Source organism: Collinsella intestinalis, assembly GCF_902364775.2.
In the GTDB taxonomy this organism is placed as follows: Bacteria; Actinomycetota; Coriobacteriia; order Coriobacteriales; family Coriobacteriaceae; genus Collinsella.
This window is the reverse complement of record NZ_CABJEU020000001.1, coordinates 361,747-1,248,764: the sequence shown is the minus strand read 5'-3', so window position 1 is coordinate 1,248,764 and position 887,018 is coordinate 361,747. Positions and strand designations below refer to the sequence as shown.

Sequence of the window (887,018 nt, the reverse complement as noted above, 5' to 3'; positions counted from 1 at the left end):
GCTCGCGACGTTGCCGTCGCGAGCCACGATGCGTTTGAGACGTGCGGGCAAGCCACTGTTCGACCGGGCACGGAGGTCGAGCGTGAAAATGCGGGCACCCGCGAAGGAGATGCGAGCGCCCGCCGTAGGGAGACGCTATGTCGCGCGGTCTTTACGCCACGTCGATGGAGACGTTGACCTCTTGGACAGGGACGTCGTAGAACGGATCCTCGCGACGGCCCAGGAAGTCGCGTGCCTGCTCGGGGAACAGGGCGTAGGACAGCACGTCCTCATCTGAGCGGGCGTACTGCGAGATCTCCTCGCGCAGGCGCGGCATCGCGGGTTCGATCAGGTCGGCCGGACGGCAGGTGATGACCTCATCATCGCCGATGATCTGGCGGCGGATTTTCTCTGAGATGGTCACGGGCGGACGGCCGTATTGACCGCGCACGTAGTCCTTGATTTCGGCGGGGACGACTTTGTAGCGCTCGCCGGAGATGACGTTCATGAGGGCCTGGGAGCCCACCATCTGCGACAGCGGGGTCACGAGCGGCGGGTAGCCCAGGTCGGCGCGGACGCGCGGGACCTCGGCGAGCACCTCGGCGTACTTGTCCTCCACATGCATGTCCTTCAGGTTGGCGAGCAGGTTGGAGAGCATGCCACCGGGGACCTTGTACAGCAGTGCCTTGGGCTCGACTGCCATGACCTTGGGGTTCAGCCCGCCCTCGTCCAAGAAGCGGTTGCGGATGGGCAGGAAGTGCGCGGCCACGGCCTCGAGCTTCTCGATGTCCAGGCCGGTCTTGTAGCCGAGGGCCTCAAGGGCGATCGCCATGGACTCGGTGGCGGGTTGGCTCGTGCCCTCCGCGAAGGGGGAGGAGCAGGTGTCGATGATGTCGGCACCGGCCTCGACGGCCTTGAGGTAGGTCATTTGGGCGATGCCGGCGGTGCCGTGCGTGTGCACCTGCAGGGGCAGGTCGCACGATGCCTTGATCTCGCTCACGAGCTCGAAGGCGACGTCGGGGGTGAGGACGCCGGCCATGTCCTTGATGCAGATCGAGTCGGCGCCGGCGCGGGCCATCTCGTTGGCCAGGCTCACGAAGTAGCGCACGGTATGCACGTCGCTGGTGGTGTAGGAAATGGCGGCCTGGACCTCGCCGCCCGCCTCCTTGGCGGCGCGGATGGAGGTCTGGAGGTTGCGGGTGTCGTTCAGCGCATCGAAGATGCGGATGACGTCGATGCCGTTTTCCACGGACTTCTTCACCAGGGCCTCGACCACGTCGTCGGCGTAGTTGCGGTAGCCGAGCAGGTTCTGGCCGCGCAGCAGCATCTGCAGCTTGGTGTTCTTGACGTGGGCGCGAATGGTGCGCAGGCGCTCCCACGGGTCCTCGTTGAGGTAGCGCAGGCAGCTGTCGAACGTGGCGCCGCCCCAGACCTCGAGGGATTCGAAGCCGCACTGGTCGAGCGTCTCGAGGATGGGGAGCATGTCCTCGATGGGCATGCGCGTGGCGATCTGGCTTTGCTGGCCGTCGCGCAGGACGGTCTCCATGAAGCGAATCTTGCGAGTCATGGCTTTACGCCTCCTTCGACGGCGGGAAGAGTCGGGCGAGGGCGAGCGAGATCACGTAGATGACGAACATGACGATGAAGATGCCGCCCCAACCCAAGATGAGGATCTGGATGGCGAGGGACAAGTCGGCGGAAAGTCCGAGCGATGCGATGAGATCGGTCATTGCCAGCACCCCTTTCTAGAGCAGAAGGCCGAGGACGAGACCGCCGGCGACGACCGAGGCGATCTGACCGGCCACGTTGGCGGCAGCGGCCTGCATGAGGATGAAGTTGCCGGGATCCTCCTCGGTGGCGAGCTTTTGCACCACGCGGGAGGCCATGGGGAAGGCGGAGATGCCCGCGGCGCCCACCATGGGGTTGATCTTCTCCTTGCGGAAGAGGTTCAGGAGCTTGGCGAACATGACGCCGCCCACGGAGTCCATGATGAAGCCGATGAGGCCGAGGCCCATGATGATGAGCGTGTCGAACTGCAAAAACTCGCTGTACTCCATCTTCACGGAGACACACAGGCCCAAAAGGATGGAGATGAGGTTCACGAGTTCGTTTTGGGCGGAGGCGGAAAGCGAGTTGAGCACGCCGCACTCGCGCAGGAGGTTGCCGAACATGAGGAAGCCCACGAGCGGCAGGGACACCGGGGCGATGAGGCCGGCGACCACGCAGATGGTGACGGGGAAGAGGATCTTGGCCGTCTGCGAGACCTGGCCAGGGCGGTAGGTCATGCGGATGGCGCGCTCCTTCTTGGTGGTGCAGGCCTTGATGGCGATGGGCTGGATGATGGGGACGAGCGCCATGTAGGAGTACGCCGCGACCATGATCGCGCCCATGTACTTCGAACCGAGCGAGTTGGCCACGAAGATCGAGGTGGGGCCGTCCGCGGCGGCGATGATGCCCGCGGAGGCGGCGTCGGCGATGTCGAAGCCGAACACGCCCGTGGCCACGATGGTCACGAAGAAGATGCCGAACTGCGCAGCCGCGCCGAACAACAGCAGGAACGGGTTGGCGAGCAGCGGGCCGAAGTCGATCATGGCGCCGATGCCGATGAACAGCAGCAGCGGGAACAGTTCGGTCTCGATGCCGGCGTCGAACAGGATCTGGAACGGTCCGGGCTCGGTGCCGGTCATGAGGACGCCGGATGCGGGGATGTTCACCAGGATGGTGCCGAGTCCCATGGGCACGAGAAGCGTGGGCTCGTACTCCTTCTTGATGCCCAGGTACATGAGGACGCAGCCGATGAGGATCATCGCGATGCGCCCCGGCTCGGCGATTAGCGCCTGCACGCCGTCGAGTAGGATTTCCATAGTGCCTCGTTTCTGGATAAAAGCGCCGCCTCATCGGCGGCGCGTCGGAGTGGGTGCGCTTAGGCGAGGGTGAAGAGCGTGTCGCCCGGGTTCACCATGGCGCCCTTCTCGACGTTGATGGAAGCGATGGTGCCCGCCTGCTCGGCGACGACCTCGTTCTCCATCTTCATGGCCTCGAGGATCATGACGGGCTGATTGGCGGTGACGACGTCGCCGACTTTCACGTGGATATCGAGGATGGTGCCGGGCATGGGCGCGGTCTGGGCATGGGAGCCCGCCGCCACGGGAGCCGGGGCGGCGGCAGGTGCCGGGGCGGGCTCGGGTGCGGGAGCCGGGGCGGCAGCCGGCGCCGGGGTGGGCGCAGGTGCGGCGCTTGCGGCGGGGGCGGCGTCTGCCGGGGTCGGGGTGGGGGCGCCGACCTCCTCCATCTCGACCAAGTACTGGGTTCCGTCGACGGAGATCTTGAATTTACGCAGCATGGCTGCCCTCCTCTTTCATCTTGTAGATGTTCTTGACCGTAAATGAGCTCTTCTCGAGCGCGCCGGCGGCGAGTGCCGTGGCGATGACCGAGACCGTGCGGTACTCGGGATTTGCGACGAGCACGCGCTTCACGCGAAACTCGCTGCTGGGGTGATCCCCCGCGGCGATAGCCGACGCGATGACGCACACGTGCTGATGCTCGCGCGGGTCGACGGGGAGAAATGCCGGAAGCGGTTCCCAGGCGTCTCCGTCGCGATCGGCGGCGTTGGCGGCGTCCGTCGTCGCGGCGGTGACGGCGATCGGGGCTTCAGCTGAAGGCTTCTGTTCCCCATGACCCGTGTGGCGTTTGATCCAAGAGCGTAGTCCCATGGCCCTTCCTTTCCCGTGCGATGCGCGTTCGATCGGAGTCGGCGCACAACCTCACGAAGGCCCATGCTAGCGAGATTTGTAGGAATTGTGGCGCTTGCAAGCGCCATCTTCGGTGACTGGTAGGAATTGGCCGGGGCGGTGGTGTTTCGTTTTAGCACTGGCAAAACACCTTGCGTTGTGTTCGCGCCGTTTTGCCGTCTCGGCCGTGCCGCGCACGCCGTATTGGGTACAACATGGAAACGAGTGTCGACGTTTGGGGGCGAACATGGAACGCATAGCCGCGATCGCTGAGAGTGAGCTGTTCACCCGCTGTCTGGCGGGGATCGAAGCCGCGGAGGTCGATCGGGTTTTTTGCCGCCATGGGTTGCCCCATCTGCTCGATGTCGCCCGCATCGCCTGGATTCTCAATCTCGAGAGGGGCTGCGGCCTGCGTCGGGATGTGGTCTATGCCGCGGCGCTGCTGCACGATATCGGGCGTGCCGCTCAGTATCAGACGGGAGAGCCCCATGATGAGGCGGGAACGCGCATCGCGGCCGAGGTCTTGGACGCTCTGCCCGAGCCCTTGCGTTTCGATGGGACCGACCGCGCGGCGATCTTGCACGCGGTGGGGGGCCATCGCGGGGCCCTTGCGGGACGGGAGGGGGATGCGCATGAGGGGCCTGCCACGGCCGATGTCCTCGCGCGTCTCATCAAGGAGGCCGACGGCCGTTCGCGCGCCTGTTTTTCCTGTGCGGCTCGTGACGCCTGCTATTGGTCGGAAGAGCGCAAGAACCTGTCCATAGATATATAAGCGCGCGTCCCGCTGGGGACGCGTATCGTCAAAGGAGCACATCATGAATACGAAGCATCTGCCTGAGAACATCGTGGACGACCGCGGCACGCTTGCTTGTCGCGATGCCGGCCTTCCCGCCACGCGCCGGCAGCTCGCGCATGTGGAACCCGAGCACCTTCGGGCTCTCGACCGCATTTCGATTGAGGGCCTTGAGGTGTTCGCCAATCACGGCGTGTTCCCGGAGGAGAATGCGCTGGGTCAGAAGTTCGTGGTGAGCGTGACGTTCTACACCGACACGCGCCGAGCCGGTGAGACCGACGACTTGTCGGCCTCGATTCATTACGGTGAGGCGGCTCATGCCATCGACGAGTTCATGCGCGCGCATACGTTCAAGCTCATCGAGGCGGCCGCCGAGGGCGTGGCCGATATGCTGCTCGGGCGCTATCCGAGTGCGTACGGCGTGCGCGTCAAGCTTGAGAAGCCCTGGGCGCCCGTGGGACTGCCGCTGGGCTCGGTCTCCGTCGAGATCGAGCGCACGCGCGCGTAGCTCGCCGGCCGCATGAGGACGATGGACGAGGAGGTCCCCATGGACAACACGACGACTGGCTCCCGCGTGTGGGGCACATGTAAATGGCTGCTCGCGATGGCGGGGGTTTTCGGCGCGTACTTGCTGATCCAGGTCGTGGTGGCGGGTTTTGGCGGAACCGTGATCGGCGTTATCGCCGCGATGGCGTCGGGCTCCGAATCGTTCATGGAGGGCACGGCGCTTGATAACGCTATTCTGATGCTCGGCGTCGCGGTCCAGCTTGTTGTTATCGCCGTGTTTCTGCCATGGTGGCGGCGCATGCGTCCCGCCTCGTTCGTCGCCCGGCGCGAAGCGGTTGCGACCAGTGGCGTCTCGTTTGCCAAATCGCTCGCCTTGCTACTGGTGATAGGTGTCTCGGCGCAGTTTTTCGTGGGTGGCATTCTGGAGATCGTCGAATTGCTGTTCCCTGAGGCCATGGCAGAGTACTCCGAGCTCATGGAGGATACGAGTGTCGGGGTCTTCGCCATCGTCTCTGCGCTGTCGATTGCGGTGCTCGCGCCCATCAACGAGGAGATCGTATGCCGCGGCGTCATGCTCGAGTACGCCATGCGCGCGATGAGCCCCGGCTGGAATGCGACCGACGGCGCACGTTACCGTGCCGTTTCAGCACGGGCGTTTTGGATCGCCAACACGCTGCAGGCGCTCGTGTTCGGCGTGCTGCACATGAATCTCATCCAGGGGAGCTACGCCTTTGTGCTCGGGGCCGTCCTGGGCTGGGTGTTTTGGCGCACGGGCAAGCTTCGCTACCCGATCATCCTGCACTTCGCGCTGAACATCTCGTCGTATTTGGTCGAGCCTCTGTACCCCTTGCTAAGCGTCGTGCCGACGGGGCTCGTCATCGTGCTCGCCGCCGTGATGTGCGCAGCGGGAATAAGGGAGTTCGGACGGCTCTGGAGCTCGTCCGATGCACTGGATGCCATTGAGAGGCCGCAGGATGTGGCGGCGGTACAGGGCATTTTGCCCGTGGAGGGGGGGGGGGGGGGGGGGCGGGGCCCCCCCCCCCCCCCCCCGACGGATATCTTGGTTAGCGCCCCCGTGTCGCCGCGCCGTTAATGCCGGTTTGCGCCCTGGCGCCCCTGCGCGGCACGGTTGCGGGCGTGGGGGTTTGTGCCCGCGGCGCTCTTGCCGGTGGCGCGTCCGCCTGGCTTGCCGGGGCTGGGGCGCCCGTTCTGCTTGGTGCCCGTCCGCCCGTTCGGCATGGCCGAGCCCTTCTTTCCGGAGCGTGCTGCGGCGCGGCGCTCGGCGCGATTTTGGGGCTGCGTGGCGGCTTTACCGTCCTCGTGCCTACTTGTCGCTTTTTTGGGCTTGCCGTTGGCGGGCTTGCCCGTTCCTGCTCCGACCTGCTTCTTTCCGCCGCCCGCGCCCGGCTTGGGCGGCACGGGGCGGATGAGGCACTTCGTCCCGTAGCCGATGAGGTCCTCGCGCCCGGCCTTTCGCAGCGCCTCCTTCACCAGCTTGTAATTCTCCGGCTTGCGATACTGGATGAGCGCGCGCTGCATTGCCTTTTCGTGCGGGTCGCGCGGGATGTAGACCGGCTTCATGGTGCGCGGGTCCACGCCCGTGTAGAACATGCAGGTGCTCATGGTCGAGGGCGTGGGATAGAAATCCTGCACCTGCTCGGGCATGTAGCCCATGTCGCGCACGGCCTCCGCCAGCTCCACGGCCTCTTTCATGGTCGAACCCGGATGGCTCGAGATGAGGTAGGGCACCACGTACTGCTTGAGACCGTACTCCGCGGAGAGGCGCTCGAAGCGCTCGACGAACGCGTCGTAGACCTCGCGGCGCGGCTTGCCCATCACCGAGAGTACTGCGTCGCTCACGTGCTCGGGCGCCAGACGCAGCTGCCCGCTCACATGGTGCTGTAGAAGTTCGACCAGGAACTTGTCGCTCGCATCGGCCATGGTGTAGTCGAAGCGGATGCCGCTGCGCACGAAGACCTTCTTCACGCCGGGAATCTGGCGCAGGTCGCGCAGCAGGTCGGCGTAGGCGTCCTCATTGGTGTCCATGTTGCGGCAGACGTCCGGCCACAGGCAGCGGCGGTTCTTGCACACGCCGTGGGTGAGCTGCTTTTTGCACGCCGGCTTGAAGAAGTTCGCCGTGGGGCCGCCCACGTCGTTGATATATCCCTTGAACTCGGGGTCGTGCGTGAGCTCCTCGGCCTCGCGCATGACGCTCTCGCGGCTGCGCACCTGCACCATGCGGCCCTGATGGAAGGCGAGCGCGCAGAAGGAGCACTCGCCAAAGCACCCGCGGTTGCTGGAGATGGAGAAGCGGATCTCGTCGAAGGCCGGAATGCCTCCGGCCGCATCGTAGTCGGGGTGCCAGTGGCGCGCGTAGGGCAGCTCGGCCACTTCGTCCATCTCGCGCTCGGTGAGGGGCGCCGAGGGTGGGTTCTGCACCACGTAGACGCCGTTGGGATAGGGCTCTACCAGTCGTCCGCCCGTGATGGGGTCCATGTTCTGCTGCTGGATGTTGAAGGAGCGCGCGTAAGTGAGGCGGTCGCGCTCGAGCTCGTCCCAGGAGGGGAGCAGTTCGTAGTCGAAGACGTTGTCCAGCGCCCCCGCGCCGCTCGTGCGGTAGACCGAGCCGTTCACGAAGGTGATCTGGTCCACGGGCAGTCCGCCGTCGAGCGCGTCCGCCACCTCGACGATCGAGTGCTCGCCCATGCCGTAGAGCAGGATGTCGGCGCCGGAGTCGAGCAGGACGGAGCGCTTGAGCTTGTCCTGCCAGTAGTCGTAGTGCGCGAGGCGGCGCAGGCTCGCCTCGATGCCGCCGATGATGATGGGCTTGTCCTTGAAGGTGCGGCGGATGAGGTTGCCGTAGACCGTGACGGCGCGGTTGGGACGTGCGCCCGCGCGTCCGCCGGGGGTGTAGGCGTCCTCATGGCGCGGCTTCTTGTTGACGGTGTAGTGGTTCACCATCGAGTCCATGTTGCCGGCCGAGATGAGAAAGCCCAGGCGCGGCTCGCCGAGCGCGGCGATGCTCGCCGGATCGGTCCAGTCGGGCTGGCAGATGATGCCTACGCGGTAGCCCGCATGCTCGAGCACGCGGGAGATGATCGCCATGCCGAAACTCGGGTGGTCGACATAGGCGTCGCCGCAGATATAGACGAAATCGCATTGGTCCCAGCCCCGTGCCTCCATATCGGCGCGCGAGACGGGAAGGAAGGCCTCGCGGCCGGGGCGCCCCTTGGTTCCCGGGCAACGGGTGGGGGTGGAGGTGTGCTTGGGTTTGGGGCCCTTCGGGGCTGCGTGATTCTTGGGCGGATGCTTGGGCATGCTGCTCGCTTTCATAGTGGTTGATCGCGTCCAAGCATACGCCATGTTCGCCATTGGTCGCGGTCGTGCGGCATGCACCAATCTATAAACCAGAACCACGCGCGGCGCGGGCGGGACGCCGGTTGATTTCGCCTCGAGCGCGGTTCTAGACGTTGGGCGTCGTGAGACGATCGAGCGCCGCCGGGAGTTCGTGGAGGGTGGTCAGCACTTCTGCGCACAGGGCGCGTATCTCGGGCGTGGGCTCGTTGTAGTCGGGGACCATGATCGTGCGCATGCCGGCGGCGGCGCCCGATCGCACGCCATTGAAGGAGTCCTCCACGGCGACGCACCGCGCGGGTTCGATGCCCAGGTGGTCGGCGGCGACGAGGTAAACATCGGGGGCGGGTTTGTGATGCTCGATGTCCTCGTCGAAGACGGCGGCGTCGAACAACTCCATGAGACCGAGGCGCTCCATGCTCGTGATGGCTCGGTCGCGCACGCTCGAGGTGGCGAGCGCCACGGCGAGTCCTCGCTCGCGCACCGCGGCGACCGCCTCGGCGGCTCCGGGCTTGAGTTCGAGCTCGTCTTCCCAGGTCGCGTCGAAGATCTCGTGACGGCGATTGAAGAGGCGCTCGGTGAATGCGGGATCGCCGAATTCGTCGTCGATCATATTCATGGCGTTGGGGATGCTGCATCCCACAAACGCGTGCAAGATGCGCTCGGGGATCTCGATACGGAAATCCTGCGCGGCTCGCCGCCATGCGGCTTGGCTCACGCGCTCCGTGTCGATAAGGGTGCCGTCCATGTCGAAGATGACTGCCTGCATATGTGGGTCCTTTCGGGAAATTGTCTGGGCAGCATGGTATCAGGACGGGGTGCGGTCCACGTTTGGCGCGAATGCGCGGTTTCTGAGCGTTTCCGCAAGGGAGTCTTCCTACAACAGCTCGCCGTGGGCGCGGACGTAGAGCGCCTTGGCGATGCTCGTGAGCAGCAGATAGCCGATCATCATCACGGCGAGGACGCCGAAGAACGCACCCGGCAGCGGCACCAGGTCGAGAGCCGCGTTCACACCCGGAACGTAGGGCATGGCGGTCACCAGGCCCACGCCCAAAACCGTGAGGGCGGTGAGGGACGCGGCGGGCTTGCTCTGCACAAAGGGCAGGCGCTCGGTGCGCAGCAGGTGGATCACGAGTGTCTGCGTCCACATGGACTCGACGAACCAGCCGGTCTGGAAGACGAGCGCGAACAGGGCGCGCTGGGCGGGATCGGTGAGGGCGTCCCAGGGCGCGCCCACCACGAGCGGGCACACGACCCAGAACATCGCCGCGAAGGTCAGGATGTCGAAGATGGAGCTCACGGGGCCGATCTTGAGCATGAAGCTCACGATGCCGCGTGCGTCCCAGGTGCGCGGGCGGGCGAGGAACGACTCGTCGACGCGGTCCCAGGGCAGCGCGGCGCAGCTTACCGTGTAGGCCATGCCGAGCAGGAGCAGCTGCAGCGCGCTCATGGGCAAAAACGGCAGGAACGCGGCGGCGACGAGCACGGAGAGCACATTGCCGAAGTTGGAGCTCGCGGTGGTCTTGATGTATTTGATGGTGTTGCCGTAGGTGCGGCGCCCCTCGACGATGCCGTGGGCAAGGACGGTGAGATCCTTCTTGAGCAAGATGATGTCGGCGCTCTCCTTGGCGACGTCGACGGCGGTATCGACGGAGATGCCGCAGTCGCTGGCGCGCATGGCGGCTGCGTCGTTGATGCCGTCGCCCATGAAGCCCACGGTGTGCTTGCCGTGCGTGCGCAGGACTTCGACGATGCGGGCCTTCTGCAGCGGGGAGAGCTTGGCAAAGAGTCCCGTGCGCTCGGCGCGCTCGGCGAGCTCGTCGTCGCTGAGCAGGTCGATGTCGGCTCCGGTGAGCATGTTGCGGGCGTCGATGCCGACCTGCTCGCAGACGGTCGCGGCCACGGCGGCGTTGTCGCCGGTGAGCACCTTCACGGCCACACCCAAATCGCCGAGCTCCTTCACGGCCGCCTTGGCGCTTGCCTTGGGCGGATCGAGGAAGGCGAGATAACCGATGAGCGTCATGCCATGCTCGTCGTCGGCGGTGAGGTCGCGGGCCGGCACGTCGTTTCGCTGGGCCACGCCGACCACGCGCATGCCGCGCTCGTTGAGGCCGCGGACGCGGTCGAGAATCTGATCGGCCTGCTCAGCGGTGAGCGGCAGGACCTCGGTCCCGACCTCGACCGTGCTGCATACGTCGATCATCTCCTCGACGGCTCCCTTGGTGATGAGCTGGCGCTTGCCGGCGGCGTCTTCGACCACCACGCTCATGCGGCGACGGTCGAAGTCGAAGGGAATCTCGTCCACCAGGCGCCAATGGTCGCGCGCGCCGGCAATCGCCGCGGCCTCGGGGGAGGTCCGCACGCCGGCCTCGCCCGCTCGGGCGTCCATGCTTCGGCCGCCGGCGGCAAGGCCTTCGGCTCGCTCGATGATGGCCTCGTCCATGAGGTTGCGCAGGCCGGTCTGGAAGACGCTGTTGAGATAGGCGTGGCGGAGCACGCGGTCGCTGGGCGCGCCCAGCACGTCGAGATGGCGCTCGAGCACGATCTTGTCGCGCGTGAGGGTCCCGGTCTTATCGCAGCACAGGACGTCCATGGCGCCCAGGTTCTGGATGGAGGAGATCTCCTTGACCACGACGTCCTTCGCGCGCATGGCCTCTGCGCCGCGCGCGAGGCAGGTCGTCACGATGACCGGCAGCATCTGCGGTGTGATGCCCACGGCGACGGAGATGGAGAATAGCAGCGCGTCGAGCCAATCGCCTTTGGTGAGGCCGCACAGGACGAACACGATGGGGCACATGACGAGCATGAACCCGACGAGCACGCGAGAGACCGACGCCACGCCGGCGTCGAAGCTCGTGGCGGTCGGGCGGGAGTCGAGCGCGCTTGCGATGCCGCCCAGGTAGGTGCGCGCACCGGTGGTCACGACGACGCCCGTGCCCGAACCGCTCTGCACGGTGGTACCCGCGAAGGCGAAGTTCGCGCAATCGTCGATGAGCAGCGCCCGTCCGACGGGGTCCTCGATGGCGGCGGGGGTCTTCTCGACGGGGTCGGATTCGCCGGTGAGGGCGGCCTGGGTGAGGAACAGGTCCTTGGCCGAGACGATGCGCAGGTCGGCGGGGATGATGTCGCCCGCGGCGAGTTCGATCAGGTCGCCGGGGACCACGTCCGCCAGCGGGATCTCTGCAGCTCCGGTGTCCTCACGCACGCAGCGGCAGGTGATGGAGACGAGGCCCTTCAGGGCGTCAGCCGCGGCGGCTCCGCGGGTGTCCTGCCAAAACGAGATGCCTCCGGAGATGAGGACCATGACGCCGATGATGATGGCGGTGGAGGGGTCGGCCTCTCCGGGTGCGGCGAGGTAGACGTTGGTGTACAGCGAGATCGCGGCGAGTGCGAGCAGGATGAGGGTGAACGGCGTGAGGAACGCACGGGAGAGGCGGGCGGAGAGCGGGTCGTGATGCTCGGGAGCGATGATGTTGGCTCCGTGCACCGAGCGGATGCGATGGGCCTGCTGTTCAGTGAGGCCGTGCTCGCCGGTGCCGAGCAGGTCCATGACCTCAGCGGCATCCAAGCATCCGATGCGCGCGATCTCGGGGTCGAGCCCCGAGGTTCGCTTTGCCGCTGCAGCCGTGCTCACGTTGTGGCGAACATGCGAGCTCACGCTGCCGATGACGCGGTGGATACCGCGACGCACGCGGCTTCCGGCCATGTGAAGGCCTGTTCCGATTCCGGTGGTCTCGATACGGTCGATGTGCTTCATCCAGGTCATGAGGCACCTCCTTGACGTTGTCCCGACGTTGCCGGGCGTGTGGTCGAATAAGGGGAGATGCGCCCATGCAGGCATGGGTCGATCGCGGCGATTGCCGCGAGGACATCGATTCGGTTGCGTCGCGATGGCGGATGACGTCCGTGCGTCCGTTATGCCTGAGGACTTATCGTCCAGTCAGAAGGCGTGAAAGCGGTCCGCGGGCGCCGTCATGGCGCAATCGGGGTTTGCTAGCCTGCTGGGCACAGCTACTGACAGGGTGGTCCATGACGCACCTCCTTTTCGGTCGCGGCCGGGGCCTTCTTCGAGATTCTCACGCTAGTGTAGACCGCCCGTTGGAGCTGTCAAGCGCGATCTCAGTCTAATTCACAAATTGGGTAGGTTTGTAAAGAAGGCGTTAAGTGCCTCAATTTGGGGACGGTCTCCAAATTGAGGTTCGGCATGGCATATGCTGTACAAGATCTCCGTTGGGCCGATGTGAGGGGAGGGGCACATGGAGCGCGCGAAGCAAGTATCCGAGTCGATCGAGCTCGGCGTCATCCTGGCGTTGGTCGGCGGCTTCATGGACGTGTATTCCTACGTCGGTCGCGGCGGCGTGTTCGCCAACGCGCAAACGGGCAACATCTTGCTCGTGGGTGTGCACCTTTCCGAGGGCAACATCCCCCTCGCCATGCATTTCCTCTTGCCGGTCCTGTGCTTTTCCGTCGGCATCATGATGAGCGACTTGGTGCACGAACGGTTTGCCAGCGTCTTGCATTGGCGCCAGCTCACCGTCTTGGCCGAGGCCCTCATCTTGCTCGGTGTCGGCCTGCTGCCCCCTGAGCACAACATGCTCGCCAACGGTCTCACCTCGCTCGCTTGCGGCATGCAGGTCGAGAGTTTTCGCAAGATCCGCGGGCGCGGCATTGCCACCACCATGTGCATCGGCAACTTGCGCAGCGCCCTGCAAAATGTCGACGACTACATCATCACGCATGAGCGCGGCTTCCTGGTCAACGGGCTTTTGTACTTCGGTGTGATCGCCGTGTTCGTATGTGGTGCCGTGCTCGGCAACTGGTGCCTCGAGCGATTCGGGCTCTCGGCCATCGGCATCTGCTCGCTGCTGTTGCTCGCGGCGTTCTTCATGATGTTTTCCGACCGCGAGGCTGCGGGGGAGTGCGAAGCGGCGGAGGAGTAGCGTTCGCTCGCCCGGTGCACGGGCTACTTGATCGCCCTCACCACGGTGCCGCCGCCCAAGACGATATCGCCTGCGTACGCGACAACCGCCTGGCCCGGAGCGATGCCGCGCTCGGGCGAGTCGAAGATGAGCTCGAACGCGTTCGCTCCCGTCGGCGATCCGGTCGTGCCGCATGTCGCCCTGCGCAGGCGCGCGGGCTGTGCGGGGTGACGGTAGCGGATCTTGGCGCTCACGGGTAGGCCCATCTCGCCCACCTCGTCCAATAGCTCTTCCATGACGTTTGCCGGCGCACTCCAAATCCAGTCGTCGGCCACGAGGCCGCCCGCCATGAGGTCGGTGACCTCTCCCAGGGTGACCGTGTTCGCCACGGCGTCGATGCCCGTCACGTAGACGGGATGCGCGCAGGCCACGCCCAGCCCTTTACGCTGGCCCACGGTGTAGCGAATCGCCCCGTGATGGCGTCCCAGCACGTGACCGCTCGTGTTCACGATATCGCCCTCCGGCAACGGCGCTCCGTTGCGTTTCTCGATGTAGGTGGCGAAGTCGTTGTCCGGGACGAAGCAGATGCCCTGGCTGTCGCGCTTGCCTGCATTCTCAAAGCCCTGCTCGCGGGCGATTCGACGCACGTCGCGCTCTTTGAACAGCCCGCCGAGGGGTAGTAGGGTGCGCGCAAGGCGTTCCTGCGTGAGCGAATACAGCACGTAGCTCTGGTCTTTTGAGGGGTCGAGCGCGCAGTTGAGGGTGTGGACGGCGTTTGATGCGCCCGTCCGCGAGGCGATTTGATCGACGAGCTTCTGCTCTTCGCCGCGCCGAGCCGCGCCTCCTCCGTCCCCGGCGAGCGTGTCGATGCGCCCGTAATGGCCCGTGGCTATGAAATCGCAATCGTGCTCACGGGCGTAGGTGAGCAGCGCGTCGAATTTGAGGTGGCGGTTGCAGTCGATGCAGGGATTGGGGGTGCGCCCCGCCTCATAGGTCCGGACGAATTTCTTCACCACATGGCGCTCGAAGGTCGCGCGCATGTCGATGACCTCGTGGGAAAAGCCCAGGCGTGCGGAGATCGCGGCGGCGTCGTCGGCGTCCGACCCGCTGCCACAGGCGCCGGGCGCGGCATCGCCGTGCAGCAACATGGTGGCGCCGAGGCAGTCGTACCCCTGCTGGGCGAGCAGGTAGGCGGTGACGCTCGAATCGACGCCGCCGCTCATGGCAACGAGTACGCGCTTGCGGGTCATGGGTCTCCTTTGCGTGGTGCGTGCGACTAGGCGAAGAGGGCGGTGGAGAGGTAGCGCTCACCGGTATCGGGGAGCAGGGCAACGATGGTTTTTCCGGCGTTTTCGGGGCGCTTCGCCAGCTCGAGGGCTGCCCAGGTGGCGGCTCCCGATGAGATGCCGGCCAAAACACCCGCCTGCCGTGCGAGGGCGCGACCGCAGGCGAGTGCATCCTCGTTCTCCACGGGGATGATCTCATCGTACACGTCGGTGTCGAGCACCTCGGGCACAAAGCCCGCGCCGATTCCCTGGATGGCGTGGGGCGCGGCCGAACCGCCTGAGAGCACGGGCGAGCTGGCGGGCTCGACGGCGACCACGCGGATATCCTCGTTCATCTGCTTGAGATAGCGCCCCGCTCCGGTGATGGTACCGCCCGTTCCGACGCCCGCCACGAAGATGTCGACGTCTCCTTCGGTGTCGCGCCAGATCTCGGGGCCGGTGGTCGCCATATGGGCCGCGGGGTTCGATGGGTTGGTGAACTGGCCGGCGACCCAGCTCTTAGGGGTGCTTGCCGCGAGCTCCTCGGCTCGGGCGATCGCGCCCTTCATGCCCTCGGTGCCCGGGGTGAGCACGAGTTCGGCGCCATAGGCGGCGAGAAGGGCTCTCCGTTCGGCGCTCATCGTCTCCGGCATGGTTATCACGAGTCGGTATCCGCGCGCCGCCGCCAGGGCTGCCAGGCCGACGCCGGTGTTTCCGCTCGTCGGCTCGATGATGGTGTAGCCGGCGTCCGGCGCGATGGTGCCGGCGGCCTCCGCCTCGTTCAGCATGTTGAGGGCGACGCGGTCTTTGACCGAGCCGGCGGGGTTTTGGCGCTCGAGTTTCACGAGCACGCGCGCCTTGAGGTCGAGTTGGCGCTCGAATCGGACGAGTTCGAGCAAGGGCGTATTGCCCACGAGCTCGTCGAGGGAGGTGTGGATGCGGGTCATATCTGCTCCTTTGCACGGTGTCGGTAATTGTAAGCCGTCGCTGTCGATTTGTTCGTGTACATAAAATCATACCAAAAACATAGGAATTATGTTGGCTGGTGGGGCTCGAGTTGAAATTCCGCAGCTCCCGTTCACCCGTTTACGGGAAATAACCCATATGCCGCAGGGGGTTGTCTGCTATGCTTTGGCCAGTTGGAACAGACGAGACGGAGGTGCGGATATCATGCTGGTGTCGACAAAAGGACGCTATGCGTTGCGCGTGATGATCGACCTCGCGGAGCATCGATCCGATGGGCGCACGCCCCTCAGGAAGATCGCCGCCCGCCAGGGGATCTCCGAGAAATACCTCGAGAACATCCTCACGACGTTGGTGCGCCATGGGCTTCTGTCCGGGCTGCGCGGCAAGGGGGGCGGTTATTGTCTCACGCGCGAGCCCGAGGATTTCACCATCGGCGAGGTCTTGCGTTTGACGGAAGGCTCGCTGTGCCCGGTCGCCTGTTTGGAGCACGGCCATGATGGCTGCGACCGCGCGGACCACTGCCGGACCATCTGTGTGTGGCGCGAGCTCGATTCCCTGATCGAGAATTACCTGAACGGCGTGACGTTGGCGGACCTGGTGCGCGACGAATCGCTCGAGGAGCCGTCGGGCCCCTGCATATCCTAGGACTCTCGGCCTCTAGTCGTTGGTGGCGACCCCGAGTATCGTGCATACGATGCTCACGATGATGCTGCCGAGCAGGGCGGCGCCAAAGCCGCTGATGGAGATACCGGAACCAAGAAGGTTCACGGACAGCCAACTGGCGAGTTCGAGCATGAAGCTGTTCACCACGAGTTGGAACAGGCCCACGGTGAGGCAGGTGAGCGGCAGGGAGATGACCGTGATGAGCGGCTTCACCAGGGAGTTGACGAGCCCGAGGAACAGGCCCACGAAGGCGAAGCTGAGCCAGGGGTCCGCGGCCCCGAAGGGCTGGATGCCGGGGACGATGAACGCGGCGACGGCGATGGCGATGGACGTCAAGAGCCAATTGAGGAAAAAGCGCATGGGAGGCCTTTCGGGTAGGGCCGGTGCTGCGAGGCGCGGATCGTCCGTCGACTCGGCGCGCCGGGCGGGGGTATGATGGGCGAATCGGCGCCTGCGCCGGCTCGGCCACCTTATTCATTCTACCCATACCACGCATGGGCCATCAGGCGTGAGGAGCGACATGCAACGCTATGAATACGGCGACGCCCGGGAGGCCGTCGCGGAGCGCGGGGACGATGCCTCGCGCGTCATCTCGTTTTTCATCTTCAACACCGAGGTTCATTTCCATGCCTATGCGTCCGATGGGCAATCCGCCTCGGACCCGGCTGTGAGCCGGCGGCTCGACGTCGCCCTCGCCGCATGCAGGGACCGCTGTCTGTATTTCGAGCACCGTCTGTCGCGCACGAGGCCCGAGTCCGACATCAGTCGCGCCCATTCCTGCGCGCCCGCAGAAGTCGGCATCGCGCCCGAGACGGCCGACCTCATCCGCCGATCTCTGGGGTACTGCGACCGCAGCCGCGGGACCTTCGACGTCACGATGGGGACGGTGACGCGCCTGTGGGATTTCCACGAGGGCGTGGTCCCCAGCCCGTTGGCCCTGTCACGCGCGCTGCCGCACCTGGGGTGTTCCCACATCCACCTCGGCGGTACCGCCGCCGCGCCGACGTTGTCGATAGACGACCCCGAGACGGTGCTCGACCTAGGGGGTGTGGCAAAGGGCTATATCGCCGATGACCTGGCTGGCATTCTCCTGGATCACGACGTCGAGCGTTTTGTCATCAACCTGGGTGGCAATGTGCTCGTTCGAGGCGGAAGGCCCCGAGACGACGCGGCCCGCCCGCCCGTGCATGCCGGCGCCCCTTGGAAGATCGGCATCGTCAACCCGCGCGACCCGGCTCATTACCGCGCCATCGTCGATGTCTCGGACGGGTCGGTCGTGACGAGCGGCCTGCATGAGCGACGTTTCACGCGGGGAGGGCGGACGTACCACCATATCTTGAGTCCCAAGGACGGCATGCCCGCGCGCACCGACGTGGCGAGTGCGACCATCATCGCGCCCACGTCGATCGACTGCGACGGCTATTCGACTGCGGCGCTAATGTTGGGCATGGACGAGGGTCCGGCGTTCGTCGAGGGGATCGACGGCGTCGAGGGCGTGTTCATCGGCGATGCGGACGAGGTGCGTTGGACGTCGGGCATTGCCGACAGGCTCTCTTTGGTGCCCACGCTCCCGCGTTGGTAGGGTCCGACGCGCCCTTCGCCGACGGCGCGCCCCCGTCCGCCCGCATGGAGTGCTTTAGCGCGCTACTGTGATAAACTGTGCCAAGGTGGCGTGCGCGCTGCCATTTTTACGTTATGGATGCCCTCGGCGCATCGCCAGGGCGGTTGTGTGCCCAATGCGGCAAGGTTGGTGGTTCCGTTGAATATCGAGAAGATGTTCGAGCGTCCCGATGTGGACCAGCTCGTCGAGGCGTTTCAGCTCGTTGAGGGTCCCGATGAGATTCGCGCGTTCCTGACCGATCTGTGCACCCCGCGTGAGATCTGCGATTTCGCTCAGCGTCTGCAGGTCGCCCGGTATCTGGATGAGGGCGAGCCCTATGTCGAGGTCCAGGCCCGTACCGGCGCCTCCTCAACCACGGTGAGCCGCGTCTCCAAGTCGCTCAACGGCGAGTATGGCGGCTACCGCAAGGTGCTTGTCAAGTTTGGCGATCAGTAGCGCGGGCCAGCACGGTCAGACGATTCCGCCCCTCGCGGCCATAAGGTTGCGGGGGGCGGTTTCTCTTGCGTGTCGGGAGGGCGCCCGCACCTTGGCGCGATTGTGCGGAAGCGTGCCCTTCGGAGCGCGATGGTGTCCGCGCGGGCGTGTAGGATAGGGCTATGCAACTTCTACCGAGGATGGGGAGCATGGGGCTGAAAGTCTATACGACGCAATCCGTGACGGCACTCACGGGTGCCGAGATATCGCTGCTCGAGGATGCCGCACGCGCGTGCGGCCGCGCCACGCTGTTGGTGCCCTCGTTCGCCGAGCGCGACGTGTGCCGTCGCGCCTTGGCGGACGCGCGCGTCGGCACGGGCGTCGACGTGACAACGCCCGGGGCTTGGATCGAGGGGTTGTGGGAGCTCTTCGGCGATGGCCGTCGCGTGGTGTCTCCGCTCGAGCGCCGCATGCTCGTCTCGGCTCTCATGGGCCGGCGAGATGCCGGCCAGATCGCCCCGCTGCGTGATAACCCGGGAACGACGCGCCTCATCTCCCAGATCGCCGAGGCCCTGCTGCCCGAGATCGCCGCCTCCTCCGTGCTGGGGAGGGGGGAGGTCGAGCCCGGCGGCGAATCTGAGCGGGTGGTGTTTTGCCTGGTGCGCGCTTATGCCGATATGCTTGCCGCGCGCGGCCTCGTCGAGGCTTCGGAGGCTGCGTCCATCTTGGCGGGCCTTGTCGGGGATAGTGCCCCTGCGTGCGCGCGCTTCGTCGCCGTGCGCGATGTTCCCCGTCTGCCCGGCTACGTGATGCGCCTTTTGAGGGCCGTCGCCGGTGCGGGCGAGGTCGCCTTGCTCCTCAATCCCGACCAGCGTTCGCTCGCATCGGAGCTCGACGCCTCCGTCGAGACGGTCGGGCTCGATGACGGCCGCCCCACGTCGCGCTTCCAGGGGGACCCCGAGTTCCTCGAGGTCGCAGGCCCGCATGCCCGCGGCGCCGCCTATGCGCGCGCCCTTGCCGATCTCGTGGGGGATGGGCGCGATGTGGTGGTGGCCGCCGCCCGCCCCTCCGAGGTGTTCGAGGAGGTCTCGCCCCGCCTGGCGGCTCGCGGAATCAGCTCGGAGTGCGCGTTGGTCGCCCGGTTCGGCCAGACCGCGGTCGGCCGTCAGTTCGCTGCCCTGTCCGATGTGGTCGCGCGCATGAAGGAGGCGGGGGAGGACCCCGAGCGCGCGGCGACGTGGTGGCCTGCGCCGGAGCTCGCCGATTGGCTTTACTCGCCGCTTTCCGGCATGGATTCCAATTCCGCCCGGATGTTCGACAAGAAGATCCGATCCAACCGATCCCTGACGCCCGAGGCGGTCCTGCGCACGTTGCAGAGTTATCAGAGCCAAACGACGACCAAGCGTCAGCGCTCCGACCAGTCCAAGCCCTATGCGCAGGTACCCGCTGTGTGCGCGAGCGTCGTCTCTTATTTGTGGCAGGAGCGTCCGGTCTCGGCCCTCAAGGCCATGTGCGCCGTCGCCACCGCCCTGCCCCCCAGCGCATTCGGTTGGAGGGACGGCTCGGTCCGCGCCGGAGTCGAGGTGTCCATGGCCGCCAAGGCCATCGAGACCCTGGCCGATGTCGCTCGCGAGTTGGACGTCCCGCAATCCGCCGCCGTCACGGTGTTGGATGGCCTGACCGTCTCCGCCCGCCGCCGCGCGGAGTCGACTGACTTTGCGCACACGGGCTACGAGGGCGATGCGGATATGCCCTGCGTGCGGTTCATGACGCTCGCCGAAGCGGCCTTGCTGCCCGCCGGTTCCGTGGACGCTGTCTTCGTCGCCGACGTGGATGTCGACAACTTCCCGCTTTCGCATGAGGAGGGCGCACTTGCGACCCTCGCCGCCAAGCTCGGAGCCGCGCCTATGGAGCTCGAGCCCGCCGCCCGCCTGCGCGACCTGTTCGACCGCGCGCTGGCGGCCGCACGTAGCCATGCAGTTCTGGCCCGTGTGACGCACGACCGTCAGGCCAAGGACCGCTACCCCGCAGCGATGTGGACGGAGCTCACCGCTGCCGTCCGCGCGGCGGGACGTGCCGTGACCGTGACCTCGGTGGGCGAGGGCGATATCGTGGCCGATCTCGACACCGCCGCCGGCATGGGCCTGAAGCGTCGGCGCGTGGCGTGCCTTCCCCCGCAGGAGCTGGGCGAGGACGCCATCCGCCACCTGGTGCTCTACCAGCGTGACCCAAACGACCCGTCGCGCCTCGTGCCGCGTCAGCTGTCTGCCTCCCAGATCGAGGGGTACGTGACCTGCCCTCTGTGCTGGTTCATGTCCTCACGAGTTCGCCCGCAGTCGCTTGATGCGGGATTCGGCAATATGGAGAAGGGCAATTTCGTCCACGACGTCATGCATCGCCTGCACACCGAGCTTACCGAGGAGGGTGTCCCCCGCGTCACGCCTGAGAATCTCGAGGCGTGCCTGGAAAAGCTCCGGGATGTGTTCGATTGTGTCTGTGCGGAGCACGCGCGCAACAAGACCTCGAGCTCCGCTGCGCTCGTCGCGCACTCGGCTCTCGAGCATGTGCAGGTGGACGAGATCTTGCCGCAGCTCGAGGCGGTGGTCCGTTACGAGGCGGGGGCGTTGGCGCCCTTCGCGCCCGCATACCTCGAGTACTCCTTCAACGGCCTCGGGGTCGAGTACGCCGGGCGTCCGCTCGGTGGGCGCATCGACCGCGTGGACGTCGACGCGGAGGGCCGCGCGATGGTCATCGACTATAAGCACCGCATGGATGTCAACGCCTTCAGGCTGGCGGACCCAACGGTCGCCAAGCGTGACGGCACCGTCCCCGCCGATGACCCCGACTGGCTGCCCGAGCACACGCAGTCGCTCATCTATGCCCAAGCGTTGCGCCATTCCGAGCTCGCGCTCGATGCCCGCGGTGCCCTCTATTTCTCGACCAAGGGCGGCGCTCCCGCCATGCGCGGCGCCGTTTCGGAGGAGTTCGTCGAGGTCGAGTCTGGTGACGGGCGCGTGCCGGGCTTGCGGACGGGCTTCCCCGACGCCGAGCACGGAGGCACCATGGGCTTCGACGAGTTGCTCGATCGAGTCGAGCAGACCATCGCGCGCAAGTTGGACGCCCTCGAGGCGGGCGACGTCTCGGCGGCGGAGAAGCCGGGTGCGCGGTGCGCATTCAACCATGATCTTGGATTCGAGCGGAGGGACGCATAACCAATGGACCTTTCCACCCTCATGCCGCAGCAGCGCGATATTGTGACGACTCTCGACCGACCGCTTTTCGTCTCGGCGGGTGCCGGTTCCGGCAAGACCTTCACCCTGACGCGCAGGATCTTGTGGGCGCTCTCGCCCGAGTCCGGCCCCTTCATCCACAACCTCGACCAGGTGCTGGCCATCACGTTCACCAAAGACGCCGCCGCCGAGATTCGCGAGCGCGTCCGCGGGGCCCTCATCGAGGAGGGCATGGGCGACATCGCCCTGCAGGTCGACGACGCGTGGATCTCGACGATCCACGGTATGTGCTCGCGCATCCTGCGCGCCCATGCGCTCGAGCTCGGCATCGACCCCGAATTCACCGTTTTGGACGAGTCCGTCTCCGGCCCGCTTATGGACCGGGCGGTCGATGCCGTGATTGCGCGGGAGCGCGGCGGCTTGCGCGAGCTGCAGGAGTGGTACGCGCTGTCCGGTGAGTTGGACCCGAGCGGCTTCGAGGCGGGTACGAGCGCCAAGCGCCTGGTGCGCACCCTGCTCGAGCGCGCGAGCGCCTCGCGTCACGGCTTCGACGACATACACCTCATCCGCGGTTCGGTGGATTTCTCGGGCCTCATGGACGCCTACCGCCAATGTCTCGGCGCGAGCGCCAAGGCAGCCGAGACCGCGCGCATCGCGTTGGATGCCCTCGAAGCCTATGGAAGCGGTCCGCAGACGCGCGGGGACCTCGCGGCGTGCATGCTCGCCTGCGGCATGCCCCGTCCGAGCAAGGCGTTTCCCAAGGAGCAGGTGGCTCTGCTCAAGGCAGAGGCCGCCGACGCCTTCATCAACGCCTATCTGGCTCTCGGAGGCTCCGCCCTCGACGAGTTGCTCGGCCTTGCCCGCGCCGTCGGCGACGAGTACGCCGCGCTCAAGGCGGAACGCTCGGCGCTCGATAACAACGACCTGCTCCGCCTCACCTATGAGGCATTGCGCGATCACCCCCGCATCCGCGATGCGTATGCGGGCAAATTCGCGATGGTCATGATCGACGAGTTCCAAGACACCGACCAGCAACAGGTCGACCTCATCAACTTCCTGACGGGCGAGGGCGGTCGCGCGCTGTGCACCGTGGGCGATGCCCAGCAGTCTATCTATCGCTTCCGCGGCGCCGAAGTCGAGGTGTTCCGCCGCGCCCAGCGTCGCATCGAGCAGGGGGCCGCTGCGGGTTCCAAGGGGTCCGTGGTCAAGCTCGTCAAGAACTTCCGCAGCCACGCAGAGGTGCTCGAGTACGTCGCCCGCGTCTTCGACGACGCGCAGGGCGGTATCATGCCCGGCTTCCTCAACCTGCTCCCGCACGATGGGCGCGCAGACGGCCTGCGGGTCGCGGGCGCCTCGCGTCGTCAGGCCCTGCTTGTTGCGGGTGGCACCACCGAGGAGCGCACGGCGGCCAAGGCCGAGGCCATCGCCAAGCGGTTTCGCGCCCTCGCCGATGCCGGTCAACCCGCAGGCGGCATGGTCCTGCTGCTGGGCGGCATGACCCGCGCAGGCGTCTATGCGGACGCCATCCGCGCACAGGGCCTCGACTGCGTGATCAGCGGCGGTTCGGTGTTCGCTTCCACGGAGGAGGCCAAGACCGTCCGCGCGCTCGTGCACATGCTCGGCAACCTCGCCGACACCGCCCAGGGCCTGGCCCCCGTGCTCGCCTCTCCGCTGTTCGCCCTGGGTGTCCAGGAATTCCTTGCGCTGGCAACGGCATGGGATGCGCAGACCGGCGAGACTCGCCGTCGCAATATCGAGCTCGGCATCCTGTTCGATGACGACGCCCCGGGCTTCGGCGATCTTCCGCTGCTCGTCCGCGCCCGCACGGTCCTGCGCCGCGCCCTCTCGCGTCTGGGGAAGGATCCGCTCGCTTCGATCGTGCGCGACGTGGTCAACGAGTCCGGCTGGATGGTCCGTCTCGCCGAGCGCGGGGCGGAGGGTCGCGCACAGGCGGCGAACGTCCTCAAGGCCATCGACGCGGTCGCGGAGGCCGAGGCGGAGCTGGGCAATGCACCGCGTCAGGTGGCGCTCGCCTACGACCGCTTCCTGACGGGCAAGCAGGCGCCGGGAGCCCTCAACGAGGAGGGCGGCAATGCGGTCCGTATCATGACGGTGCATGCGTCCAAGGGCCTCGAGTTCCCCGTGGTCGCGGTGTCCGAGTGCTTTGGCATCCGCTCCAATTCCGCGCGCATGCAGTCGGTGCGCCGCGACGACGGCACGCTCGACCTCGTCGCGCTGCCTGGCCGTTTCCCGAGCTGTCGCGACTCGCATGGGTCGCTGATAGAGGGCGCCGAGGTTGAGAAGCAGTTCAAGAAGTACCTGAGCGGCTCGGGTGCCACGGGTCCCTGGCTCGACGCGAGCCTGGTCGATGACGTGTGCGCGACCGGGTCGGCCGCCGAGGCATGGTTGTCCATGCGCGACGAGGAGGACCGCCTCGCACTCGAGGAGCGCGCTCGCCTCCTGTACGTCGCCATGACGCGCGCCCGCGAGGTCTGCCTGCTCGCGATGGACGCCCCTGTCGGCCGCGGTAAGGGGTCGGCCCTCACGCTCAAGCCCGAGCTGGACCTCACGCCCACCGTGCTCGAACGCATCCTGCCCGACGCCGGCGCCTCCCTCGCGTGCGATCGCCTCGTGTTCGACAACGCCCAAGCGGGCGATTTCGAGCTGATCGCCCTTAGGGACTTCTCGTATGGCGGCGCCGCATATGAGGCGAATACCGAGCTCACCGACGCGGATGCCCCGGTTGCGGATGCCCCGGCTGCGGATGCCCCGGCTGCGGATGTCCCCGTGCCCGAACCGATGGACTCCTTCACGCTCGTGGAGCCCGCGAACGTGTACATGCGCGTCGTGCCCGCCGAACGCGGCCTTCGCGATTCCTACAGCTACTCGTCGGTCTCGGCGGAGCTGCACGAGGAGGCCGAGGACCATCCCGAGCCTGCGGAGGTCCCTATTGCGGAGGCGGCGGGGGAGGCCGCGGTGTCGGATGGGGTCGAGGCGCCGCGCGATGAGCGGGCCGTTCCGTCGCACGGGGGAGACCCGACGGCGCTCGGCAGCGCCTTCCATGCCGCTTGCCAGTGGCTGATCGAGCTCGACCGTGCCGATTTGCCCGTCGAGCGTGCCGACGCCCTATGTCGCTACTGGGGCTGCACGGCCGCCCAGCGCGAGCGTTTCGATGAGGCGGTTGCGCGTTGGCTTTCCAGCGACGTGCGCGCCGAGGCCCTGGCCTGGCCGTGCGTCCGCGCCGAGGTGCCGTTCTACTCCCTCGGCATGGATGGACTTGTGGAGCGCTTCGGGCCTTATGCCGAGGGCGCCATCGACTTGCTGTGCACCGATCCCGCCCGTCCCGGTCGTGCCCTGCTGATCGACTACAAGACCGGTGGGAGCCCGCTCGAGACGCCCGAGCAGCTGCAGGAGAAGCACGCCCTTCAGGCGAGCGTCTACGCCGACGTCTTGCACAAGGCCGGGTACGAGCGGGTGACGCTCAAGTTCGTCCGCGTCGAAGTCCCCGACCCCGCCGATCCCGTGCAGCCCCAGGTCGTCACGTACGAGCTGTAGCCGGCTTCATGCGGTCGCTCGTGGCTGGGCGCAATTCCCTTGGGCGCGGCTCTGCACAACCGAACACACTGTGTGCCTTCGACGAGCCGGGGGCGCACATGCGTTCTGTCCGCGCACTCGGTTAGAATCGATACCGTTCGAAAGGACCCCGTCCCGACGTACATCTCAAACCTCAATTTAGGGACTGTCCCCAAATTGAGGTTTGAGCCGGCACGGGATTGCGTATTCTCAGCACATCAGTTAGGAGCCATAGCGGATGGCATTCGTTCACCTACACAACCACACCGTCTACTCCATGTTGGACGGCGCGACGCGCATCAAGGACATGGTGTCGCGCGCCGTCGAGCTGGGCATGCCGGCCGTGGCCATCACCGACCACGGCTACATGTACGGCGTTCCCGAGCTCGGCCTGGCCTGCGACGCCGTGAACCATGGCACGCCCGAGTACAAGGTCTGGAGCCACGACAAGTCCTTCTTGGAGAAGGGCCGCCGCGATGAGCTCGAGTGCCCCGATCAAGAGTCCGATCCGCGCGGTTACGAGCAGCACATGAAGGACCTCGCGATGTGGGACGAGAAGGGCAACATCGACGAGCTCAAGCCGCCGCTGGTCATCAAGCCCATCTTCGGCTGCGAGGTGTATTTCACCCCCGATGAGACCCTCGCGCGCGACCGCAAGCCCGAGCTCTACCACATGGTGCTCTTCGCCCAAAACGAGAAGGGCTACGTCAACCTCATGCAGACGGTCTCCGAGGCCGCCGTGCAGGGCTTTTACTACAAGCCGCGCGTGACGCTGGACAACTTGCGCCGTCATCGCGAGGGCCTCATCGCCAGCTCCGCGTGTATCGCCGGCATCATCCCCAAGTGCATCGACCGCGGTGAGATGGCGACCGCCATCGAGTGGGCTGAGACCTTCCGCGACACGTTCGAGCCGGGCAACTTCTACATCGAGATCCAGGAGCACGGCATCACGACCGACTCCGGCATCACCGACGAGGAGCTTTCCCGTACCCTCATTCAAATTGCCGAGCAGGTGGGTGTCAAGGTCATCGCAACCAACGACTTCCACTACCTCACGCGCGAGGACGCGCCGGTCCAGGACGTCGTCATGTGCATCGGCACGAACTCGAAGATCGACGACCCGAACCGCATTCGCATGGAGGGTTCGGAGTTCTACATGAAGACCGAGGAGGAGATGCGGGCCCTGTTCCCGTATTGCCCCGAGGCCTGCGACAACACCCTCGAGATCGCCGAGAAGTGCAACGTCGAGCTCGACTGGGACAGCATCATCCTGCCGAACTACCCCCTGCTCGACCCGGGCGAGACCCATGAGAGCCAGTTCCGTCGCGAGTGCGAGGAGGGCCTCGCCAAGCGCTACGGCGACGATTGGGACGGGCGCGAGATCGGCGGCGTCGACATCCGCGAGCGCTTCGAGTTCGAGTACAAGGTCATCTGCGACAAGGGCTTCGCCGCGTACTTCCTCATCGTCGCCGAGTACGTCCGCTGGGCCAAGCAAAACGGCATCGGCGTCGGTCCGGGCCGTGGTTCGGCTGCGGGCGCCCTGGTCGCCTACGCCATGGACATCACCACCTTCGACCCGCTATCGAACGGCCTCATGTTCGAGAGGTTCCTCTCTCCCGAACGTACCGAGATGCCCGATATCGATATGGACTTCGACGATGAGCGGCGCCTCGAGGTCATCGAGCATGTTCGACAGCTCTATGGCCCCGAGAAGGTCACCCACGTCATCACCTACTCCACCATCAAGGCCAAGCAGGCCATCAACGACGCTGCCCGCGTGTTGGACTATCCCGTCTACATGGGCCAGCGCCTGTCCAAGATGGTCTCCGCCGACCCGGGCGTGAAGCTCAAGCAGGTGCTCGAGAAGCAGCCGGGCAAGGAGGACCTGTACAACCCCGATTTCGTCGAGGCATATCAAAAGGACGAGGATGCCCGCCGCATCATCGACACGGCGCTGTCCATCGAGGGCCTCACGCGTGGCGAGGGCGTGCACGCCTGCGCCGTTCTGATCTGCCGCGATGCGGTCAACGAACATGTGCCCACCAAGCTCGATACCAAGGGCGGCGTCGAGATCACCCAGTACGAAGGCCACACGGTCGCCGACATGGGCCTGCTCAAGATGGACTTCCTGGGCCTGCGCACCCTCACGGTCATCTCCAAGGCCAAGGCCAACATCAAGAAGAGCTTCGGCATCGATATCGACGTCGATGCCATCCCCTTCGACGACCCCAAGATCTTCGAGCTCATGAGCTCCGGCCGTACCGCCGGCGTGTTCCAGGTCGAGTCCGCCGGCATGACGGCCACGATCAAGAACATGAAGCCCACCGAGTACAAGCACGTCGTCGCTCTGATCGCTCTCTACCGCCCGGGCCCCTTGGGCGCCGGCATGGTCACGAGCTACATCAACCGCATGAATGGCAAGGAGCCCGCGGTCTCCTACGACCCGCGCCTCGACGGCATCCTGGGCGAGACCTACGGCACCATGGTCTACCAGGAGCAGGTTATGCTCATCTCGGTCGAGATGTGCGGCTTCTCCAAGGGCGAGTCGGACTCGCGCATCCGCAAGCCCGTGGCCAAGAAGAAGATCAAGATGCTCACCGACCAGGTCTTCAAGTGGTCTGACGGCGAGGATGAGACGATCTACGACCACTGGATGAACGGAGCGGAGAAGAACGGCTATAAGCGCTCGGTCGCCCAGAAGATCTGGGACGACGTTCTCGAGTTCGCATCCTACGCGTTCAACAAGTCCCACTCCGCCGGCTATGCGATCCTGGTCATGCAGACCGCCTGGCTCAAGGCCCATTATCCCAACGAGTACATGGCGGCCGTGCTTACCTCCTACACGGGCAAGACCGACAAGATCGTGCACTACGTCTCCGCTTGCCGTCACGACGGCATCGCCGTCCTGCCCCCGGATATCAACGAGTCCGGCACCGAGTTCACGGCGACCCCGGAGGGCGTGCGTTTCGGCCTGGCCGGCATCCGCGGCGTGGGCGAGGGCGTTACCCAGGCGATCATCGAGGAGCGCGAGAAGGGCGGCCCGTTCAAGAACCTGCACGACTTCGTCGAGCGTGTGGATTCGAGCCAGGCCAACCGTCGCGTCATCGAGGCGCTCATCAAGGGCGGGGCCTTCGACTCGACGGGTTATCCGCGTCGTCAGCTTATGCACTTCGTCGATCGCGACAATCCCGAGAACATCATCGATGCCGCGGTGAAGCGCCAAAAGGACCGCGCCGCCGGCCAGACGTCGCTCTTCGACGTGTTCGGCGATGTCGAGGGCTCCGGTTTCGAGGTCATCGTCCCCGAGCCCGACGGGCAGGAGTGGGATCGACATATGAAGCTCTCCTTCGAGAAGGAGGTGCTGGGCATCTACGTCTCCGATCACCCCCTGCGCCCGTATGAGTACGCACTCGCCAAGGCCCGTGAGTTCACGCTGTCCCAGATCGACACCGGCTTCGAGACCATGGGTCCCACCGGTAACGCGGTGAACCAGGAGATTCCCGAGGGCAAGCCCTATTGGTGGGCCGGCATGGTTTCGGGCGTCGGCAAGCGCGTCACCAAGAACGGCGACCCCATGGCCATCGTGCAGCTCGAGGACATGGAAGGCGAGGCGACGGTCGTCGTGTTCCCCAAGACGTACAAGCAGTGCGAGGGCTACCTGTACGGCGAGGTCGACCCCGAGACGGGCGCGCAGCTCTCCGATGCCTTCATCCGTGTCAAGGGCAAGCTCGAGCGTTCCGACCGCGGCGACCAGATCATCGCCCAGGAAATCGAGCCGCTCGTGCTGAGCGAGGAGAGCAATCGCCCCAAGGTCTTCGAGATTATGGTCCCGAGCTCGCGCTTCTCTCAGTCCAACATGGCGCGTTTGGCGACGGTCCTGAACACCAACCCCGGTGGTGACCGCGTGGAGCTGTTCATCGAGCAGGCGGATGGTCAGACCATGCGTGCCGAGATCCCCACACGCGTCAACGCCCGCTCGATTCCATTGATCGCCGAGGTCAAGGGCATTGTGGGCAATAAGGGTCGCGTGACGGTGATCTAGCCTCGCCGGCCCGAGGTCGGGGAATGTGCGCCGTGGGCGCGCGTCTCGTGCAAGACGCGCGTCCATTCGGGCATACTAGGAAATAGTTGCATCTGCAGCGAAGTCTGAAAGGATTGATACATATGGCTACGTTTTTCAAGAATGACGAGACGGGCAAGTTCCTCGCCGCTGTCGACGCCGACATGTTCGCCCCGGCCGGCTACACCGAGGTTGCCGCCAACTCCGTCGACGCCGCCGTCGAGAAGCACGTTCCCGTCGTCGAGCTCCAGCGCGAGGGCCACGTCCTGAACGTTACCGTGGGCGAGGTCGAGCATCCCATGGAGGACGCGCACTACATCGAGTGGATCGCCCTCGAGGCCGCCGGCCGCCTGGAGATCCATTACCTTAAGCCCGGCCAGGCCCCGACCACGTTCTTCGCGGGCGGCGTCAAGACCGGCATCGTCTACGCCTACTGCAACCTCCATGGCCTGTGGAAGGCGGAGTTCTAAGATTCCGCCAAGGGCCGTGTGGCCCGTGCCTTGTGGTGCGAACGTATCTACGCGGGTGGCGAGGGGCGTAACGGCTCCTCGCCACCCGTTATTTGCATCATCTCCCGACGTGACGGCTGTCGCATGGTGCAATGTGAGCAAGAAAGGTTGACCCCACCGATGAGAATCGCCCTGGCCCAGATCGGCGCCCGCCTTGGAGATTTCGACGGCATCTGCTCTCGAGTCGAGCAGCAGGTGTACCTGGCACAAGATGCCGGGGCCGACCTTTTGTGCGTACCCGCGCCCCTGATGTGCGGTGTCACGCCGGGGGCACTGGTCGACTACCCGAACTATGAACATGACCTGCTGAGGGCCCTCGATCGGCTCGCGGCGGTCTGCGATGCGGCCGGTGTGGCGTGCATCGTCCCCGCCGTGCTCTCCTTGGAGGTTGGCCAGCTGTTCGAGGCGTTTTTGCTGCGTCGCGGACGTGTGGTGCCGCTGCGTCTGACCATGATCCGGCATCAGGAGGGCGTTCCCGTCTCACCGTGGTCACCGCCGGTGTTCGACATCGCGGGCACACGCATCGCGGTGACGTTCGACGCCCAACGCGATCTTGCGTCCCTTCCCGGTGGTTGCGACCTGCTGCTGCATTTCCCCGTCAACGGTCTGGATGTGACGGATTGCGATTCTGCGGCGGCCGCCTCGCTTCCTGCGGGTCAGATGACGGAGCGGGTCGCGCGTGCCGGGATTTGGATGGCGTGCATGGCCCCCATCGGCGGTTATGACGATGCAGTCTATACGGGTGGTTCCTATGTGCTGGACGACGGGGGACGTGTCGTGGCCCTTGCACCGTGTTTCGAGGAGTCCCTGCTGGTACAGGATGTGGTGCGCGGGGTGCCCTGCGAGGCGGTTGAGGATCGCAAGATCCCGCGCTTCGATCGCGGCACCTGGATGTGGAACGGCCTGCGCTTGCATCTGCGGGATTCGGTCGCAGCGCAGTGCGCCGGGCGCGTGCTCGTCGCCTTGGACGGTGGCCTGGCGAGTAGCCTGCTTGCATGTCTGGCCGTCGATGCCCTGGGGTCTCGGTCCGTCATCGCGCTACATGTCGAGCATGATGGGGCACCCGATGGTACCGCCCAGGAGTTCCATGCCTTGCGCTCCCGCCTTGCGAGGGAGGTGGCCTCTCATCTTCATATTCGCATGGTCGAGCGCGTCGCCCCCGATATTCGCCCGTTGTTGGATGGCGATGAGCCCGGCAACCCCGGCATCTCCGTCCCAAGCTCACAGGCGCGCGTCGACGCTCTGATGATGGAGGATGTCGCCCAAATCGAGCATGCGATGCCACTCAGCGCCCTCACCAAGACCGATTACGCGTTGCGCCCGCGGGTCGGCGCGCGCGCGAATGTGGCGACGCTCGCGCCCTTCGGCGATGTGTACCTGACGTCGTTGGAGTGGCTTGCCCGCGCGCGGAATCGCACTTCAGCGGTCCTTCCCGAGGAGCTGCTCGGTCTCAACGCCGTCGCTGGCGATATGGCCACCGTCCTGCGGGATGCGGTGTGTCAGCTTGGCGCCGACGGCGATATCGCCGATCGAGCGCTGTCTTCGCTGCTCACGCTCGACCCCTCTCAGATCGACGGTGCGCTCGAGGCGCATGTCGACCGCAATGCCGTTCTGGACGATCTGCCGCTGTTCGCAAGCGATCCGGAGTCGGCGGCCCTCATCCTGATGATCGTCCGGTCGGGAGAGGCGTCGCGGCGCCTTCTGCCGTCGTGCCCGATCGTGTCGTCCCGCTCATTTGTGGAGCGCGCCTGGCCGTCGATGCTCGGCTGGTCGGACATGGGCAGGCATGGGCAGGAGCGGCTTCGTGCGGCAGATTTGGCGGATGCGGAGTTCCATCGCCTCGAGAAGCGCGGTGCCGCTCGCGCCGAACGTGCCCGGGGCGAGATCATGGACATGCTGGCCGACCTGCTCGGCATCACGCCGGAACAACGACGCGAGCTCATGGGCGAGGAAGGGCTCGAGCGCATGGGCGAGCAGCTCAAGGATGCCGAGCAGTCCGTCCGGGAGGCGCTGGGGCGGATGGCCTCCGAGGGGCTTGGGCCCGAGGCGTTCGGGCTTGGGTCGCAAGACGGTGACGCCGGCGCTTACGGGCGCGCGGGCTTCTTCTCCCTGAACTAAAATCGCTTCTCCTCCTTTCCGTATGCATGGTATAGTAGAACAAACGTTCGAGATATCAAGGAGACGGATTGGTCATATTGGGGATCGACCCGGGTTTGGCAAACACCGGGTGGGGCATCGTTGAGGAGCGTCGCGGCGAGGTGCGCTGCCGGGCATACGGTTGCATCGAGACCTCGTCCGGTTCTGACTTGGCGGCGCGCTTGCGGCGCATCGCCGATGAGCTCACCGCCGTGGTCGATCGCTATCGCCCGCAGGAGGCGGCTGTGGAGGGCATCTATTTCGGCGCGAATGTTCGTTCCGCCATACCCACCGCCCATGCCCGCGGCGCTGCTCTCGTCGCGTGCTCCCTATGCGGGGTCGAGGTGGGGGAGTACACCCCCATGCAGATCAAGCAGGCCGTTGTTGGCACGGGCGCCGCTGATAAGACGCAGGTCACCTATATGGTTCGCACGTTGCTCCATCTCGATCACGACCCAAAGCCCGACCATGCCGCGGATGCACTGGCGTGCGCGGTGTGCCATGCGCACCTGCATCGGACGCGGGAATTGAGCGGTGGTGCCTACACGCAAGAGAAGGGAAACCCCTACGCATGATCTCGATATTGAATGGCACGCTCATCGAGGCGACCGCGGGAACGGCCGTCATCGATGTGAACGGCATAGGCTTCGAACTCGGCATCTCTGCAACCACCGCCTCGAGCCTCGCGCAGGTCGGCTCGCCCACTCGCCTGTACACGCGCATGGTTGTGCGTGAGGATTCGTGCACCCTGTTCGGGTTCGCCACAAAGGACGAGCGCACGATGTTCGACAAGCTGGTCTCGGTAAGCGGCGTGGGCGCCAAGCTCGCCCTCGCGATTCTGTCCTCATTTACGGTGCCCGAGCTGTATACGCTGGTGATGATGGAGGACGACAAGGGAATGGCGACCGTGCCGGGCGTGGGCAAAAAGACCGCGCAGCGTCTGATTCTCGAGCTCAAGGGTGTTTTCGAGAAGGACCGTTCGCTCGCCGGTTCGGCTGCCCCCACCGCGCCGCTGCCGTTTGCCCCCGCCGCGCCCGCGGCTCCTTCGGCGATTGAGGATGCCACGGCAGCCCTGCTCTCCATGGGCTTCACCGCTGCGGAGGTCACGCTGGCACTCGATGGGTATGATGGCAAGGATATGCGCGTCGAGGAGCTATTGGCTTCGGCGCTCAGGCGGCTGGGAATGGAATCGTGATGTGGGAAGTAGACGAGTCGACTGACCTGTGGGGCGATGCGCCGTCCCGCCATGCGGCGGGAGGCGAGACGGAGCGGTTCGTGACGGGGGAGCTCACCTCCGACGATCTCGACGTCGAGCGCGGCCTGCGTCCGCAGCGCCTTGAGGACTATTGCGGACAGGAGCACATCAAGCAAAGCCTGCGCATCCTCATCGAGGCCGCACAGAGCCGAGGCGAGAGCCTCGATCATGTGATCTTCTCGGGTCCTCCGGGCTTGGGCAAGACCACGCTGGCCGCGGTCGTCGCAAATGAGATGGGCGCTCAGATCAAGACCACCTCGGGGCCCGCCATCGCCCGCACGGGAGACCTTGCGGCGATTCTCACCAATTTGCAGCCGGGCGACGTCCTGTTCATCGATGAGATCCATCGTCTCAACCGTCAGGTCGAGGAGATCCTGTACCCGGCGATGGAGGACTTCTCCCTCGATATCGTGATCGGCAAGGGGCCCGCCGCCCGATCGATTCGCCTGGATATCCCTCGCTTCACGCTTGTGGGCGCCACCACGCGCTCCGGTATGCTCACGGGTCCGCTGCGCGATCGTTTCGGCATCTCGTATCGTTTGGATTACTACGGCATCGAGGACCTGGCCGATATCGTCTGCCGCTCTTCGAGCATCCTCGGCGTGTCGATCGACCGAGAGTCCGCAAAGGAGATCGCCTCGCGTTCCCGCGGTACGCCTCGCCTCGCGAATCGCCTACTCAAGCGCGTGCGTGATTATGCCCAGGTTCGCGGTGGGGGGTCCATCGAGCTCGGTATCGCTCAAGAGGCGATGCGCTTCTTCGAAATCGATGAGCTCGGCTTGGATTGGATGGATATCCGCATCCTCGAGACGCTGTGCAAGACGTTCCGCGGTCGCGCCGTCGGTCTGTCGACCCTTGCGAGCGCAACGGGTGAGGACGCCAACACGCTCGAGGATGTTTACGAGCCCTATCTGCTGCAATGCGGCCTGATCGTCCGCACTCCGCAGGGCCGTATGGCAACGCCTGCGGCGTTTGAGCATCTGGGAGTCGAGGCCCCCGGATTGTAAAGCCCGTGGTGCATGATTGGCCGTGCTATCCTGAACGCGTTACATGACTGAAGAGAAGGGACCCTTCATGCCGACTGATATCGAAATCGCCCACTCTGTTGCGCCGTTGCCGATTCAGCAGGTCGCTGAGGCAGCCGGTGTCGATCCCAAGCATCTGATCCCTTACGGTTTCGACAAGGCCAAGGTGGATTACTCGCTGCTCAACGAGCCGAGCGACCACGAGGCCAAGCTCGTCCTCGTCACTGCCATCAACCCCACGCCCGCGGGTGAGGGCAAGACCACGACGACCATCGGTCTGGCCGACGCTCTGCGTCGCCGTGGCGTCAAGAGCGCCGTCGCGCTGCGCGAGCCCTCGCTCGGCCCGGTCTTCGGTGTCAAGGGCGGTGCCGCCGGCGGCGGATACGCCCAGGTCATCCCCATGGAGGATATCAACCTCCACTTCACTGGCGACTTCCATGCCATCGGTGCTGCCAACAACCTGCTCGCCGCCATGCTGGACAACCACATCCAGCAGGGAAACGCGCTCGGCATCGACGTCAAGCGCATCACTTGGAAGCGCGTCGTCGACATGAACGACCGTCAGCTCCGCCATGTCATCGACGGCATCGGCGGCAAGGCCCAGGGCGTCCCGCGCGAGGATGGATTCGACATCACCGTCGCTTCTGAGGTCATGGCGATCCTGTGCCTGTCGACCTCCATCTCCGATCTCAAGCAGCGCCTCGGGGAGATCGTGGTCGGCTACACCTACGACGGCGAGCCCGTTCGCGCCAGCCAGCTCAAGGCCCAGGGCGCCATGGCGGCCCTGCTGAAGGACGCGCTCAAGCCCAATCTCGTGCAGACGCTCGAGCACACGCCGGCGTTCGTGCACGGCGGTCCGTTCGCCAACATCGCGCATGGCTGCAACTCCGTCATGGCCACGAGGATGGCCATGCGCTTCGGCGATGTCGCCATTACCGAGGCAGGCTTCGGCGCCGATCTCGGAGCCGAGAAGTTCCTCGACATCAAGTGCCGTATGACCGGGATCCGGCCGAGCGCCGTCGTGGTGGTCGCTACCGCCCGCGCCCTGAAGTACAACGGCGGTGTGGCCAAGGCCGATCTCAATACCGAGAATCTCGAGGCCCTCAAGGCCGGTATGCCCAACCTGCTCCGTCATGTCGAGAACATCCAAAACGTCTTCGGTCTGCCCTGTGTCGTCGCGATCAACCGATTCCCGACCGACACCGAGGCTGAGCTCGACCTCATCGCATCCGAGTGCGAGAAGGTTGGCGTGAACGTTCGTCTCTCCGAGGTCTGGGCTAAGGGTGGCGAGGGCGCACTCGAGCTGGCCGATGAGGTCATGCGCCTTATCGAGGAGCCCCACGAGTTCAAGTTCGCCTATGAGGACGGTACGGATGTGGCAGATGCCCTCGAGGCGATTGCCACCAAGGTTTATCATGCCGACGGCGTCGACTTCGCGCCTGCGGCCAAGCGCCAGCTCGCGGAGCTGCGCGCCAACGGCTTCGGCAACCTGCCGGTGTGCGTCGCCAAGACCCAGTACTCCTTCTCCGATCAGGCGAGCGCGCTTGGTGCCCCCGAGAATTTCCGCATCACCGTACGCGAGCTCAAGGTGAGCGCCGGCGCCCACTTCGTCGTCGCTCTCACGGGCAACGTGCTCACGATGCCGGGCCTTCCCAAGGTTCCCGCGGCCGAGAACATCGACGTCGATGACAACGGCGTCATCACCGGTCTGTTCTAAGGACCGGTATGGCTACGATTATCGACGGCAAGAAACTCGCTGCCGAGGTTCGCGGTCGCGCTGCCGAGCGCGCCGCGAACTTGATGACGCAGGGTGTCCCGTGTGGTCTGGCGGTTGTGCTGGTCGGCGACGATCAGGGTTCCGCCACGTATGTTCGCGCCAAGTTGCGCGACTGTGAGGAGTGCGGCATCCCGTCCCAGGATTTCAAGCTCTCCGAGGATACGACGCAAGGTGAACTCATGTCGCTCATCGAGCGGCTGAACGCCGATCCATCCATCGCGGGCATCCTTGTGCAGATGCCGCTGCCGGCCCATCTCGATGCCGAGCAGGTTGTCGCCGCGATCGATCCCAAGAAAGACGTCGACGGCTTTCACCCGGAGAATCTGGGCAAGCTCGTCCGAGGTCTTCCGGGGCTTCGCCCTTGCACGCCCGCCGGCATCATGGAGATGCTCGACGTTTATGGTATCGACCCGGCAGGTAAGAACGCGGTGATCGTGGGGCGCTCGTCCATCGTGGGCAAGCCCATGTCGCTCATGTTGCTTGCGCGCAATGCCACGATTTCTGTCGCGCATTCCCATACCGACCCGTGCGAGCTCGCTCGGATCTGCCAGAGCGCCGATATCCTCGTGGTCGCGTGCGGCATCCCAAAGATGGTCAAGGGCCCCTGGATCAAGCCGGGCGCCGCTGTCATCGACGTCGGCATGGACCGCGACGAGGCCGGTAAACTCTGCGGCGATGTCGACTTTGCATCTGCCGAGCTGGTTGCGGGTTCAATCACGCCGGTACCGGGTGGCGTGGGCCCCATGACGCGCGCCATGCTGATGAGCAACGTGTGCCTGGCGGCCGAGCTTCAGCACCCCGAAGCTGCCAAGCTCGCATAGCGTCTGCTCCCGCGCTTTTCTCTGCAGCGTGCCCGTGGCACGTTCCCGTTTTCTATGTTGAGCCCCCATCGCGTTCGATGCCCCGGCACCGTTCATGGTGGGGGCTTTGCCGTGCCGCTCGTCAGTTCATCGGCGTAGCCTTGCGTTGCCATGGGTACACTGTGGCCAGTGACCGCACAGACCCCAAGGAGGATTCATGGCATGCACCACGATCTTGGTCGGTAAGCACGCGAGCTACGACGGGTCGACCATCGTCGCCCGCAATGAGGATTCGCCCAACGGTAAGTTCGAGCCCCAGAAGATGATGGTGGTCCATCCCGAGGACCAGCCGCGCACCTATACGAGCGTGCTCTCTCACCTGAGCTTCGAGCTTCCGGACAACCCCATGCGCTACTCCAGCGTTCCCGATGTCATTCAGGGTCATGGTGTTTGGGCCGCCGCCGGTTTCAATGAGGCGAACGTCGGCATGAGCGCCACTGAGACCATCACGTCAAACGAGCGCGTGCTCGGTGCCGACCCGCTCGTCGAGTATGTTCCCGCCCATGGTGAGCCCGGCGATCCCGACTATACGCCCGAGGTGCCTGGCGGTCTCTCCGAGGAGGATTTCGTCACCGTCGTTCTGCCTTATATCCACTCCGCCCGCGAGGGCGTTCAGCGCCTGGGTTCGCTTCTCGAGCAATACGGAACCTACGAGATGAACGGCATCGCATTTTCCGATGCCGATGAGATCTGGTGGCTCGAGACGATCGGCGGCCATCATTGGATCGCCAAGCGCGTTCCCGACGACGCCTATGTGACCATGCCCAACCAGCTTGGTATCGACTACTTTGATCTGCTGGATGCCGAGGGCGAGCAGGTCGAGCACATGGCTAGCCCCGACCTGCGCGAGTGGATGGCCGAGAACCACCTCAACCTCACCAATACGAATCGCCTCGAGCCCGAGGACATCTTGGACGAGGAGTACTTCACGGACGACCTCGACGATCTTGAGGGCGAGGAGGCCGATGCGTATGAGGAGTATCTCGCCGACCTCATGGATCTGATTGCGGATGTCCGTGAGGGCATGCGCTCGGGTGAGATTTTCAACCCGCGTGAGGCCTTTGGCTCTCATTCCGATTCCGACCATGTCTACAACACCCCGCGCGCTTGGTATATGCAGCGTTGCCTGAACCCGCACGACGGCTGGGACGGCCCGGATGCCGCGTTCACGCCCGAATCGGACGACATCCCCTGGAGCCGCGTGCCCGAGCGCAAGGTGACCATCGAGGATGTGAAGTACGTCCTGTCCTCCCACTACCAGGGAACCGAGTACGATTGCTACGGCAACAAGGGCACGCATGCCACGCGCAACGCGTATCGCCCCATCGGCATCAACCGCAACAGCCAGCTCGCCGTTCTGCAGATCCGCCCGTATGTTCCCGAGCCCCTTCAGTGCATCCAGTGGATGGCCTTTGGCTCGAATGCGTTCAACTCCCTGGTCGCGCTTTACGCGAACGTCGATGGGATGCCCTCGTACCTGTCCGACACCACCGAGCGCGTGACGACCGAGAGCTTCTACTGGGCAAATCGCGTCATCGCCGCACTTGCCGACGCCCGTTTCAACGAGACTTCCGCGAAGATCGAGTCCTACCAGGAGAAGATCGGCTCGCTTGGTCACAAGATGCTGCGTGAAACGGATAGGGCCGCTGCCGATCTTGCCGACGAGCAGATTCCCGCCCTGCTTGCAAAGGCCAACGATGCGCTGTGCGCCGATCTCAAGGTCGCAACGGACAAGCTGCTCGGGCAGGTGCTCTACATCACGAGCTGCGCGATGAAGAACGGCTTCGCGATGTCAGACAGCGAGCGCTAAGCTCCGGCTACCCCGATATTCATCGCGACGGCGGCGAGGTTGCAAAACCGTTCGCCGCCGTCGGCTTTTCAGGCGCGGCGATGGGTACAAGTGTTTCTACGGGAGCGCGCGCAACGGGCGCGCGGTGAATGTCTAGGAGGCTTCTATGGCCACGAAATTCGAAGAGCTCGTCAACGGTATGGTCAACGTCGGCTTCGGTGCCGCGGCGGTGACCGCGGAGAAGGGCAAGGAGCTCCTTGATGGGCTGAACGCGCGCGGCGAGGAGGTCCTGCGCGATCTTAACGACCGCGGGGAGCAGGCACGTCACGACAGCCGTTCGTCCGATTTCACGCGCTCCATGTCCGATATCTTCATGGACGCCGGAGGTACGTTCTCCGAGGTGACCGAGCGTCTGAGCGAGCATGGGGCAACCGCCGCCGAGCGCATTCTCGACGAGCTCATCCTCGCCCGTGTGCGTTTGCTGACCAAGTCCGAGCGCGTCGCGTTCATGGCCCATGTGCGCGACCTGGTCGATTCGGTCGACGACGGCACAGTGACCGTCGAGGTCGAAGAGACTGTGGTCGTCGACGCCGAGCCCGCCTCCCCTGTGGACGCCGAGCCCGTCGAGGACGGTCAGGCGGTCGAGTAACCGCTCATGACCATCGACGCAGAGGACAAGCGCGCTGCGACACCGAGCGCGCACGATGGGGCGAATGTCGCCCGCAAACCGCTGAGCCCCGAGGACACGGTCAACCTCGAGGGGGTTGAGGAGGCGCTCCGCTCATCATGGCGTATGCCGCGCGCCGTCGATGTCTTCCCGGAGGAGCCGGAGGCCATGGCTCCCTCCGAGGAGGTCAAGCTCACTTCGCGCGGCCGTCGTCAGCGCATCGCTGAGATCCTGTCGATCGTGCGCAAGTACGAGGCATGGCACAATCTCACGCCGCGTCGACTGCGGTGCATGCTTGAGGATTTGGGTCCCATGTTCGTCAAGATGGGGCAGATCCTCGCCAACCGTTCCGAGATTTTGCCGCAAGAGTATTGCGATGAGCTGCGTCGTCTTCGCTCGAACGTGGAGCCCGTCCCGTTCGCCGTGGTGAACGATTGCCTCGTCGCCGAATACGGCAGGCCGCTCGGCGAGATATTCTCGCATATCGACCGCAAGCCCCTGGGAAGCGCGTCGCTCGCGCAAGTGCATCGAGCCACGCTGCTCACGGGTGAGGATGTGGCCATCAAGGTGCAGCGCCCCGGCGCCCAGCAGGTCATGGCGCAAGACATCGACATCATGCGCTCAATCGTGGCCCAGGCGTCCCATTTTGTGAAAACCGACCAGTTCATCGATCTCAAGGGCGTGGTCGAGGAGCTGTGGCAGTCGTTTCGCGAGGAGACGAACTTCCTCATGGAGGCTCGCAACCTCGATGAGTTCCATCGGCTGCACGAGGATGACGGGGCGATCTCCTGCCCGCGCTCGTATTTGGCGTATTGCACCGAGCATATCGTTGTCATGGACTACGTCGACGGCATCTCCATCGCCGATCCAGAGCGTCTGGTCGAGGCGGGGTACGATCTTGAGAAGGTTGGGTCGTCCATTGTCGACGACTACGCGACCCAGGTGCTTCAGGATGGCTTCTTCCACGCCGACCCGCATGCGGGTAACATCATCGTGCGAGACGGCATCGTCTATTTTATTGATATGGGTATGGTGGGACGTATGTCCAGCCATGACCGCGGCATCGTCAAAGATATGATCTACGCGGTCGCGACGGGTGATGTTCCCAAGCTCAAGGACTCGCTCATGCGCTTCGCCGTGACGAGGGGAGACTCCGCCGAGCTCGACCATTCCACGTTCCTTACAGACCTCGACTTCATCATCGCCGATTTTGCCGGGCTGGATTTGAAGGATCTCGACATCGGCGAGTTCCTGACCTCCCTCATCAGCCTGGCGCGCAAGAACGATGTCGAATTGCCCAGCGTGGTGACGATGTTCGCCCGCGGCATGGTGACGCTCGAGGGTCTGCTCACCGAGTATATGCCCGACGTCAACATGATCGAGATCATCACCGAGCATATCAAGCATGAGAAAAGCTCGTATCGCCGTGCCCGCGAGGCCGCCGATGAGCTGACGCACGCGTCGTACCGCGCCCTCAAGGGCCATCTGGAGATGGCCGAGCAGCTCGGCTTGGCTTCCAGGATGCTCACGCGCGGTCAGCTCAAGATGAACATGCAGGTGCTCGGCAGCGAGCAGGTGCTCCGACATTTCGGCGGAATCGTGGACCGCTTGTCGATGGCGATCGTCATCGCGGGCCTTTTCATCGGCTCATCCGTCGTGTACTACGCCAAGATCGAGCCGGTCATCTTCGGCATTCCCGTTATCGGCTTTTTGGGTTATGCGAGCGCCTTGTTCCTGGCTCTTGGCCTGGGACGAGAGATTTGGCGCAACAGTCACGGTGGAAAGTGAACTGAGCGCAGATGATCTCGGCGTCGACGGTGATGTGCGTCAGAGAGTCGAGATCGAGGGCGTGCTCCTCGATGCTGAAGGCCACTGGACTCATGCGCACCAGGTCGAGTGCGTCTTCCGGCTGTACGGGAGATGTTTGGGTCACGCGGGTTCGACTCACGACGTTCATGTGGCGCATCAGGTGCTCGGAGACGCCGTGGTCGACGAAATCGGTTTCGGATAGCTGCTCACCTGCAAGTTCGCGCAGCTCGTGCATATGCCGCGGGGCGGGGATGACCTTGACGAGCATTCCACCCGGTTTGAGGACGCGTTTGAATTCATCGTAGTTGGCGGGTGTGAACACGTTGAGGATCGCGTCGACCGTGGAATCGGAGAGCGGGATGTTCGCAAGGTCGGCGACGAGCCAGCGCACCGGACCGCCACCTCGAGCGGCGACGCGAATCGCGTCCTTTGCGATGTCGAGGCCCAAGACGGTCGAATGGGGGAGCGCGCGGGCCGCGTCCTTGGCGTACGATCCTTCGCCGCACCCGGCATCGATGACGGTCGCCGTGTTTGCGAGCTCGTTCAGAGAGGCGGCGACGGCCTGGTGTACTTCGCGATAGTAACCATGCTCCATGATGCGCTGGCGGCTCGCGAAGAACGTTTCGTCGTAGCCCTTGAGGGGTTTCTGATGCGGAATGAGGTTCAAAAAGCCCTTCGCCGAGATGGCGAAATCGTGGCCGCGTTCGCAGGCGACTGAGGATTGCCGCGCATGCATATTCGCTCCGCATAAAGGACAGCGAAGGAGCTCGGCGATGTCGAGGTGCTTTTGAACGCCCGGGCGCGCCATAGGTTAGAGGACCTTTTCGAATGCGATGCGCAAGGGATCGACTTCGCCGGGATAGGGAAGCGTGATGGTGCCGCAGTGGGTGTAGCCGAGCTTGCTTACGAGTCCCTGCACGGGGATGTTGCGCTCGTGGGTGTCGACGCGGATGCTCTGAGATCCGTGTTCGCGCGCGATGCGCTCGCCCTCCTCGAACATGAGCGTCATGATGCCGCGGCGGGCGGCGGCGGCGCTGACAGCGCAGCGATGGATGACGGCATAGCGGGGTTCGTGCGAATCCGATTCGGTCAGCCAGGCCCCGTCGATCTGGTCGTAGGTCTCCTCACCCGAGAGGGAAAGCGCCATCACGGCGAGCACGGTGCCGTCCTCGTCGACCGCCACATATGAGGCATCTTCGGCCATGTCGGCTTCGATATCGAGATGGTTGGGGTAGTCGCCCAGCCACTGGGGAACGCCCAGCGCCGCCAGGGCCGCCTTGCCGTTCACGAGGCAGGCTTCGGCGGCGGGGATATCAGCTTCGGTGGTGGGTCGAATAATCAGTTCCATGCGTCCCCCTTTTGACTGCGCCGCGCCTGTTGTCTACGCGTATACTGTATCGCAGTATGCGAGGTGTGCCCATCGCCCTCATCCAAATGGAAGGGGGTGGTCGCCATGTCCGATGCGATTTTCCTTCTGGCTGTCGTCACCATTCTGGTGATCGTCGCTAAGGTATAAGTTCGCTCGCACAAAACGACTCCGGGCCGCCCTGCCAGACGACCCGGAGTCTGAGTGCGAGACGCTTAGCGTTCCCACCAACTCAAGTTGCTAGCGATAAAGAGGGTGAGCCTCGCATGCTACCTCATATCCTAGCACACAGCATGCGTCATCTGCTGGCTGTAGCATGGCTTTTTGCATCGCTTGACATGTTGATTTGTGGGTTCGACGAGACCGAGGGTCGTTGAGATTGAAAAATTGTCTGTCTTCCCATTTAGCTGCCTGCGCGCAGGTTAGGCGCAACAATGACTCACTGCATCCTGCTGGTCCCCGCAGTCTTGATATGTCCCCCGCAGTGTCCTATGACCACTTTGCGGTTCTTCTCATCTAGGTAGAAATGGATACGGAATTTGTCAGACACTCTGCTGGCATTTCGGGCGCCGTTGCCCTTAATGTGCGGGGTGATATCGATTTCCCTGCCATCATAGTTCCGTTTTCGAAGGCGCCTGCACTCCGCATCGGCGTTTGTTGTCCCCGATTCTCGTAGTGTAAGGGTGATTCCTGTTTCAGCACGGTATTCTTGTTCCATGTTTGAGCAACCTTGGGTTCCGAACGCGATTCTCCAGAGGCAGTTTGGTAGCGAAGACAGCATTTTCCAAGACTCGTCCATGTCGTACTGCTTGAATTCCCTTGCGGAACGGTATGCCTCGTCAAGTACTACGACCTTGTTTTTCCAGAGATTCGCCGCGAGCTGTAGAAGGTCTTCGAGGGTGGTTGGGACATGATCCATAGAGTTGACGGCATCGAGTTCCCTTTGCAATGACTTTGCCTCGTTAGCGTTTTCCTCGGCGCGGAGTTTCTCCTGTTCGAGGTGATAGCGCATCGCCTGGTTGCCCCGAGCCTCTTCTTCCAGTTCCATATTTCTATATTCAAGGTTTTCAATCTGCAAAAGCAGCTCCGCCTGTCCCTTCTCGTAAACGGCAAGGAGCTCTTTCAGGTATTCGCCGTTTTCGCGCTCCCTTTCGAGTTGCATTCTGATTTTTTCGGTATCAACTATATTTTCATCTGGTTGTTCGAGGATGTATGATGCGTTGTCTCTTGAGGAAGACTGATCGAGCTTTTTCTTGAGTTCTTCGATTTTTCTTTTATTTTCTTCTACGGCAATTCTTCCCTCGCGCAACGCGATGTCGTTAAGGTCGAGGATGTCATCCTCGGTTCTGATGTAGCTTCTGCCGAAGCTGCGGTTGAGCATATCCGCGAATTGTTTTTCGCTGTGATAGCGCTCGTGAATTATGTCAGGTGTAAAGAAGCGGTGATTTGGGGATTCGGATGAGTTGCTTAAATCGATTTTTGGCAGGTAGATTCTGAGATTGCCGCAGGAGCAGCGGTAGCTGTACGCTGATGAGTTGCGGTCGAACAGGTCGAGCAACTGGTTACGGAGTTCCCAGTCCCTCCAGTCAAGACCATACACATTGGCCATGCCGAGGAAGAATGAGGCGAATTTGCTCAGATTGCTTATGGGATATATGCCGTTGTAATCGCTCGTTACAAGGATAAGAGGGAGCTCTCGCTCTTCGCTCAAAAGATTATCAGCGAATTCTGATTGAAAATTATTTGGCGTTAGTTGTATGTAATCAGGTTCTGCAATCGTCTCTCCCACGCAGTATTGGTACTCATCGAGGGAAATGAGGTCCTTAATAAAGTTGGGGATATTTGCACCGGGGTCTCGCATCGGGGCGCCAAAGTAATTGGGCAACAGGTAGTAGGATACCTTGGCGTTTACGATGCAAGTGCCATCCGCCGTCGTGGAGAGGCCTATTCTCGTGTGCCAGTGCCTGAATGAGTTGCTGCCGTCGGGCTCGTCGTACTCCAAAGCCCAGCATACGGGCGAAGTGTTGCCGGGTCTCTTTAGGGCGCGGGTTGCAAGTGCGACTTGATCGCAGTTGTTGAGTCCGCCAGAGTAGCCATTTGGGTATTGGAATGAGTTGACCAGGAAGTCGACCTTTCCTTGCTGTGATTGCAAGAGGTCGAGTAGCGGCCCTTTTCTTTTCAGTTCCTTGCCGAGAATCCATCTGAAAATGCAGCGCAGTGCCGGTACGAGCGCCTGTTGAGTCGTGGAGTATGGACACAGCTCAAATCGAGTTCGGTAGTGAATCTGTTCATTCTCGATGCGCATGGGGACTCCTAATGGATGACGCTCCGGAGGGGGGTTAGCCTCTACTTCAGAAACTTACGCCGTGGCATCTGTTCAGTCAATTGCTTCCAGTGGGAACTCTATTATAAAGGTTGCTGGGAGCCGATCTCTGCCCTCACTTTTTGCTTGGGGTAATTGACGTTTTTATGTGGGGTCACAGACAAAAGATGGGCACTTTTGGGGGAGATTGGACTGGGGCATGCATATGAGGCAAAACGTGGATGAGATGTTTCGGCTTGCCCTGGAGGAAGACGCGATAATCGATTCACCCCTCTTCCGACGGGTGTCAGTCGCGCGAGGGGGTTGATTGGAATAAGTTGATTGCCCGTCTTACTAGAAGATCAATTTGATTTCGTGCTGTTGTTGCACAGTTATACATGCTTCAGGGTGGCGAAGGCAGTCCATTAAGGAAATTAAGGTTGGTTAACAGAACGAATCCGGGCCGTCCTTGTAGACGACCCGGATTCTGGCCTCTATGCACTTTGCGTTCGCATACCTTTCTTCCCTGTTAAAGAGGTTGGTTCGCCCTCCGGCCCTGCTCCGGGTCCTTCCGGATGGTCCGTTAGAACTGCGACGGGTGCTTCACGAAGAAATCGAAGCGCGGCGGCAGCACCTTGATGGCATGGGTGCCGGGCTGCTCGCCCAGTTCGGCCGTGAGCTCGTCGTTCGTCTTGAAGAGGTTGTCCCAGGAGAAGAAGGCGACGGGATCGATGGCGAAGTGCTCGCAGATCAGCTCGCAGCCCATGGGCACGATGCCGTGCATGAGGACGGTCGCCACGCGCAGCTCGTGGAACGCGTCGACGAGCGCCTGGTTCATGGCGGCGTCGTCCCCGCTGTTCTTCGCGGCCTTGGATGCGTCGCTCCAACGCTTGTTCGCGGCGCGCAGGAACTCGTCGCAGACGCCGAGGGCGTGGTGCAGCTCGAAGGTGTGCATGGCTTGCTCGAACGCGATCGCGGCCTGTTCGGCTGCGTTGCGCGCGGCTTCGGAAGGCTCGCCCGCGGGGATGCACCCGGTGCGGTAGGCGGCCTCATCGCCCTCCTTGACGGCCACGCCGTAGAACGCCGAGCGGGCCAGGCGGTTGAAAACACCGGTGAGCAGCGCGCCCTCCTTGAGGGCGGGGTCGATCATGCGCTTGTCATCGCGGGCGAGGATGGGGTTGCCTTGGCTGTCCTTGCCGGTCTCGCGCAGGTCGAAGGCCTTCGGGGAGAAGCTCACCGGCTTTTCGCCCAGGCCGAGCGACAGCCAGTGTGCGCGCAGCTGCTCGGGGGTGTAGTGCTCGAGCATCTCATGCGCCAGCGGCGGGGGAGTCTGGGAGCTGGAGCTCGCCTTCTTGCCCATGTACAAGATGTGGTAGTTGGCGGCGACGCAGGACTGCCGCATGTTCCAGTCGAGCGCCTCCCACATGCCGGACTGCGCGATGCAGTAGAAGTAAATGTTGTCTTGGCCGATGAATTGGTAGGCGCGGGCATCCTCACTGGCCCACCAGTCGCGCCAGTCAAGGCTGGCGTGCGTGTAGGCGGGTTCGTCCATGATCATGGCAGGGGCATCGTCCACGAGCTGGGCGTCGGCGACGGCGCGCTCGGCAAGTTCGGCGGCGTCGACGCCCTCGGCCTCGAGCTTGGCGGCATCGCGTGCGAGGACGGCGCGGGTGAAGCTGATGGGCGCCCACAGGCTCTCGGGCCAGACCCAGGCCGTGAGGTCGCGGCAACCCTCGACCTCGGGCAGGGGCACGCCCCACTCGACGTTGCCCGAGATGCGGAACGGCACGAGCGCCTTGCCGGAGCGGAAGCGCACGCCGGCTCGGTTGAGGACCTCGTGGGCCTCGTCGCGCTCGCGCCAGGTGGGGAAGACCACCGTGAAGGAACCCTTGTTGCCCTCGGCCTCGATGACCTCGTGCGCGGGCAGCTCGCCGCGGACGGCCTCGAATTCATCGCGGAACTTCACCTGGATGAACAGGCGCGGGGCGTCGAGCCACTCCTGCATGGTCTTGGACACCACGGAGCGTACGGTGGGATCGGCGGCCAGGCGCTCGGTGTGCTCCCGCATGTACTCGGTGTAGGAGGGCAGGTCGAAATACAGGTTGTCCACCGGCACGAGCTCGGGCGTCTCGCCGGTGAGCGCGCTCTTGGGGGCGATGAGCTCCTCGGGCTCGAACTGGTGGCCGAGGTCGCACTCGTCGGCGTAGGCCTTCTCGGACTTGCAGCCCTGGATGGGGCAGCGGCCGAGGACCTGGCGGCCGTTCAGGAACTGCCCGGCGGCCGGGTCAAAGAACTGCTTGGTGCTCATCTTGGTGAGCTTGCCCCGCTCGTGCAGGCGCTCGACGATCTCGGCGGTCATGCGCTCGTGGATGTGCACGGCGGGCTCGAGCGCGCTGCCGGCGTACAGGTCGCAGGACACGCCGAAGCTGGCCAGATCGGCTTCCTGGCTGTCGTGGTTCTCGCGCACGTAATCGGAGATGTGCTTGGCGTAGCCGCCCGCCTCGCGGCGCTTGCGGAAGCCCTCCATGATGGGGGAGCCGTAGCAGTCGGTGCCGGAGACGAAGATCACGTTCTCGCGGCCGAGGCGGTCGCGCAGGAAGCGCGCATAGAAGTCGGCGGGGACGAAGACGCCGCCCACATGGCCGAAGTGCAGGCCCTTGTTGCCGTAGGGCATGCCGGCGGTGACGACGGCGCGACGCGGCCAGGAGGGGCGGTCGGCGGGAGTGAGGTGTGCGGTCATATGCGTCCTTCTTCCGAGTTTCGTGGCGAATAAGACGGTGCGAGGCGATGCGGCGCCGCGTCCGGGCGCGGCGTTGCGTCATCTCGATCATTATCCGAAGTAATCCCACATTATCGCACAGGTGTCGGCACGACGCGCTACACTTGGTCGCATGAGGAAAATAGCTGACATACACCTATGCGAAGACGAGGCGTTCCTGGCCCGCATGCGGGCCGATTCCGTCGCGGTGCTGTTCACGGGGGTCGCCGTCGCCATGGCATGGGGAATCGCCATGACGGTGCTGCGCGAGGTTTTCGCCGCGCCCGTGGCCCCCTTCGAGCTCGGGGCGGTCATGGGGTCCCCCGGCGATCGGCTGATGGGCGTCGAGGTACCCGAGCACGGGGTCGATCTGCGTTGGTGGGTATCCCTGCTCATCGCCATCCCCGCGACGTTCGCCGTCCACGAGGTCGTTCACGCGTTGTTCTTCAGGCGCTACGCCCCGCCCGGCGCTCAGGTCAAATTCGGCGCCAATCTCAACATGGGCATGATCTATGCGAGCGCCGAGGGCGTGGTGTATCCCCGCGCCGCCTATCTCGTCATCGCCCTCGCGCCCTCGGTCGTCGTCACCCTCCTGGTCGCCGTTCTCGGCATCGGCATCAAATGGCCGTTGTGGGCGATCGTCATCGCGACGATCCATCTCTCCGGGTGCACTGGCGATTGGGGTTACGTGAGGGCGATCCGCGCCGACCCCGCCATTGCCTATTGCGAGGACACCGCATGGGGCGTCGTGTTCTACGGGGCGGACGAGCGCCGCCGCCCCCGCGCGCCCCGTTCCCCGTCCGCCTCACGCCCGGCAAGGTCCAGGGGCGAAGCGAGCGGTTTCAGTGTCGTCGACGGAGGGAGGCGCCCATGACGCGGCTGCTGCTGCACGCATGTTGCGCGCCATGTTCTCTCGAGCCGGTGCGCCTGCTCGTCGAGGAGGGGTTCGAGCCCACGATCTGCTGGGCCAATCCCAACATCCAGCCCATGGCGGAGCATGACAAGAGGCTCGATGAGTTGCGCGTCTGGACTGCGGACAACGATATCCCGCTCATCGAGGCGGCGGATGACTGCGAGCGTTGGGACGCATCGGTCGCTTTGCTGGGTGCGGATCGCCCGCGCCGGTGCCGAGCGTGCTATGCCCTGCGCCTATCCGAGGCCTGCCGTGTCGCCGAGCGCGAGGGGTTCACCCATATCGGTACGACGCTCGCCGTGTCCCCGTATCAGCTGTTCGAGACCTGCAACGACGTTTTGGAGAAGCTCGCCCGACGGCATGGGTTGTCCCCGGTCATACGGGATTTCCGCCCGTGGTACCCGCAGGCGACTGCCCGGTCGCGAGAGCTGGGCATGTACCGGCAGAATTACTGCGGGTGCCGCTTCTCCGCCGCCGAAGCCGCAATCGATCGCGCCCGCCTGCGCGATGAGCGAAAAGCGCAGAAGGCGCGTCGGTCCGCATCCAACGGGTAGGGGCGGCTGAGCTGCGCTATCATGGACGGCTGTTCGATAATCAGGGTATTCGACCCCTCGCATGAAAGGCGGCGCCATGCGCACCGATGATTTCGATTACGACCTTCCCGACGAGCTGATCGCCCAGGCCCCCGCCGAGCCGCGCGATTCCTGCCGCCTGCTGGTGCTCAACCGCGAACTCGAAGGGGGAGTGCCCCGTGCCGGGGACGCCGTGGCGCTCGAGCACGGCGGTTCCGTCGAGCATCGCCACTTCTATGACATCGTCGACTACCTGGAACCCGGCGACTTGCTGGTCGCCAACCAGACGCGCGTCATGCCCGCCCGCTTGATCGGCAGGAAGCCCACGGGCGGCGTGGCCGAGACGCTGCTGCTCCGCCGTCGCGAGGACGTCGATCCGCTCGGCCATGTGTGGGAGTGCCTGGTGAACCCCGGCAAGCGCCTCAAGCCGGGCAACGTGGTGGAATATCGCGCCGGAGGGCTGCTCGCGCCGGAGGGCTCGCCCGTCGTGCTCACCGCCGAGATCGTCGACTTCGTGGATGATTCCAAGGGAGGGCGCCTGGTGCGCTTCGAGCCCGTGGGTGAGGGCGCGGGCGGTGCGCCGCGCACGCTCGACGAGGCCATCCACGCGGCCGGGCACGTTCCGCTGCCGCCCTATATCACGAGCTACGAGGGCGACCCTGAGAAGTACCAGACCGTCTACGCCATGAGCGAGGAGCACTCCGCGGCCGCCCCCACCGCGGGCCTGCATTTCACTCCCGAGCTCATCCAGCGCATCAAGGACAAGGGATGCGGCTGGGCCGCCGTGGAGCTCGAGGTGGGCATCGACACGTTCCGTCTGGTGGAGGAGGACGATCCCACCGAGCACGTCATGCACACCGAGCGCTATCATGTGCCCGCCGAGGTCGTCGAGGCCGTGCACGCCACCAAGGCCGCCGGTCACCGCGTGATCGCCGTGGGCACCACCGCCGTGCGCTCGCTCGAGAGCGCGTGGGACGCCGAGGCGCCCGTGAGCGCCCCCGCCGTCACGGCGCGTGGATTCGAGGGCCGCGCGGATGGCGCGGACGTCTCCGGCAAGGGTGACATCACGGTGCGCGAGGACGCCACCACCAACCTCTACCTCATGCCGGGGTCGACCTTCCATGTGGTCGACGCGCTCATCACGAATTTCCACGTGCCGCGCTCGACGCTGATGATGCTCGTCTCAGCGCTCGCCACGCGCGACCAGGTCATCGACGCCTATGAGGAGGCGGTGCGCGAGAAGTACCGATTCTTCAGCTTCGGCGATGCGATGCTCATCGAGTAATCCGCATCTTACTGGCGATTTATGTGCATGTGCACCGCTTGCGGAGGAAAATATACCGTTTGCGGTCGAGTGGCGTCAGATATGAAATACCAGCGCATTTCAGGGCATAAGCGGGATGTACTAAAAGAGTCGCAACGTTACCGCGACCGAGACGGGAGGTGTGTCCGATGGGTTTTGAAGATATAGCAGCTTTCGGGCCCGCCGCTTGCGACACCGAGATCGGTTAGATGCGAAAAGCGAGCGCTCGTGCCGCTCTTTGGTTCCACCGGTTGGTTGGTAGGACGATCTGAGAGGGAACGCACCGGCGGGCTCGATTAATTGGATAGCCCCATTCCAGCGGTAAGAGAAAGTGGGCGAGTCCACCGTAGGATTTGAAAAGGCGGCGGCATCGCGAGGAGCGGTGCCGCCGCCTTTGTTCGCGTCAAAGGGTCCGTGCCTCTACGTGAGCAGCATCCACGCGAGCAGCAGCGCGATGACGAGCAACGCGGCTGCGATCACGGTGATGAACCTGAGGCGAGGCGCGCGCGTCTTCTCGCGGATCGAGTGTTCCTCCGCGGCAAGGGCGTTTACCTCTTCCCGGCGATCTTCGAGCTCGGCTCGATCGGCCTCAAGGGCGCGGTGGATCGCCTCCGTCACCTCGGGGTGGGCATGGATGTCCTCCGCCTCGTCGATGAGGGCCTGCGCATCCGCCGCCTCATTCATCTTCATCTCGCGTTCGCGATCTTGCTCCTTCGCGGCCTTGGTCTCATCGGCGATTCGCCCGCGCAGCTCTTTCTGGCGTTTCTCGGCGTCCTCCCTCGCCGCCGCATGTGCCTCGCGCGCGCGATCGGCCGCCGCCGCGACTTCCTCGAATGACGCCTTCGCGACGGGGATGGGCTTTTGCGCATCGTCTATCGCACGCAGGGCCTCGTCGATTTCGCGCTGCGTCTCGCGATCGATGACGGGGAGGTTTTCACGCGCATCGCGCAGCGCCGCCGCGGCATCTGAAATCTCAAGCTCGAGTTCTCGAGATCTGACGGAATAGCCCGCGGAATTTGCCGAAGGGTTGCGCTGCAGATCGGCATATTCGGCATTCAGCGCATCGAGGTGGGCCTGGGCGCTTGAAATCGCCTGTTCGGCTGCGAGCAGGCTCGCGCGCCGTTCCTCCTCGAGGCGTTCGAGGTCGCTTTTTGCGTCATCGAGCCTGTTTTGCAGGCGGCGTCCGGATTCCCGGGCGGACCGTTCCTTATCCGCGGCGGCGTCCAGGGCCGTCTTCAGGCGTTTCTCCGTCGTGGCATCCTCGTCGCTCATCTGCTTGAGCTCTCGTTTGAGTTCATCTGCCCGCGCCGTCATGTCTTCCCTGCGCGTCTCCGCCTCGCGCGCCGCCTGTTCGGCGGCGGCTTTCCTGGAGCTCTGCTCTTCGAGGATGTCGGCGTATCGATGCGCCACATCGCGGCGATGCTCGAGCTCCCGTTCGCGGTCATCGATGGTGTTCTCGAGCTTATTGAGCTCTTCTCGTGCCTCGGCGTGCGCGCGCCGTGCGGCGCTCATCGCCTTGACGCTGGCGATGCCATCGGAGAAGAACGACCCGATGTTTGCGGCTGCATTCGAGATGGCGTTTTCGTCGCCCCGATCGGATTCTTCGGCGGTTTGGGAGGGCTCTCCCGTGGGAACGCATCCCGAGGGGGTGTCGGTGCCGACGCTATCCATCGCATCGGATTCGATGTCGGCGCGCTTTCGCGCATGATGTTCCAGGAAAGACGGGAGCTTGCCCGCCTGCTCATCTGCCGGGGCGTCTTCGGGGCGGTCGATGTGCGTGCCGTCGAAATCGCGCGTCTGATCCTCTTCGTTCATGGCCCCTCCTTGTCGCGGATATGTTCATCGACGTCTATGATACGGCTTTGACGGGACTTCGCGGGGCCCGCTGGCCCCATCTGCCGAGCGCCTGCGCCCGTTTGCGGACCTTTCCCCTCGAATGCGCCTCGCCCTCGTCGCGTTGCGCTAGCGTTTCATGGTGGCATATGACACGCGAATCGCGCGTGCGCCCGCGGCGCTTTGCGCCGTGTTTTCGAGAGGAGAGTACTATGGGACTTTTCACCGGTAAGACCGTCATCGTGACCGGCGGCGGTAAGGCCACCCTCCAGGATGGCTCTGCGGGCTCGATCGGCTACGGCATCGACATCGCATTCGCCAAGGAGGGGGCGAACCTCGTCATCACCGGTCGCAACGTGGCCAAGCTCGAGGCCGCCAAGGAGTCGCTCGAGGCTGAGTACGGCATCGAGGTCCTTCCGGTCCAGGCCGATGTCTCCGCAGGCCAGGACAACGAGGCGGTCGTGCAGCATGTCGTCGACGAGGCCATCGCGAAGTTCGGCCGCATCGACGCGCTCGTGAACAACGCCCAAGCGTCCGCCTCCGGCGTCACCATTGCCGACCACACCATGGAGCAGTTCGACCTCGCATTGTACTCCGGTCTGTACGCCACCTTCCTGTACATGCAGAAATGCTACCCCCATCTCAAGGAGACCAAGGGGTCCGTGGTGAACTTCGCCTCCGGCGCCGGCCTGTTCGGCAATTACGGCCAATGCTCCTACGCCGCCGCCAAGGAGGGAATCCGCGGCCTGACCCGCGTCGCCGCGAACGAATGGGGCAAGGACGGCGTCAACGTCAACATCGTCTGCCCGCTCGCCTGGACCGCCCAGCTGGAGAACTTCCAGAACGCGTATCCCGAGGCCTTCGAGGCCAACGTCCACATGCCGCCGGCGGGCCACTACGGTGATGTCGAGACCGAGATCGGGCGCGTCGTCGTCCAGCTCTGCGGTCCCGACTTCAAGTACATGAACGGCGAGACCCTCACGCTCGAGGGCGGTATGGGCCAGCGCCCGTAAGGTCGCGGCAACGACGGTTCGGTGTCGCCGACGCGGCTGCTTTCGGCGGACGGGCGGTGCCAAGGGCATCCACCCGTGGTTGGGCGGAGCTAGAGCGTTGCCCCCGTTTTCATCGGCGCGCTCGATGCGCCATCGGCTTGAGGCGATTGGTTCGGCGTGCGATCAGGTCGAGTGGGTTCACGTTTGGCCTCCCATTCCCGGCAAGAGGCGAAAGCCCGGGAATGGGAGGCTTCTGCATGGCTTAGGACGAAGGTGCGAGTCGTTTTCTCATGGCTGAAACGGCTTTGGCGCCGTCAATCGATCGTCTTGTTGAGCTTTTTCGTATCGAAATCCAGTTTCATGAAGTAGGGGCGCCCTCTGATTCCGAATCTCCGCAGGTCGTTCACTTGGAATGATGTCCTCTACTTCCAATCTCCTCGATTACGATACGAAAAACCTCAACTTGCTTCGTTTCCCGTCCATTCCGGATGCTCTCGGCTGGCGGGCGCGCCCGGCGCCGGTCGGCCGATCCGCCAGTGCGCGCGAAGTTGCCATCCACTGCTTTCCATCGGCTTATTTGGAAGCTCCAGCAGGTTCGCAGCGGGTAGAATTGAGCGACCGACCCGGAAAGGAAGACAATGGAGCGTCAGGAAATCGAGATCGACGAGGCGCTTGCCGCGGTCGAGGACGCATTGGGCTGCCTCGACGCCGCGGCGCGCGACCTGAAGAGCGCCGGCAATTGGGGGTGGTTCGACATCTTCGGCGGCGGTTCTCTCACGTCGCTGCTCAAGCACGACAAGATGCAAGCCGCACAGCACCATCTCGCTGCAGCCCAAACGGCGTTGGCGCGCCTGGCGGACGAGCTGAACGACGTCCGGGGCTTCGCCGGGCTCGGCCCCGATGTCGGAGACTTTCTCCTCGCCGCCGACTGGCTGTTCGACAACGCCTTCATGGACGCCATGGTTCAGCAGCGCATCATTGAATCCCAAGATCGCGTGGCGCAGGCGATCGCCCAGTGCGAGCAAGTGCGCGATCAACTCCTCGCGCTCAGGCGCCCCCATCGCGGACCGGGCAACGGCCTGCCTGGCGCGGAATAGGAAAAACGCCAGATGTAAAAGGGTTTGGACAGACAAATCCCGTGTGTGCCGCTAACGTGGAGGCAACGGAAGCGCCGTCAGAGGAGGAGCCATGACAGCGGGCAACACGGGTATTGGCGCCGGCATCCGCGAGCAGCGCGAGCGGCTCGGCATGTCGCAAGAGGCGCTGGCGCGGGCGTGCATGGTTTCGCGGCAGACCATCTCGAATTGGGAGACGGGCAAGACCCTGCCCGACATCCAGAGCCTGATCTACCTCGCTGAAACGTTTGGCATCTCGGTGGACGGCCTTGTCGGTGGCGCCGGGCACGAGATCGTGCGGAGCGTTTCTGCTGATCGGCGGGAACTCGTCCTGCTGAATTATGCGCTGATATTCCTCTTGCTCATCTCCGGTGCATTTCGCATGGTGATGGACGAGGTCGAGAGACCCGTTCCAGATGTGCCGGCCGTCATTTCGTATCTCATCATTTTGGCTGGCCTGGTCGCGGTCGTCGTTCGGATGGGCATCATTTACCGCAAGCATCAATTGAGTACCAACCAGCAGATCGCCGACTATCTGATGGGGGATATCGAGTGCGGGGCGAAACCACGGAGCGTGATTCAAAGCCATCGGACCGAGCTCACCGTGCTGTTCGTCGCCATCGCCTGCCTTATGGTCGGCGTGCTATTCGAGCTTGTTTCGGGATAGGCGGTTCTTTCTTTTTGTGCTGCTCAGGCGGGAGTGCGCGGAAAGGGCGTGCCCGATAGTACAATAAGCGGCTGATATCGCGCGGTGCCGCCGGCGCGCGGATGCGAGGTCCCCTTCGCGGGAGCGCCTCGCACGGAAGGGCGATCGCCCTGTGTGCGCCCGGCACCGAATGACCGAGGAGCCGCTTCATGGATCAATCCCTGTTCAAATACGAGATCGTCGCCGAGGACCCCAAGACGCATGCGCGCGCCGGCATCCTGCACACACCGCACGGCGACATCGAGACCCCGATCTTCATGCCCGTGGGCACCAAGGCGAACGTCAAGGGCATTCCCACCGAGACGGTCAAGGACCTCGGCGCCCAGATTGTGCTCGCCAACACCTATCACCTCGCCATGCGCCCCGGCGCGGACACCGTGGCGGAGCTCGGGGGCCTGCACGACTTCATGAATTGGCACGGCCCCATCCTCACGGACTCGGGCGGCTTCCAGATCTTCTCCCATTCCGATGCAGTCAAGCTCACCGACGAGGGCGTGCGCTTCATCGCCACCGATTACGACGGCTCCCATGTTTTTTGGACACCCGAGGACAACATGGAGATCGCCATGAAGCTCGGCAGCGACATCTGCATGCAGCTCGACCAGTGCCCCGGGTACCCCGCCACACGCAAGTTCGTCGAGCGCGCCGTCGAGCTCTCCAGCATGTGGGCCGAGCGCTGCTACAAGGCCCACACCCGCGACGACCAGGCCCTGTTCGGCATCGTCCAGGGTGGCATGCACCTCGACCTGCGCCTGCGCTCCCTCAAGCACCTCGAGGAGATCGGCGACTTTCCCGGCTACGGCATCGGCGGCTACTCCGTGGGCGAGCCCCACGAGGTAATGTTCGAGACGCTCGAACCGCTCGTGTCCGAGCACATGCCGCGCCGCAAGCCCCGTTACCTCATGGGCGTGGGCAATCCCACCACGCTCGTGCGCGGCGTGGGCTGCGGCATCGACATGTTCGACTGCGTCCTGCCCACCCGCACCGGGCGCATGGGCACGGCGTTCTCCAGCACCGGCCGCATGAATCTCAAGAACGCCAAGTTCGCGAAGGACCCGCGTCCCATCGACGAGAAGTGCACCTGCCCGGTGTGCACCGGCGGCTACTCCCGCGCGCTCATTCGCCACATGGTCACGCAGAAGGAGATGCTCGGCGGCATCCTGCTGTCGCAGCACAACATCTATTTCCTGCTCGACCTCATGCGCCGCGCGCGCCAGGCCATCATCGACGGCCGCTACGCCGAGTTCCAGGCCGAGTGGATGGCCGGCGAGGGGGCCGTGGACTTCTAAAGCCGCACGTATCGCATCTGTGCGAAGGCGCCCCGACTTGGAAAGTCGGGGCGTTCTTTTTGGGTACAAGGTCCCACATGTGCACATAGCATCTGAAAGGATTCCCATGCCCTATTACGGCTACTATGGCTATGGATACGACCCGCTCTACCTGATTATCGTGCTGGTCACGACGGTGGTCGGACTGATGGCGCAGGGTTATATCAACTCCACGTACCGTCGGTGGTCGAAGGTTCCCTCGGACGGGGAGACCGGTAAGCAGGTCGCCCGCCGGATGCTCGACGCATCCGGTTGCGGCCGCGTGGGCATCCTCGGGACCCCCGGCCATCTGAGCGACCATTACGACCCGCGCGACAACAACCTCTACCTCTCGCGCGAGAACCTCTCCGGCGGCTCGGTCGCCAGCGTGGCGGTCGCCTGCCACGAAGCGGGCCATGCGGCCCAGCGCGAGAGCGGCTACTTCATGATGAAGGTCCGCCATGCCCTCGTGCCCGTCGTCAATTTCACCCAGAACGTCTGGACGATCGTGTTCCTGCTCGGATTCATGATGGATATGGCGGGCCTCACGTGGCTTGCCATCGCCATGTTCGCGTTCTCCGTGTTGTTCCAGCTGGTGACGCTGCCCGTCGAGATCGACGCGAGCCGCCGTGCCGTGGCCTATATCGAGGGTTCGGGGATGAGTGAGGTGAATGTGCGCGGCGCTCGCAAGGTGCTGACCGCCGCGGCGCTCACCTACGTGGCGGCGGCGCTCTCCAGCGTGCTCCAGCTGATGTACCTCCTCGCCCGTACGCATCGCGACGACGACAACTAACGTTGTCCGCACGGCGCGGTAAGGTGTTGACGGAAGGACGAGAAGAGGAGGTGTTCGCATGAGTGGCTGGAATTTGACGGGGGCCGCGCCCAGTCGGTCGGTTGCGGCCGAGATGGGCGAGTCCGATTCGGAAGCCCTGTCGGTTTCGCAGGCCGCCGAGCTTGCCGCCGGCGCACTGCACGGTGTCCCCAAGATCACGGTCTTGGGCGAGGTCACCGGGTTTCGCGGCCCGAACGCCCGCAGCGGTCACTGCTATTTTCAGATCAAGGACGAGTCGGCCGCACTCGAGTGCATCGTGTGGAAGGGCACCTACGACAAGCGCGCGTTCGATCTGCGCGACGGCCTGCAGGTGCTGTTTACCGGCACGTTCGACCTGTACAAGCCCACGGGCAAGATGAGCTTCAAAGCGAGCTCCTTCACCCTGGCGGGGGAGGGGCTGCTGCGTCAGCAAGTCGCCCAGCTCGCGGAGAAGCTTCGCCGCGAGGGGCTCATGGAACCCGAGCGCAAGCGCCGTATCCCCGTGTTCTGCACCCGCGTCGCCGTGGTGACCTCGCTTTCCGGTGCGGTCATCAACGATGTGAAGCGCACGCTTCGCCGCCGGAACCCCATGGTCGAGGTCGTGTGCGTGGGGGCCAAGGTTCAGGGCGAGGGCGCGCCCGCGGAGCTCGTCGAGGGCCTGCGCCGCGCCGCCGCGATCGCACCCGCGCCCGACTGCATCCTGCTCGTGCGCGGAGGAGGCTCCTTCGAGGACCTCATGACCTTCAACGACGAGGACCTGGCCCGCGCGGTTGCCGCATGTCCCGTGCCGGTGGTCACGGGCATCGGACATGAACCGGATAACTCGATCTGCGACATGGTGGGCGATCGCCGCTGCTCTACGCCCACCGCGGCGGCGGAGTCCGTCGCTCCGGAGTTTTCCGAGCTGGTGGGCGCCCTCGACGGACGAGAGCAGCGCTTGCAGCGCGTGCTCGAGGGCAAGATCGCCCACGTCGGCTCCGCTTGCGACGGGCTGGGCGGCAGGCTCGGTCGGGCCATGGAGGTCCGGCTCGAGCGTGAGCGCCGGTCGCTGGACGCCTTCGCGACGCGCCCCTGCCTCACCAGTCCCGCAAATATCGTGGACCGTCGAGAGGCGGAACTCGCGCAGACCGTCGACCGATTCTGCATCGCTTGCGAGCGATCGCAGGGTCGTTTCACCGTGGAGCTCGACCGCATGGCTCCTCGCTTGCGCTCGAGCGCGGCGCACATGGATCGTATGGGTCACGGCCTCGAGCTCGCGGCATCGCGCCTCAGGTCTAAGGGTGCCCAGTTGTTGAGCGCCCCTTTGGCGGAACTCGGCCGTTCAGCGGCCGCGCTTGACGCGCTTTCGCCGCTCAAGGTCCTGGGCCGAGGCTACTCGATCGCCTATGACGGCGATGGCTCGGTCGCCACGCGCGTCGATGCGTTCCATACGGGCGACGCCTTGCGCCTGCGCATGGTCGACGGTGACGTGCTGGCGACGGTCGATGCCGTCGAGCGGGCCGAGGCGCCACGCGGCTAGCATGCTTCGGGGTATTTTCATCATGAGGTCCTGCCGCCCGTGCGCGGCGACGAGAAAGGATAAGGAACATGGCCGAGTACAAGAACGTCGAGGATCTCTCGTACAAGGAGGCCTCCACCGAGCTGGAGCTCATCATCCGCAGTCTCGAGTCGGGTGAAATGGAGCTCGAGGAGTCGCTCGAGAGCTACACGCGCGGCGTGGAGCTGCTCAAGAGCCTGCGCTCCCGCCTCGCCGGTGCCGAGCAGAAGGTCTCGGTGCTGCTCAAGGACATCGACGGCAACGACGAGCTCGTGCCGGGCGCCCCTGCCGACGACTCCGACGCCCTCAACCTGTAAATTAGCTACGATGTGTAAAGGGGGACGGGTGCGTTTTACACATCCGAGGCGCCCTTGCGCTCACTGCATACAGTTTGTCGTGTGCAGATGTGTAAAACGCACCCGTCCCCCTTTACACATCAAGACGATTGGAGCCCTCCTATGTCCGATTGCATTTTCTGCAAAATCGCCTCTAATGAGATTCCCTCCACGGTCGTATACGAGGACGACCTCGTCATCGCCTTCGACGATCTGAACCCCCAGGCTCCCGTGCATACGCTCGTGATCCCCAAGGCGCATCATGAGAACATCATCGACGGCGTTCCGGCCGAGACGCTCGCCGCCATGACCCACGCCGTCGCCGAGGTCGCGCGCATCAAGGGCCTCGACGAGGGTTTCCGCGTCATCTCCAACAAGGGTGAGGCCGCCGGGCAGACCGTCATGCACTTCCACCTGCACGTGCTGGGCGGCAAACCGCTGGGTGAGGGTCTCATCTAGGACGGTCTTCCGCGGAAGCATCGGCGAGCGGTGATGAGTGCCGCCCAATTGCGCGTCGTTCACGCTATGATAGAAGCATACGTGTAAAACCGCCCGGATCCACCGGGCATGTGAACCACCAAGGAGTGCCATGAACGTCCTCGTTCTCAACGCGGGTAGCTCGAGCCTCAAGTTCCAGCTCATGAACACGAAGACCCGCGAGGTCTTCACCAAGGGCAATTGCGAGAAGATCGGTCTTGAAGACGGTATCTTCGGTCACAGCGAGGGTGGCGAGAAGGTCAAGGAGACCGTCGACTTCCCCGACCATGGCGCCGCGGTCCGCAAGGTCATCGATCTCATCAACGAGCACGGCTTCGAGATGGACGCCATCGGCCATCGCATCGTCCAGGGCGGCTGGCACTTCACCGACTCCGCGCTCGTCGACGACGAGGTCCTCGCCAAGATCTACGAGGTCGCCCCGCTCGCCCCGCTCCACAACTATGCCGAGGCCGGCGTGATCGAGTTCTGCCGCGAGGCCTACCCGAGCATCCCCAACGTCGCCGTGTTCGATACCTCCTTCCACATGGGCATGCCCGAGATGTCCTACACCTACCCGCTGCCCAAGGACGTGCGCGAGAAGTATCACGTCCGCAAGTACGGCGCCCACGGCACGAGCCATCGCTATGAGTGGAAGACCGCCAAGGAGATGCTCGGCGACCGCTGCCACCGCCTGCTGTCCTGCCACCTGGGCAACGGCAGCTCCCTGTGCGCCATCGAGGACGGCGTCTGCCGAGACACCACCATGGGCCTCACCCCGCTTGACGGCCTCATGATGGGCACCCGCTGCGGCTCTATCGACCCGGCGACCGTGTGCTACCTCCAGCGCGTGGGCGGCTACACCGTCGATGAGGTCGACACCATGATGAACAAGCAGTCCGGCCTGCTCGCCATGTACGAGAAGACCAGCGACGCGCGCGACATCCGCGAGGCCGCGCTCAAGGGCGACGAGAAGGCCCTGTTCGCACTCGATATGTTCGCCTACCGTGCGATGCTGCACTCGGGTTCCATGATCTTCTCCATGGCCGGCGTCGACACCATCACCTTCGCCGGCGGCATCGGCGAGAACGACTGGCCCACGCGCCAGGCGTTCTGCGAGTTCCTGGAGTGGCTCGGCGTCCGCGTCGACCGCGAGAAGAACAAGCAGTGCGTGGGCGGCATCGGCGGCGTCATCTCCGCCGCCGGCTCCAGCGTGACCGTCGCGGTCATCCCCACGGATGAGGAGTACATGATCTCCTTGGATGTCGAGCGCCTGGTCAAGTAGGTGCACTCGGCATAGCCAAGTACCGGTCGAACGCGAAGCGGCCCCTCAGGCGAGGGGCCGCTTTTTTCATCGGGCGAGGTTCGGGGTGCTGCGGATCGCTTGCGCGCGACGCGCCTTCACCTGGAGCGCCGGACGCTACTTGACGGTTAGCACGGGAATCTCCGAGGAGCGCAGGACGCCGTAGCTCACGCTGCCGAGCATGCCGCGCAGCGCTCCGAGGCCGCGCCGCCCCATGATGATGAGGTCGCAGCGGTGGTCCGCCGCGTAGCACGTGATCCCGTCGACGGGGGAGGGCGCCAGGCGGGTGTCGATGACGAGCTTCGCCTTGACGGCGTCGATGTCCTTTCCCAGTATGGCTGCCACATTGTCGTGCAACTCACGGTCGGAGCGCTCCGCGATCGACGTCAGGAGCGTCTCGTAGCTCGCGTAGTCGATGGGCGCCTCGCCGAACGCGCCGGTGGCGGTGAGCATCGAGGGCGGCATGATGTCGTTCGAGGCGACCGTGACGATGTGGATGGTCGCCCCCGGGTCACTCCCCACGAGGTCGATGGCCAGGTGCAGCGCGGCGTGCGCGTGCTCGGAGTCATCGAAGGGAACCAAAATGTTGCTGAATACCATGGGTGCCCCTTTCTCTCGTCTCGGCATCCGTTATAGACCCTGTACCCTTTGTGCGGCGAAGTAGTCCGCGAGAGCGTCGCGGCGGACGGTCTTAAGCGGCGGCGCCGGAATCTTAAGGAAAGGCCCCGCGGCCCCGGGTGTGTTCAGCCGGGGCCGCGGGGCCTCGTGCGCGGTGTCGGGGCGTGGGGCGCGCCGTGGGACGGCGGTGCTACTCGGCCATCTGCGCCTGGACGGCGGTGATGGCCACGACGCCCACGATGTCGTCGGCGGAGCAGCCGCGGGACAGGTCGTTCACCGGCTTGGCGATGCCCTGCAGGATCGGGCCGTAGGCCTCGGCGCCGCCGAAGCGCTGGACCAGCTTGTAGCCGATGTTGCCGGTCTCGAGGTTGGGGAAGACCAGGACGTTGGCGTGGCCGGCGACCTTGGACTCGGGGGCCTTCAGCTCAGCGACGGACGGCACGATGGCGGCGTCGAGCTGCAGGTCGCCGTCGATGGCGAGCTCGGGGGCCTTCTCCTTGGCGAATGCGGTGGCCTCCTGGACCTTCTTGGCGGTGTCGCCGCCGGCGGAGCCCATGGTGGAGTAGGAGAGCATGGCGACCTTGGGCTCGACATCACCCATGAAGGTCTTGAAGGAGTTGGCCGACGCGATGGCGATCTCGGAGAGCTCGTCGGAGGTGGGGGCGATGTTCAGGCCGCAGTCGGCGAACACGAGCGTGCCGTCGGCGCCAAACTGCTCGGTCTGAGTGCACATGATCATGAAGGCGGAGACCAGCTTGGTGCCGGGGGCAGTCTTCAGGATCTGCAGTGCCGGGCGCAGGGTGTCGGCGGTGGAGTGGCAGGCGCCGGAGACCAGGCCGTCGGCGTCGCCCATCTTGACCATCATGGTGCCGAAGTAGGTGGCGTCCATGACCTGGGCGCGGGCCTGCTCGATGGTTACGCCCTTCTTAGCGCGGAGCTCGGCGAACTTGCTCGCGTACTCCTCGTGCTTCTCGGCGTTGCGGGGGTCGATGACGGTGGCGCCGGGGACGTCGATCTCGTCGGGGTTGCCCAGGATCACGAGGTTGGCAAGGTCCTCCTCGACGATCTTCTTGGCCGCTTCGATGGTGCGCGGGTCCTCGCCCTCGGGCAGGACGATGGTCTTCTTGTCGGCCTTGGCGGCGACCTTCATGCGGCTCAGGAAATCACTCATGCAAACGCTCCTCGTCATGCGCGCCCATCTTCGTCCATATCTGATGATGAGCTTTATTGGTGTGACAGGGGTAATTATATGCCCCGACCGTTATAATCGGTTGGATGAAAACGCGATGCGCGGCTCATGACGGCCCCGCGCGCCGCGAGAGGGAACATTTGCCGTCGCCACCTGCAAGGAGCTGTCATGCAGATCAATTCAGGTCTCCCTGAGGATTTCAACCCGAGCGCCTACGACATGATCGTCGTCGGTGCGGGCTATGCGGGTGCGGTGTGCGCCCGTCGCCTCGCTGAGACCGTCGGCTTCCGCGTCGCCGTCCTCGAGCGCCGCAACCACATTGCCGGCAACGCCTACGACTACCTGGATGAGGCCGGTGTGCTCGTTCACATGTACGGCCCGCACATCTACCACACCTTCAGCGAGCGCGTGCACACGTTCCTGTCCCGCTTCACCGAGTGGACCGATTACCAGCACAAGGTGCTCGCCAACGTCCACGGCACGCTCATGCCGGTTCCCTTCAACCACAAGAGCCTGCTGCTTGCGTTCGGCGAGGAGCGCGGCGAGGAGCTGTACGCCAAGCTCGTGGAGACGTTCGGCAAGGACGTGAAAGTCCCCATCCTGCAGCTGCGCGAGAAGAACGACCCCGACCTGGCCGAGATCGCCGACTACGTGTATGAGAACGTGTTCCTCCACTACACGATGAAGCAGTGGGGTCAGACGCCCGACGAGATCGACCCCTCCGTCACCGCCCGCGTGCCGATCTTCGTCGGCGATGACGACCGCTACTTTCCGCAGGCTCCCTACCAGGGCATGCCCGCGGAGGGTTACACCGCCCTGTTCGAGAACATGCTCGATCACGATTGCATCGACGTTTTCTGCGACGTGGACGCCCGTGACATCTTCGAGCTCACCGACACCACGGTGAAGGTCTGCGGCAACGTCTACGGCGGCGAGGTGATCTACACCGGCCCGCTCGACGAGCTGTTCGACCTCGATCTGGGCGCCCTGCCGTATCGTACGCTCGACATGAAGTTCGAGACCCTCGACATGGATCAGTTCCAGCCCGTGGGCACCGTGAACTACACCGTTTCCGAGGACTTCACTCGCATCACCGAGTTCAAGAACATGACCGGCCAGGAGGTCCCCGGTAAGACGACCATCATGAAGGAGTACAGCCACGCCTATGAGCCGGGCAGCGGCCAGACCCCGTACTACGCGATTCTGGACCCCGACAACCGCAAGCTGTACGAGAGCTATCTCGAGCGCGTCTCTCACATTACGAACTTCCATCCGGTCGGTCGCCTGGCTGAGTACCGTTATTACGATATGGACGCCGTGACCGCCTCTGCCCTCAACCTTTCGGACGAAATCATCGCCTGCCATGCCTAATGTCGACTATTCCGCACTCGCCGCTTCCTATGATGTGGAGGCGGCTCGAGCCGCATTTCCCATCAAGACGCTGTCTGTGACCCCGGCGGGGGAGGGCCACAAGGTCCTCTCCTTCGGCATTCCGAGCTACAACGCCGCCAAGGACATGGACCATTGCATCTCATCGATTCTCGAGGGCTCCAAGTGCGCCTCCGATATCGAGATCATCATCGTGAACGATGGCTCCAAGGACGAGACCGGCGCCAAGGCCGACGAGTGGGAGGCCCGCTATCCGGGCATCGTCCGCGTGGTGCATCAGGAGAACGGCGGTCACGGTATGGCCGTCCGTGCCGGCCTGCGCGAGGCGCGCGGCACGTACTACAAGGTCGTCGACTCCGATGACTGGCTCGACGCGGATGCGCTCGCCACGATGCTGCAGCTTCTGCGCGGCTTTGAGGAGCGCGACCTGCGCGTGGACCTGTTCATCTCCAACTACGTGTACGAGAAGGTCCATGAGGGTACGCACACCACCATCAGCTACCGCATGGCCCTGCCGCGCAAGAAGGTCTTCACGTGGGGCGATATCGGCCGCTTCCGTCCGGATCAGAACCTGCTGATGCACTCGCTGTGCTATCGCACGGACGTCCTGCGCGCGCATGACCTGCCCATGCCGCCTCACACCTTCTACGTGGACAACATCTACGCTTACGTGCCGCTGCCCAACTGCGAGACGCTGTACTACGCCGACATCGATCTCTATCGCTACTTTATCGGCCGTGAGGGTCAGAGCGTGAACGAGGAAATCATGGTCGGCCGCCTTGACCAGCAGTTCCGCATCACGCGCATCATGATGCAGGCGTATCACCTGTATGAGGACGTGCCTCAGGAGAGGCTGCGTTCCTACATGATGGGCTACTTCACCATGATGATGGCCATTTGCTCGGTGTTCACCAAGCTGTCGGACAAGCCCGGCATCGAGGACGAGCTCGCGGACCTGTGGGCGGAGCTCAAGGCTTACGACGAGAAGATGTACCGCAAGGCGCGTCACGGTGTGATCGGTATCGGGACGAACCTTCCCGGCAAGCTGGGCGAGAAGACCACCATCGGCATGTATCACCTGGCGAGCAAGATCTTCAAGTTCAACTAGTTTCACGCCTTGCCGTGTAATTGGGGACGGGTGCAAATTGCACATCGAGCTTGATGTGCAATTTGCACCCGTCCCCTTTTGCACACCCGCGGCAAGAGGTCCATGCGGTGGGGTAGACTGGTTTCGTTAAACGACGAAATGAGGTTATCCCCATGACCGATAGCACTTCCGCCCGCGAGCGCCGCGTCATCGCCGTGATTGACGGCAACTCGCTCATGCACCGCGCTTTCCATGCCGTGCCACCCACCATGAACGCGCCCGACGGCCGTCCCACGAACGCGGTCTTTGGCTTTCTCAATATGTTCCTCAAAATGGTCGACGAGTTCGCGCCCGATGGCGTGGTCTGCGCCTTCGACAAGGGCCGTCCGAAGGTCCGCATGGAGATGCTGCCGCAGTATAAGGCGCAGCGCCCGCCCATGGATCCCAGCCTGCGAGCTCAGTTCCCCATGATCAAGGAGCTGCTCGCGAGTCTGTCCATTCCCGTTGTGGAGCTCGAGGGCTGGGAGGGCGACGACATCCTGGGAACGCTTGCCCGCCGCGGTGAGGCCGCCGGGTGCGACATGTATCTCGTCACCGGTGACCGCGATATGTATCAGCTCGTGACCGACCACGTGCACGTGGTGTCCACCCGCAAGGGCCTGTCCGACATCGCCATCATGACGCCCGAGAGCGTCGATGACCTGTACCACGGCATCACGCCCGAGCTTGTGCCCGACTTTTACGGCCTCAAGGGCGACTCGTCCGACAACATCCCCGGCGTGCCCGGCATCGGCCCCAAGAAGGCGAGTGCCCTCATCGCGCAGTACGGCAACCTCGACGAGGTCATCGCCCATGCCGACGAGGTCAAGGGCAAGATGGGCGAGAACCTGCGCGCCCACATCGACGATGCGCTCATCTCCCGTAAGATCGCGACGATCATGACGGACGCGCCCATCGAGTGCGACCTGACCGAGGTGGCGTTCCCCGCCTTCGACGCGGCTGCCGTTTCCGCCGCTTTGGGCGGAATCGGCATCATGGCCATGCAGAACCGTTTCCTCGCCCTGTTGGGCGAGGGCGCTGCAGCGGCTCCCGCCGTGGCGAGCCTCGAGATGCCCGAGGTCCTGCGGGTGGCCCTCGATGCGTCATCGGCGTTTGATGAGGCCAAGTGCGATCGCGAGTATGGGGAGATGGACGCGTGTTTCGAGGAGCTGTCCCGCGCGCTTGAGGCGGGCGAGTGGCTCGGTATGTCCATGGAGGACGACAAGGAGGCCGACGCGCTCTTCGGCTTGACGCGTCGCCTGTGGGTCGCCACCGATCGCGCCCTGCTGTCGTTCGAGGAGCCCCTCGGCCCCCGTGCGATCTTCACGACCGATTTCGATCTTTCCGCAGGCGTTATCCCGGGCGTGCTCAAGCTCGTCTTGACCGAGGGGCACGTTGCTTCCTCCGATATCAAGGCGCTGCTCCACGAGCTGTCGCCGGTCGATTCGAGTGAAGCCGAGCTGCTGGACCCCCTGTCGGTCGACGCCGACCTCCTGTTCGATACCGTGGTCGCCGCATATCTGCTCGATTCGGTGCGCTCTGACTTCACCGACGCCTACCTGGCCGAGACCTACTTGCATGCGTCCCTGCCGTCTGCGGCGGGGGAGGACGGTGCCCCTGCGGATGCCGTGAGCATCGCCGCGCGTGGGGCCTGGCTCGCCCGCGCCCTGCGCGAGCCGCTCGCCGCGGCGCTCGAAGCTCAGGGGGTGGATGCGATCTTCACCAAGATCGAGATGCCGCTCGTACGCGTCCTCGCCTCTATGGAGCGCGCGGGCATGTACGTCGACCCCGCCCGCCTCGCCGCGCAGTCCGATGAGCTCGTCGGTCAGATCCAGGCGCTCGAGGCGCGTATTCGCGAGCTCGCCGGCGGCGAGGAGTTCAACCTTTCGAGTCCCATGCAGCTCTCGCGCATCCTGTTCGACAAGCTCGGCCTGCCCACGGCCGGCCTCAAGAGGACGCAGCGCGGCTACTACTCCACGAACGCCAAGGTCCTCGAGGATTTGGCGAAGGACCACGAGATCGTCCGCCTTATCCTCGAGTTCCGCGAGAAGACCAAGATCAAGTCCACCTATCTCGACACGCTGGGCGGCCAGCGCCGCCATGACGGGCGCGTGCATACCACGTACAACCAGACCATCACCGCGACGGGGCGCCTCTCGAGCTCAAACCCCAACCTGCAGAACATCCCCACCCGCTCCGAGCTGGGCCATGCGGTCAAGCGCGCCTTCTCGGTCGAGGAGGGGTCGGTGTTCGTGGCGATTGACTACTCGCAGATCGAGCTCAGGCTGCTGGCGCACCTTTCCGGCGACGAGCATCTGGTGAGCGCCTTCAACGAGGGCGAGGACTTCCACGCCGAGACGGCGGCGCGCGTCTTCGGCGTTCCCGTGGACGAGGTCACACCGCAGCTGCGCAGTCGAGCTAAGGCGGTGAACTTCGGCATCGTGTACGGCCAGCAGGCATACGGTCTGTCCCAGACGCTCGACATCCCCATGGCCGAGGCGCGCGAGATGATTGACGCGTATTTCCGCGCGTACCCCGGCGTTCGCACGTATCTGGACGAAACGGTCGCCTTTGCCAAGCAGACGGGCTATGCCGAGACCATGTACGGACGCCGTCGTCCCATCCCCGAGCTGCGCATCCCCGCGCAGCGCATGTTCGGCGAGCGCACGGCGATGAATCACCCCATGCAGGGCTCTGCAGCCGATATCATCAAGATCGCCATGGTGCGCGTGGCCGAGCGCCTGCGCGCGGAGGGCTTTGAGGCGAAGATGATCCTGCAGGTTCACGACGAACTCGACTTCGAATGTCCCGTCAGCGAGGTCGATCGACTCATCGCCATGGTTCGCGAGGAGATGGAGGGCGTCGCCGAGCTTCGCGTGCCCCTCATCGCCGACGCCAGCACCGGTGAGACTTGGGCAGAGGCGAAGTAGTCCGCAACGGCCCACGTTCTTTATCCGATTTGGGGGCGATGAGAGAAAGGCCCCATCGCCCCCTTATGAACATCGACCCCGGCGTGCGCTTTGGCGGGTGCCGGGGTCGATGGCGCTTGTGCGACGCTCTCTTATTTCGCAGCTTCGACGATGCGGTCGATGACGGTGAGTACGCCCGCATCGTTGTTGCTCGGCGCGAGGAACGTGCCGTGCGCGTGCATGTGTTCGGCGGCGTTTGCCATCACGTAGCTGTGGCCGACGATGTCCAACATGGGGATGTCGTTATACGTGTCGCCGAAGGCGGCCACGTCTGCGAGGTCGATGCCTAGGTGCTCGACGAGATGGCGAATGCCCGACCCCTTGTCGATGCCGATGTTCATGAAATCCAGCCATTCGTTGCCGGCGCACGTCAGATACAGGCGGGTGCCGAACGCGGGGGCATATACCTCATCGAGGTTCTTCTTGCTGTCCCAACCGGGGAAGTAGATCGATATCTTGTTGGAGTCGACGTCCAGGTCGTCGAAGGAGTCGACGTAGGTGATGGAGCGGTAGTAGATGCTGAGGACGTCCTCGTGGTCGCGGTCGCGTTCGAGCACGTAGGCGTCGTCGAAGGCGCAGAGCACCGGCACGCCTCCGGGGGTGCCGGTCGCCAAGGAGAGCACCTCGTGATAGAGGTCGCGGTCGATGAGGTCACGGTAGATGAGTTCGTCGCGCAGGTACACGGACGCCCCGTTGTCGGCGACGATAGCCATATCGGCGTGATGGTCGGGAAAGGACTCACGCAAGGCGAGACCGGGTCTGCCGCTCGCCGCGCAAAAGACGACACCGCGCTCGGTGAGGGCATCGATGCGCTCGTCGACGCCTTCGGGCATCGATTTGTCGTCGGCCAGCAGGGTGAGATCCATGTCGGTCGCGACGAGCTTGATGGATGACAGGTCGGTGTCGGTGAGGTAGGACGGAAGCATGGGTTCCTTTCCGGATCGTTGGGCATGCCCGTGGGGTTTCGAGCATATTGTAGGTCGCCCGTGGCGATGCAATCGGCACGGGCCGCATTTTTAACGTATGGGATCGTTTGCGATCTCCCAGGGCTTCTCAGCATGGAGAGCTAACTATATGCAAAACAACGTATAGATTATGTAATCAATGTATTTCTTGGCATACCTCCACCATGCGCTCCACTGAAGCGGAGTATCCTGCCTTGCAGCACGCGGAACTTTCACGCATTAAGTTGCAAGGGAGAGGGGGATGGGCCCCCTCTGGTTGCGTCGTGCGGAAGGGGTCTCAGACAAAAACCGGAGGTATCATCATGACTAACGAGACTGTCTCTGTATCTGTACATCCTGTCATGCGTTCACGCAGGGAGTTCTTGAAGCTCTCGGGCATGGCGGCATTGAGCGTGGGAGGCATGATGTTCCTCGCGGGCTGCGGACCCGCCCCTCAGGGCAGCGGCGACGCCGCCGATGGCAGCGCTTCTGCGTCCGGCATCCTACTCGGCGACGGCAAGACCTTGCGCGTCGGCATGGAGGCCGCCTATGCTCCGTACAACTGGCAGGTCTCCGAGGAGTCCGAGTTCACCATCCCCATCGAGAACGTTCCCGGCGCTTACGCCGATGGCTACGACGTGCAGGTCGCGAAGATCATCGCCGATGGTCTTGGCATGGAGCCCGTGGCGGTCAAGCTCGAGTTCGGCTCGCTCATCGACGCGCTCAACAACGGTCAGGTCGACATCGTGTGCGCCGGCATGTCCGTCACGCCAGAACGTGCGGCTGCCGCGGCGTTTTCCGATTCGTATGTCGACGATGACATCGTCATGATCTGCAGGGCCGATTCCGCCTATGCCGGCGCCACCACGTTCGACGAGCTTGCGGATGCCTCCATTCTGGGCCAGGCTGCAACCATGTACGACGACGTCATCGCCCAAATCGAGGGCGCCAACCACATGACGCCCGCTGAGACCCAGCCCATGGTCGTTGAGAACCTGCGCAACGGCACGTGTGACATCATCACGTATTCCATGCTCTCCGCACCCAAGCTGCTCGAGGTCTATCCCGATTTGGTGGTACTCGACATGGAGGACGCCTTCGAGGGCTCGCTCATGCCCGATAACGCGGGCGTTGCCAAGGGAAACGACGCCGCGCTCGACAAGGTCAACGAGATCATCGCCTCCATCGACGATGAGGAGCGCCAGGATATGTGGTCTGCCTGCATGGATCGCCAGCCGGCGTAACGCATCCCGACCGCCTGAGCGCGGACATAATCTCTTCGGGCGTGGTTCGCTTCGCTTCACAAAACGCCCTTCGAGAATATGTTCGAGCTCAGGCTATGTGCATGTTGCCGTGCCGCCGATTCATGCTCGGCGGCCATATCACGTTACTCAATTAAAGGAGTCGATCTATGACCACCGTATCGGCGGGCGAGAGTCCGCTTGGCCGCTTGATCTCGTTTATCCGCAGCGATCATCGCTACGTGCTGTTGGGCACGAGCGCCATCGCCGCCGCGGGCATGGCGTTGTCCGCCTCGCCCCGTCCCTCTCTGAGCTTCATGGCCCATGCATATGCGCTTGAGGTCGCCATGTACTACCTGCTCGCCGCCTGGCTCGTGACCGCCGCCATTGCCTTGGTGTTCAAGCTCACGCGGTGGAAGACCTACGCGAGCGCCTCGCCGTTCACGCGTCCCGGCGTCGTTCGCGCCCTGCGCTACGGCTCCTATGCGGTCGCCGCCATGACCGCCGTGCTCGCCGTCGACCGCGTGGGCTGCGGCCTCGCCTCCGCCTGGGCGGTCGCGACCACGGCGACGACGCGCCCCTCCGCCACGCTCGAGAGCATGCTCTACATGCTCTACAACGGCCGCGACATCTTTGCCGCGGGCCTCAAGACCACGGTCGTCCTCGCGGTGTTCGGCACTGTGATCGCGTTCTTCCTGGCACTGCTTCTCGTGTTTTTGCGCATTCAGGTCATCGACCGTTCCGACAACGATTTCGTGCGCTTTTGGAAGGTCGTGGGCAGCGGGTTCGCCCGCGCGTACAGCACCGTGGTGCGCGGCACGCCCATGATGGTCCAGGCCATGATTATTTTCTTCGGTGTTTTCTCCCTGTTCAGGATGACCGACCTCACCACAACGCAGATCAACGCGATCTGGAGCACGTTCACCGCCGGTCTCGTGACCATCGTGCTCAACTCCACGGCCTACATGATGGAGGTGCTACGCGGCGGCATCGAGTCGGTCGACGCCGGCCAGATGGAGGCGGCCCGCTCGCTCGGCCTCTCGCAATGGGAGGCGATGCGCAAGGTCGTCTTCCCGCAGGGCGTCAAATTCGCCATCCCAGGTCTTTCCAACGAGCTCGTCATCAACATCAAGGACTCGTCGGTACTCTCGGTCATCGGTACGTTCGACCTCATGTTCGCCACCACCACCGTGGGCGGCATCTACTATGCCAAGTTCGAGGCCGCGCTCGTGACGAGCGTGATGTACCTGTGCCTCACCATGTTCGCCTCGTGGCTGCTAGGGCGCCTCGCAAACCGACTCGATGTCAAGTCCGTGAAGCTCGGCAGCACATCTGATCAGCCCGTCAACGTTGAGGAGCGCTGAACCATGCATACGAGTGACATCATCGCAACGGCGCCCGCCGGCGAATACCTGGTGCGCATCGAAGGGTTGCGCAAGTCCTTCGGGGACCTGGAGGTCCTGCGCGACGTCAATCTGGACGTCGCTCCCGGCGAGGTCGTGACCATCATCGGCGCCTCCGGTTCGGGCAAGTCGACCTTGCTGAGGTGCATCAATCTGTTGGAGACGCCCGACGCGGGCCACGTGTGGTTCCAGGGGAGCGACCTGACCGCCGATCATGTGGATGTGAACGCCCTGCGCGAGGACATTGGCATGGTGTTCCAGGGGTTCAACCTGTTCAACAACATGGATGTGCTCGCCAACTGCACGCTGGCGCCCATCACCCGCAAGAAGATGTCGAAGGCCGAGGCCGAGGAGGTGGCGCTTGGGCACTTGTGCTCGGTGGGGCTCGAGGCCTTCGCCCATGCGGCGCCCTCCACGCTCTCGGGCGGGCAGAAGCAGCGCGTCGCTATCGCGCGCGCCTTGTGCATGCGCCCGAAGATCATGTTGTTCGACGAGCCCACCAGCGCGCTCGACCCGCAGATCGTGGGCGAGGTGCTCGAGGTCATGCGCGCCCTTGCGCGCGACGGCATGACGATGGTGGTCGTCACGCACGAGATGGAGTTCGCGCGCACCGTATCGGATCGCGTGGTCTTCATGGACCGCGGCGTCATCGCCGAGCAGGGCGCGCCCGAGCGGATATTCACTGCGCCCGAGAGCCCCCGCACTCGGGAATTCCTATCCAGATATCTCGCGGATTAACGCGATTGTATTCATGCGGCCCTGTTTCTTATGCATATGGGAAACAGGGCCGAAATATTCGAAAAATTTGAGCGTTCAGGAGAGCACTTTAGGCTACTATAGCGAACCAATGATTGGCGCTGCCTGATTTAGAGGGGACGAGCAACCGTGGCACAGCTTCTGGCTACATACGAGGGGAAGGCGATTGTCGCCGTCATGCCCCGCCAGAACGCCGCCGACGCTGCCGTCCGACGCCAGCGCGCAATCTCCCGACGACGATAGTTCGTTGTCTCTGTTCGCATGGAGGCCCGGCCTCCACGCAGAGTCCAACCGATATCGTCAAGGGAGCATCCGCCGAGAGGCGGATTTTTCATATGCGCGCATCGCATGCGACTCGTGACGCGCGCAGACACAGGTGCGACCGCGGGCACCTCCATATCGGTTGGGCTCAACCCATTTCCACTGCATCAAGGCATCGTGAAAGGATGAGTCCATGAACAGCCGGCAATCCAAGGAAAAGGTCGTGCTCGCGTACTCCGGAGGCCTGGATACCTCCGTGTGCATCAAATGGCTGCAACATGAGATGGGCCTCGACGTCATCGCCATGTTGGGCAATGTGGGCCAGGAGCACGACGGTCTCGAGAAGGTCGCGGAAAAAGCGCGGATGCTCGGGTGCGTCGCCGTCGAGGTGGTCGATATGACGGAGGAGTTCGCCTCCGACTACATCACCTGCGCCATTGCCGCCAACGCCATGTATGAGAACAAGTACCCCCTGCTCTCCGCGCTCTCCCGTCCGTTGATCTCGAAGCACCTCGTCGAGACGGCTCATAAGTACGGCGCCACCTGCGTCGCCCACGGTTGCACGGGCAAGGGTAACGATCAGGTGCGCTTCGAGACTTCCATTATGGCGCTCGACCCCTCTCTCAGGGTCATCGCCCCCGTGCGCGAATGGGATCTTGGCATGCGTCCCGACGAGATCGCGTATGCGGAGAAGCACGGCGTACCGGTCTCCCAGAGCATCGAGAAGCCTTATTCCATCGACGACAACCTGTGGGGTCGCGCCATCGAGGCCGGCGCGCTCGAGGACCCGTGGGCGGAGCCCCCGGCGGACATCTGGACGATCACCGTCGACCCGGCCGACGCCCCCGATATTCCGACGTACGTCGAGATCGGGTTCAGCGAGGGCGTGCCCGTGAGTCTCGACGGCGAGGGGCTGCCGCTGTCCGAGCTCATCGCCAAGCTCAACGGCATCGCCGGTTCGTGCGGGTACGGCCGCATCGACATGATCGAGAACCGTTATGTCGGGCTGAAATCCCGCGAGTGCTATGAGGTCCCCGCCGGTCTTGCGCTCATCCAGGCGCACAAGGCGCTTGAGGATCTGTGCTTGGAGCGCGACGTGCTCCATCACAAGCTCGCGCTCGAGCAGCTTTGGGCGGACCAGGTTTACAACGGGCGCTGGTTCAGCCCCTTCAAGCAGGCGCTCGACGCATTTATGGCCGCTACGCAACACGACGTGACCGGCACGGTGAGACTCAAGCTCTACAAGGGCGGATGCGTGGTCGCGGGCAGCAAGAGCGCCTGCGCCCTGTACGATCCGGCGCTCGCTACCTACGAGAACGACGAGGCATTCGACCAGAAGGCGGCGAAGGGCTTCATCGATATCCAGGGGCTTTCGATCAAGACCTGGGCGATGAAGGGGGCCGCGCACATGGAGGGGGCCACGCCTGCGCCCACGTCTTTCGATGTCTTGGATGGTACGGCCGGTTCCCACACCGCGAGCCGCGCGGTGAACTTCTGATGCCCGTACGGGACGTGTGAGGGGATGGACCGCGTGGGGGATGGTTTTCCGCGCGGCGGATGCGGCCGAGACGGGTTGCCGCGGAAAGGATGGATGAGGATGGCGCTTTGGGGTGGACGGTTCAAGGAGGACGTCGCTGCCGCCACGCAGGAGTTCGGCGCGTCGCTGCCGGTCGACAAACACCTGTACAAGCAGGATATCGCGGGTTCGAAGGCGCATGCTCGCATGCTCGCCAAGCAGCACATCATCTCCCAGGGGGACTGCGATGCCATAGTGGGGTGCCTTACCGATATCGAGGGGGAGATCGATGCCGGGTCGTTTTCCTTCCATATCGAGGACGAGGACATCCACATGGCGATCGAGGGGGAGCTCACGCGCCGCATCGGTGAGGCGGGTAAGCGCCTGCATACCGGGCGTTCCCGCAACGACCAGGTCGCCACCGACACGCGGCTTGCCGCGAAGGCGCTCGCTCACGACCTCATGCAAGCAAATTTGCATATGCGCGAGGCCCTGATCGGGGCCGCACGCGACAACGAGGGCGTGGTCTTGCCGGGCATGACGCATCTCCAGCACGCGCAGCCCGTTCTCCTCTCGCACCATCTACTCGCGTACTACTGGATGTTCGAGCGCGATTTCCATCGGCTGACCGCGGCCTTCGAAGCAGCCGATGCATCCCCGCTTGGGGCGGCGGCGCTCGCCGGGACCACGTATCCGATCGATCGCGTCGCGGCCTCGTACGAGATGGGGTTCGCTCGCGTCATCTGCAACTCGCTTGATGCGGTCTCTGACCGAGATTTCATTTTGGACCTGCATTTCGCATGCTCGACCATGGCCATGCACCTCTCCCGCCTCGCCGAGGAGATCGTGCTGTGGAGCAGTTCGGAGTTCGGCTATATCACCCTTTCCGACGCATATTCCACGGGGTCCTCGATCATGCCCCAAAAGAAGAATCCCGATTTCGCGGAGCTTATCAGGGGAAAGACGGGTCGCGTCTACGGCAATCTCCTGCAGCTGCTGGTGACGTGCAAGGGGTTGCCGCTGGCATACAACAAGGACTTGCAAGAGGACAAGGGCGGCATGCTCGATTCCGCCCGCACGCTCTCCCAGAGCCTCGCCGTCATGGCGGGGATGATCTCCACCTGCACGTTCAACGCCGATGTCATGCGCGCGGCCTGCGAGGTTGGGCATCTCGCGGCGACGGATGTCGCCGACTACCTCGCCAAGAAGGGCATGCCGTTCCGCGAGGCGCATGAGATTGTCGGGCACCTGGTGCTCGTATGCGAGGAGCGCGGATGTCGGCTCGACGACCTGCCCCTTGCCGTATTCCAGGAAGCGAGCCCCCTGTTTGGCCCCGATATCGTCTCGTCTCTCGATATCGACGCCATCGTCGGTGCTCGTACGACGATGGGCGGCACGTCTCCCTCCGCCGTGAGAGAGCAGATGCGCCTGGTTCGGGCAACGCTCGTCGCGGATGAAGCGTATCTCGAGGGGATTTCGTCTCTCGTCCCCATGGGGGAGGGTGTCTGATCGGACGGCTCGATGATGGTGGTTTCGTGGGCGAGCGGTGCATGTTCGCGTGAGGAAACGTTTCAGTTGGGCCCTTTGTCGAAATGTGGTTTTCCGCCCTTGCGCTTTGGGTACCATGACGTAGCGAACATACGGCGCGCAAGGCGCGTTTCCAGCCCTCCCATCGAAAGGGGAACCCGTGGCAGATATCGAGAAGACCTTCATCATGATCAAGCCCGATGCCGTCCGTGACCGCAAGACGGGCCTCATCATCGACCGCATCGAGCGTTGCGGTCTCACTATTGAGAAGATGGAGAAGTGCGAGCTTGACGAGGACCTCGTCAAGGTGCATTACGCTCATCTGGCCGACAAGCCGTTCTTCGGCGACATCGTCGATTTCATGACGAGCGGCCCCGTGGTGAAGATGGTCGTGTCCGGCCTCTCCGCCGTCTCCAAGATGCGCACCCTCATGGGCGCCACCAACCCGCTCGACGCGGCTCCCGGCACGATTCGCGGTGACTTTGCCAACGACGTGAACGCGAACATCATCCACGGCTCCGATTCCCTGGAAAACGCGGCCATCGAGATCGAGCGCTTCTTCGGCTAGGCGCGACGACCGTCCAATATGCCCCCCCTACAACGCGGTTCGGCCTTTGCGGGTCGAGCCGCGTTTCCGTGAGAAGGGCAGATGGGGCTGCTACACTTGGAGGCAGTTGAATGACACATCGAAAGGGGACCGCCGTGGATGTCAAGAACGTGACCGACATGTCGCCCGAGCAGCGCGACCGCGCGCTGTGCGACCTGTTGAATTCCGAGCTAATCTGCGCGCTGGGCTGCACTGAGCCCATCGCCGTCGCCTATGCCGCGGCGCTTGCCCGGCTCGTGCTGGGATGCGAGCCCGAATCGCTCGAGGTGGGTTGCTCCGGCAACATCATCAAGAACGTCAAGAGCGTCACCGTCCCCAATTCCGGTGGTATGCGCGGCGTCGAGGCCGCGGCGGTCCTCGGCGCGCTCGGCGGCGACGCCTCGGCGGCCCTCGAGGCCCTTGAGGGCGTGGGCGAGGCGGACATAGCGCGCACGCTCGACCTGCTTGCCCAGGAGGGCTACTGCGAGGTGACGCTGATCGAGGGCGTGCCGAACCTCTACATCGAGATCAAAGCGCACGCACTGGGCCATGTGGCCGAGGTCGCCATTTCCGAGCACCACACGAACGTGGTTCGCTGCACGCGCGACGGCGTGCCTGCCAATCAGTTGTGCCCCGCCGCCCGCGGCGGTGACGTGGAGGATTCCTGCTCCGGCACCTGTGCGCTCATGAGCGCCGTGCAGTCCGCCGGCGATTCCGAGGCGCCTGCCGCCAAGCCCCTCGAGGGCCTCACGCTCGACATCATCCTGGACTTCGTGGAGGGCGGCGATATCTCCGGTGCTCGCGAGTCCCTCGAGCGCCAGCTCACGCTCAACTCGGCCATCTCGGAGGAGGGCCTTGTCAACGAGTGGGGCGCCGAGGTGGGCCGCACGCTGCTCGCCACGCGCGGTGACGATGTGGCCTGCCGCGCCCGCGCCCGTGCTGCGGCCGGTTCCGATGCCCGCATGAGCGGCTGCGCCCTGCCCGTTGCGATTGTGTGCGGGTCGGGCAACCAGGGCATCACGTGCGCCATGCCCGTGGCGACCTACGCCGAGGAGCTCGGCATCGAGGGCGATCGCCTGTTGCGCGCGCTCGCCCTGTCCGATCTGGTGGCGATTCATGTGAAGAGCTACATCGGTGCGCTTTCGGCGTTTTGCGGCGTGGTGTGCGCAGGATGCGGCGCGGGCGCTGCCATCGAGTGGATGCGCGGCGGGTCGCGTGAGCAGGTTGGCGCCACCATCGTCAACACACTCGGCAACGTGGGCGGTATCGTGTGCGACGGCGCCAAGGCGAGCTGCGCCGCCAAAATCTCGGCAGCCGTTGACGCTGCGATCCTCGGTGCCGATATGGCCCAGGCCGGTCGCGGTTTCCGCGCGGGCGAGGGTATCGTGATGGGCACGGTGGAGGAGACCATCGCGAGCATGGGCTACGTCGGCCGCGTGGGCATGAAGGACACCGATGTCGAGATCTTGAAGCTCATGACAGGCGAGACCCGGCTGTAAGAAGTTTGAACCTCGCGAGGGCCTATTCGCCGTCGCAGAACCGTTCTTCGATACGGTCGAAGTCCTTGGCGAAATCGGCCATGCTGCCGTTCCACAACGCATGAGGTTGGTAGCCGGCGCCCACGTAGGCCGTTTTGAGGCCGATCGAGGGGGAGGGGAAGTCGCGCTTAGGGTCGTTTCCCACCATGAGGGTCTCCTCGGGGGCGAGGCCGAGCTTGTCGAGCGAGTCGCGGTAGTAATCGGCGCTGGGCTTGACGCGCGTTGAGTTCTCCCACGTAGTCACAAGTTCGAAGGGCATGTCGAGCATGTCGCCCCAGCCCATACGGCATTCGATGCAGGAGCGCGAGAAGCTCGGGTTGGTGAGCAGCGCGATGCGCATGCCATGGTCGAGCACGGTCTGCACCGCCTCGTGGGCTCCCTCGCGCGGGCGGGCGGAGATGGTCCGGTCGTTCTTCTTGGGCAGGACCTCCCGCTCGTAGAAGTCGAGCATGTCGGCGATGGCGGGCTCGAGAATGGGGATGCCGCAGCGGCGCTCGAGTTCATCGGCGAAGAACTGGCGGTTGGTGCGGGTGTCCCCCTGTGCGCGATCGCCGTTGTTGAGGGCGAGCATGGCCGAGCCGACGGGGGAGAAGAGCGACACGATGGGTTTGCGGGCGACCTGCGCGAGCAAGTTCGCCTCGTCGAGCGCGAACACGCCGATGAAGGCGCTGAGATTGATGCTGAGCAGCGTGTCGTCCATGTCGAAGACGACGGCTTTGAGAGTCGCCATGGGCGCCGTTTCCCTCCTGGTCATGTCGGCATGTCTAACGATTATGCCCAAATCGAGGCAATCAAGCCGCACGAATAGACAAAGGCCGTCGGCGAGCTTCGTCGTCGTGTGAGTCGATCAAGGGGGAGGGGTTCGACCATCCCCGCCGCTCCCCGGGCGGTTTGCCGCCGTGGACGAAAAAATCGCACTTTATGCTTGAAATAGATGGGGATTCAACGTACTCTAATGAACCGTGAATGTTTATAGTTCACGTCAGTATCTGTCGGCCCCCGAGATTGTTCCAAACGGTGCGCGCGCGCTGGCGGCTCGTCCGCTCTTTGCAAGCAACCATCTGCAGGTCAGGTAATCGGGGCCCCGTAGTTCGAAAGGGGTCCACCTTTGAGTGAGATTCAGAACTCGTCCATCTTCTCCCTCGACGACGTCGATACCGAGGAGATGAACAACCTCATCGACAACTCCATCACCGATTTCGATGAGGGCGACCTGGTTAACGGCACCGTTGTGAAGATCGAGCGCGACGAGGTCCTCGTCGACATCGGCTTCAAGTCCGAGGGCGTCATTCCCGTCCGCGAGCTCTCCATCCGCAAGGATGCCAACCCCGCCGACCTCGTGGCGCTGGGCGACTCCATCGAGGCGCTCGTGCTTCAGAAGGAGGACAAGGACGGTCGTCTGGTTCTCTCCAAGAAGCGCGCCGAGTACGAGCGTGCCTGGAACCGCATCGAGGAGAAGTTCAACGCCGGCGAGAACGTCGAGGGCGAGGTTATCGAGGTCGTCAAGGGCGGTCTTATCCTCGACATCGGCCTGCGCGGCTTCCTGCCCGCCTCCCTCGTCGACCTTCGCCGCGTGAAGGACCTCACCTCCTACCTCGGCACCCGCATCGAGGCCCGCGTCATCGAGATGGATCGCAACCGCAACAACGTCGTGCTCTCCCGCCGCGTTGTCCTCGAGGAGTCCCGCAAGGCCGAGCGCTCCGAGATCCTCTCCAAGCTCAAGAGCGGCATGCGCCTCAAGGGCACCGTTTCCTCCATCGTGGACTTCGGCGCCTTCGTGGATCTGGGCGGCATCGACGGCCTCATCCACATCTCCGAGCTCTCTTGGAACCACGTCAACCACCCCTCCGAGGTCGTCAAGGTCGGCCAGGAGGTCGAGGTCGAGGTGCTCGACGTCGATCTGAACCGCGAGCGTATCTCCCTCGGTCTCAAGCAGACCACCGAGGATCCGTGGCGTGCCCTGGTCAAGAAGTATCCCGTGGGCGCCATCGTCGAGGGCACCGTTACCAAGCTCGTGCCCTTCGGCGCGTTCGTCGACCTCGGTGACGGCATCGAGGGTCTCGTGCACATCTCCGAGATGGCCAACAAGCACGTGGACCAGCCTGCCCAGGTCACCACTGTGGGCTCCAAGGTCCAGGTCAAGGTCATGGAGATCGACCTCGACCGTCGTCGTATCTCCCTGTCCATGAAGTCCGCTGCCGAGACCCTCGGCATCGAGATCGAGGTCACCCCGCTCGAGGGTGAGGAGAAGGCCGAGGATGCCGAGTAAATCTCCGGCATATCGCCTTTGAACCTTAGGTTCGCTGCAGGCCCCGACGTATGTGCGTCGGGGCCTTTTTCAAGGAGTGTGAAATGAACAACGATCTCGTCTCTCGCGTCGACGCGTATGTGGAGGATGTTTGGGAGGATGTCGTCGCCGATATCTCCTCTCTCGTGTCCCATCCCTCGATTGCGGACGCTTCGCTCGCCAAGGATGGGGCCCCGTTTGGCCCTGAGGTGCGCGCCGCGCTTGATTGCGCCTTGACCATCGCTCAGCGCCTGGGCTATCAGGCGAGTGACGATGCGGGGTATGTGGGCATCGCGGACATTCCGGGCGAGCGTGAGGAGCACATCGCCACCATCGCGCACGTCGACGTGGTCCCCGCCGGCCCCGGTTGGTGCACGGACCCGTTTTCCATGGAGCGTCGTGAGGGCTGGCTGCTCGGCCGCGGTGTGATCGACGACAAGGGCCCCGCTGTCCTGTCGCTCTATGCCGGTGCGTTCTTCCTGCGTGAGGGCATCACCCCGCGCTACACGTTCCATGCGCTGCTCGGCTGCGACGAGGAGGTGGGCATGACCGACGTCAAGCACTACCTGGCCGGTCATGAGCAGCCACTGTTCCTCTTTACCCCCGATGCCGAGTTCCCCGTGTGCAACGCCGAGAAGGGCTGCTTTGGCGGCACGTTCAAGAGCGCGAAGATCGAGAATGGTGTTATTCGCTCTTGGAGCGGGGCCGAGGCGACCAATGCCATCCCCAGCCAGTCCGAGTGCATCGTCGCCGTGCCCCTGTCCGAGCTTCCCGCTCCGCAGGCCAATGCGGATCGTATCACGCTCGAGGATGCCGGCGAGGGTTGCACGCGCATCTTCGCCCAGGGTATCGGCGGGCACGCCTCTCTTCCTGAGGGCACGATCAACGCCATCGCGCTCGTGGTGGGTTACTTGCACGAGGTCATGGACGTGAAGTCCAACCTGCTCGATTCCGCGGAGCGCTCCTATCTTGATCTGCTCTCCGTGGTGCATGAGGGCACGGCGGGGGAGGGTCTTGGCATCGCTGCCGAGAGCGATGCCTTTGGCGCTCTCACCTGCAACGCTGGCACGATCGAGGTGGCGGACGGACATATCCTCCAGACCATCGACGTCCGCTATCCCGACTCCACCACCTCCGATGAGATGGCCATGATCTGCGGAGCCCATGCATCGCGCTTTGGTGCGGAGTTCATCTCGGGTCGCGCCAAGGAGCCCTTCAGCGTTTCCGCGGATAGCCCGGCGGTTCGTGCGCTGCTCAACACGTACCGCGAGGTCACGGGCAAGCCCGCGGAGCCCTTCTCCATGGGCGGCGGTACCTATGCGCGCAACTTCAAGAGCGCCGTTTCGTTCGGCCCAGAGGACAATAGCCTGGAGCTTCCCGCGTGGGCGGGCAGCATGCATGGCCCGAACGAGGCCGCCAACGAGCAGCTCCTGCGAGACGCTCTCAAGATGTACATCATCGCGCTCGTACGCTTGAACGAATTGGAGTTCTAGCATGGAGGCCCCGAATATCTGGGAGCAGCTCTTCTATATCGCGATCATCGCGGTGTCGATGGTGTTCGGCGGGTATCTCTACCGCAAACGCCATGATGTCTCGAGTGCCAAGAAGGCGAACCAGCCCACCAAGAAGAAGCGCCCGAAAAAGAAGCACTAGGTCGTTGAGCGGTTGGAATGTGAGCTGCCAGGAAGAAGCATCATATTCCGCTGAAGGCGGTGTCACGGTCGAACGCGACACCGCCTTTTCATATGTAAGCCGCTTGTAAGGCAGGTCAAAGCACGTGGTAATGCTCGGTCAGAGTGCCGTAAGAGACGGCGAACGAGGTCAGATGGGCGGCGAGCGCGCGGTATCGTGCTTGCCGTACGACGGATGGGGCCCGAACACGCCTCATGGGGATGAAGATGGACCCCAGTTTTTCCGTCCGGCGCGAAATCACGCCGATATTGCTCTCGAAGGGAGAACCATGTTCGATTATTCCTGCTCTCGTCGCTCCTTCCTCGGCCTTGCCGGCGGTGTCGCCGCCGTGGCCGGTCTCGGCTTGGCTGGTTGCGGTGGCTCTGAGGCCCCTGCCGCCGGTTCAGCCGACGCCGCCGCGGGCGTCGTGGGCGAGGTCACCTACGACGGCGCCTCCTCCTTCCAGGCCCTTGTCGAGGCTGCGGCCGAGCAGTTCATGAACGAGAACCCCGACTGCGTGATCTCCGGCTCCGGTAACGGCTCCGGCGCCGGCCTCACCGCCGTGTCCTCCGGCACCGTGACCATCGGCAACTCCGATGTCTTTGCCGAGACTAAGCTCGACGCCGACGCCGCCGCCAAGCTCGTCGACCACGAGGTCGCCGTCGTGGGCATGGGCCCGATCGTCTCCAAGAACGTCACCGTCGACGATCTGACCCTCGAGCAGCTTAAACGCATCTTCGGCGGCACCATCACCAACTGGAGCGAGGTCGGTGGCGAGGACGCCGAAATCGTCGTCGTCAACCGCAAGGAGGGCTCCGGCACCCGCGCCACCTTCGAGGCCGCCGTCTTCGGTGACGAGAAGAACACCTACAAGCCCGCCCAGCCCGAGCAGGACAAGTCCGGCGACGTCCAGACCCTGATGGGCTCCACCGACAACGCCATCTCCTACATCGACTTCTCCCACTTCGATGACTCCAAGTTCACCGCCATCAAGGTTGGCGGCGTGGAGCCCGCGAGCGAGAACGTCCTCGACAACTCCTTCCCGATCTGGGCCACCGAGCACATGTACTGCGCCAAGGACGCCGATGACGCTACCAAGGCATTCCTCGAGTACATGCTCTCCGATGACGTCCAGGGCGAGCTTGTTGCCGAGCAGGGCTTCATCCCGGTCTCCAAGATGGCCGTGGTGAAGGACGCGAACGGCGTCGTCACCGAGAAGTAAGACCCTCTTCACATATCCTCTCGAAAGGTGCGTCATGGCAAAACAGATGCCCAAGCGCAACCTTGAGAAGGTCGGTTTTGGTGTCACGGGCGCGTGCGTCGCGCTCGTGACATTGCTGGTCCTCGCGCTTATCGTCATGGTCGCGCAAAAGGGCCTCTCCACCTTCTTCAAGGACGGCGTGGACCTCGTCGGCTTCTTCACCGGGACCGATTGGAGCCTTGCCAACATAGATCCCGAGACCGGTCTGCCGCAGACCGGGGCGTTGCCGCTTATCGTCACGTCGTTCGCGGTCACGCTGCTGTCGACCGCCATCGCGCTGCCCATCGCCATCGGGTCGGCGATCTTCGCGGTCGAGATTCGCCCGGACTTCGGAAAGAAGATCTTCCAGCCGCTCGTCGAGCTGCTCGTGGGTATTCCCTCCGTCGTGTTCGGCCTCATCGGCTTCCACGTGGTCGTCGCCGCCTGCAAGGCCATCTTCGGCACGCAGACCGGCATGGGCATCCTGCCCGGCGCCATCGTGCTGGCCATCATGATCTTGCCGACGGTGACCACGCTTTCCATGGACGCCCTGCGCGCCGTGCCCGATGGTTATCGTCAGGGTTCGCTCGCCCTCGGATACACGCGCTGGCAGACCATTCGCCACGTCGTGATCAAGTCCGCGATGCCCTCCCTCATGACCGCAGTCATCCTCGGCATGACGCGTGCCTTTGGTGAGACGCTGGCCGTGCGCATGGTTATCGGCGGTGCCGAGGTCATGCCACTGTCTCTGCTATCCCCGGCCTCGACCATCACCACGACCCTCACCACCAGCATGGCGATCTACGCCGACGGGTCGGTGCAGAAGGACGTCCTGTGGTCGCTCGGCCTGCTGCTGATGGGCATGTCGCTCATCTTCATCTTGATCATCCACATGATCGGCAAGAAGGGGGCGAAGTCCCGTGACTGATGAGCGCACTACCACCCAGGCGCCTGCTTCCGGCGCACCCCGCCCGCTCGCCATCGACGAGGGCCACATCCTGCGCGCCCAGCACGGCGACCGCATCGCCACCGCCGTTTTGACCGGCATCGCGTGCTTTGTCATGCTCATCGTCGTGTCGATGGTGGCCTATATCCTCTACGAGGGCCTCTCCACCCTGCTGACCCCGGGCTTCCTCACGCAGCCGAGCCGTTCCAACGGCGCGGCCGGCGGTGTTGTCTATCAGCTGTTCGACTCCTTCTACCTGCTTGTCATCACGCTGCTGATCTCGGTGCCGGTGAGCCTTGGGGCGGCGGTGTTCCTCACCGAGTACGCTCCGGACGGCCCCATCACCGCAATTGCGAGCACGGCCATCGAGACCCTGTCCTCGCTGCCGTCCATCGTCGTTGGTATGTTCGGCTTCCTCGTGTTCTCCGTGAACTTCGGTTGGAAGTACTCGATCATCTCCGGCGCCGTGGCGCTCACCATGTTCAATATCCCGATTCTGGTGCGCGTTATCCAGCAGGCGCTCGAGGACGTGCCTCAGCACCAGCGCGACGCGTGCCTGGCCATGGGCCTTACGCGCTGGGAGGCCACGGTTCATGTGCTCATCCCGGCCGCCATGCCCGCCATCGTCACGGGCGTCGTGCTCTCCGCCGGCCGCGTGTTCGGTGAGGCGGCGGCCCTGCTGTTCACCTCCGGCATGTCGAGCCCGGTGCGCCTGAACTTCCTCACGCTCAACTTCTCCAGCCCCACGTGCGCCTGGAACATCTTCCGTCCCGGCGAGTCGCTCGCGGTGCATATCTACAAGATCTACGGCGAGGGCAGTCCCGAGGCCCAGCACATCGTGTGGGGTACCGCCGCCTTGCTGATGATCTGCGTGCTTCTGTTCAACGTGCTCTCCCGCCTCGCGGGCAAGGCCCTGGCAAAAAGGATGACCGCCGAATGAGTGAAGTGATTACGGGCGAGACCGCCGTGGACCAGGTGGTCATCGGCACCGCCGCCGCCGAGATGGCCCCCACCTCCGAGGTCGTGCTCGAGACGCATGGCGTCAACGTCTATTACGGCTCGAACCACGCGCTGCACGATACCTCGCTGGCGTTTCACAAGGGCGAGATCACCGCGTTGATCGGCCCGTCCGGCTGCGGCAAGTCCACGTTCCTGCGTAGCTTGAACCTCATGAATCGCGAGATCCGTGGCTGTCGCGTCGAGGGCGAGATCATCTACGACGGGCGCAACATCAACAGACGCGAGGAGAATCTCTACGAGCTGCGCCGTTCGATCGGCATGGTGTTCCAGCAGCCGAACCCGTTTCATAAGACGATCTACGAGAACATCGTGTTCGCACCTAAGCGCCACGGCCTGCGCGGCAAGGAGAATCTCGATGCCCTGGTCGAGGAGTCCCTGCGCGGCGCCGCCCTGTGGGATGAGGTTAAGGACAAGTTGAACCAGAGCGCATTTTCGCTTTCCGGTGGTCAGCAGCAACGTCTGTGCATCGCCCGTACGCTCGCCATGCATCCGGACGTCATCCTGTTCGACGAACCCTGCTCGGCCCTCGACCCGATTTCGACTCTGGCGATCGAGGAGCTCATGCAGAGCGTGGTCAAAGAGCGCGCCATCGTGATTGTGACGCACAACATGGAGCAGGCGAGCCGCGTGTCCAACCGCACCGCTTTCTTCTACATGGGCGACATGGTCGAGTGCGGCCAGACCGATCAGATCTTCCAGCGCCCCAAGGATAAGCGCCTGAACGATTACCTTACGGGCATGTTCTCGTAGGGGGGGCAATCAGCCCGTCCGCTCGAGGCGGCGGGCATAATTCCTCCAGGCGTGGTTCGCCTTCGGCATCACAAAAACGCCTTGCGGAAATATGCCCCCGCCTCGAGCTACGTTCATTTGATTTCAAAGTCGCAGCCAGGTAAAGGTCCGGTTGTGCGTTCGGGGTGGGATACGAGCCTACCTTCGAACGCGCGCCCAAAGCTCAACTCAACCGAATGCCGGCTCGGGCGGGGTCATACAAGGTCCGTCGCGAGTTCCGCACGAACAGAAGGCCCCAGTGGGGCCTTCGTCGTGAGCAGGACTGTCTGAGCAGCGGACCTTGTATGGGTTCGCCCGAGCCGCTCTCGTTACGCTTCGTCGCCGTACATGTACACCGTGAACCCGTCGCCCGTATCCTGGCTGTGGTCCTCCGCGATGCGAGTCATGCCGATATGGTCGTAGAAATGCCAATCGGACTCGCTGTCGGTCATGAGGAAGAACTTGGTGCAACCGGCTTCCCGAATCGCGGTGCGGGCGCGTCGCAGCAGCTCTCCTCCCAGGCCCTTGCCCTGGAATTCGGGACGGATGATGAGCAGGTTGATCTGCGCCTGCGCGAACTCGTTGCCCGTGGCGGCAAAACGGTCGGCCGTGGCCTTCTCACGCGTGTCGCCGAACAGGCAGCCGGCCAGGCGCTCGTCGCCGCCTTGCTCGAGGCGCGCGGTCGCCTGTGCCAACAGGTCCTCGTAGCGCTCGTGCCAATACTCGTTCACGCGCGGCTTGCCATCGTCGAACACGCCGACGCAGCACAGGGCGATCGGCTTGCCGCCCGCTTCCGCGACGATCGTGATGGGGGAGCGGTTGAACTGCATGGAGATGTTGTACCGCCCGGCCAACATGGCGTCTTCAAAGTCGCCGCGGTTGCGGAGGCTGTTGGTCCACAGCGTGCAGTACAGGTCGGCGAATTCGTCCAGGTCCTCGTGGCATGCGGCGCGGAACGTGAACTCGCCGGGGTTGATGGTCATGGGATCCTCCTATCGATGACAACGCTATAGCTTCTACCCATACGCGCTGCTCGGTAGTATGGACGGCTGGTAAGATGAAGGGCTGTGCAAAGATAAGCGAGGAGCGTTGATATGGCCATTCTGCTCGGCTGCGACGGCGTGCATCTGGAGTTTCCTACCAAGTTGATCGCCCAGGACGTGACCCTGGGCGTCAATGAGGGCGACCGTATCGGCATCGTCGGCAAGAACGGCGACGGCAAGTCGAGCTTGCTCGGCGTGCTTTCCGGGGCGGTTCCGCCGGACGCGGGGCGCGTGACGCGCCGCCGCGATGTGACGGTCGGCGTGCTCGGGCAGCGCGATGCGCTCGACAGCGCCTCCACGGTGCATAGGGCCGTGGTGGGCGATCTTCCCGAGTACGAGTGGGCCGCGAGCCCGCGCGTCCGTCAGATCCTGGACGGCCTCATCGCGGATGTGCCCTGGGAGGGCCTGGTGGGGGAGCTGTCCGGTGGCCAGCGCCGCCGTGTGGACCTGGCGCGCCTGCTCATCGGGGACTATGACGTCCTGATGTTGGACGAGCCCACCAATCATCTGGACATGCGCACCATCAACTGGCTCGCCGAACATCTCAAGTCCCGTTGGCAGCGCGGCAATGGCGCCATGCTCGTCGTCACGCACGACCGCTGGTTCCTCGACGAGGTCTGCACCTCCATGTGGGAGGTGCACGACGGCTGCGTCGATCCGTTCGAGGGCGGTTACTCCGCCTATATCCTGCAGCGCGTCGAGCGCGACCGCATGGCGCAGGTGACCGAGGAGCGTCGTCGCAACATGGCGCGCAAGGAGCTCGCGTGGCTCTCGCGTGGTGCGCAAGCGCGAAGTACCAAGCCGAAATTCCGCGTCGAGGCGGCTCGTGAGCTCATCGCCGACGTTCCTCCCGTGCGCAACGAACTCGAGCTGAAGCGCCTCGCGGTGAGCCGCTTGGGCAAGCAGGTCATCGACGTGATCGACGTGGACGCGGGGTATGAGAACGGTGCGGGGGAGGACGGATCGGGCGATGCGGCGCCTTCGCGCCCCGTACTCTCTGACGTGATCTGGCTCATCGGCGCCGGCGACCGGTACGGTCTGCTGGGCGAGAACGGCGCGGGCAAGACCACGCTGCTCAACGTCATCCAGGGCAAGCTCAGCCCTCGCCGCGGTCGCGTGAAGATCGGGTCCACGGTGCGCTTCGGCGTCCTCTCCCAGCAGCTCGATGAGCTGAAGCCCGTCGAGGACGATACGATTCGAGAGGTGCTCGCCCGTGGCAAGCGCTATGTGATGGTGGAGGGCAAGGAAACGAGCCCCGAGAAGCTCCTTGAGCGCCTCGGCTTCACGCAGCAACAGATGTGGAGCCGCATCAAGGATCTTTCCGGTGGTCAGAAGCGCCGCTTGTCGCTGCTGCTCACTATTTTGGAGGAGCCCAACGTGCTCATCCTGGACGAGCCCGGCAACGACTTGGATACGGACATGCTCGCACTCGTGGAGGACCTGCTGGACAGTTGGCCCGGCACGCTCATCCTGGTCACGCACGACCGCTTCCTCATGGAGCGCGTGACCGACCAGCAGTGGGCGCTCATCGGCGGCACCCTGCGACATGTGCCGGGTGGCGTGGATGAGTATCTCCGGTTGACGGAGGGTTTGGGCGCGGGCGGCTCCGCGCGTCCTCAGGCCCCCGGATTCAACGGCGGTCAGGGGTGTGACCCCAATCCTTCGAACGCCCCACAGACGGGCGCTCAGGGTCCTCGGAACGGGCTCTCGAATGCGGAGCGTCAGCGCCTCAAAAAGGAGGTCGCCTCCCTCGAGCGCAAGATGGAGACGCGTCGCGCCAAGGTCGAGGAGCTGGAGCGGGGGATGTTCGACATCGATCCCACCGACTTTGCCGCGCTCACCGCCCAGCAGGATGCCGTCGCCGCCGCTCGCGACGAGCTCGACGAGCTCGAGATGGCATGGCTCGAGGCGAGCGAGCGCCTAGAGACCTCAATGTAGGGACAGTCCCTTTTTTGAGGTTGAAAATGAGCGCGCCGAGGGGTGAATCCTCGGCGCGCACTTGTCTGGATGTGTAAAACGCACCCGTCCCCAATTACACATTGGGGTTCCTCAGGAGAGCATCTCCTTGAAGCCGCTCACAATCATGCGCCAGCCGCGCTTGAAGCGGCCCTCGGCGGGCTGGGGTGCCGGCACGATGGCGGTCGCCTCGGCCTGGACGATCTCTCCCTTGGCGGGGGAGGTTCCGCATGCGCGCGTGCTGGGCAGGGGCTGGGCGGACTCCAAAAGCTCGGCGCGTGCGCGGCGCTCCTTCTCGGCCGCAGCCTGGGCGCGTTTCTCCTCGGCGGCCCTGGCGCGCTCGATGGCCTGCGCCATGAGGTGCTCCTGCGCGTTGAAGGGCGCCTCGCCCTCCGCGCGGGCAACGGGGACCCAGCGTCCGCGTGCGTCGAGCTCGCGGGCCTTCACGTTGTCGCGCAGCTGGTCGGCCATGTAGTCACGCACCATGGCGCGGCAGGTGGGGTCGAGGACGGGATAGGCGATCTCGACGCGGTGCTCGGTGTTGCGCGTCATCATGTCGGCGCTGGACAGGTACACCGTGTCCGCCTCCTCTCCGAACGAGTAGACGCGCGCGTGCTCCAGGAAGCGCCCGACGATCGAGCGGATGTGCACGTTGCCGGTGCTGCCCTCGATACCCGGCAGCATGCATGAGATGCCACGGATGATCAAGTCGACGCGCACGCCCACACGGCTCGCCTCGGCGATCTTGTCGATAACCTCGCGGTCGGTCAGAGAGTTCATTTTGAAGAAGGCGTGCGCGGGCATGCCGGCGCGTGCACGGGCGATCTCGCGGTCGAGGCCATCCATGACGAGCGGTTTGAGTCCTGCGGGCGCGACACCGAGATAACGGTATTCGCCGTGCAGGTTGCCCAGCGTCAGGTTGCGGAAGAACGCATTGGCGTCCTCGCCGATGCCTTCATGCGCCGTCATGAGCATGAAGTCGGAGTACAGGCGCGCCGTCTTTTCGTTGAAGTTGCCCGTGCCCAGGAGCGTGATGCGCTCGATGCGCCCCTGGTCATGATAGGTGAGCTGACAGATCTTGGAATGGCATTTGAAGCCCTCGGCGCCGTAGATGACCGTGCACCCCGCCTCCTCGAGTCGCTCCGCCCAGGCGATGTTGTTCTCCTCGTCGAAGCGGGCGCGCAGCTCCATGAGGACCGTGACCTCTTTGCCCCGTTCGGCGGCGGAGATGAGCGACTCGCACAGGCGCGACTGGCGGGCCACACGGTAGAGGGTGATGCGCAGTGAGATGCAGGCGTCGTCGTGCGCCGCCTCGTTGATGAGGTCGAGCAGCGTGTTCATGGACTCATATGGATAGAAGAGCAGTTTGTCGCCGGCGAGCACCTGCTCGCGCATGGGTTCGCCCGGGCAGAACATGGGGCTCGGCTGCGGTGCGAACGGGGGGAACAGGAGCTTCTCGCGCGCCGCTGCGGGGAGCTTGCCCTCAAGGGAGAAGATGAAGCCGAGGTCGAGGGGCATATTCACGGAAAGCACCGCCTGTTGTGTCAGGTGCAGCGCCTTGCGGATGGATTTGACGGCATCTCTGCCCAGATCGCCGTGAATGGCGAGCAGCACGGGCTGCAGCCTCAGACGCTTCTTGAGCACCTTCTTCATGTGCTGGCGGTAGTCCTCGTCCTCCTCGACTCCCTCGCCGTCCGGATCGAGGTCGGCGTTGCGGGTGACGCGGATCACGGCGCTGTCCTGCGGGGCGTAGGCGCCGAAGCATGAATCGAGACATGCCAGGATGATGTCTTCGAGCAAGATGTAGCGCAGGTGGCCGTTCTCGTTGGAGACCTCGATCACACGCGGAAGGGAGGTCGGCACCTCGATGATGCCGAGCAGGCCCTGCTCATCCTCGGATGCGGATGCGAGCGTGCAGACCACGTAGAGGGCCCCGTTGCGGAGGTTGGGGAACGGGTGGCGCGGGTCGATGATGAGCGGGGAGAAGATGGGCTGCACGTTGCGGTTGAAATAGCTCCGCACCGTGTCGCGCTCGGTCCCAATGAGCTCCGCGGGCGTGATGCGCTCGACGCCCTTGGCGCGCAAGAGGGATTCGATGGCGTCGAAGGATGCGGAGGCCTTGGAGAACAGCCCCGGCAGTTCGGAGAACACGGCGGCGACCTGCTCGGAGGGGGTCATGCCGCTCTTGTTGTCGCGCGGTTGCCGTTTGAGGGTTGCCAGGCTCGAGAGCCCGCCCATGCGGACCATGAGGAACTCGCGCATGTTGCTCTCGAAGATGGCGATGAATTTCAGGCGCTCGAACAGCGGCACGGATTCATCCATCGATTCGGCGAGCACGCGCTCGTCGAAGCGGAGCCAGGAGAGCTCTCGGTTCTGGGTGTAGGTCATGTCGCGCTTCTTGTCGTGCCCGTCGTTGCCCATGATGGCCCCCTCGTGTGTTGCGGCGATACCTGGAAGTGATGATGCCTGCGAAGTCGCATGAATGTCTCAAGGTTATCGCCGTGTCCGGACTGAACCCGAGTGTAGCGCGCAGTCATGATGAGCTCTTTACACGCTGCTTTCGAACGTGTTAAAGACTCGCGTGAATGTAAGCGATGGGCGCGGACGGGCCGCGTGAGGCGCCGTTGGGCGTACACTGATGAACGTGTGAGAAGACCTCGGATGCCGTCCCATCGGCGGGCGCGCACCATGAATGTGAGGGGTACCTATGGTTCGAATTGGCCTTTTGACCAGCGGCGGCGACTGCCAGGCGCTCAACGCGACGATGCGCGGCATCGTCAAGACTCTCGACCATCGCTCGGGAGAGCCGGTCGAGATCTTTGGTTTCGAAGATGGCTATCAGGGCCTCATCTACAAACGATTCCGCAAGATGACCCCCGCCGACTTCAGCGGCATCCTCACGCGCGGCGGCACGATTTTGGGCACGAGCCGCACACCCTTCAAGCGTCTCGATATTCCCGAGGCCGACGGCGTGGACAAGGTCGCCGCCATGAAGGGGACCTATCGCGAACTCGGCCTCGACTGCCTGTTCATGCTGGGCGGCAACGGCTCCACCAAGACTGCCAACCGCTTGGCGCAGGAGGGCCTGAACGTGATCGCGCTGCCCAAGACCATCGACAATGACACATGGGGGACCGACATCACCTTCGGTTTCACGAGTGCGGTCGAGATCGCGACCAAGTGCATCGACGACATCCACACCACCGCGAGCAGCCACGGCCGCGTCTTTGTGATCGAGATCATGGGGCACAAGGTCGGTTGGATTCCCCTGTATTCCGCCGTCGCCGGTGGCGCGGATGTGTGCTTGATCCCCGAGATCCCCTACGAGATGGATAACGTGATCGCCGCGATCGACCGCCGTATGCAGTCGGGTGCGCGCTTCACCATCATCGTGGTCGCGGAAGGCGCCATCTCCCGTGAGGAGGCGGCACTGCCCAAGAAGGAGTACAAGAAGCTCGTGGCGGCGCGCACGTCGCCGTCGATCGCCTACGACATCGCCCGCGAGATCGAGGCGCGCTGCGGGCGCGAGACCCGCGTGGCGGTGCCCGGGCACACCCAGCGCGGCGGTCAACCCGATGCGCAGGACCGCGTATTCGCCACGCAGTGCGGCGTCGAGGCGGCGTTGGGCTGCTTGGAGGGGGAGTACGGCTTTATGGTGGCTCAGTGCGACGGCGAGATGCGCCGCGTGCCGCTGGCGGAGGTCGCCGGCAAGCTCAAGCGCGTCGACCCTGCCAGCGACCTGGTGCGTGAGGCCCGCGCCCTGGGTATCTCCTTCGGCGACGAGGCTTAGCGGGGCTCGAGGCGCTGCATGCGGTAGCCCACCCCGACGTGCGTCTGGATCATCGTGGGATGCGATGGATCGGCCTCGATCTTCTTGCGCAGGGTTCGCATGAACACGCGCAGGCTCGCGATGTCGCTGTCCCAGCTCGTCCCCCAGATCTCGTGCGTGATGAAGGTGTGTGTGAGCACCTTGTCGACGTTTTTCGCCAAAAGCACGAGGAGCTTGTACTCGGTGGGTGTGAGCGAGAGGCGCTCGCCGTCGAGCTCGGCATATCCCGCGGCGTAATCGATGTGCAGGCCTCCGTTGTCGAAGGTGCTCGCCTCGATGGATTCGGCGGTGATCATGGTCGAGCGCCGCAGGTTGGCGCGGACGCGGGCGAGCATTTCCTCAACCGAAAACGGCTTCGTCAGGTAGTCGTCGGCGCCGGCGTCGAGCGCGCCGATCTTATCCGAGTCCTCGACGCGCGCCGAGATGACGATGATGGGAACGGCCGACCAGCTGCGGATCTTGTTGATGACTTCGACGCCATCGATGTCCGGCAGGCCGAGGTCGAGCATGATCAGGTCGGGGTTGCGCGATGCCGCGTCCATGATGGCGGTCTCGCCGTCCGTCGCCTTCTCGACGCTGTAGCCGTGCAGGTCGAGAGCGGTCGTCACGAGGTTGCGGACCGCCGGGTCGTCTTCGACCACGAGGATGCTTGGGTGCGCGGCGTCATTCATGTATCTCGATCTCCTCGGCGGGAAGGGTGAAGCGGAAGACCGCTCCATGGGGCTTGTTGTCGGCGACTTCGATGATACCCCCGTGCGCCTCGATGATGGAGCGGCACAACGACAGACCGAGGCCGAAGCTTCGATGGGAGTCGACGGGGCGAGGGCCCTCGGCGATGAAGAAGCGGTCGAAGACGCGGGGCTTGTCGCGATCGGAGACGCCCGGGCCGTCATCGGCGACCTCTACGACGACGGATGAACCCTCCCGTCGCGCGCCGATCGTCACGGTCGAGCCCTTCGGCGTGTATTTGAACGCGTTCGTGATGAGGTTCGTGAGTACCTGCATGATGAGGTGGACATCGATTTTCACCAAAAGGATCTCGTCCGTGTGCGTGATGGTCACGCGGTGCCCGTGCGATTCGCGGGCGACATGGCTGAGTGCGGCGGCGATGACCTCGTCCATGAGCTCCGACGTGAGGTTGAGTTGCATGTCGCCATCTTCGATGCGGGTGATGGCGAGGAGGTTCTCGACGGTGTCGATCAGCCAGAGCGAGTCGTTATAAATGGCGTCCGCGAGCTCGAGCCGTTTCGCGTCCTCGAGTTTCTCCCCACCATCGCGCAGCACCGCGGCCGACCCCGAGATCGCGGTGAGGGGCGTCCTCAGGTCATGGCCGATGGATCTAAGCAGGTTGGCGCGCAGTTGCTCATTTTTGGCGAGCACGGCGGCCTCCTCCCGCTCTCGCGCCGCCTTGTCGCTCTCGAGGGCGAGCGCGCACTCGCCGACGATCGACAGGACGATGGAGTGCTCGAACGCCTCGAGCACGCGTCCCTTCAGATCGATGCCCACGACGCCGAACACCTCGTTGCCCGCGCGCACCGCAAGGTAGAGGCACTGCGCCTCGGGCAGGGTGTGAGTGCTCGCCCCGGCGTGCTTGTTGTTGTTGAAAGTCCACGTTGCTACGGCGCGTTCGTATTCGGTGAACAGGGACGTGCGGTGGTCTTCGGCCCCGGCGCTCTCATACAGCGGCTCCCCGAGCAGGTCGCCGTCTGCGGGGTAGAAGACGACGTCGAGTCTGAGGAGCTTCACGAGCTGGCTCATGGCGACGCGCGCTCGTGCCTGGGGTCCCTGGGCCCGTTGCAGGAGCTGGTTGGTTTCGAGGAGCACACGGGTCCTGAAGGCGTTTTTCGCCGAGGCGCGCGCGTTGTCGGTGAGGCGCGCGGTGAGTTCGGCGGCCACCATCGCGGTCGCGAACATGATGGCGAAGGTCACGAGGTAGCTTCGGTCGTAGCTGTCGAATGAGAACAGCGGTGTCACGAAGCAGAAGTTGTAGAGCACCACCGAGAGGATGCTCGACACGATGGTGCAGACGCGCCCCGCGGTCGTGACGGCCGTGAGCAGGGCCGTGAGGATGTAGAGGGAGATGATGCTCGAGTCGGCGAACCCGAGTCCGCGGAATGCGGTGCCAACTGCCGTGGCGATGGCGGATAGACCCAGTGTGAGCAGCATATCCCGCCTGCTCGGCAGATGGGGTCCCGAGGCCGCTTGCCGGTCGTGGCCCCGCCTGGCCGGCGCCGGCTGATCGGGGATGATGTAGATGTCGAGGTTCGGCGCGATGGCGATCAGCCTTTCCACGAGCGACTTGCGTCCGAAGAGCGCGTGATGCAGGCCGTGCGCCTCGCCGGTGCGCCCCATGACGATCTTCGAGATGCCGGACAGTCGCGCGAATTCGGCGATCTGAAAGGCGATGTCGTCCCCATACACCGTTTCCACCTGCGCGCCGAGCTGTTCGGCGAGAGCGCTGTTCGAGGAGAGGCGCGCACGTTCGTCCTCGTCCATGGTCTGGGTTCGCGGACTCTCGACGAACAGGGCGACGAGTTCGCCATGGAAGGCCTTCGACAGCCGCGCGGCCGCCCGCACGATGCGCGGGTTCGTGGGGGCGGGGGAGAGGCAGACCAGGATGCGCTCGCTGGTGTAGTAGTCGCGGTTGCCGAGCACGCGCGCGGCGTCGGCGAGGCGTCCCGTGCGGTCGGCGCAGCGGCGCAGGGCGATCTCGCGCAATGCCGTGAGGTTCTCGATGCTGAAGAAATTGCGCTGTGCGCGGTCGGCCTGCGCCGCGCGGTACACAAGTCCGGCCTTGAGGCGCTCGAGCAGGTCCTCGGGCTCGATATCCACGAGCTCGACCTGGTCGGCGTCATCGAAGACGCGGTCGGGGATGCGCTCGCGCACGACGACGCCCGTGATGGAGGCCACCATGTCGTTCAGGCTCTCGATGTGCTGGACGTTGACCGTGGTGTAGACGTCTATGCCGGCGCGCAGAAGCTCCTCGACATCTTGATAGCGCTTTTCATGGCGGCACCCCGGTGCATTGGTGTGTGCGAGTTCGTCGACGAGGATTAGCCGCGGCGCCCGGGCCAGGGCGGCGTCGAGGTCGAATTCCGCGAGTTCGATGCCGTTGTGCTCGATGGACATATGCGGGATGCACTCGATGCCCCGCGACAGGCGCGCCGTCTCGGGGCGCTCATGAGGTTCGATATAGCCGGCGACGACGTCCACGCCGCGCCTCTTGGCGGCGTGCGCGGCCTGAAGCATGGCGTAGGTTTTGCCCACGCCCGCGGCGTACCCGAAGAAGATCTTGAGGTGCCCTCGGCGTTCGCGGTACTCCTGTGTGTGGGCGTCCTGTTCGAGCGCTCTGAGCAGGAGGTCGGGGTTCGCCCGTACGTCGGATGCAGCGCGTGACATTGCGAGGCCTTTCTCGCCGGTGTGGATCGATTGCGGCGGCGGGATGGACCGCCTCGAGCATGCGATGAGTATAGGGCTCCGTTCGGGGCGCCGCATCCGCTCAGCTGCATCTTTACGGCATCTTAAGGCCGGAGGGCATCACCCTAACACCGTTTTAATCCGCTTCGCCGTTTACTGTTCCCAGGCACTCGGGGAAGGGTGCCACCCGTGATTCTCGGAAGGAGCAGTTACATGAACGTCCTGATCCCGATCATAGGCATCACGTGCATCGGCCTGTTGATCTACTACATCTACATTCTGATGAGGAGTGATTCTTAAATCATGAGCGCTGCAATTCAGTACATCCTGTACTTCGCTGTGCTCGTCGTTTTGGCCATCCCACTCGGTCGGTTCATGGCCCGTGTCATGGACGGCGAGCATACGTTTCTCTCTCCCGTGCTCGGTCCGGTCGAGCGCGGTATCTACCGCCTGCTGCGCATCGATGATGCCGAGCAGATGGGCTGGAAGCACTACCTGGTGAGCGTCCTTGTCTTCTCTGGTATCGGGCTCGTGGTGCTTGTCGCGCTCCAGATGCTCCAGGCCATCTTGCCGGGCAACCCGCAGCACCTGCCCAGCGTGCCCTGGGACCTGTCGTTCAACACGGCGGCCTCCTTCATCACCAATACCAACTGGCAGTCCTATTCCGGCGAGACCACCCTGTCCTACCTCGTGCAGTTCATGGGTCTCACCGTGCAGAACTTCGTTTCCGCCGGCACCGGTATCGCGGTCATGTTCGCACTGATCCGCGGCTTCCGTCAGGTCAAGGAGCAGGGTCTGGGTTCCTTCTGGGTCGACCTCACCCGCACCGTCCTGTATGTGCTCATCCCGCTGAACCTCGTGTTGGGCGTCTGCCTGGCTGCCGGTGGCGTCATCTCCAACTTCCAGCCGGCTCAGAAGGCTGAGCTCGTAGAGCCCGTCGCTGTCCAGCCTAATGCAGACGGCGGCTGGAGCGTCATCGACGGCGCCCAGATCGAGGGCGACGCGGTCAAGGTCGATGGCAAGGTCGTCGAGGGCGCACGCGTGGTCACCGAGCAGTTCCTGCCCCAGGGCCCCGCGGCTCCTCAGGTCGCCATCAAGCAGTCCGGCACCAACGGCGGCGGCTTCTTCGGCGTGAACTCCGCCCATCCGTATGAGAACCCCAGTGCCTTCACCAACATCATCGAGATGACCAGCCTGCTGCTGATCCCAGCCGCCTGCTGCTTCACCTTCGGTATCGGCGTCAAGAACACCAAGCAGGGCAAGGCCATCTTTGCCGCCATGTTCATCTTGCTGGTGATCTTCACCGGCATCATCGCCGTCAACGAGCATGCGGGCACCCCGCAGCTGGCCGATGACGGGGCGGTCAATATCGAGATGACCGACGGCCAGGCCGGCGGCAACATGGAGGGCAAGGAGAGCCGCTTCGGTATCGCCGCTTCCTCTACGTGGTCGGCATGCACCACCGCCGCTTCCAACGGCTCGGTTAACTCCATGCACGACTCCTATACCCCGCTGGGCGGTTTTGTCCAGATGCTCCAGATGGCTCTGGGCGAGGTCGTCTTTGGCGGCGTGGGCTGCGGTCTGTACGGCATGATCGGCTTCGCCATCCTCACGGTGTTCATCGCCGGCCTCATGGTCGGACGCACGCCTGAGTTCCTGGGCAAGAAGATCGAGCCGGGTGAGATGCGCTGGGCAGTTGTCCTGTGCCTGGCAACTCCGTTTGCCATTCTGGTGTGCTCGGCCATCGCCTGCATGGTGCCCGGTCTTGTCGACCAGCTCAACAATGGTGGCGCGCACGGCTTCTCCGAGGTGCTGTATGCCTTCACCTCATGCGGCGGTAACAACGGCTCGGCGTTTGCAGGCATGAACTGCAACATTCCCTGGATCAACGTCATGCTCGGCCTCGAGATGCTGTTCGCCCGCTTCATGCCCATCATCGGCACGCTGGCTATCGCCGGCTCGCTGGCCAAGAAGGGTAAGGTCGCCGAGAGCGCCGGCACCCTGTCTACCACCAACGGCATGTTCGTATTCCTGCTCGTGTTCATCGTTCTGCTGATCGGTGCCCTGAGCTTCTTCCCGGCCCTGGCGCTTGGCCCCGTTGCCGAGTTCTTCCAGATGATTGCGTAAAGGAGGGCGCAGATTTATGGCTATGCAAAAAGACATGATGGGCCGCGCGGTCCGCGACTCGTTTGCCAAGCTGGATCCTCGCGTCCAGATTCAAAATCCGGTCATGTTCCTGGTGTGGCTTTCCGCCGTCATGACCTCCGTCCTGGCTGTCGCTTCCATCTTCGGTGTGCAGGACGCGGGTGTGCCCACCTACTATGTGGTCGCCATCGCGGTCATCCTGTGGCTCACCGACCTGTTCTCGAACTTCGCCGAGGCGCTTGCCGAGGGCCGCGGTAAGGCTCAGGCCGATTCCCTGCGTGCGGCCAAAAAGGATGTCGAGGCCCATCGCATCGAGTCCGTTGAGGACAAGGAGCACTTCACCGTCGTTCCCGGCACCGAGCTCGCGCGCGGCGACCTGGTGATCGTACGCGCCGGCGAGCAGATCCCCGGCGACGGCGACGTCATCGAGGGCGCTGCCTCCGTTGACGAGTCCGCCATCACCGGCGAGTCCGCCCCCGTGGTCCGCGAGGCCGGCGGCGACCGCTCTGCCGTTACCGGCGGTACCACGGTGCTGTCCGACTGGATCATCGTCAAGATCTCCAGCGAGCCCGGCCAGAGCTTCCTGGACAAGATGATCGCGATGGTCGAGGGTGCCGCGCGCAAGAAGACCCCTAACGAGATCGCTCTGGAGATCTTCCTGGTGGCCCTCTCCATCGTCTTTATCCTGGTCACGCTGGCCCTGTATTGCTACTCCTGCTTCTCGGCCGGTCTCAACGACATGGTCAACCCCACGGCCGTGACCACGCTCGTGGCGCTGCTCGTGTGCCTGGCCCCCACTACCATCGGCGCGTTGCTGCCCGCCATCGGCATCGCCGGCATGAGCCGTCTGAACGAGGCCAACGTGCTGGCCATGTCCGGCCGCGCCATCGAGGCCGCCGGCGACGTCGACATCCTCATGCTCGACAAGACCGGCACCATCACCCTGGGTAACCGCCAGGCCGCCGAGTTCATCCCGGTCGACGGCGTCGATCCCGCGGAGCTGGCCGATGCCGCCCAGCTTTCCTCGCTGGCCGACGAGACCCCCGAGGGCCGTTCCATCGTCGTGCTCGCCAAGGAGCAGTTCGGTCTGCGCGGCCGCACGCTCGAGGACAAGGGTATAGAGTTCATCCCGTTCACCGCGGCAACGCGTATGTCCGGTGTGAACTACGAGGGCAACGAGATCCGCAAGGGCGCTGCCGATTCCGTGCGCACCTATGTGGAGGCAGCCGGCGGCGTGTTCTCCCAGGAGTGCGACGAGGTTGTCGAGCGCATCGCCAAGGCCGGCGGCACCCCGCTGGTCGTGACCAAGAACTGCCGCGTGCTGGGCGTTGTGTACCTCAAGGACATCATCAAGTCCGGCGTTAAGGAGAAGTTCGCCGACCTGCGCCGCATGGGCATCAAGACCATCATGGTGACGGGCGACAACCCGCTCACCGCCGCGGCAATCGCCGCCGAGGCCGGCGTTGACGACTTCCTGGCCGAGGCCACCCCTGAGGGCAAGCTCGAGAAGATCCGCGAGTTCCAGCGTGAGGGCCACCTGGTCGCCATGACCGGCGACGGCACCAACGATGCGCCCGCTCTGGCCCAGGCCGACGTTGCCGTGGCCATGAACACGGGTACCCAGGCTGCCAAGGAGGCCGGCAACATGGTCGACCTCGACTCCAGCCCCACCAAGCTCATCGAGGTCGTGCGTATTGGCAAGCAGCTGCTCATGACCCGCGGTTCGCTCACGACCTTCTCGGTGGCCAACGACGTGGCGAAGTACTTCGCTATCATCCCGGCCCTGTTCTCGCCGATCTACCCGGGCCTTGGCGCGCTCAACATCCTCGGTCTGGCAAGCCCGCTGTCCGCGGTTCTTTCGGCCATCATCTATAACGCGCTCGTTATCGTCGCGCTGATCCCCGCCGCGCTGAAGGGCGTTAAGTACCGCGAGGTCCCGTCCGGACAGCTGCTGACCCACAACCTGCTCGTGTGGGGTCTGGGCGGCATCGTTGCCCCGTTCGTATTTATCAAGCTCATCGACATGCTGCTCGCGTTCTGCGGCATTATGTAAGTGGAGGTTTGTATGTTCAAAGGTGTTGCATCGCGTGCACTGGGTGTGTTCGCGCTGTTTACCGTTGTCTGCGGCCTGGGCTATACGCTCGTCGTGACCGGCATCGCCCAGGTTGCGTTCCCGTATCAGGCGAACGGTTCGCTCATCAAGGTTGACGACAAGATCGTGGGCTCCGAGCTCATCGGCCAGAGCTTCGAGGATGAGGACCACATGTGGGGCCGTATCCAGAACGTGACTATCGTCGAGGGGGAGGACGGCGGGCTCATGGCCTACGGCGCTCCGTCCAACCTCTCCCCGGCGAGCGAAGAGTACCGGCAGCTTGTGGACGAGCGCGTCGAGAAGATTCGCGCCGCCAATCCCGACGCCGACATGGATGCCGTGCCCGTCGACCTGGTGACGTGTTCCGGCTCAGGGCTCGACCCCGAGATCTCCCCCGATGCCGCCGAGTACCAGGTACCGCGCCTGGCAAAGGCTACCGGCAAGAGCGAAGGCGAGGTGCGTGACATCATCGCCCAGTGCACCAAGGGCCGATTCCTGGGCGTCTTCGGCGAGCCCACGGTCAACGTGCTCAAGGTGAACCTCATGTTGGATGGTGTGCTGTAGGCGGCGTTTTCGACTAGAGATGCTTGCATGCCCCCGGTGCGACCGCGCCGGGGGCATGATTGTTTTAACCAGCGGTTAGATTTCCTGCCGAAAACATGAGGGCGCGTCGATTGTGCTGACGGTCGCTAGCTGATGAAATGGATGCTAAGCAGCTGCGGTATATCGTCCTTAGGCGAAAGGAAAGACATGCACATCTCAGAGATAATTCGCTCTCGCCGTCGTGAGCTCGGTATGACTCAGGAGCAAGTGGCGCAGCGTCTCGGTGTTTCGGCTCCGGCGGTCAACAAATGGGAGCGCGGGATATGCTATCCGGATATCACGCTCATCCCTTCGCTTGCCCGCCTGTTCGAAACGGATGCAAACACGCTGTTGTCGTTCGAGCCGGAGTTGGGAGAGGAAGAGAGCCTGGCAATACAGCGCGAGGTCGATCGACTGGTGCGTGAAGAGGGATACGAGGCGGGCTTCGATTACGCGCAGGAGAAGATGCGCCTATATCCGACGAGCGATGGGCTGGCCATCGTTCTTACGCAGTATCTCGACGGCTCGCTCATGCTTCGGCAAATACCGGGTGCCGAGGGGTATCGGCCAGTGCTTGACGATGCGTATGCGCGTTTGGCGAAGAGCGTTGTGCCGGCAGTGAGGGATCAGGCGTCCGCAATGCTCATCGCGAAAGCCATGCAGGAAGAGCGGTATGAGGATGCCCAGCGTATCCTTGACGGCATCCCCGACCGCACGGTGGATAAGGAGGAGCGCCAGGCGATCTTGTATGCGCGCGAAGGAAAGGACGAGGACGCCGCACGCGTTTGGGAGGCCCGCGTGATCCGCATCGCCGCCGATTTGATGGGGGCGATTGTCGGGTTGATCGAAATTGCGTTGAGGGATGGCCGCAAAGATGATGCGCTCGAGTGCGCGCACCGCGCTCAGCTGGCATTCGAGGCACTTGGTCAGCCTGCATGGATGAGTCTGATGCCGCGGCTGGCGGCCGTGACGGCATCGGGCGATTCTGGTGAGGCGATTGAGCTTCTCGACGCCGTCATGACCTCGTTGCATGGGGGCGACTCCGCGGCACTCCAGGGTCCGCTTTACCGCTATTCGGACCTGAATGACTTGACCGACTTGACGTCCAGGATGGGTGCGCTGCTGCTTTCGGAAGTCGAGAATGAAGACGAGTATGCTTTTGTGCGTGCAGTCCCTGCCTACCGTTCGTTCGTGGAGAAATGGAAGGCCGTGGGTTCGGTGTAGGGAGCTAGGCCCGGTCATCCAAAGTGCTGGTGTTTTCGGTCGTGAACGGAGCGGTTATCTTTACTTTGGTTCGTTTCGAGGATGAGAGCCTTACATTTTCGTATGCCGCGCGTAAGCCGAATCGATGGCACGGGAGGGACGAGTTCACGAGAATGGGTGCGGTAATAACCCTTGGAAGGACTCGCCATGCAGCTATATCTCAAGCTCGCCCTCGGCAACGTTCGTCGCGGCGCACGTGTCTACTCGGTGTATTTCGCGACGCTCGGGTTCGCGGCATGCCTGCTGTACTCGTTCGTCGCCTCGACCGACCACCTGCGCGCCATGGGGCTCTCGCCCGAGCAGCTGGGCGTGCTGGGGAGCGCGGGCGATATCCTGCAGGCGTTCTCCGTCTTCACGGTGCTCGTGTTCCTCTTCCTGGTACGGTATGCCAATCGGTTCCTGCTCCGCCGGCGCAAGCGCGAGTTCGCCCTCTACGAGCTGTGCGGCATGGGGCGCAGCGCGGTATCGGTCGTGCTCGTGGCCGAGACGGCACTCGTGGGCGCCGGCGCGCTGGCGTGCGGTTTGGCGGCGGGCGCGGCACTGTCGCCCGCGTTCGGCGCGGTCGCGGCCTTCGTGTTCGACGCTCCCTGGCGGCTCGCGTTCTCCTTCTCGCTCGACTCCGCGGCATGGACCGCCGGATGCTTTGCCGTGGTGTTCGCGGTGAACGCTGTGGACGGCGCCCGCGATATCGCGCGGCGCCCGCTGATCGAGCTCATGTCCGCCGAGCGCGCGCCGGAGCGCATGCGCCTCGGCGGCCAGGTCGCTCGGGGCGGTCAGGCGGTGCTCGCCGCGGTCCTGCTTGCGGTCGTATGGGGCTCGTGCGTGTTCCAACCGGTGTACTTCATCGCGTTCATCATCCCCATGGGCTTCGCCGCATGCTTTGCCACGTCGCTCGTCGCGCGCCTGGGCGTGGCCGCATGGGGTGAGCGGGCGCGCGGGCGCTCCGAGCGGTACTGGGACGGTCTCACCGCCTTCACGGTGCGGCAGGTCGAGGCGCGCGTGTCCAGTACCTCGATGGCGCTCGCCTGCGTATGCGTGCTCGTCGCCGTCGCCGTGTGCATGATGGTCGCAGGATTCGTCTTCAGCATCGGGCTGCGCACGCCCGAGATGGTCTCGGCCGGCATCGCGGCGTCGATGGCGCCGATCGGCTACATCGGCATCTTCTACGGGGCGGTGTTCCTGCTGAGCGCCGTCGCGGTGCTCGCGCTCCAGCAGCTTTCGGGCGCGGTCGATGCACGGCGCGCGTACGGCGTGCTGGGGCAGCTCGGGTGCGACCGCGCCCTTATGCGCGCGTCCGTGCGCCGGCAGCTCGCGCTCTACTTCGCCGCGCCGCTCGCCGGGGCTCTCGTCCACGATGTATTCGGGTTGTTCCTCGTCGCGTTCCTCGCGTTCGCGCTCGGTGCCGAGGGCCTGTTCGCGATCGTTGCGGGTGTGCTCGCCTTCACGGTCGGCCTCATGGCGGCGTACGGGGCGATCACCGCCCACGCCGTCGAGCGGGTGGTGCTGCCGCTTTGATTCGGGAGAGCGTTGGGTCGAGGTGCTGGTGCGCGTGCCCCTCTGTTTCCCGAGACATGCGGCCTAACGATCTGACAGGACGGGGTGGATTACACATCGGCACCTTCGTGCGGTGCGGGTAACTTCGGTGTACTTCGAAAACTTCGGTGCACCTGGAGAACTTCGGAGCGCCTGTCGACCATATTCAAGTGCGAAAATGGTCGACAGGTGCACCGATCTTTAAAAAGTGCACCGAAGCTTCCAAGGCACACTGAAGATTGCTAGGGCGCACCGAAGTTCCCTACGCCGCGGGGCTGGCGTGCGGTCGAGGCCCTCGCCCACCGGGGCGCTCGACCCCATGTGAACGCCTTGTCTCCAAGTCGGGAAATGCCTGCCCGGTCTCCAAGATTGCCGCAAGTGAAAGTTTGTCCGCACGGGGCCCTACGATGTTGTCATCGTAGGGCCCCGTTGAGAAGGATGAGACAAATGAGTGGCAAGGCACCGGTTTCGCGTGCGGCATGTTGGGGATGTGGTACGCAGGTTCCGTTGAGGTATGGAGGTGGCGTTTGCCCGTCATGTGGTGCTCGCTTGCGGACGATCGATTATGATGCCGCGGCGGTCGATATCGTCTCCGCGCGCGTTGAAAAGGAGAGGCGGCTCAACGCTCTGGTCCAGGCTCGTTTGGAAGCCGAGGAGAAGAACGCGCGCTGGGGCGTGCTACGTGGGCTCCCGATCCTGCCATCGCGTCGTCGCCTCAAGGCCATCGAGGGTGAGAGGGTGGCTGTTCTCGCCGAGGTCCAGGGGCTGGCCAATCATGCGCGCGAATTGGCCTCCGCACGCTATTACATGGGGGAATGGTACCGAACGACGGGAATGCACCTGCGCTGCGATGCGCCCGGGAGAGATGGGTTCGACAGGAACCCCCTCGAGGCGGCATATTACGACAATGAGGGGGTCTTTCATGTCAAAACACGGCTCAAGACGAAGGTCCTGCGTGGCGTCTTCGGCGAGTACGCTGTGTTCGAGAGGCTCGCTGCCGCGCTCGAGCGGGGAGACCTCCCGTTCGGTCGCGTATTGCGAGCTCTCTACATTCCTGATTTCAGCTCGTGCGAACGCGACCCGTATGGCATGAATTTCACGGAGGAGATCGACATGCTGTTGGTCACCTCTCGGGCGCTCTATGTCATCGAGGTCAAGAACCTGCGGGGGTCTATCACCGTGCGGCGGCAGAAGTTCCTCGACCGCTACGAGGTCGAGGTGGCGCCGCCTGCCGGCTCGGGTTCCACCTCCCACTCAGGCGTGCATCTCGATCGGGGGCCCTCGCAGAACCACCGGCATGTCTGCGCCCTGCGCCATGCGATCCGGGGGCTGGTTCCGCAAGAGGCGATCGTGAATCTCGTGGTCTATGTCGGCAATGGCGGCGGGTTTATCATGGATGCCCCTCAGGGAATAGGCGGTGCGTACATCGCCACGACGGACGTCGGCGAACAAGGAGTGCTTGATGTCATTCGCGCGATTGAAAGCAGCATGCCGTCTCGTTGGAGCGAAGAGGAGCTATCCGATCTCGCGGCGTTTCTCGATGCCGCGTACTCGGATGTGGATGGCTCAAAGGCGGAGGCCCATCGGCGTGCGCGAGAAATGCACGCCCGTGCGCCTCGGCCTTCTGGTTCATCCGGGCGGTCTTATCGAGCGAGCGCGAAGCATGGGAAAGGCCGTGGCTTCGGGCGGGGATCATCGCGCTGTGCGCGCGATGACGAGCTGGAGCGTATGATCAGGGCGTTGAGATAGGGGTTCCTCCATGATCTGGTTCACATCGGACACGCACTTCGGCCATGCCAACGTGCTGCATTTCACCGATCGCCCGTTTGGCGATATCGCGCATATGAATCGCGCGCTCATCAACGCGATCAACGAGCGTGTGGCGCCCACCGACGACCTGTACATCCTCGGTGATTTCTCGTATCAGATGACCGCGGTCGAGGCGGCGGCGCTGCGCTCGAAGATCAATTGCCGCAAGGTGCACATCGTGCCGGGCAATCACGACAAGGACTGGACGCACAAGGACGTGGCGGGGACGTTCATCGTCGAGCCGCCCATCGTGCGCATCAATATCCATGGGCAGAAGATCGTGCTGTCGCACTATCCGCTCATGGAGTGGCAGTCCATGTCGCGCGGGTCCTGGCATCTGCATGGGCATATCCACAGCGCGGGTAGCGTGTATAACGAGCTCAACCGCAAGCAGGGCCTCATGCGCTATGACGTGGGCGTGGATGCGAACGACCTGGCGCCGGTGAGCCTGGACGAGATTCGCGCCTGGTTCGAGGGCGTGGAGTTCTACGGCCGTGCCCGCTGGTGGGAGTGGGTGAACGGAACGGGTGATCCTGCGGTGGCAGAGGATTGCGAGACGGTTCGTGAGCTCATGGTTGAGACGGATCGCGACCATGCGACCGCGCAGGAGTCTGCGGAGGCGTCGCGGCGTTGTGCCGCGGCGGTGCGGGAGCTCGGCCTCGGACGCTAGCACCACGCGGAGCACCGGCCTTCACCTCGGCCTTCGCTTCGAATGCATGGGACTTCAACCTCAAATGAGGGACAGTCCCTCATTTGAGGTTGAGAGGGGCAATCGTTTCCAGTGCGTGAATTCGCCATGCTCCCCATCGTCATGGTAGGCGGGTAGTACACTGAAATCCCGTGGAAGCGCCGGACTCCGGTGCAGATTTCGACGGGAAGTGCAGGTAAACACCATGACAAAGCATATATTCGTGACCGGCGGCGTGGTCAGCTCGCTGGGCAAGGGCATCACCGCGGCATCGCTGGGGCGTCTGCTCAAGTCGCGCGGCTACCGGGTGACCATGCAGAAGGCCGATCCGTATCTCAACGTGGACCCGGGTACCATGAGCCCGTTCCAGCACGGCGAGGTGTTCGTCACCGAGGACGGCTATGAAAGCGATCTCGACCTCGGCCATTACGAGCGCTTCATCGACGAGAACCTCACGCGCGACTCCAACTTCACCACGGGCGCCATCTACCAGGACCTCATCGCGCGCGAGCGCCATGGCGACTTCCTCGGCGGCACGGTGCAGGTCATCCCGCACGTGACGAACGCCATCAAGGCCAAGTTCCGCGGCGTCGAGGAGCAGACGGACGCCGACGTGGTCATCACCGAGCTCGGCGGCACGATCGGCGACATCGAGGGCCAGCCGTTCGTCGAGGCCATCCGTCAGTACAAGAAGGATGCCGGCACCGAGAACGTCTGCTACATCCACGTCTCGCTCGTGCCCTATATCGCGGCGGCCCACGAGGTGAAGACCAAGCCGACGCAGCACTCCGTCAAGGAGCTGCGGAGCTTCGGCATCCAGCCCGACATCATCGTGCTGCGCAGCGACCATCATATCGACGACGACGTGCGCGCCAAGATCGCCTCGTTCACCGACGTGGACGTGGATTGCGTGTTCACCTGCGAGGACGCCCCGTCCATCTACGATGTGCCGCGCATGATGGCCGAGCAGGATTTCGACCTGCGCGTCTGCGAGCGCCTGGGGCTCGATCCGCACGAGCGCGACATGGCGGATTGGGAGGGGTTCCTCGCTGCGAAGGACCATGCGGAAAACGAGGGCGACCCCGTGAAGATCGCACTCGTCGGCAAGTACACCCAGCTGCCCGACGCGTACCTCTCCGTCATCGAGGCGCTGCACCACGCGGGCACGCACCTGGGCAAGCACGTGGAGGTTGAACTCGTCGATGGCGAGGCGCTCTCCGATGACAACGTCGAGCAGGTGCTGGGCGACGCGTCGGGCATCCTCGTGCCGGGCGGCTTCGGCAAGCGCGCCTTCGACGGCAAGATCACCGCTGCCCGCTACGCGCGCGAGCACCAGGTGCCGTATCTGGGCATCTGCCTGGGTATGCAGGTCGCCGTGTGCGAGTTCGCGCGCGACGTGCTGGGCTATGCGGACGCGAGCTCGTCCGAGTTCGACCCGCAGTGCGCGCACGCCGTGATCGACCTGCTCGATGAGCAGGAGGGCGTGACCGAGAAGGGCGGCACCATGCGCCTTGGCGCGTATCCGTGCGCGCTCGTCGCAGGCACGCTCGCTGCGGAGGCATACGGCGAGGCGCTCGTGCAGGAGCGCCATCGCCATCGTTACGAGTTCAACAGCGCGTACCGCGAGGAGCTGGAGGCGGCCGGATTGGTCGTGTCCGGCACGAGCCCGGATGGCGAACTGGTCGAGATGGTCGAGCTGCGCCGCGACCTGCACCCGTGGTTCGTCGCCACGCAGGCGCACCCCGAGTTCAAGAGCCGCCCCACGCGCCCGCATCCGCTGTTCCGTGAATTCGTCCGCGCCGCCGCGGAGTAGGCGTGCCACGTTCTCCACGAGGGGACAGGCGCTCATTCCGTGAGTTTCATCGCCTATGAGACGCCGCGCGTCGAGCGCGCTCATGCATCGCTACTGCCTTTTTGATGCGCGTCGCATCGCTTTGAGAACGCCGCCTCAATTAAGGGACTGTCCCTTAATTGAGGCGGCGTGTCATGTGCCATCGTTGCCGATGGGTCTTTAGTTAGGCCCCCCAGACCTCCTCGGCGATGCTGCGCACGAGCGCGATCTTGGCCCACTGCTCGTCCTCGGTGAGCTTGTTGCCGATCTCGCAGCTGGCAAAGCCGCACTGCGGGGAGAGGCAGAGGTCCTCGAGCGGGATGAAGCGCGCGGCCTCGTGGATGCGCGCGATCACGGCGTCGCGGTCCTCAAGCTTGGGGCGCTTGGTGGTCACCAGGCCGAGGACGACCTTCTTGCCCGGCGCCACGTGCGCGAGCGGCTCGAAACCGCCGGAGCGCTCGTCGTCGAACTCCAGGTAGAAGGCGTCGACGTTCTCGCGCGCGAACAGGATGGGGGCCACCAGGTCGTACGGGCCGCTCGATGCATAGGCGGAGTGATAGTTGCCGCGGCACACGTGCGTGGTGATGGCCATGTCGGCGGGGCGACCTTCGAGCGCAAGGTTGTTCACGCGCAGGTACTTCTCGGCCTCGGCCTCGGGCGTGGAGCCGGTGGCGCGGATGCCTGCCTGGAAGCCCTTGTCCACGAGCGCGCCCCAGGTGCAGTCGTCGAGCTGCAGGTTGCGGCAGCCCGCGGCGTAAAGTTCGGCGATCACGGTGCGGTACACGGCGCCGATATCCTCGAGAAGCTCGTCCTCGTTCGGGTAGAAGCTGTGCGTGCGCTCAGCCGCCGCCTCGTCACGGTAGAGCTCGAGCACCAGCTGCGCGGGCGCGGGGATGGTCTGCTTGGCCGTGTACCCCGGCTCCTCGAGCGCCTGCACGAACTTGAAGTGCTCGACGAAGGGGTGGTTCTCGCCGGAGATCTTGCCGGTGAGGACGGCCGAGCCGTGCGTGGTCTCCTCGCCCACGAAGAAATAGCCGTGGTCGAGCTCCACGTGCTCAATCCCGCCGAGTCCCCACATGAAGTCGAGGTGCCAGTAGGAGCGGCGGAACTCTCCGTCGGTGAGCAGCGGCAGACCGGTGGCCTTCTGCTTGGCGACGAGCTCGGCGATGCAGGCGTCCTCGACGGCGATGAGACCTGCGTCGTCAAGTTTGCCGGCGGCGTGTGCGGCTCGGGCCTCCTTGAGAGCCTCCGGGCGCAGGAAGCTACCGACGACGTCGAATCGGGTGGGTGCGATGGCGGCCATGATGGGTTCCTTTCGGTAGATGCGATATCTGATGAAAGGAGTATGCGGGACGCGCATCCGATTGGGAAATACTTAAAACAATCCAATATCGATAGGAAAAACCTATGGAAATAGGAGGGCAACGAAGGCTTTCGATCCCATGGGCGTCACGGGATATGCGTGCGTATGGCCTCGATGAACGCCTTCCCATAGCGGGAGAGGTGGGTGTCGCGCCGCGTGACGATGCCGACTTCCATGCGGTCGTCGACCTCGAGTGGGACGGCGATGATGTCCTCGCCGTTGAGCTCGTGCGAGATCACGCCCGAGCACACCGTGTAACCATCGAGGCCTATGAGCAGGTTGAACAGGGTCGCGCGGTCGCGCACGCGAATGTTCTTGGAGCGGCCGAGCGTGGACAACGGTTCCTCGGAGAAGTAGAACGAGTTGAAATCCCCCTGCTCGTAAGAGAGGTACGGATAGTCTGCGAGATCCTCGAGCGTGACCGAGGCACGTTCCGACAGGGGATGGGTCGAGGAGAGGAACACGTGCGCGGCGCATGAGAACAAGGGCTTAAATTCGAGCTCCTCGGCACGCAGCATGCGGCTGATCACGTCGCGATTGGCATCGGACAGGTAGATCACGCCGAGCTCGCTCTTCATATGGGCGACGTCCTCGATGATCTCGTGCGTCTGCTCCTCGCGCAGGGTGAACTCGTAGCGCGCGGCGTCGTATGCGCGAATCACGTCGACGAAGGCATTCACGGCGAACGAGTAGTGCTGGCACGAGACGGCGAAGCGGGGCACGGGCTCGGTGTCGCGTTTGTAACGCTCCTCGAGCAGGTCCGCCTGTTCGAGGACCTGGCGGGCGTAGCCGAGGAACGTCTGGCCCTCGGTGGTGGTCACCATGCCCTTGCTCGTCCGGTCGAACACGGTGATCCCCATCTCGCGCTCCAGGTCGCGCACGGCGGCTGTCACGCTCGGCTGCGACACGAACAGGCGCCGTGCCGCCTCGGTGACGCTGCCACACGAGGCCACCTCGACGATGTATCTGAGTTGTTGGAGTTTCACCGGGCTCCCTTCCGTTTGCAACTGCCCGTGCCGTACATCTCGTAACGGTTTCGACATATTACGACACTCCGACCCTGCCGCTATCCGAGGCGCGAAGCCATCTGTTAGCATGTCAACACTTTACTGAAAGAAAGCGCAACGCGAAAAGACGGAGGACGCGCATATGGCGACTGACGGCAACAGGGCAACGACGGCGCGGGCGCTTAAGGTCCCACGCCTTCCGGGCGACATCATGATCTACCCCATGATCGTGGGCCTGCTCATTAACACCTTCTGCCCCAAGGTCCTGGAGATAGGCGGCTTCTTCACGGCGGCTACGCGCGGGGGCGCCAACGCGGTGGTCGCCGCGATTCTGCTGTTCGTTGGCGCGGGCATCTCGTTCAAGGCCACGCCGGGCGCCGTGAAGACGGGCGTCGTCGTGCTCATCCCCAAGATTTTGCTCGCCGCGGCGATGGGCCTCGCCCTCGCTTGGTTCTTCAACGACGACCTCTTCGGCCTGTCGTCCGTCTCTGTCATCGGCGGCATCTCGTTTTGCAACATCTCAGCTAGAGGGCAGCGGCCTGTAGGATGGCGAACGCCGCGACTCCCGTCACGATGCACCAGACGAGCGACTTGGTTTTGATCCCGACTGCCGCAACGATGCCAACGGCGGGGCGAAGCTGGGTTCGAAGCTGCGAGTATTCGCCCTGCATCCTCACCGCAACGGGCGGTGGCGGAATTGTCGCGATGTGTTGCTACAATTGTCGCTGCTAGATGGTGGAGCGCAACGGCGGTTGCGAGGATAGTCTTGCGCTGAAGCCCGGCGGCCAGTGGGGTGAAAGCATCCCATGACAGCTTCCGTCGGGCCCCGGAATATCAGCGCTACAAGGAGACTTTCATTATGGATGACGCAACGACGCAGCTCGCCGACCGTCTACTCGGCCTTCGCCGCAAGGCCGGCTATTCGCAGGAGCAGCTGGCGGACCTACTGGGGGTTTCCCGTCAAGCCATTTCGAAGTGGGAGGGCGCCCAGGGCCGCCCCGAAGTCGACAACGTGGTTGAGTTCTGCTCTTGTTCGTGCGTGGTCCGCGTTGCTTCGACCTATGCCGGAGCTGTACCTCGACGCGTGCTGCGAGCTCATCAAGGTCGAATGGCTTGGTGAGGTAGTCGTCTGCACCGAGCTTGAGCAGCTCCACCCGGTCGGCGGTCGAGGTCCTCGCCGAGATGACGATCACGGGCAGCGCGGTATCGGCCCCCCGCGCGCTGTCGATGATTTGCTCGCCCGTGACCCCGGGGAGCATGAGGTCGCATATGACGAGGTCGTAGGGGAGCGGGCCGCCGCCTGCGTCGAGGCGCATGAGCGCCTCGGTCCCGGAGAACGCTTGCGTGCAGGTGTGCCCTTGCCGCGAGAGCTGGGTGGAGATGATCTCGTTGATGTCGGCGTCGTCTTCGACGACCAGGATGTTCGCGGCCATGTTGGTCTCCTCATCCGCAGTTTGTCCCAGGCGCGTTCATTATCGTCCACAAATGTAACAATCCCCTCGAAAGCAGATTCCTTTCGAGGGGATTGCATACGGTTGGTTCGCTTACGGCGTAGAATCGCCCTCCGGTTTCTCCTTTGCGTCGCGCGAGCGCCCTTCCTTCTTTGGCAGCCTTCCCGTGCGCTTGAGGGCGTCGCGCAAGATCCACTCTACCTGGCCGTTGGCGCTGCGCATCTCATCGTCCGCCCAGCGTTGGACGGCCTCCCATATGGCGGGGTCTATGCGAAGGGGGTATTGCTTGCGTGCCATGTTTCTATCGTCTCTATCCCAGCACCTTTCCCAGGCACCGCATCTTGGGGTTCAATCGTCGGGCGCCGCACGCCAGGCGTGTGCCCTCCTCTTTCGCCCCAATCTGCAGCACCTGGAAAAGGCGTACATGCGAGTAGATATTAGTACAGAGAACCTGCGTTGAGCACCGGGTGCGCCTCGGATTCACCGCAGAGCACCACCATGAGGTTGCTGGCCATCTGCGCCTTGCGCTCGTCGTCCAGCTCGATGGTGCCACCCGCGGCCATCTCCTTAACGGCCATGTCGACCATGGAGACGGCGCCCTCGACGATCTTCTTGCGCGCGGCGATGACGGCCTCGGCCTGCTGGCGGCGCAGCATCGCCTGGGCGATCTCGGGGGAGTAGGCGAGGTGCGTGAGGCGTGCGTCGTCGACCTCGACGCCGGCGGGCGCCAGGCGCATCGTCAGCTCGCGGCGCAGGGCCTCGGAGACCTCCTCGACGTTGGCGCGCAGGGTGATGACGCCGGCGGCGTCGGATTCGTCTTCCAAGTGGTCGTAGGCGTACACGCTCGCCACATGGCGGAGCGCCGTCTCGGCCTGCATGGCCACGTAGCTCTGGTAGTCGTCCACGTCGAACAGGGCCTTGGCGGTGTCGGCCACGTGCCACACCACGACGGTGGCGATTTCGATGGGGTTGCCCATCTTGTCGTTGACCTTCAGGCGCTCGCCGTTCAGGGTGCGCACGCGGGTGGAGATGGTGGTGGACAGGCCCTTGGCGGCGTTGCCCGCCGCTTTGACGCTCTCGCTCAGGGAAAGACTTGCCTTTGCGGCGGCTGCGGCCATGGCGTCCTCGGAGGCGCCGCTCACGCCCATGCTCTTGCTAAAGAACGGATTTGCCCAGAAAAAGCCCTCGTCACGCACGGTACCCACGTACTTGCCAAAGAGGATGCACACGCGCGCCTGACCGGGCTGCAGTGAGAAGAAGCCGTTCAGCGGCAGGAACCAAAAACAAAAGGATACGATGCTGAGCCCTAGACCCCAGCCGTAGGCGGCCGGCGCGTCGACGCCGTCCGGCGTTCCGGCTAGCCCCGCGACGCTCCAGATGAAGAGGCCGACGATGGCGAGCAGCGCCGCGATGACGGCGGCGAGCATGCCATAGCCCGACGTGGCCTTGAGTTGCTTTTCCACGCTCATTGTGAGTTCCTTTCACGACTGCGCTGGCGTTTGCGTGACGGCCCCGGGGCCGCCTCCAGATTGCGATGGGGAGGAGACGAATCCCCGAGCAGTCCGTGCGACTACTGATTGCATTGTGATATCATACTGAGACCAAGTCAAGAAGAATCGGATGCCGTCTCTCATGGCATAAGTGGTTCGGGGCGCCCGGCATCTACGCTCCGTAGAGGTCTTCCTGTTGCATCTCGGCTCGCAAGTCCCTACAATAGTCCCCACTCACGGCTGAAGGTTTACCTCGAGATTTGGAAAGGGGAGCTGCACCATGCTTGCTTCCATGAGGATTTGGCTCTAGCCACGGTCGCGTGAGCGACCGGTACTTCGCTGCATACCACCGATCGCATCAAAGGATTATTCCATGACACAACCGAATCCCTGCGCTTCTTGGAAGCGCTCGCTCGCCATCGTCTGGATCGGCGAGTTCTTCTCCGTGCTCACGAGCTCCATTCTGCAGATGGGTCTCATCTGGCACGTCACCCTCACCACCGGCTCCGCGAGCGCCCTGTCGTTCGTGAGCCTCGCGGCCTTCTTGCCCATGGCGCTCCTCGGCGCCTTCGCGGGCACCATCGTGGACCGCACGTCCATCAAGCGTCTCATGATCGGCGCCGATCTCTTCATCGCGGCCGTGAGCCTCACGCTTGTCTTCGGCTCGCTTCGGGGCGACCTCTCTGTCGCCGTTGTGGCGGCGGTGCTGTTCGTCCGTGCGCTGGGTAGCACGCTCCATACGCCCGCCTTCAACGCGCTCACACCGCTCATCGCCCCGCCCGAGGTGCTCGGCAAGCTGGCGGGCATGCTGCAGTTCATGCAGTCGGGTAGCTATATCATCGGCAACGCCATCGCCGCGGTGGTCTACCCGGCGTTTGGTCTGACCTTCATGATCGCGCTCGATGTCGCCGGCGCGGTGCTCGCGAGCATCGCGGTGGCGACCTCCGGCATCAAGACGCCGGCGCCCGAGCGCCATGCGCCCGAGGAGAACGCCGAGGCGTCGCACCACGCGGTGCGTGCCTTCCTATTGGAGACGGCCAACGGGTACCGCGAGCTCAAACGCCATCACGGTCTGTTCGCCATGCTCTGGATCGGCTTCGCCTTCTCGGTCCTGTTCTCGCCCATATCCGCGCTGTTCCCGCTCATGGTGTTCGACCATTTTGGGGGCACCACTACGCAGTCGGCTATCGCGGAGATCGCGTTCTCGGTCGGCATGATCGCGGCGAGCGGCTGGATCGGGGCGACGGGTGGCCTTAAGAACCGCGCGCTTTCGTGCACGCTGGCCATCGGCCTCTTCGGAGCGGGCACGCTCGCGGGCGGCCTCGTGCCCCCTTCCGCGCTCGTTGTGTTTCTGGGGCTTACGTTCGCGATGGGGGTCTCGAGTCCGCTGTACAGCGCGCCGCAGATGGCGCTCATGCAGGAGCGCGTCGATCCCGAGTGCATGGGCCGCGTCTTCGGCCTGTACGGAGCGGTCTGCAGCTGGGCCATGCCCGTGGGGCTCGTCGCATCGACCTTGTTCGCGGACGCCATCGGCGTAAGCGCGTGCTTCGTGCTCATCGGTGCTGCAATGGTGATCCTAGCAGGCATCACCTGGGCGATCCCGAGCATCCGCAAGATTGGGTAGCGCTCTGGCGGAGTGCGTTTCGTTTCGGACGGCTCGTAGGGTCGCTGCGACGTGAAGGGTGGTCGACGGTGCGCCTGCGAGGGCGCCGTCGACCACCCTTTTGTTTAATTCGTCTGGCCCGGCGCCGATCATCATCTGTTCGCCGGGCGATTGCGATGCCGCCGCTTGCCGATACGCGGCTCCTTACGTTGTGCGCATCCCATCGTTCTGGTAGCGTTTCCTGCAGTTAATCTCCAGAGCCCGAGGCGGTGGCCCCTATGAGTAATCTGCTCGAATCCATTCTGCGCGTGGGCATGACCGTGTTCATCGTCGGGCCCCTCATCGCATGGATCGCCCGCCGCGGCGCGCGGGAGCGCCGCGAGGCGACGGACAGCCTCGAGCGCTTTACGGTGCGCATGCCCGCAGCCATCCGCACGATCATCGCCTGCTGAGCCGTCGCGTTCGAACTGCTCATGCTGGGTGTCTACGTCTGACAGGGCGTCTCGCTGGGCGAGTGGGACCACGAACTTGTGTGGTTCGGTCATGCCATGGCGCTCGCGGGTATGGCTATCTGGGCCTTGCTGAGCATCCCGTGTATCGACGTGGACGGTGGGCGCATTCTCTCGCGTAACGCCTTCGGCATCCGCAAGGAGACGACGTTTGGCAACATCACCCGTGCAACGCTTCACGCGCAGATGATGAGGATCGACCTGTTCGAGGGCGACCGGAAGTTCTGCTCGATAAGCCTCGAGGGGGTGTGCTCGCTCAACCTCCTCGCCCGTCTGGAGGAAGAGGGCATCGAAGTCTCGGACGCCGTCGACGGTCCCATGACCAAGGCGCGCCTGTGTTGGACGGCCATCAAGCCGTTGACGATTGTTTTCAACGGCATGGCGCTCGTCTTCTCGCTCGTGATCGCCTTCATGGCTGTTTTCACCGAAGATGGAGCCCGCTTGCTCTTGCTCGTCCCGTTCCTCTTCCTGTTCATAGGGGGGGGTTCCTGCCCCTGCTCATGCTCGGCATGCCCGCCCGCGGTATCCTCGAGATCGGCAGGCAGGAGTGCGAACTCGGTTTCTCCTTCTCCGAGGAGATGGCAAGCCGAGGTGCCACGGGTACTTCGCTTGTCGATGACGATTGGTTCATCGAGATCAGCAAAGCCCGCGTCGTGGCGTTTCGCCGCGATTACCTCAAGAAGATCACGGCGCACGAGAACAGCGAGAGCGGCGACCGCTGCACGATGACCACGAGGGGTGGTCGCAAAATCAAGGTGTATGCAGCGGGCAGCACGCTCGAGGACCTGCGCACGTGGTTCAAACAGGCTGCCAAGGTCAGAAGCACACTCGACCGCGCGGGGGACGCACTCGAGGCGACCGTTTGATTGGGTTGCCTGCCAAGGATCCAAAACGGGAAGGGGCGCTGTCGGCGCCCCTTGTCATACCAGGCCTGCGGGCCAGCGAGAGGCCTGCAGGTCGACATGCCCATTGGCGAGGAAGGCAACGCCTTCATCCTCGAGCAATGCGCGCTGCACCTCGGGTCCGCCGAAGGCGAAACCCTCCGCCAGGCGCCCGTCGGCGAATACGATGCGGTGACAAGGTATGTCCCCGGGTTCCGGATTGACGTGCAGGGCGTATCCCACGTATCGGGCTCGACGGGGCTCACCAACGAGCTTGGCGATCTGACCATACGTGGCAACCATGCCGCAGGGTACCTGGCGCACCATGTCGTATACGCGGTTGAAGAATCCGTCGGTGTCCCGGTCTGCCATGCCATCCTCACTTCCAATCGATATCGCCATTGTAGTCAAGAAAGGCGCCCCACATGTGCGGGGCGCCTTTCCAAAGAGGTGTTGCGCGAGGGGAGGGAAGGCGCAACGTTCGTGTCGAAGGTCTTTAATTCTCCTGTGCCTTCGTTGAGTTAACTATAGCTAATTCTATGAGACCCAAGTCGTAGACCGACGAGCACATAGCCTCTCCACAAGTTAACCAAGGGTTACAAATAGAAAGACGCGGCGTCATGCGGGCGTTAGGGCTCGAGGAATCGCTCGACGAGCTCGGAGAACGCGCCGTCGGTCCCGGCCGTTTCAAGAACGACATCGCAATACGGCCGCACGTCGTCGGTGACATTCGCCACGCCGACTCCCAGCCCCGCCGCCTTGATCATGGAGAGGTCGTTTGCGGAATCACCAACGGCGATGACCTCGGACATCGGGATTCCCAGCATATCGGCAAGACGCGCGAGCCCTGTCCCTTTGTCAACGCCTGCGGGCATGAGCTCGAGGTAGCGCTTGGAGGAGAAGGTGATGTCAACGCCAAGTCGCTTGGCCATGGCCGCGAACTCGCGACCCAATTCCTGCAGCGCATCGAAGTCCCAGTCGACGTACAGGATCTTCACGATGCCACGACCTTCGAGGAATGAGAGATCGGGATGGTCAGATCCGCGAAAATGAGTGACCCCGGTGATCGATTCCAGATAGTCGCGCTCCCGTGCGGGCGCGTCATTCACGAACACGTGGCCGTCGGCGACGTTGACGTGCATGCAGAGTCCGAGTTCGAGCCCCTTTGCATAGATCGCGTTCGCGCATTCGTTGGAAAGGCCGCAGGTGGTGAGCGGGGTGGGGTCTCCCACGCGGTTGATGAAGCCGCCGTTGTAGGAGAGCACGTAGCCGTTTTCGATCAGCTCGCGGGCCTCCCCCGAGAAGTTGTCCATGATCGAGGAATACCATCGCCCGCTCGAAGGGACGAACAGCACGCCGAGCTCCCTCATGCGTTTGAGTGCTCGGAGATTGGACGCCGGGATGGCGTGGTCGGCATCGAGAAACGTCTCATCCATATCGCTGGCAACAAGTCGGTACATGCAATCCCCCATACAAGGTAAAAAAACGAGGCGGGCTTATTATCGCCCACCTCGTAAGACCTTGGCTATGTCGAAAGTGCGGGCACGTGAAGATGGCCCATTCGCGTGTCGCCGCGCGTTTCCGCGAGCCGGATGGCTTAGTACACCATTCCCATGGCTTCGCGTACCTCGGCGAGCGTCGCCTCGGCGACCTCGTTGGCACGGCGATTGCCCTCGCGTAGGACGTCCTTGACGTAGTCCATATCCTGGACCAGTTCCTCGCGGCGGGCGCGGATGGGGGCGAAGTACTCGTTCACGCTCTCGGTGACGTACTTCTTGAGCTGGCCGGAGCCACCCATGCCGATCTCTTCGGCGATCTCGACCTCGGAGCGGCCGGTGCAGATCGCGGCGGTGGAGAGCAGACCGGATACGCCAGGACGTGCCTCGGGGTCGAACGTGATCATGCGCTCGCCGTCGGTCTGGCTCTTCTTGATGCGCTTGGCGGTCTCCTCGGCCGTCATCGAGATGTTGATGGCGTTGCCGTAAGACTTGCTCATCTTGCGGCCGTCGAGGCCGGGGAGCAGCGGAGTATCGGACAGCAAAGCGTCGACCTCGGGGAAGACGTTGCCGTAGCGGTTGTTGAACTTGCGGGCGATGGTGCGGGTGAGCTCGATGTGAGGCAGCTGATCACGACCGACGGGCACGACGTTGCCCTTGCAGAACAGGATGTCGCAGGCCTGGTGCACGGGGTAGGTGAGGAGCAGGCCGGTGAGCTCGTGTCCGCTGGCCTCCATCTCCGCCTTGACCGTGGGATTGCGCTGCAGCAGCGCCTCGGAGACGAGGGAGAGGAACGGCAGCATGAGCTGGTTGCAAGCGGGAACCGCGGAGTGGGTGTAAATCATGGTCTTATCGGGATCCAGGCCGCATGCCAGGTAGTCGATGACCATGTTGTAGACGTTGTCCTGAATGTTATCCGTGCTGTCGCGGTCGGTGATGACCTGGTAGTCGGCGATGAGCACATTGGTGTGGACGCCCAGCTCCTGCAGCTCGACGCGGCTCTTGAGCGTGCCAAAGTAGTGGCCCAGGTGCAGGCGGCCGGTGGGGCGGTCGCCGGTGAGCATGGTGTATTTCTCGGGGTGCTGCGGCAGGTCGGCGCGGATCTGGTTGCTGCGTTCGAGGCTGACCTCGTAGCTGAGCTCGTTGGGCATGACTTCTCCTTTGCTGGTCGTGCGTGCCACGAGGCATGTGCGCTCGGGCGATGCCGTTCGTCTACTTGTGGGAATCGGTGCTCTTGGGGGTTTTTCCGGGGATGAGGTGCTCAAGGTGCTCGAGGCGCTCTTCTCGCACCTCGGCTGCGGCTCGCTCCTCGGCTGCGAAGGCCGGGTCGTCGGGGGTCACGATCTCGTCCTGCTGCGTCTTGGGGTTGTAGTGGTGGCGCAGGACGGGTTCGAACAGGTGGAGTCTGGTGGCGAACAGTGCGGAGCAGGCGAGCAGGACCAGGAAGATGGCGACGCGCCAGCCCACGCTCACCTGGTTGATCACGACGGCGCCGAGCGACAGGAGCAGGCACCATGCGTAGATGAGCAACACCGCCTGACGCTGGTCGTAGCCCTCATGTATGAGACGGTGGTGGATATGGCCCGTGTCCGCCTGGCCGATGCTCACATGGGCGCGCTTGCGGCGGACGATCGCCGAGAGCGTGTCGAGGATGGGCACGCCGGCCACGATGAGCGGGATGATGAGGGAGGTGAGCGCGGCGGTGCGGCTCACGTTGAGAAGCGAGATGGTCCCCAGCCCGAATCCGAGCAGCAGCGAGCCGGAGTCGCCCATGAAGATGGACGCTGGATAGAAGTTGTAGCGCAAAAAGGCAACGCAGGCGCCGAACAGCGCGATGGACAGCGCGGCTGCATCGAGGCGGCCGGAGAGCACGGCGAACGAGAACATGGAAAGCGACGCGATGCCCGAGATGCCGGCAGCCAGGCCGTCCAGACCGTCGATGAGGTTGATGATGTTCGTGAAGGCCACGAGGTAGATGACGGTGATGGGGTAGGCGATGAGGCCGAGCTCGATATAGGTGCCCGGGGCGAACGGATTGACCACGCGGCCGATGAGCAGACCGCCGGCGGCCGCGATGCAGGCGGAGAGGATCTGTCCGAGGAGTTTGCTACGCGGGCTGAGCGAATGCACGTCGTCGACGGCGCCCGTGATCACGATCACGAGGAAGGACAGGCCCAGGATCGGGTAGCTGATGCTCATGCTGGGGTGGGGGATGAGGATGGGGGGCCAACCCAAGATTTTGATGCCCGCTATCTCGACGATGAGTGCGACGCAGAGTCCTGCGAACATGGCGAGTCCGCCCAGACGGGGGATGGGCTTGGTGTTGATGCGGCGCTTAGAGGGGTAGTCGATTGCGCCGAGTCGGTGCGCCAGCCGCTTGGTGAGCGGCACGCACAGGTACGTGGCGATGAAGGCCGCGGCAGCCACATATATGTATGGCATCGCTTGCTCCATGAGTAGGGCACCACCGTTGCAGACGAATCGAACACAGGGACGCTTTGAGCGTCAATCTCACCCATGATAGCGGAAGCGGGGATTCTTCTGGCGTGCAAAGGTCGTGCAACGCATCAAGCACATGCCGTTCAGGTCGATTTTGGGCATTATGCCCTTCATCGGGGCCACAGGATGTCTCATGTCCGTTGCATGCGCGGCCGTCGCGATCGTCAGGCCGATGACACGCGGGTGGGGCAGACGGTAGGATTCGGCGGCTAAACGGTCCCTATGGGAAGAATTCTGAATAAATCTTTTCAGGCGCTGCATATTGATTACCAGTGCAAAATCCCAGGTCAGCTTCTTTTCAATATGCAGAACAAGTACGAAAATATGCAATCTTGAGTATGTTCCTATTCATTTATCCCTCATGGTGAACCCCGCCAGGAACGATATTTACGCACGTCAAACGCTTTATTAGATAAAAGCAGCCAACTGGGAGATTAATCGATATATACCGTTCACTCCCCAATATCGTCCGTTTGGCGTTCTCGTGTATCCCTCTCTGAAAATTGGATATAACGGTAACTGTTGAACGGAGCCCCGCGAGGGGCTTGAACCGGAATCGCACATGCGGTTCCAGAAAAGAAAGGTAGGAGGCAATGACGAAAGGCTTGCATGTCCCGAGCGAAATCGGGCAGCTCAAAAAGGTCTGCCTGCACAGGCCCGGTGAGGAGCTTCTGAATCTGCCGCCGTTCGAGCTGGAGCGCCTGCTCTTTGACGACGTTCCCTTCCTCGAGGTCGCTCAGGAGGAGCACGACACGTTTGCTCAGATTCTCCGCGATCAGGGCGTCGAGGTCCTGTACCTCGAGAAGCTCGTCGCTGAGGTCTTCGACCTTAATCCCGATGCCCGCCAGGAGTTCCTGGATCAGTACATCGCCGAGGCCGGTATCAAGGGCAAGGATATGCCCAAGGTCGTCCGCGAGAAGCTCGATTCCATCACCGACAACCTCGAGTTCGTCCAGAAGACGATGGCCGGTCTCACCAAGGCCGAGATCGAGATGCCGCTGGTGAGCTCCTCCACGCTCGACTCCATGGTCAACACCGAGTCCGAGTCCGACCTCATCATCGACCCGATGCCCAACCTCTATTTCACCCGTGACCCGTTCGCGGTCGTCGGCAACGGCGTCTGCCTGAACCGCATGTACTCCGTCACTCGTAACCGCGAGACCCTGTACGGCAAGTACATCTTCAAGTATCACCCGGATTACAAGGACGTCTCCCTGTACTTCCGTCGTGACGCCGCTTACCACACCGAGGGTGGCGACGTGCTCAACATCAACGAGCACACCCTGGCCGTCGGCATCTCCCAGCGCACCCAGGCTGCCGCCATCGACGTCATGGCCCAGAACATCTTCTGGAACAGCGATTCCAAGGTCGACCGCATCCTCGCCTTCGACATCCCGAACAACCGCGCCATGATGCACCTCGACACCGTCTTCACCCAGATCGACGTGGATAAGTTCACCATCCACCCGGCGATCATGGGCACCCTCAAGGTGTACGAGCTGACCCCGGGCAAGAACCCCGGCGAGGTCAACATCAAGGAAATGGTCGACACGCTCGAGCATGTTCTCGAGGACGCCACCGGCGTCGATCAGATCAAGCTGATCCCGTGCGGCGGCGGCGATCCCATCGCTGCTGCTCGCGAGCAGTGGAACGACGGCTCCAACACGCTGGCTGTTGCCCCCGGCAAGATCTGCGTGTACGCCCGTAACACCGTCACCAACGACGTGCTCTACAAGGAGGGCCTGGATCTTCTGGTCTGCCCGTCCGCTGAGCTGTCCCGTGGCCGTGGTGGCCCGCGCTGCATGAGCATGCCTTTCTGGCGCGAGGATCTCTAAGCATCTTCTACGACGGCGCATCGGCTCCGGTGCGCCGTCGTACTTCGATGCGGGTGCATTGGGCATCCGCATGACCTATTTATATATGAAAGGAGCCCACATGGGCGTTAACCTCTCCGGCCGCAGCTTCCTGCGCCTTCTCGACTTCACCACCGAGGAGATCGAGTACATGCTGAAGCTCTCCAAGAACTTCAAGGACCTCAAGCGCACGGGCACCCCGCACCGTTACCTCGAGGGCAAGAACATCGTCCTGCTGTTCCAGAAGACCTCCACGCGCACCCGCTGCGCCTTCGAGGTTGGCGCCATGGACCTCGGCATGGGCGTCACCTACCTCGATCCCGGTTCGTCCCAGATGGGCAAGAAGGAGTCCATCGAGGACACCGCCCGCGTTCTCGGCCGCATGTATGACGGCATCGAGTTCCGTGGCTTCGATCAGGAGGACGTCGAGGAGCTCGCCGCCAAGTCCGGCGTTCCCGTGTGGAACGGCCTGACCGACCTGTGGCACCCCACCCAGATGCTCGCCGACATCCTGACCGTTCAGGAGAACTTCAACTACGACATCAAGGGCAAGACCCTCGTCTTCATGGGCGACTGCAAGAACAACGTCGCTCGTTCCCTCATGGTCGTTTGCGCCAAGCTCGGCATGAACTTCGTGGCCTGCGGCCCGCAGGAGTGCATGCCCGCTGACGACGTCATCGAGGCCTGCAAGCCCATCGCCAAGGAGAACGGCTGCACCATCAAGCTGACCTCCGACGTGAAGGACGCCTGCACCGGTGCCCACGTCATCTACACCGACGTTTGGGTCTCCATGGGCGAGCCCGACGAGGTCTGGACCGAGCGCATCAACCAGCTCCAGGACTACCGCGTCACCACCGAGCTCATGGCCATGGCTGATCCTTCCGCGATCTTCCTGCACTGCCTGCCGGCCTTCCACGACACCAACACCACCATCGGCAAGGACATCGCCGAGAAGTTCGGTGTCACCGAGATGGAGGTCGAGGACGCCGTCTTCGAGTCCAAGCAGTCCAAGGTCTTCGATGAGGCCGAGAACCGCATGCACACCATCAAGGCGATCATGTACGCCACGCTCAAGTAAGAGCGATTTGTCGGTCCGCTCGGAGCGCATCGCTGCGCGCTCCAAGCGGTTCTTCGGTAATAATCTTGCCTATGCGGTACGCACGGCACGGAAAGGCCGCATAAGCAAGATCAATGACACTTGTTAAAGAAGGGGGGATGAGAACAATGACTGAGACCGCTAAGAAAAAGCGCGGCATGCCTTCATCGTTCACCATTCTTCTGCTCCTGTTGGCTATCGTTGCGGTTATTACCGTCGTCATTTCCGGTACTTCCGGCGGCGCCGTTACCGCTGCTCGTCTGAGCGACTTCTTCACCGCCCCGGTGAAGGGCTTCGCAGACGCTCTGCCCGTCTGCCTGTTCGTTATGATCCTCGGCGGCTTCCTCGGCATGATGACCGAGACCGGCGCCCTGGATAACGGCATCGCCGTTCTGGTCAAGAAGCTCAAGGGCAACGAGATCATGCTCGTTCCCGTGCTGATGCTGATCTTCTCCCTCGGTGGTACTACCTATGGTATGTGCGAGGAGACCGTGCCCTTCTACGCCCTGCTCGCTGCCACCATGATGGCCGCCGGCTTCGACCCGATGGTCGGCGCCGCCACCGTCCTGCTCGGCGCTGGCTGCGGCTGCCTGGGTTCCACGGTCAACCCGTTCGCCGTCGGTGCCGCCGTCGACGCCCTCACCGGTGTCGGCATCGAGGTCAACCAGACCATCATCATCGGCCTCGGCGCCGTCCTGTGGCTCGTCACCACCGCCATCTCCATCGCCTTCGTGATGAGCTACGCCAAGAAGGTCAAGGCCGACAAGGGTTCCACCATCCTGTCCATGCAGGAGCTCGAGGCCGCTGAGGAGGCTCACGGCAAGGCCGCTTCCGAGGTCACCAAGGACGTCAAGCTTACCGGTCGTCAGAAGGGCGTGCTCATCGCCTTCGCCTTCACCTTCGTCGTCATGATCGTCGGCTTCATTCCGCTTGCCGACCTCAACGAGGGCGTCGCCAACTTCTTCGACGCCGGCGCCGTGTACGACGCTGACGGCAACGCCATCACCCAGGGCTGGTCCGCCATCATCACTGGCCTGCCCATCGGCCAGTGGTACTTCGACGAGGCTTCCACCTGGTTCTTCATCATGGCCATCGTCATCGGTGTGATCGGCGGCCTCTCCGAGAAGAAGATCGTCGACACCTTCATCACCGGCGCCGCCGACATGATGTCCGTCGTCCTGATCATCGCCCTCGCCCGCGGTATCTCCGTCCTCATGGCCTCCACTGGCCTGGACGTCTACGTCCTCGACGCCGCCGCCAACGCGCTGGCCGGCCTCTCCGGCGTGATCTTCGCTCCCATGAGCTTCCTGGTCTACTTCGGCCTGTCCTTCCTTATTCCCTCGACCTCCGGTATGGCCACCGTGTCCATGCCCATCATGGGGCCCCTGGCCGCTGAGCTCGGCTTCGCCCCTGAGGTCATGGTCATGATCTTCTCCGCCGCCATCGGTGTCGTGAACCTGTTCACCCCGACTTCCGGCGCCATCATGGGCGGTCTCGCCCTGGCCAAGATCGAGTGGACGACCTGGGTCAAGTTCGCCCTCAAGCTCATCGTGGTGCTGTCCATCGTCTGCGCGGTCATCCTGACCATCGCCTGCGTCATGATCTAAGCGCCTTCCAGGCGTAACGCGGTCCGGGCGTCTATCGGTATTTTCGAAATGACGCTCCGCTGCTTTTGAGTCGTCCAGCCGGCTCGGCATAAGGCGTCCCGGTTGCGACCTACCTTTCAGCCCCCTTCCGTATCCGTGCGCGGAGGGGGGCACTTCTTTACGGATCTAAAAATCGGCTACACATGTCCTTATAAGTTGCGGGAACACCCCCGCTGTGTCTAATAATTGGGGTACTTATGTCTCATGACACGCATGTCGACAATCCGAACGGTGTCGGCTATTTTGGCCTGATCGGCCTCGTCGTCTCGTCCTGCATCGGTTCGGGCGTTTTTGCCCTGACCGGCCAGCTCGCCAACGTCGCCTCGCCCGGTGCGGCGCTGCTCGCTTGGCTCATTTGCGGCGCCGGCTTCCTGTTCCTGGCGCTGTCCATTTCCAATGTGGGCGCCAAGCGTCCCGACCTTGACGGTATCTGCGCGTACGCCGAGGAGGGCTTCGGCCCGTTCCACGGATTCATCTCCGGTTGGGGCTACTGGCTGTCCGCTTGGCTCGGCAATGTCGGCTTCGGCACGATGGTCGCGCAAGTGCTCGGCAGCGATTACTGCCTGGGCGGCCTTATGCCCGGCGTCTTCTCCGATCCCGTGACCGGCAATCCCGCCGTCGGCGGCGTCATCATCGTCTCGCTCGTTTTGTGGGCCATCACGTTCCTGGTCATCCGCGGTGTTGAGAGCGCTGCGTTCCTCAACGCCGTCGTGATGGTCGTGAAGATCGCGTCCATTCTCGTGTTCATCGCCTTTGCCATCTTCAGCTTCAACGCGGGCCTGTTCACCGCTGATTTCTGGGGTACCGTCGAGCGCAATGCCACCGTGCTTGCCGCCAATGGCACCGGCCTCGGCAGCGTTGCCAACCAGATCGTCCAGTGTGTCCTGATCCTCATGTGGGCGTTTATCGGCATCGAGGGTGCTTCCGTCATGTCCGGTCGCGCTCGTCGTCGCAGCGAGGTCGGCAGCGCCACCGTTCTCGGCCTTGGCGTTCTGCTCGCCCTCTACATCGGCGCCTCCATCATTCCCTACGGTGTCATGGATTACGCCGACCTCATCGCGGCCCCTAAGCCCGCCACCATCTCCGTCTTCGAGTACATGGCTCCCGGTTGGGGCGGTGCCTTCATTTCCTGGGCCATCATTATCTCCGTTTGCGGCTCCTGGCTTTCCTTCACCATGCTTCCCGCCGAGACTTCCTCGATGATGAGCGAGCATCACCTGCTGCCCGCGTCTTGGAACAAGATGAATGCGAAGGGGGCGCCGCAGATGGCCCTGCTCATCGTCGGCATCCTCACCGAGGTCTTCATCATCGTGGCGACGTTCGCCGCCGATGCGTACACCTTCGCCATCTCCATGTGCACGGTGACCATCGCCATTACGTGGGCCTATGCCGCGGCGTACCAGATCAAGCTTTCCCGCGAGCGCAACGAGCCCATGCAAATGGCATTTGGCGTCATCGCACTTGCCTTCCAGATCGTGGGCGTTCTCATGACTGGTTGGGGCTTCCTCCTGCTCGCATGCCTTGGCTACCTTCCCGGCTTCTTCTTCTATAAGAAGGCCCGTCAGGAGGCGGGGGAGAGCCTGACCAAGCCCGATTGGATTTTCATCGCCGTGTTTGCCGTGCTCGCCGTCGTGTCGATCCCGCTGACGGCCGCCGGCATCATTCCCGTTTTCTAGCGGACCCTTGCAGGTCGGGGCGGATGCACTCTTGCGTCGACGCCCCGACTGCGCCGTCGACGGCGGCGGTACGGGCCCGTATGGGTGCATAGGTTCATGAGTTGAGAAAAAAGGAGCCTGCTATGGACATTCCGGTTATCGGAGTCGAGGATTGGCTGAACGTCCACGAGATGGATGCGACTTGGGATATCGCCCAGTCGACCATCTCGTCGCTCACCATGGGAGAGCTGCGCGCGCTCGACGGTCAGGAGGGTGCCTCGTTTTACGAGATGCTCGATGCGCAGAAGATGAATTACGGTTGGATCGAGGGCTCGCCCGAGTTCAAGGACGAGGTCGCCAAGCTCTATGACCGCAAGGTCGATCATCGGAACATCCTTCAGACGAACGGATGCACCGGTGCGAACTTGAACGCGCTCATGGCGGTGGTGCGTCCCGGCGACCATGTGATCGCCGAATGGCCCACCTACGCCCCGCTTTACGAGATCCCGCGTACGCTTGGCGCCGAGGTCGAGTATTGGCAGATTCACGAAGAGCTCGGCTGGATGCCCGACATCGACGAGCTGCACGGGCTGGTCCGCCCCAACACGCGTCTCATCTGCATCAACAACGCCTCCAATCCGGTGGGCGCGGTGCTCGACGCCAAGATGCTCGAGCAGATTGCGGAAATCGCCGACAGCGTGGGTGCCTACGTCCTGTGCGACGAGGTGTATCTGCCGCTCGAGAACACCGAGGGATTCAAGTCGATGACCGATGTGTACGATCGCGCGATCGTCACCAATTCCGTGTCCAAGACCTATTCGGTGCCCGCCGCCCGCTGCGGCTGGGTGATCGCCGATGACGAGGTTTCGGACGCCATTCGCACCTATCGCGATTACACCATGATTTGCGGAGGCGTGTTCAACGACGCGCTCGCGACCTACGTGCTGCGCCATCGTGACAAGATCCTCGAGCGCAACCGTGAGATCGTGTTCGGCAATCGCGAGATCGCTCAGGCGTGGATCGATTCCCAGCCCCGTGTGAGCTGGGTCGCCCCCAAGGGCGTGTCGACATCGTTCATCCGATTGGATATCCCCGAGGACGATGAGACGTTCTGCTTGCGTCTGCTCGAGGAACGCGGCGTCTTGCTTGTTCCTGGCAGCCGCTTTGAGCTGCCTTGTGGTGCCCGTTTGGGGTACTGCGCCCAGCCGGACGTGCTCAAAACGGGTCTCGACCTGTTGGGCGAGGCCCTCGCGGAGTTCGATCGATAGGGAGGGTGCCGTCCCTGCGGGTGCCTCGCGCGCCGCTCCCCATATGAGTGCTCGGCCCCGGCCGCGTGTGTATGAGACCGCGCGGCCGGGGCCGTTTGCGTGAAGAAACCCTGACCGCCCCCGCATGCGCGCGAATCTCGGCTAGACTGTTTCGGTACCGCCATGACAAAAAGGGAGCCGCCGCATGCGCCAGGGTTTCGATAACGATACGTACATCGCCAGCCAGGCCGAGCACATCAAGGAACGCATCGCCCAGTTCGGCGGCAAGCTCTACCTCGAGTTCGGCGGCAAGCTGTTCGACGATTTCCATGCAAGCCGCGTGCTGCCCGGCTTCGAGCCCGACAGCAAGTTCCGCATGCTCAAGAGCCTTGCGGACGACGTCGAGATCATCATCACCATCAACGCGAACCATATCGAGAAGAACAAGGCCCGCGGCGACCTCGGCATCACCTACGACGAGGATGTCCTGCGCCTGGCCGACATCTTCCGGTCCAGCGGTTTCCTTGTGGGCGCAGTCGTGCTGACCCAGTACTCGGGCCAGCCTGCGGCCGACCAGTTCCGCCGTCGTCTCAACATGCTGGGCATCACCTGCAAGCTGCACTACCCGATCGAGGGGTACCCGCACGATATCGACCTCATCGTGAGCGAGGAGGGGTACGGCAAGAACGAATTTGTGGAGACCACGCGCCCGCTCGTCGTGGTGACCGCCCCCGGCCCCGGTTCCGGCAAACTCGCCACCTGCCTGTCCCAGCTCTACCACGAGCACAAGCGCGGCGTTGCCGCCGGTTATGCCAAGTTCGAGACCTTCCCCGTGTGGAACCTCTCGCTCAACCATCCCGTCAACATCGCCTACGAGGCCGCCACGGTCGATTTGGACGACGCGAACATCATCGATCCGTTCCACCTCGAGGCGCATGGCGTCACCACGGTCAACTACAATCGCGATGTCGAGGCGTTCCCCGTGGTCAAGGCCCTGATGGAGAAGATTTTGGGCGAGAGTCCGTATCAGAGCCCCACCGACATGGGCGTCAACATGGTCGGTTACGCCATTTGCGACGACGAGGCCTGCCGCGAGGCCGCACGCATGGAGATCGTGCGTCGTTATTTCGCAGCCGCATCCGATGTCAAGCGCACCGGCTGCGGTCAGGAGCAGGTAGACAAGCTCAAGGCCATCATGCAGAAGGTGGGCGTGACCAAGGACCAGTCCCCGGCCCGTTCCGCCGCGCTGCTCAAGGAGCAGACCACCGGCGCGCCCGCCGGCGCCATGGTCCTGCCCGACGGTTCCGTGGTCACGGGCAAGACCTCCACGCGTCTGGGGGCGGCGAGCTCACTCATGATGAACGCGCTCAAAGCCGTGACCGGCGTTGACATGGAGCTCGAGGTCATCTCCAACGATGCTATCGAGCCCATCAGCCGCCTCAAGACCAGCCAGCTCGGCAGTGCCAACCCCCGCCTGCACCCCGAGGAGACGCTGATCGCCCTGTCCATCACCTCCGCGTCCAGCGAGATCGCCGAGCGCGTGCTCGCCGGCCTGCCCAAGCTGCGCGGTTGCGATGCCTTCTTCTCGGTGATCATCTCCAGCTCCGATGAGGCGCTTTTCAAAAAGCTCGGCATCAACGTGTGCTGCGAGCCCAAGTTCGAGCGCAGTGGGTATTACCATCGGTAGGCCCGTTCGTATACATGTGTCTTGACCGCCCGCCGGTCCGCGACTCCGAGTAGGGTGTCGAGGACCGGCGGGCGTTTTACAATGGTCGAGTCGAAAGGAGGCGGGGAGGCGTGACCGAGCTTGAGCGCTGTCGAGGCGAATATTTGAATCACCTGGCGGTCGAGCGCAATTTGGCCGCCAATACCATTGCGGCGTACGAGCGCGACCTCAGAGCCTATCTTGCCTTTCTTGGAGAGCGCGGAACGCGCCGCCCGGATGATGTGATGTGCCGCGATGTGGAGGATTTCGTGGCCGCCAAGCGCGCCGACCACGCCGCGGATGCATCGGTGAACCGAGCGCTTTCCGCCGTCAAGGGGTTTCACCGGTTCATGGTTCGCGAAGGTCTCTCTTCGGTCAATCCCACGGCCACGCTGCGCGTTCCCAAAATGGGCGACCATCTGCCCGATGTGATTTCAATCGAGGCTGCCGAGCGCTTGCTCGACCAGGTTTTTCCCGCAACGGCCGCCGGCATGAGGGACCGTGCGGTGCTCGAGGTGCTGTATGGATGCGGCCTGCGCGCCAGCGAGCTGTGCGGCCTGGATGTGAACGAGGTCTACCTGGATGAGGGATTCGTGCGCGTGATGGGCAAGGGCTCCAAGGAACGCTTGGTCCCGCTTGTGGGTACGGCACGGCGGGTTCTCGGCACCTATCTCGCCGAGGCGCGCTCTGAGCTGTTCTCCCATGCGCGATCGGCTTCGGCGTCGGCCGCGGTGTTCTTGAATATGCGGGGCACGCGCCTTTCGCGTCAAAGCGTCCATGCGATTTGCGAGCGTTACGGCCGTGTGGTCGGGATCGAGGGGCTGCATCCGCACACCCTTCGCCACTCCTTCGCAACGCATATGCTCGCGGGCGGGGCGGACCTGCGTGCCCTGCAGGAGATCTTGGGGCATGCGGATATCGCCACGACGCAGATTTACACCCATGTCGACCGCACGCAGCTGCGTGAGGTCTATCTGGCGGCGCATCCGCGCGCCTAGGATCGGGAGGCGTCTCGCACCTTCGCCGCCGAGGGCTCGGTGGGAAGCTGCGACCACAAGTCGGGCACAACTTAAAAATCGCTTCAACCTCAACTAGAAGGTTTAACCTGGGGAAACGGCATCGAGTAGTGGTGCCGCATTTCAGTCAAAACACAATATCTTGTGTTCGGGGCAACACCTGTTCGCTGCCTCGTTTGGGGTCTGTGGGGGATAGTGGGGGAGTGTGGGGGAGAAAGTGGGAAAAAGTGTTGCGAAAGGGGAGTAGGCCCCATAGAATTGAAAGCGTCGACGGCGGGGTGGCTCCCGCATATGCCCATGAGTAAGCCTAAGGGGGTGCGCGCCAGTGTATTTCAACGGTACCTACGATCGAAATCTCGATGCGAAGGGACGTTTGTCACTGCCGCCCGCCTTTAAAAAGCAGCTTGAGGAGCATGTGCGCGTCCTTCCTGCCCCTGAAAAGGAAGTCGACGCCCTGTACGTGTTCACTGAGGACACGTTCAAGGTTTGGCTTGACTCCGTGTTTGAGGCGAAGGGCGGGTTCGATCCCACCAACCGCTCTCATCGCATGGTCAAGGAGGCTCTGTACGGTGCGGCAATCACACTCGAAATAGACTCCGCCGCCCGCATCAGCCTTCCCGAAGCCGCCCGTAAGAAGGCGCACCTCGATCGCGAGGTCACGGTCGTCGGCAGCGATGACCGTCTGGTGATCTGGGATCGCGAGACCTACGCGGCACGTCAGGCCGAGACCGAGGACATCCTCGCGGACTTCTTCGACTAAAGGAGACGCCCCCACATGGACGCGAACAAGGCAGCAGGTACGTTGACACCTGAATATCGGCATGAACCCGTCATGCTCCAAGAAGTGCTCGAGCAGCTTCAGCTCAAGCCCGGCTCGGTCGTGTGCGATTGCACGCTCGGCGGCGCCGGCCATTCCGTCAGGATGGCCGAGCGCGTGGGCTCGGAAGGTCTGCTGCTCGGTGTCGATCAGGATGACATGGCGCTCGCGGCAGCGGGGAAGCGGCTTGACACTGAAGCCCCTGATACGCCGCACAAGCTCCTGAAGGGCAACTTTGGGGACTTGGATGAGCTCCTGTGCTCGGCGCAGGTACCGGGCGTCGATGGATTCCTCTTCGACCTGGGCGTCTCGAGCCCGCAACTCGATATCCCTGGTAGGGGTTTCTCGTACAACGAGGACGCCCCGCTCGACATGCGTATGGATCCGGGAACCAACACCCTAAACGCAGCTGAGGTCTTGAACACCTATACCGAAGCCGACCTCGCCCGGATTCTCCGCATCTATGGAGAGGAGAAGTTCGCCCGCCAGATCGCGCGCGAGGTTGTGCGCCGCAGGCAGGAGAGCCCGCTCGTCTCCACGGGAGATTTCGTCGATGCCATCAAGGCCGGTATCCCGGCGGCTGCCCGCAGGCACGGAGGCCATCCGGCAAAGCGCAGCTTCCAGGCAATCCGCATCGAGGTCAACCATGAGCTCGATGTCCTCGAGCGTGGCCTCGAGGCCGCGATCCGCTGGCTGAACCCCGGTGGCCGCGTCTGCGTCATCTCCTACCATTCGCTGGAGGACCGCATCGTGAAGCGCCTGTTCCAGGAGCTTTCGAAGGGTTGCACCTGCCCGCCGGACATCCCGGTGTGCGTGTGCGGAAACGTGCCGATAGTCAAGGTCACCACCCGCAAACCCCTGGTTGCCACGGCCGAAGAGGTCGAGCGCAACCCCCGCGCCAGATCGGCCAAGATCCGCTGCGCCGAGCGTTTGTAGCTCGACCGCGCTTCACGGCCCCGGCGCATGTCATTTGTTATCTTCGCCTTAAGGAGGGCCGCATATCATGGGTTACCACACCTCAAACGCAGCATATGCCTATGATATGCGGTCCGAGGCGTACTCGGCGCCCGTCGCGCCCTCCCGTCCGAGCCTCGACGTCGTCCATGGCGCTGGCCGCCAGGCGAGCCAGGACGTCAGCCCCCAGTTCACCCACTGCGTGAAGGTGTTCGCCGTGCTCATGACGGTTTTCGTCGTCCTCGGCCTGTTCCGCGTCACCGTGGCGGGTTTCACCGCCGCTTCGCTCAACAGCGCCGCGACCCTTTCGAACAATCTCACCACCGCGCAGGAGGAGAGCTCCGATCTCGAGGTCATGCGCTCCGTGTACGGCTCCTCCACGCGCATCCGCGATCTTGCGGAGGGGTACGGCATGGTTGCGGCAGAGGGTGGCGTTACCCTCGATTTCACCGAGTACGTAGACGCGGCGGCACAGTAGTAGGCGAGAGCACCCATGCCCCAAGATAGATACAACGGACGCGGCTCCGGCCGCACGGGCCGCCCTGCCAGGGGCGGTTCATCGCGTGATGCGCGTAGGTCCCCGCAGGGCGGCCGGACGCGCCGTGCCACCTCGAGTCGCGCCTCCGAGCGCCGCGGTGCCGACGCGCCTTCCAGCAGGCTCTCAACAGAGCTCGTCTCCCGCCATGGCTTGCTGGCCGGCGGCTTCCTCGCCGCCTCGGCGATCGTTCTCGCACGTCTCTCCGAGATACAGGTCCTCAACACCGATTGGTATCGCGAGCAGGCAAATGCTCGTCGCGTTTCAAGCCAGACCCTCTACGCGAAGCGCGGCACGATCTACGACCGCAACGGTACGGTGTTGGTGTCGAGCATCGAATGCAAGAACGTGTATGTGAACCCGTCGCTCATCAAGAAGAAGCAGCGCCGCCGCGCGATCGACGCCCTCGTCGACGTGTTGGGCATGGATGAGGACGTGGTCGAGGACCTCGTCGATCGCGAGGGCACCTTCGTGTACGTTAAGCGCCAGGTCGATGAGGAGGATGCGGAGCTCCTTGCCAAGAAGGGCATCGCGGGTATCGAATTCGAGCCGGCGATCAAGCGCGTGTATCCCAACGGCAGTCTCGCCTCCCAGGTGCTCGGCGTCGTGAACGTCGACAACGAGGGCATCACGGGCCTCGAGAAGCAGTACAACGAAGTGTTGACGGGTGTGAACGGCTCGCTCATGCGCGAGCGCGCCCGCGACGGCTCGTTTATCGCCGGTGGTGCGTACGAGAAGGTCCCGGCCCAAGACGGCATGGACATCGTGCTCGGCATCGACGCAAACGTGCAGCGAGTCGCCGAGGACGCCATCGCAGAGACGGTCGAGCGCGTGGGAGCCGCGTACGGGTCGGTCATTGTGACGGACCCCACGACTGGCGAGATCATCGCCGCGTGCTCCTATCCGACCTACGACCCTACGGATCTGGCGTCCGCTTCCAACGCTTCTATGAACCTGCGCGTCGTGACCGACGTCTACGAGCCCGGATCGGTCTTCAAGACCTTTGTCTCCGCCGCGGCCATCGAGCACAAGGGGCTGACGCCCAACACGACGTTCGATGTCCCCGCCGAGGTCCTTGTCGGTAGCGATATCGTTCGCGATGTCGATAAACGCGGCGCGGCTATGACGATGAGCCTGCGCGAGATCCTGCGCCGCTCATCCAACACCGGTATGGTCCTGGTGGGCGAGAAGCTCGGCGCCGATGCGTTTTCGGAGCATGTCATCGACGGGTTCCAATTCGGCAAGTCCACGGGCATCGATTTCCCGGGCGAATCGCTCGGCATCATCAAGAAGCGCTCGGAATACGACGGCGCGTCGCTGGGTTCCATGTCGTTTGGCCAGTCGCTGGCCGTCGAACCCGTTCAGATGGTCCGTGCGATGAGCGCGATCGCCAACAAGGGCGTTATGACGACACCGCATTTCCTCAAGACCCGTGCGGGCGAGGAGGTCGACTGGACCGACGGCGAGCACCGCGTCCTCTCCGAAGAAACGGCCGCCAGCGTCGCAGACATGATGCTGACCGTCGTGGACGAGGGCACGGGCGTGGATGCCCAGATGCCCGGTTATGAGGTATCAGGCAAGACCGGTACCGCCGAGCGCGCCGGCAAGGACGGTGGATACGAGGAGGGCAACAACATGGCTTCGTTCATGGGATTTGTCTCGACCAAGGATCCGCGCGTCCTGTGCTACGTGACTCTCGACGGCACGGCGGCCATGTCCTATGCGGCCACGCCGGTGTTCCGCAAGGTCATGGAGGAGGCCCTGCCCGCCCTTGGAATCAAGCCGACCCGATAGGTTCACACGCCCTGCACCACCTGGCGCGGACGGCGCGGTACCATACCAGGTTGCACGGTAAGCGCTTCAGAAAGGTTGCCACCCATGGTGGAGATTGCAGTCAAGTACCTTCAAAGCACCACGGGTGCCCGTTTTGTGGCGGGCGATCCGGATCGGGTTTGCCGCGGTGTCGAGATCGATTCGCGCGCGGTTACCCCCGACGCCGTGTTCGTCGCGTTCCCCGGTGAGCGCGTCGACGGCAACGCGTTCGCACCTGCGGCCATCGAGGCCGGTGCGGGCGCGGTCGTCATGACGTGCGAGCCCACGCGTGAGCTCGTCGACCTTGCGCTCGAGCACGGTTCTTCCATCCTCGTCGCCGACGATCCGACCGAGTTCCTCCTGCGCTTGGCCCAGGGTTATCGTGCGCGCCTGCGCTGCACGGTCATCGGTATCACGGGCTCGATCGGCAAGACAACGACCAAGGACGTGCTCGCCGCATGCCTCGCCAAGCGCTATCGCGTGCATGCCACGGCCGGCAATTTCAACAGCCTCATCGGACTGCCCCTTACCATCCTGTCCGCTCCCGCGGACACGCAGATGCTCGTGCTCGAGATGGGCATGAGTGATTTTGGCGAGATCGAGCGCCTGTCTCGATGCGCCCAACCCACCTTCGGCATCATCACCAAGGTCGGCACTTCCCACATCGGCATGCTCGGCAGCCGCGAGGGCATAGCGCGCGCCAAGGCCGAGATCGTGTCCGGCATGCCCGCCAGCGCCGAGAACTTCGAGGGCAACCACTCCGCCCTCGTCCTGCATGGTGAGGACGACTTCACGCCGTTCATCATCGAGAACTTCGCCCGTCCCGCCGGCCTCGACGTGGTGCTTGCCGGCACTTCGACTGACGATGATGTCTGCGCGACGCACATCGAGCTGGACGAGGACGGTTGCCCCGTTTTCGACCTCACGTTCGAGGACGGCTCGTGTTTCAAGACGCGTCTTTCCGTTCCCGGTGCGCAGTCCGTTCCCAACGCGCTGTTCGCCGCTGCGGTCGCCCATCGTCTCGGTGTGCCCGGCTTTGAGATCGACGAGGCTTTTGGCGAGCTCCAGATGACCGGTCGCCGCACCCAGGTGCGTCATGCGGCGTGCGGTGCTCGCGTGATCGACGACTCGTACAACGCCAGCCCCGAGTCCATGGCCGCCGGCCTCAACCTGTTCTCGACGCTGCCCTGCACGGGTTCGCGTATCGCCGTTCTCGGCGAGATGGGGGAGTTGGGCGATGACGCCGAGCGCCTCCACGCGCTCGTCGGCGCCTATGCCGCGGCCAAGCGTCCGTCGATGCTGATCTGCGTGGGCGGCGAAAACGCCCGGGTGATGGCGGACGCGGCGCGTCTCATGGGGCTCGATGAAGGTGATGTCCAGGTCGTTCCCTCCTGCGATGCGCTGATCAGGCGTTATGCGGGCGTCATTGGCGAACGCGATCTCGTATTGGTGAAGGGCTCGCGCTTCGTCGGGCTCGATCGTTTCGTGGAAGAGGTGTGTGCCGATGCTCGGTAACCCTGCCTATCCCACCTATCAGGTGTTCCTTGCCATTCTCGTCTCCGCGCTCATCGCGGGGCTCGTCATGCCCCTGTGGATTCGCCTGCTCAAGATCGACGGCATCGGCCAGCAAATCCGTGCCGACGGTCCGCAGTCGCATCTCGTGAAGGCCGGCACCCCCACCATGGGCGGTGTCATCATCCTCTTGGCCGTGTGCCTGACCTGCCTGATCATGGCCAAGCCCACGACCGAGCTTTTGCTGGCCATCGGCGCGATGCTCGCCACCGGCGCCCTGGGCCTGTTCGACGACGTGACCAAGGTCGTGCAGAAGCGTTCGCTCGGCCTGACGCCCACGGGCAAGATGATCGGCCTTACCGCCATCGTGCTCGTGTTCTTCGTCATCGCGGTCAACTTCTGCGATGTCGACGCGGCGATTCGCTTCCCCGGCGGCTTTGCCATCGACTTGGGCGTGCTCACCTCGACGTTCACCTTCGGCGATATGGTCATTCAGATTCCGTGGCTCTATCTCATCTTTGTGTTCTTGCTGCTTGCCGGCATGTCCAATGCCGTCAACCTCACGGACGGCCTCGACGGTCTCGCCGGCGGCACGGTCATGATGGCCATGCTCGTCATGGCCGCCATCGGATTCCTGCGCGGTGATGTCAATCTCGCCATCTTCTGCGCGGCCTGCGCCGGCGGCTGCATCGGCTTTCTGTGGTACAACGCCTACCCCGCCCAGATCTTCATGGGCGACACCGGCTCCCTTGCCCTGGGCGGTGCCCTGGCCGCCGTCGCCGTGCTTACGAATACCGAGGTCGTCTCGCTCGTCGTGGGCGCCCTGTTCATCGCCGAGACCCTCTCCGTGATGATTCAGGTCATCAGCTTCAAGGCCACGGGCAAGCGCGTCTTCCTCATGGCCCCCATCCATCATCACTTCGAGAAGAAGGGTTGGGCGGAGACGAAGGTCGTCATCCGCTTCTGGATCGTGTCCGCTGCGTGCGGCGCCCTCGGCCTCGCGCTCTTCTTCCAGCTTGGTTAGGAACACCTATGCCCCTGCCGCAACAATTCACGCTGCTCGTTCTCGGACAGGGCGGCACGGGTCTCGAGCTCGCCTCGTGGGCTGCGTCTCATCTTGGTGAGCGTGTGACGTCCGTCACCGTGTATGGCGGGGTTTCTTCGGCCCCCACCGAGCGCACGGCCGCTCTCGAGGCGGCCGGCGTCGCTTTCGTCTACGGCACCGAGGAGGTTGCCGGCACGTTCGATATCTGCGTCGCGAGCCCGGGGATATCCGAGTTCGGTGAGTTTTTCCGCAGTGCGCGTGCCGCCAGCTCCCAGATCATGGGCGAGCCCGAGTTCGCATGGCTGCTGTCGCCCGAACGCTGGTGCGCGATCACCGGCACCAACGGTAAGACGACGGTCACGAGTTTGACTAACGATCTGCTGCGCGCCTCGGGGCTCGACAGCGTCGCGGTCGGCAACATCGGCAACGCTCCCATCCACGAGGTTGATCGGCGCGAGGAGGGAGAGTGGTTCGTCGCCGAGCTCTCCAGCTATCAGCTCGCCACGACCGAGGCGTTCCATCCGCGTGCCGCCGTGCTTTTGAATCTCTCGCCCGATCATCTCGCCTGGCACCGTTCGCATGAGAACTACGCCCTGGCGAAAATCCGCATGTTCAAAAACATGGATGACGGCGATATCGCCATCGTCAACGTCGAGGACGAGGGTCTTGCACCGTATCTCGACCGTATCTACGATGCCGGGCGTCGTGTTTTGCATCTCGGGTTGGCCGACGACGGCGCCGCAGACGCCGCGTTCGTGCGCGACGGCGTGCTCACGGTTCGCATGGCGGGCGAGGAGCATGCGCTTGTGCGCGTTGACGAGCTGCGTATTGTGGGCGCCCATAACGTCCTCAACGCGTTGGCGGCGTCCTCCGCGGCGCTTGCGTGTGGCGCCTCCGTTGCGGGCGTTTGCTCCGGTCTTAGGGAGTTCAAGCCCCTTCCGCATCGACTTGAGCCCGTCGACACGGTCGACGGCGTGCGATATGTGAACGATTCCAAAGCCACGAACACCGACGCGGTCCTCACCGCCCTCGCCGCCTTTGACGGCGAGCGCATCGTCCTGCTTCTGGGCGGCTCCGATAAGGGGACGCCGCTTGAGGAGTTCATGGCAGAGGTCGCCTCCCGGACCGCCTGCGTGGTCTGCTTTGGCGAGGCGCGCGAGCGTCTGCGCACGGCCCTCATGGATGCCCCCGGCGCGGCGGACATCGATATCGCCGAGGCCGAGGACCTGCGCGATGCTGTCGATGTGGCTCGCTCGCTCGCGCAGCGCGGCGACACGGTCCTGCTTTCGCCCGCCTGCGCGTCGTTTGACGAGTTCTCCGGCTTTGAGGAGCGCGGCGAGGCATTTCGTTCGTATGTGGCCGATCTGGCCGCCCTGTCCGAGGCGGAGGCCTAGGAATCGTGTGGTTCTCTAAAACAAAGGAAAACGCAGCCGAGTCCGAGGCCCCGTCTGCCGGCGCGCGTTCGGCAGCTCGCCCCAAGGCCCGCCGCCGTGCCACGGCGACGAGCCATTCCGACTGGGGCGAGAAGTACATCGCGGGTGTTCCCGCCCGCATCATGCGCCCCCGCTTGGTCTTCCTGTCCTGCCTCATCGCCATTTGCATGTTCGGCTTGCTCATGATCTACTCGGCATCTTCCGTCGAGTCCCTGCAGGAGAACGGCAGCTCGTGGTTCTTCCTGTACCGCCAGGCGATCTTCATGTTCATCGGCTTCGTGCTGTTTGCCATGATCGGCAGTAGGTTGCTGCCGTGGCCGCTCTTTCGATCTAAGCTCGTCTGGGGTGTGTGGTTCGGAGTGCTCGTGCTGCTCATCGCGGTGCTTTTCGTCGGCCAGGGCGCCGAGGAGTGGGGCGCTTCGCGCTGGATCGACCTCGGATTCTTCAACCTGCAGCCCGCCGAGGTCGCCAAACCGGTGATCATCGTCTTGACTGCCAAGATCTTTGCCGATTACTTCGAGGACGGCACCATCGACACCCGTGCGTTCCTCATCCAGATGCTCATCATGCTCCCGTTCCCGCTGTTCTTGATCTTCAAGGAGCCCGATCTGGGTACCACGATCATCATCGCTCTGACGGTGTTCGCCATCGCGATCCTGTGCGGGCTTCCCTGGCGCGTGGTCGCATTCGTCACCGTCGCTGCATTCGTGCTCGGCGCCGCCGCCATCGTCACCTCGCCGTATCGTGCCAAGCGCTTCCTCGCCTTCTTGGACCCGTGGAGCGACCCGTACGACACCGGCTATCAGGCGACGCTGGCTATCATGGCCTTCGCCTCGGGCGGCCTGTTCGGCCGTGGCATCGGCAACTCGACGATGAAGTACCACTACCTGCCCGAGGCCCACAACGACTACATCCTCGCCATCATCGGTGAGGAGCTCGGTTTTGTGGGGACCGCCATCTTCGTCTTGGTGTTTGTCTCCATGATCATCGCCGCGTTCTACATCTGCCGCGAGGCGCCGACGCTTCACGCGCAGCTGCTGGCGAGCGGCTGCACGATCATCCTCGCCGTGCAGTTCCTCATCAACGTCTTCGGTATCTTGGGCGTCATGCCCATGACCGGCAAGCCGCTGCCGTTCGTGAGCTACGGCGGCTCGTCAATCATCGCTTCCCTCGTGCTCGCTGCACTGATATTCCGCGTTTCGGTCGAGAGCAACGTCGAGACCGCGGCCGATCGTCGCCGTTCCGGCATGGCCGTGATGGGGGAGCGTCCCGCCCGAGCATCTGCGCGCCGTTCCGCGGGCTGCGGTGACGATGTGTCGGGCCATATCGGTCGCAGTACCGCCGGCGAGGCCCGCGCCCGCTCGACCCGCCGCGACGGGTCGGCTCCTCGTGTGGACCGCGCCGCTTCGAGTCGATCGGCGCTGAGCGTCTACGACGGCGGCCGGCAGGGCCGCGGTGAGGCGTCGCCGACCCGCCGGGAGTCGCGCGGTACCGCGGGCGGTTACGGCCGTATCGACCTTGGGTCGGATGCCGGGGAGCGCCTTCGTCCCCGCCAGGATCGCCCGCGAGTCGATTATCGCGGTGTCACGGGCGGAAATGCCCCGCGCCGCTCGGGTGACGAGCGCCCGCCCAGGGGGATGAACGATCGGGAAAGGGGTCGTTATGACCGATAAACGTCAACTCACCGTCGCCATTGCCGCGGGCGGTACCGCGGGCCACGTCAATCCGGCATTGGCCCTTGCCGACGAGCTCCGCGACCGGGGGCATGAGGTCCATTTCTTCGGAGAGAGCCGCCGCTTGGAGGGCACGCTCGTGCCCAAGGAGGGCTTCCCGTTCCATCCCGTCCACGTCACCGGCTTCGACCGTCGCCGTCCCTGGACGCTCGTGACCGCGCTCGTGCATTTGTCACATGAGGAGCACCGCTTGATCGAGGAGTTCGGCTCGGGCGAGCTTCCCATGCCCGATGTCGCCATCGGATTCGGTGCTTACCTCGAGCTTCCCCTTATGCGCGCCGCCGCGAAGCTGGGGATTCCGATTGCCTTGCACGAGCAGAACTCCGTGCCGGGTCTCGCGAACAAGCGCACGGCCAAGTCCGCGCGCCTCATAGCGCTGGGGCAGCCCGCGGCCGAGGACGTCATGCGCTCCTGCGCCGGACGTTCCTCCGAAGTGGTCTTTACCGGCAATCCCGTCCGCTCGAGCGTGCTCGAGGGCGACCGATCTCGCGGCCGCGTCGCGCTCGGCATCCCGCAAGACGCCACGGTTCTGCTGGTATTCGGCGGTTCCCTCGGCGCGCGCCACGTCAACGAGCGCCTGGCTTCCCTTAAGCGCGAGCTGCTCGCCATCGAGGGGTTGCATGTGGTCCACTCCACCGGGAAGAATGGCTACGACGAGACGCTTCAGGCTCTCGACCTCACCGACGCCGAGGCCTCTCGGTGGCGCGTGATGCCCTACATCGACGATATGGGCGACACCCTCGCCGCCGCCGACCTCGTGGTCTCGCGCGCCGGCGCGTCGTCGGTGGCCGAGATCGCCGCGCTCGCGGTTCCGTCCATTCTGGTCCCGTATCCGCTTGCGACGGCTGATCATCAGACCACCAACGCCCGCTTGCTGACCGATGCCGGCGCCGCGGTCAAGTTCTCCGACGATGATATCGACGGCGACGCCTTTCGCGACGAGCTGCTCGGGTTGCTGGGGGATGCGCCGCACCGTGCCTCCATGCGCGAGGCCGCACGCGGGTTGGCGCAGGATAAGGCGGCCGCCACGCTTGCCGACCTCCTCGAGGGGATCGCGTAGGCGCGACAATCGCGCTTTACTTCATCTGGATTCACCCGCGAAGGGATTGTGACCGTGCGCATCCGTCTACGGGTGCGCCGGCGATGGCGTATACTTAATGAGTTTATGTGTACGAAACGACGAGGAGCTGCCATGCCGTCCATCGCTGTCCCTGAGGCGACCACCGCCCCGACCTTCAAGAGCGCCCACTTCATCGGCGTCGGCGGAGCCGGCATGAGCGGCATCGCCCTCGTTTTGCATGAGCGCGGCTGCACGGTGACCGGTTCCGACCTTAAGACCTCCCGCTACATCCGCCAGCTCACCCGCGCGGGTGTTCCGATCCATGTCGGTCACGCCGCCTCGACCATCGATGAGTTCCAGCCCGACGTCGTGGTCGTCTCGACCGCGATCCCCGAGACCAACCCCGAGCTCATGCGCGCCCGTGAGCTCGGCATTCCCGTGTGGCACCGCGCCAAGATGCTCTCCGCGCTCGGCTACGGCCGCACGACCGTCGCCTGCGCCGGCACCCACGGCAAGACGACCACGTCCTCCATGGTCGCCACCATGCTCGACCGCATGGAGCTCGATCCGAGCTTTTTGATCGGCGGTGTCGTGGAGGGTTACGGCACCAACGGCAAGAACGGCGACGGCGAGTATTTCGTCGTCGAGGCCGATGAGTCCGACAGCTCCTTCCTCTACCTCGACCCGCACGTGGTCATCGTGACCAACATCGAGGCCGACCATATGGATCACTATGACTCCTTGGAGCAGATCGAGGAGACGTTCTGCACGTTCATGGGCCTCGTGGGCGAGGATGGCACGGTCATCGTCTGCGGTGAGGACCCGCGCCTCGTCGAGCTGGCCCGCTCCTGCGGGCGCACTGTGCTCACCTACGGCGAGGGCGACGGCATGGACGTGCGCCTCAACCCGGCGGCCACGCGCCATGCCTTCGGCTCCGACTTCACCGTCACCCTTCCCGACGGATCGGAGCGTGAGGTCTCAATTAAGAACAACCCCGGTCGTCATAACATGCTGAATGCTACTGCGGCCCTCACCGCCGCTTACGTGCTCGGCCTCGACACCGAGCGTGCCGCCGAGGCCCTCTCCACGTTCGAGGGCGCCCGTCGTCGCTTCACCCAGGTGGGCGAGGTGCGCGGTGTCACCCTCGTCGACGATTACGGTCATCACCCGACCGAGGTCCGCGCCACGCTCGCCGCGGCCAAGTCCCTCGACTTCCAGCACGTCGATGTGGTTTTCCAGCCGCATCGCTACTCGCGTCTCCAGGCGCTGTGCGACGACTTCGTGGACGCCTTCGCCGATGCCGACACGGTCATCCTCGTCGATGTCTTCCCCGCGGGCGAAATGCCCATCCCCGGTGTCACCAGCAAGATGCTGGCGGATAAGATTCGCGCCGCCCATCCCGGCAAGTCCGTGTACTACGTGTCCGATCATGCGGCGCTCATGGCTCGCATCGACGACGTCGCCCAGGCCGGCGATCTGCTCATTACGATGGGCGCCGGTGACATCACTACCGTCGGTCCCGAGTACCTCGAGCACGTCGCGAACGAGGCAGAGTAGCCCATGGGTGCGTTCAACGCGATGATGGCCCTCTCGGGCATGATTGACACGGATGTCATCGAGAACGAGAAGCTCGCACGTCACACCAGCTATCGCATCGGCGGTAAGGCCGACCTCTTCGTGACCTGCCACAGCTACCATTCGCTGCGCCGCACGATCGAGGTGCTGGCCCGCGAGCGCGTCCCGTGGGTCATCATCGGCAAGGGCTCGAACCTGCTTGTCGCGGATGCCGGATATCGCGGTGCCGTGATTACACTCGGCAGCGAGTTCTCCCGCTTCGTGGTCGGGGAAGACGGTTGCACCATCACCGTCGGCGCCGGTGCGATTCTGGCCCGCCTGGTGAACGAGGCGCTCTCGCGCGAGTTGACGGGCCTCGAGTTTGCCGTGGGCATCCCGGGCACGGTCGGAGGCGCCATCTCCATGAACGCCGGTTCGCGCACCGAGTGGATCGGTTCGCTCGTCCGTGACGTGGTCACGTACAAGCCGGGCGAGGGCATCCGCCATTATCCCGGCGAGCAGATCGCGTGGGGGTATCGCCACTGCGGCCTTCCCCACGACGAGATCGTGCTCGAGGTCACGCTCGAGCTCGGGCAGGCGACCAAGGACGATATCCGAGCCCGGATGGAGCGCGCCCTCACGCGCCGCCGCCGTACGCAGCCGCTGGGGGTTCCCTCGTGCGGGTCGGTCTTCAAGAACCCGCCCGATCGCGCTGTCGGCGCCATGATCGAGGAATGCGGATTAAAGGGTTTTTGCCAGGGCGGGGCGGAGGTCTCGTCGGTTCACGCTAACTTTATCGTGAACAAGGGCGCCGCCACGGCGGCAGACGTTGAGGCGGTCATCCGCCATGTGCATGCGAAGGTAAGGGAGACGTATGGGGTCGAGCTTCAGCCGGAAGTCAAGTTCCTCGGCTTCTAAGACGCCGAAGCCCACGTATCGTCGCGCATCCGCGGCGGGCAAGGGCCAGGCCTCGGCCCGTTCCGCCTCGTCCGCATCGCCAAAGACCCCGCGCCCGCGGACCGCGCCCGCAAAGGTCGCATCTCGCCCCGCCGCCAAGCCGCGCGCGATGGCCAAGGCGGCGCCTGCGGCCAAGGCCGCTCCTGGGGTCAAGGCCGCGCCAAAACCGCTGAAGCCCGTCGGGGAGAAGGCCGTCGCCGGCATCAAGGGCGCGGGCAAGGTCGTGGCCAAGCCCATCGCCAAATCCTCGCTCAAGCAAGCTGCCCCCGCGGTCAAGATTCCCGCCTCCAAACTTCCCAAGACTGCGAGCCCCAAAACGGGTGTCGTCGCAGGTCCAAAAAAGGCCGTGTCGGCCGCCATGGCTTCCGCGGCGTCCGCTGTGGGTGGCGTTGCCGGCCGCATCCCGCGGCCCAAGATCAATCCCGGCAAGGCCCTCATCGTCATCGGCGTCGTGTTCGCGCTCTTCCTCGCCGGCTTCATCCTCGCCAATTCACCGTTGTTTGCCGCGACGGACATCCAGGTCAAGGGTTCCGACCATGTCGAGGTCGAGACAGCGCGTGCTCTCATCGAGGTCCCGGAGGGTACCACGATGTTCAACGTCGACGAGAAGGCGATATATGACTCGCTCAAGGCGATTCCCTGGGTCAAGGGAGTCGATGTCAAGCGCGAATGGCCGCACACCCTCGTCGTGACCCCCGTCGAGCGCAAGATGCGCGCCATCGCCTTCATAACCGCCGACGAGGTGGCATGGGCGATCGGCGAGGACGGCACCTGGATCGCGCCGTTGAGCCTGGTCGTTGCCGTGGACGCCGAGGGCAACGAGGTCGCGCTGAACGACGACGGATCGGTGCCCGAGGGCGCAGCGCAACTGCCCGCGTTCGAGGCCGCGCTGCGCATCGCGCAGGACTCCGGCAGCCTGCTGCTCACCGACGTCCCGAGCGACATCTCGCCCAAGGGGGGAGAGCCGGTCAACGCCAAGGTCGTCCTCGCCGGTCTTGATTACGCAAATGGCTTCTCCGACGAGTTCGTCGCGCAGATCAAGGACATCTCCGTCGCCTCGGTCGAGGCCATCTCGGCCAATCTCGTATCCGGTGTGGAGGTCTCACTGGGCAAGCCGCAAAACATCGTGGAGAAGGAACGCGTGGTGACCAAGCTCCTCGCCGAGCATCAGGGAGTCACATACATCAATGTGCGCGAGCCCGGCGCCTACACGTTCCGCAGCACGCCGCTGTAGGACGCGCAGTCCGCATTCGCGCAGCTACCGCTTGCGCTCGGTGAACGGTCTCGGCCTATACCTGCGGAAATGGCAAACGTTCCACATTCTGACCCGCGCGGTTTGACTTGCATCCGTGTTTTGTGCAAACATAACACGGTTTATCTCGACTTTTAATCTCTACTTGAGGGTTAACGTCGTGACGATCGCCTGTAGACAGGCTTGCCAATAGTAGTGTTCGGAGGACCGCACATGCACGAGAACGAGATCAACAACTACCTTGCTGTCATCAAGGTCGTCGGCGTGGGCGGCGGCGGCACGAACGCCGTGAACCGCATGATCGAGGAGGGTATCCGCGGCGTCGAGTTCGTCGCCATCAACACGGACGCCCAGGCCCTCGCCATTTCCGACGCGGACATCAAGGTCCACATCGGCACCGACATCACCCGCGGTCTCGGCGCTGGCGCCAACCCCGAGGTCGGTCGCAAGGCCGCCGAGGAGAGCCGTGACGATATCGCCGAGGCGCTCGCTGGCGCCGACATGGTGTTCATCACCTGCGGCGAGGGTGGTGGCACCGGTACGGGCGCCGCTCCCATCGTTGCCGACATCGCGATGAACGACGTGGGCGCGCTGACCGTCGCCGTCGTCACCAAGCCGTTCACCTTCGAGGGCCGCAAGCGTAAGAACTCCGCCGAGGAGGGCATCAAGACGCTCGCCGAGTCCGTCGACACCATGATCGTCATCCCGAATGACCGCCTGCTCGACATCGCCGAGAAGAAGACCACCATGCTCGAGGCCTTCACCACGGCCGACGGCGTTCTGTCCCAGGGCACCCAGGGCATCACCGACCTGATCACCGTCCCCGGCGTCATCAACCTCGACTTCGCCGACGTCAAGACGATCATGAAGCAGGCCGGCACCGCCATGATGGGCATCGGCGTCGCTTCCGGCGACACCCGTGCCGTCGATGCCGCTCAGCAGGCCATTTCCAGCCCGTTGCTCGAGAGCTCCGTGGACGGCGCCACGCGCGTTCTGCTCTCCATCGCCGGCTCCAAGGACCTCGGCATCCAGGAGATCAATGACGCCGCCGACCTCGTGGCCAACGCGGTCGACCCCGACGCCAACATCATCTTCGGTACTGTCGTGGACGAGTCCCTCGGCGACCAGGTACGCATCACCGTCATCGCCACCGGCTTCTCCGATTCCAACGTGAACCGTCAGGACGAGCTGTTCGCCGCTTCCAAGGCTCCGCGTTCCGATCGCGGTTCCGAGCCCACGGCCGCTCCCGCCGCCACGCGCAACATCGGCGGCACTGAGCTCCCGAACTTCGGCAACGACCAGTTCGAGCTGCCCGACTTCCTCAAGCGCGGTAACTTCTAAGGCAAGCGGGCTTTCCAGCGACATTCGTCAAGCTTGTGTCATGGGGTGAGCGGTGTATCCGCCCACCCCATTTTCATGCCCCGCTTCGATTGGTTGGAACCGTCCCGCTTCATTTGGTTGGAGCCGCCTCGGGCGATGTCTCGCACGCGTCGACGCTTTGCCGGGCCGTCTGAAAATGGTCGCGATGCGCTGCGCTGTTGCAAAGTGGCATATCACGACCAAAAACACCCCTATTTACAGCAAGAAATGGTCGAAAAATGCCACGCTGCGACAACGTGGCAATTCTCGACCATTTTTCCCGTCAGCCCTGGTCGGCCCCTTTCAGCCCCATCGGTTCCGGTCGGCCCAGGTCTGCCTTTGCTGGCCCGTCAGCCCCGGTTAGCCCCGTCAGCCCCGGTCGGCTCCCGTCAGCCCCTGTTCAATTGTGGGGCGCGGTGTTCGAATCACGGATTGTGGGGACTGGGGGGTAGAATCTTCAACATCATTTGCAGAGGAGGAAGGCGTCTTATGGGACAGTTCAATCGCAACGACTACGACGGCCTTGTGCTCAACGAGGTGCGCGACGGAACTGTTGCCGCGGCGTTTACCGAACGCACGGGCGGCATTTCCGAGTCGCCGTATGCCTCTTTGAACCTCGGTTCCCATGTGGGGGACGACATGGCTGCCGTGATGGAGAACCGCCGCCGCGTGCTCGCGGCGCTCGGGTGCGCCGACGATTTCGAGCGGCTGCTCGTTCCCAATCAAGTGCACGGCGATTGCGTCGCCGTCCTTCGGGAGGGTTCGGATGATGAGCTCGTCCGCGTGCGCGAGCAAATAGCCGAGGGCGCCGACGCCATTGTGTGCGCCGCCGCGCATGTCCCGGTGATGCTGTGCTTCGCCGACTGCGTGCCGGTTGTGCTCACCTGCCCAGGCGGGTTCGCGGTCATTCACTCGGGATGGAAGGGGGCGATCGCCCGCATCTCGGCCAAAGCTGCGAACATCCTGTGCGAGACCGCAGCATGCCCTGCAAGCTCCGTTCGGGCATATATCGGTCCGCATATCCTCGGTGACGAATATGAGGTCTCCCAAGAGCTCATGGAGCGTTTTTGCGCGGAGTTCGGTTGGGTCGACACGGGGGATTCCCGCATGCTCGATCTCGGCCGTGCGATCAGGCAGGCCCTCGTCGAGACAGGGGTGCCTGAGGATGCCATCTGCGACCTCGGTCTCTCGACCGTTCGATGCAACGACCGATTTTTCTCTTATCGCGCGGAGAAGGGGACGTGCGGGCGCCATGCGGCGGTCGCGGTCATGGTGTAGCTCCGAGAAATCGCGTTCGTGGCGTACGGTAAGGTCATCGTGCCCAACATCCTCGCGGCACACCGTCGCCCCGTCGCGCGCCGTCACCCAGCCGCGCCCCGCCGTGCACCGCCGCACCGCCGCGCGCCGCGGTCCCATCGCGCACCGCAACTCCGCACGGCATCGCACCCAGTCGAACTTTTCATTCTCTTGACATTGCGTTTACGCGCCCGAGGGTTGCGCGCGGCTAGACTCAGCTGCGTGTGTGATACGCCCGTCGAAAAGGATCGCTATGCGCAAGCTCTTCTCACGTCAGCTCATCGAGGCCCGCCACGAGATGCTCTCCATCTTCGAGGCCATCGACCTCACCCTGCACGATGCCGTCAACGCCTTTGTGGCCGACGATAAGGAGCTGGCCCGCCGCGCCCAGCAGGCGACGCTGGCGATCGACGCCCGCAGCGCGAATCTCGAGGCCGTGTGCTACAACCTCATTGCCACGCAGAGTCCGGTCGCGTCCGACTTCCGCCTGCTCCAGACGATCATTTACGTCAATTTCAACCTCCAGCGCATGAGCGACAAGGTGCGCCGCATCGCCCGCGCCGCCAAGCGCAAGGTCAACAACGATATCGAGCTGCCGGCCGAGCTGGTCGATCTCATTCAGCGCGAGTCCGAGTGCGTGTACCGTGTCCTGGGCGCCTCCGCTTCCACTCTGGTCAACAACGACCTTGCCGCCATGGCGGACCTCGCGCAGCGTGACGATGAGGTGCACGAGGTGTACGAGCGCTTCTTCCGCACGTACAACCGCATGGACGCCGAGGAGCTCGCCGACGACGCCTCCCTGGACGACCTGCGCCGCGTCATCATGGTCTCCCGCTATCTGGACCGCATCGCCGCCATCTCAATCGACGCCGCTTTCCGCATCGCCTTCCTGCTGACCGGTCAGCGTTGGAGCGTGGCGGACCTTATCGAGGCCGATGAGGACGAGCTTGAGAGCATGCGCATCCCCTCCGGCGAGGGCGTGACGCTCGACCCTGCCCGCGATGCCCGAGCCGTGGCGTCCCTGGCCCCCGACGAGGTGGGCGGCAAGCTCGCCTCTCTCATCCGCGAGATCGAGTCCGAGGATGGTGGCGAATAGGGGCGAGACCTACTGGAAATCCCAGCGCTGGGCGGTTGCGCGCGTAAAATTTGATACCATGAATCGAACATTGCGCGGGCGCATGGGCGTCCGCGCGTTTGCGTCTATCGCTCGAAGAGATCGGAGTCCCTCCGTGCGACGTTCACGTCATGCCTGTCCGGGCGCGGCGCCCCATCCCTTGGGTGCGCATCGCTGCTCGGGAGGGGCGCACCGCGCCCTGCCGTTCAGGGCGTCTCGGCTGTTCATCACGGCCGCCCTGTCCCTTTCCACCATGCTCGCCCTGACGTCGTGCAGCTCGGGAACGTCGACGGAGTCGATCACCGTCGCGGGCTCGACGACCTGCCTGCCGATCGCAGAACAGGCGGCCGAGCTGTTCAAGGAGGAGACCGGAACCGGCGTCCTCGTGAGCGGCCTGGGCTCTTCCGCCGGCATCGAGGCCGTCTCCACCGGCACCGCCGAGATCGCGACGTCCTCTCGCGGCCTGAACGCCGAGGAGCAAAAGCTCGGCCTCACCACGCTCCCTGTCGCCCATGACGGCATCGCCGTGATCGTGAACACCGCCAACCCCGTTCAGAACCTCTCCATCGAACAGCTGCGCGGCATCTACTCAGGCAAGATCTCCAACTGGAGCGAGGTGGGGGGAGAGGACCTGCCCATCCAGCTCGTGAATCGCGACGAGGCCTCCGGCACGCGCGAGGCCTTCAAGTCCATCGTCATGGATGGCGAGCCCTTCGACCGTCGCGCCGCCGTTCTCTCCGGCACCGGCCAGGTGCGCGACGTCGTCAGCCGCTCCCGCGGCGCTATCGGCTACATCTCCATGGGCTTTGTGGAGTCCGCCTATGCCGAGACCGAGGTCCGCGCCCTCAACGTGAACCACGTCGAGCCCCAGGAGAAGACCATCGCCTCCGGTGGCTATCCCATTTCCCGCGACCTGTACTTCTTCACCAAGGGCGAGCCCACGGGCGCAGCCGCTGAGTACATCGCCTACGTCCTGTCCGATGAGATGGACGATCAGATTCGCGAGGCCGGCTTCATCCCGGTCTCGGGCAACGCGGAGGGGGAGTGAGATGACCGACGCCAAGAGTCCTGAGACGACGCCCGCCGAGAACACCGGCGCCCGTAAGCGCGACCTCGCGCTCGTCTCGCGTAGCACCTATCTCAAGGAGAAGGGGCTGCAGTACCTGTTCTTCGCCTGCGCCTTCCTGGCCGTGGTCACCGTCCTGCTCATCTTCGCGTTCACGATGATGCAGGCCGCCCCGGTGTTCACCGACATCGGCCTGGCCAATTTCTTCAGCTTCACCTGGGCTCCCACCGAGGGCCACTACGGCATCATGTCGCTCGCCGCCGGCACCGCCCTGGTGACGGTCGGCGCCCTCGTGATCGGCGTTCCGCTCGGTGTGGGCACCGCCGTCTATCTGACCGAGATCGCCTCCGCTCGCGTTCGCGCGCTTATCAGCCCCGCCGTGGACCTGCTCGCGGGCATCCCCTCGATCATCTACGGCTTTTTCGGCATGGTGATCATCCGTCCGTTCGTGGCCGACCTCACCGGCGGGCTGGGATTCGGAGCCCTCACCGCGTGGTTCGTGCTGGCCATCATGATCGTCCCGACCATCACCACCCTTACCATCGACGCGCTCAACTCCATCCCCATGGGCATCCGTGAGGCGAGCTTCGCCATGGGCGCCACCAAGTGGCAGACCATCTACAAGGTCGTGCTGCCCGCCGCAAAGTTCGGCATCGTCGACGCCGTCGTGCTCGGCATGGGCCGCGCCATCGGCGAGACCATGGCCGTCCTCATGGTCGTTGGCAACGCGCCCGTGATCCCCGAGTCCATCTCGAGTCCGGTTTCCACGCTCACGAGCCAGATCGCGCTCGACATGAGCTATTCCTCCGGCCTGCACCGCACCGCCCTGTTCGGCATGGGCGTGGTGCTGTTCATCGTGTCCGCGTCCCTGGTGGGCTTTGTGCGCCTGCTGTCGAAGATGAGGAAGGGGTAGGCCATGGCAGACAACATCGATATGCATGAGGCCGCTAAAGCCGACGCCTCGGCTCTGACCTCGGCCCAGCGCATCAAGCGCGCGCTTGCGAACGGCAAGAAGGAGCGCATCTCCAAGAACGCCTCCAACAAGATCATGCTCGGCGTGTTCCGCGTGGCCGCCGCCATCACGACCCTCGTCCTCGTCGCCATCATCGCCTACGTGGTGATCAACGGCCTGCCGCATGTGAGCCCCGCGTTCATCTTCACCTGGCCCCATGGCGTCAACGCCGAGGGCGGCATCTGGCCCACCATCGTGTCCACCGTGTACGTCACGGCGCTCGCCATGCTCATCTGCACGCCCATCGCCGTGCTTGCCGCCGTGTACCTGGCCGAGTACGCCAAGCAGGGCCGCCTGGTGAACATCATCCGCTATGCGGCCGACACGCTGGCCTCCGTGCCCTCCATCGTCATGGGTCTGTTCGGATACGCCCTGTTCGTCGAGGCGATGGGTCTGGGCCTCTCCATGATCTCGGCCGCCCTCGCCCTCGCCCTGCTCATGCTGCCCATCATCATGCGCACCACCGAGGAGGCCATCCGCGCCGTGCCTCGCTACATCCGCTGGGGTGCCTACGGCCTGGGTGCCACCAAGTGGCAGGTCGTGAGCAAGATCGTCTTGCCCTCCGCCTTCGGTCGCATCGCGACGGGCATCGTGCTCGGCATCGGCCGCGCCATCGGCGAGACGGCCGTGGTGCTCTACACCATGGGCCAGGCCATCAACATGCCCTTCACGCCGCTCGATTCGGGCCGTCCCATGACCGTCCACCTGTACCTGCTGGCCAACGACGGCATCAACATGAATGCGGCATATGGCACCGCCCTGCTGCTCATGGCCATCATCCTGGCCTTCAACCTGTTCGCCCGCTGGCTTTCCCGCAAAAGCAAGTAAGGAGCACCCGTGACCGTTTACCGTAACGCGCCCGAGGCCGCGCAGAGCGCCATCACCGTTTCCGACTTCAACTTCTGGTACGGCGACTTCCACGCCCTCACCGACGTGAACCTCAACATCGCCAAGAACAAGATCACCGCCTTCATCGGCCCGTCCGGCTGCGGCAAGTCCACCTTCCTGCGCTGCATGAACCGCATGAACGACCTTATCGAGGGCACGCATATCGAGGGCACCATGCAGCTCGACGGTTCCGACATCTACGCCGAGGGCGTTGACCCGGTCGATCTGCGCCGTCGCGTGGGCATGATCTTTCAGCAGCCCAACCCGTTCCCCAAGTCCATCTACGAGAACGTCGCGTTCGGTCCACGTCTGCAAGGCGTGACCAGCAAGAGCGACTTGGACGACATCGTCGAGGAGTCCCTCAAGCGCGCCAATCTTTGGAAAGAGGTTTCAAACCAGCTCTCCAAGGACGGACTCGCCCTCTCCGGCGGCCAGCAGCAGCGCCTGTGCATCGCGCGCGTGCTTGCCGTTCAGCCCGACGTTCTGCTCATGGACGAGCCCTGTTCTGCCATCGACCCCACCTCCGTGCAGAAGGTCGAGGACCTCATGGTGGAGCTCGCGCCCGAGATGACGATCATCATCGTCACCCACAACATGCAGCAGGCCGCCCGTATCTCCGACCACACCGCATTCTTCCTGCAGGAGGTCGCCGGCGAGCCCGCCACGCTCATCGAGTACGGCCAGACCAACGACATCTTCACCACGCCCATGGACAAGCGCACCGAGGACTACATCACCGGTCGCTTCGGTTAATGTGTAGAAACGGGCGGCGCGCCATATGCGCCGCCCGCACGCGTATCTGTTAAGGAGGCGCATATGCGCAAACTCTTCTCCAGCCAGCTCATCGAGGCGCGCCACGAGATGCTGTCCATCTTCGAGGCCATCGACCTGACCCTCCACGACGCCGTCGAGGCCTTTGTGAATGACGACCGCGATCTCGCGCGTCGCGCCCAGAACAAGACCCTCAAGATCGACGCCCGCTGCGCCAACCTCGAGGCCGTGTGCTACAACCTGATCGCCACCCAGAGCCCGGTCGCATCCGACTTCCGCCTGCTCCAGACGATCATCTACATCGACTTCAACCTTCAGCGCATGAGTGACAAGGTTCGTCGCATCGCCCGTGCGGCCAAGCGCAAGGTCAACAACGACATCGAGTTTCCTCCGCAGATGGTTGCCCTTATCGAGGAGGAGGCTGCCAGTGTCTATCGCGTGCTGGGCGCCACCGCCTCCGCGCTCGTGAACAACGATCTCGCCACGGTCCTGACCCTGTCCGAAGAGGACGAGGCGGTCCACGGCGCGTATCAGGAGTTCTTCCGCGTCTTCAATCGCACTGAGACCATGGAGGTCGCCGATGATGCGCAGATGGACGATTTCCGTCGCACGGTCATGGTGTCTCGCTATCTGGACCGCGTCGCGAGCATTTCCATGGAGTGCGCGTACCGCCTCGTGTTCCTACTGACCGGCCAGCGCTGGAGCGCCGACGATATCGCCGAGGCCGACGAGGATGAGCTCGAGAGCCTGCGCATCCCCTCCGGCGAGGGCGTGACGCTCGACCCTGAGTCCGATGCGCGCTTCGTGTCCCACCTCGCGCTCGATGAGGTCGGTCACGATCTGGCAGCGCTCATCTCGGAGCTTGCGGAGTAGGTCAAGTGGACCGTTTCGCGCAGCTTGCTTGATGATTCGGGGCAGGGATGCGGCGTCCGTCATGGCCGCCGCATCCCTGCGTTACTATGGCGTATGGTCGCGCGCCAGCAGCGCTGCGGCCATGGCACGTGGATGCGAAAGGATGTGCGATGGAAGAGGATTACGGCGCCTTCATCGAGGACCGGCGCGCGGAGATTTTGCAGCGCGTCGACGCGTCCCTCGCCGTGAGCGGCCGCGCCCGTGATGAGGCGGAGCTCGTCGCCGTTTCCAAGACCGTGGGCCTTATGCAGGTGCTTGCCGCCATCGATGCCGGATATCGTGTATTTGGCGAGAACCGTCCCCAGGAGCTGCATCGCAAGCTCGAGGGTCTCGACCTCGTCCAGGAGGCGCGCCCCGTGCGCTTCGACATGATCGGCAACTTGCAGACGAACAAGATCAACGCCGTGCTCGGCCGTGTCGAGCTCATCCACTCGATCGGCACCATGCATTTGGCCGAGGCCGTGAGCAGCCGTGCGTCGCGTCGCTTGGACGCCGGTGAGCTTGCTGCCCCGCAGAGGGTGCTCATCGAGGTCAATGTCAGCGGCGAGGAGACCAAGGGCGGTTTTTCGCCCGACGAGCTGCGTCGCTCGATGGACGAGCTGCAGAGCCTTTGTGGAATTCGCATCGAGGGGCTTATGACCATGGCTCCTCGTGGGGATAAATCCAGGGCACGTGCGTGCTTTGCCGGCCTGCGCGAGCTGCGCGATGAGCTTCGTGTCTCGAGTGGGTTGGAGCTCCACGAGCTGTCCTGCGGCATGAGCGAGGATTACGAGATCGCGCTCGAGGAGGGGTCCACCATCGTTCGCCTGGGGCGTGTGGTATTTGACCCATCCTTTGAAGTACTATAGGCAGGTACGCCCGCACACGGCGCAAAGAGAGGTATAACCGTGGGATTTCTAGATGACATCAAGAGCCGCCTCGGCATGGCCCAGCCCGCCGCCGAGCCGTACGGCGACGAGCCCTATGACGATTACTATGACGAGGGTGTAGACGGCGGCTACGAGGATTACCCCGAGGGTTACGGCCAGCCGGCCCAGGACTCCTATCGCGGCTACGAGCCCCAGGAGCCCGGTAACGGTATGCTCGGCCAGACGCGCCGTGGCGAGGCCGAGTCCGTCGCCGTGTACACACGCTCCGGCCAGCTGGTGGGGGATGCCGATCGCCATGCGACGACCTACGCTCCTTCCGCCGAGCCCGCCTATCGTCCCGGTGCCTACGACACGCCCTCAAGCTACGCCCAGGCTCAGAGCCAGCGCGCGGCCCTGTCCTCCGTTCCCACCACGGCCCCGGTGAGCAGCACCGAGGCTCGTGTGAACGCCGTTTTGGAGGGCACGCCCCAGCTTCCTGCGTACGTCCTGCGCCCCGAGAGCTATGATGACGTCGAGACCGTCGTGCGCCGCGTGCGCACCCGTCAGCCCGTCGCCCTGGTGTTCGCCGGTGTCCGCACCGAGGTCGCCAAGCGCGTGCTCGATTTCAGCTATGGGTTCGCCTGCGGCTCCGGCGCCTCCGTGCGCGAGCTCGGCGACCGCGTGTTCATCGTCTTGCCAGTGGGTTGCGAGGTCAAGGAGACCGACCTTGCTAAGCTGCGCAAAGACGGCTATCTCAAGCAGTAGGAGCTGCCATCTCGTGAATGCCATCACCATCGCCCGTCTCGTTCGAACCTTGTTCGAGTTCTACAACTATCTGATTCTCGGGTACGTCTTGCTGTCGTGGTTTCCGATTCGCCCGGGTAGCCTCATGGACGATATCGGAGCCGTTTTGCAAAGCCTTGTCGGCCCGTATCTCAACTTCTTCCGCCGCTTCATCCCCCCGTTGGGAATGATCGACTGGTCGCCGGTTGTTGCGATACTTGTGTTGAGTCTGCTTGAGAACTTCATTATCAGGCTAATATTGTAGGAACTGACGCAGAGCGGTCCTCGCCCCAAACCGGAGCGTCCCTCGCGTATGAAAGGATAAGTATCATGGCCATCACCCCCGCTGACATCCAGGCGCAGACCTTCTCCGAGGCCAAGCGCGGTTACGACCCCGCTGAGGTCGACGTCTTCCTCGAGCAGCTCGCCTCCGAGGTCGACGCCATGCTCAACAAGATCGTGGACCTCAAGACCCGCCTGACCGCCACCGAGCAGGAGCTCGCCGCCGCCCAGGCTCAGGCCCAGGTCGCCGTTGCCGCCCCCGCTCCGGCTCCCGCCCCCGTGGCCAGCCCCGAGTACACCGCCACCGCCAGCCAGATCTCTGCCGCCCTTATCGCGGCCCAGCAGTCTGCCGACAACATCGTCGCCGAGGCTCGCGAGAATGCCGACCGCATCCGCAACGAGGCCGACGCCAAGGCCCGCGAGGTCATCCGTCAGGCGCTCAACGAGAAGCAGAATGAGCTCGCCGAGATCGACCGCCTGAAGGCCTCTCGTGAGGAGTTCAAGGCCGAGTACCTCAAGCTCATTCAGCACTTCATGGACGAGGCCCAGAACGAGTTCCCGGCCGATCTGCTGGTCAGCGCTCCCACCGGCTCCGAGCCCGTGGCTGCTCCGGCTCCTGCGCCCGCTCCCGAGCCGATGCCCGTGGCCGATCCGTTCGCCCCGCTCCCGAACTTCGGTGCCGACGACCTCGACTAGGCATTGAATCTCTATTGGGCTCCTATTGAGGTGCGACTTCGACTTTGATTGGGAGTCGACCCGATAAAACCCTGCTTTGTATGCCATTGAAGACGAACCCGTGTCAATCGACGCGGGCTCGTCGCTTTCAAGGTTTATCGCGCGTTTCCAAGCCGCATCGGATGGCAAGCGTCGCGGTCAGATGGACAATCGGCCGTGCCCCCGTCCTCCATTCGCGCCTCGTTGAGCTTTTTCGTATCGATATTGGGAAAGCCGATGTATGGCAGGAGCCCGCAAAGTCTCTACCTGGGGATTTGAAATGCGCTGAGTCGTCTCTATCTGGCATATCTCAATTTGAATACGAAAAAGCTCAAGCTCCCACGGCCGTACGCTTGGACGTGAGAGCTCGAGCTGTTTTACGAAGAGCGGAGATGGGCGGATGTTCGCTTAGCTGTTCTTCATCACGATGGACTCGACCGTGTCGGCGACGAACTCGCAGGAGTCGGCGCAGTACTCGAGGAAGGTGTAGACGTCACGCCAGGAGATGACGGTCAGCGGGTCGAAATCGCCGGTGTGCAGCTCGCGCATGGCGGCGATGTAGATGTCGTCGCACTCGCTCTCGATGGTGTTCACGGTGATGACGTGCTCGCGAAGGCTCTTGGAGCGCTTGAACTGAGGGAGCTCGAGCACGAGATCGTGCATCTGCTCCGTAGCGCGCATGACCTTGGCCGACATCTCGAGCGCGTCGGGGCGCATCTCCTGGACGTTGGTGAAGTAGATGCGGTGCAGGACGCCCTCGATGCGGTCGATGACGACGTCGATGCTGTTGCTCAGCGTGGCGATGTCCTCACGCTCGATAGGGGTGATGAAGGCGCTGATGAGGGCGTCGTTCACGCGATGGACGATCTCGTCGGCCTCCTGCTCGATGGCGTGCATCTCGGCCACGGCCTCTTCGATCTTGGCCGGGTCGAAGTTGTGCATGGTCTCGTCGAGCTTCTGGGCGGCCTTGCAGGCGAGTTCGGCGGCGGAGGCGAAGCTGTCGAAGTAGAACGCGTCGTTTTTCTTAGCCATGGTGGGGTCCTTTCAGGATGGTTCGAGAGAGTGTGACGGGATTCGAACTAGATGAACAGCAGGAAGAGCTTGGCCATGCAGAAGCTGATGAGGCCGCAGCCCGGGAAGGTGAAGATCCAGGTCAGGAGCATGTCCTTGACCACGCCGAAGTTGATGGCGGAGATGCGCTTGACGGCACCCACGCCCATGATGGCCGTGGTCTTGACGTGCGTGGTGGAAACCGGGATGCCGGTGAGGGTCGCCAGCAGCAGGCACAGGGAGCTGGAGAGGTCGGCGGAGAAACCCTGGTACTTCTCAAGCTTCACCATGTCCATGCCCACGGACTTGATGATCTTCTCGCCGCCCACGGACGTGCCGACGCCCATGACGACGGAGCACAGCAGCATGAGCCACACGGGGATGATCATGTTCTCGACGGAGGATTGGCCGTTGCAGAAGGCCACGCCCAGGAACAGGACGCCGATAAACTTCTGGCCGTCCTGCGCGCCGTGCATGAAGCTCATGCCAGCGGCGCCGGCGATCTGCGCCCAACGGAAAAACGTGTTGGATTTACGTCTGTCGGTGTTGGCGAATAGGAGGGTGACGATCTTGCACACGCCCCAGCCGGCGGCGAAGCCCAGGCCGAGGGAGAGGACAAGTCCGTAGAGGACCTTGACCCACTCGTTCATGTTGACGCCATCGGCACCGCCCAGGGCGATGGCCGCGCCGGTGAGGCCGGCGATGAGGCTGTGGCTCTCACTCGTGGGGATGCCGAAGACGCTTGCTCCCACGGAGTACACGACGATCGAGAAGAGCGCAGCACACAGGGCGATGAGGGCGATCTGCGTGTTCGAGCCAAAATCGACCATGTTGGAGATGGTCGAGGCGACGCTCGCGTTGATGTGCGTCATGATGAAGACGCCCAGGAAGTTGAAGATCGCGCTCATGATGATGGCGGCCTTGGGCGGCAGACAGCGCGTGGTCACGCACGTGGCGATCGCGTTTGGCGCGTCGGTCCAGCCGTTGACGAAGATGACGCCCAGCGTGAGCAAGACGGTCATGGCAAGTATTGGATTGGAAAAGACTTGCGCAATGAAATAGGAGAAGGATACGTCCACTGATACCACATTCCCATACCGGCGCATGACAGCGCCTATTTACACAGCCCTCCTATTGTATACCTTACGCAATGCTTACCAGGGCTTAACGTCGGAATGCTTTGTAATGGTCGTGTAAGGTTTGACAAGAGGGAGACGGGTGTCCGGTCCGTGTGCGTCTATTGCATTGTTGGATGATCAAAAGGCGAAGCGGGCCGATAAGCCGGGTTCTGTCGTGGACGATCATTTATCTCGCCTGCACGTCACCGTGCAGTTCTTCGCACGCTACCCGAGCGCGGGCCGGGCCGACCCATGGCGCTCCTATTCGCGCTTGCTCCGGAAGGGGCTTGCCAAGCCGCCGTGTTGCCACGACGCTGGTGGTCTCTTACACCACCGTTTCAGCTTTTCTCTCACCCGTCATAAGACGAGCAGCGGGAGTCTTCTTTTCTGCGGCGCTAATCCGTCGGGTTGCCCCGCCTGGCCGTTAGCCAGCTTCTTGCCCTATGGAGCCCGGACTTTCCTCACGCCTGCCACGGGGGCTGGTCGCGCGATCGTCTGGCCCGCTTCGCGAGGAGGTATTGTACCATGTGGCCGGAGGTCTTGCGAGCTGACGGGGCTTCACCCGTGCTCAAACAGTCCTGGGCTCGCGCGAAGGCCCCACTGGGGCCTTCGGCTCGTGCGGAAGCTGCGCGCGGGTGAAGCCCCGTCCGCTCGCAAGACCAAACGGTCTCGGTGCAATATCGGGACTGCATTATGTAGCTGGCACGTGGCCCTTGCCGATTCGGGCCCGGTTGTGAGGGGTTATGGCAGATTCGTATTTCACGGTTCGTTCCGGCGCCGAGGTGTCGGGGGAGTTCGAGGACCGCAAGAGCCGGTTCATCGCCCAGCTCGTGCATGTCGAGTCGGTGGATGAGGCCCAGGCGCATCAGGCGGCCATGCGGGCGAGGCACTACGACGCTCGGCACAATGTGCCCGCGTTCATCTTGGTAGACGGCACCGAGCGTGCAAGCGATGACGGGGAGCCGCAGCGTACGAGCGGGATGCCAACGCTCGAGGTGCTGCGTGGCGCCGGGCTCAAGGATGTGTGCTGTGTGACCACGCGCTATTTCGGCGGGACGCTGCTCGGGCCGGGCGGTCTCGTGCGCGCGTATACCGCGGCGGCGCAGGCGGCCGTCGAGGCAGCGCGCGCGGCTGGCGATATCGTCGAGATGACGAGCGTGGTGAATGTGGACGTCCCAGTGGCGTATCCACTCTACGAGCAGGTGGTCCGCATGATCGCCGATACCGGGGGTAAGATTGCCGGCACCGATTACACCGATCAGGTGCTGATTCACGCAATCTATCGCGAAGGGGAGCACAAGGCCCTGCGCCCGCTGCTCACCGAGCTCATGGCCGGCAAGGAGGTCGTCGAGGTCGGGAAGGCGCATTTCGACGAGTTCTAGACGCCTGGGTCGCCCCGGTGTGTGATTGCAACGGAATCGGGCCCGGACCGAGGCGAGCGTCTCGGTCCGGGCCCGCTTTGCATGCGGTTTTGCATGCGGTGATGGCGCCGTTTTAAGCCTCGAGGGCGTCGACGAGCAGGTCGATGGCGTCGTCGATGCAGCCGGCGCAGCTACGCAGCGCCCCGGTGTCCGAACCCACGCCCTTGAGCTCGCGGCAGACGGTGGAGCCGTTCTTTTCGCGGAATGCGTCGCAGTACGCGCGCGCCATGCGATAGGTGGCGCCCTTGCTGCCGGGTGCGTCGAAACCCGAGCTTCTCACCTGTCCGAGCGCCATGATGCCGCCCGCAATGGCACCGCAGGTCTCGGTCATGCCGCCCATGCCCGCTCCAAAGCCCTCGGCGAGCGCGAAGGCGGTGTGGTCATCGAGCCCGAGTTTCGGCGCCATCGCGCAGATCACGGATTGCGCGCAGTTGAACCCCTGGGCGTGATAGTCGGCTGCCGCCGCCTTGAGCGCTTCGCGGTCGAGCGAGATTTCATCTTTGTTGATTGCCATAGTTCTTCCTTTTCGATTGCGCTGAACGGTATACCATTTTACCTATCTGAACGCAGGGGAGGGCCCGAGCGGCCGAACCCGTATGAACGAAGGAGAGCCCATGGCCGAGCATATCGGAACCACGTGCGTGCAGGGCGGCTACCGCCCCGGTGACGCGGAGCCCCGTCAGGTGCCCATCTATCAGTCCACCACCTGGAAGTACGACACCTCCGAGCACATGGGCAAGCTGTTCGATCTCGAGGAATCGGGTTACTTCTACACCCGCCTTCAGAATCCCACCAACGACGCCGTCGCGGCCAAGATCTGCGAGCTCGAGGGCGGCACCGCCGCCATGCTGACGAGCTCCGGTCAGGCCGCGAACTTCTTCGCCGTCTTCAACATCGCCGGGGCGGGCGATCATGTGGTGGCGAGCTCGGCCATCTACGGGGGAAGCTACAACCTGCTCGCCCACACCATGCGCCGCATGGGCCTGGAGTGCACCTTCGTCGCCCCCAACGCGACCGATGAGGAGCTCGAGGCGGCCTTCCGCCCCAACACCAAGTGCGTCTTCGGTGAGACCATCGCCAATCCGGCGCTCGCCGTGCTCGACATCGAGCGCTTCGCCGCCGCCGCGCATGCCCATGGCGTGCCGCTGATCGTGGACAACACGTTCCCCACGCCCGTCAACTGCCGTCCCATCGAGTGGGGCGCCGATATCGTGACGCACTCCACCACCAAGTACATGGACGGCCACGGCGCGGCCGTGGGCGGTGCCATCGTGGACTCCGGTCGCTTCGACTGGACCGCGCACGCCGATAAGTTCCCCGGTCTCACCACCCCCGATGAGTCTTACCACGGCGTCGTCTACACCGAGCGCTTTGGTCTCGAGGGCGCCTTCATCACCAAGGCGACCGCCCAGCTCATGCGCGACTTCGGCTCCATTCAGAGCCCGCAGAACGCCTACCTGCTGAACCTCGGCCTGGAGAGCCTGCATGTGCGCATGCCGCAGCACTGCAAGAACGGTCAGACCATGGCCGAGTTCCTCGCCGGGCACCCCGCCGTGCGCTTCGTGCGCTACCCCGGTCTTCCCGGTGATGAGTATTACGAGCTCGCGCAGAAGTACCTGCCGAACGGCTCCTGCGGCGTGGTGAGCTTCGGTTTCAACGGCGGTCGTGAGGCTGCCGAGCAGTTCATGAAGAGCCTCAAGATCGCGCAGATCGCCACGCACGTGGCCGATGCCCGCACCTGCTGCCTGCATCCGGCCAACGCCACGCACCGTCAGATGAACGACGCCGAGCTCGAGGCCTGCGGCATCGCCCCCGATATGGTGCGCCTGTCGTGCGGTATCGAGAGCACCGAGGATCTGATCGCGGACGTCGAGCAGGCGCTCGCCGGTCTGTAAGGAGACGAGAATGGCAGATCGCAAGCCCAATCCCAAGAAGCAGGCGCGTGCGGAGAAGGCGCTGCGCCATACCGAGCAGATGGCTGCCCGCTTTGGCAAGGAGGTCGAGCGCAGCATCGCCGGCGTCCAGCGTCTCGAGGCCCCCGTCACGTCCGAGGTCGAGGGACGCGTGCCCGAGGTTCGCGTCATGGCCGCCGACGCCGTGGCGGCGATTCTCGAGAACGGCCGCGGCCGTGCCGAGTTCTGCGACCTGGCGGTCCTCGACTTTGCCTCGTTCACCAGCCCTGGCGGCGGCTACATCCGCGGCTCTTGGGCGCAGGAGGAGGCCCTGTGCGCCGAGTCGTTCCTGTACAACGTGCTCGAGAAGCAGGGCGACTGGTACGGCGAGAATCGCCGTCGCAATATCAACTGCGATCTCTACCGCAATCGCGCGCTCGTCGTTCCCAAGGTGCGCTTCTCCCGTGAGAAGATCCACGCCTACGCCGATGTGCTCGTGGTGGCCGCGCCCAATGCCCGCCGCGCTCGCGAGGAGTACAAGGTCGACGAGGCCGCCCTCGTGCGCGCCATGCGCGACCGCATTCGCTTCGCCCTCGACATCGTCGATGCGCTGGGTCACAAGCAGGTCGTACTGGGCGCTTGGGGCTGCGGGGTCTTTGGCTGGGAGGCCGAGCTCGTGGCAGAGCTGTTCCGCGAGGAGCTCGCCGCCGGCACCCATGGCATCGAGCTCGCGATCTTCGCCGTCCCGCGCGATCGCTTCAACGAAAACCTCGCGTGCTTCGAGCATGCGCTCTCGACCTTCCCCGAGAGGAACCAGGTGAGCTTCGCCGACGCCCTCGCCGAGCGCCGTGCCGCCGAGCAGGTCGCCGCTGCCGCTGAAGAGGACGATGAGGAAGAGGACGACTGGCGCAAGTACCTGTAGCGCCGACCATTGAAGGAGAGACGCATGTCTTTTGCAGAACTGACCCGTTCCCGGTATTCATGCCGCAGCTATGAGGAGCGCGCGATCGAGCCCGAGAAGCTCTCTGCGATCCTGGAGGCCGGTCGCATCGCCCCGTCCGCCTGCAACAAGCACCCGAGTCGCGTGCTCGTGTGCGACACGGACGCCCTGCGCGAGAAGGCGGCTAAGGCAGCTAAGCACTTCGCCAAAGACGGCAGCGTGTTCGGTGCGCCGGTCGTCCTGATGGTGTGCGAGAAGGTCGACACGGCTTGGGTGCGCAAGTACGACCAGATGGGCTCGGGCGACATCGACACGAGCATCGTGGTCGATCAGATGATGATGCAGGCCGAGGACCTCGGGCTTTCCACCTGCTGGGTCTGCCACTTCGACCCGCGTGTGGCCATCGATGAGTTCGGGTTGCCCGCCGACCTGTACCCGGTGCATATGCTCACCGTGGGTTATGCCGCCGACGAAATCGCGAGCGAGTGTGTTCGCGAGGCCCGCACCATCCCGATGTCCGATTTCCGCATCGTCCTCTAACCGGCTCATCCGACCGCTCGTCGGCCTCCGCGCCCGTTCACCTCGTCCGTCGACCCTCCCTTTCATTTTGGGTACAAGGAGCGAGATGCGCGCACGCGCCATGAGACCATACCCCGACCCGGAGAGCACGCGATGAAGACCACGACCATCACCTATGCCAGCCGCGACAACACCTCTACGGTGCGCGCCCTCATGTGGGAGCCCGACGAGGTCGCCTCTGGGGGCGAGGCGCCTCGTGGGCTTGTCCAGATCGTGCATGGCATGTCCGAGCACGTGGAGCGCTACGAGGGCTTTGCCGCCTTCCTCTGCGAGCAGGGTTTCGCCGTTTGCGCGAACGATCATATCGGTCATGGCAAGAGCGTCTCGAGCGCCGAGGACTTGGGTCACATGCCGCTCGAGGTCGGCGAGGACGTGCTCGTCGCCGATGTGCAGACGCTGCGCGAGCTCGCCCTCGAGCGCCTGTCTCAGCGCTGCGACATGCGGGTGAGCGGCATCCCATACGTGATCTTCGGTCACTCCATGGGAAGCTTCATCACCCGCGTGTTCCTGACCCGCCATGCCTTTGGCGTGCGTGCCGCCGTCCTGTGCGGCACCGGCCATCAGCCCCGTCCCCTTTCGGCGGCGGGCAAGGCCCTTACGAGTTCATTGGCCAAAAAGCACGGCGAGCGCTACGTGAGTGAGCTCGTCGACGGAATGGGTGCCGGCGGTTACGGCAGGGCCATCAAGGACGCGGAGACTGATCTGGACTGGCTCGCCACCGACCCCGAGGTCGTTGCCGAATACCAGCGCGACCCCCTGTGCGGTCAGAAGTTCACCGTCGGCGCATATCACGTGTTGACGAGCTTGGTGTCCGACGCCACGGATCTGCGTTTGGCGCGCAGGGTACCGCATGCGCTGCCGCTGCTGTTCGTGTCCGGCGATCAGGACCCGGTGGGCGAGTGCGGCGCCGGCGTCCACCGTGCGGCGGAGATGTATCGCAAGGCGGGCGTTGAGAGCGTGACCGAGAAGCTTTACCCTGGCATGCGCCATGAGATCTTGAACGAGCCCGTCAAGGGCGAGGTTCATCGCGACGTGCTCGCTTGGCTGGAGCACCAGGGGCTCTAGGCCGCCCGGATCGATTCCGCAAGGCGCCGCGTCGCTGGGGCGGCCCAGGCCCGAAGGCTCGCCGATAAGCGTCATCGGGCACGGATCAAGGCAGCGCGCAGGCGCTATGACGGGAGTGAGTGATCGAGGTGGCGGCTACCTCGGCCAGAGTACGCTGAGCGTCGAGGGGAGTACCTCGATTGACATCTCGGCTGCACCCACCTGCTCGCCGTCGAGTTGGATGGGGTAGGTCGGGCTCGGAAATACGAGGTCGACGCGTTTTGCACGCTGCAGATGCACATGCGGGTTGTGCGTGTGCCCGCCGTTTTTAGCCGAGAGAAAGACGGGCAATGCCACCGCGCGCGGCACCGGGCCGGTGGCGTAGCACACGTCGAGCAATCCATCGCAGGGGTCCGCCTGCGGGCAGATGCGAAAGCCGGAGCCGTAGGTCGGGCCGTTTTGAATCGCGAATATGATCGCGCGGACGCGCTTCTCGGCGCCGCCGTCGAAGCGGACATGGGCGGGGAAGTCGCGGTAGTCGCGCCCGAATGCCTTGAGGCCGCTTGCCAGATAGAGCGGGGCGCCGGTCAGGCCCGTGATTTTGCGCATGGCATGCGTGTCGATGGCGATGGCGGCGTCGAGGCCGAACGAGATGGTCTGCACTGCGTATTCCGTCCATGTGCGGGTCGTTCCGCCGGTATGGGAACGGCAGGTGATTTCGAGTACGTCGATGGGCGCCGCCGAGCTCGTCAAAAGCGGGGAGAAATCCGTGCCCGAGACATCCGTGACATCGGTGAGGCCGAGCGTCCGTGCGAAATCGTTGCCCGAGCCCACGGGAATCACGCCGAGGGTGGGGCGCCTGCCCTTCTCGATGCGCATGAGACCGCAGGCGACCTCGTGCACCACGCCGTCGCCGCCGAGCGCTATGACGGTGTCGTATCCCGCCGCACCGGCCGCGATCTCGGTCGCATGGCGCGGGCGCTCGGTCTGCGCGATGTCGAAGGCCTCGCGATGGCAGTACATGGTGAGGAATCGCTTGAGGCGCTCGGCCGCTCCCGCCGCGGCACCGCTTTGCGCCGCGGGATTCACCACGATCAGCACTCGCCCGAGGGCGTCCATGCGGTTCATGTTCATTCGTCCATCAGCTCCTCGAGTTCGCGGCGATGGCGCTCGAGGGCGCCTTCGACGGTAAGGGTGGCGTCGTCCTTGAGTCCCCTTCGCTTGGGGGTCACGATGCGCTGTGCCGGATACACGGCCGCGTGCCCGGCCACGAGATAGCTCACAAAGCCGACGATGACAAAATACCCAGCGGCCTGGGCGCCAAACATATCGATTCCGAGCATGATGGTGGTGATGGGCACGTTGAGAGCCGCGCCGAACACACCGACCATCCCGAGTGCCGCCACGAGGCTCGGGTCGCCCATGGTGACCTGGCCGATCCATCCGCCCAGGGATGCGCCGATGCCGAACAGCGGCGTGACCTCGCCTCCCTGCAGGCCCGCGCCAACGGTGAGCGCGGTCATGGCGAGCTTGGCGACCGGGTCGGCGAGGGTGGTCTCGCCTCGGAAGGCCGCCCCGACCATCCATTCGGACAGGCCGGCGTAGGGGGCCATGCCGAGGCACAAGAACAGCACGGCGAGCACGATGCCGCCGGTCGCGGCGGCCGCCAGGTAGTTGGTGAAGATGCGCGCGTACAGGCGCTTGACCGTGCGGATGCAGAGGGTGAACAGTCGGGCCGCCAGACCGAACACCACGGCGGCGGCGATGACGATGGCGAGGGTGCGCGCGTCCATCGCCGGAACGCGTGCGATGGATTGGAAGACGAAGTGGCTCCCCATCGCGCGGCTCACGGCGTTGCCGACGAACGATCCGGTCAGGCAGTAGAGCGCGGCACTGTAGTCGATCTTGCCCACGAAGCACATCTCCATGCCGAAGAACGCGCCGGCAAGCGGGGTGCCGAACGCCGCGCCGAACGCCGCTGAGATGCCGGCCATCATGAGGTCGCGTCGATCGTGGCCCTCTACGTGGAACAGGCTCGCCACATTGCTCGCGATGGTGCCGCCCATCTGCACCGCGGCCCCCTCGCGTCCGGCCGAGCCGCCGGCCAGATGCGTTGCGGTGGAGCACAGGAAGGTGAGCGGGGCCATGCGCACGTGGATGGGCGTTCCGGTGATGGTGCTGTCGATGACGAGGTTGTTGCCGCGCTGCGCGCGCAGGCCGTGGTTGCGGTAGAGCCAGGCGGTCGCGACGTTTACGAACGGGAGGAGGGCGAACAGCCATACGTGGGCTTCGCGCGTCGTGGTGGCCATGTCGAGGGCGGCGAGGAACGCCCAGCCTGCGACGCCCATGAGGGCTGAGGCAAGGATGCTGAGCATCAGCACGCGCGCGCTCGCACAGGCGTTGCCCGCGCCCCGACGCGCCTGCTCGCCAGCGCCGCGGGCACCGCGCTTGAGCTCTTTCTGAGCCGTTTCGAGCATGCGCTTGGGCATGGTGCCTCCCTTGGATCTCGTTTCCGTCAAATGCGTTCAGTATACGCCCCTTGGCCGTCGGGGCTTTGCGTGGGCGAGCGTCTTGTCCATAGGCAAACGGCGGTCCGTACACTATTCTCTATTGAGAATATACGGGCGCGCATATCACGTCGGATGAATGACGGTGGATGGCGCGTCAAAACGAGGGAAGGGGCGAGGTATGGCGCACGGCAAGAACCCGGACGCGAACATGATTCCCGTCGAGGAGGCGCGCCGCATCGTGCTCGGATGCATGCGCTCCACCGAGGTGCGCGAGGTGCCGGCGTGGCAGGCCGCGGGGCTGCCGCTGGCGGCCGACATCAAGACCGACATCGATTTGGCGCCCTTCGCCAACAGCGCCATGGACGGCTATGCCCTGCATGCCGCCGACCTCGCCGCCGCCACGGCCGACGGCCCCGTCGTGCTCGACGTCGTGGGCCACGAGGCGGCCGGTTATGTCTTCGAGGGCGAGGTCGGCCACGGCCAGACCGTGCGCATCATGACGGGCGCGCCGGTGCCAGAGGGCCTGGATGCCGTGGTGAAGTACGAGGTCGTCGAGGTGCTCGAGGGCGACGGCAACGAGGGCTCGCGCGTGTCGTTCGCCGCGCCGGCGAAGCCCGGTGAGAATATCCGCGCCGCAGGTCTCGAGGCCCGTGCGGGCGATGTGGTCATGGCCGCCGGCGAGGTCGTGACGCCGGCGGGCGCGGGCCTACTTGCCAATGCCGGCCATGCGTTCGTGCCGGTGCATCGCGCCCCGCGCATGGGCATCATCTCGCTCGGCACCGAGCTCGTGGATGCCGGTGCGGTTCCCGCGCGCGGCCAGATCCGAGATGTCAACGGGCCCGCGCTCATGGCGTCGGCCCGCGAGGCGGGCGCAGAGCCCGTGTTCTACGGCATCGCGCCCGACGACGAGGAGCGTATCTGCGAGCTCGTCCGTCGCGCGGCGTCTGAGTGCGATGTTGTGGTGACGTCCGGCGGCGCGTCCGCCGGCGATTACGACTATGTGACGGCGCTCATCGAGCGCGAGGGTGAGGTCCTCTTCGACCGCGTCTCCATCAAGCCGGGTAAGGCCGTGACTTTCGGTTTGCTGGGGGAGACGCCGTTTTTCGGCCTTTCGGGCAACCCCGCCGGCGCGTTCGTGGGCTTTGAGCTGTTCGTGCGCCCGGCGCTGCGCAAGATGATGGGGCATACGGAGCTCGCGCGTCCCGTTCAGGAGGCTCGCGCCACCCATGGCATCAAGAAGCGCCCGGGCCGCGCTGCGTACAACCGTGCGCGCGTGGAGCGAGCCGGTGCCGATGACGAGCTCGAGGTGATGCAGGCGCCCACGCAAAACTCCGCCTTGCTCGTGGACTTGCACCGGGGCAACTGCCTGGTCATACTCGATGAGGATGCCGGCCGCGTTGAGGCGGGGGATACCGTTGCGGTCTTGCGCTACGACGTGTCCGAGGGCACGGTCCTGTAGTCCGTCTGCCTTGTGCGGACGGGGCAGGCTCCGTTCTTCGAAAAGGGCGACGCCTGCCTGTTCCTCGTGTTCCAAACGGCGCGCCAGGCGGCGACGTCGGCGCCGAAGGGGGTTTCCATGGATATTAAGTTCGCGATCGTTACCTGCTCCGATACGCGCACCATCGAGCAGGATGAGGCCGGCTCCGCGCTTGTCGGGCTCATCGAGGGCGCGGGCTGGCGCGTCGTCTCTCATGTGGTGGTTTGCGATGACGCGCGCGCCATCTCGGACGCCATCCGCGCGGCGACCGACGAGCTCGATGCGGATATCGTCCTGACCTGCGGCGGTACGGGCCTGTCTGCCCGCGATGTGACGCCCGAGGCCACGGCCGTGGTTTGCGAGCGCGACGTGCCCGGCATCGCCGAGGCGATCCGCGCGTATTCGCTTGCGAAGACCCGTCGTGCCATGCTCTCGCGCGCTCGTTGCATGCAGCGCCTGGTGCGCGGCTCGGATGGATCGTTTACCGGCCGCCTGGCGCTCGTCATCAATTTCCCCGGCTCCACCAAGGCCGCGCGGGAATGTTGGGAGGCCGTGTCCGATCAACTCGAGCACGCCATGAAGATGTCAGCCGGTGGTGGGCATTAAAACATTATTCTCAGTAGAGAATTATTCTTGAATGAATATAATATGATCGACTCGAAGGGGGCCGGCCCGGCTGCGCCCCCTCTTTCATGCCGGGGCCCGATCAGGGTTGCGCTCACGTGGATATCCCATTTGTTTCATTTAGGGACAGGTACAAATTGAGACGGTTGTAGGAGGACCGCAAAGATGGAAAAGACGCTCAACACGCCCGCCCGCGTCGTGTCGCGCCGCGCGCTCGTCGCATTTTGCCTCACTGCCCTGCTCGCCGGCCCGCTCGCCGGCTGCGGCGCCAAGCCCGCCGATGGCGCTGGGTCCGCCGAGGGGCCCGCTTCCGCCGAGACCGTCGAGCTGCAGATCTTCGCAGCCAATTCCCTCGAGAAGGCCATGCCCGAGGTCCAGGCCCTCTACACCGAGAAGACCGGCGTGGCCTTCGCCGACACCCAGTTCAAGGCATCCGGCGATCTCATCGAGCAGATGCGTGCCGGCGCCCGGGTCGACGCCCTGATTACCGCCTCCAAGGGCACCATGGATGACGCCGTCGCGGGTGAGCTCGTCGACGAGGCCACGTGTCTCGACATGTTCGTGAATGATCTGGTGGTCGTGAAGGCGGAGGGTTCCGACGTCAAGGTCGCTTCGCTTGAGGATGTGAAGAACATCGTGGGCAAGGTCGCCATCGGCGATGCCGTGACCGTTCCGGCCGGCAAGTACGCCAATCAGGCCCTGAACACCATCGGCCTGTATACCGGCGGCGCCGGTGACGACGGCGAGTACGCGCCCGAGTTCGCCGACCGCGTCGCCCTGGCCGACAAGGTGGGCACCGCCGCCAAGTACGTTTCCACCGGCGACGCGACCATCGGCTTTGTCTACAGCTCCGACATCTTCCGCTATGACGGGATCGAGCAGGCTTTCGTCTGTCCTGAGGACACCCATAAACCCATCGTCTACCCCGGTGCCGTTTCCGCCTCGAGCGAGCATGCCGAAGCCGCGGCCGACTTCCTCGACTTCTGCATGAACGATGCCGAGGCTCAGAAGGTTTGGGCCAAGTACGGCTTCGAGCTGTTTGCATAAGTGCTTCCCCGCGCGCCTCTGGCATACTGATGCCGGGGGCGCGTGTTATGCGTAGGTTCGAGGGCGGTCCCGGTGACCGCCCTTTTTCGTGTCGAGGGTAGGAGCGTGTCATATGGGCATGGGCCGAGATAGTTGGGATCTTTGCGGGAGCTGCACAGGCGGCATCGTGCGACGGGCCGGCGCGGTTCGGCGATTCGTCGGCGGCCGCGCGGCTCGTCGATGGGTCCCGGCCCTTGTCACGATCGTATTGTGCGTGCTGATGATCGCTGCCGCTGCGATACCTGGCTCTGCCATGGCGGCCTCGACGGTGCTCGAGGCACCCGAACGGCGGACTGTGGAGATCACCGCAGATGGTTCCGCTCGAGTGGATGGCGCCTCGTTTGGCATCATCGGGTTTGAGCGCCTCGCCAAAGGCACGGCCCGCGCGTCCGAGGGTGCGCCGGAGGGCTATCGACTTCCGATCTCGGATTCTGCCGGCTTGGTGGTTGTCCGCGCGCCCGGCGAGGTGCTCCTGCACGTCGATCGCGAGGTCGCGGCAACGTTCGATCTCGAGGACCCGAGCGGCGCGGACCTATCCGCCCTGTGGTCGATGGTCTGCGCGCTCGACGAGGCCGGCAGCATGGGCGGCGCGCTGCTCTCGGAGGGAGAGGCGCCCCTCAGACTCGTGACGGATTCCGAGTGCGTGTCCGGTGCCTTTCGGTATCGCTTCGATGCGCGTGGCGATGACGGTGCGCGCTATGTGACTGTGACGTTGGCGAATGCCGAGGAGGGCGAGGCCGGTCTGGATGCGGCGCGTGCCGCCGGTGTCGACCTGGGCGACGGCGTGTTGTGGTGCGATTTCGCCCAGATTGTCGATGCGGGAAACGTGGTCGCCAAAGACGATCTGGGCGTTGGCGGAGAGGCCCTCGCCTTCTTCTCGTCCATCGATTACCGCCCATTTTGGGTATCGCTCAAGACCAGCGGTCTGGCGCTGGCCATCTCCTTTGCGTTGGGGCTGTTCGCCGCATGGCGCGTTATGGGCACGTCGAGTCGCCTCAAGGGCGTCCTCGATTCGGTGTTCACCATTCCCATGGTGTTGCCCCCCACGGTCTGCGGCTTCTTGCTGCTCATGCTGTTCGGGCAATCCACGGCCGTGGGCCGCTGGCTCATAGCACACGGCATCTCGATCGTCTTCACGTGGGAGGCGGCGGTCATCTCGGCCATCGTGGTGAGCTTCCCGCTCGTGTACCGCACGGCTCTCGGCGCATTCGAGTCGCTCGACGGGCGCATGATCGACGCCGCCCGCACGCTTGGCTGGTCTGAAGTGCGAATCTTTGGCAGACTCATGATGCCGCTCGCCTGGCCCTCCATCGCGGCCGGAACCGTGCTCGCCTTCGCCCGGGCTATGGGCGAGTTCGGCTGCACGCTGTTTTTCGCCGGCAACTATGCGGGCGTCACGCAGACGATTCCCATCGCGATTTACTTCGAATGGATGGGTGGCAACACCGCCGTTGCCCTGTTTTGGGTGATGGTCGTGATCGCGTTCAGCTTCCTGGTGGTTTGGGGCATCAACGCGTATACCGCGCGCCATCAGGGGTACCGCGACGGTGCGTATGTCGGGGCCGCCGCGCGCGGGGGAGTGCGAGGGAAGACGCGCCCTCGCCCCCTCGCTCGTTCGTTGGCGGGCGCTGCGGAAAATGCCGGCGGGTCCCTCGCGGCGACTGTCACGAGTTTCGATGCGGACATGGTCGTCGACGATTTGGAATCGACGGGCGGAGATGCGGCTGCCATCGACCTGTCCGCCCTGCGCGAGCTGTTTGAGGACGGTGCGGCATGAGCCTGAGCATGACGATCAAGAAGCGGTACCCGGGTTTTACGCTCGATGTCGCCCTCGAGGCTGGGGAGGAGCGTGTGGCCCTGCTCGGGGCATCCGGGTGCGGCAAGAGTCTCACGCTGCGGTGCATCGCCGGCGTGGAGACCCCGGACGAAGGCCGCATCGTGGTGAACGGCGTGACCTTCTTCGATTCCGAGGCGGGGGTGAACCTCTCACCGCAGGAGCGCAAGACGGCCCTGCTGTTCCAGAATTACCAGCTGTTTCCGCATATGACGGTGCTTGAGAACGTTTGCGCCGGTATGGCGGGGCCGCGGCGCGGACGGGGCGGCCGCATGGACGGTGAGGCTGTGAGACGCGAGTCTCAGGCACTGCGGTTCCTCGAGATCTTCGGCGTCTCCGCCTTTGCGGGCCGTTTCCCCATGCAGCTCTCCGGCGGTCAGCAGCAGCGCGTCGCGCTTGCCCGCATGCTCGCCGCTCGTCCGGGGATCCTCATGTTCGACGAGCCGTTCTCGGCGTTGGACTCATATCTCAAGAGCGCGCTCGAGCAGAACCTGCTCGACGTGTTCTCCGTGGTGGACCGTACGGTGCTTTATGTGAGTCACGATATCGACGAGGCGTGCCGCTTGTGCAATCGCATCTGCGTGATGCATAACGGCCGTGTGGAGGAGAGCGGGACGGCGGGGGAGTTGATGGCGCACCCGCAAACGCTGGCGGGCATGAGGCTTACAGGGTGTAAGAACACTTCGCGGGCCCGCAAGGTGTCTGACACGGTGGTCGAGGCAATCGATTGGGGTATGACGTTCGACATGGGCCGCGAGGTCCCCGATGACGTGGCCTACCTCGGCGTCCGTGCCCGGCATGTCCACCGCGACCGTATTCGTGCGGCAGGCGAGATCGGGCGCAACAGCTTCGATCTGCACGTGGCGCGCGTGAGCGATGCGCGATTCGAGCGACTGGTGCTTCTTGAGCCGCCGCTCGTGGGGTCGCGGTCCCGCATCCAATGGAAGGTCGATATCCTCGATGCGCCTACGGGCTCCCTGCCCGAGGCGGGCGAGACGCTGCGCCTGCATTTCGATGCGAGCAGGCTGCTCTTGGTGAACCGATGACGCATTCGGCGTCCTTTCGCGTTTTCAAATTGTATAACACCCCATATGAACTGCGCTAAGCTACACCTGTAGCCGTTTATCGGCGGGCTGGCGGCGTTTGCCTAAAACAAATGCCAACTTAACGACTATGAAAATAAGTTAATGACGTTGTGTCGACCGAGGGTTTCGCGGCCGAAGGGCCGCGGCTTGGAGGATTGCATGGTCAAGGAACGTCGAATCGCCCTTGCGGCTTTGACCGCGGGGACGGCGCTCGCGCTGTCGTGGACGCCGGCACTGGCGATCGCAGCCGAGGTGGATGGACCCGTGGTGGCTGCCGAGCGGGTGGGTTCAACCGCGAACCTGCCCAAGACGAATGAGTTTCACAAGGTGACGAACGGAATCGAATCGGGTCGGACGTACGCGCTCGTCTCCTCCGATGCCCCCGCCGGCCAAAAGCAGCGCATCTTGCACCTGACCGCCGGCAATCCAAAACTCGATCGCTGTCAGGTCGGGAGTGCGGCCGACAAGCTGGCGCCGGTCGACTGCACGATTGACGGGCATGCGGGCAAGCACGAGCATGAGTGGACGGCCTCGGCGGTTGAGGGCGGCTATACGATCAAGTCGAATGCCGAGGACGTCTACCTCAACCTGACCGAGCGCGGGGGAGAGGCACGTGCGACTCCCCAGGTGCTTTCCATCGTGCCCGGCGAGCATGGCGGATACGTCGTGAGCGCGAAGGTCGAGGGTGCGACTCGGTACCTCATGCATGACGACCGCGGTTGGACCTCTGCAGATAAGCCGTATGAAGTGCTGTTCTATCAGCACGTCGAGGTGCTGCCAGAGGTTGTGCCGAACCGCAAGCTGACCACGGGAGTCACCCAAGATCGCCCCTTCGCCCCCAATACGGGCGGAAGCAAGAACTTCCGCATTCCGTCCCTCATCACGCACAAGGACGGCAGCCTGCTCGCCGCCATCGACGCTCGCTGGAACCATGTGGGCGATGCCGCCGGTTTGGACACCATCTTCAGCCGCTCGACGGACGGCGGAAAGACCTGGTCCTTCAACTTCCCCAACTATTTCCCCGACTCCGTTGACGCCTTTAGCAACGAGGCGACCGCGTTCATCGACCCGGTGATGGCCCAGAAGGGCGATACGACCTACATGATGGTCGACCTATGGCCCGGCGGCGTCGCGCTCAACACGGCAAAGCATCAAGACCCCGTCAACGGCAGCGGATACGTTCAGGTCGACGGGCGCCAGCGCCTCGTGCTCTTTGCTTCGCCGGTGCCGAGCGAGCAGCGCGAAGTGGGTGCCGAGCAGGGCGAGGGCTACACGCACTACGTGGGCGATTTCGCCGCCGACGGTCTCGCACCCGTCTATCGGAAGGACGGGGGCACGGTCGAGCGGTATGTCGACCGGCACTACTACCTCTATGATCAGAATAAAGATCCGCTCTACTGCCAGCAGCTTGGCAGCTCCGCCTTTGTGCAGCAGAACGTGTTTTTCTACAAGGCGGAGCTCCACGTGATGGCGACGTCGTACCTGTGGCTCATCAGTTCGAACGATGCCGGGGCGACGTGGTCTGATCCGCTCATGCTCAATGAGCAGGTTCGTACCAATCTGCCCGGCGGTAACGCGGCGTTTTACGGCGTGGGGCCGGGTCGCGGCCTGGTGACGTCGGGTGGTCGCATCGTGCTCCCGTGCTATACCTTCATCCGTGAAAACGGTCATGGTCGTGATGGCAATGCCAGCGTGATCTACTCCGACGACGGCGTTACCTGGAAGCGCAGCACCTCCCTGCAGCACCAGACATCGAAGTCGACGGCGTCCTCTATCTGTTCGCACGCCACGGCTGGTATGCGGTTTCGCGCGACGGCGGTGCCACGTGGGAAGAGGAGAAGAGTCTGCGCGATTCCGGCATAGACGTCTACACCGGCTGCCAGATCAGCGCGCTCAAGTATTCCAAGCTCATCGACGGCAAGCCGGCGATCCTGCTCTCGTGTCCCACGGGGAGCGGCCGCGCGAACGGCAAGATATACGTCGGCCTTGTCGGGGAAGACGGCGGCATCGAGTGGAAATACAGCCATGAGGTGCCGGGCGCTCAGGGGCGGTTCGCCTACTCCTGTCTGACCGAGCGGACGGACGGTTCCGTCGACCTGCTCTGGGAAGGCGAGGGCGACGCCTCGATCTTCACGCACTTCGAGATGGCCCAAATCGCTCCGGGTGCGGAGGTCTCCAACAAACGCGCGGTCTCAGTCCCGCTGTACGGGTCGGTCAAGATGAAGGTCGCCGCTTCGTTCTCCGGCTTTGGAGGCGTTGACGGTTCCATCGCCAAGATCAAGCTCGACAAAAACGATGACGGTACGGCGACGTTGACGATCGAAGGCCTCAAAGAGGGGGTAGTCGCCTTCACCGATGCGGCTTCGGGCACGAGTACGTGGTCACGGTCGCCCCCTCGGCGCTGGAGGAAGTGGAGGTCGAGCAGGGAGAGGAGGTGTTCATCCCTGTTTCCGCCGGTGCGATCGAGCGCAAGCCCGACGCCTCGGTGGCGCGAGTCGAGATGACGGAGGCTCCCTTTGTCGAGGTTTGGGGCGAGTCCGCGGCGGCTCTGGGCTCGGATCCCTCCTTTGCCGAGGGCGTGGCGCGCCTGAGCTCGGCGCTTTACACGTTCGAGAAGACGGATGATGCATGGGCCATCTCCGGGAAGACGGCTGCCGGTGAGCGGGTGTACCTGAACCTGTCCGGCGGCAAGATGCTGAGCCCCAACAAGGCTCAATCTCATCCCATCGAGCTCAAATCGAATGATGACGGTACGTTCAGGCTATACGACCGCGGTCAGCTCGACGACAAGGTGAGTGGAGCTCATCTGCATTTTTGGCGCGACGGAAAGGCGAAGTTCGACCGCTGCCGCAACTCCTGTGGTGCCGGTGATGCATTTGAGCTGTGGAAGCGCGCCTGGGAAGCGCGAGGTGCGTCCGAAATCCCCGGGTACGAGCGCGTCGCTTCCGCTTCGGAGCTTGAGGATGGAGGAAGCTATCTGATCGTCGCGAAGGTGGGGGACGCTCGCTACGTTTTGAATCCCGCGCGTGAGGGGGCGGGTGAGTACGCCCATGTTGCCAAAGTCGACCCCGAACGCGTCCAGTACCGCCTCAAGGTCACGGCCGTGGGTCCCGGAACGACGGATGTCCTGGTGGGCGGTACTGTCCATCGCATCACGGTCCCCGGTGACCCTACCCCCGAATTCCCTGAGGGCCCGGGCCAGGGAAATGAGCAGGGTAATGGGCAATTGGGTCCGCAGGACCAGGAGCAGGGCTCCGGCCAGGGTCAGGTTGGCGGTCAGGGTCAGGGCCAAGGGCAGGGTTCCGGCCAGGGTCATGATGGCGGGCAGCCTGGAGGGTCCCACAGCGCCTCCGCAAAGCCCGGCTCCGGGCTTCCCCAGACGGGCGACCCCGCGGTTATGGCCGCCGGCGTGTCCACCCTTGGCGCGCTGATATGGGGCGCCGGCATGTGGCCGGCGCCCTTTTGCGCATATTGCGGCCTATCAGTCTTCCAAGCTGGTGGGCCGGGTTCGACAACGGTGCCATTTGATGGAAAAGGGCCCGGCACCACAACGGTGCCGGGCCCATAACGTTTCCTGGAGCGGGCGACGGGAGTCGAACCCGCCTCATCAGCTTGGAAGAGTAGAGACATTAAGTCGCAGCTCGTCTACCAGCGATTATATAGACGCGCTACCTTGGATTATGAAGACACTTGCGCCTGAAATACAGTCGTTGTACTATCCAGCCAAGGTAATTTTTCCCATCAGTTTCCCATTGATATTTCCCATCTACCTTGGTCCTTGCGATTCTCAACACCGTTACCAAGCTCTCAGGGGTTGCTCCATTTCGTCCTATCACGTCTTCTTTCTTTGTTTTCCAGTTGGCGGTACGACGTCTGCTATTCCTAAATCTTTCCCAAACTCTTTTCCCAAATGTTTCCCATCAAATTGGAACTACTAGAGAAAGGCTGAGACATGCAGGGCGATAAGTACTCAACGTTCTCTTTGGAGCAGTACGAGACGGCTACCAAAGCGGGCGCTGTCTCCTACAAGTGGCGGGCCGTTTTCCCATATAAGGAAAACGGCAAGTGGCGCAAGAAGAGTGTCACGCTCAAGACCGTGGGGCGTGACAAGGGGCGTTCGAAGCAGATTGCCAAGGCTGTAGAGGCGGAGGCCGAAGAGATACGCCAGAGGCTCAACGTTGAGGCGCTTGAAACTCTCCAGATCCATGAGACCGTGGCCGAGTACTTCGAGAAGTACGTGGAGGGCCGCGCCCTCAGCATCGAGCGTTCATCGGCCAACGAGCTTCGCCGCATCCTCAAGACCCATATAGTGCCGACCATCGGCAAGATTGAGCTTGATAAGCTCACGCCCGACGATGTGCAAACGTGGGTTACGGAACTCTCCAAGGATTACGCGCCCTCAACCGTCAAGAAGTGCCTTACCAACCTGCGCTCGGCTATGCGCGAGGCGGTGGACCGCGACCGCCTCGTGAAGGACCCCACCCGAGGCGTTAGAAACCCGAAGCTGCCAACCCCCAAGCCAAACGCGCTGGACGAGCGTGGCAGGGCGAAGGCTGCTCGATTCATCGCGCTGGACGCATCCAAGCCCCTCAATATCGGCTTTGCGCTCGCTCTGTACATGGGATTGAGGGAAAGCGAGATATGCGGCCTTAAATGGCGCTACGTTGACTTGGACGCGCAAACGCTTGAGGTGCGCGAGACCTTGGGGCGCGATGGCTCCAAGTGGTACGTCAAGGAACCCAAGACGGGCGGCAGCATCCGCTCTCTGTATATCCCCGACGTGGTAGCGGACGCGCTTAGGGCGCGTCTCGCCGAGGTCAACGAAGAGCGTATGCAAAGCGGTATGCCGCTCAATGATCTGTTCGTTGTTGGTGGCCCTGATGGCTCGTACATGCAGCCTCACTACCTTTCGACCCGTTGGCGTATTGCGGCTGACGCGCTTGAGCTAATCGGCACGGAGGGCAACCGCCCGACATTCCACGACCTGCGCCATACGTTCGCCACCGCCGCCATTCGGCATGGCGTGGACGTCAAGACCGTTGCAAGCATGATGGGCCACGCCAATGCGGCAATGACCATGAACACATATGCGAGCGCAGACCCAGACGCCAAGAAGCGAGGCGCTGAGACCGTGGCAAAGGCAATGAGCTACGAGGCTGCAAAGCACGCGAACGACGGGCAGGTATTGGAGCTGGGAAAGACCGGCACCGAGGAATAGGAGGCAAACATGCTGAACATCACCGTTGACTATGACGAGACCGCAGAAAAAATGAAAAACGCGAGGGCGATAGCGCAGCTAATCTCGCTATCTGACATTAACGGAATGTCGGGCGAAACCCTTTGGCGCTCTGCCTACATGGTCGAAAAGCTGATTGACGAGGCGGTATCTTCCTTCGAGTCCGCGTGCTTGGAGCCTCCGACACACGAAGCGGCGAAAGTGGCCTAGGAGGAAACCATGGAAGACGAATTCGACTACGACCTCGTTAACGATAAGCTGAACGCCGCAAGGTCAATCGCCATAGTGCTTGCGGATGCCGAGGACAGTTCCCACGGCGGTCTGCCCGGGGGCGTGGCAAGCAACACGCTGGACGTTATAGCGAGCTTGATAGAAGACGCCCAGAGGGCCATTGATGAGGCTTGCAGGACTTCGCCGAAGCCCGCCAAGGTATCCTAGACGCAAGAAAGGGCCGCGCTTTTGGGCGCGGCCCCATTCATCCAAGGAGGGGAATGTGGACGCGAGGCAGGAGAAAGAAGCACTTGAGAAGGCTGAAAGGCTGAACGCAGCCTATAAGACGCTGCTAAAGGCCGCTGGGATTGATACGGCGAGGAAGCTTGCGGATGTGCTAGGGCTTTCAAGGACGAACAATGACGCGTCAACGTTCCTGAACAACCCTGTAAAGATGAAGAACAAGCATCTTCTTGCCCTGTTTGAGTACGTGGTGAAGTTGAACCCGCAAGGAGAGCAAGCCGAGGATATTGAAGCCGCTTTTGAGGCAATTGACATCGTGGAGGAAGGCAAGGACTCCGAGCAGGTTCTTACCGAGACGAAGCGGGCGCTTGATCGCGCCAACAATAGAAAAAGAGTGTTGCGTGCTGTCGCGTCACTGGATGAAGGCGGGCTTGACACCCTATGCAAGGTTGCAATGGCCTTGCTTGCGGAGAGGGGCAACCCAAATCCAGATGCGCAAGAGGCGCAAAGAGTGGCGCGCGAGGCTCAATTCATAGCCGAAATGGCTAAAAGCAAATAATCTGAGGTATTTTTTCTGAATTGAGGCACGTCTGCCTTCTCTCGATTCAGAGCTGGAGAGCGCTGTTCTGCAAGTATGCCCAATCGTTTCTGAATTACAGGGCTCTTCGCTTAAAAAAATCAGAAAATACCAGGTAGACGGTATCGTAGACACTCAAGACACCGCCATATATCTTGATGGTCGTAACGTTACAAGCTAGTTACCTGGCAAGCGCTTGCCGCCCGATTCCCGCAAGGGAAGGAAGGCGGTGCAACATGACCGCGAACACCAATGCAAACTCTCTCCCCGTCCTCGTGAGGCCGAAGGTTGCCGCCCAAATCCTCGATTGCCATGAGCGCACCGTCACCCGCATGTGCGAGGCGGGCAAGCTCAAGGCTTGCCGCGCTGGTAACAGCTGGCGTGTCAACCGCGACTCCCTCCTTGAGTACGCGGGCCTGTCCACTCAGGCCGCTGGGGAGGTGGAGTAGATGGCTCGAAAGCTCTACATGCCGCCGTTCGAGGTGGGTGCAATCCCCGACGTTTGCAACGTTTCGCTTATCGACGCCATGAGCAGGCTACTCGATATGAGGGCGCGTCTCAACGAGATCGACGCCACCAAGCGCCCGCGCGCCATGGAGACGATTGAGGGCTACATGGAACCCATCAACGCCGAACTGCGCAAACGCGAGGTCAGGGGTGGTATCCGTGGCTAACCTCTACGAGCACAATTGGCGCGACCCCGAGGAAACCGCCGTGTATCTTCCTGGTATCGACGCCGAGGACCTGCCGCACATCCCGCGCGGCGAGCTTGAGCACACGTTGGCGATGCTCAAGGTCCAGCGGGACAGCCTGCCGTTGGCCTTCATGCCCGAGGGCGTGGCCTGCGACTACCGCCACGCCTGCTCAATCATCGGGGCTATGGAGCATGAGCTTAACGCCCGCTCAGAGGCGGTGTAGCGTGGCACGAGAGGGCGGGGCCTACCGCCCCGCCTCCCTCTCGGGCACCTATTCGAGAGTGCCGCACGAAGTGATCGCGGAGGCCCACAGGCTGGGGATGCCGAACGTCTGGGCCGTCCTGCTGATGCTCCTATCCTACACGGGCGAGGACTCGGGCGGGGTCTGGGCGAGTTGCCCGCGCTCCACGGTGTGCGACGTTCTGGGGCTGACCCAGAATCAAGTCCACGATGCGGTAAAGGCGCTCCGTCGCAAGGGCCTGATAGAAACGCTCAGGCGCGGCGGCAATGGCCGCGCATCGGTCTACCGTCTCGGAGTTGGTGGGGGTCCAGAACCCACCCCAACTGACACCGCGTTCGAAACCTCGGGAGTTGGTGGGGGTCTAGAAGCCACCCCAACTAGCCCGCACGTTGCCGCTGAAAGTTGGTGGGGGTCCAGAACCCACCCCAAAAACGGAGTTGGTGGGGGTCCAGAACACACCCCTCAAAGAACTTCTAAAGAAGTTCTTATAGAGACTTCTTCTGATGGTCCCCGTACGCGCGGCTCTGAGGGCCGCGCTCCCGTGGACTACCCGCCGCTGCCCGTCGTGCTACCGAGCGAGGCGGCGATGGAGGCTGTTAGGAGCGGCGTATGGTAGACAAGGTTTGGAACGGGTACCGAGACTCGTTCGGCGGACTCGGGGACTACTTCAGATCCCACTACCTCACAGTCGTCCCGCCGATGCCGTCCAATATCGCCCCGCTCGATGCCCTGCTGTGCGGAGGTTTCCGCCCGGGTCTCCACGTGGTGGGCGGCGAGCCTGCGGCGGGCAAGTCCGCCTTCGGGCTGTTCCTGTCGATGATGGCGGCGCTCTCTGGCGGGCGGGTGCTTTACGTCTCGCTTGAGATGAGCAGGGGCCAGTGCATCGAGAGGTGCGCGTCGTTCGCCTCGCTCTCCACGGGTCAGCCGTTCAGGTGGGGAGACGTCTGGCGTCTGGCGCTCGGTGCGCGGGAGCGGGCCGAGGCTGGCGAGCGCATCGAGCAGTGCGTCAGCCATGACCCCGTGGCGCTTGCCCTCAAGGCCCTCGAAGAACGGTTCTCGGGCCTTGCCATAGCGGACGGCTCAACCATCGCGGACATGTCCGACATAGAGCGCATAGCCGAGGATGGCAGGAAGTCGGGCCTCGGTCTGCTGGTGGTCGATTACCTCCAATACGTGAGCGTGGACGGCATAGCGGACGAGTACACGCGGGTTTCGGAGGCCTCGAAGCGCCTCAACATGCTCGGGGTTCGCCTGGGCCTCTCAGTGATCGCCCTTGCGAGTTGCAGCAGGGCGGGCAACGCCAAGGGAAAGCCTCCAGACATGCATTCGTTCAAGGGGTCGGGAGACATCGAGTACCACGCGCTGAGCGCTTCGGTTATCGAGCGGTCTGTCGATGATCCAGACGCAAGGCGGCTGCACGTGGTCAAGAACCGATTCGGAGGGGTCACGGACCCAGACTCTCCGATACGGCTCCTTTTCGACGGCGCTCACAACTCATTCTCTCTAGAGCAGTAGGGCGGGGCTTTAAGGCCCCGCCCCTCCTTTGCCGCCGTGGGGCGCTGTAATCGTTTCTGCGGCCCTTTGGGCGACCGTCCGCTATCGGTACTGGGCGAGCTTCTTAGCGGCTTCGTAATCGGCTTTCGCCCTCTGTTCCGCCGCCCTCTCGCGCATGGCGTCGGCTTTGCGTCTCTCCCAGCATACCTGGCACATGCCCTGTTTCGCCGCTGCCGTGCCCTCCCTGACGATGTGCTCCCCGCACATGGGGCACGTCTCACCGTGCCTGATTCTCAGAGAGACTCCCAGCCTGTGGGCCTGCTGCTGGACGGCTCCCGTTGTGCGGCCAAGCACGTGGGCTATGAGGTCGGACCCGTCCGCGCGGTGGCGCTGGAGGTACCGCACCTCGTCGCTGGTCCAGCTGCACCCGCTCTTACCTGCTGCTGTAAAATCCTGCTTACGCCGTTTTTCAACTGCCACGCAACCCCCATCACGCTTAACTCCCTATCTATATGGTAGGTATTAGCGGAGGTGTGCAGGTCGTGAAACTGAATCCGCGCGGGCGCACCGTAACGGGTTCCGTAACGCTCGGCCCGATAATTTCGTGCGCGTAAATAAAACAGGGTGGGCCGCTGGGTACGGGTGGCGCGGTTTCGTGATTTCACCCCCTATGGGGTATCGCTCGGCTTTCTATCGTCCTCGCTTCGCCTTTTAAACGTTTGTTTACGGAGCGGCCAAACTCCGCTGCGGCGGAGGTCGTCCGCCTTCGATGGTGGCACAGAACACTTGCGATAGATCGGGATTGCCCTTACCGCGTCAGTATCGCTGGGACTTTTTCCCATAGATTTCCCATCAGCATTTCCCATCAGGTGGAAAAATAAAAGCAGGTCAGAGTTTTAACCACTCTGACCTGCGTCTTTTTCCTGGAGCGGGCGACGGGAGTCGAACCCGCCTCATCAGCTTGGAAGGCTGAGGTTCTACCGATGAACTACGCCCGCATGTATGGTCGGGACGACAGGATTTGAACCTGCGACATCCTGCTCCCAAAGCAGGCGCGCTACCAAACTGCGCCACGTCCCGAAGGTGCTGAGCAGCTGGGGTACCAAGACCCTGCTTATCCCAAGGCGTTAGCGATTATAGAGTACCCGCGCGACTTCGGCAACGGTTGCCGACAATTGCGCACATGACGCTTCGAAACCACTACGAAACCTAGAGCCCTTCTCCATAATCGCTTTATTCCACCGTAGTACCATATGCAGCGCAAGAGAATTCCCACTTCTGAGGAGCACTATCATGACCTATACCGATAGGGTCATCGCCGAGCTGCACGAGCGCTACGCCGATCAGCCCGAGTTCATCCAGGCCGCCGACGAGGTCCTGACCTCGATCGCCCCGGCTGTCAATGACAATCCCGCCTATGAGGCGGCCGGTCTGCTCGAGCGTCTCGTGGAGCCCGAGCGCGTGATCATGTTCCGCGTCCCCTGGATCGACGACGAGGGCAAGTGCCAGGTCAACCGCGGTTTCCGCGTGGAGTATAACTCCGCCATCGGCCCGTACAAGGGCGGTCTGCGCTTCAACCCCACTGTCACCCTCGGCATGCTCAAATTCCTCGGTTTCGAGCAGATCTTCAAGAACGCACTCACCACGCTGCCTATGGGCGGCGGCAAGGGCGGCTCGGACTTCGATCCCAAGGGTAAGTCCAACAACGAGATCATGCGCTTCTGCCAGTCCTTCATGACCGAGCTCTACCGCCACATCGGTCCCAACACAGATGTCCCGGCAGGCGACCTGGGCGTGGGCGGCCGTGAGGTCGCGTACATGTTCGGTCAGTACAAGCGCCTCAAGAACGAGTGGACCGGCGTGCTCACCGGCAAGGGCCTCTCCTTTGGCGGTTCGCTCGCCCGCACCGAGGCGACCGGCTACGGCCTCGTCTATTTCGTGGATGAGTATCTCAAGTGCCACAACGACTCCTTCGAGGGCAAGACCGTCGTGGTGCACGGCTCCGGTAACGTGGCGATCTATGCCGTCCAGAAGGCGACCCAGCTCGGCGGCAAGGTCATCGCCGCTTCCGACACCAAGGGCTGGATTGAGGACCCCGAGGGCATCGATTACAAGGTCCTTGAGGACATCTACAACAAGAAGCGCTCCGGCAACGACCGCGGCGTGAGCCTCGCCCTGTATGTCGACGCCCGTCCCAATGCCGTGTGGCATGCCGGGGACGGCCGCGGTGTCTGGCAGCTTCCCTGCGATATCGCACTGCCCTGCGCGCGTGAGAACACCCTTCTGCTCGAGGACGCCCAGGCGCTCGTGGCGAACGGCTGCAAGGTGGTGGGAGAGGGCGCCAACATGCCCACGACCACCGAAGCCACCAACTACCTCATCGAGAACGGCGTCGCGTTCATGCCCGGTAAGGCGGCCAACGCCGGCGGCGTGGCGACCTCCGGACTGGAGATGAGCCAGAACGCCGAACACCTGTCTTGGAGCTTCGAAGAGGTCGACGCCAAGCTCGAGGGCATCATGCGCGGCATCTATCATGCCTGCGACGATGCGGCCACCGAGTACGGCTATGAGGGCAACTACATGGTCGGCGCCAACATCGCCGGCTTTAAAAAGGTCGCCGACGCCATGATGGCCCAGGGCATCGTGTAACCTTTTTTAGTTGATTTGACCTTTTGGTTCTCCCGCCGATGGAGCGTTTGTCTCATCGGCGGGAGTTTGCGTGAAATGTCGGTTTCTGTGGGTGGCCGGGGCTCGCACGCCTTTGCCCCCTTGGTCGCTTGAATGCGCGCCCGCGGACCTGGTTCGTACTGTCAAATTCGACAGATGTGTGACCGATGCCCGGCGAAGGGCGCTGCTTGCCATCTTCTTGCCGCCAATTTAGAAGATATTCTGGGTATTGGTGCGCCAAAGTTGGACGTCAGGGCTTCGAACGTTCAAATTATCGACTTGGCGGCTCTAAACTCAACATCCGATGGTTACACTTTGGTCGAATTTGGCAATCGGGGCCTCTAACCGCGGTCTTTTTGGCGCAGATTTAATTCAGGCCAAAGGCTTTTCTAAGCCCGTTGAGTAATTGCAGGTGTTTTTGTTGATAGCACTTTGCCCTAGGCCTGAAAAATCTTCCCGACCTTCGGTAGATCATACGCGCAATAGCCTCGAGCGCGTTCGGGTCTCTCAGCTGGTCGCTGTTGAGCCGGTAGACGTCGATGCCCATCGACATAAGTCCGAGTGTCCGGGCTTCGTCACGGCGCCTGATCGTTGCGTCGTCGTGGTATGAGCCGTTGTATTCTAAGATCGTATTGAACCGGGGCAGATACGCATCCGCGATAACGTAGGGCAGGCCCGAGAGCGCGTGCGCCGTTTCGTCCATTGCGATCTTTCGATTGGTTTCGACGGGCCTGCAGTTGAGTCCGCCGTATTCATGTGGGAGCGCGAAGACGCAGTTCATAATTGCTTCCATTGGCGAGCGGCTTCCCCCGACCGCGTATTTCACTGCCGTTTCTGCCGCCTTTCGGCCGCGCATACGCGTGGCTGCTGCATGAAAAGACCGGAGCTCTTCGAGATTGAGGACGGGAGCGCTCTCGTAGTAGCCGCACGGCTTATCAATGAAATCAAGACTGTCTTCTAGCTCGTTGGTTCCGAGGGGCCGTTCAGGTAACGACCAATTGCCGGAGAGCTCTTCCATCAGGGCGAGAAGTCCTTCGAACGATGAGTCGCGGGCGAGGTCGAGCGTAAGTGCGGCAGGAGATAACGCATACAGCTCTTTGGCTATGCGCATCAACCCGCCCTCTCCAAGGTTTCCGATGCAATGGGCAATTACGGGAGGGGCTGCCGTGCGCTTTGCGATGCGTCCGACGGCAAGGTCGATCTGCTCGTTTTCAACAAGGATGCCGAGGCGCTCAAGATCTTCGAGATCGATGAGGCTGGACAGGCATGTTGCGCGCCTCATGGCATCGATTTGCTCGTTCGGCTCGACCGGGCCCCACGTGATCTCACTTGAAATACGCCTTTCGTGCCTCAGGGCGCGCAGGGCTGTAGCCCCCGACAACACGACGGTGTGCTTCGTTTGCTCCATAACAATCTCTCCCCGCGCGACGGGCCTTCCGAGTGCCTTGCGACGGAGGGCAGAAGGAGCAAGGCGACAACAAGTTTGTTGATTTCATACTGTACCCATGCGGGAGCCGTTGCATGCGATGGATGTGCAGGGTCGGTGCGGCAATGTGTCCACTTTTATGCTCACGTACACGAAAACGGCCTTTTTGCTATTATGTTCGCCTGTGTGACCATCTGCGGGCGTGGCGGAATTGGTAGACGCGCTGGATTTAGGTTCCAGTGGGCTTTCCCGTGAAGGTTCGAGTCCTTTCGCCCGCACCAGTCGCGCGCACACAAGGTATCAAGGGATCGGCACCCAAATCCTTGCCGAGTGTATTAGAGGAGGAACGTTGAACATCACTTCTGACGTGAAGGACGCCAAGCTCACCGCTACGGTCACCATCCCGGCCGCCGACGTCGACGCCATCATCAAGAAGGCCTACAAGGCTGCCGCCAAGCAGTACCGCTTCCCCGGCTTCCGCGCCGGCAAGGCCCCCCGTCCCGTGATCGACTCCGCCCTGGGCAAGGACGCCGTGCTCGCGCAGGCCACCAACGAGCTGATCGGCTCCAACGAGGGCAACGTCCTCAACGAGCTCGACATCGTCCCCGTCAAGGAGGGCGATTACCAGGAGATCGACCTGTGCGCCGATGGCACCGACTACACCTACACCGTCGAGTTCACCCTGCGTCCGTCCGCTGAGCTCTCCTCCTACGACGCCGTCGAGATCGAGATGCCCCCCGCGGAGGTCACCGAGGCCGAGATCGACCAGCAGGTCGACATGCTCATGGGTTACCACGCCACCTTCGAGGACGTCGAGCGCGCCGTCGAGGGTTCCGACTACGTGACCGTCGACATCAAGAACGTCGCGAACGCCGAGGCGCTCGCCGGCGAGGGCCGCGTCATCGCCATGGGCGCCGGTCACCTGCCCAAGGAGTTCGACGAGGGCCTGCTGGGCATGAACGTCGACGAGACCAAGACCATCTCCTGGACCCCCGAGGTCGAGGGCGCCGAGGAGGCTTCCGTCGAGGTCACCGTCAAGGGCGTCAAGGAGCGCAAGCTCCCCGAGCTCAACGACGAGTTCGCAAAGACCAACTTCGGCTTCGACGGTGTGGACGCCATGCGCGACGCCGTGAAGCTCGAGATCGAGTCCGACAAGTCCTCCCAGCTTCCCCAGCTCAAGGAGAACCGCTGCGTCGCCAAGCTCGCCGAGCGTCTCCAGCTCGACGAGATGGACGAGGATTACGAGCAGTCCGTCTTCCAGGAGCTCGGCCAGAACTTCCTGCAGAGCCTTTCCGCCCGCGGCATGAGCCTCGACGGCTGGCTGCAGGCCAACCGCATCAGCTCCGAGGACTTCATCGCCGACCTGCATCGTCAGGCCAACGACGTCGCCCGTGAGTCCCTCGCGCTGGACGCCCTCGCCCGTGAGCTCAAGGTCGAGGTCTCCGCTGAGGACGTCGACGGCGAGTTCGAGCGCGCCGGCATCGAGGACGTCGAGGCCTCCAAGGCCCAGTTCGTCGCCGATGGCCGCATGCCCGCCGTCCGCGACTCCATCCGTCGCTCCAAGGCCGTCGACTGGCTGGTCGAGAACGCGAAGGTGACCGAGGTCGACGAGGCCGCCCGCGCCGCCGAGGCCAAGGCCGAGTAGCCCTTAGGTCTCTCCGTCACGTGATGCGGCGCATGCAAGTTTGTGTCCGCGAAAACGTGTATCATACACAGCTGAACGGCTGAAGTCCTTACGGTGCCCCACCGCGCGAAGTCGAGGTAGGGCACCGTATGTTTCTATCTCGCGGACGCGCGCCGTCCGCACATGCCGAACTTGCCTCGCGTCGCATATGCGGCGCACAACCCGAAAGGAGCCATATGATCAATCGCATCGACTCCGCGCTCGTGCCCTACGTCATCGAGCAGACCCCTCGCGGTGAGCGCAGCTATGACATCTACTCCCGTCTCCTGAACGACCGCATCGTCTTTTTGGGCGAGGAGGTCAACTCGGTGACTGCCAACCTGGTCATCGCGCAGCTTCTGCACCTCGAGAGTCAGGATGCCGAGAAGGACATCTCCCTCTACATCAATTCGCCCGGTGGCGAGGTCTATTCCGGTCTGGCCATCTTGGACACGATGAACTACATCAAGCCCGACGTTTCCACCATCTGCGTCGGTATGGCCGCCTCCATGGCCGCCGTCCTCCTGGCCGCCGGCGCTCCCGGCAAGCGTTTCAGCTTGCCGCACTCTAAGATTATGATCCACCAGCCCAGCGGTGGCGCCCAGGGCCAGCAGACCGAGATCGAGATCGCCGCTCGTGAGATCCGCGAGACCCGCAATACCCTGAACCAGATTCTCGCCGATTGCACCGGCAAGCCGTTCGAGCAGGTCGAGCGCGACACTGAGCGCGACAACTACCTCCGTGCCGAGCAGGCCCTCGAGTACGGCCTCATCGACCGCATCGTCACGTCCCGCAACGACTCCGGGAGCGAGCGCTAATGGCGGGCGACGAGTTCGGCCGCACCGCCGGCATGGAGGGCGACGGCCAGGTTCGCTGCTCGTTCTGCGGTAAGACCCAGGAACAGGTTCGCAAGCTCGTCAAGGGCCAGGACGGCATGTTCATCTGCGATGAATGCGTCGAGGCATGTAACGAGATCCTCGAGCAGTCATTCGCGCAGGACGAGATGATGCGTGCCTTTGGCTCCTACGTGAATCACGCCGAGCCCATGGACGATTTCGATATGGACGAGGATGGGGCGCCGGCCCCCACCATGCGCGAGACCGCCGAGCGCATCATCACCCGCGTACCCACCCCGCACGAGATCTATGACGCGCTGTCCCAGTATGTCATGGGCCAGGAGGACGCCAAGCGCGCCATGTCCGTGGCTGTGTACAACCATTATCGTCGCGTTTTGATGGGCGATACCGTCGAGGGTTCCCTGGGAGCGCATGTCGTCGACGAGGATGTCGAGCTTGCCAAGAGCAACATCTTGCTCCTCGGCCCCACCGGCACGGGCAAGACGCTCCTTGCGCAGACGCTTGCCCGCGTGCTCGAGGTTCCCTTCGCCATCGCCGATGCCACGGCGCTCACCGAGGCCGGTTATGTGGGCGAGGACGTTGAGAACATCCTGCTCAAGCTCATCACCGCGGCAGACGGCGATATCGACCGCGCGCAGATCGGCATCATCTACGTGGATGAGATCGACAAGATCGCCCGCAAGGCTGAGAACCTCTCCATCACGCGCGATGTCTCCGGCGAAGGCGTGCAGCAGGCGCTCCTCAAGATTCTCGAGGGCACCGTCGCCAGTGTTCCGCCCACCGGCGGGCGCAAGCACCCGCAGCAGGAGCTGCTTCAGATCGACACGACCAACATCCTGTTCATCTGCGGCGGCGCGTTCGTGGGCTTGGACAAGATCATCTCCGATCGCGTTGGCAACCAGGGCATCGGCTTCAACTCCGAGATCGCCGGCCCCACGTCCAAGGACGAGAACGTCCTGCTCAAGCAGGTTCTGCCCGAGGACCTCAACAACTTCGGCATGATCCCCGAGTTCATTGGCCGTACGCCGGTCATCACGCAGACCCAGGCCCTTTCCGAGGACGATCTTGTGGGTATCCTCACCGAACCCAAGAACGCCGTGGTCAAGCAGTATCGCCGCATGTTCTCCCTCGAGGGCGTGGAGCTCGTCTTCGAGCCCGACGCGCTGCACGAGATCGCCAGGAAGGCACTCGCGCGCAAAACCGGTGCCCGCGGTCTGCGTTCGATTTGCGAGGAGCTGCTCCAGCAGACCATGTTCGACCTCCCGAGCGAGGAGGGCGTTCTCCGTGTCGTCGTTACCGCCGCGGCGGTTCGCGGCGAGGAGCAGCCGCGTCGCGTCTATGCCGGGTCTGATATCGACCTCGACTAGCATCTTCGACGCGCATGCATGCGTTGTGCACCTTTGAAACGGCTGGCCATGTGCCAGCCGTTTTTCTTTTGAAGCCTTGACGGGATTTGCCCGTGAGCAATGGCGCGCCAGCCTCCAAAGCGCATCTCCCACGTGCTATCCTGTTGAGCAATTACGCAAACTTCGACTCTTCGGGAGCATGGCTATGGCAGAAGAGATGCCCAAGAACTACGATCCGGCGGTCAACGAGCCGGCTATCCTGCAGAAGTGGCTCGACGGCGGCTACTACAAGCGTCGCGAGGGCGTGGGCGATTGCACCGTCACCATCCCGCCGCCCAACGTCACCGGCATCCTCCATATGGGTCACGCCACCGACGACTCCATCCAGGATGCCATCGTCCGCATGGCCCGCATGCGCGGTCGCTCCACCCGTTGGATCCTCGGCACCGACCACGCCGGTATCGCCACGCAGACCAAGGTGGATAAGAAGCTGAAGAGCGAGGGCGTTTCCCGCCTGGAGATCGGGCGTGAGAAGTTCCTCGATGCCTGCTGGGATTGGACGCACGAGTACGGCGGCACCATCGTCGAGCAGATCAAGCGCATGGGCTGCTCCGTCGACTTCGACGGCGAGCGCTTCACCATGGATGACGAGTACGCCGAGGCGGTCCGCAAGGTCTTTTGCGACTGGTACCACGACGGCCTGATCTACCGCGGCAAGCGCATCGTCAACTGGTGCCCCGACTGCACCACCGCCATCTCCGACGACGAGGCGGAGTACAAGGACGAGAAGGGCCACCTTTGGCACCTGCGCTATCCCCTGACTGAGCCGGTCAACGGCCAGGAGTACATCGTTGTCGCCACTACGCGTCCCGAGACCATGCTCGGCGACACCGGTATCGCTGTTTCGAGCAAGGACCCCGAGAAGGCGGCGTTCGTGGGCAAGACGGTGAAGCTCCCCATCGTCGACCGTGAGATCCCGATTTTCGACGATTGGCATGTCGACCCCGATTTCGGCTCCGGCTTTGTCAAGGTCACCCCGGCGCACGACCCCAACGACTATGCGATGGGCGAGGCCCACGGTCTCGAGAAGATCAACATCTTCGACGAGCATGCCGTCGTCGTGGAGGGCTATGGCGAGTTCACCGGCATGACGCGCGACGAGTGCCGCGAGGCCGTCCTGGCGTGGTTCGAGGAGCACGACCTGCTCGACCACGTGGATGAGCACGACCATTCCGTCATGCACTGCTACCGCTGCGATCAGACGCTCGAGCCCTGGCTCTCCGAGCAGTGGTTCGTCGCCGTGGACAAGCTCAAGGAACCCGCGCTCAAGGCCGTCCAGGATGGTCGCGTGACCTTCCATCCGGCCCGCTGGACCGAGACCTACACCACCTGGATGGAGAACCTGAAAGACTGGTGCATCTCCCGTCAGCTGTGGTGGGGTCACCGCATTCCCGTGTTCTACTGCGAGGAGTGCGGCTGGGAGGATGCCTGCATGGACGACGTGACGGTCTGCCCCAAGTGCGGCTGCACCCATGTCCATCAGGACGAGAACGTGCTGGACACCTGGTTCAGCTCCCAGCTGTGGACCTTCGCCACGCAGGGCTGGCCGCAGCATCCCGAACAGCTCGAGGGCCATCATCCCACCACGGCGCTCGTCACCGCGCGCGACATCATCGCGCTGTGGGTCGCCCGCATGATCATGAGCTCGCTGTACTTCCTCGACGAGGTCCCGTTCCATGACGTCGTGATCTACCCCACGATCCTCGCCAAGGACGGCAGCCGCATGTCCAAGTCCAAGGGCAACGGCGTGAATCCCATGGATCTCATCGACATGTACGGTGCCGATGCCATGCGCTATAACCTGCTCACGCTGTGCACCACCAACCAGGACGTCAAGTTCGACGCCGACATCGACAAGAAGACGAAGGCCCTCAAGGGCTCGGCCCGCACCGAGCAGGCCCGCTCCTTCGTCACCAAGATCTGGAACGCCAGCCGTTTCCTGCTCATGAACATGGATGGCTACACCCCGGGCGAACCCGTCGCCGAGACCGCGGCCGATGCCTGGATGTTCAGCCGCCTGGCCAAGGCCACGCGCATGGTGACGGAGGGTATTGAGAAGTACACCTTCGGCGAGATGGCGCGCGGCGTCCAGAACTTCTTCTGGAACGAGGTCTGCGACTGGTACGTCGAGGTCACCAAGACCCGCCTCAAGGACGACGCCGCCCGCCTGCAGGCTCAGCGCAACCTGATCTTCGTGCTCGATGCCAGCATGCGCCTCATGCACCCGCTCATGCCGTTCGTCACCGAGGCCATTTGGGATCAGATGCCCGCCAGCTGGCTGGATATGAACGAGGGCGGCGGTATCGAGCGCGCCGAGGCCCTCATGGTCGCCTCTTGGCCCGAGCCCGAGGCCTTCGAGCGCTTCATCGATGAGGAGGCCGAGCGTTCCTTCGAGCTCGCCCGTGCCGTCGTGTCCGACGCCCGCTCCACCCGCGCCCGCTATCGCCTGAGCCCCAAGGAGTCCCTGCCCGTGGTCGTCAAGGCCGCGAGCGCCGAGGTCGCCGAGGCCATCGAGGGCATGGCCGACTTCATCTGCGGCCTGGCCAACATCAGCGAGCTTTCCGTGTGCGCCTCCGAAGGCTTTGAGAAGCCCGCTGCCGCCATCGCACTTGCCGGCGCCGATTTTGATGCCTATGTCGTCGTGGGCGATTTGGTCGACTTCGACGCCGAGAAGGCCCGCCTGAACAAGGAGCTTGCCACGGCGGAGAAGGAGCTTGCCGCCGCCGAGCGCACCCTGGGCAACGAGGGCTTCATCGCCAAGGCCGCGCCCGAGGTCGTCGCTAAGAAGCGCGAGCGCGCCGCCGAGCTCACTGAGACCATCGCCGCGGTCAAGGCACAGCTCGCCGACTTCGAGTAATCGGTCCATACGTTGATTCGAACCCCGTCGCATCGGTTGCGGCGGGGTTTGTGTTGCATACGGGATAGGGGGATATGATGGCGGAAAACGAGACGGGCACGGTGATGCTGCCGCCGGCTAAGACTCAGGAGGCGTTCGTCCACATCGGGTTCGCCAAGGCCAAGCTTACGCGTGGGCGGGCGTTCGTGCTCGCGATCCTCGCGGGCGCCTTCGTCGCACTCGGCGCGTCCTTCATGCTGATGGTTCGAGCGGATTCCACGCTTTCGCCGTCGGTGTCGCTCATCCTGGGCGGCCTGGCGTTTTGCCTGGGCCTGTTTCTCGTGCTCGTCGCCGGTGCCGAGCTGTTCACGGGCAATTGCCTCATGCTCATCGGTGCGCTCGACGGTCGGTACCCGATGATGAAGATGGTCCGCAAGTGGGCCGTCGTGTACGCGGGCAACGCCGTGGGCGCGCTGCTCGCCGTCGCATTGCTTCTCGCCTCGGGATTCCTCTCCTTGCAGGAGGGTTCGGTGGGCGAGCTCGCCTATGCCGTCGCACTCTCCAAGGCCTCGCTCGACCCTGCGACCGCCTTTGCGCGCGGCGTCCTGTGCAACGTCCTCGTGTGCCTGGGCGTTTGGATGGGCAGTGCCGGCAAGACGGTGTGCGACAAGCTCGCCGCGACGATTCTGCCGGTCGTGTCCTTCGTGGTGCTGGGATTCGAGCACTCCGTTGCGAACATGTTCTTCCTTCCTTTGGGCGTTGCCGCGCAGTCCATGCTGGGCATCGGCGCGATCCCGCTTGCGGGCATGGTATCCAACCTCATGTTCGTCACGCTCGGCAACATTGTGGGAGGTGCGGCTGTGGCGGCCGCTTATTGGTTCGTCTACGGTCGCGATGTGCGCGAATAGGGGATTGATATGAAGCGCGAAGGTGCCTATGTCGTGCCGTTCGAGTTCGAGGGGCTTTCCTACGAGCGGGCGGTGTCAATCGCCGCCGACACCGGAAAGATCGTCGGCGAGGCGGGCCCGCTGCTTGAGACTGTCATCGACATGCTCGATGAGCTCGGCCGGCCCGACGAATACTTCGATTGCATTCAGGTTGCGGGAACCAACGGCAAGACGTCGACCACTCGGTTCACCGCGGCGATTTTGCGCGGAGAGGGACTGCGAACGGCGCTGTACACCTCCCCCCAGCTCGTGCGCTATGAGGAGCGCATGGAAGTCGATGGTGGTGTGGTGAGCCCCTCTGTATTCGCGCACGGCGTCTCCGCTGCCGCAGAGGCGGGCCGTCGCGTGAACGAACGCCGCGCAGCTTCGGGCGAGCCGACCTACACCATCACGCCGTTCGACCTCCTGACCGCAGCCGCCATGGTCGTGTTCGCCGAGGAGAGAGTCGATGTGGCCGTGCTCGAGGTGGGCCTGGGCGGTCGCTGGGACGCCACGAGCGCCACCGACCCCGTGGCCGTGGCCATCACGGGCATCGGGCTCGATCACACGCATATCCTGGGCGATACGCTCGAGGAGATCGCGAGCGAGAAGGCTGCCGTCATCAAGCCCGGTCGCACGGTCGTGCTCGGCGAGGGCACGCATGAGCCGAGCGTCGAGCGCGTGATGCGCGCACGTTGCGATGCCTGCGGTGTCGTGCCCTGGGTTGTGGGACATACGGTTGTCGAATTGCCCGTGGGCATCGACGGTGCGGTTTCGTTTTCGACCGAGACCGCTCGTGCCACGTACGAGGTCTCAATGCACAAACCCGCTTACCAGCCGCAGAACGCCGCCTGTGCCATAGCGCTGGCGGAGGGGTATCTAGGTCGCCCGCTCGATGCGTCCGCGCTCGCCGTCTCTCTCGAGTCCTGCCCCATACCGGGCCGTTTCGACGTGGTTCGCGTTGAGCCGTTCGTATTGGTCGATGCATGTCACAATCCGCAGAGCTGCGAGAATTTCATCAACGCGGTCCGCGAGGCCGAGCCTGAGCGCGAAGCGCGGCCCGTACTGCTCCTCGCTGCGCTCTCGGACAAGGACGTACGGGGCATCCTCGACGTGCTCGTGCCGGAGTTTTCCCGTATCGTGGTGAGCGCGACGGCGAGCGACCGCGCCCTGCCTGCAGGGGAGCTCGCCCAACTCGTCTACGGTGAGCTCGACGCGCTCAATCGTCCGCATACGGATGTCATCGCCGTCTACCCCTCGGTTTGCGAGGCGCTCGACGCCCTTACGGAGGCGGGGGAGCCTGTCATCGCGGCCGGCACCATCACGCTCGCAGGCGAGGTCGCGGGCCTGCTCAGGTAGGCGCGGTTCTCGCTACAGGAAGCGGTACTGGACGGTCGCCACGCCCACGCTCAGGAAGTTCAGGGCGCGGGCCACGGCGGGCTGCATGTCGATCACACGGCCGTGCACATAAGGGCCGCGGTCGTTCACATAGGCGATGACCGAACGTCCGCCATAGCGAATCTCGACGCGGGTGCCGAACGGGACGTTGAGCATCGCGATGCCCATAGAGGTCTCGGTGACCGTCTCGCCGTTGGCGGTCGTGCCGCCCATGAATCCGTCGCCGATGCCGTAGTAGGATGCCACGCCCGTCTTCCATGTGATGGCGGGCGGTGTCGGAGGCGTTGGCGGCACAGGGGGCGCCGGCGGCACAGGGGGCGCCGGCGGCGCGGGTGGCGTGGTGGTGTCTTCGGGCTTGGGCGCCGCGGGTGTATCGGGTGACTGCGGGGCCGTGGCGCCGGCGTCGTTCGAGCCCGTGCCGGGGGTCGGAGCGGTGGGCCTGTTCTGGTTCGCATTTTGCTGCGCCTGCAGCTGGGCCGCCTGCTCGGCGGCCTGACGCGCGATCTCGGCCTCCTCGGCGTCTTCGGCATTCGCCTTCGCTTGGATCTTGGCGGCTGCGGATTGCGCGGTATCGAGCGCGTCCTGCGCACGGGAGAGCTGAAGGTCGGCCTCGTCTTTCGCGGAGCTCAACTCCGCGAGCTTGCCGTTGAGCTCGTCTTCGAGTGCATGCAGCTCGTCGAGAGCGGTGATGTTGGCGCTCTGTACGGTGCCCAGGTACTTGGTCATGCTGAGGAAATCGGCGAAGGAACCGGCGTTGAGGAGCATGGCGAGGGCGCCGCCGTTGGACGCATGGCGTTTGTACAGTTCGCGCGCGGCCAGGGCGGCGCGGCTCTGCGCCTGCGGCATGAGCTCCTGCTCAATGCGAATGATATCGTCGGCGGCCGTTTGCACCTGCTCGTTGAGCTCGGCGGCGCGTGACGTGGCATCGGCGTAGGTGCCGGCGGCGCGGGCGACCTCTTTTTGCAGGGAGGCGAGCTCGCCGCGCGTCGCCGCCGTTGCGGCCAGCGCGGGCTCGGGTGCGCCCGTGAGCGCGGGTATGCCGGCGCCCAGGGCGAGCGCCGCCGTGAGCCCCGCGACGCATGCGATCCGCCCTCTGTGCGTACAAATCCCTCTCATGGTGGCACGTGCCATGTAACAACCGCCTTTTCTCGTTGACGGTATCAGTATAAGGCAACCCTCAAGCTGAGGTTGAGCCTAAGGGTTGCGTTCAAATTTTCTATGCGACTGTGTCGGCGTGCGGAAACCTATGCTGGTCCTACGTCCATACTCGCGACCAGGTCGACGCCCGTATCGAGCAGGTTGGCGGCGATGACGTCCCCCATGCGCACGGGGGCGGAAACGCGCAGCTCCCGTATGGTTTCCATGGCGTCCTTGTGCAGGGCGCGGGGAATGGGGGAGCAGGTGCGCACGGGGACGAGGTGCTCGTCTCCGCCTTCGACCACGACCGTCGTGGCAAGGATGCGCATCGGGCACACGACTTCCTGTTCGGCGAAGCGCTTGCCGCGCGGGCACCGGTTGCCCTGTACGTTGGTGACGTGGGCGACTCCGTCCCCGTCCCGCTCTACGCATACCGTGAGCAGGCATTCGGATGGGCAGGTCGTGCAGTGGAACGTCTCAGTGCTCGTCATGGGGCATCACGCTTCTTCCACGGGGTCGATGGATACGGTCAGGGTCTCGCCCGGTTCCACGGCGGCGAGCATCTTGGGCGTTATGGGGGCCGCCTCCATGATGCTCGGCTTGTAGTCGCGCGCCTTGCCGCGGAAGAGGACGGCGTCGCCCACACGGATCACGAGCTGGGCGTGCTCGAGGGGGCGACGCACGCGGAAGAACGCCTTCGTGGTTGCCGCTCGGTTGATACGTGCCGGCACGATGTAGCCGGCCATGCCGCCGGGCTCGAGGGTCACGGGTTCTGAGAGAACATCGGGATTCGCCGTGCCGAGGGCGTGGGCGGCCGCGGCCGCTCCCGCGCGCGTCGCCTCGGCGGTGACGTTGTCGGCGAGGTCGTGTACCTGCAAGACGTTTCCGCAGGAGAAGATGCCGTCGACGTTCGTTTGCAGGTCCTGATCCACGCGTGCGCCGCGTGTGCGCGGGTCGATCTCGACCCCGGCGTCGCGGGCGAGCTCGTTTTCGGGGATAAGGCCCACGGAGAGCAGAAGCGTGTCGCAGGGGATGATGCGCTCGGTCCCGGGAATGGGGGAGAGGTCCTCTCCCACGCTCGAGACCTCGACGGCCTCGACGCGGTCTCGGCCGATCACGCGCGTGACCGTGGTGGATAGGTGCAGTGGGATCCCAAAGTCCTCAAGGCAGTTCTTGACGTTGCGATGCAGACCGTTGGCATAGGGCATGAGCTCGTAGACGCCCTCGACTTCGAGGCCTTCCAGGGCGCATCGACGCGCCATGATGAGACCGATGTCGCCCGACCCCAAGATCACGACGCGGTGTCCGGGGCGCAGGTTCTCGATGTTGATGTAACGCTGGGCGAGGCCCGCGGTGTACACACCAGCGGGACGGCTACCCGGGATTTTGATCTCGGAGCGGGTGCGCTCGCGGCAGCCCATGGCGAGTACCACCGAGCGGCAGGTGAGGCGGACCATGCCGTCTTCGCTCATGACGGTGACGCTGTGCGCCGTGCCCTCTCGTCCGCCTTCGTCGATGCCGAGCGCCATGGACCCGAGCATGACATCGATGCCGGCCTCGCGCACGCGGTTGATGAAACGCTGGGCGTATTCGGGACCGGTGAGCTCTTCTTTGAAATGGGTGAGACCGAAGCCGGGATGGATGCACTGGCGCAGGATGCCGCCAAGATGCTCGTTGCGCTCGATGACTACGGTTGACGCGCCGGCTTCGTGCGCTGCGAGGGCTGCTCCCATGCCCGCGGGGCCGCCGCCGATGACGACGACATCGTAATCGCGTGTTTCGATCTGAGTCATGCTAGCAGTCCTCCTCGGCGATGGCACCCGTGTGGGCGTCCGGGTTCTTAAGCGGTCCGTCGACAATCCATGAGCCCGTGTCTTCCAGCGGGACTTCGGAGGGGGCAACGCCGAGTTCTCGGGCGAGGATCTCAACGACGCGGCTCTGGCAGAAGCCGCTTTGGCAACGGCCCATGCCGGCGCGGCAGCGGCGTTTGACGCCCTCGACCGAGATGGCGCCCGGCTTGCGGTGGATAGCGGCGACGATCTCGGCCTCCGGCACCGTCTCGCAACGACAAACGATGCGGCCCCATGCCGGGTCCGTCTCGATGAGCTCCTCCTTGCGCTCGAGGGGGGCGAGGTCGAAGTCGTCCGGCATGCGGCGGATGGGGTTCCAGTCGGCGCGTTCGACGAGCTCGATGCCCGCCTCGCTCAGGAGCTGCTCCATGCGCTCGGCAACTGCCGGTGCGCTGGCGACGCCAGGGGACTGGATTCCCGCGGCGTGGAACAGACCGGGCGTGGAGTCGGAGGCTTCGATGAGGAAGTCGTTTGTTTTCTCGAGTACGGCGCGGCCCCCTGCGAAGGTGCGGACGACGCGGCGCGTATCGAGGTCGGGAACGAGCTTGCGCGCGCCGGAGAGCAGGGCCTCCACATCGCCGGCGTACGTGTCCTTGTCTCCTTGCTCTCGCATCTCGGCGGTGGCGGTGATGACCGTGTTGTTGTGTACAGTTCCCGTGACGATGACGCCCTTGGATACCGGGGTCGGCACCGGGTAGAGCGGCGTGATGGCGCGGGGCTCCTTATCGAGTACGGCGATGTTGCCCTGGCGCCATACCATGCGCAGCCCGCGATCTCCTGCCATGCGCGAGATCTCGCCCGCGCCGCTGCCGGCGGCGTTGATCAAGATCTCGCATCGGACGTCTCCCTTGGGCGTGGAGAGGACGAACCCTCCCTCTTTCGGGCGGTCGATGGCCGTTACCGGGGCGCCGCGCATGAAGGCGGCTCCGTTAGCTACGGCGTTCTCGGCTGCAGCGATAGCGACTTCGAACGGATCGACATAGCCGGTTGAGGGGCACCATAGGGCGCAGGTGGCGTCCGGGTTGGCGCGCGGCTCCAATTCGGCGATGCGATCGGGGCCGACGATCTCGAGGTGGGGGACGCCGTTGGCCAGGCCGTTGTCGCGCAGGTGCTCGAGGGTGGCGAGGTCCTCGTCGGTAAAGCCTAGAACGAGGGAGCCCGTGCGGTGGAACAGGAAGCCGAGCTCCTCTGACCATCTGCCGTACAGCTCGCACCCGCGGGCGTTCATCCTCGCCTTCGTCGTCCCGGGGGCGGGGTCGTACCCGGCGTGGACCAGGCCGCCGTTGGCCTTCGATGCCCCGAGCGCGATGTCGTCGGCCGCCTCGATGAGGCATATCGTCTTGTCGTATCGCGCGAGCTGCCGCGCGATGGCGCAACCGGTGATGCCCGCGCCGACGATGGCGATGTCGTACCTAGCTTCCATGGTGCCGCTCCCGTCTGAGCACCGGGCGTGCGTCCGTGGGCCCGCGGCCGGTGCATTCTGTAGACAAAGTGTCAACAAACAATGCTACGCGTGTCGCTTATCTTCGCTAGGGCCAATCGGCCGAGCGGACGGCTTGGTCCGCAAACGGCCCCGGCGCCGCGCGATTGCGGTGGTCGATGGGCCCGCTGTGTCGTTAACGTGCGCGGATGTCGGTCGTTTCCGATGAGGGGGCGGGTGGTATACAATACGGTGCGATTATGAACAGCTTTGCAATCTCGCAACCGGCTGAAAGGTGAGGCTCATGTCCAAGTACATCGAGGAGCTCATGTCCCCGCAGTTGATGTTTGCCATGTATGGCTTCATCGCCTTCGTGGTCGCTCTCTACCTGCTCTCCGTCGTGTATGTCTTCATCGACGCGAAGCGTCGCGGCGTCCAGGCGTTTTGGGCCTGGGGCCTGCTCGCCCTCGTCCCGTTCGTCGGCCTTATGGCCTATATCGTGATGCGCCCGGCGTCCTACGTGGCGGACCGCGAGGAGCAGGAGCTCGACATGGCGCTGCGCGAGCGTCAGCTCGCCCAGTATGGCAGCTGCCCCAACTGCGGCACCACCATCGAGAAGGATTTCATTGTCTGCCCGGTGTGCAACACGCAGGTCCGCAACGTCTGCCCCACGTGCAAGCGTCCACTGGAGGCGCACTGGAAGGTCTGCCCCTTCTGCCGAACTCACATTCAATAGGCGCGAGCTTCCCCGTGCGCCGCACGGGGCCGATGAACCGCGCCGTAACGCACCCGTCACCCTCTGGATGGCGGGTGCGTTCCTATTCCGTGCTTCTCGGCGCTCTCCTGGATTGGAGGCCCAAATGCGCGGGCAAACGGGTACACTGGAAAAGTTACAGAGGTAATGCACCGAATCGGAAAGGTTTTAGATATGAAGGCACTGTACAACGACGGCTCTGTGGCCGAGGTTGAGGCCGACGAGGCCCAGCACGTCATCCGCCACTCCGCCGCCCACATCATGGCCCAGGCCATCAAGCGCCTCTACCCCGAGGCCGACTTCGCCTACGGCCCCGCGACTGACAACGGCTTCTATTACGACGTTGACCTCGGCGATAAGAAGATCTCCGAGGACGATCTGCCCGCCATCGAGGCCGAGATGAAGAAGATCGTCAAGGAGAACCTTAAGTTCCAGGTCTTCGAGCTGCCTCGCGAGGAGGCCATCGCCCTCATGGAGGAGCGTGGTGAGAAGTACAAGGTCGAGCACATCGGCGACCTGGCCGATGACGCCCGCATCACCTTCTACCAGCAGGGCGATTACATCGACATGTGCGTCGGCCCGCACCTCACCTACACCAAGGCCCTCAAGGCCTTCAAGCTCACCGGCGTGTCTGGCGCCTACTGGAAAAACGACGCCAACAACAAGATGCTCACGCGCATCAACGGCACGGCTTTCGCCACCAAGGATGAGCTGGAGGCGCACCTCACCTTCCTCGAGGAGGCCAAGAAGCGCGACCATCGCCGCATCGGCCGCGAGATGGACCTGTTCATGATGCGCGACGAGGCCCCTGGCTTCCCGTTCTTCCTGCCCAACGGCATGGTCCTCAAGAACACCCTGCTCGACTACTGGCGCGAGATCCATCACAAGGCCGGCTACGTCGAGATCTCCACGCCGCAGATCATGAACAAGAGTCTGTGGCTCACCTCCGGTCACTGGGACCACTACAAGGACAACATGTACTCCACGATGATCGACGACGAGGAGTACTGCATCAAGCCCATGAACTGCCCGGGCGGCGTGCTCGTGTACAGCTCCAAGCCCCATAGCTACCGCGAGCTGCCCATCCGCGCCGGCGAGATCGGCCTGGTGCACCGCCACGAGCTCAAGGGCGCCCTGCACGGCCTGTTCCGCGTCCGCTGCTTCAACCAGGACGACGCGCACCTGTTCGTCACGCCCGAGCAGCTGACCGACGAGATCGTGGGCGTCGTGCGCCTGATCGACTCCGTGTACCAGAAGTTCGGCTTCAAGTACCACGTCGAGCTCTCCACCCGCCCCGAGGACTCCATGGGCTCCGACGAGGACTGGGCTGCCGCCGAGGAGGGCCTCAAGGTCGCGCTCGGCCAGCTCGGGATGGACTACGTGGTCAACGAGGGCGACGGCGCCTTCTACGGTCCCAAGATCGACTTCCACCTGGAGGACTCCCTCGGCCGCACCTGGCAGTGCGGCACCGTGCAGCTCGACTTCCAGATGCCGCAGAACTTCGACCTCACCTACGTGGACGCCGACGGCGAGAAGAAGCGCCCGATCATGCTGCATCGCGTGTGCTTCGGCTCCATCGAGCGCTTCATCGGCATCCTGATCGAGCACTTCGCGGGCAAGTTCCCCGTGTGGCTCGCGCCCATGCAGGTTAAGGTCCTGCCCGTCTCCGAGAAGAGCCGCGACTACGCGCACCAGGTCACCGAGCAGCTCGAGGCCGCCGGCATCCGCGTGGTGTGCGATGATCGCGACGAGAAGATCGGTTACAAGATCCGCGAGGCCCGCGGCGTCGATCGCGTGCCCTACATGCTGATCCTGGGCGAGAAGGAGGTCGAGGCCGGCAACATCTCCGTCCGCGACCGTTCCAACGAGACCGTCCCGATGGCCGTCGATGAGTTTATCGCCAAGGTCGTTGAGGAGACCCGTACGCGCGCGTAGGACGCAGCCGGGTTCATCGCTATGATGCGCACGCCGCTTCGGGTCCCATGGGCTCGGCGCGGCGTGCGTCATGCTTTGCGCCCACTGTTCAGGAGGGGAAGGGCGGTTCCAACGTGATGGCTCAACAGGAGCTCGAGACCCGATATGCGCAGCTCGTCTGCGCCGAGATCGCCGTCTTCGTGTACGGCGATCGTGTCGACGAGGCGCTCGCGCGCCTTGGCGCCATGGCGGAGGAAGACCGTTTGGCCGATATGGTCGGCGGCGCGGGCCTTCGCGTGGCGGATGTCCGTGCCGAGTCCCATGAGGTTCATGCTCACGGCGGTCTTATGTGGGTGGATATCACCGTGCCGTCGCATTTTGGTTGCCATGCCTTCGAGCTCGGTGCCGACGTGCAGTGCGAGGCGCTCGACCGCGTTGCGGGCGGGTTGCTCGATCGCAAGGTGGTCGCGCTTTCCGCACGTGGTACCCGCGCCCTCGCCCGCGTGGGGGACCTGCCTTCTTGCGCGTTGGCTCAGGACGATCTCGAGGTTATCGCTCATGGTCTCGATAGCGTCTCGACGCGTATGCAACGCCATTTCGATCATGCCCGCGCCCTCGCCGAGTACCTTTCCTGTTGCGATGGTTTGGTCCGGGTCGATTACCCCGGTCTCGCCACGCATCCCGATCGCTCGCTGGCCGAGCGCGCGCTGCGCCACGGCTTCGGCCCCGCCGTCGATTTCGAGCTCCCCGGGGACTGGGGCGCCACGGCGGGGGATTTCATCGAGCGCTGCCGTTTCAACGGCCGAGATTGCCACGCCGGAGGACCCCGTACGCGTCTGCATGCGCGCGATGGGTGGCAGGGGAGCGCGGTCCGCATATTCGCCGGCCTCGACGACCCCCTCGCCATCGCCGATGATCTTGACCAGGCCATGCGCTGGTTCCGCAATCCTCCGCAGCCGTAGGAGGCCGTCTCACGACATTGTCGCCGCCGCCGTGCGATCGAAGCGGCTTCGCCCGCCGGGCCTCGTTTTCCGTCGTGCGTGTACCGGTGCGTTTTCCGTGGGCGCCTGATGGCAAGCCCGTCTCAAGCTATGAGTTTGGAGGGAACTCATGTCCGTTATCACCGCCGCAGCTCTTGCTGAAAGCACTGTGCTCGGAATCGCTCTGGCCATGGATGCCATGGCAGTCACCTTGTCGAACAGCCTGTGCGAACCCGACATGCCCCTGTCGAAGAAGTTCGGGATGCCCGTCGCGTTCGCCCTGTTTCAGATGATGATGCCTGTTTTCGGTTACCTGGGCGGAACGCTCATCGCGGAGTACATCGAGCGTTACGCGGGCATTGTCTCGCTCGTCATCCTCGCATTCGTGGGCGGGAAGATGATCGTCGAGGCGGTGCGCGAGCTTCGTGAGCCGGAGGCATGCCCCGCGGCGCGCCTTACCTGGGCGACGATTGGCATGGAGGCCGTCGCCACCGCCATCGACGCGTTCGTCGTGGGTGTGAGCTTTGCCGCCGAGTGCAAGGATGTCGTCCTCTATTGCGGGATGATCGGGGTGACCACGCTCGTCTGCTGCCTGCTCGTGCTGGCTCTTGGCCGCAAGCTCGGTGAGCGCTTCGGCGCGCGTGCCGAGGTCGTTGGCGGCATCGTGCTCATCCTGATCGGCGTCAAGGCGTTTTTGGGGTTGTAGTTGCCCTGTCCGAGCTTTTGCCAGGAGGGCGCTCGTGCCCGAGGTGGCTAAAACAGCTCGGTGAGGCGCTTCGCGATCATCGCGTCGAGCTCTGCCTGGAGGGTTCGATAGGCGTGGAGGGCATGTTCGCCCTCAGGGGTGAGTGCCGAGCCGCGCGCGCCGTCGCGGGCGAGCAGTTCGCAACCCAGATGCCCCTCGGCCTCGCGCACGATTCTCCACGCCTTGGAATACGCCATGCCCATGCGCTTCGCCGCGCGGTTGAGCGAGCCTTCTTCGGCGACGCCCTCCAACAGGGAAGCGCACCCGCCGCCGAAAGCACCGGGCAGGTCGCGGTCGTCGTCGGAGATGGTGAGTCGGGCGTGGGCGGAAAGCGACATATGGGCTCCAAGCTGGTGGTACGGTCGCGATGGCGCAGGGTCCGCGCCATCGCCGACAAATCCTTGCCTCTTTTTCGGCACGGCATCGAGGTGCCCCTACGCGAATCTGGGATGCGGACGGGCGTGTCGATCGGGCCGAAGGCGGCGTCGGAGAGACATTGAGATTGGGCAGACCATTTGAAGTCTGGTAACGAGAGCCATTGTAGCAGTGGCTCTGCGCTACAATACCCCCACTTGTATCGGGAGTGAATGGCACGGCGGCAAGGAGTCGCCGCCGCGTCGGCAGCAAAGAGTCGAAGGAGCGACATGGCAACGTTTTTCCCTGGTGAATCCCATACTTTCTCTGAGTATCTGCTCGTCCCTGGATACTCCTCCTCTGAGTGCGTTCCCACGAACGTCTCCCTCAAGACCCCGCTGACCCGCTTCAAGCGCGGCGAGGAGCCCGAGATCACGTTGAACATCCCCATGGTCTCCGCCATCATGCAGTCCGTTTCCGGTGTGGACATGGGCGTCGCCCTGGCCACCGAGGGCGGCATCTCCTTCATCTACGGTTCCCAGACCCCCGAGTCCGAGGCCGCCATGGTCAAGGCCGTCAAGGACCACAAGGCCGGTTTCGTGCAGTCCGACTCCACCCTTACGCCCGACATGACCATGGAGCAGGTCATGCAGCTCAAGGACCGCACCGGTCACTCCACCATGCCCGTCACCGATGACGGCACCCCCACCGGCAAGCTCCTCGGCATCGTCACCAGCCGCGACTACCGCCCCAGCCGCGATGATCACTCCAAGCTCGTCTCCGAGTTCATGACCCCTCGCGCCGAGCTCATCGTGGGCGACAAGGACATCACCTTGAAGGACGCCAACGACCTCATCTGGGACAAGAAACTCAACGCCCTGCCCGTCGTCGATGACAACGACCACCTGGTCGGCATCGTCTTCCGCAAGGATTACGACTCCCACAAGACCAACCCCAACGAGCTGCTCGACGCCAACAAGCGCTACATGGTCGGCGCGGGTATCAACACCCGCGACTACGCCGAGCGCGTGCCGCTGCTCGTCGAGGCCGGTGCCGACGTGCTGTGCATCGACTCCTCCGAGGGCTACTCCGAGTGGCAGAAGCGTACCATCGAGTGGATCCGCGAGAACTACGGCGATTCCGTCAAGGTCGGCGCGGGCAACGTCGTCGACGCCGACGGCTTCCGCTTCCTGGCCGATTGCGGTGCCGACTTCATCAAGGTCGGTATCGGCGGCGGCTCCATCTGCATCACCCGTGAGACCAAGGGCATCGGCCGTGGCCAGGCCACCGCGCTGATCGACGTCTGCCGTGCCCGCGATGAGTACTTCGAAGAGACCGGCGTTTACGTGCCCGTCTGCTCCGACGGCGGCATCGTCTACGACTACCACATGACCCTGGCGCTCGCCATGGGTGCCGACTTCCTCATGCTCGGCCGCTACTTCGCCCGCTTCGACGAGTCCCCGACGTCCCGCGTCAACGTCAACGGCCAGTACATGAAGGAGTACTGGGGCGAGGGTTCCGCGCGTGCCCGCAACTGGCAGCGCTACGACCTGGGCGGCGCCCAGAAGCTCTCCTTCGTCGAGGGCGTCGACTCCTACGTGCCCTACGCCGGCTCCCTCAAGGACGGCGTGAACGGCACCCTGTACAAGGTCAAGTCCACCATGTGCAACTGCGGCGCGCTCTCCATCCCCGAGCTGCAGGATAAGGCCCGTCTCACCCTCGTCTCCGCCACCTCCATCGTCGAGGGCGGCGCCCACGACGTCGTGGTCAAGGACTCCCAGCAGACGGTGAGCTACAACTAAGACGGACTTACGCCAAGACGCGCTCGTCGCTTTGGACGCGCCTTGGTCTGTTTGCCCTGTTGGTGATGGGACGGGGCGGTGCGTTATCGCATCGCCCCGTCCCAATTTTCTTGACTCGGGACGTCAAAGCTGAAGCGGCTGGAATTTCGGCGCGGTATCATGAGAGTTCGTTTCGAGTGCTTTGGGGGAGGTGCGGCCATGTCCGTGCGTGAGGATCGCGTCTTATCGCTTGATGGTCTTCGGGGTCTCGGCGCCCTGATGGTGTTTTTGCTGCATATCGATATCATGGTCCTGCCATTTGGCGAGGGGGGTCCAAGCCTCTTTCCCGGTAGCGCTTCTATGATCGTGTTTTTCATTCTGTCCGGCATCGTGCTGTCGCTTGTGCCCTTCAAGCACATGAAAGATGGCGGATACGATTGGCTTTCCTATTTTCCGAGAAGGGTCGTTCGCCTGTGCGTGCCGCTCTTTACAGCGATCGCGCTGGGCGTCGTTGCGGGTTTCGTGGCGTGGCGCATCGGCTCGACATCGCGCTCGGCGCTCGCCATCGTCTATGATGGCGGATGGCGGCGGGTCGTGCATGACATCCTCATGCAATTCGATGTGCTCTTTAATATCTCCGACGATGGTCAGAACCTGTTCGGTGCTCCTCTCATACGCGTCAATTCTCCGGTGTGGTCCATGAGCTGGGAACTCTGGTTCAGCCTGACGCTTCCCCTTGCCATTTGGTGCGTTTCTCGTATCCGCAGGACGGGCCTTGCGTTGGCTGCGATGTTCGTGGCGGTGTTCGTCTCCCACTGGTCGGGGTATTTCCCGCTTCGCCTTTGCCTCATGTTCTGGGTCGGCGTCATGATTGCCAGTCGGTTTGACGAGATCAGGTCCCTGAAGATCTCGATGCCCGTAGAGGTGGCGTCGATCTTCCTTTCGCTCGGCATCATCGAGCTTGCACTCGTGTGGCATCCCGGTGGTGTTGCCGAGGCTATGTTGGCAACGGTTATGAATGTTGCCTGTTTGGCAATCGTCGTGGTGTCGATTGCAGATGGATTTACGCGCCGTGCGCTGTCTACCGCGCCTATGCTCTTCTTGGGAAAGATCTCGTACAGCCTGTATCTCACACATGCGATTCTCATCGGTGGCCTCGCGGCGTTGATGCCTAAATTGGGCATGGCGTCGCCGCTCGGGATAGCCGGGGTCTCGCTGGCCGCCTGCATGGCTTTCGCGGTGTTGTTCTGGCGCGTCATCGAAGTTCCCAGCATCAAAATGTCCCGTTCGCTCGCCAATAAATAGTGCGTCCTACGGGTTCGGTCGGCATGATTTGCTAGAATCAACCACATTGAATCTATCAGGGGTTCGAATCACCATGGCTCGATGTCCACGCGCGGCACGCCCTTCGCAACAGGGTGTGCGTGAGTCGATCTTGAAGCGCCGGTCGGGTCGAACCTCTCCGTTTGAGCTGCAAGGAGAGCGTCATGTGTGACCACGCACACGAGATTCCTGCCTACGATGCGCAGGCCATCGAGGAGAAGTGGATGAAGTCCTGGGAGGAGCAGAATCTCTTCGCTGTGGACACCGATTCCACCAAGCCCAAGAAGTACGTCCTCGAGATGTTCCCGTACCCTTCGGGTGACCTGCACATGGGCCACGCGCGCAACTACACCATCGGCGACGCCATGGCGCGTCAGGCCCGTATGCGCGGGTATGACGTGCTGCACCCCATCGGGTTCGACGCCTTCGGCCTTCCCGCCGAGAACGCCGCCATCAAGCACAACACCCAGGCCGCCGCGTGGACCTACAAGAACATGGACCAGGCGCTCGCGACCATGAAGCGCATGGGCTTTTCCTACGATATGGATCGTCTGGTCAAGACTTGCAGCCCCGACTACTACCGTTGGGGCCAGTGGATCTTCGAGAAGCTGTGGGAGCGCGGCCTGGTCTATCGCAAGAAGAATCCGGTCAACTGGTGCCCCAAGTGCGAGACCGTGCTCGCCAACGAGCAGGTGACCGAGGGCCGCTGCTGGCGCTGCGACTCCGAGGTGGAGAAGCGCGACCTCGAGCAGTGGTACATCAAGATCACCGCCTATGCCCAGGAGCTCCTCGACGACCTGGAGAAGCTCCCCGGTTGGCCCGAGCGCGTCAAGCAGATGCAGGCCAACTGGATCGGCCGTTCCGAGGGCGCCGAAGTCGACTTCACTCTGTGTGACGTGGATGGCAACCCAATCGAGGGCGATGAGGGCAAGATTACCGTCTTCACCACCCGTGCCGACACGCTGTTCGGCAACACGTTCTTCCTGCTCGCCCCCGAGTACAAGGGCCTGATGGACCTGGTCGAGGGCACCGGGTATGAGGCCGGCGTGCGCGAGGTCGTCGAGGGTGCCAAGCACATCTCCGCCGTCGAGCGCGCCCAGGGTACGCTCGAGAAGCATGGCGCTTTCACGGGCCGTTACGTCATCAACCCCGTTTCGGGCGCCAAGGTTCCCGTGTGGGTGGCCGACTATGTCATTTCCGACTACGGCACCGGTGCTGTCATGGCCGTGCCCTGCGGCGACGCGCGCGATTTCGACTTCGCCAGGAAGTACGACCTTCCTATCGTTCCTATCATCCTCTCCGAGGACGATCCGCTGTATGAGGACCTCAAGGACGAGCAGGGCACGCGCGTGACTTCCGTCGACTGGGATGAGGCGCTCACCTGCGAGGGTAAGCTGGTCCAGTCCGGTAAGTACACCGGCATGACGGGCGGCAAGCACTCCGAGGGCGAGGCCGCCATCGTGGCCGACCTCGAGGCCGCCGGCACCGGTAAGCGCTCTGTCCAGTACCGCCTGCGTGACTGGCTCATCTCCCGTCAGCGCTACTGGGGCAACCCCATCCCGGCTATCCACTGCGAGCATTGCGGGATCGTCCCCGTGCCCGCCGATCAGCTTCCGGTTATGCTGCCCGAGAACCTCGACCTCACCGCGGGCGAGACGCTCGCCGAGTGCCGCGACTTCTACGAGACGACCTGCCCCGTGTGCGGTGCACCGGCCCGCCGCGAGACAGATACCATGGACACCTTCACGTGCTCCAGCTGGTACTACCTGCGCTACACCGATCCGCACAACACCGAGCTGCCGTTCTCGCGCGAGGCCGCGAACCGCTTCATGCCGGTCGACAATTACATCGGCGGCATTGAGCACGCGATCCTTCATCTGCTGTACAGCCGCTTCTTCACCAAGGCCCTGCGCGATATGGGGCTGCTCGACGTCGACGAGCCGTTCACCAATCTGCTGTGTCAGGGCATGGTGAAGGACGAGAACGGCGATACCATGTCCAAGTCCAGGGGCAACGTCGTGCCCCCGAGCTCGGTCATCGAGCCCTTTGGCGCCGACACCATGCGCCTGGCGATCCTGTTCATCGCCCCGCCCGAGAAGGACTTCGACTGGGATCCCAAAGCCGTCGAGGGCGCCAACCGCTTCATCAAGCGCGCCTGGCGCATCGTTTGGCAGCTGGCCGAGACCGCCGGCGACGCCGCCTCGCTCGATAAGGTCGCCCTGTCCAAGCCCGCGCTCGAGCTGTACCGCGAGCGCCATCGCACGCTGGCCAAGTGCACCGAGGACTTCGATCGCGGCCAGTTCAACACGGCCATCTCCGCGATGATGGAGCTCGTGAACGCCGCGAGCGCCTATATCAACGTCGTGCCCGCCGCGGAGCGCGACGCCGCCCTCACTGCGCTCGTCGCCTGCGACATCGTCTCCGTCCTGGCGCCCATCTGCCCGTTCGCCTGTGAGGAGCTGTGGCACGCCGCCCTCGGCCGCGAGGGGAGCGTCTACACCGCCCCGTGGCCGGAGTTCGACGCCGCCGAGGCCGCGGCCGACGAGGTCGAGATCGCCGTCCAGGTGCTCGGCAAGATGCGCGCACGCGTGATGGTGCCGGCGGGCGCCGATGCCGCTGTCATGCAGGCTGCCGCCGAGGCCGCCGTTGCCAAGCACATCGAGGGCAAGACGGTCGTCAAAGCTATCTGCGTCCCGGGCAAACTTGTAAATCTTGTGGTGAAGTAGGCTTCCAAATCGGGTCGATCCACGGCAAAATTGCCCCGTACGCTGGGAATGTGTTATAGTCCCGTTAAATGAAGTTGTCACGTGAAGGGAGTGCGGGTTCGCCCGCGCTCCCTTTTCATGAAAGTGAGGTGTCACATGGTCAAGAGCAAGGTGGAGCAGGACATCATCGATGCCCTGGAGGCCCGCGCCGCCGAGCACGGCATCGACATCGTCGACGTCGAGGTCGTCGGTGCCACCAAGGCCCCGTGCGTGCGCGTGCGCCTGGATAAGCTCGAGGGCGATCCCATCAACCTCGACGAGGTCACCGCCCAGACCGCCTGGGTGTCCGAGACCGTCGAGGCCCTGGATCCCATTTCGAGCGCCTACACGCTCGAGGTCAGCTCCCCGGGCATGAAGCGTCCGCTGCGCCGCCCGTCCGACTTCGCCCGTTTCGTGGGTGAGGACGTCGAGCTCACCACCACGGCCATGGAGGGGCGCCGTTCCTACAAGGGCGCCATCGCCGCCGCCACCGACGCGTGCGTGACCATTCAGCCCGAGGGCGAGGATGCGGTCACCATCGCATTTGACGACGTAAAGAAGTGCACCTTGAAGCCGGTCTTCGACTTCAAGGGCGTGAAGGAAGGGAACTAACCATGGCAGATGCCGATTTCACCATGATGGAAGCTCTCATGGAGCTGTGCCAGGAGAAGCACATCGACCAGCTCTACCTGCTCGATCGCCTTGAGGCCGCACTCGCCGAGACCTATGCTCGCGTTCTCAAGCTCGACTGGGGCGCGAAGGTCACCATCGACCGCACCACCGGCAAGATCTACGTGTACCGCCTCGAGCCCATCGACGATTCCATGGATGAGGAGGGCAACTTCACCGAATACGAGGAGATCGACGTCACGCCCAAGGACGTGAGCCGCCTCGCCGCCCAGACCGCCAAGGCCGAGATCAACGCCATCGTGCGAAACGCCGCTCGCGAGCAGATCTACGAGGAGTTCTCCGGTCGCGTGGGCGATCTCATCAACGGCACCGTGTTGCAGTCCACGCCCGACTTCACCATCGTGAAGATCCGCGAGGGCGTCGAGGCCGAGCTGCCTCACTTCGACCAGCGCCGCTACCCCGACGAGCGCAACGAGCGCCCTGCCGGCGAGCGCTATCTGCACAACCAGCACCTCAAGGCCGTCATCATCGACGTCCGCGACCCCAACTCCACGCTTCCCCCGGTGCGTGGCGAGCACTCCCGCCCGCCGATTGTCATCTCCCGTACCCACTCCGAGCTCATGCGTCGTCTGTTCGAGCAGGAGGTCCCGGAGGTCTACGAGGGCACCGTTGAGCTCAAGTCCATCGCCCGCGAGCCCGGCCAGCGCTCCAAGGTCGCCGTCCACTCCCTGGACGACCGCCTCGACCCGGTCGGCGCCTGCGTCGGCCCCAAGGGCAGCCGCGTGCGCGCCGTCGTGGGCGAGCTGCGCGGTGAGCGCGTCGACGTCATCCTGTGGGACGAGGATCCGGCCGTCTACGTCGCCAACGCCCTGTCCCCGGCCAAGGTGACCCGCGTGCTGATCGACCCCGAGAAGAACTACGCCGGCGTCATCGTCCCCGACGACCAGCTGTCGCTCGCCATCGGCAAGGAGGGTCAGAACGCCCGCCTGGCCGCCCGTCTCACCGGCTGGCACATCGATATCAAGAGCGAGACCCTCGCGGCCGACATCCTCAAGAACGTCCCGCTGGCACCTCAGCCCGTCGTCGAGGATCTGATCGACGATGAGCCCGCCGACCTCGAGCCCGAGCGCTGCGCGCACGTCGGCGAGGACGGCACCCGCTGCCGCAATCAGGCCCGCCCTGGCTCCCGCTTCTGCGGCGTGCACGACGGCGAGCTCGATGGCGCCGGCGACGACGCCCTGGCATGCGCCGAGGACCTCATCTAGGCCCGCGTTCCCACGCATTGATTCTTGTTGATTGAAGATGCGCGCCCGGTGCGCGTGAGAGGTAGGTGAAGGATATGGCGAAAGTCCGTATTTCCAGCCTGGCCAAAGAGTTCGGCATGACGTCCAAGGAACTCATGGGCCACCTTGAAGAGATGAAGATCCCGGCGAAGTCCGCGTCGTCCTCCCTCGAGGACGCCTTCGTCGCCATGGTCAAGAAGCAGCTCGCCCCCGTGATCGAGGCCCGTGCGGCCGAGGTCGAGGCCGCTAAGCGCGCCGAGGAGGAGGCCGAGCGCGCCGCCGAGGCCGAGGCCGCTGCCAAGGAGGAGGCCGAGCGCCTTGCCGCCGAGGCCCGTCGCGAGGAGGAGCGCCGTCTGTCTCAGGAGGCCCAGGCCGCCGCTGAGGCCGCCCGTGCCGCCAAGGAGGAGGCCGAGCGCCGCGCCAAGGAGGAGGCCGAGAAGGCCGCTCGCGAGGCCGAGCTCGAGGCCAAGCGCCGCGCCGTCCCCGCGTCCGACTCCGGCATGAGGTTCCGCTCCCTGCTCGACCAGATCGCCGAGCAGGAGGTCGTCCTCAAGGAGAAGAAGGCTGCCGAGGCCGCCAAGCCCGCGTCCGACTCCCGCTCCGACCGCGGTGGTCGTCGCGGCGGTCGCAACGCCGGCCAGAACGGCGCCGCCACCACGGACGCTCCGGCCCGCACCCGTCGCCGCAGCTCCGCTCCGGCCGCCAACATGCCCGACAACTTCCCGCCCTCGCCCGACAAGGCCGGCAAGGGCAAGAAGGGCCGCAAGGGCGCTTCCCATGAGAACCACGAGGGCGAGGATCGTTACGCCCGCATGGCCCGCGAGGCCGAGGAGTACAGCCGCGAGAAGGTTCTGGCCGACGCTCGCGCTGCCGTCGAGGAGGCCTCTCGCGAGTCCTCCGGCCGTCGTAAGAAGCGTAAGGAGAAGCGTGCAGCCGAGGCCGCCGCTGCAGCCGAGGAGCGCAAGATCGAGGAAGCGCTCGCACAGGGCATCAACCCCGAGGACCTCGACGCCGTCAAGGTCTCCGAGGGTGTGACCGTCGCCGAGCTCGCCGAGATTCTCGAGGTCTCCGCCAACGACATCATCAAGCGCCTGTTCCTGCTGGGCACCCCGCTCACCATGACGCAGACCATGAGCAACGACCTGGTCGAGCTCGTCGCCGACGACCTGGGCCGCCAGGTGCGCATCGTCACCGCCGAGGAGGAGAACTCCTTCAGCTTCTACGACGCACCCGAGGACCTCAAGTCCCGCCCGCCCGTGGTCACCGTCATGGGCCACGTCGACCACGGCAAGACCAGCCTGCTCGACGCCATCCGCCACACCAACGTCTGGAGCGGCGAGGCCGGCGGCATCACGCAGCACATCGGCGCTTCCGAGGTGCAGATCAACGGTCGCCAGATCACCTTCGTCGACACCCCGGGTCACGAGGCGTTCACCGCCATGCGTGCCCGTGGCGCCAAGATCACGGACGTCGTCGTCCTGGTCGTCGCCGCCGACGACGGAGTCATGCCGCAGACCATCGAGGCCATCAACCACTCCAAGGCCGCCGGCGTGCCGATCATCGTCGCCGTCAACAAGTGCGATAAGCCCGAGGCGAACCCCGACAAGGTGCGCCAGATGCTGACCGAGTACGGCATCATCCCCGAGGAGTGGGGCGGCCAGAACATGTTCGTCAACGTCTCGGCCAAGAAGGGCCAGGGCATCGACGACCTGCTCGAGACCATCCTGCTTCAGGCCGACGTCCTCGAGCTCAAGGCCAACCCGGACACCTTCGCCTCCGGCAACATCATCGAGGCGAAGCTCGACCGCGGCCGCGGCCCGGTCGCCACGCTGCTCGTCACCCGCGGCACCCTGCACGTGGGCGACACCATCGTGGCCGGTCAGAGCTACGGCTCCGTCCGTGCCATGCTCGACCAGCACGGCAACCACAAGGACGAGGCCCGCCCCTCCGACGCCGTTGAGATCTTGGGCCTCAACTCCGTCCCGGCCGCCGGTGACGAGTTCCGCGTCTTCGAGGACGCCCGCGACGCCCGCGACCTGGCCGAGCAGCGCGCCCTCAAGGCCCGCATCGAGGAGCAGAACAAGGTCAAGCACGTCACGCTCGAGACCCTGTTCGACGAGATGAGCCAGAATGAGCTCAAGGAGCTCAACCTGGTCGTCAAGGCCGACGCCCAGGGCACCATCGAGGCCCTCGCCGACTCCATCGGCAAGATGGACCAGTCCGAGGTCCGCATCAACATCATCCACTCCGCCGTCGGCGCCATCTCCGAGACCGACGTCACGCTGGCCATGGCCTCCAACGCCATCATCATCGGCTTCGGCGTCCGTCCGCAGCCCAAGGCCCGCGACGCCGCGGAGCGCGAGAACGTCCAGATCAAGACGTACTCCATCATCTACAAGGCGATCGAGGACATCGACGCCGCCCGTATCGGCATGCTCAAGCCCACGGAGGAGGAGGTCCAGACCGGTTCCGCCGAGGTCCGCGACACCTTCCGCGTGCCCAAGGCCGGCACCATCGCCGGTTGTATGGTCACTGAGGGCGAGATCAGCCGCGATGACAAGGTCCGCGTCGTGCGCGACGGCGTCGTGGTGTTCGACGGCTCCTTCGGCTCCATGCGCCGCTTCAAGGACGATGTCAACGTCGTCAAGAGGGGCTACGAGTGCGGCCTGGGCATCGAGAAGTTCCAGGACATCAAGGTCGGCGACATCCTCGAGGCCTACAAGATCGTCGAGGTTGCTCGTACCGAGTAACGACCGCTCATGCGGCTCGCGCCAAAAAGGCGCGGGCCGCTTTCGGCCCTCAGGGCCGCTCGCGCTGCATCTAAGGAGAGAGACATGAAGCAGACCCCGCTGACTCGCCGACTGGGAGAGCAGCTGCGCGAAAAGCTCGGCTACATCCTCCTGTTTGAGATCGCCGACCCGCGTCTCGACCTCGTCACGCTCACCGGCGTCGAGGTGGCGCAGGATCGTTCCTTCGCCCGTGTGTACGTGAGCTGCGACGGCGACCGCTACGAAGAGGTCCTCGAGGCGCTCAACGCCGCCAAGGGCCGCATTCGCAGCCTGCTCGCCCGCGCTCTCGATTGGCGCGTGACCCCCGAGCTCGCGTTCCAGATCGACCGCTCGACCGACGAGGCCGAGGCCATCTCGCGCGCACTCGAGAACGTCCCCACGACGCTTTCGGTCGAGAAGGACGAGTTCGGCTACCCCCTCGCTGATTCCGAGGGCGAGGATACGGATTCCGATGAGGAAGATGTCGATGAACAGTAGCACCTCGCCGTGCTCCGGTCGGTCCACCACTCCCGATATGTGGGAAGGCGTCATCGAGTACGTCGAGAACGCCCGGACCATCGCGATCTCCGGTCACACGAATCCCGACGGCGATGCGCTCGGGTCCCTGTTGGGGCTCGGCGCTTCGATTCGGGCCCAGTTCCCCGACAAGAAGGTCGACTTGCTGCTCGCCGATGACGGCGCGATCCCGCGCGTCTACCGCTTCCTTGCGGGGGCCGACGAGCTCGAGCCCGCCGTGCGTCACGACGAGCGTTACGACGTGTTCATCTCGGTCGATGTTCCCACCCTCGGACGACTGGCCGATTCCGCCGCGGTCGCCAAGCGCGCCCACGGTCGCGTGGTCATCGACCACCATCCCACGTGCGAGGAGTTCGGCGATGTGACGGTCCGCGTGACGTCGGCCGCCGCCACGGCGGTCCTCGTCGAGGAGCTGCTCAACGCCGCCGGTTGGCCGTGCACCCCCGATATCGCCACGTGCTTGCTCACCGGTGTCATGACCGACACCGGCAGGTTCCAGTACCAAAATGCGAACCCTTCCGCCTTCGCCTGCGCCTCCCGCTTGGTCGACGCCGGTGCACAGCCGGCGCGCATCGCGCTCGAGGTGTATCAGAGCCAGCGTTTGGAGTACCTGCACCTCGAGTCGATCGTCATGAGTCGCATCGAGGGTCGTGCCGGCGGTCGTGTGGCCTTCAGCTATGCGTATGAGGACGATCTGCGCTCGTGCGGGGTCAAGCCCGCGGAGTGCGATGGTCTGATCGATATCGTCCGCCAGGTCGGTGGCACCGAGCTGTGCCTGTTCCTGCGCGAGGATGAGCCGGGCTCCGTGCGCGGAAACCTGCGCTCGAAGGGCTCCATCGACATCTCCGGTATCGCCGTCGAGCTCGGCGGGGGAGGACATGCCGCGGCTGCGGGCTTCACCTTCAAGGGAACGGTGGAGCAGGCTGCGCAAGTCGTACTTCCCAAGCTCGAGGCGCTTTTGCAATAGACATTCACGGACAGGGGTACCCGTCCCGACCGGCCGTCCGGCGATTCGCCCGGCGGCCGGCGGAGGGCGCCCCTTCCCGCATACATACGAGAGGACAGCATGGGAAAGCGCAAGCCCAGCGAACTGAATCTTCTTCTCGCAATCGACAAGCCCGTGGGCATCACCTCGCATGACGTGGTGTCCAAGGTGCGTCGTGCGCTCAACGAGCGTCGCGTCGGCCATGCGGGCACGCTCGACCCGCTGGCGTCGGGCGTGATGATCGTCGGCGTCGGTCAGGCCACGCGCCTGCTCGGTCGGATCACGCTCGACCGAAAACGATATCTCTCGCGCATCATGTTCGGAGCCGAGACCACGACCGATGACGCCGAGGGCGAGGTGACCCGCACGGCCCCCATGAGCGACGACTTGCTGTCTCCGATGTTCGCCAAGCAGCTGCTCGCCGATTTTGTGGGCGAGCTCGACCAGGTCCCGCCGGCGTTTTCGGCTATCTCCGTCGACGGCGTGCGCTCCTACAAGCGTGCCCGTGCGGGCGAGGATGTCGAGCTGCCCGCCCGTACGATTGAGGTGTATTCGGCTGACCTGGTCTCCATCGACGAGGCCGACGGCCACGCCGTGTGGACCGCATCCTTCGATGTGAGCAAGGGCACCTACATCCGGGCATTGGCGCGCGATATCGGGCGCGCCGCCGGCAACGCGGCGCATATCGTCGACCTGCGAAGGACCGCCTCCGGTCCGGTGGGCATCGGGTCGTGCCTCCATGTCGAGGATCTTGACAAAGAACTCGCTCGTGCATCCGCCTTGGACCCTGCGAGCGTTTTGGGGTATCCCGCGCGCGAGCTGTCCGACGCGGAGCTCGCCGACGTGCTCAACGGTAAGGCCATCGCTTGCACCGCACGCGACGCGGCGGGCGGCATCGCGCTCGTTCATGGCGGCCAGTTGCGTGCTATCGGCCGTGTAGAAGACGGCCGCGTCCGCATGGAGACGGTCTTTCCCCAGGGTGTCGAGGGGGCACGGAGATGATGCCGTCTGACGGTCAGACCCGCCGCAGGGGCGTCATGCCCGCCGCGGAAGAGCTCGCAGCCGATTTCCTGTGCGCCGGGATGGGGGACGACGCTTCGGTGCTGAGCGTCGGTGGGGCGACCGATGCCCCCGTCGACGGACCGTTGCCGTGCGTCATCGCCATAGGCGCGTTCGATGGCGTACATCGCGGTCATGCCGACCTGCTCCGCCATGCCATCGACGATGCGCGGGAACGCGGCGTGGCGGCCGTCGCCGTCACGTTCGACCCGGATCCCGATGAGGTGGTGAGCGCACATCCCGCCCCCAAGCTGACCTCGATGGACGGGAGGCTGCGCGCATTGGCCTCGATCGGTGTGCGCGTGGCCGTGGTCCCGTTCACCCGTCAGCTCGCCGCCCTCGATCACGTGGCCTTCTTCGAGGGCGTGCTCGCCCCGTATCTCGACATTCGCGCCATTCACGTGGGGAGCGACTTCAGGCTCGGCGCCCGCGGGGCCTCAACCGTTCCCATCATCGCGGATTGGGGTGCGCACAAGGGCATCGCGGTGACGGGGCACGACCTCATCTTGGACGGCGACGCACCCATCACGGCGACGCGCATCCGCTCGCTCATATCTCGCGGCGACGTCGACTCCGCACGTCGCCTGCTCGGCCGTCGCCCCATGCTGCGGGGCCAGGTCGGTCCCGGCAGGGGGCAGGGGACGGGCATGGGGTTCCCCACGGCAAATGTCGAGGTCCCCGGATATGCGCAGATGCCCGCCGACGGTGTGTACGCCGGTCTTGCCGAGGTCGACGGCGCGGTATGGCCCGCTGCGATCAACGCCGGCGTGCCCCCGATGTTCGCCGACTCGGTCAAATCGGCCCGTCTGGAGGCGAACCTCATCGGGTTCTCGGGGGATCTGTATGGCAAGAAGGTCGCCATCGCCTTCGACCGCCTCCTGCGGCCCTCTCATTCTTTCGAATCGGTCGACGTGCTTATCGAGGCCGTCAACCGCGACATTGAAACGGTACGTGAACAGTTCGGCACATCGCCGGTAAGGATCGCGCGTGATTTCTGAGGATGATAAGAACAAGGTGCGGGACGCCACGGACCTCGTGGCCCTGGTGTCGGAGACCGTGGAGCTCAGGCCCCGCGGCAACACCGACCTGTGGGGATGCTGCCCGTTTCACGGGGAGAAAACCCCGTCCTTCCATGTGATACCCGCCACTCAGGTGTGGCACTGCTTCGGTTGCGGCGAGGGCGGCGACGCCTTTACCTACGTGATGAAGCGCGAGGGCCTGAGTTTTCCCGAGTCCATCCGCTACCTCGCCGACCGCGCCGGCATCGAACTTGAGGAGGATCATTCCTTCAAACGCTCCGGCACCAAACGGAACCGCCTGGTCGAGGTGTGCGAGGAGACCTGTTCCTTCTACCACACGCTGCTGATGCGTGGTAAGGACGCGCGCGGCCGCGACTATTGCAAGGAGCGCGAGCTCGATGCTGAGACCTGTCGCAAGTACCGCCTCGGTTTCGCTCCGGGCCACGGCATGCTTGTCCGCCATCTTGGATCCAAGGGGTTCACGCCTCAGGAAATGATCGACGCCAACGTCGCCTTCAGGAGCCGCGGCGGCGGTCTGGTCGACCGCTTCTTCGACCGCGTGATGTTCCCGATCTTCGACGAGCAGGGGCGTTGCATCGCGTTCGGTGGGCGCGCGCTCGACAAGGAAAAGACCAACGCCAAGTACCTCAACTCCTCCGAGACGCCGATTTTCCATAAGGGTAAGAACCTCTACGGCTTCAACTGGGCCAAGGACCATATCGTCAACAACAACGAGGCGATCGTCGTTGAGGGCTATATCAGCGCTATGAGCTGCTGGAAGGCCGGTATCGAGAACATCGTGGCGGTACTTGGCACCGCGCTGACCGAGAATCACGTGAAGACGCTCATGCGCTTCACGAAGAAGATCGTCTACATGTTCGACGGTGATGCCGCCGGGCAGAAGGCGGCGCGACGCGCGGTCCAGTTCATCGAGAAGGACGACCTCGACCTGCGCTGCGTGATCTTGCCCAACGGCCAGGACCCCGATGACTTCGTCCGCGCCAATGGGGGAGAGGCCCTACGCGAGCTGCTCGACAATTCCATTCCGCTCATGGATTTCGTCTTTGGCAAGCTCGAGGAGGAAAGCGATATCTCCACCCCGGGCGGCCGCGCCAAGGCGATGCGCTCGGCGCTCGAGCTCATCTATCCGTTGCGCGCGAGTTACATGATCGACAGTTATTACATGCAGATCGCCGACCGTCTCGGCTTGGACGTCGACACGATCCGCGCGAGCGCCGGCAAGGTGTTCCGAGAGGTGCAGCAGCGCGAGGAGACCGCGCGCCGCCGCGAGAAGCAGCGCGAGCGCGCCCAGTCGTCCCCCGATACCCAGCAGGCCGCAGGTGCTACCGCACCCGCCCCGTCCGGCTATGATGAGGTTCCCTACGAGGAGGTTCCTTACGACTACGAACCTGTGGAGGACCCGGCTCAGGGGGCGCCGGTCCCCACGGTGGCCGATGCCGGTCCCGATTCCGGTGGTGGGCTGCTTACCGATCTCGAACGCCGGCAGCTCGCCTGCGAACACGAGTTGCTCACGTTGCTGACTACGTATCCCGACAGCTTCCGCGCTTACGCGGAGCGCATCACCGAGGTCGAATGGGTCGACGCCCGCAGCGAGACCATCGCCTGGTCGATTCTGGCGACGCCCGAGGGGACCGCGCCCGCCGACGCGATGGCCGCCGCCCGCGCCGTCTGCCCCGAGGCCGCGCAGCTGGTCGGTTCCGGTCTGCTCTCCGCTACGAGCAAGCACCCGACGGAGACCAACATCGAGTTCCTCCTCGATACGCTCGAGCTATACACGACGCGCCGCCGCATGAAGACGGCCCAGGCGCGTCTGCGTTCGAACCGGTCCATGTCGTCCGATGAACGCAGGGAGCTCGCGATCCAGGCGACGCGAGACGCCGCGCGCATCCGTGAGCTCGAGCAGGCCGTCGAGGGCATCGCCGACCCGTTTAGGGAGTAGGGAGTTTGAGGGCATCATGATCGGGCGTCACGCTCGACGGCGGCGTCCCAAAACCGCGTTCATGCATAGAATCTGCTCGGATGCTGCAATTTCTTCTGGCAAACGGGTATAGAAGCGTGGTAAAGTGATGAATCCTATGTGCTAAGAAGGGAGCATCTGTGCCGAAAAAGTCTGCAAGCACCGGTTCCGCTCTGGACGCAACCATCGAGAAGCTGCTCGACCTGGGATCCAAGGCCGGTTCCGTCACCGAGGATGAGATTCAGATCGTCCTCAAGAACGTCGACGTCACTGATGCACAGCTGTCCTCCATTTACCAGTTCCTTCGCGACCGCGGCGTCGAGATCGTCTCGGCCACCGAGGATGACGACTCCGAGCTGATCGTGGATGACGATGACCGCGACGTGTCGCACGATGACGACGACCTCGACGGTGACGAGAGCGACGAGGACCATGACCTCAAGATGGCCCGCCAGGCCGATGCCGAGATGGCCTCGACCAAATCCAAGAAGAAGGCCCGCACCGTCCGCACCACGCGCAGCCGTTCCCGAGCCCGCGGCATCGACGCCTCCACGGTCATGCTCACCGGCGACCCCGTTCGCATGTACCTCAAGGAGATCGGCAAGGTCGACCTGCTGACCGCAGCCGAGGAGGTCGACCTCGCCATGAAGATCGAGGCCGGTCTCGACGCCGCCGATAAGCTGGAGAAGCAGGAGGCCGGCGAGATTGAGCTGACCCGCGCCGAGATGCGTCGTCTCATGCGCGTCGAGCAGGTCGGCCTCGATGCTAAGCAGGCCCTCATCTCCGCCAACCTGCGTCTCGTCGTTTCCATCGCCAAGCGCTACGTCGGTCGCGGCATGCTCTTCCTGGACCTCATCCAGGAGGGCAACCTCGGTCTCATCCGCGCGGTCGAGAAGTTCGACTACGAGAAGGGCTTCAAGTTCTCCACGTACGCCACGTGGTGGATCCGCCAGGCCATTACCCGCGCCATCGCCGACCAGGCCCGTACCATCCGTATCCCGGTCCACATGGTCGAGACCATCAACAAGCTCGTGCGCGTGCAGCGCCAGCTGCTCCAGGACCTCGGCCGCGACCCGACCCCGGAGGAGATCGGCGCCGAGATGGATATGAGCGCCGACCGCGTGCGCGAGATTCAGAAGATCTCCCAGGAGCCGGTGTCCCTCGAGACGCCCATCGGCGAGGAGGAGGACTCCCAGCTGGGCGACTTCATCGAGGACGCGCAGGCAGTCGCCCCCGCGGACGCCGCCAGCTTCTCGATGCTGCAGGAGCAGCTCACGCAGGTCCTCGACGGACTTGCGGAGCGCGAGCGCAAGGTCATCGAGCTGCGCTTCGGCCTTGAGGACGGTCATCCCCGTACGCTCGAGGAGGTTGGACGCGAGTTTGGCGTGACGCGCGAGCGCATCCGCCAGATCGAGTCCAAGACGCTGGCCAAGCTGCGTCATCCCAGCCGTTCGAGCAAGCTCAAGGATTATCTCGAGAACTGCTAAACGCCGCACACGGGTCGCGTGGGCGCTCGGGTTTGCGAGCGTTCGGGATCCGCGAGCGCCAGTTTATATAGCGAGCCTTTTTGGCCGCCGGCTTGTGTCGGCGGCCATTTTTTGTGGCTGGTTGGGACGTGCGGATTGCTGGGACGTGCGGCTCCTCGTGCCGTCCGGCCCGTCGGGACGTATGGCCGGGCACGCAAGCGATGACGCGAGTGCCCTTGCGGGACCGCGCAGGCTTGGAGGTTATGAACGATTGGAGCTTGTGAACGGTTAGCCAAAGTTTACATTTCTGAGCTTAACAAACCCGCAGGTAGATGCGTCGATGAAATGGAGGTTATGCACGAATCGTTCATGCCCTCCATTTGTGTACACCCAAATCGTGCACAAGTTCATGGCTCCCAATCGACGGGCCCTTAATGCGGCGCAGATGTCGCCTCAGAGCGGGCGGTCGCTCAGCGCTGTTGGTCATTCGATACGAGCGATGGCCATGTTCATGTATTGCCGTACCGCTGATCAATCGAGGGGAGGCTCAACCCCTGCATAGCAAAAGAAAGAGGGAGTGGGGTTCATTCCATGCATAACAAAAAGACCCGCCGAAGCGGGTCTGAAAGTTCTGGCTCCTCGAGTAGGACTCGAACCTACAACAACGCGGTTAACAGCCGCGGGCTCTACCATTGAGCTATCGAGGAATTGTCAAGTTGCTTTTGGCTGTCTGTTCGCAAGCAACGAAATTTATTATACGGATGGAGGGAAGCGTTGCAAGCCCCAATTTCAAAATTTTTTAGATTTTGCCCGCCGCCGGTTTTAGGATGATCAAACCTGCAGGTCAGATATACCGTTGCCCGAATAAATCGGGTCAAGAGACCTCAGACGACTATCATTGAGCGGGCTTGCCGATCGAAATGCCGCAAACGTACCCGAACGCCTCGAGGGTGAGACGGCTGCTGTATTGCTTTGCGGACGCGAGCTCCTCGCCGCCAAGAGCGGTCGGACGTTGCAGAAGGACATGAGGGAGAGGACCACCATGAGCCCTGATCATATGAGCACCGAGGAATCCGACGTTTCCAAAACCGCCGAATGCGCCGAGGCCGCCTCGTCTGCCAAGGAAGTTGGGAGCGTCAATTGCGCCAATGAAGCTGGAGGCAATACGCCTCGCTCGATAAGCGGCCGTCTGAAGGGGCGAGGCTTCTCCGTTCTGGGCGATTCAATCAGCACGCTCATGGGCTGGGTTCCCGAGGGCTGGCGGGTTCATTACGAGGGCGAGGTTCACGTCGATGGGGTCGAACGCCCCCAAGACACATGGTGGGGGAGAGTCATCGATCACTTCGACGGCCACCTGATCGCCAACTCCTCCTTTTCCGGTTCCGTCGTCGAGGGATACGGTTTTCCCGCGGGCAATAGCGAGAAGCGCATCGCTTCGCTGCTCGGCGCGCGGGGCGAATGCCCCGATGTCGTCCTCGTGTACATGGGCATTAACGACTACGGCTGGGGCGGTGGCCGCAACCAGGTGATGGGCGGGTCGCTTTCTGCGTCTGCGCGCCCCGAGGACCTTGCGGGCGAGCGCTCCGTCGAATGGGTTGTCGGCCCCGATGCGCTGGACCGGTTCGATGCCGCGTATCGCGATGTCCTCGCCGCGATCCGTCGCCTTGCGCCCTCGTCCGAGATTTGGTGCCTGACGCTGTGCCCCGCAACGTCTCCGAGCGAGGCGGAGCGCTGTTACAAGTATCAGATACGCGGCATTGAGCTGGATGCTTACAACCGCGCCATCGTTCGGGCGGCGCGAGAGGCGGGGGCGCATGTCGCCGATGTGCGGGCGTACGGCATCCAATACGACGCGGTGGACGGGTGTCATCCGTCGGCTCTCGGCATGCGTCAAATTGCAGACATGGTCATCGCGCGCATGGAGGGATCTTCTGAGATGCCCGCATCCATCGGGGATGCACCGCGCGCCGTTCGGACGTGCGGGCGCTCGCATTGCCACGGGTGCCCTATGGACGAGTCGACCGACTCCCGCTGGGCGATAGCCTGTCGCGGACCGAAGGACGGGCGTTAGCCAAAGATCATGCGCACCGCCCCATTGTGAAGATTGGGGCGGTGCGTGTTTTTTCATGCCCTCGCCACGGGGGGATGCGTGTACAATAGACGAGACCTTTAAACGTGGTACGAGATACCCGCAAGGAGAACATAGCCCGATTGCTTCGGGTCCTCGTGGGATGCTCGTGCCGTGTGTGAACGGTCGGGCATTATTTTTTGACGCGGCACTGAGCCGGCGTCGAAGAGGCAAGGAAGGAGTTTGATGGGCATGTCTTCACCGAAGGCGGTCATCATGGACGAGACCGCGATCAGCCGCGCGATCACCCGTATCGCTCACGAGATCGTCGAGAAGAACGAGGGCGTTGAGAACCTCGCGCTCGTCGGCATCGTGACCCGCGGCGATCTGCTCGCCAAGCAGCTCGTGGACGAGATCGAGCGGATCGAGGGGGTGCGCGTCGACCTAGGAAGCTTGGACATCAGCTTCTACCGCGACGATTACCTGACCAACTTCGCCCCGGCCGTCCACGCCACGAACGTCCCGTTCAACCTGGACAACAAGCGCATCGTGCTCGTCGACGACATCCTCTACACCGGTCGCACCATCCGCGCCGCTCTGGACGCCCTCATGGACCTCGGTCGCCCCAGCCGCGTCGAGCTGGCCGTCCTGGTCGACCGCGGCCATCGCGAGCTTCCGATCTGCCCCGACTTCGTGGGCAAGAACGTCCCCTCCTCCCATGAGGAGAATGTGCGCCTCTACCTCGAGGAGGTCGACGGCCGCACCACCGTTGAGATCACGAACGTCGAGCAGGGCGCCCGCGTGGGCTCCGCTCCGCTGGGAGGCGAGTAGGCAGTGTTCAACAACCACAAGCACCTCATCGATATCTCGGAGTACTCCGACTCCGAGCTCATGACGATCCTGCAGACCGCCAAGGCGTTCTCCGAGGTCAATGAGCGCGCCATCAAGAAGGTCCCCACCCTCAAGGGCAAGACCATCGTCAACATGTTCAACGAGCCCTCCACGCGCACCCGCAGCTCCTTCGAGCTGGCCGAGAAGCGCCTGTCGGCCGATACGCTGAACTTTGGCGGCTCCTCCACCTCCACGGTGAAGGGCGAGAGCCTCATCGACACCGTCATGACGCTCGACGCCTACAAGATCGACTGCATCGTCGTGCGCGACAAGCACGCCGGCGCGCCCTACATCGTGTCCCAGGCCAGCCCCGCCGTCGTCATCGACGCCGGCGACGGCAAGCACGGCCATCCCACCCAGGCCCTGCTCGACCTGTACTCCATTTGGGAGCGCAAGGGTAGCTTCGACGGCCTGAAGGTCGGCGTTGTGGGCGACATCGGCCACTCCCGTGTCTGCGGCTCCCTCATCCCCGCGCTCAAGATCATGGGCGCCGAGGTCACGGCCGTGGGCCCCAACACCCTCATGCCGCCCCGCCCCGACATCCTGGGCGCCGATTACGTGTCCAACAGCCTCGATGATGTGCTGCCGGACCTGGACGTCGTCTACATGCTGCGTATCCAGCGCGAGCGCCTCGAGGGCGCGCCGTTCCCGAGCGAGCGCGAGTACCACCAGCTCTACGGTCTCACCAAGGCCCGCGAGCGTCTTATGAGGCCCGACGCGATCGTGTGCCACCCCGGCCCGATCAACCGCGGTGTGGAGTTCGACTCCTACATGCCCGATCATCCGGAGCGCTCTGTCATCCTCGACCAGGTGTACGCCGGTATCTGCGTGCGCATGGCTGCCCTGTATCTGCTGCTTGGAGGTGCCGATAATGGCCTTGCTTCTTAAGAATGCCCACGTCGTCGACCCGTCTGTCGAGCTTGATGGACGTGTAGACGTCCTCGTCGAGGATGACAAGATCGCCGCCGTCGGCGAGAACCTCAGCGCTGAGGGCGCCGAGGTCGTCGACCTGTCCGGCAAGTACCTCGTTCCCGGCCTGGTGGACATGCACGTCCACCTGCGTGAGCCCGGCTTCGAGGCCAAGGGCGACATCGAGTCCGAGACCGCCGCTGCCGCCAAGGGCGGCTTCACCGGCGTGTGCTCCATGCCCAACACCAACCCTGTCACCGACAACGGCGTCGTGGTCGAGTACATCAAGTCCGTCGCCGCCGCCAAGGGCCACTGCCGCGTGTACCCCTCCGGCGCCATGACCCGTGGCCTCAAGGGCGAGATCATCTCCGAGATGGGCAACATGGTCGAGCACGGCTGCGTCGCCTTCACCGATGACGGTCACGGCATCCAGGGCGCCGGCATGCTTCGCCGCGCCATGGACTACGGCCAGATGTTCGGCAAGGTCTTCATGAGCCACTGCCAGGACAACGACCTGGTCGGCGACGGCCAGATCAACGAGGGCGCCGTTTCCACCCGCCTCGGCCTGCTCGGCTGGCCGGCGGAGGGCGAGGAGCTCCAGATCATGCGCGACATCATGATCGCCGAGCTCACCGGTGCCAAGCTGCACATCCAGCACATCTCCACCGCCAAGGGCCTGGAGATGGTCCGCGCCGCCAAGGCCAAGGGCCTGCCCGTGACCTGCGAGGCCACCCCGCATCACCTGTTCCTCACCGAGGACGCCATCGACGGCACCTACAACACCTGCTTCAAGGTGAACCCTCCGCTGCGCACCGCTGCGGACGCCGAGGCGCTCATCGCCGGCGTCATCGACGGCACCGTCGACACGATCGCCACCGACCACGCCCCGCACTCCGACTGGGAGAAGTCCCGTGAGTTCGAGCTCGCCCCGTTCGGTATGACCGGTCTCGAGACTGCACTCGGCCTCGTGATCACCAACCTGGTCAAGACCGGCAAGATCACCTTCGGTCGCATGGTCGAGCTCATGGCCATCGAGCCCCGTAAGATCCTGGGCCTCGACCAGGTCACGATTGCCGAGGGCTCCGTCGCCGACCTCACCGTCTTCGACGCCGATGCGGTCTGGACCGTCTCCGAGGATGACTTCGCCAGCCACGCCAAGAACTCCGGTTTCAAGGGCGTCGAGCTCACCGGCCGCGCCACCGACGTGTTCGTGGGCGGCAAGCGCACGCTCGCCAACGGCGTCGTTTGCTAACATAAGCTTCGAGCGCCGCACGGGCCGCGTCTTTGCGCGCTGCCCGTGCGGCATTGTCAATCAACCATGCCTCGCATGGGGAGGGGAGCATATATGCCGAATCCTTCGCCTGCGCGCATGCATGACTTCGAGGTCATTTCGAACGAGAAGATCGCCGACGGCATCTTCTCGCTCGTCATTTCGGCCCCGCGTCTCGCATCCGCGCTCAAGCCCGGTCAGTTCGTGAACATCCGCGTTCCGGGCGACCCGAGTGAGCTGCTGCGCGTGCCACTGAGCTACGTCGCCGCCGATCCGGAGCGCGGCACCGTCGAGATCTGGTACGCGGTCGTCGGCAAGGGCACGCAGCGCATGTCCGAGTGGGGCCGCGGCTTTACGAGCGACCTACTCGGCCCTGGCGGCCATGGCTGGCGCGTTCCCGAGGGCGCCCGTCGCGTGCTCGTGGTCGGCGGCGGCATCGGTGTTCCCCCGGTGCTGTGCCTGGCGCGTGAGCTCGCCGAGGCGGGTATCGCGGTCGATGCGTGCGTGGGCTCCGCCACTGTAGCCAAGCTCGTCGGCGTCGAGGACTTCGAGGCGCTGGGCGCCGGCGAGGTCCGCGTGGCGACCGATGACGGTACGGCCGGCCTGCACGGTTTTTGCACCGAGTCCGCCGCTGAGCTGCTCTCCTCCCACGAGTACGACTACGTGGCCACCTGCGGCCCCGGCGTCATGATGAGCAAGGTCGCCGCCTCTGCGGCCGAGGCGGGCGTGTACTGCGAGGCCTCCCTCGAGCGCATGATGAGCTGCGGCTTTGGTGCATGCAGCACCTGCAATGTCGAGACGACCGACGGCATGCAGGGCGCCTGCATGTGCGGACCGGTCTTTGATGCGACCAAGGTGGTGGTCTGGTGAGCCAGGTGAATATGGCCGTCGACTTCGGCGGCGTGAAGATGAAGAACCCCATCAACACCGCGTCCGGCACGTTCGGGTACGGCTGGCAGTTCAGCGAGCTCATGAACGTGAGTCAGCTCGGTGCCATCACCACGAAGGGCTGCGCGGCGGAGCCTTGGCCGGGCAACCCCGCGCCCCGCATGGCCGAGGTCCCCGGTGGCATGATGAACTCCGTGGGCCTGCAGAACCCCGGTGTGGCCGCCTTCGCTGAGCAGTCCGGCCCGTGGCTGTCCGACCTCACCGCCAAGGGCACGCAGGTCATCTGCCAGGTCGCCGGTCACTCCACCGAGGAGTACGTCCGCGCGCTCGAGATGTTCGTGGAGCTGTGCCCCTGGGCCGCCGGATACGAGATCAACGTGAGCTGCCCCAACATCGCTGCCGGCGGTGCCGCCTGCGGCTCCACGCCTCAGGGTGCTTCCGAGGTCATGCGCGCCTGCCGCAAGGTGACCGACAAGCCCCTCTTCGTCAAGATGGCTCCCGTGCGCATCCCCGAGATCGCGCGTGCCCTCGAGGCCGAGGGCGCCGACGGCCTGACTGTCATCAACTCCATCCCCGGCATGTCCATCGACGTGCACACGCGCCGCTCCAGGCTCTCCAAGCCCACGGGCGGCCTCTCCGGCCCGCTGTGCCATCCCATCGCCGTCCGCATGGTCTGGGAGGCCGCCAATGCGGTCGATATCCCGATCTGCGGCGTCGGCGGCGTCATGACGGGTGAGGACGCGGCTGAGTTCATCCTCGCGGGCGCCTGCTGCGTCTCCGTGGGCATGGCCAACTTCGTCGAGCCCGATGCGTCCGTGCGCATCCTGCACGAGCTCGAGGCCTGGGCCGAGAGCCAGGGAGTCAAGGACATCAACGAGTTGATCGGAGCCTTCGAATGCTAGAGACCGATGCCCGCGACCGTATCATCGTCGCGATCGATTGCGACCGTGACCGCGCCATCGAGCTTGCCGATGCGCTGTCCGGTCATGCCTCCTGGCTGAAGGTCGGCATGACGCTGTTCTACGCCGAGGGGCCCTCCATCGTCCGCGAGTTCAACGAGCGCGGTTTCAAGGTCTTCCTCGACCTGAAGTTCCACGACATCCCGCATCAGGTGCGCGGCGCTGCTCGCTCCGCAGCACTCGCCGGCGCCGACCTGCTCTCCGTGCACGGCTTGGGCTCCGGCGCCATGCTCGCGGCGTGCCGCGAGGGTGCCGAGGCGGCCGCGGAGGTGCGGGGCCGCCGCCCCAACCTCGTCGCCATCACCGTGCTCACGAGCATGAGCCAGGACTCGCTCACCGAGATCGGCGTCGAGTCCCCGGTTGCCGAGGAGGCCGCCCGCCTGGCGTCCCTCGCGCAGGCCAACGGCATCGACGGCATCGTGTGCTCCCCGATGGAGGCGCAAGGCATGCGCGAGCTGCTGGGCCCCGACGCGCTCATCGTCACGCCGGGCGTGCGTCCTGCGGGCGCCGAGCTCGGAGACCAGACGCGCGTCGCCACGCCGTCGCAGGCCATCGCCCGCGGCGCGAGCCACATCGTGGTCGGCCGTCCCATCACGGGAGCCGACGACCCGGTCGAGGCGTACGAGGCCATCGTCGCCGAGCTGTGCGAGAACGTGAAATAATGATGAAGCGCAGGTGTCTACCTGCGCTTCTTTTCTCTATAGGGCCTCTATGCAGGGGTTTTGACGCCGATTTTGGCTCGATATCTTGCAATTTGGCAGAGCATGGACTACCCTAGATTGCCGTTGAAGGTTCAAACATGCACGTAAAAGCACGTATTGCACCCCGAACGCAGTTAGAAGATGCCTAGTTTTATGGAGGTTCAAATGGCGCTTCCTCAGCTCACCGATGAGCAGCGCAAGGCCGCTCTCGAGAAGGCCGCTGCCGCCCGTCACGCTCGTGCCGAGCTCCGTGAGAAGATCAAGAAGGGCGAGGTGTCCCTGGACTCCGTCCTGAACTCCGACGACCCCATCGCTTCCCGTATGAAGGTCTCCACCCTCATCGAGTCCCTCCCTGGCTATGGCAAGGCCAAGGCCACCAAGATCATGGACGAGCTGGGCATCTCCGCCACCCGTCGCGTTCAGGGCCTCGGCGTCCGCCAGCGCGAGCAGCTCCTCGAGCAGCTCACCAAGTAAGTGGGCCAGAGCGAGTCAAAGCTCTTCGTGATTTCCGGGCCGTCAGGCGCAGGGAAGGGCACTCTTGTCGCGCGTGTGCGCGACCGGGTTCCCAACCTGGGCCTGACGGTTTCCGCTACCACGAGGAGCCCGCGCGCCGGCGAGGTGGACGGCGTGAATTACTACTTCCTGTCCGAAGATGAGTTCTCGGCCCGCATCGAGGCCGGCGACTTCATCGAGTGGGCACAGGTACACGACCATCGCTATGGCACCCTTGCCAGCGAGGTCGATCGCAACCTCTCCACCGGCCAGTCCCTCATTTTGGAGATCGACGTCCAGGGCGCCCTGGCCGTCAAGGAGCGCTTCCCCGAGGCCGTGCTCATCTTCATCGAGCCCCCGTCGCTCGATGTCCTGCGTGAGCGCCTCCTCGGCCGCGGCTCCGAGACCCCGGAGTCCCTCGAGCTCCGTCTCCACACCGCCGAAGGCGAGATGGCCCTGCGTGACCGCTACGACGAGATCCTCGTGAACGACGATCTCGAGCGTGCCACGGAGGAGCTCATCGCCGTACTGCACCGTCACGAAAGGAATTGATCCGAAGTGTCTGTTGTGAAGCCTGCCATTGATGACCTGCTGGAGAAGACCGACCACAATAGGTTCCTGCTCTCCTCGCTCGCGTCCCAGCGCGCCAGCGACATCAACAACATGCTGCGCGGCCAGCACAGCCGCGTCCTCGCCGTCCAGGACACCGATGACCTCACCGTCATGCTGTCCGGTAAGGACACCATCTCCATGGCCATGGAGGAGATCGTGGATGGCACCATCTCCTACGACCACGAGCGTTATGAGGCCGCCCTCGGCCACATCGACCCCCAGGAGGCCTAATTGGCAAGTCGCGTATGCCTGGTGCACTATCACGAGATAGGGCTCAAGGGCAAGAACCGCACGCGGTTCGAGCGCGTCCTCATGGATTCGTTGAAGGCGGCCTTGGCCGCCTTTTCCGTTTCGTGCGTGACGCGCATCTCCGGCCATATTCTCGTCACCTTCTCCACCAAGGGCGAGGCTGAGCGCGCCATGCCGCTCATCGCCCAGGTTCCGGGTGTCGCCCGCTGCTCGCTGGCGTTCCACACGAACCGCGAGCCCGATGAGTATTGCCGCGCCGCGATCGATGCGCTCGCCGAATTCGGACCGTTCGAGACCTTCAAGGTCGCCGCACGCCGCTCGAATACGGACTACGAGCTCACGAGCATGGACCTCAACCGTCAGGTCGGCGAGGCGCTCTGCCTTGCGTATCCCGAGAAGAAGGTCCAGATGCGCGAGCCCGATGCCTGTGTGCACGTGCTCGTCGTCCAGGGCAGCGTGTATGTATACGCTCGCAGCATGCGCGGCGTGGGCGGCCTGCCGCAGGGCAGTGCCGGCAAGGTCGTGACGCTGCTTTCCTCGGGTATCGATTCTCCGGTCGCAACCTGGCAGCTTGCTCGTCGCGGCGCCGTCGTGGTGCCAATCCATTTCTCCGGGCGTCCCCAGACGGCCGACACGAGCGAGTATCTGTGCCGCGACATCATCGAGCAGCTCGCGCCTGCGGTTCAGATCGGTCGCATGTACGTCGTCCCGTTCGGCGATTGCCAGCGCGAGATCTCGATGAAGACCCCGTCCGATTTGCGCGTGATCATGTATCGCCGCGTCATGTACTCGGTGGCGGAGCGCATCGCGCGCCTCGAGGGCGCCAAGGCCATCGTCACGGGCGAGTCGCTCGGCCAGGTCGCGTCGCAGACGCTCGAGAACATCATGGCCGTCAACGAGGTCGTGGATATCCCGGTGTTCAGGCCGCTCATCGGTTCGGACAAGCAGGAGATCATCGAGCGCGCCAAGCAGATCGGCACGTACGAGATCTCGTGCGAGACCGCGCCCGACTGCTGCACGCTGTTCATGCCGCGTCGTCCCGAGACCCATGCAAAGCTCGATGAGGTTCACGAGGCATGGGAGATGTTCGATCACGAGGCGATGATCGATTACCTGGTCTCCCATGTCGAGTACGTCGATTTTGAGGCGCCGGTGTACAAGCGCCCCCGTTGCATGCGCGAACGCCACAGCGAGATCGAGATTCGCCACCAGGCCGCTGAGTAATCCACAGGCCTGCCCATAATCTGGCTCTAAATCTGGCCGCAATCTGCCCGCGATGGACAGGTTGCGGCCAGATTGCCATACAGACCGACCGGCGCTGCTTCATATTGTCGGTGCCTCGCGCCTCCCGTCTTGCGATGCTTGAAGAGGGGAGGTGCGCATATGGCACAGGTGCAAGAGGAGAGAATGACATGGGCAAGACGTTGCAGGCTCTATGCGAGGCAGCGGCCGGCGGTGCTGGTGATCGGGGCGGTTGTCGCGACTCTCTTGATCATGGCCCTTGGAGCGGGAGTGACGGGGGCCCTCGGGGCGGCGGGTGCCGGTGACGGGGGAGTTCTGGTCACGCGTTCGGATGCTGGGAGTTCGGAGCGAGGTGCGGCAGAGGTCGAACATGACGACGCCGCTTCGGATGACGGCGTTTCGGGATCTAAGAGTAAGCCGGAGAAGCCAGAGGTCATCGTAGTTGATGTTGCCGGGGCCGTAGGCGCTCCTTCCCTTGTGACCCTGCAGGCCGATTCGCGAGTGGGGGATGCCATCGAAGCTGCCGGTGGGTTTGCCGCTGATGCCGATACGGCTCGCGTCAATCGAGCCGCAAGGCTGCAAGACGGGCAGCAGGTGTATGTCCCGCGTGTGGGGGAGGCGGGCGGTGGCGGTTCGGGAGCCGTGGCTCCCGATGTTGGGGCGTCTGCGCAGGGGGTTGCCACTGCCGACGGGCCCGTCAACATCAACTGTGCCTCGGAATCGGATCTCGACGCGTTGCCCGGGGTGGGGCCGTCGACCGCACGTGCCATCGTCGAGGATCGCGACGCGAACGGCCCGTTCTCGACCATCGAGGACCTCATGCGCGTGAGCGGCATCGGCGAGAAGAAGTTCGAAAAGCTCAAAAGCTCGATATGCGTGTGATGGGCATGGTTGGTAGCGGCAGAGATCTGCCGGTTCGGCCGTATGTTCCGCCCACGGCGTTTCTCGCAGCGGGCGTATGCGCATCGGCCCTGCTCATGCTCGAAGCGGGGTGGCGACTGCGAGACGGCGGCGATGTGGTGTCCTGGATCGGCGTGTGGGCGTTGAGCTTGGTGTCCGTCTTGGCGTTTACCCTCGCGCGCCGTTTGCGAGGGTCGGGTCGCTTCGACTCCGTCGCTCGCCCGATTGCGATGCTCGGTATGGGTGTCTTGATTGGGTGCGTCGCCGCAATCGGATGGTTGTTGAGATGGCAGGCGGGGAGTCGTGCGGTCCTCGGTGCGGGCGGCGGGGCGTGTGTCCTGCTCATCCGCGGCGATCCTTCTGCTGGTGAGCGGGGCTTCTCATCGACCGCTCTCATGGTCGACGTCGATACGGGAAAGCGCCTTGGGTCGGTTCGCGTCTCAAGTGACGAGGCTTTTGAGGATGGGACGACCCTGCGTGCCGTGTGTCGCGTGAAAGCGCTTGATGACTCCGACTATGCGCGAAGCCGCTTTGCAAAAGGGGAGGTCGCCTCAGCCCGTATCGTGTCGATCTTGGAGCATGGGACCGAGGCGCGCGGCGTTTCGATTGGGTCGCTTCGGGCCCGTGCGCTGCGCGTGCTCGACGCGGGAGGAAGCGATTATCGGGCGCTGGTTGCCGGGACGGTGTGCGGTAGGACGACGGAGCTCAATCAGTCGGAGGCTCAGGCCGATTTCTCCGCTTGCGGGCTCACGCACCTCGTGGCGGTTTCGGGAAGCCATTTCGCTTATATCGCGGCCATGCTTGAGCGAACGCTTCGCCACGTGGGGTTCTCAAAAGGAGCGCAGCAGCTGGTCATGCTTGTCGTCATGGCTACGTACATGGTGTTCACCGGTGGCGCCCCTTCTGCGATCCGTTCGGTTTGCATGGTGGCGATCGCATCCGCGGCGATCATGGGTCATCGCCGCGCGCATGCGCCTTCGGGACTTGCGATCGCGGTGGCCGCCCTGGTCGCCGTCGATCCCGGTGCCGTTTATGACCTTGGGTTTCAGCTTTCGGTTGCGAGCGTGCTGTTCATTATCCTGTTCGGCCCCTATGTTCGGCATCATCTATGTGCTCTGCATATCCCCGCTTCCGTTGCGGACGCCTTGTCCATCACGTTGGTAGCCCAATGGGCCACGTTACCGCTCACCTTGCCGGTGTTCGGCGAGGTGTCGCTCGTATCTCCGCTGGCGAACCTGCTCGCCGGCCCGGCCATGAGCGGCTTGCTCGTGACCGGTTTGCTTGGTACGGGGGTGGCAACTATATCTGACATGCTTGCCCAGGTTGCGGGTGTGTCCGGCGCAGCCGGGGCCATCGCCGAATTCGCCCTGGCGCCCGCCGACGGCCTTGCACGCTTATCCGTCTTTTTCGCGCAGGTGTGTACGGGCATTCCGTTTGCGCTCGTTTCGGTCGAGTCGTCGTGGGTAGTGGCGCCGATCGCTTACGGTGCGGCACTCCTGGTGTATGTTCGCTGGAGGCCCGTCATGCCGAAGCGTCTCGTTCTCGTGCTCGCCCTCGTATTCGCCTGTATCGTTGTGCATGTTTCCTATTGGACCCGCTTTGCTCCTCCCGAGGTCATCGTGCTCGATATCGGGCAGGGTGATGCGATCTTGATACGCGACGGGCCGTCGAAGCTGCTTGTTGATGCGGGGATAGGGGAGGCGACTCGGACGGCCCTGGCGCGCAATCATGTCTTTGGGCTCGACGGTGTTGTGGTCACGCATTGGGATAAGGACCATTGGGGCGGCCTTCCCGATGTTCTCGAGGGTGTGCGGGTCGATCGGTTGTACGTTGCGGATGGTGCGGCGGACCATATTCCGGCGGAATTGTCCGATGGGCCTGCCGTGAGCGAGCTGCGCGAGGGCGATGCGGTGCGGGTCGGCTCCTTTGTCTGTGAGCTTATTTGGCCGGATGCCAGGGTTCATGGCGACGAGAACGCGGACTCGGCGGTGCTGGATGTTTCCTATGAGGGGGCACGCGGGAGCCTTCACGTGTTATTGACCGGTGATACCGAGCGGGATGAACTCGAATCGTATATGGGGGAAGTGGGCGATATCGATGTCTTGAAGCTCGGGCATCACGGGTCACGCGTTTCGGTATCTGCCGAGGCGCTCGACTCGTTGCTGCCGGAGCTTTGCGTGGCGAGTGCCGGCGAGGGGAATCGCTATGGGCACCCCAATCCCACATGTGTGCGCATGGTCGAGGCGTCGGGATCGATGTTCTTGTGCACTAAGGACGTAGGCGATATTCATGTGACGCCGGGGCATCCGTATCCTCGGTTTCGAACGCAGCGCTGAGCGCTTCGCTATACTGAGACGTCAGTTGACCGGTGAGAGAGGGGCTGCACATATGGCGGAGTTGTTGCCGGGATACCTCGTCGTGGGCTCCGACGAGCTTAAGAGCTCGCACACGATCGAGAAGATGAAGGCGCGCTTGGACGCGTCCGGCATGGCTGCGTTCAACCTCGATGAGCGGGATATGGCCAAGGACCCGCAGATCGACGACATCATTGCCTCCCTCAACACCTTTCCCATGGGATCAGAGTTTCGTTTGGTCATTTTGAGGAACTGTGACAAGCTGCCCAAGGCGGTGAGCCAGCCGTTGGTGGAGTATTTTGCCAATCCCGCCCCCACGACGGTGTGTTTGGTTGTCGCCACAACGCTTGCGAAGAACACGAGGCTCTACAAGGCGATCGCAAAACTTGGGGCGAAGGCCGTCATTTCCTGTGCTCCCATGAAGGCGTATGAGCTTCCGCCCCGCGTGGCGAAGATGGCGCAGAAGCACGGGAAGGTGATGGGCATCCCCGCCGCCGAGGCCCTGGTTTCTCGCGCTGGCGAGAACATGCGCATGCTCGACAACGAACTCAAGAAGCTCGCCTCGATGATCGACGCCCCTGAGATCACGCTCGCCGACGTCGAACAACATGTCATGCGCACCGCCGAGGTCAAGCCGTGGGAGCTTCTCAATGCGGTGGCCGCCCGCGACCTTACCCGTTCGCTTGAACTGCTCAAGCTGCAGCCGGCCAAGAGCGAGGTCCGCATCTGGTCGTTGCTGGTGACGCGCCTGCGTGAGCTCATCATCGCGAAGTCCCTCGATGCCCGCGGACAGGCTGGGCAGCTGGCCTCTGCCCTGGGCGTCCAGGCCTGGCAGGTCAAGAACCATGCCTCATGGGCCCGTCGATGGAAGATGGACGAGCTGCTTGAGGCGCTGTCCTCGGCAGTCGATGTCGAGTTGGCGCTGAAAGGGTCGCGCGACGGCGAGCTGGCGCTCCAGATGTGGGTCATGGACATGTGCCGCCCTCAGCAGCGCCGGGGCAGGTAAATCCTCGGTCATTGTGGCGAGTTGGTGGGTGAACTTGTGAATAATCCCGCGCAACCTGCACATATTGCTTGATTGCTGTTGCGTGAGCTGGGTTGCGCGTGTAAAATACTCGCCCGTATGACCTCAACAACCGTGTCTCAGAGGCCGGATAGTAAGACCTTGTAAGTACCCGAAAGGAACCGAACCCGATGGCAAACATCAAGTCTCAGAAGAAGCGCATCCGCACCAGCGAGGTTGCTCGCGTCCGCAACAAGGCGATCCGCTCCGAGCTCAAGACCGTTATCAAGCACGTCAAGGCCGCCGTTGAGGCTGGTGACAAGGCCGCTGCCCAGGCTGCTGCCACCACCGCCTACCGCAAGCTGGACAAGGCTGTCGCCAAGGGCGTCATCCACAAGAACCAGGCTGCCAACCGCAAGTCCGGCATCCAGAAGCTCGTGAACACCCTCTAAGGTTTCGCGAACATAGCTTGTTCTTCAACGGGTCCCGCTTGCGGGGCCCGTTTTGCATAGGAGGTGCCATGAAAATCGCGGTAAGCGCCTGTCTGCTGGGCGAGAACTGCAAATACAGCGGCGGCAATAACCGCAGTGAGCGTTTGCTCTCGGAGCTGGCGAAGCATCCCGAGATCGAGGTTATTCAGGTGTGTCCCGAGGTGGCGGGCGGTCTTCCCACGCCTCGTCCTCCCGCGGAGATCGTTGACGGGGAGGTTGTGAACGACCTGGGCGTCAGCGTGGATGCCGAGTATCGCGCGGGCGTCGCCGCTGAGATGGCGCGGCTTGAATCGCATATCGAGTCGGGAGAGCTGGTCGCCGCCGTTTTGCAGTCTCGTAGTCCGAGCTGTGGCGTGCGTGAGGTGTACGATGGCACGTTCACCGGTCGCTTGATTCCCGGTCAAGGGCTGTTCGCGGAGGCCCTTGAGCGCGGGGGAGTGCGAATCGTGGACGTGGCCGACGTCTGAGTTCACCGAATGCCGGTATATTGGAGCAAAACGTTCCCCAAAACGTACACTTTGAAATCCGAATCCTGGGGTTTTGAAAAATAAGTGTACGTTTTGGGGAACGTTTTGCGCTGATTTGGCGTGGCGTTGTGGCGCAGGGCTTCATGATCGTTTGCTCGACGTGGTCGGGCTGTGAGTTTCGCCCTCTGTGCGGTCCGCCCGTGCTATCATGTCGACTCACAGGCGTTGATGGGGACGAGTAGGTCGGACCCGCACGGCGAAGAGAGCCCGGGAAGCTGCGATCCGGGTGCGTGCGGCCGCATCGAATATCACCCCGGAGCCGCGGCCCCAACGGCGCGTTCGCGCCCAGTAGGCGTCGCCGGGATGGTCGTCGTGACAGACCAGCCGAGTACGAGGGAAGCGCGATCGCGCGAACCTTTGAGCTGGGTGGTATAGCGAAACGCACGCGGGTCTGCTTCCCGCATTCATAGGCGCTTCGTCCCAGCTTGAGCTAGGACGGGCGCTTTTTTCATGCGCCCACAACAGAGAGGGGTATTCGTGGCAAACGAGTACAAGCAGACCATGAACCTGCCCAAGACCAAGTTTCCCATGAGGGCGGCCCTGGCGCAGCGCGAGCCGGAGCGTCTCAAGCGCTGGCAGCAGAATCACGTGTACGAGCTCATGCTCAAGAAGAACCAGGGCCACGAGAAGTTCGTCCTGCACGACGGTCCTCCCTATGCCAACGGTCCCATCCACCTGGGTCACGCGATGAACAAGATCGCCAAGGACATGATCAACCGCTACAAGGCCATGCAGGGTTATGAGACCCCGTACGTGCCCGGTTGGGACTGCCACGGCCAGCCTATCGAGCACAAGGTCGAGACCCAGATGGGCACCGAGAAGTTCAATCAGGCCTCCACGGCCGAGATCCGCGAGCTCTGCAACAAGTTCGCCGTCGAGAACATCGACCTGCAGCGCGAGGGCTTCAAGCGCCTGGGCGTTCTGGGCGATTGGGACAATCCCTACCTCACGCTCTACCATCAGCATGACGCCGCCGACATCGAGGCCTTCAAGGCCATGTTCGACCGCGGCATGGTGTATCGCGGCCACAAGCCGGTCCATTGGTGCAAGCACTGCCACACCGCGCTCGCCGAGGCCGAGATCGAGTACGCCGACGAGACGAGCCCGTCCATCTACGTCCGCTTCGAGCTGACGAGCAAACCCGCCGGCCTCGAGTCCTTCGATGGCCCGGTCGACTTCGTGATTTGGACCACCACGCCCTGGACCATCCCGTCCGACCAGGCGGTCTCTCTCAAGCCTGAGGCGATCTATACCGCCATCGAGCACGACGGCCGCGCCGAGATCATGCTCAAGGACCTCGCCGAGAAGGTCTGCGGCATCGCCGGCTGGGATGTCACCCCCGTGATGGTCGACGGTAAGCCTTACGAGGTGCCCGCCGAGGTGCTCGATCACCTGCATTACAAGCAGCCCGTCTTCGACGGTGTCGAGGGCGTCGCCCTGCTGGCCGACTACGTGGGCACCGAGGACGGTACCGGTATCGTTCACAACTCGCCCGGCCACGGTGTGGACGACTACTACGTCTGCATGAAGGAGGGCATGGACGTCTGCATGCCCGTCGACGACGGCGGTCGCTTCTACAACGGCGACGAGTTCGGTGCCGGCGGCCCGTTCTCCGGCATGGACACCGACGAGGCCAACCCGCGCATCATCCAGTTCCTGCGCGACCGCGGCATGCTCGTGGCAGAGGTCAAGATCACCCACAGTTACCCGCATTGCTGGCGCTGCAAGAACCCGGTGCTCTTCCGTGCCACCGATCAGTGGTTCGTCTCCATGGACAAGACCGGCCTGCGCGAGCAGGCGCTCGACCAGGTGCGCAACCACGTGTCCTGGTATCCCGAGCACGCCGTCAACCGCATCGGCGCCATGGTGGAGCAGCGTCCCGATTGGTGCATCTCCCGTCAGCGCAACTGGGGCGTGCCGATTCCGTCCTTCACCTGCGCCGACTGTGGCGAGAAGATCATGAACGACGACACGCTCGACGCGGTCATCGCTCTGTTCCATGAGAAGGGCTCCGACGCCTGGTTCACCGATGCTCCCGAGTCCTACCTCGGCGACGCCTGCGTGTGCCCCAAGTGCGGCGGCCATCACCTCAAGGCCGATCGTGACATCCTCGACGTGTGGTGGGACTCCGGCGTGTCCTGGAAGGCCGTGTGCGAGTACCGCCCCGAGCTCAAGTACCCGGCGGACGTCTACCTCGAGGGCTCCGACCAGCACCGCGGCTGGTTCCAGTCTTCGCTGCTGACCTCCGTGGGCACCAACGGCATCGCTCCGTACAAGGCCGTCATCTCCCAGGGCTTCACCCTGGACGGCCAGGGCCGCAAGATGTCCAAGTCGCTCGGTAACGTGATCGACCCCAACAAGATCTGCGACGAGATGGGTGCCGACATCATCCGTCTGTGGGTTGCCTCCGTGGACACCTCCACCGACGTCGCGTGCGACACCGAGATCCTCGCCCGCACGTCCGATGCGTACCGTCGTTTCCGCAACACCCTACGCTTCCTGCTGTCCGTGCTCGAGGGCCAGTTCGAGCCCACGACCGACGGCGTGGCCTTTGACGAGCTCATGCCGCTCGACAAGCTCATGCTCGCCCGCCTCACGCAGGTGCAGGCCGAGGTCGACGCCGCGTACGAGGGCTTCGAGTTCAACCGCGCCTACCGCACGCTGTACGACTTCGTGGTCACCGAGCTCTCCAACGTTTACCTTGACGCGCTGAAGGACCGCCTGTACTGCGAGAAGCCCGGCAGCCACGAGATGCGCAGCGCGCAGACCGTCGTGGCTGAGCTGCTCTCCATGCTCATGCGCGACCTGCAGCCGATTCTGTCCTACACGGTCGACGAGGCCATGGAGTTTGCTCCCGCCGGTTGCCGCGACAACCAGGAGTACGCGGCGCTGCTCGATTGGTACAAGAGCCCCATCACGCTCGAGCAGGCCAACGAGTTCGCCGGCGTCCTCGAGGCGTCGCTCGAGCTCCGCAGCGTTGTCACCAAGGCCATCGAGGCCGCGCGTGCCGAGGGCACCTTCACCAAGAGCCAGCAGGTTCGCGTGAAGGCGACCGCTCCGGCAGAGGCTTTCGCCCTGCTCACCGGTGACAAGGCCGTCGACCTTGCCGAGTTCTACATCGTCTCCGAGGTGGAGCTGGTCGAGGGAGAGGAGTTCACCGCCGAGATCGAGGCCGCGCATGGCGAGGCCTGCGACCGTTGCTGGAACTTCCGCGAGAGCACGGGCGTCCACGGCGAGCATGCCCACATCTGCGACCGCTGCGCCGCCGCACTGGCCTAAACTCCTGCTCGCGACGCGTACGAATTGAACATGCCGAGGCTCGGGTGGGGCGCTTGACCCCTCCCGAGCCTCTGATGAAAGGGGCCGACGTGGCAGACAAGAAGACGGAAGCGGCCTTCCAGCCGTCTCTATCGTGGCGTGCCTGCGTGGCGTTGATCGCCGCCGTCACGACGTTTGCTCTCGACTATGTCACGAAGGTGTTCGTGAAGAACACCCTCATGGTGACGGGGGAGAGCGTCTCCGTGATTCCGGGGATCTTGAGCTTCCGTTTTGTGGCGAACAAGGGCGCCGCCTTTAGCCTCGGTGAGGGCATGGGCCTGATCTTCGTCGCCTTTGCAGCCCTTGTGATCGTTGCCATCCTGCAGTACCTGACTCGTACCCGTCAGGTCTCCAAGCTTGAGACGCTCGGGTTGGGCCTCGTGGCCGGTGGAGCGCTCGGCAACGCGATCGACCGCCTGATCCTCGGCTATGTCGTCGATTTCATCGCCACCGACTTCATCGACTTCCCGGTTTTCAACGTCGCGGATATCGGCATTTGCGTGGGCGTCTTCTTCGCGTTCGTGGGCTTTATGTTCCTTTCGCCCGCGGCAAAGGTCGATGCGACGGCAGAGCTGAACGCCCGTGATGAGGCCGCGGCGGCGCGTCGCGAGAAGCGCCGCACCGAGCGTGTCCGTCGCGCACGCGCCGCTTCCGATGCGCACGGCGCAGATTCCGCGCGCCCGGAGGGCGAGGACGTCCCCGCCGACGGCGGTGATGCGTAATGGCGGCCGACGTGCATCTGCTCGTATCGTCCGAGTCGGCCGGTGAGCGCCTCGACGCCTATCTGGGGGCCCAGGATGCCTGCCCCTCACGCTCTGCCTGTGCGAAGCTGGTCGAGGCCGGTGCCGTTGCCGTCAACGGTGAGACATGTCTGTCCAAGAAGCAGGTCGTTTGCGAGGGTGACCGCATCTCCATCGAGCTTCCCGAGGTGCGCGAGCCGGGGGCGATCGTGCCTCAGGCCATTCCGCTCGACATCCGCTATGAGGACGACCATCTCCTTGTGCTGTCCAAGCAGCGCGGTCTGGTGTGTCACCCCGCTCATGGACATGAGGACGGCACCCTGGCCAACGCACTTGTCTACCATTGCGGGATCGAGCACCTTGGCACGGTCCAGGGCGAGGATCGCCCCGGCATCGTACACAGACTCGACCGCGACACGTCCGGCCTCATGTTAGCGGCCAAGGACGACGACACGCAGCGCGCCCTGCAGAATCTGATTCGCACGCGCACGCTCGACCGTCGCTACATCACGCTCGTCCACGGCGAGATCGTGATGGATGAGGGTACGATCAACACCGGCATCGCGCGGTCCACGCGCGACCGTGTGAAGATGGCCGTGTCCGACGATCCGTTCGCCCGTCAGGCTATCACCACCTTCCAGGTGCTCGAGCGCTTCGAGCCCGCGCGCGGAGATGAGGGGTACACGCTCGTCGAGTGCCACCTCTACACCGGGCGCACCCATCAGATCCGCGTGCACATGCGCCATATCCACCATCCGCTCGTGGGCGACCCGCTCTACGGCAAGGGCAACGGGCGCATGAACCTCGACCTCGATCGTCAGTTCCTGCATTCGTGGAGCGTCCAGTTCGAGCATCCCATCACCGGTGAGGTCGTGAGCTGTCGCGACGAGCTTCCCTGGGATCTCGCCGCCGCCCTCGAGGAGCTGCACGATCGCTCGCTCGGCCGCACGGCCGCGGGCGACGTCATCGTTCCGCAACTCGGCTTGCTCGAGGACTGAGTTTGAGGGTGTGCCCGCTGTTCATCGGCGTGGTGCACCCGCCTCAGTCATGTTCATATCCTGCCGGATGCCATAAGGCCCATCCAGTGGCGTACACTTGAACGGTCTGCACCCTTCGTCTCGGGAGATGCTTTGACTCCGATTGTCATCTTCAACACCATCGTCGGTCTGGTGTTCTCTGTCTGCTTCCTGTATCAGGTGGTTTTCTTCTTCATCGGTCTCATTCGCGGCCAGGTGAAGATCCCCCCGGCGAAGAAGCAACATACCTATGCGTTCTTCATCGCCGCCCATAACGAAGAGGCGGTCATCGCCAACCTGGTCAAATCGATCAAGGACCAGGATTATCCGTCCGAGTTGATCGACGTCTTCGTGGTGGCAGACGCCTGCACGGATAACACCGCCCAGGCCGCGCGCGAGGCGGGCGCCATCGTCTACGAGCGCAACGACCTCTCGCGCAAGGGCAAGAGTTGGGTCATGGATTACGGGTTCGACCGGATTCTTCGCGAGTACCCCGGCAAGCACGAGGCGTTCTTCATCTTCGACGCCGACAACCTGCTTTCCCGTGATTACGTCACCATCATGAACGACGCATTCGACCAGGGCTATCTCGCGCTCACGAGCTACCGCAACTCCAAGAACTTCGGCAGCAGCTGGATCTCCTCGGCTTATGCGACCTGGTTCATCCGCGAGGCCCGCTATCTCAACAACGCCCGCATGATCTGCCATACCTCCTGCGCCGTGTCGGGCTCGGGGTATCTGGTGAGCGCCAAGCTCATCGAGGGCATGAAAGGCTGGGATTTCCACACACTGACCGAGGATATCCAGTTCTCGACGTTCTGCGCCATCCACGGCGTTCGGATTGGGTACGCGCCAGCCGAGTTCTTCGATGAGCAGCCGGTTACGCTCAAGGCCTCGATTAAGCAGCGCATGCGCTGGACAAAAGGCTTCTACCAGGTTCTGTTCACCTACGGACGCCATATCTTCAAGTCCATCGGCAAGTTCCATCGGTTTGCGGCCTACGACATGCTCATGGTCGTCGGTCCGGCGATGCTGCTGACGCTCATGTGCCTGCTGGTCAACGTGACGTTCATCGCGGTAGGCAGCTTGAGTCATGGCTTCTTGGCCACGGATGCCGAGATAGAGATGGCCATCGGGTCGGTCATCATGATCTTCGCCTACATGTACGCCACGTTCTTCGTCATGGGGTTGTTCACCACCATCACCGAGTGGAAGCACATCCATTGCGCTCAGAAATGGCGCATCTTTACCAACCTGTTCACGTTCCCGCTGTTCATGTTCACCTACGTGCCGCTTACCGTGGCCGCACTGTTCCTCAAAGTCGACTGGGTGCCCACGCCGCACGATGTGAGCGTCACGCTCGACGAGGTGCTCGACGGCGCAAAGTAACAATGGACCCCGCGGCCCGATGATGGGCGGCGGGGTCTTTCGGTCTCAAGTGGGTGCGGATGGGCGCTACGCGTAGCGGTGACTGCTGTGGTACTCGTTCCACAGCTGGTCTTCGAATTCCTCGAGCTCGCTCGAATAGTCATCCCAAGAATCGGTGTGGGACTCCTCAATGTGGTCGTACATGTAGGGGGCGGTTACGGCAGACTGCATGACGCCGAAGGCCAACCACAGGAACGCGATGGTGAACACGGCGAGGCCGCCCAAGACGCATCCGGTGAGGATGTAGGCGAAGTTCGAATCGTTCGCCTGATTCGCGGTGGACGCGCTGGCGCTCTCGATCACCGGTTGGCGCGGGACGAGATCGGCGTCCTCGGAGGCGTTCGGTGCTATCTTGCTGTAATCAAAAGAGGGTGCTTCCATGGTGTCCTCGCATGCATTCGCGGTTTTTAACCCATTATACCGATGGTGAAGGAGGCGGTCATGCCCACGCAACTTTCGACCGTCCTCGACGTGCTCGTCCCGATCTTCCTTGCGGGCGAGATTGCAGCGGCCGCCTTTATCGATGCGCGTGAGCGACGGTTTCCGCATGCCCTTTCGGTCTTGTTGGCGGCCACGAGCGCCATCTTTGGGTTGATGCATGGTGGCATCCGCGGTTTTGCCTGGCATGCATTGGCGGCCGCTGCGGTGATGGCGTTGTTGCTTGCGACCGAGACCCTTTGGCGCCGCATGCACGGCGGAGCCGCAGGGCTCGGTGGGGGAGACGTCAAGTTCCTCGCCGCCCTCATGTTGGCCGACCCGCTCTATGCACTCGCTTCGTTTATCTTGGGATTGTGCTTGCTTGCCGTTTGCGGCTTGCTGGCGCGACGGGATGCCCTGCCGCTGCTGCCGTTCGTCGCCATTGGGTGTGCACTCGTCCCGCTCGCTGCTTTGCTTCCGTGAAGCTGGACCGTGTTTTGTCCGCTCGGTATGCGACTATAAGCGCATGAAATCGCGAGAGATTGGATGAGCGTATGAGCACGACCGAGAGCACCTTGTTCGACCGCCTGAATTCCATGCCCGACCAGCTGTCCTGCGGACTCGTCGAGCGTATGGAGGATAATCGCGCGCGGGGTTGGGTCAATCCCTACCGTGCGCTCGATGAGGACGTGATCCGCAGGGAGGACCGCCCGGCCGATCGCAACAGCATCTGGCGCCCCTCCTACGTGCGCGACACCGAGAAGATCTTGCACCTTCCCGCATACAACCGCTATAACGGCAAGACGCAGGTCTTCAGCTTCCGCAGCAACGATGACCTGTCCCGTCGCGGGCTGCACGTGCAGCTCGTTGCCCGCATCGCGCGCGACATCGGCCGCGCGCTCGGCCTCAATTGCGACCTCATCGAGGCGATCGGCCTCGGGCACGACCTCGGCCATACGCCCTTCGGGCATACGGGGGAGGCGTTGTTGAACGACATCAGCGAGGCTCGGACCGGCCGTTCGTTTTTCCACAACGTCCATTCCGTCCGCGTCCTGGACGGACTGTACGGCAGGAATCTCTCGCTGCAGACCCTCGATGGCGTTCTCTGCCACAACGGCGAATACGAGCAGCGCGTCTTCGAGCTGTCCGGCTTGAGTGGATTTGAGGAGTTCGACGCAACCGTCGATCGTTGCTATGCGAGCGATTTCGACTACGTGAAGACGCTTCGCCCCATGACGCTCGAGGCCTGCGTGGTCCGCATCTCCGACATCATCGCCTATGTCGGGCGCGACCGCCAAGACGCCATCGAGGCGGGTCTCGTGGATGAGGGCGCGTTTGCCGACGGCATGGGCGGCCGGTATAACTCGTGGATCCTCACGCGTGCGTCAATCGACATCGTCGAGCACAGTTACGGCAAGGACCGTATCGAGATGAGTGAGGAGCTCTTTGAGGAGATCCGTCGTGCCAAGCGCGAGAACTACGCGATGATCTACCATTCCGTTGCGATCGAGGAGGAGCGCAAGGACATGATGGCGCGGGCGTTCAGCCTCATGTACGAGCACTTCCTCGGCGACCTCAAGGCGCATGATGAACACAGCACCATCTTTAGGCACCACATCGCCAGGATCGACAAGTCGCTTGCGCATTATGGCCGCACGTACGATTGGTCGAGCGACTTTGACCAGACGGTGATCGACTATATTGCCAGCATGACGGACGGCTACTTTATCGAGCTCGCATGCACGCTGTTCCCCGAGCTCGATTTTCCGCAGCGTACCTACATCAACGAGTGAATACGAACAGGTGTTTGAATAGGGCTGACCGTTTGATACACTCTTGTTCGAATGAACGATCGTCGGAGAAGGCCCATGGACACGTTATTTTCCAGCAACGAGCGCGTAAAACAGCTCAAGAACGCACCGCTCGCGGTTCGCATGCGCCCGTCGACGCTCGATGATTACGTGGGTCAGAAGAAGGCCGTGGGCCCAGGCTCCTGGCTTCGATCCGCCATCGAGCACGACGTGCTTTCCAGTGTGATCCTGTACGGACCTGCAGGTACGGGCAAGACCACGCTGGCGCATATCATCGCCTCGCACACCAAGAGCGAGTTCGTCGAGGTTTCCGCCGTCACGGGCACCGTCAAGGACCTGCGCCGAGAGATCGATGAGGCAAAGCACCGCCTCATGATGTTCGATCGCCGCACCATCTTGTTCATCGACGAGATCCATCGCTTTTCCCGTTCCCAGCAAGATGCCCTGCTCCACGCGGTGGAGAACCGCACGGTGGTTATGATCGGCGCAACGACGGAGAACCCGTACTTCGAGGTGAACTCCGCGTTGCTGTCGCGCAGCCGCGTCGTTGAGCTCGAGCACCTGGCCGATGAGGACGTTGAGCGCCTGGTCCGCCGTGCCCTGAGCGCTCCGGAGGGGCTCGACGGGCGCTTCAGCGCCAGCGATGAGGTTGTTCGCGCGATCTGCACGCTCGCCGCCGGTGACGGGCGCAGTTCGCTCACCACGCTCGAGTTGGCGAGCGAGATCGCACTTACCAAGCCCGGTCGCGAGGGCGAAGGCTCGACCGATCCCGCATCTCCCATCCCGATCGAGCTCGAAGATGTGAAGCAGGCCAACCCGCGCCGCGGCCTGTCGTACGACAAGTCCGGCGACATGCATTACGACATCATCTCCGCTTTCATTAAATCCATGCGCGGCAGCGATCCAGACGCGGCGGTGTATTGGCTCGCCCGCATGATCGACGCGGGGGAGGACCCCAAGTTCATCGCCCGCCGCATCATGATCCAAGCGAGCGAGGACATCGGCAATGCCGACCCCACCGCGCTCCTCGTGGCCGAGGCCGCATTTAAGGCGGCCGAGGTGATCGGCTACCCCGAATGCCGCATCAACCTCGCCCAGGCCGCCATCTACAATGCCCTCGCGCCCAAGTCGAATGCCGCCGAGGCCGCTATCGACGCCGCCCTGGCCGACGTCCGCACAAGCGGGCAGCGCGAGGTGCCCAGCTACTTGCGTGACCGTCATCGCCCGGGTTCAGACGAATATGGCGACTACAAGTACCCGCACGATTACCCCCAGGGCTGGGTGGAGCAACGCTATTTGCCCGAGGGCCTCGAGCGCGGGGCGTTTTGGCAGCCCAGCGGCCGCGGTTGGGAGCAATGGCGGGCGGAGAACAGGCCACGCTAGGGTTTGGGCCTTGTTTGCGCCCTGCCCTTGTGGGGTATCATCAACCTTACGTGTGTCGCTCGTTTGCAATGGAGGCATCCATGGAACCTATGCAGATCGTCCTTGTCGTACTCGCCTTGGTTGGCGTTTGGGCCGTCGCGGAGCTCGCTCTCACCCTGCGCCGCACCCGCGACGTCGTGGCCTCGCTCGACAAGACGGTGGAGCAGGTCAACAGCACTATCGAGGAGGCTCGTCCTGTCGTAGCCAAGCTCGACGGTGTGGTCGATGAGCTCCAGCCCGCAGTTGCCCAGGTCGAGCCGCTGCTCAAGCAGGCAACCGTCGCCGTGGAGGCGCTGTCTGCCGATTTGATCGAGGTCAATGGCGTTCTGCGCGATGTTTCCGCCGTGAGCGGTGCCGCCAGCAGCGCCTCTAACGCCGTCACCGAGCTTGCCGACGCTGCGTCCGGCAAGGTCCAAAGGTTGCTCAACCGCGGTCATAAGGCCGCGGCGCCCAAGGCCGTCAAGCCCGCCCCCGTGCACGATGACGAGCCCGTTGCCGAGTCTTCGGCCCAGCCTGCCGAGGTGCCCGCGCCGGAGGCAGTGCCCCAGGCAGAGCCCCGCACCTACTTCACCTACAATCCTGGCGAGGAGACCATCGATGAATAACCCCACTGCCATCTCTCTCGTCGTTTCGTGCGACCCCGATCTGGCCCGTCTCGTCCGCATGACCGCGGCGAACGTCGCCACGCTCTCCTCCATGTCGGTCGAGTGCGTCGAAGATATCCGTATGGCAGCCGAGGAGGCCTTTATCTACGCGTGCGCCACTTCGCCCGACGAGACCCTCACCATCGATTTCGATGTCGACTCCACGCGCGTGGCTATGACGTTCACCCTCGAGGCGGATGCCTTTGCGGAGCCCTCTGCCGACGACCCCACCGCCGCGTACGCCGATTTGATCCTCGGCTCCGTCTGCGATGTCTATCAGAAGGTCGAGTCTCCCGCCCGTCTCGTGCTCGAAGTGAAGGCGGACGTCGATGACCTCTAAGACCTCGGGTAAGAGCGCTTGGGATAAGGAGAAAACCCGCGAGCTCTTCCGCCGATTCAAGGAGGAAGGGGACATGGATGCGCGCGAGAAGCTCGTCATGTCCCATCTGAATCTCGTGCGCTTCATCGCAAATAAATTCAAGAACAGGGGAGAGCCCATCGACGATCTGGTCCAGGTCGGGTACCTCGGTCTGCTCAAGGCGATCGATCGCTTCGACCCCAGCCGCGGGCTTGAGTTCACCACCTTCGCCACGCCCACCATCATGGGCGAGATCAAGCGCCATTTCCGCGATAAGGGCTGGTCGGTCCGCGTGCCGCGCCGCCTGCAGGAGCTCTCGGCCAAGGTCAATCAGGCCACGGACACGCTCACCTCGCAGCTGCAGCGCTCTCCGACCATCGCCGAGATCGCCGATTACCTCGATGCGACCGTTGACGAGGTCCTCGAGGCCATGGAGTCTTCCTCTGCGTACAGCTCGGTCTCGCTCGAGGCCCCGTCTGGCGCCGACGACGATGACACCCCATCGGTCATCGATCGCTATGCGACAGAGGATTCCGATCTCGCGTTCACGGACGACCGCATCATCATCGAGGAGGCGCTCGCGAGCTTCTCCCCGAGGGAGCGCGACGTCATCGAGATGCGCTTCCTCAAGGGTATGACGCAGATCGAGATCGCCGAGAAGCTCGGCATCTCGCAGGTCCAGGTTAGCCGTCTGCTGCGCCGGACGCTCAAGAAGATCCAGGATAAGATCGACCCAGAAGGGGTCATGACCGGTTAAACCCGGCCGCCGCGCCATCTCCGGCGATGCGCCGGATGCATAAGGGGAATCATGAAGCACGACACCGCCCGCGCCGAGCGCCTCATGCGCACGACGTTTTTGAACATTTGGATCGTCATCGGAGTGATCATCATCTGCGCGGTGGTGTTTCAGCTCATCGGGTCCCTGTCCAACGTCTTGCTTTTCCTCTCGGTTGGCGCGATCTCGGCTTTCATGGCCTCTCCGATTGTGAACTTCCTCGAGCGGCGCGGTCTGCCGCGCGGTGGTGGCGCCCTCATCGGCCTGCTCATCGTCATCGTGGGCTTTGTCTTGCTCTTCGCCCTGGTGATTCCTATGGTTACCGGCCAGTTGATCGACCTTTTGCGTGACGCTCCCGCCAAGCTCGCCGCCCTGAGTTCCTGGGCCATGCGCATGGAGAACGAGTTCGCCATCGTCGAGCACCTGAACGATGTGGTGAACATTGAGTCGCTGTTCGCCTCCGCGCAGGACATGATCAATCAGGCGCTCTCGGGCCTGCTCGCCGCGGTTCGCGACGGCATCGTGCCCATGGTGAACAACATCGCCTCCATGGTGTTCATCGTCTTTCTTGGATTCGTGTTGGCATTCTGGCTCGCGTGCGACTATCCGCGCATCAATGAGGAGATCTGCCGCATCCTGCCCGAGGATAAGGCCGACGATTATCGTCTCATGGTCGCGGTGCTCAGCCGTTCCGTGGGCGGCTACCTGCGCTCGACCCTGATCAACTCCGTGATCCAGGGATTCCTGGCGTTCGTCGGATTCATGATCGTGGGTCACCCGTATGCCATCACGATGGGCATCCTCTCGGGCATCCTGAACATCATCCCGGTGGTCGGTCCTTCGATCTCGGCTATCATCGCGACGCTGATCGCCCTGGTGTACAGCCCGATCATGGCCATCTGGACCATGGTCATGGCCATGCTCTCGCAAAACATCACCGACAACGTGATCGCCCCCAAGATCAATCAGTCCACCATGCAGGTCCATCCCGTGCTTTCGCTCACGGCTCTCGTGGTCGGTTCCACCTTTGGCGGGGCGATCGGCATGATCGTCGCGTTGCCGCTCGTGGCGGTCATCAAGTCGCTGTTCATCTTCTATTTCGAGACCCGTACCGGCGAGCAGATCGTCTCGTATGAGGGTGCGCTGTTCCGCGGCGCCCCGTTCCGAGACGCGCAGGGACGCCCCGTCCCCGCGTTCGACGCACTGGGCGACGACACCTTCGTCGCCGACTCGCAGATTCTTGCGAGCGATTCGGTGCCTGAGGCCGAGGCGCTGCCCAAGCCCGAGCTCGAGAATCCCTGGGCGAAGCTCATCGATTTTGAGATGCCCTTCTCCGCGCACGAGCGGGCGGAGGACGCCAAGAAACCCGAGGAAACCGACACAACTGACGACGTGCGTTAACGTATAATAACTGGGTTTGGAAACTGTTCCCCCTAGGTGGGGACGCGAATTGAACCCAGGGAGTTTACGCATGGCCGCTGACTATCCCACCATGTCTACCGCCGAGATTCGCTCGGCCTATCTCAACTTCTTCGAGGAGCGCGGCAACAAGCTGTATGCCAGCTCGTCCCTCGTCCCCGACGACCCCTCGCTGCTTCTCGCCAACGCCGGTATGAACCAGTTCAAGGAGTACTACCAGGGCAAGAAGGTCATGAAGGAGATCGGTGCCTGCTCGTGCCAGAAGTGCGTGCGTACCAACGACATCGACATCATCGGCTCCGACGGCCGTCACGCCTCGTTCTTCGAGATGCTCGGCAACTTCGCCTTTGGCGGCGTGACCAAGGAGCAGGCATGCACCTGGGCCTACGAGCTGATCACCGAGGTCTTCAAGCTTCCAAAGGAGCGTCTGCATTTCACCGTCTTCACTGACGACGACGAGACGCATGACGTCTGGCGCGCCCTCGGCGTTCCCGAGGACCACATCACCCGCCTCGGCGAGGACGACAACTTCTGGGCTGCCGGCCCCACCGGTCCCTGCGGCCCCTGCTCCGAGATTTACTTCGACCTCGGCGAGGAGGTCGGCTGTGGCTGCCCCGACTGCGCCCCCGGCTGCGATTGCGATCGCTTCCTGGAGTTCTGGAACCTCGTGTTCACGCAGTTCGATCGCCAGGAGGACGGCTCCATGCCCGAGCTGCCCCACCGCAACCTCGATACCGGCATGGGCCTCGAGCGCATGGCCGCCATCATGCAGCACAAGAGCTCCTTCTTCGACGGCGACGTCATGCAGAGCCTCATCAAGCTGGGCGAGGAGATCTCCGGTAAGACCTACGTCGATAACGAGTACACCGGCGCCTCCCGCTCCCTGCGCATCATCGCTGACCACGCCCGTTCCGTCGACTTCCTCATCTCCGACGGCGTCCTGCCCGGCAACGAGGGTCGCGGTTACGTCCTGCGCCGCCTGCTGCGTCGTGCCGTGTTCCACGGCCGTCTTCTTGGCATCGAGGACGCGTTCCTCGGCCGCTTCATCGACGCGGTGAACGACGTCATGGGCGAGGCCTATCCCAACCTCGTCGAGAACGCCGGCCTGGTCAAGGGCATCGTGAACGCCGAGGAGGAGCGCTTCTCCACCACGCTCAACAACGGTCGCGTCTACCTCGACGAGCAACTCGGCGCCCTGGACGAGGGCGAGCAGCTCTCCGGCAAGGCCGCCTTCATGCTGCACGACACCTTCGGTTTCCCGATTGACCTCACCGTCGAGATCGCCGAGTCCGCCGGCCATGCCGTCGACATCGAGGGCTTCGACGCCGAGATGGCCGAGCAGAAGGCCCGCGCCCGCGCCGCCGCCAAGGGCGACGCCTGGGGCTCCTTCAACGATGTCTGGACCGAGCTCGCCGACCAGCTCCCGGCCACCGAGTTCGCCGGTTACGAGGAGGAGAGCATCGAGGGCGCTCATGTTCTCGCCATCGTCGTGAACGGCGAGCGCGTGGCGTCCGCCGAGAACGCCGTCGAGGCCTCCGTCGTGCTCGATCGCACCCCGCTGTACGCCGAGATGGGCGGTCAGCTGGGCGACCACGGCCTCATCGACACCGCCGACGCCCAGTTCTTCGTCTCCAATACCGTTTCCAAGGGCGGCCTGTACGTCCACGAGGGCAAGCTCATCGGCAAGCTCTCCGAGGGCGACACCGTCTTCGCCGGCTACGACCTCAACCGCCGTGGCCTGCTCGCGCGCAACCACACCGCGACCCACCTGCTCGACGCCGCCCTCAAGGAGGTCCTGGGCGAGCACGTGAACCAGGCCGGCTCGCTCGTCTCTCCGGAGGCCCTGCGTTTCGACTTCACCCACTTCGAGGCCATGACCTCCGAGCAGATCCGCGCCGTCGAGGACCTCGTGAACGAGCAGATCCTCGCCGCCAAGCCCGTGGTCACCCGCGTGATGGGCATCGAGGAGGCCAAGGCCTCCGGCGCCGTCGCCCTGTTCGGCGAGAAGTACGGCGACACCGTCCGCGTCGTCTCCGTCGGCGCCGAGGACGAGCCGTTCTCCCGTGAGCTGTGCGGTGGCACCCACGCGGCAAACACCGCTGAGCTCGGTCTGTTCAAGATCGTCTCCGAGTCTTCCACCGGCTCCAATGTCCGCCGCATCGAGGCTGTGACCTCTACCGGCGCCATCGCTTACCTCGAGCAGCGCGCCGCGCTCGCCGAGTCGGCCGCTTCGCAGCTCAAGTGCCGTATCGAGGAGGTTCCCGCGCGCATCTCCTCCCTGCAGGCCGAGCTTCGCGAGTCCAACCAGAAGCTCAAGAAGGCGCTTACCGGCGGCGGCTCCGACGCCATTTCCTCCGCCATCGAGAACGCCCAGGACATGGGCAGTTACAAGCTCGTTGTGGCTGAGCTCGCCGGCCTGGAGGCCTCCGACCTCCGCAACGTCTGGGATACCATCCGCCAGAAGGTTTCCGGCGCCTGCGCCTGCGTCCTCGCCACGGTGACCGAGAAGGGCACGCCCGCCCTCATCGCCGCCGCCACCGACGACGCGGCTTCCGCAGGCTTCCATGCTGGCAATGTCATCAAGCAGATCGCCCCGCTGGTCGATGGCCGCGGCGGCGGCAAGCCCACTATGGCCCAGGCCGGCGGCAAGGACGCCCAGGGTGTCGCGGCGGCTCTCGAGGCTGCTCGCACCGCGCTCGGCGCGTAACAAACGGCAGGAAGGCAGCACGTGGTAGCTCTCGCCCTCGATATCGGCGGTACACGCACCGGCATCGCGGTCTCTGACCGCACCGGTCGCGTGGCCATGCCGCTCAAGGTCCTGCCTGCGTGCGAGGTGGAGGGCATGGCCCGTTCCTTCCGCATGATCTTGGAAGACCATGAGCCCGATATCTTGGTCTGCGGCCTGCCGCAGACCATGTCGGGCGAGGAGGGCCCCCAAGCCGAGCATATTCGGGAGGTCGCTGGCCGTATCGCGGCCGCGACCGGTCTCCCGCTCGAATTCATCGACGAGCGCCTCACGTCCACCGAGGCAAAGCGCATCCTGCGCGAACAGGGTTTGAACGAGAAACAGATGCGCGGTAAGGTCGATATGATTTCCGCTTCCCTGTTCTTGCAGGCTTGGCTCGACTCTCATGGACGAAAGGACGATCGTGGCTAACGACTACGGCTCGCATCGCGATCAGCGGGATCAGCGTCCCGCCGGCAAGCGATTCCGCACGAACGCCCCAGCCCCGGCCCCACGCCCCGCAGCGAACGCCCCCCGTCCTCGTGCGGCTGCCACGCGACCCGCCCGTGGAGCGGCGCCGCGCCCGCAGCGCGTTCAGGCGCCGTCACAAGCTCGCGCGCGCGGGCGCTCCGGTGGCGTGCATCCCGCCTATGCGCAGGCTGCAGCCAAGCGCTCCAAGCTTCCCGTCATTTTCGGCGTGCTCATTGCCATCGCCGTGGTTACCGTGGCGGCCGTTTTCGTGTTCCCGCGCGTATTCGGCGGTTCGGGTGAGGCCATCGAGGCCGGACAGCCCGTGAACGTCGTCATCCCCGAGGGCGCGACGGGCGATGTCATCGCGCAGACCCTGGCCGAGAACCACGTCGTTGAGGACGCTGGCGAGTATTACGCCGCCGTCAAGAAGCTCGGCGCCGAGATGCAGCTCAAGCCCGGTGAGTACCGCTTCGAGACCTTGCAGGACCCCATCTCCGTGGTTAAGCAGCTCGTGGCCGGCCCCAACGTCGAGGGCGTCAAGCTCACGGTCCCCGAGGGCAAGACCGTCGCCCAGACCGCCCGCATCGTCGAGGAGGTTTACGGCATCCCCGCCGACGACTTCACCGCGCAGGCCAAGGCCTCCAACTACGTTGCCGATTTCGCGTTCCTCTCCGAGGCCGCCGACGACTCCCTCGAGGGCTTCCTGTTCCCCAAGACCTACACGTTCCAGGGCACGCCGACCGCCGAACAGATCATCCGCGCCATGCTCGGCCAGTTCCAGGTCGATGTCCTCGACGCGTTGGATTTCAATGCCGGCCTGGCTTCCATCAAGTCGAGGTTCGGCGTCGAGCTCACTGCCTATCAGCTGCTCGATCTCGCCTCCATCGTCGAGCGCGAGGGTCTTCACGCGGAGCAGCGATCGCACGTCGCTTCGGTGTTCCTGAATCGCCTTGCCGGTAAGGGTGACTTTGCCGGGCGTCCGTACCTGCAAAGCGATGCCACGCTCATGTACGTGACGGGTGGCGAGGTCACGGCCAACGACATCCAGACGATCGACAGCCCGTACAACTCGTACAAGAACGCCGGTCTTCCCCCAACGCCGATCTGCTCTCCGTCTGCCGAGGCCATCAGCGCCACGTTGAATCCCACCGATTCCAACGACCTGTATTTCTTCATCACGCAGGACGAGGAGTTCTTCTCCGAGACCTACGACGATCATCAAAAGTCCTGGGAGTAGCGCCTATGAGCATCTTTTCCCCCAGCCGTTACATCACGTGCGTCGAGCACATCGACCTCGATGCCCTGTGGGCGTCGGGTAAGCGCGCGATCCTACTCGATCGCGACAACACCCTCGTGCCGCGCGACCGTACCTGCGCGCCCGATTCCGTGGCAGCCTGGCTCGATCGCGCCCGTGAGCTCGGCTTCGAGCTCATCATGGTCTCCAACAACTGGCATGTGAGCCACGTCTCGCGCTCCGCGGGCGAGCTCGGCATGGACTACATCTCCTTTGCCTGCAAGCCGCTTCCGTTCGCCATCACGGCGGGCATGAAGCGCCTGGGCGCTCGCAAGGAGGAGGCCGTCATGGTCGGCGACCAGCTTTACACCGATGTGTGGGGCGGCAAGCTCGCCGGCGTGACCACCATCCTCGTCAAGCCGCAGTCCACCGCCGATCTGTGGTACACGCAGATCTTCCGCATCTTCGAGCGCATGGCGCTGCGCGGCGTTCCCTGCGAGGAGTAACGCTGCCATGACCTCTACCGTGAAGCGCGGATGCGACCATATCTTCTTCGTCGGATTCTTGGGGGCGGGCAAGTCCACGCTCGCCCGCAACCTCGGGCGTATGTTCCATCGGCGTTTCGTCGACACCGATCGCCTCGTCGAGCGCAAGTGCGGCCAGACGGTCTCGCAAATCTTCGAGGCCGAGGGCGAGCAGCGTTTCCGCACGCTCGAGACTGAGGCCCTCGAGAGCCTCGCCTCCGAGCGCAGCCTGCTCGTCTCGTGCGGCGGGGGAGTGGTCGAGACCCCTCGCAACATCGAGCTCATTCATGAAATGGGCTTCTGCGTCTACCTCGAGGGCGATATCGACGATTCGCTGCGTCAGATCCGCCGCTCCGACACCCGACCCGATTTTCGCAGCGCCGAGCATGCCGCCCGGTTGCTCGAGCACAGGCGCCCGCTGTACGAAAGCGCCGCCGACCTCACCGTGGATATCCGCGGCACCTCGTTCACCGAGGTTTCCTATACCGTTGCCGAGCTTCTCTTGGAGCGTGGTCTCATATGACGATTCGTCGCAAGCTGCTTTCCTTCGGTTCGAGGAGCACCGATGTCCGCCTTGGCTTCGGGGCCCTCGATGAGCTTCCCAAGTTCCTCTCCGGCGCGGTTGGCAAGCCCTCTCGCGCCTATGTGCTGAGCTCCGATGACATCGATGCCGTCCATGTCGAGACCGTGCGCCGCGCTCTCGTCGACGGAGGGTTCAACGCTGTCGTTCGATGCGTCGCTGCCTCCGATGCGCTCGAGGCCGAGTCGGCCCTTGCGCAATATGCCGAGCTTTCCGCGGCCGGTATCACCGCCGAGGACCTGATTGTGGGCGTGGGCGGCGAGGCGGCGTGCTCCCTGGCGAGCTACATTTCCCGCACGTGGTGCGGCGGCGTGTCGTGCGCGCTCGTTCCCACCACGCTCGATGCCATGATCCGCTGCTCCACGCAGATGACGCCCCTCGCCGTTTCAGGGGGTTCCCTCGTCAGCCTCGAGCCCGAGGTTTCGCTCGCCGTGTGCGACCTCGCGTTGGTTGGCGATCGGCCGGTCGAGGAGAATGGCCTGGGCTACGCGCTCATGTGCGGTGCGTATCTCTCCGAGAGCCGAGCCTGCTGGGATAGCCTTGGTGCTGCTGTCCAGGGCATTGCGGAAAAGAACGAGACGTCGCTGTCCGATGCGCTTTCCACCACGCTCACTGCGCGCTTGAACATCGCCAAGTCCGTGAGCCCCTCTGCGCGCCGCGCCCTGCTGTTCGGCCATACCACCGCCCGCGCCCTGTCCGCGTGCCTGGGCGAGGGCGCGCACCCGTATTACCTGCTCCTCGCCGAGGGTATGCGCTTCGAGGCGCGTCTCGCCATCGATGCCTGCGACTTCGCGGTCGATGAGGTCTTTGCACTCGACGATCACCTCGAGGACCTCGGCATCGGCGAGCTGTCGTTTGACATCGATCCCGCTGCGTTCATCGAGGCCCTTCGCGCCGAGCGCTTCCGCGTCGCCAACCGCTTCCAGCTCGCGCTGCCCAAGTACCCCGGCGTCATCCGCCTTTCGTCCATCGACGACGAGGCCCTTGAGCGCCATGCGCGCGCGTTCATCGCCTCACGCAAACCCGAGTAGGCCTGTTTACACATCTTTCGCGAGAAAGGAACCGATATGTCCGAAATCCTCAACGGTCCCGCTGGGCGCATCGCCCGCCTGCGCACCCTCATGGCTGAGCGTGGCTACGATGCCGTGGTCGTGCGCGACGAGGCCAACCTGCGTTGGCTCACCGGCGCCATGCGCGTCTTCGACTACACCGGCGAGTACCCGCACGTGGCGTTTGTCACGGCCGACGAGTGCTTCCTGCACACCGACTCGCGCTACTTCAACTCCTTCGAGGAGAACATGCCGGCCGGTAGCCCCTGGAAGCTCGATATGGACGAGATCGACATGCCCCGCTGGGTTGCCGAGCACGCCCGCTCCACCAAGAGCCGCGTCGTCGCCGTCGAGGACGACATGCACATCAAGTTCTACCGCGGTATCGAGCGCGGCCTCGAGGACTGTTCCATCTGCGCGAGCCTTCCGCTCATGCACGGCGACCTTCAACTCATGCGCGCCATCAAGGACGCCGAGGAGATCGAGCTCATGCGCCACGCGCAGTCCATCACCGACGCCGCGTTCGCCCATATGTGCACGAAGATCCGTCCCGGCCTCACCGAGAAGCAGCTCCGTACCGAGCTCGAGACCTTCATGTTCGATCACGGCGCAGACGACCTGGCCTTCGGTTCCATCGTCGCATCCGGTCCCAACACCGCCAACCCGCACGCCATCCCCAGCGACCGCGTGGTGGAGAAGGGCGACTTCGTCCTCATGGACTACGGTGCGGGCTACCGCGATTACAAGTCCGACATGACCCGTACGGTTTGCGTGGGCGAGCCGAGCGAGAAGCAGCGCGAGATCTACGACATCGTCCGCCGCACGCACGAGGAGTGCGTCGCCGCGATCCACGCCGGCGTGGACGGCCACGACATCCACCTGCTCTCCCAGAAGATCATCGGCGACGCGGGCTACGGCGAGTACTACGGCCACGGCCTCGGCCACGGCGTGGGCATCGACATCCACGAACTGCCGGTCTTCGGCCGCAAGAGCAACATCGTGGAGGAAGGCGCGGTCATCACCGTGGAGCCCGGCATCTACCTGCCCGGTGTGGGCGGCGTGCGCTTGGAGGACTACGGCGTCGTCACCGCCTCCGGCTACGAGCCCTTCACGACCTCTACGCACGAGCTGGTCGTCATCGACTGCTAGGGCGTTTTGCGAGTATAATTCCTAAGTTCGATTCTTCTACAGAAAGGCAAGCCATGGCTTCCATCACCACCGCCGACTTCCGCAACGGCATGGGTCTCAAGATCAAGGACAAGTACTACACCATCGTCGAGTTCCAGCACGTCAAGCCCGGCAAGGGCGGCGCCTTCGTCCGCTACAAGACTAAGGACCTCAAGACCGGTCGCGTGGTCGAGAACACCTGCAACGCCGGCTCCAAGTTCGAGAGCGTGCAGCTCATCACCAACGAGATGCAGTATCTCTACAACGACGGCGACAACTACTACTTCATGGACATGACCTCCTACGAGCAGATCGCCGTCCCGGCCGACTTCATCGGCGACAACTCCAAGTGGCTGCGCGAGAACGACAACGCCCAGCTGCTCTACGCCGACACCGAGCTGCTCGGCGTGAACCCGCCCATGTTCATCGAGGCCGAGGTCGTCGAGACCGTCCCGGGCGCCAAGGGCAACACCGTCCAGGGTGCCACCAAGCCGGCCACCATCGACACCGGCGCGGTCGTCCAGGTCCCCATGTACCTCAACGAGGGCGAGCGCATCAAGGTCGACACCCGCACCGGCGAGTTCGTCCAGCGCCTCTAATCGCTCTCATCCAGTGCACGTCCGTCGCGCGGCCCGCATGAGGCCGCGCGCTTACCACGTAAAGGAGTGGGCATGTCGCAAGAGATCACCATCGCCGGCATCGGCATCGCACCCGAGGTGCTGACCGCCATCGTTTCCCGCGCCGTCGAGGAGGTCGAGGGTATCGCGTCCGTGGGCGTGAAGGACCTCGCCACCAACCTCGTCTCCATGTTCTCCACCAAGTCCGTGCCCATGGGCGAGGACGTCGAGGCCGAGGTCGTCGACGACAAGCTTCGCCTGACCGTGCACCTCACGGTCTTCTTCGGCTATCCGTTCAAGCCCCTGGCCGAGGCCGTGCGCGTCGCCGTCGCCAACGCCATCGACGCCCAGGTCGGCGTTGAGGTCGAGTGCGTGAACATCTGCATCGACAGCCTCGTCTTCCCCAAGGAGTAGCGCGTGGCAAGTCTTAAAGTCAATCGCGGGCGCACGCTCGCCCGCAGTCAGGCGCTGCAGATCCTGTTCCAGTCCGAGATGCGAAAAGTCTCCGTCGAGGACGTCCTGGCAGGGGATTACACCCTGTCTAAGGGTCCGCTGGCACCATACGCCATCGAGATCGCGCGCGGCGTTTCCGCCAACCGTGATCGTATCGACTCCGCGCTTCGCGCCGTCTCCGCGAACTGGACCCTCGAGCGCATGCCCGGTGCCGACCGCAACCTGCTTCGCGCCGCCGTCTACGAGCTGTACTTCCAGGTCGCCGACACGCTCGATGCCGCCGTCGTCATCAACGAGGCCGTCGAGATCGCCAAGGCCTACGGCACCGATGAGTCCGCCGGCTTTGTGAACGGCGTGCTCGGTCGCATCGTGCGCGATCGTCATCTGCCGAGTCTGCAGCACGTCGCCTGCACCATCACCGCCGAGGATGCCGAGGCCGCCTGCCTGGCCGCTCTGTGGTTCGAGATCGACCCCAAGCGCCTGGCAGCCGAGGAGGAGGCAGCCCGCGCCGCCGAGGAGGCCCGTGCGCGTTTCGAGGCCGACGACTACGGCTTTGCCGAGGACGACCTCGACCACATCTTCAACGATCCCTTCGACGCCGAGGCCGGCGAGTAGCGCATGGCCGAGGGCAACTTCGACGAGATCACCGAGCGCCTGGACGAGATCATCGCCCAGGTCCGCTCCAAGGACACGTCCCTCGAGCGCAGCCTCGACCTGTTCGACGAGGCGATCGAGCTCGGCTCCCGTGCCGTGGACATGGTCGATTCGTTCGAGCTGTCTCCGCGCGAGGCCGATATGCTCGATGCCGAGCTTGCGACCGAGGCCCAATCTGAGCAGCCTGCCGAGCAGGCCGAGACCGACCGCAAATTGAGCGGGGCATAAGGAAGGCGCCACGTGGCACGCGTTCGTTTGGATGATGAATTGATTTCCCAGGGCATCTGCGAGAATCGCGCAGATGCCCTGCGCACGTTGATGGCCGGTTTGGTTTCGTCCGGCGGCGAGCGCCTGAGCTCGCCCGGCATGATGGTCAAGCCCGGCATCGAGTTGCACGTGAAGGGCCGCATTCCCTATGTGGGGCGCGGCGGGCTCAAGCTCGCCGGCGCCCTCGATGCGTTTCGGGTGGACCCTTCCGGCCTCAACTGCCTGGATGTTGGATGCTCCACCGGCGGCTTTACCGATTGCCTGCTCAAACGCGGTGCGGCCCATGTCCTGTCCGTGGACGTGGGGCGCGCGCAGTTCGACTGGTCGTTGCGCCAGGATGAGCGGGTGACCCTGCTCGAGCGCACGAACATTGTGGACGTTCCCGAGCTCGGCCATCGTTCGAGCGCCGACTTGGCCGTGTGCGACGTGTCGTTCACGAGCATCGCCACGATCTTGCCTGCGGTGCTCGAGCTCCTCACGCCCAACGGCGCCTTCCTGACCCTCGTCAAGCCTCAGTTCGAGGCGCCGCAAGGCGAAGTGGGGGAGGGCGGTATCGTGCGCGATCCGGATGTGCACGCGCGGGTCCTCGCCGATGCGGTCGAGCTCTTCCGCGAAAATGGGCTTTCCCCGCTGGGGCTGTGCACCTCGCCCATCACGGGCGCCAAGGGCAACCGCGAGTTCTTCCTGCTGGGTGCGCGCGGTGCATCCGCCGCATCTCGTGAGGAGATGGACGCATCTGCCGTTTCAGCGCGCATCGACGCGCTGGTGTATTCGGAGGTTGATCGATGAAGGTCCTGCTCGTCCCCAATTACTACAAGCAGGAGGCCGTCGAGAGCGGTCTCACCCTCGAACTGTGGCTCACGCGCCAGGGCTTTGAGGTCGAATGGGCCGCCGACCAGCGCTCCGGCATCGAGTCCACCCCCGAACTCGTGGACTGCGGCCTCGTCATCTCGCTCGGTGGCGACGGCACGCTCCTGCGCGCCGCGCGCATCGTGGGGTATCGCGAGATTCCGATTCTCGGCCTGTCCTATGGTCACCTCGGGTTTCTCACCGCGGCGAGCCCCGAGGACAAGAACATCCTCTCGGTTGTGGCCGACGCGCTCGCCGGCGAGCTGCATGTGAGTCGCCGCGCCACGCTCGCGTGCGAGATCGTGAGCGTGAATGAACGCGGTGAGGAGGAGATCTGCACCGGCTTTGCCCTGAACGACCTCGCGCTCGCCCGCGGCCCGCTCTCCGACATGGTCGAGTTCGACATCACCGTTTCCGGCCACCACATCGACCGCCTGCGCGGGGACGGCGTGGTGGTTTCCACGGCCACCGGATCCACGGGGTACGCCCTGTCCGCCGGCGGGCCCATCGTGAGCCCGGAGTACACCGGCATGGTCTGCGTGCCCATCGCGCCCCACACCATCCAGGCGCGCGCCTTCCTCACGTCCCCGTCCGACGTCGTGGAGATTTCCGTGTCCAAAGATCGCCCGTCGGTTCCCGCCATCGCGCTCGACGGCCAGTTCATCACGCCGTCCGGCGAGGTCGACCGCGCCATCGTGCGTCGCGGCGATGCCGACATCCTGCTGCTCGATTACGGCCCGGAGAGCTTCTACACGTCCGTGAGCCGCGTCTTTTACGGGGTGCGCAATGATCGATGAGATCCATGTCGAGAACATCGCGCTGATCAAATGCGCCGATCTGGTGCCCGGTCCCGGCCTCACGGTCCTCACCGGCGAGACGGGCGCGGGCAAGACCGCCCTGCTTTCCGCCCTCAAGCTGCTGATGGGCGAGCGTGCGGATTCCGCGACGGTTCGCGAGGGGAGCGACGGCGCACTGGTCGAGGGGCGTCTGTTCAGCGGGGCCCGCGACGAGGAGGGCTTCGTCATCCAGCGTCGCCTGGGTTCCGACGGGCGTTCCCGCGTGCGTGTGGACGGCTCGCTTGCAAGCGTGCGCGAGCTGTCCGAGCGCGTGAGTCCCCTGATTGACCTTTGCGGCCAGCATGAGCACCAGCGGCTGCTCGACCCCGCCTCCCATGTTGGGATGGTCGATGCCTGGGCCGGCGCGGGTGTTGCCGAGGCGCTCGCCGCGTATCGCGACGCGCTTGCGCGCGCCAACGAGGCCGCGCGCGAGCTCGAGCGCGTCGAGCAGGCGAGCCGCACGCAGGGCAGTCGACTTGAAGAGGCGCGGTTTGCCCTCGAGCGCATTTCCGATGTCGATCCCAAGCCCGGCGAGCTCGAGGAGCTTGAGGAGCGCCTGCCCCGCGTCGAGCACGCGGAGAGCCTCGCATGCTGCGCCAACGATGCCGCCGAGGCCCTGACCTGCGAAGGCGGTGCGCTCGATGCGCTCAATACCGCCATTGCGGAGCTGTCCCGCATGGCCCGCGTCGACGTCAAGCTCTCCGAGTTCGCCGACCAGCTTTCCGGCGCTGCCATCACGGTCGAAGATGCGGCTGCGGAGCTGCGTAGGTACCGCGATTCAGTCGATTTTGACCCGGCCGAGCTGGCCGCCGCACAGGAGCGCTATTCGGCGTTCAAGGGCTTGCTGCGACAGTGGGGCCCGCATATGGAGGACGTCTTTGCCCGCCGCGATGAGGCGGCCGAGCTGCTCTCGCTCGTCGATGACGCCGAGGTCCGCGTGAGGCGCGCCCGCGATGCCCGCGATGCCGCCGAGGCCGAGCTTGTCGAGGCCGCCAGGACGTTGATTAAGCGCAGGAACTCCGCTGCGCCGCGTTTTTGCCGTGAGGTGGGCAAGCAGATGGCGCGTCTCGAGATGGGTCGTGCCGAGCTTGTGTGGGACAGCAAGCCGCTTCCGCGCGAGCGCTGGACTGCTCAGGGTCCAACCGCTTGCGAGCTGCTGTACCGCAGCGGTGCCGGCATGACGCCTCGTCCGCTGCGCCGCATCGCCAGCGGCGGCGAGCTCTCGCGCGTGATGCTCGCCTCCAAGGTGGTCCTCGGCGAGGCGGACGCCGTCGACACGCTCGTGTTCGACGAGGTCGACGCCGGCGTTGGCGGCTCCACGGCCCGCTCCCTTGCGCAGGTGCTCGCGGACCTGGCGCGCACTCATCAGGTGATCGTGGTCACGCATCTGGCCCAGGTGGCCGTGCAGGGCTCCGTCCATTACGTGGTGTGTCGCGACGATGCTGCCGACATCCCCGAGACGAACCTCGTCCGCGTCGAGGGCGCCGATCGTATCGCCGAGATCGCCCGCCTCCTCTCCGGAGACGCCACCGAAGAGTCCCTCGCCCACGCCAAGCAACTCCTCGCCGAAGCAGGAAGGCTCTGATTTCTCCCTTCGTGATTGCTTGACCGTCTTGCCTGACGTCTCGCTGGGGTGTGTCGCCTGTGAATTTGCCGTAGATTCCGCACGAGCAGAAGGCCCCAGTGGGGCCTTCGTCGCGAGCAGGACCTGACCGAGCGGCAAATTCACAGGCGGCACACCTCAATGAGGCGTCCTTTCAGGTAAGATGGTCAGCATGAATACTTTTGATACCTCCCACATCCGCAACTTCTCAATCGTTGCGCACATCGACCACGGCAAGTCGACGATTTCCGACCGCATCCTCGAGCTCACCCGCACCGTCGAGGAGCGCGATATGGAGTCGCAGCTGCTCGACACCATGGACATCGAGCGCGAGCGCGGCATCACCATCAAGTCCAACGCCGTCCGCGTCATGTACGACGCCGACGACGGTGAGACCTACCAGTTCAACCTCATCGACACGCCTGGTCACGTCGACTTCACCTACGAGGTCTCCCGCTCGCTCGCCGCGTGCGAGGGCGCGGTCCTCGTGGTCGACGCCACGCAGGGCGTCGAGGCGCAGACGGTTTCCAACGCGAGCCTCGCGATGAACGCCGACCTGGACATCGTACCGGCCATCAACAAGATCGACCTGCCCTCCGCGCATCCCGAGGAGGTCAAGGTCGAGATTGAGGATGAGCTCGCCATCCCCGCCGACGACGCCGTGTGCGTGTCCGGCAAGACGGGCGAGGGCATCCACGACCTGCTCGAGGCCATCGTGTTTCTGGTGAGCCCGCCCAAGGGCGACGCCAACAAGCCGCTCAAGGCCCTTATCCTCGATTCCTATTTCGATGAGTACCGCGGCGTCGTTGCCACGGTCCGCATCTTCGACGGCCAGGTCAAGAAGGGTGACCACCTGCGCATGATGCAGGGCGGCGAGGAGTTCCTCGTCGACGGCGTCGGCGTGCGTCGTCCCGCCGAGTTCGCGCTCGACACCCTCGGCGTGGGCGAGGTCGGCTTTGTGGTCACGGGCCTGAAGGACCCCGAGGCCGTGCACGTGGGCGATACCCTCACCCTCGCGGGCAATCCCTGCGACGCGCCCCTGGAGGGCTATCGCGAGGCCAAGCCCATGGTCTACACGGGCCTGTTCCCGATCGACAACAAGGACTACGAGAACCTGCGCGACGCGCTCGAGAAGCTCCACGTCAACGACCCGTCGCTCGTCTGGGAGCCCGAGACCTCTGCGGCGCTCGGCTTTGGCTTCCGCGTTGGCTTCCTCGGCCTGCTGCACATGGAGGTCATCAAGGAGCGCCTGGAGCGCGAGTTCGACCTGGCGCTCATCGCGACGAGCCCCAGCGTGGATTACCACGTCTACAAGACCGATGGCGAGATGATCGAGGTCCGCAGCCCGCAGGACCTGCCCGACGTCACGCGCATCGACCACATTGAGGAGCCCTACCTCAAGGCCAAGATCATCACCCCGCCCGAGTACACCGGCGCGGTCATGCAGCTTGCCATCGAGCACCGCGGTATCACCACCGACATGATCCACTTGTCGCAGAAGTCCGTGGAGATGCACTTCGACATCCCGCTCGCCGAGCTCATCCTCGACTTCTTTGATCAGCTCAAGAGCCGTACCAAGGGCTACGCGTCCCTGGATTACGAGTTCTCCGACTATCGCATGAGCGAGCTCGTCAAACTCGACATCCTGCTGTCCGGCGACGAGGTCGACGCCCTGTCGTTCATCGTCCACAAGGACAAGGCCTACGGCCTGGCCCGCGGACTGTGCGACAAGCTCAAGGAGATCATCCCTCGCCAGCTGTTCGAGGTACCCATCCAGGGCGCCATCGGCAACAAGATCATCGCCCGCTCCACCGTCAAAGCGCGTCGCAAGGACGTTCTGGCCAAGTGCTACGGCGGCGACATCTCGCGTAAGCGCAAGCTGCTCGAGAAGCAGAAAGAGGGCAAGAAGCGCATGAAGGCCATCGGCTCCGTCGAGGTGCCGCAGGAGGCGTTCCTCGCCATTTTGAAGGTCGAAGATTGATCGACCTGCGCGAACAATTCAAGCGTCAGCCGTTTCTGATGGCGCCCATGGCGGGCGTCACGGATGCGGCGTACCGCATCATGTGCCGCCGTCGCGGTGCCGAGATGGCCTATACCGAGATGGTGAGCGTGGCCGGCCTCTCCTATAAGAGCGCCAAAACCTGGGTGCTCGTGGAGCCGGAGCCCGAGGAGCCGCAGATCTGCGTGCAGCTGTTCGGCACCAAACCCGAGCAATTCGCGTTCGCGGTGAACGCCGTGCAGGAGCGCGTGGGGGACAAGCTCACGCTCATCGACATTAACATGGCGTGCCCCGCGCGCAAGGTCATCACCAAGGGCGAGGGATCCGCACTCATGAAGGAACCCGAGCTTGCCGCGTCGCTGGTGGAGGCATGCGTGCGCGAGGCGCGCGTACCCGTCACAGTCAAGATCCGCCGCGGTTTTGCGGCGGGGGAGAATACGGCCGCCGAGTTCGCCGCCCGCATGGAGCAGGCCGGCGGCGCCGCCGTTGCCGTGCACGGCCGTACCGCCAACCAGCTGTACACCGGCGAGGCCGACTGGTCCACCATCGATGAGGTCGCCGCGCGAGTGAGCGTGCCCGTCATCGGATCGGGCGACGTGTTCTCCGCGGAGGACGCCGTGCGCATGCTCGCCGAGACGGCCGCCGATGCCGTGTTCATCGCCCGCGGTACGTATGGCAATCCCTGGGTGTTCGGTGATGCACGTGCGCTTGCCCTCGACGGTGTGCCCGTGCCCGAGCGCGGCGCCCTCGAGCGCATCGAGGCCCTGCGTGAACATCTCACGCTGCTGCACGAGACGCAGCCCTTCATGGCGCGCGGTCGCGCGTTCTCGAGCTGGTACCTCAAGGGCCTGCCGCATGCCGCTGCGTGGCGTGGCCGCGTGGTGCAGTGCACAACCTACGACGAATTCATGGCCCTGCTCGACGAGGCCGAGGCCGAGTTGGCGGTGGGGCCTGACGCGGACGGCCGATGACGTCTGCTTGCCGGAGTTTTGGAGCCCAGTTTTTGATGCGGCGTTGCCCTGGTTTGCCTCGCGGACCCGCATGTACGCCGCGGGAGCCGCAAGCCGCCGTTTCGTGCGGGGCATGTTTCTTTGGATATCTGGCATAGTTCGAAACTAATTGCCAAAAGTCGACGATTTTTTTCCGAATCCTGGGGAAATGCAAAATAAACTTCGGGTTTTGGTAACTAGGGTTGAGTATCCGCAATCGGTACCTTGGAGTTGGGGGTCGCTATTCGTGAAGCCGCGCGCTCTGTACCTGCATATTCCGTTTTGCAAGGCAAAATGCCTGTACTGCGATTTTGACTCGCGCGCCTTGGGCGGTTGTGAGCTCGACGCCGCGATGGACCGCTACTGCACCGCCCTCGCATCCCAGATCGACACATACGGTGCTGCGGGTGAGCTCGACGAGGTGGAGACGGTCTACATCGGCGGGGGAACGCCGAGCCTCTTGGGCGCGCGCCTTGTTTCGCTGGTGGAGCGCGTGCGTGGGTATTGCGACCCCGTCGAGTTCACCTGCGAGGCAAATCCCGAGTCGTTCACGCTCGAGCTCGCGCAGGCCCTGCGCGAGGCCGGTGTCACACGCATCTCCCTCGGCGTTCAGACACTCGATGCGGGCGAGCTAAAGGCCATCGGTCGCATTCATTCCGCCGAGCAGGCCATGCTCGCCATTGCTCAGGTCAAGGCAGTTGGTTTTTCCACCTCATGCGATGTCATGTGCGGGCTGCCCGGGCAGACGCTCGAATCGTTCGGCCGCACGCTCGAGACTCTCATGACGCTGCGGCTCGATCATATTTCGGTGTACCCCTTGCAGCTCGAGGAGGGCACGCCGCTTGCGCGTTTGGAGGAGCAAGGTCGCATCGCGGTTCCCGATGAGGATTTTCAGGCCGCATGTATGGACCTTGCTGTCGAGATGCTAACAGGCGCGGGCTTTGAGCGCTACGAGGTCGCGAGCTACGCCCAGCCTGGTCAGCGCTGCCGCCACAACATCGCGTATTGGACCGGTAAGCCTTATCTGGGCCTCGGTCGCTCCGCCGCCGGCATGTTCGACATCCCCTCCGCTGCCGAGATGTGTAATTTGGGGACGTACCCCTTTTACACATCGGGCGCGAACCCCTCAAGCGCCCTGCACGAGGGGCGTGTGCGCTACCGCCAGCTTGACGATGAGGGCGTGCAGTTCGATACCGAGCACCTCACGCCCCGCGAGGCCATGGCCGAGGACCTCATGCTCGCATGCCGTATGACCGACGGCATTGGGATCGACCTGCTCAAGCGTGCCGCCGCCCTCATTCCCGAGCTCGAGCTGCGGGCCGCCTGCGAGGCGGCGGTGAGGTCCGGCCTCGCCACGTGGGACGGCCGGGCCCTCGTGCCCTCGCACCTGGGCTGGCTGGAGGGCAACGAGCTCTTCGGCCTCCTCTGGGCTCTTGCGTGCTGATAGGTGCTATACTGTCTACACGTATACAGGAAGGAGCGCCATGGCAAGTTGCGTCATTTCCGGTCGTGTGGACGAGTCTGTTCGCGATAAGGTCTCGCCCATCCTCAAGCGCGCGGGCATGAGCGCGGGCGACCTTGTCAAGTCGCTATGGGAGCATGTGGCCCTTACCAGGGAGATTCCGTCTTTCGAGGCTGAAAAGGCTGTGTGCGATGCGCACTCGCCCTATGACGATTTCATCTCGTATTGCGACACACTGCCTCCCTCTGACGCGTGGTTCAACGGGATGGACCGCGAGGGGATGCGCGATGTTCTGGCGGGCGAGCATGCGTAACGTTAACGGGCCGCGCTTGTTGCTCGACACGAATATACTTCTCGATGCGGTCTCGCTTGGCCGGCCTCAGAGTGCAGAAGCGCGGGAGGTCCTGCGGCGCTGCAACGGGTTCGGTGAGCTGGCGCTGGTCGCGCCCACATCCCTCAACGACGCGTTTTACGTCCTGCGCAAGCAGTACGGCTTGGAGCGCGCCCGCATCCTCCTCAACAATATGATGGAGCTTGTCTGCATCGTTCCCATAAGCGCTGAGGAGTGCCTCATGTCGGTCGCGTCAGATGAGCCCGACTTCGAGGACGGGATGATCCGTGCGTGCGCGGAGCTCAACGATGTCGACTTCATACTTACCCGAGACGCCGCGGCGTATCGGCGATCGACGGTCCGTTCCATGACATGCGCGGAGTATCTTGAGGTATTTCCACTCAATCCCCTTGCGTAGCGTCGGCGGTTGCGCCATGCTGTGCAAAACCGTTTGAGAGGAGGGCGCCATGCCCGGTAAACGCGAAGATGTGATCAGCTGGGACGAGTTCTTCATGCGCGCCGCCGTTGCGGCATCCCTGCGCAGCAAGGATCCCAACACGCAGGTGGGCGCTTGCATTGCCGATACGAACAACCGCATCCTCTCGGTGGGGTACAACGGCACGCCGTCAGCGCTGAACGACGATGATTTCCCCTGGGGCACCGCGGACGACCCGCTGCATGACAAGCACAACTACGTGATTCATGCCGAGGCCAACGCGATCCTCAACTACCGTGGTTCTCTCAAGGACATGGCGGGTGCGACTGTTTACGTCACCCTGTTCCCGTGCCACGAATGCGCCAAGACCCTCGTGCAGGCGGGCATCGGCGAGGTCGTGTACCTGGACGACAAGTACTGCGGCACCGAGGACAACCTTATCTCCAAGAACATCCTCGATCGCTGTGGCATCACGTATCGCCAGGTCCAGCTCGGGGATTAACGTCTCAATTGGGGACAGGCACGAATTGATCCGGCGCGTGCTCGCGCGTGTAAAAGGGGACGGGTGCAAATTGCACATTGTGCGGTTTGCACCCGCCCCCCCTTACACATTGGGGGCATTTGGTGCCCGATGACGCTCCGTGGGTGTGCCGGGTGTTCATCGGGATATAATGTCTCCCACTGAATACAGCCGTAGCAGGGAGTTTTTTGCCACATGGCAGGAATGAACGATAAAGACTACTACGCCATCCTTGGCGTGGATAAGGACGCCTCGGCCAAGGACATCCAGAAGGCGTTCCAGCAGAAGGCCCGCAAGCTGCATCCCGATGTGAACAAGGAACCGGATGCCGAGGAGCGCTTCAAGGAGGTCTCCGAGGCCTACGCCGTCCTCTCCGACGAGCAGAAGCGCGCCCGGTACGACGCCATGCGCTCGGGCAACCCGTTTGCCGCCGCAGGCGGTCCCGCACCCGCCTCGGGCGGGTACTCCGGAGGCTACACCGGCTTTGGGGGCTTTGGTTTCCCGTTCGGCGGCATGGGCGGCTTTTCCACGCAGCGCCGCCGCGGCGCCTCCGCATACAACCCCTCGATCGGCGCGGACGTGGTCGTCGAGGTCAAGCTCTCCCGCGAGCAGGCGCGCGACGGTGCGCGCGTTGCGGTCAAGTACCCGCGCTACGAATCCTGCGATAACTGCCACGGTTCCGGCTCGGTGGCCTCCGAGCATCATCGCGCGTGCCCCACGTGCGGCGGTACCGGCTCCATCGCCGTCGACCTGGGCATGTTCGGCATGGGTCAGGCCCGCATGGTGTGCCCTGAATGCGGCGGCTCCGGCAAGGTCGTTGCCGATCCGTGCCCGGTGTGCGGCGGCGAGGGCCGCACGCGCGTCCAGGGCGAGGCCGTGGTCGAGTTCCCAGCAGGCACGCACGACGGCGATCTGGTCCGTATGAAGGGCCGCGGTAACGCCGGCACCAACGGCGGCGAGACAGGCGACCTGGTCGGCCGCGCCCATGTGAGTGCTGAGCGCCTCGAGGGCCGTGCCCGCTCGGGCTTCTACACGCTCGGCTTGGTAACGCCCTTCCTGGTGCTCTCCTCGTTCTCGGGCACGTTCTCCATGTTCTTGCTGCTGTGCGCGATCCCGCTCGTCATGGGCCTGGTCATGGTCCTTACCGACGACGTGTTCCATCGCAGCGGCCTGTGGTGGAAGCGCGGCTTGCAGGTGTTTGCCAGCGGCGTTTCAAACGGTCTGCTCTTCGCCTTGATCTCCGTGTGGTTCTCCAGCTGCACGCAGGCCATGTTCTTGGGGCCGTATCGGTATATGTAGCGTGCGCCCAATTCGCCCGAGTCATTTTGAGCGTGTGAGGCTGCCGCGCTTTGGGTAGAACGAAAAGCGTCGGTGCGCTGCCCGTGGCCTTATGCGGTCCTGGAGGCGGCGCCGGCGTGCCGCATCCGTCGGGGGTGCGGCGCGACCCGCAGGGCGTTCGCGTCCCGCGCGGCCGCATGAGTTAAGGAAAACCTTGGGGGAGGGTCCACACAGTGGCGGACAAGAGGGATTACTACGAGGTGCTCGGCGTCGATCGCGATGCCACGCCCGATCAGATCAAGCGCGCATTCAGGAAGAAGGCGGTCAAGCTTCATCCCGATCATAACGATGCGCCCGATGCGAACGAGCAGTTCGCCGAGCTGAACGAGGCCTACTCGGTCCTGTCCGACGAACAGAAGCGCTCCATGTACGACCGCTACGGTACCGTCGACGGCATGCCCGGCGGCTCCGGTTTCGTTGATTTCTCGGATATCTTCGGTGGCATGGGTGTCGACGACATTTTCTCCTCGATCTTTGGCGGCTCCGGCGGCGGCACGCGCGACCGCGCCCGCGACCGGGCCCGTCGCCGCGCCGGCCGCGATATGGCCATCTCGCTCTCCATCACCCTTGAGGAGGCGGCTCAGGGCTGCAAGAAGACCATCACGTTCGACCGTCTCGGCCCGTGCGAGGACTGCAACGGCTCCGGCAGCGAGGCCGGCGGCCAGGAGCAGCCGTGCCCGCATTGCAACGGCACGGGCTATGTGACCACGGTCCAGCAATCCATCTTCGGCGCCATGCAATCCAGCTCCCCGTGCCCCGATTGCAAGGGCGAGGGCACCGTCATCGACAAGCCCTGCTCGCACTGCCACGGCGACGGTCGCGTCCGCACCCATGAGCGCCTGGACGTCGAGGTTCCGGCGGGCGTGGGTACCGGTCGCCAGCTGCGTCTGCGCGGTTACGGCGAGGCGGGCTTCCGCGGCGCTGGTGCCGGCGACCTCATCGTGACCATCCAGGTCGAGGCCGACGAGCGCTTCGAGCGCCACGGGGATGACCTGCTGAGCGAGGTGCACATCGGCATCGCCGAGGCGGCGCTGGGCTGCACGGTCGATGTTGAGGGCATCCTGCCCGATGAGCATTTCGAGCTCGAGGTCCCCGCCGGCACGCAGTACGGCGAGGCCCTTGTGGTGGACGGCTACGGCATGCCCCGCCTGGGCACCGGCAGCCGCGGCAGGTTCGTCGCCCGCATCGTGGTCGACGTCCCCACCAAGCTCTCCGATGACGCCCGCGAGGCGCTTGAGCGCTTTGCCGAGGCGGCGGGCGAGAACGCGTCCGGCTCCAAGAAGCATCGCACCATGGGCGACCGCATCCGCGACGCCATCGACGAGATCCTCGATTAGGACGGTAGCCATATGACGCGTCCCTTCGCATGCGTGGTCAACCTGGGTTGCCGGGTCAACCGCGTCGAATCCGACCGCATCACCTCCGACCTCGTGGGCGCCGGCTTTTCGCTGGTCGATCAGGACGAGGCCGACATCATCGTCATCAACACCTGCGCCGTCACGGGCGAGGCGGAGTCCAAGACGCGCAAGGCCGTCCGCCATGCGCTGGGGCTCCCGCGCGAGCCGATCGTGGTGGTGACGGGCTGCGTGGTCAACCTGCATCCCAACGAGCTCACCGACCTGTCGCCGAGGGTCATCGCCCAGCCCTCCAAGATCGACGTCGCCCGCACCGCCGCCGACGCGGCGGGCCTGCCCGCGCGCACGGTCAACCTCGACGAGGGACACGACCTTGCCGACCTGCTCGGCCGCTCGCGCCTGGGCGTCAAGGTGCAGGACGGCTGCAACAACCGCTGCTCGTACTGCATCGTGTGGAAGGCGCGCGGACCTGAGCGTTCCGTGCCGGTTGCCTCCGTGCTCGAACAGGTGCGTCGCGCCGAGCGCGCGGGCATCCCAGAGGTCGTCCTCACCGGCGTGAACCTCGGTGCCTACGACGGCATCGATGCGTCCGACTCGCACGTCGAGATCGACGAACTGCTTGACATCATTCTCGAGCAGACGGACATCCCTCAGGTGAGGCTGTCCTCGCTTGAGCCCATGGACGTCCACGACCGCCTCATCGACGCCATGGTCGCGGGTGGGGAGCGCGTTGCCCCGTTCCTGCACCTCCCGTTGCAGTCCGGCTGCACGGCCACGCTCGAGCGCATGAATCGCCCCTACACGGACGAGCAATACGAGGCCATGGTCGACCGCATCCGCACCAAGCTCCCGAACGCCGCCATCTCCTGCGACATCATCGCCGGCTTCCCCGGCGAGACGGATGAGGAGTTCGCCGAGAGCCGCGCCCTGTGCGAGCGCGTGGGCTTTTCCCGCATGCACGTGTTCCGCTACAGCGCCCGCCCCGGTACTCCCGCTGCCACCGCTCCCGGCCAGGTGGCGCCTGAGGTCATGGCCGCCCGCTCGAGCGAGCTTCGCCATGTGGCCGAGAACACCTCGCAGGCCGACGCGCGTGCGCGCATCGGTTCGTGCGAGACGGCCGTGCTCGAGTTTGGCAACCGCGGCACGCTCGGCAGCTTCCATCGCGTGATCGTGGACGATGCCGGCACCGACCGCACGGGTCAGCTCGTCCGCGTGAAGATCACGGGCATGGACGACCGTGGTCTGCTGCATGCGAGCATGGGGGAGAGCGACCTATGAGCGCCGGGACCGCGCGTGTGCGCCTGAGCATCCCCGAGGGCGTCGACCCCGGTGCCGTTACCGGGGCGTCTGACGAGTTGCTCCGCGCGATTGAGGCACTGAGCGATGCGGGCGTCACGCTGCGTGGCGACACCGTCTCGATCGCGGGCGATCCCGCGGAGGTCGAGCTTCTCACGCGCGTGTTCCAGCAGCTGTTCGCGGCCGCCCGCGAGGGTGATTGCCTCCGCGCCGACGACGTCGAGCGCCTCATCGGTGCCCTTCGCCGCGAGGATGCGCGGGCACTGCGCTCGCACAACGACGTCCTGCTCACGTATCACGGCAAAGACATCCGCGCCAAGACCCCCGGTCAGCGCCGGTATGTCGAGGGTATCCGCAACAACACCGTGACGTTTTGCCTTGGGCCCGCGGGCACCGGCAAGACCTATCTGGCCATGGCCATGGCCGTGTGCGCCCTGCAGCGGCGCGACATCGGCCGTATCGTCCTGACGCGCCCGGCCGTTGAGGCAGGCGAGAACCTGGGCTTCCTGCCCGGCACGCTCGAGGAGAAGGTGGACCCCTACGTCCGCCCGCTCTACGACGCCCTGTTCGACATGATGGACGACGAGCGCGTCCACGAGCTCGTCGAGCGCGGGGTCATCGAGATCGCGCCACTGGCCTACATGCGCGGCCGCACCCTGAACGACGCGTTCGTCATCCTGGACGAGGCGCAAAACACCACGCCCGAGCAGATGAAGATGTTCCTCACGCGTCTCGGCTTCAATTCCAAGTTCGTGATCACCGGCGATGCCACGCAGCGCGACCTGCCCGGCAAGCGCGGCGGCCTGACCGACGTGGCGAACATCCTCTCGGGCGTCGAGGACATCGCGTTCGTCGAACTCGAGCGCACCGACGTCGTCCGCCACAGCCTGGTTGGTAAAATCGTGGAAGCCTACGAGGCCTTCGACGCCCAACCCCATGGTCTCAATGGGGGACAGGTACAAATTGATACGTCCGGTGCCGGTGGCAAGGCCGCGGGGAAGGCCCGTCACAAGGGAAAGGATGATGGACATGTCCGTGCTCATCAGTAACGACGCGAACCTCGACACGCTGCTGTCCGAGGACGAGGTCTGCGCGATCGCCGCGCACGTGCTCGCCGCCGAGGGCGTGGAGCGTGATGTCGAGATCTCGCTCTCCTATGTGGACGAGGACGAGATGCACGACCTCAACCGCCAGTGGCGCGACATCGACCGCACCACCGACGTGCTCTCGTTTGAGTGCGATTCCGCCTTTGACGAGGATATCCCGGTGGACGAGGTTCTTGAGCTCGGTGATATCATCCTCGCCCCCGAGGTCATCGCGCGGCAGGCGCCTGGTTTTGGCAACGACCCCGCCGATGAGTGCCGCCTCATGTTCGTCCACGGGCTGCTGCACTTGCTCGGCTACGACCATATCGAGGACGACGAGGCCGAGGAGATGGAGGCACGCGAGGATGCGCTGCTGCGTGAGCTGGCCGTCCAACGCGGCGACGACCCTTCCAAGGTTGAGGTCGGCCCCATCACCAACCACGCACACGACTAGGAGCTGCCATGATCCCGGGTTCCAATAAGGACCATCCGTCCTTCATCCGTTCGTTCGGCTATGCGATCGAGGGCTTTGTCACCGCGGTCAAGACCGAGCGCAACATCAAGGTCATGCTGGTTGCCGGCGTGTTGACGGTGATCGTGGGCTTTGTGGCCAAGCTTCAGCTCATCAGCTGGGCGCTCATCGCCATCTGCATCGGCCTGGTGATCTTTGCCGAGCTGTGCAATACCGCCATGGAGGCCATTGTCGACCTGGCCACGCAGGAGCTGCACCCGCTTGCCAAGCGCGCCAAGGACATCGCCGCCGCCAGCGTGTACGTGCTGTCCATCACCGCCGCGATCGTGGGCATCCTGGTGTTCGCCCACGACTTCGGCCTGATCGGCTCCTGGCACTAGCGCCAAGATTCCGCCCGTGGTGTGCAATAGGGGACGGGTGCGTTTTACACATCCGGCACACCGCGTTGCATAATGTGCAAAACGCACCCGTCCCAATTGCACGCCTTTAGTTCCAACGTATCTGTTGAGGAGTACCTATGTCCGATACCATGACCGATTTCGACCCGTTCGCCGACCTTTCCGACGATGAGCTCGATGCCATGATCGAGGCGGGGGAGTTCCCCGGTGCCATGGACGCGCCCGCCCTGTGCGCCGATGTCCCCGAGGGTTTCCGCTCTGGCTTTGTCGCGTTGGTCGGCCGCCCCAACGCAGGCAAATCCACGCTGCTCAACGCCTGCTACGGCGAGAAGGTCGCCATCACCTCGCCGGTCGCTCAGACCACCCGCCGCCGCCTGCGCGCCGTGGTCAACCGCGAGGACTGCCAGCTGGTCATCGTAGACACCCCCGGCATCCACAAGCCCAAGGACGGCCTGGGCAGCGAGCTCAACAAGAGCGCCTTGGGTGAGCTCTCGGACGTGGATGTTATCGCCTTTGTGATCGACGCGAGCGCGCCCATCGGCCGTGGTGACGCCTGGGTTGCCGAGCGCGTGGCCGCCGCCAAGGCGCCCAAGGTCCTGGTGCTCACCAAGGCCGACCTTGCGAGCCCTGAGGAGATGCTCAAGCAGCTCGAGGCGGCCCGCGCCCTTGTTGAGTTCGATGACGAGATTGTCGTTTCTTCCACCGAGGGCTTCAACGTCGAGGCGTTCGTCGACGTGGTTGCCGCCTACCTGCCGCAAGGTCCGCGCTGGTTCCCCGAGGGCATGGGCACCGACGAGGCCGATGAGGTTATGGTCGCCGAGTTTGTGCGCGAGAAGGTGCTGCGCCATACGCGCGAGGAGATCCCGCATGCCGTGGGCGTTATGTGCGACGAGTTTGAGCGTCCCAAGCGCGACTTGCTGCGTCTGCATGCCACCGTGTATGTTGAGCGCGAGGGCCAGAAGGGCATCATCGTGGGCAAGGGCGGCGAGATGATCAAGCGCATCGGCGTCGAGGCGCGCCGCGACCTGGAGCGCATGTTCGGGTGCCGCGTGTTCCTGGGGCTCGACGTGAAGGTCAAGCCGCATTGGCGCGAGGATGCCCGCGAGATTCGCCGTTTTGGCTACGCGGCGGACGATGAGTAGCACCCATCCCCGGGCGTCTCGACCTATACATCGCCTGCTCGGACAGTCCTGCTCGCTCGAAGGCCCCACCGGGGCCTTCGGCTCGTGCGGAACTCGCATTCGACGTATAGTCCGTGACGTGGGAACGGTCCATCTGGTTGCGAGCGGCCATGGCCGGTAGCAGGACGTATCGCACAAAGGCCATCGTGCTGGACAAAACAAAGCTCAAAGAGACCGACCTCATCCTGACGCTCGTCGACCAGACTGGTCGGCAGGTCCGCGCGGTTGCCAAGGGCGCACGCAAGCCGGGCAGCCGTCTGGCCGCCCGGTGCGAACTGTGCTGCGAGGTCGATCTGCTGTTGGCGCATGGGCGCAGCCTGGACATCGTATCCCAGGCGGAACTCGTTGCGGCGCCGCTGGGGTCGCAGCCCAGCTATGAACTACTCATGTCCGCGAGCGCGGTGGCCGAGGTGGCCCGCCATTGCACCTACGAGGACGCCGAGGACCCATTTGTGTTCGCGATCACGCGCGCGGTTCTCGCGCAGCTCGCCTCGCTCGACGCGCCGCATCTCGACCTCATCGTTGCCGCGTACGTGTTCAAGCTGCTCTCGCACATTGGGTACCTGCCCGATTGCTCCTCCTGCGTGGCGTGTGAGGACGAGGCGCCAACGTATTTCTCCGCGCATGCGGGCGGTCTGCTCTGCGCGAGCTGCGCCTCGAGTGTGGCCGGTAGCGAGGCACTCGAGCTCGGCGAACCCGCTTGGCTGGCGAGTCTTATCTCCATGAGGTTCGATGAACTCGCCGCAACACCCATCGATCCATATACGGCCGCGCGTCTGCTTGGCTTCTCCCACGTGTGGGCCGCGACCCACTTGGATTGCCGCCTGCGGGCGCTCGAGTTTTTGCTGGGGCGTTAGCCCACTTCCTGGCCCAATTGCCGGCTAAATCTGCCCAATATCTGTAAATATGTAGCTGGGCAAATGAATGTAAGTAATTTATGGTCATTTTGCTACAATTGCAACTCGATAAAGTCTGTTTGCACAACGGGAAATGGAGAGGTTAGTTAATGACACTTCTCGAATTGCTCGACTTGATGAAGAAACGCATCAAGCTCGTCATTGGTCTGCCGATCGTGTGCGCTCTGCTCATCGGCGTGTATTCCTTCATGTTCATGCCGGATACGTACACCGCAACAACTAGCATGTACGTGCTCACCAACCAGGAGCAGTCTGCCGGCAACCTGTCCACGGACCTTTCTGCGTCCCAGATGGTGGCAAATGACGTCACCACGTTGCTCAAGTCCAATCGTGTGCGCAAGGCGACTGCGGATGACCTGGGTCTCAAGAGCCTCAAGGACTTCGAAATCGAAGTCACCAGCGCTACGACTTCCCGTGTGATTGAGCTTTCTGTAACCGGTACCGAGCCCGAGCTGGTTGCCAAGGTCGCCAACTCCATTGCGGAGAACGTTGCCGCCATCTCCCAGGACGTTATGAAGGTCGAAGCGGTCAACATCATTGACGCAGCCCTTGCTCCCGTTGCGCCGAGCGGTCCTTCGCGCCCGCTGTACGTTGCGGTTGCGTTTATGGGTGGTTTGTTCATGGCGGTTGCTATCATCGTTGTCGCAGACATGTTGAACACCAAGGTTCGTACCGCCGATGAGGCTGAGGAGATCCTTGGTATCCCGGTGATTGGTCGTATTCCGGTTGTGAAGGGCGGTCGCTAATATGGCGAAGAAGCAGAAGAAAGTCGGAATCGATCAGATCCATATGCAGAATGCGATCAAAACGCTTGCCGCTAATATCCGTTTCGCATCCGTCGACGATCCGATTCGCTCCATCGTCGTGACCTCCTCGGTCCCCAACGAGGGTAAGACCACGGTTGCCATTTCTCTGGCTGAGGCGATTGCGAGTTCTGGTAGCAGTGTGCTGCTGCTGGAGTGTGATATGCGTCGCAGGTCTATCGCCAACAGCCTGGGCATTCATGCTCGCTCCGGCGTTTACTCTGTGCTCTGCGGCCAGACGGCACTTGCTGATGCCATGGTCGCAACCGGTACGAGGGGCATGTACTTCCTGGACAGCGAGCCGCATATTCCCAACCCGGATGTGCTGCTGAGCTCAAAGCGATTCCGCAAGATGGTCGATGCGGCCCTCGACAGCTTCGATTACGTCATTTTCGACACGCCGCCCCTGTCTGCCTTCGTGGATGCTGCTGTACTTTCCACGGTGGCTGATGGCACGTTGCTCGTGGTTGGCCAGAATGTTGTTCGTCGTGACGAGCTGGCGTCTTCGCATGCGCAGCTTGAAAAGGCGGGCGCCAATCTGATTGGCGCGGTTATGAACCTCTGCAAGAGTGAGAAGAGCGAGTACTATACCGAGTACTACTCTCGTGGCGGAGACGACTCTAATGCCCCCGCTGCTCCGGTCAACGCGCCCACGACTCAGGCCGTTTCTAAGCCATCCTCGCTTCGCCCCGTTGCCCGCAAGGCGCCCCGAGCCGCTGGTGCCTCCCGTCAGTCAGCTCCCGCTGCACAGAATCCTGTTGCGGCACAGGGACTTAAGCCAATTCCGCAGACGGGCGCCAAGATTGCTCCGGATACTACCGCTCAGTTCATTGCGAGCATTCAGCCGGGGTCTAAGAAGTAGCAATAGATCGATTTGTCTTCCGCCGCATCTTATGTGCGGCGGAAGTCTTTTAGCTGATGGGATGTACCTTGAGGGATATTCATTGCCATATTCTACCCGGTGTCGACGACGGCGCTCCAGATCTTGCCAGCAGCCTAAAGATGCTCGAGGCTGCTAAGGCGGCGGGGGTGACGAGCATTGTCTGTACGCCACATTGCCGTGATCCGTATTTTGACCATAATGCGATGTGGAATGCTTTTTATGAATTGCAGGAACATGCCGATGGGTTTCCCCTGCAAATGGGCTTTGAGGTGGCGCACCCCAAGCTCGTCGAGCTGGGTGTCGAAGAATGGGCGCCTTATCTGTGCTTCGATGGGAGCAATGAGTTTTTGCTCGAACTCGATCCGCATGCAGGGGAGCGGGACTTCGAAGACTACGAACGCACGATTTACGAACTCCAGGGGTTGGGTTATTCGGTGATCATTGCCCATCCTGAAAGGTATCGTGCCATTCAGCGCGATCCAGACATTGCTGAACGGTTGGTCCGGATGGGGTGTCATTTGCAGGCGTCTGCAGATTTTATGGGCGGAGGGCGATTTGGCAAGGAAAAAAAGCCTGCCAAGAAGCTCTTTGATCGCAATTTGTACAGGTATATCGCCAGTGACGCGCATAAGCCCGAGCATTACAAATACCTTATCCGGGCGATTGATAAATTCCCACGCCGCGGAGCACATTTTGCGGTATAAAATAATAGATTAAAAAGTAGCATTTTATGAATCTATTTGATTGATTCTACGATCATCGGATTCGTAGCATGCTGCATTCGTCCACATATCTTCCTCCACTGGGGATCGTGCCACGTGCAGAGCCCGGCGGTGTTAAGAGAGCGAATACGACTTTCTGTGAGACGCAGGTCTATGGCGAAGCCTTGGCGTTGTTGCCTCAATGTTAATGGGCCGTTCAGCGTAATGTCGATTGAGGGGACTGTATGTCAAAGGGCTCTTGGTATGTAATTCAGGTCACGACGGGATCTGAACGAAGGTTCTGTTCTCTTATAGAGCTCCTCTCGCCTCCGGGTGCCGTTGAAGAGTGTTTTTCTCCTCGATATGCAACGCAAATTAAGAAGGCGGGGGAGTGGATTGATGTCCAAAAACCATTGCTGCCTGGATACGTGATTGTGGTGAGCGATCGGCTTGATTTGGTGATTCGCACACTGCGAGAAATCCCCGAATTCACGCGCTTGCTCAAGATGGGAGAGTCGTTCGTTCCCTTAGCCGCTGAAGAACGCGCTCGTATTGAAGCCTTGAGCAATAACCACACTCGTTGCATTGATATGAGCATGGGGGTTATCGAGCACGGAAGAGTCGTTGTTCAATCTGGCCCTCTGTGTGGGCGAGAGGCAATGATAGTGAGTGTGAACCGACATAAGAACGTTGCTTTTGTCGAGTTTGAGATATGTGGACGCATGGTTAAGACGAAGGTTGGTTTGGGAATTGTCAATCGATGAGATGGGAAGTCGACGGCAAGAAGATCGAATCTTGCACGTTGATCAAGATGTCCTGGGGGGGGGCAGCTCCCAATGGAGATAATAGATAGCTGTAACCGTAGGGACAAAGATTCCTACGGTGAAAGCATCGACGATTCGCCTATCGTAAAGGCTCCCACTTCAATACCAGTTGCAGGAACAAGAGAATCGGCCAAGCTTGAGGAGCTCTCGGTGCGTCGGCTCTCCCTTATGCGTAATGCTCAAGCTTATGATTGCGAGCGGTTGGGGTATCGTTTTGTGAAGCGATGCTTCGATATCGTATTTTCCGCTGCTGTTATTACGGTTGCTTTTGTTCCGTCGTTGGTCCTCTGCGCCGCGATTGCCATCGAGAGCCCGGGGTGCCCGCTGTACCGCCAAAAGCGCGTGGGGCGTATCGGTGCTGACGGCAAGCCTCGCGAGTTCACCATGTGGAAGTTTCGGAGTATGGTGAAAGGCGCCGATAAGATGAAGGACGCCCTTCTGGCCGAGAACGAGGTCGAGGGCCCCATGTTCAAGATGAAGGACGACCCGCGCGTCACGCGCATCGGTCGCTTCATCCGCAGACACTCCATCGACGAGTTCCCGCAGTTCCTCAACGTTCTTATGGGCGACATGTCCGTTGTGGGCCCGCGCCCACCGCTGCCGCGCGAGGTCGCGCAGTACGACGAGTGGGCCATGCAGCGCCTGGCCGTGAAGCCGGGCCTCACCGGCCCCTGGCAGGTGGGCGGCCGCTCAGACGTGGACTTCGACGACATGGTGCGGCTGGACCTAGGTTACATCGCGCGCCGCGGTGTGATGACGGATTTGAAGTTGATCTTGCAGACCGTTGCCGTGGTCTTCACCGGAAAGGGGGCGGCGTAGATGGGCCGTCCCGATGTGAGGCTGGGGAGCTCCGCTCCGGACACAGGTCGTTCGCCAGCCGTAAGGAAGATGCGAATTAAGGGGAATGGCATGAAGATCGCTGTCGCCGGGACCGGTTACGTTGGCTTATCGCTTGCGGTTTTACTCTCACAGCACAACGAGGTCCACGCCTTGGACATCGTGCCCGAGAAGGTCGAGAAGATCAACGCGTTCATGTCGCCCATCCAGGACGACGAGATTGAGCGATTCCTCGCCGAGGCGAAAGCGGGGGAGCGCAAACTCGACCTGCACGCTACCGTCGACGCGGCCGAGGCATATGCCGGTGCCGACTACGTTGTCATCGCCACGCCCACGAACTACGACAGCCAGAGGAACTTCTTCGACACCTCGTCGGTGGAGGCCGCTATCGCCGCCGTGCGGTCGGTGAACCCGGGCGCCTGGATCGTTATCAAGTCGACGATCCCGGTCGGTTACACCGTGGGTCTGCGCGAGAGACTGGGCGACAGGAAGATTTTCTTCTCTCCGGAGTTCCTGCGCGAGAGCAAGGCACTCTACGACAACCTGCACCCCAGCCGCATCGTGGTGGGTGCACCCAAGGACGACGCTGAGGCCGTCGAGGCTGCCAAGGAGTTTGCCCGCTTGCTCGCACAGGGCGCCGACCCATCGGAACTCGAGCGTGTCAACGTCGATGGTTCGGCGGGCATCCCCGAGCTCGCGCTTGGCGCCACCGAGGCCGAGGCCGTGAAGCTGTTCGCCAACACCTACCTGGCGCTCCGTGTGGCCTACTTCAACGAGCTCGATACCTACTGCGAGGCACGAGGGCTCGACGCCCGCGACGTGATCGATGGGGTGTGCCTGGAACCGCGCATCGGGTCCCACTACAACAACCCCAGCTTCGGATACGGCGGCTACTGCCTGCCTAAGGACACAAAGCAGCTGCTCGCCAACTACAGGGACGTGCCGCAAAACCTCATCGAGGCCATCGTGGAGGCCAACCGAACCCGAAAGGACTTCGTGGCTAACGAGGTGCTCCAGATGGTCTGGAATCGCGTGTACGAGGGGAAGGAGAAGCCGATCGTGGGTGTGTATCGCCTCACCATGAAGAGCAACTCCGATAACTTTCGGGCGAGCTCTATCCAGGGCGTCATGAAGCGCGTGAAGGCCAAGGGTGTGCCCGTGGTTGTCTACGAACCTGCGCTGGACGCGCCAGAGTTCTACGGCTCGGAGGTGACTCACGACCTCGAGAGGTTCAAGGCTGAGTGCGACGTGATCATCGCCAACCGTTGGAACGATGATCTGATTGATGTCGCGGACAAAGTCTACACTCGCGACCTGTTCAAAAGGGACTAGTTGTATGGGAAAAAGCCCCAAGGAGATCAAGGTGTGCTTTGCCGCCTCGTCTGGAGGCCATCTTGAGCAACTATTGGCGCTCAGGCCTTTAATGGAACGTTACGACAGCTTTATCCTTACCGAGAGGACGGCCTACGATGTCAAGCTGCCTGTCCGCTCATGTTACGTGCGTCAGGTTAATCGGCACGAGGTGACGTTCCTGCCGCACATGATCGCCAACACCATGGCGTCTTTTAGATATTGGCTTGCCGAGCGCCCAGATGTGATCGTGTGTACGGGTGTGCTAGCGACCGTCCCGTTCTGCCTAATCGGACACGCGCTGGGCGCCAAGCTTGTGTACATCGAGTCGTTCGCAAAGACCGATTCGCCGACTATGACGGGCAAGCTCTTGGGCAAGTTCGCTGACCGCTTCTACGTTCAGTGGAAGTCGATGCTCTCGGTGTACTCGGGTGCCCGCTTCGTCGGCGGTGTTTACTAGGGAGGTGTGGCTGTGATCTTTGTAACGGTCGGCTCGCAGAAGTTCCAGTTCGACAGGTTGCTCAGGGCTGTAGATGATCTAGTGTCGGGCGGCTGCGTCGATGGCGGGGCCTTCGCCCAGACGGGGGCGTGCACCTATGTACCCACTCACATGCGCCACGAGGCCTTCTTGGGCCGTGAGTCGTTTCGAGCGCATATGGGCGCGTGCGACGTCGTGGTGACCCACGGAGGGACGGGCGCTATCATCGGCGCCGTCAAGAGCGGCAAGAAGGTGATTGCCGTTCCCCGCTTGTCCAAGTACGGCGAGCACGTCGACGATCATCAGGTGGAGATCGTGTGCCAGTTCGGGGCGATGGGGCTCATCGAGCCCTGCATGGAACCCGCTGACCTTTCGAACGCTTACGCACGTGTTATTGTCAACGATTACCTTCCTTATCAAAGTAACACTGAGCGTTTTTGCGCAGACCTGTCCGAATATATTGATGAGATTGGAGGCGTGCGATGAACACCATGATGAAAAATGTGCTTCTGACACCATTTAACGCGCTGTACCTTATTTCTCCCGAGCTGTGCCTTAGGGTTCTATTTCGCATCAAGCAAGGCTATTCTTTGGATCTCGATAACCCTAAGACGTTTAGCGAAAAAATCCAGTGGATAAAACTATACGATCACAATCCCCTTATGCCGCGTTGCGCCGACAAGTACGAAGTAAGGAACTATGTCGAGGAATGCGGCTATGGGAAGTATCTTAATGATCTTTTGTGGCATGGCAGCGACCCTAACGCGATCCCTTTTGACTCGCTTCCGGAAAAGTACGTTGTGAAGGTGACTCACGGGTCCACCTTTAACATCATCATTGACGGCAATAGTCTTGCCGATAGGAATGAGATTGTCCGCAAGTGCCGTAAGTGGCTTGGAGCAAAGTTTTTACCTTGTTACGGTGAATGGTTCTATGGGCGCAGTGGTGGAATAGAGCCAAAAGTTGTTGTCGAGAAGTACATTGAGTCCGATAGTGATTGCGGGCTGGATGATTACAAAGTTTTCGTAATGAACGGGAAGGCTTTATTAACGCTCGTGTGTACGGGACGTACTTCCAACGAACACTGTGAGGATTGCTACGACATGGACTGGAACTTAATAGAGGGCTGCGACATGGGTGAAAAGCGTTCTAAAAAAAAGATTCAAAAGCCAGGTTGTTTTGAAGAGATGATTACGGTGGCCGAGGCTCTTGCGGCCCCGTTTAATCATGCTCGCGTTGATTTCTATATTGCGAAGGGGGGGGTGCTCCGAGACTGGTTTTCGGGGAAATCACCTTTACGTCGGGATCGGGCTTCGACCGGTTCCACCCGTACGCGTTCGACGAGTGGATGGGCGAGAAGTTGGTGCTGCAAAAACGGAATGCGTAGTCGGCGGTCTGGCGGCGTAAGGAGCGTTCTTATATGAGTATGGACAACCTCAAGAAGAACGCGATTCTAACGCCGTTCAACCTCTTGTACCGCGTGAGTCCCGAGTTGACACTTAAGATTCTATTTAGACTGAAGGTCGGATATCCTTTGAACCTGAAACACCCGAGGACATACAATGAGAAACTGCAGTGGATAAAGCTGTACGATCGCAATCCACTGATGGCAAAGTGCTGTGACAAGTACGCCGTGCGCTCATACGTGAAATCGAAGGGCTGTGGTACGTACCTGAACGACCTCCTCTGGCAGGGCTTCGACCCTGCCGACATCCCCTTCGATGACCTACCCGAGCGCTATGTCGTGAAGGTGACCCATGGGTCGACGTTCAACATCATCGTGGACGGAGCTGAGCCTGTCGATCGCCGCGAGGTCGTCCGCAAGTGCCGCAAGTGGCTGCGCGCGAAGTTCCTGCCCTGTTACGGCGAATGGTTCTACGGGGTCGAGAGGCCGCGCGTCATCGTCGAAAAATACTTGGAGGGCGACGGCGGAGAGGCGCTGTTCGACTACAAGATCTTTTGCTTTAACGGTGAGCCCAAGATGATCTATGTGGATACATGGCGCGATGGCGAGCACCACATTAATGCGTACGACACGGAGCTCAACCTGTTCGGGGGAGTCAAGCTTGGCTACCCCAATGACGAGTCTTGCGACGTTGAAAGGCCTGAAGTGCTTGGAGAGATGCTTGAGGTGGCAAGGGCGTTGTCTCAGGATTTCCACCACGTACGCGTTGATTTGTACTACACCCATGGAAAGATTGTCTTCGGTGAGCTCACGTTCACCAAGGGGGCCGGCTTCGGCAAGATTGAGCCGATTTCTTTCGACGAGAAGATGGGCGATTGGCTGAAGCTTCCCTGCGACGAGGTGGCCTAGTGAATGTCTGCATGGTTGTATACAACCTCGTTAACAACGGCATTGGTAAAGTCGTTCTCACCTATTCTGCTGAGCTGATCCGGCACGGTCATGCGGTTACCGTGATTGTTGGCGGGCCTTGTGAGCAGGAAAAAGTCGACGAGGCTGTGGCTTGCGGTATCGTGGTCAAGCAGCTTCCAAACAAGAAGTCCAACACTCTTGCTTATTTCAAATCGCTGGGTAAGGCTCTCGACGAAGGACGATTCGATGTCTGTCATGTCCACGGCAACAGCGGTATGGTTTTTCCAGAGTTGGTTATAGCGAAGCGTTCCCGTGCTGTGGCAGTGGCTTGCCACTGCCACAACACGGGATGCGAACATCCCGTGCTCCATAGAGTGCTGAGACCTTTAGTGCCTCGACTTTGCGACTGCATGCTTGCCTGCAGCGATGAGGCTGGCAAATGGCTTTTTGGAGATGCAGGCTTTTCCGTCATCCCAAACTCCTTCGAGCTTGACAAGTTCAGGTTCGACCCTCAAGCGCGCCTCGAGCTGCGCGGAGCCTACGGTATCGGCGAGGACGTCTATATTCTTGGCAACGTGGCGAGGTTGAACCCTGAGAAAAACCATGTGTTCCTCATCAAGATTTTCGAGGAATTTCATGCTGAGCACCCTGAATCGGTTCTGCTGATTGCGGGCGGGGGCCCTGGAGAGAAGGATGTTAGGGCCGTGGTTGAGGCATCGCCCGCCAGTGATTCGATTATGCTGCTTGGCAATGTTAAGGACCCAGCCAAGCTCTATTCGGCGATGGATTGCTTCGTGTTCCCCTCGATTCACGAGGGACTCGGTATCGTCCTCGTGGAGGCGCAACTTGCCGGCCTCGAATGCTTTGTTTCTTCCGATGTGCCACTGGGTGCCTGCGTGAGCGACAGGTTTCACGCGATCCCCCTTACAGAAACCGCTGCAAGATGGGCGGGCGAGATAGCTGCGATGGCTTTACGTTCACATGATAGGGGCAAAGACTCCTTTCATGTGGGGAGCCTGGAGCCTTTCGATATTCGCTCGAGCTACCGCCTTCTTGAGGGCGCATATGAGGTCGCATTGGACCGTAAAGGAGGTCGGGAATGAACATTAACGCCGACTTTGTCGTAGCCGCCGGGGGAAAGGGCTTCCCGCGTTCGCTCGGGACGCTTCTTTTGAACCCCTGCTTTCACGCAGTGGCTCTTTTCCGCCTGTCCGCCCTGCTCTACCGCGGCCATCTTGAGCCGCTAGCGAAGATCGTTTGGTGCTTGAACAGGATGCTTTACCACGTCGATTTGGACTACAAGGCTAAGTTGGCACCGGGGTTTCGCCTCGTCCACGGCCTTGGCGTTGTCATAGGCGCCGGAGTTGTCAGCGAGGGGCCGCTCACAGTGTATCAGGGCGTGACCATCGGCGGCTCCCATGGACGTCATCGCGAAGATGGTCGGGGGGGGGTCTTCTGGCAGCCCCATTTTGGGAGCGACGTTACCCTGTACACGAACTCCTGCGTTTTCGGGCCGGTATACGTTGGGGACGGTGCGATTGTGAAGGCGGCTCGGATAGTTACCGAAGACGTCGAACCTGGCAGAAAGATATAGTTGGAGGTTGTTTGTGCCGCTTGTTAGCGTAATTATCCCGGTCTATAAAGTTGAGAATGAGTTGAGGCGCTGCGTGAACAGCGTGCTGAGCCAGACCTTGACTGACATAGAGATAATACTCGTTGATGATGGCAGCCCAGATGGGTGCCCTCAAATCTGCGATGACTATGCTGATCGAGATTCCAGGGTAAAGGTCATCCACAAGGTTAATGGTGGGCTTTCGGACGCCCGTAACTACGGACTGAATAAAGCTGCTGGCGACTATGTCATGTTTGTTGATTCCGATGACTATATCGAGGTGGATAGTTGTGAGAGATTGTATCTCACGGCTGTCGCTTCTGATGCCGATATGGTTCTTGGGGACTGGCGTATTAGTCCTGGGCAGGACAATCCGGATCATTATGCGCTGTTGGAGGAAGGTAGAGTATATTCCGCATCTGATTTCATCCTGACTGCCTTGAAAGCAGGAGAATGGTATCCGTGTGCTTGCTTCATGTTTTGTAAGCTCTCGCTCTTCAACGACAATAACCTGAGGTTTGCTGTGGGTTTGTTGCATGAGGACATGGAAATGCAGCCGAGGGTTTTTCTGGCCGCTCGGAGTATCGTCTGTGTGAAGTACAAGTTCTACAACTATATAATGCGTCCCGGTTCAATTATGAAGTCATCGAACTGTCAGAAGCGTGCTGTTTCGATGCAGGAAATCCTTGGACGCTGGAAAAGGCAGTTTGACAATATAGAAAACTCTGAGCTTCGCGATGCTCTGTATGGGTATCTTGCGAAGTGCTATCTACACACTTGCCGTGATCTTGGACTTCGGCGCGGGCTTAGCGTACCCGGTATAGATAAGAGGTTCCTTTTCGAGCATGGAGCCAGCCAAAAAGAAAAGGCAAAGGCGTTACTGTTCGCCGCTTCTCCTCGGTTTTATAGCTATTTGTAGGCGGAACACCATGCAAAATTTTCAACAGGTTAGAAATCGGGATTCGTTCCTGAATCGGAGGATTTGCTTCGACTGGCTCACTCTGTCCCTCGTCGCGATTTATTTCGCGGTTTTCAAACTCGTTTGCATACCAAAAGTGCTCCAGCAAGGTCTCAAGGTGTGTTGCGTGTTTTTTGTAGTCCTTTTTCTGGTTACCAACCTTAAGGGTAGAGACTGGAAACATCCGTCAATCCCGTTCTGCCTTGTGGTGGTGGTTTCAAGCGTTGCGGGGTACCTAGCTGGATACGTCGACTCTACAAACTGCATCGACGCGCTGTTCTATTCGATTTGTCTTTACGCTCTTGCTCTTCTGATTTCAACCTGCGGCAGGTGGGGCAGAATCGATACGTTTATCAATGTCTTCTTTTGGATGACGGTTGTATATTGCATCCTGTCAATCGCATTCATAGCAAAAGTCGGTGTTGCAGATGGACCCCTGCTCTATTACTTTGCTGGAAATAAGTTCTCGACGAGCTATTATTTTATTCTGTTGGCTTGTCTCACGTATGTAAGGCTTCACCGTGCTGGTGTAAGCGGCAAGACGGTTACCGCTGTTGCCGCCGGTTTGGGGCTGCTGGCGCTCGTCGTTGCCCGTGCCGTGTATTGTTCAACAGCCGTTGCCATGTCTGCGCTTGTGGTAGTCCTCGTTTTTCTTCCTCGTGAAGCTCAACGTCTGCTCGAAAAACCTACAGTTATTATCGCTGCCATGATAATGACAGGCGTAATTCTTGTATTTCTGTCGTCTCTTCTGCAGACTCCACTTGTAAAGCACTTCGTTGTCGACATCCTTGGAGAGAATCTGACGCTAACGGGCAGAGATTTGATATATAGCGGTCTTCAAACCGTGATTAGTGGTTCACCCGTATTCGGCTATGGTTACGGAAACGCTGCAGTCGCGATGCATGTTGGCTACGGTAACGCTCAAAATTCAATCATGGAGACGCTCGTGAATTACGGTGTCGTCGGACTTATGGCCATACTCTATATGGTTTGGACATGCTCGAAAAGAAGTAAACGACAGTGGAGTTGGGGTATGTTCATTCTGCTGTACGCGATGATTGCTGGCTCCGTTGTGGAAATCACCTACAACTACTTCTTCTTCATTGCGCTAATGGCCATTCTCGTTTCATCGGATCGAAGGGCTACTGAAGAGCGTTTTGAACAGGAAAAGCAGGGCACTGATTGCGGAAAAAGGCCGCTTGTTGGGAGGTAATAATGTGCGTCGGAATTATGTCGATGCAAAGGATCGTGAATCACGGCTCTTTCATGCAGGCATATGGATTGAAGACGATGATCGAGTCTTTGGGCCACGATGTCAAGTTTGTCGATTACAGGCCGGCACCGTGTGTCCCTGGGCTAAGAAGTAGAAGTGAGCAGATTAAGGATTTGCTTGGCAGGGTCAAGGCGAATGTGAGGTTTACCAAGACGGGGAGGTCCGTTCTCGTTGCCATGGGTATTTATAATCCGACTCCGATGGACATCGAATACGAACGTTGCCTGGAGCTTTTGGGTGTGAACCCTTGTAAGAGAAACATCGGCGACTACGTTGACACCTTGGTCATCGGCAGCGATGAAGTTTTTAATTGTACGCAGGCGGGGCCGAACGTTGGATTTTGCCGACAGCTCCTTGGCGAGGGCAATAATTGCGGATCCGTGATTAGCTATGCCGGTTCGTTTGGGCACACGACTCTTTCGGATTTGGCAAAATTCGGTGTGTCCGCTGATGTCAGGGAGTGCTTTGACTGCTTCGACGCTATATCCGTAAGGGACGAGAATTCACGAGTAACACTTGAAGCGTTGGGGATTTCCGACATCCAGATTCATCTTGATCCTGTTCTTGTCTCGGGTGTAGAAGAAATGGGCTGGAGGTCCGTTTCTGCTTCTAGTCCTTATGCGCTCGTTTATGGATATGGGAATCGTTTTACTAAGGTCGAGGGCGAAGCAATTCGAGAGGTGGCGAGAAAAAGGGGCGTTGAGCTTTTTGCCGTTTACGGGCATCAAGACTTTTGCGATAGGAACATCGATTGTGGACCAGATGAAATACTGAGTTACTTCAAAGAAGCCGACTTCGTTGTTACTGATACGTTTCATGGAGCCATCTTCTCGGTTATTACCCATACGCCTTTCGCCGTTATCAAGCGTGGACAAAATTCGAACAAGCTCACGGATCTTCTCGACAGGTTGTCCCTTAATGACAGGCTTGCAGCGGCTCATGAGGATATTTCATGCATTCTCGGGTGCGATCTTGATTTTGATAAGACCGATGCGATTAGAGCGGCGGCACGTGAAAGCTCACTTTCCTATTTAAGGGACAACATTTCCGTTTGCAGAAAGGTTCGCTAGGCATGTCGCCAAGGGCAATAGGGGACAAAAAGAAATTTGTGTTAAATTTTGTCGCGCAATTTTCGGTTCTAGGATCGCAATTCATCATCAGTTTCGTACTCACGCCGATCGTGCTTCAGAAGCTCGGTGACGAGGCTTATGGCTTCGTGGGGCTGGTCAACAACTTCGTCAGCTATGTGGCAATTGTCACTGCTGCCCTTAACGCTATGGCGAGTCGATTCATTACGGTTTCCTATCACGAGGGGAAAACCGATGATGCCGAGGAGTATTTTTCGTCAGTCTTTTTCTCGAACTGTATCATGGCGGCTGCGGTTCTTGTTGGATCTGTATTACTTGCGGCGAATATTGACAGACTTGTCAGCGTGGCTCCTGAGTTCGTTTGCGACTTGCGCATCACTGTTCTCCTTGGGTTTCTGAACGCAGGAGTAAGTCTGCTTACAGTTGTGTTCGGCGTGGCGGCTTTTATAAAGAACGAACTGTTCTTGAATTCTATCGGGCAGCTCCTTGGATCTGTCCTGCGTGTCATCTTTCTAGCTGTCCTCTTTTGGGTCGCCTCGCCCCATATGTGGTACTTCAGCGTTGCCGGGCTTGCCGCGACGATTGCCACTGGTGTTGTTCAGATAATCCTGACACGCAGGTTGCTTCCCGAGCTCAGGCTGTCGCCCTCGAGGTTCAACCTTCAAAAAGTTTTGGAGCTCCTTAGGGTTGGAGTATGGAATAGTCTCCAGAACATTAACAATCTCATTCAGACTGGTCTTGACTTGCTGATCGCCAATATTTTTGCGGGCGGTGCTGCAATGGGGCTACTGTCCGTTGCGAAAACGGTGCCCCAGGCTTTGACGAGCCTGTCGGGCAGCATCGCCAATCTGTTCTATCCAAAGATGGCTGAGGCGTATGCGCAGGGCAACAAGGTCGAGTTGGTGAATCGATTCGATTTTGCAATGAGGTTTACTGCATCGTTTCTTATTGTGCCGCTCGCTGGCTTTATTGGCTTCGGACCGTCATTTTATTCCCTCTGGCTTCCTGGTAGGACTGTTGCTGAACTGTCGGAGATTCAGCTCCTGTCAGTACTTACCGTTGTAACGCTCATTGCCAGTGCGCTCGTCGAGCCTCTCTATTATGCAAACACGTTAACAACCAAAGTCAAAGGGTCCGTATTAATCGCTTTCGGTTTTAGCTTGCTGACACTTGTCATCGAGTTTCCCCTCATACTGTTCACTTCTCATGATAGGTTGGTTGTCATCGCGGGGGTGAGCTCGATTCTTATGTTTGTGCGCCACTCACTCGTGCAGCCGATTTATTGCGCTGTTGTTATAGGCGTACGTAAGAGGACTTTCTTTAAACCTCTAATTCGTGAGATTGTCGTTCTTGTGGTTCTTTGGCTTGTGTACGCGTTTGTCGACCAAATCGGTATCTGCACCACTTGGGCCTCACTCGTTGGTATCGCGCTTCTCGCCGCTATTCTTGGTTACACATTTGAGATGTATGCCTTGTTTGGCAAAGATGAGAGGTTGGTCATCTCTGCCCTTCTACGACGCAAGTTTGGTTTAAGGAGGATCAATGCAGGATAATTATGTATGCGGCAGATTGACATGCACGGGATGTGGCGCTTGCATTGACGCTTGTCCGTTCCAGGCGCTTAAGATGGTGGAGACTGGTCCTTGCGGTGACCCAGCCCCTATCGTCGATGCTGTGAAATGCAAGGATTGCGGTCTCTGTCATACTGTCTGCCCTGCATGCGCGCCTGTCGAACTTAGGATGCCTTTCAAAACGTACGCGGCTTGGAGTAATGATCCGAGCGATGTCAGGCTTTCTTCATCTGGTGGGCTTGCTACCGCCCTTGCCAGGAGAACGATAATCGATGGCGGAGTCGTCTTTGGATCGGCGTCCGTTGATGGAGAAGCTCGCTGCATCGCGGTTGAGGAGGAAAGCGGATTGGAGGGTTTGCGTGGATCGAAATATGTCTACAGTAGTCCTGCCGGTGCTTATAGGAGCGTCAAAAATTTCCTCGCAAGGGGTAGAAAGGTACTTTTTATCTCCACTCCATGTCAAGTTGCCGCCCTGCGGTCCATTGTGGGGGATTCCAGTGACGGGCTGCTATGCGTCGACCTGATCTGTCATGGGACTCCACCCGCCGCACTTCTTCGTGAGCATTTGGACAGTCAGGTCAAAGGTCGTTGGGACGCATTTTCGTTTCGTGGGACAAATGATTTCCATATGTGCGCTTATCGCGATGGCGAGCTTGTCTTCGACAAGCCCTGCTTCGAAGACGGGTTCTTTTCCGTCTTCGTAGCAGGCATCATTCATCGCGATGCCTGCTACGAGTGTCCTTATGCGCGCAATCGCCGTGCTGGAGACATTACACTTGGGGACTTTTGGGGATTGGATAAGTCAACTCTTGAAGCGGTGCCGCCAGGTAAGGTGTCTGTCGTCCTTTGCAACACGAAGGCCGGTGCCGATGCTATTGCGAAGCTCCCAGCGAGCGTATATCTAGAGGAGCGAAACTTCAGTGAAGCCGACAATGAAGAGCAAACCAATCTCCATGAGCCGTCGAGACGAACTAGGGATAGACAGCGGTTTCTTAAGGCATACGGTAGGGTCGGGTTTGACTCTGCAGTTCATAGGACTTGGACATGGAAGCGATTTTGGTTGCGCACAAAGAAACATCGGCTGTTGGCATTATTAGGTAGATAGCGGTTAATTGACGCGCATGATATCGCTGCCGAAATGAAGGGAAGGGGGCCAAGCAATGAATTCCGGATTCAGGCGACTCATGAGGAAGGGTCTAAGCAAGAGAGAGAAGGCTCGGCTAACCAATTTCACTCCTACAGTCTTTGCGAGCAACTGCAATGGTGGGGTGATGACTCATGATTTGGGCTTGCAGTTCAGGAGTCCTACCGTCAATCTGTTTATACGGCCCGGGGAATTCGTAAGGCTGCTTGGCAACCTTCACCACTACCTGTATGAAGCTCATTTTGTTGCAGGGGGGGGGTGCCGACTATCCCGTGGGTATCCTCGATGACATCAGAGTTGACTTCGTGCACTACCAGAGTTTTGATGAGGCTGTGGCAAAGTGGAACATGCGGTTGAAAAGGGTAGACCTCGATAATGCCTTTTTCGTCATGACGGAGCGAGATGGGTGTACGTATGACGACCTTATCGCTTTTGACAATCTGCCCTATCAAAATAAGGTTGTTTTTGTATCGAAGCCAATGCCAGAGATTTCCTCCGCATTTTATGATCCTTCATTCCCGATTGAGGCTGGCGAGGTTGGGGTGCTCTCGGATTACACCTCAAAACTGAGCGGGCGAAGGTATCTCGACGCTTTTGATTACGTTGGGTTCCTTAATGGTGATGGAACGAGAGCCCGGTCTCTAAGTTGATTGCGGGCTTTGTCTACGAGCCTTTCAATTGGAGTTGCCCCTAGTTCTACGATGGGCTTTTCGCTCCAGATGCACTACGAGTTGACGAGCTTCTTGACTCGGGTTGGCTTGTAACGAGATCAATTGCTTGATGGCATTCACCGGATGGATTAAGGCTGAGCACGTCTTCGCGTCTGAGCGGGGAGCACGGTTGGATTCGGGGACATTGTTGACGCATCGCCAGATCATTGCAAGGCGTGTAAGCGCCCCTACTGAACTCTCGGAATAACTTGGAATTTCAACGGGCTACGTTTTCTTTCGATTCAGCTCGACATGGTATTTCTATGATGGCTTCGACCTGCCATCGCTCTAATAAGGAGGATCGGTCGCTTTCGGGGGTGCGCCCCTGAACCTGGAGATATAGTTCTCTAGGAGGAAGATATGCCGTATCCGCAAGAGCTTGTCAACGAGGTGCTCGAATATCTGGATTCGGGCCATTCCGTCCGCGAGGCCGAGCGACGCTTCGGCGTCGGCTGCGAGAGCGCTGCCAGATGGAGGCGCCTCCGCGACGGCATCCTCAGGGCCAGCAGGCCGCACCCTGTAAAATACCCCCAGGATACGGTGAGGCTCGCGTTGGGGCTTGCCTATGGCGGCCATGGGTTCGGGCTGGACGAGGTTGCCGTGATGGTGGGCGTCTCCGCGCCCACGATATCCAATTGGAAGAGCTGGTACGTCGAAGGCGGCCACATGGACATCCCGGAGATCGATCCCGGCGAGACCAAGCACCTGAGCCCCGACGGGAGGGCCCGCATGACCGACGAGGAGCTCGAGGAGTACATCCACAAGCTGGAGCTCAAGGCCGCTGTGCTCGAGGGCACGGTGAAGGTTTTAAAAGCAGAGGGCATCGACGATCTGAGCAATGACGAGAAGGCCGCGATCGTCTATGCCCTGCCCGCCAGCTTCGCCGTGACGGAGGCCTTGCCGGAGGTCGGGCTCTCGTCGTCGAGCTACTACTACTGCAAGGCGAAGCCGGGGCGGCCCGATCGCCACGGGCGCGCGCGTGCCGCCATCAGGGAGGAGTTCGCGCTGGCCAGGGGCAAGAGGGGCTACCGCTACATCCGGCAGCGCCTGCGCGAGCGGGAGGACCCGATAGTCGTGTCGGGCAAGACCGTGCGGCGCCTCATGGCCGAAGAGGGCCGCCGCGTGAGCTACGCGAAGAAGAGGCGCTCCTACAGCTATTATGCGGGAGGGATAAGCGCGGCCCCCGACAACCTCGTCGCGCGCGACTTCCGCGCCGAGGCCCCGAACGAGAAGTGGCTCACCGACGTCACGCGGTTCTCCATCCCCGCCGGCAAGGTGTACCTGAGTCCCGTGATCGACTGCTTCGACGGGATGCCCGTCGCGTGGAGCATCGGGGAGAGCCCGAACGCGGAGCTGGCGAACTCCATGCTGGAAGAGGCCTGCGGGCAGCTGGCGGACGGGGAGCATCCCGTATGCCACAGCGACTGAGGCTGCCACTACCGATGGCCCGGATGGATCGGCATCTGCGCAGAGCGCGGCATCGTCCGGTCGATGTCCAGGAAGGGGTGCTCGCCCGACAACTCCGCTTGCGAGGGATTCTTCGGAAGGCTGAATAACGAGTTCTTCTACGACCGCGACTGGGAGGGGGTGACGACGGGGGACTTCATCGGCCAGCTGGAGCAATACATGAGATACCATCGCGACGAGCGCATCAAGGAGTCATTGGGCTGGATGAGTCCGATGCAGTACAGGAAATCGCTTGGCTTAGCGGCCTAGCGTCTCCAGAGTTTGGGGCGCACCCCCGTCTTTGGGGAATGAGTCAACCATTTGGGACATAATCCTGTACGATCCCTATCGAGAAAGTAGGTCGAGATGGCGCGACATCGATTGCCGGATGCACGTAGACTTGCTTGGCGTTTGACCCGTATGACGAGAACACTGGGACGGGAATCATCACGATTTTCGGCCATTCTCTCGCTGCGGCCGACTATTCATATTTCCAGTCGATATTCGACACGCTCGACCTGTATGGCAGCGATACTCGTCTTATTGTTTATTATCGGATTTACGAACAGAAGAAGGGAAGGGGGAAATACGGGAAGAGGCATGCCTGGCCGTATCGCGTTTGCTGTTCGCTTATGGCCGGACTTTGGATAATATCGACCATGGTCGAAGCCTCATGACGCGATTTATGCTTGAGGGCAGGTTGGTAGTTAAGGAACTCGTTGCATGATGACGGCCTATGGTTTGTGGCGGTGTTGCCGACTGTAAGGGGGATTGGATGGCTTTTGGCAACTTCGAGCCCAAGCGCATCGTCGTCACCGGCGGCTGCGGCTTCATCGGCTCCAACTTCGTCCACCACGTCGTGCGCGAGCACCCGGGCGTCCCCGTCACCGTGCTCGACAAGCTGACCTACGCCGGCAACCCCGAGAACATCGCCGGGCTCCCCGCCGACCGCGTCGAGCTCGTCGTGGGCGACATCTGCGACGCCGCGCTGGTCGACCGCCTCGTGTCGGAGACCGACGCCGTGGTCCACTACGCCGCCGAGTCCCACAACGACAACTCCATCGCCGACCCGGGCCCGTTCCTCAAGACCAACGTCGAGGGCAGCTACGCGCTGATCGAGGCCTGCAGGAAGCACGGCGTGCGCTACCACCACGTCTCCACCGACGAGGTCTACGGCGACCTGGCGCTGGACGACCCGGCCCGCTTCACCGAGGGGACTCCCTACCGCCCGAGCTCCCCGTACAGCTCCACCAAGGCGTCCTCGGACCTGCTGGTGCGCGCATGGGCCCGCACCTTCGGCCTGTGAGCCACCATCTCCAACTGCTCCAACAACTACGGCCCCTACCAGCACGTGGAGAAGTTCATCCCGCGCCAGGTCACGAACCTCATCGACGGCGTGCGCCCCAAGCTCTACGGCGACGGCAGGAACGTCCGCGACTGGATCCACACCGAGGACCACAGCTCCGCCGTGTGGTGCATCCTCCCCCGCGGCCGCATCGGCGAGACCTACCTGATCGGCGCCGACGGCGAGCTGGACAACATCACCGTCCTGCGCGAGATCCTCAAGGCCTTCGGCCGCGACGGGGACGACTGCGACTGGGTGCGCGACCGCCCCGGCCACGACCGCCGCTACGCGATCGACGCCACCAAGCTCCGCCGCGAGCTCGGCTGGGAGCCCTCGCGCACCGACTTCGCCGCCGGCCTCGCGGAGACCATCGCGTGGTACCGCGACAACGAGGCCTGGTGGCGCCCGGCCAAGGAGGCCACCGAGGCGAGGTACGCCGCCCAGGGGTAGTAGCGAAGCCGAGCCCCGAGGCGGCCCCCTCCAACCTCTACATCGTGGGCCGCTACCTGCTGAGCCCGCTCGTGATGGAGCTCCTCGCCAGCCAGCAGCCCGGCAAGGGCAACGAGATCCAGCTGACCGACGCCATGGCGCGCAGCCTGGACCGCGAGGCCATGTACGCCGTCGTGATCGACCCGCTGTCCGGCTACGACACCGGCACCCCCTCCGGCTGGATCGCCACCAACGCCCTCATGGCCGCGAGCGACCCCCGCTTCGCCGGCGAGTTCTGGGTGGCCGTCGACGAGCGCGGTGGCTTGGAGCGATAGGCTCAGTTATTGCATCCTCCCTTTGAATGCGAGCCCGCTGATGCGGCTCGCTTTTTTCTTATGGGGACGTGTTGAAGCACTTAATTGGTATCGAGTCTGAGCCGCTATGGCCCATTTGTCCTCAATGGTCCTTAGAATAAAGATATGCAAATCAATTAAGAGGATGATGCGGGAGTGGCATATGGCGGACTATCAGTTCAAGATCAATAGCCTTTCTTTCAAGTGTTCGGATCAGCCAATCGTTCCTAAGAAAATCAACGTCATTATTGGTCCGAACAATTCAGGCAAGAGTCGCGCGCTGAAAGAGATCAGGTCTGAAATACTTGGGCACCCAGAGCGTCATTTCAGCGGTTCTGGCCAAATCGATAGCGTTGTATTCGACCATATTGATCTGAATATGCCTGCCAGTTCGGATGATTTGATCTCATCGTATTCACTGGGGAGTCGGGTTGTCAGGCATGAAGGTGGCTGGCGTGTTCGTGATTACTGCAATATCGGTAAACGACTGTCTCCCGATGGGAGCTATTCGTCCTATTCAAGTCAAGCGAATTTTTACTCTGCTTCCTCCTGGATTGATGGTCTCGATTCAGTTTTGAGTGATCACGAAGCTCATGGTGGTGAGCGTGAGGCAAGATATGAGTCGTTGGAGTTTTTTGGTCCTTGCATGGTTGATTATGTCGGCACGGAGGATAGACTCTTGCTCTCTGTTGGGGAGCGGGCTTTTGGTCATCGAGACAATGACTACAACATCCTTTCATCGGTTCTTGATTACGATCCGGATTGTGTAGCCATTTCAGCCGATATTTATAGTCTGTTCGAAAGGGATGTCGTTCTTGATGCCGTCTCGAGTAGGCAGCTAGTTGTTCCCGTCGTAAGCGATTCTTTCGGAGAGTATCGAGCTACGTCTGACACTCCAAAGAAACTCGAGATTTTAGAGAAGGCTTCGCGCTTGAGTGATGAGGGGGATGGATTCAGGAGTTTCGTATCGGTCTTGTTGAGTGTGATCGGGCGTAATAAACCGATATTCCTGCTCGATGAGCCCGAGGCCTTTCTCCATCCTCCCTATGCTCGACGCATGGGTGAACTGCTCATGAACCACCTATCTAATAATGAGCAATTGGAGAGCGCCTTCATTTCCACCCATAGCTCATACTTGCTTCAGGGGTTGCTTTTAGGGGATTGCGGGGACGTACAGATTATTAGACTTGAGCGGACGCCAGGGGGGACAACCGCAAAAGTGATCGGGACAGAAGAGTTGCAGGAGCTTATAAACCGTAAGAACTATTCGCCAAAGTATCTAGATGGCCTGTTTTCCTCTGAGGTGAATCTTGTGGAGGGTCCTTGGGACGAATCGGTGTATTCAAGAATCATTATGAAAGCCGACGAAGCTTATGATGGCTTGTTTATCCCGACGAACGGAAAAGATGCATTTCCTATATTTAAGAAGTTCTATTCGAATGCGGGGATCAAGTGCCGAGTAATTTCTGATTTTGACCTTTTAAACAACAAAGACCTTTTTAATAACGTGATGACATGCTTTCTTGATAAATCTGATGCCAAGCTTAAGCAGAGCTTCTTACAACTTAGGCAGGATCTTGAGGCAGAGTATAGGAACCTTGTAGGTGCGCCGCCGGCTGGTTCTGGCAAGCTACCGGCTGCCGTGTCCGATTGTTATAAAAACGATGTTGAAGCCGGCGTGGACGCAGCTCTCATGATTAGAGTCAAAGATATGATTCGTTTCCTCGGGGAGAGAGGCTTGGTCATACTGAAAACGGGGGAACTTGAGTCGATGTTTGTTGCTGATGGGATTGAGTACGGTCATCAGGCCAATTCATGGTTTCAAGCGGCAATGGAGTATATCGCGGGTGCAAAGATTGAGGACCTGAGGTCGAATTCGGCAGTTGAAGGCATATTGCATGGTTTCGGCTGCTAGCTCGAATGGCTGGTATTTCGGGTTTGTCCGCATTGGCGTTGCCGACGGCTGTGGTTTCACCGGCTCCGGCTTTGTTGCTGCGCAGTGCGCTAGCGCCTTTGCGTCCAAGTTGGCGTGCACATAAGTTGTTCTAAGCATCCCCACCAAGGTTCGGATGGGGGTCCACCTGATCGGCGTCGACGGCGAGCTGGTCGGCATCACCGTGCTCCGCGAGATCCTGAAGTGCTTTGGCCGCCCAGAGGACGACTTTGACTGGGAGCGCTATCGCCCCGGCCACGACCGCAGTTACGCGATCGACACGATCAACCTCAGGACCGAGCTCGGCTGGGAGCTGGCTTACACCGATTTCGCCGCGGGCCTCATAGAGATTATAGTCTGGTATCGCGACAATGGGCCCGGTGACTCCCGGCAAAGGAAGTCACTGAGGCCGGGCGCGCCGTCCAGGGGCGGTAGAAAGCTATGTCGAGCTTGTATTGAATTGGAGTTTTGTTCCATTGCGAGCCCCCCCCATTTGCTATGAGGCTGGACCGTGCGTCTCACGCGAGAGCTGTTAAAGCGGAAGCCTCAAAGGCGTGAAATCGCGCTTCTGATTCACGGTGCATTGTGAAAGGTTATGCGGTGTAAGATTGACTGGAAGACGCTTGCAATCTCTGGGCGTATATTTCCTGCTGACTACTTATGTGGGGGAACTAAAGTGAAAATTCAACTGCTGGTTTCAAATAAGCCCTCTTGCCCCATCGAGGCGGTTGATGACTTAATCGTCAATGAGTTTAAAAATGCTGCCGCATTCGATGCGTTTGAGCTGACCATTATCAGCTTGCAAGATAAGGAGCTGTGGAAGAACAGGGATAACAATCGTTCCTGGTTGAATGATCGCGCAAATATAATTTCGCTTCGTCAGATGATGGATTTATCAGCTCAATCAAAATGCCTGATTCTCCTTCCCTGTAATTATTCATTCCTGTATGACTATGGCTATGACCCGGGCTTTCATACTCAAAGATACCGTACCCTTATTCCGTTAAAGGATTTCATTACAGATTTTGCAAAGTCTCCGATTGGAGATCTGTTTTCTTCCTCTCTTCCCGTTTGTTTTGGCGCCTCGAAGACGAAGCTGCCTGACAGGGAGTTACCCTCGGCATTTTCGTTCATCAAGACGTCCTTAAATTCTCTTAAACAGTTGTTGCGATCGGATGCTTCCACAACTACGGCGGTGATGATTTCAGAAACTCTTGCGGCGACGACCTTGCAAATAAGCTGTATCGATGATTTGCTGGCGTTGGTTGAAGCCATTTTTCCGCCTTTGAATCACGCGAAGAGCCTTCCGGCCTGGCTGGATGAGATTGATTTTTATGATGAGGAGGAACAGAGGTCTAAGAAGGAGAGCATCGACGGGGAGCTGATTCGGTTAAGTGGGGAAAAGGCGAGAATCGAAGAGGTTCTCTCCGACTACCAGAATATTAAGGCCATTCTTTGCTATAAAGACTTTGAACTTGAGGACAGAGTGCGTCATATCATCGCGAAGATTTCTGAAGTTGACGACACGTTTATTGACACTAAAGAAGAGGATTTTAGATTCTGTTTCGGAGATACGACTTTCCTGATTGAAGTCAAGGGAAGCGTTGGGGGATTAAAGAGACAGCACGTTTCAAGAGCGTATGACCATGTTCAGATTGAGATGGACGCTAAGGATTCCATCGGAGACGCAAGCGCGGTAAAAGGAATTCTTATATTTGCATCTCAAATTGAGATGAAGCCCGAAGAACGCGATAGCTTCCCGGAGAGCCAGCTGACTATCGCATCGAGAAACGATATCGCTGTTCTTTCAACCGAAGTATTGCTTCGTTGCTATGAGGCCTATCTAGAGGGACGCCTTACTTCAGATGGCTTTAAAGAGACGTTGCGGACCTCGTCTGGTTTCGTCGGATTGGAAGAGTTTGGCTTGAATAGGTGATTTGTTGCGGAAGCGTGTCTGACAAATCAAGCCGCGACTGCTGGTCTCTTCTCTTCTCGCGTTCGGCGTCCGGAAGATAGGCTGCAGTGTATTGATGGGACATAAGACGATTCCTCGCCCGTCGACTGGTTCGCCTGCAGTTGTTTCGAGTGGGCAGTTCGGCGTGTTATCGACTGTCTCATCTTGACCAGCTAACGCAGATTGGAACCGAGGCTTTCCTCTTTCGATGTCATGATGGGTTCGGGCAAAGCCTGCCTTCAATATGCTTCTCGTCTCGACAACTTGAATCCACATTGGGACAGGCCGTGCCCTCCCTTCCACTGTGACGCTATCTTGGTGTCAAAGCACGCGATGAATTGCATGTTACCTAACAACATCACATGGAATGAATGTCGTAAAGCCCAGTTATTCTGTTAGTATTAAACACGGTTATTTGAATAAAAAGTTCAAATAACCGTGTTTGACATGACTGAAGTCTTGCAAGGAGGGTGGAGCCATGCTTGTAGAGTTTAGCGTGGAGAACTACGGCTCCATTAGGGATGAGCAGACTGTTTCGTTTGTAGCGAGCAGGTATTTTAAAGAAGCGGACGAGTGGACGGTTGCGTGCGGCGCGCCGGGATTGAAATCAGAGTCGATACTCAAGGCGGCCTCGTTCTTTGGCGCGAACGCATCTGGTAAAACCACTGTTGTCGATGCCCTTAATCATCTGCAGTGGCTCGTGCGGTTTTCTGCGGGCCTTATGCCGGATATGATGCTCCCCTTTAATCCGTTCAAGCTTGATTCCGCCCATCGTTCGGCCCCCTCAGCATTCAAGATCATTTTTACCGTTGACGATGTCCGGTACGATTATGAGGTGTCCCATCGCTCCGATCGGGTAATGAATGAGAAATTGGAGAAATACGAAACAGGCCGTTCTCAACTAATGTTTCATCGCTATATGGATGACAGTGGTAGCATGCAGCTCAAGCTAACGTCCAAGATGTCGGCTCTCAAGAAGATCCAGCAGTTTTTGGAGAACAAACCCACGTCCCTCGTCCTGTCTCGTGCGGCACAGGAGGGTTTCGAGCCTTTGATGGCTCCGTACAATTGGATAGCGAAGCAGTTGAGATTTTCTGAGCCGGACGAGAAGGACGCTTCTTCGTTTGGACCCATTCTCGATGGAGCGGAGGGCGACGACATCCGGTCCGACCTGATTAAGATTATCTCTCATGCCGACCTTGGAATTGTTGGTATAAAGTCCAAGAGCGAGCCATTTTTGGAGAGGATGAGCGGGATTGAGCAGATGCTCAGTCAGGAAGCTCTGGAACGCCTTAAGGACATGCCGTTCAAGACAGCGATTTTCACGCATGCTGCCGAAGACGGCTCCGTGGATTTTGAGAGCAGCGGCGAGTCGGTTGGCACGCTTGCTTTTCTGGGTGTTGCGGCAGATGCGCTTATCGCTTTGCGTGACGGTGCCGTGCTGTGCGTCGATGAGATTGATAGATCTCTTCATCCTGCGCTTGTTCGCGAGATTATTCGTATGTTCGCCGATGAATGGATTAATAAAAAGCACGCTCAGCTGCTCTTCACAGCGCATACTCCTCAGCTGATGGACGAGCTGAGGAGAGATCAGGTCTGGCTCACTACCAAGTGGGGTAACGGCGCCACGACGGTCGAGTCTTTATCTGATTACTCGGTAAGAAAGAGCGAACGCAAGAGCGTGGGCTACGAACTGGGTAGATATGGCGCGGTCCCCTATGTTGACGGCATATATTCAAGCTTGGTGGGGGCGTGATGTCCGTGGCTAAAAATCTAAAGCGTGGAAAGCCGAAGAAGAGCGCGGGCGACGTCTTGTTTGTTGCGGTTGAGGGCAAGACGGAGGAGGATTATATTTCCGCGCTGCGGAGAAAGTATCGCATTCCAGGTCAACGGCTCATGATCCACAATGTTGGGAACGGACCCGCTTCTGAGGTCGGCAGGTTTCTAAAGGAATTGTCCGGCAACAAGCGGTATCAAGGCGTCTGCTCGTCCATCGATTATAAGTGGTGCGTTGCGGACACCGAGTGGGAACATGGATGGAAGGATTGCGCTGCCAGGCCCGACGAAATTCCTTCAAGAGGGAGCTCCAAAACTTTATGGGCGCTTAGTTCGGCGAGTTTTGAGCGCTGGTTGCTTCTTCATTATGTTCCTTCGCCGCCCAAGGTGAACGCGAAACGGTTGGCCGCTGAGCTGTCAAAGTATTTGCCTGGATATAGCCCTCAGCATAAGGGGCTAACGGATCAACAGGCGAGCGAGCTTATGGAGCGACTCCCCGTTGCTCTCAAGCATGCAGAGCGCATCCGCGAGAGCGGATGCGACAACGATGATGCTTTTACTGATGTTGATCTGCTGGTGAGGCAGATTGTGGCCATGAATAGCGGCCCGTTATTGCAATAACGGGCTGCTTCGGCGTGGAACCCGCGCGTTCTTTGATGTATCGTTCGCTATGCCACGAAAGCCCACAACAGCTCTCCATGGCCGGGTCCCTCGCTGCCACCCGAGCCCCGAGGCACATCCTCCAGCTTTCACATCGTGGGTCGCCGTCTGTTGAGTCCGATTGTCACGGAGCTCCCTGCCATTCGCAGTCGCTTTGCGGGCGTGTGCTGGGTGTCGTTGACGAGCGCGGCTGTCTGGAGCGCTCGACCCGTAGATTTCTATTTTCAGTTGGCCCTTACGTGAGTAATGGCCTTCGGCCCGAATCGACTGTTAGGTTGATTCGGGTCGTTTGCGTTTGGGGCCTATAGTCTTCGGCTGCGGCCCTCCGGACTTCGAGTGAGTATCATTGCTTTAGCAGGTCTCCAATATGCGAGTTGCGGGTCTTTTATTTCGACATTTAAGGTTGCTTATCTTTGCTTGTTATCGTGGCTGAAGGCACCGGCGGCTATTTCTTTTTTTCGGGGGATGTTATGCGTGAATCGTGTTTAGATGCATTCAATTCATATGTCGCTCGTTACGACGCCTCGGATGAGCGGATCGCGCTCAAGGTCGAACACACCTATGAGGCTGCCGGGTTGTGCGACGAGATCGCGCGAGGGGAGGGCCTGCCCTCGGCCGACGTCGACCTCGCGTGGCTGTGCGGCCTGCTGCACGACATCGGGCGATTCGAACAGTTGTGCCAATGGGGGACTTTCAGCGACGCGGACTCATGCAGCCATGCAGCGCTCGGGATCCAGGTACTCAAAGACGAGATGGGAAGCTTCACCAACGATCCGGAATGGGTGCACATCATCGAGAGCGCCGTTGCCCTGCACAGCGACTTCAGACTCCCGCCGGGATTGAGCGCTCGCGAGCGCCTTTTCTGCACCATCACGCGGGACGCCGACAAGGTGGATATTCTACGTGTGTTCAACCAATCGAGCTGCGAGGCGGTGCTGGGTATCGATCCCGGCGAGTTCTCGCGTGGGGGGGATCTCGGATGTGGCGTTCGAGGCGTTCGGCGAGCGCCGGCGCCTCTCGCGCGATGAGCGCCCCGGGTCGCTCGACGGCCTTGTGGGCGCCGTCTGCCTCGCCTTCGAGCTCGAGTTGCCCGCGTCCTGCAAGGCCCTGGGGGATAGGGGATACCTGCAGGCGCTCCTGCGCGAGCCCTTCGGCCTGAGCCCGCATTTCGAGTCTGAGCTTACCCAGTACCGCTGGGACGCCATCTGCGATGTGATGCAGGGGCTTGCGTTTGATTTCCGCCCTGGCATCGAAAGCGAGGATCCCCATAAGCGCCTCATGAATCGCTTGGATTGTTCTGAGGCTGAACTTAATTCTGAGGCATATGTCGACGGTGGAATTTTTCTTGATTCGCTACTTGAGCGTTACGATGCCTAGCCCGTAATCTCAAGCATTCATTGCTGTTGATAAGCGGTCGTGATCGACAGCCAGTTTTGCAATAAGATGCGGAGGGATACTCCCTCCGCATCATGCGTTCAAGTCCTATTCTCCGACCAGTTGCATTGGGTCAATAGCTGGCAGAGAAAGCGTTCCGATGTTTGATTGCGAGGACAGCTGCTCAACTATGGTGCGCAGCTTTGCCCATATGTAAGAAAGCGTGTTGGCGGCCAATGTGGCTTCGGTCGAAGCGCGGTCGCTCAGTCCGAGGGGGCAAGTCGCAACGGCCCCCATTGCGCCTTCAGCGGATGCGACGATGGGGGAGTTTTCATCCCCGGGGAGTCGTATGTCCATTTTGAAGCGGAGAGATCCCATGCAGCTAAGCGTTCCGTCAGATTCAGAGTATTCAAGGTTTCGATCAACGCTAAGGGTGAAATGCTTTTCCCCGTAGTCAGGGCCGTCCTCGTTGGAATATAGCGCCGACGACCCCTCTTGGCGCGTGTCATCAAAAGCGATGTATAGAAGCTTAGAGTCTTTAAATTGTATAGGCGAAAGAGTCAGCGCCATGATGCTCCAATCAGGCAGCAATTTGGAGTGTCAATATTTTGTTGGATGCAGGAGAGCTGCAGTCAACGTGACACTGGGATTCGTTATCTAGATAATTATGGTATGGATTTCCCATAGCCGTCGGATGCGACAGCACTCCTTCTACCGTCTGATTGTCGGTGCTCTGGTCGCACGAGGTGAATTCAAAGCAGATGCCAAGCGCCAGTTCAAATTGAGCAATTGATTTTAAGGTCATGTTCGGCTGAGTGTTAAGCATCGTCGAAAGCCGGGCGGGGGATATGCCCATTTTTCCAGCGAGCATTTTCTGATTGAGCCCTTGGCGTTCCATCTCTTCAACAATTTGATAGCTGATGTCGAGCGCGTGCTTATATGCTCGCGTTTCGGCCGTTTCGTTTTCTTCCACAAATTGTGACAAATCGATTGTGCTCATGTTGCCTCCACTTCAAATTAATCGCCATCGTGAACTGATTCTGCTTGCATGATTTGCGCTAAGAGTTCTTTGGCGGCTCTTGCAATGGGTCGAGCTTTCTTTATCTCAAAGTGTATATTTCCGCTTCCCTGATGCCCCTTGAATAAGACCGCAAGTATAGGACTATGTCCAACGCTACTTTTTGAGAATTAACATATACATTAACTTCTGTCTCGCGGGTAAATCACGCTGCATAACGTGGGCAAGTTGTGCGATTGCGGCGTTGTGCTGCTGGTCTGTGGTAACATACCGACCTGTTGGTACCCTCCACTTGGATATCCGCTCCACCGGCGGCTTCCCAGTTGAGGGCGAATCGAGGCCATGGGGAGCGCATCCTGCGGCCGCTACAAGAAAGGTGAAATCATGACGATTTCCAAGGAGCGCAAGGCGGAGCTCACCGCCAAGTTCGGCAAGAACGCCCAGGACACCGGCAACTCCAAGGTTCAGGTCGCCATCCTGTCCGAGCGCATCAAGGAGCTGACCGAGCACATGAAGTCCCACCAGAAGGACTTCCACACCCGTCGTGGTCTGCTCATGCTGGTTGGTAAGCGTCGTCGTCTCCTCTCCTACATCAAGAAGAACGACATCAATGAGTACCGTGAGCTCATCAAGGAGCTCGGCATTCGCGACAACATCCAGTAGGGATTTGTGCATGCAGGGGCGTCCGCTGGGCGCCCCTTTTCATGTTGGGCCGCTATCCCGGCGATAGGGGTCCAGGCCGGCGCCGATGTGCCGTCCAAAAGGGGAGTGGTGCCTCATGTGTCCGCCCCGCAACCGATCGGTGGGAGGGTCCCGCCGATCCTGAGAAGCCCGCGCGCAAGGGGCGCGTGGGGATAGGAGTATTCATGACACTCGTAAGCAAGACCTTCGACCTGTTCGGTAAGACCTACGTCTTCGAGGTCGGCGAGCTCGCCAAGCAGGCCACCGGCGCCGCGCTCGTCAAGCAGGGCGACTCCACCGTGCTCACCACGGTCGTCGTTTCCAAGGAGCGCAAGAACTACGACTTCTTCCCGCTGACCGTCGACTTCAACGAGAAGATGTACGCTGCCGGTCGCATCCCGGGCGGCTACCTCAAGCGTGAGGGCCGTCCCTCCGAGAAGGCCACCCTCACCGCCCGTATGATCGACCGTCCGATCCGCCCGTCCTTCCCCGACGGCTTCCGCAACGAGGTCCAGGTCGTCGCCACCTCCCTCGTGGCCGATCAGAAGAACCCCGTCGACGTGATCTGCGTCATGGGTGCCTCTCTCGCCATGACCATCGGCGGCGTGCCGTTCGAGGGTCCGCTGGCCTGCGTGCGCATCGGCCGCGACAAGGAGACCGGCGAGTTCATCGTCAACCCCACCTATGAGGAGCGCGAGAACTCCGATCTCGACCTCGAGCTCGCGGGTACCCGCGACTTCATCTCCATGGTCGAGGCCGGCGCCGAGGAGGTCTCCGAGGAGGACATGCTCGCTGCCATGCAGTTCGGCCAGGAGGCCATCGGCGCCTTCTGCGACGCTCAGCTCGAGTTCGTCGAGGAGTGGGAGCGCGTCAACGGCCCGATCGTTAAGCGCGAGTACCCGCTCGACCAGCCGGTTGAGGAGGTCCACGACCGCATCTTCGCCCACTACGACGAGATGGCCGCCGCCCTGCGCGACGCCGACAAGCTGTCCCGTCAGGACAAGGTCGCCGAGCTCATGGAGGCCATTAAGGCCGAGTTCACCGAGGAGGAGCAGCTCGTTTGGGAGCGCGAGATCCCGGTGAACCTCAAGAAGCTCGAGAAGACCGCCATGCGTCGCATGGTTGTCGAGACCGGTGAGCGCGTCGACGGCCGCTCCGCCGCCGAGATTCGCCCCATCATGGTCAAGGGCGACTACCTGCCCCTGGTTCATGGCTCCGGCCTGTTCCAGCGCGGCCAGACCCAGGTGCTCTCCGTGCTCTCGCTCGGCATGCTCAACGAGGGTCAGCGCCTCGACACCATTGAGCCCGTCGATGGCAAGCGCTACATGCACCACTACAACTTCCCGCCCTACTGCACCGGCGAGACCGGCCGCATGGGCACGCCCAAGCGCCGCGAGATCGGCCATGGCAACCTTGCCGAGCGCGCCCTGATCCCAGTCCTGCCCGATGAGAACGAGTTCCCCTACGCCATCCGCGTGGTGTCCGAGGTCATGGAGTCCAACGGCTCCTCTTCGATGGCTTCCACCTGCGGCAGCTGCCTTGCCCTCATGGACGGTGGCGTGCCGATCAAGCGCCCCGTGTCCGGTATCGCCATGGGCCTCATCCAGGAGGAGGGCAAGACCGTCGTCCTGTCCGACATCCAGGGTCTCGAGGACTTCCTCGGCGACATGGACTTCAAGGTCACCGGTACCGAGAAGGGCATCACCGCGCTGCAGATGGACAACAAGGCCACCGGCCTGACGTTCGACATCCTGCGCACCGCCCTTGAGCAGGCCAAGGAGGGTCGCGCCTACATCCTCGACAAGATGCTCGAGGTCGTGCCCGGCCCGCGTGAGGAGACCCGCGCTACCGCGCCCAAGATCCAGTGCATCACCATCCCGACCGAGAACATCCGCGATGTCATCGGCAAGGGTGGCGAGACCATCCGCGGCATCCAGGACGAGACCGGCGCCTCCATCGATATCCACGAGGACGGCACCGTGTACGTCGGTGGCGTGGGCGAGTCCGTTGTCGCTGCCATCGAGCGCATCGAGCTCATCGTCAAGGTCCCCGAGGTGGGCGAGGAGTACACCGGCCGTGTTGTTTCCATCCAGCCGTTCGGCGCGTTTGTGAACCTGCTGCCCGGTAAGGACGGCCTGCTGCACATCTCCCGCGTTGCCCAGGGCCGCGTTAAGAAGGTCGAGGATGTCCTGAATGTTGGCGACGAGGTCAAGGTCAAGGTCATCGAGATCGACGACCGCGGCAAGATCTCCCTTGATCGCCTCGAGAAGCCCGAGGCCCCGGCTGGTGCCGGCCGCGGTGAGGGCGAGGGTCGCGGCGAGCGTCGCGAGCGCGGCGATCGTCCGGGCCGTGGTGCCCGCGACACTGGTGCCCGCGGTTTCGACCGTCCCGCCCGTCGCGAGCGCGGTGATCGTCCCCGTCGTCCCGGCGACAACGGCGGCCGTGCCCCGCGTCGTCATCACGAGGCCGAGTAACTAGCACGCTTGCTTTCGCTTGCGGCTTTGAAGTTTTAGAGGGATCGAGCTTGTCTCGATCCCTCTATTTCTGTCGATTGAAGGAGTGGCGGACCTTCTACTGTCATTTTTTACTCTTGTGTGACCGAGAGCAAATGACAAGGGTCAAATCACCGTAGTTCGTTAGTCCTGTTTCCTCAATTGCTCCGACAGGATTTCGAGCGCATGGGCATAGCCTGCCAGGCCCTCGCCGGATACACGTGCAAAGCAGGCCATCCCCGCGTACGAGACCTGTCTGAACGCCTCGCGCTCCTCAACTGCCGAGATGTGGACCTCGACCGCCGGGATGCCAACCGCCTTGAGCGCGTCGAGGATCGCGATGCTCGTATGGGTGTAGGCCGCCGGGTTGATAACGATGCCGTCCACCGTGCCATAAGCTTCTTGGATCCGGTCGACGATCGTGCCCTCGTGGTTGGACTGGAACACCTCGATGCCGTCGAACCCGAGCTCGTCAGCGCTATCCTGGCAGATCGACACAAGCGTCTCGTACGAGTCCGTTCCGTAGATTCCGGGCTCCCGAATGCCGAGCATGTTGAGGTTCGGTCCGTTGATGACCAGAGCTTTCATGGTGACTCCTTGAGGTCTGTTCGGCGATTCTCGCTACGGGAGCATGGGCGGCAGCGCGTCGCGGACGGCTTTGGCCGTGTTCTCGGCACAGTCGCGTGAGGCCACGATGAGATCGGCCCATTCGCGATAGATCGGCATGCGATGCTGCGCGAGCGCCTCGATACCGTCGCGCGCGGTGATGGGGCGGTTCTTCTTGGAAAGCTCGTTGACGGGGCGGTCGAGCATGGCGATGATGCCGTTCTGGTGTATGAGCGGATAGTTCTCTGCGCGCGTTACCACGCCTCCTCCGCAAGAAATGACGAGCCCCGAGCGAGCGACCATGCGGCGCAGGGCTTCGGTCTCGCGCTCCCTGAACGCCGCCTCGCCATGTTTGTAGATGTATTCGGCGCAGGTTGTTTGCAGCTCGTCTTCAAGCACGTGGTCGATATCGATATGCTCGCGTCCCAAGAGGGCTGCAAGGCGTTCTCCTACTCGGGTCTTACCGCACCCGGGCATGCCAATGAGGACGATGTTCTGTTCCGTCGCGGAGAGGCGGGCGGTGACATCGAGGATGCGGTCCATGCCAATGACCTCGCCGGTGTAGCGCTCTACGGCTTGCGCCGCCTGTGCGACGAGCATGAGCAAACCGCCGGCGCACGGGATACCGCGTGCCTCAGCCTGCATCATCAGGGCGGTGCGTGCGGGATTGTACACAATGTCCACGAGGCCCTCGAGCTGCGGGAGTACATCGAGTGAGCACGGGGCCGCCGGGCACTTGGGGAACATGCCGACGGGTGTGCAGTTGACGGCGAGCGCCGCATCTGCATGACGGTCGAGGTTTTCGTACGTGTTCTCGCCCGCGCGGCCGATCGAGACCGCCTCCATGCCCAGGTCGGCGAGGACCATCATCGCGGTCGAGCCTGCACCGCCCGCGCCTCCGAACACGACCGCCTTCTTGCCGGCGAGCTCCAGTCCGAGGGACTCCACAAGTACCTTGAAGCCGTAATAATCCGTGTTGTCGCCGCGCAGGCGGCCGTCGGGCAGGCGCGTGATGGTGTTGATGTTGCCCATGCGCTGGGCAACATCGGACAGCTCGTCCATATAGGGTACGAGATCGCGCTTGTACGGGATGGTGACGTTCACGCCCTCCCACTCATCCGAACGGATGAACGCCTCGAGCTCATCGGGTTCACGCTCGAACTTGCGGTAATCGAGCCCGGCGAGCTCCCGATAGATGACCGGCGTGTAGCTGTGACCCAAGACGCGTCCAAGCACGCCGTAGGGACGCGGGGAGTTTTGGGCCATGACGTGCTCCTGAGAGCGTTTGCTGAGGTCCATGAGCAGGCGGAAAAGCTCATCTGCCTCATCTTCGAGCCCGTGGGGCGCGCGTCGACGCACGTCATCGATTTTGCGCTGCTCGCGCTCGGGGTCGAATATCGCGCGCCCCGTTTGGGACTTCACGCGGGCAACGTCCTTGGCCAGTGCCATCCTCATGCCGAACAGGTCGAGAATCTTGCCATCGACCTGATCGATCTGGCTTCGCAGTTCATCGAGGTCCATTGATATCTCCCTAGAGTATCCGTTGAGTGCCGGTTGAGGTGAGCATGGCGTCGAGAATTGCGCACGCGCAGGCGGCCTCAGCAACGGGGACGGCGCGCGGGGCGATGCACGGGTCGTGCCGTCCTCGGACGGTGAGTTTTGTGTCGCGATGTGCGTCGAGGTCGACGCTGTGCTGCGGCTTGCCGATCGACGGCGTTGGCTTGACCGCCATACGCCAGATTAGAGGCGTTCCGCAGGTGATGCCGCCGAGGATGCCACCGGCGTGATTGATGGCCATGTGCGGACGCCCGTCTTGCATGCAAAACGGGTCGTTATGCTCGCTCCCGCGCATGAGGGTCGCTCCAAATCCCTCGCCGAATTCGACCCCCTTCACGCCGGGGATGCCGAACGCGATGCGGGCGATGCGGCTTTCCATCCCGTCGAACATGGGGTCGCCAAGGCCTGCGGGGACGTTGTATGCCACACATTCAATCACGGCACCCAGGCTGTCGAGCTCGGATTTTGCCTGGAGAATGGTCTCGTGCATGCGCTGTGCGGTCGAGGCGTCGATGCAGGGCAGCGGGTTTGCGGCTATGGCGTCAAGCTGCGCCTCGTCGAGCTCCACGGGGTTGAGGGGTTCGTCGGTAATGGGCTCGGGGCCGAGTTGCGCGATGTGCGCGGCGATTTTAATCCCCCTTGCCTCGAGGGCCTGAAGGGCGATCCCGCCCGCGATGCACAGTGGTGCGGTGAGGCGGCCCGAGAAGTGGCCTCCGCCGGCTACGTCCCGATGCTCGCCGTACTTGATGGCGGCGGTCCAATCGGCATGGCCCGGGCGGGGGAGGCGGCGGAGCTCGCTGTAGTCGGAGCTTCGCATGTCGCGGTTGCGGATGATGGCGGCGATGGGCGCGCCGTTCGTGTGGCCCTCCGTGATGCCGGCGATGAATTCGACCGCGTCTGCCTCTCGACGGGTGGTCGAGGTGTCCGAGCTGCCGGGTGCTCGCCTGTTGAGGAACGCCTGGAGGCGGTCAAGGTCGATGGGGATGCCCGCGGGCAGGCCGTCGATCGAGCAGCCGATGGCGGGCGAGTGCGATTGCCCAAAGATGGAGATGCGTAAACTGTCGCCGCACATGGAGGCCATTGTCGCCCCTTACTTGTCGATGAGCTCGACGTCGCCGCCGAGCAGGCGGTAGTGCTCGAAGAACAGCGGGTAGCTCTTGTTCACGGCCTCGGCCCCTTCGATCTCGACGGGGGAGGCGCAGCGCACGGCGGCGATGGCTGCCATCATGGCGATGCGATGGTCGTTGCGGCTGTTCACGCGTCCGCCGTCGAGCTGGTCGCGGCCCTCGATCACGAGGGCGTCGCCGTCGACACGCACGTTGGCGCCGAGCTTGCCGAGCTCCGTTGCAATCGCCTCGAGACGGTCACATTCCTTGATGCGCAGTCGGGAGCATCCGGTGAAGCGCGTGGTCCCCTCGGCGCATGCCGCCACCGCAGCGAGTGCGGGGACGAGGTCGGGGATGTCGCGTACGTCGAGCTCGATACCGTGGATATTGTCCGGGCGAACCGTCGCGGCTCGGGCGTTGCGCTGCCCCTTGGCGCCGAACAGCATGAGCGCGGCGCTGATGGCGCGATCGCCCTGGATTGAGGAGGGGGTCACGCCGCGGACGGTCACGGAGTGGCGGCCCAACGCGCCGGCGCTCAGCCAAAACGCTGCGTTGGACCAATCACCCTCGACGGCGATGGCGCCGGGGGTGCGAAACCCCTGGCGCTCGATGGTAAAGACGGTGAGCGGCAGCCCGCCCGGCGTTGCGCCCTCCTCGATGCCGACCTTCACGCCGAACGCGTTGAGGACGGCCAGCGTGAGGCCGATGTACGGGCGGCTTTCGATCTCACCGGTCACGGCGATCTGGGTGTCCCCGTCGAGCAGGGGCGCGGCGAGCAACAGACCCGAGATGTACTGCGAGCTCACGTTTCCGGGCAGCTCGAAGCGCCCGGCACGCATGCGCCCGGAAGTACGCAAGGGGAGTCCCGCGGCTCCCTGGAACGTGCAGCCCGCGGCCATGAGCTCATCGGTGAGCGGGGCGATGGGGCGCTCGCCGAGCCGCGGCGAGCCGACGAAGGTCGCATCCGCGCCGAGGGCGCAGGCGACCGGGAGCATGAAGCGAAGCGTCGAGCCAGATTCGCCACAGTCGAGGGTCGCGCCTGCCAGAGCGCGCAAGATACCGTGCTCGAGGCTCTTGAGCACGGGGTGGATCTCAAAGCCGCCATCGATGGGGTCGATCTTGGCGCCAATCGCGGTAAGGCAGCGGATCGTCGCGTCGATATCGGCGCACGTTGTGTCACAGGCGACGCGGGTCACGCCGTTGGCGAGGGCCGCCGCGATGATAATGCGATGCGCCATCGATTTGGACGAGATGGCCGGGACGGTGCCGGAGAGGGGCTTGGGGCTGATCTTGGCTAGCATGCATCCTCCTCGCCGTCGATCTCGGCGGACAGCGCCTGGGTGCAGGCAAGGCCCACCTCGAGGATGCGCCTGAACTCGTCGAGCGGGGTGGGTGCGAGGGACGCCGCCCCAATGCCGCGCGGGACGACGAGGTCGATGGTCGAGCCGGAGCGTTTCTTGTCGTGCAGCGCCTCGTCGAAGATCTTGTCGGGCGCCGCGTCAAAGGCGAGGGAGAGCTCATGCGCCTTGATGAGGCGGGCGAGGCGCTCGGGCAGTTCCTCGGGGCAGAGCTCGGCGGTGACACTCGCGCTCGCAATGGCGACCATGCCGATGGCGACGCAGGTGCCGTGGCCGAGACGGTAGCCCTCGGCCGCCTCGACGGCGTGGCCGATGCTGTGACCGAAGTTCAGCAGCTTGCGGATGCCCGCCTCGCGCTCGTCCTGAACAACGACGGCACGCTTGATATCGACGTTGCGCGCGATGAGCCAGCAAACGCGTGCGAGGTCCTGCTTGAGCAGGTCGAGGGTGAGGGGCGTCTTCTCAAGCTCGGCGAACAGCTCGGCGTCTGCGATGAGGGCGTGCTTGATCACCTCGGCACAGCCATCGGCGAACTGCTCGTCGGAAAGGGTGCCCAGGCAACCGGCGTCTGCAATGACGGCGAGCGGCTGCCAGAAGGCGCCCGCGAGGTTCTTGCCGGCGAAAAGGTCGATGGCGGTTTTGCCGCCCACGGAGGAGTCGACCATCGCCAGCAAGGTGGTGGGCACCTGGATGTAGCCGATGCCGCGCATGTACGTCGCCGCGACAAAACCCGCAAGGTCGCCAACAACGCCGCCGCCCAGCGCGATGATCACGTCGTCGCGCGTGAGCTGCTCTTCGGCCGCGCGCTCGAGAAGCTCGGCGTAGGTTGTTGGGTTCTTGCTCTGCTCACCGGCCTCAAAGGTCGCAGCGCCCACGGTCAGCCCGGCCTCTTTCAGCCCCTGCTCGACGGGCGCCAGGAACAGCGGGCCGACGTTCGAGTCGGTGATGATGAGTGCGCGCTGGGCCTGAGGGGCGACCGACTGCGTGATGGCGCCGACCTGCTCCAGGAGAAAGGTGCCGATGTGCATCTGATAGGGGTGTGCCGTATCGATGTCGAGCGTGTATGCCGAGGTTGCCATGATGTCGTCCTTTGCCGAGTGGTGGGTGTGTGTTGTTCGCGCGGCTATTCGCCGCGTGGGCTTGAGATTGCCGAGCGGATCGCGCGGATCTGCTCCATCGTTGTGTCGAATTCGTCGCACGTGAGGGCCTGCGGGCCGTCGGACCAGGCGTTCGCCGGGTCGTCGTGCACCTCGATCTCGAGTGCGTCGGCTCCCGCCGCGCAGGCTGCGAGTGCCATTGGTCCCACGTAGCGGGCGCAACCGGTCGCATGGGAGGGGTCCGCCGCGACCGGGAGATGGGTGAGGTGATGCAGCGCCGGGATGGCGTTGAGGTCAAAGGTGTTGCGCGTGGCCGTCTCGAACGTGCGGATGCCGCGCTCGCACAGGATGACTCGCTCGTTGCCCTCGCTCATGATGTATTCGGCGGCCATGAGCAGCTCTTCGAGCGTGCTTGCCATGCCGCGCTTGAGTAGGACCGGGGTCTTTGTGCGGCCGACTTCCTTGAGCAGCGCGAAGTTCTGTGCGTTCCGCGCCCCGATCTGCATGACGTCGATGCCGCGATTCACGAACAGCTCCACGTCGCGTGTGTCCATGACCTCGCTCACGATCGGCATGCCCGTTTGGTCGCGTGCCTCGAGCAAGAGGTCGAGCCCTCGCTCGCCCATGCCCTGATGGTCGTAGGGAGAGGTGCGTGGCTTGTACGCGCCGCCTCGCAGGAGCGTGGCGCCCGCCGCCTTGCAGCGCGCGGCAATGGTGAGCAGGTTGTCGCCCTCCACAGAGCAGGGGCCCGCGATGACCTGGAAGTGTCCACCGCCGATCATAACGCCGCCGCCGAGGTCGATGATCGTGTCCTCGGGGTGCGAGGCGCGGTCGACCTTTCGCTGCGGCTTTGCCGCACGTGCGTGCGAGATCGCGATCATGGAGCCCCTTTCGTTTACGTTGCAAGTTGCGCCCGGCAGAGCCGGACTGACTGACCCCATCGAGTGTACCCCACCGTCCCGACGGGGTTTGCGGCTCGCGTGTATTAGAGTAGAGACTACAGAACGGCGGTACCGAGCCCGGGGTTGCGTTTTTGAAAGATTGGCAAAGAGCATCAGTCCGTCCCCTCACTTGGGTATAATGCAATCCGTCGCGCGCCATTAGCTCAGTGGATTAGAGCGTCTGCCTCCGGAGCAGAAGGCCGTAGGTTCGAACCCTATATGGCGCACCATTAAACATCCTCGGGCTTCGAGCCCGAATTCTTATGGGTCGCGGGCGGTTTCGCACGTGGCCTTTCTTGTAACCAGGCAGCGTGCGCTGCGGAACGGATCGGTTATGGGTATTGGAAGCAAGGGCGCGTCCCCGGACGAGCGCGCCGCTGTCGAGTTCGGCACGCGCGGCTTGACGTCATCCGAGGTCGCCGAGCGCGTCGCGCAGGGCAAGGTCAACGTCAACACCGAGCTCAAGACCAAGTCGGTCAAGGAACTCGTCATCGAGAACACCTGCACCCTGTTCAACCTAATCAATATCATCCTGGCCGTGCTCGTCATCTTGACTGGCGCCTGGAAGAACCTGACCTTCCTTGGGGTCGTGCTCCTCAATACGGGCATCGGTATCGTGCAGGCCCTGCGCTCCAAGCGCATGGTGGACAAGCTCACACTGCTCGCCTCAAAGTGCGCCGTCGCGGTTCGCGACGATCGGGAGGTCGAGCTCCAGCTCGATGAGCTCGTGCTCGACGACCTGATCCGCCTGGGCAGGGGAGACCAGATTCCGGCCGACGCGGTCGTTGTCTCGGGCGAGTGCCACGTAAACGAGAGCCTGCTCACCGGCGAGAGCGACGCGATTCACAAGCGTCCCGGCGATGAGCTCATGAGCGGCAGCTTCATCGACGCGGGCCTCGTGTACGCACGCGTGATCCATGTCGGCGCCGACAACTACGTCGCCCGCATCAACAACGAGGCGAAGTACGTCAAGAAGGTCAACTCCGAGATCATGAACGCGCTGAACGCCATCGTGCGGTTTGCCAGCTTTCTCATGGTGCCCATCGGTCTTGCGCTGTTCTATTCGAGTGTCCACAACTCCTATCAGTCCTGGTGCGCGCTCGATCCCAATTCTTCCTCCACGCTCGCCTCGTGGGTCGCATCGGGCGATTCGTGGGGTGCCATCTCGTCGGCCATCCTCTCCACGGTGGGTGCCCTACTCGGCATGATCCCACAGGGGCTGGTGCTCCTTACCTCCTCCGTGCTCGCCATCGCGACCATTCGCCTCGCGCGCCGCAAGGTGCTCGCGCAGCAGCTCTATTGCATCGAGACGCTCGCCCGCGTGGACGTGCTCTGCCTGGACAAGACCGGCACAATCACCTCGGGTCATATGGAGGTCGAGGGCGTGTATGTGGCCGACGACCTCGGCGGGGCCGCGCCTGCCGAGGACTTCGACGCCGGTCTCATCGATCCCGCTTCACAGCGGATGCACGCCGCGCTCGCTGGCATCGCCCGCGCCACGTCGGACGATGCGAACGAGACCTGCACGGCGGTCCTTGCGCACTATCGCGACCTCGCCCGTGCACCCGAGGCCCAGCGCGTCATCGCCTTCTCCTCCGCCAAGAAGTGGAGCGGCGCGCAGCTCACGGGCGGTGCGTTCGGCTCGGATTCGGTCGCGTGCGTTATGGGCGCCTCGCAGTTCGTGCTCACGCCGGATGTCTTTGCCCGTTTCGAGGGTCGCGTCGCCGAGCTTGCGTCGCTGTGCCGTGTGCTGGTGGTTGCCGAGGTCGACGGATTCACCGATGAGGGCGATATCATCGGCGAACCCCGTCCCTTGGGCTTTGTGACCATCCGCGATGAGATTCGTTCGTCCGCGGCGGACACCATCCGCTATTTTTGCGAGCAGGGCGTCACCCTCAATGTCATTTCCGGTGACGACCCGCGTACGGTCTCGACGATCGCGCGCACGGTCGGCATTCCTGGGGCCGATAGGTATGTGGACGCAACCACGCTCGATACGCCCGGTAAGGTGGACGCCGCGGTCGATCGCTATCACGTCTTTGGCCGTGTGACCCCGCAGCAGAAGCGCGAGCTCGTCAACGCGTTGCAGCGCCGCGGCCATACGGTCGCCATGACGGGCGACGGCGTGAACGACGTGCTCGCCCTCAAGGAGGCCGATTGCTCTGTGGCCATGGCCGCGGGTTCTGACGCTGCGCGCAACGTCGCCGAGATCGTGCTCGTCGATAACGATTTCGCGGCCATGCCCGAGGTCGTTGCCGAGGGGCGTCGCTCCATCAACAACCTGCAGCGCTCGGCCGCGCTGTTCCTCACCAAGACCCTGTTCTCGATGGGCCTGGCCGCGCTGTGCATCTTCCTGCCGCCCTATCCCTTCCAGCCCATCACGATGACGCTCATCAATTTCTATTGCATCGGGTTCCCGAGCTTTGTCTTGGCGCTCGAGCCCAACACGGCGCGTGTTCGCGGCAACTTCCTGGCGAACGTCCTTAAGCGCGCCCTCCCCGCGAGCGCGGGCGTGTTGGCCGGTTCGATCCTGTGCATGGGGGCCGCCGCGCTCTTTGGGTATTCCGAGGCGATGCTCTCCACGATGTGCCTCATCACCGCGTGTGCCGCGGGCGTCTACCTCATCTGGCGCATCTCGGTGCCCTTCACGCCGCTGCGCCGCGCCGTGTTCGTGTTCGTCATCGCGGGTCTTGCGGTCGGTGTTGTCGGGTTCCCCGGATTCTTCTCGATTGCCCGCCTCAAGCTCATTCCCGCCGTGCTTGGTGCGCTGTTCGCCGCTGTGGGATGTTTGTTGTTCGCCTGGCTCACCGATATGCTCGAGCGCTCGCCCGAGAAGACGAGCAGGCTTGCCACCGGATTCGGTCGCGGTGTGCGGGTGAGCGTGCGCGGGCGCTCCGGCGGGCGCAAGGTCACCTCCACGGGCTCGAGCGCCCGTCGCGCCTTCGACCGCGCTCGCGAGCGGTTCGCGCGCCGCAAGGCCGACGCCTCCGCCCGCGCCGCCGCCGAGGCGGATTCGCCCGAGGTCGCGACTTCCGACACCCGTCGGGAGAGCGTGAAGACCGCGGTCGGAGCTTCGTCCGGGCGCAAAAAACGCTATCGTGTTGAGCAGGCCAACGGCGGCATCCGCGTGCGGATGCCCAAGACCAAGCGGAAGAAGGACCATTGATCTGCCCCATCTGCAACGCTTCCATTTCCGATGATTCGAGCACGTGCCCCGCGTGCGGCGCCGACCTGTCGCCGCGCCCCGCTTCTGCGCGAGCCGATTTCATTTTTTGCGAGGGCTGCGGTGCGCGCCTGGGCGACCAGGACCGCACGTGCCCCAAATGCGGCCGGCCCGCTCCGGGCATCCTCTCTGAGCAGTCCGCCGCTTCCGACCTCGCGGCCGGTCGCACCGCGAGCTTCCCGCGCCTGACCGCCGAGATGATCGCCGGCGCGGTGCCGGCCCCGAGTGCCTCCACGAGCTCCGTCGCTCCTCGCGACGAGCAGGCGACGAGCGTCCTGGATGGCGACGAGCTCTCCGCCGCGCAGGCGCCCTCGGCTTCGCGTTCCGCAGCGCCGCGTCCGCGGCCCGTCGTGAGCGATGACGACCTCGCGCGCGGGGACGATGCCTACGCCAAGGCGCGCCGCCCCCGTTGGGTTGCTCCGCTTGTCGCGGTGCTCCTCCTTGGGGCCGTTGGCGTGTTCGTCGCAACCGATCCGCTGGGAGTGATGCCCGGTATCGTTGAGTCCTTCGATCGAGCCGCGAGCGAGATGTACCCGAGCCGCCAGGTGGCCGAGAAGGGCTCCGCCGACGATTCCGCCCCCGAGACGGGGGAGACGGGGACCGGGGAGGCCGACGGCGCCCATGTGCTCTCCGAACCCGAGGCCTTCCAGCTGCTCTCCGCTGTGTATGCCGAGATCACGTCGTATCAGGACGCCCTGGGGCCGGTGATCGAGACCTTCAACGGGCAATACCTCATCAAGGACTTCGATCAGCGCTCGCAGGCTTCCCAGGGTGCCTATGACCTGCGCTCCACCATCCAGCAGACCCTGGATGAGCTTGACTCCCTGCGGCTTGCCGAGAACACGGCATATGCCGAGGACGTCGAGCACCTCAAGCAGCTTGCCACGTGGATGTACAACCGCGTCGACGTGCTGTGCAAATCGTGGGACGTCTCGCTCGCGGTTCCGCAGGGAGAGCGTCCGGCCGACCATCAGGACGAGATCCTCGCACCCCTGCGCGAGGTGTCCATGGTCGATGGCCGCGCCGTCGACGTCATCGAGTACGAGAAGAACGTCGCCGCGTGGAAACCCGTCGAAAAGTAAGGTTCGTGCCCCCGCCCGCCGCGTGCGGGCGGGCCGCGTTAGGCGTGGTAAGATAAGTTCTATATGCACGTACGTTAGGGGGAGACTCATGTTCTTCAAGAAGACCCGCACGCCCGAGTACCAGCTCGCCGGCGACGAGAGCGCCATCATCGAGACCTCGCAGGGCACCATCCGCGTCAAGCTCGATTGCGCGGGCGCCCCGATCCATGTCGCGAACTTCTGCGAGCTGTCCGTCATGGGGTTCTATGACGGCCTTAAGTTCCATCGCTACGTCCCCGGTTTCGTGATCCAGGGCGGTTGCCCCAACACGCGCGACATGACCCCCGAGCAGGTCGCCGCGGGCCAGATGGGTCCCGACGGCCAGCCCGGTACCGGCGGTCCCGGCTGGAACATCCAGGAGGAGTTCTCCACCAACCCGAACAACAGCCACGAGGACGGCGCCCTTGCGATGGCCCGTTCCATGGATCCCAATTCCGCTGGCTCCCAGTTCTACTTCTGCCTGGGTCCGCAGCACAACCTCGATTCGGGTTACACCGTCTTCGGCTCCACGGTCGAGGGCCTCGACGTCATCGGTCGTCTGCGCGCCGGCGACGAGATCCGTCGTATCGAGATCGTCCACGAGGCTTAAAACCCGCCTCGCGAAATGTAAACGACCCTTACGCGTCTAAGGAGTACATGTGAACGCTCAAGTTTTGGAACAGGCCCGCAGCGCTTACCGCACCGGCGACTTTGCCGCCGCGGCCCAGCTGTTCTCCGCTGCCAAGGAAGGCGACCAGCCCTGGGGCGAGGCCGACCATCTCCGCGGCAACTCGCTCATGCGCCTCGGTCGTTACGCCGAGGCGGCGGCCGCCTATGCCGTCGCGTTGAAGGACGACGCCTACGGCAAGAAGGGTGCGCTGCTCACCAATCAGGGTAAGGCCCTCGTCGCCGCCGGCGATCTGGCCTCCGCCGTTTCCTCCTTCTCCGCTGCCACCCAGGATGCCAGCTACGCCACCCCTTACAAGGCTTACCTCGGTCTCGGCAGTGCGCTGGAGAAGCTCGGCAACCTCACGGAGGCCGGCGTGGCCTACCGCCAGGCTGCCATCGACGGGACCAACCCCGCCCCGGCTGGCGCCCTGGCGAGCCTCGGCGATTGCTTCGTCGCCCTGCAGCGTCCCGAGGATGCCATTGAGTCGTACCGCACCGCGCTCGATTTTGCCGGCCCGCGCGATGACGTGAGCGCTATCAACGCCGGTCTGGGCTGCGCGTACGCCGCCGCCAACCGCTTCAGCGATGCGCTCGATGCCTTCACCGCCGCAACCGCCGACGGCGTGTACCAGCTCACGGCCGACCAGGCCGCTGCTCGCGATCGCGCGCATGATGCACTGTCCGCCTCCGCGGCCATGATGCCGGCGGCCGACGCCTTCGATACCGCGGTCGACCCGCTCGACCCGCTCGGACAGTCCGGCAACTTCATGCCCGATCCGTCGGACACCGGTTTCTTCACGCTTTCCGAGCATGAGATGGTCCAGCAGGACCGCGCCGAGGCCAAGGTTCGCCGCAAGCACCGTCACCTCGGTCTCAAGATCTTCATCACGATCCTCCTCATCCTGGTTGTCGCAGGCGGCGGCCTTGCCTTCGCCTACACCCGCGGATTCGGCTTCCCCACGCAGCAGGACACGCTCACCAAGCTGTTCGAGGCTGCCTCCTCCGATGCCGCGACCGATGAGTTCTTGGCCTCCGGCCTCGACGATAGCCAGCGTGCGGTCATCGTGGCCTCCATCCCCAAGGACGCCACCGCGACCATCGAGGGCATGGACGCCGGCATGAGCGAGACCAAGGCGACGGTCAAGGTCACGCTCAAGCAGGGCGGCGAGATGACCTATGAGGTCGACTTCGTCCGCGAGGGTCTCGGTTGGGTCGTTTGCGCGATCGCCTCCGACTTCAACGTTTCCGGTGACGTCGACGCTTCCGCAGGTACCGATGAGCCCGCTGCCGAGTCCACCGATGCCGACGCCGCCGCGGACGAGGCTCCCACCGAGGACGCCTCTGCCGCCGATGCGCCCGTCGCGGAGGACCCGACCGCCGAGCCCGCCGGCGAGGCTGCCGCACAGTAGTTGTTTCAGTGGACGGGTGATGCGTTTTCCGCGCACGTTGTCTTTGACGTGCTGGCGGACGCTACACTTGTCCCAGTGAACCCCGTGTGTTTGACGTAGGAGCAGACTTGTTTTCTCTGATGGATATGTTTTTCGGCCAGTACGATGGCGATCTGGCGATCGACCTCGGTACGGCCAACACCCTCGTCTCCGTGCGCGGCAAGGGCATCGTCATCCGCGAGCCCTCCGTCGTCGCAATCGATAAGAACGACGAGCGCATCCTGGCTGTCGGTATCGAGGCCAAGCGCATGCTCGGCCGCACGCCCGGCAACATCGTCGCCGTCCGCCCGCTCAAGGACGGCGTCATCGCCGACTTCGATGTGACCGAGGCCATGCTGCGCTACTTCATCGACAAGGCGAGTGAGAAGCGCTATCCCTGGACCCCGCGCCCTCGCGTCGTTGTGTGCGTGCCCTCTGGCGTCACCTCCGTCGAGAAGCGCGCCGTGTTCGAGGCCACCATCCAGGCCGGTGCCCGCCAGGCTTACCTCATCGAGGAGCCCATGGCCGCCGCCATCGGCGCCGACCTGCCCGTCGAGGAGCCCACGGGCTCCATGGTCATCGACATCGGTGGCGGTACCACCGAGGTCGCGGTTATCGCCATGGGCGGCATCGTCGTCTCCCAATCCATCCGCATCGCCGGCGATGAGTTCGACCAGGCGATCCTCCAGCATGTTCGCGATGCCTACAACCTCGCCATCGGCGAGCGCACCGCCGAGGACATCAAGATCAAGGTCGGTTCGGCCGTCCCGCTCAAGGACGAGCTCGACGTCGAGGTCAACGGCCGCGACGTGATCACGGGCCTGCCCAAGACTGTTCGCATCGAGAGCGAGGAGATTCGCCGCGCCCTCAACAAGCCGCTGGATGAGATGACCAAGGCCGTCAAGGACGCCCTCGATGCGACCCCGCCGGATCTTGCCTCCGACCTCATGTACTACGGCATCCTGCTCACGGGCGGCGGCGCCATGCTCCGCGGTCTTGACGTTCGTCTGCGCGATGAGACGGGCGTTGCGGTCAACGTGAGTCCCACCGCGCTCGACAACGTCGTGAACGGCTGCGCGCGCGTCCTGGAGGCAAACGCCTTCGACGGCGGTTTCGTCCAGAGCAACGCGTAGCGGAAAGGTCGGCCTGTGCCGGGTAAGCCCAAGTATTCCTCCAATCTGCATAGCTCAAGACAATCAACGGGTGGTCGCCCGTTGATTGTTTTATGCCTCGTGTCGCTGCTGCTTCTCACGTTTTACCTGCGTGAAGGTGATGCCGGCATGATTCACTCCCTGCGCGGCGCGGCGATGACGGTCACGTCTCCCGTCCGCATGCTGGGCGGTGCCGTTGCGGCCCCGTTCAACGCCATCGGCAACGCGATCGGCAACGCCGGCGCCTCGTCCGAGACGTTGTCGGAGCTCAAGAAGGAGAACGAGCGCCTGACCGCCAAGGTCGCCGAGCTTTCCGAGGCTCAGGAAACGGCTGCTCGTCTTGAGAAGCTCGTCGGCCTCCAGTCCACGTACAGTCTGAAGTCGACCGCCGCCCGCATCATCGGTTCCACGGGCGATGCCTGGTCCAACGCCGTCATCATTGATAAGGGCACCAACGCCGGCTTCGAGGTCGGCATGCCCGTATGCAGCTCGGGTGGCGTCATCGGTCAGATCATCGAGGTCTCTGCCACCACTTCCACCGTGCGTCTCGTGAGCGACGAGCAGTCCGGCATTTCGGCCATGGTTCAGGGTTCGCGTGCCCAGGGCATGCTCCGCGGCCAAGCCGATGGCACGCTGCGCCTAGAGTACGTCGTCTCCGATGCTGAGGTGTCCGCCGGCGACATCATCATCACGTCTGGTATCGGCGGCTCGTTCCCCAAGGGGCTGCCGCTCGGTACCGTCGCCTCAATCAACCGTGACGCGAACGCGGTGTATTACACGATCGTCGTGCGGCCTGCTTCCACGGCTGAGAACAACGAGGAGGTCCTTGTCATTACTTCTCTCGAGGATGACCAGGTCGCCTCCGATGAGGAAGTCGCCGCAGCCAACAACACGCCGCAGGGCGGCGCGGCCAAGCAGCAAGACGATGCATCTGATTCAGACGGCGCCGCAGACGCGGACGCCACGGCCGGCGCATAGGAGGTAGTCCATGGCATTCGAACTCAACAGCTCAGGCCCCTCCCGCGGCCGTCTCTCGGGCATTGCCGTGGCGTGCATCCTGCTGCACCTGGCCCTCGCGCCGCAGATCCACCTTTTCGGCGGAGCGTTCAATTTCATGCTCGTGCTGACGGTGTCTCTGGCCATTTCCCTCGATTCCCGCACCATGGTGTACATCGGCTTCTTCTCCGGCCTTCTGTATGACCTCACCACGACGGGTCCTGTCGGGCTTATGTCACTGTTGCTCGCCCTGGTGGGGTACGGTGTGGCCCTTGTGTCGCGCGGACTGGCCTCCGGCGTTGGCATGGAGACGCTGCGCGTCGTGATCGCGGCCATCCTCGGCGTCAATCTCATCTACTCGATTGCGATGCTCGGCCTTGGTGTTGAGTCGAGTGTGCTCGTCGCCATCGGGGTTCATGGCCTCGCTTCGACGGTGCTCGACGTGCTTTCGAGCATCCCGTTCCTGCTCATGGCGGGTTCTTCCACGGCGCGGCGCGGATTTTCCTCGCGCGGTTTTGGCTACGGGCGCGGTTCGCGCTTCAAGGGCTTGAAGTAGGTCGCACCCATGGATGCCCAGCTCATCGTTATCATAGCCGGCGTCATTCTGCTCGTCGCCATCATCGGCTCGCTGCTGTTCCTCAAGGGGTACTCGGGTAAGTTCACCTTCGATACCCAGAATGGCACGCGCCCGCGCGCCTCGGAGGGGGAGGGCTCCACCCAGGGCGTCAAGTCCAACGGGCGCTTCAAGCTCCTCACCGCCGGCGTCGGAGCGGTGTTCGCCGCCATCATCGCCAAGCTGTGGAGCATGCAGATGGTCTCGTCGGACCATTACGATGCGCTCGCAGAGAAGAATCAGACGCGTACGGTGACCACTCCCGCGCCGCGCGGCCGCATCCTCGACCGCAACGGCGTGGCCATCGTCGATAACCGCCCCTCGCTCGCCATCACGGCCTACCGCGACCTTGCAGATGATCCGGTCACGGTTCGGCATCTCGCCAACGTGCTCGGCATGCCCTACATGGCCGTCTTGCGCAACATCCAGAACAACACCGAGGGCCCGCAGAGTCCGCATACCGTTGCCACCGACGTGAGGCGCTCCACCGTCGCCTACATCCAGGAGCACATCGACCTGTTTCCCGGCGTTTACATCGCCGAGCGCACCGAGCGCGCGTATCCGTACGGCACGCTCGCATGCCACGTCGTTGGATATACCGGCACGGTCACCCAGGAGCAGCTCGACGCCCAAAAGGACGAGAAGGCCAATTCCGGCTCGATCGTCTACCAGCATGGTGACATCGTGGGCCAGGCAGGCGTCGAATACTACTACGAGAACCTCCTACAGGGCATCCGTGGCGAGCAGACCGTCAAGGTCGACGCGAACGGCAACGTGACGGCTCAGGCGGGAGCCGTGCCCGCCGAGCCCGGCAGTGACATCAAGCTCACGATTGACGTGAAGATCCAGCAGGCGTGCGAGGAGGGTCTTAAGATCAGCCAGGAGATCGCCGAGCGCACCGGATACCCGGGAGGTGCGGGTGCCTGCGTTTGCCTCGACTGCACCAATGGCGATGTCCTCGGCATGGCGAGCTTCCCGTCCTTCGACCCGTCCGTGTTCGTCGGCGGCATCTCCTCCGATATCTGGTCCGAGCTCAACGATGACAAGGGCGGGCGTCCGCTGGTCAACCGCGTTGTTGGTGGCCAGTACATGTCCGCATCCACCATCAAGCCCCTGAGCTCCTTCGCCGGCATGGAATACGGCGTATACACTGCCGAGACTCGATCCGATTGCAGGGGTTGGTGGACCGGCCTGGGCGAGGGAAGCGGCAAGTGGTGCTGGTTGCACAAGGGCCACGGCGTCCGTGGCCTGCAAGACGGCATCAGGGACTCTTGCGACGCGGTCTTCTACGATCTGGGCAAGAACTTCTTCTACGCTGACCACGACACCGAGGGTCTGCAGGAGATGTTCCGTCGTTGGGGCCTGGGCTCCAAGACGGGCGTCGATCTGCCTGCCGAGGGTGTGGGTCGCGTTCCGGATGCCGAATGGAAAGAGAGCTACTTCAAGGATTGGTCGGCCGAGGAGCGTGCATGGAATGCCGGCGATATGACCAACATCGCCATCGGCCAGGGCGACATCCTCGTGACGCCCATCCAGATGGCAACGGCATATGCCGGTATCGCCATGAACGGCGTCGAGTACACGCCTCACGTCCTGCATTCGGTCGTGGCCCGCGACGGCCAGGGCGATGCCTATACCTTCGAGCCGAAGAAACGTCTGACGGTCGAGCTCAAGAACCAAGACTCCCAGATGGGCGTCGTCCATGCGGGACTCCACTCGATGATCTACGAGGAGTCTCCCGCTCTCGCCGAGCACTTCAAAAACCTGCCCGTCCAGGTGGCCGGCAAGTCCGGTACGGGCGAGAAGGTGGGGGAGGAGCTGTACGGCTGGTTCATCGCTTATGCCCCCTATGACGACCCTAAATACGTGGTGGCCACGTTGCTTGAGCAGGGCGGTTTTGGCGGAACGTGCTCCATGCCGGCGGTTCGCCACGTCCTCGGCGCCATTTACGATTGTCCCGACTCGCTTGAGTACGTCGGCGGAGATACCTCGAGGTAGGTGAGGAACATGGCTCAAGATACGCTTTCGCGCGTGAACAAGAAGATGGGCGCCAACAGGGCGGGCTTGCGGCAGAAGGTCAGCGTGCCCGTGCTCATCGCCTGGGTGCTCCTGCTCGCCTACGGCGCCTTTGTGATTTGGACCGCGTCGCTCACCATCGCCGAGGCCTCGTTCACCCGCCAGCTCGTCGGCATCGGCCTCGGACTGTTCTTGGCGTTCCTGTGCTGGAGGTCCGATTTCTCAGGCCTGGCCGGCATGACGACCGTCCTGCTCGTCATCGATTTGATCGTTCTGTTCAGCCCCTATATCCCCGGCCTCTCTTACAACGCCAAAGGCATGACCGGATGGATCAAGATCCCGCTCATCGGACTCACCTTCCAGCCGGTCGAACTTGCCAAGCTCATCACGATCTTCTTTGTGGCCTCGCTCGGTGCGCAGTACAACGGTCGCATCGATTCGGTGAGGGAGTACGTCAAGTTCTGTGCGATGCTCATGGTTCCCTTCGGTGCGGCCGTGGTCGCAGGCGACCTGGGCAGCGGCCTGGTGATCTTCTTTGCCGGTGCCGCCATCATCATGATGAGCGGGCCCCGGAAGGAATGGGTGCTGTGCACCGTGGCTCTCATCATCGGCCTCGTCTCGATCATGCTTGCCCTCGACTCGGTCCTCGACGGCATGCTGGGGCGCGATGTCCTGCTCAAGCAGTACCAGATGAACCGCCTGCTCGTCTTCATCGACCCCGAGTCCGATACCTCGGGTGCCGGCTATAACTTGCTGCAGTCCATGATCGCCGTGGGCTCGGGCGGCTTCTTCGGCAAGGGCGTGGGCAACGCATCGCAGGCCGGCGCTGGCTTTTTGCCCGAGGCCCATACCGACTTCGTGTTCGCCCTGCTGTCCGAGGAGTTCGGTTTCGTCGGCGCGCTCGTGCTGCTCGGCCTGTTCGCCTTCCTGATCTTTTCCACCATTCGCGTGGCGCATCGATCCGACTCCCTGTTCTTGCAGCTCGCATGCGTTGGCATCGTGGGTATGTGGACCTTCCAGCTGCTCGAGGAGGTCGGCATGTGCATCGGTCTCATGCCCATCACTGGCATTCCGCTGCCTTTCATCAGCTTCGGTTCATCGTCGATGCTCATGCAGTGCGCGGCAGTCGGTATCGTCCAGTCGATCTGGCGAGTGGGTAACAAGTCCGTATAGACCCGTCTGGGTCGTATGGATACGTCCGTATTGGTCTGAGCGTTTCGAGGAGTGACATGAGGATTCCCGTTGATTCTGTCGTTGACGCCGTCAAGATGGGTGCGAGCGTCCAAGGCGATGTCGATGCGCCGGTGCGCGTGGCGGTCTACCTTGACGCCGGCGCGCCCTCCCATATCGTTTCGTGCCTGCGCGACGCCCTGGTGCCGCAGACGACCTCGGGGCTCGTACGAGTCGCGCGTCTCGATGCGCCCGTGTTTTCCGTCAAGGCCGATACCGACGTTGCCCTGGTGGTGAGCTCGGGCAGCCCGCTGCTGCAAGATCGCGTTCAGCAGATCGCGATCGCGGGGGTCCCGACCGTTATTCTTTGCGAATCCAGCGTCGAGGTTCCCTTTATCCAGCAGGATACGGCGATGCTCGGGCTTATCGCCGCGAGCGATGCAACGCACCTGCTTTCCTCGCTTGCGAGCTGGATCTTGGATCGGACCGACAAAGACACCGCCTTTGCCGCGAACTTTGCCTTCATGCGCATCGCGGCCGCCATGCGGGTGGTGCGGTCGGCGACCATGGCCAACCTTGCTACCGGTGCGCTGTTCTTCATGCCGGGCGCCGATTTTCCCGTTATGACCATGACGCAGCTCGGGATGATGCTCAAGCTCGCGGGCGTGTTCGGCAAGCCCATGCGGGCCGAGCGCGCGTACGAGGCCGCCATGGTGCTCGCGGGTGCGCTCGCTCTGCGCACCGGGGCGCGTGCGGTGGCACGTCGTATCGGGCGACCGGGTGTGGTCTTCAAGACCCTTGTCGCGGGCGCCGGTACGTTCGGCATGGGGTGCTGCCTCAGCGCCTATTACGAGCGCGATATCGACTACGGTCCTTTGAACGACTTCTTCCGCGGGGTGTATTCTCGCGCGAAGACCCTGCTCGCCCCTGAGCCGCAGGCGGTCGCGTAGGCCGGCTTGTCGCGCTTTTGGTTTGCCGTTGCCGCCCGTGCGGAGTGCTTTCGTTCGCCCGTGTCGCGACGATGCGCTATCATTCCCGACACCCATGACTTTTGCTTTCGTTAAGCCCCCGATAAGGAGGATTCATGCGAGTTCCCTATGAGAACCGCTTCCATGAGCTTGAACCGTTGCTCGCCCGCGTCGAAAAGCCCACGCGCTACATCGACCATGAGTGGGGAGCGCTGTACAAGCCCGAGGCCGAGCACCGCTGCGTGCTGATCTACCCCGACGTGTATGAGGTGGGTCTGCCCAACCAGGGCATCGCCATTCTGTACCGCAATCTCAACGAGGCACCCGGTCTTTCCTGCGAGCGCGGTTACATCCCGTGGGTCGACATGGCCGATGAGATGCGCGCCGCCGGAATCCCGCTGCTCTCGCTTGAGGGTGCGGCTCCCATCGCGTCCTTCGACGTTGTGGGCTTCCACGTGCCGCATGAGATGGCGTGCACCAACTACCTCGAGGGCCTCGACCTCGCCGGCATCCCGCTTCATGCGGCAGATCGCGGTGAGGACGATCCCATCGTCATCTGCGGCGGTCCTTCCGTCTACAATCCCGAGCCCCTGGCTCCGTTCTTCGACTGCATGATGATCGGCGAGGGCGAGGAGCAGATCGTCGAGTTCTGTCAGCGCCATCGCGAGCTGCGTGATGCCGGCGTGCCCCGTGCCGAGATGCTTCGCGAGCTTTCGAAGGTCGGCGGCGTTTACGTGCCGTCCCTCTATGAGGTGCGCCATGACGAGCCCTGCTCGCCGCACGGCTACACGGTTCCGCGCGAGGGCGAGGAGGTCGCGCCGGTCGTGTACAAGCGCGTGGTGAAGGACTTTGGCGCCACCAACCCGGTTCCGCAGGCCGTCGTTCCCTACATGCAGATCGTCCAGGACCGTCTCTGCGTCGAGGTGCTGCGCGGTTGCGCCCGCGGTTGCCGCTTCTGCCAGGCTGGCATGACGTACCGCCCGGTGCGCGAGCGCTCCGCTGACCAGGTTGTCTCCGCCGTCACAGGCGGTCTGGCCCACATGGGTTACGACGAGGTCTCGCTCAACTCGCTCTCCACCACCGATCACTCCAAATGCGCAGAGATGCTCAATCGTCTCAACAAGCGCCTGGGCGACACCGGTATCTCCATCTCCGTTCCGTCTCAGCGCCTCGACTCCTTTGGCGTGGACATGGCCGCGGCCGTTGCGGGGGAGAAGAAGGGCGGCCTCACCTTCGCTCCCGAGGCCGGCAGCCAGCGCATGCGCGACATCATCAACAAGAACGTGACCGAGGAGGATCTCGAGCGCGCCACGCGCGCCGCGTTCGAGGCCGGTTGGCGTCGCGTCAAGCTGTACTTCATGATGGGTCTGCCGGGGGAGACCGATGAGGACATCGTCGCCATCGCCGAGCTCGCCGACCATACGCTCGAGATTGCGCGCGAGGTCGTTCCCAAGGAGCAGCGCGGCGGTATCTCCGTCTCCATCTCGGTGTCGGTGTTCATCCCCAAGGCCCACACCCCGTTCCAGTGGTGCCCGCAGCTCGACGACGCCGAGGTCAAGCGTCGCCAGCAGCTGCTCTTCCATTCGGTGAAGAATCGCGCCGTTCGCATCCACTGCCACGACGCCGCCACTTCGCTCGTCGAGGCGGTCATGAGTCGCGGCGGCCGCGACATCGCGCCTCTCATCGAGGGTGCCTGGAGGCGCGGCCAGCGCTTCGACGCCTGGACCGAGCAGTTCGAGCTCAGTCGCTGGGAAGAGGCCGCCGCCGAGCTCGGCATGGACCTGAGGGCGCTCGCCCAGGAGTCCTTCGAGCTCGATTGGCGTCTGCCCTGGGAACATGTGAGCCCGGGCGTGTCCCGCGGGTTCCTCCTGCGCGAGTACCGTCGATCCCTCGAGGGCGTCACCACGCCCGACTGCACGCGCGAGTCCTGCACGGGCTGCGGCGTGTGCCCGACCCTGAAAGCCGACAACGTCTTGGTAGGTGAGCGCGCATGACGAACGCATCCGAACCCACGCTCTTCCGCCTCCGCGTGGCCTATCCCAAGTTGGGGCGCCTCAAGTATCTGGGCCACCTCGAGCTGATTCACACGGTCGAGCAGGTTGTGCGCCGTGCGAAGTTGCCCTATGCGGTCACGCAGGGCTTCTCTCCGCATATGCGTATCGCCTACACCTCGGCACTTCCAGTGGGGACGTCTTCCACGGCGGAGTATTTCGACGTGTATCTGACGGAGCTCATCCCTGCCGAGGACGCGCTTGCGCGGCTGCAGGCCGCCGCTCCCGTGGACCTGCGTCCTATCGACGCTGCCTACGTTGAGCTCCGTCGCCCGGCGCTCACCGCCGAGATTACGCTTGTCGACTATCTGATCGAGCTCTCGTTCTCGCAGGGATCAGGTGCCTCGGTCGAGAAGCTTTCCGACGTGTTCTCATCTTGGTGGTTTTCCAACGATGACCTGCAGATCCCCTATAGGCGTGGTAAGAAATCCAAGTCCTTGGACCTGAAGCGCGTCTTGTCTCAGGCCAATTTCCTGCCCTCACCCGAGGGTCGGGCCTGGGTTGAGCTCAAGACACGGTGCGACAACGACGGCTCTTTGCGGCCTGAAATCCTCATCGACGCATTCGACCAGGGCTTGCGCGGCCTTGCTCCCGGTGTTGACGAGGAGATCATCTCGACGGGAGTCCAGCAGCTCGGCACCATCGAGAGCTATCGCGTAGAGCGTTCTGGGCAGCGCATCTCCCTGGAAAACGGAGGAGAGGCGGAGCCACTCGGACGAATGCTCGAGGTGCCATCTGGCAGCCTCTTGAGGGAGCGCTCGGCGTGGGCTTTGTCGAACCTGTGAATATGCAGGGAAAACGTTGAATATATCCGTTGACGCGCCATAATCCACCTGATACCATATCCGACTGTTGCACAACTGATGCATGAAGGGCAAGAACATGTACGCAATCGTTTCCACGGGCGGCAAGCAGTATAAAGTCGCCACCGATGACGTCATCACCGTTGAGAAGATCGAGGGCGAGGCCGGTTCCAAGGTCGAGCTCGAGGTTATCTTCCTGAACGACGGCAAGAAGATCGTCACGGATCCTGCCAAGCTCGCCAAGGCTAAGGTCACTGCTGAGATCCTGGAGCAGTTCAAGGGCGAGAAGCAGCTCGTCTACAAGTTCCACAAGCGTAAGCGCTACCACCGCCTCAAGGGCCACCGTCAGCAGCTCACCAAGCTGAAGATCACCAAGGTCCAGGCCACTTCCCGCGCCAAGAAGACCACCAAGGTCGAGGAGCCCGAGGCTCCCGTCGCCGAGTAGTCGACCATTTGTAGTTAGTTAGAGAGCAGGTACCTGACATGGCACACAAAAAAGGTCTCGGTTCCTCCCGCAATGGTCGCGACTCCCGCGGCCAGCGTCTGGGCACCAAGCGTTTTGACGGTCAGACCGTGAAGGCCGGCGAGGTTCTCGTCCGCCAGAACGGCACCCACATCCACCCCGGCGAGAACGTCGGCCGTGGCAAGGACGACACCCTCTTCGCGCTCGTCGAGGGTAAGGTCAAGTTCACCAAGGGCCTCAAGCACCGCGTGAACGTGTACCCCGTCGAGGCGTAGTCCTCACCCTTTTTGCATTTGCATCTTTTGGGAGACCCTCTGAGCGTTTCGCCCGGAGGGTCTCCTTGTGTGTAAAAGGGGTCGGGTGCAAACGACACATCGCATTTTGCCCTGGGGCATTTGGTAAGCTAGTTGCATGTTTGCTGCGAATGCGCATCGCGCGCATCGCCGTGAATGTACAATTTGCACCCGTCCCTTTTTACACATAGGGCTTGTCAACATACAAGGAGGGGTTGTGTCCCAGTTCACCGATATTTGCCGCATCAACGTTAAGGGCGGCGACGGCGGCGCCGGCTGCATGTCGTTCCGCCGTGAGGCCTTCGTTCCCAAGGGCGGCCCCGACGGCGGCGACGGCGGTCATGGCGGCGATGTCGTCATTCAGGCCGACGCCCAACTTTCGTCGCTTATCGATTATCGATTCAAACACCATTTCCGCGCCGAGGCCGGCACGCACGGCAAGGGCTCGCGCAAAGACGGCGCCGACGGCAAGGATCTTATCCTCAAGGTGCCCATGGGCACCGTCATCCGCGAGCTCGATCCCACGACGATGGAGCCCGCCTACGACCTGGCCGACCTCACGCACGACGGGGAGCGCGTCGTGGTGGCTCCCGGTGGCACCGGCGGTTTGGGCAACCCGCACTTCGTGACTTCCACGCGCCGTGCTCCGGCGTTCGCTCAAAAGGGCGAGCCCGCCATCGAGCACTGGATCGAGCTCGAGATGAAGCTTATGGCCGATGCGGCCCTCGTGGGTTTCCCGAGCGTCGGTAAGTCCTCGCTCATCGCCCGCATGAGCGCCGCCCGCCCCAAGATCGCCGACTACCCGTTCACCACGCTCGTGCCCAATCTCGGCATGGTGCGCGCCGGCGAGTATTCTTATGTCGTTGCCGACGTCCCGGGTCTCATCGAGGGCGCGGCCGAGGGCAAGGGCCTGGGTCATCAGTTCCTGCGTCATGTCGAGCGCACGGCTCTGATCTTGCACGTGGTTGACATCACGGGCAGCTATGAGGGCCGCGATCCCCTCGAGGATTACCGCATCATCAACGATGAGCTCTGCCGCTATGCATCCGACCTGGCCGATCGTCCGCAGATCGTCGTCGCCAACAAGTGCGATGCCTCCGGCGTGGCCGATCGCGTCCAGGCGCTCAAGATGGCTGCCCTCGAGGACGGTCACGAGTTCTTCGCCGTTTCCGCGCTTACGGGCGCCGGACTTCAGACGCTCATGCTCGCCTGCGGTGAGCGCGTGAGCGAGCTGCGTCGCGCCATCGCCGAGGAGCAGGCAGCCGCCCCCGCCTTCGACGAGGAGAAGTGGGAGCGCGCCCGCAAGGCTCGCGACAAGCGCTTCCGTGTACTCCAGGAGGAGCCGGGCGCTTGGCGCGTCACCGGCACCAACCTCGAGCGCATGGTCGTCCAGACTGACTGGGAGAACGAAGAGGCCATCATCTACCTGCAGCACCGCATGGCCCGCATGGGCGTGGACGATGCCCTCATCAAGGCCGGCTGCAAGAATGGCGATGAAGTTCGCATTCTCGGCTACGCCTTCGATTTCGAGGGCATCGACGATGATGAGGATTATGAGGACGATGTCGAGTTCATCGAGTTCGATGTCGACGATGAAGAGCTCGCCACCGAGGATTCTCAGCCCGAGGTCGGTGAGGAGGACACCGATGTCCTCGCGTGATCGACTGCTGCCCCCGCTCGGCGACGACCCTGAGCGCACGTACCGCCTGGGCATCATGGGCGGAACGTTCGACCCGATTCACTACGGTCACTTGGTCACCGCCGAGCAGGCACGCGAGGCGCTCGATCTTGATTTGGTGCTGTTCATGCCCGCCGGTTCGCCCGCGTTCAAGCAGGACAAGCACGTGAGCGACCCCGAGGATCGCTACGCCATGACGGTGCTGGCCACTGCCGCGAACGCGGCGTTCTACGCCAGCCGCTTCGAGATCGATCGCCCCGGCGTCACCTATACGGTCGACACCCTCGGTGAGTTGCGCTCGCGCTATCCCGATAACGTCGAGCTCTACTTCATCACGGGAGCAGACGCGATCATGGATATCCTTGCCTGGCATGACGCCGAGCGCCTCGCATCGCTTGCGACTCTGATCGCCGCGACCCGCCCCGGGTACGATATCGAGACGGCCAAGGCCCGCATTGCCGCCTCTGGCATCGATTTTGATGTTCGCTATATCGAGATTCCGGCTCTGGCCATCAGCTCGTCCAACATTCGCGAGCTCGTGCGCGACGGCAAGAGCGCGCGCTATCTCACGAGTGAGTCGGTGATGGGTTATATCCAGAAGAACGACTTGTACGTCACGGGAGAATGAGCACATGACGCTTTCAGATGAACAGATCGCCGAGCTCGAGGCCGTTCGCGCCAAGCTCGAGGTGCGCATGGTCGAGAAACCCCGCCGCTACCAGCACTCCGTGGGCGTTGCCAAGACGGCTTACGAGATCGCCCGCGCGTACGACGTGGACTGCTTTTCGGCTGCCCTTGCGGGGCTTTTGCACGATTGGGACAAGGTTTTGGACGATCACGAGCTGCTCGTGAGGGCCGCTCAGTATGGGGTACGCGTTGCCGGTTCCCCCTCCGCCGCCGTGGGGTTGCTGCACGGTCCTGTCGCCTCTTATGAGCTGCTGCATATCTTCGAGGGCATCGATGCTTCCGTGTGCCAGGCGGTCGCAAGGCATACGGTCGGAGCGGTCGACATGACGCCGCTCGACATGGTCGTGTTCGTCGCCGATGCGATCGAGCCCGGCCGCCACGGCGACTATGCCGAGCGTCTGCGCGCCATGGTGGGGGAGTCTTCCCTGGAAGAGCTGTTCTTCCAAACGTTCGCGCAGGGTCTCGTTTATGTGATTTCGGGTGGACGCTATCTGTACCCGACCGCCATCGACATCTATAATGCGTACGCAGCAAAGCGAACGCGCTAACCGATCACAGGAAAGGTTTTCCATGACTGACATGACCGACGATCAGCTTCTCGACTACGCCTCCGGCCTGGGCGCTCATGCCGCCGAGGGCAACGCCTCCGTCGAGCGCAGCGCCGCTTCCCCCTCCACGTCCGGCGTTCCCGCCATCGAGGTGGCCCGTGCCGCCGCCGACGCGGCCTCGTTCAAGGGCGCCGAGGACATTTGCATCATCGACCTCACCGAGCTCTCCGATGTCTGCGACTACTTTGTGCTTGCTACCGGCAACAACACGCGCATGGTCGACGCCATCGTCGACGAGGTCGAGGAGAAGGTTGCGAAGGCGTTCGGCGAGCATCCGTTCTCGATCGAGGGTCGCGAGGAGCGCAATTGGATCCTCATGGACTACGGTTCGGTCGTCGTCCACTCCTTCACCCCCGAGGCTCGCGAGTACTACCGCCTCGAGAAGCTCTGGGGCGACGCTCCCGTCATCGAGCTCTAATTTCGGCGTATCGCCACACATGGGTTTACGCAAAGGGCAGGCCATAGTGCCTGCCCTTTCTCATATCCGCAGTGTATTCTGCTCTTCGCTCGCTATATCCGACGGGCGAGCGTGGCGTAGTGTTTGTATAGCGCTGCGAATTGGCCACGGTACTTCGGTGCCCACGGTTTATCTCGGCCACAGAAGTGTAGGATCGCCGTGTTGTTTATAACCCAATCGAGCGTTGCCTCGCCGCCGGTGCGGATGATGTTGTCGGGGTACTTCCGCGCGTCAAAATTCCACACCTGATCGGGGACGGGCAAAGTGCATTCGCTATACAGGGCGTTGAAGATGTCCTGGTCGGGGAAGAGCAGCTTTCGCTCGTGCTCCATGGCGAAAGCGAAGATCTCGTCAGGGTCGATGAGTGCTTTGGCACGCGGCATGTCCATGAGAATAACGCCGGTGTTGAAGTAGAGCTCGCTCGTGTTGAGGCGCACGTTGTTGAGGGCCGTTGCCGGATGGATCGCATCGGTATGGGATGCGGCGGCGAAGATGCGATCGCCCAGTTCGATGTCGAAGAGCGGCGTGAGCGGGTTGATGATGAGGATGTCGGGGTCGAGATACAGGGCTCGGTCTATGTCGGCGTCGATGACATGCGGCGCTAGCATGCGGTAGTACATCTCCTGCGGGTATCGCTCGCTTGAACGTGCATGCGCGAAGAGCGCCTGGTCCACCATGCGGGGTGCCAGCTCGATCTCGATACGCCCGCAAAATAATGCAAGAGATTCGAGCGCCGCCTGCGGGATACCGCGGTGAAGGAGCCAGACACGGATGCTTACAGCTCGGTTATTTGCACGCAGCGACAGCAGCATGGTGCGGAGCGGGCCGAGATACCCCTCGTCACAGGTAACGACGATTTCGAGGGTGTGCTGCGTCATGGGTCTCCTTAACGGGGTCGATGCATGTTGGGACCGCAAGCCACTTGCGAGCCACGTTCTCTCTTGTACCCGCAGCTCGATGCGTAATCGGGTGCAGGTGCAAATTGTTCGTCACGTTGGACGTGCGTCCTTGTGGCGTGCGAGCTCGCCGATGTGTAATTTGCACCCGTCCCCAATTACACATCTTCCCAATTACACATCTTCGGGTGCGTGTTGCGTGAGGAACTTCGCGGGGTCGACGAGGTCGCCGCCAAAACGGGTGCTTCGCCCAAAGGACACGGCATCGTTGCCAAAGCGCTCGCGCAAGGCGTCGAGCGTGACGGCAAGGTCGCGCTTGTCGCTCGCCATGGCGCCCCGTTCATCGATGGCGCAAAAGAGGTCAGTCTGAATCCCATGGGGGTCCGGCCCAAAATCGCTCACGCCCACGCCGGCGAGGCGGATATGCATGCCCTCGGTCCAAATCGAGGCCAGCAGATCGCACGCGACCGCTCCGAATACGTTCTCATCGTCGGTCGCGTGTGCGAGCTTTCGCTGGATCGTTCTGCCTTCGCCAAAGGAGTACTTAAGCTTGAGCGTGACGGTGCGCCCCGCCAGTCCACGCCGGCGGAGCCTGGCGCCCACTGATTCGGAGAGCAGCTGTATCGCCGCCTTGACGTCGTTGGGGTCGGTGAGGTCGTGCGCGAAGGTCCGCTCGTTGCTGATTGACTTGACGTCGTCGGGCGCATCGATGGCCCGAACTTCGCTGACCTCGAGTCCCGCCGCCCTTCGACGCACGAGTTCGGTGTTGATGCCGAAGATGGGGGAGAGGAGGCCGTCGGACGCTTCTGCAAGCTGCCCGAGCGTCCGTATCCCCACGCGCGTAAGCGCGCTTTCGGCAGCGGCTCCGATGCCGCTCATGGCGCGGACGGGGAGCGGCGCGAGAAATCCGTGCTCGGTCCCTGGCGTCACGATGGTGAGCCCACGGGGCTTGTCCCGCTCGCTGGCGATCTTTGCGACGGTCTTGTTGCAGCCCAGCCCGATCGAGCAAGTGACGCCCAAGCTGGACACGCGTTGCGAGATGCGCTGCGCTATCTGGATTGGATGTTCGTCGCAAAACCTGCCGGGACTGATGTCGAAGAACGCCTCGTCGATGGACACGCGATCGACGAATGGGGTCTCATCTGCGAGAATGGCCATGACGCGCGCACTCATCTCGCGATAGCGATCGAAATGGCCGGGCGTCCAGATGGCCTCGGGGCACAGGCGTTTGGCCTGGGCGGACGACATGGCCGAGCGAACACCGTAGACTCGCGCCTCATATGAGCACGTGGAGACGACGCCGCGTTTTTCGGGCGAACCGCCCACGATCACGGGCTTTCCGCGCCATTCTGGATGATCGAGCTGCTCGACGCTCGCAAAGAACGCATCGAGGTCCATCAGCCCGATTGCGGGGCCGTTCCACGAGCCGAAGAGCTCTGGGGCGAGACCGTATGTATGTTCGCTTGTGTTCATGCTGTCAGTATATCGACAATTGCCGATGTACGCTGCATGAACATGCTTGCAATCGCGCAAATCTCAGATAAGATATGGATTTGCTTGCGACTTTCCAAATGAAGCCGGTCTCAAACGCTTCCCGTCGAGTCGTTTGGCACGGTAATTGTCCTGGTTAGGAATGCAGCAATCGCTGCGCAAAAGAAGGAGTTAGCATGGCTGTCAAGATTCGCCTCGCTCGTCATGGTTCCAAGAAGCGTCCGTACTACCGCGTCGTCGTCGCCGATTCCCGCACCCGTCGCGATGGTCGCCCCATCGAGGAGGTCGGTCGTTACAACCCGATGACCACCCCCAAGACCATCTCCCTCGACCTCGAGAAGATCGCCGACTGGCAGTCCAAGGGCGCTCAGCTCACCGACGCCGTCGCCGCTCTGGTGAAGGCCGCCAACGAGGGCGAGAAGGCCGCCGCTGCCCCCAAGAAGTCCAAGAAGCAGCTCGCCAAGGAGGCCGAGGAGGCCGCCCGTAAGGCCGAGGAAGAGGCCGCTGCCGCTGCCGAGGCTTCCGAGGAGTAAATCGTGTCTGAGGAGCTGCTCTTGGAATCCCTCGTTGATGAGGCCATCGACGCCACCGAGGCGGAGGAGCTCGTCTCCGACCGTATCGCCGATCTCGTTGAGTATCTCGTCTGCAGCATCGTCGACGATGCCGACGGCGTTTCGCTCGAGGTGATCGACGGTGCCGACTCGTCGACCATCGAGGTCACCGTCGCCGGGGGCGACGTGGCCAAGGTTATCGGTCGCCACGGTCGCACCATCAAGGCCATCCGTACGCTCGCCCGTGCCCTCGCTGCTCGTCTCGACACTTCCGTCGAGGTCGAGGTCCTGGGTTAGGCCCGTGCGCGCCGCCTATAAGAACATCGCCCGTGTGGTTCGCCCGCACGGCACCAAAGGGGAGGTTCTCGTGGCTCCGCTGCGAGGCCTTCCCCTTTTGCTTACCGAGTCGATGCGGGTGCATCTGACTCCGCCCGCCCTCAAGCGGGAGCGCACCTCGACCGTCGAGTCCCTCTCCGTCACGCCCGAGGGCGCCCGCGTGCGCTTCTCCTGCGCTCATAATCTCGATGACGCCGAGAGCTTGACGGGTTGCTATGTCCTCGCATCCTGCGATGACTTCGAGCTCGGTCGTCTCGATTCGGCCGTTGGTGACCTGCTGGGCCGCTCTGTTGTCGACGAGCGTTTTGGTGATTTGGGCTCTATCGTCGAAGTCATGGAGACCCCTGCGAACGATGTCTGGGTGCTGGACGGTTCCTCGCACGGGGAGGTCTTGGTACCCGTTATCGACGAGGTCATCGTCGAGCTGCCCGAAGAGGGGGCCATCACCGTCCGCATCATGGACGGCCTGCTCGATCTCTAAACGCTGAGAGGAGTGCTCATGCTCATCGAGACCCTCTCGGTCTTTCCCGAGCTTTTCGAACCCTATATGTCCACGTCGATCATGGGTCGCGCTCGCGCGCGCGGCTTGTTCGATTTTGCCGCGCACGACTTGCGCGATTGGACGCACGATCGCCATCGCACCGTGGACGACGCGCCCTTTGGTGGCGGCGCCGGCATGCTCATGAAGGTCGAGCCCCTTCATGAGGCGATTTGCGACATCTCGTCGAGGGGGGAGTGCCCGCCCCGCGTCGTCTTTTTCACCCCGTGCGGTGAGCCCTTCACGCAAGAGGTCGCCGAACGACTCTCTACATGCGAGCGCATCCTGTTCGTCTGCGGACGTTACGAGGGCATGGATGAGCGCGCCTATGACCTCGCGGACGAGCGCCTTTCGATTGGCGATTACGTTCTGACCGGCGGCGAGCTTCCCGCCCTCGTGGTCTCTGACGCCATCATCCGCTTGATCCCCGGCGCGCTCGGCAACGACATGGGCAGCGTCGACGAGTCGTTCTCGACTTCCGATGACGGCGGGTTGCTCGAATACGCCCAGTACACGAGGCCCGCTGATTTCAACGGATCTACCGTTCCGGACGTCCTGCTCTCGGGCGACCATGCCAAAGTCGCGGCTTGGCGTCGCTCGAACGCCATCGAACGCACCTGCCGTTGGCGCCCCGACCTCATCGACTCCGCGCGTCTGACCGATGGCGAGCGCCGTCGTGCTATCGAGCTGATCGAGCAGTTCCATCCCGGCGATGATCAGGCCGTATCTGATGGGGAGGCTATCGATGAGTGACACCCCCGAGACCCTTGACGGCGCTGCTGCTCAATCTGCGCCTTCGAATGAATCCGAGCGCTTGGATGGACCCGATCGCGAGTCCAAGTGGAAGGGGCTTCTCGAGTGGCTCGGCGTCTTTGTTGTCGCCTTCGCTGTCTTCGCCCTGATTCGCGTGTTCGTCGTTTCGCCGTTCGTTGTTCCGAGCGGCTCTATGGAGCCGACCATTCTTGTCGGCGATCAGGTTTTCGCCCAGCGCGTCAGCGCGCATCTCGGCGATACGCCCGAAGTCGGCGATATCGTCGTGTTCAAGAATCCCGTCTCCGATTCAAGCCACGAGATCTTGGTGAAGCGCGTCGTGGCCCGAGCCGGCCAGACGGTCGATATGATCGACGGGCAGGTATATGTCGACGGGGTCGCCTTGAAGGAGCCCTATGTCGTTGGCGAGAGCTACCCGCTGCCCATGCAGGCTCCGGGGGTTTCGATCGACTACCCGTATGTCGTTCCAGAAGGTTCGCTGTGGATGATGGGGGACAACCGTGAGAACTCCTCCGATTCCAGGTACTTCGGGGCCGTTCCCACGGACAACGTCGTGGGCACCGTCTTTTTCCGATATTGGCCGTTCTCGAGGATCGGCTCGATGTAACGCTAGAATATAAGATTGTTTGACCGTACGAATGAGGGGGAGCGCCGCAGGATGAATCCGAACGCATTGACCTTCCAAGAGATGATTCTCAAGCTCGAGGAGTATTGGGCCGGCCATGGCTGCACCGTCATGCAGCCCTACGATTCCGAGGTGGGTGCCGGTACGTTCCACACCGCCACGCTGCTTCGCAGCCTCGGCAAGAAGCCGTGGCGCGCGTGCTACCCGCAGCCCTGCCGCCGTCCCGCCGACGGTCGCTACGGCGAGAATCCCAACCGCATGCAGCATTATTACCAGTTCCAGGTGCTCATCAAGCCGAGCCCCGAGAACTCCCAGGAGTTGTACCTGGATTCTCTGACCGCCATCGGCCTCGATCCTGCCGAGCACGACGTCCGCTTTGTCGAGGACGACTGGGAGAGCCCGACGCTCGGCGCCTGGGGCCTCGGTTGGGAGGTTTGGCTGGATGGCATGGAGGTCACCCAGTTCACCTACTTCCAGCAGGTCGGTGGCATCGAGTGCGATCCGGTTCCCGTCGAGATCACCTATGGGCTCGAGCGCATCGCCATGTACGCTCAGGGCGTCACGAGCGTCTACGACCTGGTCTGGAGCTACCTGCCCGACGGCACGCCCATGACCTACGGTGAGGTCTTCCTCGAGAACGAGCGCGAGTTCTCCGCTTACAACTTCGAGGTCGCCAACGTCGATATGATGCGCCAGAAGTTCGATGATTTCGAGGCTGAGTGCCATGCATGCCTCGAGGCCAAGCTCCCGCTGCCCGCCTATGACTGCGTCATGAAGTGCAGCCACAGCTTCAATATCCTGGATGCCCGCGGCGCCATTTCCGCCACTGAGCGCGCGGCGTACATCCTGCGCGTCCGCACGCTCGCCAAGGCGTGCTGCGAATCCTATCTGGCCGAGGTAGCCGGTGATGTGGCCGCGTCCGACAGCGTTGAGAAGGGGGAGGTGGCCTAAGTGGCGAACACCCGTGATTTTCTGTTCGAGCTCGGTGTCGAGGAGATGCCCTCCGCCCCGCTCAACAATGCCGTCAAGCAGCTTGAATCCCTGATGGGCAAGGGTCTCGACGAGGCCGGGCTCGCCCATGGCGCGATTCGCGTCATCTCCTCGCCGCGCCGCCTGGCCGTGCTCGTGAGCGATGTCGCCGAGGCGACGGAGGAGATCCACTCCGTCCTGCGCGGTCCCTCCGCCAAGATCGCCTTCGACGCCGAGGGCAATCCCACCAAGGCCGCTGAGGGTTTTGCCCGTAAGAACGGTCTCGTCGCCAGCGAGTTGGTCCGTCGCGAGGATGCCGATGGCACCGAGTACGTCTTTGCTGAGCAGAACACCCCTTCCGAGCCCGCGCTTCCCATCTTGACGCGCGTGTGCGAAGGCCTCATCCCGTCCATCCAGTGGCCTAACTACCGTAGCCAGCGTTGGGGCAGCGAGCATGCCACCTTCGTGCGTCCGGTGCGTTGGATCTGCTGCCTCTTCGGTGAGGAGGTCGTCCCGGTCTCCTTTGCCGACGTTGTGAGCGGCAACACCACGCGCGGTCATCGCGTGCTTTCCCCCGGTGAGCACCTCGTCGCCAGCACGGATGCCTACGAGGATGTTCTCGAGTCCGCCCATGTCCTGTCCGCCGAGCGTCGCGAGCAGGTCATCCGCGAGGGAATCGCCAAGGTCGAATCCGAGCTCGGCGTGCGCGTCGATACGCCAGCCAAGGTGTTCGACGAGGTCGTCAACCTCTGTGAGTGGCCGACGGTCCTCGTGGGCCACTTCGACGAGGAGTTCCTGAACGTTCCGTCCGAGATCATTTGCGAGTCCATGCTGTCCAACCAGCGTTACTTCCCGACGTACGACGCCCAGGGCAATCTGACCCGTGCGTTCGTCGTTGTCTCCAACGGCGACCCCAAGGCCAGCGCCACCGTGATCGACGGCAATGAGCGCGTTGTCCGCGCGCGCCTGTACGACGCCAAGTTCTTCTACGATGAGGACCTCAAGGTCGACCTCGAGGTGTTCCGTGAGCGTCTGGCCTCCGTCGGCTTCCAGCAGAAGCTCGGCACTGTGCTCCAGAAGTCCGACCGCATGGAGGACCTGGCCCTCGCCATCGCTCGCGAGGCCCATCTCGGTGCCCATGCGGCGTCCAGCGCTCAGCGTGCCGCCCACCTGGCCAAGGCCGACCTCGTGTCGTCCGCGGTCGTCGAGTTCACCAGCCAGCAGGGCGTGATGGGTGGCTACTATGCCACCGCAGCGGGCGAGGAGCCCGAGGTCGCCGCCGCCATTCGCGATCATTATCGCCCCCGCTTTGCCGGCGACGATCTGCCCGAGGGCATCGCCGGCTGCATCGTTGCCGTCGCCGACAAGCTCGATACCATCGCGGGCATGTTTGCTATCGACGAGCCCCCTACCGGCTCCAAGGATCCCTTCGCGCTGCGTCGTTCCGCCATCGGCGTCCTCAACATCCTGCGCACGCGTCTTAAGTGCGGGTATGAGGCGATCGTCGATGCTGCGCTCGAGGGCTACCTGGAGCAGGGCCTTGAGTTCGACAAGGCTGCCGTGGCTGCATCCGTCTGCGCGTTCATCAAGGGCCGCATGGCCCAGATGGCCCGCGATGAGAAGGTTTCCGCCGACACCGTGGCCGCCGTTTCCGACGGTGACGTCACCGTTCCCGTGCACTTCTTCGAGCTCGCGCATGCTCTCGAGGAGGCCCGCGCCAACGACCGCGAGGCCTTCACCAACCTCGCCACCGCTTATGCGCGTGCCGCTCACCTCGCCGACGCGGAACTCGGTATCGAGGTCGATCGCAATCTCATGGGCGACGCCGAACTTGCCCTGCTGGATGCGACCGATGCCGCGCGCGATGAGGTTGCCTCGGCGCTTGACGCTCGCGATTTCAAGGCCGTCATCGCCGCCCTTGCGGCCCTGCGCGGTCCCATCGACGCGTTCTTCGACGACGTCATGGTCATGGACGAGGACATGGCCGTTCGCGAGAACAGGCTCCGCTTGCTCAACCGCTTCGAGAGCGTGTTTGCCGGCATTGCCAACATCGGCGAGATGGCGCGCAAGTAGTGCCTGCTTCGCAGTGTTCATAGCTTGATAGGAGGGTCCGCGAGGGCCCTCTTTTCATATGGGAGCGGCTCAGCCATGCGGATTGTTCGCGGCCGCCGCTCATCCAAATGGATGGTCTTTTCGGCGCCCGACGTTGGGGCTGTACGTTATAGTCGCCTTGATGTGAAGACCCGTCTGAAGGGTGGCTCCATGACCAAGCGTTTAGCACGCCATGTCGTCCTCGTCGTTTCCGATTCGCTGGGTGCGACGGGTTATGAAGTCGCCCGTGCTGCGTGCGGTCAGTTCGACGGAGTCGAGATCGCCGTCGAGCGTCTGACCAAGGTGAAGGACGCCAAGGTAGTTGAGGGGGCTGTCCAACAGCTCTTGGGCGAGGGGAGGGCGCTCAGCGTTCTGTACACCATCGCCGACGGTGCCTTGCGCGCCGAGGTCGGTGAGCGGCTTTTTGCAATGGGCATCAACGGTGTCGACGTGCTCGGTCCGGCGGTCCAGGCATTGAGTGAGAGCTCGGGAGTCGCGCCGAGTGGTATTGCAGGGTCCATCCATCGTACGGACGAGGAGTATTTCAAGCGCATCGAGGCTATGGAGTATTTCGTCGAGCATGACGATGGCCGCGGTGCCGATGACTTGGATGACGCCGACATCGTCCTTATCGGTATCTCGCGCACCGGCAAAACACCGCTGTCCATGTACCTCGCCCATCTTGGGTATCGCGTTGCGAACATTCCTCTCGTTCCGGGCGTGGAGCCGCCGTCGTCCCTGTTCTCCGTCGATCCTGGAAAGGTCTTCGGACTCATCTCCACAACCGAAGTCGTTTCAACGATCCGCGATCGGCGCCTCGGCGACGATATGAGTCGCGCCGTCGCTTCCGACTATGCCGATCCCGAGCGCGTCCGTTCGGAGATGGATGAGGCCCGGGCGCTCATCAAAAAGCTCGGATGCATCACCGTTCGCACGGATGGCAAGGCTATCGAGGAGTCCGCTGCCGAGATCCTCGAGCGCATGAGGCAGGTGCGCATCGGTCGCGAGCGCCGTCTAGAGCGCCTGGATGCGCAATCGATTTAGCATATTCTAGCTGCGGTGGTATCTTCATGAGGTAACCACATGCGCGACCGTCTGCCGTACACATGGCACCGCTCGGCCCCATATCCCCGCATCTTCACAGGTATTTCCAATCGCCCCCGTAGAGTTCCCTTAACGCGCAGAAGCGCGGTATGGCAAACGATATGGCCCGGCTTCGGGTCGATAGGGGGTCAGTGTGACTACGATGCAGCGCGTGTACAAATTCGGTGGCGGCGTGGCCTCGCCCGACGTGACCGAGGGCGACGCCTCGATGAATTACATCCTCGGCGGCAAGGGCGCTAACCTCGCCGAGATGTGCCGTATCGGCCTCCCCGTGCCTCCGGGCTTCACCATCACGTGCCAGACCTGCGTCGAGTATGACGAGGCGGGGAACAGCTGGCCCGATGGCGCCCTCGACGAGATCGAGGCGGCGACGTGCGATCTCGAGGCTCGCATGGGAAAGCGCCTGGGAGATGCCGAGGATCCGCTGCTCGTCTCGGTCCGCTCTGGAGCTCCGTTCTCCATGCCGGGCATGATGGACACCGTGTTGAACCTCGGCCTCAACGATGAATCCGTGATGGGCCTCATCGCCCAGACCGACAACCCTCATTTCGCATGGGATTCGTACCGCAGGTTCATCCAGATGTTCTCCAACGTGGTTCTGGGTATCGATGCCGATCTGTTCGAGAATGCCATCGCCCAGCGGCGCCTGATCGCCGGGGTCCGCACCGATGCCGAGCTCTCCGATGAAGATCTCCGCGATCTTGTCGACGAGTTCAAGGCGATCTTCGCCCGAGAGGTCGATGCCTCCGCGTATCCCGAGCTCGTCGTGGACGGAACTGTTACCTTCCCCGCAGATCCCCGCCTTCAGCTTCGTTTGGCCATACAGGCCGTGTTCGGCAGCTGGATGAATGAGCGCGCTTGCATCTACCGTCAGCGCAACCGCATCCCCGACGATCTCGGCACTGCCGTCAACGTCCAGGTCATGGTATTCGGCAACAAGGGGGAGACCTCTGCGACCGGCGTTGCGTTCACGCGCGACCCCGCCTGCGGTGCGCGGGGAACCTATGGAGACTTCCTCGTGAACGCACAGGGCGAGGACGTCGTCGCCGGCATCCGCAACACCGAGCCCATCTCCGATCTCGCGAACGTCCCCGGCCTGGAGGAGGCCGCGGCCGAGCTTGACCGCGTTTTCGGCATCCTTGAGGGTCATTATCGCGATATGTGCGATATCGAGTTCACCATCGAGCAGGGCAAGCTGTGGATGCTGCAGACGCGTGCGGGCAAGCGTACGGCTGCGGCGGCCTTGCGCATCGCGATCGACATGGTCGAGGAGGGGCTCATCTCCCGCGATGAGGCGCTTATGCGCATCGACCCCTCGCAGCTCGACCAGCTCTTGCATCCTCAGTTCGACACCTCCGCCGCCGTCGACGTGCTTGCACGCGGCCTCAACGCGAGCCCCGGAGCCGCCGTGGGTGAGATTGTCTTTTCCTCCGACGACGCCGTCGCCGTCCATGAGGCCGGGCGCCCCGCAATCCTTGTGCGCTGGGAGACGAACCCCGATGACCTCAAGGGCATGGTCGCCGCTGAGGGCATCTTGACGAGTCATGGTGGAAAGACTAGCCACGCTGCCGTTATCGCGCGCGGGATGGGCACGCCGTGTGTATGCGGTGTCGAGAGCTTCCGCATCGATGCCGTCGCGAAAGAGGTTCACGTTCTGGGAACCGATATCGTGCTGCACGAAGGCGACGTCATCTCCATCGACGGCGGTCAGGGCATCGTTGTCGCCGGTGCGGTGCCGCTTGTCAAGCCCGAGCTGACCGGAGACCTTGACACCGTTCTCGGCTGGGCGGACGAGGTGCGCCTCGATGAGTCCGCCGGACGCGGTTATCACGTGCGCGTCAACGCCGATAACCCCGAAGATGCCGAACTCGCCCTTGAATTCGGCGCCGAGGCCATCGGCCTGTGCCGCACGGAGCATATGTTCCTCGGCGATCGCAAGCAGATCATCCAGTCCTTCATCCTCTCCGACGATGCGGATGTACGCGCCAAGGCGCTCGAGGACCTGCTGGCCGTCCAAACTGAGGACTTCGTCGCCATGCTGCGTACCATGACCGGACGCGCCATGGTCATCCGACTCATCGATCCGCCGCTTCATGAGTTCCTCGACGATCCTCGCGAGCTTGCCGGTGAGATCGCGCGTAAAGAGGCCCTGGGCCAGGACGTTTCCGATGCTCGTGAGCGCCTGCGCCTCATCGACGGGATGATGGAATCCAACCCCATGCTCGGCCTTCGCGGCGTGCGACTTTCCATCGTCTATGCCGACCTTCCGTTGATGCAGGTGCGCGCCGTCGCATCCGCCGCCGCCCGCCTCAAGCTCGAGGGCTTCGATCCGCGCCCCGAAATCATGATTCCGCTCGTGTCCATCACCGAGGAGCATGTCCAGACCCGTGCGGTCGCCGAGCGCGTCATCGCCGAGGTCGAGGCGGAGTACGGCGTGAAGCTCGACATTCCCATTGGAACCATGATCGAGCTGCCGCGTGCTTGTCTGGTCGCCGATGAGATCGCAGCCCATGCCGACTTCTTCTGCTTCGGTACGAACGATCTCACGCAGACGACCTTCGGCTTCTCGCGAGACGACGCCGAGGCCAAATTCCTTCCCGCCTACCTGCATGAGAAGGTGCTGGCTGCAAATCCCTTCGAGACCGTCGATCCCGCCGTTCTCCAGCTGGTGAAGATGGCCGTCGACAAGGGCCGTGCCGTCACGTCCGAAATGCATTTCGGCGTCTGCGGAGAGCACGGCGGCGACCCGACATCGATCGTCGACTTCTTCAACACGGCAGGCGTGGACTATGTGAGCTGCTCTCCGTATCGCGTCCCGCTCGCCCGACTCGCGGCTGCACGCGCCAAGCTCATCTCCGAACGCTAACGGTGCGAACCGACAATCGACCCCCTTTATTCGCGGTGGCCGCATTCGTGCGGCCACCGTACTTTTGGTGTACTTTCGTTCACATGCAATCGAATGGATACAATAATTTCCGTATGCGTGTACCCACCTCGACGCATATGACTTTGAATTGCGCGGCGGCATCGACCGTCGTTTTCGTTATCGTGCAATCGAAAGGAGCCACATCAGTCTATGGCAACCAACAACAAGAAATCTAACGTGACGCTCAAGGTCATCCCCCTGGGCGGCCTTGACGGCATCGGCAAGAACATGACCGCCTTCGAGTGCGGCGATGACATGGTGCTCGTCGACGCCGGCCTCATGTTCCCTGACGACAACCAGCCCGGTATCGACCTCGTCCTGCCGGACTACACTTACGTTCTCGAGAACGAGCACAAGCTTCGCGGCATCATCATCACCCATGGCCATGAGGACCATACGGGTGCGCTGCCCTATCTCTTGCAGGACCTCAACAACAAGGTGCCGATTTTCTCCAGCAAGCTCACCCTCGGCTTCATCGAGGGCAAGCTTTCCGAGTTCCGCATCCGTGCGCCCAAGTTCCGCGAGGTCAAGGGCGGCAGCCACGTCAATCTTGGCTGCTTCTCCATCGAGTTCTTCTCCACGACGCACTCCATCCCCGGCGCGCTCGGCGTGTTCCTGAAGACCCCGGCCGGCACCGTCGTCCACACGGGCGACTTCAAGCTCGACCAGACCCCGATCGACGGCGTCACCCCCGACTATGGTGCGCTTGCAAAGTTCGGCAAGCAGGGCGTCGACCTGCTCATGTCCGACTCCACCAACGCCACCGTCCCGGGCTTCACCAAGTCCGAGGCTGAGGTCGGCCCTTCGATCCTCCACGCGATCAAGAACGCCAAGGGTCGCGTCTTCGTCGCCTCCTTCTCCAGCCACATCCACCGCTTGCAGCAGATCTGCGATGCGGCCAAGAAGTGCAATCGCAAGATCGTCGTCACCGGCCGCTCGATGCTCACCAACACGCGAGTTGCCCGCGAGCTCGGCTACCTGAAGGTCGACGAGAACGACCTGCTCGATGCCTTCGAGATCAACGGCATCCCCGAGGACAAGCTCGTCGTCATGTGCACCGGTTCGCAGGGTGAGCCGCTCTCCGCTCTTTCCCGTATGGCCAACGGCGAGCACAAGACGCTGTCCATCCACGAGGGTGATACGGTCATCATCTCCGCAACCCCGGTTCCGGGTAACGAGAAGGCCGTCCAGCAGGTCGTGAACAGCCTGGCCAAGCTCGGCTGCGACGTGTACGACAAGAGCCGTGCCCTGGTCCACGTCTCCGGCCACGCCAGCCAGGAGGAGCTCAAGCTCATGCTCGCCCTCACCAAGCCGAGCTACTTCATGCCCGTCCACGGCGAGGCCGTGCATCTGCGCGCGCACGCCGCGCTCGGCCAGAAGATGGGCGTCCCCGCCAAGAACATCTTCGTGATCGACAACGGCGATTCTCTTGAGATGCGCGACGGCATCGTCAAGCGCGGCCGCTCCGTCGAGTCCGGCGTCGTATACGTTGATGGCCTGCGCATCGGCGATACCGACCCGATCGTCCTGCGCGACCGTCAGAAGCTCGCGAGCGACGGCATGGTGACGGTCGTTGCCATGCTCGACATGAAGCGCAAGAAGATCGGTGATCTCGAGTTTTCCGGTCGTGGCGTCTCGTTCCCCATCGACGACCAGTTCTCCGCTGATGCCTCCGCCGCCATTCAGCGCGCCATCGAGAAGGGCAAGTTCAACTTCTCGAGCTCCGGTACGGATGCCATCCGCAAGGCCGTGCGCGATGCCCTCTCGAATTACATTTGGAACAACAACCGCACGCGACCGATGATCATCCCGGTCGTCATGGAGGTGTAGATTGGCCCGCTCAGCCAATTCATCTGCAAAGAAATCTCCGGCACGTAAGAACAAGCAAGGGGCGGCCTCCTCGGCCGCCCCGCGCGGTCTGCGGGCCAACGAGGGCCGTGCTCCCGTTTCCGAGCGCGCCTTCGACTCGCTCATGGACGATACCGCCGGCCGCGACATCGCCGGTATCGCGATCGCCGTGGTCGCCGTGGTCTCGTTCATCGCCGTGGTCTCGCCTACGAGTGCGCCCGTCTCCAACGCCATCGCCGGGTTTTACCACCTGGGCTTCGGCCTGGGCGCCTATGTGCTGCCGTTTGCCCTGCTCATATTCGCCGCCGGCCTCTTCCTGCGCGACCGCGCACCCCTCAACGCCCGCACGCTTTTAGGCGGCTCTCTCATCCTGCTGGGCGTGCTGGCCATCCTGTCGCTCATGGTTCCGGGCACCGAATTCGCCACCTCAGCCATGTTCGAGGCCGAGGCCCTCTCCACCTCCGGCGGATATGTCGGCGCGTTCATCGCGAGCGCCCTTCAGCAGGCCCTCGGTAAAACCATCTCTCTCGTGGTGCTCATCGGCCTCATCATCGTCGGGTTCGTTGTGATCGGATTTTCGGTCAGCTCTTTTATGCGCGCGGCCGCCGATCGCGCCCGTGAGCTCGCGGAGCGTCGACGCGTCAACGTGAACGATGCCCCCTGGGGCGATGAGGGCGCACTTCAGCCCGCACAGGGGCGCTCAGCGTTCGGTGGGGCCGCCGTCCAGGGCAACCTGTTCGACGATGCCGGTGCCGCAGAGACGACTTTCCTGGGTAACCGCGAGACCACGGTGCTGGATTCCGCTTCCGGGGCGTCTGCCCCTGCAATCGAAGATGACCCAGATCGCGATGAGGACCCCTTTGTCGATCTGAGCAGCCAGCTCGCGGCTGAGCGCGCTGAGACCACGCTCATTCCCGTGCCCGACCGTTTTGACCACGTCGATGCGCCGACCAAAGCCGATGGGGGAGAGGCACCTTCCACTACGGCCGATTCCCTCGTTGATGACGAAGAGATTCCTCCCTTCGATGTGGATGGTGCGGCGCCCTCTGTCGTAAAGACCGCCGACGGACCGCGTGAGATCCCGTCCTTCCTCAAGAGCCATGCTCCCGCCTCCGGCTCCGACGGCGCTGCCAAGGAGGTTCGCCCTTCAAAAACGAGCGCCCCTGCCGCGGCCGATTCGGAAGAGCCCGAGGACGGCCAGCTTCAGCTGCCTCCGCTCAGCATGCTTCGTCACAATCCGCATTCCGCTGTCGCCGCCTCCTCGGATAAGGAGCTCGAGCAGACCGCAAACTCCCTGCAATCCACGTTGAACGAGTTTGGGCTCCACTCCCGCGTCGTCGGATGGATCTCCGGTCCCACCGTGACCACGTTCAAGGTTCAGCCGGGTGAGGGTGAGCGCGTCAGCCGCATCTCCAATCTCGAGGACGACATCGCGTTGTCTCTTGCCGCGCAGTCGGTCCGCATCTTCGCGCCGATTCCCGGCACCTCGCTCGTGGGCATCGAGATTCCCAACGCCAAGCGCCAAAACGTCAACCTCGGTGATGTTTTGCCCTATGTTCAGGGCGGACCGCTCGAGCTTGCCATCGGCCGCGACGCGGAGGGTCAGCCCATCGTTGCCGACCTCGCGAAGATGCCCCATCTTCTCATCGCCGGCACCACCGGCTCCGGTAAGTCCGTCATGATCAACTCCATCATCATGGCGCTGCTCATGAGGAGCCTTCCCGAGGACGTTCGCCTCATCATGGTCGACCCCAAGCGCGTCGAGCTTTCCGGCTATAACGGCTTGCCTCATCTGTACGTCCCGGTTGTCACCGAGCCCAAGCAGGCGGCGAGCGCCCTGCAGTGGGCGGTGTCCGAGATGGAGCGCCGCCTCAAGGTCTTCGAGCGCATCGGCGTCCGCAAGATCTCGACCTTCAACGAGAAGCAGGCTGCCGGCGAGTTCGATCATTACGACAATCCGCCCGCCAAGATGCCCTACCTCGTCATCATCATCGACGAGCTCTCCGACCTCATGATGGTCGCCGGGAAGGATGTCGAGGCGAGCATCGTTCGCATCGCACAGCTCGGCCGTGCGGCGGGCATCCATCTCATCGTGGCCACCCAGCGCCCGAGCTCCAATGTCGTGACCGGCCTCATCAAGGCGAACATCACCAACCGCATCGCCTTCAACGTCGCCACCGGCATCGACAGCCGCGTCATCATCGACCAGATGGGCGCCGAGAAGCTCACTGGCTACGGAGACATGCTGTTCTCCAAGGTCGACTGGGGCAAGCCCAAGCGCATCCAGGGATGCTTCGTGTCCGATGACGAGATCAACGGTGTCGTCGATTTCGTCAAGGAGCAGGGCGCGCCCGATTACCACGAGGAGATCCTGTCTGCCGTGGCGCCCGCAACCATGTCCGGCGGGGGAGGGGGCGGCTTCTACAACGAGGCTCCCACCGAGGAGGACCCGCTATTGTGGGATGCGGCGAAGATCGTGGTCGAGTCGCAACTCGGCTCCACCTCCGGTCTGCAACGCCGCCTCAAGGTCGGCTATGCGCGCGCCGGTCGCATCATGGACATGCTCGAGGAAAAGGGCATCGTCGGTCCGCCGGATGGCTCTAAGCCGCGCGAAGTGCTCTACGATGAGGAGGGGCTTGCGGCGTTGCGTGCCGTAGAGGAGCCTCTGTCTGAGGAAGAGATTTTTGGAGGGATGTAGATGACCCATCATTTCGGTGAGATGCTGCTCGAGCGCCGTCGTCAGATGGGCGCCTCGATTCAGCAGGTCGCCAACGTCATCAAAATCCGGCCGCAGATCATCGAGTACTTCGAGACAGAGAACTTCGCCGCCATGCCCCCACGCGGGTATTCCCAGGGAATCATCGCCAGTTACGCGCGATTCCTCGGCCTGAACCCGCGCGAGGTGGTCGATGCCTATTTCGATGCCCTGCATGAGTACGAGCGCAACGGTTCCGGTGGCCGCGTCGGCCGTTTCCAGGATGCCGCCGCCGATGCCAATCCCCGCAGCTCCAATGCGGCGGGTCGATACATGATGGTCAATTCCGTTCCTGCATCACGCTATGGTCAGCGCCCGCCTCAGGCCGGATACGTGTCCGAATCTTCATCCGCGCATGAACCCGTTTCCGCTTCGCGACTTCGCCCGGTCAACACCACCGACTCCCGACGTCGTCCCTCGCAGGGCGGGTACGATCCCACGTTGCGTTCGCGCACCCGTCGTCCCGACGGCTACCCGGCCTCAGGCCAGCGCGATCCTCGCGCCCGCGCTCCTCGTTCGCAGGACGGGCGTCCCTATCGCGACCCTCGCGGACCGCGTGGCACCTATTCCGATCAGCGGCCCGTTCGCCGCGCGTCCGGCGGACAGCCCCCGCGCGGAGGCGCCGGACGAGGACAGGCTCCTCGCGGTGGATCTCGTCCGCCCCAACAGGGACCCGATATGAAATTCCTTGCCATTATGGCCCTCGGCATCTTGATCCTTATCGCGTTGGTCGTGGTGTTGCTGCGCGGTTGTGCACCCAAGCCCGAGCCAGCCGGCAGCGCATCTTCGACACCCTCTGCCCAGAAGGCGGATTCTAAGGACACCTCCGAGGATTCAACCGATGTCGACGAGGGGACTGATTCGTCTACGGACGAGGGTGACGATGCGGACGAGCCGTCCTCATCCAAAGACAAGGCCGACAAGTCCTCCAAGGACGAAGAGCCCAAGGAGACCATCGTCAAGGTCAAGCTCAAGGAGAAGGGCGCAGTTGCCTGGATCGAGGTCAAGCTCGACGGCAAGATTGTCTTGGGCAAGCAAGTCGTCGGTCCCTTCGAGGAGGAATTCAAGGTCGAGACCCAAATCGATATCACCACCAACACGCCGAGCGCCGTCGCCATCTATAAAAACGGCGACAAGGTCCGCTACGATACGAAGGTCTCAGGCGTTGGCAAGGTCTCGATTCTCGCGCCCAAGAAGGAGGAGCCCGAGAAGGCCGTCGACAGCGATGGCGACGGCACGCCCGATATGACCATCGACGAGGCGAAGAAAGCGGGTGTCACCATCCCAGAAGACGTCCTTGCCGCCGCCGAGAAGACCGACGAGCCAACGACCGAACAGTAATCGACCGGTCCGCGTGGACCGAATTGAAAGGAGCCTACTATGGCAAAAGACTCGAGCTTCGACGTTGTGTCCGAAGTCAACATGCAGGAGGTCGACAACGCTTATCAGCAGACGGCCCGTGAGCTTTCCCAGCGCTATGACCTGAAGGACTCCGGTGCCACGATCGAGCTGTCCAAGGCGGACAAGCTCTTCACCATCAACGCTCCGGCCGACTTCGTCTCCCGCCAGATCATCGACGTCCTTTCGTCTAAGCTCATCAAGCGCAGTGTCGACATCAAGACCGTCAAGTGGGACGATCCGCAGGCTGCGAGCGGCGGCACCGTTCGCGTGCTCGGCCATATCGTCGAAGGTATCGACCAGGCGACCGCCAAGAAGATCAACAAGGACATCAAGGATCAGAAGCTCAAGGTCAAGGTGACCATCGAGGCTGACAAGCTGCGCGTCACCAGCGCATCTAAGGACGCCCTGCAGCAGGTCATCGCTTTCCTGCGCGATCAGGATTACGGCCAGCCCCTCCAGTTCACGAACTACCGTTAAGGAGCGCTCATGGCTCACGGATCCATTCTCTACATCACGCTCGGCTGCGCTAAAAACGAAGTCGATACCGACCGCATGCGCGCCCTTCTCAACGGAGCTGGTTACGACGAAGTCTTTTCAGCCGAGGACGCTGATGCGGTGATTATCAACACGTGTTCGTTCCTCGCCTCCGCGACGTCCGAGAGCATCGAGACCACGCTTACGCTCGCCGAGGAGATCTCCGAGGGCGTTCGCGGGACTCGCATCGTCATGTGCGGCTGCGTGCCCTCTCGATACGGTTCCGAGCTCCCGGATGAGCTCCCCGAAGTCGCCGCATTCGTTCGCACCGACGAGGAGGACGGCATCGTCTCCGTCATGGACGAGGTGCTCGGCGTCGAGCGCGTCGACCCTCCGTTCATTCCGAGTGTCAAGCGCACGGTTGAGAGCGCCGTCGCCTATGTCAAGATTTCCGATGGTTGCGACCGCTACTGCAGCTTCTGCGCGATTCCCTACATCCGCGGTCGCTATCATTCCCGCTCCGCCGAGAGCATCCTCTCCGAAGTTCGCGATTTGGTCGCCGGCGGTGTTCGCGAGATCGTTCTCATCGGTCAGGACACGGGCATCTGGGGCACTGATTTCAAGGACGAGGTCGACGGTCCCACCAACTTGGCGCAGCTCATGATCGCCGTCGCTGAGGCGGTCCGTCCCGAGCATGTCTGGATCCGCGTCCTCTACCTGCAGCCCGAAGGCATGACCGACGAGCTCATCGCCGCCATCCGCGACACGCCCGAGGTCCTGCCCTATATCGACATCCCCGTGCAGCACTGCAACGCGCGCGTCCTGAAGGCGATGCACCGTTCCGGCTCCGCTGAGCAGCTTTCCGACCTCTTCGCGAAGCTTCGCGCCGAGATCCCCGCGATGGTTATCCGCACCACCAGTCTCGTCGGCTTCCCCGGTGAGACCGATGACGAAGCGGCCGAGATGCTCGCGTTCATGGATCGCGAGGGCTTCGATTACACGAGCGTGTTCCCGTATTCTCAGGAGGAGGGGACGTTCGCCGCGAAGATGGACGGTCAGGTCGACGAGGACGTGAAGCTCGAGCGCACTCAGGCCGCCATGGACTTGGCAGAGGCTCTCGGCTTTGCCGCCACTGCCGCCCATGTTGGCGAGGTGGCCGAGGTCATCGTCGACGGTATCGAGGAGACCGACGAGGGCCCCGAGCTCATCGGTCACGCTTGGTTCCAGGCCCCCGATTCCGATGGTGCCGTTCACCTCGAGGTGACCGACGCCGCCGTGGGCGACATCTTGCAGGTCAAATTTACCGACAGCTTCTGCTATGAGCTCGTCGGAGAGGTCGTAGAGGAGTAGGCATGGCCGTCAACGCCAAGGGCGAGGAGATCACGAGTATCTGGACACCCGCCAACATCGTCACGTGCGTTCGCATTCTGTTCATTCCGCTGTTCATGATTGCGAGTGAGTTCGCGTTCAGCGGTTTTGCCGCCGGCGGCAACCACTTCGGCATCACCGCAGGCGCCTGGGCAGTCGCCGCCTTCGTTCTGTACTTCGTGCTCAGCGCCACCGACAAGATCGACGGCGATCTTGCCCGCAAGCGCGGCGAGGTGACTGACTTCGGCAAGTTCCTCGATCCGATCGCCGACAAGCTGCTTGTCTTCTCGGCGCTTCTCATCTTACTCGAGCACGGTCTGGTCAACGTCTGGTTCGTGTTCATCATCTTGTTCCGCGAGTTCCTCGTAAGCGCCCTTCGTATGGTGGCGAGCGCTAACGGTGAGGTCATCGCTGCCGACAACCTCGGCAAGGCCAAGACCGCCGTCACCATGGTGTCGCTGTGTGCGTACCTGCTCGGTATCGCGCTCGAGTTCCTCGCGCTTCCCGGCATGGTTCAGGCCACCTCCATCGTGCTCACGGTCGCATGGGCGACGATGGTCGCCGCGGTCGTGCTCACGGTCGTCTCGGGTGCACAGTACTTCTGGAATGCTCGCCACGTCATTTTCCGCGTGTAGCGCTCTTTCTCATCGACCCCCGCAAGCGTGCTGGTTTCCACGTGCGTTTGCGGGGGTTGCTTGGTTTTACTTGGGGGTTTTGCATGAATGAGATGAATGAGGCGACCCTGAACGCCGCCTGCGTACGCGCCGCTGAGGGGCTCGTGCGCCTGGCGACCGAACGTGATATGCGCGTAAGCACCGCTGAGTCCTGCACTGCTGGCATGGTCTCGTCCTACATCGCCGGCGTGCCGGGGGCCAGTGCCGTCCTGCTCGGCGGAGCCGTCACGTATTGCGACGATATCAAGAATCACGTGCTCGACGTGCCCGCAAAAACACTTGAGAGACATACGGCCGTGAGCGGGGAGACCGCGTGCGCTATGGCAGACGGCAGCCGTAAGCTTTTTGGCTCTGACGTTGCGGTGAGCATCACCGGGTATGCGGGCCCTGGCGGAGGCAGCTCCGCCAACCCGGTTGGAACCGTCTATATCGGAGTGGCGACCCAGCGAGGCACTCGGTATGAGCGTCATCTGTTCGAGGGCGATCGCATGTCCGTTCGACTGCAATCCGCGCTTGCCGCGCTTAAGCTTCTCGCCGATGGCGTCGTCGATGATGGGGCTTCTGCGTAACTGGCGCACAGCGCTCTCATGATGGGATTTCCGTGCCGTTATCGCGTATGGCTCCATGTTTCTCCGCCTGTGATACCTACGCTTCCTCGTGAAATCAGATGTCTTACGATCTGCGTCCAGATTCCGGTCACATGCATTCCGACATATGGGGAATAACGCGGAGTAGCATTTCTCACAGGTCGCTTGACCACGAACACCCGTTCGGATACTATCGACTTGTCAAAATCAAGGAGGAGCAATGGCCAAGAATTCCGGCCCCGCGCGCATCATTCACGAGCGCACCACGGGCGAAGAGCGCGAGAAGATGATTGAAGTCACCAAGGCCGATATCATCAAGAAATTCGGCGACGGCGCGATCATGCGCTATGGAGATGGTGGTCCCGAGCTCGAGGTAGAGGCTATTCCAACTGGAGCCATCGCCCTGGATGCCGCATTGGGCATCGGCGGTGTCCCGCGCGGCCGCATCATCGAGATCTACGGACCCGAGTCTTCCGGCAAGACCACGCTTTCGCTGGAAATCGTCGCGGAGGCACAGGCCATGGGTGGCGTCGCGGCGTTCATCGACGCCGAGCACGCCCTTGATCCCACGTATGCCGCTCGCATCGGTGTCGATATCGACGAGGTGCTCATCTCACAGCCCGATACCGGTGAGCAGGCGCTCGAGATCTGTGACATGCTCGTTCGCTCCGGAGCCATCGACGTCGTCGTTATCGACTCCGTCGCCGCCCTGGTGCCCCGTGCCGAAATCGAGGGCGAGATCGGCGAAACGACGGTGGGTCTCCAGGCCCGCTTGATGAGCCAGGCCCTGCGCAAGCTTGCCGGCTCCCTCGCAAAATCAAACACGACCTGCATCTTCATTAACCAGCTTCGCGAGAAGATCGGCGTCATGTTCGGCAACCCCGAGACGACGACCGGTGGTCGCGCTCTTAAGTTCTTCTCTTCCGTCCGCATCGACATCCGCCGAATCGAGAGTATCAAGGTCAAGGATGAGATCGTGGGTAACCGCGTGCGCGCCAAGGTCGTGAAGAACAAGGTCGCCGCTCCGTTCAGGACTGCGGAGTTCGACATCATGTACGGTACGGGCATCTCCAAGGAGGGCTCGGTGCTAGACATGGCCGTCCAGTACAATTTCGTCACCAAGGCAGGTGCCTGGTTCACGTATGACGGCGAGCGGCTCGGTCAGGGTCGCGAGGCCGCAAAAGAGAAGCTGCGCAAGACCCCCGAGCTCTTGGCCGAGCTCGAGCATAAGGTCCGTGTCGCATGCGGCCTTGAGTTCGAAGATGAGCCCGTGGGCACCATCGTCGATGATGTCGAATTCGACAGCTCGTCCGAGGCCTAGCCAGCACGCATGCTATGACGCTGCACATGACTGAGCTCGAGGTGCGCCTTCCGGATCGAAGGAGCGCCTCGAGCTTTTCCACCTCAAAAAAGCCCATGGCAGAAGTTTCCTGCATCATGGATAACGGTCGAACAAGGGAGATCGTCGTCCCCGTTCGCGTGGGACGCTTGCTCATGGCCGATGCCGTAGCTTTACCGCTTCCTGAAGAGGAGGCGTTCGATGCCATTCACGCGCTTGAGGGCAAGATTTGTTTTGCCCAGCTGACTGAGATGCTATCGAGACGCGACTATGCCGTCCTCGAGGCGCGAGAACGACTGCTCAATTACGGATATCGTGAGATCGAAATCGATGCGGCCCTATCCAAGGCAATCGATGCCAGGTTCCTCGATGACAGAAGGTTTGCGACGTATTTCATCTCCGAACGCATTCGGCGCGGTTGGGGACGGCGGAAAATCGAAATCGAATTAAAGCGCAAAGGCGTCGATGCCGGCGACCTGCCGGGCTACCCTGAGGAATTCTTCTCTGACGATGACGAGCTCGATCGCGCGATCGAGCTGCTATCTCGTAAGTCGATTCCAGCTGTGAGGCCCCAGGAGAAGCTCATTCGCCATCTCATGACTAAGGGGTTTTCATATTCCGTGTCAGCCGCGGCCGCTCGGCACCGTTTGTCGTCCGATACCTTATGAAACTTTGACAAATCCCCTGTCACCTCGTAGGATGGACTTGTCATTTGTTTGTTATGCGCTCATCCTCGCAGATGAGATTGACGATATTTTCTATCGGAACGATTTCATAGGCCCTTCGGTGGACCATACCCGGCAAATGTCCTGCGCCTTCCTTATCGGTGGGTGCAGTTTTCTTGCATCTTTAATCACTAAAAGGAGTCCATCATGCCAATGGAGCTTGTTCTCGTCGGCATCGTGTGCCTGGCAATCGGTGCTTTTGCCGCCGTCTTCGCCATGCGCAACGCCAAGTCCGGAAGCATTCGCGAGGCCGAATCGAAGGTCACCGCCGCCCATTCTGAAGCCGAGCAGGTGATGGCCGATGCCAAGCGCGCGGCCGAGACGCTTAAGAAGGAGGCCCTCCTCGAGGCCAAGGAGGAGATCATCCAGAACAAGCAGGCCGCCGAGGCTGAGGAGGCCCAGCGCAAGAAGGAGATTCGCGCCCTCGAGAACCGCGTGATGCAGCGCGAGGAGTCCCTTGATCGCCGCAATGAGGCCCTTGATAAGCGCGAGCACCAGCTTTCCAGCCAGCAGGGTCAGATCGACAAGCGCTCTCGCGAGCTTGAGGAGCTCTATGCTCGTCAGACCGACGAGCTCGAGCGCATCTCTGAGCTTACCCGCGAGGACGCCCACACCGAGCTTCTCGACAAGGTTCGCGGCGAGGTGACCCACGAGGCCGCCACGATCATTCGCGAGTCTGAGCAGAAGGTCAAGGCTGAGTGCCATAAGACCGCTCAGGAGATCATCTCCCTCGCCATCCAGCGTTGCGCTTCCGATCATACCGCTGAGGTCACCGTTACGTCCGTTCACATCCCCTCTGACGACCTCAAGGGCCGTATCATCGGTCGCGAAGGCCGTAACATCCGCACGTTCGAGCAGGTTTCCGGCGTCAACCTCGTCATCGACGACACGCCCGAGACCGTCGTCCTGTCCAGCTTTGATCCGGTTCGTCGCGAGACCGCTCGTGTCGCCCTTGAGAACCTGATCGCCGATGGCCGCATTCACCCCGCCCGCATCGAGGAGATGTACCAGAAGGCCTCCGACCTTGTGCAGCAGCGCGTCCGCGAGGCCGGCGAGCAGGCGGCATTCGATATGGGCATCCACGACCTGCACCCCGAGATCGTCAAGACCCTCGGCGCCCTTCGCTATCGCACCTCCTTTGGCCAGAACGTTCTCCGTCACTCCCTCGAGGTGGCCGACCTTTGCGCCATCATGGCCGCTGAGCTCGGCATCGATGTCGTGACCGCGAAGCGTGCCGGCCTCCTGCACGATCTTGGCAAGGCCATCGACCATGAGGTCGAGGGTCCGCATGCCGTCATCGGCGCCGAACTCGCCCGCCGTTATGGCGAGAAGCCCGCAATCGTTCACGCGATCGAGGCGCATCATGGCGATACCGATCCCAACACCGTTCTGGACGTACTCGTTCAGGCTGGCGATGCCATTTCGGCCTCCCGTCCCGGCGCTCGCCGCGAGTCCGCTGAGAACTACATCAAGCGTCTCGAGAAGCTCGAGGAGATCGCGAACTCTCACGAGGGCGTTGAGCGCACCTATGCCATGCAGGCCGGCCGTGAGGTCCACGTCATGGTTCAGCCCGACAAGGTCTCCGACGCCGAGTCCACGGTCCTGGCGCACGATATCGCCCAGCAGATCGAGGAAGAGATGGAGTATCCCGGCCAGGTTCGCGTCGTGGTCATTCGCGAGAGCCGCGCCGTCGATATTGCAAAGTAGTGTGAACCATGTCTGACGGCAACGATCTCATTTCGTTCATCGCTTCCATGTCCGGCGAGGGAAACCTTCGCGTCGAGGAGAACCTCGGCGACGGCTTCGTTCGCTTGCGCGTTTCCGAGGCGGAGCGCCGTCAGGCCAAACACGATATCCAACATGTCGAGGACATCGTCGTCGAAATGCTGCGAAACGCACGCGACGCGGGTGCTCGCAATATCTACCTCGCCACGAGTAAGGAGGAGGGTGTTCGCACCCTCCTTTTCCTCGATGATGGTTCGGGCGTACCAGAGGATATGTGTGATCGCATCTTCGATGCGCGCGTCACATCCAAGCTCGAGAGCATGCGTATGGACAAATGGGGTGTCCATGGACGCGGTATGGCCCTCTTCTCAATTCGCCAGAACACGCAAACGGCCGAGGTCGTCACCTCAGCCCAAGGTGGCGGCTCGTCATTCCGCGTCGTGGTCGATACCGCTGCTCTCGGCGAGCGTGCCGACCAATCGACCTGGCCGACCGCCTCAAAAGACGAGGATGGCATTCTTTCCTGCGTGAAAGGCCCTCACAACATCAATCGTGCTGTTTGCGAATTCGCATGTGAAGAGCTGCATGGTTGTGACGTATATCTTGGCACCCCCACCGAAATCGCCGCCACGCTATACGCTCATGCAGCATCCCGCGTCGATACCACGCGTTTGCTATTCTTGGATTCTGAACAATCGTTGCCGGTCGTCGATCGCCTGACCTGTGCGGCGGACGCCGGCGACTTCATTCGAATCGCATCCGATATGGGCATAGAGATTTCCGAGCGCACAGCCCATCGCATTCTCGGGGGTTCCATTACGCCGCTCAAGAGCATCGCCTCTCGCCTTCTGCGCGAGAAGGAACCTTCGATGGGGGAGCCAGCTCAAATCGATCTGACGCGCGATCGACGCGGCCTCAAGATCTCGAAGGAAGATATCGCTTCTTTTTCTCGCACGATGGAACGGGATTTTGCCGATTTGGCATCTCGTTATTTCCTGACGCTGTCGCGTGAGCCGAAAGTCCGCGTCACAAAAGACCGCATCACCGTCACCTTTGAGATCGACAAGGAAGACACCTAGGCCCATGTACTTGCCCATGTGTAGTCCATGGGGTATCTTTACACCAACTAAAACACACCAAAATATGCACTTTATTCGCTGGAGAAATGTACATGGAGTTCCTCAAGGTCTCGAGTAAATCATCGCCCGCCTCGGTGGCGGGCGCTATAGCCGGCATGGTCAAAGATGGCGTCCCCGTCAACATGCAGTGCGTCGGCGCCGGCGCCGTCAACCAGGCCATCAAGGCGATGGCGATCGCCCGCGGGTTTCTGATTCCCACCGGATTCGATATCTCCTGCGCCCCGGTTTTCTCGGACATCCTTATTAATGGTGAATCACGTACGGCCATACGCCTGTCCGTGTATGTGCACCATATCTCGTACAACTCCGCCGATATCCCCGATTTTCCCGACGATTTTAAGCAGGTTTGCTAACATGTCCAACCTTTCTATCCTTTCCGGAAAGACCTATTTCATCCGCACGTTCGGATGTCAGATGAATTTGCACGATTCCGAACGCGTAAGCGGCTTGTTGGATTCTTGCGGCTGCCTGGTTGCTTCCAGTCCCGCTGATGCTGATATCGTCATCTTCATGACATGCTGTGTGCGCGAGGCCGCAGATACCCGCCTGTACGGTCAGTGCTCCTCCTGCAAAAGCCTTCCTGCATCGCCTTCTGGCAAACGCGTCATCGCCGTAGGCGGCTGCATCGCCCAGCGCGATGGTGAGGGCCTGCTCACCAATCTCGATAACGTCGATGTTATTTTCGGAACTCACTCAATCGCCCATGTCGCCGAACTCCTGGCCGATGCCTTCGCAGACGGCGATCATCATGTCCGCGTCGAGGAGATCGACACCGGCGCTGCCACCGATATGCCCTGGCATCGTGAGACCGCTTATCACGCATGGGTCCCGATCATGACCGGCTGCAATAATTTCTGCAGCTATTGCATCGTTCCATACGTTCGCGGACGCGAGAAGAGCCGTCCCATGGACGAGATCGTCGATGAGGTGACCGGGCTTGTCCGCCAAGGCGTTCGATCCATCACGCTTCTTGGCCAGAACGTCAACTCCTATGGGCGCGACCACGATCACGACCCACGTTTTGCCGAGCTGCTCCGCCGCGTGGGCGACACCGGAATCGAGCGCATCTACTTTACCTCGTCCCATCCGAAGGACCTCCTTCCCGAGACGATCGATGCCATGGCAGAGGTTCCCGCTGTCATGCCGCAGCTGCACCTTGCCGTTCAGTCTGGCTCTTCGCGCATCTTGAAGCTCATGAATCGCAAGTACACGCGCGAACAATATCTTGACCTGGTGCAGCGAGTCCGTGATCGCATTCCCAACATCGCCCTCACCACGGATATCATCGTCGGTTTCCCCGGTGAGACTGAAGAGGATTTTGAGCAGACCGTCTCCCTCGTTGATGAGGCGAAATTCGCTCAGGCGTTCACGTTCATCTACTCCAAGCGTGAGGGAACGCCTGCTGCGAAAATCGTCGATCCCACTCCTCGTGCGGTTATTCAAGAGCGCTTCGATCGCCTCGTAAAGCATGTCGAGCAGACCGCTTTCGATTTCAACCAAGGTTCGCTGGACACCACCGTCCCCATGCTCATCGAAGGCACGTCCAAGAAGGACCCCAACGTTTTGCAGGGTAAGAGCCCTTGGAACCAAACCGTGCACTGCCCCGTGCCCGCGGGCGTGGATCCTGTGACGCTCATCGGAAAGGTCATCGACGTCCACGTCGATACGGCACGCACGTGGTATTTGGCGGGCGCGTCCGTGGGCGATGCTCGATGACGCCAATCGTCGCGATAACAGGACCCACTGCCGTTGGAAAGAGCTCCCTCGCCGATATGCTTGCCATGCGATGGGGGAGCGAGGTGCTTTCCGCCGATGCCATGCAGGTTTATCGCGGTATGGATATCGGAACGGCTAAAACGCCCGTTGACGAGCGCCCTGTTCCGCTGCGTCTCGTCGATTTAGTGGACGTGTTTCAACCGTATTCCGCCGCGCAGTTCCAGGTTGACGCTCGCGGCGAGGTCGAGCGGTTGCGAAGCGAAGGCAAAACGCCAATATTTTGCGGCGGCACCGGGTTGTATTTGCGCGCTGCGCTCGATGACATGCACTTCCCCAAGGGGGAGGTCGACGACGAGCGTCGTGAGCGCTACAACAAGCTCGCTGAGGAGCTCGGTCCCCTCGGAATTCACGCCATGCTCGAAAAGCGCGATCCCCGAAGCGCGGAGATTATTCATCCCAATAACGTTAAACGTGTCGTTCGCGCGCTTGAAATGTGCGACGAGGGTGTTTCCTACGCCGACCAGGCAGCTGGCTTTTCGCAGCACAATCCGTTTTACGAGCACGTAACCTTTGCGCTCGCTATGGACCGCGCCCGTTTGTATGAGCGGATCGACCGACGCGTTGACGTCATGATGGGTGAGGGCCTCCTTGAAGAGGTCAAGGGACTGCTCGATTACGGAGCACGTGACGCACTCACGTCCATGCAGGCGATCGGATACAAAGAGCTCATCTCATACCTCGATGGCGAATGCACTCTTTCCGATGCGGTCGACCTGATCAAGCAGCGTTCACGTCGATATGCAAAACGTCAGATCAGCTGGTGCAAGCGAGACGACCGAACACGTTGGATCGATCTCGATAGAATGGGAGTTGAAGACGCCCTCGATCTTATAGAGCGCGAGGTGCTGGAAGGATGAGTCGTTTCGAGCTCATGGACACTGCTCCGACTCCAGAGCGCGCTATCCTCGTCGGCGTCGACTGGAGAAGCGACGGTTGGCCCATCGAGCGCTCGCTCGACGAACTCGAACGGCTCGCAGATACGGCGGGCGCTGGCACCGTAGCCCGGCTGACGCAACAACTCGATAGGCCCGTGCCGAAATCCTATATCGGGTCGGGTAAAGTTGAAGAACTCAAAGGCTTCGTGCAAAGGCTCGATGCCGATGTGGTCATTTTCGATGATGACCTGAGCCCCTCTCAGCAGTCCTATCTTGAACGTGCACTCGGTGAACCGACGAAGGTCATCGACCGAACTGCCCTTATTCTCGATATCTTTGGCCTACACGCTCGAACACGCGAAGGCCGCCTGCAAGTCCAGCTCGCACAACTGCAATATCTTTTGCCAAGACTGCGGGGTATGTGGAGCCACCTTGCTAAAGAGCAGACGCGCGGCGGCATTGGCAGCAGGTTCGGACAGGGTGAAAGCCAGCTGGAAATCGACCGACGCATGATTCGCAATCGAATCGCCCAACTGAGGCATGAACTGCGCGAGGTCGAGAAACGTCGTGACGTCCAGTCGAAGAAGCGCAATGACTCGCAAACGTTTCGCATCGCGCTCGCAGGCTATACGAATGCCGGGAAGTCCTCGCTACTCAATCAGCTCTGCGGCCCCTCTGTGCTTGCGCAGGATAAGCTTTTCGCCACGCTCGATCCGACGACCCGCTCACTCAGCCTTCCCGGTGGCAGGAACGTCACCATTACCGACACCGTCGGTTTCATCCAGAAGCTACCGCACGGCTTGGTCGAGGCTTTCAAATCAACGTTATCGGAAGTCAGGGATGCCGATCTCATCTTGCGCGTGGTCGATATCTCCGATGCTGATTATCCTCGGCATGTCGATGCCGTAGAGCACGTTCTCGATGAAGTTGGGGCGGCCGAGCAGCCAGCCGTCACTGTTTACAACAAGATCGATCGTCTGGATCCTTCTGAGGTTGAATCGCTGAGGCGCCGAGAGCCCGAGGCCGTTTTCTTTTCCGCCGTTAGCGGAGAGGGGAAAGAGGAGCTGCTTAATCGGATAATCCATGAAGCGTCGGCATGCGATGCACCGATATCTTGCGAGATTCCCTATCGGGAAGGCCTGCTGCTCTCATCCATAAGGACTCAGGGCAACATTCTTACCGAGGAGTACCTCGAGGATCGGATCAGGCTCGTTTGCAAGGTACCGCGCCATATTGCCGCGCGCGTCAAGCCATATGTGACGGAGTGAGCCCCTCGGCTCACTCCGATTCCGATTTTTCGACCAAATAGTTAGAAGCGGCGCATCAGGGCGACAACCTTGCCGAGTATCGTCGGGTTGTCGGCGTAGATGGGTTCCATGGCGTCATTCTCGGGTTGGAGTCGAACGCGGCCGCGCTCCTTATAGAACGTTTTGACTGTTGCCGACCCATCGATCATGGCGACGACAATCTCACCGTTCATGGCGCTTTTCTGCTCGCGCACGATGATGTAATCGCCGTTGAAGATGCCGGCATTGATCATGGAATCCCCGTGCACCTCCAGGACAAATGAGCTTGAATCCGTTGCGATCTCTGTGGGCACGGTGAAGGAATCCTCGATATTCTGCTCTGCAAGAATGGGCATGCCAGCCGCGACGCGACCGACCAGGGGCAATTTGACCGTGCCGCGGGCAGATGAAGCAGTTGATTCTTCCGGCTTGTACGACGATCCGTCGGAATTGAACACCTCAAGCGCACGCGGCTTCGTCGCGTCACGGCGAATCAAGCCGTGCTCTTCGAGCGCGCTAAGGTGAGCATGGACAGTGGATGGGGAAGAGAGCCCGACTGCGGCCGCCATCTCACGAACGCTCGGGGGATAGCCCTTTTCCTTTTGATAGGAGCGGATGAAATCGTAAATCTGTTGCTGGCGCTTGGTGATTTTACGGCTCACGGCAGATCCCTTCTCATCAAACACTTGTTCGAATATTTCTTGACAGGAACAACTGTTCGAAGATAATAATACACGAACACCCGTTCTAAGAGAACGAGTTTTGTCCGAACGGCCATATATATCTATATGCAGAGAACAGAGCCGAAAGGAGCACGCCATGAAGAGTCAGATCCGCGTTGTTGGAAATCTCGCCCTCGCCCCCGTCGAGGAGCATCGTTTCACCGTTATCGACGGGTCTGCTGCTCGAAAGGCTGTCGCACCTTCGCGCCCGCAGCTATTTGCCCCTATTGCATATCCCAGCCGCACGGTGCTCGAGGGCGCCAAGCTGAAAGACAAGCTTGTATTCGCCCTCGCCGCTCTTGCGGTATCTATCTGCGCTGCGGGCATCATGTTCATGGGATCTGCCACCTCAAATTCCAGGCTTAACGCGCTTCTGAACGCCCCCGCCAATGTCGTTGAAGTCACTGCCGGCGACACGCTGTGGAACATCGCCGAAAAGAACCCTATCGACGGCCTTTCCATTGCTGAGACAGTCGACGCCATCAAGATGGTCAACGACCTCGATTCGGGCCTGCTGGTTCCCGGTATGGAGCTTTCCGTTCCCACTGCTGCAAGGTAATAGGTTTCCAGCGGAACTAATTTGTGCTACACCCCCCATCGCATGGTATTCTAAATAGGTTGTCTCAATGGGAGGGGGATAGCGATATGCGTTGTCCAAGCTGTGGACATGATGACACGCGCGTCATTGATTCTCGAGCGCAGGATACAACCAATGCCATCAAGCGCCGGCGTGAGTGCCGTTCTTGCGGATATCGTTTCACCACGTTCGAGCGATGCGAGGACCCTATCGAAGTCATTAAAAGCGACGGTTCCGTCCAGCCCTTTGACCGCAATAAGTTGCTCGTCGGACTGATGCGCGCCACCTCGAAGCGAGACATCGACCTATCCGAACTCAACGCGCTCATCGATGATATCGAGCGCGAGCTTCGAGGCGGAACGTTGACTGCCATCCGATCGCACGACATCGGCGACATGGTCTTAAAGAGGCTTGAGCGCATCGATAAGGTCGCCTACATCCGCTTCGCATCCGTCTATCGCGATTTCCGTGATGTCGATGAGTTTATTTCCGAGCTTGATAAGTTGAGGTAACCATGTCTGAGCTTTTCGTTTCCATCAAGCGTCTCGATCCGAGCGTCGAGCTCCCCTCATATGCTTACGAGGGGGATGCAGGCCTCGACCTGCGCGCCAATGCGGATGTCGTCATCGAACCCTATCAGCGCGTCCTCATCCCTACGGGTCTTGCGATAGCGATTCCCGATGGCTATGCGGGCTTTGTGCAGCCGCGCAGCGGCATGGCCCTGAAGCAGGGACTCTCCATCGCCAACACACCCGGTCTCATCGACGCCCACTATCGTGGCGAGCTTAAGGTAATCGCGGTGAATCTCGACTCCGAAAACGCCATCCACATCGAGCGTGGCGAGCGTATCGCCCAGCTCGTCATCCAGAAGGTGCCCGTTGTGCACCTCGTAGAAGTCGACGAACTCGACGAGACTGACCGCGGTTGCGGCGGTTTCGGTTCGAGTGGCTCGAAATAAGTCAGTCGGTCCTTGAGCATAGGGGGATTACCACATGGACCAGTTCTTCAAGTTGGGGGAGCGCAACTCGAACATCGCGACCGAGCTTCGCGCCGGCCTGACGACGTTCCTGGCGATGGCTTACATCATCGTCGTCAACCCGCTCATCCTGTCTGCAGGCGGCGTTCCCATGACTGCTGCGGTCACTGCCACCTGCATTGGCGCCGGCATTATGACGATCGCTATGGGCTTCATCTCGAATCGTCCTCTGGCCTGCGCTTCCGGTATGGGCATCAACTCCATCGTCGCCTACACGCTTTGCGGTGCGATGGGACTTGGCTGGCAGACCGCCATGGCCATCATCTTTGTTGAGGGCATCGCCATTCTCCTGCTCGTTCTTTGCGGCCTTCGCGAGGCCATCATGGACGCCATTCCCGTGTCGCTGCGTCATGGCATCTCCATCGGTCTCGGCCTTTTCATCGCTATGATCGGCCTCAAGGACGGCGGCATTATCGTCGCAAACGAAGCCACTATGGTTTCCCTGGGTAGCGTTACCGACCCCGTCTTCCTCGTCGGCCTCATCTCCATTGTGGCCACGGTCATCCTTTCCTCGATGAACGTCAAGGGTGCGCTGCTCTGGGGCATCGTCATCGCTTCTGTTCTGGGCATTCCGCTGGGTGTTACCGCGACTCCGTCCAGCATCGTTGCTCCGCTCGACTTCTCCACGTTCGGCGCGCCGTTCATGGCTGACGCTGATGGCGTCATGGGCGTCGTCAAGGCCCTCACCACTCCCGCCCTCCTGCTCTTCGCCTTCTCTCTCATGATGAGCGACTTCTTCGACACCATGGGCACCGCGATGGCCGTCGCCAAGCAGGGCGACTTCCTTACCGACGAGGGCAAGGTCGAGGACATCAAGCCGATCCTCATCGTTGACTCTGTCGCCGCCGCAGCCGGTGGCGTGTTCGGTGCGTCTTCGATCACCACGTTCGTTGAGTCCGCCTCCGGTGCTGCCGACGGTGGCCGTTCCGGTCTCACTTCCATCACTGCAGGCGTCCTGTTCCTGCTTGCCGCCTTCTTCTCCCCGCTGATCAGCTGCATCAGCTCTGCGGCGACCTGCGGCGCTCTGGTGTACGTTGGCTTCCTCATGATGAGCGAGGTCACCGAGATCGACTGGTCCGACATCCTTGAGGGATTCCCGACCTTCATGATCATCATCGGCATCCCGTTCACGTACTCCATTTCCAACGGTATCGGCCTCGGCTTCATCGCCTATGTGATTGTTGCCTCCGTCACCGGCAACATCAAGAAGGTCCGCCCGCTCATGTGGGTTGCCGACGCTGCGTTCCTGGCTTACTTCTTGCTTCTCTAATTTCACGCTTCGGCATGCAATCTGAGATGCCAAGACGAGGCGCCCCCGACGAGTTAATGCTCGTCGGGGGCGCCTCTTTTACATGGAAATCAATTTCGCCAGACCAACGCCGCACATTCAAACAGACCCAGCGGCGTAACACAAAGAAAAAAGCAAGCGCCTATCGCGCGTGGGCGGGTTTCCCGCCCCAGTAAAATTCGGCGAAATGCCTCTCACGCTCACAGGGAACGCCGACGAGGCGCATGGTCGCACGGACGATGTCGGCAGCGGCATCAGGTCGCCTCAGCGCACTGGCATTGACCAGAAGCCCATGGAGAGCCTCCTTGTTGTCGTGTAGATGCGTAAGCTGCATCACAAGCTCACGCGAAGTCGTAGCATGCATGCTGGCACCAAACGATGTAAGCATGACGGTATTTGACTTCTCTTGGCCATAGGCCTTGCCCAACAGCAGCATCGGCAGCTCCGCGCACAGACATTCGGTCACCGTAAGACCACCAGATTTAAGAATGGCCAGGTCGCAGGCATGCATGAGAGCTGCCATATCGTCGACGTAGTCCATGACCGTCGCATTTGGAAGTTTCATTCCCGAAAAAATCGACCGTAGATGATCGGCGTAGGATTTATCCTTGCCCGGCAAGAAGATGAAGTGCATGTCCTCGAATCTTCGAAGATAGGGGAGGGTCTCCTCAATTGCCGCCCTAAAACGAACGTAAGGCTGGGGGAGAGCGGCGCCCGCCATAACAAGCACTAACGTTTTATCCGCAGGAAGGCCAAAACGCTCGCGAACCATATCGCGACTAACGGAATCGCCGAAGCCAGACCGGACCGGAATACCCGTAACTTCGATGGCGCTCTCGGAAACCTTTCTTGGACGTAGGGTCTCAGCCATGAACTCCGTCGCCACGCAGAAGAGATCGGCCTCCTTATGTGGCCAAAATCCCTCGATTTCATAATCAGTGGGAACGCAGACAACGGGATATTCGATCTTGGTGCGCATGCGGGCGCCCACCGCCACGTTTGCGGCGGTGATATGGGTGCAGATGATGGCAAGGGGTTGCGCTTTCTGAACGTACTCATCGAAAGAGTCGAACATTAAAGTCGACCATGCGGAACCGCCACCCCACAGAAGTCGCCCCGTCAGTGTGAAGCGCCAGGTGACGTCATAGAGCGGCCTTGTTGCCCCAGTGAACGCAGCGGCGGTCTTATTGCCGTCGAATTTGATTTTTCCGAAATCAAGAATATCGAGGACGTCGACCTGAACGTCCTGCGGAACACCATCAAGACCGCGAAGGTGCTCAATGGCCTGGGCGATCGCATTTGCCGCTGCACGATGACCGGATCCGACGGATGCATGCACAACCGCGATGGTCGGCCTATGCATCGATTCGCCGTCCGAAGGAATGGACGCAGGCATAGCCGCAACGGTCTCGCACGGACAATCTGTACGATCTTGCATCAGGCACCCCCCAAAGACGATAAGGGTATTGTACGACCCCGTGTGTAACAGATCCCCGCTATCGGGTAAGAGCAGAGAAACGACGTATGGAGGTTCTTATGTCCACGCCAAATCAACGCGATCTTGTGATCATCGGCGGAGGCCCCGCCGGTTACTCCGCTGCTTTGTACGCCGCCCGTGCCAGTCTTGATACGCTTGTCATCGAGCAGGGCATGCCCGGTGGCCAAATTGCCACATCCGATATGATTGACAACTATCCTGGAATCGAACAATGCTCGGGTGCCGAACTCGGACAGAAAATGAAGGCCCACGCGGAATCCGCAGGCGCACAATCGACCTACGGCTCAGTTCAATCCCTTATACGCCATGAAAGCGGATTCACCATCACAACCGACATGGATTCCATTGAGGCCAAAAGCGTTATCGTCGCCACGGGAGCAACGCCTCGTCCCGGCAACTTCTCGGGTGAAGAGACGTACAGAGGTCGAGGCGTATCGTATTGCGCCACGTGTGACGGCATGTTTTATCGTGGCAAGCACGTGTTCATCATCGGTGGCGGCAACTCCGCTGTTGAGGAAGCGCTCTATCTATCGAATCTTGCCGATCAAGTAGAGATCATCGTCCGTCGCGATGTGTTCCGCGCACCTCGAGGAATGGTCGATCGACTCTCCGCTAAGCCCAACATTTCCATTAGGTACCAAACGAGTATTATCGAAGTTGCAGGCTCAACGTTTATCAACACCATCACATTTCGAGACAATGCCACAGGTAAAACGCACGTCGAATCGTACGACGAGGGATCCGTCGGCGTCTTTGTTGCAGTTGGTCACGATCCCGCCACGAATCTCGTTGCAGGTTTGGCCGAACTCGGCCCCGATGGCGGCGTACTGACCGACGAGCATATGGGCACCACGACGCCGGGTTTGTATTGCGCAGGCGACATGAGGTCCAAGTCGCTACGACAAGTTGTCACAGCGGCTGCTGACGGTGCCATTGCGGCAACAGCTGCATATCATTACATCGAGTCTCTAACTGCCTGATGATGCAGACGCCCTCTGAAATAGCCTAATCTCAGAGGGCGTCTTTCGCAGTATATGAGACTGTCACTAACGGATTAGCATCAATCAGGAATTACTTATTCCTGATAATATATATTATGTAAAGTATGAATTGGGAAAGATAACCGGTCTGCGAGCACCCATCATTTTGCGCGCGCAGGCCGGTTGATTACTTAACTCAGGCCGTTCCACTCATACCCGATGATCAAACCAGTCTCTTCAGCATAATAGGAACAGAGGCCTCGACAAGGAAGGATCTCGACTTCGGCCTGAGGCCATTCGGATGCAATCGCGCGGCCCAGCTCCTCGGCGCCCTCGGCATTGTCGACATGATCGATATACGCCATGCCGCCACGATATCCGTCCGACCTCATGACATCGAGGATTTTCTTAATCGTCTTCTTATCGCCGCGCGTCGGGGCAATCACCTTGATAGTGCCCTGCTCGCTTGCCGTTCCAAGCATGCGAATGGAAAGGCCGCTTGCGAGCGCGCCGACGAGCTTGGGCATGCGCCCATTCTTGACAAGGTTGTCGAAGCTCCTCAGCGAGAACTGCACCTGGCTGTTCGACTCGAGTCTCTTCGCATACGAAACGACCTCGTCGAACATCGTATCGGGATGCATCGTAAGGTACCGATCGATAAGGCGGACCATGATCTCAAGTTTTGCACCCGCGGCTCGAGAATCAAGGATGTAGATGTTTTTGCCCATAATTTGACCGCCGTGCTCGCGAGCATATTCATCCATAACGAGATTGCGGCCCATTTGAGCAGAGTCGTAGCTCCCCGAAAGATTGGAGGAAAGCGTCACGACGATGACGTTGTCGGCCAGGCGGAACAGATCCGCCCATTCGCCAGCGCTCGGGCATGCCGAGCTCGATGCTGTTGCCTCCGAATGGACACGCTCGTTAAGCTTGCTCACATTCAAGTCGGCGTCATCGGGGTACTCCTCCCCTCCCACGTGAAGCGTGAGCGGCGCGAACGCATAGATGCAATTGGGGGCAGCAGGCGTATAGTCACGCAGGTTGCAACTAGAGTCAGCGATGATGGCCCAAGTCATGAGGGTTCCTTTCGCTCGATTTATCGCGACCAGAGTATATACCTACCGAAATACCCATTTAAGGATGAAAGGGTAGAAACCCAGTGCATATGAAAATGGGGAGGAAAGGCTCTTCCCTTTCCTCCCCACAACTGTCGGAAGTGTGCGTTAACCGACCTTGACCAGGCTGAACAGCTCCTGATCACCCGAAGTCGCAAGCACGTCGCGCGGATTCAGGAACGTGAGCTCGAGGATGCAAGCGTAGCCGACCAGCTCGCCCCCAACCTCCTGGATGAGCTTGCCGGTTGCTGCGGCAGTACCACCCGTGGCGATAAGGTCGTCGACGATCAGGATACGGTCACCGGACTCGATCGCATCGCGATGAATCTCGAGCGTATCGGAGCCATACTCGAGTTCGTAGCTGACGAAGTAGGTTTCACGGGGCAGCTTGCCGGGCTTGCGAGCGGGAATGAAGCCAGCTCCGAGCTCCATGGCAACGGGCACGCCGATCATAAAGCCACGAGCCTCGGGGCCGACAACCTTGGTGATGCCCGCATCACGGAAGTGGTCAGCGATCGCGAGAACGGTCTGACGCATTGCGTTGGCATCGGCGAACAAGGGCGTGATGTCCTTAAAGACAACACCGGGCTCGGGATAATCGGGAATGTCGGTGATGAAGGACTCGAAGTCAAAATCGGACATGTCAGCGCATCTTTCTACTCGTTTTGGCTTTGATTGTCACAACGTACGGCGCTATGAGGCGTCGACGGGAAGGACGCGAATCGGTTGGGCTGCGAGCTCGCTCGCATCCAAAGCGCTCACGGCCTGCTCATTCCCAGTCGCGTAAGACTGCTGGCTCGCATGGTTCTGAGCGGCCTGCTGCGCACGGGTGATCTCGTCATCGATTGCATCGACGTCGGCATCTTCAACGACCGCGTTAAGCGATTCGAATACACGGTTGCGTAGAAGGGCGGTGCGGACGCCATCGGTGAGGTCGTGCAACGTTTTAAAAGCACGGTCGAGCTTAGCTTCACGGTCATCATCGGAGTCATCGGAACCGAGCATGCCGATGAGAACCTGCTCGAAGAGCGCGGACTCGCGATTGGCGGCAATCACATACTGACGCAGATTGCGCGGCTCGATATGAAAGCGCGAAAGCTCGGCACAGTGGCGGATGATCTCGAAGTCACGGCCGTCGATAAGCTCGCGGTTCTGCGGGCTGCGTATGATGCGGATGAGATCGTTGTCGGAAAGCTGGCGCAGAAACGCGATATCGACACCGAGGATGTCGGGAACGTCCTCAATGGGATGCAGTTTCTGGCGAGTCTCCTTAGAGGCAACCTTCATGGGGGCATCTGCCAGGAGACCGACCTCGAACGCGAGCGCGGACAGGTCCGAGGCGCTATCGAGCTTTTGCTTGATAGCGGAAAGGGGCATGTACCGCGTCTTTTGAAGATGCAGAATGACCTCGAGGCGGTCAACGTCGGCCTTGGAGTACTGACGATAGCCCTTAGGGGTACGATGGGGCGTAATAAGCCCCTCGTCCTCAAGGAAGCGTATTTTTGAGTTGGAGAGATCGGGGTACGTTCCGCGCAGGAGGTTGACCACCTGCCCGATGCTGAGGTAGCTGCGCTCAGCCAAGCTACTCACCGGTTTCGATGCGCTCCACGGTGCTCTCGTGGTACATCAGCGTGAACGTGCCGATCTGCACGGACGATCCGTCGTGCAGAGGCGCGGAGTTGACGATGGCGCCATCAACCCAGGTGCCATTGAGGGAGCCGAGATCCTCGATGAGAACGCCGGCGGCGTTGCGCAGAATCTTGGCATGGCTGCGGGAGACGGTCATGTCGTTGAGGAAGATCGTGTTGGAGGGATCGCGACCGATGGTGACCTCGGGCTGATCCAGCTCAAAAACATTGCCGGTCTGCGGCCCCTTGATGATGGAAAGGACCGGGACGATGAGGGGTGCGCTCTTCATGAGGTCTGGCGCGGTGGCATCGCTGCTCGGCATGCGAAAAACGCGCGTTGTCTCATTCTGCTCGACATTGGCCATGGTAACCCCCTAGCGGCAAAACGGGATAAACCCGGAAAGTACAATCAATAATTTATTCTAACCCAAATAGTTCGCATATCGGTGTCGTTATGCGTTCTCAACGACCTCGGCATCATCGGAATCATCGATCTCGGGGTTGAGAAAATCATCGTCCTCATCCTCGGGATGCGCAATCGCGGCGCGAATGGCGGCGATACCCTTGACGGTATAGACGCCACCCGTTGCTAGCGAGCAGAAAACTCCTGCATACACGAAGTAAATGCCCAGCGGGGCGGCCACGTCGTTAATGCCGGGCAGCCAGGAAACAGAGGCCGGGACAAGGCCCAGGCCATCGAGCATCGGCATCCCGAGGAGCATCAAGGTAAAACCGCTCATCAGCAGTGCGGTGGCGAGCTTGCCGATGAAAACGACATCGATGGGCCTGCGATGGAAATGACGAACCACAAAATTGCCAAGGAACAGATACACATCGCGACCGACGATGGCGAGGCAGATCCACAGCGGCAGCTCACCGCGAGCAACCAGGCCGACGACACCGGTGAAGAGCAAGGCGCGGTCCACAATGGGATCGAGCATCTTTCCCAACCAACTCACGGTCTTGGTCATACGTGCGATCTGCCCGTCGAGCCAATCGGTAGAAGCCGCGATCGCGTATATGGCGAGAGCGACGTAGCGGTTTTGGTCGGTCACGAACAGGTACAGAAAAACGCCCGTGAGAATCAAGCGCGTGAAGGTGATGAAGTTTGAGATGGTGAAGATCTTATTGGAAGGATAATCGGAGGTACCGATGAGCTCCTTCTTGATCTTCTTCCTGATCTTGCCTGCGGCCACGCCTTACTCCCCTAGAACATGAAACACTGGAGGCATGATACCCGCTTACGAAACGCGTAAGCCGACAACCTTAAAATGGAAAAGGGCGACCAAATGGCCGCCCTTAATGCTCCGTGGTCGGGACGACTGGATTTGAACCAGCGACCCCTTGCGCCCCATGCAAGTGCGCTACCAAGCTGCGCTACGTCCCGAAGCAAGGAATTACTTTACCCAAAGGTTCCAACAGATGCAAGAACTTTTTTCATCTGTTTTAAGATTTTAGTTCTTTGGCGCGTTTCAGCAGCTCATAGGCAAGGTCCTGCTTGTCCATGCAGGGGATCTCCTCAGCCCCCTCCCCTGTCACCCAAAGAACCGCATCCGTGTCTGAGCCGAAGGCGGACTCCGAACGCGACACATCGTTGGCGACGATGGCATCGCAGCCCTTGCGGGCGAGCTTGTCGACGGCGCGGCGAGAGAGGTCGTTCGTCTCGGCGGCAAAGCCGATCACGATGCGATCGCCCTTCTTGGACGACATGTCCGCGAGGATATCGCGCGTCTTGACGAGCGGAACCGACGTCAGTTCGCCATCGGCCTTGCTGAGCTTTTCGGAGGCGACGGTGGCGGGGGTATAATCCGCGACCGCAGCGGCGCAAACGAGCATGGTGGCCTCTTCGAAAGCGCGCTCGACCTCAGCATGCATCTCCGCAGCCGACTCGACGGGAACGACGTGCACACCTTGAGGCGCCCGAAGGGCCGTCGGGGCGCTCACCAAAGTGACGCTGGCCCCCATGTCCCGTGCGGCGCGCGCAAGCGCGTAACCCATCTTCCCGGAAGAGCGATTGCCGATATAGCGTACGGGGTCGATGGCCTCACGCGTACCGCCGGCGGTGACGAGCATATGCTCGCCCGCAAGGATGTCGGATCGCCCGAGCACCGCAAGCGTACGGTCCACAATCGCCTCGACTTCGGCGAGCTTGCCCTGTCCGGTGTCACCGCAGGCAAGGTAACCGGTAGCGGGATAGACGATCTCACAGCCCCTGGCAGCGAGGGTCGCGACATTCTCCTGAGTGGCGGCCGCCGTCCACATCCCCACATTCATCGCGGGGGCCACGACGATGGGGGCATCCGTCGCAAGCAGCGTCGTGCTCATCAGGTCATCGGCAAGGCCGTGGGCCATTTTGGCGATGACGTTGGCCGTGGCTGGGGCCACGAGCACGGCGTCGGGCTCTTTGGCAAGCGAGATATGGTGAATCGGGTCGGAGGGGTTGTCGAACAGGTCGATCGCAACCTCCTCGTGCGTGAGCGCTCGAAAGGTGGTGGGGCCCACGAACGCGGTCGCGTGCTCGGTCATGCACACCTTGACGCGCACGCCGGCCTTCTGGAGAAGACGGACGATCTCACACGACTTATACGCGGCGATGCATCCCGTAACGCAAACGAGAACGGTCTTTGGCATGACTACTCCTGCTCGTTGACCACGATGATGCGGTGGCAATACGGGCACTCGGCATAATCGGTCGCATGACGCAACGCATCCATAGACGCGGGCTGGAGGGCGGTGCGGCAGACCGTCGGGACGTTGCCCTGAATACGCTCGACGCACAGGCCCTTGAAGCGCTTAGAGGAGCGCTCATACAGCCCCTGAACGTCCTCGGGCAGGCGGCCGAACAGATGGCTACGACGAAGGGAGAGTTCGTCGATCTCGGTCTGAATGGCAGAGGCCTGATCACGGGCGGCACGCGTATCCTCGACGATGGCGGCTTCGAAGCGCTTGATGTAGTCGACAAGCTTGCGCTCGCGCTCCTCAGCAGCGGCCAGTGCCTCACGTGCCTCGGGACGGTCAAACTCGATGCGCTCGAGGCGCTTGGCAAGATTGGAGAGCTCCTCCTCAAGATCTCGCATCGCACGGTAGTCACTCGGATCGACGGGACGGGCCTGAGCGGCGGCGACGGCCTCATGACAGGCGCGCTCGCCCTCATCGAGGTCATCGACGGCGATCTGCGCGTCCTTGCGAACGGCGAGCAGACGCGTGGCCTCGGCGCGGAGCTTGGTGAGAGCCGCGCGCTTCTTGGCAAGCTCGTCGATGATGGGCAGCGAGCCGAGCTGCTTTCCCAGCTTTGCAAGCTCGAGGTCGGTCTCCTGCAGCTTGATCAGATCGGAACCAAGACTCATGCGAAATCTCCTTGCGTCGGCACCCACCATTGCGTGGGCAGCGGATTGACATATACGTGTTCGGCCGGGACGCCGATTGAGGCGCAGGCGTCGGCCAAAATCGAGCAGAACGGCTGCTCGGAACGATCGTGGCCCAAAGCCACGACCCCCATTCCCCTGAGAGAGAGGTCCTGGGCGCGATGATAACCCACCTCTCCGGTCACCACGACATCGGCGCCCGCGCGCACGGCGAGCTCACCGAAATCACCGAGGCTACCGCCGAGAAACGCCGGTCGAGAGACCGTCATCCCGGAATCACCCCAAACGGTCGGCACCGTCTCAAACGAATACCGCAGGCGAACGGCAAGATCGCCGAGCGTGATGGGGTCACAAGTACACAGGCTTCCCAAACCAGTCGCATCCGGGTCGCTTGGGTGCTCGAGGGAAGATCGCGCCTCCATACCGAGAAGCCCAGGAAGTGAGGCCCTCGCCTCGTGGGAGCGATCAAGGTTGGTGTGAAGCGAGATGACACTCACACCGAGCCGGGCGGCCTCGTACACGACGGCAGAACTCGAAGGGCGCTCTGCTGAGGAAGGGCAGAAGCTATCGGGAGCCGAGATGTAAACCGGGTGATGCGTCAACAGCACGTTGCAACCCAAGGAGCACGCCGCGCGCAGCGAGTCCAGGGTGGCATCCAAAGAGCACATCACCCCGCGTACTTCGGCATCGGGATCGCCCACGGAGAGACCCACATGGTCCCAGGCCTCAGCATCACCACGTGGGAAACGTGCGAGCAGGGAAGATTCAAGGTCACGGACGAGCATCGTGCACCACCTCGAAAAAGGCCTCGACAAATCGGTCGAGGGCCGCAGGGTCGACGCGATCGTCGAAGGAAATGCGCAGGGAGCCGAGCGCATCCTCACGAGGGATCCTCATAGCTCGCAGCACATGGCTGGCATCCATGCTCCCACTCGAGCAGGCGCTCGCCGCAGAAACGGCGAACCCAAGGCCGTCGAGCTTCAAGATGAGCTCCTCGGAGTCAATGCCCTCGACGTAAATGCTCACGATGCCGGGGAGGCGATCGGAATCGGCCCAATCCCCCATCGTGGCATGAACGCTGGAATTCGAGCAGAGTCGATCATACAGGTTATCGGCCAGAGGCCTGAGCTCAGAAACGTGCTCAGCCACATGCGGCAAAAGGGCGTCGACGGCAGCGGCGAGTCCGACTATGGCGCGCAGATCTTGGGTGCCGGGCCTGAGACCGCGCTCCTGCCCACCTCCGAGGCTACGTGGGCGAATCGGGGTTCGACCCTTGAGATACAAGGCACCGATGCCAACCGGCCCGCCGACCTTATGCCCGGCGATGGAGAGGGCGTCGACACCGAGATCCGCAACGTCAAAGGGCACATGCAGCCAACCTTGGACGGCGTCGGCGTGGTAGACGGCCCCATGGGCATGGGCCACGTCGGAAAGCGCTCGGACGGGCTGGATGACGCCGGTCTCGTTGTTGGCGAACATGATCGACACAAGCGCGACATCGGGACCCATGAGCGCTTCGAGCTCGGAAGGTTCGACATATCCTCGACGGTTGGGCTTGACCGTATCGACCGTGAACCCGAGAGCGCGAAGCTGCGGGAGATTGTCGAGGATCGAATCATGCTCGATCGCAGAAACGAGAACACGGTCGCGCCTGCGATCGGCCGCACGAGCCGCCTCGGCAAGACCGATGAGCGCCAAGACGTTGGCCTCGGTTCCGCCACCGCAAAAGATCACCTCAGAGGCGCGCACGCGCGAACCGAAGCTGCGAGCGACAACCCTACGACAAGATTCGAGCACCTGCGCAGCCTTACGGCCGAGGGAGTGCAGGGAGTTGGGATTTGCCCCGGCGATTTCCGAAGCATCGTAATCAAGCTGAGCGCGAATTGCCTCGGGCCTCATGGGCGTCGAGGCTGCGTAGTCGAGATTGGTATACGTGTCAGACATCTCGCCTACGCTTCCTTGGAAGCTCGACCGCGCGTACCGGCCTGGCGGATGTCCTCGACCGCCTGAGCCGGATCCTCAGCCCCGAAGACGGCCGAACCGGCCACGAGAACCGTCGCACCTGCGGCACCGAGCTCCCCGGCGTTGCCGGCGCCCACACCGCCATCGATTTCGATGAGCGGATCGACGCCGTGCTCAACGCACATGGCGCGCAGGCGGCGGAGCTTATCGAGCGTACGCGGGATGAACTTCTGTCCGCCAAAGCCAGGGTTCACGCTCATGAGCAGGACCATATCGAGCTCATCGAGGATGTCCTCGAGCACATCCACGGGAGTGGCGGGATTGAGCACCACACCGGCCTTGCAACCGCGGGACTTGATGTGGGAGACCGTGCGATGCAGATGCGTGGAGGCCTCATAGTGGACGGTGACGAGGTCGGCGCCGGCGTCGATGTACCAATCGACCGTATCGTCGGGATTGGAAACCATGAGGTGGACGTCGAGCGGAATGTCCGTGGCGCTCTTGCATGCCTTTACGATGGCCGTGCCATAGCTCAGATTCGGCACGAAGTGACCATCCATGACGTCGACATGGATCAGGTCCGCATTCGAGATGCGCGTCAGGTCGCGCGCGAGGTTCGCCATATCGGCCGAGAGGATGGAAGGGGAAATCTGGATTGAAGCTGACATGGCGTTCCTTTCGAACGGATTGATATGCGGTTATACGGAGGCTGAAGATGCGAAACGGCTACTCGTCGAGACCGTAGAACTCCTCACCCGGCATTCGGCTGGTAAGCTGGTCGAGCGCCTCCTCGAGCGTCATGCTGCCGTAGAGGAGCTGCTCAAGCGCGAAGGTAAATGGCACGTCGACGCCCTTGGAGCGCGCGAGTTCGCTGACGCTCTTTGCGGCCGCTGCTCCCTCGACGACCATCCGACGCCGCGCCTGGTACTCCTCAAGCGTCTCACCACGGGCGAACGCCTCACCGAAGGAGCGGTTACGCGAATGGCGCGAGGTGCACGTTACGATCAGGTCGCCCATGCCGGCCAGGCCCATGCAGGTCATGGCCTCTCCGCCGCATGCATGGACCAGACGGCTCATCTCAGCCAGTCCACGGGTCATGATGAGCGCAAGGGCGTTGTCGCCCATGCCCGACCCGGCGGCGATGCCGCAGATGATGGCCATGACGTTCTTCATCGCACCGCAAAGCTCAACACCAACCAGATCGGTCGAGAGGTAGATGCGGAAGTTCGGGCCGAAGGTGACGCCCTTGAAGAACTCGCCGATCTCCATGCTCTCACAAGCGATGGTCGAGGCAGAAAGTGCCCCATGGCAGATCTCCTCGGCGTGATTGGGGCCTGAAAGCGCCGCGATGCGCTCGGGATGACCGATTTCGCTGGCGATGACGTCGCTCATCAGCAGCCCGGTGCCGAGCTCGATTCCCTTTGCCAGGCAAAGCACCGGCAAACCATCCGGGATGTAGGGCGCGCAATCGCGGGCAACACCCCTCAAGAACGACGAGGGCACGGCGAAAATCACAGCATCTGCGCCGGCCAGCGCCTCCTCATGCGAGCAGGTCGCGCTTACGTTTTGGGGCAGCGTGTAGTCTGAGAGATAGCAGCTGTTGGTATGCAGCTCGTTGATCTCGTGCGCCGGGGCCGGGTCGTAGGACCACATAACAACGGTGTGCCCGTGAGAGGCCACGAGGCCGGCCATGGCCGTGCCCCACGAACCGGTACCGATCAGTGCGATGCGCATGTTACTCATCCATCTTATCGACGCGTTTAGAAAAAGAGAGTTTAGACTCCGTGCCATTCAGGAGCTTCCTGACGTTGGAGCGGTGAGCCCAAACGATCAACAGCCCGAGAAGGGACAAAATCACCTTGAAGCTCAGGCTATCGCCCGCAAAATACAAGGGAACCGTGATGGGCAAGGCCAGGACGGTGATGATCGAACCGAGCGACACGAGACGCGTGAACGCCACCACCACGATGAAAATCCCGAGATGCAGTAAGGCGAAGGGCCAGGAAAGCCCAAACAGCACGCCAACGCCCGTCGCAATACCTTTACCTCCCTTGAAGTGCAGATAGGGCGAAAAGATATGGCCACACAGGCAGACAAGCCCCGCGATCGCCAGGAGGGTGTCGCCGATGCCGGCGCCACCGTTGAGGGCGAGCACGTCAACGGGCTCGATGCGGGCCATGTTCGCGACGGCGAGACGGACGATATTGACGCCGAAAACGCCCTTGAGCACATCGCACAGAAGCGTCGGGATGGCCACTTTGGGACCGCCCGCACGCAAGGCGTTAGTGGTCCCAATGTTGCCCGAACCGACCTTTTGCAGGTCGATCTTTCCAAAAAACCGAGCGAAAATCTTGCCGAATGGAATACCGCAAACAAGGAATGTGAGAATGTACGTGAGAATCAGCGGCCACCAAGAGGCTCCGAACATCCCCGGGCCTGCAAGGGCGAGGAAGCGATCCATCCCGTCCATCCTCTACTCCTTGTCCTTGTCGCTCTTCTTGGCGCGGAAGCGCAGGCGGATCGGCGTACCCTTGAAATCGAAGGTAGCGCGCATGCGGTTCTCGATGTAACGCTTGTAGTTGTCGGTCACCAAGTCGGTGTGGTTGACGAAGAACGTGAACGCCGGGGGCTTCTCGCCTGTCTGCGTGACGTAGTGCATCTTGAGGCGGCGCTTGCCATCGGAGACGGTGTGGCCAAACTCACGCATATCAGTGAGGAGCTTGTTCAGCTGAGAAGTGGTGATATGGCTCGCACGACGCTCGGCCGCGGCATCGACCATGTCCCAGATCTTGTGGACGCTGCGGCCGGTCATGGCGGAAATGCGCAGATACTCGGCCCAGGGCGCCATGGTCAGGCGGCGATCGACCGTCTCCATGACGGCCTCGCGCTCGTAATCGTCCTTGAGAAGATCCCACTTGTTGAGGAGAACCACTAGGGCGCAGCCACGCTCGATGGCGAGATTGGCGACCTTCTGGTCCTGCTCGGTCACGCCCGTGGAGGCGTCGACAACGAGCAGCGCGACGTCCGCGCGATCGATGGCGCGGAGCCCTCGGACCATGGAGTAGTACTCGATGTTCTCATAGACCGTGCTCTTTTTACGGATGCCCGCGGTATCGACCATGCGATAGCGCTTGCCATCGCGCTCGACAACCGTGTCGATGGCGTCGCGCGTGGTGCCCGCGATATTGCTCACGATGGAGCGGTCATTGCCGATCATCTTGTTGAAGAGCGAGGACTTGCCGGCGTTCGGTCGGCCGATGATGGCGACGCGCAGCGTATCGGGCTCATCGTCCTCATCGCCCTCGTCCTCGGGCAGCAGGGAGACGACCTCATCGAGCAGGTCGCCGGTGCCGTGGCCGTGCAGGGCGGAGACGGCGACGGGGTCGCCCACGCCCAGGGAGTAGAACTCCCACAGGCTGTCGTTCTCGCGGGCGGGGTTATCGAGCTTGTTGACGAGCAGGAAAGTCGGTTTCTTGAGCTTGCGCACCATGCGGGCGACGCTCTCATCCTCCTCGGTGACACCGACAGAGCCGTCGACCACAAACAGGATGACCGCGGCTTCCTCGGCGGCAGCCAAGGCCTGGTCGCGGATGGACGTGGCGAAGACATCGTCGCTCTTCATGGGCTCGATACCACCCGTGTCCACGAGCATGAACTCGCGGCCGTTCCAGTCGGCGACATGGTAGCTGCGGTCGCGCGTGACGCCGCGGCTCTGATGAACGATGGCATCGGACGTCTGCGCGATGCGATTGACGAGCGTCGACTTGCCAACGTTGGGGCGGCCGACGATCGCGACGATAGGACGAGACATAGGTTCTCCTTGGATAGTCACAGTTGGTGAAATTCTAGCATGCCGCACGCACCCTCTGCTCCCTGTCGCGCACGGGCATAATTCCTTCAGGCGTGGTTCGCTTCGCTCACAAAAACGCCTTACGGAAATATGCCCGTGCGCGACAGGGAGCCCTGGGCTCAACGCTGATCTAACGCCGATGGTGTCCGAGGGGTGGACATATTCTCGTAGGGTGTTTTTGTGAGCGAAGCGAACCACACCCGAAGAGATTATGTCCGCCCCTCGGACACCAAGCAGTTAGGCCAACGCGTCGAGTAGATAGTTCGGTGCGGGAGTGGCGTAATGCACGATCGCACCGCGCTGCTCGAGTTCGGCTGTGACCTCATCACGGGCGAGGCCGTCGAGGGTAAGACCGTCGTAGTTGAACATCACATCCGGAATGAGCAGCTCGATGCCCGTCAAATCAGCTGGCAGCTGGCCGAGTAGATCGCAAGCGCAGATGAGGCCCGTGACGTTCACGTTACCGCCGAAGTACTTGTTCTTGATAGTGAAGACGTCGATAACGTCCGCATCGAACATGCTGCAAAACGCACCGAAGGTGCCCTGCGCCGCCTCTCCGGAAATGATGAGGACCCGACGACTCGATTCGCCAAGCCGCTCGGAAACGCGAGCGACCTCCGAACTCCTGGCAGCCCTCACGGACTCGACTTCGTCCAGGAAGCTGCGAAGCATGCCGATGCCGTCGTAAAACTGCGGAAAGCCATCATAGGTCTCTGCGGGAGGAACCGGCAGATGGGCGTCGATGTAAAACTCGTCCGCGAGCTGGAACACCGTGCAACCGCGCTCCTCACGGGCCCGCTGCTGGAACGGCTCGAGCATCTTGACTACGGCCCGCGACGCCTCGACATCATCGGAGTACGAGGTGGTGAAGCGCTTTTGATGCTTGGTAAAGCCAAGCGGGACGATGGCGAGGCTCGTGATGCCGGGATGGGCCTCGACGTACTCGAGAGTTGCGAGCAGTTCATCCCCGTCATTGATCCCGGGGCAAAGCACGATCTGCGCATGGATCTCGATACCGGCCTCGAGGAAGCGCTCGAGCACCTCGATGCCGCGCGGCGCGTTGCGCCCGATGAGCTTGCGTCGGCACTCAGGCGTGATGGCATGAAGCGACACGTTCATGGGTGAGAGCATCTTGTCGATGGCGTCTTCGACCTCAGGGTCCTTCATATTCGTAAGGGTCACGAAATTGCCCTGCAAAAAGCTCAGGCGATAATCGTCGTCCCGAATGGTGAGCGTGGATCGGCTCTCCTTGGGGAGCATGTTCATGAAGCAGAAGATGCAGGCGTTCACGCAGGTGCGCATCCCGTCGAACACGACGCCGTCGAAATCGACGCCCCATTCCTCGCCCGGGAAACGCTCGATCACAGCAGATGCGACCGTGTTGTCACGCGGGTCGAATACCTCGATCTCGGCCTCGACGTCCTCGGTCTCCCACAGCCACACAATCATATCGGTGAGCGGCTTGCCATTCACCGTGAGAACGCGCATACCGGGCTCGAGCCCTATGTCATATGCAGGCGAATCGGGGGTCACCGACAAAACGGTGGCGCCGTCTGAGGAGGGATCCTTAGATAGAGCATATGGCGCAACGGTGCCCGCATACGTGGGCACCGAGGGCATGTTCGAATCTCGTTCGGCCATCAGGACTCCAGAAGGCTCCGCATGCGGACAAGAGCGCGCTCGATATGCGAGGCGGGCGTCGAAGCACCTGCGGTCACGCCGATATGAGAGACACCGTCAAACCATGCCGGCTCAATCTCGGAGGCGTCCTCGATGTGATGCGTTTTGGGGCAGGCCGCCGTGCAAATCTCGGCAAGACGACGTGTGTTGCCGGAGTTCTTGCCGCCGACGACGATCATCGCGTCGACGCGATGGGCAAGTTCAGCCGCGCTATCCTGACGTTCCTGAGTCGCGGAGCAGATGGTGTTGATGACGCGCAAATCCATGGTCCGCTTGGAAAGTTCGGCAACAACATCGGCCAGCGCTCCGGGCGTCTGGGTAGTCTGCACGACCACGCCGACCTTACGCGAAAGATCGATGGCGTCGAGATCCCCGGGAACGGAGACCACGTGAGCGTCATCCCCTGCGTGTCCCATGATGCCCTCGACCTCGGGGTGACCACTCTCCCCTACCACGATGAGCTGATACCCCTCGCGCACGAGGCGCTCGGCGGCGTTATGGACCTTCTTGACATAGGGGCACGTTGCATCCAAGACATCGAGGCCGCGAGTGCGGGCATCCTCGACGACACTCGGCACGACGCCGTGGGCGCGAATGATAAGCGTGCCCTCCTCGACCTCGGAAACGCTCGAGGCAGTGCCCACGCCGATGCTTTCGAGATCGTTGACGACCAGCGGATTGTGAATGAGGGGGCCGAGCGTATTGACGGGCTTGCGGGCCTCGACAGCGGCCTTTTCGGCCATGCCAAGCGCGCGCTCGACGCCATAGCACACCCCGGCGTAGCGAGCGACCTCGATCTCGATGTGAGACATCTAGAACCTCCCAGGATGCTCAGCGCGCAGCGCGTCGCGAATCGCGTACATACGTCGAATGGACTCATCCTCAACCCACTGCGTGCGTTCGCGACGTTTCATACCCTCGGGAGCATCTCCGAGAAGGACGGAATCGCCCGCTCGCATCCAGCACTTCTTGGGGCGCATGAGTTTTTTCCCGGCAGGTGTGATATCGCGAAAACCGCAAACGGCCATCGGGGAAACGGGCGCCTTTCCCATCTGCGCTATAAGCGCAAAGCCTCCGTGAACCTCGACCGGCTGGTCATCGGTGCGAATACGAGTACCCTCAGGGAAAATCAGCACGTCCTCGCCGCGCTGCAAGGCATGCTGGGCTGCGCGCAGGGCCGCCATATCAGCCTCGCCGCGATCGACGGGGATGCCGCCCGCGAGGGCGAAAGCCCAGCGGACGATGCCGGTCTTGTTGAATTCCGACTTGAAAATCGGACGGACGCGGCGACCGGCCGCCCACTCACTCGTGACGATGGGCAGAACCTCGGCCATCGAAGTGTGATTGCAGATGATGACGACACCGTCGGCGCAGCGGGCGTGCACCTTCTCGGCGTCCTCGAGGCGCCAACGCCACATGACTTTGGAAAATGCCCAGAGAACAGCCATGACGATGGCATAGATCACGCGCTCATGCAGCGGGAACGCGGACATGGGACAGTTGTAATGCGAAGCCGCATCACGCGGAGTCGAGATCTCCTCGGCCATGCTACCTCCTCTCAGCGATGAGGTGCTCGATCATGGAGACGATCTCATCGATGGTGTGGCTCGTCGAGTCAATCCGCACGGCATCGTCGGCACAGGTGAGCGGAGCAGTTTCACGCTTGGAATCAAGCGCGTCACGACGCTCGATATCGGCGAGCGTCTGCTCAATCTCGGCCTCGATCACGGATGCGTCGACCTCGGAGCCTTCATGGCGCTGCATGACACGGCGACGGGCGCGTTCACGCGGATCGGCGGTCAAAAACACCTTGAGCTCCGCCTCAGGAAAGACGACGGTGCCGATATCGCGGCCCTCGGCAACAACATCGTGACCCTCGGCGAAACGGCGCTGCGGGTCGAGCATGGCGGCGCGAACACCCGGATTCGCAGCCGCAGCGGAGACGTTGCGATCAACCTCGGGGGTGCGGATCGCATCGGAGACGTCGATCCCGTCCACGAAGACGGAGACGTTGCCGTGATTCTCGGTGCCAAACGTGATGCGGATGTCGCGCGCAAGCTGAGCGGTCGCCGAAGCATCCTCTAGCGAAATGCCGCGCTGCAGCGCACTCAGCGCGACAGAGCGATACATAGCGCCGGTATCGAGCTTGGAAAAGCCGAATCGCGTGGCTACCTCACGGGCGATGGTGGACTTGCCGGAACCGGCGGGCCCGTCAATGGCGATGATCATGTAATCCTCCTATAGATCTAGCCGCGGCGCGGATTTGAGTGACGCGACCTCTTCGTCGGTGAGTTCCCTCCAAGAGCCTTCAGCCAAGTCGCCGAGTCGCAATTCGCCGAACCGGCAGCGATGCAGGGCGATGACGGGATGACCGATCTTGGAGAGCATGCGCTTGACCTGGTTCTTTCGACCTTCTCGGATGATGACCTCGACAGCCGTCGTCCCCGGATCGAGCCGGTCGAAGCCGGGGATACGAGCATCTGCCGGCTCGAGCACTCGGCACCGTGCAGGCTGGCACGGGCCGTCGTCGAGGGTGAGACCCCGCCGCAAGGGCTCCAGGTCTTTATCCAAGCAGCGGCCGTCGACGATGGCGCGATACGTCTTCCACACATGGTGAGACGGATGAAGCAGGCGCTGGCCCAAATCACCATCGGTGGTAAACAAGAGCAGGCCGGTCGTGTCCATGTCTAAGCGGCCGACCGGAAAGAGCCCGGGAAACTTTTTGCTGGGCACGAGTTCAGCGACGGTGGGGCGCCCATGCGGGTCACTCATCGTGGTGAGGAACCCAGCGGGCTTGTTGAGCATGATGTAAGCGGGACCGGAGCCGAGCACGACGGGAACGCCGTCAACCGTGACCTCATCGCATCGCGGGTCGACCTTCGTACCGAGCTCGGTTTTGACCTCGCCGTTGACGCAAACGCGCCCGGCAGTCATGAGCCCTTCAGACCCGCGCCGGCTCGCAACACCCGCGCGCGCGAGAAAACGCTGCAAGCGCATGGGAACCAGCATCGAGTCGCCCTCATGGACGAGCGGCAAGCCCTCACTGGCGCTACGCATCGCGATCCTTGTCGAACGAATCACCATCGAACGTGGCGCCGACGTCGGCGTTGCCTTCATCCGTGGAGATGAGCTCGCGCTCCTCTTCCAAATCCTCGTCCACCGCATCGAGGGTCGACTGGATGGAGCGGCCGGAAAGACGCTCGCGAATGAACTGGCGAGCCTGTTCATCAGGGGCGAACTGCTCGAGATCGGGAAGATCGCGCGTGGAGCGCAAGCCGAACTTCTCGAGGAACGCGTTGGTGGTACCGTAGAGAATGGCCTGGCCGCGCTGGGGGTCCCGGCCCATCTCGCGAATGAGGCCCTTATCCACCAAAGAGGAGATGACGCCATCGGAGTTTACGCCGCGGATGCCCTTGACCATTTCGCGTGTGACCGGCTGATGATAGGCGATGACAGCGAGCGTCTCGAGGGCGGCCTGCGATAGGCGCTGAGTGTCCCATGACAGGACAAAGGACTCGACCTGGTCATGAAACGCGGGATGCGTGAATAGGCGCCAACCCCCTGCGACCTCGCGCAGCTGAAAACCGCGATTGGCCTCCTCGTACTCGACCTTGAGATCAGCCAAAAGGGAGGCGATCTCACCGGGGGTCGAACCGAGAACGCCCGAGAGCTGACTCGCGCTCACAGGATCGCTCGAAACCAGCAGCAGCGCCTCAAGGGCGCCTTTGATGGAGCCGGCTTCAAGCTCGCTCAGATGCTCCATTAGTCCTCCTCGTCAAAAAGCGAACCGTCCTCGGGGCGGTACTCGGGTGCGCCCACGACTCGGTCGATGCGGATGGTGCCGAAGTTCTCGTCTTGCTCGAGCGTGACGGAGCCGCGCTTTGACAATTCGAGAATGGCGAGAAACGTGGCGACGATCTGCTCAGTGGTCGCATCCCCATCCAGAAGATCGCGGAACGTGAGATGGGGCCGCGAGATCGTGACGCGGTCGACAGAGGCAACCGTGAGTTCGATGGGCACGCGACTGGGGGCGACATGCTCCGCCTCAAGCAGGAACGTCTCGCGCTTGCCATCCAAATCCGCGCAGATGACGGCAAGGCCGCGCAGCGTGATACCCGCAAGGTAATCGGGCATCAAGTTCAAGAACTCGGGGTCGGGGCCGGCAACGCGCGGATGCATGCGGCTCTCGGCCTCCATACGGGCCCCCAACGCGGCAGCCGCACCCTTGAACTGCTTGTAGGCTATGAGGCGCTGGATGAGGACCTCGCGCAAGGAATCGGCATCCAATCCCGAGAATTCGTCGTCCAGATCATCGTCTTCGGCGACGCTAGACGAATCTTCGGGGACGAGCGACGCAGCCTTTATATCGAGCAAAGTCGCGGCGACGAGCAGAAAATCGCTCGCGACATCGAGGTCAAGCGCCTCGAGACGCTCGACCTCGGCGAGGTACTGCTCGGCAACCTCGGAGATGGAGATCGAGCCAATGTCGACTTTTTGCCTACTCACAAGCTGAAGCAGAAGGTCAAATGGTCCGGAATAGACCTGCGTTGACACGCGGTACGACATGCGATCCCCCTCTCACTCTGAAAAACGTATACGCACTGAGTTTAGCGCACCGACGGGCATTAAAACCCCAAAGCAAAGCTGACGAGGTTGAGATACAAGGGGTCGACCGTGATGCTGAAATACAGGCCGATCAGATCGATGCGTAGCAAGCTCGGCAACACGTACAGAACGACGATCAGAATGGGCATGGAATAGCGCTGGATCTCATAATACGTCTGCAGGGTGCGGCCCTTGAGAAACGGGACAAGCAGCGAAGAACCGTCGAGCGGCGGCAGCGGGATCAAGTTGAAGAACGCGAGCGAGAGGTTGACGCTCATGAGCGTCAACGAGAAGCGAACCAAGTGCGGAGCGACCTGCGCAGCCAGGCCGTACTGCGCCAGACCGCCTGCGAACAGCGCGGGGTCGTTGGCCAGGCCACGCAAAAGAAGCGCGCCCAGGACGGCAAGGGCGATATTGCTCAAAGGACCCGCCAGAGAGACGATCACCTCGTCGCGCTTGGGATGCTTGAGATTGCCAAGATAGATGGGTACGGGCTTGGCAAATGCAAAGACGGGGCCGCCGGCCAAGATCATGATCAGGGGCAGCAATATGGTGCCGAAGGGATCGATGTGGCGAAGCGGATTGAGCGAGATGCGGCCCTGCGATCGAGCCGTGCGATCGCCCAAAAGGTAGGCGGAGAGCGCGTGGGCGCTCTCATGCACCACAATGCCGATGATCACGGCCGCTGCGCTTGCGAGCAAGCCGAACAGGTAGTCGAAATTCACCCTACGCCTCCTAGCGGATGGTTTGAGAAATACGGCCGAGCAGGTAATCCACAAAAAAGCACACCGCCGCCACGACTGCAAAGTCGAAGCGGAACACACCGCCAAAGGGCGTGGGAATCAAACCGTAGCCCGCGATGATATCCGGAAGCGCCCGAGTGAGGTCGACGACGAAATTCACGATGCCGAGCATCGTCGCGAATCCGTTGAAGCACAGAATGACCGTGAGCGCACAGAGGACGAGCGCGAACAATCTGAAAGCGAAACCCAGAAGCGACAGGGCGACGGCAAGCGCTCTACGCGAGTCCACGGGCAGTCTCTTCCTCGATCGTGGTGGATAGCTCGAGCCACTCGTCCTCGAGAGCCGGAAGCTCCTGCTTGAGCCCGTTGTACTCCACGAGCGCGGCATTGAACTTATCCTGGTCGGCATACAATTCCTCACTGGCCATGAGAGCCATGAGCTCGTCGTAGCGGGCTCGCTTCACATCAAGCTCGGCTTCGACCTTCTTGAGGCGGTCCTTCGTGCCCTTAAGGCGGCGATTAAGCTCAGCGCGAGCGGCGGCCTCGGCACGTTTCTGCTCCTTGGTCTTCTTGCCCTCGCGAGGCGCCGAAGCCTGAGGCTCGTCGGCACGTTGCTGGACCTGTTGCCTGGGCGCATTTGCAGGCTCAGCGGCCTCAGCCGCGGCACGAGCAGCCAGGTCCTCGCGCTTGAACAGGTAATAGTCGTAATCGCCGTCGTAAACGGTCATCTTTCCGTCACGGATATCAACCACGCGGTTCGCCACAGCGCGCACCAGGTGCTCGTCGTGGGAGATGAGGACGATGGTGCCCGGGAAGCTCTTGAGGGCGTTCTCAAGCATGTCGACGGAATCGATATCGAGATGGTTGGTGGGCTCGTCGAGGCAGAGCAGCGCCTCGGGGGCGACGAGCATCTTGGCCAGCGCGAGACGGGCGCGCTCACCGCCGGAAAGAACCCCCACGCGTTTGTCGACATCCTCACCGGCGAAGAGGAAGGCACCGAGCAGGCTGCGCTGCTGCGGGACAGTCCAGGTAGGGGCAACGGAGTCGATCTCCTGCAGGACGGTATTGCCCTCTTTAAGCCCCTCGAGCTGATGCTGAGCGTAGTACGCCACGCCGACGTTGGTGCCGAGCGAGCGAGTTCCCTCAGTCGGCGCCTCCTGGCCAATGAGCATCTTGAGGAGCGTGGACTTTCCGGCGCCATTGGGTCCGACGAGCGCGACGCGGTCACCGCGATACAGCGTCAGATCGGCGTGCTCGTAAAGGGTCTTACTGCCGAAGCGCTTGGCAAAATCCTCAAGTTTGATGACCATATCGCCCGAGCGCGGAGGGTCGGGGAACTTGAAATTGACGTGCTTGTGGCCCTCAGGCAAGATCACGAGTTCGCTCTTGATCTGCTCAATGCGGCGCATGCGCTCCTGGGCTTGGGCGGCCTTGGTCGGCTTGTAACGGAACTTATCGACGAACACCTGCATATGGGCAATCTCGCGCTCCTGGGCGGCGCGCTTGGCGCGCATCTGCTCGAGGTTGTCCTCGCGCTGCTTGAGATAGGAGCTGTAATTGCCCGTGTAGGTGGTGATGCGACGGTTCTCGAGGGCCGCTACGTGATCCACGCATGCGTCCATAAAGGCACGGTCGTGGCTGACGATCAGCACGGCGCCGTCGTAGGCGGAAATGAACCCGCGCAGCCACTGGACACTTTCAAGGTCGAGGTGGTTGGTGGGCTCGTCGAGCAACAGGACGTCAGGATGGCGGAGGAACAGCTTGGCCAGCGCGATACGCATCTGCCAGCCACCGGAGAACTCGGAACACGGTTGATCGAAATCCGAGGGCTTAAAACCCAGGCCGGCAAGAATCTGACGCGCGTTGCTCTCGAGTTCGTAGCCGCCCAAGCGCTCGAAGCGGTCCTGCACATGACCATACTCGTCAAGCATGGCCTGGGGAACCTCGCCGGACTCTCCAGCCTCGGCAATCTTGAGCTGAAGTTCCTCGGAGCGCTCCCCCATCGTCTTGATTTCGATCGCAGCGTCCATAACCTCCTGGATGATGGAGGTATCACCGGCAAGTTTGGTCTCCTGCTCGAGATAGCCGACATTGGCATCCTTGGCAAACGTAACGGACCCGGCATCGGCGCTGTCGATGCCCATGATAATCTTAAGCAGCGTCGTCTTGCCGGCACCGTTAGGACCGACAAGGGCGTACCGCTCGCCGGCATTCACCTGGAGCGTGGCACCCGTGAACAGAGTCCGGGCGCCGAAGGACTTCTCGATTTTGTCGACAAGGAGAATCATGTCACCCTCACAAGGTCGCTGAGTCTCTATAGCAAAAAGGCTCCAGTTACCTGGAGCCTTTAATGTGTGATGGTGGGCGATACAAGATTCGAACTTGTGACCCCATCCGTGTGAAGGATATGCTCTACCCCTGAGCCAATCGCCCGTGCTTTTCAGCGAGAAATATACTAACACGAATTTGGATGACAGTGCAATACAATTTTTAAAATCGCGATCCGAGTGAGGCAACTCTCGCCTCTGGCGAACGTTTCCGACTCATTCAGCCGGATTACCGTGCTCTGTGTTGCATATTGCGAGCGAAAAAGGAAAAGGCCAGACACGCGGTCTGACCTACTGTTTCAATGGTGGGCCCTCCGGGATTCGAACCCAGAACCCAGGGATTATGAGTCCCCTGCGCTAACCGTTGCGCCAAGAGCCCGTTAAGAATGTTGCATCACATGCGAAAATATAAAAGGCCTCCGGTTTCCCGGAGGCCTTAAATCTCATGGTGGAGACGAGGGGGATCGAACCCCTGACCTCTTGACTGCCAGTCAAGCGCTCTCCCAGCTGAGCTACGCCCCCATGAAGAGAAAGAAAGAAGCAAGTGGTGGAGACGAGGGGGATCGAACCCCTGACCTCTTGACTGCCAGTCAAGCGCTCTCCCAGCTGAGCTACGCCCCCTTGCAACGAAGAAGTACTATACGGGAACCTCAAAGGCTGTGCAAGCATTTTTTCAGACTTTTTTGAAAAGAAGTCTGAGATTGGAGGTATTCCCAGGTAGACACTGCACAAAAACATGGGCGCACGATGCTTTGTGCACGTGCGCCCACGAAGAACAGACTCTAACGGCGCTGCGAGATCACAAGATCGGCGACCTTGGAGGCAACCTCATCGATCGCAACGTCCTCACGCTCGCCCGTAGCGCGATCCTTAAGCTCGACCGTGCCGTTCTTGAGACCGCGCTTGCCCAGCACGATCTGGTACGGGAAGCCCATAAGGTCGTTGTCAGCGAACTTCACGCCAGGACGGATGTCACGATCATCGACGATGACCTCGATGCCCGCCTCGCACAGCTCCGCAGTCAGGCGGTCACAAACCTCGGCGCACTCCGGGATCGTCGGATCGAGCGGCATGATGGAAACCTCGTACGGGGCAATCGACACAGGCCAGATGATGCCGTTCTCGTCGTGATGCTGCTCGACGGAAGCGGCGAGAGTACGCGAAACACCTACACCGTAGCAACCCATCAGGAAAGGCTTCTCCTCGCCGTTCTCATCGGCGAAGGTCGCCCCCATTGCCTCGGAGTACTTGGGGCCGAGCTGGAAGACCTGGGACACCTCGATACCGCGGGCACCGGCGAGCGGGGCGCCGCAATGCGGGCACGGGTCGCCGGCAACGACCGTGATGAGGTCCTCCCAGGCATCGGGTTCGAAATCGCGACCGGGGCAGGCGCCGGTAAAGTGGTAATCGACCTCGTTGGCACCGCAGGCCCACTGTTTGGAATCGCGCAGGGTGACATCGCAGACAAGGCGAATGCCCTCGGGCAGGTTGACCGGCCCGATAAAGCCTTTGCAAAGGCCGTACTGCTCAAGCTCCTCATCAGTCATAAGGTGGAAGCCCTCGCCAAAGAGATGCTCGGCCTTGCAGTCGTTGAGCTCGTGATCGCCGGGCACGATGGCAACGACCGGGTTGCCCTCCACGTCGATGAGGGCGAGCGCCTTGCGCGTGCCGTTCTCGGGGAACTCGAAGAACTCCGCGACCTCCTTGATGGTCGTGAGTCCGGGGGTGTGAACCTTCTGCAGGGTGCCGTCGCCGGGACCCTCGGTAACGGCGACCTGGGTGGAAGCGGCCTCGTCGTCCGCAGCGTAACCGCAAGCGTCGCAGTACACGAGCGCGGCCTCACCAGCGTCGGCGAGAGCCATGAACTCGACGGAGGTGTCGCCACCGATCTGACCGGAATCGGCCACGACGGGCAGCGCCTTGAGACCGCAGCGCTCGCAGATGTTCGCATAAGCCTGCTTCATATCGTCGTAGGTTTCCTGCAGGGACTCCTGCGTGGCGTTGAAGGAATAGCCGTCCTTCATGATGAACTCGCGGCCGCGCATGAGGCCAAAGCGGGGGCGCATCTCGTCGCGGAACTTGTCCTGAATTTGGTACAGGTTCACGGGAAGCTGCTTGTAGCTCTTGAGCTCGTTCTTGATGAGGTCGGTGACGGTCTCCTCATGGGTGGGGCCGAGAACGAACTCGCGCTCATGACGGTCGGAGATACGCATAAGCTCGGGGCCGTACACGTTGTAGCGACCGGACTCGCGCCACACCTGGGCATCGACCATGATGGGCATGAGCAGCTCCTGGCCGCCGGCGGCGTCCATCTCATCGCGGACGATATCCTCGATCTTGCGCAAAGAACGCCACGCGAGGGGCAGGTAGCTGTAAAGACCCGCAGCCTGCTTGCGGATCATACCCGCACGCAGCATGAGGCGGTGGCTGGCGAGCTCGGCCTCCGCGGGGTCCTCCTTGAGCGTGGGGGCATACAAATTGGACATCTTCATCGCTCGGGTCTTAGACACAGCGACCTCCTTATATCAATTGCGTCAAACGCTTCGATAATACCAGCTAATGCGCCGAAATCTTGTCTGGCTGTAGAGTAATCACAGCTCCGGTCCAGACATATTTCCGCAAGGCGTTTTTGTGATGCCGAAGGCGAACCACGCCTGAAGGAATTATGTCTGGACCAGAGCGGTGGGATTGATCAAAGCCTGTCGATTTCCTCCATGAGCGCATCCACGATCTGGTCCTCGGGCACCTTGCGGATAACCTCGCCATGGCGAAACACCATGCCGACACCGCGCCCACAGGCAACGCCCACGTCGGCATCGCTCGCCTCTCCGGGTCCGTTGACCACGCAACCCATGACGGCGACGGAAATAGGCTTGGAGCAACCCTTCAACCGCTCCCCTACCTCTTCCGCCAGGCCGATGAGATCCACCTGAGTACGGCCGCACGTGGGGCAGCTCACGAGCTCCGGACCGCGGCGGCGCAGACCAAGCGATTGCAGGATCCCCCAGCACACCGGGGGTTCCTCGACGGGATCGGCCGTGAGGCTCACGCGCATCGTGTCACCGATGCCCTCGGCGAGTAGCACACCGAGACCCACGGCGCTCTTGATCGTACCTTGCTGCACGGTGCCCGCCTCAGTCACGCCGAGATGCAGCGGGACATGGGGCAGCTCGCGTGAAAGCGCGCGATACGTCTCGATCGTGGTGGGCACGCTATGCGCCTTAGCAGAAAGCACGATGTCGTCGAATCCACGCTTCTCGAAATGCTCTACAAACTCGAGCGACGAGGCGACGAGCTTCTCCGGCTGCGTCAGGCCGTCACGCTCAGCGATGCGCTTGTCGAGCGAACCGGCATTGACGCCGATGCGAATGGCCGCACCCGCCTCACCAGCCGCATCGATCACGGCGTCGACGCGCTCCCAGTCACCGATGTTGCCAGGGTTGATGCGCAACTTGGCCGCGCCGGCCCGAACAGCTCCGATCGCGAGGCGGTAATCGAAATGGATGTCAGCCACGATCGGCACGGGCGACTCATGACAAATGCGCTCGAAGGGCCCCAGCGCCTCCCGTGAGGGCACGGTGACCCGAACAAGATCGCATCCGGCGTCAACCAATGCATTGACCTGGGCAAGCGTTGCATCGGCATCGACAGTGGGGGTGCAGGTCATGGATTGCACCACGACCGGAGACCCGCCACCTAAGGGCACGGAACCTACCATCACACGACGCGTGCGCTCACGAGCGAGACCTTGCATGACGCTCCCCTTTCATTGCCACCGCTAAAAGAAGCGGAGAATATCCGAGCCCAACATATAGACGAACAGCAAGCCAAACAGTCCAATACCGATCATGGAAATAACCGTCTGAACCTTGACCGGAACTTTTCGACGCGTAACGGCCTGGATCGCCTCGATCAACAGTTTGCCTCCGTCGAGAGGCGGGACGGGCAGCAGGTTCATGAAGCCAAGAGAGAACGAGATAAGCGCCGCCAAGTTGAGGAACGTGGCAGGACCGGCCGCAGCCGCCTGAGCCGACATCACGGAAATGCCGACGACGGACGTTGAGTTGTCGAGCACCTCCATCGTGTGACGCGGATTCAGAAGGCTGGCGACAGACTGCGCCGTAGTGACGATGTTGTCGATGGCGATCTGGCAAGACTGCAATGGATTGAGGCGAATCACCTGTACAGGTGCGTTGATACCCAACATCCCGTCGGGGTCGAACGGCACCTCGACATTCATGAACGAGCCGTTCTCGCGAGCCCAGGCATCGGTACCCGAATTCGCGTCAAAGGGAAGATGCTCGAACGCATCGCGCTGGTCGTTGGGACGCCACAACTTAAGCTCGACAGGATCCTTCTTCCCAGTGGCGTTCAAAGCATCAGTCATTTCAATCCAAGAGGTGACCTGCTCCCCGTTGACGGCAAGCACGCGGTCGCCCTTCTGAAGGCCGGCTTCCTGAGCGGGAGAATCAACGACGATATCACCCAGGACGTTGAGATCCATGGGCGTTGAAACACCGAGCGCGGAATAGACCGCGACCACGAGCAGAAAACCGGTCAGGATGTTGACGGCGATACCCGCGATCAGCATGAAGGCGCGCTTCCAAAATCCCTTGCCAATATACGTATGCGAACGCTCAAGCTCGAAGAATTCGGCATCGGTCATGGGAGGGATCCAGGGGTCGCCCTCTCCAGTGGCATGCTCGCGATCGAACGCGCGACCGTCATAAACCGTATTACCGGACCGATCGCGAGAGACCGCGGCAAACGCCCGCGGAAAGTCGCCGGCGTGGGATTTCGCGACATCCTCGACCTCAACCTCAACGGGGATGATGGAGCCCCAGCCATAGAGCAGCGAGCAGGCATCCTGGACGTCATCCAACGACAGACCAAGCTCCTGGGCAACCATCTCGAGCTCGACCGTACCATGACGATGGATACAAGCGAGGACCTGCGGAGCGCAGGGGACCTCGGTCGGATCCATACCGCAAATCTCAGCGTACCCGCCGAGAAGAATCGGGGTCACACCGAACTTCGTGCCGATGCGCTTGGAAACGTGGTGGATGTTGAAACGGCAGGGCATACCGAGGAAAAACTCGAGTACGCGAACGCCGCACGCCCGTGCGGCGAGAAAATGTCCGCCCTCGTGAACGAACACGAGAACCGACAGAAGCAGAAGGCCCCAAAAGATGGGGCCGAGAATTCCGAATAGAGCGTCCATATAATCCAAACTCATCAGAAACGGGACGAGATGATACCTCGCGCCTGCTCACGAGCCCATGCGTCGACATCGGACAGCTGCTCGAAGGAAACGACCTTCTGGCAGTCGTGCTCGTCCATACACGCCTCCACGATATCGGCGATGCCGGTAAACGTGCAGGCGTCATGCAAAAACGCGTCGACGGCGATCTCGTTAGCGGCGTTAAGCACGCAGGGAAGCGTACCCCCTTGCTTGGCGGCAATTTCGGCGAGCTTGAGGCAACGGAAGGATTCCATATCCGGCGCACCGAACGTAAGCTGCGCGATTTCGCGGAAATCGACACGCGGTGCGGGAGTGGACCAGCGCTCGGGATACGAAAACGCATACTGGATGGGAATGCGCATGTCGGAGGCGCCGAGATGCGCCATGACCGAGCCATCCTCGAATTCGACCATGGAATGAATTTTAGACTCACGCTGGATGAGCACCTTGATGCGATCGATATCCATGCCAAACAGATGCATGGCCTCAATGCGCTCAAGACCCTTGTTCATGAGGGTGGCGGAGTCGACGGTGATCTTCGCGCCCATGTTCCACGTGGGATGGGCCAAGGCATCATGACGAGTAACATCGGCCAGCTCATCGAGACTGCGTCCGTAGAACGGACCGCCGGAACACGTAAGCCAGATGCAATGTGCCTCACGCGGATTCTCACCGAGCAGACATTGGAAAATGGCACAGTGCTCCGAATCAACGGGAAGCATCTGACCCGGCTGAACCATGGGCATCAGCAAATCGCCACCCACGACCAGGGACTCCTTGTTGGCAAGCGCCAGTCGCTTGCCGCTCTTGAGAACGGCATGACTGACAGAAAGGCCCGCGGCGCCCACGATTGCGACGAGGACCACGTCTACATCCTCGAGCTCGACGAGTTCCTCGGCACAACGAGAGCCGGTATGCAGTTCGCACGCGGAGGGTAGCTCCGAGAGGACCGCGTCGCCACGATGCGCCTCAGACGTGACCGCTACATGTCGCACAGCAAACTCGTGTGCAAAATGAACCAGATTCTCGGTGCGCGAATGCGCGCTCAGCGCGACGACCTCAAGCTTGTCGGAGTGCTGCTTGCAGACATCGAGCGCCTGCGTGCCGATAGAACCCGTACAGCCGAGGATGGCAACACGTGTGCGCGAAGGAGTGTCGACAACGACCATTACAGGACACCCCCAAGGTGAAGCATGAGATAGGCTGTGATGACTCCGACGATCAAAGAGTCGGACCGATCGAGCATACCGCCATGCCCGGGAATGAGATTGCCCGAATCCTTGACGCCGACACCTCGTTTGATACGACTCTCGAGCAGGTCACCGAACACGCCCATGATGGATACCACCACGCCGCAGAGAATGGAGAACCAGAGGTTGATCTCATACAGGCCCGTCCACCAGATAATGATCCATACGACGACGGAACCCAGAAGTCCGCCGAAGAAACCCTCCCAGCTTTTCTTGGGGGAGATTTTGGGAACCATCTTGTGCTTACCAAAGCGACTACCGACCATGTAGGCAAAGGAATCTGAGAGCCACAGGGAAGCACAGACGCCGATGGACAGCAGAGCGCCCTCCAAGCCGGGAATGGCTTCACGAAGCAAAACGATGGCGGATAGCATGTAGCCGGTGTAGATGGCGCCGAAAGCCGTCACCGCCACATCGGCGATGCGCGTGCGGGGGTTCTTCACATACCACAGGCCCAAGAGCAACACGAGCAGGAAATTGATGACCGTGAGCCACACGGGGTCGACCAGGACGGACAGCGGGAAAAGCACCGAGGCGACGAGTCCCACGAATTCATTGGGAACCTTACCGTCCAATCGCATTATGCGATAAAACTCATAGCAGCAAAGCACCGACATAACCGAGGCAAAAACGGCAGTGGGTACGACGCCGAACAACAAAGACCCGATGAAAAGCGCCGCATACACGATGCCGGCCCCGGCTCGCACCATAAACGAATGAAGGCGACCGCCGGATTTCTCGGTCGCCGCAGCTTTAGAGGTAGCTTCCTTAGAATCCAAGATGAACTCCTTGAGACTCCCCCGGCCTTAAGCCTGGGAAAGACCGCCGAATCGGCGGTCACGGCCCTGGAACGAGGCAATGGCGCGGACAAGCCCCCATCGATCGAAATCGGGCCAATACGTATCGGTGATATAAAACTCGGAATAGGCGATCTGCCACAACAGGTAGTTCGAGACGCGCAGCTCACCCGACGTGCGGATGACGAGCTCGGGATCAGGCAAACCCGCCGTATAGAGATGATCGGCAACGAGTGCGTCGTCGATCTGTTCGACGGCAATATCGCCTGCCGAAACGGCCTCAGCGATATGCCTGACGGCACGGGTGATCTCGGCCCGCCCGCCGTAATTGACGGCGAGGGCGAGCGTCATGCCCGTATGGTCGCGCGTCTCGGCAAGACCGCACTCAAAGACGTCGCGGGTCTTCTTGGGGAGCGCAGAGATGTCCCCGAGAAACTCGACGCGTACGTTCTCGCGTTTGAGCAAAGGCAGCTCATCGACGAGCGTCTTGGCGAAGAGGTACATGAGCAGATCGACCTCGGCCCGAGGGCGATTCCAATTCTCCGTGGAAAAGGCGTAAGCGGACAAAACGTCAACGCCCATACGAACGCAAGCGGTGATGACGTCTTGCAGCGCCACGATACCGGCCTTATGGCCCTCTCCCCTACCGAGACCACGGGAGGTCGCCCATCGGCCGTTGCCGTCCATGATGCAAGAGATATGGCGCGGAATACGCGCCATATCGATATCTGTGATCGAGATGTCATCGGGATGCTCGGCGAAGAACTCGTTGAGCTTTTCGATGTCATAGTTCATGACTAGATCTCCATGACCTCGGCCTCTTTGGCCTTCAGAAGCTCCTCGACGCGAGCGACATATTCATCGGTCGCCTTCTGGACCTTCGCCTGCTCGCGACGGACGTCGTCCTCGGTGAGCTCCTCATCGCGCTCGAGCTTGTTATTAGCGTCACGACGAATGTTGCGAATGGCGATCTTGGCGTGCTCAGCGAGCTCGCGGCACTCCTTGACGAGCTCGCGACGGCGCTCCTCCGTGGGGGCCGGGAAAGGCAGGCGAACGACAATGCCGTCGGAGTTCGGGGTGATGCCGAGATCGGAGGCGGTGACCGCCTTGACGATCGCGTTGACGAGGGCCTTGTCCCAGGGCTCGATGACGAGCATGTGGGCCTCGGGGACCTTGATAGCGGCGACTTGGGTGATCGGGGTGGCCACACCGTAGTAGTCGACCGTGATATCGGACAGCACGTTGGCGTTAGCGCGGCCGGTGCGGACCTTGGCAAAGTTGTGCTTCAGGCTATCGATGGCCTTGTCCATGTTCTCGCGGATGTCGGACATGACTTACTCCTCTTCCATGACGACGGTACCGACGGGCTCGCCCGCCAGTGCGCGCTTGATGTTGTCGTCCCCATCGATGTTGAGGACGATGATCGGCATGTGGTTGTCCTGGCACAGGGCAGTCGCGGTGGCGTCCATGACCTGAAGGCCGCGAACGAGCACCTCATGATAGCTGATGCTGTCGAAGCGAACGGCATCCTCGTTCTTGACGGGGTCCATATCATACACGCCGTCGACCTTGGTGGCCTTGAGCAGACAGTCCGCGCCGATCTCGCAGGCGCGCAGAGCGGCCGCAGTATCGGTGGTGAAATAGGGGTTACCCGAACCGGCGGCGAAGATGACGACGTCGCCCTTCTCAAGGCTGCGCATCGCGCGACGGCGGATGTAGGGCTCGCAGACCTCGTTCATCTGGATACCGCTCATGACACGGCAGGGGCAGTCGATGCGCTCGATGGCGTCCTGCAGGGCGAGAGCGTTCATGACCGTGGCGAGCATGCCCATGTAGTCGGCCTGGGCGCGCTCCATCCCCTTGGCGGAACCTGCGACACCACGGAAGATGTTGCCGCCGCCGACGACGACGGCGACCTCAATGCCCTCGTCATGCAGCTGCTTGACCTGGGCGGCCATGCGCTCGACGATAGCGGGATCGATGCCGTAATCGGCGCTGCCCATCAGCGCCTCGCCGGAAATCTTGAGAAGAACGCGTTTGTACTGGTAATCGGACAAGGATGCCTCCTTAGTACGGAATTGTTCCCATTCTAGCAGGGATGAAGAACACGCGTCGCCTTCGCTTGGCGGCACATGAAAAAGCAGGCCGCGGGAGTGCTCCCACGACCTGCATAAACTAGCTCATTGCGAAATTACTCGCCGCAAACCAGACGATCGAAGGCGACGACCTTGACGGTGTCACCGAGCTCCTTGGAGACCTTCTCGGCATAGGCCTTGATAGTGAGGCTGGAATCCTTGATGAACTCCTGCTCGTTCAGGACGATGCCCTTGAAGAACTTCTCGAGACGGCCAATGGCCATCTTCTCCTGGATAGCCTCGGGCTTGCCGGACTCGGCAGCCTGAGCCTTGTAGATCTCGACCTCGTGATCGATGACGTCCTGAGCCACGTCCTCCCGGACAGCGGCGATAGGAGCGGTAGCGGCGACCTGCATGGCCACATCATGAGCAAAGGACTTGAAGGCCTCAGCGGTAGCGGTCTCGGGCTTCTCAAAGGAGAACTCGACGAGAACGCCGATCTTGCCACCCATGTGGATGTAAGAGGCAACGCCACCAGCAGCGGGCTTGCGAACGGTGGTGCGGGAAACCTTCATGTTCTCACCGATGACGTGAATCATCTCGGTGAGGGCGGCCTCAACGGTCTCACCGTTCATCTCGCAGGCCATGAGGGCTTCGACATCAGCGGGCTCGTTGTCGCAAACGACCTTGGCGACCTCAGCGGCAAAGCCGGTGAACTTGGGGTTGGAAGCGACGAAGTCGGTCTCGCAAGCGATCTCGGCGAGAGCGCCCTTGGTGCCGTCCTCAGAGATGTAAGCGGCAACAGCGCCCTCGTTGGTGTCGCGACCGGCCTTCTTGGCGGCAGCGGCGAGGCCGTTCTTGCGGAGGATGTCGACAGCGGCGTCCATATCGCCCTCAGCCTGAACGAGAGCCTTCTTGCACTCCATCATCGGAGAGTCGGTCATCTCGCGGAGCTCCTTGACCATAGCGGCGGTGATCTGAGCCATGTTCGTTCCTTTCGAAGGAAGTTACCTAACGGGGTACGGTTGCCTACTCGGCAGCGGCCTCGGTGGCAGGAGCCTCAGCGGCCATCTCGGCCTCGGAGATCTGCTCCTTGCCGGAACCGGCGAGGCAAGCGTCGGCGAACAGCTCGCTCATGAGCTGGATCGCGGAGATGGCGTCGTCGTTGCAGGGGATGCCGTAGTCGACGACGTCGGGATCGGAGTTGGTGTCGATGAGGGCGACCACCGGGATACCAAGGCGCTTGGCCTCCTTGATGGCGTTCTCCTCGCGCTTGGTGTCGATGACGAAGAGAGCAGCCGGGGTACTCTTGAGCTCACGGGCGCCACCGAGGTTGGCCTGCAGCTTGGCGAGCTCCTTACCCAGGACAGCCTGCTCCTTCTTGCCGCGCAGGGCCATGGAACCGTCGGCAACCATGCCCTCGAGCTCCTCGAGGCGGTTGATACGGGAGCGGATGGTCACGAAGTTGGTGAGCATACCGCCGAGCCAGCGCTGGTTGATGTAAGGCATGTTGGCGCGCTCGGCAGCGGCCTTCACGGCCTCCTGAGCCTGCTTCTTGGTGCCGACGAAGAGGACCTTGCCACCCTTGGCAGCGGTCTCCTTCAGGAAGGTGTAAGCCTTGTCGGCCTCGACGATAGTCTGCTTGAGGTCGAGGATGTAGATGTTGTTGCGCTCACCGAAGATGAACGGCTTCATCTTGGGGTTCCAACGACGGGTCTGGTGACCGAAGTGGCAGCCAGCCTCGAGCAGGGTACGGATGTTAATCTTGGTAGCCATGTTTACCTCCCGGTTTTTCTTTCGCACGGTGTCGACCACTCCGACCACTCGAGCCTGTGCTACCTTAGCCCGAGCACCGCGGCCGGCGTGTAGCCGTGCGTGTGTGATGGAACGTTGCGTACTCGCAACCTGATGCATGGTAGCAGGTCCGACCGCCATTGCCAAGGGCCCACAAACTCTATCCACGAGGATGCGCCCGCGCGACGGCAGATTTAAGTCGATCCGGCGTCAAATGCGTGTAAATCTGGGTCGTAGAGAGACTTGCATGCCCGAGGAGCTCCTGCACGCTACGAAGGTCCGCTCCCCCGCCGAGCAATTCAGTCGCAAACGTATGGCGCATCGCATGGGGCGTTATGTCAGAGGAGATACCGGCCCTTCTTTTTAATACGTCAAAACGATATCGCAGCGCATCGCTGTTCATCGCCCTTCCCCGGTCGGAGACGAACACCGCACGGCACGCGTCGCCGCCGAACGCGGCCGGCCGCAGCAGATTGGGCCTTCCGTTTTCAAGATACCTCTCGTAAACCTCGATCGCCCTCGCATAGAGAGGGACGATACGCTCCTTGGAGCCTTTGCCCAGAAGGCGCACTTGCCTCTCAGCCACGCAGACATCGCCGACCTCGAGCCTAGAAAGCTCGGAGATGCGAGCGCCCGTGGCGATAAAAAGCTCGAGCATGGCGGCATCCCTCAAGCCGGCTGGACATGAAAGATCAGGGGCATCGAACAAAGCCGCCAGCTCCTCCGCGGTCAGCACATGAGGAAGCTCCCTACGCTGCTTGGGGGCAACCGTCGCAAGAGGGACCGCTCCCGCCCGATGTCCCGAATATTCCAACCAGCGAAAGAACGATCGGAGCGTGGAAAGGTGCGCGGCGACCGTAGTCGAAGCACGACCATCGCGACGAAATTCGGCAAGATAAGACCTCAAGCCCCGAGATGAAGGATCGAGTCCATCGACCGCGTGCGATTCGCACCAATCGGCGTACGCTTCCAAATGCTGGCCGTAGGCCCTGACCGTCTCGGGAGACAACCCTTCAACGCACGAGATGAAAACGATGAAATCATCAATCTGGGCAAGCAGCTCACTTTGAAGACTGGAGGGCGCCACCTAAGCCCGCCCGCGCTCGCCGAACAAATCCGGTCGAGTTGAGATGTAAGTGTCGAGATCGGCGAGTGCGCGAGCCGAATAAGCGGCATAGCGATCACGCTTGCTGCGGCGCTTGCCGTCCTCAAGCGGGGGAACCACACCGAAGTTGACGTGCATTGGCTGGTAGTCGACCGTATCCTTCGAGGTCGCGTACGCGACAAGTGAACCAAAGGCGCCCGTGAGCGGAAGCGACACGCGGTCGATGGAGCTCAAATCTGCAAACGTGTTGAGCGCGGCGAACAGGCCAGACGCAACCGCTTCGGTATAACCCTCAGTTCCGGTGATCTGACCGGCAAGACGAACCCGAGTTCCCGGAACGGCAAAAGACCCATCCAGCACGCGCGGTGCATCGACGAACGTGTTTCGGTGCATGACACCGTAACGGAAGAACTCGGCGTTCTCCAGGCCGGGAATCATGCGGAACACCCGCTTTTGCTCACCGAACGTGAGGTTCGTCTGGAACCCGACAAGATTGTATGCGGTGCCTTCCGCATTTTCAGAACGCAGCTGAACGGCGGCCCAAGGACGCCTGCCCGTACGCGGATCCGTCAAACCCACGGGCTTCATAGCGCCGAATCTGATGGCATCGTGGCCAGTTCGCGCAACTTCCTCGGCCGGCTGACAGGCCTGGAACAAATCGCGGCGCTCGAAATCTTTCAACACAATACGTTCGGCACCAACGAGCGCATCGATGAATGCGTCGTATTCATCCTTAGTGAAGGGGGCATTAAGATAATCCCCGCCCCCCTGCTCGTCGTAGCGAGACTGGGTGAACACGATCGACCTGTCGATCGTCGTCGCATCGACAATCGGCGCGGCGGCATCAAAGAATGACAGGGCATCCCCGCCCACGAGCTCGAGCACCTTGTCGGAAAGGGCGGGAGAGCACAACGGACCTGCAGCGATGACGCAGGGACCCTCAGGGATATCCACAACCTCCTCGCGAATGACCTCGATAAGGGGACGCCGAGCCACCTCTTCCTCAACAAGGGCGGAGAAGCGCTCGCGATCGACGGCGAGCGCCCCTCCAGCGGGGACCGCAGCGCGCTCAGCGCAATCGATGAGGACTGATCCCATCCTGCGGAGCTCCTCCTTGAGAAGCCCGGCGGCGGAGTCCACGCGAGTCGACTTGAACGAGTTAGAGCAAACGAGTTCAGCAAGCGAGCCGGTATGATGCGCAGGAGAAGAATGATCGGGCCGCATCTCATACAGGCGAACGGGTACGCCGCGATCGGCGAGCTGGCAGGCGCACTCGCTGCCCGATAGACCTCCGCCGATAACCGTCACGCGTTCAAAGCTCATATTCATCTCCCTTATGTCGAATGCATCTCAACCATTCTGCCCCAAGCGCGTGAGCGCGTGAAGCGCAATGCTGCTCAGCGCCAACCTTCCATCAACCAATCGTTCAACGACGCCATGAACCTCGAGGTCTCCAATAAGCTGCAAGCACGCAAGAGGATCGACCCGAAGGGCGGCCGCAAGATCATCGACTCGCATCGGATTGGCCAGAAGCATGTCCACCATGCGACGACCATTCGGATCCAAACCGTCCAATCCGCGTGCATCGGGACGGGAAAACCGCAGAGTCCCGTATATTCTCGAAATGGCGACCTCGAGGGCCTCCTCATCTGCAATGCAACATGCCCCGTTGGCTATGAGGTAATTCGCACCCCGAGACTCGGGGGAGAATATCGAACCTGGAGCGGCCAATAGCTCACGACCCAGCGCATTCGCCGCCTCGGCGGTGCTGAACGTACCCGAGGGCATGCCGGCCTCTGCAACGAACGTCGCCTCGGAAAGAGCCGCTATCACCTGGTTCCTTTTAGGGAACGCCCATTTCATGGGCTGCGTACCCCACGGCTCGAGCGACAGCACGCATCCTCCCTGAAGCAATGAATGATCAATCAATCGGCCGGCACTCGATGGATACACGACGTCTGCACCCGTCCCCAAAACCACGACATGCCGTCCCCCAGCATTCAGCGCACCCATCCCTCCAGCCTGATCGCATCCTCGAGCCCCGCCCGAAACCACAACGACCCCAGACTCCGCTGCGATCCGACCGGCCATCTCCGCAATTGCTCGACCATAAGGAGTTGATTTCCGTGCGCCGATGATCGAGAGAGACGGTGCATCCAAAATGCCGGGATCACCCCTCACGTAAAGGGTCTGTGGCGGATTCGCGAGCTCCGCGACAGTCTTTGGGTAGCGTTCATCCCCTCTATGAAGCTCGATACCATCAGCAGGCTTCCCCATCTCCCCTCCTTCCCTGCAGCAGCGATGCCTCCATAAGATGGGCAGGCTCGATGGTCTGCGACTCGGCCATGTCGGCAATGGTGCGAGCAACCCTTGCAAGTCGCACGATCCCCCGACCGGTCAGGTGCTTTCTCCTCGCGATTTCCAGAAGGGCGGTTTTCCCCTCGCCGCTAAGAGCCTGCGAGGCGATAGCCGCATCGATACTTGTCGGCCCATCGTGACCGTCGCCGTCCCTTTGACTGGCGACTCTCCACGAACGAAACTCTCGACCACGTATCACGTCTTCGAGCAACTCCGAGCTTGTTTTCCCCTCCGCTCCCCGGACAATCAGGTCGGGATCCGGTCGCGCAACGTCCACAATCAAGTCGATTCGATCGGCGAGCGGGCCTCCGAGCTTCGTCCGATATCGCTCGATGGCGGCATCCGAGCAACGACAAGCAATATCGCGATCGCCGAGGTATCCGCATGGACAAGGATTGCTCGCGGCTATGAGTTGAAACCGCGCGGGGAACGTGAAGGCGCCATCGACGCGTACAACGCGGATGCTTCCTTCCTCGATTGGCTGCCGCAACATCTGAAGCGAGGTCGAGGGAAACTCTCCGAGCTCATCCAGATACAGGACGCCGCCATGTGCCAAGCTGATCTCACCCGGATGCACGGGCCTGCCACCGCCAACCAAACCGGCAACGGAAACAGAGTGGTGTGGGCTCCTAAAAGGTCTCTCACCCCGGAGCAGGGAATCGACCGGCTCTCCCAATACCGAGTGGATACATAGCGCCTCCTGGCGCTCATCCTCATCAAGAGGCGGAAGGATTGTCGTCATCCTCTTCGCGAGCATTGTCTTACCCGATCCGGGAGAACCGATCATGAGCATTCCGAGGCCGCCAGCGGCCGCGACGGCAATCCCTCTTTTCGCGATCTCCTGCCCAACAACATCGCCGTAATCTAGCGGCGAAACCAAAGGATCGGCAGGGACCTCAGTCGAAGCGGGCATACCAAGCGCCGTTTCGATACCGAGTCTCAAATGGCCGATATGAGACAAGATGCCACAGGCCACACCTTGAACTGGAACATGCGTGCCGCCCTGTCCGCCGGCGAAGGAAAGGGCGTTGTCCCGCGCGAGCAGCTGATATGCGACTTCTCCACTGACGGCGTTGACCGAACCATCGAGCCCGAGCTCACCCGCGAAAAGATAGTCGTCGAGTCCGGAAACTGGGATTTGATTGGTTAGGGCGAGAATGGCCACCGCAATGGGAAGATCAAATCCCGAACCCGTCTTCCTAACGTCTCCAGGCGCCAAACTCACCGTTAACGCACACCGCGGAATCTCAAAATCGCTCGCGCGCAAGGCGCAGCGGATGCGAACCCGTGCCTCCTGTACGGCAGCGTCGGCCATGCCAACGATAGTCAGACCGGGAATCGTGCCCGATGCGGACACTTCCACTGTTACGGGGAACGCCTCCACGCCGTGAATGCATGCAGCGTGGACGGCGTATACCCTGCGAGACCCGGGCATCAGCGACCCGACCAATCAAACGCGCCGCATAGGTGCCTTATCTCACCGATGTTGGCGGGCCTGAGGGTCACCCCTATGACATCAAATCGGATGGATGGAACCGGGTAATGATCCGCCGCGTAACACAGGGCGATCCGACGATACCTACGCTGCTTCTCAGGGGTAACCGCTTCTTCGGGATACGCGCCGCCTCGCTCAGAACGCGAACGCCTCGTCTTAACCTCAACCAACACAACACCGTCGTCATCCTGATCATAGGCGACAAGATCGGCCTCCCCCTCAGGGCAACGATAATTCCGATCGATGATGTCGTAGCCTCTTTGCTCAAGATATCGCGCAGCGAGCTCTTCACCCACGGACCCCAAGAGCTTGTTCGACATGCCATCGGCATCCTGATGACCAAACACGATATCATCGCCCGAAAGCATACGGTCGACCAGTTCTCGCGCGAGATCCCTTTGCCTGTTCGTTCCCATAGCGCCTCCTCACATCGGGTGAGTCGAAGTATGGACCCGAGCATTTGAATGACCTCAGGGCAATACGAACGCGATTCCAAAGCACGTTGGAACCAATCTGCCCAAAAGAGAAAACGCGAGATACCGTGCGGTGGTTTAGTAGAGAAGGGCTGGAAAACGCTAAAAAAGACGAGCGGTCTCCAGGAAGTTACCGCAAAAACTCACGCGATGGACGGGAGAAAGGCCGTGATCCTTGATTGCCTGGATGTGTTCGGCCGAGGCATAGCCCTTCGATTGCGCAAGATGGTATTCGGGATATTCCGCATCTAGCTCAACCATGAGCTCGTCACGAGTCACCTTGGCGACGATGGAGGCGGCGGCAATGCAGGCGACCTTGGCGTCACCCTTCACAACATCGCGCTCATTGGGAACGGCACCCAACGGATTGCCGTCCATGAGCACGCAGTCGGGCTCCAGGCCCGTGTCGGCAACGGCACCTGCGACCGCCTCACGAAGGGCGCGGGCCATGCCGATCTCGTCGATGCGTGCGGGGGCGATATGGCAGATGCCAACAGCCGTTGCGACCTCCGCGATTCGAACGGCGAGTATCTCGCGCTTTGCGGGAGTCAACTGCTTGGAATCATTGATTCCCCAAATGCGCGGCTCGGAGGGAAGGCATACGGCGCAAACGGTCAGAGGGCCGGCAACAGACCCGCGCCCCACCTCATCGACACCGACGACGATCCCCTCACCGCCAAGCTGCGCCATGGTTTCGTACATCGCATCGACGCGCTCGCGCTCCGCACGCTCCTTAGAAAGCCGCTTCAAGGCGCGTTCGCACGCCTTTTGAACCTGCGCCCGCGGATCCTCCGAATACCGATCGACCAAAGCCTCGATCTGGTCGATGGACGCACTGCTCAGCTCGGCGGCGACCTGGGCTGCCGACGCGGAACTCGTCATATTGGCCATACCGGCTCTCCCTCTCAACGCTTGGGCGCACCTTCGATGTACACGAAAACGGGCCGCCCAAAGAGCGGCCCGTTTCCTGTTGCGGATCTGTACTCCGCGAAAAGCGACTTAGCGCTTCTCGGGGATGCGGGCAGCCTTGCCCACCTTGTCGCGCAGGTAGTAGAGCTTGGCGCGACGGACCTTACCGTGACGCACGACCTCGAGCTTAGCGATCTTCGGGGAGTGAACCGGGAAGGTACGCTCGACACCGACGCCATAGGAGACCTTGCGGACCGTGAAGGTCTCGCGAGAACCGGCACCCTGGAGACGGATGACGTCGCCCTGGAAGACCTGGACGCGCTCGCGGTCACCCTCCTTGATGCGGTAGTGCACCTTGACGTTGTCGCCGACCAGGATGCGAGGCATGTCCTCGCGGATCTGCTGACGCTCGATTGCGCGGATGTAATCCATGACAGATTCCTTACTCTTCTAGAGGTGCCGCACGCGTACGCCGGCACATAGGTTGAACAAACAGCTAGGTAGTATACACAAGATGCAGGTCGAACCCAAGGAAAACCTCAAGTCCTCCACGGGAATCCCCGCACCGAGAACCCCCGAGAACACCCATGCTCCCCCACCATGCCCTCACCGGGACGAAACGAAGACCGGCAGGCGTCACGCATCGCGTTGGCGAAGGTTGATCTGACGCTTTCCCTGCTCGCCCACCGGCTCATCGAACTCGTAGACACCCAAGGACTTCAAAAACGGGCGCAGGCGCTTATACCCGTAGTTGCGAACGTCGAAATCGGGAAGACGCTTCCCGAGCTGATCGCCAAGCAGTCCCAGGGAGATCCATCCATCTTCATCGCCAAAGGAATCGATGACGGCGTTGATGGCGCAGCGAATCGCACGCAAGTGGCGGCGCTTATCGGCTCGACTCATCTCGCCGAACGCCACCTCCCCCTCAAGCTCATCATCGACATCCTCACAGGCGCAATCGCAAGGCTCGGACGTATTGCCGCCGGCATCGCCAGGCCGACGGCGACGTCGACGGGAGGGCGACTTTCCCGACGATGCCACCGCATCAGTGTCGTCATGGGCATCCTGTGCGTCTTCAGATTCCTCGTCCTGTCGCTGGGCATAGAGCAGATCGAGGTATTTGAACTGGTTGCAGGCAGAGATGAACGGCTTGGGGGTCTTTTGCTCGCCCATGCCGATAACGATCATGCCGCTCTCGCGCAACCGGGCGACGAGTCGCGTGAAATCGGAATCGGAACTCACGATGGCAAATCCGTCAACCGTTCCCGAATACAAGATGTCCATCGCGTCGATGATCATCGCGGAGTCGGTGGCATTCTTGCCATACGTGTAACTGTACTGCTGCATGGGGATGATCGAATGGTCGAGCAGGCAACTCTTCCAACTCGCCAATCGCGGACTCGTCCAATCGCCATAGATGCGCTTGTACGTCGCGACGCCCGCGTTGGAAATCTCATCGAGGATGACCTTGATGTACTTCTCGCTGACGTTGTCGGCATCGATCAAGACGGCGAATCTCAGTTCGGAAGTCGTCTCAAACATCTTTTCCTTTCAGGCCATTCGCACACAGCGACCCCGCTCGCACATACGCGGGCGGGGTCGAATGTCAGCTGCGAGCGATAGCCACTCTTACTCCTGCGGGCTCTTGGGCATGAGCGGATTCTCGCGAGTGAGAAGGCTCATGAACTCATCACCCGTGATGGTCTCCTTCTTGTAGAGGTAATGAGCGAGCTCATGCAGCTTGAACTTGTTTTCCTTCAAAATCTGCATGGCGCGCTCATGCGCCTCGGTAATGAGCTTGAGGACGGCCGCATCAACGCGCTCCGCGGTGCCCGGGGCGCAGGTAAGCGACGTGTCCTGGTTGAGGTAGGCGTTCTGAACGGTGCCGAGCGCCATCATGCCGAACTCCTCGGACATGCCGAACCGTGTGATCATGTTGCGAGCGAGCTTGGTCGCCTGCTCGATATCGTTCGCGGCGCCGGTGGTCATCTCGCCGAAAATGAGCTCCTCGGCGGCACGGCCGCCGCAATAGACGGCGAGCTTGTCCAAGACCTCTTGCTTGGTGGTGAGGAAGCGCTCGTCCTCCTCCACCTGCATGGTGTAGCCGAGGGCGCCCGAGGTGCGGGGCACGATGGTGATCTTGGTGACCGGAGCCGAGCCCTTCTGGCGAGCCGCTACGATGGCGTGGCCGATCTCGTGGTACGCGACGACCTGCTTCTCGTGGTCGGACAAAACGGTGGACTTGCGCTGCTGGCCGGCGATGACCACCTCGACGCTCTCCTCGAAGTCCTCCTGGCTCGCACGCTTGCGACCGAGGCGGACGGCGCGAAGGGCGCCCTCGTTAATGATATTGGCCAAATCGGCGCCGGAGGCACCGGGCGTGGCACGGGCGATCGTGGTCAAGTCGATGCCGGGCTCGGTCTTCACATCCTTGGAGTGAAGCTCGAGGATGGCCTTACGACCGGCCAGGTCGGGCAGCTCGACGGGCACGCGGCGGTCGAAGCGACCAGGACGCAGCAATGCGGCGTCAAGCGAGTCTGGACGGTTGGTGGCCGCAAGGACGACGATGCCCTTCTGGTTGTCGAAGCCGTCCATCTCGGTGAGAAGCTGGTTGAGCGTCTGCTCGCGCTCGTCGTTTCCAGAGAATCCGCCACCGTCGCGCTTCTTGCCGATGGTATCGATCTCATCGATGAAGACGATGCAGGGGGCCTTTTCCTTGGCCTGCTTGAACAGGTCGCGGACCTTAGCGGCACCGCGGCCAACGAACATCTCGACGAACTCGGAACCCGAAATGGAGAAGAACGGAACACCGGCCTCGCCGGCGACAGCCTTGGCGAGCAGGGTCTTGCCCGTGCCGGGAGGACCCACGAGCAGGGCGCCACGCGGCAATTTGGCACCGATCTCCTCATACCGCTGCGGATTCTCGAGGAAGTCGACGACCTCCTTGAGGGATTCCTTGGCCTCCTCCTGACCAGCGACATCCTTGAAGGTCACGCCGACATCCTTGGATGCGACGATGCGCGCACCGGACTTGCCGAGGTTGCCGCCGCCCAGGCCGCCGAAGCCGCCACCGGAGAAATCCATGGAGGGGTTGTCGTCTCCCATGGCCTTCTTCATGCGACGGTTGAGCCACCAGCCGAGCAGGAAGAAGATGAGCATGGGCGCGAACACGGTCACCATCAGGTAGGTCCACATTCCGGAATCCTGCTTGGGGATGGTGACCTTGAGCTCGGCACCGGCTTCCTCGATGCGGTTCGTCAGATCGACATCGGTGGGCATGGTGGTGGTGCGATAGGCCTTGTCCTTCTCGCCCTTGCGCGTGTACATGGCCTGCGCGTCATCGGTTGTATAGCTGATCTCCTTGACCTTTTTATCCTTGAGGTCATCGAGCAGCTGGGAATACGTGACATCCTCGACCTGCATGCCGCCGTTTTGGAAGCTCGGGAACAGCACATTGCTGAGAACGAGGTACACCGCGAAGGCGATGAGCACGTAGAGGATCATGTTGCGTCTACGTTTGTGATCGTCCATTTCCATGGAAAGACTCCGTCCGTACGTTCAGTATCTGGTTCAGGATACCCCGCGGGCCGCAATCTAAACGGATGAGTGAGGCGCTAGATGGAGAGCTCGAGCTTATCCCGGCGGCGCTCGGCATGGCTGAGCCAATGACCGAAGTGATGATAGGCGACGAACAGGCAGGCCGTGAGAATCCATGTGACCGGATACACCATCAGCATGGTCTGAAGCGTATGGTGCATCGGCACCACGACGAGCAGCCAGATGACGCGGAACACCACGGTGCCCACGACCGTCAGCAACATGGGGCGCAGGCTCTCGCCGGAGCCGCGGATGGCGCCCGACGTGTTGTCGACGATCGAATAGAACAGATAGAACGGAGCGATGAAATGAATCATGGTCGAGGTGTAGCCCACCACTGCAGAGTCATCGATGAAGAATCGGGCCAACGGGTCGACGAACGTGATGAGGAACAGCGCCATCGAGCCGATGAGCGTCACCGTGATGACGAGCGAGGTGTGATAACCGCGGCGCATGCGATCGTAATTCCGCGCGCCGAAGTTCTGGGCGGAAAACGTGGTCATGGCGACGCCGAGCGCCTCGGTGACCATCCACACGATGCCGTCCAGGCGGGCGGCAAGGCCCCACCCGGTCACAGCGTCCGCGCCAAAGGAATTCACCGTGGACTGCACGATGATGTTCGAGATCGAATAGAGCGAGGCTTGGATCCCCAACGGCAGGCCGGTGGCGACCATACTCTTGCAGATGACGGGGTCGATGCGCAGTCGGGAGAGCTCGAGGCGCCACGGGCCATCGGCGCGAATGAGGCGCAAAAGCACCATAGAGGCGTTGATCGCAATAGTGAGAGCCGTCGCGATGCCGCAGCCCAGAGCCTCCATCTTGAACCAGGCGACGAAAATCAGGTCGAAGACCACGTTGAAAATGCAGCCGCTCGCGATGATGAGCGCGGGCGCACGCGTATCTCCCACGGCGCGCAGAAGAGCAGTGCCCATGTTGAGAACGAGCGAGAACACCATGGCGCCGAAATAGCAGCGCGAATAAGCCACGGCCTCCCACATGAGCTCGTCCGGCGTCCCCATAAGCGTGAGGACGCTCGGCAAGAAGATGACTCCGAACACCGATATGCAAGCACCGATGATGAGCGCGAGCGTCATGGCGGTGTGGACGGAACGAGAGAGGCGGTCGTCGTCGCGCTGGCCGAAGAACTGGCCGGTAATCACAGCGCAACCGGCACCAAGACCGACGCAAAATCCAATTGCAAGCTCCGAAAGAGAAAGCGTGGACTGAATACCGCCAAGTGCGATCTTGCCACCGAACTGCCCGACGATATACGTGTTGATGAGGGCATAGGCCTGCTGGAAGAAGGAACTGAAGAAAATGGGCACACATAGGGCAAGAAGCTGACGCCAAATGACACCCTGTGTGACGTCGATCGAACCATTCCCGGCACGTTTTGCCATATGCTCCCCCATCCCCGTTCAACTGCAGCCATACGAGCCTACGGCAACAACATGGGGACCGCAACCCTTCGCCGATTATCGGCAGGTCGCAGTCCCCAAACAACGCGGCGTTAAAGCACGAAATGAAAAAGGTGCGAAAGCAGGCTAGGCAAACATACCCGGACGGTAGTGATAGCCGTTATCGACATGGGGGCAGAGCTGCCAGAACGCCACGGCACTCGCCGCAGCTACATTGAGGGAGTCCACGCCATGTGCCATGGGGATGCGAATGGTCTTATCGCACCCCGCAATAGTCTTGGCTTGCAGTCCCGCACCTTCGGTGCCCATGAAGATGGCATGGCGTTCGATATCCAGAAGCGACGGATCGTCGAGCGAGACGGAATCATCGGAAAGAGCCATGGCTGAGCACGTGAACCCTGCACCCTTGAGGACCTCAAAGCCATCATGCGGCCATATGCGCGCCTCGCTGCCGATGCGCGTCCAAGGAACCTGGAACACCGTGCCCATGGACACGCGCGCGGAACGACGATACAGCGGATCGACGCACGTGGGGCTTACCAGGATGCCGTCGATATTGAGCGCGGCGGCGGAGCGAAAGATCGCACCGACATTCGAATGGTCGACAATGCCCTCGAGCACGCACACGCGCACCGGGCGACCACTGGCGCGCTCGACGAGACCGTCGAGAAAAGCGCCCGGATCGGCAAGCGGCGGTCGGCGAAACGCCGCAAGGGCTCCACGCGTGACGGAGAAGCCCGTGAGCTGCTCCAGCAGGTCCATCGCCCCCACAAAAACAGGGATCTCAAGCTCAGGATGCGCATCGGCGACCTTGTCGAGCAGCGGTGACAGCTGCTCGAGCCAACGCTCCCCCAACAGAAAGCTCACCGGCTCGAGTCCCGCCTCAACCGCGCGCTCGATGACTTTACCGCTCTCCGCGATGAAGATCCCCTTCTCAGGCTCCAACACAGATCGCAGCTGGCGCTCGGTGAGCTTGGTGTACGCCTCGAGACGCGGGTCGTCGAGCGTCTCGATACGGATGATCTGAACGCCCGCCATCAGCAGTCTCCGCGGCGATACGTGACGAACTCAAATGTGATCCCCTCATCACCCTGTCCGGGCTGGACCGTCTGGACATCGGATCGTTCCGCGACATACCAGGCAGGATCCAGCGAGAGATCGGGGAAATGTGTGTCAACCACATGCGTCACATGATTATGGGTGATCTCGGCCTCGCAACAATACGGCAGGAACTGCCCATAGACCGCTCCCCCGCCGATCACCCAGGCAACATCCTCATCCGCAACCGCAGCAAGCGCCTCGTCGACCGAATGAACGACCTCGATACCCTCGAGGGAGAACGCCTCGTCGCGCGTCAACACGATGTTGCGACGGTCCTTGAGCGGACGTGCGCCCGGAAAGCTCTCGAGCGTCTTACGGCCCATGATGACCGGATGCCCCTTCGTCTTATTGACGAAGTGCCTCATATCCGCACGATTGGACACGACCATGTCCCCATCGCGCCCAATCCCCCAGTCGTCGCATACCGCGACGATGGCCTTGAGTTCACATGCCATGATGCCCGCCTAGACCGCGATCGGAATGTTCTTGACCTGAGGACCATGGCTATAGTCCTCAACGATCAAGTCATCCGTCGTGAAATCATAGAAATTCGTGACCTCGGGGTTAAGCGAGACCTTGGGCGCCGGATACTGCGGACGCTCGATGAGCTCGCGCACGATGTCGACATGACGGTCGTAAATGTGTGCATCGACAATCACGTGCAGAAGCTCGCCCGCAATCATGTCGCAGTGACGCGCGACCATCATGAGCAGGATGGCGTACTGGCAAACGTTCCAGTTGTTTGCAGCGAGAATGTCCTGGCTGCGCTGCATGAGGACCATATTGAGCACAGGTTTATCGCAACCGGGCTCAGAGGTCACGTTGTACGTGACGCTGTAAGCGCACGGATACAGATGCATCTCCGAAAGATCGGAGAAGGTGTACATGTTCGTCATGATGCGGCGCGAGTACGGCGTGTGGGTGAGATCGTACAGGACGCGGTCCATCTGATCGAAGTCACCCTCCTTGTAGTGCGACTTCTGCGCGATCTGATACCCGTACGCCTTGCCGATCGACCCCGTTTCATCGGCCCACTGATCCCAGATATGGGAATTGAGGTCGTTGATGTTGTTGGACTTCTTCTGGTAGATCCACAAGATCTCGTCCATCGCGGACTTGAGCGCGGTGCGGCGCAGCGTCAGCGCAGGGAACTCCTCACGCAGGTCGTAGCGGTTGGTGACACCGAAGTTCTTGATGGTGTAGGCAGGGGTGCCGTCCTCCCAAACTGGGCGGACCTTCTCGCCCTCCGTGGTCGTACCGTGATCGAGGATGTCTCGGCACATGGACACGAATAGTTTGTCAGCCTTGCTCACAAGAACCTACTTCCGCTTGAACTGATCGTTCATCTGCATGAGCTTGTCCATATCGGACATGCCTCCGCCCATGCCGCCCATCTGATTCATGAGCTGGTTCATATTCACGCCGCCCATACCGGGGATACCGGGCATACGCATCTTCTTGCCCTTCTTCCCCTTCTTGCCCTTTTTGCCGGACATCTGCTGCTGGGTCATGGCGCGCATCTTACCCATCATCTTGTTCATCTCACCCCACTGCTTCATCAGGGCGTTCACGTCGGTCGGCGTGAGACCGCAGCCGCGGGCGATGCGGGCGCGGCGCTGACCGTTGATGATGGAGGGACGACGGCGCTCCTCGGCCGTCATGGACAGGATAATGGCCTCATTGCGATCGAAGATTTTCTCGTCGAGGTTGCCGCCCATCTGGTTGAGGGCGCGCTGGCCACCGGGAAGCATGCCGAGGATGCCCTTCATGCCGCCCATCTTCTTAACGACCTTCATCTGCTCGAGCATGTCGTCCATCGTGAAGCCATCGCGCAGCATGCGCTCGGCGGAGGCGAGCTGCTCGGCGGTCGCGGCCTCCTGGGCCTTCTCGATGATGCCGATGACATCGCCCATGCCGAGGATGCGCTTGGCCATGCGCTCGGGATTGAAGACCTCGAGGGAATCGGGCTTCTCGCCCATAGAGACGAACTTGATGGGCTTGCCCGTGACCTCGCGGACGGACAGCGCGCCGCCGCCGCGGGCGTCACCGTCGAGCTTGGAGATGATCACACCGTCGAAGTCGGTGCGCTCGGCGAAGGTGGACACTACATTGACGATATCCTGACCGGTCATCGCGTCGACGACCATGAGGACCTGATCGGGCTTGACCGCCTTCTTGATGTCGACGGCCTCCTGCATCATCTGCTCATCGATCTGCAAGCGACCGGCGGTGTCGACGATGACCACGTCGCGCATGTTGTCGACTGCCTCGCGGATAGATGCGCGGGCGATATCGACCGGATGCGCGCCATCGCCGCGGAACACTGGCACGCCGATCTCGCCGCCGAGGGTGGCGAGCTGATCGGCAGCGGCGGGACGATAGACGTCGCACGCGGCGAGAAGCGGGCTTCTGCCCTGCTTCTTGAGCATGTAGGCGAGCTTGACGGCCGCGGTGGTCTTACCGGAACCTTGCAGGCCCACGAGCATGATCACATTGGGGATGCGGCTTGAGAGGACGAGCTTGCTCTCGGTTCCGCCGAGCAGCTCGGTGAGCTCGTCGAGGACGATCTTGACGACGTTTTGCGCCGGAGTGAGGGACTCCATGACCTCGGAGGTGAGGCAGCGCTCCTTGGTGCGCGTAACGAAGTCCTTCACGACGCGGTAGTTGACGTCCGCCTCGAGCAGGGCCATGCGAATCTCGCGCATAGCGGCGTTGATGTCCGCCTCGGTGAGCTTGCCCTTGCCGCGCAGGCGGTCGAAGGTATCGTTCAGGCGATCGGAAAGCGAGCCGAAAGCTGCCATGGATTCTCCCAACAATCAATGCGTCTCAAATCGGGGCAGGCGCGAAACTGAGATCGGAACAGGACTGATGAAACCTCGACGTGAAACCTGCCTTCGGGCCGAGGTGTTTGACGATGCGAGCTAATTCAGACCGACGAGCGCGCGACAGAAAGACGAGGCGTCGAAACGCTGCAGGTCCTCGACCTGCTCACCGACACCGATACGGTAAATCGGCAATTTGAGCTGCTCGGCCACCGCCAACGCGATACCGCCCTTGGCCGTACCGTCGAGCTTGGTCATGATGATGCCGTCCAAGCCGAGGGCCTCGTTGAACTCCTGGGCCTGGGCCAGGCCGTTTTGACCGGTGGCGGAATCGATGACGAGCACGACGTGCACGGGCATGGGGCCCGCGGCGCACGACTCGGCGCGCTTGCGGGTGACCTTCACGACCTTGGCGAGCTCGCGCATGAGCTCGGGGCTCGAATGCAAACGACCCGCCGTGTCGATGAGGACGAGGTCGCTACCCAGCTTGTCTGCCTGGTCGAGCACGTCGTAGCAAACGCTCGCGGGATCGGAACCGCGATCGCGCTTGATGACGGGCACGCCCGCGCGCTCACCCCACACATCGAGCTGCTCGATGGCCGCGGCGCGGAACGTGTCGGCACTGCCGATCACGACGTTCTTGCCGGCGCCCGCCTCGGCGCTCGCGATCTTGCCGACCGTGGTGGTCTTGCCAGCGCCGTTGATACCCACGAACAGCACGCAGCTCGGCGTATCGTCGAAGATGTCGGACTCGGGTTCGACGAAGAACTCGCACAGGCGCTCGGCAAGGGCGACGCGCAGCTGATCGGCGGTCTTGAGGTTCTTGCGGGCCGCGGTCTCACGCAGGTCGTCGGTGACGCGCATGGCGATCTCGCCGCCCATGTCTCCCATGACGAGGGTGTCCTCCAGGTCCTCCCAGAAGCTCTCATCCACCTCACCACCGAAGTAGAAGACCTCGTTCAGGGCCTCGCGGCTGCGCTCCAGTCCGCGCTTGAGGGAATCGAACAGACCCATTAGGCATTCACGACCTTTCCGGTTTCACGATCGAGTTTCTGGCTGACCACGCGGCTGACTCCGTCGGCCTGCATGGATACGCCGTACAAAACGTCCGCATCCTCCATGGTGCGGCGCTGATGGGAGATGACGAGAAGCTGCGTCGACTGACGCAGATAATCAATGGCGCCGATGAGCTTGGACAGGTTCGAGTCGTCCAACGCGGCCTCGACCTCGTCGAGCACGTAGAAGGGCACCGTGCGCGTGCGATACACCGCGAACAGCAACGCGAGCGCCGTGAGGCTCTTCTCGCCACCGCTCATGAGCATCATCTTGGTGATGCGCTTGCCGCGCGGCTGCGCCACGACCTCGATGCCGGTGTCCGCCGGATGCTCGGGGTCGGTCATCTCGAGATGGGCCTGGCCGCCCGGGAACAGCATCTGGAACACCTCGCGAAAGTTCTCGTCGACCTTCTCAAAGGTGGTGAGGAAGCTCGCGCGCATCTTGCGGTCGATGGCGGCGGTGATTTTAGTGAGCGCCTTACGTGCGTTCTCGAGGTCGGCCAGCTGATCCGCGATATAGTCCGCGCGGTTCTTGAGCGTCTCGTACTCCTCCATGGCAACCTGGTTCACGGGGCCCAGGTTGTTGATCTGGCGGACGAGACTGTTGAGCTCACGCTCGGCGGCGGCGCGGTCGGTCGGCGCGGGGAGCCTGAGGGCGTCTTCGAGAACGGTCGTGCCGTCGGCGGTGATCGCCTTGACGGCGGCATCCACCTGAACCTCCAGCTTGCCGCGGGTGATCTTGTGCTCGTTGACCGACGACGAGGCCATATCCACCTCGACTTTGGCACGGGCGACCTCGGCCTTGGCATCCTCGATCGTGCGCTTGAGCGAAGCCGAGTCGGCCTCCTCGAGCGACGCGCGGTCCCTCAAGCGGGCAGCCCAATCAAGCGCACGCTCGGACAGTGCCTGATAGCGATCATGCAGCGGGTCCACGCGCAGGCGAAGAACCTCGAGGGAGCGGGCGGACTGCTCGGTGCCGCGAATGCGGCGGTCGATGCCGTCAAGGCGCTTCTCGAGCTCGGGAACGCGGGCGGAAAGGCTGCGCACGCGCTCGTTCGCGCGAGCGAGTCGGACCTTGGCGTCGGCGAGCTTGGAACCGGCCTCGGAATCATCGCGGCGAACGCGCTCGAGATCGTCCTGGGCGTCGGCCAGGTGACGGGTTGCCTCATCGACGACACCGCGGGCCTCATCGCGCTGGATCTCAAGCTCGTCCACACGCGGCTGGGCGGCCCGAACTGCCGCCGCGGCGTCCTCGCGGCGCCGAGCCAAGTTGGCGCGCTCCGCCAGCTTCGTGGAGAGAGAGTGCTCCATACGGCCGATTTCGGAAAGCAGGGACGTGCGCTCGCCCTCAAGGCGCGAGATCTCCCCCGCAATCTCACCATCACGACTTCGCGCATCCTCGATGGCCTCATTCGCCTCGGCCACACGGCGCTCGGCGGCGTCGAACACGGCGCACAAGTCGGGCTCGAGCCCTTCGAGTTCGCGAATGCGGCGTTTACGCTCGAGCGCGCCGGAAGCCGCGCCGGAAGAACGACCGACGCGCACGACGCCACCATCGCGAACGCGGGCGCCGTCGGACGTGACATACAAAACACCCGGGCAGACCGGCGCCTGAAGAGCCTCTTCGAGGGAATCCACGAGGTAGATGCCGCCAAGCAAGGCGCAAACAACGGGTGCGTACCCGTCACGCACCTGCAAGAGCTCAACCAAGCGACGGCCCACGGCTTCAGGCAGACCGGCGGCAGGGGCGATGTCGCGAGAGACCATCAGCGTTTCCCCAGAGGCGTCGTCCATGGAAAGCGCGAACTGCGCGGCGGACGCGAGCGCGGCGGAGTCCAAGCACACCAGGGCATCGATGTCCTCGGCCAAGAGCTGCTCGACGAGGCCCTCGAGCTCGCGTGGAGCCTCGATGAGATCGCCCAATCGGGCAGCGATCGCCTGAGGTCGATTGCTCACCACACGCGCGGCGAGCGGCGATGAGTCGGCGAGGCTTGCGTCGAGTTTACGCAGACCGGAAAGCTCGGAGCGGACGTCCGCCAGTTTGGTGCGGGCATTGCCCTCCTGCTCGCGGAGCTGGGCGAGTGCCGAGATCGCGACATCGAGCGCGTCTTTGGCTTCCTGGCGGCCCTTGCGGGCATCTTCCAGCTCCGCCTCGAGCTCGACAGAGCGATCGCGACGATGCTCGAGAGAGGCTCGAAGTTCATCGGTCTCGTCATCCACCTGCTCGAGGCGCTTGGCATACATGCCGTCCTCGATCTCGGCGTTGGAAAGGGTCTCCCGAACCTTCACGAGTTCGAGCGCGGCGTTGTCGGCATTGCGCTGGGCGTCGCGCACGGAACGCGTGAGCGTGGAGATGAGCTCATCGAGCTCGACGCGGCGAGCATGCAGCTCGTCGGCGGCGGGCTCGAGGGAAGAGACGTCGACCCCGGCAACCTCTGCCGCGGCGCGCTCCTCATCGAGCTGGCGGTTGATATCGGACAGTTCCTCAAGCGTGCGCTTGCGCTGATGCTCCGAGGCAGAAAGGGTGCCGCGCATCTCGGAAAGGCGCGCGACCATGTTGCGGCCCTTCTCCTCGAGCAGGCGCATATCGGAGCCGATGCGCCCGACAACGTCCTGCATATGGCGGCGCTGCTCACCCAGATCGCCTACGAACAGGCCCTTCTCCTCGAGCATGACCTGGAGCTTCTCAAGCTCTCGCTCCTTTTCGGAGAGACGGTAGCGCGCAAGCTCGAGTGCCGCCGCGCTCTCACGCGAGGCGGATTCGAGGTCGACCCACTGGGCCTGGAGCTGACGAAGCTCATCGACGGCGAGGATCTGGGTCAACTCGTTGGCGCGCGTGGACAGGTCCTTGTACTTGCGGGCACGATCGACCTGGCGCTCGAGGGGCTTGAGCTGACGAGAAATCTCGCGATTGATGTCACGGGCACGGGTAAGATGCTCGTCCATGCTCTTGATCTTGCGCAGCGCACGCTCCTTGCGGCGCTTATGCTTGGAGATGCCAGCGGCCTCCTCGATGAGGCTGCGACGCTCCTCGGGGCGGCTTTGAAGGATCGCATCGAGCTTGCCCTGGGAGATGATGGAGTGCGTGTCCTTGCCCAGGCCTGAATCATGCAGGATATCCTGGATGTCCATCAGGCGGCAGGGGCTCGAGTTGATGAGGTACTCGCTCTCACCCGAACGGTACATGCGACGCGTGATCGCGACCTCGTCGAAATCGACGGGCAGCATGTGATCGGAATTGTCGAGTACGAGCGTGACTTCCGCGACGCCGACCGGCTTACGCGCGGAAGAACCGGAGAAGATGACGTCCTCCATGGCCTGACCGCGCAGCTGCTTGGCGCTCTGCTCGCCCAAGACCCACAGGATGGCGTCGGAAACATTGGATTTACCCGAGCCGTTAGGTCCGACGATGACCGTCAGACCCGGCTCGAACGTCATGTGAGCGCGGTCCGCGAAGGATTTGAACCCCTTGAGGGTCAGCGACTTCAGATACACGCGACCCCCTGTTACCCGAGTTTCTTTTTCAAGATGACACCGTTGGTGGTGTAGCCCATGCGCTCGAGGGCATCAAGAGCGGCGGCCGCCTCGGCCTCCTTCTTGGAGGAACCGGTACCGCGTCCGCGACGGATGCCGTCCACGAGTGCGACGGCGGTGAAGGTCGGCTGATGCGCCGGGCCATCCTCGCCGATCACCTTGTAAGCAGGAGGGTCCATGCGGTCGGACTGGACGCACTCCTGCAGGTAGCTCTTGGGATTGGAGGGGTGCTCGGCACGTTCATCGGCCAGATGGGGCTTGAGCGTGCGCGTGATGAAGGCCTCGGCGACATCCCAACCGCCATCAAGATACAGGGCGCCGACCAGGGCCTCGTAGACGTTCTCGAGAGCGGAATGCATGCCGCGGGCACCAGTCCCCTGCTCGGAGGCGCCCAGGATGATGATCTTGTCGATCCCCAGCTCAAGTCCGACTTCGGAGAGCGTGGCGCCCGAGACAAGCGAGACCTTGAGACGGGTGAGTTTGCCCTCGTCGAACGCCCCATAGGTCTTGAAGAGCGAGAGCGCGACAATCGAACCGAGAATCGAGTCGCCCAAAAACTCAAGGCGCTCGTAAGAGGCCGAAACGGGCTCCCCCTCAACGGCCGAGGGGTGCGTGATGGCACTGCGAAGCAGTTGTACGTCAGTGAACTCGTGACCGCAGATCTCCTGCGCGAGCGCGAGCTTATCCGCGATGGACAAAACCTACTCCCCCAGGGTCTGCGCGATGGCGTCGATGGCCTCGGCCACGGAGTTGATGGACATCAGCTTGTCGTCGTCGATCTCGATGTCGAACTCATCCTCCATAGCGGTGACGAGCTGCAGGCGATCGAGGGAATTGGCATCGAGGTCATCGAAGGTGGTCGCCTCGGACAGCTCGTCCGCCTCAACGCCGAGGACATCGGACGCGATATCGCACACCTTGGCGAAAATATCATTACGATCGAGTGCCATGAATAGCTCCCTTCCGATTGGCCGGCGCAGCGCCGACCTTGCACATATGGTGCTCATTCTACCCCAAGCAGCGCCCTCGACCCGCGTACACGGAAAGCGTCGCAAGGTTCGCATTTCAAGGATGTATGCGCGGCCACAGGCGCAGCGTATGAAAAACCCCGGCCCTCAACAAGCGAAGAGCCGGGGAATGTACGTTAGCTGTGGGGACGCTACCTACGCCTCGAGTCCCATGGACTCCCGGACTCGTTCGACAAGTCCGCCGCGGACTGCCTCCGCGCAGGCAAGCGTACCGTTCTTTACCGCCTCGGCGCTTGTTGCGCCATGGCCGATCATGACCACGCCGCGCAGGCCCAGCAGGATCGCACCGCCCTTGGCATCACCGGAAAGCTTGTGCTTGAGGGCGCGCAGCATGTCCCTCATGAGCAAGGCCGCGACCTTGCCCTTGAGATTCGCGGTCATGCCGGCCTTGAGCTCGTCCATCATGAACTTGGCCGCACCCTCAATGGACTTGAGGGCGATATTGCCGTCGAAACCGTTGCATACGACAACGTCGACCGACCCACTGGTGATATCACCGCCCTCGCAGTTGCCGGCAAATCCGGGAACGTGCTCCGCCATGAGCGGATAACAGGACTGCGTGAAGACACTGCCCTTGTGCTCCTCCGTACCGTTGGAAAGCAAACCGACGCTCGGCTCATCGACGCCGAGGACACAGCTCGCATAGGCAGCGCCCATCTGGGCGAACCGAACCATATCCCACGGCTCGACATCCGGGTTGGCGCCCATGTCGCACATGACGGTCAAGCCGCCGCGGCGATTGGGCAGAGCGTTTGTGAGGCAGGGGCGAATAGCGGTCTTCTTGCCATCGCGATCGGCCTTGAACGGGGTGACGTAGGCGGTGCCCGCCGCGGTGACAGCGCCGGTGGACCCGGCGGAGAAGAAGCCGTCGGCCGCGCCCTTCTTGACCGCGCGACATCCCAGGACGATAGACGATTTACGCTTGGTCATGACCGCGTTGATAGGATCGTCCTCCATGGTGATCACATCGGGCGCGACGAGGGACTCGGCGCGTTCATGGGATTCGCAGAACGGAACAACGACATCCTCGGGACCCGCGACGAGCACCGTCAAAGACCGATCAGCCTCAAGGGCCGCCTCGATACCCGCGAGAACCACCTCTGCCGGCTCATCTCCGCCCATGGCGTCGACGCAGATGCGAACATCGCTCATACGTAGCCTCTCTAAACAGAAATGGCCGACTCAACGAGCCGGCCATTATGAAACTCAACGTAACCGCCAGTCGAGTTTACTCGACGACGATGACCTCGCGGTCCTTGTAGAAACCGCAGTTGCCGCACACGTGGTGCGGGAGCTTCACGGCACCGCAACGAGGGCAGGTGGACTGGGAAGCAGCGTTGATCTTCATGTTCGTCGAACGACGAGAGTGCGTCTTAGCGCGACCCTTTTTTTGCTTAGGTACTGGCATGTTGACCTTCCTTACAACTCATAACTGGCGGCGATTACGCGCAAGCATTGATAGTAGCAGAAATCACCGTTACACACAAAATATTAAAAACAATCCCTAGAAATTACGGTTACTCATCATTCGAGTCGTCGAACTTCAGGGCCTTGAGGGCCGCAAAGGGATTCTCATCGGAATCGACCCAGGCCTGCTCGGACTGCTTCGCGCACCCGCAGTCGCCGTCATTGAGGTTCGCACCGCACGTCGGGCACAGGCCCTCGCAATCGGGACGACACAGAACGACGAACGGCGTGTCCATCACAACGGCATCCGAGATGGCCTCGCCGAGATCGATCACGCGGTCGGGGCTCACGAGCTCGAACCCGTCCTCGTATTCCTCCGGATCCTCGGGCTCCTCGAAAAGGTAGTACTCCTCGATCTCACCGGAGACTTCAAACGCGGCGGTCTCGAGGCAGCGGTCGCACTCCCCGGTCACATCCACACGCACGATACCGGTGACGAGGATGCCATCGCCGGCATTGGTCAAAACGACATCATAGTTCGCACCGTGGGGCAGAGCGAGCTCCTTATCGCCCACCATATACGCATCGACATCGATGTGACCGGAAACCGGCAACGACTCACCGGGGTTTTCGAGCTTGTCAGACAGGTCGACCGTCACGGAACCCAGACAACTCATGGCTACCAGCCCTGGCCCTGGTTCTGGGAGGCGCTGTCGTTGAGCTGCTGACGGCAGCGGGAAACGGTGCCCGTCAAGCTCTTGAGGTTCTCCTCCAGATGCGTGAAGACCTGCTCCGCATAGTCCTCGGCAGCGTAACGGGTCTCGCGCTCATACTGGTTGGCGCGATCGCGGATATCGTCGGCCTGCTGCTGGGCCAGACGCACGATCTCCTGCTCAGAGGCGATGGTGAGCGCCTGTTGCTGGGCATCGGCGATGATGGAGTCCGCCTGGGCGGCAGCGCTTGCGAGCAGCTCCTCGCGCTCCTTGATGATGCGGCGGGACTTCTGCCACTCCTCCGGATAGCTCATGCGAATCTCATCGAGGATGTTGAAGAACACGTCTGTCTCGATGATCTTCTGCTGCGCGCCCTTGCCGAACGGCGGGCGTGCCTCCTCGATAATGCCCTCGAGCTCATCGACCAGGCTCTCGATGCGCTCACCCGGGAGGTTATCGACCGGCATGAGGGTCTCCTTTCTGCTGATTACTCTAACGATTCATGGTACCACATCTGTCTATATTTCAGATTGCGGCTGGTAGACCACAAAATCGCTCTTTGAGGGCCGCCGCCACGCAGGCCGGGACGAACGTGTCCACCTCTCCCCCAAACGAGGCGATCTGGCGGACCACCGAGCTGGACAGATACCCGTACTCAGGCGAACTCATGACGAAAATGGACTCGAGGCCGGCATCCAGTCGATAGTTAAGATCGGCCTGCTGCAGCTCGTACTCGAAGTCGGTCATGGCGCGCAAGCCCTTGACCACCGCGTCGGCTTGCACCTCCCGCGCAAAATCGACCAACAGCCCCGTAAACGGCATCACGTCGACGCCGTCCATGCCATCCAGGGCGCGGCGCGCAAGCTCAACGCGCTCATCGAGCGTGAACGTCGTGCCCACGCCGTTCTTCCCCAGGCTCTCGGCCACGGCGACCGTCACTCGCGGGCAAATGCGCAGGGCCCTGCGAACAACGTCCATGTGGCCGAAGGTGATCGGGTCGAAGGTGCCGGGCACCAACACGTGCGAAATCTTCTTGGTCATACCTTTTCCCTATTCCATGCGCAGCAGGTCGATGCATGTCTGCCCGTAGCGCTTCTCCTTGACCGCCTCGAACCCGTCGATCGATAGGGTCGGGGTCGAGGAAGTGCGCTCGAACATCACAACTGCCCCATCGGCGAGCAGGCCATGTTCACGCAAGGCCACGACAAGATCGATGGCCGGCTGCGAACCAAGTGCATACGGCGGGTCGATGAGAACCGCACCGAACGGCCCGCCCGGGACGCGTCCGCGGCGGGCAGATGCAATCACGTCGCCGCAAATTACCTGAAAGCGAGCGGGAGCACATGAGAGCTTGGCGAGGTTGCGCTTCACAAGAGCAGCGGCCGACCGATCGAGATCGAAAAAGACGGCATGCTCCGCACCGCGAGAAAGCACCTCAAGGCCGAGTGCACCCGAACCAGCGAACGCATCGAGCACATGGGAGCCCTCGATACCTTCGGGCAGCGCGCTCTCAAGCATCGAGGCGATGGCCTCGCGCACGCGATCGGTCGTGGGCCGGCTCACATCGCGCCCCTTGGGGCTATCGATAAGACGTCCGCGCCACTCCCCTCCAACGATCCTCATCCGCCGCTTACCTCCTTGAAAACATCTCCATAGCGCGCAATGACTTCATGGCGCATGGGCATGGTAGCGCAAGCAGTCAAATCGCGGGAGTATCGCAACAATTCCTCAGCGTCCTCATGGGCGGCCTCGATAAGGTCGACGTCGGCATCGAGATCGACGAAGCGCAACGTGACGCCGCCGTGCTGCCGCAGGCCGAGGATCTCGCCCTCGTGCCTGAGCCTGAGGTCCATCTCTGCGAGCTCGAACCCGTCATCGGTCTTTGCCAGCGCCTGGAGGCGCTCCCACGCAGGAGACTTAGATCCGCGCTTGGGCCTGACCTCGGTCAAGACATAGCAGGTACCGGGATTCGACCCTCGTCCCACGCGACCGCGTAGCTGATGCAAGGTGGCCAAACCAAAACGCTCGCCGTTCTCGATGAGCATGACGGTGGCGTTGGGCACGTCGACGCCGACCTCGACGACGGTCGTCGAGACGAGAATATCGATCTCGCCTTTTCCAAATCTGTCGATGACATCGTCCTTCGCCTTGGGTGCCATCTTGCCATGCAGCACCTCGACGCGTGCACCCGGTATGAGGCGGCGAATATCGGTCGCCTCTGTCTCGACATCGTGCAAGGTTGCGGCCTGTCGTGCGCGTCCATTCTCGTCGATGTCGAGCCCGGGAACGTCGTCGAGCTGCTCGAGCGCATCTTGCGGGGAGACCATCGGGCAGATGACATAGGCTTGCCGGCCCTGGGCCAGGGCATCTCGAACCGCCCCATACGCGATGTCACGGCTGCCGCTCTCGAGCGCGACCGTCGAAACGCCCGCACCTGGCACGGGACGATGGCGGATGATGCTCGTATCAAGGTCACCGTAAACCGACAACGCCAACGTACGCGGAATCGGCGTGGCCGTCATGACAAGAAGGTCAGCACCAGGCCCCTTACCTCGCAGGACGTTGCGTTGACCCACGCCAAAGCGATGTTGCTCGTCAATGACCACGAGCGATAGGCGCCTGAAGCGCAGATCGTCGTTGAGGACGGCATGGGTGCCGAACACCACGTCGAGCACACCAGATGCGACGCGCTCGAGTATGGACGAGCGTTCCGCCGCCGTCGTCGAACCGGTGAGCAGCGCCCACGAAATACCTGCGGCATCGAGGAGCGGACCGCTCTTGACGGCATATTGACGCGCGAGGACACCGGTGGGCGCCATAACGCACGCCTGATTGCCCGAATCCGCCGCGCAGGCAAGCGCCACGCAGGCAACAGCGGTCTTGCCCGTACCCACATCGCCGAGGAGCAGGCGGTTCATCACATGCCCGGCATCGCACATATCGCCGAGAATGTCGGCGACCGCGGCCTCCTGCTCATCCGAGAGCGCGAAAGGCAGCGCATCGCGCATGGCACGCACATGAGCGCCCACACTGTGCGCAAACGGCGCGACGTCGAGAAGGTCGCCGTCGTTTCGAAGGCGCAGCGCGAGCTGCAGGTACATGAGTTCGTCATATGCCAAACGACGGCGAGCGAGTTGCACCTCGCTCATCAGTCGCGGGAAATGAATGGTACGCAGGGCCCGCGAAAAGCTCATAAGCTGCCTGCGGGCGCGCAGTCGGGCGGGCACGGGATCACAGAACACACCAACCTGCTCCAGTGCAACCGAAGCTATACGACGCATCCAGGCCTGGGATATGCCGTCTGTCACCCGGTGAACCGGTTGAATTCCCGCACGCGCTCCCCCACCATCGAGCTTCTCGAAGTGAGGTGATGCCATTTGCTTGAATCCATAGGCAAACTCCACCTTGCCAATCAGCGCAAGACGGTCGCCGCGGGCAAACTCGCGAGCCAACCAGGGCTGCTTGAAAAAAGCGACTTTCAGAACACCTGATTCGTCGACGAGAAACACCTCGGTGAGCGTCATGCCGCGCTTCGAAGTCGGACGGTTTGAAACCTTATCGACCGTACCGACGATGGTGCAGACCTCTCCCAACGGCGCGTTCTCAATCGTATACGCCCGCGTGAAATCGAGATAGCGAAACGGTATATGGGAAAGGAGGTCCCCCACCCGCTCGATACCGAGCCGGCGGAGGGCCTCCTCACGTGTGCCTGAGACATATTTGAGCCGCGTTATATCCTCATGCAGCGCACAGGCCCGCGACAAGCGGGCAGAAGCGCGCGGGACGCTCAGGTCTGCGGCCATGCGATCGAAAGCCTATTCGATGGAGAAGATGACGGGATACAGGGGCTGCTCGCCACGATGGGCGTCGATCTCCAGATCGGGCTGGGCCTCCTCAATAGCCTCGATGAGCTTCTCAAAGTCCTCGTCGGACATATCCTGGCCAGCGAGAATGGTGAGGGCGTCACCCTCCTCCTCATCCATCATGCGATTGATGCAATCGAGTGTGACCTGATGCACGTCGGAGCCCACGATATCAATCGAATCGCAGATGATGCCCATGACGTCGCCGTCATGGATGGGAGTGCCATCGGAAGCCTGGGAGTCACGGACGGCGCGGGTGACCTCGCCGTCGCGGACGGAGGCCTTGGCCTCGGTCATCGCCTCGACGAGATCCTCGACGGGCATGTCGGGCATGACGGCGAAGAGCGCGGAGAACGCCTGCGGCACGGTCTTGGTTGGCACGACGTAGACGTGCTTGTCCTCACACGCGCTCGCAGCGGCCTCGGCCGCCATGCGGATATTGCCGTTGTTGGGCAGGATGATGACGGACTCGGCGTTCACACGGGAGACGGCCTCGAGAAGGTCGGCGGTGGAGGGGTTCATGGTCTGACCGCCGGAGACGACGACGTCGACCCCAAGGGACTCGAGGATCTCGGCCTCACCGGAACCGGCGGCAACGGCCACAAAGCCCAGCGGCTTGGCGGGCTCGGCGGAAGCCTCCTGATCGGCGTGAATCTTGGCGGTGCGCTCGGCGACCTCGAGATCCATGTTGTGGATGAACACCTCATAGACCTGGCCGAACTGAAGCATATGCTCGAGCACCAGGTTGGGGGTGTTGGAGTGAACGTGGACCTTGTAGTCGGGATACGCACCGACGAGCAGCTCGCAATCGCCCATGGAGCCGAGGAACTTCAGGGCCTCGTCCTCGTCGAAGGGCTTCTCGGCCTTGAAGAGGAACTCGTTGCAGTAACGGAACTCGGAGCCCTCCCAGTCGTCGTTCGCCTCGATCTTCACGCGGTCAAGCGCACCGGCCTTGGCTGAGTTGGTGTCGGCCTCGAAGGTGGCGGAGAAGTTCTCGACCTTGGAGGTGCGGCCGAGGGCGGCAGCCACGAAATTCTCGAGGAAGATGGCGAAGCCGAAGGCGCCCGAATCGACGACGCCGTTCTCCTTGAGGACGGGCAGCAGGTCGGGCGTGCGGGCGACGGACTGATATGCCTCGACCACAAGGGCGTCCAGCGTCTCCTCAACACTCATACGGCGCTTCTCGCACTCGTCGGCCTTGGTGGACACATCGCGCAGAACGGTCAGGATGGTGCCCTCGATGGGCTTGCGGACCGCCTGGAAGGCGACCTTGACGGCTCGACGGAACGCAGAGGCGATATCGGCGGAGGAGATGGGCTCCCCGGCCTCGCGCAGGCCCTCGGCCACACCGCGCAGAATCTGCGAGGTAATGACACCGGAGTTACCGCGGGCGCCCATAAGGGAACCGTGGGTGATGGCGCCGGCAATACCGTCCATGTCCGCGTCGACCGGAAGTGCGGCGAGCTCCTTCACGACGGACTGGAGCGTGAGGGACATATTGGTGCCGGTGTCTCCATCGGGAACCGGAAACACGTTGAGCTTGTTGATCTCCTCAGCCTTCTCGGCAACGGCCGCGACGGCGATGGGGAAACAGGTTCGAATGGTCTTTGCAATCATCTGTTCTGGCACTTTCGTCTCGTGAATGCAGGAGGGCGCTAAACGCCTAGAAGCGGGACTTCATCCCGTCGATGTGGATGGCGATCTTGAGGCTCGCGGGATCGATCTGGGCGATCTCGGAGAGCGTGAATGCCACGGAGCTGGAGAGGTTGTCGGACACGGAGCGCATGTTGACGCCCGCCTCGAGCACGACGTGCAGGTCGACAGTCAGGCCGGACTCGGTGGTGGTGACGAGCACGCCCTTGCGCAGGCGCTGCACGGGAAGCAGGCGGACGCTCTCAGCACCCTGCATCTGCTCGGCCATGCCGACGACGCCATAGCAAGACATGGCGGCGTAGCCGGCGATATCGGCGATGACCTCGTTCGAGACGCTCAGGGTCCCGGCGATCGGTTCAGTCATGAGGTTCTCCTTCCGCGCGAACGCGTCGGCGTATCGAGCATACATCCGAGTATTCTACAACTCCGCGCGCCTCGGCACAGACAAAACAGACGGCGCACACGAGGAACGCCTACTCATCCGCCCCCTCATCGAACTGGCTGTTATATAGCTCGGCGTAAAAACCACCCCTCGCGAGCAGCTCCTCATGCGAGCCGGATTCGACAATATCGCCGTCGCGCAGCACCAAGATTACGTCCGCCGAGCGGATGGTGGAAAGCCGGTGGGCGATGACGAAGCTCGTGCGGCCGGCCATGAGGATGTCCATGGCGCGCTGGATGCGCTCCTCGGTACGTGTGTCGACGTTGGAGGTCGCCTCGTCGAGAATAAGGATCGGGCGATCTGCAAGCAGGGCGCGTGCGATGGTGATCAGCTGGCGCTGTCCCTGGCTGACGTTGGAGGCGTCCTCGTTCAGCTCGAAGTCATACCCTCCGGGAAGGGTGCGGATGAAATGGTCTGCGAGCGCAGCGCGGGCCGCCGCCTCGACCATGGCGTCATCGGCCTCGATGTTGCCGTAGCGGATGTTCTCTCGGATGCTGCCCTTGAACAGCCACGTGTCCTGCAGGACCATCGCGAAATTCGACCGCAGGTCCTCGCGCGGCAGCGAACGGACATCGGCGCCGTTCACGCGAATCGAGCCGGAATTCACATCGTAGAAGCGCATGAGGAGCTTCATGAGCGTCGTCTTGCCGGCGCCCGTGGGGCCGACGATGGCGACCGTCTGTCCGGGCTCGACCGAGCAGTTGAAATCATGAATGACGGTCTTTTCCGGGACGTAGCCGAACCTTACATGATCGAACTCAACGGAACCCGTGGCGCGAAGGGGCTCGGAAAGGGGCGCGGGGTCGTCCTCCTCGTCCTCATCCAGGAACTCGAAGATGCGCTCAGCGGCGGCGGCCAGCATCTGCAGCATATTGGACACCTGGGAAAGCTGTGTGATGGGCTGCGTGAAATTACGGATGTACTGGAAGAACGCCTGTGCGTTGCCGACCGTGATGCGGCCGGAGATCATGAGGAAGGCGCTCATCATGACGACGGCGACATAGCCGAGGTTGCCGACGAGGCCCATGATCGGCTGCATGACGCCGGAGAGGAACTGTGCGCGCCAACCCGACTCGTACAGCTTTTCGTTCACCTCATCGAACTCCCCGAGAGCCCGCTCGGCCCTGTTGTAAGCCTGGATAAGGGTCTGACCCGCGAAGCTCTCCTCGATGATGCCATTCGCCGAACCGAGGAACGCCTGCTGACGGCGGAAATGGCGCTGCGACGCGCGCACGACCAGCACAACGCCGAGCAGCGACAACGGAATGGTCAGGAACGTGACGCCCGCCAAGGCGACGGAGATGGAGAGCATCTGAACACTCACGCCGATTAGCTGCGCCACCGAGGTAATCAGCTGCGTGACACTTTGGTTGAGCGACTGGCCGAGCGTATCGACGTCATTCGTCACGCGGCTCATCACATCACCCGTGCTGACCCGCTCGAAATAGGCCAGGGGCATGCGATCGATTTTCTCGATGATCTGGCGACGCAGGCGATAGCAAACGCGCTGCGTGACGCCCGTCATAAGCCAACCCTGCACCAAACTGAGGACGGAGGAAGTGATGTAGATGCACAGCACGGTGGCCAAGATGCGGCCGACAAGCGTGAAATCGACCCCGCCCGCACCGCCGACCTTCGCGGCGATGCCGCGGAACAGCTCCGTAGTCGCCTCACCGAGCACGCGCGGCCCCATGACATTGAACGCAACCGAGCCCACCGCGCACGCAATGGCGACGAACAACGCAAGCTTATCGTGTGCGATATAGCGCACGACCTTGATGACGGCGCCCTTAAAATCCTTGGCCTTTTCGGTCGCGGGACCGTGGCCGTGACGCATATGTCCGGGCATGCTAGCGCACCTCCCCTTCATCCAGGCCGAGCTCTTCTGAGGAAAGCTGGCTCATCGCGATCTCGCGATACGACTCGCATGCACGAAGCAGCTCCTCATGGGTTCCCTGTCCCACGACGCGGCCGTCATCGAGTACCAAGATCTGATCGGCGTGCATGATGGTCGCAATGCGCTGGGCGACGATCACGACAGAGGCGTCGTGCAGCTCATGGGACAGACCCGCGCGCAGGGCGGCATCGGTCTTGTAATCGAGCGCCGAGAAGCTGTCATCAAAGACGAGGATCTTCGGTTCGATCGCAAGCGCACGGGCAATCGACAGGCGCTGCCGTTGACCTCCGGAAACGTTTGAGCCGCCCTGAGCGATCGCGGAGCCATAGCCATCCGGCTTGGCATCGATGAACTCGGAGGCCTGGGCGATTCGCGCCGCACGCTCAACATCCGCATGGGCCATATCGGGGTCGCCGTAGGCGATGTTGCCCTCGATATCGCCCGAGAAGAGCATGCCCTTCTGCGGGACATAGCCGATGAGCGAGCGAAGTTCTTGCAGGGACATGCGGCGCACATCGACCCCGTCGACCGTGATGGACCCCGCGGTCGCATCGTACAAACGAGGGATCATCTGGACGAGCGTGGTCTTGCTCGACCCTGTTGAGCCGATGATGCCGAGCGTCTGTCCCGGTTTCACGGTGAAGCTGACATGCTCCAGCGTCGGAGCCTCGGCGTCCGGATAGGTGAACGAGACGTCATCGAAGCTCAGCACGCCGCTCCAATCGACGCGCTCGCCGTCGGCGGTTATATGCCCCTGCGGGCCCTCGAGCGTATGCGCGGGATCCACGATGCTCGATTCGGTTGAGAGCACTTCCATGATGCGTTCAGAGGCGATGTCGGCGCGCGGCAGCATGACGGCGACCATCGTGATGATCATGAAGGACATGATCACCTGCATCGTGTAATTCATATACGCCATGAGGTCGCCAACCTGCATACCGCCCGCGTCCACGGCGTGGCCGCCGAACCAGACGATGGCCACCGAGATGATGTTCATGAGCATCATCAGCACGGGCATCATGAAGGACATCGCTCGATTCGTGAATATATAAGTACCGGTGAGCTCGCGATTGGCCTCGTCGTAACGCTTGCGCTCGCTGTCACTCCGCCCAAAAGCCCGGATCGGCATGACGCCGGTGATAATCTCGCGCGCGATGAGGTTGTTGCGGTCCACAAGCTCTTGCATCCTGCGGAAACGCGGCATAGTGAGGCCCATGAGAACGCCGATGACCACCATGATGGCGGCAAGACCGACCAGGATGATCCACTGAAGCCCCGTGCTGCCGAACCCTATGACCTTCACGACCGCACCGACGCCCATGCAGGGGGCGAACAGCACCATGCGCATGCACATGACCAGCACCATCTGCACCTGCTGAATATCATTCGTGGCGCGCGTGATAAGCGAGGCCTCCGAAAAACGCCCCATCTCCGCCGGCGAGAAGGACAGGACGCGCTCGTACACATCGTGGCGCAGATCGCGAGCGATGCGAGCGGCGGTGCGCGATGCGTTATACGCGGCAGCGATTGCGCACAGCGCCGCGATGACCGCGTACGTCAGCATACGCGCACCCTCGCGAACGAGAAAATCGGTCTGAACACGGGCGAGGTCGACGCCGGCGCGTTCATAAGCGAATTTGACGAACTCGATGGCCTGGGAGGTGACAACGGCCCCGCCGTCCGCGCCGAGCGCGCGATGCAAGCCAGCGCGAATGGCGGACGGGTCGAACAACATGGAGTCAGGCGATCCATCTGCCTGTGCCCCAGCAAGCGCCCTAACCGTATCGATGGTCATGGTATCGCCCACCGTGGCCTTGAGCGCGGCCGCCTCGCGTGCATCTTCGACCACGGAGTCGACCGGCACACCGCGCTCGAGCATGAACGCGATCATCTCGGCCTCTCCCAAAAAGCCCTTGATCTCATCGCGGTCCTGACGATCCCCCTCGAATACGCGGACGTCATCGGCATCGGGGCTCGAATAGAGTGCCTCAACGCGATTGACCTCACCGGGCGTCAGCAAGAGTTCGACGTCGCCAAGGTCGTCGGAGGTGATGCGGTTGGGCACCACATCCTCGATGCCTCCCCGGCTGATGCCGGTGTCGACGATCTCGCTCATGACCGAGGGCAACGTGAGCTCGCAATACGCTTGCACCATAAGAAGCGCGAGCGCCAACGCGAGATTGGCTTTGTGATGTCTCAGGAACCTGAATATCTTCACCGGTGCCTCCCCCAAACGCACTTACAACTCAGACGGCGAAATTAACGAACGGTATTTTCTCCCCCTCATGCGCCCTGAAACCGCAAGGGCGCCATTCCATAAAAGCTCGATAATTTAGGTACCTCATAACTATCTGACTAAGCTCGAGGTCAAACCACTTGCGCACGCACGTGACGGCCGTATAATGTGGTCCGCGCGCTGCATCCCACGCCGCGGAGCGCACACTTCTCGTTCATTGTGGAGATTCCGCACATGAACGGGCTTCTATGGTATAGTTCATTGCTGTTTGTTCACGCGACCTCATTTTAGGTCGCCTAAGAAGGGTCACTGACATGTCCAAAGTTTGCGAAATCTGCGGTAAGCACCCCGTTGCTGGTCGCTCCATCAGCCACTCCCACCGCGTCTCCAACCGTAAGTTCCGTCCGAACATCCAGCGCGTGTACGTCGTCGTGAACGGCGTCCGTCGCAAGATGAACGTGTGCACCAGCTGCCTCAAGGCCCAGAAGGTGGCCCGCTCCTAAGCACTCCCCTCTTTGGACAAACGTTTGCTTGCATACGCAGCGCCCCGGCATCGCCGGGGCGTTTTTTGTATCAATTGGGGACAGGTACAAATTGAGACACGCAATCGAAGTTCGTCAACCGAACCAGGAGTATCAGTTGGGGACAGGTACAAATTGAGACATGCAATCGAAGTGCGTCAACCGGACCAGGAGAAAATCACTTCCACCCACAAGGGCGTTAGGGAGAACGCCGGGCAGGCACATGGTCGACCACGATCGCAATGCAGGCTAACTCCGACAAGCTACACGCGAAATCACCCTGCGTGGCACACCCGTGATGCGAGAAATCTCAGACGCATTCAATCCGCACTCGGAGAGGACCCGTATACAATCGTCTCGCTCCGACTTCGAACTCGCCCCAATTACAAGCGGGTCCCTGCCTCCCAGGGCAGTACGGGCGACCTCCAGAACTTCAACGCCATCAGAGTGCATCACGCGGGCCAAATCACGCCAGCTATCTTCAGAAGAGGAAAACTCAACGAACCTCACCGCGCCACCGATCAGCTCGTACACCAGACTGCGTGAAACAAAGCCCCTATCCTCGACATACCCGCGATAACTGCTCCATTTATAACACTCACGCCCTGAGATCCCCGCCTTGACGGGATTGTCGTGAACATACCGTACGACCGTAAGTAGGTGGCGCACGTCTTCAATTGCAGCACTCGAGTATCTTCCCTGGAACAGATGGCCAGATCGGTCGAGCCTCTCGTTGAAGTACCTTGCGTACACACAGCAGAGTCGCTGCATGAACACGCCGAGCACTCCTTCCGGATCGAACAGAACGATGTGAACGTGATTGTCCATAAGACAATACGCAATCACATCGACACGCTCTTGCGCAGAAAGCAGCTCCAAGCGATCAAGAAAGAAGTTTCTGTCCACCGCATCCTCAAAAATGATCTGACGGCCGCAACCGCGAATCGTCACATGGTATAGATCGGTTTCGCATCGAACTCTTCCCGTCCTCGCCATATGTCCACCGCTCCTGTCGAACTAAACCGCCTGGCGCCATCGATGACGACGGCAAGGTCAACTTCATTCTTGCTGACATAGGCTCGGTAGCGCTGAGAATTCAATTTCATGACCACCCATCTGTATATGCCTCTGATCCAAATCTGACCGACATGGCCAGAACAAACCAAGAAATAGATGAGATTGAAGGAAGCCCTGTGGAATACAAACATCAACGTCTCAATTTGTACCTGACCCCAATTGAGATCTGTCCCCAATTGAGATCTCCGATGATATGAGTGAAGCGTTTCAGTTTTTGGATATCGCCACGGTTTGAACACAAATTGCGAAGTTTCACGCTATTGAAGCGCTCCATTCGACCGTTTACGGCTGAAATTCTGCCATTCGGCCTAGTGAAGCGTTTCATTACTATAGAGTACGACTTGTTGGGAAAACCCGCTTCTCGCAAAGGAGAGCAGAATGGCGAAGAAACCTACCGTTGCCGCCGCCCCCGAAATCGTAGATTCGATCGAATCCCTTGAGGCCAAGCTCGCGCACATGCGTGAGGCCCAGGGGATTTTTGCTACCTACTCCCAGGAGCAGGTCGACAAGATCTTCTACGAGGCCGCCATGGCAGCCAACAAGGCCCGCATCCCCCTGGCCAAGATGGCCGTCGAGGAGACCGGCCGCGGCGTGCTCGAGGACAAGGTCATCAAGAACCACTATGCCGCCGAGTACATCTACAACGCGTATAAGGACACCAAGACCTGCGGCGTGATCGAGCGCGACGATGCCTACGGCATCACCAAGATCGCCGAGCCCATCGGCATCGTGGGCGCGGTCATCCCGACCACCAACCCCACCTCCACCGCGATCTTCAAGTGCCTCATCTCCCTGAAGACCCGCAACGCCATCATCATCTCCCCGCACCCGGCTGCCGCCAAGTGCACCATCGCCGCCGCCAAGCTCGTGCTCGACGCCGCCGTCAAGGCAGGCGCTCCCGAGGGCATCATCGGTTGGGTGGACGTCCCCTCCATCGACCTCACCAACAAGGTCATGGCCGACGTCGACATCATCCTGGCCACCGGTGGCCCCGGCATGGTCAAGGCCGCCTACTCCTCCGGTAAGCCCGCCCTGGGCGTCGGTGCCGGCAACACCCCCGTCATCATCGACGATACCGCCGACATCAAGCTCTCGGTCAACTCCATCATCCACTCCAAGACCTTCGACAACGGCATGATCTGCGCCTCCGAGCAGTCCGTGACCGTCCTCGAGTCCGTGTATGACGAGGTCAAGGCCGAGTTCGCCCGCCGCGGTTGCTACTTCGTGAAGAAGGGCGCCGAGATGGAGGCCCTGCGCTCCGCAATGTTCAAGAACGGCGCGCTCGACCACCGCATCCCCGGCATGCCCGCCGCCAAGATCGCCGAGCTCGCCGGCATTGAGGTCCCTGCCAAGACCAAGATCTTGATCGCCGAGGTCACTTCCGTCGATCTGGAGAAGGAGGAGTTCGCTCACGAGAAGCTCTCCCCCGTCCTGGCCATGTACAAGGCCCCCGATTTCCAGACCGCCGTCGACATGGCCGAGCACCTGGTGCTCGCCGGTGGCCCCGGTCACACCGCCTCCCTCTACGTGCACCCGGCCCAGGCCGAGAAGATCTCCCTCTTCGAGCACACCATGAAGGCCTGCCGTATCGTCATCAACACCCCCTCCTCTCAGGGCGGCATCGGTGACCTGTACAACTTCGGCATGAAGCCCTCCCTCACCCTGGGCTGCGGCTCCTGGGGTGGCAACTCCGTCTCCGAGAATGTTGGGGTGAAGCACTTGATCAACGTCAAGACCGTGGCCGAGCGCCGCGAGAACATGCTGTGGTTCCGCGCTCCCGAGAAGGTCTACTTCAAGAAGGGCTCCACGCCGGTCGCCCTCGACGAGCTCGGCACCGTGATGGGCAAGAAGCGCGCCTTCATCGTCACCGACCAGTTCCTCTTTAAGAACGGCAACACCCGCGCCATCGAGGCCAAGCTCGATTCCATGGGCATCGCGCACGACTGCTTCTACGACGTCGAGCCCGATCCGTCCCTGCAGTGCGCTCGCCGCGGTGCCGCCCAGATGGCCCTCTTCGAGCCTGACGTCATCATCGCCGTCGGCGGCGGCTCCGCCATGGACGCCGGCAAGATCATGTGGATGATGTACGAGCACCCGGAGTGCAACTTCGAGGATATGGCCATGGACTTCATGGACATCCGCAAGCGCATCTTCACCTTCCCTGAGATGGGCAAGAAGGCCTACTTCGTGGCCGTCCCCACCTCCTCCGGCACCGGCTCCGAGGTGACCCCGTTCGCGATCATCACCGACAAGGACACCGGCATCAAGTGGCCGCTCGCCGACTACGCGCTGCTGCCTAACATGGCCATCGTCGACGTCGACAACGCCATGACCGCCCCCAAGGGCCTCACCTCCGCCTCCGGCATCGACGTCATGACCCACGCCATCGAGTCCTACGTCTCCATCATGGCGTCCGACTACACCAAGGGCCTGTCCATGAAGGCCGCCAAGCTCGTCTTCGAGAACCTTCCCAGCTCCTACGAGAACGGCGCCAACGACCCGCACGCCCGTGAGGAGATGCACAACGCCTCCTGCATGGCCGGCATGGCCTTCGCCAACGCCTTCCTGGGCCTCAACCACTCCATGGCCCACAAGCTCGGCGCCTTCCATCACCTGCCCCACGGCATCGCCAACGCCGTCATCCTGACCCGCGTCATGCGCTACAACGCCGCCGAGGCCCCGGTCAAGATGGGCACCTTCTCCCAGTACCCCTACCCCAACGCGCTCGCCGCGTACGCCGAGATGGCCCGCTACTGCGGCGTCGAGGGCAAGGACGACCGTGAGGTCTTTGAGAACTTCTGCGCCAAGCTCGAGGAGCTCAAGGCCACCATCGGCATCAAGGAGACCATTGCCGACTACGGCGTGGACGAGGCCTACTTCCTCGAGACCCTCGACGAGATGGTCGAGCAGGCGTTCAACGACCAGTGCACCGGCGCCAACCCGCGCTACCCGCTGATGAGCGAGATCAAGGAGCTCTACCTCGACGCCTACTACGGCCGCGAGCCCCAGGACTACGCCGTCCTGTAAGCGCATCCGCTTCCCGCCCGTTTGCCGCCGCTCACCCAACTCATCGCGAGCGGCGGCGCGGGCGCCCTACGATGGTGTAGACCCATTCAGAAAGGAAGGCACACCATGAATCTTCCCGAGTCCAAGACCGTTATCGTCGAGCACTCCAACAAGAAGGTCTACGACCTGGGCGACAAGATCGCCAAGGTCTTCAACTCCAACAAGCCGGCTTCCGATGTCTTCAACGAGGCCCTGAACCTCGCCCGCATCTCCGAGTCCGGTATCCGCGCCCCGAAGGCCCTCGAGGTCTCCGAGGTCGCCGGTGAGGGTTGGGCCCTGCTCACCGAGAAGGTCCCGGGCGTGACGCTCGCCGACAAGATGGCAGCCGAGCCCGCCAAGTTCTACGAGTACCTCGAGCAGTTCGTCGACCTGCAGGTCGAGATTCACGCCGAGCGCTCCCCGCTGCTCAACCGTCAGCGTGACAAGTACGCCCGTATGATCAACGGCCTCCAGCACATCAACGCCACCACCCGCTACAACCTCATGGAGCGCCTGGACGGCATGAAGAAGGAGTTCCAGATCTGCCACGGCGACTTCAACCCGAGCAACGTCATCGTGGCCGAGGACGGTCAGCTCTACGTCTGCGACTGGGCCCACGCGACTCAGGGCTCCCCTGCCGCCGACGCAGCCATGACCTACCTGCTGTTTGCCCTTAACGACAAGCAGCAGGCCGATGCCTATCTCGAGCTGTACTGCGACCGCGCCGACGTCCCGATGCAGGTCGTACGCCAGTGGATGTCCATCGTCGCCGCCGCCGAGCTCTCCCGCAAGCGCACCGACGTCAACGACGAGTTCCTCATGAGCTGGATCGACGTCGTGGACTACATGGGCTAACAGCCTGACAATCCGCGCGAGAACGCGTTCATGCCAACGGCCCCGGAGCAGACGATCTCCGGGGCCGTTAGCTTTTCAAAACATCCTGCACACGTCAGCGAATGAGATACGCCGCAATGGCGCCTTCATGGCAAGTCACTTCGGCATCATCCGTGACGATATTCGAGATGCCCAAATCGCTCAACAGCTCGACGCGTTTGTGATCGAGCTCCCACTCCATCCCCCGCTCGGATACGACCCCGACGGGACTCAGGCATACGAACGAGAACGTCGAACCCTGAAAGCCCGTCATCTGCCATGACGCGCCCGCCCTGAGCAAGCGACCGGAAAAGCCCTGTTCCTCAAGGCAAACCGGGCCGTCCCATCTCAAGATGCAGCCAAGTGCTGCGAGGGCGTGATCGGGCCGTCCCCCCGTCAGGCACGTGCACACCAGCTCGACGCTCCCCCAACGCGAATCGATCGCGCGAAGGGCGAGCGAAAGGTCGGTAAAATCCTTATACGGGTCATAGCGTTCGACGGCCAAAACTTCAGAGGGCTCTCCCTCTTCGCAACGACGAACCGCCAACAGGCCGCGAGCGCCCACCGAGTCCGCGTCGCCGCAGAACAAGTCACATGGCAGTCCGGCATCCAGCACCGCATCGAGACCCCGATCCACTGCCACGACCAAATCGCAGTCGGCATACAGGTGCTTGAGAAACACGGCATCGCAGGTCTGCGGTGAGCCTCCGATAAGAAGGACGCGCAACGCATCCGCTTGGGTTTCGAGGACGCTGCCCATGCCATTCATATAAGACCACCTGACGCATAGCACAATAACGGACAATTTGCCATCTTACCCAATAGTTAGCACTCTTACGCGTGGCAGACGCGGCTCAAAACAGGCCCTTACAGTAGGTTGCTTATCAAACCCCTTGCTTACGGGGTATTTACCAAAAAGCCCAGTATGTCAAGCTAAAATGTGATTGTTTCACCCATGGGGCGATTTATACCGATTGCCGCATTCTTGTCCATTTTGTGATGGACGAGTGATACGGTAAGTATCGTCACTGGTTCCACATGCGTCGATGCGAGTGGAACGAACGCAGCACATCTGCGTCCCCTTCCGTCTAAGTACGCATGCCGAGCCCGAGACGTTTCGTTGGTTTACGGCAGAACGCCGCGCATACGATCGGAAGGTTGAGATGGCCATCACATCGAAGACCGCCAATAAGACAGAACGCAAGGCCCAAGGACTCGCCAAGGGGCCCGATGCCACTGCACAGCCCAACCTCATACTCACGGATGACGACATCCACCTGTTCGGAACCGGCATGTGGCAGCGCGCCTGGGAGAAGATGGGCGCCCACAAAGACGTTCAGGACAACTCTGAGGGCTGGCTCTTCCGCGTTTGGGCCCCTCAAGTCTCAAGCGTGCACGTCGTCGGCGATTTCAACGACTGGGACCCCAAGGCAACGCCGCTCACGCGTGCCGCAAATAGCGATATATGGGAGACCTTCGTTCCCGGCCTTGAGCAGGGCTCGCTTTACAAGTACGTGATCGAGACCGATGCGGGGGAGCTCCTCTGGAAGGCCGACCCGTTCGGTTTCTACGCTGAGACTTGCCCCGGAACAGCATCCAAGCTCTGGGACCTCGGTGGATACACCTGGAAAGATGCCACATGGCTGAATCGCCGTGCCGAGCGTGACATCATGAAGAGCCCCCTCAACATCTACGAGGTGCACCTGGGCTCCTGGAAGCGCCATGGCAACGAGCCGCAGGGCGAGCCGCGCGAAGACGGCACCTGGCCCGGCCCCGGCGACCCGTTCCCGGCGCAACGTGGAACGTATTACACCTACGACGACCTCTCCGATGAGCTCGTGGCTTACGTCAAGAAGATGGGCTACACCCATATCGAGGTCATGCCCCTCTCCGAGCACCCCTTCGACGGATCTTGGGGATATCAGGCCACGGGATACTTCGCCGCAACCTCTCGTTACGGCACCCCCCAGCAGCTCATGCACTTCGTCGATGCCTGCCACAAGGCTGGCATCGGAGTGATTCTGGACTGGGTCCCCGGCGGTTTCTGTGCCAATGCGGAGGGCCTGGCCACATTCAATGGCCACATGCTCTTCGAACGCGAGATTCATCCCAACTGGGGCACGCATAAGTTCGACTTCTCCCGCCCCGAGGTTCGCAGCTTCCTCGTGTCCAACGTCCTCTTCTGGATCGAGCAGTTCCATGTCGACGGCATCCGCATGGATGGCGTGTCGAGCATGCTCTATCTCAACTTCGGCGTGGACAACCCGGCGGATAAGAAGTTCAACAAGTATGGCACCGAGGAGGACCTCGACGCCTCCGCGTTCATCCGCCAGGTTAACTGCGCCGTGGGCAAGGAGTTCCCCGACGTCATGATGATCGCCGAGGAATCCACCGCATGGCCCCTGGTCACCTATCCCGCAGAGGACGGCGGCCTGGGATTCCACCTCAAATGGGATATGGGCTGGATGAACGACACCCTGCACTACATGCAGTGCGACTTCCCTTGGCGCCCGGGCAACCACAACCTGCTCACCTTCTCCATCATGTACGCCTTCTCGGAGAACTTCGTCCTGCCGCTGTCGCACGATGAGGTCGTGAACGGCAAGTGCTCCCTGATCGGACGCATGCCGGGCGACGACTGGCGCCGCTTCGCCGGCCTGCGCACGCTCGCCTTCTACCAGATGACCCACCCCGGCGCCAAGCTCTCCTTCATGGGCGACGAGATCGGCCAGCAGATCGAATGGCGCTACTACGAGTCCATCGAGTGGTTCCTCGCTAAGGACTTCGACGCCACCCACGGCGCTCAGCAGCGCTTCATCGAGGCACTCAACCACTTCTACGCCAAGCAGCGCGGACTGTGGCAAAACGCCTATACCGAGCAGGGCTTCGAATGGATCGATGCCGACAACTCCGAGCAGTCCATCGTGAGCTTCGTGCGCCACGGTGATAAGCCGGCCGACGACCTGCTCATCCTGATCAACTTCGACCCGGCATCCTACGAGACCTATCGCGTGGGCACCCCGCGCGAGGGCGATTGGGAGCTCGTCTTTAATACGGACGATCCGACCTTTGGCGGATCCGGCTTCCCTGTGGTCGATATGGCCTCCTCCAAACCCGAGCCCTGGAACATGCGCGACAACTCCATCGAAATCGCCGTTCCCGGCCTCGCCGGCCTGGTCTACCGCCGTCGCCGCACCTCCTCCTACAAGCCCCCCAAGGTGGCAAAGAAGCAGCAAACGTCGAATCACGCAGCCAAGGACGAGTCCGAACCCGTCGCAAAGGCAAAGGCCGCGCCCAAACCCAGGACATCCCGCGCGAAGTAAGCAACGACCTCGGAGCACCTCGCGCCCACGATGACGCAGCCGCACGCCGGGCCGAACGTGCGTGCTCGCGACTATCACCAACCCGGCCCCTTCTCGAAAGGAAACCATGGAAAAGATCTACGAGAACAAAGAGCAGTTCATCGAGCAGTACCGCCAGCACGTGCGCGCACTGTCCGGTAAGGAGTTCGAGGATACGAGCGATATCGACCGCTTCACCGCGCTGGCCAATATGGTCGCCGGCGATGCCCGCGTCATCGCTGCCAAGACCGACGAGCGCAACCGCACCGAGGGCAAGAAGCGCGTCTACTACTTCTCCATCGAGTTCCTCATCGGCCGTCTGCTCGACAACTACCTGCTGAACCTCGGCATTCGCGACCTCGTGGCCGACGCCATCGCCGACATGGGCGGCGATCTCGACGAGATCGAGCGCCAGGAGCCCGATCCGGCCCTGGGCAACGGCGGCCTCGGTCGCCTCGCCGCATGCTTCCTCGACTCGATGGCCCACGAGGGCATCGCGGGCTACGGCAACGGCATGCGCTATCGCTACGGCCTCTTCAAGCAGGAGATCGTCGATGGCCGCCAGGTCGAAGTGGCCGACGAATGGCTCTCCAAGGGCTATCCCTGGGAGGTCAAGCGCCCCGACAAGGCCGTTCGCATCGGCTTCGGCGGCCACGTCGTCTCACGCCAGGAGGGCGACCGCACCTTCTACTCCGTTGAGGGGACCGATGACGTCCTGGCCGTGCCTTACGACATCCCGATCGTCGGTTACGGTGGCGAGACGGTCAACAAGCTGCGCTGCTGGAGCGCCGAGCCCATCGACGACCACTTCGATCTCGATGCCTTCAATGCCGGCGACTACACCGGCGCCGACCGCGACCGAGCCAATGCCGAGGCCATCTCCGCCATCCTGTATCCCAACGACGCCGGCGAGCACGGCCGCCTGCTTCGTCTCAAGCAGGAATACCTGTTCGTCGCCGCGGGTATCCGCACCCTCCTCGACACCTTTGAGCGTGAGCACGGCAAGGCCTGGAACGAGCTGCCCCGCTATGTGGCCATCCACACCAACGATACGCACCCGGCGATGTGCGGACCCGAGCTCATGCGCATCCTCATGGACGAAGAAGGCCTGACCTGGGACGACGCCTGGGAGATCGTGACGAACACGGTGTCCTACACCAACCACACCATCCTGCCCGAGGCCCTCGAGAAGTGGCCCATCTCCACCTTCTCCACCCTGCTGCCCCGCGTGTACCAGATCATCGACGAGATCAACCGTCGCTGGCGCGAGAGCTTCGACATGAGCAAGCCCGAGAGCGCCGAGCGACTGCGCGCGACTGCCGTCCTGTGGGATGGCGAGGTCCGCATGGCCAACTTGTCCGTGATCTGCAGCCACTCCGTCAACGGCGTCGCAAAGATCCACTCCGACATTCTCAAGGCGAGCACGCTCAAGGACTTCGCGGCCATGCGCCCGGAGATGTTCAACAACAAGACCAACGGCATCAGCCATCGTCGCTTCTTCGCCGAGGCCAACCCCACCTACGCCAAGCTCGTGACCGAGGCCATCGGCGACGGCTGGCTCGACGACGCCCGCGAGCTCGAGAAGCTCACCGCCTTCGAGGGCGATCCGGCGTTCCTTGAGCGCGTCGGCGCCTCCAAGCTCGCCAACAAGCAGCGCCTGGCCGACTACGTCAAGCGCGAGTGCGGCCTCACCATCGATCCGAACACGGTCTTCGACGTCCAGGTCAAGCGCTTCCACGCCTATAAGCGCCAGCTTCTGAACATCATGAAGGTCATGGACCTGTACAACCGCCGCCTCGCCGACCCGAACTTCAAGATCCAGCCCACCACGTTCATCTTCTCCGGCAAGGCGGCCTCGAGCTACACCTTCGCCAAGGAGGTGATCCGCCTCATCAACGGCGTGGCGGAGGTCATCAACAACGACCCGCGCGTCAACGACGTCATCAAGGTGTGCTTCATCCCGAACTTCCGTGTCTCCAACGCGCAGCTCATCTATCCGGCTGCCGAGATCTCCGAGCAAATCTCCACGGCCGGCAAGGAGGCATCCGGCACCTCGAATATGAAGCTCATGATGAACGGCGCCCTCACGCTCGGCACGATGGACGGCGCGAACATCGAGATCGTCGACCTCGCAGGACGCGAGAACGAGGCGATCTTCGGCCTCACCACGCCCGAGGTCGACGCGCTGCGCGCCAGCGGCCAGTACTTCGCCTGGGACGTCGTCAATTCCGACCGCGCGCGCCTCGGCCGCATCATCGACCAGCTCCTCGACGGCACCTTCGCCGGCCTCTCCGGCAACTTCGAGAGCATCCATCACGAGCTCATGTTTAACAACGACTACGACCTCGTGCTCAAGGACTTCCATTCTTACGTGGATGCCTGGGAGAGTCTCACCGCGACCTATCCGGACGCACAAGACTGGAACCGCCGCGCGCTGCACAACACCGCGATGTCCGGCTGGTTCTCATCCGACCGCACCATCCGCGAATACCGCGACGAGATCTGGCACGCGTAAAGGAGGTGCGTCGCGCCGGTAAACGGCTGGCGCATCCGCAGGGCAACGGTGGGGCGATGACGGGGCGCCACCACCGGAGACGGTAGTCCCGGGAATTGATACGCAAGTCACCAACGGATCAAGGGAGAGATTGATGGCAAGCAAAGAATGCATCGCGATGCTCCTCGCGGGAGGTCAGGGCAGCAGATTGATGGCGCTCACCTCCAAGATCGCAAAGCCCGCCGTCAGCTTTGGCGGCAAGTTCCGCATCATCGACTTCTCGCTGTCGAACTGCGCGAACTCCGGCATCGACACCGTGGGCGTGTTGACGCAGTACCGCCCCTACCAGCTGCACGAGTACGTCGGATCCGGCCGCGCCTGGGATCTCGCCGAGCACGGCAGCGGCGTGTCCATCCTGCCGCCCTACGCCACGCAGGATGGCGGCGCATGGTATGCGGGTACCGCCGACGCCATCACGCAGAACCTCGACTACATCAAGAGCCATGATCCCGAGTACGTCCTCATCCTCTCGGGCGACCACCTCTACCGCATGGACTACCGCAAGATGCTCGAGAGCCACATCGAGCACGGCGCCGACCTCACCGTCTCCGTCATGCCGGTTCCCTGGGAGGAGGCGAGCCGCTTCGGCATCATCACCGCCAACCCCGACGACGGACGCATCGAGAAGTTCACCGAGAAGCCGGAGAAGCCCGATTCGAACCTCGCGTCCATGGGCATCTACATCTTCTCGACGGACGTGCTCGTGCGCGCGCTCGAGGAGGACGCCGTCGACCAGCGCTCTAGCCACGACTTCGGCAACGACATCATCCCCAAGCTGCTCGCAGAGGGCAAGCGCCTGTACACCTACGAGTTCCACGGCTTCTGGAAGGACGTCGGCACCATCGCGAGCTTCCACGAGACCTCGATGGACCTGCTGGGCGAGAACCCCGAGTTCGACCTGTTCGACAAGTCCTTCCCGGTGATGAGCAACGACTCCACCCGTCCTCCGCACTTCATCGGGCCGGACGGCCGCGTGGATGACTGCCTGGTCTCCAACGGCTGCCGCGTCTACGGCACCGCCCGCCACTCCATCCTCTCCACCGACTGCTACGTCGGCGAGCGCGCGATCGTCGAGGATTCCGTGCTTCTGCCCGGCGCCGTCGTGAAGGACGGGGCTCACGTGGTCCGCGCGATCCTGGGCGAGAACGCCGTCGTCGAGGAGGGCGTCAAGCTCGGCAGCGTTGATATGACTAAGGACACCGCCGTCGTCGGAAACGACGTCGTCATCGGAAGGGGGGAATGATCCGATGATCAACCGCAAGGCCATCGGCTACATCACTGCCAACTACACGAGCAAGGAGCACAGCGCCCTGCTCGAGAGCCGCCCGCTCGCATCCGTCCCGTTCATGGGCCGCTACCGCCTCATCGACTTCCCGCTCTCCAACATGATGAACGCGGGGATCCGCACCGTGGGCGTCGTGCTCCCGGGCAACTACCGCTCGCTCGTCGACCACCTCGGCAGCGGCCGCGAGTGGGAACTCGATCGCAAGAAGGGCGGCCTGTTCCTGCTCCAGGGCAGCGCATACGGCACCGCGAAGAAGGGCATCCGCTTCCTACTGCGCGATATCAACACCAACAAGATGCTGTTCCAGCGCGCCAGCGAGCCCTACGTAGTGATGAGCGCGACCAACATCGTGTTCAACATGGACCTCTCCGACGTCATCGACGCCCATGAGCGCAGTGGCTCCGGCGTGACGATGATCTACAAGAAGGCCGATCGCCAGCTCGACGACGTGACGAAGCTCGAGATCGACGATAACGGGCGCGTTACCAACCTCGGTTCCGGCTGCGCCTACGGCGAGAACGAGTTCCTCGACTGCTTCATCATCAACCGTGAGCTTCTGCTGCAGATCTGCGAGGAGTACGAGACGCTCGACTACCTCGACCTGTTCGACGCCATTCGCTCTGACTTCGGTCGCATCGACGTGTGCACCTACGAGTTCAAGGGCCTCGCCGTCGGCATGTTCAGCGAAGAGACCTACTACCGTCGCAGCATGGAGATGCTCAATCCCGATGTCATGCATCAGCTGTTCACCCACAGCCGTCCCATCATGACCAAGGCGCATGACACGCCCCCGGCGAAATACAGCTCCGGCTCCAACGCGACGAACTCCTTCATATCGGCGGGCTGCCGCATCGACGGCACCGTCCGCGGCTCCACCCTTTCCCGCGACGTCGTGGTTGAGAGCGGGGCATATGTCGCGAACTCGATCATCATGCAGGGCTGCGTCATCAAGCGCGGCGCGCGCGTCGAGAACGCCATTGTCGACAAGAACAACGTCATCGAGGCCGGCACCGTCGTCAGCGGCACGCCCGACAACGTGCTCGTGATCCCCAAGGTTCCGCTCTCGAATTAACCACCCCGCAAACGCACAGGGCGCAGCTGGCCCATAAGAGCGTTACCATGGATACGCCGCCTGTGAGGTTTGACCCCCGGGCGGCGTATCCGCACGGGCGACGAGCTTGCGCCCTTCGCACACATCAAGGAGATTGGTGACCCCATGTCCGATTCCACCCCATCCAAGCTGCATGTCGCTTTTGCGAGCGCCGAGGCGGCCCCCTTCGTCAAGACCGGCGGTCTGGGCGACGTCGCGGGATCCCTGCCCCAGGCCCTCAAGGCGGCGGGCGCCGAGGTCGTGGTGCTCGTGCCCAAGTACGACACCATCGCCCAAGAGTACAAGGACCGCATGGAGCACCTATGCGACTTCTACGTCCCGCTGGGCTGGCGCAACGAGTACTGCGGCATCGAGCGCCTGAACCATAAGGGCGTCGACTACCTGTTCCTCGACAACGAGCATTACTTCAGCCGCGGCTATCCGTACGGATTCTTCGACGATGGCGAGCGATTCGCCTTCTTCTCCAAGGCAGTTGTCGAGAGCCTGCAGTACCTCCCCTACGCCCTCGATGGCTTCACCTGCGATGTGCTCCACTGCAATGACTGGCACACCGCGATGGCGCCCGTCTTCCTGCGCGAGTTCTATCAGGCGGTCCCGCTCTACCAGAACATCAAGACCGTCTTCTCCATCCACAACATCGCCTTCCAGGGACAGTACAGCGCCAAGGTGCTGAACGACATCCTGGGCCTCGCGCACATCCCGGCCGCCGCGTTCCAGCTGACCTGCGGCCCCGATGCCGTGAACTACATGCAGGGCGCCCTCAACTACACCGACGCCATCACCACCGTCTCCCCCACCTACGCCGAAGAGATCAAGACGGCCGAGTTCGGCGAGGGGCTTGACGGCATCTTACGTCGCCGCGCCCCGATTCTGCAGGGCATCGTCAACGGCATCGACACCGAGGGCTTCGACCCCGCTACCGACCCGCGCATCCCCGCGACCTTCACCTCCGAGGACCGTTCCGGCAAGGCGGTCTGCAAGGCGCGCCTGCAGGAGGAGCTCGGCCTCGAGGTTCGCGATGACCGCCCGCTCATGGTCATGGTCACCCGACTCACCCGCCAGAAGGGCATGGACCTCGTCACGTACTCCCTGGACCGCATCCTCTCCGGCGGCGTCCAAGTTGCCGTGCTCGGCACCGGCGACGCCGAATACGAGAACGCCTTGAAGTACTTCGAGGGCAAGTATCCCGGGACGATGGCGGCCCGCATCCAGTTCAACCCCGCTCTGTCCCAGCGCATGTACGCCGGCGCGGACCTGTTCCTCATGCCGTCCCTGTTCGAGCCCTGCGGCCTGTCCCAGATGATCGCCATGCGCTACGGCACGCTTCCCATCGTGCGCGAGACCGGCGGCCTGAAGGACACCGTGGCACCTTACAACCAGTTCACCGGCGAGGGCACCGGATTCTCTTTCGCCAACTTCAACGGCGACGAGATGGGCGACGCCGTGTTCCGCGCGGCACGCCTGTTCTGGGACGATCGCGCCGCCTTCGACAAGCTCGTGGGCAACGCTATGGCGGCCGACTTCAGCTGGACCCGTTCCGCCGACGCCTACATGGCCATATATCACAACCTGCGCCCCGACATCCCTCTGCCGCAGCCGGAACAGCCCAAGGCCGAGCCCGTCGAGGAAGTCAAGGTCGACGAGCCCAAAGCCAACGAGCCTGATGCCGAAGCACCCAACGTCGAGACTCCCGCAGAGGAAAAACCCGCCGCGCCGGTGAAGAAGCCGGCCGCGCGCAAGACCGCTGCCCGCAAGACCGCGACGTCGAAGAAAACGAGCACTGCCGCCGCCAAGGCCGAATCTGCAAAAACCGACGAGGCCGCGGCTGCGAAAGCCGAGCCCGCCGCGAAGGCACCCGCCAAGAAGGCCGCCACGAAGACCGCCGCAACCAAAACAACGGTAAGGAAGTCCGCGGTGGCCGTCGCCAAGCCCGCGGCCACCGCAGCCAAGGCGGCGAGCGCTAAGCCCGCCACCCCCAAGGCGGCGACTGCCAAGCCCGCTGCAGCCAAGACGGCGAGCGCAAAGCCCGCCACCGCCAAGCCCGCAGCAGCCAAGTCGGCTGCCGCCAAGGCGTCCACCGCAACTGCCGCCAAGAGCACGACGGCCAAGGCAGCCGCAGCCAAGACCCCGGCAACTAAGACGGCCGCCGTCTCAAAGGCCGCTGGGGCCAAGGCAGCCGTCCCAAAGGCAACCGCTGCCAAAGCAGCAACCGCAACCAAGTCGGCCGCCGCGGCTAAAAAGCCCGCACCTGCCGCGGCTCCCGTGCAAACCGAGCTCGAACTCGACGCCGCACCCGTGACGCCGGCCAAGCCCGCCGCAAGTGCCGCCGTAGCCCACACCCCGGCTCACGCCAAGCCGAAGATGACTCCCGCAGCCGCACCTGCGACCAAGACGGTTCCCAAGGTCGCGCGCAAGGGCAAGCGCAAGTAACCGCCCCGCGCCCTTAACCACACCTCAATCGATCGGGCCGAAAGCGCAGAGCTTCCGGCCCGATTCGCATGTTCGGCTGAATCCGCCCATCGCAACGGCGCGTGTCGGGATGCGTTTCGCATCGGAATGACCCACTGCGACTTGTATAATGAACTGGCATTATCAATACGATCAGATAGTTTCCCATGAGGCTCATTCACAATTCCCGCCGGTCCGAGTACCGCGTTCCCTTCGGCGCCGTTGTCGCCGGGACCACCGTCCACCTCGCCCTCCGCGTTGAAGATGCGGATGCCGAATTCCTCAAGGGCGAAGTCCGTACCTGGGTCGACGGCCGCGGCGAGGAGCTCATCCCCATGTCCGTGGGCGAGAGCAACACGCTCGTCGCGGACATCCCCTGCACCGAGACCTGCATCCTGTGGTACAGCTTCCGCGTCACCTGCACGGACGGCTCTCAAATCCACGTCGGCGCTCGCGATGGCGCGACCGGCGGCGAGGCCGTCATCTACACCGACCGTTGCGATGTCCCGTCTTTCCAGATCACCGTATACAAACACCGCAAAACGCGTCCTGCGTGGTATGAGCGCGGCATCGTCTACCAGATCTTCCCGGACCGCTACCGCCGCGACGGAGCCTGGCTCGAGCGCTCCCAGCCCGTCGTGGACAAACCCCGCAAGGGCCCGGGCAAGCACCTCGTCATGGATTGGGACAAGCCCCCGGTCTACGACCGCAACGATGACAAATCCATTCGCAGCTGGGATTTTTACGGCGGCTCCCTCGAGGGCATCCGCGAGGACCTGCCCCGCCTCCACGCCATGGGAGTGACCGCCATCTACCTCAACCCCATCTTCGAAGCGCAGAGCAACCACCGTTATGACACGGCGGACTACCTCACCATCGACCCGATGCTCGGCACCGAAGAGGACTTCCGCAGGCTCGCCTCCGATGCCGACAGGCTCGGGATCTCCCTCATCCTCGATGGCGTATTCAACCACACGGGAGACGACTCAATCTATTTCAACCGCTTTGAGAACTACCCCGGCAAGGGCGCATGGCAGGGCGAGGAATCTCCCTGGCATGACGCGTATTGCTGGAACGAAGACGGGACATACAGCTCTTGGTGGGGCATCGAGAACATGCCCGACCTCAACGAGAAGTCCGATCGTGTGCGCGAGCTGCTGCTCGGTGAAAACGGCGTGGTCCGCACCTGGCTGCGCGCCGGTGCACGCGGCTGGCGTCTCGACGTTGCCGATGAGCTCTCTGACGAGCTTATCGAGGACATCAAAGCAGCGGTGCTTGAGGAGCGCCCCGACGGCCTGTTGCTCGGCGAGGTCTGGGAGGACGCATCCAACAAACTTGCCTACGGCAAGCTGCGCAAATACCTGCTGGGCAACGAGCTCGACTCTGCCATGAACTATCCACTGCGCGATGCCATCCTGGGCTTCCTCGTCTACGGCGAGAACGCCTACCAGTGCGCCGAGCGCATCGAAACGCTGCGTGAAAACTACCCGCCCGAGGCGCTGGCCTGCTGCCTCAACCTGCTCGGCAGCCACGATAAGCCGCGCATCGCCTCCGTACTCGGCGGCGGCCCCGACGAGTCCCAACTGCCCGAGGAGGAGCGCGGTCGCTTCCGCCTCGACGAGAATTCTATGGGCCTGGCCAAGGGGCGCTTCTGGCTCGCCACACTCATGCAGATGACGCTTCCCGGCGTTCCCTCCATCTATTACGGCGACGAATACGCCCTCGAGGGCCTCTCCGACCCCGGAAACCGCCGCACGCTGCCCACGCCCGACGCCGTGCACGACCGCGACATGCTCAACATGGTTCGCAACACCATCATGTTGCGCCGCGCCCTGCCCTTCCTCGTTGACGGGACGCTCGATGCGTTCGCGTACAACGACGATGTACTGTGCTACCGTCGGCGCGGATCGGATGGCCAGGTCGCAAGCGTCCTCATCAATCACAGCCTGTCCGATGCGCGCTCCGTGCGCGTTCCCATCGAGGGGGATTTCGCCCTCGATCTCATCTCGGGCACCGACCTCAAGCGAGGGGCCGATGGCTGCGCAGAGGTACGTCTATGGCCACTCGGATCGGCCGTAGTGTATTCCAGCAAGGAGCAGCGCCTGCAAAAGCCGCTCGAGCGCGGCGCCGGCGTCATCGCGCATATCACTTCACTGCCCAACGCGGGTCGTGCGGGCACCCTCGGCGCGCCCGCCCGCCGCTTTATCGATCATCTCGCCGCCACCGGCCTGCGCTATTGGCAGGTCTTGCCCGTCAATCCCACAGACTCCTTTGGATCCCCCTACGCCGGACCGTCCGCCTTCGCGGGCAACCCAAATCTGCTGGAGGAAACGACCGCCGAGCTCAAACGCGCCTTCGAGCGCTTCAAGGCGGAAGGCGGCTTTACCAGCCGAGAGTTCTTCGACTTCGCCCGTGAGAACGAAAGTTGGCTCGACCCGTACTGCGCGTTCATGGCCGTCAAGGACGCCATGAACGGCACCAGCCGTCATAGCTGGCCCGAGGAACTGCGTCGCTACCATGTCGACATCTTCGCCGATGCACGCTTCGCCGATCGCGCCCGCTACCATGCCTTTGTCCAGTTCCGCTTTGAGTGCGAATGGAGCGAGATGCTCGCGTACGCGCACGAGAAGGGCATTGAGATCGTCGGTGACATCCCGATGTACGTCTCGGACGACTCGGCCGACGCGTGGAGCGAACCCGAGATGTTCTCGCTCGGCAAGGACGGCATGCCCTACGAGATTGCGGGAGTCCCGCCGGATCGCTTCTCGGCCACCGGACAGGTTTGGGGCAATCCCACCTACAACTGGGATCACATGCGCAAAGACGGATACGTATGGTGGCTTGCCCGCCTGCGCCGCTCGTTCAAGCTGTACGACCGCGTGAGGCTCGATCACTTCCTGGGCTTCCATAACTATTTTGCGATTCCCGCAGGAGGCACCGGAGCCGATGGCACCTGGATGCCGGGACCGGGCATCGAGTTGTTCCAACGTGCATTCGAGGAATTCGGACCGCTGCCGCTTATCGCCGAGGACCTGGGCATTCTCACTCCCGGCGTGCGCGCCCTTCTTGCAAGCTGCGGATTTTCCGGAATGGACGTTCTGGAGTTCGCGGACTACGATATCCGCGAGCAAATCTGGCCGCACAATGAGAAGGTCCTCTACACCTCGACCCACGACACCTCGACGCTCGTCGGGTTCTGCCAGCGGTCGTTCTGCTCGGACAGCGACGAGCACCAGGCAAAGTACCTTGCGACCGAGATCATCCGCCAGGCGCTTGACAGCCCGGCGACGCTCGTCATGATGCAGCTGCAAGACCTGCTCTGCCTTGGTGACGAGGCCCGCATGAACGTGCCAGGCGTGGCCGAGGGCAACTGGAGCTGGCAGGCCGATGAGGACTTGATCTGCGATTACGAGCGCAAGATTGCAGGGGTGCTTTCCGAGACCGGACGCGCGAGAGCATAAACCCCTCACATCGCACGAGGCTCTTTTGGGTACAGTAACCATCGTGCGAACGAATACGCCCGTGCGCAAACGGGCGCCGCGTCTCCCCTATCGGACACAACACGCGGCGCCTGCTTAGCGACGGGGAGCAACAGCAAGGAAGGATGTCATCACCATGGCACGTTATGATTACCGCTGCACGTCATGCGGAAACGTCTTCGAGGTCGAGCACGGCATGACCGAGCGCCCCGAGATCTCCTGCCCCACCTGCGGAGGCTCCGCCGACAAGGTCTTCAGCGCCAGCGGGATCAAGTTCGAGGGCTCCGGCTTTTACAACACCGACCAGCGCGGCGGCGGCTCCTGCACGAGCGCGACCAACGGCAGCTGCAGCTGCTGCCAGGGCTAAACCGTCTCATTTGGGGACAGGTACAAATTGCATCATTCGCAATAGGCCAAAAGACAATCAGCCGGGGGCAATGCCTCCGGCTGTTTTGCATTGGGCATCGAGCTTGAAGCCTCAGCCCAAAAGGTCTCAATTTGTACCTGTCCCCATTTGAGACGTGGCGACTTAGACGCGGATGAAGCGGGCGCAGAAGTGGCCGTCGAAGCCGTCCTGGTGCGGGTAGCTCTGGAAGGTCCCGATCGGAATCTCGTGTGCGGCGATGTCCTCGGCCGCGCCCGAATATGCGGAACCAGCGGCGGCAAGGGCGTCGGACAGCGGCATGGGAGCAAAGCCCTCCCCTTCCGGCGACCCGAGGAACTGGGTGACCACATGGCTGTTCTCGGCACGCAGCACCGAACACGTCGCGTAGATGAGCTGCCCGCCTGCACCGACGCGGCACGCGGCCTCACGCAGCAACTCAAGCTGAAGCTCGGGCAAGTCGCGATCGCACTCCTGAGGCGTGAGACGCCAGGGAATCTCTCCGTGGCGGCGCATGGTGCCCGTACCCGAGCACGGCGCATCCACAAACACGGTGTCGAACAGCGCGGTTCGACCCAGCTGCTCGTCATACGCGGCAAGGCACGCGTCCAAGTCGGTGGCGTCACCCGCGGCCGTAAAGATCTCCCCCAAACCCGAGCACTCGATGCGCTGCGCATTCGCCTGGCATTTACCCTCGTACAAGTCGAGCGTAACATGCTCGTGATTAAGATTGCGGCGCTTCGCATGGGCAAGCATCATGAACGTCTTGGTGCCGCGACCGGCGCCAATCTCGAGGCAAGACCCTTCGCGCGCCACCGCGGCGGCAATGAGCTGCGCGTGATAATCGGAGGCGACGGCATCCGCATGTGCGAAGGCGCACGAACGCACGAGCTCGCTCACGCAGTCGACCGCATACGCGCCGGGAAGCTCCAGCGATCGAGCGCCATCGGCGGCAAGGGCATCTTCGACGGCTTCAAAGCGCAACGGATTGACCTGCACTGCGATGGGGGCAGGCTCGAGCTGACACGCAAACATAGCTTGCGCGCGCTCTTCCCCCAGCGAGTCGACAATCCTGCGCACGAGCCATGTGGGCAGGCCGGCGCGACGGGCGCACGACACCATCGCGCGATGCTGCTCGGAAACATCCTCGGCAGTGAGGAAGGCATTCGCCCCTTCCGCCACGCGGCGCAACACGGCATTGGCGAGGCCGGCGGCCCCATGAGCGCACATGCGCGCGAGTTCCACGCCCTGGCTCACCGCGACCTGCGGCGAGGTCCCCAGGTAGAGCAGCTCATACGCACCGATACGCAACGCATCGCGCACATCGGCCGCAAGCGAACGTGGGTCGTCGAGCACGCTGTTGAGAGCGTCGTCCAGGCAACCGCTGCAACCCGTGACACCCAGTGCGAGGCGGCGCGCAAAGGCGGCATCGCGCGAGTCGAGCGAAGCGGATGCGCACACATCGGCGGCGAGCTCGCGAGCATAGCGCCCCGTCTCGCGGGCGGCGATCAAAATGCGCAGGGCAACAAGGCGCCCCGGAGACAGTTTGGCCGTCTTACTCAAGGCAACCCCATGCCCCGTCATCCTCACGCTGGCCGGCGGCCCAGGACTTGGCATCCATCTCGCGCTTGCCATCCGGCTTGATCGAGATGAGCTCAAACGAGCCATCGGCGCAACCCATATAGACACGCCCGCCCTTCACGGTGAACGAGCCGGCTACCGCACTGGGCGAGACGGCATCAACGGCTGCGGCGCGCATCACGCGCACGGGCTTGCCGGCGATCACGCAGCGCGCGGGCGCCGCGTTGGAGGAGGCCATGACACGGCGGATGTTCTCCAGGGCCCCGGCGGCCGGATCGAGGCGCAGCTCCGCCTTGGCGATCTTAGCGGCATGCGTCACGAGTGACTCGTCCTGCTCGGTCCAGACGGCCGAACCGTCCGCGATGGCGGGCAGCGTGCTCACCAGCAAATCGCCACCGAGCTCGGCCAGCTCGACCGTCAGCTCGTCGGCGGACTTACCGGGGACCGCGCAACTCGCCTGGGCGCAATACGCACCCGTGTCCACGCCGTGGCCGATGCGCATGATGGACACGCCGGTCTCGGCGTCGCCCTCCAGGATGGAACGCTGGATGGGGGCCGCACCGCGCCAACGCGGAAGCAGCGACGCATGAACGTTCACGCAGCCCAGAGGCGCCATGGTGAGCACCTCATCGGGCAGGATGCAGCCGTAGGCGGCAACGCAAAAGATCTCGGGCTCGGCGGCGCGCAGGGTGTCGAGGACCTCGGGCGTCATGCGATTGGCCTCCATCACGGGCAGATCGAGCTCGAGTGCGGCCTCCTTCACCGGCGACGGCTCGAGCTTCTTGCCGCGCGAGCGCACGGCGTCCGGACGCGTGAGCACCAGGGCGATCTCGTGAGCCGCAGCGAGCTTGCGCAGGGACGGAACGGCGAAGGCGGGCGTACCCATAAAGACGACGCGCATGGCTACTCCGTCTCGCCGGGCCTGGCGCCGCGGGAGAGGGCGTCCTGGTACTGCCTCATGGCGTGCATGCGCTGCTGCGGAAGCAGGCGCTCGAACATCGTCTTGCCGTGCAGATGGTCGATCTCATGCTGCAGGCACACGCAGAACAGGTCACCGGCGGCCTCGTAGCGAATGCACTCGCCCTCGAGGTTGTAGGCCTCGACCACCACGCGGTCGGGGCGACGGATCTCGCAATTGATGCCCGGAATGGACAGGCAGCCCTCGTTGTAGGGCACGAGGTTGTCGGACTGCTCAACGATCACGGGGTTGATGAGGACGTAGGGGTCGTAATCTTTCTCGGAGGTGTACTCGGTGTCCACGATGGCGAGCTGGATGGTCTCGCCCACCTGCGGAGCGGCCAGGCCGCAGCCGCTGTTCTCGAACATCTGGACCTTCATGCGCTCCACCAGGGCGCGAAGGTCGGAATTGATCTCCTCGACCTCGGCGCACTCCTGGCGCAGACGTGGGTCCGGCGACAGAACGATACCGTTGATCTCCATGGTCTTCCTTTCATACGCGGGCGCAAACCCGCACGTATTCACCGTGTTCTATAGTACCCGCATTGCGCGGCGAGGTGATGGGCGATATGTGCGCGCGAAGCATCTCCACCGGCGCCGCTACATGAGGTCGTAGGCGTCGACGTCGACGGCGATGCTCACGCCGGGACGCGTGCCTGCGCGCGAGACCGCCGCGGAGAGAGCCCCGGATAGGTCACAGCCGAGCGGCGCCTTGACGATGATGTGGAATCGATACCGGTCCTTTGCCCGCTCGATCACACACGGCGTAGGGCCCAAGATCTGCGGGCGGCTCAGCAGCTCGCGAGACGAAAACTCAACGCCGGCACTCCCCGTCTCGACCACCGGGTGCAGCATGGGCGCCGCGTCCAAGCCAAACTCGACGCGCAGTTCCTCTGCGATGCGCATGACCAGACCTCGAGCCGCGCGCTCATCTTTGCCCCACACCAGCACGTTGGCGAGCCGCACATACGGCGGGTACAGGGCCTCACGGCGCATACCCAGGTCGTGCTCCGTGAACACAGAGCGGTCGTGCGTCTTGACCGCTCGGATGACCGGCTCATCGGGCAGGTACGTCTGGATGATCACGCGGCCCGGGTCCTCACCGCGACCGGCGCGGCCGGCGACCTGTTCGAGCAGGTCGAACGCGCGCTCCCCCGCGCGAAAATCGGGCATCTTGAGCGCGTAGTCGGCGTTGATCACGCCCACGAGCGTCACCTCGGGGAAATCTAGACCCTTGGCGATCATCTGCGTGCCGAGCAGCACCGCGCACTCGGCGGCGTCGAACTGCTCGAGCAGCTTTTGGTGGGCGCCCTTGGTGCGCGTCGAATCGGCGTCCATGCGAATCACCGCCACGTCCTCGGGCAACAGCGCTCGCAGGGCATCCTCGACCTGCTGGGTTCCCAGCCCCATTTTGGCGAGGTAGCGGCTCCCGCACTTGGGGCAGGCGCTGCCGTACTCGGGGTACGGCCGCACGCGATACGAGGAACCGCAGGTGTGGCACTCGAGCGTGTGAGTGCGCTCATGGTAGGTGAGCGCCGTGGAACAGTGCTTGCACGTGGGCACGCACCCGCACTCCCGGCACATGAGAAAACTCGCGAACCCTCGACGATTATGGAGCAGCACGGCCTTCTGGCGCCTCTCCACCACCTCGTCGAGCGCATCGAGCAGGGGCTTCGAGAAAATCGACCGGCTGCCGGAGGCGAACTCGCGCCTCAGGTCGGCCACGATGACCTCGGGCAGGCGCGCCGTGCCTGGACGCTCGGGCATCTCGACCCGGGTCCAACGGGCGCCGCCGTGCGAGCCGGCCTCACAGCGGGCGAGTGCCTCAGCCGACGGCGTGGCGGATCCCAGCACCAGGGCGCACCCATGGAGCTGCGCCAACTTGGCAGCCACCTCGCGAGCGTGGTAGCGCGGGCTGCTTCCTTGTTTGTAGCTCTGCTCATGCTCCTCGTCGATGACGATGAGGCCCAGGTCGGCAAGCGGGCAGAAGAGCGCCGAACGAGCGCCCACCACCACGCGGGCCGCACCCGAACGCACCATATCCCACTGGTCCAGACGCTCACCCGCGGAAAGGCGCGAGTGGAACACCGCCACCGCGTCGCCGAAACGCGAGCGGAATCGACCCACTGTCTGAGCCGTGAGCGAGATCTCGGGCACGAGCACGCAGGCCGAGCGACCACGTGCCAGAACGCGCTCGATGGCGGCCAGATACACCTCGGTCTTGCCGGAGCCGGTCACACCGTCCACCAGGACCACGTCACCGGACGCGGCCTCGGTCGCCCGCGCAATTGCGGAGAGGGCGTTTTGCTGTCCGGCAGTGAGCTCTTTGGGAGCAGATGCGTTCGCGGAGGAAAGCGTGGTGGAGCCCTCGCATCCGCGCCAACTACGGCGCTCCTCCACCGTCACCACGCCGCGCTTCTCGAGCGAGCGAATCGTGGCGGACAGGTCGCCGTTCATGAGATTGAGTTCGCGCGTGGTGACCGGTCCGCAGGAAAGCGCATCGATGAGCTGGCGCTGGCGCACCGCGCGCTCGGCGGGCTCGAACGAGCGGCCCTCCTCGGTGAGGCTCACCCAACGCACGGTAACGGACGTGACGGTCGGCGGTTCATACACATACGAGCCATCTTCCCGCCGCACGACCTTGCCGGCACCGCCCGGGGGCAGCAGCAGGCGCAGGCACTCGGAAAGCGGTGCCACATATTCGCGGCTCATCCAAAACGCGAGCTCGGCAGAGGCGGCAGAGAACGCCGGGGCGGCAACGACCTCGCGCACAGGCTTTGTGCGGGACGGTTCGAGACCCTCCGCACCCGGGAGCTTTCCCAGCGACTCGGAGCGCGCGACAACGTACCCCGCTTCGACGCGCCGACCAAACGGAACGAGAACCGTGGCGCCCACCTGGCAGGCCTCATTCAGGACGAGGGGCACCCCATACGCAAAGGGCTCGGACAGTGCCCGCGCCGGGATGTCGATCACCACGGAGACGTAGCCTAAAACGGGTCCGGACACTACCGGCGCCCCGCCTCCCTCGGGCGCGACGCCTCCCAGGGGGCAAAGGGCGCCCGCTTGCGCAGACGCCCCCTGATCAGCCGTATTCAGTTCGGGAAAGAGCGAATCTTGGCCCCTCATGCGAAATTGGCTACTCGGCCAGCCCGCAGGCGGCGCGGAGCTCTGCCACGCGGTCGGTGCGCTCCCAGGTAAAGTCGGCGTCCTCACGGCCAAAGTGACCGTAGGCAGCCGTCTTCTCATAGATGGGACGACGCAGGTCCAGATCGCGGATGATCGCGCCCGGGCGCAGGTCGAACACGCGCTTGACGGCCTCGGTGATCGTGGCCTCGTCGACCACGCCGGTGCCGAACGTATCGACCATGATGGACAGCGGGTAGCTCACGCCGATGGCGTAGGCGAGCTCGATCTCGCAGCGCTCGGCCAAGCCGGCGGCGACCACGTTCTTGGCGACCCAGCGGGCGGCATACGCGGCGGAACGGTCCACCTTGGTGCAGTCCTTGCCGGAGAAGGCGCCGCCGCCGTGGCGACCCATGCCGCCGTAGGTGTCGACGATGATCTTGCGGCCGGTGAGGCCGGTGTCGCCCATGGGGCCACCCACCACGAAGCGACCGGTGGGGTTCACGTAGAGGTCCGCGCCCTCCCACGGGATACCGGCGGCCTCCATGACGGGCGCGATCACATGCTCGCGCATGTCGGCCTCGATGATGGCCATGTCCTCGATCTCGGGCGAATGCTGCGTGGAGATGACGATGGTCTCGACGGCGACGGGCTTGCCACCCTCGTAGCGCACGGTGACCTGGGTCTTGCCGTCGGGGCGCAGGTACGGCAGCGTGCCGTCGTGGCGCACCGCGGCGAGGCGCTCGGCCAGGCGGCTGGACAGGTAATGCGGCATGGGCATGAGCGTGGGCGTCTCGTTGGACGCGTAGCCGAACATCATGCCCTGATCGCCCGCGCCGATAAGGTCGAGCGGGTCGGTGGTGCGGCCGGCCTGGGCGTCGAAGGACTCGTCCACACCCTGCGCGATGTCGGGGCTCTGCTCGTGGATGAGGTTGAGCACGCCGCAGGTGTCGCAGTCAAAGCCGAACTTGGCGCGGTCGTACCCGATGCGGCGGATGACCTCGCGTGCGATGTTCTGAACGTCGATGTAGGCCTCGGTGCGAATCTCGCCGGCAACGATCACAGTGCCGGTGGTGACAAAGGTCTCGCAGGCGCAGCGGACGTTCTCGAGCTTGGCGGGCTGTCCGTTGGGCGCCACGTAGCCCTTGGTCTCGAGCTCGGCCTCCTTAGCCAGGATGGCGTCGAGCACGGCGTCGGAGATCTGGTCCGCGATCTTGTCGGGATGGCCCTCGGTAACCGACTCGGAGGTGAAGACGAAGGAATCTGCGCCGAAGTCGGTGGCGCGAGCCGGTTCCGTGGTGGAACGATTCTCAGTTGGCATAGGTGCCCCTTTCATGATTGAACCCGGCGACCGTTACCATTCCGCCGGGCATGTAGCTGATAGATTGTACCGCGCATGCGCTTTTCGCGCGCATCGTCAAGCGAACAACATGCGAACGCTATAATGGCTCTGTTTGAACGTATGCCTTTTGCAATCACAAGGAGCATGAGTATGAGCGATTCCGTCCGCGTCCGCTTTGCGCCCTCGCCCACCGGCAAGCTGCACATCGGCGGCGCCCGCACCGCCATCTACAACTGGGCCTTCGCCCGTGCCAACGGCGGCACCTTCATCCTGCGCATCGACGACACCGACCCGACCCGCTCCACCGACGAGAACACCCAGATCATCCTGCGCGCCATGCGCTGGCTTGGCCTCGACTGGGACGAGGGCCCCGAGGTCGGCGGCGATTTTGGCCCCTACTCCCAGACCGAGCGCCTCGACCTCTACAAGCAGACCGCCGAGCGCCTGCTCGCCGAGGGCAAGGCCTACCCCTGCTTCTGCACGCCCGAGCAACTGGCCGCCGACCGCGAGGCCGCCCAGGCCCGCAAGGACCCGTTCCAGGGCTACCAGCGCCGTTGCCGCGACCTCACGCCGGAGGAGGCCCAGGCCCGCATCGACGCCGGCGAGCCCTACGTTTTGCGCATCAAGGTGCCCGAGAACCGCGGCAACGTTGTGATCAACGACGCCGTCCATGGTGAGGTCACCTTCGACGCCAAGGAGCTCGACGACTTCGTCATCTTCCGCTCCGACGGTACCCCCACCTACAACTTCGCCACCGTGGTGGACGACGCACTGATGGGCATCACCCACGTCATCCGCGGCGACGACCACCTCTCCAACACCCCTCGCCAGGTCATGGTCTACGAGGCCATGGGCGCGCCGGTGCCCACCTTCGCCCACATCTCCATGATCCTGGGCGCCGACGGCAAGAAGCTCTCCAAGCGCCACGGCGCCACCTCCGTGGAGGAGTATCGCGATGCCGGCTTCCTGTCCGACGCCTTTGTGAACTACCTGGCGCTGCTCGGCTGGTCGCTCGACGGTGAGACCACGGTCATCCCGCGCGACGTGCTCGCCAGCAAGTTCAGTCTGGACCGCATCTCCAAGAACCCGGCGACCTTCGACCCCAAGAAGCTCGACTGGATGAACGCCGAGTACATCAACGCGATGGATGACAAGACCTTTGCCGACGAGATCATGCTGCCCCAGCTCATCGAGGCCGGCCTGATCGACGAGGGATTCGAGGCTGATGAGGCCTGGGTCGACGCCCTGGCCGCCATCGTTCGCCCGCGCACCAAGATGCCCGCCGACGCCGCCGCCGTTGCAGCACCCGTCTTCAAGACCGCCGAGACGCTCGAGTACGACGAGAAGTCCGTGGCCAAGGGCCTTGCCAAAGAGGGTCTTGGCGCCGTGCTCGACGCCGCAAAGACCGCGCTCGAGGCCGTGACGGACTGGACGCCGGAGAACATCGACGCCGCCCTCGAGCCGCTGCCCGAGGCGCTCGACGTGAAGAAGCGCCTCGTCTTCGGCGCCGTGCGCGTTGCCGAGTGCGGCAACATGGTGAGCCCGCCGCTGGGCGAGACCATGGCGCTCATCGGCCGCGACGACTGCCTCGCCCGCATCGACCGTGCCCGTCCGATGGCGCTCTAGTCGACCTGACCGGGCCGGCTCCCACCCCCCCTCGCTCAGCTTCGCGCTGCCCAGAAATCGCTCAGGGGGAATGGGAGCCGGCCCAACGTTTATCTGACCCAAACCATCGGGCGGGCATGGACGCCGCGGTGTTGAACATGCGTTGAAATCCCGCCGGACTATCACCGAGATATAACCGAAGTCACGTTCCGAGGGCCCATTTGTGACTTTGGTTGCACCTCAGGGGACCATCGTGTGACTTTGGTTGCCTTTGGCGCGCCCGGCGTAAGATCGACGAGACTCTGGCAGCCAGGTGAACCCCCTCGTGATGGGCCCGCATGTGACACGAGTGGGTACCATGTAAACGAACAGCGCCTCTTTAAACGAATAGAGCCTCTTCGAACGGAGCCCAACATGCCCGCAAAGCCGCAATCGTTTGCCACCACCTCCGCGTTCGAGGTGCTCGGCCCCATCATGGTGGGACCCTCGTCCTCGCATACCGCCGGGGCCCTGCGCTGCGCACAGGTCGCCGCATCGCTGCTCGACGGGCGCATCGTGCGCGTCACCTTCACCCTGTGGAACAGCTTTGCCCACACCTACAAAGGGCATGGTACCAACCGCGCACTCGTTGCAGGCGTGCTCGGGCTCGATACGGACGACGAGCGCATCCGCGACGCGTTCACCCTGGCGGAGGAGCGCGGACTCGCCTATGAGTTCGTCATCGGCGGAGATGACGCGTCAATCCACCCCAACACCGTTGACATCCACCTCGAGAGCGAGACCGGCTCCATGGCGGACGTCCGCGGCGAGAGCCTCGGCGGCGGAAAGATGCGCATCAGCGCCATCAACGGCGTGCACGTCGAGATCTCGGGCCTCTACACCACGCTCTTCGTCGCGCACCGCGACGCCCCCGGAGCGCTCGCATCGCTTACCGGCGCGCTCGCCCAGGCGCAGATGAACATCGCCTTTTGCCGCACGTACCGCACCGAGGCGGGCGGCCAGGCGTATTCCGTCTTCGAGACCGATGGCGCCCCCCAGCGCGACGTGCTGCCCATCGTCCGCGCACTCGACCTGGTGAACTACGCCACCTTCATCGAGCTGCCCGGATCGGTGACCGCGCTCGGACCCGGAATCTCGGTCCCCGATCTCTTCGACGACGCCGAGCAGCTACTGGCCGCCTGCCATGAGCTTGACCTGAGTATTGGCGGGGTCATGCGCGTGCGCGAGGAGCGGATGGTCGGTGCCGAACGCGCCGCCGCGAATATGCGCCGCGTGATCGAGGTCATGCGTGACGAGACCACCGCCACACTCGCCCAGCCGCAACGCTCCCTCGGTGGCTTCCTCAATGGCGAGGCGCAGAGAGTGGACCACAATAGCGCGGCGTATGCACCGAGCCTTTTGGGCGACACGCTCACCGAGGCGGCGGCACGCGCCATGGCCGTCCTCGAGCGCTCCGCCACCATGGGCGTCATCGTCGCGGCACCTACCGCGGGCTCCGCCGGCGTCGTCCCCGGCTGCGTCCTCGCCGTGGCGCCCTTGCTCGCCCAGAACAGGGATGAGATCAATGAGATGATCGCCGAGGCGCTTTACTGCGCCGCTGCCGTGGGCCTCATCCTCTCCACAACCGCATGCGTCGCCGGCGCCGAGGGCGGTTGCCAAGCCGAGGTCGGCTCCGCCGCCGCCATGGCCGCAGCCGCGCTCGTGCAGATGCACGGCGGCACGCCCGAGCAGGCGCTCGACGCCGCCACCATAACCATCTCAAACATGCTCGGCCTGGTATGCGACCCGGTGGGCGGCCTTGTGGAGGTCCCCTGCCAGGCTCGCAACGCCCAAGGTGTTGCCGCGGCGTTCACGGGTGCCCAGCTCGCTTTGTCTGGAGTGCGGTCGCTCGTTCCCTTCGACGAGATGGCCGCCGTCATGTTGCAGGTAGGGCATGCGCTTCCCGCGACCCTGCGCGAAACGGCAAAGGGAGGCATCGCCACCGCCCCCAGCGCCCTATCCGCCTGCGCGCGTTGCGGCATGTGCTCCTAGCGTGCCTCAATCGAGGACACGCCTCAAATGGGGACAGGCACAAATTGAGACGCACCTTGAGGCCTGAGGCGTTTCGCCGAAAAGGCCTCAATTTGTGCCTGTCCCCCATTGAGACATGACACATCTGTCACGGGCGGCAGCGCGTCCGCACGGCGCGCTATAATGGCGAAACGCCGATTTACCTGTGAAAGAGCAGCATATGCCGGAGATGCCGAACGCGCCAACAAGTCAGTCGTATAACAACAGTGCACACGTCACCGCCCCCCTGCCCATCGGTGGTCGGACGGCGGGGACCAGCGGGGCAAAGCGCGGAGCGTCATCCCACGCCGCCCACAACGCTCCCAACCACGCCAAGGAGCCGGCAAAGAAGCATGGCGACAAGAGCCCCCGCAGTCACAAGGGCGCAGCGGCGCTCGGCGTCCTCTGCTGCCTGCTCGTTGCCATCTATGGCGGCGGCGTCTTCGTGTTCTCTCGTACGTGCTACCCAAACACCAAGGTCGCGGGGGCCGACCTCTCTTGGCTTGACCGGGACAGCTCGGTCGCCCGCGTGCGCGATGCCGCCGAGGACTACGCCCTCGAGGTTTCTGGCGACGGCTTTGCCTGGACCTACGAGGCCGAAAACGCAAATGAGGTGATCGACGCCGCCCGTGCGGTCGACAACGTCATGGCCCATAACGAGCCCGCACTATGGCCCGCGCGACTGGCTCGAGCCCTCATGGCCTCTCCCCAAAAACCCGCGAACGCGACATCGGCCAACGCGCAATCCGGCAAACTACCGGAGCTCGACAAGATCGAACTGCCCAAGACATTCGATCGCGATGCCTTCCTGGCCAGCCTCGACGCGGCGATCGATGAGTTCAACGCAACGCGCGTGGGAACCTTCGATGCGGCCGGCGCTTTCGATTCCGAGGCCGGTTCATTCACCCTCTCAAAGGCCCTCTCCAACCGTAAGCTGGATAAGGACGCCATCGATCGCGCGGCTCTTGTGGCCGTGTCGACCCTCGCCGCGCGCGTCGAACTGACCGAGCGCAGCTTCACTCCCCTTGCCGGCGGCGCCACGGAGCAGGAACTTCAAAATGCGATCGACCGTGCCAACGAACTCATTGGAACGAACGTCAACCTCAAGATGGGAGGCTCCGTCGTCTCCACGCTCGACGGCATGCAACTCGCCCAGTGGATCACCTTCGACGATGCGCTGAACCCAACACTCAGCACAGAACCCGTGGGTCAATGGGTGCGCGAGCTCGCCAAGACGCACATCGACACCGTGGGCAGCGAGAGGACCTACACCCGCCCCGACGGCAAAACCGTCACCGTGAGCGGCGGCACCTATGGCTGGATGAGCGATGAGGCGAAACTCGTGCAATTGCTCCAAGACGCCGTATCCAACAAGCAGGTCGGCGATATCGAGATTCCACTCAAGCGCTCCGCCGCGACCTGGAGCGGCATGGGCAAGCCCGATTGGGGCGCCTATTGCGACATCGACCTGACCGAGCAGCACGCGCGCTACTACGACGCAGCGGGCAACCTCGTTTGGGAGAGCGGCTGCATCACGGGCAACCCGAACACCGGAAATGCAACCCCAACGGGCGTCTTCAGCCTGAATACCAAGACGCGCAACTCGACCCTCATCGGCCTCGACGAAGACGAGGACGGCGAGCCCGACTACAAGACCCCGGTCGCCTACTGGATGCCGTTCGTGGGCAACGCCATCGGCATGCACGACGCCACCTGGCAGTCCGCCGCAAGCTTTTCGAATCCCAAGGCATACACCTGGACGGGAAGCCACGGCTGCGTCAACCTGCCCCCCGACCGCGCTGCAGCGCTATTCGACATCATCTCCAAGGGCGATTGCGTGATCGTCCACAACTAGCCGTGCACACCCCCGCACCCCCGCGCCGCACGCGCTGGCATGCAAGGCGAAACCCCATCTGGAGGCACATATGACCACCCGCATCCTGCTCGTCGAGGACGATCCGCTCATCGTCGACGCCCTCACCGAACTCCTCACGAGCTCGGGCTACAGCGTCGACACCGCCGACACCCAGGCGCGCGCCATCGAGCTCGCCACGGGCGCGGGATCCGCCGGCACTTATCAGCTCGTACTGCTCGACGTCACCCTGCGCGAGGGAAACGGCTTCGCGGTGTGCGCCGCCGTGAAGGAAACTTCGCCGGACACGCCGGTCATCTTCCTCACCGCCTCGGATGACGAATTCAACACCGTGACGGGCCTCACGATGGGTGCAGACGACTACGTTGCCAAGCCCTTCCGGCCGCGCGAGCTGCTCGCCCGCATCGCCGCGACCATCCGCCGCTCGCAGCCGAGCAGGCGCATCGTCAGCCTCGGCGATATCCGCATCGACACCGATCGCGCCTACGTCGAGCGCAAGGGCGTCGAGCTCACGCTCTCGGCGCTCGAGTACCGCTTGCTGCTGCTATTTGCCACGAATCCCGGCAAGCTCGTCTCGCGCGATATGATCCGCGACGCCCTGTGGGACAGCGCGGGCACCTACATCGAGGAGAACACGCTCTCCGTCTACATCAAGCGACTCCGCGACAAGATCGAGGACGACCCGAGCCGACCCGAGCTCATCCAAACCGTCCGCGGCCTTGGCTACAAGGCGAAGGGATAGTCCATGTTGAGGAATCGCGAGGTACGACGCGCACTTATCGCATGCCTGCTCGTCACAGCGCTCGGGACGGTCGCCACGTACCTGGTCACGCGCTCCATCATGCTCGACGCTCTCGGCGGCGCGCACATCGTCACCGCCTCCATCAACGAGGCGGCTTCGATGGTGGCATCGGAAGCCCCCGCCGCAAACGCCGCCCTGTTCGCCGCCATATGCACGCTCGTCACCGGGCTGATCGTCACCGTCATCTTCATGATCCTTACGAGCCGGCGCTACCGCGCCCTGGCAAAAATGGCAGCCAACCTCGACCGCGTGCTGGCGGGCGAGCGCGACATCCGCCTGCGCGACATGAGCGAAGGCGAGCTCGCCATCCTCTCGAGCGAAATCGACAAGGTCATCGCGCGGCTCAACCTCACCGTCGACGAACTGCAGGCGGAGAAGCTCGCGCTCTCAGACGCACTCGCCGACATCTCCCATCAGCTCAAGACGCCCCTCACCTCGATCGCCATTTCCACCGAGCTCATCCGCGACCGTCTTTCCGCGCGGGGCGATTCCGAAGATCTGGTCGACCGCCTGCGCCTCATCCAAACGCTGCAGGCCCGCGTTGAGGACCTGGTGGCCGCCCTGCTCAAACTCGCCCGCATCGACGCCGGCGTGATCAAGCTCGTTTGCGGAGCTGTCGACGCGCGTGAACTCGTGCGCAAGAGCTTCGAGCCGCTTGCCATCGCCTTCGATATCGCAGACGTGCGCTTCAGCGCCGACGTGCAGGATGGAGCCTCCTACGAGGGCGATCTCACGTGGAGCGTCGAGGCCCTCGAGAATATCTTGAAAAACTGCATGGAGCACACCCCGGCCGGAGGATGCGTGAGCGTGCATGTCACCGAAGACGTCCTGGCATGTCGAATCCGCATCGAGGACACCGGACCGGGCATTGCCGAATCCGACCTCCCGCACATCTTCGAGCGCTTCTACCGCGGTTCGCGCGATGCAAACGCCGCGCCGAGCGAAGTCAACCCCGCCGGAGTCGGTATCGGGCTCGCCCTCTCCAAGAGCCTCGTAACGGCGCAGGGAGGCACCCTCACCGCCGAGAACCTTCGCGACGAGAACGGCAGCGTCACCGGAGCGGCCTTCAACCTGGTGTTCTTCAAGGCCGTCGTGTAGCAGCAACGGTGGGCGGGGCTATATACACTCCGGGGCGTGGTTCCGCTTCGCTCCACAAAAACGCCCCTACGGTATATAGCCCCGCCCACCGCCCCTTCACTGCCATGAAATAATGGAACGGATGCAGACAACACATGCAATCCAGCCAGACATCCCATATGGACAATATGAAGCCCCTGTTCGACATGCCGATTAGCTCAAACATGGCCAAAGCTCCTTGTTACAACGAGCCGCCCGAGGGGCCGGCATATACCGTAGGGGCGTTTTTGTGAGCGAAGCGAACCACGCCCCGGAGCGTATATGCCGGCCCCTCGGGCGCACGGGAACCATGGAGCAGCCTTCATGACGTATCTGTCACATTGCGGTCATGGCAGGGCAAGGTCATTCGTCCAGTATCGTTGATAGGAATCTAGCTGGCGAAAGGACGGCCATGAATATCCTCAGCATCGAACATCTCACGCGCGTGTACGGCACGGGCGACACGGCGGTAACCGCGCTGAACGACGTGAGCTTCACCGTCGAGGCCGGCGAATTCATCGCCATCATCGGCAGCTCGGGATCGGGCAAATCGACCCTTATGCATCTCATGGGTGGTGTCGACCGCCCCACGTCGGGCACCGTCAAGCTGCAGGGGCAGGACATCTTCGCCCGCAACGACGAGCAGCTCGCCGTGTTCCGCCGCCGCGAGGTGGGCCTCATCTACCAGTTCTACAACCTCATCCCCGTCCTCGACGTGGTGGAGAACATGACCCTGCCGGTCCTGATGGACGGACGCTCCGTCAACGAGCAGCGCCTATCGGCTCTTGTGCGCGCCCTCGGCCTCACAGGCCGCGAGCACTGCCTGCCCAATCAGCTCTCCGGCGGCCAGCAGCAGCGCGTCGCCATCGGCCGCGCGCTCATGAACGCCCCCTCGGTCGTACTCGCCGACGAGCCCACCGGCAACCTCGACTCCAAGAACTCCGCGGAGATCATGAGCCTGCTGCGCACATCCAATAAGAAGTTCAAGCAGACCCTCATCGTCATCACACACGACGAGGACGTCGCCCTCATGGCCGACCGCGTGATCGCCATTGAGGACGGGCGCATCGTCCGCGACGAGCGGAGGGCATAAGATGGCCGAGGACACCCGCACCACCACGTCTGCAGGCGCAAACGCCGCACAGGGCGCCCTCCCCCGCAGGGGCGTGTTCTGGCGCTTTGCCGCACGCTCCCTCAAGCTCAATCGCTCGCGCACCATCGTGTCCATCATCGGCATCGCGCTCTCCTGCGCGCTCATCACCGCGATCTTCACGAGTGTGGCCACGCTCTACGAGGGCCTACTCAAGGCCGAGATCGTGACCGAGGGCGCATGGCAAGTCGAACTCGTGAACGTACCCGAGGATGAAATCGATGTCGTGCACGCCGATCCTCGCGTCACGCGCAGCTATGATCGCATCTCCTACGGCGATGCGATCATGCCGAAGAGCTTCGAGGGGTATTGGGGACGCTACCTCAGCGTCCAGGAATGGCCCACGGCCGACAAGGTGAAAGGCCTCAAGCCTCTCCCCCACATCGCCGAAGGGCGTGCCCCCCAGGCGCCCGACGAGATCGTGCTCACCCACAATCTCAAGGGCCTGACCGTCGAGAACGGCAGCTGGCTCTACGATAACCTTCCCACGACCGGCAGGGACGACGACGTCCCGCGCGCGGCATGGGACGGGGGCCTGGAAATCGGCAGCGTCATCGACCTCGCACTTGGCGAGCGAACCTTTGTCGACGCCGAGTCTGGCCAGGAGGCGCCCTGCCTGTACGACGAGTCCCTGTACACAACGGAAAGCGAAGCGGGCGATGTCATCAGCGAGTACCTCGCTAACCCCGGCGAGGTGAAATCCTACAAGGTAGTTGGCTTCTATGCCCCAGAGGGAATCAGGAAGGATGACGTGTGGGGACGAACGGGGCCCGGCTACCTCGGGTTTGTCTCTTCTCCCGATGTCCCTGTGCGCACCACGAGCATCTACCTCACCACGAACCTGAAGAGCCGCACCGAAATCGATGGGCTCATCGAAGACTATACCGGCAACCCCCACGCCATCTTCAACGGTGGCGGCAACCGAGACGACATCGAGAACATGGAGGGCCAGACCGGGGCATATTCGCATGATTCCCTCATGCGGTATCAGGGCATGACCGATGACCGCTCCATCTGGGGAACCCTTTACACACTCGCCTTCATTCTCTCTGCCGTCGTCATCGGCGCCTCCATATCCCTCATATACAACTCGTTCGCCATCGCCGTCTCCGAGCGCACCCGCCAATTCGGCTTGCTCTCCTCGCTCGGTGCCAGCAAGCGACAGTTGCGTCGCACCGTATACGCCGAGGCGAGCATGCTCGCAATCATCGGAATTCCCATCGGCCTCTTGGTTGGCCTTGCGGGGACCTTCGCCGTGTTCACCTTCGCCGGCGAGGGCATCGGGATGCTCATCGACCAGGAGGCGTTCGCGAAGACCGGCTTCAGCACGATCGCCATCAATCCCGCAGTGCTCGCCCTGTCGGCTTTGCTCGCCATCATCACCGTCTTCATCAGCGCTACGATCCCCGCCTGGCGCGCGAGCCGCATCTCGGCCGTGGACGCCATCCGCGGAAGCCGCGACGTGCGCATCTCTCGACGCGAGCGCCGGGAGATGCGGAAAAACCGCCGCGCGGGAGCCCGCGGCACGTCCTTCGGGCGCGTCTTTGACAACCTGCGCCTGCGCACTGCGGGTGTGCCCGGCCTCCTCGCCCACCGCAACCTCACGCGCGCTAGCGCGAAGGGACGTGTGGCCGTCGCCTCCCTGGCCGTATCGGTCGCGCTCATCATCATCTCGGGCGGCATCTCGCATTACCTGAACTATCTCACGCAGGTCGTCGACAACGGCGGCAGCGACATCGAGGTCTCGCTCAACAGGCGGCTGGAGCTCGACGAGACGACATCCGACGGGCTGAAGGAGATCGAAGACGCATATCGGGCGCTCGCGACAGTCGATGGGGCGACCGGAGAGGGGTACATGCTCCTCACGTCCCTCTGCGCGAGCTTCGAACCCGGCATGATCGATTACGGCGAGCTCTCAAGCCAAAGCGAGCACTACGATATGCCCGACCGAGGCATGACCGACGACGGCACCGTCTACGCCCCCGCCTCCGTCCTGTTCCTCGATGACGCATCGTGGAATCAGATCCTTGAGGAGAACGGCCTCGACCGCAAGCGCTTCGGGGACCCAAAGAACCCTGTCGCCGTGGCGCTCAACGGAACCCAGTCCAACGACGGGAAGCGCTATTCAGTACGCGACCTGTTCTCCTCCACGGGCACCGCGAACCTCCTCACCAACATCGCATCCGTCGACAACGCCATGTTCGTCGAGGCGGGCGTCGATGACGGGGAGCCCGTCGCCCGATATGAGGGATACGGAGAGGGGGACGAAGCCCGATTCGACGAGAACGGCGAGCCCATCTACGACAAGGTCGCGCGTCCGCTCGACGAGGTGCTCCTGGACTCGTACGAACTGCCCGTCGGGGCGATTGTGAAGACATTCCCCTCGCCCATCAAAGCATATGCATCCATCTGGCCGACGCTCGTCCTCCCCGTGAGCGCGCTGCCCACACTCGCCGCGAGCTCCGAGGGCATCATCGATGACAAGGATGTGAGCAGCCTCGCCACGCCATTCGCCTTCCACAGCGAGGAGGGCACATACGGCAACACGATGTACGCGTATCTATCCTTCGGCGCCGAAGACGCACGCGCCGCCGAAATCGGCATGAACGAGATCATCGCCGACAAGATCACCGGCAGCAAGTGGTACCGCACATATCTGTCGAACAACGCTGAGAACGCGCGCGCCGAGCGGCTCATAGGCGAGACCGTGCAGCTGTTCATCAACTGCTTCATCCTCATCACCGGTGCGATCGCCGTCGCAAACGTGTTCAACACGCTCACGAACTCGATCATCCTGCGCCGTCGCGAGTTCGCCATGCTCAAGAGCATCGGCATGGGACAGCGTGCGTTCTGGCGCATGATCGCGCTCGAGTGCTTCTCATACGCCTGGAGGGGGTTAGCCATCGGCCTGGCACTCGGCGCCGTCGTCACCTTCTTCATTTACCAGGCGATGATGATGAGCTTCGAGGGCCTCGGCTTCGTGGTGCCGTTCGGCTGGGTCATCGCCGCCGTCGGCGTGGTGATCGCCGTGCTCGCCGTCTCGACCGCGTATGCTCTTCGCAAGTCCTCCAGCGGCTCCATCGTGCAAACCCTGCGCGAAGACGCGATCTAGGCGCCATCCGACTCACCTCAATTGAGGGACAGTCCCCCAATTGAGGTGGCAACCTCAAATCAGGTCCATCCCACCGAAAGGAAGACCCATGTCCGATACCAACCGTGAGAACGACCCGATGGACGAGTTCCTGAGCACGCTCGGCGACGAGCCGCAAGAGACGAAGGTGCTTCGCGTTCCCGAAGTCATCCCCACCATCCAAGGCGACGCGACGAACACGGAATCCAACGCCGGGACCGACGGCCACACCCCACTTGAGGGTTCCGACGCCGAGGCATACGCCGCCCTCAAGGCGAAGCGCGCCGAGCGCCGCCGCAAGAAGCTCGTGCGCCGCGGCATCGTGATCGGCGTGGCGGCCGTCGTCATCGGCGGCGGGGCCATTGCCATCAACATCCTGGGCAAAGAGCCCGAGCAGATGATGGAGGCCGTCACTGATTTTGCCGTCCAGGGAGATTTCGAGACTATCGTCGACGCCAAGGGAACGTTGCAGCCACTCTCCGCCACCGTCATCACACCCGAGGTGGGCGGCCAAATCGAGAGCGTCAACGTCGTTGCCGGCCAGACGGTCAAAGAGGGCGACGTCCTCATGACCATCAAGAACCCCGAGCTCGACCGCGCCGTGGCAGAGGCCGATCGCGCGCTGCGCCAGGCCCGTGCCGACCTCGCGGCCGCACAGCAGGCGCTCGCCGAGGCAAAGCAACTCGCCTCCCAGCCCACCGCCGATCCCATGGCCGGCCCCGCGGGAGACGTCGCCGGTGCGCAGCAAGCGGTGAACGCCGCCCAAGTCGCAGTTGAATCCGCACAGGCCGCCTACAACGACGCCGCCGCAAAGGCCGCCCTGCGCACCGTAAAGGCCCCTGCCGCGGGCTCCATCGTGGCCATGAACGCGCAGGTGGGCGCCGATCTCGGCGAGAGCTTGGGCGGCGCGGGGACGAACGGCCCGCTCATGCAGATCGCCGACCTCTCCAAGATGAAGGTCACCATCCAGGTTGAGGAGGAGGACATCGCGAGCGTGGCTGTCGACCAGACCGCGACCATCTCCTGCCCTGCCTTCCCCGACCTCTCCATGACCGGACGCGTGACGGGCATCGCCTCCATCGCAAGCGGTGACGGCGCCCAGATGTCCTACGACGGCATGGGCGGCTCCCCCACCTTCGCCGTCGACATCATGATCGACGCGCCCGACCCGCGCCTCAAGCCCGGCATGACCGCCGAGGTGTCCCTCACCACGCAGAAGCTCGAGAACGTCGTGATGGTGCCCATGACCGCCCTGCTCACCGATGACGGCGAGACCTACTATGTGAACCTCGAGACCGATTCCGAGACGCACGCCACGGAGCGCCTGGACGTGCGGGTCGTAGCCAAGAACGACGACTACGCCGTGGTCGGCAAGCCCGCCGACGCACCCGCCGACCAGAATTCCGACATGCCCGAATCCCCTCTCTCCGATAGCGACGTACTCGTGATCGCGGGCGGCGCCATGCCGGAGGACGAGATGATGGATGGCGGCGCATCCGGCGGCGGCATGGAGGTGCGCTAAATGGTAGAGAGCCCCTTGACGATCCCACGTGGCACACCGGCGACGCCCGATACCGGCGCGGCGCCCGCGAGCCTCACGTCGACCGCACCCGTGGCCCCATTCGCATCCATGGCAACCCTCGCAACAGGCACCAGCTCCCGCCCGGTAATCGATATTCGACATATCCACCGTATCTTTGAGAGCGAGGCCGGGCTGGCGCACATCCTCCACGACGTGTCACTCACCGTGAACCCCGGAGAATTCGTGGCGATCACCGGTCCCTCAGGCTCTGGCAAATCCACGCTCATGAACATCCTCGGATGCCTGGACACCCCCACGTCGGGCACCTATCTGCTCGAGGGCCTGAACGTGGCGGAACTCACCGATGACGAGCTCGCCGAAGTTCGCGCCCTGCGCATCGGCTTCGTCTTCCAGAGCTTCAATCTGCTCCCACGCATGAGCGTGCTTGACAACGTCATGCTGCCCCTCGTCTACACCGATGTTCCCCGACGCGAACGCGAGATGCGCGCCGTCCACGCTCTGCGTTCGGTGGGCCTTCCCGTCGACCACTACGACCATCGCACGAACGAGCTCTCGGGCGGTCAGATGCAGCGCGTCGCCATCGCGCGCGCCCTTGTGAACGACCCCGCCATCATCCTGGCCGATGAGCCCACCGGCAACCTCGACTCCGTAACGGGGCGCCAGGTCATGGACACGTTCCACGCCCTCAAGCGCGCCGGCAAGACCATCGTGCTCATCACGCACGACGCGAGCGTCGCTGCCGAAGCCGACCGCGCTATCCAGATTCGCGATGGCCGCGTGTACGAAGGGGCCTATGTCCCCGCAGCAGCCACCACTGGCGTCGTTCGCGCAGCGTCCACCGACATCGCGGCGACCACGTCCTCTGCAGCAAGCGGCAGCCAATCATCACCCATGAACCCGGGAGGTGTCCTATGAGCTTTGCAGACCTCTGCCGCGAGGCATTCAGGTCGCTTGAGGCCAACAAGGGCCGCAGCCTCCTCACCATCCTCGGCATCGTAATCGGCATCGCCGCGGTCATTGCCATGACGTCGCTCATCGGCGGCGTGCGCAACGGCCTCATCAGCGGCATGGGCCTCAATGCCGCGCGCATCGTCCATATCAGCTGCGGCGAGCCGCTCTCTGAGGAAGACGTCGAAGACCTGGCACGCCTCATACCCGACTATGAGGCCATCGAAGGCACGCGCGGCAGCTATGCCGAGGTTCGCATGGGCGACAAAACGATCAACTGCGGCATCACCGGCGCCAACCCCTCATTTCTCGAGATGACAGGGGCGACCGCCAAGCTCGCCGAGGGCCGCATCTACACAGCAGCGGAAGCCGAGGCGCGATCCCGCATGGCGCTCATCGGCCGCAACGGCATCGAGGCGTTCTTCGGCAGCCCGGGCGCGGAGGCCGTTGGCAAATCCATTCAACTGCGAGGCAAGAGCTACACCGTCATCGGCGTGCTCGATGACGGCATGACCGGAACGGACTACTGCAATGTCTACCTGCCTGCGGATACGGTGAGCCAGGATTTCAGCGATGGTTGGGATTATCTAACGAGCGTCGTAGGTCTCGCCCGCGAGGGCGCGGACATCGAGTCCGTGCAGGAGCAGACCATCGAGCAGCTCGCCAAGATCAAAAGCATCCCCGACGAGAGCCGCGAAGATATGATCTGGGTCTACTCCATGAAGTCCTCCATCGACCAGCTCGACACCTTCATGATGTCCTTCCAGCTGATCATGGGCTCCGTGGCGGGAATCTCCCTGCTCGTCGGTGGTATCGGCATCATGAACATGATGCTCACCAACGTCACGGAGCGCATCCGCGAGATCGGCGTGCGCCGTGCACTGGGCGCACGCGGGCGCGACATCACGCTGCAATTCCTCACTGAAAGTGCGGCGCTCTGCGTGACGGGCGGCATCATAGGAACCATCGCGGGTTATGCCATCGCCTGGGGCCTTGCATTTGCCGCTGGTGCGTTTGGCCTGGACATGGGGTCCATGACGGGCATGGGCGGAGCGGGCGCCACGCTCACGCCGGCCATCGAGCCCGCAGCCATAGCGATTGCGGTGGGCATCTCGATGCTCATCGGCCTGATCTTTGGGTACTATCCCGCCCGTCGCGCCGCCAAGCTCGACCCCGTCGAATGCCTGAGGTACCAGTAACGGCATCCAGCCCAGGCCGCCAAAGAAGCATCCGGCCCAGGCCTCTAAAACCCTTTGGAAGTCAGTCGCTCGATTCGCCGTCCGACCCACCGCCGAGCCCCCTCTCGCAGGGGGCTCGGCCTTTTGTGCCGTAATTGCAACGGCGTATCTTAGCAAAGCGCCGAATACCTTTGGCGACACGCAAATTGACTATGAATTAGTTACGTTCAACCTCGTCAAACGGCTGATGACCATAGGCAATTTCAAAGTACGAGCCGAGAAGGGTGGCAACGGGAGGACAGCTAGGCACCGGGAGATGCACCCATATACAAAGAAAACCCCGGATTCGAAACCCGGGGATAACTCTTGGTAGCCCGTACCGGATTCGAACCGGTGATCTCCGCCTTGAGAGGGCGGCGTCCTGAACCGCTAGACGAACGGGCCATATGTAATGAGGCTCGGAGTGCCTCGGAAACTCTTGGTAGCCCGTACCGGATTCGAACCGGTGATCTCCGCCTTGAGAGGGCGGCGTCCTGAACCGCTAGACGAACGGGCCAAAAGCGACAAAACACAACACACAATGGCTGGGATGGAGGGAGTCGAACCCCCATTGACGGAACCAGAATCCGCTGTCCTGCCATTAGACGACATCCCAAAGTGATGTGCGTCATGCCTCAACGCGAGGAAATACTATACGGAAACGATTCGGTCTACGCAAGCCCCAATTTGAGAAATTTTAATTTGTGGACGAATTGCGAACGAGGTGTCCATTTTCAAGCCACGCTTCCTCAGTTGCCAGGCGCTCCACCAGCGAAGAGTCATGTGAGACCACGATCAACCCAAACCCCTCAGACTCCTGACAGTCAACCACTGCACGCCAGATCTCCTCCTGGGAAAGCAAATCGAGCGAGGCAGTCGACTCATCGCAAATGAGCACGCGCGGAGACGCCATGAGGGCGCGGACCAACGCGACGCGCATCAGCTGGCCTCCCGAGACTTCATGGGGCCGCCGGCTCAGCCACTCCCCCTCCACCGAGAAGATGCGCATCAAGTGACCGGCCCTCGGCCCGTCCACATCCCCCGCCTCGGCAAGAGACGCGCGCAAGCTCAATGCGGGATCGAACGCTTCCTCTGGGTGCTGCGAGACAAGCTGCACCGGGCACGCGCAACCCGTTCGGCGCGATCGGCCCTCTTTGAACGGACGATCTATCCGGAACGGCCGATCAACCTGAAGCGGTCGATCCACGCGGAACCGCCGACCCGCACGAAGCCCCCATCCATCGCCGATGGGCTCGCCATCCACCAGCACAGCGCCCTCGCTCGGCATGAGCTGGCCGGCCAGGACGCGGCAAAGCGTCGACTTGCCGGCGCCAGATGCACCGCGCAGCGCCAAGCGGGCACCGGGCGCAAGGTCCACGTCGACCCCCGCGAACACAGCGTCACCATTCCGACGGGCAAAAGCAAGGTCTCGAGCGACGAGCACCGACCCGTCACCATCCTGCTTGCCATAAGCGTCTCCGAGCGCCCCAGAGACCCAATTATTGTCCTCGTGGAGCCTGATCCAAGCACGACTCAATTCACGCGCATACGGGTCCCTGAGCGCCTCTGCGCGCCTGAACGCCGCAACGGATGTCTCCTCCACGACAGTCCCCTCGCGAAACACCGCCAATCGATCGGCGACGCTCAGCGCGAAATCGAGGTCATGCGTGATGAGCAGCACGCCACCACCGTCTTGGGCGAAGGCCCGAAGATCGCGCGCGGCCACGGCTGCGGACTCATCATCCATGCCCGGAGTCGGCTCATCTGCGATGAGCAACCTCGGCTCCTCCATGAGCGCGCACATGAGCAGCACGCGGCGCGCCATGCCGCCAGACAGTTCGTGCGGGTACATCCGCTCGACCACCGGCGCAAGCCCATATGCCTCGAAGAGCTCCCGCTGACGGGCCATACGGCGGCGGGCATCTTCCTTCCGCGCGCGACGGTCGGCCCCTCGGGCCTCACCACGCACCTGCTCGCCAACGCGCATCGATGGGTCGAGAGAGGAGACCCCCTGGGGGACCAGCGAGATCCCATGCCCCCGCAAGCTGCCGAGATCTCCCGGGGCGACGCGGCGCCCGTCGAACCACATCTCGCCGCTCGCAACCGCGTTTGCATCAAATAGGCCCATGAGGGCGTCGGCCAAAACCGACTTACCCGAGCCGCTCGTCCCGACAAGGGCCAGTATCTCGCCCTCATGCACCGAGAGCGTCAGATCACGCAAAACGTCGTGATACGCCCGGCGAGGACGCCAAAAGCGCGCCCGCGGGTCGTACATTCGATATGCAACCGTCAAATGTTCCACCGTCAGCAAGTGATGCGACCCCACGTGCCGGGAGTCCGCGGCATGCGTATGGTGGTGATGGTATTCTGCGGCCCCATGCGGGCCGTGCTTGATCTCGTCCACGGCGCCCCCTATTCCTGCATCGAACGCGGGTCGAGCACCGAACGGGCAAGCTCGCCCACATGCGCGAACAGCGTCACGCTCAGGGCGAGCACCGCACCGGGATACAGCGCGAGCCACCAGGCACCGGCGGTGAGATACCCCATCGCCTCGGCCAGAATCACGCCGAGCGCCGGCTCATCGGGGGACAAGCCAAAGCCGAGGAACGTGATAGACGACTCGTGCAGCACCGCATGGGGTAGCGCCAAAATCGCACCGACAAGCACCTGAGGTACAACGGCGGGAAGCAAATGCTCCACCGCGATACGGCACGCGCCGACACCGAGAGAGCGGCTCTGCGCAATATAGGGGCGCGCAAGGACGGAACGCATCTCGGCACGTAGAACGCGGGCAAGGCCGGGCCAATGCGTGAGCGCCATGCCGATCGTCACCCCCGCGAGCCCGCGCCCCGCGACGCAGCTGATGAGGATGAGTAGCACGAGATGCGGCACGGAGGACATGAGGTCGATCAAGCCCGCAACAAGCGCGTCGACGCGCGGGCCACCGATCGCAGCGGCGACCGACAGCAACAGCGCGATGACCGTGGACGCTACCGCCGCCACGAGACCGATCGAAAGCGAGGTCGCAAGACCGGCGACGGCGCGTGCGAGCATATCCCGACCAAGCTGATCCGTGCCGAAGGGGTGCTCGAAAGAGGGCGGAAGCATCTTCTGCGAAAAATCGGCGACCTGCGCGACGTCATGGACCAATCTGCCGCAAACCATAACGCAGGCGAGCACGACAAGGCCGAACAAACCGGCGCGCAGGAGGCGCGTACGATTGTCGCTCCGCGCCCGCGGGGCATGCAGCACATCCCGGGCCCCCGACTCGCGCGCATCGTGCCGGGCCCCCGAAGCGTGCAGCACGTTGCCATCACTCCGCATGGCCGACCTCCCGCCCGACGCGGGGATCGACGGCACGCGCAAGCACATCGGCAAGGAGATTGCCGGCGAACACGAGGACCGCACAGAAGAGCGCGATGCCCACGAGCAGCGGGGCGTCGCCGCCCAAACCCGCCGTGACGGCCGCCTGCCCCAACCCGGGATAGGAAAACACCTGCTCGACCAAAACCGTACCGCCAACGAGCTCGCCAATCGAGGATAGCTGCAGCGTGAGCGCCGGCAGAACGATATTGCGCAATCCGTGTCGCAACGCGATGAATCGCATAGACTCCCCGCGTGCGCGCGCAAGGCGCACGTAATCGCTTTCCATGACCTCGATCGCCTTCTCGCGCGTATGCAGTGCGATGCCGGGGGCTCCGGTCAGCGCGAGCACGAGCGCGGGCAACGCGAGGTGATGAACGCGAACGGCGAACGAAACCGTAGCCTGATCGGCACCGATGGGCATCGAAAAGCCCAAGGGGAACCATCCGAGCCACACGGAGAACACCATCAGGGCCACAATCGCGACCCAAAACGCCGGAGTCGAGCTCAGCGCCAGACACGTCCAACGGATCACGCGATCGACGCGAGAGCCCTTCGAAGCTCCGGCCGCCATGCCGAGCACCACGCCCAGAATGCCCGAAAGCGCCCAGGCGGCGAGCATGAGTGCGGCAGAACTCACAAACCGCTCCCCCACCACTGCGGGCACGGGCGCGTTGAAGCGAAGACTCGTGCCCCAATCGCCATGCAGGGCATCCACGAGCCATGTGCCGTAGCGTTCCAGCAACGGAACGCCCGCGTCCCAGTGCGCCGCAAGCTGAGCGCGTTTCGCCTCGCTCATGCCCAACAGGGCCTGCTGTCCCACATTAGCCTGAAGCGGGTCGATGGGTGACAGGGCCACGAGTGTGAACGTGGCAAAGCTGACAGCGAACATCAGCAGGGCAAATCGGACGGCCTCCCTCGCGGCGAATCGCGCCATCGCTATTTCCAGGTCCAGGACGCAACGTTGTTCAGCAGGGACCAGCCATGCCCATGCGGCTGCGCCTTGCCCTGCGGAGCCACGAGACCCACGCGCTTGAAATACAGGTGGTCGACGTTAGCGAGCCAAGCCCAGGAGGCATCTCCCTGCGGAGCGGGGCCCTCCGTCCCGTCCCACATGGCCTTCTTCCAATACTCATAGGAGGCCTCGACGTCAGTTTGAGCGAGCGCCTGGTCGAGGTACGCATCGGTGACCGCACTCTCGCGGCAGCTGTAATTACCCCAGCCGGTGGAGTAGTTGAGCTCGTACACCTCGACGGGCGCGTTGGAACCCCAGCCCCACAGGACCGGCTGCTCGAACTGATGCGGGTAGATCTCGTCCCAGCTACCGCCCTGCGGCTTCACCTCGATACCGAGCTCGGCGAGCTGATTGGCCACTTCGTGGGCCGTCGCCTGGCGAACCGAGTCATCCGAGGAATACCACAGGTCGAACGCGGCGCGCACGCCGTCGCGCTTGCGGATACCGTCGGCACCGGGCTTCCAGCCGGCCTCGTCAAGCAGGACCCTGGCCGCATCGATATCACACTCGACGCGCATATCGGGCGACGACCACGGCATGCCATCGCCCACCGAATAAGCGGGGCGACCATAGCCGTTCAACACGTTGTCAATGAGCTGCTCACGGTCGATCGCCAGGTTGATGGCGCGACGGACCGCCACGTCGCAAGTCACATCATTGCCCGTGTGGTACGCGATATCCCCCTCGAGCACGCGCGTGCCTCCCGCCGGGATGCACGGAAGCGAGATGCCCCTCGAGTCGACCGTCTTGAACGCCGTGAGCTCATAGCCGTCGAACGTGCGATCGGCGTGGGTCGCAAAGGTATAGGCGATATCCACATCGCCCTTCTGCACGGCGGCAAGCGCGGCGTCCTCGTCCATAAATACGACGATGACCCGCTCCATGACGGGCGCCTCGCCGTAATAGCCGGGGTTCGCCTCAAAGACCACCTGCTGTCCCTGATCCCACTGCTTGAGAACATAGGGACCAGATCCAATGGGACTGCGCCCGTAATCATCGCCATACAATGCCTCGGGAACGATGCCGAGTACCGCCAGGGTGTAGAGCAACGTGTTGTTCGGCTTCGAAAGATGCAGCTCCACAACCGTGTCGCTCACCGCGACGGCCCGCTCCACCATGGAAAGGTCGGCCTCAGAGGCGGGGCTCTCAATCACACCGTTGACGGTGAAGGCAACGTCGGAGGCGGTCAGGGGCTCGCCGTTCGAAAAGACCGCATCGTCGCGGATGGTGAAGGTCCACACCAGGCCGTCTGAGGAGCAGAAATACTCCGTTGCCAGATCGCCGGCGATCGAAAGGTCGTCGGCAGTGGTGACGAGCGTGGACTGGATGAGGGGCTCATGCACATGTTCGCCGCAACCCCAAGACACAAGCGGGTCAAAGCCCGCGGCGGGCTCGCTCGTGGCATTCATGGCAACGACGACTTGGCTCTTGGAAACATCGTGGGCCTGTGCCGAGCCCTGGGAAGCGGCGTCGGCACCACATCCCACCAGCGAAGCAGTCGCGGCAAGCATCGAAGCGGAAAGCAGGGAGCGGCGGGTGACGGCGCAATGCATGAGCGCCTCCCTTCTATCGGCGGCGCCTCCAATGCGGCGCCCGGAAATAATCGGCGACAATAGTACATTATCTTTGTATTCGCCGAGGTCGAAAGCGTATATGTCTCTAAAACCCCAGATACGCCAAGAGCGCCTCGCGCTCGTTGGCAACGGCCCCGACGATCGCGCCCTCGAGCGCGCGGGTGAGGGCCTCGCCGATGCGCGGGCCGGGCGCCATGCCGCACGCAATCAGATCGGAGCCGGCCAGGTCGAGCGTCTTGATGCTGTACGCCTCGCGATTCGCAAGCAACTCGCGGCACATCTCGCGCATGCGCTCGATTTCCTCGACGTAGTAAAAGCACCCCGACGCCTTGCCGAGCGTGTCGGCGCGCTTGAGATCGAATAGTTCCCCCATGAGCCGCGCCGTGTCCACGCCGGAACGCGCGAACCGTTGCATTTGGCGAAGCAGGCTGATGCGCTCGGGATCCAAGGGGCGATCATGATCGTGGATCAACAGGCTCACGTCGCGGATGAGGTCGTTTGAACACGACAGGCGACGCATGATCTTCTCAGCAAGCTTGGCACCCACCTCGGGATGCCCGTAGAAATGCCCGCGACCGCGCTCGTCAACGGTGAAGCAGTCGGGCTTGGCGATATCGTGCAAGAGCGCCGCCCACATGAGCGAAGGCGATGGAGGAGCGCTCGGATCGCCCCCGTCGATGCGGAAACGCGACAACTCACCCGCGACCGTGAGGACGCGAGCGGTATGGTCGTACACGTCGAAGGCGTGGTACGGCGTGCGCTGGTCAAAACCGCGCATGCGAGTAAGTTCGGGAATGGCGGCGCACATGAGCTCGGGATAACGGATGAGCGCGTCACCGCCATGGCGGGTGACGAGGATCCCCTCGAGCTCGATGCCGACACGCTCGCGAGCAACCTGGTCAAGCAGGGGCGCACATTCGGCAAGGGCCTGCGCCGTGGCAGGGTCCATGGCAAAATCGAGGCGGCAGGCAAAGCGCACCGCACGCAACATGCGCAGCGCGTCCTCCTCAAAACGGCGACGGGGCTCGCCCACCGCGCGGATCTGACGACGCTCCAAATCGCCGCGACCGTCGTAGCAGTCGAGCAGGCCTCGGGCGGGGTGCCAGGCCATGGCGTTCACCGTGAAATCACGACGCGCGAGGTCGTCTTCGACGCACGTTGCACGCTGAACGTTCTCCGGATGGCGGCCATCGGTGTAAAAGCCGTCGAGCCGATATGCCGTGACTTCGATGCGCTCGCCATCCACCACGGCCGTGATGCCACCGAACTTGACACCCGATTCCACGACCGCGATGCCGCAAGAACGCAGGGCAGCCGCGCTTTCCTCCCACGACCCGCTGCAACAGATGTCGATATCGTGCCCCAGGGCGCCCATCAGGGCGTCGCGTACCCAGCCGCCCACGATCCACGCCTCAAGCCCAGCTCCCTCAAGCGCAGACAAGACGGTCAAGGAAGCGGCGCTGGGCTTGGAGCCCATCAGGGTCTCACCGGCGAAAGCGATATCGGTCGAATGCTGCATGGTCCTCCTCATAGTCTGTGCCTCAGTATACCAACCCGACCCACGAGCCCCGCACCCCAAAGCGCCCAATTGGGGACAGGCAGAATTGAGACATTCGCCTGTGGGGCCCACGCGAACGGAATGTATCAATTTGCACCTGTCCCCAATTGGGACTCCCGACGCAAAAAGCCGCCGGCCCATGAATGGACCGGCGGCAATACGCATCCCAAAGGGACGATCGTTACTTGCGCTCGAGCTTGCGAACGGTGACACGCTTGGAGTACTCGTCGACACGACCGAAGTCGCCCAGGCCGACGCTCTCGGCGACGTTGGCGCCGGTGGCCATAGCGAGCTTCATGGCCTCCTCGACGTTATCGCGGTCCTTGTACCACTTGAGCAGGAACGCCGCCAGCGTGCAGTCGCCGGCGCAGACGGAGGACACGAGCTTGATGTTGAACTCGCGCTTGGCGTACCAGATGTCCTCGCCATTGGAGAAGTAGGCGTCACCACGGCTACCGCGAGTCAGAAGGACGTTCTGAACGCCCTCGTCGTGGGCCATCTTCATGGCAACGCGAACCTCGTCATCGGTGTTCACCGGGACGCCGAAGATCTCGCGCATCTCGTGGTGGTTCGGCTTGATGAGCAGCGGCTTCTTGGAAGCGAGGCTCTTCAGCTTGTCGGAAGAGAGGTCCAGGACAACATCGGCGCCGCGGGCCTGGGCGTGATCCATGACCTGGTCGAGGAAGTCCTTGGAGGCACGCGGGGGCACGGAGCCGGAAACGACCAGGCAATCCATGCCGGTGCTCGTGTCGAGGATGTTGTAGAGCTCCTCCTCATACTGAGGGGTGAGCGGGGCACCCGGATTGAGGACGCCGTACTCGTGCTCGCCATCATTGATGTAGGCGCAGATACGGGTGACGCCGTCGATCCAGACGGGGCGGCACAGGCAGCCGAGGTTCATGGTCTCCTCGACGATGAACTTGCCGGTGAAGCCACCGAAGAAGCCCAGGGCGACGGAGTCGACGCCGAACTTCTTGAGAGCGAAGGACACGTCGAGGCCCTTGCCGTTGGCGGTGTAGCTGGCGGAGTTGGCGCGGACGTTCTCATCGGGGATGAGGGTCGGGCCGGCGACCGTCATGTCGACAGCGGGATTGGCGGTCAGAGTGTAAAACATACAGCCTCCTAGGTAGACACACTGCTTTATACAGCGTAGCGCAAATTGAGGAACAATTTCGAGACCATTAGCGATAAATCGATTTATCGTCACACGCAAAGATGCCGACTGCGGCCCACCCGCGAGAGCGGACGCGCAGTCGGCAAACAAAGCCTAGCGAGCGGCAGCCTCGAGCAGCTCCTTGACCTCGGCAGCGGTGGAGCAAGCGAGCGCCTTCTCAGCGAGCTCGTCGCACTCGGCCTTGGTCCACTGGGAGATGGTCTTGCGGGCGCGCAGGATGCTCGGCGCGGACATGGAGAACTCCTCCAGGCCGAAGGAAATCAGCAGCGGCTCGAGCAGCGGATCGGCGGCAGCCTCGCCGCACATGCCAACCATGATGCCGGCCTTCACGCCGTTCTCGATGATGTTCTTGATCGAGCGGAGGACGGAAGGATAGTAGACCTGGTACAAGTTGGAGATGTGGTCGTTGCCACGGTCGGCGCACATGGTGTAGCCGATGAGATCGTTGGTGCCGATGGAGAAGAAGTCGGCCTCCTCGGCCAGCTTATCGGCGATGAGGGAGGCGGCGGGGGTCTCCATCATGACGCCGACCTCGATGTTGGCATCGTACTGGAAGCCCTCGGCCTCGAGCTCGGCCTTGCACTCCTCGACGAGAGCCTTGACGGCGCGGACCTCCTCGACGCAAGTGACGAGCGGGATCATGATCTTGACATCACCGAAGGCGCCGGCACGCAGCAGGGCGCGGAGCTGGACCTTGTACTGGTCGGCGTTCTCGAGGCAGTAGCGCACGGCGCGGAAGCCCATGAAGGGGTTCTCCTCCTTCTCCATGTGGAGGTAGGGGATCTCCTTGTCGCCGCCCACGTCGAGCGTACGGATGATGACCGGAGCGCCCTTGAGGGCCGTGGCGACCTTGCGGTAAGCCTGGAACTGCTCCTCCTCGCTCGGGAGCTCGGTGGCGTCCATGAACAGGAACTCGGAGCGGAACAGACCGATGGCCTCGCAGTCGTGGTCGAGGGCGTTGGCGACATCCTCAGGGCTGCCGATGTTGCAGGCGAGGATCTTCTTGATGCCGTCGGCGGTGACGGTCTCCTTGCCGCGGAAGGCCTCGAGAGCGGCCTTCTCCTCAGCGAAGGCCTGGGCCTTGGCCTGGTAGTCGGCCATGACGGAGTCCTCGGGCTCGGCGATGACGACGCCCTTGGAGCCGTCGACGATGACGGTCATGCCGTTGCGCAGCGCGGAGCAGCTGTTTGCCACGGACAGGACGGCCGGGATCTCCAGCGCGCGGGCGATGATGGCGGAGTGGGAGGTACGGCCACCAGTCTCGGTGACGATGCCGGCGACATGCTCCTTGTCGATGGTCGCGGTCATGGACGGAGTCAGGTCATGCACGACGACGACGGTGTTCTCGGGCAGGACGGAGAGGTCGACGACCTGGACGCCCAGCAGCTCGGCGAGGATGCCGGTGCGGATGTCGGCGATGTCGGCGGCGCGGAGGCGGAACATCTCATCGTCCATGGAGAGGAACATGTTCTCGAACATGGTGGAAGCGTCCACCAGGGCCTGCTCGGCGCAAGCGCCGCCATCGATGGCGCCGTTAATCGCGTCCGTCATGCCCGGATCCTGGGCGAGGATGATGTGACCGGCCATGATCTCGGCCTCGTTCTCACCCACGGCGACCTTCATGTGATCGGCCTGGGCCTGGGTCTTCTCGCAGAAGACGGCCAGAGCAGCCTGGTAGCGCTCCTTCTCGGCGGCGGTGTCGGACACCTCGCGGGGCTCGAAGGTCAGGTCGGGATCGACGGCCACCATGACGGTACCGATGCCGATGCCCTCAGAAGCGTTAACTCCCTGGTACATTACGTTTCCTCTCTCCTATTCCCCATCCGTGCGCACGGGGAACAAAAACACAGGCGCCCACGTATCGCGAGGACGCCTGCCAATCTACACCTATGAGATTAGATGTTTGCCATCAAGACAAGGCTCACGCGCGAACTACTCGCCCAGACCGCTCTTGATGAGCTCGATGGCGGCCGCGAGGGCCTCCTTCTCGTCAGCACCGTCGCACTTGACCTCGACCTCGGTGCCGCAAGGGATGCCGGCGGCCATGAGGGCCATCGGGGACTTGCCGTTGACCTCCTTGTCGGGGGCGACAACGGTGACCTCGGAGGCGAACTTGCCCATGGTGGAGGCGAAGAGGCCGGCGGGACGCATGTGGAGACCCTGCGGGTTAACGAGCGTAGCCTTATCAGAAACCATAACTGACTCCTTTAGTGTGGCACGAGCGGCAAAACCGAACGTGCTCATAAACACGACGGTTCCATTGTAATACGTTTGAGCAAAATTGGGGAGTGAGTTTGAAAGCAGATGGGAAAGTGCCCCTTGCACCTGCCCGTGAAACTGGGCTATAAGCGTGACAACCATGCACTGCGCTGATATATCGCAAGGATTCCATTTTTAATGCCGAGTCAGTTATAATGAGAAGCATATGCGCCATTAGCTCAGCTGGATAGAGCACCGGACTTCTAATCCGATGGTCGAGGGTTCGAATCCCCCATGGCGCACCACCGCAATCTTCGCCCGAGCCTCTCCGCGATGCTCGGGCACTTGCTATCACACGCTTGATTCGGAGCTCCTCGATATGGACATCGCAACGCGTCCCGCGACAATCTCAATCGTCGTACCATGCTTCAACGAGCGCGAGAGCCTCCCCATCTTTTTGACCGAGCTCTCACGTGTCTCCTCCTTGTTCAAAGACTCGACCCCCCCCCCGCCTGAATTTGAGGTAATTCTCGTCGATGACGGCTCGACAGATGGAACCCTCGACATCATAAAAGAGCAGGCCAAGGTCCATAGCGAAGACTTCACTGTCAGATGGATCTCGTTCTCGCGCAACTTCGGCAAGGAGGCGGCGTTGTTCGCCGGACTCTCCCGAGCATCCGGGGACTTCGTCGCCACCATGGACGCCGACATGCAAGATCCCCCTTCCCTTCTGCCCCAAATGTACGAGATTCTCGCGACCGAGGATTACGACAGCGTCGCCACGCGCCGCACGAACCGCGAGGGCGAACCTCCCATCCGGTCCTTTTTCGCGAGGATGTTCTACCGCATCATCAATCGAATATCCAAAGCCGACATCGTTGATGGCGCTCGGGATTTCAGGCTCATGAGCCGGCCGATGGTAAATGCCATCCTCTCGATGCCCGAGTACAACCGGTTTTCCAAGGGCATCTACGGATGGGTGGGGTTCAAGACCAAGTGGCTTCCCTATGTGAATGTGCAACGCGTCGCCGGTGAGACGAAGTGGAATTTCTTCTCCCTGCTGCTCTATTCCATCGATGGGATCGTCGCCTTCTCGACCGTTCCGCTCTCCGTCGCGTCCATCATGGGCACCGTCTTTTGCCTCATCGCATTCATAGCACTCATATTCATCATCGTGAGGGCCCTTGTATTCGGAGATCCGGTGCAGGGCTGGCCCTCGCTCGCCTCGATCATCATTTTCATTGGCGGAATACAGCTGCTATGCCTGGGAATCATGGGGCAATATCTCGCGAAAACCTATCTTGAAACCAAACGCCGCCCTCTTTATGTAATCAAGGAGACCAGCGATGAAGAATAAGACGGCCGAGTCGATCACCCATTCGAAGAACAAGGTCGCCTCGAGGTTGAAAACCGTATTCTTTTGGTCGGCATGCGCACTCGCACCCATCGTCATGATTTGCGCCCTGTGCGCATGGGGTGGAATATACCCCTTTGGACCCGAGTCTTTTTTAACCGAGGACCTTAAATACCAGTACATCGATTTCTTCACCTGGTATCGCAAGGTCCTTACGGGCGAGGCAAATATATTTTACAGCTTCGCCCAGGGCTTGGGGTCAAATACCTGGGGTCTTTACAGCTACTACCTCGCAAGCCCGTTCAATCTGATTATTCTCCTGTTCGATGAGGACAGCCTCACACTCGCGATTTTCATCATAGTCGCCCTCAAGCTTGCATCCATGAACGTAACGGCGACATGGTTTCTCAAGCGGCGCTTTGGGCTCACAGACACATGGTCGATCATCCTCGCGCTCTGTTACACCTGGTCGACCTGGAGCGTAACCAATCTGCGCAACCCGCTTTGGCTGGACGCCCTCATCATCCTGCCCCTCGCGGCCTGGGCGTGCTGGCGCCTCATTCGCAGGGGATCGTTCATCCCGCTCGCCGTGCTCATTGCCATCGACGTCATTTGTTGCTGGTACATGGCCTATATAACCCTGGTGTTTCTGTGCCTGTTCGTGCTGTTCGAGCTCGCGGTCTACCTCTTCGATGGCAACGAGGTGGACCGGCGCTGGGTGCTTGGGCGAGCCTGGAGATTTACCGGAGCGGTATTTCTCGGGCTCGGCCTCGCCGCATGGACCTTTGTACCGACAATCCTGGCAATGCTCGGAGGAACGGGATCCAAGGGAATCTCGCCGTTCGTCACGTATCCCACCTCCCTTATACGCGGATTCCTGCCCTGCGCATGGAATCTGAACCGTGTTCCCCAGTTCTACACCAGCATCATCCCGCTCGCCCTGGCTCTCGCGGCCCTGGGCAGCCGTCGCATCCCGCGCAAGACGCGCGCGTTGCTGTTCTGCTTTGCGGGATTGCTCGCGGCGGCGTCGGTCTTCGGACATCTTGAATTCATCTGGTGCGGCATGCGCGTCCCCAACGGGTTCTATTCGCGCACCGCGTTTCTGCTCGGGTTCCTCGAGATCTGGGCAGCTGGTCTCTACCTCTCACGCCGCACGTCGCCCGATCCCCGGGCGCAATCGGGTGCGCACTACGAGCCGACCCGTCGCCGGCATGCGGCGAAGCGACGACTCAGCCAACCCTGGATCCACCTGGCGATAGGCGCCCTCGCGCTCGTCGACCTCACGCTGAACGCGCACGCCTGCATGAAACAGCTCTATGTCGGCTATCCCCAAGACGCCCATGAGGCGTACATCGCAGAGTCGAGCGAGCAGATAACACGTCTCAAGGAAATCGACCCGAGCCCGTTCTGGCGCCTCGATAAGACCTACAACCGCATGGGAGCGGCGTTCAACGAGGGCATCTCTCTAGGCTTTTGCCAGCTCTCGACCTACTCTTCCGCGAACAGCCCGCATGCCGTCGCGCTGCTCAACAGCGTGGGTTACAGCAGTGAAGGCGAGTTCTCGAGCGTGTACGCCGCCCCCAACCTGTTCATGGACAGCATCCTTGGCGTCCGATATGCGTCGACTTGGGGCACTCCGGCCGGGTACGTCCCCATGGATGTGGAACCCTCGCAAAACGGAGCAACCTTCTCCCGCAACCCCTATGCGCTCTCGTTCGGGCTTCCCTCCGCCGCGAGCGCGGGAGAACTCGCCGCGCCGCTCGCAGGCGGCAACCCCTTCGAACGCATGAATGACCTTGCCCGACGACTGACGGGTGAAGACGTTCAGCTGTTCACCGAACTCGAGGCCAACGTCAACCGAAGCGATTCTGACCATTTAGCCTGGGAGGTCTCCGTCCCCGCGGGCGCCATCGGATACGCCTATGTTCTCAAAGGCCCGGATGCAGGCAGCTACCAGCCCGTTCAGCTGACAATCGACCAGCAGGTCATCGCACAGGAGGGGTGGCGTTTTGGAAACAACGTCCGGGAGCTGAACGCACCCGTTGAAAACGAGTCTTCAATACACCGCGTTGCGATCGATCCCGCAGAGGGCGCCGAGGGCGTTCCCGCGGGCACGGATTGCATCTTCTACGCACTCGACATGGACGTGTTCGATACGCTCGTGACGGCTCTGCGCGGGACGCAGTTCGAACCCTCGTCATTCGAGGACGGATGGGTGGCGGGGACGTACCGCACCGACCAGCCAGCAACCCTCCTGCTCTCCATGCCCTATGACCGGGGATGGACTATCGTGATCGACGGGCAGCCGACCGAACTGCTCCCAGCCCTCGATGAGGGGATGAGCGCCATCCAGGTCGACGAGGGCGAGCATCGGATCGAGATGAGCTACCGCTCACCCGGCCTCACCGTCGGCTGCACGATAAGCGCGCTGTCGCTCTTCGCGCTGATCGCCTGCGCAATGCGGTCCATCAGCGCGAAGAGGTCTTAGGCTCGAAGTTTCTGGGCGCGAACCACCGCGGCATCCCACATGCGCATCCACCCCGGGACGGCGAGCAGGACGAAGTAGGGAGCGAAGAGGAAGACGTAACGCGCCCGCGCCTCGAAGACAAGTAGGAAGACCATGAGCATGAGCAGGGAGAGCTGCACGGCCGCCCTTCGGCCACCGCCGCACCGTGGGGCGGCGACACAGCCGATTAGCGTTGCAATCCAACACACCTGGCAAAACACCTCGTACTCCAAGCCGCTACCGGGCCGCGCGCCCACCTCGCCTGTGCCGTACCAGTCTTGCACGACACCGATACGCCCCCCCTGTTGGAGATAGAAGTCGCCCTCACATTCCCAGGCGAAGGTGCCGTCCGCAAAGTTCGTCAGGGCCTTGCGAAGCCCCAGGGACGCGACGCCCGCGGGACCCATCTCCTGAACTCGCCGGACCCATCGCTCGATATTCGCGCGTGAACGCTCCCGCGGGCAATCGAAGGAATACGAATACTCGACATCATCTAGGGAGTAACCGCCCCCGGCGGCATCGTTCGCACCCATCATGAGAAAGTGCGTCATCGAGAACGCCCGATCGGGATCGGCGTCAAAACTCCAGGCCTTAACGGCAGAGCAGCCACACCAAAGCGCCACGGCAAACAACACGGACGCGCCCGCAGCGGCAGCGATACCACGCGCCTTGGCCCCATCCAGACCATTCGCTCGCCACTCCCCCAAGGTGCGGAAAGCGCGAGGAACCATAAGCAAAACGACGGCTAATACCGGGAACACGATGGTCGGCTTAATCATGTACCCCACCACGGTGAACGCCGTCATTCCCGCCGCGCGACGCAAGGGAGTTCGAGCGCACACATAGCAACACAAAATCGCCGATGTGAAGAACATCCCGATCGAATCCGAATACGGGACCATGATCCAACCGTTCAAACCGAGATAGGCGAAGGCGATGGGAGCGAACACGAGCGCGCCGCGCGGTCCCCAGAGCTCGCGAGCCACGCACAAGCACACTGCAAGAGCGATCGTCACACAGAGGCAGCCGACCGCCGCCAAGACGGGATATGAGGATACGCCGAGGGCCCCGCACGCCATATCGACGGCGGAAAAGAGCGCATAGAGAAACAATTGATTGGGGTAGCCGCCAAAATACACGCTTGACTCGGAGAGATAGTCCCCGTGCGTATAGGCTCTCGGCAAGGTGAGCCACCACACATCCCAGCCGGTACTGAAGCGCGCGCCGATGAGCACGAACGCCTGACATACGAGCAGCACAGCGACGAACCCCAGCACAAAACGCTTGAAGACCCGGTCATCTCTCAAATCAACGTCGAATCGGCGCAACACCGCGGTAGTGAAAAGGCCCAGCGCCAACGGCACCGTGAGCGAGGCGGCGGCCAAAAGCCACGAGCCATCCACAAGCCACTCCTTGCGGCAAAGATACGCAGCCGATGGGGCGACCGCCACAATCAGAAAGACGATGCCGATTGCGGCGACCTTGAACGTCATGTGCACAGCTCGGTCGAGCAGCGTGTCGCGCCCGAATTCGCTTTCGTTACCGTTTCCGATTACAGACAAGAGCGCCCCCTGACGATCGATGGGGATCCCCTACAGCCCGTAATAGATGCTGTCGGGATCGAGGTTGGGATTGGAATACGGGTCCCCCTCGAGGAAGGGCTCGGGCCAGCGGGTCGTGAACAGCGCCTGCTCGCGCTTCCAGCGCTCGAGCTTGACGGCGTCCGCCGCCTCCCTGCCCCGCGAGACGAACTCGTAATGAAACAACTCGGCATAGGGCGTGAACGTGACAAGACGGCCGGTCTCGCGCACGCGGAAGCAGAAATCCACATCGTTGAAACCGACGGCAAATGCCTCATCGTAGCCGCCGACCTCGTCGAACACGCTCTTTCGCACCATCTGGCACGCACCGGTGACCGCCGAGAAGTTCCCCGGACGGACGGCTCGCGAAAGATAGCCCTCGCGCGCCGGCTCGAAATCCTGGTTGGGGTGGCAGACGGTCCCATGGGGACCCACCAGCATACCCGCATGTTGCGTGAGGCCGTCGCGGAAGTACAGCTTGGCACCTACGACGCCGACTTCGGGCCGCTGAAGGTAGCCGAGCATCTCCTCCATGAAGTCGGGCGACCTGACCTCGGTGTCGTTGTTAAGCAGCAGGAGGTACTCCCCCGCCGCGGCAGCGGCGCCCAAGTTGATCAGGCGCGAGTAGTTGAAACCCTCCACCGCATCGAAGACGTCGAGCACGCGGAAGGCGGGGCCATACGTTTCAGACAGTTCATCATAAAGGTCGCGGGTCTCGGGCTCGACGCTATGGTTCTCAACCACGATGACCTCAAACGCGCGATATGTGGAGCGCTCAAACAACGAGCCGACGCACGCGCGAAGCACATCGGCATGGTCGCGCGAGGGGATGATCGCACTCACGAGCGGCGCGGGTTCGGGCAGCTCGTAGCGCACCCGGTACACAAACGGCTGCGGAGCCTCCTCGGCACGCGCACAGACGCCACGCGACGCCATATGACGCTCAAGCGCCAGGCGACCTGCCTCGATCGCGTAGGGCTTGCTCCCTACATTGTCCCCGCTCGTGGAGCCGGCATGCTCGCGCCAATGATAGAGCATGCGTGGGACGTGCGCGAAGCGAGCCCCTGCCGCCAACGCACGCAAGGTGAGGTCGTAATCCTGAGCGCCCGCCACATCCTCAGGGGACATTCCAATGCGGTCGATCAACTCCCTCGACACGCACAGGAAATGCGTCACACAGTTGTGGCTGTAGAGTAGGTCCACGTTAAGGCGCGTCTTGAAAATGGGTTGACGCCATGTGCCCGCGACCTCGAACAGGTCTTCGTCGCAATACAAGACCTCCGGCGAACATGCGGGATCCCGCACAACCTCGAGTGCGTACCAAAACAGGGCATCTGGCTCGAGAAGATCGTCATGATCGAGGAAGGCGATGTAGTCCCCCCGGGCGGCGTCGATGCCCAGGTTCGTGTTGCCCACGATACCCGCGTTCTCGGCGATCGGGACCACGCGGATTCGCTCATCCCCCGCCGCCATCGCACTCGCCACGACCACGCCGTCGGCGGGCGACGAATCCACGAGGACGAGCTCCCACGCACGATAACTCTGCGATACGACGGATTCGATGAGCTCCGATAAGAACTGCCCGTTTGATTGAAAGCACGGGACGACGATGCTGAACAGCGGTTCGCGATCAAATCGGTACGCGCGCTGGACCTCCAAGTCGCCGCGGTGCGCGCGATGCTCCTCGAACCACGCGGCGTAGCGCCGGTCATCGGCACGGGCATCGCGCATGTGCTCCCAGGACTCATGCTCGCGAAAGCGCCAGAAGCTCTCGTCGCAGCTGCAGAAGCCGGGTGCCGCGAGGCCGGCCTCATCTTTTATGGAAAGGGCGAACTCACGGCAGGCGCGAGGCAGCCGCAATGAGTAAAAACATCTGTTCAGATGCCCGCCACATGCCGATTCCACGCCAATCTGCCGTTCGAACTCATATTGCTCGAACGCGATCGGGGCTCCCTGCGCATCGATCATCGAAAGACGCGGGCGCACATCCTCGGCGCCGTCCCATGCGATGCACACACGCCACACGTCGCCTCGCCGCCCCACCATGAGACGGTCGAGCGAGGGACGCAGCCGATCTTTGACCCAGGAAGCCTGGATGCGCTCAATGCCCAAATATCGTCCTTTGTGGCGGGCTCGCTGAATCAGGTGGCGGGCGGGGGACTCAAAGCGGGCACGGGCGCAGGAGACGCGCATGTCCGCATAGGCACCGCCCACCGACACACGCACATCGAAAACCGCCTTCTCAAAATACGGCAGCACGAGTACCCAGGCGCGCGCGCCGCGAACGTGCTCCGCGGGATATACCTCGGCAGGGATTTCCGCCATGCCGCGGTGGGCGGAAACCACAGGCCACACGTCATCTTCGAGGACGGGCGCGGCCTCAATATCGATATGGCAATACAGTCGCCCGTCAGATCGGGCCATCATGCGATTGCGCACGCGCATGGGCTACCTCCCCCTCTTGAGCAGCTTGCCCAGCACAGCCCTGCGGCCATGCTGCTGCGCGAAATAATCCAACGCAAGCTTAAGACGGACAGGGCGGGAGAGATCTTGGCGATAGCAGGCGCGCTGCGCCATCTTTTGAGTCACCGGAGCCAGCGGCAGCTCCGCGACATCCGTGGCTGTCCAATAGCGGCGCAGAAGGGCCTCAACGCTCCGCGCCACTTCCCGATACCCACCGTCTGCAAGCTTGAGGGCATCATACAGCGCGAAGTCGAGTGCGAACGCCACCATCTCCGCGGGCCAGCGATCCAAAAAGCCGCCGCGTTCCCAGTCGAGGAAGATAGCATCGAGAATCTTCACATGTTCGCTCATTTTGATGAAGAAGTCATCCCGCACCGTGCTCATGAGTGAGCCTGGACGAGCTAAGCGATACTCATAGAGTTTTGCAGAGCTCAGGACCGTTTTTTTCGATCGAGGGTAGATAGCGAAGTGCCAAACCTGATCCTCGCCGAACTTGACCGTCTCGTCGAAGAAGAGGTCGTTGCCCAACAGAAATCCGGTCCTGCACGCAGTACGCCATGCGAAGGGACGGGAGGCCTCTTTGAACAGGAGATCGGGATCGAACGCGTCAAACTCAGCGTCGCGCGGGCTGAGCGCCCACTCCAACCATGGATAGCCCTCATCCTCGGGTGTCCAGGTCGAACCGAAGGTGAGGACATCCGCCCCCGTGTTCTCAAGTATGCGGACCATCTCCTCACACGCCCTCGCGTGAAAGCGATCATCCGAATCGAGGAAGCACACGTATGGGGAACGCGCAGCATGAATGCCGGCGTTACGAGCCGAGGAAAGACCCCCATTCTGCTTGTCAACAACGCAGATACGCGCATCGCGAGCGGCCCAAGCATCGAGGACAGAACGCGAGTCATCGGTGGACCCATCGTTCACGCAGATGATCTCGATGTCCTCAAGCGTCTGAGCCTGAAGGGACTCCATGCAGGCGTCGAGGCAGTCGGCGACGTTGTACACCGGCACGACGACCGAAATGCGGCTCACAGGGCACCACCGCGCTCGTTCGTACGGCGAATGGAGCCCTTCGAGAGCTTGCAGGCGATTACCTGCGCCACAAGGCCAAGGCCGCCGATCCGATAATAATGTTTGAACGTATTGAGCTTGCCCGGAGCAATGAATGTAGCGCGATGCTCGTTGAATTCCACCGGGTCGTGCATAAGGGCCCAGAGGTCCGATCCCGCCCAGGGTTCGAACAGGTCGAAGTCGAGTCGTCCGGCGGCTAGGTCCTCGTTGAACTCGCCTGCGATCCGGATGGCGAATTCCTCGCGCAACTCGGGGGCAAGGCGGTCGTAATTCCACATGTAGCTGTCGAACTTCATGCGCACGAGGATGCCGAAGAGCAGGGCCCGATTTTCCGAAAGGCCCTCGACGAACTTTTGCATGGAAGCGTACTCGTCGCACACGCAGAACACCTTGGCGGCGGAGTTCACCGAGGACTTCTCGTTGTCCTGTCGATAATGCAAAATGGCTTGCGAAATGAACGTAGCGCGCTCGGCACTCGCCCATACCTTGAAATTGAAACCCGCATCCTGGTAGGACGCGCCCGGCGTCTCGAGGAAGCGGATTCCGCGGGCCCTGAGGAAATCAGCCTTATACAGCGCCGACCAGATCGAAGGCTTGCGGAAGAAGATCGCGACGTCGTCCAAGGGGCGCATGGTACGGCCGACTTGGCGCTCATCGAGGATGCCGAAAAGCTCGTCACGCGGCTCGGGCTGAGACCAGTAAAGATAGAAGTCGGCCTTGACCACGTCAGACAAGTTGGCGCGGGCGGCGCTCACCAAAAGCTCCAAGGCGTTCGGCTCATAGAAGTCATCGGATTCGAGGATAGCGATGTAGGCGCCCGCGGCGTGATCGAGGCCGAGGTTCATCGAGGCGCCGTAGCCAGAGTTCGGCTTGTCGATGACGCGAAAACGGGGGTCGGCGTCCAGATAGCGCTGGATGATGGCGCGTGAGCCATCGGTCGACCCGTCGTTGATGCAGATGGCCTCGAAATCCGAGAAGGTCTGAGCGAGCAGCGAATCGAGGCATTCCTCGAGATAGCGCTCGACGTTGCATATGGGAACGAGCACGGAGACCGCCGGCGCGGGAATGCGCGGCTCGCTCACAAACAGCTCGGTGGGTGCGTTAGACACAGGCAATCCAACCTCACGTACCTACAGATACGACAAATCATAGCGCATGTGAAAAGATGCCCATCCACGGCAAGCGGATGGGCATCGAAGGCATATGGACGAACGAGTCGGCGATTTACCTACAGCGCGGCCATGTACTCCGCGAGCTCCTCGGTCCAGTCGCGCGGCGCAAAGCCGGCCGCGGCGATCTTGGAGAGGTCGAGGTCGGAGTGCCCCGGGCGCGGGGCGATGGGACCCTCGGCGGAGGCGTAGTAGTCGGCGGTCGAGACGGGCTCCACGGCCTTCCCGTTGCCGTTGGCGAGGTCGAACACGCGCTCGGCGATCTTCGCCCAGGACTCCACCGGGCCGGAGCCGGTGAGGTTGTAGGTGCCGTACTCGGCGGGGGCGCTGGGCTCCACGTCGCCGTCGCGGTAGCCGAGCAGGTGCAGGATCCCCTCCGCCATCTGGTCGGTGAAGGTGAGGCGGCCGAGCTGGTCGTCGACGACGGTTACGCGGTCGAGGGCGTCGGACGCGTCGGCGACGCGGTCGGAGAGGGACCTCATCGTCTTGACGAAGTTGCGGCCGTCGCCGATGACCCAGGAGCTGCGGACGACGTAGTGGCGCGGGCAGCCGGCCACGGCCAGGTCGCCGGCGGCCTTGGACTGGCCGTAGACGGACAGCGGGCTGAGGGGCTCGGACTCGGGGTGGTTGCCGACGGCGCCGTCGAAGACGTAGTCGGAGGACACGTGCACCAGGGTCATCCCGTGCTCGGCGCAGGTGCGGGCCATGAGGGCGGGGCCGGCCGCGTTCGCGGCCCAGCAGGCCTTGCGGCCCTGCGCGGTCTCGGCGGCGTCGACGGCGGTGTAGGCGCCGCAGTTGATCACGGCGCCGTAGAGGGACCAGTCGTACTTCGCGTAGTCCTCCGGCTCGGAGAGGTCGAACTCGTCGATGTCGCAGTAGTCGAAGCCGGGCAGGCCGCGCGCCTCGGCGGCGGCGCGCACGGCGCGGCCGAGCTGGCCGTTGCAGCCCATCACCAGCGTGCGCCTCGGCGCCATGGGCAGGGCGTCGGCGAGCACGGGGTGGCGCCTGTCGGCCTCGGAGAGCTCGCACTGGTCGAGCGGGATGGGCCACTCGATGCCCAGATCGGGGTCGGCGAGGTTCACGAAGGGGTAGGTGGACTTGAGCTCCGCCGACCAGTGGGCGTTCACCAGGTAGGTGTAGGCGGTGCCGTCCTCCAGGGCCTGGTAGGAGTTGCCAACGCCGCGCGGCACGTAGATGGCCCGCGACGGGTCGAGCTCGCAGGTGTAGACCTGGCCGAAGCTCGACCCGGGGCGCAGGTCGACCCACGCGCCGAACACGCGGCCGCAGGCGACGGAGATGAACTTGTCCCAGGGCTCCGCGTGGATGCCGCGGGTCACGCCCTTCCGGTCGTTGAAGGAGATGTTGTTCTGCACCGGGCCCATGTCGGGCAGGCCCAGCGCGCGCATCTTCTCGCGCTGCCAGTTCTCCTTGAACCAGCCGCGGGAGTCCCCGTGCACGGGCAGGTCGAACACGAGCATCCCGGGGATGTTCGTGCTCGTCGCGGTCAGTTCCTTCTCGAATTCGAGCGCCATGGAGGCCGCCTTTCTCGTTCTGATCGGTGCGGCCGCGACCCCGACCCTCCCCCGCTGCTCGGGCTCGGGGCGGGGCCGCGGGGTGCGGCCGCGCCTGCGATGCTCCTACTGGCCCTGGGCGGCGTACCTCGCCTCGGTGGCCTCCTTGGCCGGGCGCCACCAGGCCTCGTTGTCGCGGTACCACGCGATCGTCTCTGCGAGGCCGGCGGCGAAGTCGGTGTGCCTGGGCTCCCAGCCGAGCTCGCGGCGGAGTTTGGCGGCGTCGATCGCGTAGCGGCGGTCGTGGCCGGGGCGGTCGCGCACCCAGTCGAAGTCGTCCTCGTCTCGGCCGAAGGCCTTCAGGATCTCGCGCAGCACGGTGATGTTGTCCAGCTCGCCGTCGGCGCCGATCAGGTAGGTCTCGCCGATGCGGCCGCGGGTGAGGATGCACCACACGGCGGAGCTGTGGTCCTCGGTGTGGATCCAGTCGCGGACGTTGCGCCCGTCGCCGTAGAGCCTGGGCCTCACGCCGTCTATGAGGTTGGTGATCTGCCTGGGGATGAACTTCTCCACGTGCTGGTAGGGGCCGTAGTTGTTGGAGCAGTTGGAGATGGTGGCTCGCAGGCCGAAGGTGCGGGCCCAGGCGCGCACCAGCAGGTCCGAGCTCGCCTTGGTGGAGCTGTACGGGGAGCTCGGGCGGTAGGGCGTCTCCTCGGTGAAGCGGGCCGGGTCGTCGAGCGCCAGGTCGCCGTAGACCTCGTCGGTGGAGACGTGGTGGTAGCGCACGCCGTGCCTCCGGCAGGCCTCGATGAGGGTGTAGGTGCCCTCGACGTTGGTCTTGAGGAACGGGCTCGGATCGGCGATGGAGTTGTCGTTGTGGGACTCGGCGGCGTAGTGGACCACGGCGTCGGTCTCGGACACGAGGCGGTCGACCAGGTCGGCGTCGCAGATGTCGCCCACGACGAGCTCGACGCGGTCCGAGGGCAGCCCGGCGATGTTCTCGGGGTTGCCGGCGTAGGTCAGCTTGTCGAGCACGGTGACGTGGACGCCCTGGTGCTCGCGCACGACGTGGTGGGCGAAGTTGGAGCCGATGAAGCCGCAGCCGCCGGTGACGACGATGCGCTTGGGCTCGAAAATCTGATTGTTCATTGCACTCCAATCAAAACTACTCAACCTCATCAGGCAGAGCATTAATCAAATAAAACAGGTCAAGTGAATCGGAAACTACTTGCGCATTTAGCTCCCGGTCGTACGCTTCGCGCACTTCGCTGTTCTCCAACAGCTCAGTGCGGAGCTCTTCCGTACCTTCAATAACGGTATTCCATGCTACGTTAAGATCGATATGGCCGTAACCATGAACTACGACGTTTCGGAAACCCTTTATATCTTTCCAAGGAACCTTGGGAAACGCAGAGAGAGGCTCCTCGGTTTTAAAATGAGCAGTCAACTCCCCAATCTGCAACAAGGGCATCAGCAGCAAGTCGCGCAGGGCGCGAGAAGAGAACCAGGCATCTTCAGTAATCTCGTATTCTTTGATGCGCTTCTCGATTTCATCCGTTTCCAAGAGCATCTTAACGAGAATATCAACGTCTCGGCTATCCAAGTATCTTCACCCCGTCCCTGGTTGCAGAATCGCGGAACTGGCGCGACTGGCCATCGAGTGTAGAAACCACATCGACTCCCCTGCCTGTGGCGTATTCCAAAGCAACACGGACGTCCTCAACGTCTCCCGCACGAGCCGATGGCGAGAACGAAATGAGGAAGTCCAAGTCGCTTTTGTCGGTTTGCTCGCCTCGGGCGAACGAGCCAAACAGAGCCGCCGCCGTCACAGGAAACAGAGCCAGAACTCGACGAGCAACGGCAATTGCCTCGCGGCGCGTGAGCACTGAGCGGTAACCCGGCACATCGCGGGCGACATCATCAATCGATTTCTTGAGAATGGCATCGACCTTATCGCTCATGTCGAAATCACCCTCTCAATATCCCATACCAGTCAACTCAATTGTACCGAACGACCTACCGGATGCTTCTGCAAGCAATCAACGCCATAACCTTATCAGCATTTTGAACCAGCCTATATGCATCGGTGAGATTGCCCTTCGCATAAGCGAGGGCGGTGCCCTTGGCAATTGAAGTCGATTTCATGATGCGCATATCTTAGCGCTAAGAGCAAAGCCGGTCGATTGGACTCCTGCGCACCGTCACGCGCATAGGATGTTAGGAGCTCAACTCACGCACAACAGCAGAAAGCGCCCGTCGTATCTTCGAACCACGCGGCAACAGAGCGTTAAACACCCTGCGCGGAAAGACCGACTCGCGCGCCATTTCGAGTTCGAGTCGCTCACGAACGTCTCGATCCCGTGCGGTGCGATGGTCATCGATCTGGCGCAGAAGCTCGATAAGAATCGAAGTCTTTTCGTCATGGCGGAAGGCTACATCCGAAGCCTCCATCAGCGGCTCGAACACCGAGCGCCATCGGATGAGGGTCATGTCGTCAAGACGCGAGCAATCCTCGAGTACCCATCGCGCTCGACCCATAAGAGGGGCGACCAGAGCATGCAGCACGGATCCGACACCCCATGTGTCAACCAGAGCCGGAATCACATCAAGTTGATCGCCAAGAGACAGCCTGGTCACCCATTCATTCGAAATCGTGAGGAGACATCTCTCTTCCAGCCAGCAGGCATATCGAGCCAGTGAATCCGTGCAGGAGTCGCTCACATATGCCTGAACGCACTCAACGAGTACCTTGATCTCGCGCTGACGTTGCTCAAATGAGTCGCGCGACATGGACCCATAGCCAGATCGTCCTGCCCCAAAATAATACTTGAGCATATGAATATCAGTGCAGTTGATCAATCGCCTTGCCCTCGATGCGAGAACGAAGAATTCATAGGCGTCTTCCATGTATCCAAGACGCTCAGACACCATCGTTTTCCAAGCCGCCCTACAGAAATCCCCGTTGTAGGCACATACCGTGACGCTCCACGTATCCTGTTGTTCGCAGTCGTCGCTAAACGATCGAGCGAGTATATCAGCGCCCTCCGACTCTCCGCGAGAAGCATTAAAGACAGAAGCCGTTGACGCCGCAGATGCTTTATTTTTATCACCGCACGCGACAACATCGATTCCGAAACGGTATATATCCGCTTCATGCGATTGCATAAACGGCAGCGCAACATCACAAAATACAGCGCTGACCTCATCGTCGCCATCCACGAAATACACGTAGCGACCACTTGAAAGTTCAACGCCTGTTCGCCGCGCCAGATGAGGACCCTCGTTACGGCACTTGCTAATCACGCGAAAACGAGGGTCGTCTTCAACAGCGGAATTAATGGCTGTCAGAGTCCCATCGGTGCTCGCATCATCGACAACAATCACTTCAGCCACTGTTGACAGTTGCGCCCGCAGACCGCATAGACACCGCGCAATCGAATCCTCGACATTGTAGGCAATGACAACAAAGGAGAGCAGCGGAACGGCATTCACTCGAGGCGGCGTCTTCATATGGCGCGGAACCCCTCTCTCGCTTCTAATAATCCAAACCCAAATAATCCGCCTTGAGAGCGACCTCGCTTAACAGGGCATAATTGTTCTGTCGGCCGGTACGAATGGCAAAGAAACAGCTGTTCTGCTCGTTGGTGAAGGCAAGCATCTCAGTCTCCTCATCTTCCGTTGTCGATGAGTCAACGCGGACCGTGGCGAACAACTTGTATTGTCCGCTGTTAAACATGGAAACGGGAAGGGAAATCCGAAGCCTATGGCGACCGGGCGTTTTCATTGGAATACTGCCAGAATCGAACGGAATACCTCCGCGCTGCGTGTCATTAAGGCAGAATGCAAGGTAAAAAGGTCTAGAGCCGCGATAATCGTATTCAATATCAAAAACAAACGGCTCCTGTCCCGTTATGAGGAGTTCAGACACGGGATTGATGCGCAAGAATGGGACCTCTTCGTTAAGGCCTAAAGCAAGCTCATTGCCGTGACCGCCGCCCTTCTCCTCCCGCTTAAGATTTTCAAGCGTGTAACGATCGGCCACATCGTCTTTGTCTCCGGAGACGACAATCTCACCGTCTTTGATGAGGATTGCCTTGTTGCAGTATTTCTTCACGGCATCCATGCTGTGGGTAACGAGGATGACCGTTTTGCTGGGATCCTGCTTGATCCGAGCAAAAAAGCTATCGCACTTGCGCTGGAACGCCTCATCGCCCACGGCCAGCACCTCATCAAGTACGAGGATGTCGCCGCGCGCCTGAATGGCGACGGAGAATGCCAAACGGACCTGCATGCCGGAAGAATAATTCTTCAGCTTCTGGTCCATGAAGTCCTCGAGTTCGGCGAACTCGACAATGTCGTCGTACATCTCGTCGATCTCAGCGCGGGAAAACCCAAGCAGAGCTCCGTTCAGATAGACGTTCTCGCGACCCGTGAGCTCGGGATTGAAGCCAACGCCGAGCTCGATAAAGGGCACGAGCTTGCCATCGACCGTGATAGAGCCCCGCTCGGGAACGTAAATCTGGGAAATGAGCTTGAGAAGCGTCGACTTGCCGCTGCCGTTACGACCGACGATGCCGAAGAAATCGCCCTGGTGAACCTCAAAAGAAACACCCTTGAGCACCTGCTGCTCTCGATAACCCTTGATACCCTTGGTCCAGTTGATGAGGAGCTGCTTGAGACCGGAAGCCTGCTCGGTGGGAAGGCGGAAGGATTTCTCGACATTCTCGACCTTGAGCACAACTTTGCTGTTCACCGTCGAAGCCATTACATCACCTCCGCGAACTTAGGGCTATATTTCCTAAAAACATGAACACCCCAAAGAAGCATGGCGAAGGTCAAAGCAATGGGGATCATTTGGAAAAAGATATTATCTGAGAGCGTCCAGATCGTCGGGGTCGTGGCCGGAGCGATAAGGTTGTGACGAATGTCCTGGATGATCTGAGCTGCAGGATTGAGCAACATCAGCTTCTCGATCAAAAGACCGACGCCGGGAGCGACTTCCCCGAGTTTCTGCTCGACCATGGAGAGCGGGTAGATAATCGGCGTTGCATAAAACAAACCCTGAAGCACGACTTCCCAGATGTGTTGAGCATCACGAAAATAGACGTTGAGGGTAGACAGCAGCAGCGCCACCCCGAGGGAAAGCAAGTAGAGCTGCACCAGGTTGATCGGAAGCCAAAACACGTTAACGGTAAACTGCACGCCAGACAAAATACAGGCGACAATCACGACACCAAGGTTGATCGACATGCAGATGAGCGCATTGATCGTCGCAGAGACGACGATGATGTACTTGGGAAAGTTGATTTTCCTCAGCAGGTCGCCGCGTGTAGTAATGGAGCAGAGGCCCATCGTAGTGGACTCGGTGAAGAAGTTCCACATGCTGATGCCAAGCAACAGAACCAACGGAAAGGTATCGGTCCCGTCAGAAAAACGGAGGAACTTTACGAACACGACGTACATGACGCAAAAAAGCATCAAGGGTTTGAGAACAGACCACGCGATGCCCAGGAAAGACCCTTGGTAGCGCAATAGGAAATCGGTTTTCACAAGCTCCCTCAAGATGATGAGGGACTCGCGGTAGCGTTCTTTCAATTTGGTAAACAAAAGGTATCCGATCTGACGAACCAAACGCGTGATTAGTATTGGGCGCTCTGGTTGACGAACTCGCCGGCGGCGACGCGCTTGAGGTGCCTCCCGTACTCGGACTTGCCGTAGCGCTCGGCGCAGGCCGAGAGCGTCTCGCGGTCGATCCAGCCGTTCTCGTAGGCGATCTCCTCGAGCACGGACACGGGCATGTCCTGGGAGCGCTCGACGGCGCGGACGAACTCGCCCGCCTCGTGGAGGGACTCCATGGTGCCGGTGTCGAGCCACGCGTAGCCGCGCCCGAGGGTCACGACGGAGAGCAGCCCGTCCTCCAGGTACATGCGGTTGAGGTCGGTGATCTCGAGCTCGCCGCGGGCGGAGGGGACGCCCCGCTTGGCGCGGGCGCACACGTCGCCCGGGTAGAAGTACAGGCCGGTGACGGCGTAGCTCGACTTCGGGTGTTCGGGCTTCTCCTCGATGGAGACGGCGTTGAAGTCGGAGTCGAACTCCACGACGCCGAAGCGCTCGGGGTCGTCGACGTGGTAGCCGAACACGGTGGCGAGCCCCTTCGTCTCGGCGTTCTCCACCGCGCGGCGGAGGTGCCGTCCCAGGCCGTTGCCGTAGAAGATGTTGTCGCCGAGGACGAGCGCGCAGGGCTCGCCTCCGGCGAACTCCTCGCCGATGACGAAGGCCTGGGCGAGGCCGTCGGGGCTGGGCTGGACGGCGTAGGACAGGTTCACGCCGTAGTCCGACCCGTCGCGGAGCAGCCGCTCGAAGTTCGGCAGGTCCGAGGGGGTCGAGATGATCAGGATGTCGCGGATGCCGGCCATCATGAGGACGGACAGCGGGTAGTAGATCATCGGCTTGTCGTAGACCGGCAGCAGCTGCTTGCTGGTGACGGTGGTCAGCGGGTACAGGCGGGTGCCGGACCCGCCGGCGAGGATGATGCCCTTCATGGATATAGCTCCTTCAGTATGGTCGCGTTCACTCTATCTTAACGCCGAACGCCCGAAGGGCGAACCTCGGGCGCTCGGCTTTAGATAAGCTGCATAGCCAACAGCAGCATTGAAGTCAGAAAGCTACTTCAGCAGTGGGACCTCAGGATAGTAACCCATTGTTGCAGCAGGACGATGATAAGGGTCACCACAGGCGTAATACTTACTCCAGGCAGAACGCAGTTTGCCCTGCTCACCAATGAATCTCATCATGTTTTTGCCCACAGCATCAGAACCGCGGCTAAAGGATTCATGGTGATACAGAAGAGCATCTGGAGTATAGACAACCAGCTTGTCCAGCTCGCGCACCCGTAAACAATAGTCAACATCATTAAATGCAACTACAAATTCCTCATTCAGCCCGCCGAGCTCATCAAAGACAGAGCTCTTAGTCATCAGGCATGCACCGGTAACGGCGCTTAAATCCTGCACCAGAGAAGCCCTGCGCATATATCCGGGATCGTCGCGATCAAGATTCCAGAAGGCATGTCCGGGGCTAGCCTCCTCTGCGATGCTCTGGCACTTGACCATAATCACGCCGGCGTGCTGCACCGTGTCGTCGGGATAAAGGAGCTTGGCTCCCACCACTCCAACTTCAGGCCGCTGGCAAATGGCAAGCATCGATTCAAGCCATTTGGGCTCAATCACCTCGACATCGTTATTGAGCAGCAAGATAAAATCGCCCTTGGCGTCGCGCGCACCAAAGTTATTGATGGCCGAATAGTTGAACTCACCATGCCACGTCACAACACGAATATTGTCGTACTGAGCGACAGCCTGCTCATAATATGTGAAGGTCTCCTCCTCCACGCTGTTATTCTCGATGATGATGATCTCGAAGTTGCGGTAGCTCGTGAGGTCTTCGACTGAGTCGATGCAACGCTTCAGGACTTTCACACTGTCCTTGTTCGGAATCAGAATGCTGACCAGCGGATCGCCCACGACCTCATAGGTAACATGATAGAAGCAAGCATTATCGGTCAGCTCAGCCGTCGCAGCTATCCCGCAACGATCAAGATGCTCTTGTAGAGCTCGCCTACCGGCATCATCTGCATATCCTTTGTTGCCGGCACTTTTTGCAGTCGAGGTATCGCTGATTCTCCAGTGATACAAGACATCAGGAATATGGACGATGTTCGTGGTACGCTCAACAAGACGGAGAAGGAAATCATAGTCCTGCGCCCCATCAAATGCAGAGCGTAGCATGAGCTCCTTGGCAAAGGCCGCCCTAACCGCCAAGAGATGCGTGATGTAGTTATGGCAGCGGAGAAGATCTAGATTGAAGTCCGACTTGAAATGAGGCGCAACAAACTCTCCCTCCTCGTTCAGGAAGTCCTCATCGCAATACAAGGCATCGATTGACCCATCCTCATTAATCGCCTCTGCGTAGTAGTAGAGCGCAAGGGGATCTAGCAGATCATCATGGTCAAAGAACACGACATAATCGCCCGAAGCGGCCTCGATACCGACATTCGAATTGTCAGAGATGCCATTGTTTCCCTCAAGCTCGATCACGCGCACCCGGTCATCGGTAATTCTTGTAAGGGCGTCTTGCAACGTCGCATCCTCGGGACTGGCATTGAGGAGTATGAGTTCCCAGTTTTGATACACCTGGTCGATAACGGATCCGACCATATCTGTCAAAAAGTTAACAGGGGTTCGATAGAGCGGAACGATAACGCTGAACTTAGGACCGACGAGGTCCACGAACTCCTCGCGATTGATTCCAGAAAGGAATCGACCGCGCGCAATGGTTCGACTCTTGTATTCAGGACCTCCAGCGCAACGATACATAGACGGCGAGAGAGTGGCCAGGTAATGAGCACGGGCAGCCGGATCAAGACACAGAAAACCAGAGCGATTCCCCTTTTGACTGTCCGCCACAACGCAGTACGTTTTACCATCATCCGGAACTCGAACCGTGAAAGGCATCTCACGGCGCAGTCCGCCCATCACCGTTACGTCTGCTGGATTGCCAACGCGCAACGAGGGACAGTCGACGGCCATTCCATTGCCATCGATCACACGAAGAGAAGCAAAGTCCTCAGATGGCAGGCAGATTTGACCCTTAAGAATGAGCTCGCCCTTTTGAGGGGCTGATGTAAGCGCCTTGGGGGTCAGATGAATTTGGCCTGCATATGTCGACAGATCGATGTCGCGCATAGAAAAGGCACGGTCGTTGGCGAACTTATAGTTAAAGCGAGAAGCCCACTTAATAGCGAAGCGCGAAAACACCTTGTGGGCGCGACACAGCTCCGAGCCGCCCATGTCGAGCTGACGCATCTCGACCGACACGCGCCTGGTGTCAAGCAGCGGAACGACGACGACACAACGGTACACACCCCGTGAATTCGTCTCCATGTGATATGCCTCAATGGGAAGCTCGACACCCTCTTCGGAATGAGAGAGAAAACGCACCTCGCTCGCCTGGTCGTGCATCTCGAACTCAACGGCAAGATACGCGACCCCTTGACCCCTACATATTCCCGTGCAACGCATAACAACCCTTTGCTAGAACAAGGAGGGCGGCAACCTAACGGCCACCCTGCAACATCGTTTCGATCATCTTGGCAATGGACTCGCCGTACCCGTCCCCGGGGACAGCCCATTTGCCGTTCAAATCCTCAAGTAGTGGTGCGCACCCTCGTTTCACAAGGTCAAAACGCGGGTCTACGCATGCTTGCGCAAGCGGATCCATCGAGGCGTACGCTTTGAGATGTTGAACTTGAGCACGGATGCCGGTACGCACGTCCTTGAAGGAAGCAGCATTACCCGGCGCAGAGTTCACGGCGCCCAAGCCGCAAAAGTTGCACTGTTCGGCCTTGACGGCACCGCCAAAACGCAGCCAGCCAGTCTCCTTCATGGCTTGCGCAAACACGACCTCCGCGCGAACACCCTCAGCCTTTGCCTCCTCAAGCACAATCGTGCAGAAAACTTGCAGGGTCGGCGCGCCATAGTCCACATAAACGCTGGCCGGGTATGTGGACTCGCCAACACTCTTGCGATAGTAGGTGGCCATATGCTCCACGGAGGCCTGAGACGCGCCCATGATGGGTGTACGGCTCACGGGAACTGTATCCTCCGCCGCGCCATACCAGGCTATACCCTCCTGAATCCAGCCGCGCGTAGCCAAAACTCGATACTCGTTGAAATCGCGTGTGTAATGATGGTCCTTGGTAGGCGGATAGTAGAGCCGGTACACGGGGATGCCTTCGGCCGCATCAGAATACCAGGCTACGCCTTCCTGAACCCAACCGCGCGTCCCAAGCACCTTATACTCGTACTGGTCCATCGTGTAGTGATGATCCTTGGTACCCGGGTGGTACAGCCTATATACCGGCCTACCCGTACCGTCGGCGCCAGCAAGCCAAGCCGCTCCCTCCTGCACCCAATCGCGAGTACCCAACACCTTGTATTCATGGGCGTCAGTGGTGTAATGATGGTCAAGTGTCGCAGGATAGTACAGACGGTACACCAAAGCATTGGCATCTGACGCATAGGCCTTCCCAACAAAGCCGGGCACCATCCATAAGGCGAGCAGGCAGCAGGAGAATAAGACGGTCAGGCGACCGCGCTTGCGATTAATCACGTTAACCCTTTCATTGGTGAACCAAGGCGTTATTGACCACTACTCGGTAGAATACCAGGCGATACCCTCCTGTATCCATCCGCGCGTCCCCAGCACCTTGTACTCGTAAGCATCCTTGGTGTAATGATGGTCCTTGGTGGCAGGGTAATACAAACGATAGACGGGCACGGACTTATTCGGATCGGAGTACCAGGCAACATTCTCCTGTACCCAACCGCGCCTGGCGAGCGTATCGTACTCGTTTCGATCCATCGTGTAATGATGGTCCTTAGTACCCGGATGGTACAGACGATACACCGGCTTGCCCTGGTCGGCCTTCGCCGAATACCAGGCAACACCTTCTTGTATCCAACCTCGTGTTGCGAGAACCCGATACTCATTTGCATCAGTCGTGTAATGGTGATCGAGCATGGGCGGATAATACAACCTGTATACGGTCCCCTCACCCATTGTGAGACCGAAGTAGTTGACGATACCCTGCGCATCGGCCATGCCGAGAGACCGCAGCTTGGCGTCGTCACTCAAAAACTTGCTGAAGTCACCGTAGTTATCCAAAAAAGCGTGCTCAACGATTATGGCAGGGAGCCCGTGCTTACGGGCCTCGCGAATCACGCCGTAGTAATCCCCGTTGCTCCCATCCGGATAATCGCGGTCGCCATTGAGCCACTTGAACTTGACACCACGATTGTACAGTCCCAGCTTCTCTAGGCGGGCAAGTATGTTCTTGCCAAGCTCAACTCCCACAGCATGCGTCTCGCTGTTATAGCCAGAATTATACGGAGCCCAGACTTCGGCGCCATGAGCGACCCCGGTGCCAGTCGAATTAAGATGCAGACTCACCAGAACATCTGCGTTCTGGCGCACCGCGCTGTTGACGCGCGCAACAAGCTCGGTCTTGGGCGACAATTTGTCAGCGGGAGTGACAGTGTAGACAACTGTGACGCCCTTGTAAGTCTCGAGGACGGCGCGACAAGCCTGTGCGATCTTCCATGTCGCGGTCTGCTCCGTCAGCCCAAACGATGCGGCGCCGCCGCCATACGCCATACCAACATGACCGGGGTCGAGGGCGACGACCAAATCCCCCTTGCGTTCCGACTGACCTGAGCGGGCACGAGAGTCAGCGCCGAGCGCAAGCGCCACGCCCTCCTCGATCGATTGGTCCTGATTAAGCGTCTCCCCATCACCCTCGGTGTAAACTTGCAGCTCCGGCTCGGCGCATACACCGTCACCGTCCATCGAAAACATTTGCATATCGGGCGAGGCGACAAGGAAGCTGCGGTATGCTGCATCCGCATCGGTGAAATCAACAAGATAGCGCGAACCACCCGAAGAGAAGGTGAGCGTTGCGACCTCATATCGATCAGTGTCCCCAGGGACAAAGCTGAACAGCATCGCGCCATCGACGCACGTCCCAAGGGGCAGCTCGATTTCCTGCAGGGCCTCCATGCCCCTAACAATCATGCTCGCATCATCTACGGTTTTATAATCAGTAAGCGAGACGACGATATTCTGCTCTGCGCCCAATCCCATCTCAGCAGTGTCGATGTAGAGGAACTCAACCTCATTGCTCGACGCAAGCGGAACCACGTCGGCATATTCGTCTGCCCAAAGGCGACGAGGCGCCGCAGCAGACGCGGCGGCAACGGCAGTCGCGGCAATGGCGGTTCTACGAGAAAGACATCTATCGGACACTTGGTATCCCCCAGTCACACATTGATACTCATTTTAAATCGGTAGGATACCAGCATTCGGTTGACCGAGATCTTCCCCGAACACAACTACGCAGAATCACCCCGATGCATAATGGTGGAGAAAACCAAATGAAGAAACCCAAAGATTAATCAAAGGATGACTCCGGCACTGCCGCATATCACGGCAAATGATAATTCAGCAACCACCAGCACTCGCAGACTCTTTCGACCAGGTGCACTGCCCCATTAAGCGCTTAAAAAGTCGTACTCTGCAGGCTAGCCAGAACGTGGGCGCCATCGATATATTTGATGACGCCCACGTTCCTGTAAATGACGGGCACAGATTTGCGCAAATGAGCGCTAAACGACAAGGCGCGAAAATAGGAGCATCCAGCTCGTAAAGCCAAGAAGAGACACGCTGACAACCATAACGGCAACTGGGACGAATCGCCTGCCCCATCTACGAACATAGGGCATGTTCAAAACGAAAACAAGCAAAGGAAGCACAAGGGGCAGCAAGTATCTTGACTGAACCCCATTAATCCAATCAAGTGCAACAGGGGTAAATGAAAAGTAGAGAGCCGTACAGATTCCTACAAGAGAAATAGCCACGAGAAAGAGCGCCCAGACAGCGCCGGCAACAGAGAAGATCTTCCTGCTGCATGCGTCAGAATCAAGTAAAGCGACGCAGAACACAAATATGAGCACCACATTCGCAAGCCAAGGAAATGCAACAGAAAGGTCCGACAAGTATGCCCACTGAACGGTAGCTGCACCAAAAGATGCCGGTGTCAAATAGCTCGTTGACAGGAACTTTAGCATGGTCGACGCGTATGCTACAGGATTACCCAGAACATATCTTACCTGGGCAGATGAATTGACCCCTTCACCACCACGTATATCGCCAGCACCCCCGCCGTTAGAGACAACGAGCGGAGCGAGAAACGAGGCCACAACGACAAGACCGAGCACCACGACCGCCGAGTAAAATGCCCGACGCGCCCTAGGCGTAAGTCCCTTAGTGGGGATGAGGAACATAAGACCAATCAGCGGAAAGTAAACGGCCTTTGGAGCAAGGCCAACGAAAAATGAGAGAAGAATCGCAAACACAACATGAGATGTAGGGGGATTAGACGAGTCGACAGACCTCACGATGAGTGAAACAGACAAGAAACCGAATGAAATCACCCATGGGTCATAAGCGAAATTCGCCGCCATGAAAACGCTGGTTGGCATGAGGGCCAATACGCCCATAAGCAACTTCTTGCATGGAATTATCCTTATAGCAAAGAAGCAAACAGTCGCATAGCAAAGCAGATTAGCGAATCTGCCCAACATGAAAGTCAAGCTGAGCGGAAAATGAAAAAGCCTACCGAGCCATAACCCGACTGCCGAAGGAACATACCCGAGCATTGAGTAGCTTAACGTAGACGATGCGATGCCCTCAACAGTGGCAACCACGCCGCGACCATAACCCGCATCGAGCTCGGCAGTCAGCAAATCAATTTCATCCTCACGCCAGGTAAGAGAACCATCAACAGGAAATCGACCCATTGAAGCATCAACGGTGTGCCCTCCCTGGACGTCAAACAAATGCATGAGCATCAAATCGCTCGAGGTTAACTCCGCATCACTGAAATATGAGAGATGAAGCGCGTTCGAATAATGTATTTCATCATCCCAAGAAAAGAGATTCGAAATCGGAATGGCGGAAATAATTGAAGTGCCCGCAAGCAGAAGAATCAACATGACAGAGAACTCAAGAGATATGATTTTGAAACCAAAATGAACCGCACCGGTCGCCACGGCCGCAAATAAGAAAAACCAGAACAACAACTGAGGCCAAAATGACAATGCGCAATAGCGATGGAAAAGAAATCCAACAGCCAATGCCAAGATAAATGATGAGCCGTAGGCAACAAGAAATGCAAACAGGGTGCGACGCAACCGATTATGGCAATACAATTTAAAACGATCAGAAATGTCAGCAGGAACATACTCAAGAGCAAATAAGATTAATAGATATGAGAGCATAAAGAAGACAAAAAACCTCTTGGCCCTCCAGTCCCCCAGCTCTAACGGTGTAGAGTTGGGAGCACCGATTAAAGTTCCCGCCTCGAGCAAAAATGCAGCAAAGAAAGACGCAGAGAGAGCAATCCAGAAAGAACCCCGACTCGTCATCCCCATAAAACTCGGCTTGGGAAGACAAAAGAACTGGAAGTACGTTTGAAGCTCTGCTGCAGCAAGCACGACCGATGCAATCAAAACAACCATAGCAACGGAAGCACCACGACTCAGGAAAAAGAATGCACCGGCAAAACCCAGCAAGATAGTAAAGAGCGCAATTAAAACCCAAACGCGTGGCAAAGATGGCCCGCTTTCCGAATCCGCAACCTTCATAGGCATCTTGCTATCGAATATAGTCGAACATCCATCTTCTCTATGCGCAAACACGCCAATCCCTCTCACTTTGAGCCGCATAATAGACCGAAAGACTAATCCAAATGGATTCAATCAAATGCAGCAAGCAGAATACTCGCAACAGCGCTCCATGAACAAGTCGATTCAACCCTAGAAGCGCATAAACCGCCCATATGCTGCAAATCAACTTGCGAATCTATTATGCTATTCACAATAGACGCGAACTCTGAAGCGTTAGCAGAATCGGTTATAAACCCATAGTCCTCGTTGGGAGCAATCTCTTTCGCCCCCCCAACATCTGTCACCAGAAACGGCGTGCCACAGGCGGCGGACTCAAGTAAAGAAGTGCAGAATCCTTCGGAACGTGTGGGAAGACAGAACAAATCGGACTCTAATAAAAGGGCCGCAATATCAGGCTGTTCAAGCCTACCAACGGCATGCACGTTGGACAGATGCGCATCTTCAATTGATGACAAAAGAGGGCCATCCCCCGCAACCACCAATTCCACCGGGTATTCATGGAGCAAACCCATGGTTTCCAGCAGGACGTCTATGCCCTTCTCGGGAACAAGTCTGCCCGTAAAAGAAAGAAGGAGCGCATCATCGGCAATTCCAAGCTCATCTCTGTAAGAACGATTAGACGCTTGCCCCCTAAACGAAGCGGCATCAATAGCGTTACCTATAACCCCTTTAGGCACAATTCCAAAATGCTTAAGCCATTCGGCGCTCTTGGCTGATATCCCATAAAAATCAACTGAAAGCCGTCTAAGATAAGATGTGATGCAATCCTCATAGAATTTAATCATCCGATCAAGGACCCTGGAGCCAAGCGTCAAATATGCAGAGCCATGGTCCAAAACTACAGCTCTTAATCCCTGGCGCCTAGCGAATTGTACCCCTAGAAGAGAGTGGAGATAAAACCTTGCGTTAACCAGGACTCCATCAAATTCAATATCGTTCAAGTAGTTCATCAGCTCATAAAACAATGCGTTGCGCACTGGGACAGGGTACCTACCGTCAACGAGGTTCACACATGGCAGGCGAACAACTTGCACGCCGCTATGAAGCATTTCCTTACTATCGAGTCCGTGCGTATTATTTGTCACGACAACAACAGAATGCCCCTCGTGCGCCAATTCGGCGGACAGACAATCTGTAAAGCGCTCGACTCCGCCCATGCTCGGCGGAAACAAGGCGGAGAATATGCAGATAGTCGACATGGACGACGTCTCCTCCATACTTGCTCATGCGCATAATGCGTGAAAGGGCTCCTTCATACTTCGATAGCGTATCATTGATTTGTTGCAACATTAACCAGTTTGGAACGTGAGGAACAGGCGCGTGTCATCCACTCTCGTCATCATCCCCGCCTATAACGAAGAGGCGTGCATAGTAAACACCGTGCAGGAACTACAGGAAAAAGCCCCGCAGTTCGATTATATTGTCGTAAACGACGGCTCAAAAGACTCAACCGCAAGACTTTGCCGCGAACACGACTTCAATCTAATCGACCTTCCCGTGAATCTCGGGCTGGCAGGCGCCTTTCAGGCGGGAATGAAGTACGCATATCGCAATGGCTACGACCAAGCGATTCAGTTCGATGCAGACGGGCAACATGTACCCGAGTATATTTCGGCAATCTCTGAGTTCATGCGGGAAACCAAAGCCGATATTGTAATTGGCTCCCGTTTCGTAACAGAAAAGAAGCCCCACTCCCTTCGAATGATCGGGTCGGACCTGATCTCCTTATTCATCCGGCTCACAACTGGCATGCGGTTAAACGATCCAACCTCAGGAATGCGCATGTACAACAAATCCGCAATCGAACAATTTGCGACAAGGAACGATTTATCACCAGAACCGGATACCCTTGCATTTCTTATCCGTAAACACAATGCAGTTATAAGAGAGTATCAAGTCGAAATGCGCGACAGAGCAGCCGGTGAAAGCTACCTGACGCTGTCGAAATCCATTTTGTACATGCTCAACACGTGCTCCGCAATCCTATTCTCACTTTGGTTCAGGAGGTAACGAATGGGTCCCGTGCTACGTATCGCCCTAGTCCTCTCAGCTTTCACGGTTCTCCTTTTTGTTGTAAGAAAGCTGAAGACCTCACAGTTTCAAAACTCCGATTCGATGTATTGGCTCTTTTTAAGCGCCTGCCTTCTGTTTTCTGCACTGTTTCCTAAGGCAATTTACACGCTTTCGGGGCTTCTTGGAATCCAATCACCATCTAACTTTGTCTTTCTTGCTGTTATTGCAATGTTGTTAGTTAGAGAGTTCACTATTCAGGTTCAATTGACTCAACTTCGCACTAAAGTCACATTGCTTGCACAGGAAATCGCCCTTCGTGACTGCAAAACAAACCGAGCGGACAATCAGGATCCCCAATAGGTTCTAAGCTGAATCAACAGTGAGCACAGCATGAACACGGTGCCGCCCAAAGATGACGCGATACACGCCAACGTTACGCCAGTCATTTCAAGCTTGAAGATAAAGGGGAGACAAACAATAGACAATGCAAGGGCAACCATATTGCCCAGAAATGTTGCACGAAAATTCCTGATAGCCATCAAGAGGTCATTAATGAACCACATATATCCAGTTACCAGTGAAAGAAGCACCAACGGAAAAAGCAAGTAGCCAAATCCAGACATCTTGGAGCCGTACACAAGAACGAGCACCGGCTCACCAAGCATCATCACACCAAGGGAACACACTAAACCCAAGACAACAATTCCTGCTGTGGCCTTAGACAGCAACGCGGTAAAGCCTGCCTTATCTTGATTTGCATAACGCTCAGAGAAATAACCCAACAAAGGGTTGTAGATATAGGATGCCCCGGTTTGAATCAAGGCAACCGGAGCCGCTGCCGCCGCATATATTCCAAGAGCTGCATCTCCATGAATCACAGCGAGAAACTGCCTTGGTATGGATAAGGCTGCAGCGGCTGCTATGGAAGCGAGAACGATCGGAAAACAGCGAAAAACAAGGTGTCGGACCTTCGAGATGGATATGCCAAGAGAAATCGGTCCGAATTGCCTGACGCGCGGCCAGTCGTACACAATGCCAATAACGACAACGGAAAGCGTCATGGCAACGATTGACCATTCCAAAGATGCAGAATAAGCGAAAATCGCGATGAATGAAAGGAGCGATGCAACTCCCTGCAACGCAAGGGATTGGCCAATATAATCCATTCGGTGGTTTCGCTGGTCACATGCATGAAATACATCCAGGACCAAACACACCGACTTATAAACAGCATAAAGTAGTATCGCATTGAGTGCGCTTGAGTCGCATGTGACAACAGCGTAAGTCATGCAGAGAAAAAGGGCGACACCGTTTGTTATGAATCTAAACGACAGATACTCGCCCGTTGTATTCTCATTCTCAACATCAGTTACCTGATAGGTGTACATGCGATACTGGCCGATTGGCGCGAAGATGTTGTAAACAGACATAGCGAGCGAGAAGATTCCAGCCGCCTCATAGCCGGAACCCATGCGAACGATAAGAATGGTCACAAGCCATTGACACGCAAGATTCGTTAAAGAGCCGAACGAATTCCACAACATATTTGCTTTCAATGAAAGCTGTTTAGCAGCCACACAGCCCCAATCATCTCTTTTTTAGACGAAATACTCCCGTTACAGCAAGAATGAGCTATTCCGCGCGCCCTACGAAATGAACGCAGCAACTACATTAGTCAAAATTTTCTTGCGGAACGGCTGGGATATCACTGCAGCAGAAAAAACCCTTGTAGTCGCGCGAACCCTATCGGCGCGAGACCCATGCCCCAGCATTACATTTAGATCGGCAACGGCAGAACAATATCGCACATCATCAGCAGCCCTCCATTTTCGCTCAACTTCACTGCCAAGCGCCCTCTGCGACACCACGCGATGATTTCTATATTCTCTCGTCAGGATGTCTTGCACCAAAAACTGTCTGTATTGATTGTTTCTAGATACGCTTCCCGTAGAAAGCGTGTAATCGAATAGACATTCCGGGCAATTTCCTAGCGAGTATCCGGCAAGCACCGCGCGAATTAAAAAGTCGAGGTCCTCCGCAAGAGGAACTTGACGATAACCAAGCGAGAAGACCTCCCTTTTTCCGAGCCAAGTTGGATGCATAACGCAATTCTTGTAAGCAAGCGCTTTTTTAATCGAGTCCGGCTCGACAGGCAGGCGGTCCTCCTTGTACAACAGGTCGCCAGACTCTGAACAGACATTCATATAGCACCCAATGAGGTCCAGTTGATTTGTAAGCAAATACTCTAATTGCCGCTCGACACGCAAGGGATGAGAAAAATCGTCGGCATCCATGCGACACACATATGGAGCATCGATGCTAGATAGCGCAAGATTGAGTGAGCGCGAAAGCCCCATGTTTTCAGGATTAACAATCAGGCGGCTAGCAATGGGAATGCGATCCAATAAGCTTTCAACACAATCAATAAGCGCCCTATTGTCAGGATCATCGGCAACGACGACCAGATTTATATCCCTGTATGTTTGCTTGGCAATAGAATTAATAGCGCGCTCGACGGCGGATACATGCTCCCTATAGATAGGCAGCAACACGGCAACCGAATTATCGTGAGCATAAAACGGCATGAAAGAAACCCCCGACTATGTCTACTTGAAACAACCAACCGACAGTACGGCATCACTCAACGAACGTGCGTCGCCCTACATGACCCGCTGCGCAAAAGTGAAGTATTGAATAGTTTGCAAATCGTTCAAAGCTTCTTCGTATGGACTCTCCTCTTGGAGCTCATAAGTGAAACCATCCGCCCCGCGATAACCGACAAAGTTAACCCAATCAATCTGAGACCCAAGAACAAGCTGGGCTTTTTGATAGTCGGACAACGGAGCCCCCATGGTATAAAGAACCTGCGCGGCTAACTGTGAGGCGCTCGTATCTACGACCGACAGATCGCTTAACGAGGAAGCAACGTCGTAGTTTGCCCAAACCATATAATGGGTCTGATAGGTTCTCATTTGGTGGGCAAAAGCTCCTTCATCCGGATGCAACGCATCGTTGACGCCCGCCGCAATGTTTGGTTGATGGTCTCCAAAGAAAATGAGGACAACGGGGCGATCGATCCGCTTAAGTTCTTCGACGAAATCCCGTAAATCGCGATCAGACGCCTCTATACACGTAAGATATGTGTTCAACTCCGCAGCAAGGCTTGAGTCGCCGAGCGAATTTGGAGCCCAATCAACCATATCTTCAGCAGGAACCGTATCCGGTGCATATCCACCGTGGTTTTGCATGGTCACATCAAAGACGAATTGAGGTGCGGCGCGACATCTCAAGAGGTCCAAGATCTTGTCATAGGTAGATTTATCGGATGCGCCAACATGGTAGGTATCGGCATCAGCAAATTCCTCGATATCAAGGAATTGCTCGAAGCCCATGCGCTGGTAATTAGATGAACGATTGTAGTTTTCACCACTCATAGGGTGAATTGCAGTCGTATCGTAACCATTGGCGGCAAATTGACCAGGAAGACTCTCCACATCAGTAAAGTCATACAATTGATAGGGATATTTGTAGCTACCTAGGAATGCGGTAGAGCTGCCCGTGAGGAACTCGAACTCCGTATTCGCCGTTGCGCCGCCAACAACGGACGTCATAAAGGCGCCCCGACCAAGTACATCGGCAAGCGAATTGAAAAACCGAGGGCCCTCATACCCTTGGTCCGCAATTTCATTATGAAGCGAGAAATCGGAAAAGCTCTCATTCATCACTACGACAACAGACGGACGCAGCAGTTCATACTGTTCAGAGGATGCCTGCCTCCGCGGGCTTGCGCCAAGAGTCCGATCATAGTCTTCCACAAGGGCATTAATTGTATTCTCGGCCTTTTCGTCTGAGTATCCATCTGGCAACGGAATTTTCAAATCCTGCATCATTTCAATAAAGCCAGTTAAAAATCCCTGCTTTCTATATGTCTCCACAGGGAGCCACCTGTCAAGCGGGGAGCCAAGGACCTTCTCAAAGTCCATCGAAGCACAAACCCCCCAAAGTCCAAGAAACAGGACAAATGCCAACGAGCAATTCAAGACCACTCCGGCAAAGCTTTTGTTACCGACAGGATCTCTATGTGAGATGAGAAGAGAAAGTAGGCTAAGGCAAAGCGAACATGCACAAATCGCGTACATGTTACTTTGGCTAAGTATGAACATATATCCAGAGCTAACCTCAGCAGCAGTGCCCAAAACAAGCAAATCGCTCGGAAGAATAGCCGTCCCCTTGAAAAGCAAAACAAAATGCTGGGCAATTCCGAATCCAAGGGCAGCAACGGGCACCAAAGAAGCCAGTGCCCCACCGCGTTGACCAAGATAATACAAGGCAGCAATCGCCATTAACATTAGAACAAACGAGACAAAAAAGTATTTAGGCGCAATCGCGATACCATTCCCGAGCCAGGCGTAGTCGAGATACCAGGTCGAGATTGCAGCAACTACAACTAAAATAAACAAACTATACGATGCTCTGACAACTCGATTATGTCGCGAAATATCACTCAAGACCTTATTGATAGGACGACGGCAGATAAGTGGAATGAACGCAAAGACCGGCATCAGAAGGGAGAACGCTGCGAAGTCGAGCGGACCAAAAGCAAACTCAACATTTCCCAAATAATTCCAGATGGCTATAAACAAGGACACGACTGCAGGCGCCAACGACCAGGCGATGTCGCCATAGGGAACATGCACCCCGTGCCTATGTGCTCGCACAGTGGTATATAAAATCATGGCGACGATGACAACGGCGCTCGATAAAGGAAGCACCGAAAGCAAGGGGCTTGCAACTTGGCCCATAATCACTCCGCGTTCTATTGGTTTGCCTCGTTCTTTAAAACTCTATTACAGCCCAAAAGACAATCCAAACAAAAGATATGGAGACGATTAAAAGAAACACAAAGGTTGATTGGCCAACACGGTGCCTTACAACTCGACATCGAGCTTGATCTCCGGCACGTGCGCAAGCTCGGCGAGGGTCACGCCGTCGACATAGGCGTCGATCGTCTCCTCGAGACCCGTCCAGAACTTCACGGTTGAGCACAGGTCGCTACGCCCGCATGTCCCATCGAGCCCCTCGCACGCAACGGTCGAACGCTCGCCCTCCGCGGCACGCAGGATGTCCCCGGCGCGAACCTCGGCCGCAGGCTTGGCCAGCACGTAACCGCCGCCCTTGCCTCGCACGCTCCTCAACAGCCCCGCGTTCATGAGCGGGCGCACCAGCTGCTCCAAATACTTGAGAGAAATCCCCTCGCGCTCTGCAACCTCGCGCAAGGAGACCTTGGTCTGCGGACGAGGCGCGAGGGCCTCACGCGAAACGGCATCCGCACTGATGCTCTCCCCCACCGGATCCCCGCCGATGGCTGCGATGTAAATCATCAACTTGAGCGCATAGCGGCCCTTAGAGGAAATGAGCATGGACGAACCCCTTGCGGTAAACGATGTGGAGCAACACGAGCACCGACGAAACATCGGCATATTCTCCCAGAAATCGGCTATCATCGTATCGTTAATCCGAGTGAACTTCTAGAGTTTAGCGCGGATCGCACACCGGCCGCGCGCCCTGACGCACGCGCCGCAACCGCGCCCGCGCGTCTCGAAAGGATTTGATATGAGCGCAACACCCCTGCTCAACATCGCCGGCCTCACCGCCTCCGTGGACGAAAAGACCATCCTCCAGGGCATCGACCTCGCCGTCGGCGCAGGCGAGACCCACGTCCTCATGGGCCCCAACGGCGCCGGCAAGTCCACCATGGGCCACGTCATCATGGGCGACCCGGTCTACACCGTGAACAAGGGCACCATCACCTTCGACGGCGCCGACATCACCGGCCTCTCCCCCGACAAGCGCTCACGCGCCGGCCTCTTCCTCTCCTTCCAGGCCCCCGTCGAAATCCCGGGCGTGCCGCTGTCCAGCTTCCTGCGCGCGCAAATCGCCGGCCGCCCCGGCCTTGAGATGAAGGGCAAGGAGTTCCGCCGCCGCGTGAAGGAGCTCGCCGCCGAGCTCGACATGGACACCGCCTACCTCAACCGCGAGCTGGGCGTGGGCTTTTCCGGCGGTGAGAAGAAGAAGGTCGAGATGCTGCAGTTGCTGCTGCTCCAGCCTAAGCTCGCCATCCTGGACGAGACCGACTCCGGCCTGGACGTCGACGCCCTCGGCGTGGTCTCCCGCGGCATGGACGCTTACCGCAAGAGCACCGACGGCTCGCTCGTCATCATCACCCACAACACGCGCATCCTCGAGCATCTCGAGGTCGACCGCGTCCATGTGATGGTCAACGGCCGTATCGTCCGCGAGGACGACGCCTCCCTCATCCCCTGGATCGACGCGAACGGCTTCGATTCCTTTGAGCGCGAGGCCACCGCACAGCTCGCCGCCGAGCAGGCTGCCCAGCCCGCACCCGCCGTCGACCCCGTGCGCGCCGCCTCGATGAACCTCGGCGCCGGCATGGTGCAGTCCCTGCGCGCCACACTCGACGCGAATGGCGCCACCTGCGGTTCCGCCGACAAGCAGTAAGGGGCACGCGATGGCAAAGAACCGCACCGAGGTTGCGGATATCGATCGCAGCCTCTACGACTTCTCTTACGGCGAGGAGGGCTTCGAGCGCCTGGACGCCGGCCTCACGCCCGATATCGTGCGCGAGATCTCCGAGCGCAAGAACGAGCCCGCCTGGATGCTCGAGCGCCGCCTCAAGTCGCTCGAGATCTACCACAACACGCCCAACCCCACCTGGGGCCCGGGCATCGAGGGTCTGGACATGGATCACATCGTGACCTACGTCAAGCCCAACACCGACCAGAAGAACGACTGGGAGTCCGTCCCGGACGACATCAAGGACACCTTCGAGCGCCTTGGCATCCCCGAGGCGGAGCGCAGCTACCTCGCGGGCGTCGGCGCGCAGTACGACTCCGAGCTCGTCTACCACAACATGCAGGACACCGCCGCCAAGATGGGCATCGTCTACTCCGGCATCGAGGAGGCCCTGCAGGTCCCCGAGTGGGAGGCGATCATCCGGAGCAAGTTCATGACGCTCATCCCACCGACCGACCACAAGTTCGCCGCCCTGCACGGCGCGGTGTGGTCCGGCGGTTCCTTCGTCTACGTGCCGAAGGGCGTCAAGCTCGACTTCCCGCTGCAGAGCTACTTCCGCCTGAACGCTAAGGGCGCCGGCCAGTTCGAACACACCCTCATCGTGGTGGAAGACGACGCGGACCTGCACTTCATCGAGGGTTGCTCCGCGCCCAAGTACAACGTGGCCAACCTGCATGCGGGTGCTGTCGAGCTCTTCGTTGGCAAGCGCGCGCACCTACGGTACTCGACCATCGAAAACTGGTCGAAGAACATGTACAACTTGAATACCAAGCGCGCCCGCTGCGAGGAGGAGGGCGAGATCGAGTGGATCTCGGGCTCCTTCGGCAGCCACGTGGGTTACCTCTACCCTATGAGCGTCCTCGCGGGCCGCAAGAGCCGCTCGAGCTTCACCGGCATCACGTTCGCCGGCACCGGCCAGAACCTCGATACCGGCTGCAAGGTCGTGCTCGGCGCGCCCGACACCACCGCCACGGTGGAGACGAAGTCGATCTCCAAGGGCGGCGGTATCTCCACGTTCCGCAGCTCCATCGTGGCCACCCCGGCCGCCGAGGGGGCCGCGGCGAGCGTCTCGTGCCAGTCGCTCATGCTCGACGACATCAGCCGCTCGGACACCATCCCCGCGATGGACATCCGCGCCAAGAACGTCGATATCGGACACGAGGCGACCATCGGCCGCATCGGCGACGACAAGGTCTTCTATCTCATGAGCCGCGGCATCTCCGAGGAAGAGGCCCGCACCATGATCGTGAACGGCTTTGCGAACCCCGTTTCCAAGGAGCTCCCGCTCGAATACGCCGTCGAGATGAACAACCTGATCAAGCTCGAGATGGAAGGGGCGATCGGATAATGAAGATGCCAGGTATGACTATCCGCCATGCGTCCGCCATGCCCGCCCCCACCTGGAGCTGGCTCAAGATGAACGACGTCACGATTCAGATCCCCGACGACCTCGAGCGCAACTGCCAGGTCGAAATCGAGGCGGGCGACACGCTCGATAACACCACCAGCTTCGAGGGCTCCGTCGCAGCGCTCCAAGAGCGCATCGACAGCGCACGCACGGACAAGCCGGCCGATGAGCGTGCCATGATCACCGCCGCCACTGGCGCCGACCGTGGAGCCGAGGAGCTCGACATCCCCGCACTCTCAACCTACGAGCATCGCGCCGTGCTCTCCGAATTCGCTTGCGACATCGCAAACGATTTTGAAACCGGCGTGGGCGCCGACATGCGCGCCTACCTCAACTTCCTTGCGGGCGGCACCGCCGTGCTCGCCACCGAGGAGGGTGAGGAAGCCGAGGCCACGATCCGCGTCACTACGCACGAGGGCGAGGCTTCGGGCGCCAGCATCGACATCGTCGCGGCGCCCAACTCCACCTTCTCCATCGCGCTCTCCCTCGACAGCGACGCCGATGCCCCCGCCTTCATGGGCTCCACCATGCGTGTGTTCGCCGGTGCCGGCGCACGCGTCGACATCACGGTGTACCTCACCGCGAGCGATGCCGTCACCTGCGTCGAGGACTCCGGATTCGTTCTGGACGAGGGCGCCCGCGTGAATGTGCGCCATGTGGTCCTGGGTGGCGGCTTCACCGCCACCGGCCTCGCGGCCGACCTGCGCGGCGACCGCTCCCGCATCGACGTCGACACGAGCTATCTCGCTTCGGGCACCCAGCAGCGCGACTTCAACTACATCATCCGTCATCGCGGGCGCAAGACCGTCTCCAACATGGATGCCAACGGCGTGCTCACGGGCACGTCCAAGAAGTGCCTGCGCGGCACCATCGACCTCATCCATGGGGCCAAGGGCGCCGAGGGCAACGAGCGCGAGACCGTGCTTTTGGCAAGCAAGGGCGTGGACAACAAGACCGTTCCGAACATCCTGTGCGATGAAGATGATGTTGCGGGCAACCACGGCGCCACCATCGGCCACGTGCGTCCCGAGCAGCTCTTCTACGCAGCCTGCCGCGGCCTCTCCCAGGAGCAGACCGAGGCCCTGTTCCTTTCCGCAAAACTCGAGGACGCCGCACTGCAGGCGCCCAACGACGCCGTGCGCGCCAACGTCGTGCGCCTCGGCAACCAGATCATCCCGCATTTTGAGGAGGAGATCGCGTGATCGACACCGAGAACGTGACGTGCGACACCTGCACAGCTCCGTCTGAATTCGTCTTCGATGCTTCCGACGAGGTCAGCCGTGGCTGGCCGCGCGTCGATATCGAGCTCAATCCCTTCAAGGGCGACTTCCCGCTGCTCGCTCAGCACCCTGAACTCGCCTTCCTGGACAGCGGCGCCACCGCTCAGCGCCCCGCCTGCGTGCTCGAGGCGCAGAAGACCTTCTATGAGACGATGAACGCCAACCCGCTGCGCGGCCTGTACTCGCTCTCCGTCGAGGCGACCGAGGCCATCGCGAAGGTCCGTTCCCAAATCGCCGAACTCATCGGCGCCGTGGACGAGCGCGGTCGCGCCCGCGCAAATGAGATCGTCTTCTGCCGCAACACGAGCGAGGCCCTGAACATCGTGGCCAAGGGCTTTGCCCCGCATGTGCTCGACCCCGGCGACGAGGTTGCCATCTCCATCATGGAGCACCACTCCAACCTCATCCCCTGGCAGCAGGTCTGCCGCGAGACCGGCGCGAAGCTCGTTTACCTCTACCCAACCCCCACCGGCCAGATCACCGACGACGAGATCGCCGCCAAGATCGGCCCTGCGACCAAGATCGTCTCCTGCGGACACGTCTCCAACGTGCTCGGCGTGGAGAACCCCATCGCCAAGCTCGCCGCGGCCGCTCACGCCAACGGCGCCTACATGGTGGTCGACGCTGCGCAGTCCATCCCCCACATGGCCCTCGACGTGCAAAAACTCGGTGCCGATTTCCTGGCCTTCTCCGCTCACAAGGCGCTCGGCCCCATGGGCGTCGGCGTGCTGTGGGGTCGCATGGACCTGCTCGACCGCACCGACCCGGTCTACACCGGCGGCGAGATGATCGACTCCGTCACCGAGCAGGGAGCCACCTGGGCCCCCGTGCCCGAGAAATTCGAGGCCGGCACGCAGGACGCCGCGGGCATCTACGCCACGGGCGTCGCGCTGGACTACCTCGTGAACAAGGTCGGCTACGACGCGATCGCCGAGCGCGAGCGTGCACTCGTCCACTACGCCATGAGCCGCATGGTCCAGCTCCCCTTCGTCGACATCGTCGGGTCCATCTACTGGGACCAGCACCATGGCGCCATCAGCTTCAACGTGCGCGGCATCCACCCGCACGACGTCGCCAGCATCATGGACATGGACGGCGTGTGCATCCGCGCAGGCCACCACTGCGCCCAGCCGCTGCTCACCTGGCTTCAGGTCGAGAACCTCGCCTGCTGCCGCGCCAGCATCGCCTTCTACAACGACAAGTACGACATCGACCGTTTCATCGACTCCCTGAACCATGTCTGGAGTGTCTTCCACAACTAGTCGCACGAACACACCTCAATTTAGGGACAGTCCCTAAATTGAGGTTTTCGGTACACGAAAGGACCCGATCATGGGAAACCTCTACGGCTCCGCCTCCTTCATGGAGCACAACACACATCCCGACTACAAGTACGAGATGGATGCGCCCACGCACACGCACGACGGCATCAACCCCAGCTGCGGTGACGAGCTCACGCTCTCGCTGCGCGTGCGCGACGGCGTAATCGAGGAGGCGGCGTTCACCGGTCACGGCTGCGCCATCTCCCAGGCATCGGCCGACATCATGGCCGAGCTCATCACCGACGAGACGGTCGAGGAGGCCAAGCGCCTCTCGGGCCTTTTCCTCGCTATGATCCGCGGCGAGGAGCTCTCCGAGGAGGACTACGAGGACCTCGACGAGGCGGCCCAGCTCAAGGACATCTCGCACATGCCGGCGCGCGTGAAGTGCGCCGAGCTCGCCTGGCGCACCCTCGACGGCATGCTCGACGCCTAGATCCCTTCCACGCCCCCTCGATTTGGGGACTGTCCCTAAATTGAGGGGGTACAAGGCGCCCGCGCTTAATTCACCCGTCCCCGTTTGCGACCTCGCTGAACCAAGGTGGAGATGATCCAGCAGATTACGACATACTTTTCCGAGCATGGGGCCGAATGGGTCCAGATGGTCATCGACCATCTCGCCATCAGCGGCATGGCACTCGCCGCGGCGCTCGCTATCGCGGTCCCACTCGGAATCTTGTGTTCCCGGCACGCATGGAGCGAACGACTCGCCACCGGGACAGCTGGGGTCCTTCGCGTGATCCCCAGCCTGGCGATTCTCATCATCTGCGTACCATACCTGGGCGTGGGCACCGTACCCGCAGTCGTGGCGCTCACCATCCTCGCCATCCCGCCCATCCTCATCAACACGGCCGTCGCGTTGAGGAGCGTCCCCGCCGATGTCATAGAGGCGGGAGTCGGCATGGGCATGAGTCCGCTTCGTCTCTGGCTCACCGTCAAGGCGCCGCTCGCCTTCCCGCTTGCCTTCTCCGGCGTCCGCACCGCCGCCTCCGAAATCATCGCATCCGCAACGCTCGCGGCGTATATCGGAGCGGGCGGCCTGGGTATCCTCATCTATACCGGGCTCGGAGCACTCCGCAACGATCTGCTCTGGATCGGCGGCATCTCTGTCGCCGCACTCTCGTTGATCGTCAATCGCGCGCTCGCCATGGTCGATCGACGCATCCGCGCGTACGAACGCGTCGGCTCATCCGCCCGCTGATGCTACGGACGGCCCTCGTTCCCGCTCACCGGCCTCGGTGTGGCATGACCAACCGGCCGCCCGCCAACGTGAGAGCCGCCCACAGATCAGCCCTTCTAATCAGGCACGTGCCATTCCCTCCGAAAGGACCATCATGAACACCACAATCACCCGTCGCAGCGCTCTTGCCCTATGTGGCACCGCAGCGCTCTCATTCCTGGGCGCCTCGTCCCTCTCCGGTTGCGGAAACTCCAAAGGCAGCGAGAACGCCATCACAGTCGGCTCGAAGGCCTTCACTGAGGGCGTCATCCTCTCCGAACTCTACGCTCTTGCCCTGGAGGACGCGGGATTCAGCGTCAAGCGCTCGTTTGAGATCTCGGGCTCACTCATTCACACCGCCATCGAAAACGGCGATATCGACCTGTACCCCGAATACACGGGCACCGGCCTCATCTCCGTCCTCAAGATGGACCCCCTGACCGACCCCGAGGAAGTCTACGAGACCGTTAAGAGCGCTTATGCCGATCAGTTCGACCTCGTATGGCTGAACAAATCCGAGGCCGCCGATGGCCAGGGACTTGTGATTCGCACCGAGTCCGCAAAGAAGTACGGGATCAAGACCATCTCCGACCTGCAGGCCCACGCCGAAGACCTGCGCTTCGCCAGCCAAGGTCAGTTCGATGAGCGCTCAGACGGCCTCCCCGCCCTCGAGGCCACCTACGGCCCCTTCGACTGGAAGGCCTCCGCGATTTACGACGAGGGCCTGAAGTACGAGGTGCTACGCAACGACGAGGCCGACGTCACCCCCGCTTACACCACCGAAGCCCAGCTCACCGACCCCGCCTTTACGATGCTCGAGGATGACAAGCACGTTTGGCCGCCCTACAACGTGGCCCCCGTCGTGCGCGCCGAGGTCCTCGAGGCCAACCCCGGCATCGCCGAAGCGCTCGATCGCGTGAACGCCGCCCTCACCACCGAGGAGCTCACGCGCCTCAACGCCCGCGTTGACATCGACAAGGAGGATTACGAGGACGTCGCGAAGGACTTCTACGCCTCCATGTCGTAGCTGATATTCGAGGGGTCGAGCTTTTTCGTACTCATTCGGGACTTTGCAAAGTACAAGCCCTTTTCAGCACTCTCCCACCTGGGGTTTTGTTGCTGCAAATACCCCTCTACTCAGCGAAATCCAAAATGAGTACGAAAAAGCTCGACCCCTCCCCAGCCGTGTCGCAAAACACCGCGCTCCAGGCTCAAAATGGGTAGTAGGAGTACGAAAACCCTCGAGCGCCGCCGTCCCGCGGCGCCAAACGGGACGCAACGAGTAGAGAAGGACGCCTCATGACCCCGGCAGTCGAATTCATCGATGTCACCAAGCGCTTTCCGGGTGCGACATCTCCCGCGCTCGACCACGTAAACCTGACGATCGATCCCGGCGAGCTCGTCTGTGTGCTCGGCACCTCCGGCGGCGGCAAAACCACGTTCATCAAGCTCATCAACCGCCTGCACGATCCCGACACGGGAACCGTGCTGGTGAACGGCCAGGATGTTTCGCAGGTCGACCCCGTTGAGCTGCGCCGGGGCATCGGCTATGTCATCCAGCAGACGGGACTGTTCCCGCATATGACCGTCTCCGAGAACATCGCCTGCGTGCCCAAGATCCTCAAGTGGGACCGCGGGCGCATCGATGCTCGCGTGGACGAGCTGCTCGAGCTCGTCCACCTCGATCCAAGCGATTTCCGCGACCGCTACCCCTCGCAACTCTCCGGTGGCCAGCAACAGCGCATCGGACTCGTGCGCGCATTGGCCGCCTCGCCCGAGATCATGTTGCTCGACGAACCCTTCGGCGCCATCGATGCAATCACCCGCGCCAAACTCCAAGACGAACTCCTGCGTATCCACCGCGGTAGCGGAAAGACCTTCGTCTTCGTCACGCACGACGTCACCGAGGCCCTCAAGCTCGGCACCAAGGTGTTGGTAGTCGATGCCGGTCGCGTGCAGCAATACGCCACCCCCGAAGAACTGCTCGCACATCCCGCCACGCCCTTCGTGCGCGAACTGCTCGAAACGCAGGGCTACACACCCGAGGGCAGGAGAGCGTGATGGGCTTGTTGTCATACATGGCCACGCACGCCGACGACCTGTTCGAGGCGACAGCCGAACACCTCATGCTACTGGGCGCGACCATGCTCATCTCCTGTGTCATTGCCGCGCTCATCACGGTTGCCTGCCTGCGGAGCCGACCGCTCGGTGATGCCGCGGTAGAGATCCTCGGCGCAGCGTATGCCATTCCCAGTCTCGCACTGTTCGCCCTGCTCATCCCTCTGACCGGATTGGGCTTCACCAGCGCCGTCATCGTCATGGTCGTATACAACCAGTTCATGCTCGTTCGCAATGCTCTCGAGGGTATTCGGGGCGTTGATCCGGCACTTATCGAAGCTGCGCGCGGCATGGGTCTGAGCGATTCGCAAGTGCTGCTCAAGGTGCAGCTGCCCCTCGCCCTTCCCGCCATCATCGCCGGCGTACGCCTGGCTTGCATCTCCACCGTCGGTATCGCCACCATCGCGGCAACCATCAACGCCGGCGGGCTCGGCATGATCCTCTTAAGCGGTCTGCGGAGCATGAACATCGACAAGATCCTCGCCGGCACGATTTGCTGCGCCGCCCTCGCACTCACTCTCGATGGCGCCCTCAGGCTCATCGAAGCGCGTAGCCATCTTGTGCATCGGAACAAGCCCGGGGCCGCACGGCGACAGACGGGTACACTGTGTACACGGCCGCGACGACGCGGCGCACGATGCACCATGGAGGCAAGGCATGACGTCGAGCATCGATCGCGAACAGGAGCGCTCAACGGCAACCGGGACACCCGGGTCCGCCGAGCCGGCTCGCGATCGGCGTGCCCCCAAGATCGCCGTAGGTGACACCTCGGCCGTCCAGGACCGCAAAGCAGACAGCACCTCCATGAAGCAGGTGCGCACCACGTTCATCTTCCTCGCGTTCCTCGGAATCGCCTACGCCGCCTACCTCGTCTTGAGCGGTCAGCTCGACGACTTCGTCCGTGCCCTCATAGGCGTCAATCCCAAGTGGATCATCGCGGGCGTCGTCTGCTTTTTGTGCTACTACGTCTTCGGTGTTCTCGCATACGCCGCCATCGTCGTGGTCGACCATGATTCCCCCGTGGGCTTTCGAGACCTCATGAGCGTCGAAGCCTCCGGTGTCTTCTTTATGCGCCTCACCCCCGGCGGTGCCGGCGTCATCCCCTCCCAAATCTATCGCCTCACCCGTGCGGGCCTTTCCCTGCCGGATGCCTCGGCATTGCAATTCGTCCGATTCACACTCTATGAGGCGGGCGAGGGCATCTTCGCCGCCATCATGCTGCTGTTCTGCGGTGACTATTTCCTGACGACCTTCGCCAGCGTCAAGATCCTCGGGCTCGATGTCGTGTGGATCGGGGTCTTCATGTTCGGGTTCAAGTTCATCCAGGTCGGCGGCGTCCTTCTCCTCTGCCTGCTTCCCGGCCCCATCCAAAAGCTCGGCGGCCTCGGTCTCAAGTTGGGCCATGCCTTGCACATCCTCAATGACGAACGCTACGAGCGCTATCTCGCCTTCCTCACCACACAAGTCACGTCCTTCTCCCAGGCGTTCCGCTCCGCCGCATCCAACTGGCACGTGCTTCCGGTCGTCGAGCTCCTCACGCTGCTCCAACTCGGATGCATGTACGCGCTCCCCTATTTCGTACTTCGCTCATTCGGCCTCGAAGCGGACCTGCTGATCTGCCTCGCCTCGGGCTCGATGGTCGAGCTCCTGGTCAACGCCATCCCGCTACCCGGAGGCGCAGGCGGCGCCGAGGTGGGCTTCACCTATCTATTCGGCGGAATGTTCGGCTGGCATCTATCTGCAGGCCTGGTCATCTGGCGCTCCGTCGAATACCTGCTCCCCGTCGTCATCGCCGCACCGTGCATGGGTATGCGCTCTACGACCGGGGAAAGCATCTACCACCGATGGAACCGCCGCCTCGAGAACACCGTCCACGTCGCCCATGGCGATTGGGGCAGCGTCAAACGCCGTGCGGGAATCGCGTATCGGCCTACCGCATCGCAGCCGGCATCGCCCGAGCGCAAGGTCACACGCTCGCAAACAGGCGATCTCACGGTGAAGATGCCCAAAAAGCCTCGCCCCGCGGAATCGGCGCGTCACCACGACGGCGAGGCGCGATAACCCCAACCATCCCGGGATTCATCGGCTTGAAATCGTTTCAATCCACGCGCGATACACGTCAACCTTCGGTCTCTTCACGAAGCGCGAACACTTCACGCGCAATTTCAGCTATTGAAACGCTCCAGAATCGAATTTCCACCGTTCACGGAATACAGGGTGGACAAATCGCGTTAAAATGAATCTGCAAGTCAGGTTTGCCCGTTGCGCAGTCGACTGACCGCGAGATGGGCACCAACTACGAAAGAGAGGAGAGGCATGCAGTACTCACAGGAAGTGGAGAACATGTGCCCCGTCGCCAAGGGTGCATACCACGGTCCCGCGCCCATCCCCGAGGAGGGCAAGTGGGTCCAGGCCAAGGAGATCAAGGACATCTCCGGCCTCACGCACGGTGTGGGCTGGTGCGCCCCCCAGCAGGGTGCCTGCAAGCTCACGCTGAACGTCAAAGAGGGCATCATCGAGGAGGCCCTCGTCGAGACCATCGGCTGCTCGGGCATGACCCACTCCGCCGCCATGGCTTCCGAGATCCTTCCCGGTAAGACCATCCTCGAGGCTCTCAACACCGACCTCGTCTGCGACGCTATCAACGTGGCTATGCGTGAGATCTTCCTGCAGATCGTCTACGGCCGCAGCCAGACCGCGTTCTCCGAGGGCGGCCTGCCCGTGGGCGCCTCCCTCGACGACCTCGGCAAGGGCCTTCGCTCCCAGGTCGGCACCATGTTCGGCACCAAGGCCAAGGGCGCTCGCTACCTCGAGCTCGCCCAGGGCTACGTGACCCGCATGGCCCTCAACGCCAACAACGAGATCATCGCGTTCGAGTTCATGAACCTCGGCAAGTTCACCGACGCCCTCAAGGCCGGTAAGACCCCCGAGGAGGCCATCGCCGGCGCCATGGGCCACTACGGTCAATGGGAGAACGCCGCCAAGTACATCGACCCGCGCACGGACGAGGAGACCCACACGGTCGCCAACGTCTTCCCGGTCCACGAGTAACGAAAGGGAGGGACTATAACCATGGCTGTTACTTTCGAAGGTTACGAGCGCCGCGTTGAGAAGATCAACGCCTGCCTCGCTGAGAACGGCATCGCCTCCCTCGAGGAAGCCGAGCAGATCTGCCTCGACAAGGGCGTGAACGCCCGCGAGATCGTGCACGACACCCAGTCCATCGCGTTCCAGAACGCCGAGTGGGCTTACACCCTGGGCTGCGCGCTGGCCATCAAGAAGGGCGCCAAGACCGCCTCTGAGGCTGCCGCCATCATCGGTGAGGGCATCCAGGCCTTCACCGTTCCGGGCTCCGTCGCCGAGGACCGCAAGGTCGGTCTGGGCCACGGCAACCTGGGCGCCATGCTCCTGTCCGACGACACCGAGTGCTTCGCGTTCCTCGCCGGTCACGAGTCCTTCGCCGCCGCTGAGGGCGCCATCAAGCTGGCCCTCAACGCCAACAAGGCCCGCAAGACGCCGCTGCGCGTCATCCTGAACGGCCTCGGCAAGGACGCCGCCCAGATCATCGCCCGCATCAACGGCTTCACCTACGTGAAGACCCAGTTCGACTACTTCACGGGCGAGCTCAAGGTCGTCGAGACCATCCCCTACTCCGATGGTCCCCGCGCTGCCGTCAACTGCTACGGCGCCGACGACGTCCGCGAGGGCGTCGCCATCATGTGGCACGAGAACGTGGACATCTCCATCACCGGTAACTCCACCAACCCCACGCGCTTCCAGCACCCCACCGCGGGCACCTACAAGAAGGAGCGTCTCGAGGCCGGCAAGAAGTACTTCTCCGTGGCCTCCGGTGGCGGCACCGGCCGCACCCTGCACCCGGACAACATGGGCGCCGGTCCCGCCTCCTACGGCATGACCGACACCATGGGCCGCATGCACTCCGACGCCCAGTTCGCCGGTTCCTCCTCCGTGCCTGCGCACGTCGACATGATGGGTCTCATCGGTATGGGCAACAACCCCATGGTCGGTGCCACCGTCGCCTGCGCCGTCGCCGTGAACGCCGCTATCAACGAGTAGCATTCGCGTCGCACGCATTGACTCGGCATGACAAAGGCCGTCACCCTCGGGTGACGGCCTTTTTTCGTAAGGAAGGGGCACCTTAAGTTATAAAGTGCTCTCAACCACATCGCGCAAGGCGAGAATATCCCCGTCGTCCGGATGCGTTAGCGCGGCAAGACGCTACAGCTCTGTGGCGCAATCCCCCGTCGTCATGGCCACGACGCCGCGAATGCCCTGTTCAACCATGCTGTCGACATCGATATCCGTGTAGAAGGCGATGTGCTGCGTCAAGATGACGTTGGGGAACTGGCGCAGATACGCCATGTTGCGATTTGCCAGGATGTCGTGCGTGCGGCTCACATGGTAGATGCCGTCTTCCTCGGGGAAGACATCCATGGCAAGAGCACCGATCTTCTCGCTCTCAATGCCCTCGACCAGCGCATCGACATCCATGAGCTCTCCGCGACTGACATTCACCAGCACCACGCCGTCGCGCATTTTTGCAATCGCCTCGCGGTCGATGATGCCCCGCGTGGATTCCATGAGCGGGATGTGCACCGTCACAAGATCGCTCTGGGCATACAGCTCGTCGAGCCCCACATAGGCAACATCGCCGCGAGCGGCGAGCTCCTCGCTGGGGAACGGATCGTATGCGAGAATCTTGCAGCCGAAGCCTCGCAGATAATCGATAACGGCGCGGCCGATGCGACCCGTCCCCATGACGCCCACGGTGAGGGTGCGCAGCTCGCGACCGCGCAATCCGGCCAGCGAGTAGTCGTTGACCTGCTGTCGCCACATGGCGGGCTTGTAGTTGCGCAGAGCCATGAGCATGAGCATGACGGCAAACTCAGCCACGCCATAGGGCGGATAGGTCGTATTGCACACATGGATGCCAAGCCCCTTGGCCGCATCGATATCGATATGGTTGAAACCGATGCTGCGCGTTGCAACATACCGGACTCCTCGATCGTGCAGCTCGCGAAGCATGTCCGCATCCAACGGGCTCTTGTTGACGATGACGACTCCCTCAGCGCCATCCAGCATGTCCAGTGTCGCGCTCGTAAGCGTGTCCGCGGACCAGGCCACCTCGCAACCGGCGGGCAGCTCTCCGACAACACGGTCATACGCCGCGCGCTCGTCTTCGCGAAGTTCGAAAACCTTGATCTTCATATCATCCATCCCATCTCCGGGTTCCCTTGCAATGCCAGCACTATACCCGATGCGCAATGGGATGAGCCCCCGCACCACAAAGGCAGTGCACGGCCCTCAGAGCGGATCTTCGCCCGTATGTTGCTCGCGCCAGCCACAAGGAACAATCGACCGTTCATGGGCCATTTGAGAGCCCCACAAGGGCCATCGGTTGTCTTATACCGGTAAGACCCCTACGCTTTTGACAGAACGTGAGAAGGGACCAACATGCATGAAGAGACCGACGTCCTCGTAATCGGCGGCGGCATCGCCGGCATCGTTGCCTCCATTGAGGCGGCGCGAGCGGGCGCGAACGTCACAATCGCTTGTGCCGGCCCACTCTTCGGCGGATCGAGTTTCTACCCAGGCACCTGGGGCCTGGGGCTCATCGGCCCAGCCGACGAAAAAGACGAGGCCGACCTCATCGCAACCATCGAAAATGTCGGCTGCGGCGTCGCTGACCCCGCCCTTGTTGAGACGTTCGTTCACAACATCCGCCCCGCAATCGAATGGCTTGAACAGGAGCTCGGCGTTCCCCTCAAACGTCCCGCCAGCGCCGAAAGCGCGCGCGAGGTCACGTTCATCCCCTGCTTCGACCACGCGAATCGCCTGTGGCGGGGTATAACGCGCGAGGCTTTCGAGCGCGTCGCACGTGCCGAGATTGAACGGCTCGGCATCGAGCTCCTGGAGCGCTGCGAGCTCATGGAAATCGTTCGAGATCAACACGGCCCGGTCATCGGCACCATCCTGTACGACAGGCGCAAGCATGAGCTTTTCCCCTTCCCCGCCAAGTCGATCATCTTGTGCTCCGGCGGAACGGGAGGACTGTTTGAACGCAGTCTCACCTCACGAGACGTCCTCAGCTCCGCACACGGCATCGCCCTCGATGCGGGCTGCTCACTCGTGAATATCGAATTCATGCAAATGATGCCCGGCCTCGTCTCACCCGCCCGTGGAATCGTCTTCAACGAAAAGACCTTCCGTTATGCGGTCTTTGACGACCCCACCGGTATTTTGCCCGCCGATCGCAACGGGCTTTCCGATCTTCTTGAAGCGCGCTCAGGACACGGACCGTTCACGTGCCGCCTCGGTGATGAACTCGTCGACATGACAATCGACGCCGCCGGAGAGGACGGAATCGCCGTCCACTACAACTTTCCCAAAGACGACGCACCGGAGTTCGTGCTGACGTTCGCGCAATGGATGGAAGACGAGCTTGGAATCACCCCCAACGACGAGTTGCGCGTTGCGATGTACGCGCATGCGGCAAACGGGGGTATCCGCATCGACGCTCATGCCAGGACAAACGTGCAAGGGCTTTTTGCATGTGGTGAAGTCACGGGCGGAATGCACGGCGCTGATCGAATCGGGGGGCTCTCCAGTGCAAACGGTCTCGTTTTTGGACGGATTGCCGGCAAGGGCGCCGCGAATCACGGCACCGCAATGTCGATCCGCATCAATGCGGACAGCATCCTTAAAGAGTCACTCGAGCGCATCCGAATGAGCGCAGCGCCTTTGGACGACATGGACGCGAGCCGCATCACCAAAGACATGCAGAGGACCATGAGCGCACATGCCATGATTCAACGGTCCGAAGAAGGCCTTGCAACGGCACTCGACGATATTGAGCGGCTGCAGCGCGAAGCGCGATATCACGGAGATTGCCGTGGTTGCGTGATTCCCACCGATGCCACACTCGCACGTGGGATACGCGTCTCCTCGCAGCTCAAGCTCGCCCAGGCGATGCTGCAGGCAATGAGAAGCCGTACCGAGGGCCTCGGATCGCACTATCGCGCCGATTGAGTGCCGCCCAAACCATACGTGTACGTTTTGGGGAAGGTTTTGGCTCTCCATCGCTTGTAAAGGCGCTTCCCTTCAAAAATTACCTGGGGAAACGTCAACCGTCGTGATGGGCGAAAGCAAATTGAATGGAAAACCTTCCCCAAAACGTACACGTATTGTCGCAACCTTGCTCCTTGGGCGCGACAGCATGGGCAAAATCAATCGAGTCTGGCCATACATGCATCAGAACGTACATTCACGAGCGCATAAGGGACCGGAGCATAGGAATCGCAACAGATAGCAAAACAGCCTCTTTCGAGGCTGCACAATTCAATGGGTGGGCGATCAGGGATTCGAACCCTGGACCTTGGGATTAAGAGTCCCCTGCTCTAGCCAGCTGAGCTAATCGCCCGTATGTCCAAAGGATGCAATGTGGTGGGCGATCAGGGATTCGAACCCTGGACCTTGGGATTAAGAGTCCCCTGCTCTAGCCAGCTGAGCTAATCGCCCCTTTGCATCTGCCATGTGAAAGGGAATGGGGTGGGTAAAGGGACTCGAACCCTCGACCTACGGGACCACAACCCGTCGCTCTAGCCAACTGAGCTACACCCACCATGTCTGTCACACAGCGAAGAGTATTATGCATTCTTATCAAAAACATTGCAAGGGGTATTTTTGAAAAATTTGGCGATGAGAAAACAATGCCAAAACCAAGACCCCCGGGCCCGATCCAGCTAGGCGCTGCGCCCGTATTCCCTGCGGCGATACCATCGCACCGCGGCGCTCCTTATGAACGTGGCGATGAAAGCCCCGCTGCAATCGATCAGGACATCGGTTACCTGGCCGCAACGCCCCGGCACGAACAGCTGAATCGTCTCATCAATCGACGAGACCAGCACGCAAAGAACGCACGCGGCGACAATGCCCTCCGATCCAGCACTGCGCTTGGGGTCGAACGCATGAGACGAGAGCAGGGCAAGAATGAAATACTCCGTAAAGTGGGCCGCCTTGCGAATCAGGAAATTCGTGACCCAGGCAAAGGGAAGTCCCAGCGACTGCAAAAAGCCTTGGACCCACTCCATGACCCCGGCGCTCAAAGAACCGCTGCCCTCTCCCGCAACAAGGGAATTGCCCCAAATCACACTGATGAACAGAACGACAAGAACGAGCCCCGGGATGCTCACCCTCTCCTTTATGTCCCGTATAAGCGAGGACACGCGCTACGCCTCCGCCAGCTGGCGAGCGTCAAGCGACGCAGTGCCGCCCTCAATGACCTTGAGGTACTCACGGGCGACCGCATGGACGCTCTTGGACTCGACTTTGTCGAACTCGTCTTCAATCATCGCGTTGACACGCGTGTGCATCTTTGTTTCATTGCCTCCCTCGGCAAGCGCCGCCATGCGGTCCACGCCAACGCAGACCGTCTGGTCACTCTGAGGGGCCTTGGGCGCCGTGCCCTCAGCCAAAATGGCGAGCGCGCGGGCCCACATGTCCTCATGGCCCGAGTAATCCGCCATGGGGACCTCAACGTCCTCGACGGTCGACGCTACGGCAACGGGACGAACGGGTGCGGCGGAGACGGGAGCAGAAGCGGGTTGCATCTTGGGAAGCACGGGGACATAGGATGCGCGCGCAGCAGTGCCCCCATAGAGAGATGCCATGGCCTCATCGCGACCGATGACATCCTCGCGTGCGTCGGCCGCCGCAGTTGCGGAACGGGCAGCCGCCTGAGCTGCCGCCTGCTCCGTGCGGCGCAGCTCTTCGAGCGCGATTTGATACATGTCCTTCGAGCGCGTGGGGTCGCAGCTGAACAGGGAATCACCGCTGAACATGGCATCGATCTCCGCCCAAGCCTCGGCCTCGTCGAGCGCATCGACCGCACGCGAAATGACCGGGACGCCATCTGGAGTGGCGGACCTTCCACCCCGATGACCATGCGGGCGAGAACCAGCATGCGAGACATGCGTGGAGGCAGCCGAACGGGCATCGGCGAACGCGGACTTGAATCGAGCGGCCTCGGCCTGTTCTTCGGCGAGACGCTCCGCGCGGGCATCCATGAGGTGGCCGGATATGGCGAGCATGCCGACTCCGGCGAGCGAGCCGGCGACAAGCGGCAAGATGTCGGAGCGAATCGCCTCGTTGACCCCATCGAACGGCAGAGTCGCGGCATATGCGGCCAACGGCAGCGCCGCACCCAGCCCCGCTGAGATGGCGATTGCCCCCTTGCGATACCCCATGCTCTCGACAGCCATGACGCGCTCCTTCGTCACCCTCGCAAACGTGCCCTAAACAACGATGACCGGCGCGGATGCACCGGTTCGCAATCAGTCGGATGGAAAAGATGAAGTGTGGCGCGCGGGGAATGACCCCGACAACGGTTGGTAGTGCGTTTCATCTGCGTTTTCCGTCGCGATCTTCGTTGCATTATAAAGAGAACTCCCAGGTATTTGCAAGTATCAACCGCCGACGGCGATGAATCGGGCCATCTGTTGCAAACGGGGACTTTAGGGAACAAGTACTTCAGCATTCCGTCGTATCCGCAAGCGGATCGTCTGAGTAAAGGAGCGAGCATGACACGCATCGCCATCGTCACGGGGGCGAGTTCGGGCCTCGGTCGCGAGTTCGTCAAGCAGCTGGATGCCGGCGCAGCCGGGAAGCTCGATGAGATTTGGGTCGTCGCCCGCCGAGCCGATCGGCTCGAGGCCCTACGCCGCACCTGCGACACGCCCGTGCGCCCCTTCTGCCTGGACCTGACCGACCCCGCCTCGTTCGATGTGATCGACGGGGCCCTCGCCGAGACCCCGACCGCCGAGGTCGCGCTGCTCATCAACAACGCGGGCTTTGGAACGTTTGGGCCGATCGCCGCGCAAAGGCCCGAGGACGGGGCAAGCATGGCAAAGCTGCTCATGGTCGCCCCAGTCGAGCTGATCTACCGCACGCTCCCCTATTACCGCGCGGGCTCGCGCGTCATCAACGTCGCAAGCGTGGCGGCGTTCCTCCCACAGCCCAAGCTCGCCGTCTATTCGGCGGCCAAGCGCTTCATCCTCGACTTGTCCCGCTCGCTCAACGCCGAGCTGGGAGAAGCCGACATCCATATCACCGCCCTGTGCCCCAAATTCATGCACACCGAATTCCTGGATCAGCCCGGCGATCAGGCAGCTGCGAACGCCATGTGCGCCATCGGATTCGAGCGCGCCGAGGACGTCGCCAAATCGGCCCTGCGCGCCAGCAACCGTGGAAAGGACCTCTGCATCCCCTCACTCGATATGAAGGCCTATTACGCAGCGTCGCGCATCCTCCCCTACAAGGCGGCATTGGCCGTCGAGCGCGCCCTGGGAATCCTCTAAAAGCAGCACCGCACCCCAACGCGCGACGAATCGAACAAAAAATCCTCCTTGCCCACATGCAAACGGCAAGGAGGATTTTCGTTGTGACGGGTTGGGCGGCTATCTCTACAGCGCCTCAGGATGATCGGCAGCCTTCTTGGCCGTGCGAATCAGGAAATCCTGGTTGGAGTTGGTACCCTTGAGCCCCTTGATGAAGGACGCCGCGGCGCGCTCCGTATTGTTCATACCGGCGAGGATACGGCGGATGCCCCACATGAACGGACGCATCTGCTCGTCGACCAGCAAATCTTCGTTACGCGTACCCGAGGCAACCGGATCGATAGCCGGGAAAATGCGGCGATCGGCGAGGTCGCGGTCGAGCTTGAGTTCCATATTGCCAGTACCCTTGAACTCCTCGAAGATCACTTCGTCCATCTTGGAACCGGTGTCCACGAGCGCAGAGGCCAGAATCGTGAGCGAACCGCCGTTCTCGATATTGCGCGCGGCGCCCAGGAAGCGCTTGGGCGGATACAGAGCGGCAGAATCAACGCCACCGGAGAGAATGCGACCCGATGCAGGCGCGGCAAGATTGTACGCGCGGGCGAGGCGGGTGATGGAGTCGAGCACCACCACAACGTCGCCACCGAGCTCGACGATGCGCTTGGCGCGCTCGATCACGAGCTCTGAGACACGCGTATGGTTGTCGGCAGGCATGTCGAAGGTCGAAGCCACCACATCGCCCTTGATGGAGCGCTGCATATCGGTGACCTCCTCGGGACGCTCGTCGACCAGCAGGCAGATGAGATGCACCTCGGGGTTGTTGATAGAGATCGACTGGCAGATCTTCTTCAAGATCGTGGTCTTGCCCGCCTTGGGAGGCGAGACGATCAAGCCACGCTGGCCCTTGCCGATGGGACTCACGATGTCGATTGCACGGCCCGTAATGGAATCTTTGCCATGCTCCATCTTGAGCGGCTCGTTGGGATAAATCGGCGTGAGATCGGCGAACTTGGGACGATGTTTGATCTGCTCGGGCTCGAGGCCGTTGACCGAACGAAGCTTGGCGAGTCCCGGAAGCTTATCGTTGGCACGCATCGGGCGCAGCGTACCGGCAACCAAGTCGCCGGCGCGAAGCCCTGCGGCGCGAATCATCTGCGCGGGGACGAACGCGTCGTCGCGGCTGGGCATGTAGCCGTGCGTGCGAATGTAGCCGAATCCCTGGTTATCCATGTCGAGAATACCCTCGATATCGCGGAATCCCTCGGCGCGGGCGGCGGCTGCATAGATCATTTCGACCAGGTCGGCCTTTTTGGCGCCCGACGGGTCGAGCTCGAGGGAGCGGGCCTTCTCGCGAAGCTCGGCGACCTTCATGGCCGCGAGCTCCTCGCGCGTGAGCGAGGGCTCGGTCGGGGCAAAGCGGTTGTTGCGCTGCTTGCGGTTCTCCTTCTGGCGCTCACGACGCTCGCGACGGGCATCGGCCTTGGAAGACGGGCCCTCGGCACGCTCGGCGTCGCGGCGGTCCTTGTGGTTGCGACGGGATTGCTTGCCGGAAGGCTTCTCCTCGGCCTTCGCCTCGGCCTTATCCGCAGGTTGGTCGGCCGTATCGTGCGCCTCCTCGCTTTTGGGCTTGGAACCATCCTCGTCAACGCCCGGCTTGGGAGCGTCTTCGCGCACCGCCTTCCTCGCACGGGAGGCGCGTCCGGGACGGGCGTCCTTCTTGACCGCGACCTCTTTCTCAGGGGCCTCCTCGGCAGATGCGGCGAGAGCGGGCTGCACGGATTCGACGGAAGCGTCCTCGACCCTCTCAGCCTGAATGCCCGGCTCGGAATCGGACTTCTGAGAATCCTTCTCCGCAGGCCCATCCGCCTTCGACTCGCCGCGAGCCGCCATCAAGGCAGCCTGCTGAGCTGCCAAGGCAGCAGCGGCGGCCTTCTCAGCCTCAACGTACGCCTTCGGCTTGCGGCCGCGACGGTGCGGACGCAGCGCGGGATCGACCAACGGTGCTTCCACCTTGACTTCCTGCGCATCAACGGCCGGCTCGACGGCAGCAAGCACCTCTGCCGCACGCTCGGCGGCGCGGCGCTGCCTGCGGACGACAGAGGCCTGGCTGATCTGTGCGAGAGCGCGGGCCTGCATGACCTCCGCGGTTGCCGCGGGAGCCTCGGCATCCCCGGCAGCAGCCTTGGCCTTGCGGGTACGGCGCTTAGCCGGCGCCTCTACATCCTCAGACTCCGCGACGGCACGCGCCCGACGACGGGGCGCTGCGGGTGCCGCAGCCGAATCCGCCGTCTTACGGGCACGGCGCTTGGGCTTTGCCTCAGGCTCCTGAGCAGCCGAAACAACCACAGGCTCAGAGGCAACTTCGGACTGGGCGGCACGGGCCTTGACGGGCGTGCTCGTCCCCCGGGTGCCGGGAGCGTCGACCACGGGGGTAGGCGCAACTTCAGGCGCATGATCTTCCCTATTCGGAGCCTTCTCGATATTCGCTTCTTCAGACACGCGGTTCTACTTTCTTCTCGCGTTAGTACAAGCACGGCGTCGATACGCGCCGATATATCACTTGTTTGAAAAATGTAGGTAAGAAAAATGAAAGCGCAGGTCGCGCTGGGTTGAATATACCACATTGCAACCGTTCGGCATAGAAAAATGCCCGGACGCAAAGGCATCCGGGCATTTTCATTCGATTGGGAACCAGCGCAGACACCGATTTACATCGTGGTGGGCGCGGAAACACCGATAAGGCTCAGAACCAGCTCGAGCACGGAGCGGACGGCGTCGCAGGCGGCCAGACGTGCGCGGGACAGCTCGGCGTCGACCGGACGGCCCTCGCTCGGCAGCACCTGGCAGGCCTGGTAGAAGCTGTGGAAGCCGGCGGCCAGCTCCTCGGCGAAGTGGGTCAGGCGGAAAGGCGCACGGTCGCGGGCGCAGGAGGCGATGAGGTCCTCGAGCTCGGAGATCTTGCGGGAGAGCGCGAGCTCGGTGGGGTCGGTCAGCAGCGCGTAATCGACGTTCTCGCCGATGGCCTTGGCGGCCACGGCGTCCATGCCCATCTCAGCGGCCTCCTCCGGCGTGACACCGGCAGCCTTGCGCAGGATGGAGCAGATGCGGGCGTGCGCATACTGCACGTAGTACACGGGGTTGTTCTGGCTCTTCTCCTTGACGGCCTCGATATCGAAGTCGATGGCCTGGTTGGAAGAACGGGAGATCAGGGTGTAACGAGTGGCATCGGCGCCGACCTCGTCAACGAGCTCCTGGAAGGTGACCATGGTGCCCTTGCGCTTGGACATGCGGATCGGCTTGCCGTTGCGGAGCAGGTTCACGAACTGGCCGAGCAGGACCTCGAACTGGCCGGGGTAACCCAGGGCGTCGCAAACGCAGCGCACGCGGTTGATGTAACCGTGGTGGTCGCAGCCCCAGATGTCGATGACATGGTCGACGCGCTGGAACTTATCCCAGTGATAGGCAACGTCGGAGGCGAAGTAGGTGTACTCACCATTGGCCTTGACCAGAACGCGGTCCTTGTCGTCGCCCAGATCGGTGGAGCGGAACCACAGGGCGCCGTCCTTGTTGTAGAGATAGCCCATCTCGTCGAGCTTGGCGAAGGCGCGGTCGACGGCGGAGGTGCCGGCGTGCTCGCCCTCGGTGTCCTTGATGTAGACGGTGCGCTCGGAGAACCACTTGTCAAAGTCGCAGCGGACGTCGTGGCACAGCTGGCGCATGTTCTCGACCATCTTGGCGTAGCCCTCCTCACGGAAGTAGAGCATGCGCTCCTCGTCCGTGACGTGGGCCCACTTGTCGCCGTCCTTCTTATAGAAGGCAGCGGCCTCGTCGATGATGTAGGTGCCGCCGTAAGCGTTGCCACCCAGGCCCTCGGTGAAGGCGTCCATGTAGGGATGGGAATCCAGGTGCTCGTCGGCCTCATCCTGAACGAAGTTGTCGCGGTCCTGAGCCAGGAAGTCGCGAGCGCCGTCGATATCGAGGCCCTCCTTCTCCATGATCCCAATGAGCTGCATGTAGCGGTAAGAAATGGAGTTGCCGAACACGTCCATCTGGGAACCGTGGTCGTTGATGTAGAACTCACGCTGGATGTCATAGCCGGCGTGGCTCATGACGCGGCAGAGGGAGTCGCCGAGTGCGGCCCAACGGCCGTGGCCGACGTGCATCGGACCGACGGGGTTGGCGGAAACGAACTCGACCTGGGTCTTCAGGCCCTGGCCGACGTTGGACTTGGCAAAGTCCATGCCCTCCTTGCGCGCGACGTCCAGGATGGCGTTGTTGGCGGCGGCGTTCAGGTAGAAGTTGATGAAGCCGGGGCCCGCGACCTCGACCTTGGCGATCTCGGCGCTCTCAGGCATGTGAGCCACGATGGCGTCGGCGATCTTTTTGGGTGCGCAATGGGCCAGCTTGGCGGACTTCATCGCGCAAGTGGAGGTCCACTCACCGTGAGAAGTGTCAGCCGGTCGCTCCATGCCACAATCCTCGAGCTCGAACGCGGGCAGGTCGCCAGCCTCCTGAGCGGCGGTGAGGGCAGTGCGCACCAACTCTTCAATCTTCTCCGGCATAGAGGTCCTCCTCATCCTATGGCCCTGAGATGTCCTTCTCGCAGGGCTCACGTACAGACGCACTGTACTCTAGCACAGTGCAGCAGCTTAGGGGCGTGAAATCCCCGAAAACATGCGATAGCCCGCTTTTTCCGAGTTCAAATCTACAGGAAAACGCATAGAAAGATACGGAATTTAAATTGCGAGAATAGCTCATTCAGGCATTTTTCCAATAGCGTATACATCGTTATTCACGTTCTGCAATAAGACATCTGTAGGTTTTCCCATATAAACATGCTATTATTGTAATTACTGAGCGTATCGCGTATTCATTTGGAGGAAGCATGTTTGAAATCGGACAGCACGTTATTCACCCCGGCCAAGGAGTCTGCACGGTCACCGGATTCACCGAGGACGCCGCGCACCCCATGATTTTGCTCCGCGCCAAATCCGGCCACGCGGAAACCCATCTCATGTATCCCCTTGCCCAGCAGAGTCGCCTCCATGCAATCATCTCGCGCGAGGACGCCGAAGACCTCATCGACTCCTATGCCGACTTGACGGTCGATTCATTTACCGAACGCAACAGCGCACTCGAGGAAACCCATTTCAAGCAACAGCTCAAGCTCGGAGCTCCCGAGACGGTGCGCGTTGCAAAGACCATGCGTCACCGCATCGCAGAGGCGGAAGCCCACGGAAAGAAACCGAGCAGCTACTACTCCCGCATGCTCAAGGAGGCGCGTCGCCGCACGCTCGAAGAGCTCTCCGTGGCCCTCGGAGCCGACGAAGACGCCGTCGAAGAGCGATTCAAGGAGGCCATCATCCAAGCGGGCGAAATCCCGGCGCTCAACTGATCGGCGCCCGCCTCAATTTGGGGACTGTCCCTAAATTGAGGCGCGGAATCAAGGGGCAACACAACGGTAAAGCCAGCACTCCATCGTGCTATAGTGTGATGTAGCAAGCCTCCCCCTTCACCGGATGGGGGAATCAAGGTGTCCGACCCCCGACCGTAGGTACGGTGCGCACGCGCGCCATAAGGCGGGGGTCTCGGGCACCTTTTTTGCAATCGTCGCCGTCATCTAGGAGGAACCATGGCACAGCTCAACGCCGGCATGACCCGCGAGGCAGCATTCGACCTGCTCAACGAGCACAACAAGGACCCGTTCCACATCGAGCACGCCGAGACGGTCGAGCAGACCATGCGTTACTTCGCGCGTGAATACGATCCCGAGAACGAGGAGTTCTGGGGCATCGTCGGCCTGCTGCACGACCTCGACTGGGAAGAGCACGACGACGACCCAATGAACCACACCATCTACGCGGCGAAAGACATCGAGGCCGCCGGTGGTTCCGCCGAGCTCATCCGCGCCATCCAGACCCACACGAGTGACTTCAACACCGCGCTTCCCAAGCCCGAGCTCCAGATGGAAAAGATCCTGTTCGCCACCGAGGAGCTCACGGGCCTCATCGGCGCGGCCGTGGTGATGCGCCCCTCCAAGAGCGTCATGGACTTCAACGTGAAGTCCCTCAAGAAAAAGTTCAAGGACAAGCGCTTCGCCGCCGGCGTCTCGCGCGACGTCATCCGCTCCGGCGCCGAGATGCTCGGCTGGGAGCTCGACGAGCTGTTCGCGCGCACCATCGAGGCCATGCAGTCCTTCGCCCCCGATCGCGACACGTTCCAAGCCGAATAAGAGGGACGCTAGGCCTGATCTGACGCAGATTCAAGCTAACGCGAACACTCCGCTCAAAAAGGCCTCGCGATACCGATCGCGAGGCCTTTCGTCTTTGCCCATCATTGTAAATTGAGGTTTACGGGCGCACCTGCCCCGCACCTCGAAGCTCATACTTGTACGTCGTGAGTGCCTCAGCGGCAAACGGACCACGAGCGTGCAGCTTCTGAGTCGAGATGCCGATCTCGGCACCCAGGCCAAACTCGCCGCCATCGGTGAAGCGCGTACTCGCATTCGCGTACACGGCGGCGGCATCCACCTCGCGCAAGAAGCGCTCGCAAGCCTCCTCGTCCTCGGCAACGATCGCCTCGGAGTGGCCCGTGCCGTAGCGGTTCACGTGCGCGATGGCCTCGTCGATGCCGCCCACGATCCTCACGCTGATCTCAAGCGCGAGATACTCGCGTCCCCAGTCCTCTTCCGTCGCGTCGACGAACTCACCGGCAAAGGCGACGCCGCGGACGCGCTCATCGCCGTGGATCACCACACCGGCGGCTCCAAGCTCGGAGAGCGCCTCGGGCAGGAAGGCGTCGGCGATCGACTCGTCCACAAGCAGGGACTCGCACGCATTGCACACGCCCACGCGTTGGGTCTTGGCGTTCATGATGATCGCGCGAGCCTTGGCAAAATCGGCGCTCTCATGAACGTAGATATGACAGTTGCCCGTGCCCGTCTCGATAACCGGCACCAGGCTCTCGCGAACACAGCGCTGGATGAGGCCAGCACCACCGCGCGGAATCAGAACATCAACCACGCCGCGCAATGCCATGAGCGCCCCCGTTGCAGCGCGATCGGTCGTCTCGATGATGGAAACCGCCGCCCGGTCGAATCCGCTCGCCTCGACGGCATCCGCCAAGATTCGGGCAATTGCGACGCAGCTGTTCTGGGCAATGGAGCCTCCGCGCAAAATGCAGGCGTTGCCCGTGCGAATGCAGATACCGGCGGCATCGGCGGTCACGTTGGGACGTGCCTCGTACACCATCGCCACGAGCCCCAAAGGCACGCTCACGCGCCCCAGATGAACACCCTCGCTGATGTCGCGCTCATCAAGCACACGCCCCACGGGGTCGGGCAGGTCGGCGAGCTTGTCGAGGCCTGCGGCCATGCCCTCGACGCGCTCCGGCGTGAGCAGCAAGCGGTCGAGCAGGCCCTCGGATGTACCCGCGGCGCGCGCGGCGTCCATATCGATGGCGTTCGCCTCGAGAACCTCGTCGGCACGTTGGCGAAGCGCGGCGGCCATGGCGCGCACCGCGGCGCAGCGGGCCTCGTCGGAGGCAAATCCCAATGAACGCGAGGCGGCCTTTGCCTCGCGGGCGAGATCTTCAACATATACGGCGATATCGTTCATGGCGAACTCCTCACGTGTGTAAAATGCCCCGTCCCCAATTGCACATCGGGCAGGCCGCGGCGCTACGCGAATACGATCAGGTTGTCGCGGTGGATGGCGGGCTTATCTGCGAGCGCGACGAGCAGACGATTGCCGGCGATGTCCTCCTGGCGACGGCCCGCGGCGAGCTCGAGCACGTCCCGATCGGCCTCGGCGATGCCACGGGCAAGCACGAACCCATCCGCATCGCGAACGTCCAAGATATCGCCTGCGGAAAAATCGCCATCGACGGTTTTGATGCCGACCGGCAGCAGTGACCCGCCGCCATCGACCAGGGCCCTTGCGGCACCGGCATCGACTGTCACCGTACCGTGAGCCGAATCGCCCAGCGCAATCCACAGTTTACGAGGCGCGATCTCCAAACGGCCCGCAGGCGGCACGAACCGCGTACCCACCTGCTCGCCCATGGCAAGGCGCACCAGTGGGCGCTCCTCGGCACCCGAGCAGATGACGCTCTCGATGCCGGCCGTCATGAGGATGCGGCAGCTGCGAATCTTGGTGATCATGCCACCCGTGCCGACCGAGGTGGTGGAGTCGCCGGCGGAACCGATGATCGCGGCGTCGATCTTGTCCACGAGCGGGATGAACTCGGCACTCGGATCGAGCGAGGGATTAGCCGTGTACAGACCGTCGATGTCGGAGAGCGTCACGCACAGATCGGCGGATACCAGGCAGCTCACAAGGGCGGCGAGCGTGTCGTTATCGCCGAACTTGATCTCGTCGACGGCGGTGGTGTCGTTCTCGTTCACCACGGGCACCACGCCGAGCTCGAGCAGGCGCGTGAGTGCATCGCGGGCGTGCAGATAGGAGGAGCGGCGGGCGGTATCGCTGCGCGTGAGCAGCACCAGCGAGGTCAGCATGTCTACGGCGCGAAACTCCTCGTCATACACGGCGGACAGCACGCACTGCCCCACCGAAGCGCAAGCCTGCAGGCTTGGCATGTCGGTTGGGCGCTTTTCGAATCCTAGCAAGGGGGCGCCGCAAGCGATCGCGCCCGAGCTCACCACCACGAGGTCCCAGCCGGCATCACGCAGATCGCGAGCCTGCGCTGCAAGGTCCGCTATAAAATCACGGCGAAGCTCACCCGCCTCTACCAACGTGGAGGAGCCGATCTTCACCACCATGGTCTTGCGTTCGTTCATCATTTTGCCTTCCAGGGAAGTACGGAGGACGTGGCGGCCATGCGCTCGCGCACGAGGCCGTCTCGCAGGGCGGCGAGTCCGCGCTCCATGCCCACCACGTAGGATTGAGGATACAAAAAGCGCTTGTACGCGTCATCAAGCGAAGCGAGAGATGCGGCGCAACGGGCGCGGGCGAGCTCGATGTTCTCACGCGGGGCGACCGCGGAGCCCTCGCGCACGACCGGCTCCAACAACTCTCGGAAACTGAATCCTGACACATCGGTCACCAACGCCGCGTCGTTCACCGCCACGAGCGTGTGACCGAACGTCCCATCGCCAGGCTGGGAGGACTCGTCCCAAATCATGTCGCACACGGGGCTTCCCGTGCGATCCACGTAGCGACGCACCTGCTGAACACCGGGAATCGTGCGTTTGTAGGGCTGCTCGGAAAACTTCATGACGGGAGTCCAGGCTTCCGAGGCGCTATCGCGACGCGCCGAGAGCTTGTACACGCACCCGAGCGCAGGCTGGTCGTAGCAGGTGGCAAGCTTGGTGCCCACGCCGAATGCATCGACTGGAGCGCCCTGGCCCAACAGGGAGCTGATCGTATGCTCGTCGAGATCGTTCGACACGACGATCTTCACGTAGTCGAGACCCTCCTCATCGAAGCGACGGCGCGCGTAGGCGGAGAGCTTCGCCAGGTCGCCCGAATCGATGCGGATGCCGGAGAGGCGCTCGCCGGAGGCCTCCATCTCGCGCGCCACGGCTATGGCGTTCTCAACGCCCTCGCGCACGTCATAGGTGTCGACGAGCAGTGTGCAGTTCTTGGGGGAGCTCTTCGCGAACGCGCGGAAGGCCTCGAGCTCCGTCGGGAAGCTCAGGACCCAACTGTGCGCGTGCGTTCCCGAAACGGGGATGCCATAGCGACGCCCCGCAAGGACGTTCGAGGTCGAAGCGCATCCCGCAACGTAGCTTGCGCGCGCGACCGCGACGCCGCCATCGGGGCCCTGGGCCCGGCGCAAGCCGAACTCCGCAACCGGACGGCCCTGCGCCGCCTGAACCACCCGCGCGGTCTTGGTGGCGACAAGCGTCTGGAAGCCGATGATGTTGAGCAGTGCCGTCTCCAAAAGCTGGCAATCGAGCATGGGGCCCGTCACGCGAACCATCGGTTCGCGTGCGAACACCAACTCGCCCTCGGGAATCGCGTCGATATCCACCCGAGGACGGAAGTCGGCAAGGAATCGCAGGAATCCCGATTTGAACAGCAAGCCGCCGCCAGGCGCCTCGAGCTCGGAGAGGTAGGCGATGTCCTCCTCGGTGAACCGGAAGTTTTCAACGAACTCCCCGAGCTCGGCGGTACCGCACATGACCGCATAGGAGTTGCCAAACGGCGCCTCCCGGAAGAACGCCGTGAAGCACCCCTGCTCCTCGGTCTTATCGTTCTCCCACAGCCCTTGGGCCATAGTCAACTCATATAAGTCGGTGTTCATGGACGCGTCGGTTGGACGCGTGGCATCGGTCAAAGCCACGAGAAGGCCCCTTTCCGAAATGACGTGCGCCGCGCCGAGATTCGTGCTCGACGCGGCAGAAGCGGAAGCATCGACACGGCTAGCGCGTGGCGGTGTAGATGATGAAAGCGACCACGGCGACGAGGGCGACGGCGATGATGATCTTCTGCGCGACGGGCATGGTTGGAATGCCATCGTCATCCACGGTGCTGGAGGTCACCATGCGCTCACCGAAGGTCTTCTCCTTGGGACTGGGCGTGGGTTGAGGTTCCGGACGAGACAAAGCATCCTTGGCCGCGGGCGCCTTCCTAGCCGCGCGCTCCTCGGCGGCGCGCTCGGCCAAGATCTCGGCATCGACGCGCTCCTGCTCTGCACGCAGGGCCTCGAGCTCCACGCGCTCCACGCGAGCGCGCTCCTCCTCAGCGCGGCGCGCCTTCTCGGCGCGCAGGGCCTCGAGCTCCTCGCGCTCCTCGTCCGTCAGCGGCGTGGCAGTTTGGTCGGCCATAGCGGATTCCTCCTGATATCAAGGGCAGGCGACCGCGCCGCGCACCCCTCATGCATGTATGGATGGGTTGCAGTATACCCGTTCGCACCCCTAGCCTGCAGACGCCGAGCGCAGCACACCCGTGGTGTCGAACGCGGGCGTGAAGCTCTCATCCACCGCGCCGCCCTCCTGCCAGAACATCTGCGTGAACCCCACATCGTCGGCGTGGTCGAGCACGAACTCGTATTCGTCTTCCGTAACCGCGCGAGAAAGCTCCCCACCCGATGCACGCATCCGCTCATTCGGCGTGTACTGGTTCATAACAGAAATCGGCACGTCGCCGGCCACATCCCAAATACGATCGAGCACGCGACACGAATCATCCGTGTGACCGGGAAGCACCAAGTGGCGCACGATCACCCCGCGCTGCATCATGCCGTCCGCATCTACGAGCTCTCCCCCGCGTGCGGCCACCACGGCGCACATGCGAGACAGGGCACGCGCCGCCGTCTCGGGATAATCAACGACATGGGACAGCGCACGGCCCAAGTCGGCATCGGCGTATTTGTAGTCCACGAGCCAGACGTCGACCAAATCGGCAAGCTCGGCGACGGCCTCCTCGCGCTCGTAGCCGCTCGTGTTATAGACGATGGGAATAGACAGGCCCCTTCGGCGCGCCTCGCCAATCGCATCGGGCAAGAGGTGCGCGTAATGCGTCGCGGTGACGAGGTTGATGTTGTGCGCCCTCTGCTCCTGGAGCTCGAGCATGATCTCGACCAGGCGTCCGGGCGCGACTTCGATGCCAAATCCGCCTGTCGAGATCTCATGGTTCTGGCAGTACACACATTTGAGGGGGCAGGCGGAAAAGAAGATCGTGCCCGACCCGCGCTCGCCGGAGATGGGCGGCTCCTCCCAATAATGCAGTGCCGCACGGGCGATTTTGAGAGAGTCGTCCGCCCCGCACACGCCACGCGCGCCCGCCGCGCGATTCGCCCCGCAGCGACGCGGGCAAAGCTCGCAATGACTAAGCGAGGCAGTTTCGAGCAGGTTCGTCATGGCGTGCGTCCTTCCCATGTGTAATTTGGGGACGGGTGCGTTTTACACATAGCGCAAAGTCGCACCGTGCATCCAAATACAACTGAAGCGACCAACAGTGGGCGCATTCAACCGATATGAAAAAGGCCCCGTTACCGGAGCCTAATCAAAATCCTGTGGTGGAGACGAAGGGGATCGAACCCTCGACCTCCTCGATGCGACCGAGGCGCTCTCCCAGCTGAGCTACGTCCCCAGGACAAGTGAACATTCTAGCAACCATGCGCGCGGTGTCAACGGCAAAATGACGAAGAATTTCTCGTCGCAACGCGAGCACAGCGCACGCGCCGCGGCGCGTCGGACCGCGCATGTTGGCGCGACACAAGAAAACCGCCCCCCACTTCACGAAAATGAACCCACCTCTGCAAGGTGGGTGCCCTCATCGCTCGGTTCCAGCTTCCTTAACAACGAAGGATTCCTGTACTGCGCTCGACTTCTCGGGCTCCCTAAATAAACGCGACGGTTCACCCAGTTGCTCCGCGGGGGGCGGAACACCTTCATCATAGGGCATGCGATTTGCGATACTAGTCTTGACTTCGAAAAAGTGTTGTCGGACGATGGTGACAAGCCGCGCGTAATGCGGCTTTCTTTATGTATAACGACGAGGAATTCGCAGGTGACCCGCACATTCGCACGCATGGCCTGCGATACTGGAAACGACTGGACCGCACACCACGGCGGACGGTCCCCAACGATCATACGTCCCCAATTGAACAGGCACGGGAGGCGCCATGAGGCTCACCATCGACACTATGACATACGGACCGGACGGCCTCGCCCGCACGGACGAGGGCAAAGCCGTTTTCGTCTCCGGTGGCCTGATCGGCGATACCGTCGAGGCCCGCATCACCGATGACGGGCCTTCCTTCTCACGCGCCGTAGTCGAGGAGGTCCTCGAGCCCTCCGCCGATCGCGTCCAGGCGCCCTGTCCTTTCATCGGTATCTGCGGCGGTTGCCCCTGGGGCGGCCTCTCGCATGAGTCCCAACTCGCAGCCAAAGAGGAGAACCTGCGCAGTGCCCTCACACGCATCGGCAAGTTCTCCCCCGAGGAGGTCGCCGAGCTCATGCGCCCCATTCGTCACACCAAGGAGCCCTGGGAGTATCGCAATAAAGTCGAGCTCGCACCGGTGCGCGAGGGCGGTAAGTTCCGTCTCGGCATGCACGGGCGCGATGCCAACCAGGTCATCAAAGTCGATTCTTGCCCGCTGTTCGACAAGAAACATGCCAAGGCCATCAAGGCCGTGACAGGCGCACTCGGCTTCCTCGGCAACTCGCGCGACCTTGAGCTCGAGCGCGTCGGCATCCGCTCGAGTCGCCGCACTGGCGCTCTCGAGATAGCGCTGTGGACCCCCACGGGGGCCTTCCCGCGCGCCCAGGTCTCACGAGTGCTGAGCGACGCCGTGCGCGCGACGAGCGTGGTACGCGTCATGTCCAAGGGCGAGAAGCGAGCTCGCCGCGTCGCCGGCGTCGAGGCCCTTGCGGGTGAGGGCTCCTGGACCGAGAAGATCGGTGAGGAGAACATGCGCCTGTCTGCCCCGTCGTTCTTCCAGGTGAACACCAAAGCCGCCGAGATACTCATCGACCTCGTCATGGAGGCGCTCGACCCTCAACCCGACGAGTTCGGCATCGACCTGTATTGCGGCGCCGGCACCTTCACGTTGCCGCTCGCGCGCCGCTGCGACTTTGTGAGCGCCGTCGAGTCCTACGGACCGGCCGTGCGTGACCTGCGCCGCAACCTCGATATCGCCAACCTCACCAACGTCGACGTGATCGGCGGAGACGCCGTGCGCGAGTTCCCCGATGAGGACGCCGATGTGCTCGTGGTGGACCCGCCGCGCGCGGGCCTGGCGCCCGAGGCCATCGACCTCATTGCGTCGACGAGCGCACGCGATGTGGCCTACGTTTCCTGCGACCCCGCCACCCTCGCCCGCGACCTACGCCGCTTTGTGGAGGAGGGGACCTTCCGCCCCGTCTGGGCCACTCCCGTCGACTTGTTCCCACAGACCTTCCACTGCGAGACGGTCGTCAGGCTCACCCGCGCATAAAGCGGCTGATACTCACAAGGACGAATCGGGTATAACTCCGGCATCGCTGCATCCAAATGAGAGGATTTGCCATGGCCGGAGTTGCCGTACTTGCCGCCGATGGTTTTGAGACCATCGAATGCCTGACCGTCGTCGATGTCCTGCGTCGCGGAGGCATCCACACCGCCCTCGTCTCCATCATGGATACGCGCGACGTCGTGACCTCCCAGCAGATCCCCGTCACATGCGACGTCACGTTCGACGAGGTCGATTTCTCCGAATACGACTACGTCGTGCTGCCCGGCGGCCTGCCCGGCGCCACCAACCTTCGCGCCGACGAGCGCGTCTGCGAGCTGGTGCGCGAGTTCGCCGCCACCAAGCACGTCGCCGCCATCTGCGCCGCGCCCTTCATCCTGGCGGAACTCGGCGCACTCGAGGGTCACAAGGCCACGTGCTTCCCCGGCTTCGAAACCGCCTTCCCCGCGGGCTCCTTCGCAGGGGACCGCACCGTGGTGGTCGACGGCAACGTGATCACCGCCTCCGGCATGGGCCAGGCTCTGCCCTTCGCCCTCGCCATCCTGAACGACATCGCCGGCGAGGTCGCCGTCGAAAAGGTGAAGGACGGTATCCAGCTGTGATTCTCGCCTCCCAATCGCCTCGCCGCATCGAGCTGATGCGTGAGGCGGGTTTCGACACCCGCGTCATACCCGCAAACATCGATGAGACCGCTCTGCCGGACGAGGGCCCGTTCGACCTGGTCGAGCGCCTGGCCCGCGCCAAGGCCGCAGCGGTGGCAAAAGAACATGCCGAGGAAGGCGAACCGGTCGTGGCAGCCGACACCATCGTCGCCCTCGGCGGAGAGCTGCTCGGCAAACCGGCAGACGAAGCCGACGCGCGCCGTATGCTCCACGCCCTCTCCGGCAAAACGCATCAAGTCGCCACTGGGGTCTGCATCGTGCGCGACGGGAGCGCCGAATCCTTCGTCGACATAACCGACGTCACGTTTTACGAGCTCTCGTACGACGAGATCGACGCGTACGTTGCAACAGGCGAACCCATGGACAAGGCCGGCGCCTACGGCATCCAAGGCCAACACGGCCGTATGCTCGTCGAGAAGATCGACGGCGACTTCTACAACGTCGTCGGCCTCCCCATCGCCAAGGTCGTCCGCGCGCTGTCACGAACCTAACGCGCGCCCTGCGGCGGGCATACAAGACCCGCTGCAGGGCGCTCAGGCAGCATCATGTATCGTAAGCCTCAGCAAATGGATAGGAGACACCATGTCCACGCTCTCCCCCATCTCAATCACCGAGATTCCCGGATTCAAGTTCGGGCACTTCACGGACCGCGCGGGCGGAACGGGATGCACGGCGATCGTCGCGCCCGAGGGCGCCGTCGGCGGCGTCGACGTGCGTGGGGCGGCGCCGGCATCGCGTGAAACGGACCTGCTCAAACCGGAGAACACCGTTGAGGAGGTACACGCCGTCGTATTGAGCGGCGGATCGGCCTTTGGTCTCGATGCCGCCTCGGGCGCCGCCAACGAACTCGAAAAGCATGGCATCGGCCTCGACGTGGGCTGCGGACGCGTGCCCATCGTATGTTCGAGCTGCCTGTTCGACCTTGCATTCGGCAACTCGCAGGCACGACCCACGAGCTTCGACGGGGCCATGGCAGTCCGCGAGGCGCTCATCACGCCCGAAAGCCTCCCACTCGCGGAGGGGTGCGTGGGCGCCGGTACCGGAGCCACCGTCGGCAAGCTCGGCGGACCCGAGCGCTGCATGAAGTCGGGACTCGGCGCACGCGCCTTCCAGCTTGGCAGCCTGCAGGTGGGCGCGGTGTCTGCCGTGAACGCCGTGGGCAACGTAGTCGACCCCGCCACCCTCCAGCCGATTGCCGGCATGCGCGCCACCGCTGACGGACTCGAGATCGTCAACATGGAAGAGGCGATGCTCGCCATGGGCGAGCAGGTCACCATGCCGCTCGACCGCACGAACACCACCATTTCCTGCATCGTCACCAATGCCTGCCTCACCAAAGCGCAGGCAACCAAAGTCGCCCAGATGGCAGCCGACGCCTATGCACACGCCATCCGCCCTACGCACACGACCAACGACGGCGACACCATCTATGTTCTCGCAAACGGCTCGCTTGGTGCCGATGCATCCGCGCGCATCCCGCTCGACCTGATCGGGCTCGTCGCCACACGCGCGCTTGAGGCGGCCATCGTCGCCGGGTGCACCGAGGCGACAGCCCTGCACGGGCTCCCCGCCCATCGCGACATCGCGGCCCCTTAATCAACGATCGGTCCCTCATCAGGCCCATCCAAACCGTTCGCGGACAACGCCCCGCCCCTCACCGGACATCCGGCAGGACGCGGGGCGTTGCTCTATGCTGATAGCATCTTTTGACCATCACGATATTCAAGGCTCCACGATGTCCGATTCAACTCCAAATCCCACCGTTCAAGACGCGCCGCGCAAGCATGGCATCAGCCTCATGGGGCTCATCGCACTCGTCATCAGCTCGGCAATCGGCTCGGGCGTGTTCGCTCTCTCCACAGATGTCTCGGCCGCCGCGGCCCCCGGACCTGCGCTCATTGCCTGGCTCATCACCGGAATCGGCTTCATGGGCCTTGCCACCACCTTTGGACGCCTCTCCATCGTCAAGCCCGAACTCGACGGCATCGTGGCTTACGCCCATGCGGGATTTGGCCCGTTCGTCGGATTCATCTCCGGATGGGGTTACTGGCTCTCGATTTGGATCGGCAACGTGGCGTTCGGCGTCATGCTCGTCACCGCCATCGGATATTTCTATCCTCCGTTCGCGGGCAACCTCACCATTCCGGGCGTGGAATTCATCTCTCTGTTGAACTGGGCGATTGTACTGCTCGTGAACCGCGGCGTGGAGCAAGCGAGCACGCTCAACACCATCGTCATGGTCTGCAAGCTCGTGCCCATCTTCTCGTTCATCATCGCAATGGTCTTCGTCTTCGATTTCGACGTGTTCACCGCGGACTTTTGGGGCAACGTCGCAAACAATCTCTACGGCGCATCGTACGCAAACGTAAACGGCACCGTGGTGGGTGCACCCGGACCCATTCCCAGGCAGATCGTCAACTGCCTCATGGTGATGATGTGGGTCTTCGTGGGCATGGAAGGCGCGAGCGTGCTGGGCCACCGCGCCGAACGCAAGTCCGATGTAAGCCGCGCCAGCATCCTGGGATGCACGGTACTCGTGGTCATCTACATCGCAGCGTCGATCCTGCCCTACGGCTATCTCACCCGTGAGGAGCTCATGGCGCTCGGCTCCCCGTCCATGCCCCACATCTTCGCGCGCGTCGTGGGACCTTGGGGCGGTGCGTTCATCTCCGCAGGCCTGATCATCTCCATTTTTGGCGCCTGGCTCTCCTTCACCATGTTGGCGTCCGAGGCGCTGTGCGGTATGGCGCAGATGAAGTTGCTGCCCCGTGCGTTCTCTCATCTAAACGCATACAGTGCGCCCACGGCCTGCCTGTTCACCACGGGCGCCATGGTTCAACTTCTCACCATCGTGATGATGTTCTCCAGCGAGGCATACCAGCTGGCTTACTCGCTCTGCACGGCGGCGATCACCATCAGCTGGACGCTCGCCGCCGCGTATATGGTCAAGCTCGGAATTGAGCAGCAAAAGCGGGGGCGGTCGGACCATCCCGAAGCCGTAGGAAACGCCGAGCATCCAAGCTCCGAACGCGTCCGTGGAACCGATTTGGCACTCGCTTCGTTCACGGTTGTGTTCCTCGTACTTGCCGTGGCACTTGCGGGTATCCAGCAACTCCTGTTGTGCTGCATCGCCTACATCCCCGGCATCTTCTTCTACAAGAAAGCCCAACGCGAAAGAGAAATGTTGCAGTAAACCTCGCTTCGAACGGCATCAAGCTCATCCAGCAACTGCTCGACCTGCGGGAATGACGGCTGAGTTTCTCTCGGTATTCGACCACTCGCCGATTCACTGCAACATATCTCACGGTTATGCCAGCTTGGCCGAAATACAGGCATACAATCACCCGAAATCGGATAGGATAACCGTATATTCGTGTGCGCCGCAGCATGGGGCGCACCATTCTCAATGGGAGGCAACCAATGAGCTTTTTCTCCAACATCACCAGCGTGTTCCACAACACTGAGAACACCGAGACCCCCGTTTCCGCCACGTTCGCATCCCGAAAGGACACGGTCTACGCGCCCATCTCCGGCATGCTCGTCGACCAGAAGGAAATCAACGACGAGGTCATCTCCCAGGGCCTGCTCGGCAAGGGCTACGGCATCCTGCCCGTCGGCAACGTCGTGTACGCCCCGGTGTCCGGCCGCGTTGACGTTGTGACCGTCACCAACCACGCCATCGGCATCCTGTCCGAAACGGGCGCCAAGGTTCTCATCCACGTCGGCCTGGACACCATCGACATGGATGGCAAGGGCTTCACCCGCTATGTCGAGGCGGGCGATATCGTCTCCGCCGGTCAGCCCATCCTGTCCTTTGACGACGAGGCCATCAAGGCCGCCGGCCATGACGATGTTGTGACCTGCGTGGTGAGCAACCCCCAGGAACTGGACGAGGTCCACGCGATCGGTTCCTCCAGCACCCTGCTCGGCGGCCGCCCGCTCGTGAAGGTCGGCGATCCGCTGATCGTCACCAAGTAAGCTATCCCGCAGCCCGTTCGCGCAAAGCACCGAAGCCCGGAAGGCCACAGGTCTTCCGGGCTTCTTCATGCCAACGAAGTACGCGAATGAACGCCGAAGTGCGCATTGAACCGACGCGCGAATCGACTATCCGGTCACATAGCGCCACTGGATGGAATCGCCATCGACAAGCTTGTAGGCACTGCACGCCATGTTGGGCAGCTTGCCGTTGACCGCATACATCCAGCCACTCGAGCCGCCGTGTTCCTTCTCCGCCAGCCCGTTGATGGAGCTCACATACACGCCGTGGATGCTGTCTTGCGAACCGATACTGAGACCCAAGGCGCACAGTGCGTCGTAGACCGTAGCGCCCTCCTCAAAGGTGAACGTACCGCTGCCGGAAACCGGTCCGCCCACTGCGCTGGAATCGACCAAGATGGAGACCGTCACGGTCTTGGACGCGGGCTTTTGCCCACCGCCCGCCGGTTTGTCGGCCTGGCCTCCCCCGCCCTGTTGCGAGGAACTGCCACCGGAATTGGGCTTTGATGAGGTCGATCCGTTCGCGGGGCCGCTGGGATTTCCGCTGGAGCCGTTGGACGAGGATGCCGAGGAGTTAGATCCGTCGGAGTCGGATGCGCTGGACTGGACCTTCGAACCGTTGTCACCCGAGGTGCTGGACGATCGGTCTCCCGAATCTTTGGACGAGTTCTCGACCGGAGTGGCGTAGGGGGCGACGAAGGCACCCCCATCCAACTCGGCATCGGATGTACCCCCATCCGAATTGGAACCCGTCTGCGCAGAGGTGACGTCGCCGCCCATGGACATCGCATCGGGATTGAGGGCGAAGTAACCCACGGAGCCCAAGACGAGCACGAGGGAAGCACCCGCGATCGCAAGCTGAACCTTCCTCCGACGGCGATCGGAGCGCCCGTCCGTGCTACCTCCATCTGTCGGAGCGTCCATCACGACGTCTCGACAGTGCATCTCCGCGGCATCCGCGGGCAACTCAGACGAAACGGCCCTCTTATCATCTGCCATATCGAACCTCCTAACGACGGCGCGAGACGGCCATCCACAAGCCTGACGTCACCAGTCCGGCAACGCCAACGACGCCCGCCGTGAACGCGACGCGGGCGGGCAGAGACATGCCATGGGCCGCATTGGCCTCAACGGTCGAAGCACCCTCGGAAACGGCCACGGACCCTGCCGTCTGTGACTTATCACCAGAATCGGAATCGGTTGTTCCCGCGCCGGAATTCGAGTCGGTTTGACCGTCGCCGTGGTCGCCACCAGCCTGACCGCCATTGTCGGTCTGGCCGCCGTTGCCGCCTCCGGTCTCACCGCCGTTGCCGCCTCCGGTCTCACCGCCGTTGCCGCCTCCGGTCTCACCGCCGTTGCCGCCTGTCTCACCGCCGCCGGAACCGCCGTCACCACCCTGGGCGGGACCGTTCCCCGCAATCTTGAACAGATGGCCAGAGTCGTTGGTGTAGTAGAGGTTGCCCTCCTCATCGCAGATGACCGAGGCCATGCAGTACTGAACCATGTCCGGCTTCGGTTGGAACAACACCTTGGCCTGGGCATCGCCCAGGCGATACACATACACTCCTCCACCGGCATCAAAGGAATTCGACACCTTGTTCGAGGTGAAGTAGACGTACGTCTCGTCATCCTGCACCGAGACGAGCGGCGCGCTCTTGATCTCGCCACGGATATCGGAACCATCGGCCTTCGTGATACTCGAAACGACGGTCATCGAAGACAGGTCGACGACGCTGAGCATACCCGGGGCCAACCACATCTTCCCCTCGCCCAATCCACCCACGAATGCATATCCGCCCACAATAGCGGGCGTGGAGGTGGAGTAGGCGGCAACCTTCACGCTGCCCACTTCGCAAACCGCGCCATGTTCGTCAATCGCAAGCTTGTGCAGCACACCGTCGTCACGCGAGACGGCATAAACGAAACCATCGGCCTCCACGAGCGACGTACGGAGGAAATGGTCACTCACATCGACGCTCGACACCTCACGCGAGAGGTCGGAGGTAAACACGTGGATGACACCGGCGTCATCGCCGATCACGAAGAAATCGCCCACGTTGACGCCGCCTGCCCAATAATACCCAGCTCCATTGTTGCGCATGTCTCCCGCCAGAGCCCCCGTGCGCAGGTTGTAACGCCGAACGGACCCCGAAGCGGTCGCCTCGCCTTCGCCAAACGCATCGAACGAGGACACGTATACGTAGCCGTCGCGTACCGTGAGCGTGCACAGGGATTGACCCTTTGAAGCCGCAGGAACAACCCAAATCGTCTCGAGAGTCTTTGCAGAAACCGCCTGCAAGTACCCACCAGACAGAGGAATCACGATGATGCCGTCTGCATACGCGGGGCGGCAGGTGCTGTCCATGGTGGAACCCAGCTGAACCTCCCGCTCGATCTTGCCCGTCGAGCGGTCAACGACCTGCAGGCGAGCGAGGCTATGAATGGGGCGCCATGTCTCCGGATCCTGCACCTCGGATGCCGTCACGATATAAATCTTGCCATCGATGATAAGTGGATCGGAGGCGTAGAGCTTCGCTCCCGCCTTGACCTCTTCGGCCGTAAGCAGGTTCTCAGCCCACGCAAGCTCACCGCCCTCCGTCGGCGTCAAGGCGTCAGTCACCGAACCGGTGCCGCCGTTGATGAACCCGTTCCATTGCGCATCGAGATCAGGGTGCTCGGCGTCGGGATTGACGATCACATCCGCCTGAGGCAGCACGGTCACGCCGTCGTCGAGGTAGCGCAACTCGATGGTCACGCCGTCTCTAACCGGACAGGTCGTGGCAGCGCCCTCGGAACCTTGGCCGTACTCGCCGTTGATGAAGAATGCCCAATATCGATAGGGCTTGTTGAAGTCGCTATCGAGTGTGATACCGTCCGGCGTGGTGATGCTCATCGGACCGGCCGCGTTGAGCGCATAGGTGTATCCGGCCCCATCGAGTAGTCCCGCGAACACATCCCAGGCGGTGGCGCCCTCCTCCATGGGCAGCGTCACCTCGGTGAGCGGGATCCAGTCGCGCTGCTCACGCGTGCCGTCGTCCTTGACCGCATCCAAGCCGGTCACGCGCGCATTAACCGTCAGCGTGCGACCAGCCTCGGGGCTCTCGGCACCCGTGGCACCCAAAACGGTGTACATCGCGCTAACCGGCTGGTTGACGAGCTGCTGGAGCTTAATATTTTGAGGATGGGCCTCGGCAAGGGACTCGAAAGCCTTATAGGTGAGCGTCGAGTCGATGCGGACCTTGGTGTTATACGCAGGCTGCGTGACAAGTAGGTTCTCATGAGCCACAACGGACGGGCGCGACGAGCGGAATAGACGCCACTGCGCCGATCCCATGGGATCGTAACCGGGCAGGTCGACAGGCACGATACCCGCATCGTCACGCTCATCGAAGGTGCGCGCCCAAACAACGGAGCCGTCTGGTGTGGGAGAGGCGCTCTGGAAGGTATCGAGGCCATCCATAACCTCGTCTGGCGAGGCGTTGGCGCCCAGCAACGCTGCGGCGTAGCCGGCCTTCACCCTGCCCATGAAGTCGATGGCGGCATCAATCTCGGCATTCGTGACCACGGCGGGCGTGAACGTGCCCAGCTCGCGCGTAACGGCCACGTCCTCATAGGTGAGCCGTGCGGTGATGGTCGCGGAACGGGGCTCCTCCCCCTCGAGATTGCCAGTCACCACGCCTCGATAGGTGTTGATGCGAATCGTCGCGGGATCGCTGCTTTCGTAGGAGAGTTTGTACGCGCGGCCGTCGATGCCGAGCGCTCGGGGCGTAGGGAGCTTGAGGTCGCCGGCGACCGCTGAGGGGTTCAGCGTGCCGCCCTGCATCAGGCCGACTTTGGCCTTGGCAAGCACAGAGGACAGCTCGCGCTCAATCTGCTCGACCGTGGCGTCGGAGCGCGGCTCGACCGAAAGGGGACGCTCCACGGCGATCGTCTTGTCGGACAGGCCCGAGGCGCCGGCCATCTTAATCGTGGCGGTGAGCACCACGTTGGCGGGTGCGGCGGGATGCGTGAAGGAAACCGAGGCCGCATTATACGAGGAGACTACCTTGGCGACCCTGGCATTGGAGGAGGTCCACTCGATGCTTGCGACGGTCTTCCGCGTTTTTGCGTCGACGACCTTGAACGGCAGCTCGAGCTTCGTGATGGCTTCGGGAACGGAGCCCTGGGCGAATTCAGCTGGAAGCTCAACATTGTCAAAGGTGCGGGTGAGATACTCCTCCACACGCGCATCGTCCCACGGCAACTGAGAGGTGCGCTCGGGAGTGAAGGTGTCGGTCGCGTCACCGCAGGTCAGCCGATACGTGGGCTGAAAACGACGCAGCACCGTGTAGTCGGTGCTGCTCGTGCGCTCCACGGGCGGCAAGAAGAAGAACTCGATATCGCCGTTGGAGGCGCCATCGGTGGTGTCGATCGAACCGCGGGCAGTAGGCTCGTATTTCTCCATGCCGGAACTCACCACATGGCTCGCGACACCGGTCACGCCGAGTTTTTCCAGGCGCGCCTCGATCATGGTGTTGAGGTTGGCGTCGGCACCGAACGCGGGCGCGGGGTAGTAGCCTCTGAAACCGTCCTTCTCGAGCGCTGCGATTGCGGCGGCGAGTTTGGCCTCGTTCTCGGCGGATCCGGCGGCGGCCACGGGGCCCACAGCCTCGGACGCCACGGTGTTGCGCGAGGTCGCCTCAACTTTGATGTGGCTACCGGCAAGCGAGGCGTCGAGCGTGAGCGCGGGACCGGTGGCGCCAGGGATAGGGGCGAACTTGTTCGTGGTGCTCGGGGCCGCCAGCCAGCGGTACGTCACGCCGGCCGTCGCCTCCTGCTCGCCGGACCAGCCGCCCTCCTCAAAGGCGGTGGCGCGCAAGGTGGCCCCGACCTTGGCCTTGCCGGAAAGCCCCACGCGCACCAGATCGGTCTTGCCGTCCGTCACCTGAGCGCTCGAGGCGGACACCCACACCACGCTGCCGCCGGGGTTGACCACGCGCGCGGCGAGGCACTTGCCGATCAGGCCCTCGGGCACGGTGAAGGAGCGCTTCGTGGCACCCTCGATGGCCGCGTAGCCCTTGGCCTTCCAGGCGGTGTCACCGGAAGCGTAGTCGACCTTCTGCTCGCCCACGTACCACTGGAAGGCCATGCCCTCGTAGTCGCGGTCGGAAAAGTCGTACTCGTCACCCCAGTCGGGGTCCTCATAGGTGGCGTCGATGCGCAGCTCCTGACCCACGCCGATCTTGCGGGGATCCGATCCGTTCTTGTCGTGGATGTAGATGTAATCCGCGTCGAGGCCCGCGCGGGCGGAGCGGTCGTCTGCGCTCGCGGCAGGTGCGGCGCCATCCGCAGGCGCGTCGTCAGCTGGGGTAGCAGGCGCATCATCGCGGGCGGGAGCGGCTGGCTCGGGTGCCGGCGCGGAAGGTTGCTCGCCCTTTTCGGCATCCCCCGCAGGTGCGGCGGCCTCCTCGTGGCCCTCCCCCGCAACCAGGCCGCCTGCGGCAACCGCCGCGTCGACGTCCGCGCGGGGCTCCTGCGCAGCCGCAGCAGCCTGAGCCAACACATCCTGCGCATCCTCGACGGCCTGCGCCCATGCGGGCGCGGGCACGCCACTCGACAGCATTGTGAATGAGAGCACCGCCACGAGGGCCTTGTGCCAAACAGGCACCTTGAACCCTCCGCGAGGCGAGCGGCAATTACATCCGATCATATCGGATCCCTTCCCCCAGGGTCGGCGCCCCTCAATGAAGGGCACGCTCAGATGGGAGGCGATCCGACTTGTCATCATCCGATTGCGCGCGCCGTCCGATCTACGACGCTCACAGCGCAGCCGTCCGAGTTACGGTTACTGGTATAGCCGGGGACTTGCACCCCGATTCCCCTGGACGCCTTAAGCGTCCGTGCGTCTCCGCACCACCATCTCGACCATATTGCTATATCTGGGATATCGTAACACGGCATCCGGCCGTCTATCGGTTCTCGATACTGCCGATGTTCCTCAACTCGATAGAGATCAACCCGTTGGGCTCATTGACGAACTGCACGTAGTCGGTGTCTTTAAGCATCTCCGCGGGGAAGCTGATCTCGATGCCGGTGTCGGTGCGAATCTTGTGGTTGCGCACGGGCGCGCGCTCCACCACGGCGCGCTCCACCGCCACGCGTTCGGGCAGGCGCTCCTCGCGCACGCGCTCCTCGACGCGTTCCTTGAGCACGGGCTCGTCCTCGAAGATGTCCTCGGCGATATCCCAGGGGGCGATTTCCTCGTCAACCTCGACCTTCTCGGCCACGGCGGCCTTGGCCTTGGCAAGCGCCACTGCCGTGTTGGCGCCGTGCTCCTCGGCGACCTCCTCGACAATGCGCGTCACGGCCTCGATGACCTCCTTGCCCGAGACGCCGCTTTCGCACTGGAGCAAGCCGTCGGGAATGATGAAGGTATCCTCGCCCATGATCTTGCGCTTCTTGTCCACATAGAACGCCTCCATGGAGCTCGCGCGCACGAGCGCGTAGGAGCTGACCTTTTGCGAGGGTCCCGGCAGGATGGCGTAGCGCTTCGCGATGTCGTTGCGGACCTCGCCCCCCTCGCGCGCCACCTCGTGCATGAAGGCGGTGCGGCTCGCCATGAGCAGCACGGCGAACCAACGCACGTCATCGTCATCGTCGAAGTCGGCAACGAGGACGTCGGTGGACTCCATTTTGTCCGCTTTGGCGAGCTCGGCCGCGAAGAACTCCGCGATCTGCTGCGACAGGTCCACGAACTCCCGGTCGCCGAAGAAATAACCCTTGAGCTCGCCGGCGAAGGCGCTCTCCTCGGAGAACGCCGCACGTCGATTGTCCACACTCGTGCGGGCTCGACGCAGATGCGAACTCACGAACGAGCGGACGGCACGGGTATCGAAGTCGATCTCGAGCTCGCTCATGACGTTCACGGCGGAATCGAAATCGAGGATATGCAGGATAGCGTGGTTGATCTTCACGGGCGGGCTCCTTTGGATGCGCTTGAACCTGGCCATTATACCCGCGCCGCGCAAAGGCGCCTTTGGTGACGAAGTCACAGACTCGGACCGCGCCGAACCGTATGGTGTATGTCGAACAAGAAACGCGGGCGAGGCGCCCGCACGCAAAGGAAAGGCGTCCGCCATGTCCATCTTCTCCAGCATCTTCGGCCCCGGCATCAACGAGCTCGCCGTCCAGGCGCGGGAGACACCCGGCAGCATCATGATCGATGTCCGTACCCCGGATGAGTACCGCGGCGGACACATCGAGGGTGCCATGAGCATCCCGCTGGTCTCCATCCCCGCAACCGCCGCCAAACGCCTGCCCGACAAGAACGCGCCCATCTTCGCCTACTGCCTCTCCGGCGCCCGCAGTGCACAAGCGGTGCGCGAACTCGAGCGCCAGGGGTATACCAATGTCGTGAACATGGGCGGCATCGGCCGTTGGTCCGGCCCGTTGGCACGCTAACGAACCGCCTCGACGACCCCCATCCGCATGGACCTCACCGAAAGGAGCCCAATCATGAAAGTCATCATCGTCGGCGGCGTCGCCGGAGGAGCAACCGCCGCGGCCCGCCTGCGCCGTCTGGATGAGAACGCCGAAATCATCATGATCGAGCGTTCCGGATACGTGAGCTACGCCAACTGCGGCCTGCCCTACTACATCGGCGGGACCATCACCGATCGCTCCAAGCTCACGTTGCAGACACCGCAGAGCTTCCGCAACCGCTTCGACATCGATGCCCGTGTGCGCCAGGAGGTCGTCGCCATCGACCGCGCCGCCCGCACCGTCACCGTGCGTCGCCTGGACGACGGCACCGAGTACGTCGAGGGCTACGACAAGCTGATCTTGTCCCCCGGCGCCCGCCCCGTGACGCCCGACCTACCCGGCATCGATGCCGGGCGCCTGTTCACGCTGCGCACTGTCGAGGACACCTACGCAGTCGCCGACTTCATCGACCGCGAGCAGCCGCGGCGCGCCACCGTCGTGGGCGCCGGCTTCATCGGGCTGGAGATGGCCGAGAACCTGCGCGAACGGGGCCTTGAAGTCACGGTCGTGCAGCGCGGCGAGCACGTCATGCCCGTTTTTGACGCAGACATGGCCTCACTGCTCCACAATCATCTCCGCGAGCACGGCGTCGAGCTGCTGCTCAAAGCCGACGTCACCGGCTTTGAGGAGACATCGGACGCGATCTTTACCACCCTCGCAGATGGACGCGTCCTCGAAAGCGACCTCGTCATGCTCTCCATCGGCGTGGCGCCCGAATCCACCCTCGCCCGCGAGGCCGGCCTCGAGCTCGGCATGCGCGGATCCATCAAGGTCGATGCCACCATGCGCACGAGCGATCCGGATATCTACGCCGTTGGCGACGCCGTCGAGGTCACCAACGTGGTGACCGGATCCCCCGCCCTGATTGCACTCGCCGGTCCCGCCAACAAGCAGGGCCGTATCGCCGCAGACAACATCTGCGGCCGCGAGAGCGAGTTCGGAGGATCCCAAGGCTCTTCCGTCCTCAAGTTGTTCGAGCTCGATGCCGCCTCCACCGGCCTCACCCTCACCGCGGCGCGCGCTGCGGGGATCGATGCCGACGCGGTCATCCTCTCCCCCGCCAATCACGCCACCTACTACCCCGGTGCCGAGACCATGACCCTCAAGGTCGTCTTCGAGCGCGGGACCGGGCGTATCCTGGGCGGGCAGGCCATCGGACGCGGCGGCGTGGACAAGCGCATCGACGTACTTGCCGTGGCCATCCGCGCCCGCATGACCGCCGCCGACCTCACCGAGCTCGACCTCGCCTACGCCCCTCCATATTCCTCTGCCAAAGACCCGGTGAACATGGCCGGCTTCATGATCGAGAACATTCTCGATGGTCTGGTCGACCAGGTCACGTGGGACGAGGCACTCGAGCTCGTCGCCGAAGACGGCGACGCAATCCTGCTCGACACGCGCACCGCCGGCGAGCGCTCACGCGGTGGCATCGAGGGCGCGCTGAACATTCCCGTAGACGAGCTTCGCGAGCATCTGGATGAGCTGCCCCGCGACAAGCGCCTGCTTGTCTTTTGCGCGAGCGGCCTTCGCAGCTACGTCGCCTGCCGCATCCTCTCTCAACACGGCTTCTCATGTGCCAACGTCGCTGGCGGCTATGGATTCCATACGCAAGTGAAACGTGGCAGCGCCGCTCCTCACGCCTGCGTCGGCGACTGCGGTCTGCCCGTCTAGGAGGACCGCCCCGTCTCAATTTGTACCTGTCCCCAATTGAGACGTTCGATACCATGGGGGCATATCGGTCCCATTGGGAAGGAGCGCGCCATGACGGCGGAGCAGTCAGCGATCGAACGAGGCCTGCAGGAGCTCGTTCCATTTTGGGGAAACCTCGACCTTAACCAGCGGGCCTTCCTCGCTCAACGCAGCCGTCTCATGCAGTTCGACGCGGGCGACCACGTCCAGGGCGCGGGTGCCGGCTGTGCCGGAGTGGTCTTTGTCCGCAGCGGGCGCCTGCGCGCGTTCATGCTCTCCGACCAGGGACGTGAGGTCACGCTCTTCCACGTGCAGCCCGGCGAGTGCTGCGTACTCGCGGCCTCGTGCATCCTGCCCATGATCACCTTCGACATCGCGCTGGATGCGGCCGAAGACTCCGACCTGCTCATCGTCGACTCGCAAGCTTTCGGTACCGTGTCACAGGAAAATATCCACGCCGAAGCGTTCACCTATCGCCAGGCCACCGAACGATTCAGCGACTGTATGTGGGTCATGCAACAGGTGCTGTTCATGGGCCTCGACACGCGCCTCGCTATCTGGCTGCTCGACGAAGTCGCCCGAAGCGGCTCCAAGACCATCTACGCCACGCACGACGAGATCGCCCGCCACCTCGGCAGCGCCCGCGAGGCCGTCAGTCGCATGCTCAAATACTTCGCCCGAGAGGGGCTCGTCGAACTCGCACGCGGCTCAATCGAGCTCGTCGATGTAAAACGTCTGCGCCTTCTGACCACCTGACGAAACGACCATGCAAGATCAGCGGCGGCGCGCAGGAACCCCAATCGATGCCCCACCGCCGTAAGGATCGCACAAACGCGCATGCACCGGGCAGCCTACTTCTGCTCCCCGTGCTCCCGCTCGCCAGCGCGCTTTTTGATTGCGTCGATTGCCGGACTCGCCGTCTTGATCGAATCGATGATGCCGCTCGCCGCATCGGCAGCCCGCTCGACCGTCGCGGTCTTCACGAATGACACGATCACATCTTTGACGAATTGCTGCAGATCGTCGTCAAGTCCCTCAATGGCCTTGAGCATGAGCGGCACGTTCGTCTTGCGGTCGGCCATGATATCCGAGAAATGCGTGGCACCCGTCACTCCGATGACGTCGAACAAGGCGTCGACGAAGCGTCCACGCTCGTCTAACGTGTATTTGTCCATCCACGCATCGAGGGTCGCGTTGAAGAAACGCGAAGAGGCCGTGTAGCCTTCGGCGCGCACGAACTCCGCCACCTCAACGTCCACCATCCACAAAAACGGGTTGTGCTGGAACATCGAGATGCCGTCGCTCTCCACAATCGTCGGCGCAAAATCCGGCGCCTCCGAGAGCACCGCACCAATCATGGTCGACTTGGGCACCGTCTTCTCCATGATGGGCATGATGCGCCGATAGGGATCGCCTGCGCAGAACTCACGGTGAAATCCCGGCCCATCATGGGAGAAAACGCGCTTGATGCGCGCACGATGTTGAGGCATGCACATCGCCGCGGCATAGACCGCAAGGTTGCCGCCCTTTGAATGGCCACCCACATACAGCTCACCCGGCGTGCGAGCCGCCACTTCGTCCAGATATGCGGCCGCCTCCTCCTGCGCGGGCACGGGGCTCAGATAGGTCATGTTGAAATCTTCCTTCCAGCCCACGACGGTGGAATCCGTACCGCGAAACGCGATGTAGGATGTGCCGTCGGGCAGACGGAAGGTCATGGCGGCAAATTGCTCCTCGCTCACCTTATCCGTTCGGAATCGAAGATCGCACAGGCGGCAGGTACGAAACCGCGGGCTCGCGCACACCGCGAACAGCAAATCGCGACTACCCTGCTCATCCCAGCTCGAACCGAACATGCCCTTGAAATCCTCCGCACGCAACAACTCGTGCAGCGCGATGTCGCGCACGGTGCATGCGCGCGTGAGCTCCGGCCCGATATGCGCGTAGGAGAGCCAGGAGAACACGAGGCTGTCGACGGCACAAAGCGACCGTTCGTCGAACGTGTCCATACGCTCGCGCACGTATTCCAAGAAGTTCCCAGCGGGCTTTGCCTTCAGTGGCAATCTCCCCTTCTCGTCCATGGCGCCTCAACCCCTCTCACCGATCTCCCATTTGGACCATTCTATCCCCTTGGTCGGACGCAAAAGACGTTCGTAGTCGGAGGCAATCGCGGCCACCGTGAACGATTTGCAAGGCCCCGGCCCGATCGGTAAAGGAAACCCCCGGCCCATATGCGGACCGGGGGCGAGACAAAGCGGAGCGCAACGAAGCGCCCGCCGTGTTGGTGTTGATGACTAGTCGTTCAGACCGGCCTCGTCGACGATGGCCTTGAGGGCCGCCGCGGACTTCTGGAACTCGGCGTTCTCCTCCTCGGACAGGGAGACGGGCACGCGCGTGACCACGCCGTTGCGGCCGACGACGGTCGGCACGGAGATGCACAGGTCGTTCAGACCGTACTCGCCTACCATGAGGCTGGAGACGGGCAGGACGCAGTCCTCATCGTGCATGATGGCGGTGCAGATGCGGCGGACGGACATGGCGATGCCGTAGTAAGTAGCGCGCTTCTTCTCGATAATCTCGTAGGCGCTGTTCTTCACCTCGTCGGCGATGCGACGCTCGGACTCCTCGTGATTGTAGTGGCCGTGCAGCTCGCAGTAAGTGGACAGCGGCACGCCGGCAACCGTGGCGCTGGACCACGCGGCGACCTCGGAGTCGCCGTGCTCGCCCACGATGTAGGCATGGACATCGCGCGGGTCGACATCGAGGTGCTCGCCGAGCATGTACTTGAGGCGGGCGGTGTCCAGCACGGTGCCGGAGCCGATGACCTGGCCCTCGGGCAGGCCGCTCATCTTGATGGCGGCATACGTAAGAACGTCGACCGGGTTGGAGACGATGAGCAAGATGCCGTTGAAGCCGCTCTCGCGGATCTGTGGGATAATGCTGCCGAAGATGGAGATGTTCTTGTTCACGAGGTCAAGACGGGTCTCGCCGGGCTTCTGGGCGGCACCGGCGGTGACCACGATCACGGCGGCGTCGGAGACGTCGGAGTAATCACCGGCATAGATCTTCATGGGGTTGCCGAAGGACACACCGTGCGCGATGTCGAGGGCCTCGCCCTCGGCGCGAGCGCGATCGACGTCGATCAGGACCATCTCGGAGAACAGGCCGCTCTGCATGAGCGCGAAAGCCGAGGAGGAACCGACGAAGCCGCAACCGACGACGGCAACCTTGCGATCGTTCACCATGTTTACTCTTCCTTTCCCCCATCGCATCGATGGGCGATACAGTCTGCCCGCTTTGGACAGCCCACGGGATATTCGGCATCGTTCGCCGAATTATCCTTGTGTTTAGGCGATAACTCGATTATAGAACAATCCCTCGCAAGGCTAGCCCAAAATACCCGCTTCTTCGATTGCGGAAACGGCGCGCTCAAGCCCCTCGGGAGGCAGCACGAGCGCCATGCGGACATATCCCTCACCGTGGGGGCCGAAGCTCGCTCCCGGGGTCACGATAACGCCGGCCTTCTCCATGAGTTCCTCGCAGAACGCCATCGAATCGGTGCGACCGCCGGGCAGCTTCACCCACACGAACATGGAACCGTGCGCGTTCGGGCGCTCCCAACCCAGGCGCTCGAGACCGTCGCACAGGGCGTCGCGGCGCTCCTGGTACTTGAGGCGCTGCGCCTCGACCTCCTCGAGCGGGCCCTCGAGCGCGGCGATGGCGGCCTTCTGGACGGGCATGAACATGCCAAAGTCGATCTGACTGCGCAGTTTGGTGAAAGCGGCGACCACGTCAGGGCGTCCCACCAGAAAACCGATGCGCGCGCCCGTGACGTTGAAGGACTTGGAGAGGGAGAAGAACTCGACACCCACCTCGAGCGCACCGGGATGCGCCAGAAACGTACCGCCGGCGGGACCGTCGAACACGATGTCGGAATAGGCGTTGTCGTGCACGATGAGCAGGTCGTGCTCACGGGCGAACGCGATGAGCTCGTCGTACAGGGCGTCGTTACCCACGGAGCCTACGGGGTTGGCGGGAAGCGACACGATCATGTACTTGGCGCGGTCGGCAACCTCGGGATCGATGCCGGCGACATACGGGAGGAAATCGTGCTCGGCGTCGAGCGGGTAATACGCGAGCTCGGCGTCGGCGATCTTGGCACCCGCCTCGAAGACGGGGTAACACGGGTCGGGCACGAGGATCGTGTCGCCGGAATTCAGCAGCGCCAGACCCAAGTGACCGACGCCCTCTTGAGTGCCGTTGCAAGAGGCGACCATGTCGGGCGTGATGCCCGCGACGCCAAAGCGGCGCTCGTAGTAGTCGCAAACAGCCTGCTTGAGCTCGGGCAGATCGCGTAGTGAGTACTTCCACATCTGCGGGTCCTGGGCAGCCTGCGTGAGAGCCTCGACCACGTGCGGGTACGGCGCGAAGTCGGGGGTGCCCACGGACAGGTTGTAGATGGTGCGGCCCTGCTCCTCAAGCGCGACGCGACGGGCGTTTAGGGACGAGAAAACCTCGGCGCCGAAGCGGTCGAGGCGATGGGAGAACTGCATGGGCTGTTCCTTTCTCACAGATGGCGCCGAACATGGCGGATTCACTCGTATGAGAAAAGGGGCCGAAAGCCCCTTTCCCCTTTGACTATACGCCATGTATCTCGCCGAAACCACGGTCGTCCAGCGACGAGAGCCTCTACTTCACCAGGCGGACCTCGATGCCTTTCTCATATTCCTCGACGTGCGCGAAATCGCCCAGGCCGGCGCATTCGACCACATTGGCACCGGTTGCCATGGAACGGCGCAACGCGTCCTCCACGCGGTCGCGCTCGGAGAACCACATGGACAGGAAGGCCGCAAGCGAAGAGTCGCCGGCGCACACCGTGGAACGGACCTCGACCTCGAAGGTGCGGTTGGCAAACCAGATGTGCTCACCGTTCGAGAAGTACGCGCCCGATCCGCCCAGGGTGAGCAGGACATTTTGCGCCCCGCGGGCATGCAGCTCGGCCATGGCGGCGGCAACGGATTCCTCGTCGCCGGCATGAACGTCGATGCCGAAGATATCACGCAGCTCATCATCGTTGGGCTTGATGAGCAGGGGCTCGAGTCCGAGCAGGTCGGCGAGCTGGGGGCTTGAGATGTCGAGCACGAATTGCGCCCCGCGGGCACGGACGCGCTCGATGGCGCCTCGCAGGAAGCCCTCGGAGGCATTCGGCGGCAGCGAACCCGAGATCGCCAGGCAATCGAGGTCCTCGAGCCCATCGATGAGCTCGAACATGGCTCTCTCGTCCGCATCGGTGATGGCAGCACCGGAGTTCACCATGTTGTACTCGGTATCGGGACCCGCATTCAGGAAAACGTTCACACGCGTAATGCCCTCGGTCCAAACGGGATGAACGTCGACCCCGAGCTCGCGGGCGCCTTCGACGATGTAACGGCCGGAAAAGCCGGCGAAAAAGCCGAGAATTGCGGTGTCAACGCCGTAGTGATTGAGTGTGAAGGAGACGTTCAGCCCCTTGCCGTTGGGAGTGTACACGGCATCGCGCGTGCGCGTGACCGTATTGGGCTGCAGACCGTCGCAGGAGATGTTGTAGTCGATGGCCGGATTGGGGGTGAGAGTGTAAATCAAGGTGTTCCCTTTCTCGAAGCTGCCGTGAATCACCGCGAAGTCGCCGTGAAACAGAAATAGAAGGCACGTGAGGCGCCCAGCCACATGAATCCGGGCGGCCCAAAACATATCTGTACGTTTTGGGGAAGGTTTTGGGGTGCTTGAAGGATATGCGCCGCACGAATGCCGACGTTTCCGCAGGAAAGCCCCTCGGGGAAGAGGCCCCGCAAAGAAAAGACCGCCAAAACCTCCCCCAAATCGTACAGTTTGCCCGACGGTGCGACAGGGCACCGCCGGGCAAACACGATAACCGTTTACGCGAGGCGCTCGTTGATGAGCTTGGCGATCGCGGCGGGGTCGTCGGTCGACTTGACGGCGGCGCGGAAGGCCTCGTCAGTCAGGGCCGTAGCCACCTTGGAAAGAATCTGCAGGTGGGAGGTGCCCGCCTCGGACTTGGGGACGAGCAGCGCGATGACACAGATGACCGGGGACTCGTCCATGGTCTCCCAAGAGGCGATGCCCTCGGAGCTCTTGAGCACCATGACCTGGGCGGCCTTCACCGTATCGGACTTGGCATGCGGGATGGCGAAGCCCTCGACCATGCCCGTGGTGCCCTCTGCCTCACGCTTGAGGAAGGCGGCGTACAGCTCGGCGGAGTCCTCGGCGATACCCGCCTCAACGGCACGCTCGGAGATAAGGGCCAGGGCGGCGTCGCGATTCTCGACCGTCTGGCCGCAGAACACGTTGGAAGCCTTGACGAAGCCCTCATCGGAAGCCTGCTCAGCCTCGATGGCGGCAACCTCTGCCGTGGCGACCTCGGCCTCAGCGGCCTTTTGGGCCTTCGTCCACTCGTGCTTCTTGAAGGCGACGAACAGGATGCCGCCCACAACGGTGCCGATGGCGATGGCGAGCACCCACATGGGGGCGTTCTCGACGACGGGCAGGACCAGGAAGCCACCGTGAGGCGCGGGGTCGTGGACACCGAACATGAGGCTCAGGATGGAGGCGATGGAGGAGCCGATCATCATGATGGGCATGACCGGCCAGATGTTCTTGGTCATGAACGGGATGGCGCCCTCGGTGATGTGGGTGCAACCCAGGATGAAGTTCACGATACCGGCGTCATGGTCCTCCTGGGAGAAGTACTTCTTGCCCACGACAACCGCGAAGGTGGTGATCAGCGGCGGGACGATGCACGCGGCGGAGACGGCGGCCATGAAGTTGGTACCGAAGTTGTAGGTCTCGGTGCCCACACCGGCGGCAAGGGCCTCGGTGAGCATGGCGGTGCCGGTGACATAGGCGGCCTTGTTGACCGGGCCACCCATGTCGACGGCGCACATGCAGCCGATGGCAAGGCCGAGCACGATGGCGCCGGAGGCGGACAGGCCCTTGAGGAAGTCCATCATCGCGGTGTTGATGGCGGCCATGGGACCGGAGATGGCGAGCATGACCAGGCCGACGATGAGGGTGGAGAACAGCGGGTAGAGGAAGATCGCCTTAAGGCCGTTGAGGTTGGCCGGGAGCTTGGCGAAGACCTTCTCGAGCAGCAGGATGACGTAGCCGGCCAGGAAGCCGCCCACGATACCGCCGAGGAAGCCAAAGCCCACGCCCGCGCCGCCGGCGTCGATCATGCCGGTCGTGGCGTTGACGGGCAGGCCCTGGATGGCGATCATGCCGGCGACGAAGCCGGGGACGAGCGCCGGGCGCTTACCGATGGACTCGGCGATATAGGCGGAGAGCACCGGAACCATGAGGCCCATGGCCACACCGCCGATGATCTTGAGCATCGCGGCGAAGCTGTTGTAGTCGGCCGCGGTGGAATCGAAGGACGTGATGCCCCACAGGAAGGACAGCGCGGTGAGCACGCCGCCGGCGACGACGAACACCAGCATGTGGGAGACGCCGTTCATGAGGTGCTTGTAGAGCTGATGGCCGAAAGACTCCTTCTCACCGGCGGCCTCGGCGGACTCGACGGCAACGGCCAGGCTCGGATCGGCCTTGGCAACCAGGGCGTCGTCGATCAGCTTGCCTGCGGACTCGACGGCGATGGCGCGGGACACGCCCACAGAGACCATGGGCTTGCCGGCGAAGCGCTCGGCATGGACGTCCTTATCGGCGGCGACCACGACGGCGCGAGCGCCGGCGATCTCGGCGGCGGTGAGCTCATTCTCAACACCCACCTGGCCGTGCGTCTCAACCTTGATGGTGAGGCCTCGCTCGGCCGCGGCCTTCTCGAGTGCCTCCTTAGCCATGAAGGTGTGGGCAATGCCGGTGGGGCAGCCCGTGGCAGCGACGATGTCGTACTTCTCTGCCATATTCCCTCCCTTATACTCGTGCACCCCTTTGGTGCTTGTTGACGGGAACAATCTATCACGCGGGCATTTGATGACTTTCTTTCACGTTCACATCTTTCCGTGAAAGGTATTTCAGCGCCGGCGAACGGTATGAAACTTCCATTCATCTAATTGATGATGAAAGAAACTAATCATTGGGTATCCTAGATGTATATGAAACCGAGGAGGAACCATGTCCACGATCACCGAATTGCCCAGCGCCCTGCCGCTCATCACATCTTCGCGGCAGTTCCTCGACAGCGAGCAGCGCATCGTCGACTTCATCCTGGCCAATACCGACCGTGCGCCCCAGATGACATCTGCCCAGCTCGCTCGCGCGAGCAGTACCTCCGAAGCGTCCGTCTCGCGCTTCTGCAAGAAACTTGGATTCAAGAATTACCGCTCGTTCCAATTCTCCCTCGCACGCGACCTTGCGGCCCGCGAGGGCGATGAGCGCGTGACGGGCGAAGTCACCCTCGATGACATCGAGCAATCCCTCGCCAACATCAAACATGCCAAGCAGCGTGAGATCGAGGCGACGCTCGATGCGCTCGATCCTGACACACTGCGCCGCGTCGTCGATCTATTCCGACGTGCGGGACTCGTCATGTTCGCCGCCGTGGGCAACACGAACGCCGTCGCCATCGACGCGGCCATCAAGTTCGGCCAACTCGGCATCCGTTGCGTCGCGAACACCATCACGGAGAGCTCGACCTCGCTCGCCCTCACCATGGGCAAGGACGATGTGCTGGTGCTGGTCTCGAATTCGGGCAAGTCCCAGCGACTCGAGCGCATCCTGCGCGCGGCCAAACACGGCGGCGCGACCGTCATTCTCATCTGCGGAAACGAGAACGCACCCCTCGCCCGGTTGGCGGACATCGTACTGCGCACCGTCAACTACGAGGCATTGCTCACGACCGTCGACTTCACGTTCTCCAAGATCTCGGCTACGCTGATCATCGAGGTGATCTACAGTTTCCTGCTGTCCGTCATGCCGGGAGCCCGCGACCGCATCAGCGGCTACGAGGAGCTCATCCAACCCGACAAGGAGATGGAGTAGCCCCGTCCGGCCGGGATGGAAGGCGAAAGGACGCAGACACCTACGCGCTCAGGCTGTCGATCTCTTCGAGCCAAAGTGCCGCGGAAGCGTCGCTGGGCATACGCCAATCGCCGCGCGGGCTCACGCTCACGGAGCCTACCTTGGGGCCGTCCGGCAGGCAGCTACGCTTGAACTGCTGGGCAAAGAAACGGCGGTAGAACGTGCGCAGCCAGAACAGGATCGTCGCCGGCTCGTAGGCGGGCGCCCCGTCTACCCCGGGCTCCGCAAAGGCACGGCAGGCCATGCGGTAGATCTTCCCAGGCGCAAAGCCATAGCGCATCATATGGAACAAGAAGAAGTCGTGCAGCTCATAGGGACCGACGAGCTCCTCGGTGCACTGCGCGATCTCGCCGTCGCCGCCGGGCGGCAATAGCTCGGGTGAGACGGGCGTGTCGAGGATATCGCGGAGGATCGCGGCCGTCTCCCCGCCCAACGAATCGGCGGCGTGCGACACCAAATGGCGCACGAGCGTCTTGGGCACGCCGGCATTCACGCCATACATGCTCATATGGTCCGCGTTGTAGGTGGCCCAACCGAGCGCGAGCTCGGACAGGTCGCCCGTGCCGATCACGAAGCCGCCGAGCTCGTTGGAAAGATCCATGAGGACCTGGGTGCGTTCGCGGGCCTGGGCGTTCTCGTAGGTGACGTCCGTCACACTCGGGTCGTGACCGATGTCGGCAAAATGCGCGCGCACAGCCTCGCCGATCGCGATGGTGCGAAAGTCGACGCCCAATTGCTCGGCCAGGCGCTCGGCGTTGGACTTGGTGCGGCCCGTGGTGCCGAAGCCGGGCATGGACACCGCATGGACGCCCGTGCGGGGCAACCCCAGCATATCGAAGGCGCGCACCGTGACGAGCAGGGCGAGCGTGGAATCGAGGCCGCCCGACAGGCCGATGACGGCCGAGTGGGTACCGGTATGGGCGAGGCGCGTCTTGAGACCGGCGGCCTGCAGGTCGAGAATCTCCTCGCAGGACGCGGCGCGCTGCGTGGGGTCCGCGGGCACGAACGGCGTACGCGGAGCGGGGCGCAGCACATCGAGGGCGGAATTGAGCAGCAGCTCGGTGTCCTCGGCGGGAAGGACCGCGGGCTGATTGGGCGCATCCGCGATGGACTCGCCGGCGGCGGGGGCGTCCTCACCGGTTTCCGCGAAGCTGAAGTCGATCGTCTGCAGATGCCCCATGCACCACTCGCCGGCGCGCCACGTGTTGGAGCGTCGGCGCTCGGCGGTGAGTTTTTCCAGGTCCACATCGGCCACGGCCATCTCGCGCGAGAACAGCGAAGTGCTCGCCACGATCGAGCCATTCTCAGCGATGAGGTTCTCGCCCGAGAAGACAAGATCGGTGGTGGACTCGCCCTCGCCCGCGTTGGCGTAGGCGTAGGCGCAGTACAGGCGCGCGCTCTGACCAGACACGAGGCTGCGGCGGTACGCCGACTTGCCCAAGACCTCACTCGACGCGCTCGCGTTCAGAATGACCGTCGCGCCGCCGGAAAGCGCCATGTCAACCGAGGGCGGGTTGGGGACCCACAGGTCCTCGCAGACCTCGACGCCGATGCGCACGTCCTCGAGGCCGGGGTCGGAACAGGTGTAGACGATGCCGCCCATGAGAGGCACGGGGTCCTGGCCGGCGAACGGGATGAACCCCGCCCCGTTCATGGGCGCGGGCGCGAACCAGCGCTGCTCGTAAAACTCGCCGTAGTTGGGCAGATGGCGTTTGACGGTGAGGCCCAGCAGGCGCCCCGCGCAGCATGCGGCGACGCAGTTGTAGACGTTCTCACGATGCGCCACGGGTAGGCCCACGGTGAACAGCAGCGGCGTGTCGGATGTGTCCTCGAGCAAGCCGGAGAGCGCGGACTCAGCTGCGCGCAGCAGGGCGCGGTCGTGGAACAGGTCGCCGCAGGTATAACCCGTGAGGCAGAGCTCGGGCAAGGCCAACACGCGCGCACCGGCACGAACGGCCGCGTCGACGCACTCGAGAATGGCCGCGGCGTTGCCGGCCACATCCCCAACGCGGATCTTGGGCGTGGCCGCGGCGATGCGCAGATACCCGTCGCTCACCGCGATCTCACTCGTTGCCTGGCAAGCGGCCTTGACCTCGTCCATGCGAGCCTCCTGAACTGTTCGTCATTCACGACGCCTATTGTACCCGCCCCAGCGGACGGAAGCGCAGCGGACAAACGTCGCATTTGAACGACCGATGAGCGAACGGGGCCTTGGCAGACGGTGCTTTAGCCCACGCGTTTCGCCGCGGCGAGCGTCGGCCCGGCGACCTTGGTGTAGACCGCCAGCCAGATGAGGGACGCGCAAAAACCGCCGAGCACGTCCGAGGCGTAATGAACACCCAGGTACACACGGGAGAACCCGACGGCGGCAATCATCACGCACAAGAACACGGTCAATCCGACGCGTGCACGACGGTCGCGCACGTAGCGCCAGGTGAGCCAGATGAACAGCCCGAAGAACGCCATGGCCGCCATGGAGTGGCCGGAAGGGAAACTAAAGCCGCCGATCTCGACCAAGCGCAGGGAGACATCGGGGCGGGGACGCTGGATCGCGAACTTCAGCAGTTGGTTGAGGATGGTCGAACCGGCCAGGTTAATCGTGCAGAACCACCCCAATCCCCCAACGCCGCGGGAACGCCCGGCAAGCGCCACGGCAAAGATCAGGGCAAAGAGCGGCACCGGCGTGACCATGAACGAGACGGTCTCCATGACGGGGGTTAGCCATGCCGTGCGAACATGCCCGACCATGAGCGCGATGGCCGAGCGGTCGAGCGCCATGATCTCACCCGCCAGAACGCGATTGAGCAGGACGAGGAACACGAGCAGGCACACCGACACGATGACGAACCGCCTGTTATCGCACAGCCGCTGCGCGATATCGCCCACGCGTGCGATGCCATCGCCCAAACCAGTCGATTGCTTCTCCTCAGTCATAAAACCTCCGCCGGGCAGCGCGCCCATCGAACATGTTGTGCCGATTCCATGGCGGGATTGTACCCGCGCCCGCACGCGAGCAGCGAACCTTCGCCAAACCCACAGGCTCGCGACGCGTTTGACTCTGTCCGCACGGGACCATATCATCGAACAGAAGTTCGGAACACATGTTCGATGGGAGGATCCGATGGGAAAGCCGGCAGCGGGAGCACTCGGCCGTGAACGCACCTACATCTGCATAGACCTAAAGACGTTCTACGCCTCCGTCGAATGCGCCGCGCGCGGGCTCGATCCGTTCACGCAAAACCTCGTCGTGGCCGACACCTCACGCGGCCGCACCACCATCTGCCTGGCGATCAGCCCCGCCATGAAGAAGCTCGGCATACGCAACCGCTGCCGTCTCTTCGAGATTCCCCAAAACATCGACTACATTGCAGCCCCGCCCCGTATGCGCCACTACATGGAGATCTCGGCGCGCATCTACGGCATCTACCTTGAATATGTGAGCCCCCTGGACGTCCACGTCTACTCGATCGACGAGTGCTTCATCGACGCGACATCCTATCTGTCACTCTACGGCCTCACAGCGCGCGAGTTCGCCGATGAACTGCGCGGCGCCGTGCTCGCCCGCACCGGCATCACAGCGACCGCGGGCATCGGGCCCAACCTCTTCCTGGCGAAAGTCGCACTCGACATCACGGCCAAGCATGAGGACAACGGCATCGGCGAACTGGATGAGGAGCGCTTCAGGCAAGATATCTGGCGCCATCGCCCCATCACGGATATATGGGGGATCGGTCCGGGCACCGCCGAGCGCCTTGCGAAGTACCGCGTCTACGACCTCATGGGCGTCGCCGCGCTCGACGAGCGCATCCTCTACCGTGAGTTCGGCGTAAACGCCGAATACCTCATCGACCATGCGCACGGCATCGAACCCTGCACCATCGCGGAGATACAGGCATACCGTCCGCAGGCGACCTCCATGGTGAACGGGCAGGTGCTCTCCCGCAACTACAGCTACGACGAAGCGCTCACCGTGCTCCGCGAGATGGTGGACGCCTCGGTGCTCGAGCTCGTCGAACGGGGCGTGGTGGCCAGTTCGATCTCGCTGTATGTGGGCTACGGCAGCGAAGTCCGCGAGCTTCGAAGACTCGACGCAAGCGGCAGCGCCTCATACGTGGACGGCTGCGGACATCGGCGCAGCACCACCGCGGAGGATATCCCCCGCATCACGCCGCGGCCGGGTGAGAACCGCGTCGAACCCACGCGGAACGGCGATCGCGAACGCGACCTCTACGCCGAGGGCGCGCGGCGCGCGGGGGCATTCACCGGGGAACATGGAACGAGACCTGCCGGCGGGAGAGGCGCATACGCGCACGCGGGTAAGCAACGCAAGCTGCAGGAGCGAACGAACTCGCGCCGCAAGCTTCAAGAATACTTCGAGCGCCTGTTCGCCGAGTCGGTCGATCCTCGGCGCCCAATCAAGCGGGTGAACATCGGTTTTGGCGACCTGCTCCCCGAGGAGCTGGCCACCATCGACCTCTTCACCGACGTCGAGGCAGAGGCCCGGGAACGGGAACTGCAGCGCGCCATCATCGATGTGAAGGGGCGGTATGGAAAAAACGCACTCGTCATGGGGCGGAGCCTGCGCCCCGAGGCGACGGGGCGCGAGCGCAACGAACAGGTGGGAGGACACCATGCGTGATCACATGGATGCACAAGAGGCCACGGGGGCGGGCCCACTGACGGCAAACGGCAAACCGAGGGCGAGCAGGGCGGCCCAGTTCATGCCCTTCGCCGCCCTCACCGGCTACTACGAACTCGCGCGGCAGCAGGAGCGCATCACCGAGCCCCGCCACGAGCTCACCGATGAGGAGGCCTTGGCCCTTTCCCGTACGATCATGCAGGTGAAAAAAGGCGATCTGGTGCACGTGACCTATTACGACTGGGACACCTACCGCACCGTGTCGGGCATCGTCGCCCGCATCGACTTTGCGTTTCGGCGAATACAGGTCGTAAAGACCGTCATCGGCTTCGATGACATCTTGGCCATCAAACGCTAGCGCCACCGGCGCGGGTGGTGCCACAATGGAACAGATCGGGCTTGCGGAAGATGGAGCCGCCAGGCCATCCTCTCATGACCCGCACCGCATACCAAGCCGAGGAGGCAGCATGGAAGATGTGAAGAGGACCGTACACCGCACCACCGCGGAGCACATCATCAAGAAACTCGCGATTCGCAACATGACCGGCCACTACCGCGATACCGCCGCAGAGGCGGTCGAGCTCGCACGCGACCTCGTAGAACCGGGCCAAAGCGTCACCTGGGGCGGAAGCGTCTCGTTTTCCGAAAGCGGCATCAAAGCGGCCCTGGAGGCCGACGGTCACCGCATGATCGACCGCTCGCAGGCCACCACGCCTGAGGAGCAAGATGCCATGTGGCGCGAGCAGGTCGGCGCAGACTGGTTCTTCATGGGCACCAACGCCATCACACTCGACGGCGAACTCGTCAACATCGACGGCAACGCCAACCGCCTCGCCCTGCTGCTCCATGGTCCCAAGCATGTCTGCGTCATCGCCGGCATGAACAAAGTCGTGGCGGATGTCGAAAGCGGGCTCAAGCGCATCCGCACCGTCACATGCCCGCTCAACGCCGCGCGCCTACACACCGGTACCCCGTGCGAACTCGCCGGCGTCTGCTCGAACTGCCACGCCGAGAAATGCATGTGCTGCCAGGAGGTAATCACCCGCCACTCGCGCCACGATGGGCGCATCCACGTCATCCTCGTCGGAGAGGACCTCGGCTTTTAAGAACCTGCGCGTCGGAGAGCCCGACGGGAAAGGACATCCATGAACAATTTCACCTTCTGCTCCCCCACCAAGTTCGTATTCGGCCGCAGCGTCACCGATACGGTCGGCGCCGAGCTGGCGGAAGCCGGATATCGACGCGCCCTGATCGTGTACGGCCAGGGCTCCGTGGTCCGCACGGGCACGCTCGACCGCGTAAAGGCCTCACTCGACGCCGCCGGCGTGTCCCATGTCGAACTGGGTGGCGTGCGCCCCAACCCCGAGATCGCCCTCGTGCGCGAGGGCGCGGCGCTCGCCGAGCACGAGCAGGTCGACATAGTCTTGCCGGTCGGCGGCGGCTCGGCGATGGACTGCGCCAAGGGGATCGCAATCGCCACGGGCTATACCGGCGATGCCTGGGACTTCTGGTCCAAAAAGGCAACCGTCGAGCACTGCCTGCCGATCGCGACCGTAGTGACCATCCCCGCCTCCGGCTCCGAAGCCTCCAACTCCTGCGTCATCAGCAATGACGCCGAGGGGCTCAAGAGCGGCTGCAACAGCGAGCTCATCCGCCCCAAGATTGCCTTCCTGGATCCCGAACTCACCTTCACCCTCCCGCCGTATCAGACGGCGGCGGGGGTGACCGACATGATCGCCCACATCATGGAGCGCTTTTTCTCCGGAGAGCCCGCGGTGGGCGCGACCGACAACATCGCCTGCGGCCTCATCCGCGCAGCCATCGATGCGGCTCACATCGTAATGGACGAACCCGAGAACTACGATGCGCGAGCCGAGCTCATGTGGATCGGAACGCTCGCACACAACGGCCTGGCAGGCTGCGGTCTGGGCATCCCCGGCATGCGCGACGGCGACTGGTCCTGTCACGGCATGGAACATGAAGTCTCGGCCGCCGATCCGCGCATCACGCACGGCGCGGGCCTTGCCGTCATCTTCCCCGCGTGGATGCGCCACGTGTGGAAGAGCCATCCCGAGCGCTTCCTCACCTTCGGCGCCGAGGTGTTCGGCATCGAACCCATCGACCCCGAGGTGGACGACCTGTCCGCCATCGATGAGAAGATCACGCCCGAGCGTGCAGTACATGACGCCGTCGAAGCAACCATCGACGAACTGCAGGACTTCTTCATGTCCATGGGCATGCCCTCCACGCTCGGAGAGCTTGGTATCACGGAAGGCGACATCGACCAGATGATCCGCGGTCTGCGCGTGAACCGCGGAGAGAGCTTCGGCACGTTCCGCAAGCTCACCCTGGAAGACGCCCGGGCAATCTACGAGAGCGCACTGTAGCCCGGACCCGCTTGCACGACAACGCCCCATCCGAAAGGCGCCTCGCAGCCCCTCATGCCGGGAGCCGCGAGGCGCCTTCTCGCATATTCCGACGACAAACCAGCCGACGTGCCTATCCCCTCATGAAGACAAGGGTCTGCCCCTTCGCATCTTCCTGGGATAGATCGGGGTCGAACGTATAACCAACATCGAAATGCTTGAGCTCCTCAGCACGATGCACTCCACGCTCCGCCATCCAGCGAACCATGCTGCCGCGCGCGATCTTGCTCGCAGTCGAACGCTGGACGGGCCTGCCGTTGCGCAAGCCCTCACCGAAGATGCACGTGACCTCACGTGTTCCGTCAGGTCGATGCGGGAGCACCGCCTTGGAATACTCCACGCTGGCCAGATTCACAATTTCAACCACATCACCAGACTGCACGTCCAGCTCGGCACACACGGCCCGTGCGATTGAATCGCCCCAAAACGCATAGAGATTCTTCTCCCCATCCACGGACAATTTGGCACCCATCTCCAATCGATACGGCTGAACCGCGTCGAACGGTCGAACACAGCCGTAGAGCGCGGAAAGCACCCACAGATGTCCCTGTAACCACTCGAGCGCAGCGGCGTCGAGCACGTCCGGCGCCATGCTGCGAAATTGAATGCCCACGTAAGAGAAGATCGCGGGAGAGACAAGACGAGACAGCTCCGCATCCCCAAGGAGGCTCGCGTCGGCAATGTCTCGATAGCTATGCAGGCGTTCCACGTTCTCGGCCAACAACTTGTCGTTGACGCCCCACAGTGCTTGCAGCCCCTCGCTCCCCTGCTCACGCTCGATTGCGCGCAGAGCGTCCATGACGCGGGCGGTCTTCTCCGAAAGCGGCGGAATGCCCCGTGGGACAAACCCATCACGAGCCAGCTGCATCTGCTTTGCGGGAGAGATGATGACCTGCAACATGAAAAAGCCTCCGAGCGCTCGAGTACCCGACCCATTATGTCAAAGGTACCCGGGCGCTCGGGGCGCATGCACGAAATCGATGTTCGCCTACGAGATATGGCCGAGGAAATCCTTGGTTCGCTCAGATTGCGGATGGTCGAACACCTGCTCGGGAGTCCCTTGTTCCACGATAACGCCTCCGTCCATGAACACCACGCGATCGGCGACGTCACGGGCGAACTGCATCTCGTGCGTGACGACGATCATGGTCATCCCCTCGCGAGCCAAGTCGCGCATGACGCCCAACACGTCGCGCACGAGCTCGGGGTCGAGCGCACTCGTCGCCTCGTCGAAAAGCATGACGTGCGGGTTCATGGCCAGGGCGCGCGCTATGGCGACGCGCTGCTGCTGACCGCCAGAAAGCTGAGAAGGCATAAAATCCACGCGGTCGGCAAGGCCGACCTTCCCCAGCTCCTCGACCGCGATGCGCTCAGCCTCCTCACGGCTACGCTTGAGCACCTTTTGCTGCGCGATCATCACGTTCTTTTTCGCCGAGAGGTGCGGGAACAGGTTGAACTGCTGAAACACCATGCCCAAGGTCGAGCGGACCTTGTTGATGTCCACGCCCTTCCCGGTAATGTCTACGCCCTCGACCACGATCGAGCCCGCGGTGGGCGTCTCGAGCAGGTTGACGCACCTCAGCATCGTCGACTTGCCAGAGCCCGACGGCCCCAGTACCACGACGACCTCGCCGCGATGTACGTCCAGATCGATTCCGCGCAGGACCTCGTTGCCGCCGTACGCCTTGTGCAGTCCTCGAATCTGCACCACGGGGGCATCGCCAGCAGAGGGCGCCGCTTGAACACCGGCATCGGTGCCCGCACCCGCGCGCCCGCCAACGGGCGCACCCTCGACCGCGGTGTCGCACTTCGTCACATCAGTCATCTCAAACACTCCCTACAGGCTGGCGATATGGTCGGCGGGCGTGGGCACCATGGTTCCTGCGCTCTTGGTGGGCTTCTTGCCGAGGGGGCCCGCATTGGTGCCCGCTGTGGCGCCGGTAAGACGCGACTCGAGCAGGCTCACCACGCGAGCGAGCGGCAATGTCACCACGAGGTAGAAGAGGGCGGCGACCACATAGGGCGTGATGGACCCGGTCGTGGCCACGATGGTCTTCGCGTACATCACGATCTCCATCACGCCCACAGCCGCGAGCAGCGAGGTGTCCTTGTACAGCAAGATGAACTCGCTGGTGAGCGTAGGAATCACGTTGCGGAACGTCTGCGGGACGATAATCGACACCATGGTCTGGGCGGCGCTCATCCCCAGCGAACGAGCGGCTTCCGACTGACCCTTGGGGATGGACTGGATGCCCGCACGGAAGATCTCGCACAGGTAAGCGGCGGAGTTCATCGCCATGACGATGACGCCGAGCGTGTAGTTGTCGATGTTGACTCCGGCGAGCGGCAGGCCGAAGAACGCGATGTAGATCTGCAGGAACGCCGGTGTGCCGCGGATGAGGTTCACATACACAGCCGCAAGTGCGCGCAAAATGCGCGACTTCGAGATGCGCATGAGCGCGAACAGGAAGCCGAACGGGATCGCCAGCGGGAACGCAACGAGTACGATGGCGACCGACATCAAAAAGCCGCCAAAGATGATGGGCAGACTGCTTACGATGAGCACGGGGTTGAAGAACAGACGCAAGAACGTGTTGGAGTTCCATACCTCGACCCAGGGCTGCTCCTCAAGGAAGGCCTTGAACTGGTCGAACGGCGTCACACCCTCGATCTCGACCGCAGGAATGCCGTCGACGTCATGCTCGTGCCCATCCGCAAGCGTATAGGAGCCCGTGCATTGCATCGCGCCGCCTGTAGCGGGAAAGACGACACCGTAGAGCTCGACTCGGAAGAACCGCCCCGCCGGAGCCGCCTCGGGGAACACGAGCTCAAGCGTCTCGCCCTCGACCTTGATCTTGGGTTCGATGAACGCGCGCTCCATGAGGTCCTCACCTGAAAGCATGGTGAGGCGGAGGTCTTCGGTTGTGAAGGACGTGCCCTCGGGAACGGTGAGCGAGAGCCCCGTGAGCTCCTCATCCGCATCCGCCTGGACCTCCCAGGTGATGCGCGTCTCGGCCCCGCCGAGGACCTCACTGCCCGCGTCTCCGTTGGGCTGGCAGGTGAGCTTTTCGACCTCGAGTGCGTGGGCGGGGACGGCGCCCGTGCCGCATGTCACCCCGAACGCCACCCAGACGAGGCACATCGCGACGCACAGGCGCGCCGCGATGCGGAGCACCGCACAAGGAGGCGTCCCCGATGTTCCCCTCGTCAAAGAAATCCCGGTATCCATGGCTCTTTCCTCTTTCAATCATGCGGGGCGCTCTGCCGTAAAATGCCTTGCCCGCCAACGGGCACGCGACCGGCATCGCACCTCGCCGCAAAGGCCCTCCCGCGCTCGCGCACGGGAGGGCGGCCGTCACGATGCGAAGCGACTACTTGATGCTGTACTTCTCCATCAGGGCGTCGATGGTTCCATCCTCGGAGAACTTGGCGAGCGTCTCGTTAATCGCGTCCTTGAGGCCGGGGTTGTCCTTGTTCACGGCGATGGCGTATTCCTCGCCGGTTGAGATCAGCTTGATGACCTGCTCGTTATCAAAGCTCGAGGCAGTGAGCTGCGCGGCCACGGAACGGTTGGTCACCAGGGCGACGGCCTGGTTGGACTGCAGGGCGGCAAAGCAATCGGTGGCGTTCTTGAACGGCACCGCGGTCGCCTTGGGGAAATTCTCGTTGACGAACGCCTCGGCCGTGGAACCGGACTGAACGGCGATCTTCACCCCTTCGGCATTGAGGGCGTCGGCGTAGTTGTCGCCCGTGATGTCGGCGTTGTCCTTCATGGTGACAATCGCCTGGTCATCCATGTAATACGAATCCGTGAAATCGACCTGCTTCTCGCGCTTGGGCGTGATGGTGATAGCGCCGAACGCGGCATCCATCTTGGTGCCCGACGCGACGGCGGCGCACAGGCCGTCGAAATCCATGTTGACGATCTCGAAGTCCAGGCCCAGGTCATCGGCGATGAGCTCGGCGAGCTCGAGGTCAAAGCCCTTGTATTCGCCGTCCTCCATATATTCGAAGGGCTCGTACTCGGCAGATGTGCCGATGGTGAACGTGCCGTCCTCGACCAACGTGTAGGCCTCGCCGTCCCCCGCCTCGCCAGCGGCGCTGCCCGCTGCGGGATCCTGGGAACCGCCGCAGCCGACGAGCGCGAGCGCACCAGCGATGGCGAGGGTTGCGGCGGTCGCGCCGAATAGTTTCTTCTTCATGAGCGTATCCTTTCCCCTGAGACGTTGATTCCAAGCAAGCTTTGCTTGGCGAACGAGTATACACACTCTCGCATGTTTTGGTATGTTTAATGCAGTTTGTTTCTCATTCATTACCGTTATGCTCATTTGCTCGCATCTTTAATGTGTAGTTATGCACATTAGTGAAACAGCGCCGCAGCCGCTCATCCCGCCACATCGCGGCCGCGCGGCCCAAATCGACGCGCCGCACAGGCTAAAGCCCTACAAAAAATGCCAGCCCGATGAAGGCTGGCATTTCTTTGAATATATTCAGACTTCCGCACGCGACGGCGATCTTCGAGTCCCGCCGACGCCAGGAGGCCAAACCGCCGTTGATGCGCCGTGGCCCTACGAGACGGACACAGCGGGCGCGCGGGAACTCCTCGAGGTTGCCGCGTCCACAGGCCCCCAACGCCTACGAGGCGGCACCACCCTCGGCATTCCCCGCAGCTGCGGGCGAGTCGCCACCTGCAGCACCCCCTGTCGTCGTTGACGCGTTACCGCCCTCATCGACATCCGCGTTCTTAGAGGCGCGCGATGTGCCGAACTTCGTCACGGAACGAACCGCGGCGCCATCCGACCCATCGGCCGCCCTGGCGCAATTGAATGTGATGGAATCCCCAACCTTGTGACGGACTATCTCGAGCATATCGGGCAAGGCGAAGTCGTAGATCGCCGAGTCGCCCTCGAGCGTGACGTAAAAGTGCGAATTTCCGTCGATGACCGCCTGGGCAATGGAGGCGATGGTGCCGGAGACCTCGACCTCCGCACCGCTCGCCGCCGCCTCATCTCCGGAAAGCGCACCGGATGTGGCGAGCATCTGCAGGTAGCTCTCCTGAGTCGACGCAACCGTGGAACCCGTGGCGACGCTCTGGTAATGCTCCACGTTGATCATGGCGTACATCTTGACCAGTCCGGCATTGTCTTTCAACGCCATGAAATAGGTCGGCTGCCCGGCGACATTGAGCAGAAGCGGGTAGGTCGCTTCGTACTTGAGGTTCTGCACCTGACCCTCGGCAGACGCCTGGGCCGAATCCTCGGTGGCGCCCGCCACCGGATAGTAATGCGACTCTCCCGTGCGCTGATTGACCAGGATGAAGCCAACATTCGAGCTGTCGGCAGTCACAGAGCTCACACCCGTGTACAGGTAGATATCATCGCCCTGGGCAAGGTAGTTGTAGCCGAGCTCACCGTCGGTGCCGAGCGTGGTGCGGACCACGCCCTGCTGGCCAAGCCAGGAGTTGAGCCAACCGCCCCTGTACGCGCCGCTCCAGTTGTACTGCTGGATGATGAGGTCGCTCGGATAGGCGCGGTCGACCCATGTGGGGCAGTCTTCAATCACGTAATCCTCAGTCTCGCCAGTGCAAGCGTTCACCAGGACAACGCGCTGGATCGTGGTGCCCTCAAACAGGCCGATGGTGCGCCTCTGCACGGGAAAGACCCACCAGGGCGTTCCCTTCTCGTCGAGCTCGAAACTCTTCTGGTCGAACATGTAGGTGGGGTACTTAAGCTGCACGTAGCGGTCGATGTTGCGCGCGAGCGGCTCACTCTCGGAATAGCGGATCGGGTCCTTCAGACGCACAACCTCGGCCTCCTGCGTGACCATGTCCACGAGCACGTACGCGGGAATACCCGTGCCGCGATGACTCAGCCACTTGAAAAGATCGGCATAGGTGAGCGGGCTCACGCGCACCGGGCGACCCTGGTAGTTGATCTGGCTGTAGGCGGGACTGATCTCGAACTGGCTCACGAACTCGGGGATCGAACCCATGGCGCGGGAGCCGAGCAGCTGCGCGGAGGCGCGATCGATCACGGGAACATCCGAATAGTCGACTTCCTTGATATCTTTGGCGAAATCACCGTCAGTGGTCTTGAGCACGTTGGCGTAACGCTCAGCGTTGCCGGGGATGAACGGCTCACCCATGATGAGGCCGACGAAGAACGCAAGAATCACCGCAAGCGGCACGTACGCGAGCCGGTTGAGCAGCGTTGCATGGCGCGCGGAGCGCAGAGCCACGACCTTGAGGGCAACCACGGCGAAGATGGCGACGAGGATGATCCAGCTCCACACGCGCGGACTGTGGATGTTGAGCGCCGGATGGAACCACCAATACGAGACGAGTGCGGCGATGCCGAGCACGATCAGCGCCACGATGAGCGCCGTGCGGCTCCAGTGGGCGAGCTTCTCCATGAACGGGGGAACGGGGCGTCCTTCGCGAACACGTTCCCCGCGCGCGGCCTTCTCCTTGGCGCGAGCGGCCTTCTTGCGCTCGCGGGCGGACTTGGGCGCTTCGCCGCCCGTAGAGTTCTTCGACTCGCCCGCCGGGATATCCTCCACCTCGACTTCCACATCGATGGGTTCCTCCGCACTGTGTTCGGCGCTGCCGGGCACCTCCACTCCGGAACGCCTCAGCATCTCCAAAATCTCGTCGTGGTTCATCGAGGTATCAATCCTTCCGGGCGGGCGGCGTGCAATATGGAGGAATGATACCCAGTTCGGCGGCGGGCAACGCGAGCGAGGGCGAAACCCCGCCCGCGCCACCGCAAGGCACCCCTAGGACTCGCGAAACACCGTTAAGAACGCCCATCCAACCGCGATGGCAATGGCACCCCAGATGAGAATCTGACTCCATGCGGAGAGGACGAAGAAGAGGCTACCGAGCGCTGCGACAACCGTCACCGCCGCTACCAACAGGGCGAATCGAACGCGCACGTCACATCCCCCATGCAGAAATTCGGCACGTTCGTTATATGCCTCGATGTCGATGCGGCGGGCCATGAGGCGACCGTACATCGCAACAAGCGCCGCTGCCGCGCAGCAGACCACCAACGAACTCAGGCCTCCCGACACATGCTGCAGCGGTACGCTCTGAATGACCGCGATCACGGCGCCGAAGCATACGAGCGCACAGGCGGCGATACGCGAAAACCCGCTCAGACGACAGGCGCGCTCGTGATCGTCATCGGTGTAGAAGTTGCTCACGAACGGATGAGCGCGACAAAACGCAACGTGCCTGATGTGGGCCACCGCAAGGCACGCGAGTGCACCCGCGGCACCCGTAAGCAGAAAATAGAAAGGATAAGGATTGAGAACCGGTCCCCAACCTCCACCGAGCAATAAAAGGCCGACGCCACCGCGCGCGAGCATCGCAACGCTCCCCACACCGAACACCAAAAAGGCGGCCGCGCCCGCAATGAACAGGGCCCGAGACCTCATGTGCGGATCGTATCCCGTCACATCGGACACAGGCGCGCCGTCGGGGATGGCAAGCGTCTGATTGACAGTCCTAACCGTCACGTCACCGCGAATCATCTTATCGAGGTCGACTTCGAAGATCTCGCACAAGCGAACCAGCTTGTCCATGTCGGGGGTGGAGGCACCAGCCTCCCACTTGCTCACCGCTTGACGGGTCACGCCGAGCAGCATGGCGAGATGTTCCTGGGTCATGTTACGCGAATCACGCAGATATAGCAGGTTGTCACGGAAACTCATGATGCGCTCCCTTTCATCGTGGTCAATCGTACATGCTCGGCGAGGCGTCCGGACCCCTCGCCGACTTCAGCTTCCGCGAACGATGCCCGTTGCGCAAGGGCGCTGGGGTTGCGTTTTGCCCCTGATCCGTCAACCGCTGGTTGCGACTCATCTACCTGCATAAACAGCATGATCTGGGCGTCTTTTCACATGACGGGGCGATACGGCCGAGCTCAATCCGCGCTTGACCTGAAGGGCACTTCAAGAGATAACCTAGGACAGACGACGACGCATAAGGAGACACGCATATGTCGCAGAGAAACGTCCAAAAGCTCGAGAAACCCGCCGTAAAGCGCACACTGCGCCGCTTTTGGGAGGTCACGCGCATGGTACCCGGCGCGGCATTCCTCGCCGTGTTCACCTCCGTCGCCTACGTGGCGCTGCTCATCTTCGTGAACACCTGGGTGATGGGCCTCATCGTGGACCGCGTGCAGGCGGCGCCCGTGCCCGCCGATAAGGTATGGGAGGTCTTCGGCCCCTACATCCTGGCGCTGCTGCTAGTGAACCTCGTCGGCCAGATCTGTTCCAAGTTGCAGGACTACGCCGTCTACAAGTTGCAGATCAACGGCAACTACCATCTCGCGCGCCTGTGCTTCGACACGCTCTCCAACCAGTCGATGACCTTCCACACGAGCCGTTTCGGCGGCGCATTGGTGAGCCAGACGAGCAAGTTCTTGGGCGGCTACACCCAGATGGTCGACGTCGTGGTCTACTCGCTCATCCCCACCATCGCAAGCACCGCCTGCACGTTCATCGCGCTCGCGCCGGCCGTGCCCGCCTATGCCGCGGCACTCGCCGTGATGCTCGTGATATACGTGATCGTGGCCACGCGCATGTACCAGCGCATCCTGCCGCTCTCCGCCGCCACCGCCAAGGCGCAGAACCGCCTCTCCGGAGTGCTATCGGACGCCGTGACCAACATCCTCGCCGTCAAGACCTGCGGACGCGAGGACTTCGAGAAGGAGCTTTTCGACGAGGCGGACCTCGCGGCCATGCAGGCCGAGAGCCGCTCCATGCGCGCCACCATGCAGCGCGGGTTCACCACGAGCGGCATCATCACCGTGATCATGCTCATCGTGTCCATCTTCGTGGCGGGCGGCAACGCCTGGTTCGGCATCTCGGGCGGCATGCTCGTCATGATGTTCTCCTACACCTATCAGCTCTCCATGCGCTTCAACTACATCAACTCGATGATGCAGCGCATGAACCGCGCCATCGGCGACGCAAGCGAGATGGCCCGCATCCTGGACGAACCGCGCCTGGTGGAGGACGCGCCCGGTGCCCCGGACCTCCTGGTGACCGAGGGCTCGATCGACTTCGACCACCTCGGCTTCGCCTACGCCGACGCCGCCGAGGGCGACCGCGTCTTCACCGACCTCAACCTGCATATCCCGGCCGGCCAGCGCGTGGGCCTCGTTGGTCGCTCGGGATCGGGTAAAACCACCCTCACCAAGCTGCTGCTGCGCCTTTCCGACGTGCAGGACGGGCATGTGCGCGTGGACGGCCAGGACATCTCCACCTGCACCCAGCAGAGCCTGCGCCGGCAGATCGCCTACGTTCCGCAGGAAGCGCTGTTGTTCCACCGTTCCATCCGCGAGAACATAGCCTATGGCCGCCCCGGCGCCTCCGAGGAGGAGATCCGCCGTGCCGCCGAGCTTGCCAACGCGCTCGAGTTCATCGATCGCCTGCCCAGCGGCCTTGATACGCTCGTGGGTGAGCGCGGCGTGAAACTCTCCGGCGGCCAGCGTCAGCGCGTGGCCATCGCCCGCGCCATCCTCACCGACGCACCGATCCTGGTGCTCGACGAGGCCACAAGCGCATTGGACTCCGAGAGCGAGGCGCTGGTGCAGGATGCACTCGAGAACCTCATGCGCGGACGCACGTCCATCGTCGTAGCGCACCGCCTGTCCACCGTGGCGGCGCTCGACCGCATCGTGGTGCTCTCCGACGGCGAGATTGTCGAGGATGGCACGCATGCCGAGCTCGCCGAGGCCGAAGGAGAATACGCCGCCCTCTGGAACCGCCAAACCGGCGCGTTTTTGGACGGGGAATAAACCGGGCGTAAAAGCTGTAGCAGGGCAAGCCGGGCTGAAAAACAGGGGCGCGAAGTCGCAATGAGGCATATCCTGCTGGAATGTCACTCACTAAGCTGCGACGAACCCCCTCGCTCGAGGAAGAGAGAGCTTTTTCGTACTCATTTTGAGATTAGTCAGATACACGCGATCGGAGACCAACTGCGACCTGCAGTTTTGTTGGGCCAAACACCCGCACTACTTCATCCTTTTTAAAAACGATACGAAAAACCTCAACTTCTCAGCGCAAGCGCGACTCGCGTTACCCCGCGAGCCCGCGCAGGTAGGCGATCTCACCCGCATAACCAGCAAGGTCGTCATGCGGGGTTTCCAAAATAAAGGGCAGTTCGCACAGGGCGGGATGCGTCACGATGGCGCGCAAAACGTGCTCGCCGCCACCGAGCTCGGGATTGCCCAGGTATCCCCCGCTGATCACCTCATGGCGGTCCTTATGCGCGCCACGCGGGTTCTTGGAGTCATTGATATGGACCGCCTGCAGGCGCTCGAGACCCACAACGCGATCGAATTCAGCCATAACGCCATCCAGGTCATCCACGATGTCGTACCCACCGTCGGAGATGTGGCAGGTATCCAGGCACACACCGAGCATGTCGGTGCCGGCAAGCTCGGGACGGCGCGAGGCCACACCCTCGATGATGCGCGTGAGCTCCTCGAAGGTGCGCCCCACCTCGGTGCCCTTGCCCGCCATCGTCTCGAGCAGCACGCACGTGCGCTGACCCTCGAACATAACGTGGCACAGAGTGCTGACGATCAGCTCGATTCCCGCATCAGCGCCCTGCCCCACATGTGCGCCGGGATGGAAGTTGTAGAGTTGCCCGGGCAGCGCCTCCATGCGCTGCAAGTCCTCGGCCATGGCCTCGAGCGCGAACTCGCGCGCCCGTTCCTTGGCGGAGCAGGGATTGTACGTATAGGGTGCATGCGCCACGAGGCGCCCAAACCCATCTTCGTCCAAGATTCGCCGCAGACCCGCCACGTCATCGAGATCGAGCGGCTTGGCGTTCCCGCCGCGCGGATTGCGCGTGAAGAACGCAAAGGTATTTGCGCCAATGGAGCGAGCAGTCTCGCCCATAGCGGTATAGCCCTTGGTAGTGGACAGATGACAACCGATGGTCAGCATGGGACCTCCGAAACACATGGGCCGCGCGCGGCCCGCCGTCGAAACACCTTGCTACTCTGCGGTCTCGAACTCGGCAAGCTCACCGGCGGGAAGCTCGACGGTCTCCTCGCCACGCACGAGCACGACAGCCGCGACCTTGGGGGCGTCGGCCCCGCTGACCATGAACTGGTGCAAGACGAAGTCCATCGTCGCCGGCGTGTCTTCATCGGGCTGGACCATAGTCAGTGTGAGCACGCCGTCGGCGAATTCGACGCTCTCGACCGTGGGCTCGGGGATCGACGAACCGGCGACCTGGACCTGCACCGTGCCATCCTCATGCTGCATCCAGCACTCACTGGGCGTGGCCGCGCTCTGATCGCCCTCGACGTTCATGAAGGGGGCCTCAGCATCCAGCTTGACCTCCCACGCAACGTTCTTCGAAGCGGCTGCGGGAGCGTCCTGAGCGGAACCGGTGCTGCCAGCGGCGACAGGCTCACCGGCACCGCAGCCGGCGAGCAGAAGCGTCGCGCACAGCGCAACGGCGGAACGACGAGTCATACGGGCATCGAACATGATGGGCATCCTTTCGACGTCAATTGGCCACCCGATTGTCCCCGAACAACCCTTCATCCCCCATTACTCCACAATCCCAGGCGATGAGCGGCCCGCCAAACGGCACCAACGGGCGTTTCTCGGGCGAAAGGCGTACCATGGATACCCAAGAACCAACACCCCATATGAACGAGGAATGATCGCCATGACCGACACGCCGAACACGGCGCCCCTCTCGCCAGCCTCTCACGCGGCAACCCGCGCTCATCTGCTCGCAGGCGCGCTCCTCGCTGCCGTCGCGCTCACCCCACTCTCCGGCTGCGGCGACGAAGGCGCCCTGGTTGCCCATGAGCAGACTTCTACCGATGCCCAATCCAACCTTGCCCAGGTTAGCGATACGGCCATCGATGAACAGCCGCCCTCGGACGTGGCCCTGACCGAGATGAGGAGCGCGTCCGACACCGCTCGATCCGAGCTTGACACCGCAGTCGCGGACATCGAAGGTGCAGGCGCGCACATCAGCTACATCGCCCTCGACCTAACAACCGGCCGGGTCATCGAGCACGACGCAGACCGAACGTACTACAGTGCAAGCACCATCAAGGGGCCCTTCTGCATCAGTCTCGTTCGCGCCCAAGGCGACACCGCACGTGCGAACTACGGCGACCTCATCTCCTCGACCGTTGTCAACTCGGACAACGAGGCGTATCGGACGCTTCGTGAAAAGCTGTACGGGTCCTCGTTTTTCGCGGATCTCTGCGCCGAGGCGGGCGTGTCGTGCGACCTCACTCACTGGTATGCCGATTACAGCGTCCGCGACCTCGCAAACCTCTGGCGCATCTGCGCGCAATGGCTCTCAAGCGATGACGCGAACGCGCAATGGCTCGCAGGCCTTATGGAAAACTCACTCAATTCCCAGGTCGATGACATCGCCGGCGAAAATGCCGTGACCTGGTCGAAAGCCGGATGGTACTCAGGCGGCGGCCCGCGCTATGACGTCACATTCGACGGAGGGATCGTCAACGCCAAACAGGGCTCCTATGCAATTGCCGTTGCGACCAACCGAGGCTCGGACTTTGCCACCGTCGAACGCGTCATGCGTCCGCTCGCGGCCCTTGCCGAAGCCGGCCTCGACGCGGCGCGCGCGCAATAGCCCCTTGCCGAGACCCCACAGCCACGCATCCCCGTCCGAGCCAGACCTTATAATGGTCTGATCCGATTCGAAAGGAACCCTGTGAAGGTCATCGTCTACACCGACGGCTCGTCGCGCGGCAATCCCGGTCCCGGCGGGTACGGCGCCGTATTGCGCTACACCGCGCCCTCGGGAAAGCTGCACACGCTCGAGCTCTCCCGCGGTTACGACCGCACCACCAACAATCGCATGGAGCTGCTCGGCGTCATCAGCGCACTCGAGGCGCTCAACCGCCCCTGCGATGTCGAGGTCCACTCGGACTCCCAGTACGTCTGCAACGCCTTCAACCAGCACTGGGTCGAGGGCTGGATCCGCCGGGGGTGGAAGACCTCACAGAAGAAGCCCGTCAAGAACGTCGACCTCTGGAAACGGCTACTCGCCGCCAAGCAACCCCACAACGTGACCTTCCATTGGGTGAAGGGGCATGCCGGGCACGAATTCAACGAACGCTGCGACCAACTCGCCTGCGCCGCAGCGGACGGCACGGATCGCGTCTGCGACACTGGATTCGTCGAGGGCGAATCCGACTAACCGGCCCAACCACACGTATCTCGCGTGTCCACACCGGGGCGCCCGCCGGCGCCGAGAGAGAGAGGAGCGGACATGATCCGCATCGCCACCATCGGAACGAGCGGCATTACCGCATGCATGATCGACGCCCTATCGAATGTGGAGGGCGCCGCCTTCGTGGGCACCCTCTCGCGCGATCGCCAGAGAGCCGCCGCCTTCACGTCCGAGCATGGGGGAACGACCCCCTTCACCTCCCTCGACGAGCTGGCGGCAAGCGACGAGGTCGATGCAGTCTACATCGGCAGCCCCAACGCCCTCCATCACGACCAGGCCCTCGCCTGCATCGCAGGGGGCAAACACGTCATCGTCGAAAAGCCCTTCTGCGCCAACCGACGGGAGGCCGCAGAGGTGTTCGAGGCAGCTCGGGACGCGGGCGTCGTCGCGCTCGAAGCGATGCGCCCCCTGCACGACCCCGCCTTCCACGCCATCAAAGACGCTCTGCCCCAAATCGGCGCTATCCGCCGCGCCACGCTGCGCTTCGGTAAGTATTCCTCCCGCTACGATGAGATTTTGGCGGGGCGCCATACCAACATCTTCGACTGCGCCATGGCCTCTGGATCCCTCATGGACATCGGCGTTTACTGCGTCGAGCCGCTCATCGAACTGTTCGGAGCCCCCGAGCGCGTACTCGCCTCCGCCGCGCTGCTCGACGAGGCGACCCACGACCTCACGAACGGCCCCATCGACGGATCGGGCGTCATCCTCGCGTCCTATCCCAACATGACTGCCGTCCTCGCACATTCCAAGACCACCAACGACCTCTCGGACAGTCAAATCGAGGGTGAGCTGGGAACCCTCACCGTGCACGGCATCTCCGCGCCCTCTTCCATGCACATCGACCTGCGCTCCGACGCCGCGCGGCAGACGGACTCCGTGGGTTATTCCTCCGCGCAGACCATCGGGCGAGACATCGACCTCCCCGCATTCGAGAACACCATGCAACACGAGCTCTCGGACTTCGCCGAGGCCGTTGAGCACGTCCGAACGGGCTGCGTTTGCACCGAGGCGCCGTGCGGCCCCTTCGGCACCGTCGCCCACTTCCGCGACATAACCCTCTCCTCACTCGCCCTCATGGACGAGGCGCGTCGCCAGACGGGCGTGAGCTTCCCTGCCGATCGCACGGCGCCGGACGCGCCCGATGTGCCATCCGTCGAATGGTTGCATGTTTAGAGGCATTTTTCGGAAATCGAGGGCGTCTCCTTGCCTTGCGCCTCCCCTTCTGCTCAAATGTTACTTATCAAGTAACGATAGGAGACGCCATGAGCACCACGGCCACCGGGCAGCCCATCACCCGCCGCAACACGCGCCAGCGCCAACTGGTGCTCGATGCCGTGCGGTCGCGCTGCGACCACCCCACGGCGGAGGACATCTACCTGCAAGTCCGCGAGACCGACAATCGCGTGAGCCGAGGGACCGTCTACCGCAACCTCAATCTTCTCACCGAGGCGGGAATCATCACCACGGTGAAGGCCCCCGGCACCACCCGCTTCGATTGGCGCTGCGACGGCCACGCCCACGTCGTGTGCCGGGCCTGCGGGGCCGTGGCGGATATCGCCCTGCCCCATGACGAGGCGCTCGACGCGCGGGCGGCCGAGGAAACATCCTATTCGCACGTCTGCCACAGTTTGATTTTCGAAGGCACCTGCCCGGCCTGCCAGCGCGCAGCCCAAAACTAGACGAGCCCCAGCTTTCTACAGGCGTTCCAAATGCCATCGTCATCCACATCGGTGGTGACGAAGCTGGCGCGGTCCTTCACGCCATCCCATGCGTTGCCCATGGCGATGCTCGTGCCCACGACCTCGAACATACCGAGGTCGTTCTCGCCATCGCCGAACGCGATCGCCTCCTCCGGCGCGATGCCAAAGCGCTCAAGCGCCGCGCGCACGCCGTAGTCCTTACCGCCCTTCGCAGGGACCACGTCGCAGAACAGGTCATTCCAGCGCGTTGCCACGACATGCTCGGTTTTGGAAAGGAATACCTGCTCGACATCGGGCCCGCCGAACACGTTGAACTGATAGACCGGAAGCTCGTAGGCCCAATCGAGATCGCCGAGTGAGTAATCGAGCCCCACCTGACGACCGAGCTCGATCACGCGGTCGCCAAGATTGTTCACAAACGAGCGGCTCCCTTGCATCACGTACAGGTCATAGAGCCCTTGGCGGGCCTGCTCGACTATCGCGCGCACGTCGCGGTCATCGATATGGGCATCGCGAAACACCCCTTTATCGTCGAAGCACAGCTGACCGTTCATGGTCACATATGCGTCGAAGCCCGTTTTGAGCTCCTCGTGCATCTCCATGAGCGAACGGCCGCTGGCGATACAAACCTTGATTCCCTTCGCACGCATGAGTTCGATGGCGCGCCATGCGCTCTCGGGCACACGGTGCGTCTTGAAGCCGACGAGCGTGCCGTCGATATCGAAAAACGCCGCCTTGATCATCGGGTCCTCCCATGCGGCTCGAGGCGCACGGGCGCCATTACAAGATCTCGAGGGCCCCGTCCTTGACGGTGAGGCCGATATTGCCCTGAAGCAGGTCGTCCATGAGGGTGCCGACCAACTCGAAGCGCCAGCCTTCGCGCAGGGGGCTGCGCTCGGGATGCTCGATGTAGTCGAGCAGGCCGTCACGCGAGACAATCAACGAGGTTGCGACGCCGGAGCGCTCGGAGACGAGGCGGATGAGCGCGTACATGAGGTCGATGACGCTCTCGAGCTCAGGCGCCGGTGCGCGATGGGCGCGGCCAACCGAGGGCAGGTTCTCCTGTGGGCAGCGGCGACCGCGAGCGATTGCGTCGAGAGCCACCTCGACATCGCGTGCACTCAGCTGTTCGGTCCCGCGCACCGCACGGAAGTCCTCCACGGTCTGCGGCGCGCGCTTGCACAGCGCCAGCAGGACTTCGTCGGACATGACCCACTTACGCGGGATATCGCGCGTCTCCGCCCGCTGCTCACGCCAAGAGGCGAGCTCACGGGCAACGGCGAGCTGACGGCGCGTACAGGCGTTCACGCGCTTCACGCGCTTGAACGCGGCGCGGGGATCGCTGCGATAATGGGCGGGGTCGGCAAGGGGGCGAATCTCGTCGCGCACCCAAGCCGTGCGACCGAGCGAATGCAACTTGGACTCGATGACGCGATACGCATCGATGAGATAACGCACATCGTCAAGGGCGTACTCGATCTGCTTGGGGCTCAGCGGACGGCGCGACCAGTCCGTCAACGACTCGGTCTTGGGCAGGGAGACACCGCAGAACGTACTCACGAGGTTGTGATAGGAGCACTGCGCACGCTCACCAAGGAACCCCGCCGCCACCTGTGTATCGAAGATCGGCGCGGGCACGGAACCGAGCGCGTGGCAGAGCACCTCCATATCTTGCGAGCAGGCATGGAACACCTTGAGCGTGTCGACGTCGGTCATGAGCTCGGCGAGCGGCCCCAGGTCGTCGATCGCGAGGGGGTCGATGACCACGCACTCGTCCGGCGTGGCGACCTGCACCAAGCACAGCTTGGCGTGATAGGTCTTCTCCCGCAGGAACTCCGTGTCGATGGCGATGGCCGAAAAAGCACGGGCGCGATTGCAGAAGGCGGTCAGGTCCTCATTTGTGGAGATGTACATTCGTCTCCCCGGTACGGGAAAACCCGCGTGCGACACGGGTAGGATTACGTCATCTTGTAACTATACCCGCCTTTTCATGAACAGGGAACTCGCCATGCGTTGCCTCATCATCCACAACCCCGCCTCCGGCCCCCGCTCAGACGAGATTTTCGACTTCGCGCGCGCTCTGTCCGAGGCCGGCGACGAGGTGTGCCTGCGCTTCATCGGCGACGGCATGGAGCCCCATCAGGCCGCGGAGGACGTGAACGCGTTCGACCGCGTCGTGGTCTCCGGTGGGGACGGCACCGTATCCAACGTGCTCGACCATATCCGCGATAGCCACGTCCCCACGCTCGTCTTCCCCTCCGGAACTGCGAACCTGTTCTTCAACAACATCGGCAACGCGCCCGAACCCGCCGCACTGGCCAAGGCCTGCCGCGAGGGCCGAACCAAGACGGCCGACATGGGAGAGCTGTTCTGGAAGGCGGAGGACGGCAGCGTCCAACGCCACGGTTTCATCATCATCGCGGGCACCGGCTTCGATGCCGACATCATGCACAAGGCCGAGCCCGCCAAGGGCGACATGGGCGAAATCGCCTACTTCCTCTCGGCGCTCGCCAACCCCGCCCCCACCGTCGCGCACTTCACCATCGAGCACGACGGGGAGGTCGACGAGCTCGACGGCATCGGCTGCATGGTGGGCAATACCGCGCTCATCCAAAACGATATCAACCTGTTCCCCGATTGCCGCATGGACGACGGGTTCATCGATATCGCCGTGATCCAGCCCGCCAAAACCGTCGAGCTGCTCCCCACCCTGCTCGCCGGCGTCCTCGATCCCGCAGGCAAGGGCCTGGGTCGGCCGCAGTTCACCCTCTTCCAAGCCAAGGAGGCGCGCATCACCTGCACGCCCTCCCTCGGCATGGAATTCGACGGGGAGCTCATACACAACAACACCGGCGAGTTCGGCGCCCGCGTCCTTCCCGCCTGCCTCGACCTCATCGTCGACGACTTCGCCAAGCTCTAGCGTATCGCGGCGCGCGTAACGGCACCGAAACGTATCGCCCGCCCCGTTGCACCCGCACTGCACTGTGCTATAGTCCCTAACCAACGTTTCGACCTCCGATATCGCGAAAGGAGCCATCATCATGAAGCAGATCACGTTCGTCTCCCTCAACAACTGGTGGTGGCATGACGCGTCTTCGGCCGGTCGACGGTGAGTCCTCATACCCATATACCATCCAGGTAACACGAGGCCTCCGGTTTGACCGGGGGCCTTTTTTCATGCCGAGGCCCCGTCCACCGCCTTTGCCCCCCCTGAACGCAAGCGCCCCAGTTCGCGAAAGGAACCTCCCATGACCACCCCGTTCCAACCCAGTGGCCGACCCCGCACCGTCGCCATCGACGAGCGACGCGGCCTCGACATCCAAAGCCTCGTCTTGCTTGCCGTCCTGCTCGCCGCCGGCTTCATCCTCAACTTCACGGCAGGCAAGGCCATCTCCGCGGTCTCCGGCGGAGCCATCGCCCCCGAATTCATCGTCTCCGCCTTCTGCCTCGCGATCCTGGTCATTCGCCCCACCATCCCGCAGGCCCTCGTGATCGGACTCATCTCGGCCGCGGTCATCCAAATCACCACCAGCTCCCCCGGCATCGACTTCGTCGCCGAAGGCATCGCCGCCGTCGCCATGGCGTCGATCGTGAACGTCGGCGCGCGCACGCCCGCGCGCAACCTGGTGCCCGTGGTCGGCACCTTCATCACCACATTCCTCTCCGGAATGATCTTCATGGTGGTCAAGATGGCGCTCATGGGCTTCGCCGGCGAGCTGGCCGCCGTGATGACTCCGGTCGTAACGGTCACGGCGGTCTTCAACGCGATTCTCGTCGGCGCGCTCTATCAGCCCGTCAAACAATCGCTCGGTCTGAACGAGTGACGCAGCCGCATCCGTCCCACTCGGCATCTCCAGATGCCGAGCACCGAGAAGGGAGCCCTATGAGCGCGATCATCGAAATGGAGTGCGTCTCGTTCTCCTACGGCACCGCCGCTGACGGCGCCTACGCCCTCAAGGACATCGACCTCTCCGTCGAAGAGGGCACCTTCGTCGGCCTGATCGGCCCCTCGGGTGCCGGAAAGTCGACGCTGGCGAGCGCCATCACCGGCGCCATCCCCCACCATTATCGGGGCCGCCTGTTTGGCTCCACACTCGTGGCGGGACTCGACACCTGCGAGGCGTCCCTCACCGATATAGCCAAGGTCGCCGGCTCGGTCCTCCAAGACATCGACGCTCAGATGGTGGCCTCCGTCGTGGAGGACGAGCTGTTGTTCGGCCTTGAGAACTTCGGCATCGACCACCACGAGATCGAGGGGCGCATCGCATCGGCCCTCGACGCCGTGGGCATCGCCGACCTGCGCCATCGCGAAATCGCGACGCTTTCCGGCGGGCAGAAGCAAAAGGTCGCCATCGCCTCCATCCTCGCCATGACGCCCCGCGTCATTGTCATGGACGAACCCACCTCCGCGCTCGATCCCGCGAGCGCGCGCGATGTGTTCGAGGTACTCCGACGCGCCAACGAGCTGACGGGGATGACCGTCATCCTCATCGAGCAGACGGTCGCGCTGCTCGCCGAGTATTGCGACCGCGTCGTCGTGATCGATCAGGGCCGCATCGCACTCGACGGTACGCCGACCGACGTTTTCTCCCACGGGGAGACCCTGCGAGCCATCGGCGTTGACACCCCGAGAACCGTCCGTATCTCCAACAGCCTCGCCGAAGCCGGGCTCGCGCCAAACGACTCCCCCGCACTCACGCTCGACGGCGCCGAGGCCCTCGTCGCGGGCATCCTCGCCCCCGGACTATCCAAGAGTTCGCCCATCGCGCCGTGCGCCCTGGACGATCGACCGGATGTGCGCGACACGGCCGATAAACGTCCGATCATCGTCGACGTCGCCGGAGCAGCGTATTCCTACGGAACGGGGCAGGCGGGCATCGAGGGCATCGACCTCACCGTGCGCGCCGGCGAGATTCTCGCCGTCGTCGGCCAGAACGGCGCCGGCAAGACGACCTTCACCAAATTGCTGAACGGCCTGATCAAGCCAAGCGCCGGCGTGGTGCGCATCGCCGGGCTCGACACCCGCGCGACACCGGTGAGCGTGCTCGCGTCACACGCCGCGACCCTCTTCCAAAATCCGGACCGCCAGCTATGCCGAAATACCGTCGTCGAGGAGATCTCCTTCGGCCTCGAGCTCCAAGGCGCGCCCGCCGATGCCGCACGGGAAAGGGCACGTCACGTCGCCGCCACCTTCGGCCTGCCCGAAAACGCCTCCCCCTTCAACCTCTCCCGCGGCCAACGCCAGATGGTCGCGCTCGCAAGCGTCGTGGCCCTCGAACCCGAGCTCATCATCCTTGATGAGCCCACGAGCGGGCTTGACTACCGCGAATGCATGACCGTCATGGAGACGGTCCGCCAGCGCGCACTCGACGGCGCCGCCGTCGTCATGGTCTGCCACGACATGGAAGTCGTGAGCGATTTCGCCGACACCCTCGCCGTCATGACGGAGGGCAGGCTGATCGAAGTCGGCCCCTCCCGCGAGGTATTCGCAAACGACGCGCTGCTCGCCCATGCGCGCATCGCAGCGCCGTGCGTTCCCGCGCTCGGCAAGCGCCTGGCGGCCCGTTTCCACCCCTCGTTCGCCCACATAACCGAAGTCGCCGACCTCGTCGCCCTCGTCAAGGAGCTGAAGGCCCATGCTTGATGTCATCGATTGCACTCCCGGGAAGAGCCTGCTGCACCGTCTCAACCCCGTGACGAAGCTCGCGATCGCAGCGGCGATCATCACCGCGACCTTTCTCGCGCAAAGCCCCTTCGCCCTCACGGCCCTGCTCGCACTCACCCTGGCAATCGGCGCCTATGCCGGCGTGGCAAGACGCCTGACGGGCCTGCTCAAAGTGCTCCTGCCCATCGTGGTCGTCATGTTCACCCTACAGGTCGCGTTCACACCCACGGGCGAGCATATCGTCGCATTCGCGACCGTCGATGGCGTGATCGGCGGGCTGCGCGCATGCCTTCGCCTGGTCGGCATCGCCTTGCCGCTCGTGCTCATGCTCAGTGTGACGAGACTCACGGACCTGGCCAATGCCTGCGTGGAGGTCCTCCACGTCCCCTATCGCTACGCGTTCACGTTCACCACGGCCCTTCGATTCGCCCCGGTGTTCACGCGCGAGATGAACGCCATCATGGAGGCTCAAACCGCGCGCGGCGTGCACTTTGACACCGGCAACCCGTTCAAGAAGCTCGCCCTCATGATTCCCGTGTGCATCCCGCTGCTCGTAACCTCGGTGCAAAAGACCGACGCGACGGCGCTCGCGGCCGAGCAGCGCGGTTTCTACCTGCGCACGCGCGCCAGCTCCTATCGCCGTTATCCGATGACCGCCACAGACATCGCCGTCCTCGGCTGCTGTCTCGCACTCGTGGCGATCGGGTTCACCCTGTAGGCGCACCTACACCAAGGCGCTAAGATAGCGATGCACGACGAATGAACCCGCCCGCGATGGGCGACGACCCGATTTTGCCAGGAGGAACCATGCAGCTGACCGACCGTCTCGACGAGCGCACGTGCGAGCTTCTCGCCGACGGCTTCGATGCCGCGCGTGAACGCCCCGTGACCCTGCGTGCCAACACGCTCAAGGCAACTTCCGACCAGATCTCCACGGCGCTCGACGCTGCCGGCATCGGTTATGCCCGCGTGCCCTGGTACGAAGACGCCTTCGTACTCGATGGCGCGCGAGAGCGCGAGGTGTGGGGCCTCGACATCTACCGCGACGGCCTCGTGTACCTGCAGAGCCTCTCCTCCATGCTCCCGCCCCTCATCCTCGATCCGCTCGCGGGCGCCGACATCCTCGACATGTGTTCGGCCCCTGGAGGCAAAACCTCCCAGATCGCCGCCCTCACGGCCAACGGCGCGCACCTCACCGCTTGCGAGATGAGCGCACCACGCGCCGAAAAACTCGCGTACAACCTCGACAAGCTCGGCGCTCAAAACGTGAACATCATGCGCACGGACGCTCGTCGCCTCGACGAGTTCTTCAGCTTCGATCAGATCCTGCTCGACGCGCCCTGCACGGGAACCGGCACATATCGCACGGGCGACGAACGAGCGGAAAAGCGCATGACGCCCCAACTGCTCGACAAGGTGGTCAAGTCCCAGCGCGCACTGCTGGACCGAGCGCTCACGGTCTTGAAGCCCGGCGGCACCCTCGTCTACTCCACCTGTTCGGTTCTCCCCGAGGAAAACGACGAGCAGGTGCGCGCGGCCCTCAAGCGCCATCGCGACTGCAAGGTCGTGCCGATCCTAGCGGGCAACGTCGACGACGGGCAGTCCGATCCGGAAGAGCGCGTCATCACTATCGCGCGCGCCGATGAGGGCGAGTTCGCATGGCCGATCATGAATCTCCCGAACTCGCTCGAGGGAACGCTGACCCTCGCCCCAACCCGACTGTACGAAGGGTTCTACGTCGCCGCCATACAAAAACAGGCCCCCCGCACCAGGCGATAAGGCCACGCTGGACAGATATGAAACGGGACCCCCGCGTCAATGGCGCGGGGGTCCCGACGTTTACACAGATGCGAGCGTCCGATCGACGGCTATCGCTCGCGCTCCTCATCGCCCTTGCGGGCGTTGCGGTCCTTAAGGGTAGCGAACAGCAGGTATACCAGGGCCACCACGGCGATGGCGCCGGCGATCATGAACACCGGGGCCAAAATGTCGAACATCTCCACGGCGGCACCATCCCTTCTCGCGCGCGGGCGCGCATTCTCAAATTGCTCTCGCCGCCCCAGCATACCAGATTCGACCCCGCTGGCCGCCATGGCGCAGGAACCACAGAGGCATGGAGACCGCGTGAGTGACGCCCCTTCGTCCTCTAAAGCATGCGGGCGGGTACAATGAATCGACATTCGTCCTTCCCTCAAGGGGGCATCATGACCAACACCACTCCCGACGCCGCGCGCGCCTCTGTACCCGATCCGCGGCCCGATGCCGTTGAGCCGCAGATGGGCACCGGCTCCGCCCCCGCGTCCAACCCCATACCGGCCATCGAGCGCAGCGTCGACCATGCCGAACTCGAACCCGGCGACACCGATACCGACCCCATCTCGGTGAGCGCCGAGGTCCCCGAGTCGATCGAGGCGACCATCGATTTCTCCGAAGTCGAACTTGCCGACGAATTCGCCGAACCCGAGCTCGCCGTGACGCCGGGCGGCCTGCTGCCCATGGAGCCCTCGCCCATCGAGGGCCGTCTGCGCAAGGCCCCGCTCCGCGTCCCCGATGAGCTTGAGGAGTGCGGCGGCTTCACGCTGTTCGGGCGTCGCATCAAGTCGCTGCTCTACACCACCGACGTCGCCGTCATTCGCAACTCAAACGCCGATGCGATCTTCGCCGTGTATCCCTTCACCGCGCAGCCCGCCATCACGCAGGCCCTGCTCACCGCCTCCGAGGCCCCCGTCTTCGTGGGCGTTGGCGGCGGCACCACAACCGGCAAGCGCTCCGTGCAGTTGGCGGCTGTATCCGAGATGCAGGGTGCCGCGGGCGTTGTCGTCAACTCCCCCGCTCCACCCGAGATGATCGAGCAGATCTGCGCCGTCATCGATATCCCCGTCATCGCCACCGTGGTGCGCTGCGATGCGGTTGCGCATGCCAAGGTGAAGGCCGGCGCCAAGATCCTGAACGTCGCCGCCGGCAAGGACACCCCTGCCGTTCTGCGTGAGCTGCGCGAGATCTACCCGAATCTCCCGCTCATCGCATCCGGCGGTCGCAGCTCGCTGTCCGTTCGCGAGACCGTCCAAGCGGGCGCCAACGCCGTCATCTGGACGCCGCCCTCGGCGCAGCAGCTCCAGGCCGACATGATGCGCCGCTATCGCGAGGCCGAAGTCAAGCCCGAGGTGCCGATCATGGACCCGGTCGCCGCGGCAGACGTCAACCCCCTCGAAAGCGCACGCGCCGACGTGCCCATCCCCGACGAGCTGATCGCCAAGGCAACCACCGGCGGCCCCAAGCGCCAGCGCCCCTTCCCCCAGCTCTTCTTCAAGGGTAGGCGCCACTAACGCTTGCCCGGCACCCCGATCTCTTGGGCAGGCCCCATCAGAGCCTGTCCGATATCCCGATCGCACAAGGCCCCTGCCAGCTCGATCCGTATGGTCGACAGGCAGGGGCCTTCTTCATGCCCAAATGCTATACTCCGCACCATGGGTGCACGCCCGAATAATCTCACGAAAGGACCAGCCATGCTCGTCACCACGCTCGCCAACTCCGCATCTCACGATTACCTGGCAGATCGCTTCCGCGCTGCCTACGACTTCCTCACCTCCTCCGATCTCATGTCTCTACCGCTCGGCCGCAATGAGATCCAAGGCGACGACGTCTATGCGAACGTGCTCGAGTACGATACGGTCCCCGCTTGCGAGAAGGAGCTCGAAGCGCATCGCGACTACTTCGACGTCCAGTTCGTGGCAAGCGGCGAAGAGCTTCTGCAGTTCGCCAACTGCGAGGGCCTCGAAACCGTCCAGGCCTACGACGAGGCGGACGATTACTGCCTGCTCAAGACCCCCGAACCCGTCACCTCCATCGTGCTGCGCGCAGGCGAGCTCGCCGTCTTCGCGCCCGAGGATGCCCACAAACCCGGTTGCGCCCTGGGCGAGCCGTGCCATGTCCGCAAGATCGTCGTGAAGGTCCGCGCCTAGCACCGCACACCAAAACGACCCATCAACTAGATTCGAATCGAAATATGAAAACGCTCCTCTCGCAACTTGCGAAGTTTGGCGTGGTCGGCATCGTTGCCACCATCATTGACTTCGGAATCATGAACCTGCTCCATTACGGAGCCCACCTCGATATCCTTTTCGCCAATACGGCGGGATTCGTCGTCTCGCTCATCTTCAACTATGTAGCGAGCATGAAGTTCGTCTTCGAACACAAGGACGGGATGAGCCGGCGCCGCGAGTTCATCATCTTCGTTGTGCTCTCGGTCATCGGCCTCATCCTGAACGATGGCATAGTCCTGGCCCTCAACAAGGGGCTGTCAATCGAGGCCAACGTTGCAAAAATTGCCGCCACGGCACTTGTAATGATTTACAACTTCGTGACGCGCAAAATCTTACTCGACGGCACGAGCAGCCAATAATCGCACACCAATTGCCCGTTCACCGGAGTTGAAATGCCGCCCGCCGACACGTCATGTCGGCGGGCGGATTCATATGCTTCTTGTGCTTGACCTTACAATTCGTTTACCCAAGACGTATAGTTGCCTGCATTGAAGCAGGACGGCCATGATGGCCCTCGTGAGCGGAAGTGATGGTTTGCGCAGCGCACTCGCACACCCCAATACTCGTCAGTTTTTGAAATTCGCCGCCGTGGGACTCGCCTCCCTGGCGGTCGAGTATGCGTTTCTCGTCTATCTGCTGCAGTCGCTCAATATGAACTACCTCATGGCGACCACGATCTCCTTCATCATCTCCATCGTGTTCAACTACATCCTGTCCATGAAGTACGTCTTCGTGCATAAAGAGGACATGAGCCGCCGCCGCGAGTTCATCATCTTCTCGGTGCTCTCCGCCATCGGCTTGGGACTGAACGACCTGTACATGTTCATCGGCGTCGGTCTGCTGAACATCGGCACCATGTCCATGAAGCTCATCTCCACGTTTTTCGTCACCTGGTACAACTACTTCAGCCGCCGTAAGTTCCTGGACGCCGGCCACGCGTGAGAAGCCTCGGGATCCATGCTCGTCGATTGGCTAGAACTTGATAGAAACGCAGCGAAAAGGGCCGAATCGCGGCCCTTTTTCATATGTGTACCCGAAGATGCCGAGGCTCTGGCGGCACCTCGGTTCGTGGCCATCAGACCTTCAAGCTTCAACTCAAAGTTGAAAGTCGTGACGGAGCGCAAAACGCCTCAGTTTCGTAGACATCTGTACGTCTTACCAGGTAGATGAGGTGTTTTAGGTCAGTTGACCTTCGGTTAAACCCTCACCTTAAAGGTGAACTTGAAACTACAAAACTGCTTCACATTTCATCGTCTCCGCAGGTAGCTGAAGCTTAAACCTTCAACTTGAACCTTAAAGAATGTCTAACGTTCAAGTTGAACTCGAAGCCGATGCTATGATGCTTGCTGTCCTAAGGTAAGCAACAGACGAGGATGTACATGGACGCAACTCCAAGCATGCACACCACGTGGCGCACCAGCCGCACCCGCCGCATCATCGCGGGCGCCGGCGTGACGGCAGCGCTGTTCGCGAGCGTGCTCTTCCCCGTCCCGGCACGAGCAATCACCACCGAAACCGCAGCCACGCTCACCGAGACCCAGAAAAAAGTAGAGGAGACCGCCGCCGCATTCGACGAGGCGACGAAGAACCTCGACTCCCTGCAGGAGCAGGTTGCCGAGAACGAGGCGCGCATCGCCGAGCTCGAGGCCAAGCTCCCCGCCGCGCAGGAGCGCGCCAGCCGCGCCATGCGCGAGCTCTACAAGCACCACAAGGGCTCCAATACCCTCATGAGCTTCGTGCTGAACACCAAGAGCATGGATGAGCTCATCTCCGGTATGAAGTATCTCGATCAGGTCAAGGATGCCAACGTCGGCGCCCTCACCGAGCTGAGCGAGCTCCAGACCGAGCTCGAAGCCAAGAAGACCGAACTCAAGAGCGCCAAGGTCCAGGCCGAGGCAGAACGCGATTCCGCCGCCGAGGCCCTCACCCAGGCCCAGAAGCTCCGCGAGGCCGCGCAGGCCCAAGCCGACGCTGAGGCCGAGGCCGAGCTCACCGCACTTCAGCAGGCATCCCAGAACATGGGCGGCGGCGCAGTCGCCACGCCCAACAACGGTGCCGTGAACTGGGACGTCGACCAAGCGTCCTTTGTGGCCGAATGGGCCCCGCGCATCGACGCGTACCTCGCCGGCTCCCCGCTCGAGGGCCAGGGTGCCACGTTCGCCAATGCCGCCTGGAAGTACGGTGTCGACCCTCGCTTCTCTCCCGCCATCTCCAACACGGAGAGCTCCAAGGGCCGTCATTGCTTCCGCCCCCACAACGCCTGGGGCTGGGGCAACGCAAGCTGGGGCAGCTGGGAGGAGGCCATCGACGCGCATGTCTCCGGCCTCGCCCGCGGATACGGCTACACCATCAGCGTCGCCGGCGCCAAGAAGTACTGCCCGCCCAACTGGTTCAACTGGTACAACAACACGCTGAGCGAGATGAACCGGATTTAGAGTCGCAAATGAAAGGAGCCCGATCGGGCTCCTTTTTAATATCTGCTTACACGCCCTCCCGCGTGCCGATTCGCCCGCAAACGGGGTACGATGGAGAGCGTGCTAAAAACCCGTTCCAAAACGATAGGAGTCCCATCATGGAGCGACCGAACGCCTGGAAGAAATACGACAACGCCACCCTGGCCGAGCTCGACCAGCTCTGCGAGGATTACCGCCGCTATATCAGCGAGAACAAGACCGAGCGTGAGTGCGTGAAGTCCAGCATCAAGCTCGCCGAGGAAGCCGGTTACGTGAGCCTCGAGACCGCCCTTGCCGAGGGCCGCGCGCTCAAGGCCGGCGACAAGGTCTACGCCGCCAGCCACAACAAGACCCTCATGCTCGTCAACCTGGGCCGCCGCCCGATGGAGCAGGGCATGAACATCCTGGGCGCCCACATCGACTCCCCGCGCCTCGACCTCAAGCAGAACCCGCTGTACGAGGCCGGCGACATGGCCTACCTCGACACCCATTACTACGGCGGCGTGAAGGCCTACCACTGGGTCGCCACCCCGCTGGCGCTGCACGGTGTCATCTGCAAGAAGGATGGCGCTACCGTGGACATCGCCGTGGGCGAGGACCCGGCCGATCCGGTCTTCTGCATCTCCGACCTGCTGATCCACCTCGCAAGCGATCAGATGGAAAAGCCCGCCGGCAAGGCCGTCGACCATGAGAACCTCGATGTCATCGTGGCCGGCCGCCCGGTCGTCATCGAGGGCGACGAGGAGGTCAAGGAGCCCGTCAAGCAGATGTTCCTCGACCTCATCAAGGAGAAGTACGACGTCGAAGAGGAGGACTTCCTCTCCGCCGAGATCGAGGTCGTACCCGCAGGCCCCGCCCGCGACATGGGCCTCGACCGCTCCATGATCTTGGGCCACGGCCAGGACGACCGCGTCTGCGCCTATCCGTCCCTACGCGCCCAGCTCGACACGCCCGAGGTCGAGACCACGAGCGTGACCCTGCTCGTCGATAAGGAGGAGATCGGCTCCGTGGGCGCCTCCGGCATGACCAGCCGCTTCTTCGAGAACACCATCGCCGAGATCATGGCACTCGCCGGCGAGGACTCCCCGCTCGCCCTGCGCCGCGCACTCGCCAACTCCCGCATGCTCAGCTCCGACGTCTCGGCCGGTTTCGACCATCTCTACGCCGACCGCTTCGAGAAGAAGAACGCCGCCATCATGGGCCACGGTCTGTGCTTCAACAAGTACACGGGCTCCCGCGGCAAGGGCGGCTCCAACGACGCCGACGCTGAGTACTTCGCCCAGATCCGCGACATCATGGACGAGGCCGGCGTGGATTACCAGACCTGCGAGCTCGGCCGCATCGGCGCGGGCGGCGGCGGCACCATCGCCTACATCCTCGCCGAGTACGGCATGGACGTCATCGACTCCGGCGTAGCCGTCATCTCCATGCACGCGCTGTGGGAGGTCACCAACAAGGCCGACATCTACGAGGCCTACAAGGGCTACAAGGCCTTCATCGAGCGTCCGTAGCGCCAAAGCGCCGCACATCGCGCTCGGAACGCGCACAAGCTCCGAAACGAAAAACAGCCGCAGGTCTCCATCGGCCTGCGGCTGTTCTCATACTCATCGGTACGCGAGGGTCGCCCCGCCGGCACGGCCGTGCGGGCATTTCGCCCCCTGCGGAAGCGGGCCGTCCGCGCCTAGTCCCCCGCAGCGGCGCGAATCACTTCGGGGTCGGCATGCGCGCCGGAAATGCCAACGATAGCGGCGGCCACGCGGTTCGCACGGGCAATCGCGGACTCGGGCGTCTCGCCTCGGTGCAAACCGACCATGAGCGCACCGATGTGCGAATCCCCGGCGCCGATGGTATCCACTACGTGAACAGGCGAACCGGCGACGACGTCCGAACGGCCACCGTCGCAATACAGGCAACCGTCTCCGCCCAGCGTGGCGAACACGGCGTTGCCGACATAGCGCGCAAGGGCCACGGCAGCGCGTTCGATATCCGCGCGGTCCCCCTCCGTCTTCGCATCGTCAACGGATTCCCCGTCACACAAACGGCCTGCAAGCACCATCGCCTCATCTCCGTTCATGTGCAAGACGGGATGAAGCGCACATACGCGCTCGAGCAAATCGAGGGGCACGGAATCGGGTCTTGGGCCCGGCGTGAAAAAGATCGCCTTATCACGGCACGCGCGCTCCAAAAACTCAACGACCACCGGCCCCGTGGGATCTTCGACCTCGAGTCCGCACACGTACACCGCGTCGACTTCGTCCATATCGATCGCATCGAACCAAGTGGGCTCATAGTGATAGTCGGCGCCATGGTACGCCACGAACGTGCGCTCGCCGCCGGGCTCGACGAAGCAGTAGCAGCAACCGTTCTCCATCGCATCGTTCTCAACCAGGACCTCGACGCCCTCGGACCGCAAGCCGCGCCGCACGAAGTCGCCGAACGCGCCCGTACCCACGGGGCTGAACAACATCGCGGGCTCTCCAAGCGCATGAGCGATGGAGAATGCGTTGAATGCGCACCCGCCGAGCGTCATCTTCTGTCCATACACGACAACGTCCTGCGCCGTTTGCGGCAGCTTATCGACATTAATCACCACATCGGCGCATGTCACTCCAACGAACAGCAGCTTTCCCACGGCGGGCCCTCCTCGATACGAACTGGTTCAGGGCCTATAATAGCCAATATCAGTTTGAACGAAGGGTTTGATCGCCCCATCCGCCCCGCAGAAAGGCGAGCACGTGACCGAGCAACCGCAAACCGGCAACACCATATCGAACGGCTCATCAACGGCCCCGAACCGCATCGACAGGCTGGCGATCGTGGTCGTGACCTTCAAACGTCAGGAGCTGCTCGCCAAGCTCTTCGACTCCTTTTGCGGGCTGACGCGCGCCCCGTGGCGCATCGTCATCGTCGATAACGAGAATTCCGAGCAAACCCGCCAGATGGTCGAGGACCTCGGCCGCCGCACAGACGAGCTGTGGGGCGTGGAGGGCGACGCCGCGGATACCGAGGGCGGCACGGCGCGCGTTGTGTACGCTCCGCAAAGCGGCAACCTGGGCGGCGCGGGCGGTTTCTCCGCCGGCGTCAAGCGCGCATACGAGCTGGGCGCCCAGTGGTTCTGGGTCATGGACGACGACGTCATGGTGGTGCCCGAGGCAATCGAGCGCCTCGAGCCCTGGACGCACACGCATCGCGTCGTGCAGGGCTCCCGCTACGACTACGACGGCGGCCCGTTCTACTGGCAGTATCACTTCATCGTCCCGCTGGGCATCCCCAACCCCATCGCGCCGGCGGCGTTCGACGAGTCGGGCTTCCGCGCGATGAACACCATGTGCTTCGAGGGCGGCCTGTTCGCCCGCAGCGTGGTCGACGAAATCGGCTTCCCCGATCCGCGCTTCTTCATCTACTGGGACGACACGGTCTACGGCTACCTGGCCTCCAAGGTCACCGAGTCGATCGTCGTGTCCGACATCATCCTGCAGCGCAGCCGCGATATCCCCAATTGGGACATCGCCGGCGTCCGCCAGCTCAACGGAACATCGGACATGAACCGCTACCACATCATGCGCAATCGCGGCTACATGATGCAGTACTTCCGCCTGCACGGCGACTACAACCGATTCCTGTTCGGCCTGGGCACCGCCGCGACCTTCGCCAAGGAGGTCATCCGCCTCATCGCGGTCGACCACAAGTACAAGACCGGCATGAGCGTGCTTTTCCGCGGCATGCGCGACGCGCGCAAGATCTATCACGACAAGACCTGGGAGCCCATGCCCCCGCTCAAATAGCAGGCGCGCCACCGTCGAACGAACCCATAAGCGCCATATGCGCCCGGAAGCCCACGCGGCCCGGGCGCATCTTTTTTTGGACTCCACAAGACCCACGCGTCTGTTGGGACTTTGCGTTCCCGACCGCCAGAGGGTGGAATCCCGCGGCTTCGGGTATCACAATCACGTGAGCGATCACGATATCGAATGAGGGCGCATATGGCAGACGACATTCGCATGGACAATGAGAAGCGCACGTACAGGGGGCGTGACGGCGCCGGCAATGAGGGCCGACCCGTTTCCTACCCCGCATACCCCGAGTCCGCATATCCCGGAAGCCACGCAGACAGCCCCTACTCTCCGTACGGGAGCGGCGACTCTCCCGATACGCATATCGGCGGTACGCAACCCATCCCCATCAAAAAGGGGCTGTTCGACGGCATCTCCGTGGCCCAGGCCATCGCGGCATCAGCGGCCGCTGCGACTTCCATGCTCCTCGCCTCGCGCATCGGCATCGCGGGATCGGTCATCGGCGCGGCGGTGAGCTCCATGGTCACGGTGATTTGCTCCCAGCTCTATCGCAATGCCCTCGACGCGAGCGCGCGCAAGCTCAAGGCCAAGCAGATGAGCCACGCATACGAACAGGATGCATTGAGGGGCTACGCGAGCACCGAAAGCCCGTCTGCGACAGACGAGGCCACCGCGGGGGCGCCGCGGATCCGCATCGCCCCCACCAAGCTCCAGGCGCGGGCGGCAGCCGAGCGCAGCGCCTCAAAACGCAAGGTGGCCGTCGTCTCCGCACTCATCGCCATCGCTGCGGTGGCGGCAAGCGCCGGCATCATCATGCTGACGACCTCCGGGCAGGGTCTGGGTACCAAAACGCCGAGCGTCTTCGGAAGCCGTCCGGCCGACGTCCAGCCCGCGCCGGAAACGGATATGGCCGTCGACGACTCCGCTGAAACCCCGACGGCGCAGACAAATCCCGATACTCCCAGCGCTGAACCCGCAAAGCCCGAAAATGGCGCAGCCCCCGACGGAACCACGGGAACGGGCGCCGAGGGCACCACGGGCGGCACAACGGATGGAGCACCCGGCGAGGGCGGCACTTCCCAGCAAAACGGATCAGACGCCGGCTCGGGCGAATCCGCCCCGGGCCAGACCGTCACCGCCGGGGAGGACACAGGCGACACCTCCACGCCCGCGATTCATCAAACCCGCTAGGCATGCTCGTCGTTGGCAGACGAGCCATCCGCGCGGGATGGTACCATGGGTAGCGAACAACTACGAAAGAGACACCCATGGCAACCAAAGTCCAAGCACCACAGCTCACCCCCAACAACCGCATCTACCTCTATCAGCTGCTTTCACGAGAGCTGGGATGCGGCAAGCAGACCTTCATGCCCGCCGTCGAGGAAGCGCTCGCGGGCAACCGTATGACCGCCGACGACCTCGGATTCGAATCAACTCGCGCCCTGCTCGAAGCGCTTGAGGAGTTCGTCAAGCTGACCGTCTTCAAGGGCGGTCGCATCTACGCCACCGTTATGGTCCAGCCCGCCTGGGACGAGGCCCTCGCGGCGCTCGAATCCGGCAAAACCAAGGACGCGAGCGGTCCGTCGAACAAGCCCTGGAAACGCAAGAAGGCCGACAAGACCCTCAAGCCGGTGAGGCCCAAGCGCGTGAAGCGACCCGAGCCCGCACCGGAGCCGGAGCCGATTGCGGAAATTGAGGCTGCCGAGTCGACCGCCCTCCATGGCGCAGCCGCGCAGGCCCGCGCCGAGGAAACAGAGGCCGCTCCTGAGAACACGAACGCAGATGCCACGAACATCCCAGAGGATGCTCCGGCAACCGAGCCTGTCGAGGCTGTCGAGGTTGTCGAAACGACCGGCATACATGAAGAGGCGCCCCGCACGGAGCACAACGATGCGCGCGACTGCGCTGAGGAAGACCCTCAACCCTCCCCCGCCATCTCTCTCACGGTCACCTACGACCCGTACAGCGGCATTGATCGCGAGAGGAAGCTCGAGTCCCATCCCATCTCGCCCAAGCCCGATCAGGCGCCTCTGGAGCCCGCATGCGCCCCATCGCAGCTCGCCTCGAACCCGGCGCCCCTCTCCGAGGCGCCCGCACCCCTGTCGCCCACAGTTCTCGCCACGTATCCCACCGACTTCTCAACCGAGGTCTACCTCGCCAGCGAACTCATCGCCGACCTGTGCGAACTGCTCCCCTATGGCACAGACGTCTTCACGCTCCTCGCCGAGGACTACGCACGCGCCCGCACCCTCGAACTCATCTCCGGCACGCGGGCACGCGCGACCTTCCCCCTGCGCATCCAGCACGCCGACTCAATCGAGCCGATCCGCGTCACCCTCAAGAAGCGCGGGGGCACCGGCCTCCAATGGGAGCTGTCCTCCGTCGAATAGACGCGACTTCTCCAAGGCGTCCTCATCGAGCCTCGCCCATCAACGAAAAAGCGCCTCGCACCCGATCTGACGTCGGATGCGAGGCGCTTCTCATGCGGGGAACCCAGTGCGCGACAGCGCTTTGACTAATCGCGCGTGAGCTTGCGGTGGACGCGATGCGGCTTGGCGGCATCCTCGCCCAGACGGGCGACGCGGTTCTCCTGATACTGCTCGAAGTTGCCCTCGAACCAATACCAGTTGCCAGGGTTCTCGTCGGTGCCCTCCCACGCCAGGATGTGGGTGGCCACGCGGTCGAGGAACATGCGGTCGTGGGAGATGACCACGGAGCAGCCGGGGAACTCCAGCAGCGCGGACTCGAGCGCGGAAAGGGTCTCGACGTCGAGGTCGTTGGTGGGCTCGTCGAGCAGCAGCAGGTTGCCGCCCTGCTTCAGGGTGAGCGCGAGGTTCAGGCGGTTGCGCTCGCCGCCGGACAGCACGCCGGCGCGCTTCTGCTGGTCCTGACCCTTAAAGCCGAAGCTCGCCACGTAGGCGCGGCTCGGGACCTCGTTCTCGGCGACCTGCATGATGTCCAAGCCGTCAGACACGACCTCCCACAGGGTCTTGTCGGGGTCGATGCCGCCGCGCATCTGGTCGACGTAGGAGATCTTGACGGTCTCACCGATCTCCAGGTTGCCGCTGGTGAGCGGCTCCAGGCCCACGATGGTCTTGAACAGGGTGGTCTTACCCACGCCGTTGGGGCCGATCACGCCCACGATGCCGTTGCGCGGCAGGGTGAAGGAGAGGTCGTCGATGAGGACGCGGCCGTCGAACTCCTTGTGCAGGTGCTCGGCCACCAGGACCTTGGAGCCCAAGCGCGGGCCCACGGGGATGCGGATATCGGTGTAGTCGACCTTCTGGCTGGCGCGAGCCTCGGCCTCCATCTCCTCGTAACGGGCCAGACGCGCCTTGTTCTTGGCCTGACGGGCCTTCGGGGAGGAACGTACCCAGTCGAGCTCGGCGGCGATGCGCTTGGCGAGGCGCTCCTCGCGTTGGCCCTGAGCGGCGGCGCGGGCGGCCTTGGTCTCGAGGTAGGTGGAGTAGTTGCCCTTATAGGGGTAGAGGTGACCGCGGTCGACCTCGCAGATCCACTCGGCCACGTGGTCGAGGAAGTAGCGGTCGTGCGTGACGGCGAGCACGGCGCCGGGGTAGTTCTTGAGGAAGTGCTCGAGCCACAAGATGGACTCGGCGTCCAGGTGGTTGGTGGGCTCGTCGAGCAGCAGCAGGTCGGGGGCCTCGAGCAGCAGCTTGCACAGGGCCACGCGGCGGCGCTCGCCGCCGGAGAGCACGTTCACCGGCATGTCGGAATCGGGCAGCTGGAGGGCGTCCATGGCCTGGCCGAGCTTGGAGTCGATGTCCCAGCCGTCGGCGGCGTCGATCTCGTCCTGCAGGCGGCCCATCTCGGCCATGAGGGCGTCCATGTCGCAATCGGGGTCGCACATCTCGACCGAAATCTGGTTGAAGCGCTCGACCTTGGCGATCATGTCGGCAAAAGCGAGTCGGACGTTCTCGATGACGGTCTTGTCCTCATCCAGCGGCGGCTCCTGCTGCAGGATGCCCACCGTGTAACCAGGGGTGAGTCGGGCGTCGCCGTTGGAGACCTCCTCGAGGCCGGCCATGATCTTGAGCAGCGTGGACTTGCCCATGCCGTTGGGGCCCACGACGCCGATCTTGGCACCGGGATAGAAAGACAGGGTCACGTCGTCGAGGATGACCTTGTCACCATGCGCCTTGCGCGCCTGATACATCTGGTAGATGAACTCAGCCATAGCCAATTCAACCTTTCTGAGCTGGGAGAGTGCAGAGCTGCTAAAAATGGGGAACAAAACCCGTTTATTCGGGACTATTGTCGCATGAAACGTCCACCCGCACCGAGACAATCGATGCGGGCGCCCCCGGTCCCGAATTCCACCAGAAATCACACCAACCCTCATCGAGATGCAACGGAAGTCACGTTTCGTATTCCAAAAACGTGACTTCCGTTGCATCTCGGGTACCGGACGAAAGACGCCATCGCAGGCAGGTTGCTACAATACCTGCCGAGAACGCACCCAATCACTCACGAGGAGCACCCATGGAAACGATGAAGGACCGCCTACGCGTCATGCTCGGCGACGAACGGCTCTCCCGTCTCGAAGACGCCCGTGTGCTCGTATTCGGTTGCGGCGGCGTTGGCTCGAGCTGCATCGAGGCACTCGCGCGCGGCGGCATCGGGACGCTCGTCATCGTGGACAAGGATGTGGTCGCCCCCTCCAACATCAATCGTCAGGCCATCGCATTCGAGAGCACCGTGGGCAAACGCAAGGTCGACGTCATGGCCGCCATGATCGCCGACATCAACCCGAGCTGCCGTGTCTTCGTGCACGACGCCTTCGTGCTCGCCGAGAACCTCGTAGAACTGTACGAGGCCTGCCTCGAGGAGACGGGTGGCCACATCGACTACGTGGTCGATGCCATCGATACCGTATCCACCAAGCTCGCCCTCGCCGCCCTGGCCCAAGAGCGCGGCTTCGAGCTCATCAGCTCTATGGGTGGCGCCAAGAAGATCCACCCCGAGTGCCTGCGCATCGCCGACGTGCACAAGACGGTCAACTGCTCCCTTGCGCGCATCATGCGCAAGGAATGCCGCAAGCGCGGCATCCGCCATCTGCGCGTCCTCTACTCCTGCGAAGAGCCCGTGCGCATCGCCGCCGCCCCGGGGGCCGCTCGGTCCGAACGCACCGACCTGGGCACCGCGAGCTTCATGCCGCCCATCATGGGCCAGATGATCGCAGGCGAGGTCCTGCGCCACATCTCCGGCCTGGGAGAGGGCGACGATGTTTCCGCCGCGCTCGCCATGCACGATGCGGCGCAAAAAGGGCAGCTGGCGGGCAAGCGGGGCGGGCGCGCATGAGCGAAAATATGCGCAAGAAGGAAGGAGCGGGGCGAAGGGGGCACGAGGGAGCGATTCACCCTGAAGCCCCAGGCGTCGAGATGGCCGCCTCGAATGCGAGCACCGAAACGCCGGGTTTCGAGCACCGTTGGCGCCTATTCGATATGCACTGTCACCTCGACCGCATGGCTAACGCCGATGAGGTCGCGCGCGAAGCGGTGGCGAACGATATGGCCCTGTTCTGCACCACCGTCACCCCTGCCGACGCGCTCGCCGCGCGATCCCGCTTCGGCACCCCGCCCAACGTCCGCGTAGGCGTGGGACTCCATCCGTGGTGGATCACAGACGGGAGATGCGGCGAGATCGAGATCGAGCAGGCCGCGCAACTCGCAGCCGCCAGCCGCTTCATTGGCGAGGTGGGGCTCGATTTCGGTCCCCGCCACGCCGCAAACGCCCAAAGACAACTGGATGCCCTTGAAGCCATCGCCCGCGCATGCGCCGGACACCCCGTCGAAGGCCGCGTGCTGTCCATCCACGCCGTCCGGTCAGCGGGCGAAGCGCTCGACGTCTTCGAACGCCACGGACTCACCGCGAGCGCCCATTGCATATTCCATTGGTTTTCGGGCACAAGCGATCAACTTGCGTGGGCGCTCGACGCCGGATGTCTCTTTTCGATAAGCGAACGCATGCTCGCAACCAGGAGAGGGCGCGAATACGCACGGCAAATCCCCCTGGATCGGCTCTTGTTGGAAACCGACTTGCCCGAACAGTTGGACAAGCCTTGCTCAGCCGATCAGATCGAAGCCTCCCTCATGCGCGCACTGCATGAGCTCGCCCACATACGTGGCACCGACGAGCATGCGCTTTCCACCCGTATTGCAAAGACGAGCTCGGGGCTTCTCGGACTGCAGCCCCGCCCATCATATCGTTCCAACAACCAGTGGGGCGATCTTTAACCCTCCCCTCAACGGCAGCACGTCATATAAATCTCCGATGATGGCCAAAATGTCCTGAAAACGACAGGGTGGCATCCGCCCACAAGCAGCAACCTACAGATCCAGAAGGTCGGGAATCGAATCGATGATCGCGTTAGCGGCATCTTGGGTGAAGCCGAAGCGCTCCTCGCGTTTGGCGATGACCGTGAGGCCGGCGGCCCTGCCGGCCGCGATGCCGGGAATCGAATCCTCCACGCAACAGCAATCGCCCGCGGACAAGCCCAGGCTCTCCAGCGTGTGCAGGTAGATCTCGGGGTTCGGTTTGCTCTCGTGGAACTGCTCGCCGCTGGTGATCACCTCGAAAAACCCACCCAGGCCGCAATCCGCAAGCACCTGGGCGATATTGCGATGCGAGGAAGATGAGGCGAGTGCCAGGCGCACGCCCCGGCGCTTCAATTCAATGAGCGTCTCCTTGACGCCGGGGTTCAGCAGCGTGGCATAGTCGATGTCGCGTCCCTGCCACCAGGCACCCTCGAGCATCTCGATGCCGTCGGCATCGATGGATATCCCAGAGCGGGTGAACCATTTAAGCATGTTCGCCCGATCCTGCTTCACCGAGGCACCCACGAGTTCGAGCAGCTCCTCATGGGACACCTCCACGCCAGATTCCGTGAGGAACTGCCCGCGACAGTCGAGGTAGTACACCTCGGTGTCGACGAGCACCCCATCCATATCAAAGATGACGGCCTTGAAGGGGGGCGCCCCGGGCGCCCCGCCGTCCTTCCAATCCTTGCACATTCCCATATCTCCCCATCACTCAGACTGCGCCGCCCGCGAGCGGGCACGCTTGACCTGACCAAAAAAGAACACGGCCCCTACCAGCGCGATGATGCACGACGCCGCGAAGAGCACCGCCTGCACACCGAACGCCTCGGCAAGCGCGGGCGCTGCGAGCAGCGGCAGCACACCTGCGCTCATGAGGCCGAAACGCACGAAACCCATGATGCGGCCCAGATATGCGATGGGGGCCTTCTCCTGCACGAGAATCATCTGCAGGGGCTCCAAAAAACCCCACGCGAGGCCGTTGATGGACTGGCCGACGATCGCTACCGCGAGGATATCGGTTCCCACGTAGATCATGGACGCCAGGCCCACGCCGAACAGGGAACCCAAAAGCAGCGTGAGGTTGGCCATGCGGTCGGGCAACTTGGTAAGCAGCCACGCGCCGATCGAGGAGGTGAACCCCACCACCGAGGACAGCCAACCGAGCCACACGACATCGACCTCGAGCACGTCGCGGTAGAATAGCGACTCGAGGGAATCGAAGGCGCCGAAGGCGAAGAAGCCGAGGAAGCCGGAGATGAAGATGAGCCTCAAATCATGGTTTTGGAGCGTCATGCGCGCGCCGTCGACCATGCCGGAGAGGATACCCATCTTTGCATCCTCCTCCCGTTCAGGCTGCAGCACCTCGTGGCAACCGAGGGCTAAGACGCCCGCCGCCGCCATCGTCGCCGCCATGAACAGATACACCGACTGCGTGGAGAACGTCGACACCAACGCGCCGCCGAAGATGGGACCGAGCGTGAACGCGATATTGCTGTAGAACACCATCAGACCGTTCAGGCGCTGGCGCCCCGTGAGCGTCGCGATGAGATAGCCCGGGTACGCATGGGTGCAGGTATTGATGAAGCCGCCCGACACGCCGAGCGCGGCGGCGGCGATTATGAGAGACGCCTCGGTGATGGGCCCCAAGCCGATCAAGAGGCTCGTGACGGCGGAGAAGGCGCATACCGCCACCGTCGTCTTGCGCGGGCCGATCGAGTCGATAACCGAGCCCGCCGCCACGTTACCGATTGAGGTCGCGAGGTTTCGGACGAGCGTGATCGCCGCCACCAGGAAGGCGGTGCCGGCGAGATCGTAGGTCGCCGCGCCGATCAGGCCGAGGAAATACACGGCGTTGTTCGCGCACCATTGGAGAGACTCGATGCCAATCAGGCGCTTCTCCGCGATGCTGAGCTTATTATTCTCATGGGTGGTTCCGCCCATGTTCCCACATCCCAAGTGAAATCCGTGCGGCCGCACGCGAGCGCGGAACGGAGCCGGTCGATTCGCGCCTATTCCCGATCGACCGTCCCCGATTGGCCCGCCCCGCGCGACCGCGGCAAACAAAACGCGCAAGCGAGCAAAGACGTCGCCTGCGCGTTTCTCATAACCGATTCGAGCTTCATGGGGTCAACGGGCAGGGACGCTTGCAGCACCTGCCCGACACCACATTAGAACTCCTCGTCGTCCTCGGTATCCTCGATCAGGTCGTTGACGAACTTGACTCGAGTATCGTCCGCGGCGCAGATCTCGCGGATGACCTCGGCGGTGTCGCGCCCTTCCTCGGCGAAGAGCAGCTGGATGAGCAGCGGGAGGTTCATGTTGGTGACCAGATAGGTGTTGGGACGGCGCTGGACGATGGAAGTGAACTCGTTGTTCACGCTGCCACCGAACAGATCGGTGCACACAACCAGGTCGTCACCCTCGGGGGTCTCGTCGAGCATCTTGGCCGCAGCGGCGGCAAGGTCGTTGTTACCGTCGACGTACATCGAAAGCGTGCGGACGTTGTCGCGCTCCCCGGACAGCAGCGAGACGCTCTCGTTAATGCCGGCTGCGAAATGCGCGTGGGAAGCGATGATGAACTGCCTCATGATGAGCTGCTCCTTATACGTAGGACTAAAAAGACGTCTTAGTAGTCGAACTGGTGATAATAGCGACGGTACTTGAGGTTGTGCTTGGTCACGGTCTCGTAATACGCCGCCATGCGGTCGGTGACGAGGGAGGACAGGATCCACGGCGAGACGATGACGCGGAAGTCGTCGTCCAGGCCGGGGATGGCGTACTCGGCGGTGTCGATGATGAGGTAGTCCTCATCGCCCGTCTTGCCGGAGCGCAGGAAGGCCTCGACGCGGTTGTCGAGCGCGCGGCACTCGTCCTCGCCCTTGAAGAGCACCACCGGGACGCCCGGCTCGAGGAGCTCGAGCGTGCCGTGGAAGAAGTCGTGGCTGGTGATGTAGCGGGTGCGCTTCCACTGCATCTCCTCGAGGATGCACATGGAGAACAGGATCGTCTCGCCCCAAAGCGCGCCGGAGCCGATGAACATGGTGTAGGGCGCCAGACCGTACTTGCGGGCGAACTCCTCGGCCTTGGGCTCGAAGCGCTTGCGCATGTCCAGAAGCTCCGCCCAGACGTTCTCGGTCTGCTCGATGAACAGGTCGAACTTGGGGAAGCAGCCGCGGCGGTTGAGCAGGCGCAGGCCGAAGCAGTCGGCGAGGTAGTAGCCCATCTCGCAGCCGCCTGCGCCGTGGTTGGACGCCATGCGGATGCAGTTCTCGGCGCCCACGGCCTGGCCGATCGGGCCCTCGGGCTTGGTCATGGCGAAGGTGCGCACGCCCATCTGCTTGAGCTTCTTCACGGCCTCGAGGACCTCGGGGGTGGTGCCGGACTCGGAGGCGGTGAGCACGACGGAGCGCTCGGTCATGCGCTTGTGGCCCATCACGTTCCACTCGGCGGCGTGGATGAGGTAGACCTCGAGGTCCTTGTCGCCGAACTTGTTCATGAGGTACTCGAGCTGCATGAGCTCGTCCCAGGTGCCGCCGACGCCCATCAGGAACACGGCGTCGTAGCCCTCGTCTGCCACGCGGTCGGCGATCTGGGCCATCTTCTTGCCCGCCTCGACGGCCGCCTTGCCGTCGGCGAGGTAGCCCTCCTGGTCGAAGTTCATGATCTCGATCTTCTCGGTCTCCTGCATTGCCGCTCCCCTTTCGGATCGGTGGCCTCTCATATCAACTTGAGAGTTTTTAATACCACTTACAGCAATACATCTTACTTCTTTTTAATACCACTAATTCCACAATCGAACACTTTCCGCGAACGGTCGAATCGGCCCCATAAACGGCGCGAGGCGGCGGCCACATAGACCGCCGCCTCGTATCAGGCCAGAGGCGAGGAGATGTTGGGGAACTCGACGTTAAGCCAGAATGCCCAGGTACACGCCGATCACACCCACGACCATGGTGCCGAGGATCAGCAAGGACGGGTGAATCTTCTTGCCGAGTAGCCAGTAGTAGATGCCCATGCAGCCCAGGCCGAGCATGCCGGGCATGATGCCGTCGAGCACATCCTGGAGCATGGTGACCTCTTCACCGGAGCCGAAGGATACGGCGAGGGTGGCCCAGAACATTGAGCAGGTCATGGAGCCGACGACCATCATACCCACGATACCTGCGCCCTTGATGAGCTTGTCCATGATACCGGACTCGGAGGCGGCGTCGAGCAGGCCGACACCCAGCTCATAGCCCTTCACGATACCCCAGACACGCAGGATGTACTGAGGAACGTTGAAGATCAACAGGAACAGGATCGGGCCGAGCGGGTTGCCCTCGGCGGCCATGGAGACGGCGATGCCGGCGGCGACCACGCGGATGGTCGTCAGGAAGATAGCGTCACCGACGCCGGACAGCGGGCCCATGAGGGCTGCCTTGACGTCGTTGACGGACTCGGGCGGCAGCTCGCCGGCCTTGATGCGCTCCTCCATGGACATCGCGATACCGCCGACGAACGGGGCGAGGGCGACCGTGATGTTGAAGAATGCGGTGTGACGCTCGAGGGCGGCGGCGTAACCGGCCGGATCGTCGTGCCAGATCTTCTTGAGCATCTTCTTGACCATGAGGCCGAAGGCGAGGCCCATCTGGTTCACGTAGGTCCAGGAGAACTCCATGCCCAGGGCGCCGATGTTCAGCGCGGACTTGACGAGGTCGTCTTTGGTGATGGCGTTCTCACCGCTCTTGTAGACGCTCTTGGTCTCATTAGAAGTCATCGTCGTCAGCCCCCTCGATCTGCGCAGCGGCAGGCTTGTTGTCAAAGATACCCAGCATAAGAACAGCGATGATGATGGCGATCAGGGAGACGCCGAGCACCGGCACACCCATGTAGGAGGTCATCAGGAAGCCCAGGAACAGGAAGGGCAGAAGCTCCTTGCGGTAGATGAGGCGCAGCAGCATCGCGAAGCCCATGACCGGCAGGATGTTGGCCGCAGCGGCAAAACCGTTCAGCACGAACTCGGGAACCGTGTTGGTGATCCAGGCCACGGCGTCGGAACCGAGGTAGACGGCGAAGAAGATGACCGCGAAGTAGACGGGTGCCACGTAGAGGGCGATGAAGAAGTGCAGGCCGGTGAGCTTAGCACCGCTGCCCTCGGCGGCGAACTTGGGAACGAAGGAGAGCAGCCAGTTGGTGATGGGCTGGAACAGGTTGCTCAGGGCGAGGACCAGCGTGCCGATGGGCATGGCCAGACCGACGGCGACCTCGGTGTCCAGACCGAGCAAGATCACGTAAGCAGTGCACAGAACGCCAGCGGAAGTGGCATCCGGCGGAATGTAGGCGCCGATGGAGACGGAGCCCATAAAGAGCGCCTCGATGCTCGCGCCCAGAGCCAGGCCGGTCTGCAGGTCACCGAGGATGAGACCGAGCAGCGGGCAGACCACGATGGGGCGGAAGGCGTACAACGTGCCGAGCTGGTAGTCGAAGAACTTGACGAACACGTAGAACACGGCACAAATCAGTGATTGGACAAGCATGTCGTACCTCCTGTCAGGGCAGACAATACGGGCTCCTTAGAGAAGCGCGAGGGCGTTTTCCTTCTTGTCGTCGGCGAGGGCGCGAATCTCCACCTCGACACCGCGCTCGCCGAGCTCCTTGAGCATCTCGGCCTCCTCGGGCTCGAGGAAGATCTGACGGGAGATCTGCTTGGTGGTGGGGGACTCGAGCGTGTTGCCGAGGTTCAGGCTCTTGATCTGGGGGCACCCATCGATGAGCAGCTTGGCGTCCTCGATCGAACGCACGCAGATGATCATGCGGTACTTGTCGGTCACACCGCTGTTTATGGCCTCGATGGCGTGGGCCATGTCCTTGATCACCAGCTTGCAGCCGGTCGGCTTGCCCATCTTGAGCGTGGTCTTCCACACCGGGTCGTTCGCGACCTTGTCACCGACGCAGAAGATGCAATCGGATCCCAGGCCGTTGACCCAAGACGTCGCGACCTGCCCATGCAGCAGTCGGTGATCGACGCGCGTTAGCAGAATCATGTTCCTCCTCCTTATTCAACGTGAACAGAGTTCTATATGTTTTTGGATGTTTTTCATACCAAAAACAATAATAAGATAGCATGTTTTTAATACCAATCGTCCTCGTTCAGAGCGCATCGGCCAAGTGGTATGAATATCTCGCCGAGCGGTGCATATCGGACGCGAATCAGACGACACGGGGTTCGAAACAACGTTTTACCCTGTCATATGCCCATATGGGCTATTTGCGCACGAGATAGCTCGCGCTCTCCCCCACCGAGACGGACCTGACGAACTCCAACGGCAGCCCATCGGCGTCGTAGCTCACACATGTCAGGCCAAGTGCCGGATCGTTGGCATCCACGCGCAACAGACGCGCATCGCGCGCCTTGAGCTCCTGCGCCTCGAGCTCCTCGACCGCCCAGGCCACGGGATGCCCGCGCAGCTCGTACAGGGCGTACAGGCTGAATATCGACACGTCGACGTTTTCGATGCCCGGAAAGAGCTCGCAGGGTATGAGCGTCCGCTCGATGGTGAAGGGAACGCCGTCGATGCAGTTGAGGCGACGGACGTAGAACAGGTCGCTATCGGGGGCGACGCCGAAGAACCGAGCGTAGAACTCGCCCGCCTCGCGCACCGTCGCCTCCAGCACGCGGACACTCGGCGTGCGCTGATAATGGCGATGCGAGTCGCGGAAGCCCCGCGGATTATGCGTGACGGAGCCCTCGAGCCCATGCGTGGCGAACGTGCCCTTCCCTTGGACGCGGACGATGAGCCCCTCCTCTTCCAGTCCGTCGAGGGCGTTGCGGACCGTGACCTTGGTCGTGCCGTATTGCTCCGCGAGCTTGGCCTCCGAGGGGATCGCCGCGCCAGTGGTGTACTCCCCCATGGCGAGGCGCATGTGCAGATCGCGGCGAATATCGAGGTACAGGGGCAGATCAGCCTCATCCGTGACCTCATGCACGGCGTCGGGGCAGACCGTGTCGACATCTTCGATACGGGCCCTCACATCCGGGACCCCCTCGATCGCGCCCCGGTCGGGGACGTGGTAACGTGCGCCCTTCATGCGTCGCCTCCTCTTCGAAACCCTAACTCGCCGCACCCGGTTTACATGACCGTCTTGCACGAGATCCTGAAATGGCTGGGACTGTAGCGCGTGCGATAGTACTCGATGGGATTGGTGTCCGACCCCGTCCGCGTACCGCACTCCAAAAAAATCAAGTCATCCGGCTGAACCCTCATCAGACCGGCCTCGCGCTCGGTCGCGCGGGCAACGGTCACACGAAGCGTCACATGGACCGCCTCGACGCCGTACTCATCGTCGAGCACACGCGAGAGCGAAACCTCCTCAAAGTCGAACGCATCGATGCCGGGGAAACGCGCCAGCGGGAGATAAGACGTCTCCAACATGGCGGGAACGCCGCCGATCAGGCGCAGGCGCTCCAGGTGCAAGACGGGTCCGTCCTCGGGAAGGTACAATCGGCTGGCAATCTCTGCCCCGGCGGGAACGACCTCGCAGGTAAGCACGCGCGAGGACGGATTTCCCCCGATCGTGTGCACGATCCGGGAGAAGCCGGACAGGTCGTCCAGCTGAACCGTCGGACGGCTCTGGCACAGGTAATTGCCCGAACCCTGGCGCCTCTCGACGACATGGGTCGAGGCAAGGTGCGTGAGAGCGCTGCGCAGCGTCGTGCGCGACACCCCGATCTCGTCGCAAAGCTCCCGCTCGGGCGGGAAGGCATCCCCCGGCCGCATATCGCAGGCGACGATATGGTTCAAGATTCCCTCGACGGCCTTGTCGTAAGACGAGACCTCGACGCGCTTAGCCACGCCGAACACCTTCGATCATCTCGTCGAATGCCGCCCTAACCGTCCCGGCGCTCTCCATCACCTGCCGATACGCCATCGACCCGCGTTTGAGCTCACGGCCCCATAGGGGAATAACCAACTTCTCGGCCGCCGGGTCGCGCAGGGTCACTTCGAGGTAAACGCCCGCGCAGTATGCGCCGCTCTTGTACCTGTTCGCTCGAGCGACCTTGCCCGGGTTCTTGAGGACCTCCCCCAGCATGGCCATGCCCTGGGCCTCGCCGACGGCGGGGCCAGCGGTCCCCTCGCACTCGAGCTCCTTAACCACGCATCCCGCCACATCGGCCATGGCGTACACATCCGGCTGGGGATTGCCGAGTTTGCGAAGGGACCACGTGCCGTCGGCATCGTTGGCGGTCACTTCGGGGATCCCAAAGGGTGCCGAGGGAAGAAGGATGGTCCTGATGCCGCCATTGTTCGAGATCTCGCTCATACGTCGCTCATCTCATACTCATAAATTTGAAAAAGGCGACCGAGTAGCCTCGGCCGCCCCCCTATACCTTATCGCATCGCGCCCACCTGGGCGCATCTCACGCCCTAGTAGTCGAACTGATGGTAGTAACGACGGTACTTCAGGTTGTGCTTGGTGACGGTCTCGTAGTGACGGGCCATGCGGTCCGTGGCGAGAACCGTGAGGATCCACGGGGAGACGATGACGCGGAAGTCGTCGTCCAGGCCGGGAATGGCGTACTCGGCGGTGTCGATGATGACGTAGTCCTCGTCACCGGTCACACCGGAGCGCAGGAAGGCCTCGACGCGGTTGTCGAGCGCGCGGCACTCGTCCTCACCCTTGTACAGGAACACGGGGACGCCGGGCTCGAGGAGCTCGAGCGTGCCGTGGAAGAAGTCATGGGAGGTGATGGAGCGGGTGCGCTTCCACTGCATCTCCTCGAGGATGCACATGGAGTAGAGGATGGTCTCGCCCCACAGCGCGCCGGAGCCGATGAACATGGTGTAGGGAGCCAGCGCGTACTTGCGGGCGAGCTCCTCGGCCTTGGGCTCGAAGCGCTTGCGGATGTCGAGCATGTACTTCCAGATGTCCTTGGTCTGCTCGATGAACAGGTCGAACTTGGGGAAGCAGCCGCGGCGGTTGAGCAGGCGCAGGCCGAAGCAGTCGGCGAGGTAGTAGCCCTTCTCGCAGCCACCAGAACCGTGATCGCTCGCCATGGCGACGCAGTTCTCGGCACCCACGACCTGGCCGATCGGCCCCTCGGGCTTGGTCATGGCGAAGACGCGAACGCCCATCTCCTTCATCTTCTTGCAGGCCTCGAGCACCTCGGGGGTGGTGCCGGACTCGGAGGCGGTGAGCACGACCGACTTCTCGGTCATGCGCTTATGGCCCATCACGTTCCACTCGGCGGCGTGGATGAGGTAGACCTCGAGGTCCTTGTCGCCGAACTTGTTCATGAGGTACTCGAGCTGCATGAGCTCGTCCCAGGTGCCGCCGACGCCCATCAGGAACACGGCGTCATAGCCCTCGTCGGCCACGCGGTCGGCCATGGCCGTCACGAGCTTGCCCGTCTCATACAGGGCCTTGCCGTCCTCGAGGTAGCCCTCCTGGTCGAAGTTCATGATCTCGATCTTCTCGGTCTCCTTCATGGATGCTCCCTTCGCCTTGGATCTGAATCCACTTATCAAGTCGCGTCATTTTGACACCACTTGCGTTATCTCAGTTATACACTTTTTGATACCAATTATGAGGAGCGCGGCCTTCCTTCCGCCGAGCGGTCGATTCTGGACGGTAATTGGTTTTAAATTCATAGAAACTAATATAAGTTGCGAATATTCCGCGAAGACTCCCGCCCACATGGAAGGCCGCATGGCGCCGATACTTCACTTACACCCATATGGAGTCGGGACACAGGTCAAAACGGGGCGCCGGTCCGATTGCCGACGCCCCACGAAACCCCCTGGAACAAGCTGCGTAATTTGTACCTGTCCCCAATTGATCAATACTCGTAGGTGTACCCACTCCTGCGACCCGTGTTGAGCGCGTAGGCATGCTCGACGGGACGCCCCTGCTCATCGAAGCTCAGGCACTCGAGGGAGAGCGCAAGGCTTCCGGGCTCGACCTGCAGCAAGCCCGCATCGCGCGTGGACAGCGCGACGACATCGAGCTTTTCCTGCGCGAGCGCCACCTTGCGTCCGCACATCGCGTACGTCTCATACAGGCTAAACACCGAGACGTCCACGTCCTCGATCCCCGGGAAAAACTTCACAGGGATGAGCGTCTGTTCGAGTGAGACGGGAACGCCGTCGATGCTGTTCAGGCGGCGGATCGAATAGAGCTCGTCGTCCTCGTCGATGTCGAAGAGGTCGGCGTACCACGGCCCCGCGGCACGCTTGGCCTTGGAGAGCTGGCGCACGGACGGCGCACTCTCATCTGCCTTGACCCACGCGCGAAATCCCGTAGCGTGCGCGTGCTGGCCCTGGCCGACGCGGGACACATAGGCGCCCTTGCCCTGCACGCGTCTGATCAGCCCCTGGGTGACGAGCCCGTCTATGGCGTTGCGCACCGTCAGACGCGTCGTGTCGAATTCCGTCGAAAGCTCATGCTCGGAGGGGATCGCGGTGCCAGCGGCGTACGTGCCGTCCGCGATGCGGTTCCGGATGATCGACCTGATCGCGAGGTAACGGGGCTCAGAGCCGCCGGAAGCGCAATCTTTTACCAGGTGAGCCATGAACTCTTCACCCCCTTGGGCCTGGAGCCGTTCTCGCAGCCGTTGCTGGCGAAGCGATAGCGGCTCGGAAGGATGACTGCCTTTAGGTACTCGACGGGCACGGCGTCCGCCTGACGTTCGAGAGCGCGCTCGAAAAAGACAGGAGAACCTTCCTCAACCTGCAATAGCAGGGCCTCCTCGGCGGTGGCGCGGGCGATGCTGATGCGCTCCTGCCCATGGCCAACATGGACGTCGTAGCTCTCGCTGAGAACGTCGTAAAGGCTCTCAGTCGCGAAATCATGCGTCTCAATACCGGGGCAGATCGCGTAGTTGACATAGGCGGTCTCGATCGCGACGGGCTCGTCATCGGCGAAGCGGATGCGGCGCATCTCGAACAGGCGCGCACCCACGGGAAGCTGGATTCGCTCGGCGAGGTCCTCATCCGCCTCGATCAGACGGGCGTACACGAGATGCGATCCGGGCTCTCGACCGGCTCGGCGAACGGCATCGGAGAAGTTGTAAATCTCCTGGAAGATGTTGATGGGCTTAGGAGGGAGCACGTACGTGCCCGACCCCTGCCTGCTCTCCAGCACGTGAGTGGAGACGAGCTGCGTGATGGCGGCCCGCAAGGCGGTACGGGACACACCGAGCCTCTCGGCGAGCTCGCGCTCGGGCATCAAGCGGTCACCGCCCTTGAGGCCCTCGCTTTTGATGTGCCACAAGATTCCCTCTTGGGCGCGATCCTTAGGGGGTATCCCCGAACTCGAAACAGACACGCCGCCCGCCTTTCGCTCATCGGCCGATGCGCACGGAAAACCAACCGATACTAGAGGTTAATGGAGGACCGAGTTCCGGCCAAGGGCCCCGGTTTCAGCCGAGGGGTCCTCGCCCCGGTCCACCCCGATCGAGGCGTCACAGCCCCAGGATATCGGGGATTGAGTCGATAATCACATCAGCTGCATCCTGAGAGAAGCCGAAGCGCTCCTCGCGCTTGGCAACCACCGTAAGGCCGGCGGCTTTGCCCGCGGTGATGCCGGGCACGGAGTCCTCGATGCAGCAGCACGCCGATGCGGGAAGCCCCAGCGCCTCGAGCGTGTGCAGGTAGATCTCGGGATTGGGCTTGCTTTCGTGGAACTGCTCGCCGCTGGTCACGAGCTCGAATGCGCCGGAGAGGCCGCACACGTCGAGCACGTGCAGGATATTGTCCATCGGCGAGGATGAGGCGAGCGCCACGCGGACGCCACGGTCCTTGAGCGCGGCGACGGTCTCGACCACACCGGGGTTGAGCAGGGAGGCGTAATCCGCCGGATGGTCCTTCGCCCACTCGTCGTAACGGGCCTCCGCCTCCTCGATGCTCAGCTCCACCCCGCCCATGGCGAACCACCGAGCCAGGTTCTTCTGAAAGTCCTTGTACGACGCCCCCACGGCGCGGCTCAACTCCTCGTGCGAGACGGGCATCCCCGCCGCCGTGTACATCTCATCGAGCTGGTCGAAGTAGAAGCGCTCGGTGTCCACGATGACGCCGTCCATATCAAAGATGACGGCCTGATACGGAAAACGATCCTGAGCCATGCGGCCCCCTTTCACTTCCCCGCACGCGGGGGTCTATCCCAAAATTTCATCAAGCGCCAGCGCGATACCGTCCTCGTTGTTGGAGGCCGTCACCATATCCGCTGCCGCCTTGGCCTCGTCAATCGCATTGCCCATGGCAACGCCCACGCCCGCCCACTTGATCATGGACACGTCGTTTTGCCCGTCACCGAACGCGACGACCTCCGAGGCGTCGATGCCGAGCTTGGGCAGGGCGCCCGCGAGTGCGCGGCCCTTGTCGACGCCGGGCGCCATGAACTCGAAATAGAAGTCGGCCGTGAACATGGCGGAGAGGCGGCCGTCGAACGGCTCGGCCATCGACCGCCAACGCTCTTGAAGGTACTCGGGCTCGGCGGCGCACAGAAGCTTGTCCTGCGGGGTCGCGCAGGTCTCGAGCAGGTCGTCGACCTCGCACGGCACGAGGTCGCACATGCGGCACTCGTGTTCGACGATATCGAGGTCCTCATCGCGGTAACGGATGACATGGCGCGATGAGCGCTCGACGAACAGCTCCCCGCCCCGAGTGATCCAGGGAATGACATCGAAGTCCCGCACGTGCCCTATGAGCTCGCGCATTGTGTCAGAGTCGATGGGTTGGTCGTAAAGGACCTCATCGGTCTGGGCGTCGACGACATGCGCGCCGTTGAACGCGACGAGGAGGCCCCCGTGCTCGCTCAGCGCCAGCTCTGAGGCGATGGCGCGCAACCCCTGGACGGGCCTGCCCGAGGCGAGAATCAGCTTGACGCCCGCATCCTGAGCGGCGAGCAGGGCCATCTTCGTGCGGGGCGTGACGACTTTACGGTCGTTCGTGAGCGTGCCGTCGATATCCAGCGCGATCGCCTTAATTGCCATACGCGAAAACCTTTCCGGAAGATACATTCTGCTGGAATATCATACCGCTTTACCGAACCTCGATTTGGGGACAGTCCCTAAATCGAGGTTTCCGCAGCACGGGAACGCGCGCGGGCGTCGAGGGCAAGATTGACCACGATGCTCGCCACGATGAGCGCCGCACCGGCGAGCGCTGTCTCGCTGAACGTCTCCCCGAAGATGAAGAACGACCACGTGGGGGCCATGATGACCTCGCTCATGCAGATGAGGTTCGCCGTGAACGCGGGGACCTTGCCGATGCCCTTGGAAAACAGGATGTTCGCGAAGCTGCTGCAAAACACGCCGCTCGCAGCCATGTAGCCCCACTCCGCCGGGCTCACCTGCGGCAGGCGGTCGAACATGAACAGCAGCGGCACCATCGAGCAGACGCTCGCCACCAAAGAGGACACGAGAGGAGCGGCGCCGGGGCGCGAGTTGAGGTAAAACTGCAAGCCGAACGACGCCCCCGACGCGATAGCCAGGAGATTTCCGAGCATGCCCTCTGCCGAGAGCGACCCCATAAAGAACAGAGCCATCCCCGCGAACGCGCCCAGTACGACCAGCACGTGACGTAGCGCGGGCATGCGCCTCTCAGCCAAGCTCTGGTACACGATGACGAAGATCATGGACGTGTACTGGAGTACTATCGCGTTTCCCACGGTGGTGAGTTGGTTGGCATAGCGAAAGGTCAGGCCGGTGAAAAACGACGCAAGCCCGACGCCCACGATGAGCGGGCTGAACCTCAATTGCGGACGCGCCACCACGAGCGTGAACACGAGCACAATCGTGGAGGTCACCCCGCCGATGAGAAACGGAGACTGCGTATTCCATTTGGTGAGGATCCCCATGAAACTCCAGCACACCGCAGTGCCGAACAGGCAGAACACACCGCGCAACGCGCGACGGTCATCGTAGGTCGTGCTCACGCCCTCCATCGGCGCACCCCTCCTTCGATTCCAAGAACCTCAATTTAGGGACTGTCCCTCAATTGAGGTCCGCTACTCGGCAAAGCCGGCCCGGGCGAGCTTTTCCTTGCAGATCTCCTCATAGTCCTCCGTCTTGCAGCTCACGACCTTCTCGAAGCGGTCGAACAGTGGATGGCAGGGCTCGCAGCCCAGCTCGCGCATGGCGCGGCCGGCGAACACCTGGACGGCGGGCAGCAGGACGAACGGGGCCACCTCGGGCTCCACATCCCGCTCGAGGCATATCGCGTTCGCATCGCCATCCTCGATGCCGTAGCAGGCCAAAAGATAAGCGTGGTCCGTCACCGCGCGGGTCGCTCGGTAAATCTCATGTGTACGGCCGGGCGCGAGGCACGGATCGAGGAAGAACGCCGTCGAGCGCGGGGTCAGCTGCATATTGGGACCGTGGATGTACTCCTCGGGCTCCAACGCGATGGCGGGAGCCTTGAGCGTCTCCTGCCATTTGAGCGCGCCCTCCAACGCGATGCCGTAGGCGGCGCCCGCACCGCACATGAACGCATGTCCGGGGGCCAAAAACACCTCACGATCCGCGTCCATGAGGGCATGCGCCCGCCGCTGCATCTCGCGGTGCATGTCGGGAACCTCGGAAAGGCGCCCCATCCACGCCGACCGCCCATCACCGTCGATCGCCCCCAGGGCCTCGGCTGTCGCGAGGCTGAACAGCGCGATGAACTCCATGAGCGTGAGCACGCCCATGGTCACGAACCCGACCGTTTCGTTTCCCACGCCGTATTCGAAGATCGCGTCGACCTCGTCGCGCAGGTCGGCCTCGACGTTGCCCGTGAGGGCCACCGTCTCATGCCCCCGCGAGCGCGCGGCGCACACCGCCTCGATGATGTTCGTGCTGCAACCGCTCTGCGAGACAAAGACCTCGAACGCATCGGACGCCGTGACATCCAGGCGCTCGAGTTCATCGAGATAGCGCGACGGGGTGAAGACGTCCACCCGAACGCCCAGGACGCGCTCGGCGAAGGGGCGTGCGGCCACACAGGAGTTGTACGAGGATCCAGACGCGACGAAGCGCAGGTCGCGCAAACCACGGCGCGCATAGCGCTCGACCAGGCCGCCCACAAGGGCATCTACGCGGGTGAGGTTCTCCTCGAACACCCGAGGCGACATCTCGATATAGGTTTCCATAGTCGGCTTGGCGTTGCTCATGGGACGCAGCCCCCTTATATCTGGCACGCGTGGCGCGCATAAATGAACCCGCATGCTCGACTATACGGCCATGCGGGTTCTCTCAGCTGAATAATCCTTGAGTGGTATTAAATTATCCGTAGACGTATACTGAAGTCCGGCTGCGCATCACATGGAGAACGTGTAGCGTGAGCCGATGATAAGCTGCTTGCCCGCGTACAACGGATTCCCGTCCTGATCGCGATACAGGCCCTCCAGGCTGAAGAGCGGCTCCCCCACCGGGACGGAGAGCGCATGGGCGACCTGCTCGTCGGCGAGCTGGATACTGAGCATCTGGGCGCTGTCGCGATGGGGGCACTGACCAGTCGCATTGCGAATGAGATCAAAGATCGAGGCGTTCTCAAGTTCGGCGGTCTCGAGGAACTCGTGCCCCTCCCGTGCGAACAGGCAGTGGTCGACCATGATGGGAGTGCCGTCCGCCATGCAAACGCGGTCGATGGCAATCACCCGCGTCTCGTCACCGAAAAACTCGCGGGCCGCACTCGGGACGTCGATCACCTCACGGCGGAGCAACCTCGAACCGGGTTCCAGTCCGTTTTGGCGACACGAGGCGGAAAAGCCGTTGAGCGCGGTCCTGCGGTCGTCGTGGACCGTCGGCACCACCTGGGCCTCGCGGACGAAGGTCCCCTTTCCCTGTCGCTTGACGAGAAGTCCCTCCTCGACGAGAAGCTCGATGGCCTTGCGGATGGTGATGCGGCTCACGTCGTACAGACGACTCAACTCGGGTTCCGTGGGGATGCGGGCGCCGACATGGTAGACATCGTTCACGATCGCATCGCGCAGATCGTTCGCGACCTGCTGGTACAGCGGCGTCGCCGAATCCCCCGTCAACTTTCCAGCCATCTTCATCCCTCCCCTATCGGTGCATGCAGACCAAATCATCAGCATACGTCTTAATATCTTTAATCATCATAGCAAGCAAAGGCCCGGCCGATCATGCGATCAGCCGGGCCCCCACGTAATTCAACAGGTTTTTTTGCCGAAGCTATGCCAAAACACCCGTGAACGCGCCCAGGATGCCCACGATCATCGTGATGACGATGAGCAGCATGGGGTTCGCCTTCTTGGCGAGGGCGGCATAGTAGAGCACAAGCGCAATCAGAGCGAGCGTGCCGGGCATAATGCTGTCGAGCACGGACTGAATGGTCTGGACGCTTTCACCCGAACCGAACTCTATGGGAATCGACACCGACGTCATGGACACGGTCATGGCGCCGAGGACCATGATACCCACGATGCCCGCGGCATGGATGACCTTGTTCATGAGGCCGCTCTCCTGCGCTGCGGTGAGGAACGACACGCCGAGCTCATAGCCCTTCTGCGCGCCGATGATGCGCGTGAGGAACGCCGGGATGTTGTAGATCGCGAGGAAGGCGATCGGGCCGAGGGGGTTGCCCGCGAGCGACAGGCCGACACCGACGGCGGCGGCGATCACGCGCAGCGTGCCCAGGAACAGAGAATCGCCGATGCCGGACAGCGGACCCATGAGCGCGGCCTTCACCGAGCTAATGGTCTCGGGCTCCATCTCGCCCTTCGCGACGCGCTCCTCCATCGAGGCCACCACGCCGCCCACGAACGGGGCGAAATACATCGTGATGTTGAAGAACTCGAGATGACGGGTGAGCGCGGCGGCATAACCCTCGGGGTCGTCACGGTAGATCTTCTTGAGCAGCGGCGTGAGCATCATGCAGAACGGGATGCTCATCTGCTTGGGGTAGTTCCAGGAGTACTCCATGCCGAGCGCGCCCGGATTCACGGCCATGCGCGTAAGGTCGCTCTTGGTGATGGTGTCACCCTGCGTGGATTCGGGCTTAGAAGTCATCGTCATCGCCTCCAGCGATACCGGCGGTCGCGGCGGCGGGAGCGTCACCGAAGAGGTCGATCTTCTCGATGGCGATCACCACGGCCAGGATAGCGACGGCCAGGACGGACAGGTTCAGGTAAGCGGCGAGCGCGAAGCCCAGTACGAAGAACGGGACGAGCTTCTTGTTCACGATCATGCGCATGAGCATGGCGAAGCCCATGGCGGGAAGGATGCCAGCGGCGATGCCCATGCCGTCGAAGACGAAATCAGGAACCATATCGAGGACGGCGGTGACGGCATCCGAACCGAAATAGAAGGCCAGGAAGGTCAACGTGAAGGTCCAAATCGTCTTTCCGACCATGCCGATGAGCACGTACGTGAGCTTGATCTTTCCGTCGTCGCCGACCTCGGCGCCCTTATCTGCGATCTGCAGGAACATAGGGGTGATGGCGTAGAAGAAGTTCTTGATGCCCAGCGCGGCGAGTCCGATGGGCATCGCGAGGGCATAGGCGGTCTCGAGACCGGAGCCCGTGGTGATGGCGAACGCAGTCGCCAGGGTTCCCGCAGTAATGACATCCGGCGGGATGTAGGCACCGACCGAGATAGCGCCCATGAAGAGCAGCTCGAGATTGGCACCGATCACCAGGCCGGTCTGCAAATCGCCCAACACGAGGCCGACGAGTGGACCGAGGACGATCGGGCGCTGGATCATGCTCGTGCCGAGCGCCGTGTCGAGCGTACCGAACGCCGCGACGAGGCCGACGAGCAAAGCTTGCACGACCATTGTCGTCTCCCTTCTCATTTGAAATGCCGCCGCCTTCGCCACCAGCGAGAGGGCGACGGCTCATGGATGGACGTCGGTCGTGGGGCGAGGTCGGCGCCTCCACGACCGGCATCCCGTTTGACAAGACGGAACGCGCTTAGTACGCGAACTGACGGTAGTAGCGACGATAGGCCAGGTTGTGCTTCGTGATGCGCTCGTAGTGCTTGGAGAGGCGCTCGTGCAGCGTCGCGGCGGCGATCATCGGGGAGACCAGCGGGCGGAACTCGTCGTCCAGGCCGGAGACGGCGTACTCAGCGGTGTCGATGACCGCGAGCTTGTCGGTGTACTGCTTGCAGAACACCTCGGCGCGGTTGTCGAGCTCGCGGCACTCATCCTCACCCTTGGTGATGATCACGGGCACGCCGGGCTCGACGAGCTCGAGAGTGCCGTGGAAGAACTCGGCGGACGTGACGGCACGGGTGCGGATCCACTGCATCTCCTCGAGAACGCACATGGAGAACAGAACGTTCTCGCCCCACAGGGCACCGGACGCGATGAAGATCGTGTAGGGCTCCTCGGCGAACTGCTTCGCGATCTGCTCGGCCTTAGGCTCGAACTTGATGCGAATGTCGACGAGATCCTGGAAGAGATTCTTGGTCTGGGCCATGTAGTCGTCATAGCGGTCGAAATCGCCGCGAAGATTCAACAGACGCAGGGCGAAGGCCTGGAACAGCAGGTAGGTGAAGTCGCAGCGGCCGGTGGCGACGGGAGCGGAGATGACCGTGGTCGCGAGCTTGCCGAGCGGTGTGTCCTCGCGAGTGAAGGCGACGACGCGGATGCCCTGGGCGGTAATGTTCTCGACCGCCTTGACGATCTCCTTGGTGTCGCCGGAAGCGGAGGCGGTGACCACGACGGAGTCCTTCTTGAGGCGGTTGTCGCCCATCACGTTGAGCTCGGCGGCGTTGACCAGGTGAACCTCGACCTCGGAGTACTTCTTCATGAAGTAGCGGACCATGTCGAGCTCGTCATAGGTGCCGCCGATGCCCAGCAGGAAGATGTTCTCATACCCCTGCTCGTGAATCTCGTCGGCGACCGCCTTGGCCTGGGCGCAGGCCGCCACGGTGGCGTCGCCGTCCTTCAGGTACTGGTCGATATCGAAGTTAAGAAGCTGGACCTTCTCGAGTTCCGCCATGGTGTTACCCCTCTCGTAAGCAGAACGTTACATGACGTTATGCACTATAACGTCATGTAACGTTCTGCTCTCAAAGAAGAGCGTAGCTTACCTGTGAACGGTCGAAATACATCGGTAGACGTTATATAAGGTCATATATACGCTGGCCAGTCGCCTCATGTTCCATCTGAAAAAGTGCCTTGCGCTTCCGGCGGGGAGCAAGTACAGTGGGCTTGCACCCGAAGTGGCACCGCCACTGTTTTAGCGTAAGAGATGTTTGAGCCTGACAGTCACGAGTAGCACGAGAGCAGTTTGAGCGTATGAGTCGTTTCACTAACACCATCACAATCAAATTGGGAGATCTGCTATAGGCCATCGGCATTGCCATGTCGATTTCGCCTACCTGTCGCTCGCCGCACGACGGCCCACTGCCGTGCGCAACATTGACCTGGCGCCCGCCCGGCGCTGGAAAGGAAGCAGCATGTTCAGCCCGACCGATCACGAGTTCCACGAGTGGACGCTCGCAGATTTCCTGCAAGAGAATGGCGAACTGTCCCTCGATGGGCGCCTCGCCGCCATCGTCGACCATCGATGCAGCCCCACCCTCGCCAAGCGCGCCGTCCTTGATTTCTGTCGTCTCGAAATCGGTTTTTTCCTCCAAAACGACCCGCTCGCCGCAGAGGTGATGCGGCGCGTCGCGACTATCGACAACGGCCGGACCCCCAGCTCCCCTGGCACGGAGGGAGTGCGCGGACCCGGCATCGCGTCGGTCTGCTGGAGGCTCGAGCGGGCCTGGCGGCTGATAGAGACGGATGAAGACGACTGTGCGGAGCTCCACCGTGCGCTCAGGCAAACGACCGAGCAGTTGTACGCCCCGATCGAGCAAATCGGGGAGTCCGCACGTCGAAGTGCGGCGGGACAATTCCCCTTCTCGTGGATCCCCCGCTACTCGACGAACGCCTGCGCATTCAAGCACTTCGACTCCGCACGGCTCAATGCCAGCAGCCTGCGCTATTCGGGTCCGAGAGCAGCCGTGGACGCGCTCTTCCGATTCGCCACACTCGACGCCGACGATTTCTACACCGTTTGCGCAGCGCTACTCATGGAAAACGGCGGAAAGGCGGCGGCGATGCAAGACGCCTATGCGGCCGCCTACAACAGGCGATGCGGCGACGCCTTCCTGTTCATCTACGAATGCCTTCCCGAGCTTGTGGACACGGCATCGTATGACCGCGGGGCCCGAAACCCCGCACATCGCGCCCAGGCCATTCGGAGCCTCTTCATCAGGCCCCTCGCAGCGCTCTTCGAATGCGGGGCGCTCGACATCGAGGAAGCGCCACGACGGGCGCCGAGCGTCCTAGAACAGCGGCTGCGCGACAAGCCGAGGACCACGTCCAGCTAGATGGCGGTCTCGAGCACCGCCACACGAACCGATTACCCTCCTATCGAAAGGAAAACCCATGACCGTCTTCGACACCGCCCCCTCCATCCTCCGCGAGACGAGCCGCGGAATCGAGCGCACGAGTATCTACGATGAGCTACTGCGCGAACGCACCCTCGTCATCTCCGGCGAGATCGAGCCCCTAATGGCGAGCGCCCTGTGCCAACACGTGCTGTTCCTCGAACGAGAGGACCCCTCCTCCCCCATCACCCTCTTCGTCAGCAGCCCCGGCGGGCAGGTGGGTCCGGGACTCGCCATCTACGACGTGCTGCGATCGGTGTCCTGCCCCATCCGCACGGTCTGCAGCGACCTCGCTGCATCCATGGGCTCGATCATCTTCATGGCAGGAGACGAGCGCGAGATGTACCCGCACGCATCCCTCATGATCCACGACCCCCTCATTCCACAGGGCGCCGGTGGCTCCGCGCTCGCCCTTCAGGAGACGAGCAAGCGTCTCATGGAACGGCGCAAGACGCTCAACACCATCCTCGCCGAGCGCTCGGGGCTCACGCTCAAGCGCATTCAATCCCTCACCTGCAAGGACACCTACCTGGAAGCCGAGCGCGCACTCGACCTCGGCTTTGCCACCCGCATCATCGAATCCCGAAAGGAGCTCTAACCATGAGCCGAACCGCACTTCCCACCTCCAATCCGACCATCCTCGCCTCGGGTCGCACCCTCGACACCGACACCTGGACCACCCGCATCAACAACAACATGCTCGTCATCGGCCCCTCCGGCGCCGGCAAGACGCGCCACGTGCTCAAGCCCAACCTGATGCAGATGAACGCGAGCTTCATCGTGCTCGACACCAAGGGGCAGCTTTGTCGCGAAATGGGCCCCTTGCTGCGCTCCCATGGCTATGTCGTGCAGAACATCAACTTCTCGAACATGGATGCCGCCTGCCCTCGCTGTGCCTCGCCCGTCGGCTACGACCCACTCGCCTTCATCCGCCGGGACGCCGCGAGCGGCAGGCCCTCACAGCAGGACATCCTCTCGGTCGCAACGGCGATCTGCCCCGCGGAGGACCTCGCCCAGCCCTTCTGGGACCGAGCGGCGGCCAACCTGCTGTCTTGCCTCGTCGCCTACGCCGTCGAACAGCTGCCCGCCGCCGAGCAGACCTTCGAATCGGTTGTTCGGTTGGTGGATTCCCTGGGAGACGGCGGCACCTTCGCCCTGCTCGACGAGGTGATCGCCTGCGACCCGACAAGCTTCTGCGCCTCGGCGTACCTGCGCTACCGCGCCACGATGGGCGCGGAAAAGATGAATGCCAGTATCATCGGCATCATCGCGGAGAAGGTCATGTGCCTCAGCTTCGATACCGCTCGCGCCCTGTACACGCATAGCCCCCAGGTCGATTTCGCCCGCATGGGCCACGAGCCCACAGCGCTCTTCGTGACCCTCAGCGACATGGACCGTTCGCTCGACCCACTCACCAACCTCTTCCTGACCCAAGCGCTCATCTCGCTCGGCAGGGAAGCCGATGCCATGCCCAGCGGCTCGCTGCCCGTCCCCGTCCGCATGTTCCTCGATGACTTTGGCAACTTCCACATCCCCAACTTCGAGCAGGCGATCTCGGTGGTACGCAGCAAGAACATCTGGTGCACTATGTTGTGCCAGACCACGAGCCAGCTCGCAGCCCGATATGGCGAGGAGGGCGCCAACACGATCATCGGCAACTGCGACACGCAGCTCGTCCTGGCATTCCAGGACACCGCCAGCGCGCGATACTTCTCCGATCGTGCAAACAAGCCGGTCAGCGCGTTGCTCGCCACCCCACTCGACCGTTCCTGGCTGTTTTTGCGCGGCAAGCCCGGTGAGCTCGTCCGCCGCTACGAGGTGGCCGACCATCCCCTGCACGACATGGCCGTCACGCTGGAGCACGGAGCGAACGCATTGGAAATCGACGCCGCGCCGTTCGACTACACGCCGAGTTCGTCCCTGCAAGACACTACAATTGAGTTCTGATCGACCCGAGCCTGCCACGGCACCCAAATTCACATGGGGGCGACCATGTCCGATTTCTCGAACAACCTCTCATACCTCCGCGTCGCCGCGCACGCGTCGAGCTTCCCCAACGGCGAGGGAGGAAAGACCCCTCCATGGGAGATCGATTGGTTTTATCGCGATCCGGCAGCCGACGGATCGCCCGGGCTCACATCCGCGGAAAACCTGAACACCGTCTGCCGCGCGTATCTGGGGGACCGAGCGGCGCAAGACGGGCTGACCTTCGGCGAGGCGACCGACGCCGAGATCGACGCGGCGCTCATCGAGGGCCCCTATGGGATGAACGATCGCCAAAGACTCGCCGTCCGTCGCGCACTCGAATCCGACATCTCGCTCGTCCAGGGCCCTCCTGGAACCGGCAAAACCGAGACCATCCTCAACATGGTTTCCTGCATGATCGCACGCGGCGCGACCGTCGCCGTCGTGTCCACCAACGGCGAGGCCATTGCAAACATCTCCAAGAAAGTCGCCGGATATGCGGCGGCGGATGAGGGCCGGGAGCCCAACCGCCGTCGCATCTTCAACTCCTACGCCGCCTTGGGCAAGCTCGAGAATCGCCGGTCCTGGAACGAGGAACGTCCACAGGGACCGCAGTTCGACGTCAGGGACGATTCGGAGGCTCGCCGTAACGAGCACCACGACACCGGGGGCTGGGAACCCGCCCTCACCGCTTCCGAATTCCTTCGCGAACGCCCATTCATCACAAGCACCATCCACTCCCTCAAGAAATGCTTCAACGACGGCGACGTGTTCCGCTATGACTATCTGATCATGGACGAAGCGTCCCAGTGTGCGCCCGCACTTGCCCTGCTCGCGATGAGCAGTGCCCGGCGCGTGGTGCTCGTCGGCGATGTCGAGCAGCTCCCACCCGTCTACCACGCAAACGCCGCAGAAGCCGCCGCACGCGGCGCCGAGGAAGCCGGCATTCCCGTTCCGGGCCGCAAATCGCCCTATGCCCTGCAGGATGTGACGACCGGCGACGGAATGAGCATCCTGGCGTCCGCGCAGGCCGTCTTCGAGCCGATCGGCGCACCGCATACCTTTCTCAACGAGCATTTCAGGTGCCATCCCGGCATCATCGGCTTTTGCAGTGAGGAGATTTACGCGCCCCGTGGGGAGGGTCTCGTCGTGCGCACCCCGGCCTATGACAGGTCCGTGCAAACACCCATCCGCATCCGCTGGTTCGAGGGCGATTATTGGGAGCCGCATCGACACGACCGCCGAAACGCAAAAGAAGCTTCGGAACGGAAGGCCAAGCGCGGCGTCCCGCAATCGAGCAAGGAGAACCGCAAGCAGATAGAGATCTTCATGCACGAAGAGTGGCCGGGTCTGCGCGCCCGACTCGAGACGGACCCGAGCTTCTCCGTGCGCATCGTGTCCCCGTTCCGCGGCCAGCTCGAAGCTCTCTACGACCGCCTCGTCGACACGGAGGGAGCGGCCGCAATCGAGCGCCTCTTCCACGCCGACGAGGCCGAGGCCGTTGATTCATGGGAAAAGACCGGCCTGACGATCCACAAGACGCAGGGACAGGAATACAACGCCGTGTATCTTCTCCCCGTAGAGGACGGGGACTGGGATTGGCCCTGGTCGCAGGGGCGGTCGATCATCAACGTGGCGGTCTCACGAGCCAAAGACGAACTCGTGGTCATCTGCTCGACCGACCTCATGTCCAAAGAAACGCAGCTTGCACTCACCGGTACGTATATCCCGCCATCGCCCGGTGGCGCAGCGCAGACCCTCTCCACGCGCGATCGAGTCGAACGTGAACAACGAGAGCGTTTTTTGCAGAAACTCATCGACTACGCCCGCCGACGCATGGACCCCGCATCGGATGCGTTCACGGGCGAGCGGGGGTTCCCCATCAGCAACTATGCCTACGGCTTCCATCGGTCGTCCCTCGTCTCGGCGTTCGACGAGATTCCGGCCATTCGGACATACGTCGGCAATGAAGACTCGGCCGCCGAGCTTGCCCTATGCAACGCCCTGGAGAGCGTCGATCTCGCCGGCCGCGGCCTCGCCGTCGCGCGCGGCGTCGCGCTCTCAAGCTGCTTCTCCCCTCGTGCGCTCTCCCGCCGCCTGACTGACGACGAAGAGTTCCACGCCACCGACAAGAAGGCTTTCATCCAACATGGCGATACTAGACGTGAGGAACGATTCGACTTCGTGATCTACAACAAACAAACCATGCGCATCGTCCTGTGCATCGAGATCGATGACGGCCGGTACCGCCACACAAGCCCCGAAATCCCGAATGACGGCGAAAGGGCGCTCGCCCAGCGTCGGCGCCGCCTCCGCTGCAAGAACTCGATCGTGCGCGATATGGGCGGTCAAGTGATCGAAGGCAATGCGAGGACCGCGTTGGCCGGAAGCGGCTCAGGCATGTTCTCATTCGCGATGCTGCGCCTGGCAACCAACGGCACCACGGCGGCAGAAACCGAACTCATCGCCACCGCCATCGGCCACGACCAGCCACATGTCAGGCCCTTCACAACCATTGACGAACTGATCGACCTCCAAATGGCCCATGGCACGGAGAGCGGACCGACGCTTGCCCCTTCCTTCGACACCGGCTCGCACGCCCTACCCGAGCGAGGTAGCATCGCCGCGCTCGTACGCGAGGGCGCATCGGCACTCGTCAAAGCAAGTCCGCAAAGCGAGGCGCGTTATCTGCAGAAGGTCCTCGACGACTGGACGGGCGCGGGCGTCTTCCCCAAGATGCGTTCCCATCAAGCGAACAAGCTGCTTCAAGAGGGCGGCCTAATCGAACGACGGGCAGATGGCTGGCACGTCACCCCGCACGGAGCAAAACTCGGCATCATCGAGCGCGTCGTCGAATATGACGGCGTCGAGAGCGCCCGTTGCCTGTACCCCGTCACCTGCGAAAAAGCGGTTCGGAATATCTTGTTGCGGGCGCTCGGAGATTAAGCTGCTCTTTGCAAAACAAACGAGGCCCCGGCGCACCCGGGGCCTCATTGCAAAACGGATTCGGAGCCGATTGCCTACCTGCGCGTCGCGCGATAGAACTCAATCAGAGCCTTGGTGGAGGCGTCCTGCTGGCCCAGCGCCTCGTCGTCATGGAACGCCGGGGTGATTTGCTTGGCGAGCTGCTTGCCGAGCTCGACGCCCCACTGATCGTAGGAGTCGATGCCCCAAACGGTGCCCTGGACGAACGTGATGTGCTCGTACACGGCGATGAGCTCACCGAGGGCGAACGGGGTCAGCGTGTCGCCGAAAATGGAGGTCGTGGGACGGTTGCCCTCGAACACGCGGGCGGGGACGATCTGCTCGGGCGTACCCTCGGCGCGGACCTCATCGGCCGTCTTGCCAAATGCAAGGGCCTTGGTCTGAGCGAGGAAGTTGCCCAGGAACAGCTCGTGCACATCCTGGCCCTCATCGACGAAGGGGTTGGAGGTGTTGGCAAAGGCGATGAAATCGGCGGGAACCACGACGCTGCCCTGGTGCATCAGCTGGTAGAACGCGTGCTGGCCGTTGGTGCCGGGCTCGCCCCAGAAGACCTCGCCGGTGTGGCACGTGACGGGCGTGCCGTCCCAGCGGACGTGCTTGCCGTTGGACTCCATGGTGAGCTGCTGCAGGTAGGCCGGGAAACGGTGCAGGTACTGCGTGTAGGGCAGCACGGCATGCGTGTCAGCGCCGAAGAAATTGACGTACCAGACGTTCATGAGGCCCATGAGCGCGACGACGTTCTCCTCGAGCGGCGTGCTCTCGAAGTACTCATCGATAGCGCGGAAGCCCGCCAGGAACTGCTGGAAGCGCTCGGGCCCAAGGGCGATGATGAGCGACAGACCGACGGCGGAGTCGACGGAGTAGCGGCCACCGACCCAGTTCCAGAAGCCGAAAGCGTTCTCAGGGTCGATGCCGAAATCGGCGACGAGGTCCAGGGCGGTGGAAACGGCCACGAAATGACGGCGAATAGCCTCGGCATCCTGCTCGGCGCTGCCGTCGACGGCCCCACAAGCGCGGAGCTGCTCGAGCATCCAAGCCTTGACCTCACGGGCGTTGGTGAGCGTCTCGAGCGTGGTGAACGTCTTGGAGACGATGATGACGAGCGTGGTCTCGGCATCGAGGCCACGCACCTTCTCGGCCATGTCGTTCGGATCGATGTTGGAGATGTAACGGCAATCGATACCGGCATCGAGATAGGGCTTCATGGCCTCGTAGACCATAACGGGACCGAGGTCGGAACCGCCGATGCCAATGGAGACCACGTGCTCGATCTTCTTACCGCTGACGCCCTTCCACTCACCGGAGCGAACGCGATCGGCAAAGGCGTACATACGATCGAGGACCTCGTGAACATCGGCAACGACATCCTGGCCGTCGACGATGAGCTCGCCCTTCTGGCTGGCGGGACGGCGGAGGGCGGTGTGCAAGACGGCACGGTCCTCCGTGGTGTTGATATGCTCGCCGGAGAACATGGCATCGCGACGCTCCTCGACGCCGCAAGCGCGACCCAAGTCCACGAGCAGCTTGAGCGTCTCATCGGTGACGAGGTTCTTGGACAGGTCGAAGTACAGGTCACCGGCACGATAGCTGAGCTTCTCAACGCGATCGGGATCGGCGGCAAACCAATCCTTCAGGCTGATGCCCTTCTCCACGAGCTCGTCGTGGTGCTTCTGAAGAGCCGCCCACGCAGGGGTCTTGGTTGCATCGATGGGAGCGGAAATCGCCATGTGCGTCCTCCTTAAATGACTGCATGCACGAACATCTCCATTCTACCGCTAGCAGGCGCGGGCGGCTCCGCCACCCTCCTCAAAAGAATGGTAAAACGGCCCTCGCTCTCGGCCCGGATCATCCCAACCGAAAGCGAGGACCGCGAAAGCGACGTCATCTGAAAGGGCGCTATGCCTTCTTGAAGTACGCCACCGCAATGGCGCCGGGGCCGACGTGCGTACCGATTGTCGCACCGACCATGACCGAGGGAATGTCCTGCTCGGCAATGCCGCTCTCCCACACGGAGCGGCTGTCCTCGAGGTACTTGCGCAGGAGCTTATCGGAAAGACCGGTGTAGCCGACCATGACGGGCATATCGAAATCAATGCCGCCCGCGCTCTCGAGCTGTTGGCGCAGCAAGTTGCGGCCGTTCTTGGAGCCACGGGCCTTGCCCAGGATCGCGACCTCGCCGTCGGCGACGGTGATGACCGGCTTGATGGAGAGCATCTCCCCCAGAGTGCCAGCAGCGGCGGAAATGCGGCCACCGCGCTTCAGGTACTCGAGGGTGTCGAGCAGGGCGACCAAACAGACGCGGTCAGCGGCGGCCTCGACAGCAGCGGCGACCTCGGCTGCCGAGCGGCCCTCTTCGGCCAAACGGAGCGCGTAATCGACCAGGATGTGCTGACCGACGGTCACGCTCTTGGTGTCAACGACATGCACCTCCGTGGACCCATCGGCCTGTGAGGCGGCTGTGACGGCGCTCTGATGCGTACCGGACAGCTTGCTCGAAAGCGCCAGAATCACCACATCGTCGCCCGCCTCCTGGGCGCGGGAGATCGCCTGCGAAAATGCATAGGGATTGACCTGGCCAGTCGTCGGGAACTCATCGCCTTCGACGAGCAGCTCGTAAAAACGCTCGCGCGTGAGGTCTACGTCGGCGCTGTAGGTTGTCTCGCCAAAAGCAATGGAGAGCGGCAGGACGTCGAGATTCGGATGTTCGCCCGGCAGGCAATCAGAACCGGAATCGGTGATAATGCGGACAGCCATCATATCCCCTTTCAGGGTACTTAATGAACAGTTTCCGCGAAAGTGTACCGCTATCTCGCGGCATCACCAGACATTCATATTGTCGAGGACGGTACCTAGGCGCGGGAGAAGAAGGCGACCGCAATGCCACCGGGGCCCACGTGGACGCCGATTGCAGCTCCGACCTGGGAGATCGGAAGATCCTCTTCGGCGATGCCGCCCTCCCACACATCGCGGTACTCCTCGAGGTACTTGCGGAGCGTCTTGTCCGAAAGGCCCGAATAGCCCAACGCTCCGGGCATGTCGAAGTCGATACCGCCGACCTTCTCGATCTCCTGATGCAGCAAGGTGCGGCCCCTCTTCGAACCGCGTGCCTTGCCCAGCACGATGACCTCTCCATCCGTCACGGTGATCACGGGCTTGATGGACAGCAGCTCGCCCACCGTACCTGCGGCGGCGGAGATGCGCCCGCCGCGCTTCAGATACTCGAGGGTGTCCACCAAACCAAAGATGTGCACACGGGGCACCGACGCCTCCAGGGCATCGGCGATCTCATTGGCCCCAAGTCCCTCGTCAACCAGCTGCAGCGCGTACTGCACGACGATCCGCTCGCCGAGCGTCATGTTCAAGCTGTCGACAACACGAACGGTCTCGAGCCCCGCCTCACGGGCGGCGGCAGCCGCCATGCACGCATTTTGGTACGTACCGGACAGGCGGCTGGACATGGTAATGATCACCACGTCCTCGCCCGCCTCGCGGGCGCGCTCGAGGGCTTCTTGGAACAGGAACGGCGTCGCCTGGCCGGTGTTGGGAAACTCTTCGCGCTCGGCGAGCATTTCGTAAAACTGGTCGTACGTGATGTCCACGCCCTCACGGTACACATCGTCGCCAAACGCGACCGTCAGCGGCAGGACCTCGAGGGCGGGATGGTCGGACGACTTGTACTCAGAACCGGAATCCGTGATGATGCGAACGGGCATGAACTAACTCCAAACGAGCAGGTGGCACAGATAATCCGCAGAACCGTACCATCCGACGAACACCCTCACACACACCCCATGAAAACCGCTCGAGGGTTTCACATAACAGGCATTTCGCGCCTTATCTCGCATCCCCTTCCACCGATACCATGGAAAGCGTGGGGGCGTATCGTCCATCGACACCGAGGACGTCTCGCACCAAGCGCAGGAACAAACCTGCGTCGCACATGTCCTCCGCACGCAGGTCATCCGGATGCAGGGCTCCCGGCCCATCTACGCGAGTCGCATCAGGGTCGGCCCGATCGTACAGGTGAACTTGTCCGATCACTTGCCACAGGCCGTCCACGCACGCGATGCGCTCCGCAATGGTCCCATTTCTCCAGCGCGCATTCTTGCACAACGCGCCATCGCACACCTCATAGCGACGGTCAGTTCCCACATCGAGCAGCATCGCCCGACTGGTCTCCGGGTCCTTATCGAGTATGGCGAAGCGCGCAAAGAGCTGCGTCTCATCGATCTGCCTCAGGTGGTCAACCGTGGATTCGGAAGTGCCCTCAGGCGGCGTTTCGACATACAGCTGCAGGGGCGTCTTGCCTTCACGCAATGGACGCTCGAACAGAACCCATTCGGTGAAGCACATATTGACCATCTGGAGTCGCCGAAAATCCTGTTCGGGACCGTATAGGCACGCAGGCATGACAATCCGCTCGAATTCGTCGGCGGCCGCATCCCTCCACCCCTCCCTTCGCTCGCCCCAATACTCCGCCATCTGGGCGACTTCCCTCTCGATCTCAGCCGGGTCCGCCATGGGCGCTCCTTTCGCCTCGTCCGTTCGCATCACCATCAGGCTACGAGCGTGACCGCATGGAGAAGGCCCCGAGACGAACATGGCGGCAGTGTCCCTGAAGGATGTCGCAAACATATCCGAATGGGTTCCCGAACGAGACCCGATGCATCTGAAATACGCAGCTCAAAAGATTGGCCGTTCAGCCCCAATATGCGAAAAGCACCCCTCCCACCATGAAGAGCCCATCATGGTGGGAGGGGTGCCTATACCAATTATCGTCGTCTCAACGGACGGACTCGCAAGAATCCGAGCGCCGTCGGCGGCTACCGCTTACGCTACCTGCGCCCGCCACGGTCCCCCGGACGGCGGCCGGAGCGCGGGGCACCGGAGCACTGCTCGTAGGAGCTGCCACGACCCCCTCGTGCGGAATTCCCGGGCTGACCGCCTCGACCACCACGGCCGCCGCGGCCTCGGCGGTCGGAGGGCTCATCGTAATTGCACCAGGCATCACGACCGGAGCGAACACCGCGATTGCGAGCGGAGTCGCCGCGGTCGGAACGCGGACGGTCGGAGTGGTCCTCTCGACCGGAGCGGCGGCGATCGTCGCGGCGTGAGCGCTCGGGGCGGGAACGGTCGTCCTCGCGCTTGCGGCCGTTGGCCAGGCCGCCGGAACTGCCGCCCTTCTTCGTCGACTTGGAAACGGGGCGGTCCTGCGCCTTGACGCGCTCACCGCGAATCTCGGACGCAGTCAGGAGCTCAACGGGCTCGGAAGCCTCATCGGCATGGACACGGGTCTTGCCCGGGCGCTTGCGACGCGAGGGCTTGGGAGCGTCCTCCTTGGCTCCCTGGGGAGCCTTCGGGGCCACATCGGTGCGCTTGGAGCCGCTGGAACGCTCGGCCTTCGCGCGGGCAGTGGCCTTGCGGCGGCGCTTCTTCTCCTTCTTGCCGGCGGGTGCCTTCGCGGGGACGCGGTCAGGATCGACCTCGGGCGCATGAGGGCCGAGCTCAAGGCCATCGGCATCGAAGATCTCGGCGGTCTTGCCCATGAGGGCCTCGATGTCGTAGAACCCGTCCACATCATCAACGGTCACGAACGTCAGCGACCAGCCCTCCTCACCGGCACGGCCCGTGCGACCGATGCGGTGGATATAGTCGACCGGATCCTCGGGAACGTCGAAGTTCACCACGTAGCGGACATCGGAGATGTCGATGCCGCGGGCGAGCACGTCCGTGGCGACCAGCACGTCGCACTCACCGGAGCGGAAGGCCTTGAGGGCGCGCTCGCGCTGGGCCTGACTGCGGTCGCCGTGGATGGCGGCGCAGGTGATGCCGGCACGGGCGAGGCGGCGGCTGCAGGCGTCGGCGCGGTGCTTGGTGCGGCAGAACACGATCACGCGGTTGGACCCCTCGCGCTTGAGAACATCCGCGAGCAGCGCGTTCTTGGATTCGAGGGACACCGGGAGCACGTACTGCTCAACCGTGTCGGCCGTGGAGGTGACGGGCGCGATCTCGACGCGGGCGGGATCGGTCACCAGGTCGGTGATGGAGCCCACCTGCTTTTCGTCGAGCGTCGCCGAGAACAGCAGCGTCTGGCGGTCTTCGCGCGTGTAGCCCACGATGCGGCGGACGTCGGGCAAAAAGCCCATGTCAAGCATGCGGTCCGCCTCGTCGAGTACGAGGATCTGCACCTGGTCGAGACTGCAGGCGCCCTGGTTGATGAGGTCCTGCAGGCGGCCGGGCGTGGCGATGAGGATATCGCATCCGCGCTTGAGCTTGTCGCGCTGCGGGTTGTAGCTCACGCCGCCCACCACGGTCACGCTCTTGTGCCCGGTGCGGAGGCAAATCGCATGGCAGACCTCCTCGATCTGCTGCGCGAGCTCGCGCGTGGGGGTGACCACGAGCATGAGCGGACCCTGCGCGGCAACGCGGCCGCGAGCGCGGGAGCGGGGCACGTGAGGCAGGTTGTTCATGGTGGGAAGCAGGAAGGCGGCCGTCTTGCCCGTGCCCGTCTGAGCGGCGGCGAGAACATCCTCCCCATCGAGGGCATGCGGAATCGAGGCGGCCTGAACCGGCGTCGGGGCGGTGTAGCCCATGTCGGCGACGGCGGAGAGAACCTCCTCGGAAAGGCCGAGGTCGGCGAAAGACGGGGCGGGAGCCCCGGAAGAAGTCGTATCGAATTCGGTGACGTTGGTGGAAGTCAAAATGGTCCATTTCCGCGCGGCAAGCGGCAGCAGCGGCACCCGACATGGGTGCGCTCGCCAAACCGTCCGCGCTGTGGGGTCGATATGCACAAGTGGTGCGCGGGCCGGTCCGCGCGGTGGAGCGTGTTCGCCAACGGCATTGACGCGAACACGTGGAGCAGATTCCACCGCTGGAAAGTATACGGGCTGCAGATGTGCAATTTGGGGACGGGTGCAAATTACACATCAGCCCAACAGGCTTATAGCTCGCATTGGCATTCCGCCGCTGCAAAACCGCCTGGCAAAATGACAACGGCCGCTTGCCGTATGCGCGATTTGGCCGCATGTGCAATTTGCACCCGTCCCCAAATACACATTCCAGGCATGGATACCCCTGGGGGGTGGGGTATACTGAGACTCGATAATGCTACGAAAGGAGCTGCACATGGCTCACCAGACATTCGACGTACGCGGCATGACCTGTGCGGCGTGCCAGGCACATGTCGACCGCGCCGTGGGCAACCTCAAGGGCGTCTCGAACGTCGCCGTGAACCTGCTCGCCGGCTCCATGGCCGTCGACTACGACGAGGACGCCGTCGACGCCGATGCGATTTGCGCCGCCGTCGACCGCGCGGGCTACGCCGCCTCCCCCGTCGAGGTGGGCAGCAACGCAGGCACCGGTGCCTCCGCGGCCGCCCCGCGCCTGGAGTCCCCCACCAAAAAACTCGAGGCCCAGGCACGCGCCATGCGTGGGCGCCTCATCGTATCCATCGCCTTCCTCATCCCGCTGTTCTACCTCGGCATGGGCCACATGCTCGGCTGGCCGCTTCCCGCGTTTTTCGGAGCGCCCGAGAACATCATGAACGTGGCGCTCACCGAGCTGCTCCTGCTCGCACCGATCGTCTACGTCAACGACTCGTACTTCATCAGCGGGTTCAAATCGCTCATCCACGGAGCGCCCACCATGGACGCCCTCATCGCCATCGGCTCGGCAGCCAGCATCGGCTGGTCGATCGTCGGCATCTACCGCATCGCGGCAGCCCTCACCGCGGGCGACCCGCATGCCGCGCACATGGTCGGCATGGACAACCTCTACCTCGAGAGCGCGGGCACCATCCTGGCGCTCGTCACCGTGGGCAAGTACATGGAGACGCGCAGCAAGTCCAAGACGGGCGGCGCCATCGAGCGCCTCATCGATCTCGCCCCCAAGACTGCGACGGTCGTCGGCGAGGACGGCGCGCAAACCACCGTCAACGCCGATGACATCCAGCTCGGCCAGACCATCCTGGTGCGTCCGGGCGAGGCGATCCCCGTCGACGGCGTGGTGCTGGAGGGCTCCTCCGCCGTGGACGAGAGCGCCCTCACCGGCGAGTCCATGCCAATTGAGAAGCGCATCGGCGATACCGTGAGCGCCGCCACCGTCAACCGCACCGGCTCCTTCACCTTCCGCGCCACGCGCGTGGGCGCCGACACCGACCTCGCACGCATCATCCGCCTGGTCGAGGACGCCAACGCCACCAAGGCCCCCATCGCACGCCTGGCCGACAAGGTCGCCGGCGTGTTCGTGCCCGCCGTGCTCGCCATCGCCGCCGTCACCTTCGTCGTGTGGCTCATCGCCACGGGCGGCAACGTGAACGAAGCCCTCACCTCGGCCGTCGCCGTCGTGGTCATCAGCTGCCCGTGCGCCCTGGGCCTCGCCACGCCCGTCGCGATCATGGTGGGAACCGGGCGCGGCGCCGAGATGGGCATCTTGTTCAAGAGCGCCGAGGTACTCGAGACGCTGCACGGCGTGCGCGCCGTGGTCCTCGACAAGACGGGGACCATCACCGCGGGCAAACCGACCGTGACAGACGTCATGCCCGCCCGCCGCGCGGACGGCTCGCCCGCCATGAGCGAAAAGGCACTCATGAAGCTCGCCGCCGCCCTCGAGCGCGGTAGCGAGCACCCGCTCGCGGAGGCCATCATGGCGCGGGCCGAGGAGCTGGGAATCGTGGCCCGCACCGTCCAGGACTTCGCAGCCATCCCGGGTCGAGGCGTGACGGCACGCGAGGGCACCAACGCGATCGCCGCCGGCAACGCCGCCCTCATGGACGAGCTGGGCGTTGCCGTCGATCGCGCCGCCCTGGACGAACTCGCCCGCGCGGGCAAAACGCCGCTTCTCTTCGCCAAGAACGGCGAGCTCGTGGGCATCATCGCAGTCGCCGACGACGTCAAGGCAACGAGCGCGGCGGCCATAGCCGCCCTCGGCAAGCTCGGCATCCGCACCATCATGCTCACGGGCGACAACGAGACCACCGCGCGCGCCATCGCCGCGAAAGTCGGCGTGAGCGAGGTCATCGCCGGCGTCATGCCCGCCGATAAGGAGCGCGTGGTGCGCGAGCTGCAGGGCGACGGCGGCACGGTCGCCATGGTGGGAGACGGCATCAACGACTCCCCCGCCCTGGCACGCGCCGACGTGGGACTGACGATCGGCGCGGGCGCCGACGTGGCCAAAGAGGGCGCCGACGTGATCCTCATGAAGAGCGACCTCATGGACGTCCCGCGTGCGATCGAGCTCTCCCGCGCTGTCATCCGCAACATCAAGCAGGACCTGTTCTGGGCGCTGTTCTACAACGCGCTGGGCATCCCGCTCGCCGCCGGCGTGTTCTACCCGCTGCTCGGCTGGCAGCTCTCGCCTGTGTTCGGCGCCGCGGCCATGAGCCTGTCGAGCCTGTGCGTGGTGGGCAACGCCCTGCGCCTGAGGACCTTCCAGCCCAGGCACATCGATCAATCGTCTCAATCGGTGCCTGCCCCAATTGAGACGAAGAGAGAGGAACAACCATGAACTACATCATCAAGACCGAGGGCCTCATGTGCGGCCACTGCGACGCCACCGTCGAAACGGCGCTGCTCAACGTCGTGGGCGTGACCGACGCCGACGCCGACCACGAGGCGCAGACCGTGACCGTCGAGTGCTCCGATGACGTCACGCCCGAACAGCTCGCCGAGGCCGTGAACGGCGCGGGCGAGAAATTCCGTGCACTGTCCGTGCAGGAGGCGTAAGCGCCCATGATGGCCGACCGCGATAAAACCATGCGCCTGCTCAAGACCGCCCGCGGACAGATCGAGGGCATCATGAAGATGGTCGATGAGGACCGCTACTGCATCGACATCTCAACGCAGCTCATGGCAACGCAATCCCTCATCGGACGCATCAACGCCGACGTCCTCAAGGCCCACATCGGAGGCTGCGTGCAACAGGCGGTCACCCAGGGAACGCAGGCCGAGCGTGACGCCAAGCTCGCAGAAATCGAAGCCATCGTGGAGAAGCTGGCAAAATAGGGGTATCGTGGTAGCGCGGCGCCCGGATACGGGTACCGTGAGACCATGACATGGACGGCGTTCGCGCAGCGGGCGCAGACAGGGAAAGGCACCCATGAACGATTTCATGAAAGACCGCTACGGAGTCGACGAGCTCACCTGCGTGCTCGGCGGCGCAGGCATGCTGCTCGCCCTCATCGGCACCATCGCAAACCTCGACCCGTTGACGTGGATCGCGCTCGCGATCGTGCTGCTCGCGCTCGCACGCGCGTTCTCCAAGAACATCACCGTCCGCTGCAACGAGAACAACGCGTTCCGCTCCTTCTCCGAGCGCGTCCCCGTACTGGGCAACCTTGTTGCACGCCTCGGTTCCATCACCCCTGCCGGTCGCAACGCCTCCGGCGGCTCCACTGCCTCCGCCGCTCCCAACATCGAGTACGAGCGCGCGAAGCGCACCGCCCAGAAGATGTGGAAGGAGCGCAAGACCTCGCGTTTCCTCAAGTGCCCCAACTGCGGGCAGATCTTGTCCGTGCCCAAGGGCAAGGGCAAGCTCCGCGTGACCTGCCCGCGCTGCCGGGCCAAGATGGAGACGAAGTCCTAACCTCGCAAGCCGCAACGGCACTTCGCCATCGTCATTCCCATGGACGCGCAACGGCCCGCGACCCCACCAAGAGGGTCGCGGGCCGTCTTTCGTCCTATCGTCAGAGGGCTCTATGCAACGGGCTGGGACATGATCCAGTCGAGTTCCTCGTCCAGCTCGGCGATGTGTTTGACGCGCGGGCGCTCGACGAACGCGCCGCGGCACATGACATGGCGCACATCCCGCAGGGCGGAAAGGTCGTCCAGCGGATTGGCGTCGACCACGATCAGGTCGGCGGACTTGCCCACCTCGACGGTGCCCGTCTCGTCGCCCAATCCCAGCAGCCGGGCGTTCACGGCCGTCGCCGTATGCAGGGCGAAAGCGTTGCTTACGCCCACATACTTGGCGAAATAGGCAACCTCGCGCCACATGTCGTACTGCGTCACGTACGGACAGCTCGAGTCGGTCCCCAGGCCCACGGGAATGCCCGCGGCCAGGGCATCGCGGGCGCTCTGGACGATTCCCTCGCACACAATATCGCCGTTGGCCTTTTGAACCTCGGTGGAATGGGTCTTCTCGGGCGGAAGTTTCACGAACGGCAGCGCAGGAGAAATCGTGCACGTCACACTCGACGTCCGCCCCTCGAGCTGCGTTCCCGCGCCGCCGCGATACAAATCCACGATCTCGGGGGTCATCGGAGCGCCGTGCTCGATGGTGTCCACGCCCGCACGCAACGCCACGCGAACGCCCTCCGTGCTCTCCACATGGGCCATCACGGACAGGCCGAGGCGATGGGCGGCCTCGCAGGCGGCGCGAGCGACCTCATCGGACATGCGCAAGACGCCGGGCTCGCCCACCTTCTCGGCGTCGAACACGCCTCCCGTCACGAACAGCTTGATCACGTCGGCACCGTGGGCCGCGATCTCGCGCACCAGCTCCGCGGCATCCTCGGGGCTCTCGGCGATCTGGGCGAACAGGCCCGCGCCATGACCGCCCGGGACCGTCACGCCCGTGCCCGGGGCGATGAGGCGCGGTCCGACGTGCTTGCCCGCGTTGAACTCGTCTCGCACGGCGATATCGCCATACAGCGGGTCCCCCGCGCCGCGCACCGTGGTAACGCCGCTGGCTAGCTGCTGCTGGGCGCGTTTGCGCAGAAGGCTCCGCACGATGGCACGCCCCACCGGGTTGTCCAGGCGCTTCATGAGGGCGCCCGCATCGCCGGCGCTTGTGGGGCGGCCCGACCCGCACAGATGGACATGCATGTTGATAAGACCGGGCAGCAGATACGCCCCGCCCAGGTCGAGTTCGCGCGCGCCTATGGGAGCGTCCACCTCTGCCGCCGGGCCGACGGCGGCGATGCGACCATCCTCGACCAGCACCGTCTGCCCAATGCGGGGCTCCATGTTCTCGGTGCCATCCAGCACGGTCGCGTCCCTGAACACGAATGCGTCTTGCGCGCTCATGCGAATCTCCCCTTCTCACGCCTGTACATTCCCATGTCCGTCCACCGTACCCCTTTCGCCGCACCGCGATTCCCGGTTTTCGCCGAACGGGCCGCAGGCCGCACCCAGGGCGCACAGACGGTCGAAAACCTACCGCCCGCCGAATGACGCGTGGCCCTTGCCGAATACCACGCATGGACCCCCTCGCGGATGCGGTACTAATACCTCGATGCAATGGTAAAACGTTTTTCGCGACGCACTTTGACATGCACGCGGACTTCCAGGGCGGCACGGCAGCCCTCCGCAGCGCTCAAGTGCACCGAGAAATCGATACCGAACCCCATCCTGAGGAGGATCACAATGGCTACTGATTCCGTCACCAAGGTTCTGGAGGGCTACGGCGTCCATGCCGGCGCAGACTCCATCCACCTCGACATGGTCCCCGCCGAGCTCGTCGAGGAGGCGCTCGCCCATCATGAGGGCAAGCTCGCGTCAAACGGCTCCCTCGTGGTCGAAACCGGCAAATACACCGGCCGCAGCCCCAAGGACCGCTTCGTGGTGGACACCCCCGACGTGCACGACACCATCGCCTGGGGCAACGTGAACGTTCCGATCTCCCAGGAAAGCTACGAGAAGGTCCGCGACGGCGTTGCGGCATACCTCGGCGAGCGCGACCTCTACGTCGTGCGCGGGCTCGCCGGCGCCGACCGCGCCCACGCCCGCAAGTTCATGGTCGCCTGCGAGCGCGCCAGCCAGGCCCTGTTCATCACACAGCTCCTCGTCCGCCCCACCGATGAGGAGCGCGCCGCCTACGGCGAACCCGATTTCACCATCCTCGCCGCCCCCGGCTACAAGTGCGATCCCACGATCGAGGGCCTGAACTCCGAGGCCGCCGTACTCGTGAACTTCGCCGAGCGCGTCGTGGTCGTGGCCGGCACCGAATACTCCGGCGAGATCAAGAAGTCCGTCTTCTCCGTCATGAACTACCTGCTCCCCGTCGAGGACAAGGTGCTGCCCATGCACTGCTCGGCCTCCATGGACCCCGAGTCCCGCGACACCGCCGTGTTCTTCGGCCTGTCCGGCACCGGCAAGACCACCCTCTCCGCCGACCCCAAGCGCCTCCTCATCGGTGACGACGAGCACGGCTGGGCCATGGGCGAGGGCATCTTCAACCTCGAGGGCGGCTGCTACGCCAAGTGCGACGGCCTCACCGAGGAGCGCGAGCCCGAGATCTTCCGTGCCGTGAAGTTCGGCGCCCTGTGCGAGAACGTGATCCTGAACGAGCATCGCGAGCCCGATTACGACGACGTCTCCCTCACGCAGAACACGCGCGTCGGCTACCCCGTCGAGCACATCCCCAACAGCTGCCTCGAGGGCGCGGGCGGCGAGCCCACCGCGGTCATCTTCCTCACCTGCGACGCCTTCGGCGTGCTGCCCCCCATCTCCCACCTGTCCGCAGACGCCGCCATGTACCACTTCGTGAGTGGATTCACCTCCAAGGTCGCCGGCACCGAGCTGGGCATCAAGGAGCCCGTCCCCACCTTCTCGGCCCTGTTCGGCGAGCCGTTCATGCCGCTCGACCCCATGGTCTACGCCGACATGCTCGGTGAGCGCATCGCCTCCGGCAAGACCCGCGTCTACCTGGTGAACACCGGTTGGGTCGAGGGCTCCTACGGCGTTGGCCACCGCATCCCGCTCGACTACAACCGCATCAACGTCAACGCGGCGCTCGACGGCACGCTCGAGCAGGCCGAGTTCATTCACGACGACGTTTTCAACCTGGACATCCCCACCAGCTGCCCCGGTGTTCCCGATGAGGTCATGGTCCCGTGGAAGTGCTGGTCCAGCAAGGAGGAGTACGACGCCACGGCCAAGAAGCTCGCCGGCATGTTCCAGGAGAACTTCGAGAAGAAGTACGCCCATCTGCCCGAGAACGTGAAAAACGCCGGCCCGCGCGCCTAACGCCCCGCCCGCGCCAAAGCAACGCAAAGGAGCCCCGTGCATCCACCTGCACGGGGCTCCTTCTTCATACATCCATCCCCACCGCTCAGGCCGTGGGGCATAATCCCTTCGCGCGTGGTTCCGCTGCGCTCCACAAAAAACGGTCTGCGGGAATATGCCCCACGGCCTGAGCTGCGGCAACGCAGCCGAGAGGCGTCGGAGGGTTTCCCCGCAGCGCGTTTTTGTGGAGCGCAGCGGAACCACGCGCGAAGGGGAAATCCCGCAGGCGCCTCTCGGCGGCGAGGCTGGCGCTAGAGCACGGCACCGCACAGACCGAGTGCGGCCATCAGCACCATGAACACGACCGCGATGGGCAGCGCGCGGGAAAGCAGCTTGCCCTCGGCCCCGGTGACCTGGACAGCGGCCATTCCGATGGCGAGCGTCTGGGGCGAGATCATCTTGCCCGCGCCGACACCGAGGGAGTTCAAAGCCACGATCCAATACGGGTCCATACCCAGGGCCTCGGCGGCCTGCAACTGCACCGATCCGAACAGCAGCCCCGAGCTCGTACCGGAGCCCGTGACGAACGCGCCGACCGCGCCGATGACCGGGGCCATGAGCGGGAACAGGGAGCCGGTGACGGCGATGCAGAAGGAGGAGACCGCGCCGATCATCCCGGCGTAGCCCATGACCTTGGCGCATCCGAGGACGGCGAGCATCGTGATGACGGTGGGCATCATCTGCTTGACCGTGGCCACAAGCACCTCGCCCATCACGCGCGGCGTCGCGCCCTGGATGAGCCCGCCCACGAACGCGGCGATGAAGATCCACACGCCGGGTGTGTTCACCCACATGAACGTGACAGTTGAGGGGTCGGCGCCGCTAAAGATCGTGACGGCGCTCGAGAACTGAGCGAGCCAGGCGTTGACCGCGGGCACGAGCTTGGACGTCAACAGCAGCAGCACGAAGATCAAGATGAAGCAGGACCAGGCACGCAGGGCGCGGCGGGGCGTGACGCGCTCAGCGGCATCCACGTGCATCTCGAACTCGGGCGCGACCGCCTTTTGACGGCGGGCGAGCATGGCGGTGACGAGCAGGGAGCACAGCGAACCGACCACGACCGTGAGCTCGGGGCCGACAAAGGCGGCGACCGCCAGCGACGGCAGCGCATACGCGACGCCCGAAGCAAGCGCGATCATACCCGCGCCGCGCAGACGGGCGGCCAGGCTGAGCCTTGCCGAGGCATCGTCCGCAGGCTCCGCCGCGATCATGACGATGATGAAAGGCACGATGACGAAGAAGGGAGCGACCTGCAGCATCTCGGTGAACGCGAGCTGAATGGGATCGAGACCCGTGAGGCCCGCAAGGGACACCGTGGGAACGCCGACGGAGCCGAAGCAAGTCGGGACACCGTTGGCGACCAGGCAGACGAGAACGGCCTGCAGCGGCGGGAAGCCGAGGGCGGCGAGCATGCCGGCGGGAATGGCGACCGCGGTGCCAAAGCCGCTCATGCCCTCCATGAAGCCACCGAAGCACCAGGCCACAAGCAGCGCGAGCACGCGGCGGTCACGAGAAAGCGAGGTGATCATGGAACCGATCACATCCATGGCCCCCGTGCGCACGCACAAGTTGTATGTGAACACCGCGGCGATGATGACGAGGACGATGGGCCACAGCGCCATGACGAAACCCTCGAAGCTCGCGGTAGCGACCTCGATGGCGGGCATGCCCCACCAAGTGAGCGCCAATCCGCAAGCGATGACGAAGGACCCGATGGCGGCCTTCCACGCAGGAAGGTGCAGCGCGATGAGCGCAACGACCAACCAGATAATGGGTAACAATGCCAATACGAATGGAACAGCGAGGGCAGCGATTGACACGGCGACTCCTAACGATGTCCGATGTGCTATGTCCGATCTCACGGGCGGCGGTAATGCCGCGCGACGCTCACGGCGACTTCCCCTGTCGCCGTTCACGCTGAAACATCGTACCACTCGGCAGGCTCGGCATTGACATTTCCGTCCTCCGCATCCTGCTTGCAACCCAGCCCCGCCGCGAAGGCCCACCCCGCGCCGAGACGACCGATTGGAGGAACCGTGCCCCTGCATCCCCTCGACAGCCTGCGAGACAAAGTCCGCTCGCTCCATGAGTGGCAAGAACGCAAGCGCAGCGTGACGTTATTCGGGAACCCGCACGCGGGCACGGCTGCGCAGGCGGGAAAAGCCGCCGACAGCCCCTCCAAACACGAGCCCGGCCCGATCGCGCGGCTGGTCGACGCATGGTGGACACGACTGATCGCCGCCGTTTACGACGGCGGCCTTGCCGCGCAGGAAGCCGAGTACGGCAGCGGAGAGACCGCACGCGATTACCTGTGGAACACCGTGGGCACCGGCGCATGGGGCATGGTCTTCCCGGTGCTAACCGTCGTGGCAACCCAGCTTGCGGGTATCGAACAGGCGGGCATGTTCTCCATGGCGTTCGCCGCGGGAACCCTCTTGATGTTTCTCTCGAACTTCGGCGTGCGCACCTATCAGGTATCCGATATCGACGAGAAGTACTCGTTCGCCTCATACCAGGCGCAACGCTGGCTCACCTCCCTGCTGGCGCTTGCGGCGGGCCTGCTGTACTGCACCGTTCGCGGATACGATGCCACCATGCTCATGCTCTCCATCGGCATCTACATTTACAAGATCGTCGACGGGCTCGCCGATGTGTACGAAGGGCGGTTGCAACAGGCGGACAAACTCTACCTCGCCGGTATCAGTCAGGCGCTCAGGTCGATCGCGGTCATCATCGCCTTCAGCGTACTGTTATTCATCACGCGCAGCATCGCCCTGGCGGGCGCGGGCGCGGGCCTTGCGTCCGTCGCCACCCTCATCCTGGTCACGATTCCGCTCGCCTTGCTGGAAACCGAAGCCTCAAGGCGCATGAGCACACTGGAGATCGGTGGGCTGTTCCGTCACTGCCTCCCGCTCTTCTCGGCCCTCTTCATGTTCAACCTCATCGAGAGCGTGCCCAAGTTCGCCATGGAGGGCATGCTCCCCTACGACAGCCAGCTGTACTTCAACGCGCTGTTCTTCCCCGCCCAAGGCATCCTGCTCGCCGCCGGGTTCCTGTACAAGCCGCAACTGCTGAGACTCGCCAACATCTGGTCGAACCCTCGCAGGCGCCGCAAATTCGATCTGATTGTCCTGGCGATGATCGCCGTCATCGCGCTCATGACCGCTGGCACGCTCGTGTTCATGGGCTGGCTGGGGATACCGATCATGAGCTTCATGTACGGTGTGGATTTTGAGGCGTATCGCGGGATCGCCTACCTGATGATCGTCGCGGGCGGCGTGAGCGCGGCGATCGATTTCCTCTACGCCATCGTCACGGTGCTGCGCCGGCAGAGCTCCGCTACCAAGCCCTACGCGATTACCTTCGCGTTCTCCCTGGTGGTCCCCACCGCACTCATCTGGCTCATGGGCCTTACCGGCGCCGTGGCGGGATACCTCGCCTCTATGGTCCTGCTTCTCGTGCTGTTGTCGATCGAGTACCACCGCATCAGGCAGGACCTATCCGAGAAAAACCGCTCCCCGTTCCATGCATAGGAGCGCTCCGGTGCATGACGGCCCCAGCGCGGCCTACTCGCCCTCCTCGATGTCGGCGAGCCATACGCGGCGATCTTCGAGACGCATGATGCCCACGCGGCCGCTGGGATGGCCCGCTGCGGCGGAGCAATCGATGCAGACGCGATCCGCGACGCCGCCGGTGTCGCGCGAGCAGCCGACCTCGACCATCACACCGCGCAGGTCTTCGTCGACCCCCGACCCGCACATGAGCGAGGCGAAACGCGGCATCGAGATCGATGGGGTGTGCCCCGCAACCACCACCGGCCCCAGGCCGCTCGTTCCCACCAGGCCCGTCGGCATCGACCAAAACTCGCGCCTGATCCACAGCAGGTCGTTCACGTCCTGCTCGATCATGGCTGCGAGCAGCTCGTCCGGAGTCGCCGCGGCATACCCCGCCGCCTCACTGTGAGAGACGCCGAGCGCATCCAGGGAGGCCCGAAGGCGCGGTGCGTCCACACCGGCATGGGCAAGCAGATAGCTCCTGCGATCGCCCCGCGCCGCGGAGGGCCTGTGGTCATCGACCTCCACCACCGCGAACGTCGGTAGGTTCACGAGCCAGTCCATGACGTCCACATAGCGATCGCGCGGCAATTGCTCGAGCTGCTCGTAGGTGGTGTAGCCGCCGTTCATGTGCCAGGTCAGCTTGTCGCGCTCGTCACCGCTCTCGAGAGACTCGTAGAGCATCTCCTCATGGTTGCCCATGAGCACGCGCACATTCGGGAGCGCGCGGACCATGTCGATCACGCCCAACGGGTCGGGGCCGCGATCGACCATATCGCCGAGCACGAAGACGGTGTCGTCCGAACCGGGCTGCGCAAGCTCGAGGGCGCGGTCGAAGGCGCGCGCATGCCCATGGATGTCCGAGACGACGAAGATGGCCATCTGTACCCCTTAAAGGTCAACTTGAACGTTAGGGTTATTGTACCGCGCTTCGCACTCGAGGCCGCGCTCATCCAGTCGAAGGCACGTCGTGTAAACAAATGAACGCTTCGACCAATACCGACACAACAAGCACTTTATGATGCTAAAGTCTTGGCAATGGCACGACATCCGAGAGAGGTCCCACCATGGCACGCGTGCACAACTTCTCAGCCGGCCCCGCCGCACTGCCCCAATGCGTCCTGCGCGAAGCACAGGACGAGCTTTTCGACTACGCCGGGACCGGCATGTCCGTGCTGGAGATGAGCCATCGATCCGAGGCGTATCGCGCCATCATCGAGGACGCGGAGGCCACCTTGCGCCGCCTGCTCGACATCCCGCCTTCCTACCGTGTGCTGTTCCTGCAAGGCGGTGCGACCCTGCAGTTTGCGGGCATCCCGTTGAACCTCATGCGCCGGAGGCGAGCCGGATACGTGGTGAGCGGCAATTTCGCCAAACTCGCCTGGCGCGAAGGGTGCAAATACGGGGACGCCGAGGTGCTTGCGAGCAGCGAGGCCTCGAACTTCGACCGCATCCCCGAGCTCGGCGCGGTCGAGAATCGCGCGGCATCGGGTGACCTCGACTACGTTTACATCTGCCAGAACAACACTATCTTCGGAACGCAGTTCCACACCCTCCCCGACTGCACGGACACGCCGCTCATCGCCGACGTGTCAAGCTGCTTCCTATCCGGTCCGCTCGACATCGAACGCTACGGTCTGCTGTTCGCCGGCGCGCAGAAAAACGCGGGGCCCGCGGGCGTGACCGTGGTGATCGTGCGCGAGGACCTCATCGCAAACGGGCCAGCCCGTGCCGACATATGCCCCACCTACCTGGATTTGCGCGTCCAGGCCGAAAAGGGTTCCATGTACAACACGCCCAACACCTTTGGCATCTACCTGTGCGGCAAGGTCTTCCGCTGGATCGAGCAGACCGACGGGCTCGTTGCCATGGCGCAGCGCAACCGAGCAAAGGCCGACCTGCTCTACCGCACCATCGACGATAGCGACCTCTTCCAGGGCACGGCGGACCCCAAAAGCCGCTCCATGAGCAATGTCACCTTCCGCACGTGCGACGCCGAGACGGACGAGGCCTTCATAGCCTATGCCCGGGAGCGCGGCATCGAGGGCATCAAGGGCCATCGCATGGCGGGCGGTTTGCGAGCAAGCATCTACAATGCCGTGACCATGGACTCCGTCGGTGCCCTGACGGCCTGCATGCGCGAGTTCGAAGCCTCCCGAGGCAGCCGATCTATGTAGGGGCTCGACGCCCCATTCATTCTGCTTCGTCAGTACCGTTTGTTATTTCTGCTACGGAACGCAAGACCGGCACCCATGAGGTCCGCCGCAAGTTTCCGCACGAGCCGAAGAGCCCAATGGACTCTTCGTGCGAGCAGGACTGTCTGAGCGCCGGACGTTATGGGCGCCGGTCGCCGGGATACGGAGGAATTCACCATGCGCTATATCAAGACGATTGACGACATCACCAAGGACGGAGAGATCGACTTCGGAGCAGGGTACGAGCTGGTCGAACGTGCCGAGGACGCGGACGCCATCCTCATGCGATCCACCGACCTGCACGGCTACGAACTCCCGGCGGGCATCCGCGCCATCGGACGCTGCGGCGCGGGCGTGAACAACATCCCCATCGAGGAGTACGCGCGACGGGGCGTCGTGGTGTTCAACTCCCCAGGCGCCAACGCCAACGCCGTGAAGGAGATCGTCATCGCCATGATGATCATGTCGAGCCGCGGAATCGTCCAAGCCATGCAGTGGGTGCGCGATAACGCCGACGACCCCAATATCCTCGTGGATGCCGAGAAGGCCAAGAAGGCGTTCGTGGGACGCGAGATCCGCGGCAAACGCGTGGGCGTGGTGGGCCTCGGCAACGTGGGGTCCCGCGTGGCAAACGCCTGCGTGGAGCTCGGTATGGACGTCTTTGGCTACGACCCGTTCATCTCAGTCGAGAACGCCTGGTCACTCAACCGCGAAGTGCAACGTGTGGGCACGCTCGAGGACCTCTGCCGCGGATGCGACTACCTCACCCTGCACGTACCCGCAAAGGCAGATACCGTCGGGATGATCTCGACCGACCAGCTCGAGTTGCTCGCACCCGGCGCGGTCCTCGTCAATTTCGCGCGTGAATCCATCATCGACGAGGACGCGGTCGACGCCGCCCTGCGCGCCGGCAGGCTTTCCTGGTTCGCCTGCGATTTTGCCACGCCCAAGACGGTTCGCATGCCGCGGACCTTCATCACCACGCACTCAGGCGCAGGCACCGAGGAGGCCGAGGCGAACTGCGCGGACATGGCCATCTCCGAGCTCAAGGACTATCTCGAGAACGGCAATATCGCCCATTCGGTCAACTACCCGACCTGCTCCATGGGCAAGGCCCGGGCCGCGAGCCGCATCGGATGCCTGCACGCAAACGTGCCCAACATGATCGGCCAGATCACCGCCGTCCTCGCAAAGGACAACGCCAATGTGCAGCGCATGGTCAACGAGAGCGCCGGTGAGAATGCCTACACGATGTTCGATACCGACGAGCACCTCGACGAGGCCACCATCGCAGCGCTGAGAACGATTCCGTCCATGTATCGCGTACGCGTCATCAAATAAAGCTCGGAGCGCCTACGCACCGAGCTCATCCACCGCGCGCGGAGCGCCCGGGGCGCGGCCGCTTTCGGCGGGCTCGAAGCCCTCGAGCGAGGAAAGGCCACGGGCAACCAGGGCGCTCGCCGCACTCGAGACGTTCTCGATGGGGGTATCGCCGCCCATCATGATCCATTGCCGGTACGCCGACAAAATCCCGCCGAACACGAACGAGAGGTAATAGTCGAGCTGATCGGAGCGCACGCTCGCCGGGATCATGCAGTAACGCTCAAGCTCCTCATACATGGACTGCTTGATGCAGGTAAACATCAGGTCGAAGGGAACGCACTCGAACACGCGCCGCTTGAGCGAGATGTTCTCCATGATGGCCCTGTTCACCATCTCGAAAAACACCTGGATGCGCACGGCAAAGCCGCCTTGCCCGCTCTCCCCCGTGCACGCCAGCAACCCGTGCGTGTTTTCCACGATATCGGCGATATAGCTATCGAGCACATAGGCGAGCAGGCCGTCGATCGACCCGAAGTGCTTGTAAAAGGTCTTGCGGTCCACATCGGCCTTACGCGCGATGTCGGTGACCGTAATGTCCTCATAGGCCTTCTCCGCCAACAGGTCCTCGAACGCCGCGACCATAGCCGCACGCGAGCGGAGCACGCGACGGTCGACGCGTTCGCACTGGGACGCGGACGGCGCGGACGCCTTTGAGGCACCTCGCTTCTCGACCATCCTCAAACAGCACCCATCCATACCCTTTGCTCCTCCACAGCTCGTATCCTTTGAGGCAAAACCCACATCTACCTGCACTTCGTTGAATAGACACAGTTATTTATTCCACATTTGTAGAATATACCACAGCTGTTACCATTCACGACAAGGCGACGCGGCGAGTCGATCCTCCGTCTTCGCGACTCGAACTGTAGGCATGCCCCGCGTCGCCTCCAGTGCGTCGAAAGAAGGAACAGCATGGCACTCACACAAGCGGCGGAACGAGCGGCCCTCAACAAAATCATCGACTATCTCGAAGAGGACCCCGAGAAGAACATCGACACCATCATGACGCTCGTGGACAAATTCGTTCCCGAGCATGTGCTCCCCTCGCAACGCCGAGCCTTCGACACCGCGATCCGCGAGCGCAACAACTGGTACCGGCTCATGATGCGCATCTTCGACCTCAACCCCGAAGTGCGCACCAAGCTGCTCAAGACGCTCATTGTGGACTGCAGCGTCCTGGCATGGCCCTACCAGGAGAAGATGCGCGAGAAGCATCAGTGCAACATCCCGTATGCGATCCTGCTCGACCCCACGAGCGCCTGCAACCTGCGTTGCACGGGCTGCTGGGCGGCTGAGTACGGACATGCGCTCAACCTTTCCTTCGAGGACATCGACTCCATCATCTGCCAAGGCAAGGAGCTCGGCTGCCATATCTACATCTATACCGGCGGCGAGCCGCTCGTGCGCAAGGATGACCTCATCCGCCTGTGCGAGAAGCACCAGGATTGCGCATTTCTGTGCTTCACCAACGCGACCCTCATCGACGAGGCGTTCTGCCAGGAGATGATCCGCGTGGGCAACTTTGTTCCCGCCATCTCCGCCGAGGGCGACGAGGGAACGACCGACGCCCGCCGCGGCAAGGGCACGTACGCCAAGATCGAGCGCGCCATGGACCTGCTTCGCGAAAACGGCCTGCCGTTCGGCATCTCCTGCTGCTGGACGCGCGAGAACGCCGACGCCGTGGCCACCGAGGCGAACATGGACTGGATGATCGAGAAGGGCGCTCTGTTCTGCTGGTACTTCCACTACATGCCCGTGGGAGCCTCCTCGCCCGCCTCGCTCATGCCCACTCCCGAGCAGCGCGAGCGCATGTACCACTTCGTGCGCGACATGCGCTCCAAGAAGGAACTGTTCACCATGGACTTCCAAAACGATGGCGAGTTCGTGGGCGGATGCATCGCCGGCGGGCGGCGCTACCTGCACATCAACGCCGCGGGCGACGTCGAGCCCTGCGTGTTCATCCACTACAGCAACGTCAACATCCACGACGTCACGCTGCTCGAGGCCCTCAAATCACCGCTGTTCATGAAGTACTACGAGAACCAGCCGTTCAACGACAATCACCTGCGGCCCTGCCCCATGCTCGAGAACCCCTACGAACTCGGCAGGCTCGTCGCCGAATCCGGCGCACACGGAACCGACCTGGTGGAGCCGGAGACCCCGGAGGACCTCCGCCGCAAGACCGTTGCCGGCGCGGCGGCATGGGCGCCCGTGGCTGAGAAGATCTGGAACGACGAGAACGATCCCATGCATGCCAAGCGTCTCGAGGGCATGAAGCAGGGTATGGCGGAAACCGACCTTGAGAAGTTTGAGCGCCTGGGGCACTTCGGCGATTGCCAGAACAAGAAATAACGCAGGCCGTGCTCGCGAAGCTGCGTCCGGGACAACGCGACATATATTCGCACGCGGCGAGACCGGCTTTTCGGCACCGCACGGCGACACTCGCGAAAGCGGGGCTCGAGTTCGCGCCCGAGCCCCGCTTTTTTCACCCATAGTGGCGCAAGCGGGGTACGATAACGCCATATGTGATCGACCCGCGCGAGAGGACCGTCCATGAGAGCGCTTCCCTTCCCTTGCATTCGCCCTGTCCCCGAGCACGCCGCCGAGGTGGCAGCGCTTCCCTATGACGTCTTTGACCGCGGTGAGGCGGCCGAGTACGTCGAGGGCAGGCCGCTCTCCTTCTTGAACATCGACCGGCCCGAGACGCAGTTTCCCGCTGATCAAGACATGTACGCACCGGAGGTATACGCGCGCGGGGCGGAGCTGCTGCACGAGCGCCTCAAGGACGGGACCTTCGTGGAAGACCGCAACCTGGCGTATTACATCTACCGCCTTGCCTGGGAGGGGCACGTTCAGGCCGGCATCGTCTGCGTGTGCGCCGTCGACGAATTCGAAAGTGGCGTCATCAAGCGCCACGAGCTTACGCGCGAAGATAAGGAACGCGACCGCATCGAGCACATCGAGGCGCTCGGTTGCCAGACGGGACCGATCTTCCTCACCTACCGCGACCAGCCCGTACTCGATATGATCGTCGGCGCGGCCACGACCTCCACCCCGCTGTACGACTTCGCCGATGAGTCGGGCGTGCGCCAGACCGTCTGGGAGGTCGTGCGCCACGATGCCGTCAATGCGCTGCGTGCCATGCTCGGCACGATTCCGTGCGCCTATATCGCCGATGGGCATCATCGGGCCGCGAGCGCCGTGAAGGTTGCACGCCGCATGCGCGAAGAAGCGCGGGCGGCAGGCACTTACACCGGAAAGGAGCCGTTCAACTACGTCCTCTCCGTCCTGTTCCCCGCCAGCCAGCTCACCATCCTGCCGTACAACCGCGTGGTTTCCGACCGCAACGGACTCGACGCGTACGAGCTGCTCGAGGTGCTGAGCGGCGCAGGATTCGGCATCGTGGAGGCAGAGGGGCCGGTGGAGCCGCGCGAGCACGGCGTGTTCGGGATGTACACCGACTGCACCTGGTACGAGCTGCGGGCGGACGACCCCAACCCGAGGGTCTATGCAGCAGAGAATGCCAGCAGCGGCATCAATGCCGAGATGGGATCGACCGAGGACGACGAGCACCGCAGCGGTGAATCGAGTCAAGATGACGGAGGGGCCTCCAACCCGGCAAACTCCCTTGATTGCTCAATCCTGCAGAACTGCATCTTGTCTCCTATATTTGGAATCAAGGACCCCCGCACCGATCCGCGCATCTCCTTCGTCGGCGGCATCCGCGGAACCGAGGAGCTTGAGCGCAAAGCGGGCGCCGAGGGCGTTGCGTTCACGATGCGCGCGACGAGCATCGACCAGTTGCTCGCCGTAGCCGACGCCGGCGAGGTTATGCCGCCCAAATCCACGTGGTTCGAGCCTAAGCTGCGCAGCGGCCTGTTCATCCATCGCATCGCGAAATAGCAATCGCTTCGCGAAGCGCTCATCGGGCAAAACCGGTGGTTCGCACGGCCTCCCTTCTTCAAAAGGGAGGCCATTTTCATGTGAAACCGAGCAATTGGTCAAAACACCCTGATTGTGCGCTCAAATCCTTCCGGTTTTTGCCTTGCATATTTTCCCGCCCTCACCAATCCTGCGGTTTTGCCGCAAGCCTTCAGCCCAGCAGGACAGAGCCGCTCGCACGTAAAGATTCGGCTTAAGCAATCCTGGGGTTTTGTCGCTCGCGACAAAACCCCTCAGCGCACAATCAGGGTATTTTGACCACACTTCGAAAAACGCACGACGCGCATCGTCTCAGATGCAAAATCCTATGCATGATACAGGGCAAATAGACGCGAATTATACATTTCGTCTAAACTCTGAATCCAGTTGGGCAAACGCAACGCCGACCACAGCCCAATCAATAACAAGCTTCGAAGCGCACCGGGAGTGAAATTCCTACTCCCCGAGTAAATCCCGCAGCTTATCCTGCTCGAGGATCTCGACCAGCTCGAACGCGCCCCTGTCGAACGCGAAATGCATAACACTGCAGTTGCCCGGCACCTTACCGCAGCCAAAACCGCCATCGGGCACCCACTTAGTCAGAAACTCACGGCACGCCGACCCATGGCTCACCACCAAAACGCACTCATGCCCAGGTCGTTCCATAATCCGGGCCAAGGCGTCGCTCACGCGGGTGCGGACGGCCATCTGCCCCTCCCCACCAAACGGAACGTAGAAGTCGCCCCAGGGAAACGGCGGCATAAGGTCGACCCGCTCGCCCTCGAAGGCCCCGAAACCCCATTCGCGCAGGTCTTCCACGCGCTCGTAAGGCATATCCACGATGCGCTCAATCGTCTGCTGGGTGCGCGTCAACGTTGAGGTGTACGCATGGTCGAACGCGATCCCCTCGCACGCAAAGTACCGCCCGATGCGCTCCGCCTGCTCCTCGCCCTCCGACGTGAGCGGGGCGTCGCACCAACCCTGGATAACCCGCTTTTCGTTGAACATGGTCTGGCCGTGTCGGACCAGATACAAATCACCGCTCATCGAAGCCCCCACTCGATGCGACATCACGTTTACGGATGTCGCATTTGCTTACATCAATGTGTTCCGATTGTATCAATCGATGAACTGACAGCGCTCGCAGGGCCCCAAGGTATCCCTTTCCTTTCGCATGGGTAGGATTACACATGTACGTTATCTAACTTCTGTCGATTGGAGTGGCCATGAGAGAATTCATCGACGACGAGGGCGAACGGCACATCGACCCCTTCTGCTTTGACGAGTTCGGAATGATCGACCGTGGTGTCAAGGCGATTAGGTTCCTATACGGCGTAACCGGAGCAGTCGGGCTCATCGGCGGCGCCGCCCTGCTCATCTGGCCCGTGAAGACACTCGTGGTGCTCGCCGTCATCCTCGGAGCGTACTTCATCATAGCAAGCGTCGTGCGCATCGGCGTGGCCGTGGGCACGCCCTTCATGCCCGCGGGCTGGCGCGCGCTCAATATTCTCTCCAGCCTCTTGCTGCTCTTCTGCGGCATCATCATGCTAAAGAACCAGACCGCATCCGCTGCGGCCCTCGCAACGCTCGCAGCCATCGCAATCGGATTCGGCTGGATTATCGAGGGCGTGGTAACCCTCGTCGAGACGGGCATGGTGCACAACCGCGGTCTCTCCATTCTCTCCGGCGTGCTGTCGATTGTCGCGGGCATCGCCGTGTTCATGTTCCCACTCGAATCGGTCGACCTGATGATCGTCTTCTCCGGCATCGCGCTCGCGGTGCTGGGCGGTGTGCTGCTCGCCCGTGCGCTCACCTTTGGAAAGATCTCGCGCTAACGGCGTTCGCGACGCGCCCCGTTTGCGCATCGTCCGTAATCCAGCACCGATACTCGCCGCCCGGGCACTCGCAAAAGGCCCGGGCGGTTTTGTCTACCTGAACTCCCAAAAACGGCCCTTGACCTTCACGTCACGTAAAGGTTTATCCTACGAGCGAAACGGAACGGGAGGGGCATGTGAGCGCGAACAAAGCTTATGGCATCGGGGAGGTCTCCGACATCGTGGGGATCTCGACCCGAACGCTCAGGTATTACGAGGAGGCGAGACTGCTCGTACCTGCGCGAAAAGCCAACGGATATCGCCGCTACACCCCTGCGGATCTCGACCGCCTGCAGGAGATCCTACTCTTGCGCCACATGGGAATGAGCGTGGCGGAGATTCCAAGCGCCCTGAGTGCAACGGAAGAGGAGCGCCGGCGAACGCTCGCGCGCCACCTTGGAACGCTCAGGGCCGAACGAGAGCGACTCGATATCCTCATCCGCACCGTCGAACGCACAATCGAGCACATTGAGAAGGGAGTCCCCATGGACGATAAGGCGAAGTTCGAGGGCATGAAGCGCGACCTCGTGGAGCAAAACGAGCGCAAGCACGGCGCCGAGGTGCGTGAGCGCTGGGGCGACACCGCCGCGGACGAGGCAAACCGCAAGATGCTCAACCTGAGCGAGAGCGAGTTCGAGCGTTTCCAGGAGCTGGGGCGCGCAATCAACGAATCGCTCGAAGCGGCCGTGAGCGCGAATGCCGATCCCACAGGCGACGAGGGAGAACGCATCTATCGCCTCCACCGAGAGTGGCTCGGATTCACCTGGAACTTCTACACACCCGAGGCGCACAGGGGTCTCGCGGAGATGTACGTCGCAGATGAGCGTTTCACCGCCTATTACGATGGCAACGTCGCCGGCTGCGCCGCTTGGCTGCGGGACGCAATAGCCGCGCACGCGCGATAGCGGGCCGAAATGACGCCGCGCGCGAGCGCCCCATCGATGTCGAAGAATATGAGGCCCTTGATTTTCATTGCGGCACCACCTTTGAAGAGCTGTCCGAGCTGGGTAGCGGAATCATGCGAGTCAACGCCCTATGACAGCAGCGCGAGGCATGTGGGATCCAAGCGATAATGCCCGACGATGTGTCCATAGCTTTGCAGCTTGTCTTCCTCATAGCGCAACTGAAGCGGCCCGGAATGATGAATGAGATACGGAACGCCGCGCTCATTGCGACGGTCGGAGACGATCCCAATGTGCCCCTCATACAGCACTATGTCCCCACCGCGCCATTCAGAAATGTTGCCCGCGTCGGACGTGAGGCGCTGCGCATGGGCATCGAAAAAGACCTTGAGATTGGGCGTGCGGCGGAAATCGATCGCCGGATCCGGAATCTCGATCGCATAGGCCTCTGGACGCCGCGCAACGTCGGCCGCGACGAGCGCCTGAAGGTCGTAACCCGCCTCCCGGCACGCGATGGCAACCACATCGGTGCAGACACCGTGCTCGTCATCGGGATAGCCCGAAGGGTAATAGACGCTCTTGTAGTGCGGACGGGTCTGGATGTAGGCGAGGGCAGCGGCAAGGACATCACCGTTGTCGGCGATGTCATCGGCGTCGGCGTCAACCGTGGCAGCGGGGTCGGCGGAGAGGCCGGCATCGCCCGCCCCGGAGGCTCCCTCGTACCGGTCGACAGGGCGATGCGAGGATGTGATGCAAAGGCGCCCCGTCGCGATACGGGCCACGACGACAATGAACAACACGCACGCAAGCATCGCGACCGCGGCGACGAAGATGCGCTTCCAACGCTTTCTCACATCCATTTCAGCCCCATCCCTCCCCTTCGATTGCGCCCGGACGTATCAGCACCATCACCTCAATTTAGGGACAGTCCCTGAATTGAGGTTCGGCGCAATTGCAACAAGCCGCCTATCCGCGGTTCTGCATATCTGCCGAAATGAGCTTCTTGATATAGTCCGTTGTGTTGTCTTGCGACTTCAGCCACTCATACATCTCTTCATCGGCGTCGCTGTTCGGATAAAACCGAAGGGTCAGCTGCTTAACCTTCTTGCGATAATTGCTGGTCGCACGACGCTGCGCTTCCGTCTGCATTGCTCCCCCTTACAGTTACGGCTTTGCTCCAAAGCCCGAGTGCGATGAACGTCACCGTGAAAGAAATAGCGAGCATTTCCATCACGTACCCCATCATATGCAATCATTGGCAGCAGGGCACCGCCCAAGGAGATAATGACGGGAAACGGATAACCTTCAATCCAGAATGAGGCGCAGATGCCGATTAGACCGACCCATCGGGGCGAGCACGGGTACGGAGTGTTCCACAAGCCGGACCCGGAGAAGGCCGCCATCATGCGCTTCTTCAACGCGAGCAGCTACGAGGTCGCCGCCGCCGGCTGCTTCGAGGACGAGGTCACCGGTGAATACACGGACATCCCAGAGGTCGCCACGATGCGAAACGGCGTCGTGTGGGGCAACAAGGACGCATATCATTTCGAGAAGTACGACATGGAGCTATCCCCAGAGTTCCGTGCCTACGCGCCCGAGCACGCGCCTGGCGAATAGCCATTGGCGAAACTATCCGGCCGAGGCGCAACTACGACATATCTGCAAAGGAAGCCTCACGGACACCCTTCTCTATGGAACGGAAAACCCGACCCATAAAGAAGCCGCCTTCAGGCGGCTTCTCCGATGTTGCAACAATACGGCTTTATGCAGCAGGCCGCTCCGCATTGCTCTTGATCTTCTTAATGACCGCCATCAAATCAAGCTGCTGCTGTGAGTTAAACATGCGAATAAAGGACTGCGGCCGATCAAATGGGGGCTGTGTTAAGGCAACTGGCTCCATATAGCCGTTCTCTACCACGTAATTCACCACACGCTTCACAAAGGAAATCTGCTGCTCATTGAGACTCTGGTCGTTCAGGAAGTCCGCAAAAGCAGCCATGGCAGCATCGTGATCGAGATGAACCAGCCTGCGAACCAAAAGACCAAACGGCGTGTCGCCATAAGCCTTGGCATAATCTTCCGCGTTGCCAAGATCATGCGTGAAAATCCGCTCGAGCTGCTCGAACTCAAATTCCGTCATGGGCTGGTTGTTGCGCAACTTATGAATCACCAACGTGTCGGCATAGTCCTTGAGGTAGCGCTCGACCTTCAGCTTGTAGTCCTCAAAGTCCTCGCCGATATCAGCCTCGACGCCATAAACGACCTGCGTAACCGGATCATCAAGATGCGTAATGACGTCACGTCTGCCCTTGCCAACCACGATAAAACGAATGAGACCACGCAGCTCCTTGCGGATACTCTCCATATCCAGAAGATTCGCATCGTCGAGGATCTGCCCGTCAAAGACCTCGTCAATCAAGGGCAGCTTGTCCTTGACCTGGGGGATGGTTGTCACCTTTTGCAAGCAAGCAGCAATCGAAATCAGCCGCGACTTATAACCAGCGGTTTTCCCGCCCTGACAGGCGGCAATCATGTAGCCGTACATAAGCGCATCGAATCTCAAGGCGTCAACATCTGCCTCGTCATTTACCACGAGCATTGAAATCGGCATCTTAAGCTCGGCAAATGCTGTTGGAGTCAGCAACCGGAATGACTCAACGCGGCGGTACTTCTCCACCTCGCGGCGATGCCTACGAACAGAAAAAAGCTCGTCATTCAACGCCACAACTTGGCTTCGCATGGTGTCCACGAGCTCTTGTCGTAGGCTCTGATAGTCGTCGGCGGCAAATGCGCTCTTCTGCATCAGCATGGCCAGTTCAGCTTGGCGCTGAAAAACCTGCTCTGTCAAGGACAAAGCGATCTTACCCTCTGAAACGTTCAGATGCTCTCGGAAAAACTCGAAGTTCTTGCACCAGTCAAAAATGAAAAAGCGCTCCTTATCCACATGAGGGCCATTCAGGGGATCAACGACCTCGAGACCCTCACACAGACGAGTTCCGCGGCCAATCATCTGCCAGAACTTGATCTTCGAGCGCACTTTCTTGAAAAAGACGAGGTTGACGATTTCGGGCACGTCAACGCCAGTGTCCATCATATCGACCGACACAGTGATAACCGGCAACGGTTTGACCTCGAAATCATCGATTACGGTGTGCGAATAATCATCCGAATGCAGCACCGTCTTTATATAGTCCCCCGGGAGATTTGGATATAGCTTTCCAAAGCGCTCAACGATGAAACGAGCGTGTTTTTGGCTCTGCGCAAAGATGACGGTCTTCCCGAGCGTTTGACCGCCGTTCACCTTGATGCCCTTCTCCATGAGGGTTTCCAACACGCCATCCACCGTAGACTCGTTAAACACCCATTGGTTGATCTCGCGCGACTCGATCTTTTCGGGCACATCTTGCCCCGTCTCCTCGAAGTCTTCCTCGAGCGTCTCGCGATCCTCCTCGGACAAATCGTCGTACGTTATGCCGTCATCCATGAAACTCGTATGGGTCTCGATGCCGAAATACGGCACGAGAACATGATCGACCTCTGTGGCGGTGTTGTACTCATACACGTAGGTGGGCACCCCGCGCTCGACCTCAAAAAAGTCGTACGTGTTGCGATCGACCTCGTTCGCCGGCGTAGCAGTAAGGCCAACAACAAGTGAATCAAAGTAGTCGAAGATCGCTCGATACTTTTTGAAAATGGAGCGATGTGCCTCATCAACAATAATGAGATCAAAATGCGCGGGAGTGAACATAAGGTTGCCATCCTCATTGCGCTCCTTGTCAATCGCATTGAGGATGGTTGGGTATGTGGAAAACACGATGCGGGCGTTGCGATCATCCTTGTTGGATACAAGATTGCACAGCGTTTCATTAGGCAGATAATCCTGGTACCCGCTTTTGGCCTGACGAACAAGCGCCACGCGATCCGCAAGGAACAAGACGTTCTTAACGAGCCCGGAACGCATGAGGACGTCCGTCAAGGCAGCCGAAACACGGGTCTTCCCCGTTCCGGTGGCCATGACAAGCAGACTCTTACGATGGCCTGATTCGATATTAGCGCACACGCGCTCGATGGCCTCTACCTGGTAGTAGCGTTTGCCACCGCCGGCAATGGTCTCATTCACCCGCAGCGTACTCGGCTTGACCGTACCACTCCGGCGATTGATTATCCTCTGCAGCTCATCTTGAGAGAAGAAGCCGCTCACCTTTCGCATCGGAGCGGAATCGTCGTCTAAGAAAAAAGTCTCGAATCCATTCGTAAGAAAGATCGGAGGCCTATAGCCGTACTTGTTTTCCAGGCATCGAGCATACAGGCGCGCCTGCTGGATGCCCTTCTGCGGGGAGTACATAGTCCTCTTTGCCTCGACAATGGCAAGAGGGCGATTGTCCTTTCCCAAGAGCAGATAGTCGATATAACCCGTACCGGAATCGGAATCCTTCTCTCGGGGCATCCCTGTGACCTCGCGCTCTTCGAGCGCGTTCTCGTCAATCTTCCAGCCGGCGAGGGCAAGATCCCAGTCGATGTAATGCTTGCGCGTCTTGTACTCGCTGATCTCCTCTGGATTGAACGATCGCGTCTCGATGTGGGCGGCTTTATCGACGGTGGCCCGGGCACTCATCGCCTTTAGTTGCGCCTCAAGACGCTTGATCTCTTCGTCCTTTTGAGAAATCAACTCTTCGCGCGCCTTGATGGCCTTAACCTGCTGAAGGGTGAGCTGAACGCCCTTCTTTGGAATCTTCTCCTCATCGAAGCGACGATTCTCATATTCCGGGCCGTAGCAATAATCGATCCAGTCGACGAAATCAAAGAGGGACCTCAGCGACAGGATCGCATCCTCGGCGGCGACACGGCGCTCCGTGTGAACAGAGAGATTTCCGAGTTTGTTTATGCCGATGAGCCTGCGCCAAACACGCTCATCAACACACTCCCTAAACGACTGCTCATGCAAAAGCGACGAGAGATTGTCGCGGTACGGCATGCTAATGGAATTATCGATTGCATAAACCCATTTAACAGACAGCTCGAGCGCCTTGCGACAACCGACCGCGCAGAGCGCGGGAGAAGTCGCGTAGATCTTCTCGGCCTCGATACAAGCATCGGCAAAGAGGTCGTAATACCCGTCGGCACGCTTTAGGAATCCGAAGTTCATGGCGTTCTCACTCGCTGTTCAGGGGAATAACACGCGAAACAACGCAATTATAGACCCATATGTCTTTAGCAAGTTAAACCTCGATTTGTCGACCTCGGCGACGAAGGCGGCGAATTCTTGCTGGAGAGCGAGCGGGGGCAGAAAAGCAGGAAGACTCCTGAACTTCGTCATAGAAATGTTCTGCATTGACCCGCTGGAGCCAGTAGATGCATTGGATATCTCCCGCCTCATTCGAGAAGAAGATAGCAACGCCTTAAGAAACACCGTATTGACCTCATCTGTCGGATCAATCCTCCATAGCTTATCCGGAAGAAACAAACACGCGCAATCTTTATCAACAATTGCCGTTGCACCGACCATTTCGCTGGTATTTGCACGGCTGAATAACAAATCACCTTTTCGAGGATGAACCATCTTAATTGATGAGACATCTTCGACAACCTTATATTGGCTAGCGTCAAATACGCCTTTTGTCACAGCACTTATCTTTAATACTCCGTACTCGCCCTTCAAGAGAGGCCGTTGCTTTCCGCCCACGTTTGTTCCAGCAACGATCTCAGCAACCAGGTGCCCCATGGGCACACTCTCGTATTTCATACCGCCAAACATCTCGACAAACCGGGATTTGACGAGAGTGTCGAGCCTCTCGTTTTGCTGATGCAGTATATCGATTTGGTCCTCAATGGACCCCAGCATGCCGACAATACGCTCCTGGTCGGCCATGGAAACATATCTGACCAAACGCTGCCCATAATCCTTGAAGTATATGTGCGGAATCGTAGAGCCGCTGAACCCATCGCCGAGGCGCATCGCACGAATCAGATGGAGCAAGTACTCAGGCAGCACCATTTCCGTGGGGATAAGCGCCTGCATGGTGCCCAGAACCGATGTACGCGCCGAACACAAATTGGCACGCCCAACACCAGCGCCATCCTTTACAACGGCGACATATCGAGCGCCATTTTGAAACGTAGACATCGACCCGATGATCCCCGAAGCACCGTACACGGCATAAGGGCCATCATCAATTAGATCTTTCTGCCTGAGAGCAGATCTCCCTTTCATGCAAAGTTGGTTAAGCCTCACCCACTCGCCGTCAAACGGGGGTTCGTCAGCCGATGTACTTGTGGTGCGATCGCTTCACGTTTTGCTGATCGACCATGGCGTAGCAAAGTGTTGTCTCAATTTTGCTGTGCCCCAACAGCACCTGTACCTGCTCGATCGGCATCCCTTTATCAATCGCTTTCGTCGCAAGGGTCCGCCGAAACTTGTGCGGATGCACGCGTTCCCCAATCGCCGACCTCCCAAGCTCACGCAACCGCGTCTCAACACCGCTGATTTCAAGTCGCTTATAGGGATAATTGAGCGATACAAATAGCGCGTCGTTTTCGTCGATTCGTTGCTCAAGGTAAGCGCTCAGATGAATCTTGGCTCGTGCATCGAAATAGACCTTACGTTCCTTGTTGCCCTTGCCCTTAACCACACACTCTCGATTTGTCAGATCGACATCCCACCTGTTGAGCTTCACAAGCTCACCGACGCGCATTCCCGTTGAGGTCAAAAGGTCAACGATTGCAAGGTCTCTAACCGTTTTGCATCCGTCCCTCAAGGCTTCCATCGACTCATCGGTAATGATGGGCTTTACCGCTTTGAGCGATCGAATCTTTTTGATTCTCCTGACGGGGCTCTTGTAAACGATGTCCTCGATCTCAAGCCAAGAGAAGAAGCTCGATATTATCCGCCGGATATTGTCCACGGTGACATTACTCACCCGACCGCTCTTCTGGCACGCCGTCAAATACCCACGCACATCATCGGTCGTAACCTCGATAAAGGATTTGCCAATAGTTCTGGAGAAACGTTCGAGTGCCTGCGAATAATACCGAATGGTTCTAATGGAGCAGCCCTCGACAGACTTTGCAGACAAAAACGCGTCTATCGTCTCACCGTTAGTGGAAAACTGGGTGTTCCTCAAAGGAAAATCACCCGCGTCGAGCAGACAATGATCGAGTACGGAATGTAGTTTTCCCAGTTGATCGTTGCTAAGAATCGGCGCCATAAGTCGCTCGATCTCCTTGATGACAAGTACTTTCTCATTCATAAGGGCACTCCTTACCGCACGTGAACACATGCGGTAAGGATGCAGCAACGAACTGCTTAGCCAAAATACTCCTGAGCAAGGCTATCGTAGAGCGTCTGCAACTTCTCGATCTTCTGCTGAACGATAAACCTCGATTTGTCGACCTCGGCGACGAAGGAGGCGAATTCTTGCTGGAGGGCAAGGGGAGGAATACCGATTGGCATCATCTTAAGAGCAGTTGCACCAAAGTTTTGCTGGGATGAGCCCGCTTTGAATCTCCCCACAAACTCTTTCCCAATCGGAGAGTTAATCAACTGGCTGACATATTCCGCCGTAACGGGCGAATCGTCCCTCAAGCGCACGATCAGAGTTGTAAAGGTTTGACAGCCCTCGTATTTCTTCGGAACCACACATGCTATGCCCGGATAACCTGTCCTTGTAACGAGGATATCACCCGCCTTCAGCCTTTTCTTTTTATATTTCGCTGCAAATTCCGGATCAATGTAAACAAGATCAGAATCCTCCAGCTGATTCTCGCGTACGTTCAGGTTCCTCAGCATGACTACTCCTGAATCTACATAAGCGTGCGTTGCGGCATTTGCAATGCCCACAGTCACAAACTCCGAGACATCTTGAAGAGTAGTTTCAAATTCATTGCTGTAGCTGCCGAATATCTCGACAAACCGGGATTTGACCAACTGGTCAAGCAGAACTAACTGTCTGCGCAGAACTCTCAGCAGCTTTTCGAGGCTAGACAGTCTTTCGACCGTAAGTAGCTGAGAGGCCATGGCGGGCAGCTTTACCCTGTAACTCGAAACCACCTTTTTTGACAGCTCTCTAAACGTCGCGCCGGTTCCCATTTGCTGCAGTTCACATGACTTATATCTGAGTAGACGGAGCAACCACTCATTGCTTATCTCCGACGAGCAAATTAGACACTTAAATCCCTGGTTACAGCACATCTCATCGCCGGCTAGGGCAACTTTTCCAATCGGTGCGCGCGTGGTGAGCAACACTGTACCCGCAGGCATAATGCGGAGACGCGCAGCCCTGACACCCTGGGGAGTCACGTGTTTGAGGGTGTCTGTAACCAAGTTGACTGATTCTCGAATCTCAGCGGGAGTAACCCACTTAATATCTCCGCCCCAGTTGCCGGGATCATCGGTTTTCGGTGTTGATCCCCCAACGACCTTACACACATCTCCGAGTTTAACCCACTCGCCGTCAAACGGGGGTTTGTTCGCGGGCATTAGAGATCACCTTCAAGCATCTTGTGAAGCTCAGCCAGGCCGGCAGCAAACTGGGCATTCAGCTCATCCAGCTCGGCGAGAATCTCGCTTGTAGGAGGGTACTCAATACGCTCGTACTCGGTTTTGGTGTACTTGTTGAAGCTGAAGTCGTACTCGTTGTCGACAATTTCCTGCTTGGGAACAAGGAAGCTCTTCTCAGTACGCTCGCGCTCAGACTCGTCACCAAGGTTCGCCCAGCGCTCGATAATATCGGGGATATCGTTGTTCTTCTCATCCGGATCGCGCTTGTCATCGAGCGTATAGCCGTCCGCCTCCATGTTGTAGAGCCACACGTTATCTGTACCGCCGGCGTTTGTCTTGGTGAATACCAGAATCGCCGTGCTCACGCCGGAGTACGGCTTGAACACGCCGCTCGGTAGGTAGATGATCGCCTCAAGCTTATGATCTTCCACGAGCTGCTGACGCAGCTGACGATACGCCTTCGAGTTCGAGCGGAACAAAACTCCATTGGGGACGATGCACGCGCAGCGGCCACCGAGCTTGAGCATGCGCAAGAACAGAGCAACGAACAAAAGCTCAGTCTGTTTGGTCTCCACAATGGCGCGGAGGCCCTTATCGATATCCTCCACGTCAACGGAGCCCGTGAACGGCGGATTCGCCAAAATGACATCGTACTTTGAACTGATTGCGTTCTTCTGTGAAATGCTGTCGAGGTATCGCACATCGGGCGAATCGACGCCATGGAGCATGAGGTTCATAGCGCTAATGCGTAGCATCGTTTGGTCGATTTCAAAACCGTTGAACTGCGGCGTAGCCCCATTTGTTCCGGCAAACGCATCCCACTGATCGGCGGTCATTTCGCTTCCATAGCATTTGCGAATATGCTCGGCCGTCGAAATCAAGAAGCCCGCTGTTCCGCATGCCGGATCGCATACAAGCTCTCCCGCCTTGGGATCGATAAGCTGCACCATCAGATCGCGAATATGCTTTGGCGTGCGGAACTGACCGTTCGTGCCCGCAGTGCTGAGCTTGGAGAGCATGTATTCGTACAAATCTCCCAGGTCACCGATATGCTCATCGTAATCAGCCAACAGCTCTTCAACGCCGGTAACCGCCTTCTCCAAAAGCGCGGGCTTGCCTGCCGGGAATCCAAGCGTAGCGTTCTCCATGGTCTTGGAAAACGCAGTCGAGCCACCCAGTGTTTTGATGAACGGGAAAGCGAAGCGGTCGACGATGTGGTACATATCCTCGGCACGCTTGTCCTTGAAAGAGCTCCAGCGAATCTCCCTGCCCGCGATCTTTTCACCGCGATCGTTCGAGAAGGCCTCGGGAAAAATATGAGGCTGCTCCACTCCAAGCATGTTCTCCAAGCGCTCCATCTCGAGCTCTTTCTCATCGAGAGAGCGCATGAACATGAGATACGTCAAGTTGCTAATAACATCGAGTGGGTTGGTGATGCCGCCCTCCCACATCTTCTGCCAGATAGCATCAACCTTATTTTTGGCTGCTCCGGTAATCACCTTGCCGGTCCTTCCATCAAGGGTTTATCACTCAGCTAAGAGTACCGTCTGCCTTTCGGCAAATAAAGAGCGGGAGCATTCCGTTGATAAGATATAAATGCTCGAACGATCGAGAATGGAGAAGGAAGCATGACGGCACATCAATCTGACGAGGCTCTTGCCGATACGCTCGAAATGAATAATGAAGACTGCACCTCATACAGCTTCCCCACCCTCATCATCGACGCCGACGCATGCCCGGTCACACGTGAGGCGCTCGCCTGCGCACGCTCGGTGCGCATCCCCGTGCTCATCGCCGGGAACTCCACGCAAAACCTCGCCCGCCGCATCCGCCGCGACGACCCGCGCGAGGCCGAACACGCTCGCGGACGCGACGCGACGCACCCGGGATTCTGGGCCGAGACCCTCGATGTCTCATGCGGCGCCGACAGCGCGGACTTTGCCATCATCGAGCGCCTGGAACCCGGCGACGTGGTAGTCACGCAGGACATCGGCCTTGCCAGCATGGTGCTCGGCCGTGGCGCCGCGGCCATCGGCGTACGCGGGCACATCTACAACAAGGCCACCATCGATATGCAGCTGCTCATCCGCCACGAGGAGAAGAAGGTCCGGCGCGCGGGCGGGCGCACGCAGGGGCCGGCCGCCTTCACCGACGACGACCGCGAGCGCTTCCAGCGCAACCTCGCCCAGCTCCTGCGCGAGGCTCTCGACAGCAAAACCGCGCTACATCCCCAGCGCTGCGAACACTAGACCCCAAACGCATGCAGCCAAGAACAATCCAACCACGATCACGGCGTTCTCACGCGGGTGGCGGTTGGTGCGGAACAGCACCAGGTACCCCACGCCGGCAGACGTGAGCAGACCCGCCATGAGCGGCGCGAAGCCCAGCACGCCCTCCAGGTAAAGCTGCGTGATGACCACGCTCGCCGAGCAGTTGGGCACCAGGCCCACCAGCGCCGAGGCGAACACCGCGAGTAGCTGGTTGCCCGAGAGGAACGCGGCCAAGGCATCCTCACCCACCGTTTCCAGAACGAGCACCAGCGCGAACGTCACCAGGAAAATGAAAAGGCTCACCTGCACGGTGTGCGAGACGGCGCTCATCACGATTGACCCGGCGATTCCGAAGCGCCCGCCGGCGTGATCATGGTCATGGCCGTGGCCGTGGCCGTGATCATGGTCGCAACCCGCCACGTGACCGTCGGCATCCTCATGGCCGTGCTCATGGCCGTGGTCATGGCCGTGCTCGTCTCCATACACATGTGCGTGATCGTGGCCGCAGCCGCAATGATCCTGTTCGCACAAACGGCAAATATGTTCGGCGGTCTCCCCGCCCTCGGCCATCTGATCCACCACGTCGGCCTCCATACCGTCGCGACACACCAAGAACACCGTGCGGCGCAAGAACGCGTGCACGCGGGCGTTTTTGCGCAGCGCGCGGATGGCGAGGTCGGCAAGCACACCCGTGATGAGCGCGACCAGCACCTTCAACCCCAGCACGCGGAACAGCAACCCCGCGTCAACCCGCTCTGCCACCAACATGGGCAGCATCTCATCGGACGTGGAGAGAAACACCGCCACGAGCGTGCCGAGCGTCACCACACGACCGGCGTAGAGCGTGGCCGCCATGGCCGAAAAGCCACACTGCGGGACCACGCCCAGCAGCGCGCCGGCAACCGGTCCGGCAGCGCCCGCGCGGCGAACCACCGCGTTCGCACGGGCGCCCGCGGCATGTTCGAGCGCCTCGAGCGCAATATAGGTCACGAACAGGAACGGCACGAGCACAAGGGTGTCCTCGAGCGCATGCTCTATGAAATGCAGCAGCAGATCCACGGCCGACTCTCCTCAACGGAAACATCCAGCGGGGCCCAGCGCCCCGAGGCGTAGCTGTTTACATACCCCGCGCACCACTTGGCAAACGTACGGTATGCGAGTGAACCAGTATACTAAAAGTTGCCTTTGGATAACTCGTAACAAACAGCAGACCTTCCGAACAACAAAAAGTCGCCCGACCGCGGTCTTCCGCAGTCGATGATCTCGGAGCTATCTCCTTTTCCCATGCGCGTGGCTAGATACAATGGCTCGATTGTACCGCCGAGGTGAGGTGGGGCCAAAAACGGTCGGAACGCGGGGCGCAAAGCAGGAAGACACCCCACCGCCTTCACCCCAATTGCCACTAAATAAGTTTCACACCTCAAACACTTCAGCCCCGCCGAGACCCTCTATACTCGTGTTCGAACGATCTTCGACCGCGCACGGGCCCGCCAAAATACTCCGACGGGCACCGCCACGCAGCCGCTTTCTTCACGATAGGAGCTCTTCCCATGAACGCACAGCAGGCACTCGAATACTCGATGCAACCCTTCATCCCCATGTTCATCTACGGCGACTACGACGCCATGGAATCCGAGCGCCAGCGCGGCGAGGAGGCCATGAAGGCACTGCTCGACGAATGGCGTACAAACGAGGAGCCCAGCTTCGATTTCAGCGTTATCCTCACGCTGGCCGATCAGAACCGCGAGCTGTGCGATCAGATCGGCGAGGCGCGCCTGCGCAACCTCTCGAGCCCGCTGCTCGCGCGCAACCTCTCGGATGCCGACCTGTGCGCCGGCATCGGCAAGATGCAGGGCCGTGCCGCCAGCGCCGTCGCTCGCGAGGTCCGCGGCGACCGCGACGCCTACTCCGTCGCCTACGTGCGCAAGCCCATCAAAGGCACGGTGCTCGGCATCGACATCGAGACCACCGGGCGCGCACCCGAGCGCGGCTACATCATCAACGTGGGCTGGGAGATCATGGAGCTCACCAGTGACGCCGTGCCGCACGACCCGCAGGCGTTCTACTGCGGCATCCCCGATATGTACCGCGAGACGGGCGTGCCGCTGGCCGACATCCACCATATCCAGTGGTCCGACCTCGACGGCAAGACGCCCTTCCGCGAGGACGTGAAGCTGCAAAAGGAGCTGCTCAAACTCATGAAGCGCTACCCCATCATGGCGCACAACGCAGCCTTCGAGGACAGCTGGTTCATGCTGCACCTGCCCGGTTACGCTGAGGCGCGCCGCGCGGGCAAGATCATCGTCATCGACTCGCGCCATATCTGCCGCTCCGTTGACGGCGAGGTCCGCACCCTGCCGCGCGAGAGTGCACCCGCCAGCCTGCAGAACTGGGCACGTCGCCGTGGCACGCTTGCCGCCGACGAGAACGAGCTGCACCTGGGCCTCGACGACACGGACCTCATGCTGCGCACCGTGCAGGCGGAGTTTAACCTCAAATCAATGTTCCTCAAGTAGGGTCGCACTGCGTCGGGGCGGTGACCCCTACCGGCTGCGTGACAATTTCATAAGACGACTTGCAAAAAACGCTCCTATTCTCGGAGCGTTTTCGCGTTACACTCGACGCCATGACGCCCATCGTCCGCAGGAGGCCGACGTGAACCCCAGTGATCGCAACCGACACGCACCCCGCCCGCAGGGCGCGCGCCACCCGCAGCAAGCAGCTCGTCAACAGGGCGCGGCTCGCCCCCAGGTCGCGCATCATCCGCAGGCCCCTGCCAAACCGCACATGCGCCGAGCGCCGCACCCCAATCGAGCGACAGGCTCCCGTCAAGCCCCGCGCCCCGGCCATGCTCCGCGCTCCGGCCAGGCCCCGCGCCCCAACCAGGCCTCGCGCCACGTCCAGGCCCCATATTCCAACCAGGCCCCGCGCTCGCCGCGCAATTCGCGCACGCGCATCGCGGGAATCGCCGCGGCGCTCGTCCTCATCGCGCTTGTCGGCATGGGAGGGACGGCCCTCTTCCGGGCCATGTCCAAAGGCGGCGACCCCTCGCAGGATAAGCCCGGCAGCGCTCCCATCATAGAAGACAGCACGGTTGGCGGCAGCGCCGGCGAGATCGTCATCGGCCTCAACGGATCCAAAGACACCTATGTGCTCAAGGGAGAGGAATACCTCGAGGCGGGTGCCCATGCCGCCGAGCCCGCCGACGGCCTGCTCAACGCCAAGATTAAAACCTCGGGTAAGGTCGACACCTCCAAACCCGGCACGTACAAAGTGACCTATCGCGTGTCGGACTCGTCTGGCCACATCGCGGAAGCCGTACGCACCGTGCACGTGGTCGATTCGATGGAGACCATGCAGGGCGGCGTGCCCATCCTCATGTATCACTACGTCTACGACCCCGCAAACCCGCCGGCGGACCTCAACGGCAACTTCATCGCCAGCACCGCGTTTGAGCAGCAGCTCTCTTACCTCAAGGAAAACGATTTCTACTTCCCGTCGTATCCCGAGGTGAAGGCCTTCATCGAGGGGAAGCACAGCCTTCCGGCGAAGAGCGTCGTCCTCACGTTCGATGACGGTGAGATGGGCTTCCTAAACGTCGGTGTGCCCCTGCTCGAAAAATATCAAGTGCCCGCGACTTCGTTCGTCATCGCCAGCGACGCCGACGCCGCCCAAAAGGCCATCGACCACCGCAGCCCTTACGTCGCCTTCGAGTCCCACTCCTTTGGGATGCACAAGCCCGGCGGCAACGTGGGGCACGGCGGCATCATCAGCGCCATGGGCCGCGATGAGATCGCGGCGGATCTCAAGCACGCGCAGGAGATCGTGGGCGGGACCCAGGCCTTCGCCTATCCTTTCGGCGACGTCACCGACGACGGCCGCGCGGCCGTACGAGACGCCGGCATCCTCTGCGCCTTCACCACGCAAAACTCGTGGGCACACGTGGGCGACGACGTCACCGCCCTCCCGCGCGTGCGCATCTCCGGAGAGTATTCGCTCGATTCGTTTATCGCCCTGGTGAACGGATAGGACGCGCCGGCGGCAGCCAGCAGAAATGAACTCGCCCTCGCGAGGGCCGACTCTCAGGCGCCCGGCGAGCCCATGCTCACCCGACCTGGGTCAGTCCATCACATAGCGCTCCAGCATGGCCGCGTCGTGGATGACGATGCGGCCGTCGTGCCCGCTCGTCGCCCGTCAATCGGCCTCGTGCAGCCCCAGATGATCCCCAACCTCGTCATCGGGTATGTACTCCAGCAGATCGCCGGGCTGGCAATCGAGGGCGCGGCACATGGCTTCGAGCGTTGAGAAGCGGACGGCACTCACCTTGCCCGTCTTGATTCGCGACAAGTTAACCGGTGACAACCCGATGCGCTCGGCAAGTTCCTTTCCGCTCACCTTGCGTTCCGCGAGCATGCGGTCCAATCGCAGCACGATCATGCGCACACCATCCGTTTACAGGAGCTCGTCGTCTTGACGCTGCAAGACAACACCGTAATCGAAAGCGATGCCCACGGCGATGAGCAGCATGCCCAACGCGAGCATCCATCCCGTCTCCGCGCCGATCTCCCATACGCCCATCTTCCACATCCCCACGGGGGTCAGGTAAAACGTCTGTGCCAAAGACGAGATGAGCCATCCCACGACATTGGAAAGCACGACGGCGAAGACGGCGATAAGACCCGCGGACTTCAGGCGGCGCGCGGCCGCGGCGGTGAACGGGGTTCCCTCGCGCTCGATATCGCGGAAGAAGCGCGCACCCTGGAACAGCAAGAATGCTCCCATCAGTGTCGTAAGGACATCAGCCGCCTCTTGGGCGGCAGGCACCGATCCATCCCAATCGAAAAGCAGATAACGGTCATCCGATTCCGTCGACACAGAGCCGTCGTCCGTTACATCCCGATACGGGTCCCTGGCGAGATACCCATACACGGGATGGTCGACCTCGCCGTTGAACGACGCCCCCTCCCCGACGGATACCCAGCTCAACACCTCGGGCACAGCGGCGGGAAAGCGGTTCAACGCGGAGACGACGAGAAGCACGGCGGCCACCAGGCACAGCACCGCCGCCCCCGCGCACGCGTATGCGGCCCAGCGGGCGAACGTCGACAGCGCGCCAACTGCCTCATCGCGATGGCCCGACGCTTCTTGCGCGAACATGGCGGGAAACTTCATCGTCACCATCTCCTAGATATCTCGAACACCTTTGCGTTCCACCGATGTTATTCCCCAATATTAATGTTTGTCATTAATTATTTGCAAATGGCGGGGCTAAGGGTATCGAGTCGCCGGCAGACGGCAATACCTTTCATCCGGCTCCAAGCTTTTCCTTGACATATGAGCATACGTTCATATAATCATTTGTAGTTGATGTATGAGCATGTGTTCATATGAGAGGAGGTACCATGGATACCCACGAGAACCAGTGCTGCCTGAACGCCAACACGCCGGAGCGCGCTCTGGACGACGCCGCGGAGTCCCTCCCCGAGGAAGAGCTGCTCTACGACCTGGCCGACCTGTTCAAGGTCTTCAGCGACACCACGCGCATCAAGATCCTCTACGCCCTCATGAACGATGAGAAGAGCGTCAACGAGATCGCCGAGAACCTCGGAGCCTCGCAATCGGCCGTCTCCCATCAGCTGCGCATCCTCAAGCAGGCGCATCTGGTCAAATTCCGTCGCGACGGCCGCAACATCCACTACTCGCTCGCCGACGACCACGTCCTGACCATCCTCGACCAGGGCCTCACCCACATCTGCGAGTAACCCCCACCTCAATTTAGGGACTGCCCCTCAATTGAGGAACCACGAGCAAACGCCCACCCGGGTGGTCTCGATAGTCTTTCCAACCAACCGAAAGGAACCCATCATGCGTAAGGTATTCAAGCTCGACGAGATCGACTGCGCCGTCTGCGCCGGCAAGCTCGAGGACGCCATCAAGAAGCTCAACGGCGTGCAGGACGCCAAGATCAACTTCCTCACCCAGAAGCTCACCCTCGAGGCCGCCGACGAGGACTTCGACGCCGTGCTCGACGCCGTGGTCAAGCTCACCGCCGAGGTCGAGCCCGACTGCGAGATCCTGCGCTAAGACGCGCACGCTGCGCGACGCCCGCCAACGGCACCGAACGAACCGCGCGCTCGCCGACCGCCCGCCCAGCCCGCACAGATACCCGTGAACCGCCGACGACCGGCGAGCCCCATCGATTGGACCATTCATGAACAAAAAGCAAAAGAAGTGGTTGAAGCGCATTCTGCTCGCGCTCGCGCTCTTCTTCACCGTCATGGCGCTCGACGAGTTCGGCGTGCTCGCGAGCATCTTCGGCGAGCCGGGCGCGCTGTACGCGAGCTTCGCGCTCTACCTCATCCCCTACCTCATCGCAGGACACGACGTCCTGCTCAAGGCGTGGCGCAACATCCGCCGTGGCGAGGCCTTCGACGAGAGCTTCCTCATGGCCGTCGCCACCATCGGCGCATTCGCCATGATCTTCTTCCCCGAGACCGAACCGCACATGGCCGAGGGCGCTGCCGTCATGCTCTTCTACCAGGTGGGCGAACTGTTCCAAAGCTACGCCGTGGGCAAGAGCCGCAAGTCCATCGCCGCCATGATGGATATCGCCCCCGATTACGCCAACATCGAGCGCGACGGCGCGATTGTCGAAGTCGATCCGGATGAGGTGCAGGTCGGCGACATCATCGTGGTCAAGCCCGGCGAGCGCGTGCCGATCGACGGCGTCGTGGTCGACGGTACCTCGCAGCTCGACACTGCCGCCCTTACCGGCGAGTCCGTGCCGCGTCACATCGAGGTGGGCGGCGAGGTCATCTCCGGCTGCATCAACATGACCGGCGTCCTGCGCATCCGCACCACCAAGCTCTTCGGCGCGTCGACCGTGAGCCGCATCCTCGAGCTCGTGGAAAACGCCAGCGAGAAGAAGGCGCGCACCGAGAACTTCATCACGCGCTTTGCCCGCGTCTACACCCCCATCGTCACCCTCGCCGCCGTCGCCATCGCCGTGGTCCCGCCGCTGCTTGGCATGGGCGCCTGGGCCGACTGGATCCTGCGCGGCCTGACCTTCCTCGTGGTGAGCTGCCCGTGCGCGCTCGTCATCTCCGTGCCGTTGTCGTTCTTTGGCGGTATCGGCGGCGCGAGCCGCCTGGGCATCCTGGTGAAGGGCTCCAACTATCTCGAGGCGCTCTCCGAGGTCGACACGGTCGTCTTCGACAAAACGGGCACCCTCACCTCGGGCACCTTCGGCGTCGTGGGCGTGCACCCGGCAGGCGGCATCGACGGCGACCAGCTGCTCGCCATGGCCGCACATGCCGAGGCGTTCTCCGACCACCCCATCGCCCTCTCGGTCAAGAAGGCGTATCTGGACGAGGCTCCCGCGGATTCGGGGCGTATCATCGATCAGGCGCGCATCGAGAATGCCGCCGAGGAGTCGGGTCACGGCGTGAAGGCAACCGTCGACGGACATGCCGTCCTGGTGGGCAACGACAAGCTCATGAGCGCGCACGGCATCTCCTGCCCCGATTGCGAACTCACCGGCACCATCCTGCATGTGGCGATCGACGGCGCCTACGCCGGCCACATCGTCATCGCCGACACCGTGAAAGACGACGCCGCCCAGGCCATCGCCGATCTGCATGCCGCGGGCGTGGAGCGCTGCATCATGCTCACGGGCGACCGCGAGGAGGTGGCCCGCTCCGTGGCCTCCGACCTCGGTCTTGACGAGTACCATGCCCAGCTGCTGCCCGGCGACAAGGTCGAGCAGGTGGAGCGCATCCTCGACTCCGCCCGCGGCAACCTCGCCTTCGTGGGCGACGGCATCAACGACGCGCCGGTCCTCACCCGCGCCGACGTAGGTATCGCCATGGGTGCCATGGGCTCGGATGCCGCCATCGAGGCTGCCGACATCGTGCTCATGGACGACAAGCCGAGCAATATCGCCCGCGCTATCCAGGTCGCGCGCAAGACCATGCGCATCGTGCACCAGAACATCGTGTTCGCGATCGGCGTGAAGCTGCTCATCCTCGCGCTCGCCGCGGTGGGCATCGCCAACATGTGGCTTGCCGTGCTCGGCGACGTGGGCGTGGCCGTCATCGCGATCCTGAACGCCATGCGCGCGATGAACGTGAAGGATTGCTAGCGGCGCGAGAACACACCCGCATGGCGGGCATCGCTTGACCGCCCAAGCGCAAACCTTGAGAAAAGTTGCAGTGAATCGTCGATCCATCGAGTATGTCCATAGCGCACATCACGCTGACCAGCGGTTTTCCCAGCGCAATTGAGACAGCTACTTGAAGAGACGCGTTTTCACTGCAACTTTTTTACGTTCAGCATGCTTTGACGCTTCTCCCCCGAATCAGACATACCAAGGCCAGCAACGCCACGGCCTCGACACCGAACGCGAACACCCTGATTGCGGCGGGGCCGAACGAACCGTACAAGAAGCCCGAAATGACGCCACCCAGCATGGTTCCAACGCCCGTTACCAGCGCGAAGTATCCATAACCTGTCGCACGCTGGTCTGACGGCAGCAGGTCTGCGACATATGCGCGCATGGTCGACTCTTGCACCCCAGTAGTTAGACCCCAAAGCACCACGCCCACAGCGACGGGTGCAAAGGAGTCGCCGTACGCAAACAGCGGAATGCATGCGCTCAGCACGGGCAGGACCATCAGCGTCTTTGGTCCTATACGGTCGTACAACGCACCGGTCGCCAGAGCGGAAAGGCCGTCGACCAGCATTGCAATGGCATACATGACGGGGACAAACGACTCGTCGACACCGATTCCAACCATATGGAAAGAGAGGACGGCGAATGTCGCGACACCGATCAGCGACAAGCCGCAAAACAGGGAGTATGCCCAAAACTGACGTGGCAGCACCTGCGCGGCCGAAGCAACGGGAGCGGCAACGGAGTCGGCATCGCGAACTGCCGGGGCAGAGGGGCTGGCAGCACCGTTCGGAGCTGCGGCGGGATCGTCTATATCGGCTGTGCCCCGCTCGAATCGGGCCGGATCGGGATTGCGATGGCGCAGCCACGCGAGAACGGCGATTGCCGCCGCGCCCGGTAGGACCATGACCCCGAGCGCACGGCCGTATTCACCACCCGTCGCAAACAGAATGCCCGAGACGATCAGCGGGCCCAATGTGGCACCGATTTGATCCATAAGCTCGTGCAGGGCGAATCCCTTACCGCGGCCCACGGCGGCCGACGCGTGCGAGATCATCGCATCGCGCGAGGGTGTGCGAACGGCCTTGCCCATGCGCTCCACCACGACGAGTATGCCCACGGTGACCACACTGCCCGCGAGACCCATTGCGGGCACGGCAAGAGCGGTGATGGCATAGCCCGCGATCGCGAACAGCCAGTAGCGGCCCACGCGGTCGGCGAGCGGCCCCGTCACCAGGCGGCCGGCGAGCGAGGTCGCCTCGCCGAGGCCCGAGATGAAGCCCACAGTAGCCGCCGAAGCCCCCAACGAGGCCAACAACGGCCCCTGCACGCTCAGCGCACCCTCATACACAATGTCCATCAGCATGCTTACCAGGCCGAAGCCCATGATGAACTTCGACGCCGCTCGGGCGCCCGTCGAAATGCCGCTCTTCATGATCATCCCTCCCGCACGGGCCGCACGGATTGCGAGGCCCCTCATGGCAAGAAATGCCATTGTAGTCCTCAAGCGCGAGATAAACCCAAAGGTCAGAAGTCATGACACGGCCCTTACACTGGCTGCAGTGGCATAATGGTCAATTTGAACACCGACGACGCCTAAACCACGATGGGAGCACCCGTGACACCGAGCACTCGCACCGATACCCCGGTCGCGCCCGCCGCACCTCAGGACACCGTCCGCCTCACCCCGTACGCGCTGCTGTGCATCGGCCTGCTCATCGCGCTCGGGTTCTCACTCGGCTGTTCCGAGTTCATCGTGATCGGCATCCAGCCCGAGATCGCACGTGATTTCGGCGTTCCGCTTTCCCAGGCGGGCATGCTCATGAGCGCGTTCTCCATCACCTACGCCATCGCGACGCCCGTACTGGCCCTCGGCACCGGCCGCATCCCCCGCCGCACGCTGTTGATCGGTTACTCCGTCCTCTTTTGCGCCGGCAACAGCGCCGCAGTGCTCGCCACGAGCTTCGAGATGCTGCTTGCGGCCCGCGTGCTCATCGGTCTGGTATCGGGCGGCCTGCTCGCCATCGGCGCGACCTACATCCCCGAGCTCGCCGGCATGAAGCGCATCTCGATCTGCATCTCGCTCGTATACGCGGCGTTCTCCATCGCCATGGTCATCTCCACCTCGGCAGGCAAGTTCATCGCCGCCACCTGGGAGTGGCACTACGCCGTCATCGGCACGCTCGTCATGTCTCTCGTCGTGTGTGCGGCGCTCATCCTCGTACTGCCCCGCACCGGCGCGACCGATATCCCGGCCACCGCACGCGAGCAGATGCCGCTCCTGCGCGACCCGCGCATCATCGCCGGAACCGCCATCTTCATGTTCGGCGTGGGCTCCATCTACGTGTTCTACGGCTACGTGACGCCCTACCTCGAGAACATCCTCGGCATGGGAACCCTCGAGGCGAGCGGGGCGCTCATGGCGTACGGCGGCATGTGCTTCGCCTCCAACCTGCTCAGCGGCTGGTGCGACGCGCGCTTCGGCGTGAAGACCATGCTCGTGAGCTTTCCGATCCAGGCGGCCCTGCTCTTCGGCCTCTGGGCGGTCGGCCCCGCCATGCCCTGGGCCCTCGCGATCATCCTCGGCATCGCCCTCACCATGTACGTGGTAAGCACGCCGTGCATCTCGCTGTTCATGACCACCGCCGCCGAGGAGTACCCGCAGGCACTCACGCTGGCAAGCTCGCTGGAGCCCACGGCGTTCAACGTGGGCATCGCCTTCGGCACCGCCGTGGGCGGCGCGGTCATCTCCGGGCCCGGCATGCCATACGTGGGCCTGGTGGGCGCGGCTTTTTCGCTCGTCGCGTGGGCGCTCGCAGCACTCACCGTGCGCCTCGCAACCAAACGACGGTAAGGGCCTCGGCTGCGGGAGGGGCCTCGGCTACGGCAGGCGTCCCAGCAGCGGCGGGACCTCGGGCGCGGCGGACGTCACGGCAGCAGAGGGAGCCCCCATAGCAGCAGCGAAGACCCGGCTACGCCATCCCCGGATACAGCGGATGCGCCTCGAGCAGTGTTTCCACGCGCTTGCGCACGCACATGCGCTCCCTCGCGTCTTGCGGGGCAAACACCACGCGCGCAATAAGGCCGCCGATCTCATGGAACTCCTCGGCCGTGAAGCCACGCGTAGTGGCCGCGGCGGACCCCACGCGGACGCCGCTCGTCACGAACGGGGAGCGTGTCTCGCCAGGGATCGAGTTCTTGTTGACGGTGAGTCCCACCGCATCGAGCAGCGTCTCGGCATCCTTGCCCGAGATGCCCGCAGGCGTGAGATCGACCAGGCACAGGTGGTTATCGGTTCCACCGGACACGAGTCGCAGGCCGCCCGCCGCCATCCCCTCGCCAAGTGCCGCGGCATTCTCGACCACGTGGTCGATATACGTCTTGAACTCGGGGCGCAGGGCCTCGCCAAAGGCCACCGCCTTACCCGCGATCACATGCATGAGCGGACCGCCCTGTGTACCCGGGAACACCGCCTTGTCGATGGCGCGGGCAAGATCGTCTTCGTTGGTGAGGATAAAGCCGCCACGCGGGCCGCGCAGGGTCTTGTGGCTCGTTGAGGTGACGACATCGGCGTGCGGGAAGGGCGAGGGATGCGCTCCCGTCGCGACCAGGCCGGCGATGTGCGCCATGTCCACCATGAGACGGGCGCCCACGCCATGCGCGATGGCGGCGATGCGCTCGAAGTCGATGACGCGCGCATAGGCGGAGGCACCAGCCACGATCAGCGCCGGGTGCTCCACCTCGGCCAGGCGCTCGAGCTCGTCATAGTCGATGGTCTCAGTCTCGAGGGACAAGCCGTAGGGAACGAAGTTGTACAGCTTGCCCGAGAAGTTCACCGGGCTGCCGTGGGTGAGATGGCCGCCATGGTCGAGGCTCATGCCGAGGATCGTGTCGCCAGGCTTCACAAGGGCCGCGTAGGCCGCCAGATTGGCGTTTGCGCCGCAGTGGGGCTGCACATTGGCATGCTTGCACCCGAACAGCCTGCAAGCGCGCTCGCGGGCCAGGTCCTCCACCACGTCGACCTGCTCGCATCCGCCGTAGTAACGATGCGCGGGGTAGCCTTCGGCATACTTGTTGGTGAGCACGCTGCCCACTGCCTCGAGCACGGCCGGACTGGTGAAATTCTCGGAGGCGATGAGTTCGATGCTTCGACGCTCGCGGGTGAGCTCCCCTTGGATCGCCTGCGCGATGGCGGGGTCGCGATCGAAAAGTACGCGGGACGGGGATTCAAACATGGGGGTCTCCGTTCTTGTGATGTTCACGGCCGCCGGCCGGATTCGCCGCACATGGCAGACGGCTCACGGCAGCCGTAATGTCATATCCTAAGTAACGTTTTTCTTCTGCCCAGAACGCGCAGGGCGTAAACGCTGGGGCGGGCCGAATCGCGGGCCTCTCAAAACCCGAACCGAGGCGGCCGCAAACGCGACCGGAAAACAAAATGCCCGAGCCTTGAAGGCCCGGGCATCTCATTTCATCTGTGCGAACGCGGCGTTACTCCACGACCTCGACGAGCTCGATGTCGAAGTTGAGGTCGCAGCCGGCCAGCTCGTGGTTGGCGTCGAGCTTGACGCCCTCGGGCGAGACCTCGACGACCGTCACGGGCACGGGCATACCGCCGGGCCCCTGCAGGAAGAGCTTCATGCCGACCTCGATCTTCTCGAAATCCGGCACCTGATCGGCCGGGAAGAAGAGGATCATATCCTCGGAGCGCTCGCCGTAGGCCTCAGCCGCCGGGATGTGGACGGTCTTCTTCTCGCCCACCTCCATGTCGAGCACGGCGGCGTCGAAGCCCTTGATCATCTGGCCGGCGCCGGCCACGAACTCGATGGGCTCGCCGCGATCGTAGCTGGAATCGAACTGGGTGCCGTCGTCGAGCGTGCCGCGGTAGTGGGCCTTGACCGTCTTACCCTGGTTGGACATGTGCATCCTCTTCCTATCGTTGTGACCCCCGCCTGGATGGAGGCGGAAAGCTTCTAAGATTGCCGAGGCGAGCGCGATTCTGCCCGCCGGCACGTGGAACCACTATACCCGAGCGCGCGGAAGCTTAAGCCCGCACCTCGTCCTTCTTCTCCTGCGGGAGCACCAAATTCAAGATGATGCCCACGAGCGTGGAGGTGGCCATACCGGGCAGGGTGTAGTCGCCCAGCGGAATGGCGATGCCGGAGGTTTCCATGCCCACGCCAAGGATGATCACGACGGAAGCAATCATCAAGTTGCGGTTGACATCGAAATCGACGCCGTTGGAGACGAGCATGCGCAGACCGTTGGAGGCGATGAGGCCGAACAGCAGCAGGCACACGCCGCCCATGACCGGGCCGGGGATGGAGTTGATGAGCGCGGCGAGCTTGGGGCACAGACCGCCCACGATGAGCGCGAAAGCACCGGCATACCAGAAGATCTGCGTAGAGTACACGCGCGTGACGCTCATGACGCCGATGTTCTCGGCATACGTGGTGGTGGGAGGACCGCCGAGGAAACCCGAGATCATGGTGGACAGGCCGTCTCCGGCGAGCGAACGCGGCAACAACGGGCGATAATCCTTGTCGACGATCTCACCCACGGCGAGCAGATGGCCGATATGCTCGATGACCGTCACAACGGCGACCGGGGCGATCAACGCGATGGCGCCCATGTCGAACTTGGGAAAGCTCACGTTGGGCAGGCCGACCCATGCGGCCTCGGCGATGGGCGCGAAATCGACCATGCCAAAGGCGATGGCGACCGCGTACCCCACGATGATGGCGAGCAGGACCGGCACCGTGCCGACGATGCCGCCACGGCCGGAGAAGATCACGGCCGCGAGCAGGGTGATGGCGGCCACGATGGCGCCCTGCGGGTTGAAGACCGATGCGCCCGCGGCGTCGGTGCCCGTGAAGGCCATGTTCGCGGCGGTTGCGGAGAGGCCCACGCCGATGACCACCATGACCGAGGCAACGAGCACGGGCGGCAGCAGGCGGTCGAGCCAACCGGTGCCCACCAGTTTGATGATGCCGGCCACCACCAGGAACACCGCACCGGCGACAATCACGCCGGACATGGCCGCATCGAGCCCCTGTGTGGCGCCGACCGCGATGATGGGGCTGATGAAGGCGAACGAACTGCCCAGATAGCTCGGGATCTTACCGCCCGTGACCAACAGGTAGCAGATCGTGCCGATGCCCGAGCACATGATCGCCACGTTGGGATCGAGCCCGGTCAGCAACGGGACGAGCACCGTCGAGCCGAACATGCTCATTACATGCTGGATGCCCAGCGGGATGGCCCGCGCAGGCGAGACACGGTCATCGACGCCGATGACCTCGCGCTCATGGTGACTCATGGGCGCTCCTTTCGGTTGGTGACATTCGGTCTATGGTACCGTGTTGAACGCCCCGTGGGCGAACAATTCCCCATGGGAGCACATCTTGGTCAGCAGGTCCTCACGAGAGGGACCGCAGCGTCACAGATCGGCGAAAGGAGTCCGCAACGATGGGCGCAGGTATCATCCTCAACGTTGACGGACTCGAGATTCCCGTGAGCGTCGTCCGCAAGTGCGTGAAAAACCTCAACTTGCGCGTTCGCGCGGACGGGACCGTCACGCTCAGCATCCCGCAGCATCTACCGCTCGCCCGCGCGCGGGAGTTCTTGGACCGCAAGGGGGACTGGATCGCCGAGCGCGTCCGCCGCAACATCGAGCGCAGGCCCTCGCCGGACCTTGCCGGCGAGCTGCCCGACCGCATACCGCTCTGGGGAAAGCTCGTCCCACGCGACTCCGTTCAAGCAAACCCCGGTCAGGGCGTTTCTGGCTGGGGCGCCGGCGGTCAGGGTGTCCCCGGTCAGGGCGCCGGCGGTCAGGCGATCCCCGGCCAGACGATCCACGGTCAGGCCGCCGTCAATCGGAGCATTTCTGGTCAATCCGTCTCTGGTCAGACCACCCCCGGGCAGCCCACCCCCGGTCAAACCACCATAGATCAAGCCGCCCTCGACGAGCTCTACCGCACCGAAGTGCTGCGCGCGCTGCCCGATGTGGTCGAGCGCATGGAGGCCCGCATCGGCGTCCATGCGGCGCGCTGGAGCATTCGAATGATGAAAACACGCTGGGGTTCGTGCACGCCGAAGACCGGCGCAATCCGCATCAACGCCCGACTGGCCGCTTATCCGCCCGAGTGCCTGGAGTTCGTAGTGGCGCACGAACTCGTGCATCTTCTGGAGCCGAGCCACAACGCCCGCTTCCACGCCCTGCTCGATGAATTCTGCCCGGACAATCGCCATCTAGCAAAGCTCCTTAGGGAAGCCCCAGATTCGGACTAGCGCGCCCATACTTACCCTCACCCGTACGTCCACCCGCCCCGGCGTGGCAGAATAATGCCCGCATCCAATCGCAGATTGCCTACGCCTGGCGCCGGATTGTCCGCATAAGACCGCAAGTTGTCTACGCATATGCCAAATTGCATATGTCAGAGTGATAATTAGCTATGAGATTCTTCCGTTTGCGCCCTTTTAATAGCCGAATGCCATAGGCAATTTTCAACTGAGTCGCCAGTGCACGCCAACCCCATCCAGCCGCATAACCAAATTCGGAAACGTAGGGCTTACGGACAAATCATCCGATCGTCGAAAAACAGAAACTGCGTCCCAACGCATGCAGAACCCCCATCGGCATACCGCTCGCCGATTATTTCGAACGCTCACGGAGGCATATGGAGAACGCCACCCGCATACATCAGCGCGGTCAGATTCCTGTTAGACAAGTCGAAATACATGGCAGATATAAATTCCTCTATGGTCTCCCCAATGGGAAAGGGGCATGAGAGGAGAGCCATGAACGTCAACGAGAACCTCAGGCGACAGCTGTCCTGTGCTTCAAAGCGAAACCACCTGCTCATCGTACATACACCATCGGAGCGGAAAAGCTTGAAGCTCCTCGTCGCAAGAGGGGTGGCCATTGAGCCGATTCCGGGCGCCTTCTCCCTCAAAAAAGAATATGAGCGCATGAACCCTAGAGTTCGGGAACGCGCCCGAATCAAGGCGATTCACAAGTTGCACCCCGACTGGACGTTCTGCCTGTACTCGGCAGCCATTGCGCATGGCCTCCAAGTTCCCCACACCTTGCTCGATGCGACACACATCGCGATCGCAAAAGGGCGGAACTGGCGAAAGGCCGAGCCGACCATACATTCGCATATCCTCCATGACCCGATCACGACAATATCGGATGGCGTGCCGTGCACGAATATTTCGGCCACCATATTCGAATGCCTATGTGCAACAGACTTTCGATTTGGCCTCGCCATCGTCGATTCCGCGCTCCACAACCATCTCGTTTCTCGAGAAACGTTCATCGACTATTTCGAGCAGCATACACGGTATCGCCACGGGTCTCGTCAGGCACATACGACCCTAATGCATGCAGACGGCAGAAGCGAGAACGGTGGCGAATCTGTCGTGCGCGCAATTATTCTTGAGCTGGGGGTTTGCAGAACCCGATTTACAAGTTGAAATCGAAGACCCCCTCGACCCCGGCACATACAAACGCGTTGATTACTATTGGCTGCTCGAAGACGGCCGCGCAATTGTTGGAGAGCTAGACGGATTCGAAAAGTATCTCAAGTCCCACGGAAACCCACGCAAATCCCCTGACGAGAATCTTCGCTCCGCAATCAAAGCCATGAGACGCGAACGCATGAGGGAGACAGGCCTCAACCTTGCTGGCATTACCGTGCTGCGCTTTTCATACGCGGATGCCCTGGATACGGAGAAGTTCTTTTCCTTGCTCTCGACCGCTGGCGTACCGCTCGCGTAGAACAACCGCACATGCCGGCCCCACATGGCACGCCAGCATCCTCTCAGTGCACCCCGGCGTAGACTTCCTGCAATTGCCTATGAATATCTTCCGTTTCAACAACTCAATGTGGCAAAACCCATAGACAAAGAGGTGGCCCCGCAGGCAGAGAGGCGGGCGCCGTGGGCAAAACGCGAATCGCCATAGGAAACGCGCCGCCTACCGTAGGCAAGGCCCCATCAGAGCCCGCTGCCGCGGCGGACCAATTGCCCGCAATCGCGGCGTGCCAAGCGCCCGCAATCGCGGCGTGCCAAGCGCCCGCCATCGCGGCGGGCCAAGACCACGCCCCTTCACCAGACACACAAAAAGGGACGTCTCCTAAGAGACGCCCCTTTCATGATCCAGTTACCTGGCAGTGGCGAATGCGAGTTACTCCTCGACGGCCTCGAACTCATCCGGGCCAACGCCGCACACGGGGCAAACGTAGTCCTCGGGCAGCTCGGGGGTGTCGACCTCGACCTCGAAGCCGCAAACAACGCAAACGAACTTGTAAGTCTTGTCAGCCATGATGGCTCCTTTCACAGGCGAATGAACGTAAGCAGAGTATACCCAAGTTCCAAATGCCGCACACGCCGACGAAATGAACCTCGGAAACCTCTCGTTGCCTATATGCTACTGGAATTGTTTCCTATTAGCAAGAGCTTTTTACTCGGCCTGATATGAGCTCGCCTTGGGAGGCGTCTTGCCCTTCAGCGTGCTGTGATAGTACGCGTACGTGAGCGGGGGCTCATCCGAAAGGCGCTCGGCCTGCTCCACCTCACCGACAAACAAGTAATGCGTACCCACGTCGACCGTGTCGATCAAGCGGCAACCGTACACGGCGCATGCATGCTCGGGGCAATACGGACTCCCCACCCCGGAGACCGCAGTCTCGTATTTGGCGAACTTGTCATACGTGTCGCTGGTGCGGAAGCCGAAGTTGCCGATATAGGGCATGTCGGCCGTCTGGTCGATCGCGGTGATTGTGAAGGCACCCGCTTGCGCGATCACACTCGCGGTCACGTTGTCTTTGTGCACGGCGACGCTCATGCGGATGGGCTCGGCCGTCACCTGGACGGCCGTGTTCACCACGCATCCCGCCTTGAGGCCGTCGGCCTCGGCGGACACCACGTACACCCCGTAACTCATAGCGAACATCGCAGTTGAATCGATTGCCATGGCACTCCCCTTTCTAAAGGCACTTGCCTCCATTATAGGATTTGGCGAGGACGACCGAAATAGGCGCGGGCGTCCCGTTCGACAGCCCCGGCCAACTACCGGCTGCGTTGCTTGAGGGCGCGGTCGATCTCGCGCTGCATGTCGCGCTTTGCCATGTCCTCGCGCTTGTCGTAGAGCTTCTTGCCGCGTCCAAGGCCCAACAACAGTTTCACGCGGCCATCCTCGTTGAAGTAGAGCTCGAGCGGGACAAGCGCAACACCGCGCACGCGCAACTTGCCGTCGAGGTAGTCGATCTGCTTGCGATGCAACAGCAACTTGCGACGGCGATCGGGGTCGCGATTGAAGATCGAGCCGTTGGAATACGGGTGAATGTGCACGTTGTGCAGCCAGCACTCACCGTTTCGAATGAGGGCGAAGGAGTCGGTGATCTGACACGCGCGCTCACGCAAACTGCGGACCTCGGTGCCGGCGAGCTCAAGACCGCATTCGAACGTCTCGTCGATGAAATACTCATGATGCGCGGAGCGATTCTTGGCGATCAGCTTCTTCTCCCGGCGCGGCTTGCGGGCGAATCCATCGGCCATGGCTACTCACCGTCCTTGAAGTCGACGGAATCCGAAGACGCGGAGCCGGCTGACGCGGCGGGCGCGGCATCGGTCGCTGCGTCGTCGGACTCTGCGGACGCGGCCCCTTTGCCGGCGGCCGCTTCCTCACGCTCGCGGGCGAGCTCGGCATCGGACTCGCGAATCAGGCGGATGAGCGCCTCGCATGCGGGGGCGCCCACCAAGTCACGTGCGAGCAGGGTCAAGCGGGTCGCCTCGTTGCGATCGCCCTCGGAAGCGGCATCCGTCGCACACATGAGAAGGCAAACCGCGATCTCGGCGTTCGCACCGGTGCCAATGCCATGCTCCTCGAGCTGCTTGTTCACGACCTCGTCCGAAAGCTCGCCGAGCTCGGGGTGTTCCTTATCGAGCTGCGCGGCGAGAGCGGTTGCGGCGGCGTCGGAATCGCAAGCGCGAATCGCGGCGCGACGGCAGCCTTCGGCAGCAGTCAGGTTCTCCCCCGCAAGGAAATACTGACCGAGGTTGGCGAAAGCGCGAGCAAGGGCCTGCGGCGTGGTCGCACGGTCCAGCACGGAAGCGGAGAGCGCAGCCCACTCCTGCGTGTCGCCCAGAGCTCGGAACACCTCGGCGAGGTTCAAACGGTGCGCGCAGTTCATCGGGTTCCAGCGCACGGCCTGCTTGAGGGCGTCGCGCGCGGATTCGTACTCATGACGCTGGATGTAAATGTAGGCCAGGTCGGCATACAGGCGATCGAAAGGCGCCTCGACCTGCGTGAGCTCGCGAGGATCGCGCTCGACACGGCGATAGGCAAGATACTCGAACGGACTCGAGAAGCTGAACCACTGACGGGCGTCCGTGGCGATGCATGCGGTGTCGGCGTACTCTCCAGCCTCAGACGCGAGCCCCTCCAACAACACGGCCGCGGTCTCGAGCTCACCCTCGGCAAGCAGGTTCTCGGCATAGTCGATGTCATGCGCCGCAATGGGCATTTCCATGGTGTCCTCCTTGATAGAGTCGAAATCTCAGTGTAGCGCACGGAGCGGACGGGCGCGACGCCCCACCGTTGAAGCCAAAGTCGGCTACGACGCCAATCCGCTCACGTGAAGCAACTTGAGGTCAAGGTGTCCGCGCAGGACATTCACGCTCGCAACCTCCACCACCACACGGCAGCCGAGACCAACCTTCGTCCCCGTAGAATCGCCCGTAAGCGCAAGACGCACATCGTCGAAATCCCACCATTCGTTACCCAGGGCGTTCATGCGGATCAGTCCCTCCGCACCCGTCGCATCGAGGCGGACGAATGCGCCGAGGTCGGAGATCCAAGAGACGGTTCCCGTGTCCCGTTCGCCGATGCGGCCGGCATAGAACTGCGCGACCTTCACCTTCTGCGAGGCGTTCGCAGCCGCATCGGCCGCTCGCTCGTTGTCGCTCGCCTGTCGGCAGAGCTGCGGACAAATCGCCTCGAGCGCCTGCGGACCCTTGCCCGTGAGTCGCGGAGCGTGAGCAGCCGCCTCCTTCTTCCCGAGCTCGCGCTTGGCGAGGGCGAGCTTGAGAACGCGATGCGCAATCAGATCGGGGTATCGGCGAATCGGACTGGTGAAATGGCAGTACGCCCGAGCACCGAGGGCGTAGTGACCCTCGTTATGAGATTTGTACACGGCTCTTTGCTGAGCGCGTAGGAGCAGCGCATTGACCTGTGGGGCAAACGCCGTGCCCGCCGCATCCTCGACCGCCGCGTTAATAGCGCGAGGGTCTCCGAGCATGATGCCCGCAGCGAGCCCGCCCTCCACGGCCCCGAGCTCCGTGAGCGTTTTGGCCGCTGAGGCCAAGCTGTCGGGAGAGGGGTCCTCATGAACGCGATAGGCGGAAACCAGATCGCGATCGGCCAGGAACTCGGCCACGCATTCGTTGGCGAGCAGCATGGCCTCCTCGACCAGGCTCGTCGCAGCCGTGCGCTCTCGTGTGACGATATCGACGGGCATGCCCGCCTCATCGAGCAGGACATGAACCTCCGGCGTGTCGAAGTCGATCGAGCCCCGCTTGCGGCGGATCTCACGACGTGCACGGGCCAATGCATCGGCGTTTCGAAGGAATGCGCGCAGGTCCACACCGTTGGCGCGAGCGGCTTCCACGGCGAGCTCGGCGCGCCCACGTGCCGCAGCATCGAGTGCGGCGCCACCCGGCTCGCCCTCCCTTAGCAGCGCGTCAGCCGCACCGTAATCCATGCGCACGCGAGAGCGAATCACGCTCGGATAGGGCTCGTACATCCGCACACGACCCTGGGCGTCGAGTTCGATGTCGACCGTGAAGGCAAGGCGATCCTCATCGGGCCGCAAAGAGCATAGGTCGTTACACAGACGCTCGGGCAACATGGGCAGCACGCGGTCGGCGAGGTACACCGAAGTCGAACGGCGGCGCGCTTCGAGGTCGATGGCGCTCTCCCAGCCCACATAGTGCGACACATCCGCGATGTGCACACCGAGCATCCAACCGCCGCGCACCGTGCGCGCGACGGAAATGGCATCGTCGAAATCGCGCGCATCCACCGGGTCGATGGTTATGGCGAAGCGGTCGCGGATATCACGGCGCAGCGGATCGGCCAATGCGCCTTCGACATCGACCGCAAGCGACGCCGCCTCGTCGACCGCCGCCTGCGGATAGCCGTCCACAAGCCCATAACGGGCCATGATGCACTCGATTCCCAGACTCGGCTCGTTGGCATCGCCGATGCGCCGCTCGAGCGTCACCACGCCGGACTCTGTGCGTGACGGATAGTCCACGATGCGCGCGGACACGATGTCGCCGGGCTCCACGCCCAAACGCCGTGGGGAATCGTCGGCTGGCAGCACGAAGAAATCCTGCTTGATGCGCGCGTCAAGCGGACGCACGGCACCCAACGGCCCCGCAGACTCGAACACGCCCACAATCGCCGCGACGGCACGATCGATCACGTGCTCCACGACGGCACGACGGGCTCCGCCCTTGCCGCGATGCAAGCTCACATACACGCGATCTCCCGGCATGGCCTCACGCATGGAGCGCGGCCCCAGGCGATACACGCCCTCGGCCGTCTCAACCTCAGCGCGGGTGTCATACACCCGCACCGTCCCCGTCAGCCTCGGAAGCCTCCGCGACCGAGCGGGTCCGCGCCGTCCGTTCTTCGAATGTCTACCTCTACCCATGCATTCCTTTCAATCAAAGGGTGAAATCTAAGCTACCGCCCCTTGTACCCAAACCAACAAGCCAAGCCGCACGCAACGCCGTGAGAGCAGGAAACCCCCGGGTGTTTCCAAAGCAAACATTCCGCAGGAGGCGAGCAAAGCTCGCTCTCCGAGGACGTTTGCGTGGAAACACCCGGGGGCTTCCGATGGGACAGAACGGTACTCGCGCTCTACACCTTGAGGTAGCGCCTCATAGCGATGGCAGAGCCGAACAGGCCGATGATCACGCCGAGCAGCACAAGCGAGCCGTACGTCGCGAAATAGATGTTCATCGGCACGGCAAAGCTCATCCAGCTGATACCCTCAGCAACCTTGGGGATGACGAGGTTGCGGAACAGCTCAAGCACACCGATGGAGAACAGAGCGCCGAGCAGGGCCTGCAGAACGCCCTCGGTGATGAAGGGCCCGCGGATGAAGCCGTTGGAGGCGCCGACGAGACGCATGATGGCGATCTCGCGACGACGGGCAGTGATGGACAGACGGATGGTGTTGTTGATGAAGATGAACGCCACGAAGGTGAGCAGGGCAACCAACACCACAGCGGCCACGCGGATGTAGCCGGTCAGCTGGAAGAGGCGACCGACCTCCTCCTGGCCGTAACGAACGTTCTCGGCCACATCGGCGTCTTTGTCGTCGACCTCGGGATCGGCGTCATCGACGATCTTGCGGAAGCCCGAATCGTCCTTGATCTTCTCGGCCATGGCCTCGACCTGGGACGGGTCCTCCATCTCGATGCGAAAGGAGCGGGGCAGCGGGTTCTGGCCGTCCAGAGCGGAAAGCGTCGCGTCGGCGTTGCCGGAGATGGTGGAGCTGTACTCCTCCAGCGCGTCCTCCTTGCTCACGAACTCGACGTTCTTGACGTTGTCCATGCGCTCGAGCTCATCCCGGTAATCCTCGACGTCCTCATCGGAAGCGTTGTCGGAGATGTAAGCCTGGATGGTCACCTGGTCCTCGACGTTGCCGATCGCGGAGTTCACCAGCACGGAGCCGATGATGAACAGGCCGATGATGAACAGCGACAGAAAGATGGTGATGACGGCGCCGAAGGACGTCGTCCAGTTGCGGAAGAAGTGGCGGAAAGCCTCTTTGATGGAATAGCCGAAATTAGAAGGCGCCATAGTTGCCGTAGCCTCCCCTCTCCTGGTCGCGGATCACGCGGCCGCCCTCGAGGGCGATGACGCGGCGCTGCATGGAGTCGACCATCGCGCGGTCATGCGTGGCCACGATCACGGTCGTGCCGGTGCGGTTGATGCGCTCGAGGAGCTTCATGATACCCAGCGAAATCGCAGGGTCGAGATTGCCCGTGGGCTCGTCGCAGATGAGCAGCGGCGGGCGGTTGACCATGGCGCGGGCAACGGAGACGCGCTGCTGCTCGCCACCGGAGAGCTGATCGGGCAGGGAGTCCATCTGCTCGGCCAGGCCGACCAGACGCAGCACCTCGGGGACTTGGGCCTTGATGACGGCCTTGGGCTTGCCGATGCACTGCAGGGCGAATGCCACGTTCTCGTAAGCCGTGCGGTTGGGCAGGAGCTTGTAGTCCTGGAACACGGCGCCGATCTGACGGCGGAGGAACGGGATCTTGCGGTTCTTGATCTTCATGAGGTCCTGGCCCGCAACGATCACGCGGCCGCTTGTGGGCTTGACGTTGCGAAGCATCGTGTTGAGCAGCGTGGTCTTGCCGGAACCGGAATGACCGACGAGGAAGACGAACTCACCGGGATAGATCTCGAGGTTCACGTCGTCCAGCGCGGGCTTATTGGGCTGCGCGGGGTAGACCTTGGTGACGTGCTCCATGAGGATCACGGGCTCGACGCCGGCCTCGCGGGCCTGGCGGGCACGGGAATCCTCGACCGGGGCGAACACCGTGGTGAAGTCGGGGTTGTTGGCGAGCACCGCATCCAGGGATGCGACCTCATCGGCCTGGTCGTCGGTGACGACACCGGAGGCGGGACCGGCCTGCGTCATGAAGACGCCGGGCTGGGCGACCTCCTGGCCCGCCGGCGCAGCGGGATCCATCGGCGAGGGGATGTTCGGGCGCGAGGCCGGGACATCCTCGGGCGAGGGAACGCTGAACAGGGGATTGGCGGCAGCCTGAGGCGCCGCGGCCGCCTCGCCCTGGTGCAGGGGCGCAAAGCCCTCAGCCGAGGCAATGTCGGCGGCAGGTGCGGAGGCATCGAATACGGAATGCTGGACAGGCTGCTCGAACAGGCGGTCCTGCGCGGAGGACGAAGGCTCGGCGTGCGACGGCGCGGGCGTGCCGACCTGCGGCACCTGCGGCGTCACCGGCTCTTCGCTCGGCGTACGGAAGTGGTTACCCACTAGAGCTCCTTAGAGTCGTGCGTTTGAACTACAGACTTGAATATTTTAGCAAGATGGGGCCGCTACCATCAAAGCAACACGGCAGGCGCCCCCACCTCAATTTAGGGACAGTCCCTAAATTGAGGTCCGTGGCGCGCGCTAGCCGACGGACTTGAAACCGTAGCCGATGGCCTCGTTCACGTCGGTGATGATGAGCATCGCGTCGGCATCGTGCTCGTAAACGATCGTCTTGATGATCGAGATCTCGCGACGGGAAAGCACGAAGAACAGGACCGGACGGTCCTTCTTGGTCCAGGAACCCTGAGCCATCAGGCGCGTGCATCCGCGGTCCATGGCGTGCAGGATGTCGTGCTCGATGTCCTCGAAATGGTCGGAGATGATGAATGCGGCGCGCTGGGTGTTGCCGCCGTCGACGACCATATCCACCACATAGCCCATGAGCACCATGGACAGGGCTGCGTACAATGCGTTGGCAACCGAGAACACCGGCGCCGACGCCGCACACACCGCCACGTCGATCGCCATGACTGTGGCGCCCACGGGCAGGGAGCTCTTGCGAGCGATGATCTGGCCGATGGTATCCGACCCTCCCGTGTTGGCGCCGCAACGGAACACCAGGCCGTAACCGATACCCGACACGATGCCGCCCCACAGCGCCGAAAGCATGATGTCCTCATGCTGCAGGTGCAGAACGAACGGCGCGAACAGGTCGGTGAAGAAGCCGAAGAGCACGAAACCGGTCACGGTCTGCACGACGTACTTGAGGCCACCGGAGCGCACCACCACAAGCAACAGCAGCGCGTTCATGACGATGGTCTGTATACCGACGGGCAGGCTGATGCCGGCCCTGCGGCCGAGCTCGGCAATGATGGTCGCAAGACCGGTGAGTCCGCCTGCCGCGAGACCGTTTGGAATCATGAACACGTCCGTGGCGAACGCGGCGATGGCGCAGCCGAGCATGATGACCGGCAGGTCGCGCATGAACTGAGATTGAATGATGCGGTTGATGTCGATGCGCCTGGCCATGTGCCCCCACTTGCAGATTATTTGCCAATTGTTCGAAATTCTAGCAGGGAGCACTCCACCGCGTCAAAGAAAATCGGGCCGGACGCACATGGCGCCCCACCCGATTTGAAGCCGATTGAACTGAGGCGTACGCGCGCCGAATGCCTACTCCGCCTGCTCGGTTGCCCAACGGTGATACCCGATGATGAACGGGTCCAGGTCGCCATCCTCCAGCACGCCATCGACGTTGCTCGTCTCCACGCCGCAACGCAGGTCCTTCACCATCTGATACGGATACAGGACGTAGCTGCGAATCTGATTGCCAAAGCCGATCTCTGTCTTGGGACCGCGAATCTCGTCGAGAGTGTCCTCGCGCTTCTGCAGTTCGAGCTCGTAGAGACGAGCCTTCAGGATCTGCATGCACGCGGCCTTGTTCTGAATCTGGCTGCGCTCGTTTTGACAGGTGACCACGATGCCCGTGGGGATGTGCGTCACGCGAACCGCGGAGTCGGTGGTGTTGACGCCCTGGCCACCGGGGCCACTCGCATGGTAGACGTCCACACGAATGTCGTCGGGCGCAACCTCGATCTGGATGTCATCGGGAAGAACGGGAATGACCTCTACGCCGGCGAAGGTGGTCTGGCGGCGCTTCTTGGCATCCGTGGGGCTGATGCGCACCAGGCGGTGCACGCCGGCCTCGGCGCGGAGCATGCCGAATGCGTCCTTGCCCTCGACCGTGATGGTGGCCCGGTCGATACCGATGACTTCGGCGGCAGGGCAATCGTTGACCGTGACCTTCCAGCCGCGGCGGGCGCAGTACTTCATGTACATCTTGAACAGCATGAAGGTCCAATCCTGGGCCTCCAGGCCACCCTGCCCGGGCTTGATGGACAGAATCGCGCTGCCATGGTCGAATTCTCCGGTGAACCAGCTGGAGAGCTCCATCTCATCGATGGAGTGCGTGAGTTCGGCAGCGGCCTCGGCGGCCTCGGCGACGAACTCAGCGCCATCCTCCTCCCCCATCTCCTCGGCGAGCTCGAGGGCGGCACGGGCGTCGGACAGACGCTCGCGAGCGCCATCCACAAGCGCCACGTCACCCTTCACCTGGGCGAGTTCGGCCATGTGCGCGCGAGCTGCATCGGCATCGTCCCAAAAACCAGGGGCGGCGCTCGCCTGCTCCAATTCACCCACGCGGCCGCGGGCCTCATCGATGTGCAGATATGCCTCGACCTCGGTAAGGCGCGCCTCGAGGGCATCCAGATCGGCGGGGGTTACAGCGCTGCGGCTCTCATCGGCCATTAGCGGTTCCTGCCATGGCAGTTCTTGAACTTCTTGCCGCTGCCGCAGGGACAGGGCTCATTGCGACCCACGTTGGCATACGGGTCGCCGCTCTCGTCCTTGCGATACGTACGCACGGTGGCACCGGTCGCGCCATCGGCACCCTGCGGGGCATGACCGGCACCGGCGGTGGCGGCCTGCTGGGCGGCGTGCTGCTGAATGGTCGAAGAGCCAGTGTCGCCGTCGACCTCGGCCGGGCCGCTCATGCGGACACCGGACAGGGCCGGGGCCTTCTCGGCCTCAAGACGGTTGCGAACCGCACCCGGGTCCTTGAACTCGGTGCGCAGAACGGTGCGAAGATAATCCTCGTACATGGTGTCAACCAGCATGCGGAAGGCACGGAAGGCCTCCGTCTTGTACTCGACGAGCGGATCGCGCTGGCCGAAGCCGCGCAGGCCGATGCCCTGCTTGAGGTAGTCCATCTCCTGCAGGTAGCCCATCCAGCGCGTGTCGATCACGCGCAGCATGACCTGACGGTCGAGCTCGCACATGAGGTCGGAGCCCAGACGCTCGGCCTTGACGTCGTACATGCGCTTCACAAAGTCGAGGACCTGCTCGCACAGAGCGTTGTAGGGCGCATCTTCGAACGCGGGGGCGTCCGGGCGTCCGGTGAGCTCGACGACCCACTTGTGCAGGCCCTCGAGGTCGCGCTCGCCATCATGGGAATCGACGGGGCAGAACTCCGTCACACAGCGGTTGATGGTGTCGCCGATGACCTCGTCGATATGGTCGGAGAGGTCCTTGCCGTCCAGGATCTTGTTGCGCTCGGCGTAAATGACCTGACGCTGCTTGTTCATGACGTCGTCATACTCGAGAACGTTCTTACGCATGGAGAAGTTGATGTTCTCGACCTTGCGCTGGGCGCCCTCGACGGCCTTGGAAATCATCTTGTGCTGGATGGGCATGTCGTCGCCCATCTCGGTGGCGATCATGAGGTTGGAGATCTTCTCCATGCGCTCGCCGCCGAACATACGCATGAGGTCGTCCTCGAGCGAAAGGTAGAACTGAGTCTCACCCGCGTCGCCCTGACGGCCGGCGCGGCCGCGAAGCTGGTTGTCGATACGACGAGATTCGTGGCGCTCGGTGCCAATGACAGTCAAACCGCCAGCCGCGACAACGCGATCGTGCTCGGCACGGCACATGGCGGTCATCTTGTCGCCGATCTGCTCGCGCTTGAGGGCGATATCGGCGAGCTGCTCGGCGGTGATGTCGATGCCGAGCTCCTGCAGGCCGGCGAGCATGAGCGGGAAGCCCTCGCGCTCGGCGGGCTCGCCCACGCGCTCGGCACCGCGCTCGATGCCGTCCACGAGCTCCCAGTTCGCCTCGCGCAGGATGCGCTCGACAACCGTGGCGTCCACGCCGAAGTCGAAGCCCATGAGCTCCTCGACGGTCATCTCCTCGGCATTGCCGCCGAGCAAGATGTCCGTACCACGACCGGCCATGTTGGTGGCGATGGTCACGGCGCCCAGGCGGCCGGCCTGAGCGACGATCTGAGCCTCGCGCTCATGGAACTTGGCGTTCAGGACCTCGTGCTTGATGCCGCGCTTGTTGAGCAGGCGAGACAGACGCTCGGAGCTCTCGATGGACACGGTGCCCACCAAGACAGGCTGACCGGCAGCGTGGCGCTGCTCAATCTCATCGGCGACCGCGTTGAACTTGGCGTCGATAGTGCGGTACACCAGGTCGTCGTGATCGACGCGGGCGACGGGACGGTTGGTGGGGATGACCTGAACGGGCAGGTTGTAGATCTCGCGGAACTCGGCGTCCTCAGTAATGGCCGTACCGGTCATGCCGGAAAGCTTGTCGTAGAGGCGGAAGTAATTTTGCAGGGTGATGGTGGCCAGCGTCTGGTTCTCCTCGCGGACCAGCACGCCCTCTTTGGCCTCGATGGCCTGATGCAGGCCCTCGGAGTAACGACGGCCCTCCATGATGCGGCCAGTGAACTCATCGACGATCTTGACCTCGCCGTTGGTCACCACGTACTGCTTGTCGCGGTGGAACATGTACTGGGCTTTGAGCGCCTGCTGTAGATGGTTGACGAGGGCGCCGGACAGATCGCTGTAGATATCTTCGATGCCGAGACGCTGCTCGATCTTCTTCAGACCCTGCTCGGTGGCGGCGATGGTGTGCTTGGCCTCGTCCATGACGAAGTCGCCGGTGGCCTCGACCGCCTCGCCGGAAAGCATGTCGAAATTGGCCTCCTCGCCCTGAGTGAGGCCGCGGACGGCGCGGGCGAAGTCCTTGTAGGTGCTGGCGCTCTTGGTGCCGGCACCGGAGATGATGAGGGGCGTGCGCGCCTCATCGATCAAGATGGAGTCAACCTCGTCGACGATGGCGAATGCGTGGCCGCGCTGAACGCGCTGACCGGCGCGCAGAACCATGTTGTCACGCAGGTAGTCGAAACCGAACTCGGAGTTGGTGCCGTATGTGACATCGGCATCGTAAGCGCGGCGCTTCTGATCGAGCGGCATGCCATTCTGCAGCAGACCGACCTCGAGCCTGAGGAAGCGGTAGATATGGCCCATCCACTCGGAGTCGCGCTTGGCGAGATAGTCGTTGACGGTGACGATATGGACGCCCTTGCCGGCGAGCGCGTTGAGATAGCCGGCAAGCGTTGAGACGAGAGTCTTACCCTCGCCCGTCTTCATCTCGGAGATCATACCGTCATGCAGGGCCATTCCGCCGATGAGCTGCACGTCGAAATGGCGCAGGCCGAGCGTGCGGCGAGAGGCCTCACGCACAACGGCGAAAGCATCGGGCAACAGGTCGTCGAGGGTCTCCCCCGCTGCGAGGCGCTCGCGCAGGACCCTCGTCTGATCCTGGAGCTCCTCGGAGTCCATGGCCTGGTACTTGGGCTCGAGACCGTTGATGGCATCGACGGTCTTCCGATAACGCTTCAAATCCTTGTCGGCGCCGAAGGAGAGCAGCTTAGAAACGAATCCCATTTGGTTTCCTCTTCACGATGACCCATGCACACGCACGCGAAGCATCCGCATGCTGCTATGCATGGGGCATAGACACAATTAAGGAAACTTTAGCCAAATGGAACGCATACTATGCGCAAGATATACGTCCTCACAAAATCGACCCCACAAGACGCCGAAAAGCCGCCACAGCACATGAATCGGCGGTGCATTTTGCATCACGTCGCGAGCGACCCGCGTTTTGTTGCAGTGCGGCGGCGCAGCATGAAGTATCAAGCTCGCTCACTGCGACAGAATACGAGGTAGACGCCTCGCTCGCGCAGCGGTCTACTCGGCAACCCCATCCGCTACTGCAACAAAACGCAAAACGCCCCGCACCAGGCACTCCTGATACGGGGCATTTCGTCTCAACGCGAGCGATACGCGGGCGAGTTACTCGGCAGCAGCCTCGGTCTCGACCTCGGCCTCAGCGGCGGTCTCCTCGACAGGAGCCTCCTCGGCCTTCTTGGCGGCCTCAGCGGCAGCCTTCTTCTCGTACTCAGCGGCACGCTTGGCCTTCTCGGCGAGCTTGGCCTCGCGCTCGGCGGCCTTCTTGGCAGCGGCCTCCTCGGCAGCGGCCTGCTTGGCGGCCTTCTTGGCGGCCTCGCGCTCGAGGGCAGCCTGAGCGGCGCCACCGAACTTGTCGGCGAAGCGCTGGACGCGTCCACCGGTGTCGACGAACTTCTGCTGGCCGGTGTAGAACGGGTGGCACTCGTTGCAGAGCTCGACCTGGATCTCGGACTTGGTGGAATGGGTCTTGAAGGTGTTGCCGCAGCTGCAGCGCACCGTGCACTCCACGTACTCGGGATGGATGCCAGACTTCATGGCAGGGCTCCTCTTCTGGTCGCGTCCTGGTTACCGACCAGGACAAAGGGGTGACTTGGTTTCTGACCAAGTCAAAATAGCTTGTCAATGCTACCACACCGACAAGAAAAGGGGACGGGCGCACAAAAGCACCACGTCCCTAATTCGTCAGGCGACGCGCCCCTACCCCGCGATGCAGCCGCGGCACTTGGCGCGCTTGTCCAACGGAATGTACTCACCAGACTCGAGCACCGGGCGATATGCCGGGCGGATGATGCGGTGGGCGCAAATGAGCTCCTCCATGCGGTGGGCAGCCCAGCCCGCGGTACGGGCGACGGCGAACAGCGGCGTGAACATGGCCTCGGGAATCCCAAGCATCTTGTAGATGAAACCGGTGTACAAGTCGATGTTCGCGCAGATGGGCTTGGTAGTGCCGCGGACATCGACCATCACCTGGGGCGCGAGCTTCTCGATGCGCTCAATAAGCTCGAACTCCGCCCCCAGGCCCTTGGCGTTCGCAAGGCCGCGGGCGTAGCGCTTGCACAGCACCGCACGCGGGTCGGAAAGCGTGTAGACCGCATGGCCCATGCCGTAGATGAGGCCGCTGCCGTCGAACGCCTGACGGCGCAGAATCTTTTCGAGATAGGCGGCCAGCTCGTCCTCGTTCTCCCAGTCACCAACGTTGGCGCGGATGTCCTCGTGCATCGCCATGACCTTGGCGTTGGCGCCGCCATGGCGCGGGCCCTTGAGCGAGCCGATCGCCGCGGCATAAGCGGAATACGCATCCGTACCAGAACTCGAAAGCACGCGGCAGGCAAAGGTGGAGTTGTTGCCGCCACCATGCTCCGCGTGAAGCATGAGCATGACGTCGAGAAGCATGGCCTCTTCACGCGTGTAACCGTCCTCGCCGCGCAGGATCTGCAAGATCGCCTCGGCAGTCGAAAAACCCGCCTCGGGGATGGGGACAGACGCGCGCTTGCCGCTCACCTGGGCGCTATGGAAGGTCTGCGCGAACGCAGCCAGACGCGGCAAACGGGACAGCAGCGAGATCGCGACGTCGACCTCGTGCTCGGGCGTGATGTTGTCGGGGTCTGCATCAAACGCGTACAGCAACAGGACGGCGCGCTGGAGCGCATTCATGATCGAGGGGCTCACCGTGGTGATCGGGAACTGACGAACGAATTCGCTCGACAGGTGACGATAGGCACCGAGGCGGCCGTTGAAATCATCGAGCTCCTCGGCAGTCGGGAGCTCGCCGGTGATGAGCAGGTAGGCGACTTCCTCGTAGCCAAAGCGGCCCTCCGCCTGCGCATTGGTGATGAGGTCCTCGATGTCGTAGCCGCGCAGGATCAGATGACCCTCATCGGGCACGACTTTCCCATCGACGCGCTTGTAGCCATGGACATCGGAGATGCGCGTGAGACCGGCAACGACGCCGGACCCGTCGGCATTTCGCAGGCCGCGCTTGACGTCGTAGGCGCGGAAGATATCCTCGCCGTATTCCTCCGAGGGAATGTCGTGATACAGGCGCTCGGACGCCCCATCCACGCGACGGCTCGCCTCGTAGTCGAGGACGAGGCGGCTCAGGTGATCGTCGAAGCGATAGTAAATGTTATGCGCATCGTAGGACATGGGGCTCCTTCTTTGACGAGCGCCCCGGCACGCGGCCGGGGCGGGCTAAACGAGTCTGGCGCAGCAAGCCGACGGATGGCGCAAACCCATCCCGCGGCACGTGCCGCTACAGGCGGTACATGAACTGGAAGACGTCCTCACGCTGCATCTCAACCGTCACGCCGAGAGTCTCACCGGCGGAGACAAGCTCCTCCTGGAGCTGCGTGAAATCGAGCGTCGCGCTGGAGACGTCCGCGAGAAGCGTCATGGTGAAGATATCCTCGATGATGCTCTGAGTGATATCGCGAATATCCACATTCGCCTCGGAGAGAATGTGCGTCACACCGGCGACGATCCCGGGGCGGTTCTTGCCAAGGACGGTGATGACCACGCGGCTGGAAGGTGTCTCTGTCATGAGAGGGTCCTTTCGAACGATGTGAGGCGGCGCAATCGACCTTGTGGTGAAGCGCACTCCATTGCGATGCAGTGCTCCTAGTCTATCCGATTTCGCCTCCGACCACGTACAATCCACGGTCGAACGGGCGAAGGCTCTCGCCCGTTACAGGGATTCGAGGACGCGTCGCATCTCGGACTGCACCGCATGCTCGACATTGCTGCCGATCACGCGATCTGCCACGGCGCGCAAGGCGGGCCTTCCGTTCGCCATCGCACAACCCGTCCCCACAAAGCGGATGATCTCATAGTCGTTCATCGCGTCGCCGAACGCCATGACCTCGGACGCATCGATGCCGTGATACTCCATGACCTGGGCGATGCCCGATGCCTTCGATATCCCTGGCTGCATGACGTCGATGTAGGAACTACCCGAAGGGGCGAACGTGAAAAGGCCACCGAGCTCGCGCTGGAGCACGTAGGCGTTGTCCATCACGTTGCCGTCGTCGCAGAAGATACTCGCCTTGATGATGCTCACCTGCGGCGAGGGCAGCTCGTAGATACGCTCGACATTGGGCAGGTCCTTATCGACTTCGCGCACGAACTTGTCCTCATCGTCGAGAAGATAGGACTTGGTTCGGTCGAACAGCGCCAGGTGCATGTTGGGGAACATGGCGACCGTCTTGGCGAGCCGGCGAATCGCAAGGTGCGAGTAGACCTCGCGATCGATCTGCACGCCATCGGCAAAGACCTGGGCACCGTTGGACGCGACAAAATCCATACGGTCCTTCACCGGAGAGAAGAAATCGCAGAGGCGATCATACCGGCGCCCGGAGCTCGCGACGAAACGCACGCCGCGCTCCCTCAGGGCGAGGATGAGGCCGAACGTCTCCGGCGGCACCTGGCCGTTTTCGTCGAGGAGCGTGCCGTCCATATCGGAGGCGATGAGTTTTATCTTGCTGGCCATACGTATGACCTCCCAACATATCGGCAGGTCCGCGCGTCGGCAGACGCAATCGCGCCGACCCTGCGGCTTCACCTTAGGGTACCCAGTCGACCACGCCGCAAGCAGCCCCCATCAAAGGATCGGAAAGTCCAGCCCGAGCAAACGAGATACAGCAGCGAGTGTCGCCGCGGGGTCAAAAAGCAAGCTATTCGGCAATAAAGCGGCAGACGAGCAAGTGGGAAGCGGGATCGACAACGCCCGGCCCCAAATCCTCGACGACGTCAACCGAAATCGAGCGTCCAAGATGCTCAGCAAGATATGTTCTCAACAGCTCCATCGCGCGAGGTTGCACGATGGCGACCATATCATCTCGACGTGCGAGCTCCATGAGCGTATCACCAGAAGCAAGACCATGGGCCTCAAGGAATGAATACCATGGAGCCGTGTGACTCTCCCATCCACCCACGGGCAACATGTTTTGAGGGAAATCCCATTCCTCGAATTCCAGTGCATTGAAGGCGCCATAGAGCAGCTTCTGCGTATGAACGCAGACGACGAGCTGCTCGGGATGATCCTCGACGTATTCATGCGCCGCAGCAACAGTGGGCGCAACCGCTTGCGCGCTCAAGGGCGAAACGGTCAGGCGGAAAAACCCAAAGCACCCAACGCAGGCGCCGAGGGCGACGAATACGGGGATAGCGGTCGCAAAACGTCCGAACAAGACGTTACGCTCGCGCGAAGTTGCCGCATGTTTGCCAAGTTGCGCGCCTCGCGGCGCGAACCCACACGTCGAGAGGGCGAAAAGCGCAACGATGAACAGGGGGATTACCACATGCAAGCGCGGACGGGCACGCAGGACAAGGACACCGCATCCCACAAACAGCATGAACACGATTCCAAAAGCGAGCACGCCCACATCTCGTCGATTGAGGTCGCGAGCTACAAGCCAAGCCAGGAGACCCGTGACGCATACGAACGCCAACAGCAAATATGTCGTCTTTGCCCCAAAGGAGTCCAGAAGGTTGTCGGCATTGAAGCGCGTCGACGCTGCGCCAATCCGGTCGAACAAGGCAGTGCCGAAAACATCTTCATCAATAAAGTCCCAGTCATACATCACTTCAACGTCATTTTCAGAAAGCCGAGGGGCAATCTCTCGCACCTCATCGACATCAAGGGCAGGGTAGTCAAGCACCGATCGGCCGGCATCGAGATACGCAGGATACGACTGCCAACCCGGTGCAAGGCGATATGCAATCTGCCCGGACACAACGGTCAGGGCGATGCAGCCGACTGCAGCGATACCGCGCACAACCGAGGACAAACGACGGTTTCGCATAAAAACCCAGATGGCAAAAGGCGAGAATACCGCCAAAGCCGCCATGCCCGACTCTGGCCTCAAGCCATAACCGGCGATAATCAGCGCACAACCGGCGACATCGCTCACCCGAACATGAGCGTCACGTTCGAAAGCGCAGTGACGGAGCAACAGCATGAAACCAGCGGATATCACCAGGAATGCAACGACGGTATACGTGAAGTAACCAAGCGTCACCACTTCTAGAGCAACCAGGACCGCCGTAAGAGAGAGACACAAGGCATCGCGAAATCCACCACGCCACAGATGGTCGTATGCAATCGCAAAGGAAATGAACGTACCCACGAGCAGCATGAGCGGGTACCACGGGACGGCGGGAAAAACACGATACAACAGCGTCAGGGGCACGCTCACGGGAGCAAGGGTGTAGGGCATGAGCAGGGCATTGTCAGCATTGAGGAATCGCCCGCTCGCAAAAAGCGCCTGAACTTGGTCATCAGGGTTCATGGAGTAGAAGGGGAACTCAAAAATGCAAAGCACGACAATCGGAACGAGCGCGGTAATCGCGCTCAGCAGAGGGACTATGGGATCGGAGCGCCATGCGCCACGCCCGTCCAAAGACTGCGCCTTCACATGGAATCCACCGCATTCAACGCTCTCCGCCATTACGGCACCGACCTTTCCGACACTTCGCCGCGCGTGGGCGCATCACGCCCGCGGCAATTCCCCGTCCGTCGTCTCGGAGATGATGTAGCGCGGACGCCCCTTGCTCTCCAGATAAATACGCCCGACATATTCACCCACAACCCCAAGCGACACCATAACAAGCCCGCCTACGAACCAAATCGAAACCATCAGGCTCGACCAGCCCGCAACCACATGGCCCGTAAACGCCTGAACCAAGGTATAGACCACCATGATGAAACTCACCGCGAGCGAAACGATACCGAGCATCGTAACCCAGCGAATGGGTTTGACGGAAAATGAGGTGATGCCCTCAAGGGCAAACGAAACCATTTTTTTGAGCGGGTATTTGGATTCGCCGGCAAAGCGCTCGGCCCTCACGTAATACACGACGTCAGTCGTGAAACCAAGCGCGGGCACGATGCCGCGAAGGAACAGGTTGACCTCCGTGTATTGGGACAACGCCTCCAAAGAGCGACGACCCATGAGACGATAGTCGGCGCAGTTAGATACCATCTCAACACCGAGCCATGCCATCAAATCGTAAAACATGCCGGCGGTCCCACGCTTGAAGGCCGTATCCGTATCGCGATTAGAGCGAACGCCATACACGATTTCCGCACCGGCATCATGCTTGACAAGCATCTCATCGATGGCATCGATGTCATCCTGCAAATCGGCATCAAGGGAGATCGCACAATCATACCCTCGATCGAGAGCCTCCATGAGGCCGGCGTATAGGGCGTTCTGATGACCTTCGTTGTGCGCGAAACTAATTCCCGAGAACCAAGGCTGCCTAGGAGAAAGTCCCATTGAAGATGGATCATCATGCAGGGTACGAATCAAAAACCAGGTCAGATCGCGACTCCCATCATTCACGAAAAGGACGCGACTATCCTTGGAAATGGCTCCCCGCCCAAACAGGGAGTCGAGCTTCTCTGAAAGGCGCCGGCTCGTCTCGGGAAGAACATCCTCCTCGTTATAGCACGGGACAACGACGCACAAACGCGGTGCGACGGGTGACGACGCAGAGACCCGACAGTCGTTAGTCATATCGTGCACCACATTTCTCATCGGATGACGTCAGAACAGTCGCAGTATACCACCAGCTTAGACCTAGCCAACCGGCTCGGAACCATCGAGGCAATGCCCCCCATTGCCGCGACAAGCGACACGGAGCTCGATAATGGAACCAATGGCCCCTCCAACACCCCTATGCGTACTGGAACCTGGTCACGTCGAACATGCCCTCGGGCCTGATGCGCAGGGCGGGAATGACGGGCAGCGGCAGGAAGATCATGCCCATGATCGGATCGAGCGGAGGCTCGATGCCCATCGCGCGGGCCGCCCCCATGAAAGAGTCGTGCTCGCGGGCGACTGCTTCCGCCGTCTTGTCACTCATGAGACCACCGAGCGGCAGGTCGATCTTGGCGACGATCTCACCGTCCCGTACGAGAACGAAGCCGCCCTGTCCCACGGCCTCGACAGCCGCGAGCATGTCCGCCGGGTTGTCCCCCACCACGCAGACATTATGCGAATCGTGTCCTATGGTGCTCGCGATGGCCCCGCCCGTGATGGTGAAACCGCGCACCCAGCCTTGGCCGATGTGCTTTCCCGCCAGTCCCGCGCCCGCAGGGCCGTCGCCGTCCACGCCGACCCCTTGCGCCGCGACACCGCGGCCATGACGCTCGATGAGCATGATGCGGCGCAGACCCTCATCCGTTTCCGGATGCGCCATGCCGGTGACGGCGTTGCCGGGAAGCACGTCGATAACGGCCTCGCCGGGGCGGAATTCATAGGAAAAGACATCGAGCGAGAGCTTGGGCAGATGGACGGTATCGCGCAGGTGGCCCTCCAGCCCAAGCAGGCCGCAGCGCGAGGCAACCGGGGCGACGCGTCCCACAAAGGCGCCGTCCTCGGCGACGAGTTCGCCCGCGCTGTACACGCGATGCGGTGGCGCGGTGAACGCGAGGTCGTCGAGCAGCAAGATGTCGGCGCGCTTGCCCGGGGCGATCGCGCCGCGGCGGACCTGCGCGCACAGCGTGCCGTGGTCGAGGCCGAAGACGTCCGCCGTGGAGAGCGTCGCCATGGAGATGGCGACCACCGGGTCGATCCCCTCCTCGACCGCCACGCGGCAAGCGTTATCGATCATGCCGATATTGAGCGCGTCCGAGGGTGCGCGGTCGTCCGTCGCAAAACAGCAGCGACGCGCGAGCGCGGGGTTCTCGAGGATGATCGGGGCGAGATTGACGAGGTCGTGGCTGCAGGTACCCTCACGGAGCATCACGTACATGCCGCGGGAGAGCTCGTCGAGCGCCTCCTCCACCCCCGTGTTCTCGTGGTCGGCGATGACACCGGCCGCAACGTAGGCGTTGAGGTCGTTGCCCGCCGTCATGGGCGCGTGACCATCCACCTGGCCGGAGACGGTCTGCGCGCCGACCGCGATGCGGCGGCATGTCTCCTCGTCAGCGCCAAAGACCCCGGGGAGGTTCATCATCTCGCCCAAGCCGAAGATCGCGCCGCGATACTCGTCCATGAAGGCCCTCATATCCGCCGCAGTGATGACCGCACCCGCCTGCTCGTCGGGAAGGGCGGGGACACAGGAGGGCATCATGAACCTGATGTCGAGCGGCGCGCGCGAGGCGTCCTCAATCATGAACGCGAGGCCGTCGAGGCCGCACACGTTGGCGATCTCGTGGCTGTCGGCGATGGCGGTGGTGGTGCCGCGGGAGAGGGCCATGCGGGCATACTCTGCCGGGCGGATATTCGAGCTCTCGATATGCAGGTGGCCATCGATGAAGCCAGGGGCGAGGTAACGGCCCTCGCAGTCGACGACGCGCAGCGCCTCCCATGCGGGAACGGAGGCGTCCTCGCAATCGCGACCCTCGAACAACACGCCCGCGATGCAACCGAACTTGACCGCAACCTGTCCGCGCGCCACGCGCAAACGATACACATCGACGATGCGCGCATTCACGAACACGAGGTCCGCCGGCGCACGACCCTCGGCCACATCGATCAAAGCCTGCATGAGTTTGACCAGATCGGGTTCCATATCCACGGCACCTGCCCTTCGCGCGCGCTCACATTTCACCCATGGTACCCACGCGCGCCCAATCGAAACGCACGAGAGGCCCGGCCAGCCGATTGCCGGCCAGGCCTCGTCATCGGCCCGCCATCGGATCCCGCCCGCCATCGGAGCCCGTCCGTCATCTGCTCCCGCCCGCCATCGGAGCCGAAGACGAATGGCCGCATTTCACAGAAAAAGGTCGACCGGGAAAACCGATCGACCTTTTGAATGTGCAATTTGCACCCGTCCCCTTTTACACAGGGCGGAGCTTATGCCAGGCGGGCGAACTTGCGCTTGCCAACCTGCAGGACCGTGCCGGGTTTGAGGGCCGCGGGGTCCACGTTGTAGGTCTTGGGTGCGATGGCCTCGCCGTCGAGCTTGACACCGCCGCCGTCGATGTCGCGACGAGCCTGGCCGGCGCTCGGGACCAGGCCGGCGGCCTGCAGCACGGCGGGCAGGTACACGAAGCCCTCGTCATTGACGGAGATCTCGACGGAAACCTCGGCGATGTCGGTGGGCAGGTCGTGATTCTTGTGAACGCGGTCGAACTCGGCCTCGGCCGCCACGGCGTCCTCGGCGGAGTGATAGGTGGTCACCAAATCACGGCCAAGAGCGCGCTTGAGCTCGTAGGGGTTGGCGGAGCCGTCGGCCAGCGCGGCATCGATGGCGTCGACCTCGGCGGGCGCGAGCGAGCTTGCCAGGCGATAGTACTTGCCGATCATCTCGTCCGGAATCGACATGGTCTTGCCGAACATATCGGCCGGCGCATCGGTGAGGCCGATGTAGTTGCCGTAGGACTTGGACATCTTGCGGGTGCCATCGGTGCCTTCGAGCAGCGGCATAGTGAGCGCGATTTGCGGCTCCATGCCCATCTTCTCCATAAGCTCGCGACCGGCGAGGAGGTTGAAGAGCTGGTCGCTGCCGCCCATCTCGACGTCGGCCTCGATCTTGACCGAGTCGTACGCCTGCATGATGGGGTACAGGAACTCGTGCAGTGCGATGGGCGTCTGGGACTGATAGCGCTTGGTGAAGTCATCGCGCTCGAGAATGCGGGCGACGGTGAACTTGGAGGCGATGGAGAGGAGCTCCTTGAGGTCCATGGGGAACATCCAGTCGCCGTTGTGAACGATGGTCGTCTTCTCGGGGTCGAGGATCTTCATGGCCTGGGAGACGTAAGTCGCGGCGTTGGCCTCGACCTCCTCCTGGGTGAGCTGCGGGCGCGTGGAGTTCTTGCCGGACGGGTCGCCGATGGTGGCGGTGCCGTTGCCGATGATGAGGGTCACGCGGTGGCCGAGGTCCTGGAACTGGCGCATCTTGCGCAGCGGGACGGCATGGCCGAGGTGAAGGTCCGGGCTCGTGGGGTCGACGCCCAGCTTGATGTTGAGCGGCACGCCGCGCTCGAGCTTCTTCTTGAGGTCGGCCTCGGGCACGATCTTGGAAGCGCCGGAGGTGATGATGCGCATTTGCTCGTCTACGGGCAACATGAGATGCACCTTTCCTGGAGGGTCATAGCACCCTCGCCGCGACCGCGCCCGGATGGCGCGAACGGGCGGTGCTGAGAAACGACAGATTGGTTAAGTGTAGCCGAATTGAATGAGCGTCTGCAATCACCTCGGGATCCACGGTTTCCACTGCCCCGGGCTCAGCCCAAAGCCGCATCACATACCGAAGCCGCATCACATACGATACAGGCGCGTCCTGCCCTTCTCGTCCACACGCACGGCAAGGCGCGCTCCCGAGCTTTTGCGGTCGAGTTCGACGAGGAAGCGATCGCCCGCCTGACTCGCGAGGCGACGCGCGCAGGTGGGGCAGCTGTTCGAACATGGGCCCTCGGCGGTGAGCAGGCAGTGCTCTGTGATCATGAGGGGCGTCGAGCCGTCCGCCGCGATGTCGACGATGTCACCCGGATGGCGCTCGGCGGCATGATGGCTCTCCGCAGACTCCGCAGATGAGGAACCCGCCGCCTCGGCACAATGCACACGAACCGAAGCGAGGTCCTCCGACGCGGGGTCTCCCATCGCAGGGTCCCCCGACGCGGGGGCCTCCATCTGAGCCCTAACCGACGCGAGGTCCTCCATTGTGAGCTCCTCGGGGAGCCAGACGCGACGCGCGCCGAGACGGACCAGGACGCGGGCAGTCTCGGCGTTCCACACCTGCAGCGGCGACGCTGCCTCCCAGGGCACACCGGCAGCACGAACCGTCGGAATCTGACCGATGTTGCGAACCACGACGGCGGGGGCTTCTCCGCGAACGACGCGCTCACAAGCGGCTCGCACGCCCTCGAGGTCCTCGAGACGGCAAACTTCTCCGAGGTCGACAGCGGTGTAAGGCGATTTGCACGCACCGCCCGCGCCCAATTCGCCCGTGCACGCACCGCCCGCGCCCGGTTCGCCCGTGCACGCACCGCCCGCGCCCGGTTCGCCTACCGCCCCATTTGCTGCCCAACTCATCGACCGGGCATCGATACCATCGCCGCCCGCAGGGGCATCGGAACCGGTCGAAATACGCCACGCTGTCGCAGCCTGGCATTTCGCGACCATTTTCTCGCCATTTTCCGGCGTTTTTTGGTCGCGATTTGCCGCGCTGTCACAGACTGGCACATCCCGACCATTTTCTCGGCGGCGGCGAGCATGGGCGAAGCGAGCGGGTTCGGCAGGCGCGGGTTCGGCGAGCGCGCGATCGGCACCCGTACCGATAACAGGGCCACCGTCGCAGCCGGGCGCGGGTCCCAGGACACCCGGACACGCATCAAACGCCACGTCCTCGGATTCTGCGGCGACCAGGCGGGCCTCTTCTTCGCGCACCTCCCGCACCGCGGCCTCGGCCTCCAAAATCGTGCCCGCCGAGCGGACCACGTGCACGGCGCTGCCCGCCTCGACCTTTCGCTTGCAGGGGATGAGCACTTCCTCTCCCGAAGCCACATCGCGCGGGCACGGGACGATCGGCCAGCGCTTGGGGACGTCGGCCGGTGCATCGGGGCCGGGGGTCGAGCGAATCTCGAGCATGTCCCCGGCAGTCACTTCGCAGTCGAACGCCACCAGCGCCCCCTCGTAGCGCGGTTCCACAACATGCCCGACCCGCAAACCCTGGTTGATGGCGCGCTCGACACTCATGAGATCGCTGCCGGTGGCGGCGTGCCCACCCTCGAGGTATCCCGAGGTGAAACCGCGGCTGAACGAACGTGCCAGGCACGCCTCCAACCCGTCGAGTTCGACATCGCCGAGCGGTCGACCCGCCAAAGCGGCATCAAGCGCCTCGCGATAGCATCGAACCACGTTGTACACATAGTCGGGGCTCTTCATGCGGCCCTCGATCTTAAATGCCGAGACACCCGCCTCGAGCATTTCGGCGATATGCCGGATACCGAGGTAATCGCGCGGGCACAGCAGGCGATCGCCATCGGGGCGCATCGCCCGCTCTTCAGCCGCACGTCCACGTTCCCAGGCACCACCCGCAAGGACCGCACCCGAGCCATCCTGCAACTCGTAAGCCAGACGACACGGCTGGGTACAGTCGCCTCGATTTGCCGAACGGCCCCGCATCAAAGCTGAATATGAGCAGGCCCCGGAATAGCAGATGCAAATCGCCCCGTGACAGAACGCCTCGATTTCAACACCCGTGGCGCACAGCTCGGCCAACTCGGCCACCGACAGCTCACGGGCGCACGTCACGCGCTCGACCCCGAGCTCGCGCGCGGCAAAGTCCACGGCGGAGGTGCACTGCGCGCCTGCCTGGGTGGACAGATGCAGCTCGGCATCGGGCACCGCGGCTCGGATACGGGTAATAAGACCCATATCCGCGACGATTAGGGCGTCGGCGCCTGCGGCGAGCGCGCGGCCCGCGAGCGCCACGGCATCGCCGAGCTCGTCATCCCGCACGTACACGTTGAGCGTCACGTAGACACGTGCCCCGTGGGCGTGCGCCAGCGCGCACGCCGAAGAGAGCTCCACAAGCGAGAAGCCGCCGTTGGCCGCACGCGCGTTGAACGCGCCGAGTCCCACGTAAACGGCATCGGCGCCGGCGGCTATCGCCGCCCGCAACGCGTCGGGAGTGCCCGCAGGCGCCAAAAGCTCAACCATATTCGCCCTTTCACAGCATGTAATTTAGCTTAAGGACCCGACGCCACGCGGGCGCTGGTCCTCGCATGCGGTATCGTATCAGCTATCTATGTGTACGTGACCGGGCTCCTCGCCCGATTGGATCGCAGGAGGTCAACTATGGGTCCTCGCCAGCGTCATGCGCGCTCTCGCGCAAAAACGCACGCCACCCCCGTCGTGCTCTTCTCCGTGCTGGGCTTTCTCCTCGTCGCCGGCATCGCGTTCGGCATCGGCATGCTTGGCAACATCAACCGTTGGCTCTCCGACCTCCCCGATTACACGGATGCCGACGAGTACCTCGTGAGCGAGCCCACGCATATCCTGGACTCCCAGGGCACCGAGATCGCCACGTTCTTCGTCCAAAATCGCGAGAGCGTCACGGCCGACAAGGTCTCCGAGTGGGTCCTCAAGGGCACCGTCGACGTCGAGGACGAGCGTTTCTACGAGCACAACGGCGTCGACATCATCGGCATCGGACGCGCCGTCCTGGCACAGCTCTCCGGCCGATCCGAGGGCGCCTCGACCATCACCCAGCAGCTCGTGCGCAACACCATCCTGTCCGAAGAGCAGTTCGACCAGACCATCGAGCGCAAGGTGCGCGAGGCTTTCATCGCCATGGAGATGGAGAAGATCTTCTCCAAGGACGAGATCCTCATGATGTACCTCAATACCATCTACTACGGACATGGCGCTTACGGCATCCAGGCCGCCTCCAAGACGTACCTCTCCAAGAACGCCAACGAGCTCACGCTCGCCGAGGCCGCGCTGCTCATCGGCCTGCCCAACTCGCCCTCGTACTACGACCCCACCGCCAACCCCGACGTGGCCGTCGACCGCCGCAACAAGGTTCTCGGCAACATGCTGCGCATCGGGACCATCTCTCAGGAGGAGTACGACGCCGCCGTAGCCGAGCCGCTCGCGCTCAACGTCACCGAGACCTCCGACACCGGCATCTCCGTGTACGCACACCCCTACTTCGTCGACTACGTGAAGTCCCTGCTGCAGGAGGAGTTCTCCACCGACGTCCTGTTCAAGGGCGGCCTCACCGTGACCACCACCATCGACCCCGCGATCCAGCAGGCCGCCGAGACCGCTGCCGTCGAGAACATCAACAAGTACCCCGCCGCGAACGACCTGCAGATAGGCATGAGCGTGGTCGACCCCAAGACCGGTCACATCAAGGCCATGGTCGGCGGCCGCGATTACAATGCCGACCCCAACCACGTCAACCATGCGACCGCCAAACGCCAGCCTGGATCCTCCTTCAAGAGCTTCACCCTGGCCACCGCCATCAAGATGGGCGTGAATCCCAACATCACCATCAACTGCGAGTCCCCCTTGTACTGGGACAACCCAGGTGGCGAGGACGTCAGAATCCAGAACTATGGCAATCACAACTACGGGTATCGTTCCCTTGCCTCGGCGACCGCCGTGTCCTCCAACACCGGCTACGTGCAGCTGGCCGAGACCATCGGCAATCAGAACATCCTGCAGACCTGCAAGAGCCTCGGTCTGGACACCTCCTCGATGCACGACGTCCTCTCGATGACGCTGGGCACCGGCGACGTCACAACGCTGCAAATGGCCAATGCCTATGCCTCCTTCGCCAACGGCGGAGAGCACCGCGCACCCGTTGCCATCACCGAGATCAAGTCGCGCGCCGGCGAGGTCGTGTACACGCACAAGGACGAGAAGACCCAGGCCCTCACCGCCGGCGATGCCGCGGCCGTGACCGAGGTCCTCGAAACCGTCATGGAGCGTGGCGGCACCGGCGTTACCGGCAACCCCTGGATCAAGCAACCCATCGCCGGCAAGACAGGAACCGCCGGTACTGCCTCCGACACCACGGATCTGTGGTTCTGCGGCTACACCCCCCAACTCTCCGTCTCGATCTGGGTCGGCCACTCCGGCACGAACACGCCCATTAAGAACGTCAACAACAGCACGATGACCCTGCCTGTCTTCAAGGCCTTCATGAAGGCCGTCCTGGCCGACGCGCCCCGAGAGGAATTCCCTGAGGGACCGACGCCCGAGTACAAGCCCAACAGCGAGTGGAAGTTCTCCCATACCAAGTCCCCCGAGGAACTCGCCGCACAGCAGCAGGCCGAGGAAGCGGCCAAGCAAGAGGAGGAGTCCTCGGATAAGGAGGGCGAAGGGGAGAGTCCCCAGGCCCCCACGACCCCGCAGCCTCAGACCCCCACGACCCCGCAGCCTCCCGTGACTCCCGCGCCCGAGACCGGCGGAACGACCCCCACGACGCCCCAGTAGCACGCGCCCTACACAGGTACGGGTTATAGGACAAAAAGTGTGTCCCGATAGAACTCATGTTCCCGTCCCTCAATCGAGCCACCAGGGGAACGGGTCCTTGTGGTGGAGCTCCTCCCACACGGCCCTGTCGCCCCACTCCGGGCCGCCGTCGGCCCTCTTCGGGGAGGCCGAGTACGTGCGGTAGAGGAAGTCGATGTCCTCGTCCGTGGGCATGGTGGCCAGCTTCTCCGTCGCGGTGCGGGCGTCCCCGGAGTGCATGTGGCACCACCAGAACACCGCCTTGACCCTGCGCATGAGCGACATGCCGCGGTGGTTCCTGAGCATGTCGCGCAAGCGGGCGTTCAGGCTCTCCGCCGCGTTGTTCGTGCTCGGCAGCGGGCCCGCCTCGGTCAGCTCCGGGTCCAGGTAGGTGAACAGCGTGCCCTCCGAGACGAGCCGCGACAGGGAGGACCGGGCCCTCCTCAGCCTCTCGTGCGTGAACACGCGCCTGCCGTCGATGACGGAGGTGTCCTCGAGGAAGTCCGCCCAGAACCCGCACCACTGCAGGTAGCGCTCGACCCACAGCTCGGCCTGGTGGAGGGTCCCGATGTGCAGCAGGTCCCCGGCGAGCCCGTAGAGCTCGACCCCGGCCTGGAGCCTGGGGCGCGAGGTCGTGTACCGCCTGACCTGGCAGAACGCGTGGAACACGTACCTCTGGACCCTCGTCCCCGGCCAGCTGCGCCGCACGGCGCTGGCGAAGCCCGTCCCGCCGTCGGCGACGACGACGTCCGGCGCGGGGATCGGGTCCATCAGCGCCGACCACGCCCTCGAGGTCTCCGAGCGCGCCATGTACCAGGAGACGACGCGCTCGTCGCTGCGGCAGATGAGCACGACGAGGTCGCGCGCGAGCCAGATCCCGTCCACGTAGAGCACGCGGTGCCACTCGCCGTCCGGGACGGGCATCGGCCAGAGCTCCCAGAACCTGGCCGTCCTGCGCCTGAAGGACCTCCCCTGCCCGGGCATCTCCAGCTGGGAGCCCTTGGACATGAGCCAGCCGAGGAACTCGCGCAGGGCGGCGGCGCCATCGCGGCGGACCGTCGACGACGCCCCGCAGGAGGGGCAGCGCCACCGCTGCCTTCCCGCCGACGTCTTCCCGTTCCTCTTCATCTTCGCCCCGCAGGACGGGCACTTCACGGACTTCACGGCGGACCTCCCGCAGACGGTTTTTAAGGCGTCTAAAAGAGGGTATCTACCTGCGGATACGTCCGTCTAGCGGACACACATTTTGTCCGAGTGCTTAAAACCGGTGGCGAGTTATAAAGTCACGAGAAAGGGCCGCCTACCTGCGTAGACGGCCCAGAATTGGACACACTTTTTGTCCTATAACCCACAGGTACATGCAAATCGCCCCCGCCATGCGACGGGGGCGATTTCATATCAATCCATATTGCAGCTCCAGTGCCGCCGTGGGCACGCGGCAGGAAATGATCCAGTAGCTGGACAAACGCACCGGGCACCTAAGACCCGCGCGTGCACTACGCCAACCGACCGTTCCCCATGCGACCTACCTCGAACGGCGCCAATAGGATACGAGCAGCGCGATAAGCGCGATGGGAAGGACCGCAAGCAGGGTAAACAGCACGGTGTGCACGATCATGGGGCTCACTTGCGCACGCTCCTCAGCTTGCCGATCATGAGCTCGAACTGCTCGCCGTCGGAGGCAGTCCGTGTAATGACAAGAATGGTGTCGTTGCCGGCGAGCGAACCGAGGACATCAGGCAACTCGGCCGCATCGATGGCCGCGGCGATGCCGAGAGCCGTACCGGGCTGGGCCTTGATGATCACGAGATTCTCAGTGCGCTGCACGCCGATCACCAGCTCGGAGACCATGCGCTGCAGATGCAGGTCCTCCGCCAAGACGTACATGCCCTCAGGAAGCTTGTGCAGGCCCATGTCGGCGATATCGCGCGACACGGTCGCCTGGGTGCAGTCGAAACCGCACGCCTTGAGCTCATCGACGAGCATTCGTTGCGTGCGAACATCCGCAGTGCGCACGATCTCGCGGATAGCGTCTTGACGACCGTTGCGTTTCTTGGCCATGACAATCACCGTCCCCATTGCGGACGCGCCACTTGCAGCAGAACACGCCCGTAACTCAGGCCCTCTCGAACCTCTTCTTGCTTATGATTGAACCATTCTTGCATAGAATGCGCAATTGATAAGCACAAGGTGAATAATGTTGCAAAATTCACGATTCCAAGGGTCTATGGGCACGGCGTCAGAGCACCCTCGTCATAGGCGACGTCCATGAAACACAGGCCGCGTGCAGGCGCCGTCGGGCCCGCGGCCCGGCGGTCGCAGGCAGCCAGGGCGTCGGAAAGCCAGCACTCATCCCTTCGACCCGCCCCGACCTCGACCAGGCTGCCCACAATCGTCCGCACCATCGAGTGCAGAAAGGCATTGCCGGTGATAGTGAAGGCGATGTGCTCCTCCCCCAGCGCCGACGCCCGCTCAAACGAGACGGCGATGACGTTGCGGCACGTTGGTTTGTCGATAGCGGAGGATGTCTTGCAAAAACTCTTGAAATCATGCTCCCCCACCAGGCACGTCGCGGCGCGCTCCATGGCATCCATATCGAGCGGCAGTCGATGCCACCACGTGACGGAACGCGTGAGCAGCGGACGCGCATCCCCCGTGACGATGCGATACGTGTAGGTACGCGAGCGAGCATCGAAACGGGCGGAGAACCCCGGGCGCGCATGATATACGGCGTTCAGGGCGATATCGGAGGGTAGCAAGGCCGCCATGGCGCGCATCCAACGGGCATGCGTGATGGCAAGCTCCTCGGCATGCGCGGGAATGCTCACATACTGCGATACGGCGTGAACACCGGCATCCGTGCGACCGGCGCACGTCAAATCGACAGGCCGGCGTAAGAACGTCTCGAGCGCCCTTCGAACCTCGCCCGCCACGGTCCTCAGGCCCTCGGGCTGCTCGGCAAATCCGCTGAAGGCGGCGCCGTCATAACCCAGGCGGAACACGAGCGTCCCATCGAGCTCATCTACAGCCGGATAGGCCCCGGACACGGGCACGGCGTCAACGGTGGCGGTCTTGGTCATGGAATCCCCTTTCATCGGGCTCGTCCTATCAAAGAAGCGGCGATCACTGCCGCCATGGACGTCAGAGAGGCCACGAGCAACGCTCGATCACGGTGGCCGAGCGGTCGCGGCACGGGCAGCCGGCCCTCGGAAGACGCATCGTAGCAACGGGCCGACATGGCCTCGGCGAGACAGTCGGCACGACGGAACAGGCCCACCATGAGCGGTGTGAGCACGGACCCCCATATGCGAATGCGCTCGACAAGACCGCCCTCATCGAAGCGGGCCCCGCGGGCGCGTTGCGCCAGACGGATACGGCCGAGCTCCTCGCTCACCAAGGGTATAAACCGCAATGCCAGCGACAGCACCGTTCCGAGGGCGGCCACGGGCATGCCGAAACGCGCAAGCGGACGAAGCAGGCGCACGACCGCATCGCTGATCTGCGTGGCGGTGGTTGAGGACGAAACCGCGAGGGAAAATCCCACAAGGATCAAAATGCGCACGACAGCGGTGACGCCCCTCATCCCGCCGGCAGGATCGAGACGTGCGGGACCCGCAAGCGGCACCGCTCCATGGCCGTCGCAGGAGACGAGATTAGCCACAAGCGTAAACATCAAGATGATGGCTACGGGTCGCATACCGCGCAAAACATCGCGAGCCCCCATGCGCGCGCTGAACATCGTGACCGCAAGCGCGGCGAACCAGAAGCACCACCCCCACGCATCGGCTGCGGTAAAGACGCCCAGCGTGGCGACAAGAAGCACTAGGATCTTGACGCGCGCATCGACATGGGCGAGCGGGGTACCCGCCACATAGCCGCCAAATGGCCCCATAGGAGCCTGAGAACGCGCAGAAGGCCTCTTGAGAGCTGGCGGCTCGTCGGAATGGGCAGCACAGGCTTCAGCGCCCTCAAGACCATCTGGGCGAAGCACACCGCCCTCCAGCACGAGCACACGGTCGGCAAGACGCTCCCACTCCGGAAGATCGTGCGTGACGACGAGTACCGCGCGCCCCTCCTCGACAAGTTCACAGGCGAGCCCATGGATACATGAACGGCCCTCCGCATCAAGTGCAGCGCTCGGCTCATCGAAGATGTAAGCCGGCGCATCCAAAGCAATGACCGAGGCGATTGCCACACGGCGCGCCTGGCCGCCTGAAAGCTCAAACGGAGAGCGTTCGAGAACATCCACGGGAAGCCCGACCGCTCCGATGGACCGCTCCACAAGCACGCGGACCTCACGCTCGTCAAGGCCGGCGTTGCGCGGGGCAAAGGCCACCTCATCGAAGACGGTATCGTGAAAGAACTGCGACTCGGGTTGCTGAAACGCCACCCCCACCATCCCCGGCGTCGCAGCTCGACCGCATACGCGCACGGTACCTGCATCAGGCTCGAGCAGCCCGGCGGCGAGGGAAGAGAGGGTCGATTTTCCAGCGCCGGACGCGCCGGCGAGTATCACAAGCTCACCAGCATGCAGATCAAGGTCCAGACCGTCGAGAACCGTTCTTCCTCCGTGGGAGAACACAACGTGATCGAGCGACACTACGGTCTGTCCAGCGGTTCTGCCAGCGCCTCGTCGTCCGTCATCGGGTCGAAAGCCAGCCTCGATACGAGGCTCAGTGCCGGAATGAGCCTCACCACGGACCGAATCGCGGGCAGCGGATCCGTCACACACGATGACCCTATCAGCCAGCGCAATCTCGTTGTCATCATGGGTGATGAGAACGAGGCCCATCCCACGTTCATGGGAGAGCGCGGTGAACAGGCCCCGCATAAGCTTGCGGGAGCAAGGATCAAGTTGGGAGGTGGGCTCGTCGAGTACCAGATAGCGCGGCCGCATGGCCAGCACACCGGCGAGTGCAAGACGTTGCTGCTCACCACCGGAGAGCTCCGTTGTGACCCGCTGGTCAAATCCGTGAAGCAATGACATTTCCAGGGCCTCGTCGACACGACGAGCAACCTCGTCTTCACCGATACCGAGATTCCGAGGACCAAACGCAACCTCATCGAAAACGAGCGACGAGACAATTTGATCGAGCGGATCCTGTCTGACGTAGCCAACCAGCTCGCGTACGCGCAAGCGTTCCAGCTCACTGGCGGAAGGGTCGTGACCGTCAACAACCACGGCACCTCCGTCAACGAGCTGAGCTGCACATATGGCGCGCCCAAGCGTGGACTTGCCACATCCGTTCTCCCCCACCAGGGCAACAATCTCTCCGGGAGAGATGCAGAAGGACATTCCGTTAATCACGGCGGTGCCGTCGTAGGCAATAGACACCTCATGCAGGTCGATCATGTCACTCCCCTCAAATCTAAACCAATGCAGGATACGAAAAAGGGCGGTTCCGAAGAACCGCCCTCGTATGCAGCTAGCAAAGTAGCACGAGCTACTCAGCGGACTCCTCAGCCGGAGCCTCGGCAGCCTCGGTCTCGACGACCTCGGCGGCCTCCTCAGCCTCAACGACCTTGGGGGCAGCGGCCTTCTTGGCCGGAGCAGCCTTCTTGGCCTTGGGGGTGCAGGGCTCGGAGACGATCTCGATGATGACCATCTCGGCGCAGTCGCCCTTGCGCGGGCCGAGCTTCATGATGCGGGTGTAACCGCCGTTGCGGTCAGCCCACATGCCCTGAGCGGCCTTGTCGAAGATCTCGGCAACGAGGTTCTTGTCGCCGAGCTTGGCGATGGCGAGACGACGAGAGTGCAGATCGCCCTTCTTGGCCCAGGTGATGATGGGCTCGGCGTAGCTGCGCAGCGCCTTGGCGCGGGTCTCGGTGGTCTTGATGCGATCGTTCTCGAAGAGCGCCTTGGCAAGGCTCTTCTTCATGGCCTTGGTGTGGCTGGCATCGGTGCCGAGCTTCAGGCCCTTCTTCTTGTTGTGACGCATGGTCTGGTTCTCCTCTAATACCTGGGTTAAGCCTTGAGGCTGAGACCCATGGACTCAAGCTTGTCCTTGACTTCCTCGATCGACTTCACGCCGAAGTTGCGGATGTTCAGCAGGTCGTTCTCGGAGAACTCGACCAGCTGACGCACGGAGTGAATACTTGCGCGCTTGAGGCAGTTGTAGGAGCGGACGGAAAGGTCCAGATCCTCGATCTGCTTATCAAGTTCGGCATTGTCGCTCGTGACCTCGGGGGCGAAGATGGAGACTTCCTCCTCCGCCTCGGGCTCGTCGGCCAGGGTCATGAACGCAGCCATGTGCTGGTTGATGATGTTGGCAGCGGAGACGACGGCGTCACGCGGGGAAATCGCGCCATTGGTCTCGATCTCGAGGACCAGACGATCGTAGTCGGTGTGCTGACCAACGCGGCAGGCCTCGACGAGCTTGGCGCAGCGCTTGACCGGCGAGAAGAGCGAGTCGACATGGATGATGCCGATCGGGTCGTTGTCGCGCTTGTTCTGCTCATAGGACACGTAACCGCGACCATACCCGATGCGCATGCTCATGGTCAGGTGACCGCCCTCGGTGAGGGTAGCGATGTGCTGCTCGGGGTTCACGAGCTCGAACTCGGACGGGATGAAGAAGTCAGCGCCGGTAACCTCGCAAGGACCGTCGACCGAGATGGTCGCAGTGCCCTCGTCCGTGGTACCGAGCGTGCGGAACACGAGACCCTTCACGTTCAGGACGATGTCGGTGACATCCTCGACCATGTTGGGAATCGTGGTGAACTCGTGCTGGGCGCCATCGATCTGGATGGCCTCGACGGCTGCACCCTCGAGCGAGGACAGCAGCACACGGCGCAGGGAGTTACCCAGCGTGTCGCCGTATCCACGCTCCAGAGGCTCGACGGAGACGCGAGCAGCGGTGTCGCTGATCTCCTCGACGTGAACCTGGGGCCTGATGAATTCTGACATGTAATACCTCCAGCGTAGCGCGCGAACGATTACTTCGAGTAAAGCTCGACGATGAGCTGCTCGTTGATATCGCCGCTGATCTGGTCACGAGAGGGCAGCGAGATGACGTTGCCGGAAAGCTTCTCGATGTCGACCTCGAGCCAGCCGGGAACCTCAAAGCGCTCGGAGGAGATGAGGGCCTCCTTGATGGGGAGCAGGTCGCGGAACTTCTCGCCCACGGCGATGACGTCGCCGGCCTTCACGCGGTAGGACGGGATGTCAACGCGCTTGCCGTTCACGGTGAAGTGGCCGTGACGAACGGTCTGACGAGCCTCCTTGCGGGTGCGAGCGAAGCCGAGACGGAACACGACGTTGTCGAGACGGGTCTCGAGGATGATCATGAGGTTCTCACCGGTGACGCCGTCCATGCGGAGAGCGTGCTCATAGTAGTGGTGGAACTGCTTCTCAAGAACACCGTAGATGAACTTGACCTTCTGCTTCTCGCGCAGCTGCATGCCGTACTCAGATTCCTTGCGACGGCGCTTGGGCTGGCGGATAGATTCCTTCTTGCTGCTGTAACCCAGCTCAACGGGATCGATCCCGAGCTGGCGGCAGCGCTTGAGAACCGGAGTCCTGTCGATTGCCATAGTAAATCGATCCTTTCAGTTACACGCGGCGACGCTTCTTGGGGCGGCAGCCGTTGTGCGGGATGGGGGTCTTGTCCTGGATGCTGGCGACCTCGAGGCCGGCGGCCTGGAGGGAGCGAATCGCGGTCTCGCGGCCCGAGCCGGGGCCCTTCACGAAGACGGCGACCTTGTGCATGCCGTGCTCCATAGCGGCCTTGGCGCAAGCCTCGGCGGCCATCTGAGCGGCAAACGGGGTCGACTTACGGGAGCCCTTGAAGCCCACCGTGCCGGCCGACTGCCAGGCGATGACGTTGCCCGCGGGATCGGTGATGGAAACGATGGTGTTGTTGAACGTAGAACGGATGTGAGCCTGGCCCACGGAAATGTTCTTACGGTCGGCGCGCTTGATACGGGTGGCGGCGCCGCGCTTGTTCTTTGCAGTAGCCATTATGCGTCAGTCTCCCTTATTTCTTCTTCTTGGCACCGATCTGACGCTTCGGACCCTTGCGGGTACGAGCGTTGGTGTGGGTGCGCTGGCCGCGAACAGGGAGGCCCTTGCGGTGACGGAGGCCACGGTTGCAGCCGATGTCCATGAGGCGCTTGACGTTCTGGGAGCGCTCACGACGGAGGTCACCCTCGACCATCAGGCCGTTCTGATCAATGTAATCGCGGATCGCCGAGATCTGCTCCTCGGTGAGGTCCTTGATGCGAGTGCCGTCGACAATGTTGAGATCGGCGCACATCTTCGCTGCGGTGGTGCGGCCGATGCCGTAGATGTAGGTCAGACCAATCTCCGCACGCTTCTCGTTCGGAAGGTCGACACCGTTAATACGGGCCACTGTGGATCTCCTCTCTTAGCCCTGGCGCTGCTTGTGGCGCGGGTTCTCGCAGATCACGAGGACCTTGCCATGGCGGCGGATGATTTTGCACTTATCGCACATCTTCTTGACGGAAGGGCGTACCTTCATCGTTCTTCCTTTCGGTAGTGCTCAAGCTACAAGGTGGAATGTTATCTACTCGCCCAGCCGCAGGCGTTTACAACGAATGGCTGGCTGCACGGCGCGGGTATCGGGGGCAGAGCACTCCCCTTCCTCCTGTGTCGGCACAAAGACTGTCGCTACTTATAGCGATAGGTGATGCGACCGCGGGTGAGGTCGTACGGAGACAGCTGCACCGTGACCTTATCGCCCGGGAGAATGCGGATGTAGTTCATACGAATCTTGCCGGAGATCGAGCAGAGAACGGACACACCGTTCTCCAGCTCAACGCGAAACATGGCGTTGGGCAGCGGCTCAGTGACCGTACCTTCAAGTTCGATGGCGTCTTCCTTCTTCAAGGCAATCATCTTTCTCTTGAAAACGACAGCAGCATTGCATGTTACTACATGCCAAAGACGCGATCGGGAAATTCCCAATCGCTACATAATTTTTTCCTGACCCATCATAATGAATCAGCTTACATGACACCGCCGGACATCGAGCACCATGGACCCTTGGCATCCTGGGTGAGAATAACGGGGCCATCCTCGGTGATGGCAACCGTGTTCTCGTAGTGAGCCGCGGGCAGGCCATCGTTGGTGCTGACGAGCCAACCGTCCGCGCCGGTGTGAACGCGGTTGGATCCGAGCGTGATCATCGGCTCAATTGCGATGACCATGCCGGCCTCGAGCTTCACACCGCGACCCTTCTTACCATAGTTCGGCACATTGGGGTCCTCGTGCATGGCGCGGCCGATACCGTGACCGACATAGTCGCGCAGCACGCCGTAGCCGTTGGCCTCAGCGAGGGACTGCACCGCGTGACCGATATCACCGATGTGGTTACCGGGAACGGCCTGCTCGATGGCAGCCTTCAGGCAGTCGAGCGTGCACTCACACAGACCCTTGACCTCAACGGAGGGGGTGCCGACGTAAAACGTCCAGGCATTATCACCCACCCAACCATCCACGATGGCGCCGGTGTCGATGGAGATGACATCGCCGTCGCGCAGGATGACGTCGGGGTTGGGGATGCCGTGCACGACGGCATCGTTCAGGGACGCGCAGATGGAGCCGGGAAAGCCACCGTAACCCTTGAAGGCCGGGGTTCCACCATGCATGCGGATGATCTGCTCGGCGAGTTGGTCGAGCTCGAAGGTGGACACGCCGGGACGAATCATCGCCCCGACGTGACGGAGCGCCATCTTGGACAGCGCGCCGGCCTTCTTCATCTGCTCAATTTCGGCGGCAGACTTGAACTTGATCATAGGCCGAGCTCAGCCTTCACGTCGGTGTACACCAGGTCGATGTCCCGGTTGCCGTCGACGACCTTGAGGATACCCTGGCCGCGATAGTACTCGACCAGCGGGCTGGTGTTCTTCTCGTACACATCGAGGCGGTTCTTGATGGTCTCGGGCTTGTCATCGTCGCGCTGATACATCTCGCCGGCGCAGGACGGGCACACGGTGGTGTCCGGACCGGCGGTGTAGCCGCAGTCACGGCAGGTACGACGAGAGGACAGACGGTCGATGATGACCTCTGCCGGGACGTCGACCAACAGGGCGCCGTCGAGCTCACGACCCATGGCGGCAAGCTCGGTGTCGAGCGTGACAGCCTGGGTGGTGTTGCGCGGGAAGCCGTCGAGGATGAAGCCCTTCTGGGCGTCATCGGCGGCGAGGCGCTCCTTGACGAGATCGATCACGAGCTGATCGGGAACGAGCTCGCCGGCATCCATGTACTTCTTTGCGGCGACGCCGAGCTCGGACTGAGCCTTGACGGCAGCGCGGAGCAGGTCGCCGGTGGAGATGTGGGCCACGCCGTAGTCGGCGACGAGGCGCTGGGCCTGGGTGCCCTTACCGGCGCCGGGGGCGCCCAACAACACGATGTTCATGAGAGACTCCTTTGAGACCTACTTGAAGAAACCGTCGTAGTCGTACATCTTGAGCTGGCTCTCGACCTTGTCGATGGTGTCCATGACAACACCGACCATGATCAGAACCGAAGTGCCGCCAAAGGCCTGGATGAGCGCGTTGTTCGTAAAGGAGAACACGATCGAGGGGACGATGGCGATGCATGCGAGGAAGATTGCGCTCGGGAGCGTGATCTTGTTCAGCGCATTCTTGATGTAATGAGCCGTCTGCTTGCCGGGACGAACGCCGGGGATGAAGCCGCCCTGCTTCTTGAGATTCTCAGCCGTCTCGTCCGGGTTGAAGACCATGGACGTATAGAAGTAGGCGAAGAACACGATGAGGACGACGTTCAGGATCCAGTTGATCCAGCCGCTGGACAGCGCTCCGGCAAAGGTCTGCATCCAACCGACGTTGGGGAAGAAGACCGCAAGCTGAGCCGGGAAGTACAGCAGGGCGCTCGCGAAGATGATCGGGATGACGCCAGCGGTGTTCACCTTGATCGGCAGATACGTGGACTGACCACCCATGATGCGACGACCGACAACGCGCTTGGCGTACTGCACCGGGATGCGACGCTGACCGCGCTCGAGGTACACGATGAACGGGATGACGCACAGGATCACAACGAGGATGACGAGCGTGGTGATGACGCCCATGTTGCCGCCCTCGATGGACTGGAAGATAGCCTGAGGCAGACCGGCCATGATGTTGGCGAAGATGATCAGGCTCATGCCGTTGCCGATACCACGCTGGGTGATGAGCTCACCGATCCACATGATGAGCATGGCGCCCGCAGTGAGCGTACCCACGATCATGATGTCGAAGATGATCTCGGGGGCGCCCGCACCGTTGAACTGGATACCGAAGCTCTTGAAGAGGAAGAGGTAACCGACGGAGTTCAGCAGGGCGAGGCCGAGCGTGAGGTAACGGGAGTACTGGGTGATCTTGGTCTGGCCAACCTCACCCTCACGGGCCAACTCATGCAGGCTGGGCACAACGGCCTGGAGCATCTGCATGATGATGGAGCTCGTGATGTAGGGCATGATGCCCAGGGAGAAGACGGACACGTAAGAGAGCGCACCGCCCGAGAAAAGATTCAGCAGGGCCATCGCACCGCTGGCGAAGGTATCGCCAGCGGATTGGAAAAGGCCCGACATCGCCTGGAAGGGGATGCCGGGCACGGGAACGTGCGCACCGATACGGTACACAACGAGCATCGCGATGGTAAAAAGAATCTTTCCGCGGAGTTCTTTGATGCGGAAGGTGTTCTTCAAACCAGTTAGCACGGAAGCTCGACCTTTCCGCCAGCGGCCTCGATCTTGGCCTTCGCGGAAGCGGAGACCTTATCGACCTTGACCGTAAGCTTCTTGGAAAGCTCACCGTCGCCGAGCACCTTGACGGGCTCGAACTCGGACTTGGTGATGCCAGCGGCCTTGAGGGAGGCACCGTCAACAACGGCACCGTCCTCGAACTTGACCTCGAGCGTAGAGACGTTCACAGCGGTGAACTCGATACGACGGGGGTTCTTGAAGCCGGGGAGCTTGGGGAGACGCATCGCGAGCGGGGTCTGGCCGCCCTCGAAACCGGCGCCCTTGGTACCGCCGGAGCGGGAGCCCTGGCCGTTCAGGCCGCGACCAGCGTAGGTGCCGCCCTTGCCGGAGTTACCGCGACCGACGCGCTTGCGGCTGTGGGTGGAACCCTGAGCCGGAGTAAGGTCATGAAGCTGCATTGTTACTCCTCCACAATCTCAACGAGATGCTTGACCTTGAAGATCATGCCACGCACGCCCTCATTGTCGGTGATCTCGCGGGTGTCGTTGATGCGATGCAGGCCGAGGGCGCGGACGGTGCGGCGCTGATCCTCCTTGCAGCCGTTGATGCTGCGGACCTGCTTGATCTTGATGGTAGCCATGCCTAGTTCTCCTTCTTGCCAACAAACATCTCGGAGACGGTGAGGCCGCGGCGGGCAGCGACATCCTCAGGGGTGGAGAGCTGCTTGAGACCCTCGGCAGCGGCCTTGATGATGTTCAGGCCGTTGTCGGAACCGAGCGACTTGGACAGAATGTTCTTGATGCCGGCCAGCTCGAAGAGCGGACGGACGGCACCGCCGGCGATGACGCCGGTACCCTCGACAGCGGGGCGCATGATGATGCTAGCAGCACCGAACTCACCCTGAACGTCGTGGGGAATGGTACCCTCGGCGGTCACGGGAACGTGGAACATGTGCTTCTTAGCGTCGATGGAGGCCTTGGAGATAGCCAGCGGCACCTCCGCGGACTTGCCCATGCCCAGACCGACATTGCCCTTGCCGTCGCCCACGACCACGAGGGCCACGAGGCTCATGCGACGACCGCCCTTGACGGTCTTGGCGACGCGGTTGATGAAAACGACGCGCTCCTCGAACTCGGAGGCCTCGCGCTGCTGCTTCTGCTGATTACGAGCCATGCTCTTACCTCCTAGAATTCGAGACCGGCGGCGCGAGCACCGTCGGCGAGGGCCTTGACGCGACCATGGTAGACGCGGCCACCGCGGTCGAAGGAAACGGTCTTGATGCCGGCCTCGAGGGCGCGCTCGCCCACGAGCTTACCGACCTTCTCGGCAGCCTCCTTGTTGCTGGTGGTCGTGCCCTTGAACTCGGCCTCGAGGGTGGAGGCGGAGACGAGGGTGTGACCCTTGGTGTCGTCGACGATCATGGCGTAGATGTTGGCGTTGGAACGCACGACGCGCAGACGCGGGCGAGCCGGGGTGCCAAAGATCTTGCCGCGGACACGGCGCTGACGACGCTTGAGGCCGGCGCGCTTTGCCTGTTGCTTGTTCATGTGAAACTCCTTATGAAGTCCTGCCAGCACCTGACGGGGTGCTGGTCTTACGACGTGGAAGCGCTCTACTACTTAGCGGCCTTGCCGAGCTTGCGGCGGATGTGCTCGCCCAGGTAGTGGATGCCCTTGCCCTTGTAAGGCTCCGGCGGACGCTTGGCACGGATCTCGGCGGCAACCTGGCCGACCTGCTGCTTGTCGATGCCCTTGACGTGGATGTGGGTGTTGTCCGGGCACTCGAAGGTGATGCCCTCGGGGGCGGTGTAGATCACCGGGTGAGAGTAACCCAGGGACAGATCCAGGTCCTTGCCCTTGAGCTGGACACGGTAGCCAACGCCGGCGAGCTCGAGGACCTTGGTGTAGCCCTCGGAAACGCCGATGACCATGTTCTGGATCAGGGCGCGGGTGAGGCCGTGACGGGCACGGGTCTCACGCTCGTCGTCGGGGCGGGAGACGGTCAGCACGCCGTCCTCGACCTCGATGGTGAGCTTCTCATAGAAATCGGCCTCAAGGGTGCCCTTGGAGCCCTTCACGGACACGTGAGTGCCGTCAACTGCCACTTCGACTCCGGCGGGAATCTGGACAGGCTTCTTACCGATACGAGACACGGTGTTCTCCTTTCCTTCTACTCGCCTAAGCGAATTACCAGATGAGGGCGATGACCTCGCCGCCGATGCCCTTCTTGCGAGCATCGCGGTCGGCCATGACACCCTGGCTGGTGGAAACAATGGCGGTACCGAGGCCACCGCGGACGCGGGGGAGGTCCTTCACGCCGGCGTACTTGCGCAGACCAGGCTTGGAGTAGCGCTTGATGCCGTTGATGACCTTGGCCTTCTTGGGACCGTACTTGAGGGTGATGTGAAGGGTCTTGGCGGGGGCGGTGTCCTCAACGGTGTAGCCCTCGATGTAGCCCTCCTCGTAGATGACTCGAGCGATCTCGACGAGCTTCTTGGAGCTCGGCATCGAGACCTCGGCCTTGTTCGCAGCATTGCCGTTGCGGATGCGCGTGAGCATGTCTGCGATCGGGTCGGTGAGATTCATGTGGATTCTCCTTCGTTCTTGATGAGTCCGTGCCCTCGGTACTCCCCCACCCTTAGCGGGGAAGCCTGTAAGGCACGTCTTCCGTACGCTCCACCTCACAGATGAGATGGGCGCGCTGGCAGTGACTTACCAGCTGGCCTTCTTGATGCCGGGAAGCTCGCCCTTGAGCGCCAGCTCGCGGAAGCAGACACGGCACAGGCCGAACTTGCGGTACACAGAGTGCGGACGGCCGCAGCGCTGGCAGCGCGTGTACTCGCGGGTCGAGAACTTCTGCTTGCGATTGCACTTGACGATCATCGATGTCTTAGCCACTTATTTCCTCCTCACATACGTATATATGCGCCTCGGACAGGCGGCACGTGCTCTTCGCGCACCGCCTGTGGAACCCGGGGCTTTAAGAACCTATTTCTTGAACGGGAAGCCGAAGGCGTCGAGAAGGGCCTTGGCCTCTTCGTCGGTCTTCGCGGTGGTGACGATGGTGATGTCCATACCACGGGTGTGGTCGACGGAGTCGAAGTCAACCTCGGGGAAGATGAGCTGCTCGGTGACGCCCATCGAGAAGTTGCCACGGCCGTCGAAGGACTTGGCGGAGATGCCGCGGAAGTCGCGGATACGGGGGATGGCGACGGAGGTCAGACGATCGAAGAACTCCCACATGCGGTCGCCGCGCAGGGTGACCTTGGCGCCGATGGGCATGCCAGCGCGCAGCTTGAAGGAGGCGATGGACTTGCGGGCGCGGGTGACCATGGGCTGCTGGCCGGTGATGACGCGCAGGTCGCGGACAGCGCCGTCGATAGCCTTGGAATCGGTGGCGGCCTCGCCGACACCCATGTTCACGACGATCTTCTCGAACTTGGGGATCATCATGACGTTCTCATACTGGAACTTGTCCTGCATGAGCTGCTTGACCTCGTCGTTGTACTTGGTCTTGAGACGGGGAATGTACTTCTCCTCAGCCATTTTCACTCCTTACTGGGGTTTTAAGCACGGGGTTGGCCTCGCAGGTTAGCCTCGTGCCTCCTGACGTGCGCCATACCCACGATGGCTGTCTTGGGCATGACGAATTGACGGCAGGAGCCGACAAAACAGTCGTTACTATACGCTTATGCGGCGACTATTGCCACCGCAACTTCATGTGTGCAGGTAAATCCATAAATCGGGAAACGACTTCCCCTTCATGCGAGCCGGGGGCTGGGAGGGCCGGGGTATTTTTGCTCGGTCAGGTCTTGCGCAAGACGAAGTGTCCACTGGACGCTTCTTTGCGAGCGGAATCTACGAAAGGAGTCCGGGGCGCCTGTGGAGGGAGACTGCCGCAAAGCGTTCACATGGTTGATGCTCCAGCACCTTATACTTTGCTGAACACCAACTTTACTGGGAGCCCTTTTATGACTTCTTACTCTTCTAAACCTGAACTCCTCGCGCCTGCAGGCGGACCGGAGCCGTTTTACGCGGCTCTCGCGGCCGGCGCGGATGCCATCTACTGCGGCATGGGGTCGTTCAACGCCCGGCGCAAGGCCGACAACTTCACTGACGAGACATTCGAGGCGGCCTGCCGCGCGGCGCATCTCGCTGGGTCGCGTGTCTATGTGACCGTCAACATCGTCATCAAAGACGAGGAGATGTCCGAGGCGCTTTCCCTTGTCGACCGTTGCTGGAGGCTCGGTGCCGATGCCTTCATCATCCAGGACTGGGGCCTGTTCTTCGAGATTCGCCGCCTCATGCCCGAGGTGGAGACTCATATATCGACACAGGCGAATATTCACGACGCCCGGGGTACCGCCTGGTGCAAAGAGGCCGGCGCAGATCGCGTCACGCTTTCTCGAGAACTCTCCATCGACGAGATTGCCATCATCCACGACGCCGTGGATATAGAGCTCGAGGTGTTTTCCCACGGTGCCATCTGCTTTTGCTATTCGGGCGTTTGCCTGCTTTCCAGCTTCACGTCCCGGGGGCGCTCGGCGAATCGCGGCATGTGCGCACAGCCCTGTCGCCTGCCTTACGATCTGATTGACGAAACGGGGCGCTCCTGGTCGAAGCCGGGTCGCGAGCGTGCCCTATGCCCGCGCGATACCTGCACCGCCGATATGCTCCCCCGCCTGCTGGATGCCGGCGCTCACGCACTGAAACTCGAAGGGCGCATGAAGGCCCCCGACTACGTGCACTCCATCGTGAGCGCCTACCGCGCGCAGCTCGACGACATCCTCGCCGGCCGCGAAATCTCAGACGAGACCGCGCAGGACCGCTACCGTCAGCTCAAGCGCTGCTTCAACCGCGATTTCACCTGTGAGTACCAGGAGGGCCGCTCAGGCGATGGGATGATGAGCTATGAGCGCTCGAACAATCGAGGCCAAATCGTGGGCGAGGTGCTTGGCAGCAAGCCGCTCGGCAACACCAAGGGCCTGAAACCCGACGACAAGCGCCGTCGCGCCGCCTGGACAAAGCTGCGCCTTTCCGAGCCTGTGGGCAAGGGCGACCTGCTCGAGTTACGCCACGACGATGAGTTCGATCAGTTCCTGACCGCGATCGCCCCTGAGGACGCCGCGGCTGGCGACATCATCGAGTGCCGCACCGCACGGCCCATGCCCGCAGGCGCCCTTGTACGCCTCATCCGCAGCCAGGCCGCGCTCGACGCCGCAGAGGCTGCGCTCAAGCGCCCTGTCGCCCGCAAGCGCGCCGTGGACGTGCGCGTCGTGGCACGCCTGGGACAGCCGTTCACGGTCGAGCTCTCGTGCGCCGACGATCCGTCGCTTGCGGGACGCGCCGAGGGGTTCATCGTCGATGCGGCTAAGACGCGTGCCGTTTTGGCCGAAGACCTCATCGAGCATGTGGGGCGCATGGGCTCCTCGCCGTTCGAGGCCGCGAGCTTCGAGATCGAGCTCGACGAGGGATGCGGTATGGGATTCTCCGCCGTCCACAAGGTGCGCGCCGCCGCATGCGATGCCCTGGAGCGCGCCATTCTGGCGCCGTACGCTGAGCGCGTAAACCATGTGACGGTGCAGAGCGATCCTGCGTGCCCAGCGGACATGAACGACCTCGGGGAGGTCTGCGCGCTCGTCACCTCACTCGATGCCGCCGCGGCGGCACGCAAGGCGGGGGCGACACGCGTGTATATGACCGTTGACGACCTGCTTACTGCAGGGCTCTCCCCTGCCAGCTGCTCCGCCGAGGACGTCATCCCCGTGCTCGATGAGGTCTCCCGCGAACTCGATCACGAACGACTCGACCCGTGGCTCACCCCCGGTGCACCCGCGGCCGTTGGCACCATCTCCGAACTCGCGCTTGGCGCAGAGATCGGTTCCGTTGTGGAGCTTCGCAGCTGCATCCCCGTGCATAACGTCCCGTGCATGCGTGAGCTTGCCGCCCGTGGTGCGCGCGCGGCATGGCTCTCACCCGAGCTCACCCTCGCCGAGATCGAACGTATCGCCCCTCAGCGCGGCGAAATGACGCTGGGCCTCATGGTGCTCGGCGCGCCCCGCGTCATGACGAGCGAGCATTGCATCCTGCAGGTCGCCGGCGCCTGCATCCACGATTGCGCGAACTGCCGCCTGCGCGCCCGCGACTTCAAGCTCAAGAACATCGACGGACGCATGTTGCCCGTCCGTACGGGCCTCAACGGCCGTAGCCACCTCTACGACGGCGTTCAGCTCGATGCCACCCCACAGATTCCGCAACTGCTTCGCGCCGGCGTTGCGCGCTTCCTCGTTGACGGCACATTGATGAATATCGATATGTTGTCGCGTTCTGTCGCACGGACCAATCGCGCCCTGGAAGCCGCTCGATCCGGGCGCACGCCCGACAAACGTCTTCCTGGTACAAGCTCTGGTTGCCTGTTCCAAGGCGTTGATTAGGAGCACCTCGAATCGCATGACAAAGGGGAGCGGGACTACACATCCCTCTCCCCTATTTTTGTGGCTGCCTGTATTTGACTTATATGCAGCGATCGGTTTGGACCACATATCGATATTTGTCGATATGATCTGATTGCACTCTGAGTCGTTGCACGAAGCACGATGACGTCCAGCTCGTACGCTCTTCAGCATAAGGCTCAACCCGTGTGGCAGCCCATGCGAACAGCGCATCCCCCGCGCTACTCCTCCTCAGGGTACACAACGCCCCAATCACGGCGCAGACGGGTCATCGTCTCCATCACGTCCGAGGCGTACTCAATGAGCTTCAGCTTGGACTCATCGCCGGCAACGGCCTTCTCGAGGTCGGCGATCTCGTAGCACAGCGCATACGCCTCAACACCAGCCGTGACCTCCTCACGACGACCGTCGGCCGTCCAGGTGATCGTCGCTCGATCAGCACGCGGATACGCCATGATCTCGATATAGCAATCGTCAAAGCAAAGGTCCGCGCGCTTGGGCTGCTTTGCATGCATGGTCAAAGAGTACACACCGAGCTGACCCTGTGCGTTGCGCGTGATAAACCCGCTCTCCTCATCCACTCCGGTTTCAAAGAGGTTGGCAAGTGATACGACCTCATCAGGTTGGCTCTCCATAAACAGGCGTGCAACCGAAAGCGCATACACACCGATATCCAGCATGGCACCGCCCGCAAGCGCCCGATTCCAAAAACGGCTCTGAACGTCCTCATAATCGTGGAAACTACCGAAATTGACCTGGGCAAGACGAAGTCGGCCAAACTCCCCGGCATGCGCACGACGCATGAGCTCAGCATATAGGGGCATGTGCAGGACCGTCGTTGCGTCCATAAGCACAACATGATGCTCATCGGCAATAGCGCGCGCCTCAGCCAGCTCATCAGAATTGAGGGTGATCGCCTTTTCGCAAAGCACGTGCTTGCCCGCCGCAAGCGCCCCGCGTAGATACTCGATATGGGTGTTGTGGGGCGTTGTGATATAGATGGCGTCAACCGCCGGGTCTGCATACAGCTCCTCAACCGTACGATACACACGATCAACGCCGTACTCAGCAGCGAATGCTTCGGCCTTTTGCAGCGTGCGGTTTGCCACGCCGTAAACCTTGCGTCCCGCAAGTGCAAGCGATTGGGCCATCTGATTTGCGATCACGCCGCATCCAATAACCGCCCACCTCAGCTCAGGCGCGGTGAAGATATCATCCGGGAACGGCAATCCCTCAACGGCGGCAAACGCGGCCTTTGCCGCCGCAGCGGCATCCAAAGGCGCAGCATTGAGAGTGTTCTGTGCATCCATGTGTACCCCATTTCCATGATGGATCACTACGCTGCAATTGTGGCACAAGAAGCAACTCTCGGCGCGGTTAATGAGGGAACACACGGCTTTGCAAGAAAACGCACTCTGTGGATGCACTTACCCCAAAGGTCGATTCATTTTTGTAAAAGTGTACGTTTTGGGGCAAGTTTTGCCCTTTAATCGGATGTCGGAATCGAATCACTTGATGATTGCCCAGGATAGAATTTGGCATAGACCTTGATTTCGACCGGGCAGGGCCAAAACTTCCCCCAAAACGTACACTTATCAATTCCAAGCATATACAAATAAAATACCCCCTGGACTGCACAAGGCAATCCAGGGGGTATGAAGTCGCTCTAGATGCTAGATCTTAGAACTTGTGACCGCACTTCTTGCAAATGCGGAGCTTGGTCTTGTGACCGTCGAGCTCGCCAGCCTCGTGGCCAACACGGGTGCGCTTGCCGCACTCGGGGCAGATGAGCTGGACGTTGGAGACGTCGATCGGCATCTCCTTGTCGACGATGCCGCCCTGCTGACCGGCAGCGTTGGGCTTGACGGCCTTCTTGGCGACGGCGACGCCCTCGACGATGACCTTGCCCTCGGAAGGCAGCGCGCGCAGGACGACGCCCTGCTTGCCGCGATCCTTGCCGGAGAGCACCTCGACCTTGTCGCCCTTCTTGATGGACATAGACATAGTGGTCTCTCCCTTACGTTAGAGGGTCTCGGGTGCGAGCGAGACGATCTTCATGTACTTCTTGTCACGAAGCTCGCGAGCGACAGGCCCGAAGATACGGGTGCCGACAGGCGAACCATCCTTGTTGATGACGACGGCAGCGTTGTCATCGAAGCGGATGTAGGAACCGTCCTTGCGGCGGACCTCCTTCACGGTGCGCACGATGACGCAACGGACAACATCCTTCTTCTTGACGTTCGCGCCAGGCGTGGCCTCCTGGACGGCGGCCATGACGACGTCACCGATGCCGGCGTAACGGCGCTTAGAGCCGCCCAGCACCTTAATGCAACGAACCTTGCGCGCACCGGAGTTGTCGGCAACGTTCAGCATGGTTTGCATCTGAATCATGGTTGGAACCTTTCCGAACCTAGGCCAGTGAGAGGTGCGACCACCCTTGGTGGATACCCGGGGTATCCGGGCGGGCGCACATCACCGGAAAACTTACATCGACAAGCTTACTTGGCGCGCTCGATGATCTCGACGAGACGCCAACGCTTGGTGGCGGACAGCGGACGGGTCTCCATGATACGGACGGTATCGCCGACACCAGCGGTGTTCTCCTCGTCGTGGACGTGGAACTTCTTGGTGCTGGTCATCATCTTGCCGTACTTGGGGTGACGCTTGCGCTCCGTGGTGGTCACAACAATGCTCTTGTTGCCCATGATGGAGGAAACGATACCCTGGCGGACCTTGCGCGCGTTGCGCTCAGTTGCTTCAGCCATTATCTACTCCTGTGCTACTCGGTGGCAGCGGACTTCTCCGCTGCGATCTGACGGGCACGCTGCTCGGTGAGGACACGAGCGATGTCCTTCTTCACGGTGGTCACGCGAGCGGTGTTGTCCAGCTGGCTGGTAGCCATCTGGAAACGAAGGTTGAAGAGCTCGGCGCGGCAATCCTTCAGCTTCTCAGCCAGGGCCTCGTCGGAAAGCTCACGAATCTCTGCGGGCTTCATTACTTGTCCTCCCCGTTCTTAGCGCGGGTAATGATCTTGGTCTTGATCGGCAGCTTGTGCTGGGCAAGACGCAGGGCCTCGCGTGCGATCTCCTCGGACACGCCGGCGATCTCGAACATAACGCGACCCGGCTTGACGACGGCCACCCACTCCTCGGGGTTACCCTTACCGGAGCCCATGCGGGTCTCCGCGGGCTTCTTGGTGATGGGCTTGTCCGGGAAGATGGTGATGTAGACCTTACCGCCACGCTTCATGTAGCGGGTCATGGCGATACGAGCGGCCTCGATCTGGCGGTTGGTGATCCAGTGGCGATCGAGGGCGACGATGCCGTACTCACCGAAATGGAGCTCGGTGTTGCCCTTGGCCTGGCCCTTCATGGAGCCACGCTGCACCTTGCGGTGAAGAATACGCTTAGGAGCGAGCATTACTGATTCCTCCTATCGTTGTTGCGACGACGCGGACGGGAGGTACCCTCGAGAGCCATGTTGGGAACAGGCTGGCCCGGGAGCTTCTCGCCCTGGTAGATCCAGACCTTGACGCCGCAGGAGCCCATGGTGGTGCGGGCGGTGGCGGTGCCGTAGTCGATCTTGGCGCGGAGGGTGTGCAGCGGCACGCGACCCTCGCGGTACCACTCGCGGCGGCCCATCTCAGCGCCGCCGAGACGACCGGAGCACTGGATACGGATGCCCTTGGCACCGGCCTTGCGAGCGGACTGAACGGCCTTGCGCATGGCGCGACGGAAGGCGACGCGGCCCTCGAGCTGCTCGGCGATGGACTGAGCCACCAGCACGGCGTCGAGCTCGGGACGCTTGACCTCGATCACGTCGACGGACAGGTTGCCCTTGGAGACGCCGGCGACCTTCTCGAGCTCGGTGCGGAGACCGTCGATCTCGGAGCCCTTCTTGCCGATGACGACGCCAGGACGAGCGGTGAGGATGATGACCTTCACCTTGTCGCCGGCGCGCTCGATCTCAACGCGGGAGACGGCGGCGCGGGCGAGACGCTTCTCGAGGAAGCGACGGATCTCGATATCGTTGCCGAGAGTCTTAGCGTAATCCTTCTCAGCGAACCAGCGGGAGCGCCAGTTCTCGGTGATGCCGAGGCGGAAGCCAGTGGGATAGACTTTCTGACCCATGACGCTTAAGCCTCCTTTCGAGGAGCAACGACGACGGTGATGTGGCTCGTGCGCTTCAGGATGCGGGAAGCGGAGCCCTTGGCGCGAGGACGGATGCGCTTGAGCGTCGGGCCCTCGTCGACATAAGCGGCCTTGACGACCAGGTCGTCGGCGCGCATCTGGTTGTTGTGCTCGGCGTTGGCGACGGCGGAGCGCAGGACCTTCTCCACGTCCACAGCGACGGAGCGCGTGCAGAAGTGGAGGATATCGAAGGCCTGGGCGACGTTCTTGCCGCGGATCAGGTCGATCACGAGGCGAGCCTTGCCGGGGGAAACGCGCACGTACTTAGCCGTGGCGCGGACCTCGCGGGTCTCGGTGGAAGTAGTAGCCATTTACCTAAACCCCCTATTTGGCCTTGTGCGCACGGAAGGTACGGGTGGGCGCGAACTCGCCCAGCTTGTGACCAACCATGGACTCGGTGACGTACACGGGAACATGCTTGCGGCCGTCGTGAACGGCGATGGTGTGACCGACCATCTCGGGGAAGATGGTGGACGCGCGGGACCAGGTCTTCACGACGTCCTTCTTGCCAGCCTCGTTCATCGCGATGATACGCGAGAGGAGGCGCGCCTCTACGAACGGGCCCTTTTTGAGACTTCTGCTCATAAGTGCTTTCTCCTAACGGGTATCGATTACTTCTTGCGACGACGGATGATGAGGTCGTTGGACGTCTTCTTCTTGTTGCGGGTGCGGTAGCCCTTGGACGGGGTGCCCCACGGAGAGACGGACGGACGACCGGAGGTGTGCGAGCGACCCTCGCCACCGCCGTGCGGGTGATCGACCGGGTTCATGACGGTACCACGGACGGTCGGGCGGACGCCCATCTTGCGATGACGGCCGGCCTTACCGATCACGATGTTGGCGTGCTCGGAGTTGCCAACCTCACCGATGGAGGCGCGGCAGGTCACGAGAACGCGACGCATCTCGGAGGAAGGCATACGGATGATCGCGTACTTGCCCTCCTTACCCATGAGCTGGCAGGCGGTACCAGCGGAACGGGCGATAGCAGCGCCCTTGCCAGGCTGGAACTCGATGGCGTGGATGAGGGTACCCACGGGAATCTCGGACAGCGGCATGGCGTTGCCCGGCTTGATGTCGGCGCCGGCACCGGAGATGACGGTGTCGCCGACCTTGAGGCCCTTGGGGGCCAGGATGTAGCGCTTCTCGCCGTCCACGTAGTGGAGCAGGGCGATGCGAGCGGAGCGGTTCGGGTCGTACTCGATGGTAGCGACCTTGGCCGGCACGCCGTCCTTGTTGCGCTTGAAGTCGATAACGCGGTACTGGCGCTTCACGCGGCCACCCTGGTGGCGCATGGTGATGCGACCGGCGTTGTTACGACCGGCCTTGACCGGCAGCGGCTCGAGAAGAGACTTCTCGGGCGTGGTGCAGGTGATCTCGGAGAAGTCCGCGATCGTCTGCCAGCGCCGGCCGGCGCTGGTCGGCTTAAGGTGCTTTACAGCCATTCCTTATCCCTTTCATATCGGTCCGTTGGCCACTGCAAGCCGGGATCGTGGATGCAGTGACACCGGATTACCACGGCTCCGGGCGTTTCCTATTTATACGCACGGAGCGCTTGAGCTTGCCTCCCCTATTTGAAGAGGCAAGCGCAAGATCGAACAAAGGCGTGAATTACGCCTGGGTGCCGAAGACCTCGATGGTCTGACCCTCGGCCACGGTGACGATGGCCTTCTTCCAAGAACGGGTCTTGCCAGCGACATAGCGAACGCGCTTGGTCTTGGGCTTGACGTTCAGGGTGTTAACGCGAACAACCTTCACGCCAAAGATCTCCTCGACGGCGTCCTTGATCTGGAACTTGTTGGCGTCCTTGGCAACCTCGAAGGTGTACTTGTTCTCCTCCATAGCGGAGTAGGAACGCTCGGACACGATCGGGCGGATGATGATCTCGTGAGCGGTCATTTAGGCGAGCACCTCCCCGAAGTGAGCGGCGATGTCGGCGGGCATCAGCAGAGCGCCGTTGTTGACGAGGTCATAGGTGTTGGCCTCGGCAGGCGTGATGATGAACGTCTTGGGGATGTTGCGGAAGGAGAGGTAAGCGTTGATGTCATCCTCGCGAACGATGATGGTCAGACGCTTGCCCTCGATGCCCAGAGCCTTGAGCATGGCAACGGCGGCCTTGGTGGAAGGCTTCTCGAAGCCGTAATCGTCAACGAGAACGAGCTCGTTGTCGCGGAGCTTGGCGGACAGGGCGGAGCGCATGGCGAGCTTGACCTCTTTGTTGTTCATGCGCTTCACGTAGGTGCGGGGCTTGGGCCCGAAGATCACACCGCCACCACGCCACTGAGCGGCGCGGATGGAGCCCTGACGGGCACGGCCGGTGCCCTTCTGACGCCAAGGCTTCTTGCCGCCACCGGAGACCTCGGAACGGCCCTTGGTGGACTGGGTGCCCTGACGCCAGCAGGCCTGCTGGCACTTGACGATGTGGTGCATGACGTGGATGTTCGGCTCGATGCCGTACACGGCGTCGGCGAGCTCGGCCTCGGCGACCTGCTTGCCCTCGGCGTTCTTCACTTCAAACTTAGACATAGCGACGGTCCTCCTTTACGCCATGCGGATGGCGACCAGACCGTTCTTGCCACCGGGCACAGCGCCCTTGACAAGCATGAGGTTCTGCTCAGCATCAATGCGGACAACGGAGAGGTTCTTCACGGTCACGCGGGCGTTGCCCATGTGGCCGGCCATCTTGACGCCCTTGAGGACGCGGGCCGGGTAAGCGCACTGGCCGATGGAGCCGGGGTGACGCTGGATGTGGGAACCGTGGGACATGGGACCGCGGCGCTGGTTCCAGCGCTTGATGCGACCCTGGAAGCCCTTACCCTTGGAGGTGCCGATGACGTCGACCTTGGCGACGTTCTCGAAATCAGCGACGGTGACGACGTCGCCGACCTTGTGCTCCTCGCCGTTCTCGACGCGGACCTCACGAAGGTAACGGACGGGCTCGACGCCAGCCTTAGCGAAGTGACCAGCCATGGGCTTGTTCACGTGCTTGGACTTGATGTCGCCGAAGCCGATCTGGACGGCGTTGTAGCCGTCGGTCGCCTCAGTTTTAACCTGCGAGACGGTGCAGGGGCCAGCCTGGATGACCGTGACGGGGACGACGTTATCGTCCTCGTCCCAAACCTGGGTCATGCCGATCTTGCGGCCGAGAATCATGTTGATCATTCGATCTCCAACTCTCGGTGGTCTTGGGACATTGCACGCGCCCCTTGCGCGTGCCCCTAGAGGACCACATACGGACTTGCGCGCCACTCCTTGCATTCGCTTTGACCCCTTGTGCGCGGCAACCCATTTGCGCAGGTAGATGGCCTAGGCAGAATCCTCCTAGTGGACACAGCTTGATTAGTATACACGCCCGCGGGCGTCTCCATATTGTCTTCGCAATGTTTTTGCAGGTGAGGGCCGTCGCCCGCCCCGCCGAGGGCGGCGTCGGATTTCGCTCGGTCAAGTCCTGCTCGCGACGAAGCGTCCACTGGACGCTTCTGCTCGTGCGGAATCTACGAAATCCGACGCCGCCCTCGGCGGGACCCAAGCCACCACCCCCTTGCCGAACCTCAATTTAGGGACTGCCCCTAAATTGAGGTTATTCGCTGCGAAGAGCCTCCACGGGGTCGCGGCGGGCGGCGTTGCGGCTGGGGATGAGGCCGGCTATGACGGTGAGGGCCACGCTGATGAGGATGAGGCCTATGGCCGATGAGATGGGCAGGCGCATCACGTTCTCCACATGGTGCACGGCGAGTGCCCATGCGTTCACGGGGAATGAGACGGCCACCACCACGGCGATGGCCAGCACGCCGGCGATGAGCCCCTCGATGAAGGTCTCGGCGTTGAAGACGTTGGCGATGTTGCGCTTGGAGGCGCCCATCGCGCGCAGGATGCCGATCTCCTTCTTGCGCTCGAGCACGCTGATGTAGGTGATGATGCCGATCATGATGGAACTCACCACGAGCGAGATGCTCACAAAAGCGATGAGCACGAGCGAGATCATGTTGACGATGCTCGTCACGCTGCCCATGAGCACGCCCATGTAGTCCGTGTAGACGATGACCTTGTCGTCCTCCCCCGCGGCGCGCATGTCCTCGTTGTAACGATCGATCGCCCCGAGCACCGCGTCTTTGGCCTCGAAGTCAACGGGATAGATGCTCACGGACTGCGGGTCGGCTTCGTCGGCATACCCCAGCGTCGCCAGGTTGTTGTCGTAGGTGAGCCTGCCGGCGTTGGCATAGCTCGCCATGAGGGACGAGAGGTCCTCCGCATCCATGTTGAAATGGATGGCACGCGCGAAGGCCCCGCCGTCGACCGAGAACGCCTGCTGCATGTTGGCAGCAAGACGCTGGGCGAGCTGAGGCGCGGCCGCCGCGAAGGTGCGGCCGAGGCCTTCCTGAAGTTGCGCGCCGACTGCCGTGGCGAGCCGAGCGGAAACCTCGGCGGCTACATCCTTGAGCGCAGTCGCCATATACGGGGCAAGGCGATCGCTCACATAGGTGCGCACGATCTTGTCCAGACGCTCGGCGACGGGCTTGCCCGCCACCGCTGTCACCTCATCGAGCAGGGCTGCGCCACCCTCCGGCGCCGTGGACCCGGCATATGCGACAAACTGCTCGACGAGCTTTTCGCCAAAATCGGGCTCGCCCGGTCGCAGGCCCGCACCGTGCTCAGGCAGCCAGGCCATCAGGAAGCGCTGCACAAAGGCGCCCGAGAGCTTTGACACCTGTTCGAGTTGCACCTTGTCGAGCACGGGATCGCTCGCAAGATCGCCCAGAATGCCCTCGAAATCCGGCATCGGCGCGGCCGAGAGGACGCCGGCAAGGTCCACTCCCTCAAGAGCGCTCGATATATCTATGTCCACGCCGCCCATATCGAGCCCCGCGAAATCGAAGCCCGAAAGGTCGAGCCCCGCGCCTAGTTTGGACGCATCGACCTTGAACGCTGCACGCAACGCCGACTCGTCCACGGAGAACAGACTCGCCAAATCGACGCCGCGCTTCGCCTCTTCCTGCAACGTTGCGAACGGCTTGCCCGTGAAGACGTCCACCTCGGGTTCGGCGAGCTGCGCCCGCACGATCTCCGAATTCGCAGCGCGTTTCATGAGCTCGTCGGTCAGGCCGCTGGTATAGGCGATGCCCTGCGAGAGCGCGGCGGACTTTGCCGTGGGACTCGGCTGGACGATACCCACGATCTTGAGGTCCAATCCATGCTCCACCTGGCCCGCCATGAACGAGGCGTCGCCGGACATGTCGGTCCAACCGCCCGTCTCGGCGTTGCGGCGATACGAGTCGGAGGCGGCAAGAACCTTGAAGGTCGTGCCAAGCGCGTCGTCGTAGGTGAAGTCCGCATCGACCTCCGGGACGTGCACCTCCCCCGCGCCGCTCATGGTGCGCTCGACCATGCGGTCGAGGGCAGCGGGGTCGAGCACGCCCATGCTGTACAACGTGAAGTCCGATATCTTGCCGCGAGCCGAAAGCACGAGGACGCACTCATCGGCCGCCTTGGCCCAGCGGCCGGCGACCACGTCGTACTGCTCGTCGAGCAGTTCTGGATTGTCGATCATCTCGTTGAACGCCGTGGCTCCCGTCATCATGGTGCCTGCCATCGCGGCGCTCGACGCCCCGCCGGTCATGGCGGTCGTCATTGCGTTGGGCGACAGGCGCACCGGCCCCTCCGAGGTATCGGACCGATACACAAGCGGCGTGATGCCATAGTCATACTGGATGGCCGAAACCTCGCCATCGAGCTCCTTGGCGTCCTTATCCAAAAAGCCCTTGAAACTCGCCATATCGTTGGATTTCACGCTCGCGAACATATCGGAGAGCATCGTGAATATCGGAATGGGCTCCTTCAGGTCGACTTTGCGGCCTCCCTCGGCGTCGACAGATGGCACCTCGGCCCCATCCCCGGACTCGCCCTCCTCGGACTCACTCCCTTCGGACGAGGCGGAATCCCCCGTCATCATGCTCGTGAGGTCGTAGCTCTGCCGCGCGATCGTGAGCGGGTAGCTCGACAGCGTGTCCTGCTCCACCTTGGCGATGTAGCCGTTCACACCGTTGGAGAGCGCCAAAATCGCCGCGATGCCGATGATGCCGATCGATCCGGCGAAGGCCGTCATGATGGTGCGGCCCTTCTTGGTCATGAGGTTGGTGAAGGACAGGGAGAGCGCCGTGAGCAGGCCCATTGACGAGCGGTGCGCGGGACCCTTGTCGGGATGGGCGAGGGCAGCCGCACGCGCTGCCTCGACCTCATTCTCCGTCACGGGGCACGTATCCCCGGCAAGACGCCCGTCCTTGATGCGCACGATGCGCGTCGCGTAATCTTCGGCGAGCTGTGGGTTGTGCGTGACCATGATCACGAGCCGCTCGCGCGCGACCTCCGCGAGCAGATCCATCACCTGGATGCCCGTCTCGGTATCGAGGGCGCCCGTGGGCTCATCGGCGAGCACGATCTCGGGATCGTTCACCAGCGCGCGTGCGATGGCGACGCGCTGCATCTGGCCGCCCGAGAGCTGCGATGGCTTCTTGTTCACATGCGCGCCCAGACCCACGCGCTCGAGCGCGGCACGGGCACGGCGCTCCCGCTCAGCGCGGTCCACACCCGCCAACGTAAGCGCGAGCTCCACGTTGGCCAGGATCGTCTGGTGCGGGATGAGGTTGTAGCTCTGGAAGATGAAGCCCACGCGGTGGTTGCGGTACGTGTCCCACTCCGCATCCGTATAGTCGCGGGTCGAGGTTCCGTTCACCACGATGTCGCCCGAGTCGGCGTGGTCGAAGCCGCCCAATATATTCAAGAAGGTGGTCTTGCCGGAACCCGATGGGCCCAGAACCGCCACGAACTCGCTCTCCCTGAAGGTGACGGAGACACCGTCCAGGGCGCGCTGGACCAGGTCCCCGGTCTTATATGTCTTGGTGATGTCGCGAATCTCGATCATGCGCAGCCTATCCACGTGATGTCATATTCGCTTTTCGTACCCACATTCCCCGCGTTTAGGCGAACGTGGGGACGCGATACAAAGACCTTATGTGGCATCGGCGAGACGGGCCGCCAGGAAATCGCGAACCGCTGCACCGGTAGTGCCAGCTGGCGAATCAGCCCAAAGGCCTATTCCGAGAGCTCGCCCGCGGCCATGCGCTCGGCGAGGCGGGTGTTGGTCCACTGGCGGACGAGCTCGTAGAGCACCGCCACGATGGGAATGAAGAATACGATGCCCACGATGCCGAAGAGCTTGCCGCCCACGAGCGCGGCGATGAGGGTCCACAGCGCGGAGAGGCCCACGGAGGAACCCACCACATGGGGATAGATAAACTGATTCTCGACGAACTGGACGGCCAGGTACACGATCACGCAGATGATCGCCTGACCGGGCGAAGCGAGCAGGGTGAGGAACGCGCCGATGGCGCACGACGCGAAGGCGCCCACATACGGCACGAAGGCGAAGACCGCGGTGAGGAAGCCGATGAGCCCGGCATACGGCAGGCGGAACAGGGAGAACGCGATGAAGATAAGCGTGCCCAAGATGCACGCCTCCAGGCACTGCCCCGAGAGGAACTTGGAGTACGTATCGGTTGCCAACGCCGCGACGTGGCGGATGCGCGATGCGTGTCGCGGGGCGAGATGGGCATCCATCATACGGTTGACCTGACGGCCGAGCACGCGCTTGCTCGCCAGAACGTACACGGCGATGACGAAGGCGAACACCGTGCTCGAGACAACCGAGACGGTGGAGCGCGCAGCGGCGAACACCGAGGTGGCGATGGAGCCGAGTCCGAAGTTCATCAGGCCCTGCAGGCCCTGCGAGCGGGAGGCAGAACCGGCGGCGGGCTGTAGCCAGGCCATGAGCTTGTCCTCGTCCACGCCCTCGGCCGCCAGGACGCGCTCGATCTCGGGCAGGCGCTCGGCGAGCAGGGGCGCGACGGTGCGAGCGGAGGCGATGAGCTCGGGCACGAGCATCGTGACGGCCATGACGGCCACACCAGCGATGGCGATGAGCACCAGCACGATGCTCACCACGGTCACAAGACCAGGCTGAGGACGCTTCTCCTTTGGAAGGCGCTCGACCAGGCGGCCGAGCATGCGCTCCATGCCCGAAACGGGCACGTTCAGCACGAAGGCGAATCCAAGGCCGAGCAGCACCGGGAAGAAGATGTTGATGACGGCGGACAAGGCGCCGATCACCACGTCGAGGTGCATGACGGCGGCATAGAGACAAACGCCGAACGCGATCAGCGAGGCGGCGCGGCGCGATTTCTCGTCGAACATGGGCATCCTTACATGAGGGCGGCACCCGCGGTCCATCGAGACCTCGGGTGCCACACGGTTTTGGGCCTTATACCCAATCTTTTGAACCCATCACACGGCCGCTCGCCCTCCCGTGCACGCTCAAACACCCGCCAACAGGACGTCTCCGGACGGGCTGGTGTCGGCATAACCGGTTTTCAGGAAGGTGTAAATGGCCTTCGAATAGTACGCCGACCCGAGCTCCGAGGGATGGGAGTAATCGCGTAGGAAATATCGGTCGTACTCATGGCCGGAGAAATCCGCGACCTGAAATCCCGCATCGGCGGCCGCATCGCGCACCATGCGATAGTACTGCTGACGGACCTCACACGTGTAAACGGTCTGGTCGTAGGCCGCTCCCTTGACGGGCTGGATCACGATGAGCGGTTCGACCCCCGTCTCACGGCACACATTGAGAACCATCTTGAAGTCCTCGAACTCCTGCGAGCTGAAGTACTCGTCACCCCGCACCTTCCAGCTCTTGTTCGCGCCCTCCAGCCACGTCTTGAAATGCTTGCCGTACCAGGCGTCGCTCATTCCAAGGTCGTTGCCCGTCGCCTGAGCCCGGGCGGCGCGATCGGCCTCGGTGAACACCGCGTCCCAATCGGGACCGCCGGTCGCGCGGGGCGGACGCGGGGCGGTCGCGTCGCCTGCAACACCAGAACCCCGACCGTCGAGGGCCAGGTCGTGAGCGAGGCGTACATCGGATGCAAGGGTCTTCGCCGCCTCATCCACATCGCGCACGATGCGCTCGACGGGCCCCTCGTTCGCCGGCTCTCCGGCGCCGTACTCGGCCGCGCGCTGAGCCACGCGACGCTTCAACCCATCGGATATATCGCCATTCGCCATGAACGCCTCGAAAGCCCCAGATGAATATACGTCGGGAAAATCACGCGCGGGGCGGCGGTACGTCATGAACCATTGGATGCTCGGAAAAAGCACCACGCGGCGCGGGGCATCCGCCACCGAGGCAAAGGCACCGATCTCGATTGCCTGCCACAGGTCCGCACAACCCGCGCGGCCCGCCATCAGCGCGCCCACATCGTAGGTACCGGGAGCAAGCAGGTTGCCCGGATGGGAGAAGCCCGCCGGCCCCGGGTTGAGCTCCGAAGACCCGAACACCGGGGCGACCGGCTCACCGCGCTCGGCGCTGCTTTCGTATTGACCCCGCATGAGCTGCCAGCTCGACACCTCTTGCGCCGTTGGGTAGCCCACGCAAGGCACATCTTCATCTGTCAGCCGACTCTCCCAGGCATACGCGGCACCGCCGCCGACGGCGAGCGTCGCAGCCAGGGCCAGGGCGATGATGCGTCTTCTCATGACAACCCCCTAGAACTCGGCATACACCGGGCTTGCCGGCGCGCCATACGGGGAGAGCACGAAAAACCATCCGAGCACTGCCACGAGCACCACGACGGCCGCAAACCAAGCGACGGCCGCCGAAGTCGCATCCGAGTAGAACCATGTGCGCACACGATCGGGCGTCAAGGCGCGCAGGCGCGCAGGCGCAGACGGGCCGCGCCCCGCGGAGCGTATGCCCTCGTCCGAACGGCCCTCCGCGCACATCACAGTCTCACCGCGATCTGCTCGATGATCTTGTTCACCGTGTTCATTTCCGAGCGCTCGACCGCGGTGGGCGCGATATCCACACCAAAGCGCTCCTCGATCTCGACGAGCACTTCGATAGCGGCGAGGGAGTCGAGCAGGCCAGCCGCGAACAGGTCGATGTCGCGCTCCTCGCGCACGGCCTCGTCGTCGCAGATGTCTTCCAGCATGTCGAGGACCTCTGCCTCGAGTTCGTTCCTATCCATTGATGATCCTTTCGATGATATGGGTGAGCTGACCGGAGAAGAGCGCGAAGCCGATGACCACGAGCTGCATCGTGACGAACCACGACAGCGCCCGGTACCAACGCTTGCGCTTGTTCCGCTTGTAGAAGGCCGACCGCTTTTGGTAGACCTCGGTGAGCGCGAGCAACACGCCGTGATACAGGCCGTACGCGAGGTAGTCGATGGTCAGTCCATGCCACGCGCCCATGAGCAGCATGTCGACCAGGTAGGCCGCGCACGCCGTGTGCAAACGGCTCGAGAAGAGCTTTCGCTTGGAGGCCATGCGCACGAACCTCATGAAGACGAAGTCGCGCAGCCACGTGGACAACGTGATATGCCAACGGTTCCAAAAGTCCTTCATGTCCTGCGCCGCGAACGGGGCGCGGAAATTCTGGGGCGTGGCGATGCCGAAGCAGTAGCTCGCCCCCACCGCCATGAGCGAATAGCCGGCAAAGTCGAAGAAGAGGTACAGGGCGTAAACGTACGCGCGGGCGATGGTGCGCACCGGCGCCGGCCCGGGAATCGAGATCACCGCCGGCACGCCCGTGAGCTGCGCGGTAGCGGAAGGGTCGAGGGCCGTTTGCGCAATCGTCGCCAGCACCAGTTGCGACACCGCTCCGGCGAGCAGGAACAGAATGCCCCGACTGAAGAGGTCGGCATACTCGGACCGGGAAAGCCGCCTGTCGGCGTCCTCTCGGAACCGGCGCGACCGATCGATCGGCCCCGAGGTGAACGTCGCGAAAAACGTCAGGAAGTACAGGTAGTCGACGACGCCGAGGTCGTCGATGAGCCCATCGCGGATTTCGATGAGCACCTGCACCGCCTTGAAGGTAAGGTAACTGATGCCGATGAAGCCCAGCAGGTTCGCATCGAACACCGCCCCCACCTTGTAGATGACGAGCGGGGCGATGGTCGCGACAAGCGATGTGCGGTACACCGCCATGCACTTGCGGCCGCTCTTCCAGCTGGCGAGCGTCGCGCGCATGGACGCGAACGCCACCGCGAGAAACACCGCGAACGCGGCGGCGCCGGCGGGGCTGCCCGCGAAGAGCAGACCGACCATCACGCATGAGGCCGCGAAGCCGTAATACTTGATACGCCTCTCCATGAAGCCGAGCACTGCGGCGGGAACCACCGCTGCGGCGAGCGCCATGAAAAACGACGGGGAGGTGTAGAAGCCCATCGGTGCCTATTTCTTCTCGGTGAGGGCACGGCGGTCGAGCTTGCCGTTGCCGGTCATGGGCAAGGACTCATGGAACGCGACCTTCTTCGGAACCATGTAATGGGGCAGAAACTCGGCCAGGCGCTCCTTAAGCGCGAGGCCCGCGCGAAACGGCGTGTCCCCGAGCGGCGCGGACGGCACGACATGCGCCACGAGATGCGAGATCTTCCCGTCCCGATACACCGGGGCGACCGCGGCGGCGGCGATCTCGGGCAAGCGACGCAGATGGCCCTCGATCTCGCCGAGCTCGATGCGGAAGCCGTTGAGTTTGACCTGCAGATCGAGGCGGCCGCGGAAATGCAGCATGCCCTCGGCGTCGAGATAGCCCTCATCGCCGGTTCGGTAGGCACGCACGGCGGCGCCGTCGAGCACGGCTGTGTCGAAGACGCGCGTCGTGAGGTCGGGCCGCCCAAAGTAGCCGCGAGCGACCGTATCGCCCTCGATGACGACCTCGCCGAAGGTTCCGGCGGGAACGGAACGCCCCTCCTCATCGACGATGCGGATACGCGTGCCGAGGCGCGGGGCGCCCACGGGCAAGGGCTCGGGGCTCGCCGTCATCTCGGCCGTCACCTCAACCGAGGTGACGGCAACGGTCGACTCGGTTGGACCGTAGGTGTTGACGACGCGAGCCCGAGGGAAGCGCTCGAGCAGGCGCGCGGCCGTTGCGTTCGGCAGCGTCTCGCCGCAGAACAAGAAGAGCCTGAGCTCGGGCATGGCGTTCTGGTCGAAATCGGCGTTCGCAAGGCAAAGCTCGGCAAACGACGGGGTCGAGACCCAGATATCCGCGCCGCACTCCTTGAGCGCGGCGAACTGAGCCGCCATGCTGAGCTGCGTCTCGGCGGCCAACGAGTACAACGTGCCGCCACCGCCGAGGGCGCCGGCGAGCTCGAACACCGACAGATCGAACGAGAAGGGCGCCTGATCGAGCCACACGCGGCCATCCGAACGCTCAGGGGTGTTGCCGTGGGCGAGTTCGAGGTCCCATGCGCAGAAGTTATCAAAGCAGGCCGCCGTGACCTCGACGCCCTTGGGCGCACCGGTCGAACCGGAGGTGAACAGGATGTACGCAAGGTCCTCCCCATCGATCCAGCGATCGCGATTGGAGTGACCCGCGGCCGCCACGAGGTCGCCGATGGCGCGATGCTCGATGACGGTGACGGGCGGCATGTCGTCACATGTGGGGAAGCTTCCAACCGCCAGCACGAGTGGCGCCTCGATGCCCGCGTCGCCCGTCATAGACGCAAGGATCTGCGTGGCGATCGACGCGGTGCGCTGCGGCGGCACGGAGTTGCCGTCGATTGGAACGTAGGGGCATCCGGCCTTCATGCAGGCGAGAAAGCATACGACCATGAACGGGTCCTTGTTGCCGTACACGATGACGGGCACACCGCGCTCAACGCGCTTGCCCACCTGCTCGGCGAGCGCCTCGGACGCCGCCCACAGCTCTCGATAGGTCAGGTCCATCCCCGTCGATGCGCGCACGGCGGTCCGACAGGGCCACTCGCGGGCGACTCGCTCGATGTTCTCCAGGTACTTCACGTGTCATCCCATCCCTTCGGTTCCACACGGGCGCCATGGGCGCCGTGTCCGAGAGCCTACCCCCCCCCGACGCTGTTTTGGCAAGCGCTGCTTTGGGAGATACGGGAAGGCCTCGTCTTGATGCTGCGCCCCATTGTGCCCGTCGAAGCTTTGCGCATCCTTACCGTCGGGTGACGTTTGCGTAAGAGTGGTTATGAAGTGCTGAAGTCGCGGACGGATCATCCATTCGTGTGGAGGAACGCGGGCGCGAGCCCGCGTGTGTAAAAACGCACCCGTCCCCAAATTGCACACATACGCACGGCAGATAGGCCTGGACGGTGGCGTATTATTGAAGGGTTAGCAAACCGTTCGGCTCAAGGTCGTGCGACCGCCGCCAACGGATCGACCCGTTCAGAAAGAAGGGCAGGACTCAATGGTCTCTCGCGTGTACGTAGAGAAGAAACCCGGGTTTGACGTCGAGGCGCAGCAGCTGCTGGCCGAGCTTCGCGACACCCTGGGCATCGAGGCGCTCACGGGCCTGCGCGTCATCAACCGCTATGACGTCGAGGGCATCGACGAGGAGCTGTTCGGCTCCTGCGTGCCCACCGTGTTCTCCGAGCCGCAGGTCGACTTCGCCTATGACGAGCTCCCCGAGGAGCCCGGCGCGACCGCCTTCGCCGTCGAGGCGCTGCCCGGCCAGTTCGATCAGCGCGCCGCCTCCGCCGCCGAGTGCGTGCAGCTGATCTCCCAGGGCGAGCGCCCCACCGTTCGCTCCGCAAAGGTCTACCTGCTCTCCGGGGATCTTTCCACCGAGGACTTCGACGCCATCAAGGGCTACGTGGTGAACCCGGTCGAGTCCCGTCTCGCCGAGCTCGAGTGCCCCGAGACCCTCACCCAGGAGATCCCCGACCCCGAGCCGGTCGAGATCATCGATGGCTTCCGCGAGATGGACGAGGCCGCCCTCGCCTCCTTCATCGCCGAACGCGGTCTTGCCATGGACGAGGCCGATATCGCGTTCTGCCAGCAGTACTTCAAGGATGAGGACCGCGACCCCACCATCACCGAGATTCGCGTGATCGATACCTACTGGTCCGACCACTGCCGCCACACCACCTTCGGCACCAACCTCGAGAACATCGAGATCGACGACGCCGCCGTCGAGGCCGCCTTCAACCGTTACATGGAGATGCGCCACGAGCTCGGCCGCGACGAGAAGCCCGTCTGCCTCATGGACATGGGCACCATCGGCGCCAAGTGGCTTAAGAAGCAGGGGATCCTCACCAACCTCGATGAGTCCGAGGAGATCAACGCCTGCACCGTCAAGGTGACCGTCGACGTCGACGGCGAGGACCAGGATTGGCTGTTCCTCTTCAAGAACGAGACCCACAACCACCCCACCGAGATCGAGCCCTTCGGCGGCGCGGCCACCTGCGTGGGCGGCGCGATCCGCGACCCGCTCTCCGGCCGCTCTTACGTCTACCAGGCCATGCGCGTCACCGGTGCCGCCGACCCGACCGTCCCCGTCTCCGAGACCATCGCCGGCAAGCTGCCCCAGCGCAAGATCGTGACCACCGCAGCCGCCGGCTATTCCTCCTACGGCAACCAGATCGGCCTTGCCACCGGCCAGGTCTCCGAGCTCTACCACCCCGGCTACATGGCCAAGCGCATGGAGGTCGGTGCCGTGGTGGGCGCCACGCCCGCGAGCCACGTCCGCCGCGAGTGCCCCGCGCCCGGCGACAAGATCATCCTGCTCGGCGGCCGCACCGGCCGTGACGGCATCGGCGGTGCCACCGGCTCCTCCAAGGCCCACAACGTCGAGTCCATCGAGAAGGACGGCGCCGAGGTCCAGAAGGGCAACGCCCCCATGGAGCGCAAGCTGCAGCGCCTGTTCCGCCGCGGCGACGCCTGCCGCCTGATCAAGCGCTGCAACGACTTCGGCGCGGGCGGCGTGTCCGTCGCCGTGGGCGAGCTGGCCGACGGCCTCTACATCGACCTCGACATGGTCACCAAGAAGTACGACGGCCTCGATGGCACCGAACTCGCGATCTCCGAGTCCCAGGAGCGCATGGCCGTGGCCGTGGCCGAGGCCGACGTCGAGGAGTTCATGGGCTACGCCGCCGAGGAGAACCTCGAGGCGACCGTGATCGCCGAGGTCACCTGCGAGCCCCGCGTCCGCATGGCCTGGCAGGGCGACGCGATCGTCGACCTTTCCCGCAACTTCCTCAACTCCAACGGCGCGCCCAAGTACCAGGACGTCCACGTCGTGGCCCAGGGCATTGCCCCCATCGATCCCGAGAGCGAGCTGGCCGAGGCCGCGCTCGAGGAGTTCGGCACGCTCGACGGCATCTACGAGAGCACCGTCCCCATGGTGCCGGGCGCCGAGACCTGCGAGTCCTTCCATGACGCCATGGTCGAGCTCGTGAGCGACCTCAACGTGTGCTCCAATAAGGGCCTGTCCGAGCGCTTCGACTCCACCATCGGCGCCGCGACCGTACTCATGCCCTTCGGCGGCGAGCGCCAGCTCACCCCCAACCAGGCCATGGTCGCCAAGTTCCCGGTCGACGGCGAGACCACCACGGTCTCCGGCATGGCCTGGGGCTTCAACCCCTACATCATGGACGCCGACCAGTACCGCGGCGCTTACCTCTCCGTCGTCGAGAGCATCTCCCGCCTCGTGGCCACCGGCTTCGACCACGAGAAGGTCTACCTGTCCTTCCAGGAGTACTTCGAGCGCCTGCGTGACGTTCCCGAGCGCTGGGGCAAGCCCATGGCCGCCGTCCTGGGCGCCCTCATGGCCCAGGTCGAGCTCGGCGCCGGCGCCATCGGCGGCAAGGACTCCATGTCCGGCTCCTTCGAGGACCTCGACGTCCCGCCGACGCTCGTCTCCTTCGCCGTGGCCGTGGACAAGCTCGCCAACGTGGTGTCGCCCGAGTTCAAGGGCGCCGGCCACCGCGTCGCGCTGATCCAGCCCACCTATCAGGTCGACGACCTCCTGCCCGAGTCCGCTTCCCTGCTCACCGCTTTCCGCACCGTCGAGAGCCTCGTGCGCGAGGGCAAGGCGCTCTCCGTGTCCACCGCGGGCTTTGGCGGCCTGGCCGAGATCCTGTTCAAGGCCTGCCTGGGCAACCGCTTGGGCTTCGAGGTGTCCGAGGCCTACTACGAGGCCGACGCCCGCGACCTGTTCGACCACTCCTACGGTTGCTTCGTCGTTGAGCTCGACGAGGGCGCAGCCCTGCCCGAGGCCGACGGCGTGCGCATAGTCGAGCTCGGCGTGACCTGCGAGCCCTATGAGTTCACCGCCTACGGCGAGACGCTTGATCTGGCCGAACTGCAGGAGGCCTGGGAGAGCGCGCTCGAGGGCGTGTTCCCCTACCGCAGCGCCGCTGACGATGTCGATGCCCCCGAGGAGCTCATCCCCGAGGAGCGCTACCGCTGCGAGGAGGAGGGTCGCATCCGCGCGACCTACGGCGGCCTCAAGATTGCCAAGCCCCGCGTGATCATCCCTGTCTTCCCTGGCAACAACTGCGAGTTCGACTCCGCGCGCGCCTTCCGCGCCGCCGGTGCCGAGGCCGATGTCTTCGTGATCAACAACCTCACGCCCGAGAACGTCGCCGAGTCCACCCGCGAGCTTGCGCGCCGCATCCGCGAGTCCCAGATCGTCATGATCCCGGGCGGCTTCTCCGGTGGCGACGAGCCCGACGGTTCCGCCAAGTTCATCACCGCGTTCTTCCGCGCACCCGAGGTCACCGAGGCCGTTCGCGACCTGCTGCAGTCCCGCGATGGCCTGATGCTCGGCATCTGCAACGGCTTCCAGGCGCTCGTCAAGCTGGGCCTCGTGCCCTACGGCGATATCGTGGACGCCATGCCTGAGGCCCCGACGCTGACCTTCAACGAGATCGGCCGTCACCAGAGCCGTCTGGTTCGCACCCACATCTGCAGCGATCTTTCGCCTTGGTTGTCCCAGTGCGACCCCGATGAGCTCTACACCGTGGCCATCTCCCATGGCGAGGGCCGTTTCGTGGCGAACGACGAGGTCCTGAACCAGCTCCGTGCCGGCGGCCAGATCGCCACGCAGTACGTCGACGTGGCCGGCATGCCCTCCATGGACCTTGACGTGAACCCCAACGGCTCCGTCGCCTGCATCGAGGGCATCACCAGCCCCGACGGCCGCGTGTTCGGCAAGATGGGACACGTCGAGCGTCGCGGCGACGGTCTGTACAAGAACGTCCCCGGCGAGAAGTTCATGCCCCTGTTCGAGAGCGGTGTGGCTTACTTCGGCTAAACGCCTCGCGACCCCTCCGTCCGCTCACTGACGCTCAAGCGCCGTCGGCCATCACGGTCGGCGGCGCTTTTGTCTTCGGGCCGACTCGACAAGCTCCGCCACCCCCCAGGCCATCGAGACGCCACGAACAGCTTTGCGCTCGCAGACAAGCTGCCCGATACGTTTGCTCGCGCGCGGGTATCCTAGCCGTCATCCACTCGGTATCACCCGGAGACGGAGGGCCCCATGGACACGCCAGTCGTACTCTCCCATACGTCCGCTTATCTTGTGCTTCATACCCACAATCGCCAGGCAGTGGTCCACAACGCCCTAACAAACCCTGTCGATCCGTACGGAATCTCCGAGTCTGGAACGCATGCAAGAAACATCGCGGCGCGAATTCGAGTCTTTCTCGGGGAATGTGGGGTGAACCTTGAAAACGAAATGGAAATTGACATCGCCGTCCCAACGTCCCTGGATCGCACGAGCTCCGCATTCTTCAAGTCTCACGTAGTTGGAACCTCGTGTAGCTCAAGCGAGCTCGTACACATCGCGCCCGGCCTGTTCGCCGTTGGCGGGGCGCTCAACTTCATCCAGGCTGCAACGTGGATGGAACCGCTCGAGCTCATCGAGTACGGATACGAGCTTTGCGGGCGATACGAACTCAACCTGACCGAAGCTCGAGGCGGCTATCGCGATCGTCGCCCCCTCACGAGCAGGCAACAGATTCATGCAGCACTGGCCAATCATCCCCATATGCCCGGTGCAAAACGCGCGCACCACGCCCTCGCATTCGTTCGAGATGGCTCCCGATCTCCCATGGAAACGGCGCTTGCGCTGGCAATTGTCCTGCCCAAGGCTAAAGGCGGTCTCGGATATCGCCACATAGTACTCAACCACCGCATCTTGATTCCCCAAGAACTTAAGGCAACGATTCGTTCCGATTACCTTGAAGTTGACATTTTCGCGCCGCATAGAAACGTAGGTGTCGAGTATGACGGCGACGCCCATTCTGAACTCAAGCGGCGGACCCATGATGCCGACCGTCTTGCGATCCTGGGGATGCTCGGTGTGTCGATGAGGACGATCACCGCATCCCATTTTATGCATCAACTCGATTTTCATCGCGCCATGAATTCCGTAGCTGCGCTTTTGCGCCTCAAACTCCCCACCGCGCGAGACTACCAGCTCGCGCAAAACGACCTTCGAATCGCCCTCATAAGGGGATGGAAATCCCACAACGATTGAATGCCAAAAAACGCCCGTCGACACGCTTCCACAAGTTCGCATCACGAGCGTCAAGAATTGTCCTGCAATCATCTATTCTTGACGTTAGTGATGCAGACTGAAATCACCACGATCTTCTGAACGACTCGACCTCATAAGAACAGGGAGGTTTGCGATGGCGCCTAAACATGGCCCCGATACGCTTGCGGGCATTCATGGCACGACGGAGGCGGTTTTAGATAACCTCGCCAGCTGGAACGACCGCGCCGACGTGCACGCCAACGGCGGCTACGGCGACCTGGGCGAGCTCGTGCACGACCCCGACGCCGTTACGGGCGTTGCCAAGCGCGACTACGATTCGATCCGCCCGTTCCTGCCAAACGCATCGCTCGAAGGCCTCAAACTCTTGCATCTGCAATGCCACATCGGCACAGACACGCTTTGCTGGCCGCGCTTGGGCGCCGCCGAGGTCTGGGGGCTCGACTTCTCCCCCACCGCGCTTGAATATGCCCGACGCCTGGCGGACAAGGCCCACGTAGACGTCACGTACGTTGAAAGCGACGCGCGCTTCGCCGCCGATGCCCCGGAGCTTGCAGGACACCTAGGCACATTCGATGCAATCGTCACGAGCGCGGGCACCATCACTTGGCTGCCTGAGCTCGATGAATGGGCCCGCTCGATCGAGCGTCTTCTCACCCCTGGCGGCATCTTCATGATCCGCGATGACCACCCGCTTTTATCCGCGCTTGGCTTTAGTGGGACCAAGATCGTCTCCGACTACAAAACGGGTTCGATCAGCTCGTACGACATGGACGTCACCTACGTGACCGACCCGCACAACGAAAGCTCGGAGCAGCGGCTCGCCCACACCAAGAACCACAATTGGTCGCACGACTTCCAAGAGATCGTCGAGGCGCTTACCTCCGCCGGCCTCTCAATCGAGGCGCTACGAGAAGATGAAGTTGCCGAATGGCAATCGCTGCCCATCCTCGAATTTCATCCGGAAGACGAGTCGTGGCGCATGCCCGCGGCTCTCCCCCGCATCCCCCTCATGTTCTCGATCGTAGCCCGCAAAAGCTTGTAGATAGCTTTCTCAACCACACCCCGCCCACGCTCCCAACCGTGAAAGGTGCATCCATGGAGCTCTTCTCCACCCGCCTTACCCTGCGCCCCTGGGCAGACGCAGACGCCCCGGCCCTCTTCGAGCTCGCACGCGACCCGCGCATCGGAACCGCTGCAGGCTGGCCGCCACACACGAGCGAAGAACAGAGCCTCGACGTCCTTCGTAATGTCCTGCGAGGGCCCGAGCAATACGCCATCACTTTGCGCGAAGGCGACGAGCTCATCGGCGCAATCGGTCTTTTAGCAGGCGATGCCTGCGATTATCTCGAGGCGGACGATGAGTATTCCGTTGGCTATTGGATCGGCGTGCCCTATTGGGGTCGAGGCTTCGCTGCCGAGGCTCTTCAGCGCCTCATCGAACACGCTCGCGATTCCCTAGGTGCTCGAGCCATCTACGCCGACCACTTCCTCGAGAATACCCAGTCGCACCGTGTCATGGAGAAGTGCGGCCTTTCGCCCGTCCGCACACAATCCGCTGACATCCTTTATCCGGCAGGCAAGCGTGACGTGCTCATCATGCGGCGCCGCCTTGTTCCGCACATCGAAGGGAATGACATGAACCACCCCATGAAACAGCTCCCCGAGCGCGCCATTGACGAACAGGAAGCCCGTGACATCCTCCGTATGGGCGAATACTGCGTCGTCGCCACCGTCGATGAAGACGGTCATCCTTACGCCACGCCTCTCTCCTACGTCCTCGACGGCGACTCCCTTCTTGTCCATACCGGCATCGCCGGCGGTCAGAAAACGGACAATTGGGAGCGCGACCCACGCGTGTGCGTAACCGTGGCCATGGATATGGAGCCCGTCTATGTGGAGGAAGACGGCGAGCCGGGGTTCTTCACCACACGGTATGCCAGCGTCATCGCAACCGGCACGGTGCGACGCGTCGTCGAGCCAGCCTGCGCGCGCCGCGCTCTCGCCCAGCTCTGCCTCAAATACTGCCCCGAGTATCGAGACAAGATCGGAGATGCCATCGAGTGGGAGCTACCCGCAACCGCCGTTTGGGCCATCGACCTCGAGCGTATCTCCGGCAAGGCGGGACGGCGCATCCCGAACGGCAAAGGCGCGGTTGGCGGGCGTCGATAACGACATCGGTCAATCTTTATAGCCGCTTCACCTCCATCGCTCCCGTCTCCGCAATTGAACTTCCAGTACTGGTACTCGGAGCATTCGGGTATAAGCTTCCATGTCAGTAGTATTTTTAACGCAAGGAGGATGCATGAGCGTTCATCACGAACTCGCCCTGTATTATCGTCCGACCTGCCCTTTCTGCATCAGGGTGCTCGACTTTATGGACCGCCAGGGCGTGACGATTCCCCTGATCGACATCTCTCGAGATCGCGATGCGGCAGCCACCCTGATTAAGGTCGGCGGCAAACAGCAGGTGCCCTGCCTGTTCATCGACGGCAAGCCGCTTTATGAATCCAGCGACATCATCTCCTGGATCGACGAGCATCTTTGCCGATAGCTCAGATACGATACGCTGACGCAGACAGGCACCGACGCGCCCTTCCACCTGACGGCATGAGCCCGCGACTCCTCAGCGTGAGATAGGCATTCAGGACCCCACAAGCAATGCGCCCTAAACCACAAGGCCCTCTCTTGCGAGAGGGCCTTGCCGTATCAGGCGTTCACGGGACTCGATCGGTCGCGCGCCTAGTCCGTCGAGACGGCTGCATAGGTGTTGTAATTCGTCGCAGGCTGCATGGGCGCCATCATGATGCGCCCGGTGCCGCGATACACGTTCACCAAGCCCTCACCGCCCACGGCAGAACCAATCAGGCTCTTGCCCGACCGCTCGACGGTGAACTCAAGTCCGGACGTCCAGACCAAGGCGTAGTTGCCGTCGATCTTGAGCTCGTCATTGCGCAGATCGATGTAGATGACTTCCTCTACCGGGCAAGGTGATTCAAGCGCAAGCACGCCCGAGCCGTCGAGTCGTAAGTTGAACAGCCCCTCATTGCCCGCCACGGCGGAAGACATATTCGAACGGCGCTGCAGTGAATCCTGGATGGTGCTATCGCATGCGAGGAACAGTCCATCGTTAAGCACGACGGAGTTGCCCCACTCGGCGAGATCAATGAGGAGCAAATGCTGCCACGTAGGTTCACACACGAGCATACCCGTACCGGTATATTCAGGCTTGATCATCGAATCCTGGCTCACCGCCCCGCGGAACATCTTTCCCATAAGGTCGCCCGCGCCCTTTACGCCCGTTGTTGACTGCACACTGCCAACCGTCCACTGCATGGCCCCAGCCTGCAGCGTAACACCCGTGCGCCCATCCAGATTTGCGATGAGCTGACGACGGCGAACGTTCATTTCCGAGCTGAACCACGCGGTCTGAGCGCTCCAGGGAGTAACCGAAAGGTCGCGCTGCCACTCGACGACCGAGAACTGACCCTTCTCGGCAATCTTCTTGACGTCGTTATTGTCCTGAAAGTTGTATACGGTGTACGCCATGGCAAGCTCCTTGTCTCGATATTTCGCCTGCGTTGGCGGTAATGGTAGCAAACCCCTTCAAGCTCGTATCATGCACTCGCCCTACGGCGCCTCGCTTCGGCAAACGGTACCGGGCGCTTCGCGATACGCTCTCTTACTGCTCGGCGCTCACGTAGTCTTCGTCGACGGTGATTTTTGGAACCGCGTCGGGATACTCCTCAACGACCATGTCGCCGAGCTTTCGTTTGAACTCAGACGGGCTCAATGCACACTCAACCGGATGCAGGCAGTCGAAAATCACATTCGTGTGAGTCGGGCCGGGAACGCATCTTAGATCATGGATGCTCGCTTCGCTATCGAGGCTCTTCGCCATAGCATCGATCTTGTTACGCATATCAACGACATGTGGGTCGTTCGTAACGATCGGATCGTAGTGCAGCGTGACAATGAGGCCGTCATCGTCTTTAAATGCCTGCTCGATGTTATCCAGCGTGTCGTGACTCTCCATGGGATCGGTCTCGGCGGCCATTTCCACATGGGCGCTCGCAAACTGCCGACCCGGGCCATAGTCGTGAACCATGAGGTCATGAGTGCCCAAGACACCTGGATAGGACATGATCTTCGAGCGGATGTGGGCAACGAGCTCGGGATCGGGAGCCTGCCCGAGAAGCGGGTTGACCGTGTCGCGAATGAGCTCGATGCCGCTCCAACCGATATACAGGCCGACCGCGAGTCCGACCCACGCATCGAGCTCGATGCCCGCCACATAAGCGATGATGGCGCACGCAAGCACCGCGCCCGTGGCGATAACGTCGTTCTTGGAATCCTGGGCCGTGGCAAGAAGTGTCTCGGATTTTATGCGCTCGCCGAGCACGCGGTTGAGATGCGCCATCCAAAGCTTAACCGCCATGGACCCCGCGAGGACCACCACCAAAGCGAGAGAGAACTCGACTGGACTTGGATTCAACACCTTGTCGATTGAAGATTTGACGAGCTCGACACCGATCATGAGGACAAGCACCGCAACGACGAGACCGGATAGGTATTCAAAACGACCATGGCCGTAGGGATGCTCGGGGTCAGCCGGCTTGCTGGCGAGCTTGAATCCGAGAACGCTCACGATGTTAGAACTCGCGTCGCTCAGATTGTTGAGCGCGTCGGCAACGATCGAGACCGACCCTGACAGGATGCCAATCAGAGCCTTTGCGATGCAGAGCAGCACATTCAACGAGATACAGACAACCCCCGCCAAGGCGCCGACCCTACCACGGTCGCCTTCGGATCTGGCGATAATCCATTCGATCAAAGGTACCCCTTCCTTCGATAAGAGAAACTACGGCAAAACGTTCGCCAGAGGCGAGGCCTGTGAGCACATATCCGCCAGGAACACTCGCCTCTGGCGAACGTTTTGAGTCATATCCGCAGCATCAGGCATTCTGTGGCAATGGCAAATGGCCGCCACCCCATGGGCAGCGGCCATTTCAAAAGCGCGAAACGCGATTCAAGCGGTAGGACTAGACCTTAGAGCTTGATCTCGATGTCGACGCCGGCAGGCAGGTCGAGACGCATGAGGGAATCGACGGTGCCAGGCGTGGGATCGAGGATGTCGATCAGACGCTTGTGGGTGCGCATCTCGAACTGCTCACGAGAGTCCTTGTTCACGTGAGGAGAGCGGATGACGGTGTACAGGTTGCGCTCGGTCGGCAGCGGAATGGGGCCGGAGACGCGGGCACCGGTCTTCTGAGCGGTGTCGACGATGAGCTTGGCGGACTGATCCACGACCTCGTGATCATAGCCCTTCAGGCGAATCCTGATCTTCTGGCTGGACAACTTAACCTCCAACAATGGATAGCGAGGGCAGCCTCGCGGTGTGTTTACAAGTACAGGCGACAGACCTTAGTTGGTGCCGTTCTTGGCCATGACCTCGTCCACGATGGACTTGGGAGCCGGCTCGTAGGAGTCGAACTGCATGGTGTAGGTAGCACGGCCCTGGGTCTGGGAGCGAAGGTCGGTAGCGTAACCGAACATCTCGCCCAGCGGCACCTTGGCACGGATGAGCTTGCTGTTCCTACGATCCTCCATGCCCTCGATCTTGCCGCGGCGACCGGAGAGGTTGCCCATGACGTCGCCCATGTACTGCTCGGGGGTCTCGACCTCGACAGCCATGATCGGCTCGAGCAGCTGCGGATCGGACTTCTTGAGGGCGTCCTTGATAGCCATGGAACCGGCGATCTTGAAGGCGGCCTCGGAGGAGTCGACCTCGTGGTAAGAACCGTCGAACAGGGTGACCTTAACGTCGAGGACCGGGAAGCCGGCGATAACACCGGTGTTCAGGGCCTCCTGGATGCCCTTATCGATGGACGGGATGTACTCCTTGGGCACGACGCCGCCGACGATAGCGTTGACGAACTCGTAGCCGAAGCCCTCCTCCATCTTCTCGAGCTTGATGACGGCGTGGCCGTACTGACCGCGACCGCCGGACTGACGGACGAACTTGCCCTCAGCCTTCTCGACGTCGTGACCAGCGGTCTCGCGGTAGGCAACCTGGGGCTTACCAACGTTAGCGTCAACCTTGAACTCGCGGAGCAGACGGTCGACGATGATCTCGAGGTGCAGCTCGCCCATGCCGGCGATGATGGTCTGGCCGGTCTCGTGGTTGGTGGACACCGTGAAGGTCGGGTCCTCCTCGGCGAGCTTGGTCAGGGCCAGGGACATCTTGTCCTGCTCGGCCTTAGTCTTGGGCTCGATGGCAACGTCGATAACGGGCTTAGCGAACTCGATCTTCTCGAGGACGATCTCCTTGCCCTCGGAGCACAGGGTGTCACCGGTGGTGGAGTTCTTGAAGCCGACGCAAGCGACGATGTCGCCGGCACAGGCGTCGTCACGATCGATACGCTCGGCGGCGTTCATCTCGAGGATGCGGCCGAGACGCTCGCGCTGACCGTTGGAAGCGTTGACCACGTAGGAGCCGGACTCGGCGCGGCCGGAGTAAACGCGAACATAGGTGAGCTTACCGACGAACGGGTCGGTCATGATCTTGAAGACCAGGCCGGAGAAGGGCTCGTCGAAGGAAGGATGACGCTCGATCTCCTCGCCGGTGTCCGGATCGGTACCGGTGACGGCCTCGACGTCGATCGGGCTGGGCAGGTAGTCGACGACAGCGTCGAGCAGCTCCTGAACGCCCTTGTTCTTGTAGGCGGAGCCCACGAAGACGAGGTTGAGCTCGTTGGCCAGAACGCCCTTGCGCAGAGCAGCCTTGAGCTCCTCGACGGTGAAGTCCTCCTCCATGAGGATCTTCTCCATGAGCTCGTCGTCAAAGCTGGCAGCAGCGTCGAGGAGCTCCTCGCGCTTGGTGGCAGCGATGTCAGCGAACTCAGCCGGGATCTCGTCCATCGGCTCCGGGTAGGTCATGCCCTTCGCGTCGGCCTTGAAGTCCCATGCAGTCATGGTGACCAGGTCGATGACGCCCCAGAAGTTGTCCTCGGCGCCCATCGGGACCTGAGCAGCCACGGCGTTAGCGTCGAGACGATCCTTCATGGTCTCGATAGCGTTGAAGAAGTCAGCGCCCACGCGGTCATACTTGTTGATGAAGGCGATGCGGGGGACGTTGAAGGTAGAAGCCTGACGCCAAACGGTCTCAGACTGGGGCTGAACGCCGGCAACGGCGTCGAAGACGGCGACAGCGCCATCGAGGACGCGCAGGCAGCGCTCGACCTCAGCGGTGAAGTCAACGTGGCCCGGGGTGTCGATGATCTGGATGCGGTAGTCCTTACCGTCCTTGTTCCAGAAGCACGTGGTAGCAGCGGAGGTAATGGTTACGCCACGCTCCTGCTCCTGAACCATCCAGTCCATGGTGGCAGCGCCCTCATGGACCTCACCGATCTTGTGGGTCTTACCGGTGTAGTAAAGAATACGCTCGGTCGTGGTGGTCTTACCAGCATCGATGTGAGCCATGATGCCGATGTTACGGGTATCGGAAAGCTTGTACTTGGGCTTAGCCATGTCTTAAGTCCCTTCCCTGAATTACCAGCGGTAGTGAGAGAACGCGCGGTTGGCCTCGGCCATCTTAAAGACGTCCTCGCGCTTCTTCACGGAAGCGCCAACGCCGTTGGAGGCGTCGAGGATCTCGGCGGCCAGACGCTCGGCCATGGTCTTCTCCTTGCGGGCGCGGGAGAAGTTGACCATCCAGCGGATGCCCAGCTGGGTGGAACGACGGGCGTTGACCTCCATGGGGACCTGGTAGGTGGCGCCACCGACGCGCTTGGGCTTGACCTCGAGCGTGGGCTTGATGTTGTCCATGGCCTTCTTGAAGACGGAGAGGGCGTCCTCGCCGGTCTTCTCGGCAACCATGTCGAAGGCGGTGTAAACGATGCGCTCAGCGGTGGCCTTCTTGCCGTCAAGAAGGACCTTGTTGATGAGCTGCGTCACGAGGCGGTTGTTGTAAACAGCATCAGGCTGAACCTCGCGGCGGTGATTCTTAGCTGCACGACGCGGCATGTTATATCTCCTCTATCTGAATATGATCGGGTCTACTCGCGAGACTACTTCGGGCGCTTGGCACCGTAGTGGGAACGAGCCTGCTTGCGGTTGGCAACCGGGGCGCAGTCATAGCAGCCGCGGATGATGTGGTAACGCACACCGGGCAGGTCGCGAACACGGCCGCCGCGGACGAGCACGATGGAGTGCTCCTGCAGGTTGTGACCCTCACCGGGGATATAAGCAGTGACCTCGATGCCGTTCACGAGGCGCACACGGGCGACCTTGCGAAGAGCGGAGTTCGGCTTCTTAGGAGAGGTGGTGAACACGCGGGTGCACACACCGCGCTTCTGAGAGTTGCTCTTGAGAGCGGCGTTCTTGGACTTCTTGGGGACCGAGCGACGGCCCTGGCGAACCAGCTGGTTGATAGTAGGCAAAGCGTACTCCTTCTCGAAATATCCAGCTTCCATTCCATGTGCAACGGCATATTAAGGGGCGTCAGCATCCGCCCACAAAACACGCAGTTCGCTATGATACGCGCGCGTACCTGGACGGTCAACAGACCACGCGCCCGGGCGTTTCCTATTTTTGAGCATATTCCGTAGAGTCTCCACAAACATGCGCACGGATGGCCTCCGGGACTACGGAGACACGCGTCAGATACAAAAAGCCCGCCCTCCCCTTTTGGGAAAGGCGGGCTCTATTGGTGCGATCACCGTCGGTGTGTAGAGCACCTGGCGCAAGAAGGACTAGTCCTCCTGCTCCTCGGGATAGACCTCATCGGTGTCGACCAGCTGGTTCAGCAGCTCGTCGAGGGAGGCCATGTCCTCGTTGATGACGCCGTTGCCATCCTTGGACTGGGCCGGGGCACCGATCATCTCCTCATCGGTATCGAGGTGATGACGCGGGGCGCTCGTGCCGAGCAGGATGTCGTCGGGGCCATCCGGGGAGAAGACCATCTGCAGCAGCTGGGAGAGATCTTCCTCGTCGGCGACGTCCTCGGTGTTCTCGAGGATGTAGAGGAGGTTGTGCTCCTCCAGACCGTCGCGGAGCTCCTCGATGGCCTTGGCGCCGATACCATCGATGCGGAGCAGGTCCTCCTCGGACTTGCCAACCAGGTCACCGACGACCTCGATGCCGACCTCGCTGAACTTGTTGGTCCAGCGCTGGGACACGCCCAGGTCGTCGAAGAGGTACAGACGGGCATCCTCGGCGGAGATGGTACGGCCGTTGCGGGTGATGTGACCGCCGTCGGCCGAGAAGTCGCCACCGCCGAAATCGAGCTGCTGAGGCAGGACGGTGTCGAGCTCCTTGAGCTCCTCCGGGGCCCACTCGGGCAGGACCTTGGCGTGCGGGGAGGACGGATTGTCCACCGGGACGTAGCCCTCCTCGGTGCGGTAGGTCATGCCGGCCTTGGCATACGGCTTGAGGCCGGTGCCCGCCGGGATCTTCTTGCCCACGATGACGTTGGACTTGAGGTCGAGCAGGTGGTCGACCTTGCCCTCAATGGCGGCCTCGGTGAGGACGCCCGCGGTGCGGATGAACGACGCGGAGGACAGCCAGGAGTCGATCGAGGAAGCGACCTTGAGGGTACCCAGGATCGCGGGCTCGGCCGCAGGCGGGTTGAGGCCCTCGCGAGCCACGCGCTCGACCTCGTCGGCGAACTCGTAGCGGTCGACGTACTGGCCGAGCAGGTACTTGGAGTCACCGGGGTTGGTGATCTGAACGCGGCGCAGCATCTGGCGAGCCATGACCTCGATGTGCTTGTCGTTGAGGTCGACGCCCTGGGAGTTGTAGACCTCCTTCACGTTCTCGACGAACGTGTGCATCGTGGACTCGATGTCGGTCAGCTGACGCAGGTTGCGGAAGTTGACGAAGCCCTTGGTGATCTGGTCACCGGCGCGGACCTCGCAGCCATCCTCGATGCCGGGCATGAACTGGACGGCGGCGGGGACGCGCTTCTCGTCCAGGATGCGGCTCGGGTCGTCCGTGTCGGTGAGCGTGAGCACGTACTCGGACTTCTCGGGCTTGATGGCGAGGTGACCGGAGAACGGGGCCAGATCGGCCTCGCGACCGAGGATCTTCTCGTTGACGTTTCCGACGATGTCGAACATACGGGAAACGGTCGGGAGACCTTGGGTGATGTCCGCAACGCCAGCGACGCCGCCGGAGTGAATCGTACGCATCGTGAGCTGGGTGCCGGGCTCGCCGATGGACTGGGCGGCGATGATGCCGACCGCGGTGCCGATGGCAACCGGACGACGGGTGGACAGATCCCAGCCGTAGCACTTCTGGCAGACGCCGTACTTGGAACGGCAGGTCAGCAGCGCGCGCAGGGAGACCTTCTTAAGGCCGGCGTCGACCATCTTCTGGAGGTCGTCGACGCAGGTGATGTAGGCATCCTTCTCGAAGAGCACGGTGCCATCCGGGGTGACGACGTCGTCCAGGAAGCAACGGCCCACGAGGTCGGCGTTGAGGTCCTCGGTGCCGGGGATGATGAGGTTGTACGTGCAGCCCTCGGTGGTGCCGCAGTCCTCTTCGCGCACGATGACGTCCTGAGCCACGTCGACGAGACGACGGGTGAGGTAACCGGAGTCGGAGGTGTGCGAAGCGGTATCGACGAGGCCCTTACGAGCGCCGTAGGTGGAGATGAAGTACTCGAGCGGGAGCAGACCCTCGCGGAAGTTCGCCTTAATGGGAAGGTCGATGGTCTCACCGGACATGTCCGCCATCAGGCCGCGCATGCCGCCGAGCTGACGCAGCTGGGCCTTGGAGCCTCGAGCGCCGGAGTCGGCCATCATGTAGATGGGGTTCTCCTCGTCGAACATGGACAGCATCTTGGAAGCGACCTCGTCGGTGGCGGCGGTCCACTCGTTAACGACCTCGATATGGCGCTCCATCTCGTTGAGGAAGCCCTCCTCGAAGTACGCGTTGATCTGGTCGACGTTGCTCTGGGCGCGGTCAAGGACCTGCCACTTGTCGTCCGGAATCAGGGCGTCCCACACGGAGATGGTGAGGCCGGACATGGTGGCGTAGTGGAAGCCGGAGTACTTGATGGCGTCGAGGATCGGGGCGACCTCGGCCTCGGGGTAGCGATCGCAGCAGTCGGAGACGAGCTTGGCGATATCGCCCTTGACCATCTTGTAGTTGATGAACTCGTAGTCGGCCGGCAGGCACTGACGGTTGAAGATGATGCGGCCGATCGTGGTCTCGAAGCGAGCGGTCTTGGAACCGGTCACGTCGTAGTCCTCGATGGAGTTCTTGCCGGTCTTCACGCGGAAGAGCTTGGTGCCGTCCTCGAGCTCGACGTTGGCCTCGGCCTCGGAAACACGGACCTGGACCTTTGCCTGCAGGTCGACGCCGGCCTCGGCGCGGCAGTCGTAGGCGCGCAGGGCGTCGTCGAAGCTGGCGAAGACATGGCCCTCGCCGGGCATGCCGTCGCGAGCCTGGGTCAGGTAGTACACGCCGATGATCATGTCCTGGGAAGGAATGTTCACGGGCTTACCGGAAGCCGGGGAGCGCAGGTTGTTGGAGCTCATCATCAGGATGCGAGCCTCGGCCTGGGCCTGGACGGACAGCGGGACGTGGACGGACATCTGGTCGCCGTCGAAGTCCGCGTTGAACGGGGCGCAGACGAGCGGGTGCAGGTGGATGGCCTTGCCCTCGACCAGCACGGGCTCGAAGGCCTGGATGGAGAGGCGGTGCAGCGTCGGTGCACGGTTGAGCAGCACCAGACGGCCGTCGATGACCTCTTCCAGGATGTCCCAGACGAAGGAGGCGCGACGCTCGATGGCGCGCTTGGCACCCTTGATGTTCTCGACCTTGCCGAGCTCGGTCAGGCGCTTCATGACGAAGGGCTGGAACAGCTCCAGGGCCATGGTCTTGGGCAGACCGCACTGGTGCAGCTTGAGCTTCGGGTCGGTGACGATGACCGAACGGCCGGAGTAGTCGACGCGCTTACCGAGCAGGTTCTGGCGGAAGCGGCCCTGCTTGCCCTTGAGGGCCTCGGCGAGGGACTTCAGCGGGCGACCGCCACGGCCGGAGACCGGGCGACCACGACGGCCGTTGTCGAACAGGGCGTCGACGGCCTCCTGGAGCATGCGCTTCTCGTTGTTCACGATGATCGCAGGGGCGTCCAGGTCGAGCAGGCGCTTGAGTCGGTTGTTACGGTTGATCACGCGACGGTACAGGTCGTTCAGGTCGGACGCGGCGAAGCGGCCGCCGTCGAGCTGGACCATCGGGCGCAGATCCGGCGGAATGACCGGGATCACGTCGAGGATCATGTTGGCGGGGTTGTTGCCGCCCTTGAGGAAGGCGTCGACGACCTCGAGGCGCTTGACGGCCTTCTCGCGCTTCTGCTTCTGGCTGTCCTCGTCGGCGATGATGGCCTTGAGGGTCGCGGCCTCCTGCGGGAGGTCGATGGCGTCGAGCAGGTCACGGATGGCCTCGGCGCCCATGCCGCCCTTGAAGTACATGGAGTAGTAGCGCTTCATCTCGCGGAACAGCGGCTCGTCGGAGACGAGATCGCGCTCGTTGAGCTGCATGAACGCCTGGAAGGCCTCGGAACGGAGGTCCTTCTCGTCGCGGCACTCCTCCTCGATGTCGACGATGCCGGCAGCGATCTCCTCGGGGGTCAGAGGCTCCTCATCGGAGAACTCGTCGAAGTTCTCGGGGTTGCCCTGCTCCTTCAGAGACTCGATCTGACGGGCGCACTCGGCGTCGATCTCTTCGAGGTCGGCGGCGAGCTCCTCGCGCAGGTCGTCGGCGTCGGCCTCACGGGCCTCATAGTCGACGTGGGTGATGATGTAGCTCGCGAAGTACAGGACCTTCTCAAGATCCTTGGACTTGATGTCGAGCATACGGCTCATCGGGAACGAGGTCGGGCTCTTGAAGTACCAGATGTGGCTGACGGGGGCCGCCAGCTCGATGTGGCCCATGCGCTCGCGGCGCACCTTGGCCGTGGTCACCTCGACGCCGCAGCGCTCGCAGACGATGCCCTTGAAGCGGATGCCCTTGTACTTGCCGCAGGAGCACTCCCAGTCCTTGGCGGGACCGAAGATCTTCTCGCAGAACAGGCCGTCCTTCTCGGGCTTGAGGGTACGGTAATTGATGGTCTCGGGCTTCTTGACCTCGCCGCGCGACCACGAGCGGATCTTGTCGGCGGAAGCAAGCGAGATCTTTACCGAGTCGAAATCAGTAGCTTCGAAATCTGCCACAGTCAACTACTCCTTATCGGTCGTGGTGGCGGCGAGCTCATCGAGGATGGCGTCGGCCGCGTCAGCGGAGGTGTCGGCCTCATCGATGGAGGGCAGGTCGAGCTCGGAGTCCTCGGCGGCGGGAGCCGGCGCGGGCGCGGGCTCGGCGTCGCGGATGGGCTCGATGTCGAGCGCGAGCGAGCGGATCTCCTTGACGAGAACCTTGAAGGACTCGGGGATGCCGGCCATGGGGACGTTCTCACCCTTGGTGATGGCCTCGTAGGTCTTCACGCGGCCGACGGTGTCGTCGGACTTGACGGTGAGGATCTCCTGGAGGACGTTGGCGGCGCCGTACGCGTACAGCGCCCAGACCTCCATCTCGCCGAAGCGCTGGCCGCCGAACTGGGCCTTACCGCCCAGCGGTTGCTGGGTGACGAGGCTGTAGGGGCCGGTCGAGCGAGCGTGGATCTTGTCGTCGACCATGTGGCCGAGCTTCAGGATGTAGGAGGTACCGACGGTGATGGGCTCACGGAACTGCTCGCCGGAGCGGCCGTCGTAGAGCACGGTCTTGCCGCGCTCGTCGAGCTGGGTCACGAACGCGGGGTTCATGTGCTCGCCGAAGCGCATCGAGGCCAGATTCACCATGTTGCGGTTGGCGCGACGGATGACCTCGGCGATCTCGTCCTCGTGGGCGCCGTCGAAGACGGGCGTCGCGGTGAAGAACGGACCGGGGATGTACTTGTCGGAATCCGCGGACTCGGTGTCCCAACCGCAGGCGGCAGCCCAGCCGAGGTGGCACTCGAGGAGCTGGCCGACGTTCATACGGGAGGGGACACCCAGCGGGTTCAGGATGACGTCGACCGGGGTGCCGTCGGACATGTAGGGCATGTCCTCCACAGGCAGGACCTCGCAGATAACACCCTTGTTGCCGTGGCGACCGGCGATCTTGTCGCCCTGCTGGATCTTACGACGCTGCGCGACGTACACGCGAACCTGCTCGTTCACGCCGGGGGCGAGGTCGTCGCCGTTCTCACGGCTGAAGCGCACGACGTCGATGACGCGGCCCTCGGCGCCGTGGGGCATCTTGAGGGAGGTGTCGCGGACATCGTGGGCCTTGGTGCCGAAGATGGCACGGAGCAGGCGCTCCTCGGCGGTCAGCGCGGACTCACCCTTGGGAGAGACCTTACCGACCAGGATGTCGCCGGCCTTGACCTCGGCACCGATGCGGATGATGCCGTCCTCGTCGAGGTTGGCGAGCATGTCCTCGGACAGGTTCGGGATCTCGCGGGTGATCTCCTCGGGACCGAGCTTGGTGTCACGGGCATCGAGCTCGTAGCGGGAGATGTTGATGGTGGTGAGCAGGTCCTCGGAGACGAGGCGCTCGGAGACGATGATGCCGTCCTCGTAGTTGAAGCCCTCCCACGGCATGTAGGCCACGGTCAGGTTCTGGCCGAGGGCGAGCTCGCCGTGATCGGTGGAGGGGCCGTCGGCCAGGGGCTGGCCCACGGTGACCTGATCGCCCACGCGCACGAGCGGGCGGTGGTTGATGCAGGTGGACTGGTTGGAGCGCTGGTACTTGGGCATCTTGTAGGTGTCCAGGCCCTCGGCGGTCTTCACCGTGATCTTGGCAGCGTCGGCGAAGATGACCTCACCGGCGTGCTTGGCCAGGGTGACCTCGCCGGAGTCGATGGCGGCGCGCTTCTCCATGCCGGTGCCGACGTACGGGGCGACCGGGTGGACCAGCGGCACGGCCTGACGCTGCATGTTGGCGCCCATGAGGGTACGCTTGGCGTCATCGTGCTCGAGGAACGGAATGAGCGTGGCCGCGACGGAGAGCATCTGACGCGGGGAGACGTCCATGTAGTCGACGTCTTCGACCGGCACGTCGGCGGGAGCGCCGAAGGAGCCGTCGAAGTCGCGCGTACGGGCGACGACGGTGTGGGGACGCACGAGGTTGCCATCGGCGTCGACGGTCACGAGCTCGTTGGTCTCGGGATCGATCGGCGTGTTGGCGGGAGCGATGATGTGCAGCTCCTCCTCATCGGCGGTCATCCAGTCGATCTGGTCGGTGGCGACACCGTTCTCGATCTTGCGGTAGGGGGCCTCGATGAAGCCGTACTCGTTCACACGGGCGTACAGGGCCAGCGAGCCGATCAGGCCGATGTTGGGGCCTTCGGGCGTCTCGATGGGGCACATACGGGAGTAGTGCGAGTTGTGGACGTCGCGGACGGCGGTCGGCACGTTGGTACGGCGGCTGGAGCCGGACTTGTGGCCGGCCAGGCCACCGGGGCCGAGTGCGGACAGACGGCGCTTGTGGGTGAGGCCCGTCAGCGGGTTGGCCTGGTCCATGAACTGAGAGAGCTGGGAGGAGCCGAAGAACTCCTTGATGGAGGCCACGATCGGGCGGATGTTGATGAGGCTCTGGGGCGTGATCTCGTCGACGTCCTGGGAGCTCATGCGCTCGCGCACGACGCGCTCCATGCGGCTCATGCCGATGCGGAACTGGTTGGCCACCAGCTCGCCCACGGTGCGGATGCGGCGGTTGCCGAAGTGGTCGATGTCATCGACCTTGAAACCGGGCTCGCCCGCGGCCAGGGACAGCAGGTAACGCAGGGTGGCGATGATGTCCTCATCGGTGAGGACGGTGACGTCCTCCTCCGTGGTGAGGTTGAGCTTCTTGTTGACCTTGTAGCGGCCGACGCGGGCGAGGTCGTAACGCTGCGGGTTGAACAACAGGCCCTCGAGCAGGCTGCGGGAGGCGTCGACGGTCGGCGGCTCGCCGGGGCGCAGACGACGGTAGATCTCGATGAGGGCGTCCTCGCGGGTGAGGGCGGTGTCGCGCTCGATGGTGCGCTTCACGACGTCGGAGTCGCCGAGGAGCTCGAAGATCTCGTCATTGGTGACGGCGATGCCCAGCGCGCGCAGGAACATGGTGGCAGACTGCTTGCGCTTACGGTCGATGGAGACCACGAGCTGGTCGCGCTTGTCGACCTCGAACTCGAGCCAAGCACCGCGGGCCGGGATGACCTGGGCCTTGTAGACCTGCTTGCCGCCGTCCATCTCGGAGCCGTAGTACACGCCCGGGGAGCGGACGAGCTGGGAGACGACGATGCGCTCGGTGCCGTTGATGATGAAGGTGCCCTGGTCGGTCATCATGGGGAAGTCACCCATGAAGACGAGCTGCTCCTTGATCTCGCCCGTCTCGAGGTTGGTGAGACGGACCTCGGTCAGCAGCGGGGCCTGATAGGTCATGTCCTTCTCGCGGCACTCGTCCACGGTGTGGGACGGGTCGCCGAACTGATGGTGACCGAAGGTCACCTCGAGCTGGTGGTTCTGGCTCTGGATGGGGCTGGACTCCTTGAAGGCGTCGCGCAGGCCCTCGTCCATGAAGCGCTCGAAGCTCTCCTTCTGCACGGAGATGAGGTTCGGCAGCTCCATCGTCTCCGGGATCTTCCCGAAGTTGACGCGTGTGCGCTCGGTGGCGGTCACGGTCTGTGTGGCGTTTGCTTTCGGCACCAGGTGTTTCCTCCTTCTTGGGAAAGGCGGTTGATCCGACGGAATCCGTGCCCTTCGCCCTGCGATGTGCAATTGGGGACGGGTGCAAATTACACATGCGACCGTCCTCGCGCGCACATACACCGGCAATAGGCATAGCTCCGCCAGGTAATGCAACCTATTAGTTTATCAGGTCAATTTCGTTCGGCAATAAAAGTCTTGACTATGGCTTCTTTTTGGGTTAAAGAAAAACTTTTCGAAAAGTCTGCAGGTAGATAAGCTAAATCGAACATCTGTTCATGTGTTTTGAGTGAACGGGTTCTGCATGGCACCGCCGAACGGACGAACAGCGCATGAAAAAGGCCCCACGGTGCGTAACTGCGGGGCCTACTGCATCTCATTGAGGGGCATGCGAGCCGAGGGTGGAAAAGCGACTAGCGCTCCAAGCCACCGCGCTCGTCGACGGCCGCCCAGAACTCGCCGGCGAAGCGCGGGTCGGACGCGGCCATGAGGGCGTTGGTGGCGATCCAGCCGGAGGGGGTGCCGGTGTCGTAGCCGGACAGCGGGTCGATCACGACGGCGTACATGGCCTCGCGGTCCAGGCTGCGCGCCATGGCGTCGGTCAGCTGGATCTCGTTGCCCTTGCCGGGCTGCTGGTTGGCGAGGAGCTCCATGACGAGCGGGCTCAGCAGGTAGCGGCCGACGATATAGAGGTTGGAGGGAGCCGCCTCGGGGCTCGGCTTCTCGACCAGGCCGCCGATGCGCCACACGGCGCCGGGCTCGGTCTCCCCCGCGCCCTCATAGCCCTCGAGCGTGCCCACGAAGTCGCCGGCGATGACGCCGTAGCGGTCGACCTGGTCGGGCGCGCAGGGAGCCACGGCGATCACGGACGCGCCGCCGTGGGCGCGGGAGACCTCGAGCATCTTGTCGCAGATGTCCTTGGCCGGGACCACGTAGTCGCCCAAAAGGACCAGGAAGGGCTCGCCGGCGCAGGCGTCGGCGGCGGAGCGGATGGCGTGGCCGAGGCCGCGCGGCTCGTACTGGTAGCGGAAGTCCACGGGCATGTTGCCGGCGTGGGCGATCGCGTCGGCGTAGCCGGCCTTGCCGCGCTCGCGCAGCAGGGCCTCCAGCGAGCGGTCGGGCTGGAAGTAGCTCAGCAGCTCGGGCTTGCCGGGGCTCGTCACGATGATGGCGCCGTCGACCTCCTCCGGGTCGAGGGCCTCCTCCACCACGTACTGGATGACCGGCTTGTCGAGGACCGGCAGCATCTCCTTGGGGGTGCACTTGGTGGCGGGCAGGAAGCGGGTGCCGAGGCCGGCGGCGGGGATGATAGCCTTCATTGACTGTCCTTTCAGCACGACGCGCGCTCGTCGCACGCGAATCAAAATGCGCAATGTGCATACATTTGGCTATGTTACTCGTCTGAGAACGATTTATCGAATTCCACACGGATATCCCGCAAGTATTTTGCAATACCCTGTCACGGGCCGCCGTTTTACGAAAAAAGCGGGACCCACCAACGTGGATCCCGCCTATATGAGCGCGATATGGCTCAAGCAGTCCGCAGGTGATGCACCTGCGTGGAAACTACTTCAGGGTAACGGCAGCGCCGGCAGCCTCGAGCTTCTCCTTGGCGGCCTCGGCGTCCTCCTTCTTGGCACCCTCGATGACGGCCTTAGGAGCGTTCTCGACGACCTCCTTGGCCTCCTTCAGGCCGAGGGAGGTGAGCTCACGGACGACCTTGATGACCTGGATCTTGTTGTCGCCGAAGCCCTCGAGCACGACGTCAAACTCGGTCTTCTCCTCGGCCTCCTCAGCGGCGGCGACAGGGCCGGCCACGACGGCGGCAGGAGCAGCGGCGGAAACGCCGAAGGTGTCCTCGATAGCCTTGACGAGCTCGGAAGCCTCGAGCAGGGTCATTTCCTTCAGAGCCTCGATGATCTCATCGGTGGTAAGCTTAGCCATTTCTAAGTCCTTTCGGTTTCCCTGCGTCTGGCAGGGAGATCAAAACTAAAGTACGGCGCGTTGTGCGCCAGGTGTGCGACCGTCAAGCGGCCGCGGGAAGGCCGCCGACTAGGCTGCCTTCTGCTCGGAGATCTGCTGAACGGTGCGGGCGAGACCAGAGGAAACGCCGTTGACGCAGACAGCGATGTCGCGAGCGAAGCCGTTGATGAGACCGGCGATCTGACCCAGGAGCTGATCCTTGCTGGGGAGCTCGGCGATGGCGTCGACCTCGGCAGCGGTAACAGCCTGACCGTCAGAGATACCGCCCTTGATCTCCAGGACGCCCTTGGACTTCTTGGCGAACTCCTTGAGCACCTTGGCGGCGCTGACGGGCTCCTCCTCGAAGAACACGTAGGCGAGCGGGCCGACCAGCATCTCGTCCAGGTTCGGCTGCTCCTTGTTCTCCAGGGCGATGCGGACGAGGTTGTTCTTGTAAACCTTCATCTGAGCGCCAGCCTCACGGAGCTGCTTGCGGAGCTCCTGAGCCTGAAGAACGGTGAGGCCGTTGTAGCTCACGACGTAAACGCCGGCGTTGGACTCGATCTTGGACTCGATCTCGGCAACTGCATCGATCTTGTACTGCTTTGGCATGTGGTACACCTCCTTCTTTTTCTTTTCCGGGCACGACCGCCAGGATGTGGGCGGGGGCATGCCTCGAAAAAGAAAGCCCCCGCGCTGCTTGAGCGACGGGGGCGAGAAGACAAGTGCTACTCAACCACCTCGGCTGGCGGGTTTCCCCTTTACTCCGGTGCGCTCGCTTGCGCGGGCACGCTGGAACCGGCTGTCTCTGGCAGCAATCGTGCGTGTGCGATTTGGTAGTATCGCAGCCGCCGTCGTTCGCGTCAAGACGGCCGACGCGATCGAGAACGTATGCACAGCTTGCACACATGCGACGTGCCGGCGGCGCACCATGTGCAATTTGCACCCGTCCCCAATTACACAAAGCCGAGGGCGAGGCCGGCGAGGCGCACGATGAAGGCGACCACCCATGCCACGACGCACTGCAAGGCGAAGACGGCGACCGCCCAACGGGGGCCGAGCTCGTTCTTCACAGCGCCGATGGCGGCGACGCACGGCGGATAGAGCAGGGTGAATACGAGGAACACGTACGCGGTGAGCGGGGTGAACAGCCCCGTGAGCGCGGCGGCGGACTCGGTGCCCAGCAGCACCGCCAAGGTGGATATCACGCTCTCCTTGGCGAGCAGCCCCGTCACGAGGGCGGTGCTCGCACGCCAATCGCCGAATCCCAACGGCTCGAGGACCGGCGCGATGATGCCGCCCAAACCGGCGAGCAGACTGTGCGACTGGTCGGCCACCACATTGAGCTGGCCGTCGAAGGTCTGCAGGAACCACACGACGATGCTCGCCGCGAAAATGATCGTGAACGCCCGCTGGAGGAAATCCTTGGCCTTATCCCAGGCGAGCATGACCGTCGTCTTCGCACTCGGCAGGCGGTAATTCGGCAACTCCATGATGAAAGGCACCGGCTCGCCGCGGAAGGCCGTCCGTTTGAATATCAGCGCCATGACCGCCGCCACGACCACGCCCAGCACATACAGCGAGACCATGGCCAAGACGCTCCCCCGCGCGAAGAACGCGGAGGTGAGCAGACCGTAAACCGGGAGCTTGGCTGAGCAGCTCATAAACGGGGTGAGCATGACGGTCATCTTGCGGTCGTGCTCGGATGGAAGGGTCCGCGTGGCCATGATGGCCGGCACGCTGCAGCCAAATCCCACGAGCATGGGCACGAAGCTGCGGCCCGACAGGCCGAAGTGACGCAGCACCTTATCCATCACAAACGCGACGCGCGCCATATAGCCCGAATCTTCGAGCATCGACAGCAGCAGGAACAGCACCACGATCAAGGGCAGGAAGGACAACATGCTGCCCACGCCGGCGAAGATGCCATCGATCACGAGCGAGCGCACCACGGGGTTGACCCCCATCGAGACGAGGCCATCGGAGATCATCGCCGTGACCTGCGCCACGCCGACTTCCATAAGGCCCTTGAGCCACGCGCCCACCGAGCCGAACGACAGCCAAAAGACAAGCGCCATGATGAGGAGGAACGCCGGGAACGCCGTGTACCGGCCGGTGAGGATGCGGTCGATCGCCACTGAGCGCTTGTGCTCGCGGCTTTCGCGCGGTTTGACCACGCACGCACGGCAGACGCCGCCGATGAAACTGAAGCGCATGTCGGCCAGCGCGGAGAGGCGCTCCTTGCCCGACTCCCCTTCCATCTGGCTGATGACGTGCTCGAGGGCCTCGAGCTCGTTTTCGTCCAGGCCCAGCGCCTCGCGCACCAGCGCATCCCCCTCGACGAGCTTGGTCGCGGCGAAACGGGGCGGAAAGCCCGCGCGCACCGCATGATCCTCGACGAGATGGATGACGGCGTGGATGCAACGGTGCAGGGCTCCGTGGTCCGGACCGTCGGCGGGGCAGAAATCCTGACGCCCGGGCAGCTCGCGGTGGCGCGCCACGTGCAGGGCGTGCTCGACGAGCTCGGATATCCCCTCGCCCTTTGCAGCGGAAATGGGCACCACCGGGATGCCGAGCATGCCCTCGAGGCGGTTCACGTCGATGGTGCCGCCGTTCGCGGCCACCTCGTCCATCATGTTGAGGGCGAGCACCATGGGACGGTCGAGCTCCATGAGCTGCAGGGTGAGATAGAGATTGCGCTCGATGTTGGTCGCGTCGACGATATTGATGATGGCGTCGGGCTCCTCCTCGAGAATGAACCGACGGCTCACGACCTCCTCGCTGGTATAAGGGGAGAGCGAGTAAATCCCGGGCAGATCCGTGATGGTCACATTGTCGTGCCCCAGTATGCGACCGTCCTTGCGGTCGACGGTCACCCCGGGAAAGTTGCCGACATGCTGGTTCGAACCGGTGAGCTGATTGAACAGGGTCGTCTTACCGCAATTCTGGTTGCCGGCAAGCGCGAACCGCAAGGGTTCGTCGGCAGAGGCGCATTGCCGGCCTATGCGCGGCCGGCAGACGCACTCTCCGATGGCGGGATGTTCGGATGTCGCGGGGGCGGGATTCTCACGCGGGGCGTTATGGGCATCGTGCACGTCGACGAGCTCTATGCGAGCGGCATCGGCAAGGCGCAGCGTCAGCTCGTAATCACGAAGCCGAATCTCCACCGGATCGCCCATGGGGGCGTGCTTCATCATGGTGACTTCCGTTCCCGGCGTCAGTCCCATGTCAAGGATGTGCTGATACAGCGCCGCATCATCGGAGTCGACCGATGCCACGATGGCGTCCTTGCCGATCTCAAGCTTGTCGAGCCTCATATCGCACAATCCCCTCACGTGCGCACCGCCCCGATGCGCCCCATGGCCGATCAGCCGCAACGGGCGGCCAAATTCCAACAGCTTTTCATACTACCTACGCATGCAGACGATGTCACGCATGGCAAACTTTCCATATTGGTCGCATCCGACGGGCAGGCGAACGGTCCGGCATGACAGAGCCCCATCGAAAGGCGGCCATCCGACACGTCGCGCATCAGCTAGATGGGCAGCCCCTCCCCGCCCAGATGCGCCGCCGGGTCGGCGACCTCGACCAGCGTGAACGACGCACCGTCGAAGCGATACACCAGCACGCAGCAATTGGGGAAGGGACTGGGGATCTCCACCTCGGCGGTATGCTCCCAGGCGTGGGCGAATGCCTTGCAAGCCGCGCCGTGACTCACGGCGAGCACGTTGCCCGAACACGGGGCGCCCTCATCGAGCGGACGTACCGCGCAGGGCTCGACCGGAGCATCTGTGCGGCCGGGCACGGGGTTGCGCGAACCAATCGACCGACCTGACAAAACGCCTTCCGGCGCGGAGGCCGGCCTCGCCTCGTAGTCCCCGCGCATCACCGCCGCGAGCGTCGAGGTCAGACGCGCCTCGAGCTTCGACTCCGGCTCGCCGCCAAACGATACGGGGTAATCCCCCATGGGCTTGGGCAAGGCCAGCACGTCGGTGCCCTCAAGATCGCCGAACGAACGCTCGCGCAATCCCTCGAGACGCTGATACGCACCGCCCCACAGCAGCTCCATCGTGCCGCATGCGCGCTCGGCAGGCGAGCTGAACGCCGCATCGAAGCGCACGCCGCGCTCGCCCAGCCACAATGCCGCGGCGCGGGCCTGCTCGCGGCCCAGATCCGTGAGCGGGGAATCACAGCGGCCCTGGATGAGCAGCCGGGTGTTGAACACCGTCTGACCATGACGCACGAGATACAACGTTGTAAACATGGATGCTCCTCCAGGGTTCGACTATGAGATGCCGCGGCGGATGGGGATCGACACGTTCAACGACGCGCATCGGTCGCGCTTGCAAGGCCCCGCCGCGAGGGCGAGAACTCGTGATTCCACGGCAACGGTCTCCCAACCGCGTGCGACCGTATAGTTTGGATTTTGGTCGCAAAGTGCAAAGCTGTCACAGAATGGCATTTTACGACCGTTTTCCAGCCCAATTGCCCTCAGAAATGGCCGTAAAATGCCAGGCTGCATCAGATTGGCACTTTACGACCATTCCCTTGCGCGCTCATGATGCTACGTGCGCGTACCCGCCCCGCTGCACCTCTGCACTCCGCCGTACCTGCTCCGTCGCACCTTTGCACTCCGCCGCACCTTCACATTGACTCGATCGTGCGCGTGGCACAGGGACTCGACACGGAGTACAGTACTCCGTACGGCTCTCGGGATAGAAAGGGCGAGACCATGGCACACACCCCCATCGAACGCGAGGAGGCACCGCGCGAGCGCACCGCGCTTCCCGTCCGACTCGCCCTCGTTGATGCGGGGCTGTCCGACCCTCACGCATGTCTCGATCATCTCTCCCACGACCTGCTTGAAGCGCTCGATGTTTACGAGCACCACATCCCCCTGCCCGCTTACGGTGCGGCGCGTGTCATCGACTCGCATGTCTACACCTTCTCCCCCGCCGATGCGGACACCGCCCGCACCTGGGCATCCCTTTGCGAGCAGCTGCACAGCGACGAGCATGCCGGTCACGCACGTACGCCGTTGCTGTACGCGATTGCATGCGCAGATGAACACGGCTTCATCCAAGCCCGCATGGCACTTGAGCGCCTCAGTTCCGCCTGCCGCGCGGCGGATGTTCCCTGGGGCGGAGGCATCGCCGTGGGCGGCGGCCTGCTCGTGAGCGCCTCCGTGCGCGGCCCGCGCATGGGCCGTATGCGCCGACGCCGCTCCGAGGCGATCGACATGCTCATTGCCGCCATACGCTCGAGCTGCAGCGTGAACACCCTGCCCAATCAAAACTCATCGGACCTCATCATCGCGTCATGCCCGGTCCCGCGCTTCCTCTACGCTCCCATCTGCAAGGCCTGCCGGCACTATCGCTGGGAATAATCGGGTCACGCCCTCTCCGTCCAGGCCATATAGACGATTAGAAGTTTGTCTAAATACTTCTTGACTTAATTATTAGATGGATGTCTAATTATCTAACGTTCAGCTGCGAGCCGATTCGTCCGTGCAACCGCTTGGCACATGTGCACGGTGCCGGAGCATCACCGACGTGAGACCGCGCGCACCTACGAACCTTCAAGGAGGAGATATGGGAGGAGAGGCCTTCAAGGCGCTTGCCGATCCAACACGCAGGCACATCCTAGAACTGCTGCGCACCAAGGACCTTACCGCCGGCGAAATCGCCGAGCACTTCGATATGACCAAACCTTCGCTCAGCCACCATCTGAGCGCCCTCAAAACGGCAGGTCTGGTCGATGCCGAGCGAGACGGCCAAAACATCATCTACAGCCTGAATACCTCGGTCCTGCAGGACCTTATGAGCTGGTTTTACACATTCACCGATAGGAGCGAAACAAATGACCGATAAGGATCTGAAGACGCCGGGCACCGACAGCCGGACCCTAGACGGCGCCGAAAGGGATGCGCGGCCGGACGCGAACCCGCTTTCCCGCAAGACGATGACGGTCCTCGCCGTCCTCTGCATCGCGAGCTTCCTGGCACACCTCGCCCTACTCCCCCGGATGCCCGAGATGGTCCCCACGCATTGGGACGCGGCCGGCGACGTGAACGGCTACACGAGCCGCACCGCCATGATCGCGCTCGACGCGCTGCCGCTGCTTTTCCTCGTCATGTTCCGCGTGCTCCCTGGCATAGACCCGCGCGGCGCCGTCTATGCGCGCATGGGGTCGTTCTACACCGGGTTCGCTTCGCTGTTCACGTTCTTCATGATCGCCATGACCTGGACCTCCGAACTCACCGTGTTCGGCATCCTGCCCGAGACGGGAAGCCCGATCGGGATCATCACCAGCATCGTGGTGGGCATCGGCCTTGTCATGCTCGGCAACTACATGCCCAAGGTCAAGCGCAACTACACCTTTGGGTGCAAGACGCCCTGGGCGCTCGATGACGACCGCAACTGGCGCCTCACGCACCGTTTTTGCGGCGTGGCCTTCGTGCTCGCGGGAATCGTCGTGGTGGCCTCGGGCGTGCTGTCGATGCAGCATGGGGAGGTCGCCTTCTGGATGCTCGTGGGCTCCGTGCTCGCCTCGAGCCTGGGCACCTACGCATATAGCTACTTGGTGTATCGCAATGGCAACCGTCCGCTGAGGGCTCGCTAGGAAATGGTACGTTCGCAGCTTGCCGCCGCCGGCGCGCGATCGTGCGAGCCGGCCACGGCCCCGGCTGCGATGGAAACGACGCTCTAATCCGCCGGCGCCGCGGGCACAGCCGGCGTATCCGCAGCCATGATATCCCGAGCGATGAGGCTCATGAGGACCAGTTCGTCCATATGGGCCTCATCCTTTATGTTGAGCTCGAAGGTGCCGTTGCGCTCCATGGCTATCTGCTTGGCCTCGACGCAGACCTTGCCGGCGGAATCCCGAACCTCGAATCGGCTCGTCCATCCGCGCGTCATGACGACCTGCCAATCGGCGCCCCTCACGACCAAGTAGCTCTCGACCGTGCTGGCGGGCGTGCGGAACTTGCGTCTCACGTCGATGGCGCGACCGTCGGCCATGACGATATGGTGCGCGCGATCCGCATAGTCGAGACGCACGGAGGTGACGGTGGCGAGCTCACGGTACTCGGCATCCTTGAACCGCATGAGGCGCGGCGAGGACAATGGGTCGGTGTCGGCGCAATAGAGGACGCTTCCGTCCATCGCGGTGACCTCGATTTCGCTGTGGACGCTCAGAAGCTTCGACTTGATGCGCAATTTCATGGTGTACCCCTCCCACAACAGCGCGATGCATCTATATCTGTGGAGTCTTGTACCCACTAACGCCGCCGTCATGGAGCCTCGTGAGGGCACCAGGCTTCCCACTCGCAGCCCGCCCCTTTTCCAATTGAAATTGCCTATGGATTTCTTCCGTTCGAGCGCCGTCAAACGGATGACTTCCATAGGCAATTTACTCGTGAGCATAGGCAATCTGACCGCACAGGGCACGGGACGCACGACGTTGGCGCGAAGCGCCACATGCGGCGTCGGTGCAAGGGGCGGCGCCGCTAACTCAACAGCATGCGGTCGTTGGCGAGCTCGCCACCGGAAACCTCTTCGAACTTTTGCAGCAGGTCGGACACTGTGAGCGCGCGCTTCTCCTCCCCTGCCACGTCGTAGATCACGCGACCCTCGTGCATCATGATCAGGCGGTTGCCAAGGCGGATCGCGTCGTTCATGTTGTGGGTCACCATGAGCGTGGTGAGCTGACGCTCCGCAACAATCTGCTCCGTGAGCTCGAGGACCTTCGAAGCCGTCTTGGGGTCCAGCGCGGCGGTGTGCTCGTCGAGCAGCAGCACGCGCGGGTTGGTGAGCGTTGCCATGAGCAGGGTGAGCGCCTGGCGCTGACCGCCGGACAACAGGCCGACCTTTGCCTGCATGCGCGTCTCCAGACCAAGGTCGAGGCGCTTGAGCAACTCGGCGTACTCGGCGCGCTCGTCCTTGGTGATGCCCCAGCGCAGGCCACGGCGCTGCCCGCGGCGCTTGGCAAGGGCGAGGTTCTCCTCGATCTGCATATCAGCGGCGGTGCCGCGCATGGGATCTTGGAACACACGGCCCAGGTACTTGGCGCGCTTGGGCTCAGACAGACGCGAGATGTCCTCGCCATCCAACTCGATAGTGCCCGAATCGAGCGGATAAACGCCCGCGATCATATTGAGCAGGGTGGACTTGCCGGCGCCGTTGCCGCCGATGACAGTCACAAAATCGCCGTCGGCCAGGGTGAGATCAACGCCGGTGAGGGCGCGCTTCTCGGTGACGGTACCGCGGTTGAACGTCTTCTTCACGTGGGACAGCTTAAGCATCTGCCTCACCGCCCTTCGAGTAGCTCGCACGCAGCTTGAACTTCTCCCACACCACCGGCACGCACAGCGCCAGGGCCACGATGACCGCAGACAAGAGCTTCATATCGTTGGCGTCCATGCCCATCTGCAGCACGATGGCGCGGATGAGGAAGTACACCACAGAGCCGGCGACGGCGGAAACCAGACGGCTCTTGAATCCCGTGAGCTTGCCAGGGGTGAGGCGGCCGAGCACCTCGCCGATAACGATGGCGGCCAAGCCGATGACGATGGCGCCGGTGCCCATGCCGATGTCGGCGTACTTCTGGCTCTGGCAGATGAGACCGCCGGAAAGACCCACGAGGGCGTTCGCCAGCATGAGGGCGATCATCTTTGTCTTGGCCGTGGAGACGCCGAGGGCGCGGATCATATGCTCGTTGTTACCGGTTGCACGCAGGGCGCTGCCGATCTCGGTGCCGAAGAACCAGTACAGCGCGGTGATGATCGCAACGGCCACGATAGCTCCCACGATGATGGAAGCGGCGGCCGAGGACAGACCCGTCAGCTCGGTCATGCGAGAGAAGATCGTATCGCTTTGCAGCAGGGGCGTGTTGGACTTGCCCATGATGCGCAGGTTGATGGACCACAGGGCGATCTGGGTGAGGATGCCCGCGAGAATCGCCGGAATCTCGAACACCGTGTGCAAAAAGCCCGTGACGGCGCCGGCGAGCATGCCGGCGAGCATCGCCGCCACGACCGCGATAAGCGGGTCGACGCCGGCAACCACGAGCACGGCGCACACGCTGCCGCCGAGCGCGAAGCTGCCATCAACAGTGAGGTCGGCGATGTCGAGAAGTTTGTAGGTGATGTACACACCAAGGACCATGATGCCCCACAGGATGCCCTGGGAAACGGCGCCGAGAAGCGCTCCGCTCATGTCGTCCCTCCTTTGTTCGAGCCAAATGAACCCCGGCGATATGATTCGCCGGGGTTCATCGCGATTGCGATAGATAGCGTGTCGGCCAGTGTACCACGCCGACAAGGGGGTCCGAGCGAACACCCCGGTCGAAATGCGCCTGAAACGCGCTGTGGGGCGGCTACTCGGCGGCGCTCACGTCCGTGGCGCCATCCTCGACCAGCGAGGTGACGTCGATTCCGAGCGCCTCGGCGGTCTGCCCGTTGTAGACCAGGTCGCACTCGGCGGCGCCCATGGACTCGATCGGCATGGCGGCGGGCTCGGCGCCCTCGGTGAGGATGCGCACCGCCATCTCTCCGGCACGGCGGCCGAGCTCCTCGTAATTGATGGACAGGCTCGCCAGGCCACCGGCCTCGACGTGCGCGACCTCACCGCACACCGTGGGTACCTTGTGCTCGTTGGCGATCGAGGCGATCACCGTCATAGCAGAGGCGATGGTGTTGTCCGTGGGAGTGTAGATGGCGTCGACCTTGCCCATCATGGACTCGACCACCTGCTGGACCTCGTTGGAGCCCGAGGCGGTGTACTCGACGCCCTCCATGCCAAGCTTTTTGAGCTCGGCGGCGGCCAGATCGATTTGGATCTTGGAGTTGGACTCGGCGGTGCAGTAGAGCAGGCCGACTTTCTTGGCCTCGGGCGCGAGCTGGTGGAGCAGGTCGATCTGATCGACGACGGGGTTCATGTCGGAGGTACCGGTGACGTTGCCACCGGGGGCATCGTTATCCTTGACCAGGCCAGAGGCCGCGAAATCGGTGATGGCGGTGCAGACGATGGGGATGTCGGAGGTGGCGCCCGCCACGGCCTGGGCAGCGGGGGTCGCGATCGCGAGGATCAAGTCGCAACCCTCGTTCACGAGCGTGGCCGCGATGGTCTGGCAGGCCGACTGGTCGTTCTGGGCGTTTTGCTGATTGATCTTCGCACCGATGCCGGCCTCCTCCACCGCGGCGACGAAGCCCTTGTTGGCGGCATCGAGTGCGGGGTGCTCGGTGAGCTGCAGGACGCCGATCTTGAAGGCGGCGTCAGACGGGGCGGAACCATCGGCCTTGGCGGCGGGGTCGCCGCATCCGGCGAGGCCGAGACCGCCGACGATCGCGAATGCGGCGGCGCCGGCCATGCCCTTGACAAGAGAGCGACGAGAGCAGGTGGAGTTGTTCATGGAGATTCTCCTAACGTGCGCACAGGGCGCATGGGTGGCATATGGGACTGAGGGAGGTCGAATCGCGCATCGCGCGCGGCCTCACGCCCGACCGACCGCGTTAGACGATCTGGGCATCCTCGAGCATCGAGATGTCGACGCCGAGTGCATCGGCGGTCGCCTGGTTGACGATGAGCTGGCACTCATCGCTCGACAGGTACTCGATGGGCATATCGGCGGGATTGGCGTCCTCGGTGAGGATCTTCACGGCCATCTCGCCTGCCTTATAACCCAAGTCGTAATAGCTGATGCTATACGACGCCAGCCCTCCATCCTCGACCATGGTGTCGCATCCTACGATGACGGGGAGTTTATTCTCATTGGCGACCATGGAGACGGTCGCCATGCCCGCGGCGATGGTGTTGTCGGTGGGAGCGTAAATCGCATCGACCTTGCCGACCATGGATTCGACCATCTGCTGGATCTCATTGGAAGAGGAGACCGAGTAGCGCTCGTGCGCGATGCCGGCGGCCTCGAGGACCTCCTCAGCGAGCTCGACCTGCACCATCGAGTTGGACTCGGCGGAGCAGTACAGGATACCCACGCTCTTGGCCTCGGGCAGCAGCTGGCGAAGCAGCTCGATCTGATCCGCGACGGGCGTGAGGTCCGAGCTTCCGGTGACGTTGCCGCCGGGCTCCTCATTGGAGGCCACGAGCCCGCTCGCGGCGTAATCGGTGATGGCGGAGCCGACGACCGGGATGTCGGACGTGGCGCCCGCGACCGCCTGGGCGGCGGGAGTGGCGATGGCGAAGATCAGGTCGTCACCGTCGTTCACGAGCTTGCTCGCGATGGTCTGGCAGGCCGACTGATCGTTCTGTGCGTTTTGCTGGTCGATCGTGTAGGCGATACCCGACTCGTCGAGCGCAGCGACGAAGCCCTTGTTCGTCTGGTCGAGCGCACCGTGCTCGACCAGCTGCAGGACGCCGATCTTGTAGCCGGAACCCGTCTTCCCAGAAGCACCGGCGCTGCCGGGGGCAGCCTTGCCGTCGCCACAGCCTGCCAGCGCTCCGGCGGCAAAAAAGCTCGCTCCGAGGGTGATAAGGTTCCTGCGCGAAATGCTCAGCATGGCGATCAACTCCGTTTCCTCTGTACGGGTCCCGCCATCCATCGACGGGACGCTTTATCGCGTGAAAGCAACGCAAGGGATATAGTAGCCCGCACGCGCAACGGACTCAAACCCGTTAATACCGTGTTAACAAGCGGGCAATATATCGGTCCAAAAGAAACGCCACAGACATCTTCATAAGCCTCAAAACAGCCAACTCAAGACTCGAAAAGTCGACTCCGAGGCCACAAGAAGCCCACTCCAAGGTCTCGAAAACCAGGCGCAGCGAAAACCGGCCGCAACCGCATCTGGTTGCAGCCGGTTTCCAATCAAGCCGAGCCGATCAAACCAAGATTTAGAAGTCGCAGCTTCCAACGGTACGCGGGTGCGGCAGGACGTCGCGGATGTTGCCCACGCCCGTGAGGTACATGACCAGGCGCTCGAAGCCGAGGCCAAAACCGGCGTGCTTGCACGTGCCGTAGCGGCGCAGGTCCAGATAATACTTGTACTGCTCGGGGTCCATGCCCAGCTCGGCGATGCGACGCTCGAGCACCTCGAGGCGCTCCTCGCGCTGGGAGCCGCCGATGATCTCGCCGATACCGGGAACCAGGCAGTCCGCGGCGGCGACGGTCTTGCCGTCATCGTTCAGGCGCATGTAGAAAGCCTTGATCTCGGCCGGGTAGTCGGTCACGAAGGTCGGGCACTTGAAGTGCTCCTCGGTGAGGAAGCGCTCGTGCTCGGTCTGGAGGTCGATGCCCCAGCTCACGGGGTAGTCGAACTGATGGCCGGCGGCGACGGCGTCCTCGAGGATCTTCACGGCGTCGGTGTAGGTCACGCGGGCGAAATCGGAGTTTGCCACATGCGTAAGGCGCTCTATGAGGCCCTTGTCCACGAACTTGTTGAGCATGGCGAGCTCGTCGGGGCAGCGATCCATGACGTCGCGGATGACGTACTTGAGCATATCCTCGGCGAGGTCCATGTCGTCTGCCAGGTCGGCGAAGGCGATCTCGGGCTCGATCATCCAGAACTCGGCGGCATGGCGCGTGGTGTTGGAGTTCTCGGCGCGGAAGGTGGGGCCGAAAGTGTACACGTCGCCAAAGGCCATGGCGAAGTTCTCGGCGTTGAGCTGGCCGGACACGGTGAGCGAGGCGGCGGTGCCGAAGAAGTCCTGGCTGAAGTCCACGTTGCCCTTATCATCCAGCGGCGGGTTGGCCGGGTCGATGGTGGTGACGTGGAACATCTCGCCGGCGCCCTCGCAGTCGCTCGCGGTGATGATGGGAGTGTTCACGTAGACGAAGCCGCGGTCCTGGAAGAAGCGGTGGATGGCAGCGGCGGCCACGGAGCGCACGCGGAAGACGGCGCGGAACAGGTTGGTGCGCGGGCGCAGGTGCTGCTGGGTGCGCAGGAACTCCACGGTGGCGCGCTTCTTCTGCAGCGGGTAATCCGGCGCGGAAACGCCCTCGACCGCGATTTGGGTGGCGGCGAGCTCGAAGGGCTGCGGCGCATCCGGCGTGAGCTTGAGCTCGCCGGTGCAGATGAGCGCCGCAGAGACGTTCTGATGCGCGATCTCGTCGTAGTTGGCGAGCGCCTCGCGGTTCATGACGACCTGCAGGTCCTTGAAGCAGCTGCCGTCGTTCAAGGTGACGAAACCGAAGTTCTTCATGTCGCGGACGGACTTGACCCATCCGGCAACGGTCACTTGCTGTCCGCCGAGCGTCTCAGCATCGGCGTAGAGCTGGGCGATCTTGGTGCGATCCATGCCATTCCTTTCCCGCGTGCACCGCAAGACGGCGGCGCACGATGCGCTTTTCTCACAATCGTCCATTCTAGCAGGTGTGCCGCGCATAGCCCTCTGGCAGAATAATGGCAAGAAACCTCACGAGAAAGGTCACACGATGGCTCAAAACTATTGGGGCGATGAGCTCCCCTCTCGCGTCGACCTGCCCCCTGCAGCCGATCCGGCGCGCCCGGGATACGGCCGCATCGACTTCGACAAGCTCCCCAACACCCGCGACCTGGGCGGCATGGTGGGCGCCGGCGGTCGCCGCGTGAAGCACGGCCTGCTGCTGCGTTCAGGCACGCTCGGCTTTGGCTCTCCCGCCGACATCGACCGCCTGCGCAATGAGTACGACCTGCGTCTCGTAGTCGACTTTCGCAATCTCATCGAGCTCTCCGAGCTGCCCGATCCCATGGATCTCATCCCCGCCGCGCGCTACCTGCACGCCGAGATCTTTTCCGACAGCCAGGTGGGCGTCACGCAGGAGCACGAGAAGACCGCGTTCGAATACAAGCTCGAGGCCATGGCCCAAGGAGACTCCGTCGAGTTCATGACGCTGCTCTACCCGCACATGCTCATCGACGAGACGGGCATCAACGGTTACCGCTCCTTTGTGCGGGCGGTGCTCGATGTCGAGGAGGGCGCCGCTCTCTGGCATTGCTACGTGGGGCGCGACCGCTGCGGCATGGGCTCGGTGCTTATCGAGACCATGCTCGGCGTGAGTCGCGATGATATTCTCGCCGACTACCTCGCCACTAACCTCTACGCCCCCATCGACCTCACGCTGGATTCTCCCGCCTCCATCTGTTATTTCGAGGCGATGGAGCGTGCGTTGGAACCGTATGGCGGGTTCATGGGCTACCTCACTGACACGCTCGGCGTGACCGAGGACGAAATCGCCGCCTTCCGCGATCGCTGCCTCGGAGCTTAGATCGAGTGACCCATGCGGCGACGGGAGTTTTCACCCTTCCCCGCTCGTCCCCGCCTCACATTTCACCGAAACATATCCAAAGTCACGAACTTCGGGTCCCATTCGTGACTTTCATGCCATCTCGATGCGATTGGGGCGGATTCAAATCACACATGCGTGACTTGCGCCCACTCCCCTTTTTCCTTCTGCGGGCATGGAGCATTTGTGGGTGCTTTGACTCGTACGTTACGTCTGGGTTTTTACTATCGGTGGGTACAACACACGATGAGTCCAAACCAACCGACCCCACGGAGGAGCACAGATGAAAAGCAGCGAGCTTGCACGCATGGCAGGCGTGAGCGTCCGCACCCTGCGGCACTATCACGCCATCGGCCTGCTGCCCGAGCCGCCGCGCGGCGATAACGGCTATCGTGATTACGAGCCCACGCACCTCTTGCGCCTCCTTCGCATCCGTCAGCTGGCCTCGCTCGGTTTCTCGCTCGAGCAAATCGGCCCTATGCTTCAGGACCTCGACGCCGAACGCGCCGAGGGCGACGAGCGCTGTGGTGAGTCCGATCGCTTGCTCGACGACCTCGACAGGCAGCTTCAAGAGCAGATCGCCCAGCTCGAGCGGCAACGCGAGCTCATCGTACGCATCCGCTCCGGCCAGGGCGAGCCCGACTATCCCGCCCGCGCCGCCAGCGCACTCGAGGCGATCGAAGACTTCGAACGTACAAGCCATGGACAGGGCTTTTTGCTCTGCGCACTCACGGGCAACGACAAGACCGCGATGGGCGTGGCGGCGCACCTGTACTCCGATGACGAACTCGCCGAAATCGAACGCATCTTCCACGCCATCCCCGAGCGCGGTCTCACGCAGGAATACCTCCATGTGAGCCGACTCATGGACACGTTGCCAGCTCACGCGAGCGCCGAGCGCCGCGAGGCCGCCATCGAAGCCGGCCTGGCCTTCCTCGAGAAGATCGACGATTGCTTCGACGTCCACAACTGGCTCCGCCCCGACAAGGACTACGAGCTCGTACTCGAGAACATGGCCTCGGCGCACTACAACGATGCTCAGATCGCCGCGTCCGACGAGCTGTTCATGCGATTCACGCGACGCATGGCCGAGCGTTCGGAACGCGGCGGACGCACATCGTCGGCCGAAGCCTAACGCATCCGACATGGCATCCGGGCGGCCGGGGCTTGTCGAGCCGGATTCTGGCCCGGCTCGGCACGCCCCGGCCGCCCGTCATAAAACGCCCGTGATTGGGAACACTCAGTTGTGTGAGAATTCAAATCGAACCCGTTGTACGCACCAGAGGAGTTCCCGTGGAAGGCCTGTTCTCCATCTTCAAAATCCCGCTCGTGCAAAGCTCGCTGTGGGCACTTGCCCTTGCACTCGTAACCGCCGTCGCCGCTCGCGTAGCAACGCGCATCCTCAAGCGCTACCTCAACCAGGAGAGCAATCCCCTGCCCTCCTCCAGCATCATCATCAATATCGCCCGCGGCGTGATCTGGGCGACGGGCATCAGCGTCATCTTGGATGCATGTTTTGGCGTCAACGCCAATGCGCTCGTAGCCGCTCTTGGCGTCGGCGGTATCGCCGTCTCACTCGGCTTCCAAGATACGCTGTCCAACCTCATCGGCGGCTTGCAGGTGACCTTCATGGGCATCGTCAAGCCCGGCGACAATATCGAGGTCGGTGCCGAGGCGGGCGTCGTTCAAGACGTGACCTGGCGTCACACCACCATCCGCGACGCCATGGGGCAAACGGTGATCATCCCCAACTCAATCATTTCGAAGACCGCCCTCGTGCATCTTCTGCCGGCCAACCGCGTGGTTGTCCCGTTCGCCGTACCGCGCGTTGGCGAGGATGGCTGCGCCCATACTCAGCACATGGACGATCTCGCCAAGCAGCTCGCCACCCTGGCGCTCAAAGCCGGCGAGGGCGTCTCCCCCGTCATCGATGGCCCGCGCGTCCTGTTCTCCGAGATCTCGGAGCTCGGTATCAAGGGCAAGATCATCCTGCAGGTCGAGGACACGTCAAAGACCTCTGCCGCTGCGGACGCCATAGTACGCGCAATCGCAGCGCTCGTATAGGAATCAGCGCCCGCGACGCATCACGTCACGGGCGCACTTTTTACATCATGTTTGACTGGGACCCTATCGCCACTCGCGCTCAGCCTTCTCAACCAAGCGCTCCGCGAACTTGCGGGCGTAGAGGTGATCGTCCTTGATCTGACGCCAGCCACTCTCGTTCACCATCTCACGAGAGAGCATGACACCGTAGGCGCCCTGAACGTCATCGCGCGTGAAGACATAGTAGCTTTCATCCATCGGCTCGCCCTGCTCAGCGACAGTGACCTGAATCTCATTTACGAGCGGCATGGTGCTGAACAGCACCGCGACGTTGTAGGCGAGGGTCACATCGACAGAATCGCCATCGTATGCCTCGGGAACTTCACGGTACGCAAGGCTGAGCACGCCCGAGCCCTTCGTGACGTCGATATCCGTGGCAAGATCGCCGAGCGGCAGCGTATGCAACAGAGTCTCAACCGTAGCGGCATCCTCGAGCTTCGTATCGACATAGGGAGTCGCATCGGAGTACGTCGCCCCTACAACCGCGGCAAGCAGCTCATCCCCCGGCTCACCCTCCATCCACGCACGACCATTCTCATCAACGGTGATGGCATTGTCAGCCGCATTCGCATCAGCCCCCTGCGAATTGGAGCTTCCCTGCGGCGAAGGCGAAGGATCGACCTGGACAACGGAGGCCTGGTCCTCCCCGCGCTCTGCCGCATCATCGACACATCCCAACATGAGCTTGGCGCCGATTCCAAGAAGAACAATGAGCGCAAACGCGATCAAGCCGTACTTAAGAACCTTGCCGGTGTCCAAGGTCTTCTCAGGCTGCGGCTCAGGGACAGCCTGTTCCCCAGAGACCTCAACATCCGACACGGGAATAACCTTGGTACCATCGGCCAAAGTAACGTCAGGCTGCGTGCTTTCCTCAGTCTGTACAAAGCTATCTGCCTGAGCGGCGCCCTCGGCCTGTGCGGCCGCAGAAGAGATAGTCGAAGGATCATCAGATGCCATGTCTTCATCGATTTCATCCAGACTCGACATGCTTTGCTTAGTGTGCTCGAGAGCCTCTTCTTCAGAAACACCCTCGGCGATCAAATCCTCGTAGCGGGCAACGAGATTGCCGTAGATCTCTTCTTTTAGCTCGATGTTCTCAGGAGTAAGCACCTTGCCTTCGAACAGGTGCTCAACGTACATGCGAAGCTCATTCATTGTTCGCTCCCATCCATGATCAACAGTCGGTCAATGATTCCACGGACGCGCTCCCAACGCTCAGTTGCCTCGACAAGCTCCTGAGCACCGGCATCCGTCAGCCGATAGTATTTTCGACGCGCGCCCTGCGTCTCGTTTCCCCAAAAGCTCTCAACGAACTTTTGACCCTCGAGACGTTTGAGGCTCGTGTAGAGAGAAGGCTCCTTCATCTCATACTCGCCCAAACTCGCGGTGCCAATCGATTTGAGAATCTCATACCCATAGCTGTCGCCCTTCGACAGTGTTTTGAGAATGATGGCGTCGATATTGCCTCGAATCAGATCGCTCACGGCATCACGGCTCGCCATATCGGTCACCTCCCCTTGCTTGACGTTGAGGTAACTGTATCACACAGTACTATGTCTGTCGATGTACTGTTTCAGATATATATTTAGGAAACACTCAGAGGAGATCGCTCTTCCTGTTAGTCGCATGGGGCATTCCAGATATTCAGCCCGATCTTTGAAGATCTAAAAGAAAAACCCGGCTCGCACGAGGCGAACCGGGTTTCCGAGTCAAATGAGTTAAGCGAAGTATCGCTTAGGCCTCCATGAAGTTGCGCTGGACGGCGGAGTCGACCTTGACGCCAGGGCCCATCGTGGAGGACACAGAGATGCTCTTGACGTACTTGCCCTTGGCGGAAGCCGGCTTGACGCGCAGGATCTCGGTGTAGAGGGCAGCGTAGTTCTCAACGAGCTTCTGCTCATCGAAGGAGACGCGACCCAGCGGAACGTGGCAGATGCCGTAACGGTCGGCACGATACTCAACGCGGCCAGCCTTGAGCTCGGAGACCATCTTGACGACGTCCATGGTCACGGTGCCGAGCTTGGGGTTCGGCATGAGGCCACGGGGACCGAGGATCTTACCGATGCGACCAACCTTGGCCATCATCATCGGGGTGGCGATGGCGGCGTCGAAGTTGATCTCGCCCTTCTGGATCTGAGCGATGAGCTCGTCGGAACCGATGACATCGGCGCCGGCCTCAGCAGCCTGCTCGGCCTGAGCGCCCTCGGCGAAGACGGCGACGCGGACGGTCTTGCCGGTGCCGTGGGGCAGAGAGATGGAGCCACGGATGTTCTGATCGGCCTTACGGGTGTCGATGCCGAGGCGGAAGTGAGCCTCAACGGTCTCGTCGAACTTGGCGTTAGCAAGCTCCTTCACGAGCTTGACGGCCTCGAGCGGCGTGTAGACGGCAGCTCGGTCAACCTTAGCGGCGGCCTCACGGAACTTCTTGCCATGCTTGGTAGCCATGTCATTACCTCCTGTGGTACAAGCGGGAAAACCCTCCCACATCGTTCACGTGCCCTTGTGGCACGAGAGTTACTGAAATGCGATGAGATGCGCGTTACTCGGCGATGGTGACGCCCATGGAGCGGGCGGTGCCGGCAACGATCTTCTTGGCGGCGTCAATGTCGTTGGCATTGAGGTCGGGCATCTTGATCTCGGCGATCTTGGTGAGCTGCTCGTCGGTGAGCTGGCCGACCTTGTCGCGCTGAGGAACGGCGGAGCCGCCCTTAAGACCGAGCTCCTTCTTGATCAGGTGAGCCGCAGGCGGGGTCTTGCACACGAAGTCGAAGGAACGATCCTCGAAGACGGTGATGACGACCGGGATGATGTCACCCATCTTGTCCTGCGTGGCGGCGTTGAAAGCCTGGCAGAACTGCATGATGTTGACCTGGGCGGCACCGAGGGCGGGGCCCACGGGAGGAGCCGGGTTGGCCTTGCCGGCCGGAATCTGAAGCTTGATGACGGTGGCAATCTTCTTCTCTGCCATCTCACACCTTCCTTAACAACGAATGAACGTAAAAAGCTATATATCGTCAGCGCATTCGCGTTAGAAGCACGAGTTCCGATGAGCGGTCGGACTCGAAGCGCGGCACGCGGACAAACACGGAAACTAGGCGATGACCTCAATCTGCTCGAACCCAAGCTCGACCGGCGTCTCGCGGCCAAAGATGAGGAGCGTGACCTTGACCTTGCCCTGCTCGGGCATAACCTCGGAGACCTTGCCGTCGAAGTCGGCGAGCGGACCGTTAGTGACGCGAATCGAAGTATCAACCTCGATATCCACGACAGCGCGCTTGGGAGCGGAAGAACCCTTGTCAGTCTTGCGCATCATCTTGTTGTACTCATCGCGGGAAAGCGGAGCGGGCTTGCCGCTGCCGCCGAGGAAACCGGTGACACCAGGGGTGTTGCGGACGCACGTCCAGGCATCGTCGTCCATCTCCATACGGACGAGGACATAGCCGGGGAAAATCTTGACGTCCTTCTCGTCGCGCTTGCCACCCTCTTTGAGCTCGGTGACATGCTCGGTCGGGATCTGGATATCGAAGATACGATCCTGCATGCCCATGGTCTCGATGCGGTGTTCGAGATCGGATTTGACGCGGTTCTCGTATCCGGAATAGGTGTGAACGACGTACCAACGCTTGGACATCTGCTTACCCCCTCAGGCTTGCGAAGAGCACGAGGCCCTGACCGATGACAAGGTCGAGGAGCGCGATGGTCACACCGACAACGATGAGCGAAGCGCACACCGCGACCGTGTAGTTGACGAGCTCGTTCTTAGTGGGCCACACGACGCGCTTCATCTCGGAGCGCACAGAAGCCAGATACGCCTTGCCGCGAGCGATCAGACCGTGCTTTTTCTCGGTCTTCTTCTGAGCGGACTTCTTGGTGCTCTTGTTGTTGGCCATTGTGGCTTACCTCCGCGCGTTTGCGCCTAGACTTTAGAAAACGTAAGCCTCACGAGGAGGCTTACGATTACAGACTGGCACGCCAGGAAGGACTCGAACCCTCAACAGACGGTTTTGGAGACCGTTGCTCTACCAATTGAACTACTGGCGTGTATGCTTAGAGACTAGCGAGTCTCTTTGTGCAGCGTGTGCTTCTTGCACCAAGGGCAGTACTTCTTGATCTCCATGCGATCAGGCATGTTGGCCTTGTTCTTGGTGGTCGTGTAATTACGACGCTTGCACTCAGTGCAAGCCAGGGTAACCATAGTGCGCATGTATCTAAACCTCCATTTACCGCCCCTACGGGCACGGTCGCTAACATTACCATCGACCATCATGTGATGTCAATGCCAACGGTATTACCGTATCTATTCTGCAAACGAGATTCACAACTTGAACGCAACTCAGAAGAAAGAAAGCGATCAAGGGGCAGCGCAGATACGGGAATGCCGCCTTGCCGAGCCAATCACGAGTGTAAAGGCTGGCAGAAAAAGGACCCGGCACCAATTGCGGCGCCGGGTCCTACAAGTACGCCTAGATCAGCGGGTAACCGAAGTTACTCGATGATGGTGGAGACGATACCGGAACCCACGGTGTGGCCACCCTCGCGGATAGCGAAGCGCAGGCCCTCCTCCATGGCGATCGGGTGGATGAGCTCGCCGGTGATGGTGATGTGGTCACCAGGCATGGCCATCTCGGTGCCCTCGGGCAGACGGACGGAACCGGTCACGTCAGTGGTACGGAAGTAGAACTGAGGACGGTAACCATCGAAGAACGGGGTGTGACGGCCACCCTCGTCCTTGGTCAGGACGTAGATCTCACCGGTGAACTTGGTGTGAGGGGTAACGGAACCCGGCTTGCACAGAACCTGGCCGCGCTCGATCTCCTCGCGCTTGATGCCGCGGAGCAGCAGGCCGACGTTGTCGCCAGCCTCGCAGAAGTCCATGGACTTACGGAACATCTCGATGCCGGTGCAGACCGTGGACTTGGTCTCCTTGATGCCGACGATCTCGACGTTGTCGTTGAGCTTGAGCTCGCCGCGCTCGACACGACCGGTGGCGACGGTACCACGACCGGAAATGGTCATGACGTCCTCGACGGCCATGAGGAAGGGCTTCTCGTTATCGCGCTCAGGCGTGGGGATGTACTCGTCAACGGCATTCATGAGCTCGCGGATGGAGTCCATCCACTTCTCCTCGCCGTTGAGGGCGCCGAGGGCGGAGCCGCGGACGATCGGCAGATCGTCGCCCGGGAACTCGTACTCGGAGAGCAGGTCGCGGGTCTCCATCTCGACGAGGTCGATGAGCTCGTCGTCGTCGACCATGTCGCACTTGTTCAGGAAAACGACGATGTAAGGAACGCCGACCTGACGGGCGAGCAGGATGTGCTCGCGGGTCTGGGCCATCGGGCCGTCGGTGGCGGCGATAACCAGGATAGCGCCGTCCATCTGAGCAGCACCGGAGATCATGTTCTTGACGTAGTCGGCGTGGCCGGGGCAGTCAACGTGAGCGTAGTGACGGCTGGCAGTCTCGTACTCGACGTGGGAGACGGAGATCGTGATGCCGCGCTCGCGCTCCTCGGGAGCCTTGTCGATGTTCTCGAAGGCGGTGAAGTCGGCCTTGCAGCCCTCAGTCTCAGACAGAGTCTTGGTGATGGCGGCGGTCAGGGTCGTCTTACCGTGGTCAACGTGACCGATGGTGCCGATGTTAACATGCGGCTTAGTGCGCTCAAACTTTTCCTTGGCCATGAAGCCCTCCTTCTGGAAAAGGTTGCTCCCTTTTGGAGCAAGTCCCTACTTAACTTAAGCGGCCTCCTCGTTTCCTCGGAAGCCGCCATAGTTACCTGGTAGCGGTGACTGGATTCGAACCAGTGACAACACGGGTATGAACCGTGCGCTCTGACCAACTGAGCTACACCGCCAGATGGAGCCTGCAACCAGACTTGAACTGGTGACCTCTTCGTTACCAACGAAGTGCTCTACCGACTGAGCTATACAGGCCTGACTGGTGGGGATGATAGGACTCGAACCTATGAACCCAGAGGGAGCGGATTTACAGTCCGCCGCAGTTGCCGCTGTGCCACATCCCCAGTCATTGTCAAACTCTCGCACGAAGCTGCATTTTTGCGGTGCTCTGTGCTCGAGCGAAGTGAATAATAGAACGTGGCAAGTAAGCGTGTCAACAAAAGGTTTTATATACACGTGCCCGGGCGTATCGCAATGCAGGTAGATGGCTCAATCTGCTTGTGTTCGACATATGACGACATAGCCCTTTCTCTTTTAAGTCTCAAATCACCAGGTTCTACTTTTGCGTGATGCAGCACTATCCAATTGCCTGTCCGCAATCGAGTTCGATTCCCATCGACTTGTTGAAAAAAGCCCGGTTCCGCTGGGGAACCGGGCTTCTTCATTCTATGGAGCCAGCGACAGGAATCGAACCCGCAACCAACGGATTACAAATCCGTTGCTCTACCGTTGAGCCACGCTGGCACTTTGGGCGCCGCAGGCGCGCAAAGCTTGTTTAGGATAGCCGAGCTCTAACGGCCGCGCAAGGATTGCAGCTTGGCGAGGGATTCGGGGCTCAATCGGCTCCCGAGCGTCAACTTGATGTCCACGTTCTCCTCGCGGGCGCGCTCGAAATCGCGGTTCATATCCTCGATCTCCTCCACGAGCATACGAGCCGAGACGCGCGTCACGCCATGGCCCATGACGGTTGCCTGGATCATCGCGTCGCTTGTCACCACCGAGCAGGCCCTCCCCTCCTCGCGCGCACGGGTGCACAGATCCTGGATCACCGTATCTGCCGTCACGCCTGTGGGTGAGAACTCGATGCGCACGCCGCCCTGCGGAAGATTCGGGCGATCGGGCGACACGTTGCCCGCGGCGTCGAACACCACGACCGCCTCGTACTGTCGGCCCGCAAACGCGGCCACGTCGCCGATCAGGGCCGTTCTGGCGCGCTCATACACATCGCTGGAATAAGGGTGATCGCCGCGGTCGAACATGAGCCGCTCGTACTTCGGCGTGGCGTGGATGACGTTGTAACCGTCGACCACGAGCAACTCCTTCTTGCCCGAGCGAGCGCCGCGAGGCGGCACGGGCGTGCTCGAAGCGCCGAGACCTGCGAACGCATTGCCCACACCATAGGTGCTGGCATCGACGATCGGCTTGGCCGAACCTTCGCCAAAACGCTTGGCCTTTGACTTCTGTCGATTCTTCTTCGTCACGACCCGTTTCCTCTACTTCCGTTCGGAGATCTCCGGTGTCTGCAAATTTTACGCCCGCGATATGGGGCGCTCCTAGGCTAGTGAGTCGCGGTTGCGGCGCATCCATTCGAAGCACAGGGCCGTGGCGGCCTGCGCGACATTGAGGCTCTCGGTCTCCCCGCGCTGCGGCAACTTGGTGGTGAAGTCACAGGTATCGAGCACCAGTCGGGAGATACCGTCGCCCTCCGACCCCATGACGAGCGCCACGCGGCCCTCAAACGGGGCATCCCAGCACACATCCTCCGCGTGCTCGGTGGCGCCGCCGACCCAAAATCCGGCGGACTTGAGGTCCTCGAGAGCACGGGCAATGTTGGGAACCTGCGCAATGGGCAGGTGCATGACGGCTCCTGCGGAGGTCTTGTACGTTGCGACGGTGACCTCGGCCGACCGCTTGTTGGGAAGCACCACGCCGGCCGCACCCACAACCTCGGCAGAGCGCACGATGGCGCCGAAGTTGCCGGCGTCGGTGACATGGTCGAGCACCACCACGAGTGCGGGCGCATCGGCCGGTGCGGCGGCGATGATATCGGAGAGGTCGGCATAGGGGAACTTGCCAACCTCGAGAACGATGCCTTGATGTGCGCCGTGGCTCGAGATCGCATCGAGCTGAGTGCGGGGCACACTCTTGACGCTCACGCCCGCCTTGCCAAGGCCGGCGAGCAAGTCGCGGATGGCCGGCTCGTTCTCCACACCCTGCGCGATCAGCGCGCGCTTGATGGGAAAGCCGGTTCGCAGCGCCTCAAACGCGGCACGGCGCCCCTCGATGTAATTACCCTCGGCGGCGTGGACGTCGCGGCGCTGAGGCGCTGCGGTCTGCTGGGTCCGAGACGCCTGAGGCATGCGCTGCTGGGCCGTAGACCTAGCCCCGCGTCCCTGCGCGCCCTTCGCGCGGGCATCGGCCCCGCGCCTCGGCTTTCCCTGATTATCGCCGCCCTTTTGCGGGCGCTTCTTCTGTGCCATCTCGGCCCCTTTCAAAGCGATTCACTCGCTGACATTGTCACATCTCGGTGCGCAAAATGCACCCGTCCCCCACGCCCGCGCGCTCATAACACACGCACGCCGCACCCGGGCACCCCGGATGCGGCGCGACATTTCACGTTGGCGCTCACCTCAATGTGGAGACTGACCCAATGTGGGGACTGACCCCACATTGAAGCGCGGATTAGGCCCGCTTGATACGCGAGCCGGCGGCGGTGTCCTCGATGGCGAGGCCAAGCTCCTTCAGGCGATCGCGGATGGCGTCGGCGGTGCCCCAGTCCTTGGCGGCACGAGCGGCAGCGCGGGCGGCAAGGATGGCCTCGGCGGCCGCATCCACGTCATCGCCCTCGAAGCCCACGAGCTCGGCGGCCACGCCTGCGAGCTCGGCGGGCAGCGGCTCCTCGATCACGGGAAGCTCGACACCCAGCTGCGCGAGCGCACCGCTGATGACGGCAGCGCAGACGCGCGCGGCGTCCTCGTCCACGGCGCCGGCGGCCTGCTCGAGATACTTGTTGGCCTCGGTCACGAGCTGGAAGTAGGCGGCCACGGCGCCGGCGGTGTTGAAGTCGTCATCCATGCAGGCCTCGTAGTCGGCGGCGGCCTTTTCCATGGCGGCGGTCAGCGCATCGGCGAGCTCGGCGTTCGGCTCCCCCTCCGCGTGGTCGGCCGCCCACTTGAGGTTGCGGCAGGTGCCCGCGATGCGCGCGAGCGAGTTCTCGGCGCCCTCAAGGCGCTCCCAGGAGAAGTCGAGCGGGCTGCGGTAGTGGGTCTGCAGCATGAGCAGGCGAAGGGCGGCGGCGGAGTGCTTCTCGAGCACCTCGGCCAGGGTGAAGAAGTTGCCCAGGCTCTTGCTCATCTTCTCGCCGTCGACGAGCAGCATGCCCGTGTGCATCCAGGTGTTGGCAAAACCCTCATGCCAGGCGCAGGTGGCCTGGGCGCACTCGTTCTCGTGATGCGGGAAGGCGAGGTCGGAACCGCCGCCGTGGATGTCGATGGGGGTGCCCAGATAGCGGTGCACCATGGCGGCGCACTCGGTGTGCCAGCCGGGACGGCCCTCGCCCCACGGGCTCTTCCAGGAAGGCTCGCCGGGCTTGGCGGCCTTCCACAGGGCGAAGTCCAGCGGGTCGCGCTTGTCCTCGTTCTCCTCGATACGGGCGCCCACCATGAGGTCGTCGATATTGCGGCCGGAGACCTCACCGTAAGATGGGTCGCTGCGCACGGAGAAGTACACGTCGCCGTTGTCGGCCGCATAGGCGTGACCGCCCTCGATCAGCGTCTTGATCATGCCGATCATGGCGCCGATCTCCTTGGTGGCGCGGGGGCGCACATCCGGGTCGAGCACGTTGGCGGCGCGCATGACACCGATGAACTTGTCGGAGAACTCGGTGGCGACCTCCTCGGCGGTGCGACCCTGCTCGTTGGCGCGGTTGATGATCTTGTCATCCACGTCGGTGAGGTTCTGGGCGAACGTCACCTCGTAGCCGCTCGCGATCAGCCAGCGGCGGATCACGTCGAAGCTGATGAAGGTGCGGGCGTTGCCGATGTGGATGTTGTCGTAGACGGTGGGGCCGCACACGTACATGCGGACCTTGCCCTCCTCGATGGGACGGAAGTCCTCTTTTTGATGAGTGGCGCTGTTGTAGATCTTCATGGGTATCTCCTCCGGGGCGGGGCGGGGCATATCATCCGTGCTCAAACAGTCCTGGCTCGCACGAAGCGCCCACGGGACGCTTCGGCTCATGCGCAAACTGCGCGCGGACGATATGCCCCGCCTCGACCACATCGTTGTCTTCCTTGCATAGTCTATACGAGCGGGCTACCTTGCAGAAGCGCAGACTTCTACCTCATCGGGCGCGGGGATACGCCCGGGATAGGGCAAAGCGACGGGCCGCCGCGGGCACTTCTGTTAGCTACATCGCTCGAGGAGGCAAACGGACCAGGCGCCTATGCCCTCGCCTTCGCCCTCCCAACCGAGCTTTTCGGTGGTCGTGGCCTTGACGCCGATGTTTTCGACCGGGCAGCCGATGGCGCGGGCCAAATTCTCGCGCATGGCCTCGCGGTGTGGACCGATCTTGGGCTCCTGACAAGCGATAGTGCAATCGGCATCGATGAACTCGTAGCCCAAGCCGCGGGCATGCTCCATCACCGCGGCGAGGAGCTTGAGCGAATCGGCCCCGGCGTAGGCCGGGTCCGTATCGGGGAAGAGTTTGCCAATGTCGCCACCACGGCAAGCGCCCAAGATGGCGTCGGCCAGGGCGTGCGCGAGCACGTCGGCGTCACTGTGGCCGAGCAGGCCCTTGCTGTGCGGGATATCCACGCCACCGATGATGCAGCGGCGCCCCTCCACCAGGCGGTGTACGTCGTATCCATGGCCAATGCGCAGATTCGATGCCATGCTGCCCCCCATTTCACAAAATGCACGGACTAAGGATATACCCTGCGACGCTTTTTCGTTTCAAATCGAAAGCTCGGCGATCGCTCGGCGTCTTCTTGAGGTTTTTCGTATCACTTTTGAGAAATCCCGGATAGTCCGCCATTTCAGGCAGTCGCAAGCTGCGGTTTTGCCCTGGAAATCGAAGGCCTACTTCAAGATATCGAAATACGATACGAAAAACCTCAACAAGCACTCTCCAGCTCAACATCGAACGCCGCGGAAGCGCTTACATCGAAAGAGCAGCCCGCAAAACCGAACGCATCGCCATGGTCACCCACGAAGTCGGGCGCGCAGAGCCGCCTCGACCGGCGCCAGATCCTCGGGCAACGTAACCTTGAGGTTGTCGCGCGGGGCCTCGAACCCGCACACGCGGCCGCCCATCCCCTCGACCAGAGATGCGTCATCGGTGCCCACAAAACCCGTGCGATCGACCCATTCATATGCTCTGATCAGGGATTTAGTCCAAAAGACCTGCGGAGTCTGCACTGTCCAGAACCGAGCGCGCGGCGGGGTCTCTACAAAGCAGCCGGCCTCATCGATGACCTTAAGCGTGTCGACCGCAGGCTGACCGCACACCACACCGTCAAGAGCATGCCCCCGACGAAAGTCGGCGGCAGTCGAGCAGGCGCTCTTCTCCGCGGGATTACCAGCAGCCTCGGCGTCCCCCGCATCCACAAGGGCATCCGGCCCCGCATCATCTCCGGCAATCAGCGCCTCGATGGCGGCGTCGATGGTCTCGGGCAAAATCAGCGGACGGGCGGCGTCGTGCACGAGCGCGATCTCGCAGTCGGCCGGAACTGCAAACAAGCCGTTGCGGGTTGAATCCTGCCGCTCGGCGCCAGAGGGCGCGAACGCGATGGCCGTCGAGAACGAATACGGTTCGACGGCGCGGCGCTGCATTTCATCGGACTTATCGGGTGGGCACACCACAACAATGCGCGACACGCGTTCGGCCGCGTCAAACGCCTCGAGCGTCCAGGTAATGAGCGGCTTACCGGCGACTTCGATCAACAGTTTTCCGCCCGGATTGCCAAAACGCGTACCCGAACCGCCCGCCACGATAATCGCGCAGGCGCGCGTCATGTCCTCGGCCATGCTTCCCTCCCCTTCAACGCGAAAGAGGCGCACCCGCGCCCCTCTCGCACTCTTCATCGATCAAACCCGTACACCCCGACCCCATGCGAGGCCAACGGAGCGCACAGCCCAGCACCCGAGGACCTTAAGCCTCGCGCTTGCTGCCATGCATCCGCGCGAGCGAATCCGCGAGAATCGCAGGGTTGTTGACGCCGAAATTGCCCAAGCGGTCAGGATCGTTCTTGATGTCATCCATAAGATCCTGCAGCGAACCGTACTCATCCACGATGCGCTCTGCCACACCGTCGCGCACGACGGATACGCGCGACAAGGTGCGCAGACCAAGCGGGGACATGACGGAGTCCTCGTCGAGGTCCTCAAAGCCAAGGGCCATGGCGACCTTGCTGGGACTCGTGAGGTCCTGGGCCGACATCGACGAAAACACCTGTCGCACGCGCTCGGCATTCTCCTCGGAGGCATCGGCCGCATAGTCGCGAATCATGAGGCTGTATTCGGTCTCCATACCGGCGCCGGCGAGCTGCTCAAGCTGCATCTGCACGAGCTTTCCCTGGTTGCCCAACTTGGCAATGCAGTTCTGGAGCTCCACCTTGGCCTGCTCCATGATCTCGAAGCTCGAAAAGATGCTCGTGATATCGGCCAGCGTGACGTAGTCGTCCAGCTCGAGTGCCGTGAGGCGCAGGAGCGACCGGTCGAGCGAGGAGCGCGTGGTCTGCAGCGTGGAAACGAGCTGGTTCACCGAGCTCATGATCTCGGTCACCGGCTGAATCTGATAGGACTTACCATCCACATAGACGTTCACCACGCCGCGGCGCTCGGACACCGAGATAATCGTGGCGTCGGTGAGCACGCTCATGCGGGCCGCAGTGCGATGGCGCATGCCCGTCTCGTTCGTGGAGAGCGAGGGATCCGGATTCAGGTGGAAGTTGGCGCGCAGGATCTTGTTGAGTCCGCCGTCGATGACGATCGCGCCATCCATCTTGGAGAGCTCGAAAAGTCGGTTGCTCGTGAAGGAAATGTTCAGCGGAAAGCCATCGTTGCCGGCGGCAAGCACGGCCTCGGTATCGCCCACGCAGATGAGCGCGCCGATGTGGCCCGCGATGATCATATCGAGGGCGGTCCTCAGCGGTTGCCCCGGGGCGGTGAGGCGGACGGCCTCTTTCATGCGCTCGTCGGTGCTTTTCTGTTCCACGGCGGACCTCCCTTGTTTCTCGCTCATTTTATTGTCGCACGAATCGCAGGGCCCTCTTCAGATTTGCAGAAAAGTTACGATGCCACCACGCCTGCGGAACGAAAGGGTCAGACAGACGCGGTTGACGGCTGGGTCAGACGAGCCGACTGCAAAGCGGCCGGCCGGAAATCTATCCGACTGGCCGCTCGAGGCTCGCAATTTCACATGACTCAGCGCGCGCCGATGACTCAGTGCGCGCCGGCGCCCGATTGGACGAGCCCACCGGAGGTGCTTGCGGTGCGCGGGGCGCTCGTGGAGCGGCGCGGCGCTGAGGCGTCAAAACCCGCACCAAGCTCACCGATCGCACGAGGAGCGGGGATTTCGCCGGCAACGTGGGTGAACACAAGCTCGCCGTCGGCAAGGTCGCACTGGACCGTATCGCCCGCGGACCACTCGCCCGCCAGCAGCTCCTCGGACAGCGGGTCCTCAATGAGGCGCTGGATGGCACGGCGCAGCGGACGAGCGCCATTGGTAAGGTCGGTACCCTCGCGCACGATCTTGTCGAGCGCGGCGTCGGTCACCACGATATTCATCCCGTTGGCGATCAAGCGCTGGCGCAGGTCGTCGACGAGCAGCTCGGCGATGCGCGTGAGGCTCTCCCCGGCGAGCTTCTGGAACACCACGATATCGTCCACGCGGTTGATGAACTCGGGGCGGAACAGGCGCTTGAGCTCCCCCATCGCACGGCCGCGGATCTCGTCGGCGGTAAGACCGGCCTCCCCCGTGGTGCCAAAGCCCACGCTCGAATCCTGCGCGATCTCGCGGGCTCCCACGTTGCTCGTCATGATGACGACCGTGTTGCGGAAATCAACGGTCTTGCCCTGGCTGTCGGTCAGGCGGCCCTCGTCGAGCACCTGCAGCAGGATGTTGAAGATATCGGGATGCGCCTTCTCGATCTCGTCGAACAGCACGACCGAGTAGGGGTTTCGGCGCACGGCCTTGGTGAGCTGGCCGCCCTCCTCGTGACCCACGTAGCCCGGGGGCGAACCGATGAGCTTGGAGACCTCGTACTGGCTACCGAACTCGGACATGTCGAAGCTGATGAGCGCGTCTTTGCTGCCGAACAGGTACTCGGCGAGCGTCTTGGCGAGCTCGGTCTTGCCGGTGCCCGTGGGACCGAGGAAGATGAAGGAACCGCCGGGACGACGCGGGTCCTTGAGCGGGCTGCGGCTGCGCCGGATCGCCTTCGCGACGGCGGCGACGGCCTCGTCCTGCCCGATGATGCGCGTCTTGAGCGCGCCCTCGCAGGCGAGCAGGCGACGGCTCTCGTCCTCCGTGAGCGACGAGACGGGCACACCCGAGGTCACCGAGACGATGTCGGCGATCTGGGGCACATCGATGACAACCGGGCTCGCATCAAGCTCGGCGTTCCAGGCGGCACGGGCCTCGCCCAGGGCGATCTCGGCAGCCTGCTGCTGTTCCTTGGCCTCGGCGGCGCGGTTCATGTCGTCCGCGGCGCTCGCCTCCTCGACGGTGGCCTTGAGCTCGACCACGCGGGCCTCGGCCTCGCGCACGGGCTCGGGCGCCTTGTTGCGCGCGATGCGAGCGCGGGCGCCGGCCTCGTCGATGAGGTCGATCGCCTTGTCGGGCAGGAAGCGGTCCTGGATGTAGCGGGCCGAGAGGCTCGCCGCCGCCTCAAGGGCCGCCTGCGTGTAGCGGACGTGGTGGTGCTCCTCATATTTGGGCGCGAGCTTGGTAAGGATCGCCACGGTGTCGGGCACGCCCGGCTCGTCCACGTCGATGGCCTGGAAACGGCGCTCGAACGCCGGGTCCTTTGCCAGGTACTTGCGGAACTCCTCGGCGGTGGTGGCGCCGATAATCTGGAAGGCGCCGCGCGCGAGGACCGGCTTGAGCATGGAGCTCGCGTCGATTGAGCCCTCCGCGGAGCCCGCGCCGATCAGCGTGTGCATCTCATCGATGAACAAGATGATGTCGTCGGCCTCGGTGGCCTCCGCTATCACGCTCTTCAGGCGCTCTTCGAACTCGCCGCGATATTTTGCACCGGCCACCAGCCCGGGCAGGTCGAGCGTCCAGATGTTTTGACCCATGAGGTTCTCGGGGACGTTGCCGGCGGAGATCTCCTGCGCCAGGCCCTCGACGATGGCGGTCTTGCCCACACCAGGGTCACCCAGGATGAGCGGGTTGTTCTTGGTACGGCGAGAAAGGATCTCCATCATGCGGGAGATCTCCTTCTCTCGGCCGATGACCGGATCGAGCTTGCCCTCGCGCGCCTCCTGCGTGAGGTTGGTGCCGAACTGCGCGAGCACGCTCTCCGGCTTGCCACCGGTCTGGCCCTGCGCTCCGCCGCCGAAGAACGGCAGGCCCGCACCCGGACGACCGGAGCCGGCGCCCGCCAGGGGACGCTGCTTGCCCTGGTCCTTGGCCGTGAGCTTCTCCACGGCACCGCGGACGCTCGCACCCGAAACGCCCAGGCGGCGCAGGATGTCCACGGCCAGGCCGTTGCCCTCGCTCACAATGGCGAGTAGCAGGTGCTCCGTGGAGACATAGGTCTGGTTGTTCTCGCGCGCCAGGCGGAAGCTCTTCTCCATCACCGAGATGACGAGCGGCGTGAATGCGAGCTTGGCGTCCTCGGGCTCAGGCTCCGAAGGTGCGGCCTTATGGATCTCGTTCAGCTGCTCGAGGATGTCGTCGTACGTGATCTCGAGATCGCGCAGGGCCTCGGCCGCCACGCCCTCTTGCTCCTTGGCCAGGGCGAGCAGCAAATGCTCGGTGCCGACCTTGGAGGTCTTGAGCGCTCGAGCCTCCTCTTTCGCAAGCGACATGACCTTGCGCGCTCGATCGGTGAATCGGTCCAACATGCGTCTACCTCGTTTATGCTCGTGGCGTGTTATCGAAAAACGTGTACCCAATGGCGCACCATGATAACCGATTGAGGTCAAAACGCGACATCTGACGCAAGGAACAGCACCGCTGCTCGCGCCCATATCGAATAAAGCCCGCAGCGAACTTCATCGCTGCGGGCCTTTCGCATCCCTAGGGAAGACGGCTCAGTTTGTACCTGTCCCCAATTGAGACATTAGGCGGCGAGGCGCTTGAGCACGTCGACGAGCAGGGTGTAGAAGCGCTCGGAGGAGGCGAGCTCCATGGACTCATCGGGCGTGTGAACGTCCTTCAGGGTCGGACCGACGGCGATGGCGTCCAGGCCGTCGAGGGCCTCGGCGAACAGACCGCACTCAAGGCCCGCGTGGATGGACTCGATGCGAAGCTCGGCGTCGAACAGCTCGCGGTAGCTCTCGAGGAAGACGTCACGCACCGGGGAGTGCTCGGCGTAGCTCCAGCCCGGGTACTCGAACTCGAACTTGGCGTCGAAGCCCAGGACGTCGGCGAGGGTCTGCAGGCGATCCTTGAACTCCTCCTGCAGAGAGGTGATGGAGGAACGCGGAGACAGCAAGATCTTGGCCTCGTCATCGGACGTGGCGACAACGCCGATGTTGGAGGAGACGTCAACGGCACCGTCGGCCGCCAGGTTGCGGCGCATCACGCCGTTGGGGGCGAGGCGGATGGCGCGCACAAAGGCGAGCGCGGTGTCCTCGTTGATGGCCTCGACCTCGGCGTCATCGGCAATTACGACATCGCAGGTGAAACCGGGGTCGTAGGTCTCGAGCTCGGCGGCGACCTTCGCGGCGATCTCGCGGGCGAGCTCAGCGCCCGCCTCGGCGGCGGCGTGATCGGCGTAAACGAGCTCGACCTTGCACTCGCGGTTGATGGCGTTGTCCTTGGTGCCGCCGTTGAAGCTCACCAGGGCAGGCTCACCAGCGATCATGAGGCGCTCGACGATGCGGGCCATGATGAGGTTGCCGTTGCCGCGCTCGAGGTGGATGTCGGCACCGGAGTGACCGCCAAGAAGGCCGGAGATCTCAAGCGTGAGGACGCTGCCGGACTTGTGCTCGCGCGTGATGGGTCGGGTGTAGGTAACAACGACGCCGCCGGCGCAGCTGACGGTGGCCACGCCCTCCTCCTCGGAGTCGAGGTTGATCATGGTGCGGGCGTCGATCTGGGACTTGTCGAGGGTCTCGGCGCCCACGAGGCCGGACTCCTCGTCGGTAGTGAAGACGCACTCGAGGGCCGGATGGGCCAGGGAGTCGTCATCGAGCACGGTGAGCATGAGCGCGACCGCAATGCCATTGTCGGCGCCCAGGGTGGTGCCGTTGGCGGTGAGGACACCGTCGGTCACCACGAGGTCGATGCCGTCCTTGGTGAAATCGTGCTCGACGGAGCCGAGCTTGTCGCACACCATATCGATGTGGCCCTGCAGTATGACGGCGGGCTTGTCCTCGGCACCGGCGGAGGCGGCCTTCTTGATGATCACGTTATGGACATCATCCTGATAGACCCACAGGCCGTGGTCCTTGGCGAACGCCACCAGGTAATCGCTGATCTGCTTCTCGTTACCGGACTCGCGCGGAATGGCGCTGATCTCCTCGAAGTAATGGAACAGCTTGGCGGGCTCATAGCCGGTGATCTTGTAGTCCATGGGTGCCTCCTTGGCGCATCTGGTACGGACATTAGGCATACGGCTTATATATTCCCAGAGTTCAGCCGAGGAAACCAGTCCGCACTCGACGAGAGGCCCCTCGCTCACGTCCGACGGGCGAAATCGGCCCCAGCCAGCGTTGGGGCGACCGCAACCAGCCCCGGTCCGGCTGCAGCCGACCCCATCCTTCATCGAGACATAACAAAAGTCACGTTTCCAGGGGCGGAAACGTGACTTTCATTTGACTTCGGTCGGCGTTCGGAGGCCATTCGGCACCCAGAGCCAACCTCAAGTATCCAGCGTCAGCCTCAAGCATCCGTCGGCGGCCTCAATTTAGGGACTGTCCCTAAATTGAGTTGTGGGGACTGTCTCAGAATTGGGGCAACCTGCAGGGGGCAGCTGTTCGCCAGGACGGCAAAACTAACCTAGTACAGCTTGGCGCCCGCCGGGATGGAATCATCCACGATCAGCACGTTGAGGCGCTCAGGAGTCTCGTCGCCCTCGGCCTCGGCGTGCACGGCGGAAATGATCATGCCGCAGCTGGGGATGCCCATCATCTTGCGCGGAGGCAGGTTGGTGATGGCGATGAGCGTCTTGCCGATCAGGTCCTCCGGCTCGTAGTAGTCATGAATACCGGAAAGGATCGTGCGGTCGGTACCGGAGCCGTCGTCCAGGGTGAAGTTCAGCAGCTTCTTGGACTTGGGAACGGCCACGCAGTCCTTGACCTTCACGGCGCGGAAGTCGCTCTTGGCAAAGGTATCGAAGTCGACGAAATCCTCGAACAGCGGCTCGACGACCACCTTGGAGTAGTCGTTCGTGGGCTTCATGGGCGTGAGGAACGGGCTCGCGGCACCCGCGGCCTCGGCCATCTGGGCGGCCTTGGCAGCAGCGGCGCCGGACTTGGAGCCCTTCTCGGGCTTCATGTGCGGGAACAGCAGGACGTCGCGGATGGACGTGGAGTTGGTGAGCAGCATGACCACGCGGTCGATGCCGATGCCGATGCCGCCCGCCGGGGGCATGCCGTACTCGAGGGCGCGCACGTAGTCCTCGTCGTACTCCATGGCCTCGTCGTCGCCGCCGGCCTTCTCCTCCATCTGCGCGGCGAAGCGCTCGGCCTGGTCGACCGGGTCGTTGAGCTCGGAGAACGCGTTGGCGTACTCGTGGGCGGCGATGAAGAGCTCGAAGCGGTGCGTGAGGCGCGGGTCGTCCTCGTGACGCTTGGCCAGCGGGGAAACCTCAACGGGGTAATCCACGACGAAGGTCGGGTTGATGAGGATGGCCTCGCCCAGCTCGTCGAACAGCTCGGCAATGAGCTTACCGGCGGTCCACTCGGGCTTGTACTCGATGTCGTGCTCGTCGCAGGCGGCGCGAAGCTCCTCGACGGGCGTATCGATGGTGATGGTGCGGCCCAGAACCTCGGAAACGACGTCGGTCATGGGGCGAGACGGCCACGGGGAGAACAGGTCGATGGCCTGGCCCTGGTAGTCGATCATGCCCTCCAGGCCAATGGCACGCGCGGCGGCCTTGATGACGCCCTCGGCGAGCTCCTTCATGCCCTCGAGGTCGGAGTAGGCGCGATAGGCCTCCATGGTCGTGAACTCGGGGTTGTGGGTAAGGTCCATACCCTCGTTACGGAAGATGCGGCCGATCTCGAACACGCGCTCATAGCCGCCCACGAGCAGGCGCTTGAGATGCAGCTCGGTGGCGATACGCAGGTAGTTCTCCTGGTTGAGCGCGTTGAAGTGCGTGATGAACGGCTTGGCCGTGGCGCCGCCCTGAATGGACTGCAGGATGGGGGTCTCGACCTCCATGTAGCCGTTGTCCTCCATGTAGCGGCGGAAGGCGGAGACGATGGCGGAGCGCTTGCGGAAGGTCTCGCGCACGTCCTCGTTCACGATGAGGTCGACGTAGCGCTGACGGTAACGGGTCTCCTTGTCGGAAAGGCCGTGGAACTTCTCGGGCAGCGGACGGACCGCCTTGGAGAGCAGCTGGGCGGTGCGCGGAGCGACGGAGAGCTCGCCGCGCTTGGTGCGCGTCACCTGGCCGGTCGCCTGGACGATATCGCCGAGGTCGAGCTCCCTCAGAACCTCCCAGGACTCCTCCTCCACATCGTTCACGCGGCAGAAGAGCTGGATGTCGGCGGAGGGGTCGCGCACGACGATGAACATGATCTTGCCCTGACCACGCTTGGCCACGACACGACCGCCGATGGTGACGGTCTCGGAGGCGACCTCCTCGTTGGCGAGATGCTCATAACGGTCGAGCAGGTCGGCGGCGTGATCGGTCACGGAAGAACGCTCCGGGTAGGGATTCTTGCCAGCGGCGTACAGGGCGGCGCGGTCGGCGAGGCGACGGGCGCGCTCGTCGTTCAGGATGTTGGCGGGCTCGGCGGCTTCGAGGTTCTCGGCCATCTCGGTGACTCCTCTCGTGGTGCCGGACCGTGGCCCGGCTGTTCTTCGACACGGCAATCGCTCATCAAGCGTACCGTGAAGGGGCTTCAAACGAAAACCGCCCCCTGGCGCCATGCGGCGTCAAGGAGCGGAGTTGCGCGCTAGGATTCGAACGAACCCTAGCGCGAGATCTTGGCGATGGTGTAGACGCGCGTCTTGCCGTTTGCAAGCACGACCTCGACGCTCTCGCCCTCGCCGTGGCCGATGATGGCACGACCGACCGGGGACTCGTTGGAGATCTTGTGCTCGAGAACGTTGGTCTCGGTGGTACCGACGATGGTGAAGTCGGAGGCCTCGCCCTCGCCGTCGATCAGCGTGACGACGCTGCCGATGGAGACGATCATGCTGGAACCGGCAACGGCATCCTGAGCGTTGGCCAGGGTGGCGCGGATCTCGGCGATGCGGGCGGCATTGCGAGCCTGGTCCTCCTTGGCGGCATCGTACTCGGCGTTCTCGGAAAGGTCGCCGAATGCACGGGCCTCTTTGATGTGCTCGACGATCTCACGGCTCTTCTCGCCCTCGAGATACGCGAGCTCCTCCTCGAGCTTCTTGCGGCCCTCGGCAGTCAGTACGATCTGGCTTACGTCCATGCGACGATCCCCTCTTAGCGTGTGTGTGCAGAAATAACAGCAAAGCGACCGGCGAACCCTGACGGGTCAACCGGCCGCGATCAACCCTTGTGTACGCGGGTTACTCGGCGTCCTTGGCGGCCGCGGCTTCCTTCTTGGCCTTGGCCTCGGCAAGCTGAGCCTCGAGCTGGGCGACCTCGTCGTCCTCCTCGACGACCTCGGCCTCCTCGGCCTGCTGCTCGTCGTCACCGGACATGCCCTCACGGATGTTCTTGACCGTCTTGCCCAGGGACTTGCCGAGCTTCGGCAGGTTCTTGGGGCCGAAGATCAGCAGGGCGACGATGAGGATGACAACCCACTCAAAACCTTTAGGGAACATACCATTTCCTCCAGAAACTTTCCGTTTGGCGTGACATGCGCGATATGCGCCGCGCGCTAGCTCGAAAGAGTATAACCCGCCATCACGACTCTGCACAACATTTGACAATTCTACACGGGCAACGGGCCCGTTCGGTTAAGAGTCGGTAAGCGGCGTATGGGGTATTTTTGGACCTGCGAGAAGATATTCCTCCCCGCACGATGTATGGCGACGAACGCGACGGCGGTGGCGAACGCAGGCTACGAATGCGACGCGATGCCGAACTTGCGGGCAGCGAATTCATGTACGGACGGCCGCCCATGATCACGGGAGGAGGTTTGCCCGCAGATACGCAAAAAGGGCCGCCCGAAGGCGACCCTTTGCAATGCAATGGTCGGGTTGACTGGATTTGAACCAGCGACCCCCGCGTCCCGAACGCGGTGCTCTACCAAGCTGAGCCACAACCCGTAGCTCGGTTATAGTATCAGAAGATTTCTTCCAATGCTAGCCCACAGCGATAAAAGGTCCACTTTTTTCCATCTTCGCAGCTTGGGCCCACCATCCGTGCTCCTTCATAGCGGCAATGCCGATCTTTTCGGCCGCCATCTGCGTTTTGCAGACGGCAAAAACGGTGGCACCTGATCCGCAGATATTGACCGCCCGGACGTCCGGCTGCTCGCGCAGCCAATCGAGAATCTCGCCGATTTCGGGGCACAGCTCGCGCGCCACCGGGGCGAGGTTGTTCGAGACGTGTGAGAAAACGGCGTCCTCGTCGTGGGCGCGCATCGCGTCGAGCATGGGCTCGAGCTCGCCCGCAGGCACCGGGCTCTCGTCGAAGCGACGATAGGCCTCGACGGTGGAGACACCGCCCGTCATGGGCTTGACCAGGGCAACCGGGGTGCCGGTGAGCGGCCGGAACATCTCGCGCATCGTATCGCCGCGACCATCGAGGTGCGCGGGCGGGCCGTAGAGGAAGAACGGAACGTCTGCGCCGATCGAGCGCGCCACCGCGTCGATGCGCTCATCGCGCGGATCGACGCCCCAGTAACGGCAGATGCCCATGATGGTTGCGGCGGCATCGGTGGACGGGCCGCCCAAGCCGGCGCAGATGGGGATGTGTTTATCGATGAGAATCGCGAAATTCGGCTCGCGGCCAAAGGCCTCCCCCATCGCGACGGCGGCCTTATAGGCGCTGTTGCTCTCCTGCGGGAAATCGGCCTCCGGGACCGTCTTGACCATAAGGCGATCGGACGGCGCGATGGCGAGGGTATCGGCGATGTCCAACGTTGTCATGACCGTGTCGACACCGTGGTAGCCCTCCTCATCCGTCTGCTCGTGAACGCCCAGATAGAGATTGATCTTCGCCGGGGCGGTGATGAGCATGAAGCGGCCCTGGGGGGCTTCGGCGCGGACGCCCGCCGCGCGAAGCGGGTCGAACGCGGGGTTCGGCGCGGGCATTTAGTGCTCCTCGAGCTGCGTGCCGAACGGGGTGAAGATATGCTCGCCGGTCTCGGGGTCGAACAGCTCGACGGTGCCGGTCAGAACGTCGACGTACTGATACGACTGACGGGACTTGCGGCCGCGACGCTCATCGACCTCGATGATGAAGACGGCAGGATGCACATTCTTGATGATGCCCATACGCTCGATGACGCGGGTGCGGCCCATGTTGGCCTTGACCTTCACGCGGTCGCCGACCATCCCGGTCAGCTTCTCCTGGATCTCCGCGACGTGATTGACTTCCATCTCTTCCATGCTATGGCCTCCAGCAGGGCGCCGTATAGACAGAATGCGCCCAAGATAGACAAACGCGTTGGAGTATAGCAGGGAGACGAGGTCTTTCTCAAGGCCGCATCGAGCATGAGCCCAGCGCATCGGACATGAGCCCAGGATTGACTATGCCGATAAAAGATCGCCTATGGATTTCTTCCAATCGCGGACTGCGAAAAGGAGGAATTCCATAGGCGATCCGATTCGGGCATGAGCGGTCGCGAACCGTCGCGCGTCGCGCCCGCGCCTGCCCTCCATTCGAATTAGAGCTCGTCGGTGTCGAGGACGATGGTGAAAGGTCCGTCGTTCACCAGCTCGACCTGCATATCGGCACCAAAACGGCCCGTCTGGACACGCCCCACGTCGGCACGGACGAGGTCGACGAAGTACTCATAGAGCTCGGTGGCCTGCGCCGGTGGCGCGGCCTCGACAAAGGAGGGGCGACGGCCCTTCCTGCAATTGGCGAACAGCGTGAACTGAGAGACCACCAGGACCTCACCGTCCACATCGGGAAGCGAGAGGTTCGTCTTCCCCTCCTCGTCATCGTTGATGCGCAGGGCGAAGATCTTGCCCCAGAGCTTATCCGCCTCAGCCCGGGTATCGGCATGACCGACGCCGAGCAAAATCAGGTACCCGGCGCCGATCTTACCCACGACGTCCCCGGCGATTGTCACGCTCGCGCGCTCAACGCGCTGAATGACGGCACGCATGGGTTAGCACTCCTGCGCTTGAGCGCCGCCCGCAGTCGTGAGCTGGGCAGACAAGTCTTCGAGCGCGTGGAAGCGATGGCTGATGGCGTTCTTCTCCTCGGGCGTGAGCTCGGCCATGGTCTTGCCGGGCGTATCGGTGGGCAGGAACAACGGGTCGTAGCCAAACCCAAAGCGCCCGCGCCCCTCGCGCGCGATCATGCCCTCGCAGGCCCCCGTGCCCGTGAGGACGCAGCCTGCGGCGTCGATGAGCGCCACGACGCTCATGAAGCGCGCCGTACGGTCGGCGTCCGCTACCTCCTGCATCTTGTCGAGGAGCTTGGCGTTGTTGGCCTCGTCATCACCATGGGTGCCGGCGTAGCGCGCAGAGTAAACGCCGGGCTCGCCGTTGAGCGCGTCCACCACCAGGCCGGAATCGTCGGCGATGGCCGACAGGCCCGTCGCCGCGACGGCGGCCTCGGCCTTGATGATCGCGTTCTCGACAAACGTGGTGCCGTTCTCCTCAGGGTCTTCGAAATCTCCCAGCTGACCGAGTGCCACAAACCGAACGTCGGGCAAGACCTGACTCAAGATTGCCTCGATCTCAGTCAGCTTATGCGCGTTGCCCGTGGCGACCACGATAGTGCGCTTGGGGTCCAGGGTCTCGATGTCGATCTTCTCAAGTGCCATAGGGGGCCTTTCTCTCGATGTGTAATTGGGGACGGGTGCAAACCGCACACCCGCTGCGGCCCGCGCGGGCTGCGAGCGGGCCGCCTCGCCGATGTGTAAAACGCACCCGTCCCCAAATGCACATCGGCAAAAACCCGCTAATCGCGGAAAGCAGTAACCTCGTTTTGCAGGTCGATGAGCTGCTTGATGCCGAGCTCACCGAGGTCGAGCAAGCGGTTCAAGCGGGCGCGGTCGAACGGCGTCTGCTCACCGGTGCCCTGAATCTCGATGATCTCGCCGGCATCCGTGGCCACGAGGTTCATGTCGACCTCGGCATGGCTGTCCTCAGAATAATCCAGGTCGAGCAGCTCGCAACCGTCCACCAGGCCCATGGACACGGCGGCGACCTGGCCGGTGAGCGGCAGGCGGGCGATCTTGCCGGCCTCGACCCAGGCCATGAGTGCGTCGTGCAGGGCAACCCATGCGCCGGTGATGCTCGCCGTACGGGTCCCGCCATCAGCCTGGATGACATCGCAGTCCACGGTGACCGTGTGCTCGCCCAGGGACTTCATGTTCACAACGGTGCGCAAGCTGCGACCGATCAGGCGCTCGATCTCCATGGAGCGACCCTTGCGGTTGTTCGTCTCACGACGCGTACGTCGATTGGTCGAAGCGGGCAACATGGCATATTCCGCCGTGACCCAGCCCTGATGGCTCGCCTTGCGCCAACCGGGCACACCCTCCTCGATGGTGGCGGCGCACAGCACCTTGGTGTCGCCGAACTCGACCAAGCAAGAGCCCAGGGCGTGCTTCATCACGTCGCGGGTGAGGTTGACCGTGCGCATCTGGTTTGCCGCGCGACCATTGGCGCGGTCGATCATCATATGCTCCATGGAACGTGTTCCTTTCAAAAGTGGTATCGAACGCCGGGCGGTCCAGCTTCTCATCCGCGGTCCCCACGGACGATTGGAGCCCGCCCTCGAGATGAGAAAAACGAGCAATTGGTGACAGGCACCAATTGAGACGTTACAGGCCGCGGAGCTCGTCGAGCGAGATGTGCTCGATGCTCTTGAGGGGCTGCCCGAAGATGAAGCTGCCCGCAGCAGCGAACTCGGCGATGTTGTCCGAGGTCGTGGCAAAGCGGTGCTCCGGCTGCGCCGTCTGAGGGGCGAGCAGGTCACGGCGGCTCAAGATGTCCTCGAGCTCACGCGTCGTCTCCTCCGCCGAGGACACCACGCGCACATCGGGCCCGAGCGCATGGCGAATCGGACCGGCCAGCAAGGGGAAATGCGTACAGCCGAGTACCACTGTGTCCACCTGCGCACCGCCGTTGATGATGGGCGCGAGCGTGCGCTCGACCTCTACGCGATTCTCGAGTGTGTCGAAGATGTCCCCATTTTGCAGCCAGCGCTCCTGCAGGTGGGCACCGGTAGCGAGCTCATGCTCGACGATCTCGACAAAACTCGGGGCGGGACATCCGTACACATCCACACCCGCATCCAGATCCTGGATGGCGCGCGTGTAGGCGCCGGTTCGAACGGTGAGCGGCGTGGCGAGCACGCCGACCTTGCGCGTACGCGTGGAGTTGATGGCGGCGCGTGCGCCCGGCGCGATCACACCGATCACCGGCACGGGCAGCACCTGCTGAGCGATGCGCAGACCCGCCGCGGTGGCGGTGTTGCACGCGATGACCATGATCTTGACCTCGTGCTCGGCGAGCCACCTGCCCGCCTGCAACACAAAGGAGCGCACCTCCTCCTCGGGACGCACGCCGTAGGGGCACCGCTTTGTATCTCCCACGTAGTAAATCGACTCATGCGGCAGCGAGGTAGCGATGCACCGCGCAACCGTGAGACCGCCCAATCCGGAGTCGAACACGCCGATGGGGCGCTCGCAATCTCTCATGGTTCCTCCCGTCATGCGCTTTCGCACCTATGCGCGGGCCGCCAACAGGGCCTTCGCCATATACACCCATCCCTCGACGACCTTGCCGCGCGTGAGGTAGACGTTATCGTTCTCAGCGATGAGCGCAGGCGTGGCGGGATCCTTGAGGGCGTTCTCCACGCACACGAAGGTTCCCACATACGGGGCAGCCAGGAAGTCGGACTCCGAGTCGCCGATGGCAAGCGTCTCGGCGCGGTCGATACCGCGAAGCTCGCAAAAGCGCTCGATGCCACGGCCCTTGTTGAGGCCGGCGGGCATGATGTTGAAGGCGCGGCCGGGGCCGTCCTCGCCAAGCTCCAACGTGGTGGGCTTGGAGACATGGGTCAGGTAGCCGTTGTTGCCCCACACCAGGCCGAGGCCGGCGACGTCGATCATCGCCTGGGCCTCCTCATCGGGCACCTCGCCGCGCATGCCTACCGTGACCTCTCGGTATTTGATGCCGTTTGCCATGTCGTTGTGATACTCGATACGGCCGGGCCAACGGTCGATGATACCCTGGCAGACGCCCGCCTGCTCAATCACCTGATGCGGGGTGAGGCCGCAATCGGGGTCGTAGGGCATGTCCCCGGTGAAGTACTCCCACTTGTTCGCCTTGAGGTCGAGCATGAGCAGGCCGCCCATCTCGCCGATGTAGGAGTTGAAGCCCAGGATGCGCGAGTCCTCGTGCATCATCACACGAGCGCGGCCGGAGCACGGAATGATCTCGATGCCGGCGCGCTTGAGAGCCACGATGGCCTCGACGAGTGAGGTACTCGGATTGCCCTCGTTATCCGAGAGAGCGCAAGAGCCAGGCGCCAGCATGGTGGCGTCCAGGTCGGTGAAGACGTACTTCACGCGTCCGAGCTTTTCGCGCAGCTCGCCTGTGGGCTCGGCGGGAAGGACGGGGTGGTTCGAGAGGTCGAAGTCGCTCATAGCAGCCTTTCTCGCGACGAAGGTTCTTCCTCACCATCATAAACAAAAACGCGAGGGCGACACGGCCCTCGCGTTCACATTCCTTGGTGGGCGATGAGGGATTCGAACCCCCAGCCTTGTGCGTGTAAAGCACCTGCGCTAACCGTTGCGCCAATCGCCCGCGGGAGCAGAGTATAACGGAATTCCCCCGCCCGACCCTCTCTCCCCAGCGAGATATAACCAAAATCACCAAATCGATGCCCATGTTGTGACTTTGAGTATGCCTCGGCGAATCCGAGCAGGGCGACCTTCTCAGATTGTCAAAGCACGGGAGGCACATCAGCGCCTGTGGACATCAGCCAATTCGGCTGTGGAAAACTCCGCATCCGTCGCGCGCCCACCCGCCGTATTCAACCGCCCGCCGAATTGTGCATGCACCCCCACCGCACATCACCTGCGCGGTCAGTTTTCGGTTTGAAAGGGGGCAGGCTCATCCTCCCCCATCCAGCAGTACGGTTGATATGACCGAACACGTACGCCGGCTGATTTCAATCCCTACGACGGCACTGGAGACAATCGATGAAACTGAGAGGGTGATGCTTCTGGGCGAGATTGCCAGCAATCTATCCGTTCGCCTCGATCGGGCGGAGGCACAGGGGCTGTGGCTAACCCCCGTGGGCCATGCTGAGGAAGTCTTGCTGCGTCGCCGATTCGCAAAGGGCGAGCTAGCGTCCCCCTTCAGAGGGATGTACGCACGATGCAGCACGTTCGAAACCGCTTCTATTCGAGAGCGGACCATCCGCACGATCCGCACGCTCGGGCTCCTGCATCCCAGCTGGGTGTTCTGCGGATACTCGGCGGCCGTGATCCACGGGCTCCAGGTGCCGAACACCGTTCTCGACTCCGTGCATTATTGCGCCAACGGAACGAGCCGACGCGGGTCCCCACTCATCCGGCATCACCTTCGGCTCGCCCCTCAAGACATCGTGTCGAATACGGGGGTGCGCGTCACCTCACTGCGGAAAACGCTCGTCGACTGTCTTTGCACTTCCGACTTTCGCGTGGGGCTGGCAATCACCGACTCCGCAATCCATTGGGAATTGGCGGGCAAGCGCGAGATCGAGTGCTGGATCGAAAAGGACGGCAAGGGGCGACGAGGCATTCGGCAGGCTCGCGAAACCGTCGCATGGGCGGACGGGCGAAGTGAGAATGGTGGGGAATCGATTGCACGCGCGACGATGATCGAACTCGGCTTCGTTGCCCCGTACCTGCAAGTCGAGGTTTTCGATCCAATGGAGCCGGATAACCCCAAACGCGGAGACTTTGGTTGGCGTCTTGAAGACGGGAGCTGGGTCATCGGAGAGCTCGACGGGCTCGGCAAATATCGCAAGGGCGGCGTCGATGGCACGCGGAACGGTCTTGATGCGGTAATACGCGCGCTTGCAGCGGAACGACGCAGGGAGTCCCACCTTTGTCTAAGCGGCTTCAAAATCGTCAGATTCAGCATGCGAGACGTGCTCGACACGGCGTATTTCGAGCGGCTGCTAACCGCCGCCGGCGTTCCCCGGCGCGAGGAGCCTTCAGATTAGCGAAATGCAATCAAAGTCACGAAAGGAGCCCTCAATACGTGACTTTGGTTATACCTCGAGGGCAGGCGGCCCAGCCGGGGCCTCGCGGCGGGGGCAAGCCGGGGCCCCGCAGCGGCCCAGCCGGGACTCTGCGACAGCCCAGCCGGGGCTCCGCGGCGACCCAATACAAGAGAAGCCCGATGGCAACCGAGGGCCATCGGGCTTCCGAGTGACAAGCCGCTTCGAGCAATCGATGCAGCCCCAGAGCGTCACCGGGGCGGCAAGAGCGTCACCGGGAGCGGCGGGACGTCACCGAGTCACTAAAACGTGACCGGGGTATCGGTGTACACGCACTCGAGCAGCTGCTCCATCTCCTCCTGCGTCGGGATGCGCGGGTTGGAGCCGGTGCAGGCGTCCAGGATGGCGTTGGCGGCGACGTCGGCCTTCTTGGACTCGAATTCGTCGTAGTCGATGATGGACTCGTCGGCCTTCACGCCGTACTGGCCGTAGTTCTTGATGCCCTGCGGGATGTCGAGGGCGTCGTTGAGGTCGCGGATCTTCTGGACCAGGGCCTCGACGAGCTCGTCCTCGGTCTCACCGGCGAGGTGCAGAACGTCCTTGGCGATAAAGGCATAGCGGCTCTTGGCGCGCTCGTCACGGGCATTGAACTGGATGACCTTACCGAGGTACATGGCGTTGGCGCAGCCGTGGATGATGTGATCGCCGGTGAAGGCGGCACCGGTCTTGTGCGCCATGGAGTGAACGATGCCGAGCAGGCCGCTCGAGAAGGCGATGCCGGCAATGCACTGGGCGTCGTGCATGTGGGCGCGGGCCTCATGGTCGCCCTGGTAGGACTTGGGCAGCCACTCGACGATCTCGCGGATGGCGTGCAGCGCGTTGCCGTCGGTATACATGGAGCCGGCGGTGGAGACGTAGGCCTCGATGGCGTGGGTCAGCGCGTCCATGCCGGTGTGGGCGCAGAGCTTGGCGGGCATGGTGTAGGTGAGCTCGGGGTCGACGATGGCGACATCAGGGGTGATGTTGAAGTCGGCCAGCGGGTACTTGATGCCCTTCTCATAGTCGGTGATGACGGAGAACGCGGTGACCTCGGTCGCGGTACCGGAGGTAGAGGCGATGGCGCAGAAGTGGGCCTTGGTGCGGAGCTCCGGGAAGGAGAAGGGCACGACGGCCTGCTCGAAGGTCTCCTCGGGATACTCGTAGAACAGCCACATGGCCTTGGCGGCGTCGATGGGCGAGCCGCCGCCGATGCCGATGATCCAATCGGGCTGGAAGGCCTCCATGGCCTTGGCGCCCTTCATAACCGTCTCGACGGACGGGTCGGACTCGACGCCCTCGAAGATCTCAACCTCGAAACCGGCCTCCTTGAGGTCGGCCTCAACGTCCTGCAGGAAACCGCCGCGGCGCATCGAGCCGCCACCGGTCACGATCATGGCGCGCTCGCCCTTGAGGTTCTTGACCTCATGGCGGGCACCCTCACCGAAGTACAGATCACGCGGATTGGTAAAACGTCCCATTGCGTACCTCCCAAGTCGCGGGTCACCCCGCGTTCACGCGCGGAACCCCCTTTTTGGCTCCGCGTAAGGACCGTATTCGGGTGCGGGCGGATTGCTCGGCCTTCGATGATGTATCGTTTTATCATCGAGTGGCAACGTGCCCGCAGACACGCATATTGTATCGCTCCGCGCTCCGGTCCACCGCACTCGCCCGCGTGGCCCATCTCGGACGCAGCCAATCAAAAGACCTGGTACCATGGGTGACTGAACTACGCGACCCGGAAGAAGAACACGTGAAGCACCGCCTCAAAACCGGCGATTTATGCCTGATAGCCGCGCTTTTGCTCGCTCTTGTGGGCGGGGGCGCATGGTGGCTCATAAACTACGCGAACGGTAGGAATACGTCGGCGAACGGACCGCTCGTCGTCACCCAATCCAAAGACGGCTTCCGCCGCGTCGACGAGCTCGCGCGCGACGCTACCTTCACCGTCGAGACGAACGGCACCGGCAGCGGGCAAGATGCCGACGGCGGCGAGAACGTCATCTCGCTCTCGGAGGGCCGCGTCGAGGTGAAAAGCGCCAACTGCGGCAACCAGGTCTGCGTCGAACATGCGCCCATCTCACAGGCCGGCGAGCAGATCGTATGTCTTCCCCACGGGCTGGTCGTTGAAGTTGTTGCGGAAGAATCGGACGCCGCCGCCCTACGGTAGTCTCCCCGCCCTTCAATCGGTAAACTAAAAGGTCATCGAGACGCACCGCGCAACGATCGCGGCCGTCTCATCACGCGGTGACACGCCGCCGAACCACCTGTATCGACGCGCCCTCGGGCGCGCATTCATACCGTATCGACTAGGAGCGACATGGCATTCGACCCCGTCCAAGAGGACTGCCTGCGGCTCATCCTCGCCGCCATGGAGCGCGAAGGCGCCGACCCCGCGAGCGACGCCGCTTTCATCGAGCGCGCCAGCGAGGCCTACCGCCTCGACCCGGCAACCCTCATCCACACCGATCGGGACCGATCGTTCCACCTCGTCGCCATGGCGACCGAGCTCGCAGATTACCGCGCGCCCTTCGCCCCCTCCGAGGCAGAGGCCGAGCAGCTGTTCTCCCAAGCCGAGGATTACCTGCGCGAGGCCGTCGAGCTCGACCCTCGGAATTGGGACGCGCAGCGCATGCTCGCAACCATGCGCTCCATCTCCGACGATGCGCTCATCGACTATCTCATCGAAAACCTCCCCGCCGTTGAGGATGACCTGAAAACGCTCATCGAAAGCGCTGCTAACCCCTATGAGCAGGAATTCGCCCACGACCTCGGTCGCCGCGCGCATCAGCGCTGGCTCGCCGCGCTCGCCTCGCGCCTGCTCATCGCCGGCCGTTATCGCATGGCGCTCTCCTATGCCGAACGCGCCCTCGAGGCCAATCCGCTCGACCCGGCGGGTGCGCGGCACACCGGCATGCTCGCACTGGGCAAACTCGAGGTCGAGGCCGAGGAGCTCAGGCGCTTTCGCTCACACCACGCCTCAGCCTACCAGGACCGTGCATCCTCCCGCTCCGGCCGCCTCGGCGGCCATCGGCCCGACGCATGGTCCCTCATCACCGAGATGAGCCTCGCCTACCGCGTCTTCGACTTCGACCGCGCCACCGCGCTGCTCCAGGCCCTCATGCGCTCCTACCCCCACCCCGCCCAAGCACTCTACTTCCAGGCCGAGTTTCCCGACGGCGTTTTTTCGCGCGTGCACGTGCAGCCCGGCAGCGACGACGAGCTGATACTCGCCCTCTCTGAAGCGACGCCCCTGCTTCAAGAGGGCATGGGCACGCCCGACGCCGCCAGCTTCGCCATCTGGATCGCCGAGCATGAGCTGGTGCAGGCCGCACTCACCGACCAAGATCGCGCCATGATCGCCCAGGTCGAGGGCGGCGGCCCGATTGGAGGCGCACGCTGATGGACCCGCGTGTCTATGTTCCCGCATACCTGGAACGGCTCTATATCCAAGAACACCCCGGCTTGACGGAGGGCGCACGCGAGCTCGTGCGCGAGCAAATCGCCGCCGAACCCGAGCGCTACGCCGCAAACGTGCATGCGCAGGCACTGCTGTCCTACTCCCGCGTACACGGAGAGCTCGCCGACGGGCTCTTGCGCATGGAGGGCCTTCCCGACGACGAGTTCGAGCGTGGCCGTGGCGAGTTGTTCTCCCGGGCGCGCGAGCAACTCGCCAACATCATCGCCGAAGACGCCACCTGCCTGGACGCCCGACTCGTCTCCATCCAGCTCGCCGAAGTCCCCCTCGACGCCTGCCTCTCCGACATGCTCAAGCTCGAGCGCGAGGCACGTGAGATGATCATTTCGACGCATCCCGGCTTCGATCCGGACGTCGACGGTCTTTGGGCACCTGAGGCGCTGGCAGGCGGAGCGAGCGCGAGCGAGCTCACCGCCTCCGACCCCGATCTGATCGGCTGGCTCCACATCCTGGAGGCGCTCGCCCAGGGGTCCATCTTCACCGCCCGCTACCGGTCGGCTGCCGCTCACGCCCGAACCGTCATGCGTGCAAAGGGCTTTCCCAATTACGCCGTTGGCACGTTGCTGCTCGCCCTCGCACGCCTTGAGGACGAAGACGCGTTCTTCCAAGCCGTGCAAGAGGCGGGTCCGGACGTCGAAGAGCTCCCCTGGTTCGGCCTCGGCCGCACGTTGCTACTCTACAAGCTCGGTCAAATCCGCAGCGCGCGCCGCGCGCTCAGGGATTTCGCCACGCGCTGCGATGGCGGCGCCTTCTTTCTGCTGAACCCCACCTACCACGACCCGTACCTGCCCGTGCGACCGCCCGCGCGCGAGACGTGGGATCTTGCCCACCAGGCCGTGTGGGAGGCCGACGGCATCATCGCCGACACGCCCGACTTCACCCTGTGGGCGGAAGGCGTCGACGGCGTACGCGCCGCAGCCGACGACTTCGCCCGCCGCTATGGCTTTTAGATCGCAAGCGCATGATAGGCTTGCCTCGTGACCATCGACCCTGAAAGGATCACCGTGACCGACTTCTCCCTCAAACACCGCGTGACGGTGCACTACACCGGCTCCTTCGAGGACGGTGAGGTGTTCGACACCACCATCGGCCGCACCCCCCTCACCTACGTGGAGGGCAACCACGAGGTCGTGCCCGGATTCGAGGTCGCCGTACTCGGCATGGAGCCGGGCGAGAAGAAAACCGTGCGCCTCGAGCCCAAGGACGCCTACGGCGAGCACGATCCGCGTCTGCTCTACACGATGCCCACCATCGAGATCCCCAACTACGAGGACCTCATCCCGGGCCAGCTCATCTACCTCATGAACGGCGAGGGCTACCAGCAGCTCGCCCGCGTGATCCGCGTGGCGGACGACGCCGACACGCTGTTCGACTTCAACCACCCCATGGCCGGCCACACGCTCACCTTCGAGCTCGAGCTGCTGAGCCGCGAACCCTACACCGGCGAGGAGGCATAGGATGAGCACGGAGAACCAGGCCCTGCCCGGCGTGTCCTGCCCCGGCTGTCCGCACCGTGCCGCCTACATCGCCTGCAAGGAGGCCCTGGGTCGCGGGCGCGGCCGCGTCATCTGCGGCAACGCCGGCTGCGCGAACGTCGGCCCCATGCACCCCGCCGCCACCGCCTGTCCCGGTGGCGAGGAGGCACTGCTCGACCGGTACAAGGTCGCGGTGCCGACGGGTGGGACGTCGGAGGAGCCGGCGTGCGAGGCGGTCATCCATTTCATCCCCGATGCCGACCTTGCAGCAGAGAACGCCGCCGAGGTGCTTCACTCACTGCCCGCCGAGGGACACGTCACCGTCCTCGCCGTGCTCGCCTCGAGCAAGGAGTTCCTCACGGTCGGCGCCCTCGAAGCGCTCGCCGCACGAGCCCTCGAACTCGGATGCGACGACGCGGCGATCGTCGACCCCTTTGACAGCCAGAAGAGCTCGGACGTGCTTCACGGGGCCCTCGCGCGGCCCGGCGTCCATGCCGTCGTGTTCGCCTCCCCCTGCGCCCAGCTGCAGCGCGGCGAGTTCCAGGCCGAACCCGTCGAGATCGACCAGTACGCATGCACGAGCTGCCATCGCTGCCAGCAAATCACCGGCTGCCCCGCCATTGCATTCACGCCGCCGATCTTCCGCATCGACCGCGATGCCTGCGCCGGATGCGACCTGTGCGTCGAATACTGCCGCACCAACGTCATCTACTCCCCGCGCAGCCGCATGACGCCCGAGCAGCGCAGCCGCGCACGCTACGCCGCCGCCAACCAGCAATAGGCACCATCACGACAGGAGCTCCCATGAGCATCACCTCCAACATCGCCACCACAGCCGCCGGCATCGCCCGCTGGGGCCTCCGCTCCGTCCTGCACCGCAGCGGCGGCGCCCTGCCCGGCAAAATCGGCCTGGCGATCGATCCGGAGCTCATCGCCCACCTCGCCGACCTGCTCGACGCGAGCGTCGTCGTCACCGGCACCAACGGCAAGACCACCACGACTAACCTTATCGCCGACGCCGTGAGCGCAAGCGGTCTCACCTGCGTGTGCAACCGCGCGGGAAACAACATGGAGACCGGCATCACCGGCGCGCTGCTCGAGGCCAGTTCCGAGCGCCGTCGCACCGCGGGCACCGTGCGAGTGGGCGTATTCGAGTGCGACGAGCTCTACACGGTCCGCGTGCTGCCGCGCCTCAAGCCCACGCACTTCGTACTACTCAACCTGTTCCGCGACCAGCTTGACCGCTACGGCGAGATCGACCACACGCAGGATGCGATCGCCGGCGCCCTGGCCTCCTCGCCCGAGACCGTCCTCATCTTCAACGCCGACGATCCCTTGTGCACCGCCATCGCCGACCGTGTGCCCAACCCGCGCGTGCCGCTCGGCATCCAGGGAGCCACGGGAACTGAGACATCACGCATGGCCGAGTCGCGCTTTTGCGCCAAGTGCAATGCGGCGCTCGAATACGAATACCTGCAGTATGGCCAGCTCGGCGCCTACCGCTGCCCCGCATGCGGCTGGGAGCGCCCCAAACTCGAGGCATGGACGCACGACGTCTCCCTCTCCGGGGACGGCTACTCGTTCTGCCTGCATTTACCGGGCAATACGGCAGACCCCGCCCGCGAGCTCACCCTTACCACCGCCTACAACGGCCTCTACATGGTGTACAACATCATGGCCGCCTGCACCGCTGCCTGCGCCCTGGGCGCCAGCCCCTCGCGCTTCCAGGACGTGCTCGACGCCTACGTCCCCACGGGCGGGCGCATGACGCGCTGGCGGGCCATAGGCCGCACGGTGGCGAGCGATCTCGCCAAGAACCCGGTCGGCTTCGACCGTCAAATTCAGCAGATCAAAGCCTCGAATGGCCGTCTCATGGCCTTTTTCCTGAACGATGCCGAAGCCGACGGTCGCGATGTCTCCTGGATTTGGGACGTCGACTTCGAGTGCCTTGCCGAAGCTCCGGGGATTCGCGCCTTTGTGGGCGGTTCGCGTGCCAACGACCTGCAGGTCCGCCTCAAATACGCCGGCATCGACGCCCCGATTGTGGAAAGCGTCGAACAGGCACTCGCATCCGTCACCGACGAGCCCGCCGAAGATGATTTCTTCGCCGTCGCCAACTACACGGCGTTCCCGCCTGTTGTAGCCGATCTCAAGCGCCTGAGCTCGGAAGATGCGAGCATCACGGCGCCCCAGGTCGACCAGACCGCGCACGGCGAGCAGGCAGCAATCGCCACAGGCGATGAGCTTCCCGCACCCGCCGTCCTCGACCGACCACTTCGCATCGTCCACCTCTACCCAGATGCCCTGAACCTGTATGGCGATGGCGGCAACGCCATGGTCGTCGAGCGACGCTGCGCATGGCGCGGCATTCCCGCCCAAATCGACAACGTTCACATGGGCGATGAGCTCGACCTCGCAACCGCCGACATCATCTTGATCGGCGGCGGCGCCGACCGCGACCAGCTCGCCGTCGCCCATGAGTTGCGTTCGCGGCGCGACGAGCTCAGCGCCTACGTCGAGGACGACGGCGTCATGCTCGCCATCTGCGGTAGCTACCAGCTCCTCGGCCGCTCCTACTACATGGGCGATGACAAGATCGAGGGCCTAGGCATCATCGCAGCCGACACCGTCCGCGGCGACGGGCGCCTGACCGGCAACGTCGCAGTCAAAACCGAGCTTTCAAGTGACCCGTTCGTCGGCTTTGAAAACCACGGCGGCCGTACGTTCCTCGATGAGTGCGAGCACCCACTGGGCGTCTCGACGGTTCCCGGTACGGGCAACAACGGCAAAGACGGGCTCGAAGGTTGCCTGCATCGCAACCTGATCGGTACCTACCTGCATGGTCCCGCGCTCTCCAAGAACCCCGACCTCGCCGACTGGCTCATCGAGCGAGCGCTCGAACGCCGCCTCTCTGCCGGCGACGCACAGGCAGAAGCCCTGTTGCCGCTGTCCCCGCTCAATGACGATCGAGAGCTCTCGGCCCGCGCGGCCGCGATGAAGCTGCTGCCCTAAGGAACGCTCGGCACCACCGCCCGCGCGACACCTCGACTCGAACGCAATCGGCCCCCATGTAATCATGGGGGCCGATTCATTCATATCGATCGCGCGATGGGCGCTTTTATTTCACCACGCGCGCCACGGTGCAGCCCAAGCGCGCTCCGACTGCGACCTTAACCGCATCGGGAACCACAAAAGGGATCACCGCGATGGCGAGCGCCCCCGCAAGGTCGAGGTTCATGAGCGCCATGAGCTGGACGGTTCCGCACACATACGAAACGAGCACGAGCGCTGCCGCGCACGTGAGCGCGCGCGGATACGCCCCGATCCTGCCATCGAGCACTTTTGCCAACGCGCCCGCCAGCGCGCAGCCCAGGACAAAGCCCCACAAAAACCCGCCCGTCGGACCGGCGAGCGCGCCGATGCCGCCGTTGAAGCCCGCAAAAACAGGCAGGCCCACCGCACCGAGCACAACATAGGCCAACACCGTGAACACCGAGGTCGCCGGGTCGAGCACGGCCGGCACCATGGCAAGCACCAACGTCTGCAGCGTGAAGGGCACAGGGCCGATCGGCACCATCACCTGAGCCGACACCGCCAACAACGCCGCCATAACGCCCGCACGGGCAACGCGTTTCGCTTCCATCCCGGGACCCCCTTATGCAAAGGACCCGCCCGGCGCGAAGCCGAGCGGGTCCGGACACAGCAATGGTGCCCCCAACGGGATTCGAACCCGTGATATCCACCTTGAAAGGGTGGCGTCCTAGGCCGCTAGACGATGGGGACAGCGCGCTAGAGTATAGCAGAGACCTTAGACGTAGAACAAGACGTCATCGTAGGTCGGGACCGGCCAATAATCAGCCGCCACAATCTCCTCCATGGCGTCCACCGCGGCGCGCAGGTCGGCCATAACGGGAGCGACCTCGTGCGCATAGCAATTGGCCTGCAACTGACCATCGCTGATGCCCTCAGCCTTGGCGTGAACCTCATCGAGACGGGCGATGGACTCATTGATGGCGGTGATGCCGTCGCACAGCTCGTTCAACGTCGCCTGCTCATAAGCCATGGCGGCCTCGGCCCCCGCAGCGCGAATGGTCTCGAGACCCTTTGCGACCTTGGTGGCATACGCGGTGATGACCGGACGGTACGTACGACGGGCCTCGCGCACCATCGTCGTCGCCTCGATGTTCATGAGCTTGTTGTACTTCTCGAGCTTCACCTCGTAGCGGCAGACGGCCTCGGCCTCGGTGAGCACGCCCATCTCGCTGAAGAGTTTGATGTTCTTCTCGGCGACGAACGCGGGCAGCGCGTCGGCGGTTGTGCGGTAGTTGCACAGACCGCGGCGCTCGGCTTCCTGCTCCCATGCCTCGGAATAACCATCGCCCGAGAACAGGATGCGGCGATGCGCGCGCAGATGCTCGGCGCAGTAGGCCAGCGCGGCCTCCTGGAACGAATCGGCGGGCACGCCCTCGAGCGCATCGGCGAAATCGCGCAGAGATTCGGCGACCGCCGTATCGAGCACAGTGTTCGCATCGGAGACGTTGGCCTCCGACCCCACGGCACGGAACTCGAACTTGTTGTTCGTGAAGGCAAAGGGGCTCGTGCGGTTACGGTCGGTGTTGTCCTGCTCAAGGTTGGGCAGGATGACCGTGCCGAAGGTGAGCGTGTCGGTGGTGGCATGGACGCTCGCCTCGCCATCCATGATCATCTCGACGACCTCGGTGAGCTGATCGCCCAAGAAGATGGACACGATCGCCGGCGGGGCCTCGTTGGCGCCCAGGCGATGATCGTTGCCACAGCTCGCGGCACTGGCGCGCAGGAGGTCCTGATATTTGTCCACTGCCTCGATCACGGCGGTGAGGAAGACGATGAACTGCAGGTTCTCCAGCGGCGTGTCGCCGGGCTCGAGCAGGTTCTCATCGGCAGTGCCGAGCGACCAGTTGTTGTGCTTGCCCGAGCCGTTGATGCCCTCAAACGGCTTCTCGTGCAGCAGGCACACCAGGTCGTGGCGGCTGGCGATGAGCTTCATCTTCTCCATCATGAGCAGGTTGTTGTCCACCGAGGCGTTGAGCTCGGAGTACACGGGCGCAAGCTCATGTTGGCAGGGCGCGACCTCGTTGTGCTTGGTCTTGGACGGAATGCCCAAAGCCCATAGCTCGTCGTCGAGATCCTTCATGTAAGCCGAGACGGTGGGACGAATCGCGCCAAAATAATGCTCCTCGAGCTCCTGGCCCTTGGCGGGGGCGGCACCGAACAACGTCCTGCCGCAAATGACCAGGTCGCGGCGCTTACGATATGCGTCCTTCTTGATGAGGAAATACTCCTGCTCGTCACCCACATAAGGCACCACGCGCTTCGGGTGCTTGCCAAAGAGGGCGAGCACGCGCTTGGCCTGCTCGTCCAGCACCGTCATCGAACGCAGCAGCGGGGTCTTCTTGTCGAGCGCCTCGCCTGTGTAGGAGCAAAACGCGGTGGGGATGCACAGGACATCGTCCTTGATGAACGCCGGGCTCGTAGCGTCCCAGGCGGTGTAGCCGCGGGCCTCGAACGTGGCGCGCAGGCCGCCGTTGGGGAAGCTCGACGCATCGGACTCGCCCTTGATCAGGGCCTTACCGGAGAACTTGGTAATGGCGGTGCCGTCGTGGTTGGGCTCGAGAAAGCTATCGTGCTTCTCGCTCGTGATGCCCGAAAGCGGCTGGAACCAGTGAGCGTAATGCGTGGCGCCCTTGGAGATAGCCCATTCCTTCATGGCATGGGCCACGGCGTTCGCCACGTCCAAATCAAGCGGCTCACCGCCCTCGATGGTGGCGGCGAGTTTTTTGTACACGTCCTTGGGGAGCCACTTCTTCATGACGTCTTCGGAGAAAACCATCGTGCCGAAGCGTTCGGTAAGGTCGGCCATGTGCATCCTTTCGCATACAAGGGCGCGGTCGGGGCGCCGGGTCCTGGGGCCCGCCCGCAGGTCGCGCCGATTGCCGGACGCGACCGCGTGGCGGTGAAAGCGCTAGTTCTTCAAAGAGTTCATGGGGGCGGGGAAACGACCGCCGCGGTGCGCGAACACCGTGCCGGCATGGCTGTTCACCGGCATGACCGGAGCACGGCCGAACAGTCCGCCGTAATCGACGGACTCACCGACGCCCTTGCCGATCGCCGGAATGATACGCACGGCAGTGGTCTTGTTGTTGATGACACCGATGGCCATCTCGTCGGCGATGATGCCGGCGATGGTCTCCACGTCCGTATCGCCGGGAACCGCGATCATGTCGAGGCCCACCGAGCAGACGCACGTCATGGCCTCGAGCTTTTCGAGGGAGAGGGCTCCGGCCTCGGCGGCCTCGATCATGCCGGCGTCCTCGGACACCGGGATGAAGGCGCCGGACAGGCCGCCCACGCTTGAGCTCGCCATGACGCCGCCCTTCTTCACGCAGTCGTTGAGCAGGGCGAGGGCAGCGGTCGTACCGGGGCCGCCGCACTGGCCCACGCCGATGATCTCGAGAATGCGGGCCACAGAATCTCCCACGGCGGGCGTGGGGGCGAGCGACAGATCAACGATGCCCTTCTCGACACCCAGGCGACGCGAGGCCTCGCGGCTCATGAGTTCGCCAGCACGGGTGATCTTGAAGGCGGTCTGCTTGATACGCTCCGCGACCTGCATCACATCGGCATCGGCCGGCAGTTCCTCGAGCGCGGCGGCCATAACGCCCGGCCCCGAAACACCGACGTTGATCACGGCATCGGCCTCACCGGATCCGTGCACGGCACCCGCCATGAACGGCGAGTCCTCAACCATGTTCGCAAAGCAAACGAATTTGGAAGCGCCCACGCACTCGCGGTCGGCGGTGAGCTTAGCCGCGTCGATGATGGTCTGGGCGGCCATGAGGACCGCATCCATATTGATGCCGGCGCGCAGCGTCGCCACGTTGACGCTCGAGCACACGCGGCTCGTCTCGGCGAGGGCGCGCGGAATGCACTTCATGAGACGACGATCCGCATCGCCAATGCCCTTGTGCACCAGCGCCGAGTAGCCGCCCAGATAATCAATGCCGAGCGTCTCCGCGGCCCGATCGAGAGCATGGGCAAGCGGGACGAGGTCCTCGTCAGGACAGGCGGATGCGATCTGGGCAACCGGGGTAACCGCCACGCGCTTGTTGACGATCGGAATGCCGTATTCGCGCTCAAGCCCCTCTGCAGTCTCGACAAGGTGCTCGGCAGTGCGCGTCACATGGTCGTACACCTTCGTGCACATGCGCTCCAAGTTATCATCCGCGCAGCCCATGAGCGAGATGCCCATGGTGATCGTGCGGATGTCCAAATTGTGCTCTGAGACCATACCGCGCGTCTCGGCTATCTCCTGGGGCGTGATGGACATGGCGGCTCCTTTGGCGAATATCATGCTTGCACGTGTTCAACCATTCTAGCGTTCCCGAACCCGCCATGCCGCCCCCATACCTCACGAAACATAAGAAGTGACATGACCCTTCAGGCGGTCCGCGCCCCCTCCCCGATCACCGTCGTGAGAGCCTCGTGGAGGCGTATCCCCCGGCACCGTGCGCGCTTGCCGACGTGCCTCCACTGCGCTATCGTTTACCTGCTGAAATCATTACCTCCGCAGAAAGCGAGCGAATACATGGCTCTCACCGGCAAGCAGGTCCGCCAGCTCCGCGCCCTCGCGCACCACCTCAACCCCGTCGTCCATATCGGCAAGGCCGACGTGACCGACGCCATCGCCAAGCAGGCCGAGGAAGCGCTCGACGCCCACGAGCTCATCAAGTGCTCCGTCCAGGACGGCAGCCTGCTCTCCTGCCGTGAGGCGGCCGACCAGCTCGCCGAGCTTGTGGGTGCCGAGGTCGTCCAGGTTATCGGCCACCGTTTCTCCCTGTATCGTGCGAGCAGCCGTAAGGACATCGAGCACATCAAGCTCGGTTAAGATGCTGCCTGCGGCGGGCCGTACAAACACCCCGCCCTCGCCATCTCTCACTCACCAGGAGGCGCGCCATCGGGTGCGCCTCCTTTTTCTCATCGCAATCAAAGCATGGTCTGCATCCCCGATCGACCGATGATCGACTCATAGGTCATCCTCGTCTCCTCCTCAGGTATCGATCCAAGCTCCTGCTCGAGCAGATGCAGATGGTTGTTGTAAAGCTCCACGATCTCCCTGCGCCTTCCCGTCTTGTCGTAAATCCTCATGGCGCACCTGATGACGTCCTCGCGCAAGGGCGCTTGTCGCAGTGCCGCCTCCACGAGCCAGGATGCCGACGGCAAATCGTCCATCTCAAGGGCGGCCTCGATTCCGCGCACCATGCAATCTGCGAACTTCATCTGATAGACGCGGCGAACTCGCAGGTAATACGATGTGTTACCACTCTCCGGGACATAAAGGGGGCCTTTGTATATCTCTTCGATCTTCAGACATGTCTCGATAATCTCACGCGATGAGGTTCCCGTCCTCCTCAGAAGCACGTCGCGTGCAAGCGCGTCGAAACACGCGGTATCCGACACAACGTATTCCATGTTCAACGCAACCCCCTCGCCTTGCGTGAGAACATATTGCGGCCCATCCGCATGCTGCCCAAACGCAGCGCGAAGCGAACTCAGCGAAGAATACATGGACTCCCGCGCATGCTTGTAGTCCTTATCTGGCCACATCTCTTCCATGATCACCTGGCGACCCACGAAGTTGCCCCCGGCAAGCGCGAGACGTGCTGCGATCACGCACGCCTTCTTCCTTCGCCAAAGCGCATCGGTGAGCGTATGGCCGTTGCGCATCGCCTGAAATCCACCGAACAAGCTGATCGTTACCCGGCCCAGCCGTTGACCCGATTCGACCGACGCCACGTCGAACAGGGCCGGCGCCCCCGCATCTGAGCGCTTCCCTTCCGGCGCGGCCTCACTGAAGCCCTCGGGCAGCATGCGCGCCAAGGGCATCGCACGCTCCCCGGCCGCCCTGATGAGCTGACGTGCCCGCGCGCGCATTCCCTCATCAAGCAGAAGCGGACGACGCAGGGAGCACCATGCCGATAGCTCGGGAAGCCGAGAAGTCGCCGAGAGCAGCATTGCGACGGTCCAGGCATCCACGACCGTGCACTCGCCCTCCCCCGCATCGAGCTCGTCAGCCTCCTCGTTAAGCACGACATGTGAGGAATTGAGCAAATGCGCGGCACACTCCAAGAAGCTCGCCCAGGCCAAAACGAAGCTTTGATCGGGGGTTGCGAGCTTCTTCACCTGTTGGGCGCGGAACTGAGCACTCACGATCTGCCCGACCGCCAGATCTTGCCAGCCCTCACCGACTAGGCAATACAGCTGCATGGCGAAATCGGAGCACCGAACGGAAGCCGTTCCCCCGTCAACGAACGCGCGCTCGTCCACCACGGGCAAACCCGCCATCAAACGACAGGTCGAGCCAACCACGCGGACATATGACGCAATTGGGTCGAGATGTCGTCCCGACAATAATCGGGCCACTTCCTGCAGGTGACTATCAAGCGCACGAGCATCTCCCACATCGCCCTTGAATGCGTCGAGAAGAATTCGATCGCACGCGAGGAGGACTCCCGGTATCGAGATACCCTTCGCGCCGAGGAAAGCCTCATTGATTCCCATGCCCTCATCGATGCTCACCGCACCGTCTCCGGCCATGATGCACTTCTGCACACGGACATGGAGCTCCAGTTGCTGTGATGCCACCGTCTCGCAATCATGCCCCTTCCCATGATTCAGGTCAGGAAGCGCCACGCCCGCGCAATCGCTCCAAACTGCGGCCATGGCCGTCGATTCACGCCAAGCACTCGGACTCACCTCATCCAGAATCTCCGACGAGCGCCTGCGCAGCTCCGCCGCCATGATTCGGGCAGCCCGGTAATCCCCGCGCTCCAGGGCGCACAGGTACAGGGCCAGAACAACGCCTACTCGAATCGAGCAAACCGCAGCACCGCCCATACGTTCCACCAGCGCTGTCAGAAACGCCCCATTGCCGCTCAGGGCACACGCCGTGGGATATTCGGCGATGAGCGCCGTCGCATCCCCCTCTCGCTCGAACATGCGCATCAACGCAACGGCTCCGTCGATATTGCCCACTTCCAACATCATCTTCGCCGCGCGGACCGCATACAGCGGGCGCGCGTGGACGAGTTCGCATTTCAGTTCAGAAAACGGGACTCCGCGGTTTGACATGCATCGGTACGCGTCGCCCTTCGCATCGAACCCGAAAATCGGATACTCCCGAGCAAGGCGAAGCCAACTGTCCTTACGCACACGCATGCCCGCGCGATCGAAATCTCGAATGCTGCCAAAACCGCTCATGATGAGCAGGCACACGGTCCGATACAGGGAATCCCTGCTCCTCCTCAATTCGCATACGACGCCTCGATACAACTCGACTGTCGCGTTTTCAAAGGCATCCGACATCTCGTCGATCGACGTCGCATCTCCCAACATCGCCACAAGCCGCGGGACCCCCTGAGTCAGCCCGTACACATCCAACCCGCTCGCAATCGAAAGTTTGCGTGCCCACGCCGGATATTCACGGGGTTTCACCAACAGCGACTGGGCCGTAATCTTGTACGAATCCCCCATGGCCGCCACAAACGCCCTGTTGCTCGGTCGGCAGGTCACCACTATTTCGAAGCCTTCACCCCTCATGGAGCGCAGCAGGCCGACCATCGCCTCGATGCCGTGTTCTTGCAGCGTCGTCAGGTTGTCGAGCGCGATAAGCGGCCTCATGCGGGGATCGAGATCCTCCGACAGTCGCTTGACCGACTCATACGCCTGCACCTCGTCGAGGCCCTCCAGGTCCAGCATGCGGGCTGACCCTCTCTCAACGCACGACCGCACTTCTGCGACGCGCTGAACAAGTAATGTCGTCTTGCCAAAGCCATCCGGTGCGACAATCACCGTGATGCCGGCTTCCTCTCCTTGTGTCCTCAGATCTCGAAGCAAGCGCTCGCGGTGCACCAAGCGCTCCACGGGCACGACCGGGCCGCTCTCGTGAGCCGGTCCGTCCACATGCACCTCTCGATCCCTTTCTTCTCGCTCAACCATCTTCCTTCCCTTCACCTGATTGCGAGCATTGCCCCCACGATAATGGCCGTCATTCGTCATCCATCGTTACGTGCTCGCATTTTTTACTGCCCCATCAGCTATGGGTCAGATAAATCGGGATTCGGGTCACAACATGCTCTCCCCCTCTCCTTCCCCCCTCTCGATCACCTGCTGTCCATAGCCAATATTTGACCAGGTACGATGTATTAATGAGCATATGCCCGACTGTTCTGCGAAAGATGGAAGTTCTGCCAGTGTTGATAATTATTCTGCCAGCGGATAAATCTGGTCAGATTGTTTCAAGTATTTTACAGACCCCCATTATCGGCTTGCAATTAAATAAAAAAGCGACCCCCGAAACGGGGGTCGCAATCTCATCGATATGTCAGCGGGCGCTTACTTGCACAGGGAAAGAGCGGCCTCGTCGGCGATGACCACGCAGTTGGGGTGCAGCTGCAGGATGGAAGCGGGGCAGGAAGGCTGAATGGGCCCGAAGCACATGTCGTGCACGGCCTGGGCCTTCTTCTCACCGTTGGCGACGACGAGCACCATATAAGCGTTCATGATCGTCTGGATGCCCATGGTATAGGCCTGACGGGGCACATCCTCGATGTTGTCGAACAGGCGGCTGTTCGCCTCGATCGTGCTCTCGGTCAGATCGACGCAGTGCGTGCCCTTGGAGAAGCAGGTGTCGGGCTCATTGAAGCCGATGTGGCCGTTATTGCCGATACCGAGGAGCTGCAGATCCGGGTAACCGGCCTCCTCGACAATGCGGTCGTACTCGGAGCAGGCGGCCTCGGCATCGGGGTCGGAGCCATCCGGCACATGGGTGTTGGCCTGGTCGATGTTGATGTGATCGAACAGGTTCTCCTTCATGAAGTAGTGATAGCTCTGCGGGTCGTCGTGCGACAGGCCGCGGTACTCATCCAGGTTGTACGTGCTGACCTGGGAGAAATCAAGGTCGCCGGCCTCGTATGCCTTGATGAGGTTCTGATAGGTCCCAATGGGCGTGGAACCGGTGGCCAGGCCGAGAACGCAAGCGGGGTCCATAACGACCTGCGCGGCGATGATGTTCGCCGCCTTACGGCTCATGTCCTCATAGTCGGTGGCGTGAATGATACGCATGAAGCGCTCCTTTTCTCCGAGAGTTCATCTCGGTCCATGCGGGCCTCGTCGGCCGCAACCAACGTGAGACGCGCACCGTCCAGGGCGAGGGCGCGCACAGTTCGAAGCCCCGCGGTGTCGAGGCCCCTGCCCGTCCACAGCGATTCGGGAGAGAATATGCCCGAACGTATCTATATTCGCCGCTCGCATTAAGAAATGCAAGGCCCCCGGAAGCACCGGGGGCCTTGCGCGAAATCGTCTATTTAGACTATCGGGAACGTGCGACCAAGAGCTGACCGAGCTCTTCGACATCCTCACCGACATTGCCTTTGATGCTGGCAAACTCGGCGGAATTGCAGATGAGGATCGGCACGGTCAAATCGTAGCCCTCATTGGAGATGGCCTCGCGATCGAACTCGATGAGCACGTCACCGCGCTTCACGATATCACCGACGGCGGCATTCACCTTGAAATGCCTGCCATCGAGCTTGACCGTCTCCAGGCCGACATGAATGAGCACGTCGAGCCCCTCCACCGTATGCACGGCGACGGCATGACCCGTGGGGAAGATCGCCTCGATTTTGCCATCGGACGGAGCGACCACGCGATCGCCCGTCGGCACCATAGCAACACCCTGGCCAAGCAGGCCCTTGGCAAACATCTGGTCCTCGACCTCTGAAAGCGGAATCACATAGCCGGCCAGCGGGGCAGCGAGAACCGTGGTGCGGGCGCCAACACCCAAAGTTTTGAAGAAGCTGGTGAACATCAAACCCCCTGCAATAATCAGCACGCATCATTCTATCGCGAAGAGACGCGAACGAACAAACGGTCCGACTAAGGCAGTTCGCGCTTCACAACTTCGACGATGGAATCGACGGCGTCCTGAGCCTCCTGCTGGGTCTCGGCCTCGGCCATAACGCGCACGAGCGGCTCGGTGCCGGAGGTGCGGACCAGGATACGGCCGCGATCGCCCAGCTTCTCCTCGGCAGCTCGCACGGCCTCCCACACCGGCTCGCAGGAATCGAGCTCTGCCTTGCGCTCGCTGCGCACGTTCACGAGTACCTGCGGGAAGATCTTCACCGGGGCGCACAGCTGCGAGAGCGTCTCACGCTCGGCGCGCAGGACCTCCATGATGCGCAGGGAGGTCATGATGCCATCTCCCGTGGTCTCGATATCGCCGAAGATGATATGACCGGACTGCTCGCCACCGAGACTGTAACCGTTCTCACGCATGCAGGCGGTAACGTATTTGTCGCCGACGGCAGTCGTCTCGTAGCTCAGATTTGCACGATCGAAGGCCTTGAACAGACCGAGGTTGCTCATGACCGTGGGGACAACGGTGCCAGCGGCGAGGCGACCGTGCTTGTGCAGGTAGGTGCCGCACACATACAGGATCAGGTCGCCGTCGACCAGGTTGCCACGCTCATCCACGGCCAGGCAACGGTCGGCATCGCCATCGTAGGCAAAGCCGACATCCAGGCCCTGCTCCACAACGTGGCGACGCAGGCGATCGATATGGGTGGAGCCGCAATCCACGTTGATGTTGAAACCGTCAGGCGCATTGCTGATCACGCGGACATCGGCGCCGAGGGCGTCGAAGACGGGCTTGGCCACCGAGGACGCGGAGCCGTTGGCGCAGTCCAGGCCGATCTTCATACCCTGGAGGGAGAAGTTTGCGCTCGCGATGAGATGGGCGATGTAACGGTTGCGGCCCTGCATGTAGTCGACGGTGCAGCCGATCTCATCACCGGTGGCGAAGGGAACCTCGCTCTTGCCGTCGATGTAATCCTCGATGAGCTCGAGCACCTCCTCATCCATCTTGCAACCGGCGCCGTTCATGAGCTTGATGCCATTGTCGGAATACGGGTTGTGGCTCGCCGAGATCATGATGCCGCAGTCAAAGCACCCGTCGATCGTCTCGTATGCAACGCCCGGCGTAGGGATGACGTGCAGCATGTACGCATCGGCGCCGGATGCGACCAGACCGGAGACCAAGCCGGATTCGAACATGTAGCTCGAACGGCGGGTATCCTTACCCACGACCACGCGGGCCTTGCGGCCCTGGCGCGCACCGTAATACCAGCCGACGAAACGGCCGATCTTATAAGCATGCTCAACGGTGAGCGCGACGCCCGCCTCTCCGCGGAAACCATCGGTGCCGAAATATTTCATAGCGTATCCCTTCGATATCACTCGCCCATCGCGTGGGCGGTTCACGTGTATAACGCAACTCACCATGGTACAAAAAACGGGCCTGCCGAGAAACTCGACAGGCCCGAATCCATAGCGGAAACGTCTTGCGACAGATTAGCGCTTGGAGAACTGAGGCGCGCGACGGGCCTTCTTGAGGCCGCACTTCTTGCGCTCGACGACGCGGGCGTCGCGGGTGAGGAAACCAGCGCGCTTGAGGTCGGCACGGTAGTCGCCAGCCTCGAGAAGAGCGCGGGCGATACCCAGACGCAGGGCGCCGGACTGACCGGTGATGCCGCCACCATCGCACAGGGCGATGACGTCGAAGGAACCGAGGGTGTCGGTCACCTTGAACGGGGCGAGGGCATCCTCAACGAGCTGATGACGGCCGAAGTACTCCTCGGCGTCACGCTTGTTGATGGTCACCTTACCGGTGCCGGGGACGATACGGACACGAGCAACGGCATTCTTGCGACGGCCGGTGCCGTAGTAAACAACGGTGTTCTCAGCCATCTTTTAGCCCTCCAGCTCGATCTTAACGGGGTTCTGAGCAGCGTGCGGATGCTCGGTGCCAGCGTAGACCTTGAGCTTGGTCAGCTGCTTGCGGCCGAGGGTCGTCTTGGGGAGCATGCCGCGAACAGCGCGCTCGATGACCTTCTCCGGGTGCTTCTCCATAGCCTGGCGGAAGGACTCCGCCTTGAGGCCGCCATTGTAGCCGGAGTGACGGTAGTAGGTCTTGTGGTCGGCCTTGTTACCGGTAAGCTGGACCTTATCGGCGTTGATGACAACCACGAAGTCACCACAGTCGGAGTTGGGCGTGAACTGGGGCTTGTTCTTGCCGCGCAGAATCTTGGCAACCTGGGCAGCGAGACGGCCCAGCGTGGCGCCCTCGGCATCGATGAGGACCCAGTTGCGGGTAACCTCACCCTGCTTGGCGTAGTGAGTCGACTTAAGAATCACTTTTCCTCCATGTACAGTACGTGTCTTAACAGAGTTTCACGGGGCTCTGGAAAGTAACCTGTCAATAATAACCCCTATATGCGGCAAGTCAAACGTTTTCCGCCGCCTGTGCAGAACTTCTGCACAGGCGGCGGTCGGTTTGATCTGTTGTGAGGAAAAGGCCCTCATGCGGGCCGTGGCCCCTAACGTCCGACGAACTCCCGTATCTCGCCCAAACGGTGCTTGGCCTCCTGACGACCCTGGATATAGAGATTCAGCAACTTCTCGGTATCGTGCTCGACATGGGCTACCTCGACTGGGACCGGCGGGGCAAGGACGAGGGCGCGGCCGGCGCGCTCATATTCCCAGATGTGCTCGCGCTGCTCGTAATACCGCTCGTGACGGTTCTCCATGGCTTCGAGCAAATAGGGGTACCCGGCGTACGCGGCGCGGGCAGCGCCCATCAGCCCGTACGGGCTCTTCTGGTAGGACCGATCCTGCGTGAGCACTACGATCGCGCGGTCGAAACCCGCATCCTCGAGCACATGCTCGACTGGGACCGAATCCGCAGTACCACCGTCGAGGTAGAGATGCCCATCGATCTCGACAGGCTTGGTCACCAAGGGAAGCGAGGTCGAAGCACGCACGGCATCGATGTCCAAGGTCGCATCCCGAACGGGCAGGTACGCCGCAGTACCGAATACAATGTCCGTCGCGCAGGCGTACATCTCCATGGGATTGGCAAAAAACGCCTCGTTGTCAAACGGATCGAGGCGGTCTTGCACATCGTTCAGGATGAAATCGTACCCGACCATCGAGCCCGTGGTCACGAGCGACTGGGCGCCCATGTAGCGAGGATCGTTGCAGAATGCGAGGTTGACGCGATTAACGCGCCCGATCTGACGGCTCTTATAGTTCAAGCCGTTAAGCGCTCCGGCAGACGTGCCGTAGCATGCCGCAACCTCGACGCCGTTTTCCATGAGAACGTCGAGCACACCCGCGGTGAACTCACCGCGAAAGCTACCGCCCTCCAAAACGATTGCGACCTTCCCAGCGTTTTTCGCCTTGTCCTGCATCGGAGCTCCTTTCATCCTGAAGCCCTTGTACCCCATGGGCACAGGAACATGAACGAATGTCCATCCAAAATTTGAGCTCCGCGGGTCGTGGTTTCCCGATCGTGCTTCTTCCGTGGTACACTTTCCAACTACGGATTTGTGCCTCGGGCGCAATCCGCGTACTTTGACAGGTCGTTGCCGCTTGCGGCACCAGAAAGAGGATTCGCCCTCGACCGACATGGCGCGAATTGCGCTGATGAATGGTCTGAACTTGAGCGAATCCCAACGACCACCCAAAAGGGGGCAACTGGTTTCGACACGATAGTTCTGAGAGAGGAAGCAGGCCGTGGTCTCCTCGCCACGTTAAACAGGGGTACTGTCAAAGTGAATTGACAAGAATTCTTCTTTTGAGCCCCAGCTGGCTCTCGCTGCTTAATATATAGCGGCGCGTCAACCCGGTGATTTCCCCGACACCGGCGCGACGTCATTTTAGGGGAACGCTCCTTGGCACGTAATCGGTATGGCCAAGGCTAAGACTGAACCGGTTGGGACGCCGCGAGCGTGTCGCTCCGCGCAACGCGTCCGAGACTAAATGAGTGACTGAGCCTGGAGATGCCGATCAGGGAACTTTCGTGGACCGGAGTTCGATTCTCCGTGCCTCCACCATAAGAGACACCGCTGGCAGCAACTGCGCTGCCAGCGGTTTTTTCTTGCGAACCGCACCGGAAGCCCGGATCCCACGAGACCGTTAGCTCAGGCTCGCACGCAGCAGCTCATTGAAGAGCTTGGGGTTGCCCTTGCCCCGGCTCGCCTTCATGCATTGGCCCACTAAAAACCCGATGACCTTCTGGTTGCCGTCGCGATACTGCTGGGCTTGGTCCGCGCATGCTGCGAGCACCTCGTCCACGATGGGCTGCAACGCACCGGCATCGCTCACCTGGCGCATGCCACGCTCATCCACGATCTTCTCGGGGTCGTCACCGCTTGCCGCCATGGCCTCGAACACCTCGTGCGCCTGGTTACTCGAAATCGCATCGGAAGCGAGCAACTTGGCAAGCGAGGCCACCTGCGCCGGCGCGATACCGCTCTCCCCCAGTGCCACTCCGGAAGCCTTGAGATATGCAGCCAGCTCATTCACTACGAGGTTCGCGACCGTCTGGGCTGCCTTGCCGGAAAGGCCCGCGGCGGCATCCTCGAAGAACGCGGCCGTCACGGGGTCCCCGGCCAGCTGCTCGGCGTCGGCGCGCTTGACGCCGAACTCGCGCTCGATGCGATCGCGCTTGGCATCCGGCAGCTCGGGCAGCTCCGCACGACAATGCTCGATAAACTCGTCGGACAGGTCGAACGGCTCCAGGTCGGGATCGGGGAACAGTCGGTAGTCGTCCGCGGTCTCCTTCACGCGCATCACCACGGTGCGTTTGCGGGAAGGCTCCCAATGGCGCGTCTCCTGGTAGATCGTCCCACCGCTTTCCAGCACCTCCGCCTGACGGCAGATCTCGTAAGCCAAGCCGTCGTGCAGGGCCTTGAAGCTGTTGAGGTTCTTGAGCTCCGTCTTAGTTCCCAAGCCCGTCTCCCCGCGACGGCGCAGGCTCACATTGCCATCGCAGCGCATGGAGCCCTTCTCCATCGAGCAATCCGAGATACCGATGGTCAGGAAGATGCGGCGCAGCTTCTCCATGAACAGGCGCGCCTCTTCGGGCGTGCGCAGGTCGGGCTCGGTGACGAGCTCGATGAGCGGGGTGCCGCAGCGGTTATAGTCCACGAGGCTCTCCGCGGCGCCGCCGATGCGGCCCTCGGCACCACCCACGTGCACCATCTTGGCGGCATCCTCCTCCATGTGGATGCGCAGGATGCGGATGGGCACGCTGTAGGAACCATCCGCGCGCCGCTCCGGCACAGCCAGGCCGGCCGTATCGTAGGAGCCCATGCCCCCAAGCGCAGCGTCGGAAACCTCTGCGCCCTCGGGCAGCCCATCGGCCATCTGGCGCGAGAGGCCCACGGCGTTCGCACTCGCGCTCGCCAGGCTCTTCGCCTCGTTCTCGCCGAACGCGCACTCAGGACGCTCGGCAGCACCGCGGCCGGAGACTTCCAGATCCAGACGGCCGTGCATGCAAAACGCCACGGGACCCTGAGTGGTCTGGAAGTTCTTGGCCATATCGGGATAGAAGTAATGCTTGCGATAGAACATCGAGTGCTTTTGGATCGCGCAGTTCGTGGCGAGACCCGCCTTCACGATGCTTTCGATGGCACGGCGGTTGGGCACGGGCAGCGCGCCGGGCATGCCGAGGCATACGGGGCACACGTGCGTGTTCGGCGCGTCGTCATGGCTGAGCTTGCAACCGCAAAACATCTTGGTCTCGAGCGTCGTGAGCTCGGTGTGGATCTCCAGGCCGATGACGGCCTCCCAGTCCTTCAGGACTTCGCTGAGCTCCTTCATGCGAGCTCACCTCCCTTCTCGGCGAACGCGGGGGCGACGGGCAGGACCGAAGCGGCGCCCGCCTCCGTCGCGGCGCGCTCGACGGCGCGAGCAAAGGACAGCAGGCGCGCGTCGTCGAACGGCTTGCCGACCAGCTGGGCCGCAACGGGCATGCCCGAATCTTCGCCCAAGCCCATCGGCACCGTGACGCCACCGTTGCCGGCGATGTTGATCGAGATGGTGAACAGGTCCGACAGATACATCTGCGTGGGATCTGACAGCTCCCCGAACTTGAAGGCGGCCGTCGGACTCGCCGGCATGAGGATCGCATCGACCTGCTCAAACGCACGGGCGTAGTCACTGGTGATGAGCGTGCGGGCCTTCTGCGCGGCGAAGTAGTACTTGTCGTAGACGCCCGAGGACAGCAGGTAGGCGCCGAGCAGCTGACGGCGCTTGGCCTCGGCGCCAAAGCCGTGCGCACGGCTCTTGGCGCTTTGCTCGGCCAGATTCGCGCAACCGGGCTCCTGATATCCGTAGCGGACACCGTCGAAGCGAGCGAGATTGGAGAACGCCTCGGCGGGTCCGATCACGTAGTAGGCGGCGATCGCCGCATCGAGGTGCGGCAAATCGACCTCGACGAGCTCGGCGCCCTGATCGGCGAGTGAGCGGGCGGCGCGCTCCGCGGCGTGTTTCACCTCGGGCGCAAGACCCGCGGCCTCCATGAACGCCGGGACAATGCCCACGCGCCTGCCCGCGACTCCATCCTCGAGATGTGCGGCAAAGGAGGCCTCGACATCGCGGCTCGTACCGTCGTATGCATCGCGACCGCCGGACACGAGCGCATCCAGGGAGAGCGCGACGTCGGCAGTCGTACGGCCGAACGGGCCGACCTGGTCAAGCGAAGATCCGAACGCCACCACACCGTAACGCGACACGATTCCATATGTGGGCTTCATACCAACCACGCCGCAAAGCGCTGCAGGCTGGCGAATCGAACCGCCGGTATCCGATCCCAGGGAAAGTGTTGCCATGCCCGCGGCGACCGCCGCGGCCGAACCTCCGGAGGAGCCGCCGGGAACGCGCTCGAGGTCCCATGGGTTGTTCGTACGGTGAAACGCCGAGCTCTCCGTGGAGGAGCCGAACGCGAACTCGTCCATATTGGCCTTGCCGAGTGGTACGCAGCCCGCGTCGAGCATGCGCTGGACGCACGTGGCGGTATAGGGCGACTCGTAGTTCTCCAGCATACGGGAGGCGCAGGTGGTACGCGTGCCCAACATGTTCATGTTGTCCTTGATGGCGAGGGGCACGCCGGCCAGCGGCGGCAGAGGCTCGCCGGCGGCGCGGAGCGCGTCCACACAAGCGGCGGCGCCAAGAGCCACCTCAGGCGTGACCTGAAGAAATGCCCGGACATCCGACTCGCGCGCATCGATGGCGGACAACGCCGCGCGGGTCACCTCGACGGCGCTGAACCCTCCCGCTCGCACACCCGCGGCGATATCCGCGGCGGTGAGAGAGTCGATGAATGTCGCCATTAGCGCTCACCCCCATCGCCCATGATCGAGGGCACGCGGAACTGGCCGTCACGCGCAGAGGCGGCGTTGGACAGAGCCTCTTCGATGCCGAGGGCACGGCCCTCATCGGCTTGATCGGGCCGCATCACATTCGCAATGCCGCCGTCCGGGTGAAACGTCGGCTCGACGTCCTCGGCCGCATAATCCAGTATGGGCTCGAGCATGGCCACGGCGTCGTTCAAGTACGACGTCATCGCGGCGAGCTCGGCCCCATCGAGCGCGATGGTCGCGTAATCGGCGATCGTGCGCACGTCGTCTTCGGTCAGTACCGCCATGTGCGCTCCTTTCGGTTCTTCCGTGCAATCGCTCCATTATAGACAAACGGGGCACTCCACTTACATGGAGTGCCCCGCATACAGGACCGAAATACAGGTCGGCAGCGCGACGATGGACGCATTTCACCATGCATCGGCTTTAAGCTACTTTGCCACCTTGTTTTACTCTGCCGAGCCGGGCATCGAGCGCACCTCGTCCCCACGCCTCGCACCGACAGAGACTCCTTAGAACACCATGAGGCCGATGCTAAGCATGATGGGCATGGTGAGCAGGGACAACAGGGTCGATGAAGACACCAGCCCCGCCCCGAACCGATAGTCCCTGTTGAACATCTGCGGGAAGATTGCGGTCACCGTGCCGCTCGGAGCCGCGAACGCGATGAGCAACGTGAGCTTGATGGGGGTGGAAAGCGGCATGACCCACAAAATCGCGACAATGATCAGGGGCACGACGACCAGGCGAATGGAGTGCGTGAGGTACAGATTCTTGTTGCGTAGGATGCTGCGCAGGTCCGCCTGTGCCAGATAGCTACCGAGCACGATCATGGCCAGTCCCGTGTTGAGACCGGAAAGCCCCGAAGCCGTGGCCTTTGCGATGCCGTCAAGCTCGATCGATGCGAAGAACAGCGCAACACCTACAAACACCGCGATGATCGCGGGATTCGAGAGAATCCGCTTAGGCGACACCTCGCCTTTGTCCTGCGAGATGAGCCAGATGCCGTACGTGAACGTGATGGGAATCTGCGCGGCGATGCACGCGGAAACGTAGAAGACGTACTCCTCACCCAACACGGCCTGCACGAGTGGGATACCCATAAAGCCCATGTTGGAAATCATGATGCCCATCTGCGAGATGCGTTGGCGGTCGCGATACACCAGCCAGCCGATCGCCGCCGACCCCAGCGTGAACAGAACCGTGAGCAGCATGCACAGACCGCCCGCGACGAGCTTCTCGGCATCGAAGGTCGTTGCGAACGCCGTGATCGTGATGGCGGGACCGGCCACGTACAGGGCGACGTTTGCCATCTGAGCAGCACCCTGGTTATCCAGGCGCTTCGTCTTGAATAGAACGATTCCCACCGCCATCATCAAAAACATCGCCACGGTCTGGTTGATCATGATCGGCATGGTCTGCGTTATCGACATCTCTATGTGCTCCCCCATCCTGCCAAAGCCGCCATCGAAAGGCCATTCCTCACCAGATACCGCAGGACGGCCAAACGACTCGAATGCTACGTCAACCCCCGAGCTTCGCTACGCCAAATCCTCGCCGTTGCTCGCGACGACCTTCTTGTAGTAGACGAAGCTGTCTTTCTTGAGGCGCTTGCCCGTGCCGTTGCCCTCGTTGTCGCGGTCGACGTACACGAAGCCGTAACGCTTCTTCATCTCGCCGGTACCTGCGGACACGATGTCGATGGGGCCCCACCAGGTGTAGCCCATGATCTCACAGCCGTCCTCGACGGCGTCGGCCATAGCCTCGATATGATCGCGCAGGTAATCGATGCGATACGTGTCGTGGATGGAGCCGTCGTCCTCGACGGTGTCGACGGCACCCAGGCCGTTCTCCACGATGAACAGGGGCTTTTGGTAGCGGTCCCACAGCTCGTTGCAGGTGTAGCGCAGACCCATCGGGTCCATCTGCCAGCCCCACTCGGACGCCTTGAGATAGGGGTTCTCGTGGCCGACACCACCCGCAGTGGAAAACACCTGTGAGTCGCCGTCGGAGAACGCGGACGTGCGGTAGTAGCTGAAGCCGAGGTAATCACAGGTGTTCTCGGCGATGAGCTCGAGGTCGCCGGGCTCGATGGAGAGCTCGACGCCGCAATCGCGCATCATCTTCCAGCCGTAACCGGGATAGCTGCCGCGCAGCATGACGTCGCCGAAGAACAGCGAGCGGCGGCGGGCGTTATAGGCCGCCATGACGTCCTCGGGCTTGCAGGTGCCCGGGTAGATATTGGAAAGCGAGAGCATGCAGCCGATCTGGGCATCGGGCAGCATCTCGTGGCAGAGCTTGACCGTCTTGGCGTTCGATACGAAGACATGGTGCGCGGCCTGGAAGGCGACCGGCATGAAGTCGTCCATGCCGCGCACGTCCATGCCGGCGGCAAGGTAGGGCGCCTTGAAGATGTTGTTGATCTCGTTGAAGGTGAGCCAGTACTTCACCTGATCGCCGAAGTTCTCAAAGCAGGCGCGCGCGAACTTGTCGAAGATGTCAATCATCTCGCGCGAGGCCCAGCTGTTGTACTTCTTGGTGAGCGCGAGCGGGGTCTCGTAGTGGCTCATGGTCACAAGCGGCTCCATGCCGAGCTCGTGCATGGTGTCGAACAGGTCGCGGTAAAAGTCGATACCGGCCTGCAACGGCTCGTCCTCCTCACCCGTGGGGAAGAGGCGCGCCCAGTTGATGGACGTACGGAAAACGGTAAAGCCCATTTCGGCCATAAGCTTGAGGTCGTCTTTGTACGTGTGATAGAAGTCGATGGCCTCATGGCTCGGGTAGTACTTGGCCGGGTCGACCTCCAGCTCGTAGTCGATGTAGCGTGTGGGGCCGCACTGGGTCACGTCCGTGATGGACAGGCCCTTGCCGTCCTCCCGGTACGCCCCTTCCGCCTGATTCGCGGCGATGGCGCCGCCCCACATAAAGTCCTTCGGGAATCTGCTCATGTTCGATGCTCCTTTAACCCGGGATACGGTCTCGTCGAGTATCGGCCAGATGCCCGAGGACGCTCAATACAGAAGGGCCAACTGGATACTTCTTTTCGTTTTCCGCCTTGATTTGCTCTAAAATATGAAACGTTCTGATACTTTTTGAGAGGCCAATTATGGATGTTTTGAGAGCCATGCGCGAAGCTACGGACTTCACCCCATCCGAGCAACAGCTCGCCCAGACGATCATGGCCTTAGGCGCGAGGCTGCAAGGGCAGTCCATCAAGGAGCTCGCCGGCATGGCGTCCGTCTCCATCGCCAGCGTCCACCGGTTTTGCAAGAAACTCGGACTCGAGGGATTCAAAGAACTGAAGGTCGAATGCGCCCGGGCCGAGGCGAGCCACGCATCGGATCACGCGCCCGTCGACATCAACTTCCCCTTTAAGGCGGACGAGGACGCCTCGACCATCGCAACGCGCATGGGAGCCCTGTATGAAACCACCATCACCGACACGCTCGACCTGCTCAATCTAAATGAAATCGACACATCCGCCCAGCTCATAGCCAATGCGGAGCACGTCGATATCTACGCCCACTCGCACAACGTCCACCCCGCGCAGATGTTCGAGGAGCGCTTGCTCTCGATTGGAAAACCCGTCAGCTGCCCGCTCACCTGGGAACGCGAGATACGCTGCGCGCTCGGATCAGACGAGACCCACGTCGCGCTCGTCATCTCCTACTCAGGGCTCTCCAGAAACATCCGCGAACTCCTCCCTGTGCTACACAAACGTCGGGTCCCCGTCATATTCGTGGGTTCGCCCGCCGTACGCCGCCGCAATCCTGGGCTCGCCGCTTACCTGTTCGTGAGCGACCGCGAGCACCTGCAGAACCGTATCACCCAGTTCTCCAGCCACATCGCGGTGCAATTCGTGCTCGACACCCTGTTCAGCTGCGTTTTTGCCCGAAATTACGATTGCAACCGCGCATTTTTGACCGAGACCCTCCCCTACACGATGCTCGGCAGCCATCACCCCAGCGCTTTGAGCGACCGCTGAATTTATGATATGAATTGACACGTCTTGCAGCGCGCGATTTCATCCACTCGCGCCTATGAAAGGATGTGCCAATGGCAACGATGCAGCTTCCCGATTCGTTCCTGTGGGGCGGTGCCACCTCCGACTTCCAGTGCGAGGGTGGCTTCGGCGAGGGCGGGCGCGGCCTGCTCACCCGCGACTTCGAGACCGACGGCAGCGTTGACACCCCGCGGCAGCTCACCCTCAAGATGGCCGATGGCAGCCGCGGTTCGGTGAACTCCAGCTTCTTCCTCTGCCAGCCCATCCCCGAGGGCGCCGAACCCTGCATCTACGATGACCAGTACTATCCGAGCCACCAGGGTGTCGACTTCTACCACCACTGGAAAGAAGACATCGCCCTCATGGCAGAGATGGGCTTTGGCGTGTACCGCTTCTCCATCACCTGGAGCCGCATCTTCCCTACCGGTGATGAGGAGACCCCAAACGAGGAAGGCGTCCAGTTCTACGTCGACGTCGTGGACGAACTGCTCGCTCACGGCATCCAACCGCTCATCACCATCTGCCACGACGAGCTGCCCGCACACCTTGCCAAGACCTACGGCGGCTGGGAGAGCCGCCATGTGATCGACTGCTACCTCAAGCTCTGCCGCGTGCTGTTCGAACGCATCGGCACCAAGTGCAAGTACTGGCTCACCTTCAACGAGATCAACGCCATCGCCGGCTACATTGCCACCGGTTCCCGCAAGACCGACGAGCAGACCCATTACCAGTGCATCCACCACATGTTCGTGGCAAGCGCCCTGGCCGTGAAGATGGGCCACGAGATGATGCCCGGCTCCATGTTCGGCACCATGTACGCCAGCTCCGAGATCTACCCCGCCACGTGCAAACCCGAAGACCAGCTTCGCCGCATGCAGTGCCGCCACGAGACCCAACTGTTCTCCGACGTCATGGCAATGGGCTACTACCCCTACTATGCGCAGGACATCTTCCGCCGCAAGGGCGTCAAGCTCGTCATGGAGCCCGACGATGAGGAGATCCTCATGGAGGGCCAGCTCGACTACGTGACGTTCAGCTACTACCGCTCCGCCGTGGTCGATGCCGAAAGTCCGCTTCTGCGCATGGGTGGCAAACCCGAGAACCCCTACCTCAAAATCACCCCGTGGGGTTGGCAGATCGATCCCATCGGTTTGCGCTACGTCATGAATGAGATCTACGACCGCTACCGCAAGCCGATCTTCATCGTGGAAAACGGCCTGGGCGCCATCGACGAGATGCTGCCGGGCGGCACCGTGGACGACACCTATCGCATCGAGTACCTCACCGAGCACCTGCGCGAGATGGCTAAGGCCATCTGTATCGACGGCGTCGAGTGCCTCGGCTACACCATGTGGGGATGCTTCGACCTCGTGAGCCTGTCCACCGGCGAGATGAAGAAGCGCTACGGCTTTGTCTACGTCGATATGGACGACAAGGGCAACGGCACACTCAAGCGCTCCAAGAAGAAATCCTTCGACTGGTTCAAGCGGGTCTGCGAGACCAACGGCACCAACCTGTGGGACGGCGTCGACATCGACGAAGTCATCGCCGGCGCGTAGGCGCGGCGCGACCGCCTCTGATGCATAAGGGCCCCAAGACTTCCTTCGGCCACGTCGGATTTACGCGTGGCCGAAGGATGTCCCGGGGCCCATCTTTTCTCTGCCTCGAATCGTGCGCTATCGGCTCAGTCTACGCCCGTGCGCGCCGCTTCTCTCGCAGCCATTCGGTAAATTGCTCGACATGATCCCACGAGGCGTCCTTCACCACATCGATCACCGCGGAGGAGATCGTCACCGTGATGAGCGAAAAGGCGATCTTCACCACCGGAATATAGGTGAGCGAGAGGGCGAGCACCGAGAGGTCGGTGAACAGGTAGCAGCGGCCCACGCGCCAACCGGTGATTTTGGAGATCGAGAGCGCCAGGGCGTCGTCACCGCCGGCCGAGGCGCCCTGGCGAATCACCAGGCCCACGCCCACGCCCACGAACAACGCGCCAAGCACGGCGGCGAGCAGCGGATTGTCGGTAAGGTTGGGCAGCATGTGCGGCATGGACTCCCAAAGGCGGTAAAAGCCCGCGACCGCGACGGTCGCCACAGCGGACCAGCCCAAAAAGCCACCGCCCAGGACCTTGAGCGCCACCGCATACGACAGGCAGTCGAGCACCGGCGACACGATCGACGGCGGAATGCCGAACCAATGGTTGCCGAACAGCACGAGGCCGATGATCCCGCCCTCGGTGATGCCCGTGACGTTATGGATGTTGTGGACTCCGAACGTGAAGATGGCCGAACCAATGAGGATGATGGCTATGCGCTTAACGAAGTCGAGGGGCCGCAGGCCCGCGATGAGGAACTTGGCGGGTCCGTCCGAAATCGCCGCTCCATCCGAGGCATCCGGGATGCTCGGCCCACCCGAAGCACCCGTCCCATCCGAGGCGTCCGGCTCGCCCGAGGTCTCACCCGGGTCAGCCGAGCTCATACAGTCGGGCTCACCCGACTCCTCGTCGGCATTCGAGATTTCCAGGTCAGTGTGGTGCTGCGTGTCCTCGCGCGGCATAAATATCACGTCTCCTAAGTGAATAGCGTGTATTACCAGCCTATCCGAGGTCTTTCGACGCGGCAAGACGAGCCCACGACGGCATCAAAGCCATGCACGCCTTCTCCACAAACAGAAACTTTTTAATACCAGTTCCCACACGCCGCATCCGGCCGGTCATCGTGACGCATTTCGGATGCGGTATTCGGAAACACGCTCCATACCTACCAGCGACTCGATCTCCCTGCCCCGCAAAACGAGGATCGCAAGCGGCACCACGGCCACCAGCACCCCGGCGGCAACAAGGGTTCCCTGCACACCCATGACATGAGCGAGAGCGGGTGCGCAGAGCAGCGGGATGGCCCCCGCAAGGTTGTTGCCCGCGCCCATGGCGGCGTTCACGCGCCCGATACGGTCGAGCGGCGTGTGAATCTGGACCAGCGTGTCCTTAATGGGGCCGAACGCCGAAAATGCGACACCGAGGATGAACTGCCCCGCGCACGCCACGAGCACATGCGGGGTTGCGACGTACAGCAGGCTCCCGGCCCCCGTGACGAACAGCACGACGAGCAGGGCACGGACGTTCACGAAACGCGGCGGCAGAACGCCGGCGATCGCCGCGCCCAACAGCCCACCGACTCCCGCGAGGGCGGAAAGCCAGCCCATCCAAGAGGCGCCCACCTTGAGCACATCCCGGTAGAACAGAGATTCGAGGGGGTCGAAAGCGCCGTAACCCATGAACGAGAGCATGGTCGCCCAGAACAGCAGAGTAAGGACCCTGCTGCCGAAAATCGCCGAGAAGCCCGCGGAGACCGAACCGCTCGGGGTGTCGGAGCCCTCCCCCGCACAGCTTGACTCAAGCTCAGGCTCCCGCAAAGCCTCGATGCCCCATCCGGGAATGAGCGAGATGGCGGCGCACGCGACCATGAAGAGGAACACCGCCTGCGTGGGTGCGACGAGCGCGATCGCGCCACCAGCGATAGGACCGATGACGATCGCGAGGTTGCCCGTCAACGTCACGAGCGCGTTGATTCGCTTGAGCTCGTCAAGGTCAGCAGTGAAATACGCCGGGAACGCACGGGGCACCGTGTCGGCGATTCCCCAAGTCATGCCGAAGACCGCCGCGCCGAGAAACACGCCCGCGATGCTCGTCCCCACCACCTGATACAACAGGCCGCTCAAAATCAAGCCGAATGACGCCAATCGGAAGAACACGCGCGGCCCGATCCTATCGAGGAGAGCTCCGCCTCGGATTTGGCCGATCACGATGCACAAATTGAGCAGTCCCACGGCAATGGCGTTATCGCCCACACCTGCGCCCATGGAGAAGGTCAGGGTGCCCATCACCCCGATGAAATAGCTGCACATGGCGCCGAGGTACAGGAAAAAGCGGGCCGCGATGAACCGGCGTATCTGATGCGTCAGCTGCGGTGTGGCGAAAGACAAACCGCGACGCCCCCGTTCGATCGAGCCCTTCTTCATGCTCCCCCTCCTCTTGCACTTTAGTGCACTAGTGTATCAAAGCGATATACCAGGCACATTCGCGACCGCTCAATTGGAAACCGATGCAAACTGCGCAATTTGTACCTGTCCCCAATTGACCAATTGCCCTGTCGAAGCGCGGTTCGGGTACCATAGGTTCATACTTAGGCTGACACCCCATACGATCACCCGAAAGGCGCGCATGGCCCGCGAACTACACGACGGCTTTGGCCGCGGCATCAACTACCTGCGCATCTCCGTGACGGATAAATGCAACTTCCGCTGCGTGTACTGCATGCCCGAGACGGGCGTGCCCGCGCGTGCCCACGGCGAGCTGCTCACCGCCGAGGAGATTGCCCGCTTCGTGCGTATCGTGGCGCAGGAGGGCATCACGCGCGTCCGTCTCACCGGCGGCGAACCGCTCGTCTCCCGTCGCATCGTGCCGCTCATTGAGGAAATCCGCTCGATTTCCGGGATCGAGGACATCTCCCTCACCACCAACGGCGCCCTGCTGCCGCGCATGGCGGCCGACCTGCGCGCAGCAGGCCTGGATCGCGTCAACATCTCGCTCGATACGCTCGACCCCGCACGGTTCTCCCAAATCACGCGTCTCGGCCGCGTCGAGCAGGCGCTCGCCGGCATCGACGCCGCGCTCGAATACGGCTTCACACCGGTCAAGGTGAACACCGTCGTCGTACGTCGTATGGACCAAGACGTACTCGACCTCGCGCGCCTGTCCGTCGACCGTCCGGTCCATGTACGGTTTATCGAGTACATGCCCATCGGCGGTGGTCAGGGCGCATCCGCCAAAGACCCGAACAGCGGCCACGGGCTCGACCCGCACTGCGGAGCCGGAGCGGCTGGAACCGGCGGCGCGCTCAACCCCGACCTGTGGGATGCAAGCGATGTGGTCCCCTCCGCTGAGTTGCGCAAACGTATCTCCTCCGAGGCCGCCGCAGCGGGTCTCGGCGCACTCGAGCCCGTGCGAGATGGCGGGCCGCTCGGCGCCGGCCCCGCGCGCTACTGGGCCTTCCCCAACGCGGCCGGCACCGTCGGGTTCATCTCGGCCATGTCCAACCATTTCTGCGAGTCGTGCAACCGCCTGCGTCTCACCGCCGACGGAACGATTCGCCCCTGCCTGTTCTCCGATGCCGAATATCCCGTACGCGAGGCCCTGCGTTCCGGCGATGAAGACGCGGTCCGCGCCATCTACCGCAATGCCATCGCCCGCAAACCCCGCCAACACGATGACATCGACGGCACCCAGCGATTCATGTCGCAGATTGGAGGGTGATCCCCATGACCACTCACATCCCCGATAAACCCGAGCGCCCGCGCACCCTCGGTCGTACCGTGCACGAGAAGTACCCCGCTGCCGTTGTGGGCGAGGCATCCACGCTCACCCTCGTCGAGGGGGGCGAGCGCGGAGGCGCGCCAGGCCCCACCGAGTCGGAGCACACGACGAACTCCCCCGCCTCCTCCGGCGAGCGCGACGCCTACCGCGACGATCTCACCCATGTCGACGAGCACGGCGACGTGCGCATGGTCGATGTGGGAGACAAGCAGGTCACCAAGCGCATCGCGATTGCCGAGGGCACCATCCTCATGCACCCCGAGACCCAGGCCATGGTGCTCGAGGACCGCGCCAAAAAGGGCGATGTCCTCGCATGCGCACGCGTCGCCGGCATCATGGCGAGCAAGCGCACGAGCGACCTCATCCCCATGTGCCACCCGCTCAACATCACCAAGGCGAAAGTCGAGATCGAGCCCATCTCGTCCTCTGCGGTCGCGGCCCCCGGCTGGGCGCCTGCGCGCGAAGATCATCGCGTAGGCTTCCACGTGCTCGCCACCTGCGGAGTCACGGGCGTCACCGGCATCGAGATGGAGGCGCTCACGGCCGCCTCGACCGCCTGCCTCACCATCTACGACATGTGCAAGGCGGTCGACCGCGGTATGGAGATCGTCGATGTCCGCCTGCTGCGGAAGGAAGGCGGGCGCTCCGGCCTCTGGGAACGAGACGGGGAACACGCCCATACCGGCGAGGTCGATGCCGAGGCAAAGGAAGCCGAGATCATCGCCGCCGAACTCCCCTCCCCGCTTCCCGGCGGGCCGCGCACGGGCACGCCGGCACCCGCCGTCGCCTTTGTGGGATACCAGAACGCCGGCAAGACCACACTGGTGGAGAAGGTCATTTCCCGCCTCGCACAGCGCGGCGTCCGCGTCGGCTCCATCAAGCACCACGGGCACAAGGGCTTCGACATCGATCAGCCCGGCAAGGATTCCTGGCGCCATGCGCAGGCGGGCAGCCGCCATGTGGGCCTGATCTCGCCGGACATGTACGCCGAATACTCCCGCACGACCGAAGAGGTGCCCGTGCTGGACATGCTCACGCGCTACACCGATGTGGATACCGTCATCGTCGAGGGTTACAAGGCCGCTGGCCTGCCGAGCATCGTGGTCGCTCGCTCGGGCATCGACCGCATGCGCGGGCGCGATTCCTTCGAGCTCATCAACGACGACACGATCGCCGTCGCCTGCAACGATGTGGTGGCGCGCGATTTCCGCACCCGAGCGGTCAAGCAGGCCCGCGCTGCCGCAGAGGAAGCCGGGCGCGTCTTCTCCGAGGCAGACGTTCATCTGCCGCCATTCCTCGACATCAACGACTCGGCTGCCATTGCGAGCTTTGTCTACGACTACGTGCAAAAGGCGCGTTAAGCCATATCGCGACGGACGCGTCGCACCGCTTTATGCGCATCGGGGCCCACTCATGCGGGCCCCGATTTTCATCTATTCGATCATCACGCGACCACGCTGGGCCCGAAGCGTCTGCAGGATGTGCTTGGGCACGGCGTGGAACTCGCAGCGGCCAATGACCGCACTCGCCGCCGCCTTGGCCTCGGGGCTACCGTTAGCCGTCGCGTATGAATGGCGGAAGCGACGCAACATGACCAGGTCGTTGCCACCATCGCCGTACACAGCGATCTCATCCTCCTCGATACCGTAGTGTCGGCCGAGCCAAGCGATCGAGGCCCCCTTATTGCAATCCTTGTCCGTGATCTCGAACATCACGGGATCGAACGGCGCATTGACCACCGTGTCGGCATGGTCGGCCAAAAACGCCTTGAGCTCGCGCTCAAGCTCGCCACTCGTCACGCGGCAGTTGATCTTGCACACATCATGGGAGAGGATCGAGCTGATCGATTGGTCGAAGAACTGCTCCTCGTGCGTTCCTCCCCGGGCACGCATACCGCGCATCACGATGCGACGGAACAGGTTGTCCCGACGAAACCCCTCTTGGTGCATCTCAAAGCTGCCGCTCGAGAACATGCCGTCGGGCGTGCAGCAATCGAAGCAGATCTGCGGGAAAGAACGGATCAGTTCCTCCACAAACGCAGGATCGACCGTGAAGGTCTTGAGCAGCTCGCCGTTCCTCCCGCGGATGATCGAGCCGTTCGCGCAGACCGCGTCGACCTTGAGGCCCGTGAACCCATGCTCGCCGGCGGGCAAGAGGGAACGGCCCGTTGCGGGCACCACATGAGCTCCCTGGGCAATGGCCTCCTGTATCGCACCGCGGATTGTGCGGTCCGCCTCATGCAGACCGTTGAGCAGAGTGCCGTCCAAATCGCTCGCAAACAGCTTGATCATGCGCGTCGTCCTCTCGCTGAGTTTGTCCGCGCATCATTCTACCGCTCTGATCTACACCTGTGGCACCTCGCCCGTAGCGAGGATCCGCTCCAAGGCCTCCTCGTCGAGCACGGGAACGCCCAGACTCTCGGCCTTGGTGAGCTTGGAGCCCGCTTTGGGGCCTGCGACCAGGTAGCTCGTCTTTTTAGACACGGATCCCGAGACCTTGGCGCCGAGGAGCTTGAGGGCCGCACCCGCCTCGTCGCGCGTACGGTTGACGAGCGTGCCGGTGAGCACGAAGGTGAGGCCGTCGAGCGGCTGCTCCGCCGCCAGGTCGGCATCGACGCCGGTCTCTTGGGCCGCCTGCGCCACCGCCGCACCCAAGTTCTCCTCGAGCGCGAGGCCCGCCTCGCGCAGGCGCTGCAGGACCTCGAGGTTCTCGGGCACGGAGAGGAACTCGCGCACCGACGCCGCGATCTTGGGCCCGATACCCTCACAGGCAGCGATGTCCTCCTCGGATGCGGCTGCCAGCGCATCGATGGTAAGGAAGCGTTGCGCCAGGACCTCGGCGACGGACTTGCCCACATGACGGATGCCGAGGGCGAACAGCACGCGTGAGAGCGGCTGGGCCTTGGAACGGACGAGCTCGTCCATCACCTTGCCGGCGATGGTGTGACCGACCTTGATGGGGTCACCCGCGGCCACGCCCTTCTTCTTGTCATCCTTAGCGTAGGTGCGGCCCGTGTCGAGCGCGGCGATGGCGTCGGCATCGAGCGTGTAGAAATCGGCGACATCGCACAGCAGGCCTGCCTCGATCATCTTGTCGATGAGCTCGTCTCCCAGGCCGTCCACGTCCATGCAGCCGCGACTCACCCAGTGGATGAGGCGCTCCTTGAGCTGCGCGGGGCAATCAAGGGACACACATCGGTACGCCACCTCGTCACCCTCGTGCACCACGGGGCTGCCGCAGGCGGGGCAAGCCTCGGGCATGTCCCACTCAACCGCGTCGGCGGGGCGCTTGTCCAGCACCGGACCAACGACCTCAGGGATCACGTCGCCGGCCTTGTGGACGATGATGGTATCGCCTACGCGCACATCCTTGCGGCGAATCTCGTCGAGATTGTGCAGAGTTGCGCGGGCGATGGTGGAACCAGCCACCGTGACGGGGTCGAACTCGGCAACCGGGGTGAGCACGCCGGTACGCCCCACCTGGATGCGAATCTCACGCAGAACGGTGGTCTTCTCCTCCGGCGGGAACTTGAAGGCGATCGCCCAGCGCGGTGCGCGGGCGGTGAAGCCGAGGTCGGCCTGCTGGTCGAACCCATCGACCTTCACAACCACACCGTCGATGTCGTAATCCAAGTCTCCGCGGTGCGCGAGTGCATCGGCGCAAAAGGCGTGGACCTCCGCGGGCGAGGTGCAGCGCGCCACGGATGCGTTGACGGAAAAACCCGCCTCGCGCAGCCAGTCCAGGAACGCATGCTGGGAGTCCACATGCAAGGGCGCCGTGTCGGCGATCGAATAGATGAAGCTGGCAAGGCTGCGCGTCGCGGTGACCTTGGGGTCCTTCTGGCGCAGACTGCCCGCGGCGGCGTTGCGGGGGTTGGCGAAGGGCTCGCGACCCTCGGCGTCGGCCTCAGCGTTGAGGCGGGCGAAGCTGCCCTTGGGCATGTAGACCTCGCCGCGGACCTCGATGGGAGTTCCGCGGTCAGCCCCCATGTGGGCCAACGCGGCCTCGGAGAGGTGCATGGGCACGTCTTTGATGGTGCGCACGTTGAGCGAAACGTCCTCGCCCGTCGTGCCGTCGCCGCGTGTGGCGGCGCGCACGAAGGAACCGTTCTGATAGGTGATGGCCACGCCGAGGCCGTCAATCTTGAGCTCACAGGTGTATGCCACGCGCCCCGCACCGAGCGCCTCCTCCGTACGGGCGAGCCACTCGTCGAGCTCCTCGAGATTCATGGCGTCGTCCATGGAATACATGCGCGCCATATGCGTGACAGGCGTGAACTGCTCGGACACATAACCGCCCACACGCTGGGTGTAGGAGTCGGGGGTGACGAGCTCGGGATGGGCCGCCTCGATCTGCTGGAGCTCGACCAGCAGCTTGTCGAAGGCGGCATCCGTGATCTCGGGCGCATCGAGAGCGTAGTAGCGATAGGCGTGGTAATCGAGCAGGTGGCGCAGCTCGGCCGCGCGCGCTGCGGCCTGAGCGCGGACGTCCTGCGGAGACTCGGCAATCGCCGAAGCGCCATCCGTCCGAACGCCGCTATCCGCCGCCATATCGCCAAACAAGCTCTGCTGCTCCGTCACGTGGGCCTCCCCGATAGTCAAATCTCAACCACTACAGAGTACCATCGCGCGCGGATGCTTTCCCTCCTCCGCATACCGATAACGGAATAACGGGTCGCCACCCAGCGGTGAATTCCAGTTCACCCGCTTAAAGCATCGGCATCTGGATACAAACCGTGCAAATGCGTGCGCATTGCCAAATGTACCTGCGCAATCCCGCGCACGCCGGCTTCTGAGGAGAGAGGAACCATCATGAAGCAGCTCAACGAGAAGGTCGCCGTCGTCACCGGTGCCGGCCAGGGCATCGGCAAGGGCATTGCCCTGTGCCTGGCCAAGCGCGGCGTCAAGGTCATCGCCACCGGCCGTCGCCTCGAGCCCATCGAGGCCACCATCGCCGAGATCCGTGAGCTCGGCGGCGAGGGCTTTGCCATGACCTGCGACTCCGCCGACCGCGACCGCGTCTTCGAGGTCGTTGCGAAGGCCGTCGAGACCTACGGCTCCATCGACGTCATCGTCAACAACGGCCAGGCCATCGTCCCCTCCCAGCCCGTCGAGGACACCGAATACGACAACATGCTCAAAGCCTGGGAGTCCGGTGTGATCGGCTCCCTCAACTATATGCAGGCCGCCTTCCCTCACATGAAGGAGCAGCACGAGGGTCGCATCATCAACTTCGCCTCCGCCACCGGTATGTTCGGCATCGCCGGCCAGCTCGCCTACGGCTCCAACAAGGAGGCCCTGCGCGGTCTGACCAAGATCGCCGCCAAGGAGTGGGGCCAGTACGGTATCACCGTCAACGTTGTGCTGCCCGGCGCCGAGTCCCCGGCTGCCAAGGCCTGGGCCGAGAAGTTCCCGGAGGAGTACGCCAAGCAGGTCAATCTCAACCCGATGAAACGCTTCGGCGACCCCGAGATGGACATCGCGCCCGTCATCGCCTTCCTCGCCGGTCCTGACTCCTGCTACTTCTCCGGCCAGAGCGTCATCGTGGACGGCGCCAACAGCATCATGCCGTAAGGGGCAATCCCAACCGCAGTGATCCACATGCCCGCAATGAGCCACCGAGCTCCACACGGGATTCGGGCCATCTTGCATAGGCGCCGTGCGCATTGTCGCGTACGGCGCCTAATTTGTTACGTATGAACCTATACACGGCGCCGCATCACGCCAGCTTCAAAGCGATCAGAAGGACGAAGGTCCACGCAATAGCACCGAACGAAAGCACGGTGGTCACCAATGTCCAATGTGGCAGCAGCCAGCGCCATACGAACGTCTGTGGCAGCGCCGCGCCGGGCTCATACCCCTCCAAAAAGGCCGCGACATCTACGACACTCTCAAGGTTGTGCTCAATCTTGATCCCCTGCATTTTCCACGAGGCAACGATACTCGCAATCCAAATTGTCGTATGTACGATGTTTTCCGCGTCGGAGATCGCATACGCCTGATTGGAGGAAAGGAACTTGTGCGCGATCGATGTGACGACGATGCCCACGAGTATCTCTAACATCCAGAGGAAATCGAGCGCAATTGCGACCGTGATTGTTCTTCGATCGCGCGCGGTTTGGCGCAGGTACTCCTCCGAACGTTCGTCCAAAAGCGCGTCCAACGTGATGCCAAACGCAGCGGAAAGGCGCTTGAGACTCTCGGCGTCCGGTAACGTGCGCCCCTTTTCCCAGTTGATTACCGTCTGACGCGACACGAGCACGAGCTCGGCCAGGCGCGCTTGCGACATGCCCGCACCCTCGCGAAGGCCTCGGATTCGCTTGGCGAGCGGACTAGTAAGCCCGCTAGAATTCACGTCCGGCCCATCGTGCTTAGCGCAATCGATGCCAGGATCTTCCGAACGCGTCTGCTGTGCGACAACGTTTTCCTGCCACATCGCGGCCTCCCCATCATCATGGTTGGGACTCCATGCGCTGAGTGTACACCCGCCTAAACCTCGACCTTGCAATTCACCTCGGAAACCCTTGTCTATTCCCTTTAACACATGCCTTGAGCTGGTATTACCTTAAACCACATCGATCTCTAAGCGTACGCGACGGCAATCAACGCGGCGGCAAGTAGCACGATATAGAACGTATAAAACGCCGGCAGGCTGGTGAGGAGCACTCGATAGAACCATGTGGCCGGCGGTTCCTTCCCTTTCGGATAGCCCTCGACGAACATCATGATGCTGATGGCGTCTCCCAAATCTTGGCCTGAGGCGATGCTGCGAAACCTCTTCGCGATCGGCATGGAGGCAAAACAAAGCACCACCCTCATCCCGCTGAGCACCAAACGGAACTCTCCGCTTCCAGGTGCTCGCAAAAAAGAGGAATACAAGAAAGCGAGCAAGAGCTCAAGTGCAAAAATAGCGCCAAGCGCAGCAAGGCAATGTGTCAACTGACGGCGGGCTTCGGCGGTTTCTTCCAGCATGTCGGGCAACTCATCGCCCAAAAGCCTGTCAACCGTGGTGTTGAGGGCTTTGGCAACGAGCTGCAGACTCTGCACATCGGGCAACGTGTTCCCGCGCTCCCAATTACCCACACTTTGACGCGTGACGTATGCGGTGGTGGCCAGCTCGGACTGCGTCAATCCCGCCGCTTCCCGCAAGATGCGGATGCGCGACCCGACCTTCGATGCGATATTCATCTCTCGCCCCCATTCCACATGGGCCAAACAGGCAAGCAGCTTCTTGACGAACAGCCACGACCCCCCGGGGGAACGCAATGCGACGCCCCCCCTGCTGATGCCGCAATTCTACCCACTGCTACCGACTGGATCGACAATCGCGATGCAAAAGCCTCTTTGCATCCGCGCGCTCTCGCCCTTTCCATGGCGTCGCTGCAGCTTGTGAACGACTAATCGTTCATAAACTGCGGATGAGACAGCGAATCGGCATAAAAATGGAGGATATGAACGATTCAGTCGTTCATATCCTCCAAAAGGTGCCAGTGAGACGCAAACGATGCCGGTAGTGTCAGGACAACGGAAGATGACAGGGCGACAATACCTCAGCGCCTTCTCGGCGGTGAGGACATCACATCCCATCGCGGCCTGTCGTCCACCTCAATTTAGGGACTGTCCCTCAATTGAGGTTCACCAGCCAAGGAATGCCATTCGGCGAGACTACTCTCCGTCAGCAGCGGACTCGGCGGCGGAAACCTCAGCGGCCTCCTCGGCGGCAAGCGCCGCCTTGTACTCACGCCACTCGGTGTACTTCTGCACACCAGCGCAGATGGACAGCACGAGAGCGGCGGGAACGGCGATAAAACCGATCACGACCATGGGCGCCACGGTGTAGAACACAGATTCGAACATGGCTTAAACCCCCTTAGGCGAACAGGCCGCCGGCGATACCGGCGACACCGGTGAACGCCAGCGCCATGAGCGACGCGGTCACAAGCGTGATGGGCAGACCGCGCAGGGCGGCGGGAACCAGACGCTCGTCGATACGGCTGCGCACGAAGGCGAAGAGCACGACGGCAAGCAGAACACCCAGGCCCGCACCGACGGACGCGCCCAGGGCGGCATCCCACGTCAGGGTCTCGGCCACGGCGGCGTTGCCGAGCGCCACTGCCAGCACGGCGGCGTTGCATGCCACGATCGGGCACACGTGCAGCAGGCGCTCGCGCTCGGCAGCGGTCTTGCCGGAGCCGAGCACCGTGGCCGTGACCACGATCGCGGTCCAGCTCACGAGCACGTAAGCGAGCGGCGCGAGGAACGTGACGCCCCAAGGCTGCAGAAGCTGCGTGTACAGAGGCCAACCCAGGGCGCCCGCCACGGCGGTGGCGATGGCGATCATGGCACCGAAGCGCCAAGAGTCCTGCGGGCGAGCCGCAACCAAGATCACAGACACCATGCCGATGAGCTGGGCGAACACCAGGTTGTTATCGAGAGCGGCGGTAAACAACGCGTTCAGGAACGCCATTAGCGCTCACCTCCCTTTAGGGAAGTCGCATCGGCATCGGCGCCCTTGGCGCACATCTGCTCGATGGACTGGACGAACACGGCCACGAGTGCCAACACCAGCAGTGAGCCGGTGGGCTTGCCAAAGGCGGCGATCGGCGAGGCGGCGAGCTCGCCCATGGTGAGGCCGAAGACCTGACCGGTGGTGAGCATGCCGTTGATGAAGCCGACGAACACCAGGGTGGCGAGCACCATGGCGGCGGCGAAAGCGGCGGTGGCGAGCGGGGACTTGGCGGGCGCGACCACCAGGCCGTCGCCGGCGATCCACGCCACAACGATCGCGTTCACGGCAACGAGCGGCAGGTAGATGCCAAGCGCCTCGAACACGACGGGGTTGATGACGCGCACGCCGAAGCCGAGCAGCGTCACGACGGTGACGCTCACCATGAGCATCACCACGGTACGCGACCACGTGCCGGTAAAAGCGCGCAGCACGGGCGCGATAAGCGCCATCACGAGGATGGCGATGGCGGTCACAGCGCCGATGATAAGGCCGTTCTCGAGCGAAGTCGCGGCGAAGAGCCCCGGCAGGGCACCGGCGACCACCAGGAACGTGGGCGTGTGAACCATCTTGGAGATGCGAGCGTCCTGCTCGCGCACGATGTTCTCGTTCAGAGCCATTAGTTGCCTCCCATCTGGGCGTAGGCGGCAAAGGCGATATTCAGGCAGTCGACCACGGCACGCGAGGTGAACGTAGCGCCGGAGACGGCGTCGACGTGGGTCTGACCAGCGCCGGCCTCGTCGACCGTAAGCTCACCGGCGGCAGGTGCCCCGGCAAAACCGCCGAAGTACTCCTCGGTGAACGCATTGGTGCCGATGCCGTCGGTCTCGTCCTCGGCCACGACCTGGATACCGGCCACGGTGCCGTCGGCGTTGATGCCGACCATGAGCTCGACATCGCCGTGATAACCCTGTGCGGAGGTCACGTCGAAGACCCACGCGCCGGTATCGGCCTTGTACACGGAGTTCAGGCCCTCGACCGCGGGCGCGGACTGGGACTCGAATGACGTGGCATCCGGGAACAGCAGCTTGCGCTGCGCGCCGCCCTTGGCCTCGTCGAGCGCGAGGTCGGACGCGGCGAAGGCCCCCGCGAGGCCGTGGTGGACGCCGGCCGTCACGCCCGCGCACAGCAGGGCGACGACAAGGACGGCAAAGGCAGAGAAGATGGCGCCGTTGCGACGACGGGCCATCGGGCACTTGTTAGACGAGGGCATGCTTCACACCTCCAGCGGGCTGAGGACGCGTGTAGCGGTCGATCAGCGGGGTGAACATGTTCATGAACAGGATGGAGAACGCCACGCCCTCGGGGGCGGCGGCGAACAGGCGCACGAGCGCGGTGATGACGCCGCAGCCGATGCCGAAGATGATCTTGCCCTTCGGCGTCATGGGCGTGGTGGTGTAGTCGGTGGCCATGTAGAAGGCGCCGAGGGCGAGGCCGCCGGAGAGCACCTGGTAGATGGCGTCCTGACCGGCAAACCCGGTGATGGCGGCGACCGTGGCGATGAACGGCACGGTGGCCCAGGCGTCGACGACGCGCATCACGAGCAGGAACACATAGCCGGCGAGCAGCGTGATGATGCAGGTCTCGCCGAGCGCGCCAGCGTGCAGGCCGAACATCATGTCCATGTAGCTGTACGGCGCATCGCCGGCGGCGTTCATGGCCAGCGGGGTGGCACCGGTGATGGCGTCGAGCGGACGACCCATGATGTCGGGGTAGGCGCCGAGCGCGATGGGCATGGCGAGCATGACGAACACGCGGGCAGCGACGGCAGGGTTGGCGAAGTTGCAACCGATGCCGCCAAAGAGCATCTTCACCACGGCGATGGCGAACACGGTGCCCAGGATCGCGGGGAAATAGCCGCAATCGGCCGGCAGCGTGAAGGCGAAGAGCATGGCGGTGACCACGCAGGACAGATCGCCGGCGGTGCTCTCGCGGTTCATGAGGCGGCAGCACACATGCTCAGTCACGAGCGCCGTGGCGACGCACACCAGAACGAGCAGCGGGGCGCCGAGACCGTACAGGAACACGGAAGCCACGAGCGTGGGCAAAAGCGACAGGCACACCATGCCCATGATCCACTGCGTGGAGCCCTTGCCGTGGAAGTGAGGCGAGGCCTCGTTGATGAGGTTCATGGATTTACGCCTCCTTCTTCTCGGACGGGGCGGTCAGGCGAGCGACCTCGCCGCGATAGACGGCCTTGCCCTCGCGGATGGACGCGGTGATGCGGCGATGGGCCGGGCACACATAGGCGCAGGAACCGCACTCCATGCAGTTCATGACGGCGAGCTCGTCGAGCGCGACCACGTCATGGCTGCGAGAGGCGGAATCGAGCGCGAACGGCTCGAGGGCCAGCGGGCATGCGCGCACGCAGCGGCCGCAGCGGATGCAGGCGGTCTCGTCCGGAAGGACGGCGGCGTCATGCAGGGCCACGATGGCGTTGTTGGCCTTGAGGATCGGGCAGTCGATGTTCGTGATGGTGCGACCCATCATGGGGCCGCCCATGATGATCTTCTTCGGCTCCTTGACCATGCCGCCCGTCGCCTCGATGACGTCGCGGACGCTCATGCCGAGCGGGATGCGATAGTTGCCCGGATTGGCGATGCAGTCACCGGTGACCGTGACGGTCTTGCAGGTGAGGGGCATGCCGTAGCGGAAGTACTGCTCCACGCGGGAAATGGTGGTGACGTTGACCACGAGGCAGCCCACGTCGATGGGCAGGCCGCCGGCGGGTACGTCGCGCCCGGTCGTGGCCTTGATGAGCACCTTCTCGCCACCGGCGGGGTACTTGGTCGGGATCTCCATGACCTCGATGCGGTCCTCGCGGCCCTTCTCCTTGACCACGCGCTTGAGCTCGAGGATGGCCTCGGGCTTGTTGTCCTCGACGCCGATCACGGCGGCGGGGATCTCGAGCGCCTCGATGGTGCGGAACACGCCGTCGATCACTCGCTCGGAGTGCTCCATCATCTGACGGTAGTCGCTCGTGATGTAGGGCTCGCACTCCATGGCGTTGACCACGAGGAACTCGAAGCTCTTGCCCTCGGGGGCGCGCATCTTGAACCACGTGGGGAACGAGGCGCCACCCAGGCCGACCATGCCGGAGTCACGCACGCAGGCGATGAACTCCTCCTTGTTCGAATAGGTCGGCGGCTTGAGCGCGGGATCGGACTCCATCTTGCCGTCGGAGACGATCTCCACCACGGGTGCGGTGGCGCCCGTGGGCAGCTGCTCGGTGGCGACCTTGGTCACCGTGCCGGAGACGCTCGCGTGGATGGGCGAACCCAGGCCGTTCACCTGGCCGATCAGCGTGCCTACATATACATGATCGCCCTCGCTCACCACCGGGCTCGCCGGCGCGCCGATGTGCATGTTCAGCGGAATGAGCACTCGCTCGGGCGGAGTGATGGACGTGCAGGCAAAGTCCCGCATGTCCTTGCACTGAGGCGGATGCACACCGCCCCTTGTCTTGTGCAGAGAAAACATTGGCTTCCCTCCCATATTTCCCCCAACTGTGCGCGGCCGCGCATAAAACGCGGCCGCGACGCATATCAGGTCAAAATTGTAGCGGGTTTCACCACGATATAGACTGCCAAATGACAGATTTCTGCAGCTTGAAGCGTTTTATCGCCATCCTGAGAAAAAATGCGCACGCAAAAACAAGGCCGCCCCGGCACGCAAAACGAACCGAGGCGGCCTTTGCACCGCAAAATATGACAGTGGCGAATAGCTGGGAAGACGGTCTTTGCTAGAACCCGATACCGTGCCCTGAGAGCGCTCCGTACAGCAGGATGCCCGTCGCGGCGACGAACACCACGCCCTGGACGATGGCGTTGCGGCCGGCGCGGGTAAAGGTGATGGCTGCCATGGTGAGGTCGTCGCCGTACTTACGGGCCTGCTTGAGACCCATCGCGACGGTCGCCGCGCTGATCATGAAGCCCATGACGGGCAGAAAGAGCAGCTCGCCCTTGCTGCCGTAGCGAAGAACCTCGCCCGCGGCGTTGACCTTCATGGGCACCTGGTCGCCCAGCTCGGGGAAGGCCATGAGGACCATGAGCACGGGGACGAAGGCGATCATGAGGGCCAACAGGGCCTTCATGCCGGCGGATTTACCGTAAGAGAACATAGTGCACCTTTCAAAGATGAGCCGCCTCGTGGCGGCATTCGGAATCACATCGCGAAGGCCGCCGAGGTCTCCCCCGGCGGCCTTGAGCATCTACACGTTGAAGCGGAAGTGGACCACGTCGCCGTCCTGCATGATGTAGTCCTTGCCCTCCATGCGCAGGCGGCCGGCCTCCTTAGCGCCCTTCTCGCCGCCGAGGGCGACGTAGTCTTCGAACGCGATGGTCTCGGCCTTGATGAAGCCGCGCTCGAAATCGGTGTGGATCACGCCGGCGGCCTGCGGGGCCGTGGCGCCCTGGCGAACCGTCCAAGCGCGGACCTCGACCTCACCGGCGGTGAAGAAGCTCTGCAGGCCGAGCAGCCTGTATGCGGCCTGGGCCAGAACCTCGAGGCCGGAGCGCTCAAGCCCCAGATCAGCCAGGAACTCGGCGGCTTCCTCGGGATCGAGCTCGGAGAGCTCCGCCTCGACCTTGGCGCAGATGGGAATGGGCTTGACGCCGTCGATGGGATCGAGGTCCTCGGTGAGCATGTCCTCGTCGACATTGGCAACGTAGAGCATCGGCTTCATGGTCAGCAGGAACAGGCCCTTGGCGGCAGCGCGCTCCTCATCGGTCATCTCCATCGTGATGGCACGGTTGCCCTCGTTCAGCCACTCAACCAGACGCTTTGCCACCGCGAGCTTGGGGGCGAGCTCGGCGTCGCGCTTGGCCTCCTTCTCGAGCTTGGGAAGCTGCTTTTCGAGCGTCTGGATATCGGCCAGGATGAGCTCGGTCATGATGGTCTCGGCATCGCTCGCCGGGTCGACGAACTCGCCCGTGTGATTGGCCTCGCGCATGACATCCGGGTCCTTGAAGTAACGGACCACCTGGCAGATGGCATCGCACTCGCGGATGTTGGCCAGGAACTGGTTGCCCAGGCCCGCGCCCTCGGCGGCGGCGCCCTTCACCAGGCCGGCGATGTCGACGAACTCGACGGTGGCCGGGAGGATGCGCGCGGGGTTCACGATCTTTGCGAGCGCGTTCAGACGGTCGTCCGGCACGTCGACGATGCCGACGTTCGGGTCGATCGTGGCGAAGGGATAGTTCGCGGCCAGGCCGCCCTTCTTGGTGAGAGCGGTGAACAGCGTGGACTTGCCCACGTTGGGCAGACCGACGATTCCGATGGAAAGTGCCATGGGTTTCCTTTACTCAAAGCTCAGCGCCGCAAGCGCTGCGTATACGTAAACCTTGCCATTATAGACCGATAAATGAAAACGGGATTCCATTCATATCTACAGACTATTAGAGCGCCACTACTTCTGGCATATCTTTATTCTCAAGCAGTTTGAGCTGATAGGTCATTTCCAAATCCAACCAAAAACGTGGTGTGGTGCCCAAAGCCCGACTGAGCAGCCATGCCATCTCGGGCGTTATCGCCCTCCGCCCATGTACGATGTCAGATATCGCCGACTGCGGTTTACCGATGGCTTTCGCCAGTCTGTACTGACTAATTCCAAGCGGCTGCAGGAATTCCTCAAGCAGAATCTCCCCAGGCGTGGAAATAATCTCGTCAATGGTAGTCACAGAACTCAACCTCCCTCGCCTCCCCGTCTTTCCAGACAAAGCAAAGGCGCCATTGGGCATTCACCCTAATGCTATATTGCCCCTCTCTCGAACCGCGCAATTTCTCGAGTCGGTTGCCCGGCGGAACACGCAAGTCTTGCAACGTACTCGCAGCATCCAGCATCTGCAGCTTTCGAAACAGCACACGTTCAATACCAGCGGGAAGCTTGCAGAAATCACAGTCGGTTGGGTGCTCCCAAAATGCCTGCAAATCCGAGTTACGAAACCGCATGCTTCTCACCATACTTCCGTCTAGTAGAAGTATTACTGTATGCCAGAAGTAAGTCAAGCCAGAGCCACTCAGTCCGTACTCCCACCATCCTCTGGTTCATCAATTATAGAACACATGTTCGTGTTTGAAAACCAAAGACTCTGTTACTGCAAACGGTGAACCGATCTCGATAACTGCGTGCCGCTGGACGAGCACGTCGATGCGCGCGTACGGCGCCCCCCTCATTTGCACCCGTGAAAATTGCCTATGAGATTCCCCCGTTTGACCGACCCGAAAAGAAGATTCCCATAGACAATCCCCAACACACCATAGGCAATTCCCCCTGTGGCGTAGTCAATTCTCGCAAGGCATGGTCGATCCTCGAATTGATACAACGAACCCTCCACCGCGAAAAGCGACGGAGGGTTCGTCAACTTGAAAAGATGAGGTCCACGCGGGCGGCAACTCCGCAGTCAGGGAATCCGACGCCAGATGACGATCGCCCTACTCTACGATTAAGGGAGGTCAACTCTC

General features: G+C 62.5%; 770 protein-coding genes, 26 tRNA genes, 2 other RNA genes, 4 pseudogenes and 1 riboswitch. Of the genes and pseudogenes, 403 read left to right on the top strand and 399 right to left on the bottom strand.

The window, feature by feature from the left end:
- Positions 1-151: 151 nt before the first annotated feature.
- From FY258_RS05450 to FY258_RS05430, 5 genes are read right to left on the bottom strand one after another with little or no spacing between them, the layout of a single operon-like run.
- Positions 152-1,546, bottom strand: coding sequence for an oxaloacetate decarboxylase subunit alpha (locus FY258_RS05450; protein WP_118103798.1), 1,395 nt, complete (start codon positions 1,544-1,546; stop codon positions 152-154).
- Between the two features lie 4 nt (positions 1,547-1,550).
- Positions 1,551-1,709, bottom strand: coding sequence for an OadG-related small transporter subunit (locus FY258_RS05445; protein ID WP_182279429.1), 159 nt, complete (start codon positions 1,707-1,709; stop codon positions 1,551-1,553).
- 15 nt (positions 1,710-1,724) lie between these two features.
- Positions 1,725-2,843 carry a sodium ion-translocating decarboxylase subunit beta gene (locus FY258_RS05440; RefSeq protein ID WP_006723662.1) on the bottom strand — a complete coding sequence of 373 codons (1,119 nt, stop codon included), beginning with the start codon at positions 2,841-2,843 and terminating at the stop codon, positions 1,725-1,727.
- A 59-nt stretch (positions 2,844-2,902) separates the two neighbouring features.
- Positions 2,903-3,322: an acetyl-CoA carboxylase biotin carboxyl carrier protein subunit gene (locus tag FY258_RS05435; RefSeq protein ID WP_118103796.1), complete on the bottom strand. Its 420-nt coding sequence runs from the start codon at positions 3,320-3,322 to the stop codon at positions 2,903-2,905.
- Positions 3,312-3,692, bottom strand: a complete 381-nt coding sequence (locus FY258_RS05430) for a hypothetical protein (protein ID WP_118103794.1) — start codon at positions 3,690-3,692, stop codon at positions 3,312-3,314. Before FY258_RS05430 ends, FY258_RS05435 begins: the two co-directional genes overlap by 11 nt.
- 265 nt (positions 3,693-3,957) lie before the next feature.
- Here FY258_RS05430 and FY258_RS05425 point away from each other — a divergent pair, with 265 nt between their 5' ends.
- From FY258_RS05425 to FY258_RS05415, 3 genes are read left to right on the top strand one after another with little or no spacing between them, the layout of a single operon-like run.
- On the top strand, positions 3,958-4,482 hold the full coding sequence (locus FY258_RS05425; protein WP_118103792.1) for an HD domain-containing protein: 525 nt from the start codon (positions 3,958-3,960) through the stop codon (positions 4,480-4,482).
- A 43-nt stretch (positions 4,483-4,525) separates the two neighbouring features.
- On the top strand, positions 4,526-5,011 hold the full coding sequence (gene folB / locus FY258_RS05420; RefSeq protein ID WP_118103790.1) for a dihydroneopterin aldolase: 486 nt from the start codon (positions 4,526-4,528) through the stop codon (positions 5,009-5,011).
- 39 nt (positions 5,012-5,050) lie between these two features.
- Positions 5,051-6,103: a CPBP family intramembrane glutamic endopeptidase gene (locus FY258_RS05415; protein ID WP_118104045.1), complete on the top strand. Its 1,053-nt coding sequence runs from the start codon at positions 5,051-5,053 to the stop codon at positions 6,101-6,103.
- Here FY258_RS05415 and FY258_RS05410 read toward each other — a convergent pair.
- The 3 genes from FY258_RS05410 to mgtA all read right to left on the bottom strand — a co-directional run bounded on the left by FY258_RS05410 (position 6,100) and on the right by mgtA (position 12,130).
- Positions 6,100-8,328 carry a YgiQ family radical SAM protein gene (locus tag FY258_RS05410; RefSeq protein WP_259324454.1) on the bottom strand — a complete coding sequence of 743 codons (2,229 nt, stop codon included), beginning with the start codon at positions 8,326-8,328 and terminating at the stop codon, positions 6,100-6,102. The genes FY258_RS05415 and FY258_RS05410 overlap by 4 nt on opposite strands.
- A gap of 145 nt (positions 8,329-8,473) precedes the next feature.
- Positions 8,474-9,133, bottom strand: a complete 660-nt coding sequence (locus tag FY258_RS05405) for an HAD family hydrolase (protein ID WP_118103788.1) — start codon at positions 9,131-9,133, stop codon at positions 8,474-8,476.
- Between the two features lie 108 nt (positions 9,134-9,241).
- On the bottom strand, positions 9,242-12,130 hold the full coding sequence (gene mgtA, locus FY258_RS05400; RefSeq protein WP_118103786.1) for a magnesium-translocating P-type ATPase: 2,889 nt from the start codon (positions 12,128-12,130) through the stop codon (positions 9,242-9,244).
- A 490-nt stretch (positions 12,131-12,620) separates the two neighbouring features.
- On the opposite strand from mgtA, the gene FY258_RS05395 reads away from it, so the two are divergent.
- Positions 12,621-13,304, top strand: a complete 684-nt coding sequence (locus tag FY258_RS05395) for a YoaK family protein (protein ID WP_118103784.1) — start codon at positions 12,621-12,623, stop codon at positions 13,302-13,304.
- 23 nt (positions 13,305-13,327) lie between these two features.
- Here the strand turns inward: FY258_RS05395 and mnmA are convergent, their stop codons facing one another.
- On the bottom strand, positions 13,328-14,533 hold the full coding sequence (gene mnmA, locus FY258_RS05390) for a tRNA 2-thiouridine(34) synthase MnmA (RefSeq protein ID WP_118103782.1): 1,206 nt from the start codon (positions 14,531-14,533) through the stop codon (positions 13,328-13,330).
- A gap of 26 nt (positions 14,534-14,559) precedes the next feature.
- Positions 14,560-15,495, bottom strand: coding sequence for a cysteine synthase A (gene cysK, locus FY258_RS05385; RefSeq protein ID WP_118103780.1), 936 nt, complete (start codon positions 15,493-15,495; stop codon positions 14,560-14,562).
- A 223-nt stretch (positions 15,496-15,718) separates the two neighbouring features.
- On the opposite strand from cysK, the gene FY258_RS05380 reads away from it, so the two are divergent.
- Positions 15,719-16,159 (top strand): RrF2 family transcriptional regulator, encoded by a 441-nt coding sequence (locus FY258_RS05380; protein WP_118103778.1) that lies wholly within the window; start codon positions 15,719-15,721, stop codon positions 16,157-16,159.
- Positions 16,160-16,171: 12 nt separating this feature from the next.
- On the opposite strand, the gene FY258_RS05375 is transcribed toward FY258_RS05380, so the two are convergent.
- The gene (locus FY258_RS05375) at positions 16,172-16,537 is read right to left on the bottom strand and encodes a phage holin family protein (protein WP_118103776.1); all 366 of its coding nucleotides are present in this window, start codon (positions 16,535-16,537) and stop codon (positions 16,172-16,174) included.
- A 160-nt stretch (positions 16,538-16,697) separates the two neighbouring features.
- On the opposite strand from FY258_RS05375, the gene FY258_RS05370 reads away from it, so the two are divergent.
- The 15 genes from FY258_RS05370 to FY258_RS05300 all read left to right on the top strand — a co-directional run bounded on the left by FY258_RS05370 (position 16,698) and on the right by FY258_RS05300 (position 40,881).
- Positions 16,698-17,759 (top strand): FAD:protein FMN transferase, encoded by a 1,062-nt coding sequence (locus tag FY258_RS05370; protein WP_118103774.1) that lies wholly within the window; start codon positions 16,698-16,700, stop codon positions 17,757-17,759.
- Positions 17,760-17,936: 177 nt separating this feature from the next.
- Positions 17,937-18,233, top strand: coding sequence for a YerC/YecD family TrpR-related protein (locus FY258_RS05365; protein WP_039910428.1), 297 nt, complete (start codon positions 17,937-17,939; stop codon positions 18,231-18,233).
- 188 nt (positions 18,234-18,421) lie between these two features.
- Positions 18,422-21,424: a PD-(D/E)XK nuclease family protein gene (locus FY258_RS05360; protein WP_259324453.1), complete on the top strand. Its 3,003-nt coding sequence runs from the start codon at positions 18,422-18,424 to the stop codon at positions 21,422-21,424.
- A 3-nt stretch (positions 21,425-21,427) separates the two neighbouring features.
- Complete coding sequence (locus FY258_RS05355) at positions 21,428-24,997, top strand: UvrD-helicase domain-containing protein (protein ID WP_118103769.1); 3,570 nt, start codon at positions 21,428-21,430, stop codon at positions 24,995-24,997.
- Between the two features lie 256 nt (positions 24,998-25,253).
- Complete coding sequence (gene dnaE / locus FY258_RS05350) at positions 25,254-29,057, top strand: DNA polymerase III subunit alpha (RefSeq protein WP_118103767.1); 3,804 nt, start codon at positions 25,254-25,256, stop codon at positions 29,055-29,057.
- A gap of 122 nt (positions 29,058-29,179) precedes the next feature.
- Entirely contained in the window at positions 29,180-29,545 is a 366-nt protein-coding gene (locus FY258_RS05345) for a desulfoferrodoxin family protein (protein WP_006722223.1), read from the top strand.
- Positions 29,546-29,704: 159 nt separating this feature from the next.
- Positions 29,705-31,702 carry a hypothetical protein gene (locus FY258_RS05340; protein WP_118103765.1) on the top strand — a complete coding sequence of 666 codons (1,998 nt, stop codon included), beginning with the start codon at positions 29,705-29,707 and terminating at the stop codon, positions 31,700-31,702.
- Positions 31,703-31,770: 68 nt separating this feature from the next.
- On the top strand, positions 31,771-32,295 hold the full coding sequence (gene ruvC, locus FY258_RS05335; RefSeq protein WP_118103763.1) for a crossover junction endodeoxyribonuclease RuvC: 525 nt from the start codon (positions 31,771-31,773) through the stop codon (positions 32,293-32,295).
- Positions 32,292-32,915 carry a Holliday junction branch migration protein RuvA gene (gene ruvA, locus FY258_RS05330; RefSeq protein WP_118103761.1) on the top strand — a complete coding sequence of 208 codons (624 nt, stop codon included), beginning with the start codon at positions 32,292-32,294 and terminating at the stop codon, positions 32,913-32,915. Before ruvC ends, ruvA begins: the two co-directional genes overlap by 4 nt.
- Positions 32,915-33,982, top strand: coding sequence for a Holliday junction branch migration DNA helicase RuvB (ruvB, locus tag FY258_RS05325; protein ID WP_118103759.1), 1,068 nt, complete (start codon positions 32,915-32,917; stop codon positions 33,980-33,982). Before ruvA ends, ruvB begins: the two co-directional genes overlap by 1 nt.
- Before the next feature lie 67 nt (positions 33,983-34,049).
- Positions 34,050-35,717: a formate--tetrahydrofolate ligase gene (locus tag FY258_RS05320; protein ID WP_118103757.1), complete on the top strand. Its 1,668-nt coding sequence runs from the start codon at positions 34,050-34,052 to the stop codon at positions 35,715-35,717.
- A gap of 8 nt (positions 35,718-35,725) precedes the next feature.
- On the top strand, positions 35,726-36,598 hold the full coding sequence (gene folD / locus FY258_RS05315; RefSeq protein WP_118103755.1) for a bifunctional methylenetetrahydrofolate dehydrogenase/methenyltetrahydrofolate cyclohydrolase FolD: 873 nt from the start codon (positions 35,726-35,728) through the stop codon (positions 36,596-36,598).
- A 196-nt stretch (positions 36,599-36,794) separates the two neighbouring features.
- Positions 36,795-38,447 (top strand): C69 family dipeptidase, encoded by a 1,653-nt coding sequence (locus tag FY258_RS05310; RefSeq protein WP_118103753.1) that lies wholly within the window; start codon positions 36,795-36,797, stop codon positions 38,445-38,447.
- A gap of 145 nt (positions 38,448-38,592) precedes the next feature.
- Positions 38,593-39,075 (top strand): hypothetical protein, encoded by a 483-nt coding sequence (locus FY258_RS05305; RefSeq protein ID WP_118103751.1) that lies wholly within the window; start codon positions 38,593-38,595, stop codon positions 39,073-39,075.
- 6 nt (positions 39,076-39,081) lie between these two features.
- Positions 39,082-40,881: an ABC1 kinase family protein gene (locus tag FY258_RS05300; RefSeq protein WP_118103749.1), complete on the top strand. Its 1,800-nt coding sequence runs from the start codon at positions 39,082-39,084 to the stop codon at positions 40,879-40,881.
- Here FY258_RS05300 and FY258_RS05295 read toward each other — a convergent pair.
- From FY258_RS05295 to FY258_RS05280, 4 genes are all read right to left on the bottom strand, one after another.
- The gene (locus tag FY258_RS05295) at positions 40,793-41,710 is read right to left on the bottom strand and encodes a methyltransferase domain-containing protein (protein ID WP_118103747.1); all 918 of its coding nucleotides are present in this window, start codon (positions 41,708-41,710) and stop codon (positions 40,793-40,795) included. The two genes, FY258_RS05300 and FY258_RS05295, sit on opposite strands and share 89 nt — an antisense overlap.
- Before the next feature lie 3 nt (positions 41,711-41,713).
- Complete coding sequence (locus FY258_RS05290; protein WP_118103745.1) at positions 41,714-42,250, bottom strand: GNAT family N-acetyltransferase; 537 nt, start codon at positions 42,248-42,250, stop codon at positions 41,714-41,716.
- Positions 42,251-42,707: 457 nt separating this feature from the next.
- Positions 42,708-44,573 carry a hypothetical protein gene (locus tag FY258_RS05285; protein WP_118103743.1) on the bottom strand — a complete coding sequence of 622 codons (1,866 nt, stop codon included), beginning with the start codon at positions 44,571-44,573 and terminating at the stop codon, positions 42,708-42,710.
- Between the two features lie 580 nt (positions 44,574-45,153).
- Positions 45,154-47,310: a class I tRNA ligase family protein gene (locus FY258_RS05280; RefSeq protein WP_118103741.1), complete on the bottom strand. Its 2,157-nt coding sequence runs from the start codon at positions 47,308-47,310 to the stop codon at positions 45,154-45,156.
- A 205-nt stretch (positions 47,311-47,515) separates the two neighbouring features.
- Here FY258_RS05280 and FY258_RS05275 point away from each other — a divergent pair, with 205 nt between their 5' ends.
- The 3 genes from FY258_RS05275 to queA all read left to right on the top strand — a co-directional run bounded on the left by FY258_RS05275 (position 47,516) and on the right by queA (position 50,098).
- Complete coding sequence (locus FY258_RS05275; RefSeq protein WP_182279428.1) at positions 47,516-48,202, top strand: DUF3267 domain-containing protein; 687 nt, start codon at positions 47,516-47,518, stop codon at positions 48,200-48,202.
- Positions 48,199-48,795, top strand: coding sequence for an epoxyqueuosine reductase QueH (locus FY258_RS05270; RefSeq protein WP_118103737.1), 597 nt, complete (start codon positions 48,199-48,201; stop codon positions 48,793-48,795). The genes FY258_RS05275 and FY258_RS05270 overlap by 4 nt, the downstream gene beginning before the upstream one ends.
- A 76-nt stretch (positions 48,796-48,871) precedes the next feature.
- The gene (gene queA / locus FY258_RS05265; RefSeq protein WP_118103735.1) at positions 48,872-50,098 is read left to right on the top strand and encodes a tRNA preQ1(34) S-adenosylmethionine ribosyltransferase-isomerase QueA; all 1,227 of its coding nucleotides are present in this window, start codon (positions 48,872-48,874) and stop codon (positions 50,096-50,098) included.
- A gap of 438 nt (positions 50,099-50,536) precedes the next feature.
- On the opposite strand, the gene FY258_RS05260 is transcribed toward queA, so the two are convergent.
- Positions 50,537-51,931, bottom strand: coding sequence for a coiled-coil domain-containing protein (locus tag FY258_RS05260; RefSeq protein WP_118103733.1), 1,395 nt, complete (start codon positions 51,929-51,931; stop codon positions 50,537-50,539).
- A gap of 230 nt (positions 51,932-52,161) precedes the next feature.
- On the opposite strand from FY258_RS05260, the gene FY258_RS05255 reads away from it, so the two are divergent.
- From FY258_RS05255 to FY258_RS05215, 9 genes are all read left to right on the top strand, one after another.
- Complete coding sequence (locus tag FY258_RS05255; RefSeq protein ID WP_118103731.1) at positions 52,162-52,962, top strand: SDR family NAD(P)-dependent oxidoreductase; 801 nt, start codon at positions 52,162-52,164, stop codon at positions 52,960-52,962.
- Positions 52,963-53,579: 617 nt separating this feature from the next.
- Positions 53,580-54,038 (top strand): hypothetical protein, encoded by a 459-nt coding sequence (locus FY258_RS05250; protein ID WP_118103729.1) that lies wholly within the window; start codon positions 53,580-53,582, stop codon positions 54,036-54,038.
- A gap of 91 nt (positions 54,039-54,129) precedes the next feature.
- Entirely contained in the window at positions 54,130-54,723 is a 594-nt protein-coding gene (locus FY258_RS05245) for a helix-turn-helix domain-containing protein (protein WP_118103727.1), read from the top strand.
- Positions 54,724-54,911: 188 nt separating this feature from the next.
- Entirely contained in the window at positions 54,912-56,051 is a 1,140-nt protein-coding gene (gene tgt, locus FY258_RS05240; protein WP_118103725.1) for a tRNA guanosine(34) transglycosylase Tgt, read from the top strand.
- 106 nt (positions 56,052-56,157) lie between these two features.
- Entirely contained in the window at positions 56,158-56,862 is a 705-nt protein-coding gene (locus FY258_RS05235) for a zinc metallopeptidase (protein WP_118103723.1), read from the top strand.
- A gap of 58 nt (positions 56,863-56,920) precedes the next feature.
- Positions 56,921-58,399, top strand: coding sequence for an exodeoxyribonuclease VII large subunit (gene xseA, locus FY258_RS05230; RefSeq protein WP_118103721.1), 1,479 nt, complete (start codon positions 56,921-56,923; stop codon positions 58,397-58,399).
- Positions 58,400-58,467: 68 nt separating this feature from the next.
- Positions 58,468-58,734 carry an exodeoxyribonuclease VII small subunit gene (xseB, locus tag FY258_RS05225; protein ID WP_118103719.1) on the top strand — a complete coding sequence of 89 codons (267 nt, stop codon included), beginning with the start codon at positions 58,468-58,470 and terminating at the stop codon, positions 58,732-58,734.
- A gap of 141 nt (positions 58,735-58,875) precedes the next feature.
- Positions 58,876-59,211, top strand: a complete 336-nt coding sequence (locus FY258_RS05220) for an HIT family protein (RefSeq protein ID WP_118103717.1) — start codon at positions 58,876-58,878, stop codon at positions 59,209-59,211.
- A gap of 130 nt (positions 59,212-59,341) precedes the next feature.
- Positions 59,342-60,511, top strand: a complete 1,170-nt coding sequence (locus FY258_RS05215) for an acetate/propionate family kinase (RefSeq protein ID WP_118103715.1) — start codon at positions 59,342-59,344, stop codon at positions 60,509-60,511.
- Between the two features lie 135 nt (positions 60,512-60,646).
- Here FY258_RS05215 and FY258_RS05210 read toward each other — a convergent pair whose 3' ends face one another.
- A complete protein-coding gene (locus FY258_RS05210) occupies positions 60,647-61,129 on the bottom strand; it encodes a universal stress protein (protein ID WP_118103713.1) in 483 nt (160 codons plus the stop codon).
- 208 nt (positions 61,130-61,337) lie between these two features.
- Complete coding sequence (pta, locus tag FY258_RS05205) at positions 61,338-62,318, bottom strand: phosphate acetyltransferase (protein ID WP_118103711.1); 981 nt, start codon at positions 62,316-62,318, stop codon at positions 61,338-61,340.
- 186 nt (positions 62,319-62,504) lie between these two features.
- On the opposite strand from pta, the gene glf reads away from it, so the two are divergent.
- The 3 genes from glf (at position 62,505) to polA (ending at position 67,781) form a co-directional block, all read left to right on the top strand.
- Complete coding sequence (gene glf, locus FY258_RS05200) at positions 62,505-63,707, top strand: UDP-galactopyranose mutase (RefSeq protein ID WP_118103710.1); 1,203 nt, start codon at positions 62,505-62,507, stop codon at positions 63,705-63,707.
- Positions 63,700-64,833, top strand: a complete 1,134-nt coding sequence (locus tag FY258_RS05195) for a glycosyltransferase family 2 protein (protein ID WP_118103708.1) — start codon at positions 63,700-63,702, stop codon at positions 64,831-64,833. The genes glf and FY258_RS05195 overlap by 8 nt, the downstream gene beginning before the upstream one ends.
- A 152-nt stretch (positions 64,834-64,985) precedes the next feature.
- The gene (polA, locus tag FY258_RS05190; RefSeq protein WP_118103706.1) at positions 64,986-67,781 is read left to right on the top strand and encodes a DNA polymerase I; all 2,796 of its coding nucleotides are present in this window, start codon (positions 64,986-64,988) and stop codon (positions 67,779-67,781) included.
- A 131-nt stretch (positions 67,782-67,912) separates the two neighbouring features.
- Here the strand turns inward: polA and FY258_RS05185 are convergent, their stop codons facing one another.
- Positions 67,913-68,746 (bottom strand): HAD family hydrolase, encoded by an 834-nt coding sequence (locus tag FY258_RS05185; RefSeq protein WP_118103704.1) that lies wholly within the window; start codon positions 68,744-68,746, stop codon positions 67,913-67,915.
- Between the two features lie 341 nt (positions 68,747-69,087).
- Between FY258_RS05185 and FY258_RS05180 the strand changes: the two genes are divergently transcribed.
- From FY258_RS05180 to FY258_RS05150, 7 genes are all read left to right on the top strand, one after another.
- Complete coding sequence (locus tag FY258_RS05180; protein WP_259324452.1) at positions 69,088-70,008, top strand: transporter substrate-binding domain-containing protein; 921 nt, start codon at positions 69,088-69,090, stop codon at positions 70,006-70,008.
- Positions 70,009-70,175: 167 nt separating this feature from the next.
- Positions 70,176-71,369 (top strand): amino acid ABC transporter permease, encoded by a 1,194-nt coding sequence (locus tag FY258_RS05175; RefSeq protein WP_182279427.1) that lies wholly within the window; start codon positions 70,176-70,178, stop codon positions 71,367-71,369.
- 3 nt (positions 71,370-71,372) lie between these two features.
- Positions 71,373-72,146, top strand: a complete 774-nt coding sequence (locus FY258_RS05170) for an amino acid ABC transporter ATP-binding protein (RefSeq protein ID WP_310592054.1) — start codon at positions 71,373-71,375, stop codon at positions 72,144-72,146.
- Positions 72,147-72,618: 472 nt separating this feature from the next.
- Positions 72,619-73,923, top strand: a complete 1,305-nt coding sequence (locus tag FY258_RS05165) for an argininosuccinate synthase (protein ID WP_118103702.1) — start codon at positions 72,619-72,621, stop codon at positions 73,921-73,923.
- 99 nt (positions 73,924-74,022) lie between these two features.
- Positions 74,023-75,450 carry an argininosuccinate lyase gene (argH, locus tag FY258_RS05160; RefSeq protein WP_118103700.1) on the top strand — a complete coding sequence of 476 codons (1,428 nt, stop codon included), beginning with the start codon at positions 74,023-74,025 and terminating at the stop codon, positions 75,448-75,450.
- 178 nt (positions 75,451-75,628) lie between these two features.
- Complete coding sequence (ndk, locus tag FY258_RS05155; RefSeq protein ID WP_006722274.1) at positions 75,629-76,036, top strand: nucleoside-diphosphate kinase; 408 nt, start codon at positions 75,629-75,631, stop codon at positions 76,034-76,036.
- A 158-nt stretch (positions 76,037-76,194) separates the two neighbouring features.
- A complete protein-coding gene (locus tag FY258_RS05150; RefSeq protein WP_182279448.1) occupies positions 76,195-77,553 on the top strand; it encodes an L-cysteine desulfidase family protein in 1,359 nt (452 codons plus the stop codon).
- Between the two features lie 22 nt (positions 77,554-77,575).
- Here FY258_RS05150 and FY258_RS05145 read toward each other — a convergent pair whose 3' ends face one another.
- Positions 77,576-78,322, bottom strand: coding sequence for an HAD family hydrolase (locus FY258_RS05145; RefSeq protein WP_118103696.1), 747 nt, complete (start codon positions 78,320-78,322; stop codon positions 77,576-77,578).
- Between the two features lie 378 nt (positions 78,323-78,700).
- Between FY258_RS05145 and rpsA the strand changes: the two genes are divergently transcribed.
- The 7 genes from rpsA (at position 78,701) to pstB (FY258_RS05110) (ending at position 85,506) form a co-directional block, all read left to right on the top strand.
- Complete coding sequence (rpsA, locus tag FY258_RS05140; protein ID WP_118103694.1) at positions 78,701-79,861, top strand: 30S ribosomal protein S1; 1,161 nt, start codon at positions 78,701-78,703, stop codon at positions 79,859-79,861.
- An 83-nt stretch (positions 79,862-79,944) separates the two neighbouring features.
- Positions 79,945-81,372, top strand: coding sequence for a Sapep family Mn(2+)-dependent dipeptidase (locus FY258_RS05135; RefSeq protein WP_118103692.1), 1,428 nt, complete (start codon positions 79,945-79,947; stop codon positions 81,370-81,372).
- 1 nt (position 81,373) lies between these two features.
- Positions 81,374-81,532 (top strand): hypothetical protein, encoded by a 159-nt coding sequence (locus FY258_RS05130; RefSeq protein ID WP_182279426.1) that lies wholly within the window; start codon positions 81,374-81,376, stop codon positions 81,530-81,532.
- Positions 81,533-81,839: 307 nt separating this feature from the next.
- A complete protein-coding gene (locus tag FY258_RS05125; RefSeq protein ID WP_118103690.1) occupies positions 81,840-82,772 on the top strand; it encodes a phosphate ABC transporter substrate-binding protein in 933 nt (310 codons plus the stop codon).
- A gap of 34 nt (positions 82,773-82,806) precedes the next feature.
- Positions 82,807-83,718, top strand: a complete 912-nt coding sequence (pstC, locus tag FY258_RS05120) for a phosphate ABC transporter permease subunit PstC (RefSeq protein ID WP_118103688.1) — start codon at positions 82,807-82,809, stop codon at positions 83,716-83,718.
- Positions 83,711-84,676, top strand: coding sequence for a phosphate ABC transporter permease PstA (gene pstA, locus FY258_RS05115; RefSeq protein ID WP_118103686.1), 966 nt, complete (start codon positions 83,711-83,713; stop codon positions 84,674-84,676). The genes pstC (FY258_RS05120) and pstA (FY258_RS05115) overlap by 8 nt, the downstream gene beginning before the upstream one ends.
- Positions 84,673-85,506: a phosphate ABC transporter ATP-binding protein PstB gene (gene pstB / locus FY258_RS05110; protein WP_118103684.1), complete on the top strand. Its 834-nt coding sequence runs from the start codon at positions 84,673-84,675 to the stop codon at positions 85,504-85,506. Before pstA (FY258_RS05115) ends, pstB (FY258_RS05110) begins: the two co-directional genes overlap by 4 nt.
- 347 nt (positions 85,507-85,853) lie before the next feature.
- Here the strand turns inward: pstB (FY258_RS05110) and FY258_RS05105 are convergent, their stop codons facing one another.
- Entirely contained in the window at positions 85,854-86,507 is a 654-nt protein-coding gene (locus FY258_RS05105; RefSeq protein ID WP_118103682.1) for a GNAT family N-acetyltransferase, read from the bottom strand.
- A 111-nt stretch (positions 86,508-86,618) separates the two neighbouring features.
- Between FY258_RS05105 and FY258_RS05100 the strand changes: the two genes are divergently transcribed.
- Positions 86,619-88,505, top strand: coding sequence for an ABC-F family ATP-binding cassette domain-containing protein (locus tag FY258_RS05100; RefSeq protein WP_118103680.1), 1,887 nt, complete (start codon positions 86,619-86,621; stop codon positions 88,503-88,505).
- A 111-nt stretch (positions 88,506-88,616) separates the two neighbouring features.
- On the opposite strand, the gene ppk1 is transcribed toward FY258_RS05100, so the two are convergent.
- A complete protein-coding gene (gene ppk1 / locus FY258_RS05095; RefSeq protein WP_118103678.1) occupies positions 88,617-90,944 on the bottom strand; it encodes a polyphosphate kinase 1 in 2,328 nt (775 codons plus the stop codon).
- Positions 90,945-91,230: 286 nt separating this feature from the next.
- Here ppk1 and FY258_RS05090 point away from each other — a divergent pair, with 286 nt between their 5' ends.
- The gene (locus FY258_RS05090; protein WP_118103676.1) at positions 91,231-92,313 is read left to right on the top strand and encodes a 6-phosphofructokinase; all 1,083 of its coding nucleotides are present in this window, start codon (positions 91,231-91,233) and stop codon (positions 92,311-92,313) included.
- Here FY258_RS05090 and FY258_RS05085 read toward each other — a convergent pair.
- Together FY258_RS05085 and FY258_RS05080 are read right to left on the bottom strand one after the other, a co-directional pair.
- Positions 92,310-93,023 carry a response regulator gene (locus FY258_RS05085; RefSeq protein ID WP_118103674.1) on the bottom strand — a complete coding sequence of 238 codons (714 nt, stop codon included), beginning with the start codon at positions 93,021-93,023 and terminating at the stop codon, positions 92,310-92,312. The two genes, FY258_RS05090 and FY258_RS05085, sit on opposite strands and share 4 nt — an antisense overlap.
- Positions 93,016-95,751 carry an ATP-binding protein gene (locus tag FY258_RS05080; protein ID WP_118103672.1) on the bottom strand — a complete coding sequence of 912 codons (2,736 nt, stop codon included), beginning with the start codon at positions 95,749-95,751 and terminating at the stop codon, positions 93,016-93,018. The genes FY258_RS05085 and FY258_RS05080 overlap by 8 nt, the downstream gene beginning before the upstream one ends.
- 321 nt (positions 95,752-96,072) lie before the next feature.
- Between FY258_RS05080 and kdpA the strand changes: the two genes are divergently transcribed.
- The 8 genes from kdpA to pyrG all read left to right on the top strand — a co-directional run bounded on the left by kdpA (position 96,073) and on the right by pyrG (position 107,694).
- Positions 96,073-97,896: a potassium-transporting ATPase subunit KdpA gene (gene kdpA / locus FY258_RS05075; protein WP_118103670.1), complete on the top strand. Its 1,824-nt coding sequence runs from the start codon at positions 96,073-96,075 to the stop codon at positions 97,894-97,896.
- A gap of 16 nt (positions 97,897-97,912) precedes the next feature.
- Positions 97,913-99,967 carry a potassium-transporting ATPase subunit KdpB gene (gene kdpB, locus FY258_RS05070; RefSeq protein WP_118103668.1) on the top strand — a complete coding sequence of 685 codons (2,055 nt, stop codon included), beginning with the start codon at positions 97,913-97,915 and terminating at the stop codon, positions 99,965-99,967.
- 12 nt (positions 99,968-99,979) lie between these two features.
- Positions 99,980-100,570 (top strand): potassium-transporting ATPase subunit KdpC, encoded by a 591-nt coding sequence (kdpC, locus tag FY258_RS05065; RefSeq protein WP_118103666.1) that lies wholly within the window; start codon positions 99,980-99,982, stop codon positions 100,568-100,570.
- A 186-nt stretch (positions 100,571-100,756) separates the two neighbouring features.
- Positions 100,757-101,812 carry a helix-turn-helix domain-containing protein gene (locus tag FY258_RS05060; RefSeq protein WP_118103664.1) on the top strand — a complete coding sequence of 352 codons (1,056 nt, stop codon included), beginning with the start codon at positions 100,757-100,759 and terminating at the stop codon, positions 101,810-101,812.
- A 186-nt stretch (positions 101,813-101,998) separates the two neighbouring features.
- Complete coding sequence (locus FY258_RS05055) at positions 101,999-103,366, top strand: FtsX-like permease family protein (protein WP_118103662.1); 1,368 nt, start codon at positions 101,999-102,001, stop codon at positions 103,364-103,366.
- Between the two features lie 567 nt (positions 103,367-103,933).
- The gene (locus FY258_RS05050) at positions 103,934-105,133 is read left to right on the top strand and encodes a nuclease-related domain-containing protein (RefSeq protein ID WP_182279425.1); all 1,200 of its coding nucleotides are present in this window, start codon (positions 103,934-103,936) and stop codon (positions 105,131-105,133) included.
- Positions 105,134-105,143: 10 nt separating this feature from the next.
- A complete protein-coding gene (locus FY258_RS05045; RefSeq protein ID WP_118103658.1) occupies positions 105,144-105,863 on the top strand; it encodes a metallophosphoesterase family protein in 720 nt (239 codons plus the stop codon).
- A gap of 223 nt (positions 105,864-106,086) precedes the next feature.
- Positions 106,087-107,694 (top strand): CTP synthase, encoded by a 1,608-nt coding sequence (gene pyrG, locus FY258_RS05040; RefSeq protein ID WP_118103656.1) that lies wholly within the window; start codon positions 106,087-106,089, stop codon positions 107,692-107,694.
- 202 nt (positions 107,695-107,896) lie between these two features.
- On the opposite strand, the gene FY258_RS05035 is transcribed toward pyrG, so the two are convergent.
- Both FY258_RS05035 and FY258_RS05030 read right to left on the bottom strand, forming a co-directional pair.
- Positions 107,897-109,015, bottom strand: a complete 1,119-nt coding sequence (locus FY258_RS05035; RefSeq protein ID WP_118103654.1) for a 5-methyltetrahydropteroyltriglutamate--homocysteine S-methyltransferase — start codon at positions 109,013-109,015, stop codon at positions 107,897-107,899.
- Positions 109,016-109,161: 146 nt separating this feature from the next.
- Positions 109,162-110,061 (bottom strand): LysR family transcriptional regulator, encoded by a 900-nt coding sequence (locus FY258_RS05030; RefSeq protein WP_118103652.1) that lies wholly within the window; start codon positions 110,059-110,061, stop codon positions 109,162-109,164.
- A 163-nt stretch (positions 110,062-110,224) separates the two neighbouring features.
- Between FY258_RS05030 and FY258_RS05025 the strand changes: the two genes are divergently transcribed.
- On the top strand, positions 110,225-110,683 hold the full coding sequence (locus FY258_RS05025; protein ID WP_118103650.1) for a 2-keto-3-deoxygluconate permease: 459 nt from the start codon (positions 110,225-110,227) through the stop codon (positions 110,681-110,683).
- 258 nt (positions 110,684-110,941) lie between these two features.
- A complete protein-coding gene (locus tag FY258_RS05020; RefSeq protein ID WP_259324466.1) occupies positions 110,942-111,202 on the top strand; it encodes a helix-turn-helix domain-containing protein in 261 nt (86 codons plus the stop codon).
- On the opposite strand, the pseudogene FY258_RS05015 reads toward FY258_RS05020, so the two are convergent.
- The 3 genes and pseudogenes from FY258_RS05015 to FY258_RS05005 form a co-directional block, all read right to left on the bottom strand.
- A pseudogene (locus FY258_RS05015) lies at positions 111,174-111,515 on the bottom strand (response regulator transcription factor); the annotation flags it as partial. The gene FY258_RS05020 and the pseudogene FY258_RS05015 sit on opposite strands and share 29 nt — an antisense overlap.
- 111 nt (positions 111,516-111,626) lie before the next feature.
- Positions 111,627-111,830, bottom strand: coding sequence for a type II toxin-antitoxin system antitoxin (locus FY258_RS05010; RefSeq protein WP_118103648.1), 204 nt, complete (start codon positions 111,828-111,830; stop codon positions 111,627-111,629).
- Between the two features lie 140 nt (positions 111,831-111,970).
- On the bottom strand, positions 111,971-113,002 hold the full coding sequence (locus FY258_RS05005) for an SPFH domain-containing protein (RefSeq protein WP_118103647.1): 1,032 nt from the start codon (positions 113,000-113,002) through the stop codon (positions 111,971-111,973).
- A 394-nt stretch (positions 113,003-113,396) separates the two neighbouring features.
- On the opposite strand from FY258_RS05005, the gene FY258_RS05000 reads away from it, so the two are divergent.
- Together FY258_RS05000 and FY258_RS04995 are read left to right on the top strand one after the other, a co-directional pair.
- Positions 113,397-114,647 (top strand): MFS transporter, encoded by a 1,251-nt coding sequence (locus FY258_RS05000; protein ID WP_118103645.1) that lies wholly within the window; start codon positions 113,397-113,399, stop codon positions 114,645-114,647.
- 257 nt (positions 114,648-114,904) lie between these two features.
- Complete coding sequence (locus FY258_RS04995) at positions 114,905-115,078, top strand: hypothetical protein (protein WP_259324451.1); 174 nt, start codon at positions 114,905-114,907, stop codon at positions 115,076-115,078.
- Between the two features lie 233 nt (positions 115,079-115,311).
- On the opposite strand, the gene FY258_RS04990 is transcribed toward FY258_RS04995, so the two are convergent.
- Positions 115,312-115,611: a hypothetical protein gene (locus FY258_RS04990; RefSeq protein ID WP_259324450.1), complete on the bottom strand. Its 300-nt coding sequence runs from the start codon at positions 115,609-115,611 to the stop codon at positions 115,312-115,314.
- 24 nt (positions 115,612-115,635) lie between these two features.
- On the opposite strand from FY258_RS04990, the gene FY258_RS04985 reads away from it, so the two are divergent.
- Entirely contained in the window at positions 115,636-116,001 is a 366-nt protein-coding gene (locus FY258_RS04985; RefSeq protein ID WP_259324449.1) for a hypothetical protein, read from the top strand.
- A gap of 54 nt (positions 116,002-116,055) precedes the next feature.
- Here the strand turns inward: FY258_RS04985 and FY258_RS04980 are convergent, their stop codons facing one another.
- The 5 genes from FY258_RS04980 to FY258_RS04960 all read right to left on the bottom strand — a co-directional run bounded on the left by FY258_RS04980 (position 116,056) and on the right by FY258_RS04960 (position 120,341).
- Positions 116,056-116,388, bottom strand: a complete 333-nt coding sequence (locus FY258_RS04980) for an MGMT family protein (protein WP_118103643.1) — start codon at positions 116,386-116,388, stop codon at positions 116,056-116,058.
- Between the two features lie 257 nt (positions 116,389-116,645).
- On the bottom strand, positions 116,646-117,476 hold the full coding sequence (locus FY258_RS04975; protein ID WP_259324448.1) for an HAD-IIB family hydrolase: 831 nt from the start codon (positions 117,474-117,476) through the stop codon (positions 116,646-116,648).
- A 137-nt stretch (positions 117,477-117,613) separates the two neighbouring features.
- Positions 117,614-118,663 (bottom strand): tryptophan--tRNA ligase, encoded by a 1,050-nt coding sequence (trpS, locus tag FY258_RS04970; RefSeq protein WP_118103639.1) that lies wholly within the window; start codon positions 118,661-118,663, stop codon positions 117,614-117,616.
- A gap of 61 nt (positions 118,664-118,724) precedes the next feature.
- A complete protein-coding gene (locus tag FY258_RS04965; RefSeq protein WP_118103637.1) occupies positions 118,725-119,966 on the bottom strand; it encodes a glycosyltransferase family 4 protein in 1,242 nt (413 codons plus the stop codon).
- A 57-nt stretch (positions 119,967-120,023) separates the two neighbouring features.
- Positions 120,024-120,341: a hypothetical protein gene (locus FY258_RS04960; RefSeq protein WP_118103635.1), complete on the bottom strand. Its 318-nt coding sequence runs from the start codon at positions 120,339-120,341 to the stop codon at positions 120,024-120,026.
- Positions 120,342-120,604: 263 nt separating this feature from the next.
- Between FY258_RS04960 and arcA the strand changes: the two genes are divergently transcribed.
- The 31 genes from arcA to FY258_RS04805 all read left to right on the top strand — a co-directional run bounded on the left by arcA (position 120,605) and on the right by FY258_RS04805 (position 155,920).
- Positions 120,605-121,846, top strand: a complete 1,242-nt coding sequence (gene arcA, locus FY258_RS04955) for an arginine deiminase (RefSeq protein WP_118103633.1) — start codon at positions 120,605-120,607, stop codon at positions 121,844-121,846.
- A 100-nt stretch (positions 121,847-121,946) separates the two neighbouring features.
- The gene (gene argF, locus FY258_RS04950) at positions 121,947-122,942 is read left to right on the top strand and encodes an ornithine carbamoyltransferase (protein ID WP_118103631.1); all 996 of its coding nucleotides are present in this window, start codon (positions 121,947-121,949) and stop codon (positions 122,940-122,942) included.
- Between the two features lie 137 nt (positions 122,943-123,079).
- The gene (locus FY258_RS04945; protein WP_395858342.1) at positions 123,080-124,567 is read left to right on the top strand and encodes a YfcC family protein; all 1,488 of its coding nucleotides are present in this window, start codon (positions 123,080-123,082) and stop codon (positions 124,565-124,567) included.
- 236 nt (positions 124,568-124,803) lie between these two features.
- Entirely contained in the window at positions 124,804-126,282 is a 1,479-nt protein-coding gene (locus tag FY258_RS04940) for an amino acid permease (RefSeq protein ID WP_118103627.1), read from the top strand.
- 122 nt (positions 126,283-126,404) lie between these two features.
- Complete coding sequence (locus tag FY258_RS04935) at positions 126,405-127,529, top strand: aminotransferase (RefSeq protein WP_118103625.1); 1,125 nt, start codon at positions 126,405-126,407, stop codon at positions 127,527-127,529.
- Between the two features lie 184 nt (positions 127,530-127,713).
- The gene (locus FY258_RS04930) at positions 127,714-129,195 is read left to right on the top strand and encodes a DUF1846 domain-containing protein (RefSeq protein ID WP_118103623.1); all 1,482 of its coding nucleotides are present in this window, start codon (positions 127,714-127,716) and stop codon (positions 129,193-129,195) included.
- Positions 129,196-129,305: 110 nt separating this feature from the next.
- Complete coding sequence (gene xerD, locus FY258_RS04925) at positions 129,306-130,211, top strand: site-specific tyrosine recombinase XerD (protein WP_118103622.1); 906 nt, start codon at positions 129,306-129,308, stop codon at positions 130,209-130,211.
- A 343-nt stretch (positions 130,212-130,554) separates the two neighbouring features.
- Positions 130,555-130,989, top strand: coding sequence for a division/cell wall cluster transcriptional repressor MraZ (locus FY258_RS04920; protein WP_006722386.1), 435 nt, complete (start codon positions 130,555-130,557; stop codon positions 130,987-130,989).
- 15 nt (positions 130,990-131,004) lie between these two features.
- Positions 131,005-131,982: a 16S rRNA (cytosine(1402)-N(4))-methyltransferase RsmH gene (gene rsmH, locus FY258_RS04915; protein WP_118103620.1), complete on the top strand. Its 978-nt coding sequence runs from the start codon at positions 131,005-131,007 to the stop codon at positions 131,980-131,982.
- A gap of 67 nt (positions 131,983-132,049) precedes the next feature.
- The gene (locus tag FY258_RS04910; RefSeq protein WP_118103618.1) at positions 132,050-132,478 is read left to right on the top strand and encodes a hypothetical protein; all 429 of its coding nucleotides are present in this window, start codon (positions 132,050-132,052) and stop codon (positions 132,476-132,478) included.
- Positions 132,479-132,493: 15 nt separating this feature from the next.
- A complete protein-coding gene (locus tag FY258_RS04905; protein ID WP_259324447.1) occupies positions 132,494-134,329 on the top strand; it encodes a peptidoglycan D,D-transpeptidase FtsI family protein in 1,836 nt (611 codons plus the stop codon).
- 84 nt (positions 134,330-134,413) lie between these two features.
- A complete protein-coding gene (locus FY258_RS04900) occupies positions 134,414-135,862 on the top strand; it encodes a UDP-N-acetylmuramoyl-tripeptide--D-alanyl-D-alanine ligase (RefSeq protein WP_118103614.1) in 1,449 nt (482 codons plus the stop codon).
- On the top strand, positions 135,852-136,883 hold the full coding sequence (mraY, locus tag FY258_RS04895; protein ID WP_118103612.1) for a phospho-N-acetylmuramoyl-pentapeptide-transferase: 1,032 nt from the start codon (positions 135,852-135,854) through the stop codon (positions 136,881-136,883). Before FY258_RS04900 ends, mraY begins: the two co-directional genes overlap by 11 nt.
- A gap of 8 nt (positions 136,884-136,891) precedes the next feature.
- Positions 136,892-138,298, top strand: a complete 1,407-nt coding sequence (gene murD, locus FY258_RS04890) for a UDP-N-acetylmuramoyl-L-alanine--D-glutamate ligase (RefSeq protein ID WP_118103610.1) — start codon at positions 136,892-136,894, stop codon at positions 138,296-138,298.
- 5 nt (positions 138,299-138,303) lie between these two features.
- Positions 138,304-140,010 (top strand): putative lipid II flippase FtsW, encoded by a 1,707-nt coding sequence (gene ftsW / locus FY258_RS04885; protein ID WP_118103608.1) that lies wholly within the window; start codon positions 138,304-138,306, stop codon positions 140,008-140,010.
- Entirely contained in the window at positions 140,000-141,130 is a 1,131-nt protein-coding gene (locus FY258_RS04880; protein WP_118103606.1) for a UDP-N-acetylglucosamine--N-acetylmuramyl-(pentapeptide) pyrophosphoryl-undecaprenol N-acetylglucosamine transferase, read from the top strand. Before ftsW ends, FY258_RS04880 begins: the two co-directional genes overlap by 11 nt.
- Positions 141,131-141,262: 132 nt before the next feature.
- A complete protein-coding gene (gene murC / locus FY258_RS04875; RefSeq protein WP_118103604.1) occupies positions 141,263-142,687 on the top strand; it encodes a UDP-N-acetylmuramate--L-alanine ligase in 1,425 nt (474 codons plus the stop codon).
- 3 nt (positions 142,688-142,690) lie between these two features.
- Positions 142,691-143,602, top strand: a complete 912-nt coding sequence (gene murB, locus FY258_RS04870) for a UDP-N-acetylmuramate dehydrogenase (protein WP_118103602.1) — start codon at positions 142,691-142,693, stop codon at positions 143,600-143,602.
- Positions 143,559-144,875 (top strand): FtsQ-type POTRA domain-containing protein, encoded by a 1,317-nt coding sequence (locus FY258_RS04865; protein WP_259324446.1) that lies wholly within the window; start codon positions 143,559-143,561, stop codon positions 144,873-144,875. Before murB ends, FY258_RS04865 begins: the two co-directional genes overlap by 44 nt.
- A gap of 231 nt (positions 144,876-145,106) precedes the next feature.
- Positions 145,107-146,234, top strand: a complete 1,128-nt coding sequence (ftsZ, locus tag FY258_RS04860) for a cell division protein FtsZ (protein ID WP_006722398.1) — start codon at positions 145,107-145,109, stop codon at positions 146,232-146,234.
- A gap of 507 nt (positions 146,235-146,741) precedes the next feature.
- Positions 146,742-147,530, top strand: a complete 789-nt coding sequence (locus FY258_RS04855) for a purine nucleoside phosphorylase YfiH/LACC1 family protein (RefSeq protein WP_118103600.1) — start codon at positions 146,742-146,744, stop codon at positions 147,528-147,530.
- A gap of 271 nt (positions 147,531-147,801) precedes the next feature.
- Positions 147,802-148,644 carry a phosphate signaling complex PhoU family protein gene (locus FY258_RS04850; RefSeq protein WP_118103598.1) on the top strand — a complete coding sequence of 281 codons (843 nt, stop codon included), beginning with the start codon at positions 147,802-147,804 and terminating at the stop codon, positions 148,642-148,644.
- A gap of 178 nt (positions 148,645-148,822) precedes the next feature.
- On the top strand, positions 148,823-149,710 hold the full coding sequence (locus FY258_RS04845) for a phosphate ABC transporter substrate-binding protein (protein ID WP_259324445.1): 888 nt from the start codon (positions 148,823-148,825) through the stop codon (positions 149,708-149,710).
- 1 nt (position 149,711) lies between these two features.
- The gene (gene pstC / locus FY258_RS04840; RefSeq protein ID WP_118103596.1) at positions 149,712-150,641 is read left to right on the top strand and encodes a phosphate ABC transporter permease subunit PstC; all 930 of its coding nucleotides are present in this window, start codon (positions 149,712-149,714) and stop codon (positions 150,639-150,641) included.
- A gap of 3 nt (positions 150,642-150,644) precedes the next feature.
- Entirely contained in the window at positions 150,645-151,568 is a 924-nt protein-coding gene (pstA, locus tag FY258_RS04835; protein WP_118103594.1) for a phosphate ABC transporter permease PstA, read from the top strand.
- Positions 151,569-151,577: 9 nt separating this feature from the next.
- Complete coding sequence (gene pstB / locus FY258_RS04830) at positions 151,578-152,381, top strand: phosphate ABC transporter ATP-binding protein PstB (protein WP_006722406.1); 804 nt, start codon at positions 151,578-151,580, stop codon at positions 152,379-152,381.
- Between the two features lie 63 nt (positions 152,382-152,444).
- Positions 152,445-153,272, top strand: a complete 828-nt coding sequence (locus tag FY258_RS04825; RefSeq protein ID WP_118103592.1) for a phosphate signaling complex PhoU family protein — start codon at positions 152,445-152,447, stop codon at positions 153,270-153,272.
- A 149-nt stretch (positions 153,273-153,421) separates the two neighbouring features.
- Positions 153,422-154,159 (top strand): YggS family pyridoxal phosphate-dependent enzyme, encoded by a 738-nt coding sequence (locus FY258_RS04820; RefSeq protein WP_118103590.1) that lies wholly within the window; start codon positions 153,422-153,424, stop codon positions 154,157-154,159.
- Between the two features lie 39 nt (positions 154,160-154,198).
- Entirely contained in the window at positions 154,199-154,924 is a 726-nt protein-coding gene (gene sepF, locus FY258_RS04815; protein ID WP_118103588.1) for a cell division protein SepF, read from the top strand.
- A 13-nt stretch (positions 154,925-154,937) separates the two neighbouring features.
- Positions 154,938-155,207: a YggT family protein gene (locus tag FY258_RS04810; protein WP_006722410.1), complete on the top strand. Its 270-nt coding sequence runs from the start codon at positions 154,938-154,940 to the stop codon at positions 155,205-155,207.
- A gap of 65 nt (positions 155,208-155,272) precedes the next feature.
- On the top strand, positions 155,273-155,920 hold the full coding sequence (locus tag FY258_RS04805; protein ID WP_118103586.1) for a DivIVA domain-containing protein: 648 nt from the start codon (positions 155,273-155,275) through the stop codon (positions 155,918-155,920).
- Between the two features lie 426 nt (positions 155,921-156,346).
- On the opposite strand, the gene FY258_RS04800 is transcribed toward FY258_RS04805, so the two are convergent.
- From FY258_RS04800 to rnpB, 3 genes are all read right to left on the bottom strand, one after another.
- Positions 156,347-156,970: a DUF47 domain-containing protein gene (locus tag FY258_RS04800; protein ID WP_118103584.1), complete on the bottom strand. Its 624-nt coding sequence runs from the start codon at positions 156,968-156,970 to the stop codon at positions 156,347-156,349.
- 47 nt (positions 156,971-157,017) lie between these two features.
- Positions 157,018-158,067: an inorganic phosphate transporter gene (locus FY258_RS04795; protein ID WP_039910211.1), complete on the bottom strand. Its 1,050-nt coding sequence runs from the start codon at positions 158,065-158,067 to the stop codon at positions 157,018-157,020.
- A 182-nt stretch (positions 158,068-158,249) separates the two neighbouring features.
- An RNA gene (rnpB, locus tag FY258_RS04790) (RNase P RNA component class A) lies at positions 158,250-158,613 on the bottom strand.
- A 236-nt stretch (positions 158,614-158,849) separates the two neighbouring features.
- Between rnpB and FY258_RS04785 the strand changes: the two genes are divergently transcribed.
- On the top strand, positions 158,850-159,488 hold the full coding sequence (locus tag FY258_RS04785; RefSeq protein ID WP_118103582.1) for an IMPACT family protein: 639 nt from the start codon (positions 158,850-158,852) through the stop codon (positions 159,486-159,488).
- 112 nt (positions 159,489-159,600) lie between these two features.
- Here the strand turns inward: FY258_RS04785 and FY258_RS04780 are convergent, their stop codons facing one another.
- Positions 159,601-160,041 carry a C-GCAxxG-C-C family protein gene (locus FY258_RS04780; RefSeq protein ID WP_118103580.1) on the bottom strand — a complete coding sequence of 147 codons (441 nt, stop codon included), beginning with the start codon at positions 160,039-160,041 and terminating at the stop codon, positions 159,601-159,603.
- 100 nt (positions 160,042-160,141) lie between these two features.
- Here FY258_RS04780 and FY258_RS04775 point away from each other — a divergent pair, with 100 nt between their 5' ends.
- The 4 genes from FY258_RS04775 (at position 160,142) to FY258_RS04760 (ending at position 164,003) form a co-directional block, all read left to right on the top strand.
- On the top strand, positions 160,142-161,422 hold the full coding sequence (locus FY258_RS04775) for an O-acetylhomoserine aminocarboxypropyltransferase/cysteine synthase family protein (RefSeq protein WP_118103578.1): 1,281 nt from the start codon (positions 160,142-160,144) through the stop codon (positions 161,420-161,422).
- Between the two features lie 10 nt (positions 161,423-161,432).
- Entirely contained in the window at positions 161,433-162,341 is a 909-nt protein-coding gene (locus tag FY258_RS04770; protein ID WP_118103576.1) for a TIGR02452 family protein, read from the top strand.
- A gap of 24 nt (positions 162,342-162,365) precedes the next feature.
- Complete coding sequence (locus FY258_RS04765; protein WP_118103574.1) at positions 162,366-162,899, top strand: nitroreductase family protein; 534 nt, start codon at positions 162,366-162,368, stop codon at positions 162,897-162,899.
- 132 nt (positions 162,900-163,031) lie between these two features.
- Entirely contained in the window at positions 163,032-164,003 is a 972-nt protein-coding gene (locus FY258_RS04760) for an alpha/beta fold hydrolase (protein ID WP_118103571.1), read from the top strand.
- 135 nt (positions 164,004-164,138) lie between these two features.
- Here FY258_RS04760 and FY258_RS04755 read toward each other — a convergent pair whose 3' ends face one another.
- Both FY258_RS04755 and FY258_RS04750 read right to left on the bottom strand, forming a co-directional pair.
- Positions 164,139-165,116, bottom strand: a complete 978-nt coding sequence (locus FY258_RS04755; protein ID WP_259324444.1) for a diacylglycerol/lipid kinase family protein — start codon at positions 165,114-165,116, stop codon at positions 164,139-164,141.
- Positions 165,113-166,471, bottom strand: a complete 1,359-nt coding sequence (locus tag FY258_RS04750; RefSeq protein ID WP_118103569.1) for a chloride channel protein — start codon at positions 166,469-166,471, stop codon at positions 165,113-165,115. Before FY258_RS04750 ends, FY258_RS04755 begins: the two co-directional genes overlap by 4 nt.
- Before the next feature lie 199 nt (positions 166,472-166,670).
- Here FY258_RS04750 and FY258_RS04745 point away from each other — a divergent pair, with 199 nt between their 5' ends.
- The 16 genes from FY258_RS04745 to FY258_RS04670 all read left to right on the top strand — a co-directional run bounded on the left by FY258_RS04745 (position 166,671) and on the right by FY258_RS04670 (position 181,315).
- Positions 166,671-167,951: a molybdopterin molybdotransferase MoeA gene (locus tag FY258_RS04745; protein WP_118103567.1), complete on the top strand. Its 1,281-nt coding sequence runs from the start codon at positions 166,671-166,673 to the stop codon at positions 167,949-167,951.
- A gap of 117 nt (positions 167,952-168,068) precedes the next feature.
- Entirely contained in the window at positions 168,069-168,575 is a 507-nt protein-coding gene (locus FY258_RS04740) for a MogA/MoaB family molybdenum cofactor biosynthesis protein (protein WP_118103565.1), read from the top strand.
- 183 nt (positions 168,576-168,758) lie between these two features.
- Positions 168,759-169,640: a molybdate ABC transporter substrate-binding protein gene (modA, locus tag FY258_RS04735; protein ID WP_118103563.1), complete on the top strand. Its 882-nt coding sequence runs from the start codon at positions 168,759-168,761 to the stop codon at positions 169,638-169,640.
- A 334-nt stretch (positions 169,641-169,974) separates the two neighbouring features.
- Entirely contained in the window at positions 169,975-171,456 is a 1,482-nt protein-coding gene (gene modB / locus FY258_RS04730) for a molybdate ABC transporter permease subunit (protein WP_259324443.1), read from the top strand.
- Positions 171,453-172,559 carry a sulfate/molybdate ABC transporter ATP-binding protein gene (locus FY258_RS04725; protein ID WP_118103561.1) on the top strand — a complete coding sequence of 369 codons (1,107 nt, stop codon included), beginning with the start codon at positions 171,453-171,455 and terminating at the stop codon, positions 172,557-172,559. The genes modB and FY258_RS04725 overlap by 4 nt, the downstream gene beginning before the upstream one ends.
- 198 nt (positions 172,560-172,757) lie before the next feature.
- Complete coding sequence (locus FY258_RS04720; protein WP_182279424.1) at positions 172,758-174,461, top strand: exo-alpha-sialidase; 1,704 nt, start codon at positions 172,758-172,760, stop codon at positions 174,459-174,461.
- 167 nt (positions 174,462-174,628) lie between these two features.
- Positions 174,629-175,102 (top strand): hypothetical protein, encoded by a 474-nt coding sequence (locus FY258_RS04715; protein WP_182279423.1) that lies wholly within the window; start codon positions 174,629-174,631, stop codon positions 175,100-175,102.
- A complete protein-coding gene (locus tag FY258_RS04710; RefSeq protein ID WP_182279422.1) occupies positions 175,033-176,166 on the top strand; it encodes a hypothetical protein in 1,134 nt (377 codons plus the stop codon). Before FY258_RS04715 ends, FY258_RS04710 begins: the two co-directional genes overlap by 70 nt.
- Positions 176,167-176,550: 384 nt before the next feature.
- Positions 176,551-177,816: a tyrosine-type recombinase/integrase gene (locus FY258_RS04705; protein ID WP_118103553.1), complete on the top strand. Its 1,266-nt coding sequence runs from the start codon at positions 176,551-176,553 to the stop codon at positions 177,814-177,816.
- A 9-nt stretch (positions 177,817-177,825) separates the two neighbouring features.
- Complete coding sequence (locus FY258_RS04700) at positions 177,826-178,044, top strand: hypothetical protein (RefSeq protein ID WP_118103551.1); 219 nt, start codon at positions 177,826-177,828, stop codon at positions 178,042-178,044.
- Between the two features lie 9 nt (positions 178,045-178,053).
- Positions 178,054-178,272 (top strand): hypothetical protein, encoded by a 219-nt coding sequence (locus FY258_RS04695; protein ID WP_118103549.1) that lies wholly within the window; start codon positions 178,054-178,056, stop codon positions 178,270-178,272.
- Positions 178,273-178,327: 55 nt separating this feature from the next.
- Positions 178,328-178,846 (top strand): hypothetical protein, encoded by a 519-nt coding sequence (locus FY258_RS04690; protein ID WP_118103547.1) that lies wholly within the window; start codon positions 178,328-178,330, stop codon positions 178,844-178,846.
- Between the two features lie 254 nt (positions 178,847-179,100).
- Positions 179,101-179,313: a helix-turn-helix domain-containing protein gene (locus FY258_RS04685; protein WP_182279421.1), complete on the top strand. Its 213-nt coding sequence runs from the start codon at positions 179,101-179,103 to the stop codon at positions 179,311-179,313.
- Complete coding sequence (locus tag FY258_RS04680; protein ID WP_118103543.1) at positions 179,314-179,538, top strand: hypothetical protein; 225 nt, start codon at positions 179,314-179,316, stop codon at positions 179,536-179,538.
- Positions 179,531-179,782, top strand: coding sequence for a hypothetical protein (locus tag FY258_RS04675; protein ID WP_118103541.1), 252 nt, complete (start codon positions 179,531-179,533; stop codon positions 179,780-179,782). Before FY258_RS04680 ends, FY258_RS04675 begins: the two co-directional genes overlap by 8 nt.
- 627 nt (positions 179,783-180,409) lie before the next feature.
- Positions 180,410-181,315, top strand: a complete 906-nt coding sequence (locus FY258_RS04670) for a DnaB-like helicase C-terminal domain-containing protein (protein ID WP_118103537.1) — start codon at positions 180,410-180,412, stop codon at positions 181,313-181,315.
- 81 nt (positions 181,316-181,396) lie between these two features.
- On the opposite strand, the gene FY258_RS04665 is transcribed toward FY258_RS04670, so the two are convergent.
- The 3 genes from FY258_RS04665 to FY258_RS04655 all read right to left on the bottom strand — a co-directional run bounded on the left by FY258_RS04665 (position 181,397) and on the right by FY258_RS04655 (position 182,374).
- A complete protein-coding gene (locus tag FY258_RS04665) occupies positions 181,397-181,774 on the bottom strand; it encodes a hypothetical protein (protein WP_118103535.1) in 378 nt (125 codons plus the stop codon).
- A 444-nt stretch (positions 181,775-182,218) separates the two neighbouring features.
- Positions 182,219-182,292, bottom strand: a tRNA-Gly gene (locus FY258_RS04660).
- 5 nt (positions 182,293-182,297) lie between these two features.
- A tRNA-Pro gene (locus FY258_RS04655) sits at positions 182,298-182,374 on the bottom strand.
- Positions 182,375-182,587: 213 nt separating this feature from the next.
- On the opposite strand from FY258_RS04655, the gene gdhA reads away from it, so the two are divergent.
- A complete protein-coding gene (gene gdhA, locus FY258_RS04650; RefSeq protein ID WP_118103533.1) occupies positions 182,588-183,943 on the top strand; it encodes an NADP-specific glutamate dehydrogenase in 1,356 nt (451 codons plus the stop codon).
- Between the two features lie 385 nt (positions 183,944-184,328).
- Here the strand turns inward: gdhA and FY258_RS04645 are convergent, their stop codons facing one another.
- Positions 184,329-185,369 carry a putative endonuclease domain-containing protein gene (locus FY258_RS04645; RefSeq protein ID WP_118103531.1) on the bottom strand — a complete coding sequence of 347 codons (1,041 nt, stop codon included), beginning with the start codon at positions 185,367-185,369 and terminating at the stop codon, positions 184,329-184,331.
- Positions 185,370-185,583: 214 nt separating this feature from the next.
- Between FY258_RS04645 and FY258_RS04640 the strand changes: the two genes are divergently transcribed.
- The 7 genes from FY258_RS04640 (at position 185,584) to FY258_RS04610 (ending at position 194,434) form a co-directional block, all read left to right on the top strand.
- A tRNA-Leu gene (locus FY258_RS04640) sits at positions 185,584-185,668 on the top strand.
- A 68-nt stretch (positions 185,669-185,736) separates the two neighbouring features.
- Complete coding sequence (gene tig, locus FY258_RS04635) at positions 185,737-187,032, top strand: trigger factor (protein WP_118103529.1); 1,296 nt, start codon at positions 185,737-185,739, stop codon at positions 187,030-187,032.
- A gap of 215 nt (positions 187,033-187,247) precedes the next feature.
- Positions 187,248-187,868 carry an ATP-dependent Clp protease proteolytic subunit gene (locus tag FY258_RS04630; RefSeq protein ID WP_006722436.1) on the top strand — a complete coding sequence of 207 codons (621 nt, stop codon included), beginning with the start codon at positions 187,248-187,250 and terminating at the stop codon, positions 187,866-187,868.
- Positions 187,868-189,274, top strand: a complete 1,407-nt coding sequence (gene clpX / locus FY258_RS04625) for an ATP-dependent Clp protease ATP-binding subunit ClpX (RefSeq protein ID WP_118103527.1) — start codon at positions 187,868-187,870, stop codon at positions 189,272-189,274. Before FY258_RS04630 ends, clpX begins: the two co-directional genes overlap by 1 nt.
- 184 nt (positions 189,275-189,458) lie before the next feature.
- Entirely contained in the window at positions 189,459-192,170 is a 2,712-nt protein-coding gene (locus FY258_RS04620; RefSeq protein ID WP_118103525.1) for a valine--tRNA ligase, read from the top strand.
- Between the two features lie 77 nt (positions 192,171-192,247).
- The gene (locus tag FY258_RS04615) at positions 192,248-193,057 is read left to right on the top strand and encodes a formate/nitrite transporter family protein (RefSeq protein WP_259324442.1); all 810 of its coding nucleotides are present in this window, start codon (positions 192,248-192,250) and stop codon (positions 193,055-193,057) included.
- 9 nt (positions 193,058-193,066) lie between these two features.
- Positions 193,067-194,434 (top strand): bifunctional folylpolyglutamate synthase/dihydrofolate synthase, encoded by a 1,368-nt coding sequence (locus FY258_RS04610; protein WP_118103521.1) that lies wholly within the window; start codon positions 193,067-193,069, stop codon positions 194,432-194,434.
- A 12-nt stretch (positions 194,435-194,446) separates the two neighbouring features.
- Here the strand turns inward: FY258_RS04610 and FY258_RS04605 are convergent, their stop codons facing one another.
- The 4 genes from FY258_RS04605 to FY258_RS04590 form a co-directional block, all read right to left on the bottom strand.
- Positions 194,447-195,604: a septal ring lytic transglycosylase RlpA family protein gene (locus FY258_RS04605; protein ID WP_118103519.1), complete on the bottom strand. Its 1,158-nt coding sequence runs from the start codon at positions 195,602-195,604 to the stop codon at positions 194,447-194,449.
- 113 nt (positions 195,605-195,717) lie between these two features.
- Positions 195,718-196,101, bottom strand: coding sequence for a DUF1667 domain-containing protein (locus FY258_RS04600; protein WP_118103517.1), 384 nt, complete (start codon positions 196,099-196,101; stop codon positions 195,718-195,720).
- A gap of 6 nt (positions 196,102-196,107) precedes the next feature.
- Complete coding sequence (locus FY258_RS04595; protein WP_118103515.1) at positions 196,108-197,403, bottom strand: NAD(P)/FAD-dependent oxidoreductase; 1,296 nt, start codon at positions 197,401-197,403, stop codon at positions 196,108-196,110.
- Between the two features lies 1 nt (position 197,404).
- The gene (locus FY258_RS04590; protein WP_118103513.1) at positions 197,405-198,883 is read right to left on the bottom strand and encodes an NAD(P)/FAD-dependent oxidoreductase; all 1,479 of its coding nucleotides are present in this window, start codon (positions 198,881-198,883) and stop codon (positions 197,405-197,407) included.
- Positions 198,884-199,184: 301 nt separating this feature from the next.
- Here FY258_RS04590 and FY258_RS04585 point away from each other — a divergent pair, with 301 nt between their 5' ends.
- The 4 genes from FY258_RS04585 to FY258_RS04570 all read left to right on the top strand — a co-directional run bounded on the left by FY258_RS04585 (position 199,185) and on the right by FY258_RS04570 (position 203,234).
- Positions 199,185-199,616, top strand: a complete 432-nt coding sequence (locus tag FY258_RS04585) for a double zinc ribbon domain-containing protein (protein WP_006722445.1) — start codon at positions 199,185-199,187, stop codon at positions 199,614-199,616.
- Between the two features lie 192 nt (positions 199,617-199,808).
- Positions 199,809-201,569, top strand: a complete 1,761-nt coding sequence (gene thrS, locus FY258_RS04580; protein WP_118103511.1) for a threonine--tRNA ligase — start codon at positions 199,809-199,811, stop codon at positions 201,567-201,569.
- 116 nt (positions 201,570-201,685) lie between these two features.
- Complete coding sequence (locus FY258_RS04575; protein WP_259324465.1) at positions 201,686-202,510, top strand: PLP-dependent transferase; 825 nt, start codon at positions 201,686-201,688, stop codon at positions 202,508-202,510.
- A 148-nt stretch (positions 202,511-202,658) separates the two neighbouring features.
- The gene (locus tag FY258_RS04570) at positions 202,659-203,234 is read left to right on the top strand and encodes a manganese efflux pump MntP (RefSeq protein ID WP_118103509.1); all 576 of its coding nucleotides are present in this window, start codon (positions 202,659-202,661) and stop codon (positions 203,232-203,234) included.
- A gap of 47 nt (positions 203,235-203,281) precedes the next feature.
- Here the strand turns inward: FY258_RS04570 and FY258_RS04565 are convergent, their stop codons facing one another.
- Positions 203,282-203,611, bottom strand: a complete 330-nt coding sequence (locus tag FY258_RS04565) for a winged helix-turn-helix domain-containing protein (protein ID WP_118103507.1) — start codon at positions 203,609-203,611, stop codon at positions 203,282-203,284.
- 306 nt (positions 203,612-203,917) lie between these two features.
- On the opposite strand from FY258_RS04565, the gene FY258_RS04560 reads away from it, so the two are divergent.
- The 12 genes from FY258_RS04560 (at position 203,918) to rpoD (ending at position 221,221) form a co-directional block, all read left to right on the top strand.
- A complete protein-coding gene (locus tag FY258_RS04560; RefSeq protein ID WP_118103505.1) occupies positions 203,918-205,429 on the top strand; it encodes an IMP dehydrogenase in 1,512 nt (503 codons plus the stop codon).
- A gap of 198 nt (positions 205,430-205,627) precedes the next feature.
- Positions 205,628-206,713, top strand: a complete 1,086-nt coding sequence (locus FY258_RS04555) for an acyltransferase family protein (RefSeq protein WP_182279418.1) — start codon at positions 205,628-205,630, stop codon at positions 206,711-206,713.
- 182 nt (positions 206,714-206,895) lie between these two features.
- Positions 206,896-209,457, top strand: a complete 2,562-nt coding sequence (gene leuS / locus FY258_RS04550; RefSeq protein ID WP_118103501.1) for a leucine--tRNA ligase — start codon at positions 206,896-206,898, stop codon at positions 209,455-209,457.
- 135 nt (positions 209,458-209,592) lie between these two features.
- Positions 209,593-210,087: a ribosome maturation factor RimP gene (gene rimP, locus FY258_RS04545; protein WP_118103499.1), complete on the top strand. Its 495-nt coding sequence runs from the start codon at positions 209,593-209,595 to the stop codon at positions 210,085-210,087.
- Positions 210,088-210,089: 2 nt separating this feature from the next.
- The gene (gene nusA, locus FY258_RS04540; RefSeq protein WP_006722457.1) at positions 210,090-211,370 is read left to right on the top strand and encodes a transcription termination factor NusA; all 1,281 of its coding nucleotides are present in this window, start codon (positions 210,090-210,092) and stop codon (positions 211,368-211,370) included.
- A gap of 74 nt (positions 211,371-211,444) precedes the next feature.
- On the top strand, positions 211,445-214,138 hold the full coding sequence (gene infB / locus FY258_RS04535) for a translation initiation factor IF-2 (protein WP_118103497.1): 2,694 nt from the start codon (positions 211,445-211,447) through the stop codon (positions 214,136-214,138).
- 84 nt (positions 214,139-214,222) lie between these two features.
- On the top strand, positions 214,223-214,654 hold the full coding sequence (gene rbfA, locus FY258_RS04530; protein WP_118103495.1) for a 30S ribosome-binding factor RbfA: 432 nt from the start codon (positions 214,223-214,225) through the stop codon (positions 214,652-214,654).
- A 37-nt stretch (positions 214,655-214,691) separates the two neighbouring features.
- Positions 214,692-215,660, top strand: coding sequence for a DHH family phosphoesterase (locus tag FY258_RS04525; RefSeq protein WP_182279445.1), 969 nt, complete (start codon positions 214,692-214,694; stop codon positions 215,658-215,660).
- A 99-nt stretch (positions 215,661-215,759) separates the two neighbouring features.
- Positions 215,760-216,680, top strand: coding sequence for a tRNA pseudouridine(55) synthase TruB (truB, locus tag FY258_RS04520; RefSeq protein WP_118103491.1), 921 nt, complete (start codon positions 215,760-215,762; stop codon positions 216,678-216,680).
- Positions 216,677-217,735: a riboflavin biosynthesis protein RibF gene (ribF, locus tag FY258_RS04515; RefSeq protein ID WP_118103489.1), complete on the top strand. Its 1,059-nt coding sequence runs from the start codon at positions 216,677-216,679 to the stop codon at positions 217,733-217,735. The genes truB and ribF overlap by 4 nt, the downstream gene beginning before the upstream one ends.
- Positions 217,725-219,716 (top strand): DNA primase, encoded by a 1,992-nt coding sequence (gene dnaG / locus FY258_RS04510; RefSeq protein ID WP_118103487.1) that lies wholly within the window; start codon positions 217,725-217,727, stop codon positions 219,714-219,716. Before ribF ends, dnaG begins: the two co-directional genes overlap by 11 nt.
- Positions 219,717-219,874: 158 nt before the next feature.
- Entirely contained in the window at positions 219,875-221,221 is a 1,347-nt protein-coding gene (rpoD, locus tag FY258_RS04505; RefSeq protein WP_118103485.1) for an RNA polymerase sigma factor RpoD, read from the top strand.
- 611 nt (positions 221,222-221,832) lie between these two features.
- Here rpoD and FY258_RS04500 read toward each other — a convergent pair.
- Positions 221,833-221,907 (bottom strand) — tRNA-Asn (locus tag FY258_RS04500).
- A gap of 335 nt (positions 221,908-222,242) precedes the next feature.
- On the opposite strand from FY258_RS04500, the gene FY258_RS04495 reads away from it, so the two are divergent.
- The 20 genes from FY258_RS04495 (at position 222,243) to FY258_RS04400 (ending at position 243,219) form a co-directional block, all read left to right on the top strand.
- Entirely contained in the window at positions 222,243-223,271 is a 1,029-nt protein-coding gene (locus FY258_RS04495; RefSeq protein ID WP_182279417.1) for an SGNH/GDSL hydrolase family protein, read from the top strand.
- 243 nt (positions 223,272-223,514) lie between these two features.
- Positions 223,515-224,099, top strand: coding sequence for a bifunctional pyr operon transcriptional regulator/uracil phosphoribosyltransferase PyrR (gene pyrR / locus FY258_RS04490; protein ID WP_118103481.1), 585 nt, complete (start codon positions 223,515-223,517; stop codon positions 224,097-224,099).
- 3 nt (positions 224,100-224,102) lie between these two features.
- Positions 224,103-225,047 (top strand): aspartate carbamoyltransferase catalytic subunit, encoded by a 945-nt coding sequence (locus tag FY258_RS04485; protein WP_118103479.1) that lies wholly within the window; start codon positions 224,103-224,105, stop codon positions 225,045-225,047.
- Positions 225,031-226,320, top strand: a complete 1,290-nt coding sequence (locus FY258_RS04480) for a dihydroorotase (protein WP_118103477.1) — start codon at positions 225,031-225,033, stop codon at positions 226,318-226,320. Before FY258_RS04485 ends, FY258_RS04480 begins: the two co-directional genes overlap by 17 nt.
- A gap of 117 nt (positions 226,321-226,437) precedes the next feature.
- The gene (locus FY258_RS04475) at positions 226,438-227,208 is read left to right on the top strand and encodes a dihydroorotate dehydrogenase electron transfer subunit (RefSeq protein ID WP_118104025.1); all 771 of its coding nucleotides are present in this window, start codon (positions 226,438-226,440) and stop codon (positions 227,206-227,208) included.
- An 11-nt stretch (positions 227,209-227,219) separates the two neighbouring features.
- Positions 227,220-228,128, top strand: a complete 909-nt coding sequence (locus FY258_RS04470) for a dihydroorotate dehydrogenase (RefSeq protein WP_182279444.1) — start codon at positions 227,220-227,222, stop codon at positions 228,126-228,128.
- Positions 228,122-228,847 carry an orotidine-5'-phosphate decarboxylase gene (gene pyrF, locus FY258_RS04465; protein WP_118103473.1) on the top strand — a complete coding sequence of 242 codons (726 nt, stop codon included), beginning with the start codon at positions 228,122-228,124 and terminating at the stop codon, positions 228,845-228,847. The genes FY258_RS04470 and pyrF overlap by 7 nt, the downstream gene beginning before the upstream one ends.
- 204 nt (positions 228,848-229,051) lie before the next feature.
- Entirely contained in the window at positions 229,052-229,360 is a 309-nt protein-coding gene (mihF, locus tag FY258_RS04460; RefSeq protein ID WP_039910222.1) for an integration host factor, actinobacterial type, read from the top strand.
- Positions 229,361-229,930, top strand: a complete 570-nt coding sequence (gmk, locus tag FY258_RS04455; RefSeq protein ID WP_118103471.1) for a guanylate kinase — start codon at positions 229,361-229,363, stop codon at positions 229,928-229,930.
- 6 nt (positions 229,931-229,936) lie between these two features.
- Complete coding sequence (locus tag FY258_RS04450) at positions 229,937-230,221, top strand: DNA-directed RNA polymerase subunit omega (RefSeq protein WP_039910223.1); 285 nt, start codon at positions 229,937-229,939, stop codon at positions 230,219-230,221.
- Complete coding sequence (gene thiI, locus FY258_RS04445; RefSeq protein ID WP_118103469.1) at positions 230,222-231,463, top strand: tRNA uracil 4-sulfurtransferase ThiI; 1,242 nt, start codon at positions 230,222-230,224, stop codon at positions 231,461-231,463. It abuts the gene before it with no gap.
- Positions 231,464-231,751: 288 nt separating this feature from the next.
- Positions 231,752-232,363 (top strand): ComEA family DNA-binding protein, encoded by a 612-nt coding sequence (locus FY258_RS04440; RefSeq protein ID WP_259324441.1) that lies wholly within the window; start codon positions 231,752-231,754, stop codon positions 232,361-232,363.
- 95 nt (positions 232,364-232,458) lie between these two features.
- Positions 232,459-234,717 carry a DNA internalization-related competence protein ComEC/Rec2 gene (locus tag FY258_RS04435; protein WP_182279416.1) on the top strand — a complete coding sequence of 753 codons (2,259 nt, stop codon included), beginning with the start codon at positions 232,459-232,461 and terminating at the stop codon, positions 234,715-234,717.
- A gap of 52 nt (positions 234,718-234,769) precedes the next feature.
- Entirely contained in the window at positions 234,770-235,741 is a 972-nt protein-coding gene (gene holA, locus FY258_RS04430) for a DNA polymerase III subunit delta (RefSeq protein ID WP_118103463.1), read from the top strand.
- Between the two features lie 188 nt (positions 235,742-235,929).
- Complete coding sequence (rpsT, locus tag FY258_RS04425; RefSeq protein WP_118103461.1) at positions 235,930-236,190, top strand: 30S ribosomal protein S20; 261 nt, start codon at positions 235,930-235,932, stop codon at positions 236,188-236,190.
- A gap of 68 nt (positions 236,191-236,258) precedes the next feature.
- A complete protein-coding gene (locus FY258_RS04420) occupies positions 236,259-236,696 on the top strand; it encodes a 2-thiouracil desulfurase family protein (RefSeq protein WP_118103459.1) in 438 nt (145 codons plus the stop codon).
- Positions 236,697-237,206: 510 nt separating this feature from the next.
- Positions 237,207-240,035, top strand: coding sequence for an isoleucine--tRNA ligase (ileS, locus tag FY258_RS04415; protein WP_118103457.1), 2,829 nt, complete (start codon positions 237,207-237,209; stop codon positions 240,033-240,035).
- A gap of 89 nt (positions 240,036-240,124) precedes the next feature.
- Positions 240,125-240,796, top strand: coding sequence for a signal peptidase II (gene lspA / locus FY258_RS04410; RefSeq protein ID WP_259324440.1), 672 nt, complete (start codon positions 240,125-240,127; stop codon positions 240,794-240,796).
- A complete protein-coding gene (locus FY258_RS04405) occupies positions 240,796-241,812 on the top strand; it encodes an RluA family pseudouridine synthase (RefSeq protein WP_118103453.1) in 1,017 nt (338 codons plus the stop codon). The genes lspA and FY258_RS04405 overlap by 1 nt, the downstream gene beginning before the upstream one ends.
- A gap of 132 nt (positions 241,813-241,944) precedes the next feature.
- Positions 241,945-243,219 carry a glycosyltransferase family 2 protein gene (locus tag FY258_RS04400; RefSeq protein ID WP_118103451.1) on the top strand — a complete coding sequence of 425 codons (1,275 nt, stop codon included), beginning with the start codon at positions 241,945-241,947 and terminating at the stop codon, positions 243,217-243,219.
- A gap of 66 nt (positions 243,220-243,285) precedes the next feature.
- Here FY258_RS04400 and FY258_RS04395 read toward each other — a convergent pair whose 3' ends face one another.
- Complete coding sequence (locus FY258_RS04395; RefSeq protein WP_118103450.1) at positions 243,286-243,639, bottom strand: hypothetical protein; 354 nt, start codon at positions 243,637-243,639, stop codon at positions 243,286-243,288.
- A 60-nt stretch (positions 243,640-243,699) separates the two neighbouring features.
- On the opposite strand from FY258_RS04395, the gene FY258_RS04390 reads away from it, so the two are divergent.
- The 59 genes and pseudogenes from FY258_RS04390 (at position 243,700) to FY258_RS04100 (ending at position 298,946) form a co-directional block, all read left to right on the top strand.
- Positions 243,700-244,158 (top strand): prepilin peptidase, encoded by a 459-nt coding sequence (locus tag FY258_RS04390; RefSeq protein WP_182279415.1) that lies wholly within the window; start codon positions 243,700-243,702, stop codon positions 244,156-244,158.
- A 71-nt stretch (positions 244,159-244,229) separates the two neighbouring features.
- Positions 244,230-245,468 carry a deoxyguanosinetriphosphate triphosphohydrolase family protein gene (locus FY258_RS04385; protein ID WP_118103446.1) on the top strand — a complete coding sequence of 413 codons (1,239 nt, stop codon included), beginning with the start codon at positions 244,230-244,232 and terminating at the stop codon, positions 245,466-245,468.
- A 75-nt stretch (positions 245,469-245,543) separates the two neighbouring features.
- The gene (locus tag FY258_RS04380; RefSeq protein ID WP_118103444.1) at positions 245,544-246,869 is read left to right on the top strand and encodes a replication-associated recombination protein A; all 1,326 of its coding nucleotides are present in this window, start codon (positions 245,544-245,546) and stop codon (positions 246,867-246,869) included.
- 80 nt (positions 246,870-246,949) lie between these two features.
- The gene (locus tag FY258_RS04375; protein WP_182279414.1) at positions 246,950-247,513 is read left to right on the top strand and encodes a hypothetical protein; all 564 of its coding nucleotides are present in this window, start codon (positions 246,950-246,952) and stop codon (positions 247,511-247,513) included.
- Complete coding sequence (locus tag FY258_RS04370) at positions 247,506-247,892, top strand: ATP-binding protein (RefSeq protein ID WP_118103440.1); 387 nt, start codon at positions 247,506-247,508, stop codon at positions 247,890-247,892. The genes FY258_RS04375 and FY258_RS04370 overlap by 8 nt, the downstream gene beginning before the upstream one ends.
- Positions 247,882-248,667 carry an RNA polymerase sigma factor SigF gene (locus FY258_RS04365; RefSeq protein WP_118103438.1) on the top strand — a complete coding sequence of 262 codons (786 nt, stop codon included), beginning with the start codon at positions 247,882-247,884 and terminating at the stop codon, positions 248,665-248,667. The genes FY258_RS04370 and FY258_RS04365 overlap by 11 nt, the downstream gene beginning before the upstream one ends.
- Before the next feature lie 51 nt (positions 248,668-248,718).
- Positions 248,719-250,086, top strand: a complete 1,368-nt coding sequence (locus FY258_RS04360) for an AI-2E family transporter (RefSeq protein ID WP_118103436.1) — start codon at positions 248,719-248,721, stop codon at positions 250,084-250,086.
- A gap of 70 nt (positions 250,087-250,156) precedes the next feature.
- Positions 250,157-252,811, top strand: a complete 2,655-nt coding sequence (gene alaS, locus FY258_RS04355; RefSeq protein ID WP_118103434.1) for an alanine--tRNA ligase — start codon at positions 250,157-250,159, stop codon at positions 252,809-252,811.
- 21 nt (positions 252,812-252,832) lie between these two features.
- Positions 252,833-253,261: a Holliday junction resolvase RuvX gene (gene ruvX / locus FY258_RS04350; RefSeq protein ID WP_118103432.1), complete on the top strand. Its 429-nt coding sequence runs from the start codon at positions 252,833-252,835 to the stop codon at positions 253,259-253,261.
- Positions 253,254-254,537, top strand: a complete 1,284-nt coding sequence (mltG, locus tag FY258_RS04345) for an endolytic transglycosylase MltG (protein WP_259324439.1) — start codon at positions 253,254-253,256, stop codon at positions 254,535-254,537. Before ruvX ends, mltG begins: the two co-directional genes overlap by 8 nt.
- 5 nt (positions 254,538-254,542) lie before the next feature.
- Complete coding sequence (locus tag FY258_RS04340; RefSeq protein WP_118103430.1) at positions 254,543-255,040, top strand: YqeG family HAD IIIA-type phosphatase; 498 nt, start codon at positions 254,543-254,545, stop codon at positions 255,038-255,040.
- 7 nt (positions 255,041-255,047) lie between these two features.
- Entirely contained in the window at positions 255,048-255,581 is a 534-nt protein-coding gene (locus FY258_RS04335; protein ID WP_118103428.1) for a shikimate kinase, read from the top strand.
- The gene (locus tag FY258_RS04330; RefSeq protein WP_118103426.1) at positions 255,578-256,669 is read left to right on the top strand and encodes a dehydroquinate synthase/iron-containing alcohol dehydrogenase family protein; all 1,092 of its coding nucleotides are present in this window, start codon (positions 255,578-255,580) and stop codon (positions 256,667-256,669) included. The genes FY258_RS04335 and FY258_RS04330 overlap by 4 nt, the downstream gene beginning before the upstream one ends.
- A gap of 36 nt (positions 256,670-256,705) precedes the next feature.
- The gene (locus FY258_RS04325; RefSeq protein WP_118103424.1) at positions 256,706-257,836 is read left to right on the top strand and encodes a M24 family metallopeptidase; all 1,131 of its coding nucleotides are present in this window, start codon (positions 256,706-256,708) and stop codon (positions 257,834-257,836) included.
- Between the two features lie 53 nt (positions 257,837-257,889).
- Positions 257,890-258,453: an elongation factor P gene (gene efp, locus FY258_RS04320; protein WP_006722505.1), complete on the top strand. Its 564-nt coding sequence runs from the start codon at positions 257,890-257,892 to the stop codon at positions 258,451-258,453.
- Between the two features lie 72 nt (positions 258,454-258,525).
- A complete protein-coding gene (locus FY258_RS04315) occupies positions 258,526-258,885 on the top strand; it encodes an Asp23/Gls24 family envelope stress response protein (protein WP_118103422.1) in 360 nt (119 codons plus the stop codon).
- Between the two features lie 3 nt (positions 258,886-258,888).
- On the top strand, positions 258,889-259,539 hold the full coding sequence (gene nusB, locus FY258_RS04310; protein ID WP_006722507.1) for a transcription antitermination factor NusB: 651 nt from the start codon (positions 258,889-258,891) through the stop codon (positions 259,537-259,539).
- A 3-nt stretch (positions 259,540-259,542) separates the two neighbouring features.
- Entirely contained in the window at positions 259,543-259,806 is a 264-nt protein-coding gene (locus tag FY258_RS04305; protein WP_118103420.1) for an exodeoxyribonuclease VII small subunit, read from the top strand.
- Between the two features lie 12 nt (positions 259,807-259,818).
- Positions 259,819-260,634: a TlyA family RNA methyltransferase gene (locus tag FY258_RS04300; protein ID WP_118103419.1), complete on the top strand. Its 816-nt coding sequence runs from the start codon at positions 259,819-259,821 to the stop codon at positions 260,632-260,634.
- Positions 260,631-261,491: an NAD(+)/NADH kinase gene (locus tag FY258_RS04295; protein ID WP_118103417.1), complete on the top strand. Its 861-nt coding sequence runs from the start codon at positions 260,631-260,633 to the stop codon at positions 261,489-261,491. Before FY258_RS04300 ends, FY258_RS04295 begins: the two co-directional genes overlap by 4 nt.
- On the top strand, positions 261,481-263,115 hold the full coding sequence (gene recN, locus FY258_RS04290) for a DNA repair protein RecN (protein WP_118103415.1): 1,635 nt from the start codon (positions 261,481-261,483) through the stop codon (positions 263,113-263,115). Before FY258_RS04295 ends, recN begins: the two co-directional genes overlap by 11 nt.
- Positions 263,116-263,305: 190 nt before the next feature.
- Positions 263,306-265,114 (top strand): translation elongation factor 4, encoded by a 1,809-nt coding sequence (lepA, locus tag FY258_RS04285; RefSeq protein WP_118104021.1) that lies wholly within the window; start codon positions 263,306-263,308, stop codon positions 265,112-265,114.
- Positions 265,111-266,103 (top strand): tRNA dihydrouridine synthase DusB, encoded by a 993-nt coding sequence (dusB, locus tag FY258_RS04280; RefSeq protein WP_182279413.1) that lies wholly within the window; start codon positions 265,111-265,113, stop codon positions 266,101-266,103. The genes lepA and dusB overlap by 4 nt, the downstream gene beginning before the upstream one ends.
- 265 nt (positions 266,104-266,368) lie before the next feature.
- Positions 266,369-267,565, top strand: a complete 1,197-nt coding sequence (hemW, locus tag FY258_RS04275) for a radical SAM family heme chaperone HemW (RefSeq protein WP_259324438.1) — start codon at positions 266,369-266,371, stop codon at positions 267,563-267,565.
- A 40-nt stretch (positions 267,566-267,605) separates the two neighbouring features.
- A complete protein-coding gene (locus FY258_RS04270) occupies positions 267,606-267,896 on the top strand; it encodes a hypothetical protein (RefSeq protein WP_118103411.1) in 291 nt (96 codons plus the stop codon).
- 16 nt (positions 267,897-267,912) lie between these two features.
- The gene (locus tag FY258_RS04265; RefSeq protein ID WP_259324437.1) at positions 267,913-268,332 is read left to right on the top strand and encodes a PIN domain-containing protein; all 420 of its coding nucleotides are present in this window, start codon (positions 267,913-267,915) and stop codon (positions 268,330-268,332) included.
- A gap of 49 nt (positions 268,333-268,381) precedes the next feature.
- The gene (locus FY258_RS04260) at positions 268,382-268,852 is read left to right on the top strand and encodes a deoxycytidylate deaminase (protein WP_118103409.1); all 471 of its coding nucleotides are present in this window, start codon (positions 268,382-268,384) and stop codon (positions 268,850-268,852) included.
- A gap of 213 nt (positions 268,853-269,065) precedes the next feature.
- The gene (locus FY258_RS04255; RefSeq protein WP_182279412.1) at positions 269,066-270,169 is read left to right on the top strand and encodes a DnaJ domain-containing protein; all 1,104 of its coding nucleotides are present in this window, start codon (positions 269,066-269,068) and stop codon (positions 270,167-270,169) included.
- A gap of 212 nt (positions 270,170-270,381) precedes the next feature.
- Positions 270,382-271,545, top strand: coding sequence for a molecular chaperone DnaJ (gene dnaJ, locus FY258_RS04250; RefSeq protein WP_118103405.1), 1,164 nt, complete (start codon positions 270,382-270,384; stop codon positions 271,543-271,545).
- 12 nt (positions 271,546-271,557) lie between these two features.
- Entirely contained in the window at positions 271,558-272,841 is a 1,284-nt protein-coding gene (locus FY258_RS04245; protein ID WP_118103403.1) for a MiaB/RimO family radical SAM methylthiotransferase, read from the top strand.
- Positions 272,838-273,908 carry a PhoH family protein gene (locus FY258_RS04240; protein WP_118103401.1) on the top strand — a complete coding sequence of 357 codons (1,071 nt, stop codon included), beginning with the start codon at positions 272,838-272,840 and terminating at the stop codon, positions 273,906-273,908. The genes FY258_RS04245 and FY258_RS04240 overlap by 4 nt, the downstream gene beginning before the upstream one ends.
- Positions 273,889-274,398: an rRNA maturation RNase YbeY gene (gene ybeY / locus FY258_RS04235; RefSeq protein WP_118103399.1), complete on the top strand. Its 510-nt coding sequence runs from the start codon at positions 273,889-273,891 to the stop codon at positions 274,396-274,398. Before FY258_RS04240 ends, ybeY begins: the two co-directional genes overlap by 20 nt.
- An 8-nt stretch (positions 274,399-274,406) precedes the next feature.
- Positions 274,407-274,796 carry a diacylglycerol kinase family protein gene (locus tag FY258_RS04230; RefSeq protein ID WP_118103397.1) on the top strand — a complete coding sequence of 130 codons (390 nt, stop codon included), beginning with the start codon at positions 274,407-274,409 and terminating at the stop codon, positions 274,794-274,796.
- A 137-nt stretch (positions 274,797-274,933) separates the two neighbouring features.
- Positions 274,934-275,956 carry a GTPase Era gene (gene era, locus FY258_RS04225; protein ID WP_118103395.1) on the top strand — a complete coding sequence of 341 codons (1,023 nt, stop codon included), beginning with the start codon at positions 274,934-274,936 and terminating at the stop codon, positions 275,954-275,956.
- 149 nt (positions 275,957-276,105) lie between these two features.
- A complete protein-coding gene (gene recO / locus FY258_RS04220) occupies positions 276,106-276,852 on the top strand; it encodes a DNA repair protein RecO (RefSeq protein WP_118103393.1) in 747 nt (248 codons plus the stop codon).
- 149 nt (positions 276,853-277,001) lie between these two features.
- Positions 277,002-277,658, top strand: coding sequence for a YveK family protein (locus FY258_RS04215; RefSeq protein WP_118103391.1), 657 nt, complete (start codon positions 277,002-277,004; stop codon positions 277,656-277,658).
- Position 277,659: 1 nt separating this feature from the next.
- The gene (locus FY258_RS04210) at positions 277,660-278,577 is read left to right on the top strand and encodes a CpsD/CapB family tyrosine-protein kinase (RefSeq protein ID WP_118103389.1); all 918 of its coding nucleotides are present in this window, start codon (positions 277,660-277,662) and stop codon (positions 278,575-278,577) included.
- Positions 278,578-278,645: 68 nt separating this feature from the next.
- On the top strand, positions 278,646-279,302 hold the full coding sequence (locus FY258_RS04205; protein ID WP_118103387.1) for a tyrosine-protein phosphatase: 657 nt from the start codon (positions 278,646-278,648) through the stop codon (positions 279,300-279,302).
- A 242-nt stretch (positions 279,303-279,544) separates the two neighbouring features.
- Positions 279,545-280,063, top strand: a complete 519-nt coding sequence (gene loaP, locus FY258_RS04200) for an antiterminator LoaP (protein ID WP_118103385.1) — start codon at positions 279,545-279,547, stop codon at positions 280,061-280,063.
- A 276-nt stretch (positions 280,064-280,339) separates the two neighbouring features.
- The gene (locus FY258_RS04195; protein WP_259324436.1) at positions 280,340-280,942 is read left to right on the top strand and encodes a sugar transferase; all 603 of its coding nucleotides are present in this window, start codon (positions 280,340-280,342) and stop codon (positions 280,940-280,942) included.
- A 90-nt stretch (positions 280,943-281,032) separates the two neighbouring features.
- Positions 281,033-282,292 (top strand): nucleotide sugar dehydrogenase, encoded by a 1,260-nt coding sequence (locus FY258_RS04190; protein WP_118103381.1) that lies wholly within the window; start codon positions 281,033-281,035, stop codon positions 282,290-282,292.
- Positions 282,293-282,296: 4 nt separating this feature from the next.
- Positions 282,297-282,770: a PssD/Cps14F family polysaccharide biosynthesis glycosyltransferase gene (gene pssD / locus FY258_RS04185; RefSeq protein WP_118103379.1), complete on the top strand. Its 474-nt coding sequence runs from the start codon at positions 282,297-282,299 to the stop codon at positions 282,768-282,770.
- Between the two features lie 12 nt (positions 282,771-282,782).
- On the top strand, positions 282,783-283,274 hold the full coding sequence (gene pssE / locus FY258_RS04180; protein WP_182279411.1) for a PssE/Cps14G family polysaccharide biosynthesis glycosyltransferase: 492 nt from the start codon (positions 282,783-282,785) through the stop codon (positions 283,272-283,274).
- The gene (locus FY258_RS04175; protein ID WP_118103375.1) at positions 283,271-284,212 is read left to right on the top strand and encodes an ATP-grasp fold amidoligase family protein; all 942 of its coding nucleotides are present in this window, start codon (positions 283,271-283,273) and stop codon (positions 284,210-284,212) included. Before pssE ends, FY258_RS04175 begins: the two co-directional genes overlap by 4 nt.
- Complete coding sequence (locus tag FY258_RS04170; protein WP_220396009.1) at positions 284,209-285,102, top strand: ATP-grasp fold amidoligase family protein; 894 nt, start codon at positions 284,209-284,211, stop codon at positions 285,100-285,102. The genes FY258_RS04175 and FY258_RS04170 overlap by 4 nt, the downstream gene beginning before the upstream one ends.
- On the top strand, positions 285,102-286,205 hold the full coding sequence (locus FY258_RS04165) for a glycosyltransferase (RefSeq protein WP_118103371.1): 1,104 nt from the start codon (positions 285,102-285,104) through the stop codon (positions 286,203-286,205). Before FY258_RS04170 ends, FY258_RS04165 begins: the two co-directional genes overlap by 1 nt.
- Positions 286,202-286,696, top strand: coding sequence for a serine O-acetyltransferase (locus tag FY258_RS04160; protein WP_118103369.1), 495 nt, complete (start codon positions 286,202-286,204; stop codon positions 286,694-286,696). Before FY258_RS04165 ends, FY258_RS04160 begins: the two co-directional genes overlap by 4 nt.
- A gap of 13 nt (positions 286,697-286,709) precedes the next feature.
- Positions 286,710-287,633, top strand: a complete 924-nt coding sequence (locus FY258_RS04155; protein ID WP_182279410.1) for a glycosyltransferase family 2 protein — start codon at positions 286,710-286,712, stop codon at positions 287,631-287,633.
- Positions 287,634-287,799: 166 nt separating this feature from the next.
- A complete protein-coding gene (locus tag FY258_RS04150; RefSeq protein WP_182279409.1) occupies positions 287,800-288,885 on the top strand; it encodes an O-antigen ligase family protein in 1,086 nt (361 codons plus the stop codon).
- Between the two features lie 2 nt (positions 288,886-288,887).
- Positions 288,888-290,015: a polysaccharide pyruvyl transferase family protein gene (locus FY258_RS04145; protein WP_118103363.1), complete on the top strand. Its 1,128-nt coding sequence runs from the start codon at positions 288,888-288,890 to the stop codon at positions 290,013-290,015.
- 2 nt (positions 290,016-290,017) lie between these two features.
- Positions 290,018-291,586 carry an oligosaccharide flippase family protein gene (locus FY258_RS04140; protein WP_118103362.1) on the top strand — a complete coding sequence of 523 codons (1,569 nt, stop codon included), beginning with the start codon at positions 290,018-290,020 and terminating at the stop codon, positions 291,584-291,586.
- Complete coding sequence (locus FY258_RS04135; protein ID WP_118103360.1) at positions 291,576-292,709, top strand: Coenzyme F420 hydrogenase/dehydrogenase, beta subunit C-terminal domain; 1,134 nt, start codon at positions 291,576-291,578, stop codon at positions 292,707-292,709. Before FY258_RS04140 ends, FY258_RS04135 begins: the two co-directional genes overlap by 11 nt.
- Positions 292,710-292,764: 55 nt before the next feature.
- The gene (locus FY258_RS04130) at positions 292,765-293,037 is read left to right on the top strand and encodes a DUF1919 domain-containing protein (protein ID WP_118103358.1); all 273 of its coding nucleotides are present in this window, start codon (positions 292,765-292,767) and stop codon (positions 293,035-293,037) included.
- Positions 292,955-293,398 (top strand): DUF1919 domain-containing protein, encoded by a 444-nt coding sequence (locus FY258_RS04125; protein ID WP_259324435.1) that lies wholly within the window; start codon positions 292,955-292,957, stop codon positions 293,396-293,398. The genes FY258_RS04130 and FY258_RS04125 overlap by 83 nt, the downstream gene beginning before the upstream one ends.
- A gap of 420 nt (positions 293,399-293,818) precedes the next feature.
- Positions 293,819-294,886, top strand: coding sequence for an IS3 family transposase (locus FY258_RS04120; protein ID WP_118103354.1), 1,068 nt, complete (start codon positions 293,819-293,821; stop codon positions 294,884-294,886).
- 63 nt (positions 294,887-294,949) lie between these two features.
- Entirely contained in the window at positions 294,950-295,174 is a 225-nt protein-coding gene (locus tag FY258_RS04115) for an IS3 family transposase (protein WP_118103352.1), read from the top strand.
- A 466-nt stretch (positions 295,175-295,640) separates the two neighbouring features.
- Positions 295,641-296,699: pseudogene (rfbB, locus tag FY258_RS04110) on the top strand (dTDP-glucose 4,6-dehydratase).
- Positions 296,693-297,013: pseudogene (locus FY258_RS04105) on the top strand (UTP--glucose-1-phosphate uridylyltransferase); the annotation flags it as partial. The pseudogenes rfbB (FY258_RS04110) and FY258_RS04105, both read left to right, overlap by 7 nt.
- A gap of 181 nt (positions 297,014-297,194) precedes the next feature.
- Complete coding sequence (locus tag FY258_RS04100; protein WP_182279406.1) at positions 297,195-298,946, top strand: AAA family ATPase; 1,752 nt, start codon at positions 297,195-297,197, stop codon at positions 298,944-298,946.
- Positions 298,947-299,076: 130 nt separating this feature from the next.
- Here FY258_RS04100 and FY258_RS04095 read toward each other — a convergent pair whose 3' ends face one another.
- A complete protein-coding gene (locus FY258_RS04095) occupies positions 299,077-299,358 on the bottom strand; it encodes a hypothetical protein (RefSeq protein WP_147350718.1) in 282 nt (93 codons plus the stop codon).
- A gap of 282 nt (positions 299,359-299,640) precedes the next feature.
- Between FY258_RS04095 and FY258_RS04090 the strand changes: the two genes are divergently transcribed.
- The 5 genes from FY258_RS04090 (at position 299,641) to FY258_RS04070 (ending at position 304,731) form a co-directional block, all read left to right on the top strand.
- Positions 299,641-300,900, top strand: coding sequence for a hypothetical protein (locus tag FY258_RS04090; protein WP_118103346.1), 1,260 nt, complete (start codon positions 299,641-299,643; stop codon positions 300,898-300,900).
- Positions 300,901-301,396: 496 nt separating this feature from the next.
- Entirely contained in the window at positions 301,397-302,674 is a 1,278-nt protein-coding gene (locus tag FY258_RS04085; RefSeq protein ID WP_118103344.1) for an AAA family ATPase, read from the top strand.
- On the top strand, positions 302,674-303,315 hold the full coding sequence (locus tag FY258_RS04080) for an RloB family protein (protein WP_118103342.1): 642 nt from the start codon (positions 302,674-302,676) through the stop codon (positions 303,313-303,315). The genes FY258_RS04085 and FY258_RS04080 overlap by 1 nt, the downstream gene beginning before the upstream one ends.
- 452 nt (positions 303,316-303,767) lie before the next feature.
- Positions 303,768-304,382: an HD domain-containing protein gene (locus FY258_RS04075; protein ID WP_118103340.1), complete on the top strand. Its 615-nt coding sequence runs from the start codon at positions 303,768-303,770 to the stop codon at positions 304,380-304,382.
- Complete coding sequence (locus tag FY258_RS04070) at positions 304,336-304,731, top strand: hypothetical protein (protein ID WP_118103338.1); 396 nt, start codon at positions 304,336-304,338, stop codon at positions 304,729-304,731. The genes FY258_RS04075 and FY258_RS04070 overlap by 47 nt, the downstream gene beginning before the upstream one ends.
- 105 nt (positions 304,732-304,836) lie before the next feature.
- Here FY258_RS04070 and FY258_RS04065 read toward each other — a convergent pair whose 3' ends face one another.
- On the bottom strand, positions 304,837-305,298 hold the full coding sequence (locus FY258_RS04065; RefSeq protein ID WP_118103336.1) for a hypothetical protein: 462 nt from the start codon (positions 305,296-305,298) through the stop codon (positions 304,837-304,839).
- Positions 305,299-305,308: 10 nt separating this feature from the next.
- On the bottom strand, positions 305,309-305,728 hold the full coding sequence (locus FY258_RS04060; protein WP_118103334.1) for a helix-turn-helix domain-containing protein: 420 nt from the start codon (positions 305,726-305,728) through the stop codon (positions 305,309-305,311).
- A gap of 402 nt (positions 305,729-306,130) precedes the next feature.
- On the opposite strand from FY258_RS04060, the gene rpsO reads away from it, so the two are divergent.
- Together rpsO and FY258_RS04050 are read left to right on the top strand one after the other, a co-directional pair.
- Positions 306,131-306,409 (top strand): 30S ribosomal protein S15, encoded by a 279-nt coding sequence (gene rpsO / locus FY258_RS04055; protein ID WP_006721138.1) that lies wholly within the window; start codon positions 306,131-306,133, stop codon positions 306,407-306,409.
- Positions 306,410-306,612: 203 nt separating this feature from the next.
- Positions 306,613-308,901, top strand: a complete 2,289-nt coding sequence (locus FY258_RS04050) for a polyribonucleotide nucleotidyltransferase (protein WP_118103332.1) — start codon at positions 306,613-306,615, stop codon at positions 308,899-308,901.
- Positions 308,902-309,063: 162 nt separating this feature from the next.
- Here the strand turns inward: FY258_RS04050 and aroQ are convergent, their stop codons facing one another.
- The 6 genes from aroQ to aroF are packed head-to-tail and all read right to left on the bottom strand — an operon-like array spanning position 309,064 to position 315,524.
- Complete coding sequence (aroQ, locus tag FY258_RS04045) at positions 309,064-309,507, bottom strand: type II 3-dehydroquinate dehydratase (RefSeq protein ID WP_118103330.1); 444 nt, start codon at positions 309,505-309,507, stop codon at positions 309,064-309,066.
- Between the two features lie 33 nt (positions 309,508-309,540).
- Complete coding sequence (locus FY258_RS04040) at positions 309,541-311,046, bottom strand: shikimate kinase (RefSeq protein ID WP_118103328.1); 1,506 nt, start codon at positions 311,044-311,046, stop codon at positions 309,541-309,543.
- Between the two features lie 10 nt (positions 311,047-311,056).
- Positions 311,057-312,163, bottom strand: a complete 1,107-nt coding sequence (gene aroC / locus FY258_RS04035; RefSeq protein WP_118103326.1) for a chorismate synthase — start codon at positions 312,161-312,163, stop codon at positions 311,057-311,059.
- 9 nt (positions 312,164-312,172) lie between these two features.
- Positions 312,173-313,489 (bottom strand): 3-phosphoshikimate 1-carboxyvinyltransferase, encoded by a 1,317-nt coding sequence (gene aroA / locus FY258_RS04030; protein ID WP_118103324.1) that lies wholly within the window; start codon positions 313,487-313,489, stop codon positions 312,173-312,175.
- Positions 313,483-314,625 (bottom strand): 3-dehydroquinate synthase, encoded by a 1,143-nt coding sequence (gene aroB / locus FY258_RS04025; RefSeq protein ID WP_118103322.1) that lies wholly within the window; start codon positions 314,623-314,625, stop codon positions 313,483-313,485. The genes aroA and aroB overlap by 7 nt, the downstream gene beginning before the upstream one ends.
- Before the next feature lie 44 nt (positions 314,626-314,669).
- Complete coding sequence (aroF, locus tag FY258_RS04020) at positions 314,670-315,524, bottom strand: 3-deoxy-7-phosphoheptulonate synthase (protein WP_118103320.1); 855 nt, start codon at positions 315,522-315,524, stop codon at positions 314,670-314,672.
- Between the two features lie 213 nt (positions 315,525-315,737).
- Here aroF and FY258_RS04015 point away from each other — a divergent pair.
- From FY258_RS04015 to rsfS, 19 genes are all read left to right on the top strand, one after another.
- Positions 315,738-315,814, top strand: a tRNA-Arg gene (locus tag FY258_RS04015).
- Positions 315,815-315,918: 104 nt separating this feature from the next.
- On the top strand, positions 315,919-318,750 hold the full coding sequence (locus tag FY258_RS04010) for an HAD-IC family P-type ATPase (RefSeq protein ID WP_118103318.1): 2,832 nt from the start codon (positions 315,919-315,921) through the stop codon (positions 318,748-318,750).
- Positions 318,747-319,889: a zinc ribbon domain-containing protein gene (locus tag FY258_RS04005; protein ID WP_118103316.1), complete on the top strand. Its 1,143-nt coding sequence runs from the start codon at positions 318,747-318,749 to the stop codon at positions 319,887-319,889. Before FY258_RS04010 ends, FY258_RS04005 begins: the two co-directional genes overlap by 4 nt.
- A gap of 88 nt (positions 319,890-319,977) precedes the next feature.
- Positions 319,978-320,517: a peptidylprolyl isomerase gene (locus tag FY258_RS04000; RefSeq protein WP_118103314.1), complete on the top strand. Its 540-nt coding sequence runs from the start codon at positions 319,978-319,980 to the stop codon at positions 320,515-320,517.
- Positions 320,518-320,566: 49 nt separating this feature from the next.
- Positions 320,567-321,985, top strand: a complete 1,419-nt coding sequence (locus FY258_RS03995; RefSeq protein ID WP_118103312.1) for a tetratricopeptide repeat protein — start codon at positions 320,567-320,569, stop codon at positions 321,983-321,985.
- A gap of 119 nt (positions 321,986-322,104) precedes the next feature.
- The gene (locus FY258_RS03990; RefSeq protein ID WP_006722612.1) at positions 322,105-323,136 is read left to right on the top strand and encodes a rod shape-determining protein; all 1,032 of its coding nucleotides are present in this window, start codon (positions 322,105-322,107) and stop codon (positions 323,134-323,136) included.
- An 81-nt stretch (positions 323,137-323,217) separates the two neighbouring features.
- A complete protein-coding gene (gene mreC / locus FY258_RS03985) occupies positions 323,218-324,132 on the top strand; it encodes a rod shape-determining protein MreC (protein ID WP_118103310.1) in 915 nt (304 codons plus the stop codon).
- Between the two features lie 10 nt (positions 324,133-324,142).
- Positions 324,143-324,706 (top strand): rod shape-determining protein MreD, encoded by a 564-nt coding sequence (gene mreD, locus FY258_RS03980; RefSeq protein WP_118103308.1) that lies wholly within the window; start codon positions 324,143-324,145, stop codon positions 324,704-324,706.
- 9 nt (positions 324,707-324,715) lie between these two features.
- Positions 324,716-326,761, top strand: coding sequence for a penicillin-binding protein 2 (gene mrdA, locus FY258_RS03975; protein ID WP_118103306.1), 2,046 nt, complete (start codon positions 324,716-324,718; stop codon positions 326,759-326,761).
- A gap of 9 nt (positions 326,762-326,770) precedes the next feature.
- Positions 326,771-327,952 carry an FtsW/RodA/SpoVE family cell cycle protein gene (locus FY258_RS03970; protein WP_006722616.1) on the top strand — a complete coding sequence of 394 codons (1,182 nt, stop codon included), beginning with the start codon at positions 326,771-326,773 and terminating at the stop codon, positions 327,950-327,952.
- Positions 327,953-328,008: 56 nt separating this feature from the next.
- A complete protein-coding gene (locus tag FY258_RS03965; RefSeq protein WP_118103304.1) occupies positions 328,009-328,899 on the top strand; it encodes a hypothetical protein in 891 nt (296 codons plus the stop codon).
- 134 nt (positions 328,900-329,033) lie between these two features.
- Entirely contained in the window at positions 329,034-330,911 is a 1,878-nt protein-coding gene (locus FY258_RS03960) for a TIGR03960 family B12-binding radical SAM protein (RefSeq protein WP_118103302.1), read from the top strand.
- Positions 330,908-331,753, top strand: a complete 846-nt coding sequence (locus tag FY258_RS03955) for a TIGR03936 family radical SAM-associated protein (RefSeq protein ID WP_118103300.1) — start codon at positions 330,908-330,910, stop codon at positions 331,751-331,753. The genes FY258_RS03960 and FY258_RS03955 overlap by 4 nt, the downstream gene beginning before the upstream one ends.
- Before the next feature lie 97 nt (positions 331,754-331,850).
- Entirely contained in the window at positions 331,851-332,216 is a 366-nt protein-coding gene (gene rplU, locus FY258_RS03950; protein WP_039910251.1) for a 50S ribosomal protein L21, read from the top strand.
- A 38-nt stretch (positions 332,217-332,254) separates the two neighbouring features.
- On the top strand, positions 332,255-332,509 hold the full coding sequence (rpmA, locus tag FY258_RS03945) for a 50S ribosomal protein L27 (RefSeq protein ID WP_006722622.1): 255 nt from the start codon (positions 332,255-332,257) through the stop codon (positions 332,507-332,509).
- A 235-nt stretch (positions 332,510-332,744) separates the two neighbouring features.
- A complete protein-coding gene (gene obgE, locus FY258_RS03940; protein WP_118103298.1) occupies positions 332,745-334,187 on the top strand; it encodes a GTPase ObgE in 1,443 nt (480 codons plus the stop codon).
- On the top strand, positions 334,174-334,833 hold the full coding sequence (gene nadD, locus FY258_RS03935; protein ID WP_118103296.1) for a nicotinate-nucleotide adenylyltransferase: 660 nt from the start codon (positions 334,174-334,176) through the stop codon (positions 334,831-334,833). The genes obgE and nadD overlap by 14 nt, the downstream gene beginning before the upstream one ends.
- 4 nt (positions 334,834-334,837) lie before the next feature.
- Positions 334,838-335,440: a bis(5'-nucleosyl)-tetraphosphatase (symmetrical) YqeK gene (gene yqeK, locus FY258_RS03930; RefSeq protein WP_118103294.1), complete on the top strand. Its 603-nt coding sequence runs from the start codon at positions 334,838-334,840 to the stop codon at positions 335,438-335,440.
- 22 nt (positions 335,441-335,462) lie between these two features.
- Positions 335,463-335,918 (top strand): ribosome silencing factor, encoded by a 456-nt coding sequence (gene rsfS, locus FY258_RS03925; RefSeq protein WP_118103292.1) that lies wholly within the window; start codon positions 335,463-335,465, stop codon positions 335,916-335,918.
- A 92-nt stretch (positions 335,919-336,010) separates the two neighbouring features.
- Here the strand turns inward: rsfS and FY258_RS03920 are convergent, their stop codons facing one another.
- A complete protein-coding gene (locus tag FY258_RS03920) occupies positions 336,011-336,835 on the bottom strand; it encodes a glycosyltransferase family 8 protein (RefSeq protein ID WP_118103290.1) in 825 nt (274 codons plus the stop codon).
- 192 nt (positions 336,836-337,027) lie between these two features.
- On the bottom strand, positions 337,028-338,326 hold the full coding sequence (gene dinB / locus FY258_RS03915) for a DNA polymerase IV (protein WP_118103288.1): 1,299 nt from the start codon (positions 338,324-338,326) through the stop codon (positions 337,028-337,030).
- Between the two features lie 194 nt (positions 338,327-338,520).
- Here dinB and rpsP point away from each other — a divergent pair, with 194 nt between their 5' ends.
- From rpsP to hflX, 24 genes are all read left to right on the top strand, one after another.
- Complete coding sequence (gene rpsP / locus FY258_RS03910; RefSeq protein WP_118103286.1) at positions 338,521-338,877, top strand: 30S ribosomal protein S16; 357 nt, start codon at positions 338,521-338,523, stop codon at positions 338,875-338,877.
- Positions 338,878-338,880: 3 nt separating this feature from the next.
- A complete protein-coding gene (locus FY258_RS03905) occupies positions 338,881-339,192 on the top strand; it encodes a KH domain-containing protein (protein ID WP_182279405.1) in 312 nt (103 codons plus the stop codon).
- Entirely contained in the window at positions 339,140-339,712 is a 573-nt protein-coding gene (locus FY258_RS03900) for a ribosome maturation factor RimM (RefSeq protein ID WP_310592052.1), read from the top strand. The genes FY258_RS03905 and FY258_RS03900 overlap by 53 nt, the downstream gene beginning before the upstream one ends.
- A gap of 18 nt (positions 339,713-339,730) precedes the next feature.
- On the top strand, positions 339,731-340,522 hold the full coding sequence (gene trmD, locus FY258_RS03895; protein ID WP_118103282.1) for a tRNA (guanosine(37)-N1)-methyltransferase TrmD: 792 nt from the start codon (positions 339,731-339,733) through the stop codon (positions 340,520-340,522).
- Positions 340,515-341,147, top strand: a complete 633-nt coding sequence (lepB, locus tag FY258_RS03890; protein WP_182279404.1) for a signal peptidase I — start codon at positions 340,515-340,517, stop codon at positions 341,145-341,147. Before trmD ends, lepB begins: the two co-directional genes overlap by 8 nt.
- Before the next feature lie 51 nt (positions 341,148-341,198).
- Positions 341,199-342,116 (top strand): glycine--tRNA ligase subunit alpha, encoded by a 918-nt coding sequence (locus tag FY258_RS03885; RefSeq protein ID WP_118103280.1) that lies wholly within the window; start codon positions 341,199-341,201, stop codon positions 342,114-342,116.
- On the top strand, positions 342,117-344,207 hold the full coding sequence (gene glyS, locus FY258_RS03880; protein WP_118103278.1) for a glycine--tRNA ligase subunit beta: 2,091 nt from the start codon (positions 342,117-342,119) through the stop codon (positions 344,205-344,207).
- 189 nt (positions 344,208-344,396) lie between these two features.
- Positions 344,397-345,269, top strand: a complete 873-nt coding sequence (locus FY258_RS03875) for a pyruvate, water dikinase regulatory protein (protein WP_118103276.1) — start codon at positions 344,397-344,399, stop codon at positions 345,267-345,269.
- A gap of 202 nt (positions 345,270-345,471) precedes the next feature.
- Complete coding sequence (ppdK, locus tag FY258_RS03870) at positions 345,472-348,195, top strand: pyruvate, phosphate dikinase (protein ID WP_182279443.1); 2,724 nt, start codon at positions 345,472-345,474, stop codon at positions 348,193-348,195.
- Positions 348,196-348,405: 210 nt separating this feature from the next.
- Complete coding sequence (locus tag FY258_RS03865; protein WP_006722641.1) at positions 348,406-350,085, top strand: ribonuclease J; 1,680 nt, start codon at positions 348,406-348,408, stop codon at positions 350,083-350,085.
- Positions 350,086-350,227: 142 nt separating this feature from the next.
- Complete coding sequence (locus FY258_RS03860; protein WP_118104011.1) at positions 350,228-352,801, top strand: FtsK/SpoIIIE family DNA translocase; 2,574 nt, start codon at positions 350,228-350,230, stop codon at positions 352,799-352,801.
- Positions 352,802-354,199 carry a helix-turn-helix domain-containing protein gene (locus FY258_RS03855; protein WP_118103272.1) on the top strand — a complete coding sequence of 466 codons (1,398 nt, stop codon included), beginning with the start codon at positions 352,802-352,804 and terminating at the stop codon, positions 354,197-354,199.
- Between the two features lie 39 nt (positions 354,200-354,238).
- Positions 354,239-354,736 (top strand): YajQ family cyclic di-GMP-binding protein, encoded by a 498-nt coding sequence (locus tag FY258_RS03850; RefSeq protein ID WP_118103269.1) that lies wholly within the window; start codon positions 354,239-354,241, stop codon positions 354,734-354,736.
- 9 nt (positions 354,737-354,745) lie between these two features.
- Positions 354,746-356,083 carry a 30S ribosomal protein S12 methylthiotransferase RimO gene (rimO, locus tag FY258_RS03845; RefSeq protein ID WP_118103267.1) on the top strand — a complete coding sequence of 446 codons (1,338 nt, stop codon included), beginning with the start codon at positions 354,746-354,748 and terminating at the stop codon, positions 356,081-356,083.
- A 2-nt stretch (positions 356,084-356,085) separates the two neighbouring features.
- Positions 356,086-356,736, top strand: a complete 651-nt coding sequence (gene pgsA, locus FY258_RS03840) for a CDP-diacylglycerol--glycerol-3-phosphate 3-phosphatidyltransferase (RefSeq protein ID WP_118103265.1) — start codon at positions 356,086-356,088, stop codon at positions 356,734-356,736.
- An 83-nt stretch (positions 356,737-356,819) separates the two neighbouring features.
- The gene (locus FY258_RS03835; RefSeq protein ID WP_259324433.1) at positions 356,820-357,344 is read left to right on the top strand and encodes a CinA family protein; all 525 of its coding nucleotides are present in this window, start codon (positions 356,820-356,822) and stop codon (positions 357,342-357,344) included.
- Positions 357,345-357,582: 238 nt separating this feature from the next.
- Entirely contained in the window at positions 357,583-358,683 is a 1,101-nt protein-coding gene (gene recA, locus FY258_RS03830) for a recombinase RecA (protein ID WP_118103263.1), read from the top strand.
- A 173-nt stretch (positions 358,684-358,856) separates the two neighbouring features.
- Positions 358,857-359,369 (top strand): regulatory protein RecX, encoded by a 513-nt coding sequence (locus FY258_RS03825; protein ID WP_259324432.1) that lies wholly within the window; start codon positions 358,857-358,859, stop codon positions 359,367-359,369.
- 204 nt (positions 359,370-359,573) lie between these two features.
- Entirely contained in the window at positions 359,574-361,133 is a 1,560-nt protein-coding gene (gene rny, locus FY258_RS03820) for a ribonuclease Y (RefSeq protein WP_395858341.1), read from the top strand.
- Between the two features lie 8 nt (positions 361,134-361,141).
- The gene (locus tag FY258_RS03815; protein ID WP_118103257.1) at positions 361,142-362,230 is read left to right on the top strand and encodes an ATP-binding protein; all 1,089 of its coding nucleotides are present in this window, start codon (positions 361,142-361,144) and stop codon (positions 362,228-362,230) included.
- A gap of 92 nt (positions 362,231-362,322) precedes the next feature.
- Positions 362,323-362,643, top strand: a complete 321-nt coding sequence (locus tag FY258_RS03810; RefSeq protein ID WP_118103255.1) for a stage V sporulation protein S — start codon at positions 362,323-362,325, stop codon at positions 362,641-362,643.
- A gap of 1 nt (position 362,644) precedes the next feature.
- A complete protein-coding gene (miaB, locus tag FY258_RS03805) occupies positions 362,645-364,006 on the top strand; it encodes a tRNA (N6-isopentenyl adenosine(37)-C2)-methylthiotransferase MiaB (protein WP_118103253.1) in 1,362 nt (453 codons plus the stop codon).
- Positions 364,003-364,923: a tRNA (adenosine(37)-N6)-dimethylallyltransferase MiaA gene (gene miaA, locus FY258_RS03800; RefSeq protein WP_118103251.1), complete on the top strand. Its 921-nt coding sequence runs from the start codon at positions 364,003-364,005 to the stop codon at positions 364,921-364,923. The genes miaB and miaA overlap by 4 nt, the downstream gene beginning before the upstream one ends.
- Positions 364,920-366,209, top strand: a complete 1,290-nt coding sequence (hflX, locus tag FY258_RS03795; protein ID WP_118103249.1) for a GTPase HflX — start codon at positions 364,920-364,922, stop codon at positions 366,207-366,209. The genes miaA and hflX overlap by 4 nt, the downstream gene beginning before the upstream one ends.
- 41 nt (positions 366,210-366,250) lie before the next feature.
- Here the strand turns inward: hflX and lexA are convergent, their stop codons facing one another.
- Positions 366,251-366,889 carry a transcriptional repressor LexA gene (gene lexA, locus FY258_RS03790; protein ID WP_039910258.1) on the bottom strand — a complete coding sequence of 213 codons (639 nt, stop codon included), beginning with the start codon at positions 366,887-366,889 and terminating at the stop codon, positions 366,251-366,253.
- A 157-nt stretch (positions 366,890-367,046) separates the two neighbouring features.
- Between lexA and FY258_RS03785 the strand changes: the two genes are divergently transcribed.
- The 4 genes from FY258_RS03785 to FY258_RS03770 all read left to right on the top strand — a co-directional run bounded on the left by FY258_RS03785 (position 367,047) and on the right by FY258_RS03770 (position 369,832).
- The gene (locus tag FY258_RS03785) at positions 367,047-367,508 is read left to right on the top strand and encodes a LysM peptidoglycan-binding domain-containing protein (protein ID WP_118103247.1); all 462 of its coding nucleotides are present in this window, start codon (positions 367,047-367,049) and stop codon (positions 367,506-367,508) included.
- 86 nt (positions 367,509-367,594) lie between these two features.
- Complete coding sequence (gene nrdR / locus FY258_RS03780; RefSeq protein ID WP_039910259.1) at positions 367,595-368,038, top strand: transcriptional regulator NrdR; 444 nt, start codon at positions 367,595-367,597, stop codon at positions 368,036-368,038.
- Between the two features lie 2 nt (positions 368,039-368,040).
- Positions 368,041-368,484 carry a dUTP diphosphatase gene (gene dut / locus FY258_RS03775; protein WP_118103245.1) on the top strand — a complete coding sequence of 148 codons (444 nt, stop codon included), beginning with the start codon at positions 368,041-368,043 and terminating at the stop codon, positions 368,482-368,484.
- A gap of 34 nt (positions 368,485-368,518) precedes the next feature.
- On the top strand, positions 368,519-369,832 hold the full coding sequence (locus tag FY258_RS03770) for an NCS2 family permease (protein ID WP_118103243.1): 1,314 nt from the start codon (positions 368,519-368,521) through the stop codon (positions 369,830-369,832).
- Between the two features lie 160 nt (positions 369,833-369,992).
- Here the strand turns inward: FY258_RS03770 and FY258_RS03765 are convergent, their stop codons facing one another.
- On the bottom strand, positions 369,993-371,213 hold the full coding sequence (locus FY258_RS03765; RefSeq protein WP_259324431.1) for an MGDG synthase family glycosyltransferase: 1,221 nt from the start codon (positions 371,211-371,213) through the stop codon (positions 369,993-369,995).
- Between the two features lie 173 nt (positions 371,214-371,386).
- Between FY258_RS03765 and FY258_RS03760 the strand changes: the two genes are divergently transcribed.
- Positions 371,387-372,328, top strand: coding sequence for an NAD(P)/FAD-dependent oxidoreductase (locus FY258_RS03760; RefSeq protein ID WP_182279403.1), 942 nt, complete (start codon positions 371,387-371,389; stop codon positions 372,326-372,328).
- A gap of 191 nt (positions 372,329-372,519) precedes the next feature.
- On the opposite strand, the gene FY258_RS03755 is transcribed toward FY258_RS03760, so the two are convergent.
- The 67 genes from FY258_RS03755 to FY258_RS03425 form a co-directional block, all read right to left on the bottom strand.
- Positions 372,520-373,404 (bottom strand): DegV family protein, encoded by an 885-nt coding sequence (locus FY258_RS03755; RefSeq protein ID WP_118103239.1) that lies wholly within the window; start codon positions 373,402-373,404, stop codon positions 372,520-372,522.
- A 147-nt stretch (positions 373,405-373,551) separates the two neighbouring features.
- Complete coding sequence (locus tag FY258_RS03750; RefSeq protein ID WP_118103237.1) at positions 373,552-374,085, bottom strand: adenine phosphoribosyltransferase; 534 nt, start codon at positions 374,083-374,085, stop codon at positions 373,552-373,554.
- 51 nt (positions 374,086-374,136) lie between these two features.
- Complete coding sequence (ftsR, locus tag FY258_RS03745; protein WP_118103235.1) at positions 374,137-375,033, bottom strand: transcriptional regulator FtsR; 897 nt, start codon at positions 375,031-375,033, stop codon at positions 374,137-374,139.
- Positions 375,026-375,436 (bottom strand): FHA domain-containing protein, encoded by a 411-nt coding sequence (locus tag FY258_RS03740; protein WP_118103233.1) that lies wholly within the window; start codon positions 375,434-375,436, stop codon positions 375,026-375,028. Before FY258_RS03740 ends, ftsR begins: the two co-directional genes overlap by 8 nt.
- Positions 375,437-375,523: 87 nt before the next feature.
- Positions 375,524-376,267: a CDP-alcohol phosphatidyltransferase family protein gene (locus tag FY258_RS03735; protein WP_118103231.1), complete on the bottom strand. Its 744-nt coding sequence runs from the start codon at positions 376,265-376,267 to the stop codon at positions 375,524-375,526.
- Between the two features lie 114 nt (positions 376,268-376,381).
- Positions 376,382-376,458 (bottom strand) — tRNA-Pro (locus tag FY258_RS03730).
- Between the two features lie 59 nt (positions 376,459-376,517).
- Positions 376,518-377,702 (bottom strand): bifunctional phosphopantothenoylcysteine decarboxylase/phosphopantothenate--cysteine ligase CoaBC, encoded by a 1,185-nt coding sequence (gene coaBC / locus FY258_RS03725; protein WP_118103229.1) that lies wholly within the window; start codon positions 377,700-377,702, stop codon positions 376,518-376,520.
- A gap of 2 nt (positions 377,703-377,704) precedes the next feature.
- The gene (locus FY258_RS03720) at positions 377,705-378,418 is read right to left on the bottom strand and encodes a zinc ribbon domain-containing protein (RefSeq protein WP_118103227.1); all 714 of its coding nucleotides are present in this window, start codon (positions 378,416-378,418) and stop codon (positions 377,705-377,707) included.
- Positions 378,415-379,221 carry a Nif3-like dinuclear metal center hexameric protein gene (locus FY258_RS03715; protein ID WP_118103225.1) on the bottom strand — a complete coding sequence of 269 codons (807 nt, stop codon included), beginning with the start codon at positions 379,219-379,221 and terminating at the stop codon, positions 378,415-378,417. The genes FY258_RS03720 and FY258_RS03715 overlap by 4 nt, the downstream gene beginning before the upstream one ends.
- Positions 379,208-380,380: a cysteine desulfurase family protein gene (locus FY258_RS03710; protein ID WP_118103223.1), complete on the bottom strand. Its 1,173-nt coding sequence runs from the start codon at positions 380,378-380,380 to the stop codon at positions 379,208-379,210. The genes FY258_RS03715 and FY258_RS03710 overlap by 14 nt, the downstream gene beginning before the upstream one ends.
- 5 nt (positions 380,381-380,385) lie before the next feature.
- Positions 380,386-381,066, bottom strand: a complete 681-nt coding sequence (rpe, locus tag FY258_RS03705) for a ribulose-phosphate 3-epimerase (protein ID WP_118103221.1) — start codon at positions 381,064-381,066, stop codon at positions 380,386-380,388.
- 58 nt (positions 381,067-381,124) lie between these two features.
- Positions 381,125-382,141, bottom strand: coding sequence for an NAD(P)H-dependent glycerol-3-phosphate dehydrogenase (locus tag FY258_RS03700; RefSeq protein ID WP_182279402.1), 1,017 nt, complete (start codon positions 382,139-382,141; stop codon positions 381,125-381,127).
- Positions 382,134-382,868 carry a glycerol-3-phosphate 1-O-acyltransferase PlsY gene (plsY, locus tag FY258_RS03695; protein ID WP_182279401.1) on the bottom strand — a complete coding sequence of 245 codons (735 nt, stop codon included), beginning with the start codon at positions 382,866-382,868 and terminating at the stop codon, positions 382,134-382,136. The genes FY258_RS03700 and plsY overlap by 8 nt, the downstream gene beginning before the upstream one ends.
- Before the next feature lie 3 nt (positions 382,869-382,871).
- On the bottom strand, positions 382,872-384,209 hold the full coding sequence (der, locus tag FY258_RS03690; protein ID WP_118103217.1) for a ribosome biogenesis GTPase Der: 1,338 nt from the start codon (positions 384,207-384,209) through the stop codon (positions 382,872-382,874).
- A 276-nt stretch (positions 384,210-384,485) separates the two neighbouring features.
- Entirely contained in the window at positions 384,486-385,889 is a 1,404-nt protein-coding gene (locus FY258_RS03685; RefSeq protein WP_118103215.1) for a DUF512 domain-containing protein, read from the bottom strand.
- Positions 385,889-386,740: a 4-hydroxy-3-methylbut-2-enyl diphosphate reductase gene (gene ispH, locus FY258_RS03680; protein WP_118103213.1), complete on the bottom strand. Its 852-nt coding sequence runs from the start codon at positions 386,738-386,740 to the stop codon at positions 385,889-385,891. The genes FY258_RS03685 and ispH overlap by 1 nt, the downstream gene beginning before the upstream one ends.
- A complete protein-coding gene (locus FY258_RS03675; RefSeq protein WP_118103211.1) occupies positions 386,741-387,475 on the bottom strand; it encodes a lysophospholipid acyltransferase family protein in 735 nt (244 codons plus the stop codon).
- Position 387,476: 1 nt separating this feature from the next.
- Positions 387,477-388,157, bottom strand: a complete 681-nt coding sequence (gene cmk, locus FY258_RS03670; protein ID WP_118103209.1) for a (d)CMP kinase — start codon at positions 388,155-388,157, stop codon at positions 387,477-387,479.
- 9 nt (positions 388,158-388,166) lie between these two features.
- On the bottom strand, positions 388,167-388,985 hold the full coding sequence (locus FY258_RS03665; protein ID WP_118103207.1) for a pseudouridine synthase: 819 nt from the start codon (positions 388,983-388,985) through the stop codon (positions 388,167-388,169).
- The gene (gene scpB, locus FY258_RS03660; RefSeq protein ID WP_118103205.1) at positions 388,978-389,691 is read right to left on the bottom strand and encodes an SMC-Scp complex subunit ScpB; all 714 of its coding nucleotides are present in this window, start codon (positions 389,689-389,691) and stop codon (positions 388,978-388,980) included. The genes FY258_RS03665 and scpB overlap by 8 nt, the downstream gene beginning before the upstream one ends.
- Positions 389,691-390,494 (bottom strand): segregation and condensation protein A, encoded by an 804-nt coding sequence (locus FY258_RS03655; RefSeq protein WP_118103203.1) that lies wholly within the window; start codon positions 390,492-390,494, stop codon positions 389,691-389,693. The genes scpB and FY258_RS03655 overlap by 1 nt, the downstream gene beginning before the upstream one ends.
- 59 nt (positions 390,495-390,553) lie before the next feature.
- Positions 390,554-391,258: a site-2 protease family protein gene (locus FY258_RS03650; RefSeq protein ID WP_118103201.1), complete on the bottom strand. Its 705-nt coding sequence runs from the start codon at positions 391,256-391,258 to the stop codon at positions 390,554-390,556.
- Between the two features lie 10 nt (positions 391,259-391,268).
- Entirely contained in the window at positions 391,269-391,565 is a 297-nt protein-coding gene (locus tag FY258_RS03645; protein ID WP_118103199.1) for a hypothetical protein, read from the bottom strand.
- Positions 391,552-393,564: an ABC-F family ATP-binding cassette domain-containing protein gene (locus FY258_RS03640; RefSeq protein ID WP_118103197.1), complete on the bottom strand. Its 2,013-nt coding sequence runs from the start codon at positions 393,562-393,564 to the stop codon at positions 391,552-391,554. The genes FY258_RS03645 and FY258_RS03640 overlap by 14 nt, the downstream gene beginning before the upstream one ends.
- 70 nt (positions 393,565-393,634) lie before the next feature.
- Positions 393,635-393,709 (bottom strand) — tRNA-Val (locus FY258_RS03635).
- Positions 393,710-393,906: 197 nt separating this feature from the next.
- A tRNA-Ile gene (locus tag FY258_RS03630) sits at positions 393,907-393,982 on the bottom strand.
- A gap of 67 nt (positions 393,983-394,049) precedes the next feature.
- Positions 394,050-394,125 (bottom strand) — tRNA-Ala (locus FY258_RS03625).
- 23 nt (positions 394,126-394,148) lie between these two features.
- Positions 394,149-394,224, bottom strand: a tRNA-Ala gene (locus FY258_RS03620).
- A gap of 161 nt (positions 394,225-394,385) precedes the next feature.
- Positions 394,386-396,095, bottom strand: coding sequence for a proline--tRNA ligase (locus tag FY258_RS03615; protein ID WP_118103195.1), 1,710 nt, complete (start codon positions 396,093-396,095; stop codon positions 394,386-394,388).
- A gap of 200 nt (positions 396,096-396,295) precedes the next feature.
- Positions 396,296-397,357 (bottom strand): flavodoxin-dependent (E)-4-hydroxy-3-methylbut-2-enyl-diphosphate synthase, encoded by a 1,062-nt coding sequence (ispG, locus tag FY258_RS03610; protein WP_118103193.1) that lies wholly within the window; start codon positions 397,355-397,357, stop codon positions 396,296-396,298.
- Between the two features lie 24 nt (positions 397,358-397,381).
- Positions 397,382-398,824: a M50 family metallopeptidase gene (locus FY258_RS03605; protein WP_259324430.1), complete on the bottom strand. Its 1,443-nt coding sequence runs from the start codon at positions 398,822-398,824 to the stop codon at positions 397,382-397,384.
- 14 nt (positions 398,825-398,838) lie between these two features.
- On the bottom strand, positions 398,839-400,014 hold the full coding sequence (gene dxr, locus FY258_RS03600) for a 1-deoxy-D-xylulose-5-phosphate reductoisomerase (protein ID WP_118103189.1): 1,176 nt from the start codon (positions 400,012-400,014) through the stop codon (positions 398,839-398,841).
- The gene (locus FY258_RS03595; protein ID WP_259324429.1) at positions 400,014-400,874 is read right to left on the bottom strand and encodes a phosphatidate cytidylyltransferase; all 861 of its coding nucleotides are present in this window, start codon (positions 400,872-400,874) and stop codon (positions 400,014-400,016) included. The genes dxr and FY258_RS03595 overlap by 1 nt, the downstream gene beginning before the upstream one ends.
- 27 nt (positions 400,875-400,901) lie before the next feature.
- Positions 400,902-401,687: an undecaprenyl pyrophosphate synthase gene (gene uppS, locus FY258_RS03590; RefSeq protein ID WP_118103187.1), complete on the bottom strand. Its 786-nt coding sequence runs from the start codon at positions 401,685-401,687 to the stop codon at positions 400,902-400,904.
- Positions 401,688-401,689: 2 nt separating this feature from the next.
- Positions 401,690-402,223 (bottom strand): ribosome recycling factor, encoded by a 534-nt coding sequence (frr, locus tag FY258_RS03585; RefSeq protein ID WP_118103185.1) that lies wholly within the window; start codon positions 402,221-402,223, stop codon positions 401,690-401,692.
- Positions 402,224-402,226: 3 nt separating this feature from the next.
- Entirely contained in the window at positions 402,227-402,949 is a 723-nt protein-coding gene (gene pyrH, locus FY258_RS03580; protein ID WP_006722701.1) for a UMP kinase, read from the bottom strand.
- A 134-nt stretch (positions 402,950-403,083) separates the two neighbouring features.
- Positions 403,084-403,953: a translation elongation factor Ts gene (gene tsf, locus FY258_RS03575; RefSeq protein WP_118103183.1), complete on the bottom strand. Its 870-nt coding sequence runs from the start codon at positions 403,951-403,953 to the stop codon at positions 403,084-403,086.
- Between the two features lie 43 nt (positions 403,954-403,996).
- Positions 403,997-404,743, bottom strand: coding sequence for a 30S ribosomal protein S2 (gene rpsB / locus FY258_RS03570; protein WP_039910265.1), 747 nt, complete (start codon positions 404,741-404,743; stop codon positions 403,997-403,999).
- 178 nt (positions 404,744-404,921) lie between these two features.
- The gene (locus tag FY258_RS03565) at positions 404,922-405,848 is read right to left on the bottom strand and encodes a tyrosine-type recombinase/integrase (protein ID WP_118103181.1); all 927 of its coding nucleotides are present in this window, start codon (positions 405,846-405,848) and stop codon (positions 404,922-404,924) included.
- Complete coding sequence (gene trmFO, locus FY258_RS03560; RefSeq protein ID WP_118103179.1) at positions 405,849-407,189, bottom strand: methylenetetrahydrofolate--tRNA-(uracil(54)-C(5))-methyltransferase (FADH(2)-oxidizing) TrmFO; 1,341 nt, start codon at positions 407,187-407,189, stop codon at positions 405,849-405,851.
- 27 nt (positions 407,190-407,216) lie between these two features.
- Positions 407,217-408,143: a DNA-processing protein DprA gene (locus FY258_RS03555; RefSeq protein ID WP_118103177.1), complete on the bottom strand. Its 927-nt coding sequence runs from the start codon at positions 408,141-408,143 to the stop codon at positions 407,217-407,219.
- Positions 408,127-409,659, bottom strand: a complete 1,533-nt coding sequence (locus tag FY258_RS03550; protein WP_118103175.1) for a YifB family Mg chelatase-like AAA ATPase — start codon at positions 409,657-409,659, stop codon at positions 408,127-408,129. Before FY258_RS03550 ends, FY258_RS03555 begins: the two co-directional genes overlap by 17 nt.
- Positions 409,659-410,135 carry a YraN family protein gene (locus FY258_RS03545; RefSeq protein WP_118103173.1) on the bottom strand — a complete coding sequence of 159 codons (477 nt, stop codon included), beginning with the start codon at positions 410,133-410,135 and terminating at the stop codon, positions 409,659-409,661. The genes FY258_RS03550 and FY258_RS03545 overlap by 1 nt, the downstream gene beginning before the upstream one ends.
- A 159-nt stretch (positions 410,136-410,294) precedes the next feature.
- Positions 410,295-411,083: a ribonuclease HII gene (gene rnhB, locus FY258_RS03540; protein WP_118103171.1), complete on the bottom strand. Its 789-nt coding sequence runs from the start codon at positions 411,081-411,083 to the stop codon at positions 410,295-410,297.
- A 108-nt stretch (positions 411,084-411,191) separates the two neighbouring features.
- Positions 411,192-411,533 carry a 50S ribosomal protein L19 gene (rplS, locus tag FY258_RS03535; RefSeq protein ID WP_006721252.1) on the bottom strand — a complete coding sequence of 114 codons (342 nt, stop codon included), beginning with the start codon at positions 411,531-411,533 and terminating at the stop codon, positions 411,192-411,194.
- A 204-nt stretch (positions 411,534-411,737) separates the two neighbouring features.
- Complete coding sequence (locus FY258_RS03530) at positions 411,738-412,643, bottom strand: NYN domain-containing protein (protein WP_118103169.1); 906 nt, start codon at positions 412,641-412,643, stop codon at positions 411,738-411,740.
- 87 nt (positions 412,644-412,730) lie between these two features.
- Positions 412,731-414,638, bottom strand: coding sequence for an ATP-dependent zinc metalloprotease FtsH (gene ftsH, locus FY258_RS03525; protein ID WP_182279400.1), 1,908 nt, complete (start codon positions 414,636-414,638; stop codon positions 412,731-412,733).
- A 77-nt stretch (positions 414,639-414,715) separates the two neighbouring features.
- Positions 414,716-416,098: an MATE family efflux transporter gene (locus tag FY258_RS03520; protein WP_182279399.1), complete on the bottom strand. Its 1,383-nt coding sequence runs from the start codon at positions 416,096-416,098 to the stop codon at positions 414,716-414,718.
- Between the two features lie 144 nt (positions 416,099-416,242).
- Positions 416,243-417,154 carry a TrmH family RNA methyltransferase gene (locus FY258_RS03515; protein ID WP_118103165.1) on the bottom strand — a complete coding sequence of 304 codons (912 nt, stop codon included), beginning with the start codon at positions 417,152-417,154 and terminating at the stop codon, positions 416,243-416,245.
- Entirely contained in the window at positions 417,154-417,672 is a 519-nt protein-coding gene (locus FY258_RS03510) for a dihydrofolate reductase (RefSeq protein WP_118103163.1), read from the bottom strand. The genes FY258_RS03515 and FY258_RS03510 overlap by 1 nt, the downstream gene beginning before the upstream one ends.
- 9 nt (positions 417,673-417,681) lie before the next feature.
- Positions 417,682-418,530, bottom strand: coding sequence for a thymidylate synthase (gene thyA / locus FY258_RS03505; protein ID WP_118103161.1), 849 nt, complete (start codon positions 418,528-418,530; stop codon positions 417,682-417,684).
- 6 nt (positions 418,531-418,536) lie between these two features.
- On the bottom strand, positions 418,537-420,018 hold the full coding sequence (gene ffh / locus FY258_RS03500) for a signal recognition particle protein (RefSeq protein WP_118103159.1): 1,482 nt from the start codon (positions 420,016-420,018) through the stop codon (positions 418,537-418,539).
- Between the two features lie 120 nt (positions 420,019-420,138).
- Positions 420,139-421,053: a signal recognition particle-docking protein FtsY gene (gene ftsY, locus FY258_RS03495; protein ID WP_118103158.1), complete on the bottom strand. Its 915-nt coding sequence runs from the start codon at positions 421,051-421,053 to the stop codon at positions 420,139-420,141.
- Complete coding sequence (smc, locus tag FY258_RS03490; RefSeq protein WP_118103156.1) at positions 421,053-424,589, bottom strand: chromosome segregation protein SMC; 3,537 nt, start codon at positions 424,587-424,589, stop codon at positions 421,053-421,055. Before smc ends, ftsY begins: the two co-directional genes overlap by 1 nt.
- A gap of 11 nt (positions 424,590-424,600) precedes the next feature.
- Positions 424,601-425,326 (bottom strand): ribonuclease III, encoded by a 726-nt coding sequence (rnc, locus tag FY258_RS03485; RefSeq protein WP_118103154.1) that lies wholly within the window; start codon positions 425,324-425,326, stop codon positions 424,601-424,603.
- A 3-nt stretch (positions 425,327-425,329) separates the two neighbouring features.
- Positions 425,330-425,578: an acyl carrier protein gene (locus FY258_RS03480; RefSeq protein ID WP_006722721.1), complete on the bottom strand. Its 249-nt coding sequence runs from the start codon at positions 425,576-425,578 to the stop codon at positions 425,330-425,332.
- Positions 425,579-425,791: 213 nt separating this feature from the next.
- On the bottom strand, positions 425,792-426,808 hold the full coding sequence (gene plsX / locus FY258_RS03475) for a phosphate acyltransferase PlsX (RefSeq protein ID WP_118103152.1): 1,017 nt from the start codon (positions 426,806-426,808) through the stop codon (positions 425,792-425,794).
- A gap of 76 nt (positions 426,809-426,884) precedes the next feature.
- Positions 426,885-427,064, bottom strand: a complete 180-nt coding sequence (gene rpmF, locus FY258_RS03470) for a 50S ribosomal protein L32 (protein WP_039910269.1) — start codon at positions 427,062-427,064, stop codon at positions 426,885-426,887.
- Between the two features lie 109 nt (positions 427,065-427,173).
- The gene (locus FY258_RS03465) at positions 427,174-427,740 is read right to left on the bottom strand and encodes a YceD family protein (protein WP_118103150.1); all 567 of its coding nucleotides are present in this window, start codon (positions 427,738-427,740) and stop codon (positions 427,174-427,176) included.
- Positions 427,741-427,742: 2 nt separating this feature from the next.
- The gene (locus FY258_RS03460) at positions 427,743-428,243 is read right to left on the bottom strand and encodes an ATP synthase subunit B family protein (protein WP_006722724.1); all 501 of its coding nucleotides are present in this window, start codon (positions 428,241-428,243) and stop codon (positions 427,743-427,745) included.
- Positions 428,244-428,301: 58 nt separating this feature from the next.
- The gene (gene coaD, locus FY258_RS03455; RefSeq protein WP_118103148.1) at positions 428,302-428,817 is read right to left on the bottom strand and encodes a pantetheine-phosphate adenylyltransferase; all 516 of its coding nucleotides are present in this window, start codon (positions 428,815-428,817) and stop codon (positions 428,302-428,304) included.
- A gap of 9 nt (positions 428,818-428,826) precedes the next feature.
- Entirely contained in the window at positions 428,827-429,399 is a 573-nt protein-coding gene (gene rsmD, locus FY258_RS03450) for a 16S rRNA (guanine(966)-N(2))-methyltransferase RsmD (RefSeq protein ID WP_118103146.1), read from the bottom strand.
- Positions 429,396-431,579, bottom strand: a complete 2,184-nt coding sequence (locus tag FY258_RS03445; RefSeq protein ID WP_118103144.1) for an ATP-dependent DNA helicase RecG — start codon at positions 431,577-431,579, stop codon at positions 429,396-429,398. Before FY258_RS03445 ends, rsmD begins: the two co-directional genes overlap by 4 nt.
- A 12-nt stretch (positions 431,580-431,591) precedes the next feature.
- The gene (locus tag FY258_RS03440; RefSeq protein ID WP_118103142.1) at positions 431,592-433,256 is read right to left on the bottom strand and encodes a DAK2 domain-containing protein; all 1,665 of its coding nucleotides are present in this window, start codon (positions 433,254-433,256) and stop codon (positions 431,592-431,594) included.
- Between the two features lie 46 nt (positions 433,257-433,302).
- Entirely contained in the window at positions 433,303-433,656 is a 354-nt protein-coding gene (locus tag FY258_RS03435; RefSeq protein WP_182279398.1) for an Asp23/Gls24 family envelope stress response protein, read from the bottom strand.
- 109 nt (positions 433,657-433,765) lie between these two features.
- Positions 433,766-435,583, bottom strand: coding sequence for an ABC transporter ATP-binding protein (locus tag FY258_RS03430; RefSeq protein ID WP_259324428.1), 1,818 nt, complete (start codon positions 435,581-435,583; stop codon positions 433,766-433,768).
- A gap of 1 nt (position 435,584) precedes the next feature.
- Positions 435,585-437,849 carry an ABC transporter ATP-binding protein gene (locus tag FY258_RS03425; protein ID WP_118103138.1) on the bottom strand — a complete coding sequence of 755 codons (2,265 nt, stop codon included), beginning with the start codon at positions 437,847-437,849 and terminating at the stop codon, positions 435,585-435,587.
- Positions 437,850-438,181: 332 nt separating this feature from the next.
- On the opposite strand from FY258_RS03425, the gene rpmB reads away from it, so the two are divergent.
- Positions 438,182-438,370 carry a 50S ribosomal protein L28 gene (rpmB, locus tag FY258_RS03420; RefSeq protein WP_006721280.1) on the top strand — a complete coding sequence of 63 codons (189 nt, stop codon included), beginning with the start codon at positions 438,182-438,184 and terminating at the stop codon, positions 438,368-438,370.
- A 267-nt stretch (positions 438,371-438,637) separates the two neighbouring features.
- Here rpmB and FY258_RS03415 read toward each other — a convergent pair whose 3' ends face one another.
- On the bottom strand, positions 438,638-439,384 hold the full coding sequence (locus tag FY258_RS03415; RefSeq protein WP_118103136.1) for a transposase: 747 nt from the start codon (positions 439,382-439,384) through the stop codon (positions 438,638-438,640).
- Between the two features lie 459 nt (positions 439,385-439,843).
- Here FY258_RS03415 and adhE point away from each other — a divergent pair, with 459 nt between their 5' ends.
- On the top strand, positions 439,844-442,492 hold the full coding sequence (gene adhE / locus FY258_RS03410) for a bifunctional acetaldehyde-CoA/alcohol dehydrogenase (RefSeq protein WP_118103134.1): 2,649 nt from the start codon (positions 439,844-439,846) through the stop codon (positions 442,490-442,492).
- Positions 442,493-442,597: 105 nt separating this feature from the next.
- Positions 442,598-443,365: a phosphotransferase family protein gene (locus FY258_RS03405; protein WP_118103132.1), complete on the top strand. Its 768-nt coding sequence runs from the start codon at positions 442,598-442,600 to the stop codon at positions 443,363-443,365.
- A gap of 94 nt (positions 443,366-443,459) precedes the next feature.
- Here the strand turns inward: FY258_RS03405 and FY258_RS03400 are convergent, their stop codons facing one another.
- Positions 443,460-444,152, bottom strand: a complete 693-nt coding sequence (locus tag FY258_RS03400) for a thiamine diphosphokinase (protein WP_118103130.1) — start codon at positions 444,150-444,152, stop codon at positions 443,460-443,462.
- A 394-nt stretch (positions 444,153-444,546) separates the two neighbouring features.
- On the opposite strand from FY258_RS03400, the gene glgB reads away from it, so the two are divergent.
- The 7 genes from glgB (at position 444,547) to FY258_RS03365 (ending at position 457,968) form a co-directional block, all read left to right on the top strand.
- Positions 444,547-446,706 (top strand): 1,4-alpha-glucan branching protein GlgB, encoded by a 2,160-nt coding sequence (gene glgB / locus FY258_RS03395; protein WP_259324427.1) that lies wholly within the window; start codon positions 444,547-444,549, stop codon positions 446,704-446,706.
- A 106-nt stretch (positions 446,707-446,812) separates the two neighbouring features.
- Complete coding sequence (locus tag FY258_RS03390) at positions 446,813-449,239, top strand: glycogen/starch/alpha-glucan phosphorylase (protein WP_118103126.1); 2,427 nt, start codon at positions 446,813-446,815, stop codon at positions 449,237-449,239.
- 133 nt (positions 449,240-449,372) lie between these two features.
- Positions 449,373-450,521 (top strand): glucose-1-phosphate adenylyltransferase, encoded by a 1,149-nt coding sequence (locus FY258_RS03385; RefSeq protein WP_118103124.1) that lies wholly within the window; start codon positions 449,373-449,375, stop codon positions 450,519-450,521.
- Between the two features lie 4 nt (positions 450,522-450,525).
- Complete coding sequence (gene glgD / locus FY258_RS03380; RefSeq protein WP_118103122.1) at positions 450,526-451,635, top strand: glucose-1-phosphate adenylyltransferase subunit GlgD; 1,110 nt, start codon at positions 450,526-450,528, stop codon at positions 451,633-451,635.
- Positions 451,636-451,779: 144 nt separating this feature from the next.
- Complete coding sequence (gene glgA, locus FY258_RS03375; protein ID WP_118103120.1) at positions 451,780-454,104, top strand: glycogen synthase GlgA; 2,325 nt, start codon at positions 451,780-451,782, stop codon at positions 454,102-454,104.
- Positions 454,105-454,289: 185 nt separating this feature from the next.
- The gene (locus FY258_RS03370) at positions 454,290-457,583 is read left to right on the top strand and encodes a 4-alpha-glucanotransferase (RefSeq protein WP_118103118.1); all 3,294 of its coding nucleotides are present in this window, start codon (positions 454,290-454,292) and stop codon (positions 457,581-457,583) included.
- Between the two features lie 154 nt (positions 457,584-457,737).
- On the top strand, positions 457,738-457,968 hold the full coding sequence (locus FY258_RS03365; RefSeq protein WP_118103116.1) for an FmdB family zinc ribbon protein: 231 nt from the start codon (positions 457,738-457,740) through the stop codon (positions 457,966-457,968).
- Between the two features lie 162 nt (positions 457,969-458,130).
- Here the strand turns inward: FY258_RS03365 and FY258_RS03360 are convergent, their stop codons facing one another.
- The 5 genes from FY258_RS03360 to metK form a co-directional block, all read right to left on the bottom strand.
- The gene (locus tag FY258_RS03360; protein WP_182279397.1) at positions 458,131-459,546 is read right to left on the bottom strand and encodes an RsmB/NOP family class I SAM-dependent RNA methyltransferase; all 1,416 of its coding nucleotides are present in this window, start codon (positions 459,544-459,546) and stop codon (positions 458,131-458,133) included.
- Positions 459,539-460,465, bottom strand: coding sequence for a methionyl-tRNA formyltransferase (gene fmt / locus FY258_RS03355; RefSeq protein ID WP_118103112.1), 927 nt, complete (start codon positions 460,463-460,465; stop codon positions 459,539-459,541). Before fmt ends, FY258_RS03360 begins: the two co-directional genes overlap by 8 nt.
- Positions 460,466-460,467: 2 nt before the next feature.
- Positions 460,468-461,004, bottom strand: a complete 537-nt coding sequence (def, locus tag FY258_RS03350) for a peptide deformylase (RefSeq protein ID WP_118103110.1) — start codon at positions 461,002-461,004, stop codon at positions 460,468-460,470.
- Between the two features lie 117 nt (positions 461,005-461,121).
- Positions 461,122-463,647 (bottom strand): replication restart helicase PriA, encoded by a 2,526-nt coding sequence (gene priA / locus FY258_RS03345; protein ID WP_118103108.1) that lies wholly within the window; start codon positions 463,645-463,647, stop codon positions 461,122-461,124.
- Positions 463,648-463,657: 10 nt separating this feature from the next.
- Positions 463,658-464,965 (bottom strand): methionine adenosyltransferase, encoded by a 1,308-nt coding sequence (metK, locus tag FY258_RS03340; RefSeq protein ID WP_118103106.1) that lies wholly within the window; start codon positions 464,963-464,965, stop codon positions 463,658-463,660.
- 171 nt (positions 464,966-465,136) lie between these two features.
- On the opposite strand from metK, the gene gltX reads away from it, so the two are divergent.
- The 10 genes from gltX to FY258_RS03290 all read left to right on the top strand — a co-directional run bounded on the left by gltX (position 465,137) and on the right by FY258_RS03290 (position 480,401).
- Entirely contained in the window at positions 465,137-466,612 is a 1,476-nt protein-coding gene (gene gltX, locus FY258_RS03335) for a glutamate--tRNA ligase (protein WP_118103104.1), read from the top strand.
- A gap of 393 nt (positions 466,613-467,005) precedes the next feature.
- On the top strand, positions 467,006-468,622 hold the full coding sequence (gene sdaAA / locus FY258_RS03330; RefSeq protein ID WP_118103102.1) for an L-serine ammonia-lyase, iron-sulfur-dependent, subunit alpha: 1,617 nt from the start codon (positions 467,006-467,008) through the stop codon (positions 468,620-468,622).
- Positions 468,623-468,821: 199 nt separating this feature from the next.
- Positions 468,822-470,495, top strand: coding sequence for a L,D-transpeptidase family protein (locus FY258_RS03325; RefSeq protein ID WP_118103100.1), 1,674 nt, complete (start codon positions 468,822-468,824; stop codon positions 470,493-470,495).
- Positions 470,496-470,565: 70 nt separating this feature from the next.
- Positions 470,566-471,255, top strand: coding sequence for a response regulator transcription factor (locus FY258_RS03320; RefSeq protein WP_118103098.1), 690 nt, complete (start codon positions 470,566-470,568; stop codon positions 471,253-471,255).
- Between the two features lie 3 nt (positions 471,256-471,258).
- Positions 471,259-472,413: a sensor histidine kinase gene (locus FY258_RS03315; RefSeq protein WP_118103096.1), complete on the top strand. Its 1,155-nt coding sequence runs from the start codon at positions 471,259-471,261 to the stop codon at positions 472,411-472,413.
- A 430-nt stretch (positions 472,414-472,843) separates the two neighbouring features.
- On the top strand, positions 472,844-473,524 hold the full coding sequence (locus FY258_RS03310; RefSeq protein WP_118103092.1) for an ABC transporter ATP-binding protein: 681 nt from the start codon (positions 472,844-472,846) through the stop codon (positions 473,522-473,524).
- A gap of 1 nt (position 473,525) precedes the next feature.
- Complete coding sequence (locus tag FY258_RS03305; protein WP_118103090.1) at positions 473,526-476,693, top strand: ABC transporter permease; 3,168 nt, start codon at positions 473,526-473,528, stop codon at positions 476,691-476,693.
- Between the two features lie 88 nt (positions 476,694-476,781).
- Positions 476,782-478,233, top strand: a complete 1,452-nt coding sequence (locus FY258_RS03300; protein WP_118103088.1) for an efflux RND transporter periplasmic adaptor subunit — start codon at positions 476,782-476,784, stop codon at positions 478,231-478,233.
- Positions 478,234-478,341: 108 nt separating this feature from the next.
- A complete protein-coding gene (locus tag FY258_RS03295; protein WP_259324463.1) occupies positions 478,342-479,169 on the top strand; it encodes an ABC transporter ATP-binding protein in 828 nt (275 codons plus the stop codon).
- Entirely contained in the window at positions 479,166-480,401 is a 1,236-nt protein-coding gene (locus FY258_RS03290; protein WP_118103084.1) for an ABC transporter permease, read from the top strand. Before FY258_RS03295 ends, FY258_RS03290 begins: the two co-directional genes overlap by 4 nt.
- Positions 480,402-480,747: 346 nt before the next feature.
- Here the strand turns inward: FY258_RS03290 and FY258_RS03285 are convergent.
- The 11 genes from FY258_RS03285 to FY258_RS03235 form a co-directional block, all read right to left on the bottom strand.
- Positions 480,748-480,824, bottom strand: a tRNA-Glu gene (locus tag FY258_RS03285).
- Positions 480,825-480,859: 35 nt separating this feature from the next.
- Positions 480,860-480,936 (bottom strand) — tRNA-Glu (locus tag FY258_RS03280).
- Positions 480,937-480,961: 25 nt separating this feature from the next.
- A tRNA-Gln gene (locus tag FY258_RS03275) sits at positions 480,962-481,035 on the bottom strand.
- Positions 481,036-481,116: 81 nt separating this feature from the next.
- Positions 481,117-482,712: an ABC transporter ATP-binding protein gene (locus tag FY258_RS03270; RefSeq protein WP_182279396.1), complete on the bottom strand. Its 1,596-nt coding sequence runs from the start codon at positions 482,710-482,712 to the stop codon at positions 481,117-481,119.
- A gap of 119 nt (positions 482,713-482,831) precedes the next feature.
- Positions 482,832-483,473, bottom strand: a complete 642-nt coding sequence (locus tag FY258_RS03265) for an ABC transporter permease (RefSeq protein WP_259324426.1) — start codon at positions 483,471-483,473, stop codon at positions 482,832-482,834.
- Positions 483,474-483,732: 259 nt separating this feature from the next.
- Positions 483,733-484,719 carry an ABC transporter permease gene (locus FY258_RS03260; protein WP_118103082.1) on the bottom strand — a complete coding sequence of 329 codons (987 nt, stop codon included), beginning with the start codon at positions 484,717-484,719 and terminating at the stop codon, positions 483,733-483,735.
- A gap of 2 nt (positions 484,720-484,721) precedes the next feature.
- Positions 484,722-486,350, bottom strand: a complete 1,629-nt coding sequence (locus FY258_RS03255; RefSeq protein WP_118103080.1) for an ABC transporter substrate-binding protein — start codon at positions 486,348-486,350, stop codon at positions 484,722-484,724.
- Between the two features lie 106 nt (positions 486,351-486,456).
- Positions 486,457-487,890 (bottom strand): CCA tRNA nucleotidyltransferase, encoded by a 1,434-nt coding sequence (locus FY258_RS03250; RefSeq protein ID WP_259324425.1) that lies wholly within the window; start codon positions 487,888-487,890, stop codon positions 486,457-486,459.
- Positions 487,891-488,110: 220 nt separating this feature from the next.
- Positions 488,111-489,043 carry a 1-phosphofructokinase family hexose kinase gene (locus FY258_RS03245; protein WP_118103076.1) on the bottom strand — a complete coding sequence of 311 codons (933 nt, stop codon included), beginning with the start codon at positions 489,041-489,043 and terminating at the stop codon, positions 488,111-488,113.
- Between the two features lie 153 nt (positions 489,044-489,196).
- A complete protein-coding gene (gene ptsP / locus FY258_RS03240) occupies positions 489,197-490,900 on the bottom strand; it encodes a phosphoenolpyruvate--protein phosphotransferase (RefSeq protein WP_118103074.1) in 1,704 nt (567 codons plus the stop codon).
- A 135-nt stretch (positions 490,901-491,035) separates the two neighbouring features.
- On the bottom strand, positions 491,036-491,299 hold the full coding sequence (locus FY258_RS03235; RefSeq protein WP_039910275.1) for an HPr family phosphocarrier protein: 264 nt from the start codon (positions 491,297-491,299) through the stop codon (positions 491,036-491,038).
- A gap of 231 nt (positions 491,300-491,530) precedes the next feature.
- Between FY258_RS03235 and FY258_RS03230 the strand changes: the two genes are divergently transcribed.
- The 3 genes from FY258_RS03230 to FY258_RS03220 all read left to right on the top strand — a co-directional run bounded on the left by FY258_RS03230 (position 491,531) and on the right by FY258_RS03220 (position 495,144).
- Positions 491,531-491,607: transfer RNA gene (locus FY258_RS03230), tRNA-Arg, on the top strand.
- 74 nt (positions 491,608-491,681) lie between these two features.
- Positions 491,682-492,659, top strand: coding sequence for a glycosyltransferase family 2 protein (locus tag FY258_RS03225; RefSeq protein ID WP_118103996.1), 978 nt, complete (start codon positions 491,682-491,684; stop codon positions 492,657-492,659).
- Positions 492,649-495,144, top strand: coding sequence for a YfhO family protein (locus FY258_RS03220; RefSeq protein ID WP_259324424.1), 2,496 nt, complete (start codon positions 492,649-492,651; stop codon positions 495,142-495,144). The genes FY258_RS03225 and FY258_RS03220 overlap by 11 nt, the downstream gene beginning before the upstream one ends.
- Here FY258_RS03220 and FY258_RS03215 read toward each other — a convergent pair.
- The 17 genes from FY258_RS03215 to FY258_RS03135 all read right to left on the bottom strand — a co-directional run bounded on the left by FY258_RS03215 (position 495,141) and on the right by FY258_RS03135 (position 518,458).
- Entirely contained in the window at positions 495,141-496,724 is a 1,584-nt protein-coding gene (locus tag FY258_RS03215) for a glycosyltransferase-like membrane protein (RefSeq protein WP_118103072.1), read from the bottom strand. The two genes, FY258_RS03220 and FY258_RS03215, sit on opposite strands and share 4 nt — an antisense overlap.
- Before the next feature lie 30 nt (positions 496,725-496,754).
- Complete coding sequence (locus FY258_RS03210) at positions 496,755-499,187, bottom strand: glycosyltransferase family 2 protein (protein WP_118103070.1); 2,433 nt, start codon at positions 499,185-499,187, stop codon at positions 496,755-496,757.
- Between the two features lie 3 nt (positions 499,188-499,190).
- Complete coding sequence (locus FY258_RS03205) at positions 499,191-500,237, bottom strand: glycosyltransferase family 2 protein (protein WP_182279395.1); 1,047 nt, start codon at positions 500,235-500,237, stop codon at positions 499,191-499,193.
- The gene (locus tag FY258_RS03200) at positions 500,234-501,385 is read right to left on the bottom strand and encodes a glycosyltransferase family 2 protein (RefSeq protein WP_182279394.1); all 1,152 of its coding nucleotides are present in this window, start codon (positions 501,383-501,385) and stop codon (positions 500,234-500,236) included. Before FY258_RS03200 ends, FY258_RS03205 begins: the two co-directional genes overlap by 4 nt.
- A gap of 119 nt (positions 501,386-501,504) precedes the next feature.
- Complete coding sequence (locus FY258_RS03195) at positions 501,505-502,977, bottom strand: sugar nucleotide-binding protein (protein ID WP_118103066.1); 1,473 nt, start codon at positions 502,975-502,977, stop codon at positions 501,505-501,507.
- A gap of 105 nt (positions 502,978-503,082) precedes the next feature.
- A complete protein-coding gene (gene rfbB / locus FY258_RS03190) occupies positions 503,083-504,105 on the bottom strand; it encodes a dTDP-glucose 4,6-dehydratase (RefSeq protein WP_118103064.1) in 1,023 nt (340 codons plus the stop codon).
- Between the two features lie 16 nt (positions 504,106-504,121).
- Positions 504,122-504,559: a HepT-like ribonuclease domain-containing protein gene (locus FY258_RS03185; RefSeq protein ID WP_118103062.1), complete on the bottom strand. Its 438-nt coding sequence runs from the start codon at positions 504,557-504,559 to the stop codon at positions 504,122-504,124.
- Positions 504,552-504,917 (bottom strand): nucleotidyltransferase family protein, encoded by a 366-nt coding sequence (locus FY258_RS03180; RefSeq protein ID WP_118103060.1) that lies wholly within the window; start codon positions 504,915-504,917, stop codon positions 504,552-504,554. Before FY258_RS03180 ends, FY258_RS03185 begins: the two co-directional genes overlap by 8 nt.
- A 256-nt stretch (positions 504,918-505,173) precedes the next feature.
- Complete coding sequence (locus FY258_RS03175) at positions 505,174-506,466, bottom strand: glycosyltransferase family 2 protein (protein WP_118103058.1); 1,293 nt, start codon at positions 506,464-506,466, stop codon at positions 505,174-505,176.
- A 25-nt stretch (positions 506,467-506,491) separates the two neighbouring features.
- A complete protein-coding gene (locus FY258_RS03170) occupies positions 506,492-507,694 on the bottom strand; it encodes an ABC transporter ATP-binding protein (RefSeq protein WP_220396008.1) in 1,203 nt (400 codons plus the stop codon).
- 26 nt (positions 507,695-507,720) lie between these two features.
- Positions 507,721-508,506: an ABC transporter permease gene (locus FY258_RS03165; RefSeq protein ID WP_259324423.1), complete on the bottom strand. Its 786-nt coding sequence runs from the start codon at positions 508,504-508,506 to the stop codon at positions 507,721-507,723.
- A gap of 89 nt (positions 508,507-508,595) precedes the next feature.
- Positions 508,596-509,498 (bottom strand): glucose-1-phosphate thymidylyltransferase RfbA, encoded by a 903-nt coding sequence (rfbA, locus tag FY258_RS03160; RefSeq protein ID WP_118103052.1) that lies wholly within the window; start codon positions 509,496-509,498, stop codon positions 508,596-508,598.
- A gap of 123 nt (positions 509,499-509,621) precedes the next feature.
- Positions 509,622-511,976, bottom strand: a complete 2,355-nt coding sequence (locus FY258_RS03155) for a glycosyltransferase family 2 protein (protein WP_182279393.1) — start codon at positions 511,974-511,976, stop codon at positions 509,622-509,624.
- 94 nt (positions 511,977-512,070) lie between these two features.
- Complete coding sequence (locus tag FY258_RS03150) at positions 512,071-513,126, bottom strand: glucosaminidase domain-containing protein (protein ID WP_220396007.1); 1,056 nt, start codon at positions 513,124-513,126, stop codon at positions 512,071-512,073.
- 39 nt (positions 513,127-513,165) lie between these two features.
- Positions 513,166-514,713 (bottom strand): N-acetylmuramoyl-L-alanine amidase, encoded by a 1,548-nt coding sequence (locus FY258_RS03145; protein WP_147350714.1) that lies wholly within the window; start codon positions 514,711-514,713, stop codon positions 513,166-513,168.
- Between the two features lie 464 nt (positions 514,714-515,177).
- The gene (locus FY258_RS03140; RefSeq protein WP_182279392.1) at positions 515,178-517,217 is read right to left on the bottom strand and encodes a DUF2142 domain-containing protein; all 2,040 of its coding nucleotides are present in this window, start codon (positions 517,215-517,217) and stop codon (positions 515,178-515,180) included.
- 110 nt (positions 517,218-517,327) lie between these two features.
- Complete coding sequence (locus FY258_RS03135) at positions 517,328-518,458, bottom strand: glycosyltransferase family 4 protein (RefSeq protein WP_182279391.1); 1,131 nt, start codon at positions 518,456-518,458, stop codon at positions 517,328-517,330.
- A gap of 121 nt (positions 518,459-518,579) precedes the next feature.
- Between FY258_RS03135 and FY258_RS03130 the strand changes: the two genes are divergently transcribed.
- Both FY258_RS03130 and FY258_RS03125 read left to right on the top strand, forming a co-directional pair.
- Positions 518,580-519,269, top strand: coding sequence for a glycosyltransferase family 2 protein (locus FY258_RS03130; protein ID WP_118103042.1), 690 nt, complete (start codon positions 518,580-518,582; stop codon positions 519,267-519,269).
- Between the two features lie 3 nt (positions 519,270-519,272).
- Positions 519,273-519,632, top strand: a complete 360-nt coding sequence (locus FY258_RS03125) for a DUF2304 domain-containing protein (RefSeq protein ID WP_118103040.1) — start codon at positions 519,273-519,275, stop codon at positions 519,630-519,632.
- Here the strand turns inward: FY258_RS03125 and FY258_RS03120 are convergent.
- The 4 genes from FY258_RS03120 to FY258_RS03105 all read right to left on the bottom strand — a co-directional run bounded on the left by FY258_RS03120 (position 519,617) and on the right by FY258_RS03105 (position 524,692).
- Positions 519,617-520,849, bottom strand: a complete 1,233-nt coding sequence (locus FY258_RS03120; RefSeq protein ID WP_147350713.1) for a lipopolysaccharide biosynthesis protein — start codon at positions 520,847-520,849, stop codon at positions 519,617-519,619. The genes FY258_RS03125 and FY258_RS03120 overlap by 16 nt on opposite strands.
- 69 nt (positions 520,850-520,918) lie before the next feature.
- Positions 520,919-521,857: a glycosyltransferase gene (locus FY258_RS03115; protein ID WP_118103036.1), complete on the bottom strand. Its 939-nt coding sequence runs from the start codon at positions 521,855-521,857 to the stop codon at positions 520,919-520,921.
- Between the two features lie 75 nt (positions 521,858-521,932).
- Entirely contained in the window at positions 521,933-524,074 is a 2,142-nt protein-coding gene (locus FY258_RS03110; protein ID WP_118103034.1) for a sulfatase-like hydrolase/transferase, read from the bottom strand.
- A gap of 126 nt (positions 524,075-524,200) precedes the next feature.
- The gene (locus FY258_RS03105) at positions 524,201-524,692 is read right to left on the bottom strand and encodes an RrF2 family transcriptional regulator (protein ID WP_118103032.1); all 492 of its coding nucleotides are present in this window, start codon (positions 524,690-524,692) and stop codon (positions 524,201-524,203) included.
- Positions 524,693-524,885: 193 nt separating this feature from the next.
- On the opposite strand from FY258_RS03105, the gene sufC reads away from it, so the two are divergent.
- From sufC to FY258_RS03045, 12 genes are all read left to right on the top strand, one after another.
- On the top strand, positions 524,886-525,791 hold the full coding sequence (sufC, locus tag FY258_RS03100; RefSeq protein ID WP_118103030.1) for a Fe-S cluster assembly ATPase SufC: 906 nt from the start codon (positions 524,886-524,888) through the stop codon (positions 525,789-525,791).
- Positions 525,792-525,801: 10 nt separating this feature from the next.
- Positions 525,802-527,214: a Fe-S cluster assembly protein SufB gene (gene sufB, locus FY258_RS03095; protein WP_118103028.1), complete on the top strand. Its 1,413-nt coding sequence runs from the start codon at positions 525,802-525,804 to the stop codon at positions 527,212-527,214.
- Between the two features lie 14 nt (positions 527,215-527,228).
- Positions 527,229-528,476 carry a SufB/SufD family protein gene (locus FY258_RS03090; RefSeq protein ID WP_259324422.1) on the top strand — a complete coding sequence of 416 codons (1,248 nt, stop codon included), beginning with the start codon at positions 527,229-527,231 and terminating at the stop codon, positions 528,474-528,476.
- Entirely contained in the window at positions 528,473-529,816 is a 1,344-nt protein-coding gene (locus FY258_RS03085) for an aminotransferase class V-fold PLP-dependent enzyme (protein WP_182279390.1), read from the top strand. Before FY258_RS03090 ends, FY258_RS03085 begins: the two co-directional genes overlap by 4 nt.
- A gap of 70 nt (positions 529,817-529,886) precedes the next feature.
- Positions 529,887-530,309 carry a Fe-S cluster assembly sulfur transfer protein SufU gene (gene sufU, locus FY258_RS03080; RefSeq protein WP_118103025.1) on the top strand — a complete coding sequence of 141 codons (423 nt, stop codon included), beginning with the start codon at positions 529,887-529,889 and terminating at the stop codon, positions 530,307-530,309.
- A 111-nt stretch (positions 530,310-530,420) separates the two neighbouring features.
- The gene (locus FY258_RS03075; RefSeq protein WP_118103023.1) at positions 530,421-531,074 is read left to right on the top strand and encodes an ABC transporter permease; all 654 of its coding nucleotides are present in this window, start codon (positions 530,421-530,423) and stop codon (positions 531,072-531,074) included.
- Positions 531,075-531,207: 133 nt separating this feature from the next.
- Positions 531,208-532,119 (top strand): glycine betaine ABC transporter substrate-binding protein, encoded by a 912-nt coding sequence (locus tag FY258_RS03070; RefSeq protein ID WP_118103021.1) that lies wholly within the window; start codon positions 531,208-531,210, stop codon positions 532,117-532,119.
- A gap of 272 nt (positions 532,120-532,391) precedes the next feature.
- Positions 532,392-533,153, top strand: a complete 762-nt coding sequence (locus FY258_RS03065) for an ABC transporter ATP-binding protein (protein ID WP_118103019.1) — start codon at positions 532,392-532,394, stop codon at positions 533,151-533,153.
- Positions 533,153-533,974 (top strand): ABC transporter permease, encoded by an 822-nt coding sequence (locus FY258_RS03060; RefSeq protein WP_259324421.1) that lies wholly within the window; start codon positions 533,153-533,155, stop codon positions 533,972-533,974. The genes FY258_RS03065 and FY258_RS03060 overlap by 1 nt, the downstream gene beginning before the upstream one ends.
- Complete coding sequence (locus FY258_RS03055; protein ID WP_118103017.1) at positions 533,868-535,271, top strand: lysylphosphatidylglycerol synthase transmembrane domain-containing protein; 1,404 nt, start codon at positions 533,868-533,870, stop codon at positions 535,269-535,271. The genes FY258_RS03060 and FY258_RS03055 overlap by 107 nt, the downstream gene beginning before the upstream one ends.
- A gap of 255 nt (positions 535,272-535,526) precedes the next feature.
- Positions 535,527-536,261, top strand: a complete 735-nt coding sequence (locus tag FY258_RS03050) for an iron-sulfur cluster assembly scaffold protein (RefSeq protein ID WP_006721124.1) — start codon at positions 535,527-535,529, stop codon at positions 536,259-536,261.
- A gap of 21 nt (positions 536,262-536,282) precedes the next feature.
- Positions 536,283-537,287, top strand: coding sequence for a GGGtGRT protein (locus tag FY258_RS03045; RefSeq protein WP_006722823.1), 1,005 nt, complete (start codon positions 536,283-536,285; stop codon positions 537,285-537,287).
- 162 nt (positions 537,288-537,449) lie between these two features.
- Here FY258_RS03045 and FY258_RS03040 read toward each other — a convergent pair whose 3' ends face one another.
- The gene (locus tag FY258_RS03040) at positions 537,450-538,448 is read right to left on the bottom strand and encodes a D-isomer specific 2-hydroxyacid dehydrogenase family protein (RefSeq protein ID WP_259324420.1); all 999 of its coding nucleotides are present in this window, start codon (positions 538,446-538,448) and stop codon (positions 537,450-537,452) included.
- A gap of 237 nt (positions 538,449-538,685) precedes the next feature.
- Between FY258_RS03040 and FY258_RS03035 the strand changes: the two genes are divergently transcribed.
- Entirely contained in the window at positions 538,686-540,260 is a 1,575-nt protein-coding gene (locus FY258_RS03035) for an FAD-dependent oxidoreductase (RefSeq protein WP_118103015.1), read from the top strand.
- Between the two features lie 317 nt (positions 540,261-540,577).
- On the opposite strand, the gene FY258_RS03030 is transcribed toward FY258_RS03035, so the two are convergent.
- From FY258_RS03030 to FY258_RS03010, 5 genes are all read right to left on the bottom strand, one after another.
- Positions 540,578-540,651, bottom strand: a tRNA-Lys gene (locus FY258_RS03030).
- A gap of 21 nt (positions 540,652-540,672) precedes the next feature.
- A tRNA-Lys gene (locus FY258_RS03025) sits at positions 540,673-540,749 on the bottom strand.
- A gap of 26 nt (positions 540,750-540,775) precedes the next feature.
- Positions 540,776-540,852 (bottom strand) — tRNA-His (locus FY258_RS03020).
- 121 nt (positions 540,853-540,973) lie between these two features.
- Positions 540,974-541,423 carry a VanZ family protein gene (locus FY258_RS03015; RefSeq protein WP_259324419.1) on the bottom strand — a complete coding sequence of 150 codons (450 nt, stop codon included), beginning with the start codon at positions 541,421-541,423 and terminating at the stop codon, positions 540,974-540,976.
- 36 nt (positions 541,424-541,459) lie between these two features.
- Entirely contained in the window at positions 541,460-542,491 is a 1,032-nt protein-coding gene (locus tag FY258_RS03010) for a hypothetical protein (RefSeq protein ID WP_118103011.1), read from the bottom strand.
- Positions 542,492-542,809: 318 nt separating this feature from the next.
- Between FY258_RS03010 and FY258_RS03005 the strand changes: the two genes are divergently transcribed.
- Positions 542,810-543,586, top strand: coding sequence for an SDR family NAD(P)-dependent oxidoreductase (locus tag FY258_RS03005; RefSeq protein ID WP_118103009.1), 777 nt, complete (start codon positions 542,810-542,812; stop codon positions 543,584-543,586).
- A gap of 105 nt (positions 543,587-543,691) precedes the next feature.
- On the opposite strand, the gene rho is transcribed toward FY258_RS03005, so the two are convergent.
- Positions 543,692-546,064, bottom strand: coding sequence for a transcription termination factor Rho (gene rho / locus FY258_RS03000; protein WP_118103007.1), 2,373 nt, complete (start codon positions 546,062-546,064; stop codon positions 543,692-543,694).
- Positions 546,065-546,273: 209 nt separating this feature from the next.
- Positions 546,274-548,127 carry an arginine--tRNA ligase gene (argS, locus tag FY258_RS02995; RefSeq protein ID WP_118103005.1) on the bottom strand — a complete coding sequence of 618 codons (1,854 nt, stop codon included), beginning with the start codon at positions 548,125-548,127 and terminating at the stop codon, positions 546,274-546,276.
- A gap of 323 nt (positions 548,128-548,450) precedes the next feature.
- Here argS and FY258_RS02990 point away from each other — a divergent pair, with 323 nt between their 5' ends.
- A complete protein-coding gene (locus tag FY258_RS02990) occupies positions 548,451-548,960 on the top strand; it encodes a CarD family transcriptional regulator (RefSeq protein WP_118103003.1) in 510 nt (169 codons plus the stop codon).
- Positions 548,961-549,197: 237 nt separating this feature from the next.
- Positions 549,198-549,797 carry an HD domain-containing protein gene (locus FY258_RS02985; RefSeq protein WP_118103001.1) on the top strand — a complete coding sequence of 200 codons (600 nt, stop codon included), beginning with the start codon at positions 549,198-549,200 and terminating at the stop codon, positions 549,795-549,797.
- A 118-nt stretch (positions 549,798-549,915) separates the two neighbouring features.
- Here the strand turns inward: FY258_RS02985 and FY258_RS02980 are convergent, their stop codons facing one another.
- From FY258_RS02980 to FY258_RS02955, 6 genes are all read right to left on the bottom strand, one after another.
- Positions 549,916-551,181: a glutamate-5-semialdehyde dehydrogenase gene (locus FY258_RS02980; protein WP_118102999.1), complete on the bottom strand. Its 1,266-nt coding sequence runs from the start codon at positions 551,179-551,181 to the stop codon at positions 549,916-549,918.
- A gap of 62 nt (positions 551,182-551,243) precedes the next feature.
- Complete coding sequence (gene proB / locus FY258_RS02975) at positions 551,244-552,365, bottom strand: glutamate 5-kinase (RefSeq protein WP_118102997.1); 1,122 nt, start codon at positions 552,363-552,365, stop codon at positions 551,244-551,246.
- On the bottom strand, positions 552,362-553,870 hold the full coding sequence (locus FY258_RS02970; protein ID WP_118102995.1) for a nicotinate phosphoribosyltransferase: 1,509 nt from the start codon (positions 553,868-553,870) through the stop codon (positions 552,362-552,364). The genes proB and FY258_RS02970 overlap by 4 nt, the downstream gene beginning before the upstream one ends.
- Before the next feature lie 79 nt (positions 553,871-553,949).
- Positions 553,950-554,354, bottom strand: a complete 405-nt coding sequence (locus FY258_RS02965) for a hypothetical protein (RefSeq protein ID WP_118102993.1) — start codon at positions 554,352-554,354, stop codon at positions 553,950-553,952.
- Between the two features lie 90 nt (positions 554,355-554,444).
- Complete coding sequence (locus FY258_RS02960; protein ID WP_259324418.1) at positions 554,445-555,389, bottom strand: radical SAM protein; 945 nt, start codon at positions 555,387-555,389, stop codon at positions 554,445-554,447.
- A 156-nt stretch (positions 555,390-555,545) separates the two neighbouring features.
- Positions 555,546-555,621 (bottom strand) — tRNA-Ala (locus FY258_RS02955).
- Between the two features lie 535 nt (positions 555,622-556,156).
- On the opposite strand from FY258_RS02955, the gene rlmD reads away from it, so the two are divergent.
- The 6 genes from rlmD (at position 556,157) to FY258_RS02925 (ending at position 562,125) form a co-directional block, all read left to right on the top strand.
- Entirely contained in the window at positions 556,157-557,470 is a 1,314-nt protein-coding gene (gene rlmD, locus FY258_RS02950) for a 23S rRNA (uracil(1939)-C(5))-methyltransferase RlmD (protein WP_118102989.1), read from the top strand.
- A gap of 71 nt (positions 557,471-557,541) precedes the next feature.
- Positions 557,542-558,087, top strand: a complete 546-nt coding sequence (locus FY258_RS02945; RefSeq protein ID WP_118102987.1) for a DJ-1 family glyoxalase III — start codon at positions 557,542-557,544, stop codon at positions 558,085-558,087.
- Positions 558,084-558,638 carry a Maf family protein gene (locus tag FY258_RS02940; RefSeq protein ID WP_118102985.1) on the top strand — a complete coding sequence of 185 codons (555 nt, stop codon included), beginning with the start codon at positions 558,084-558,086 and terminating at the stop codon, positions 558,636-558,638. The genes FY258_RS02945 and FY258_RS02940 overlap by 4 nt, the downstream gene beginning before the upstream one ends.
- Positions 558,639-558,729: 91 nt before the next feature.
- Positions 558,730-559,743 carry a P1 family peptidase gene (locus FY258_RS02935; RefSeq protein ID WP_118102983.1) on the top strand — a complete coding sequence of 338 codons (1,014 nt, stop codon included), beginning with the start codon at positions 558,730-558,732 and terminating at the stop codon, positions 559,741-559,743.
- A gap of 139 nt (positions 559,744-559,882) precedes the next feature.
- Positions 559,883-561,340: a basic amino acid/polyamine antiporter gene (locus FY258_RS02930; protein WP_118102981.1), complete on the top strand. Its 1,458-nt coding sequence runs from the start codon at positions 559,883-559,885 to the stop codon at positions 561,338-561,340.
- Positions 561,341-561,567: 227 nt separating this feature from the next.
- A complete protein-coding gene (locus FY258_RS02925) occupies positions 561,568-562,125 on the top strand; it encodes a PTS sugar transporter subunit IIA (RefSeq protein ID WP_118102979.1) in 558 nt (185 codons plus the stop codon).
- Positions 562,126-562,251: 126 nt separating this feature from the next.
- Here the strand turns inward: FY258_RS02925 and FY258_RS02920 are convergent, their stop codons facing one another.
- The 3 genes from FY258_RS02920 to FY258_RS02910 all read right to left on the bottom strand — a co-directional run bounded on the left by FY258_RS02920 (position 562,252) and on the right by FY258_RS02910 (position 569,096).
- Positions 562,252-563,142, bottom strand: a complete 891-nt coding sequence (locus tag FY258_RS02920; RefSeq protein WP_118102977.1) for a DUF4430 domain-containing protein — start codon at positions 563,140-563,142, stop codon at positions 562,252-562,254.
- Between the two features lie 10 nt (positions 563,143-563,152).
- The gene (locus FY258_RS02915; RefSeq protein WP_182279389.1) at positions 563,153-567,790 is read right to left on the bottom strand and encodes a PQQ-binding-like beta-propeller repeat protein; all 4,638 of its coding nucleotides are present in this window, start codon (positions 567,788-567,790) and stop codon (positions 563,153-563,155) included.
- Positions 567,791-567,941: 151 nt separating this feature from the next.
- Positions 567,942-568,020: riboswitch (adenosylcobalamin-variant (AdoCbl-variant) riboswitch) on the bottom strand.
- Positions 568,021-568,091: 71 nt separating this feature from the next.
- A complete protein-coding gene (locus FY258_RS02910) occupies positions 568,092-569,096 on the bottom strand; it encodes a nucleoid-associated protein (protein ID WP_118102975.1) in 1,005 nt (334 codons plus the stop codon).
- Positions 569,097-569,259: 163 nt separating this feature from the next.
- Here FY258_RS02910 and FY258_RS02905 point away from each other — a divergent pair, with 163 nt between their 5' ends.
- From FY258_RS02905 to FY258_RS02895, 3 genes are all read left to right on the top strand, one after another.
- Positions 569,260-569,583, top strand: coding sequence for a rhodanese-like domain-containing protein (locus FY258_RS02905; protein ID WP_118102973.1), 324 nt, complete (start codon positions 569,260-569,262; stop codon positions 569,581-569,583).
- A 54-nt stretch (positions 569,584-569,637) separates the two neighbouring features.
- A complete protein-coding gene (locus FY258_RS02900) occupies positions 569,638-571,335 on the top strand; it encodes an FAD-dependent oxidoreductase (RefSeq protein ID WP_182279388.1) in 1,698 nt (565 codons plus the stop codon).
- A 90-nt stretch (positions 571,336-571,425) separates the two neighbouring features.
- A complete protein-coding gene (locus FY258_RS02895) occupies positions 571,426-572,109 on the top strand; it encodes a Crp/Fnr family transcriptional regulator (RefSeq protein ID WP_118102969.1) in 684 nt (227 codons plus the stop codon).
- A 95-nt stretch (positions 572,110-572,204) separates the two neighbouring features.
- Here FY258_RS02895 and FY258_RS02890 read toward each other — a convergent pair whose 3' ends face one another.
- From FY258_RS02890 to FY258_RS02870, 5 genes are all read right to left on the bottom strand, one after another.
- Positions 572,205-573,434 carry a DUF2974 domain-containing protein gene (locus FY258_RS02890; RefSeq protein ID WP_118102967.1) on the bottom strand — a complete coding sequence of 410 codons (1,230 nt, stop codon included), beginning with the start codon at positions 573,432-573,434 and terminating at the stop codon, positions 572,205-572,207.
- A gap of 213 nt (positions 573,435-573,647) precedes the next feature.
- The gene (locus FY258_RS02885; RefSeq protein ID WP_118102965.1) at positions 573,648-574,598 is read right to left on the bottom strand and encodes an L-lactate dehydrogenase; all 951 of its coding nucleotides are present in this window, start codon (positions 574,596-574,598) and stop codon (positions 573,648-573,650) included.
- A 141-nt stretch (positions 574,599-574,739) separates the two neighbouring features.
- Positions 574,740-575,906: a pyridoxal phosphate-dependent aminotransferase gene (locus FY258_RS02880; RefSeq protein WP_118102963.1), complete on the bottom strand. Its 1,167-nt coding sequence runs from the start codon at positions 575,904-575,906 to the stop codon at positions 574,740-574,742.
- Between the two features lie 136 nt (positions 575,907-576,042).
- The gene (locus FY258_RS02875; protein ID WP_118102961.1) at positions 576,043-576,975 is read right to left on the bottom strand and encodes a 1-phosphofructokinase family hexose kinase; all 933 of its coding nucleotides are present in this window, start codon (positions 576,973-576,975) and stop codon (positions 576,043-576,045) included.
- Positions 576,976-577,268: 293 nt separating this feature from the next.
- Positions 577,269-579,269 (bottom strand): fructose-specific PTS transporter subunit EIIC, encoded by a 2,001-nt coding sequence (locus tag FY258_RS02870; RefSeq protein ID WP_118102959.1) that lies wholly within the window; start codon positions 579,267-579,269, stop codon positions 577,269-577,271.
- Between the two features lie 211 nt (positions 579,270-579,480).
- Between FY258_RS02870 and FY258_RS02865 the strand changes: the two genes are divergently transcribed.
- A complete protein-coding gene (locus FY258_RS02865) occupies positions 579,481-580,347 on the top strand; it encodes a MurR/RpiR family transcriptional regulator (RefSeq protein WP_118102957.1) in 867 nt (288 codons plus the stop codon).
- A gap of 40 nt (positions 580,348-580,387) precedes the next feature.
- Here FY258_RS02865 and FY258_RS02860 read toward each other — a convergent pair whose 3' ends face one another.
- Together FY258_RS02860 and FY258_RS02855 are read right to left on the bottom strand one after the other, a co-directional pair.
- Positions 580,388-582,487 (bottom strand): NAD(+) synthase, encoded by a 2,100-nt coding sequence (locus FY258_RS02860; protein WP_118102955.1) that lies wholly within the window; start codon positions 582,485-582,487, stop codon positions 580,388-580,390.
- A 125-nt stretch (positions 582,488-582,612) separates the two neighbouring features.
- Positions 582,613-583,320: a phosphatase PAP2 family protein gene (locus FY258_RS02855; RefSeq protein WP_259324417.1), complete on the bottom strand. Its 708-nt coding sequence runs from the start codon at positions 583,318-583,320 to the stop codon at positions 582,613-582,615.
- Positions 583,321-583,507: 187 nt separating this feature from the next.
- Between FY258_RS02855 and FY258_RS02850 the strand changes: the two genes are divergently transcribed.
- The 4 genes from FY258_RS02850 to FY258_RS02835 all read left to right on the top strand — a co-directional run bounded on the left by FY258_RS02850 (position 583,508) and on the right by FY258_RS02835 (position 587,412).
- The gene (locus tag FY258_RS02850) at positions 583,508-585,025 is read left to right on the top strand and encodes a Y-family DNA polymerase (protein ID WP_118102951.1); all 1,518 of its coding nucleotides are present in this window, start codon (positions 583,508-583,510) and stop codon (positions 585,023-585,025) included.
- Positions 585,018-585,383, top strand: coding sequence for a YolD-like family protein (locus FY258_RS02845; protein WP_118102949.1), 366 nt, complete (start codon positions 585,018-585,020; stop codon positions 585,381-585,383). Before FY258_RS02850 ends, FY258_RS02845 begins: the two co-directional genes overlap by 8 nt.
- A gap of 109 nt (positions 585,384-585,492) precedes the next feature.
- Positions 585,493-586,131, top strand: a complete 639-nt coding sequence (locus FY258_RS02840) for a lactate utilization protein (RefSeq protein WP_118102947.1) — start codon at positions 585,493-585,495, stop codon at positions 586,129-586,131.
- A gap of 39 nt (positions 586,132-586,170) precedes the next feature.
- A complete protein-coding gene (locus FY258_RS02835; protein WP_118102945.1) occupies positions 586,171-587,412 on the top strand; it encodes an iron-containing alcohol dehydrogenase in 1,242 nt (413 codons plus the stop codon).
- A gap of 112 nt (positions 587,413-587,524) precedes the next feature.
- Here the strand turns inward: FY258_RS02835 and FY258_RS02830 are convergent, their stop codons facing one another.
- The 6 genes from FY258_RS02830 to FY258_RS02805 all read right to left on the bottom strand — a co-directional run bounded on the left by FY258_RS02830 (position 587,525) and on the right by FY258_RS02805 (position 595,164).
- Positions 587,525-588,352, bottom strand: coding sequence for a YaaA family protein (locus FY258_RS02830; protein ID WP_118102943.1), 828 nt, complete (start codon positions 588,350-588,352; stop codon positions 587,525-587,527).
- A gap of 87 nt (positions 588,353-588,439) precedes the next feature.
- Positions 588,440-589,276, bottom strand: a complete 837-nt coding sequence (locus tag FY258_RS02825; protein ID WP_310592051.1) for an amino acid ABC transporter ATP-binding protein — start codon at positions 589,274-589,276, stop codon at positions 588,440-588,442.
- Positions 589,277-589,288: 12 nt separating this feature from the next.
- Entirely contained in the window at positions 589,289-590,680 is a 1,392-nt protein-coding gene (locus FY258_RS02820; protein ID WP_118102941.1) for an amino acid ABC transporter permease, read from the bottom strand.
- Between the two features lie 142 nt (positions 590,681-590,822).
- Positions 590,823-591,653, bottom strand: a complete 831-nt coding sequence (locus tag FY258_RS02815) for an ABC transporter substrate-binding protein (RefSeq protein ID WP_118102939.1) — start codon at positions 591,651-591,653, stop codon at positions 590,823-590,825.
- A gap of 433 nt (positions 591,654-592,086) precedes the next feature.
- A complete protein-coding gene (locus FY258_RS02810) occupies positions 592,087-594,111 on the bottom strand; it encodes a COX15/CtaA family protein (RefSeq protein WP_118102937.1) in 2,025 nt (674 codons plus the stop codon).
- A gap of 114 nt (positions 594,112-594,225) precedes the next feature.
- The gene (locus tag FY258_RS02805) at positions 594,226-595,164 is read right to left on the bottom strand and encodes a helix-turn-helix transcriptional regulator (protein ID WP_118102935.1); all 939 of its coding nucleotides are present in this window, start codon (positions 595,162-595,164) and stop codon (positions 594,226-594,228) included.
- A 287-nt stretch (positions 595,165-595,451) separates the two neighbouring features.
- Between FY258_RS02805 and FY258_RS02800 the strand changes: the two genes are divergently transcribed.
- Positions 595,452-597,257, top strand: a complete 1,806-nt coding sequence (locus tag FY258_RS02800) for an ABC transporter ATP-binding protein (protein ID WP_118102933.1) — start codon at positions 595,452-595,454, stop codon at positions 597,255-597,257.
- A 280-nt stretch (positions 597,258-597,537) separates the two neighbouring features.
- On the opposite strand, the gene FY258_RS02795 is transcribed toward FY258_RS02800, so the two are convergent.
- Complete coding sequence (locus FY258_RS02795; RefSeq protein WP_118102931.1) at positions 597,538-598,413, bottom strand: deoxyribonuclease IV; 876 nt, start codon at positions 598,411-598,413, stop codon at positions 597,538-597,540.
- 51 nt (positions 598,414-598,464) lie between these two features.
- On the bottom strand, positions 598,465-598,965 hold the full coding sequence (locus FY258_RS02790) for a hypothetical protein (protein ID WP_259324416.1): 501 nt from the start codon (positions 598,963-598,965) through the stop codon (positions 598,465-598,467).
- A 184-nt stretch (positions 598,966-599,149) separates the two neighbouring features.
- Between FY258_RS02790 and FY258_RS02785 the strand changes: the two genes are divergently transcribed.
- The 4 genes from FY258_RS02785 (at position 599,150) to FY258_RS02770 (ending at position 602,382) form a co-directional block, all read left to right on the top strand.
- Positions 599,150-600,097 carry a serine hydrolase gene (locus tag FY258_RS02785; RefSeq protein ID WP_147350712.1) on the top strand — a complete coding sequence of 316 codons (948 nt, stop codon included), beginning with the start codon at positions 599,150-599,152 and terminating at the stop codon, positions 600,095-600,097.
- A gap of 81 nt (positions 600,098-600,178) precedes the next feature.
- Positions 600,179-600,667: a ribonuclease HI gene (gene rnhA, locus FY258_RS02780; protein WP_118102925.1), complete on the top strand. Its 489-nt coding sequence runs from the start codon at positions 600,179-600,181 to the stop codon at positions 600,665-600,667.
- A 72-nt stretch (positions 600,668-600,739) separates the two neighbouring features.
- Positions 600,740-601,876: a Gfo/Idh/MocA family protein gene (locus FY258_RS02775; RefSeq protein ID WP_118102923.1), complete on the top strand. Its 1,137-nt coding sequence runs from the start codon at positions 600,740-600,742 to the stop codon at positions 601,874-601,876.
- An 89-nt stretch (positions 601,877-601,965) separates the two neighbouring features.
- Positions 601,966-602,382, top strand: a complete 417-nt coding sequence (locus FY258_RS02770; RefSeq protein WP_182279387.1) for a Fur family transcriptional regulator — start codon at positions 601,966-601,968, stop codon at positions 602,380-602,382.
- Here FY258_RS02770 and FY258_RS02765 read toward each other — a convergent pair.
- Positions 602,379-603,146 (bottom strand): Cof-type HAD-IIB family hydrolase, encoded by a 768-nt coding sequence (locus tag FY258_RS02765; protein ID WP_118102921.1) that lies wholly within the window; start codon positions 603,144-603,146, stop codon positions 602,379-602,381. The genes FY258_RS02770 and FY258_RS02765 overlap by 4 nt on opposite strands.
- Before the next feature lie 37 nt (positions 603,147-603,183).
- The gene (rnd, locus tag FY258_RS02760) at positions 603,184-604,317 is read right to left on the bottom strand and encodes a ribonuclease D (protein WP_118102919.1); all 1,134 of its coding nucleotides are present in this window, start codon (positions 604,315-604,317) and stop codon (positions 603,184-603,186) included.
- A gap of 94 nt (positions 604,318-604,411) precedes the next feature.
- On the opposite strand from rnd, the gene FY258_RS02755 reads away from it, so the two are divergent.
- The 5 genes from FY258_RS02755 (at position 604,412) to FY258_RS02735 (ending at position 609,847) form a co-directional block, all read left to right on the top strand.
- The gene (locus tag FY258_RS02755; RefSeq protein ID WP_118102917.1) at positions 604,412-605,323 is read left to right on the top strand and encodes a diacylglycerol/lipid kinase family protein; all 912 of its coding nucleotides are present in this window, start codon (positions 604,412-604,414) and stop codon (positions 605,321-605,323) included.
- 328 nt (positions 605,324-605,651) lie between these two features.
- On the top strand, positions 605,652-606,227 hold the full coding sequence (locus tag FY258_RS02750) for a hypothetical protein (protein ID WP_118102915.1): 576 nt from the start codon (positions 605,652-605,654) through the stop codon (positions 606,225-606,227).
- A 59-nt stretch (positions 606,228-606,286) separates the two neighbouring features.
- Positions 606,287-608,047, top strand: coding sequence for an ABC transporter ATP-binding protein (locus FY258_RS02745; protein ID WP_118102913.1), 1,761 nt, complete (start codon positions 606,287-606,289; stop codon positions 608,045-608,047).
- Positions 608,040-608,786 (top strand): energy-coupling factor transporter transmembrane component T family protein, encoded by a 747-nt coding sequence (locus FY258_RS02740; RefSeq protein ID WP_118102911.1) that lies wholly within the window; start codon positions 608,040-608,042, stop codon positions 608,784-608,786. The genes FY258_RS02745 and FY258_RS02740 overlap by 8 nt, the downstream gene beginning before the upstream one ends.
- 89 nt (positions 608,787-608,875) lie before the next feature.
- The gene (locus tag FY258_RS02735) at positions 608,876-609,847 is read left to right on the top strand and encodes an RsmB/NOP family class I SAM-dependent RNA methyltransferase (protein ID WP_259324415.1); all 972 of its coding nucleotides are present in this window, start codon (positions 608,876-608,878) and stop codon (positions 609,845-609,847) included.
- Between the two features lie 89 nt (positions 609,848-609,936).
- On the opposite strand, the gene FY258_RS02730 is transcribed toward FY258_RS02735, so the two are convergent.
- A complete protein-coding gene (locus tag FY258_RS02730) occupies positions 609,937-610,071 on the bottom strand; it encodes a hypothetical protein (RefSeq protein ID WP_259324414.1) in 135 nt (44 codons plus the stop codon).
- Positions 610,072-610,272: 201 nt separating this feature from the next.
- On the opposite strand from FY258_RS02730, the gene FY258_RS02725 reads away from it, so the two are divergent.
- From FY258_RS02725 to FY258_RS02700, 6 genes are all read left to right on the top strand, one after another.
- Complete coding sequence (locus FY258_RS02725) at positions 610,273-611,394, top strand: beta/alpha barrel domain-containing protein (RefSeq protein ID WP_259324413.1); 1,122 nt, start codon at positions 610,273-610,275, stop codon at positions 611,392-611,394.
- 180 nt (positions 611,395-611,574) lie between these two features.
- Positions 611,575-612,030 carry a NanQ anomerase/TabA/YiaL family protein gene (locus FY258_RS02720; protein WP_118102907.1) on the top strand — a complete coding sequence of 152 codons (456 nt, stop codon included), beginning with the start codon at positions 611,575-611,577 and terminating at the stop codon, positions 612,028-612,030.
- A gap of 44 nt (positions 612,031-612,074) precedes the next feature.
- Positions 612,075-612,470 carry a GtrA family protein gene (locus tag FY258_RS02715; RefSeq protein WP_118102905.1) on the top strand — a complete coding sequence of 132 codons (396 nt, stop codon included), beginning with the start codon at positions 612,075-612,077 and terminating at the stop codon, positions 612,468-612,470.
- A gap of 148 nt (positions 612,471-612,618) precedes the next feature.
- A complete protein-coding gene (locus FY258_RS02710; RefSeq protein ID WP_118103982.1) occupies positions 612,619-613,053 on the top strand; it encodes a GtrA family protein in 435 nt (144 codons plus the stop codon).
- Positions 613,054-613,490: 437 nt separating this feature from the next.
- Complete coding sequence (locus FY258_RS02705; RefSeq protein ID WP_259324412.1) at positions 613,491-614,546, top strand: coiled-coil domain-containing protein; 1,056 nt, start codon at positions 613,491-613,493, stop codon at positions 614,544-614,546.
- 137 nt (positions 614,547-614,683) lie between these two features.
- Complete coding sequence (locus FY258_RS02700) at positions 614,684-616,075, top strand: aminopeptidase (RefSeq protein WP_118102901.1); 1,392 nt, start codon at positions 614,684-614,686, stop codon at positions 616,073-616,075.
- Positions 616,076-616,341: 266 nt separating this feature from the next.
- Here FY258_RS02700 and FY258_RS02695 read toward each other — a convergent pair.
- Positions 616,342-617,154, bottom strand: a pseudogene (locus tag FY258_RS02695) (PfkB family carbohydrate kinase); the annotation flags it as partial.
- Between the two features lie 145 nt (positions 617,155-617,299).
- On the opposite strand from FY258_RS02695, the gene FY258_RS02690 reads away from it, so the two are divergent.
- The 3 genes from FY258_RS02690 to FY258_RS02680 all read left to right on the top strand — a co-directional run bounded on the left by FY258_RS02690 (position 617,300) and on the right by FY258_RS02680 (position 620,748).
- Positions 617,300-618,349, top strand: a complete 1,050-nt coding sequence (locus FY258_RS02690; protein ID WP_259324411.1) for a glycosyltransferase — start codon at positions 617,300-617,302, stop codon at positions 618,347-618,349.
- 198 nt (positions 618,350-618,547) lie between these two features.
- The gene (locus FY258_RS02685; RefSeq protein WP_118102895.1) at positions 618,548-619,549 is read left to right on the top strand and encodes a hypothetical protein; all 1,002 of its coding nucleotides are present in this window, start codon (positions 618,548-618,550) and stop codon (positions 619,547-619,549) included.
- Positions 619,550-619,626: 77 nt separating this feature from the next.
- Positions 619,627-620,748, top strand: coding sequence for a hypothetical protein (locus FY258_RS02680; protein ID WP_118102893.1), 1,122 nt, complete (start codon positions 619,627-619,629; stop codon positions 620,746-620,748).
- A gap of 125 nt (positions 620,749-620,873) precedes the next feature.
- Here the strand turns inward: FY258_RS02680 and ettA are convergent, their stop codons facing one another.
- Positions 620,874-622,553, bottom strand: coding sequence for an energy-dependent translational throttle protein EttA (ettA, locus tag FY258_RS02675; RefSeq protein ID WP_039910299.1), 1,680 nt, complete (start codon positions 622,551-622,553; stop codon positions 620,874-620,876).
- Positions 622,554-622,858: 305 nt separating this feature from the next.
- Here ettA and FY258_RS02670 point away from each other — a divergent pair, with 305 nt between their 5' ends.
- A complete protein-coding gene (locus tag FY258_RS02670) occupies positions 622,859-623,677 on the top strand; it encodes a tRNA threonylcarbamoyladenosine dehydratase (RefSeq protein ID WP_118102891.1) in 819 nt (272 codons plus the stop codon).
- 80 nt (positions 623,678-623,757) lie between these two features.
- Positions 623,758-624,612: a TatD family hydrolase gene (locus FY258_RS02665; protein ID WP_118103980.1), complete on the top strand. Its 855-nt coding sequence runs from the start codon at positions 623,758-623,760 to the stop codon at positions 624,610-624,612.
- A gap of 93 nt (positions 624,613-624,705) precedes the next feature.
- On the opposite strand, the gene FY258_RS02660 is transcribed toward FY258_RS02665, so the two are convergent.
- The 21 genes from FY258_RS02660 to FY258_RS02560 all read right to left on the bottom strand — a co-directional run bounded on the left by FY258_RS02660 (position 624,706) and on the right by FY258_RS02560 (position 643,623).
- The gene (locus FY258_RS02660; protein ID WP_310592050.1) at positions 624,706-625,389 is read right to left on the bottom strand and encodes an HAD family hydrolase; all 684 of its coding nucleotides are present in this window, start codon (positions 625,387-625,389) and stop codon (positions 624,706-624,708) included.
- 15 nt (positions 625,390-625,404) lie between these two features.
- On the bottom strand, positions 625,405-626,637 hold the full coding sequence (locus FY258_RS02655; protein WP_118102887.1) for an MFS transporter: 1,233 nt from the start codon (positions 626,635-626,637) through the stop codon (positions 625,405-625,407).
- A gap of 227 nt (positions 626,638-626,864) precedes the next feature.
- Positions 626,865-627,284 carry a PTS sugar transporter subunit IIA gene (locus FY258_RS02650; RefSeq protein WP_118102885.1) on the bottom strand — a complete coding sequence of 140 codons (420 nt, stop codon included), beginning with the start codon at positions 627,282-627,284 and terminating at the stop codon, positions 626,865-626,867.
- Positions 627,285-627,322: 38 nt separating this feature from the next.
- Positions 627,323-628,384 carry an SIS domain-containing protein gene (locus FY258_RS02645; protein WP_118102883.1) on the bottom strand — a complete coding sequence of 354 codons (1,062 nt, stop codon included), beginning with the start codon at positions 628,382-628,384 and terminating at the stop codon, positions 627,323-627,325.
- A 219-nt stretch (positions 628,385-628,603) separates the two neighbouring features.
- The gene (locus FY258_RS02640; RefSeq protein ID WP_118102881.1) at positions 628,604-629,452 is read right to left on the bottom strand and encodes a PTS system mannose/fructose/sorbose family transporter subunit IID; all 849 of its coding nucleotides are present in this window, start codon (positions 629,450-629,452) and stop codon (positions 628,604-628,606) included.
- Positions 629,442-630,212, bottom strand: a complete 771-nt coding sequence (locus FY258_RS02635; RefSeq protein ID WP_118102879.1) for a PTS mannose/fructose/sorbose/N-acetylgalactosamine transporter subunit IIC — start codon at positions 630,210-630,212, stop codon at positions 629,442-629,444. Before FY258_RS02635 ends, FY258_RS02640 begins: the two co-directional genes overlap by 11 nt.
- A gap of 36 nt (positions 630,213-630,248) precedes the next feature.
- Positions 630,249-630,719: a PTS sugar transporter subunit IIB gene (locus FY258_RS02630; RefSeq protein ID WP_006722919.1), complete on the bottom strand. Its 471-nt coding sequence runs from the start codon at positions 630,717-630,719 to the stop codon at positions 630,249-630,251.
- A 220-nt stretch (positions 630,720-630,939) separates the two neighbouring features.
- Positions 630,940-631,764 (bottom strand): GntR family transcriptional regulator, encoded by an 825-nt coding sequence (locus FY258_RS02625; protein ID WP_006722921.1) that lies wholly within the window; start codon positions 631,762-631,764, stop codon positions 630,940-630,942.
- A 41-nt stretch (positions 631,765-631,805) separates the two neighbouring features.
- The gene (locus tag FY258_RS02620) at positions 631,806-632,528 is read right to left on the bottom strand and encodes a GntR family transcriptional regulator (RefSeq protein WP_182279386.1); all 723 of its coding nucleotides are present in this window, start codon (positions 632,526-632,528) and stop codon (positions 631,806-631,808) included.
- Complete coding sequence (locus FY258_RS02615) at positions 632,521-632,997, bottom strand: hypothetical protein (protein WP_118102875.1); 477 nt, start codon at positions 632,995-632,997, stop codon at positions 632,521-632,523. Before FY258_RS02615 ends, FY258_RS02620 begins: the two co-directional genes overlap by 8 nt.
- 104 nt (positions 632,998-633,101) lie before the next feature.
- On the bottom strand, positions 633,102-634,163 hold the full coding sequence (locus tag FY258_RS02610; RefSeq protein WP_118102873.1) for an SIS domain-containing protein: 1,062 nt from the start codon (positions 634,161-634,163) through the stop codon (positions 633,102-633,104).
- Between the two features lie 350 nt (positions 634,164-634,513).
- Complete coding sequence (locus tag FY258_RS02605) at positions 634,514-635,245, bottom strand: GntR family transcriptional regulator (RefSeq protein WP_118102872.1); 732 nt, start codon at positions 635,243-635,245, stop codon at positions 634,514-634,516.
- Positions 635,230-636,000 carry a GntR family transcriptional regulator gene (locus tag FY258_RS02600; RefSeq protein ID WP_118102870.1) on the bottom strand — a complete coding sequence of 257 codons (771 nt, stop codon included), beginning with the start codon at positions 635,998-636,000 and terminating at the stop codon, positions 635,230-635,232. The genes FY258_RS02605 and FY258_RS02600 overlap by 16 nt, the downstream gene beginning before the upstream one ends.
- 136 nt (positions 636,001-636,136) lie before the next feature.
- Positions 636,137-636,796, bottom strand: a complete 660-nt coding sequence (locus tag FY258_RS02595; protein WP_118102868.1) for an HAD family hydrolase — start codon at positions 636,794-636,796, stop codon at positions 636,137-636,139.
- Between the two features lie 33 nt (positions 636,797-636,829).
- Positions 636,830-637,666 (bottom strand): Cof-type HAD-IIB family hydrolase, encoded by an 837-nt coding sequence (locus FY258_RS02590; protein WP_118102866.1) that lies wholly within the window; start codon positions 637,664-637,666, stop codon positions 636,830-636,832.
- Positions 637,667-637,743: 77 nt separating this feature from the next.
- Entirely contained in the window at positions 637,744-638,619 is an 876-nt protein-coding gene (locus FY258_RS02585) for a DMT family transporter (RefSeq protein WP_118102864.1), read from the bottom strand.
- Between the two features lie 63 nt (positions 638,620-638,682).
- Complete coding sequence (locus FY258_RS02580; RefSeq protein WP_182279385.1) at positions 638,683-639,825, bottom strand: SIS domain-containing protein; 1,143 nt, start codon at positions 639,823-639,825, stop codon at positions 638,683-638,685.
- 147 nt (positions 639,826-639,972) lie between these two features.
- Positions 639,973-640,707, bottom strand: coding sequence for a GntR family transcriptional regulator (locus FY258_RS02575; RefSeq protein WP_310592049.1), 735 nt, complete (start codon positions 640,705-640,707; stop codon positions 639,973-639,975).
- A gap of 142 nt (positions 640,708-640,849) precedes the next feature.
- Entirely contained in the window at positions 640,850-641,692 is an 843-nt protein-coding gene (locus tag FY258_RS02570) for a PTS system mannose/fructose/sorbose family transporter subunit IID (protein ID WP_118102858.1), read from the bottom strand.
- The gene (locus FY258_RS02565; RefSeq protein WP_118102856.1) at positions 641,676-642,452 is read right to left on the bottom strand and encodes a PTS mannose/fructose/sorbose/N-acetylgalactosamine transporter subunit IIC; all 777 of its coding nucleotides are present in this window, start codon (positions 642,450-642,452) and stop codon (positions 641,676-641,678) included. The genes FY258_RS02570 and FY258_RS02565 overlap by 17 nt, the downstream gene beginning before the upstream one ends.
- A 136-nt stretch (positions 642,453-642,588) precedes the next feature.
- Positions 642,589-643,623: an SIS domain-containing protein gene (locus FY258_RS02560; protein ID WP_006722934.1), complete on the bottom strand. Its 1,035-nt coding sequence runs from the start codon at positions 643,621-643,623 to the stop codon at positions 642,589-642,591.
- A gap of 460 nt (positions 643,624-644,083) precedes the next feature.
- Between FY258_RS02560 and FY258_RS02555 the strand changes: the two genes are divergently transcribed.
- The 4 genes from FY258_RS02555 to FY258_RS02540 are packed head-to-tail and all read left to right on the top strand — an operon-like array spanning position 644,084 to position 649,975.
- Positions 644,084-645,004, top strand: a complete 921-nt coding sequence (locus tag FY258_RS02555) for a hypothetical protein (protein WP_118102854.1) — start codon at positions 644,084-644,086, stop codon at positions 645,002-645,004.
- 58 nt (positions 645,005-645,062) lie between these two features.
- Entirely contained in the window at positions 645,063-645,662 is a 600-nt protein-coding gene (locus FY258_RS02550) for a ClpP family protease (protein ID WP_118102852.1), read from the top strand.
- Between the two features lie 2 nt (positions 645,663-645,664).
- Entirely contained in the window at positions 645,665-647,011 is a 1,347-nt protein-coding gene (locus tag FY258_RS02545; RefSeq protein WP_118102850.1) for a VirD4-like conjugal transfer protein, CD1115 family, read from the top strand.
- Between the two features lie 45 nt (positions 647,012-647,056).
- Positions 647,057-649,975 carry a DEAD/DEAH box helicase gene (locus FY258_RS02540; RefSeq protein ID WP_182279384.1) on the top strand — a complete coding sequence of 973 codons (2,919 nt, stop codon included), beginning with the start codon at positions 647,057-647,059 and terminating at the stop codon, positions 649,973-649,975.
- Positions 649,976-650,049: 74 nt separating this feature from the next.
- Here the strand turns inward: FY258_RS02540 and pgi are convergent, their stop codons facing one another.
- The 5 genes from pgi to FY258_RS02515 all read right to left on the bottom strand — a co-directional run bounded on the left by pgi (position 650,050) and on the right by FY258_RS02515 (position 656,715).
- Positions 650,050-651,741 carry a glucose-6-phosphate isomerase gene (pgi, locus tag FY258_RS02535; RefSeq protein WP_118102846.1) on the bottom strand — a complete coding sequence of 564 codons (1,692 nt, stop codon included), beginning with the start codon at positions 651,739-651,741 and terminating at the stop codon, positions 650,050-650,052.
- A gap of 169 nt (positions 651,742-651,910) precedes the next feature.
- The gene (locus FY258_RS02530) at positions 651,911-652,768 is read right to left on the bottom strand and encodes a DegV family protein (RefSeq protein WP_182279383.1); all 858 of its coding nucleotides are present in this window, start codon (positions 652,766-652,768) and stop codon (positions 651,911-651,913) included.
- 95 nt (positions 652,769-652,863) lie between these two features.
- Positions 652,864-653,727 (bottom strand): DegV family protein, encoded by an 864-nt coding sequence (locus tag FY258_RS02525; RefSeq protein WP_182279382.1) that lies wholly within the window; start codon positions 653,725-653,727, stop codon positions 652,864-652,866.
- Positions 653,728-653,848: 121 nt separating this feature from the next.
- A complete protein-coding gene (locus FY258_RS02520) occupies positions 653,849-654,535 on the bottom strand; it encodes a hypothetical protein (protein ID WP_259324410.1) in 687 nt (228 codons plus the stop codon).
- A 314-nt stretch (positions 654,536-654,849) separates the two neighbouring features.
- Complete coding sequence (locus FY258_RS02515; protein WP_259324409.1) at positions 654,850-656,715, bottom strand: DEAD/DEAH box helicase; 1,866 nt, start codon at positions 656,713-656,715, stop codon at positions 654,850-654,852.
- A 424-nt stretch (positions 656,716-657,139) separates the two neighbouring features.
- Between FY258_RS02515 and FY258_RS02510 the strand changes: the two genes are divergently transcribed.
- The 4 genes from FY258_RS02510 (at position 657,140) to FY258_RS02495 (ending at position 660,595) form a co-directional block, all read left to right on the top strand.
- Positions 657,140-659,518, top strand: a complete 2,379-nt coding sequence (locus tag FY258_RS02510) for a heavy metal translocating P-type ATPase (RefSeq protein ID WP_259324408.1) — start codon at positions 657,140-657,142, stop codon at positions 659,516-659,518.
- Complete coding sequence (locus tag FY258_RS02505; RefSeq protein WP_118102840.1) at positions 659,515-659,736, top strand: heavy-metal-associated domain-containing protein; 222 nt, start codon at positions 659,515-659,517, stop codon at positions 659,734-659,736. Before FY258_RS02510 ends, FY258_RS02505 begins: the two co-directional genes overlap by 4 nt.
- Positions 659,737-659,742: 6 nt before the next feature.
- A complete protein-coding gene (locus FY258_RS02500; protein WP_118102838.1) occupies positions 659,743-660,015 on the top strand; it encodes a metal-sensing transcriptional repressor in 273 nt (90 codons plus the stop codon).
- Positions 660,016-660,109: 94 nt separating this feature from the next.
- Positions 660,110-660,595, top strand: coding sequence for a hypothetical protein (locus tag FY258_RS02495; RefSeq protein WP_118102836.1), 486 nt, complete (start codon positions 660,110-660,112; stop codon positions 660,593-660,595).
- Positions 660,596-660,705: 110 nt separating this feature from the next.
- On the opposite strand, the gene FY258_RS02490 is transcribed toward FY258_RS02495, so the two are convergent.
- Positions 660,706-662,037: an amidohydrolase family protein gene (locus FY258_RS02490; protein ID WP_118102834.1), complete on the bottom strand. Its 1,332-nt coding sequence runs from the start codon at positions 662,035-662,037 to the stop codon at positions 660,706-660,708.
- 339 nt (positions 662,038-662,376) lie between these two features.
- Here FY258_RS02490 and pckA point away from each other — a divergent pair, with 339 nt between their 5' ends.
- A complete protein-coding gene (gene pckA, locus FY258_RS02485; RefSeq protein WP_182279381.1) occupies positions 662,377-663,978 on the top strand; it encodes a phosphoenolpyruvate carboxykinase (ATP) in 1,602 nt (533 codons plus the stop codon).
- A 290-nt stretch (positions 663,979-664,268) separates the two neighbouring features.
- Here pckA and FY258_RS02480 read toward each other — a convergent pair whose 3' ends face one another.
- On the bottom strand, positions 664,269-665,837 hold the full coding sequence (locus FY258_RS02480) for an L-lactate permease (protein WP_182279380.1): 1,569 nt from the start codon (positions 665,835-665,837) through the stop codon (positions 664,269-664,271).
- 291 nt (positions 665,838-666,128) lie between these two features.
- On the opposite strand from FY258_RS02480, the gene FY258_RS02475 reads away from it, so the two are divergent.
- The gene (locus tag FY258_RS02475) at positions 666,129-667,550 is read left to right on the top strand and encodes a lipopolysaccharide biosynthesis protein (RefSeq protein ID WP_310592048.1); all 1,422 of its coding nucleotides are present in this window, start codon (positions 666,129-666,131) and stop codon (positions 667,548-667,550) included.
- Positions 667,551-667,583: 33 nt separating this feature from the next.
- On the opposite strand, the gene FY258_RS02470 is transcribed toward FY258_RS02475, so the two are convergent.
- Positions 667,584-668,453, bottom strand: a complete 870-nt coding sequence (locus tag FY258_RS02470) for a metallophosphoesterase family protein (protein ID WP_118102830.1) — start codon at positions 668,451-668,453, stop codon at positions 667,584-667,586.
- 185 nt (positions 668,454-668,638) lie between these two features.
- Here FY258_RS02470 and serC point away from each other — a divergent pair, with 185 nt between their 5' ends.
- Positions 668,639-669,748, top strand: coding sequence for a 3-phosphoserine/phosphohydroxythreonine transaminase (serC, locus tag FY258_RS02465; RefSeq protein WP_118102828.1), 1,110 nt, complete (start codon positions 668,639-668,641; stop codon positions 669,746-669,748).
- A 195-nt stretch (positions 669,749-669,943) separates the two neighbouring features.
- Complete coding sequence (locus tag FY258_RS02460) at positions 669,944-671,107, top strand: phosphoglycerate dehydrogenase (protein ID WP_118102826.1); 1,164 nt, start codon at positions 669,944-669,946, stop codon at positions 671,105-671,107.
- A gap of 12 nt (positions 671,108-671,119) precedes the next feature.
- Here the strand turns inward: FY258_RS02460 and FY258_RS02455 are convergent, their stop codons facing one another.
- Positions 671,120-671,824 (bottom strand): TetR/AcrR family transcriptional regulator, encoded by a 705-nt coding sequence (locus FY258_RS02455; protein WP_259324407.1) that lies wholly within the window; start codon positions 671,822-671,824, stop codon positions 671,120-671,122.
- Between the two features lie 237 nt (positions 671,825-672,061).
- Here FY258_RS02455 and FY258_RS02450 point away from each other — a divergent pair, with 237 nt between their 5' ends.
- Positions 672,062-673,501 (top strand): radical SAM protein, encoded by a 1,440-nt coding sequence (locus FY258_RS02450; protein ID WP_118102822.1) that lies wholly within the window; start codon positions 672,062-672,064, stop codon positions 673,499-673,501.
- A gap of 201 nt (positions 673,502-673,702) precedes the next feature.
- The gene (locus tag FY258_RS02445) at positions 673,703-675,052 is read left to right on the top strand and encodes a DUF1015 domain-containing protein (protein ID WP_118102820.1); all 1,350 of its coding nucleotides are present in this window, start codon (positions 673,703-673,705) and stop codon (positions 675,050-675,052) included.
- Between the two features lie 474 nt (positions 675,053-675,526).
- Here the strand turns inward: FY258_RS02445 and FY258_RS02440 are convergent, their stop codons facing one another.
- Positions 675,527-676,117: a histidine phosphatase family protein gene (locus FY258_RS02440; RefSeq protein ID WP_182279379.1), complete on the bottom strand. Its 591-nt coding sequence runs from the start codon at positions 676,115-676,117 to the stop codon at positions 675,527-675,529.
- 179 nt (positions 676,118-676,296) lie between these two features.
- On the opposite strand from FY258_RS02440, the gene FY258_RS02435 reads away from it, so the two are divergent.
- On the top strand, positions 676,297-676,905 hold the full coding sequence (locus FY258_RS02435; protein WP_118102816.1) for an HdeD family acid-resistance protein: 609 nt from the start codon (positions 676,297-676,299) through the stop codon (positions 676,903-676,905).
- Between the two features lie 176 nt (positions 676,906-677,081).
- Entirely contained in the window at positions 677,082-677,849 is a 768-nt protein-coding gene (locus tag FY258_RS02430; RefSeq protein ID WP_118102814.1) for a MerR family transcriptional regulator, read from the top strand.
- A gap of 128 nt (positions 677,850-677,977) precedes the next feature.
- On the opposite strand, the gene FY258_RS02425 is transcribed toward FY258_RS02430, so the two are convergent.
- On the bottom strand, positions 677,978-678,706 hold the full coding sequence (locus tag FY258_RS02425; protein WP_118102812.1) for a DUF1287 domain-containing protein: 729 nt from the start codon (positions 678,704-678,706) through the stop codon (positions 677,978-677,980).
- Positions 678,707-678,812: 106 nt separating this feature from the next.
- A complete protein-coding gene (locus tag FY258_RS02420) occupies positions 678,813-678,995 on the bottom strand; it encodes a hypothetical protein (protein ID WP_118102810.1) in 183 nt (60 codons plus the stop codon).
- A 177-nt stretch (positions 678,996-679,172) separates the two neighbouring features.
- On the opposite strand from FY258_RS02420, the gene FY258_RS02415 reads away from it, so the two are divergent.
- Positions 679,173-679,463 (top strand): hypothetical protein, encoded by a 291-nt coding sequence (locus tag FY258_RS02415; protein WP_118102808.1) that lies wholly within the window; start codon positions 679,173-679,175, stop codon positions 679,461-679,463.
- Between the two features lie 145 nt (positions 679,464-679,608).
- Here FY258_RS02415 and FY258_RS02410 read toward each other — a convergent pair whose 3' ends face one another.
- From FY258_RS02410 to FY258_RS02390, 5 genes are read right to left on the bottom strand one after another with little or no spacing between them, the layout of a single operon-like run.
- Positions 679,609-682,992: a DEAD/DEAH box helicase family protein gene (locus FY258_RS02410; RefSeq protein ID WP_118102806.1), complete on the bottom strand. Its 3,384-nt coding sequence runs from the start codon at positions 682,990-682,992 to the stop codon at positions 679,609-679,611.
- An 18-nt stretch (positions 682,993-683,010) separates the two neighbouring features.
- Positions 683,011-684,057, bottom strand: a complete 1,047-nt coding sequence (locus FY258_RS02405) for a restriction endonuclease subunit S (RefSeq protein WP_118102804.1) — start codon at positions 684,055-684,057, stop codon at positions 683,011-683,013.
- 46 nt (positions 684,058-684,103) lie between these two features.
- A complete protein-coding gene (gene xerA / locus FY258_RS02400; RefSeq protein ID WP_118102802.1) occupies positions 684,104-685,093 on the bottom strand; it encodes a site-specific tyrosine recombinase/integron integrase in 990 nt (329 codons plus the stop codon).
- Positions 685,094-685,149: 56 nt separating this feature from the next.
- Positions 685,150-686,322 carry a restriction endonuclease subunit S gene (locus FY258_RS02395; RefSeq protein WP_118102800.1) on the bottom strand — a complete coding sequence of 391 codons (1,173 nt, stop codon included), beginning with the start codon at positions 686,320-686,322 and terminating at the stop codon, positions 685,150-685,152.
- The gene (locus tag FY258_RS02390; protein WP_118102798.1) at positions 686,322-687,842 is read right to left on the bottom strand and encodes a class I SAM-dependent DNA methyltransferase; all 1,521 of its coding nucleotides are present in this window, start codon (positions 687,840-687,842) and stop codon (positions 686,322-686,324) included. Before FY258_RS02390 ends, FY258_RS02395 begins: the two co-directional genes overlap by 1 nt.
- 174 nt (positions 687,843-688,016) lie before the next feature.
- On the opposite strand from FY258_RS02390, the gene FY258_RS02385 reads away from it, so the two are divergent.
- Positions 688,017-688,592 (top strand): YaiI/YqxD family protein, encoded by a 576-nt coding sequence (locus FY258_RS02385; RefSeq protein WP_118103970.1) that lies wholly within the window; start codon positions 688,017-688,019, stop codon positions 688,590-688,592.
- Here the strand turns inward: FY258_RS02385 and FY258_RS02380 are convergent.
- Positions 688,566-689,672: a putative manganese transporter gene (locus FY258_RS02380; RefSeq protein ID WP_118102796.1), complete on the bottom strand. Its 1,107-nt coding sequence runs from the start codon at positions 689,670-689,672 to the stop codon at positions 688,566-688,568. The genes FY258_RS02385 and FY258_RS02380 overlap by 27 nt on opposite strands.
- Positions 689,673-690,163: 491 nt before the next feature.
- On the opposite strand from FY258_RS02380, the gene FY258_RS02375 reads away from it, so the two are divergent.
- Both FY258_RS02375 and FY258_RS02370 read left to right on the top strand, forming a co-directional pair.
- A complete protein-coding gene (locus FY258_RS02375; RefSeq protein WP_118102794.1) occupies positions 690,164-691,129 on the top strand; it encodes a 3'-5' exonuclease in 966 nt (321 codons plus the stop codon).
- Positions 691,130-691,268: 139 nt separating this feature from the next.
- Positions 691,269-692,642, top strand: coding sequence for an immunoglobulin-like domain-containing protein (locus FY258_RS02370; RefSeq protein WP_262348765.1), 1,374 nt, complete (start codon positions 691,269-691,271; stop codon positions 692,640-692,642).
- A 165-nt stretch (positions 692,643-692,807) separates the two neighbouring features.
- On the opposite strand, the gene FY258_RS02365 is transcribed toward FY258_RS02370, so the two are convergent.
- Positions 692,808-693,050 (bottom strand): helix-turn-helix domain-containing protein, encoded by a 243-nt coding sequence (locus FY258_RS02365; RefSeq protein ID WP_118102790.1) that lies wholly within the window; start codon positions 693,048-693,050, stop codon positions 692,808-692,810.
- Between the two features lie 15 nt (positions 693,051-693,065).
- The gene (locus FY258_RS02360) at positions 693,066-693,785 is read right to left on the bottom strand and encodes a DUF2975 domain-containing protein (protein WP_182279378.1); all 720 of its coding nucleotides are present in this window, start codon (positions 693,783-693,785) and stop codon (positions 693,066-693,068) included.
- A 230-nt stretch (positions 693,786-694,015) separates the two neighbouring features.
- Here FY258_RS02360 and FY258_RS02355 point away from each other — a divergent pair, with 230 nt between their 5' ends.
- The 3 genes from FY258_RS02355 (at position 694,016) to FY258_RS02345 (ending at position 696,753) form a co-directional block, all read left to right on the top strand.
- Positions 694,016-694,375, top strand: a complete 360-nt coding sequence (locus FY258_RS02355) for an ArsR/SmtB family transcription factor (RefSeq protein ID WP_182279377.1) — start codon at positions 694,016-694,018, stop codon at positions 694,373-694,375.
- A gap of 103 nt (positions 694,376-694,478) precedes the next feature.
- Entirely contained in the window at positions 694,479-694,697 is a 219-nt protein-coding gene (locus FY258_RS02350) for a cation transporter (protein WP_118102786.1), read from the top strand.
- 127 nt (positions 694,698-694,824) lie between these two features.
- Positions 694,825-696,753, top strand: coding sequence for a heavy metal translocating P-type ATPase (locus FY258_RS02345; RefSeq protein ID WP_118102784.1), 1,929 nt, complete (start codon positions 694,825-694,827; stop codon positions 696,751-696,753).
- Between the two features lie 187 nt (positions 696,754-696,940).
- On the opposite strand, the gene FY258_RS02340 is transcribed toward FY258_RS02345, so the two are convergent.
- A complete protein-coding gene (locus FY258_RS02340) occupies positions 696,941-698,218 on the bottom strand; it encodes an MFS transporter (RefSeq protein ID WP_182279376.1) in 1,278 nt (425 codons plus the stop codon).
- 183 nt (positions 698,219-698,401) lie between these two features.
- Here FY258_RS02340 and FY258_RS02335 point away from each other — a divergent pair, with 183 nt between their 5' ends.
- Positions 698,402-699,637 (top strand): MFS transporter, encoded by a 1,236-nt coding sequence (locus FY258_RS02335; RefSeq protein WP_259324405.1) that lies wholly within the window; start codon positions 698,402-698,404, stop codon positions 699,635-699,637.
- Positions 699,638-699,755: 118 nt separating this feature from the next.
- On the opposite strand, the gene glyA is transcribed toward FY258_RS02335, so the two are convergent.
- From glyA to FY258_RS02320, 3 genes are all read right to left on the bottom strand, one after another.
- A complete protein-coding gene (glyA, locus tag FY258_RS02330) occupies positions 699,756-701,018 on the bottom strand; it encodes a serine hydroxymethyltransferase (protein WP_118102778.1) in 1,263 nt (420 codons plus the stop codon).
- A 256-nt stretch (positions 701,019-701,274) separates the two neighbouring features.
- A complete protein-coding gene (locus tag FY258_RS02325; RefSeq protein ID WP_039910319.1) occupies positions 701,275-701,703 on the bottom strand; it encodes an FKBP-type peptidyl-prolyl cis-trans isomerase in 429 nt (142 codons plus the stop codon).
- Positions 701,704-701,827: 124 nt separating this feature from the next.
- Entirely contained in the window at positions 701,828-703,102 is a 1,275-nt protein-coding gene (locus FY258_RS02320) for a uracil-xanthine permease family protein (protein WP_118102776.1), read from the bottom strand.
- A gap of 149 nt (positions 703,103-703,251) precedes the next feature.
- Here FY258_RS02320 and FY258_RS02315 point away from each other — a divergent pair, with 149 nt between their 5' ends.
- Together FY258_RS02315 and FY258_RS02310 are read left to right on the top strand one after the other, a co-directional pair.
- The gene (locus FY258_RS02315) at positions 703,252-704,073 is read left to right on the top strand and encodes a M48 family metallopeptidase (RefSeq protein WP_118102774.1); all 822 of its coding nucleotides are present in this window, start codon (positions 703,252-703,254) and stop codon (positions 704,071-704,073) included.
- Between the two features lie 510 nt (positions 704,074-704,583).
- A complete protein-coding gene (locus FY258_RS02310; protein ID WP_147350711.1) occupies positions 704,584-705,261 on the top strand; it encodes a hypothetical protein in 678 nt (225 codons plus the stop codon).
- Positions 705,262-705,973: 712 nt separating this feature from the next.
- Here FY258_RS02310 and FY258_RS02305 read toward each other — a convergent pair.
- The 19 genes from FY258_RS02305 to FY258_RS02215 all read right to left on the bottom strand — a co-directional run bounded on the left by FY258_RS02305 (position 705,974) and on the right by FY258_RS02215 (position 731,073).
- Positions 705,974-706,111 carry a rubredoxin-like domain-containing protein gene (locus FY258_RS02305; RefSeq protein WP_006723000.1) on the bottom strand — a complete coding sequence of 46 codons (138 nt, stop codon included), beginning with the start codon at positions 706,109-706,111 and terminating at the stop codon, positions 705,974-705,976.
- Positions 706,112-706,249: 138 nt separating this feature from the next.
- The gene (locus FY258_RS02300; RefSeq protein WP_182279375.1) at positions 706,250-706,762 is read right to left on the bottom strand and encodes a flavin reductase family protein; all 513 of its coding nucleotides are present in this window, start codon (positions 706,760-706,762) and stop codon (positions 706,250-706,252) included.
- 95 nt (positions 706,763-706,857) lie between these two features.
- Positions 706,858-707,346, bottom strand: coding sequence for an SsrA-binding protein SmpB (gene smpB, locus FY258_RS02295; RefSeq protein WP_118102768.1), 489 nt, complete (start codon positions 707,344-707,346; stop codon positions 706,858-706,860).
- 2 nt (positions 707,347-707,348) lie between these two features.
- Positions 707,349-708,320 (bottom strand): tetratricopeptide repeat protein, encoded by a 972-nt coding sequence (locus tag FY258_RS02290; protein WP_118102766.1) that lies wholly within the window; start codon positions 708,318-708,320, stop codon positions 707,349-707,351.
- 84 nt (positions 708,321-708,404) lie between these two features.
- On the bottom strand, positions 708,405-710,423 hold the full coding sequence (locus tag FY258_RS02285; protein ID WP_259324404.1) for a ribonuclease R family protein: 2,019 nt from the start codon (positions 710,421-710,423) through the stop codon (positions 708,405-708,407).
- Between the two features lie 293 nt (positions 710,424-710,716).
- A complete protein-coding gene (gene ftsX, locus FY258_RS02280; protein WP_118102762.1) occupies positions 710,717-711,664 on the bottom strand; it encodes a permease-like cell division protein FtsX in 948 nt (315 codons plus the stop codon).
- Positions 711,651-712,865: a cell division ATP-binding protein FtsE gene (ftsE, locus tag FY258_RS02275; RefSeq protein ID WP_118102760.1), complete on the bottom strand. Its 1,215-nt coding sequence runs from the start codon at positions 712,863-712,865 to the stop codon at positions 711,651-711,653. Before ftsE ends, ftsX begins: the two co-directional genes overlap by 14 nt.
- Before the next feature lie 138 nt (positions 712,866-713,003).
- Entirely contained in the window at positions 713,004-713,891 is an 888-nt protein-coding gene (locus FY258_RS02270) for a YitT family protein (RefSeq protein WP_118102758.1), read from the bottom strand.
- 144 nt (positions 713,892-714,035) lie between these two features.
- On the bottom strand, positions 714,036-715,169 hold the full coding sequence (gene prfB, locus FY258_RS02265; protein ID WP_118102756.1) for a peptide chain release factor 2: 1,134 nt from the start codon (positions 715,167-715,169) through the stop codon (positions 714,036-714,038).
- On the bottom strand, positions 715,169-718,153 hold the full coding sequence (secA, locus tag FY258_RS02260; protein ID WP_118102754.1) for a preprotein translocase subunit SecA: 2,985 nt from the start codon (positions 718,151-718,153) through the stop codon (positions 715,169-715,171). Before secA ends, prfB begins: the two co-directional genes overlap by 1 nt.
- Positions 718,154-718,564: 411 nt before the next feature.
- The gene (gene rpmE, locus FY258_RS02255) at positions 718,565-718,996 is read right to left on the bottom strand and encodes a 50S ribosomal protein L31 (RefSeq protein WP_006723011.1); all 432 of its coding nucleotides are present in this window, start codon (positions 718,994-718,996) and stop codon (positions 718,565-718,567) included.
- A gap of 162 nt (positions 718,997-719,158) precedes the next feature.
- Positions 719,159-720,607, bottom strand: coding sequence for a citrate synthase (locus FY258_RS02250; protein ID WP_118102752.1), 1,449 nt, complete (start codon positions 720,605-720,607; stop codon positions 719,159-719,161).
- A gap of 106 nt (positions 720,608-720,713) precedes the next feature.
- Positions 720,714-721,001 (bottom strand): ACT domain-containing protein, encoded by a 288-nt coding sequence (locus tag FY258_RS02245; RefSeq protein ID WP_118102750.1) that lies wholly within the window; start codon positions 720,999-721,001, stop codon positions 720,714-720,716.
- Between the two features lie 144 nt (positions 721,002-721,145).
- Entirely contained in the window at positions 721,146-721,946 is an 801-nt protein-coding gene (locus tag FY258_RS02240) for a Cof-type HAD-IIB family hydrolase (protein WP_118102748.1), read from the bottom strand.
- 184 nt (positions 721,947-722,130) lie between these two features.
- Positions 722,131-723,906 (bottom strand): hypothetical protein, encoded by a 1,776-nt coding sequence (locus FY258_RS02235; protein WP_118102746.1) that lies wholly within the window; start codon positions 723,904-723,906, stop codon positions 722,131-722,133.
- 42 nt (positions 723,907-723,948) lie between these two features.
- Positions 723,949-724,977 carry a glycosyltransferase family 2 protein gene (locus tag FY258_RS02230; RefSeq protein ID WP_118103964.1) on the bottom strand — a complete coding sequence of 343 codons (1,029 nt, stop codon included), beginning with the start codon at positions 724,975-724,977 and terminating at the stop codon, positions 723,949-723,951.
- 160 nt (positions 724,978-725,137) lie between these two features.
- On the bottom strand, positions 725,138-726,979 hold the full coding sequence (locus tag FY258_RS02225; protein ID WP_118102744.1) for an adenine deaminase: 1,842 nt from the start codon (positions 726,977-726,979) through the stop codon (positions 725,138-725,140).
- A gap of 284 nt (positions 726,980-727,263) precedes the next feature.
- Positions 727,264-728,478, bottom strand: a complete 1,215-nt coding sequence (gene tyrS / locus FY258_RS02220; RefSeq protein WP_182279373.1) for a tyrosine--tRNA ligase — start codon at positions 728,476-728,478, stop codon at positions 727,264-727,266.
- 192 nt (positions 728,479-728,670) lie between these two features.
- Positions 728,671-731,073 carry a U32 family peptidase gene (locus FY258_RS02215; protein WP_118102742.1) on the bottom strand — a complete coding sequence of 801 codons (2,403 nt, stop codon included), beginning with the start codon at positions 731,071-731,073 and terminating at the stop codon, positions 728,671-728,673.
- A gap of 138 nt (positions 731,074-731,211) precedes the next feature.
- Here FY258_RS02215 and FY258_RS02210 point away from each other — a divergent pair, with 138 nt between their 5' ends.
- Complete coding sequence (locus FY258_RS02210) at positions 731,212-733,359, top strand: transglycosylase domain-containing protein (protein ID WP_182279372.1); 2,148 nt, start codon at positions 731,212-731,214, stop codon at positions 733,357-733,359.
- A gap of 69 nt (positions 733,360-733,428) precedes the next feature.
- Here the strand turns inward: FY258_RS02210 and FY258_RS02205 are convergent, their stop codons facing one another.
- The 22 genes from FY258_RS02205 to rplE all read right to left on the bottom strand — a co-directional run bounded on the left by FY258_RS02205 (position 733,429) and on the right by rplE (position 748,591).
- A complete protein-coding gene (locus FY258_RS02205; protein ID WP_118102740.1) occupies positions 733,429-734,541 on the bottom strand; it encodes an IS1249 family transposase in 1,113 nt (370 codons plus the stop codon).
- A 459-nt stretch (positions 734,542-735,000) separates the two neighbouring features.
- Positions 735,001-735,438, bottom strand: coding sequence for an arginine repressor (locus FY258_RS02200; RefSeq protein WP_039910324.1), 438 nt, complete (start codon positions 735,436-735,438; stop codon positions 735,001-735,003).
- Positions 735,439-735,602: 164 nt separating this feature from the next.
- Entirely contained in the window at positions 735,603-736,457 is an 855-nt protein-coding gene (truA, locus tag FY258_RS02195; protein WP_182279371.1) for a tRNA pseudouridine(38-40) synthase TruA, read from the bottom strand.
- A gap of 11 nt (positions 736,458-736,468) precedes the next feature.
- The gene (locus tag FY258_RS02190) at positions 736,469-738,730 is read right to left on the bottom strand and encodes an ATP-binding cassette domain-containing protein (protein WP_118102738.1); all 2,262 of its coding nucleotides are present in this window, start codon (positions 738,728-738,730) and stop codon (positions 736,469-736,471) included.
- Positions 738,731-738,821: 91 nt separating this feature from the next.
- Complete coding sequence (gene rplQ / locus FY258_RS02185; protein WP_118102736.1) at positions 738,822-739,316, bottom strand: 50S ribosomal protein L17; 495 nt, start codon at positions 739,314-739,316, stop codon at positions 738,822-738,824.
- A gap of 26 nt (positions 739,317-739,342) precedes the next feature.
- A complete protein-coding gene (locus FY258_RS02180; RefSeq protein ID WP_118102734.1) occupies positions 739,343-740,284 on the bottom strand; it encodes a DNA-directed RNA polymerase subunit alpha in 942 nt (313 codons plus the stop codon).
- A 29-nt stretch (positions 740,285-740,313) separates the two neighbouring features.
- Positions 740,314-740,910 (bottom strand): 30S ribosomal protein S4, encoded by a 597-nt coding sequence (rpsD, locus tag FY258_RS02175; RefSeq protein WP_118102732.1) that lies wholly within the window; start codon positions 740,908-740,910, stop codon positions 740,314-740,316.
- Between the two features lie 19 nt (positions 740,911-740,929).
- Positions 740,930-741,337 (bottom strand): 30S ribosomal protein S11, encoded by a 408-nt coding sequence (rpsK, locus tag FY258_RS02170; RefSeq protein ID WP_006723026.1) that lies wholly within the window; start codon positions 741,335-741,337, stop codon positions 740,930-740,932.
- Positions 741,338-741,353: 16 nt separating this feature from the next.
- Entirely contained in the window at positions 741,354-741,728 is a 375-nt protein-coding gene (rpsM, locus tag FY258_RS02165; RefSeq protein ID WP_006723027.1) for a 30S ribosomal protein S13, read from the bottom strand.
- 15 nt (positions 741,729-741,743) lie between these two features.
- Complete coding sequence (rpmJ, locus tag FY258_RS02160; RefSeq protein ID WP_006363204.1) at positions 741,744-741,857, bottom strand: 50S ribosomal protein L36; 114 nt, start codon at positions 741,855-741,857, stop codon at positions 741,744-741,746.
- A 149-nt stretch (positions 741,858-742,006) separates the two neighbouring features.
- Positions 742,007-742,225 carry a translation initiation factor IF-1 gene (infA, locus tag FY258_RS02155; protein WP_039910571.1) on the bottom strand — a complete coding sequence of 73 codons (219 nt, stop codon included), beginning with the start codon at positions 742,223-742,225 and terminating at the stop codon, positions 742,007-742,009.
- Positions 742,226-742,344: 119 nt separating this feature from the next.
- Entirely contained in the window at positions 742,345-743,133 is a 789-nt protein-coding gene (map, locus tag FY258_RS02150; RefSeq protein WP_118102730.1) for a type I methionyl aminopeptidase, read from the bottom strand.
- A complete protein-coding gene (locus FY258_RS02145) occupies positions 743,130-743,756 on the bottom strand; it encodes an adenylate kinase (protein ID WP_006723031.1) in 627 nt (208 codons plus the stop codon). The genes map and FY258_RS02145 overlap by 4 nt, the downstream gene beginning before the upstream one ends.
- A gap of 18 nt (positions 743,757-743,774) precedes the next feature.
- Complete coding sequence (secY, locus tag FY258_RS02140; RefSeq protein WP_118102728.1) at positions 743,775-745,061, bottom strand: preprotein translocase subunit SecY; 1,287 nt, start codon at positions 745,059-745,061, stop codon at positions 743,775-743,777.
- A complete protein-coding gene (gene rplO / locus FY258_RS02135) occupies positions 745,055-745,504 on the bottom strand; it encodes a 50S ribosomal protein L15 (protein WP_118102726.1) in 450 nt (149 codons plus the stop codon). The genes secY and rplO overlap by 7 nt, the downstream gene beginning before the upstream one ends.
- Positions 745,505-745,506: 2 nt before the next feature.
- Positions 745,507-745,686: a 50S ribosomal protein L30 gene (gene rpmD, locus FY258_RS02130; protein ID WP_006723034.1), complete on the bottom strand. Its 180-nt coding sequence runs from the start codon at positions 745,684-745,686 to the stop codon at positions 745,507-745,509.
- 2 nt (positions 745,687-745,688) lie between these two features.
- Positions 745,689-746,219, bottom strand: a complete 531-nt coding sequence (gene rpsE, locus FY258_RS02125; RefSeq protein WP_006723035.1) for a 30S ribosomal protein S5 — start codon at positions 746,217-746,219, stop codon at positions 745,689-745,691.
- A gap of 11 nt (positions 746,220-746,230) precedes the next feature.
- On the bottom strand, positions 746,231-746,593 hold the full coding sequence (rplR, locus tag FY258_RS02120) for a 50S ribosomal protein L18 (protein WP_006723036.1): 363 nt from the start codon (positions 746,591-746,593) through the stop codon (positions 746,231-746,233).
- A 68-nt stretch (positions 746,594-746,661) separates the two neighbouring features.
- On the bottom strand, positions 746,662-747,198 hold the full coding sequence (rplF, locus tag FY258_RS02115; protein WP_118102724.1) for a 50S ribosomal protein L6: 537 nt from the start codon (positions 747,196-747,198) through the stop codon (positions 746,662-746,664).
- Positions 747,199-747,232: 34 nt separating this feature from the next.
- Positions 747,233-747,631, bottom strand: a complete 399-nt coding sequence (gene rpsH / locus FY258_RS02110; protein WP_006723038.1) for a 30S ribosomal protein S8 — start codon at positions 747,629-747,631, stop codon at positions 747,233-747,235.
- Positions 747,632-747,757: 126 nt separating this feature from the next.
- Positions 747,758-747,943: a type Z 30S ribosomal protein S14 gene (locus FY258_RS02105; protein WP_039910329.1), complete on the bottom strand. Its 186-nt coding sequence runs from the start codon at positions 747,941-747,943 to the stop codon at positions 747,758-747,760.
- 90 nt (positions 747,944-748,033) lie between these two features.
- Positions 748,034-748,591 (bottom strand): 50S ribosomal protein L5, encoded by a 558-nt coding sequence (gene rplE / locus FY258_RS02100; RefSeq protein ID WP_006723039.1) that lies wholly within the window; start codon positions 748,589-748,591, stop codon positions 748,034-748,036.
- A gap of 425 nt (positions 748,592-749,016) precedes the next feature.
- On the opposite strand from rplE, the gene FY258_RS02095 reads away from it, so the two are divergent.
- Positions 749,017-751,479 (top strand): U32 family peptidase, encoded by a 2,463-nt coding sequence (locus FY258_RS02095; protein ID WP_118102722.1) that lies wholly within the window; start codon positions 749,017-749,019, stop codon positions 751,477-751,479.
- Between the two features lie 239 nt (positions 751,480-751,718).
- Here the strand turns inward: FY258_RS02095 and FY258_RS02090 are convergent, their stop codons facing one another.
- The 20 genes from FY258_RS02090 to dltA all read right to left on the bottom strand — a co-directional run bounded on the left by FY258_RS02090 (position 751,719) and on the right by dltA (position 768,539).
- Entirely contained in the window at positions 751,719-752,807 is a 1,089-nt protein-coding gene (locus tag FY258_RS02090; protein ID WP_118102720.1) for a Gfo/Idh/MocA family protein, read from the bottom strand.
- Between the two features lie 370 nt (positions 752,808-753,177).
- The gene (rplX, locus tag FY258_RS02085; protein WP_006723043.1) at positions 753,178-753,501 is read right to left on the bottom strand and encodes a 50S ribosomal protein L24; all 324 of its coding nucleotides are present in this window, start codon (positions 753,499-753,501) and stop codon (positions 753,178-753,180) included.
- Between the two features lie 18 nt (positions 753,502-753,519).
- Positions 753,520-753,888: a 50S ribosomal protein L14 gene (rplN, locus tag FY258_RS02080; protein ID WP_006720295.1), complete on the bottom strand. Its 369-nt coding sequence runs from the start codon at positions 753,886-753,888 to the stop codon at positions 753,520-753,522.
- Between the two features lie 107 nt (positions 753,889-753,995).
- Positions 753,996-754,262, bottom strand: a complete 267-nt coding sequence (gene rpsQ / locus FY258_RS02075) for a 30S ribosomal protein S17 (RefSeq protein ID WP_006723044.1) — start codon at positions 754,260-754,262, stop codon at positions 753,996-753,998.
- Positions 754,263-754,276: 14 nt separating this feature from the next.
- Positions 754,277-754,492: a 50S ribosomal protein L29 gene (gene rpmC, locus FY258_RS02070; protein WP_006723045.1), complete on the bottom strand. Its 216-nt coding sequence runs from the start codon at positions 754,490-754,492 to the stop codon at positions 754,277-754,279.
- Positions 754,492-754,917, bottom strand: a complete 426-nt coding sequence (rplP, locus tag FY258_RS02065) for a 50S ribosomal protein L16 (RefSeq protein WP_006720292.1) — start codon at positions 754,915-754,917, stop codon at positions 754,492-754,494. Before rplP ends, rpmC begins: the two co-directional genes overlap by 1 nt.
- Complete coding sequence (gene rpsC, locus FY258_RS02060) at positions 754,917-755,627, bottom strand: 30S ribosomal protein S3 (protein ID WP_006723046.1); 711 nt, start codon at positions 755,625-755,627, stop codon at positions 754,917-754,919. The genes rplP and rpsC overlap by 1 nt, the downstream gene beginning before the upstream one ends.
- A gap of 5 nt (positions 755,628-755,632) precedes the next feature.
- Positions 755,633-755,998 (bottom strand): 50S ribosomal protein L22, encoded by a 366-nt coding sequence (gene rplV / locus FY258_RS02055; protein ID WP_118102718.1) that lies wholly within the window; start codon positions 755,996-755,998, stop codon positions 755,633-755,635.
- A 13-nt stretch (positions 755,999-756,011) separates the two neighbouring features.
- Positions 756,012-756,272, bottom strand: coding sequence for a 30S ribosomal protein S19 (rpsS, locus tag FY258_RS02050; protein ID WP_006723048.1), 261 nt, complete (start codon positions 756,270-756,272; stop codon positions 756,012-756,014).
- A 26-nt stretch (positions 756,273-756,298) separates the two neighbouring features.
- Positions 756,299-757,129 carry a 50S ribosomal protein L2 gene (rplB, locus tag FY258_RS02045; RefSeq protein ID WP_006723049.1) on the bottom strand — a complete coding sequence of 277 codons (831 nt, stop codon included), beginning with the start codon at positions 757,127-757,129 and terminating at the stop codon, positions 756,299-756,301.
- 166 nt (positions 757,130-757,295) lie between these two features.
- Positions 757,296-757,583 (bottom strand): 50S ribosomal protein L23, encoded by a 288-nt coding sequence (rplW, locus tag FY258_RS02040; RefSeq protein WP_006723050.1) that lies wholly within the window; start codon positions 757,581-757,583, stop codon positions 757,296-757,298.
- Positions 757,584-758,210: a 50S ribosomal protein L4 gene (gene rplD, locus FY258_RS02035; protein ID WP_006723051.1), complete on the bottom strand. Its 627-nt coding sequence runs from the start codon at positions 758,208-758,210 to the stop codon at positions 757,584-757,586.
- A gap of 15 nt (positions 758,211-758,225) precedes the next feature.
- A complete protein-coding gene (rplC, locus tag FY258_RS02030) occupies positions 758,226-758,846 on the bottom strand; it encodes a 50S ribosomal protein L3 (RefSeq protein ID WP_118102716.1) in 621 nt (206 codons plus the stop codon).
- A 418-nt stretch (positions 758,847-759,264) separates the two neighbouring features.
- On the bottom strand, positions 759,265-762,603 hold the full coding sequence (locus tag FY258_RS02025) for an ABC transporter ATP-binding protein/permease (protein ID WP_118102714.1): 3,339 nt from the start codon (positions 762,601-762,603) through the stop codon (positions 759,265-759,267).
- A 170-nt stretch (positions 762,604-762,773) separates the two neighbouring features.
- Positions 762,774-763,931, bottom strand: a complete 1,158-nt coding sequence (locus FY258_RS02020; protein WP_259324403.1) for an AI-2E family transporter — start codon at positions 763,929-763,931, stop codon at positions 762,774-762,776.
- A gap of 120 nt (positions 763,932-764,051) precedes the next feature.
- Positions 764,052-765,269, bottom strand: coding sequence for a D-alanyl-lipoteichoic acid biosynthesis protein DltD (gene dltD / locus FY258_RS02015; protein WP_118102710.1), 1,218 nt, complete (start codon positions 765,267-765,269; stop codon positions 764,052-764,054).
- A 9-nt stretch (positions 765,270-765,278) separates the two neighbouring features.
- A complete protein-coding gene (locus FY258_RS02010) occupies positions 765,279-765,515 on the bottom strand; it encodes a hypothetical protein (protein WP_118102708.1) in 237 nt (78 codons plus the stop codon).
- Positions 765,515-765,760, bottom strand: a complete 246-nt coding sequence (gene dltC, locus FY258_RS02005) for a D-alanine--poly(phosphoribitol) ligase subunit DltC (protein WP_006723058.1) — start codon at positions 765,758-765,760, stop codon at positions 765,515-765,517. The genes FY258_RS02010 and dltC overlap by 1 nt, the downstream gene beginning before the upstream one ends.
- Positions 765,753-766,961, bottom strand: a complete 1,209-nt coding sequence (dltB, locus tag FY258_RS02000) for a D-alanyl-lipoteichoic acid biosynthesis protein DltB (protein WP_118102706.1) — start codon at positions 766,959-766,961, stop codon at positions 765,753-765,755. The genes dltC and dltB overlap by 8 nt, the downstream gene beginning before the upstream one ends.
- A gap of 6 nt (positions 766,962-766,967) precedes the next feature.
- Positions 766,968-768,539, bottom strand: coding sequence for a D-alanine--poly(phosphoribitol) ligase subunit DltA (dltA, locus tag FY258_RS01995; protein WP_118102704.1), 1,572 nt, complete (start codon positions 768,537-768,539; stop codon positions 766,968-766,970).
- A 412-nt stretch (positions 768,540-768,951) separates the two neighbouring features.
- On the opposite strand from dltA, the gene FY258_RS01990 reads away from it, so the two are divergent.
- The 5 genes from FY258_RS01990 to FY258_RS01970 all read left to right on the top strand — a co-directional run bounded on the left by FY258_RS01990 (position 768,952) and on the right by FY258_RS01970 (position 776,599).
- Positions 768,952-772,800 carry a phosphoribosylformylglycinamidine synthase gene (locus FY258_RS01990; RefSeq protein ID WP_118102702.1) on the top strand — a complete coding sequence of 1,283 codons (3,849 nt, stop codon included), beginning with the start codon at positions 768,952-768,954 and terminating at the stop codon, positions 772,798-772,800.
- 225 nt (positions 772,801-773,025) lie between these two features.
- Positions 773,026-774,027 (top strand): putative endonuclease domain-containing protein, encoded by a 1,002-nt coding sequence (locus FY258_RS01985; protein ID WP_182279370.1) that lies wholly within the window; start codon positions 773,026-773,028, stop codon positions 774,025-774,027.
- 154 nt (positions 774,028-774,181) lie between these two features.
- Positions 774,182-775,090, top strand: a complete 909-nt coding sequence (locus FY258_RS01980; protein ID WP_118102698.1) for a class I SAM-dependent methyltransferase — start codon at positions 774,182-774,184, stop codon at positions 775,088-775,090.
- 53 nt (positions 775,091-775,143) lie between these two features.
- Complete coding sequence (locus FY258_RS01975) at positions 775,144-776,217, top strand: GNAT family N-acetyltransferase (RefSeq protein ID WP_182279369.1); 1,074 nt, start codon at positions 775,144-775,146, stop codon at positions 776,215-776,217.
- Between the two features lie 133 nt (positions 776,218-776,350).
- Positions 776,351-776,599, top strand: coding sequence for a glutaredoxin family protein (locus tag FY258_RS01970; RefSeq protein WP_118102694.1), 249 nt, complete (start codon positions 776,351-776,353; stop codon positions 776,597-776,599).
- A gap of 188 nt (positions 776,600-776,787) precedes the next feature.
- Here FY258_RS01970 and FY258_RS01965 read toward each other — a convergent pair whose 3' ends face one another.
- The 13 genes from FY258_RS01965 to FY258_RS01905 all read right to left on the bottom strand — a co-directional run bounded on the left by FY258_RS01965 (position 776,788) and on the right by FY258_RS01905 (position 796,986).
- On the bottom strand, positions 776,788-777,594 hold the full coding sequence (locus tag FY258_RS01965; protein WP_118102692.1) for an AIM24 family protein: 807 nt from the start codon (positions 777,592-777,594) through the stop codon (positions 776,788-776,790).
- A 133-nt stretch (positions 777,595-777,727) separates the two neighbouring features.
- On the bottom strand, positions 777,728-778,879 hold the full coding sequence (locus FY258_RS01960) for a cation diffusion facilitator family transporter (RefSeq protein WP_118102690.1): 1,152 nt from the start codon (positions 778,877-778,879) through the stop codon (positions 777,728-777,730).
- Positions 778,880-779,094: 215 nt separating this feature from the next.
- Positions 779,095-779,403, bottom strand: coding sequence for a 30S ribosomal protein S10 (gene rpsJ / locus FY258_RS01955; protein WP_039910332.1), 309 nt, complete (start codon positions 779,401-779,403; stop codon positions 779,095-779,097).
- A gap of 66 nt (positions 779,404-779,469) precedes the next feature.
- Entirely contained in the window at positions 779,470-781,575 is a 2,106-nt protein-coding gene (fusA, locus tag FY258_RS01950) for an elongation factor G (protein ID WP_006723067.1), read from the bottom strand.
- Positions 781,576-781,596: 21 nt separating this feature from the next.
- Positions 781,597-782,070, bottom strand: a complete 474-nt coding sequence (rpsG, locus tag FY258_RS01945) for a 30S ribosomal protein S7 (RefSeq protein ID WP_006723068.1) — start codon at positions 782,068-782,070, stop codon at positions 781,597-781,599.
- 44 nt (positions 782,071-782,114) lie between these two features.
- Entirely contained in the window at positions 782,115-782,486 is a 372-nt protein-coding gene (gene rpsL, locus FY258_RS01940) for a 30S ribosomal protein S12 (protein WP_039910333.1), read from the bottom strand.
- Positions 782,487-782,798: 312 nt separating this feature from the next.
- Positions 782,799-787,265: a DNA-directed RNA polymerase subunit beta' gene (locus FY258_RS01935; protein WP_182279368.1), complete on the bottom strand. Its 4,467-nt coding sequence runs from the start codon at positions 787,263-787,265 to the stop codon at positions 782,799-782,801.
- A gap of 6 nt (positions 787,266-787,271) precedes the next feature.
- A complete protein-coding gene (gene rpoB / locus FY258_RS01930) occupies positions 787,272-790,760 on the bottom strand; it encodes a DNA-directed RNA polymerase subunit beta (protein ID WP_118102686.1) in 3,489 nt (1,162 codons plus the stop codon).
- 413 nt (positions 790,761-791,173) lie between these two features.
- The gene (locus tag FY258_RS01925) at positions 791,174-792,079 is read right to left on the bottom strand and encodes a UTP--glucose-1-phosphate uridylyltransferase (RefSeq protein WP_118102684.1); all 906 of its coding nucleotides are present in this window, start codon (positions 792,077-792,079) and stop codon (positions 791,174-791,176) included.
- Between the two features lie 247 nt (positions 792,080-792,326).
- On the bottom strand, positions 792,327-792,704 hold the full coding sequence (gene rplL, locus FY258_RS01920; RefSeq protein WP_006723075.1) for a 50S ribosomal protein L7/L12: 378 nt from the start codon (positions 792,702-792,704) through the stop codon (positions 792,327-792,329).
- Between the two features lie 108 nt (positions 792,705-792,812).
- A complete protein-coding gene (gene rplJ / locus FY258_RS01915) occupies positions 792,813-793,334 on the bottom strand; it encodes a 50S ribosomal protein L10 (protein ID WP_118102682.1) in 522 nt (173 codons plus the stop codon).
- Between the two features lie 344 nt (positions 793,335-793,678).
- A complete protein-coding gene (gene feoB, locus FY258_RS01910; RefSeq protein WP_118102680.1) occupies positions 793,679-796,039 on the bottom strand; it encodes a ferrous iron transport protein B in 2,361 nt (786 codons plus the stop codon).
- A gap of 218 nt (positions 796,040-796,257) precedes the next feature.
- Positions 796,258-796,986: a histidine phosphatase family protein gene (locus FY258_RS01905; protein WP_118102678.1), complete on the bottom strand. Its 729-nt coding sequence runs from the start codon at positions 796,984-796,986 to the stop codon at positions 796,258-796,260.
- 468 nt (positions 796,987-797,454) lie between these two features.
- Here FY258_RS01905 and FY258_RS01900 point away from each other — a divergent pair, with 468 nt between their 5' ends.
- From FY258_RS01900 to FY258_RS01890, 3 genes are all read left to right on the top strand, one after another.
- Positions 797,455-798,108, top strand: coding sequence for a hypothetical protein (locus FY258_RS01900; RefSeq protein ID WP_118102676.1), 654 nt, complete (start codon positions 797,455-797,457; stop codon positions 798,106-798,108).
- Between the two features lie 205 nt (positions 798,109-798,313).
- Entirely contained in the window at positions 798,314-798,592 is a 279-nt protein-coding gene (locus FY258_RS01895; protein WP_118102674.1) for an autorepressor SdpR family transcription factor, read from the top strand.
- A complete protein-coding gene (locus FY258_RS01890; RefSeq protein ID WP_118102672.1) occupies positions 798,582-799,343 on the top strand; it encodes an SdpI family protein in 762 nt (253 codons plus the stop codon). Before FY258_RS01895 ends, FY258_RS01890 begins: the two co-directional genes overlap by 11 nt.
- An 83-nt stretch (positions 799,344-799,426) precedes the next feature.
- Here FY258_RS01890 and FY258_RS01885 read toward each other — a convergent pair whose 3' ends face one another.
- From FY258_RS01885 to asnS, 6 genes are all read right to left on the bottom strand, one after another.
- Positions 799,427-799,945, bottom strand: a complete 519-nt coding sequence (locus FY258_RS01885) for an LURP-one-related family protein (protein ID WP_118102670.1) — start codon at positions 799,943-799,945, stop codon at positions 799,427-799,429.
- A gap of 284 nt (positions 799,946-800,229) precedes the next feature.
- Positions 800,230-801,024, bottom strand: coding sequence for an ABC transporter ATP-binding protein (locus FY258_RS01880; RefSeq protein ID WP_118102668.1), 795 nt, complete (start codon positions 801,022-801,024; stop codon positions 800,230-800,232).
- The gene (locus FY258_RS01875) at positions 801,017-801,937 is read right to left on the bottom strand and encodes an ABC transporter permease (RefSeq protein ID WP_118102666.1); all 921 of its coding nucleotides are present in this window, start codon (positions 801,935-801,937) and stop codon (positions 801,017-801,019) included. Before FY258_RS01875 ends, FY258_RS01880 begins: the two co-directional genes overlap by 8 nt.
- 160 nt (positions 801,938-802,097) lie before the next feature.
- Positions 802,098-803,132 carry an ABC transporter substrate-binding protein gene (locus FY258_RS01870; protein ID WP_118102664.1) on the bottom strand — a complete coding sequence of 345 codons (1,035 nt, stop codon included), beginning with the start codon at positions 803,130-803,132 and terminating at the stop codon, positions 802,098-802,100.
- Between the two features lie 100 nt (positions 803,133-803,232).
- The gene (locus FY258_RS01865) at positions 803,233-804,237 is read right to left on the bottom strand and encodes an ABC transporter substrate-binding protein (protein WP_259324402.1); all 1,005 of its coding nucleotides are present in this window, start codon (positions 804,235-804,237) and stop codon (positions 803,233-803,235) included.
- Between the two features lie 334 nt (positions 804,238-804,571).
- On the bottom strand, positions 804,572-805,975 hold the full coding sequence (asnS, locus tag FY258_RS01860; protein ID WP_118102662.1) for an asparagine--tRNA ligase: 1,404 nt from the start codon (positions 805,973-805,975) through the stop codon (positions 804,572-804,574).
- A 136-nt stretch (positions 805,976-806,111) separates the two neighbouring features.
- On the opposite strand from asnS, the gene FY258_RS01855 reads away from it, so the two are divergent.
- The 3 genes from FY258_RS01855 to FY258_RS01845 all read left to right on the top strand — a co-directional run bounded on the left by FY258_RS01855 (position 806,112) and on the right by FY258_RS01845 (position 809,006).
- The gene (locus FY258_RS01855; protein WP_259324401.1) at positions 806,112-806,924 is read left to right on the top strand and encodes a tyrosine-protein phosphatase; all 813 of its coding nucleotides are present in this window, start codon (positions 806,112-806,114) and stop codon (positions 806,922-806,924) included.
- A gap of 301 nt (positions 806,925-807,225) precedes the next feature.
- The gene (locus FY258_RS01850; protein ID WP_118102658.1) at positions 807,226-808,077 is read left to right on the top strand and encodes a MerR family transcriptional regulator; all 852 of its coding nucleotides are present in this window, start codon (positions 807,226-807,228) and stop codon (positions 808,075-808,077) included.
- A gap of 158 nt (positions 808,078-808,235) precedes the next feature.
- Positions 808,236-809,006 (top strand): mechanosensitive ion channel family protein, encoded by a 771-nt coding sequence (locus FY258_RS01845; protein ID WP_118102656.1) that lies wholly within the window; start codon positions 808,236-808,238, stop codon positions 809,004-809,006.
- A 63-nt stretch (positions 809,007-809,069) separates the two neighbouring features.
- Here the strand turns inward: FY258_RS01845 and FY258_RS01840 are convergent, their stop codons facing one another.
- The 33 genes from FY258_RS01840 to FY258_RS01680 form a co-directional block, all read right to left on the bottom strand.
- Positions 809,070-810,200, bottom strand: a complete 1,131-nt coding sequence (locus tag FY258_RS01840) for a permease prefix domain 1-containing protein (protein WP_147350709.1) — start codon at positions 810,198-810,200, stop codon at positions 809,070-809,072.
- On the bottom strand, positions 810,197-810,547 hold the full coding sequence (locus FY258_RS01835; protein ID WP_006723102.1) for a PadR family transcriptional regulator: 351 nt from the start codon (positions 810,545-810,547) through the stop codon (positions 810,197-810,199). Before FY258_RS01835 ends, FY258_RS01840 begins: the two co-directional genes overlap by 4 nt.
- 232 nt (positions 810,548-810,779) lie before the next feature.
- A complete protein-coding gene (gene rplA / locus FY258_RS01830) occupies positions 810,780-811,490 on the bottom strand; it encodes a 50S ribosomal protein L1 (protein ID WP_118102652.1) in 711 nt (236 codons plus the stop codon).
- 94 nt (positions 811,491-811,584) lie between these two features.
- Positions 811,585-812,013 (bottom strand): 50S ribosomal protein L11, encoded by a 429-nt coding sequence (rplK, locus tag FY258_RS01825; RefSeq protein ID WP_006723104.1) that lies wholly within the window; start codon positions 812,011-812,013, stop codon positions 811,585-811,587.
- 123 nt (positions 812,014-812,136) lie between these two features.
- Positions 812,137-812,676 (bottom strand): transcription termination/antitermination protein NusG, encoded by a 540-nt coding sequence (gene nusG / locus FY258_RS01820; protein ID WP_118102650.1) that lies wholly within the window; start codon positions 812,674-812,676, stop codon positions 812,137-812,139.
- Positions 812,677-812,680: 4 nt separating this feature from the next.
- The gene (gene secE, locus FY258_RS01815) at positions 812,681-812,935 is read right to left on the bottom strand and encodes a preprotein translocase subunit SecE (protein ID WP_118102649.1); all 255 of its coding nucleotides are present in this window, start codon (positions 812,933-812,935) and stop codon (positions 812,681-812,683) included.
- Positions 812,936-813,010: 75 nt separating this feature from the next.
- Positions 813,011-813,086: transfer RNA gene (locus FY258_RS01810), tRNA-Trp, on the bottom strand.
- Between the two features lie 13 nt (positions 813,087-813,099).
- Entirely contained in the window at positions 813,100-813,249 is a 150-nt protein-coding gene (rpmG, locus tag FY258_RS01805; protein WP_006720939.1) for a 50S ribosomal protein L33, read from the bottom strand.
- Between the two features lie 281 nt (positions 813,250-813,530).
- Positions 813,531-814,721 (bottom strand): elongation factor Tu, encoded by a 1,191-nt coding sequence (gene tuf, locus FY258_RS01800; RefSeq protein WP_006723109.1) that lies wholly within the window; start codon positions 814,719-814,721, stop codon positions 813,531-813,533.
- Positions 814,722-814,817: 96 nt separating this feature from the next.
- Positions 814,818-814,894: transfer RNA gene (locus FY258_RS01795), tRNA-Met, on the bottom strand.
- A gap of 3 nt (positions 814,895-814,897) precedes the next feature.
- Positions 814,898-814,973 (bottom strand) — tRNA-Thr (locus FY258_RS01790).
- 5 nt (positions 814,974-814,978) lie between these two features.
- Positions 814,979-815,062: transfer RNA gene (locus tag FY258_RS01785), tRNA-Tyr, on the bottom strand.
- Between the two features lie 325 nt (positions 815,063-815,387).
- Positions 815,388-815,462 (bottom strand) — tRNA-Thr (locus FY258_RS01780).
- A gap of 47 nt (positions 815,463-815,509) precedes the next feature.
- Positions 815,510-816,199, bottom strand: a complete 690-nt coding sequence (locus FY258_RS01775) for an NYN domain-containing protein (RefSeq protein ID WP_118102647.1) — start codon at positions 816,197-816,199, stop codon at positions 815,510-815,512.
- Positions 816,200-816,271: 72 nt separating this feature from the next.
- Entirely contained in the window at positions 816,272-817,198 is a 927-nt protein-coding gene (gene rlmB, locus FY258_RS01770; RefSeq protein ID WP_118102645.1) for a 23S rRNA (guanosine(2251)-2'-O)-methyltransferase RlmB, read from the bottom strand.
- Between the two features lie 202 nt (positions 817,199-817,400).
- Positions 817,401-818,867 (bottom strand): cysteine--tRNA ligase, encoded by a 1,467-nt coding sequence (gene cysS / locus FY258_RS01765; protein ID WP_118102643.1) that lies wholly within the window; start codon positions 818,865-818,867, stop codon positions 817,401-817,403.
- A gap of 255 nt (positions 818,868-819,122) precedes the next feature.
- Positions 819,123-819,611, bottom strand: a complete 489-nt coding sequence (gene ispF / locus FY258_RS01760) for a 2-C-methyl-D-erythritol 2,4-cyclodiphosphate synthase (protein WP_118102641.1) — start codon at positions 819,609-819,611, stop codon at positions 819,123-819,125.
- A 309-nt stretch (positions 819,612-819,920) separates the two neighbouring features.
- Complete coding sequence (locus FY258_RS01755) at positions 819,921-820,745, bottom strand: IspD/TarI family cytidylyltransferase (protein WP_118102639.1); 825 nt, start codon at positions 820,743-820,745, stop codon at positions 819,921-819,923.
- A 124-nt stretch (positions 820,746-820,869) separates the two neighbouring features.
- Positions 820,870-821,934, bottom strand: coding sequence for a DNA integrity scanning diadenylate cyclase DisA (disA, locus tag FY258_RS01750; RefSeq protein WP_118102637.1), 1,065 nt, complete (start codon positions 821,932-821,934; stop codon positions 820,870-820,872).
- Between the two features lie 227 nt (positions 821,935-822,161).
- On the bottom strand, positions 822,162-824,792 hold the full coding sequence (locus FY258_RS01745; RefSeq protein WP_118102635.1) for an ATP-dependent Clp protease ATP-binding subunit: 2,631 nt from the start codon (positions 824,790-824,792) through the stop codon (positions 822,162-822,164).
- 218 nt (positions 824,793-825,010) lie between these two features.
- A complete protein-coding gene (locus tag FY258_RS01740) occupies positions 825,011-826,468 on the bottom strand; it encodes an aminoacyl-histidine dipeptidase (protein ID WP_118102633.1) in 1,458 nt (485 codons plus the stop codon).
- 425 nt (positions 826,469-826,893) lie between these two features.
- A complete protein-coding gene (gene lysS / locus FY258_RS01735; protein ID WP_118102631.1) occupies positions 826,894-828,879 on the bottom strand; it encodes a lysine--tRNA ligase in 1,986 nt (661 codons plus the stop codon).
- A gap of 158 nt (positions 828,880-829,037) precedes the next feature.
- The gene (greA, locus tag FY258_RS01730) at positions 829,038-829,508 is read right to left on the bottom strand and encodes a transcription elongation factor GreA (protein ID WP_006723120.1); all 471 of its coding nucleotides are present in this window, start codon (positions 829,506-829,508) and stop codon (positions 829,038-829,040) included.
- A gap of 100 nt (positions 829,509-829,608) precedes the next feature.
- Positions 829,609-829,866, bottom strand: a complete 258-nt coding sequence (gene tatA / locus FY258_RS01725; protein ID WP_118102629.1) for a twin-arginine translocase TatA/TatE family subunit — start codon at positions 829,864-829,866, stop codon at positions 829,609-829,611.
- A gap of 370 nt (positions 829,867-830,236) precedes the next feature.
- A tRNA-Pro gene (locus FY258_RS01720) sits at positions 830,237-830,313 on the bottom strand.
- 36 nt (positions 830,314-830,349) lie between these two features.
- On the bottom strand, positions 830,350-831,303 hold the full coding sequence (ispE, locus tag FY258_RS01715) for a 4-(cytidine 5'-diphospho)-2-C-methyl-D-erythritol kinase (protein WP_182279365.1): 954 nt from the start codon (positions 831,301-831,303) through the stop codon (positions 830,350-830,352).
- Positions 831,304-831,600, bottom strand: coding sequence for a Veg family protein (locus tag FY258_RS01710; protein WP_118102627.1), 297 nt, complete (start codon positions 831,598-831,600; stop codon positions 831,304-831,306). It abuts the gene before it with no gap.
- A 278-nt stretch (positions 831,601-831,878) separates the two neighbouring features.
- The gene (dtd, locus tag FY258_RS01705) at positions 831,879-832,325 is read right to left on the bottom strand and encodes a D-aminoacyl-tRNA deacylase (protein WP_006723124.1); all 447 of its coding nucleotides are present in this window, start codon (positions 832,323-832,325) and stop codon (positions 831,879-831,881) included.
- 3 nt (positions 832,326-832,328) lie between these two features.
- Complete coding sequence (gene rdgB / locus FY258_RS01700) at positions 832,329-832,991, bottom strand: RdgB/HAM1 family non-canonical purine NTP pyrophosphatase (protein WP_118102625.1); 663 nt, start codon at positions 832,989-832,991, stop codon at positions 832,329-832,331.
- A gap of 137 nt (positions 832,992-833,128) precedes the next feature.
- Positions 833,129-833,863: a ribonuclease PH gene (gene rph, locus FY258_RS01695; RefSeq protein WP_006723126.1), complete on the bottom strand. Its 735-nt coding sequence runs from the start codon at positions 833,861-833,863 to the stop codon at positions 833,129-833,131.
- Between the two features lie 133 nt (positions 833,864-833,996).
- A complete protein-coding gene (gene murI, locus FY258_RS01690; protein WP_226803342.1) occupies positions 833,997-834,875 on the bottom strand; it encodes a glutamate racemase in 879 nt (292 codons plus the stop codon).
- Between the two features lie 27 nt (positions 834,876-834,902).
- Positions 834,903-835,826 carry an HAD family hydrolase gene (locus tag FY258_RS01685; protein WP_118102621.1) on the bottom strand — a complete coding sequence of 308 codons (924 nt, stop codon included), beginning with the start codon at positions 835,824-835,826 and terminating at the stop codon, positions 834,903-834,905.
- Positions 835,827-835,910: 84 nt separating this feature from the next.
- Positions 835,911-835,986: transfer RNA gene (locus FY258_RS01680), tRNA-Val, on the bottom strand.
- Between the two features lie 340 nt (positions 835,987-836,326).
- Here FY258_RS01680 and FY258_RS01675 point away from each other — a divergent pair.
- The gene (locus tag FY258_RS01675; RefSeq protein WP_118102619.1) at positions 836,327-837,394 is read left to right on the top strand and encodes a hypothetical protein; all 1,068 of its coding nucleotides are present in this window, start codon (positions 836,327-836,329) and stop codon (positions 837,392-837,394) included.
- Between the two features lie 299 nt (positions 837,395-837,693).
- Here the strand turns inward: FY258_RS01675 and FY258_RS01670 are convergent, their stop codons facing one another.
- The gene (locus FY258_RS01670) at positions 837,694-838,908 is read right to left on the bottom strand and encodes an iron-containing alcohol dehydrogenase (protein ID WP_118102617.1); all 1,215 of its coding nucleotides are present in this window, start codon (positions 838,906-838,908) and stop codon (positions 837,694-837,696) included.
- 272 nt (positions 838,909-839,180) lie between these two features.
- Here FY258_RS01670 and FY258_RS01665 point away from each other — a divergent pair, with 272 nt between their 5' ends.
- The 6 genes from FY258_RS01665 to FY258_RS01640 all read left to right on the top strand — a co-directional run bounded on the left by FY258_RS01665 (position 839,181) and on the right by FY258_RS01640 (position 845,392).
- Positions 839,181-839,597, top strand: coding sequence for a NusG domain II-containing protein (locus FY258_RS01665; protein ID WP_118102615.1), 417 nt, complete (start codon positions 839,181-839,183; stop codon positions 839,595-839,597).
- A gap of 150 nt (positions 839,598-839,747) precedes the next feature.
- A complete protein-coding gene (locus FY258_RS01660) occupies positions 839,748-840,830 on the top strand; it encodes a tetratricopeptide repeat protein (RefSeq protein WP_118102613.1) in 1,083 nt (360 codons plus the stop codon).
- Entirely contained in the window at positions 840,830-841,855 is a 1,026-nt protein-coding gene (locus tag FY258_RS01655) for a hypothetical protein (RefSeq protein WP_118102612.1), read from the top strand. Before FY258_RS01660 ends, FY258_RS01655 begins: the two co-directional genes overlap by 1 nt.
- Positions 841,856-841,909: 54 nt before the next feature.
- Positions 841,910-842,362 carry an FKBP-type peptidyl-prolyl cis-trans isomerase gene (locus tag FY258_RS01650; protein WP_259324400.1) on the top strand — a complete coding sequence of 151 codons (453 nt, stop codon included), beginning with the start codon at positions 841,910-841,912 and terminating at the stop codon, positions 842,360-842,362.
- Between the two features lies 1 nt (position 842,363).
- Positions 842,364-843,161, top strand: coding sequence for a 4Fe-4S binding protein (locus tag FY258_RS01645; protein ID WP_118102608.1), 798 nt, complete (start codon positions 842,364-842,366; stop codon positions 843,159-843,161).
- Between the two features lie 23 nt (positions 843,162-843,184).
- Positions 843,185-845,392 (top strand): MurT ligase domain-containing protein, encoded by a 2,208-nt coding sequence (locus tag FY258_RS01640; protein WP_182279364.1) that lies wholly within the window; start codon positions 843,185-843,187, stop codon positions 845,390-845,392.
- Positions 845,393-845,498: 106 nt separating this feature from the next.
- Here FY258_RS01640 and FY258_RS01635 read toward each other — a convergent pair whose 3' ends face one another.
- The 4 genes from FY258_RS01635 to FY258_RS01620 form a co-directional block, all read right to left on the bottom strand.
- Positions 845,499-846,023 carry a biotin transporter BioY gene (locus FY258_RS01635; protein WP_118102604.1) on the bottom strand — a complete coding sequence of 175 codons (525 nt, stop codon included), beginning with the start codon at positions 846,021-846,023 and terminating at the stop codon, positions 845,499-845,501.
- Between the two features lie 63 nt (positions 846,024-846,086).
- Positions 846,087-846,163, bottom strand: a tRNA-Glu gene (locus FY258_RS01630).
- A 25-nt stretch (positions 846,164-846,188) separates the two neighbouring features.
- Positions 846,189-848,279: a glutamine synthetase III family protein gene (locus FY258_RS01625; protein ID WP_118102602.1), complete on the bottom strand. Its 2,091-nt coding sequence runs from the start codon at positions 848,277-848,279 to the stop codon at positions 846,189-846,191.
- A gap of 102 nt (positions 848,280-848,381) precedes the next feature.
- Positions 848,382-849,746, bottom strand: a complete 1,365-nt coding sequence (locus FY258_RS01620; protein ID WP_118102600.1) for a PFL family protein — start codon at positions 849,744-849,746, stop codon at positions 848,382-848,384.
- A 258-nt stretch (positions 849,747-850,004) separates the two neighbouring features.
- On the opposite strand from FY258_RS01620, the gene yhbY reads away from it, so the two are divergent.
- Positions 850,005-850,304, top strand: coding sequence for a ribosome assembly RNA-binding protein YhbY (yhbY, locus tag FY258_RS01615; RefSeq protein WP_118102598.1), 300 nt, complete (start codon positions 850,005-850,007; stop codon positions 850,302-850,304).
- A 98-nt stretch (positions 850,305-850,402) separates the two neighbouring features.
- Here yhbY and FY258_RS01610 read toward each other — a convergent pair whose 3' ends face one another.
- From FY258_RS01610 to FY258_RS01580, 7 genes are all read right to left on the bottom strand, one after another.
- Positions 850,403-853,378 carry an AfsR/SARP family transcriptional regulator gene (locus tag FY258_RS01610; RefSeq protein ID WP_259324399.1) on the bottom strand — a complete coding sequence of 992 codons (2,976 nt, stop codon included), beginning with the start codon at positions 853,376-853,378 and terminating at the stop codon, positions 850,403-850,405.
- 432 nt (positions 853,379-853,810) lie between these two features.
- Complete coding sequence (gene nagB / locus FY258_RS01605; RefSeq protein ID WP_006723144.1) at positions 853,811-854,539, bottom strand: glucosamine-6-phosphate deaminase; 729 nt, start codon at positions 854,537-854,539, stop codon at positions 853,811-853,813.
- A 247-nt stretch (positions 854,540-854,786) separates the two neighbouring features.
- Positions 854,787-855,284 (bottom strand): PTS sugar transporter subunit IIA, encoded by a 498-nt coding sequence (locus FY258_RS01600; protein WP_118102594.1) that lies wholly within the window; start codon positions 855,282-855,284, stop codon positions 854,787-854,789.
- A gap of 68 nt (positions 855,285-855,352) precedes the next feature.
- On the bottom strand, positions 855,353-856,690 hold the full coding sequence (gene glmM / locus FY258_RS01595; RefSeq protein WP_118102592.1) for a phosphoglucosamine mutase: 1,338 nt from the start codon (positions 856,688-856,690) through the stop codon (positions 855,353-855,355).
- A 135-nt stretch (positions 856,691-856,825) separates the two neighbouring features.
- A complete protein-coding gene (gene rpsI / locus FY258_RS01590; protein ID WP_006723148.1) occupies positions 856,826-857,221 on the bottom strand; it encodes a 30S ribosomal protein S9 in 396 nt (131 codons plus the stop codon).
- A 3-nt stretch (positions 857,222-857,224) separates the two neighbouring features.
- Complete coding sequence (rplM, locus tag FY258_RS01585) at positions 857,225-857,668, bottom strand: 50S ribosomal protein L13 (protein WP_006723149.1); 444 nt, start codon at positions 857,666-857,668, stop codon at positions 857,225-857,227.
- A 182-nt stretch (positions 857,669-857,850) separates the two neighbouring features.
- On the bottom strand, positions 857,851-858,723 hold the full coding sequence (locus tag FY258_RS01580) for a patatin-like phospholipase family protein (protein ID WP_182279363.1): 873 nt from the start codon (positions 858,721-858,723) through the stop codon (positions 857,851-857,853).
- A 278-nt stretch (positions 858,724-859,001) separates the two neighbouring features.
- Between FY258_RS01580 and ssrA the strand changes: the two genes are divergently transcribed.
- Positions 859,002-859,368: a transfer-messenger RNA gene (gene ssrA, locus FY258_RS01575) on the top strand.
- Between the two features lie 82 nt (positions 859,369-859,450).
- On the opposite strand, the gene gatB is transcribed toward ssrA, so the two are convergent.
- From gatB to FY258_RS01550, 5 genes are all read right to left on the bottom strand, one after another.
- Entirely contained in the window at positions 859,451-861,139 is a 1,689-nt protein-coding gene (gatB, locus tag FY258_RS01570) for an Asp-tRNA(Asn)/Glu-tRNA(Gln) amidotransferase subunit GatB (RefSeq protein ID WP_118102588.1), read from the bottom strand.
- Entirely contained in the window at positions 861,136-862,650 is a 1,515-nt protein-coding gene (gene gatA, locus FY258_RS01565) for an Asp-tRNA(Asn)/Glu-tRNA(Gln) amidotransferase subunit GatA (RefSeq protein WP_118102586.1), read from the bottom strand. Before gatA ends, gatB begins: the two co-directional genes overlap by 4 nt.
- Positions 862,650-862,964 carry an Asp-tRNA(Asn)/Glu-tRNA(Gln) amidotransferase subunit GatC gene (locus tag FY258_RS01560; protein WP_118102584.1) on the bottom strand — a complete coding sequence of 105 codons (315 nt, stop codon included), beginning with the start codon at positions 862,962-862,964 and terminating at the stop codon, positions 862,650-862,652. The genes gatA and FY258_RS01560 overlap by 1 nt, the downstream gene beginning before the upstream one ends.
- 225 nt (positions 862,965-863,189) lie before the next feature.
- Positions 863,190-864,110, bottom strand: coding sequence for an AEC family transporter (locus FY258_RS01555; RefSeq protein ID WP_182279362.1), 921 nt, complete (start codon positions 864,108-864,110; stop codon positions 863,190-863,192).
- A gap of 108 nt (positions 864,111-864,218) precedes the next feature.
- Positions 864,219-865,625: a glycoside hydrolase family 1 protein gene (locus tag FY258_RS01550; RefSeq protein ID WP_118102580.1), complete on the bottom strand. Its 1,407-nt coding sequence runs from the start codon at positions 865,623-865,625 to the stop codon at positions 864,219-864,221.
- 176 nt (positions 865,626-865,801) lie between these two features.
- Between FY258_RS01550 and FY258_RS01545 the strand changes: the two genes are divergently transcribed.
- Together FY258_RS01545 and FY258_RS01540 are read left to right on the top strand one after the other, a co-directional pair.
- Positions 865,802-866,662 (top strand): MurR/RpiR family transcriptional regulator, encoded by an 861-nt coding sequence (locus FY258_RS01545; protein WP_259324398.1) that lies wholly within the window; start codon positions 865,802-865,804, stop codon positions 866,660-866,662.
- Positions 866,663-866,733: 71 nt separating this feature from the next.
- On the top strand, positions 866,734-868,239 hold the full coding sequence (locus tag FY258_RS01540; RefSeq protein WP_118102577.1) for a glycoside hydrolase family 1 protein: 1,506 nt from the start codon (positions 866,734-866,736) through the stop codon (positions 868,237-868,239).
- 130 nt (positions 868,240-868,369) lie between these two features.
- On the opposite strand, the gene FY258_RS01535 is transcribed toward FY258_RS01540, so the two are convergent.
- Together FY258_RS01535 and FY258_RS01530 are read right to left on the bottom strand one after the other, a co-directional pair.
- Positions 868,370-869,236, bottom strand: a complete 867-nt coding sequence (locus tag FY258_RS01535; protein WP_182279361.1) for a YitT family protein — start codon at positions 869,234-869,236, stop codon at positions 868,370-868,372.
- Between the two features lie 156 nt (positions 869,237-869,392).
- Positions 869,393-870,697, bottom strand: coding sequence for an MFS transporter (locus FY258_RS01530; protein WP_118102575.1), 1,305 nt, complete (start codon positions 870,695-870,697; stop codon positions 869,393-869,395).
- 202 nt (positions 870,698-870,899) lie between these two features.
- Here FY258_RS01530 and FY258_RS01525 point away from each other — a divergent pair, with 202 nt between their 5' ends.
- Positions 870,900-871,991, top strand: a complete 1,092-nt coding sequence (locus tag FY258_RS01525; RefSeq protein ID WP_118102573.1) for a GTP 3',8-cyclase MoaA — start codon at positions 870,900-870,902, stop codon at positions 871,989-871,991.
- Positions 871,992-871,996: 5 nt separating this feature from the next.
- Complete coding sequence (gene moaC / locus FY258_RS01520) at positions 871,997-873,412, top strand: cyclic pyranopterin monophosphate synthase MoaC (RefSeq protein WP_118102571.1); 1,416 nt, start codon at positions 871,997-871,999, stop codon at positions 873,410-873,412.
- A 72-nt stretch (positions 873,413-873,484) separates the two neighbouring features.
- On the opposite strand, the gene FY258_RS01515 is transcribed toward moaC, so the two are convergent.
- Positions 873,485-874,342: an HAD-IIB family hydrolase gene (locus tag FY258_RS01515; protein WP_118102569.1), complete on the bottom strand. Its 858-nt coding sequence runs from the start codon at positions 874,340-874,342 to the stop codon at positions 873,485-873,487.
- Positions 874,343-874,393: 51 nt separating this feature from the next.
- Complete coding sequence (ligA, locus tag FY258_RS01510) at positions 874,394-876,601, bottom strand: NAD-dependent DNA ligase LigA (protein ID WP_118103950.1); 2,208 nt, start codon at positions 876,599-876,601, stop codon at positions 874,394-874,396.
- 261 nt (positions 876,602-876,862) lie between these two features.
- On the opposite strand from ligA, the gene FY258_RS01505 reads away from it, so the two are divergent.
- Positions 876,863-877,624, top strand: coding sequence for an SDR family NAD(P)-dependent oxidoreductase (locus FY258_RS01505; RefSeq protein WP_118102567.1), 762 nt, complete (start codon positions 876,863-876,865; stop codon positions 877,622-877,624).
- Between the two features lie 145 nt (positions 877,625-877,769).
- Here the strand turns inward: FY258_RS01505 and FY258_RS01500 are convergent, their stop codons facing one another.
- The 12 genes from FY258_RS01500 to FY258_RS01445 form a co-directional block, all read right to left on the bottom strand.
- Complete coding sequence (locus FY258_RS01500) at positions 877,770-878,486, bottom strand: helix-turn-helix domain-containing protein (RefSeq protein ID WP_118102566.1); 717 nt, start codon at positions 878,484-878,486, stop codon at positions 877,770-877,772.
- Between the two features lie 146 nt (positions 878,487-878,632).
- The gene (locus FY258_RS01495; protein ID WP_118102564.1) at positions 878,633-879,238 is read right to left on the bottom strand and encodes a helix-turn-helix domain-containing protein; all 606 of its coding nucleotides are present in this window, start codon (positions 879,236-879,238) and stop codon (positions 878,633-878,635) included.
- Between the two features lie 477 nt (positions 879,239-879,715).
- Positions 879,716-879,907 (bottom strand): hypothetical protein, encoded by a 192-nt coding sequence (locus FY258_RS01490; RefSeq protein WP_118102562.1) that lies wholly within the window; start codon positions 879,905-879,907, stop codon positions 879,716-879,718.
- Positions 879,908-879,920: 13 nt separating this feature from the next.
- A complete protein-coding gene (locus FY258_RS01485; protein WP_118102560.1) occupies positions 879,921-880,517 on the bottom strand; it encodes an Rnf-Nqr domain containing protein in 597 nt (198 codons plus the stop codon).
- Entirely contained in the window at positions 880,517-881,176 is a 660-nt protein-coding gene (locus tag FY258_RS01480; RefSeq protein WP_118102558.1) for an Rnf-Nqr domain containing protein, read from the bottom strand. The genes FY258_RS01485 and FY258_RS01480 overlap by 1 nt, the downstream gene beginning before the upstream one ends.
- Entirely contained in the window at positions 881,176-881,769 is a 594-nt protein-coding gene (locus FY258_RS01475; RefSeq protein WP_259324397.1) for an FMN-binding protein, read from the bottom strand. Before FY258_RS01475 ends, FY258_RS01480 begins: the two co-directional genes overlap by 1 nt.
- The gene (locus FY258_RS01470) at positions 881,756-882,688 is read right to left on the bottom strand and encodes an RnfABCDGE type electron transport complex subunit D (RefSeq protein WP_118102554.1); all 933 of its coding nucleotides are present in this window, start codon (positions 882,686-882,688) and stop codon (positions 881,756-881,758) included. Before FY258_RS01470 ends, FY258_RS01475 begins: the two co-directional genes overlap by 14 nt.
- A gap of 4 nt (positions 882,689-882,692) precedes the next feature.
- Entirely contained in the window at positions 882,693-884,036 is a 1,344-nt protein-coding gene (gene rsxC, locus FY258_RS01465; RefSeq protein ID WP_118102552.1) for an electron transport complex subunit RsxC, read from the bottom strand.
- Positions 884,037-884,298: 262 nt separating this feature from the next.
- The gene (locus FY258_RS01460; RefSeq protein ID WP_226803338.1) at positions 884,299-884,676 is read right to left on the bottom strand and encodes a DUF1648 domain-containing protein; all 378 of its coding nucleotides are present in this window, start codon (positions 884,674-884,676) and stop codon (positions 884,299-884,301) included.
- Positions 884,677-884,766: 90 nt separating this feature from the next.
- Complete coding sequence (gene ychF / locus FY258_RS01455) at positions 884,767-885,846, bottom strand: redox-regulated ATPase YchF (protein ID WP_118102548.1); 1,080 nt, start codon at positions 885,844-885,846, stop codon at positions 884,767-884,769.
- Between the two features lie 106 nt (positions 885,847-885,952).
- Positions 885,953-886,234, bottom strand: coding sequence for a HigA family addiction module antitoxin (locus FY258_RS01450; RefSeq protein ID WP_259324396.1), 282 nt, complete (start codon positions 886,232-886,234; stop codon positions 885,953-885,955).
- Positions 886,221-886,505, bottom strand: a complete 285-nt coding sequence (locus FY258_RS01445; RefSeq protein ID WP_259324395.1) for a type II toxin-antitoxin system RelE/ParE family toxin — start codon at positions 886,503-886,505, stop codon at positions 886,221-886,223. Before FY258_RS01445 ends, FY258_RS01450 begins: the two co-directional genes overlap by 14 nt.
- Between the last annotated feature and the right edge of the window lie 513 nt (positions 886,506-887,018).

Bases quoted from the DNA above. Each gene is read 5' to 3' on its own strand.
- FY258_RS02245 (WP_118102750.1), bottom strand. From the start codon at position 721,001: ATGACAGAGACACCTTCCAGCCGCGTGGTCATCACCGTCCTTGGCAAG.
- rpmA (WP_006722622.1), top strand. From the start codon at position 332,255: ATGGCACACAAAAAAGGTCTCGGTTCCTCCCGCAATGGTCGCGACTCC.
- FY258_RS03055 (WP_118103017.1), top strand. From the start codon at position 533,868: ATGACGTCGAGCATCGATCGCGAACAGGAGCGCTCAACGGCAACCGGG.
- FY258_RS03125 (WP_118103040.1), top strand. From the start codon at position 519,273: ATGGGTCCCGTGCTACGTATCGCCCTAGTCCTCTCAGCTTTCACGGTT.
- FY258_RS01555 (WP_182279362.1), bottom strand. From the start codon at position 864,110: ATGTCGATAACGCAGACCATGCCGATCATGATCAACCAGACCGTGGCG.
- FY258_RS02590 (WP_118102866.1), bottom strand. From the start codon at position 637,666: ATGGCAATTAAGGCGATCGCGCTGGATATCGACGGCACGCTCACGAAC.
- FY258_RS03460 (WP_006722724.1), bottom strand. From the start codon at position 428,243: ATGCCGGTCGATAACCTCCCGGGTGAGCGCATCGAGAGCCTGGTCGAT.
- rplS (WP_006721252.1), bottom strand. From the start codon at position 411,533: ATGGATTACATCCGCGCAATCGAGCGTCAGCAGATCCGCGAGGACATG.
- hflX (WP_118103249.1), top strand. From the start codon at position 364,920: ATGAGTCGTTTCGAGCTCATGGACACTGCTCCGACTCCAGAGCGCGCT.
- FY258_RS02435 (WP_118102816.1), top strand. From the start codon at position 676,297: ATGAGAGAATTCATCGACGACGAGGGCGAACGGCACATCGACCCCTTC.
- dut (WP_118103245.1), top strand. From the start codon at position 368,041: ATGTCTGAGCTTTTCGTTTCCATCAAGCGTCTCGATCCGAGCGTCGAG.
- FY258_RS03175 (WP_118103058.1), bottom strand. From the start codon at position 506,466: ATGAAGACGCCGCCTCGAGTGAATGCCGTTCCGCTGCTCTCCTTTGTT.
- FY258_RS03720 (WP_118103227.1), bottom strand. From the start codon at position 378,418: ATGAGTCTTGGTTCCGATCTGATCAAGCTGCAGGAGACCGACCTCGAG.
- FY258_RS01925 (WP_118102684.1), bottom strand. From the start codon at position 792,079: ATGAAGGCTATCATCCCCGCCGCCGGCCTCGGCACCCGCTTCCTGCCC.
- FY258_RS02855 (WP_259324417.1), bottom strand. From the start codon at position 583,320: ATGACTGAGGAGAAGCAATCGACTGGTTTGGGCGATGGCATCGCACGC.
- FY258_RS05175 (WP_182279427.1), top strand. From the start codon at position 70,176: ATGACCACCGTATCGGCGGGCGAGAGTCCGCTTGGCCGCTTGATCTCG.
- FY258_RS03875 (WP_118103276.1), top strand. From the start codon at position 344,397: ATGACCAAGCGTTTAGCACGCCATGTCGTCCTCGTCGTTTCCGATTCG.
- FY258_RS01535 (WP_182279361.1), bottom strand. From the start codon at position 869,236: ATGCCGCGCGAGGACACGCAGCACCACACTGACCTGGAAATCTCGAAT.
- FY258_RS02740 (WP_118102911.1), top strand. From the start codon at position 608,040: ATGCTTGATGTCATCGATTGCACTCCCGGGAAGAGCCTGCTGCACCGT.
- frr (WP_118103185.1), bottom strand. From the start codon at position 402,223: ATGTCCGACATCCGCGAGAACATGGACAAGGCCATCGATAGCCTGAAG.
- FY258_RS02750 (WP_118102915.1), top strand. From the start codon at position 605,652: ATGACCACCCCGTTCCAACCCAGTGGCCGACCCCGCACCGTCGCCATC.
- ftsY (WP_118103158.1), bottom strand. From the start codon at position 421,053: ATGGGTCTGTTCGATTCCCTCAAGCGCGGACTGGAGCGCAGCCGCGAG.
- queA (WP_118103735.1), top strand. From the start codon at position 48,872: ATGCGCACCGATGATTTCGATTACGACCTTCCCGACGAGCTGATCGCC.
- FY258_RS02630 (WP_006722919.1), bottom strand. From the start codon at position 630,719: ATGATTCTGCTAACGCGCGTCGATCACCGACTGCTGCATGGGCAGGTC.
- rlmD (WP_118102989.1), top strand. From the start codon at position 556,157: ATGAGGCTCACCATCGACACTATGACATACGGACCGGACGGCCTCGCC.
- FY258_RS01645 (WP_118102608.1), top strand. From the start codon at position 842,364: ATGAGCACGGAGAACCAGGCCCTGCCCGGCGTGTCCTGCCCCGGCTGT.
- FY258_RS01865 (WP_259324402.1), bottom strand. From the start codon at position 804,237: ATGCTGAGCATTTCGCGCAGGAACCTTATCACCCTCGGAGCGAGCTTT.
- FY258_RS03135 (WP_182279391.1), bottom strand. From the start codon at position 518,458: ATGTCGACTATCTGCATATTCTCCGCCTTGTTTCCGCCGAGCATGGGC.
- priA (WP_118103108.1), bottom strand. From the start codon at position 463,647: ATGAGGGGCCAAGATTCGCTCTTTCCCGAACTGAATACGGCTGATCAG.
- sufC (WP_118103030.1), top strand. From the start codon at position 524,886: ATGAGCGCAACACCCCTGCTCAACATCGCCGGCCTCACCGCCTCCGTG.
- FY258_RS02785 (WP_147350712.1), top strand. From the start codon at position 599,150: ATGACCGACACGCCGAACACGGCGCCCCTCTCGCCAGCCTCTCACGCG.
- FY258_RS01985 (WP_182279370.1), top strand. From the start codon at position 773,026: ATGGACACGCCAGTCGTACTCTCCCATACGTCCGCTTATCTTGTGCTT.
- pckA (WP_182279381.1), top strand. From the start codon at position 662,377: ATGGCTACTGATTCCGTCACCAAGGTTCTGGAGGGCTACGGCGTCCAT.
- rpe (WP_118103221.1), bottom strand. From the start codon at position 381,066: ATGTCAGCTTCAATCCAGATTTCCCCTTCCATCCTCTCGGCCGATATG.
- FY258_RS03865 (WP_006722641.1), top strand. From the start codon at position 348,406: ATGGCAACCAACAACAAGAAATCTAACGTGACGCTCAAGGTCATCCCC.
- FY258_RS03235 (WP_039910275.1), bottom strand. From the start codon at position 491,299: ATGGTTTCTGATAAGGCTACGCTCGTTAACCCGCAGGGTCTCCACATG.
- coaD (WP_118103148.1), bottom strand. From the start codon at position 428,817: ATGACCAAGAAGATTTCGCACGTGTTGGTGCCCGGCACCTTCGACCCG.
- FY258_RS05010 (WP_118103648.1), bottom strand. From the start codon at position 111,830: ATGGCACGCAAGCAATACCCCCTTCGCATAGACCCCGCCATATGGGAG.
- rnd (WP_118102919.1), bottom strand. From the start codon at position 604,317: ATGTACATCTCCACAAATGAGGACCTGACCGCCTTCTGCAATCGCGCC.
- scpB (WP_118103205.1), bottom strand. From the start codon at position 389,691: ATGGAGCATCTGAGCGAGCTTGAAGCCGGCTCCATCAAAGGCGCCCTT.
- FY258_RS02460 (WP_118102826.1), top strand. From the start codon at position 669,944: ATGCGCTATATCAAGACGATTGACGACATCACCAAGGACGGAGAGATC.
- FY258_RS01900 (WP_118102676.1), top strand. From the start codon at position 797,455: ATGGCACACACCCCCATCGAACGCGAGGAGGCACCGCGCGAGCGCACC.
- FY258_RS05210 (WP_118103713.1), bottom strand. From the start codon at position 61,129: ATGGTATTCAGCAACATTTTGGTTCCCTTCGATGACTCCGAGCACGCG.
- FY258_RS04770 (WP_118103576.1), top strand. From the start codon at position 161,433: ATGGCAGATCGCAAGCCCAATCCCAAGAAGCAGGCGCGTGCGGAGAAG.
- FY258_RS02895 (WP_118102969.1), top strand. From the start codon at position 571,426: ATGACGGCGGAGCAGTCAGCGATCGAACGAGGCCTGCAGGAGCTCGTT.
- FY258_RS04560 (WP_118103505.1), top strand. From the start codon at position 203,918: ATGGCAACGTTTTTCCCTGGTGAATCCCATACTTTCTCTGAGTATCTG.
- holA (WP_118103463.1), top strand. From the start codon at position 234,770: ATGGCGGAGTTGTTGCCGGGATACCTCGTCGTGGGCTCCGACGAGCTT.
- cmk (WP_118103209.1), bottom strand. From the start codon at position 388,157: ATGATCATCGCCATTGACGGGCCCGCCGGTTCCGGCAAGTCCACCATC.
- feoB (WP_118102680.1), bottom strand. From the start codon at position 796,039: ATGAGGCTCGACAAGCTTGAGATCGGCAAGGACGCCATCGTGGCATCG.
- murB (WP_118103602.1), top strand. From the start codon at position 142,691: ATGGGTGCGTTCAACGCGATGATGGCCCTCTCGGGCATGATTGACACG.
- FY258_RS02680 (WP_118102893.1), top strand. From the start codon at position 619,627: ATGGCAACCAAAGTCCAAGCACCACAGCTCACCCCCAACAACCGCATC.
- FY258_RS03295 (WP_259324463.1), top strand. From the start codon at position 478,342: ATGGCAACCCTCGCAACAGGCACCAGCTCCCGCCCGGTAATCGATATT.
- loaP (WP_118103385.1), top strand. From the start codon at position 279,545: ATGTCAAAGGGCTCTTGGTATGTAATTCAGGTCACGACGGGATCTGAA.
- rplR (WP_006723036.1), bottom strand. From the start codon at position 746,593: ATGAACAAGCAACAGGCAAAGCGCGCCGGCCTCAAGCGTCGTCAGCGC.
- FY258_RS04495 (WP_182279417.1), top strand. From the start codon at position 222,243: ATGAGCCCTGATCATATGAGCACCGAGGAATCCGACGTTTCCAAAACC.
- FY258_RS04825 (WP_118103592.1), top strand. From the start codon at position 152,445: ATGCGCAAACTCTTCTCCAGCCAGCTCATCGAGGCGCGCCACGAGATG.
- FY258_RS02250 (WP_118102752.1), bottom strand. From the start codon at position 720,607: ATGTCCTACGATGCGCATAACATTTACTATCGCTTCGACGATCACCTG.
- FY258_RS03530 (WP_118103169.1), bottom strand. From the start codon at position 412,643: ATGTTTGAGACGACTTCCGAACTGAGATTCGCCGTCTTGATCGATGCC.
- FY258_RS04190 (WP_118103381.1), top strand. From the start codon at position 281,033: ATGAAGATCGCTGTCGCCGGGACCGGTTACGTTGGCTTATCGCTTGCG.
- murD (WP_118103610.1), top strand. From the start codon at position 136,892: ATGCCCCTGCCGCAACAATTCACGCTGCTCGTTCTCGGACAGGGCGGC.
- aroF (WP_118103320.1), bottom strand. From the start codon at position 315,524: ATGATCGCGATCTCGCACGCACGTGCGGCAAAGCCGCAGCGAAAGGTC.
- FY258_RS04785 (WP_118103582.1), top strand. From the start codon at position 158,850: ATGGCAGATTCGTATTTCACGGTTCGTTCCGGCGCCGAGGTGTCGGGG.
- folB (WP_118103790.1), top strand. From the start codon at position 4,526: ATGAATACGAAGCATCTGCCTGAGAACATCGTGGACGACCGCGGCACG.
- rpsC (WP_006723046.1), bottom strand. From the start codon at position 755,627: ATGGGTCAGAAAGTCTATCCCACTGGCTTCCGCCTCGGCATCACCGAG.
- argS (WP_118103005.1), bottom strand. From the start codon at position 548,127: ATGCCGGAGAAGATTGAAGAGTTGGTGCGCACTGCCCTCACCGCCGCT.
- FY258_RS02325 (WP_039910319.1), bottom strand. From the start codon at position 701,703: ATGTCCAACCAGGGTAAGACGGTCAAGGCCCACTACCGCGGCACGCTC.
- rplA (WP_118102652.1), bottom strand. From the start codon at position 811,490: ATGGCTACCAAGCATGGCAAGAAGTTCCGTGAGGCCGCCGCTAAGGTT.
- FY258_RS02735 (WP_259324415.1), top strand. From the start codon at position 608,876: ATGCAGCTGACCGACCGTCTCGACGAGCGCACGTGCGAGCTTCTCGCC.
- FY258_RS02935 (WP_118102983.1), top strand. From the start codon at position 558,730: ATGTCCACGCTCTCCCCCATCTCAATCACCGAGATTCCCGGATTCAAG.
- FY258_RS02790 (WP_259324416.1), bottom strand. From the start codon at position 598,965: ATGTTCGATGCCCGTATGACTCGTCGTTCCGCCGTTGCGCTGTGCGCG.
- rfbB (WP_118103064.1), bottom strand. From the start codon at position 504,105: ATGAACAATCAGATTTTCGAGCCCAAGCGCATCGTCGTCACCGGCGGC.
- FY258_RS03550 (WP_118103175.1), bottom strand. From the start codon at position 409,659: ATGCCCGGGTCTCGCAGGGTATACGCCGTCCACGCTGCATGCATTCAC.
- FY258_RS04990 (WP_259324450.1), bottom strand. From the start codon at position 115,611: ATGAACAGGAAGAGGAACGGGACGAGCAAGAGCAAGCGGGCTCCATCT.
- FY258_RS02555 (WP_118102854.1), top strand. From the start codon at position 644,084: ATGTTCAGCCCGACCGATCACGAGTTCCACGAGTGGACGCTCGCAGAT.
- FY258_RS02625 (WP_006722921.1), bottom strand. From the start codon at position 631,764: ATGAAGGGCGCACGTTACCACGTCCCCGACCGGGGCGCGATCGAGGGG.
- era (WP_118103395.1), top strand. From the start codon at position 274,934: ATGTCCGATACCATGACCGATTTCGACCCGTTCGCCGACCTTTCCGAC.
- FY258_RS01755 (WP_118102639.1), bottom strand. From the start codon at position 820,745: ATGGCCGAGGACATGACGCGCGCCTGCGCGATTATCGTGGCGGGCGGT.
- gdhA (WP_118103533.1), top strand. From the start codon at position 182,588: ATGACCTATACCGATAGGGTCATCGCCGAGCTGCACGAGCGCTACGCC.
- rplE (WP_006723039.1), bottom strand. From the start codon at position 748,591: ATGGCTGAGGAGAAGTACATTCCCCGTCTCAAGACCAAGTACAACGAC.
- FY258_RS04305 (WP_118103420.1), top strand. From the start codon at position 259,543: ATGGCCGAGGGCAACTTCGACGAGATCACCGAGCGCCTGGACGAGATC.
- FY258_RS03640 (WP_118103197.1), bottom strand. From the start codon at position 393,564: ATGATTCTCCTTGTCGACAAAATCGAGAAGTCCTTCGGCGCCCGGACT.
- FY258_RS02745 (WP_118102913.1), top strand. From the start codon at position 606,287: ATGAGCGCGATCATCGAAATGGAGTGCGTCTCGTTCTCCTACGGCACC.
- FY258_RS02290 (WP_118102766.1), bottom strand. From the start codon at position 708,320: ATGGAAATGCCCATTGCGGCGCATGACATCGACTATGCCGAGAACCTG.
- fmt (WP_118103112.1), bottom strand. From the start codon at position 460,465: ATGCGCGTCGTCTTTATGGGTACGCCCGCCTTCGCCGTTCCGTCCCTG.
- ettA (WP_039910299.1), bottom strand. From the start codon at position 622,553: ATGGCTGAGTTCATCTACCAGATGTATCAGGCGCGCAAGGCGCATGGT.
- kdpB (WP_118103668.1), top strand. From the start codon at position 97,913: ATGGCTATGCAAAAAGACATGATGGGCCGCGCGGTCCGCGACTCGTTT.
- arcA (WP_118103633.1), top strand. From the start codon at position 120,605: ATGACGAAAGGCTTGCATGTCCCGAGCGAAATCGGGCAGCTCAAAAAG.
- FY258_RS03220 (WP_259324424.1), top strand. From the start codon at position 492,649: ATGAAGAATAAGACGGCCGAGTCGATCACCCATTCGAAGAACAAGGTC.
- FY258_RS01480 (WP_118102558.1), bottom strand. From the start codon at position 881,176: ATGGCTCTGAACGAGAACATCGTGCGCGAGCAGGACGCTCGCATCTCC.
- FY258_RS04700 (WP_118103551.1), top strand. From the start codon at position 177,826: ATGCTGAACATCACCGTTGACTATGACGAGACCGCAGAAAAAATGAAA.
- recN (WP_118103415.1), top strand. From the start codon at position 261,481: ATGATCGATGAGATCCATGTCGAGAACATCGCGCTGATCAAATGCGCC.
- alaS (WP_118103434.1), top strand. From the start codon at position 250,157: ATGGCCGCTGACTATCCCACCATGTCTACCGCCGAGATTCGCTCGGCC.
- rpsE (WP_006723035.1), bottom strand. From the start codon at position 746,219: ATGGCTCGTAATCAGCAGAAGCAGCAGCGCGAGGCCTCCGAGTTCGAG.
- pstC (WP_118103596.1), top strand. From the start codon at position 149,712: ATGACCGACGCCAAGAGTCCTGAGACGACGCCCGCCGAGAACACCGGC.
- FY258_RS03115 (WP_118103036.1), bottom strand. From the start codon at position 521,857: ATGCCGTTTTATGCTCACGATAATTCGGTTGCCGTGTTGCTGCCTATC.
- FY258_RS04910 (WP_118103618.1), top strand. From the start codon at position 132,050: ATGGGTTACCACACCTCAAACGCAGCATATGCCTATGATATGCGGTCC.
- FY258_RS02900 (WP_182279388.1), top strand. From the start codon at position 569,638: ATGAAAGTCATCATCGTCGGCGGCGTCGCCGGAGGAGCAACCGCCGCG.
- FY258_RS02440 (WP_182279379.1), bottom strand. From the start codon at position 676,117: ATGAGCGGTGATTTGTATCTGGTCCGACACGGCCAGACCATGTTCAAC.
- kdpC (WP_118103666.1), top strand. From the start codon at position 99,980: ATGTTCAAAGGTGTTGCATCGCGTGCACTGGGTGTGTTCGCGCTGTTT.
- FY258_RS05170 (WP_310592054.1), top strand. From the start codon at position 71,373: ATGCATACGAGTGACATCATCGCAACGGCGCCCGCCGGCGAATACCTG.
- FY258_RS05270 (WP_118103737.1), top strand. From the start codon at position 48,199: ATGACGCGGCTGCTGCTGCACGCATGTTGCGCGCCATGTTCTCTCGAG.
- FY258_RS04315 (WP_118103422.1), top strand. From the start codon at position 258,526: ATGTCGCAAGAGATCACCATCGCCGGCATCGGCATCGCACCCGAGGTG.
- FY258_RS04135 (WP_118103360.1), top strand. From the start codon at position 291,576: ATGCAGGATAATTATGTATGCGGCAGATTGACATGCACGGGATGTGGC.
- FY258_RS05085 (WP_118103674.1), bottom strand. From the start codon at position 93,023: ATGAATGACGCCGCGCACCCAAGCATCCTCGTGGTCGAAGACGACCCG.
- FY258_RS03850 (WP_118103269.1), top strand. From the start codon at position 354,239: ATGGCAAAAGACTCGAGCTTCGACGTTGTGTCCGAAGTCAACATGCAG.
- FY258_RS02570 (WP_118102858.1), bottom strand. From the start codon at position 641,692: ATGACGATGACTTCTAAGCCCGAATCCACGCAGGGTGACACCATCACC.
- FY258_RS03860 (WP_118104011.1), top strand. From the start codon at position 350,228: ATGGACGATACCGCCGGCCGCGACATCGCCGGTATCGCGATCGCCGTG.
- FY258_RS05150 (WP_182279448.1), top strand. From the start codon at position 76,195: ATGTCGCCCGAGCAGCGCGACCGCGCGCTGTGCGACCTGTTGAATTCC.
- FY258_RS02825 (WP_310592051.1), bottom strand. From the start codon at position 589,276: ATGACTGATGTGACGAAGTGCGACACCGCGGTCGAGGGTGCGCCCGTT.
- murI (WP_226803342.1), bottom strand. From the start codon at position 834,875: ATGAGAGATTGCGAGCGCCCCATCGGCGTGTTCGACTCCGGATTGGGC.
- FY258_RS04100 (WP_182279406.1), top strand. From the start codon at position 297,195: ATGGCGGACTATCAGTTCAAGATCAATAGCCTTTCTTTCAAGTGTTCG.
- FY258_RS02375 (WP_118102794.1), top strand. From the start codon at position 690,164: ATGAACGCACAGCAGGCACTCGAATACTCGATGCAACCCTTCATCCCC.
- FY258_RS01885 (WP_118102670.1), bottom strand. From the start codon at position 799,945: ATGAAATTGCGCATCAAGTCGAAGCTTCTGAGCGTCCACAGCGAAATC.
- FY258_RS02200 (WP_039910324.1), bottom strand. From the start codon at position 735,438: ATGGCCAAGAAACGCAACGGTCGTCAAGACGCTATCCGCGAGATCGTG.
- FY258_RS05255 (WP_118103731.1), top strand. From the start codon at position 52,162: ATGGGACTTTTCACCGGTAAGACCGTCATCGTGACCGGCGGCGGTAAG.
- rpsK (WP_006723026.1), bottom strand. From the start codon at position 741,337: ATGGCTACTGCAAAGAACAAGCGCGGCGCCGCCACCCGTATCAAGCGC.
- rimP (WP_118103499.1), top strand. From the start codon at position 209,593: ATGGTCAAGAGCAAGGTGGAGCAGGACATCATCGATGCCCTGGAGGCC.
- sdaAA (WP_118103102.1), top strand. From the start codon at position 467,006: ATGCCCGCAAAGCCGCAATCGTTTGCCACCACCTCCGCGTTCGAGGTG.
- infB (WP_118103497.1), top strand. From the start codon at position 211,445: ATGGCGAAAGTCCGTATTTCCAGCCTGGCCAAAGAGTTCGGCATGACG.
- rsxC (WP_118102552.1), bottom strand. From the start codon at position 884,036: ATGTTTTCTCTGCACAAGACAAGGGGCGGTGTGCATCCGCCTCAGTGC.
- FY258_RS05305 (WP_118103751.1), top strand. From the start codon at position 38,593: ATGGCCACGAAATTCGAAGAGCTCGTCAACGGTATGGTCAACGTCGGC.
- FY258_RS03465 (WP_118103150.1), bottom strand. From the start codon at position 427,740: ATGAGTTGTCTGGGTTCCGTGACGGTCGACCTGTCTGACAAGCTCGAA.
- FY258_RS02925 (WP_118102979.1), top strand. From the start codon at position 561,568: ATGAGCTTTTTCTCCAACATCACCAGCGTGTTCCACAACACTGAGAAC.
- FY258_RS03835 (WP_259324433.1), top strand. From the start codon at position 356,820: ATGAATGAGATGAATGAGGCGACCCTGAACGCCGCCTGCGTACGCGCC.
- FY258_RS02640 (WP_118102881.1), bottom strand. From the start codon at position 629,452: ATGACTTCTAATGAGACCAAGAGCGTCTACAAGAGCGGTGAGAACGCC.
- rplJ (WP_118102682.1), bottom strand. From the start codon at position 793,334: ATGCCAAAGCAGTACAAGATCGATGCAGTTGCCGAGATCGAGTCCAAG.
- FY258_RS05260 (WP_118103733.1), bottom strand. From the start codon at position 51,931: ATGAACGAAGAGGATCAGACGCGCGATTTCGACGGCACGCACATCGAC.
- FY258_RS03210 (WP_118103070.1), bottom strand. From the start codon at position 499,187: ATGCGCGTGCGCAATCGCATGATGGCCCGATCTGACGGGCGACTGTAT.
- FY258_RS02010 (WP_118102708.1), bottom strand. From the start codon at position 765,515: ATGTGCGCGGAGGGCCGTTCGGACGAGGGCATACGCTCCGCGGGGCGC.
- FY258_RS04295 (WP_118103417.1), top strand. From the start codon at position 260,631: ATGAAGGTCCTGCTCGTCCCCAATTACTACAAGCAGGAGGCCGTCGAG.
- FY258_RS04750 (WP_118103569.1), bottom strand. From the start codon at position 166,471: ATGCCCAAGCGCATGCTCGAAACGGCTCAGAAAGAGCTCAAGCGCGGT.
- FY258_RS04325 (WP_118103424.1), top strand. From the start codon at position 256,706: ATGTCCGAAATCCTCAACGGTCCCGCTGGGCGCATCGCCCGCCTGCGC.
- dltB (WP_118102706.1), bottom strand. From the start codon at position 766,961: ATGGGCTTCTACACCTCCCCGTCGTTTTTCATGGCGCTCGCCGCAGCG.
- rnhB (WP_118103171.1), bottom strand. From the start codon at position 411,083: ATGGCCAATATGACGAGTTCCGCGTCGGCAGCCCAGGTCGCCGCCGAG.
- FY258_RS02530 (WP_182279383.1), bottom strand. From the start codon at position 652,768: ATGGCTGTCCGCATTATCACCGATTCCGGTTCTGATTGCCTGCCGGGC.
- pgi (WP_118102846.1), bottom strand. From the start codon at position 651,741: ATGGCGATTTCCGCTCCCATCGATGCAACCAAGACCCCTGCGTGGGCG.
- FY258_RS03605 (WP_259324430.1), bottom strand. From the start codon at position 398,824: ATGGACGCTCTATTCGGAATTCTCGGCCCCATCTTTTGGGGCCTTCTG.
- rpsS (WP_006723048.1), bottom strand. From the start codon at position 756,272: ATGAGCAGAAGTCTCAAAAAGGGCCCGTTCGTAGAGGCGCGCCTCCTC.
- der (WP_118103217.1), bottom strand. From the start codon at position 384,209: ATGTCTCGTCCTATCGTCGCGATCGTCGGCCGCCCCAACGTTGGCAAG.
- rbfA (WP_118103495.1), top strand. From the start codon at position 214,223: ATGAAGCAGACCCCGCTGACTCGCCGACTGGGAGAGCAGCTGCGCGAA.
- FY258_RS05215 (WP_118103715.1), top strand. From the start codon at position 59,342: ATGAACGTCCTCGTTCTCAACGCGGGTAGCTCGAGCCTCAAGTTCCAG.
- FY258_RS02985 (WP_118103001.1), top strand. From the start codon at position 549,198: ATGGCACAGCTCAACGCCGGCATGACCCGCGAGGCAGCATTCGACCTG.
- FY258_RS01600 (WP_118102594.1), bottom strand. From the start codon at position 855,284: ATGTTCACCAGCTTCTTCAAAACTTTGGGTGTTGGCGCCCGCACCACG.
- secE (WP_118102649.1), bottom strand. From the start codon at position 812,935: ATGGCCAACAACAAGAGCACCAAGAAGTCCGCTCAGAAGAAGACCGAG.
- FY258_RS02645 (WP_118102883.1), bottom strand. From the start codon at position 628,384: ATGCAGGAGACCGAGAAGATCGAGATCATGAACTTCGACCAGGAGGGC.
- FY258_RS05445 (WP_182279429.1), bottom strand. From the start codon at position 1,709: ATGACCGATCTCATCGCATCGCTCGGACTTTCCGCCGACTTGTCCCTC.
- FY258_RS04945 (WP_395858342.1), top strand. From the start codon at position 123,080: ATGAGAACAATGACTGAGACCGCTAAGAAAAAGCGCGGCATGCCTTCA.
- FY258_RS04390 (WP_182279415.1), top strand. From the start codon at position 243,700: ATGCCCACGCAACTTTCGACCGTCCTCGACGTGCTCGTCCCGATCTTC.
- rlmB (WP_118102645.1), bottom strand. From the start codon at position 817,198: ATGGCACAGAAGAAGCGCCCGCAAAAGGGCGGCGATAATCAGGGAAAG.
- rfbA (WP_118103052.1), bottom strand. From the start codon at position 509,498: ATGAAGGGCATCATCCTCGCCGGCGGGTCCGGCACCCGCCTGTACCCG.
- FY258_RS02595 (WP_118102868.1), bottom strand. From the start codon at position 636,796: ATGGCTCAGGATCGTTTTCCGTATCAGGCCGTCATCTTTGATATGGAC.
- ftsX (WP_118102762.1), bottom strand. From the start codon at position 711,664: ATGGCGCCTTCTAATTTCGGCTATTCCATCAAAGAGGCTTTCCGCCAC.
- rpsO (WP_006721138.1), top strand. From the start codon at position 306,131: ATGACGATTTCCAAGGAGCGCAAGGCGGAGCTCACCGCCAAGTTCGGC.
- aroQ (WP_118103330.1), bottom strand. From the start codon at position 309,507: ATGAAAGCTCTGGTCATCAACGGACCGAACCTCAACATGCTCGGCATT.
- FY258_RS04620 (WP_118103525.1), top strand. From the start codon at position 189,459: ATGGCAGAAGAGATGCCCAAGAACTACGATCCGGCGGTCAACGAGCCG.
- FY258_RS04880 (WP_118103606.1), top strand. From the start codon at position 140,000: ATGACCGATAAACGTCAACTCACCGTCGCCATTGCCGCGGGCGGTACC.
- FY258_RS02830 (WP_118102943.1), bottom strand. From the start codon at position 588,352: ATGTTGCAGGTCATCATCTCTCCCGCAAAGCAGATGCAGCTGGCTCGT.
- FY258_RS02510 (WP_259324408.1), top strand. From the start codon at position 657,140: ATGGCTCACCAGACATTCGACGTACGCGGCATGACCTGTGCGGCGTGC.
- mreD (WP_118103308.1), top strand. From the start codon at position 324,143: ATGGCATTCGAACTCAACAGCTCAGGCCCCTCCCGCGGCCGTCTCTCG.
- FY258_RS04705 (WP_118103553.1), top strand. From the start codon at position 176,551: ATGCAGGGCGATAAGTACTCAACGTTCTCTTTGGAGCAGTACGAGACG.
- FY258_RS03785 (WP_118103247.1), top strand. From the start codon at position 367,047: ATGAAGAGTCAGATCCGCGTTGTTGGAAATCTCGCCCTCGCCCCCGTC.
- rplN (WP_006720295.1), bottom strand. From the start codon at position 753,888: ATGATTCAGATGCAAACCATGCTGAACGTTGCCGACAACTCCGGTGCG.
- FY258_RS05380 (WP_118103778.1), top strand. From the start codon at position 15,719: ATGCTGGTGTCGACAAAAGGACGCTATGCGTTGCGCGTGATGATCGAC.
- coaBC (WP_118103229.1), bottom strand. From the start codon at position 377,702: ATGCCAAAGACCGTTCTCGTTTGCGTTACGGGATGCATCGCCGCGTAT.
- FY258_RS03195 (WP_118103066.1), bottom strand. From the start codon at position 502,977: ATGGCGCTCGAATTCGAGAAGGAACTGACCGCGACGAGCACGAACATC.
- yhbY (WP_118102598.1), top strand. From the start codon at position 850,005: ATGGCTCTCACCGGCAAGCAGGTCCGCCAGCTCCGCGCCCTCGCGCAC.
- rplL (WP_006723075.1), bottom strand. From the start codon at position 792,704: ATGGCTAAGCTTACCACCGATGAGATCATCGAGGCTCTGAAGGAAATG.
- FY258_RS04230 (WP_118103397.1), top strand. From the start codon at position 274,407: ATGATCCCGGGTTCCAATAAGGACCATCCGTCCTTCATCCGTTCGTTC.
- smpB (WP_118102768.1), bottom strand. From the start codon at position 707,346: ATGGCCGATGGATTCGCCCGCAAGCCGCGCCGGGAGAAGAAGCTGATC.
- FY258_RS01485 (WP_118102560.1), bottom strand. From the start codon at position 880,517: ATGGCGTTCCTGAACGCGTTGTTTACCGCCGCTCTCGATAACAACCTG.
- clpX (WP_118103527.1), top strand. From the start codon at position 187,868: ATGGCGGGCGACGAGTTCGGCCGCACCGCCGGCATGGAGGGCGACGGC.
- FY258_RS02025 (WP_118102714.1), bottom strand. From the start codon at position 762,603: ATGATCGAGATTCGCGACATCACCAAGACATATAAGACCGGGGACCTG.
- FY258_RS03615 (WP_118103195.1), bottom strand. From the start codon at position 396,095: ATGAAGATGTCCAATTTGTATGCCCCCACGCTCAAGGAGGACCCCGCG.
- FY258_RS02835 (WP_118102945.1), top strand. From the start codon at position 586,171: ATGAACAATTTCACCTTCTGCTCCCCCACCAAGTTCGTATTCGGCCGC.
- dtd (WP_006723124.1), bottom strand. From the start codon at position 832,325: ATGCGTGCCGTCATTCAGCGCGTTGAGCGCGCGAGCGTGACAATCGCC.
- FY258_RS04480 (WP_118103477.1), top strand. From the start codon at position 225,031: ATGGCCTTGCTTCTTAAGAATGCCCACGTCGTCGACCCGTCTGTCGAG.
- FY258_RS02345 (WP_118102784.1), top strand. From the start codon at position 694,825: ATGAACAAAAAGCAAAAGAAGTGGTTGAAGCGCATTCTGCTCGCGCTC.
- FY258_RS03390 (WP_118103126.1), top strand. From the start codon at position 446,813: ATGGAAAAGATCTACGAGAACAAAGAGCAGTTCATCGAGCAGTACCGC.
- FY258_RS03040 (WP_259324420.1), bottom strand. From the start codon at position 538,448: ATGGATGATATGAAGATCAAGGTTTTCGAACTTCGCGAAGACGAGCGC.
- FY258_RS04985 (WP_259324449.1), top strand. From the start codon at position 115,636: ATGCTCGGCATGCCCGCCCGCGGTATCCTCGAGATCGGCAGGCAGGAG.
- FY258_RS01965 (WP_118102692.1), bottom strand. From the start codon at position 777,594: ATGGCGTACACCGTATACAACTTTCAGGACAATAACGACGTCAAGAAG.
- FY258_RS04585 (WP_006722445.1), top strand. From the start codon at position 199,185: ATGTCCAAGTACATCGAGGAGCTCATGTCCCCGCAGTTGATGTTTGCC.
- FY258_RS03755 (WP_118103239.1), bottom strand. From the start codon at position 373,404: ATGACTTGGGCCATCATCGCTGACTCTAGTTGCAACCTGCGTGACTAT.
- FY258_RS04420 (WP_118103459.1), top strand. From the start codon at position 236,259: ATGAAAATCGCGGTAAGCGCCTGTCTGCTGGGCGAGAACTGCAAATAC.
- moaC (WP_118102571.1), top strand. From the start codon at position 871,997: ATGACCACTCACATCCCCGATAAACCCGAGCGCCCGCGCACCCTCGGT.
- FY258_RS04365 (WP_118103438.1), top strand. From the start codon at position 247,882: ATGACCTCTAAGACCTCGGGTAAGAGCGCTTGGGATAAGGAGAAAACC.
- FY258_RS03255 (WP_118103080.1), bottom strand. From the start codon at position 486,350: ATGCATTGCGCCGTCACCCGCCGCTCCCTGCTTTCCGCTTCGATGCTT.
- FY258_RS04385 (WP_118103446.1), top strand. From the start codon at position 244,230: ATGAGCACGACCGAGAGCACCTTGTTCGACCGCCTGAATTCCATGCCC.
- xseA (WP_118103721.1), top strand. From the start codon at position 56,921: ATGAGTGGCTGGAATTTGACGGGGGCCGCGCCCAGTCGGTCGGTTGCG.
- FY258_RS01850 (WP_118102658.1), top strand. From the start codon at position 807,226: ATGAAAAGCAGCGAGCTTGCACGCATGGCAGGCGTGAGCGTCCGCACC.
- FY258_RS02850 (WP_118102951.1), top strand. From the start codon at position 583,508: ATGGGAAAGCCGGCAGCGGGAGCACTCGGCCGTGAACGCACCTACATC.
- FY258_RS03885 (WP_118103280.1), top strand. From the start codon at position 341,199: ATGAATCCGAACGCATTGACCTTCCAAGAGATGATTCTCAAGCTCGAG.
- FY258_RS04605 (WP_118103519.1), bottom strand. From the start codon at position 195,604: ATGGCACGTGCCACCATGAGAGGGATTTGTACGCACAGAGGGCGGATC.
- FY258_RS04000 (WP_118103314.1), top strand. From the start codon at position 319,978: ATGTTCTTCAAGAAGACCCGCACGCCCGAGTACCAGCTCGCCGGCGAC.
- glyA (WP_118102778.1), bottom strand. From the start codon at position 701,018: ATGTTTGAATCCCCGTCCCGCGTACTTTTCGATCGCGACCCCGCCATC.
- rpmC (WP_006723045.1), bottom strand. From the start codon at position 754,492: ATGAAGCCCGCAGAGATTCGTGAGCTTTCCGACGAGGCCCTGGCTGAG.
- FY258_RS03815 (WP_118103257.1), top strand. From the start codon at position 361,142: ATGTCTGACGGCAACGATCTCATTTCGTTCATCGCTTCCATGTCCGGC.
- FY258_RS03480 (WP_006722721.1), bottom strand. From the start codon at position 425,578: ATGGCACTCGATCGTAATGATATTTTCGCCAAGGTGTGCGATATCGCG.
- FY258_RS03515 (WP_118103165.1), bottom strand. From the start codon at position 417,154: ATGGCGGGCGTTCAGATCATCCGTATCGAGACGCTCGACGACCCGCGT.
- FY258_RS02720 (WP_118102907.1), top strand. From the start codon at position 611,575: ATGCTCGTCACCACGCTCGCCAACTCCGCATCTCACGATTACCTGGCA.
- FY258_RS02705 (WP_259324412.1), top strand. From the start codon at position 613,491: ATGGACGCAACTCCAAGCATGCACACCACGTGGCGCACCAGCCGCACC.
- dltC (WP_006723058.1), bottom strand. From the start codon at position 765,760: ATGGATAGGAACGAACTCGAGGCAGAGGTCCTCGACATGCTGGAAGAC.
- FY258_RS04615 (WP_259324442.1), top strand. From the start codon at position 192,248: ATGGCGGAAAACGAGACGGGCACGGTGATGCTGCCGCCGGCTAAGACT.
- FY258_RS02810 (WP_118102937.1), bottom strand. From the start codon at position 594,111: ATGAACCACGACGAGATTTTGGAGATGCTGAGGCGTTCCGGAGTGGAG.
- FY258_RS02550 (WP_118102852.1), top strand. From the start codon at position 645,063: ATGACCGTCTTCGACACCGCCCCCTCCATCCTCCGCGAGACGAGCCGC.
- ruvB (WP_118103759.1), top strand. From the start codon at position 32,915: ATGTGGGAAGTAGACGAGTCGACTGACCTGTGGGGCGATGCGCCGTCC.
- FY258_RS02870 (WP_118102959.1), bottom strand. From the start codon at position 579,269: ATGGCAGAGAAGTACGACATCGTCGCTGCCACGGGCTGCCCCACCGGC.
- rpmG (WP_006720939.1), bottom strand. From the start codon at position 813,249: ATGCGCACTATGGTTACCCTGGCTTGCACTGAGTGCAAGCGTCGTAAT.
- FY258_RS01835 (WP_006723102.1), bottom strand. From the start codon at position 810,547: ATGGCGAGCCGTGATGCCGTGAGCGATCTGATTCGAGGCAATATCGAC.
- FY258_RS05430 (WP_118103794.1), bottom strand. From the start codon at position 3,692: ATGGGACTACGCTCTTGGATCAAACGCCACACGGGTCATGGGGAACAG.
- FY258_RS04855 (WP_118103600.1), top strand. From the start codon at position 146,742: ATGGGACAGTTCAATCGCAACGACTACGACGGCCTTGTGCTCAACGAG.
- FY258_RS05340 (WP_118103765.1), top strand. From the start codon at position 29,705: ATGAGAATCGCCCTGGCCCAGATCGGCGCCCGCCTTGGAGATTTCGAC.
- FY258_RS02820 (WP_118102941.1), bottom strand. From the start codon at position 590,680: ATGGATACCGGGATTTCTTTGACGAGGGGAACATCGGGGACGCCTCCT.
- FY258_RS02240 (WP_118102748.1), bottom strand. From the start codon at position 721,946: ATGGCCAGCAAGATAAAACTCATCGCCTCCGATATGGACGGCACGCTC.
- FY258_RS05395 (WP_118103784.1), top strand. From the start codon at position 12,621: ATGGAGCGCGCGAAGCAAGTATCCGAGTCGATCGAGCTCGGCGTCATC.
- mnmA (WP_118103782.1), bottom strand. From the start codon at position 14,533: ATGACCCGCAAGCGCGTACTCGTTGCCATGAGCGGCGGCGTCGATTCG.
- argH (WP_118103700.1), top strand. From the start codon at position 74,023: ATGGCGCTTTGGGGTGGACGGTTCAAGGAGGACGTCGCTGCCGCCACG.
- mraY (WP_118103612.1), top strand. From the start codon at position 135,852: ATGCTCGGTAACCCTGCCTATCCCACCTATCAGGTGTTCCTTGCCATT.
- FY258_RS02725 (WP_259324413.1), top strand. From the start codon at position 610,273: ATGACCAACACCACTCCCGACGCCGCGCGCGCCTCTGTACCCGATCCG.
- FY258_RS04905 (WP_259324447.1), top strand. From the start codon at position 132,494: ATGCCCCAAGATAGATACAACGGACGCGGCTCCGGCCGCACGGGCCGC.
- FY258_RS02805 (WP_118102935.1), bottom strand. From the start codon at position 595,164: ATGAGTTTCCGTGACAACCTGCTATATCTGCGTGATTCGCGTAACATG.
- FY258_RS05130 (WP_182279426.1), top strand. From the start codon at position 81,374: ATGGAGGCCCCGAATATCTGGGAGCAGCTCTTCTATATCGCGATCATC.
- FY258_RS04060 (WP_118103334.1), bottom strand. From the start codon at position 305,728: ATGAGCACAATCGATTTGTCACAATTTGTGGAAGAAAACGAAACGGCC.
- nusA (WP_006722457.1), top strand. From the start codon at position 210,090: ATGGCAGATGCCGATTTCACCATGATGGAAGCTCTCATGGAGCTGTGC.
- FY258_RS02885 (WP_118102965.1), bottom strand. From the start codon at position 574,598: ATGGTGAACGATCGCAAGGTTGCCGTCGTCGGTTGCGGCTTCGTCGGT.
- FY258_RS02310 (WP_147350711.1), top strand. From the start codon at position 704,584: ATGAACGTCAACGAGAACCTCAGGCGACAGCTGTCCTGTGCTTCAAAG.
- FY258_RS05220 (WP_118103717.1), top strand. From the start codon at position 58,876: ATGTCCGATTGCATTTTCTGCAAAATCGCCTCTAATGAGATTCCCTCC.
- rplX (WP_006723043.1), bottom strand. From the start codon at position 753,501: ATGTCTATGTCCATCAAGAAGGGCGACAAGGTCGAGGTGCTCTCCGGC.
- FY258_RS03710 (WP_118103223.1), bottom strand. From the start codon at position 380,380: ATGTCTGACACGTATACCAATCTCGACTACGCAGCCTCGACGCCCATG.
- FY258_RS02020 (WP_259324403.1), bottom strand. From the start codon at position 763,931: ATGTTCGACGAGAAATCGCGCCGCGCCGCCTCGCTGATCGCGTTCGGC.
- FY258_RS01475 (WP_259324397.1), bottom strand. From the start codon at position 881,769: ATGCCCTCGTCTAACAAGTGCCCGATGGCCCGTCGTCGCAACGGCGCC.
- trmFO (WP_118103179.1), bottom strand. From the start codon at position 407,189: ATGAGCTTTGAACGCGTGACGGTTATCGGCGGAGGTCTATCGGGCAGC.
- folD (WP_118103755.1), top strand. From the start codon at position 35,726: ATGGCTACGATTATCGACGGCAAGAAACTCGCTGCCGAGGTTCGCGGT.
- FY258_RS03855 (WP_118103272.1), top strand. From the start codon at position 352,802: ATGACCCATCATTTCGGTGAGATGCTGCTCGAGCGCCGTCGTCAGATG.
- proB (WP_118102997.1), bottom strand. From the start codon at position 552,365: ATGATGAACGAACGCAAGACCATGGTGGTGAAGATCGGCTCCTCCACG.
- FY258_RS03965 (WP_118103304.1), top strand. From the start codon at position 328,009: ATGAGGATTCCCGTTGATTCTGTCGTTGACGCCGTCAAGATGGGTGCG.
- FY258_RS02880 (WP_118102963.1), bottom strand. From the start codon at position 575,906: ATGCAGTTCTCCCATCGCCTCGACCGCTTCGGCGCCGAGGTTTTCTCG.
- FY258_RS02845 (WP_118102949.1), top strand. From the start codon at position 585,018: ATGCGTGATCACATGGATGCACAAGAGGCCACGGGGGCGGGCCCACTG.
- FY258_RS02755 (WP_118102917.1), top strand. From the start codon at position 604,412: ATGCGTTGCCTCATCATCCACAACCCCGCCTCCGGCCCCCGCTCAGAC.
- FY258_RS03955 (WP_118103300.1), top strand. From the start codon at position 330,908: ATGACGAACGCATCCGAACCCACGCTCTTCCGCCTCCGCGTGGCCTAT.
- FY258_RS03970 (WP_006722616.1), top strand. From the start codon at position 326,771: ATGGCTCAAGATACGCTTTCGCGCGTGAACAAGAAGATGGGCGCCAAC.
- rpsI (WP_006723148.1), bottom strand. From the start codon at position 857,221: ATGGCTGAGAACACCGTTGTTTACTACGGCACCGGCCGTCGCAAGAAT.
- recA (WP_118103263.1), top strand. From the start codon at position 357,583: ATGGCCAAGAATTCCGGCCCCGCGCGCATCATTCACGAGCGCACCACG.
- FY258_RS05310 (WP_118103753.1), top strand. From the start codon at position 36,795: ATGGCATGCACCACGATCTTGGTCGGTAAGCACGCGAGCTACGACGGG.
- rplK (WP_006723104.1), bottom strand. From the start codon at position 812,013: ATGGCAGAGAAGAAGATTGCCACCGTCATCAAGCTTCAGATTCCGGCC.
- FY258_RS04900 (WP_118103614.1), top strand. From the start codon at position 134,414: ATGGTGGAGATTGCAGTCAAGTACCTTCAAAGCACCACGGGTGCCCGT.
- FY258_RS02355 (WP_182279377.1), top strand. From the start codon at position 694,016: ATGGATACCCACGAGAACCAGTGCTGCCTGAACGCCAACACGCCGGAG.
- FY258_RS05425 (WP_118103792.1), top strand. From the start codon at position 3,958: ATGGAACGCATAGCCGCGATCGCTGAGAGTGAGCTGTTCACCCGCTGT.
- FY258_RS05025 (WP_118103650.1), top strand. From the start codon at position 110,225: ATGGCGACTGACGGCAACAGGGCAACGACGGCGCGGGCGCTTAAGGTC.
- FY258_RS04595 (WP_118103515.1), bottom strand. From the start codon at position 197,403: ATGACTCAGATCGAAACACGCGATTACGATGTCGTCGTCATCGGCGGC.
- FY258_RS03545 (WP_118103173.1), bottom strand. From the start codon at position 410,135: ATGGGAACGAACAGGCAAAGGGATCTCGCGCGAGAACTGGTCGACCGT.
- FY258_RS02890 (WP_118102967.1), bottom strand. From the start codon at position 573,434: ATGGACGAGAAGGGGAGATTGCCACTGAAGGCAAAGCCCGCTGGGAAC.
- FY258_RS02350 (WP_118102786.1), top strand. From the start codon at position 694,479: ATGCGTAAGGTATTCAAGCTCGACGAGATCGACTGCGCCGTCTGCGCC.
- FY258_RS02800 (WP_118102933.1), top strand. From the start codon at position 595,452: ATGTCGCAGAGAAACGTCCAAAAGCTCGAGAAACCCGCCGTAAAGCGC.
- FY258_RS02615 (WP_118102875.1), bottom strand. From the start codon at position 632,997: ATGAGCGAGATCTCGAACAATGGCGGCATCAGGACCATCCTTCTTCCC.
- FY258_RS04645 (WP_118103531.1), bottom strand. From the start codon at position 185,369: ATGGAGCAAACGAAGCACACCGTCGTGTTGTCGGGGGCTACAGCCCTG.
- FY258_RS02180 (WP_118102734.1), bottom strand. From the start codon at position 740,284: ATGTCAGAATTCATCAGGCCCCAGGTTCACGTCGAGGAGATCAGCGAC.
- pyrG (WP_118103656.1), top strand. From the start codon at position 106,087: ATGACAAAGCATATATTCGTGACCGGCGGCGTGGTCAGCTCGCTGGGC.
- FY258_RS03370 (WP_118103118.1), top strand. From the start codon at position 454,290: ATGAGGCTCATTCACAATTCCCGCCGGTCCGAGTACCGCGTTCCCTTC.
- FY258_RS03070 (WP_118103021.1), top strand. From the start codon at position 531,208: ATGAACACCACAATCACCCGTCGCAGCGCTCTTGCCCTATGTGGCACC.
- FY258_RS04215 (WP_118103391.1), top strand. From the start codon at position 277,002: ATGACACTTCTCGAATTGCTCGACTTGATGAAGAAACGCATCAAGCTC.
- FY258_RS02505 (WP_118102840.1), top strand. From the start codon at position 659,515: ATGAACTACATCATCAAGACCGAGGGCCTCATGTGCGGCCACTGCGAC.
- FY258_RS01500 (WP_118102566.1), bottom strand. From the start codon at position 878,486: ATGTGGCAGGAAAACGTTGTCGCACAGCAGACGCGTTCGGAAGATCCT.
- rplO (WP_118102726.1), bottom strand. From the start codon at position 745,504: ATGCAGCTTCATGACCTTACTCCGGCTCAGGGTTCCACCCACAGCCGC.
- aroC (WP_118103326.1), bottom strand. From the start codon at position 312,163: ATGGCCTCCATGTGCGGCGACAGTTTACGCATCTCCATCTTTGGGCAA.
- FY258_RS01980 (WP_118102698.1), top strand. From the start codon at position 774,182: ATGGCGCCTAAACATGGCCCCGATACGCTTGCGGGCATTCATGGCACG.
- FY258_RS04120 (WP_118103354.1), top strand. From the start codon at position 293,819: ATGCCGTATCCGCAAGAGCTTGTCAACGAGGTGCTCGAATATCTGGAT.
- FY258_RS04145 (WP_118103363.1), top strand. From the start codon at position 288,888: ATGTGCGTCGGAATTATGTCGATGCAAAGGATCGTGAATCACGGCTCT.
- FY258_RS04570 (WP_118103509.1), top strand. From the start codon at position 202,659: ATGTCCGTTATCACCGCCGCAGCTCTTGCTGAAAGCACTGTGCTCGGA.
- FY258_RS03510 (WP_118103163.1), bottom strand. From the start codon at position 417,672: ATGGCATGTGAACTCAAGGCCATCGTCGCGGTATGCGACGACTGGGGG.
- FY258_RS04240 (WP_118103401.1), top strand. From the start codon at position 272,838: ATGAGCGCCGGGACCGCGCGTGTGCGCCTGAGCATCCCCGAGGGCGTC.
- sufU (WP_118103025.1), top strand. From the start codon at position 529,887: ATGGGAAACCTCTACGGCTCCGCCTCCTTCATGGAGCACAACACACAT.
- xerA (WP_118102802.1), bottom strand. From the start codon at position 685,093: ATGAATGAGAAAGTACTTGTCATCAAGGAGATCGAGCGACTTATGGCG.
- FY258_RS03105 (WP_118103032.1), bottom strand. From the start codon at position 524,692: ATGCTCATTTCCTCTAAGGGCCGCTATGCGCTCAAGTTGATGATTTAC.
- FY258_RS04980 (WP_118103643.1), bottom strand. From the start codon at position 116,388: ATGGCAGACCGGGACACCGACGGATTCTTCAACCGCGTATACGACATG.
- FY258_RS02215 (WP_118102742.1), bottom strand. From the start codon at position 731,073: ATGGTTGAGCTTTTGGCGCCTGCGGGCACTCCCGACGCGTTGCGGGCG.
- FY258_RS04140 (WP_118103362.1), top strand. From the start codon at position 290,018: ATGTCGCCAAGGGCAATAGGGGACAAAAAGAAATTTGTGTTAAATTTT.
- FY258_RS05250 (WP_118103729.1), top strand. From the start codon at position 53,580: ATGGAGCGTCAGGAAATCGAGATCGACGAGGCGCTTGCCGCGGTCGAG.
- ruvA (WP_118103761.1), top strand. From the start codon at position 32,292: ATGATCTCGATATTGAATGGCACGCTCATCGAGGCGACCGCGGGAACG.
- FY258_RS04260 (WP_118103409.1), top strand. From the start codon at position 268,382: ATGCCCGGTAAACGCGAAGATGTGATCAGCTGGGACGAGTTCTTCATG.
- aroB (WP_118103322.1), bottom strand. From the start codon at position 314,625: ATGGCAACCTCGGCATACACGCTCGACATCGATACGGCACACCCCTAT.
- FY258_RS04085 (WP_118103344.1), top strand. From the start codon at position 301,397: ATGCTTGTAGAGTTTAGCGTGGAGAACTACGGCTCCATTAGGGATGAG.
- FY258_RS04115 (WP_118103352.1), top strand. From the start codon at position 294,950: ATGTCCAGGAAGGGGTGCTCGCCCGACAACTCCGCTTGCGAGGGATTC.
- FY258_RS05280 (WP_118103741.1), bottom strand. From the start codon at position 47,310: ATGACCGCACACCTCACTCCCGCCGACCGCCCCTCCTGGCCGCGTCGC.
- FY258_RS05290 (WP_118103745.1), bottom strand. From the start codon at position 42,250: ATGGAACTGATTATTCGACCCACCACCGAAGCTGATATCCCCGCCGCC.
- FY258_RS03655 (WP_118103203.1), bottom strand. From the start codon at position 390,494: ATGTCGTACCGCGTGTCAACGCAGGTCTATTCCGGACCATTTGACCTT.
- trmD (WP_118103282.1), top strand. From the start codon at position 339,731: ATGCTCATCGAGACCCTCTCGGTCTTTCCCGAGCTTTTCGAACCCTAT.
- FY258_RS05020 (WP_259324466.1), top strand. From the start codon at position 110,942: ATGGATGACGCAACGACGCAGCTCGCCGACCGTCTACTCGGCCTTCGC.
- FY258_RS03440 (WP_118103142.1), bottom strand. From the start codon at position 433,256: ATGATTGCAAAGACCATTCGAACCTGTTTCCCCATCGCCGTCGCGGCC.
- FY258_RS02700 (WP_118102901.1), top strand. From the start codon at position 614,684: ATGGAGCGACCGAACGCCTGGAAGAAATACGACAACGCCACCCTGGCC.
- FY258_RS02385 (WP_118103970.1), top strand. From the start codon at position 688,017: ATGAATAATGAAGACTGCACCTCATACAGCTTCCCCACCCTCATCATC.
- FY258_RS02635 (WP_118102879.1), bottom strand. From the start codon at position 630,212: ATGCTTGTCCAATCACTGATTTGTGCCGTGTTCTACGTGTTCGTCAAG.
- FY258_RS03300 (WP_118103088.1), top strand. From the start codon at position 476,782: ATGTCCGATACCAACCGTGAGAACGACCCGATGGACGAGTTCCTGAGC.
- tyrS (WP_182279373.1), bottom strand. From the start codon at position 728,478: ATGTTGCCCGTAGACGAGCAAATGCGCATCATCACCTCCGGCGCTTCC.
- trpS (WP_118103639.1), bottom strand. From the start codon at position 118,663: ATGCCCAACGAGCTCAGCTACGAGGTCAGCCTCGAACGCAGCAACCAG.
- pstC (WP_118103688.1), top strand. From the start codon at position 82,807: ATGGCAAAACAGATGCCCAAGCGCAACCTTGAGAAGGTCGGTTTTGGT.
- rplV (WP_118102718.1), bottom strand. From the start codon at position 755,998: ATGGCTACTACTTCCACCGAGACCCGCGAGGTCCGCGCCACGGCTAAG.
- FY258_RS04720 (WP_182279424.1), top strand. From the start codon at position 172,758: ATGGTCAAGGAACGTCGAATCGCCCTTGCGGCTTTGACCGCGGGGACG.
- FY258_RS03305 (WP_118103090.1), top strand. From the start codon at position 473,526: ATGGCCGAGGACACCCGCACCACCACGTCTGCAGGCGCAAACGCCGCA.
- FY258_RS05345 (WP_006722223.1), top strand. From the start codon at position 29,180: ATGGCTACGTTTTTCAAGAATGACGAGACGGGCAAGTTCCTCGCCGCT.
- FY258_RS04935 (WP_118103625.1), top strand. From the start codon at position 126,405: ATGGACATTCCGGTTATCGGAGTCGAGGATTGGCTGAACGTCCACGAG.
- FY258_RS04975 (WP_259324448.1), bottom strand. From the start codon at position 117,476: ATGTACCGACTTGTTGCCAGCGATATGGATGAGACGTTTCTCGATGCC.
- dinB (WP_118103288.1), bottom strand. From the start codon at position 338,326: ATGAACACAAGCGAACATACATACGGTCTCGCCCCAGAGCTCTTCGGC.
- FY258_RS03385 (WP_118103124.1), top strand. From the start codon at position 449,373: ATGGCAAGCAAAGAATGCATCGCGATGCTCCTCGCGGGAGGTCAGGGC.
- FY258_RS02945 (WP_118102987.1), top strand. From the start codon at position 557,542: ATGGCCGGAGTTGCCGTACTTGCCGCCGATGGTTTTGAGACCATCGAA.
- FY258_RS04130 (WP_118103358.1), top strand. From the start codon at position 292,765: ATGAATTCCGGATTCAGGCGACTCATGAGGAAGGGTCTAAGCAAGAGA.
- glgD (WP_118103122.1), top strand. From the start codon at position 450,526: ATGATCAACCGCAAGGCCATCGGCTACATCACTGCCAACTACACGAGC.
- FY258_RS01460 (WP_226803338.1), bottom strand. From the start codon at position 884,676: ATGTTCTCTTACGGTAAATCCGCCGGCATGAAGGCCCTGTTGGCCCTC.
- FY258_RS03325 (WP_118103100.1), top strand. From the start codon at position 468,822: ATGCCGGAGATGCCGAACGCGCCAACAAGTCAGTCGTATAACAACAGT.
- cysS (WP_118102643.1), bottom strand. From the start codon at position 818,867: ATGAAGATCTACAACAGCGCCACTCATCAAAAAGAGGACTTCCGTCCC.
- FY258_RS02525 (WP_182279382.1), bottom strand. From the start codon at position 653,727: ATGCCCGTTCGCATCATCACGGATTCCGGTTCTGAGTACAAGTCGTCC.
- FY258_RS04335 (WP_118103428.1), top strand. From the start codon at position 255,048: ATGACCTCTACCGTGAAGCGCGGATGCGACCATATCTTCTTCGTCGGA.
- kdpA (WP_118103670.1), top strand. From the start codon at position 96,073: ATGAGCGCTGCAATTCAGTACATCCTGTACTTCGCTGTGCTCGTCGTT.
- murC (WP_118103604.1), top strand. From the start codon at position 141,263: ATGCCGTCCATCGCTGTCCCTGAGGCGACCACCGCCCCGACCTTCAAG.
- pstB (WP_118103684.1), top strand. From the start codon at position 84,673: ATGAGTGAAGTGATTACGGGCGAGACCGCCGTGGACCAGGTGGTCATC.
- FY258_RS02685 (WP_118102895.1), top strand. From the start codon at position 618,548: ATGGCAGACGACATTCGCATGGACAATGAGAAGCGCACGTACAGGGGG.
- FY258_RS02500 (WP_118102838.1), top strand. From the start codon at position 659,743: ATGATGGCCGACCGCGATAAAACCATGCGCCTGCTCAAGACCGCCCGC.
- rpsB (WP_039910265.1), bottom strand. From the start codon at position 404,743: ATGGCTACCAAGATTAACATCCGTACCCTGCTCGAGGCTGGCTGCCAC.
- FY258_RS01880 (WP_118102668.1), bottom strand. From the start codon at position 801,024: ATGCTTAAGCTGTCCCACGTGAAGAAGACGTTCAACCGCGGTACCGTC.
- lepB (WP_182279404.1), top strand. From the start codon at position 340,515: ATGAGTGACACCCCCGAGACCCTTGACGGCGCTGCTGCTCAATCTGCG.
- FY258_RS03810 (WP_118103255.1), top strand. From the start codon at position 362,323: ATGGAGTTCCTCAAGGTCTCGAGTAAATCATCGCCCGCCTCGGTGGCG.
- FY258_RS02585 (WP_118102864.1), bottom strand. From the start codon at position 638,619: ATGGAGGGCGTGAGCACGACCTACGATGACCGTCGCGCGTTGCGCGGT.
- FY258_RS02190 (WP_118102738.1), bottom strand. From the start codon at position 738,730: ATGATCGACCTGCATGAGGTGTCTATTGCCTACGACGGCACCGCCGTG.
- FY258_RS02660 (WP_310592050.1), bottom strand. From the start codon at position 625,389: ATGTGCAAGGATTGGAAGGACGGCGGGGCGCCCGGGGCGCCCCCCTTC.
- FY258_RS05125 (WP_118103690.1), top strand. From the start codon at position 81,840: ATGTTCGATTATTCCTGCTCTCGTCGCTCCTTCCTCGGCCTTGCCGGC.
- FY258_RS04780 (WP_118103580.1), bottom strand. From the start codon at position 160,041: ATGGCAATCAACAAAGATGAAATCTCGCTCGACCGCGAAGCGCTCAAG.
- ppdK (WP_182279443.1), top strand. From the start codon at position 345,472: ATGCAGCGCGTGTACAAATTCGGTGGCGGCGTGGCCTCGCCCGACGTG.
- FY258_RS02300 (WP_182279375.1), bottom strand. From the start codon at position 706,762: ATGGCAATCGATTCAACTGCGATGTTCGCTATGAGTTACGGGGTGTAC.
- FY258_RS04610 (WP_118103521.1), top strand. From the start codon at position 193,067: ATGAAGCGCGAAGGTGCCTATGTCGTGCCGTTCGAGTTCGAGGGGCTT.
- FY258_RS01640 (WP_182279364.1), top strand. From the start codon at position 843,185: ATGAGCATCACCTCCAACATCGCCACCACAGCCGCCGGCATCGCCCGC.
- FY258_RS04930 (WP_118103623.1), top strand. From the start codon at position 127,714: ATGCGCCAGGGTTTCGATAACGATACGTACATCGCCAGCCAGGCCGAG.
- argF (WP_118103631.1), top strand. From the start codon at position 121,947: ATGGGCGTTAACCTCTCCGGCCGCAGCTTCCTGCGCCTTCTCGACTTC.
- FY258_RS01470 (WP_118102554.1), bottom strand. From the start codon at position 882,688: ATGAACCTCATCAACGAGGCCTCGCCTCACTTCCACGGCAAGGGCTCC.
- rpsQ (WP_006723044.1), bottom strand. From the start codon at position 754,262: ATGGCTGAAGCAACTGAGCGCAACGCGCGCAAGGTCCGCCAGGGTATC.
- FY258_RS02540 (WP_182279384.1), top strand. From the start codon at position 647,057: ATGTCCGATTTCTCGAACAACCTCTCATACCTCCGCGTCGCCGCGCAC.
- FY258_RS03520 (WP_182279399.1), bottom strand. From the start codon at position 416,098: ATGGCAAAACGTGCCGGGAATGGTTCGATCGACGTCACACAGGGTGTC.
- FY258_RS03075 (WP_118103023.1), top strand. From the start codon at position 530,421: ATGATCCAGCAGATTACGACATACTTTTCCGAGCATGGGGCCGAATGG.
- rpsD (WP_118102732.1), bottom strand. From the start codon at position 740,910: ATGGCAATCGACAGGACTCCGGTTCTCAAGCGCTGCCGCCAGCTCGGG.
- FY258_RS02770 (WP_182279387.1), top strand. From the start codon at position 601,966: ATGAGCACCACGGCCACCGGGCAGCCCATCACCCGCCGCAACACGCGC.
- nadD (WP_118103296.1), top strand. From the start codon at position 334,174: ATGTCCTCGCGTGATCGACTGCTGCCCCCGCTCGGCGACGACCCTGAG.
- FY258_RS03920 (WP_118103290.1), bottom strand. From the start codon at position 336,835: ATGACGCAGCACACCCTCGAAATCGTCGTTACCTGTGACGAGGGGTAT.
- FY258_RS02605 (WP_118102872.1), bottom strand. From the start codon at position 635,245: ATGGCTCACCTGGTAAAAGATTGCGCTTCCGGCGGCTCTGAGCCCCGT.
- FY258_RS03090 (WP_259324422.1), top strand. From the start codon at position 527,229: ATGACTATCCGCCATGCGTCCGCCATGCCCGCCCCCACCTGGAGCTGG.
- FY258_RS03225 (WP_118103996.1), top strand. From the start codon at position 491,682: ATGGACATCGCAACGCGTCCCGCGACAATCTCAATCGTCGTACCATGC.
- FY258_RS05135 (WP_118103692.1), top strand. From the start codon at position 79,945: ATGAACAACGATCTCGTCTCTCGCGTCGACGCGTATGTGGAGGATGTT.
- FY258_RS02565 (WP_118102856.1), bottom strand. From the start codon at position 642,452: ATGGTCGTGCAAGCTTTGCTCGTCGGCCTCGTCGCGGCGTTCGGTACG.
- rph (WP_006723126.1), bottom strand. From the start codon at position 833,863: ATGGAGCATATGATGATCGACCGCGCCAATGGTCGCGCGGCAAACCAG.
- fusA (WP_006723067.1), bottom strand. From the start codon at position 781,575: ATGGCTAAGCCCAAGTACAAGCTTTCCGATACCCGTAACATCGGCATC.
- FY258_RS01745 (WP_118102635.1), bottom strand. From the start codon at position 824,792: ATGTTGGACCGATTCACCGATCGAGCGCGCAAGGTCATGTCGCTTGCG.
- ffh (WP_118103159.1), bottom strand. From the start codon at position 420,018: ATGGCAGCTTTCGGCTCGCTTTCCGATCGCCTGAACGATACCTTCGAC.
- FY258_RS02395 (WP_118102800.1), bottom strand. From the start codon at position 686,322: ATGCCCGCGAACAAACCCCCGTTTGACGGCGAGTGGGTTAAACTCGGA.
- FY258_RS04765 (WP_118103574.1), top strand. From the start codon at position 162,366: ATGTCTTTTGCAGAACTGACCCGTTCCCGGTATTCATGCCGCAGCTAT.
- asnS (WP_118102662.1), bottom strand. From the start codon at position 805,975: ATGGATCGCACCAAGATCGCCCAGCTCTACGCCGATGCTGAGACGCTC.
- FY258_RS03665 (WP_118103207.1), bottom strand. From the start codon at position 388,985: ATGCGTAGCGCCAGTGAGGGCTTGCCGCTCGTCCATGAGGGCGACTCG.
- FY258_RS02315 (WP_118102774.1), top strand. From the start codon at position 703,252: ATGGGCGCAGGTATCATCCTCAACGTTGACGGACTCGAGATTCCCGTG.
- FY258_RS05450 (WP_118103798.1), bottom strand. From the start codon at position 1,546: ATGACTCGCAAGATTCGCTTCATGGAGACCGTCCTGCGCGACGGCCAG.
- rsmH (WP_118103620.1), top strand. From the start codon at position 131,005: ATGGACGCGAACAAGGCAGCAGGTACGTTGACACCTGAATATCGGCAT.
- FY258_RS01740 (WP_118102633.1), bottom strand. From the start codon at position 826,468: ATGGACTACAAGATCACCGGCTATGAGCCCGCCAAGCTGTTCCATTAC.
- mihF (WP_039910222.1), top strand. From the start codon at position 229,052: ATGGCGCTTCCTCAGCTCACCGATGAGCAGCGCAAGGCCGCTCTCGAG.
- gltX (WP_118103104.1), top strand. From the start codon at position 465,137: ATGAGCGATTCCGTCCGCGTCCGCTTTGCGCCCTCGCCCACCGGCAAG.
- FY258_RS04405 (WP_118103453.1), top strand. From the start codon at position 240,796: ATGGCGGCCGACGTGCATCTGCTCGTATCGTCCGAGTCGGCCGGTGAG.
- rsmD (WP_118103146.1), bottom strand. From the start codon at position 429,399: ATGAGGATCGTTGGAGGGGAGTGGCGCGGACGTCTTATCGATAGCCCC.
- truA (WP_182279371.1), bottom strand. From the start codon at position 736,457: ATGACCAAGACCGCCACCGTTGACGCCGTGCCCGTGTCCGGGGCCTAT.
- FY258_RS03065 (WP_118103019.1), top strand. From the start codon at position 532,392: ATGACCCCGGCAGTCGAATTCATCGATGTCACCAAGCGCTTTCCGGGT.
- FY258_RS04270 (WP_118103411.1), top strand. From the start codon at position 267,606: ATGGCAAGTTGCGTCATTTCCGGTCGTGTGGACGAGTCTGTTCGCGAT.
- rpmD (WP_006723034.1), bottom strand. From the start codon at position 745,686: ATGGCTACCATCAAGATCAAGCAGGTCCGCAGCATCAACGGCTGCAAG.
- FY258_RS05235 (WP_118103723.1), top strand. From the start codon at position 56,158: ATGCCCTATTACGGCTACTATGGCTATGGATACGACCCGCTCTACCTG.
- FY258_RS03060 (WP_259324421.1), top strand. From the start codon at position 533,153: ATGGGCTTGTTGTCATACATGGCCACGCACGCCGACGACCTGTTCGAG.
- ispH (WP_118103213.1), bottom strand. From the start codon at position 386,740: ATGTCTCACATCGAGATCGAGGTCGCTCGCTACGCCGGGGTGTGCTAT.
- rplC (WP_118102716.1), bottom strand. From the start codon at position 758,846: ATGATCAACATGATTCTCGGCCGCAAGATCGGCATGACCCAGGTTTGG.
- FY258_RS01895 (WP_118102674.1), top strand. From the start codon at position 798,314: ATGGGAGGAGAGGCCTTCAAGGCGCTTGCCGATCCAACACGCAGGCAC.
- pyrR (WP_118103481.1), top strand. From the start codon at position 223,515: ATGGGCATGTCTTCACCGAAGGCGGTCATCATGGACGAGACCGCGATC.
- FY258_RS03675 (WP_118103211.1), bottom strand. From the start codon at position 387,475: ATGGCCGAGGAGATCTCGACTCCGCGTGATGCGGCTTCGCATTACAAC.
- sufB (WP_118103028.1), top strand. From the start codon at position 525,802: ATGGCAAAGAACCGCACCGAGGTTGCGGATATCGATCGCAGCCTCTAC.
- FY258_RS03555 (WP_118103177.1), bottom strand. From the start codon at position 408,143: ATGGGGAAGCCTGCTGATGGTATCGAGCTTCATAGAGGGGATGAACGC.
- rpsT (WP_118103461.1), top strand. From the start codon at position 235,930: ATGGCAAACATCAAGTCTCAGAAGAAGCGCATCCGCACCAGCGAGGTT.
- FY258_RS05060 (WP_118103664.1), top strand. From the start codon at position 100,757: ATGCACATCTCAGAGATAATTCGCTCTCGCCGTCGTGAGCTCGGTATG.
- FY258_RS05375 (WP_118103776.1), bottom strand. From the start codon at position 16,537: ATGCGCTTTTTCCTCAATTGGCTCTTGACGTCCATCGCCATCGCCGTC.
- FY258_RS04695 (WP_118103549.1), top strand. From the start codon at position 178,054: ATGGAAGACGAATTCGACTACGACCTCGTTAACGATAAGCTGAACGCC.
- FY258_RS01685 (WP_118102621.1), bottom strand. From the start codon at position 835,826: ATGAGCGACTTCGACCTCTCGAACCACCCCGTCCTTCCCGCCGAGCCC.
- FY258_RS02960 (WP_259324418.1), bottom strand. From the start codon at position 555,389: ATGACGAACCTGCTCGAAACTGCCTCGCTTAGTCATTGCGAGCTTTGC.
- FY258_RS05360 (WP_259324453.1), top strand. From the start codon at position 18,422: ATGGGGCTGAAAGTCTATACGACGCAATCCGTGACGGCACTCACGGGT.
- FY258_RS02490 (WP_118102834.1), bottom strand. From the start codon at position 662,037: ATGAGCGCGCAAGACGCATTCGTGTTCAGGGACGCGACCGTGCTGGAT.
- glmM (WP_118102592.1), bottom strand. From the start codon at position 856,690: ATGAAATATTTCGGCACCGATGGTTTCCGCGGAGAGGCGGGCGTCGCG.
- FY258_RS03250 (WP_259324425.1), bottom strand. From the start codon at position 487,890: ATGCAGCATTCGACCGATATCGCTTTCGCCGGTGAGACCCTGATGGGC.
- FY258_RS04210 (WP_118103389.1), top strand. From the start codon at position 277,660: ATGGCGAAGAAGCAGAAGAAAGTCGGAATCGATCAGATCCATATGCAG.
- FY258_RS03700 (WP_182279402.1), bottom strand. From the start codon at position 382,141: ATGAGTAACATGCGCATCGCACTGATCGGTACCGGTTCGTGGGGCACG.
- FY258_RS02655 (WP_118102887.1), bottom strand. From the start codon at position 626,637: ATGGGCGGAACCACCCATGAGAATAATAAGCTCAGCATCGCGGAGAAG.
- FY258_RS04010 (WP_118103318.1), top strand. From the start codon at position 315,919: ATGGGTATTGGAAGCAAGGGCGCGTCCCCGGACGAGCGCGCCGCTGTC.
- FY258_RS03750 (WP_118103237.1), bottom strand. From the start codon at position 374,085: ATGTCCGATTTTGACTTCGAGTCCTTCATCACCGACATTCCCGATTAT.
- FY258_RS03265 (WP_259324426.1), bottom strand. From the start codon at position 483,473: ATGCTCGCACGCGCCGTCGCCGGTCTTGCGACCTCGCTTTCGATCGGT.
- gatA (WP_118102586.1), bottom strand. From the start codon at position 862,650: ATGGCGACATTCATCGACTCTCTCACCGCCGCGGATATCGCCGCGGGT.
- FY258_RS05320 (WP_118103757.1), top strand. From the start codon at position 34,050: ATGCCGACTGATATCGAAATCGCCCACTCTGTTGCGCCGTTGCCGATT.
- FY258_RS04940 (WP_118103627.1), top strand. From the start codon at position 124,804: ATGTCTCATGACACGCATGTCGACAATCCGAACGGTGTCGGCTATTTT.
- miaB (WP_118103253.1), top strand. From the start codon at position 362,645: ATGTCCAACCTTTCTATCCTTTCCGGAAAGACCTATTTCATCCGCACG.
- FY258_RS04680 (WP_118103543.1), top strand. From the start codon at position 179,314: ATGGCTCGAAAGCTCTACATGCCGCCGTTCGAGGTGGGTGCAATCCCC.
- aroA (WP_118103324.1), bottom strand. From the start codon at position 313,489: ATGCTAGCCAAGATCAGCCCCAAGCCCCTCTCCGGCACCGTCCCGGCC.
- FY258_RS04160 (WP_118103369.1), top strand. From the start codon at position 286,202: ATGAACATTAACGCCGACTTTGTCGTAGCCGCCGGGGGAAAGGGCTTC.
- FY258_RS05005 (WP_118103647.1), bottom strand. From the start codon at position 113,002: ATGAGCGTGGAAAAGCAACTCAAGGCCACGTCGGGCTATGGCATGCTC.
- FY258_RS04080 (WP_118103342.1), top strand. From the start codon at position 302,674: ATGTCCGTGGCTAAAAATCTAAAGCGTGGAAAGCCGAAGAAGAGCGCG.
- ispF (WP_118102641.1), bottom strand. From the start codon at position 819,611: ATGGCATCGAATCTGCGCATTGGCCATGGATACGACGTACACCGCCTG.
- FY258_RS01870 (WP_118102664.1), bottom strand. From the start codon at position 803,132: ATGAACAACTCCACCTGCTCTCGTCGCTCTCTTGTCAAGGGCATGGCC.
- glf (WP_118103710.1), top strand. From the start codon at position 62,505: ATGCAGATCAATTCAGGTCTCCCTGAGGATTTCAACCCGAGCGCCTAC.
- truB (WP_118103491.1), top strand. From the start codon at position 215,760: ATGGGAAAGCGCAAGCCCAGCGAACTGAATCTTCTTCTCGCAATCGAC.
- mgtA (WP_118103786.1), bottom strand. From the start codon at position 12,130: ATGACCTGGATGAAGCACATCGACCGTATCGAGACCACCGGAATCGGA.
- FY258_RS02860 (WP_118102955.1), bottom strand. From the start codon at position 582,487: ATGGACGAGGTCAAGGCCGCTTGCCAGGCAACGAGTGAGATCGCGGTG.
- dnaE (WP_118103767.1), top strand. From the start codon at position 25,254: ATGGCATTCGTTCACCTACACAACCACACCGTCTACTCCATGTTGGAC.
- nagB (WP_006723144.1), bottom strand. From the start codon at position 854,539: ATGCGTATCATTCACGCCACCGACTATGAGGACATGAGCCGTAAGGCG.
- def (WP_118103110.1), bottom strand. From the start codon at position 461,004: ATGGAGATCAACGGTATCGTTCTGTCGCCGGACCCACGTCTGCGCCAG.
- FY258_RS05370 (WP_118103774.1), top strand. From the start codon at position 16,698: ATGCAACGCTATGAATACGGCGACGCCCGGGAGGCCGTCGCGGAGCGC.
- ispE (WP_182279365.1), bottom strand. From the start codon at position 831,303: ATGCCCGCGCCGAACCCCGCGTTCGACCCGCTTCGCGCGGCGGGCGTC.
- FY258_RS03035 (WP_118103015.1), top strand. From the start codon at position 538,686: ATGCATGAAGAGACCGACGTCCTCGTAATCGGCGGCGGCATCGCCGGC.
- tsf (WP_118103183.1), bottom strand. From the start codon at position 403,953: ATGGCTCAGATCACCGCCGCTATGGTCAAGGAGCTCCGCGAGATGACC.
- ispG (WP_118103193.1), bottom strand. From the start codon at position 397,357: ATGCAAGGTCTCGCTCGTGAGCGCACGCGTCGTGTGATGGTAGGTTCC.
- FY258_RS05195 (WP_118103708.1), top strand. From the start codon at position 63,700: ATGCCTAATGTCGACTATTCCGCACTCGCCGCTTCCTATGATGTGGAG.
- FY258_RS05185 (WP_118103704.1), bottom strand. From the start codon at position 68,746: ATGCTTCCGTCCTACCTCACCGACACCGACCTGTCATCCATCAAGCTC.
- FY258_RS03715 (WP_118103225.1), bottom strand. From the start codon at position 379,221: ATGCTCGTCCGTGACCTTGAATCTTCCCTGCTCGCACGTTTCCCACGT.
- FY258_RS04245 (WP_118103403.1), top strand. From the start codon at position 271,558: ATGACGCGTCCCTTCGCATGCGTGGTCAACCTGGGTTGCCGGGTCAAC.
- FY258_RS04670 (WP_118103537.1), top strand. From the start codon at position 180,410: ATGGTAGACAAGGTTTGGAACGGGTACCGAGACTCGTTCGGCGGACTC.
- FY258_RS02340 (WP_182279376.1), bottom strand. From the start codon at position 698,218: ATGAAGAGCGGCATTTCGACGGGCGCCCGAGCGGCGTCGAAGTTCATC.
- FY258_RS04330 (WP_118103426.1), top strand. From the start codon at position 255,578: ATGACGATTCGTCGCAAGCTGCTTTCCTTCGGTTCGAGGAGCACCGAT.
- FY258_RS05285 (WP_118103743.1), bottom strand. From the start codon at position 44,573: ATGCGCATCGAGAATGAACAGATTCACTACCGAACTCGATTTGAGCTG.
- FY258_RS01620 (WP_118102600.1), bottom strand. From the start codon at position 849,746: ATGTCCATCACGCCCCAGGAGATAGCCGAGACGCGCGGTATGGTCTCA.
- FY258_RS04255 (WP_182279412.1), top strand. From the start codon at position 269,066: ATGGCAGGAATGAACGATAAAGACTACTACGCCATCCTTGGCGTGGAT.
- nusG (WP_118102650.1), bottom strand. From the start codon at position 812,676: ATGTCCAAGCGTTGGTACGTCGTTCACACCTATTCCGGATACGAGAAC.
- FY258_RS04600 (WP_118103517.1), bottom strand. From the start codon at position 196,101: ATGACGAGCACTGAGACGTTCCACTGCACGACCTGCCCATCCGAATGC.
- FY258_RS02095 (WP_118102722.1), top strand. From the start codon at position 749,017: ATGACTTCTTACTCTTCTAAACCTGAACTCCTCGCGCCTGCAGGCGGA.
- FY258_RS04370 (WP_118103440.1), top strand. From the start codon at position 247,506: ATGAATAACCCCACTGCCATCTCTCTCGTCGTTTCGTGCGACCCCGAT.
- FY258_RS02980 (WP_118102999.1), bottom strand. From the start codon at position 551,181: ATGAACGATATCGCCGTATATGTTGAAGATCTCGCCCGCGAGGCAAAG.
- ligA (WP_118103950.1), bottom strand. From the start codon at position 876,601: ATGGCGGCGGATAGCGGCGTTCGGACGGATGGCGCTTCGGCGATTGCC.
- rplP (WP_006720292.1), bottom strand. From the start codon at position 754,917: ATGCTCGCTCCTAAGCGTATTCTTCACCGCAAGGTGCAGCGTGGCTCC.
- FY258_RS04590 (WP_118103513.1), bottom strand. From the start codon at position 198,883: ATGGAAGCTAGGTACGACATCGCCATCGTCGGCGCGGGCATCACCGGT.
- metK (WP_118103106.1), bottom strand. From the start codon at position 464,965: ATGCCAACTGAGAATCGTTCCACCACGGAACCGGCTCGCGCCACCGAC.
- FY258_RS03445 (WP_118103144.1), bottom strand. From the start codon at position 431,579: ATGGCCGCAGACCTGAGCGTCCCGCGCGCTTCTGCCCGCTTGTCGCGG.
- FY258_RS02965 (WP_118102993.1), bottom strand. From the start codon at position 554,354: ATGGCCGACCAAACTGCCACGCCGCTGACGGACGAGGAGCGCGAGGAG.
- ftsH (WP_182279400.1), bottom strand. From the start codon at position 414,638: ATGGAAATGGACGATCACAAACGTAGACGCAACATGATCCTCTACGTG.
- FY258_RS05045 (WP_118103658.1), top strand. From the start codon at position 105,144: ATGATCTGGTTCACATCGGACACGCACTTCGGCCATGCCAACGTGCTG.
- rny (WP_395858341.1), top strand. From the start codon at position 359,574: ATGCCAATGGAGCTTGTTCTCGTCGGCATCGTGTGCCTGGCAATCGGT.
- FY258_RS02090 (WP_118102720.1), bottom strand. From the start codon at position 752,807: ATGGATGCACAGAACACTCTCAATGCTGCGCCTTTGGATGCCGCTGCG.
- FY258_RS03310 (WP_118103092.1), top strand. From the start codon at position 472,844: ATGAATATCCTCAGCATCGAACATCTCACGCGCGTGTACGGCACGGGC.
- FY258_RS02610 (WP_118102873.1), bottom strand. From the start codon at position 634,163: ATGAAGGAGACCGAGAAGATCGAGATCATGAACTTCGACCAGGAGGGC.
- FY258_RS04965 (WP_118103637.1), bottom strand. From the start codon at position 119,966: ATGGAGCAAGCGATGCCATACATATATGTGGCTGCCGCGGCCTTCATC.
- FY258_RS02775 (WP_118102923.1), top strand. From the start codon at position 600,740: ATGATCCGCATCGCCACCATCGGAACGAGCGGCATTACCGCATGCATG.
- FY258_RS02815 (WP_118102939.1), bottom strand. From the start codon at position 591,653: ATGAAGAAGAAACTATTCGGCGCGACCGCCGCAACCCTCGCCATCGCT.
- serC (WP_118102828.1), top strand. From the start codon at position 668,639: ATGGCACGCGTGCACAACTTCTCAGCCGGCCCCGCCGCACTGCCCCAA.
- FY258_RS04740 (WP_118103565.1), top strand. From the start codon at position 168,069: ATGGATATTAAGTTCGCGATCGTTACCTGCTCCGATACGCGCACCATC.
- FY258_RS02650 (WP_118102885.1), bottom strand. From the start codon at position 627,284: ATGAGGCAGTTCATCATCGCTTCCCACGCGCATTTCGCAGCCGGCATT.
- FY258_RS03765 (WP_259324431.1), bottom strand. From the start codon at position 371,213: ATGCATAGGCCGACCATCGCGGTTGTGCATGCATCCGTCGGATCCGGT.
- FY258_RS03010 (WP_118103011.1), bottom strand. From the start codon at position 542,491: ATGGCTGTCGAGAGCATGGGGTATCGCAAGGGGGCAATCGCCATCTCA.
- FY258_RS04395 (WP_118103450.1), bottom strand. From the start codon at position 243,639: ATGGAAGCACCCTCTTTTGATTACAGCAAGATAGCACCGAACGCCTCC.
- FY258_RS04865 (WP_259324446.1), top strand. From the start codon at position 143,559: ATGGGGTCGAGCTTCAGCCGGAAGTCAAGTTCCTCGGCTTCTAAGACG.
- FY258_RS04760 (WP_118103571.1), top strand. From the start codon at position 163,032: ATGAAGACCACGACCATCACCTATGCCAGCCGCGACAACACCTCTACG.
- FY258_RS02665 (WP_118103980.1), top strand. From the start codon at position 623,758: ATGGCCGCCTCGAATGCGAGCACCGAAACGCCGGGTTTCGAGCACCGT.
- FY258_RS03990 (WP_006722612.1), top strand. From the start codon at position 322,105: ATGGATATGTTTTTCGGCCAGTACGATGGCGATCTGGCGATCGACCTC.
- leuS (WP_118103501.1), top strand. From the start codon at position 206,896: ATGTGTGACCACGCACACGAGATTCCTGCCTACGATGCGCAGGCCATC.
- FY258_RS01675 (WP_118102619.1), top strand. From the start codon at position 836,327: ATGACCGAACACGTACGCCGGCTGATTTCAATCCCTACGACGGCACTG.
- FY258_RS04050 (WP_118103332.1), top strand. From the start codon at position 306,613: ATGACACTCGTAAGCAAGACCTTCGACCTGTTCGGTAAGACCTACGTC.
- rpmF (WP_039910269.1), bottom strand. From the start codon at position 427,064: ATGCCAGTACCTAAGCAAAAAAAGGGTCGCGCTAAGACGCACTCTCGT.
- FY258_RS02405 (WP_118102804.1), bottom strand. From the start codon at position 684,057: ATGAAAGGGAGATCTGCTCTCAGGCAGAAAGATCTAATTGATGATGGC.
- FY258_RS03260 (WP_118103082.1), bottom strand. From the start codon at position 484,719: ATGGCGCGATTCGCCGCGAGGGAGGCCGTCCGATTTGCCCTGCTGATG.
- FY258_RS01625 (WP_118102602.1), bottom strand. From the start codon at position 848,279: ATGGCCGACCTTACCGAACGCTTCGGCACGATGGTTTTCTCCGAAGAC.
- mrdA (WP_118103306.1), top strand. From the start codon at position 324,716: ATGGATGCCCAGCTCATCGTTATCATAGCCGGCGTCATTCTGCTCGTC.
- nrdR (WP_039910259.1), top strand. From the start codon at position 367,595: ATGCGTTGTCCAAGCTGTGGACATGATGACACGCGCGTCATTGATTCT.
- FY258_RS04435 (WP_182279416.1), top strand. From the start codon at position 232,459: ATGCTCGAAGCGGGGTGGCGACTGCGAGACGGCGGCGATGTGGTGTCC.
- FY258_RS03315 (WP_118103096.1), top strand. From the start codon at position 471,259: ATGTTGAGGAATCGCGAGGTACGACGCGCACTTATCGCATGCCTGCTC.
- FY258_RS03365 (WP_118103116.1), top strand. From the start codon at position 457,738: ATGGCACGTTATGATTACCGCTGCACGTCATGCGGAAACGTCTTCGAG.
- plsX (WP_118103152.1), bottom strand. From the start codon at position 426,808: ATGAGCGATGTTCGCATCTGCGTCGACGCCATGGGCGGAGATGAGCCG.
- FY258_RS02365 (WP_118102790.1), bottom strand. From the start codon at position 693,050: ATGATCGTGCTGCGATTGGACCGCATGCTCGCGGAACGCAAGGTGAGC.
- FY258_RS02455 (WP_259324407.1), bottom strand. From the start codon at position 671,824: ATGGTCGAGAAGCGAGGTGCCTCAAAGGCGTCCGCGCCGTCCGCGTCC.
- FY258_RS02920 (WP_118102977.1), bottom strand. From the start codon at position 563,142: ATGGCAGATGATAAGAGGGCCGTTTCGTCTGAGTTGCCCGCGGATGCC.
- FY258_RS02710 (WP_118103982.1), top strand. From the start codon at position 612,619: ATGGCCCTCGTGAGCGGAAGTGATGGTTTGCGCAGCGCACTCGCACAC.
- FY258_RS04065 (WP_118103336.1), bottom strand. From the start codon at position 305,298: ATGGCGCTGACTCTTTCGCCTATACAATTTAAAGACTCTAAGCTTCTA.
- pssD (WP_118103379.1), top strand. From the start codon at position 282,297: ATGGGAAAAAGCCCCAAGGAGATCAAGGTGTGCTTTGCCGCCTCGTCT.
- glgB (WP_259324427.1), top strand. From the start codon at position 444,547: ATGGCCATCACATCGAAGACCGCCAATAAGACAGAACGCAAGGCCCAA.
- FY258_RS03415 (WP_118103136.1), bottom strand. From the start codon at position 439,384: ATGGCGAGGACGGGAAGAGTTCGATGCGAAACCGATCTATACCATGTG.
- FY258_RS02930 (WP_118102981.1), top strand. From the start codon at position 559,883: ATGTCCGATTCAACTCCAAATCCCACCGTTCAAGACGCGCCGCGCAAG.
- FY258_RS04755 (WP_259324444.1), bottom strand. From the start codon at position 165,116: ATGAACATGAACCGCATGGACGCCCTCGGGCGAGTGCTGATCGTGGTG.
- modA (WP_118103563.1), top strand. From the start codon at position 168,759: ATGGAAAAGACGCTCAACACGCCCGCCCGCGTCGTGTCGCGCCGCGCG.
- FY258_RS01490 (WP_118102562.1), bottom strand. From the start codon at position 879,907: ATGTTCGAATCTGTGTTCTACACCGTGGCGCCCATGGTCGTGATCGGT.
- pstA (WP_118103594.1), top strand. From the start codon at position 150,645: ATGGCAGACAACATCGATATGCATGAGGCCGCTAAAGCCGACGCCTCG.
- FY258_RS04170 (WP_220396009.1), top strand. From the start codon at position 284,209: ATGAGTATGGACAACCTCAAGAAGAACGCGATTCTAACGCCGTTCAAC.
- FY258_RS04360 (WP_118103436.1), top strand. From the start codon at position 248,719: ATGAAGCACGACACCGCCCGCGCCGAGCGCCTCATGCGCACGACGTTT.
- FY258_RS04175 (WP_118103375.1), top strand. From the start codon at position 283,271: ATGAACACCATGATGAAAAATGTGCTTCTGACACCATTTAACGCGCTG.
- FY258_RS01875 (WP_118102666.1), bottom strand. From the start codon at position 801,937: ATGAGCGGAGCGCTTCTCGGCGCCGTTTCCCAGGGCATCCTGTGGGGC.
- FY258_RS02450 (WP_118102822.1), top strand. From the start codon at position 672,062: ATGGCACTCACACAAGCGGCGGAACGAGCGGCCCTCAACAAAATCATC.
- FY258_RS05405 (WP_118103788.1), bottom strand. From the start codon at position 9,133: ATGCAGGCAGTCATCTTCGACATGGACGGCACCCTTATCGACACGGAG.
- FY258_RS01540 (WP_118102577.1), top strand. From the start codon at position 866,734: ATGGCAACGATGCAGCTTCCCGATTCGTTCCTGTGGGGCGGTGCCACC.
- FY258_RS02670 (WP_118102891.1), top strand. From the start codon at position 622,859: ATGGAAACGATGAAGGACCGCCTACGCGTCATGCTCGGCGACGAACGG.
- FY258_RS02420 (WP_118102810.1), bottom strand. From the start codon at position 678,995: ATGCAGACGGAAGCGCAGCGTCGTGCGACCAGCAATTATCGCAAGAAG.
- rpsG (WP_006723068.1), bottom strand. From the start codon at position 782,070: ATGCCGCGTCGTGCAGCTAAGAATCACCGCCGCGAGGTTCAGCCTGAT.
- FY258_RS04475 (WP_118104025.1), top strand. From the start codon at position 226,438: ATGCATGACTTCGAGGTCATTTCGAACGAGAAGATCGCCGACGGCATC.
- FY258_RS01670 (WP_118102617.1), bottom strand. From the start codon at position 838,908: ATGGGACGTTTTACCAATCCGCGTGATCTGTACTTCGGTGAGGGTGCC.
- rpmB (WP_006721280.1), top strand. From the start codon at position 438,182: ATGTCCAAAGTTTGCGAAATCTGCGGTAAGCACCCCGTTGCTGGTCGC.
- FY258_RS03435 (WP_182279398.1), bottom strand. From the start codon at position 433,656: ATGACTGAACCGATCGCCGGGACCCTGAGCGTCTCGAACGAGGTCATC.
- FY258_RS01580 (WP_182279363.1), bottom strand. From the start codon at position 858,723: ATGCAGGACAAGGCGAAAAACGCTGGGAAGGTCGCAATCGTTTTGGAG.
- FY258_RS02415 (WP_118102808.1), top strand. From the start codon at position 679,173: ATGCCGATTAGACCGACCCATCGGGGCGAGCACGGGTACGGAGTGTTC.
- FY258_RS01560 (WP_118102584.1), bottom strand. From the start codon at position 862,964: ATGGCGGTACTGACCGAAGACGACGTGCGCACGATCGCCGATTACGCG.
- FY258_RS02360 (WP_182279378.1), bottom strand. From the start codon at position 693,785: ATGAAGTTTCCCGCCATGTTCGCGCAAGAAGCGTCGGGCCATCGCGAT.
- FY258_RS01505 (WP_118102567.1), top strand. From the start codon at position 876,863: ATGAAGCAGCTCAACGAGAAGGTCGCCGTCGTCACCGGTGCCGGCCAG.
- rdgB (WP_118102625.1), bottom strand. From the start codon at position 832,991: ATGGCACTTGAGAAGATCGACATCGAGACCCTGGACCCCAAGCGCACT.
- FY258_RS04745 (WP_118103567.1), top strand. From the start codon at position 166,671: ATGGCGCACGGCAAGAACCCGGACGCGAACATGATTCCCGTCGAGGAG.
- FY258_RS02865 (WP_118102957.1), top strand. From the start codon at position 579,481: ATGTCCACGATCACCGAATTGCCCAGCGCCCTGCCGCTCATCACATCT.
- FY258_RS04685 (WP_182279421.1), top strand. From the start codon at position 179,101: ATGACCGCGAACACCAATGCAAACTCTCTCCCCGTCCTCGTGAGGCCG.
- FY258_RS01445 (WP_259324395.1), bottom strand. From the start codon at position 886,505: ATGCGGTTTCGTAACTCGGATTTGCAGGCATTTTGGGAGCACCCAACC.
- rplB (WP_006723049.1), bottom strand. From the start codon at position 757,129: ATGGCTGTAAAGCACCTTAAGCCGACCAGCGCCGGCCGGCGCTGGCAG.
- FY258_RS03045 (WP_006722823.1), top strand. From the start codon at position 536,283: ATGGCTGTTACTTTCGAAGGTTACGAGCGCCGCGTTGAGAAGATCAAC.
- FY258_RS02445 (WP_118102820.1), top strand. From the start codon at position 673,703: ATGAGAGCGCTTCCCTTCCCTTGCATTCGCCCTGTCCCCGAGCACGCC.
- ybeY (WP_118103399.1), top strand. From the start codon at position 273,889: ATGTCCGTGCTCATCAGTAACGACGCGAACCTCGACACGCTGCTGTCC.
- FY258_RS04775 (WP_118103578.1), top strand. From the start codon at position 160,142: ATGGCCGAGCATATCGGAACCACGTGCGTGCAGGGCGGCTACCGCCCC.
- pta (WP_118103711.1), bottom strand. From the start codon at position 62,318: ATGAGTGATTTCCTGAGCCGCATGAAGGTCGCCGCCAAGGCCGACAAG.
- FY258_RS02575 (WP_310592049.1), bottom strand. From the start codon at position 640,707: ATGGCTGGAAAGTTGACGGGGGATTCGGCGACGCCGCTGTACCAGCAG.
- FY258_RS03290 (WP_118103084.1), top strand. From the start codon at position 479,166: ATGAGCTTTGCAGACCTCTGCCGCGAGGCATTCAGGTCGCTTGAGGCC.
- FY258_RS02320 (WP_118102776.1), bottom strand. From the start codon at position 703,102: ATGAGTCACCATGAGCGCGAGGTCATCGGCGTCGATGACCGTGTCTCG.
- ribF (WP_118103489.1), top strand. From the start codon at position 216,677: ATGATGCCGTCTGACGGTCAGACCCGCCGCAGGGGCGTCATGCCCGCC.
- FY258_RS04375 (WP_182279414.1), top strand. From the start codon at position 246,950: ATGGAACCTATGCAGATCGTCCTTGTCGTACTCGCCTTGGTTGGCGTT.
- FY258_RS02210 (WP_182279372.1), top strand. From the start codon at position 731,212: ATGGGTCCTCGCCAGCGTCATGCGCGCTCTCGCGCAAAAACGCACGCC.
- FY258_RS02305 (WP_006723000.1), bottom strand. From the start codon at position 706,111: ATGGCTGACAAGACTTACAAGTTCGTTTGCGTTGTTTGCGGCTTCGAG.
- rpsH (WP_006723038.1), bottom strand. From the start codon at position 747,631: ATGAATCTCACCGACCCGATCGCAGACATGCTCACGCGCATCCGCAAC.
- gatB (WP_118102588.1), bottom strand. From the start codon at position 861,139: ATGAAGGAGCTCAGCGAAGTCCTGAAGGACTGGGAGGCCGTCATCGGC.
- FY258_RS02410 (WP_118102806.1), bottom strand. From the start codon at position 682,992: ATGAACTTCGGATTCCTAAAGCGTGCCGACGGGTATTACGACCTCTTT.
- FY258_RS02235 (WP_118102746.1), bottom strand. From the start codon at position 723,906: ATGGCGGAGAGCGTTGAATGCGGTGGATTCCATGTGAAGGCGCAGTCT.
- FY258_RS05165 (WP_118103702.1), top strand. From the start codon at position 72,619: ATGAACAGCCGGCAATCCAAGGAAAAGGTCGTGCTCGCGTACTCCGGA.
- tgt (WP_118103725.1), top strand. From the start codon at position 54,912: ATGGATCAATCCCTGTTCAAATACGAGATCGTCGCCGAGGACCCCAAG.
- lysS (WP_118102631.1), bottom strand. From the start codon at position 828,879: ATGGCCGAGAACCTCGAAGCCGCCGAGCCCGCCAACATCCTGAACGAC.
- pgsA (WP_118103265.1), top strand. From the start codon at position 356,086: ATGGCCGTCAACGCCAAGGGCGAGGAGATCACGAGTATCTGGACACCC.
- dltD (WP_118102710.1), bottom strand. From the start codon at position 765,269: ATGAGAAGACGCATCATCGCCCTGGCCCTGGCTGCGACGCTCGCCGTC.
- FY258_RS03050 (WP_006721124.1), top strand. From the start codon at position 535,527: ATGCAGTACTCACAGGAAGTGGAGAACATGTGCCCCGTCGCCAAGGGT.
- FY258_RS01660 (WP_118102613.1), top strand. From the start codon at position 839,748: ATGGCATTCGACCCCGTCCAAGAGGACTGCCTGCGGCTCATCCTCGCC.
- FY258_RS02225 (WP_118102744.1), bottom strand. From the start codon at position 726,979: ATGGAACCCGATCTGGTCAAACTCATGCAGGCTTTGATCGATGTGGCC.
- pyrF (WP_118103473.1), top strand. From the start codon at position 228,122: ATGCTAGAGACCGATGCCCGCGACCGTATCATCGTCGCGATCGATTGC.
- FY258_RS04820 (WP_118103590.1), top strand. From the start codon at position 153,422: ATGGAAGAGGATTACGGCGCCTTCATCGAGGACCGGCGCGCGGAGATT.
- adhE (WP_118103134.1), top strand. From the start codon at position 439,844: ATGGCGAAGAAACCTACCGTTGCCGCCGCCCCCGAAATCGTAGATTCG.
- FY258_RS02470 (WP_118102830.1), bottom strand. From the start codon at position 668,453: ATGGCCATCTTCGTCGTCTCGGACATCCATGGGCATGCGCGCGCCTTC.
- greA (WP_006723120.1), bottom strand. From the start codon at position 829,508: ATGGACGTAAGCCAGATCGTACTGACTGCCGAGGGCCGCAAGAAGCTC.
- ptsP (WP_118103074.1), bottom strand. From the start codon at position 490,900: ATGTACCAGGGAGTTAACGCTTCTGAGGGCATCGGCATCGGTACCGTC.
- FY258_RS05440 (WP_006723662.1), bottom strand. From the start codon at position 2,843: ATGGAAATCCTACTCGACGGCGTGCAGGCGCTAATCGCCGAGCCGGGG.
- FY258_RS02270 (WP_118102758.1), bottom strand. From the start codon at position 713,891: ATGGCCAGGCGCATCGACATCAACCGCATCATTCAATCTCAGTTCATG.
- FY258_RS05055 (WP_118103662.1), top strand. From the start codon at position 101,999: ATGCAGCTATATCTCAAGCTCGCCCTCGGCAACGTTCGTCGCGGCGCA.
- FY258_RS03005 (WP_118103009.1), top strand. From the start codon at position 542,810: ATGACACGCATCGCCATCGTCACGGGGGCGAGTTCGGGCCTCGGTCGC.
- FY258_RS01525 (WP_118102573.1), top strand. From the start codon at position 870,900: ATGGCCCGCGAACTACACGACGGCTTTGGCCGCGGCATCAACTACCTG.
- FY258_RS01840 (WP_147350709.1), bottom strand. From the start codon at position 810,200: ATGAATGAGCTTCGCATGTACGTTGAGCACCTGTTCGAAGGCAAGGTG.
- FY258_RS01970 (WP_118102694.1), top strand. From the start codon at position 776,351: ATGAGCGTTCATCACGAACTCGCCCTGTATTATCGTCCGACCTGCCCT.
- FY258_RS04630 (WP_006722436.1), top strand. From the start codon at position 187,248: ATGATCAATCGCATCGACTCCGCGCTCGTGCCCTACGTCATCGAGCAG.
- FY258_RS02145 (WP_006723031.1), bottom strand. From the start codon at position 743,756: ATGAACATCGTGTTGTTGGGCGCCCCCGGCGCCGGTAAGGGCACCCAG.
- FY258_RS01990 (WP_118102702.1), top strand. From the start codon at position 768,952: ATGGTCTCTCGCGTGTACGTAGAGAAGAAACCCGGGTTTGACGTCGAG.
- dxr (WP_118103189.1), bottom strand. From the start codon at position 400,014: ATGGTCGTTGTCGACACTCCTTCGCGCACACGTGTTGCCATCCTCGGC.
- tuf (WP_006723109.1), bottom strand. From the start codon at position 814,721: ATGGCCAAGGAAAAGTTTGAGCGCACTAAGCCGCATGTTAACATCGGC.
- FY258_RS02545 (WP_118102850.1), top strand. From the start codon at position 645,665: ATGAGCCGAACCGCACTTCCCACCTCCAATCCGACCATCCTCGCCTCG.
- FY258_RS04470 (WP_182279444.1), top strand. From the start codon at position 227,220: ATGGCCGTCGACTTCGGCGGCGTGAAGATGAAGAACCCCATCAACACC.
- FY258_RS01530 (WP_118102575.1), bottom strand. From the start codon at position 870,697: ATGAAGAAGGGCTCGATCGAACGGGGGCGTCGCGGTTTGTCTTTCGCC.
- FY258_RS01975 (WP_182279369.1), top strand. From the start codon at position 775,144: ATGGAGCTCTTCTCCACCCGCCTTACCCTGCGCCCCTGGGCAGACGCA.
- xseB (WP_118103719.1), top strand. From the start codon at position 58,468: ATGGCCGAGTACAAGAACGTCGAGGATCTCTCGTACAAGGAGGCCTCC.
- FY258_RS03825 (WP_259324432.1), top strand. From the start codon at position 358,857: ATGGCCGATGCCGTAGCTTTACCGCTTCCTGAAGAGGAGGCGTTCGAT.
- plsY (WP_182279401.1), bottom strand. From the start codon at position 382,868: ATGGACGGGATGGATCGCTTCCTCGCCCTTGCAGGCCCGGGGATGTTC.
- FY258_RS04340 (WP_118103430.1), top strand. From the start codon at position 254,543: ATGAGCATCTTTTCCCCCAGCCGTTACATCACGTGCGTCGAGCACATC.
- recO (WP_118103393.1), top strand. From the start codon at position 276,106: ATGGCCGGTAGCAGGACGTATCGCACAAAGGCCATCGTGCTGGACAAA.
- miaA (WP_118103251.1), top strand. From the start codon at position 364,003: ATGACGCCAATCGTCGCGATAACAGGACCCACTGCCGTTGGAAAGAGC.
- ppk1 (WP_118103678.1), bottom strand. From the start codon at position 90,944: ATGGGCAACGACGGGCACGACAAGAAGCGCGACATGACCTACACCCAG.
- FY258_RS04380 (WP_118103444.1), top strand. From the start codon at position 245,544: ATGGACACGTTATTTTCCAGCAACGAGCGCGTAAAACAGCTCAAGAAC.
- thrS (WP_118103511.1), top strand. From the start codon at position 199,809: ATGAAGGCACTGTACAACGACGGCTCTGTGGCCGAGGTTGAGGCCGAC.
- cysK (WP_118103780.1), bottom strand. From the start codon at position 15,495: ATGACCCGCATCCACACCTCCCTCGACGAGCTCGTGGGCAATACGCCC.
- FY258_RS02990 (WP_118103003.1), top strand. From the start codon at position 548,451: ATGTTTGAAATCGGACAGCACGTTATTCACCCCGGCCAAGGAGTCTGC.
- FY258_RS05000 (WP_118103645.1), top strand. From the start codon at position 113,397: ATGACACAACCGAATCCCTGCGCTTCTTGGAAGCGCTCGCTCGCCATC.
- FY258_RS04805 (WP_118103586.1), top strand. From the start codon at position 155,273: ATGGCCATCACCCCCGCTGACATCCAGGCGCAGACCTTCTCCGAGGCC.
- FY258_RS05180 (WP_259324452.1), top strand. From the start codon at position 69,088: ATGACTAACGAGACTGTCTCTGTATCTGTACATCCTGTCATGCGTTCA.
- FY258_RS05410 (WP_259324454.1), bottom strand. From the start codon at position 8,328: ATGCCCAAGCATCCGCCCAAGAATCACGCAGCCCCGAAGGGCCCCAAA.
- FY258_RS02230 (WP_118103964.1), bottom strand. From the start codon at position 724,977: ATGACTAACGACTGTCGGGTCTCTGCGTCGTCACCCGTCGCACCGCGT.
- FY258_RS02520 (WP_259324410.1), bottom strand. From the start codon at position 654,535: ATGGCGGACCCGGCTGAGATCGAGAGGGAAGTCGCCCAGATGGCGGAG.
- FY258_RS03960 (WP_118103302.1), top strand. From the start codon at position 329,034: ATGCGAGTTCCCTATGAGAACCGCTTCCATGAGCTTGAACCGTTGCTC.
- FY258_RS04565 (WP_118103507.1), bottom strand. From the start codon at position 203,611: ATGTCGCTTTCCGCCCACGCCCGACTCACCATCTCCGACGACGACCGC.
- rplW (WP_006723050.1), bottom strand. From the start codon at position 757,583: ATGACCGCTCACGAGATCATCATCCGCCCGATCGTGTCCGAGCGTTCC.
- FY258_RS02715 (WP_118102905.1), top strand. From the start codon at position 612,075: ATGAAAACGCTCCTCTCGCAACTTGCGAAGTTTGGCGTGGTCGGCATC.
- FY258_RS03180 (WP_118103060.1), bottom strand. From the start codon at position 504,917: ATGAGCGATAAGGTCGATGCCATTCTCAAGAAATCGATTGATGATGTC.
- FY258_RS02495 (WP_118102836.1), top strand. From the start codon at position 660,110: ATGAACGATTTCATGAAAGACCGCTACGGAGTCGACGAGCTCACCTGC.
- rpmE (WP_006723011.1), bottom strand. From the start codon at position 718,996: ATGAAGTCTGGCATCCATCCCGAGTACGTGGAGTGCACGGTGCGCTGC.
- FY258_RS04040 (WP_118103328.1), bottom strand. From the start codon at position 311,046: ATGGACCTCGATGAACTGCGAAGCCAGATCGATCAGGTCGATGGCAAG.
- rplQ (WP_118102736.1), bottom strand. From the start codon at position 739,316: ATGCGTCACAACAAGAAGAAGGGCCTGAAGCTCGGCACCGATGCCAGC.
- FY258_RS01905 (WP_118102678.1), bottom strand. From the start codon at position 796,986: ATGTTTACAACGTTGTATCTCGTGCGTCATGGTCAGACGGTGTTCAAC.
- FY258_RS03245 (WP_118103076.1), bottom strand. From the start codon at position 489,043: ATGTTTTACACTCTGACCGCCAATCCCGCTGTCGACATGACGGTCGCC.
- FY258_RS05100 (WP_118103680.1), top strand. From the start codon at position 86,619: ATGGCCATTCTGCTCGGCTGCGACGGCGTGCATCTGGAGTTTCCTACC.
- FY258_RS04555 (WP_182279418.1), top strand. From the start codon at position 205,628: ATGTCCGTGCGTGAGGATCGCGTCTTATCGCTTGATGGTCTTCGGGGT.
- FY258_RS05145 (WP_118103696.1), bottom strand. From the start codon at position 78,322: ATGGCGACTCTCAAAGCCGTCGTCTTCGACATGGACGACACGCTGCTC.
- polA (WP_118103706.1), top strand. From the start codon at position 64,986: ATGACCGATAGCACTTCCGCCCGCGAGCGCCGCGTCATCGCCGTGATT.
- FY258_RS03770 (WP_118103243.1), top strand. From the start codon at position 368,519: ATGGACCAGTTCTTCAAGTTGGGGGAGCGCAACTCGAACATCGCGACC.
- FY258_RS03760 (WP_182279403.1), top strand. From the start codon at position 371,387: ATGTCCACGCCAAATCAACGCGATCTTGTGATCATCGGCGGAGGCCCC.
- FY258_RS05355 (WP_118103769.1), top strand. From the start codon at position 21,428: ATGGACCTTTCCACCCTCATGCCGCAGCAGCGCGATATTGTGACGACT.
- yqeK (WP_118103294.1), top strand. From the start codon at position 334,838: ATGACGCTTTCAGATGAACAGATCGCCGAGCTCGAGGCCGTTCGCGCC.
- ftsZ (WP_006722398.1), top strand. From the start codon at position 145,107: ATGCACGAGAACGAGATCAACAACTACCTTGCTGTCATCAAGGTCGTC.
- FY258_RS05295 (WP_118103747.1), bottom strand. From the start codon at position 41,710: ATGGCGCGCCCGGGCGTTCAAAAGCACCTCGACATCGCCGAGCTCCTT.
- FY258_RS03110 (WP_118103034.1), bottom strand. From the start codon at position 524,074: ATGGGCCAAGTTGCAAGCCCCTTGCTTTCGGTGCTTCCTTTATCGAGC.
- FY258_RS01655 (WP_118102612.1), top strand. From the start codon at position 840,830: ATGGACCCGCGTGTCTATGTTCCCGCATACCTGGAACGGCTCTATATC.
- FY258_RS02765 (WP_118102921.1), bottom strand. From the start codon at position 603,146: ATGATCAAGGCGGCGTTTTTCGATATCGACGGCACGCTCGTCGGCTTC.
- FY258_RS05415 (WP_118104045.1), top strand. From the start codon at position 5,051: ATGGACAACACGACGACTGGCTCCCGCGTGTGGGGCACATGTAAATGG.
- FY258_RS03320 (WP_118103098.1), top strand. From the start codon at position 470,566: ATGACCACCCGCATCCTGCTCGTCGAGGACGATCCGCTCATCGTCGAC.
- FY258_RS02425 (WP_118102812.1), bottom strand. From the start codon at position 678,706: ATGGATGTGAGAAAGCGTTGGAAGCGCATCTTCGTCGCCGCGGTCGCG.
- FY258_RS03430 (WP_259324428.1), bottom strand. From the start codon at position 435,583: ATGCCCGGACATATGCGTCACGGCCACGGTCCCGCGACCGAAAAGGCC.
- FY258_RS03140 (WP_182279392.1), bottom strand. From the start codon at position 517,217: ATGAAGGTTGCGGATTCGGAAAGCGGGCCATCTTTGCCACGCGTTTGG.
- glgA (WP_118103120.1), top strand. From the start codon at position 451,780: ATGTCCGATTCCACCCCATCCAAGCTGCATGTCGCTTTTGCGAGCGCC.
- tatA (WP_118102629.1), bottom strand. From the start codon at position 829,866: ATGTTCCCTAAAGGTTTTGAGTGGGTTGTCATCCTCATCGTCGCCCTG.
- FY258_RS05300 (WP_118103749.1), top strand. From the start codon at position 39,082: ATGACCATCGACGCAGAGGACAAGCGCGCTGCGACACCGAGCGCGCAC.
- FY258_RS05090 (WP_118103676.1), top strand. From the start codon at position 91,231: ATGGTTCGAATTGGCCTTTTGACCAGCGGCGGCGACTGCCAGGCGCTC.
- FY258_RS01890 (WP_118102672.1), top strand. From the start codon at position 798,582: ATGACCGATAAGGATCTGAAGACGCCGGGCACCGACAGCCGGACCCTA.
- FY258_RS04575 (WP_259324465.1), top strand. From the start codon at position 201,686: ATGGCTCAACAGGAGCTCGAGACCCGATATGCGCAGCTCGTCTGCGCC.
- FY258_RS02580 (WP_182279385.1), bottom strand. From the start codon at position 639,825: ATGAGCAACGCCAAGCCGACTATGGAAACCTATATCGAGATGTCGCCT.
- FY258_RS01550 (WP_118102580.1), bottom strand. From the start codon at position 865,625: ATGAGCAGATTCCCGAAGGACTTTATGTGGGGCGGCGCCATCGCCGCG.
- FY258_RS03685 (WP_118103215.1), bottom strand. From the start codon at position 385,889: ATGGCCGAACGAGATTCGAACATGCCCTCGGTGCCCACGTATGCGGGC.
- FY258_RS05275 (WP_182279428.1), top strand. From the start codon at position 47,516: ATGCGGGCCGATTCCGTCGCGGTGCTGTTCACGGGGGTCGCCGTCGCC.
- FY258_RS03400 (WP_118103130.1), bottom strand. From the start codon at position 444,152: ATGAATGGCATGGGCAGCGTCCTCGAAACCCAAGCGGATGCGTTGCGC.
- FY258_RS02795 (WP_118102931.1), bottom strand. From the start codon at position 598,413: ATGCTGACCATCGGTTGTCATCTGTCCACTACCAAGGGCTATACCGCT.
- uppS (WP_118103187.1), bottom strand. From the start codon at position 401,687: ATGAACTATGACATCGAAAAGCTCAACGAGTTCTTCGCCGAGCATCCC.
- map (WP_118102730.1), bottom strand. From the start codon at position 743,133: ATGATCAAGTTCAAGTCTGCCGCCGAAATTGAGCAGATGAAGAAGGCC.
- FY258_RS01635 (WP_118102604.1), bottom strand. From the start codon at position 846,023: ATGGAAGCGAAACGCGTTGCCCGTGCGGGCGTTATGGCGGCGTTGTTG.
- FY258_RS05035 (WP_118103654.1), bottom strand. From the start codon at position 109,015: ATGGCCGCCATCGCACCCACCCGATTCGACGTCGTCGGTAGCTTCCTG.
- FY258_RS05245 (WP_118103727.1), top strand. From the start codon at position 54,130: ATGACAGCGGGCAACACGGGTATTGGCGCCGGCATCCGCGAGCAGCGC.
- FY258_RS02840 (WP_118102947.1), top strand. From the start codon at position 585,493: ATGGAAGATGTGAAGAGGACCGTACACCGCACCACCGCGGAGCACATC.
- efp (WP_006722505.1), top strand. From the start codon at position 257,890: ATGGCTTCCATCACCACCGCCGACTTCCGCAACGGCATGGGTCTCAAG.
- rplU (WP_039910251.1), top strand. From the start codon at position 331,851: ATGTACGCAATCGTTTCCACGGGCGGCAAGCAGTATAAAGTCGCCACC.
- FY258_RS04995 (WP_259324451.1), top strand. From the start codon at position 114,905: ATGAGTAATCTGCTCGAATCCATTCTGCGCGTGGGCATGACCGTGTTC.
- rpsP (WP_118103286.1), top strand. From the start codon at position 338,521: ATGGCTGTCAAGATTCGCCTCGCTCGTCATGGTTCCAAGAAGCGTCCG.
- ychF (WP_118102548.1), bottom strand. From the start codon at position 885,846: ATGGCACTTTCCATCGGAATCGTCGGTCTGCCCAACGTGGGCAAGTCC.
- rsfS (WP_118103292.1), top strand. From the start codon at position 335,463: ATGACTGACATGACCGACGATCAGCTTCTCGACTACGCCTCCGGCCTG.
- FY258_RS02905 (WP_118102973.1), top strand. From the start codon at position 569,260: ATGTCCATCTTCTCCAGCATCTTCGGCCCCGGCATCAACGAGCTCGCC.
- FY258_RS03740 (WP_118103233.1), bottom strand. From the start codon at position 375,436: ATGGCCAATGTCGAGCAGAATGAGACAACGCGCGTTTTTCGCATGCCG.
- rpmJ (WP_006363204.1), bottom strand. From the start codon at position 741,857: ATGAAGGTACGCCCTTCCGTCAAGAAGATGTGCGATAAGTGCAAAATC.
- FY258_RS05105 (WP_118103682.1), bottom strand. From the start codon at position 86,507: ATGACCATCAACCCCGGCGAGTTCACGTTCCGCGCCGCATGCCACGAG.
- FY258_RS04725 (WP_118103561.1), top strand. From the start codon at position 171,453: ATGAGCCTGAGCATGACGATCAAGAAGCGGTACCCGGGTTTTACGCTC.
- FY258_RS04525 (WP_182279445.1), top strand. From the start codon at position 214,692: ATGTGGGAAGGCGTCATCGAGTACGTCGAGAACGCCCGGACCATCGCG.
- FY258_RS03155 (WP_182279393.1), bottom strand. From the start codon at position 511,976: ATGCACGACCAGGCGAGCGAGGTGCGTTTTCTCTCTCATTCCGAAGAG.
- lepA (WP_118104021.1), top strand. From the start codon at position 263,306: ATGAATACTTTTGATACCTCCCACATCCGCAACTTCTCAATCGTTGCG.
- secA (WP_118102754.1), bottom strand. From the start codon at position 718,153: ATGGGATTCGTTTCTAAGCTGCTCTCCTTCGGCGCCGACAAGGATTTG.
- prfB (WP_118102756.1), bottom strand. From the start codon at position 715,169: ATGGCCGATGAGAGCCGCAGCGCTGTAACCCCCGCCGATCTGGATGCC.
- FY258_RS01855 (WP_259324401.1), top strand. From the start codon at position 806,112: ATGGCTCAAAACTATTGGGGCGATGAGCTCCCCTCTCGCGTCGACCTG.
- FY258_RS03405 (WP_118103132.1), top strand. From the start codon at position 442,598: ATGAATCTTCCCGAGTCCAAGACCGTTATCGTCGAGCACTCCAACAAG.
- FY258_RS05080 (WP_118103672.1), bottom strand. From the start codon at position 95,751: ATGTCACGCGCTGCATCCGACGTACGGGCGAACCCCGACCTCCTGCTC.
- FY258_RS04850 (WP_118103598.1), top strand. From the start codon at position 147,802: ATGCGCAAGCTCTTCTCACGTCAGCTCATCGAGGCCCGCCACGAGATG.
- FY258_RS04800 (WP_118103584.1), bottom strand. From the start codon at position 156,970: ATGGCTAAGAAAAACGACGCGTTCTACTTCGACAGCTTCGCCTCCGCC.
- rimO (WP_118103267.1), top strand. From the start codon at position 354,746: ATGGCTCACGGATCCATTCTCTACATCACGCTCGGCTGCGCTAAAAAC.
- FY258_RS01495 (WP_118102564.1), bottom strand. From the start codon at position 879,238: ATGAATATCGCATCGAAGGTCGGGTCGCGCATCCGCATCTTGCGGGAA.
- ileS (WP_118103457.1), top strand. From the start codon at position 237,207: ATGCGCCCACAACAGAGAGGGGTATTCGTGGCAAACGAGTACAAGCAG.
- FY258_RS01545 (WP_259324398.1), top strand. From the start codon at position 865,802: ATGCGCGAAGCTACGGACTTCACCCCATCCGAGCAACAGCTCGCCCAG.
- FY258_RS01515 (WP_118102569.1), bottom strand. From the start codon at position 874,342: ATGATCAAGCTGTTTGCGAGCGATTTGGACGGCACTCTGCTCAACGGT.
- FY258_RS05435 (WP_118103796.1), bottom strand. From the start codon at position 3,322: ATGCTGCGTAAATTCAAGATCTCCGTCGACGGAACCCAGTACTTGGTC.
- rplD (WP_006723051.1), bottom strand. From the start codon at position 758,210: ATGTCTAAGTTTGAAGTGAAGAACGCCGAGGGCAAGCAGGTCGCCGAG.
- FY258_RS02560 (WP_006722934.1), bottom strand. From the start codon at position 643,623: ATGGCGGAACTCGAGAAGGTCCAGCTTCTTAACTTCGATATCGACCAG.
- FY258_RS01710 (WP_118102627.1), bottom strand. From the start codon at position 831,600: ATGGAAGAGATGGAAGTCAATCACGTCGCGGAGATCCAGGAGAAGCTG.